Source organism: Achromobacter sp. ES-001 (genome assembly GCF_019448355.1).
GTDB classification, from domain to species: domain Bacteria; phylum Pseudomonadota; class Gammaproteobacteria; order Burkholderiales; family Burkholderiaceae_B; genus Achromobacter; species Achromobacter spanius_B.
Map to the genome: position 1 here is coordinate 5,248,322 of NZ_CP079940.1, position 922,746 is coordinate 6,171,067.

Genomic DNA, 922,746 nt, shown 5'->3' on the forward strand with positions numbered 1-922,746 from the left:
CCCGCATCGAGGCTGGCCACACTGTGCTGGAACGCGCGCCTTTTTCTCCCGTTGAACTCTTGAACAACGTCGTGGCCAGCTTCGCGGCGCGTGCGCATGCCAAGGGCGTGCGCAGCTATGCCGTAGCTGACCCGGACACCCCCGCCGCCGTCATCGGCGATGCCACGCGCATCCGCCAGATTCTCGACAATCTTGCCAATAATGCGATCAAGTTCACGGATTCCGGGCAAATCGTCCTGCGCCTGAAGGTCAACAGCCGCACCCGCGACAGCGTCGACCTGTGCTTTCAGATCGCCGACACCGGCGCGGGCATCGCCCCCGAACACCAGGCGCGGCTGTTCGAACCCTACTACCAGGTGGACGCCGACAACTGCGTCACGTTGCCGGGCACGGGGCTGGGCCTGTCCATCTGCCGCAGCCTGTCGGACATGATGAACGGCCGCCTTAACGCCGTCAGCGAACCCGGCCTGGGCACCAGCATTACCTTTGAAATCCGGCTGCCGCTTGCACCCGAGGCGCTGGACGCGCCCTCGCTCGAGCTCGCGGGCACGCTGGTCTACGTCCAGGGCGCCGTACCCGAAATCGTTCATAACCTGTGCGACTGGCTGCGCCGCTGGGGCGCGGTCGGCCTGCCCTACCCCGCCGGCGGCGTCACGTCGGGCGAGCCAGCAGTGCTGGTGCAAGCGTGGCCGCACGCGCAAAAGATCGGTAACTGGATCGGGCCGCAGGTCATTTTGCACCCGCCCGGCCTGCGCCCCCGCGTGGAAGACAGCCACCGCAACTGGTTCGCCAGCGCCTACAGCCTGGGCAGCTTCAACCATGCGGTGCGTCTGGCGCAAGGCGGCGCGGCGCGCAGCACCGCCTTCGATCCCAAGGCGCCGCTTGAAGTCCTGGGCCTGCGGATACTGGTCACGGAAGACAACCCCATCAGCCAATTGATCCTGCGCGAACAACTTGAACACATGGGTTGCACGGTGGTGCTGGCCGGCAACGGCCAGGAAGCGCTGAACCTGCCCGACCTGATGACGTTTGACGCCGTCCTGACTGACTTGAACATGCCGCTGGTCGACGGCTACGAGCTAACCCGCATTCTGCGCAAGCGCGGCTTTGACAAGCCCGTGCTTGGGGTCACGGCCAACGCGTTTCCCGACGAGCAGCGTCGCGGCATCAATGCCGGCATGACCAGCCTGCTGGTCAAGCCGCTGCCGCTGACGGTCCTGCGCCAAACGCTGCAATCGGTTAAAGAACTCCGGAGTTGACGATGTTATCCGTGTACAAGGTCTTGGTCCTGGACGACCATGCTTTCCAATGCGCGCAAATGCGTGGCCTGTTCCTTGAGGCCGGCTTCGACCATGTGGACATGGCGAATTCGGCGCAAGAGGCCCTGGAGAAATTTCGGACGCATTCTTACCAGTTGGTGTTGATGGACCTGAACATGCCCGGCATGGATGGCGTGCAGTTCATCCATGAGCTGGCTCGCCTGCAATGCAACCCGATGCTGGCCATCACCACCGCCTGCTCGCGCCGCATCATGAACAGCGTCAGCCTGATGGCCAAGGAAAAGGGCCTGTCGGTGATTGCCGCCTATACCAAGCCCGTCACGCGCGAACACGCGCTGGCCTTGGCCAAGCGGCTGCGCAACCCGCAACAGGGCGGCGTAGCGTCGCCTACGCTGTGCGCGCCACCCGCCCCGCTATTCGACCGGCGCACGCTGGAAAAGGCCTTGGCTGCCGGCCAGATCCAGGCGTGGTTCCAGCCCAAGAAAGCGCTGGCCACCGGCAACATCGTCGGCGCCGAGGCGCTGGCCCGATGGCATCACCAGGAATTCGGCTTCATGCTGCCCGCGTCGTTTCTGGGCGCGGTGCGGCATCACGGCCTGGACCACGCCCTGCTTATCCGGATGCTGGACGACGCCTTGACGGCCTATATCGGATGGCGAGACCAGGGCTTCCGAATGCCGGTTTCCGTCAATTTGCCTACCCGGCTGCTGGACGAACCGGACTTGCCCGACCAGCTTTACAATCTGGTCGCGGATCGGGGTGTGCCGTTCGAAGACGTGACGTTCGAACTGCTGGAAGACGAAACCACCTCGATCCCGGGCCACTACTATATGGGCGCCAGCCGGTTGCGCCTGAAAGGTTTCGGTCTGGCGCAGGATGACTTCGGCAAAGGCTACAACTCGATGTACACCTTGATTTCCACGCCGTTCACCGAACTGAAGATCGACCGCGCCTTTGTCAACGGCGCCGCACAAGACCATGTGCGGGCCGCCGCCTTGCTCTCTTCGGTGCAATTGGGCCGCCAATTAGGCCTGCAAGTCACCGCCGAAGGCGTCGAAAGCACGAAAGACCTGGAGTTTTTACGCGAAATCGGCTGTGATTTCGCCCAAGGCTTCCTGATATCCGCCGCCGTCAACGCCCATGACTTCACCGATCTGCTGGCGGACGAGCCCAGGCCGTATGCCACTCACCCGCTTTAGGACTCTTACCCGCGTATGCAGGAAACGCCGTTTAGCAGGATTGCACGCACTTCACGACGGCTGAATATCGCGCTGTTCGGCATCCTGCCCATTGCCCTTATCTTGATCGGCGCCCTGCTGTGGGGCGCCCAGCGCATCATCAAGCAGGAAGAAGACCGCCTCTTGATGGATTTCGCCGTGCTGGTGGGCTACATCCACGAACAAGAGCTGTTCCTGAAGCAGTTCAGCAAAGAAAGCCAACGGCTGGATGGCCGGCCGCCGGTCGACAACACCGAGTTGTCCACACCCCTGGATTCCACCCGACCGGGCATGCGCGTCTATCGCGGCCAGCACGCGCTGGTCGCCATGCCCTTTTCGCTGTTTTGCGCCTATCCCGCCGAATGCCCGGTGGCCGACAGCCCCGTGCCCGCGGCGGCGGGCTACTTCGCGGACTTCTACAGCACGTTCTGGGCCAACTCGTACTTTCCGGCCGCCGCGGCGTTTCTCGTCAACCGCACCGACAGCGTGGGCGTCGCCGTGCCCGCCATCAACGTCAAGCCGGGCTACGGCGAACCTCTGGTCGAAGACACCCTGCTGCTGGTCAACGACGCCGTCCGCACGCAGCTTGCCAAGGGCGGGGACGACCAGGCATCCGCAACCTTGAACGCGCCGGCCTCCGGCGTGGGCACGGCACACGCCGAAATTCGCTGGTTTCCGCCGGCCGGGCTGCCTGATCGCATGGTGGGCATCATGCCGGCGGGGCTGACCGGTTCGGCCTGGGCCAACCGCGCGGGCGGGCAGCCCGACCTGTATGTGGCCACCCTGTTCAGCCGCCGCCGCATCAACATCTACGATCGCGCGCTGCCGTCTATCCAATACGACGGGTTCTGGCTGTCGCATCGGGACATCGGCCTGATGATCGGCGACGGCCCGGTGCCCAACGTCGAGCACAGCGGCCTGCGCGCCACGGCGGGCGGGCTGATCCTGCAAGTGTCGGACCCGACCGGCATCTGGACGGCGCGCTACCGCGTCACCTACCGCAATTTCTTCGAAGACAACCTGTGGCTGCCCGTCAGCGCCGCGCTGATGTTGCTGTTGAGCCTGGCGGGCGGCATCGGTTATCAGCGCTGGTACACGCGGCGCGTGATCGAGCCGGCGCAAAGCGCCCACCGCGACATTGCCGAAAGCGAGGAATTCAACCGCACGCTGATCCAGACGGCGCCCATCGCCCTATGCGTGCTGGCGCGCGCCAATGGCGACGTGCTGTTCGCCAACAGCCTGGCGCTGGAATGGCTGGGCGCGGCCACCGGCCAGGGCCTGCGCGATTCGCCCGCCGCCCGCCCCTTGCTGGACCAGGTGCTCAACGCGTCCCAGCCCGGCAATATCGAGACCTTTCACGCCGACGACGGCCGGCCGCTGTACGTGGCCTATTCGCCCACGCGCTACAAAAAGCAGGACGTGGTGCTGTGCGCCTTTGCGGACATCAGCGCGCGAGCGGAAATCGAACGCGCGCTGGCGCAGGCCAAACGCGACGCCGACAAGGCCAGCGAAGCCAAATCCACCTTTCTTGCCACCATGAGCCACGAGATCCGCACGCCGCTGTATGGCGTGCTGGGTACGTTGGAACTGATGGGCATGACCGAGCTGAACGCCGAGCAGCGCCAGCACCTTGAGCGCATCCAGAATTCGTCGGTGATCCTGTTGCAGCTGATCAGCGACATCCTGGACATCACCAAGATCGAATCCGGCCAGTTGGCGCTGGAATCCACCCTGTTCCGCCCGCGTGAACTGGTGGAAAGCTGCACTCGGTCATTTGCGGCACTGGCCCGCCAGAAAGGGCTGCTGCTGTTTGCCAGCGTGGACGATTCGGTGGCGCCCTGGGTCACCGGCGACCCGGTGCGCATCCGGCAGATCCTCAGCAACCTGCTCAGCAACGCCATCAAATTCACCGAATCAGGCCATGTCATCGTGCGCCTGCGCGGCGCCGAGCGTGCCGACGGCGCACAAGTGCTGACGCTGCAAGTGGTGGACACCGGCATCGGCATCGACAAGGAAGACCAGGCCCAGCTTTTCAGCCCCTTCTACCAGATCGACAGCGCCAGCCACACCGTGCGCGGCGCGGGCATCGGGCTGTCAATCTGTGCGCGCCTGGCCAAGCTGATGGATAGCGATATCCGCCTGACCAGCGAACTGGGCCTGGGCAGCAGCTTCTCGCTGGACCTGGCGCTACAGCCGGCCGACGGCCCACCCATCGACGAACCCGACCTGCACGGCATCCGCGTCGTGGTGCGCAGCCCGCATCGCGAACTAAGCGACAACGTCTGCCAATGGCTGACCCGCTGGGGCGCGGCCGCCCAGCCCGCGTCGACGCCTTTGGGCCCCGGCGAGGCCGACGACGTGCTGCTCGACATCCTGGGCGACTCGGAAGCGCCGCCCGCCAACTGGATCGGCCATTTCCTGTCGGCCGGCGACCCGCGCGAATCCGCGACGGGCATGCCGGTGCAGGTTGACGGGCACGACCTGGACAGCATCGGCTTCGGCATTTCGCGCTTGTTGCGCGGCGACCCGCCGGTGCCGGCCGAATCCCCCGCCAACGCGCCGCTGGAGCCCCTGAACCTGCGCGTGCTGGTCGCCGAGGACAACCCTATCAACCAAGCCACCTTGCGCCATCAGCTCGAGCAGCTGGGTTGCACCGTGACGGTGGCGGGCAACGGCGCCGAAGCGCTGTCCATGTGGAACATGGCGTATTACGACGTGCTGCTGACCGACGTCAACATGCCCAAAATGAACGGCTACGAGCTGACGGGCGAACTGCGCACGCGCGGCTTTGCGCAGCCCATCATCGGCGTCACCGCCAACGCGATGCGCGATGAAGAAGCGCGTTGCATGGCCGCGGGCATGAATTCGTGGCTGGTCAAACCCATTGAACTGAGCGCGCTGCGCCGCCATCTGGGCGGCATCACGCCGGTGCAACCGGACACCGACGCCCCCGCGCCCCCGCCCTCGCCCGTCGACGCCCCCGAAGCCCCTGCCCCCGCCGACGCCTTGCCCCCCGAACCGCTGGTGCCCGCCAAGTACCGCCGCCTGTTCCTGGACACCATGGACAGCGACCTGAATAATCTGGACCAGGCCATTGCCCGCCGCGACGTGCCCGCCGCGTTGCAGACCATGCACCGGATGCGTGGCGCGTTGGTGATGGTCAAAATGACAACACTGTCATCGGATTTTCAAGCCATCGAAGTCAAGCTCAGGCGCGACGGCAGTGACGACGCCGTGTTCCAGGAAACGGTCAAGCTGACACAAGCGCTCAGGATCCTGCTGGCTCAAGTCTGAGTCTTGGTACAGAATGAGCCCGATTACCCCCACGTTCACCCCACGGCGCCCCAGAATGGAACGACTCCGAATTGTCCTGGCCGACGATCACCCGCTGGTGCTCGCAGGCATGCGGGATCTGCTGGAAAAGGATCTTAGCGTTGAAGTCACCGGGCTGCTCGACAACCCGACGGCGCTGGTCGACCACCTGACCCACGACCTTCCCCATGTTGTCATCACCGACTATTCCATGCCGGGCGACGAAACCTATGGCGACGGCATACGCCTGGTCAAGTTCCTGACGCGGCGGTTTCCCAAGACGCAGGTGGTGGTGCTGACCATGGTGTCCAACCCCATGATCATCTCGGCCATGTACGACGCGGGCGTTGCCGCCGTGGTGCTCAAGCGCGACAACCTGGCTGAAATTGTCACCGCGCTACGCACGCTGCAAGCCGGGCGCAAGTACTATCCTCCTGGATTCCAGCGCGATGGCACGGTGGATTCGCGCAGCAAATTCATCGGCGAACGCATCAACAGCCTGTCGCCCAAAGAGTTCGAGGTGCTGCGCCATTTCATCCGTGGGGAATCCATGATGCAGGTGGCCGAAACGCTCAAGCGCAGCGTCAAGACCGTCAGCGGCCAGAAAATATCCGCCATGCGCAAGCTGAACGTGCAGACCGACCAGGAATTGGTCGCGTTCTGCGTGGAAAGCGAAATCTTCCAGTAGGCAAACCCGAGACAACACGCATGACGCAAGACCTGCTTCACACCACGACCGGCCAGGACGTGGACCGCAACACCCTGCTGGCACTGATCGATCACGCGGCGGGCCAGCCGCTGTCATTCGAAGACTGCGATTTTCAACACGCTGATTTTTCCCGCCTGGACTTGCGCGGGGCGCGCTTCACGGGCTGCGCCATCGCCGGTGCGTCGTTCCAGGGCGCCACGCTGGCCGACACCACGTGGCTGCGCTGCCGGGGCGGCCAGGCCAACTTTGCGTCGGCGGACGCCAGCGATGCGGTCTTTCAACATTGCGACCTGAACAACGCCAACTGGCGACGCGCACGCCTGGCCGCCGCCCGCTTCCAGGGCTGCAAACTGACCGGGTCGGACTTCGACGGCATCGCGTGCCTGGGCTGGAGCCTGGAAGAATGCCTGCTGGTTGGCGCGCTGCTGCGCGGCGTGTCGTTTCGCAAATCGAACATCATGCAGCTGGACTTTTCCGACGCGGATCTGGCCGGCAGTGATTTTCGCGACACCGTCTTTCATGGCGGCAGCTTGCGCAACGCCAACCTGAAAAACGTGCGCTTCGAAGGCGCGGACCTGCGTGAAGTGGATCTGAACGGCATCGACCTGACCGCCGCCGCGCGGCTGGCAGGCGCCACTATTTCCAAGACGCAGGCGGCGGCGTTGCTGGCGGAATTGCGCATCAGCGTGATCTGAGGCGTGATCTGGGGTGTGCTCTGAGGCTTGATCTGGGGCGAGATCTAAGGCGTGATCTGGGGCGTGATCTAAGGCGCGATCTACGCCGTGATCCAGCGGGCAACCTCCACCCGCAGCCCCCCCCCGCGATCCCCGCCGCCCCCCCCCGCAACACCCGCATCACGGCCGGCGGCGCGCAAAGCGCTGTTCCACCACCACGCTGCCCCACTGCCGACCTTCCTGTTCGTGCGTCAGCACAAAGCCCGCCGCGTCGTACAGGTGGCGCGCGGCGTCCAGCCCCTTGAAGGTCCACAAATACGTCTCGCGGTAATGCGCGTCGGCAAACGCCAGCGCGCGCGCCAACAGCGCCCGTCCCACGCCCATGCCGCGCAGCGCATCGTCCACGATGAACCAACGCAGATGCGCCTGCCCCGCCGCCATGTCGCCGTCGATGACGATGGACGCCAGCGTGCGCCCGCCCGGCTCGGCTTCCGCGTACCGCCACATACCCTTGCCGCGATCGGGCAAGGTTTCGGCAAACGCCGCCAGCTCCGTCGCCACCTTGCGTTCAAAGTAGACGCCAAAGCCCGAGGCCTGCGCGTAGTAGCGCGCGTGCAGGCTGGCGATGTCGCCGATGCAACCCGGGCCGTAGCCGTCGACGATCTGCTCGTCGATGGCAAAGGCGGCCGGCGCCACGTTCGGGTTTTCGCGCGACAACGCATCCGCATACAGCGACATGAAACGAATCAGGGACTGCTGGTCGTCAGGCGTCATCCGGCGCAGCGCGTGCGACACCTGATCGGTGGCGAATTGGTCAATGCGCGCGCGCAGCGCCAGCCCGGCATCCGTCAGTGTCAGCTTCGATGAACGCGCATCGGCGCTATCGACCTCGCGGGCCACCAGCCCGGCGGATTCCAGCTTGGCCAGTTGCCGGCTGGTGTTGGACTTGTCCAGCCGCAGAATGACCGCAAGATCACGCGCCTGAATACCCGGCTGCAAGCCGATTTCGATGATGGCGTGCACGGCGGAGGGGGCCAGCTCGCTGCCCGCCAGCGACGTGCGCATGAAGCCGAGTTCGCGCACCAGCTTGCGGGAAAACTCGCGCAGGTCGCGGATGGTCTGCTCGCGGGATTGAGGGGGAAAGTCGATCAGATCCATGGCGTGCCCACTTAAAAGTTGCGGTTCGCAACCAATATAATTGCGGATCGCAACCAAATCAATGGGGAATTTCAGGGGTGCTTGCGCGGCGGCGGCGCCGTCACCTCGCCGGCCGGCGCGGGCGGCTTGCGATGAAACGGCACCCTCAACAGGAACAGCCGCAACGCCTGCCAATGGATGCGCCACACCACGCCCAGCGTCATGAACGGCATTGCCGCCACCGCTTGCAGCAACGCCGCCGTGGTCAATGGCATGCTCTGGCCCCGAATGGCGGTGTGCAGCAGCGGCTGCGGCTGGGCGGGGTCGTCGTGGTAGTCAATGATGGCAGCGTGCACGCCATCGCGACGTTCAACCCGAAACCGGTAGATGCCGATGACTTCGCAGAACGGCGACACGTGAAACGCCTTGTCGCTTTGCAGCACCTGGCCGTCCTGGATGACGCCGCCGTCGGGCGCGCGCAGCACGTACTGGTGGCGCTCGCCAAAGGTGTTGTTGACCTCGGCCACCAGCACCCGCAAATCCCCCCGTGTGTCGTGCACGTGCCAGAAGCTGACGGGGTTGAAGACGTGACCGAACAGGCGCGGAAAACACTGCAACCACACCGCGCCTACGTCAATGCCCGCGCCTGCAATGGTCAGCCGCGATTGCAACCATGCCATCGGGTCGCCGCCGTCGCGCGCGCCATGGTCGGCAAAGTGAAATGCCACCGGGCGCCGACGATTCACGCCGAACAACCACGACGCGCGGCCGTCAACACGCGGCGCCTGATCGATGCGCAGGCGCAGGCAGAACACCGGGTAGGTGAAGCGGTGCGCCACCGGCCGCGTGCGTGCGTGCAACACGCGCGCACGCATCAGTTCGATCAGGCCGTCCGCGTTCATGGCGCGGCGCCCCATGGCGGCGTCACGCCAAAGTCCGCCGCCACGCGGATGGCGGACGCCAGCCCGTCTTCGTGAAAGCCGTAGCCCGTCCAGGCGCCGCAGAACCACACGCGCGCACGGCCCTGGATATCGGGCAGGCGCGACTGCGCCAGCACTGCGTCGGCGTCCAGAATGGGATGTTCGTAATCGTAGCGACCCAGCACCGTGTCGGGCGCCGGCTCCTGCTGCGGGTTCAGCGTGACGATGACGGGTTGCTTGAACGGCAGCGGCTGCAAATGGTTGAGCAGATAGCTGACCGACATGGGCGCATCCGGCGACGGGCCGGCCAGATAATTCCAGGCCGACCACACCGCCCGGCGGCGCGGCAGCAGCGCGGTGTCGGTGTGCAGCACGGCCAGATTGGGCTGATAGCGCACGCGCGACAGCACATCGTGCTCGGCCTCGGTGGCATCCAGCATCGCCAAGGACGTGGGCGCGTGGCACGCCAGCACCACGGCATCAAAGTCATCGACGTGGCCCGCCGTACGCACCTGCACGCCGCCTCCCACGCGCTTGACGGTGTGCACCGGGCTGGCCACGCGCACCTGCTCGATGCGTGGCAGCATCGCTTGCACGTAACGCTGCGCGCCACCGTCAACCGTTTTCCATTGCGGCCGCCCCGCCACCTGCAACAAGCGGTGGTTCAGGCAGAACGACAGGAACGTGCGGGCCGGCTGCGCCAGCACCATGCTGGGCGGCGTGGACCAGATGGCCCCCGCCATGGGCAGCAGATACCAGTCGCGCATCGCCTGGCCATAGCCCTCGGCATCCAGCAGGTCGCCCAAGAGCGCATGCGGCCCGCTGCGCGCCAGGTAAGCGGCGGCGTGGCGGTTGAAACGCAGAATGTCTCGCAGCATGCCCAGAAAGGCCGGACGCAGCAGGTTGCGGCGCTGTGCGAAGACGGTGTTGAGATTGGTGCCGGCCCATTCCAGGTCGGGCTGCGACAGCGACACACTGAACGTCATGTCGCTGGCATGCACCGGAATCGACAGATGCTTGAACAAACGGATCAGGTGCGGGTATGTCAGGTCGTTGTGCACCAGGAACCCGGTGTCCACCGGATGGGTGATGTCGCCCACCCGGGCGTTGACGGTATTGGTGTGGCCGCCGACGCGTTCCTGCGCTTCGAACAAGGTCACCGAGAATTTCTCGGACAGCAACCATGCCGCGCTCAGGCCCGCCACGCCGCCGCCGATGACGGCGATGCGGCTGCCCGGGGCAAGCGGAGCAATGGTGCGCGGCGCCGGCTGGGCATCCGCGGCCGTCGACGTAAGGGTCACCATGGCGCCGCCTCGTTGGGATCCGTTGAGGCCCGATTAAACCATCAAGACGACCGATTGGGATGATGTCCGCAAAGGAAAAAACCGCCCCCCTGGCCAGGCCCACGCCAGGCCCAGGCTACGGCCTTTGGAATTGTGCGCGCGCGGCCTGGACGGCGGCGTGGCATACGCACCCGCTCATGTGGTCGTTGACCATGCCCACGGCTTGCATGAAAGCGTACATCGTGGTCGGCCCCACGAACGTCCAGCCGCGCTTTTTCAGCGCCTTCGATAGCGAGACCGATGCGCCCGAGGTCGGGTTGCCGTTCCAGTACGCCAGGTCCACCGTCTTCGGCCGCTCGGTGGCTGCCGGCTCATGCCGCCACAGCCAGGCCGCCAGGGACCCGGTTTCAAGCGCCAGGTCCACGGCGCGACGGGCGTTGTTGATGGTGGATACGATCTTGGCGCGGTTGCGCACGATGCCCGGGTTGGCCATCAGCCGGTCTACGTCCTGGTCGGTGTAGCGCGCCACGCGTTCGAAGTCGAAATCGTCGAACGCCTCGCGAAAGGCCTCGCGCTTGCGCAAGATCGTGATCCAGGCCATGCCCGCTTGAAAGCCTTCCAGGCAGATCTTTTCGTACAGCCGGCGGTCGCTGCCCACGGGGCGGCCCCATTCGTGGTCGTGGTAGTCAGGCATGGACGGCTGCCAGAAACAGCGCGGTGCGCCATGGGCGTCCACAATCAGGCCGGCGGCATCTTGCTCGGCGGCGCTACGCTGGGCGGCATCCCGTTGGGCGGCACTCCGTTGGGCGGCGGTAGCCGTCATTGTGCGCCGGGCACCGGGCAACTGGTGTCGCCTTCCTTGCACTTCAGGTAGGCGCGCAGTTCTTTGGTGCGTGCCTGCGTCAGCTTGTCCAGGCACTGGCTCAAGACCATGGGATAGATGCTGCCGCCGGTGGCGCCACCCGACGAGAACGCGCATTCCGCATCGCGAAAAAACAGCCATGCCTTTTGCGCGGCCTGCAATTGGGTCGTCTTGGTGCTGTCGTCTTTCAGGCGGTCGATGACGCTACGGTAGGCCGCGTTCAGATCTTTGTCGGACTGGCGATAGGCCTGGTCGGCACACAAGTTCATGTCGGTCTGCGTGGAGCCTTTGCCGCATTTGAGCGGCATGGGTTGCGGCTGCGGCTGCGCGTGGGCGCTGGCGGCCAGCAGCAGCGCGGCGGCCGTGGCGATCGCGATACGCATGGGCGTTCTCCTGTTTGTCTGTGGCGAGTCAATGGGAAAGTGTCGCATGGATGGGCCCTTGCGCGCATGTCAGCCCCCGGCCAGGTGGCCTAAGATATTGCTCATGAAAATTCAATTGCTCTCCGACCTGCACCTGGAAACCGACCCGACTTTCGTGGCAAGTCCCATACCCGGGGCCGACCTGCTGGTTCTGGCCGGCGACATCGGTTCGTACCGCCAGGGTTCCAAGCTGGCCAGCAACGATTTCGGCCTGGGCAGCTACGCCCCGCGCAACGGCTGGCCCACGCCCGTGGTATTCGTGCCCGGCAACCATGAATACGACAACCTGGATTTCGACGAGGCCCATGAACGGCTGCGCGAGCTCTGCCACGCGCTGGACATCCAGTGGCTGGAACGCGAAACCTGCGTGATTGACGGCGTGCGCCTGGTGGGCACCACGCTATGGACGGACTTTGACGCGCTGGCCGCCGACACCGACACGCTGGGCGTGGCCCTGGCCAAGCGCGCCAAGGCATTTCGCGCCGCCGACTTCTATCTGGAAAAGGCGCAAATGCGCCGCAACGGCGCCCCCTTCATGGCCGAGCAAATGCGTGAACAGGGCCTGGCCTGCCAGCAATGGCTGACCGACGCGCTGCGCACGCCGTTCGACGGCCCCACCCTGGCCATCACGCACTTCGCCCCCACGCTGGCCAGCGCCGACCCGCGCTATGGCGTCACGCCCGGCACCGCCGGGTTCTGCAACGCGCTGGACGCGCTGCTGCCCCTGGCCGATTGCTGGATGCACGGCCACCTGCACTGCGCGCACGACTACATCAAAGACGGCTGCCGCGTCGTGGCCAACCCGCTGGGCTACGCCAAGAAAGGCGAACAAGCCGACTTCCAGCCCGATCGCCTGTGGCAAGTGCCCGCTGAAACCTGAAGCTGGCGGCAACTACCGGGTCCTGTTCGATGCAGATGTCGTCAGGTGGATGCCTGAGCCGGCTGGCAGCCAGTGAACCCGTAAGTCGGCGCAACGTGGGGGCAGTTCGTCCCCCATCAGCCGTCGCCCCCTATGGCTCCAGCCCTGCCACCGGCAACGCAAACAACACCACGGCCGGGTTCGCCAATACGAAGCCCGTGCCCGCCACGAACGCAACGGGTGACAGCAGCCGCATTGCGTCGGCGCTGGCTTGCGAATCCTGCACGGTCACGCGATAGGTCTGGTCCAGCGCAGTGGAAGTGGCCGCGCCGGCCTGCGCCACGCCAGGAGTGCCCGGCCGCGCCACGTAGCGCTTGCCCTTCAGGTGATGCGTGAAATAGACCAGCCCGTCTTTGGTGGTGCCAAAGTGCATGGCCAGCGCCTGCTCGCGGTCACGCGGGGTGGCGGCGGCCGTCACAATCAAGGCGCCGGGTTCGGGTAGCGCACGTGGATGGCGTCGATCGCCTTCAACAGTTCCGGCGACAGCGTCACATCGACGCTGTCGATGTTTTCCTTGAGCTGTTCAAGCGTGGTCGCGCCGATCAGGTTGCTGGTGACGAACGGGCGCTGGTTCACCCAGGCCAGGGCCAGGTGCGTGGGCGACACGCCGTGCTCGCGCGCCAACGCCACGTATTCGGCGGTGGCCGCTTCGGCCTGCGGATTGCTGTAGCGCGTGAAACGCGTGTAGCGCGTCAGGCGCGCGCCTTCGGGCCGGGCGCCGTTCAGGTACTTGCCGCAAAGCATGCCCATCGCCAAGGGCGAATACGCCAGCAGGCCCACGCCTTCGTGGTGCGTGAATTCCGACAGGCCGATTTCAAACACGCGGTTCAAGAGGCTGTACGCGTTCTGGATCGACACGACACGCGGCAGGTTCTGCGTGTCCGCATGACGCAGGAACTGCGACAGGCCCCAGGGCGTTTCATTGGACACGCCCACGTGGCGCACCTTGCCGGCGCGCACGAAGTCCTGAAGCACGGACAGGGTTTCCTCGATCGGCACGGTGTGCTCGTCCTGAACCCACGGGTAGTTCAGCTGGCCGAAGGTGGCCGTCGTGCGGTCGGGCCAATGCAGCTGGTACAGATCCAGGTAGTCCGTCTGCAAGCGCTTCAGGCTGGCGTCCAGCGCTTCGGTCAGGTTCTTGCGGTCAAGAAAGGTCTTGCCGTCGCGGATGTGACCGGGGCGCTTGGGGTCACGCACCGGGCCCGCCACCTTGCTGGCCAGCACGATGTCCTGCCGGCGCTTGGTGCGCGCCAGCCAGGTGCCGATATAGGTTTCGGTCAGGCCTTGCGTTTCGGGCTTGGGCGGCACCGGGTACATTTCGGCCACGTCCACCAGGTTCACGCCGCGCGACAGCGCGTAGTCCAGTTGTTGATGGGCGTCGGCCTCGGAATTTTGTTCGCCCCAGGTCATGGTGCCCAATCCAATCAGGCTGACATCCAGGTCGGTACGGCCGAGTTTGCGGGTTTTCAAGTTCTGCTCCGTGCGGGTCTTGATAGGGGAAAGTCGACACCTTACCCCAAGATGTTGGCGTTTCGCTGACAGGTACCCGGGCATGTCAGATCTTGCCGCGGCCAGGCAATCCGCATACGCTGGCGACTGTCCGACGGGGAGCGCCATGCTGCGGAATTTCAACGAGTCCTATCTCTTCTTCATCGGCGTCATCGTATTCCTGGGCGTGATCGAACTTTGCTTCCGGCTGGGCCGCAAGCAACGCAAGCCGGCGGACGAGGCGCACAAGACGCACATCAGCGCACTGCAAACCGCCCTGCTCGGCTTGCTGGCCCTGCTGCTGGGCTTTACGTTCGCGATGTCGGTGACGCGCTTCGAGGCGCGCAAGAATCTGGTGCTGGAAGAGGCCAACGCCATCGGCAACGCGTACTGGCGGTCTCAGTTGATCGCGCCCGCCGCGCGCGAAAAGATCCCACCGCTGCTGTTGGAATACATACGCGCCGCGCTGGAACTGCACGATGCCGAGAACGACGCGCAGCGCTTTGACGCCGCCAACGTCACCACCCGCGGCATTGAACGCCAGATTCGCGCCATTACCGCCGCCAGCGCCGACAACCCGCCCGCCATCGCCACCATCATGTTCATCCAGGCCATCAACGAGATGGCCCAGGTGAACGAAAAGCGCCGCGTCGCCCTGGAAAACCACGTGCCCGAACCGGTGTTCTACCTGCTGTTCATCGTCAGCATCGGCGCCGTCGGTTTCATTGCCTACGGCACCGGCCTGCACAACCGCAGGCGGCTGGTATCCACTGGCCTGTTCGCCGCGCTGATCTCACTGGTGCTGACCTTCATCGTCGACATCGACCAACCCGGCACCGGCGTGATCCAGGTCAGCCAGGAAAGCATGGAACGCATGCAGAAGACGCTGGAAAGCGAGTTGTAGCGCAGACGCTCACCCAGGCTCTCCCCAAGTCAACCGCCCGCCAGCACCCGTTTCAGGAACGGCGCCGTGGCGCCCTTGCCTGCCCGGCTGACCTGCGCCGGGGCGCCTTCGGCCACGATGCGGCCGCCTTCGTCGCCCGCGCCGGGGCCCACGTCGATCATCCAGTCGCTGTTGGCGACCACGCGCAGGTCGTGTTCCACCACCACGACCGTGTTGCCGGCATCCACCAGGCCGTGCAGTTGCGCCATCAGCTTGTCCACATCGGCCGCGTGCAGGCCGGTGGTGGGTTCGTCCAGCACGTAGAGCGTGTTGCCGCGCTGGCTGCGTTGCAGTTCGGTGGCCAGCTTGATGCGTTGCGCTTCGCCGCCGGACAGCTCGGTGGCGGGTTGCCCCAGGCGCAGATAGCCCAGGCCGATCTCGTGCAGCAGGGACAGCGGACGTTGGACCGCGGGTTCGTCCTTGAAGAACGCCAGCGCTTCGTCCACCGTCATCGCCAACACCTGGGCGATGTTGCGGCCGTTCCATTCGATTTCCAGCGTCTTGGCGTTGTAGCGGCTGCCGTGGCAGACGGGACATGGCGCGTACACGCTGGGCATGAACAGCAGTTCAACGTGCACGAAGCCTTCGCCTTCGCAGGTGTCGCAGCGGCCTTGCGCCACGTTGAACGAAAATCGGCCTGCCCCATAACGCCGCGACTTGGCGGCGCGGGTGTCCGCGAATAGTTTTCGCACGTGGTCGAACAGCCCGGTGTAGGTCGCCAGGTTGGATCGGGGCGTGCGGCCGATGGGCTTCTGGTCCACGTTGACCAGCCGCTTGATGGAGTCGGCCCCTGCGTCGATGCGGCCGGTCGTGCGCGGCGGGCCATCGGCCCGCGGCAGATCGCCATCGGGTTCTTCAGCGACCGGTTCCTGGCCCAGGTGCTCGCCAATCAATTCGACCAGCGCCTGGCTGACCAGGCTGGACTTGCCCGAGCCCGACACCCCCGTCACCGCCGTGAACGCGCCCAGCGGAAAACGCGCGTCGATGCCGTGCAGGTTGTTGCGATGGACGCCGCGCAAAGACAGCCAGCCGGCGGGCTCGCGCACGGCCGCCCTGGCGGCCGGCGCGGCGTTGAACAGGTAGCGCGCCGTCAACGAATCAGGCACCTTCTTCAAGCCTGCCGGCGGGCCGCTGTACAGCACCTGCCCGCCATGCTGGCCCGCGCCCGGGCCTACGTCCACCAGCCAGTCGGCGCGGCGCAGGGTGTCCAGGTCATGCTCAACCACGAATAGGGTATTGCCCGCGTCTTTGAGTTGGTCCAGCGCGCGATGCAGCGCCTGGCCGTCGGCGGGATGCAGGCCGGCCGACGGTTCGTCCAGCACATACACCACGCCGAACAGATTGGAGCGGATCTGCGTGGCCAGGCGCAGCCGTTGCAGCTCGCCCGGCGACAGCGTGGGCGTGGCGCGGTCCATCGCCAGGTAGCCCAGGCCCAGCGCCTGCAAGGTGCCGATGCGCTCGACCAGGTCATGCGCGATGCGCTGCGCGGCAATGCGCTTTTCCGGAGACAGGTCTGGCGTGCGACGTACATCGGTGCTGCCCGCGTGCGCCAGGCCCCCGGCCGCGACGCGGCGCGCGTTGTCCTTGCGGGTGGTGGCGCGGCTGCGCGCGCCGGCGGTGGCGGGCGCGTCGAACTGGCCGCGTGCGGCGGGCGTAAGCACCTCGGCGATGCGCGCCAGCGGCAGGCGCGACAAGCTGCCGATGTCCATGCCCGCAAACGTCACGGACAGCGCCTCGGGCTTCAGGCGGCGGCCATCGCAGGCCGGGCACGCCGCACCCGTCATGAAGCGGGCCACGCGCTTTTTCATCATCGCGCTTTGCGTGGTGGCGAACGTGTGCATCACGTAGCGGCGCGCGCCGGTGTAGGTGCCCATGTAGCTGGGTTCCTGCTTGGCGCGCAAGGCGGCGCGGGTCTCGGCCGGCGTGAAGCCCGCGTAGACCGGCACCGTGGGTTGCTCATCGGTGTACAGGATCCAGTCGCGGTCTTTCTTTTTCAGCTCGCGCCACGGGATGTCGACGTCGTAACCCAGCGTGACCAGGATGTCGCGCAGGTTCTGGCCGTGCCAGGCCGGGGGCCAGGATGCAATGGCGCGCTCTCGGATGCTCAACGACGGGTCGGGCACCATGGACGCTTCGGTCACGTCGTACACGTAGCCCAGGCCATGGCAATTGGGGCAGGCACCCTGCGGCGTGTTCGGCGAGAAGTCCTCGGCGTACAGCATGGGCTGGTTGGCCGGGTAGGTGCCGGCGCGCGAATACAGCATGCGCAACATGCTGGACAGCGTTGTCACGCTGCCCACCGTGGAACGCACATTGGGCGTGCCGCGCTGCTGTTGCAGCGCCACCGCCGGCGGCAGCCCCTCGATGGCGTCCACGTCCGGCACGCCCACCTGATCGATCAGGCGCCGCGCATAGGGCGACAAGGATTCCAGATAACGCCGCTGCGCTTCGGCGTACAGCGTGCCGAAGGCCAGCGACGATTTGCCCGATCCGGACACCCCGGAAAACACGACCAGCGCGTCTCTCGGGATATCCACATCGACGTTCTTCAGATTGTGTTCACGCGCGCCGCGAACGCGGATGCAGGCGTCGGCGCGGGGTTTGGCGGGTGTCTTTCGTGGGCTCATGCAGCCATAGTAAAGGACACCTTGCGCGCCGATCCAGACGCGGAATCGATCACCCCAGGCGCAAGTCGGCCGCCTGATGCGCCAGGTCCAGGTACTTGCGGCGCAGAATCTCTTCGGCCTGGTCACGCGGCATCATCGGATCGTTCTCGGTTTCGTCCAGCTTCGCGGCCTGCACCAGCGACATCAGGTTGCGCGAGTTCGATTCGGACGACGGCATGAACGATTGGTCCAGCAGCTTGCCCTTGATGTACTTGGACACCTGCGTGCTTTGCGTGCGCGCTTCGTTCAGCGTTGCGGTCGCCAGCACGCCTTCCTGGTAGGCCACGTCCGTCTTGCTGCTGGTCGTGTCATGAATCTGGAAGTACAGGTAGTTCTGCGTCTTCTCATCGTCGGTCAGCGCCAACTGCACGTCCGGCGAGAACGACCGGTGATAACTGGCGGTCAACGTGGACTGCTGCGTTTGCGACACCGCCAGGTCCCAACCGGCCTTGCCCGACACCTGGCTGCTTTGCGAGGCCTGGAACGAAAAGCCGTCGATTTCCTTTGGCTTGGCCGGGTTGATGGCGTTGCGCACCTGCTCGATAGACGCCGAGAAATCCGCCAGGCCCGACAACAGGCTGCGATGCGCGTCGACGGCCGGCAAGCGGCGCGTGGTGGTGTCGGCCGCCGGAACCTGCGCGGCGCCATAGCTGCCGTGCATGGACGAGAACACATCCTTGAACGTGCTCATCAGCGCCTCGTCGCCCGAGCCCCGGCGCTGGGCGCGGTCGAACTGCTGCAAGTACTTGGCGACGGCGGCCGACTGTTGCTGGGCCGAACCCAGGGCAACGGGCTTGGTCAGGTCCACATCCACCTTGACCACGCCCATCACGCTGGACACGGTCAGACTCTTTTGCTTGGCGTCCGCCTGGAAATCCACGGTCTGCTCGGCGCCGTCGACCAGGCGCGTCTCGCGCAGGCTGATCGAGGACAGCAATGGCGAGCTGCCGTTGGCCAGCTTGGTCAGCGACCAGCGCGGCGGCACCTCGGCCAGGCCGTCCAGCGCATCCTGGAACGCACCGGACAGCGCGGCGATGGCGCGGCGTTCGTCTTCGTTCAATTCGCCTTCGGCCACGTCGATCTGCACCGACATGCCTTCCTTGCCGCTTTGCAAGGTGACCTGCACCTTGACGCCGCTGGCGGTGTCGATGCGCAAGGACACCGCGTTGTCGGCCCGCAGATCGGCTTCGGACAAGGGGCCGGCGTCGGCAGCGGCCGAGGCCGACGCCGCGATGCGCGTGGACGGCATCCACTGGGTATGGTTGGCGCCGTCGGTGCGCAAGCGATTCAGCACCGCCGCGCCCACCTCGGCGAACGGGTTGATACGGGTGCGCGCGTCCACGGACTTGGACATGGCAACGGCCAGCGCGTCCGGCACGGTGCCGGTCTCGTCGTAGACCGAGCCGGCGGCGGTGGAGACGCCCTGGCCCAGCATCACGACAGACGATCGGGAGGACGCCGTGGCGTCAGCCGAAGTCGCGACCGGGGCGATGGTCTGCCCCGCGCGGATCACCGTAACGGGAGTACTGAGCGGGGCGACGCCGGTCGCGCCTGCCAACGAGCTGATTAGGGTCATGGGGCGTCCGCAGTGGGCAGTGCCTGCCCGGATTTTTTGTCTGAATTCTTGTTGGAACTGCTAACGCGTTAACGGCAGGCGCCTAGAGAAATTAACCGCGCCGGGGGCTGAAGGGGCTGAAGGGGCTGAAGGGGCTGAAGGGGCTGAATGGGCCGAAGGGGCGGCGCAAGGCCGGCGCAAGGCCGGCAAGACAGGCGAACGGGCCGCGACAAATCCGGCCGAAACGCCTGGCCCTATCCGCGCGGGGATCCGCGCCGCTTCAGCCGGTCAGAGCTTGTGCCGGGCCAGGAAGGACTGCACGGCTTCCAGCACCACCGCTTCGTTTTCACGATGCGGCACGTGGCCGCAGCCGGCCAGCGCCAGCATCCGCGAGGGTCCGCCGGCCAAGGCTACGAATTTTTCAGGATGGCGCATCGACCCGTACTCGTCGTTTTCGCCGTGGATGGCCAAAAACGGCGCCTGCACGCGCGGCAGGGTGTCGTCCAGATTCCAATCGGTGAATTCGGCCGATTGCCACGTATGCACCCAGGCGTCCAGCACCCATTGCGCCTTGTCGCCGTGGTAGCGCTTCAGGCGTTCCAGCTGGGCGGGGTCGCGAAATTGTTCGCCGGCCTCGCGGATGCCGGCCAGCGTGCGGTCTTCGACGAATTGCTGGGCGGATTCGGTGATGACGCCCGCGCAGGCCTGCGGATACGCGGCGGCGATGGCAACCGCCATGCCCCCGCCAACGCTATGGCCGAACGCGATGAAGCGCGACAGTTCAAAGTGCCGGGCCAGCGCGGCAAAGGCGTCATGCGCTTCGTCGAAAACGAAGTCGGCGTTCAACTTGCCGGGGTGCGGGTCCGACTCGCCAAAGCCCAGGCGGTCGTAGGCGATGACGGTGCGGCCGGTGGCGGCGGCAAGGTTCGCGGGGAAGTCGCGCCACAGGCCGACGCTGCCCAGGGAATCATGTAACAGGACGATTGGCGTGGCGCGGTCCGACGCGGCGGCGCCCGACGCAGCGGCGCCCGACGCACCGGCGCCCGACGCATCGGCGCCCGACGCAGCGGCGCCCGACGCATCGGCGCCCGACCAAACCCTGGCGTGGATGCGGCCATGGGCGGTGGGAATCATCACATCCTGCGGCGTTACGGCGGTGGCGGCGGCCATCATTCATCCATCCCTTGTTCGATCACGGTATGACGGATTCTGCTGCCAACCGCGCCGCCGGGCAACTCCCCGCCGCAATTCGAACCGGGCTTACCCGGCGCGAACTTGCCGGGTTGCCTGCCGGGTTGCCTGCCGGGTTGCCCGCCGGGATCCCTGCCGGGGCGCTTGCCGGGACGCCTGCCGGGACGCCTGCCAAGCGCCAGCCGCCGCAGGCTTGCCGGCGCTGCCCAGCCCTGCCCGTCCTACGCCGCGCGCGGCAGCGCCAGCATTGTGCCGGGCTGACCGCCGTGCGCGTCGCCGCGCAGCTTGAACAGTCCCACCGTGTCGGCCAGCGCGCGCGCCTGGTCGCTCAGCATGGCCGAGGCCGCGGCGGATTCTTCCACCAGGGCCGCGTTCTGCTGGGTGGCTTGATCCATGTCGGCCACGCTGCGGTCAATCTGGCTGATGCCGACGGCTTGCTCGGTCATCGCGCCGTGGATCTCGTTGACCAGGCGTTGCACGCGGGCAATGCCATCCACGATCTCGCTCATGGTCGAGCCCGCCGCCTGCACACGCTCGGTGCCGCTCTTGACGTTTTCAACCGACGCCTGGATCAGCGTGCGGATTTCCTGTGCCGACGCCGCGCTGCGTTGCGCCAGCGTGCGCACTTCGCCCGCCACCACCGCAAAGCCGCGCCCCTGCTCGCCCGCGCGCGCCGCTTCCACGGCCGCGTTCAGCGCCAGGATGTTCGTCTGGAACGCAATGCTGTCGATCACGCTGATGATTTCGGTAATGCGTTGCGACGACTGCGAAATCGCGCTCATCGTTGTCACCGCGTCCGTCACCACCTTGCCGCCGCGCTCGGCCGCCACGCTGGCTTCCGTGGCCAGGCGCTTGGCGTGTTCGGCGGCCTCTTCGGTCTGGCGCACGCTGGAGGTCATCTGCGTCAACGCCGACGACGTCTCCTGCAACGAGCCGGCCGACGTTTCCGTGCGCTGCGACAAGTCGCGGTTGCCCATGTCGATCTCGCGCGTGGCGGCCGACATCGAATGCACGCCCGTGCGCACGTCCAGCATCACATGGCTGATTTTGTCGACAAACGCGTTGAACGAGGCCGAGATCTGCGCCACCTCGTCGTGCCCGACCACGTCCAGCCGATGCGTCATGTCGCCGTCGCCCGAGCCGATGGTGTCCATGGCGTCGCGCACGGCCGACAGGCGCTTGAAGGCGCGGGATGTCGCCACACTGGCAATACCCACGGCCACCAGGGTCAGCACCACCAGCGAAATCAGCGTGGCGTTCAGCACCTGGGTCAAGCCCGCCGTGGCTTCGGCGCTGTCCAGCGCAATCACCAGCGACCAGTCGGTGCCGGGAATGCGGCGTGCCTTCAACAGCTTTTTCTGGCCGTCCAGGCTCACCGTGATGGGGTCGGCGCCCTCCTGCGCCATGGCGGTGAGCGCGGCCGGGGTCAGTTCCGGGGCCACGTCGGTGGACGGCTTCAACGCCAGCTTGTCATTCACGTGCGAGATGACCTGGCCGTCGGTTGCCACCACGAATGCCAGGCTGGACGGCGTGGGACGGATCGCGCGGATGATGCTCTGGATGCCATCGAGCGGCACCGCCCCGCTCAGCACGCCCACCGTCTGCCCGCTGCGTACCATCGGCGCAGTGAACGCCACGTACAGCTTGCCGGTGCCGGAATCGCCGTACGGCTTGGTCACGGTCAGCTTGCCCGCCGCGACCGCGCTCTTGTACCAGGGCCGCGCGGTGGGGTCGTAGTCGGCGGCCGTTTGCGTCGTCGAGAAAAACGTCTTGTCGGACCAGCCTATCGTCGAAATGGGAAAGCCGTTGGTCTCACCCATCAGCTTGGTCAGGCCGCGCGGGTCGCCCTTTTCCACCACGGCGGCAGTGGCCGAAACCGCTTGCGCCTTGTCCGCCGACCAGCGCTCGATGGCGCTGGCGTTGCCGGCTGCAATGGCGTCCAGGTTGCCCGAGATGGTTGCCATCATGTTGCTGCGCACGATCTGGTAGGTGGTGATGCCCGACAAAACCAGGGCGCCTACGACGGTAAAGCAGGTGATCAATAAAATACGGTTGCGCAACGAGGTGATTTTCATTCTTGCCTTCTTACTGCCACAGCCCATGCCGGACGGCACGGGTACGCAGCCCCCCCCACGAAACAGGCGGCCACGTTTGGGCTTACGGCAGGCACGGCGGAACCTTTAGCCGGGCGCGATGCAATCGGTCTAAAATCCGCCGGTGCAGCCCACCCCAGGTCACTCCCCTTCCGCCACCGCGTCCACCTCCAGCTACGGCGCCCGTATCCAGCAGGTGCAGATCGACGCCTTGCGCCGAAGCTTTCCCTTCGCGCTGGCGGGGTCCCTGATCACGGCCTGCTTCTCGGCTTACGCCTTGCACAACGTCTTGCCGCTGCACGAAGTGCTGTGGTGGATCGGCGCCACATTAGTGGTCGGCGTGCTGCGCCTGGCCGCCGTCATCGCCTACGACCACCATCGCGCCGACCCCGGCGCCGCCCAACGCTGGCTGCGGCGCATGCTGGTGGGCAACCTGACGTCCGGCCTGCTGTGGGGGCTGCCCTTTGCCTACTGGACGCTGTTCGTTCCGCTGGAATACCAGCTGTTCTTCATCGTCATCCTGTTCGGGCTGGGCACCGGCGCCATCTATTCGAACTACATGCTGCTGCCGGTGATGTACGCGTTCGAGGTGCCGGCATTCGCGCCCATGTTCATCGCCTTGGCCGCGCAGCCCTCGGCCATCCACCTGGCGCTGGTCACGGGCGGCCTGGCCTATCTGGTCGCCACGCTGGCATTCATCCACCGCATGAACCGCACGCATCTGGACGCGCTGCGGCTGGGGTATGAAAACCTGGCGCTGCTGGAACAGGTACGCCAGGAAAAGATTGCCGCCGAACGCAGCGACCTGGAAAAATCGCGCTTCCTGGCAGCCGCCAGCCACGACCTGCGCCAGCCCGTGCACGCGGTCAACCTGTTCCTGGGCTTGCTGACAAACGAACCGCTGTCACGTCACGGTCACTATCTGGTGGACAACATCGGCAGCGCCATGGCGGCAATGGGGCAGTTGTTCGATGCCTTGCTGAACCTGTCGCGGCTGGATGCCGGCGTGATCGAACCGCGTTGGCAGGGCTTTGCGCTGAACCCGCTGCTGGATCGGTTACGCGCCGAATACGCCCCGCAAGCACGCGAAAAAGGCATGTCGCTGCGCGTGCGCGCGTGTTCCGCCTGCATCTGGTCCGACCCGGTGCTGCTGGAACGCATCCTGCGCAACCTGATCAGCAACGCCATCACCCACACCACCGGCGGGCGCGTGCTGATCGGCTGCCGCCGCGTGGCGGGCCAGCTGCGCATTGAAGTGTGGGACAACGGCGTCGGCATTCCGGCGGCCGAGCAAGAACGGGTGTTCTGGGAATTCCACCAGCTGGGCAATCCCGAACGAGACCGCAGCAAGGGCCTGGGGCTGGGGCTGGCCATCGTGCGCCGCACCGCCACGCTGCTGGGGCATCCGCTGGCGCTGCGTTCGCAGGCGGGTCGCGGCACCGCGTTCATGTTGACGACGCCCATCGCGGACCCGGCCCAAGCGGGCCTGTCCAACGTCAGCGCCGCGCCCTCCAATGCGCGCGCGATGGCCGGGGAATCCGTCTTGCCCGGACAGCTGGTGCTGTTGGTGGACGACGATGCGCAAAACCTGGCCGGCTTGACGATGCTGTTTGAAAGCTGGGGCTGCCGCGTCATTGGCGCCACCAGCGGTAACGCCCTATTTGAACGCGTGCTGCCGCTGGCCGAACGCCCATCGCTGATCGTCAGCGACTATCGGCTGCGTGACCACGAGACCGGCATCCACGTCATCGAGCGGCTGCGCGAGGAATACAACGACCCGGACTTGCCCGCCCTGCTGGTCAGCGGCGACACGGACCCCGCCCGCCTGGCCGAAGCCGCCGACCGTGGCATCCCCCTGCTGCACAAGCCCGTTGCGGTGCAGGCACTGCGCGAACGCGTGGCCGCGCTGCTGCAAGCGACGCACGCCACCGCGTCCTCTGGAGATACCGAATGACGGCCGTACTGCTGGTCGACGACCACGCCATGTTCCGCGAAGCCCTCGCCCTGGCCTTGGCCAACGCGGTGCCCACGTTGACGCTGCATCCGGCCGCCAATGGCCGGGACGCGCTGGAGGTGCTGGCCCGCCATGACGACATCACCAATGTAATCATGGACTACTACCTACCGGATATCGCCGGCGCGGAATTGCTGCGGCGCATGCGGCAGCGTCGTTCGCGGTTGCGCGTGCTGGTGCTGTCCGCTTCGGAGGACCCCGAAGACCGGCGCCGCGCCATGGAGGCCGGCGCGCAGGCCTTCATGAACAAGTCGGCCAGTTGCCAGGAACTGGTGGCCGCGCTGGATGCCATCAACGATGCCTCCCCGCCCATGCACCGGTCAGCGGCCGGCGGCGACGCGCCCACCACGCAGGACGAAGCGGCGCTGCTGCGCACGCTGACGCCGCGTCAGCAGGAAGTGTTGCGGCTGATGTGCGATGGCCTGCGCAACAAAGAAATTTCCGAGCGCTTGAGCATGACGGAAAAAACCGTGAAGACGCACGTGTCGGCCATCCTGGCCGCACTCGGCGTGCTTAATCGCACACAGGCGACGTTAGTGGCTCGACGCGGCGGCGTGTTCGGCCGGCCGGCGTAGCGCTGCGCCGCCCGCTGTCGGCGGCGATCTTTCCATCCACCAGCGATATCTCGCGGCCCGCGGCGGCGATGGTGTCCGGGCGATGCGCAACGATGACGCGCGTCATGGCCAGCCGCGCAATCGCCGTGTTGACCACGCGTTCACGGTCGATGTCCAGATGGCTGGTGGCCTCGTCCAGGAACAGCACGGACGGCTGCTTGTACAGCGCCCGCGCCAGCAGCACGCGCTGCTTCTGGCCGCCCGACAGCACCGTGCCCATATCGCCCACCAGCGTGTTGTAGCCCATGGGCATGGCAACGATATCGTCGTGAATGGCGGCGATGCGGGCGCAGCGCTGCGCGCGATCGGCATTGAAACGCGGATCGAAAAAACTGATGTTCTCGCCGATGGAACCCGCAAACAGCACATCGTCCTGCAAGACCGTGCCCGCCATCTTGCGCAGCGAGGCCGCGCCCGGGCCGCGCACCGGTGCGCCGTCCACCAGCACTTCGCCATCGGTGGGCGTAAGAATGCCCAGCAGGATATTGACCAGCGTGGTCTTGCCGCCGCCCGATGGCCCGGTGATGGCCACGGATTCGCCCGACTCGATCCGCAGGCTCACGCCGTCCAGCACATAGGGTTCATGCGGGCTGTAACGAAAGCGCAGGTTGCGCACCTCGATCACGGGCGGGCGTACGCCGGCGCCGGCGCCAGGGTCTGCGGTGTCGCGCGGCGTTTCATCGATGGCCTCCGGCGCTTCGCGCACGATATCGGCCAGGCGCTCGCCTTGCAGCCGCAACATCTTCACGTCCACCAGCTTGTCCAGCAACGCCGCCACGCGCTTGTCGAACAGCGTCTTGTAAACAATGAACGCCAGCAAGGCGCCGACGGTGAACTGGCCGTTCAGCACCAGCCGCGCGCCCGCCCACAGAATGGCAATGGACGACAGCCCGAACAGCAAGCCATTGAACGTGCGAAAAAACAGCGTCCATTTCTGCACACGCAGATCGGCGTTGATTTCATTGACCAGCAAGGCCAGCCACCGTGATCGGCGGTCGTCCTGATGCTGGAACAGCTTGATGGCCTTGACGCCGCGCACCGTTTCCAGAAAGTGCGACTGTTCTTTCGCGGCGTGCACGATGTGCTCTTCGGTGGCGTAGCGCAGCGACGCATAGCCGGCCCACCGCGCAAGCCCATACAGCGCCATTGCCCCCAACGCGATCCACGCCAGCGGCGGGCTGTACAGGAACATCAGCACCAGCGTAATCACCATCACCATGCCGTCCAGCAGGGCTTCCAGGAACGACGTGGTCACGGTGCGCTGGATGGCGTCGATGGCGCCGAAGCGCGACACGATGTCGCCCAGGTGACGCCGTTCGAAATAGCCGACCGGCAAGCGCAGCAGATGCGTGAAGACGTTGGTGCGCCATTGCAGATTCAGCGTCGTGCCCAGGTACAGCAGCATCCAGCTGCGCGCGACCGAGGTCAGTTGCAGCATCACCATCAACAGCCCGAAAGCCAGCGCCAAGGTGGTCAGCAGGTCGCGGTCGCCGGTGTTCAGCACATGGTCCACCACCCATTGCAGAAAGAACGGCTGCACCACGGTCAGCACTTCCAACGCCAGCGCCAACAGCAGCACTTGTGAAAACGCCGCGCCCAGGCCCGAGATGCGCCCGGTCAGTTCGCGCAGCCGCACGGGCCGCGCCTCGTGCGCGGTGACGAAATCCGGCGTGGGCCAAAGTTCCAGGGCCACGCCGGTGTACGACGCCGACAACTCGCTGATGGCGACCTTGCGGGTGCCGCGCGCCGGATCGATCAGCGTGGCCCACCGCCCATTGATGGCGGTCAGCACCACAAAGTGGTTGAACTCCCAGTGCAGGATGCACGGCAGCGCCAGCTTGCCCAACGCGCCCAGCCCCGCCTTGACGGGGCGCGAGGCCAGCCCCAGCTGGCTGGCCACATGGATCAGCGTCGCCAGGGTCGAACCTGACAGCGACACCGGAAAGCGGCCGCGCAGGCTGGCCAGGCTTTGGTGATGCCCATGAAAGCCGGCGATCATGCCCACGCAGGCCAGCCCGCATTCGGCCGCCTCGGTCTGCAACAGGCGCGGCACGCCGCGTTTGACGCCCAGCGTCAGGCGTTCAAGCATCGTCATAGTTTTCCCGCCAGTTGGTGGGCGGGGTCGATGGCCCATTGATAGAGCCGCCGCGTCTGTTGCAGCAGGTCGGCGTCCAGGCGCATGCCGGGGCGCAGGGTCAGCGACTGCCCATCGGGTCCGCGCACCGGTGTTTGCAGCAACACGGTGATGCGGTACATCGGCTCTCCCGGGGCGCCCGCGTTGGCGTTGTTGCCGCCAGGGCCGTCGGGGGGGTTGGCATCGGCGCTTGCCCCGTCGTGCAACTGCCATTCCGGCAAGGCGCTTTGCGTGACGTTCTGCACCACGCCTGCTTGCTGGCCGTAGGTTTGGTAGGGGTAGGCGGCAAAGCGCATCAGCACCGCATCGCCCGGCGCCACGAAGCCCACCGCGCGGCTGGGCGCATACAGTTCGGCCACCAGCTTCGCGCCGTCCGGCACGATGGTGGCCAGCGGCCGCGCCGTGTCCACCGCCTGGCCCACGTCAGCCGTCACGGCCGTCAGCACGCCCGCTTGCGGGGCGGTGACCAGCATCTGGCGCCGCGCTTCGCTTTGCGTCAATTCCACTTCCACGCCCGCCAGGTCGCGGTCCAGTTGCGCCAGCTGATTTTGCTGCCGCAAGCCCAGGTCGGCCAAGCCGGCCTGCCGTGTGGACAGGTCCAGCCCCAGGCCGATGCGATCACGCAGCAACGCCTGCAACTGGTTGCGTTGCTCTAGCAGTTCGGCGCGCTTCGCGTCGGATTCCTCGGGCGACAGATAGCCCTTGTCCATCAGGTTGCGATAGCGCTGCGCGCTGTCTTCGGCCAGCTTGATGCGGGCGCGCTGGCCGTCGATCTGGCTATCGATGGCCGTCAGCTGCGCGCGCAGGCTCGCCACGCCGGCCGTCAACAGATCGCGTTCGCCCTGTTGCAGCAACAACGTTTTCTGGCGCGCGACGCGCAGGCTGTCCTGCCGCTGACGGATCTGCCCGCTGATGACTTGCTGCGTGTCGCCCATGGCGCTTTGCCGGTCGCCGGACACCACGTACAGCACGTCGCCCGCGTTCACATGCTGGCCTTCCCGCACCCGCCTTTCAAGCACCACGCCGGCGTCGCGCACATACAGCTTCAGCAGGCCCGTATCCGGAGCAAGCCGGCCGCTGACCGTGGCACGCTTGGTGTAGGTGCCGAAGGCCAGGAACAGGCAGACCAGCAACACAAAGCCGCCCAGCGCCGCCGTGACCAGCGCAAACGACACCGGTCGGATCAGGACGATATCGCCCAGCGGCGCGGTGCGTTGCGCGGCCAGGGCTTGTTTGCGATAGAGCGACACGGCAGGTCAGGCCAGAAGGAGTGCGCGGCGATGGCATCGCCGCGCCCCCCTGCATCAGCGCGTGAAAAAGGTCTTGCCGGACGTCAGGGTTACCGAACCCTGGCCGGGGACGCTACGCTGCGGCACGACGACGCCGAAAGAGCGGTTCTGGCCGTAGCCGCCGCTGACCTGCTGGATTTCTTGTGCCGTCAGGGCCTGGACCTGGGCGTCTTGCGCCTGGCTGGCCGTGGACGGTTGATGGTTGGTCTTCATGCGATTCTCCTGCTGCTTGCCGACGAAGAAAACCGCGTCGGCATCGGCTGAGCAGCAGCCACCGCACGGCACGTGCCGCGTGACGATGCAATCGGAAAGCGCCGTGGCCGGCAATGCCGATCTGCTCCGGGCGGACAGTAGCAGCGGGGCGCGACCGGCGCATCGGTCTTTAGTCGTAGAGGATGGCGTTCTTGCGCCCTGCCGCGCCTGCGCGGCACCGCGTCAGGGTGCAAGATATTGCCGGCCTCGGCCGCCGCCCCTACGGCACGGTCGGTGCGACCGGCGCGCTTGGCGCGCTGGCCACCACCGGCGCGGCGTCGTCCTGGACAACAGCCACGACCGGCGCGCGTTCGGCCAACTGCTCCAGCAATTGCGCCGACGGCACGAAGAACAGCCCGCCCGTCACCGCCTGGCTGTAATCCAGCAAGCGGTCGTAGTTGCCCGCCGGGCGGCCCACGAACATGTTTTCAAGCATCTGCTCGATGGGCGCGGGCGAACGCGCGTAGCCGATGAAGTACGTACCGAACTCGCCCATGCCCGCGCGGCCGAACGGCATGTTGTCGCGCAGGATCTTGATCTCTTGGCCGTTCTCTTCCAGCGTGGTCAGCGCGCTGTGCGAGGACGCCGGCTTGATGTCGTCGTCCAGTTCAACGTTGGATAGCTTGTGGCGCCCGATGACGCCTTCCTGGCTTTCAACCGTCAGCGCGTTCCAGGCCGCCATGTCGTGCAGGTACTTTTGCACCAGCACGTAGCTGCCGCCGGCAAACTCGGCGTCTTCGTCGCCGATGACGGTGAAGTTCACGGCTTCGCGGCCTTCGGGGTTTTCGGTGCCGTCCACAAAGCCGATGATGGCGCGGCGGTCGAAATAGCGGAAGCCGTGCACCTCGTCCACCACCGTCACGGCGTCGCCCAGGCCTTGCATCAGCAGCGTTGCCACTTCAAAGCACAGGTCCATGGAATCGGCGCGGATGTGCAGCAGGATATCGCCGGGCGTGGCCACCGCCACGCGCGCGCCTTCGCCGAACACCCGGAACGGATGCAGGCTGGCCGGACGCGGCTGGCCGAACAGCGCGTCCCACGCGTCGGAGCCGAACGCGCACACACAGGACAGGTTTTGCTCCGGCGAGCGCGTGTTGACGGTGCGCACGCGCGTGGCCACGTCTTCGCACCACGACCGCACCGTTTGCGCGGCGTCGGCGCCGGGGTTGATCGTGGCCACGATAAAGATCGCGTGCCGCGTCGTCGGGCTGTGCACGGCTTGGGGTTCAGGCGGAAGGTCGGGCGAAGTGGCGGGCATGGCGGGGCTCAAGGGAATGAGGGAATGGGGAAACGAGGAAGCGAGGAAACATCCGGGATTTCGCGCGGAAATTGTATCCGGCACCCGGTGCGTTTTCTTGAACAAAATAACGCTGCGGGTTGCGCCTTGTTTGTTGCGCGCTGCGCGTTGCCCGGCCGCCCGCTGCCGGGAAGCCGGCTGCCCCCAAGCCCGCTGCCCCGCCGTCCCGCCTTAGAAGCGATACATGACGCCCACCGACCCAAACATATTCGTCTTGCGCTCGGTCAGCGGGCTGTCGCGCGCATCGCCCAGCAAGGTGCTTACGCCCAGGGTGGACACGGTGCTCCAGCTGGGGTCGATGCGATAGGTCCAGGTGGTGTACAGCGCCGCCGACTTGAAGCCCGACGACGGCGAATAGGTGGACAAGCCTTCGCGGCTGCGCGCCGCTTGCGAGGACGTCACGCCGAACCAGGTCTGCATGGCATCGTGGTTGGCCCATTCGGTCCTGACGCCGACCTGCACCACGTTCCGCTCGGTCATCAAGGCGGCGTACGAGGCGCGCAGTTCCAGCGTGCCGCCATAGCCGCTGCGCGCCGCCTGCTTGTAGCCGGCGCCCAGCGAATACCGGCCCGGCCGCCATTCCACGTAGGCGCCGTAGGCGCCATGGAACTTGATGTCGTCCAGCCCCTTGGTGCGGTCCGCGTCGTCCGCCTTGCGGCCCAGGCTCAGCCCCACGAAAACGCCCGCGTCCAGGTCGCTGGCCAGCGACGTCTTCAGCCCCATCGCGGGCAAACCCATGCGCGGCGTGATGAAAAAGTTGCCGGAGTGGTAGTTGATCAGCGGCACGGGCAAGGCGCGATATTCGCTGGACCCTTCATAGACCGGTATGGCTCCGACCCCTAAACCTATGCCGTTGGCGCCCTGCGCCTGGGCCACGCCGGCCCCGCCAAGCACCGCGCCCGCCATCAGGCCGCTTGCTACTATACCCATCCGCATCAGGGCTTCCTTTTCATTCGTGTCGTTGGCCGCGGGCGGCCGCCCACGGGATCGGCCCGAATTGTCTTCTGCAACTTTTAAAATTTCTTTAAGACCCGCCGCCCGCGTGGCGCGGGTTCCGGTCTGGAGTGTGCTTGCGTATCCTGCTTGTTGAAGACGACCCCATGCTGGGCGACGCGCTGCACGCGGGCCTGGCCGATGACGGCGCCAGCGTCCACTGGGTGCGCACCCTGCCCGACGCGCAACTGGCGCTGGTGGACCACGGCTACCACGCCGTGCTGCTGGACTTGGGCCTGCCTGAAGGCAGCGGCCTGGCGCTGCTCAAAACGTTGCGCGGCCGTTTCGACACCACCCCCGTTCTGATCATCACGGCGCGCGACCGCCTCAGCGAACGCATCCAGGGCCTGGATGCGGGCGCCGACGATTACCTGGTCAAGCCGTTTCAGCTGGACGAGCTGCTGGCCCGGCTGCGCGCGGTGCTTCGGCGCAGCAGCAACAGCGTGGTGTCGGCGCTGCGCTGCCGCGACGTGGTGCTGGAACCGGCCGGCCGCCGCGTCAGGCAAGGCGGCCGCGACGTCAGCTTGAGCGCGCATGAATACCACACGCTGCTGGCGCTGATGCAGCGCATGGGCCACACGGTCAGCCGGGATCAGCTTGAAGCGGCGGTGTACGGCAGTAGCGGCACGATCGAAAGCAACACGGTGGCGGTGTACATCCACCAGCTGCGGCGCAAGCTGGGCGACGGGCTGATCGAAACCCAGCACGGCATGGGCTATCGCATCGTGGCGGACACCGCGCCATGATGACGCTGCGCCGACGGGTGGCCATCACCCTGCTGCTTGCCATGCTGGCCACGGGGTTGATCGTGTTTGCGCTGATCTACGTGCAGCAGACGCGCGCTGAAACCGGCATGTTCGACCAGGGCCTGCGCTACGGCGCGCAAAAGGCGCTGGTGTCCATTCCCACCAGCCTGCTGGAAGCGGAGCCGTCGCGCGAAGACCGTTTTGAATTGTCCGCGCCCGCCCGGATGGACGGCGAAACCGCCAACTTCCAGGCCTGGTCGCTGGCCGACAAGCGGCTGGTCCTGCAATCGCCCTGGGCGCCCGCCGAGCCCTTGGTGCCGGACTACCAAGACGGTTATCGCAACATCATCCTGCAAGGTGAACCGTGGCGCGCGTACGCGGTGTCGGACGCCGACGGCCGCGTGCAGGTGCAGTTTGCCAAGTCGGTTAAAGAGCTGCGGCAGAAAACCGCCGACCGCATGTGGAGCAGCCTGTGGTTTCTAAGCGTGCTGTTCCCGACGCTGATGGCGCTGACGTGGCTGGTGATCCGGCGCGCGTTTCGCCCCGTGGACCACGCGCGCGACGCCATCCTGCACCGCACCGGCGTGGATCTGACGCCGGTGCCCACGGCGGGCATGCCGGGCGAATTGCGCCCCTTTGTCGGCGCCATCAACGACCTGCTGCAACGCCTGTCGGCCTCTTTGGACCGCGAGCGCCGCTTCGTGGCCGACGCGGCGCACGAGCTGCGCACGCCGCTGGCGGCGTTAAGCACGTATGCCGAACTGGCGCTGCGTAGCGAAAGCGAGGCGGCGCGCGCGCAGGCGGTCGGGCAATTGCGGCAGGTGGCCACGCGCACGGCGCGGCTGGCCGAACAGTTGCTGGAACAGGCGCGCACGCAGGCGCAGGACGAAAGCGCAATCGAACCCGTGCCGCTGGATCGGCTGACGGAAATGATCGCGCGCGACAGCGAAATGCCGGCCGCATCGCGCCAGCAGCGCATTGCCCTGGACACCGAAGCCGTGTCCGTGCCGGGCAATGTAGACGCCCTGGGCGTGCTGGTGCGCAACCTGCTGGACAACGCGTTGCGCTATACGCCGGCCGGCGGCCGCATTCAGATTCGTTGCGGGCCGCTGGTTGCGGGCGGCGCCTACCTTAGCGTGTCGGACGACGGGCCGGGCATCGCACCGGCCGAACGCGAACGCGTGTTCGACCGCTTCTACCGGCCGCCCGGCACAGCGGAACACGGCAGCGGCATCGGTTTGTCGCTGGTGGCGCAGATTGCCAAGGCGCACGGCGCGCGAATCGAATGGGGAACCGGGCTGGGGCCGGCCGGACGCGGCGTGAGCTTGACGATCGCATTCGCCCAGCGGGTGTAGTGCTGCCGGTGTAGCACTACACCCGCTATCGTGGGCGCTATCTGACATACCGTTGCAGCGTTGCCGCCAGCGAGGCGGGCAGCATCGCGCCGTGCCCCAGGCCGGGAAACACCTGCAAGTCTGCGCGCACATGCGTAATCCGCGACAGGGCACGCACGACGCTTTCGGGGCTGCCCGGCGCGTCGTCCTGGCCCTTGGCTTCGGCGCCGGCCATGACCGTTACGTCGATGCCGGCCGGCAGTACCGGCGCAGGCGAGGCCAGCGCTTGCAGGATGGTGTGATCGTTCCACCAGATCGACGGGCTGGCCGCCACATAGCGCTGAAACGCCTGCGGCCGCGTCAGCGCCGCGTGCAGCACGAACAGCCCGCCATACGAATGGCCGTACAGATTGCGGTTGCCCGGGTCCACGGGATAACGCGCCTGCACCAGCGGCAGCACCTGTTGCAGCAGCAGGTCCAGGAAATGATCCGCGCCCCCGCCCCGCTTGGCCCAGCCCACGGCGTCGGGGTTGTTGGGCGCGCCGCGTGGCGCGTCCGCACCGGGCGATGGCGGCGTGTAGTCGTAGGACCGCGCCGCCAGATTGGCCTTGGGATCAAACGGCTTGGCATCGTCATGGTCCACGCCCACCACCACCGCTTGCAGCGACCGCCCGGGCGGCAATGCCGCCTGCGTGCGCGTCAAGCTGTCGAACACCGCCGCGCCATCCAGCATCAGCAGCAGCGGGTAGCCGGTGGGCGGCGCCGGGTCAAGCGGCGGCGTCCAGACCGACAGGCGATACACGCGCTTGCCATCCGGCGCGGTGACAAGGTGATGGTGGATATCGGCGGCCGCCACGCCAATGGCGATCTCGGCGGGTTGCGGCGGCAGGGCGGGGAAATTGTGCTGGCCCATGGCGGTGCGCTCTTCATCGAAACAGGACGGCTTTATTCAGCCATAAACGGCGGCGGGCGGCAACGTGGCCGGCCGCCTCGCAGACGCTGTTTTCAAGTCGCCTTCGGGTATAGTCTGGAACTCTTCGCGCCCCCCAGGAAAGCCCCTTCTTCACCATGACCAGCGCCCGCGATCTTGTCTATGCAGAACTGCGCCGACGCCTGATGTCCGGCGTGTTCCTGCCTGGCGAACGGCTGCGCGAAGAACACATCGCGGCCGAACTCTCCGTCAGCCGCACGCCGGTGCGCAGCGCCATCGAACGGCTGGTTGCCGATGGCCTGGTCAAGCGCGAAGGCCGGCGCGGCGCCGAGGTGCTGGGCTGGGTGGATCGCGACATCAACGAAGCGTTCGAACTGCGCCTGCTGCTGGAACCCTATGCCGCGCGCAGCGCCGCCGAACGGGCCACGCCGCAGCAGATCGACCATCTTGAACAGATCAACCAGCGCATGCTGGACGCCATCCTGTCCGACGATGCCGACAAGGTGGCGCGGGTGCAGCATTGCAATAACCTTTTTCACCATGCGCTGCTGGACTCGGCGCAATCGGCGCGCGTGCGCACCATGGTGGAAAACCTGCTGGACATGCCGATCATCATCGGCTCGTTCTATTTCTATACGCACGACGACATGCTGCGCAGCGTGGAACACCACCGCCAGATCATCGCCGCCTTGCGCGCGCGCGATGCGGCCTGCGCCGACATCGCCATGCGTTTTCACCTGACCAGCACGCACCTGTTGTTTCGCAGCCAGCGCAAGCCGCCGGCCGATGCAACAACCGCATGATGGGCTTTACCGATATTTATGAATTCGCCTCAGATCCTGGTTGCCCTTTTTGTCCTGCTGCTGGCGGTCGCCATCCCGCTTGCCACCCTCGTGGTGCAGTTGTTCCGCCTGATGCAGTGGATGTCGCGCGGCAATGACCCCACGCGCGGCGAGCGCCCGCATTTCACGGGGCCGGCGCTGGCGCTGCTGTTCAGCACGCTGGCCGCCAGCGACTTCACGAACTACGAGCCGCTGCGCACCATCGCGCAGATCAACCCCGTGCCGCTGGCCGCGCGCGCGTACTTCACGGTGACCATGCTGGTGCTGGCGGTGCTGTCCTGGGCGTACGCGGGCGGGCTGAAGGACCGGCTGCTGCGCCGCCTGGGTATCGGCCGGGGCTAAGGCGGCTGCCCGCTACGGCTTCCAGCCCTGCGCCTTCATGCGCGCGTCGATCCACGATGTGTCCAGCGTGCCGGCGGCGATCTGGGCCAGCATCTTTTCTTCCACCGCGTGCTTGGCCGAGGCGGCCTCGTACAGCGCGGGCACCTGGTCGTAGGGCAACGCAAGCAGGCCGTCTTCGTCGCCCAGGATCAAATCGCCCGGCTCGATCGTCATGCCGTCCAGCGAGATCACCACGTTGATTTCACCCGGCCCGTCCTTGTACGGCCCGCGATGCGTGACGCCCGCCGCGTACACCGGAAACGAGCCGCGCCGGATGGTGCCGCAGTCGCGAATGGCGCCGTTGATCACAATGCCGGCCAGCCCGCGCGTCTGCGCGTAGGTCGTCATGATTTCGCCGATGATGGCGTTGGTCAGGTCGCCGCCCGCGTCCACCACTACCACGTCGCCCGGCTGGGCCAGATCCAATGCCTTGTGCACCAGCAGGTTGTCGCCGGGGCGCGTGCGCACCGTCACGGCCGGGCCGGCCAGCAAGGTGCCGTCATGCATCGGGCGCAGGCGTGCGCCGCCCGCCGTCATGCGCCACATGCAATCGCTGATGTTGGCCACCGGGATGTGGCGGAATTTCTCGACGAAATCGCTGCTGACCGCGCGTTGGCGCGGGCGGATATCAAAGCCGATCATGGGGTGCTCCTGTTGCGTTCGATGTTGGGGTTCATTGCTTCGGGATGCCGGCTTCCTGCACGACCTTGCCGAAGACGTCGTGGTCGGCGCGATGGCGCTTGGCCAGGTCGGCGGGCGTGCCCGTCATGACGCTGTAGCCGGAGTCCTCCAACTTCTTCACCAGTTCCGGCTTGGCCTGCGACGCGTTAAGCGCCTGGTTCAGCGTGGCGACGACGTCGTCCGGCGTCTTGCCCGGCGCCATCAAGCCCCACCAAATGGTCTGGTTGATGGTCTTGAAGCCGCTTTCGGCAAAGGTCGGCACGTCGGGCAAGGCGGGCGAACGCGCGTCCGCCACCACCGCCAGCGCGCGCACCTTGCCGCCCCGGATCTGCGGCAGCAACGAAGCCACGGAACCGGTGTAGAGGTCGATGCGGCCGCTGGCCAGATCCGGAAACGCCTGCGACCAGCCGCGATACGGCACGTGCATCAGCTCCATGCCCGCGGCCTTGCGCCACAGGTGGCCGATCAAGTCGCCGCTGCCGCCGATGCCGGGTATGCCCAGCGAGATTTGGCCGGGCCGCGCCTTGGCGGCTTTCACCACATCGTCCAGCGTTTTGTAGGGCGACTCGGGCACCACCACGAACACGCTGGGCGACGAGGCCACCAGGCCGACCGGCTTGAAGTCCTTGAACGTGTCGTAGCTAAGCTTGTTGTACAGCCACGGGTTGAGCACGATGTTGTCCGTCTGCGCCATCACCAACGTATGGCCGTCGGGCTTGGCACGCGCCGTGGCGTCCAGCGCCAGGTTGCCGCCGGCGCCCGGCTTGTTTTCCACAACGATGTTCCAGCCGGTGTCCTGGGCGATGGCCGACCCGATCATGCGGGTCAGTGTGTCGGTGCCGCCACCCGGCGGAAAGGGCGAAATCAGCGTGATCGGGGCCGTGCCCATGTCGGCGGCGCCGGCGGCGGCCGACGAGATAAGCAGCGTGGCCGCCAGCAAAGTCTTCAGGGACGTCATTGTCTTCCTCTCCAGGTTTTGTTCATGCCAGCGGCCCTCTGCGGGGCCGCTTTGTCAGAAATCAGGATTGCCGGGCCAGCGGCGTCAGCCAGGCCAGCCGCGCGTCGACCGAATCGGGCACGTTGAACGAGCCTGCCTCGCGCGCCGCTTCAATCCCCTTGGCCGTGCGCGCGAACAGGCGCTCCACGCCGTCCAGCACCAGCGGTTGCAAGCCGGCTTCGACCAGTTGTTCGCGGGCCTCGCGCACTTCGGCCAGGCGGCGCGGCGCGTGCAACACGTGCGAGCGCACGAACGAATCGACGAACGTGGTGAGCGGCGTGCGGTCCATGTCCGACAGCACGTCGTACAACGAGGCGCGCAGGCCCATGCTTTCGGCGGCGACCAGGCATTCCACGGCCAGGCTTTCCATGCCCTTGGTCAGGATGCTGCGCAGCAGTTTCAAGCGCACGGCATCGCCGGCCTGGCCATCGATGGCTTGTGCGGGCGCGCCGCAATCGGCGGTAAAGGCCGCCACTTTTTCAGCGCCCGTGCCGGCGCACAGCAGCGGCGTGCGCGCGCCCAACAACGCGATGGCGCCCATGATGGCCACGTCGGTGAACGGCACGCCGTGCTGCGCCGCCACCTCGGCCGCGGCGCGCATGTCGCCCGAGCTGGCGGTGGTGAAGTCGGCATACGCCGCGTCCTGGCGCAAGTGCGGCAAAGCCGCCGTGGCGACGGCCAGCGCGGCGTGGCCGAACACGGCCGAGGCGACGATGTCGGCCTCTTGCAGCCACGCGCCGGGGGTGGCATGCAACGGGGCGCCATGCGCCTGGGCGCGCTGCTGCATTTCTGCGTCTTGCCTTAGCTCACAGATCCCCACGATCTGGTGTCCGCCCGCCCGCCACGCCTCGGCGTAGCAATGGCCCACTTCCCCACAACCCAACAATGCGATTTTCATTTGCACCCGAACCGTAAAAAAATACATAAAAAATACATACAGGGTTATAGCGCAAGGAAAAATGGCAGATATACCCCGTACAAACCCCAGGTTTAGTGAATCCTGGATACATTAAAAGTACAAAATACCAGCGGGAACGAACGCCATCAATTGCTGGTAGTCTTGCCGCAGCCGCGCAGGGAATTTCCCGCGCCCGCCTACCCTTATTCAAGCGAGCCCCCATGACCCAACCCCTGTACGACGCCTCCGTTCCCGTCATCAAGCAGATGCTGTCCGCCCTGTCGGACGTGCTGAAGAAAGCCGAAGCGCACGCCACGGCCAAGAACATCGACGCGTCCGCCTACCTGGGCGCCCGCCTGTACCCGGACATGTTCCCGCTGTCGCGCCAGGTGCAGATCGCCTGCGACTTCGCCAAGGGCATCGCCTCGCGCCTGGCCGGCGCCGAGGTGCCGTCCTGGCCCGAAGGCGAAGCCACCTTTGCCGAGCTGCAAGCGTTGATCAACAAGACGCTGGCGCACGTCGGCGCGTTCACGCCGGAACAGTTCGAGAAAGCCGCCACGCTGGAAATCGTGCTGCGTCCGGGCACGCCCAAGGAAAAGAAGCTGTCGGGCAGCGCCTACCTGCTGCACTACGGCCTGCCGCAGTTCTTCTTCCACGTCACCACGGCCTACGCCCTGCTGCGCCACAACGGCATCGAAGTCGGCAAGCGCGACTACATGGGCGCGTACTGATACCGACGCACCGGTAAGCCGGCCCTCGCCCATCAGGCAAGGGCCGCTTTCATTGACGCTTTCCCTCGGCTTGCTCTAATTTCGCCAGACGCCCACGCATGGGCGGCGCGGGCCGACTGGAGAAAGCTTGATGATCGCGACGACCGTTCTGATCGTGGGCGCCGGCCCCGCCGGCCTGCTCACCGCCTCGGAGCTTTTTCGACGCGGCGTCGATTGCCTGCTGATCGACGCGCACGAACGGCCGCTGGACTGGGACCGCGCCACCGTGGTCCACCCTCGCACCATCGAAATCCTGGACGCCCTGGGCATCGCCGCGCCGTTGCTGGATGCCGGCGTCAAGCAGCGCCGCGCGCGCATCCACGCCGCCGGCAACGTGCTGGGCGACATCGATCTGGCGCTGTGCGGCAGCCGCTACCCCTTCAATATCGGTATTTCGGAAGAAGTCACCGAAGCCATCCTGACCGACCATCTGCAAGCCCTGGGCGGCAGCGTCACTCGCGCCACCCAGCTGGTCGGGCTGCAAGAGCGCCCCGACGGCGTGCTGGCAACCCTTGAGCAAGGCGGCGTCCGGTCCAAGGTGTTTACCCAATGGGTCGTCGGCTGCGACGGCCACCACAGCACCGTGCGCACGCTGATGGGTATCGGCCAGGACGGGCACGACATCCACCAGCCCTGGGCGGTATTCGACGCCGCCATCACCGGATGGCCCGATTCGTTCGAGGCCAACTACGCCTACCTGGATCCGACGCCCGTGATCCTGACCGCGCTGCCCGAGCGTCGGTGGCGCGTCTATCTGCGGCCCGGTTCGCCGCAGTCGGACCTGGTGAACGACGCTCTGGAGACCTTGCGCCGTTACCTGCCCGACGCGCGCTTCGAAGGCGTGTCGCACCCGACCCGCTTTGATTGCCACACGAAGGTCGCGCAGCGCTTTCGCCTGGGCCGCACGCTGCTGGCCGGCGACGCGGCGCACACATGCAGCCCCGCGCAGGGCCATGGCATGAACAGCGGCATGCAGGACGCCTACAACCTGGGCTGGAAGCTGGCGCTGGTTTGCCAGGGGCATTGCTCGGACGCCTTGCTGGACAGCTACCACGCCGAGCGCCGGCCGGTGGCGGACCAGGTCATGGCGTCGGGCGACGCCGCCGAAAACGCCCAAATGGTCATGGATCCCGAGGCCCGCCGCGAGCGCGACGCCGCGATCCGCGCCGCGTTCTCCGACCCCGCCACGCGCCATCACGAAGCCGTGGCCGAGGCAGAGCTGGACATCGATTACGCCGGCTCGCCCATCGTCATGGGCGATGCGCAACCCAGCGTGTCGCCCGGGCAACGCCTGCCCGACCACCTGCCCGTCGAGTTCGCGTCAGGCGGCGCGGGCAAGCTGCACGACTACACCAAGCGGCTGGGCCACACCGCGCTGTTGATCGGGGGCAGCGCCACGCCGCAAGACGAGCTGGCGCAGGTCCACCGCGACACGGCGGCGCTGTCGGACGGCCCCATCATTGAAGTGGTTGTTGCACTGACGGCCAACGCGGAGGTGTCCAATGTGGACGCCTACCTGTCGCCCGACACCGCCCGCCAGCTGGGCGTGAACAAGATCGTGCTGCTGGTGGTACGGGCGGACGGCCACGTCGGCCTGCGCGCGGACGAGCGCCACGCGCAAGCCTTGTCGGCGTATGTGGACCGGTTGCGTTCTCAGGGTTTTTCCTAGGAAGATCCCTGTCGATGTTGGCGCGGCCGGTTCGTCGTATCAGTACGACCCACTCTTCTCAAGGCGATCCACCATGACTACCGGCACCGTGAATTTCCATCGCGTCCTGCGCGCCCCCCCCGACCGCATCTACCGCGCCTTCCTGGAGGCCGACGCCCTCGCCAAATGGCTGCCCCCGTACGGCTTTACCTGCCAGGTCCACCAACTGGACGCAAAGGTAGGCGGCACCTACAAGATGTCGTTCCGCAATTTTGGATCGAACCAGATCCATGCGTTCGGCGGCGAATACCTGGAACTGGTTCCCGGCGAAAGGCTGCGCTATTCCGACCGCTTCGACGACCCCGGCATGCCCGGCGAGATGATGACGACCATCCAGCTGCGCAAGGTGTCGTGCGGCACGGAAATCACCATCGAGCAAAGCGGCATCCCGGCCGCCATCCCCACCGAAATGTGCTACCTGGGCTGGCAGGAATCCCTGCTGCAACTGGCCCGGCTGGTCGACCCGGAAGTGGCGGAGTAGGCCGGCTGGGACGTCACGCGCCGGGCTTGCCCTGGAAGTAGACAGGCGCTTGCACGGAATCGCTGCCCTGCTCCCATTCGGCCCGCATCCTGCCCAGGAAATCGGCGTCGACGCGGTGCTTTTCATCTTCCAGCACCTCGTGCATGGCCGTGGCAATCCGGTCGATAACCGTTTCCGGCCTGGCAACGCCACACACCGTGCGGCCAAACTGAAGCAGCGTTTTCCTGCTGGGATACTCGCGGCTTTTGTTCAGCTTGAGCGCCAGCGTCCGGTCAGACAGCTTGCGGCCGGATTGCGGGTCATCGATCTCGTACACGCTGGTCGTCACCACGTCGAACAGCGGCGCCAGGGCGGCTGGCGCCGCGCCCGGATGCCGGTACAGCAGACCGAAATTTTTCAGATGCGCGTCGCCATTGCGCAGCAGCACCGATAGCGCCACGTATTCGAAGTACCGGGCCAGGCTTTCAACGCGATTAGCGCCGCACAGCAGGCCGATCATCTGCGCGATGGTCTCGTAAGCGCTCAGGTACTTTTCCTTGGCGGTCTTGCGCAACAACACGGCCATGTCTTCAAAACCCAGCTGGTCGCCCCCGTCCAGGTCAAAGCGGCGCATCACGAATAGCGAGCCATCATCCGACAGCCAGAACTCGGGCACGCGAATTCCCGCTTGCTTCGCGACGGTCATGCAGAGGAATTCGTTCTGCGCCAGAAAGGGATAGTCCTCGCCTGCGGCCTTGACGATAAGGTTCGGCGTGAAGGTCGTGGACTTGTCGATGATCGGCTTGGCATCCAGCTCGTCCGCGTCCGGCATCAACACCTTGGGTTGAAAGCCTGAAATGCCCGAGGTCAGGTAGGCGCTGACCAGGTGGTCAAAAAGCTCGACACTGGCGCCACTGGACAGCAGCGTCTTCAACCCGACCTCGGCCTGAAGGCGCTGCGCCTGACTACCGGGTTCTCGATAGCGCAACCGCCCGATCTGGTTGCTGCCCGTCAGGGCCAGCCGGCTTTACTCATCGTCCAGGCGCCCCACGTCGTCGTAATTGATGCCGGCGGTATCGATGCGCAGGCCCATATTCAGAACCGCAAGGGCGCGCAGGATGAAGTGCAGGCCGACGTTTTCGCCTTTTTCAATCTGAATGATGAGGTGGCGTGACAGCCCGGCGCGTTCCGCCAAGGTGGCCTGGCTTATTTTTCGCTGCTTGCGTTCACGCTGGAAACTCTCGCCAAACTCTGCGGGAAGGACGGCGGTGGGGAAGTACGGCATACGCAACATTCCTTGGCTTTAACGCCTGGGGTAGTTGCGATACCGTACACCGATCCGGCCCAAAAATGTAAGCCAAAGCCGACTTTTTCTGAAAATTTGGGAAAAATGTCGGCTATGACTTACATATCCACGATAGGACGCGCCAGGATCGGCCCCTACCCTCGACGCCCCGCCTCGACCTGGATCTTCAGTTCGACTTCGGGCTTGAAGCCCATGTCCAGGCCGAAGTCCAGGCCGAAATCCTTGCGGCTGAATTCGGTGGAGGCGTCCGCGCCGCAGACCTCGCGCTTTTCCATGGGGTGCTGGATGCACTTGAAGTCGTCGATGTCCAGCTTGACGCGGCGGGTCACGCCGCGCAGCGTCAGGTCGCCGGTGGCCTCTTCGGGGCGGTCGCCGTCGAACTTGGTGAATTTGCCCTTGAAGGTGGCGGTGGGGTAGCGGGCGGCGTCGAAGATGTCGGGCGCCAGCGCGTGCTTGTTCATCTCGTCGTGGCCGAAGTCCACCGAGTTGATGTCGACGGTGACCTCGACGGTGCCGGTGCGGGCCTGGCGGTCCAGCACCACCACGCCTTGGGACTTGTTGAATTTGCCGCGCCACGTGGACAGGCCGCCGAAGTGGTCGGCCTCAAAGCTGGGATAGGTGTGCGAGGGGTCGATGTCGTAGGTGACCGGCTCGGCGACGGCCTGGGCGGACAAGGCCAGCACGGCGGCGCCCAGCATCAGGGTCGGGATGCGCTTCATCGAAGTCAGCTTCATCAAGGCTCCTTATGGTGAAGGGGCCGTGCGCGGGCGGGCCCGGGCACGGCGGACAAACCAGACAGACCTATTCCGCGTAGCCGGGGTTGCGTCGATCCAGCCGACGCAACAGGCCCGGCCAGGCCAACGAGGCCTTGTAGGCGCGGTCGGCGGGCGATTCCACGGCGGCGCGCGCCAGGACCTCGGGCGGGATGAAGATCAATTCGCCGCCGCCGGCCTGCGCCCGCACCTGCGCCATGCAGGCGGCTTCCAGGCGGTGCATGGCCTGGAACGCCTCGGCCATGGTCTGGCCCACCGTCAACAAGCCGTGGTTGCGCAGGATCAGGTAATTGTTGCTGCCCAGGTCGCGCACCAGGCGCGGTTGTTCTTCGGGGTTCAGCGCCAGCCCCTCGTAGTCGTGATAGCTCAGCGATCGCAGCGCGATGAAGGCAAATTGCGACAAGGGCAGCAGGCCGTCTTTTTGCGCCGACACGGCCACGCCGTTGATGGAGTGCGTGTGCAGCACGCACATCGCGTCCTTGCGGGCCGCATGGATACAGCTGTGGATGGTGAAGCCGGCCGGGTTGATGTCGTATTCCGAATCCATCACCTTGTTGCCGTGCAGGTCGATCTTGACCAGGCTGGACGCCGTGATCTCGTCGAACATCATGCCGTAGGGATTGATCAGGAAGTGCTCGGTGCCAGGCACCTTGGCGGTGATGTGCGTGAAGATCAGGTCGTCCCAGCCAAATAGCGCCACCAGCCGATACAGGGCCGCGAGGTCTGTGCGGACCTGCCATTCCGTTGCGCTGACTTGTTCGCGCACGCCGGCGCCCTGTTTGCTTACCGTGTCCATCCCGTCTCCAGTGTTATTGATTCGTCTTGGGGTCCATTCCGAAGGCGCTTGCGGCCATGACGCCGCCGGCCCGTGGAACACTGTATTGGTTTTAAACCGATCCGGCATGGCCGTGGGCGCTGCCGTCCGTCAGATGAAAAACAATTTTCGTCGCACCGCGCCGGGCGTGGCCCCGGCCCCGGTTCCGCTTGCATAATAAGGGCCGCCCCCTCTAAGGGGCCGCCTCCACGGAGACCCCACCATGCCGCAAGGCCCGCACCGCCGCCTACAGGCTTTTTTCCAGTCGCATCTGGAATCGCTGTCGGGCGTGGGTCTGCTGCTGGGCACGCTGTTCTTCGCCGCGTCGCTGACGCCCACGCTGGTGCCGCGCACCTACCTGACGCAGGGCGTGCTGGGCGGCACCTGCCTGGCCGCCGGCTATGGGCTGGGCGTGTTGTGGCATTGGCTGTGGGCTTACCTGGAACTGCCCGAGCCCCGTGGGCGCGCGGCGCGCATCGTCAACGGCACGATCACGCTGGTGTGCGCGGCGGTGCTGCTGGCCTTTCTGTGGCGCGCGGCCGACTGGCAGAACACGATCCGCGCGCTGATGGAAATGCCGCCCGTGCCTAGCGCGCATCCCTTCAAGGTCAGCCTTACCGCGTTGGCCACCTTCGCCGTGCTGTTGGCGCTGGGCCGCTTGTTCAAGCTGGTGACGCGGTGGGTGGCCGCGCGGGTGCGCCGCGTCGTGCCCCGCCGTGTGGCCAACGTGACGGGCGCCGCAATCGCCATCCTGATCTTCTGGTCGCTGGCCAACAACGTGTTCTTTCGGGCGGCGCTGCATGTGCTGGACGCCTCGTTCCGCGAATACGATGCGCTGCTCGAACCCGAGCGCCCGCGCCCCACCGCCCCCGGCAAAACGGGCAGCCCCGATTCCCTGATCGCCTGGCAACAACTCGGCCGCGCCGGCCGCGAATTCATTGCATCCGGCGCCAGCGCCCAGGACATCCGGGCGCAGACCGGGCATGACGCGCTGGAACCGATCCGCGTCTACGTCGGCCTGCCCGGCGCCGACACGCCGGCCGCCCGCGCCAAGCTGGCGCTGGCCGAGATGAAACGCGTGGGCGCGTTTGAACGGTCGGCGCTGGTGGTGGTGACGCCCACCGGCACGGGGTGGATCGACCCGGCCGCGATGGACGCGCTGGAATACCTGCTGCATGGCGACGTGGCCAGCGTGGCATTGCAGTATTCCTACCTGTCCAGCCCGCTATCCTTGCTGGCCCAGCCCGAGTACGGATCAGAGGCGGCGCGCGCGCTGTTCGCCGAGGTCTACGGCTACTGGACCACGCTGCCTAAAGACAAGCGGCCCAAGCTCTATCTGCACGGTTTAAGCCTGGGCGCGCTGAATTCCGCGCGGTCGGCCGAACTGTTCGAGATGATCGGCGACCCGATCCAGGGCGCGCTCTGGAGCGGCCCACCGTTTGAAAGCCGGGTGTGGCGCGCCATTACAGACGCGCGCAACCCGGGCTCTCCCGCGTGGTTGCCGCAACTGCGCGACGGCGCTTTCGTGCGCTTCATGAACCAGCACGGTTCGCCCGTGCCCGCCGATGCGCCATGGGGCCCGATGCGCATTGTGTTCTTGCAGTACGCCAGCGACGCCATCACGTTTTTCGACTTTCGCGACCTGTACCGCCGCCCCGCATGGATGGAGCCCCCCTACGGCCCCGACGTATCGCCGCAGCTGCGCTGGGTGCCGGTGGTGACGATGTTGCAGCTGGCGCTGGATATGTCGGTCAGCACCGAGACGCCCATCGGTTACGGCCACGTCTACGCACCGCAGCACTACGTGGATGCGTGGCTGGCGGTGACGGGCGCGCCGGGCTGGACGCCGGACGCGCTGGCGCGGCTGAAGCAGCACCTGATGGAACGCGCGCGCGCCGCCACGGTGGATGGCGAGGCCACGCAGGCCGCGTACGAGCATCGCGGGGGCTGAACGATATGACCGATCTGCTGACCGCCTTCTATTTCAGCGGCGACGCCATCCGCAGCCGAAGCGTCAGCCCGACGGTGCTGCGCGCCACCCTGGACATTCCCGCCCCCGCCCGCCACGTCGTCGCCGACTGGCAACGCGAAATCACCACACGCCTGATGCTGGAGCCCGGCGATGTCGAACCCCTGCCGCTGGCCCGCGCGAAACGCCGCTGGCCCGACTACAAGCACTGCGTGCAGGCCATGCACGCCTGGACGCGCGACGCAGGCCTGGACAACGTGCTGGCCGACAGTGACATGGCGCTGATGGCCTGCCGGGGCGCCCGCTACCACCATGACGGCGGGCAATATGCCGGCGCGGCCTTTTGCAACCTTTTCGTAAGCGAAGACAAGGGGCTGGACGTGCATTTCCCGCATTCCGGCCAGCGCATCCCCCTGACACGCGGCACCGCCATCGTGTTCGACACCTGCCAGCCACATGCCGTTGTGCCGCGCGGCGGCCATCGCTTTGACGCCCGGGACTTTCCCGCCGATGCCGACCTGTCGCAGTGGTTCCTTACCTGGGAATTGCCCATCGAAGCGCCCTGCGTAGCAAGCGCGCTGGGCATCGCGTTCGACGTCGCCCCGCAGGCGGCAGCGGGCCTGGACGACGAGCAGGTGTGGGTGCACGGCGCGCCTGCCCGACTGGATCCTGAATGGGGACAGTGGCAGCGTAATTAGGTGACGGTTCTCCACCCGGCCCGGCGGTAAATTGCAGTCTGACACCCTATCCAACACTCTGTACGGCCAGAGGCATGGACGCCTGCACGCGCGCCGGTATACTTTTCCGAGCTGTTTTTGCAGCCCGAGTTTTTGCAGTCTTTCTTCCAACCTAAGCTTCTTGCCGCGCGGCCCCTTGGCCGCGCCCTTCTATGCCCGCCTTGATGGACATGCTGCGCCCGCTACGCCGGGCGCTTTGCTGCACGGCCGCCGCTTTGGCCGCCACCCTCACTTGCCTTCCCGCATTGGCCGCTCCGCCCACGCTGGCAGAGTGTCACGGCATCAAGGACCTGGCGTTCGTCGCGCATCTGGACGACGACCTGCTGTTCATGAACCCGGACATTGCCTCCAACGTTGAAGCGGGCGGCTGCGTGCGCGTGGTCTACCTGACCGCCAGCGACGCGGGCGAAGGCGATACCTACATGCTGGGCCGCGAGCGCGGCGTGCGCGCCGCCTACGCCTACATGGCGCACAAACCGGACGTCTGGAAAGCCGATACCGGCATCGCGGCAAGCCGCCAGATCGCGCGCTTTACCTTGCAGGACAATCCGCGCGTGCAGCTGTGGCACATGCGCCTGAAGGACCCGTGGCTGGGCAAGGGCTGGGGCAGCCTGACCCCGCTTAGCCGCACGGAATCCGAACCGGGCCAAAGCGTCGACACGCTGGGCCCCTACCCCGAGACGTACACGCGCGAACAGCTGATCGACACGTTGGCTGAACTCATCCGCCAATACGGCCCGACCACCGTGCGCCACCTGGACGACACCATCACCGTGCCGTACACGCAGCTGTGCTGGCGCTGCGCCGGCCATGGCCACCCCGACCACATCGCCAGCGCGCGGCTCGCGCGCGAAGCCATGTTGCGCGTGCCCGGCAACTACGCCGAAACCGGCTACATCGACTACCCCAGCCAGGAACGCGCCACCAACCTGACCGAATCCGAAATCGCCAGCAAGTCGGTGATCTTCCAGCACTACGCCTGGAACGACTACCACTACTGCGCCGGCCCCAGCGGCTGCAAGGAACCGGCCGGCCCCGCCGCCGCCTGGGTGCAGCGCGCCTATTACGTATCGCGCCAGGACATCGCGCCGCAGCTGTATCCGGACGGGCGTGGCGGCCTGGTGGTCTTTGCGGCGGGCGAAACCAACGCCGCCGTCAACCGCTGGGATTCGGGCCAGCGCCGCTGGCAAAGCCTGGGCGGCCGCACCACCGGCCCGTTGGTATCGTTTACGCATGCCGACGGCACGGCCGGCCTGATGGCGCGCGATCCGCTGGGCGGCGTGTGGGCCAACAAGCAACGCCACGACGGCACCTGGCAAGGCTGGCAAGCGCTGGGCGGCTTGCGCGTGACGCAGATTCCCGCCGTGGCGCCGCGTGGCGAAGCCGCTGCCGTGGCCCTGGGCTATGACGGCCTGCTGCACTGGATTGCACCGTCGGGCATCGACGGCAGCTGGAGCCCCTGGCAAGACCTGCCCGCCCTGGACGGCGCCACCGGCGCGCCGGCCGCCGCGCGCGGGGCCGATGGCCGCTACGTGATCTTCGCCAATACTTCCGAAGGCAAACTTTTCTACACCCGCCAGCTGCCCGCCGACAAAGGCAAGCGCCCCGAATGGCAGGCATGGCGCCACGTGCCCGCGCCCGTGGCGGCCGGTGGCCTGGCCGCAATCCGCAACCACGAAGACCGCGTCGAGCTGTATTTCCGCCAGCGTGGCAACAACCACCTGACCAAGCTGATCGAAGCCGGCGACACCACCGACATGGATATGGACTGGAGCGCGCCCGCCGACCTGGGTGTGCCCTTCATCGGCCGCCCGGCCATCCACGCCGATGCCAAGGGCAACGTCATCCTGGCGCTGCTGGAACGTTCCGGCGGGCCGCTGTGGCTGGTGGAACACGGCAAGCCCACGCGCCTGGACGCCGACGCCGCCTCGCCGCCCGCGCTCAATGTCATCGACGGCGCCGTGTACATCGTGGCCCGCAGCGCCGGCGGCCCGCAACGCTATCAGGTGCTGTCGCGCCGCGACGGCGTGTGGGCGGACCGGCTGACGCTGGACGGCGTGCCGGGCAATGGCGGTGGCCCCTTTGCCACCATGGCCACCGCGCGCCCCGCCGACCTGCCCAACCTGGGCACGCCCGCCGCGACCAACACGGTGGTGGTGCGCCCGTCGCCCAGCGATCCCGCCGCGCTGACGGTGGAACGCATGCCGACGCAGGCCTCGCGCACCGCCACGCCCACGTCCCCCACGACCACCACGGCGGCCAGCGGCGCGCCCACCGCGCCGCCCGCCAAGACCGTCACGCAGTAGGCCCGTCGGGGCCTCCTGCGTTGTGGCGTCCTGCGTTGTGGCGTCCTGCGTTGTGGCCACCCGCGTCATGGCCTCCCGCGTCATGGCCTCCCGCGTCATGGCCTCCCGCGTCATGGCCTCCCGCGTCATGGCCTCCTGCCTCAGAACGTCCTTCTAGCAGATAGCCGGCCAGGTCCTCCACTTCCCGGGCCACTTCCTGCCAGATCCACCGGATGACGCCGATCGCCTGCTTCTCGTCGGCGTCGCAATCTGGCCAATGCAACGCCTCTTCGATGGCTGCATCCAGGGCCGACAAGGCCGACGCGGGGACGTGGCACGGTTGCGTGTAGGCTTTCTCGCGCAGCGCTTCCGTCAGGCAGCCGATCTGTTCTTTGAGCGCGGCGGCCACGTCGTGCAGCGCCGGCCCCAGGGCGTGGCAAGTTCGTTCGGACAACACGAAGCTTCCCGCCCGCTCCATGATCGGGGCGGTGCGCCACAAGCCTTCAATGCGTTCATTCAATTGATAGACGGACAGGTGTGAACTGAGCTTGTCCAGCGGAAACGCGCCGGCCTGGGTCACCATGTCGCGCGCGCGCCAACGCGCCCGTTCCATGATGGGCCGGTCATGCAGGCGTGGGCGTTGCCGCGCTTCATTGAACGCCGCCGCCCAATCGACCAGCATGTCGCCATAGGCGTCAATGGACGCGGCCAGGTTCCAGCGCGCGCTGTACCGTGCCGACAAGGGCAACACGGCCAGCGCGGCCAGAATGCCCGAGGCCGAGCCCACCGCAATGGCCAGTGTCTTGTCCAGCGCGCCGCCCAGGATGTCGCCGTCGGGCGTGACGGTCAGGATCGTGACGGTGACCAGGCTGTAGCTCAGCATGGGCCAGCGCATCGACAGATACGCCGCGCACGCCACCCCCACCACGATGGCCCACACCGGGCTGGCGCCCGCCGCGTCCGCCGCCAGCACCATCGAAACCCCCAGCACCACGCCGATCAGGGCGCCCAGCACGCGGGCCGACGCTTCGCCGACCGTGCCCTCCACGCTGGCGCGCACGACGAACAGGGCGGAAAATGCGCCCCATGAAATCTCGGGCATCTGGCGCCATCGCATCCAGACAAACGCAAGCAGCACGGCGGCCACCGTTTGCACTGGCAGGCGGAAGGCGTCCTCCGCCATCCGGGCCCGGCAAAAAGCCGTGGTGTTGCGCAGCCGCAAGGCCAGGGTGGGCCGCAGGGGTTGGGATTGGGACTGGGATTGGGCTTTGGATTGGGGTCGGGATTGAGTTGGCACGGATAAATCGCAAAACGGGTGCATCGGAGCCCGATGCACCAGCAAGCGTCATGCCGCCCGGTCAGTCAAACACATTGACCAGAATGTCCGCGACCACGGCGGTGGCAATCGCCACCAGCACCAGGTCCGATCCCGCCACGCGCCATTCATAGCCGGGATATACGGGCAGCCTGGCCAGCATGGGGCCGGGCACCATCTTCTTGGCGATCCCGGGCGGCAGCGGCTTGCCGCGAGCCAGGTTCTTACGAATGCCCGGCGGCAGCGGCGCATAGCCGGTGACGTGATATTCGGTGGCGTAGCCGCGCGCGGTGGTCACCGAAATGCCGGCCTGCCGCAGCGAACCATCGCCGCCGTTGCCCTTGCCGTTGCCCTTGCCGTTGCCATTGCCGGAATTCGACTTGCCATTCTTGTCGCCGGAATCGCCTTGGCCCTGGCCTTTGTTCTTGCCCTGCCCTTGTCCCTGCCCCTGGCCTTGACCCGATTTGTCGGGCTTGCCCTTGCCTTCCGGAGGGGCCGCGAACGCATGCGCCCCCAGGGCAAGGCTACAGGCAATGGTCAACAAGCGAACGGCGGTGCGCATGGAAGGCTCCAGGCTGGTCGGTAACACCGCCGTTTTACTCCCGCCGCTGGAAAAACGGGAATCTTTCATGTATCCGCACCGGTACGGCTGTAACCGTTTTGCGGATTTCCACGCGGCGTTGACCATGCCGCCCGCACTGCCCAAACAGCGAATAATTCCGCTGACACTTTTTCCGTTGACGTCGCCCCACAGGAGGTGAAATATCGTTTCCTCAATAACGCACGCGCAACTGCTGACGTCGTTGAGATGCTTTAGCTTCATGTAGGCCAACCCGGACCGCGAGGTCATGCACGCCCCACGGTCGATTCAACGATCTATAGACGGAGTGTGGAACATGGCGACACAGCAAAGTTACTCAACCGGCCTTGCCGCGCTATTGATAGCGACAGCGGCCATGGGCGCGCCCGCCGTGGCGCAAGAAGCCCGCAAACCCAACATCATTCTTATCGTGTCCGACGACACGGGCTACGGCGACCTGGGGCCCTACGGCGGCGGTGCGGGGCGCGGCATGCCCACGCCCAACATCGACCGGCTCTCCAACGAAGGCATGACGTTTTTTTCGTTCTACGCGCAGCCCAGCTGCACCCCCGGGCGCGCGGCCATGCAGACCGGCCGCATCCCCAACCGCAGCGGCATGACCACCGTTGCGTTCCAGGGCCAGGGCGGCGGCTTGCCCAAGGAAGAATGGACGCTGGCGTCCGTGCTGAAGACGGGCGGATACAAAACGTTCTTCAGCGGCAAATGGCACTTGGGCGAAGCGGATTATTCCCTGCCGAACGCGCAAGGCTATGACGAAATGAAGTACGCCGGCCTGTATCACCTGAACGCCTACACATACGCCGATCCCACCTGGTTCCCCGACATGGACCCCGAACTGCGCGCCATGTTCCAGAAGGTCACGCGCGGTGCGCTCTCGGGCAATGCCGGCGAAACGGCGCGCGAGGAATTCAAGATCAACGGGCAGTACGTCGACACCCCCGAGGTCAATGGCAAAGAAGGCGTGGTCGGCATTCCGTTCTTTGACCGCTATGTTGAAAAAGCCTCGGTGGACTACCTGGAGCGCAATGCAAAAAGCGAGACGCCCTTCTTCATGAACATCAACTTCATGAAGGTGCACCAACCCAACATGCCCGACCCGGACTACGTCGGCAAATCCCTATCGAAAAGCAAGTACGCCGATTCCGTCGTCGAGCTGGACGCGCGCATCGGACGCATCATGGACAAGGTCCGAGAGCTGGGCCTGGACAAGAACACGCTGGTCTTCTACACCACCGACAACGGCGCCTGGCAAGACGTTTACCCCGACGCGGGCTACACCCCGTTCCGGGGCACCAAGGGCACCGTGCGCGAAGGGGGCAACCGCGTACCCGCCATTGCGTGGATGCCGGGCAAGATTGCACCCGCCACCAAAGACCACAGCATCCTGGGCGGGCTGGATTTGATGGCCACCTTTGCCTCGGTCGCCGGCGTCAAGCTGCCCGTCAACGACCGTGCCGACAAGCCGATCATCTTCGACAGCTATGACATGTCGCCGGTACTGTTCGGCACGGGCAAGTCCGAACGCAAGTCGTGGTTCTATTTCACGGAAAACGAACTGTCTCCCGGCGCAATTCGGGTCGGCAACTACAAGGCCGTGTTCAACCTGCGGGGCGACGACGGCGTCAAGACAGGGGGGCTGGCGGTGGACACCAACCTGGGCTGGAAGGGTCCGGAGTCCTATGTCGCCGGGGTGCCCCAGGTGTTCGACCTGTGGGCCGACCCGCAGGAACGCTACGACATTTTCATGAGCAACGTCACGGAAAGAACGTGGACGCTGCCCACCATGAACGCGGCGGCGGCGGACCTGATGAAGACCTACGTGAAGTACCCGCCCAGAAAGGCGCAAGGCGATGCCTATACCGGCCCCGTCACGCTGTCGCAGTACGAGCGCCTGCAATACATTCGTGAAAGCCTGGCCAAGGACGGCTTCAAGCTGCCCATGCCGTCGGGCAACTGACGGCGGCTGGTCAGTGCGCGCCGGAATAGTCGCTTAGCGACGCGGCAGGAGACAGCGCGAACGACGCGCGCATGTCTCTTGCCTCGTCCACCGGCGTGCGGCCGAAAAACCGTTTGAACTCGCGGGAGAACTGCGACGGGCTTTCGTAGCCGACGCGGGCCGATGCCGAGGCGGCCGTCAGCCCGTCGCGGATCATCATCAGCCGCGCCTGATGCAGGCGTGTCGACTTGATGTATTGAATGGGCGACGTCTGCGTCACGCTACGGAAGTTGGCGTGAAAGGCGGGAATGCTCATGCCCGCTTCCTGCGCCAGGCTGCCCACGTCCAGCGGCTGCGCAAAGTCGACGTGGATCTTGCGCAGCGCCCGCGCCACCCGACCAAAGCGCCCTTGGTGCACCAGCGCCGCCTTCATGGCCTCGCCCTGCGTGCCGCTCAGCACCCGAAATAGAATCTCGCGCCGCAGCGCCGGGCCCAGCACGCGCGCTTCCACGGGCGTACACAGCGCGCGCAACAGACGCAACGTGGCGTCGGCCAGGTCAGCATCCAGCGGCGTGGAAACAATGCCCAGCGGCGCGGCTTGCGAGGGCGGCGTGTCGTCCATCGCCAGAATCAGTTCGGTCAGCTCGGTCAGGTCCAGCCGCAGCGAAACCGCCAGCATCGGCTCGGCTTTGCTGGCTTCGGTTTCAGTTGAAAAAGGCAAGGGTACGGACAGCACCAGATAGTGCTGCGCGTCGTACACATAGACCTCGTCCCCCAGAAAACCCACCTTGCGCCCCTGGCACACGATCACGATGCCGGGCTCGTACAGCACGGGCGTGCGGCCCAGCGGCCGGTTCGACCGCATGAAGCGCACGCCTTCCAGCGCCGACTGCGTATAGCCCTCGTTGGGCGCCAGCCGCTCAAGCAGGCCGGCCATTTTTTGCGAAGCCAGTTTCCGATCGATATCCACGGTGCCGTCCTTTGCCGGGGGTTCACGTGCACGGATTCTACAACCGCACCCACCTCCGTTCACCCTTGTTCGATAGGAATAGGCAATACCGGCATCGTTACAGGTATTCGCCGCCCGCCCCCCAAAACCTAAGATTTCATCAACGCGTTTCGTCGGTTCAACGCCTCTTGTTCACCCCCCTTGTTCACCCCCCGGAGATAAGCCCATGGACTCCCCGCAATCGAAAGTCGTCTTGATCACCGGCGCCAGCAGCGGCATTGGCGAAGCCACCGTGCGCATGCTGGCCGCGCAAGGCCACCGCCTGCTTATCGGCGCACGCCGCACCGACCGCCTGGCCGCGCTGGCCGCCGCGCTGGACGCCAGCGGCAACAACGTCATCTACCAGTCGCTTGATGTGACCTCGGCCGACAGCGTCAACGCCTTCGCCCGCTTCGCCCTGGAGCGCTTCGGCAAGATCGACGTCATCGTCAACAACGCGGGGATCATGCCGCTGTCGCCGCTGCGCGCCGTGAAGGTCGATGAATGGGACCGCATGATCGACGTGAACATCCGCGGCGTGCTTCACGGCATTGCGGCCGTGCTGCCCACGATGGAGGCGCAGGGCTATGGCCAGGTCATCAATATCTCGTCTATCGGCGGGCTGTCGGTGTCGCCCACCGCCGCCGTCTATTGCGCCACGAAGTACGCGGTGCGCGCCATTTCCGACGGGCTGCGACAGGAATCCGACCGCATCCGCGTAACGGTGATCTGCCCCGGCGTGGTCGAGTCCGAACTGGCGAACACCATCACCGACGACACCGCGCGCCAGGCCATGAACGAGTTCCGCCGCATTGCGATGACGCCCGACGCCATCGCCCGCGCCGTGGCCTACGCCATTGCCCAGCCCGCCGATGTGGACGTCAGCGAGATCGTGTTGCGTCCCACCGCCAGCCCCTACTGAATTTCTTTCCAGGAGTGAATCCCATGAATAGCACCACAACGGAATCCAGAACCTTTTCCGGCAAGGTCGCCATCGTGACCGGCGCCGCCAGCGGCATCGGGCTGGCCACCACCGAACTGCTGCACGCGCAAGGCGCCAGCGTCATCGCCGTGGACCGTGGCCACAACGTGCAGGCGCTGGCGCGCCCGGGCATCGTCCCGCTGATGGCGGACGTGGCGCGGGAAGCCAGCGCGTCGCAGGCCGTGGCGGCCGCCGTCGAACACTTCGGCAAGCTGGACATCCTGGTGAACAACGCGGGCATCATCATCAACAAGCCCGTCGTCGACATGAGCCTGGACGACTGGAACGGCATCCAGGCAGTGAACGCCACCGGCGCGTTCCTGTTCTCGCGCGAGGCCTTGCGCGCCATGATGCCGAACGGGTCGGGCGCCATTGTCAACGTGGGGTCCTACGCCTGCTACCAGGCCTTTCCGACCATCGCGGCCTATGCCGCGTCCAAGGGCGCGTTGGCGCAACTGACCCGCGCGATGTCGCTGGAAGCTATCGACCACGGCATCCGCGTCAACGCGGTGGGTTCCGGTGACGCGGTCACCAACATCACCAACCACATCCACAAGGACGGGCCGGCGTTTCTGGCGGAACACGGCAAAAGCGCGCCCATCAAGCGCGCGGCGCATCCCAGTGAAATCGCCGAGGTCATCGCGTTCCTGGCGTCGGACAAGGCCAGCTACATCGTCGGCGCGGTGGTCATGGCGGATGGCGGCATGAGCGTGGCGTTGAGGTAGACAGCCCGCCCAAGCCTGTCTATGCCCCGCCCGAGCCGGCCTGAGGCCGCAGCGCGCGCAACGCCGTCGCCACCTCGTCCAGCACCGGCCCCCACGCGCCCGGGCCGGGCTGACGAAACAGCCGCATCGACGGATACCACGGCGTATCGGCGCGTTCCTGCAACCAGCGCCAGTCCGGCACGTACGGCAGCAGGGTCCACACCGGGCAGTCCAATGCGCCAGCCAGGTGCGCGGGCGACGAGTCCACCGAGACCAGCACATCAAGCAGCGTAATCAGGGCGGCGGTGTCGTCGAAGTCATTGATGTCCTGGCTTGGCGACACCATCGCCATGCCGGTGGGCGGCGTGTCCGCCTGCGCCGCCGCCTCGCCTTTTTGCAGACTGATGAAGCTAACACCCGGTTGCGCCAGCGGCGCCAGATCGGCCAGTGTCAACGAGCGCTGCGCATCGTTCGGATGGCTGGGCCGCCCCGCCCACACCAGCCCGGCCCAGGGCCGTGGCAAGCCCGCCAACCGTGCGCGCCATCGCTCCACACGCAACGGGTCGGCGCGCAGGTACGCCGTGCTGGCCGGCAAGTCCGCCAGACGCAGCCCCAACGCCAGCGGCAGGCTCATCAACTCGCAATGCAGGTCGAACGCGGGCGGTATCGTGCCCGCGCGGATGATCTGGTCGAAGCCGCCACTGCGTTCGGCCAGGTTGTGGCAGGCATCGTTGATTTCCAGAATGATGCGCGCGCCGCTACGCTGACGCGCCCACGCCACCAGTTGCAAGAACTGGAACGTGTCGCCGTAGCCTTGCTCGTCGTGAATCAGCAAGGTCTTGCCCGCAATGGGTTGCCCATCCCAGCGCGGCTTTTGCACATGGCGGCTGCGCATCGCGGTGTGCGGCATGCGATAGCGGAAGCGGTATTCGCGCCAGCCCGCGTCATAGTCGCCGTGCAACAGCAGCAGCTCGGCCAGATCAAAGCGCGCGCCCGCATCCGTGGGCGTGGCGCGCACGATGCTTTCAAGTATCGCGCGGGCTTCGTCGGTGTGGCCCAGCGGCCGAATGGCTTGCGCCAGCTGGCGCAGCAGCATGATGTTGTCCGCATCGTTCGCCAGTGCGTGTCGCAGCAACGATTCGGCCTCGGCGTAGCGGCCCGCAAGCTCGGCTCGCGCCGCTTCAATGCGCGCCAGATGCCGATGCCATTCCGGCGTCAACGGGTCGATCTCGATGGCGCGGCGAATGGCGGCCAGCGCTTCGTCGTGGCGGGCCTGGTCATGCAAGGCCAACGCCAGGTTCCCCAGCGCCTGTGCGTAATCGGGGTCCAGTTCCAGCGCGTGCGCGTAGTGCTTCAGGGCCTGCGCGTTACCGCCCAGACGCTTGCACGTGTTGCCCAGATTGTTATGCGCCTGCGGGCTGTCGGGCATCAACGCGGCTACCCGTTGCAGGCATTCCAGGCTGGCGGCAAGCTGCCCCTGCTCTTGCAAGACTATGCCCAGGTTGTTCCACCCTTCGGCGCCGTGCGGCTCCAGCGCCACCGCGCGCCGCGCCGCGTGTTCGGCTTCGTCCAGCAAGCCTTGCTGGCGGCATATTTCAGCCAGGTTGCTGTGGTAGGCGGCCGGCGCCAGCGGGGACCGGCATGCGGCGCGCAGGTGCTCAACCGCCACGTCCGCCCGCCCATACGCATGCGCGATCAGCCCCAGCAGATGGCGCGCGTCGGGCTGGTCCGGCACCGTGCCCAGTACCCGCAGGCAAAGCTGTTCGGCTTGCATGGCCTGGCCCGCCTGCCAATGCGCATAGGCCTGGCTCAGCGCGGCGGAGACGGTCAGGACGGGGACGTCGGCAGGGGTGTTCTGGTCCACGCGTTCAAGCCCACAGGGACAAGGTTGGGAAAGCAACATTATCTACGCCGACGGCCAAACGTTAAGCGTGAATGTCGTAAAGCGTGCCGCAGCGCCGCGCCGGGCTTGGGTGTACGTGTCACACCGCAGAAATGCGCACAAAAATCCTTTGTTTTCCCCCAATTGGCAGGCTGGAACATCGAGTATTTATTGACCCGAAATTTCCCTACCCATCCCTGATCATTCCAAAAAACCCACGCATGGCCCGGCGCCGTGCGACGGGATTGCGCGCGTGAACGCGGCGGTCGCGCTTGAAGGAATGCACGCCCCAAGAGCCCCGGAGGACCGCATTTTGAATCACATCTACCGATTGGTATGGAACCGCAAATTGCGCGTCTGGCAGGCCGCATCGGAACTGGCCTCGCAATCGCGCGGTGGCAGCTCGTCCGCGACCCGCAGCATCGCGACCAGCGCGCCGCCTTATGCGGCGGCCGCCGCCGTTGCGCTGGCGCTTGGATTGTCCAGCGTCAGCACGGCGGTTCAGGCCGAGTGCATTGAAGACCTCATCATCGTGACTTGCGAAGGCCTGGATCTGTCCAGCGACCCGGGTTATGCAAGCGCCTCGAACGTGCTGCATGTGCGGGTGGAGGAGAACGCCACCGTAGGCGTCGACCCGGCCCTGGGCGGCACGGCGATGCGGCTGAGCGGCGACAAAATCACGGTGAGCAATAAAGGCCGGATCGACGCCAATCTGTTCGGCCCTCCCGTGACGGCATCGTCGGGGCTGGTGATCGGCAACAGCAGCGGCAGGGGCAACGCGATCAGCGTCAGTAACCTGGCGACCGGGATACTGGCCGGCGTGAGCGGCATGGCCGACCCGCTTGTCGCCCTTCCCACCGTGCAGGGCATGGCGCTGGCCGTGCAAAACGGAACCGGCGGGCTCAGCCAACTGAGCAACGCCGGGATGATCCGCAGCGTTCCCATGATCGGCCAAATCGTCAACCCTACCGACTTGCCGGTGATCGCCGCGTATGGCGGCGGCCAGGTCCACTTTGTCAACGACACCACGGGGACGATTACCGGGCGTGTCGGTTTCCAGGCGTCCGGCACGCCGGGGCAAGGCCACCAGTTCGACAACGCGGGAACGATCGTGGGCGGCGTCTCGCTGGGCCAGGGCGGCAACAACACATTTACCGCAGTGACGGGATCGCTAGTGCTACGAGGCGTGGCCAGCGCCACTGCCGACACCACCGTCTCTGACACCCCCGGCCTGAGCTTTGCGCCCTCCGGCAAGATCGACGGCGGCACGGGCGCGGGCGACACGCTGGTGCTGCAAAACGTCTTGCCATCGGCCGGCACCGAGAGCGGCAATGGCGGCGTGGGCACCGCATCCGGCGACACCTACATCAACTTCGACGAGCTGCGCATCAATAGCGGCAGCTGGACATTAAGCGGCGCGTTTCTGCCCAATGGCGGCAACGTGGAACTCAATGGGGGCCTGGCCACCCTTCAAGACGGCGGCGTGTTCGGCTCGGCGTCGATCGTGGCAAATGGCGGCGCACTGGCCGTGGGCACCGCCAACCAGACGATGAGCAACAACGTCGAGCTTGGCAATGCCGGGCTGCGCATCACGGCGGGCCAAGCCCTGACGCTGGCGGGCGACGTCTCGGGCGCGGGCGCGCTGAACGTCCAGGGCACCAGCTCCATCACGCTTGGCGGCACCAGCACCTACACCGGCGGCACCGCCATCGGCGCATCCGCCAGCCTGCAAGGCGACACGCGCAACCTGCAAGGCAATATCGCCAACGATGGCGCGCTGACGTTCCAGCAAGCCACCGCCGGCACCTATTCCGGTGTGTTGTCCGGCGCGGGCACATTGACCAAGGCTGGCGCGGGCACGCTGACGCTGACCGGCGCAAACACCTATACCGGCGCCACCACCGTTGCCGCCGGCACCTTGGCGGTGGGCGCGGGCGGCACCCTGGGCAGCAGCGCCATCACCCTGGCCTCCGGAACCACGCTGGACCTGAGCAACGGCGGCAATCAGACGTTGACCACGCTTGCGGGCTCCGGCGCATTCGTGCAGTTGGGATCGGCAACGCTGACGCTGGGCAGCCCCAACGACGCCGACTTTGGCGGCGTGATCTCCGGCGCGGGCGCGCTGGTCAAAGCGGGTTCGGGCAGGCAGACCCTTAGCGGCGCCAGCGCCTTTACCGGCGGCCTGACCGTCAACGGCGGCACGCTGACCTTGGGACCCGCGGGCAGCCTGCTTCCGGACTCCGCCGTCACGGTCAACACCGGCGCAACGCTGGATCTGACATCGGCCGCAAGCCAGCAACTGGCCTCGCTGAACGGCAACGGCGGCAACGTGCTGCTGGGTGTGAGCGCGATGGTGAACTCGGGTTCCTACGCGGGCTCGATCCAGGGCGCCGGCGGGCTCGTCAAGGACGGGCCGGCAAGTCTCAACCTGAATGGCGTCAACACCTACACCGGCGACACGCTGGTCAACGGTGGCACGCTGATGGTCGGCTCCAGCGCGGCCAACAGCAGCGCCGCCGTCACCAGCAACATCACCGTGGGCAACACCGCTACGCTGGGCGGATTCGGTCAGGTCACCGGCAACGTAACGGTGGAATCCGGCGGCCGCCTGGCTCCGGGCGCGCTTGCCGGCGTGTTCACCGTCAACGGCAACCTGTCGATGGCGCAGGGATCTCAGGCGCAATTCAGCCTGGGTGCGCCGGGCGTCAGCCATAGCGTCAGCGTCAACGGCGACCTGCAATTGAACGGCGCGCAGTTGACCGTGCTGGATGCCGGCGGATTAGGCTTGGGCTTGTACCACTTGTTCGACTACACCGGCACATTGACCTTGAGTCATGGCGGCCTGGTCACTTCCACTGGCATGACGCTGCAAGCCCTTTCCGGTGCCAAGCAGATCAACCTGATCAACGCCACCGGCCTGTCGCTGAACCTCTGGAACGCCAACGGCTTGGCCAGCCCCACCCAGATGGGCGGCGGGTCGGGCGTCTGGTCGACCACCAGCGCCGTCTGGACGGACGCCACGGGCAGCCTGACCGCCGCGCGCTATCCGGCCGACGCCTTCGCCATCTTTGGCGGGGCTGCCGGCACGGTGACCGTCGATGACACCGGCGGCGCCATCACCGCCCAAGGCATTCAGTTCGCCAGCGACGGCTATCGGCTGACCGGTTCGTCGTTGGCGGTGACCGGCTCCACGCCCAGCGCGCCGGGCGAGATACGCGTGGGTAATGGCAGCCCGGCGTCGGCGGCGTGGACGGCCACCATCGACAACACCTTGACGGGCGTGGGCATCAACAAGACGGGCTTGGGCACCCTGGTGCTGAACGGCACCAACACCTACACGCAACGCACGCAATTGACGGCCGGCACGCTGGAGGTTTCCACCGATGCCAACCTGGGCGCGCCCGGGGCCGGCCTGGACTTCCAGGGCGGCACGCTGCGCGTGACCGGCACCGCTTTTCAGAACACCGCGCGCAACATCACGCTGGGCACGGCGGGCGGCGGCTTCGATATCGCCGACGCGGGCAACACGTTCGTCCTGAGCCAGGCATTGACCGGCAACGGCAGCCTGGCCAAGCTGGGCGCGGGCACGCTGGTGCTGGGCGGCAGCAATACCTATGTCGGCGGCACCTCGGTGCAAGCGGGCACCTTGCAGGTGGGCGACGGCGCGGTAGCGGGCAGCATCGCCGGCAACGTCGCGGTGGCAAGCGGCGCAACGCTTATGTTCAAGCGCAGCGACCGCGTGGCCTTCAATGGCGACATCACCGGCGCGGGCCAGTTACGCCAAAGCGGCACGGGCACGCTGGTGCTGACCGGCCAACACTCGCTGGCAGGCGGCGCCTACATTGACGCCGGCACGCTGCAAGTGGGCGACGGCGGCACCACCGGCTGGGTCACCGGCAACATCGCCAACCAGGGCAGCCTGGTGTTCAACCGATCGGACGACACGGTCTACAGCGGCACGCTGTCCGGTGCGGGCGAGACCCGCAAACTGGGCGCGGGCACGCTGGCCATGGCGGGCGACAGCAGTGCCTACACCGGCGCCCTGCAACTGTCTGCCGGCGCCTTGCAGGTGGACGGCAAGCTAGGTGGCCGCGTGCAGGCCTTGGCGGGCACCACGCTGTCGGGCACCGGCACCTTGAACAACGTCACGATCGGATCGGGCGCCACGCTGTCGCCCGGCAACGCGGCCACCCCGCTGGGCAGCATGAACGTCGCGGGCGACCTTACCTTCAAGCCGGGCGCGACCTACCGCGTGGCGACGGCCGCCAACGGCCAGAGCAGCAGCGTGCGTGTCGCGGGCACGGCCACGTTGAACGGCTCAGTCGTGCAAGTGGGTGAAAACGGCAACTACGCGCCCTCCACCACCTACACCATTCTTGCCGCCAACAATGGTGTGCAGGGGCGCTTTGACACCGTCTCCAGCAACCTGGCCTTTCTGACGCCGTCCTTGTCCTACGACGCGAATCGCGTGGACCTGGTGGTGAAGCTGAAGGAAGTGCCGTCCGAAGGCGGGGGTGGCGACAACGGCAATGGCAATGGCAATGGCGGGGGTGGCGACAACGGCAGCGGCGGGGGCACGCGCCCCATCGAATTCGCCGATGCCGCCGTCACCGGCAATCAGCGTGGCGTGGCGCGTGCGTTGCAAAGCCTGCCGGCCAACAGCGCGCTGTATCAGCACATTCTCAACCTGCCCAACGGCGCGCCGCCCGCGGCGTTCAACGCGCTGTCCGGCGAAGCGCATGCCAGCACGGTGTCGGTGCTGCAAAACGTGACGGGCGCGTTCACGCAGATGCCGATGGCGCGGCTGCACGCCAACCTCAATGCCGGGCAGATTCCCGGCGCGCCCACTGCCCAGTTGGGCCTGGGCGACGCCGCCTCGCTGCCGCAGTCCGCCGCGCAACCGCTGTGGGCGCAGGTGTTCGGCAAATGGACCACGCTGGACGGTGACGGCAATGCGGCCAAGACCACGCAATCCGATGCCGGCGTGACCATCGGCGGGGACGCGGCGGTAGGCGGCGGTTGGCGCCTGGGCGGCGCGGTCGGCTACGCGAACAGCGACAGCCGCACCCGCGACCGTGCGTCCAGTGCTGACACCGACAGCTACAGCATCGCCGTCTATGGCGGCAAGGCGTTCGAGGCCGGGGCCGGCAAGATCAATCTGAGTCTGGGCGCCGCCTATACCTGGCACGAGGTGGACACGCGCCGCAGCACCGCCGCCGCCGGGCTGAACCAGACGCTAAAGGCCAACTACGGCGCCAGCACCGGCCAGGTCTTCACGGAACTGGGCTACGCCGTGCCCGTGCACGACCGTCTGACGCTGGAGCCTTTCGTGGCCGCCAACTACAGCGACCTGCACACGCGCGGCTTTTCGGAATCGGGCGGGGACGCGGCGCTGCGCGGCCAGAGCAGCCGCAACGACGTCACCACCACCACCGTCGGGCTGCACGCGTTGACGACGTTCGATAGCGCGGGCGCACGCGGCTACGCGCGGGGCACGCTGGGCTGGCGCCATGCGTTCGGCGACTTGAACCCGGCCAGCGTGCTGGCGTTTGCCCAAGGCGGCGACACGTTCACGGCGACCGGCGCGCCCGTGGCCCGCGACGCGGCCGTGGTGGAAGTGGGCGTGGGAATCGACGTCAGCAAGCGCACCACGGTGGGCGTCAGCTACGGCGGTCAATTCGGGGACGGCAACCGGCAGAACACCGGCACGCTGGATGTGCGCTACCGGTTTTAAAGAACGACCGGCGTTACGCGAAGTACGCGGCCGATCCGTGCGAGGCGCCGGCCGTGTTTTGGCGCAGCGGGGCGCCAAGGTCGTCCGCGTCGCTGCGCAGACGCGCCGGGCGCGCGGGCGCGGCGGCTACCGTGGGCGCCGCCGGCGCGGGCGCCAGGCGGCGTACGGCTGCCAGCACCTCGGTCGGCTCGGCCGGCTTGCGCAGGTAGACGGCATAGCCTTCGCAGGCCTGGTCTACCTCGTATTCCGGCCGGCCGCTCAACACGACCACGGGGGTGTCGCACAGGTAGGCGTTTTCGCGCATGGCGGTTAGCAGCGCGCCGCCGTGCATGCCGGGCATGGAAAAGTCGGTGATGACCACGTCGGGACGCACGGCCAGCATCTGTTGCAGCGCCGTCAGTCCGTCGGTGTGGCCCGTTACGTCGTAGCCTTCGTCGCCAAGGAATTCGCTCAACAGCTCGATCAGCGTCGGCTGATCATCGACAACAAGAATCTTCGTCATGGTGTTCAATGCCGCCTGGCGCGGCGTTCGTATGTTTGGCCGCCCAGGCTGGTTCGCCGGCGCCCATTGTTGGGGCGGCATGGCGATAAGGGGCGGGAAATGTGCCTCGCGTCGTTTCTCGACTTTCGGCGCTTTCAAGCGTACGCAAAAGAGGATGGCGGGCTGTATAAGGCGGAATCCTAGGGCATGCCGCTCGTTCATGTATGAAGGAATTGTATCGGGACGAAACGACGCTCGGTCGGCACGCCGGCCGCGCGGCTTTTCCCAAACGCGGCGTAAGCCCGGCGCGCGCCCTTGGTAGCATTCCACCCTTGGCCGGCGCCTTGCACGCACGCGCGGGTTCTTCAGGATGCTTATATGGTTGGTGCCCAGGTTCGAATCACCCTGTCGTTGATTGCCCCTACCCTGGTGGTGGTTTTCGCCATTACATTTGTTGGCATTTGGTGCGCCTTCCGGCATCGCACCTATCTTCTGTATCTGGCGGCCGGCTGCGGGCTGTTCGCCGCCGGCGCAATGTCGCAGATCCTGTACCTGCCGCGCGACTCGGGCGCCAACGCGCTGGTGTCCGGCATGCTCTACATCACCGCCGTGTGCGCGGCCACGCAGGGCATCCTGAACCGCGTCGGCCGGGGGCTGCCCTGGCGTGCGTACCTGGCCTTTTGCGCCGCCATCCTGACGGCGCTCTGGTACTTCTTTTATATCGACCGCAACCTGCTGGTGCGCGTCTATGTCCTGAACATCGGCATCGGCGCCCTGCTGACCGTGGCCGCATTGCGCATGCGCCGCGCGTCCGCCGGACGCCGCATCGACACCGCCTTGTTCGTGGTGCTGCTGGCGTTCGGCCTGCATTTTTTTCCGCGCACGTTGCTCAGCATCGGCACGCACGCGCCCAACGGCCCGCTGGCGTTTGCGGATTCCCCGTTCTGGCAGTGGTTGCAGTTGTCGCTGGCCGTCTTCAGCGTAGGGCTGGCAATTACGCTATTGCTGGCGGTGGCCGCCGACACCATCGACGAAGTGCGGCATGAAGGCGAGAAAGACTGGCTGACGGGTTTGCTCAACCGCCGAGGCTTTGAAACCCGCATGCGTCCCTTCGAACAGGGCCGCCACGAACCGGCCGCATTGGTGGTTGGCGATGTCGATCACTTCAAGCGCATCAACGACCAATACGGCCACAGCGGCGGGGACGCGGTGTTGAAAGACGTGGCGCGGGCGCTGACGTTGTCCGTGCGCAAGCGCGACCTGCTGGGGCGCATCGGCGGCGAAGAGTTCGCCATTTATTTGCCGGCCACCGACTTCCAGGAAGCGGTGCGTTGCGCGGAGCGGCTGCGGGCCTTTGTCGCGGACACCGTACGCGCGCCGGACGGGGCATCGCCTGTGACGATGAGCCTGGGCGTGGCGGCAGCGACCGCGGCCGACAACTGGCAATCGCTATTCCAGCGCGCGGACGAAAAGCTGTATGCCGCCAAAAGAGCAGGCCGCAACCAGGTCGCCGCTTGACGGTACGGCTTGGTTCGGACGCGTGCCTTTACGCACGCTTTTATGTCGTCGCCCGGGCGCCGCGCCGCCGCTTTGGGCACGCTACTTGCTGACAGCCGCGCGCGTCATTGCCACCGCACAAGGAACCGCCATGCCCCGCCTACGTCCCGGCGCTGAAATTCAAAAAATGCTGAACGGCGATCTCTACGATCCCACGGACCCCGACATCCAGGCCGAGCAGGCCGCCACCAAAGCCTGGATGGCGGCTTACAACGCCGCCCTGGCCGCGCCCGCCGCCCAGCGCCACGCGCTACTGTGCGAACGCTTTGGCACCGTAGGACGCGGCGCGGTGGTACGGCCGCCGTTTCATTGCGACTACGGATGCAACATCCACCTGGGCGCCAACGTCTTCATGAATTTCAACTGCGTCATCCTGGATGTGGCCGAGGTCCACATCGGTGATGGCACGCAGATCGGCCCCGCCGTACAGATCATGACGGCGGACCACCCGCGCGAGGCGGACGCGCGCGCGGCCGGCCTGGAATTCGGGCGGCCCATCCGCATCGGCGGCAATGTGTGGATCGGCGCCGGCGCTATCCTGCTGCCCGGCATCACGGTGGGCGACAACGCGATCATCGGCGCGGGCAGCGTCGTCACGCGTGACGTGCCCGCGTCGGCCACGGTGGCGGGCAACCCGGCGCGGCCCATCGGCCGTTAAGCCTGCCCGATTGATGTTGCGACGCGGCCCATCGGCCGTTAAGCCTGCCCGATTGATGTTGCGACGCGGCCCATCGGCCGTTAAGCCTGCCCGCTTAGTCCTGCGGCGCGTCGCGGAACGATCGCTGGTGCGCCGGCCCGCCCGCCGCGCTCAGGTTGTAGGCGGTATTGACCAGCCCGATATGGGAAAACCCCTGCGGGAAATTGCCGACCAGCCGCTTGCGCGCGACGTCGTATTCCTCGGCCAGCAAGCCCAGGTCATTGCGCAACGACAGCAGGTGATCGAACAAACGATGCGCATCATCCAGCCGGCCCTGCATGATGTAGGCGTCGGCCAGCCAGAAACTGCATGCCAGAAACGCGCCTTCATCGCCCGGCAGGCCGTCGTCGCTATGCTCGGTGGAATATCGCAGTACCAAGCCGCCGCGCAGCAGTTCCTGCTCGATGGCCTGCACGGTGCCGGTCACTCGCGGATCGTCCGGCGGCAGGAAACCCACCTGCGGAATCAGCAGCAGGCTCGCATCCAGCGCCGTGCCGCCGTAGTACTGCACAAACGTATTGCGCTGGGCGTCGTAGCCGTTCGTGCAGATGTCTTCGCGGATCTCGGCCGCCAGCGCGCGCCACCGATCCACCGGCCCTTCCAGCCCGAAGCGTTCGCACGACTTCAACGTGCGGTCCAGCGCCACCCAGCACATCAGCCGCGAATGCGTGAACGCGCGCGGCGGCCCGCGCATTTCCCAGATGCCGTGATCGGGCTCGCGCCACAATTGCTCCAGCGGTTTGAGCAGCACCTTTTGCATGCGCCATGCTTCGGCCAGCGGCGCCAGTTCCGCCACCCGCGCGGCGTGCAGCGTTTCAATCAGTTCGCCATAAACGTCCAGCTGCATCTGCCCCGCCGCCGCATTGCCCAGCCGCACCGGCGCGCTGTTCTCGTAGCCCGGCAACCACGGAATATCGTGTTCGGGCAACCAGCGTTCGCCCGCAATGCCATACATGATCTGCAACTGGTTCGGATGCCCGGCCGCCGCGCGCAACAGCCATTGCCGCCATGCCTCGGCCTCTTCGCGATACCCGGCATTGAGCAGCGCATACAACGTCAGCGCGGAATCGCGCAGCCAGCAATGGCGATAGTCCCAATTACGGGTACCGCCCAGTTGCTCGGGCAGCGACGTGGTGGGCGCGGCCACAATGCCGCCCGTGGGTTGGAACGTCAGCAGCTTCAGCGTGATCAGCGATCTGACCACCGCATCGCGCCGCCGCCCCGGCCCGTTTTCCCAGTGGCAGCGCTTGGCCCACTCCTGCCACCAGGCAATCGTGCGGTCCATGCTTTCCATGCGGTCGGGCACAAAATGCGGCGTCTTGTGCGAGCGGTGGTACGACAGGGTGAACGGCACCGTCTCGCCCTGGCGCACCCGGAATTCGGCCACGCTTTTCATGTCGCGCCCTTGCAGCGGCACAGCCGTGTGCAGCTCGACGGCATCCGGCCCCGCGATGGCGCTAAGACCGTAATCGCGCCGCCGCACCCACGGCACCGCCTGCCCGTAGTTAAAGCGCAGCGTCAGCTCCATGTGCATGTCCACCTGCCCGGACTCGCACTGGACAATGCGCACCACGTCCACCCGCTCTTCCTCGTCGCTAAGCGGCATGAAGTCGTACACGCGCACCACCCCGTCCGGGGTTTCGTGACGCGTTTCCAGTACGGCGGTGTCGGGCAGATAGCGGCGCGTGCTGGTGTGGCCCGTGCCCTCTGGCGCCAGCAACCAGCGCCCGTGGCTGTCGTCCCCCAGCAAGGCGGCAAAGCAGGCCGGGGAATCGAAGTGCGGCAAACATAACCAGTCGATGGAGCCGTCGCGCGCCACCAGCGCGGCCGACAGCATATTGCCGATCAGGCCATAGTCCTCGATGCGTTTGGACATGGCCTAGCCCGCCCCGCGAAAGCCGGGGTATAGCGTCATGCCACCATCGACGAACAAGGTCGAACCGGTGACGTAATCGGAGTCGTCGCTGGCCAGCCACGCCACGGCGCGCGCCACGTCCTCGGGTTCGCCGATGCGCCCATACGGAATCAGCTTCAGCAACGATTCCAGGGCTTGCGGCGTGTTCCACGCGGGCGCGTTGATGGGGGTGCGGATGGCGCCCGGCGCCACGGAATTGACGCGTATCTTCATCGGCGCCAACTCTTGCGCCAGCGACTGCATCAGCAACGACACGCCGCCCTTGGACGCCGCGTAGTTCGCCTGAAAGGCCCAGGGAATCACTTCGTGCACCGAACTGATGAAGACGATTTTCCCTGCGGCCTCATCCGGCGCCGGAGCAGGCTGGCGGCTCAGGAACGCGCGCGCCGCCGCGCGGGCGCACAGGAACTGGCCGGTCAGGTTGGTGTCGATCACCTTCTGCCACTGCGCCAGCGTCATGTCCTGGATGGCGGCCGGCTGCTCGATGCCGGCGTTGTTGACCAGGATGTCGACCCGCTGAAAATGTTCGGCCGCGACGCTGAACAAGTGCTCGACATCGTCTTCGCGGCTGATGTCGGCTGCCGCCGCCACCGCCAGGCCGCCCGCGTCGACGATCTGGTGCACGACATCCAGGCCGCGCCGCTCGGAGTCTTCGTTGGGCCGATGGTTGACCACCACCCGCGCCCCCGCCGCCGCCAGTTCCAGCGCAATACCGCGCCCGATCCCTGAATTGGCGCCGGTGACAATTGCCACGCGCCCGGACAGATCTACCGCATGCCGCATGCTGCTCTCCTTGAGGCGGGCAGGTTCAGGCCGATGCCGGATGAACCCGCTTGCGCCGCTGTCGATAGCCAGACGCCAGCTTAGTCCCGGAGCGGCGTGCGCATCAACCGCCCCGAATAACCGCCGCCCGATAGCCGTCCGTCACGTGGCGTCGCGCGCCACGAACTCGCGCAGCCATTGACGGATGATTGTCGTGTGCCGCGCCTCGGCCGCTTCGGCTTCGCGCGATTGGGCCGCCAGGTCGTCGTGGCCCTGCCGCTCGGCCAGCTCTGTCAGCAGTTCCCATGAGGCGTGGTCCGTCAGTTCAGCGGTCAGCAACGCTTCCAGGCCCTGCGAAATGCTGGTGCGCGGGTCGGTCAACACCTGCACCAGGCCCAGCGAGGCCATCGCGCTCGCATCGGCGCCGGGCGTTTGCGCGGTGGGGTCCGCGCCCAATTTTTCGATGATGTCGACCAGCATGTGAAAGTGCGCCTCTTCCTCGTCACGAATCTTGATCAGGTCGGTGCGCAGGCCCGTGTTCCGGTCATCGCGGTCGGCCTCGACCTTGACCAGCATGGCTTCGTACAGACGCACGCCCGACCGCTCGTACGCCGCGCGCTGCCCCAGCTTGTCGATCAGCACCTCCGGATTGCGGCCGGTCAGCTTGCCGGCAACCGTGGTCAGCACGCCCTTGCCCGTGGCGGGCACCGGCACCGACCCCAACTGCCCGGCCGACACGATGGCCGCGGTGCGCTGCGCGACGGCCGCCTGCATGCCGCCGGGCGAGGGCCCCTGATCGAGCGCGAACTTCACTTGCATCGGCCCCTGCACGGGCGCCATCTGCATGCCGGTGCGATTCATCCCGGTCTTGGTGGCTTTGTCCATGGTTGGCTCCTTATTGCCGCGGGCGTTCGGCACGCTGGTTCAGTTCGGTGCCCGGCGTCCACACGTAGCCGGCGGACACCATGCTGCTGGGCGACCCCGACGCATTCAGGATGCCGCGCGCCTGGATCGACGCCTGGCTTTCCTGGTCGCCCGGCACGTAGGCCGTGCCCTTGGCGCGCAAGCCGGTTTCCTTGGCCAGCACGGCGCGCACAAAGTCGCGCTGCGGCGCAAACTTCAACGGCGACGGAATCACCGATCCCAGCACCTCTTCCGGATCGCGCCGCTCGATGTCCTTGAACAGGTTTTTCACCATCGAAAGATGGCCCAGTTCGTAGTCCAGGAAGCGTTCCCAGATCGCCTTGATCCTGGGATTCGTTTCCTGCTCCACACAGCTGTAATAGGTGAAGACTTCCGTGGCTTCGTGGATGAGTAATTTTTCCAACAACGATTCATCCGGGTCCTGCAACGACCCATACTGCGTCACGTGCTGCTCTTCCACTGACGCGATCTCGGCGTACAGCTGGCGCGCCAGCGGGTCGGCAAACAAGGGTCCGATGTTCATGTAGTAGTCGTGCGTCTGGTATTCCGCCGCCGTGATCAACGTGGCGTGCATCTTGGTCAACAGCGCCGCCTGCTGGCGCTGATACGAATGCCTGACGTCGTCCTCGGGCGCGCGATGCTCGTCGATGGTGGGCCGGCCCGGCACGATATCGGTATAGCCCTGAAGAATGTTGTTGGCGTCCTTGCCTTCCAGCCGGTCCAGCATTGCGCTGTAGCGGTACAGGTGGTCAAAGTCTTCCAGCAGGCCGTAGCGATAGCTTTGCGCCTGATACGGGTCCGGCTCGGCTTGCGCCACCGCCGCCGTCACTTCAATGGCCACCTGCTCGTACGCGATGGTGGTCTCAAGCGGCGAATGGTCGGCCGACAGCAGCCAGTTGATCATCGTGGCCTGATGCTGCTCAACCCGCCGCAACTGCGCCAACGGCACGCGCAGCGGCTCGTTGAAGCGGCTGGCAATATGCTTGAGCCGCAACGCATCCAGCTCCAGCCCGTTCAGCAAGATGATCCGCACGCGCGTGAACGCATCATCGTCCAACTTGCTGATCGGCTTGCCGGCCATTTCCGCCCAGGTAAATCGCTGCTTTTCCAGCGGCACCCCGGCGTTGTCCCATAAGTTGTTGATCATGCCCATATCGGCCTCCACGAAAACCACAAGGGGCAGCAAACTGCGTGCCCGCACGGCAAGTTTTTTAAGGCTGCGGCGCGGTCGGCGGGAACGGTGATTGCTGTAGGTGCAGCCCCAGGCAACGCTCCGCCTGACACCTTTTTCGGAGAACGACATGGAAACGACCTCCCGGCCATCCAACGACCACTTAAACGACTGGCTGCGCGACGCGCACGCGATGGAAGAACAGGCAGAGACCATGCTGTCCAGCATGCTGTCGCGCATCAAGAACTACCCGGAACTGAGCCAGCGCATTTCGCAGCACATCGAAGAAACTCGCGGCCAGCAGGCCGTGGTCAAGCGCTGCCTGGAACGGCGTGGACAGGACAACTCCACGATGAAAGACATGGCCGCCAAGGCGATGGCAACGTTTCAGGGTTTCTCGGGCGCGCTGGCCTCGGATGAAATCGTCAAGGGTTCGATGTTCAGCTTCGCCTTCGAGAATCTGGAAATCGCCGCCTACAAGAACATCATCGAAGCCGCGCGTTACGTGGGCGACACGGAAACCGCCGTCGAATGCGAACGCATCTTGCAGGAAGAGATCGCGATGGCGCAGTGGCTGGAAAAAAATACCGGCGCGGTGGTGCGGCATTTCCTGATGCTGGCCGACGAACCCGACGCCACGGCCAAGCGCTAGCGCCGGACCGCCACGGACATGGACGCCCGCTCTGCCCCGCGTATGACGCGTATAACGCGTATGTCGATGTTCAGGCGCTGCATGTGGACGTTCCTGGCGGTGGCGGGTATTGCCGCCTTCTACCAGGGCTGGTTGCTGTTGCATGCGCGCCATCCGCTGGTGGGCGACGCCCTGCTGGGCGGCCTGGCCGCCGCCGCCGCCACCGCGCTGGGCACCTTGCCCATCTTGTTCTGCAAGACGCTTTCCGAGCGGACGCAAGACACCATGCTGGGCTTTGGCGCCGGCATCATGCTGGCCGCCAGCGCCTTTTCGCTGGTGCTGCCCGCGCTGGGCGCGGCGGCTGACCTGGGCCTGGGGCGCTGGGCCGCCGGCCTGACGGTGGGCGCCGCCATTTTGCTGGGCGCGGGCGCGCTGATGCTGGCGGACCAGCGCATCCCGCACGAACATTTCATCAAAGGCAAGGAAGGCAAGGACGCGCGCGCCATGCGCCGCGCCTGGCTGTTCGCCTTCGCCATCACTTTGCACAACCTGCCCGAAGGGCTGGCGATTGGCGTGGGCTATGCAGGCAACGACGCCATGCGCGCCAGCGCCCTGGCGCTTGGCATCGCCATCCAGGACGTGCCCGAAGGCCTGGTCATCGCCATCGCGCTGCGGGCGGCGGGTTATTCGCGCGCGTTCTCGGCGGCGCTGGGCGCGGCATCCGGCCTGGTCGAACCGGTGGGCGCCGTGCTGGGCGCTGCGCTGGTCGGCGGATCAGCGCAGCTGCTGCCCTGGGGCCTGGGCTTCGCGGCAGGCGCGATGCTGTTCGTCATCAGCCACGAGATCATTCCGGAATCCCACCGCAAGGGCCACGAAGCCTGGGCCACGGGCGGGCTGATGCTGGGCTTTGTGCTGATGACGTTGCTGGATACGGCGCTGGGCTAGTGCCACGGCACGTTGCCGGCGCATCGACGTGACCGCCGGACCGATCACTCCGGCATCCGCGGATAGGCATCGAAGGTGTCTTTCACCAATTCGCGCAGCCACACAATTGCCGGGTCCTGGTGAAAGCGCGGGTGCCAATGCTGGCGCAATGCGAAAGACGGCAACGGCATCGGCGGCTCCAATACCCTGACGGACCCATAGCCGGCAAACACATTGCCCAGTTCCTGCGGCACGGTCGCGATCAGATCGGGATGCTGGTCGATCAGCAACGGCACCACGACAAAGTGCGGGGTCGACAAAAAGATGTGCCGGGTGATGCCTTGCTCTTCAATGGCGCTGTCATAAGCTTCGGACGATCGCCCTGCCAGCGTCACGACGATTTGTGGCATGCGTTGAAACTGCTCCAACGTCATGACATCGCCCACCTCGGTGTTCTTGACGCTGACCAACGTCACGAACCGATGCATGAACAGCTGCTGCTGAAACAGGCCAGACGGCGCGGCGCGCAGCGAGCCCAGCACCAGGTCCACTTCGCCCGAAGCAAGCAAGGGTTCTATCTGCGCGACCGGCACCTGTCGCGAGCGCAGCGTGCAGTGCGGCGCCAGCTTTCGCAGCCGCTTGATCAGCGGCGGCAGGAACACCAATTCGCCCATGTCCGTCATGCATAGCGTGAACGCACGCCGCGCCACGGCAGGGTCGAACTGTGCTTGCGACAACACCTGCGAGCGAATGGTGGCCATCAGGTCCAGCATCGTGGGCGCCAGGCTCTCGGCCTTGGGCGTGGGCAGCATCCCCTGCCCTGTCTTGACGAATAGGGGGTCGTCAAAGAAGGCGCGCAGCCGATTCACCGCGTGACTCATTGCGCTTTGCGATAACCCCAGTTGCTCGGCTGCGCGTGTCACGCTGCGCTCGCGTAGCAGGCCGTCGAATACCGCCAGCAGATTCAGATCCAGCTTTTCGTTATGCATGACGTGCATTCTCACTATTCGAGCAATGACATTGACGCATATTCCGCGCCTGCCTATCTTGATGTCAAGCGCCGCGCAGATCGGCGTTCCACACCGAGGAGACAAATCTTGATAACCCGCTTACGCCTCACAACCGGGGCGCTGCTTTCTTGCGCCTTGCTTTCCAGTGGCCCTGCCCTGGCCGACATCAACGTCGGGGTAGTGCTGTCGCTGACCGGCCCCGCCGCATCGCTGGGTGGCCCCGCCAAAAACGCGGTTGACCTGTTGCCCCGCGATCTGGATGGCGAACCCATCCGCTACATCGTCCTGGACGATGCATCCGACACCACACAGGCCGCGCGTGCGTTCCGCCGACTGGTCGACGAGCACAAGGTGGACGTCATTCTGGGCACGTCCGTTACGCCATCGACACTGGCGCTTGTGCCCATCGCGCAGGAAAAAGAAGTGCCGTTGCTGAGCCTGGCGGCCAGCGTGAAGATCGTGGAGCCCATGGACGCGCAGCGGCGCTGGGTGTTCAAAGTGATCCAGAATGAAAACCTGATGGTCGCCGCCACCCTTGCCCACATGAAGGCCAATGGCTTGAAGACGCTGGGCTACATCGGCTTTGCCGACGCCTATGGCGACAGTTGGCTGGCCGAGGCCCGCAAGCAGGCGGCACCGGCCGGCATCGAGGTGGTCGCCAGCGAACGCTATGTAAAAACCGACACCAGTGTCACCGCGCAGACCTTGAAATTGATGGGCGCGCGACCTGACGCGGTGCTGGTGGCGGCATCCGGCACGCCCGGTGCGTTGCCGCAAAAGTCCCTGCGCGAACGCGGCTACCCAGGCGCCATCTACCAAACCTACGGCATTGCCAACCGCGAATTCCTGCGCATCGCGGGCAAGGAGGCTGAAGGCGCCTTGTTCGCCGTCGGCCCGGTAGTGGTGGCAAGCCAGCTGGACCCGGCCAACCCGATACGAGCGGTTGCCATGGATCTGACCCAACGCTATGAAACCGCTTATGGCAAGGATTCCATGTCGGTTTTCGCGGCCAATGCGTGGGACGCCGGCCTGGTGTTGCAACCCGCTTTAAAGGCCGCGCTGCGCAGCGCCAAACCTGGCACGGCTCAGTTCCGCATGGCGCTGCGCGACGCGTTGGAAAGCACGCGGGACGTGGTCACTTCGCAAGGCATAGCCACCATGTCGCCGAGCGATCACGTGGGTTACGACGCACGCGCCGCCGTCATGGTGCAGATCAAGAACGGCGCATGGCGCTACGTGCAATAGGAGATTGCGATGTTCGTGAAAAATACCTGGTATGTGGCGGCGTGGGACAAGGAAGTCACGGCGGACGGCCTGTTCTCGCGCACGTTGATCGGCGTGCCCGTGTTGATGTATCGCGACAGCACCGGCACGTTGGTGGCGCTGGAAGACCGCTGCTGCCACCGCGGCGCGCCGCTATCCATGGGGCGGCGCGAGGGAGACTGCGTGCGCTGCATGTATCACGGGTTGAAGTTCGACGCCTCGGGCGCCTGTGTCGAAGCCCCGGCCCAAGCGCGCATACCGCCACAAGCCCGCGTCAATACCTTTCCCGTCGTCGAGCGCAACCGATGGATATGGATCTGGATGGGCGACCCCGAGCGCGCGGACGCTACGCTTATTCCCGACACCCAATGGCTGGATCACCCCGACTGGCGCAGCCTGGACGGCTACATCCACTACGACGTCAACTATCTGCTGATCGCCGATAACTTGCTGGACTTTTCGCATCTGCCCTTCGTGCATCCGACCACGTTGGGCGGCGGTGAAGACTACGCAGCGGTAGCGCCCAAGGTGGAACGCCTGCCGGACGGGGTGCGCATTACACGTTGGACGATGAACACCGAAGCGCCCGCGTTTGCGGCCAAGGTCAAGAACTGGCCCGGCCGGGTCGACCGGTGGAACATCTATAACTTCACCGTTCCCGGCATCCTCGTCATGGACTCGGGCATGGCGCCCACCGGAACGGGTGCACAGGAAGGCCGGCGGGTAGACGCCGCCGAGTTTCGCGGGTGCCAGGCGCTGACCCCGGAAACGGCAACGTCCACGCACTATTTCTTCGCGCATCCGCATAACTTCGCCATCGACCGCCCGGAGGTCACGGCGTCCATCCACCAAAGCGTGGTCACCGCCTTTGACGAAGACCGCGAGATCATCACCGCGCAGCAGCGCTCATTGTCCCTGGCGCCGGACTTCAAGATGGTGCCGTTGGCCATTGACGCGGCGCTGTCGCAATTTCGCTGGGTGGTATCGCGGCGGGTGCAGGAAGAGCAACAGCTTGCCCCCACCGTGATTCCGATCGCGACCGCGCCGGAGGCCGCTTGACATGCAGCCGCTGATTGTCTGCCGCATCACGCCCGAAGCGCAGGGCGTTGTCAGCCTGTTGCTGCGCGATAAAGACGGCGCCAATCTGCCCGCCTACGAGCCCGGCGCCCATATCGACGTGGATCTGGGCAACGGGATGACGCGTCAATATTCCCTGTGCGGCGATCCGGCGCAATGCGACGAGTACCGCCTGGGGGTCGGGCTGGCCGTTGACTCCCGGGGCGGATCGCGCCGCATCCATGACACGCTACGCGAGGGCGACACCTTGCACGTGGGTGCGCCGCGCCAACTATTCGGTCTACATGCGCAGGCGACGTCGCACGTGTTTATCGCCGGCGGGATCGGCATCACCCCTTTCCTTGGCATGATCCTTGCCTGCGAGCGGCGCAAAGAGCCCTGGACCTTGCTTTACTGCGCCCGCGGCCGGGCGCACGCCGCCTTCTTGCACGAGCTGGCCGAATACGGCGACCGGGTCACCCTGCACATAGACGACGAACGGGCCGCGCGCTGCGATGCGCCCTCCTATGTTGAAAAAGTGGCCCGGCCCGGGTCCCATGTGTATTGCTGTGGGCCATCCTCTTTGATGGATGCCGTGGGCCAGGCCTGCGTGCAGTTGGGAATTGCCCCGTCGAATTTCCACACCGAGCGATTCTCGGCATCGCCCACGCCCACGCCCGAGCCTGGCCCAGCGCAACCCGGCGCCGATGCCTTCACCGTGGTGCTGGCCAAATCCGGTGGCCGCTATGTGGTTCCCGCCGGCAAGTCACTGCTGGAAGTGCTGGAAGAAGCAGGCATCGCGTGGCCAAGCTCGTGCCGCGAAGGGCTGTGCGGCAGTTGCGAAGCCCCGGTGCTGTCCGGGGCTATCGATCATCGCGATTACGTCCTAAGCGATGCGCAACGCGCCGAGCATCGCTGCATGATGGTCTGTGTGTCGCGGGCGGCCGGCACGGTCGAACTGGATATCTGACGGCGGCATCGACACAACCGAACCGTCGCAGGCCGCCCCGGCCGTGCCGCTTGCCCATGCCATAACGCTTATGGCGGCCTCAGCTTTATTCATTGGGCGCTAATGCCGTCCCTGCCCATAATCGTCGACAAGTTCCATGGCGTTGCCTGCCTGGGTCCTGTTCGACGATGCACGGGCCGGCTTGGCGTGGGCAACGCATCAATCTTCTGCACAAGGACCCGCAGCATGCCCAAACTGACCAAGGCTGTCTGGCAATACCGGCTGGACAAGATGACCGCGATGATGGACGACCTGGCGGTTGACGCCATCGTTTTCACGTCGGCGGATTTTTTTCAGTTCGCCACCAACTTCCATACCGACGTCCTGCCCTGGGAACGCCCGATCTTTGCCGTGGTGCCGCGCAACGGCACACCGTTTTTGGTGATGAACGAGTTGTCCACGCATCACATGCGCTTTTCGCAGGACCAGGGCAAGGTCTGGATCACCGATATCACTTACTACGCCGAGCATCCGCGCGTGACCAACCGGCTGGCGCTCATCACGCAATTGCCCGAGGTGCTGGCGGCGCGTCTGAAATCGGCCGGCCTGGCGCGTTCACGCATCGCCGTTGAGGGCGGCAGCCCGGTACTGGCGGCGGTCGGCCGGTTGCTGCCCGAGCTGGTGCTGCGCCCCGCCACGCCCGAATGCCGGTCGCTGCGCTGGCAAAAGCACGAAGAAGAACTGGCCGTCATGGCGGCGGCGGCGTCCATCTCGGATTGGATTCAGGACCGTTACCGCGAGAACATTCGCCCGGGCCGTCTGGTTCAAGAACTGGACTTCGCCATGGCGTCGCTGTTCGTGCAGGAAGCGGCCGAACGCTTTCCCGGCGAGCAATTCGAGGTGATTCGCTGCTGGACGTTGAGCGGTCCGGCGTCCGCGTCCCCGCATGGTGACGGCGCGTCCTGCGGCGCGCGTATCAAGGAAGGCGACGTGCTGGTCAACATCGTCATCCCGCGTCTGAATGGCTTGACCATCGAAAACGAACGCACCTGGTTCTGCGGCACACCCTCTGCCGAACAGACCCGGCTGTGGTCGGCGGCCAAGGCGGCCAACGAGGCAGCCATCGACGCCGCGCGCACCGGCAACCCGGTCTGCATGATCGACGCGGCCGCGCAAGCCGAAATCGAAAAAGCCGGCTACGCCGACTTCATCCGCCATCGCACGGGGCATGCGGTGGGCATCATCCATCATGAATATCCCGAAGACATGGCGTTCTGCCAGCGCCCGCTGCTGGACAACGAGGTGTACTCGGCCGAACCCGGCATCTACGCCTATGGCATCGGCGGCTTCCGGCTGGATGACACGGTGGTCGTGGGCGACACCCCGCGCGTCTTGACGCGTACGCCCAAGACGCTGGAGTACGCCACCGTCAAGTAGCGCTTGCGCCGCCATTCCCCGTTTCAACCAGACTGCCGGCTTCTTCGCGCAAGGTATCGCGCAAGGCCGGCAGCACGATGCTGGGGGAATCCGCTGCCCACAACATGCCGATGGGGCCGAACTCCAATCGCGACGGCACGCGGATGATGCGGATCAGGTTCAGCTGTTCGTACATGTGCGCCACGGAACTTGCCAGGGTAGCGATGTAGTCGCGCCCTTGCAGCATGGACAGCAGCGCCACCAGCGAACTGGTCTCGACGGCCGGCCTGGGCGGCGGCATGCCCGCGTCCGCCACCGCCTGATCCAGCCGCATCCGTGACAAGGTGCCGGGTGGCGGCAAGACCCACGGGTACGCGCCGGTATCTTCCCACCGCGGCGCGTCCAGTTCCGCCAGCGGATGGCCGCGTCGTGCCACCACGCTGAAGGTGTCCGTCATCAGCCATTCCGTGCACAGGCCCGAACGGCTGGCGCGCACGTCCAACGGCCCGATGATCAAGTCGATTTCGCGGCGTTCAACCCGTTCCATCAAGGGTTCCAGCAGGCCTTCCACCAATTCGATCTGCACCTTGGGAGACCGCTGGTGCAGCGCCGCGATGGCGCGCGGCAGGAGCACGGGCGCGGCGGACAGGATCGTGCCGATATGCAGATGCCCCGCCACGCCGCCTTTCACGGCCTCGATCTCTTCGCCCGTGCGCGCGGTATCGCCCAGCACGCGGCACGCATAGCGCCATAGCGCGCGCCCTGCTTCGGTCAATTCCAGCTTGCGGCCCCGCAAGAAGAGGGCCGTGCCGACCAGGTCTTCCATATCGCTGAGCCAATGCGACAACGCAGGCTGGGTCATGTGCATGGCTTTGGCGGCGGCGGTGACGCTGCCCGCGCTTTCCAATGCCGCCAGCACCTGTAGGTGTCGAAGCTTCAGGCGGCGAGTCCAGGCAAGGTCGGTCGAGGCGGTTTCCATGCGGAAATGGTAATGGATATCTCAGCTTTATTCATTAGCTTGGTATGGCCTTTGGCGGCCAAAATGGCTTTCCACCACAGATGGAACCAGGCCGTGACGATTTCTACAAACCTTACGCCGCAAGCGGGTGCGCTAAGCGCGATGGCGCGCGCACTGGCTGACGGGCCGCAGCCGCACACCGGGCTCCAAGGGCTGGCCACGGCCTTGGCGGCACGCATCGGTTATCGCTTGTTCACCGTCCTGGTCCTTGACCGGCAAGCGGGCTTGAGCCGCCGCTACTTCTCAAGCCGGCCGGACGCCTACCCGCCGGGCGGCGCCAAGCCGATACGCGAAGACAGCGATTTTTTTGCCCGCGTCGTGCAAGACGGCAAGGCCAGGATCTGCGCCGACCGCGCCGCCTGCGTAGCAGCGTTTCCGGACCATGAACTGATCCGGTCGCTGGGCTGCGAAAGCGCGGTCAACGTGCCCGTGCGCTGGAACGGCCAGACCATTGCATCGCTCAACCTTTTGCATGAGGCCGGCTGGTACCGAGCCGACATGCTGACCGAGCTGGACTGGTATGGCGCGCTTGCCATTCCGGTCGTTCAGAACATCATTCAAACAGTACGACAACAAGGGGAACAACCATGAAACGCCTGTGCACTTACCTTGCCGCGCTGCTGCTGCCTTGCAGCATGGCGCAAGCCGCCTCCGCCGACGCCTACCCGGCCAAGGCCATCACCATCGTCTATCCCTATGCGCCGGGGTCGGCGTCGGACACGATGACCCGGCTGCTGGCCGAGTCCATGTCCAAGCGCCTGGGCCAGCCCATCATCGTGGACAGCAAGCCGGGCGCGGGCGGATCCATCGCCACCGAACACGTCGTGCGGGCGGCTCCGGACGGTTACACGCTGCTGCTGAGCGCCAGCGGAACCATCTCGGTCAACCCGCACATCTACAAGCTGCGGTACAGCACGCTGGACGACCTGGCGCATATTTCCATCGCCGTCGAAGTGCCGTTCGTCTTCGTGGTCAACAAGACGTTCCCGGCGCAGACCTATGCGGCCTTCAAGGCGCTGGATGGCTCCAAGCCGGGTGGCCTGACGTCGGCCAATGCGGGCCTGGGCACGCAGGCGCATCTGACGCAGGCGGCCTTCGCCAAGCTGGCGGGGCTGAACCTCAGCATCATCGGCTACAAGGGCGCGGCCCCGGCCGTGAACGACATTCTGGGCGGGCACGTGGACTCCATGATGGACAACGCGGCGTCCCAGATTCCGTATGTCACCGCCGGCAAGACGACGGCACTGTTCGTGACCAGCGACTATCGTTTCAGCGGCTACCCCCAGGTGCCGACCGCCAAGGAAGTGGGCGTGACAGGCTTGGTTCCGGCTGGGTGGTTTGGACTGGCGGCGCCCAAGGGCACGCCCCCCGCCATCGTCGACAAGCTTCATGACGCGATGGCGGCCAGCCTGAAAGAGCCCGACATGCAGCGCAAGTTGCAGGAACTGGGATGGGTCGTCGTCGGCAACACCCCGAGCGAGGCCCTGGCGCGCGCACGCAAGGACTACGACCTGCTCGGCCAGGTGGCCCGGGACATCTCGTTAAAGCCCAATTGACGCCCCGGCGGGCCCCCTCGGCCCGCCCGCCCTGCCCTTTTTCCTTACACGAAACACGCCGGTTTGTGGCAGGATGCGCGTGCATCCGCCTTTTGCGAGCCCGCCACGGGCTCGCGATGCCACCAACCACGGAGTGTCATTCGAATGAAGTTCAAAGCCTTGGCCCTGGGTATCCTGCTGGTCGGCGCAAGCGCCGCACAGGCGGCGACGGTAAAGGAAGTGTTCAACGGCGCCATGTTGGGCGCGAACCAGCGTTATCTGGAATCGGTTGCCGGCGTGCCTCGGGAATCCTTCGGCAATGACCACGTCTTCGTGGTGCAACAGTGTCAGGTCAGGGCCACCATCGGCAACGGCAAGGTGACGGCGCTGCGCCTGGAGCTGGCGCCGGGCTGCGAGGCCGACTTGAAAAGCTTCATCGGCGAAGACGCCCCCAAAGCCGGCCAGCCCATCACCCCCGGCATGTTCGGCCGGGGCCTGCGCTACACCGCGGATTGCCTCTCGCAGTGCGGCAACGCGGCGGACCCGTCCGTTTACGCGCTGTGGACGGCGCCGCGTTCGTCGGGCGCCGTGGAAGTGCTGATGGAGACGGTGTTGGTCAGCGGCAAGGCAATGGACGCCGCCGACGCCTGGGAAGCCCAGATCAAGAAGGCTGCCGGTGAGGACTACGTGATGGACACCAAGTTCAATTGCGAAACGCGCTTTGACGACGCGGCCCAGGCCGCCTTCAAGGACGTGCCCGTCACCGCCATTACCGTCGGCTACGGTCTGCCCACGCAGCGTTGCCGATAAGTGGTCTGGTGGTATTCAGGAATGTGGCCTGATTGAACAGGCCGCCACAGCCCTACACTTTTGCTTTCCGCGCCGGCCGGCCATCGTCAAGATGCCGGCCGCGTTTTCTTCAAAGTGTGGAGTGATGTCATGAATCCATTGCCGGCCAGCCTGCGCGCCGCCGACTTCTTTTCCCCGACCGTTGCGGCGCTGATCTCCGTGCTGGTCAATTACGGCGGCACCTTCGTGCTGGTGTTCCAGGCCGCCGAGTTGGCCGGGCTGACACCGGCGCAGACCGCGTCGTGGGTGTGGGCGGTGTCCGTGGGCGTGGGCATCACGGGGGCAATGCTGAGTTTTCGCTACAAAGCGCCGATCATCACCGCGTGGTCCACCCCCGGCGTCGCGTTCCTGGCCACGGTGATGCCGTTCACGCCCTATGGCGAAGTGATCGGCGCGTATGTCATTTCAGCGCTGGGCTTTGTGGTGCTGGGCATGTCGGGCGCCTTTGAAAAGCTGGTGCGGTTGATACCGGGCGGCATCGCGGCAGGCCTGCTGGCGGGCATCCTGCTTCAGTTCGGAGTCAATGCCTTTGGCGGCGCCAGCGTCGAGCCGCTGCTGGTCATCGTCCTGGTGGTGTCGTACGCGCTGCTCAAGCGATTCACGTCGCGCTTTGCCGTGGTCGGCATCCTGGTCATCGGCCTGGCGATGCTGATCGCGCAAGGCCGCATTGATTTTTCCGCCGTGCACTTGAGCCTGGCCACGCCGGTATTCGAAATGCCGCGGTTTTCGCTGAACGCCTTGCTGGGCGTGGCCTTGCCCCTGTTCATCATCACGCTGACCGGCCAGTACATGCCCGGCATGCTGGTGCTGCGCAACGACGGCTTCAAGACCAGCGCCAACCCGATTCTGGTCACGACGGGGTTGGGCTCGTTGCTGATGGCCCCATTTGGCGCGCACGCGTTCAACGTGGCGGCAATCACGGCGGCCATCTGCACCGGCCCGGACGCGCATCCCGACCCGCGCAAGCGCTACCTGGCAGGCTTGGCGTGCGGACTGTTCTACGTTTTGGTCGGCACCTTCGGCGTGACGCTGGCCACGCTGTTCATGGTGCTGCCCAAGGCCTTCATCACCACGCTGGCCGGGCTGGCGCTGCTGGGCGCCATCGGCGGCAGCCTGGCCAATGCCATGGCCGACGCCCGCACGCGCGAAACCGCGCTGATCACCTTCCTGGCCACCGCCGCGAACGTCACGCTGCTGGGCGTGGGCGGCGCGTTCTGGGGCCTGGTGGCCGGCCTGACGGCGCACCTGCTGATCCATGGCGGCCATCGCACGCTGGTTGGCAGCGCGGCCAGACCGTAGGCGCACGGGGCCGCCAGGCAGGTCCCCATACCCAGCGGTCAGGCAGGCCCCACCAATACCCCAGCCGCCAGGCACGCCACCAATCGCCAAGCCGCGATGCACGCCATGAGCGCTACCGGCGTGGCGTGCGCGCCAACGCATTACGCAGCCGCAGCAGCGCGGCTTCGATCTCGTGTTCGGCCAACGACGCGTAGCCCAGCAGCCACCCTTCCAGGCGATCCACCCCCGCGTACAGGCGACTGATCCCGGGCAGCACGATACCGGCCGCGGCCGCTTGCCGGATGGTCTGTTCTTCGGACCATCCCGCTTGCAGCAGGCAAGGCACCTGCAAGCCGCCCGGCGGCCGGATGGCGGTGACGATGCCCGACAGGTGCCGCCCGATGGCATCCAGCATGCAGGCGCGGCGCGACGCATACAGCTTGCGCATGGCCCGCACGTGCGCGTTGTAGTGGCCGTCTTCCATGAAGCGCGCCAGCGTCAGTTGCAGCACCTGCGGCGTGTGCCCGTCAATGATGCTGCGGGCGCGGGCAAAGGCGTCGACCAGCTCAGGCGGCAACGCCATGTAGCCCATTCGCAAGCCGGGGAACAACGTCTTGCTGAAGGTGCCCAGATACAAGGTCCGATCAAACTGGTCCACGCCCTGCACGCACGCGGTAGGCGGGCCGTCGTAATGGAATTCGCTGTCGTAATCGTCTTCGATGATCCAGCGCCGGTTCTCATGTGCCCAGCGCGTCAGCATCAGGCGCCGCTCCAGCGACAGGATGGCGCCGGTGGGGTATTGATGCGACGGCGTCACATAGACGCAGTTGGCGCCGCTGGGGTCCTGCCGCAGCAGGTCCATGCGGATGCCGTCCGCGTCCACATCGATCGGCACGATACGGGCCTGCGCAGCTTCAAACGCCTTGCGCGCGCCGAAGTAACCCGGGTTCTCCATCAGGAGCGGGCCGTCGGCATCCACCAGCAGTTGCGCGCACAGCGTCAGCGCCTGCCGCGTGCTGGACAACACCAGGATCTGGTCCGCCGACACCCGGGCGCCGCGCTCCAGGTTCAGGTAGTCGGCAATTGCACGGCGCAGCGGCCCGGCCCCTTGCGGGTCGCCATGCAGCAGCACGCTGCCGCGATGCGCTTTGAGCACTTGGCGTTGCAGGCGTTCCCAGACATCCACGGGAAAGGTGCGCGTTTCGGGCAGGCCGGTGGCGAACGCCCTGACCGCTTGCTGGTCGCTCACGCCGCCGCTGTCAAAGATCGCGGTACCGCGTCGGCTTAGGCCGGGGCTTGCCTTAAGCGGCGCCGCATTGCCGCCTTGCTCCGCCCTTGCACCCTGCCCCGCCCTTGCGCCCTGCCCAGCCTGCGCGCCACGCCGAGACTTGATGCGCCCGCCCGCCGCGCCGCGCAGGACGGCGCCCACGGTATCGGACACATAGCTACCCGAGCCTTCGCGCCGCACGATGTAGCCATCACGATGCAGCTGCACGTAGGCGTTTTCCACGGTGTCGCGCGCCACGCCCAGGGACAAGGCGAGCCCTCGCGTGGCGGGCAGCTTCACGCCCGCACCCAGCGCACCGTCCAGGATCAACGCGCGTAGCGCGCGCTGGATGCGCTGATGCAGATCCAGGCGCGCAAACTCTGCGTCGCCCAGCCGCATTTTCAGCGTGTCGAGTTCAAACGTTTTCACCATGCGGCGGGAAGCCGATGCAGATGGCGATGGCGATGGCGACGCAAACGCACATGCACATGCACATGCACATGCACATGCACATGCGGGTGCGACTGCCGCGGCTCACGCCGCGCTCGTTCAGGGTGTTGCCGGGTCATGATCAGTCCTTGATGTGGACCGGCCACGGCTCGCGCGAGGCGAACCGTGGCGCGTGGACGCCGTAATTTAACGGATCAAGATCAATACCGGTAATTCACGCCCAGCATCGCGCTGAACGGCGCGCCGTAGTAGTTGCTGTAGACGTTGGTGCTGGCGTAGTACTTCTTGTCAAAGACGTTGTTCAGGTTCAAGGTTGCCGACCATTGGCGGTTGACCTGGTAGCGCGCCATCAGGTCGACCAGCGCATAGCCGCTTTGCGACGATTCAAACTGCTGGCCGCCGGGGCCACGGCTGGAATAGTCGCTGCCGCTTTCCCAACGCACACCGCCGCCCACGGTCAGCGCGCTCAGCTCGCCCGGCAGGCGATACGTGGTGTACAGCTTGGCGATGTGGCGCGGCAGCCCGACCTGCGTGATGAAGCCTTGCGGCAGGCGGCGGTCCACGTAGGCATACGACAGCTGCACCTGCCAGCCTGCGCTCAGCGCGCCGCTGAGCTCGGCTTCCACGCCGCGCATCACCGCGCCATCGGCAGCCACATACGCGCTGTCGCCATTGGGCGCCAGATTGTCGCCGTCGACCATCGCGTAGTTGTCCTGGCGGGTGCGGAACAATGCCACCGAACCATTCAGGCGGCCATCCAGCCACGTCGACTTCAGGCCGACTTCATAGGTGTTGCCCTTGATGGGTTCCAGCACGCCGCCCGACACATTCTGCGCCTGCTGCGGTTGGAAAATGCTGGTGTAGCTGGCGTAAGCGGACAGGGTCGGCGTCAGGTCGTAGACCAGCCCGGCGTAAGGCGTGTAGACGCCCTGCTCGCGCATATTGTCGGGATACGAGGTGCCGTCGTTGTAGTTGTAGGACGCCTGCTGGTCCCACCACGTCACGCGCGATCCCAGCACCACGGACAGGGCATCGGTGGGACGCAGGCGCAGCGCGCCGTAGATCGACGATTGCTTTTCGGTGTAGTCGCGCTTGCCGGTTGTCTGCCAGTCGGGCTCGGGCATGTTGCCGGACCAGCCGCGTATGTCCGGAATCTTTGCGTCGTAGCCCGGCGCGGTCCACAGCGGGTACATGTCGTAGTCGCCATTGGTGTGCGAGGCGCTGGCGCCGATCACCACATCGTGCTGGCGGCCGAACGCGTTGAAGGCGCCGGTCAGGCTGGCGTCCACGGCGTTCTGCGTTTTGGGAATAGGCCATTTCGCCACCCACAGGGACGCGCCGCGACCCGAGTTCGGGTCCGCCCAGCCATTGCTGCTGAACCAGCCATAGGTGCGGTCGTTATCGTCGCCCGTATGCGACAGGGTGACCGACCCCTTCCACAGCGGCGCGAATTCGTGGTCCAGCGTGGCGAACACGTTGTAGCGCGTGCGTGTCTGGCGGCTCCAGTCGGTGGCCGAGTTGAAGCTCTGGCGGAAATCCGTCTTGGTGCCGTCCGCGTAGGCCGCCGGAAAGCCGAAGTACGAGCACGCCGTGCAATGCTTGCGCTGGTACTCGCCGCCCAAGGTCAGCATGGTGCGTTCGCCCAGATCGGCTTCGATCACGCCGTACAGCAACTGCGAATCCTGCTTGACGCGATCGATGAACGAGCCGCCCTCTTGCCATGCGCCCACGACGCGGCCGCGCAGCTTGCCGGCTTCATCCAGCGGGCTGCCCAAGTCGAACTCCGTGCGCTTGTAGTCCCATGACCCCACGGCCGCGCCCACACTGGCCTGGAAGTCCGACGTGGGCCGCTTGCGCACCAGGTTGATGGACGCCGCCGGGTTGCCCGCGCCGTTCAACAAACCCGTGGACCCGCGCACCACTTCAATGCGGTCGTACAGCGCGGTGTCCAGCCCCAGTGCGTTGAAGTCCTTGTGCGTGGGCACGCCGTCCACCTGCATATTGGTGACTTCCATGCCGCGCGCGTACAGGCCTTTTTCGTTGTCATCGGCCGACCCTTTCTTCTTGAAGGTCAGCCCGGGCGTGTTGGCGATGGCGTCTTCCAGCGTATTCAAGCCCTGGTCCGACAGGCGTTGGCGCGTCATCACCGAGACCGACTGCGGCGTCTCGCGCAAGCTCATCGGCAGCTTGGTGGCGGTGGTGCTCAGGCCCACGGTGTACGAGTCGGTGCCTTCGCTGGGGCCCGGTTCACGCGAACCCAGCACCTCGACGGGCGCCAGCGTCTGCGCCGCCGCGCGCCGCACCCCATAGTTGTTGCCGCCCTGGCTGACGGCTTCCAGCCCCGTGCCCGCCAGCATGGTCGCCAGGCCCGAGGCGATGCCGTATTCCCCTTGCAGGCCCGTGCTTTGCTTGCCTTGCGTCAGCGAGGCGTCGAAGGACAGCACCACGCCGGCCTGGGCGGCGAAGCGGCTCAAGGCCAGGCCCAGCGGGCCGGCCGGCACGTCGTAGCGCCGCGCGCTGGCGGCGGTGTCGGCAGCTTGCGCCCACGCGGGCGGGGCCGACGCCAGCGTCAACAACGCGGTGAAGACGGCGCAGGCAGCAGGCGCCAAGGCGCCGGGATGGCGAGGTTTGGTCAAAAGGGAAGGCATGGGATGAAGGTTTCCGTGAATCAAATCCGACGTAATCCCTGCTAAGTCGGATGAGCGCGGAAAAAGGACAATGCCCGGCAAAAATAATGTCAGCCCCGGGCGGTTATCCGGGTGTAGTAGCGGGTGAAACGGGATATGCGCACGGGTAACGCGCGCTCCACGGCGGCCAGCGCGCGGTCGGTGTCGTCAATGGGAAACGCGCCCGACACGCGCAGCTGGGCCACGGCATCGTCGCAGCGCAGGTGGCCGGGGCGGTAGCGGTCCAGCTGGGCCACGAAGTCGCCCAGCCGCATGCCGTCCACGATCAACAGGCCACGCGTCCAGGCGTCCGGCTCGCCGATGATCTGGCCTTCATGGCGGGCGGCGACGGCTTGCAGCGTGCCCTGTTCGCCCGCCTTGAGCAGCAGCGCCGCGCCGCCGTCGGCGGGCAGCAGTTCGACCGCATGACGCAGCACGGCCACCCGCGTCAGGTCGTCCAGGCGCTGGACGGTAAAGCGCGTGCCCAGTGGCCGCACTGTGCCGTGGGGCGTGGTCACGCGTAGCGGGGGCACGCCGGGTGCGGCGTGTTCGGTGTCGATCAGGATCTCGCCCGCATGCACGGTGATGTGGCGGCCGCGCGCGTCCATGGACACGTCGACCGCGCTGGCGCTGTCCAGCCACAGCAAAGTGCCGTCCGCCAGCGTCAGTTCGCGCCGCTGGCCCGTGCCCATGCGGTAGTCGGCCAGATAGCCGGCCACCATCTGGTCGACCGGCAAGACGCGCCAGGCCAGCATGCCGCCCGCGCCCACCAGCGCCACCGCGCCCAAGCCGCTGCGCAACACGGCGCGTCGGCGCGCAAAGTGGTGGTCCGCGCGGTTCAGCGTATCGGCGGCAAGCCGGGCGGGCGCCGCGCCCAGGGTGCCGCGCAGGCGTTCCACCTGGCGCCAGATGCGCGCGTGTTCAGGGTCGGCCGCCAGCCAGCGGCCATGCGCCGCCACATCGGCCGCGCTGACTTCGTCGGCGCAAAGCCGTGCGTACCATTGCGCCGCCGCGGCAATCGTCTTGTCGGCCATCGGCGTCTACTGCCTTTCCAAGGCGTACACCAGGCAATGCTCGGTAGCACGCGCCATGTATTTCTTCACCGAACTGACGGTGACGCCCAATTGCGCGGCGATGTCCGCATAGCTGGCGCCTTCCAGCTGCGACATCAGGAAGGCGCGCCGCACCTTGTGCCCCAGGCCGTGCAGCATGGCGTCGATCTCGCGGATGGTCTCCAGCAGGATGGCTTGCGTCTCGGGGGACACGGCATGCGCTTCGGGCTGCTGCGCCAGCGTTTCCAGCCAAGCGCGTTCCAGCACCTGGCGCCGGATGTGATCCACCAGCGTGCGCTGCGCCACCGTCGCCAGAAAGCTGCGCGGTTGCCGCACGCCTTGCAATTGCGCCATCGACGCCGGCGACGAAAGCAGCCGCATGAACGTGTCCTGCGTCAGGTCGGCCGCCTCGGCGGGCACGTTCAGCCGCCTCAGCAACCAACCCCGCAACCACCCGTGATGGTCGCGGTAGAGCAAGCCCAGCGCTCGGTGCTCCAGAGATTCCAAGGACGACATGGCCGTGGCGACCGCTACCCCAATTTTTAAGAATGGGAATTGTAATCATTATTGATGGCGGTCGCCAAGCGGTCTGCAAGCGGCGGTAGACTGCAAGATTCGGGTGCGCGCCAAGCTGCCTTGTCCGCCCCCGCCACCGCCTCAGCCGCCCCCTCTATCCCCATGCCCAACGCCTTGATCATCATCGACGTGCAGCGCGCCTTGTTCGACACCACGGACACGCAGCCGGCGCCCGCCGACGCCACCGACGTACTGGACCGCATCAACGCGTTGGCCGAACGTGCCCGCCAGGCTGGCGCCCCCGTCATCTACGTGCAGCACGAGGCCCCGGGCAGCGCCTTGGCGCACGCAGAGCCCGGCTGGGAACTGGACCCGCGCCTGCGCCCCGCGCCCAACGACATGCGCGTGCGCAAGACCACGCCCGATTCCTTCCTGCGCACCACGCTGGGTCAGACGCTGTCCGACCTGGGCGTGACGGCGGTGGCGGTCTGTGGCTACGCCACGGAATTCTGCGTGGACACCACCGTACGGCGCGCGGCGGCCTTGGGCTTTGCGGTGACGATAGCCGCCGACGCGCACACCACGCACGACAAAGCGCATGCATCCGGCGCCCAGATCCGCGCGCATCACAACGCCACCCTGCCCGCCATCACCAGCTTTGGCGTGAAGATCGTTGCGCTGCCCGCTGCCGATGTCGATTTCGGGCGGGCCGGGGTTTAACGGATCGAGTCCAACAACGTCTTCGCCTCGGCGCGGCGGCCGTCGTCGGCCGTCTCGCGGCCCGGGCGCGGCGGCGCCTTCAGCGCCTTTTCCAGGTACGGCACCGCTTCAGGCTTGCGATTGCGATAGACCAGGTAGTCGGCGTAGAAGTAATTGGTGTCGATGCCGTCCGGATTGATCGCCAGCGCCTGCTGGAGCAGGGCCTCGGCCTTTTTGTTGTCGCCAAATCCGACCGGCCAGCCCGGCACCTTGTAATAGAGCACGCCCAGGCTGTTCAACGCCGATCCGCCCAGCGCCTTGCTGTCGATCTGGATAGCCGTTTCGTATTCCGCCTTGGCCTGCTTGGCCAGGCTTAACGCACCCAAGCCGCCCTTGGCCCCGGCCCATGAACTGAGGATGATGCCTTCCCAGATGTGCGGCTCGGCGCTGCCTTTGTAGCGCGCGGTCAGTTCGTGCGCCTGTTGCGACAGCGCTTCGAAGCGGGCCGCGCGTTGGTCCGCGGGCGTCTGATACTGGATCGTGGCCCAACCGGATTGCAGCGCGCGGATGCCTTGGTCCAGCTCGGCGGGCGCCGCCAAGGAAATCGTTGACAGGGAAAACGTCAGCGCCACGCCGGCAAGCAGGTTTGCACAGGCGGCGCGCAGATAGGGACGTGAGTTCATGATGAGGATCCTGTAGGAAATTTGTTGGCCGTCAAGGCGCGGCGGTGTTTGGAAAATGCGCCATCCAGCCATTCCGGACACAAGCCATTGAGCCGCGCGGCAATGGCCTCGACGCCGCCCGCGAAACCCTGGCGGCTTTCACGTTGCAGCATCCGCAGGACGCGTGCGGCGATCGCCTGCGGCGTATCGCTGGCCGAACCGGTCGCCTGGTTGAACGCCTGGACTTCCGGCGTGTTGAACGGCGTGTCGATGCCCCGTGGCGCGTAGTACTGCACGCGTATTCCGGTATCGGCCAGCTCGCGGCGCAGCGCCTCGGTGTAAAGCCGAAGTGCCGCCTTGCTTGCGCCATAGACGGCAAACCCCGGCACGCCCAGGCTGCCCAGCGTGGAGCCGATATTGAGCACCTGCGCGCGCGGGTGGGATCGCAGCACCGGCAGCATGCCCGCGATCAACATCATGGGCGCGACGACGTTGGTTTCCATCACGCGATGGGCCTCGTCGGCCTGCAACCGATCGGCCGGGCCGAATGCGGCCACCGCCGCGTTATTGATCAGCACGTTCGCGCCCCGCGCCGCCGCCGCGTCCACAATCGCCGCGCGACCACTGTCGGTGGTCACGTCCACGACCAGCGCGTCCACCCGCAGGCGATCTGTTGCCCCCGCGTTCAACGACTGCGCCAGCGCCAGCAGCGGTCCCGCCGTGCGACCCACCAACAGCAGGCGCGCACCTTCGTCAACCAGCCGGCGCGCGATGGCGCTGCCCAGCCCCCCCGCCGCGCCCGTCAACACCACCGAGGCGTCGCGCGGGCTCATGCGCCCGCCCCTTGCGATGCGGCACGTGGCAACGCCTGGAAGATCGCGCCGTACAGGTGATAGAACATATTGGCGGCATGGACGACCGCGGCCTGGTCGGCGGCGCTGTCGAGCCGATTCATCAGGTCGGCAAAGTGCGCGGTGTGCTCCTGGTCCAGCGTGCCATGGGAACGCAGGTAGCTAAAGGCAGTCGCCGGCAGCGCCAGCTTGCTTTGGATCTGGTCGGCGGCATTCAAGGCCAACGCCACGCTGGTGCCTTCCAGCACGTGCACCATGCCAAAGAAACTTATCGGGTTCTTGCGTGCAATCGTGTCGTACGCGTAGGCCACCATGATCTCGGTGGCCGCGCCCGGCCCGGCGGCGTGGACGGCGTCCGCATTTATTCCCAACGCACGCAGGTCGTTCAGTATCCATTCGTCGTGTCCCGTTTCCTCTTCGATGTACTCGTCGACGGCGCTCTGCATCCAGCTCAGCCGCGCGGGCAGGCGCGCGCGCAACGCATGCATCAAGGGCACGGTGTGGGTGACGTGGTGGTAGGCCTCTTGCAGGAAAGCCTTGTACGCGGGCAGGGAAACATCGCCGCGCAGGCAGTCCTGAATGATGGGAGTGGCCACCAGGGCCTGCCGGCCTTGCCGCGTCTGATCCAGCAATTGTTCGAAGAATGTCATGATCGTTTCAAGCCAAGGGTTGTGCGGAGGTCCGCGAAAAAAGATCGGCGTGCAGGGCCGCCACGGCGGCGCGGCGCGCGCGTCCGTTCGGCGTGCTAAGGCCACTGGCCGCGCTGAATTCGGCACGCGCCCGCACCCAGCGGCCGATGCGCGCATAGTCAGGCAGCGTGGTGTTGACGCGGTCGATGGCGGCCTGCAAGGTGGCGTCGTCGACGTCGCCCAGCGGCCAGATCACGGCGCCCAATTCGGGCTGGCCTTCGCCCAACACGACAGCCTGCGCAATGCACGCCTGCCCGCCCAGTGCAAGCTCGATCCACTCCGGCGACACGTTGCGTCCGAAGCCGGTGATCAGCACGTTTTTCTTGCGCCCCTGTACATGCAGAAAGCCCGCTTCGTCCAGATGCCCCAGATCGCCGGTGGCCAGCCACTCCCGTGGCGCGGTCAGCTCGCCCAGGTAGCCCAGCGCGTGCGTGCCGGCGATTTCAATTTCGCCATCGGGCGCCACGCGTACCTTCGCGTGGGGCAGCGGCCGGCCACAAGAACCGTTGCGCTCGGCCCCGGGCAGATTCAAGGTCTGCACGGAGCACGCCTCGGACAGGCCATAGCCTTCGTATGCCGGCAAGCCCAGGGCGCGTGCGGCGTCCAGCAGCCCTTTGCCCACCGCCGCGCCGCCCACCGCCATCAGCCGCAATGCGGCAGGCGCGCGCGTGGCTGTCGCGTGCAACCAGCCCGCATACGCGCGTAGCATCTGCGGCAACACGATGACGCTTTGGGCGTCCGCATCCATCAGGGCGCGGTGAAACACGGCCGGGTCGAAGCGGGACGAACCCTGCAAGCCGACCTCGTTCAAGGGCCGCACGCACACGGCGGCGCCCTCGATCAGCGGTGAATACACGCCAGCAATATTCTCCAGCAGCACCGGCAACGGCAGCGCGGACAGGTGCCGTACGACTCCCAGCGGCCGGGTGGCCTCGGCCAGGCTGGCCGCCACGGCCAGCATCTCTTGCGCGCCCAGGCACACGCCTTTGGGGCTTCCGGTCGAACCTGACGTGAAGGTGATCTTCGCGGTCCGCGCGGGCAGCGCCACCGCCGCCACGGCACGCCGGAACAACACCGACGTGTCCGGCAGCGATTCCAAGGCCTCGAACCCGAAGGCCTGCAACAAGGGCTGAATGGACGCGGGACCCACGACGACGTTGACGCCCGCCGCGTTCAAGGTGTCGCGCCACTGACCGGGCGTGAAGAACAGCGGCAAAGGCACGTGGACCACGCCCGCCTTCAGGCAGGCCAGGTCATGCACGATCCAGTCGGCGCCGTTATCCATCAACGACGCGACGACTCGCGCGCCATGTGCCGCAAGCACCTGGGCGCGGGCTTCGATGCGGCTGAGCAGCGCGGCATGGTCCACCGCATGCGCGACCGTCCGCAAGGCGGGAAGCCGCGCCCGCGCGGGTTCGTTCAACAAGGAAAAAAAGTCATGCGGGTTCATGCGGCCTGCTCCGGAAAGCGCGCCAGGATGGCGTGCAGGCGTCCGGCAAACACTTGTGGGCCGTGCGCGTAATAGGTGCCCCAGTCGGCACGTTCGTGCTCGCTGAGATGGTCCGCCGTGGCGGTGCACAGCGGTTGATGCGCCAGGCCCATCCGCACGAACAGCTGATGCAGCTCGCGGGTCAGCGTGCTGACGGCCCAATCGAAACCTTGCTGATGCAGATGGCGAGCCAGCAGCGGCACGAGCAAGCGCCCCGCGCCCGGACGGACGGCGGCGAACTGGCCGGCTTCGACGATGCGCCCTCTTGCGACCAAAGCGCCCTCGTCAAGCAGGTATTTTTCTATCGGTGCGGCCAGATAGCGTTCCAGGAACAAGGGATCGGCGGCGCCGCGATAGCCCGCGGCGGCCAGGATTTCCCCGTCGCTCTGCACGCTGACCAGGGTGGGCAACCAATCATTGATCTGCGCCCCGAACCGTTGCTGATAACGTTGCCGGATATACGATTCAACGCGCGCCCGCATCGGATCTTCCGGCGCATGCACGTGCAAGGTGGCGACAGCGGACGCGGGGCGCGAGGCCATCGGCAATCCGGCAGGTAGGGCTAAGAGCTTGGTGTGCGACATACTGGCTTCCAGTCGAGCGGGGTTTCCTCAGACAACGGAGCGCAGCTTAGGCATCGAACCTTAATGACAAATTAACCGGCGGCCGGTGGTAATCTCGTCCCCATACGGTCAGCAGGCAATCCATGCGAATCCTCATCATTGAAGACGACCCGCTTATAGGCGACGGGCTGAAATCCGGGCTACGGCTTCTGGGCTATGCCGTGGATTGGTTCACCAACAGCCGCGACGGCGACCACGCCATGGGCGTCGTGCATTACGACGCCGTGGTGCTGGATCTGGGACTGCCCGGCGAAGACGGGGTGGCGTTGCTGACCCGCTGGCGCCACGCCGGACGCACCCTGCCCGTGGTTATCCTGACCGCGCGCGAGGCCGTCGAAAGCCGCATCGCGGGGCTGGACGCCGGCGCTGACGACTACCTGATCAAACCCATTGCGCTGGACGAACTGGCCGCGCGCCTGCGGGCGGTGACACGGCGCGTGGCGGGCAAGCCGGAACCCGTATGGCGCCATGGCGACCTGGACTACCACCCTGCCCTGCACGAAGTGCACTGGAAGGGCCAAAAGGTTGACCTGACCACGCGCGAAGCCCTGCTGCTGGAGCTTTTCCTGACGCACCCGAATCGTGTGCTGACGCGTGACTTCATCCGCGACAAGCTCTACGACTGGGAGGCCGAACTGGAAAGCAACGCGCTGGAAGTCTTCGTGCATCACCTGCGCAAGAAAATCCATCCGAAGATCGTGCGTACCGTACGCGGGTCGGGCTATGCGCTGGGCAAGGTGGACGCCGAATCATGACGCTGCAACGCAGGCTGATCGTCGCCGTGCTGCTGGCCGCTCCATTTGCGTGGCTGGTCACCATCGCCGGCTCCTACTGGCGTGCCTCGCATGAAATCAACGAGCTCTACGACACCGACATGCTGCGCCTGGCGCAGCAGACCATCGCCGTCGCCGGGTTGATCCCGGAGTCGGTCACCACGGTGCCGTTGCCCGCGCCCGCCCCATCGTCGGCCGACACCGGCGACGCAGGGCTGGGCGACCTGTCCGTGGCGATCTGGCGCGGCCCGCACGACGCCCTGGTGCTTGACCCCGACGCGCAGCAGTTTCCGCGCGAAGAACAGCGCGAGGGTTTCTTCAACAGCGTCGTCAACGGCGTGCCGTGGCGCCTGGTCTACCTGAGCGACGCCGCCAGCAACACGCGCGTGGCCGTAGGCCAGCGCATCGGCGAACGCGATGACCTGGCCATCGCCTACGTGGCCAGCCAGATCCTGCCCTGGCTGCTCGGGCTTCCCGTGCTCATCGCTCTGCTGATATTCGCCGTACGCAGGGCCATCCGGCCGGTGCGCGACCTGTCGGCGCAACTGGAGCGCCGCCGCCCGGACGACGCCAACCCCTTGCCCACCGCCAACGTCCCGGGCGAATTGAAGGTACTGGTCGACGCCATGAACGGATTGTTGGCGCGCGTGGGCAGCCTGATCGAACAAGAGCGCCGCCTGACCGCCGACGCTGCCCACGAGCTGCGCACCCCCTTGGCGGCCGTGCGCGCGCAATGGGATGTCGCGCAGCGCACCGAAGACCCGGCCGAGCGCAAGCAGGCGCAAGCCAGTGTCACGCGCGGCATCGAAAGGCTGGACCGGCTGGTATCGCAACTGCTGACGATGGCCCGGCTGGACAGCGCCAATCATGCGGACTTTGGCGGTTCGGTGGACTGGCGCATCGTGGCTGAACAAGCAGTGGGAGACTGCCTTTGGATCGCGGACCGGCGCGACGTCGAGATCGCCGTCGAATGGCCCGACGGTAACGTCCAGCCGCTACCCACCGCGGGCGACGAAGGCGCATTGACCATCATGCTGAAGAACCTTCTGGACAACGCCATTCGCTACGGCCCGCGCCAGTCGCGCGTGCGCTTGAGCTTCGGATCAGCCGACATCACCGTCGACGACGAAGGCACGGGCATCGCCCCTGACGTCCTGCCCCGGCTGGGCGACCGCTTCCTGCGGGCGGCGGGCCATGAAGAAGCCGGTAGCGGCCTGGGGGTGTCCATCGCCCGACGAATCGCCCACAACCATGGCCTGCGCATTGATTTTGCGATGCGCGAGGCTACCGACGGCTTCGGGCGCGGGCTACGCGTATCATTGCGGCGCGGGCAATAGCGCCCTGGCCGGGACCATCACAAAAAAAACAGAAACGACGCCGACACCAGCGTAGGAATCAGTGCGCCAGCCAGCAAGCCCGGCATGCTGACCGCGCCGTTGGCAAAGCTGCCGCGCAGCAGCGCCACGCCCGCCGGGTTGGGCGCATTGGCGATGACGGTCAGCCCGCCGCCGGCCACCGCGCCGGCCACCAGCATGTACTGCGCCTGGCTGGAGATGCCGTCGATCAGCGACCCCAGGTAGGTCAACGCGGCGTTGTCGGTGATGGCCGTCAGCGCCAGGGCGCCGACGAACAGCACGTTTGGCTCCAGCCCGCTGACGATGGGTTGCAGCCACCACTGCTGCATGCCGCCCAGCACCACCAGGCCCGCAAGGAAGAAGCCGACCAACAGCGCCTCTTTGATGATCAACGGGCTTTGATGCGCTTTGTACGCCTGGGTGTAGCCGATGAAAAACAGGAACAGCGCCAGGAACAGGATGGGGTGATGCGCGCTGAGCACGACGGCGGCCAGGAAGAACAGGTGCACGATGATGACCACGGGCGACATCGGCACGGCCGAGTCCTTCATGGCCATCACGTCGCCCGAACGCAGGTACGGCCGCAGCAACACCGTCACCAGCGTGGCGTTGACCAGCACGGCCAGCGCCGCCTTCCAGCCGAACGTGCTGAACATAAAGGCGCTGTCCCAACCCCAGGTGGACGCCACCATCAACACCGGCGGCGCGGCGTACGACGTCAGCGTGCCGCCGATGGAAATGTTGACGAACAAGACGCCCAGCGCCAGGTACTTCAACCGTTCCGGCATCTCGCGATGAAACACCTGCGGCGCCAGCATCATGGCGGCAATCGTCATGGCGGCCGGCTCGGTCACCAACGAGCCGGCCAGGGGCACCAGCGCCAGGCACAACCAGGCCTTGGCGGTTTGGTCGCGCACCGGCAACAGCCGCGCCACGCGTTCAACCAGACGCATCACCACCGTCAGCACCGGCAAGGATGCCGCAATGACCATCACCACGAAAACAAACGCGGGCTCGGTGTAGTTGCGCGATTCGGCATACGCCAGCGCCGTTTCGCCCGACGCGGCCAACGCCATCAAGACCAGCAATATCGCCGCCCAGAAACCGAACACCACTTCGACTTCACCCAGCAGATGCAGCAGCCCGCCATGGCGCTTGCTGCGATGCGCCAGGCGCAGGAACAGCGGCGCCGAAAAGGTGTGCACCAGGGCAAGGGCGAAAACAAGGGCGGCGATGATTTGCAGTGCGGACTCTGTCACGTGTCGGTTCCTGTACGTAAGCGGCGGTCTAGCCGAATTGAATTGCGCGGCGGCTACACCCGCGCCACCTCGACCCAAAGGCGCGTCATGACGACGTGCCTGACCAGTTCAAAAAGATGCGCCGGGGCGCTGGCGGGCACCAGCACCCGCCGTATCAAGGCCTGCAAGTCCACCCGGACGCAGGGCGTGGACGCGGCGCGGTCGCGTTGCTGAAACAGTGTACGCAGGCGCACGCGGCTTTGGCACGGCATGTCGATTTTCAGCTCGGCATCCTCGGGCGCCAACACCGCGTCATGCAGCGCATCCAGCGTCGTGCAGACATACACCGATTCCGGCTGCGCGCAGTCGCCGTCAATCCGCCGGCGCCATTCCTGCGTGCCCACCAGCGCGGACGCGGCGCCTTGCGCGGGCGGGTCGAAACGCAGATGGCTGAATTCAAGCAGTTCAATGAATTCCACAAAGGGCAGTTCGCGCACCACGGTCAAGTCACCGCACCGCACGTCGCCCCGCGCAGGCCAATCCGATTGCTTCATGACACGCTCCCATCAATGGAAAAGGGGGCCAGCCAACAGCCCCCTTTTCACCTTTCAGTACGACATCGGCACGCGATCAGGCGCCGGCCTGAGCCCTTTGAAGCTCGCGGACCCGCTTGCGGTTGCGCACCGTCGAGAACACCAGCCAGGCGGCAAGCGCCAGAATGGCGTAGACAAAGCCGGCGCTGATCGGGCGATCGATAAACACGTTCATGCTGCCGCGCGACAGCAGCAGCGCACGCCGGAAGTTCTCTTCGACCATCGGCCCCAGCACGAAACCCAGCAACAGCGGCGCGGGCGAAAAACGCAGCTTCAGGAACAGGTAGCCCACCAAGCCCAGCACCAGCACCATGCCCACATCGAACAGGTTGTTGTTGGTGCTGTAGACGCCGACACACACGAAGAACAGCGCGGACGGGAACAGGTACTTGTACGGCACCTTCAGCAGCCGTGCCCACATGCCGATCAGCGGCAGGTTCATGACCACCAGCATGACGTTGCCGATCCAGAAGCTGGCGATCAGCCCCCAGAACAGGTCGGCGTGTTCGGTCACCATCTGCGGACCCGGCTGGATACCGTGGATGATCAGCGCGCCCAGCATCAGGGCCATTACCGAGTCGCCGGGAATACCCAGGCTCATGGTCGGGATGAAGCTGGTTTGCGCCGCCGAGTTATTGGCCGCTTCCGGACCCGCCACGCCTTCGATGGCGCCGTTGCCAAAGCGCTTGGGCGTCTTGGACACGCGCTTTTCCACCGCATAGGACATGAACGACGCAATGGTCGCGCCCGTGCCCGGCAAGATGCCCAGGATTGCGCCTATGGCGCTGCCGCGTGCAATCGGCATGGCCGACTTCTTGATGTCGCCGGGTTCGGGTCGCACCGACATCTTGGGGCCCGCGCCCACCGTCGTGGCCTTGCCGATGCGGTTGACGTTGGCGAAGAAGTCCGCCAAGCCGAACAGGCCCATCGCCAGCGCCACCAGGGGCACGCCGTCGCTCAGTTCGATGACGCCGAAGCCGTAACGGATGGTGCCCGTGTTGACGTCGGTACCCACCACGCCCAGCAGCAAGCCCAGGAACACCATGGCGATGCCCTTGATGGCCGAGCCCTTGGCCAGCGTGGCGCCGGCGAACAAGCCCAGCATCATCATCGAAAAATATTCCGCCGGGCCGAACTGGAAGGCCACTTCCACCAGCATCGGCGAGAACAGAATCATGATGATGATGCCCACGCTGGCGCCCACGAACGACGACATGACCAGCATGAACAGCGCCGACCCCGACTTGCCCTGGCGGGCCAGCGGGTTGCCGTCCAGGCAGGTCACCGCGTGTGACGGCGTGCCCGGCAGGTTCAGCAAAATGCAGGTGATGCCGCCGCCATACTGCGCGCCATAGTAGATGCCGGCCAGCATCATCAGCGCGGCCACCGGCGTCATTGCGTAGGTCAGCGGCAGCAGGATCGAAATGGCGGCCAGCACGCCCATGCCCGGCAGCACGCCGATCATGTTGCCCATGAACACGCCGAACAGCGACCACAGCAGGTTCTCCCACTGCAACGCCACGGAAAAACCATGCAATACGTTGTCGAACAGATCCATTTCCTACCCCCAGCGCAGCATCGGAAACTGCAATTGCAGCGCCCAGGAAAACACCACCGCGCCGAACACCGTCATTGCAATGGCGAGAATGGCGGCGGACTTGACGGAGTTGGACGTATCGCCCAGCGCCGAGACGAACACCAGCGCAAACGTGGCGGGCAGGAATCCCAGGAAGCTGCCCAGGATGATGAAGAGCGCGATGCCGGCGGCGATGCACGCCATGCCGCGCACGCGATCGCGGCGCGTAGGCTGGGGCAGCTGTTCTTCCATCATTTCTTCCTGCACTTCATCGGGGTCCGGGCTGAGCGGCACCAGGATGCCCAGCGCGACCAGGAAGCAGCCGATCATCAGCGGGAAATAGCCCGGGCCCATCCGCGCCAGCTCTCCGATGTTGTAGGACGTTGCTTCAAAAATAGTGAGCGCGCCGCACAGGGCGATGAACGCACCGCCCCACAGATCGCGCTTTCTGGAAAATATGGTGCTGCCCACGGCTTGCTCCCCTGTTTGTTGTCGACATGCTTCGGCGCGCGTGATGTCGCAAGCCGAAGGAGGGGGCACTTTAAGGACGACGCCTTGCAATCCGCTTTCAAGCTTTTGCCGGCTTCATCCGGGAAAACCAGCAGGATGAAAGACGCTTGTTCACATCGCTGAACAACGGTGAACATCGCAGCACCGGGGATGTTCACAAACGTGAACAACACGGCAAAGTTCCCGGGCTGCGAGCGGGCTGGCATGGATTTTTCCCGTGCTCGGCGCGCTTGCCAATTCTTGCAACTGCGGGCGCCGATTCCACGCAGGCATAATCCTCGTTTTCGTGGTTTCGAACGCATCGCCATGCTGCCCCCATGCACCACCTGCACCGCCTGCCCCGCCTGCCCCTGACCGCCCGCATTCCGCTTGCGGTGTCGTTGCTGTTCCTTGCGATTTCCGCCGCGCTGATTTCCCTGGCGCTGCATGGCGTGTCGCGCCAGTTCGACAGGCAGGTCGCCAACTTGGGCCAGGTGTATCTGGACGGTTTGTCCGCCGCGATCCTGCCTGCGGTGCGCGCCGACGACCGCACACAGATGGTCGATGTGCTGAACCGCGCGCTGGATACGCATCTGGGCGTGGTTGATCGCACGCTGGCCGTCGTCGCGGCGGACCACCGCCTGCTGGCGCACGTGGCGCGCTACCCCGAGGTTGAGCCGATTCCGCTGGCATCGTTGGCGGACACCTCCGGCACGCTGATCAGCGCAAGATCGGAAGGCGTGTGGACGTGGCGCTTGCTGGACGACGCCCGGCCCGCGCTGGGGACGCTGGTAGCCAACCTGGACGTCAGCGATTTTCATCGGCAACGCCAGGAACTGGCCTGGGAACTGGGCCTGGTGGGATTGGCGATCAGCCTGATCGGCGCGGTGCTGTGCTTTGGCATGGCGCGCCGGCTTCAGCGCCCGATCATTTCGCTGACCGAAGCCCTGCGCGCCGGCCCGGAAGATCGCTTGCGCCCCATGCGCGTGGACACCACCGACCCTGAACTGAAGGAACTGCTGTCGGCCTACAACTGGATGGTGCAAAGCGCGCGGCAACGCGAAGCGCTGACCGAACGCAATGCGCGCATCGAACGCGAAGCGGTGTTGGGGCGGATGTCGGCCGCGCTGGCCCACGAAGTGCGCAACCCCCTGGGCGGGCTGCGCACCGCCGTGCAGACGCTACGGCAATTCGGCGAACGGGAGGATGTGCGCAGCGAATCCCTGGGCTTTATCGAACGCGGCGTCCAAGCGCTGCAAGCGGTGGTGGACGCGAGCCTGCGTACCTTTCGCCCCGGCGCCGCCCTGCTGCACCAGGAAGATATCGCCGACATCCGGCTGATGGTGGGCGCACAGGCCAACCGGGCGGGCGTGCGCGTGGAACTGCATTGCGAAGGCATGCAGGACCGCCGCCTGGCGTTGCCCGCGGGCGCTGTGCGGCAGGTGTTGCTGAACCTGGTGTTGAACGCCATCCAGGCCTCGCCGCGTGGCGAACTGGTGCAGGTGTTTGCGCGCGCGGGCCGCCAGGCACTGACCTTGCACGTGGCCGACGGGGGCAACGGCCTGCCGCCGGCCGCCAGGCGCGCGCTGCTGGGCGCAGCCACCGACGGCGACGGCATGGGCCTGGGCATCGTTGCCGATCTGACAACAACCATGCACGGCCGTTTGCGCGCAACCCGCATGGCCGGCATGGCAACCGGCACGCGCATTTCCGTGCGCCTGCCCTACGGTCCACAGGAAGATACGGCGTGAGCGACATCCAGGTTTTGCTGATCGAAGACGATGAACTGCTGGGCGGCGCGCTGCTTCAACGCCTGCGGCTGGAGGGCATCACCACGCAATGGGTGCAAAGCTGCGCGCAGGCCGTCGAAGTGTTTCGCAGGACCCGCATGCGTCCGGCGTTCTTGTTGGCCGACATCCGGCTGCCGGACGGCTCCGGCGAAGATCTTTACCGACGCTTGATCCCGCATCTGTCCAACACCACCGTCGTGTTCGCCACCGCCTATGGCGACATTGCGCAGGCCGTGCGGCTGGTGTCGGCGGGCGCGAACGACTACCTGACCAAGCCGTACGACACCGATGCGCTGGTGGCCCGCATCCGATCGGTCATCGCCGCGCAGCCGGCCGGCCAGCAAGACGAGGTCTTGGAGAACCCCTACGCGCTGCACGATGAAACCTATCCTTTGGCGCAAGAGCTTGAACGGCTGGCCACCAGCGCCCTGCCCGTGTTGCTGGAAGGCGAAACGGGCTCGGGCAAAGACCGCGCCGCCCGCTATGTACATGCGCGCTCGGCCTATGCGGCCGGCCCCTTCGTTGCCGTCAATTGCGCCACCTTGGCGTCGGACCTGATTGAAAGCCTGTTGTTCGGCCACGTGAAAGGCGCCTACAGCGGCGCCGGGGCCGCGCGCGACGGGCTGTTTTCCCAGGCGGAGGGCGGCACGCTGTATCTGGACGAAGTGGCCGAGCTGACACCCCGGGCGCAAGCCGCGCTGCTGGGCGTGCTGGAAAACGGTCAGTATCGTCCGCTGGGCGACAGCACCGCGCGCCACACCCATTGCCGCATTCTGGCCAGCACCTGCGCCGACCTGCCCGCCGCGATGGCGCAGGGTACGTTTCGCGCGGATCTTTTTTATCGGCTGGCGGTGGCAAGGGTCGCGGCGCCACCGCTGCGCAAGCGGCCCGGCGCGTTGCCCAGCCTGGCACGGTCGTTGCTGGCCGCGCAATCCGCCACGGGCGCGACGCTATCGCCCGATGCCATCCAGGCGCTGCACGACCACCCCTGGCCGGGCAATGTGCGCGAACTGAAGAACCGTATCGCGCGCGCGGTCGTGATGGCGGACGGCGCACAGGTCCATGCCGAGGACCTCTTCCCGGAAAGCAAGCTGGCCGACAAGCCCGACCTGGCCACCACGCGGCTGGACGCCGAGCAGCGCGCCATCCAGCAAGCCATTGCAGAATCCGGCGGCCATATGGGCTTGGCGGCAAAGCGGCTGGGCATCTCGCGCACCACGCTGTGGAAAAAGCTGCGCGCGGCGCGGGATGGCGGGTAGAGGCGCGCGGGCCGACAGTCCCGTCGGTGACATCCGCGCGCGGGGGTAGCCCGCTGCCCTACGCGCGCCGCGTGCCTGGCTCCGGCGATTCCGCCCGGGCGCCCGCCTCCTCCAGCCCTTCCTCTCGCGCCTCAAGCTCGTTGCCCAGCACCTCCGCCGAATCGTCCTGACTGGTTTCCGGCTTGAAGCGGCGGCGGGTGTGCCCGGCCGCGCGCGCGTCCTCGCCGTCGTCCGGCCGCTCGGCTTGCAACGTGACGTTGGCCGCCGGCGCATAGCCGCGCTTGTCCTGCCCGAAGTACACCACCGTGTGCGGGTACGGCAGCTCGATACCGGCCGCATCGAAGTGCTTCTTCAACAGGCGGTTGTAGCCGCGCTGCACGGCCCACTGCATGCCCGGCGTGGTCTTGATGAGGATGCGGATGGTGACGCCCTTGTCGTTGACGGCGGTAACGCCCGCCACCGTCATTTCCTCCAGGATCTCGGGGCCGAGCACCGAGTCGGTCATCAATTCGGCAAACGCCGCGCGCAAATGCTCGATGGCGTCGTCCACGCTTTCGCGGTGCGCGATGGTGTATTCACCTAAGTGATACGAGAAGTCACGCATGTGATTGGCGACCACATCCACCGACGAGAACGGCACCAGGTGGTAGCCGCCGTCCAGCGTGCGTATGCCGACCGAACGGATCGTCATCTTCTCCACGGTGCCGAAGACGCCGGCAACCTGCACCACGTCGTTTTCGTTCATGCCATTTTCAAGCTGGATGAACACGCCGGTGATGATGTCCTGCACCAGCTTCTGCGCGCCGAAGCCGATGGCCAGGCCCACCACGCCGGCGCCCGCGATCAGCGGCCCGACATCGATGCCGATCTGCGACAACAGCACCATCAGCGTCATGGTCACGATGACGATCAACGCGGCATTGCGGAACAGCGACAGCAACGTGCGTTCGCGCGCGCTGGGCATGCCGCGTCCTTCGCTTTGACTCAGGCGGTGTTCGATGATGCTGGCGATAACGGTCCAGGCCAGCGCCGCGATCAGCAGCACGATGACCACGTTGACCACTATCTTGATGGCCGCCCCACCGGCGTCGGACGACAGCCAGCGCGACAGGTCGAAGGCGTGCCAGGCGTCCAGCACCAGCAACACGATGACGATGCGAATGATCCAGCCCACGCTTTTCAGCATGGCCGGCACGTAGGCGTTCACGCGCGCTTCCAGCATGGGCAGGCGCCGACGCAGGTCGTCGGACAGGCGGATGGGCTTGGCCAGTATCGTGTTCAGAAACAGGATCAGCAGGCTGCCCACGCCGATGACCAGCAGGGTCTGCGCGGTGGCGCGCGCCATGAAGGGCAGCGCGTTGGTCGGGTCGATCTGGCTGACGATGAGCAGCACGGTGAAGTAGCCGATGCCCAGCACGTGCCAGATGCGCGACAGGAAGTGCAGCCGCGACCCCATGAACGTGGCCGCGTTGGCGGCATGGCGGTTCATGCGATCACGCACCGAATGGCGGTTCTGCCAGATGATGCGCACGGCGTACACGTACACCACCAGCATGATGACCATGCTGGCCAGGCGACCCAGGGCGGGCGACAGCGCGGCCGAGATCACCGGGTCCACCAGCAGCGTGCCATAGCCCGCCGCCGCGACCACGCGCACCAGCCACGCGTTCCAGTACCGGGCCAGTTCGTCGGACATGGGCAACAGGCGCAGGTGCGGATGCCGCACCGCGAACACCGTGCGGATCAGCACCTTGACGATTTCCACCGCCACGAAAGCGCGCAGGAACACCGCCGCCAGCGTGTCCAGCGTGCCGCGCTCGGGCGTGCCCCACAGGGCGGCCGCCCCGCCCGCCATCGCGGCCAGCAGCACCACGCCGGCATCGATGGCGACCGCGCCCACGATGGCGCCCAAGCGTTGGTACAAGGCCCGCATCGAGGCAGGCGCGCGGCGCGGAGTGCCGGGGTCGTGAACGGTCGCCGCCTCGGAAGGGCTGGCATGTTCAGCCACCCAGCGGTCGATGCGCGTGTAGATGCGCATGGCGATCATCCGCAGCAGCAGATAGGCAATGACGGTTGCCAAGCCGGCCAGCAGCAACGGCAGCAGCGCATTGCCGGCGGTGGCGCCGTCCATCCGCAGGCTGCGACCCGAGGCCAGCGCGCGCATATCGTCCACGCCCTGCCCCATGTCGGCGGCCACGCCAGTCAGGAACTGCTGCACGCCATCGGCCATGCGTTCCTGTAAACCGGGCTTGGTCGGGGCCTTGGGGGAAGTGGCCGCACCCGGCGCGGGGGACGCGGCGGGCGGCTTGCCCGCCGCTTGCGCTCGTAACGCATCGACCAGCGCCTTGCGTGCCTCGGGATTGTCCAGCAGGTCGGCCAACGCATCGGGCGTCAGCGCGGATGCCGATGCGGCGGGCGGCTGCGACGGGGGTTGCAGCGGCGACGCGGCGCCAGCCTGCCCCGGCCAGGTCAACAACACGCAACTGAGCATCACCACCAGCAGCCACACCGCCTGCCATGGCCTCGCGCGTCGGTGCCGCCAAAGGCGGGCGGACTCTTCGCGGGGCGGATAAAAAAGGGATGCTGTCGTTGCGAATAGAACCACTAATAAAACTCCTCTGCGATCAAGGCCAGGAACGCGGCGCGCGATCAGGGACAACGCCGCCAAGGGCTAAATGATAAAGCCCAGCCGCTTCATCAGATATTTAGGCGATTCTTCATACCCTTGGCGGTAGTAGAAGCGGTGCGCATCCACGCGGCGTTCGTGGCAATGCACTTCGATGCGGTCGCAGCCGCGCGCGCGGGCTTCTGCTTCGGCCGCCGCTTCAAGTTGACGGCCGACGCCCGCGCTGCGGGCCTGGTCGTCGACGCAGAAATACGCGATGCGGCAGAAGTCGCCGGGCAGCGCCAGCTGGATCATGAAATGCAGGTTGATAAAGCCCAGCAATTGTCCGGCATCGTCGTGAGCCACCAGCAACAGGGCATCGGGATGCGCCGATAGCAGGGCGATTTTTTCCGCCATGAAGGCGGTGGTGCCGGGATAGCCCAGTTGCGCCAGCAAGGTGGCGATGGCGGGGCCGTCCTGGGCGGTGGCGGGGCGTAGGTGCATGTCGGTTTCCGGGCTGCGTGTGCAAGACTGCGCGGAAATTTATGACGGCATCGTGTCCGCCTCATGACAAGCGCGCGGCCCCGCGCCCCCGGGCACCTTCAATCAGGGCGTGACCTGATAGCCGCGCTGCTGCATGCAGCTGGTGTATGCGGACGACGCCGCGCTGCTGGTCTTGGCCTGCTCGCGACGGTCCTGCCGCTGGCGCGACCCACCCACCACGGCGCCGGCCACCGCCGCGTCCTTCGCCTGGTTTTGACGGTATTCCTGCTTGACGTCGTCGTCCATGCGGTCATAGGCCTCTTCGTGCTGCTGGCCACGCGCGCCGGCCACTGCCGCGCCCGCGACAGCGCCCGTGGCGGCGCCGCGCGCACGACCGCCGGATTGCGAGGTGTCGGTGGTGCCGGTGCCCCCCGCCTGGGCCTGGCAGGCGGCGACGTCTTGTTGTGTGGTTTCAGGAGACTGCCCTTTCATCGGCGTAATGGTCTGTGCGGTAGCGGTCAGGCCGATGGTCGAGAGCAGCAAGGCAACGCAGGGAATGATGGACTTTTTCATAGAAAACTCCACGTGCGGTTAAGAACCCTGGACCTTGCAATGTAGTCCCGCCTGCCGTGCTTCGGCCCGTGTCCGGAATACCCAATATTGGGTATGGCGTTATGGGGACAAAGAGATGGGGCCAACGAGATGGAGACAACGACAACCCGTATCCGGCGCGTGCTGACGTCCTGCCGCTAACACCAATGGCTGATTGATGGCGAGGGGGCCGACTCCTATTCTGCGCTTGCCTGCCAGACGAGCCAGAAGCCAGGGCCAGGCGCCAGGGCCAGCCCGCCCACGCGCTTGCCGCGCAGGCGTCGCGCGTCGATTCACCCAACAAGAGGGCGCGGTCCCTCGCTTTCTGCCCCGGAGGTTTACATGCGCCCATCCCACGTCCGCGCCGACAACAGCGGCCCGCCGCCGCTTGGCCCCGAGCCGGCAAAACGCAGCTTGCCGGTGTCGCTGGAGCAGCAGGCAAAGACCATGCTGTTAAGCGGCCAGAGCTCGGTGGCCGACGTCGCGCGCGCCTGCCGCTTGTCGCGCACGCATTTCACAGCCGTGTTTCGCGATGCCGCCGGCACGACGCCCCACCGTTGGGCGCTGCTGCAACGCATCGCCCAAGCCCGCGAACAGCTGCGGATACCGGACAAGACGCTGGCCGATATCGCACTGGATTGCGGGTTTGCCGACCAGGCGCACTTCACGCGCGTGTTCCACAACGTGGTCGGCCTGACGCCCGGCGCGTGGCGTCGCGCGGCCGACGCCTGACCAATTTCCTGACCAATTTCCTGACCGTTTTCCTGACCGATTCCTGACCGAGGCGCGGCGATCACAGGCGTGTTCCCCTCTTCGCCTTCGCGCCTATACGAAGGCGTTATTGTGCCGCCGATAGCGCCCCCATAAGCTTCGTTCCGTCCGCTGCCGGACAGGTTTTCATGCCACGGGATGCGCGCGCATCCCTTTCACAATCCGTCTGCTTGCGCCTTGCAATCACGCATCGACAGACCCTTCGAACATTCGCCATGACCCAATCCAAACTTGAAGTGCTGACCCCGCAAAACAGCCAACTGATCTTCATTGACCACCAGCCGCAGATGGCCTTTGGCGTGCAGTCCATTGACCGTCAGGTTCTGAAGAACAACACCGTCGGTCTGGCCAAGGCCGGCAAGATCTTCAACATCCCGACGACGATCACCACCGTGGAATCCGAGAGCTTCTCGGGCTACACCTACCCCGAATTGCTGGATGTGTTTCCGGACCAGAAGGTGCTGGAACGCACCTCGATGAATTCGTGGGACGACCAGAAGGTGCGCGATGCGCTGGCCGCCAACGGCCGCAAGAAGGTCGTTGTGGCCGGCCTGTGGACCGAAGTCTGCAACACCACGTTCTCGCTGTGCGCCATGCTTGAAGGCCAGTACGAAATCTACATGGTGTCGGACGCCTCGGGCGGCACCAGCAAGGAAGCGCACGACCAGGCCATGCAGCGCATGATCCAGGCGGGCGTCGTGCCGGTGACGTGGCAACAGGTGCTGCTGGAATGGCAGCGCGATTGGGCCCGCCGCGAAACCTATGACGCCGTGATGGCGCTGGTGAAAGAGCATTCGGGCGCCTACGGCATGGGCGTGGACTACGCCTACACGATGGTGCACAAGGCCCCGCAGCGCACGCGTACCGCGCACGAAGCGATTGCCCCCATTGCCGCCCGTTGATCTGACGCTTACAGGACCCGCAACATGAATGTGCAATCGCAAAGTGCTTTCCCGGCCGACCCCGCCGGCCAGACCATCGTGACCGCCGACGGCACCCGCATCTACTACAAGGATTGGGGCGCCGGCCAGCCGGTCGTCTTCTCGCACGGATGGCCGTTGCACGCCGACGCCTGGGACGCGCAGATGCTGTTCCTGTCCGAGCGCGGCTTTCGTGTGATCGCCCATGACCGTCGCGGCCACGGCCGTTCGGGCCAGCCGTCGCAAGGCAACGACATGGACACCTATGCCGATGACCTGGCCGCGCTGCTGGACGCGCTGGACATACAGGGCGCAACGCTGGTGGGCCATTCCACCGGAGGCGGGGAAGTTGCCCGCTACATCGGACGCCATGGCAGCAAGCGCGTGGCCCGTGTGGTGCTGATCGGCGCGGTGCCCCCCGTGATGGCCAAGACCGCGGCCTACCCTGACGGTTTGCCGATGGAAGTGTTTGATGGCATTCGCCAGGGCGTCATGCGGAACCGCTCGCAGTTCTACAAAGACCTGACCCAGCCGTTCTTTGGCTTTAACCGGCCGGGCGCCAAGATCGAACAAGGCACCATCGACGCCTTCTGGTTGCAGGGCATGGCAGGCGGCATCCGTGGCCAATACGCGTGCATCAAGCAGTTTTCCGAGGTGGACTTCACCGAAGACCTGAAGAAGATCGACGTGCCCACCCTGATCCTGCATGGTTCGGACGACCAGATGGTGCCGATCGCCAACTCGGCGGAAAAGGCCGTGAAGCTGGTCAAGAACGCCACGCTAAAGGTCTACCCGGGCGCCTCGCACGGCATGTGCGTGCTGGACGCCGAAGAAGTCAACGCCGACCTGCTGGCCTTCATCCGGGGCTGACGGCCCGGCCCCAGGGCCATCTGCATAAAGGCGCCTTCCGGCGCGCCTTTTCCGGGGCGCCGGGCAAGCAAGCCCGGCGCCCTGCCTTTCTTTTTTTACCGGAAGTCTCTAGTGAAATGCTATGCAAAACCGCTAGCCGCGTGCCTGTTGGCCGTGGCGGCGCCGGTCTGCGCTCAATCGTCGGTAACGCTATACGGCAGGTTGAACACCGCGCTGGAAAGCAGCTGGATCAGCGGCGGACCCGAGCCGGGCAGCCCCGCCCGGATGACCAATAACCGCTCGGTGTTCGGGCTACGCGGCACGGAATGGCTGGGCGACGGCACCAGCGCCATCTTCCAGATTGAAAACGGCATCGCGCTGAACACCGGCCAGGGGCAGATCGCCAGCCGCAACACGCGCGTGGGGTTCGACGGCCCCTATGGCACGCTGTTCCTGGGCAACTGGCACACGCCCTATACCGAAGCCACGCTGGCCTACGACCCCTACTACGCGACCACGGCGGCCTACATGGCCTTGCTGGGCAACGGCTCGGCCGCCAGCACCGGCAACGTCGAGAACACCAGTTCGTTCGACCGCAGGCAAAACAATTCCCTGCAATACCGCACGCCGTCCTGGCAGGGCTTAAGCGGTGGATTCGCGTGGGGGTTGCCCCAGGAAAAAATGACAACGCCGCGCAATCCGCAGCTGTTTTCGTGGTCGGGCAGCTATGACCGGGGCGGTTTGAACCTGGCGCTGGCTTACGAACTGCACCGCAATTACCAGGCGGCGAACACGCACGATGACGCCTTCAAGATGGGCCTGTCGTATCAGTTTCCGACGACGCGAGTCGCAGTGGTGTATGAACGGCTGCGCTATCGGACGGCCAGCGGATCGTTGACCCGGGACGGCTATTACGTGTCGATCGTGCAGGCGCTGGGCCGGGGCAGCCTGCGCGCCGCGCTGGGCGTGGCAAGCAACGGCCGCGGGGCGTCGACGCAGACGGTGGGCTTTGTACGCAGCGGATCGGACACCGGCGCGGCGCAGTGGACGGTCGGGTACGACTACCCCTTGTCGCCCCGCACCGCCCTGTACGGCTATTACTCGCGGATCAGCAACCGGGCGCGCGCCGACTACGACTTTGCCATCAACAGCCTGGGCGTAACGCAGGGCACCAGCCCGCAAACGCTGGCCATCGGCCTGCGCCACAACTTCTAGCGGGGATCTGCCGCGCGCCGCAACCGGCTACGACTTTGGTGGTAGTGGATGCGTCCCCGGCGCGGGGCCGTGCCAGAATTCCGGACAGGCAAGTTGCCCCAGCAGCGCAAGCCCCGCGCGCCGACTTGTGCGCACGCCCCCTCAGGAGTTCATCGTGAAGCCATGCGCCAGCCCCGGCATTTCCCACCCCGTGGACCCCTTGGTCTATATCGTCGATGACGAGCCCGCGATCACGCAGTCGTTGGTCGCGCTGTTTGCCTCCGTGGGCCTGGCCGCCAAGGCCTTTCACAGCGTGCGGGAATTTCGCGAGTTCGACAGGGGCGATCGCCCGGCATGCCTGCTGCTGGACGTGCGGCTGCGCGATGGCAACGGCCTGGCGCTACAACAATTGCTGCAAAGCGACGGCGATGCCCTGCCCGTCATCATCATGACGGGTCACGGCGATATCCCCATGACCGTGCGGGCCATGAAGGCCGGCGCACTGGACTTCCTGACCAAGCCCTTCAACGAACAGGACCTGCTGGATTGCGTGCGGCTGGCCTTGCAGCGCGACGGCGAGCGCCGCGCCGGCGAGCAGGCCATGCACGGCCTGGTGCAGCGCTATCAGAGCCTGAGCCCGCGCGAACGGCAGGTCATGGAACACGCCACGGCGGGCTTGATGAACAAGCAGATTGCCGACCGGCTGGGCATCAGCGACATCACCGTGAAGATCCACCGGGGCAACGCCATGCGCAAGATGCAGGCGCGCAGCTTTGCGCAACTGGTGACGATGGCCGGGCAGATAGCCGCGGTCGCTTAGCTCGTGGCTAGTCGCCCACGGCTGGCCGCCCGCCGCTCGCCGCCCGCCGCTAATCCCCCGCTTCGAGAAGCCCCATGGACTGTGCCAGCAACACCAAATCCGCGAACGTGCGGGCCTGCATCTTGCGCATGGCGTTGCCACGATGAATTTTTACCGTGGCTTCGCTGATGTCGGCCTTGGCGGCGATCTGCTTGTTCAGCAGGCCGGCCGCCGCCAGCCGCATCACTTGCTGTTCACGCGGCGACAGCGTGGCGTAGCGTTCGCGCAGCGTCCGCGCGTGGCGGGCGGTTTCATGCCGCGCGCGCGCCTTGTCCAGCGCGGCGTGGACCGCGCCCAGCAGGTCTTCGTCAGTGAATGGCTTGGCAATGAAATCCACCGCACCAGCCTTCATGGCGGTGGCCGTCATGCGCACGTCGGCGTGGCCCGATATAAAGACGATGGAAAACGGCGCATCGCCCGGCGACAGCCGCGCCTGCAAGTCCAGCCCGCTCAGGCCGCGCAACCGCACGTCCAGGATGATGCAGGTGGGCACGGTGGGCAAGCCGCCTGCCAGCATCTCTTCGGCCGACCCGAAGGTGCGCGCATCCAGCCCCTCGGACCGCAGCAGATTGCTCAGCGCCTGGCGTATCGACGCGTCATCGTCCACCACCCAGACCACGGCCCTGGCCGCTGCGGTTGCGGTTGCGGCTGCGCCTGCGGTGGCGCAAGCGCCAGACGGGATGGCGGATTGATCTTGCATGGTGAAATCGGCGCGCGGAAACGGCAAGGAGCGGGGCGGGAAGAAAGGCAAAAAATTATACCTTTGTATGGCTTTTTTCCCGGGGCTTTCTGCGGGTATGCTTGGGAACTCGCGACGCGGCCATCCAGCCGCTCGTCGCCCTTGATACAGGAATGCACAGTGAATGCCGCCCCCCTCATTGCGGTCGTCGACGACGACGCTTCAGTGCGTAAGGCGCTTGGCAGCTTGCTGCGCTCCCTGGACCTGAACGTGGTGTTGTACGACGGCGCGGCGGGTTTGCTGGATGCCGAAGACCTGACGCGGCTGTCCTGCGTGGTCACCGATATCCAGATGCCCGGCATGACCGGCCTGGCCATGTGCGCGGCCCTGCGCGAACGTGGCCTTGGCGTGCCCGTCATCCTGATGACGGCATTCCCCGAAGAACGGTATCGCGAACAGGCACGGCAGCTGGGCGCATTCTGCTTTCTGTGCAAGCCCTTCGAAGACGCCGAAATCCTGCGCTGCATCGACCGCGCCATCCACCCGGAAGCGCCGGCTCCCTGACATGTCCGCCTTCGACCCAAGCGCCGGCCTGGCCGCCTCCCCCTTTGTCGGACGCGGCGCGGAACTGCGCATGCTGGACGACGCCCTGGCCCGCGTGACGGTGCAGGGCAACGCCGAACTCGTGCTGCTGGCCGGCCCCGCCGGTTCGGGCAAGTCAACCTTGGTGGACCGGCTGGCGCAACGGGCGGAACTGGCCGGCGCGAGCTTTGCCGGCGGGAAAAGCGACCAGCAACTGCGCGACATTCCCTACGCCCCCATCACCGATGCCTTGCGCACCCTGACCATGGCCGCGCTGGGCCGCGATGAAGACGCGCTGGCGCCGCTGCGCGCGCGGCTCGTCGAACGCCTGGCGGGCCAGGGCCGGACCGTTGCCGAGATCTTTCCCGAGATAGAACACCTGATCGGTCGCACCGCGCCTTTGTCCAGCGTGCCGGCCAAGCAGGCCCAGCAACGCGTGCACAACGCCTTGCTGCAAACGTTTTCCGCCTTTGCACAGGCCGGCTATCCGCTGGTGCTTTTCATCGACGACCTGCAATGGGCCGACGCCGATACGCTGGCCTGGTTGAAGGCGTACACCGTCAATCCCCCTGCGCACGTGCTGCTGCTGGGCGCGTATCGCGACCAGGACCGCCAAGCAAGCCAGGCGTTTGAATGGCTGATTCACGCCGACCGCTGGAACCCCATCCAGGTCACCCGCATGACGGTGGCGCCGCTGTCCGCACACGATGTCTGCGAACTGACCGCCGCCGTGCTGGGCGGCGACGTCGATGCGGTCAAGCCGCTGGGGCAGGCGTTGCACCAGGTCACGGCGGGCAACCCTTTTTTTGCCCGGCAGCTGTTGTTGACCCTGATGGACGACGGCGTCCTGTCGTTCGACGCAGCATCGAAAACCTGGCTGTGGAACCCGGCCGACGTGATGAATCCGCGCTATGCGGCCAGCGTCGTGGACCTGATGGTGACCCGGCTTGAACGCTTTCCCGAAGACGGAAGGCGCTTGTTGAGCCAGATGGCCTGCGTGGGCCTGCGCGGCGGCGACGCGCTGCTGGCCCGCATTGCCGATCTGCCCGTGGCCGATGTGGCGGCCCGGCTGCAACCACTGGTCGATGCGGGCCTGCTACGCCATGACGACGGCGTCTATGTGTTCGCGCATGATCGTGTGTTGGAATCCGCGTACGCCATGACGCCGCCCGCGCAGCGCCCGCAAGCGCATGCGCGCATCGCCACGCTGATGGCACAGCTATGGGCCGCCCAGCTTGGCGACTACGCCTTCGAAATCGCCAACCAGATCGAGCTTGCCGAGGGCGTTGACCCCACGCTGGCGCAACGCGTGGCGTTCGTGCGCGTGCTGACGCTTGCCGGGCGCCGCGCCAAGGAGGCGGCGGCGGTGCAGCAGGCGGCCCGCTACGTGGGCGCGGCCTGCCGGCTGATGCAGCCGGACTGGTGGACGACGCAGTACGCGTTGGCCTACGACGCCAGCCTGCTGCGATGCGAGTGCCTGTTGGCGCAAGCCGAATTCGCCACGGCGGCGCAAGAGATCAGCGCCCTGCTGGCGCGCGAACTGCCGCCGATGGACAAGGCCGCGGTGCACCGGCTGAAGGCCGTGCTTCAAACGCTGCGGTCCGACTACGAAGGCGCAATCGGCGCGGCGCTGTCCGGTTTGGCGCTGCTGGACGTGCCCCTGACCCGCGCACCGTCCGCCGCCGCGCAGCGCGATGCGTATGACGTTGTCCGGCACAAGCTGGCCGGCCGCCCCATCGCCTCGCTGGGGCGCACGGCGATTACTCGCGACCGCCGCGTCCAGACCGTGATGGGCCTGCTGTCCACGCTGATCTCGTCTTTTTTCGTTGACGACGGCATCCGTTTCACGCATCTGGCCAAAATGGTGGAACTGACGCTGGACCACGGCGCCACGCCGGAATCCGCCTATGGGCTGTCGTGGTACGGCGTTTTCATCGCGGCGCAGTATGAGGACTATGAGGACGGCTTGGCCTACGGACTGGCGGGCATGGCGCTGGCCGAGCATCACGGCTTCGAGGCGGAGCGCATCGCCACGCTGGTGGCGGTGGACCAGGTCAGCCCCTGGACGCAACCGCTGAGCGTCGCGCTGGGGCACGTCCACACCGCCGTGTCGCTGGGCCGCGCGTCGGGCGACCTGGGCATGGCGTGCTACGCCAGCAACCACATCGTGTCCGACCTGCTGTTCATGGGCGAGCAGCTGCGCCTGGTCGAAGAGGAAATCGAACGCGGCCTGGCGCTCACGCGGTTGATCCAGTACATAGACATCGAGCTGCTGCTCAAGGCGCAGCACGGGTTCACGCGGCGGCTGTTGGGTACGCCCTTGTACGTGGGCGACGAGCCCGCCTCCGAGCAGGCGCGCCGCACGCGGTCGGAATCCACCCGGTTCTGGATCTGGCTGTACGACGGCATGGGAGCCTTTTACTTCCATGACTACGCGGCAGCGGTCGACAGCCTGTCGCGCGCGGCCGCGCTGAAGTCGTCCGTGATCAGCCACATCAATACGGCGGATTGTCACCTGTACCTGGCGCTGGCCATGGCGCGTGCACCGGGCGCGGCGGCCGACCCCGCCGCCACCATCGCGGCGTTGCAGCCGCATCGCGCGCGCTTTGTGACCTGGAGCCAGCTGAACCCGGCAACCTTCCTCAGCAAGCTGCAACTGATTGACGCCGAACTGGCCCGCCTGCGCCAGCAGCCGCTGGTGGCGCTGCAAAGCCTGGAGGCATCGTCCGACGGCGCGGGCGCGGCGGGCTTCGTGCACGAGCAAGCCCTGGCCCACGAGATGGCGGCCGGCCTGTGCCAGGCCAACGGCCTGATGTCGGCGGCCCGTCAGCATGTGCGGCTGGCCCACGCCAGTTATCGCCGTTGGGGCGCCAGCAAAAAAGCCGACCAGGTGTTTGCCACGCACGCGGCCTTGTTGGCGTTGCGCGCGGACGCCCCTGAACCGATCGAGCGCGACGGTGCGGCCAATGCGGCGGACTGGACCATCGGCGTGCGCGCATCGCAGCTGATTTCCAGCGAGGTGGTGCTTGACCGCCTGGTTGAAACGCTGATGACCAACATGATGGATTATGCCGACGCGCAATACGGCCTGTTGCTGCTGGTGCGCGGCGGAGCGCCGCTGATCGAGGCGTCGGCGCGCCGCGTGGGCGATACCTGCGCGGTCACGCTGGGCAGCGCCACCCCCACGGCGGACACGCTGCCGCTGACGGTGCTGCACAGCGTGCTGCGCTCGCACCAGACGCTGGTGCTGGCCGACGCGGTGGTGGATGCGCCGTCGATCCACGCGGCAATGGCCGCGACGCGGCCGCTGCGCTCCGTACTGTGCCTGCCGCTGATCCGGGGCGGCATGCTGCTGGGCGTGCTGTACCTGGAAAACAACGACGCGCCAAATGTGTTTGACGCCGGCCGCACGGCGGCGCTGGAACTGCTGGCGCCGCACGCGGCGATCTCGCTGGAAATGGCCGGGCTGTACGCACAATTGGTTGACGAGAACCAGCGGCGCGCGCAAGCGGAAATGAATTTACGCATGGCGCGCGCCGACCTCGCGCGCACGTCGCACCTGACGGTAATGGGGGGGCTGGCCGCCTCGATCGCGCACGAAGTCAATCAACCGCTGACGGCAATCGTGACGTCGGTCGGAGCCAGCCTGCGTTGGCTGAACCGGCCGGTGCCCGACATCGATGAAGCTCGCGAAAGTCTGAACCACATCAAGAGCAACGGCCTGCGCGCGGCCGAAATCATTCGTGCCATGCGCTCGCTGGCCAAGCAAGCGCCCGCCGTGCTGGCGCCGGTGCGCGTGGACGATACCCTGGGCGACGTGCTGACGCTGACGCAGATGGAAATGGACGCGCAACAGGTGCGCCTGCTGACGCGCCTGGAATCCGACGCCGCGCTGGTCGAGGCAGACCGCACGCAACTACAGCAGGTGGTGCTTAACCTGGTCACCAACGCCATCGACGCCATGCACGCCACGCCGCAAGGACAGCGCCAGTTGATCGTGTCGTCGCGGCTGGAAGGTGACATGGTCGAGGTCAGCGTTGAAGACCGCGGCCCCGGCATCGCGGCAGAGGATCTGGGTCGCATCTTCGACCCCTTCTTCACCACCAGGGCGCAAGGCATGGGCATGGGCCTGGCGATCTGCCGATCAATCATCGAAGCGCATGGCGGCACCCTGCACGCGCAGCCGCTGACGCCGTGCGGCACCCGCTTCTCGTTCCAGCTCGCGCGCCTGCGCACGGCAAACTAACGTCCGCGGAAAGGACATGGGCCAGCAAGGCCCATGCCCAAAAGCGCGCACACGGGCAGGTCCGGCACATGCTAGGCTGGCACTATTTCCCGCCCGTCCTACCCAGATGAAATCCTTTCTCCAGTCCGAGAAGTTTCTACTCTTGGCGTGCGTCATCGCCGTTGCCGGATACGCCGTCGATTCACAGCTGCGCGACGTTGGCCGAATGGCCAGCCTGGCGGAAACCACCATCCTGATCGGGGCCATCCTGTGTGCGTCGTTAAGCGTGGCGCGCCATGCCGAGCGCATCGCGCAAAAACTTGGCGACCCTTACGGCAGCATGATCCTGACGCTGTCGGCGGTGCTGGTGGAAGTGATCGTGCTGGCCATCGTGTCGTCCAAGGGCGGCTCGCCCACGCTGGTGCGCGACAGCATCTACTCAGCGGTGATGCTGGACATCAACGGCATCCTGGGCGTGGCCGCGTTGATTGGCGGATTCAAGCATGGCGAACAGGCCTACAACGACGATTCGGCGCGCACCTACAGCGTGATGATCCTGACCGCTGTCACGGTGTCGATGATCGTTCCGGAATTCGTGCCGCAAGCCAGCTGGCGCGCGTACAGCGCCTTCACCATCGTGGCGATGTTGCTGCTGTACGGCGTATTCCTGCGCATGCAGACCGGCCCGCACAGCTACTTTTTCAGCTACAGCTATCCGGAAAAGAAAACGCGCCGCAACCTGCCCGCGGCGGCGCAGACCAGCTGGCGTCCGTCGGCCGCGATCATGGCGGCCGGCATCGTCGCGGTGGGTTTCCTGGCGGAACTGATGTCGCATTCGCTGGACCGCAGCCTGGAAGGCGTTGATGTCCCGATCGGCCTGATTGCCTTGATCGTGGCGGGCATTTCCGCCGCGCCCGAAATGCTGACCGCCCTGCGCGCCGCCCTGGCCAACCGCATGCAATCCGTGGTGAACATCGCCTTGGGCGCGTCGCTGTCCACGGTGATCCTGACCGTGCCCGCCATGGAGGCCATGGCGTTGATCTCGGGCCAGCGCATCGTCATGGCAATGACGCCGCTACAGACGCTGATGATGCTGGTGACGCTGCTGGTGGCCGCCATCAACCTGAATGACGGCCAGACCAATGCCATTGAAGGCATGACGCACTTTGTGCTGTTCGGCGCCTTCCTGATGCTGCTGTGCCTGGGTTTGTAGGACTTTAAAACCGCTGATGCTGCCCAAAGGGCACCTCGGCGTCGGTCGGCTTTTCGAAGGTGGGCGCTTCGCCGTTCAGGTCCGCCGCGTGGATGCGCGCCAGCCGCGTCGCCTCGTCAATTGCCGTCTGCGCCGACGAGTACGTGCTTTCGATGGCGACGCGTTCGCGCGGCTGCGGTTCGCCGGCAAACGTCAGCGTATAGCCGATGCGCCATGCCCCGCCCTCTTCAACGGGCCGCTCGATCTGAAAATCCCACTTTGGCTTTTCCATGATTCCTCCTGTTGAAACGCCCCATGCTACCGCGATTGCATGCGGCAAAAAATGGTCCCGGCAGCGCGGGCGACGGGCATGGCAATTGCTGCACAGCGGCTTTCACGGCCCCCGAGGAGACGCCATGATTTCCGAACGATTGCGCAGGTTGCGGCACATCGCGAAATTCGCTGCGGAACGTTCCGGCGATTACGTAGAGCTGGTGGGCATCGAGTTATCGCTGTACCGGGGCGCGTTGATCTCCACGCTGATCAGCGGGGTGGCATTGGTGTTCTGCGCCCTGGGCACGTTGGGGTTCATCTCGGTTGCCGCCATCGTCACCTTCTGGGACACCGAATACCGCATGCTGGCCGCGTGGCTGGTTGCCGCCGCCTGGCTCGTGGTGACCCTGATTTCGCTTGCCATCGCGCGCTACAACGCGCCCAAGGGTTCGCCCTTTGCCGAACTGAGCCACCAGGTCCGACTGGATACCGCCGCCGCACGGAGCCACTATGCCCAAGACCACCACCCAGGCTGATAAAGACGCGCTCTTGGCCAAGATGGAGCGCGACCGGCAGGTACTGCGCCGCGCCGGCATGGCAAGCGCGCGTTCGCCCTCGTTTGGCCAGGCGGGCGCGGCGTGGGCCAAGACCACCGCCCTGGCCGCCGGCGCGGCGCTGGGCTGGCCACCATTTCTGAAGCAACCGCTGCGCGCCATGACGGTGGTGGCGTTGCGCGCCCGTGTCGCCGAACTGCTGGACCGCCGCAATACCCGACGCGTCAGCGGCATCTTGCCCGCGCCCGAGGTTGAACGATTGACGCGCTTGATCGCGGAGCTGCGCGCGTCGATGGCGCGGCTGGAAGCGTTGGGGCCGGATGTAACGACGGGCGCGGATGCGATAGAAGCCGAGCGCCTGCGCATGCAGCTGGACGAGCACGTGCAGCGGCTGCGCGCGTTGCAAGACGGGATGTCGGCGGATGCCAGCAAGCCCTTGCCACCTTGAACGGCTGCTGTCACCCCTGCCGGTAGAACGCTGCCGGTGACACGCCAAAGTGCTTCTTGAACATGGCCGCGAACGCGCTTTGGCTGGTGTAGCCGTGTTCCAGCGCCACATCCACCACGCGCGCCCCGCCGGCAAGATGCTCCAACGCCAAGAGCAGCCTCGCCTGCCGTCGCCACTGGCCCAGGCGCATGCCCGTCTGTTGCAGAAACTGCCGATGCAAGGTGCGGGTGGACAGGTGCAGCCGGGCCGCCCATTGGTCCAACGTCAACGCCGCGTCCGGCTGGCGCATCAGCGCATCGCAAAACTTGCGTAGCCGCGCGTCCGCCGGCATGGGCAGATACAGCGGCAGCACCGGCAGGCTGCGCAATTCCTGCAATAGCAGGTGCAACAAATGCCAATCGCGCGAGCCGGCGCGTTTGGGCGCGGCGACATCCATGTCGACCGCCGCCACGATCAGCTCACGCAGCAAAGGTGAAATATCCAACACGCAACTACGCGCGGGCAGTTGCGCCGTGGCGCGGCTGTCGACGAACACGGTGCGCACACGCACCGCGCCGCTCATGCGCACCGAATGCGCCACGTCGGCCTCCAGCCAGACGCCGCGCGTGGGCGGCACCACCCACCTGCCGCCCTGCGCTTCGATCGTCATCACACCCTGGATGGCATAGAGCAACTGCGCCCGGTCATGGTGGTGGGGCGCGATGACGTGGCCGTGCCGGTAATCCACCGCCAAGGCCGCAGCGGGCGCACCCGAGGCCACGAATGCGCTGTAGAAAGGGGAATCTTCCATACGTTCAGATTGGCAGTTTTGCGATAACTGGCGACATAGTAGCGCCAGACGGACGCGGCTGCGGCCGGCACCATGAACGGCTCGTTTCGGAGACCTTCATGTCCATCACTTCCCTGCTCTTTCCGTTCATGGCCATCGTGCTGTGGGCGGGCAACGTCATTGTTTCCAAGTTGGCCGCGTCGGCAATTTCGCCCACGGCCATCACCTTCTATCGCCTGATCCTGGCGCTGGCGCTGATGTCGCCCTTCGTGCTGCGGCCGCTGCTGCGCAACTGGGCGTCGGTGCGGCCGCACCTGGGCAAGATGGCGATCAGCGGCCTGCTGGCCATGGCGCTGTTCCAAAGCCTGTCGTACCGCGCCGCCGAAAGCACCACGGCCACCAACATGGCCATCGTGACCGCGCTGGTGCCCTTGCTGACCGCCATCCTCAGCGTGATCGTGCTGGGCGAAGCGCTGACCGTCGGCATGGCCGTGGGCGGCGTGCTGTCTTTCGCGGGCCTGTTGTACCTGGTGGGCCAGGGCGACATCGGCTCCATCGCGCACAACGGCGTCCACGCAGGCGACCTGCTGATGCTGCTGGCCTCGTTGTCGTATGCGCTGTACGGCGTGCTGCTGCGCCGTTGGCGCCTGACGATTCCGGCGTGGCAGGCGGTGTACCTGCAAGCCATCGCGGCACTCGTGTTCATGCTGCCGTTCTTCGTGATGCTGCCGGCCGGCACCGCGTCGCTGGACGCCCGCACCCTGCCGCTGATCGCCTACGCCGGCATCGGGTCGTCCATCCTGTTGTCGTTTTGCTGGATCCAGGGCGTCAAGCACCTGGGCCCCAACCGTTGCAGCATCTTCATCAACCTGCTGCCGGTGCTGACCGCCGTGCTGGCCGTGGCCATGCTGGGCGAACAGATGCACGCGTATCACGTCATCGGCGGCAGCATGAGCCTGGTGGGCGTGCTGATCGCGCAGACGGTGCATCGGCCGCTGCATGCGGGTGCGGCCCCCTCAAGGCTTGCCGCGCAAGGCAGTGCGAAGCTGCCGGCCGCGGCCGCCCAGGCACGTCGCGCACGCTAGCGCTGATCATGGTCTGGCGGGTGCGACGCTTGCGTGGACGGCGCGTATCGCAAGCGCCAAGGAAGCCCATGACGCTACACGCCGAAGCGCGCCGACAAGCTTTCCAGTCGCGCGCTGGCCAGCGGTTCACGACCCGCCAGGAATGACAGCGGACCGTCCGGCTCGAAAAACCATCGCGCGGCGCCGCGACTCATTCGGCCGCGCAACATGCACCGCGTGCGGATGGGGCCGGAGTCGCCGTCCTGTACTGTCCAGATCGGCAAGCGCACCGGCACCTGCAAGCGCGACGGCGGCTGATATTGCAGCGTTGCCACCCGCCGGCCATCCACCGTCATCGACGCCGTGGCGCCGTCAGCAAACCCGGACGACTGGCCGTTAGACGACCCGGCCTGGAACACCCCCATGCGTTTCGGAATTCCCCATAGCGTTCGGCCACCGGCCGCCGCCGCGTCGTCGTCCACCCAGATAGGCCCGACGGTACATGCCGGGGCCACGATGCCGGACGATTGCACCGCCACGGCAAAAAGCAGCTCGTTATAGGCCAGCGTGCCGCCGGGTTCGTAGCGCGCCCACACCGTCGCGCACAGCGCCTGGCGACCCAGCGACACGAGGCGCGCGCCGTTGGCCGCCGCCACGGGCAGCGCATCCAGCGGCACGCGCCAGACGCTGATCAGTGCCGAGCCCTGCAAGGACCACGGCGCGCGGGGAAACGGTGTTGCGGCTGGTGTAGACATGGGCGTTGCTCTCGGGTGTAACGGACGCGGCCTGAGCCGGGCAGCGGCACGTTGCATGGCAGGGATTTGCCGGTGCAAGGCGCTTGCAGCAAGCCGTGTGCCGGGCAATGCGCGGCGCGGGCGTCGGCCGGGAAGGGATTCATCGGCCGGGAAGATCGCAGCGGTGTCGCACCGATACCCGCGCGTGGCCAACGTTGCGCGGGCGCGGTGGGTGATTGAAGGGAAGGTGTGGACGATCAAGGTGCCAGAGGGCGATCACCACGGCATCGCAGTCGCCCCTCCATGGCACGCCGTCACGACGGCGCATCCACCTCATTCTTTTCCTTCTCCTTCTTCTCCTTTTTTTCTCCATCGTAGTGTGACTTGATGGCGAGAAACATGCCCGTGCCCAACACCAGCAGCTTGAACGTACCGAAGACTACAGGGACCCAAAAGTTCATCATTTCCTCAAAACGCTGCTTCAGCAGCCTCATGTACTACTCGTGCCAGGCAAGTCGATCGGCAAAGCGTGCGACATCCGCGACGCGGATCATGATACGTGCGCCGGACGACCCATGCACTTTCAGAATTATCCCGTGATCCTGGTCTACCGATCTGCACCGCATGAAAACGCTGCCAACTGCACCGTTTTTCGCGGCCGGCCCCGCTTGGCGGGCGTGTCGCGCATGATCGCCACGAACGCGTCGATGGATGGGTTGGGGTTGTCGGGGTGCCGGGCGGCGGCTAGGCCACCGCTTGAACGAAATCCCGCGCCGCGCGCAGCAGCCGCGCTTCGCTGCCCGCCGCGCCCAGCAGCTCCAGGCCAACCGGTATGCCGCTCGGCGTGAAGCCGATGGGCAGGCTCAATGCAGGCAAGCCGGTAACCGAAGCCAGCAGGCCGTTGCCGCCGGTCTGTGCTTCGCCCAGTTGCACCGGCCCGCCCCGCACGCTGGGATAGGCCAGCATATCGAAGTCGCCGGACGCCATGGCTGCGAGGGCCTCGGCGCGAATTGCGGCGGCACGGGCCAACGTTGCCAGACGGGCGCTGCCGTCCGGATCCTGCATCGCATTGCGTTCGCGCAAGACCGTCATGACTTCCGGATGCGGGTAGGCGCCGTCCAGGATGTCGCCCAGGCTGCGCACCGGCACGTCGGCGTCACGCAGGCACCGCGCCAAAGCGTCGCGAAATTCGTAGACGGTGACGTTGGCGGCGGAAAGGCGCGTGTCGTCGATAGCCAGCGGCGCCTGCCGCACCGACGCACCGGCCGCCTGCCAGCGCGCCAATGCCGCCTGCACATGCGCGGAGACTTCCCGCTGCGCCGCACCGTCGCCGAACAAGGCATTGACGGTGCCGATGCGCCAGTCGCTACGCTTCGGTTGCGACGCCGCATCGCCGTCCTCACCGCCCGCCATGACCGACCAAAGAATCTCCAGGTCATCCACACAGCGCGCCATGGGGCCTACCGTGTCCAGCGTGGGCGACAGGGGCACCACGCCGGCCGTGCTGCATCGCCCTGCCGTGGGCCGCAACCCCAGCACCTGGTTGAACGCCGCTGGGATGCGGATGGAGCCGCTGGTGTCGCTGCCGATGGCGGCCGCCGCAAAGCTGGATGCCACGGCCACCGCGCTGCCGCCGCTGGACCCGCCCGGTACGCGCGTGGCGTGATACGCGTTGCGCGTGCGGCCGGACATCGACGACACATTGGTGATGCCGCAGGCCAGTTCATGCAAGGTCGTTTTGCCCAGCACGATTGCGCCTGCCTCGCGCAAGCGCCGCACCACGTCGGCGTCCTGCCGGGGCAGCCGCCGCGCCAAGGCGCGCGAGCCAGCCGTGGCCGGCATGCCGATGGCGTCGATGTTGTCTTTGAACAGCAGCGGCACGCCGTGCAGCGGGCCACGTACCACGCCCGCGCGGCGCTCGGCATCGCGCAAGGCGGCCTCAGCGGCCGCCTGGGGATTCAAGCCGATCAGCGCGTTGAGCGCCGGCCCGGCCTGGTCGTACGCCGCAATGCGCGCTTGATACGCGCGCACCAGGTCGACGGCCGTCAAGCGCCCCGCCGCCATCGCCGCCTGCAACGCGGCGATGGCTTGCCCGAACACCGCGTCATCGTCAGGCAGCGGCCCGGCCAGCAATTGCGGCGTGTTCATCGAAAATGGCACGCCACCCACTGTTGGCCGGTGGCGGACGCCACGGGCCGTTCCGTCAGCGCGGGCTGTGTCTCGCGGCAGATGGGCTGCGCCAGCGGGCAGCGCGTGTGAAAGCGGCAGCCGCTGGGCGGGTTCGCGGGGCTGGGCGGATCGCCTTGCAACAGCTTGCGCTGCGCGGGCTTGTGCGGATTGGGCACCGGCACGGCCGACAGCAGGATCTCGGTGTACGGATGCCGGGGCTGCGAGAACAAGGTGTCGCGGTCGGCCACTTCAACGATGCGGCCCAGGTACATCACCGCCACGCGATGGCTGATGTGACGCACCACCGCCAGGTCATGCGCCACGAACAGATAGGCGATGCCCATCTCTTGTTGCAGGTCCATCAGCAGATTGATGACCTGCGCCTGCACCGAGACGTCCAGCGCGGACACGGGCTCGTCGCAGACGATCAGCTTGGGCCGCAGCGCCAACGCGCGCGCAATGCCCAGGCGCTGGCGTTGCCCGCCCGAGAACTCGTGCGGAAATTTCTTCATGGCTTCGGGGCGCAGACCGACCTTGTCGAACAGCCACGCCAGCTCGTCCACGCGCGCGCGGCCGCCCGACATCGGGTAGTTGCGCAGCGGCTCGCCCACGATATCGCCCGCCGTCATGCGCGGGTTCAAGGACGCATAGGGGTCCTGGAAGATGATCTGCATATCGCGACGCCGGTTGCGCATCTGCTCCGGCGTCAGCGCCAGGATCTCTTCGCCTTCCAGTTTGACGGAGCCGGACGTGGGCTGGATCAACCGCAACACCGACTTGCCGGTGGTCGTCTTGCCGCAGCCCGACTCGCCCACCAGCGCCAGCGTTTCCCCACGAGCCACGCTGAACGACACGCCGTCTACCGCCTGCACGACTTTACGGCGCGGCGTGAACCAGCCGCCCGCGCCGGGGTAGTGCATCTTCAGGTCGCGCACGTCTAGCAACGGCGCCGTCGATGCAACCACCGGCGGCTGAGGATGGGCGCTCATGCTTGAACTCCGGTCAGGGTGGCGCCGGGCGCCACGGAAGTCGCGGCCAGCAGGCCGGGTTGCGCCGCCACGCGCGCCACTTCATGGCACGCCACCACATGGTCGACGCCATGCGTGGATAGCTCGGGCGCTTCAACGTGGCAACGCGGCGTGGCGTACGTGCAGCGCGGTGCAAAGCGACAGCCATTGCCCAGTTCGCTGGGCGCGGGCACCATGCCGGGAATTTCGGCCAGGCGTTGCGTGGAGGCGTTCATGGACGGCATCGACCCCATCAGCGCGCGGGTGTACGGATGCAAGGGGCGGTCGAACAGTTCGGTGACCGGCGCTTCCTCGACCTTGCGTCCGGCGTACATCACCGCCACGCGGTCGCAGCATTCCGCCACCACGCCCAGGTCGTGCGTGATCAACACGATGCCCATGCCCAGCGTCTTTTGCAGGTTGCGCAGCAGGTCGACAATCTGCGCCTGGATCGTCACATCCAGCGCGGTGGTGGGCTCGTCGGCAATCAGCACTTCGGGGTTGCAGGCCAGCGCCAGCGCGATCATCACGCGCTGACGCATGCCGCCGGATAGTTGATACGGGTACTCGTGCACGCGGCGTTCGGGCTCGGCAATCTGCACCAGGCGCAACATCTCTTCGGCACGGCGGTACGCGTCGCGGCGGTTCAGCTTCTGATGCACCATGACCGTCTCGGCAATCTGCCGGCCCACGGTCAGCACCGGGTTCAGCGACGTCATCGGCTCTTGAAAAATCATCGAAATCCGGTTGCCGCGGATCTGGCGCATCTGCTTTTCCGTGAGGCTGAGCAGGTCGGTGCCGCGATAGCGGATCTGGCCGCCGGCAAAGCGCCCGGGTGGCGTCGGCACCAGGCGCAGGATAGACAGCGCCGTCACGCTCTTGCCGCAGCCGGATTCACCGACCACGCCCAGCGTGCGCCCGGCGCGCACCTGATACGACACGCCATCGACCGACCGGACGGTGCCCGAGACGGTGTCGAAATAGGTGCGCAGGTTGTCGACTTCAAGCAGCACGTCGCCAGGGGCAACGGCGTTGGCGGGGGATAGGGCCATGGCGTCCTCCTAGCGTTGGTTGGTCAGGCGCGGGTCCAGCGCATCGCGCAGCCCGTCGCCCATCAGGTTGATGGCCAGCACGGTGATGGCCAGCAGAATGCCGGGGTAAAGAATGGTGTAGAAAGCCACGGCCACGTAGTTGCGCGCGTCGGCCATCATGTTGCCCCAGCTGGGCACCTGGGCCGGCACGCCGACGCCCAGGAACGACAGCACGGCTTCCGTCAGCACGGCGGTAGCGGCGATGAAGGTTGCCTGCACCACCAGCGGCGTCACCATGTTGGGCAGCACATGCCGGCGCAGGATGACGGGCAGGCGCGTGCCGATGGCATGCGCCGCCTCGACGTACAGTTGCTCGCGCAAGGTCAGGGCCAGCGAGCGCACCAGCCGCACCACGCGCGGCACCTGCGGAATCGCGATGGCGATGATGACCGTGGTCAGGCTGGCGCGGATGACGGCCATCAGCGCAATGGCCAGCAGGATGTCGGGAATGGCCATCATGCCGTCCATGATGCGCATGATGATGGCGTCGGCCCAGCGCACGAAGCCGGCCAGCAGCCCCAGCACCACGCCGATCACGCTGGCCACCAGCGCCACCACGATGGCCACGACCAGCGACACGCGCCCGCCCCAGACCACGCGGCTGAACACGTCGCGGCCCATCGCGTCGGTGCCGAAGTAATGCTGGGCCGAAGGCGGCTTCAGGCGCTGCAAGGGGTTGATGGTGATGGGGTTGTGCGTGGCGATCCACGGCGCGGCAATCGACAGGCCCGCCACGATCAGCAGCAGCACCAGGCCGATGATCAGCGTGGGATGCTTGCGCACCCAGCGCCAGCGCCGGCCGCTGGCCGTCAGGGCCTCGTGCAGCAGGATGGGCGCAGCGGGCGCGGTGGGCACGTTGGGGGAAATCAAATTTTCTGACATGGTTCTTTCCCGCGACGGCTCAATAACGGATACGCGGATCGAACAGCCGGTAGCTGAGGTCGATCAACAGATTGATCAGCACGTAGGCGCCCGCCGAAATCAGCAGCACGCTCTGGATGACCGGGTAGTCATGGTGCTGGACGGCGTCGATCACCAGCCGGCCGATGCCCGGAATGGCGAACACGGTCTCGGTGACGACCACTCCGCCGATCAGCAAGGCGATGCCCACGCCCACCGTGGTGGCGATGGGAATGGCGGCGTTGCGCAACGCATGTTCCAGCACCGGCAACACCGCCAGGCCCTTGGCGCGCGCCGTGCGGATGTAGTCTTCGTGCAGCACTTCTACAACGGTGGCCCGCGTCATCCGCGTGATCAGCGCGATGTACACCAGCGCCAGGTTGATACACGGCAAGGTCAGGTTGCGCAGCCATGGCCCCACGCCGCTGGACAGGCTGACATAGCCCTGCACCGGCAGCCATTGCAGCTTGACCGCAAACCCGTAGATCAGCAGATAGCCCACCAGGAACACCGGCAACGAAAACGCCAGCACCGAAAACAGCATGACCAGGCGATCGATCCAGGTGCCGGCGCGATATGCCGCCAACACGCCCAGCGGCACCGCCACCAGAATCGACACCAGCATGGTGATGGCGGCGATCGACAAGGTGGGCTCCACCCGCTGCGACAGCAACTGCGTCACGGGCACTTGCGTGAAGATCGACGTGCCCAGGTCGCCTTGCATCAGCTTGGCGGCCCACAGGCCGAACTGCCGCCACAAGGGCTCGTCCAGGCCCAATGCCGTATGCAGCTTGGCGATGTCCTCGGCCGTGGCGAAGTCCCCGGCGATCAACGCCGCCGGGTCGCCGGGCGACAGGTGGATCAGCAGGAACACGATCACTGCCACCACCGCCATGACGGGCACGATGGCAAGCACGCGCCGAATGATGTAACCCATAGTTGTCTCGCGTATCGGTAACGGCGGGCGCCGGATTACTTGTCCAGCACCCAGAGGTTCGGCAGGCTCCAGATCTTGTCCGTGTTCTTCAGGCTGTTATGCGCGGCAAACGCCCGCGAATACTGGCCGATGGAAATGGCGGGAAAGACCTCGTAGGCGCGCTCCTGGAACAGATCGAGCACGCGCTTGCGCTCGTCCGAACTGGTGGCGGCAATCCACTGTTCGCGCAGTTCGTCCAGCTTCTTGTCGCACGGCCAGCCCGGCAGGCTGTTGCCGCACACGGCGCCCAGATACGTATTGCTGATGGGCGAGTCCACGTTGAACTCGGACGCGGCCGACAGGAAGATGTTCCAGCCGCCCTTGTCCAGCGTTTCCTTGCGCGCACGGCGTGCGGTCAGCGTGGCCCAGTCCATCGACTGGATGTCCAGATTGACGCCGATATCCTGCAAGGCCTGGATGGCAACCAGCGTTGCGGAATTCAGATAGGCCAGGTCGGTCGGCAACAGGATGACCAGTTTTTCGCCCTTGTAGCCGGCTTCGGCCAACAGCTTCTTGGCCAGCGCCGGGTCCGGCTTGGCGTAAGGCGCGGCGCCCGCCGTGCTGTCGTTGGGACCGCCGCAGATGAAGACCGTGGCGCAGTACTTCATGCGCAAGTCGTCCGGGTAGCCCATGGCAGCCGTGAACTTGTCCTGATCCACCAGATGCGCCACCGCCTGACGCGCCTTCGGGTTATCAAACGGCGGCATCGACTGGTTCAGGATGATGTAGCCCTGCGCGCGTTCCAGCACGCCGATCTTGACGTTCTTGTTGGCGCGCAGCGCGTCGATGTAGTCGGCGGGCGCTTGCTCGATCATGTCCACTTCGCCGTTGGTCAGCGCGGCGGTGGCGCTGTTGGAGTCCGGCAGCACACGCCATTCCACGCGCGGAATATGCGGCGTCTTGTCGCCCGCCAGGCCGTCGGCCGCCATCTTCGGACCCAGGTAGTGCGGGTTCTTTTCGAACACGATCTTGCTGCCCGGCACCCATTCATCGCGCTTGAACACGTAAGGGCCGGAGCCCACGACTTCGGTCAGCGGCTTGGTTGCCGGCTGCGACGCCAGCCGCTTGGGCAGGATGAAGGCGGGGTAGCTGGACACCTTGGCCAATCCGTCCAGCACCAGGTCAAAGGGCTGGTTCAGCGTCAGCTTGAAGCGGCTGGCGTCCAGCGCTTCCCACTTGCCGCCAGCGCGTGTGATGGCTTGACCGATGTTGTCGCGCGCGGACCAGCGTTGCAGCGATGCAATCACATCGTCCGTCGTCACGGGCTGGCCGTCGCTGAATTTCAGGCCGGGCAAGAGCGTGAACGTCCACGTCTTCTTGTCGTCGCTGGCCTCGTATTTTTCGACCATCTGCGGCTGCGGCTTGCTGTGCGTGTCCATCGCAAACAGCGTGTCGTACACCATGTAGCCGAAGTTGCGCGTGATGTAGGCGGTGGTGAAGGTCGGGTCCAGCACCTTCAGGTCGGCGTGCGGCACAATACGCAGGGTCTTGGCCGGCTGCGCGCTTGCGGGCACGGCGCCCAGTGTGCAGGCCAGGCCCAGCGTGGCGGTCGAGATCAGGCAAAGCAGGCGGTTTTTCATCGCACTAGGTTCCCGTCAAATAAGTGGATTCGCCAGCGGCCATGCGCCGGCGGGATCTTAAAGCGGCCACTTCGGCAGCCGGATGTTGCGATACGTCAGCGTCTTCCAATCCGGCGTCGCCACGCCCTTGCCACCCACATAGATGATGTGGCGCGCGACCTTTGAAAACGAGGCGTGGAAATGCTGCGCGGACTTGACCACCACGATCTTGCAGGCCGATAGGTCACAGCCCAGCTGGGTGAAAAGGTCCATGTTGATGGCCTGGTTACGCACGGAAGTCAGCACGATCTGTACGCCCTGGGCCTGCACCAATACGCAGTCGCCCATCGGCGCCGGTGCGCCGGACAGGCCGGTCATCACCAGGTCCGCCTTCACGGCAAGCACGGTGCAACGCAGGTCGATCGGGTCGCCTGACAAGGGGCCGACCTTGCCGCCGATACGCAGGTCAAGTTCGGCGCCCACGCCCGCATCGAAGGCGATGCGCGCGGCCACCGGGTCCCACAGCGGGCCCAGCGCCACATTGCTTACGCCGCGCTCAAGCACGCGGTGCAGTACGAAGGTCGCGTCACCGGGCGCGCCGCTGCCGGGGTTGTCGGGGCGGTCGGCCAACACCACCGGGCCGCCGTCGAACGCCAAGGCTTCGTCCAGCGCTTCGTCGACGCTGCGGTACGGCACCATCAGTTGTTCGCGCATGCCGATCAGTTCATCGGCAAGCGCGCGTGCAAGCGTCTGCGCGGCGGCGGCGTCGCCATCGGCATAGACCAGCACCTTGGTGCCCATCTCGGGCACGTCGCCCGTGGCGAAGCCCTGCGCGGCCGATATCGACAGAATGCCGTCGCGCCCTTCCAGCGCCTTGATACGGCTGACAAAGCCGCGCGCCGGCTCGCGCGTGGTGTGCATGGGCACGATCATGTGGCAATCGATCAGCGCCGCCACGGGACGCGTGCGGCCCGCGTGCGCGTCCAGGCACAGGGCCAGCAGGTCTTCGGCGCGTTCGCGGATATCGGTGTGCGGGTATTCCTTGAACAGCACCAGTACCGTGGCCTGTTCCACCATCAGCGGCGTCAGGTGCGCGTGCGGGTCCAGCTCGGCGCCCACCGTTACGTCGGGGCCGACCAGTTCACGCACACGGCGCAGGATGTCGCCTTCGCAATCGTCATAGCCATCGGCCACCATTGCGCCGTGCAGGCCCAGCAGCACCATGTCCACCGGCATCGCGGCGCGCAGGTCGGCAAGGATCTGGTCGCGCAAGGTTTCGTAGGCGGCGCGCGTGGTGATGCCGCCGGGCTGCGCGGAAGCCACCAGGCCGTCCACCAGCGTCCAGCCTGCTTCGCGGCCTTGCAGGCGCGCCACGAAGAGCGGCGCACCGGCGAAGGTGACGGAATCGGGATGCGTGCCGGCCGGGTAGTAGTCGCGTTCCTGAAAGGCCGCAAGGCTGGTGGGCATGGGTGCGAAGGTGTTGGTCTCGGTGCCCAGACCGGCGCAGAAGACCTTCATGGCTGCGCTCCGGGACAGGCTGGCGCAAGCGCCACGGCTGCCGTGGCGTTCCGGTAAGACGTCATCATTTCCCCTTGTATAGGCCGGCTATGTCGTCAGCGCCTGCGTGTTCGGCATGGCGTTGCGTTCCGTAAGCGGATCATCGGCGGCACACCGGCGCGGCACAAATAGCTAACGTGGGCCTATGGATAACCCAAGGTTATGGTGTGGGCGCTTTTGCCCTGAAAACGCAGGGAAAACGCAGAAAAAGCGAGGTTGATGCGCACCACCGCTAGGGAAAACGATAGGGCGGCAACGCCGCGCCCGCACACATATCGCAAGGTTATGGATGGGACGCGATTTGGAATTTGCCCGGCCCCGGTGCGCGGATCAGAATCGTGCCCTACCTGAACCTACGAGGCGAGTCATGCGGGTATGCGTAATTGGGGCGGGCGTGGTCGGCGTTACGACGGCGCACCTGTTGGCGCGGGCGGGACACGCGGTGGTTTTGGTGGACGAACGGGCAGAGCCCGCGCTGGGCAGCAGCTTCGCCAACGGCGGGCAGCTCAGCTATAGCTATGTGGCGCCGTTGGCGGGACCGGGCGCGTTGGCCGACATGCCGGGCTGGCTGTTCCGACGCGATTCGCCGCTGCGCCTGCGCTACCGCTTCGACGTTTCGCAATGGTTGTGGCTGGCGGGATTTTTGCGCGCGTGCCGCGCCTCGGTGTCGCGCGCGTCCACCGCCCAATTGCTGTCCCTGTCCTACCTCAGCCGCGACACGCTGCACGCGATGCTGGCGGAGGCGCCCATGGATTTCGGCCTGTCAAAAACCGGAAAGCTGATTGTGTACCGCGATGCCGGGCAACTGGACAAGGCCGCGTCGCTGGTGCGTTACCAGGCGGCTCACGGCACCGACCAGCGCGTGCTGTCGCGCGACGAAACGCTGGCGGCGGAACCGGCGCTGGCCGGCATGGGCGCGCGCATCGCCGGCGCCGTCTACACGCCCAGCGAAGAAACCGCCGACTGCCATCGCTTTACCGACACCCTGTTTCAGCGGCTGCGGCGCCACGCCAACGTCAGCGTCCACATGAACACGCGCGTGCAACGGCTGCGGCGCGAAGGCGGCCGCATCGTCGCGGCGCAGACGGATGCCGGCGACCTGCAAGCGGATGCGTTCGTGGTGGCCTCGGGCATCGGCAGCCGACCGCTGCTGGCGGCATTGGGCCAACGCGTGCCCTTGTATCCCTTGAAGGGCTATAGCCTGAGCGTGCCGATTACGGCGGACACCGCCGATGTTCCCGCCATCAGCGTGACCGATTACGAACGGCGCATCGTCTACGCGCGCCTGGGCAATGTGCTGCGCATTGCGGCCATGGTCGACATCGGCGCCAAGCATGGCGAGGTTGACGCGTCGCGGATGGCGACGTTGCGGCATCAGGTCAAGGAAGCTTTTCCGCGCCTGGACCTGTCGCGCGCGCAGGCCTGGGCGGGCGTGCGGCCGGCCACGCCGACCAGCAAGCCGCTGATCGGAAAAAGCCGCGCGGCCGGCAACCTGTGGCTGAACATCGGCCAGGGGGCTTTAGGGTTCACGCTTGCCTGTGGCAGCGCCGCCTTGCTGACCGCGCAAATGAACGGCGAACCCTTGCCGATCAACGCCGCGCCCTTTCAACCGTAGGCGCCGCGCGCGCCCCCAGGAGCCGTCCCATGCGTATCTTCACCGGCGCTCTCGCCACCGAGACCAACACGTTTTCCCCGTTGCCCACCGGCCTGGCCGCGTTCACGTCGCGCGAGTATCTGCGCGCGGGCACGCACCCCGATCACATGACGTTTTACGGCGGGCCGCTGTGGGTTGCGCGACAGCGCGCGGCGCAACAGGGCTGGACGGTGATTGAAGGCCTGGTGGCCTCGGCGCAACCGGGCGGCACCACCACGCGCGCCGCCTACGAGACATTGCGCGACGAACTGCTGGCTGACCTGCGCGCGGCCTTGCCGGTGGACATGGTGCTGCTGGGCCTGCATGGCGCGATGGTGGCCGACGGCTATGACGATTGCGAAGGCGACATCCTGCGCCGTGTGCGGGAGCTGGTCGGCCCCGACGTAACGGTGGGCGCCGAGCTGGACCCGCACGCGCACCTGACGCCGTTGATGGTGGAGCAGGCGACGGTGCTGGTGCTGTTCAAGGAATATCCACACGTTGACGTCTACGAGCGCGCCTGTGAACTGGTGGACCTGTGCCACGCGGCCCACCAGCGGCGGCAGCGTCCCGTTGCCGCGCTGGTCGATTGCGACATGGTCGTGCCGATGCACACCACGCGCGAACCGGCGCGCGGCTTTGTCAGCCGCATCAAGGCGCTGGAAGGGCGCGACGGCATTCTGTCGGTGTCGGTCGCGCAAGGCTTCGCCACGGGCGACGTGCCTGAGATGGGCACCAAGGTGCTGGTCTATGCCGATGGCGACGCCGCCGCCGCGAAGACGCTGGCGCGCAGGCTTGCCGATGAACTGATCGGCATGCGCGAACAACTGATGGTGCCGTACCGCGGCGTGGACGAAGCGCTGGACGAAGCCTTGGCGTTTGGCGAGGGTCCCGTTGTGCTGGCCGACCGGTCCGACAACCCGGGCAGCGGCGCGGCCGGAGACTCCACCTATCTGCTGGCGCGCATGCGGGAACGCGGCATCCGCAACGCGGCGCTGGGACCGATGTGGGACCCGGTGGCGGCGCGCATCGCCTTCGATGCGGGCGTGGGCGCCGAACTTGACCTGCGCATCGGCGGCAAGGTCGGCCCGCTGTCGGGCGCGCCCGTGGACGCGCGTTGCCGCGTTGTGGCAACCCACGCCGATATGTTCATGACGGGCAATTCCGGCACGCGCATCGCGCTGGGCGACTGCGCGCTGGTCGATGCCGACGGCATCCTGATTGCATTGGTGTCACTGCGCACACAGGCCTATCACACAGACCTGTTCACGCAGTTGGGATGCGACCTGACGGCGCAACGGCTGATCGTGGTGAAGTCGGCCCATCACTTCCATGCGCAGTACGCGCCCTTGGCGCGCGCCGTGGCGTACGTGGCCGCCCCCGGCTCGGCCAGCCCCGACTGGCGCAGCCTGCCGTACCGCAAGATACGGCTGCCCAAGTGGCCGATTGGCTAATCGCTTGCCCCACAGACACTCGCCGCCACAGACATGCCCTAGCCCGTGCCTAACCCGCGCCGCCTTGCCGCGCGCCCATCATCGACCGCGACAGCCGGCTGGCCGTTGAAAGAATGGCTTCTTTATGGCCCAGCAGCACCGCTTCGTTCAGGCGCGAGATCGGGCCAGAGATGCAGATCGCGCCCAGCAGGGTCCAGTTGATGCCGTAGACCGGCGCCGAAATGCTGGAGACTTCGGCGTCGCGCTCGCCCAGCGAAATCATGTAGCCGGCACGTCGTACGGCCTCGTACTCGTCGCCCGCTTCGCCTGAAAACGCCAACAGCACGCGGCCCGGGCTGCCCAGGTTCAAGGGCAGCGCCGCGCCCACCCGCACGTGGTGGCGGATGGACTTCGGGCCTTCGACACGCGCCATGCAAATCCGCTGATTGCCTTCGCGCACATAGAACGTTGCGCTTTCCCCTGTGGCGCCGGACAGCTCGCGCAGCACGGGCTGCACCAATTCCTGCACGTTGAACGTGGCCTGGTAGCACGCGCCCAGCCAACCGGCCGCGCGCGCCAGGCGCCACGTGCCGTCCGGCCGCTGGGCCAGGTAGTCGTCCATGGCCAGGGTGCGCGCCAGGCGCAGCACGGTGGACCGATGGCAGCCCGTGCGGCGGCTGAGTTCAGCCAGCGTCAGGTGGGCGTCGTCCACGCCGAAGGCCTCCAGGATGCGCATCGCGCGCCGGACGGCGACCACGCCGTCTTCAGCGCCGTCGGCGTCGTTTTCTGTTCCCGCGCTGCCGCCGCCTTCGCGGTCTTCGCGGTCATTGCCGTCATTGCCGTCATTGCCGTTGTCGTTCACGATTCGCCCCCAGGTCTTTTAAATCGACCGCACTACGAAACGTGTTTCGTACCGCGAACCTGGATTGTATTAGGCGGAACACGCTCGCACAATGCGCGGATCAAAACAACGACTGGAGACAAACCATGAAAGTCATTGCGCGCGTGTTGTCGGGCTTGGCCCTCGTTTGCGTGGCGGGCATCAGCGCCGCCCAGGGCTACCCCGACAAACCCATCCGCCTGATCGTGCCCTTCCCTCCGGGCGGCGGCACCGACGTGCTGGCCCGCGAAGCGGCGCTGAAGGTGGCAAAGAACACCGGCTGGAACATCGTCACGGAAAACCGCCCGGGGTCCGGCGGCAATATCGGCGTGGACGCGGTGGCGAAGTCGGCGGCGGACGGCTATTCGCTGGTGCTGGGGCAGACCAGCAACCTGGCCATCAACCCCACGCTGTACGCCAAGCTGCCCTACGACCCGGAAACCGACCTGTCCGCCATCGGCCTGATCGCCGACGCGCCGCTCGTGCTGGTAGTGCCGGCCAATTCGCCGTTGAAATCGTTCAAGGACATGATCGCCGCGGCCCGCGCCAAACCCGAGGCGCTGAACTACGCCAGCTCGGGCAACGGCACCGTGGCCCACCTGGCCGCCGTGCAGTTGCAGAACGCCGCCGACATCAAGCTGACGCACGTGCCGTACAAGGGCGCCGCCCAGGCGTCCAACGACCTGATCGGCGGTCAGATCGACATGTACCTGTCGTCGGTGCCCACGCTGATCGGCCACGTGCGCAACGGCAAGATGCGCGCGCTGGCGGTGACCTCGGCGCAACGCGTGCCCGACATGCCCGACGTGCCGACCATTGCCGAAAGCGGCTACCCCGGCTTCGAGGCCGTGACGTGGTTCGGCCTGGCCGCGCCGGCCGGCGTGCCGCAGGACATCGTGCAGCGTCTGAACGCGGAATTCAACAAGGCGCTGCAAGCGCAGGACCTTAGTACGAAGTACCAGGAACAAGGCGCGCGCGTGCTGACCAGCACGCCTGAACAATTCGCCAAGCTGATCCATGACGACCGCATCCGCTGGGGAAAGATCGTGAAGGACTCGGGCGCCCGCGTCGAATGAGACCCAGGCCGCGCAGGCACCGCCCGGCCAAAAAAACCGAACCCAACATCGTCTTCTTCAGACAGGAATTTCCATGGCAAACCCCGACATCATCAAAGACTTTCCCCGCGTCCCGGCCGACATCGTGCGCCGCGCCGCGTCGTTGCAGCCGGCCATCCTGGCCGATGTGGCGGGCCGGCGCGGCGCGCTCAGTGGCCGCATCCGGCCGCTGGACCCCGGCATGAAGCTGGCGGGCACCGCCTTCACCGTTGAGGTGCGGCCCGGCGACAACCTGATGATTCACGCGGCCATCTCGCTGGCCAAACCCGGCGACGTGCTGGTGATCGACGGCAAGGGCGACCTGAGCGCCGCGCTGATGGGCACCATCATGATGACCGCCTGCCGCCAGCTGGGCATCGCCGGCGTGGTCATCGACGGCGCGGCGCGCGACACCACCGAAATCATCGACATGGGGTACCCGGTATTCGCGGCCGGCGCCAACCCCAACGGTCCGACCAAGAACGTGCCCGGCCGCATCGGCCACCCCGTGTCGGTGGGCGGCGTGACGGTACACCCCGGCGACTTCATCATTGGCGATGCCGACGGCGTGGTCGTCGTCGAGCGCGAAAAAATCGAAGGCTTGCTGCCCGCGGCGGAAAAGAAAGTGCGCGACGAAGCCGCCCGCATCGCCGCCATTCAGGCGGGCGACACCGCAGCCACGTGGCTGACGGCCGCGCTGCGCAGCGCCGGCGTGCTGAAGGAAGGAGAGGCGCTGTGACCATGCCTGCTGCGCCTAAACCGGCGTTGGTCGTTACCGCCGCCGACCTGGCCACCGAAGCCCTGGCGCTGCTGGACGGCTTCAACATCGTCTACGCGGGCAAGGCGCCGTCGGAAGACGACATCGTGGCGCTGTGCCGCCAGCACGATCCGGTGGCCATCATCGTGCGCTACAGCAAGGTGGGCGCCGCCGCGATGGACGCCGCGCCGTCCTTGCGCGTGATCTCCAAGCACGGCAGCGGCACCGACACCATCGACAAGGCTGCCGCCGCGCAACGCGGCATCGAGGTCGTGGCGGCGGCGGGCGCGAACGCGGCGGCCGTGGCCGAGCACGCGCTGGCGCTGCTGCTTGCCGCCGCCAAATCGGTGGTGCCGCTGGATGCGCGCATGCGGGCGGGCCATTGGGACAAGGCCACGCACAAAAGCGTGGAGCTGGACGGCAAGACGGTCGGCGTGGTTGGGCTGGGCGCCATCGGCCGGCGCTTTGCGGCGATGGCGCACGGCATGAACATGCGTGTCATTGGCCACGATCCCTATGCGCAAGACCTGCCGCCTTATATCCAGAGCGTGGCGTTGCCGCGCATCTGGCAGGAGTGCGATGCCGTGTCGTTGCACTGCCCGCTGACGGACGCCAACCATCATCTGGTCAACGCCGACACGCTGGCGCAGTGCCGGCCCGGCGTGATCCTGGTGAACACCGCGCGGGGCGGCCTGGTGGACGAAGCGGCGCTGCTGGCCGCCGTGCGTAGTGGCCAGGTGATGGCCGCGGGCCTGGACAGCTTCGCCGTCGAACCCATGACGGCGGGACACCCGTTTCAACAGGAGCCCCGCATCCTGCTCAGCCCGCACATCGGCGGGGTGACCCGCGCGGCCTACGTGAACATGGGCGTGGCGGCGGCGCGCAACGTGCTGGCGGGTTTGGCCCGCAGCGCGGCGGCGGTTTAAGCCACGGCGCCGTCCCAAGGCGGCGTCTTCAGACCCTCCGGACCGCATCGTCCCGGGCGGTCTTGACGGCGCCGCACCGCCGGCCCCCAGCTGCGGTATAAACGAACCCCCTTCGTTTCCAAGCAGGCGCCGCCTTGTCGCAAACATTCGGAGCACGTCGATACTTCTTTGCCACGGCCAGCGTCATCCGCCATCAAGGCCGGGCCATGCTGGCCGCCGCGCCGTGGTCGCTGGCGGCATTTCTGTTGTCGCTGCCATTCGCCATCCTGGCCGCGACGCTGGCCTGGACCGGTAGCGCGCTGTACATGCTGCTGGCGCTGATCAACCTGATCGCGTTCGCGCGCGTGACGTTCGCCTGGCATCGTGTCGTGGTGCTGGGCAGCGGCGCCAACCCCGACGCGGCGCGCGGCGGTTCGGCCGAGGCGCGGCACCTGATGGTATTCGGCGTGCTGGTGCTGATCGTGGCCGTGCTGGCGCGCGCGACGGGCGACCTGCCCTATGTGCTTTACATGCTGATGAACGGGCCGGACACCAACAAGTTCCTGGCGGCACTGGTGCCGGCCGTGCTGGTGGTGTGGCTGCCGGTGCTGGTTTGCGTGGCGGTGTTGGCCTTGAGCCTGCCGCGCACCGCCGTCACGGGCGACGCGAGCTTGCAAGGTATCCGCGCCGCCATGCCTTATCCGCGCTGGCCGCTGGTGTTGGCCCTGGCCGTGCTGGTCAGCCTGGGCGGCTTCGCCCACAGCGGGCTGACGGAATATCTGCACTACGCCACGAACGCAGGGCTGTTGTGGACCGCCGGGTATGTCGTGCTGTTCGCGGTGATGACGTTCGTGGTGGCAGCGATGGTGGCGGTGGCGTATCGGGATGGCGTGCGACGCTGATCCGCGCACTGATCACGGCGCAGCGCTCACGGCGCACTGATCACCGCGCATCAATCGCCGCACATCAATCCACCACCCCGCCCTCCGCTTCCAGCTGCGCTCGCAGGCTGGCGATGAACGCCTTGGCGGCCTCGGGCAGCACGCGTCCGGCCAGCGTCTGCACCTCGAAGTGGCGTTCGTTCATTTCGCGGTCGCGCAGCGGCACGGCCACCACCTGCTTGCCGCGCAACCGATAGCGGATCGCCAGTTCCCCGCAGAACGCCACGCCGCCACCCGCCCCCGCGAACGCCACCAGCGCATCGACGCTGCGGCTGGAAAACACGGGCTCGCACTGCAATTGCTGGCGGCTGCAACTGATGTCGATCAACTGCCGCAGCGTGGAATCGGCGTCGGGCAATGCCAGCGGATACGCCATCAATTGCGCCAGCGACACTTCAGATTGCGCAGCCAAGGGATGGTCCGCCGCCACCACCGCCCGCACCGGCGCGGGCATGCGCAATTCCACGCGCACGTCGCGGTGTGAGGTCAGGCTGAGCGTGATGCCGATATCGGCCGCGCCGTCGCGCACCCGGACAGGCACCTCACGCTGCGAGCACACGTCCAGCGTGAAGCGAATGCCTGCATATTGCTTACGAAATTCCGCGATGGCCGCGGGCACCACGTCGTGCACGAAACCCTCGGTGCACACAACGCGCACCAGCCCCTGGCGCAGGCCGCGCAGGCTCATGATTTCGCCGGTCACGCGGTCCACATCCTGTTGCGCGCGCTTGGCGTGCGCGGCCAACAATTCGCCGGCCGCGTTCAGCGCCATGCCGCGCGAGCGGCGCTCGAACAGCAAGGTGCCCAGCTCGCGTTCCAGCCGGGCGATCTGGCGGCTGACGGCCGACGGCGCCACTTCCAGCCGCTCGGCCGCCACGCTGACGGAGCCGCAGCGCGCCACTTCCAGGAAGTAGCGCAGGGCCATTTCTTGCAGAATCTGGGGGTTCATCGGGTTTGCCCTTGGTTTGCGCAAAACGCAACGGACAATTCTATCAATTCATATTGCGGCAACGTTAAGGGCAAGCCTAGGATGTGACCGTTAGATGACGTCTTCTGGACGCCCCCCTTAGGCAAGCGCAGTCATGATCCCGTCCCCCGCTTCTGTTTCGTCCCTTTCCTTGCAGGCGTTGCGCGCGGCGCGGCCCGTGTTGTGGACGCGTCCGGCTGTGGGGGTTGCCCCCGTTGGCGCGCCCGCCGTTAAGCCCCCCGCTGCCCCCTTCAGCCTGGCCGATGTGCAAGCCGCGCAGGACCGCTTCACGCGCTTCGCACCGTTGCTGGCGCAGCGCTTTCCAGAGCTGCAAGCCACCGCCGGCGTCATCGAATCGCCGTTGCTGGAAACCCCCGCCATGCAGGACGCGTTGGGCTTGCCCAAGGCGTCGGGACGGTTGTGGATCAAGGCGGATCACGCGTTGCCCGTGGCGGGGTCGATCAAGGCGCGCGGCGGCATCCACGAAGTACTGGAATTCACCGAAAAGCTGGCCCTGGAACGCGGCCTGATCGCGCCCGGCGATAACTTCATCAAGCTGGCCTCGCGGGAGGCCCGCGCCTGTTTCGCGGAATACCAGGTAGCCGTGGGCTCAACCGGCAACCTGGGTTTGTCCATCGGCGTGATTGCATCGGCGCTGGGGTTTCGCGCCGCCGTGCACATGTCGGCGGACGCCAAGGAATGGAAAAAAACCCGGCTGCGCGCGCGCGGGGTCGAGGTGGTGGAACATCCCGGCGATTACGAAAAAGCCGTGGCGGCCGGACGCCGCCAGGTCGAGGCCGACCCCAAGGGTTACTTCGTTGACGACGAACGCTCGGCCTCGCTGTTCCTGGGTTATGCGGCAGCCGCGCTGGCGCTGCGCGAGCAGATGGCGCAAGCCGGCATCGTGGTCGACGCCGAGCATCCGCTATTTGTCTACCTGCCTTGCGGCGTGGGCGGCGCGCCCGGCGGCATCGCCTTTGGCTTGTCCTTGCTGTTCGGCGCGCACGTGCACTGCTTCTTTGCCGAGCCGGTCCAGTCGCCGTGCTTTCTGCTGCGCATGATGGCCGGCAATGGCCAACTGCCCGGCTTGCCGGTGCCGCCGTCGGTCTACGACATCGGCCTGACCAACCAGACCGAGGCCGACGGCCTGGCCGTGCCGCGCGCGTCGGACCTGGCGTATGCCGCCGTGGGCGACCTGCTGGCCGGCGTCTACACCGTGGCGGACGACACGCTTTACGGCGACCTGGCGCGCCTGCATGACAGCGAAGGCCTACGCATCGAGCCCTCGGCGGCAGCGGGCTTTTCTGGCCCGCGCCACTTGCTAGGCAGCGTCGCGGGCCAACAGTGGCTGCGCCAGCGCGGCTTGCTGCCGCACCTGCCGCGTGCCACGCATCTGGCCTGGACCACGGGCGGGCTGTTCGTGCCGGCCGACGAATATGAGCAATTCCTGAGCCGCGGGCAACGACTCGCGGCCGACCCTCAGGCGCCGACACAAGCGCCTTTCCTCCACCACTCTCGTTGAGCATGACCATGAAGACTGCCTTGATTGCCCTTGGTGTCACCCTGGCGGGCACCCTTGCCGCCTCTGCCCCGGCCGCCGCCCAGACCGGCTACCCCACGCGCCCCGTCACGCTGGTGGTGCCCTTTCCACCCGGCGGCGCCACCGACGTGCTGGGCCGCGTCATCGCGCAAAAGCTGGGCCAGGAATTGGGCCAGACCGTAGTGGTGGAAAACCGCGCGGGCGCGGGCACCGCAATCGGCGCCGGCTTCGTCGCCAAGGCCGCGCCCGATGGCTACACGTTGCTGGTCAGCTCGGGCACCACCTTCACGGTCAACCCGGCCATCCAGAACAAGCTTCCGTACGATCCGGTCAAGAGCTTTGAACCGCTGGGCATCGTGGGCCGCACCGGCCTGGCGCTGCTGGCCAACCCGCAGGTGCCGGTCAAGGATCTGAAGGAACTGGTGGCCTACGCCAAAGCGCGCGACAAGGAGCCGCCGGCCTACGGTTCGTTCGGTGCGGGCACCACCGCGCATTTTGTCGGCGAAGCCTTCCTGTCGGCCGCCGGCATCAAGATGATTCACGTGCCCTACAAGGGCAGCGCCCCCGCCATGACCGACCTGATCGGCGGCCAGATCCCGTTCTCGGTCGACACCGTGGCGGCCGCGCTGCCGCAAAGCAAGCAGGGCAAGGTGCGCGTGCTGGCGGTGTCGGCCCCCACGCGTTCGGCCTTCCTGCCCGACGTGCCGACCTTTGCCGAACAGGGCTATCCGTCGGTGGCCATGGACACGTGGTTGATGTTCACCGCGCCGCGCGGGCTGCCCGCCGACGTGAAGACCAAGCTTGAGACCGCCTTGCGCGCCACGGTGGCATCGCCGGACGTGCGCAAGAGCCTGGAGGCGCAGGGCTTTGAAGCCGCGTTCTCCAGCGCGGCCGAAGGCGAAGCGCTGATCCAGAAGGAACTGCCGCAGATGCGCGACGTTGCGCAGCGCGCCAATATCAAAATCGACTGAAGGAAGTTTTCATGACCCTGGACGATTCCCTCGTCTCGCTGTCGGCCGTGGAGCTGCGGCGCCTGATCGGCGCGCGCCAGCTCTCGCCGGTGGAATTGCTGGACGCGTGCATCGCGCGTATCGAGGCGGTCAACCCGTACATCAACGCCGTCACCGCCACCGCGTTCGAACGCGCCCGCCTGGAAGCGCGCGCCGCCGAACAAGCGGTGATGGCCGGCGACGCGCTGGGCCTGCTGCACGGCCTGCCGCTGGGCGTGAAAGACCTGGAGCCCACCGCCGGCCTGTTGACCACCTTCGGGTCGCAGATTTATCGCGACCACATCCCCACCGAAGACGTGACGCTGGTGGCGCGCCTGCGCCGCGCCGGCGCCATCGTCACCGCCAAGACGAACGTGCCGGAAATGGGCGCGGGCGCCAATTCGCGCAACACCGTGTGGGGCGCAACCGGCAACCCGTTCAACCCCAACCTGAATGCCGGCGGATCGTCGGGCGGGTCGGCCGCCGCGCTGGCCAGCGACATGTTCCCGGTCTGCACGGGGTCGGACACGGGCGGCTCGCTGCGCATTCCGGCATCCAAGTGCGGCGTGGTGGGCTTTCGCCCTTCGCCGGGCGTGGTGCCCAGCGTGCGCAAGCTGCTGGGCTGGACGCCGATCTCCGTCGTCGGCCCGATGGGCCGCACGGTGGCGGACGCGTGCTTGCAAATGGCGGCCAGCGCCGGCCCCGACGCCGGTGACCCGCTGAGCTATCCGCTGGACCCGCTGCAATTCTTGACGCCGGGCATGGCCGACCTGGGCCGCCTGCGCGTGGCCTACACCGAAGACTTCGGCCAGTGCGAGGTGGACGACGGCATCCGCGCCACCTTCCGCGCCAAGATCGCGGCCATGCGCCATCTGTTCGCGGCCTGCGACCCCATCGAGCTGGACTTCGGCGAGGCCCATCGCTGCTTTGACGTGCTGCGCGCCGAAGCCTTCGTGGCGGGCATGCGCGACGCCTACGAGAAAGACCCCAACAGCCTGGGCCCCAACAGCCGCGCCAACTTCGAGATGGGCGCCGCGATGAGCCTGAAGGATTGCGCCTGGGCGCAAGCCGAACAGACGCGCCTGATCAAGCGCTTCCAGCGTGCCTTTGACGACTACGATTTGATCCTGTCGCCCACCACGCCGGTGTCGCCGTTTCCGTGGACCCAGCTGTACGCTGAATCCATCAACGGCCGCCGCCAGGAAAACTACTATCGCTGGCTGGCCCTGACGTATGTGGTGACGTTGACCACGCACCCCGCCCTGACGCTGCCTTGCGGCCTGGACCACCAAGGCATGCCGTTTGGCATGCAGATCGTCGGGCGCTTTCGCGGCGACCGCGAGGTGCTGGCGGCAGCCCAAGGCATGGAGCAGGCCTTTGCCGGCAACGCCGAACTGCAACGTCCGCGTCCGGACCTGGCGGCATTGAAGCCCGCCAACCCGTCGCTGACGTCGATCGTGACCGTGCCGCCGGACGTGGCGGCCGCCACAACGGCGGGCGGACCCGCGGCGGGCGAACCCGCTGGAAAATCCACGGGCAGCGTGTCGGCGGTATAAGCCGACGCGTCACGCAGGGGCCGGGCAACCGGCCCCTTTGCGTTTCCGACGCGGTCGTTCAGCCCGCGCGCATGGTTTCGCACAGCTTGCGAATCGCCCCGATGTCGCCCTGTTTAGCCAGGCGTTGCAGCGCCGCGCAAAAGTCCTTGAATGCCGCATCGCGCGCCTGCAACGCGCGCGACCAGTCGATCAGGTCAGAGATGGCGCCGCTATCCAGCAGCACTTGCACCTGCGCCAGCTCGGCGCCGGACAAACGCGGCGCAAACGAGGGCAATGACGCAGGCTTGCCCTCGTCGCCGACGGCCTTGATCGTCAGGTTCAACAGCCTGCCCAACACATGCCGCAGCTCGACCAGGCTGATGGGCTTGAGCAGGCTGGCGTCATAGCGCGCGCCGCCCAAGGCCAGGGTGTCGTGCGGGGTGGCCGACACCGCCACCACGGGCAGGTCCGGCCAGCGCGCGCGCGCCGCCGCCAGCACCACCGAGCCATCCACGCCTTCCATCCGGTGGTCGGTCAGAATCAAATCGGGGCGCCGCGCGTCCTGCGCCTGGATGCGCGCCACCATGCCCCGGCCATCGGCTTCGCTGTCCACCTGAAAGCCCATGCTGGCCAGTTCCTCGACCAGGAATTCGCGGATCTCGGGCGTATCCTCGGCCAGCCACAGATGCTTGCCCGACCCGTCCAGCGTTGGCAGCACATGCGGCGCGGCGGCGATGTAGTGATGCGAGATGCGGGACTCGTCCATCTTCCTGACCGGCAACGTCACGCTGATCAAGGTGCCCAGGCCCACGTGGCTTTCCACGCGGATATCGCCGTCCATGCGCTCCACCCACTGCTGGACGATGGCCAGGCCCAGCCCTACCCCCGGCTGGTTATCGGCGGCCGCGAGCCGATGGAAGGGTTCGAAAATGCGCTGACGATCGCACGGCGCGATACCGCAGCCCGTATCGCGCACCGACAACACCAACTGCCCCGCAGCGTCGACAGCAGCAGGGGCAGACGCCGCGTAATCGGCCGTCAACGTCAGCACGCCACCCCGGGTGAACTTGGCCGCGTTGTCGATCAGGTTGGACAACACCTGCCGCACGCGCTTGCCGTCCATTTCCAACACGGCGGGTACCGAGTCCGACACGCGCAATACAAACTGGTTGTTATGGCGGGCAGCAATGGGCGCCGATTCCTTGGCCACGGCATCCAGCAAGGCGTGCACGTATTCCGGCGATACGCGCAGCGCCTGGCCGCCAACGCCCGCCGCGTAATCGATCAGGTCGTTCACCATGCCCAGCATGTGATCGGCGCTGCGTCGAATGATGGCGCCGCGCGGCGCATCGTCGCGCCCGCCCGCCTGGATCAGATCCGCGAAACCGATGATCGAGGTCAGCGGCGTGCGCAGGTCATGGCTGATGCGCGCCAGGAAGTCCTGGCGCACGCGGCCCGCTTCGTCGGCCTGGATCAATGCTTCCTGCAAGGCCTGCGTGCGTTCCCTGACGGCGTAATCCAGGCGCTGGTGCTCGCGTTCACGCGCCTGCGTGAGCTCGGCTTGGACGGCCAGCTTTTCCTGCCGATGCTGGCGCGTTCGGCCGTGCACCAACACGGCCAGCATCAGCGACACCGACAACAGGTCCCACGCCACCTCGGGCCCGCCTTCCCACCGGCCGGGCAGCAGGCCGTTGATGAATGCCAGCCGCAGGAACAGGCAGGCGCAATACACCGCGAACGACAGCAGGAAGATGCGCGCGTTGGCATGCCCGCGCCGCCAGCCATCGGCCATGGAGATCGGCCAGACCAGCCCCCACAGGAAGATCAGCCCGACCAGAGCCTGCGCGCTGGCGCGATACTCACCAAACGCCGCCCAGACCGAGCCCGCTAGGCCCACGGCGATCAGCGCGCCGTACACCCAGCGCCACAACCGCACCCGATGCAGATCGGCGAACAGCATGACCGAGAACCCGAACACCGTGGCCGCCAGCGTGCCCAGCACACTGGGCGCGCGCAACACCACTTCGCCGCCGCCTGTCACCACATAGCGGTACAGCAGGCCTTGGTACGAAATGCTGTAGAGGATTTCGGTAATGATGGCGGCGGACAGCAGCAGGAACACCAGGTCGCGCTGGGCCACGCCCAGCACCCCCGTGTAGATCGTCACCATCAGCAGCGCGCCGATCAGCAGCGCCAGCACCAGCGTGCCGCGCTGCGCCGCGCCCACGAACGCGCCCGGCGTCCACAAGGTGGGTTCCATGCTGATGGCCGAGCGGCTTTGCACCCGCACCAGCACCGTCATGCGTTCACCCGGATTGAGCAGCAGCGCGGCCACCGACACCGACGACGGCACTTGTCGCGATGCGAGCGGCTCGCGGTTGCCTGCCAGGATGACTTGGGAAGGCTCCCGCTGTCCGGCGGGATACAGATAGAACCGCACGTCTTCCAGCCTGGGTACGCCGAACGACAACCAGCGTTCAACAAAGCCCTGCGTGGGGTTGCTGACGTCCAGCTTCAGCCAGTACACCGATTTCGAAAAGCCCCGATTCAGCCAGGCGGGCGCCACGGGCTGCCAGGGCCCGTCCAGGATCTGGCCGACGTCCTTGGACGCGGTCGTGTCTTCCTGCCCCAGCAATTCGTGGTTCAGGGGCAGCTTGCCGGTCACGGCGTTCAGGTCGACGACGGGCGTTGCAGGCGGTATGGGCTGTGCGTGCACGGGCGACATCACGCATGACAGGACCCCTAGCAACAGCAACATCAACGGCAACATCACGTTCAACGGCAGCCTGCCCGGCAAGCCCAGGCGGCGATCATGCATAAGGATCATGCTCCTGGCGCAAGGCCGTGGGGGGCATGCCGAAGCGCTCGCGAAAAGCCGTAGAGAAATTACCCCGATTGCCATAGCCCACCGCCTGCGAAATGGCCTGGATATCCAGGCTGGTTTCGCACAGCAAGCGGCGCGCCTCGCGCATGCGCTCTTCGCGCAGGAATTCGAACACGGTCGTGCCGGCGCAGCGTCGGAACGCCTGGTTCAGCCGGCGCGCGTTCGTGTTCAGCGCCTGCGCCAGCGCCATCAATTCCGGTGTGTGGTCCAGCCGTTCGCGCAGCAGCTTGCGAGCGGCGCGAAACAGCACGCCGTCCAGCGTCGCACCGGCCGCGGCGGCCGAGGTGCCATCGTCCGCATGGGGTTCGGCCACGGTGGGAACAAGGGTCGGCGTTGCGTTGGGCGTGGCCCCTACGCGCAGATGAATCAGCAGGCGCAGGCGCACTTCCTCGAAGTCGAAGGGCTTGGCCACGTAATCCACCGCACCGGCCGACAGGCCCGCCACCCGTTCGCCGGGCAGGCTTGCCGCCGTCAGGAAGATGACGGGGATGCCGCGCGTGGCCTGGTCGGCTTTCAGCAGGCGGCAGGCGGCCAGGCCGTCGCACACCGGCATGGTCACGTCCATCAGGATGATGTCCGGCTGCACCAGCTGCGCCTTGCGGTAGCCGTCATTGCCGTCCTCGGCCACATAGACGCGGCAGTCCTGGCTGGTCAGGAAATCGACCAGCAGCATGCGGTCTTCGGGGCGGTCCTCCACGACCAGTACGCGTAAGCCCGCGAGCTGGCCCGGAGCCATCGAAAAGAAGGCGTCGTTCATGCCGCGCATTCTTTCATGCTGGCCCGCTTTAGCGTTGGTAACACGAGACAAATCCGGGCCCTGGACTCGAATAATTTTCCTTGCGGCAAACCTGCCTGACATTCCAGCAAACCTCGGTAATGGAATATTTGCGTACTTACGATAATGTTTGTTACAGCGCGAAACTGGTCGGCGAAGGGATGTTTTCGTGTCGTTGTGGCGTTGCCGCCACAGACCCACGACACCGGGATTCCCCTGTATTTGCCCGCTCTACCGGTGACGGCGTCACGAGCGTAGGCATATCCCAAGGCTTGGAAGTTGCAAAAATTCTGTGTACCCAAGCGTGACAAATATGTCAAATAGCATCTATTAAATCCGAATGTAACAAGCCGCCGTCCGAGTACTCATGCGCCGTTTATCCCGATTTTGCCGCCCCGTTGTCCTCTGCCTCTCCCCCCTTTCCCTGCATGTCGGCCTGGCCTTAACGGCCCTGGCGTTGGCGACCAGCCCCGCCGCCGCGCAAAGCGTGCGCCCGCAGTTGCCGTCCGCCGCCGAACCCGGCCGCGCACTACCCCAGCCGGCCATGCCGGAAAGCATGACGACCGCTCCCGAAGTGACGGTGCAGCAGGGCAGCGCGTCCGAGGCCCCGGTGGGCGCCGACAAGCTGAGCTTCACGCTGGCCAACATGCGGGTGGAAGGCGTGACCCACTACGCGCCCGAGACCATCAGCGCGTTCTACCAGGGGCTGGTCGGCAAGACGATCACCGTGGCCGACGCCTTCAAGGTGGCCAACGACATCGAACTGCTCTACCGCAATGACGGCTACGTGACCACGCGCGTGATCGTGCCGGCGCAGACGGTCGATGGCGGCGTGTTCCGCATCGTGGTGGTCGAAGGCTATGTGTCGGACGTGAAGTACGACGGCGATATCGGCCCCGCCCAAGCGGCGGTGGAAAAGCTGGTGCAGCGCCTGCGTGGCGTGCGCCCGATCAACGTGGCCGAAGTCGAACGCCAGCTGCTGCTGGCCAATGACTTGAACGGCCTGGTGGTGCGCGCGTCGCTGGAGGCCTCGCCCAAGGAAGTGGGCGGCTCGGTGCTGGTGGTGCATAGCGAACGCAAGCCGGTCGATGCGCGCCTGGGCATTGATAACCGTGGCTCGCCCTACCTGGGCTGGAGCGAAATGACCGGCCAGGTCACGCTGAATTCGTTCGGCGCCCGCGCCGACACCTTCACGCTGAGCGGCCGCCTGGGCTTTCCGGCCTACCGCAGCCAGGCCGTTGCCGCCAACTACGACATGCTGGTCAGCGACAGCGGCATGACCTTCGGGCTGGCCGCCAGCTACGCCAAGAGCGAGCCGGGCCGCGACCTGGCCCCGCTGAACGTGGCCAGCGACGTGCAGGCCTACACGGCTACCGTCACCTATCCGCTGATCCGCTCGCGGCTGGAAAACCTGCGCGCCTTCGGCATGTTCGACGTGCGCAACGTGGCCACCGACATTACCGAGACGCCCTTTACGCGCGACCGGCTGCGCGTGCTGCGCGCGGGCCTGAGCTATGACCGCACCGACAGCTGGAACGGCATCACCGCCATTCGCGGCACGGTGCACCAGGGCCTGGACGCGATGGGCGCCACGCAAGAAGGCGCCGAGCTGGCCTCGCGCGCCAAGGGCCGGTCGGACTTCCTGAAGCTCACCGCCGAACTGACGCGCCTGCAACAGCTGACCGATCGCCTGTCGCTGGTGGCCACCTTTGCCGGCCAGTACAGCGCCAGCCCGCTACTGGCCAGCGAGGAATTCGCGCTGGGCGGCCCCAACTTTGGCCGGGGTTATGACGACGGCGAAATGTCCGCCGATTCCGGCCTGGCCGGCTCGCTGGAACTGCGCTACGCCGTGTCCACCGACAACTTCCTGCCGCACGGCGCGCACGTTTATTCGTTTGTTGACGGCGGCCGCATCTGGTCGCGCAGCGAAAGCGCGCCGCTGACGCGCGCCAACGTGTCGTCCATTGGCGCGGGCATGCGCGCCAACCTCAGCAAGACCCTGTACGCAACGTTCGAAGTGGCCAAGCCCACAAGCGGCGACGTCCTGACCCAGGGCAACAAGAATCCGCGCGTATTTTTCAGCATCTCGGCGCAGTACTAAGCAGCGAACGACAAGAGACCGACCATGAATCGCAAATCCCGCAGCCTCGCCCAATCCGCTCGCCGCATGCGCATAAAGAAAGACACCGCCCTGCCCGCGCTCAGCACGCTGGCCGTGCTGATCGGCTCGCTGGCCTCCGGCGGCGCGCACGCCAACCCCACCGGCGGCAACGTCGTGGGCGGCGCCGCCACCATCAATGACCGCGGCAACGGCACGCTGGACATCAACCAGTCCAGCGGCAAGGCGATCATCAACTGGAAAGACTTCAGCATCGGCGCCAACGAAACGGTCAACTTCCGCCAGCCCGGCGGCAAGAGCGTCACGCTGAACCGAGTGGTCGGCAACGACCCGTCGGCCATCTTCGGCAAGCTGAACGCCAACGGCACCGTGATGCTGGTCAACCCGAACGGCGTCGTGTTCGGCAAGGGCGCGCGCATCGACGTGGGCGGCCTGGTCGCCACCACGGCAAACATCAGCGACAAGGACTTCCTGGCCGGCAACTACAAGTTCAACCAGGCGTCCACCAAGGCCAATGCCCGGATCGTCAACGAAGGCACGATCACCATCAAGGACAGCGGCCTGGCCGCGCTGGTGGCGCCGTCGGTCAGCAACTCGGGCGTGATCCAGGCCAAGCTGGGCCGCGTGGCCCTGGCGGGCGCGAACACCGTCACGGTGGACTTCCAGGGCGACGGCCTGCTGTCGTTTGACGCCACCTCCACCGTGGGCGAACTGCCCAAGGACGCCAGCGGCAAGCCGGTATCGGCACTGGTCACCAACACCGGCGTCATCCGCGCGGACGGCGGCACGGTGCTGATGACGGCGCGCGCCGTCAAGGGCGTGATCGACAACGTCGTCAACACCGACGGCATCATCAGCGCCCAGTCGGTGGGCACGCAGAACGGCAAGATCGTGCTGTCCGGCGGCGACGCCGGCACCGTCAAGATCGCGGGCACGGTCGACGCCACCGGCGCCGGCGCGGGCCAGCAAGGCGGCAAGGTCGTGGTCACCGGTGAACACGTGGACGTGGCGCGCGGCGCCGCCATCGACGTGTCCGGCGCGGCGGGCGGCGGCGAGATCGCCCTGGGCAGCCTGGGCGTTGCCCCGGACGACGGCTCGGCCGCGTTCAGCGGCAAGTCGTCCACCGTCAAGGTGGCGGCGGGCGCCACGCTGAAGGCCGATGCGCGCGTCAACGGCAACGGCGGCAGCGTCACGATGTGGTCCAACGAGGCCACCGCCTTTGCCGGCAGCCTGTCGGCACGCGGCGGCGAGCAAGGCGGCGACGGCGGCTTTGCCGAAGTCTCCAGCAAGAAGAACATCGGCCTGACCGGCTCGGTGGACATGCGCGCGCCCAAGGGCAAGACCGGCCTGTTGCTGATCGACCCGACCGACCTGCGCATCGTCGATTCCGGCAACGGCTCGGGCGCGCTGGACGGCAGCGCGGGCGACGGCACGCTCAACAGCGGCGACGCCAACGCGGCCAACAACACCGTGTCGCGCGGCCTGTTGGAAAGCCTGGCCGGCACCACCAACATCAAACTGGAAGCCACCGGGCAGATCACGATTGCGGACATGGCCGCGATCAACCTGAAGACGACTTCGGGCAACAGCTTCACGCTGCGTTCGACGCAAACGGGCGGCATCCGCTTCGAGAATTCGAACACCGAAATCAGCACCCAGGGCGGCGCCATCACGCTGGAAGCGCTGGGCGTGGGCAGCACGCTGAGCAACATCGGCAAGCTGACCAGCCGGGGCGGCGCGATCACGCTGAACGCCACCGGCGACATCAACCTGGCCAACGTCATTGACGCCGGCAGCGGCGCGGCGCTGGTCCGCACCAGCGCGGGCAGCATCCGCAACGTGGGCGGCGCCAACCAGGTGGTGGCGGGCAACACCGTCACCCTGGACGCCAGCGGCGGCAACATCGGCGAGGCCGGCAACGCGGTCAACACCCAGACATCGCGCCTGGCGCTTGCCACCGGCGGCAACCTGTTCGCGGCCAACCGCTCGGTACTGAGCACGCTGGACATCACCAGCCGCCACGCGCAACCGGGCGTCAACAACACGTACCAGCTCACCTCGGCGGGCGGGCTGGATTTCTCGCTGGCGGACAACGGCGGCTATCAGCTGAACTCGGTCGTGCAAGACGGCCTGGGCTTCTCGTTCACCGGCGACCGCACGATCAGCGTCGGCTCCATCGCACTGGGCAGCGGCGCGTTGGCGCTGACGTCCACGGCCGGCGACATCCTGGCGCGCAACGGCCTGGGCTCGCTCGCGGCCGGCAGCATCGCGCTGAAGGCCAGCGGCAGCAACGGCAACAACGGCGCCATCGGCAGCGCCGGCCAGGCCCTGAACACGCAGACCGCCACGCTGACGGCCGCCAGCGGCGTCGGCGGCGTATACCTGAACAACACCGGCGCGCTGAACCTGCGTTCCGTTGAAACCACCGGCCCGCTGTCCGTGTGGAGCAGCGGCCACCTGACCGTGGGCGCCATCAAGGCGGGCGCATCGACGTCGCTGACCTCGATCATGGGCAACATCGTGGACGACGGCGACGACGCCACCATGATCTCGACCAACACGCTGGCCTTGTCGGCGCAGAACGGCGCCATCGGCGCCGCGTCGCGCAGCCTGAAGACCAACGCCGGCAACGTGTCCGCCACGGCGGGTCCGGGCGGCGTGTATCTGGACAGCAGCAACACCAGCCTGACCATCACGCAAGCCCAGGCGGACAACGCCGCCATCGCGATCACCGGCGCGGGCAGCGTGTTGGCCAACAACGTCAGTTCCGGCGGCGGCGCCGTCAACCTGACGGGCAACAGCATTTCCGCCGGCCAAGTCAGCGCGGGTTCGGGCAACGTCACGCTGACCGCGCGGGCCGGCAACATCACGGGCACGTCGGCATCGCTCATCACCGGCAGCGTCGTCACCCTGCTGGCGCCGGCATCGAACAGCAGCTACACCGTGGGCACGACGGGTACCTACCTGCGCACGGCGGCGGGTGAACTGCACGCCACGGGCGGCAGCATCTACATCAACCAGGCCCAGGGCTCGGTGCTGCTGGATGATCTGAAAGCCTACAACGGCATTTCCGTCATCGGCGTGGCGGACCTGACCGCGAACAAGGTGGACGCCGGCCTGGGCACCCTGTGGCTGAACGCCCAGGGCGGCAACATCCTGCGCGCCAATGCCAACAGCGAACTGCTGGGCAACGCCATCAACCTGCAAGCGCAGCAGCACATCGGCACGGCGGGCGACCACATCAAGACGGCCACGACCAGCCTGACGCTGGGCAGCGGCGGCGACATCTACGTCGACAACCCGGGCAAGACGCTGACCTACCTGGCCGTCAGCAACACCCACGCCGACCCGCTGCGCAAGAACGTCCTGCAAGTCTCCGCGCCCTTCCTCGCGTTCGACGTCAACGACGAGGTGGGCAATGCGTATGAATTGAAGCAGGTCTATAGCTCGTTGCTGAACCAGTTTGTGTTCAGCGGCGACCAGACCCTGAAGCTGGGCAACATCCGCGCCGGCAGCGGCGTCACGCTGACGTCCACCCAGGGCAGCATCCTGGATGACGGCATCGCGGACACGCGCGTCACCGCCAGCTCGGTCAGCCTGACCGCCGCCCAGGACATCGGCACCAACGCCGATTTCGTCTCGGTCAACGCGCCGCTGCTGTCGCTGGACACGCGCGGCAACCTCTACGCGACCAACATCGCCGACCTGAACAGCTTGACGGTGACGGCTCGCCACAAGGGGCCGGACGATCACTACGTGCTGGACGTGCGCGCCCCGTCGCTGCTGTTCAACATCACCGACGACGCCACGGGCCACACCATTCACCAGGTGCGCGACAGCAACTCGGTGACCTTCAACTTCGCCAGCGACCGCGACATCACGGTGGGCAGCATCGACGCCGGCTACAGCGGCGCCATCACGCTGAACACCACCGGCTCCATTGCCGACGACGGCAACAAGAACACCCAACTGCTGGCCAATCTGGTGAGCCTGTCGGCCGGCCGCGCCATCGGCGCCACCGGCACCGGCTATCTGGACATCCTGACCAGCAGCCTGTACGGCTCGGCCGGCAATGGCGGCTTCTACGTCCAGTTGCCCAAACCCACGGGTTCGAGCAACACCACCGGCCTCATCACGCTGAACAACATCACGGCCACCGACGCGGTGCGGATCGACGCGCGCCAGGGCGACCTGCTGGTGTCCGGCACGGTGCGCAGCGCAAACGGCGACGTCACGATCAACGCGGCCAACGGCTCCATCCTGGGCAACGGCTCGGGCAATGTGTACGCGGGCGGTGGCGATATCTCGTTGACCGCAACCGGCTCCATCGGCGGCAACTACGGCGGCGGCGTGCGCTATGTGGGCGTGGGCGGACCCAGCCAGGTCAATGTCCTGGCCAACGCGGGCGGCGACCTCTATCTGAACGGCACCTACGGCAACATCAAGCTGGCCTCGGTAACGGCAGGCGGGCAGCTTGGCTACACGCAAGGGAACGGCACGACTCTGATCGGCAACGTGCAGGCCGCCGGCCCCGCGTCGCTGGCCAACAGCGCGGGTTCCATCCTTGACGATGGCGACGCCGCCACGAAGATCCAGGCCAGCAGCATCGCGCTGTCGGCCGCCGGATCGCTGGGCGCGGCCGGCGCCGCGCTGACCTTGCAGGCGCCGGACGTCAGCCTGACCAGCGGTGGCGACATCACCGTCAACAACGAGACCGGGCTGACGCGCCTGGCGGTCACGCGAAATGGCTACGTCTATGGCTCGTACGCGATCACCGCACCGAACCTGTCGGCCTTCACGCTGACGGACGACGCCAACGGCATCCACCTGAAGGACATCGCCAGTTCCACCGACCTGGATTTCGGGTTCACGGCCAACGGCAAGAACCTGTGGGTTGGCAACGTCGATGCCGGCGCGGGCGGCAAGGTCAGCCTGATCGCGGGCGGCAACATCGCCACCGACGACCTGGCCAACCCCGGCACGATCCGCGCGGCGAATGTCGCGTTGACGGCGGGCGCCAGCAGCTCGATCGGCTCGTCGGCCACGGGCGGCACGCTGGCCCTGGCCGGCACGTCCGCGTTGAGCCTGTCGGCGGGCATCGACTTCTTTGTCGCCAGCGACACCGTGCTGCGCAGCCTGGCGATCAACAGCCAGCGCGCGTCCGGTGCCACCAGCACCATCGCCATCGGCGGCGGCGCGGGCCAGACCATCCGCATCACCGACGACGGCACCACGCAGTACCTGGAACAGATCACGGGCGGGCTGACGGACTTCAGCTTCAGCGGCCGCAAGAACATCCAGGTGGGCGCCATTACCGCCAGCAACCTGGTCAGCCTGACCACGGCCTATGGCGGCGTCAATTCCAGCATCACCAGTGATGCCGGCTCCGGCCGCATCACGGCGGGCACGGTCAAGCTGTCGGCCACCGGCAGCGACAGCTACACCGCGCGCGATGCAAACACCGGGGCCATCGGCGCCGCCGGCCGCGCGCTGCGCACCACGACCGCCAACCTGGCAATCGCCAACAACGGCGACATCTTCCTGAACAACGGTGGCCAGGCGTTAAGCAGCATCGACCTGAACCTGAGCCGCCGCGATGCGGGCAGCACCACCAACTTCGACACCAACGCCTATGCCTTCAGCGGGCTGGGCGGCCAGACGCTGTCGATCGCGGGTGGCACCAGCCTGACGATCGCGGCAGACATGAACGGCGCCGCACTGGCCGTCAACGCCGATTCCGCCATTGCCACCGGCACGATCAATACCGGCGCCGCGGGTTCCGTGACGCTGACCTCGCGCTACGCCAACACGTCGTTCCTGCCGACCATCAGCCGCGGCTCGGGCGTCATTACCGGCAACAACGTCAGCCTGAACGCGCTGGGCACGAACGGCAGCGTCGCCGCTTCGACCAGCACGAACAATCTGTCGATCGCGTCGGCGGGCAACGTGTCCGTCTCCAACGACAAGCAGCTGACGTCGCTGTCGCTGACCGCGAACCACGCCAGCTCAAGCGGCTCGCAGAACAATTCGTACAGCGTCTCGGCCACCGGCCTGACGTTCTCGCTGAGCGATTCGACCGGCACCTCGGGGCTGACGCTTGGCAACGTTTCCACCGCGGGCAACCTGGCGCTGTCGATCTCGTCCGACCGCGCGCTGACCGTCAACAACGTGGCCACCGGCGCCGGCGGCTCGGTCACGCTGGGCAGCAACAGCAACATCTACGGCAACAGCAGCAGCGCCAGCAGCCCCAACCTCACCACGGGCGCGCTGACGCTCAATGCCAGCTCGGTCACGGGTACGTACAACACCAACCAGCCGCTGTACGTCAGCGTGGACAAGCTGTCCTCGAACCTGCGCGGCAGCCTGTGGATCTCGAACAACAAGACCCTGACCCTGGGCAACAACAACGTCGCCAGCTCCGCGCAGGTGAACGTCACCAACGGGTCGATTCTTCAAGGCGCGGGCAGCAGCTTCGTCGCCCCCTCGCTGACGCTGACCGCCACACAGTCCATCGGCGCCGCCGGCAATGCGGTGCAGGCCGACACGCGGCAACTGACCACGCAGACCGGCAAGGATCTGTACCTGAACAACGCGTCGAACCTGTTCAGCCTGAACGTCACGGCCAATCACGCCAACCCGTCGGCGGACAACGTGGTGCAGGTCGCGGCGCAGGGCCTGACGTTCAACGTCACGGACACCGGCGGCTACAACCTGTTTGACGTGCGCGACACCACCGGCCTGAACTTCTCGTTCTCCGGCGACCGCACGGTGTACATCGGCAACATCGACACCGGCCCCGCGCATGCCGTCAGCCTGGCCGCCAACGGCGCGGGCAGCAACTTGCTCAACCTGTCGCCCACCTCGCACGTGACGGGCGATTCGGTGTCGCTCTTCGCCACCGGCCAGATCGGCTCGGGTCCGGCCGACAAGATCAACACCACCACCAGCGAGCTCTACCTGACGAGCGGCAGCCACGTCTACGTGAACAACGACGTCGACCTGGCCAGCCTGTCGTTGTATGCAACGGGTGTCGCGCCTTCGACCTACGACGTCACGTCGAACGAATTGCTGTTCGATGTGGTGCATGACGGCCGCCTGCAAGTCAACAAGGTCCGCGACAACACCGGCCTGAACCTGATGCTGTCCAGCAACGTTGGCCAGGACATCGGCATCATCGACACGCAGTCCACCGGCACCGTACGCCTGTCCAGCAACAACAGCATCCTGGGCAGCGCCGATGACAGCCAGCGCATCACGGCCGCCCAGGTTTCGCTGACCACCCAGGGCTCGGGCGCCATCGGCGGCACGGGCCGCGAGATCAATCTGTCGGCCCCGCTGCTGAACATCCAGAACGCCGGCGACGTCTATATCGATTCCGACAAGCACATCGATGCGTTGTCGCTGTATTCGACGGGCAACGGCGCGCGTTCCTACAGCATCAATTCCCCGACCCGCGACGGCCAGGGCAACATCGGCTTTACCGCCACCGACGGCGGCAGCGGCAGCACGGCCGGCCTGGTGCTGGGCAACATCACGGACGCGGGCGGCCTGAACCTGACCGTCAGCAGCGACCGCAACGTCACCGTGGGCACCATCAACGTCGGCTATGACAACGTCTCGCTGACCTCGCGCAACGCGTCGCTGCTTGGCGATGGCGATGCCAACACCAAGATCGATGCCGCGTCGCTGAACCTGACCGCCAACGCCGCCATCGGCGCAAGCGGCGTCGGCAACGCCATCGACACCCGCGTCAGCACGCTGAGCGGCCGCGCCGTCGGCGGCGGGGCGTTCATTACGGTGGAAGGCAACACCAGCCTGCCCAGCCTGACTTCGACCGGCGCCAGCTCGGTCAGCAACACCGTCGGCGACATCGAGCTGGGCTCGGTCAACACCAACGGCAACAGCTTCACCGTCAACAACTCGGGCGGCTCGATCCTGAGCGGCACGATCAGCAACGCCACCACCGTCACCCTGACGGCCAATGGCTCGATCGGCAACAAGAGCGCCATCCGCACCACCAACCTGAGCTCGGGCGGCACGACGATCGTCAACCTTAGCGCCAACCAGACGGCCACGGCGGACGGCAGCATCGCGCTGATCGAAACCTATGGCTTGCAGGCCGCCTCGGTCACCGGCGACGGCAACATCACGCTGACCGCCGATACCGCCCGCGGCGGCCGCGACCTGGTGGTGGGCACCATCAGCACCAGCAATGGCGCGGTCGCGTTGTCGACCAGCACGGGCAACATCGTCGGCGCAAACAACAGCAACCGCATCACCGGCAACAGCGTCACGCTGACGGCCGACTACGGCTCGTCGCGCAGCATTGGCTCGGGCAACGCCAATCGGATCCATCTGGACACGCCGTCGCTGACGCTGAACACCCCGGGCAGCATCTACGTCGACAACCTGGCCGACCTGAGCGACCTGACCATCAACCGCAACAACGCACAGGGCAACCAGTACGGCAGCTACGGGTTCCTGACCATCGACGCCCAGAACCTGACGTTCAGCGGGGCCGACACCAGCAACAACACCGCGCTGACCATCGTTCGTGACACCACCGGCCTGAACTTCACGTACCAGGCTATCGGCTCGATCACGCTGAACGACATCGACGTCACGGCCAATGGCTCGGTCAACCTGTCGACCAACCCCTACTACTACACCGGCGGCTCCATCCAGGGCATGACCGGCACGTCGAAGATCACGGCGGGCAACCTGACGTTGTCCACCGGGTCGGGCGACACGCCCAACGCGATTGGCTCGTCCACCCGCGCCCTGAACACGCAGGTCAAGAACATCGCGGCCACGGCCTCGGGCGGCATCTGGTTGAACCAGGCGGGCTCGATCAACCTGGGCAACCTCAACGCAGGCGAAGACCTGTCCGTCACGACGACCACGGGCGACATCCTGGTCGGCTCTGTTCGCTACGGCAGCAATAAGACGCTGACGCTGAACGCGCAGAACGGCAGCATCCTGGACGGCGGCGGCGCCATCTCCGGTTCGGGCACCGGCGCCATCACGCTGACCGCCAAGAACGGCATCGGCACCACCGACGCGGCGATCAAGATCGCGGCCTTGAACAACGCCGTGTCCGCCAGCGTCACCGGCGCCGGTTCGCTGTACCTGGACAGCGTCGGCAGCATGCAAGGCGGCCTGAGCACCTCGGTGGCCAACGGCGAAACGCGCATCACGTCGTCGGGCAGCCTGTTCCTGACCAGCATGACGTCGGGCACGGACGCAGCGGGCAACGGCATTTCGGTGAAGGCGACGGCGGGCAGCATCTTCGTCAAGAACGTGCAGGCCGGCGCCACCCAAGGCCAGGTCACGCTGAACGCCGAGAACGGCGCCATCCTAGCCGACGTGGGCGGCGCCAACATCAAGGCGTACGGCGTCGCGTTGAACGCGCGCAGCGGCATCGGCGTCGACACCGCCAACGGCCGCATCAACGCCAGCGGCCAGCGCGTCGAAGCGACCACGCTGGGCGGCATGTATCTGGCGGCGGACAACAACGCCGTGTACTCGTACCTGTCGGGCGGCATCATCGACATCGCGGCGGCCGGCAACCTGCAAATCGCCAACGCCGTCGCCAGCAATGGCAGCGGCACGATCAAGATCGTGGGCAACGGCACCAACAGCCAACTGGTGGCGGGCAACATCGACGCGGGCACGGGCACGGTCAACATCGACTACAGCAAGACCGGCAGCACCATCGTTGACGACCGCGAGGAATCCACGCGCATCATCGGCAACTCGGTCACGCTGAAAGCCGGCGCGGGCATCGGCGGCGCCGAAGGCTCGGCCGACAACGTGCAGACGACCGCCGCCTTCATCAACGCGGAAGTCACCGGCAACGGCTCGATCTTCCTGGACGACAACCGCGCGGCCGGCACCACGCTGAACGCCATCGCTACGCAGAACGGCGCCATCGGCATCACCACCGCCGGCCCCACGCTGGTGAACAGCGCCAGCACCAAGACGAACTCGGCGACCAACGACATCTCGATTGCGACGTCCAACGGCGACCTGTCGATCAACACGATCGACGCCCTGACCTTGGGCGACGTCACGCTGAAGGCCGCGGGTTCCATCCTGGGCGCGATTCCCGGCAACCTGGTCTTCGGCAACAGCCTGACGGCCACGGCGGGCGGCAGCATCGGCACGGTGGGTAACCTGGCAACCGGCCTGGGCGGCATCGCCCTGCGCACCAACGTTGCGTCGCTGGGCGACCTGACCACGGGTGCCGATGGCGCGGTCATCGCGCTGAACAACGTGGGCACGCGCGCCCTGACGCTGACCGGCGACGTGACGCAAACGGGCGACAACAGCTCGGTCTACCTCCGTTCGTCGGGCGACCTGGACGCGCGTTCGGGCCTGTCCAATACCGCCGACAACGTGCTGCTGTCCTCGAACGGCACGCTGACGGTGGCAGGCACGGGCGTGCAGGCCAACGACACCATCACCCTGGTGGGCCAGCAAGACGTGGTGGCAGCGGGCGCCACGCCGCGCAACATCATTGCGCGCGGCGATACGCTGAACGTCACCAGTGGCGCGGCGGGCGGCAACACGGCGCTGACCACTGAGGTGGCCAACGCCAACGTCAACCTGACCGGCGTCACCACGCCGGCCAACCTGACGCTGAACAATACCGGCGCACTGACCGCCTCGTTGTCCACCGCCAACGGCAACATCACCGCCAACGCCACCGGCACGCTGGACGTGTCGGCCACGGCCGCCGGCAACAACCGCGGCATCGACCTGAGCTCGCAGCATGGCGACGTGGTGGTCGGCACCATCAACGCTGGCGCTGCGAACGGCACGGTCGTGCTGGCCGCCGCCGAAGGCTCGTTGGTGGCCCTGGGCAGCGATGTCACGACCAACAGCCTGGACCTGACCAGCAAGAACGGCATCGGTGACGGCAACGCCGCCTTCACCACGTCGGCGCGCTATCTGAAGGCCAACGTGCTGGGCGCCGGCGACATCGTCGTCGAGGCCACCGGCCCGCTGACGCTGGGCAACATTGCGACGGCTGACGGCAGCATCCAGATCGCCGCCGACGGCGACCTGATCAGCAGCGTCGGCCTGACCGCCGGCAATCACGGCGATGTGTTGCTGGGATCGTCCTCGGGCAACGTCGGCATCAACCACGCCATCACCAACAACCAGGTCAACAACCTGACGGTGATCGCCGCGCAGATCGGCACGGCCGCCGTCGACACCGCCGGCGCGCAAACCTACAACGGTAACGTCACGCTTGGCGGCGACCTGACCGGCGCGTCCATCGACATCTCGGGCAACGCCACGCTGACGGGCGGCAAGCGCACGCTGACCGCCAACGGCGACGGCGGCAATGTCAACATCTCGGGCGCGCTGAACGGTGGCAACCAGCAAGCGGTGATCGTCGCCAACGACGGCAACGTCACGCTGGGCGGCAACGCCATCAACCTGGCCGGCCTGAGCATCGACGGCGCCAACATCAGCCTGCAAAACGTCGCGACCAGCGGGGCCCAGCAGTACAACGGCGACACCACGCTGCGCGGCCTGTACACCACCGGCAACGGCGCTTTCGGCGTCGATGGCGACACCGTGTTGGCTGGCGGCGTCAACGTGTACACGGGCAACGGCGCGGTTACGTTCACGGGCGACGTCTCGGGCGCGAACGCGCTGACCGTTCTGACGGCCGGCGCCACCACCTACGGCGGCGCGGTCAACACCGCATCGCTGAACCAGGTCGGCACCGGCGTCACTGCGCTTAACGGCGGCAGCGTCACAACGACCGGCATGCAGTCCTACAGCGCCGCTGTGGTGCTGGGCGCCGACACGACGTTGAGCGGCAGCGGCGTCACGCTGGCCGATGGCGTAGACGGCGCGTACGCGCTGACTGTGGACGGCCCGGCCACGCTGGCCGGCGCCATCGGCGCCAACACCAAGCTGGCCAGCCTGACCGTCAACGGCCCCGCCACGCTGACCACCGGCAGCATCGCCACCACCGGCAGCCAGCACTACCAGAACGACGTCACGCTGGGCAGCGACCAGTCGCTGTCCACCACCACCGGCAACGTCACATTCGACGGCGCGCTGATCGGCGGCCGCAACGTCGTGATCAACTCGACAGCGGCGGGCGACATCAGCTTTAACGCCGTGGGCAGCGCGGGACAACGCCTGGGCAACCTGACGGCCAACACCGCCGGCGCGACCACGTTCAACGGCGCGGTATACGCCGCGTCCGCGCAGACGGACGCCCCCGGCACGGTCGCGATCAACGGCGGCCTGGTCGACACGACGGGCACGCAAACCTTCCGCGAACGGGTCTCACTGGGCGCGGATACGGTGTTGAAGGGCAGCAGCGTCAACCTCTTGGGTGGCGGCAACGGCCCGCACGACCTGACCATCGACGGCGACGCCGTGTTCAAGGGCGCGTTCGGTGCGCAGGACGCGCTGGCGAGTCTGACGGTGAACGGTACGTCAAGCCTGGACGGCAGCATCGGCACGACCGGCAAGCAGTCGTACAACGGCGAGGTCACGCTTGACGGCGACGTTGCGTTGACGACCCAAGGCGGCAGCATCACGTTCAACGACAAGGTGGCCAGCAGCCAGGGCGGCGGGCACGATCTGTCGCTGTCGGCCGGTGCGGGCAATGTGACGTTTACGGACGCCGTGGGCGACGACGCGGGTGGCCGACTGGGTAACATCACCATCGCCAGCCAGGGTGCGACCGCGCTGAACGGCGCGGTGTACGCGGCATCGGTCACGTCGGACGTGGGCGGCACAATCGGCATCAACGGCGGGCTGGTCGATACGACCGGTGCGCAGTCCTACGGCGAACGCGTGGTGCTGGGCGGTGACACCGTCCTGAAGGGCAGCACGGTGGGCCTGTTGGGCGGCGCCGACGGCTCGCATGAGCTGACCATTGACGGCGACGCCGTGCTGAAGGGTCCGATCGGTGCACAGAATGCGCTGGCCGGCCTGACGGTGAACGGCAAGTCCACGCTGGGCCAAGGCAGCATCGCGACCACGGGCGACCAGTCGTACCAAGGCGCGGTCACGCTGGGCGGCGACGTCACCGTGGCCAGCCGCGACGGCGACATTCGCTTCAACGACGCCGTTGACGGCGGGCACGACATGACTGTGTCGGCGGACAAGGGCAACGTCGAATTTGCCGGCCCCGTCGGCCAAGGTTCGCGCCTGGGCAACCTGACGATCAATGCGTCGGGCGACACCGTTCTGGACGGCCCGGTCCGCACCGCGTCGCTGCAAACCAGCGGCAACGGCGACCTGCTGATCAACGGCGGTTCGGTCGACACCACGGGTTCGCAGCAGTATGGCCAGCACGTGATCCTGTCCGGCGTGGACACCACGCTGACCGGCACCAACGTGCAACTGAAGGCCGGCGTGGACGGCACCGAGTCGGGCCAGCAAGGCCTGATCATTGCCGGCAACGCCGACATCCAGGGCGACATCGGCGCGACAACGCCGCTGCGCGGCCTGGCGATCGAAGGCACCACCACGATGGGCCCGGGCAAGGTCGTCACGACCGGCGACCAGGTCTACACCGGCGCGGTGACGTTGACCGGCGACCGCGACCTGACCAGCACCACGGGTTCGGTCGTGCTGGGCAGCAAGCTGGACGGCAACGGCAACAACCTGGCCATCAACGCGGGCAAGAACGTGCTGGTGGCGGGCGACGCCACCAGCCTGGGCTCGCTGACGCTGCGCGCCGTGGACACCATCGTGTTCAACGGTGACGTCAGCGCCTACCGCGTGCAGCAGCTGGAGGCCAAGTCCGCCAGCTACAACGGCAACGTGCGCGCCTCGGGTCCCGACGGCATCGACATCAAGGGCGGCAAGGTCGCGTTCGGCAAGGACGTCACCGCCGACACGGGTTCGATCCGCATCACCAACACCGACCCGACCGGCACGACGACGTTCGCCGCCGGCTCGACGGTGAAAGCCGCCACGGGCTTCACGCAGACCGGCGGCGCCGGGCTGACGCTGCCCGCGCAACTGCTGGTGACCCAAGGCCCCATCAACCTGGGCGCACCCGCCACGCTGCAAGGCGCGAATGCCACCATCAGCACCAACGGCGACATCACCGCCGTTGGCCTGATGGGCCCGCAAACGGCGTTGACGCTGGCCGCCGGCCCGTTGGGCGCGCTGCGCATCGGCCTGAACGACGCCGATCTCAGCCACAAGCTGAACGTGGCCTCGTTGACCGTTCCGACCGCCGGTTCGGCCGACGTGTGGGGCACGCTAGGAGGCAAGACGGGCGCCGTGGCGGCCGCTTCCATCAAGAGCTCGCTGGTGGGCTCGCCGTACTACCTGAACGGCACCACGTGGGGTCCGACGGGCGTCATCGACCGCCTGTCCGCCATCACCGCGCCGCAGCCGGTCATCCCGACCACGCCTACCGCCTCATCTTTGTTCCGTGGTACGGTCCCGTCTGATAGTTTCGGCCCGGACCCGCTGGGCGCCTACGCCGATCCGCAGGTGCTGAAAGTGGCCTCGGCCACCTTCAACTGGCAACTGCCTTCCGGCGACAACGCCATGCTGAACGTGCCGAACGGCAACACGTCGGTACTGCAAGCCCCGGCCGCCAACCCGCAACAACCCGTCGCCGAAGGCAGCCCGTCTTCCGACGACGAGCGTCGCGACAACGACGCGCAATCCCGCACTCTTTGATTCGACACCATGACTACGCAGACTTCGCTTCCCCTGTTCTACGAACAACCCCGTCCCCTGGCTGCCGGCGTGCACGCCAACCTGTCGCTGGCCGGCAACACTGGCTTTGCCTATGCCGCCACCACCAACGCCGTGCCGTTGGTGGCCACCGAGCTGCCGACCGCCTGCCGCCACTTTCCCATTGTCTTCACTGACGGCGATCAGCCCACGCCCGTCGCGGTGCTGGGCGTGCGCGGCCAGGAAAACCTGTTCGTCGACGCCGACGGCCAATGGCGCGCCGGCACCTACATCCCGGCTTACGTGCGCCGCTATCCCTTCATCTTCATGGAGAACGAAGACCGCAGCCAGTTCACGCTGTGCGTCGACGAGAAGGCCGCCTCGGTGGTCGAAGGCCGCGACAATCCGTTCTTCGACGAAGTTGGTGAGCCCACGGACCTGGCCCGCAGCGCGCTGGAATTCTGCCGCGACTACCAGAACCAGCACGCCTACACGATGGAGTTCGCGCAGGCCCTGGCCGCCGCCGATCTGCTCATCGAGAACCGCGCCGACATCACCCTGCCCGATGGCCAGCGCCTGGCCATGTCCGGCTTCAAGGTGATCGACGAAGCCAAGTTCAACAAGCTGCCGGACGACGAGTTCCTGCGCTGGCGCGCCAATGGCTGGCTGCCGCTGGTGTACTGCCACCTGCTGTCGATCAACACCTGGCCCGCGCTGATTAACCAGGTGCAGCCGACGGCTGCGGTTGAGGAAAGCGCCGCCGACGCGTAAGCAGTGTCGTGGTGGATCAGAAAGGCCGGCCCGCTCTTTGCGGCCGGCCTTTTTTGTTTTGGGGCGGCCCTTTGGTTTGGGGCTGTTTCGCTGCGGTCTTGTTGCGGTCTTGTTGCGGTCTTGTTGCCTTTCGCCTAGGGCTTTGCGTATGCCTGCGCAATGCCCTGCCGCTCGATACGACGCGCAAACATGGCGAAGCTGGCTCGCACGATGCTGGGCTTGAGCAGAAAGTCGTGCGACTCGGCCGCCAGCGCATCGTCCACCGGCTTCACCTCGCCGTAGGCGGCAGCGGCCAGCAATTGATTACGCGCGGCGCGCTCGATCAGCACGGACAGATACAACGTTTCTTCCACAGAACCGGTGGCCGCCAGGAACCCGTGGTTGGCCAACAGCACGCAGCGCTTTTTGCCCAAGGCGGCGGAAATGATTTCGCCCTCCTGGTCGGCGATCGGCAAGCCCGGCCATTCCTTCAGATGCGCACAGTCGTTGTGAAACGGCGTCGCGTCCATGTGCGACACCACCAGCGGGCGCCCGGTCATGGCCAGGGTCGACACATAAGGCGGGTGGGTATGCACGATGCAGCGCACATCCGGCCGGTTGCGATAGACCCAGAAATGAAACCGCACGGCGGGATTGGGCGTGCCCTCTCCTTGCAGCACGTCCATGTCGTCGTTGATGCGAATCACCGTGTCCGGGCGGATCTCGTCGAAAGCCTGGGCCAGCGCCGTCGTGTAGTAGGAGCCGTCATCGTTCTTCACGGTGATCTGCCCTGCCAGCGTCTCCGAGTGCCCTTCCCTTGCCAGGATGCGGCAGCTTAGGGCGATTTTTTCCCGCACGTTCCAGTTGCCGAAATCGAGCTTGTCGGCCGAGCGCTTGAAAAACGCGTCGGACTGCATTGCCTTGTCATCCACACTCATCTCCTGATGCCTTGCCGGTTGGCACACCCTTGCCATTACATCCGGCAGGGGTTTTCCGGGCCTTGCCCCCAACTGCACAGGGCTTGTCCGAGAGTGCCAGGGCCTAGGGTAAACGGCAGGTGCGTGCGCGATCAGCGTCGATACAATGATTTCGCGGGCGCTTGGCCCGCCCAGAAAGTCGGGTTCATCCATCGACATGCAAGCCGCCCAACCGCTTCCGCCTGCCGCTTCCCAGCAAGAGCCGGACCTGAATTTCGCCCCCCGTTTTCGTCCCTTTTACGAGGCCGAACTGTCCGGCTATCAGGCGCGGCTGAACAAGCTGGTGCTGCCGGGAGACTTCCTGCCGCTGACCCTGCAACCGCGTCTGCATTTGCAGGCATGCCGCCTGCGCGCGGGCGGCCTGGCCGTGAACCTGGAATCCACCCCCATGACGGTGCAGCACCGGGCCGAACACGCGGCCGATGCGCTGCGGGCGGAATTCCTGGCCAGCTTCATCATCGAAGGACACGGCACCATCAGCCAGAACGGCGCGAGCCTGCCAGTGGAAACGGGCGACATCATTTTTCGTACCACCGCCCTGCCTTCCGAAGTGCGCATGCTGACGGACTCCAGGCTGGTCGTGATCAAGGGGTCCTTGTTGAACCTGCTGGGCATGCACTTGCAGGATATCTCGCAGTTCACGGCGCAACGCGCGGCGTCGACACTGCCGATGGTGCGCACAGCGCACCACTGCCTGGGGCATGTTTTTTTTGAGCAGCCCGACGCCGTCAGCCCCACGTCCAGCATGTTTGCGGAACAGGCGTTGATCTCTTTGCTGGCGGCCATCTACACCAGCCAGGCGCTGGAGCAATTGCCGACCACCGAGCGCGGCCCCATCGAAAGCTGGCAGGCGATTACCAGCTACGTGGATACGCACATCACCGACAATGACTTGTCCGTGGCAGCGGTGGCGCGCGCGCTGCGCGCTTCCAGCCGCTGGGTGCATCGCTTGTTCCAGATGCGCGGCATCCAGTATGGCCAGTACGTGCGCGAGCGCCGGCTGCAACTGGCCCGCAGCGCACTGGAAGATCCGTGCAGGGCGCATGTCCCCGTCAAGGACATTGCGCTGGCCTGTGGGTTTCAGGACGCCAGCCACTTCAGCCGATGCTTTCAGCAACGCTTCGGCAGCCCGCCGAACAAATATCGTGCGGCGGCGCTGGAGCGGGATCAGTAAACGGCCGGCTGAAGATCAGGGCGCGGAGCGTGCCCGGGTGGTGGGCTTCATCAAGAACGCCGACGTGCCCGCAACGACGCCCAGCACCGCCAGGTACGCGCCCACGGGCACGATGCTGTCGAACCGAGCCACCAACATTGCCGACACCATGGGTGCCAGGCCACCCCCGATTGCGGCGGAAAACTGCACGCCGATCGACAGGCCCGAGTACCGCAGCTCTGGCGGAAACTGGGCGGCGTAAAGGCTGGACTGGGGCGCAATCATCATGGCGTAGTTCAAAGCCATGGCGACGAACGCGGCCACGCTGTAAGCAAACAGCGAGCCGCTGCCCACGGCCATGAAAATCGGCACTGCCATCACGGCCAGCAACAGCCCACCCCATCCGCAAACGCGTCTTGCGCCAAAGCGGTCGCCCAACATGCCGAACACGGGAATGGTGAACGTCATCACGGCCGCGCCGTAAAGCAGCGCTTGCAGCGCGTCTGATCGGCTAAAGCCCAGCGTCGATACCGCATACGACACCGAGAAAACAAGAAAGGTGTAGATCAACGTCACTTCGGCCAGCTTGCATCCCACGCACAGCAACAACGCCTTGCCATGCTTGCCCAGCAATTCGGCCACGGGCAGTTTGACCTGCGTTTGCTCGGCCTTGACGCGGGCGAAATCGGGCGACTCGTCGATGCCACGGCGTATCAATATCCCGACCACGATCAACACCGCGCTGGCCAGGAACGGCAGCCGCCAGCCCCACGACAGAAAGTCTTCTTCAGGCAGCCGCGTGACCAGGGCGAAGGCGCCCACCGACAACAGGATGCCCAGCGGCGACCCCACCAAAGGCAGGCTGCCAAACAAGCCCTTCCATCGCGGTGGTGCGTGTTCCACGGCCATCAGCATGGCGCCGCCCAGTTCGCCACCAAACGACAGGCCTTGCCCGATGCGCAGCGCCACCAACAAGATCGGCGCCCACACACCAATTTGCTCGTAGGTGGGCAACAGCCCGATCAGCACCGTACAGATGCCCATCATGAGCAGGCTGAGCGTCAGCATGGACTTGCGCCCGATGCGGTCCCCGAAGTGCCCGAACAGGATCCCGCCGATGGGCCGCGCCAGCATGCCGCTGGCAAAGGCCGCAAACGCCGCCAGCGTGCCGGTCAAGGGGTCGAACTGCGGGAAGAACAGCTTGTTGAATACCAGTGCGGCGGCGGTGCCGTACGCCAGAAAATCAAACGCTTCAACGGCTGTGCCCACGACCGTGGCCACAGAGATTCGAAGCAGGTTCGGCTTTTCTTCAGCCCCTACGTTCACGTCAGGTCGAGAGATCGCTTCCATGTTTTTCCCCAGTGTGTTTTGTGTTGGTGTGTTGTGGCGCGACGTAACCCGGCAGTTCTTCGATGCGCCGGCGCCAAGCCGACAGGGCGGGATAGCCGTCCAGATCGATGCCGGCCTCTTCTGCCAATGCCAGATAGCCATAACAGGCGATGTCCGCGACGCTGCGTACGGTCGCCAGCCAAGGGCTGACGCCAAGGCGCTTTTCCAGCTGGTGCAACAGCCGATCCGTCCGCTGCTTCAGCCCCTGCACATCAAGCAGCGCTTCACTGACGCCCAGGTGATGCGCGGCCTCGGCATGGCTGACCACCTTGGTCAGCCGCAACGGCTGCAAGCTGTTGGCAATTTCGTTGGCCGACACCGACAGCCACGCGTGCATCTGCGCGCTATGAGGAAGCGGCGCCAGCCACTGCGGGGCGTGTTTCTGCGCCAGGTACATCAGGATGGCGTGGCTGTCCCAAACGGCCAGACCGTCGTCATCGATCGCCGGGACTTGTCTCCACGCGCTGATGCGTTCGAACGCCTCGGTCTGGTTCTTGCGCGCCAGCACATCCATGAACTCACGCCGATAGGGCAATGCGATCAACGCCAGGAAGAGGCGCACCTTGTAGCAATTGCCGGATCGGGGATGGTCGTAGAGCGTAATCATGGGGAGCGGGGCCGGATGCCTGTCAGAGTGCCTGCACGGGGAGATGCAGGGAATCTTAGGGGCGCCCGCTCGGGGGGAATTGACAACGCGCGCACGCGGATTGACCGGGAGCGACAGGGGCACGCTTGCGGGCGCCGCTTTCTACGGCCGCCCCCTGGGTCTCGTCGCGCAATTCATCATGCGCGACCAGAATCCTTCTAACCTCTCGCGGCTCAAACTGGAAAAGCGGTCCGCCAATGCGTGCGTTGGTCAGCAACATAACGCCCGTCACGCCACATTGACGGCCTCCTGACCCGCCGGCGTTTCCACGATGTCGTTGACGAACGCGGCGACCCGCGTGATCACGTCGTTGCGTTCGAGGGCAAGCGGGGTCATTGCGTTGCGGTTGTCGTCCAGCAAATGCAGGGACACGTTTGCGTTGCAGGCGCGGTTCACAATGTCGAAGGCGTTCGAGACCGAGGCGATGTCATCGTTGCGCGCGTGCAAAACGAGGCACGGGGCGCGCAATATATGCATCCGTCGCCATACCGACACCGCGAGTTTTCGCGCCTGGGCCAGCGACCCCCAGGGGATGCGGGGCAGCGACGCGTCGCGGTTCGCAATCACGCGATGGCGACCGATGCGCAGCGTATGCAAAAGCGTTTGCAAAAGCGGCAACAGCAAGCCCAGCCTCGCGTAGCGCCGCAAGCCTGGGCCGTCGTGACGGAACGCGGGGGATAACGCCAGTACACCGGCCACGTGCAGCGGGCGTTCCTGCGCCAAGGCCAGCGCCAGCATGGCGCCGACCGCCTGTCCGCCCACCACCAGGTGGTCGACGCGGCTTGCCAGCAGGTCGGCACCGCGCCGCACGCTTGCAAGCCAATCCAGCCAGCTTGTGCGCACCAGTTCATCCAGCGTGCCGCAATGACCGGCCAGCTTGACGGCCAGCACGGTGTAGCCGCGACGGTGCAACCCCAGCGCCAGCGCACGCATGTCTTCCGGTGTGCCCGCCAGGCCATGAACCAGCAGGATGCCCGTGCGACCGCGCGCGCCTGTGCCGGTCAACAAATAGTCGTGCGCCTGTTGCTCCAACGGTTCGATATAGGCCGGGACGGCGCACACGGCTGACGGCGAACGGCAAGCACCCGCGCGCAAGCCCGGTTCCATGGCGCGGCGGTACGCGTCCAGCGTGTGGAACATCTTTTCGCTCAGTCGGAAATTCGTCTCGGCGTACGTCCGGGCGCGGGTCAGGACCGCCTGCGCATCGCCGGCGTTGTGTCGGATTTGCAGGATGCGGTCGACATAGCCCGCGATGTCACCCGGCGCGGCCAGCCAGCCGGTCTGGCCGGGCACGACGATTTCGGGCAGGCCGCCGACGTCGCTGGCGACAACGGGCCGGCCCATGGCGTAAGCCTCGGGCACCACGCGCGACCAGGCTTCCGTTGCCGAGGGCACCAGCACCACGTCCGCCGCCCGGATCATGTCGGGCACATCGGTGCGGTGTCCGGCGAACACCGCGTGGTCCGAGATGCCCAGCTCTATCGCCAAACGGTAAAGCTCGTACGCATAGGCGCGGGTGGCGGCGGTCGGCATGCCCACGACGAGCGCCACGGCAGGCACGCCCAGGGCGCGCAGTCGATGCACCACACGCAGCAGATCGGCCTGGCCTTTTTCGGGACGCAACATGCCCACGGTGGCAATGACGTATGCCTCGTCCGGGGCCGGGATTTCCAGGCCTCGGCGGATGCGCAATGACGCGTCCGCGTCTTCGGCCTGGCGGAAGAACTCGTCGCCCGCCCATTCACCCACGACACTGATGCGGTCGTCGCGGAACAGCCGCGCCGCCAGCAGTTCCTGCTTGCCCACGTTGCTGGTGGCGATGACGTGATCGCAGCCGAAGCGCCATTCCAGCCGCCGGCGTGGCGACGTGCGCATGGGTTTGGCGAAATGCCGGGTTCGAACCACCGCGCACAGGTCGCGGCACAGCGCGGCGGCTTTACCGTCGACGCGACTGTGGCTGTCGATCACCTGGATATTCAATGCCTTCACCGCGCGGCGCAATGCCAGCACGGTCGACGGCGCGTACGCCGGCTTGAAGTCGATATCCACAGTTGTCAGGTTGCGCTCGCGCGCCGCGCCACTGACGGCGCTGCCCGAGGGCGCTGCGATAGCTACGTCGTAGCCATGCCTTTGCAGCCAACTTGCCTGTTCCAACGTGCGAAATTCCAGCCCGCCAAGACTTGGTTCAGCCAGCGTGTGCAGGATGCGCATGATGCTCCAGTACGTTGCGGCAGGCAGCCAGGACCTCGTCGGGCGTGATGGCGTTGATGCCGTCCTGAGGGCGGCGCGGCACCACAGCGGCCGAGCCGGGCCGCTGCCAGAACCATTCAGGATTCGTTTCGTTGAAAATGCCCACGTAGGGCACACAGGCGCCTTGCGCGATATGCGAGGGCCCGCAGTCGTTGGCGACCACCAGGCGCGCGCGCAGCATGATGGCGCTTAGCTCTGGAATCGTGCGGCAATACGCAACCGCAAAGTCCGGCCGCTGCATCGCCTGCAAGGCGTCTCGTTCAGCGGCCTCTTGCTGGCCCAGCACGAAGAGGAAGCGGGCGCCCTCGCCCATCACGCGCTTCAGGCCGTCTGCCAACTGCACATAGTTGGCCAGGCTCCATCGCTTGAACGCGCCCGAGCCGCCGCCGGGAATCATCACCACATCGGCACTTTGCGCGGTGCGCAAATGCGAGCCCGCCAGCGCTTCGAAACAGGCGCGCGGCACGCGTTCAACGTCAAAGGGACGATAGGAAGCCAGCATGTTCAAGTTGGCCTGCCCGATATATTCGGCGATGTTCTTGCGGTGCCAATGCGTCCACACGATGTCGGTCAGCCGTCCGTGGCGAAAGCCCAGGCGGATGGGCGGCAAGCGCAGCAGATTGACCAGGCCGAAACGTTCGCTGCTGTGATGCAGGCTGACGGACACCTGCGTCTCTTTTTTCAGGCAGCGCAGATAGCCGCCAAGTGTCGAGGTGCGCACGAATTCATCCACCCACGGCAGCGCCTGGTAGAACGCGCCCACATCGTCACGCGCAACCACGCTGATTCGTCGAGACGGCCACCATTCTTTCAGCTGATATAGCGTTGGCATGGCAACGATCTGGTCGCCCAGCTTTTGCTGGCTTCTGACATACACCACGATTTCCGACATCGGCGTCCTCCATGCTTGTCAAAGCGGCCGATTGGCCGCAGGCGGCAATGTATCGAGACGAGAGCGGAAAAGTTCTCGGATCTCATTAACCTTTGTAAAGAAAGGTACGAGGGCACTTAAAACGTCTACACAATTTATCAGACGCGCCGCGTGCCCACACGTACGTTTTTCACCCCGGACCGGCGCCCTGCCGGGCCTGGCGCATCATGCGCATCGCCAGGGTGGCCACCGCCGCCACCAGCGCCTCGCTGGAATCCGAATTGCCCATGACCAGCACCGCCAGCTTGTCCTGCGGCGCCAGCACCCAGCGCGAATGAAACGCTTCCGTCGCCCCGCTGTGTTCGCGCAGGGACGTGGCGGTGACCACGTTGTCGTCACAGGGCGCGGCCAGCCACGACAAGGCGAATCGGCAATCCAGGTCCAGCCCGTCGCCCGCCACTGTTTGCAGCCCCAACAGGGTTTGCGCGGATTGCACCGTCAGCACGCGCCGGGCGTCGGCGCTGACGGCGGCGCTGACGTCGACATTGACTTCGGCCCTGCCTCCGGGATTTCCCGCAGCCCGGCTTCCGTAAGCGCCGCCCGCGAACAACATGCTGCTAAAGCGCGCCATCTCGGATGCGCTGACCCATAACCCGTCCGCCGCCTCGTTGGGCTGTGGCGCTTCCGGCCAAGGCCGGCCGCGCCGGTAGCCCACCGCGCGTTGCTCCAGCATGCGCTCGTGCGGTCGAAACCCGGCGCGCGGCATGTTCAAGGGTTGAAGAATTGTGCGGCGCACATAGGCGTCGAACGGCTCTTCGGCCACGTGCGCCACCATGTCGCCCAACAAGGCGTAAGCCATGTCGGCGCGGGCGCGGCCCATCGTGTCCTCCAGCGTGCCGGGGTGCAGGTTCAGCAAGTTTCGTGCCGTGTAAGGCGCGGCGCCCATCCACTGCATGGCGTTGCGGCGCGGCTCGACGTGCCAATCGGGCAAGGCGCCCGCGGCCGGCGCGTCCAGCGACAGCCGGCCATCGTCGGCGGCATGCAGCACACCGGCCGCCGTGACGATTTTGCTGATGGCGCCCACGCGATACAGCGTGTCCCCGGTGGCGCGGCGGTGCCGCAACGCATCCGCCACCCCAAAGCCCGTGCTCCAGACTATGCGCTGGTCCTCAACGATGGCGATCGACACGCCGGGCACCTTGGTCAGGGCCATGTCGTAGGGAATGCGCTGGGTCAGGTAGCTCACGACCGCCGCGTAATCGCCTTTGGCGATCGTGGCGGGCGCGGCGGGCGGCAGCGTCTGGCAACCGCCGCCGGCAAGCAACAGCGATCCGATGGCGACCAGGCGGCTTAGCGAAAACATGGAGGACGCATACCCTGCGAAAGAGGAATGCCGTGATGCTATCCATGCCGCGTCGCGGGATCTTTCCCGCTTTGTATGGAGTTTGTGAAGATCTTTGTCGTGACGCGCGCGACCTCGTCGGCGGCGCGCTCGGTCGCGCCGCGTTCGGTCGGGGCGCGTTCGGTCGGGGCGCGTTCGGTCGGGTAGCGTTCGGTCGGGCCGCGCCAGGTCAGGCGGCGTTCCAGCTGATCACGAAGCGGGCGCCGCCCAGGGGGCTGTCGGCCACCTGGGCCATGCCGTTGTGCCAGTGCGCCACGCGGCTGACGATGGCCAGTCCCAGCCCCGTGCCGCCCGTGTCGCGCGCCCGGCTTTCGTCCAGCCGGATAAACGGTTCGAAGATTCGTTCGCGGTCGGCGGGCGGCACGCCGGGTCCGTCGTCGTCCACCGTCAGCACATAGTGCTGCGGGGCCGGGCTGGTCAGCCCCACCTGTACCCGTTCGCCCGCGTGCCGGATCGCGTTTTGCAGCAGGTTGAGCAAGGCGCGCGTCATGTAGCGCGGGTGCAGGTGGACGTCATCCGAGTCGCACCGCGTCACCTCGCAATGCACGCCCAGCAGCTCGGCCTCGAACGCGGCATGCTGCACCACGGCATCCAGCCAGCCGCGCGCGTCCTGCGCTTGTAACGGTACGTCTGCACTCTTGTGCTGCAAGCGCGCATACATCAGCAGTTCCGAAGCCATGCTGTCCAGCTCGGCCACGTCGCTTTTCATGTCCTCGACCAAGCGCTTGCGCGCCTGGGGGTCCGCCTCGCGGTCGATCATGTCCAGCTCGAACGACAGCCGCGCAATGGGCGTGCGCAGTTCGTGCGACACCGCGTTGGTCAGTTCGCGCTGATTGCTGATCAGCGCGGCAATGCGATCCGACATCTGGTTGAACGTATCGCCCAGCCCACGGATGCTGGAATAGCGCGACAGGCGGGCGCGCGCCTGCAAATCGCCCTGCCCCATACGGTGCGCGGCGGTCTTCAGCGCTTCCAGATCGCGCCAGATCGGCAGCGCCCACACCAGCATGAAGCCGCACAGCAGCAAGCCCAGCGCGGTGTAGATGGCCACGATCACCCAGGTGCCGACAAGCGGCTCGGGCGGCATCTTGACCAGCAACCACTGCGCGCCCGGCCCAGGCAGCGCGGACACGAAGCTCATCTGCTTGTCACGCAGAAAGAAGCCGCCCGCTTCGATGGTGCGCCGCTCGTCGTCAGTCAGCGCGAAGTCGGGCGAGTTGTAGTCGGCCGGGTCCATCACCCGCAAGGCCAGACCGTAATGCGGGGCCAGGGTATCGCGCACATAGTCGCGGCGCGCCTCGGGCGGCACATTGGCCAATTCCAGCTTCAGGCTGTGCAGCTGCCCGCGCACCGCTTCGCGCGTGTAGTTCGCGGTCTCGGGCTCGAAAAGGTAATTGGCCACCCGATCGACCACTTCGTTCGACAGCACAAAACCGATCGCCAGCACCACGAAGATGCGCAGAACGAACTTAAGCATCGCCGAGCTCGTGCGCCTTCGGAGAAAACAGGTAGCCCTTGCCCCAGACGGTCTTGATACGTGCCGGGTCGCGCGGGTCATCGTCCAGCTTGCGGCGCAGTTTGCTGACGCACACGTCCACACTGCGGTCCAGGCCATTGAATTCAATGCCGCGCACCGCGTTCAGCAGATCGTCGCGCGTCAGCACCTGCCCGGCCTGGCTGGCCAATGCCCACAGCATCTCGAATTCCATGGTCGTCAGATCGACTTCCACCCCGGCAAGGGCGACCGAACGCGTCTGGCGGTCAATCGACAGCGGACCGAACGCCAGTTGATCCGGCTGCGCGTCCGTCTGGTTGCGGCGGCGCATCAAGGCGCGAATGCGGGCCAGCAGCACGCGCGGCTCCACGGGCTTGATGACGTAATCGTCCGCGCCGGACTCCAGCCCAAGAATCTGGTCCAGATCGTCTTCACGCGCGGTCAGCATCAGGATGGGCGCGGAAGAAAACGCGCGCAGGTCGCGGCAAACCTGCAAGCCGTCGCGGCCCGGCAGCATCAGGTCCAGGATGGTGATGGCCGGGTCATGGCGCCGAAACGCCTCTACCGCCTGGTCACCGCGATAGGCCTGGGCGACCTTGAAACCGTGTTGCTCCAGAAACTGCGCAATCAGGCGCGAGAGCTTCGGATCGTCTTCAACTAACAAGGCCTTGATCATGGTGTCGGGACAAGAGGAGATCGGAAGATAACGGACCGGATGGCAATGGCTACCGGGCATTTTTGCCCGGCAAGCATACACCGAATAAAACGGCGCCTCGGCGCCCCCTTCTTGAGGGTGGCAACGCCATGAAAGTGGCCCACGCCGCATCGGAAATGGGGTTTTCAGGCGTACTATCGTTGGTGTTCATGCATGCGCGTAAAGCCATCACTACAAGGCGGGCGGCATGACGCCGTCGCACACAGCGGCAACCGCGCCGCCCACAACTTCGGGCGGCCTTATCGACCTATTGTGGAGTCGATCATCATGAACACGTCCAGTGGCGAACGCGCCTTTGCCGGACCCATTCCCCAGCTATACGAGCGGTATCTGGTCCCGATGATTTTCGACGGATATGCGCGGGACATAACGCGGCGAGTCGCGGCCCTGGCCCCGTCATCCGTGCTGGAAATCGCCGCGGGCACCGGGGCGGTCACACGCCATCTGGCGGCCCAACTGCCCGCCGGCACCTCCATCGTATCGACCGATCTTAGCCAGCCGATGCTGGAACATGCCATGAGCCTGGGCACGAGCCGCCCCGTCACGTGGCGCCAGGCCGATGCCATGAAGCTGCCCTTTGCCGATGGCGCTTTCGATGCGGTGGTATGCCAGTTCGGCGCCATGTTCTTTCCGGACAAGGCGGGGGCTTTTTCCGAAGCGTACCGGGTGCTGCGGCCAGGTGGCACATTCCTGTTCAACGTCTGGGATCGCATAGAAGACAACGAATTCGCCGACTGCGTCACGCAGGCAATGGCAACGCTGTTCCCGGCAGACCCGCCCCGGTTCATGGTGAAAGTGCCGCACGGCTATTACGACCAGGCGCAGATCCGCGGCGCGCTGGCGGCGGGCGGGTTTACCGGGGCCATCACCTTCGATACGATGGCCATGCAAAGCCTCGGCGAGTCACCCCGCAGCGTCGCCGTCGCCTATTGCCAGGGCACGCCGATGCGTGCCGAACTGGAAGCGCGCGACGCCGGCATTCTGGAGAAGGCAACGGACGTTGCCGCTTCGGCGGTTGAAGACCGCTTTGGCCCGGCTGGCATCACGGGCAAGATCCAGGCGCACGTCGTTGTGGCGACGCGATAGGCAGTCCCCCGGCGCGTTCGCTCCCCGCGTTCGCCACCCGCGTTCGCACCCCTACTCTGCCCTGGCCCCCGACACCTTGACCGTCTCGGCCCACCGTTTGGTTTCGGCCGCGATGAATGCCGTAAATGCTTCCGGCGTCGAGCTGATCGGGTTCAGCGACATCGCGGCGTTGGCTTGCACAACTTCGGGCGTCTTCAACGCCTGGCCGATGGCCTCGTTCATGCGAGCGATGATGGCCTGCGGCGTGCCCTTGGGCGCCACGATGCCGCCCCAGGCCACCGCTTCAAAGTTGGGAAACCCGGATTCGGCCATCGTCGGCACGTTGGGCATGGTGGGCAGGCGCTTGGGGCTGGTGACGGCAAACGCTTTCAACGTTCCGTTGTTGATGAACTGCTGGACACCGTTCACGTTATCGAACATCACGTCGACCCGGCCGCTGACCACGTCGGACAGCGCCATCGACCCGCTTTTGTACGGTACGTGCGTGATATCCAGGGCGCCGACCGCTTTCATCATTTCACCGGTCAGGTGGCTGCCCGAGCCCACCCCGGTTCCCGAGGCGAAGTTCACCTTGCCGGGGTTCTGCTTCACATAGGCCATGAACTCTTGAATTGAATTCGGCTTGAAGTCCTTGCCGGCGACAAGAATATAGGGGTTGTCGAACAGCAAGCCGACGGGTGCGAAGTCTTTGATCGGGTCATAGGGCAGGCTGCGATAGAAGCTGGCATTGACGGCCAAGGTGATGTTGTTGCCAAAGCCGAACGTGTACCCGTCCGGTGCCGCCTTGGCCACCGTGCGGGTGCCCACGATGCCGCCCGCGCTGGCCAGGTTTTCCACGATCACCGGCTGCTTCAGTATTCGCCCGATCTGTTCGGCGACGGGACGCGTCGCCACGTCGGGGCCGGACCCCGCAGCATACGGAATGATGAGCTTGATGGGCTTGTTCGGCCAGGACTGCGCCTGCACGGCCGTCGACAAGGTAAGGGCCAACAGCGCCAAGCATTGGGAAATTTTCATCGGATTCTCCGGGTCTTCCTAAACAGGGCTCATCCCTGCATGATTTGAATCAGGCGCTTCATCCAGGGCGAGTCCGCCTGCCCTGCCGCGATCGCCGGCGCAAAATGATCTCCCGCTAACACCATGGTTTCAACGGGCCGACCCAGCCGACGCAGCTCGGCTTCCATCGTTTTATTGCCCTTGATGATGCGAGGCAGGTCCTCCCGGGCGTACGCCAGCAACATCGGCGGCGTGTCCTGATTCACCCGACACACGGGGCTTGGCGATTCGGCTTCCGATACGTCGTCCAGCAGGTTCTGATGCGTGCGCTCTTCGCCGCTGCCCGGCGTGCGTTCGGGATACCGGATATCCAGCGGCGCACACAAGGGCAAGCACGCAATGATCGACGACGCGGGAATGCCGTGGCGGTGCAGCCCTTGCGCGCTTAATGCGGCAAGCGTCATCAGATGACCACCGGCGGAATGACCTCCCACCGCGATGCGAGCGGGGTCTGCGCCATACTCGTGAATGTTCCGAACCACCCACGACAGCGCGGCATGGCAGTCGTCCAATAGCGCCTGCCATTTGAAGCCTGGCGCGAGTCGATACGATATCGAGACAAACGTAATGCCCGCGGCGACCAAGGCAGGAGCCATCAACGCCACCCATTCCTTGTAGCCATTCGTCCACGCGCCGCCATGGGCGAAGACCAGGACCGGGCTGGGTTGCCCCGCTTGTTTTCGGCTTGGGTACACGTCAAGTTTGTGCGCAGCAGTGTCGCCGTACTGAATGTCGGCGATGCGTTCGCAGCGCTGTACCGCCGCAGCCGAAAGCGCCAACGCCGCGCGGGCGTAGTCCTCGGCTTCGGCGGGATACAGCGGAGGCTGTGGGGCAAGATTGGTAAAGCTCATGGCGATCCGCGTTGATTAGCGTGTTTCTACTGCGTGGAGGAATATTCGATGACGCGAACCGCTGCGGTTCAGCGTGTCACTACATTTGCTATCCATTCCGTTAACGGATGGTTGGGATCTTCGAAACCGTAGATTGCGTCAAAGTGATTTCTGCCGTCCTGCATCAGGGTCTGTGCCTGGTTTCCCGCCTGCGTCCACACGCGCGCGAAATCCTGCGACTGCCTGGCGAATTCCGATGGTTCGTCACTACCCCACGAGATGAGAACGGGCGTGGCGCAGGCGCGCACACGATGCTGCGGCGAGTTTCTGCGTATGACGCCATCGTCGATCTGAAGCATCGGCTGAATCGACGACCAGCGAAACGGCTCGATCTCGAACACGCCGCTGACCATGACCGCACCCGCCAGCGGGTCCCGAGGCAGCCCGTACTCGTGTTCCCAATCCGTTTGCAGGCACATCGCGGTCAGATGGCCACCGGCGGAATGCCCCCCCAGCACGACGCGTTTGGGGTCCCCGCCAAAACGTCCGATGTTGCGGATCACCCAAGCCACCGCCGCGCGTGATTGCCGCGTTATCTCGTCGATGCTGACCTTGGGGCAAAGCGAGTAGTTGACGACGACGGTAGTGAAACCTCGTGCACTCAGGCCGCTGGCCACCGTCGAAAACTCCTTGCTGCTCAGGATGCGCCATGCGCCGCCGTGGATGAAGACGAACACAGGGGCGCCGGCCTGCGCAGCCGGAAAAATGTCCACGGTCTCGTCAAGCGTCGGCCCGTAAGGGACGTCAAGGTGCGCAGGCAGGCGCTGTCGTACGTGCTCGCTTTCCGCGACGTAGTGCTTGGCATAGATCATGAAATCAGGAACGGATTTCTCGACGTCGTACTGAGCGTCTATCTCGTCCTGCGTCTTGAAATCGCGATACAAGGTCGGCATATTTCCCCCGGCGCCTATGCGTTGGAATCCATCGGCTTGTACGCCACGGCTTTGATTTCGATGCGCAGCAGCGGATGCGGCAGCTGGTGCACGGCGACGGTGGTTCTGGCGGGGCCGTCGTAGTCGAAGTACTCGGCGTAGACCTCGTTGTAGCCCTTGAAGTCGCCCATATCGACCAGGTACGTAGAGACTTCGACCAAGTCTTTCAGGCTGGCGCCCGCGCTTTCAAGAATCGCCTTGATGTTCTCGATGACGGCGCGCGTCTGCGCGCGGATATCGGCGTCCAGCACGCCCATGGCGTCGGCGTCGGCGCCCGCAAAGCTGTTGTCGGGGCGGCGCGAACTGGTGCCCGATACAAAGAGAAAGTCTCCGGCACGCTTGATGTGCGGGAACTTGCCGCGTGGCTGCGCGCGCCCTTGGACGACGGTGGATGACAGCTTGCTTTGGGCCATGGGTTTCTCAGTCATTGACGGCGTCCGGTGCATCCACGTGAATGCAAACGTTGGTGAGTTCGGAGTAGAAGTTCAAGGAATGCAGCCCGCCTTCGCGGCCGATGCCCGACAGGCCGCTGCCGCCAAAGGGCGTGCGCAGGTCCCGCAGGAACCAGGCGTTGACCCAGGCGACGCCCACATTCATGGACTGCGCGACGCGGTGCGCCTTGTTGACGTTGCTGGTCCAGATGGTGGCCGCCAACCCATACGGCGTCGCGTTGGCGCGCCGGATGACTTCCGCTTCCGAATCAAACGGCGTGACGTGGCCGATGGGGCCGAATATTTCTTCCGACACGCATCTGGCGTCATCGGCCAGGCCGGCGATCAAGGTGGGCTCGACCCAGAAGCCGCCGTCCAGCGCATTGCCGAAGCTTGGCGTGCCGCCGCCCACGATGAACTGCGCGCCCTCTTGCCGCGCCAGCGCGTAGTAGCTCAGCACCTTGTCGCGATGGGCGGCCGAAATCACTGGCCCCATGTCGGTTGACGCGTCCGTGGGATCGCCCAGCTTGATGCGCCGGGCGCGTTCCGCAAGCGCGCCCACGAAGCGGTCGTAGATGGGCCGCTCGACGAAGATGCGCTCGGAGCACAGGCACACCTGGCCGCTGTTCAAGAACGCCGCGCGCGCCATGCCTTCCACGGTTTTCTCGAAGTCGCAGTCGGCGAAGATGATGGCCGCGTTCTTGCCGCCCAGCTCGAACGACACCGGCTTCACGCCGGCGGCGGCGGCGTGCATGATGGCCGTGCCGGTTTTTGATTCACCGGTAAATGTGATGGCGCTGATGTCCGGATGCCGGGTGATGAATTCCCCCGCCGAGTTCGGGCCAAAGCCGTGCACCAGGTTGAACACGCCGTCGGGCAAGCCCACCGACTGCATCACTTCGGCAAGCAGCGTCGCGGTGCCCGGTGTTTCTTCGGAGGGCTTGGCCACTACCGCATTGCCGCACGCCAATGCCGGCGCGACTTTCCAGCTGAACAAAAGCAGCGGCAGGTTCCACGGCGAAATGATGCCCACCACGCCCAGCGGCTTTCTGACGGCGTAGTTGATGGCGTGGGCGCCGCCCGCCAGTTCGGTGCGAAACGTCTCCAGCGGGGCGGTCTTCAGGATGTCCGCAAAAATACGGAAATTGGCCGCGCCACGCGGGATATCAAGCTTGGACGCCAGCGACACCGGCTTGCCCGTATCGCTGACTTCGGCGTCCAGGAAGTCGTCCGCGCGGCGATCGATCTCGTCGGCGATGCGGTAGAGCATGTCGGCACGATCGGCAACCGACGTGGCGCCCCAGCTGCGTACCGCCCGGTGGCCCGCCGCGACCGCCTCGTCGACCATCGCTTGCGTGGCCTCGTGCACTTCGGCAAAGCGAACGCCCGTTGCCGGGTTGATGCCGGCAAACCGCTTCTGGCTGTCTTGGAACCGGCCATCAATGAAATTTCTGTACTGCTTGAACACGACTGCTCCTTGGCAAATAAGGGCTGGCCTGGCCGGCCCTTCGGAAACACGCTACTGGAGCTTGAACTCCACGACAGCGCCGCCGCTGCCGTATAGCGGTGCATACCCATGCACGATTGCCTGCTTGAAAGTTCCGCCCATCGCGCCCAGCAGCCAATGGAACTGCTTGAGGCCCATGTCCGGATGCGCTTCTTTGGCATAGTCGGGCAGGCTTGCGCGCAGGGCTTGGACGTCGCCGCTTTCCATCAGGGCAAGCAGGCGCCGGTTCCACGTGTCATCGGCGTCGGAAAGAATGTGGTCTTCCTGAAGGTCGATGGTTTCGCGGAACATGCTGTTGGACAGGCCCCCGATTCCCACCACCGCCACACGCTTGTCCTGCAAGGCGGACGCGGCGATGGCGCCCAGCTGCTCGGTCTGCTCGGGGCTGTGATAAAGATTGTTGGCGGCGATGACGACGGGAAGCGCGGCCGTACCGAAGTTCATCAGCGTGGTCACGGTGATCGTGCCCGTGTCTATCGGAAACTGGTCATAGTCGACGCCGCGTGTCTTGATGCCGGCGTCATTGCAAGCCTGCACGCAGCGGTGCGCCAGGGCGGCATCCGAATAGATGTCGAACGCCTGCTCGCCGAACTCGTGCCAGTTTTCATCGACATGCAGGCCGGTACTGCGTGCCCGGGTGATCCACAACTGGTCCAGCACGGCGAACCATTGCGTCGAATAGACCAGCACGCAATCGGGTTTGGATTCGGCCAGCGATTTGCCTGCTTGCGCCAAGGCGTCTCGAAGGCGGCCCCACGGCGCCACGTCGGGGCGCAACTGCGGCAGCGGACTGCCCGGTACAAGAAACGCGGATACGATGCTCATGTCATTCCCCTTTTTCTTATGCAGACGGTGCAATCAGGCGGCCTGGGCAGCCGGCGCCAGGCGTGAAAGGCCCGCGTCGTGAAGGTTCCATTCGATCACCGCGTTGCCGGTGCCGATGACGGTGCCGTAGCCATGCAACTTGCCGGCCAGCTCGGGATAACCCATTGCGGCATGCATCCAGGTGAAGGCGCCGGACTTCACTTCGGCGAACGCTTCATCGATAAACTGCGGCAACAGCTGGAAGGTCTCTTGCATGCGGCCTTGCCGCATCAGGTTGATCATGCGCACGTCCCACTTGTAGCCGTCATAGCGTTCGGGGTGCTCTTTGGTCATGTCTTCGGGCAGCTCCGGCTCTTCATGAAAATGCCAGTGGGACAAGGTGTTGCTGGCGAGCAGGACGGCGCGGCGTCCGGTTTTGCGGATGGCCTCGCGCGTGGCCCGGCCCAGCAAGTCCATCTCGCCCTGCCCTTCCTTGGTGTTCAGGAAATACGGCGTGTTGTTGGCGGATATCCCCACCACGGGAATGTCCCATTGCGGCCGCACCATGTGCAGCGTGGTGATCGTGCCGTAGTCCGGACGGAATTTCGGGTTGCGCATCATCTTGCTGACCAGCCCAAGGTTGGCGGCTTCTGCACAGCAGGCCTCGGCCAGTTCGACATCCACGTCCATGCCGAAGTCGTAGCGGAAGATGTTGGGGAAGATGGGGTCAACGGATCGTCCCGCCAGTCTGGGCACGCCAAGAAAGTGGTGTCCGACCTGCGTGATCCAGTGCGGGGAATGGACCAGCAGCACGTCGGGCTTCAGGCGTTCGATGCTTTCGCGTGCGTGCTCATACGCCCAGCGCAGCGGCTCCCAGCCGCCTTCCGAGCGCGGCTCGTTCTGGGGCGGGTTTTCGCCATAGACCAGATGAGGCGGATGGGGCGCCAGGAAGCCGGAAAGAATTTGACCTTCGCTCATGGTGAAGCTCCTTACCTTGACAGTTGAAGCCCACCTCGGTCGCGGCATCCGGCGGGGTGGCTTTATAAGACGTATGCGTACTATCGTAGGGCGGAGCGACACGGCAAGAAACGCGTAATTACCCTATATTCATTGCCTGAAAATGATCAGATGAGTGTTTGAGACATGCTTATCTTGTACGTGTACGTGTTATTGTAACTACGCAGGGACCCATCCTAATCGCGACAACGACCGTAGAAAACTCCATCACAATGGCCCGATCACCTACCTCCAAGACAGCCCAACTCACGTCCGCCCGCACGTCAGCGCCGGCGGGCGTTTCGCTATCGGCCGCCGAAGCGCAAGTCGAATCCCTGCTGCGAAATTTCCGCCTTGAAGAGGTGCCGTCGCATCTGCTGCGGCGCGCGCACTTCAAGGCCGAGGAAATCTTCGCGGCGACGTTTGCGGGCGAAGGGGTAACGCCCCGGCAAAAGGCCGCCTTGGTGCTGCTTTACCAAGAGCCCGGCCTTAGCCAGAATTCCTTGGCGGAGCGCTTGGCCATGGACCGCAACACCGTCGCTGAAATGGTCAGGCGCATGCATGGCGGCGGGCTGATAGAACGCCGGCCGTCACCCACGGATGCCCGCGCTTACCAGCTGTATGTCGCGCCGGCCGGCTTGGAGCTGCTGTGCAGGGTGATGCCGCGCGATGTGGTGGTGGAAGACCAATTGCTGGCTCGGCTGCCCGAGGAATACCGTGGCCTGTTCGTCAAATGCCTGCGCATGATTGCCGAGTCCGGTACCGAGACAGAGGCGTCAAAGCCCGATTGATCGGAGCGCCGTTGGGCGTGACCGGCGCGCGTCTGCGTCTGCCGGCCGTCAGCACGATTGTCGGCCGGCTTTTCAGCCCGCTTTTCAGTCCGCTCTTCAGTCCGCTTTTCAGCCCCACTGTCAGCCGCCTGACAGGCAGCCGCGCAGGGCTGCCGCTACACTCTCGGAATCCCGCATCCATGGTCGCCGGGCCAGCCCCGCGCCAGCGCGCAAGGTGGTCGGCAGACGGCCAAGTTCCCACCGTTCCTTCATGTCGCAATCTGATTCGTTCAATCTGAAGCGCATCGCCGTTCCGGCGTTCGGCCCGTCGCTGCTCTACGGCATCAGCAACGGCGCCATCCTTCCCGTTATCGCACTGACCGCGCGCGACCACGGCGCGTCGGTGGCCACTGCCGGCCTGATCGCCGCGTTGATCGGGGTGGGTTCGCTGCTGTCCAACATTCCGTCCGCCCTGATCACCGAACGCTTCGGCGAAAAGCGGGCCATGGCGGGCGCGGCACTGTTGAGCGTGATGGGCCTGGCGCTGGTGATCGGCGTCCCGCACCTGTGGGTGCTGGCGGTGGCCATGCTGATGCAGGGCTGCGCGCAGTCGGTGTTTCAGCTGGCGCGCCAGAGCTACATGATTGAAGTCGTGCCGCTGGCCTATCGCGCGCGGGCGTTGTCCACGCTGGGCGGCACCACGCGGATCGGCACCTTTATCGGCCCCTTCGCGGGCGCGGCGCTTATCCATTTCGTGGGGCTGGACGGCGCCTATTGGATTGCCATCTGCGCCATGCTGGGCGCGGGGCTTATCGCGATCAAGGCGCCCGACATCGAACCCTCGGGCAGCGCGCACAAGGGCGGCCCCCGTGCCCGCATCGGCGAGGTGGCGCGCGACCATCGCGGCGTGTATGCCACGTTGGGCGTGGGCGTGATGCTGATCAGCGCGCTGCGCGCGTCGCGCCAGGTGGTGATCCCGCTATGGGCCGATCATCTGGGCCTGGATGCCGCCACCACGTCGCTGGTGTACGGCTTGGTGGCCGCGGTGGATATGTCGGTGTTCTATCCGGCGGGCAAGGTGATGGACCAGCGCGGCCGCCTGTGGGTGGCGCTGCCCTGCACGTTGCTGATGGGGTTGAGCCTGATGGCAATCCCGCTGACCGGCGGCGTGGCCAGCTTCATCCTGGTGTCGGCGCTGCTGGGCTTTGGCAACGGCATCGGGTCCGGCATTGTGATGACGCTGGGCGCCGACGCCGCGCCGCCCGGCGCGCGCACGCAGTTCCTGGGCATCTGGCGCTTCATGGCGGACCTGGGCGCCAGCGGCGGGCCGGTGGCACTGTCGGTGCTGACCGCCTTGGTATCGCTGGGCGGCGCATCGTTCGGCGTGGGCACGCTGGGGCTGGTGGCGGCCGGGGTGTTCTGGCGCTGGCTGCCTCGGCGCGCGCAGGGTTGAGCTTGTTCGCGCCCTTAAGCAGGGATACAGGCTTGTGATGTCGGGGCGATCAATTCGGCGGATCGTTCCTATTCTGCGTCTCTGATCGCGTCGCTGCCTTCGTTGCCGCCTTCGCTGTTGCCTTCGTTGCCGCCTGTGCCCCTGCCGCCTGTGCCCCTGCCGCCGGTGCGCCGGCCGCCGGTGCGTACTGCCCCATCAGCGCCACCACCCAATCGATGAACACCCGTAGCTTCGTGCTGACGTGCCGGTTGGGCGGAAATGCAATGGTCAACGGCATCGGGTCCAGCCGCCAGTCCGGAAACAGCGGGGTCAATTCGCCCGTCGCCACATGCGGCTCGGCCATGTATTGGGGCAGCCACAATACCCCCATCCCCGCCAGCCCCGCCGCCAGGTACGCGTTGCCGTCATCCACCGCCAACACATAGCGCCCATGCACCCGTACATGCTCGTCGCCGCGATGCATGGCGTAGGGAAACGCCTTGCCCAGCCGCTGCCACAGGTAACCGACCACGCGGTGATGCGTGTTTTCCAAGTCGTGCGGATGCGTGGGGTGGCCGGCGCGCTCCAGGTAGCTGGGCGCGGCGTACACCGCCAACTGCAGATCGCCCACGCGGCGCGCCGTCAGCGACAGGTCGGTCAGCTCGCCGCCCCGAACCACGCAGTCCACGTTGTCGGCGATGACGTCGACGATGCGGTCGCTGACGCCCATGTCCAACTGAATGTCGGGATACTGCGCGTGAAACGACGGCAGCGCGGGGATCAGCACCATGCGGGCAAGCGGGCTGGGCACGTCGACTCGCAAGCGCCCCCGGGGCAAGGCCGAGGCCACCGACAGGCTGGTCTCGGCATCATCCATGTCAGCCAGCAGCTTGATGACGCGCTCGTAATAGGCCGCGCCGTCGGCGGTCACGTTCACCCGTCGCGTGGTGCGGTTGAACAGTCGCACACGCAGGCGCGCCTCAAGCTGCTGCACCAGTTGCGTCACGGTGGTCTTGCTGATGTGCAGCGTTTCGGCCGCCTTGGTGAAGCTGCCGGCCTCCACCACGCGGGCAAACGCCTGCATTGCATCGAAACGGTCCATCGTCGGCCCCCGCCGGTTGAAGAATGTTTGGATTCTACAAACAGTGATGGACAAGCTTGCGCGTTTATCGGCCGTGGGCGCGTCGTTACAGTGAACCCATCGCTAACGACGGGCCATGCCGGCCCGATTCAAGGAGTTCTCTATGACGACGCGAGACCCCGTTTTTCCGCCTGACCGCCACGCGCTGTACGCGCGCCACCGGTATTCGCCTGCCATCCGGTCCGATGGCTTTCTCTTCGTATCCGGGCAGGTGGGCAGCCGTGCGGACGGCACGCCAGAGCCCGAGCTGGATGCGCAGGTGCGGCTGGCGTTTGACAACCTGAACGCCATTCTCAAAGCGGCGGGCTGCACGTTCGACGATGTGGTGGATGTGACCGTCTTCATGGTCGACCCGCAATCGCACTTCGAACGGATCTGGACCGACGTGGTGCCGCAATACTGGGGCCAGGCGCCGTATCCCACCGCGACAGCCGTGGGCGTAACGTGGTTAAGCGGCTTTGACTTCGAGATCAAGGTGATCGCGAAACTGCCCGAAGGGTCGTAGGGCAACCCCGGAGCGGGCAATACCGGGTTTACGGCAACCGCGGCTGGGCACGTTTGGCGATATCATGGCAAAAAAATCGAGCCGCCTCGCGCGCCGCCAAGGAGACTTCCCGCTTGTCCGCAGGCCCGCAAACGCCCAACGCGCAACCCTTCCCCACCTTTGAAACCTCCGATTTCTCGGGCGAGGGTTCGTTCTATTTCGATCTTGTGCGCCTGCAGGACCGCGACGATATCCCGCGCGGCTTCCTGCACCGGCACAACTACTACCACTTGCTCTGGATGAGCCAGGCCAGCGGCACCCACATGCTGGACTTCGAGCAGCACGAGGTGCGCGACCACTCGGTATTTTTCCTGTCGCCCGGCCAGATCCACGCCTGGACCTCGTCCGTCAAGCCGCGCGGCTACGTGTTGAATATCAGCACGGACTTCTTCGCCCACATGTTCCCGCGCGCGGACGACATCGCCAAGTTTCCCTTTTTTCACCTGGCGGGCGGCTCGCCGGCCATCTATCTGTCGCGCGAACAGCACGACGGCATGCTGCCGCTGCTCAATGAAATCGAACGCGAAACGCGCGACCGCCAGACCGGGCGCTTTGACGTGGTGCGTTCGTACCTGCTGATCCTGCTGACGCAGCTGCGCCGCCTGTACCCGGCCGACGAGCGCGAGACCACCGCCGGCCCCAGCTATTCGCTGGCCAAGCGGTTCACCATGCTGATCGAAGAACACTATCTGGACTTCGACGCCATCCGCCAGTACGCCGACGCGCTGTGCGTCAGCGAACGCCAGCTTAACGATGCCGTCAAGCGCAGCGTGGGGCGCACCGCCAGCCAGCTGGTGCAAGAGCGCGTTGCGCTTGAGGCCAAGCGCCTGCTTAGCAATACGGGCCTTGGCATCGCCGAAATTGCGTTTCAGCTGAACTTCGAAGACCCCTCGTACTTCGCCCGCTTCTTCAAGAAACACACCGGCAGCACCGCGGGCGATTTCCGCAAGAAGTACGACCGCCCCATCGGCTGACGGCCGCGCGGGCAGAGGCGCGAAAAAGTGCAATACAAGCTCTGATCTGTCCTAACGCGCCCGCCGCCGGGCTGCGTACAGTTCATCCAGACCCAAACCCGCCGCCTTGCGGCCTGATTGAAACTGCGATGAACGACACCCCAACATTGATGACGGGCGGCCAGCATGTGGTGCGCGCGCTGCTGCAACACGGCGTGGACACGGTATTCGGCGTGCCCGGCGAAAGCTATCTGGACGTGCTGGACGCGTTGTACACGGAACGCGAGCGGATACGCCTGGTGTCCTGCCGCCACGAAGGCGCGGCCTCGTTCATGGCCGAGGCGCACGGCAAGCTGACCGGCCGACCGGGCATCTGCATGGTCACGCGCGGCCCCGGCGCGACCAACGCCAGCATCGGCGTGCAGACGGCGTTTCAGGACTCCACGCCGCTTATCGTGCTGGTGGGCCAGGTGGGCAACGACATGGTCGAGCGCGAGGCGTTCCAGGAAATCGATTACCGCCGCATGTTCGGCCAGTTCACCAAATGGGTGGCGCAGATCGACAGCGCCGCGCGCGTCACCGAATACCTGAACCGCGCGTTCACGGTTGCGATGTCTGGCCGGCCCGGCCCCGTGGTGTTGGCGTTGCCCGAGGACATGCTCACCGAACTGGCCGCGCCGCAGGACTGCGGCACGATCCAGTTTCCGCAGGCGCATCCGGCGCCCGACGCGCTGGCCGACATGCGCGCCCTGCTGGCCCGCGCGCAGCGGCCACTGATGATAGTGGGCGGGTCCGGGTGGACCGACGCCGGCCTGGATGCCCTGGCCCGCTACGCCGGCCGCAATGGCCTGCCGGTGGCGTGCTCGTTTCGCCGGCAGGATCTGTACGACAACCACCACCCGCAATACGTGGGCGAGGTGGGCATAGGCGTCAACCCGGAACTGGCTGACGCCGTGCGCAACGCCGACGTGATCCTGGCGGTGGGCGCGCGCCTGGGTGAAATGGTGACGGGCGGCTATACGCTGCTGCAATCTCCCGTGCCCAGGCAGACGCTGATCCATGTGCTGGCCAGCCCCGAAGAGCTGGGGCGGGTGTATCAGCCCACCCTGAAGATACCGTCAGGCCTGGACGCCTTCGCCCACGCAGCCGCCGCACTGGAGCCGGTGGACGCCGCCCCGTGGCGCGGCTGGCTGGAGGGGCTGCGCCAGAGCTACCAGCGCTATACGGAACCGCCCGCCACCGATCTGCCCATGGACCCGGCGCGTGTCATCGTTGCCCTGCGCGAAGGGCTGGACGCGCGCGCCATCCTGACCAACGGCGCGGGCAACTACAGCGCCTGGGCGCATCGCTATTACCGTTTCAGCCACCCGCGCACCCAGCTTGCGCCCACCAGCGGCGCGATGGGCTACGGCGTGCCCGCCGCCATTGCAGCCAAGCTGCGCCACCCCGAACGGCAGGTTGTCTGCCTGGCGGGCGACGGCTGCTTTCTGATGACCTCGCAGGAGCTTGCGACCGTCAAGCAGCACCGCCTGGCCATCGTCTTCATCGTGTTCAACAACGGCATGTACGGAACGATCCGCATGCATCAGGAAAAGAACTACCCGGGCCGGACCATCGGCACGGACCTTTGCAACCCCGACTTCGTGGCCTACGCGGAATCGTTCGGCGTGCCGGCCGAACGCGTGGACAGCCACGAAGGCTTCGCGCCCGCCTTGACGCGGGCGCTGGACAGCGGGTCGCCCTATCTGATCGAACTTTGTCTGGACCCCGAGGTGATCACGCCCCGGGCCACCCTGACGAGCCTGCGCAAACAAGCGCAGCTTGCCGCTTCCTGACGTTCAGGATCGGATTGCCGCGCAGCAGTCGCAAGAACGGCGCGCGGCGACCCCATAAAAAATATCCACACCTGGAGAGAGACTATGAATACCCCCCTGCCCGCCCTGCGGCGGCTGGCCGTGGCCGCGATGCTGGCCGCGTCGACCCTTGGCGCTGCATCGTTCGCGGCATCCTCCGACACCGCCTCCGCCTACCCCGAGCGGCCCTTGCGCATCATCGTGCCCTTCGCCGCCGGCGGCGCCACCGATGTGATTGCGCGCACCGTGGCGCAGTCCATGTCCACCCGCCTGGGCCAGCCGGTGGTGGTGGAAAACAAAGCGGGCGCCAACGGCAACATTGGCGCCGTCATGGCGGCGCGCGCTGAGCCGGACGGCTATACGCTGCTGATGGCCACGTCCAGCCATGCCATCAATTCCACCCTGTATCACAAGCTGGACTACAGCTTGACGGGCGACTTCGCGGGCCTGTCGAACCTGGCGTCGGTGCCCTTGCTGCTGGTGGTGAACCCGTCGGTGCCGGCCAAGACGCCGGAAGAACTGGCCGCCTACGCCAAGGCGAGCGGCAACCGCGTGAACTACGCCTCGGGCGGCACGGGCACGGCATCGCACCTGGCGGGCGCCCAGTTCAATTCACTGGCCGGCGCGCAGATGACGCATGTGCCCTACAAGGGCGGCTCGCAGGCGCTGAATGACCTGATGGGCGGCCAGGTCCAGATCATGTTCGCGAATCTGCCCGAAGTGCTGTCGCAGGTGCAGGCCGGCCGCTTGCGGCCCATCGCCGTCACCGGCAAGCAGCGCCATGCGGCGTTGCCGGACGTGCCGGCGTTTTCTGAAACGTCCTACCCCGCCATGAACGCCCGGTCCTGGTTTGGCCTGTTCGTGCCGGCAGCCACGCCCGCGCCCGTGGTGGAAAAGTTGTCGCAGGCCATCACCCAGGGCGTGGCCGACCCCGCCGTGCAGGACAAGCTGAAAGGGCTGGGCGCCGACCCGGTCGGCGACGGCCATGCCGCGTTCCAGCAGTACGTGAACCAGGAAGTCGATCGCTGGAGCGTGCTGGTGAAACAGTCCGGCGCCACGGCGGACTGACGACCGATCAGGTCCTGCAATGCGCGTTGCAACGCGCGTTGCAGCCCGCGTTGCCCCCTTCGCAATCCCCTTCGCAATCCCCATCGCAACCCCTCAAAGGAAACACCATGCTTTACGACGTACGGACCTACACCTGCCGCGCCGGCACCATCAAGAAGCACCTGGCGCTTTATGCAGAGCACGGCTATGCGGTGCAAAGCCGCCACCTGGGCAAGCCGCTGGCCTACATGCAGACCGAGACGGGCGACGTCAACAGCTATATGCACATCTGGGTCTATGACAGCGCCGCCGACCGCGAAGCCAAGCGCCTGGCGCTGCAAAAAGACCCCGCCTGGGCCGGCTACCTGACCAAGAGCGCCGAGGCTGGCTATCTGATCCGCCAGGAAAACCGGCTGATGACGCCCACGGCGTTCTTCCAGCCTTGATGGCCCAAGGCCCAGGCCAAGGGCCAAGGGCCGAGGACCGTCCTCGGCGGCGCAACACCCGGTTGAGCCGCAACGGGCGGGAAGAAAAAATTCGGACATAATTATTGCCCTGGCACCCCGGCAGTCGCCTTGCGCCCGCCGCCCGCCCTGGCCTATCCGTGCCCGATTTTTCCATGAACCTTGCCCGCATCGACCTCGTCACCCTTGCCTTGTTTGTTGCCGTTGCGCGCCAGGGCAGCATCTCGGCCGGCGCGCGCCAGTCCCATCTGGCGGTTGGGGCGGCCAGCAAACGCATTTCCGACCTTGAGGCCGCCCTGGGCACCGCGCTGCTGTACCGCAACGCCGCCGGGGTAGAGCTGACCGACGCGGGCCAGGCCTGCCTGGTCCACGCGCTTCGTGTGTTGCAGGAAGTCGAGCAGATGACGGGCGCGCTGTCGGACTTTGCCCAAGGCGTGCGCGGGCAGGTTCGGATTGCCGCCAATACCTCGTCGCTGACGCAGTTTCTGCCCGAAGACCTGGCCGCCTTCATGGACGGGCACCCGGCCGTGCGCATCGACCTGGAAGAGCAGAACAGCAGCGACATCGTCACCGCCGTGCTGGAGAACCGCGCCGATATCGGCGTATTCGCCGACCGGACGGCGGCCGAGGGGCTGTCGACCTTTCCGTATCGGCTGGATGAACTAGTGCTGATCGTGCCGCAGCGCCATCCGCTGGCCGCCGAGGTGCAGGTGGCGTTTGCCGAGACCTTGGCCTACGACTACGTGGGCCTGCCGCCCGCCACGTCGCTGGCCACCCGCTTGTCCGAAGAAAGCGGTCGCCTGGGCCGGGCAATGCGGCTGCGCATCCAGGTGCGCAGCTTTGACGCGATCTGCCGCATGGTCACGGCCACCGGCGGCGTGGGCATCCTGCCGCGCATCGCCGCCGAGCCGCATGCGCGCTCGATGCCGCTCAAGCTGATCCCGCTGACCGACGAATGGGCGCGCCGCTGGCTGCTGCTGGGCGTGCGCGATGCCGACACGCTGACCGTGGGCGCCCGCCTGTTGCTGGCGCATCTGCGCGGCGACCACTAAGGCGGCATCAAGAAGGCGGCGATCAAGAAGGCGGCGATCAAGAAGGCGGCGATCAAGAAGGCGGCGACAAAGAAGGCGGCTGCCGCTGCGGGTTTGCCCGGGGTTTCTCGTTCCAGGAATACCCCTTTCCCCGATTGTCCATTCCGCTTCCCGCCGCTTCGCGGGCACACTGCCGCCTGTCAATCATCAATATCAAGCGTTGCCAAGGAGGCGAAATGGCTGGGCAGATTCTTGCTGGCATCCGCGTGCTGGAGCTGGGCCAACTGATAGCGGGGCCGTTCGCCGCCAAGACCCTGGCGGATTTTGGCGCGCAGGTCATCAAAATCGAACCCCCTGGGCAGGGCGACCCGCTGCGCAAATGGCGCTTGCTGCACGAAGGCACGTCGGTGTGGTGGGAAGCGCAGTCGCGCAACAAGCAGTCGGTGTGTGTGGACCTGCGCCAGCAGGAAGGCCAGGACATCGTGCGTCTGTTGGCGCAACAGGCCGACGTGCTGATCGAGAACTTTCGCCCCGGCACCCTGGAAAAATGGGGCTTGTCCTGGGAAGCCCTGCATGCGCTGAATCCGCGCCTGATCATGCTGCGCATCTCGGGCTACGGCCAGACCGGCCCCAAGGCGCGCGAACCGGGCTTTGCCGCCATCGGCGAAGCCATGGCGGGGTTGCGCTACCTGAACGGCGAGCCGGGTCGCGCGCCGGTGCGCGCGGGCCTGTCGCTGGGCGACACCATCGCGGGCCTGCATGGTGCGCTGGGCGTGATGATGGCGCTGTACCAGCGCGATGCGCGTGGCGGCGTCGGCCAAGTGATCGATGCGGCGCTGTACGAAAGCCTGTTCAACCTTAGCGAAAGCCTGCTCCCCGAATATTCCGTGTTCGGCGCCGTACGAGAGCCCGCCGGGGCCGCGCTGCCGGGCATTGCACCGTCCAACGCCTATCCCTGCCAGGACGGCTACGTGCTGATCGCCGGCAATGGCGACGCCATCTACACCCGGCTGATGGCGCGCATCGGCCGCGACGACCTCGGCCAGGACCCGGCCTTGGCGCACAACGACGGCCGCGCCCGCCGGGTTGCCGAGATCGACGCCGCCATCGGCGCATGGACGCAGGCCCGGCTGATCGACGACGTGTTGGCCGCCATGCGCGAAGCCGACGTGCCGGCCGGTCGCATCTATTCCGTGGCGGACATTGCCGCCGACCCGCACTACCGCGCCCGCAATGCCATCACCACCGTGCAATCGGCCGCCGGCGTGCAAGTGGAAATGCCGGCCGTCTTTCCGTATCTGTCCACCAACCCCGGCGCGGTGCGCGAACGCGCGCCCACGCTGGGCGAGCACACCGATGCCGTGCTGGCGCAGGCGGGCTTGTCGAACGAACAACGCGACGCGCTGCGCGCCAAGGGAGTGATTGCATGAGCGCCGGCCCCGCCAAGATCGAGATCAACGAAGTCGGCCCGCGCGACGGCCTGCAAATTGAAAAAAACCTGGTCGCCACCGATGACAAGGTCGCCTTTGTGGACGCCCTGTCCGACTGCGGCTTTGCGCGCATCGAAGTCACCAGCTTTACCTCGCCCAAGGCCATCCCCGCGCTGGCCGACGCCACGGAGGTGATGCGCCGCATCCGCCGCCGCCCCGGCGTGATCTATACCGCGCTGGTGCCCAACATCCGCGGGCTGGAACGCGCGTTGGAAGCGGGCACGGATGAGATGAACCTGGTCATGTCGTGCAGCGAGACGCACAACCGCGCCAACCTGCGCATGACGCGCGATCAGTCGCTTGCGGAGCTGTCGCAGGTGCTGGCCGCCGCCGCCCGCAGCGGCACGCCGTGCAACGTGTCGCTGTCCACCGCCTTCGGTTGCCCGTTTGACGGTGACGTGGCCGTGGACCAGGTGCTGGACCTGGCCGCACGGCTGGCGGACGCGGGCGCCACCGGCATCACGCTGTGCGACACCACCGGCATGGCGTATCCGACGCAAGTGGCCGCCTTGTGCGAACAGGCGTCCGCGCGCCTGCCGGGTGTGGCTCTGACCGTGCACCTGCACAATACGCGCGGCATGGCACTGGCCAACGCGATGGCCGCCTGGCAAACCGGCATCACCCGCTTTGACGCGGCGGCCGGCGGCCTGGGCGGATGCCCGTACGCACCCGGCGCCAGCGGCAACGTCAACACCGAAGAACTGGTGCACATGTTCGCCTGCATGGGCGTGGACACCGGCGTGTCGCTGGAGCCTTTGCTGGCCATCGTGCGCGGCTTGCCCGCACTGGTGCAGCGCGACCTGAGCAACGCCTTGCTGCAAGCAGGGCCACGTTTGGCAACGCATGCCGCGCCCGCCTGGCTGGCCGAGAGATTTCCGCAGTAGCAGTGATGCAGTGAAGTACGACGCGGCGCGGCCCAAAACGCGCAACCGTTTCATCCGTTTGTTTTGACCACACCTATAAAAAAGCAAGGAGACATCCCATGACATTGCCCAGCCTGCCCACCCTTCTGCGCGCCGGTATCGCCGCCGCGCTAGCCCTCGGCGCCAGCGCAGCCAGCGCGCAAGCGGACTTTCCCAATCGCCCCATCACGCTGATCGTATCGGCCGCGCCCGGCGGCACCACCGACATTGCCGCCCGCCTGATCGCCCAGCCCCTGGGCACGGCGCTGGGCCAAAGCGTCGTCGTCGAGAACAAGCCGGGCGCCTCCGGCGGCATCGCCGCGCAGGCAGTCGCCCGCGCCAAGCCCGACGGCTATACGCTGCTGCTGCAATACTCGGGCTTTCAGGTCATCACGCCCCACGTGACGCCTGCCGCCGGCTGGGACCCCATCAAGGACTTTGCCCCCGTCGCCAACGTGCTGTCGGCGCCGCAAGTCGTGGTGGTGCGCCCGGACCTGCCCATCAACTCGCTCAAGGAACTGGTGGCCTACGCCAAGGCCAACCCGGGCAAGCTGAACTACGCGTCATCCGGCAACGGCTCGCTGCAACAAGTGGCCACCGAACTCTTGAACCAGATGGCCGGCACGCAGATCACGCACATCCCGTACAAGGGCACCGGCCCCGCGCTGAACGACCTGCTGGGCGGCGCCGTGGACATGACCATCACCACGCCCCCGCCGCTGCTGGGCCAGATCGCCGCCGGCAAGCTGCGCGCACTGGCCGTCACCGGCAACACCCGCCTGCCGTCCCTGCCCAACGTGCCCACCGCCGCCGAAGCCGGCTACCCGGACTTGATCGTGTCATCGTGGTTCGCCATGTACGCGCCCAAGGACACGCCCGCGCCGGTCGTCGACAAGATCGCCGGTGAAATCCAGAAGATCATGAAGACCGACGCCTTCCGCCAGAAGGCCGCCGAACAAGGCGCCGAAGCCATTTTCATGGGGCCGAAGGAACTGGGCGCGTATACCCAGTCGGAACTGGACCGCTGGGGCAAGGTCGTCAAGGCCGCGAACATCACGGCGAATTGATTGGGGGGCCTGGCCCCTGGCTCCTAGTTCGCCACGAGACTCTGGCCGCTTTTTTTCTGCTGCTGACCGTAGTGCTGGGACAAGGGCAGCCACAGCTTGAACAGCGTGCCGCCCGGCAGTGGCTGCCAGGCGCACCGCGCCCCAAGTACCGTCACGCGATTGCGTATATTCGCCACGCCCCGCCGCCCCGGCAATGCCACCTCGGGCGGCGGTGGCATGAACGGTCGGCCGTTGTCCTGCACGCACACCCACACGCCGATCTCTTCCGCGCCGCCCACGGCCCCCGTCGCTTCGGCGGTGGTCACGGTGATCTCCGTCGCGTCGCTGTGCTTGACGATATTGGTCAGCACCTCTTGCAGGATACGCAGCACGTGTAGCGCGCTTTGCGCGTCGAGCCACTGCAATGGCGGCAGATCGCTCATCCGCCAACGCAGCGCGATCCCAGCCCCGGTCAACCTCGGCCCCAATCGAAAGCGCAAGGCCCCCAACAAGGCCAACAGGTCGGCATCGGTGCTTTCCAGGGAATCGATGGCGATCTTCAGGTCGTCGAGCGAGCTACCGCAGGGCGCCGTGTTGCGGCCGTTTGCCTACGCAGGCGTGTCGCTGCTGTCGGAAGACGGCTGGAAAACCAAGTCCAAACTCGCGGGCGCCCCCGACAGCGCGGGAAGCTTCACCACCACGATGCCCACCGACAATGTGGTCGGACGCATCGGCGCGGGCTTCCAGGTCACGCACGCCAATGCGCTGGACTTCAGGCTGCAATACGACGGCGAGTTCGCGTCGCGAGGCAACAGCCATTCGGGCTCGCTGAAGCTGGCTTATCGGTTCTAGAGGTATGCTTTGCTCACTGGCCGCCACGCCCCAGCGCGGGCCGTGGCGACGGCCCCACCGCAACCCAGGAGCATCGACATGAAGCTATCGAAGCGCGCGTTATTTGCAGGGCTGGCGCTGTCCGCGCTGTGCGCAGCGGCCCCCACGGCCATGGCGCATCACGGTTGGTCATGGGCGGAATCCGAACAGATGACCTTGCAAGGCACGGTCGAGCAGGTGCAGGTCGCGCCGCCCCATCCCACGTTAAAGGTGCGAGCCGATGATGGCGTCTGGGTGGTCGAGCTGGGCAATCCCACCCAGACGAAGGAAGCGGGGTTCGTCGAGGGTTCCGCCAAGCCGGGCGACGCCATCACCGCCATTGGCAACCGCGACCAGGACGCCGGCAACAGGCGCATGAAGGCCGTCCAGGTCACGGTGGGCGGCAAGACCTACGACATCTATCCCAGCCGCATCAAGAAACCCTGAGCCACGGCTTTCACCCATGCCTGAACCGCTGCGGCTGGCGCTGGACGCGCTGACGGCCCTGCCCCCGGCGCTGTGGCTGCGACGATCCGGAACGCTTTATCTTCTGGTCAACGCCGCCCATATCGGCGCCATCGGCCTATTGATCGGTTCGATCGTTCCGCTGGACCTGCGGCTGCTCGGCGTGCTCAAGCCCACATCCTTGGCGCTTCTGGCGCCTGTGCTGGCGCGCACCGCCTCGGTTGGCCTTGCGCTGGCCATACTGACCGGTGCAACGCTGTTCACCGTGCGGGCGCAGGAATACCTGGAAAATCCGGCATTCGTGGTGAAGATGGGCCTGTTGGGCGCGGGGCTTATCAACGCCTGGCTGGTGCGCCGGAGCGGGGCATGGGGACAGGTGCTACAAGGCGGCCCCGCGTCCACCGCGCTGCGCTGCCAGGCCGCCGTCTCGCTGCTGCTATGGACGGGCTGCCTGGTAGCGGGCAGATGGATAGGGTTCCTGTAGTCGGGAGTCGCTCAGTGCAATGCGCTACATCACCTTGACGATCTGGGGCGGACTCCACGTGCCATTCCCGGGAGGCAGGATGGAAGGCGCCTCGGTCTTCGGCCAGTACAGGCGCATGACCAGGTACATGAGATCGTTTGGTGCCGGCAGCCAGTTGTTCTCTTTGTCCGCGCCGGGTGACGTTTTCTGAAGGTACAGCGTCAGCGAGCCATCCGCGTTTTTCGTCATGGTCGAGAGCATCGGCGAATTAATCAGGTACCGATCGATGGAGTTCTCGATCAGCAACTGCGTCTTGCCGTCGTACATCGTCACCGACCAGAAAGCATTGACCGGCGGCAGCTGCCCCTCGCGAAAGGTAATGGTGTAGTTGTGTTTACCAGCATCCAGCGGCTCGCCATCGGGCAACGTCGTGGTCAGGGGGTAAGTGGCTTCCGCAGCGTCGTTGGCATATATGCCCGCCTGCGCCACCGCGGCCCGCTTCAGCCAGTCGCCGTGGTAGAAGGCGCTGTCGCCGCCGGCCTCCACGATGTTCCAGCCATTGACCTTCGTGCCCAGATTCTTGATAGCATTTTCGACCTTGGCATGCCCGTCTTGCATGCCTTGGACGACGGCGCTCTTTTGCTCGGCGGACAGCTGTTCGAAGCTGAACTTCTTGTCGGCGCCAATGCCCAGACGAGCAAGCTTCGCACGAATTGCCACTTCTTCCGGCGCGGCCGGGCCGAATTGCAAGGCGAAACCCAGGTATGTGAAAAAGTCGGTCTTTGCCAGATCGTTATTGATTCTTGGAAAGTCGATGGCGGGCGCGGCAGGAGGCGCCGGCTGTTTGAGATATGCAGAAAGCGGCTGTGCTTTGTAGCCCGATTGAATCGCTACGACGTTGGGCATGTCGGCCGGGTTGAACAGTTGAGTCCGAAAGACCGCGAAGGGAAGCTGCGTTTCGGATCGAAAAACCTTTCTTATGCCTGGAGGCATTACGCCTTTCCAATCGGGGCCAACGACCATGTAATCGCCAGCCTCGTCCCCGGTGGAACGGCTTCCGATGTAGCCGAAATTGTAGGTACTGCCGTCAATAAGCTGAACCGAGTAGTACCGAGGCTTAGTCACTGCCGGTACCGATAAAACGATCGGCTCGGTGCGTAGGTCCATGAACATCATGGAATACGGCGTGTCGCTGTTCGGCGAGATAATGGCCGTGTCCTTGTAGGTCGCGACATGGTGCAGGCTGCGAATCTGGTTGAACGGAGCCTTGTACTGGCTCGAGCTCTTGTCGACCGCGTACTCGTACATGATCGCGTAGTTCATCACAATAGGAAGACCGTAGATGTACCCTTCCTCCGCGATGGCCCGCGTTTCGGAGAGACTGATTTCCGCGCAGGCATAGGACGATGTGAAGGACGCAATCACCAGCATCGCGCGACAAACTGCTTTTGGTAGTTTGATGTCCATGAGGCTCTAATTCCATCTGTTAAGTCCAGCGGGTGAATCGGCTCGCCACTGACTGACGACAGGGCGAGTCGAAGCGAGTCTGACAAGCAGCCTTTAAAAACGAATGGTCAAGCCGGCCATTGGGCCGTGCAGCACAGCGTCGAACTTAAAGCCGCCGGCGCTGTAATCCACGCCCACAGCGCGGTAGCCGGCAGTCGCTGAGACGCTCTTGCTGAAGTTGTATCCCATGCCGATTCCAACATCCCAATCCGCATTCGCGCCGCCAGCGCCTACCAGGCCCCAGCCCGTCGCGTACAGTTTTGTAGTGAAAACGTAGTTGCCCCGCACCCCTACGACGGCATCCACCCACGTGGCGCCATCGCTGCTTTTCCTGCCATTCAGGCGTGCGCCCTTCAGCGTGATGTCGGTGTCTACCGACCAAACGCGTAAACCGGCCACGACGTCAAGGCTGTGAGGTGACTGATCCAGGACCGAATACCCTGCGCCCAGTAGACCGGTGAAGGTCTTGCTGTGGACGTCCGCAGTGGTTGCCACAACCTCACGGGGCGTGTCGCCCTGAGCGCCGACCTTTGCATAAATCAAATCGCCGAAAAGGCTGTACCGGCCCTTACGTGCTTCGCCGCTAAGCATGGCCGCGAAATCCAGGTTTTCGAGAATCTGATCAAAGCTCGTGTCTACATCGATGACCGGCAACCGTCGATGAGACACCTTTCCAGACAGCGCCGGTGCCCAGACATAGGGCGTGACTGAAAATTCCCATTCGCCTGATCGCCGACCGTCGGACACAGGCGTATCAACCTGGTCCGCGCCAAAACTCGATCCGGCGTAAAGCAGCCCGCCAACCAGACATCCAAGCATGCGCTTTATCATCGTCCCGCCTCGGCCCGCAAGAGCCAGTGAATTAATCACGGCGGCCCCCAAGGGGCCCTATCGAAACGACATCAGTCCGCTACCTGCAAATTCAAGCCCGGCAAATCTGCCCGTCCGTGGCGGGGCGCTGGGCCGAGGCGTTAGAAGCGCCAGCGGCCGAATATGAAAAGGACGTTACCCGTGCCGCTTGCACCTGGGATATAGGTGGCATAGAGCATGGCTCCCTTGTAGCTCGCGCTGACCAGTGGCAGGATGCCGGGGAAAGGGACATAACCCATGATGTCCTGGCGCGCGGTCAGAAATACGGTATAGCCCGCCCCCAGTCGGAAATTCTCGCTGACCTGGCCGATTTTCAGGAAGCCATAGCCTGCCGCGGGTTGGACCTTGCTGTGTGAGTCCAGAAAGGCCATGGCGTACAGGCCCTGCCAATCACCGTCTTCGTCGTAGATGCTGCGACCGTATCCGCCGCCCCAGGCTAATTCGTTAAAGCCGTTGATTTGTTCTTTGCTGTACGTGGCGCGGTTGTGCCACGTATATCCGCTGATGTAGAGATCGTTTCCGCCTTCGGTCCAGATCTGGTCAAGCCGGTTGCAGGCGGACCGCGCCCACGAGGGCATGCTGTCGCAAGACTGTGCAGGGGCCGCGAAAACAGAGAGCAGGACAACCAGTATCGCTACCCGCAGTCTTGCGGTCATTGCGGTCATTGCGGCCGTCGAGGAGAAATGACGGGTCCAGTACTGTAATGGGACAGCCCTTAATTTCCCGGTCATATCGACGTTCCCATTACGGCTGAAAAAAGCCTAGCCATTGAGTCTGTAAAGCGTATAGCGCCGGCTTTTATACATCTCCACCAATCGGGCTCTAACGCTTCCTGCTATTGAAGACTCCTTTTTTTTTGGGATGGCGACGATAGCCGATTCCCCCTTTTGCAGCGCCAGATTTTCCAGCTCGCCCAGGGCGATAAGTTCGGCTTTGCCGTCCGAGTAGAAGCGTGCCGAGAAAGGTCGGCTGTCCACAAAATAGAGCTTCTTGCCATCGCTCATTTGAGACCGAGCGACAGCCACCAATTCCTTCTCGGTCATCAGTGTGGTGGGCGCCATAAGCGAGATCACCCCGAGACTAATTGCCACTATGGGCACCAGACCTGCCGCCCCGATCAAAATCCGACTCAAGGGTGGTGCATTGCCTGCGGGAAGAAACGCTTGCGCGTATATCGAAATAAGTAGTGCAAGAGCAGGCAAGCTTGGCAGCACATACGTCCAAAGTATGTTTTCCGAGAAGGTGAAGAAGACGGGAGCAGCAATGGCCCACAGTGCCAGGTATCCGACGACAGGAGACTTATGAACCTCGAATGCCTTGGACCTGCGTGAGGCGCTGGCACCGATCCAAACAGCCAGCAGGCCCCCCATAATTCCCCACGGCAAGGATGCCAGCAGCCACTGCCACCAGATACTGCCCAAGGCGCTCTTGTGCGCCGTCCCATACAGATCTCCCTGCCAGCCCGCATCCACGAATCGCAGGAAGTGCTCGCCCACTAAAAAATACTGGAGAAATCCGGGGGTCTTTATCTCTGCGCAGAGGTACCAGGGAACCGTCAGCACGAGCATGACCAGCGTACCGGTGAACCACGGAAGAACGGTCAGATGCACCGTGCGCTCGCGGTAGATGGCCAGCCAAGGTATTACGACCAACCCAACGAGGACGAACGTCAGGGGCCCTTTCGACAACAGACCGATCGCCAAGCCTATGAAGAAGCCATAGCGCCAGAACTTGGTAGGCGTCGTTGGCGCAACAATGAACGCCAACATTGAATAGGTGACTCCCAGCGCAAAGAACGGATCCGTCAGTACTGCGCCGGCCGCGACCTGCGGTAGAAGCATGGTGGAGAGCATGAGCGTGGCCCATCGCGCTGTCTCTCGACTGAAAAGGAGGGTGGCCGCTCGGTAAAGCAAGGCTGCCAGCGCGGCCATGGCAAGGAATGACGGCAATCGAACCGCGAACTCCGACTCCCCAAGGATTCGCATCCCCAGGGCTTGACTCCAGAACGACAGCGGCGGCTTGCCCCAGAACGGCACTCCAGGTTCAAACCAAGGCGTTATCCAATCGCCGGTTTGGACCATAAGACGGGCGATCTCAGCGTATCTCGGCTCTGAGGGATCCATCAGCGGCACTGCCGCCATTGAAAACAGCCGAGCGATGACGATGCCTGCCAGCCCCCAGAAAAACCAGTTAGCCTTCAACTGCATTTTTTTCTCGGAATGGGGCGTAATGCGAGTGGGTCTCAGTGGTGTAATCGAGCACGTCGCGTACGACGAAGACGGGACGCTGCTTGCTTTCCAAGTACCCCTTGCCGACGTATTCGCCCAACAGGCCGATAGTCAAAAGCTGAATTCCGCTCAGCAACGTAATCATGGCCATCAGTGACGGATAGCCCGGTACGTCATCACCGAACATCATGGTTTTGAAGATAATCCAAAACCCAAATGCGGCGCCTGCCAATGCCACAACGGCGCCTATCCCCGTCGCCCACCGCAACGGAGCGGTTGAGAAGGAGGTGATTCCTTCAAGGGCGAGCCCGAACAGGGCGAAGTAGTTCCATTTTGTCTTGCCGGCAGCCCTGGGCGCGCGGTCATAGTCGATGACTTTGGTCGGGAATCCGATCCAGGAATACAGACCTTTCATATAGCGGCACCGCTCCGGCATTTGAAGCAGGGCCTCTACCGTTCTTCGACTCATAAGGCGAAAGTCACCGGTGTCTGCGGGTATCCGCGAACGGCTCATACGACTCAGGATCCGGTAGAACGCATACGCAGACAACCGCTTCGCGGCACCTTCCCCCTCGCGCTTGCGTCGTCGCATGGAGACGATGTCGAAGCCGTCGCGCCAAGCCCTTACCATATCTGGAATGAGCTCAGGAGGATCCTGCAGGTCGGCATCCAACATAATCACGGCCTCACCGCGGGCATGCGCCAACCCTGCGCTCATTGCAGCTTCTTTTCCGAAGTTTCTGCTCAGGCGCACGACTCGCACCCTGGGATCCCGTCGAATCAGCGCAGCCACGAGCTCCACGCTGTTGTCCGTGCTTCCATCATCCACGAACACGATTTCGTAGGGTTGGGCCAGCCCTCCAAGAATCCCTTTCAGCTTCGCATAACAGACGGGCAAGACGTCCTGTTCGTTCAAGAACGGGACGACAACCGAGATCTGAATTGTGCTTACCGCTTTCTTGACGGCTTCAGACGGACTTGGCAGCGATGTGATCACAGTATGACCCCGTTCGATATCGAAGGACTGCCGACCTACGGAAGTTCACCACCATACTCGTCGAACATGCGCAATAAATACGCTGCGGCTTCGATTCATATCGAGCCTACCCGTATGCACAGCGTCAGAATAAAGGCGAACAAGACAGTCGGATACCCGGGAATACGAGCGACCGCTACTTAACGCTTTTAAACATGCCACGCAACGAGAAAACCACCAAAAGTAATATGCCCTGAAACCCCGGTCGGATCGGTTGGCAACCGACGCAATGCGCGCAGCGACGCGCTTCACGCTACTTGCCGGCAGAGGAATAATCCATACCTCATGTTGGGTACGGCAACAGGCGACCAAACGGTTCTTGCTTTTTCGGATGAGTCTTTGATTCAAGACGCCCGGCGCGAAAGCGTTGCGCCATGGCTTTGCTGTAACGAGGGCGGGGCGGGAAACCAAATAACGCCATCTCCCGCCGCCCGCATTATGCGTGCTGAGCCTCTTCGATCTTTCCGCCCTGCTCCGCGCGAATTTTGAACCAGATCGAATACATCGCCGGAAGGAAGACGAGCGTCATGATCGTGCCGCCCAGCGTGCCCCCAATCAGGGTATAGGCCAGCGTTCCCCAGAACACCGAATGCGTGAGCGGAATGAAGGCCAAAATGGCTGCCAGGGCGGTGAGCAACACCGGACGCGAGCGCTGCACCGTGGCTTCAACCACCGCATGGAACGGGTCCAGCCCCTCGTTCTCATTGTGGTGTATCTGCCCAATCAGAATCAGCGTGTTCCGCATCAGGATGCCGGACAGAGCGATCAGGCCCACCAGTGCGTTGATCCCAAACGGTTGCTGGAAGATCAGTAGAGTCGGCACCACACCGATCAGACCGAGCGGCGCAGTGAGGAAAACCATGACCATGGCCGACATCGAACGCACTTGCAGAATGATGATCAGCAGCGTCAGGGCGATCATGATCGGGAACAGAGGCAGCATCGCCGTGCTGGCTTTGCCGGACTCTTCAATCGACCCGGCCTGCTCGATCCGATATCCATTGGGAAGCTTGTCGATGATCGGTTGCAGGTCCTTGGTGATTGCCGAGGAAACGTCCGGCGGCTGTAGGCCTTCGGCAATGTCACCCCTTACCGTCATGGTGGGCGTGCGGTCGCGGCGACGCAGAATGGGATCTTCCATGCGAACCTCGACTTCCCCCACCTGAGACAGAGGAATGCGCTGGCCGGCGGAACCCACCAGGGTAAAACCTTCAATCTTGGCCGGATCGAGTCGGATATCGCCCGCTGCGCGCCCCATCACCTGGACCGAACGAATGTCTTCGCGAACGGACGTGATCGGCACACCCGTAAGCAGGAATTGCAACTGCTGGGCGACGGCCGAGGACGTCAGCCCAACGGCCTGCAAACGGTCCTGATCCAGCGAGAAATGCAGTGTCGGCACTAGCGGGCCCCAGTCAGTATTGACCGTGCGCATCATGGGGCTGGCTTGCATTACCTGCTGCACCTGGCCGGCGATATCGCGCAACGTGGACGGGTCAGGTCCCATTACACGGTAGGCCACCGGGAATGGCGAATACGGGCCGAACACAAGCTGCGAGACCCGCACGCGGGCTTGCGGCGCAAGTCCGTCAGCCGTGGCTTCGCGCAGGCGCAGCTTGAGCTTTTCCCGCGCCTCCTGGCTGTCGGTAAGCACAACGATCTTCGCAAACGAGGGATCGGGCAGCTCAGGCGCCATGGCCAGATAGAAACGCGGTGCGCCCTGACCGACATACGCGGTGACGATCTTCGCTTCTTCCTGCTTTTGCAGCCACGCTTCAATCTTCGCCGTGGTGGCGCTCGTCTGCTCAATGGAGGTGCCATAAGGCATCTGCACCTCTACCAGTACTTCCGGACGATCAGAGTTTGGGAAGAACTGCTTCTTGACCACGCCCATGCCGGCGATCGCCACGATAAATGCCGCGATTACCGTTCCTGCCACCAGCCACTTGCGGGCGATGACCCGGGTCAGCACCCTGCGGAAGCGGTTGTAGCGAGGCGTGTCGTAAATCGCCGCGTGCCCCCCTTCGACCTTCTTTATCTCCGGCAGCATCTTCACGCCGAGGTAAGGCGTAAACACCACGGCGACGACCCAAGAGGCGATCAGGGCAATGCCCACGATCCAGAACATATTGCTGGTGTATTCGCCCGCCGTCGACTGGGCAAAGCCGTTGGGCATGAAGCCAACTGCGGTGACCAGTGTGCCAGAGAGCATTGGCGCGGCGGTGTGGCTCCAGGCATATGCCGAGGCTCTGATCCGGTCGTAGCCCTCTTCCATTTTCACGACCATCATTTCGATGGCAATGATGGCGTCATCGACCAGCAAGCCAAGCGCCAGAATCAGAGAACCCAGGGTTATGCGGTCAAAGTTCTTGCCCGTGGCCGCCATGATCACGAAGACCACCGCCAACGTCAGCGGCACAGCCGCCGCCACGACCACGCCTACGCGCCAGCCCATGCTGACAAAGCACACCACCATCACCACCAGCAGGGCGACGAAAAATTTGACCATGAATTCGTCGACCGCCGAGCTGATGTTGACAGACTGATCGGTGACCTTGGTCAGGGTCATGCCCAGTGGCATGTCCTCATTGATTTTGACTACCTCTGCATCGAGCGCCTTGCCGAGATCCAAGCCATTCCAACCCTCGCGCATGATGACGCCCAGCAGCAAGGCTTCTTCGCCGTTATTGCGCACCAGGAACGTCGACGGGTCTTCATACCCGCGCTCGACGGTTGCTACATCCGAGAGCTTCAGCGTGCGTCCGCGAGCTACGATGGGCGTATCGCGGATCTTTTCCAGTTTGTCGAAGGCCCCGTCAAGCCGCAGGAAAATCTGTGGCCCTTCGGTATCAATGGAGCCGGCCGGGGTAAGTACGTTCTGACTGTTCAGGGCAGAAAAAATATCCTGTGGCGAGACCCCGAGCGTCGCAAGACGGTCATGCGCAAACGAGACAAATATACGTTCGGCTTGCTCGCCAATGATGTTGACTTTCTTAACACCAGGCACGTGCAGAAGACGTTGTCGCAGCGATTCGGCATCTCGCACCAACAGCCGCTGCGGCTCGCCCTTTGCCTTAAGCGCGAAGAGCGCGAAGGTCACATCCGAAAACTCGTCGTTGACCATCGGCCCGATAACACCGGCCGGCAACTTGCCCGATTCGTCGCTGAGCTTCTTGCGCGCCTGATAGAACTCCTCCTGGACTTCGGAAGGCGGCGTCTTGTCCGCAAGAGACACCATGGTGAAGGCCAGGCCCGGACGGGTGTAGGTTTCCGTTCGGTCATACCACTTCAGTTCCTGCATGCGCTTTTCGAGCGGCTCGGCCACCTGGTCTTGCATTTCCTGCGCCGTGGCGCCGGGCCACGCGGTAATGACTGTCAGCTGTTTGACGGTGAAGGGCGGATCCTCGGCGCGGCCCAATTGGAAAAACGCCAAGGTCCCGGCAATCGCAATCAGAAAGATCAGAAATACCGTAATCGAGCGCTCACGAACTGCAAGCGCGGATAGATTGAAACGTCCCTCGCTCATGGACGGCTCCCCGCTACGCTGGAAACGTCCTGAGACGCCACCCGAACCTGCTCGCCCTCATGCAGCAGATGGGCACCCAGCGCGATAATCTGCTCGCCGGCTTTCAGGTCGCCGGACACGCGCGCAGCATCATCGCCCAGGCTCAAGACGTCCACGGGTCGCCAAGTCACTATGGCCGGGTTGCCCGCAATAGCCCACACGCCCGTTCCCTTGCCGGCGTTGTAAACGGCGGCGATCGGCACCTGAAGCACCTGCTTGTTGGCGGGCCCGTCGGGAATATCAAGAGTGACCGTCGCGCCCAGTGGCGCATTAGCCAGCGCGCCTTCCAGCACATAGCGCGCCTCGAACGTCCGAGTAAGGCGGTCCGCCGACTCAGACAACAGCCTCAGCTTGGCGGATACCGCACCGGCGTTGCTGCCATATAACGTCGCTTGAGCGGTGGATCCAGGAGGCGGGCGCAGCGTCTCCGGCAGGTTCACGATCGCTTCTCGCTGGCCAGCCCGCGCCAGTCGAACCACGGGTTGCCCAGGGCTGACGACCTGCCCGGGCTCGGCCAATGTCTCCATAACCACACCATCGGCGTCGGCCAGCAGCACGGCGTAGCCCGAGGCATTGCGGGCCACATCGGCCTGTGCGATGGAGGCGCTGAGCTGCGCCTTTGCCGAGTCGGCAGCTGCCTTGATCTGGTCATACGCCGATGCCGACACGGCGCCGGCCGCGACCAGATCACGATAGCGCGCCTCGTCATCGGCGGTTTGCTTGGCGCGTGCCCGCGCGGCCGTCACCGCCTCTTGCTGTGCGCGCGCCTGAAGGCCCAGGTCAATGGGGTCCAGCCGCATCAGGGGCTGACCGCGCTTGACGGTCTGTCCAGTATCGACCAGACGCTCTAGGACCTTGCCCGAAACGCGAAAGCCCAAGTCGCTCTGCACCCGGGCGGCGACAGTGCCGGTGAACGAACGGGATATGTCGGAAGAATGTTGGACCGCTGTCGATCTCACGAGTGGCGCGCGCGTGCGTGGATCGTCGGCCTTGGAGGACTCGCCACACGCCGTCAAGACGAAAGGCAGCAAGCAAACGGCAATAGTGGCAGGTCGAAGCCGAAGCATGGGTTCCCTTACTTAAATGAGTAGAACAGGAACCGCATTCTCAAACTAGTGACCAGTAAAGTCAACAGTCACTACACATTCAGGGCGACAGGCTCCTCAAGATGAGGGCGGAAAGCTGCACTGCCGACTCAGTCGCCATGTCGAGGTTGTACTGAAGCTGTACGGGATTGATATAAGGCCGCATGACCAGATAGATTGCGTTGGACGCTTCATCCAGCGGCGTCTTGCGCTCGAATTCGCCGGATTCGCGCCCCTCTAGAAGGATGCCTTGGATCACCTGACGCAAATGCGCCTCCAGGGCGCGCACGGAAGGCCACTGGTCGCGTGCGGCAACGGCAGCGATGTCGTAGAGCTTGCGATCATGGAAGAAAAGATCGCTGCCGGTTTCGGTCAGAGCGCGGAAAAGCCTGCGCAATCGCTCTGAAGCCGTGGGCGAATCAGCGATCACAGAGTCAACCACCTGCATGATGATCGCAAGCCGGTTCGAGCAAATCACCTCGCCGATCGCCTGCTTCGAGTCGAAGAATTTATAGATATAAGCCTTGGAGAATCCAATCGCCTTGGCCAGATCGGACACCGTGGTCTTCTCATAGCCGTAGTGGCTGAAGTGCTCGGTCGCCGCCTCGACGATCTGGTCGCGTACGTTGTGCTCCGAAGGCCCACGCGAGTGGGTGGTAGTGCCGTTTTCAGTCATTTAATTAGCTTAGCCTGACGAACTGTGATTGACAACGAGTGACCATATAGTAATATCGTCACCTCAGATTGCTCATTCAAGGATCCCGCATGCTTTCCCCTCGCTCTCTCGCCCTCGTCATGAGCGCCTGCCTGATGACGGGTTGTGCGGTGGGTCCGGACTATCACCGACCGGAGACTCCCCTTTCAGAGCACTACATGGGCCAGCGCGCCGTCGAAAATCGGGCAGCAGCGACCCCCGCCAGCCTTGCGATCTGGTGGGAGGGCTTTGGAGACCCAGTACTGAGTCACTTCGTCACAAGGGCGCTTGAGCAGAACCTGGATTTGGCCCAGGCCTTGGCCAGGGTGACTCAGGCGCGCGCCGGCCTCGGCGCTGCGACAGCCGCATTATTGCCCACCGGGAATATCAATGGCCAAGCAGGACGTTCTTATCAGTCTATTGAAACTCCGCTCGGGCAGGTGCTGAACGCCACCCCGGATTTTGACCGGTACGGCAATTCGTACGAGACCAACCTGGGAGCAAGCTGGGAACTGGACGTGTTTGGAGGGTTGCGCCGCGAACGCCAGGCCGCGATGGCCGAATACCAGGCATCCGAGGCGGGTGCTGCCGCTACACGACTGGCCGTCGCCGCGCAGACTGCCGACATTTACATCACCATTCGCGGATTGCAGGCGCGCCTGGACATTGCGAGCCACCAGGTGAAGACGCAACGTGGGTTACTGGAGAAGGTTCGCTTACTACACAGCAAGGGCCTTGCCGCCGAGTACCAGGTTCGGCAGACCGAGGGTTCGCTCGCCCAGGTACTGGCAACGGTTCCCGTAATCCAGACCGGCTTGGACGCCGCGATGAATGCACTGGACGTAATGCTAGGCACCCCGCCCGGCACCAATCGCTCGGAACTGGCGGCCACCGGAGTTATCCCCAAGGCGCCGCGGATCGCGTCCACAGGGACGCCCGCGGATCTGTTACGGCGCAGGCCCGATCTCATCGTGGCAGAACGTCGGCTTGCCGCGTCCAGCGCGCGCATTGGCGTGGCTATCGCCGAGTACTACCCAAAATTCTCCCTGAGTGCCTTGCTGGGTAGCGCCGCATCCATTTCCAGCGGCAACCTTTTCTCCAGCGGCGCCAGCCAGTCGGCGGCGGTTCTAGGTCTACGGTGGCGGCTTTTCGACTTCGGTCGTATCAACGCGCAGATCGATCAGGCCAAGGGACAGGAAGCAGAAGCCCTCGCGGCCTACCGCCAGTCCGTGCTGCGCGCCACCGAAGACGTCGAGAACGCCTTCTCCGCCCTGGTCAACCGCGAGACGCAAGCCACGACGCTTGCCGGTGGCGAAGATTCTCTGACCCGTGCGCGTCAGTCGTCATTCATGGCCTACGAGAAAGGCACAGCCAGCCTGATCGATGTCCTGCACGCAGACGAAACGCTGTTGCAGGCTTCGGATGCCCGAGCGCAAGCGCAGACCGATTCGGCACGGGCGGCCATCTCGGTGTTCAAGGCGCTTGGCGGCGGCTGGCAGCCCCCTCAATTCGAATCCGTGGCGGTTCGATGACGGGCATCCTGTTCCACTACGGCAAGCCCCTTGAGGCAGGTAGGGCTCGGCCCGCAAGGTCACGGTGCGCCCCGCGAAACGCTCATCGGCCCCATCCAGCATGCGCACGCCGGTAATCGGATCCGCGATGCAGAAGCCGACGCTCAATTTCGTGGCAAACTTCGACAATAAATGCCTCCCATAGGAAACATCGACATTGTCGCGCGCCCTTCGATATCTTTCGTCGCCGGCCTTACGTTGGGCTTTGCCGACGCTAGCCCTGCTGGCCACCGCCGGGTGCGGGTCCGGTTACGCCGATAGCACGACGAAGGCACCGCTGCGCAAGCTGAACCCCGCTGCGACGCAGGCTTATGAGATACGGCTCACACTTGCCAATGCGTCCGATCTATCAAGCGCGGGCGACGGCAAATCGCCGTTTACGGTGGCAGAGGGCACTGTGCAGTTCGACGCCAGCAACGGCGCCCGCTGTGGAAAATCCAACGCCCTGTCCGGCCACGTGCCGACATTGTCCAGCCACGAACCGTTCCGCCTTTCCCGTATATCCGCCACCGAGTACGTGGGCACCGTGTATGCCGACATGCTGCTCGACGAGGACTATTACGGGCGCGGGGTATGCCATTGGGCATTGACTGAAGCGCGCGTCGCTTTGCAAGCGCGGACGGATAATGCCGATACGCGATTCGTAGCCGGGCTGCCCGCGGAAAAAATGCTCGCGGGCGGTACCCAGGCGCGCTATTTCTGGAAAGGGTATTACCCTCGATTCGAGGGCGGGCAACATACCGATTACGGAACGCCCCAGCTGGATACCGTTTCGGCCGAAAAGCGAAACGAGTTTTTCACCGTGACGCTGACGGCCAGGAAGATCGCTGGCGACGCGCAAGCCAAGTAAACGTCTATCACCCGCGTCATGCCTCGCATTGACAAAACCCTTTTCGATGTCTTAGGATCCCGCCTCTTCTTCAACCCGCTTTTCCATTTGAGTGCAACCGTGTCTGCCATCCGTCACTACGCCTAAACGCCGACGACTACCGCCCTGGTAATCGCGGTCTGCCTGCGCGCCCCGTGCTGCTCGACGCCTGAGTCTTGAGCGCACGCCATGGGGTCCAGGCGCGGTTCCAGGAAGCACACACCCACTCGCTTTCCTTTCCCGTCCAGACTGCGTCGTCGGCTTTTCCATCACACTGGAGAAGATCCCATGACGCAAGATTTCTGCGCTTACGCGCAATCGCTGGACCTGTTTCGCTATCCCCGCACTCCCCACCTGGAAGGCTCGCGCCTGCAAGACGGCGACGAAGGCCACGACCACGTGCCGTACCGTCAATTGGCCGGCCTGCACCTGGTCGTCGAAGAAAAGCTCGACGGCGCGAACACCGGCATCAGCTTCAGCCCATCTGGCGAACTGCTGCTGCAATCGCGCGGCCACTACCTGGTGGGAGGCGGACGCGAACGGCAATTCAGTTTCGTAAAAGCCTGGGCCGCGGCGCACACCGACTGGCTGCTTGACCGTCTGGAGGATCGCTACGTGATGTATGGCGAAACGCTGTCGAAGAAGCACTCGGTTTTCTACGACGCCTTGCCGCATCATTTTTTTGAGTTCGATGTCCTGGATCGTCACAGCGGCGAATTCCTGTCCACCCAGGCGCGCCGCGTCTTGCTGGCCAATGGCCCCGTGCTGTCGGTGCCCGTCCTGTATGAAGGCGTGGCGCCACCCAGGCTCGACACGCTCAAGGCCCTGCTGCGGCCGTCGCTGGCCAAGACGCCAGACTGGCGCAAGGCTTTTGAAGCCACCGTGCAACGAGAAGGCTTGGACCTGCAGCGCGCCTGGAAACAATGCGACAAATCGGACCTCTCGGAAGGCCTGTACGTCAAAGTGGAAGCCGACGGCAGGACGATCGCCCGCTACAAGTGGGTAAGACGAGATTTCGTTCAAGCCATTCTGGATTCGGACAAACATCATTCCGAGCAGCCCTACGTGCCCAACCAGTTGGCGCCCGGCGTTGATCTCTACGCGCCGCGTCTCGCGGTGGACTGGGACACGCTGCGCGGCGCCGCCGGACAATAAGGAATAGATCATGCAATACGAAGCACTGCGGGCACTTACACCTGCTCCGGGCAAGGCGCCGGATTTCAATGCCTGCCTGGCGGCATTTCCCGCGCTGGAGCTGGCCAAGACCACGCCGCAAGACCCGCGCTATCACGGCGAGGGCGATGTCTGGACCCATACGAAAATGGTGGTGGAAGCGCTGCTGGCATTGCCGCAATACCAAACGGCGGATCGGGCCGACCAGGAAATCGTATTTCTTGCCGCGCTGCTGCACGACATCGCCAAGCACAGCACGACCGTCATCGACCCGGTCACCGGCGCCATCGGCCAGCCCGGCCACTCCCGCAAGGGCGCCATCGACGCGCGTATTGCGCTGTGGGATGCAGGCGTGCCCTTTGCCGTGCGCGAGGCCGTGTGCCGGTTGATCGCGGTCCATCAGGTGCCGTTTTTCGCATTGGAAGGCTCGCGTCGCGGCAAGACGCCCGAGTTCATCGTGCGTGAACTGTCCTGGCACGTCGACATTCCATTGCTGGCCATGCTGGCCGAAGCCGACATGCGCGGACGCATCTGCCCGGACGGTCAGCGCGTGCTGGACAACATCGCGTTGTTCTGCGAGCTGGCGCGCGACGAACGGTGCTTTGGTCAGCCACGCGCATTCGCCGATGCCCATACCGCGGTCAGCTATTTTCGCGGCGCCGACGTGCATCCCGATTACCCGTTGTTCCAGGAACCTGGATCGCGGGTGATTGTGATGTCCGGATTGCCCGCGTCGGGCAAGAACATCTGGGTAAGCCGGCATCATCCCGAGTTGCCGGTGATTTCGTTCGACGATGCGCGAGAAGAACTGGGCCTGCGCCACGGCAAGAACGAAGGCATGGTGGCGCACCTGGCTATCGACCGTGCCCGCGAACTGCTGCGGCGCAAGGCGCCCTTCGTCTGGAACGCCACCCACCTTAGCGAGCTGATGCGCAAGAAGACGTTGGATCTGCTGTATTCGTATCATGCGCAAGTTGAACTGGTCTATCTGGAACAACCGCGCGCCGAGCTGCTGCGCCGGAACACTCGGCGCGACACATCGCTATCGAACAAGACGTTGACCAGCATGCTGCACCGCTGGGACCTGCCGTTGCCGACCGAGGCGCACCGGGTGACGTATGCGGTTTGACACGACGGACCTACCGTGCCCGCCCCGGGAAGAGCACCGGAGAAGCACCGGGAAAGCACAAACAAAAAGCCGCGCGGCGGTTACGAAATCCGGCGTTCATGCGGAGGAGACAGGTGGCGGGTCGCCGGTGCCTACTGCCAAAAGCTTCGCGTACGAAGTTGCCTAAAGCGGAAACTCAAACAGGCATCCGGACAAAGGCGCCTTGGCCAACGTGTCCAGGGCGACTTGCTGGCGCGCTGTCGTGACAATCATGCGCGCACCAGCCGCCGCCAGATCTGTCGGGCAAGGCACCGGCAAGCCCACCACCCGATCCAGCAGCCCATCCCGGCTGAAGCGCACGACGCTCCAGCCGTCGCAGAGCGCGGTCCAGATGCCGCCGTCGGCGTCCAGCGCAAGTCCGCTTAGCAGTCCTGAGCCTTTGGGCATGCTGGCCAGGCGGCGCACGCTGTCATGGCCCGGTTGCAAAATCAGGATGGCGCCGGACGCGGGCGTCACCGCGTAAAGCTCACATTCCTTGGCGCACCACTGCAAGGCCTGCACGGGTTCAGCGATGGCCCAATGGGGCTCAAACCGACCCGTGGGCAATGCGATCATGCCTACCACGCAGCCTGCTCCTTCCTCCTGTTCGAACGCCGCCCAGGCCTCGCCGGCATTACCGCCTTGGCACAACGCCATCAACGTTGCGCCCGGCCATGCGGCCTGCGGATTGATCGTGCCGTCTTGCGCGATGCGTACCGCACTGTTGCCGCCCGCCACCAACATTCCGTCCGCGTCCAGCAACAGGCCCTTGATCGGATTTTCAAGCCGGTAGGCGAGCTCATCGCGCGGCGGCCTGGACGACATGTCCAGGCGCCGTACCGACGGCGCTAACACGTCGGCCCAAACCAGACTCTCGCGGTCCGGGCACCATTGCGGATGCGCGCCATGAAACGCCCAAGGCCCGGCGATGGCCACTGCGGCAGTTCCGTCCGCAGGCGGCTTCACGGTTTCGAGTTGCGCACCAATGCGGCGGGCCGCTTGAGCCACTTCGGGCCCCAGCAATTCCACTCGGGCGCGCGTCAGCCGATAGGCAGGCCCCGCCACGCTGATGGCACCCCGCACCACGCCGGATGCGTCCACGATAGGCGCCCCGACACAGCGCACGCCCAGCACGATTTCTTCGTCATCGATGGCGTAGCCTCGGGCTGCGGTGATCTTCAATTCCGCATTCAGACGCCTCCGGTCGGTGATTGTGTGGGGGGTGAACGATCTCAGCGTCATGTCGCGGACAATTTCTTCACGTGGCGCGGCTTGCATGACGGACAAAATCGCTTTTCCCTGGCTGGTGCAATGCACCGGCTTGCGCTGTCCCAACACCGCCGCGGATCGCACGCTATGCGCACCGTCGCAGCGTTCAAGTGAAATGACTTCAAGGCCGTCCAGCGTCGCCAGATAGCAGGTCTCTCCGGTCAGGTCCCGCAGACCGCGCATTTCCAAGGCGGCGGCGGCGGCCAAGTCCGGCATCGTATAGGCTTGGCGCGCCATTTCAAAACAGCGGAATCCCAGCCGATAGACCTTGCGCAGCGGGTCACGGCGCAACATGCCGCGCGCCACCAGCGTTGCCAGCAAGCGGTACGTGGTGGTTCTGGGCAACGCCAACTGCGCCGCCAGATCGGTCTGGCTCAAGCCATCGGGTGCCGCGCCCACCGCCTCCAACATGTCGATGGCTTTCTCCAAAGAGCCAGTTCCATCACCAGTATTTGCTGTCATCCGGGCAAGTCTCAATATGTGGAAAAAAGCGCCAAGTTTGACGTTCGCGCGCTGTTGGTCTCCATATTAAGTTCGCCGCAACTTCAATACCATTTCGTGAACGGATGCCGCGCCGTGACGGCGCGGGCGTTCATCCCCGGATGTTCCACCATTTGGGACAAACCGCCGATTTCCCTTCACGTAAAGCGACAGCCACGCACCATGAGCGTCTCAAACCCTCCCCCCTTGGCCGTAATTCCCCAGCGCGAACCGGCCCCTTATGTTCCCGACTCCGTCCTGGACCGTCTGGCCCGTGCAACCAGCGGCTCGCTGACCACGCAGCTGTATATCAAGGGCCTGCGTCAGCCGGTGCTACACGGCTTGACGCCGCTGAACAAAAAGGTCAAACCCTTTGCCGGCCGCGCGTACACCATGCGCTTCATTCCCGCGCGCGAAGATGTGGACGTCTATGGCAACCTGACTACGTCGCCCTCGGCGGACAACCTGCAATGGGTGGGCGTCGAGCAGATCGAGCCCGGCCATGTGCTTGTCATTGACAGCAACAAGGACGGCCGTGCCGCATCCATGGGCAATATGCTGATCACGCGGATGATGATGCGCGGCGCGCGCGGCGTCATCACGGACGGTACCTTTCGCGACGGCACCGAACTGAGCCAGATGGATTTTCCAATCTGGAGCACCGGCGTCACCGCGACCACTCGGCTGAGCTACCACCATGTGGCGGATCTGCAAGTGCCGATCGGCTGCGCCGGCGTGGCGATCTATCCGGGCGACGTGATCCATGGCGATGGCGACAACATCACCGTCATCCCCGCGCATCTGGCCGAAGAAATGGCGGACCTGTGTGAAAAGCGTGACGACATCGAAGCGTATCTGGCCTTGCGCGTGCAAGCCGGCGAACCGCTGTGGGGCCTGTATCCGCCCAGCGACGCCACGCGCGCGCAATTCAAGCAATGGGTCGCTGACGGCCGCCCCGCGATCCCCGCCGCCAAGCCCGCAGGCAGCCGTTGATCACGCCGCATTCAGGATGCACTCATGAGCAAAACGTTTACCCCCGAAGACCACGCCGCGCTGATCCGCCGCTATTTCGACGCCTGCAATGCCGCCGACTATGACGCGCTGGTTGATTGCTTCACCCCCGACGCCGTCCACTACTTCCCGGCCGGCTTGCCGGAAGTGCCGTGGCGCACCGCCGACACCATCGCCAGGAAATGGGTGTGGTGTGTCGAAACGCTGGGTTCCCAGTGGACCATCGAACGCATCATCGTCAGCCACGACACGCCCGAGGCGATGATCGAATGGACGCATTGGAAGAACAAAAGCGGCACGGCCCTGCGCGGCGCGGAGTGGTACGACTTTGATCCCGAGACGGGAAAAATCTCAGAGATCCGCGCCTACTACGCCTCGCCCGCTGACCCGTCTGCCCGCATCAATGAACTGGTTGCGTTTGACTATGCCGATCGGGGCTATCACCTGCAAAGCGCCACGAAGGCAGCAACATGATCCGGCACATTGTCTTGTTCCGCAGGCGTCCCGGCGTCGAGCGTGATGCGGCGCTTGAAGCGCGCCTGGCCGAGCGCATGAGCGCCTTGGGCGCCGACATTCCGGCGATACGGTTCTGGCGCGTTGCCGCCAACGAACTGACGCGCCCCATCAGCTGGGATTACATCCTGGAGTCCGAAGTCGACAACGCAGCCGAGCTCGATGCCTACCTGTTCCACCCGCTGCATGTCGCATTGGTGGCTGATTTGAAGCCGTACTTCGAATGGGCCGCCGTTGACTACACGGTGTAGGGCGACGCTGAAACCTATGCGAGACCGCAACATGACACTGTCTGGAAGCATGCTCATCGGAGCATCCGACGTAACGGGCGGCGGAGGCGTCGCCCACGCCATCAATCCGGCAACCAATCAGGCGATTCCGACTCCCCCGTTCGGCCTGGGCGGCGCCGCGCACGTGGATCGCGCCGCCCGTTTGGCGGCCCAGGCCTTCGACGCCTATCGACGGCAACCCATGGAGACCCGAGCCGCCTTGCTGGAGTCCATCGCCGACAACATCGAGGCACTGGGCGACACCCTGATTGAACGGGCGCATGCAGAAACGGGCCTGCCCGTTGCTCGGCTGCAAGGAGAACGCGGCCGCACGACCGGACAACTCCGCCTGTTCGCAAGCGTTGTCCGCCAGGGGCATTTCCTGCGCGCCACGCTGGACACGGCGTTGCCGCAGCGGCAGCCGCTGCCCCGTAGCGACCTGCGCATGTCCAAACTGCCGCTGGGTCCCGTCGCCGTCTTCGGCGCCAGCAATTTTCCGCTGGCATTTTCGGTGGCTGGCGGCGACACCGCCAGCGCGCTGGCGGCAGGCTGCCCCGTGATCGTCAAAGCCCACTCGGCGCACTTGGGCACCTCGGAGCTGGTGGGCCGAGCCATTCAACAAGCGGTTGCCAGGCTGGGACTGCACGAGGGGGTGTTCTCTTTGCTGATCGGATCGGGACGCAAGCTGGGAGAATCGTTGGTCGCCCATCCCGCCATCAAGGCGGTCGGCTTCACGGGGTCCCGCCAGGGCGGGCTGGCGTTGCAGCGTATCGCGCAGCAACGCACCGAGCCGATTCCGGTGTACGCAGAGATGAGCAGCATCAACCCCGTGTTTCTGCTTCCAGGCGCCTTGGCCGCCCGTCCCGAAGCACTGGCCAGCGCGTTCGCAGATTCCTTGACGCTGGGCGCCGGCCAGTTCTGCACGAACCCCGGCCTGGTGCTGGCAGTGGACGGGCCCGGCCTGGATGCGTTCGTCGCCGCCGCTGCCCGGGCAGTGGGCAAGAAGCCCGCTCAGACCATGCTGACCCCAGGCATCCACGACGCGTATTGCTCGGGCAAGGCGGCGTGGCAAGCTGCCGATGGGGTATCCACCGTGGCGACAGGTCTCTCATCCGAAGGGCGCCCCAACGCCGCTCAGGCCGCGTTGTATCTCAGCGATGCCGAGCACCTGTTGGCGAACGAAGCGCTACAGGCCGAAGTCTTCGGGCCCGCTGCGTTGCTCATCCGGGTGCGGGATGAAGACACCCTGCACCGAGTCGCCGAGCATCTTGAGGGCCAACTGACCGCTACCCTGTTGCTGGACGAGTCCGACCATCCGCTGGCGCGCACGCTGCTGCCCATGCTGGAACGCAAAGCCGGCCGCATCCTGGTCAACGGCTTTCCGACGGGCGTGGAAGTCTGCCACGCGATGGTTCACGGTGGCCCCTACCCGGCCACCACCAACGCGATGTATACCTCGGTAGGCGCGCAGGCCATCGACCGATTCTTGCGCCCAGTTTGCTATCAGGACGTGCCAGAAGCCCTGCTGCCCGCTGAGCTGCTGGCGGACAATCCGCTGAATCTCTGGCGGCTTGTGAATGGTGTGTTCAAACAAGCCTAGCCCACCTAAGAAGGCAAGAAAAAAGCGCGTCAGTCCCGAGAGACTGGCGCGCTTTTTACTTGGCCGGCATTGTCGGCCCTTTCGATCGCTACGGACGCTTGCCGAACTCTTCGAAGTCAGCGCGCCAGGCAATCGCCTGTTCGCTCAACGAGAACCCCAGCCCGGGACGATCCGACACGTACATGCGGCCATCCTTCAAGTGCATCTGCTCATTAAACATCGGACCCAGCCACTCGAAGTGCTCCAGCCACGGCTCGATGGGATAGGCGGCCGCCAAGTGCAAGTGAATCTCCATGGCGAAATGCGGGGCCAGCTTGCGGCCCTTGAACGCTCCCAACGCCATGATTTCCAGGAACGGCGTGATGCCGCCCACGCGCGGGGCATCTGGCTGAATGAAATCACTGCCTTCCGCCAGGATCAACTGAGCGTGCTCGCCCGCACTGGTCAGCATTTCGCCCGTAGCAATGGCGGTATCAAAGCGGTTCGCCAGTTGCGCATGGCCCTCGAAGTCATACGCGTCAAGGGGCTCTTCAATCCAGGTCAGATCAAAGTCTTCAAAAGCGCGGCAAGCGCGCGTCGCTTTCTGCCGGTCCCATTGCTGGTTGGCATCGACCATCAGCGGGAAGTCGTTGCCCAGCAGCTTGCGCACCTCGCCCACGCGCTGGACATCGATCGCCAGGTCAGGCTGCCCCACTTTGAGCTTGATGCCGCCGATGCCGCTTTCGCGCGAAATCTGCACGTTCTTCAACACCTGGTCCAGCGGGGTATGCAGATAACCGCCCGACGTGTTGTAGCACTGCACCGAATCGCGATGCGCGCCCAGCAGCTTGGCCAGCGGCAGACCCGCGCGCTTGGCCTTCAGGTCCCACAGCGCAATGTCGAATGGCGCAATCGCCTGTGTCGTCAGGCCGCTACGGCCCATGGACGCGCCCGCCCATAGCAGCTTGGTAAACAGCTTGGAAATATCGCTGGGGTCTTCGCCCAACAGGTTGGGTGCGATTTCCTTGGCGTGCGCATACATGCCTGGACCACCGGCGCGCTTCGAATAGCCGAAGCCGATGCCATCATGGCCGTCGCGCGTGCGGATCTCGGCAAAGATGAACGCGATCTCGGTCAATGGCTTCTGCCGGCCTGTGAGCACCTTGGCGTCACTGACGGGCGTCGCCAGCGGCAGATACACCAGCGATACCTTGATCCATTCGATACGGTCGCCGCTCTCGGCCGCGGTGCGCACGTTGGCGTCTGCCTTGGCATAAGACACGATGTTGGATTGGACAGCTTTCATTTGATCAATTCCGGATAGAGGACAACGAAAATGTGGGCCTGCTCAGTTGAGCTTGATGCCAGCCTTCTGAACGACTTGTTCCCAGCGCGAGATTTCTTTCTGTACAAATCGGCTGTAATCGGCCGACCGGGACGCCACGACGACGAAGCCGCTGGCTTCGAGCTTTACACGCGCGGCGGGGTCAGAGAACCCCTTGACCATCGCCGCCTCCAGCTTGGCGACGACAGCGGCGGGCGTGCCCTTGGGTGCGGACAACCCTGTCCACGACACGGCGCTGAAACCCGGATAGCCGGACTCGGCCACGGTCGGCACATCGGGGTACAGCGGGTTACGTTCGATGCTGGTCACGGCCAATGCCCGCAACTTTCCCGCTTTCACATGCGGCAACACCGCATCTTGATTGGTGAACATGCCGGGAATCTGGCCAGCCAGCACATCGTTCAACGCGGGCGCACCCCCCTTATAAGGGATGCCCACCATGTCCAGGCCCGCCACCTGCTTCAGGTATTCGGTCGTCACGTGACCAGATGACGCATTGACCTGGCCGTAGTCGAATTTGCCAGGATGTGCCTTAACCCAGGCAATAAATTCCTGAAAGGTCTTCGCAGAAAAGGCGGGGTTCACGACCAGCACATTCGGCCCGGCCGCCAATTGCGAAATATGAACGAAGTCGCTGTTCGAGTCATACGACGGCTTTGGCGTGAAGCCGTGAATAATGGCGTTGCTGCCTATCCCCGACAACAGCAGCGTATAGCCATCGGCCTGCGCTCTTGCCACTTGCTCCGTGCCGATCGCGCCTCCGGCGCCCCCCTTGTTCTCAACGACGAAAGCCTGCTTGAGCTCGCGGCCGAGCACATCGGCAATCAAGCGGCCCATCAGATCGCTGGTGCCGCCAGCAGGAAAGGGCACGACAATTTTCACGGGACGCGACGGATAGTCAGCTTGCGCCCAAGCAGCGCCAGGCAGTGTCACCATGCTGGCCACCAGGCATAGCGCGGTGAATAGAGATCTACGGCTCATGCTTTGTCTCCTGTGCGGTCGTAGCCGCTTTTTATGGATAGAATTATGGAAGCGCTTTCATTTTGAACGCCTGTCCGGATTTCGCAATCCACCCCTTTTATCGACATCGCCTCGCGTCCCACACTTTGGAACTTTCGCCTCACATACCCGGCAATGCCCGCATGAGCGACGTCGCCCGAGAGGCGGGCGTCTCACTCGTCACCGTTTCGCGCGCCTTGAATACCCCCGAAAAGGTGTCTCGCGATACGCTGGCGGCCGTGCGCCGCGCAATCGCCCTGCTGGGCTATGTGCCCAACCTGATGGCGGGCAGTCTGGCCTCCAACCGTTCCCGCATCGTCGCCGCCATCGTCCCAACGATATCCAACCTGGTCTTTGCCGAAACGATCGAAGCGTTGACGCATACGCTGGCCGGAGACGGATATCAATTGTTGCTAGGCCAAAGTGGCTACAGCAAACAGGTGGAAGCAGCGCTTGTGGATACGTTCCTGGGCCGCCGCGTCGACGGCTTGGTGCTGACCGGCTTTTCGCAGCCCAAAGCGCTGCGCCTGAAACTGCAACGCGCGAACGTGCCCGTCGTGCAGACCTGGGGCCTACCGGGCCCGGGGCACACCACGCTGATCGATATGGCCGTCGGGTTTTCGAATGCAGGCGCAGGACGCGCCGCCGCGCGCCATCTGATTGATCGAGGTCATCGCACGCTGGCATTCATTGGCGCCGATGAGGCGCGGTCCCGGCAACGCCTGCAAGGCTTTCGCGCGGAAGCGCTGGCCGCCGACCTGCCTGATATCGAAGCGGCGCTCATCCCGCCTCCGGTTCAGATCGACGCGGCCGGACCCTGTCTGGAACAGATGCTGACACGCCGCCCGGACATCACGGCGGTGTTCTGCAACAACGACCTGCTGGCGGCAGGCTTGCTGTTCACCTGCCGGCAAAACGGCCTGCCGGTCCCCGAGCGGCTTGCCATCATGGGCTTTGGCGATCTGTCGATTTCCCGGGCGGCCTCTCCCGCCTTGTCGACCATCCGGATCCGCCGTGCAGAGATGGGCGAACGGGCCGGAAAGATGTTGATGGCCCGTTTGGGCAACTCCGCGCCCGGCGCGAAATTCGCCGATCTTGGCTTCGAGGTCATTGAACGGAGCAGCACATGACGCACGCCGCAACCCGCGTCCAGATGGCTGACGTCGCCCGCGAAGCCGGCGTCGCGCGGGTGACGGTCTCGCGCGTGATCAATGCGCCGGACAGCGTAGCCCCCAAAACGCGCGCCACTGTCCTGGCCGCGATCGCCCGCCTGGGATTCGTGCCCAATCTGAATGCTGGCACGCTGGCGTCACGCCGTTCACGCATTGTCGGCGCCCTGGTGCCCACCCTATCCAATGCGTGGTTCGCCGACACGATGGACGGTCTGTCGGCCCGCTTGTCGGCAGCAGGTTATCAATTGCTGCTTGGGCAGACCCGATACGACCCGCATGAAGAAGAGCGATTGGTTGACGCCTTTATTGGCCGGCGCGTCGACGCCATCGTCGTAACCGGCACGCAGCATTTGCCTGCCGTGCAAGCGAAGCTGCAACGTTCGGGCATACCGGTGATCGAATGCTGGGATTTGATCGATACGCCGATTGACACCGTGGTGGGCTTTTCCAATGCGGACGCCGGCGCCACAATGGCCCGGCATCTGACAGGCCGCGGCTGCCAGCAGCTGGGATTCATCGGCGCGGATGAACCCCGTTCCGCGCAGCGCTTGCGCGGGTTCCGGGAAGCCGCGACAGCAGCTGGCGTCTCCAGCGTTCATAAGCACCTCGTCAAGCCGCCTTCCAGCATCCAGGATGGCGTTCATGGTCTGGAAGCATTGGTGCATGCGCATCCCGGTCTTGACGGTGTGTTTTGCGGCAACGACACCCTGGCGCTAGGCGCGCTGCTGGCGGCCCGAAACCACGGCTGGCGCGTTCCCCAGGACATTGCCGTCGCCGGATTTTCAGACCTGCCAGTCGCCATCGCCAGCGTCCCGGCGCTGACAACCATCAGGATCGATTCCCGCGCGCTGGGTGAGCACGCAGGCGACTTGCTAGCGCGCCGCCTGCGCGGCGCATCCAACGATGGCCAGCGCGTTCACGACCTGGGATTCACGCTTGTCGTGCGCGACAGCGCCTGATCCCCAATACCCCATCACGGGTTTGATGGACGGGCGTGAATCTCGCGCAACGCCGGCGCTCTGCGCTTGGGCTCAAAGCGTTGGATGCGGCCCACCAGCAGCCAGTAACTCGCCACGGCAACTACACCGTGCAAGCCCACAAACACCAAGGCCTGGTGGAACGAACCCGTCGTGCCCAGGATGTAGCCAATCACGACGGGCGTAGTGATGCCCGCCGTGTTTCCGACCGCATTGAACACGCCGCCAGTCAAACCGATCATCGACTTGGGCGCAGTATCGGCCACCACCGTCCAGCCCAATGATCCGAAGCCCTTGCCAAAGAAGGCCAGCGACATCAGCGCCACCACGATCCAGTCGGTATCAACGTAGTTGCAGCCGATCATGACCGAGGTCAGCAGCAGGCCGATGGTGATGGGCACCTTGCGCGCGATCGTCAATGACTGCGTGCGCTTGAGCAGCCAGTCCGACACAAATCCCGTCAGCACGCCACCCACGCAGCCGGCGATGGCCGGCAACGACGCCACAAATCCCGCTGTCAGAATGCTCATGCCGCGCTCTTTCACAAGATAGGTCGGAAACCACGACACGAAGAACCAGGTGATGGCGGTAATGCAATACTGCGCCAGGAAAATGCCCGTCAACATCCTGCTGCGGAATAGATCAAGCAGGTTGGGCGTGCGCTGCACCATGCCGTCCGCATCGGGCTGCACATCGCCGTCCGTGGAGGGGGCCACGCCATGGGCCGGCAGATCAACGAGTGCGCCGCCGTTGCGCATCAATTCCAATTCCTGGGCGGTGAGCTTGGGGTGTTCGGTTGGAACCTGATAGGCGCGCCACCACAGCAGCGCCAGCAACAAGCCCAGCGCGCCCATGACCGAAAACACATGTTCCCAGCCGAACATATGGTCCAACCAGCCCATCAACGGCGTGAACAGGGCCAACGACAGATACTGCGCACTGTTGAAGATGGCGCCGGCCACGCCGCGCTCCTGCGCGGGAAACCAAGCGGCGATCACACGGCCCGAGGCGGGACCCACCGGGGCCTCGAACGTGCCCAGCAGAAAGCGCAGAACCAGCAACGCGGCGAACGCGGAAGCAAACCATCCGGCGGCGCCCATGAACATCGTGCATGCCGACCACAGCACCAGGCCGCCCAGTACGGTGCGCTTGGCGCCGAGCCTGTCGACCAGCCACCCCGCAGGAACATGTGCCAGCACGTAAGCCCATGCGAAAGACGAGAACAACCATCCCATCTGCACAGGAGACAGACCCAGCTCCTTGGACATGCCTGAACCAGCGACAGACAAGGTCGCGCGATCGCCCGTGCTAAAGGCAAGTACGATCGTGATCAAAGCGAGAATGAGAAAGCGCTGGCGCGCACGCAACATGTCTAGGTCTCCAGATTATTTTTGTTGGGGGCAGACCGTGCGCATTGCGGGAAATGCACACCGCGCAGGACCGCGCCCGGTGCTAGGTTCAGAGTGTGTACCGACGCCTCCACGCGCTCAAGGCGGCGTGCAGGCGATCAGGTGCCTTTGTCTCAGACTCTGGAATTGAGCAGGAAGAACTCAAAAAATATCTGGCTCGCCGGCGCATTCGCCGGCCTGCGTCAGCAGCACATCCATGTCGCAGCCTTGATCCGCTTGCGGGATGTGGTCGGTGAACATCTTGCCGTAGCCTCTGCCGAATCGGGCGGGCGGCGCGTGCCATTGCGCACGCCTGCGAGACAATTCGTCGTCGCTGACTTCCAGCCGGATCTGTCGGCCTGGCACATCAATGGCGATGATGTCGCCCGCCTGCGCCAATGCCAGCGGGCCGCCCACATACGCTTCGGGCGCCACATGCAAGACGCATGCGCCATAGCTGGTGCCGCTCATGCGCGCGTCGCTGATGCGCAGCATGTCGCGCACGCCTTGCCTGACCAGCTTCAGCGGCACGGGGATCATGCCCCATTCAGGCATGCCCGGACCGCCCTTCGGGCCTGCATTGCGAAGCACGATCACATGGGGGGTAATAAGTCCGGCACGGCGATCGTCCCAGAACTTGAACGCATCCGATCCCGAGCCTAACGTCTTGCCGCGAGAATGGCCACGCAGCATGGGACCCGCGGGCAGGAACACCGCAGGCACGCCGGCGCTGATGGCGCCAAGCAGCATCGCCGGCGTCGTTTTGTCGCAACCGCCCATCAGCACCACGGCGTCAACCGGATAGCACCGAATCATTTCTTCGATTTCCATCGCCATCAGATTGCGGTAGAGCAGCGCCGAGGGCTTGACCAGCGCATCATTCAGCGACATGGCGGGCATCTCCAGCGGAAAGCCGCCTGCCTGCAAGACCCCGCGTTTGACGTCATCGACGCGCTGCCGAAAGTGCATATGGCAGGGGTTGAACTCCGACCAGCTATTGACGATGGCGACGATCGGTTTGCCTTCCCAATCTTTTCGCTCGAAGCCCATTTGCATGAACCGGCTATGGTGGTTGAAGGTTCGGAAATCATCGTTCGCGAGCCACCGCTGGCTGCTCAACTTTCTGGCTTCGGCCATGGCGATTCAGCGCCCCGGCGGCGACCACACGCCGGCGGCCTGCAACAGGCCGCGCGTGTAGCCCAGCGCGAATGCCATGAAACGTTCCCGCCCTTCATCGATGTCGGAGACGGGCACGTGATCGGGACACAATGGCCCGGCGTACCCTCCGCGTTGGTACGCCTTCACGGCCTCCAGCATGTCGACATCACCCTCGTCAGGAAAGACCTCTTGAAAATCCAGGTAGCCGCCCCGGATATTGCGGAAATGGACCATGAAGATGCGGCCGGTGGAGGCGAACTCTTCGATCACGGGGATCATGTGCCTGGCGGGCTCCTTGAACATCTCGGCAACCGTTCCCTGGCAGAAATTGAGCCCGTGGTTCTTGCTGGGAGACAAGGCCAGGAAGCGGCGCAAGCCGTCGGCCGACCCGACTACATGCTCAACCCCGTTTAGGCCCCCGACCGGGTACGCCGGATCGTGCGGATGGCAGGCCAGCCGCACACCGGCCTTGTCCGCCGCAGGCACCAAGCCTTCAACCAGGAATTCGATGGCGTCCCAGCCAGCCTGCTCGGTCACCGGCGGCACTACACGCGCCATCTTCTGGCCGCACAGCAGCGCCGACTCCGACCCGCCTTCCTCTTGATTGCTGGGATACCCGACGCCCCAGTAGGAGTGCTTGCGATCGTTTTCTGGCGAGTATTCCCGGTAGACAAATCCGGAGTTCCGAGCGCCGCCACGCCCGGGCTTCAACCCCGTGCGCGTGATGCCTACCATTTGGACGTTGTACTTAAGACAAGTGATGCCCGCATCCGCCGCCTTCTGGATGTTGTCGGCCAGGGTTGCGCGCTGCCGCTTGGCGCTATCCATGTCGATCATCGAATCCAGAAGAATGGAACCCACATCCAATGCAAAGACATCCAGCTTCAGGCCAAAACCTTCAACCCATTGTCGATAGGCGGCGAGCTTGGCGGCGTCCCATTTGCTGACACCGCCGCGGGCTGACACGAGCTCGGTGCCACGGTTGTCGAGCACGACGCTTTGAACGCCGAGTTGAGTCGACAAGCGCAGTCGGCGCTCATCAGGATTGAGCAGTTGCTCGCTGATATACATGGTGTCTCCAGAATTCCAACCCCGTCCAACACAAAATGAACACGTGTTCATTCTGTGGCGGCAGCGCCTTGGTGATCAAGCAGGGAAGTGTTCGGCGCCCGGCTCATGGGGGCCGGAATCTCAAATGGTGGATCGCGAGTGACAATTGGCGGCCTGGTCTGGCCATCGTCCAGCCCACCCCCCCGAATATGTAACAGCCTCCCCTCCCCCCCTTGAACCCTGCAACATCATCCCTATAATTAGCACTCGACACCGGTGAGTGCTAACAGCCCTCCCGGGGCTAACCGATCATTCACTTTCAATCAAGTAAACAGGAGTTCCTCATGGCCTTGCGTCCCCTGGGCGATCGCGTGATCGTCAAACGCCTCGAAAACGAGCGCAAGACTGCCTCGGGCATCGTCATCCCCGACAGCGCCGCTGAAAAGCCTGATCAGGGCGAAGTCGTGGCCGTCGGCCCCGGCAAGAAGACCGAAGACGGCAAGATCCTGCCGGTCGACCTGAAGGCTGGCGACAAGGTTCTGTTCGGCAAGTACGCCGGCCAGTCCGTGAAGGTTGATGGCGAAGAACTGCTCGTCATCCGCGAGGACGAAATCCTCGCCGTGGTTCAGTAAACCCCGCCTCAAACGAATTTTCGAAGGAAGCTAAGAAATGGCTGCCAAGCAAGTATTGTTCGGTGACGACGCCCGTGTGCGTATCGTCCGCGGCGTGAATGTTCTCGCCAACGCTGTTAAGACCACCCTGGGCCCCAAGGGTCGCAACGTCGTGCTGGAGCGCTCGTTCGGCGCCCCGACCGTGACCAAGGACGGCGTGTCCGTCGCCAAGGAAATCGAACTGAAGGACAAGTTCGAGAACATCGGCGCACAACTGGTCAAGGACGTTGCCTCCAAGACCTCCGACAACGCCGGTGACGGCACCACGACCGCCACCGTGCTGGCTCAAGCCATCGTCATGGAAGGCCTGAAGTACGTTGCCGCCGGTTTCAACCCGATCGACCTGAAGCGCGGCATCGACAAGGCTGTCGCCGCTGCCGTGGCTGAACTGAAGAAGCAATCCAAGCCGGTCACGACCAGCAAGGAAATCGCTCAAGTCGGTTCGATCTCGGCCAACAGCGATGCCTCCATCGGCCAGATCATCGCTGACGCGATGGACAAGGTTGGCAAGGAAGGCGTCATCACCGTCGAAGACGGCAAGTCGCTGGAAAACGAGCTGGACGTCGTCGAAGGCATGCAATTCGACCGCGGCTATCTGTCGCCCTACTTCATCAACAGCCCGGAAAAGCAAGTTGCCGTGCTGGAAGATCCGTTTGTCCTGATTTTCGACAAGAAGATCAGCAACATCCGTGACCTGCTGCCCGTGCTGGAACAAGTTGCCAAGTCGAGCCGTCCCCTGCTGATCATTGCAGAAGACGTCGAAGGCGAAGCGCTGGCCACCCTGGTTGTGAACAACATCCGTGGCATCCTGAAGACCACCGCAGTCAAGGCTCCGGGCTTCGGCGACCGCCGCAAGGCCATGCTGGAAGACATCGCCATCCTGACGGGCGGCACGGTGATCTCCGAAGAAACCGGCATGTCGCTGGAAAAGGCCGGCCTGGCTGAACTGGGCCAAGCCAAGCGCATCGAAGTGGGCAAGGAAAACACGACGATCATCGACGGCGCTGGCGACAGCAAGTCGATCGAGGCTCGCGTCAAGCAAGTCCGTATCCAGATCGAAGAAGCCACGTCCGACTACGACCGTGAAAAGCTGCAAGAACGCGTGGCCAAGCTGGCCGGCGGCGTTGCCGTGATTCGCGTTGGCGCTGCCACCGAAGTCGAAATGAAGGAAAAGAAGGCTCGCGTCGAAGACGCCCTGCACGCTACCCGCGCCGCAGTGGAAGAAGGCGTTGTGGCTGGTGGCGGTGTTGCACTGCTGCGCGCCAAGCAAGCCATTGCTGAACTGAAGGGCGACACGCCTGACCAGAACGCCGGTATCAAGCTGATCCTGCGTGCTGTGGAAGAACCGCTGCGCACCATCGTCACGAACGCCGGCGAAGAAGCCAGCGTCGTGGTCAGCAACGTGCTGAACGGCAAGGGCAACTACGGCTACAACGCTGCAACCGGCGAGTACACCGACCTGGTCGAGCAAGGCGTTCTGGATCCCACCAAGGTGACCCGCACCGCCCTGCAAAACGCTGCCTCCGTCGCCAGCCTGCTGCTGACGGCTGAAGCCGCCGTGGTCGAACTGGCCGAAGACAAGCCCGCTGCCCCGGCCATGCCGGGTGGCATGGGCGGCATGGGCGGCATGGACTTCTAAGTCCCGCTTTCCTTGCACGGCCTCCCCGGCGTCAAAACCGGGGAATGCAGTATCTGAAAAACCCCCGGACCTTCGCCCCGGGGGTTTTTCTTTTTGTGCGCCCATCCTGTTGTGCGCTCCTGCCCGCTACCGACGACGGATTCGGCGGCCGGCCACCGTACACATTGCCTGTTGTTTCCAGCGCACCCGTTATCTCCCGGCGCGAACACGTTTGCGCACAAACTCGCGGTTTCCCCCAGGCGCATGCGTCCCTACAATGAAGATTCCTTCGCCCACGCCGCCCCAGCCCTATGCGCCTACCCCAGAGCCTGCGAGCCTTGCGTCCGTCCGAGATCGGCGGGCTGCTGATGGACTCCGCCAACCAGTGGTCAAACCACCGCGCCTCCAGCAAGGGCGCCGCGCTGGCGTTGTACATGGTGTTTTCATTGGCGCCGATGCTGATCCTGGTGATCGCCGTGGCCGGCGCGTTCTATGGCGAAGACGCGGTACGGTCAGAGCTTTTCTTGCAGATGCGCGACCTGACCGGCGAACGCGGCGCGGAAGTCATCCAGACGGTGTTGGCCAGCGCGCATGAATCCGGCGGCGGGTGGATCGCCGCGCTGATTTCCATTTTTGTGCTGATCTTCAGCGCCACCACCGCCTTTGCCGAACTGAAGGCCAGCCTGGACGATTTGTGGGAAGTGCCCGCTAACCAGAAGGGCGGCATCCAGGGCATGGTGCGCAGCCGCATGCTGTCGTTTGGCCTGGTGCTGGTGCTGGCGCTGTTCCTGTTGGTGTCGTTGACGGTGAATGCCGCGCTGGGCGCTGCGCAAAAGCTGTATGGCGATCTGTGGATGGCATCCACCGTCGCCAGGGTGGTGGATTGGGCATCGACGCTGTTTTCGTTTTCGGTGGTGGTCGCGCTGTTCGCGGTGATCTTCAAGTTGCTGCCCAGCGCAAAGATATCCTGGCGCGACGTGATCCCCGGCGCCATCGTGACGGCCGCGCTGTTCCTGGTGGGCAAATGGGGCATCGGGCTGTACCTGAGCCGGGGCGCGGCCGTGTCGGCCTATGGCGCGGCGGGTTCGCTGATCGCCCTGCTGCTGTGGATCTACTATTCCGCGCAGATCTTCTTCTTTGGCGCGGTGTTCACGCGGCAATTCGCGCTGCGCTTCGGCGATGCCGCGAAGCCTGCCGTGTCGGACCCGGCCCCGGCGGCACCCCCACAACCCTAGACCGGTAGATACAATCGCGTCTACCGCGAGTTCTTCGACGCTGATGGCCCCGCCCGCACACGCGCTGCGGTGCATCCGTTGCCGCACCCGCACTTGCTGATTTCAATCAAGGCGGGCGCCTCCAAGCATGTCGAACTTCCGCATCACGCCCAATGCGCTCAGCCATAAGCTGAAGCTGCATCAATTGCAGATCTTTGAACGCGTGCTGGCGCGCCGGTCGCTGTCGCGCGCGGCCAGCGAACTGCATCTGACCCAGCCCACCGTCACCAAGGCCATCCACGACCTGGAAGCCTTCTTTGGCGCGACCTTGTTCGAACGGTCGAACCGGGGCGTCACGCCCACGGAGCTTGCCCTGGTGCTGGGGCGTCGCGTGCATGCCATGTTGGCCGAGGTGCGCTACATGGCCGACGACATCGACGCGGTACTGGGCGGCGCCAGCGGCCACGTGGTGGTGGGCACGCTGATCGCCGCGTCCGCCAAGCTGCTGCCCGAAGCCATTGCCCGCATGATGACCGACCACCCGGGCATCCAGGTCACCGTGCGCGAAGGGCCGTCGGCGCAGTTGCTGCCCGCGCTGGCCACGGGCGACGTCGACATCGTCGTGGGCAGGTTGCCCGGCGCCGACATGGCGTCGATATCGGGCGTGGCGGTCGACCATCACAAGCTTTATCGCGAAGCGCTGTGCCTGGTGGTCGGCGCGCAGCATCCCATGGCCGCCGCGCAAGAGGTCACGCTGGCGGACCTGGCCGACCACATCTGGATTCTGCCCGCGCCCACCTCGCCCCTGCGCGCCTCGGTTGAGCGCACGTTTTTCGACGCGGGCCTGCGCCTGCCCGCGCGCCACGTGGAATCCCTATCGCTGCTGACCAACATCGGCATCCTGATGCACAGCGACGCGCTGGCGCTGATTCCCTACGACGCGGCAGCGCAGTTCCTGTCCATGGGCTTGCTGGCGCGCCTGCCTACGACGGTGTTCGGAGACTTTGGCGACGTGGGCTATTCCGTGCGCGCCGATCGTCCGATGACGCCCGCTTGCCAGCGGCTGGTGCAATACCTGCAAGCCATCACGGCGCAGCGCGAACCGGCATCGGCCCGCCGCGCATAACGCGCGCATATCGCGCGAATATCGCGCGGATAACGCGCGGATAACGCGCGCGGGCCAGGCGCGCCCGTTTCCCTACGGGAAACCCCGCGATAGATAAGCCGCATATCCAACCGCGCAATTTCTATTATTCCCTCGGCGCGCTCGCCCCCTAGACTTCATCAAACCAAGCCTCCCCCGGAGATCTTCATGCCCGCCTACGGCCCGCCGTTGAATTTCCAGCGCTGGATCGACGATCACGCGCATCTGCTCAAGCCGCCCGTGGGCAATCAGCAGATCTGGCAAGACGCCGACTTCATCGTCACCGTGGTCGGCGGCCCCAACCACCGCACCGATTATCACGACGACCCGCTGGAAGAATTCTTCTACCAATTTCGCGGCAACGCCTGGTTGTCGCTGTGGGTAGACGGCAAGCCCGAACGTGTGGACTTGAAGGAAGGCGACATCTTCCTGTTGCCGCCGCATGTACGCCATTCGCCGCAACGCCCCGAAGCCGACAGCGCCTGCCTGGTCATTGAACGCCAGCGCCCCGTGGGCCTGCTGGATGGCTTTGAATGGTATTGCCCGCATTGCGGCCACCTGGTGCACCGGGTTCAAGTGCAGTTGAAAAGCATCGTCACCGACCTGCCACCGCTATTCCAGGCGTTCTACGACAGCACCGACAAGCGCACCTGCCCCGGCTGTGGCCAGGTCCATCCCGGCAAAGGCCACGCCCCCACCGGACAAGCCGTGCCCGCCTAGCACCCCAACTCTTGCGAAGCCGTTATCCATGATTCAGAAAATCGACATGCACGCCCATTTCTTTCCGCCGATCACGCGGCAGGAAGCGGCGGCGCTTGATCCCGTGCACGCGCCCTGGCTGCGCCCGGACGCCGACGGCGCCACCGGCCAGATCATGGCGGGCGATCGCGAGTTCCGACCGGTGGACGCCACGCTGTGGGACCCGGCGCTGCGCATCGAGCAGATGGATCGGCATGGCGTGGACGTGCAGATCCTGTGCGCCACGCCGATCATGTTCGGCTACACCTACCCCGGGCAACTTGCCGCCGACTGGGCGGCCCGCATGAACGACCTGGCGCTGGAACACTGCGCCCATGCGCCCGCGCGTTTGAAAGCGCTGGCGCAGGTGCCGCTGCAAGACCTGGACCTGGCTTGCAAAGAAGCGTCCCGCGCACGCGCCGCCGGCCACCTGGGTGTACAGATCGGCAACCACGTCGGCCCGCGCGACCTGGATGACGACACGCTGGTGCAATTCCTTATCCACTGCGCCAACCACGACATCCCGGTGCTGGTGCACCCGTGGGACATGATGACCGATGGCCGCATGAAGAAATGGATGCTGCCCTGGCTGGTGGCCATGCCCGCCGAAACGCAGCTGGGCATTCTGTCGTTGATTTTGTCCGGCGCCTTCGAGCGCATTCCGCGCAGCCTGAAGCTGTGCTTCGCGCACGGCGGCGGCAGCTTCGCGTACCTGCTGGGCCGCGTGGACAACGCCTGGCGGCACCGCGACATCATCCGGCAAGACTGCCCGCGCCTGCCCTCTTCCTATACCGACCGCTTCTACACCGACAGCGCCGTGTTCGACCCGCGTTCGCTGCGCCTGTTGATTGACGTGATGGGCGAAGACCGCGTGCTGCTGGGTTCCGACTACCCCTACCCGCTGGGCGAACAGGAAGTGGGCCGCCTGGTGGCGCACGCGGAACTCGCGCCCGAGGTGCAGCAAAAGATCCTGTTTCGCAACACGATGACGTTTTTTGGATTGCAGCCGTAACCCCTGCGCGGGGCAAGAGACCACGACCGTGACACACGGCAACTCAAGGGAAAAAACATGAAACGCACCACCACACTGGCCGCCGCCGCGGCCCTGGGCCTGGCCCTGTCGGGCGCCGCGATGGCCGACGTGAAGATTGGTTTGTTGACCACATTGACCGGCCCCGGCTCCGTGCTGGGACAGGACCATCTGGACGGTTTCATGCTGGCCGTGGACCAGGGCGGCGGCAAGCTGGGCGGCGTGCCGGTGCAGGTCATCAAGGAAGACGACCAGTTCAAGCCCGAGGTGGGCGTGCAGGCCGCGCGCAAGCTGGTGCAAAGCGACAAGGTGCCGATCATTACCGGCGTGGTGTATTCCAACGTGATGCTGGCCGTGGTACGGCCGGTGACCAGCGCGGGCGTGTTCCTGGTGGGGTCCAACGCGGGGCCAACCAACCTGGCGGGCAAGGACTGTTCGCCCTATTTCTTTTCCACGTCCTGGAACAACACGCAGCGCCATGAAGGCAGCGGCGAAATGGCCAACCAGATGGGGTTCAAGAAGGTCTACCTGCTTGCCCCCAACTACCAGGCGGGCAAGGACGCGATGGCCGGTTTCAAGCGCTTCTACAAAGGCCAGATTGCCAACGAGGTCTTCACCCAGGTCAACCAGCCCGACTACTCGGTAGAGCTGGCGGCGCTGGCGGACGCCAAGCCGGACGCGGCGTATGTGTTCTTTCCTGGCGGCATGGGCGTGAACTTCATCAAGCAGTACCGGCAGGCCGGGCTGTTCGGCAAGATACCGCTGTTGTCGGTGGACACCATCGACGGGGCCACGCTGCCCGCGCTGCAACAGGATGCGCTGGGCGCGGTGACCAACGTGCCGTATTCGCCGGACCTGGACAACGGCGCCAACAAGGCTTTTGCCGCGGCGTTTCGCCAGAAGTACGGGCGCGAACCGTCCAGCTATGCGGCGCAATCGTTCGACGCGGCCCAGCTGATCGGCTCGGCGTTAAAGAAAACGGGCGGCAAGGTCGACGATAAGGACGCGTTGCGCAAGGCGCTGGAAGCGGCCGACTTTGCCTCGGTGCGCGGAGAATTCCGCTATCAGCCCAATCACTTTCCGGTGGCCGGATTTTTCCGCGCCGACGTGCAGGCCGGTGCGGACGGCAAAGTGGCGTTCGTGAACAAGGGCCCCATCTTCGCGGACCTGTCCAAAGTGTCCGACCAGTACGCCGCGCAATGCGTAATGAAGTGATGCGCAGGGCCGCGCCGGCCCCGCGCCAAAGGTGACAACCATGTCCGCGACGCTGCTGCTTGTGCAGGCCTTGAACGGCTTGCAGCTTGGCATCCTGCTGTTTCTGCTGGCCGCCGGCCTGACGCTGGTGTTCGGCATCATGAACTTCATCAACCTGGCGCACGGGTCGCTGTACATGATGGGCGCGTTCATCGCGGCCACCGTGTTCCGCCACACCGGGTCGTTTCTGCTGGCCGGCGCCGCCGTCATCGCAGGCATGGCGGCGCTGGGCCTGCTGCTGGACCGCATCGCGTTGGCGCGGCTGTATCCGCGCGACCACCTTGACCAGGTGCTGGCCACCTTCGGCTTCATCCTGTTCTTCAATGAGCTGACCCGCATCATCTGGGGCCCCGCGCCCATCAGCATGGGGCTGCCGTCGTGGCTGTCGGGCACCATCGACATCCTGGGCGTGACCTATCCGCTGTACCGCTTTTTGATCATCGTGGTGGGCTTGCTGGTGGCCGGCGGCTGCTATGTGCTGATCCACCGCACGCGGCTGGGCATGTTGATCCGCGCGGGTTCCACCGACCGCATGATGGTGGGCGCGCTGGGGGTGAACATTGCGCGGCTGAACACCTTGCTGTTCGTGCTGGGCGCCGTGCTGGCCGGGCTGGCGGGCTTGATGGCAGGCCCGATCCTGTCGGCGCAGACGGGCATGGGCGAACCCATCCTGATCCTGACGCTGGTGGTGATCGTGATCGGCGGCATCGGCTCGGTGCGCGGCGCGTTTCTGGCGGCGTTGATGGTGGGGCTGATCGACACGCTGGGCCGCGCGCTGCTGCCCACCTTGTTGCGCGCCACGCTGCCGCCCGCCGCGGCCAATGCCGCCGGGCCAGCCATTGCGTCCATGCTGATCTACGTGGTGATGGCGCTGGTGCTGGCCATGCGGCCGCAGGGCCTGTTTCCCGTCAAGCATGGATAAGGGGCATCGCATGCACATTCCGTCCGCACGCTTTCTGGTTGCCACCGCCTTGCTGGTGCTGCTGGCCTTGGTGCCGGTGTATGCCCACTGGCAGGGCGAACCTTTCCTGCTGGCCTTGTTTGGCCGCGTGCTGGTGTACGGCGTGGCGGCGCTGGCCCTGAACCTGTTGCTGGGCTTTGGTGGCATGGTCAGCTTTGGCCATGCGTTGTACCTGGGCCTGGGCGCGTATTCGGTGGGGGTGATGTCGCACTACGGTATCGAAAGCGGCTGGCTGCATCTGGCGGGAGCGCTGGGCGCGTGCGCCGTGGTGGGATTGGTCAGCGGGTTCGTCGTGATGCGCACCTCGGGCATCGCCTTCATCATGATTACGCTGGCGTTCGCGCAGATGTTCTACTTTCTGGCCACAGGGCTGGACGGCTTTGGCGGCGACGACGGCATGTCCTTGTTTGCGGGCAGTGACTTCGGCGCGTTCCGGCTGGATACGCCGCTGGCGCTGTACTACGCGGCTTTCGGCATGCTGGTGTTGGTGCTGGCGCTGATGCATCGGCTGATCCACGCGCCGTTCGGCATGGCGTTGCGCGGCTGTCAGGCCAACGAACGGCGCATGCGCGCGCTGGGCTTTCCCACGCTGCGCTACCGGCTGGCCGCTTACGTGTTGTCGGCCATGATCTGCGGCGTGGCGGGCGTGCTGCTGGCCAACCTCACGATGTACGTATCGCCGTCCTATCTGGCATGGACCACGTCGGGCGAATTGATTGTGATGGTGGTGCTGGGCGGCATCGGCACGCTGTTCGGCCCCGTTGTCGGCGCGCTGGCCTTCCTGCTGTTGGAAGAAGGGCTGAAGCTGTTGACCGGGCATTGGATGCTGATCATGGGGCTGTTGATCGTGGGCGTGGTGCTCGTGTCGCGGCGCGGCGTGTATGGCAGCTTGCCCGACACGCCCTGGCGTCGTCACCCCGCCGCGCCGCTGGGCCAGCCTTCCGGAGAACCGCAATGAGCGCGCTGCGTGTTGAAAACCTGGTCAAGCGTTATGGCGGACTGACGGTAACGGACAACTTGTCGCTGGACGTGCAAGCGGGCGAATTGCATGCGGTGATCGGCCCGAACGGCGCGGGCAAGACTACGCTGATCGGCCAACTTAGCGGCGAACTTCGCCCCGACGCCGGGCGCGTGCTGCTGGATAACCGCGACATTACCCGCATGCCCGTGCACACGCGGGTACGCCAGGGGCTGGCACGCTCGTATCAGATCACCTCGGTGTTCAAGCCGTTCACCGCTTTGGAAAACGTGGCGATGGCAGTGCAGGCGCGGCGTGGCCACAGTTTTCGCTTCTTCAAGCCCGTGCGGGGCACGCCCGCGCTGACGGAGCCGGCCCGCGACGCGCTGGCGCTGGCCGGCTTATCGGCCCGCGCCAACACCCCGGCAGCCGAGCTTGCACATGGCGAACTGCGGCAACTGGAGCTGGCGATGGTGCTGGCGTGCCAGCCGTCGCTGCTGTTGCTGGACGAGCCCATGGCGGGCATGAGCCAACACGAATCCGAAGCCATGACGCGCCTGCTGTTGCAGCTGCGCGGCCGCTACACGATCTTGCTGGTGGAACACGATATGCAAGCCGTCTTCGCGCTGTCAGACCGCATTACGGTACTGGTCTACGGCAGCGCGCTGGCTTGCGGCACGGCCGACCAGATCCGCAACGACCCGCACGTGCGCGAATGCTATCTGGGCAGCGAACGCGCCAGCGCCCGCCGCAAGCAGGAGGCCGCCGCATGAGCCCCCTGCTATCGCTGCGCGGCGTGACGGCGCACTATGGCGCCAGCCAGGCACTGTTCGGCATCGACCTGGACATTGGGCCGGGCCAATTCGTGACGCTGCTGGGCCGCAACGGCATGGGCAAGTCCACCACCGTGAAAACCGTGATGGGCCTGGCGCGCGCCACCACGGGCAGCATTGTTTTTGATGGCCAGGACATCAGCCGGCTGCCGTCCTACAAGGTGGCGCAATGCGGCATCGGACTGGTGCCCGAAGGGCGGCATATCTTCCCGAACTTGTCCGTGCGCGAAAACCTGATTGCCACCGCGCACAACCGCCAGGGCCTGGCGCAACCGTGGTCGTTGGACCGGGTGTACGCGCTGTTTCCGCGCTTGGCCGAACGCGCGCGGCATCTGGGCAGCCATTTGTCCGGCGGCGAACAACAGATGCTGGCAATCGGGCGGGCGCTGTTGACCAACCCGCGCTTGCTGATTCTGGATGAAGCCACCGAAGGGCTTGCGCCCGTGGTACGCGAAGAAATCTGGCAGGCGCTGGACAGCCTGAAGCAGACCGGGCTGGCCGTGCTGTGCATCGACAAGAACCTGGAGCCGCTGCTGGCCACCGCCGACCATCACGCCATTGTCGAAAAGGGGCGCGTGGCGTGGACGGGATCATCGCAAGCGTTTCTGGATGACGAGCCCCGGCTGTTGCAGTACCTGGGGGTGTAGGTCCGCTTGCTCAGACACGTTGCGCGGGCAGCGGCACGCCCAGGCGCAGGCTCCAATCCTGCATCTGCGCCCACAAGGCGGGCGGCACGGGAATGCCGTCTTGCCGGCGCGCGGCCTCGGCCGCCGCTTCAGGGTCGCCCGGCATGCGCGGCGCGCCCGGTTGCGCCGAGAGTTCCATCGCCATTGCCGCCACCACGCCCGCCAGCGCCGCGCCACCCGCGAAGCGCTCCGGATCGATCACGATAAAGAACGCGCCCAGCTCGCGCGGGCGCTGCAATTGTTCATACATGGGCGAGATATGCGGGCCGAACGGGTTGCCGTTCAACGGGCCGCACAGCAGCTCGATCATCATCGCCAGGCCGTAGCCCTTGTAGCCGTATTCTTCGCCGCCCAAAGGCCGCAGGGCGCGCACGGCGTCTGCGTCCGTGCAATCCCGCCCGGCGGCATCAAGCGCCACCCCGGGCGGCAACGCCACGCCATCGCGGCGCGCGTTCATGACGCGGTTCCACGGAATGGCGGTGGTTGCCATGTCCAGACACAAGGGCTGCGCGCCTGCGCGCGGAAACGCCAGCGATATCGGGTTGGTGCCAAAGAACGGCTGATGGCCGCCATGCGGCGCGGCAATCGAATCCGAATGGGTGAACGCAATGCCGATCAAACCTTGCCGTGCCGCCGCGCGGCTGTACAAGCCGACGGCGCCGCAATGCGAAGAATCGCTGACGCCCACGGCGGCGATGCCCGCTTCGCGCGCCAGCTCAATGGCCAGCGCGTTGGCCCGGTGCGCCACGATGATGCCCTGCCCTTGCCCGCCGTGCAGCTGCGCCGTGCCGGGCCCGGTCCGGTCGATGCGAATGGCGGGGCGCGGCACGATCGAGCCATGCGCGACGCGGTTCAGGTAGTGCGGCAGCCGGGCGATGCCGTGCGAATCAATGCCCCACAAACTGGTCTGCGCCAAGCTGGCCGCCAGGCAGCGCGCGTCTTCATCGCTGAAGCCTTGTGCGTGCAGGCAGGCGCTGCCCCAGCGTTCCCATTCATCGGCATCCACTCGGCTTTGCCCAGACATGCGGCGCTCTCCTCAGGTAGCGGCTTGCACGGCGTACAGCACGCCATGCTGGCGCAGGTTTTCCAGATGCGTGCTTAGCGCGGCCACGAAGTCGGGCACGCGGCCCAGGTTGCCGAACACCGGCTTATATCCCGCCAGCACCATCGCGCGGCGGTGCGCCGATTGCGCGGGCGCGGACGCGCGGGCGGCGACCTCGGCGCGCGACAGCAGCTTGGCAAGCCGCGCGGCCAGCGGGTCGTCGATGGCGTAGCGCCCGCCTTGCTCGTCCTCGCCACGCAGATAATGCAGCCACGCGGCCACTGCCAGGGATAGGCGCTGGATGTCGTCGCCCGCGCTCAAGCGGTCGCGTATGGTTTCCAGCAGCCGCTGCGGGATTTTTTGCGAGCCGTCCATCGCCACTTGCGGGATCGGATGCGGCAGCGCAGGGTTGGCGACCCGTTCAAGGAAGCGGCGGCGGTATTCCTCCAGCCCGCCGTCCGGAATGCCCTTCAACGTAGGCGCGATTTCCAGCCGCATCATGGCGTCCACGAACGCATGCAGCGCGGGCGTCTGCACGGACTCGCTGACCGTCCGGTGCCCCAGCAGCGCGCCCAGGTAGGCGAAGGCGGAATGCGGGCCGTTCACCATTCGCAGCTTCAAGCGTTCGTAGGGCGCGGCGTTACGCACGAAGGTGGCGCCGCCCTGCGTTTCCCAAGCCGGACGGCCGGCGGCGAACTTGTCTTCGATCACCCAATTCAGATAGGGCTCGCCCACCACAGGCCAGGCGTCTTGCACGCCAAGCTTGTCCGCGATGCGCCGACGGTCATCGTCATCCGTGCCCGGCACGATGCGGTCCACCATGGAATTGGGAAAGGTGCAGTGCTTGTCGATCCAGCCCGTCAGCGCGACGTCCACACGCAGCGCAAAGGCCAGCACCAGGTTGCGCAGCAGGTCGCCGTTGCCGCGCAGGTTGTCGCAGGACATCAACGTGACGGGCGGCAAGCCGCGCTCGCGGCGCAGCGCCAGGCCATGGACCAGAATGCCGATGGTGCTGCGCGGACGATGCGGGTTTTCAAGGTCGTGCAGGATGTCGGGATCGTCCCAGCGCAGGTGTCCCGTGGCCGGCTCGTGGCTGTAGCCCTTTTCGGTCACGGTCAGGCTGACGATGCGGGTCTGCGGATACGCAATCCGCTCAAGCACGGCGTTGGGGTCTTCTTCGGCCACCATCACGCGCAGCACCGAGCCCACCACACGCAGCTGCTCGCGCGCCTGGCCGTCGGGGCCGCCGTCGCGCAGGGCCAACGTGTACAAGCCGTCTTGGGGCGTCAGCGCATCGCGCGTGTCGGGCCGGCGCAACGACACGCCCAGAATGCCCCAGCTAAGATCGCCGCTGGCCTCCATGGCCAGGTCCGTCATCACCGCCTGATGCGCGCGATGAAAGGCGCCCAAGCCCAGATGCACGATGCCGGGCGTGAGCCGGCTGCGGTCATAGATGGGTTTTTCCACGTCTGCGGGCAGACGCGGCAACGACTCCGTATTCAAACGTTCAAGCATGGTTGACCAGGGGCGGGAGGCGCCATGCACCTGTCGGATGACCGGCCAGTCGGCGCGCGGGTGAGGATATCCCCAGACGCAGAATTGTTCGATGCCCGGACAGTGACAAAATGCAACACCACCATCATCATGATCCTCGTCGCCGGTATCCGCGGGCCGTTCGCCTACATCACCGCGCCCAGCTGCCACGGCACGAATTCGTTCTGGCCATAGCCGTGTTCTTCGCTGCGGGTGCGCCGCCCCGAAGCGGTTTGCAGCATCAGCTGGAAGATGCGTTCGCCCATCTGCGCCACGCTTTGCGCGCCGTCCACCACTTCGCCGCAATTGATGTCGATATCGTCGGACTGGCGCTGCCACAACGCGGTGTTGGTCGACAGCTTTAACGACGGCGCGGGCGCGCAGCCATACGCCGAGCCGCGCCCGGTGGTAAAGCAGATCAGGTTGGCGCCGCCCGCGACCTGGCCGGTGGCCGATACGGGGTCATAGCCCGGGGTGTCCATGAACACCAGCCCGCGCGAGCGCACGGGCTCGGCGTATTCGAACACGTCGGTCAGGTTGGTGGTGCCGCTTTTGGCGATGGCACCCAACGACTTTTCCAGAATGGTCGTCAGCCCGCCCGCCTTGTTGCCGGCCGACGGGTTGTTGTCCATCTCGGCATCATTGCGGGCGCAGTAGTCTTCCCACCAGCGCACGCGCGCCAGCAGTTTGTCGGCCACGGCCGGGGTTTGCGCGCGACGCGTCAGCAAGTGTTCGCCCCCGTAGATCTCGGGCGTTTCCGACAGGATGGCGGTGCCGCCGTGGCGCACCAGCAGGTCCACGGCGGCGCCCAGCGCGGGGTTGGCGCTGATGCCCGAATAGCCGTCGGAGCCGCCGCATTGCAGGCCCACCGTCAGATGGCTGGCCGGCACGGGCTGGCGCTGCACCTGGTTGGCCTGCTCCAGCATGCGTTCCACCAGTTCGATGCCGCGCGCCACCGTCTTGCGCGTGCCGCCTGTGTCCTGAATATTGAAGGTGTGCAGCAGGCCGCTTTCACGCAGGCCCTCTTGTTCCATCAAGCCGCCGATCTGGTTGGTTTCACAGCCCAGCCCCACCACCATCAGCCCGCCGAAGTTGGCATGGCGTGCATAGCCGCCCAGGGTCCGTCGCAGCACCTTCAAGGGTTCGCCCTCGCTGCCGGTGGCGCAGCCGGCGCCGTGCGTCAGCGCCACCACGCCGTCCACGTTCGGACAGGCGGCCAGCGCATCGGGATGGATGTCGCGGCGGAAGTGGTCGGCGATGGCGCGCGCCACCGTGGCCGAACAGTTCACGCTGGTCAGGATGCCGATGTAATTGCGCGTGGCGATGCGGCCGTCGGCGCGCACGATGCCATCGAAGGTGGCGGGTTCGGCCACGTAATCCGTGGGGTGCGCGCCCTGCCCCACCGCATAGTCGCGCTGGAACGCCGAGAATTCCAGGTTCTGCGTGTGGACGTGCTGCCCGGCCGCAATGGGCTGGCGCGCCACGCCGATGATCTGGTTGTACCGGCGCACCGGCTCGCCCGCCGCGATGGCGCGTACGGCCACCTTGTGGCCGGGCGGCACCAGCCCTTGCACCGTCACCCCTTCGCTTTCCAGCCGCGTGCCGCTGACCAGCTGGCGCCGGGCGATCACCACGTTATCCGCCGGGTGGATGCGTATGACGGCCGTATCGTTGTGGGACATGAAGACTCCGGAAAGTAAGGGGTGCGGGGCAGACGAGCGTTCAGCCGTCGATCAAGGCCGGGTCCCAGGCATGCACGCGCTGGCGCTGCTCGCCCAGGCCGGCGATGCCCAGCTTGATCTCGTCGCCCGCCTTCAGGTACACGGGCGCGGGCTTTTGCCCCATGCCCACGCCGGGCGGCGTACCGGTGCTGATCAGGTCGCCCGGATACAGCGTCATGAAGCGGCTGACATACGCCACCAGCTGGGCCACGCCAAACACCATGGTGCGCGTGCTGCCGTTCTGATAGCGCTTGCCGTTCACTTCCAGCCACATCTCCAGGTCTTGCGGGTTGGGGATTTCGTCTGCGGTGGCCAACCAGGGGCCGATGGGGCCAAAGGTGTCGCAGCCCTTGCCCTTGTCCCAGGTGCCGCCGCGTTCGATCTGGTATTCGCGTTCGGACACGTCGTTGACCACGCAATAGCCGGCCACGTGCTTCATGGCGTCGGCCTCGCTGACGTAGCGCGCCTTTTCGCCGATGACCACGCCCAGCTCGACTTCCCAATCGGTCTTGACGGAATCCTGCGGCAGCACGACGGGGTCGTTGGGGCCGACGACGGCCGACGTGGGCTTCATGAAGATGACGGGCTCGGCCGGCACGGGCAGGCCCGATTCGGCGGCGTGGTCGGCGTAGTTCAGGCCGATGCAGATGAACTTGCCCATGCCGCTCCAGGGCGGCGCGATGCGGCCCGGGTTGGCCACCAGCGGCAGCGTGGACGCGTCCAGCGCGCGCAGTTCGGCCAGGCGCGCGGACGTCAGCGTTTGCGCGGTGATGTCGGGCAATACGGAGGACAGGTCTCGCACCTTGCCCTGGTTGTCGATCAGACCGGGCTTCTCAGAGCCCTTGGGGCCATGGCGCATAAGTTTCATATCGGTTCCTTGTTGCGGAAATGGAAATAGGAAATAGAAATAGGAAATAGGAAAGAGGAAATAGGGAAAGCTTCAGTTCGTCCAGCCGCCGTCGATCACCTGGGTGGTGCCCGTGGTGAAGGCGGATTCGTCGCTGGCAAGATACACCGCCAACGCGGCGATTTCATCCGTACGGCCGATGCGGCCCATGGGTTGACGGGCGGTGAACGCGGCCTGCACGGCGGCAATCGTCTGCCCGCTAGCCGCGGCCTGCGCTTCAATGCGCTGGTGCAGCGAAGGCGATTCGACGGTGCCCGGGCAGATCGCATTGCAGCGGATGCCTTGCGCCACGAAGTCGGCCGCCACCGCCTTGGTCAGCCCGATGACGGCGGCCTTGGTGGCGCCGTAAGCACAGCGGTTGGGCGCACCCTTGATGCTGCCGGCCACCGACGCCATGTTCACGATGGAGCCGCCCCCGCGCGCCAGCATGCCCGGCAGGCACGCTCGGATCAGCCGATACATGGACCGCACGTTCAGGTTGAAAGAAAAATCCCACGCGTCCTCGTCGCAGTCCAGGATGGTGCCGGCGTGCACGAAGCCCGCGCCGTTGAACAACACGTTGACCGGCCCCGCGTCTTGCGCCAGCGCGGTGATGGCGCGCCCGTCGGTCACGTCCACCACTTGCGTGCGGCAGCCCGACAGCGTCTGTAGCGCGGCCGCGTTGATGTCCACGGCCAGCACGTTGGCGCCTTCTCGCACAAACGCCTCGGCCACGGCGCGGCCGATGCCCTGGCCGGCGGCGGTGACGATGGCGGTCTTGCCTTGCAGTCTTTCCGACATGAGTGCGTCCTTTTTTATTTGCCGGCCATGCCCATTGCGGTGGGCAGCCACAGGGTGATCTGGGGGATGTAGGTAATGGCGATCAGCGCCACGAACAGCGGCACCAGCCACGGCAGGATGGCCATGGTGGTGCGTTCAACGGACAGCCGCGCCACGCGCGCCAGCACGAACAGCACCATGCCCATGGGTGGATGCAGCAAGCCGATCATCAGGTTCAGCGTCATGATCAAACCGAAGTGAATCGGGTCGATGCCCAGCTTGAGCACGATGGGCAGCAGGATGGGCACCAGGATCGTGATGGCGGCGATGGTGTCGATGAAGCAGCCCACGACCAGGATCAACACGTTGGCCATCAGCAGGAACACCCACTTGTTCTGCGTCACGCTGAGGATGGCGTCGGTCAGCGCCTGCGCCGCTTGCGTGGTCGTCAGCAACCATGCAAACACCGACGCGGCCGTCACGATGAACAGCACGGACGCCGTGGTCTCGATGGTGTCGAACGTGGCCTTGGCCAGCGTGCGCAGCGTCATCGAGCGGTAGCGCACCAGGCCCAGGAACAGCGCCCAGATCACCGCCGCCACGGCCGCTTCGGTGGGCGTGAACCAGCCCAGCGTCATGCCGCCGATCAGGATCACGGGCGCCATCAACGCCATCACCGCCGAAAAGTTGAAGCGCCAGTCCAGCACCAGCAATGCCACGAATGAAATTCCCGTGGCCACGTTGGGCGACACGCCGGCCAGCGTCATCAGCCAGATCGAAAAAGGAAACGCCAGCACGATCAGCACTTCCAGCCCGGCGCCGGCCAACCGCTTCCAGTTGAAGGCGACGTCGCCGCCCCAGTTGTTGCGGCGCGCGTAGTACGCCACGGTCAGCATCATCAATATCGTCAACACGGCGCCCGGAATCAGGCCCGCCAGGAACAGCGACCCGATCGACACGTTGGCCATCATGCCGTAGATGACGAACGGCAAGGACGGCGGAATGATGGGGCCCAGCGTGGCCGACGCGGCGGTCACGCCCACGGCGAATTCGGTTTCGTAGCCATGGTCTTTCATGGCCTTGATTTCGATGGTGCCCAGGCCCGCCGCGTCGGCGATGGCGGTGCCCGACATGCCGGCGAAGACCACCGAGCCGATGATGTTGACCTGCCCCAACCCGCCGCGCATCCAGCCCACCAGCGCCACCGCGAAGTTGTAGATGCGGCCGGTGATGCCGGCAATGTTCATCAGGTTGCCGGCCAGGATGAAGAACGGCACGGCCAGCAGCGGAAACGACTCCACGCCGGCGATCATGCGCTGCGCCACCACCACGTCGGGCACGCTGCCCGAGATCAGCACGAACAACAGCGACGCGCCCGCCATGGACACCGCCACCGGCAGGCCCAGAATCATCAACAGCAGAAAGGTTCCAATCAATGTGCCCATGGCATGCTCCTGGAAAGGCACTGCAACGTCATAGGGGCCAAGCCCCGGCGTGTCGGATCAATCCTGCGACTCGTAGGCCGCGGGATTTTCCAGGATGGAATAGCCTTGTCGCCAGTTCTGCACGGACACCTGCATCGACCGCACGAACATCATGGCAAAGCCCGCCAGGGCCAGCCAGTACACATAGGACTTGTTCCAGAACAGCGTGGTCATGGGCTCGTCGCCCACCAGCACGATGTAGCGATACGTGAGCCACACGGCATAGCCGAAGAACACGGTGCGCAGGATGTCGATGACGGTGGCCAGCACGCGCCCCACCGGCTTGGGCAGGTAGCGGTAAAGGAAGTCGACCTGAATGTGGCGGCAGGCGCGCACGCACATGGCGGCACCCAGAAACACCACGCCGATCAGGCAGTACACCGCCAATTCCTCGGTCCACGCGAACGAATCGTTCAACACGTAGCGGGAAAAAAATTGCAGAAAGACCAGGCCGGACATTACCCAGAAAATGCCCAGGCAGATCCAGTCTTCCGGCTGATAGCCCGCCAGGCTGACTTCGTGCTGGTCGGCCTCTTCGAAGCTATGGACGATGTCGTCCACGCTGGTCTGGTGCGGGCCGGAAGATGACGTTGCGTGGCTGTGCGGCGGCGTCGGGCCGTGGCTTACGGCCGCCATCGGCGCCGCTTTCGCGTTGGAGTGCATGACGTTCCCCTGATCGGAATGGGTAAGGTGGGGCGGGCCGGCAAGGCCCGCCCACGCGGGCGCTTACCGGGGGCCTACCCGGACTTACTTCACCGCCTGGATCTTTTCCCAATCCGATTTCTGATAGCCGTACTGCTCGAACGGCACCTTCTCCAGCACGGTCTTGCGGAAGTCGTCGATGTTGACTTCGGCCACGTTCAGACCGCGTTTCTTGAACACTTCAACCATCTTCTTTTCGCTGGCGGCCACTTCGGCCGACGCCTTTTCGGCCGCCTGCTGCGAGACCTCGGCGAAGATCTTCTTGTCTTCGTCGGACAGGCTCTTCCACAGCTTGCCCGAGATCACCGTGTTCAGGTGATCGACGATGTGGCCGGTCAGCACGATGTTCTTCTGCACCTCGTAGAACTTCTTGGCCTCGATGGTGGTCAGCGGGTTCTCCTGTGCTTCCACGGTGCCGTTCTGCAAGGCCAGGTAGACCTCGGCGAATGCAATGGGCGCGGTGTTGGCGCCACAGGCACGCGGCATGGCCAGGTAGGCGGCCACGTCGGGCACGCGGATCTTCATGCCCTTCATTTCAGAGCACTTGGTGAAGGCGCGGTTGGACGTGGTCTGGCGCGTGCCGTAGTAGGTGGTGGCGACGATGTGGTTGCCGCTTTTCTGGTCGTAGCCGCCCGTCAGCTCTTTGTAGATGTCGCTTTTGGTGTAGGCGATCAGGTGCTCGGGGTTGCGGAAGGTGTAGGGGTAGTAGGTGACGCCGATGCGCGGGAAGCTCTTGGCGGCGAAGCTGGAGCCGGAAATGATCATGTCGACCGTGCCCAGGGTGAGGCCCTGGTTGATGTCGTTTTCCTTGCCCAACTGAGAGGCGGGATAGACGTCGATGTGATAGCGGCCGTTGGTGCGTTTTTCGATTTCCTGAGCCGCCCACACCGACGAGGTATGGAAGGGTTCGGACGTCTCGTACACATGCGCCCATTTCAACTTGGTTTGCGCCAGCGCGCTGCCACTGACGGCCAGCGCGACGGCGGCAAACAGCACTTTGATAGCGTTGCCTTTATTCATGTTGTCTCCTCTCTTTGAGGTAGCGGGCGCGGCGCAGGATGGGGTGGCCGACCCGCCTTATGTTTCACATCGGAATTTCACATACGTGGTGCACCTTGGTACTGCGACTGCGACTGTGAGAACCCCGGTGGCGTCAGGACGCCGCCGGTTCTTTGCTATCGATGCGCATCGTCTCGGCCGCGCCCGGCCAACTGGCGGTCAAGCGGTCGAACGAGCAGGAAAGATGGTGATGCATGGCCGCGCGCGCGGCAGGCTCATCGCCCGCCGCGATGGCGGTGATGACGCGGCGGTGCTCGGTGATGGCGACGGCCCAGCTGTCCGGGTTTTCAAAGTAGTCGCCCAGTTTCACGGACAGGGGGTTGTGGCGTTCGTCGAACAGTTCGCCCACCACGCGCACCAGCACGGCGTTGTTGGCCATTTCGGCCACGCGCAAGTGAAACAGCCGGTCGCCGCGGATGGGCACAAAGCCCGCGCGGGCTTCGTCTTCCATGGCGCCCACGGCTTCCAGCAGGCCGTCGACCAGCGCCGGCGTGGGGCTGCGGGCGGCCTGGGCGGCAAGTTCGCCTTCGATGGTCCAGCGGGCGCGGATGGTTTCCAGGGGGCTTTCGGCGGTCAGGCTGGCGCGCGGCGAGCCCGACAGGCTTTGCACGTACACGCCCGACCCCATGCGCACTTCCACCCAGCCTTCGACTTCCAGCGCGATCAAGGCCTCGCGCACGGACGGGCGCGACACGCCCAGCTTCAGCGCCAGGTCGCGCTCCGGCGGCAAGCGCGCGCCCACGGGAAATTCGCCCGCTTCGATCAGCAAACGCAGCTGGTCGGCGATCTGGCGGTACAAGCGGCGCGGCTCGATGGTCTGGATCGGCATGGTGGGTGGGGTGAAACCGGACGGGTAAAGTGGCCTTACCAATTGACCAGAATCCTGCGCCTGCCGGCCATGCGTCACAATTAGGGTTTGCCCATAGGTTCGCGCCGCGTCACGCGGGCAACCCATATCTGTTAAAAAGCCGCCACACCCGGCCTTCCTTCGCGCACATGACCCACGACCCGCAACACTCGCCCTTCAAAAGCTCCGGCGGCTTGCGCCGCATCCTGAATGCGCTGCGCTACTCGTGGCAAGGCTTGCAGGCGGCCGTCAAATACGAGGCGGCGTTCCGCCAGGAACTGGCCTTGGCCGTGCTGATGATCCCGGCCGCGTTCTTCCTGGGCCGCACCACGGTCGAGGTGTTCTTCCTGGTGGGCACGGTGGTGATGGTGCTGGCGGCAGAGCTGCTTAATTCCGCCATCGAGGCGCTGGCCGATGCCTTGTCCGTGGAACGCCACCCGCTGCTGGGCCGCGCCAAGGACCTGGGCAGCGCGGCGGTCATGTTGCTGCTGATTTTTGCAGGCGCCGTCTGGATCGGCGTGGCGATCAGCCGTTTCGTCATGCATTGAAACGGTCAGCATCCCGTGGGGGATGCGGCCGTCTTTATACTGGGAGCCATGATGCCTAATTCGACGTCAACACGCTCTGAACGCATTGTCATCGTCGGCGGCGGTGCGGGTGGCCTTGAACTGGCCGCCAAACTTGGCCGGGTCCACGGCCGCCAGCACATCACGCTGGTCGACAGCCGGCCCTTCCACATCTGGAAGCCGTCGCTGCATGAAGCGGCCGCCGGCACCCTGGATATACACCAGGAAGGCCTGTCCTACCTGATGCTGGCCCACATGAACGGCTTTTCGTTCGCGCAGGGCCGCCTGGTCAGCGTGGACCGCGAGCGCCGCCAGATCGTGGTGGACGCCGTCAACGATACGCAGGGCCTGGAAGTGCTGCCGCGCCGCGAACTCGGGTACGACACCCTGGTGCTGGCCCTGGGCAGCACGTCCAACTTTTTCAACACGCCCGGCGCGGCTGAACACGCCGTCACGCTGGACACCACCGAAAACGCCGAACAGTTCCGCCTGACCATGCTCAAGGCCATGGCGCTGGTGGACCAGGCCAAGGTGCACAACCCGTCCGCCCGGCTGGACCTGGTGATTGTGGGCGGCGGGGCCACCGGCGTGGAATTGGCCGTGGAACTGACGGAAGCCAGCCACGTCGTCAGCGCCTACGGCCTGCCTAACTTCCGTGCCGAACGCGACTTGGCCATTACCTTGGTGGAAGGCGCGCCACGCATTCTGTCGGCGCTGCCGGAAAAGATTTCAGAGGCCGCCACCCACCGCCTGACCGAACTGGGCATCGGCGTTGAAACCGCCTGCCGCGTGTCGGAAGTGACCGGCCACAGCGTCAAGACGGCCGATGGCCGCGAATTCCCCGCGCAGCTGTGCATGTGGGCCGCCGGCATCAAAGGCCCGACCCTGCTGGCCGACCTGGGCTTGCCGCTGAACAAGCTGGGGCAGGTGGAAGTGAACGAACGGCTGGAAACGCCGGACCCGAACATCCTGGCCCTGGGCGATTGCTGCTCGGCGCCTTGGCGCGACGGCCGCAGCGTGCCGGCCCGCGCGCAAGCCGCGCACCAGGAAGCCGACTACCTGGCCAAGAAGCTGACGGCCCGCCTGCGCCACAAAGCCGAACCCACCGAGCCCTACGTCTACCAGGACCACGGCTCGCTGGTGTCACTGGGGCAGGACGCCGGCGTGGGCAGCCTGATGGGCAAGCTTGCCGGACGGGGACTGTTCGTAAGCGGTACACTGGCGCGCTTGATGTACATGAGCCTGCACCTGATGCACCACAAAGCGGTGTTGGGCATTTCGCGCACGGCCTCCCTTGCCCTGGCTCGCCTGCTGATGCGGCGCACGCGCCCCCGGGTCAAACTGCACTGAACTCCCCATGAATTTCCTGCAAAAACTCGAACACGCCTGGACCACCAGCAACTCGCTTCTGCAAGTGGGCCTGGACCCCGACCCCCAACGCTTTCCGCGCGAATTGCAGGACAAGCCGGACGCCATCTTCCAGTTCTGCCGCGACATCGTCGACGCCACCGCGCCGTACGCTTGCAGCTTCAAGCCGCAGATTGCGTACTTTGCCGCGCACCGCGCCGAAGACCAATTGGAAGCGCTGTGCCAGCACATCCGCGACAAGCATCCCGACCTGCCGATCGTGCTGGACGCCAAGCGTGGCGACATCGGTTCCACCGCCGAGAACTATGCGCGTGAGGCGTACGAACGCTACCAGGCGCACGCGCTGACGGTCAGCCCGTACATGGGGCTGGATTCCGTCGAGCCCTACCTGGCGTGGCGCGACCGTGGCGTGATCGTGTTGTGCCGCACGTCCAACCCGGGCGGTTCGGATCTGCAATTCTTGAAGATGGATAACGGCGAACCGCTGTACCTGCACGTGGCCGGTCTGGTTGCCGACAAGTGGAACGCCAACGGGCAATGCGGCCTGGTGGTGGGCGCCACGTTCCCGAACGAATTGGCGGCGGTGCGTCAGCGCATCGGCGACGCCCTGCCCCTGCTGGTGCCGGGCATCGGTGCGCAAGGCGGCGACATTACCGCCACGGTGAACGCCGGCGCCAACGCGGCGCGCAGCGGCATGATGATCAACTCATCGCGCGCCATCATCTACGCCAGCGGCGGCGACGACTGGCGCGAAGCCGCCGGCCAGGCCGCCAAGGGCCTGAGGGACGCCATCAACGCAGTGCGTTGATTTCCTGATCAGCCCCCACGAATTCCAGCAAGCCGCGTAACGCAAACTCCACGGCGGCCTGACGCACTTGCGTACGGTCGCCAGGAAACACGTGGGTGGCGGCGCGGCTGGTGATGCCGTCGCCCACCCGCATCGCAAACCCAAACGACACCATGCCCACCGGCTTGCCCGGCGTGGCGCCCCCCGGCCCCGCAATGCCTGTCGTGGACACGGCCACGTGCGCGGCGGGCGCAACCAGCAACACGCCGTTGGCCATCTCAAGCGCCACGGGTTCGCTGACCGCGCCAAAGTGATGCAGCGCGTCGGGCGAGACGTCCAGCTCGGTCACTTTGGCATCGTTGCTGTAGGTGACGAAGCCGCGTTCGAACCAATCGCTGGAACCCGCCACCGACGTCATCGCGCCTGCCAACAGCCCACCGGTGCACGATTCCGCCGTGCCCAGCATCCAGCCATGGCGCCGCATTGCGTCGCCCAGCCGTTCGGCCAAGCCGGCCAGAGTGGCTTCCGACAACTGCGCCGCCGACAGATTCGAACGGGTATTTCCTTGCAGTTCGCTCATCCCAAGACTCCTGTGCGCGCGACCAGCACCATGACCAACAGGGCATAGCCCGCCGCGACGATATCGTCCCACATGACGCCAAAGCCACCCTTGATATGGGCGTCGAAGAACTTGATGGGCGGCGGCTTGACGATGTCGAACGTGCGAAACAGCGCAAACGCCAGCAACTGCGACAACCAACCCGCCGGCGTCAGCCACAGCACCAGCCAAAACGCCACCATCTCGTCCCAGACCATTCCGACATGATCGGCCTGCCCAAGTTCACGGCCTACGCGATGGCAAGCCCAGCAGCCATACAGAAAGGCCAACGCCAGGAACACGCCAATCGCCAGGTCGGATGCCGCGGGCGCGGCGGCAACCCAGATGCCCCAAGCAAGTAGCGTGCCCCACGTGCCCGAGGCCGGCCGGATCAGGCCGCTGCCCAGGCCAAAGGCGATCAGGCGGCCAGGGTCACGGCACACCCACCCAAGCGTGGGATACGCAGCCCGCGAGCGTTCGCGCATGGACGGGGAGGACTTATCGGAAGAGGACATGGTGCCTGGGCCGCTTGAAAGAGGGAAAGGAAAACGGAAACCGGAATCGGCTATTCACATTCAAGCCGCCGGAAAATGATCGAAGCCGGCGGGCAGGTCGGCCAGCGGCTGACCTTGCGCATCCAACACGCGCAGCCCGGGTTGGGCCAGTGTGTGGCCAACGCGCGTCACCCGCGCTTGCGCCTGATCGGCGGCCTGTTGCACGGCCTCGCGCCGCGCGGCGGGCGCGGTAAAGCACAGCTGATAGACGTCGCCCCCGCCCAATACGGCGCGGCGACGCGGCGCATCGTCCAGCGCCGCCAAGGCGGCAGCCACCGGCATGCGGGCGTATTCCAGGTTGGCGCCCAGGCGGCTGGCGGCCAGGATGTGCCCCAGGTCTTGCAGCAAGCCGTCCGACAGATCGATGGCGGCGCGGGCAATGCCGCGCAGCGCCAGACCCAGCGGCACCTGCGGTTGCGGCCATTCCAGCGCGGGGCGGGTTGCGGCCAGCAAGGCGTCGTTGGCGGGATACTGGCCGTCCAGCAATCGGTAGGCCACATCCGCCGCGCCCAGTTCGCCCGACACCCAGATATCGTCGCCCGCCTGCGCGCCGTCACGCCGCAATGCCTGCCCGGCGGGCACCGCACCGAACACCGTCACGCTGATGGCCAGATCGTGCGCGCTGCGGGTGGTGTCGCCACCGATGAGCGGGCAGCCGTGGGCATCGGCCAGTGCATGGAAGCCATCCGCGAAAGCAGCCAGCCAGGGTTCGTCCAGGCGCGGCAAGGCCAGGCCCAGCACGCACCCAATCGGGCGCGCGCCCATGGCGGCCAGGTCGGACAGGTTCACGGCCAGCGCCTTGTGACCCAGGGCGCGCGGGTCCACGTTGGAAAAGAAATGCCGGCCTTCCAGCAGCAGGTCGGTGCTGGTGGCGACCTGCTCGCCGGGCGGCACGGGAAACAACGCGCAGTCATCGCCCACGCCCAACAAACCCACAGGCGCGGTGCGGGTGAAATAGCGCGCGATCAAGTCAAATTCGGACGCCACGGCAACTCCGATACGCCGGCCGGCGGCCGGCTGGAAAACACATAAGAAAGGGGTCAGGCGCGGACCACGCCTGGCGCACCGTACAACGATGCGCGCAGGGCAGCCCGCGCCTGACCCCTTAAGAGGCCATCAGGCGAGGTCAGCGTCGCTGCTGCGCCGCCGCCTGGACCTCGTTGGCGCGCACGTCGGCAGCCAGTTTGTCGAGCACGCCGTTGACGAACTTGAAGCCGTCGGTACCGCCGAACGACTTGGCCAGTTCAACGGCTTCGTTGATGGCAACCTTGTACGGCACTTCGACATGATGAATCAGTTCGAAGCTGCCGATCAACAGGATGCCATGCTCAACGGGCGACAACTCGGCCAGCGGGCGGTCGACATAGGGCGTGAAACGCTCGCGCAGCGCCGGGGCTTCGCGCAGGACACCATGCAGCAAGGTCTTGAACCATTGCGCGTCGGCCTCGGAAAAATCCTCGGTGTCGCGCAGATGGGCGTCGATCTCGCCGGCGTCCTGCGTGCCTTCGCCGCCGCGCAGCAGCCACGCGTAAACGCCTTGCAGCGCGAATTCGCGTGCACGGCGGCGTGCGCTGCGCGCGTTGGCGCGGGCTTGCGCCGCGCTATCAGCGCTGGTCGTCGTCTTCTTCGTCGTCAAAATCTTCGTCCTCGTCGTCTTCGTCTTCGTCTTCTTCCTCGGGTTCCAGCGCCGCCACCAGGTTGGCCATTTCAACGGCCACCTGGGCGCAATCGCGGCCCTTGCCGGCGGCGCGGGCTTGCGCCTGCTCGTCGGTGTCGACGGTCAAGACGCCGTTTGCGACGGGGATGCCGGTTTCCAGGGAGATACGGGTGATTGCAGTGGCCGTTTCATTGCTGACCACTTCAAAGTGATAGGTCTCGCCACGGATGACGGCGCCAAGCGCGATCAAAGCGTCGAATTCAAACGTTTCGGCCATGTGGGACAGGGCCACGCCCAGTTCCAGGGCGCCCGGGACGGTGGTGACCATCACGTCGCGTTCGTCCACGCCCAGCTCGGCCAATTCCTTCAGGCACGCTTCGAGTTCGGCCTGACCGATTTCTTCGTTGAAGCGAGCGCGAACGATGCCGATGTGCAGCCCTTCGCCGTTCAGGTCGGGGGTAAGGATGTAAGGGTTCATGTGTCGGCCTTAAGTGTTGCGGGAGTATTCTGCGGGTCGCAATCGTAACCCGTAATGGTCAGGGAGAAGCCCGCCATGCTGGGCATCTTGCGGGGCCGGGCCAGGAGCCTCATCTGGCCAACATTCAGGTCACGCAGGATCTGCGCGCCGATGCCATAAGTGCGCAAGCCGAAGCGGTCGGTGCTGGCGGCGGCGTCGGCCTGGGCCTTGGGGTCGCTCCAGCCGGCAATCTGGCCAAACAGGTGTTCGGTGGAAGACTGGCAATTCATCAAGACAAGTACGCCAGCCGGCGCGGCGGCAATGGCTTCCAGGGCCTTCGCCACGCCCCAACTATGCGGGCTGGCGCCGGTGTCCAGCACGTCCAGCACGGAAGCCGGTTCATGCACTCGCACCAGCGTTTCGACGTCGGGAGAAACGTTACCATGCACCAGCGCCAAGTGGGCGGAGCCGGTGGCGGCGTCTTCGTAGGCCACGGCCTCGAAGGTGCCCCAGGCGGTCTGCATGGGCCGCTTGCCCACGCGCTTGACGATGGATTCGTGTTCGCTGCGGTACTGGATCAGGTCGGCGATGGTGCCGATCTTCAGGTTGTGCTGGCGGGCAAATTCCACCAGGTCCGGCAAGCGGGCCATGGTGCCGTCGGGCTTCAAGATTTCACAGATGACGGCGGCGGGCGTCAGGCCGGCCATGGCGGTCAGGTCGCACCCGGCTTCGGTGTGGCCGGCGCGCACCAGCACGCCGCCGGGCACCGCGCGCACCGGGAAGATGTGGCCGGGCTGGACCAGGTCGGACGGCTTGGCATCGCGCGCCACCGCCACCTGGATGGTGCGGGCGCGGTCGGCGGCCGAAATACCGGTTTCAACGCCTTCGGCGGCTTCGATCGACTGTGTGAAGTTGGTGCCGTAGCGCGTGCCGTTGCGGGCCGCCATCATGGGCAGCTCCAGCTGGCGGCAGCGTTCTTCGGTCAGGGTCAGGCAGACCAGGCCGCGGCCGTGGGTCACCATGAAGTTGATGGCTTCGGGCGTGACGAATTCGGCGGCCATGACAAGGTCGCCCTCGTTTTCACGGTCTTCTTCGTCAACCAGGATGACGATGCGGCCGGCGCGAAGCTCGGCGATGATCTCGGCAACCGAAGCGATACCGAAGGATTCCGGCTCGGAGCCGGGCAAAGAGGACAACTGGACGGACATGGCGGGCACGCAAACCAGGCGGGAAAGCCCGGATTTTACCGCCCCTGGGCCCAGAACCCCTATTGGTCTGCAAGAAGCCCGTTCGGCGGGGGTCATACGGTTAAACTTTCGCCCGGAGATCCCCCTTAAAACTCGAAGGAAAAACCTCATGCAAGCCCTTGCGGCCATGCCTTTGACCGTGGCGGCGGCGGTTCGCGTCGTCCTGACCGACATCGACGACACGCTGACCACCGAAGGCCGCCTGCCGGCCGACGCCTACGCCGCGCTGGAACGCCTGGAGGCGGCTGGTATCCAGGTAGTGCCCATCACCGGCCGCCCGGCCGGCTGGTCTGACCATATCGCGCGCATGTGGCCGGTGCGCGCCGTGGTGGGGGAAAACGGCGCGTTCTACTATGCGTATGACCGCCAGGCCCGCCGCATGACGACCCACTACTGGACGGACGCCGCCTCGCGCCAAGCCAGCCGCAAGCGCCTGGATGCCATCCGCGACCGCGTGCTGGCCGAGGTGCCGGGCTGCGCGGTGGCCAGCGACCAGGACTACCGCGTGGCCGACCTGGCCATCGATTTCTGCGAAGACGTGCCCGCCCTGCCCGATTCGGCCGTCAGCAAGATCGTCCAGATCTTCCAGGACGCCGGGGCGCAGGCCAAGGTCAGCTCAATCCACGTGAACGGCTGGTTTGGCGACTACGACAAGCTGACCATGACGCGCACGATGTTCCAGCGGGAATTCGGCCAGGACGTGGCCGACGCGCTGGACAGCACGCTGTTCATCGGCGATTCGCCCAACGACGAGCCCATGTTTGCGTACTTTCCGATTTCGGTGGGCGTGGCGAACATCCAGGCGCAATTGCACCGCTTGAAGGACCGCCCCGCGTTCGTGGCCGCCTATCACGGCGGCGCCGGGTTCGTCGAAATGGCCAACCGACTGCTGGCGGCGCGCCAGCAACCGCAGGCCGCGCAATCATCCCCAGCCCGATCGGCATAAAAGCAGACACACCGTGGCCACCTCCAAGACCCCCGCGGCGCCCGCCAATGATGGCCGCCGCAGCATCCAGTCCATCGAAGTGGGCGTGCCGTTGTTGTCCGCCCTGGTCGACGCCGGCAAGCCGCTGACCCTGCGCGACCTGGCGGCGGGCGCCGGCATGACGTCCGCCAAGGCGCACCCCTATCTGGTCAGCTTCATCCGCGTGGGGCTGGTGCAGCAGGATGCCGTTACCGGCCAGTACGAGCTTGGCCCCTTCGCCTTGCAGATGGGGCTGGTCAGCCTGCAACGGCTGGACCCGGTGCGCATCGCCATGCCGGAGATCGCCAAGCTGCAATCGGACATCGGCCACACGCTGGGCATCGCCGTGCTGGGCTCGCACGGCCCCACGATGATCCACATGACCGAAGCCAGCTACCCGGTGCACGTGAACATGCGCAAGGGCACGGTGATGTCCATGCTGCACACCGCCACGGGGCTGGTGTTCGCGGCGTGGCTGCCGCCCAAGGTCAGCGAACACTACATCGCGCGCGAAGAAGGCGACACCGCCGTCATCGCCAGCGTGCCGCCGCCGCGCAAGGCGTCGCGCGCCAATATCGAAGCCCAGCTGGCCGACATCCGCGTGCACGGCATGGCGCGCGCGCTGGGCAACCCGCTGCCGGGCGTAGATGCGCTGTCGGTGCCGGTGTTCGACAACACCGGCAACATCGTGCTGGCACTGACCAGCCTGGGCCCGACGGGGCTGTTCGATGTGTCGTGGGACGGCACGATTGCCAAACCGCTTTTGGCCTGCGCGCACGAGATCTCGCGCAAGCTGGGCTATCGGGGCTGATCCCCCTGCCCGCGTTCGCAAACAAACGAACATAAAGCGAACAACTCGAACAAATCCCGAAAAGAAAGGCAGGGACTTTCCCAGGTGTGCCTGTCCCCTCTTGTGTGTTTGAATTCAGGAAATATTCAAATTCATCCCAAGAGGAGACAAAACCATGCACGCGATGCGTCTAATGCAAGCGGCCGCCCTGGCCGCGTTCGCCGTTGGCGGTTCCGCCGCCAACGCCGCCGATACCTGCTCGAACCGTGGCGATCTGGACCAGATGTACTGCGACGCCAACAAGGATCTGGTGGCCGACACGCCCGCCGATGCATCCAAGCAGAAGACGCCGTCGACCCTGGTGTTCACCTACACCCCCGTGGAAGACCCGGCGGTGTACGAAGACATTTTCAAGCCCTTCACCAAGCACCTGTCCGAATGCACGGGCAAGCGCGTTGTGTTCTATCAGGTGCAAAGCAACGCCGCTGAAATCGAAGCCATGCGCTCGGGTCGCCTGCACGTGGGCGGCTTTTCGACCGGCCCCACTGCCTTCGCCGTGAACATTGCCGGCGCGGTGCCGTTTGCCGTCAAAGGCTATGCCGACGGCTTCCAGGGCTACAACCTGATCGTCATCGTCAAAAAAGACAGCCCCTACCAGAAGCTGACGGACCTGAAGGGCAAGAAGCTGGCGCACACCGCGCCGTCGTCGAACTCGGGCCACATGGCGCCCGTGGCCCTGTTCCCCAAGGAAGGCCTGACGCCGGACAAGGATTACAAGGTGATCTTCTCGGGCAAGCACGACCAGTCCGTCATGGGCGTCAATTCCGGCGACTACGACGCCGCCGCCGTGGCGTCGGACGTGTTCAAGCGCATGGTTGAACGCGGCCAGGTCAAGGAAGCCGACTTCCGCGTCATCTACCGTAGCGAAAAATTCCCGACTTCGTCGTTCGCCTACGCGCATGACCTGGAGCCCAAGTTCCGCGACCAGATGCTCAAGTGCTTCTACGACTACCGCTTCCCCGCGGAAATGTCCAAGGCCTTCGATGGCGCCGACCGCTTCTATCCGGTGACCTACCAGAAGGACTGGGCCATCGTCCGCCAGGTGGCTGAATCGGGTGGCGAAAGCTTCAACCGCGCCGCCTACGACCGCGAATCCGCCAAGAGCAAGAAGTAATCCAGCATGACGACGTCGCTACGCATTTCCGGCCTGGTCAAGGAATACCGGGCCGGCCGGCCGGTTCTCAATGGCATCAACCTTGAAATCGCCGGCCAGGGCCTGACCGCCATCATCGGCCCTTCCGGCACCGGCAAAAGCACGCTTCTGCGTTGCATCAACCGGCTGATCGAACCCACCCAGGGCGAGATCGTGTTGCAGTCCAAGGAAGGCGCCGTGGACCTGGCCCGCGTGCGTGGCGCGTCGCTGCGCCGCGCCCGCCGGCGCATCGGCATGGTGTTCCAGGAATACAACCTGGTCGAACGCCTGACCGTGATGGAAAACCTGCTGACGGGCCGGCTGGGCTATACCTCGGCGCTGAAGGCCTGGATGCGCCGCTTTGAGCCCGAAGACATCGAGCACGCCTACAAGCTGCTCGATACCGTTGGGCTGGCCGGTTTTGCCGACCAGCGCGCCGATGCCCTGTCGGGCGGCCAGCGCCAGCGCGTGGGCATTGCCCGTGCCCTGATGCAGCGCCCGCAGCTGCTGCTGGCCGACGAGCCGACCTCGTCGCTGGACCCGAAGACCTCCGTTGAAATCATGGAATTGCTGTCCGACCAGGGCAGCGCCACCGGCATCCCCGTCATCGTCAACATCCACGACGTGGAACTGGCGCGCCGCTACGCCACGCGCATCGTCGGCATGTCCGGCGGGCACGTGGTCTACGACGGCGACGGCCAGGGGCTGGACGCCACCATGCTCAAGACCATCTACGGAGGCGAGTCTTGGCTGGAATGACGCACCCCCGGGGCGGCCGCCCCTTTGCCATGTCCGGGCGCGCCAAGGCGGGCCTGGTGTTGCTGGTGATCTACACCCTCTATGCGGGCGCGCAGCTGGATTTCAGCTGGGCGCGCTTTGAAACCGGCATGGGACACGCGTCGACGTTTCTTTCGCGCATGTTTCCGCCCAATTTCGAAAAGCCCGCCACCTTGTGGAAGGGCATTGCCGAAAGCCTGGAAATTGCCGTGCTGGCCTCGGTGCTGGGCATTCTGTTCGCCCTGCCCGTGGGCCTGCTAGGCGCGCGCAACATGATGCCCGCCTGGGTGTCCTGGCCCGCGCGTTCGCTGGTGGCCCTGTGCCGCGCGCTGCACCCGGTCATCGTCGCCATCCTGTTCGTGAAGGCCGTGGGCTTTGGCGCGCTGGCGGGCATCCTGGCGTTGACGGTGGCGTCCATCGGTTTCATCGGCAAGCTGTTCACCGAGGCCATCGAAGAGATCTCGCTCAAGCAGGTGGAAGCGGTGCGCGCCAGCGGCGCGTCGTTCGCCAACGTGATCATCTTTGGCGTGCTGCCGCAGGTGTTCGCGCGCTTTATCGGCTTTGCCACCTACCAGTTCGACTCAAACCTGCGCAACTCCACCATGGTGGGCATCGTGGGCGCGGGCGGCGTGGGCGGCACGCTGTTCTCGGCGTTCCAGCGCTTTGACTACGACTTCGTCAGCGCCATCCTGCTGACCTTGATTGCCATCATCATGCTGGGCGAAATCATCGCGGGCTTCGTGCGCGCTGTATTCCTGGACAACCTGGGGTTCGACCGCATCCTGCAAGGCCGCTTTGCCGGCGCGCGAGGCATCGGTACCGGCAAACCGCCGGTGGCCCGCAAGGCGGAGGTGGAAGAATGAACGCCCACGCCTCAAGCCTGAATCCGCCCGGCTCGCCGCGTGTGTGGCAGCGCTACAGCATGGGCCAGCGGCTGCTGCGCTTTGCGCTGTACCTGCTGGTGGTGGCAGCCATCGCGCAGGCCATACGCGGCGTGGAGGTCATACCGGAATTCCTGTATGACGCGCCCGAGCAGATGGCCGACCTGTTCCGCCGCATGTGGCCGATCGACTGGGCCTACTACCCGGACGGCGTGCACAACGCGCTGATCGAAACGCTGCACATCGCCACTCTGGGCACCATCCTGTCCGTCTTCATGGCGGTGCCGGTGGGCCTGCTGGCGGCCAACAACCTGACGCCCAGCAAAACCATCAACATGCTGGCGCGATTGATCCTGGTGTCCAGCCGCTCGGTCAATTCGCTGGTATGGGCGCTGCTGTTCATCGCCATCTTCGGACCGGGGGCGCTGGCCGGCACGCTGGCGATTGCGTTCCGCTCGATCGGGTTCGTGGGCAAGCTGGTGGGCGAAGCCATCGAAGAAGCGCAGCGCGGGCCGATCGAAGCGGTTACCGCCACGGGGGCCAGCAAGGCGTCCGTGCTTTGGTATGCCTACTGGCCGCAGATCCGCCCGGCGTTCTGGTCCATCGTGCTGCTGCGTTGGGACATCAACGTGCGCGAATCCGCCGTGCTGGGGCTGGTGGGCGCGGGCGGTATCGGCATGGCGCTGGATACGGCGCTGAACCTGTTCCAGTGGGATCGCGTGGCGCTGGTGCTGGCCGCCATCTTCGTGGTGGTCGTGCTGGCCGAAATCATCATCACGCAGGCGCGCAAGCGCATCCTGTAAGCCCTGCTTCCTGATTACGCTTGTCGGTTTCCCCTGACCAGCGCTCCTTGGCGCCGCCCTTGAAAAAAGGCGGCGTTTTTCTTTTGACCGGGCAACAGTGGCTTGTTGTGCACCGCGAATGGCGACTATGCTCGATGTGACCAAAATATGAACCGTCATCAAATCCGCCCCTTTGCTTGATTAAGATCTCGGCTTTTGCCGTCGGACACCCACCGCCATGTCGGAACAGGAATTGAAACTGCACGTGCCCGCCGCGACGCGCCAGGCCGTCCAGAACGAAGTCAAGCAACGCGACGCCACGCGCATCCGTTTGCACGCCATGTACTTCGACACGCCCGAACGCGAACTGGCGCGGGCGCGCATTGCCATCCGGCTGCGTCAGGAAGGCCCGGACTGGGTGCAGACCCTGAAGATGCCCGGCATCAACGCCATTACGCGCATCGAACTGAACCACCCCCGCCCCGGCCCCGTGCTGGACCTGTCCGTCTATGCCGGTACCGAAGTCGAAGAGGCGCTGGCCGCAATCAAGGGCGAACTGGGCCTGCGCTATGAAACCGACGTGCTGCGGCTGCTGCGCAAGGTCCGCACCCGTTACGGCACGGTCGAACTGGCCTTCGACACCGGCATCCTGCGCGCGGGCGCGCTGGAGCTGCCGATTTCCGAACTGGAATTCGAGTTGATGTCGGGCCGCCCCGCCGCCATCTTCGCGGTGGCGCGTGGCTGGCAACAGCGCCACAGCCTGGTGCTGGACCCGCGCAGCAAGTCCGAACGCGGCGACGCGCTGGCGCAGTTGGCCCACAAGCTTGCCGTTGAAGACGCCAACCCGGGCGACGATCTGGAAGCGCGCCGGGCCCAAGCCATTGCGCAATTCTGGGCACCGCGCGGCGCGGCCCCGGTCAAGCTGCGCGAAGACATGACGGCCCCGCAAGCCCTGGGCCGCATCGCCGCCGAATGCCTGGACCAGATCGCGCGCAACGCCGCCGTGTTGGCCGAAGTCGATACCGAAGGCGTCTACCGCGCCGGCAATTCCGAACACGTGCACCAGCTGCGCGTGGGCGTGCGCCGCCTGCGCTCGGCCTGGAAGCTGTTCGACGGCTGGGTCGCGCCGGTGCCGGACACGCTGCTGCAAGGCGTGCGCACGCACTTTGCCGCCTTTGGCGCCAACCGCGACCAGGACGTGCTGAACGAAACGGTGGCGCCCGCGCTGATCCACGCAGGCATGCCGGTGATTCCGATGGAAGCCGCGCCGCCTGAGCAGGACGCGCGGACGATTGCCGCCGGCAAGGCGTTTCAGGCCTGGCTGCTGGAGCTGCTGGAATGGAGCCTGGATGTGCCGCCCGCGTCGCCATCCGGGGGCGCGCAGGCCGTGGCCAACGGCACGCCCAGCGATGCCGCGCCCGAACCGGCCATCCGGCTGGAAGGCGGCCTGGCGGCCACCAGCGTGAAGCCGACCATCATCCCCATGCTGGCGCCCGAACCCGACCCGCACCACCTGCGCAAGCAGCTGGCGCGGCGCCTGCACCGCTGGCACAGCAAGGTGGCGGAACAGGGCACGCAGTTCGCCAAACTGGATATCCCCACGCGCCATGAATTGCGCAAGCGTGGCAAGCGGCTGCGCTACAGCCTGGCGTTTGCCGAATCGCTGCTGCCGGCCGCCAAGCTGCGCGGCTATCGCAAGCTGTTGTCCCGCGTGCAGGACGTGCTGGGCGAAATCAATGACCTGGCCGTCGCCAAGGACTATTACGAGTCGTGCACCGCCACGCATCCGCAAGCCTGGTTCGCGCTGGGCTGGATCAGCGCGCGCCTTGAAGAGCTGGCCGTGGACGCACAAAAGGCCTTCGACGCCCTGGCGAAAAGCAAGCCTTTCTGGCGCTAGGCCAGGCCGCGCGCGGCTGCGCCACGCGCGTCGGCGCTGTGGCCCCTGCGTGCGCGAATCGGTTGCGGGGCAGTGCCCAACGGGTGCGTCGGCGCCTCGGCCCGTGTACCGCATCTTCGCGACAATTGGCCGCGCGCCTTGCACCTGGACACGCATCTAGCAAGGCGTTTCAAAAAAAGGGCCAGAGTCAGCAACGGGTCAGCTTGCTGTCAATTTGTCGACATCCGCGACACCAATACTGGATCGCTGTCGCCCGGCCGCCCTGCGCCGGTCGCATTCGTGGCCCGCAGCATCCCGCCCGACATTCGTCCTGTGTGACGGCACGACGGCCCTTGCGGGCCGTCAGCCCATCCTCAACGACCGAACCATGGAAACCCAATCCCCCTTGCTCGCCCATGCAAGACGAGGCCTTGCGGCCTTATGCGCCTTGTCGCTGGTGTTCGCGCTGTCCGCTTGCGGCGGCGACGACAACGACTCTGACGAACCGGCTCCTGCTCCGCCCACCACGACGCCCACCCCGCCCGCGCCCCCTGCCGCGTGCGCGGTGCACTGCGCGCCTTGAGCCCGTTTCCCATCGATCACCAGGACAGACAAGCCAATGACGTTCGACGCATCCAAACGAAAGTTCTTCAAGACCACCGTGGGCGCCACCGCCGCGGTCAGCGCGCTGTCGATGTTTCCGCCCAGCATCCGCCGGGCGCTCGCCATTGAAGCCAGCAACGCCACCGGCACGATTCAGGACGTGAAGCACGTCGTGATGCTGATGCTGGAAAACCGTTCCTTCGACGGCTACTTCGGCACCTTCCCCGGCGTGCGCGGTTTTGGCGACCGCTTTCCCATTCCGCTGGCCAACGGCAAATCGGTATTCCACCAGACGCGCAGCGACGGCACCGAGGAATTGCCCTATCACCTGGACGCCGCGCAGGGCAACGCGCAACGCGCCGGCAGCACGCCGCACTCGTGGCCCAATTGCCAGGCTGCGTGGGACCACGGCCGCATGAACAAGTGGCCCAGCGCCAAGCAGCCGCTGTCCATGGGCTACTACGAAACCGCCGAAGTGCCGTTCCACCGCGCGCTGGCCGACGCCTTCACGCTGTGCGACAACTACCACTGTTCGATGCACGCCGGCACCATCCCGAACCGCCTGTTTTTCTGGACCGGCACCAACGGCCCGTCGGGCGACAACGTGTCGGTGGTGATGAACGAATGGAACGACGGCGCCGACGTGGGCCCGTCCACCGAAGGCTGGACGTGGACCACCTATGCCGACCGCCTGCAAGCGGCCGGCGTCAGCTGGAAGGTCTACCAGAACATCCCCGATAACTTCGGCTGCAACGAGATGATGAGCTTTCGGCACTGGCGCGCCGAGATCGAAAAAATGCCGGCGGACCGCCGCGTCACCAATCAGGGCGGCCCCGCGTACAACCCGGCCATCGACGACCAGTACAGCCCGCTGGCCAAGGGCTTTGGCAACACGATGGCCGACGGCGGCTTCCTGCAAAGCCTGCGCGACGACGTCGCGAACGGCACGCTGCCCGAAGTGTCGTGGATCATTCCGCCGGCCGCCTACAGCGAGCACCCCGGCCCGTCCAGCCCCGCCAAGGGCGCGTGGTACATCCAGGCCGCGCTGGACGCGTTGACACAGTCGCCCGAGGTCTGGAGCAAGACGGTGTTCCTGGTGACCTACGACGAGAACGACGGCTTCTTCGACCACATGCCGACGCCCTCGGCGCCGTCGCGCAACGACGATGGCACGCTGGCCGGCAAGTCCACGCTGACCGACGCGCAAATGGCGTTCGAGTATTTCGACTACCCGCCCGCCACGCCCAAGCAGCTGACCGCCGACGGCAAGCCGTTCGGGCCGGGGATGCGCGTGCCGATGTGGGTGATTTCACCGTGGAGCCGGGGCGGCTGGGTCAATTCGCAAGTGTTTGACCACACCTCCGCGCTGCGCTTTCTGGAACAGCGCTTTGGCGTCGTGGAACCCAACATCAGCGCGTTCCGCCGTGCCGTGTGCGGCGACCTGACCACCACGCTGGACTTCGTGACGCCCAACAGCGCCCGCCTGCCGACCCTGTCGGGCCGCACGACCAAGACGGACGCCGACGGACTGACGACCTGGCAGGAAGCGCAGCCGGCCATCGCCATCCCCACGCAGCAAACGCTGGCCCCGCAGGCCTCGGGCACACGTCCGTCGCGCGCGCTGCCGTACGAGCTGCACACCAGCGCGCGCGAGCAAGCCCGCGAGAACCGCGTGCAGCTACTGTTCGCCAACGCAAGCGGTGCGCAAACGGCAGCCGTCTTTCATGTGTACGACAAGCTGCACCTGGACCGCATTCCGCGCCGCTACGTGGTCGAAGCGGGCAAATCGCTGGATGACGTCTGGGACGTGTCGGGCGACAGCGGCCAGTACGATCTGTGGGTGCTGGGCCCCAACGGCTACCACCGTTCGTTCTCGGGCGACTTGATGCGCGCGGCCGGCGCACAGCCCGAAATCCAGGTTTGCTACGTGCCGTGCGACGACGCCCAGGTGCAGGTGAAGCTGCACAACAATGGCACGCAGGACTGCGTCTTCACGGTGCAAGCCATGGCCTACCGCAACGATGGCCCGTGGACGGCAACGGTGGCGGCGGGACAGGTCGGCGAACTGAGCTGGCCGGTCACCAGCAGCGGCCAGTGGTACGACTTCACGGTGGGCTGCGACACCTACCCGGCATTCAAGCGGCGCTTTGCGGGCCGCATGGAAACGGGCAAGCACGGCATCAGCGACCCGGCGATGGGGCAGCTGGACAGCTGAAAATAAAACGGGACGGCGCCTTGGGCGTCGTCCCGTTTTGCGGTCCGGCGGGCGAGCGATCGGCTGCCGGATCAGCGCCGGATCAGCGCCGTATCAGCGCCGTATCAGCGCCGGGTCAATCCGCCAGCAAGGCGCCCGCGAATTCGTCCGCGACGAAGGGTTGCAGGTCTTCCAGGCTTTCGCCCACACCGATCCAGTACACCGGAATCGGACGCACGCCCTGGCTGCCCGCCGCCACGGCGGCAAGCGTGCCGCCCTTGGCGGTGCCGTCCAGCTTGGTCACGACCAGGCCGGTCAGGTTGATGGCGGCATCAAAGGCGCGGATCTGGGCCAAGGCGTTCTGGCCGGTGTTGCCGTCCACCACCAGCAGCACTTCGTGCGGCGCCGATGCATCCGCCTTGCCGATGACGCGGCGGATCTTTTTCAGTTCTTCCATCAGGTGCAGCTGCGTGGGCAGGCGACCCGCCGTGTCCACCATGACCACGCCCATGCCGCGCGCGCGGCCGGCGTTGACGGCGTCAAAGGCCACGGCGGCCGGGTCGCCGCCGTCTTGCGAAATGACGCTGACGTTGTTGCGGCTGCCCCATTCCACCAGTTGTTCGCGCGCGGCAGCGCGGAAGGTGTCGCCCGCTGCCAGCAGCACGCTGGCGCCCTGGCGCTGGAACGTGTGCGCCAGCTTGCCGATGGACGTGGTTTTGCCCGCGCCGTTCACGCCGGCGATCATCACCACCAGCGGCTTGGCGCTGGTCAGGTTGAAGCCGCGCTCCAGCGGCCGCAGGTGGTCGGCCAGCAACTGACGCAGTGCGGTCTTGACCTTGGCGGGGTCTTCAATGCGCTCTTTCTTGACCCGCGCACGCAGCGCGGTCAGCAGCTTCTCGGTGGCCTCCAGGCCCGCATCGGCCATAATGAGCGCCGATTCGAGTTCCTCGAACAGGTTTTCATCGACCTTCACGCCGACGAAAATGCCACCAATGCTCTGCCCCGTGCGCGACAAGCCTTGCTTCAGGCGCGACAGCCAGGAGGATTTCTTGGGCGCTTCGGGGGCCGGGGCGGGTGCGGGCGTCGGCGTCGACACGGGCGCCGGTGCAGGCGTTACGATCGGCGCAGGCGGCACAACCGGCGCTGGCGCGGCCGCTGGTGCTGCTGCTGGTGCCGGTGCCGGGGCTGGTGCTGGTGCCGGGGCTGGTGCTGGTGCGGCGGAAGGCGCCGTTGCGGGCGCAGGCGCGAATGCCGAAGGGGTCTGAGGCGCGGCAGCCGGTGCAGGCGCGGACGATACCGTCGGCGCCGACATCGGCAACGGGGCACGCACGGATTCGGCGGCGGGCGCGGGCGGTGTAGCCGGTGTAGACGAGACAGCCGGCGCGCTCGGGACGGCCGGCGTTGCCACCGTAGGCGCTGCGGGCGATACCGGGGGCGTAATCTGCGGCGACGGCGCGGCAGGCGCAGGCGCGGTACCCGGAGCGGGAATCGGCGCGGGCGCCGGGCTGACGGGCGCCGGGCTCACGGGCGCCGGGCTGACTGGCGCGGCAACGGGTTCCGTGGGCGCAACCGGGGCGTCCACGACCTCAGGCGGCGGCGCGGGCTGGGCCGGCGCGGCGGGCGGAGGGGTTTTTTTCTTGAAGAAGCGGCTAAACATGGGTCACAAGTATATTCGTATCGTCGGGGGCCAATACAGGCGCACCCCCATCGCCGTTCCCGACGTGGAGACGCTGCGCCCCACGCCCGACCGGGTTCGCGAAACGCTGTTCAACTGGTTGAATCATCTTTGGGCCGGCGAGTTCGCCGACAAGCAGGTGTTGGACCTGTTCGCCGGCAGCGGCGCCCTGGGCTTCGAGGCGGCCTCTCGCGGCGTGGCGCATGTGCAGATGGTCGAGCGGGACAAGACCGCCGCGTCCGCGCTGCGGACACTGCGCGACAAGCTCAAAGCCGACATGATACGCATCCACGTGGGCGACGCCATGCAGGTCGCCGAACGGATGGATGCGTCCCGCTTTGACCTCATCCTGTTGGATCCGCCCTTCGGACAGGGTTGGCTGCCGCGCCTTTGGCCGATTCTGCCCGGTATCCTGAGCCCGCACGGACTCGTCTACGTCGAGGCGGAAACGGCCATCGAAGCTCCCGAAGGTTTCCAGATCTTGCGGCAGGACAAGGCAGGCGCGGTCCACTACCATCTGCTGGAATTTGCTGCATTGCGGAAATAGATCAATAATCCGAGCTTCGGAGGATGGTGTACACCACTAATAACGGTACGGAGCTCGCATGATCATCGCTGTATATCCCGGCACTTTCGACCCGCTGACCCGGGGCCACGAAGACCTGGTCCGCCGTGCGGCCACGCTTTTCGACAAGGTCGTGGTGGGCATCGCCCACAGCCGCAACAAGAAGCCTTTCTTCAGCATCGACGAACGCGTTGAAATCGCGCGCGAAGTGCTGGGCCACTATCCCAACGTGGAAGTGCAAAGCTTTGGCGGCCTGCTGAAGGACTTTGTGCGCGACCAGAACGGGCGCGTCATCGTGCGCGGCCTGCGCGCCGTGTCCGACTTCGAATACGAATTCCAGATGGCCGGCATGAACCGCCACCTGCTGCCCGACGTCGAAACCCTGTTCATGACGCCGTCGGACCAATATCAATTCATCTCGGGCACCATCGTGCGCGAAATCGCCCAGCTGGGCGGCGACGTCAGCAAGTTTGTGTTCCCGTCCGTGGAACGCTGGTTGCAGGAAAAGGCCAAGGAACGCCGCGAGCAATCCTGGCCGGGCTGATCCACCGGCACGGCACCATCCCGAAGGGCGCGATTCGCGCCCTTCTTGCGCTGGGCGGGCCGGCAGTACAATGGCAGCCGCCCCCGGCTTTACACCGTTGCCCACCATGGCCTTGCTCATCACCGAAGAATGCATCAATTGCGACGTTTGCGAGCCCCAGTGCCCGAACGACGCGATCTCCATGGGTGATGACTATTACGTCATCGACCCCGACAAATGCACCGAGTGCGTCGGCCATCACGACGAACCGCAGTGCAAGGTGGTGTGCCCGGTAGAGTGCATTGAACTGCACCCTCAGTGGAACGAAGGCCAAGAGCAGCTCATGGCCAAGTACCGCCGCCTGACCGGTGCCGCATGAGCGACGCCACGCAACACGGCATTCCCCTTCCCCCTGGTTCCCACCAAGCCCGCCGCGATGTCTCGGCATCGGCGATTGCCGCCGGCGTGGTCGCGGTGCTGGTCAGCTTCGGCGGCACCGCCGTGCTGATGGTGCAAGCGGGCCACGCAGCCGGGCTGGACGCCGCGCGCATCGGGTCGTGGATCGGTTCACTAAGCCTGGCATTCGGATTTGGCGGCGCGTTCTACAGCCTGCGCACCGGCCTGCCCATCGTGATGGCGTGGTCCACGCCCGGCGCGGCGCTGCTGGTGACCGCGCTGGTGGGCGTGCCGTTCAATGAAGCCATCGGCGCCTACATCCTGGCGGCCGGCCTGACGCTGGCCTGTGGCCTGTTCGGCTGGATCGACCCCATCCTGCGCCGCATTCCCGGTGAAATCGCCGCCGCCATGCTGGCCGGCGTGCTGCTTAACTTCGGCATGGGCATCTTCAGCAACGTTGCCAACCAGCCCGGCCTGGTGCTGGCCATGTGCGCCACGTACCTGTTGTGCCGACGCTGGGCGCCGCGCTATGCGGTGCTGCTGGTGATGATCGTTGCCATTGCGCTGGCCTTCGCGCTGGACATGATTCGGCTGGACCTGCTGGACTGGAGCCTGACGCAGTTCGTCTGGACCACGCCGGAGTTCAGCGCCCAGGCCGCCGTCAGCCTGGGCATTCCGCTGTTCGTCGTGGCCATGGCATCGCAGAACCTGCCCGGCTTGGCGATTCTGCAAGCGGCGGGCTATCGGCCACCAGCCTCGCGCATCGTGGCCGCCACGGGCTTTCTGGGCCTGCTGGCCGCGCCGTTTGGCGCGCACAGCGTCACCATGGGCGCGATCAGCGCCGCCATCTGCACCGGCCCCGAAGCGCATCACGACCCTTCCAAGCGCTACATCGCCGCCGCCACCTACGGCTTGGGCTATGTGGGCCTGAGCGTCGTGGCGGGCGCGGTAGCCGTGTTCTTCCAGGCCCTGCCCGCCGCCCTGCTGGCCGCGTTGGCGGGCTTGGCGCTGTTGGGCACGATCATGGGCGGCATGTCGGCCGCCATGGTCAACCCGCAACGACGCGAAGCCGCGCTCATCACCTTGCTGGCAACGGCGTCGGGCTTCAGTTTCTGGGGTATTGGGTCGGCCTTCTGGGGCCTGGTGGCGGGCCTGCTGGCCCATGCCGCGTTCGAGTTCAAGCGGCGTCAGTAAGGGCGCTGCCCTTTAGTCCGGCCAGGAGGCCACGGGCGTGTCGGGGTGCACCTTCATGATCCGGCAGGGCACCTGCACGAAGTTCGAGATCCAGGCCGCGGCCAGTTCCCCTTCGTCGATCACATCGATGGTCTGGTCGCCCACCTTCATGCTGTAGCGCACGCTGTCGTCGTCTTCGATAACGTCCAGCGGGATGTCCATGCGCAGCATGCCCGGCGCTTTCAACACCAGGTAGCCCAGGCGCAATTCCACCGCAACGTCGGCCAGCCGTGGGCACAGCTCACGATTCAGCCATTGGCCGGAATCGTTGGCGATCAGCCATTGGCGGTGATAGGCCGCGGCAGCCGGCTGGGCCGTGACGCCGCATTGCGCGATGGGTTGAAAGCTATCGGAGCTCATTTACCTAGCAGTCCTTTCAGGGCCTTGTCCACGGCCGCGCCGTTGCCGTTCTTGCCCGTGACGGCGTCGCGCAGCTTGTTTTCCAGGCTGCGCTTCAGGATGGCGCCGATGGCGTCTTTCCACAGCAGCGTGTACGTGGGCTTGTCGAACGGGCCCTTTATATGCACGGGAATCGTCACGTCTTTCAGGTCGATCAGTTCCTGGCCTTCGGGGTTGGCCGCCGGGTTGACGACGCGCGCACGCGCCACCAGGTCCAGCTCGCTCTTGACGAAGTCGATGTTGGCCGGATCGCCCTGCGTCACGCGCAGCAGCGGCGACACGATGTTCAGGCGCTTGACGGCCGCCACGCCCTTGGTGAAGGCCAGGTCCGCGTCCATTTCCGAAAACTCGGTTTGCTTACTGGTGTCGGCGGGCACGGTTTCGTCTTGCGATTCCGGCTTGAACGCCGCCTTCAGTTCGCGCAGCGTCTCGGTCAGGTTGATGCCCTTGACCGCGCCATCGCGCAGGCGCACCTGCATCGTGCCGCCCAGCGCACTCTTCATGGCGTAGGCATTGGCGCCGGCCGTCTTCAAGTCCAGCGCCAGGCTGCCCGTGCCGCTGAGCACGTTGCGGTTGGCCAGGTCCATCAACAACGGTTCGATGGCGATACCGGCCAGCGACATCTTGCTGGCCAGCTGGTTGCCTTGCGCCGCATCCACCGACAACGCGCCCGCCAGCTTGCCGCCGTACAGGCCGGCGGTCAGGCTGGAGATTTCCAGCTTGCCTTTGTCCAGCTTGACCACGGCGGCCACTTCATCCGCCTTCAGGCCACGCACCACCAGCTTGCCGACCTTCAAGGTGCCATTGACGCTGGGGCCGATCAGGCCGGACAGGTCGATGGTGTCGTCCACCGGCGCGGCAGGCGCGGGTGGCGCGGCGGGCTTGGAATCATCCTTCTTGCCATCGGCGGGGGGCTTGGGCGGCGCGGCCACCACGGGCGGCACCAGCTTGTCCAGGTCCAGCGTGTCCACCACCAGCGCGAACTTCACCGCAGGCGTTTGCGACAGCTTGGTGATGTCGGCGCTAAGGTCGAACTTGCCGCCTTCCAGCACGGCGTTGATCTTGCTGCTGGCCTGGTCTTTCAGCAGGTCGGCGTTCAGGCTGCCGATCACCGGAATCTGCAAGCTGCCCTTGGGCAAGCCCGGGTCGGTGATGTTGACGTCGCCGCGCAGCGCCGACAAACCGCCGCTACGTTGCAACAGGTTCAAGGTCAGCGGCGATGCAAAATTCAGCTTCACGACGCGGTCGCCATTCTTGGACGTGCTGTCCAGCTTGGCTTCCTTGATGTCGAGTTCGGCGGCGTTGCCGCTGATGCCGTTCAGGCCAAAGCTGGCATCCAGGCCGCTGATGCGCACGCGGCCGGTCAGCGCTTCACCGGTGGCCGACGTGGGCGAAATGTTCAGCGCGGGCGCGTCCACGGCGAATTCAAACGGGCCGTCGGCCGAGCCGCCCTTGGCACGCACGGCGAGTTTTTCGATTTGCAGCTGGCTCTTGTGCGGGTCGATCGCCAGCTTGGGCATGGCCACGCTGGCTTCCACATTGGTGGCGCGCGCGGCCGGGTCGGTGATGTCGCCCTGGAAAACCACTTCCAGGCCCGCCACGTCCAGCGCGGATTTCTGGCCGTTGAAGGCCAGGTTGCCACGCACGGCCAGGCTCTTGGCCTCGGCGCCGGGCAACTTGCCGTCCATGCGCAGGTCCAGCTTTTGTGCCGCGTAGCGCTTGGCGGACGGGTCCAGCGTCAACAGGGCCTGCCCCGTCAGGTTGGCGTCCACGCGCGGGTTGCCGCCTTCCACGCGCGCCGTCAGGCGTACATCAAAGGGTTGGTTGAACGTGACGCGGCCGGTATTGGCGTTGATCTTCGTGACCGCCACCGCCATGCCGGAAATCTCGTCCTGCAACTGCACTTCGCCGTCCTTCAAGTCCAGGCCGGCGATATCGATCTGCATGTTGTTGCGGTTGGCAGGCAAGGTGCCGCTGGTGATGGCCTGGGCCGCCGTCTGCGCCGCGCCCACCAGGGCTTCTGCCGGATTGGATGGCGCGGTGGTGACGGTGGACGCGCCGCCGACCAGATTGCTGAAGTTGAATTGGCCGTCCTTGCCGCGCACCACCCGGGCCTTCAGGCCGCTGATGGCCACGTGGTCGACCACGAAGCTATTGGACAGCAACGGCCAGACGGCAACCGCCAGGCGCGTGCTTTCAATGGAAGCGAAGGTGTCCGTGCTGTTCGGCTCGGACAGCGACACGCCCTGCACCGACAAGCCGATGCGCGGAAAGAGCGATAGCTCGATCTCGCCGTCGATCGTCAATGTGCGGTGATAGCGTTCCTGCACAAGCTCTTCCAGCTTGTACTTGTACGCGTTGGGGTCGAATGTCAGCAAGAAGATGGCCAGGCCAACGACGGCCACGACAACCAACACAACCAGGCCTATCAAAATGCGCTTGAACCACGTTTTCATTGCTGCCCCGTCGGTACCTCGACTGGAAATTCTTGGATGCCGCCCACCGCGCAACGCGCGGGGATGGTGCTGTAGCGGCGGAAAACCCACGCGCCAGTTGGAGCTGTCTGCCTTTCAGGGCGAGCCCTCGCTCCTGCCGGAAGCTTGTGGCCGCGGCGTTTGGAAAGAGGATCTACCAAGGAAGGCGTGCTGAAGACGTTGGAATCACCAACGTGCAGATTTCGCTATCGTAACAAATCGGGCCGCCTTAAAGCGGCCTTGTCAGACCATGACACCAAAAACGCGATAAGTCATGGATGGAATTAATAACGGAGTGGGGTCACGAGACCCGTCCGCCCCGCCTTGAAGCTGACAATTTTCTGTCCGGCGGATTGTAGGACTAGAATGATTGATCCATCAATCATTGATACATCCAACAATGCCCGCCCCCACTCCCAGCACCCCGCATTCGCCCGGCCAGGTGCTTCCCTTCCGGCAGACGCTGCTGGCCATGCTGGGCATGTGCTTCGTCATGATGATGGTCGCTATCGACCAGACCGTGGTGGGCACCGCGCTGCCCACCATCGTGGCCGAGCTCAAGGGCTTTGAACTGTATGCATGGGTTGCCACGTCGTACCTGCTGACCTCGGTGATCACCGTGCCGATCTTCGGCCGCCTGGGCGATTACTACGGCCGCAAGCCGTTCGTGGTGGCGGCCATCATTCTGTTCACGCTGGCCTCGGCGCTATGCGGCGCGGCCGACAGCATGCTGACGCTGGTGCTGGCGCGCGCCTTGCAGGGCATCGGCGGCGGCATGCTGGTGGGCACCGCGTTCGCCTCGATCCCCGACCTGTTCCCCGACCCGCACGTGCGCCTGCGCTGGCAGGTCATGCTCAGTTCCGCCTTCGGCATCGCCAACGCGGTCGGCCCCACGCTGGGCGGCGCGCTGACCGAGCACTATGGCTGGCGATCAGTGTTCTACGTGAACCTGCCTATCGGCATCCTGGGCCTGTGGTTCGTATCGCGCTACCTGCCGCACCTGCGCAATCACACGTCCGGCAAAGTGCGGCTGGACTGGCAAGGCGCGCTGCTGATCGCGCTGGCGCTGGGCAGCCTGCAACTGCTGGTCGAGCTGCTCCCCAAGGAAGGGTTCAGCGGCCCCATCGTGCTGCTGGGCGCGGGCAGCATTGCCGCGTTCGGCCTGCTGATCTGGTGGGAAAAGCGTTGCCCGCATCCGCTCTTGCCGCTGGACATGTTCCGCAATCGCGGCCTGGCCACGCTGTTCACGCTGGCGCTGCTGGTGGGCGTAACGATGTATTCGCTGCTGTTCTACGCGCCCTTGCTGCTGCAAGGCGGCTTTGGCCTGTCGCCGCAGGACGCGGGGCTGTTGATTACGCCGATGGTCGTTTTCATCACGGTGGGCAGCATCATCAACGGCCGCATCATCACGCGTATCCGTAACCCCAACCGCATGCTGTATGCGGGCTTTTTGCTGATGGCGCTGTCCTGTATGGGCATCGTCACCACGCACAACTACACGTCGCATGTGCTGATTGGCGCGTACATGCTGATGGCCGGCCTGGGCATGGGGTTCATCATGCCCAACCTGACCGTGTTCGCGCAGCAGACGGCGGGCCGCACGCACCTGGGCATCGCCACGGCGCTGTTGCAGTCGCTGCGCATGATCGGCGGCATGCTGGGCACGGCGGTCGTGGGCACCATGGTCAGCCACAGCTATTTCAGCGGCGTCGAGTCCACGCTGCGCGGAGCGTCGGCGCAATGGCTGCCTGAATTGAACGACCCGCAGATGCTGGTGAACCCCGCAGCCCAGACACAGTTCCTGGCACAATTGGCGCATCAAGGCCAGGACGGCACGTCGCTGATCGAGATCGCGCGAGTCGCGCTGGTGGGCGCCATCCATGAAGGCCAGCTCATCGCGCTGGCCGTCGCCATCTTCGCGCTCTGGTGCGTGCGACGCGTGCCGCTGGTGCAACTGGCCCGCCCCACCAAGGCGGAGCCCGCCGGTGTCGGAGAATAGCTTTTGCCCAGACAACAACAAGGCCTGCAAGTCATCCAGCACATGGGGCAGACGTACCGCGTCATGCAAAGCGCGTTCAGCAGCAAGGTAGGCCACGCCCTGCCCCGCTGGCGCATCCTGCTTGCCCTACATGAAAACGGACAGTGTTCGCAGAAGCACCTGGCCGAACGCTGCCGGCTGGACCCGGCATCACTGACCCGGCAATTGCAGGCGATGCAGAAGCTGGGCTGGATTTCGCGCGCGGTGGATGCCCAGGACAACCGGCTGACCAATGCCACGCTGACGGCCGCTGGGCAGGCGGTGGTGAACGAAGCGCTGCCTAAACGGGCAGCGTTTTTCGAAGAGGCGTTGAAGGGGTTGTCAGCGGCGGATGTGGACACGCTGAACCGGGTGCTGAGCGTGCTGGAGTCGAATTTCTTGAGGGCGGCGGGGGATAGGGGATAAGGCGGGGGGGTGATGCGGGACTTGAACTTCGCCGCGCTGCTTATTTATCCGCACCGCCCAGTTCGCGCTCCCACCCTTGAGTTCGATAACCACATAGCAACGCAGCTTCAGGTGGTAGAACAGCAGGTCAATGAAGAATTCATCTCCCCCTACATTCAGCAGCACCTGGCGGCCGACAAAGGCGAAGCCCGCGCCCAATTCCAGCGGGTTTCGATCTGCATCACCAACACGTTGCGCGACCAATTGTGCTCGATGGCCTTGGCGGCATACCACTTACGGCCTTCCGGGCTGGGCAGCTTGTCCAGCAGCGCCATTGAGCGGCCCGTTGCTGCGCCGTATGAATACGGATCTTCAGCTCACCCAGCCAGTGGTCGTAACCTTCAGGCGGGCACCAGGGATGCGGGCTTATCGCTCATACCGCCGTCGAGCCTCAGACGTCGATCAGACGTTAAACAAGAAATTCATCACATCGCCGTCCTGCACGATGTATTCCTTGCCTTCGGCGCGCATCTTGCCAGCTTCCTTGGCGCCTTGCTCGCCCTTGTACGTGATGAAGTCTTCGTACGCGATCGTCTGCGCGCGGATGAAGCCGCGTTCGAAGTCGGTGTGGATGACGCCGGCGGCTTGCGGGGCGGTTGCGCCGATGGGCACCGTCCAGGCGCGCACTTCCTTCACGCCTGCCGTGAAGTAGGTTTGCAGGCCCAGCAGCTTGAAGGCGGCGCGGATCAGGCGGTTCAGGCCCGGCTCTTCCATGCCCATGTCGGACAGGAAGGCCTGGCGGTCGGCGTCGTCCAGGTCGACGATTTCGGATTCGATGGCGGCGCAGATGGCGACGACCGGTGCGTTGCGCGCGGCGGCGAATTCGGTCAGGCGGTCAAGCAGCGGGTTGTTGGTGAAGCCGTCGTCGGCCACGTTGCCCACGTACATCGCGCGCTTGGCGGTGATGAAGCACAGTTGGGCGATGTCGGCCTGTTCTTCGGGGCTGAGGTCCAGCGCGCGAATCGGCTTGGCTTCGTTCAACTGCGCCACGCACTTTTCCAGCACGGCCACGATGCGCTGCGATTCCTTGTCGCCGGAGCGGGCGGTCTTCTGGTGACGCAGCAGCGCTTTTTCAGCGGTTTGCATGTCGGCCAGTGCCAGTTCGGTTTCGATGACTTCGATGTCGGCGATGGGGTCGATCTTGCCGGCCACGTGGATCACGTTGGGGTCTTCGAAGCAGCGCACGACGTTGACGATGGCGTCGGTTTCGCGGATGTGCGACAGGAACTGGTTGCCCAGGCCTTCGCCCTTGCTGGCGCCGGCAACCAGGCCGGCGATGTCCACGAATTCGACGGTGGCCGATAGGATGCGCTCGGGCTTGACGATTTCAGCCAGCTTTTGCAGACGCGGATCCGGCACTTCGACCACACCGACGTTGGGCTCGATGGTGCAGAACGGATAGTTCTCGGCGGCGATGCCGGCGCGGGTCAGAGCATTGAAGAGAGTCGATTTGCCAACGTTGGGCAGGCCGACGATGCCGCATTGCAGAGCCATGGGAATCCTGTGTAAGTACGGTATTGATCGTTAACGTTCTAGTTTACCCCGGGTGCGCCCCGTGGCAGTTTCGCCTGCGCGGCGATGCGACCCCGCTATTGGGCGATGGACGGCGCCCAGCGCATCACGGCCCAGATCATCAAAATGGGGCCGGCGTTGAACGTGGCGTGCAGCAGGATGGCCGCGCCGATGCCGCGACGCACGCGCATCCAGCCCAGCACCAGCCCGGTCAGCCACTGCGGCAGCACCAGCAGCGGCATCAGCCAGTACGGCGTCTTGCTATAGACAAAGTTGGTCAGGTGCACCGCCGCGAACGTCAGCGCGACCAGGTGAAACACCAGGCCAAAGTGCTTCAGGTAATAGCGCCGCCACGTCGTGTCCCACCCCGTCAGCAACGTTGCGCGTTGGCGCACGCCCCAGCATGCCAGGATCACGAAGGCGGCCAGCAGCAGCCCCGTCCACAGCTTCGGGCCATACAGCACGACCGGCATCAGCGCGGGCACCAGCCACAGCACTTGCAACGGTCGGCGCAGACCATAGCGGAACAACATTTCTTCGACTAGCGGCGCCCAGATCACTGCCGTCAGCCACGGCAGGTTGGTGGGGTCGATACGGTGGGTGGCACCGCCCAAGCCGGCGGCCATCACGGCAACGGGGCCCAGCGCGAAAAGATTCAGCGCCCACAGCAGCCCGGCCCAGGCCAACAGGCGCCCGGGGCGTATGCCCGGCCACCAGTCGGCCAGCAAACCACTGCCCGCCGCGCGGCCCGGCACGCGCGACAGCGAGCGTGGGTGCCGGATATACCGCCAGAAATCCGCGACTTCTGTTCGAAAGCGGGTCTTGGCGTCGGGCTGGGACGGTGCGGGGTGGCTCATCCCGCGACGTTGCCGCTGTGCAATTGGCGCGTGGCCAGCGGGAAATCACCCGCCAGCATCGCCGGCACGACGGCGCGGCAGCGGTCGATGACGGCTTCGATTTCCTTTTGCTCGTCGCGGCGCGGCGGGTGCAGCACGAAGTCGGCAACCTGTTGCGCCAAGCCCAGCGTGCGCGGGTGACCGATGCCGATGCGCAGCCGCCAGAAGTTCGGGCTGCCCAGCACGGCCTGGATATCCTTCAGGCCGTTGTGGCCCGCATGGCCCCCGCCCTGCTTGAGCTTGACCTGCCCGGGAAGCAGATCCAGTTCGTCATGCAACACCAGCACCTGTTCCGGCGCCAGCTTGTAGAAGCGCGCCAAGGCGCCAACAGCCTGGCCCGACTTGTTCATATAAGTGATGGGCTTGAGCAGCAGCACGTTGTCCGCCCCCAGGCGCGACTTGGCGACCATGCCGAAAAAAGATTTTTCAAGCGCAAAAGAAGTGCGCAGATCGTCCGCCAGATGGTCGGCCAGCCAAAAGCCGGCGTTGTGCCGGGTCGTTTCGTAGTCGGGACCGGGGTTACCCAATCCCACAATGAGGCGTATGGGAATAGACATGATGGAGGGTGTTTAAACCAAAAAACCCTGCGCATGCAAATGCACACGCAGGGTTTCGGGCACAAGCCGCGGAAAGCCCGAAGGCTTTCCAGCAGACTTAGGCAGCCGGAGCAGCTTCTTCGGCTTCGTCGGCAGCGGCAGCGCCGCCCTTGACGATGGCGGCAGCCAGCAGCGGGTTGTCTTCACCGCCGTGGGGCACGTACGTCACGCCCATGGGCAGCTTGATGTCGGCCAGGTGGATCGAAGCGCCGGCCAGGATGTTGGTCAGGTCAACTTCGATGAACTGCGGCAGAGCCTTCGGCAGGCAGGTGATTTCCAGTTCGGTCGTCACGTGGCTGATGATGGCGCCGGCCAGCTTCACAGCGGGCGAGATTTCGGCGTTGACAAAGTGCAGCGGCACCTTGGTACGCAGAGCCTGGTTGGCGTCCACGCGCTGGAAGTCCACGTGCAGGACTTGCGGCTTGTAGGCGTGCCATTGAACCGAACGCAACAACACTTGCTCATCCTTCGAGCCTTCGAGCTGCATTTGCAGGATCGATGCGTGGAATTCTTCCTTACGCAGGGCGTGATAGATCTCGTTGTGGTCGAGTTCGATGTTCAGGGGGGCAGCCGTACCACCATAGACAATGGCGGGAACGCGGCCCGCGCGGCGCAGGCGGCGGCTCGCACTCGAACCCTGGACGCTACGCGCAGTGGCGATGAATTTCATGGAAAACTCCAAAAACAAAATAAGGTGAAGAGGCTTCACCAGTTAACGGCACGGCGCGCAACATGCGCGCCGTGTTGATTGCGCCTTGCCGCGACCAGCAAGGTGCAAAAACTAAAGGTAGGCTGTGGCCTGACCGACGCGAATCGCGTCAGTCGACGAACAGCGAGCTGACCGATTCCGCGTTCGAGATACGCAGGATGGTCTCGCCCAGCAGCGCGGCGCACGACAGCTGGCGGATCTTGCCGCTGGCCTGGCCTTGCTCGGAGAGCGGGATGGTGTCGGTGACGACCAGTTCGTCCAGTTCCGACGCTTCGATGCGGTCAATGGCGCCGCCCGACAGCACGGGGTGCGTGCAATAGGCGTAAACGGCACCGGCGCCGCGGTCTTTCAGGGCCTGGGCCGCCTTGCACAGCGTGCCGGCGGTGTCGACCATGTCGTCCATGATGATGCAGGTGCGGCCGTCGACTTCGCCGATGATGTTCATCACTTCCGACACGTTGGCGCGCGGACGACGCTTGTCGATGATGGCCAGGTCGGCTTCCAGCTGCTTGGCCAGCGCGCGGGCGCGAACCACGCCGCCGATGTCCGGGGACACCACGACCAGGTTCGAGAAATTGCGGCGCCAGATGTCGCCCAGCAAGATCGGACCGGCGTAGATGTTGTCCACGGGGATGTCGAAGAAACCCTGGATCTGGTCGGCGTGCAGGTCCATTGTCAGGACGCGGTCAACGCCAGCCACTTGCAGCATGTTGGCCACAACCTTGGCCGAGATCGCGACGCGCGCCGAACGCGGGCGGCGGTCTTGGCGGGCATAGCCAAAGTACGGAATCGCGGCGGTGATGCGGCCGGCCGACGCGCGGCGCAGGGCATCGACCATCACCATGATTTCCATCAGGTTGTCATTGGTGGGCGCACAGGTGGGTTGCAGGACGAAGACGTCCTTGCCACGCACGTTCTCGTTGATTTCGACCATCACCTCGCCGTCGGAGAAGCGACCGACGGTCATCTTGCCCAGGGACATATCGAGGTGGTTGACTACGTCCACGGCCAGCCGAGTGTTGGCCGTGCCCGTGAAGATCATGAAGCTATCGTTTGCCATGATGGATGATGCGATGGTCGTTGTAAGACACTAACGAGTGATGCGGGGTGAAAACACCAGCGAATCCGGAAAATAAAAAAGCTGCTGAACCCGGGCCAGTGTCTTACAGGCGTGTTCAACAGCTTTTTTATGTATTCGGTTGGCTGGGGAGGAAGGATTCGAACCTTCGCATGCCGGAATCAAAATCCGGTGCCTTAACCAGCTTGGCGACTCCCCAACTATCTTGCAATCCAATTCCGCAACGGATGTTCAGTTAAACCAGTACAAGCCTGCACTAACCGAAACCGTGGATGCGTTGTGCTGTTTGTTTTAACAGCGCCGCGCATTATAGCGGATATTTCTGTTTTCGCCAAAACGGCTTCGGAGAGTTCTGAGAATTCGGCGAATAAACATGCGCCTGATCCCGACATGCGTACAGGATAACCCTGTTCTGCAAGCCACCGCGATGCCCTGAATACTTCAGGATAAAGACGGTGAACCACCGGCTCCAAGTCATTTTTCCCGAAGGAAAAAGTTGGCGAAGCAAGAAAGTCCGCTATTGTGATGTAAGAAGAATCCCTTGTCAAATCGGGCGCCGAAAATATGCCAACAGTGGGCACGCTGGTGTCAGGTTGCGCTACCAGATACGCGCGTTCAGGCAGCGTCACAGCGGTCAGTGCTTCGCCCACGCCTTCGGCAAAAGCGGATTGCCCGAACACGAATACCGGCACGTCGGCGCCCAACGGCAAGGCCAGGTCCATCAGCTGGCGCCGCGTGAGGCCGGTGTTCCATAGCTTGTTCAATGCGATCAACACCGAGGCCGCATCGCTGGAGCCGCCGCCCAGCCCGCCCCCCTGTGGAATGCGTTTTTCAAGGCCGATCTGCACGCCCTGGCGTGTGCCGGTGGCGCGTTGCAAAGCGTGCGCGGCCCGCAGGGTCAGGTCGTCGGCTTCCGACACGCCGGCAAGCTCGGTGGCGCGGCTGATGATGCCGTCGGCGCGCACGTCGAAATGCAGCGTGTCGCAAAGGTCGATGAAGCGGAAGACCGTTTGCAGCAGGTGGTAGCCGTCAGCGCGGCGGCCCACCACATGCAGGAACAAATTCAGCTTGGCGGGAGCGGGAACGTCGTACAGAGTCACATCAGGCAACCGGTGCGGGACAAGCCCACATTCTAGCTACGCGCGGGGCCCTGCGCCGTGTAGTACGGCACGTTGGCGCGCGGCAGCGGCTCGCGGCCACGCAGGTGGTCGGCCAGCTTTTCAGCCATCATGATGACCGGCGCGTTCAGGTTGCCCGTGACGATGTCCGGCATGATGGACGCATCGATCACGCGCAGGTTTTGCAGCCCGTGCACGCGCCCGTAGCCGTCCACAACCGCCATCGGGTCCGACGACGCCCCCATCTTGTTCGAGCAAGACGGGTGATACGCGGTCTCGGCCTGCGCGCGCACAAAGGCATCCAGGTCCGCATCGCTTTGCAGGGCAGCGCCCGGCGAAATCTCGCGGCCCGCATATTGCGCCAACGCGGGTTGCGCGAAGAGTTCACGCGTGATGCGCAGCGCCGCGCGAAATTCGCGCCAGTCCTGCGCGTGCGACATGTAGTTGAACAAGATGCTGGGATGGTCGTGCGGCGAGCGCGACCGAACGTGCACGCGCCCCCGGCTGGGCGAACGCATGGAGCCCACATGCATCTGGAAGCTATGCGCCTTGATCGGGTTGGACCCGTTGTAATTGATGGCCACCGGCAAGAAGTGATATTGCAGGTTCGGCCACGGGAAATCGTCGTGGCTGCGTATGAATCCGCCGGCTTCGAACTGATTGCTGGCGCCGATGCCCGTCCCCATCAACAACCATTCAGCACCGATCGCCGGCTGATTGCGCAACTTGAGCGCGGGGGCCAGCGACACGGGCTGCTTGCATTCAACCTGCACGTAAAGCTCCAGGTGGTCTTGCAGGTTTTCGCCCACACCCGGCAGTTCATGGCGCACGGCGATGCCCAGGCGGCGCAGCAACTGCCCCGCGCCCACGCCAGACCGTTGCAGGATTTGCGGCGACGCGATGGCGCCCGCGCACAGCAGCACCTCGCGGCGGGCAAAGCTGCGGTGCTGCTGGCCGTGCTGCTCCCACGCCACGCCTTCGGCGCGCTGGCCCGAAAATAGAATCACGTCGGTCAACGCCCGCGTCACGATGGTGAGGTTGGCGCGCCCGCGCGCCTGATCCAGATAGCCGCGTGCCGTGCTGGCACGACGCCCGCGCGGGGTCACGGTGCGGTCCATGGGGCCGAAGCCTTCCTGCCGATAACCGTTCATGTCAGGCGTATGCGGATAGCCCGCCTGCGTGCCCGCCGCGACCATGGCATCGAACAACGGGTTGTTGTCCAGCTTGGGCGTGGTGACGCTGACGGGCCCGGCGCCGCCGTGATAATCGCAAGCGCCCACGTCGCGGCTTTCTGCCTTCTTGAAGTACGGCAGGCACGACAGGTAATCCCAATGCGCCAGGCCTTCGACGCGCGCCCAATGGTCGTAGTCCAACGCGTTGCCGCGGATGTAGCACATGCCGTTGATCAATGACGACCCGCCCAGGCCCTTGCCGCGACCGCAGTCCAGCCGGCGCCCGTTCAGGTGCGGCTCGGGGTCGGTTTGATAGCCCCAGTTGTAGCGCCTGCCTTGCAAGGGCATGGCCAGTGCGGCCGGCATCTGCGTGCGGAAATCGAAACGATGATCCTGCCCGCCCGCTTCCAGCAGCAGCACGGTGGTGCCCGGGTCCTCGGTCAGCCGCGTAGCCAGCGTGTTACCCGCTGATCCCGCGCCCACGATGATGTAGTCGTACTCCCGCTTGATCGACATGCCCTTCCCCCCAACACGTACAGAAAGCGGGCGGCCCGGCCTTACGCCCGGCGCCCGGTGCGATGTGCGACGGCGCCGTCAGAACACCGAGGCGAACTCGCCAAGTTCGACCTGGACCGACTTCGTTTGCGTGTATTGGGCCAGCGCCTCCAGGCCGTTTTCGCGGCCCAGGCCCGACTGCTTGTATCCGCCCACCGGCATTTGCGCGGGGGATTCGCCCCACGTGTTGATCCAGCAAATGCCCGCCTGCAAGCGATGCGCGATGCGATGGGCGGCAGCCAGGTCGCTGCTGACCACGCCCGCCGCCAAGCCGTAGCGGCTGTCGTTGGCGCGCTGCACGACTTCGTCCTGGCTATCGAAAGACAGGATGGTCATGACGGGACCGAAAATTTCTTCCTGCACGATTTCCATGCTGTCGTCGCAGTCGGTGAACACGGTGGGGGCCACGTACGCGCCCTTGGCCAGCACGCCGTCCGTCAAGCGCACGCCGCCGGCCAGCAAGGTGGCGCCTTCGCGCTTGCCGATTTCAATCCAGCTCAGCACGCCGTCCATGTGCGCGGCGCTGACCAGCGGACCGAAGTTGGTGCGGGGGTCGAAGGGGTCGCCAACGCGAATGCGGGCCACGCGCTCCAGCACGGCGGCTTCGAATGCCGCCTTTTGCGATCGGTGCACGAAGACGCGCGTGCCGTTCGTGCACACCTGCCCCGAGCTGAAGAAATTGGCCATCATGGCGATGTCCGCGGCGCGTTCAACCGAGGCATCGGGCAACACGATAAGGGCGGACTTGCCGCCCAGTTCCAGTGTCACGCTCTTGAGCGATGCCGCCGCCACGCCCATGACCTGCTTGCCCGTATCCACGCCGCCCGTGAAGGACACTTTTGCGACGCCCGGGTGGCCGGTCAGCCAGTCGCCGATGTCACGGCCACTACCCAGCACCACGTTGAAGACGCCATTGGGCACGCCGGCTTCGGTATAGATTTCGGCCAGCCGCAGCGCCGTCAGGGGCGTGATCTCGGCGGGTTTGAACACCATTGCGTTGCCCGTGGCCAGCGCGGCGGCCGACTTCCACATGGCGATCTGAACCGGATAATTCCACGCGCCGATGCCCGCGATCACGCCCAGCGGTTCACGCCGCGTGTAAAAGAAGCTGGACTCGCGCAGCGGCACCTGGATGCCTTGCACAGCAGCCGCCATCCCCGCGTAGTACTCGATGACGTCCACCCCCGTGGCGATATCCACGGTGCGCGTTTCGGACAGCGGCTTGCCGGTATCCAGCGTTTCCAATTCGGCGAGCTCGTCATTGCGTTCGCGCAGCAACTGCGCAGCCCGCAGCAGTACCTGGCCGCGTTGGGCGGGGGACCGCGCCGCCCATGCCTTCTGCCCTTCTTGCGCGCTGGCCACCGCGCGGTCGATATCCTGGCGGGCGGCCACCTGCACTTCCGCCAACACCGCGCCGTTCGCGGGGTTCACCGTGGTGATGGTCTTGCTGCTGATGGCGTTGGTGCGCCGACCGTGGATGTAGAGTTGCTGGATGGGCAAAGGCATGGGAGTCCGTCCTATTGTCAAAGTGAGGGTGGGCCCAAGGCCGGCTGCCCCACGAATTGGCTGCGAGCTAGCAGCAGGTCTACATAGTCGTAAGCGACGGCGCGCGCTTGTTCGCCCGCGAAATCCGCGCCCATCAAACCACCGCGCAACCACAGCCCGTCGATCATGGCGGCCAGGCCGCGCGCGGCTTCTCGCGCCTGGGCAAGCGGCAGCACGCGCTGGAATTGGCAGCACAGGTTGGAATGCAGACGGCGGTCATTGGCGCGTTGCAGGCGGCCCAGGCGCGGCTGGTGCATGCTGGCTGCCCAGAACGTCAGCCACGCGCGCATCGCGCTGCGCGAGACCTGCGTGGGCACGAAGTTGCCGTCGATGATGGCGTGCAGTTGCGCACGGGCGTCTGACGCGGCGGCGACGCGCGCGCGCGATACGGAATCGCGCAGGTTGCGCAGCAATTCCCGCATGGACGCTTCCAGCAAACCGTCCTTGTCGCCGAAGTAGTGGCTGATGATGCCGGTGGACAGTTTGGCCGCGCGGGCGATGTGCGCGATGGAGCTTTCCGCCAGGCCGACCTGGTCGATGGATTCAAGCGTGGCCTGAATAAGTTGATTGCAACGGATGGGCTGCATTCCGACTTTTGGCATGTTGCGCGGAGTTCCTGGGTGACATGAAGAAAGCGACGAGAACGGCCGACGGCAATGACGGTAACTAGCTGTCGGCGGAGTGCGGTCGAGTCTAATTTATATTGATTGATCGTTCAATATAAAAACGGTAAGGTGCCGCAGACACATCGCCGACGGCCACATCGCTGGCAACACACATCGACGGCAAGCACGCGCACAGCACGAACAGCGCGAACAACGACTCATCGGTAGCACCAGGCAGCATCACCACACGGGGAGACAGCGGTGCGGCATGAACGGATCACTTCGACGCGGTCATCGGCAAGCGCACCGGTCCGGCGCAGCTGGCTGGCGCATACCAATCCCATCGTTTTCCTCAGCGCGGCCGTCTCGGTGCTGGGGTTCGGCGCCCTGCTCATCTGGCAGCCCGATGCCGCGCAGGCATGGCTGCAAGCCGCGCAGTTGCTGGTGGCATCGCACTTTGGCTGGTACTACATGCTGGCCATGACCGTCAGCGTGGGCTTTGCCCTGTGGCTGGCCCTGTCGCGCCACGGCGCGCTGCGCCTGGGCGATGACGACGAGTCCCCGGAATTCAGTTATCTGTCTTGGGTGTCGATGCTGTTTTCATCCGGCATCGGTATCGCGCTGGTCTATTACGGCGTCTACGAGCCCCTGGACCATTTCCTGTTGCCGCCCACCGGCGCGGGTGGCACGCAGGACGCGGCGCGTAACGCGTTGACGCTGACCTTTCTGCACTGGGGCATCCACGGCTGGACGCTTTATGCCCTGACCGCCACCGCGCTTGCCTATTTTGCGTATCGCCACAAGCAGCCGCTGGCGCTGCGTTCGCCCTTGCAGGGGCTGTCGGACAAACCGCTGCCCAAAGCGGTCGGCCATGCGGTGGATGGGTTCGGCGTGCTGGCCACGATCGTCTCCATGGTCACCAATCTGGGCCTGGGCGCCTTGCTGCTGCACGCCGGGCTGACCTACCTGCTGAACGTTCCGAACACCGCTGCCGCCCAGGTGCCCATCGTCATCATCATGATGGTCGTGGCCACCGGTGCGGCCGCGCTGGGCATCAAGCGCGGCATCGCCGTGCTGTCCAACGTCAACACCGCACTGATGTGCCTGCTGTTGCTGTTCGTGTTCCTGGCCGGACCCACCCGCTTGCTGCTGGACGGCATGGTGCAGAACCTGGGCGACTACCTCAACGCGTTCCTGGGCAAGAGCTTCGACCTGTACCTGTACGACATGAAAGCCGTGCGCTGGACCAGTTCCTGGACCATCTTCTATTGGGCCTGGTGGATAGGCTGGGCGCCCTTTGTCGGCATGTTCATCGCGCGTATTTCACGTGGTCGGCGGATACGGGAATTGATCTTTGGGGTGATGCTGGTGCCGCTGGGCTTCACGCTGGCGTGGCTGTCCATCTTCGGCAACACCGCCATCAACCTCGTGATGAACGAGGGCGCGGCGGGGCTGGGCGACATGGCCTTGGCCAACCCGCCCATGGCGTTCTACACGCTGATGGAATACCTGCCGCTGACGCAGTGGGTGGCCGGCGTGGGCGTGGTGATGTCATTCATGCTGTTCTTGACGCCGGTCGATTCCGGCACGCTGATGATCGCCAACCTGTCCGCGCGCAACGCGGACGCCGGGCACGATGCGCCCATCTGGCTGCGGGTATTTTGGGCGTCGCTGACCACGATGCTGGGTGTGGGGCTGCTGCTGGCCGGCAACTTCAACGCAATGCAGACCGCGGTCGTGCTGTGCGGCCTGCCCTTTTCGGTGATCTTGCTGTGCTACATGGCCAGCCTGTACCGGGCGCTGGTCCGAGACAACCCCGAGCCCAGCTCCCAGGCCGTCGCGCGCTGAGTGGCAAGCTCGCAGGCCTGCCGAGCTTCCGGCGTGCCGACTGGCCGACTGGCCGACTGGCCTCGTGCAAACAGACCCGGACTCAGGGCTGGTTGACCACCAGCCGAACCATGATGCGGCGACCCGGTTCCTGGCGTTGCAACACCAGCATCTGCGGGCCCAGGTTGTCGTAGCGCGACAGGTTGGCGCGCCAGCCGCCTTGCTCGAAGGCGGTAGGCCGGCCCCGGTCGTCGCGGGTGATGTCCGATGCTTCCGGGTCGGCGGGCAACTTGCCGCGCAGCCAGTCACGCAAGCCCGACACGGGCATGCTGCTGCCCAGGGCTTCTTCGGCCAGGGCATCGGGGTTATCGGCTTCCAGGCGGGTACCGTCGGCCTTGGTCAGGGTGGCCGCGCCGGGCCGCCCTTGCACGCGCGCTTCGGTTGAACCCAGCGGGTTGGTCAGGTCCAGCACATAGCGCTGGCCGTCATCCGACCACGAAAACCCGCCCTGCACGGCGTTTTGCTTGCCGCCTTCTTCGTTGACGGTGATCGCAAAGCGGCCGATGCGCGAGAACGCGTCGGCGCTGGCGCCTTCAATGGGTTTAGGCGTGGTGGTGCAGGCGGCAAGCGCCGTCGCCAGCAACGCCAAGAACGCCAGGCGCAGCCAGGCAACCATGCCGGGCAGGCGTCGCAATGCCAAAGCCATCACAGATTGACTCCCAGCCGCCGGACAACGTCCTGGACGGTCTTGTTCTTGGGGTCTTTCATCAGCGCCACGCGCAGCAGTTCAATAGCCTGATCGCGCTTGCCTTGGCTCCAGAGCACTTCGGCCAAGTGGGCGGCGATGTCGGCCTCGGGGCGCACGCTGTAAGCCCGGCGCAGATACTGCGCGGCGGATTCGGATTCGCCCATGCGGTACTTGACCCAGCCCATGCTGTCCAGAATGAACGGGTCGTTGGGCGACAGTTCAAGCGCCTGGGTGATCAGGTCCAGCGCTTCGGGCAGGCGCTGGTTGTGGTCGGCCAGCGTGTAGCCCAATGCGTTGTAGGCGTGGGCGTGGTCCGGATCCAGCGCGATGACCTGGCGCAGCATGCGCTCAAGATCGGCCAGGCGGTTCTGGCGTTCGTACAGCATCGCCAGTTCGTATTTGATTTCGACCGTGTCCGGCAGCGCCTGATCGGCGGCTTCCAGGGTGCTGACCGCTTGCGGCACGCGGTCCGCGTCGCGCAGGATCTGCGCCTTGGTCAAGACGCCCAGCGTGCGCTCTTCTTCGTCTTGCGGGCCGGCGGCGTCGATCATGGCCAGCGCATCGTCCACACGGCCGCTCTTGGCGCGCAACGCGGCTTGACGCATCTGCACGGAATAACGCAGCGTCGGGTCGTCGATGCGGCCCAGTTCGCGGATGGCTTCGTCGTAGTTGCCCTGGTCTTCGGCAATGCGCGACAGCAGCACGTGCGCGTCGGCCGCGGCGGCGCCGGCATCGGTTGCGCCCGGCACCGTGGCGCGCTGGCGCTGCTGCTGCACGTCCAGATACTGTTGCAGCAAGGTCTTGGCTTGCGGCAGTTGGCCCGCCTTGTAGGCCAGTTGCGCCTGCATGAACAGCAAGTCGAAGTCTTCCGGCGACCGGCGCGACATGGCTTGCAGTTCGGACAGCGCGCCGTTGTAGTCACCGCTGTCGGCCAACTGGCCCGCCAGCATCAAGCGCACCTTGCGGGCGTTGGGATTGCGGTTGATATAGGCGCGGGCCTCGGCCTGGGCGCGCTGCGGGTCCACCTTGGAACCGTATTCCAGCAGGCGCTGGGCGGCGGGTTCGGATTTCGGGTCGCCGGCCAGGGCCGCGCGGGATTCCTGCGTGGCGCGTTCGTAGTCGCCAGCGGCCGAGGCCACGTCGGCCAGGGCCAGGTGGGCGGCAGGCAGCTTGCGTACGCTGTCGCTCAGGGATTCGTCAAGGATGCGCAGCGCCAGACGGCGGTCGTTCAGGCGGCTGAGCACGGCCAGCGCCTGGCCAATGGCGGCCGGTTTGTCGCGCGAGGCGTCGATGCGGTTGCGCAGCGCCTGGGCCAGGCCCTTGGTCTGGCCGTTGGCAGCCGCCAGGGCAAGCTCGGTGGAGCTGGCTTCGACGTCGTTGGGAGACAGGCGCGCCCACACGCGGGCGGCGTCCAGCGCACCGGCAAGATTGCCGCCGGCCAACTGGAATTCCAGGCCCCGTCGCGCCAGGCGAGGGTCGCCCGTGTCGCGGGCGAGGCCGACCATGGTGGTGGCCGCCGTGCCGTACATGCCGCGCTGGGCGGCGATTTCTGACGCGAGGACGCGGTAGAAGATGTCGGCGGTCAGCGAGACATAGGGCAACTGACCCGGCCGCAGGCGGATCACCTCGGTTTCCGGCTGGCGGTTCTGCGGGGCCATGCGAGGCCCGGTCGCATCACGCGTCCGGCTGTCGGCCGCCTGGGCCGGCAGCGAAAAACCTGTTGCCAGCGCAAGCGCCAACACGGCGATCCCGATATTCATTTGTTTGAAAGACGACTTCACGCGGCCCGTCCGGTTGATGGCACAATCTTCGTACACGCAATTGATGATCTTACACTGGCTCATGCCGGAACTGCCTGAAGTCGAAACCACGCGTCGAGGAATCGACGCCGTCATCACCGGCCGGACGCTCTTGCGACTGGTCATCCACGAAGCCCGCATGCGCTGGCCCATCCCCGCCGACCTGCCGACGCTGATCGCCGGGCGCGACGTGCTGGAATGCGCCCGCCGGGGCAAGTACCTGCTGCTGCGGTTCGAGCACGGCACCCAGATCGTGCATCTAGGCATGTCCGGATCGCTGCGCAGCGTGGCCCCTGGTGAATTTCTGCGCAAGCACGACCATGTCGAATGGATCTTCCAGGACGCGGTGCTGCGCCTGCACGACCCCCGCCGGTTTGGCGCGGTGTTGTGGCACGACCATGCCGACGGCCCCATCGACGCGCATCCGCTGCTGGCCAAGCTGGGCATCGAGCCCTTCGACCCGCGCTTTGACGGCGCCTGGCTGCACCGGCATTTCAAGAACCATGGCGCCGCCGTCAAGCAAGTGCTGCTGGCAGGCATGGCGGTGGTGGGCGTGGGCAATATCTACGCGTCCGAAAGCCTGTTCCGCGCCCGCATCAACCCCAAGACCCCTGCCAACAAACTGTCATTGGCCCGCTGCGAACGGCTGGCCGACATGGTGCGCGCCACGCTGGCCGACGCCCTGACCTCTGGCGGCAGCACGCTGCGGGACTACGTGGGCGCCACCGGTGAACCCGGTGCGTACTTCGAAATACACGCCGCCGTCTATGAACGCGAAGGCCGCCCCTGCCGCGTGTGCGAAACCCCGATACGGCGGTTCGTCCAAGGCCAACGAGCCACGTACTACTGCCCGAAATGCCAAAGGAATTAGCTCTAAGGCCCTGAAATCCCTGGGGAAATCCCTGCATGCCCTCGGCCATTTGTTTATAGCAAACGTATTGCACAAACACTAACGCCACGCTATATTCCTTCCACACACTATTCCTATAACAGTGGAAGGAGCCTCCATGAGCAAGCAATTCGCCTCGCACGCCGACATGGACGACAAGGTCGTCTCGTTCGAAAAACTGTCTGACAACGCCTATGCCTACACGGCCGAAGGCGACCCCAACACGGGCGTGATCATCGGCGACGAGGCCGTCATGGTGATCGACACCCAGGCCACCCCGGTCATGGCGCAAGACGTCATCCGCCGCATTCGCGAAGTCACCGATAAGCCGATCAAATACATCCTGCTGTCGCACTATCACGCCGTGCGCGTGTTCGGCGCGTCCGCCTACAACGCCCAGGAAATCCTGGCCAGCCGCGACACCTATGACCTGATCGTCGAACGCGGCGAACAGGACAAGGCCAGCGAAATCGGCCGCTTCCCCCGCCTGTTCCGCAACGCCGAATCGATTCCGCCGGGCCTGGTCTGGCCGACGATGACGTTCAAGGGCGAAATGACCGTCAACCTGGGCAACCTGGAAGTCAAGCTGCTGCAAGTGGGCCGTGGCCACACCAAGGGCGACACCATCGCCTGGCTGCCCCAGCAGAAGATCCTGTTCGCCGGTGACCTGGTCGAATACCAATCCACCCCGTATTGCGGCGACGCCTATTTCCGCGACTGGCCCACCACGCTGGACGCGCTGTCGGGCTTTGAAGCCGAAAAGATGGTGCCCGGCCGCGGCCCCGCGCTTAAGAACGCCACCGAAGTGCGCCAGGGCCTGGCCGGCACCCGCGCGTTCCTGACCGACCTGTACGGCGCCGTGAACCGCGGCGTGGCCGAAGGCAAGGATCTGAAGACGATCTACCGCGAGGTCTACGACTTCATGAAGCCGCGCTACAGCGACTGGGTCATCTTTGACCACTGCATGCCGTTCGACGTGTCGCGCGCCTATGACGAAGCCTCGGGCCACACGCACCCGCGCATCTGGACCGACAAGCGCGACCTGGAAATGTGGGCGCAGCTGGAAGGCTGACCCCGGCGGGCCGGCAGCCCCGGCCCGATTGATTGCAGCAAGAACCGAAGGCGCGCGTCGCAAGGCGGCGCGTGGCTACGCGCATAAAAACAAAATGACCCACACAGGAGACAACCGTGGGAGACATCGACTTTCAGGCGATGGAGTTCGCCTATGAAAAGCACGCCGACCAAAGCGCCGGCACGCCCCCCCGCCATCAGGTAGTGGTGGTGGGCGCCGGCCCGGTCGGCCTGACCACCGCGCTGGACCTGGCGCGCCAGGGCGTGCGCGTGGTGGTGCTGGACGACGATTACCGATTGTCCACCGGGTCGCGCGCCATCTGCTTTTCCAAGCGCACGCTGGAAATCTGGGACCGTCTGGGCGTTGGCCAGCGCATGATCGACAAGGGCGTGTCGTGGAACGTGGGCAAGGTGTTCTTCCGTGAACAGGAAGTGTGGCGCTTTGACCTCTTGCCCGAACCCGGCCATCGCCGCCCCGCCTTTATCAACCTTCAGCAGTACTACGCCGAAGGTTATCTGTACGAACAAGCCCGCCAGGAACCGAACATCGACCTGCGCTGGAAAAACAAAGTCGCCGGCGTCACGCAGACGGACGACGGCGTCACCCTGACCATCGACACGCCCGAAGGCGCCTACACGCTGCACGCCGACTGGCTGGTCGCCTGCGACGGCGCGCGTTCGCCCGTGCGCAAACTGATCGGCCAGGAAAGCCATGGCCGCATCTTCCGCGACCGCTTCCTGATCGCCGACGTGAAGATGAAAGCCGACTTCCCGACCGAGCGCTGGTTCTGGTTCGATCCGCCCTTTCATCCGAACCAGTCCGTACTGCTGCACCGCCAGCCGGACAACGTCTGGCGCATCGATTTCCAACTGGGCTGGAATGCCGACCCCGTCGAAGCCGTCAAACCGGAAAACGTGCTGCCGCGCATCCGCGCGCTGCTCGGGCCCGATGCGCAATTCGATCTGGAATGGGTCAGCGTCTACACCTTTGCGTGTGAACGCATGGACAAGTTCCGCCACGGGCGCGTGGTGTTTGCGGGCGACTCCGCGCACCGTGTCTCGCCCTTTGGCGCGCGCGGCGCCAACAGCGGCGTGCAGGATGCCGAAAACCTGGCCTGGAAACTGAAGCTGGTGCTGGCGGGCCTGGCCCCCGACACACTGGTCGACAGCTACAGCGTTGAACGCGAATACGCGGCCGACGAGAACATCCTGAATTCGTCGCGCGCCACGGATTTCATCACCCCCAAGAGCGACATCAGCCGCAGCTTCCGCAATGCCGTATTGAACCTGGCCAAGACGCATCCGTTCGCCCGTTCCCTGGTCAATAGCGGCCGCTTGTCCCTACCCGCAACGTATGCCGCGTCGCCGCTGAATACGCCCGACACGGACGCATTCGCGGGCCGCATGGTGCCCGGCGCCGTCGCGCTGGATGCGCCGGTCACGCAGCACGGCGACAAGGACTGGTGGTTGGCGCAGCTGGATGGCGGCTTCGTGCTGGCCGTGTTCTGCGGCAACGCGCTGCCGGACGACGACACGCAGCGCGCGTTGCTGGCGATGCGCATGGGCCCCGTGCCCGTCAAGACGGTGCTGGTGCTGGATGCGCAATGCGATGGCTCGGGCCTGGCTGCCGACCTGCCCGTGGTGACGGACGCGGAAGGTTGCCTGGCCAAGCGTTACGACGCGCAATCGGGCACGGCTTACCTGATCCGCCCCGACCAGCACATCGCCGCGCGCTGGCGCGCCTTCAACGCCGACGCGGTCGCCGCCGCCGTCAAGCGGGCCACGGGCCACGCGTGAAACAAGAGGTCATCCCATCATGCTGATTACCGAAACCAACCTGAGCTCGCCCGACGACTTCTACGAAGCGCTGATCGAAACGCACCGCGACCTGAGCAACGAGCAAAGCCAGGAGCTGAACGCGGCGCTGATCCTGCTGTTGGCCAACCACCTGGGCGACGTGGCGCTGCTGCGCGAGGCCTTGCAGCAGGCCCGCGCGTCGGTAGTGGAACGCGCGTAGCCGCGCGCCGCCCGTGCGGCGGCGCGCGGCTACGTCCCCCCTACCGCCCGCCGCCCACGCCGAACGTATCCACGATCAGCGCACGCAGCCACTGATTGCCGCTGTCGCGGTCAACGCGGCGTTGCCAATAGAGATTCGTCTGTAGCGCGGGCACTTTCACCGGCGGCGTCATGAAGCGCAGCCCGAAAGGCGGCGCGGCGCTGGCGGCCAGTTTTTCGGGAACGGTAGCCAGCAGATCCGTTGCGCTGACGATGTACGGCACCGCCGAAAAATGCGGCACGCTGAAGTGCTCGGCCAGCACGATGCCCGCGCGCTCCATCGACTGGTTCACCTGCCCGTAAGGCGCGGCGCGCGACACGATCAAGTGGCGCTCGGCGCGAAATGCCTTGATGCCCATGCCCGCGTGCGCCGTCGGGTGCGCTTGCCGGAACAAGGTGGCGTAGCCCTGGCGAAACAGCATGCGCTGCAATGTGCCCGCGCCCATTTCATCGAACGCGCCAATCGCCAGATCGACACGGCCGGACTCCATCTCGCGCGGCAGGTCCGGCCCCTGGACCCGCACGGAGTCGATGCGCACCTGCGGCGCCACCTGCACGCAGACTTCCATCAGGCGCGGCATGAAGTGGATTTCGCCCACGTCCGTCATCGCCACGCGAAAGCGACGGCTGCTGGTGGCGGCATCGAACACGTCCTGGTCTTGCAACGCCTGCGTCAGCATGGTCAGCGCCTCGCTGACCGGGCCGGCCAGCCGCTGCGCGCGCGGCGTGGGCAGCATGCCCTGGCCGGTACGCACGAACAACTCATCGCCAAAGGCGTCGCGCAAGCGGCGCAGGGCGTTGCTGACGGCGGGCTGCGTCAGGTCCATGCGGCGCGCCACGGCCGATAGGCTGCGATCTTCCAGCAAGTGCTGAAACAAGATCAGCAGATTCAAATCGACGTTGCGCAGTTCGGCCATGCCGCCCCCCTTTCTACTATTCACAAAATTTATAGTCTGTATTTTTGCATTCCCGTAGCCGTATCGGGGGTTTTTTCCGACAATGACGAATCGCCGCCGGTTTGCACGGCGGCACCCCATACCGAACGCGCGGCCATGCACCGCGCCGCCACAGGAGGATTCCATGGAACTGCAATACCTGACCGGGTTCGGCAACGATTGCGCCACCGAGGCTTTGCCCGGCGCGCTGCCCGTGGGGCGCAATTCGCCCCAGCAATGCCCGTATGGCCTGTATGCCGAACAACTGTCCGGCACCGCCTTCACCGCCCCCCGCAATGAAAACCGCCGTTCGTGGCTGTACCGCATTCGCCCGGGCGCGCAGCACAAACCGTTTGAACCGTTTGCTGGCGCCGCCGGCTGGGAAAGCACGTTCGGCCACGGCCCGGTCACGCCCAACCAGCTGCGCTGGAGCCCGTTGCCGATTCCCGATGCACCGACCGACTTCCTGGAAGGGGTGCAAACCTGGGGCGGCAACGGCGGCCCCGACGAGCAGGGCGGCGTCGCCATCCACCTGTACGCGGCCAACAAGTCCATGCAAGGCCGCTACTTCTACAACGCCGATGGCGAACTGCTGCTGGTGCCGCAACGAGGCCGCCTGCGCCTGGCCACCGAGCTGGGCCTGATCGACCTGGAACCACTGGAAATTGCCGTCATCCCGCGCGGCGTGCGCTTTCGCGTCGAGCTGCTGGACGCCGAGGCGCGCGGCTACATGCTTGAGAACTTCGGCGCGGCGCTGCGCCTGCCCGAGCTTGGCCCGATTGGCTCTAACTGCCTGGCCAACGCCCGAGACTTCAAGACGCCCGTGGCCTGGTACGAAGACATCGAAGGCGACTTCGAACTGATCGCCAAATTCACCGGCGGTTTCTGGCGCGCCCCGATCGACCATTCGCCGCTGGACGTAGTGGCCTGGCACGGCACGCACGCCCCGTACAAGTACGACCTGCGCCACTTCAACGCGGTCGGATCGATCAGCTTCGACCATCCGGACCCGTCGATCTTCACGGTGCTGACCGCGCCGTCGGACACCCCGGGCACGGCCAACATGGACTTCGCGATTTTCCCGCCGCGCATCCTGGCCATGGAAGACACCTTCCGCCCGCCCTGGTTCCACCGCAACGTCGCCAGCGAATTCATGGGCTTGATCCAGGGCGTGTACGACGCCAAGGCCGAAGGCTTTGCTCCCGGCGGCGCCAGCCTGCACAACTGCATGAGCGGTCACGGCCCCGACGCCGAAACGTTTGAAAAAGCCTCGCACGCCGATACGCACAGCGCGCACTACATCCGCGATACGATGGCGTTCATGTTTGAAACGCGCCGGGTGATCCGTCCGACCGCGCAGGCGCTGGCCTCAGGGCAATTGCAGAACGACTACTACCGCTGCTGGCAGGGCATCGTGAAGCACTTCAACCCGAACAAGGCGTGACGGCGACCCCCCGCTGATCCACGCTCACGGCGATGCGCGCAAGCGCATCGCCGTTTGGTATTTGATTTTGGCATTTGCTTTTGGCGTACACCCGCCGGCGTTCCTCCGGTTTACGGCCATCCACACACACATCAACGAGACACGCAGCCATGACCACCACCATCAACGAAACCCACGACCCGTCCTTGAAAAGCTGGGTTGCCAGCGCCAACACCGGCACGTCCGATTTTCCGGTGCAGAACCTGCCCTATGGCACCTTCCGCCGCAAGGGCACGAACGAATCGTTCCGCCCCGGCGTGGCCATTGGCGACCAAATCCTGGACCTGGCCGCGCTGGCCGCACAGAAGCCATTTGAAGGCCTGGCCGCCGACGCCCTGGCCGCCTGCAACAGCGACAGCCTGAATGCGTTGATGGCGTTGGGCCACGCCCACTGGAGCGCCCTGCGCCTGGCGCTGTCGCGTGCCTTGCGCGACGGCGCCGCGCTGCGCGCCACCGTCGAACCGCTGCTGGTGCCGCAAGCCGACGCCGAGCACACCACGCCCGCGCGCATCGGCGACTACACCGACTTCTACATCTCGGTGCACCACGCCACCGCCATCGGCAAGCAATTCCGCCCCGACAACCCGCTGCTGCCCAACTACAAGTGGGTGCCCATCGGCTACCACGGCCGCGCATCCAGCATCGGCGTCGACCAGAAGTTTCCGCGCCCCGTGGGCCAGACCCGCCCGGCCAACGAAGGCGACACGCCGCAGTTCGGCCCGTGCGCCCGCCTGGACTACGAGCTTGAGCTGGGCATCTTCGTGGGCACCGGCAACACCCAGGGCGACCGCATCGACCTGGCCGACGCCGACCAGCACGTCTTCGGCCTGTGCATCCTGAACGACTGGTCCGCGCGCGACATCCAGGCTTGGGAATACCAGCCGCTGGGCCCCTTCCTGTCAAAGAACTTCGCATCAACGATTTCGCCGTGGATCGTCACGATGGAAGCGCTGGAGCCCTTCCGCACGCAGTACAACCGTGGCCCGGCTGAACCGCAGCCGATGCCGTATCTGGCCTCGGACGCGAACCGCGCCAAGGGCGCCTACGACGTGCAGCTGGAAGTGCTGATGACCACCGCGCAGTCGCGTGAGGCCAAGGCGCCGCCGGTCACGCTGTCGCGCAGCAACTTCCGCGACGCCTACTGGAACGTGGCGCAGCTGATCACGCACCACACGGTGAACGGCTGCAACCTGCAACCGGGCGACATGTTGGGCACGGGCACGCTGTCCGGGCCGCAGCCGTCGGAAGCCGGTTCGCTGCTGGAATTGAGCCAAGGCGGCAAGACGCCGATCGACCTGCCCTGGGGCGAAAAGCGCACGTTCCTGCAAGACGGCGACCAGATCATCATGCGCGCCGCATGCCAGAAGGCGGGCTATCCGAAGATCGGTTTCGGCGAAGCCTCCGGCGTGGTGTTGCCGGCCAAGCTGTAAAGCAAACTCCGACGCAAACCCCGCGCGGCGCAAGCGATCACGCGCGCGCTGCGCCGCGCGGGGCACATCGTCAAAAACAAGAAAGGCCGCTTCGTTTACCGGGCGGCCTTTCGTTATTTCATGCCGTCGTTGCCCAGGCATCAGGGCTTCAACGCGCCATCAAGGCAGCCGGTATTTTTCTTCGCGGTAAACCCAGCTTGCCCACAACGCATGCGCCAGCGCTTCTTCGGTCAAGGCCGGGTCCGCGGGCTCGACGGGCGCATAGACTTCGTCCTTGCCCACCGGCGCGGCTTCGTATCGGAATTCGCGCGGCGCTTTCTGTGGCTCCAGCACCAGCAGCTTGTCACCTTGCAAATAGCCGAAGTTGTCGGCGTACTGCATCATTGCGCGGTTCGGATCGCGCTGCGTCAGGTCGGCGCCCAGCATCGGGTTGACGTTGTCCAGCCCGATCAACGACAGCAGCGTGGGCGCCATGTCGATCTGGCTGACCAGGCGTTCGTCCTGGCGCGGCGCGATGCCGGCGCCCAGGAACAGCGCGGGGATCTGGAAGTGGCGTACCGGCACCGGTATCGACCCATACACGCGCGAATCGTGATCGGCAATCACCAGGAACACGGTGTTGTCCCAGTACGGCGCCTGCTTTGCCTTTTCAAAGAACTGCCCCAACGCCCAGTCGGCGTATCGCACCGTGTTATCCACCGTGGCCGGGTCGCCCACCGGCTTGATGCGACCTTCGGGGTATTCCCACGGCGAATGGTTCGACACCGAAAACGCCAGCGTGAAGACCGGCTTATCGCCATCCGCGCGCAGCAGGCGGTCAACCTGATTGAACATGTCTTCGTCGGACGCGCCCCATGACCCTTCGAACACCGGGTTCACGAACTTGGGCCGGTCCACCACTTCATCAAAGCCGTTGCCCAGGAAGAACGCGCGCATATTGTCAAAGTGCGACTCGCCGCCATACACGAAGCGCGAGTGGTAGCCGTGCTTGCCCAGCACCTGCGCCAGCGTGAAGAAGCCGGTTTGCGAACGTGGCAGCTTGACCACCGCGTCAGCCACGCTGGGCAGGAAGCCCGCCGTTACCGCTTCGATGCCGCGCACCGAGCGCGTGCCGGTGGCGTAGGCGCGATGAAACATCCAGCCTTCCTTGGACAGGCGGTCGATATTGGGTGTCAGGTCGCGCCCGCCCAGGCTGCCCACGTACTGCGCGCCCAGGCTTTCCTGCAAGATGATCACCACGTTCAGCGGCTTGTCGCGCCGCACCGTGGCTTTTTGTTCGTGCAGGCTGGGATAGCGCGCATCCAGCGGCGCCCCGGTCAGGCCGGCTTTCGCGCGCACGATGGCGTTCATCTGGTCCACCGGCATCCGTGGATACATCGCGGCCGACGAGCGTTCGTCGCGCATGCGATAGGCCGCGTCGAACACGCTGTACAGCGAATTCAGCGCCAACGCGTTGACCATGGAATCTGAACTGAACGCCACCTTGGCCGGGTTGATGGGCCGGTGTTCGAGCGTGCCGCGCGCGCCCAGCACCACCAGCGCCAGGATCACGAAGGACGCAATCGGCCGCTTCCACCACGCCATGAATCCATCGCGCGAACGCGTCGGAAACAGCTTGAACGCCAGCCATGCCGCCACCACCAGCACCACAAATGCCGCCAGCAGCACGCCCTTGTAGCCCTGCCACAGCATCGACCCCACTTCCTTGGGATTGAGCAGGTAAATGAAGTAAAGCCGGTTCGGCCGCGTGTCGTATTCCGCGATGAACTGCGGCGTGGACACTTCCAGCAGCACATACAGCATCCACCAGACGCGGAACCACCACGCGGTAATCGTCGCGGCCAGCGGGCGATGCCCAAACCACGGCGACAGCACCGCGGGCAACGCAATGACCATGGACAACAGGCAGACGTCGATGCGCAGCCCGCCCAGCAATACCGGCCCCAAGCCGCCGGCCGCTTGCACGCGGTCCCACATCCAGAATGACAGCCCCAGCCGCGACAAAGTCAGCAGCACCAGGACGGCCAGGATGAATCGAAGTGTCAGGCGACGCATACGGCGGCCCTCCGCAAGAGGCGAAGCGCGTTCGCCACCGGTGATGAAAGAATGCCGCTGTTGATGCCGAGCAAAGCCATGCCGTCTCGTAGTCCGAAATGAAAACGGGCAAAGATTAACGCGGTTTTGGGTACACGGCCGGGAGATTCGCAACGGTTCGCGACGGCCGGCAATGGCCGGCAATCGCTTAAACGTTGTACGACATCGTATTTCGCGCTACGTCGCGCGGTCGGCTTCCCGTACGGGCTGGTCGGGTACGTATCTGTCTACTGGGCGCGGCGCAGGCGTTCGCGGCTGTTGCTCAGGTGCGTGCGCATCGCCGCGCGCGCGGCTTCGGCATCCTGGCGCATGATCGCGCTGTAGATGTCTTCGTGTTCCAGGTTGACGCGGGCCAGATAGGCCGCGCGGTCTTCGTGCGCGAACTTGGCCGAATTGATGCGGGTGCGTGGAATGATCGCCGACCCCAGGTGCGACATCAGGTCGGCGAAATAACGGTTGTCGGTGGACTGCGCCACCAGCAGATGGAACTGGAAGTCGGGCGTGATCGTGTCGCCGCCAACGTCCAGCGCGGCTTTGAACAGGTCAAGCGCGCGCCGCATTTCCTGCAACTGCACGTCGCTGCGCCGAATGGCGGCAAGGCCCGCGGCCTCGCTTTCCAGGCAAATACGCAGCTCTAGCAGCACCAGCACATCGCGCACCGTGGCGATGTCGGCCGGGTCCACCCGGAAGTCGACGCTGCCACTGGGCTCCAGCGCATACGTGCCCACGCCATGATGCGTTTCGACCAGGCCCGATGCCTGCAAGCGCGACAGCGCTTCGCGCACAACGGTTCGGCTGACGCCAAACTGACGCATGATCTCTGATTCGGTGGGCAGCTTGTCGCCAGGGCGGATTTCGCCACTGCGTATGCGTTCGGAAATGCTCTCGACCAAGCCTTGAGCCAGATTCCGGGGACGACGCTGCGGCAAGACAGGAGTATCGACAGGAGCGTTCATCAGGGTTAATCCGAAAATGAGTACAAAGGCTTGACGCTGAAATTTGCGGCTAATTATACTTTGCGCAAGTTGTACGACAACGTACCAGATACGTTCCCACTCCGCACCTTCTACCGAGCGTTGCGACATGAGCAGAACCGTCAACCCGCCGCCAGCGACCACCCGCTGCCAGCGTCTATTACTCACCGGCGCCGCCGGGGGCCTGGGACAAGTGCTCCGTCCCCGACTCAAAGCATTCACCGACCTGCTGCGCATATCCGACGTGGCGCCCATGGCCGCCGCGGGCGATGGCGAAGAAGCCGTCCCGTGCGATCTGGCCGACGCCGCCGCCGTGTCGTCGCTGGTGCAGGGCGTGGATGCCATCGTGCACCTGGGCGGTGTATCGGTTGAACGCCCGTTCGAACACATTCTTCCGGCCAACATCCAGGGCGTCTACAACCTGTACGAGGCCGCCCGCGTGCACGGCGTGCGGCGCGTGGTGTTCGCCAGCTCGAACCATGTCATCGGCTTTTACGAACAGGGCCAGCAACTGGACGCCAACGTGCCGCTGCGGCCCGACGGCTATTACGGCCTGTCCAAAGCCTATGGCGAACATCTGTCGCGCTTTTACTTCGACCGCTACGGCATCGAAACCGTGTGCCTGCGCATCGGTTCGTCGTTCCCCGAACCCAAAGACCGCCGCATGCTGGTTACCTGGCTCAGCTACGACGACCTGACCGACCTGGTCACGCGCGCGCTGTTCACGCCCGACGTCGGGCACTTGATCGTCTATGGCGCGTCCGCCAACCGAGACAGCTGGTGGCGCGACGACGCCGCAAAGGTGCTGGGCTTTGTGCCCAAGGATTCCTCCGAGGTCTTCCGTGCGCAGGTCGAAGCGCAGCCGCCACTGGCCGCCGACGATCCGGTTGCGCGCTACCAGGGCGGCGCGTTCGTCAAGGCCGGCCCGTTCCCCTTCCCCCCGGTTTCCACCAAGTAGGCGCCCCCATGCCCGCAATCGCCGAACGCGTTGGAGACATGCTGTGCGGCGTCGGAGAAAGCCCGGTCTGGCGCGCCAGCGACCAGACCTACACCTGGACCGACATTCCCCACAAAACGCTGTGGCGCTGGTCCCCCGCCAGCGGCGAATTCGCGCAATGGGCGCTGCCGCGGATGGCGGGCTGCATCGCCATGCGCGGCGCGGGCTGGCTATTGGGGATGGAAGACGGCGTGTACGAATGCGACGCGCTGCTGCCCGACGCACCTTGCCACCCGCGCCTGCTCGCGCCGGTGGCACACGCCGCGCCCGGCATGCGCTTTAACGATGGCCGCAACGATCGGCAAGGCCGCTTCGTGGCGGGCACGATGGTGATGGACATGGGCCGCGCGCTAGCGGCCGGCCGCCTGTATCGCTATAGCGCCAGCGCGCGCGACCTGACCGTGCTGGTGGATGACCTGATCGTGCCCAACGGCCTGGCATTCAGCCCGGACGGCAAGACGATGTACCTGTCCGATTCGCACCCGTCGCGCGCCATGGTGTGGGCGTTTGATTACGACGTGGACAGCGGCACGCCCCACAATCGCCGCCCGTTCATCGCCGCCTTGCCCGCCGGCCGCCCCGACGGCGCCGCGGTCGACGCCGACGGCTGCTACTGGATTTGCGGCAACGACGCCGGCCGCGTCTACCGCTACACGCCCGACGGCCGGCTGGACCAGACCTACACCGTTCCCGCTCGCAAGGTCGCCATGTGCGCCTTTGGCGGCGCGGGCATGGACACCCTTTTCATCACGTCGATACGCCCTGCCGACGGCGCCCCCGGCGCGCTGGACGGCGCCGTGTTTGCCCTGCGCCCCGGCGCGCGGGGCCTGGAGGAAACCGCAAGCGCCGGCTAGCACCCGACCGGGGCGGCATTAACGCGCCCCACGCAACGTAGGTCTGTACACGAAGAGCTTCGAGGCCGTCCTGGCCCATAACGAAACGCCGTACTCCAACCGGAGGTAGACATGCTGCGCCCCACCCTGACCCGCGCCATCCTGGCGGCGGCTGCCTTGCTGACCCTTGTTCCCCTGGCCAACGCGGCCGAGCTGCGATCAGCCGACATCCATCCCGACGACTATCCCACCGTACAAGCCGTGCGCCAGTTCGGCGAACTGGTCAAGCAACGCACCAACGGCCGCATCACCGTCAAGGTCTATGCGGGTGGCGCGCTGGGCAACGAAGACGATTCGATCGAACAGGTCAAGCTGGGCGCGCTGGCCATGGCGCGCGTGTCCAGCGCCGCCATGCACAACATCTGCCAGACCACGCGCGTGCCGTCGCTGCCGTTCCTGTTCCGTTCAAAAGAACATCTGCACAAGGTGCTGGACAGCGAGATCGGCGATCAGATCCTGCGGTCTTGCGAGGCGGCCGGCTTTGTCGGGCTGGCCTGGTACGACAGCGGCTCGCGTTCGATGTACACGCGCAACAAGCCCGTCAAGACGCTGGCCGACGCCAAGGGCATGAAGATCCGCGTGCAGCAGTCGGACTTGTCCGTCGCCATGGTCGAGGCCATGGGCGCCAACGCTACGCCCATGCCGATGGGCGAGGTCTATACGTCGTTGAAGACGGGTCTGGTGGACGCCGCCGAAAACAACTTCCCCAGCTACGAAAGCGCGCATCACTACGAAGTGGCGAAGTACTACGCGCTGACCGAGCACACCATGACGCCGGAGATCCTGATCTTCTCCAAGCGCCAGTGGGACAAGCTGGCGCCCGAAGACCAGAAGATCCTGCGCGAGGCCGCGCGCGAATCGGTGCCCTTCATGCGCAAGCTGTGGGACGAACGCGAACAAAAGTCGCGCGCCATCGTCGAGAAGGCGGGTTCGCAGATCGTGGACGTGGACAAGGCGTCTTTCCAGGGCGCGATGAAGCCGGTGTACGACCGCTTTGTCACCACGCCAGAAATGAAAGACCTGGTCGCGAAGATCCAGGCTGTCCAGTGAGGGCGACATGTTGGTCACACCCACGAATGAAACCGGTGTAGCAGCGGTGGGCCGGGCGCAAGCCCTGGCCGGCCCGCTGGACGCCTACACGCGCGGCTGCGCCCTGCTGGCGCGAGCCTGCATGTGGACCAGCGTGTTCGGGCTGGTCTGCCTGATCATCGCGGTCAGCTTGCAAATCTTCGGCCGCCACGTGCTCAACAGCACGCCCACCTGGGCCGAAAGCCTGGCGCTGCTGCTGGTGCTGTACGTCACCATGCTGGGCGCGGCGGTTGGCGTGCGCGATGCGGGCCATATCGGCTTCGAGTCGCTGCTGGAAGCGCTGCCTGCCGGCGGGCAGCGGCGCTTGCGCATCTTCATCCACCTGCTGGTGCTGCTGTTCGGCGTGCTGATGGCCTGGAACTGCGGCGTGCTGGCGGAATCGGTACACGCCTACAAGATCCCCAACCTGGGCATCTCGAACGCCTGGAAGTACATCCCCGCAACCCTGTCGGGCACCTTGATCGCGCTCTTTTCGCTGGAGCACATCATCGCGATCCTGCGCAACCATAAGGTGGTACCGGCATGGCGCTGACACTGCTTTCGTTTACGTTCATGGGCTTTTTGGTGATCGGCGTGCCGGTGGCCTTCGCTATCGGCCTGTCGTCCATCACCGCGATCATGGTCGAGGACCTGCCGCTGGCCGTGGCGTTCCAGCAGATGACCTCGGGCATGAACGCGTTCTCGTTCCTGGCCATTCCCTTTTTCATCTTCACGGGCGAGCTGATGCTGTATGGCGGCATCGCCGACCGCATCGTCAACTTCGCCAAGTCGCTGGTGGGGCATGTGCGCGGCGGGCTGGGCATGTCCAACGTGGTGGCTTGCACGCTGTTCGGCGGCGTGTCGGGCTCGCCGGTGGCGGACGTGTCGGCCATGGGGTCGGTGATGATCCCGATGATGAAGCGCGAGGGCTATCACGCCGACTACGCGGTCAACGTCACCACGCACGCGGCGCTGGTGGGCGCGCTGATGCCGACCAGCCACAACATCATCATCTACACCTTGGCGGCGGGCGGCAAAGTATCCATTGCCGCGCTGATTGCCGCCGGTGTCGTGCCCGCGTTGATCCTGACGCTGTGCAACCTGGCCGCCGCGTATTTCGTGGCACGCAGCCGGGGCTATCCGGCGGGCACCTTCCCCGGCTGGCACATCGTGTTGCGCTCGCTGGTGGCCGCCACACCGGGGCTATTCGTGGTGGTGCTGATCATCACCGGCATTCTCAGCGGCGTGTTCACCGCGACGGAATCGGCCGCGGTGGCGGTGTTGTACGCGTTGGCGCTGACGGTGTTCGTGTATCGCTCGTTGACCTGGGACCAGTTCGTGCGCGCGGCCAGCAAGGCGGTGAAGACGACGGGCGTGGTGTTGCTGCTGATCGGCATTTCGGCCACTTTCGGCTATCTGATCAGCTTTTACGGCGTGGCCGAAAAAACCGGCGAGTTGATGGCCTCGATATCGACCAGCCCGTGGGCCATCTTCCTGATGGTCAACATCATCCTGTTCGTGCTGGGCACGTTCCTGGACATGGCCGCCACCATCCTGATCTGCACGCCCATTTTCCTGCCGATCTGCATGCAGTACGGCATGGGGCCGGTTCAGTTCGGCATCGTCATGTTGCTGAACTGCGCGCTGGGCTTGAACACGCCACCGGTGGGCACCACGCAGTTTGTGGGTTGCGCCATCGGCGGGGTATCGGTGGGGACGGTCATGCGAACGATCTGGCCGTTCTATGGCGCGCTGCTGGCCGCGCTGGCGCTGGTGACCTACGTGCCCGCGTTCTCGCTGTGGCTGCCGGGCGTATTGCTTAACTGATCGCGCGACAAGCGGGACGGGCCGGATGGACCGGGCCGTTCCGCATCGGCCCGGCCGCCGGCATGCCGCCTGACGATCAGCGGCATGAAGAACAGCGCGGCCAGAAACCACAGCAGGGTCGCCGACCACAGCGTCTGGCTCAGGAAATGCGCGCCCTGCAAAATGCGCACCACTGAAAACAGCACGCCGGCCGACACGCCCATCGCCAGGCCCCACCAACGCCATGCAGGCCGTTTCAGCGCCCAGCCGAAAAAGTACAGGGTCAACATCGAATACCCCGCGCCCGCATGGCCGCTGGGCAAGGCGCCGCCCGCCCTGGCGCGTACCCACGTCCACCAGTGCAGCGGATACGGCGTGTAGCCGCCCAACGTCTCCAGGTCGTAAGGACGCGGCAGCGTCGTGTGGTGCTTGAGTTGATTGACCAGTACCTGTCCGACCAGGCATGTGGCCGCCAGCGCCAGCGCGGCGCCGCGCCACTGTCGCCACGCCGGCACGCGAAAGCTGGCGGCGACCACACCGACAGCGGCCAGGGCCACGCCGATGGGCAGCACCAGCACCAGGCGATGGCCCAGCATTTCCAGCAATCGGTTGGTGTGTAGGGGGAAATCGTTCAGCACCGGGCTGAACAGCGCATGCGCAATGCGCAGATCCAGTCCCGACACGTTGGTCCACCAGGCGGCGGCCGCCAAGGCCAACGTCACGCCGATCAGTTGGCTGCACAAATACCAGGCAAGCGTGGGCGCACGCGCCGGGAACAGCGGTGGGGACGGCATGGTGGCAAGGACCAGGGGACGGTTCGGGGAATCGCTGAGCTTAGCGCCCCGAAGGTCGAATAATCGTCAAATTCAGGTCTGTGTTTGCGGCGCAACAGCGGTGGAATGCGCGTCGAACCGCAGCAGGAACCGGGTGCCGCGCGATGCCGGCTCGCGCGACGATTCCACGGTAAGCAGCCAGCCCTGCATGTCGCAGACGCGCTTGGCGATGGCCAGCCCCAGGCCGCGCGCCGTCTCGTGCTGGCCGGCGGCGACCGTGTCGCGCATGCGGCCGCTGTAATAGCGGCGGAACAGGAAAGGCAGGTCGTCCGGCGCGATGCCCTTGCCGTCGTCGCTCAGTTCCAGCACGTCAGGCGCGCGAAACGTGGCGGTCAGCGTGGCCGGCGCGGCATGCTCGACGGCGTTGCGCACCAGGTTGCGCAGCACCGTCAACAAGGCGTAGCGATCCAGTGTCAACACATGGCCGGAGGCAATCTGATTGTCGAAACGCAGTTCGGCCAGCGCGCCCTGCGCCTCGTAGCCGCGCCAGGCGTCCTGCATGCATTCGGCGATGTCGACGGGCGCGGGCGGAAGCAGCTGGTCGCGCGCCATGGCGCGGGCGCTTTCCAGGCACACGATCACGTCGTCGACGTTGTCCACCACGCGCGTCAGACGCTCGCGTTGGTCGGCCGTCAACGCCTGGGTCAGCAGCATCAGCTCGCTGTCCGAGCGGATGGCGGCCAGCGGCGTGCGCACTTCGTGGCTGAGGTTGCCGGCGAATTCTCGCTCGCGCGCGATGGACCGGTCGACCTGGTTCTGCACGCGGTTAAAGGCTTCGATCAGGCGGCCGGCCTCGTCATCGCGGGTCACGGCCATGTCTGGCGCACCCGGCGCCCAGGTGGCCAGCCGGTCGGTCAGGTCCAGCAGCGGCCCCACCGCCACCCCCGCCACGCGGCGCGACAAGGCGTAGGCGCCCACGACGCAGATGGCGCCCACGCCCAGCACAATCAAGCCGAAATCATGGACGCGCTCTTCGTTGTCGGTAGCGTCGTACAGCAGGTACACCTTGCCCCGCCCCGTGTCGGCCACCATTACGTGCCAGGTATAGGCTTCCGGTTCGATCAGGTGCAGCCCGTTATCCAGTTCCATCACTTCGTCGGGTATGCCGGCCGGGCGCTGCCCAGCCACGCTCATCCAGGCGCGCATCGACCCGCCCAGCTCGCGCACGCCGTCGCGCGGCAGGAAGTCGTCGCTGCTGCGCGCATGCTGCACCAGGCGGTCCATTTCGGTGTTCAGGATGTCGTTGACCAGGTCGTCTTCCATCTGGTCAAACGTCAGGTAGGCCAGCAGCGCCAGCGCCGTCACGAATAGCGCGACGGTGCCAGTCAGCGCCCACACCACGCGCTGGGTCAATGTGCCGCCCGTGGCGCGCGTCATGGACATATTCCGTTCAGCGTCAGACGCCAGCCAGTGCCGTGCAGCGTTTCGATGCCGTCAAAACCGGCGTCCGCCAACGCGCGGCGCAACAGGTGGACCTGGCTGCGCAACGCGTCCGACGACGGGGGTTCGTTGCCCCACAACAGCGATTCCAGTTCTTCGCGCGCGACCACGCGGCCGGGGTCCCGCATCAGCGCGTCCATGATCAGGCTGGCCTTGCGCGTCAGATGCACGGGCTGGCCGTTGACCAGCACGCCCCGGCTGCGCGTGTCGTACTTGAGCGGACCGAATTCGCGCACCGCGTCCACCGTCGCCCCCTTGGCGCGCTGGATCAGCGCCAGCAGGCGGGCTTCGACTTCAAGCAGCGCGAAGGGCTTGGTCAGGTAATCGTCGGCGCCATGGGAAAACCCCGCCAGCTTGTCTTCCAGGCTGTCGCGCGCGGTCAGCATCAGGACGGGCACGTCGGCGCGCATGTCGGTGCGCAGCGTGTGCAGCACCGCGTTGCCGTCCATGCCCGGCAGGCCGATGTCCAGGATCAGCGCATCGAAGCGCTGCGCCTTCAGGCGTTCCAGGGCGGCGTGGCCGGTGTAGGCCACGTCGGGCAGGAAGCCGCGCGCCTCCAGGAATGAATACAGGTTGCCGGCGATGATGTGATCGTCTTCAACGATCAGCACCCGGTGATTTGCACCCGCCGCGGGGCTGACTGCCATGTTGTGGGCTCCCTGTTCAGTAGATCGCAAGTGGCGGCGCAAGCGCGCGCTAGGCTTGCAGGACCTTACCCGGATTCATCAGCCCTTGCGGGTCCAGCGCGCGCTTGATGCGGCGCATCAGCGCAAGCTCTACCGGGCTTTTGTAGCGCGGCAATTCGTCGCGCTTGAGCTGCCCCACGCCGTGCTCGGCGCTGATGGAGCCCTGATGCGCATGCACGCTGTCATGCACCACGCCATAGATCTCGCTTTGCAAGGCCAGTAGCTCAGCTTCGGTCTGGCCGGGCGCATTGGCGACGTTGTAATGCAGGTTGCCATCGCCCAGATGGCCGAAGATGACGTGCCGCACGCCCGGGAAGCGCGCTTGCAGCAGCGCGTTGGTCTTGTGCACGAAGCCGGCGATGGACGAGATGGGAATGGACACGTCGTGCTTGACGGACTTGCCCAGCTCGGCTTCGGCCAGCGGGATGCTTTCGCGCAGGTGCCACAGCGCCCGGCTTTGCGCGACGTTGGCGGCAATGGCGGCGTCGTGGATCAAGCCGGCGTCGATGGCCTCGCCCAGCACGGCCTCGAAGCGTTCGCGCGCGTGGGCCTCGCTTTCGCTATCGGACAGTTCAAGCAGCGCGAACCACGGCGATTCGGCGGAGTCGCCTTCGAAGGGCAGGCGCTGTTGCGGGAACAGGCGCACCACGCCTTGTAGGCAGGCGTTGCTCATCAGTTCGAAACCCGTCAGCGCGGCGCCAAAGCCAGCCCGCGCGCGGGACAGCACTTCAACCGCCTGGTCGATCGTGTCCAGGGTCAGCAGCGCGGTGCAGCTGGCAACGGGCCGGGGAAACAGTTTCAACGTGGCGGCGGTGATGATGCCCAGCGTGCCTTCGCTGCCGATGTACAAGTCGCGCAAGTCGTAGCCGGTGTTGTCTTTGCGCAGGCCACGCAGGCCATCCCAGATTTCGCCTTCGGCCGTCACCACTTCCAGGCCCAGCGTCAGGTCGCGCGTATTGCCGTAGCGCAGCACCTGCGTGCCGCCGGCATTGGTGGCCAGGTTGCCGCCGATGGTGCAGCTGCCTTCGGCAGCCAGGCTTAGCGGAAACAGCCGGTTCGCGCCCGCGGCAGCCTCTTGTACGGCTTGCAGGATGCAGCCCGCTTCCACGGTGATGGTGTCGTTGTCGATATCCACATTGCGCACTGCTGTCAGGCGGGCCGTGGACAGCACGACGGCGCGGCCGGTGTCGTCCGGCGTGGCGCCGCCGCACAGGCCGGTGTTGCCGCCCTGGGGCACCACCGGCACGCCGTGGCTCAGGCACAGCTTCACGGCGTCGGCCACTTCCTGAGTGGAGCCGGGCCGGATCACCGCCAGGGCCGACCCGCGATAACGGCGGCGCCAGTCCAGCACATAGGACGCGGCGTCCTCGCCGGTCAGCACATTCGTGAAACCCAGCAGGGACTGAAGATCGCTCAACAATGTCATAGGCGCCGCACAAGAAGGGGCCTGGGCGCGCCCAGGCACGGGTCTAGGGATGTGCGGGCTATTGTAGGGGTTCAAGGGCGCGGGCTGAAGCGCCGCGCTAGCCGACGGCCTGATCCAGCCGCGTGCCCGTCAGGCCGGAACAATAGGCGCGCGAGGCGATGCGGTTCATGAGGAAGGCGCGGTCGGTGCCGGCCGGGCCGGGCATTTCAGACAACGCCCGGTAGGCGCGGCGCAATGCCTCGCCCCGCGTGTCGCCGCAGACGAGCAGGCGGGTGCAGGGCAAGCGGCGGTCGACGCAGCCGTCGATACGCATTTCAAGCGCATGCGCGCCAACGGCATCAGGGCTGGCCACGATGGAGCCGGCATGCGGTTGCGCTTCGGCGCCAATCACGCGGAACACGCCGCTGCGGTCGTCCAGGGAAAATGCCACGGCGCCCATGCCTTGCCAGTTGCGGTCTCGGGCGACGTCGGCGGCAATGGTGCGCAACGCGGTTTCAATCGAAGACGGCAGATGCGGCGCCGGGCATTCGGCGATCAACACGCGGGCCTCGCGCCAGACGCAGCGTTCCCACGCGCGGCCGGCGACCATGTCGCCCGTCTCGGAAACAAATACATGGATATCAAGCCGGCGTTCACGGCCCGCGGCCGGCCCGGCGTAGTCCGTGGGAGGACCGCGCCGGCTGCTGGCGCCCCCCGATGACATCACAGTAGAAACTTTGGCACCCATGGCCTCTCCCGGTCTTTCTGCTTGCAGCGCAAGCGTATCACCTTCCCATGACAAGCAATTTGTGGGCCATGCCGCCGCAGCCCGTCGCAGATTCGAACCGCCCCCGCCCGCGCACCGGATCAAAGCGGCACGCTACGTGCTACGCACCATTTCAGGGCGGGCGCCACCCTTAAGACGCCCTACTGCTCCCGTCGGATGAGGCGCATGCGCCGATGGGGGATAATTCACTTTTCTTGCTTAACCCGGTCGGGTTTTGATATACGGGTTTACCACTAGACCCATCAAAACCAGCGCTGCAACCTTCTTCTTCAAGGAATCGTCGTGGGCAACAACAACACGCAATTTCCCGCTTCCGTCTTCAAAGCGTATGACATTCGCGGCACTGTGCCGGACCTGATCGATGCAACGTTCGCCCGCGCGCTAGGCGTGGCGCTGGCCGCCCGCGCACGCGAAGAAGGCGTGCAGACCCTGGTGGTGGGCCGCGACGGCCGCCTCAGCAGCGAAATGCTGTCCGATGCCTTGCAGGAAGGCATGCTGGAAGGCGGGGTCGATACGCTGGATGTCGGCATGGTGCCCACGCCGCTGGTCTACTTCGCGGCGAACATCATGCAGACCGGTTCCGGCGTGGCCATCACCGGCAGCCACAACCCGCCCAAGTACAACGGTTTCAAGATGATGATGGGCGGCCGCGCCCTGTATGGCGACGAGGTACAGGCCTTGGGCGCCGCCATGAACGGCGCGGCCTCGGCCCCGGCTGAACGCGCCGGCGTGCGCCGCCAGCTGGACCTGGTCGCCGCCTACATCGCGCGCGTGGCCTCGGGCGTGAAGCTCGCCCGCCCCATGAAAATCGCCATCGACTGCGGCAACGGCGTGGCCGGCGCCGTGGCGCCGCAGCTGTTCCGCGCGCTGGGCTGCGAAGTGACCGAACTGTTCTGCGAGGTGGACGGCACGTTTCCCAACCACCACCCGGACCCGGCCGAACCCAAGAACCTGCAAGACCTGATCAAGTGCGTGGCCGAAACCGACTGCGAACTGGGCCTGGCCTTTGACGGTGACGGTGACCGCCTGGGCGTGGTCACAAAATCCGGACAGATCATCTGGCCGGACCGCCAGCTGGTGCTGTTCGCGCGCGACGTGCTGGACCGCAACCCCGGCGCCACCATCATTTACGACGTCAAGTGCAGCCGCCACGTGGGGCTGTCCGTGGAAGCCGCTGGCGGCGTTCCGCTGATGTGGAAGACGGGCCATTCCCTGGTCAAGGCCAAGCTGGCCGAGACCGGCGCGCCGCTGGCCGGCGAGATGAGCGGCCACATCTTCTTCAAGGAACGCTGGTACGGCTTTGACGACGGCCTATACACCGGTGCGCGCCTGCTTGAAATCGTGTCGCGCCAGGCCGACGCCTGCGCGCCGCTGGAAGCGTTGCCGCAGGATGTATCCACGCCCGAGCTGAAGCTGGAAATGGAAGAAGGCCAGCCCTTCGCCCTGGTCAAGGGTTTGCAGGACCACGGCCAGTTCCCCGACGCCCGCCGCGTGCTCACCATCGACGGCGTGCGCGCGGAATACGCCGACGGCTTCGGCCTGGCCCGCCCGTCCAACACCACGCCCGTTGTCGTGCTGCGTTTCGAGGCGGAAAACGCCGAGGCGCTGGCCCGCATCCAGGCCGACTTCCGACGCGAACTGGGCAAGCTCGCACCGGAAGCGACATTGCCGTTCTGATTGCGTCCATGTCGCTATCCAACAGCCCGGCCTGGCAACAATTCTCGGCAGCCGCCAAGGCCGCGCCCCTGCGCGGCGAGCAGCTCAGGGTCGTCAACGCCCCGGGCCTGCGGCTGGACCTGAGCACCCAGCCGCATTCGCCGGCCTTGCACGCGGCGTCCGAGGCGCTGCTGGCGCAGCAGAACTTCGACGCCGCCCGCGCCTTGTTGTTCGACGGCGGCCACGCCAACTGGACCGAGGGCCGCGCGGCCTGGCATACCGCCCTGCGCGCGCCCAACCCGCCCGCCCCGGTGGCCAAGATGGTGCAGGCCGAACGCGACCGCTTGCGCGAATTTGTACGCGAAGCGGATCGTGCCGACCGCTACGGCTACGTGCTGCACCTGGGCATCGGCGGCAGCGACTGGGGGCCTCGCCTGGTGACGCGTGCCTTGCGCCATGGCGGCGCCCGGCGCGAAGTGCGATTCGCATCGAATGTGGATTCGCATTCCGTCGCCGACGCCATGAGCCGCCTGGACCCGCACGACACGCTGGTCATCGTCGCGTCCAAATCGTTCACCACGACCGAGCCGCTGGCCAACGCCGAAGTGGCCATGAACTGGCTGCGCGAAGCCGGCGTGGCAGACCCGATCAAGCAAGTGGTGGCGATTACCGCCAACGTGGAAGCCGCGCTGAACTTGGGCATCCTGCCCGACCACATCTTTCAGATCTGGGACTGGGTGGGCGGCCGTTATTCGTTGTGGTCCGCCATCGGCCTGCCCATCGCGCTGGCGCTGGGCAACGACGCGTTTGACCAGTTGCTGGCAGGCGCGGCGGCCATGGACGAACATTTCCGCACGGCGCCCCTGGCCGAGAACGCGCCGGTGCAGATGGCGCTGGCGGGCGTCGTCAACCGCAGCGTGCTGGGCTATGACTCGTTGGTGATCGCGCCGTACGATTCACGGCTGTATCACCTGGTGCCGTGGGCGCAGCAGTTGGAAATGGAGTCGCTGGGCAAGGTCGCAACGGCCGACGGCAGCCCCGTCGACGTGCCCACGGGACCCGCGATCTGGGGCATGTCGGGCACCGATTGCCAGCACACGTTTTTCCAGTGGATGCACCAGGACGCGATGGGTGCACCCGTGGATTTCATTTTGTGCGAACAGCCGGACCACGCCTACGCCCGCCATCACGAACTGCTGATTGCCAACTGCCTGGCGCAGCGCTCGGCGTTGCTGCGCGGCAAATCCCTTGACGAGGCGCTGGCGGAAACGTCCGCCACCGAAAGCGATCCGGCGCGCGCGCGATGGCTCGCGCAACACCGCGTTCATCCTGGCGGGCGCCCGTCTACGCTGATCGTGTTGCCGCGCCTTGAGGCCTACACGCTGGGCGCGTTGCTGGCGATGTACGAACACAAGGTGTTCACGCAAGGCGTGATCTGGGGCATCAACCCGTTCGACCAGTGGGGTGTGGAATTCGGCAAGGCGCTGGCCAAGGGCATCATGCGCGAGCTGGATTCGCCGCAGCCCAGCCAGCAGGACCCGTCGACTCGCTTCTGGATCGACGCGATCGCGCGGCGGCAATAGGCGGACAGCGCGGCAGCGCGGGACGCTGCCGGCGCTCGACATGGCACGGGCTGGGATTGCCTGATACTGCCCGCGCGTCGATGGCGGCCTTGGGCTAGCCGCCAGCCGCGCGCCGCCCCAGCGCGTCGTACAGCTCAACATGCACGCGCGCAACCTGACGGATATCGAACTCGCGTTCGGCCAGCTCGCGCCCCGCCGTGCCCATCGCCTGGCGCAGCACGGCATCATCCGCCAAACGCGCGATGGCGTCCGCCAGCGATGCGGCATCGCGCACCGGCACCAGCAAGCCGGTCTTGCCGGGGTCGATGGCATCTCGGCAACCGGGCACGTCCGTCGTGACCACCGCGCGCCCGCAGGCCGCGGCTTCGATCAGCGATTTGGGCAGCCCTTCGCGATACGAAGGCAGCACGGCGATATGGCTGGCGGCGTACAAATCAGCGATGTCCGAGCGTTCGCCCAGCGCCTGCACCGCGCCTTCGCGCTGCCAGGCCTCCACCTCTTCTTGCGTGGCCGACGTGGGGTTGCCCGCGTCCACCCCACCCACCAGCTGCATCGTGACGGGCACGCCGCGCTTGCGCAGCAGCGATGCCGCATCGACAAATTCACGCACGCCTTTGTCGCGCAACAAGCGCGCCACCATCGTGACCACGACGGGCGGTGACGGCGGTTCGGGCGACGCGCGATAGGCATCCAGGTCCACCCCCGCGCCACGGATCATGACGACCTGCTCGTCGCGCACCGCGCCCAGCGACTTGAGCAGGTCGCGATCATTGGCGTTCTGAAAAATCACGCGGCTGTTCGGATGGCCCAGCGCCACGCGGTACAGACGCGCCACCACGGCGCGCACCAGGCGCATCTTCAATGAGTTCGACAGGAACACGAAGCCCAGCCCCGAGATCGCCGCCACCATGCCCGGCACGCGGGCCAGCCGCGCGGCAATGCCGCCGTACAGAACCGGCTTGATCGTGACCAGGTGCACCACGTCCGGGCGCACGCGGCGAAACAGGCGCACCAGCGCGCGCAACGTGCCCAGTTCCTGCAAGGGATGCTTGCCGCTGCGCGTCATGGGTATGGCGTGATGCGTCATGCCCAGCGCCTGAATGTCGGCCACCGCCGGGCCATCCATCGTGGCCACGTGCACGTCATAGCCCGCCTGCTGCGCCGCCAGCGCCACCGGCACGCGGTGCGACATGAAAAACGCGGGGTTGTTGACCACAAACATCAGGCGGCGACTCATGCCTTGGCTCCAGAAATACGGCGCCATACGGCGATGTAACGTTGCACCATGCGTGCCAGATCAAAGTTTTCCAGCACGCGCGCGCGGCCGGCTTCCCCGGCGCGGCCCGTCCCCCGCGCGGCGACATCGCACAGCGCGGCTTCGATGCCCCGCGCCAGCGCTTCGGCTTGTTCGGGCGGCACGACGACGCCGGTGTCGGCAACGATGTAGGCGGCGTCGCCCACATCGGTCACCACGCAATAAACGCCGCACGCCATGGCCTCGGCCACCACATTGGGAAAGCCTTCGGCGCAGCTGGACAGCACGTGCAGGTCCAGCCCGTTCATCACGGCGGGCACGTCGTCGCTGGGGCCGGCCAGGATGAGGCGGTCGCGCAGGTTCAGCTTGTCGATCAAGGCAGCCAGTTCGGGGTTGTCGGGCGTCATGCCGCGTCCAACCAGCACGCAGCGCAAGCCGCCGTCACGCCCGTCGCGCACCAGCGCGGCCACGGCGCGCAGCAGGTTGGCGTGATCTTTCAACGGGTCCCAGCGGGCCACGCTGCCGATCACGGGCGCGTCTTCGGACAGGCCCCATTGCGCGCGCATGCGCGTGCGGGCCTGGGCGTCCGGCGCATAACGCGAGAGGTCATAGCCATTGGAAATGACGACCATGCGGTCGCGCCGGTAGCCCTTTTCGGCATGGCGTTCGGCGGCGTTCTGCGCCGCGCACACGATGGCGCGCGGCACGCTGCCGGACAACAACGCGCAAGCGCGCAAGACGATGCGCGCCGACCGGCTGCTGCGTTCCAGGTGTTCGCCGGAATTGCGGATGCCCCAGGCAATGGCGCGCACGCCGGCCAGCCGCGCGGCCAGGCCACCGATCAGGTCGGCGTGATACATCCAGGTCTGCACAACGTCGGGACGCGTGTCGGCGATCAAGCGGCGCAGCGCCATGAAACCGCCCAGGCTGACGCGGCCGCGCTTCATGCCCAAGGCATGCACCGCGACGCCGGCATCGCGCAGGCGCTGGCCGTAGATGCCTTCATCGGTCAAGGACACGACGGTGTGCGACACACCCGCTTCCGGGTACGTCGCCAGACGCAGCAGCACCGATTCCGCGCCGCCCTGGCCCAGGCCGGTGATCACGTGCAGCACATGTAATGCCGGGGTGCTCATCGCCCCTCCCGCACCGCGTCGAACAGTTCGTCCCATTCCGACAGCACGCTGGAAAGCGCATAACGCTGGCGTACGGCGGACGCGCCGCGGTCGCCCAATTGCCGACGCAAGAGCGGGTCGCTCATGATGCGTTGCAAGGCGTCGCGCAAGGCATCGCGGTTGCCGGTGGGCACCAGCAGGGCGTCCTGCCCGTCGCGCGTCATTTCGCGCGGGCCGCTGGGGCAATCGAAGGCCACACACGGCAAGCCCAGCGACATGGCTTCCAGCAGCACGTTCGGAAACCCTTCCACCAGCGAGCTAAGCACGAAGGCCTGGCCACGCGCCAGTTCTTCCCACGGAGTTTCGGTACGGCCTGGCAGGCTGACCCGCGCTTGCAGGCCCAGCTTGGCAACCTGCGCTTCCAGCGCCGCGCGTTCCGGGCCTTCGCCCCAGATGCGCAGATTCCAATCGGGATGCGCTGGCGCCAACTGCCCGAACACGTCGATCAACAGATCGAAGCGCTTGTCGGTCACCAGGCGGCCCATGGCCAGCAGTTGGCGTGGGCCGTCACCGTCGTGCTGCACCACGCGCGGCGCTTCTAGCAAGGGCGCGGGCAAGGGGTTGGGGATGACAGCCAGGCGCTTGATGCCCGGCACCTGGCGCGAGAACGGGCCGGCGGTGTCTTCGGCCTGCACCGTCACCATGTCGGCGCGCGGATACAGCAGCCGGCGCAGCCGGCGCCACACGGTGCCCGTCGTGGTCTCGGCCACGGGGTTGGTACGTTCGCAGACGATCAGGGGCACGCCCAGGCCCCGCGTGGCCAAAATGGCGGCCACGTTCACGTTGGTCAGGAATGACACGACCACATCGGGCTTGGTGTCGCGGATGTGTTTGCGCAGGGCCATCAAGCGCTTGAACGCCGCCATCGCGCCCGAGGCGCGGGTGCCGGCGATATCCGCCAGCCAGGCCAGCTGGACCTTGTCGGACAACGGATAAAAGCACGTGCCCTTGGACGAATAAGTGGGCGTCAACGTGACGGTATCCCCGCGTTCGGCCCATGCATTCACCAGCGTGGCGGCCACCCGTTCGGCGCCGCCCGCGTGCATGGAACTGACCAACATCAGAATTCTCATACGTCAACGACTCCCAATCGTTCCCCCTTGATCCGGTGCTGCACGATAACGATCCAGCCAGGCCTGCATCATCAACACGCCCCACAGGTGGCTGTCCCAGTTGCGATGGCCCGAGGTGTGTTCACGCCATTTGCGCAGGATGGGCTCGGGTTCGAACCAGCCTTCCTGGCGCAGCCGCGCGGGGTCCAGCAACGCATCGGCCCATTCGCGCAAGGGGCCGCGCAACCAGGCGGCCAGCGGCACGGCAAAGCCGCGCTTGGGGCGGTCCACCAGCGCCTGCGGCACATGGCGATGCAGCACCTGGCGCAGCAGCCACTTGCCCGTGTTGCCGCGCACCTTGTATTGATGCGGCAGACTCCAGGCAAATTCATACACGCGGTGATCGATCAGCGGCACGCGCGTTTCCAGGCTGACGGCCATGGCCGCGCGGTCAACCTTGACCAGGATGTCGTCCGGCAGATACGTGACCGTGTCCAGCTTCATCATGGCTTCGAAGGTTGACCCTTGCATGTCGCGCGCGAATTCCGACACGGGCTCCACGCCGCCCTTGACCACCTGCGACGGCTCCGGCCAGTACGACACGAAGTGGCGATAGAAATCCCCGCGCGAATCGGTGCGCAGCAGCTCGCCCAGCTTGCCGACCTTGCCGCGCCAGGCGCCGCGCCCGGGAAGTTGGGCCGAGGCGGACAGCAGCGCGCCGGCCGGCTTGCGCAGCATTGCGGGCACACGCTCGCATTGTTGCCACCAGTTGTTCACGCGGAAATAGCGCGAGTAGCCGCCGAAGAGCTCGTCGCCGCCGTCGCCGGACAGCGCCACGGTGACGTGCTGGCGCGCCATCTTGGTGACCAGCGACGTCGGGATCTGCGAGGAATCCGCGAACGGTTCGTCGTACATATCGGCCAGCGACGGCACCACCGCCAACGCATCGTCGGCGGTCACGTAAAGCTCGGTGTGATCGGTGCCCAGGTGCGTGGCGACGGCCTTGGCGTGCTGCGCCTCGTCGTAGCCTTTTTCGTGGAAACCGATGGCGAAGGTGCGCACGGGCTTGGCGCTTTGCGCCTGCATCAATGCCACGATGGTCGACGAATCGATGCCGCCCGACAGGAACGCGCCCAGGCTGACGTCTGACAGCATCTGGCCGCCGACCGCCTTGGACAGCACGCCTTCCAGCGCCTCGGCGGCTTCGGCATCGGTGCCGAAGGACAAGGGCGCGCGCGCCGCCGCGTCGGCGGCTTCACGAGCGGACCAGTACACGCGCGGTTCCGGCATGCGGCGGCTGCGAGTGTCGTCGGCGGTGAATTCGATCCACGTTCCCGGGGGCAGCTTATTGATGCCCTGGTAGATGGATTGCGGCGCGGGAATGTAGTTGTGGCGCATGTACGAAGCCAGCGCATTGCGATTCAGGTCGCGGCCGAATCCGGGGATGGGCATCAAGCCCTTCAACTCGGAGGCAAACACCAGCTCGGCGCCCGAATAGCCGTAGTACAGCGGCTTTTCGCCCATGCGGTCGCGCGCCAGCATCAGCTTGCGCGATGCGCGATCCCACAGCGCGATGGCGAACATGCCAACCGCCGCTTGCAGCGTGGCTTCGATGCCCAGCGCGGTAAAACCGGCCAGCAGCGTTTCGGTATCGGAATGGCCGCGCCAGGTGGGCGCCAGTGCCGATTGCTCCAGCTGCTTGCGGATGTCCATATGGTTATAGACCTCGCCGTTGAACACCATCACGTAGCGGCCGCAAGCGGACGTCATGGGTTGGTGGCCGGCTTCGGTCAGGTCCAGGATGGCCAGGCGCACGTGGCCCAGCGCCACTTCGGCTTCCGGGTCTTCCCAGAAGCCGTTGCTGTCCGGCCCGCGATGGCGGATGCGGCGGCAGCTTTCGGCCAGCAACCGTTCCTTGTTCCCGATGGGGCCCCAAATTCCGACTATTCCACACATGATGAGGTTCTCGTGGTCACCGTAGCAACGGCGTGCCGCAGGGCCTAGCGGCCCGATTCGCGCACGCCGTCAAAAAGTTCTTTCCATTGCTGCAACACGCGCGCGGCCGAGAAACGGTCGCGCACATCGGTTGCCGCTTGCGCCATCCGCTGGCGCCTTGCGTCATTTTCCATGACTTCGGACAGCGCCTTGCACAGCGCCTGCACATCGCCGTTGGGCCGCACCAGCACGCCGTCGATGCCGTCGCGCACAATCTCGCGCGGGCCGGTATCGCAATCGAACGACACCGCCGCCAGGCCGCTGGCCATGGATTCCAGCAAGGTGTTGGACAGGCCTTCAAAGCGCGAAGTCAGCACGTACAGGTCGGCGCTGTCGTACCAGTCGCCCACGTTGCCGGCGCGGCCGGGCATCGAGATGCGCTGGCCCAGGCCCGCCTGGTCGATCTGTGCCTGCAACGCGCCGCGTTCATGGCCTTCGCCCAGGATAACCAGATCCCAGTCCGGATGCGACGGGGCCAGGGTGGCGTAGGCCTGGATCAACAGGTCGAAACCCTTGTCGGCGTGCAGACGGCCCACGGCCAGCAGACGCTTGCGATCAGGCGCCGGGTTGGGCGCCAGCATGGGCTCGGCACGCGGCAACGGCCAATGCACCGGGTTGGGGATGACGGCCAGGCGCGAGCCCGGCACGTGGCGTTCGATCCAGTCGGCCGTGCCACGGGTCAACGCCACCACACGGGCGGCGCGCGGATAGGTCATGCGACGCAGGCGCTGCCACAGGCCAGACAGCGTCTGCGACGGCGGATGGGTGTGTTCGGTGGCGATGACGCGGCAGCCCAGCCCCGAGGCGGCCAGCACCGACAGCACGGACGCCGTGGTCATCATGCCCAGCACGATGTCCGGCCGAAATGCCTTGATGACGCGGCGCAACGCGCGCACGCGCTGCACGTTGCTCCAGATGCCGCGCAGCCCGCCGCCCTCGCCCGCCGTGTTCAGCACTTCGCGGCGCACCTTGGGGTGTAGCGCGTAGACGTCGCCGTCGGCGTTGGCCTGCGTTACGACCATGACCTCGCGGCCCATGCCAGCCCAGTGCGCGCTCAGGTCGGCGGCAACGCGTTCAGCGCCCCCGCCATGCAGCGAATGGATAAACAGCAGCACGCGCAGCGCGCGGCCGGAGTCGGCTTGCGACATTCAATCGGCCTCCTTGGGTTCAGCCTTGCGCATCGCCACCACCAGGTAGCAGGCGAAGGACAGCACATACATGAGGCTGGTTGCCAGCATGATGCCGGCCGCGCCCATCTTGGGCGCCAGCACGGTGTTCAACACGGCCTTCAGCGCGAAGTTGGCCACGGCGATGGCGGCCATGATGCGGTAGCGATTCTGGCTGGCCAGCAATTGCACCAGGATCAACACACCAAAATAGAAAGGCAGTTGCAACAGGCCCCAACGCAAGACGTGCGCCACGGCCTCGGTGTTCTCGGCGGTGAAGGCGCCGCGCTGGAACAGCACGGACACGCCCCAGGGCGCCAGCACCCAGCCGATAGCCACGGCCACCGCGCCCGCGCCCACCATCAGCACGGACCATTTCAATGCCATGCTGCGCGCGCGGTCGGTATCGCCGCGCGCCTGCACATCGGCCAGCACGGGCAACGCGGCGCGCCCGACCGACACCGCGCCGATGCCCAGCAGCAGCGACAGCAGCCGGCTGGCGTAACCCAGCGTGGCGTTGGCGTTGGCGCCCAGGTTGGCGGCGGCGTATTGGTCCAGCGGGCCGACAAAGCTCATGGCCACCTGGCCGATCAGCATCACGCCGGCCGCGCCCATCAGTTCGGGCCAATGCGGCGAACGCAGCGTCAGGCGCGGCGCGCCCCAGAAGCCGCCATCGGCGCGCGCGGCCAGCCAGGCCAGCCAGACGGTCTGGATGGCGTAGCCCACCAAGGTGCCCCACAGCAGCGGGCCCACGCCGTCGGCGCTGACGGCCAGCATGACCCAGGCCAGCGTGGCCACGGCGGGCACGCTGTCCAGCAAGGTGTTGACGTGGCGTTCGTGCGCGCGCAGGCGCGCGGCACTGATGCCCGCGATCAGCAGCAAGGCGGACACCGGGGCGAAGGCCACCAGCAGGTCGCCCGTCATGCCGCGCACGCGCTCGGGCAAGCCCTTGCCCAAGGCGTCCACAACGTACGGCCAGGCAAACCAGGTGGCTATCGCCAGCGCGACACCGGCCGCGGCAACCCAGCCTTGCAGTTCTTTGATGAATTGGTCGCGCTCGGCATCATCCGCGCGGCGCAGGCGCACCAGCACGGGGATCAGCACCACTGACAGCACGCCCACGATGGTGACCGGCAGCCAGGTGGCCATGGTCATCGTGAATTGGTAGGCGTCCACGGCGTCGCTGACGCCGTAGCGGTACGCCACCGCCATCTCTTTGATGGCGCCGGCGGCCTTGCCCAGCAGAAGGAACACCGCCACCCGGAACGCGCCCTTGAAAATGCGCTGATGGTCCGGGTGGATGTTGCCGAGTTTGCGGACGAGTGCTTTCAAATCAACGCAGGAATTGCGTGTACCAGGGCATGGCCACTTCCAGGCCTTGCAGCACGGTGTGCGACGGCACGTAGCCCAGCAGACGGCCGGCCTTGCTGACGTCGGCCTGCGAATGGCGCACGTCGCCAGCGCGGAAGTCGGCGTAGACCGGCTTCTTGGCGTAGTTCACGTTCTGGTTGCCCAGCGCCGTGACCAGGAAGCCGAACAGGTCGTTCAACGTGCTGCGGCCGCTGACGGCCACGTTGTAGACCTGGTTGCGCGCTTCGGGCGAGGCCATCGCGCCAAGCAGATTGGCCTGCACGGCGTTGTCGACGAAGCAGAAGTCGCGGCTGGTTTCGCCGTCGCCGTTGATGGTGACGTCTTCGCCCTTGATCATGGCGGCGGTCCACTTCGGGATCACGGCGGCGTACGCGCCGTCGGGGTCCTGGCGCTTGCCGAACACGTTGAAGTAGCGCAGGCCCACGGTCTCGAAGCCGTACGAACGCGCGAACACGTCGGCATACAGTTCGTTCACGTACTTGGTGACGGCGTAGGGCGACAGCGGCTTGCCGATGTTCTCTTCCACCTTCGGCAGGGCCGGATGGTCGCCGTAGGTGGAGCTGGAGGCCGCATAGACGAACGACTTCACGCCCGCATCGCGCGCGGCGACCAGCATGTTCAGGAAGCCACCGATGTTCACTTCGTTGGTGGTGATCGGGTCTTTCAGCGAACGCGGCACCGAGCCCAAAGCGGCCTGGTGCAGGACGAAATCAACCCCTTCGGTCGCGCGCTGGCAGGCGGCCAGATCGCGGATGTCGCCTTCCACGAAGGAAAAACGCGCCCACTGTTCGGGCGTTACCGAGTCGCGCACTTCATCCAGATTGCGTTGGTGGCCGGTGGCGAAGTTGTCCAGGCCGGTCACGGTCTGGTTCAGCTTGAGCAGCGTTTCCAACAGGTTCGAGCCGATGAAGCCGGCGCAGCCGGTCACCAGCCACTTGCGCGGCTGGGCGGCGAGTTCTTGCTTGATGGTTTCAAATCGCGTGGTCATGGCGGAATCCTTACAGACGCAGGTCGGATTCGGCGGGCGACAGCACGTACTTCAGGTCGTACAGCACGTGTTGCGGCTTGCCCAGCTTGCGGATGCCTTCGGCGCCCATGGCCTTGAACTGGTTGTGCGCCACCGCCAGGATCACGGCGTCGTACTTGCCTTCTTCAAGCTTGGCCACCGGGGTCAAGCCGTATTCGTGCACGGCTTCTTCCGGGTCGACCCACGGGTCGTAGACGTCCACTTCCACGTTGTAGTCGCGCAGTTCGCCAACGATGTCCACGATGCGGGTGTTGCGCAGGTCGGGGCAGTTTTCCTTGAAGGCCAGGCCCATGACCAGCACGCGCGCGCCTTGCACATGGATGCGCTGCTTGGTCATGCACTTGACCAGCTGCGACACCACGTAGCCGCCCATCGAATCGTTCAGGCGACGACCGGCCAGGATGATTTCGGGGTGGTAGCCGATGGACTGCGCCTTGTGGGTCAGGTAGTACGGGTCCACGCCGATGCAGTGGCCACCGACCAGGCCCGGACGGAACGGCAGGAAGTTCCACTTGGTGCCGGCCGCTTGCAGCACGGCTTCGGTGTCGATGCCCATCTTGTTGAAGATCAGGGCCAGTTCGTTGATCAGCGCGATATTGACGTCGCGCTGCGTGTTCTCGATCACCTTGGCGGCTTCGGCCACGCGGATGCTGGACGCCTTGTGCGTGCCAGCGGTGATGATCTGCTTGTACAGCTGGTCGACCAGTTCGGCGACTTCGGGCGTCGAGCCGGACGTGACTTTCTTGATGGTGCTGACGCGGTGATCCTTGTCGCCCGGGTTGATGCGTTCGGGGCTGTAGCCGGCGTAGAAGTCCACGTTGAACTTCAGGCCCGACACGCGTTCCAGCACGGGCACGCAGTCTTCTTCGGTGGCGCCGGGGTACACGGTGGATTCGTAGATGACGATGTCGCCGCGCTTGAGCACGGCGCCAATCGTTTCGCTGGCCTTGACCAGCGGGGTCAGGTCGGGCTGCTTGTATTCGTCGATGGGCGTGGGCACCGTCACGATGAACACGTTCGCCTTGCCCAGTTCGGCGCGGTCGGCGGTGTAGGTCAGCTGAGCGGCTTCGGCCAGCTCTTCGTCGCTAACTTCCAACGTGTGGTCGTGGCCGGCCTTCAAAGCGTCGATACGGCGGGTGTTGATATCGAACCCGATGACCGAGCGCTTCTTGCCGAACTCCACCGCCAGGGGCAGGCCGACATAGCCCAGGCCCACGACGGCAAGTTTCACATCCTGAATTTGCAACATAACTCTCCCTTCACCGTAGAACGTTTACGGCATCTTAAATATGGTCGGGTGATCGATGACTAACGAGCCCCCGGCGGTGATCGCCGGGGCGCTCAACTCTTAATCCGAGGTCTTCAAAACGGACGGCAGCAGCAGCCAGCCGGGGCGGCGCCACGACACCAGGCGCGCATACAGCCAGACATAGACGCTGGCGAACACCAGCAGGCTGGCGCCAAGCGCCCACGCGTTGTCCCACCAGATGGTGGCCGGCACCAGGCCGATCAGCGCCAGCACCCACATGTAGGGCGACGCCATCGCGTTGCACAGCGCCGGCACGGCATGGCGGCGACCACGGCTGAAGGTCACGCGGACCAGGCGGCGGAACACCAGTTGGTGCAAGTGCAGCGCATCCGGCTGGTCGACCGGCACGCCGCGCTTGAAGCGGCGACGCCAGATCGAAAAACCGGTTTCGAAGACGGGGTAGAACAACACGGCCAGCGCGTAGAACGGCGACACCGAGGGGTTGCGCACCACCAGCAGCACGGCCAGCTCGGCCAGCATGAAGCCCAGGAAGTACGCCCCGCCGTCGCCCAGGAAGACGCGGCCGAACGGAAAATTCCAGACCAGGAAACCCAGTGTGGCGGATGCCAATGCGGCGGCGATCATGAAGATGGGCACGTCGCCCACTTGCAAGGCCACCAGGCTGATCGACACCGCCATCAGCGTGGCGACCATGCCGGCCAGGCCGTTCATGCCGTCAACGATGTTCAGCGCATGGGTACAGCCGCCCACGGCAAACATGGTGAACAACAGCGACACGGGCCAGTACGACAGCACGTAGTCCACAGGCGCCATGCCGACACGGCTGACGCCGCCCAGCAGCCACCAGGCAATCGCCGCCGACAGGAAAGCCGCCAGCAAACGCTTGCTGGCGCCGATGTCTTTCGTGATGTCTTCCAGCAGGCCCGCGACGAACACGGGCAGCGCGGCAACGAACAAGGCGGGCCACAGCCACGTCAGGGTCATGTTGGCCGGGCCAAGCACCAGCAGGCCCAGCAGCGTGCCGGCCAGAACGGCCAGGCCGCCAACGCGGGGCGTGGCGCGGGAATGGTTCGCTTGTGGTTTATTGAGGTCGCTGTCGCCGGTGAAGCGGCCATGCCAGCGCTCCGACCACACGATGAGTCCCCCCACCATGAACGCGACCACGCAGATATACAGCCAGGTCACTGGATCACCTTTGGTTGGTCTATCGAGACAGGCCCGCCATTATGGGAGGCAGGTGTAACGCCCATATATGTGAGGGATAAGGAAGTGCAATTCACGGGCACGAAACGTAACGCCCCTGCCGGGGCCGTTCGTGCGCGCAGAAGTACGGATTTCATGCTGGCGATTGTAGAGCTTTCCGCCTTGGCGCATACGAAATATCCAAGGGAAAACACGGACGCGTCCATAGGGAGGATGGCCGGGCTTGCCGCGCGGGCCGGGTCGCAAATGTCAATAAATAGGGACGGATTATTTCCAGGCAAAAAAAAGCCCGAGATCGTGAGATCTCGGGCTAAATCCACCAAAGGAGGAGGGTGGAGGAGACAACCGTGGCATGTTGGGAGCTGGCTTTCTGCTCGCTGTGCTGTCGGGGTTTTGCACCGCGCCGACTGCGTTTCAACATCCGATGAATGAATAGTACCGAGGTTTTTTGTGCGATGCAAGAATTTTTTTGATCTCTTTAAAAGGTCAAATCCGACGTTGCATTTTCGCCGCAAATTTCGCGACCGCCGCCTGGAGAGCCATAGCTGGCAACGACTTGGTCCAAAAAAGGGTTTTTGCCGAACGGGTAAACCCCTTGCGGATTTACCCTTGGCGGTTCCGGGTAATCCCACCCCGCAAAGCGCACCAATTCAGTGCACCGCGCACCACGATGCGGCCAAATTGGCGCAGTGCAACATTTCCTTAAAGACCCTGAAAGATCGATTCGGGCCGGCATTCAGATCCAGTACGCCGTGGTGGTCATCACCTTGGACATCGCCCGCATGGCCGTCTTTACAGGCCCCGGCAGCGGTACGCCCCCTGCCCGCTCGGCGCTGGCGCGGTGCTCGGCCTCGTCGTCTTTCATCTTTCGGACGACCTCGCGCGAGCGTTCGTCTTGCACCGGCAAGGTGCGTAAATGTTCGTCCAGATGGGCCTCGACCTGTTTTTCGGTCTCGGCCATGAAGCCTAGATTGCGGGGCACGCCTGCGTAGCTGGCCAACACGCCCAATGCAAAAGAACCGGCATACCAGACCGGATTCAGCAGGCTGGGCCGGCTGTTCAGCTCGGTCAGCCGTTCGTTGCACCAGACCAGATGGTCGACTTCCTCGGCGGCGGCATTGAGCAGCAGCGCGCGGGGGCCGGGTTCGCGGCAGACCGAGGCCTGGCCGCGGTACAGCGCCTGGGCGCAGATTTCGCCCACGTGGTTCACGCGCATCAGGCCGGCGGCGTGGCGCTTGTCCTGCTCGGACAGCGCGCCCGGCGCGTCGGACGTCGTGGCCGGATATGGCCGGCCTGCCGTGGCGCTGTTGGACAGCACGCGCAATGCGCGGTCGGCCTCGGCCAGCAAGGCATCCAGCGGGCCGATGCGGCGGCGAATGGAAACGGGTCCGGATTGAGACAAAGCAGTGGACATGGGCGGCTCCTGTGCAAACTGGCGCCACACACCCCTGATGCGGGGCGGGGCTCTCATGCCTGGAATTGTACGCAACAGGTATCATCGACCATTGACTGCGCTCAATGCGGAAGGACACTCAAAATGGAATGCACGATTGACTGGGGCGGCCCCAACGGCATGCTCTTTACCGCCAGCACCGGCAGCGGCCACGTGGCCGTAATGGACGGCGCCGTGGACGGCGGCGGACACAACCTGGCGCCGCGCCCGATGGAAATGCTGCTGGCTGGCACCGGCGGCTGCACGGCGTACGACGTGGTGCTGATCCTGAAGCGCGGCCGCCACGCCGTCACCGGATGCAGCGTCAAGCTTCAGGCCGAACGCGCCGAGTCCGACCCGAAGGTCTTTACCCGCATCCATTTCGCCTTCACCGTCACGGGCCGCAACCTGCCGCAGGCCGCCGTGGAGCGCGCCGTGCAGTTGTCGCACGAAAAATACTGCTCGGCTTCGGCCATGCTTGAAAAGACCGCGGCGCTGACCTTCTCGGTCGACATCGTCGACACCCAGGAAGCGCCGGCCGCCGCCTGAGAACCGCCATGAAACAATATCTAGACCTCGTTCAATCCATCCTGGACACCGGCTCGTGGCAGGAGAACCGAACGGGTATCCGCACGATCAGCATGCCGGGCGCCTCGCTGCGCTTTGACCTGCAACAGGGCTTTCCCGCCGTCACCACCAAGAAACTGGCCTTCAAGTCCGCCATCGGCGAAATGGTCGGCTTTTTGCGCGCCTCGCGCAGCGCGGCCGAATTCCGCGAGCTGGGCTGCAAGGTCTGGGACCAGAACGCCAACGAAAACAGCCAATGGCTGGCCAACCCGTACCGCGAGGGTCCGGACGACCTGGGCCCGGTCTATGGCGTGCAATGGCGCCAGTGGCCCGCCTACAAGCTGCTGGATGCCGGCAACAATGGCCAGCTTGAAGACGCGCTGTCCCGCGGCTACACCAAGGTGGCCGACCTGCAGGAAGGCGGCGTGGACAAGGTGCTGCTATATAAAGCAGTCGACCAGCTGCGCCAGTGCCTGGACACCATCCACGAACGCCCGGGCGACCGCCGCATCCTGTTCCACGGCTGGAACTGGGCGCAGATCGAAGAAATGGCGCTGCCGCCCTGCCATCTGCTCTACCAATTCCTGCCCAACGCCACCACCCGCGAGATCTCGCTGTGCCTGTACATTCGGTCCAATGATGTGGGCCTGGGCACGCCGTTCAACCTGACCGAAGGCGCCGCGCTGCTGCACCTGGTGGGTCGTCTGACGGGTTACAAGCCGCGCTGGTTCACGTATTTCATTGGCGACGCCCACATCTACGAGAACCACCTGCCGATGCTGCGCGAGCAGCTCACGCGCGAACCCTTTGAATCGCCCCAGCTGGTGTTGTCGGACCGCATTCCCGACTTTGCCGTCACCGGCCGCTACGAACCCGAGTGGCTGGAAAAGGTCGAGCCCGGCGACTTTTCATTGTCCGGCTACACGCATCACGCTCCCCTGACCGCGCCCATGGCCGTGTAGGAACGCACCCGGGGCCGCCCCTTCGTCGGCCTCGGGCGCCCGCGATCAGCGGCCATAAGTGAAGATTGGTGAGCTTCTGGAAGCGCGATTTCGGTATAACCCATCCCTTAGCCTCGGACGCGCGTCCGGCACTACGCGCGCATCCAGGAGTTCGACCGGCCCATGCCGCGCCGAGCCCGCCGCCTGTCGCCGATCCCGCGACGCGCCCGGCAGCGCCGACCGCAGGCATTGCTTGCCCCTTCCCCCTTCCCGACAAGAGAGTACGAAAATCGCCAGCGTCGACAGCAGCAATCGTCTTACGACGGAATTGCAACTGTTGACTACTAATTGATTTGATTTGAGGCCGGCGCGACGGCAGTAAAGCGCTTAGGACAGGACCGCACAAATGCTCGTTGGAACTTATAACCCTTCGCTCGTCCTCGTATCTCTAGGGGTCGCCATCCTGGCGTCATACACGGCGCTGGGCATGGCCAATCGTGTGCGGGCCTCGCACGGGCTGCCAGCGGCGCGCTACTGGCTGGCGGGCGGGGCGTTTGCGATGGGGGTGGGCATCTGGTCCATGCACTTCGTGGGCATGCTGGCCTTCAACCTGCCCATCCCGATGGGTTATGACTTGTCATTGACGGTGCTGTCCCTGGCCATCGCCGTCGGCTGTTCGGCGTTTGCCCTGTGGATCGTCTGCAAAGACGAATTGCCGTGGCGCCGCCTGCTTATCGGGGCGCTGCTGATGGGCGCCGGCATTGCCGCGATGCACTATCTGGGCATGGCCGCCATGCGCATGGCGCCCGGCATCGTCTACGACGCGAAATGGTTCGTGCTGTCCATCGTGATCGCGGTGGCCGCCTCGGGCGCCGCCCTGTGGATCACCTATCGCCTGCGCCATGACGGCCCGCGCGTGGCGTTTTCGCGCCCGCTGGCCTCGGGCGTCATGGGCATCGCCATCGTCGGCATGCACTATTCGGGCATGGAAGCCGCCGGCTTTCCGGCGGGCAGCATCTGCATGGCGGCCGACGGCGGCATCTCGGCGGGCTGGCTGGCCATCGCCGTCACCGCCGTCACGCTCAGCGTGCTGGCGATTGCGCTGGTGGTGGCCGTGCTGGACAACCGGCTTGAAGCCCGCACGTCCGCGCTGGCCTCGTCGCTGGCCGAAGCCAACGAAGAACTCGTGCAATTGGCCTTGCACGACACCCTGACCAAGCTGCCCAACCGCATCCTGCTTGAAGACCGCATGGAGCAGGCCATTGAAAGCGCCAGCCGCCGCAAGGGCTATTTCGCGGTGCTGTTCTTTGACCTGGACGGGTTCAAGGCCGTCAATGACGCCTATGGGCATCACACCGGCGACGCCTTGCTGATCGATCTGGCCCAGCGCATACGCCAGGCCCTGCGCACCCAGGACACCGTGGCACGCCTGGGCGGCGACGAATTCATCGTGCTCAGCGAAGTCATCGAGCCCACCGACGCCGCCAACGTGGCCGACCGCCTGATCGAAGCCATCGCGCGCCCGGTCATGGTCTATGGCCACGAAGTGCTGGTGACTTCCAGCGTGGGCATCGCCGTCTACCCGAACGATGGCGAAGACACGCACGCCCTGCTGACCAACGCCGACGCCGCGATGTACCACGCCAAACGCCTGGGCGGCACCGGCTACAGCTTCTTCGAGCCGTCCATGAACGCGGACGCGCATGAACAGATCGAGCTGCTGCACGACCTGCGGCTGGCCCAGGAGCGCGACCAGTTCGTGCTGCACTACCAGCCCAAGTACGAAGCACCGGCCGGCCCCATCATGGGCGCCGAGGCGTTGCTGCGCTGGAACCACCCCACGCGCGGGCTGGTCGGCCCGGACCAGTTCATTCCCACGGCGGAAAAGACCGGGCTGATCCTGTCGATCGGCGAATGGGTCATCAACGAAGCCTGCCGCCAAATGCGTGAATGGATCAACGCCGGCCAGGGGCACTGGACCATCGCGGTCAATATTTCCGCCTTGCAGTTCGCCCACGCCAGCCTGGTCGAAACGGTGCGTTCCGCGCTTGCCCGGCACGACGTGCCGCCCGCCTGCCTGACGCTGGAAGTGACGGAATCGACCGCCATGCGCGACGCCGAGGCCAGCCTGACCGTGCTCAAGCGCCTGTCTGGCCTGGGCGTCACCATTTCTATCGACGACTTCGGCACCGGCTATTCCAGCCTGCTGTACCTGAAGCGCCTGCCGGCCACGGAATTGAAGATCGACCGCGGCTTCGTCAACCAGCTGGAAAACGATAACGAAGACGCGGCCATCGTGTCGGCGATAGTCGCCTTGGCCCAGCAGTTGAACCTGCGCATCGTGGCCGAGGGCGTGGAGACCGCCGCGCAGCAGAAATTCCTGACGGGGCTGGGTTGCGATTCGCTGCAAGGCTTCCTGTTGGGCCGGCCGATGCCCGCCACCGAATTCCTGGAACACGCGGCGACCTGAACGGAAACAAGGCGAAGCGCCAAGGGCCGAACGGCGGCAACAAGGCCGAACGGCAAGATCTGAAAGGCGCGGGTCGAACGGAAAAAAGGCTGAACCGCAAAAGGGCTGAACCGCAAACATCGGCGCTGCCCCAAGCGCCCTTCTTCAGACCAGCGCCCAAATTTGCTACGCTTACGCCGTTCCGCGGGCCGACTTCCGGCCGCGCCTCCACCGTAGCCAGCCCGAATGCCCGCCAGCCTTACCCTGATCGTCGCCTACTCCACCAACCGCGTCATCGGCCGCGACAACACGCTGCCCTGGAAGCTGCCGGGGGACCTGGCGCATTTCAAGCGCAGCACGCTGGGCCATCCCATCATCATGGGCCGCAAGACCTGGGATTCGCTGGGCCGCCCGCTGCCCGGCCGCAGCAACATCGTCATCAGCCGCAACCCTGATTTCACCGCAACCGGCGCCACGGTCGTACCCAGCCTGCAAGCCGCTATCGACGCCTGCGGCGAGGTAGACGAAGCGTTCGTGATCGGCGGCGCACAGATCTACGCCCAGGCGCTGCCGCTGGCGCAACGCGTGCTGGCCACGGAAGTGCACGCCGACGTTGACGGCGACGCGTTCTTTCCGTTGCTGCCCTCGTTCCAGTGGAAGGAAACGGCGCGCGAACCGCAGCCCGCTGAAAACGGCTACGACTACGACTTCGTGACGTATCAGCGTCAGGCCTTGCGATAGGGCCTATTCCCGCCCCGCTTCACGCCGCGCCCGCGTTTCTGATGAAGCGCCACAACGCCGGTGCTTCCGAATACGCCACGTTAAAGCGCACCCAGGGCGTGTCGGCTTCGTCCACCTCGAAGTAAGACCCCGGCGCCAGCCAGATACCGTCTTTCAGTGCCAGTTCGGCCAGGCCGTTGGCGCCGCGTTCGCGCCAGGCGCCCGCCACCTTGGCCCACAGGAACAGCCCGCCCTGGGGCCGCCCATGGATTTCAAAACCGTGTTGGCGCATCTGCTCGGCCACCACGACGTGCGCCTGGGCCAGCCGTTCGCGAGTACGGGCGATGTGCGCGCGGTAGCGGCCTTCGCGGATCACCTGGTGCACGATGCGCTCCATGATCTCGGGCGAGGTCAGCCCCACCGCCATCTTGGTGCGCGCAATGTCGCGCACCAGATCGCGGTGCGCCACCACGTAGCCCACCCGCACCGACGGGCTGATGACTTTGGAATAGCCACCCAGGTAGACCACGCGCTGCCCGCCGTCCAGCGCGGCCAGCATGGGCGTCACGCCGGGCGCCAGTTCGCGCGAGATATCGTCTTCAATCACCCAGAGCCCATGGCGCTCGGCCGCCTGCAAGATGCGAAAGGCGTTGGCCATGCCGATGCTGGCGCCCGAGGGGTTCTGCAATACGGTGTTGATGAACAGTGCGCGCGGCCGGTGCTGCGCCGCCACCGCTTCCAGCGCCTCGCAATCCAGGCCATCAACCGTGCGCGGCACCGACACCACGCGCAGGCCCGCCAGGCGCAGCAGCTGCAACAGGTTGGCGTAGGCCGGCTGCTCGACGACCACCGTGTCGCCCGGCCGCAGCAAGGTGCGGATCACCATGTCCAGCCCGTGCGTGACGCCCTGCGTCAGCAGCACCTGCGAGGCCTCGACCTCCATGCCTTGCGCGCTGAGGCTGGCCGCGATGGTTTCGCGCAGCGGCGCGTAGCCGTACGGGTGCCCGTAATTGGCGATGCGCATCGCCGGCACGCGGCCCATGTGGCGCAGCGCAACGTGCAGGCCTTCTTCGTTCAGCCATTCGCCGGGCAGCCAGCCGCAGCCGGATTTGATGGGGATGGAGTGGTCGGCAAAGATGTCCGACAGCAACCAACCGGCGTTCAGGCGCGGGGGCTCCCAGGACAGTGGCTCGCCTCGGCGCGCAGGCGCATCCGGCGAGGCCACCCGGTAGCCCGCGCCCGGCCGCGCCGCCAGCCAGCCCAGCGACACCAGCCGGCTATAAGCGCTGGCAACGGTGAAGGTGCTGACGCCGTACTGGCGCGCGAACTCGCGCACCGACGGTAGGGACATACCCGGACGCAGGGTTTGTTCCTCGATGGCGCGCAGGATGGCCGCCACCAGCTGTTCCACCAGAGTGGGCGCCAGTCCGCGAGCGCGGTTGGGCTGGAAATCGATCACGGGGATAACTGTACAGTTGAACCACTCGTGACTATACAGTTAGCGGGCTTTGCGCAGATCGTATATTTTCATTCCTCGTGGGACAGACCAGAATCATTGAATCCCGGCGGCCGCGCTTTCCCTTCTGTTGCGGCGCCGCCGTTTCGTTCTACTGGAGCCGCCATGAACGCCCCCGCCAATTTGCCCGACCTGTCCCATCTCTGGATGCCGTTTACTGCCAACAAGCAGTTCAAGGCTCATCCGCGCATGCTGGCAGCGGCCAAAGGCATGTACTACACGTCGGCCGATGGCCGCCAGATCCTGGACGGCACCGCCGGCCTGTGGTGCGTGAACGCCGGCCACGGCCGCCAGGAAATCGTCGAGGCCATTTCCCGCCAGGCCGGCGTCATGGACTACGCCCCGGGCTTCCAACTGGGCCACCCGCTGGCGTTCGAGGCCGCCACCGCCGTGGCCAGCCTGATGCCGCAGGGCCTGGACCGCGTCTTCTTCACCAACTCGGGTTCGGAATCGGTCGACACGTCCCTGAAAATCGCGCTGGCTTACCACCGCGCGCGCGGCGAAGGCCAGCGCACCCGCCTGATCGGTCGCGAGCGTGGTTACCACGGTGTGGGCTTCGGCGGCATTTCGGTGGGCGGTATTTCCACCAACCGCAAGACCTTCTCCGGTGCGCTGCTGCCCGCCGTGGACCATCTGCCGCACACCCACAACCTGGAACAGAACGCCTATTCCAAGGGCCAACCCGCTTGGGGCGCCAACCTGGCCGACGAACTGGAACGCATCGTGGCGCTGCATGACGCGTCCACCATCGCCGCCGTGATCGTCGAACCCATGGCCGGCTCGACCGGCGTGCTGATCCCGCCCAAGGGCTACCTGGAAAAGCTGCGTGAAATTACTTCCAAGCACGGCATCCTGCTGATTTTTGACGAAGTCATCACCGCCTACGGTCGCCTGGGCGCCGCCACCGCGTCCGAGTTCTTCGGTGTCACGCCCGACATCATCGCCATGGCCAAGGGCGTCAGCAACGCCGCCGTGCCGGCCGGCGCGGTCGCGGTCAAGCGCGACGTGCACGACGCCATCGTCAACGGCCCGGCGGGCGGCATCGAATTCTTCCACGGCTATACGTATTCGGCCCACCCGCTGGCCGCCGCCGCCATTTTGGCGACGCTGGACATCTACCGCCGCGAAGATCTCTTCGGCCGTGCCCGCAAGTTGTCGGGCGCCTTCGAGCAAGCCGCGCACAGCCTGAAGGGCGCGCCGCACGTCATCGACGTGCGCAACCTGGGCCTGGTGGCCGGCATCGAACTGTCGCCACGCTCGGGCGCTCCCGGCGCACGCGCCGGCGAAGTCTTCCAAAAGTGCTTCGACAGTGGACTGATGGTGCGCTATACCGGCGATATCATCGCCGTGTCGCCCCCGCTGATCATCGACGAAGCCCAGATCGGCCAGATCTTCGACCAGATCGGAAAGATCCTGAAAGAAGTCGCCTGACCCTGATGACGACGCAGCCCTCGCGGCCGCGCCGCGCTTGATGTGACACCTCTTGCGGGCGGCCATGTGCCGCCCGCAAGAAGTTTTGAAGAATCCCGCAGAGAAGCCCCCGCACCATGAAGAAGATCCCCCATTTCATCAACGGCCAGCATTTCGATGGCCGCAGCAGCCGCTACGCCGACGGTTTCAACCCCGCCACCGGCGAAATCTGCTCGTCCATTCCGCTGGCGTCCAACGAAGACGTGGCGCTGGCCGTCGCGGCCGCCAAGGCCGCGTTCCCGGCCTGGTCCGAAACCCCCGCGCTCAAGCGCGCCCGCATCCTGTTCAACTTCAAGGCGCTGCTGGATCAGCACCAGGACGAACTGGCCGAGCTCATCACCCGCGAACACGGCAAGGTGTTCTCGGATGCCAAGGGCGAAGTCATGCGCGGCATCGAAATCGTTGAATTCGCCTGCGGCATTCCGCAGTTGCTCAAGGGCCAGTATTCCGACCAGATCGGCGGCGGCATCGACAACTGGAGCATGCGCCAGGCACTGGGCGTGGTGGCCGGCATCACGCCGTTCAACTTCCCGATGATGGTGCCGTGCTGGATGTTCCCCGTGGCCATCGCCTGCGGCAACACCTTCGTGCTCAAGCCCTCCGAACGTGACCCGTCCGCGTCCCTGCGCCTGGCCGAACTGCTGACCGAAGCCGGCCTGCCCCCCGGCGTGTTCAACGTGGTGCACGGCGACAAGCTGGCCGTGGACGCGCTGATCAATCACCCGGACGTTGAAGCGCTGTCGTTCGTGGGCTCTACCCCCATCGCCGAATACATCTACGCCGAAGGCACCAAGCGCGGCAAGCGCGTGCAGGCGCTGGGCGGCGCCAAGAACCATCTGGTCGTCATGCCCGACGCCGACCTGGACCAGGTCACCGACGCGCTGATGGGCGCCGCGTATGGTTCGGCCGGCGAACGCTGCATGGCAATCTCGGTTGCCGTGGCGGTGGGCGATGTGGCTGACAAGGTGGTCGAACGCCTGACCCCGCGCGTCAAGGCGCTGATCGTCAAGGACGGCATGAACGCCGACGCCGAAATGGGCCCGCTGGTCACGGCGCAGCACCGCAACAAGGTCATGGGCTACATCGAAGACGGCATCGCGGCCGGCGCCGATCTGGTCGTGGACGGCCGTGGCCTGACAGTGCCCGGCAACGAAAAGGGCTACTTCCTGGGCGGCACGCTGTTCGACAACGTCAAGCCCGCCATGAACATCTATCGCGAAGAAATCTTCGGCCCGGTGCTGTGCATCGTGCGCGTGCCCGACTTCGCCAGCGCCGTTGAACTGATCAACGCGCACGAGTTCGGCAACGGCGTGGCGTGCTTCACATCCGACGGCGGCGTGGCCCGCGCGTTCGCACGCCAGATCAAGGTCGGCATGGTCGGCATCAACGTGCCGATTCCGGTACCGATGGCGTGGCATTCGTTCGGCGGCTGGAAGCGTTCGCTGTTTGGCGACCACCACGCCTACGGCGAAGAAGGCATCCGCTTCTACTCGCGCTACAAGAGCGTGATGCAGCGCTGGCCGGACAGCATCGCCAAGGGCGCCGAATTCACCATGCCCGTGGCGAAATAAACCCGCCCGCTTCACGACTTCAACCCTCCGTTTTCCAGAAGGACGCATTACCCGGCTTTGCAAGGGCGCGGCTTCGGCCGCGCCCGGCCAGTACCACGACACAGCAACATCACATGACACAAGGGGATGCCCGATGCGCATCGGTATAGGCGGCTTTCAGCACGAAACCAATACGTTCGCGCCTTCGCGCGCGACGTGGGAAGATTTTGCCGAGAAAGGCGGCGGCTGGCCCAAGCTGGTCAGCGGCCCCGCAATGTTCCAAGCCGTGGCAGGCGCCAACATTCCCGTGGCGGGCTTCATCGAAGCCATGAGCCAGCACACGCTGGTGCCCACCACCTGGGCCGCGGCCAGCCCGTCCGGCCTGGTCACCAAAGACGCGTTCGAACGCATCAGCGCACTGATCTTGCAAGGCCTGTCCGACGCGCTGCCGCTGGACGGCGTGTACCTGGACCTGCATGGCGCCATGGTCACCGAACACCTGGACGATGGCGAAGGCGAACTGCTCAAGCGCGTGCGCGAGCTGGTCGGCCCCGACGTACCCGTGGTGGCCAGCCTGGACCTGCACGCCAACGTCACGCGCGCCATGGTGCGCCATGCCGACGCGCTGGTCTGCTACCGCACGTATCCCCACATCGACATGGCTGAAACCGGGCAACGCGCCGCCGCGCTGCTGTCCCAGCGGCTGGCCGGCGTGCCGCGCCCCTATGCGTCGTTGCGCGCCTTGCCCTATCTGATTTCGCTGTGCTGGCAATCGACCGACATCGAGCCGTCGCGCAGCCTGTATGCGCTGGTGGGCGAGATCGAAGCGCGCGGCGCCACCAGCCTGTCTTTCGCCACCGGATTCCCCGCTGCCGACTTCCCGGAATGCGCGCCCACCGTATGGGCCTACGGCACCACGCAAGCCGAGGCCGACGCGGCCGCCGCCGAAATGGCGCGCGCCGTGCTCAATGCCGAACGCGACTTTGGCGGCAAGCTCTACACGCCCGACGAAGCCGTGCAGGAAGCGATGCGAATCGCGCACGATGCGGACAAGCCGGTCGTGATCGCGGACGCGCAAGACAACCCCGGCGCGGGCGGCAGCTCGGACACCACCGGCGTGCTGCGCGCGCTGATCCGCCATGACGCGCGCGACACCGCCATCGGCTTGATCGTTGACCCCGCCGCCGCGCTTGCCGCGCACCGCGCGGGCGTCGGAAACAAGGTACGGATTGCACTAGGTGGACACTCGGGTATTCCCGACGACGAACCGCTGGACACCGAGTTCATCGTCGAGAAAACTTCAGATGGACGCTTCGATACGCACGGCGCTTTCTACCGCGGATTCCACATGGATTTGGGCCCCAGCGCCTGCTTGCGTATTGGTGGCGTGCGCATCATCGTCGCCTCTAACAAGGTGCAGATGGCGGACCAGGAAATGTTCCGGTTCGCGGGCGTCGAACCCACGCGCGCCGCGATTCTGGTGGTGAAGAGTTCCGCGCATTTCCGCGCGGATTTCACATCCATCGCGCAAACGATCCTGGTGTGCGCCGCCCCCGGCTCCATGCTGATGGATGCGGCAAAACAACCATGGACACGGTTGCGTCCCGGCATCAGAATGGCGCCTTGCGGACCAGTGTTTTCGGGCCGGCCCGCAACCGCCTGACCCTCCCACGCCGCCATCGAGCGGCGCGTTAACGACGTAGCGGCCAACCGTGCCGCTCACACCGCTTCAAGGGGAATCTCCATGCTCAAGTTTGTTCGAGCGGCCGCGTTGGCCGGTGCAACGTTGATGATGGCTCACGGCGCTTACGCCGAAACCGTCATCAAGTCCGTCATGCACTCGCCGTTGCGCTTGACCGACCCGCACGCCACCACCGCATACATCACGACGTGGCACGGCTACATGATCTACGACACCTTGCTGGCCACCGACGCCGACAACAAGATCCAGCCGCAAATGCTTGAGAAGTGGGAAGTCTCGCCGGACGGCAAGACCTACACGATGACCTTGCGCGACGGCCAGAAGTGGCACGACGGCAAGCCCGTCACGTCCGAAGACTGCGTGGCCTCGATCAAGCGCTGGGCCGCCGGCGACGGCATGGGCCGCACGCTGCTCAAGTTCACCGACAAGATCGAAGTCATTGACGACAAGAATTTCCGCATCGTCATGAAAGAGCCCACGGACCTGGCGCTGCGCGCGCTGTCCAAGCCGACGGGCACCGCGCCGTTCATGATGCCCAAGCGCATCGCCGAACAGGCCATCGGCCAGCCCATCACCGACATGACCGGCTCCGGTCCGTTCAAGGTGATCGAATTCAAGCCCGGCGTGAAAACGGTGTATGCCAAGAACGCCGACTACGTGCCGCGCAAGGAACCGGCCAGCGGCCTGGCCGGCGGCAAGGTCGTGAACGTGGACAAGGTCGAATGGGACGTCATGCCCGATGCGCTGACCACCGCCAACGCGCTGCTGGGCGGCGAAATCGACTTCGTCGAACAGTTCCCGTATGACCTGTTGCCGATGATCGAAGGCAACAAGGACTTGAAGGAAGAGTCCCTGAGCCCGGTCGGCTACTTCACGATGTACCGCTTCAACTTCAAGTACCCGCCCTTCAACAACAAGAAGATCCGCCAGGCCGCGATGTACGCCATCGGCCAGGAAGACGTGATGAAGGCGCTGGTGGGCAATCCCAAGTATTGGAAGACGTGCGCGTCGCTGTGGGGCTGCGGCACGCCGATGGAAAGCGACATCGGCAAGGAAGTCGTGGTGCCGTCGAACATCGAAAAGGCCAAGGCCTTGCTGAAGGAAGCGGGCTACGACAACACGCCCATCCTGGTCATGCACGCCACCGACGTGGGCACGCTGTCCGCGCAACCGGTGGTGATGGCGCAGGCGTTGCGCAAGGCCGGCTTCAACGTCAACCTGGCGGCCATGGACTGGCAAAGCGTGGCCACGCGCCGCGCCTCCAAGGCCGCACCGGCTGAAGGCGGCTGGAACATCCACAACACCAACTGGTACGCCACCGACGTGATGGACCCGGTGCGTTCCGCGCCCGCCGCCGCCAACGGCGACAACGCCTGGTTTGGCTGGCCCGACATGCCGCAAGTGGAAGAACTGCGCACCAAGTTCGCGCTGACTTCCGACCCGGCCGAGCAAAAGAAAATCGCCGACGAATTGCAGCGCATCGGCATCGACGAAGGTCTGTACGTGCCGCTGGGCCAGATGTCCGTGCCCACCGTCTATTCGACCAAGCTCTCGGGCCTGGTGCATGCACCGGTCTTTGCGTTCTGGAACGTCAAGAAAGCTCCTTAAAGGGGCAAGCAGTTCAGGGGGAAATACATGCTGGCATTTGTCTCACGCCGGCTCCTCGCGACCATCCCCGTTCTGGTGATGGTCGCGGTGGTGGTCTTCGCGATATTGCGTTTCAGCCCGGGCGACCCGGCCATCATCATGGCGGGCGACGGCGCCACGCCTGAACGTATCGTCCAGATACGGCAGACGATGGGCCTGGACCAACCGGTCATCAAACAGTTCTTCATCTGGGGCGGCAAGCTCCTGCAAGGCGATCTGGGCACCTCGCTCATGTCCGGCGTGCCGGTCACCAAACTGATCGCGCAACGCCTGGAACCGTCCATGAGCCTGGCGGTGCTGACCCTGGTCTTCACGCTGCTGGTTGCCATTCCGCTGGGCATCCTGGCGGCATGGCGGCAAGGCCGCCTGCTGGATCGGGCCGTGATGGGCTTTTCGGTGCTGGGCTTTTCAGTGCCGGTGTTCGTCACGGGGTACCTGCTGATCTGGCTGTTCGCCATCAAGCTGGGCTGGTTCAACGTGCAGGGCTATGCGCCGCTGGACAAGGGCTTCTGGCCCTATCTGCACCGGCTCATCCTGCCGTCACTGGCCTTGTCCACGGTCTATGTGGCGTTGATTGCGCGCATCACGCGCACCAGCGTCATCGAGGTCATGGGCGAAGACTTCATCCGCACGGCGCGCTCCAAGGGCCTGGGTGAAACCGGTGTGCTGCTGGGCCACGCGCTGCGCAACGCCGCCGTGCCCATCGCCACCGTCGTGGGCCTGGGCATCGCGCTGCTGATCAGCGGCGTGGTCGTGACTGAATCGGTGTTCAACATCCCCGGCCTGGGCCGGTTGGTGGTGGAAGCCGTGCTGGCGCGCGACTACCCCGTCATCCAGGGGCTGACGCTGTTCTTCGCGTTCGTCTACGTGTTCATCAATCTGGTTGTCGATTGCGCCTACACGGTGTTCGACCCGCGCATCCGCTACTAGGGAAGAGCCATGCACACGCCAACCGATGCCGCCGTGCAGGCGGCCGCCGACCTCCCCGGAGGCGGCAACCCTCAAGTCACCGCCTGGCGCCAAGTGCGCCAGGGCCTGAAAAGCTGGCCGGTCATGCTGGCGCTGGTGGTGCTGGTGACCATCGTCGCCATTGCCGTGTTCGCGCCGCTGCTGGGCACGGTGGACCCTACCTTCATCAATCCGGGCGCGCGCCTGAAGCAGCCCTTTACCGACTACCTGTTCGGCACCGACGCCTTTGGCCGCGACGTCTGGTCGCGCGTGGCCTACGGCGCGCGCATCTCGCTGATCGCGGGCCTGGGCGCCGCCGTCGTCAGCGTGGCCATCGGGCTGGTCATCGGCGTCATTGCTGGCTGGTTCCGTTCGCTGGACGGGCTGATCATGCGCACGATGGACGCCATCATGGCCATTCCCGGCATCCTGCTGGCAATTGCCCTGGTGTCCGTTACCGGCGCCAGTATCACGACCGTGCTTGTCGCCATCACCATCCCGGAAATTCCCCGGGTGGTGCGGCTGGTGCGCGGGCAGATCCTGACGGTGCGCGGCGAACCCTATGTGGAAGCCGCGCTGGCGTTGGGCACGCCCTTGCCGCTGCTGCTGTGGCGGCACATGGTGCCCAGCACCATCGCGCCGCTGACGGTGCAAGGCACCTACGTGTTCGCCTCCGCCATGCTGACCGAGGCCATCCTCAGCTTCCTGGGCGCGGGCATCCCGCCCGAGATCGCGTCGTGGGGCAACATCATGTCCGAAGGCCGCATGTATTTCCGCATGCTGCCCGGCCTGATTCTCTTTCCTGGCCTGCTTCTGTCGCTGACCGTGCTTAGCGTGAACATCCTGGGTGACGCCCTGCGCGATGCGCTGGACCCGAAAATGGTGCGCAGGATCTGATGCCGATGACCTACTCTCCTACTCCCCCCGCGGGCGACACCTCGTCCGCCATCCTGGCCATTCGCAACCTGTCCGTGGAAGTGGCCGGCGCCGGCAACCGCGTCGTGCGCAATCTGAGCCTGGACGTGCATGCCGGCGAAACCGTGTGCGTGGTTGGTGAATCCGGCTCGGGCAAATCGGTCACATCGCTGGCCGTGATGGGCCTGTTGCCGCAAGGCATCCTGTCCATCAGCGCCGGTTCCATCCGCGTGGAAGGCGAAGACGTCGCCACCGCGTCGCAACGCCGCCTGCGCGAGATGCGCGCGACCCGCATGGCCATGGTGTTCCAGGAACCCATGACCGCGCTGAACCCCGTGCATACGGTGGGCAAGCAGGTTGACGAAGTGCTGCGCCTGCACCGCAAGGGCATGAGCGCCGCCGACCGCCGCGCCAAGGTGCTGGACATGTTCCAGTCAGTACACCTGCCCGATGTGGAACGCATCTTCGAGGCGTATCCGCATCAGCTGTCGGGCGGCCAGCGCCAGCGCATCGTGATTGCGATGGCGCTGATCCTGGAACCCAAGCTGCTGATCGCCGATGAACCCACGACCGCGCTGGACGTCACCACGCAAAAGCAGATCCTGGCGCTGATCAAGGAATTGCAGGTCAAGCACAAGACGGCCGTGCTGTTCATCACGCACGACTTTGGCGTGGTGGCCGAGATTTCGGATCGCATCGTGGTGATGAACCGGGGCGACCTGATCGAAAGCGGCACGCGCAACGAAATCCTGGCCGAACCCAAGCAGTCGTACACGCGCCGCCTGGTGTCGTCCGTGCCCAGCCTGGTGCCCAACCGCCGCGACGCGCCGGATGGCCAGCCCGTGTTGCACGTCAAGGGCCTGGGCCGCACCTACGCGGGCAAAAGCTCGATGTTCTCGCGGCGCGCCGCGCAACATGTGGTGGCCGCTACCGACGTCAACCTGACGCTGCGCAAAGGCGAAATCCTGGGCATCGTGGGCGAATCCGGGTCGGGCAAGTCCACGGTGGCGCGCTGCATCGTGCGCCTGATCGAGCCCACCGCCGGGCACATGATGATGGGCGGTGAAGACTTGAGCACGTTGTCGGGCTCGGCGCTGCGGCCGGTGCGCCGCCGCATCCAGATCGTGTTCCAGGACCCGTACCGGTCGCTGAACCCGCGCCGCACCGTGGGCGAATCCATCATCGAAGGCCTGCTTAACTTTGGCATGCCGCGCGATCAGGCGCTGAAGCGCGCCGGCGAAACGCTGACCGTGGTGGGCCTGAGCCCCGACGCCATGCAACGCTACCCGCACCAATTTTCGGGCGGACAGCGCCAGCGCATCTGCATCGCGCGCGCGCTGGTCATGGACCCGGAGATCCTGGTGGCCGACGAAGCCGTATCGGCGCTGGACGTGTCGGTGCAGGCGCAGGTGCTTGAACTGCTGGAGCAAGTGCGCCAGCGCACCGGCGTGGGCGTGCTGTTCATCACGCACGATTTGCGCGTGGCCGCGCAAATTTGCGACACCATCATGGTCATGCAGCGCGGCAAGGTGGTCGAGACCGGTTCGGCCGAAACCGTGCTGACCGAGCCGCGCCACGAATACACCCGCGCGCTGATCGACGCGGCGCCCGGGCGCGACTGGGACTTCCGCAACTTCCAGCCCGTCGCCACGACCTTGGCGCAAGCGGCCGCCGCCGCATCATGATGGGCTGATGTGCTGAGGCCCTGAACACCCGAATTGCCTTCCTTCGCAACACAGGAACCCAGATGTCACAACCGCACGAATTGTCCGCCCAGGAACTGCTGCAAGCGTATCGCGACAAGACCTTGTCGCCCGTTGAGGTCACGCGCTCGGTGCTTGACCACATCCAGCGCTGGGAACCGCACCTGAAGGCCACCTATGCGCTGGACCCCGAGGGCGCGCTGGCAATGGCGCGGGCCTCCGAAGCCCGCTGGATGAAGGGCCAGCCGCAATCAGCGGGCGGCTACAGCCTGGATGGCGTGCCCGCGACCATCAAGGAAAACATCGCTACACGCGGCACGCCCGTGCCGCTGGGCACCGCCGCCACCGACCTGACCCCGGCCGCCGCCGACGCGCCGCCCGCCGCCCGCATGCGCGAAGCGGGCGCCGTGCTGCTGGGCAAGACCACCATGCCGGACTTCGGCATGCTGTCCTCGGGGCTGTCCAGCTTTCACGAGCTGACGCGCAACCCCTGGGACCTGAGCAAGAACCCCGGCGGCTCCAGCGCGGGCGCGGGCGCGGCGGCGGCGGCGGGTTATGGCCCGCTGCATATCGGCACCGACATCGGCGGTTCAGTTCGCCTGCCGGCCGCCTGGTGCGGCATCGCCACGCTGAAGCCCAGCCTGGGCCGCATTCCCATCGACCCGCCTTTCATGGGCCGCTGCGCCGGCCCCATGACGCGCACCATCACCGACACCGCACTGATGATGGGCGTGCTGTCGCAGCCTGACGCGCGCGACCACATGAGCTTGCCTTTCCAGGACTTCGACTGGCTTAACCTGGCGCAAGACGTCAAGGGCCTGCGCATCGGCCTGCTGATGGACGCGGGCTGCGGCCTGCCGCTGGACCCGGAAGTGCGCGACGCCGTGCAGGCGGCCGCGCAAGCCTTCGAAGCCGCCGGCGCCATCGTCACGCCGATGCTGCCCTGGATGACGCCCGACATGCTGGATGGCGTGGACCGTTTCTGGCGCACACGTTCGGCCATCGACCTGGCCGCGCTGCCCGAGGCACGCCGCGCCAAGATCCTGCCGTTCATTCGCACGTGGGCGGAAAGCGGCGGCGGCCAAAGCGGCGAAGCCGTCTTCAAGAGCTACTACGAAACGCTGAACGTGCGCGCCAAGACCGTGGCCGCCTGCGCGCCATTCGACTACGTGCTGTCGCCCGTGGCGCCCGTGGTGGCCTACAACGCCGAGTGGCCGTCGCCCACCAATGAAGTGGCCACGACCATGCACCACATCGGCTTCACCTTGCCCTTCAACATGAGCGAACAGCCGGCCGCCTCGGTCAATTGCGGCTATACGCGGGCGGGGCTGCCCATTGGGCTGCAAATCGCCGGCGCGCGCTTTGACGACCTGGGCGTGTTGCGCGTGGCGCGCGCGTGGGAGCAGATGCGTCCCGCGCAACACCCGTGGCCGCAGCCGCCCCAGACGAACTGACTTTCCACAGCAACCACAGGAATTCCCATGCGTTGGCTATTGGCAATGATCAAGCACGAGACGAATACCTATTCGCCCGTGCCGACCCCGCTTGAACGCTTTTTCCGAGGCAGCCCCGACATCCTGGCCGGCGATCTTGCCATCAAGGCCTACGAGAACACCGACAGCGGGCTGGGCGGCTATATCGAAGTGGCGCGCCGCGAGGGCGCGGAAATGGTCGTGCCCGTAGCGGCCGAGTCCTGGCCCAGCGGCCCCACCAGCGCCGAGACCCACGAACGCCTGTGCAAGCTGGTGCTGGACCAGGTCAAGCTGGGCGGCTTTGACGCCATCTTGCTGGACCTGCACGGCGCCATGGTGGCTGAAGGCGTGGAAGACGCCGAGGGCGACCTGCTGCGGCGCCTGCGGGAAATCGACCCGACCACGCCGGTGGCCGTCACGCTGGACATGCACGCCAATATCTACGACGACATCGTGCGCAACGCCACCGTCATCAGCGGCTTTCACACGTATCCGCACGTGGATATCCGCGCGGCCGGGGTGCGCGCCGCCAACGTCATCGCGCGCACGCTCAAGGGCGAGATCAAACCCGTCATGACGTGGGCCAACAAGCCCATGCTGCCGCACATCATGTGCCAGGGCACCCATGCCGCGCCCAACGGCCCCTTGCAGGAACGCTGCAAGGAACTGGAAGCGGGCGGCGTGCTGGCGGCGTCCGTCTTCGTGGGGTTTCCGCATGCGGACATCCGCGAAGCGGGCCTGAGCGCCGTCGTCTGTACGGACGGCAACCTGCAAGTGGCCGAGAAGCACCGCGACGAACTGCTGGAACGCGCCTGGGCAGGTCGCGCCGATTGGGTGTTCCACCCCGAGCCGCTGGCGCCCACCATCGCGCGCGCCAAACAGATCGAGCAAGGCCCCGTGGTGCTGCTGGACCACTACGACAACACGGGCTCGGGCGGCACCATGGACACCACGGCCGTGCTGGCCGAAGTGCTGCGCCAGGAATTGGACAACGTGGTGTTCTACGCCATCTGCGACCCCCAGGCAGCAGAACAGGCCGCTGCCGCGGGCGTGGGCAAGACCATCACCCTGACGCTGGGCGGCAAGCTGGCCATGCCGGCTATCAAGGAACCCAGCGAACCGTTGCAGGTGACAGGCCGCGTCAAGCTGGTGTTCGACGGCGTCTACCTGAGCCGGGGCCCGATGTACCGGGGCGTGCGCAACGACACCGGGCTGACGGTGGTGATCGACACCGGCCGGGTCGAAATCGTGGTGGTGTCGCGCCACCAGGAACCCTTCGACATCAACTGCCTGTTGTCCGTTGGCGTTGACCCGTTGCAAAAGCGCTATGTGGTGCTGAAAAGCCGGGTGCACTGGCGCGCGGGCTTTTCCGCCATGGCCACCGAGGTCATCGAATGCACCGGCGTGGGCGTCACCACGTCCGACTACAGCCAGCTTGAGTTCAAGCACGTGCGCCGGCCGATCTACCCGCTGGACCCGCTGTAACGAAATCGGGTCGCAAAGTTGTCGACAAAACGGCCGGCGCCCTGCGCCGGCCTTTCATTTTGAAATCTTCAGTAACTGGGCGCACGGTCGAGCGTCACAGCGCATCGGTATACTCCGGCGCGGGCCCTTACAGGCCGATGAATACGTGTATGCCGGCAGCCGCGCCTGGGAGACCAGCCGCGACGGCGCAATGCCCTGTCTGCCGGATATAACTCGATAATCAACGAAAAAAGCACAACGATGAAAAAGAGCGTAGCGATCACCCTCGGCGTGGTCATAGTGGGAGCGGGAAGCTGGATAGGCGCCACGTGGTATACCGGCAAACGCATTGAGGAAAGCTCGCAACGCCATCTGGCAGAAGCCAACGAAAAGCTGGCCAAGCTGACGCCGCTGTTCGGCCTGCGCATCGACCAGCTCAAGTACGACCGCAGCCTGTTCTCGACCCAGGCCCGTTATGGCCTGTCGCTGGTCAAGAACGACAAGAGCCCGGACGCCATGCCCGCCGGCATGATCGAATTCGATGCCGTCATCGAACACGGCCCCTTCCCCAAGACCGCGTTGTCGCGCGGCGCGATTGCGCCCAAGCTGGCGTTCGTGCACGCGGAAGTCGCCAAGACCGACAACCTGAAGGAAGTGTTCGCGCTGACCAAAGACATCTCGCCGCTGATCAGCGACGCGATGGTCAGCTACAGCGGCACGACCACCTCCACGGCCAAGATCGCGCCCGTGTCGACCGCGCTGCAAGGCAATTCGATCGACTTCAGCGGCATGGTCATCACCGGCAGCTTCGACCGTACGCTGCAAGGCGTCGTCGCGCATGGCGTGATGGACAAGCTGGCCATCGATGGTTCCAAGAGCAACGACCCCGTCATCATGTCGATCGCCGGCCTGACGATGGACGTGAACAGCCGCATGGGCAAGTTCGGCGTGTCGATGGGCGATTCGGACCTGAAGATCAAGCGCATCGACGTGACCCGCAAGGGCGACGACGTCAAGCTGTCGCTGGATAACTTCGGCTACGGCGTGAAGCTGTCCGAGGACGACAAGTCCATCAACATGCAGGCCGCCTATCAAACCGGCGACATCACCGTCAACGACGTGCCTCTGGGCAATGGCCAGGCCGTGATCAAGCTGGCCAAGCTGGACGGCCAGGCCGTCAAGCAACTGTCGGACACGTACAACCAGCTGCTGCGTCAATACATGGCGCAGACCGAAGACGAGGGCCTGAAGGACGAGCAGTTCCAGGCGATGCTGGACAGCGCCGGCAAGCTGCTGGCGGGCAACCCGTCATTCAGCATCGACCCGATCAGCTGGAAAACCGGCAAGGGCGAAAGCAAGTTGAACTTCACGCTGGACTTGGCCAACCCGCCGGACGTCAAGAACCTGACGCCGCAGGAAATTGCCGCCAAGGCCATCAAGCGCATCGACGCCACGCTGATCATTTCCAAGCCGATGGTGCAGGACCTGGTCGCGCAATACGCCGTCAAGAAAGAAGGGCTGACCCCGGAGAAGGCCGCCGAGGACGCCGACCAGACCGTGCGCCAGATGTCGGGCATGGCTGAAATGTTCAACGTGGGCAAGAACGACGGCGACAACATCGTCGGCAAGTTCACGTTCGCGGACGGCATGGGCAACCTGAACGGCAAGGAAATTCCCGCCGACGAATTGTTCAGCGGCCTGCTTGGCGCCGCCGGCATGAATTCCATGGGCGACGACGAAGAAGAGTCCATGCCCGGCATGAGCGAGCAAGAGCCGGCCGAAGGCGCAACGCCCGCCGTCGGCGTGATGCAGGACTTCAGCCTGGACACCGTCAGCGCCCTGCTGGACGACATGGGCATTACCGCCAACAAGCAGGATGGCGACGAAGGCCCCGTGCTGATCCTGGACCCGGGCACCACCGGCGCCAGCGACCTGCGCCTGGAATTCCTGTGCAACGACTTCACTGAAAAGTGCCTGGACCTGGTCATGACGGCCACGTACAAGACCAAGAAGCCGATGTCGCTGAAGACCATCAACAGCTGGAACCAGGAATACCGCTGGACCCGCGCCTACCTGGACAACAAGAACCAGGCCGTGCTGCAAATGGACATGAACGCGGAAGGCGGGATCGGCAAGGACAACCTGCAAATCCTGTTGAACACGTTCATCAGCATCGCCGAAGACTTCAACGAGGCGGCCCAGGCGGCGCCGGCCAAGTAAGGCGTACGGCCGATACCGATACGGGCAAGCGCCCAACAAAAAGCCTCCATCGCAAGATGGAGGCTTTTTTATCGCCGCTACGCGTAATGCCCTACGCGTACGCTTCGATCGGCAAGCACGCGCAGACCAGGTTGCGGTCGCCGTAGGCGTTGTCCACACGGGCCACGGGCGGCCAGTACTTGGCTTCGCGCAGCGACGCCACCGGGTAGGCGGCCTGCTGGCGCGGGTAGTCGTGCAGCCATTCTTCGGCCAACAGCATCTGCGCGGTGTGCGGCGCGTTCTTCAGGACGTTGTCCTCGCGATCGCGTTCGCCGCGCTCGACCTGGGCGATTTCCTCGCGGATGGAGATCATCGCGTCGATGAAGCGGTCAAGCTCGGCCACGCCTTCGGATTCCGTTGGCTCGACCATCAGCGTGCCGGCCACCGGGAAGCTCATGGTGGGCGCGTGGAAACCGTAGTCCATCAGGCGCTTGGCGATGTCCTCGGCGCTGATGCCGCTGGTTTCCTTCAACGGGCGCACGTCCAGAATGCACTCGTGCGCCACGCGGCCATTGCGGCCCGCGTACAGTACCGGATAGTGGTCGCGCAGGCGGGTAGCGATGTAGTTGGCGTTCAGGATGGCCACTTCGGTGGCGCGGCGCAGGCCGTCGGCACCCATCAGCGCGATGTAGACGAACGGAATCGGCAGGATGCCGGCCGAACCGAACGGCGCGGCCGACACCGGGCCGACCTTGGCTTCGCCGGGCAGCTTGCCCTGTTCGTTCACCACGCCCGGCAGGTACGGCGCCAGGTGCGCGCGCACCGCTACGGGACCCACGCCGGGGCCGCCGCCGCCGTGCGGAATGCAGAACGTCTTGTGCAGGTTCAGGTGCGATACGTCGGAGCCGAACTTGCCCGGCTGGGCCACGCCGACCATGGCGTTCATGTTGGCGCCGTCCAGGTACACCTGGCCGCCGGCCTGGTGGACCATGTCGCAAATTTCAGTGACGGCTTCCTCGAACACGCCGTGCGTGGACGGGTAGGTGATCATCAGCGCGGCCAGCTTGTCGCCGACCTGCTCGATTTTGGCGCGCAGGTCGGAAAGATCGACGTTGCCGTTGGAATCGGACGCCACCACCACCACGTCCATGCCGGCCAGCTGCGCCGACGCGGGGTTGGTGCCGTGGGCCGAGGCCGGGATCAGGCAGACGTTGCGCTGATGCTGGCCGTTGGCCTGGTGGTAGCCGCGAATGGCCAGCAGGCCGGCGTATTCGCCCTGCGCGCCCGAGTTCGGTTGCAGGCTGATGTTGTCGTAGCCGGTGATTTCGCACAGCGCGGCGGACAGGCGGTCGATCAGTTCGTTGTAACCCTGGCTTTGCGAGGCGGGGGCAAATGGGTGGATCAGCGCGAATTCGGGCCAGGTGATGGGGATCATCTCGGCCGTGGCGTTCAGCTTCATGGTGCACGAACCCAGCGGGATCATCGTGCGGTCCAGCGCCAGGTCCTTGTCGGCCAGCTTGCGCAGGTAGCGCAGCATGTCGGTTTCGGATTGCACGCTGGAGAAGACGGGGTGCTTGAGGATGGCGCTTTCGCGCGCGACCGATGCGGGAATGCCGCCGGCGGCGGCCGCGTCCAGCGCGTCGATGTCCAGTTCGACATCATCGCGTTCCAGGCCGGCGGCAAACACGTTGACCAGCGCTTGCAGGTCGGCGACGGTGACGGTTTCGTCCAGCGACACGGCCAGGCGCGCGCCGTCGACGCGGCGCAGGTTGATGTGCTCGCACTCGGCGGCCGTCACGATGGCCGGGGTGGCCGCGCCCGTTTCCAGCAGCAGCGTGTCGAAGAACGTGTCGTTCACAACCTTCACGCCCAGCTTGATGAGCTCAGCGCGCAAGATGGCGGTGCTGCGCTGCACGCGCTGGGCAATGCGGCGGATGCCTTCGGGGCCATGCCACACGGCGTACATGCCGGCCATCACGGCCAGCAGCACCTGCGCGGTGCAAATGTTGGACGTGGCCTTCTCGCGGCGGATGTGCTGTTCGCGCGTTTGCAGCGCCAGGCGCATTGCCGGGTTGCCTTGTGCGTCTTTCGACACGCCGACCAGGCGGCCGGCCATGTTGCGCTTGAAGGAATCCTTGCAGGCCATGAAGCCGGCGTGCGGGCCGCCAAAACCGAACGGCACGCCAAAGCGTTGCGCCGAACCGATGGCGATGTCCGCGCCCCACTCGCCCGGGGCGGCCAACAGGGCCAGCGCAAGCAGGTCGGTGGCGCAGGCAACCACGGCGCCTTGCGCGTGGGCGGCTTCTGCCAGCTTGCGGTAGTCGGACACCGAGCCGGTGCTGTGCGGGTATTGCAGCAGCACGCCGAAGCATTCCGGCAAGCCCTGCGCTTCGTCGCCCACGGTGATTTCCAGCCCCAGGCCTTCGGCGCGCGTGCGCACGACTTCGATGGTCTGCGGATGCACGTGGCGCGAAATGAAGAACACCGGGCTTTGCGACTTGGCGCCACGGCGGGCCAGCGTCATGGCTTCGGCGGCGGCCGTGCTTTCGTCCAGCAGCGAGGCGTTGGAGATGTCCAGCCCGGTCAGGTCGGCGACCATGGTCTGGTAGTTCAGCAGGGCTTCAAGACGCCCTTGCGAGATCTCCGGCTGATACGGCGTGTAGGCCGTGTACCAGGCGGGGTTCTCAAGAATGTTGCGCAGCACGACGTTGGGGGTCTGCGTGCCGTAGTAACCCTGGCCGATGTAATTGCGAAAGACCTTGTTGCGGCCCGCGATCTGCTTCAGTTCGGCCAGCACGTCGGTTTCGCTGCGCGAGGGCGGCAGCGCCAGCGGGGCCTGGCTGCGGATCTTGGCGGGAACGACTTCGTCGATCAGGGCGTCCAGGCTGGCGCTGCCAATCACTTGGAGCATGGCGGCCTGGTCGGCGTCGGACGGGCCGATGTGGCGGGGGATGAAGTCGGTATGGGTGTCTAGGGCGCGCGACATGGGAACTCTCGGGTGGTGGTGCATCAGGCCGGCGCGCCAAGAGGTCGGCGCGCCCGGCTCGAACCGGCTTCTTAGCCGTTGGCGACGGCTTCGTAGCCGGCGGCGTCCAGCAGCTTGTCGGCATCGGCCGCGTTGACCGGCTTGATCTTGAAGATCCAGGTGGTGAAGGCCGATTCGTTGATCAGGCTGGGGTTGTTTTCCAGCTCGTCGTTGAAGGCAACGATTTCACCGTTGACGGGTGCGTAGATGTCCGAGGCGGCCTTGACCGACTCGACCACGCCGGCGGTTTCGCCCGCGTTCAGCTTGGCGCCAACCTTGACGTCGCCAACGAAAACCAGGTCGCCCAATTGGTCCTGGGCGGTATCGGTGATGCCGACGACAAACACGTCGCCTTCAGCTTTGACCCATTCGTGGGACTGGGTGTACTTGCGATCGGTGGGCAGGCTCATGGGAAATCCTCTAGGGAATACGGGTAGATGAATGGAGTTGCGCGCCTCGTGCGAGCGGCGTGTGCGTCAACTGGCAGCGGCCGTTCGCGCGAAGCTTCGAGTTTACGAGTGTTCGACGGCTTTGCCGTTACGCACGAAGGGCAGCTTGCAGACCAGGGCGGGCACCCATTTGCCGCGGATGTCGACTTCGACGGTGTCGCCCGGACGCACGCCTTGCGGCAGGCGGGCAAAGCCGATCGACACGCCCAACGTGGGCGACATGGTGCCGCTGGTGAGTTCGCCCGTGCCTTGCGCGCAGCGCACGGCCATGTGGGCGCGCATCACGCCGCGCTCTTGCAGCTTCAGGCCGACAAAGGCGGCGGGGGTGGCGAATTGTTCCAGCGCGTCGCGGCCGATGAAGCGGCGCTCGGCATTCTTGAGCGACACGGTCCAGGTCAGGCCGGCCTGGTCGGGCTGGGTCAGCTCGTCCATGTCCTGGCCATACAGGTTCATGCCGGCTTCCAGGCGCAGCGTGTCGCGCGCGCCCAGGCCCGCCGGGCGCACGCCCTGGGCAGCAAGGTCGCGCCACAGTTGCACGACGTCGGACGCAGGCAGGACGATTTCAAAGCCGTCTTCGCCGGTGTAGCCGGTGCGGGCGACGAGCGTGTCGTCGCCCACGCGGGCGGCAACAAAGGGGGTCAGTGCTTCGGAGGCGGCTTGCCAGGCCGGGCGCGAGGCCCAGACCTTGGCGCGGGCGTTCGGGCCCTGCACGGCCACCATGGCCAGATCGCGGCGCGGGGTGATGGCAACGTCGAAATTGCCGGCCTGCTTCACGCGCTGCATCCAGGCCACGTCTTTGTCGGCGGTGCCGGCGTTGACGACCACGCGCCATTCGTCAGCGGCAAAGAAATAGATGATCAGGTCGTCGATGACGCCGCCCTGCGGGTTCAGCATGCACGAATACAGCGCCTTGCCGGGCACGATCAGCTTGGCGACGTCGTTGGCGACCAGGCGTTGCAGGAAGGCGTAGGCATCGGGGCCGGCCACATCCACGTTCAGCATGTGCGACACGTCGAACATGCCGGCGTCCTGGCGCACCGCGTGGTGCTCCTCAAGCTGCGAGCCGTAGGCCAAGGGCATGTCCCAGCCGCCGAAATCGACCATTCGGGCGCCGGAGGCGATGTGTTCGTCGGCCAGCGGGGTGCGTTTGAGGGTTGCGGACATGCGCGGAAACTCCGGGACGGCAATGGCTTGCCAGGGTTACGGAATGCCGGTCGTGACAAGCGGATTGCGCCCGCACGGCATCGGCTGAATCTTCCGCCCCTCTGTCCTTTTGCCTGAGAGTTGCCCCGCGCTGGGCGGGTTTGCACCTTCGGCGCCTGGGCTGCTCGCTGTGTCCCGAATTCGGGGCGGCGCCAGGTCTCTCCAGAGTACTGTTTTGCCGCATCCACACGTTAAAAACCGGGACGGGGCAAGCATGTGCGGTATCGGTTACCTGAGCGATTCTGGGCGAATTGCGCCTTCGGCGGCGACCCTGGTGAAAGGGGCGCTCTCTCCCGCAAACATGCGTGACAGCGGCGCCAAGCATACAACGAAAACCAGGCCTGGAAAAGCGCGATTTCCGGGCGCGGCCCGGCCACAAACCGCTGCCGTGGACCACGCCAAACCGGACACCACCCCCCGGGCTAGCCCAGCGCCGTGTCCAGCAACATCATCAGCACAAAGCCCAGCATCAGCCCGCACGTGGCGTAGACCTCGTGCCCCTTGCGGTGCGATTCGGGAATGATCTCGTGGCTGATGACAAACAGCATGGCGCCCGCCGCAAAGCCCAGCCCCCAGGGCAGCAGCAAGACGGACCAGCCGACGATGGCGGCGCCCAGCACCGCGCCCAACGGTTCGACCAGCCCCGACAACATGCCTAGCGCCACGGCGAAGGCCCGCTTATAGCCGGCGGCCAACAGCGCCACCGCGACAACCATCCCCTCGGGAATGTCCTGGATCGCGATGCCCGTGGCCAGCGCGGTGCCCGCCACCGGATCGCCCCCCGCGTAGCCGACCCCGATGGCCAGGCCTTCGGGCAGGTTGTGCAGCGTGATGGCGATAACGAACAACCAGGCGCGTCGCATGCGGCGCGCCTCGATGCCTTCGCGGCCCTTGATGAAATGTTCGTGCGGCAGCGTGCGGTCCATGATGAGCAGCACCGCCGCGCCCAGCAGAATGGCCGCCCCCACCGTCAGGCCCGCGCCCCAGCGGCCCATGCCCTGGCTTTCGGCCGCCGCGATGCCCGGCGCCACCAGGGAAAACGCGCTGGCCGCCAGCATGACGCCCGCGCCGAACCCGAACATGCTGTCCTGGACCTTTTGCGGGATGGTGCGGGCGAACAGGATAGGCACGGTGCCCAGCGCGGTGGCGCCGGCCGCTACCAGCCCGCCCAGCAGGGCGTCGGCCACGTGCGGCGCGCGCACGTCCAGGTAGGCCCACAGCTGGTGCATCGCCAGGCAGGACACCAGCACGGCCAGGGTCCAGACGCTGATGCTGGTGGCCGCGGGACGCACGCGGTGACGGCTGAATGTGTTCATGGGGCCGATGCCTCCATCACAAAGCGGGCTTAACCCTTTGCGGCCGCATAACGGCGCGCCACCTCGGGCCAATTCACGACATTGTAGAAGGCGCCAATGTATTCAGGGCGAGGGTTTTGGTACTTGAGGTAATAGGCGTGTTCCCAGACGTCCAGGCCCAGGATCGGCGTATTGCCGTGCATCAGAGGGCTGTCCTGATTAGCGCTGCTTTCCACCACCAGCTTGCCGGCCGGCGTGACCGAGAGCCAGGCCCAGCCGCTGCCAAAGCGGGTTAGGGCCGCTTTGGTGAAGGCCTCGCGGAAGGCGGCCAGGCCACCCAGTTCGGATTCGATAGCGGCCGCCAGCGCGCCATCGGGTTCACCGCCACCCTGGGGCGACATCACCGACCAGAACAAGCTGTGGTTGGCGTGGCCGCCGCCATGGTTGCGCACCGCGCCGCGTATGGCTTGCGGCAATTGGTCCAGCCGCGCGACCAGGGCTTCAACGGGTTCTTCCGTGCTGATGCCGGCGCCATCCAGCGCCGCGTTCAGGCTGGTGACATAGGTTTGATGATGCTTGCTGTAGTGAATCTCCATCGTCATGGCGTCGATGTGAGGCTCGAGGGCGTCATAGGCGTAGGGCAGCGTCGGAAGGGTGTAGGGCATGAGCGTCTCCGTGGGACTCGCCTGTTCCAAGGGAACGGCGACAGTCGATGATCGAAGGTCGGGGCCGAGGGCCAAAGAACGGCCGGCGACAACCAAGACAGGAAACACAAATGATATGTATTTTTATTTGATAAAACAATGATGATGTGGCGTTGCGCAATTACTGCGCGATCACCGGGCGATCACGACCTTGAAAACAGCGCCCTTACAGCGCCTTGCCGCAGGCCACGCCGGAGGCCCAGGCCCATTGGAAGTTGTAGCCGCCCAGCCAGCCGGTCACATCCACCGCTTCGCCGATGAAGTACAGCCCGGGCGTGGTTTTGGCTTGCATGGATTTCTGGTCCAGGCCGCGCGTGTCGACGCCGCCGCGCATCACTTCGGCTTTCTTGTAGCCGGCGGTGCCGCTGGGCACCAGCGTCCATTGGTGGATGTCTTGAGCCAGCGCGCGCAGCGTTTTGTCGGGCGCGTCGGCCAGGCGCATCGCGGCCAGGCCGGGCTTGCCGCCCTGCTCTGCCAGATGCAGCCAGCGATCGGCCAGGCGCTTGGGCCACAGGCCCGCCAGCACGGTATGCAGCTGCTGCCGGTTGCCCGACTTGGACGCCAGCAATTCTTCGGCCAGGTCGCGGCCCGGTGCCAGGTCGATCACGATGGGTTCGCCCGGCTTCCAGTAGCTGGAAATTTGCAGGATGCCCGGGCCTGAGAGGCCGCGATGGGTAAACAGCAGGTCTTCCAGGAATTCACCCCGCGCCTTGCCCTGCCCCGTCTCCAGGCCCACTTCCAGCGCCACGCCCGACAGCTCGGACAGCGGCTGCCATTGTGCGGAGTCAAAGGTCAGCGGTACCAACGCGGGTCGCGGCTCGACGACTTTCAAGCCGAATTGGCGCGCGATCTTCAGGCCGAAGTCGGTGGCGCCCAGCTGCGGGATCGCCATGCCGCCCGTGGCCACGACCAGCTTGGCCGCGCGGATCACGCCCTGGCTGGTGCGCAGTTCGAAGCCCTGCTCGCCGTGGCCGATATCGGCCACCGAACACCCCATGCGCCATTGCACATCGCCCGCGTCGCACTCGGCGCGCAGCATGTCGATGATGGATTCGCTGGAATCGTTGCAGAACAGCTGGCCACGGTGTTTCTCGTGCCAGGCGATATGGTGGCGCTTCATCAGCGCCAGAAAATCCTGCGGCGTGTAAGCCGACAGTGCCGAGCGGCAGAAATGCGGGTTTTCGGACAGAAAATTGGCGGGCCCGGTCCCGATGTTGGTGAAGTTGCAGCGGCCACCGCCGGAGATGCGGATTTTTTCGGCCAGGCGCTCGGCATGGTCGACCAGGACCACGCGCAAGCCGCGCTGCCCGGCCACCGCTGCACACATCATGCCAGCAGCGCCGGCGCCGAGGACGGCTACATCAAACATCAGGACTCCAGACCCGCCGGGTCTTATTCTTCGATCAGGCAATCAACGTAGTAGCGCTTTTCGCCATCCGGACCCAGTTCGTCGGCCAGGCCGTGAATATAGGTTTCGAAGCCGGGGAAGCGCTCGTTGAATTCGCGCGCGAATTGCAGGTACTGCACGATGGTGCGGTTAAAGCGTTCGCCCGGAATCAACAGCGGAATGCCCGGGGGATACGGCGTCAACAGCACGCCCGTGACGCGGCCTTCCAGCTTGTCGATGTCGACACGCTCGACCTCGCGGTGCGCCATGCGCGCAAAGGCGTCCGACGGCTTCAGCGCCGGCACCATGTCGCTCAGGTACATCTCGGTGGTCAGGCGGGCGACGTCGCGCGCGCGGTAGGCTTCGTGGATTTCCTGGCACAGATCGCGCAGGCCCATGCGTTCGTAGCGGCGATGCACACGGCAGAAGTCGGGCAGGATGCGCCACAGCGGCTGGTTGCGATCGTAGTCGTCCTTGAACTGCTGCAACGCGGTCAACAGCGTGTTCCAGCGGCCCTTGGTAATGCCGATGGTGAACAGGATGAAGAACGAATACAGGCCGGTCTTTTCGACCACGACGCCGTGCTCGGTCAGGTACTTGGAGACCAGCGCGGCCGGGATACCCGTTTCGCCGAAGCTGCCCGACATGTCCAGCCCCGGCGTGATGACCGTGGCCTTGATCGGGTCCAGCATGTTGAAGCCTTCGGCCATTTCGCCGAAGCCGTGCCAGTGGTCGTTGGCTTCCAGGATCCATTCGTCGCGGTTGCCGATGCCTTCGGACACCAGGCGGTTGGGGCCCCAGACCTTGAACCACCAGTCGTTCTTGCCGAATTCGGATTCCACCTTGCGCATGGCGCGGCGGAAGTCCAGCGCTTCGCGGATGCTTTCCTCGACCAGCGCGGTGCCTCCGGGCGGTTCCATCATGGCGGCGGCCACGTCGCACGACGCGATGATCGCGTACTGCGGCGAGGTCGACGTGTGCATCAGGTACGCCTCGTTGAAGACGTTGCGGTCCAGCTTGCGGGTCTCGGATTCCTGCACGATGATCTGCGAAGCCTGCGAAATGCCGGCCAGCAACTTGTGCGTGGAGTGCGTGGCGAAGACCATCGCGTCCTGGCTGCGCGGGCGGTCCTGGCCGATGGCGTGCATGTCCTGGTAGAACTCGTGGAACGAGGCGTGCGGCAGCCAGGCTTCGTCAAAGTGCAGCGTATCGACATAGCTGCCCAGCTGCTCCTTGATCATTTCCACGTTGTAGATGACGCCGTCGTACGTGCTTTGCGTCAGCGTCAGGATGCGCGGATTCTTGTTCACCGCTTCGCGCGCGAAGGGGTTGGCCTCGATCTTCTTGCGGATGTTGTCCGGGTGGAATTCTTCCAGCGGAATCGGGCCGATGATGCCCAGGTGGTTGCGCGTGGGGCGCAGGAACACCGGGATCGCGCCCGTCATCGTGATGGCGTGCAGAATCGACTTGTGGCAGTTGCGATCCACCACGACCACGTCGCCGGCGGCCACGTTGGCGTGCCACACGACCTTGTTGGACGTGGACGTGCCGTTGGTCACGAAAAAGCAGTGGTCGGCGTGGAAGATGCGGGCGGCGTTCAGTTCGGACTCGGCCACGGGGCCGGTGTGGTCCAGCAACTGGCCCAGTTCGTCCACGGCGTTGCAGACGTCGGCGCGCAGCATGTTTTCACCGAAGAACTGGTGGAACATGCGGCCCACCGGGCTCTTCAGGAAGGCGACGCCGCCCGAGTGGCCCGGGCAGTGCCAGGAATACGAGCCGTCTTGCGCATACTTGACCAGCTCGCGGAAGAACGGCGGCGGCAGCGAATCCACGTAGCTGCGCGCTTCGCGGATGATGTGGCGCGCCACAAATTCGGGGGTGTCCTCGAACATGTGAATGAAGCCGTGCAGTTCGCGCAGGATGTCGTTCGGAATGTGTTCCGACGTGCGCGTCTCGCCATACAGATAGATGGGAATGTCGGCGTTGCGAAAGCGCAGTTCGCCAATGAACATGCGCAGGTTCTTGATGGCGCTCGCCACGTCTTCGGGCGAGTCCACGTCGAACTCTTCATCGTCAATCGACAGGATGAAGGCGCTGGCCCGGCTTTGCTGTTGCGCGAACGAACTCAGGTCGCCATAGCTGGTCACCCCGATCACCTCGACGCCCTCGGCCTCGATCGCTTCAGATAAGGCACGAATACCCAAACCGGACGCGTTCTCGGAACGGTAGTCCTCGTCGATGATGAAAATGGGGAAGCGAAATTTCATGCAGGCGCTCCTGGGGGCATGGCGGGTTCGGTCGCATAACGCGGCGCGAGTGTACTGCTAGTAAAAATCCGCCTGATGACAGACGGCGCGAGCCCCCGCCCAACAGGCGGGAATGGCGGAATTGTAGGGCTGTTTTTCTTTCAGTCCTACGGGAAATCCCCAGATAGGCCGAACAGCCGTTGTCATCGCGCCAAAAGCCGGGCTTTCAGCACAGCGACAGCAACGGCGGCACGGAGCAAACCTAGCGGATGGTGCGGGCTTCGCCAGCTTCCAATGCCAAGGTGAACTGCTCGAAGTAGGCGGGGATGGACTCGGTGGCCCCGTCCCGGATCCGGCGTTCTACCTTGGCGATGGCGCCAAAGCAGACTTCGGCCCCGGGTTCGCCACAGACAAGCACGACCGGGTCTTCGTCGTCGCAGACCTCGTACAGCCCGCCGTGCGCCCGGCGTCCAACCTCGTAGAGGTAGGCGGCGGCGCCAACGGTTTGCATGGGGGTAAGCGGCAAGGTGCCCAGGTGGGCGGCTTCCAGCGCGGTATCCAGCGCGTGGATGCTGGACAGGGAGTAGTCCAATATGGCGCCGGTGGATTCGGCGGCTTGTACAAAGTCTTGCGCGGCGTCTGCCACCCGTTCGACAAATGCGTCCTGCACTTCATCAAGGGTGGCTTCCTGGTTTGTCTTGAGGAAACCGAACATCGTTGGCTCCTTTGTGAAAACCGCAAGCGGCAATAGGGCCATTATAGGCAAGCGTGTTACCTATAATCGGCGGGAAACCCCTCAACGTTTCCTATTCCCAACACTTGCCGCCCATGACCGCACCGCTAGTCAGACGCCTGACCGCCCTTGACGCCCCGTCACTACGACGTTTGCGCCTGGACGCCCTGGTTGAAACGCCGGAATCGTTCGGATCGAGTTACGAAGAGGAACACACGCTGACACTGGACGACATCAAAGGCTGGGTGACGCCGCAGGACGACAGCGCGATGTTCGGGGTGTTCATGGGTGATGACCTGGTGGGCATCATCGGCGTGGGCCGCCAGCGCAAGTTGAAGATGCGGCACAAGGCGCATATCTGGAGCGTCTACGTGGCGCCCGAACACCGTGGCCGCGGGCTGGGGCGGTTGCTGTTGCAGGCCGCCATCGCGCATGCCCGCACCATGCGCGGCATTCGTCAGGTGCAGCTAAGCGTCACGTCCAACAACACGTCGGCCGCCGCCTTGTATGCCGGCCTGGGCTTCGTGGAATACGGGCGCGAGCGCGAGGCGCTATGCGTCAATGACCAGCTTTACGACGAAACGCTGATGGCGCTGCCGCTAGCGGAAAAGTAAACGACAAAGCGGGCGGAGCGCCCTACGCCGCCGCCCCGCGCCGCCGCGTGCCGTAGGCGCACACCTGATTGCGGCCACCGTCCTTGGCTTTGTACAGCGCCTGGTCGGCCGCCTTGATGACCGCGTCCGGCGCACGCAGCGCGTCGCCCCGCTCCGCCACGCCGATGCTTACCGTTACCCGCAGCGGACGCGGGTTGCGCGCACCGCGCGCACCGCGCCGGCGCTGGCCCAGTTGATCTGCCTTGGGTCGCGCGGGCTTGTCGCGCAGGCGCATCTGGTAGGCCTCGATTGCGCGGCGCACCGCTTCCAGGTGCGGCAGGCTTTCCGCCGCCGTCTTGCCCGGAAACACCAACGTGAATTCTTCGCCGCCGTAGCGATACGCCTGCCCACCGCCCGGCACGCGCCGCAGCTGCGACGCCACCATGCGCAGCACCTGGTCGCCCACGTCGTGCCCGTGCGTATCGTTGAATGCCTTGAAATGGTCCACGTCGGCCATCGCCAGCGTGTAGACGCGGCCCATGCGTTGCAGGCGTTCGTTCAGCGCGCGCCGGCCCGGCAAGCCGGTCAGCTCGTCGCGAAACGCCATGTGAAAGCCTTCGTGGGCCAGTGAAATGCACAGCGCCGTCAGCGCGGCGGCGGACATCAGGGCCAGTTCGATCGGATGCTGCGCGCCGCGCGGCAATGCCCACGCCATGCACACAAACCCCAGCCATTGTCCGGCCTGTTGCGGGCGGCCATAGCGCAGCAGCAACAGGGTCAGCGTCAGGCCGGTGCCCAGCAACGCCACCAGCGCCTCGACCGGCACGCCAAGCCGCGCCAGCTTGCCTTGCAGGGCAAGCGTGCCAAACACTTCCACCAGCCCTTCTTTGCCGACCAGCGCAATGCCGGCCATGCCGACGGCAATCAGGCCGATGCGCAGCGTCAGGTCCAACAGCATGCTGGATCGTTCGGCCCACAGCGCATTGATGGTGTAGGCAATGGCCCACCACGCCAGCGCGGGGCCCAACGCCCATGGCGCCTCGCGCGCCAGCGTCGGCCATACCGCCGTGGCTGCCAGCACGCACAGCATCAGCGCCATCGTTTGCGAACGCTGATACATCAAACAGATGGCCGCGCCGATCAGCGCCATCACCCACGGCACGAACGGCACGATCAAGGTCAGCGCGGGCGGCCACTCGCGCCACAGCATCAGGCCTACCGCGGCGGCCACTGGCAACGCGGGGTAGAACAACAGGGGCAGCCAGGGGATATGGGGGTAACGCACGGTGGGGGCCTTGCTCGCTTGCAGAGATGACGTCGCCAAATCGGCAAACATATATATCCTTTTTACGGTCGCCGGCGGGGGTTCTTTAGCGCGGTTACCGCTGTGTCGCCGGCCCCTGGCGCGCGTGATATGTTTTCATCCCCGCCGAAGGAATGCCGCCATGCAGCTGCTTGTGAATATCGATGTGCCCGATCTTGAACACGCCATCGTCTTCTACGAACGCGCCTTCGGGCTGACGCTGCACCGGCGCCTGGGGCCGAAAGCGGCTGAAATGCTGGGCGCCAACGCCCCCATCTATCTGCTGGAAAAGGCGGCTGGCACCAGTGCGGCGGGTGCGTCGGGTGCCGCGGGCGCGGCGGCGCCATCGCGCGATTACGCCCGCCATTGGACGCCCGTGCACCTGGACGTCGTCGTGCCCGACGTGGACCGGGCCGTCGATCAGGCCGTCGCCGCCGGCGCCATCCTGGAAGGCCCCGCTGCCACTCACGCCTGGGGCCGCATCGCACACCTTAGCGACCCGTATGGCCACGGCGTCTGCATCCTGCAATTCTTGGGACGCGGCTATGACGAAATCACGAGCGATCAGGTGCGCACCCTGCCCGTCTCGGCATCCGACTTCGATGCGCTGGCCGACATCCGCGTGCAGGCCATGCGCGACAGCCTGGAACGAGTGGGCAGATTCGACCCGGCGCGTGCCCGGGAACGGCTGCGCGCCAATTTCCACCCGGATTGCACTTGGTGGATCGAACATGCCGGAAAACGGGTGGGGTTCTATGCCCTGCGGCCGGACGGCCAGGGCCTGCGGCTGGACCACCTGTACCTGGTGGCCACCGCGCAGGGACAGGGCCTGGGCGGCCGCGTCCTGCAAAGGGTTCTGGATGACGCCGACAGCCAGGGGCTGCCGGTCAGTGTGGGCGCGCTGCGGGGCAGCGATTCGAACCGGTTTTATCGCCGGCACGGGTTTGTGCAGACGGCCGAGTCGGAATGGGATATCAACTACCTGCGCCCGGCGCCGGGGCACGCGGGCTAAGCCGCCAGCGCCCCCCGATCAGGTGCGCGGCAGCGTCACGCCGCGTTGGCCCTGGTATTTGCCGCCACGGTCGGCGTACGAGGTCTCGCACACTTCGTCGCTTTCCAGGAACAGCATCTGCGCGCAGCCTTCGCCGGCGTAGATTTTGGCGGGCAGCGGCGTGGTGTTCGAGAATTCCAGCGTGACGTGGCCTTCCCATTCGGGTTCCAGCGGCGTCACGTTGACGATGATGCCGCAGCGCGCGTAGGTGCTTTTGCCCAGGCAGATGGTCAGGACGCTGCGCGGAATACGGAAGTATTCCACCGTGCGGGCCAGGGCGAACGAGTTCGGCGGGATGATGCAAACATCACCCTTGAAGTCCACGAACGAGCCTTCGTCGAAGTTTTTCGGGTCGACGATGGTGGAATTGATGTTCGTGAAAATCTTGAATTCATCGGCGCAGCGCACGTCGTAGCCGTAGCTGCTGGTGCCGTAGCTGACGATGCGCCCGCCATTGGCCGTGCGGACCTGGCCCGGTTCAAAGGGTTCGATCATGCCGGCGTCGGCCTGGCGGCGGATCCAGCGGTCGCTTTTGATGCTCATGGTGGGAATGGTGCTAAAGGGGTGAAGTGGCCGTCATTTTACTCAGTTCCCCCAGAACGTCCGGTACACCAGCGCGATGCCGTTGACCGACCCGCCCTTCAAGTCCACGGAAAGCCCGCGCGCCAGACGGTAACTGGCCCGGCCCACGGTGTCGCTGCCGGCCAGCGCCTGCTCCACGCTTAGCGTGATGCCGTTGGCGAAAGACTTGCTGGCCACCAGGAACTGGGTTGCCAGCTGGCTGTCACTGTCCCGGTTTACGTCGCCGGCCACCGTGCGGTCGGGCAGGATGCTGCCCGAACTGCCGATATTGCCGGTGCGCACGCTGACATCGTCCAGCCCGAACTGCTTGTAGAACGGCTGGCCGCCGCCCAGCAGCGCGGTGCCCACCGACACCAGCAAGGCCGCGTCGCTGCCGCTTTCGTCGGGTCCGCGCCCCAGCAGCAGCCAGGACAGCTTTTCGACATCGCTGACGTCCGGGTAGGACACCAGGTCGATACGCGGGCGCTGCGCGGTGCCGACCACCTTGACGCCGGCCTCGACCTGTTCGCCCGTGCGCAGGGCTTCGATGTCCAGCAGCGGGTTGTCCAGCCGGCCCTGGAACGTCAGCGTGCCCCGGCTGAGACGCAGCTTCTGGCCATAGGCCTCGATGCCGCCGCCCCGCGTGCGCAACGCGCCCACGCCGGTCAGCCGGCCGTCATTGAGCAGAATCTGGATGGAGCCCAGCAGCCCGGCGTCCAGCCCCATGCCCGTAATGTAGAAACGCGGCCCCATGTCGAACTTCAGGTTCATGCTGGTTTGCAGCGGCGTGGACACCGTGGCGCGATCCTGGCCCGGATGAATGACTTTGACGTCGTCATCCAGCGACGGCACGCCCTGCAGGATTTCCAGGCTGAACCACCCGGCGTCAGCCTTGAGGTCACCCACGATGTCGATGCGCGGCATGGCGGCCGTCAGCGTGACCGTGCCGGAAACCATGGCGTAGCGGTCCGAGCGCTGCAAGGCCGGAAAGCGGTACAGCGTCAGCTTGATGTCGCCACCGCCGTCCATGATGTTCCACTGCCCGCGCGCCTCGGCGTAGCCGCCCTTGGCCTCGGGGTTGGTCGTGATCCATTCCTTGGTGCGCCATTCGGCCGGCATCACGCGCAGCGATGCCGGAAAGCGCAGGCTGTCCAGCACCAGCCGCTGGCCGTCCAGCCGCGCCGACAGCGTGCCGTCCACCAGGCGCACGCCGTCGTCAATGCGGACCAGGCGCAGCTTGTCGCCCCGGATGTTGCCCGTGGCCGACCATTTTCCGGCCAAGGTGCCTTGCACCTCGACGTTGGCCTTGACGGCGCCGCCCACTTCCATCGAATCGCCCACAAACAGGCCGACCCAGGCCAGATCGGCAATGTCGGCGTCCAGCTTGGCACGCAGCGGCTGGCGCTCGTCCAGCGCCATGCCGCCCTTGGCGTCCACGCGCAGCACGGCGGTGCCGGTGCCGTTCACGGTGCCCATCTTGGCGGTAGCCAGGTCGATTCTGGCGTCCAGGCGGCTGGCGTTGGGCGACGTGGGCGTGGCCGTCAGGTCCAGCACAAGTGCCTTCAATCCCAGGGGGACGGGCGGGTCGCCCGGGATCAGCAGGTCGCCTTCACGGCGGGCAATGCGCGCCTTGCCCGCCAGGCGGCCGTCAAATTTCAAGTCCCAAAGCAGGTCCAGGGCGATGCGGCGCTGGCCCTCGGGCACCATGGCGTTTACGCGCGAGGGGCCCTTGCCCAGCTTGGCGGCGGCCTCGGGGTCCAGCGCGCCAATCACCTGGCGGGCCATGACGGCCGTGATGACCAGGTTGTCGGCCTGGCCGGCGGTTTCCCAGCGCTTGCCACCGCCGCGCGAGCCTTGGTGCGCCAAGGTCAGGCGTTCCTTGCCCGGCAGCGTCACGCTGAGAACGGTCTGGCCCACCTGCCACTGCCATTGCGGGTGCACGGCCGACGGCAGATAGGCCAAAGAGACCGGCCGGTCTGCCGCCACGATGAACCCGGCGCTATCGGCCGTCAGCTTGGAAAAGGTGCCGCGCCAGCCCACCAGCGCCGCGTCGGGCTGGCCCGCGGGGCCCTTGCCCCAGCCGCCGGCAAAGACGATATTGGCTTTGGCCGGCGCTTCGCCCAGCACGCCCGCGCGGGGCTTGGCGGGGGTGTAACCGGCGTTCAGCTCGCCGCGATGCGCCGCGATATTGCCGGCCAGCTTGCCCTTGAGCTCGGCGCCGCCCGGGATGCCGGGCCAGAAGGCGTCCAGCTGCGGCGCCTGCGCGTCCAAAACCAGCGCGCCGTCGGTGGCGTCCATCTCGCCCGATGCGCGGATGCGGTTGCGACCCAGCTTCAAGTCCACGTCCAGGCCGTGAATGCGCAGTCCGGACAGCGGGTCGGAGGAGGCGGTGGGTGCGGTCGTTGGCGCTGTTGTGGAGCCCGCTGGTGCGGGTGCCGGTGCGGGTGCCGGTGCGGGTGCCGGTGCGGGTGCCGTTGCGGGTGTCGGTGCAGGTGCCGTTGCGGGTGCCGTTGCGGGTGCCGGCGCCGTCGCTGTTGCCGGTGCCGCGGCCGGTGCCGATCCGGGCTCGGTTGCGGCGATGTCCACTTGCGCTTTCACGCCGCCCGTCAGCGGCTGCTTGTTCCAGCGGGTGCCCTCTTCGAAACGCAGGTCAATGGCGGCATGGCGCAACTGGCTCAGGTTTTCAATGTCGGCCTGCACGTCGCCGCGCACCGTCAGGACTGCCGGGGGCACGTCCTTGCCCAACCACGGCGCCAGATCCAAACGCTGCGCGCTGATTGTGCCGGTGATGCGGTCGCGGCCGGCGACTTGGCCGGCGCCCGATTGCAGGTCGAACTGGGCGGCCAGGGTCGACTTATCCGGCAGCTGCGCGTTGGCGCGGGCGCTGCGCAGGATCAGGGCGGTGCGCGGGGCCAGGTCGGCCACCACGTCCAGCAGCATCCCCGACCCGGCTCCGTCCAGCTTGGCCTGGATGCCATCCATCGACCCCGCCGCATCGGCGCGCAGCACGACCTGGCAGGCGGGCGCGGGCGGGCCGGCGATCTCGGAAGTAGCGGCTTTGGAGCCGGCGCTCGCGCCCGGCCCGGCGGCCACATTGGCGTCCCCCTTGGCTTTGGGATTTACCTGTGCGCTTGCTGTGGTCGTCCGCGCATCGGCTTTGGTGCGGCCCTGATTGGCTTTGGAGTTCGCCTGCGCATCGGCTTTGGAGTTCGCCTGCACGTTCGCGTCGGACGCCGGCGCATTGGCTTTGGAGTTCGCCTGCGTGTTGCTCGGTGCGCTGCCGCGCGGTTTCGCCGGGGTTCTGGATTGCGGCGCAGTCCGCGCGCCCGGTTGCGCCGTGCGTTCGGCGCCGGCGGCGGGCCTGGCTTGCGACGTCGTGTCCCCTTGCTTGCCCGTCGCGGCCGGACCCGCCGCGAATACGCCCCCTAATCGGTCCGCCTGACACAAGGGAGATTCGGGGCCGGAACCGCGCGCGGTCACATCCAGGCGCGCGGCGAACGGCCAGGGGTCGGCCATGCCTTGCAGCTGCGCTTCGCCCGACACCTGCGCCTCGCCCACCTCGTGGCCAACCCGCAGCGACGCGATGCGCAGCTGCGCGCCTTGCTTGCCGGCCGCGAACGTCGCGCTAAGGTCGCCCAGCGTGACCGGCAACGGCTGGCCGTCCTGCACCAGTTGAAAGTCACCCAGGGCCAGGCGGTCCACGGCAATATCCACGGGCAGGGACGGCAAGGAAAACGGCTCGCTATCGTCCGGCGTGGCGGGCGCCCCGGCTGACGGGGCCAAGGCCACGCGCACCGATTCCGCCGACACGTCGCGCACATGCAGCCGCCGCTGGCCCAGCGCGCGCCAGTCCACATTCAGATGTAGCCGGCTGATATCAACGCGCGTGCCGCCCGCGTCCAGGTCCAGCTTGCCCACGGTCACGCCGCGCAACAACGATCCGTTCACGTCCAGCGCCTGGCCGTTCAACTGCTGGGCGGCGGTGGTCAGCAACAGCCGCGTGCCGCTTTGCGACCCCACCATCCAGAACAGGAAGCCGGCGGCCAGCAACAGCAGCATCGCCAAACCCGGCAGCCACCACACCAGCACCTGCCGCAGGAATTTGCGCAACAGCTTCAAAACGCGATCCCCAACGAAAAGTGCAGACGCAGGTCGCGCTCGCGCTGGCCATAGGCCACGTCCAGGAACAAGGGGCCGGCGGGGGTGCGCACCCGCGCGCCGACGCCGTAGCCCACCGCCAGGGACATGTCGCCGAAGGACTCGGCGGCATCGCCCGCGTCCACGAACACGCCCATGCCCCAGCGTTCGTTGAAATAGTGGTCGTATTCGACGCTACCTACAACCAGCGTCGGCGCGCCCACCACGGCGTTGTCGCGTTGCACGCCGATGCTTTGATATTTGTAGCCGCGTATGGACCGCGCGCCGCCCGTGCGAAAGCCGAAGTCGTCCGGCACCTGCACCTTGCTGCTGGACCACACGCGGCCGACCTCGCCGCGCACCGTCAGGACGTCCAGCTTGCCGATGGGCCACCATTTCTGCGCACGCAGGCGGGCGCGGGTATAGGGTTCGCCGGTGTCCAGCGTCACGCCCACGCCGCCGCCCACGGCAATCAGGTTGCCTTCGCGCGGGTCATATTTGTTGTCGACGTCGCGGCGCAGCCATTCGGCCGTGGCGGTCAGCGTGGGCAACGTATATTCATCGCCGCCGTCGATTTTTACGTGGTCCTGTGCCAGCAGCAGGCCCCAACGCGTTTCATATTCGACGCGGCTGTCGCCCGCGCCCTTGCGCTCTTGCAGGCGCGTGGCGCCCAGGGCATAGCGGGTTACATCCAGGCCCTGGATGTCGGAATGGTCGGCCAGCACGCCAAACGAATCCTTGTAGCCGCGCTCGGTGGGCGGCAGCAGGAAGTCGGCGTAGGCGCGCTGACGCAGACGGTCCACGCTGAAACCGGTTTCCATGGTGACGGGTTGGCCGAAGACCACGTTCTGGCGGTATAGCGATTCCACGCGCACGCCCGCCTCGTCGTCCACGCCGATCGACGCCGTGAAGCGCTTGGGCGGCGCTTCCACCACGCGCACCTGCACGGGCAAGGTCACTTCGCCATCCGAGTCATAGGCGGGCGGCGGCGGCGGCACCGCGCCCGACACGGTCGGGTCGCCCGCGGGCGTGGCGGCGGCCACATCGGCAGAGCCGGGCGCGCGGGCGCGATCGGATTTCACGTCGGCCGCCTGCGGCGGCGTGCTGCCGGGCGGCTCCAACGACACGAAGGCGCCGCGAAAGAAGGCCGTGGATTGCAGGTCCTGCTGCCAGGTATCCAGCCGGTTTTGATCGTAGGCGGCCCCGACCGAATAGCGCACGTAGCGCTGCACCAGCTTGTCCGGTACGCGCTTGAGGCCTTCAGTGGTCAGCTCGCCCATGCGCACCTGCGGCCCGCTGTCCACGGTCACCTGCAAGGCGGCGGTGGCCGTGTCGGCCATGATTTCCGCCTGCGATGCCGTCATGCGCGCCAGCATGAAGTCGCGCGTCGATATCTCGTCCAGCAGGTTCGACTTGGCGCGGTTCCAGTCACTATTGATAAACGGCTGTCCGGCCTTGAGCTGCCAGTCGTCGCGCAGCTTTTGCACACGCTGGGCGAATTCCGGACGCGTGATGCGGCCGGTGAACTTCAGGTCCACGGACGAGACGGTCGTGCGCTTGCCCGGCACGATGCCGATATCCCAGGTTTCCCCGCCGATATCGGTGCCGGATTCCAGCGTTACCGTGGGTGAAAAGTAACCCTGCGTGGCCAGCGCGGCCAGCGTGGCGTCGCGCGCACGGCGTCGCAGCCGGTTGATTTCGCCCCCGTCCTGGTCTTCAGCCAGCCGAGCGATGGCATCAACGGCCTCGGTAATGGCCGTCAGCGCGGCCGGCGGCACGCCGCCCGGGTCCACGATGACTTCCGGCCGCTTGGCCAACGCCTCGGCTGAAAACACGCATAGTCCTGCCAGAATGGCGCGGGCTGCCCATTGCATGTGTCAGGTCGGCTGCTGGACGACAATAGACGGGAATTTTCCGGCCATATCACGCGGTAGCGCGGCCACCCCGGCGGCCAGCTTGCGGGCAATGGCACGATAAAGCCCGGCGGCTTCGCTACCGGCATCCGACACCACGGTGGGCTTGCCGGCGTCGGTTTGTTCGCGGATGGCAAGCGTCAGCGGCAGGCTGCCCAGCCAGGGCGTTTGATACTGCTCGGCCATGCGCTGGCCGCCGCCTTCACCAAAAATGTGTTCGGCATGACCGCACTGCGAGCAGATGTGAATGGCCATGTTTTCGACCACGCCCAGAATCGGCACTTCAACCTTCTGGAACATGCGCAAGCCCTTGCGGGCGTCCAGCAGCGCGATGTCCTGCGGCGTGGTCACGATGACGGCGCCCACCACCGGCACCTTCTGCGCCAGCGTCAACGCCACATCGCCCGTGCCGGGAGGCATGTCGACGATCAGGTAATCCAGGTCGCGCCAATTGGTCTGGCGCAGCAACTGTTCCAGCGCCTGCGTCACCATCGGGCCGCGCCAGATGGCGGGGGAATCGGCGTCGATCAGGAAGCCGATGGAATTGGCCTGCAAGCCGTGGCCCGTCAGGGGTTCCATGCTTTTGTTGTCCAGGCTTTCCGGGCGGCCCGAAATGCCCAGCATCGTGGGCACGCTGGGTCCATAGATGTCGGCGTCCAGCACGCCGACCTTGGCGCCCTCGGCCGACAAGGCCAGCGCCAGGTTCACGGCGGTGGTGCTCTTGCCCACGCCGCCCTTGCCCGACGCAACGGCAATGATGTTGCGCACGTTGGGCAGCGGCTTCAAGCCCTTCTGCACCGCGTGGGCCGCAACCTTCCAGGTGATGTTGATGCGGGCGTCGGGAACGCCGGCCTGGGCCAGCGCCGCAGCCGCCACGGCGGCCACCTGTTCCCGCACGCCGTCGGCGGGATAACCCAATTCCAGGGTGACGGCCACGCGGCCGCCTGTCAGGTCGATGTCACGATCTTTTACAGAAACGCCCAGGTCCAAACCCGTGTTGGGGTCGCGCGCCGCGCGCAAAGCGGCGCGGATGTTTTCTATCGTTATACTCATGTCACTATGGTTCCGTAGGCAGCGCGGCTTCTGCGGGCCGCCATCCCCTAAAGGATAGCGGATACGCGGGAACCTTTCGCTGCGTTTTGCATCCGACCTTCATGACCAACACACTTATCCGCTTCTTCCGTGCCGTCCTTTTCGCCGCCCTGGCCTTGATCGGTATGGCGATGGCGCTGGTCTTCATGCTGTCCACGGCGCTTGCCGTGGCGATCCTTTACGTGGTCGCCAAGGTGCGCGGCAAACCTTTCGGCGTCCGCGCCTACTGGAGCCAGCGCCAAGGCGCCCGACCGGGACCCTTCCAGACCGCCACCGCCCCCTTCGCCACGCAACCGCGCGGCGATGTGATCGACGTCGAAGCTCGCGAAGTTCGCTAACGTCGGCATGACCTAAACGCTTGCGCCGCGTGCGGCGCAAGCTTGCCGTTGCCTTTGCCGTCGCCCGGTACGACCGCCCGGACTGCCCGCGCCGGGTACCGCCACCGACTGCCGGCCGCCACCCATTCCAACCCGCCTGAATCGCGCCCGCGCGATCGGCGGGTTGCGTCGTTATCGGGCCGCGCCGGGGCAAGTCCACGCCATTGTCCTAAAATGGCCCGCCAAACCCTTTTTCCCTCCCCCTCTGTCGACAACCATGTCTCGCACCCTATTTGTCACCACAGCGCTGCCCTACGCCAACGGATCCTTCCACATCGGCCACATCATGGAATACATCCAGGCTGATATCTGGGTGCGTTCGATGCGAATGGCGGGCCACACGGTGCATTTCGTGGGTGCCGACGACGCGCACGGCGCGCCGATCATGTTGAAGGCCGAAAAAGAGGGCATCACGCCGCAGGCGCTGGTGGCCCGCTATGCCGCTGAACGCCCGCAGTACCTGAACGGCTTCCACATCCGTTTCGACCACTGGCATTCCACCGATTCGGCGGAAAACGTCGCGCTGTCGCATGACATCTACCGCGCGCTGCGCGAACAGAACCTGATCGAAACGCGCTCCATCGAACAGTTCTACGACCCGGTCAAGGGCATGTTCCTGGCCGACCGCTACATCAAGGGCGAATGCCCCAAGTGCCACGCCAAGGACCAATACGGCGATTCCTGCGAAGTGTGCGGCGCCGTGTACGCGCCCACCGAACTCATCAACCCGTATTCGGCGCTGACCGGCGCGACGCCGGTGCTGAAGTCGTCCGACCACTTTTTCTTCAAGTTGTCCGATCCCCGTTGCGTGGAATTCCTGCAGCAATGGACCACCGGGTCCAACGCCAACGGCGGCAAGCACTTGCAGCCGGAAATGCTGGCCAAGACGCGGGAATGGCTAGGCGCCGAAGACGGCGAGGCCAAGCTGGGCGACTGGGACATCTCGCGCGATGCCCCCTACTTCGGCATTGAGATCCCCGACGCGCCGGGCAAGTACTTCTACGTGTGGCTGGACGCACCGGTGGGCTATCTGGCGTCGCTGAAGTCGTACTGCGCGGTCAAGGGCCTGGACTTCGACGCCCTGCTCGACCCCAACGGCACCACCGAACAAGTGCACTTTATTGGCAAGGACATCGTGTATTTCCACGCGCTGTTCTGGCCCGCCATGCTGAAATTCGCCGGGCGCAAGACGCCGGACGCGGTCAATGTGCACGGTTTCATCACCGTCAGCGGTGAAAAAATGTCCAAGAGCCGCGGCACCGGCATTTCGCCGCTGCGCTATCTGGAGCTGGGCATGAACGCGGAATGGATGCGCTATTACATCGCCGCCAAGTTGAACGCCCGCGTCGAGGACGTGGACTTCAACCCCGAAGATTTCATCGCGCGCGTCAATAGCGACCTGGTCGGCAAATACGTCAACATCGCCAGCCGCGCCGCCAGCTTCATCACCAAGCACTTTGACGGCGTGCTGGGCTATTCCGGCGACACCGCCGCGTTGTCGGCCGAATACGCCGAACAGGCCGAGTCGATCCGCGCCGCTTTCGAGGCACGCGAATACAACCGCGCCATTCGCGAGATCATGGCTTACGCCGACCGCATCAACCAGGCGTTCGACACCGCGCAGCCGTGGGTGCTGGCCAAGGGCCTGGCCACCGCCGACGACGCGCAAAAGGCCGCGTTGCAAGACATCTGCTCGCGTTCGCTGGCCGGCTTCAAGGCGTTGTCGGTGATGCTGGCGCCGGTGCTGCCGTCGCTGGCCGAGCGCGTCGCGCTGGAGTTGTTTGGCGCCCAAGCGCCGTTCACCTGGGCCGATGCCGCCGTGCTGCCGCAGCGCGTGGCACCGTTCAAGCACCTGATGCAACGCGTGGAACCCCAGATGCTGGAAGACCTGTTCGAACCGCCCGCCGCCCCCGTCGTTGTGCCCGGTGGCGAGCCCGTTGCCGAAACCATTTCCATCGACGATTTCGCCCGCGTGGATCTGCGCATTGCGCAGATCGTCAACTGCGAACACGTCGAAGGCTCGACCAAGCTGCTGCGCCTGACGCTGGACGTGGGCGAAGGCCGCCACCGCAACGTGTTCTCGGGCATCAAGTCGGCCTACAAGCCCGAAGACCTGATCGGCAAGCTGACCGTCATGGTGGCCAACCTGGCGCCGCGCAAGATGAAGTTCGGCGTGTCCGAAGGCATGGTGCTGGCCGCCAGCCACGCGGACGAAGCCGTGGACGCCGGCATCTATGTGCTGGAGCCCTTCCCCGGCGCCAAGCCCGGCATGCGCGTGCGTTGATCGGCGCATCCGCCTGACGCAAAAAAGGCCCGCCGGTAATGGCGGGCTTTTCTTTGGCAGACGGCCCGGGCCAGGGCTACGGCTGGGTGGGCGCCAGCTCCGGGTCCAGCGAATGGCGTTCGTCGAAGACGAAGCATTTGCCGTCATACCCGACGCCGCCGGTTTCCTCGAAATACTTCAGGATGCCGCCGTCCAGCTGATACACGTTGGGAATGCCCGCCTCGTTCATGTAAATGGCGGCTTTTTCGCAGCGGATGCCGCCCGTGCAGAAGCTGACCACCGTCTTGCCTTCCAGTTCGGCGCGGTGCGCCTGTACGGCGGCCGGAAACTGCGTGAAGCGTTCGATGCGCCAATCGATGGCGTTCTTGAACGTGCCTTCATCGACTTCAAAGGCGTTGCGCGTGTCCAGCATGACGACAGGGCGGCCGGCATCGTCGGCGCCCTGCTTAAGCCAGCGCGCCAGCGTCCTGGCGTCCACCCCCGGCGCACGGCCCGCTTCAGGGCGGATGGTGGGGTGGTCCATGCGAATGATTTCGCGCTTGATCTTGACCAGCAGCTTGCGAAACGGCACGCCTTCGCTATGGCTGAATTTCACTTCCAGGTCTGCAAAGCGCGCATCAGCGCGCAGCGTTTGCAGGAAGCTGTCGATGCCCTGGGCGGAACCCGCCAGGAACAGGTTGATGCCTTCTTCGGCCAGCAGGATGGTGCCCTTGAGCCCGCAGTCGCCAGCCACGGTCAGCAGGTGGGCGCGCAGGTCGGGCAGGAGATCCAGCGAAACGAATTTGTAGGCGGCGATATTGACGACGGCAGTCATGGCAAAGCAATGCAAAGCGGTGGGCGAAGGCCGTAATAGTAAACGCTGGGCGGATCGTTCCGTAGGCGCGAGCGCCGGGCAGGCCACGCCGCCCAGCGCCCGGCTTGATCCGTATCAACGGCTGACGATTTCCTGCTCGATCACCGCGTCCAGCACCCAGCGCGTGGTTGAAGCGCCCGGCGGGGGGTTCGGGTCGGTCACTTCAACCACGCGCAGCCGGTAACGGATGCCCGGCTGAAACTGAAAGCCCGTGATGTCGCCATACCAGTACTGCCACGGCTGCGAGGCGCTGTCGCGCACCTGATAGCACAGCGCGCGACCGGCGCCCCCGTTGCAGGGCACGCGCTCGGCATTCACATAGACCAGCTTGGTCGGCCCGGCTTGCCCGCCCGCCACCGGGTCCACGCGGCGGCCAAAGTCCAGCGTGTCGCCGCTGGCAAGCACCCACGTCATGCGCTGCGGGTTGTTGGTGTTGTCCAGCGACGTCGCGGTGATGCGCGTCAGGCCGGCCAGGAAGTCCTGCTCAAGCTGCATGTTCTGCGGCGCGCACGCCATCATCGTGGCGACCGGATTCGCTTGCACGATCAGTTGGCCGTTAGCCACGGTATAGGGCGCGTTGTATTGGTTGCAACCCGCAAAGCCCGATACCCGCGGCGCACCTTGTACATGGACGAAGCTGACAGTCAGGGGACGCGAATTCGACGAGGGATGCGGAATCGTCCGCAAGCCGCCGCCCGGCAAGGTCCAGCGCGCCAGGTCCCAACTGGTCTGGGCCAGGATGTCGGAGGCGGAAGCGGGTTGGAAGCGGCGGTCTTGCCCATCGGCGGCGCGATGGGACGGGCCGGCGCAGGCGGCCAGGGCAACGGCTAGCGCGCATGGCGCCAGGCAGCGCAGGGTAGCGGTAAAGGGCATGGGCGGTCTCCGCACGTAAACACGTCAGCACGTCAGCACGTCAGCAAGTCGGACCGCGCCACGGCGCGATGCCGGGCGCGGAAAGGCGACATTATCGCGCTGCCAAGGGCTTACGGCGTGGGCGGGTCCTGACGGCGTTCAAATTCCAGCACGTCGCCGCCGCGCAAGTTGAACGTCAGGTGCCGGGGCGCGCCACCGCTGTCCAACGTGAAGGTGTCGATGGCGGTCAGGCCGCGCAGGAAGTCGGCTTCAAGCTTGGCGCGTTCGGGCGGCACGCAAGCCATGCGAGTGGTGGCCGGGGCGTCGATAAACAACTTGCCGCTTTGCAGCTTGTACGACCCCATATAGCGGTTGCAGCCGGAAAAACCGTTGACGCGGTACTGCTTGCCTTGCGCCAGAAAGGTCAGCTGCACGGGCTCGCCATTATCACCGTGGGGGATGTCGCGCTGGGCGCCGCCCGTCTGGGTCCAGCGCACCAGTTCCCAACTTGTCTGGGCCAGGGAATCTGCACTGGTGGCGGCATTGGCCGCGGCGGCGCCTTGCGGGCGCGCGCCTCCGGTGGACCCCGCGCAACCCGCCAATGCCAGGGTCAGCAGGCTCAGGCACAGCAGCCGGCAACGCGAAGACAGAGGGGTAGACATGAATAGGTCTCCTAAAGGTTTCATAGCCCCGACTGTAACCGGCACAGGCCTGTAACGTCCTGCTCTCTAAACCCTACAGCCGTATCCAAAAGCAGCACGATGGCCCGATTCCATCACGCCGAAGATGCAGGGTGCTGCATCGAATGCCGCATGGCGGCGCCTGTGTCCGACGCGCAGAATCATTCCAGACCACGCATCTGGCCACCCTGGCAGCACAGGGCAAACAAGCCGATCGCAACGTAACGAACGACGCATGCGTCGGCCGCTTCTGGCCGGCCATAAAAAGATTACCGGGAGACACGGCGATGGGCTTCTTGAGAACTCTACTGGCGCTATCAGTGGTGCTGGACCACCTGGGCGGCGGCTACGCCGATCACCTTGTCGGCGGGCGGCTGGCGGTGCAACTGTTTTATGTGATTTCGGGCTTTCTGATTTCATATGTGCTGACCGCCACGGACAACTACCAGGGCGCCACGGGCAAGTTCTACGCCAATCGTTTCCTGCGCCTGTTCCCCATCTATCTGACGGTGGCGGGCCTGACCCTGCTGGCGCATGTTTTAAGCGGCGGCGCGTTCTTCCGCTTCTATGCAGCCCTGCCCTTCTCGGCCGATCTTTTCCTGGTGCTGTCCAACCTGTTCATCTTCGGACAGGACTGGTTGATGTTCTTCGGCATTGAACATTCGGCGCTGGCGTTCACGGGCAGCTTCGCCAATAGCGAAGTGCCGCTCTACCAGGGATTGCTGGTGCCGCAGGCCTGGACGCTCGGTGTCGAAATGAGCTTCTACCTGGTCGCGCCTTTTGTTCTGGGATCGCCGCGCAGATTGTTGGCCCTGCTGGCCGCATCGTTGGCGCTGCGCGGCGTCTTGATCGTGACCGGCGTCGGCGTGACGGATCCCTGGACCTATCGGTTCTTTCCCACCGAACTGGCGTTGTTCCTGATCGGTTCGCTATCGCACCAGGTACTGCTGCCGCGCTTCAAGGCCTGGACGCGCCGGTTTCACCGGCTGCCTGAAGCGGGCACCGTGGCGCTGTTCATCTACACGCTGCTGCACTTTTCCATCGGCATCAATCCGACGGTGCGTGATGGGTTGGCGGTGCTGCTGTTTGCCGCGCTGTTGCCGCTGGCTTTTCTGTTCCAGTCGCGCCACCGCCTGGACAAGGCCATCGGAGAACTCAGCTACCCGATCTATATCTGTCATTCGCTGGTGATCCTGTTCTTCAGCTGGTTGCTCAACGACGTTGAAATGCACCAGCCCATGTTGTTCGCGGCATTGGTGATCGCGGGTTGCATCGGGTTTTCGGCGCTATTGAACGGCTTGGTGGCGGACCCCGTGGAACGCTTGCGCAGCCGCCTGCGCCGCAAGCCGCAGCCGGGCGAATTCATGCCCGCGCCGGACCCGCATCGCCGCCCGCAAAGCGCGGTGCCGCCCAGCCCGGCTCAACCCATGGGGCCTATTCGCCGCGTGCCTTGATGTAGGCGGCAAGCACGAGTTCGATCTGCCGCTTTTCCTGCGAGCTCAAGCGTGAATAGGTGGCGTAGGACACCGATTCGAACGGCCACGCCGGTGGGGCCGGCAGGTCGCCGGGATTGGTGCTGGCCACGGTCGGCTCGGCATAGCCGGAGCTAAGCATCGGCCCTTCTCCGGTACTGAGCCACATCGGGCTGACCCGCAGGGCGCGGGTCAATTTGATAAGCGCATCGCTGGAGGGCTGCTGGCGCTGCCCGCTTTCGTAGTTGCCGATAGCGCTTTGCGACAGGTTGCTTGCGACCGCCAAGTCCTTTTGAGTCCATCCCTGAAGCATTCTTGCGTTGCGCAGACGATGGCTAAACGTGTCCAATCGATCAACCTGAGACATTAATATGAAATTATTTATTTGATTAAAACATCTCAACACTGGCGCCAAATAAACGGATTGCGCCCCAATTTCAGGGTTAATCCGTAAATCGCAATATTCGCGTGCTTGCGTGTCGCATGAGCCGCGCCGGCACGGCTTTATCGAGCGGGTCACACCGACGAAAACCCAAGCCGGCCAGCCACTTACCGCAATAATCCAGCGTGCGCGGAAAGGGTAGTCGCACCGGGGTACAACCCGCAAGCCCGACGTTAAAGCCGCACGAGTTTATGAGCAATTCCGTATGCAAAATAGAAAATAATGTATCGGTAATACTTAATAATCCGCTGAGGCAGGGGCGCAAAGCCCGAGGCGGCGCGGTGCTTTCCCTTACTGTTCCGTGACGCCACGGTTACCATCAGAAACTACAGAAACGTATCTTCACAAAAAAACACGCCCGTGTTTAAATGAAACACGGGCGTGACTTCAAGGCGGCATAGTCCTCGCCGCTGGTGGCCAGCATCGGACAGGAAGCCGGCCGAAGCCCGTGCCCACATTCAAAAAAACACCGCCAGACGGTCTCGTCATGGCGCGACGCTCCGTGCCGCGCCGGCTCATTGGAAGCATCAATGAATAACACGCTGGATGTCATTTTCCTTGGCAATGACGATGCCAAGCACGCCAGGCTTGTGGATGCCTTGTCTCATCTGGGTTTCTGCGTACGCCGTTGCCATGACCTGATCGACGTCTACGACCGCTATTCCCGCCGCCCCAGTCCGCTGGTCGTGCTGGACGCGCCGCTTTCCGATATCCACAACGCCGCCGTACGCTTGCGCGCGGTCGATCGGGGCCTGGGCATTGTCGCCATCGCCGCCTTTGCCGACGCCGAAAGCCGGATCCGCACGCTGCTGTGCGGTGCGGACGCCTGCCTGCCTCCGGATGTGACGGGGCTGGAATTGGCCGCGGCATTGCAGGCGCTGGTGCGCCGAGCGGTGGGGCTTGACGGCATGGAAGCCGCGGCGGACACGCACGCCGAAGAACCGGCGCAGGAAACCTGGCGCCTGGCCAACAAGGGGTGGACACTGATCAGCCCCGCCGGCCGCACACTGGGGCTGACCACTGGCGAACGCGATTTTCTGTCGCGGCTGGTGACGGCGCCCGATCGCAAGATCAGCCGTGACGCGTTCTACGCCGACGGGGCCGACGATGCAGACAGCGGCATCACGCGCCGGCGCTTCGTCGACGTCATGATCAGCCGCTTGCGGCGCAAGGCCACCGCCAACCAGATGACATTGCCGATCCGGGCTGTGCACGGCTGGGGCTATATGTTCGCGGCGGATATCGCGCTGGACCCGGACTATCGAGCTTCAGGGGAGGACAGCCGGCAGGACGGGCTGGAAGAATGGGGCCGCGAAACCGAAGACGCCGGCGCGGCAAACTGATCTGGGCGCAAAGCCCATGGCGCGTTCAGATCGAACGGGCGAAAAAAACGCGGCGCTGCCCCCGAGAGGTAAGACGCCGCGCTAAAACAACACGTGAACCCGGAGTCATCAGCCGGCACTGATGCCTTCTACCTGGATCACGCGATTCCAACATTCGTGCCTCATACTGCTCACGCACGGTCCGACCGTGAACTTCTGCGCGGTCTCTAGTCCGCGCACAAGCTGCAACGTGATCAACGCCTGGGTGCTGGCCGGCCCCGACTACTGGCTGACTTCCACCCGTATCAGCGGTTTTCCACTTGGATAGCCGCGTGATGAACGAAGTTTATGACTTGGCACCCGAATCCAGTAATTCTTTGTTGATAGCCTTCTATACCTATTTGATATAGCAGAGCCCTTTGAGTCATCGTCCTAAAATGCGGACTAAAGGACAGGTCCAATGCCGCTAACCTCTGTGTCGCTGATGCGCCTGCACAAGAAAGTGCTGGCGGTGTTTCCCCCCAACTGGTGCCTGGCCATCCTGGTTGCGCTGGACGGCTACGCATTCATGCACCCCGTGCTGCGCGAAGTGCGCGCGCGCGAATATTCGTTCTGGCTGGCGCTGGACAATTGGCATGAAGTGATGCGCGTGGTGGGCCTGTTGGAAATCCCGCGCCTGGTGCTCGGTGTGGGGCTACAGGTGATTGCCATCGGCCTGATCTTGAAGGCGCGCATCGCCTGGGCGTTCTCGCTGGTGCTGCTGATCGGCATCGGCACCTTCGCGATTCTTGGCGACAGCGGCCGCGCGGGGCTGGGCATCTACACGATGGTGCTGGTGATTGCGCTGGTGGTGTATTGGCGCCGCTTTGACCGCGCAAGCGTGACGGCGGGTTCGCTGTTCGCGCTGGTCAGCGTGATGTCCCTGTTGATCTACGCCGTCTTCGGCACCCTCTACCTGGGCGAAGAATTCAACCCGCCGGTCAAGGACGCGGGCACCGCGTTCTACTTTTCCATCGTGTCGATGTCGACCGTGGGCTATGGCGACATCACGCCGCACAGCACCACCGCCAGGCTCTTTACCGCGTCGATTATCATCCTGGGCATTACCGTGTTCGCCACGTCCATCAGCGCCATCGCCGGCCCGGTGATCGGCGGCAACTTGAAACGGCTGGTCAAAGGCAAGTTTTCAACCGCCATGAGAAAAAACCACATCATCATCGCGGGCGCGACGCCGCTGGCGCTTAGCGTCTACGCCGGATTGCGCCGGCGCGGCGACGAGGTCACGGTAATCGTGCCGCCCGGCATGCCGCATGAATACCCCGCCGCCACCGATTTGATCGAAGGCGACCCGTCCAGCGTAGACGTGTTGCACAACGCCGGCGTGACGCGTGCGCGCTATGTGCTGGCGCTTCGCGACGACGACGCCGAAAACGCATTCATCGTGCTGGCCGCCAAAGAGGCCACGGCGCAGGGCGGCGCCAAGACGGTGGCGCTGGTCAACACCAGCAAGCATCTGGAAAAGATCCGGCGCGTGCATCCGGACCTGGTGTTCTCGGTGCAACTGCTGGGCGCCGAGTTGCTGGCGCGTGCCATCAACGGCGAACCGATGGACGGCCAGGCCATCACCGACTTGTTCTTCGCCAAGGCCGAACCGCAGGCCAAAGCGTCCTGATCGCTACGCCGCTGTCGCGCCCGGCGGTGTAGCTTGCGCCAGCGCGCCCGTCGTCGCGCCACCCGACGATGGCGGCACCGCGCCTGGCGGCGAGTGCTTTGCGTACCAGGGGATGAATTCGGCCGACGGCATCGGCCGCGCAAACAAATAGCCCTGGATGAACGCCACGCCGCGCGCCGTCAGGTAGTCAAACTGAACCTGCGTTTCAACGCCCTCGGCCACCACCGCCAGATTCAGCCGGTGCGACAACGTGATGATCACGTCCAGCACCGGCGCCTCTTCACCGGTCGGCAAAATGGACTGCACAAAGCCCTTGTCGATCTTCAGGTAGTCCACCGGAAACTTCTGCAGGTACGACAGCGAACAATGCCCCGTGCCGAAATCGTCGATCGCCACACGCACGCCCGCCGCCCGCAACGCCTCGATGTTGCGGCGCGCCTGGCCGCTGTCCTGGATCAGGCTGCGCTCGGTAATTTCCAGCACCAGCAGCGGCCGTCGCGCGGCCACGTTGGCCAGAAACGCCTGCATGTCGGGCACCAGCAGGTTGCTGGACAGATGCTCGGGTGCGATGTTCACGCCGATGTGAAAGTCGGGCGGCGTGCGCCACGTTTGCAAATCGCGTTCGATCAGCCGCAGCAGGTGCTGGGTCAAGGCAATGATCATGCCCTCGGCTTCGGCGGCCGCAATGAAGATGTCCGGCCGCACGAACCCCACGCCGGGCCGGTTCCATCGCATCAGCGCTTCCACGCCTTCGCACTGCCCGGTCAGCTGTCCATACACCGGTTGGTAATGCACCTGGAATTCATTGGCCAGCATGGCGCGGCGCAACTGCTCTTTGAATGACAGGCGGTTCAGTTGCAGGCGATACGCCGCAAACGCCAGGCCCGCGCCAATCAATAAGGTGGCGGGCAGGTAGCTCAGCAACAGCTGCTTCCAGGCGTGCATCATGCTTGCCGTGGGCGCCCTCACGTTGATCGCCAACGCGACCCGCCCGTTGTTGCGCGTGATTTCGTCGTACACGGGCTGGATGCCGGCGTCGTCGTCGCTCCAGGAATCGCTGTGTATGGGCGCGCCCTTGCCCACGATCAGTTCAATGCGATAGTCGCCCAACGTGCCCACGGCGTTCAGCAGGTCCAGCACGTAGCGGCCGTCCAGCGCGACGGCGCCGCTAAAGCCCGGGGCGCCCGGCTTGCCCAGCAGAATTGCCGGGCGGTCCGGCGCCAGCGGCGTGCCCGCCACTGAAAACAGCCAGCGGTCGGGCGTGCCGCCGATGGGCCATTTGCGGAAATCGCCCAATTCGGAATCCACTTCGCCGACGATCGAAGAACAATAAATGTGGCGATCGTTGGCCAGCACCAAGGCGCGGAAATACGGGTTGAGCGTGCCCCAGCGACGCAGCTGCGGCAGCACCTGGGCACAGGGCTGCGGCGTCAGCTCGGCCACCTGATCCAGCACCGGCCAAGCCTGCGCAAGCATGTTCTCGATTTGCACGCGCACGATCTGCGCGGCGGCTTCGGCTTCGGTCCTTTGCTGCTTTTTGGCGTGGATCCAGGTCCCCGCCAGGCACAGCAGCGCGGGTAGCACCAACGCCAGCGCCACCGGCAGGTACCGCCAGGACGGCACGCGAACCGTTATTCCCGATGTGGCCACAACTGCCTCGCTGAATAGTCCGTGCAGCCCAAGTGCCGCTTCGACGCATGACACACCATGGCCGAGGTAACGTCAAGTTACTTTGCAGGCACAAAAGCGCGGCGCGCACGGGCTGGCATTGCGGGGGGACGCTGGGCTATTGTTGACCCACGCCGTGCGCTAGGCGCAGCCGCCCTGACCCAGACGGCTTCCAGGACTGATTCGTTGCCCCTTACCACTACGACAAGGACGGATGATGAAGAAACCTACTGCCTCCATGCCCCAGGGAATTGCCGGCGCCAACGCCGCCTATTACCAACGACTGACCCAACTTGCCCAGGAAAGCCAGCAGCGCTGGATGGAACTGGGCCGCCGGCTGGCCGACCAACACACAAACAACACGCTGTCCACGCTAAGCCCGCTGCAACACACCGGCGACTGGCAATCCATTGCACCCACGCTGGGCGAGATGACGCGCAAGCAATGGCAGGCGCAACTGGAAGCCAGCCAGGCCATTACCCACGCCGCGCTGCAAGAGCAGGCCGCGCTGACGGCCGGGCTGGGCGAAGCCATGAGCGGCTGGTTCAAGCTGGCCACCGGCGGCGGCATCACGCCCGCGCCCTTCCCCATGACACAGATCTGGACGGCGATGTCGGACCAGATGGCCGCCGCGTGCGCCGCCATGCGCGATGCCAACCAGCCCGGAGATCGCCATGACGGATAAACGCACCGCGCTGGTGACGGGTGGCTCGGGCGGCCTGGGCCGCGCCATCGCGCTGGCGCTGCACGATGCCGGCCACGACGTCATCGCCACCTACCACTCGAACGAAGGCGCCGCGCACGCCTGGGCCGAAGAAGAAGCCTCGCGCGGACGCCGCTTCGCGCTGTACTCCGTGGACGTGGGCGACTACGCGTCATGCCAGACGCTGATGCGCCGGCTGGACCACGACGGGCGCATTATCGACATCCTGGTCAACAACGCCGGCATCACGCGCGATGCGCGCTTGCGAAAAATGAGCCTGGAATTTTGGAACGAGGTCATGCACAGCAACCTGGATTCCATGTTCCACATGACCCAGCCGCTATGTGGCGGCATGGCGGACCGCGGATGGGGCCGCATCGTGAACATTTCGTCCGTCAACGGCAGCAAGGGCGCGTTTGGCCAGACGAACTACGCGGCGTCCAAGGCGGGCATCCACGGCTTCACCAAGGCGCTGGCGCTGGAGCTGGCCGGCAAGGGCGTCACCGTCAACACCGTATCGCCCGGCTACCTGGACACGCGCATGGTGCAGGCGGTGCCCGAAGATGTGCTGAAGGAAAAGATCCTGCCGCAGATCCCGGTCGGCCGCTTGGGCCAACCCGAGGAAGTGGCGGCGCTGGTGGCGTTTCTGTGCGGCCCGCACGCAGGATTCATGACCGGGGCCAACGTCGCCATCAACGGCGGCCAGCATATGTGCTGAAGTACTGACCGTAGTACTGAAGTCCTGACCGTAACGCGGCCACGCTGACCGGCCGGCCCTCGTTTCTCACGCAACAACATCGCGCCCGCCGACGGCTCCGTCGGCGGGCGCGATGCGTTGCGGCATATCGACACGCGGTGCAACCCGTTGGATAAAACGGTGTTTGAAACATCAGGTAACGGGTTAACCCCATATTGTTGAGACGCGAGCCGCCTCGTATATTTGCATCCACTTGAGCACGATTGGATGCAATTTTCACTTTTGGTATCCACATCTGCCCTCGTTTCGCGCCTTGGGTAATGCCCAGGGCCACCACACACCGCCGGCCCCTTCGCGCATCAGACGCGAACCCGGCACGCTTCGAGGGGAAACCACCATGCAATTGTTCGTCCGCCCGTTGCTGGGCGCCACCTGCCTGATGTTGTCGCTGGCCGGCGCCGGCGCCCACGCACAGGAAACCGTAAAGATGGGCGCCGTGCTGTCGTTGACCGGCGCCAACGCCACTGTGGGCGAGGACGTGCGCCGCGCCGTGGACCTGGCCGTGGAAAAGGTCAATGCCGACGGCGGCGTGATGGGCAAGAAATTTGCCGTGGTGGTCGAGGATTCGGGCGGCAACCCCACCACTGCGTTGAATGCCGCGCGCAAGCTGGTCAGCGTCGACAAGGTGCCGGTCGTCATCGGCGAATACTCGTCGGGCATTTCCATTCCGCTGGGCCAGTACCTGGTCAAGGAAGGCGTGACGCACATCAACATCGCCAGCACCAGCGTCAAGATCCGCGACCTGGGCGCCACGTCGTTCAACCTGATCGGCCTGGAAGACAAGGGCAACCGCTTTTCCGCCAAGGACACCTGGGATCAGGGCTACCGCAACGTGGCCATCATTGCGCCCAACAACGCCTACGGCCAAGGCGTGGCGCACGGCTACAAGGAAGAGTTTGAAAAGCTGGGCGGCAAGATCGTGACCGAAGTGCTGTACACCGCCGGCCAGTCCACCTACCGCCGCGAATTGCAGCAGATGTCGCGCAGCAACCCGGACGCCTACATCTACACCGCCTACGGCCAGGAATCGGCCGTGATCAACCGCGAGGCCTTTGAACTGGGCCTGCGCAAGACGCCGTGGTACGGCATCTTGCTGAGCATGTGCCTGAGCGACACGCCGGCCGACATCGCGCAAGGCCAGATCGGCATGGAAGTGGGATCGGTGCTGGGCCCCAAGGGCCGCGAATACGCCGAAGCCTTCAAGGCCCGCTACAAGGACGGCTTCAAGACGTCCTACACCGGCTACGCCTATGACGCGGTGCTGTTGACGGCCGCCGCCATGAACCTGGCCAAGTCCACCGCCCCCGCCGACGTGCAGGCCGCCCTGACCCAACTGGGCCAGAAGGGCTATGAAGGCGTCACCGGCTTCATCAAGTTCGACAGCGACCGCCAGCGCGTGGACCCGCCCTACGCCAAGCTCAAATCCGACCAAGGCAAGATCGTCGCACGTTGATGGGCCCGGGCCGGCGGCTGCCACGCAGCCCCGGCCTTGTCTTCAGGCGTTTTCTTTTTTGCTGTCTTACGAGTCAACAAGATGATCCAGATTCTCGTCGACACGCTGCTACGCTGCTCGGACCTGGCGCTGATCGCGCTGGGCCTGAGCATGGTGTATGGGCTGGTCAAATTTCCAAACATCGCGCACGTGCAATACGCCATGCTGGGCGCGTACGCGACCTATGCGTGCAGCGTGCTCGGCCTGCCCCTGCCCCTGGCGCTACTGGCCGCAAGCCTGCTGACCGGGGCGCTGGCGCTGGTGTTTCACCTGCTGGTGTTTCGTCGGTTGCTGCGCGCGGGTCCGGCCATCACCATGATCGGTTCGCTGGCGCTGTCCATGTTGCTGATCGCTTTTTGCCAGGGCGTCGCGGGTTCGTTCCCGCTGATGTTCAAGCTGCCGCTGGCCACGCCAATACGCCTGGGTGACGCCAGCGTCACCGTCATGCAGATTGCCGCCGTATCCACCACGGCGGTACTGCTTGCGGCCTTTGCGCTGCTGCTTTTCACTACGCGCACGGGTCGCGCCATGCGCGCGCTGTCCTGCAACCCGGCCCTGGCCGACGCCAGCGGGTTGAACGCCTCGCGCATTACCTGCCAGGTGGCGTTCGCCAGCGGCGCGCTGGCAGGTCTGGGTGGCGGGCTGCTGGCCCTGTCCACGGGCGCGCACATCAACCTGGGCTCGGATCTGTTGTTGCCGGTGTTCGCCGCCGCCATCCTGGGCGGCCTGGGCAACCCACTGGGCGCGGTCGCTGGCGCATTCCTGATCGCCTTCACCGAAACGCTGGTGACTAACCTGAACTTCGGCTGGCTCTACAACAAGCCGGTGGCCTTCCTGCCGGTGGCGTACATCAGCGCGGCATCGTTCCTGATCCTGTTGCTGGCGCTGCTGTTCAAGCCCTACGGCCTGTTCGATCGCGAGGTGCGCCGTGTTTGATTTCCTGATTTCATCGCTGACCTTCGGCGCGATCTTTGCCTTGATGGCGCTGGGCCTGAACCTGCAAGCCGGCTTGGCGGGCTTGCTGAATTTTGGCCACATCGCGTTCGCGGGCATCGGCGCATACGGCACCGGCATCGCCGTGCATATCGGCTGGCACCCGGGCCTGGGCGCCGCTGCCGGCGTTGCGGTGGCCATGGCGCTGGGCTGGTGCGTTGCACGCTTGGGCAAGCAACTGGCCGCCGATTATTGGGGCATAGCCACCCTGGCCATCGCCGAGATCATCCGCACCGTCGCCACCAACGAACTGTGGCTGACCAATGGCGCGCAAGGCATCAGCGGCATCCCCGCGTTGTTCGGCGGCCTGGACGGCAAGAGCGGCGCGCTGGCATTCCTGGGCCTGGTGCTGGTGTTGACGGCCGCCGCCGCCGTGCTGTTGCGCCGTCTGGCCTACAGCCGCTTCGGGCGCGCGCTGCGCGTGATGCGCGAAGAACCCAAGCTGGCGGCCTGCATGGGCTATGACCTGATGCGGCTGAAATCGCGGGCGGTAATGGCCGGCGCGGCAGTGACCGCGCTGGCGGGCTCGCTGTACGCGCACTACATGAGCTTTGTCGGCCCCGATTATCTGCTTGCCTCCGAGACATTCCTGTTGTGGACCATGCTGATGATCGGCGGCATCGGCAACGTATCGGGCGTACTGCTGGGCGTGGTGCTGGTGCAGACCGCCTACACGCTGGTGCCCTTCGCCAAGGACGCGTTCGGCTTCGGCTCCGACGTGGCCGGCGCGCTGCGGTTGGGCTTGATCGGCTTCATTTTGTTGGGATGCCTGTTGTGGCGCAGCGAAGGGCTGCTGCCGGAAAAGATGAGGAAGATGCCATGACCACCCCTTATGCATTGCAAGTCGATTCGGTGGCCAAGGCGTTTGGCGGCAATCGCGTGCTGGAGAAGGTCGGCTTTTCGATCCGACCAGGCGAAATCGTCGGCCTGCTCGGCCCGAACGGATCGGGCAAAAGCACCTTGCTGAACACCATCACCGGCTTTGAATCCATCGACGCCGGCACCGTGCGGTTCGAAGGCCGGCGCATCGACTCCTTGAACGCGCACCGCATTGTGCAGGCCGGCATCGCCCGCACCTTCCAGCTGCCGTCGATGCCACGCAAGATGTCCGTGGCCGAGGTCGCCATGGCGGCGTCGACCGAGCATCACGGCGTGTGGGAAAACCTGTTCGGCTCGCGCGCGGCGGGGCTGGCCGAGACACGCGCACGGGCGCGTGCCGGCGCGTTGATGGACCAATTGCTGCTGACGCCGGTGCGCGATTTGTCGGCGGCGGCGATCTCGGGCGGGCAAAAGAAATTGCTGGGCATCGTCTGCGCGCTGATGGCCCAGCCGCGCATGCTGATGCTGGACGAGCCCACGGCCGGCGTGCACCCAAACCTGCGCAGCGACATTGTCCGTGCGTTGCAGCGCCTGAATGATGGAGGTATGACGATTGTGATTGTCGAGCACGACATGCATTTCATCCGCGAAGTCTGCCATCGCTGCATCGTGCTGGACCGTGGCCACATCGTGGCCGATTGCCGGCCGGATGAACTGGCGTCCAATGAACGGGTGTTGCAGGCGTATCTGGGCGGCGCGGCGGCCAAGCCCGCTGGCGGCACCACGGCCACGCCGGTACTGCGCATGGGAGCTGCTTGATGAGCGAAAAAATGATCGACGTGCAAAACGTTGTTGCTGGCTACACCCGCGACGTGGACATTCTGCGCGGCTTGTCGCTGCATGCAGGCCAATCTGAAATCGTGACGCTGCTGGGACCCAACGGTTGCGGCAAATCGACCTTGCTGAAAACCATCGCCGGCTACCTCAAGCCGCGCGAAGGCCAGGTCGTGCTGAAAGGCAAAGACATCTCGCGCTTTCCCGTGCACGAGAAAATCCTGCGTCACGGCCTGGGCTTCGTACCGCAAACCGAGAACGTGTTCACGGCGTTGTCGGTGCGCGAAAACCTGCTGGTGGGCGGCAATGCGCTGGACAAGGCGCAGTGCCTGGCGCGCGTGCGCACCTTGTGCGAACACTACCCCGTGCTGCAACGCAAGCTAGATGCGCCCGCCGCGTCGTTATCCGGCGGCGAACGGCAAATCCTGGCGCTGGCGCGCGCGCTAATGCCTTCGCCGGGCCTGTTGCTGCTGGACGAGCCATCGGCAGGGCTGTCACCCAAGACGCTGGGCGAAGTGTTCGAAGCCATCCAGCGCATCCGCGCCAAGGAAGGCGTGACGATACTGATGGTGGAGCAAAACGCCATGGAAGCGCTGCGCATTTCCGACCGCGCGTACGTGCTATCGATGGGCACGGTGGCCATCACCGGGCAGGCCGAGGCGTTGATGAACGACGCAAAGGTGCGCGAACTGTACCTGGGCGGCCGCGCGGCGTAGGAACGCTCAGCCGTCTTCGCGCATGCGGTGCATGGCGACCAGGTTTTTCTTGGTTTCGATGATGTGCGCTTCCACCAGGCGCGCGGCCAACGCGCCGTCCTGCGCACGACAGGCTTCCAGGATGCGGTAGTGATCCGCCTGCGGCCCTTCCTTGCCGGTCGCCTGCGACATCATCTCGTGCGTGTAGCGGTCCGTGTTCAGGCCGTATTCCTCGATCAGCCGGCGCAGCCGCGTGTTGTTTGCCGGCGCGCAAAGCGCCAGGTGAAAACGGCGGTTCAGCTCGGCCCACTCCGACACCGAATCGGCCTCGTCGTAGGCCTTCAGGATGGCTTCCAAGGTGTCCAGGTCAGCCCGCGCCATGTTGGGCACGGCCGCGCGCACCGCGTAGCCTTCCAGCGCGATGCGGATGTCCAGCAGCTCACAGATCTGGTCCACGTCCATGCGGATGACGACCGCGCCCCGGTTCAGGTGATACGCCACCAGCCCTTCGGTTTCCAGCTGGCGCAACGCTTCGCGCACCGGAATGCGGCTGGCCTGAAAGCGCGTGGCCAGGGCGTCCTGCTTTAGCGGCGTGCCCGCGGGCAAGGCGCCCGTCAGGATCTCATAGCGCAACTGGTCGCGGATGCGGTGCGGCAAGGCCTGGGCTTTACTGGACGTGCCCTTCGTTTTGGTGATGCTCATGACTCTCGGGTATCTATGGGGCGAAGGACGGCGGCCTGCGGCAAACGTCGATGAAAGTGGATCCAACGGCGGGCTCCCATCGTAGCCGAACGAACCGGGATCGGGAACCGCCGCCGTCCACGCAGGGCATGGCGAGTGTCTGCGCCGTTTTTCAGGGACACCATCATGACGCGGGCCTGATCCGGGTACAGCGCCAGACCCGGCATCCCGCCTGGCTTTACGCGTCCGTCCGCCCAAACTGATCCGCTTTTTTATTCCATTTCTGAATCTGTACTGCATCGCGCTGCGGATCTACCGTTCGACAGGTAGGACACCCGTTTATCAGGAAGACCGCTATGCATGGCGACGCGCTATTGCTTGCCCGAATACAGTTTGGGTTCACCATTTCATTTCACATCGTTTTTCCCGCCATCACGATCGGCCTGGCCAGCTACCTGGCGGTGCTGGAAGGCTTCTGGCTGCGCACGGGCAAAACCGTCTATCGCGACCTGTATCACTTCTGGACCAAGATCTTTGCCGTCAACTTCGGCATGGGCGTGGTGTCCGGCCTGGTGATGGCGTACCAGTTCGGCACCAACTGGAGTTTTTTCTCGGACTTCGCAGGCAGCGTGACGGGGCCGCTGCTGGCGTACGAAGTGCTGACCGCCTTTTTCCTGGAAGCCGGCTTCCTGGGCGTAATGCTGTTCGGCTGGACGCGCGTCGGCCCGGGCCTGCACTTTTTCTCGACCATCATGGTGGCGCTGGGCACGCTGGTGTCGGCCACGTGGATCCTGGCGTCAAACAGCTGGATGCAGACGCCGGCCGGCTACGAGATCCTGGACGGGCGCGTCGTGCCCACCGACTGGCTGGCCGTGATCTTCAACCCCTCGTTTCCGTATCGCCTGGCGCACATGGGCATCGCCGCCTTCCTGGCCACCGCGTTGATGGTGGGCGCGTCCGGCGCGTGGCACTTGCTGCGCGGCGACCGCAGCCCCGCCGTGAAGAAGATGTTCGCCATGGCCATGGGCATGCTGCTGCTGGTGGCGCCGCTGCAAGCGGTGGTGGGCGACTTTCATGGCCTCAATACCCTGAAGCACCAACCCGCGAAGATCGCCGCCATTGAAGGCCATTGGGACAACGAACCGGGCGCGGGCGTGCCGCTGACGCTGTTCGGCATTCCCGACATGGCGCGCGAAGAAACGCGCTTTGCGCTGAACGTGCCGCGCTTGGGCAGCCTGATCCTGACGCATAGCTGGGACGGCCAGTTCCCGGGGCTGAAGTCCTATCCGCCCGAAGACCGCCCCAATGCCACCGTGGTGTTCTGGTCGTTTCGCATCATGGCCGGGCTGGGCATGCTGATGATTCTGCTGGCCGGCTGGGCGCTGTGGACGCGCTGGCGCGGGCGGCTGTACGAGTCGCGCGCGCTGCAACGCTTTGCGCTGTGGATGGGGCCGTCCGGCATTGTCGCCATGCTGGCCGGCTGGTACGTCACCGAGATCGGCCGTCAACCCTGGATCGTCTACGGCGTGATGCGTACGGCCGAGGCGGCCACGCCGCATGGCGTTGGCGAACTGACGTTGACACTGGCCTTGTTCGTGGCGGTCTACCTGCTGGTGTTCGGCGCGGGCGTGTCGTACATGCTGCGCCTGATTCGCATGGGCCCCAGCCCCGCGCCCGGCCACGCGCCGCTGTCGGGTGGCCCGGGCGAAGCGCGCCAGCCGTCACGCCCGCTGTCCGCCGCGTCCACGCTGGCGGGGGTGGAACCCGCGCCGCACAACCGTTCTGGAGTCTGACGCCATGGGCATCGACCTTGCATTGATATGGGCCGTCATCATTCTGTTCGGCGTGATGATGTACGTGGTGATGGACGGCTTCGACCTGGGCATCGGCATTCTGTTTCCGCTGATCCGCAACCGCGATGAACGCGACGTCATGGTCAACACCGTGGCCCCCGTCTGGGACGGCAACGAGACCTGGCTGGTGCTTGGAGGCGCGGGGCTGATGGCGGCGTTTCCGTTGGCGTATGCGGTGATCCTCAGCGCGCTGCACCTGCCGCTCGTGTTCATGCTGCTGGGCCTGGTGTTTCGCGGCGTGGCGTTCGAATTCCGCTTCAAGGCCGACGAACACCATCGCCCTTATTGGGACCTGGCCTTTGTCTTTGGCTCGGTCACCGCCACGTTCTTCCAGGGCGTGACGCTGGGCGCCTACATCGAAGGGATTCCGGTGGTGGGGCGCGCCTATCACGGCGGCGCGTGGGACTGGATCAGCCCGTTCTCGCTGTTCACCGGCGTGGGGCTGGTGGTGGGCTATGCCTTGCTGGGCTGCACCTGGCTGATCATGAAAACCGAAGGTCGGCTGCATCGCCACATGTGCGATATCGCCCGGCCGCTGACGTTGACGCTGCTGGCCGTGATCGCGGTGCTTAGCGTGTGGACGCCGCTGGCGCAGCCGCAGATTGCGCAGCGCTGGTTCAGCCTGCCCAATATGTTCTGGTTTTTCCCGGTGCCGGTGCTGGTGGCCGCCGCCGGCTTCGAGCTGATCCGGCGCGTGCGCGCCACGCCCGCCGCCGGGCCGTTCATGCTGTCGCTGGCGCTGGTGTTTCTAGCCTACACGGGCCTGGGCATCAGCATCTGGCCCGCCATCATTCCGCCTGACGTCTCCATCTGGACGGCCTCCGCGCCGCCGCAAAGCCAGGGCTTCGCGCTGGTCGGCGCGTTGCTGATCATTCCGATTATCCTGGCCTACACGGCGTGGTCGTACTACGTGTTTCGCGGCAAGGTTCGCACCGGCGAGGAGTTCCATTGATGCGTGTCTGGACAACATCTGCCTGGCCGCGCCGCCTGCTGTGGCTGGCGCTGCTGTGGGCCGCCAGCGTCGCCACCTTGGGCGTGGCGGCCTACGCGCTGCGGCTTCTGATGCGCGCCATCGGCATGTCGACATGACGGCGCACCGTCACACCCGTGTACCGCAACCGCCCTCTTTTTCCCCTTTTTGAAACGACACCGCCATGAAGCGCTATGAACGGTTGACCGAAGACATCACCGCCTCCATCAGTTCCGGCTTGTTGCAAGTCGGCGACCGCCTGCCCTCGGTGCGGCAGACCAGCACCAGCCGGGGCGTCAGCCCATCAACGGTGTTCAAGGCCTATTACCTGCTGGAAGCGCGCGGCCTGATCCGCGCGCGCGATCGGTCCGGCTACTACGTGCTGCGCGCCCCGCACGCCGCGCTACCGGAACCCGACGCCCTGTCCAGCGCCACCGCCGGGCGTCACCCGGTGGACGTCAGCGACAACGTGCTGCAAGTGCTTAACGCCACGCTGCGCCGCGACATGGTGCCGTTTGGCTCGGCCTTTCCCAGCCCGTCGCTGCTGCCCTACGCGCGGCTGGGCAAGTTCATGGCGTCGGCGGCGCAGCGGCTGGATCCGTGGGGTTCCATTGACGACCTCAGCCCGGGCGACGCGGCGCTGCGCCGCGCCATTGCATTGCGCTATCTGGCCGATGGCCTGTCGGTGCCGGTGGACGACATCATCATCACCAACGGCGCGCTGGACGCGCTGAACCTCAGCCTGGCGGCGGTGACCCAGCCGGGCGATGCGGTCATCGTCGAATCCCCCACCTTCTATGCCGCGCTGCAATCGCTGGAGCGCAACCAGCTGCACGCCATCGAAGTGGCCACGCATCCGCGTGAAGGCATCGACCTGCAAGCACTGGAACGCGCCATCGTGCAGCACCGTCCGCGCGCCTGCTGGCTGATGACCACGTTTCAGAACCCGCTGGGCAGCCTGATGCCCGACAGCAAGAAAGAAGCGCTGGTCAAGCTGCTGACGCGCCACGGCGTGGCGCTGATTGAAGACGACGTTTACGGCGAGCTGTACTTTGGCGAACAACGGCCGCGCCCGGCCAAGGCGTTCGACAAGGAGGGCATCGTGATGCATTGCTCGTCGTTCTCGAAGACGCTGGCGCCGGGTTATCGCGTGGGCTGGGTCGCGGGGGGACGCTACACCCGGCAGATCATGCGCAACAAGCTGACCACCAGCCTGGCCACCGCCGCGCCCACCCAGGCCGCCATCGCGGCCTATCTGGAAAAAGGCGGCTACGACCGCCACCTGCGCCAGTTCCGGCAGGCGCTGGCATTGCAGCAGGGCGAACTATTGCAGGCCGTGGCGCGCTACTTTCCCAAAGGCACGCGCGCCACACGCCCGGCCGGCGGCTACTTCGTTTGGGTAGAGTTGCCCGAGCATATCGACACGCTGAAGGTGCATCGGGCGGCATTGGATCACGGCATCAGCATTGCACCAGGGCCGTTGTTTTCGTCATCGGGCGCGTTCGGAAATTTCATGCGTCTTAACCACGGGCACCCCTGGAGCGTCGACATGGAACAAGGCATGGTGACGTTGGGCAAGCTGATGGCTGGAGGGTAATGCGGCGTGCCGGTTGAGAACGACCGGCAGGCGCTCAGCGCCGCGTGTCGGCGCCCGCGCGCGCGGCTTCCACGTCCTGCATCAGGCTGGCTGCTTCGTGACGCAAAGGCATCACCACCCGGCCTTGGCGGTCGATAGCGCCCCATTGGCCGCCCGCCATGTAGTAGTGCTCGCCCCCGGCGGCAGGCACCTTGCGGCAGCCCTGGCACACCACGGCCAGCCCGCCTTCAAAACGGTCGACCCAATCGTAAGGCGTCGTGATGACGCGATTGAGCTGGGCGTCGTAATACGCCATGCCGCCTGACCACGGCCCGCGTGTCAGCCCGTCTTCAAAGTCGTCGGCGAAATTGTCGTACGTGACCACGGCCACGGACTTGCCGTCGGGCCGTACCCATCGCCATGACCCGTGCGTGTATGCCGGCGACAAGCCGTCCGCGTTGAAATCCATGCGCGCCAGCGCCTGGGCAGCGAAAGTCAGCGTGTCGCCGTCGACACGCGCGCAATGGTCCTGGGATTCCAGCGAGCCGCCCTCGTGCTTGGCGGCGTACAGGCATTGCAGGGGATAGGACGAAACGGGGTCAGCGGCAGGGGCGGCGGGCGCGGCAGCCAGCAGGGCAAGCAACAGGGTCGTCAACATGGCGGCGATCCTAGCATGCTGGCCGGGGTCCGCAAGCCCCGGTGTACGGCGCCCGCCGGGAAGGCAAGGCTGTCATTCGCGGGTACGATCGGCGGCCCGGCGGCCGCTATTCGCCCCCTGTGCGTCAGTTCGCCGTCGCGCCCGAATCCTTCACCGCTTTCGCCCAGGCCGCGATCTCGCTCTGGATGAACGTGCCGAACGCGGCGGTGTTCAGGGTGGACGCGGCAGCGCCTTCTTCCATCAGGCGCTGCTTGACCGCGGGCGCGGCCAGCGCACCGCTTAACGCCGCGTTCAGCTTGTTGACCACCTCGGGCGGCGTGCCGGCCGGCGCAACCACGCCGTGCCACGACACCGCCTGGAAGCCGGGCAGGCCGGACTCGGCCATCGTCGGCACGTCGGGCATGGCCGGCGAACGCTCGGGCGAGGTCACCGCCAGCGCGCGCAGCGTGCCTGCCTTCACGTGCGGCAACACGCCCGGAATGGTGGTGAACATGAAGTCGATCTGACCGCCGATCAAATCCGTGATGGCCGGGCTGCCGCCCTTGTACGGCACGTGCGTGAATTGCAGCTTGGCCGCGCTCTTGAACATCTCGCCTGCCAGATGGCCAGGCGTGCCGGCGCCCGCCGAGCCCATGTTCGTCTTGTCGCCCTGCCCGCGCAGGTAGGCGATCAATTCCTGCACGTTGGCCGCCTTGACGTTGGGCCCGATGACCAGCACGTTGGGCACCGTGGCCAACAGCGTGACGGGCGTGAAGTCCTTCACCGCGTCATACGAAATGCGCGAGTACAACGACGGGTTGATGCCATGCGTGCTGGCGGTAGCCAGCAGCAGCGTGTAGCCGTCCGGCGCGGACGAGGCCACCTGCTTGGCCGCGATGGTGCCGTTGGCGCCGCCCTTGTTGTCGATGACGATGGTCTGGCCCAGCGTCTTGGCCGCTTGCGCCGCAACCGTGCGCGCCAGGATGTCGGACGTGCCCCCGGCGGAATGCGGCACCACCAGCGTGATGGGCTTGGTTGGGAAAGATTGCGCGTGCGCCACCGGCAACGCCGGCAGCAAACAGGCGGCCAGCGCAACGCGCGCCAGCAGTCGGGTTTGGATCATTGAAGTCTCCTCGTTTGTCATCGGATGCGGCGCCCTCGCCGGGGCGCCGTCATGCCCGCGTGGCGCGGGTGGGGTCGGGTCGGGTCAGATCAATCGGAGCCCAGTTGCAGCTTGTTCGGCTGGCGCTTTTCGATAGACCACTTCAGCAGCGCCGCCGAACGGTAGATACCGTGCGCGAACTTGCCGTAGGGCAGCGTCAGGAACAGGGCCATCACCACGCCCAGGTGTATGGCCAACAACAGCGCCATCGCGCCGCCATCGCGCCCGGCAAGCAAGGCCAGCCCCGTGGCGCTGGTCAGGAACAGCAGCACGATGAAGCCGCGATCCATCGGCTTCTGTGCCGCGTCGCCCTGTTGCGGATGGCGCTTGATGTTCAACCACAGCAAACCGGCCGGCCCGATCAGCAAGCCGATGCCCCCGGCCGTACCCAGCAACACCGGCGCGCTCAGCAACGGATACGGCGCCTGCTGATTCAGCAGATAGTGGTACAGCGTGGCCACGCAGGTGGCGGCAAAACACAGCATGAAGCCGTAAAAGGTGAAGTGATGAAAACGCCGGCGCCACAAGGTGAACGCATCGTCGGCGTTGTTGCAGCCCTTGCCGTGGCCGCCGTCCAGATAGCGCAGGCGCAGCGCGTCGTGCGCGGCCTCGGCCACCGCCGCGCCGGATGCCGCCCCCGGGCTGACGTTGCGCCAGAAGCGCGTGACGCCCACGCCCAGGGCCAACATCGAAAAACCAAACACCACGCCGAACATCAGCGCCAGCGTGTTGTGCGGGAACACGGCGTAGAAATTGCCGGCCATGGGTTCATGAAACAAGCCGCCCGCCATCAACACGGCCAGCACCAGGAACAGCGCCAAGCCGGCGGCAGTGGCCAGCGACAAGGCCAGGCCGTTGCGCTTGTACAGCGAGCCCAGCGCGGCCGGCCAGGCGTAGTCGGTGTAGGTCTGCACCCGCACCTTGGCCATCGCCTGCGGCACGTTCACCGCAAATTCATGTGGTGGCGCGTACTGGCACGCGTGCAGACAGGCGCCGCAGTTGTGGCAGAGGTTGGCCAGGTAGTTCAGGTCGGCCTTGCCGAATTCCAGGCGGCGTGTCATGGCGGGAAACACCGCGCAAAAGCCTTCGCAATAGCGGCAGGCGTTGCAGATCTGCATAACGCGCGCCACTTCGGTTTCGTCTTCGGTCAATGCGTCCGCTTGCGGCTTGGCGTTCTTGCCGCGCCACTGGACGGGGTGTTCGACCATGGCGGCGGGCATCGCGGGTTGCTCGGCCACGGCGGGGCTGCCGGGCGTCGAAGCATGCGGGGTGGAAAACGACTGGGCCTCGCGGGCCAGGGCTTCAAGCTGCTTCATGTCGTGCTCTTTGCAAGGGTCTGGGCGCGCGCGGCGGCGGCGGCCCGGGTGCCGGCAATGCGGCCGAACGCCGTGCCGATGGACATGCCCACGCCGGCCGTATAGCCCTTGCCCAGCACGTTTCCGGCCATCATTTCGCCGGCCACGAACAGGTTGTCGCTGGGCACGTCGTTAAAGCGCACGGCGGCGGTGTCGTCCACCTTCAAGCCCAGATAGGTAAAGGTGATGCCGGGGCGCAGCGCGTAGCCGTAGAACGGCGCGGTGTCGATGGGCCGTGCCCAATGCGTCTTGGCGGGCGCGATGCCTTCTGTGTGGCAGTCGTCCAGCGCGGTGTGGTCAAAGGTACCGACACGGCACGCGGCGTTGTAGTCGCGCAAGGTCTGTGCAAAGGTGGCCGGGTCCAGCCCTAGCTTGTCGGCCAGTTCGGGCAGCGTGTCCGCCTTCACGCCCGGAAACACGGGCGGCATGAAGCGGCCGATGGCCTTGGCGTCGATGATGGAATAGGCGATCTGCCCGGGCTGCATGGCGGTCAGCCGGCCCCAGATGGCATAGCGCTTGGGCCAGAAGTCTTCGCCTTCGTCGTAAAAGCGCACAGCGTCGCGGTTGACCACCACGCCCAGCGACACGCAGTCGATGCGCGTACAGATGCCGCCGTCGTACAGCGGCGCGCGCGCGTCGATTGCCACGCAGTGCGATTGCGAGGGGTCGCCGATGCCGTCCGCCCCCGCGTCCAGCATGAATTTCAGCAGCACGCCCATGTTGAAGCGCGTGCCACGGATCAGGAAATTGTCGGCCGGCCATTCGCCGCGTTCGTTCTGGCCCCAGGCCTCGCGCAGCCATTCGCGGTTGGACTCGAAGCCACCCGCCGCCAGCACACAGGCGCGCGCCTCGATGCGTTCGTCGCCGATGCGGGCGGCCTTGAAACGGCCGTCTTCCAGCTCCAGCGCATCGACCGGCGCGTTGTAGCGGATCTGCACGCCCAGCGCTTCGGCACTGCGGTAATACGCGTTCACCAGCGCTTTGCCGCCACCCATGAAAAAGGCGTTGGTGCGTGCCACATGCAGCGCGCCCGACAGCGGCGGCTGAAAGTTCACGCCATGGCGGCGCATCCAGTCGCGGCACGTGGATGATTCGCGGATGACCAGGCGCGCCAGATGTTCGTTGGTCTGTCCGCCAGTGACTTTCAGCAGGTCTTGCCAGTATTCCTCTTCGGGATAGGCGTCGATCAACACGTCTTGCGGCGCATCGTGCATGCAGCGCAAATTGCGCGTGTGCTGCGAATTGCCGCCGCGCCATTCGCGCGGCGCGGCTTCCAGCAGCAACACGCTGGCGCCGGCCTCGCGCGCCATCAGGGCCGCGCACAGCGCCGCGTTGCCCCCTCCCACCACCAAGACGTCCACCATGCCATCGTCCCCAATTCAATGGGCTGACTGTACTGACGGGGCGGCGTCCGCGATATCAGGCGGGCGTCAACGGGTCTTCACGAATCGTGAAGGGCTACGACGGCCCATTTGCCCTGTTGCGCCAGCGTGCGCGAGACGTCGGCCAGCACCAGGCGCGCGGCCAGCGCGGCGGGCGACAGTTCGTCGTCGGACAGACTGACCAGCAGATTGGGACGGAACAAGTGGGCGTCGTCGATGCGGGCCATGTGCAACTGCCCGGGCGCAATACGCGCGGTGGCGGAGCTGGGCTGGATGGTGGCGGCGCTGCCCAGCTGCACCACGTCCATCAACAGCGACAAGCCATCGACCTCGGCCACCACGCGCGGCGTCTGGCCCAGTTGCAGGAAGGCGTTGTTGACCAGCGCGCGCAAGCCATGGCGGCCGCTGGGCAGCACCAAGGGCAGATGCGCGATGTCGGCCAGCCGCGTCGTGTCGCCGCCCGGCACCCCGGGCATGTCGCGACGCGCGCACAGGAACAGCGGCTCGTCCAGCAGCGGCATGATGCTCCAACGGCGCGCGGATTCGGCCTGGAACACGATGGCCAGGTCCAGTAACCGGCCGTTGAGCATGTCGGCCAGGTGGCCCGACAGCGCCTCGACCAGATGCAGCCGGATGTCCGGGTAGCGTTCGTTCATGGCTTGCAGGAACGGCGCGCCCAAAATGGCGGCGGTGGTTGATGACAGGCCCACGCTGACGTGGCCGGCCAGCCGCGCCTGTTGCGCGGCCTGCACGGCGTCATCCGCGTGGCGCAAGGCCAGCTGCGCCTGCCGAAAAAACGCCAGCCCGGCATCGGTCGGCACCACGCCGCTGGCGCTGCGCTGCAACAGCCGCGTCGACAGCTCGCCCTCCAGCCGGCTGATCTGCTGGCTGAGGGCCGACGTGACCATGCCGATGGACATCGCCGCGCGGCCGATGCTGCCGGCCTCGACCACGCGCACGAAGTAACGCAGCTGGCGCAGTTCCATGCCTAGCTCGGAATGGTCAGGCCCCGCACCACGGCCGGGCGCGCGACAAACGTTTCCAGCACGCGGGCCACGTTCGCAAACTGCGGGAAGCCGACCAGCTCGCCCGCTTCGTAGAAGCCGACCAGGTTGCGTACCCACGGGAAGATGGCGATGTCGGCAATGGTGTATTCGTCACCCATGACCCAGTCGCGGCCTTCCAGGCGCTGGTCCAGCACGCCCAGAAGGCGCTTGGCCTCGGCCACGTAGCGGTCGCGCGGGCGCTTGTCTTCGTAGTCCTTGCCGGCGAATTTATGGAAGAACCCCAGCTGGCCGAACATGGGGCCGATGCCGCCCATCTGGAACATCAGCCATTGCAGCGTCTCGTAGCGTTCGGCCGTGTCCGTCGGGATGAACTGGCCGGTCTTGCTGGCCAGGTAGATCAAGATGGCGCCCGACTCGAACAGCGCCAGCGGCTTGCCGCCCGGGCCGTTGGGATCAAGGATGGCCGGGATCTTGTTATTGGGGCTAAGGGACAGGAATTCCGGAGAAAACTGGTCTTGCTTGTCGAAAGCCACCCGATGGGGCTCGTAGGGCAGGCCGATTTCTTCCAGCAGGATCGACACCTTCACGCCGTTGGGCGTGGGCAGCGAATACAGCTGGATGCGGTCGGGATGCTGGGCGGGCCACTTCTTGGTGATGGCGAACGAGTCTAGGGAGGTCATGCGGGGTTTCTCCAGAGGAGGCGGACATCGGGTTGGGGAATTGCGCCGACAATCCTAGCGCATACGGGCAGAAATCCGGCTGAAAATTACCGGCGGGCGGGGTGACGCGCCTGCCTGCCGGGGCCGGGCCTGCGGCTAGCGCGCCCCGAGCCTGGACACGCGCAGCAAGGCCCAACGCACCGCCGTCGTCGCCAGGGCAATGGGCAGCACCAAGGGCCATTGCGCCAGAAACAGTTCACGCGTGGCCTCGCCCCACGCCCAGGTGTTGCCGAACACGATCGGCGCGGGCGGCGCCAGGTAAAGCGCCAGCAGCGCCGCCGCAAACGTCGCCGAAAGCCCCGCGACCGCGCGGCCCGCCACGGTCAGGCGGGCACCGGCCAGGCGCTCGGCAAGGGTCAACAGCAGCAGCCCGGCCAGCCCCGCCAGCACGGCGTCGGCGTAGAAATCGCGAGGTCCGTAGAGGTAAGGCGCGTCGGGCACCGCCCAGCCGTAGGCGCCCGTGGTCAACAGCGACGTCAGGCAAGCGCCAAAGAGCGCGGCGGCGCCGGCCAACAGCAGGAAATCGCAGAGTCGGGGTAGAAGTTTGAGCATGAAGGCTGGGGTCGGATCGGTGGAAAAACGGCGAACGGGCGCAGCATGCCACAGGTGGCGGCGGATGCGGCGGCGCGGGGATGAGGACGTGGCGTGGCGGGTCGGTCGCGTCGGTCGGGTCGGCTTAGCGGTGGGACGGTCGGCGGCGACATCTGCAACTGCGCTACATTGATCGGCGTTCCGCCTTCGCCTCGTCCCGTCCATGCGCGCGCCCCGCTTGCTGTTGACCTTGTTGCTGGCCACCGCCCTGCCCTGGCCGGGCATGGCCGTTTCGTACGCCGCCCCGATAGCCACCGCCTCGACGTTTCCGGCAGCCGTGCTGGCCGATCAGCGCTACGGCCCCGACCCCGCCCAGATCGCCGATGTCTATCTGCCCGATGCATCGACACAGCACGGCCGACCCGCCCCCGTGCTGGTCGTAGTGCACGGCGGCTCATGGAAAGGCGGCGACAAGGCCACGCCCGACGTCGTGCAGGACAAGCTGGCCTACTGGCTGCCCCGGGGTTACGCCGTGGTCTCGGTCAACACGCGGCTGATGCCGCAAGCCCGCCCGGCCGCGCAAGCCGAAGACCTGGGGCGGGCCATCGCGTGGATCGGCCAGCAGGCCGCCCGCTGGCACGCCGACCCGGACAACCTGTTCGTCATGGGCCATTCATCAGGCGGCCACCTGTTGACCTTGCTGGCCGCCGACGCCGCGATGCGCCAGCGCACGGGCGCCCCCTTGTGGCGGGCCAGCATCATCCTGGACGGGGCGGGCTTCGATCTGCTGGACGTCATGCCGCGCCCGCACGCCTCGTTTTACGACGAGGCCTTCGGCGCGGACCCCGCCGAATGGGCGCAGGCGTCGCCCGCCGCGCAACTGACCGGGCCACAGCCGCCCGCGCTGTTCGTCTGTTCCACATTGCGGCCCGACCCGTGCCGACGGGCGCAGCGCTACGCCGACCTGTTGACGGCACAAGGCGGCCAAGCCGCGCTGTTCGGCGTTGCCCGCAACCACGCGCAGGTCAACGCCGACGTCGGTGCCGACAACGAGGCCACCCGCGCAATCAACGCCTTCATCACCGCACGACTACAGCGGTAGAAGCCGTCAGCGCGATAGGACGCAGGCGGAACCGTCCGGCTGCGATCGGTGTCGATCAAAAACGGTCGCCAGCAATCGGGACCGACAAGCAACAGGCCGCGCGTTCGTGACACAATCTGGCCCGCCTCAATGACGGGCGGGCCGCCCTCGTGCCCGCCACCTCCATGCCCCAGTTCACCCTGCACCGCCTGACCTCGCTGATCCTGACCGCCGCCGGCCTGCTGGCCTTGCCGGGCGCTCACGCCGAACCCGCGACGGTGGGCGATATGCCGCCCCCTATGGCGCCCCCTATGGCGCCCGCCGTGACGCCCGCCGTGCTGCCCCCTGTGCTGCCCAGCGATTCTCAAGCTGCCACACCCGCCGCGCCTTCCGCTGCCGCCCTTACCGAGCCCCCGCCCGGCATGGCCCAGTACGGCCGGGGCACCCATGGCCAGACCCTGACCCTGACACTGCTCAGCGACCACACCAGTGCGCTCGCGCCTCACACGCCGTATCGCCTGTTCCTGACGGGCAAGAAAGAGTTCATTGAAGACACGCCCAGCCAGGACGGCATCCTGCACGGCGTCACCGACGACCAGGGCCGTACCGCCTGGGTCTGGACCGACAAGCCACACGACCCCGACGACTTCACGCTGATCCGACGCGTCGGCGACGGCGCATGGGGCCACTTCTTCCAGCTGCATTCCAGCAGCAGCACCAAAGAACCGGTACCGGCGTGGCCCTACATCCTGACCATGCGCCAGCGCTGGGGCGAGCAATGGGTAGACCTGGGCTACACCACGCGCCAAGGCGCCACGGCCTACTTCAGCCACGACACGCCGGCCGTGCCCATATCCTTGTCCATCGAGTCGCCCGTCACCGACAACCACGCCTGCTTCGACGAACTGGACGCCATCAACCGCAAGTTCAGCCAGGGCGACGTCGACGGCGCGCATGCCCTGATCGGCGCGATGCACTGCGCCGCCACCCCGCAACAACAGTTGAACCTGGCGCAATTGCTGTTGATGGTCGGTCGGCAGGACGATGCCCGCCACTGGCTGATGCGGGCACGCGAATGGCGGTTTCCGCAATCCCTGAAACCCGTCGACACCGATTTGCTAAGCGACCGGCTGGACGTAGAGCGGCTGCTGGGCATGCCCGACCTGGCGCTGGCCGATGCCCAAACGCTGCAACAGCGTCAATCCAAGCTCGCCCGCGCAGGGCGCGCCAGCGACACGGACTGGGCCAACAACATCGCCTATTTTCTGGCGGACTTTCCGGACTACCTGCCCCAAGCCGAAGCCCAGGCGCGGCAATCGATCCGCGAGATGGGGCCGAACGCGTTCAACCAAGGCACCCTGGGCTGGATCCTGAGCCTGCAAGGCCACAGCGAAGAAGGGCTGCGCCTGCTGCATGTGGCGTATCGGGAGCTGTCCCGCAATGAAGAGCTGGTGGCCGACTATGGCCTGGCGCTATGGCAACACGACCGCCCTGAGCAGGCGGTGCGCCTGTGGGACGAGGCGCAGGCGCAATGCGTCTGGGGCCGGCGCCTGCACGACGCCATGCGCCAGGCGCAGTACCCGCACCCCTATTTCCAGCCGGCGGATTCCGACGCGGTCAAGGCGTATCGGCAGCGCTGCGACGCGCCTCGGACCAAACGCACCCACCGGCAACCGGTCGCCGCCCTATAATTTCTTCTCGCCTTGCCCCGGGGCAGCCGCAGGAGACCACCATGAAATCGACGTTGATTGCCTTGCTGACCACGCTTGCCATCTCTGCCTTGGTAAGCGCTTGCACCAACAGCCCCGGTGGCCCGCCGCACCCCGGCGCCGTCAATCCCTACAGCAGCGGCGGCTTTAACGACGCTGGCCCGAATTACCCCGACACGGGCCGCTGACAAGCCCCCGGCTTTTCCTTGCCCGCGTTGTTGCCGCGTCATTGCCATTGCACGCGGGTCGGTGCGCCAAACGCATAACAGCTTTGTGCCTCGGGTGCATCCCGCCGCAAGCCGGAAATCCTAGACTACCTGCACATCACAGGAGTCAAGGAGAAGGCTTTGCAGCCGCTGTTATCAAACGTGAAAGTGCTGGACCTGAGCCGCATTCTGGCCGGCCCCTGGGCCAGCCAGATCCTGGCCGATCTGGGCGCGGACGTCATCAAGGTCGAGCGGCCGGGCCTGGGCGACGACACCCGGTCCTGGGGCCCGCCTTTCCTGAAAGACGAGCACGGCCAGGACACCACCGACGGCGCCTACTTCATCGCCACCAACCGGGGCAAGCGGTCCATCACGCTGGACTTGCAGACGCCTGAAGGGCAGGCGCTGGTCAAGGACCTGTGCCGCGACGCGGACGTGGTGCTGGAGAACTACAAGGTTGGCACCCTGGCGCGCATGGGGCTGGACTATGACTCGCTGGCCAAGATCAATCCGCGCCTGGTGTATTGCTCGGTCACCGGCTTCGGGCAGACCGGCCCGCGCGCCGCCGAGCCCGCGTACGACTTCCTGATCCAGGCCATGGGTGGCCTGATGAGCGTCACGGGCGAACGCGACGACAAGCCCGGCGGCGGCCCGCAAAAGGTGGGCGTGCCCATCGTGGACCTGACCACCGGCGTCTACGCCGCGCTGGGCATCGTGGCCGCGCTGCTGCGGCGCTCGCAGACGGGCCAGGGCGAGTACATCGACGTCGCCATGCTGGACGTGCAGGTCGGCCTGTTGGCCAACCAGGCCATGAACTTCCTGCTGGGCAACCGCGTGCCGCGCCGCACCGGCACCGCGCATCCGAACATCCAACCGCAACGCACCTTTGTCTGCGCCGATGGCGACATCGTCATCGTCGTGGGCAACGACGCGCAATTTGCCGCGTTGTGCCGCCTGCTGGGCAAGCCCGAGCTGGCGCAAGACCCCCGCTACATCACCAACAGCCAGCGCGTGACGAATCAGGAAACGCTGGACCCGATCCTGGACGCCATCTTTCTTACGCAGCCGCGCGCGCACTGGCTGGCAGCGCTGAAGGCCGCCGGCGTGCCGGCCGGGTCGATCAACACCGTGCCTGAAGTGTTCGACGACCCGCAGGTGGCGCACCGCGCCATGTTGCGCCGCCTGCCGCACCCCACCGCCAAGAGCGTGCCGCAAGTGATGAACCCCCTGCGCTTCGCCACGGCTGACCTGCGCGCCGACCGCGCACCGCCCCTGCTGGGGCAACACACCGCCGAAGTGCTTGAAGAACTGGGCATGAGCGCGCAGCAGATTGCCGACCTGCGCCAGCGCAAGATCATTTGAACAAGACGGAGACACGGACATGACCATGCCCGACAACTTGACCGGCCCCTACACCGCGCTGGACGTCACACTTGAAGACGGCGTGGCCGTCATCCTGCTGGCCAACCCGCCGGTGAATGCGCTTAGCACCGACATGATGAACGAGCTGTCCTGGGTGCTGGACCGCATCTCGGAAACGCCCGAGGTGCGCGCCGTGGTGTTGTCCGGCCAGGGCAAGACGTTTTGCGCGGGCGCGGACTTGAAGAACCGCGCCGCCACCATCAAGGGTCCCGGCGACCTGCCGCAGCACTCGCGCCGCACCCGCGAGTGCTTTCATGCCATTCGCGAATGCGCCAAGCCCGTCATCGGCGCCATCAACGGCGCTGCGCTGGGCGCGGGGCTGGCCATCGTGGCCTCGTGCGACATCTTGCTGGCGGCATCGACGGCCGTGGTCGGCCTGCCTGAAATCAACGTCGGCCTGCTGGGCGGTGGACGCCATGGCATGCGGCTGTTCGGCCATTCCCGCTTGCGCCGCATGATGCTGACGGGCTTGCGCGTGGACGGCGACGAGCTCTATCGCCTGGGCATCGTCGAAGCCTCCGTGCCCGCCGACGCCTTGATGGATCGCGCCCTGGAATTGGCGCGCGAGCTGGCGTCCAAGAGCCCCTTGGCCACCGTGCTGGCCAAGCAAACGCTGAACGCCATCGAAGACATGAGCCTGCGCGACGGCTACCGCTACGAACAGGACATGACCGCCGCTATCGGCAAGACCGAAGACGCCCAGGAAGCGCGCCGCGCCTTTCTGGAAAAGCGGGCACCGGTGTTCCAGGGCAAATAAGGGGAAGACCGATGAGCCGAGCATTAGAGGGCGTCAAAGTCCTGGATTTAAGCCGCGTGTTCTCCGGGCCGTGGGCCGCGCAGATGCTGGCCGACTTTGGCGCCGAGGTCATCAAGGTCGAACGCCCGGGCCGGGGCGACGACGTCCGGCACCAGGGCTATCCAATGCCGGATCGCCATGGCGAACCCAGTCGGCAAACCTCGTCGTTTGTGGCGATGAACCGGGGCAAGAAATCCCTGACCATCGATATCTCCAAGCCCGACGGCCAGGCGCTGGTTCGCCGGCTTGCCGAGCGCGCCGACATCGTCATCGAGAACTTCAAGGCGGGCGACCTGCGCCGCTACGGGCTGGATCACGACGCGCTGTCCAAGGTCAACCCCCGGCTGGTGATTTGCTCGATCACCGGCTTCGGGCAGTCCGGCCCGTACAGCCATCTGCCCGGCTACGACCCGATCTTTCAATCCATGAGCGGGCTGATGAGCGTGACCGGGGTGCCCGATGGCGAACCCGGCGCGGGGCCGGTCAAGGCGGGGTATTCCGTGTCGGACATCACGGCGGGCTTTTACGCGGTGGCGGCCATACTGGCGGCGCTGCACCATCGGGACCAGATCTCCGGCGTAGGCCAGCATATCGACCTGGCCTTGCTGGACGCGCAGATTGCCGCCATGTCGCACATCGGCATGAACTATCTGGCAAGCGGCCAAGTGCCGGCGCGCATGGGGTCGGCCTCGCAGATCACCGCGCCGTTTCGCGCGTTTGCCTGCCGCGATGGACACCTGATGGTGGCGGTGGGCAACGACACGCAGTTTCGCGCCTTCTGCGCGGTGATCGGGCTGCCCGCGCTGGCCGACGACGCGCGTTTTACCAGCAACCCCAAACGCGCCGCCGCGCAAGCCGAGTTGTCGCGCCTGATCGAGCCGGCCATGCAGGCGCGCACCGCCGGCGAATGGAACGACGCGCTGGCTGCGGCCAACGTGCCCTGCGGTCCGATCTACACGATGGACCAGGTGTTTGAGGACCCGCAGGTACGACACCGCCAAGTGCTGGGCCGCATCGCGCATCCTGAACTGGGCGACATGCCAGTCATCAACAATCCCATCCATTTTTCCAAGACACCGATAGCGCCGGGCTTGCCGCCGCCCCTGCTGGGCGAGCATACGGCCGAGGTGCTGCGCGCCGAACTGGGGCTGTCCGACGACGAGATCGCGCGCCTGCACGCCGAGGGCATCGTATGAGCAGCGTGGACCCTGCCTTGATCGAAGAAATACGCGACAGCGCGCGTGATTTTTTGTCGCGCCGCGACCAGCGCCAGCGCAAGCGCTCGGCAAGCGGCGCCGATCGCGCCTATTGGCGCCAGATCGCCGACGCCGGCTGGCTCGGCATGAGCGTGCCGGAAACCTTCGGCGGGCTGGGCCTGGGCTGGCACGCGATGGCCGCCGTCATCGAAGAAGCCGGACGCGCGCAATTGCCCGAGCCGCTGGTGGGCGCGGGCGTATTGGGCGCAACCTTGCTCACGACAATCACGCCCCTGCCGGACTCCCCCTTGCGCGACACCCTGCTACAAGCGGTGTGCGATGGGACGCGGAGGATGGCGCTGGCCTGGCAAGAAACCGAAGGGCAGCTGGAAGCCGGCGAGGCCGCGGGCGTGTTCGGCGTCAGCGCCACCCCGCGCGAAGGCGCCTATGTCTTGAACGGCGAAAAGCGCCATGTCATTGCCGACGCCGCCGTGGACGGCTGGCTGGTAACGGCCGATAGCGAAGCAGGCACCCTGTTGTTCTACCTGGCCGCCGGCACGCCCGGCGTTACCGTGCGCCCCCATGCGCGCGCGGACGGCACGCCCGCCTGCCACCTGAGCATCGAATCGGCCATCGTGCCGGCCGACGCGCTGCTGTCCCAGGACGCTGTGCTGGACGCCGTGGACCATGCCCTGGATTACGGCCGCCTGATGCAATCGGCCGAATTGATCGGCGTGGCGCGGCAGGTGCTGGCCGATACGGTGGTCTACCTGAACACGCGCCAGCAATTCGGCAAGCCGCTGTCATCGTTCCAGGCACTGCAACACCGGCTGGTGGACGCGGCGCTACAGGTGGAGTTGGCGGCCAGCAGTTTGCAGGACGCGTTAACGACATTGGCCGACGCCACGGACCCGGACGTCGCCACCGCTCGCAAGGTTGCCGCCAGCCGGGTGAAGGCCCGCGCGGCGCGCGCCGGGCTGGACGCCACGCGCCTGGCGATTCAGTTGCACGGCGCCATCGGCTACACCGAGGAATGCGACGTCAGCCTGTATTTTCGCAGCGCCTTGCACCTGGCCGCGTGGCTGGGCAACGCCGCCGCGCATCGTCAACGCTACGGCGCACTGGCTGATGCGCCCGCGCCCCCGGCTGACGACACCGCCACGCCGTCATCGCCGGGGGAATTTCCCCGCGACGCCGACTGGAACGGCATGCCCGAAGCCGACTTCCGTGCGCTGTTGCGCCGCTTTTTTCACGCGCATTATCCCCAGCACCTGCGGCATGTGCCGTGGCGGCTGCATTGGGATGAGATCAAGCCGTGGTACTTCACGCTGTCGCGCCAGGGCTGGATTGCACCATCGTGGCCGCGCGAGCATGGCGGCATGGCCTTGTCGCCTGCGCGGCAGATCGCCTTCATCGAAGAGGCCGAGCGCCATGGCGTGGCGCGCGCACCCGACCAGGGCCTGGTCATGCTGGGCCCCATCCTGATCCGCTACGGCACCGAGGAACAACGCGCACGCTTCCTGCCGGGCATCCTGTCGGGCAAGGCCGTGTGGGCGCAGGGCTATTCCGAACCCAACGCAGGATCGGACCTGGCGGCGCTGCGATGCGAAGCCGTGATCGACGGCGACGACCTGATCGTGACCGGGCAAAAGACATGGTCGACGCTGGCGCAAGACGCCACGCACATGTTCATGCTGGTGCGTACCGACAAGACGGTGAAGAAGCAGGCGGGCATCAGCTTCCTGCTGGTGGACCTGGCCAGCCCCGGCATCAGCCGCCGCCCCATCCGCACGCTGTCCGGCCACGAAGAGTTTTGCGAAGTGTTCTTCGATCAGGTGCGTGTGCCGCGCGCCAACCTGGTGGGTGAACTGAACGCCGGCTGGGGTATCGCCAAGGCACTGCTGGGCTTTGAACGCTTGTTTTCCGGCAGCCCCAAGCACGCGAGCCATGCGCTGCAACAGATCTTCAGCATCGCGCGGCAACGCGGCCTGTTGGCCGACCCCGCCTTTACGGACCGCCTGGCTGAACTGCGGATGGACAGCGCCGACCTGACCGCCATGTACCGCGTGTTTGCCGATATGGCCCGGGCCGGTCGACCGTTGCCGCCGACGTTGTCGCTACTGAAAATCTGGGCCACCGAAACGCATGAACGACTGGGCGCGCTGCTGATCCAGATTGCCGAGGAATACGGCGGCGCCGACATGCGGCTGGGCTACGGCGATGGGGATCGGGATGGGAATGGCGGCGTGCAGGCGCTGGCGCCCTACCTCAACGCACTGGCCGCCACCATCTTCAGCGGCACCAACGAGATTCAACGCAACATCTACGCCAAACAGGTCCTGGGCCTGGACGGCGCATAACAACATCGCGCCGGCACGACTGGGCGCCATCAGGAGAGAGACAATGAAAAAAGCACCCGCATTGACGGTGGCCGCGGTATTGCTGGCCGCAACGATGGCGCCCGTGGCGCAGGCCGCGCAGCCCTGGCCCAGCCAGCCCATCCGCTTGATCGTGCCGTACCCGCCCGGCGGCTCGGTGGACAACCTGGCCCGCCTGCTGGCACCCGCGCTGGGCAAGCGGCTGGGGCAAACCATCGTCATCGAAAACAAGGCGGGCGCCAGCGGCACCATCGGCGTGGACGCAACCGTGCGCGCCGAGCCGGACGGCAACACGTTCGGCTTCGGCGTGCCGGGCGCCATCACCGGCCTGCCGCACGTCATGAAGGTGCCTTACAACGTCAGCACCATTCAGTATGTGTCGCTGGTGGCGCGCATTCCGCAAGTGGTCATGGTGAACCCGTCGCTGCCCGACACCACGCTGGCCGCCTTCGTCGCCAGCGCCAAGCAGCATCCGGGCAAATACAACTACGGCTCGGCCGGCAACGTGACCACGCCCCATCTGGGCGGCGAACTGCTGAAGCAGCAAACGGGCATCGACATCATGCACGTGCCGTACAAGGGCGCCGCGCCCGCCGTGACGGCCTTGCTGTCCAACGAAGTGCAGATGTTCCCGGGTGACGCGTCTGCCGCCTTGGGCTTCATCAAGGCAGGCAAGCTGCGCGCGCTGGCGGTGGCCAGCCCCGAACGCTTTGAGGGCCTGCCCGACGTGCCCACCACCCGCGAGGCGGGCTTTCCCGGCGTGATCGTGGAATCGAACTACGGCATCATCGCGCCCACCGGCACGCCCAAGGACATCGTCGACAAGATGGCGGCGGCCATCGCCCAGTCCCTGGCGGAACCCGAACTGCGCCAGAAGATGATCGACCAGGGCGCCATTCCGGCGGCAAGCACGCCGGACCAGTACCGCACGCTGATGGAAACCGAATCCAAGAAATGGGGCGACGTGATCCGACGCGGCAAGCTTGGGCTGGAATGACCCGTTGCCACGCGCTTTGCCGTACGCTTATGCCGTTCCTTCTGCCTGCGACCCCGCCCCGCCATCATGCCTTTCGCCAAAGCCACCGGGCTAAGCCTGGACCTGACTGCCGACCTGAACAAATGGAGGGCGTTCCTGGCGATTGCGGAGTTGGGCAGCATCACGCGCGCCGCGCTCTACCTGGACCAGGACCAATCCGTTCTCAGCCGCCGCATCAACGCACTGGAACGCGAGTGCAACGCGCGGCTGTTCAACCGCACCGGTCGCGGCGTGAATTTGTCCGAGGTGGGCCAGCGGCTGTTTCCCTTGGTGCAAACGCTGCTGGGCGACGCCGAACGGCTGGAACTTGAGCTTAACGGCCAGGCGCGCGAGCCCGCGGGCGAAGTCACGCTGGGGCTGTTGCCGTCCACCGCGCATCCGCTGATCCGCCGCTTGTTTTCGCGCCTGCGCAAGCACTTCCCGAAGGTGCACCTGAAGATTCTTGAAGGCTCCAGCGGCCAGATCGAAGAGTGGCTGACGGACAGCCGCGTGGACATCGCCATCCTGTACCGCTATGGCGACAAGTGCCCGCCGGGCGAGCAGGCGCTGGCCTACGTGGATTCCTATCTGGTGGGCGCGGCGGGCGATACGCGCACCGCATCGGGCGAAGTCACGTTCGACCAGCTTAACGGCCTGCCCTTTATCCTGCCGGGCGCGCCGAATGGTTTGCGCAATGCGCTGGACGGCCTGGCGCGAGCGCGCAAGATCACCATCGCGCCGTTGATCGAAGCGGATTCATTGCCGCTGATGAAGTCGATTGTGGAGCACGAGAACATGTACACCGTGCTGCCGCTACATGCCGTCTGGCAAGAGGTGCAGGAAGGCCGGTTAAGCATCGCGGCGCTTCGTGACCCAACGATGGGCCGAATCATTTCCATGGCGTTTTCCAGGTCCAAGGGACCGGGCCGCACCGTCATGGAAGTGGCGGCGCAGATTGAAACGCTGGTGCGGGAAATCGGCGGCGAAGGCGTGTGGCACGCGGAACCTTGAGGGGCAAGGAATCGCCTGCCGCAGGAGCGCCTGCCGCAGGTCCGCCTGCCGCGCTCAATCGAACCCGTACAGACGCGCCGGGTTGTCCACCCATACCTTCTTGCGCAAGCCGTCGTTGCCCAGCCATTCATAGGCCACGTCCACCAGCGCATCGGCCGACGGCGCGGCCGCGCCCATGCGCACGAACGGCCAGTCCGATCCCCACAGCACCTGATCGGGGTTGGCGGCCGTGAAGGCGTCGTGGATGTAGCGGGCATTTTCATAGTCGGGCGCGGCACCCACGCGGCACAACGTCAGCTTCATCCAGATTCGCCCATCCGCCAGCAAGCCGCGCAGCAGCTGAAAGGCCGCATCCTGTTCGCCACGCGCGGGCACCAGGCTGCCCAGGTGGTCGATCACAATCGGCACGTCCAGCGCAGCCAACGCCGGCAGATGCTGCACATACGCATCACAAGGCGCCCATAGCTGGGCATGCAGGCCAAACTGCTTCATGCGTGGCGCCATCGCGGCAATCTGCCCAAAGCCCACGCTGCCGGGAAACAAATTGCCCGCCGGGTCGCGCGCTTCCAGAAAGCGCAGACCGCGCACGCCGCCATCCACCAGCGCCTGCAACTGCGCATCGGTCACCGACGGGTCGGCCACCGCGATGCCGCGCAGCCGCTCACCGCCTTGCGCCAAAGCGTCCAACAACGCCGCCGGGTCCACGCCATAGGGCGCGGGCTGCACCAACACCCCGCGCGCCGCGCCCAGCGTATCCAGCATGCGCAGGTAGCGCGGCGCAGGCGCGTCCGGCGCGGCATAGGACGAGGCGTGTTGCAGGGGAAAGCGGTCATACGGGCCGAACACATGGCAATGCGCATCGCAGGCCAAGGCGGGTAGCGCGTGCCTGGGGGTGACGGGCATGCGTGGCATCTCGGACGTCATGGCTGCTCCTTGCGCGGCAGCGCCGCCAATGGGCTCAAGGCCGGCGCGCCGCCTTGCGTCGGAATATCCAGCGGCGCGGGCGCGTCGTCCGGCATCGGGATGTCGTGTGCGTTCAACGTCATGGACACCATGGTGTAATAGCCGATCACCGCCGTCAGCTCCACCACGCCCACCGCCTGCCATCGCGCTACCGCTTCGGCATAGAGGTCGGGATCGACCTGGCCGGTTTCCTGCAACTGGCGCGAGAACTCGTAGACGACTTCATCGTCGCGCGTGTCGAACCGCGGCATCTCCCGCGCCTGGATGGCGTCCAGCACGGCGTCTGCAATGCCGGCCGCGCGCGCTGCCTGCGCGTGGATATGCCATTCGATCTGGCTGTTCCAGCGGCGTGCCGTCACCACAATGGCCAACTCGCTGACACGCGGCGGCAGGCTGGTGCCAAAGCGCAGCAAGGCGCCCAACGCCTGCCAGCGTTCGGCAAGTTCGGGGCTGTGCAGCGCCGCGCGCAGCGGGCCCACAAGGCGCCCGCGCGGGCCCGAGACGATCTTCTCGTACACGCGTTTCTGGTCCTCGGTCATGCTCTCGGGGGAAGGCAGCGGGATACGGCTCATCATCATCCTCGGTTCAGTTTGTGGCGCGGCGCCCAGTCGGACGCGCCGCGTGCAACGACGCAGGCAACGATGCACGCAACGACCCGCGCATCATCGGGCCACGTTCGATACGGCGCGTTCACGGCGTTTCATCCGGCTGGCTGCGCGCCACCGACGGGCGCGCGCAAAAGCCTTGATGCCAGGCGGCAAGCTTGGGGTGGCTACTGCGCCAATCGATATCCGGAAAACGATAATCCATGTACGACAGCGCGCAACCGATGGCAATCACCCCCAGGTCGAAGCCGGTGGCCGACAACGCGGGCGTCTCGGCTTCCAGCGCGGCCAGCACGGCACGCACCTTCAGCGCAAACGCGTCCAGCCAAGCCGCTGTCTGCTTTTCCACAGGCTTGTTGCGCTCTTGGCGGTACAGCAACAACGCGTCCAGAAACCCATCGCCCAGCGCCTGCCGGCGCTCGGCCACGAGCCGCGCCGTGGCATCGCCAGGCATCAGCCGACCGCCCGTCAGCCCATCCAGATACGCGCAGATGACGCGCGAGTCGTACAAGGCCGTGCCATCTTCCAACACCAACGTGGGCAGCTTGATCAGCGGATTGTCCACCACCAGATCCAGATTGGGCTTGTCCATTGCGACGGGCGTGCGCACCAACTGCACGCGGTCTTCAATACCACCTTCGTATAAAACGATCATCACCTTTCGCACAAACGGCGACCTGGGCGACCAATGCAACTTCATCGTGGTTCTCCTTGGGGTTGCGCGACGGGGCGCGCATCAATGCCCTTGCGCGGGCAGCACCGACGGGTCGTTGGCCGCGGTGGGCGCCAGCATCTGGAACAAATCACTTGTGTGCGCGTACCAACCCGCGCCATGCATGCGGCCCAGCAAGCCCAACGCGGGCGTGTCCACATGAAAGCGATCGCGGTTCAGCAACGCGTCGTCGCGCAGATACATGCCCACCACGCGCGCCAACACGATCACGCGATGCGGCGCGGCCTCGATCACCTGCCACACCTCGCATTCCAGCGCTGCCGGGCTTTGCGCGATGCGCGGCGGCGCGACCAGCGTCGATGGCTGCGTGGACAGCCCCACGCGGGCCAGCTCGTCAACGCTGGCGTCGTAATCCAGGCTGGTCTGGTTCATCTGCCGGGCCAATTCCCTGGACACCACGTTGATCACGAATTCACCCGTGTCCATGATGTTGCGCGACGAATCCTTCCACTGCCCCGCGCGCGGGCCGATGCCCAGCGCCACGATGGGCGGGTCACTGCTGACCACGTTGAAAAACGAAAACGGCGCGGCGTTCAGATCGCCGCGCGCGGACTGGGTCACCACCCAGGCAATAGGCCGTGGCACGACCACGCTGGACAGCAGCTTGAACGCATCGGCGGACGCCAGTTGGCTGAAATCAAAATTCATGGCGGCATCGCCCTGCGGCGGCGTTACGAAGGTTTTTCATTTTGCCAGCAGCCCTAACGAGCCCAGCAACCGCTGCATGTCGGCGCGATCACGGCGCACGTAGGCGTCGGCCTCGGCGGGCGATAAGGACATCAGCTCTATCGCCTGCTCTTGCATCACGCGCCGGTATTCCGGGTCGTCGTTCACGGCCTGCACGGCGCTGCTCAGGCGCTGCACGATGTCGGGCGGCGTGCCGGCGGGCGCGGCCAGGCTGTACCACGTAGCGGCCTCAGCGCCCGCCACGCCGGCTTCGGCCAGCGTGGGCACGTTGGGCAACAGCGGCGAACGCTTGTCGGCTGCGTACGCCAACGCCACCAGCCGCCCTTGGCGAATGAACGGCAGGCTGGCCGACAGGTTCAGCATGGCCAGGTCGATCTGGCCGCCCACCACATCGTTGATGGCGGGCGATGCGCCGGCGTAGGGAATGTGATTGAGCTGCACGTGCGCAGCCTGCTGGAACTGTTCCGCGCCCAGATGCGTGGCGCCGCCCACGCCGGCCGACCCGTAGCTGAGCTTGCCCGGTTCGGCCTTGGCGCGTTCCACCAATTGCGCAACCGTGGTGATGCCACGCGCCGGGTTCACCACCAGCATGATGGGCTGCACGGCCACCACCGAACAAAACGCGAAGCCGTCCACCCCGTCGTAGGGCGTCTTTTGCATCAGCGGCGTCACCACGTGGCCGGCCGACGTGCCCAGCAGCAAGGTGTAGCCGTCCGGCTTGGCGCGGGCCACAAAGCCCGTGCCGATGGACGCGCCGCCGCCTGGTTTGTTTTCCACCACCACCGGTTGGCCCAGCCGCTTTTCCAGTGCGCGGCCCAGACTGCGCGCCACCACGTCGGCCGGGCCGCCCGCCGCGTACGGATTCACCAGCGTCAAGGGGCGGTCAGGATAAGACGCGGCTTGGGCGGCCGGCATCAGCAGTGCAGCCAGCGCCGCCACCATGGCCGCTTTGGCCAAGCGAAACGGATTCATCGATGTCATGGAATTTCCCGTTGAAGGGCGGTCAAGCGCGCGCCCATGGCCGTCTCGCAATCAGTCCGACTTGGCGCCGGACTGCTCGATCACCTTGGCCCACTTCGCCGTGTCCGTCTTGATCTGCGCGGCAAACGCTTCGGGCGTGCTGTGCGTGGTCTGAATGCCGTAGGCCGCCATGCGCTCGACCATTTGCGGTGACGTCATCACCGCCGCGATGTCCTGGTTCAGCTTGTCGATCACCGCGCGCGGCGTACCGGCAGGCGCCAGCACACCTGACCACAGGCTGACTTCGTACGACTCAAAGCCCGGCGTTTCTGAAATCGACGGCACATCGGGCAGCACCGGCAAGCGCTGGCGGCTGGTCACGCCCAGCGCGCGCACCTTGCCCAGCTTGACCTGTTCGATGAAGTTGGATGACGTGTCGATCATCATCGATATCCGGCCCGCCAGGAAATCGTTGATGGCGCCCGACGTGCCCTTGTACGGGATATGGCGGATGTCCACACCCGCCGTGGACTTGAACATTTCGCCGGCCAGATGGCTGGTCGTGCCGTTGCCCGATGAGCTGAACGTCAGTTCGCCCGGCCGCGCCTTCGCCAGCGCCGCCAGTTCCGCCACGGAATTCACTTTCAGATCGGAATTGACCACCAGCAGATTCGACGTCAGGTTGGTCATCGAGATCGGGGCGAAGCTCTTTTGCGGGTCGTAGCGCAGCTTGGGGTACAGCGACGGGTTGATGGTCAGCACGCCCATCGTCGAGTACAGCAGCGTGTAGCCGTCAGGCGCCGCGCTGGCCACGGCTTCCGCGCCGATCGTGCCCCCCGCGCCACCCCGGTTTTCCACCACGATGGCTTGGCCCAGCTTGTCGCCCAGCCCCTGCGCCAGCGCGCGCGCCATCAGATCGGTTGCGCCGCCCGCCGGAAACGGCACCACCATCCGGATGGAGTGGTCAGGATAGGCGCCCGCCACGGCCGGCCCCATCATCCCGACGGCGGATACCGCCGCCCCCACCCGCAGCCACAGGCCGACCGAGGTCAGCGCCCTTGCGATCTTCATACCGTCTCCAAACCTTGTGATTTTTGTGTTTGAAGCATGGTATGCGGCGGGCCGGGGCGGCGCTATGCGCGGTATCGCATATCTGCTTTGCGCAGGGCTACGCCACGTAACCCAACGCCGCGCTGGCGGCCGCGGCTTCTTTTTTTACCGCCGCCACCACCTTGCCGTTGGGCGACACATCAAAGCCACCCGTCGCGCCCAGCGCCGTCAACACCGCGCAGGGCCGGCCCGTGTGGTCATACAGGGGCGCCGACACGGCGCTGATGCCGCGCAGGTTCGTATCCTTGACCGTGGCGCAGCCGGCCGCTTGCACCTGACGCCGCAGCCCACCGATGGGATCGTCGCGGTCCAGCAAGGCGCGCAAATCGTCGGGCGCCTCGGCCAGTTCCGCCAGGGCCATCCGCTGGATCGGGGCTTCGTCCAAAGCGCCCAGAAACGCGCGTCCGGTCGCGGACCACAGCATCGACAGTACCGAGCCCACGCGCACGTTCACCGTGACGGGCAGCGCCGGTTCCTCGAAGCGCACGATGGTCGGGCCCTTGTTGCCCATCACGGCGATGAAGCACGTCACCGCCAGGCTTTCGCGCAGCCGGATCAACACGGGTTCGCTGATGCGCAACGGGTCCGCCTGGCGCATGGCGGCCACGCCCACCATCAGCGCTTCCAGGCCAAGGTGGTACTGCTGCGTGGCCACTTCCTGGTCCACCAGGCCCTCGGCGATCAGGCTCATCAGGTAGCGGTGCACCTTGGCGGGGCTTTCGTCCACGTGCGCGGCCAGCGCGGTCAGGCTTGCGCGCCCGCCCATTCGGGCCAGGCCTTTCAACACCACCATGCCGGTCTCGGCGGCCTGCACGCGCTGGCGCCTTTCGAGCGGGCGGGCGCCCATCATTTCTGGATTCACATCCGCATTCGTGGATGCCTTGGTGGACGCCTTGGTGGATGCCTTCGTGGACGCCTTGGTGGATGCCTTCGTGGACACCTTTGTCGACGCCTTTGTCGACGCCTTGGGGGCAACCTCGTCGAACGTCCGGGCGGACTTGGCGGGCATCTTCTTGGACGGCTTGGATGGGGTCATATCAGCGGTGATTCCTGGCGAATGCGGGCGCGCGGGGCGGCTGGGGGCCTGCCGGCGCGGATCCAAGGTTAACCCTTCTTGAAAAATTACGCATTGCGTATATGATTTACGCAAAAGAAGGGATGCCATCAGGTCATCCCAATACGGAGACAGCCTATGCGCGCCCTGAAACACCCCCTGCTTGCCGGCCTTTTGGCCCTGCCCCTGCTGGCCTGTGCCAGCGCGTTTGCCCAAACCGCACCGGCCAACTACCCGTCCAAACCCGTGCGCTGGGTGGTGCCGTACGCGGCGGGCGGCGGGTCCGACTTCCTGGCCCGCAGCATCGGCCAGGGCCTGACCGGCCGCCTGGGCCAACCCGTCGTCATCGAGAACAAACCCGGTGGCAACACCGCGATTGCCGCCTCGGAAACCGCGCGCGCCCCGGCCGACGGCTACACCATGCTGTCCGCCGACAACGGCACGCTGGTGTTCAACCCGGCGCTGTACAAGAAGCTGTCGTATGACCCGGTCAAGGACCTGGCGCCCGTCACGCTGATGGGCCGCTTTCCCATGATCCTGGTGGTGGGCCCGTCCATGAAGGTCAACACCGTGCAGGAATTTTTGGCCGAGGCCAAGTCACGCAAGGAAGGCCTGGACTACGGTTCCGCTGGCGCGGGCAGCCCGCACCACCTGGCCATGGAACTGCTGAAAGTCGAAAGCGGCCTGACCATGACCCACGTGCCGTATCGCGGCGCATCGCCCGCGCTGGCTGACGTGGCGGGCGGCCAGATCCCCGCCATGATGGTCGACCTGGCGGCCGGCGCGGGCTTCATCAACGGCGGCAAAGTGCGCGCGCTGGCCGTTGCGAACCCCACGCGCCTGCCGCAATTGCCCAACGTGCCGACGTTTGCCGAGATCGGCCTGAAGAACGTCGAGGCCGCCGCGCAGGTGGGCGTCGTGGTGCCGGCGGGTACGCCGCCCGCCGTCATCGATGCGCTGAACAAGCAGGTGGTCGCCACCATCAACGACCCGGCCACGCGCCAGCGCCTGGTGGAATTCGGCATCGAGCCGGTCGGCAACACGCCCGCCGAATACGCCGACATGCTGAAAGGCGAACGAGCCCGCTGGCAAAAGCTGATCAGCGATCTGAAGATCACGCTGGACTAAGCGCAGCCATCACCACCCGCGGCCTGCCGCCCACGCGGCAGGCCGATGCATCACGAATACACGGAAAGCATCATGAGCCAATCGCCCTCTTCCTCGCGCCCGTCGGGCTGTCCCATCGATCACGCGGCGCTGGCCGCGATGCAAAGCCCAACCGGGTGCCCCGTCAGCCCGCGCGCGGCCGAGTTCGACCCCTTTGGCGATGGCTATCAGCAAGACCCGCCCGAATACGTGCGCTGGGCGCGCGAGCAGGAACCCGTGTTCTACAGCCCCAAGCTGGGCTACTGGGTGGTGACCCGCTACGAAGACATCAAGGCGATTTTTCGCGACAACATCACCTTCAGCCCGTCCATCGCGCTGGAAAAAATCACCCCCACCGGCCCCGAGGCCAACGCCGTGCTGGCGTCGTACGGCTACGCCATGAACCGCACGCTGGTCAACGAAGACGAGCCCGCCCACATGCCGCGCCGCCGCGTGCTGATGGACCCGTTCACGCCCGAAGAGCTCAAGCACCACGAGCCCATGGTGCGCCGCCTGACCCGCGAATACGTCGACCGCTTCATCAACGACGGCCGCGCCGATCTCGTCGACCAGATGCTGTGGGAAGTGCCGCTGACCGTGGCGCTGCATTTCCTTGGCGTGCCCGAAGAAGACATGGAGCTGCTGCGCCAATATTCCATCGCGCACACGGTCAACACCTGGGGCCGCCCCAAGCCCGAAGAACAAGTGGCCGTGGCGCATGCCGTGGGCAACTTCTGGCAGCTGGCCGGCAAGATCCTGGACAAGATGCGCCAGGACCCGTCCGGCCCCGGTTGGATGCAATACGGCCTGCGCAAGCAGCAGACGCATCCCGATGTCGTCACCGATTCCTATCTGCATTCCATGATGATGGCCGGCATCGTCGCCGCCCACGAAACCACCGCCAACGCATCGGCCAACGCCATCAAGCTGCTGCTGCAACACCCCGACGCCTGGCGCGAAATCTGCGAAGACCCCGACCTGATTCCCAACGCCGTCGAAGAATGCCTGCGCCATAACGGATCCGTCGCCGCGTGGCGCCGCCTGGCCACGCGCGACGTCGAAATCGCCGGTGTGCCGATTCCGGCAGGCTCCAAGCTGCTGATCGTCACGTCGTCCGCCAACCACGACGAAGGCCAGTTCAACGACGCCGACCTCTTCGACATCCGCCGCGAAAACGCCAGCGACCAACTCACCTTCGGCTACGGCTCGCACCAATGCATGGGCAAGAACCTGGCCCGCATGGAAATGCAGATCTTCCTGGAAGAACTCACCCGCCGCCTGCCGCATATGAAGCTGTCGGAACAGGCGTTTACCTATGTGCCCAACACCTCGTTTCGTGGGCCGGAGCACCTGTGGGTGGAGTGGGACCCGAAGCAGAATCCGGAACTGGCGTCGCCGGAATTGCTGAATGATCAGCACCCCGTGCGCATCGGCGAGCCCTCGTCGCACGCCATCACGCGGCCCGTCGTCGTGCAAAGCGCAGTCGAAGCCGCTGACGGCATCCTGCGCCTGCGCCTGGTGTCGCCGGATGGCAAGCCGCTGCCGCGCTGGACGCCAGGCTCGCACATTGATGTGGAATGCGGCGACACGGGCTTGTCGCGTCAATATTCCTTGTGCGGTGATCCTTCGGAAGCCGGTGTATTTGAAATTGCCGTGCTGAAGGAAACGGAAGGCCGAGGCGGCTCCGCATGGATGCACGCCAACGCGGTGGTCGGCGCACGCTTGCGCATCCGTGGGCCGCGCAATCACTTCCGCATGAACGAAGCGGCCGACAAGCTGATCTTGATTGCCGGCGGCATCGGCATCACCCCCATCAGCGCCATGGCGCGGCGCGCCAAGGAACTGGGCCTGGATTACCAACTGCATTACAGCGGGCGGTCACGCAGCTGCATGGCGATGCTGGACGAACTTGTCGCGTTGCACGGCGACCGCCTGCATGTTCATGTTAAAGACGAAGGCACCCGCGCGGATTACGCGGCGCTGTTGTCCCAGCCGGATGCCGGCACGCAGATTTATGCGTGCGGCCCGCAAGGCTTGCTGGATGGCTTGGCGGCGTGCTGCGCCGCGTGGCCGGAAGATGCGCTGCGCGTGGAGCATTTTCATTCCACCCTGGGCACGCTGGACCCGTCCAAGGAACAGCCATTTGAAGTCGTGCTTAAGGACTCGGGCATCGTCATCAACGTGCCCGCCGATCAGACCTTGTTGACCGCGCTGCGCGGCGCCAATATCGACGTGCAGAGCGACTGCGAAGAAGGCCTCTGCGGATCGTGCGAGGTGCGCGTGCTGGAGGGGCAGATTGACCACCGCGACGTCGTGCTCACGCGCGCGGAACGCGACGCGAACAACAAGATGATGGCGTGCTGCTCACGCTCGTGTGGCGGTGGGAAGGTGGTGTTGGAGTTGTGACGATCAACTGATCGCTTCCGCTACCAACCGCTTCTGCGCGGATACCATCCTTTAGGACTCGGATTGCTACACATTATCTAGTTCGACCATCCCGCCTTCGGGATTCGCCTGCGCCGTCACCCCGGCGCAGGCTTTTTTATGCCCAGTCGGTTAGTAAAAAAAGCGGTGTACATGCCGCCAGCAGGGAAACCACGCGGGCGGCAAACGCGTAACCCGCGTGATAGCGTGCCTCACGCGGGCGTCATCCCAGCCAGCAGCAGATGTATCGCAAGACTCGATCTGTGGGGAGCCGAGCATGCAGAAGAATCTGGCCATCTTCTTTGACGGTACGTGGAACGAACCCAACGACCGCACCAACGCCTACGAGCTTTACAAAGCCGCGCCCGAAACCAGCACGCAGGAAACCTTGTACATCGAAGGCGTCGGCACGCAAGGCCAAGGCCTGTGGGCCGCCATCGACAAATTCCTGGGCGGCGCATTCGGCGCCGGCCTGTCCGCCAATATCCGCCAGGGCTACCGATGGCTGTGCCAACGCCAGGAACCAGGGGACCACATTTTCCTGTTCGGCTTCAGCCGTGGCGCGTACTCGGCACGCAGCCTGGCCGGCATGGTGCGCAAATGCGGGCTGCTTAAAAACCCCACAGACGACAACGTCGCCGAAGCGTACGCGCTTTACCGCGATGAGTGCCTGCCCTCGTCCATCGACGCCATTTCGTTTCGCGCTCAGTTCTCGCGCGACACCGACCTGCATTTCGTCGGCGTCTGGGACACGGTGGGCAGCCTGGGCATACCCGTCGGCGGCATTTCGTTTCCCGGGTTTTCAAAGTTCTATAACTTCCACGACACCGAACTGAGCAACCACGTCCGCAACGCCTATCACGCCATCGCAACGAACGAATACCGCGAGCCGTATTTCCCAACGCTATGGACAAGGCTGGCAACATCCGAACCGCGCCCGCCGGACAGGCCGGTTGAACAGCGCTGGTTCATCGGCGCGCACTCGGATATCGGCGGAGGATATCGCGACGGGAGTTTGCAGACACTACCGGCAGCGTGGATCCAGGAAAAGGCGCGGCAGGTGGGGTTGGAAGCCGGCACCGCGCAGCGCATCTCCACCGACTATGACCAGTGCAATCCGCACGACTCGTACAAGGAGTTCACCGAGAAGGTGCTGATTCATGTGAAGAAGCAAGCGCGGGTTTGGGACGGCGAGACCGTGTTGAATCTGACGGTGGATGAAAGAGTGGTGAGGCGGGTGGAAGGGAACGCGGAGTATTTGAAGGAGTTTCCGAATTTCAGGGAGGCGGTGGCGGCCTTGCCGGTGGGGCGGGGGTAGCCCAGACGCTTGCCTCGCACATCCAAATTATTAAACCTATCCTAGACTGGCTAGGTCCCAAAGTGATAGTTCGGGGCGCATTCGCGCAGCGCCGGAGCCACTTCCGGCGGCTCGTTCGGACCCGGAAGATCACGCTTCCAACCGGCGCAGGAAGGATTGAGCATCGATCTGGGCATTACGCTTCCTCCGTCATGCTGATGCGGACGTAGCTGTTAAGGTCATCCCTGTCAGGCGCAATCGTGATTGATCTCATCACCGCCCTTCTCCCCTGCCCTCCAACCCACGCGAATATTCGCTAGATCGCGACTCCCAATCCATCGCCTCCGGCCACTCCACCCGAGGCGCCCACCGCAATGCCAGGTTGTACGCCGGCACATCGTTCGCATCGCGCGGTTCGATGTCGCACGGCGGCAAGGCTTGCGGGCCTTGCTGCATATAGGTGCAGACGTAGGCCCAGAGGTTGTCCAGGTCGTGGTTGTAGGTGCTGAGGTGGAAGCGTTCGATGACGTCGTTGGTACCGGGTTTGACGATGGCGAGGGACACGCCCCACTTGATCATCAAGCCCCCGCCGGAGGTGACGCCCCATTGCTCCCAGAGTTCGGCGCGCACGTCGTCCCAGGGGTAGCTGGCGGTGGTGACGTACCAGCGGGTGAACGGGTTCCACCAGACCATGTGGAAGCCGTAGACGTAGATGCGGCGGCGGGCGCGGTTGAAGCGGATGGGGAGGTCGCGTGGGGGCAGAACATCAGCCTTCACAAAGAGAAAGACCGAATACCATCCGATCAAAAAAGTCGCGCACATCCAAATTATTAAACCTGTCCATGACTGGCTAGGTCCCGAATTGATTGCGTGTCCTATTGCATCAGATATACGGAAAACGAGACCAAACAGCAGGGGGCACAAGAAAACCGGTGTCAGCACGAGCAGGCCTCTCACCGCCGAAGATCGTCGAGAAAGTTCCAGATACGTGTCGTCCAGATAGTTCGGGGCGCATTCGCGCAGCGTCGGAGCCACTTCCGGCGGCTCGTTCGGACCCGGAAGATCACGCTTCCAACCGGCGCATGGCGGATTGAGCTGGGGCTTGATCATGACGCGTCCTCCGTCACGCTAAGACTCGCGTAGCCGGCCACATCGTCCTTGTCCGGCCAGTAGCGGATCTCGATTACTGCAGACTTGATGGAATGCAGCGGCTCAAGCCAGTATCTGCAACTTAAGACTGGGCTCTCTCCGTGCGGCATGCGTTGATCGTTTGGCTTCAAGTCTCGAACTTCGTCCAGGATGGGCGCGCGAAGCGGGCTGTTGTGAGAGCAAGCAGCGAGTACCGCGGATGTGATTGCAGGCGTCCGCCTCCCCTTCGCCAACCCAAACCGATCAATGGATAGCGTGAACTCGTAACGCGATCGAAGGGGGTCGAAGCCGGGAAGAACAATTCGATAGCGCAACTCGGTTCCTGTCTCAATTCCTCCTGTTTCCTTGATCAAAAGGATATCCATCGTTATTAACAGATCAGGTTCGATAGGACGCTTGGCCGAGTCAAAACCGAGTTCTGCCTCCATGCCAATTACTGCCGCATTCAATGCGGAGACGGCAGCATCCATTTGATCGGGACTATCCCAGCGTTGTTTAGAAACACCCTGCCCAAAATAGGATCGCCGCGCCCATAACTCCAGGCTGGAAGACTCCTTGGACTTTGCAACATTCAACGTGCCGAATGCCAGCAGCATCAATCCTATCCCTACACCTAGCGGGCCTAGCAGCGCTCCTGACGTCGCCGCCCCATATGCGGAGAATGCGGCCCCCAACCATGACAAAGCTCCGCTAGTGAAGTAGAAGCCCGCCGCCTGATGGTCGCCCAATCTCTCCGTCCGCCCCATTGCTTCAAAACTCCCCACCCCATCCGCCACCCCGCCCAACGCCGCGATTACCCCTCCCGCCTTGATCAGCGTCTTCCCCATCCCGATCGCCCGCGTCACAGCACCGCCCTCCGCTGCCGCCACCCGTCGCATGAACGGCTGCACACTTTCCGCGCCAATTCTCAGCGTCAACCCACCCGCCTCCACACCCGCCCCCAGCAGCCCCACCCCTGCCCCATACAACGCGGCCATCGCTTCCGGATGCCTTGCACCGACAGTCTCCCGCGCCGCCTCCAGGCTGGTACGCACGCTGTCATGCAGGAAATACAAACTGACCAGCGATAGCGCTCCATAGCCGGACCCGACAGACAATCGCTTCAGACTCGTCAGCCCATTCTTCGCGAACTCCTGCGCGTGGGCCGCGCTTAACTCCAAACCCTTTAGCAGTTGCGCCGCCGGGGCTTCCAGGTTCTTCATGCCGACCGAGATCTTTCGCATCGCGCCATGCGACGCCTTGCGCGCCGCATCTTCCGCTTGACGGACCACACCTTCCACCTGGCGCGCCACATTTTCTACTGGATCACCGGCTACTTTCTCAAAGGCGTTGATTCGCTTCCGGATGTCTTCCGCGCTGCCTTCCATCCACAACGACACGTCAATCAGCGTATTGCGCACCGCCGGGTCCGGGATGCTGATCAAGCCGGCGAACACAAACGCGCGCACGCGCCGGCTGGCGTCTTGTTGCAGGGGCTCGCCGACGCGTTGCAGCTCTTCGGCGCAGATGGACAGCAGTTCCCCCACCGTGAGTTGAATCACCACCTGCGTCATCTGCGCCTTGCGGTACAGCCACGCACCGCCCACGTGAACCGCATCGACGGCGGCTTTGGAACCGGCGCTCAAATGTTGATTCAGGCGCTTGCTGGCGCCGTGCATGGCGGTCAGCAGTTGGTCGGCGGCGTCTGCCGCACGGCCTTCTCGCCATGCACCGATTTCTTTGCTGCTGATGATGCCCTTGACGGCGTCGAAGTATTTTTTTCCGGCGTCGTTGGCAACCGCCCCGGCGCCGAACAGCGGGATAAAGGTGGTTTGCAAAAAGGTTTGATGGCCGTTCAAGGCCAGATAGCCGGCGCTGTCGGGATCGCTTAGCAACGACTGCCACGCGGTGCTGGTAGGCCCCAGCGTTTCAGGCTCCGCCGACGCGGCATCAGGCGCAGGCATCGCATCGGTGATCCCGCCGTCCAAACACGCACCAACCGTAATCAAGCGCAGCAGACGCGACCGTTCATCGGTATCGGAATAGTCCATTGCTACGATGCGCTTCCACGCCGCGCTACCCACTACCTGCGCCCAATCCTTGCCATACGCATCGATATCTTTTTCAAACCGCTTGATGTCGCGGTCATACCGCGACTGAAAGCTCGCCCGGCCATGGCGGCGCGGTTCGGCGGGGGGATTGGTTTCCCAGTAGCGTTCTTTCAATCGTTCAACGCGATCGGTGATCTTGGCCTGCACGCGCTCTTGCCGTTCACGCGCGGGGTCCCAGAACACGGGTGGCGTGCCGGACTCGCTGGGCATGATGTCGAGCAAGGGTGTCGGGCTATCCATTGTCTCGGCGTCGGCCTGCACGGCGTACATCTGTTGAATCGCCAGCAGGCATTGCGAGGTCAGGTAGGCATAGCGGCGAGTCGGCTCTTCGGACCACAAGCGCTTCTGCGTATAGGCGGCCAGGCGGACGTTGTTGAGTTCTTCGGCCATGCCGATCGGGTCGGGCAGAACCAGCCCGGTCACGCCTTGCGGCAAGCGGTGCTGCCGTTCCATCAGCGTCAGGTAGTTACGCATGCCCGTGGCTTGCGTCACGCGCGATGACCAGCCGTGAACACTGCCGAAGTCGTCGACACCGCTGACATACTCCGCCACGTGTTTGTTCAACGGATGCACATGTTCCAGCGCCAGCGCGGTGCCACCCGCCGTGGGATCGTCCCGCAACTTGGGCAGATCCACGATGACAAACCGTAGCGGGTAATTGGCATTCAAACCGTCGCCTGACTTGTACGCATCCAGCACCGCCGTCGGCCAAGGGTCTTGCGAATACGCGATCCAGGCGAGCTTGTACTTATCAATGTCGATACCGATGAACGACGCGGGCAAGTCGTGGGCGGCCTGAACGCAGCGCTCGGCCAGCGGAGCAGGCTCGTCGCGCGCCATCTCGTAGGGATTGAAATGCCGCATATGGCCCGCATCGGTCACTTGATAGGCATGCCATACCCTGCGGTCCAGCAGCACATACACATAGCCCTTGCGCATGATGCGCAGCGATTCTTGCAGACCAGGATGCGACAGCGCACCGCGCGCATGTAAGAACGGGCTCTTGACCACCACCGCCGGGCGCAGCAGCAGAATCGGCACGCCGTTGCGTTCGCAGGCGTTGCAACCGCCGGATGGCAGCGGCAAAGTTTCTTCGACGATGTCGATAAGCGATTGGCTGAGCGTCATGCGAACACTCGAAGGCCAAGGCTCTTGCTGGCAATGCAAAACGTTGCGGGGGTAGGCATGACGGGCTCCGTCGTCGTGTCGGCCATGGCGGCCGGGGGGCTTCCGAAGGAAGCGCTAGCCGGACTCATGCAACATCCATGCCGAGCGTCACGTCCTGTCAATAAGCTCCATGAAATCAATGGCTTGCCATGCGGCTAAGACACTTACGACGGAGCTCTCTGATCGGAATCCCTACGAAACCGCCGTTTTCCCCCAGAAAACGGGCCAGTTCTGACCCGATAAAAAAGTATCGCTATTAAATCAATGGCTTGTAGTGGGTCAAAATTGGCCCGATTGGGTCAAATCTGGCCCACGCTGTGAAGAATGACCGCACGCCCCTCTTCCCTAGGGATGCGAACCATGGCTCTCGATCTGTCATCGCACTATGTTTTGCTGAATAAAAAATGCAGTCTGACACCTTAAAAACCAAAAAAAAACCCCGACGATTGCTCGCCGGGGGAGTCCCTGCACACACAACACAGCTTGCTCAGTTCGAATACACCTTGATCTGGTCGCTTTTCAAGACATCCGGGGTCAGGTTCTTTTCAATCCAGCCCATCGACGTGTCTTCCACTCCCGGCGTCACCAGCTCCGCCGGCACGATCGTAATGTCGGCCAGCACCTTGAACGGGTACTTGTCGCTCTTTTTGGTCACGCCGAACAATTGCGCTTCCAGGCCCTGGCCGTCAGCACGGTGCATTTTGACTTCGCGGCCGTAGCCCTTGAAGGACACGTCGTGCATGGCGGCGGCCACTTGTTCCGGGGTGGGCCAGGCGCCGTTGTTGTCCTTGATGGCTTTCTCGTAGCCTGCTTTCAGGCCCTGGATGGCTTGCACCATGTGGTAGACCGAGTAGATCGGATAGGCGCCGGTCTTGTCGTGGAATTTCTTCACGAAGGCCTGGTGCTGCGGATCGTCCTTGGTTTCCGGGTGCAGGAAGTAGTGATCGCCGCGTGCGCCGACGTAGACGCCTTCGGGCAAGGCGTTGCCCAGGCGTTCCAGCGAGCTTTCTGCCAGCGACAGCACGAAGGTAGAGTTCTTGAACAGGTTGCGCTGCGAGGCCTGGCGCACGAAGTTGTCCAGGTCGCCGCCCCATGACGTGGACACGATGACGTCGGGTCGCAGCGCTTGCAGGCGGCTGATTTCCGTGGAGAAGTCGGCGGCGCCGAACTTGGGGAACATCTCGGCCACGACCTTTACGTCGGGCTTGAACTTCTTCAGCGCGGCCAGGAAAATGTCGCGCGAATCGCGGCCCCAGGCGTAGTCCTGGTTGACGATGGCGATGGTCTTGAAGTCGGGCTTGACCTTCATCAGGTACAGCACCTGCGCGACCATTTCGGTGGTGGCGTTGGCTTGCGTGCGCACCACGTACTTGTACTTCTTGCCTTCCAGCGCCTTTTCCGTGCCGCAGTCCCACAGCACGTTCAGCACCTTCAGGTCTTCGGCAACGGGGGCCACGATGTTGCAGTGGCCGCTTGAAATAGCCGACAGCATCACGCGCGTGCCGCCTTCGGCCAGGCGGCGGTATTCGGACAACAGCTTTTCGCCGCCGCCGCCTTCGTCGATGTAGCTGGGCACAAGCTTGACGCCGTCGATGCCGCCTGCCGCGTTGATGTCCTGGATCAGGATTTCAGCGGCGTCGCGCGCCGGCACGCCGAACACCGATGCCGAGCCCGACAGGAAGGTCGAGATGCCGATGTTCAGTTCTTTTGGCTTGTCGGCGGCGCCGGCCAGCGCCGCGAAGCCGGACAGCAGGGTGGCGCCTAACAGCGCGGCCAGTCTTGAGGTTTTCATGGTTGTCTCTCCAGTGTTGTAGTCGGGTCTATGCCCTTAGAAAACGATGGCGTCGCGCAGGCTGCCGCCGGTGGCGAGGTGATCGAACCCCTCGTTGATCTGGTCCAGCGAAAATGATTTGCCCATCATCCTGTCCACCGGCAGGCGGCCCGCCTTGTACAGGTCGATATAGCGGCCGATGTCGATGGCGGGTACGCCGGAACCCAGGTAGCTGCCGCGTATGTCGCGCTCTTCGCCGACCATCTGCGAGAGCGATAGCGGGAAGCTGAACTTGGGGTTGGGCAGGCCCGAGGTAACGGTCGCGCCGCCGCGCCGGGTCAGCTTGTAGGCGGTTTCAAAGGCGGGCACGGCGCCCGCCATGTCAAAGCCGTAGTCCACGCGGCCGCCGGCCAGATCGAACAAGTCATCGTCCGTCTTGACCTGCTTGGGGTTGACGACGTGGGTGGCGCCCAGCTCTTTGGCCAGCGCCAGTTTTTCGTCGCTAAGGTCAACGGCGACCACGCGGCGCGCACCGGCCGCCACCGCCGCCAGCAAGGCAGACAGGCCCACGCCGCTCAGCCCGACGATGGCGGCGGTGTCGCCTGCCTTGATGCGTGCGCGGTTCAGCACCGCGCCCGCGCCCGTCAACACGGCGCAGCCGAACAGCGCGGCTTCGCGATGGCTGAGTTCAACGTTGACCTTCACGCAGGACCGGCGCGACACCACGGCGTATTGCGCGAAGCAGGACACGCCGGTGTGGTGGTTCAGGTATTCGTCGCCGATGTGCAGGCGGCGGTCGCCACCCAGCAAGGTGCCTTGCGTGTTGGCGGCCGCGCCGGGTTCGCACAGTGCGGGGCGGCCTTCCATGCAGGGATTGCAGCAGCCGCAGCTGGGCACGAACACCATGGCCACGTGGTCGCCGGGTTTCAGGTCGGTGACGCCGGGGCCGGTTTCGACCACTTCGCCGGACGACTCGTGCCCCAACACGATGGGCACGCCGCGCGGGCGGTCGCCGTTGATGACCGACAGGTCGGAATGGCACAGCCCGGCCGCCTTGATGCGCACCAGCACCTCGCCCGTGCCGGGCGGGTCCAGGTCGACCTCGGTGATGGTCAGGGGCCGGGTCTGGGCATAAGGGCCGGGCACCCCTACGTTACGCAACAACGCCGCTTTGATTTTCATGCGCTGACATCCAAGTAGAAGCAATACGGGCTAGAAGCAATACGGGCTAGAAGCGATGCGGACCGAAAGCAATACGGACCAGTAGCAATGCCGACCGGCAACCGGCCGGCAGGCACCGCCCCGATCACAGCTTTACACCGTGCGTCCGCCGTCCACCGGGAACTCCACGCCGGTGATGAATTCCGCCGCGTCGCTGGCCAGGAACAAGGCCGCCGCCGCCACGTCCGATGGCTGGCAGAAGCGGCCAAGCGGAATGGTGGACACGAACTTGGCGCGGTTCTCGGGCGTGTCGGGCAGACCCATGAACAGTTCGAACATCCCGGTGATGCCCATCACCGGGCAGATGGCGTTGACGCGGATGCCGTCGGGGCCCAGTTCCACGGCCATCGATTTGGACAGCACGTTGACGGCGCCCTTGGACGCGTTGTACCAACTGAGGCCGGGGCGCGGGCGGATGCCGGCGGTGGACCCGACGTTCAGGATCACACCGCGCTTTTGCTTGCGCATCACGGGCACCACGGCCTGCGCCATGTGGTAGATGGACTTCACGTTGATCTCGAACATGCGGTCGAACATGGCCTCGTCCACGTCCAGCATGGGCTGGTTCTTGTGGGTGATGGCGGCGTTGTTGACCACGATGTCGACGGAACCGAATTTTTCTTGGCAGACGCGCACGACGTTGTCGATGTCGGCGCGGCTGGACACGTCGGCCTTGACCGCCAGCGCGGCGGCGCCCACTTCGGCGGCCACGCGGTCGGCGGCTTCCTTGTTGATGTCGGCGATGACGACTTTGGCGCCCTCTTTCGCATACAGCTTGACGATGCCTTCGCCGAAACCGCTGCCACCGCCCGTGACGATGGCGACCTTACCCTGCAACTGACTCATGACTTGACTCCGATATGCGTGGCGATCATTCGCCGTAGAACTGGATCAGCGTTTTGGTCGTGCTCATTTCTTCCAGCGCGATGAAGCCCTTCTCGCGCCCGTGGCCGCTTTTCTTGACGCCGCCAAACGGCAGTTCCACGCCGCCGCCCGCGCCAAAGCCGTTGATGTAGACCTGACCGCACTTGATGCCGCGCGCCACGCGCTGCTGGCGTCCGCCGTTCTCGGTCCAGACCGCGCCCAGCAGGCCGTAGTCGGTGGCATTGGCCAGCCGGATGGCGTCGGCTTCGGTGTCGAAGGGCAGCGCCACCAGCACCGGCCCGAAGATTTCTTCGGTCAGCAAGGTGCTGTCGTGCGAGGGCGCGGAAAACAGTGTCGGCTTCACGAAGTAGCCGCCAGAAGGCACGCCGTCGGCAATGGCGCCTTCGGCCGCCACGGTCAGCCCATCGGCCAGGCCCTTGGCGATGTAGCGGTTGACGCGGTCGAACTGCGCCTTGTTGACGACGGGGCCGCAGGTCAGGTCCATGTCGGGCGTGCCGGCGCGCACCTTGGAAAACTCGGCGGCCAGCGCCTTCATGAAATCGGCATACACGCCGCGCTGCACCAGCAGGCGGCTGCCCGCCGTGCAGGTCTGCCCGGTGTTGTGGACGATGCCTTTGACGATGGCGGGAATGGCCAGTTTGTAGTTGGCGTCGTCGAACACAATGTGGGCCGACTTGCCGCCCAGTTCCAGCACGCACTTGACCGCGTTGACGGCGGCGGCCTGCTGGATCAGCACGCCCACTTCGTTCGAGCCGGTGAAGGTGATGAAGTTGATGTCGGCGTGACGCGACAGGCTGGCGCCCGCCTCTTCGCCCAGGCCCGTCACGATGTTCAGCGCGCCCGGCGGAAAGCCCACTTCCAAAGCCAGTTCGGCCACGCGGATGATGGACAGGCAGGCGTCTTCGGCCGGCTTGACGACGCTGGCGTTGCCCATGGCCAGCGCCGGGGCAACGCTGCGGCCGAACATCTGCGCCGGGTAATTCCACGGGATGATGTGGGCGGTCACGCCCAGCGGCTCGCGGATCAGCTGGACGGAATAGTCCTTCTGAAAAGGAATGGTCTGGCCGTGCACCTTGTCGGCCGCGCCACCGTAAAACTCGAAGTAGCGCGCCAGCACCGTGATGTCGCCGCGCGCGGTGGACATGGGCTTGCCGGTGTCGCGCGATTCCAGCCGCGCCAGCTCTTCGTGATGCGCCAGCACGGATTCACCCAGGCGCAGCAGCAGGCGGCCGCGTTCCAGCGCCGTCATGCGGCCCCAATCGCCTTCCAGCGCGGCGCGGGCGGCGCCAACAGCGGCATCCACATCGGCCTGCTGACCGCGCGGAATGGTGGTGAATACGTCGCCGTCCACCGGCGACACCACGTCTATGGTGCGCCCGTCATGGGCATCGACCTGGCGGCCGTTGATAATCATCTGCGTCATGCAATGTCTCCGGAAGTTCAATTCAAGGTGATCGAGCCGCGCTCGATCGTCCAGATCTGGTCAGGGATGTCGCCCAGCAGCTTCACGTTGGATTCCGTGATGACGACGCATAGGTCGGGCTGCAATTCCTTCAGGCGCCCCAACGCTTCGGTGTAGTCGCGCGCAAGCTTGGGGGCCAGGCCCTGAAAGGGTTCGTCCAACATCAACAGCCGCGTGCCGACCATGATGGCGCGCGCCAGCGCCACCATCTTTCCCTGCCCGCCCGACAGCGCCGATCCAGACCGGCCCAGCATGGGTTCCAGCTGCGGCACCACCTTCAGCACGGTCTGGATGCGGGTGGCGATTTCGGTCTTGGACTGGCCTTGCACTTCGCACGGCAGGTTCAGGTTTTCAGCCACGGTCATGGTCGGGAAGATCACGCGGTCTTCGGGTGCGTAGCCCACTTTCAAGGCCGCGCGCTTGTGGCCGGGCATGGCCGTCAGGTCGGCCCCGTCGAACGCGATCTTGCCGGACTTGATCTTGGTCAGGCCCATGATGGTGCGCAGCAAGGTGGTCTTGCCCGCGCCGTTGCGCCCCACAATCCCGATGGTTTTGGATGATTCAAAACTGGCGTTGACGTCGCGCAGGATGCGGTTGCCTGCCAGGTCTACGTTGATGGCCGATAGATTCAGCATGGTTCAGGCCCCCAGCACTTCGCTTTTGATCTGCGGGTTATTCAAGACTTCGTCCGGCGTGCCGTCGGCGGCCACCTTGCCCGCGATCCAGGCGGCCACGCGCGTGGCGTAGCGCGACACGATGTCCACGTCGTGCTCGACAAACCAGCTCGTCACGCGGCGCTCGTCCAGGGCGTGCATCACGGTTTCCATCAAGGCGAATTTGTCTTCGGACGCCACCCCGCTGGTGGGCTCGTCCATGATGAGCAGCTTGGGCCGCAGCGCCAGCGCCATGGCCACATCCAGCAGCTTGCGTTTGCCCTCGGGCAGCTCGATGGAGGCCTCGTCGGCTTCGGGCAACAGGCCCACCAGGTCCAGCGTGGCGTCCACTTCTTTTTCGTCGATGGTGCTTTCCAGCGAACGGAACCAGCTCAGTTCCTTGTTGCGGCGCGCGGCGGCGATCTGCACGCATTGGCGCACCGTGTGTTCGGTGAACAGCTGCGGCAACTGAAACGAACGGCCCAGCCCCAGACGCACGATCTTGCGCGGCGCCATGGCGGTGACGTCGCGCCCATCGAAAATCACGCGGCCCTTGGACGGCGCCAGGTAGCCCGTGCAGATGTTGATGAAGGTGGTCTTGCCCGCGCCGTTCTGGCCGATGACGGCCAGGCGTTCGCCTTCATGCAATTCGAAGTTGATGTTGTCGGCCGCGATCACGCCGCCGAAGGCCAGGTAAAGGTCTGTGGTTTGAATAAGCGGTTTCATCATCAGTTCCTGACCGGCGCGTGCGTGTTGGCGGAAACGCGCGCCTGCAAGGTGGCGTTGGCGCGGGCGCGGGCCTCATCGCGCTTTCGCGTGGCGATGCGCTTCATGACCTGGCCGACAAAGCCGGTGGGGAACATGAAGATCACCAGGATCAGCGTCAGGCCCAGCAAGAACTGCCACAGGCCGGGAAAGTAAGCGGCCGACACCAGCTTCACCGTTTCAAAACCGACGGCGCCCAGGAACGCACCGGCCGCATGGCCCGCGCCGCCCAGAATGGTGATGAAGACGAATTCACCCGAGCGCAGCCACGAGCCGATTTCGGGGGTGACCAGGCCCTGCATCAATGCCAGGATCGCGCCCGAGAAGCCGACGACGACAGCCGACAGCAGGTAGCCCTTCCACATGATGAAGTACGCGGAAAACCCCAGGTACTCAATGCGCGTTTCGTTGGTCTTGATGGCGGACAACGCCTGCCCGCTGCCCGAACGGAAGTAGCGCTGCACCCACCAGGCCAGCACCAGTGACAACACCAGCGTCAGCACCAGCAACGCGCGTTCGAAGGACTCGCGTTCCATCAGCACGCCGGCCATCGTGGGGCGCACGATGCGCATCCCGTCCGAGCCGCCGGTCAGCGTGTACAGCTTGCCCAGCAACGCGAACAGCACCATGCTCAACGCCAGGTTCAGCATCCCGAAGAAGATGCCGCGATAGCGCACCACGAACAGGCCGATCACGATGGCCGCCAGGAAGCTGGCAACGACGCCCGCCATAATCAGCAGCAGCGCGTCGGTGCCCGGCATGGCGCGCGCCAGGAACGCGACCGTGTAGGCCGAGATGCAGGAATACATGGCATGGCCAAACGAGATCTGGCCAGCCCGCGCCATCACCGACACGCCCAGCGCCGCGATGGCGTAGGTCAGACCGATGACGATGGGTGTGATTGTCCAGGAAAGGCTATAGCCAAGAGCTAGCGTGGCCATCGCGGCCACGAGGCTGAGTACGACGACTTTCATCAGATCCTCCGGGCTTGGGCGACGGTGAACAAGCCATGCGGCCGGATGATCAGCACCAACACCATGATGATGTACGGCACCGCCACTTCCAGTTCGGGCGCGGCGTAGACGGCAATGGAACGCATGACGCCAATCAGCAGCGCCGCGATCAGCGCACCGGTGATCTGGCCCAGCCCCGCCGTGGCAACCACCGCAAACGACAGCACCGTCATGTCGGTACCGGCGCCCGGCACCAGCGACGTGGTGGGCGCGGCCAGCGCGCCGCCCAACGCGCCCAGGATGGTGGCGATCACGAAGGTGACGTAGCCGATCTTCTTGGCGTTGATGCCCAACGACGTGGCCACTTCACGGTTGTGCGTCGTGGCCACCGTCTGCTTGCCCAGCTTGGTGTGGCGCAGGAAATACTCCAGGCACACGTAGGCCAGCACGGCGGTCACGGGCACCACCACCAGCTGGTAGGTGGTGTAGGTGATGTCGCCGATTTCGATATTGCCCAGACGGTTCACGACTTCGCTGGCGCTGTAGGGCTGCGCGCCCCACAGCAGGCGCTGGACGTCTTCCAGCATCAGGAAGCCGCCAAAGGTGATCAGCAGTTTCAGGATGGGGTCGTAGTTCTGCGCGCGGCGGATCAGCACGAATTCCATGATGCTGCCCAACGCCAGGCCGATGGCGATGGCGGCCACGAACAACGCGGCGAACAGCAGGAATGGGGAATCGGTTTTGGGCGCCAGAAACATGACGAGACTGGCCGCGGCATAACCGCCGAAGGCGTAGAAGGCGCCATGGGCAACGTTCAAGATGCCCATCACGCCAAACACCAGGGTTAACCCCATCGACACCAGGAACAGCAGACTGGCGTACGCCACGCCATCCACCAAGGCGAGAGGCAGTAGATCCAAGGTCAAGCGTCTTCTCCCAATACGCTAAACACCTGCCCCGTCCGCGATGCGTTGCCGGGGCAACGGGCATCGCCGGCAAGGCGGCGTGGGCACATGGCCCGGGCGTGCGCGTGGCGCGCCCTTGTCTCGTTATCAACCTTGCCGCCTTGGCTTCGAACGCGAATCGAAGCGGAACGGAAGGCACTTTTATGGACCGGCGCGATCACTGGCAAGCGCCACTTTTCGTACTAGTCCGATGTGCAGCGAAGTATAGGGACGCCCCTTTTGAGCGGCTATTTATCTTTGCGCAAGCCGGGTTTCACAAGCGATAGAGAGGCCGTGGTCGCCGTGCCGGGCGCATGCGGGTTTACCTGAATCGTCGCGGCCATCGGCGCGCGCGTCTGGTAATCGGGGATGATGCGCAGGTGCGGTTCATCGGGCAATTGCACATAACGGCCTAGTCCATCCGGCGTGAGCGCGCCCACGTCCATCCGGGCCAGCGTCGCGCCTTTATCGTCATCGATGGCGATGCGTAGCGCGGGCGGATTCAGGCCATACGATTCGCCGGGGTGCGGGGCCAGCACGCGGTCACTGCGAGCTTGCGAAAACAGCGACAGGAAGTCGTCTGCGTCGAAGGCGGGGGGTGTGGTGGAGGTTGCACTGCCCGGCATCGCGGCCCAACCCTGAGCGGCGCGTGTGTACGTCGTCGTGGATGCCGGCGTGGACAGCGTGATACGCGCCGCCTGCGCGGCGTTCCACGCGTACAGCCGCGCCGGCTTGCCGGTATCGTCATGCAGGTGCGTGTGCCCACTGTGGGTGGCGGGCGATTCCATGGCCTCGTGCCATTGCCAGGCGGACAGCGCAACGCCCGCCGCCAGCAACATCAGCCAGCCACGCCCCGCGTTCATCGCCGCCTCCACCACAGCAGCAGGCCCGTCATCAAGGCCAGCAATGGCAAGGCCACGGTACTGGTCCAGAACACGGTGCGCATCTGGCGATTGGTCAGTTCAACGCGGCGGTTCTCGTAATGGCGCGGGCGTATCGTCAACAAGGCGTCTTCACCGGCCAGCAGCGTGACGGCGCTCGTAAAGAGCGCGCCGTTGCCCAGCGTGGCGAAATGGCGGTTGGTAGCGAAATCGCTATCGCCCGCGACCAGCAGCGTGGGCCGCGCCGACCCGTCCGCGCTGGCGGCCTGCGCGTTGCGCGTGGCCAGCGCCATCAAGGTGTAGCGCCCCGCCGGCTGCCCCGGCAACTGCGCCTGTGCCGACGTCTGCGCCAGCGGCGTGACCGTCACGCCTTGCGGCAGCGCCTCTTCGGCGGGTTCCAGGCCTGCCGCGCCGGGAAAGAAACTTAACGGCAGGCCGCGCGTCATCTTGTGCCGCGTGTAGTCGCTGACGGCTGGGCTGCCGGGGTCGTTGCGGTAATGGCTGCCGGGGTCGACCAGCGCGCCGATCGGCCGCGCGATACCGAAGTCGGCCAGCAACGCATCCAGCCCGTGGCGCGTGTCCGGTTCCAGCAGCAACAGGGTCTTGCCGCCGTCGGCCGTCCAGCGGCGCAGCGCCTCTGCGTCGTCGCTACCGAACGGCGCGCGCGGCCCCGCCGCCACCACCACGGCGCAGGCCGGCAAGGCTTGCGCCAGGCTGCCCGCGTTGATACCGCGCGTGGCAAAGCCCAAGGTCTGCAAGGCATTGCGCGCCATCGCCATGCCGTGCTGCTCGTGCACCTCGACGCGCGCCACCAGGTTTTCATCGTCGCCGTGGTCTTCCAGATCGTCCAGCGACGTCAGGCTGTCCAGCATGGCTTCGCGATGCCCCTGCGTAAAGCACACCGTTTGCGCGCCACGCTGGCTGATGCGGATCAGCGCGTTGGTGAAGTCGGTTTCGGTGCCGCCGTTGATCGTCATCTTGCGCGTGTCGGCGGCCAGCACCGCGCTGCCGGCGAACTGGATGCCCGCTTCGCGCGCCTCGGCCGGACGCAGTGCCGGGTCCACGCCGCGCACACGGATCAGCGGGTTGGTATGTTCGTACTGGCGCAGCAGCTCCAGCGCGTCCACCATGCTTTTGTTGCGCAGATCGTAGAACCACGTCACGTCCACGGCCTGCTTGATCTGGCGGGCTACTTCAACGCTCTCGGGCGACAGGCTGTACAGGCGCTGCGCCGTCAGGTCCAGGCGGCCCAGATGGCGCGAGGCCCACAGGTTCAGCGCCAGCAGCAAGGCGGCAACGGCCAGCACCGGCAACCACAGCAACAGGCGCCGGCCCGTGCGCAGCATGCGAGGGTTTGCGTTCATCGCAGCCTCCAGCGCTTGAGGTTGACGGCGGCCACCATCAAGGCCAGCACCGCCACGCTGGCCAGCGTGACCGTGGCCGGACCGGGCAACACGCCCCGAATAAAGTCCACGTGTTGCGCCGACAAAGACAGCGCCTGAAAGAACGGCGACAACGCGGGAAAGGCGTCCAGCGCGGCCGGGTAATCAATGAACCACAGCAGCACCAGGATGCCCCACGTGGCGCTGGCCGCCACGATCTGGTTGGTGCAGGCGCTGGACACGGCAATGCCGATGGCCAGGAACAGCGCGCCGTACAGGAACACACCGACATAGCCGCCCACGATCGGCCCGTAGTCCGGCTGCCCGTACCACGCCAGCGGCAGCACGGCGGCGGTCGTGCCCGCCAGCATCAAGGCCAGGACCGTCAACCCGGCCGCGTACTTGGCCGCCACCAGCGTCGCGTCGGACAGCGGCAAGGTCAGCAGCATCTCCAGCGTGCCCTGGCGCGCTTCTTCGGCAAAGGCGCGCATGCTGACCAGGGGCATCACCAGGATCAGCAGGATGGTCATGTTGTGAAACGCGGTGACCATCTGCCCCGTGCTGACAAAGAACAGGTTGAAGCTGAACAGGTAGCCGGACAAGGCCCAGAACACGGCCACGACCACCAGCGCCACGGGCGAGCCGAAATCGGTGCGCAGCTCTTTTCGGTACAGCGCCAAAAAGCCTTTCATGCCCGCCTCCGCATCACCGGGTCGTTAGGCGCCAGCGCGGCAAGCAGGCGCGCTTCCACGGCGTCATGCAGCGACAGCACCGCGCGCACCTGGGCGTGCGCCAACACGATGCGCAGCACGCGGTCGCACATCGCGCCTGAAGGATCGCCCGCGTCGGCCGTGTCCCAGCTAATGCGCCACTTGCTCAGCGCGGCGTCTTGTACGGTAGCGTCCACGCCGCGTATCCCGTCGCAGGCCGACAGCGCGGCGCGCAAGGCGGCGTGGCCGGCCGTTGGCAAGGCCAGCTGTAATTGCAGCGCGGCCTGCGCCTGCCCCAGCACCGCGTCTTCCACCAGCCGCCCCTGCTGCAAGATGACGATGCGCGTGCACAAGGCTTCCACCTCTTGCATCAGGTGGCTGCTGAACACCACCGCGCGGCCCTGTGCGCAGCGGCGGATCATGGCGCGGGCCTCGACGATCTGGACGGGGTCCAGCCCATTGGTGGCTTCGTCCAGCAACAGCACGGGCGGATCGTTCAGCACCGCTTGCGCCAGGCCGACGCGCTGGCGCTGGCCCTTGGACAAACGGCCGATGGCGCTGCGGGCCACGGCTTGCAGGTCGAAGCCGTCGATGGCGCGTTCGATGGCAAGACGACGCGCGCCCGCCCCGCCCGCCACCTTCACCCCCGCGCCAAATTTCAGGTATTGCATGACCGTCAGCGCGTCATACAGCGGCGCGCGTTCGGGCAGGTAACCGATGTCGGCGTTGCCCCGGCCCGGCGCGGGCTGTCGGCCGCACACGGTGACGCGGCCGCTGTCGGGCGTGTAGAACCCGGCCATCAGGCGCAGGGTGGTGGTCTTGCCACTGCCGTTCGGCCCCAGCAGGCCCACGATTTCCCCGGGCGCCACGGACAGGCTCAGGGAATGCAGGACCTGACGGGGTCCGAACGACTTGCAGACCTGGTGCAAAGCAACGGCCGGCTGCATGGGGCGCCTTCGGTCAGACTTGCGTTAGTCGAGGTCGATCGACGGGGAATGCGGCATCCAGCAACGCGTTAATCGAACACTTTAGTCTTGGCGTTTTGCGCGTGCTGCTCGGCGTCGTGGCTGTACCAAAGCTGGCCCTGGCGCGCATCGCGGATCTGCTTAAGACGGTCAATCGCCAGCATGGACGCCGCGGTATTCCAGGTGATGCCCGGGATGACGCCCGCCTCGTTCTCGGCGGTGTAGATGGCGTCGGCCGCCAGCAGCACGGTGCCGGTGTTCTTGAGCTTGACCTGCAAGGACTGGTGGCCCTGCGTGTGGCCCTTGGTGTCCAGCAGCACGATGGTGCCGTCGCCAAACAGGTCGAAGTCGCCTTCCACCTGGATGAAGTCGTAGTCGCGCGTGGTGTCGAAGTCCTTCATGACATAGGCGGCGCGCTGAAATTTTTCGGGCCACCAGGCGGCGCGCAGTTCGGCCTTTTGCACGACGTGCTTGGCCTTGGGAAACATCTTGATGTTGCCGGCGTGGTCCAGGTGAAAGTGCGAATACACCACGTACTTCACGTCGCTGACGTCAAAGCCGGCGGCCTTGAGCTGGCGGTCGACGACCTCGTCGCGGCCCTGGATGGAATTGAACGCGCCGCACAGGCCCTGGCCCCAATAGTTGGCGCAGTTGCCGTCGGCGGTGGCCTGGTTCATGCCGGTGTCGAACAGGACCAGGCCGCGCGGGTGCTGGATGACATAGGCGGGCACCGGGATCTTGATCTTGGTGCCCACGTCGACCATGGCGGTCATGAAGCCCTTGTCCAGTTCGATCTTGCCGACCGACAGCTGCATCAGCTTGATGTCGGGCGGCGCGTCGGCGGCCTGCGCGCCCGCCCCCGCCAACACCGCCACCATGCCCACCGCCCCTGCAAACCTCTTCCAGCTCTTGCTCATTGTCGTCTCCTCGGACCCACGGGTAACCGCCGCCAGATGGCGACGGTCGATAGCAAGCCACCCGGTGTGTCCCGGGTTTTCATTCGATAGGGTTCTGCTGTGCGGGGGGATGGCGCGGCGGATCGGTTCGCCGGCCCGGACGGCATCTGACGGCCGTTTTCTCTGTTGCGCACTCTGACGCAGCGCCGGGAGGCTGCCAATTAAGGATTTATTAAGCTGGGCTTCACGCCGGCCGAAGTAGTGACAACCCTAGGCCGGAGGCGGGCAAGGCAGCCGGGCCGTTACACCAGCGCTGCGCCCTTGCGGCGCGTGAACTGCGCCAGCGACCGCAAGGCCAGCGCGTGCATGGCCGCCACCGATGGCAACAAGGTTTCTTCCTTGCGGGCCAGCACGCCCACGATGCGCTCGACGGTGGGCTCGCCCAGCGGCACGAAGGCCAAGCCACTGCTGACGGCGGGTCGCGCCAGCACCGGCAGCACTGTCACGCCCAGGCCGCTGACGACGCTGGCCAGCAACGACGCGCGGTTCGACACCACCATGGCCGGGTCGTCGATGGCGCCGCCCAGTTGCCGGTTCTTGAGCGTGTCGAAGGTGGCGTTGCCGATCAGGCGTTCGCCTTCCAGCGCCGCCCACGGCACGGACCCGCGCCGCCGCGCCAGCGGGTGCGATTTGCGGCACACCAGCCCGAAGGCGTCTCGCGCCACGGGGGTGAACGCGACCTCGGCCGTGCGCGGCACCTGGCCGGCAACGCCCACCTGCACTTCGCCCGTCAGCACCAGCCGGTGCACGTCCTGCGACGATTCATCCACGGCGCGGATGCGGATGTCGGGATGGCTGCGCGCGTAGCGTTCCAGCAGGCGAGGCAGCCATTCGTCGGCCAACGACGGCATCACCGCCAGCGACACCGGCCCCGTATTGCCCATGCCCAACTGCCGCGCCGCCTCCAGCACGCGGTCATGCGTGGCCAGCAATTCGCGCAGCAGCGGCGCGACCGCCAGGCCCAGTGGCGTCAGCTGCGCCCGCTTGCCGGCTTCGAACAGCGGCGCGCCCAATTGCTGTTCCAGGTCCTGCATGGCGGCGGACACGGCGGCTTGCGAGCGGTGCGTGCCTTCGGCCGCCAGCCGAAAGCTGCCGTGGTCGGCCGCCAACAGGAATTGGCGCAGGTGCTGGATCTTCAAGGGTGCGGGCATGGCGGGCGTCGATTGACTTCAGGTTTTCCGAAATTAACTTGAGTTAATTTGGATTGTCAAAATTCCGGCATGGCTTGAACAATGGGTCCATCGTCAGCCCTTATGCACTGGAGCAATCGAATGGCCCTGCAAGTCCGAAAGATCATCAGCTATGTGGAAAAGACCTGCATCGAAGGCGGCAAGCCGGCCGAACGGCCGCTGATCATGATCGTTGCCGCCGCCGTGATCCGCAACCCGTGGGCGGGCCTGCCATTCCAGGAAGACCTGCGCCCGCGGATCCTGGAAAACGCGCCGCCCCTGGGCGAACTGCTGGTGGCCGAAATACTGCGGCAGGCGGGGTCGGCAGACCAGATCGAAGCCTATGGCAAGGCCGCCGTGGTGGGCACGTCGGGCGAAGTCGAACACGCGTCCGCACTGATCCACACGCTGCGCTTTGGCAACGCCTATCGCAACGCCGTGGGCGGCACCAGCTACCTGGCCTTTACCAACACGCGCGGCGGCCCGGGTTGCGTGATTTCCGTGCCCTTGATGCACAAGGAAGACGAAGGCTTGCGTTCGCACTACCTGACCGTGCAGACCAATATCAACGACGCCCCCGCGCCCGACGAAATCGTTATTGCGCTGGGCGCGGCAACGTCCGGCCGGCCGCACCACCGCATCGGCAACCGCTATTCCGATTTGCAGGAACTGGCGCAAGAGGCGCAATCGAAATGAGTACGCCACGTCGACGTTCCGGTCGTGGCGCGCCGCTGGTGTTGCTGCACGGCGTGGGGCTGGACCACACGCTTTGGGATGATCTGGCGCCGCTGCTGGAACCCCGCTTCGACGTGCTGCGTTACGACCTGCTGGGCCATGGCGCGGCGCCCGGCATCCAGGGTGCCGCGAACATCGGGCAATTTATCGAGCAGCTGGATGCCGAGCTGGATGCGGCGGGTTGGGGCGAAGCCAACGTGCTGGGCTATTCGATGGGCGGTTTGATCGCGGGCGCCTACGCCGCCGCGCGGCCCTGCCGCGTGACCCGGCTGGTGCTGCTCAGCACGGTGTTCCAGCGCACGCCCGACGAGGTGCAGGCCGTGAAGGCGCGTCTGGTGGCGGCTGCCACGCAGGACGTGGCGACGTCGGCGGCGGTCTCGCTGCAACGCTGGTTCACGCCCGCGTTCGAGGCCGCCCGCCCCGAACGCGTCGCTGCCATCGGCCACCGCTTGATAAAAAACAACCGCGCCAACTTCCTGGCGGCCTATCGTCTGTTCGCGCATGGCGACGCGCTGCTGGCGCAAGCCGCGCCGGATATCGCCTGCCCCACGCTGGTGATGACAGGCGGGGATGACGTCGGGTCCACGCCTCGCATGACGCGCGCGTTGGGGCGGGCACTGCCGGACGCCCGAGTGCGCGTGCTGGATGGGCAACGGCATATGCTGCCGGTGGAAGCGCCCGAGGCGCTGGCCTCGGCGTTGCACGGCTTTTTATTGCCGGGCGGGCAATCGGATGCGCGACCGGACGGTATGCCCGACCGGACGAATGACCCGGCGGTCCATCCATTGCGCGGCCCGTCATCAAGCCCGTTTCCTGGCCCCAGGATGTAGGAAACCCAAGCCCAACGCCGGCCGCCACGCCCACACCACCCACCACGCAGCCCCCCGCTGAATCGCCCGCCCAACAGAGGCGATCGGCCAACGCTCTGAAGACGGAGCGCAGATGGAGACAAATGCATGAATCGCAGAACCGTTTTGAAGCACCTGGCCCTGGGCGCAACGACGCCGCTGGCCGCATCGCTGGGCTTGTCGTTCGGTTTGTCGCTAAGCCGTAATGCCGCCGCGCGCGAGGCGCCGCTGCGCGTCATCGTGCCGTTTCCGCCGGGTGGCGGCACCGACGTGCTGGGCCGCGTCATTGCCGCCACCCTGGAGGGCGCGCTGGACCGCCCCGTGGTCGTGGAAAACAAGCCCGGCGCCAGCGGCATGCTGGGCGCCGACTACACCGCCAACGGCGCCAAGGATGGCAGCGTGCTGCTGTTTGCCGGGCTGGTGCCGTCCGTGCGCTACTACGCGCGTCCGCCCGAAGAGGTGCTCAAGCAACTGGCGCCCGTCTGCCCCATCGCGCGTTCTCCGTACATGGTGGCCGTCAATGCCGACCTGCCCGCCAAGACGCTGGCCGACCTGGTTGCCCAGGCCAAGCGCGATCCCAAAGGCTTGACGTTCGGGTCGCCCGGCAACGCCACGCCACAGCACCTGGCCACCGAACTGCTGCAAGCGGCGTGCGGCATCGACCTGCTGCATGTGCCGTATCGCGGCACGGGCCCGATGATGACGGACCTGCTGGGCGGCCAGATCCAGTTGGTGGTTGCCACGGTGGCCGCCGTTGAACCGTATATGAAGGGCGGACGGCTGCGCGTGCTGGCCGTTACCAGCCGTGAGCGGCTGCCCAAGTATCCCGACATCCCCACGGTTGCGGAAAGCGGCTACGCCGGGTTCGACGCGCAGATCCAGTTCGGCACGTATTGCGCGGCCGGCACGCCGGACGCGGTGATCGCTGCGTTGAACCAGGGCATCAACCGCGCACTGCAAACCGAGGCCGTGCGCGGCAAGCTGGCCGAACAGGGCTTTGCGCCGACGGGCGGCACGCCCGCGCAGTTGCAACAGTCGCTGCTGGCCGAGATCCGCAACGTGGCCGGGCTGGTGCAGGCGGGCAAGGTCCGGGTGGACCTGTAGCGATCGTTGCCGCGCCGGAGCAAGCGGCAACGTGCGGGTCGAGCTGTAGCGATCTGTAGCGGGCGGTAGCGAAGGGGCGCGCAGCCGCCCCAAGGCCTGATTAGAATTCGGACTTCTTCCTTTCCGCCCGCCCGCCATGTTCCGTCCCTATTCGCGTCTGCCCGCCGCCCTGCTTCTATCCGCCGTGGTGACCTGCGGCGCGGCGCAAGCGGCCAGCGGGCCTTGCCCGGAAGCGGCCGGCATCGTGCGCACCGTCTACAACAATACCGACAAGCCCGACGCCCAAGGCCGCATCCGCTTGAAGGAAGGGCACGCCATCGTCACGCTTTCCGACGCGGACGTGGGCGCGCCGTTTGCCGTGGCATGCAAGGCATGGCCCGCCAATCCGGACCTGTTGCTGGTGGCGGTACCGCTGATGCAAGACACCCCCGACCCCGAGAACGGCCACGTCGGCGATCTGGACGTGCTGGTGCTGGACAAGCAAACGTTGCAAGTGCGCCAACGGCGGCGCCTGGTGGGCCTGATGTCGGACGATGCGGTGCGCATCGCCGGGCTGGCGTTCGACACCGCGCGCTACGACGTGGCAACCGACAAGCGCGCCTTCGGCATCCGCATCGAACGCGAAGGCGCATCGCGCGCCAACCCGTTCGATGAAACCAGCTTGCGGTTATTCACCGTGCACGACAACGAGTTGCGCCTGGTGCTGGACGGCATGTCCGTCAACCGTTCGTCGGGCGTATGGGACACCACGTGCGCGGGCGAATTCTCGGAAAGCGCCGTCAGCTTGGCAATAGGTGACACGCAACGCCGCGGCTACCGTGACCTGATCGCCACCGAATCCCACTCGGCCAGCCGCGCTTCGGTGCAGCAAGGCGACTGCAAGGAAAAGACCGTCAAGCAAGGCAAGACCCGCCACACGCTGAAATTCGACGGCAAGCGCTACCGCATCCCGGCCGCACTACGGTCCATGGATCGCGACAGCGCTGGATAAGCCAGATTTGCCGCAGCGCGATTTACCACCCAGCAGGCGGCAACAGCGCCGGTGGCCGGCCAGACCGCTATCAGGCCGGCCCGCTTGATCCCCGCCCCGCTTCGGGATTCGGATATTTCCAAGTTTTCCCCTTCAGTATTCTTAGTCGTCCTATAGCCATACGCTGACCCGCTGTCCAAGATGTGCCGCATGACGCATTCAAAGGGGGCATCGTGAGTCACAAACATGACTTCCGATTTAGCTTTGGCATCGTAGGCGGCATGGATTTTGAAGTGGTCGAGTTCACGCTCGACGAGGGCTTGTCCGAGCCGTTTCGCCTGGAACTGGATCTGGCCAGCCACGAATCGTCGGTGGACTTCGGCCTGGTGCTGGACCAGGCGGCGCTGCTGACCGTCTGGTATCAAGGCGCCCCGGTACGCTACGTGCACGGCGTGGTCTCGCGCTTCGAGCAAGGCGCCACCGGCTTTCGCCGCACCCGCTACCGCGCCACCGTTGAACCGCTATTGGCGCGCGCCGGCCTGTCTTCCGATTGGCGCATCTTCCAGCAGTTGTCCGTACCCGAAATCCTGCAAGCGGTGCTTAAAGAGCACGGCGTCCTGGACTACGAACAGACGGTGACGCACGAACACCTGCCCCGCGAATACTGCGTGCAGGCCGGCGACACCGATCTGTACTTCATGGAACGGCTGGCCCGCGAAGAAGGCTTCTTCCATGCGTTTCATCACCACGCCAAAGGCCACCGTCTGGTCCACAGCGACCGCTTGCACATACACGGCAACATCGATGGTGGCCCGGTGCGCTATCTTCCCGCCCCGGGCGGGGACCAACCCGAGCCCGCGCTACGCCGCTTTGCCTACGCCGAACAGGTGCGCACGGCCCGCCAGACCCAGCGCGACTACACCTACACGCACCCGCAATACACACAGGAACACAGCCGCGACGGTGTCGACCTGCACCACCAGCACCGTCACTACGAACGGTACGACTACCCGGGACGCTACAAGCGCGACGAAGCGGGCATTCCGTTTACGGAGAACCGCCTGCGCGGGCTGCGACGGGATGCCCGGATCGCCACGGTGGAAGGAGACGACCCTCGTTTGGTCCCCGGGCTGTCGTTCGAACTGGCAGGCCATCCACGCGGCGACCTGAATCAAGGCTGGCGCCCCATACGCATGCGTCACCACGGCGTGCAGCACAGCAGCCTACAGGAAGACAGCGCCGACGCGCAGCAAGGCACCCGTTATGGCTATACGGCGGAGCTGGTCTCCAAGCACACGGAATGGCGACCCGAACCGCTGCCCAAGCCTCGCATCGATGGCCCGCAGATTGCCACGGTGACCGGGCCAAAAGGGGAAGAGATCTATTGCGACAGCTACGGGCGCGTCAAGGTGCAGTTCCCTTGGGACCGCCTGGGCAGCCATGACGAACACAGCTCGTGCTGGATCCGCGTGTCGCAAAACTGGGCGGGCGCCATGTGGGGGCATATGGCCATACCGCGCATCGGGCAGGAAGTCATCGTGAATTTCCTGGACGGCGACGTGGACCAGGCTGTCATCACGGGCCGCACCCACATGGCGCTGCAACTGCCGCCTTACGAACTGCCACGCCACAAGACGCGCATGACGATCAAAAGCCAGACGCACAAAGGCGAGGGCTATAACGAGCTGCGCTTTGAAGACGAGCGCGATCAGGAAGAGATTTTCGTGCATGCGCAGCGCGATCAGAACATCCACGTCAATCACGACGAGACCACGTTCGTGGGACACGACCGCAGCGAAAAGATCGAGAACGACGAGACGATTGCCATCGGCCGCAACCGCCGCGAAACCGTGGCTACCGACGAGCAGGTCGATATCGGCCAAGACCGCCGCCACAGCACCGGGCAAGACGATTTTCTGAACGTGGGGCGTAACCACACCATCCATACGGCCAAGGACCGCACGGAAGAGGTCGGCAACAGCCGGCGTGACAAGACAGCCGCCAACCACTGGACCGACATCGGCGGTTATGCCGAAACAAGAATCGATGGCTATGACCTGCTGGAAGTCGGCCAGAAGATACATCGCAAAACCACCGTCTACGAACTACAGACCGGCGAGAAAGTGGTCTTCAAGGGCCCTGGCGGCACCATCACCATCGACGGCTCGGGCATCACGCTGGATGGCGTCGAAATCAAGATCAAGGGGCCATTGAGCCAAAGCAGCGCGGGCGCAGGCAGCGCGCTACAGATTGCGGGCGTACCCGCCGTGTCGCGCGACGTAGACCCTGCGGATATTCCGTTATCCGAGTAGGCAACGCGCGCGGCTATCCATCGGAGTTCCAACCTGGGAGCAAGGCCTCATGTTGATCAGCGCACCCTTCCTATGCGCGGTGCTGCAAGCCGACGATGCGGAAAGCAATGCCTACTGGAGCCTGGGTGAGAAGACAGGCAAAGGCGCCTTTCCCGTCAGCCACCAGTTCGGCTGGCATGGCGGCGCGCATCTGGTGGCACCGGGATCTCCACAGAAGCCCGAACCGGTGCGGGCAATTGCAGATGGTGTCGTCGTGTATGCCAGGGCCAGCGACTCACCCAAGCGCGGGGTCGATGCCACCACGCCCGCCGACGACCCGTTGATGTACTACAAGGGCTGGACCAGTAACGGCGTCCTGGTGCTCAAGCACGACACCGAGATCGGCGAAGACGTCAGCGTCACGTTCTATTCCATCTACCAGCATCTGCACGCCCTGGAAAAGCACACGGGCACAAAACTCGCGTTGAACACGGGCGACAAGGTGTACCGCAAAGAGGCGATTGCCCAGGCGGGCTACCTCTACGGCGAACCCGACCGCATTCATTTCGAAATTGTGGCCGACAGGGCCAACGTCGAGCGATTGCTGGGCCGCAGCGCCGGCGGTCTGAAAGCCACGGAGGGCCGCCGCGATTGCGTGTGGGGCGATATTCACTTTGTATTGCCCGCCAATACGCCGCTGTATGACATGAATCCGCGTGAGGTTCGAAGCACCTACCTGATACGCCACTTTCAAACCGGGCAGCCCGGCAGCGCGGAACGCCCCGCCGCCCTTGCCTCGCAGTTCGGCACCACCCCTGACCGGCTATGGCAGATGAATCGCAAGTCGCCGAGCGGTGCGGATCGGGAAGGCGATGAGAAGACGTGGTTGAACTGGGTGAACGGCGCGCATCAGAGCATGTTCGATCTACCTACCCCTAGCGCAACGGAAAGAACAATCTATGTGCCGGGGGTTTACGGCGCGCTCGTTGACCGCTTTCCTTCCGGTTCGAATCCCGATCACTGGGCAAACTGGCAGGTGCCGGTAGCCGCGCGGACCACGGCGGAGCTGATTATCAGCATCAGCGAACTGCGGGGTGCCTTTACGGTCACCGCGCGAACTCGGCAAGGCGAGATCATTGGCGTCCTGCAAGGCGCTGCCGAGAAAACCGAAAGTTCGTACGAGCTATACAACACGGCGGTCAAGCAGTATCCAGGCTGCCCCAGCGCGGGGTTTGAAATGCTGCGCTTTGGTCGTGTGCTGGGTCCTGATGCGCCGGCACAAAGCGATTTGTATCACGGCCGGCTGCCCCACATCCGCAGAGTCCGGCTGTCTGACGACAGCATCTTCTTCGTTGACCTGAATGCACCCGACGTCCAGGTCTACAGCGATGCAGATTTTCCGCATTGGCAAGGCTGGACGTTTATTGACGACGATCTGGACGGCAATAGCCGATGCGACTCGGGCACGCTGCTCAACCTGATAGAACCGTTGAAGCCGACAGCGCATCCAGCGCCGACGCTGACGGGAGTCTTGGGAGACACGCTTCACAAAATGGCCACTGGCGTACACGCCTTGATGCAATACCAAGACCGCCTGGCACGCGCCACCGCCAAGATCCGCACCGCGCAAGTATCCAAGGCATTGCGCCGCTGTGTGGTGAAGATCCCCACGGAATGGTCACGGGATGATTTTGACAAGCGATGGGGTTGGCTGAAGGTGGACGATCCCGACCAACGCCCGGCGAATGTGCTGAGGACAAGCGAATGCCTTAGTGATGAGGCCTATGGCCGGCTGAAGCGGCATCACGAGGCGTTGGCGTTCTGGGAAGACGCGCAGGCGCAAGGACTGGCACTGGATAAGGTCCATTACCACTTTCATCCGTTGCAGTTTATTGAGGAGTTCAGGAAGTGTGGGTGGCTTAGCGCGAAGGAGATGGTTCAAATGCTGCCGGCAACCGGTTTGGGACTGACATACGACCAGGCGCTTTCGATCATTACGGTGGGCCAACACCGAAAAGACAAGTATGTCGTGCCGACTGGGATGCACCGGGCTCTTAATCTTGTTCGGAGGAAATACTATTTGGAAACTCCGCTACGCACCGCTCACTTCTGGGGGCAGATTGTGCAGGAGACCGATGGATTTCAGACGGTCAGAGAGTATGCGAGCGGCGAGGAATACGACCGAAATCTGAGCATTGGGAACATTCAACGCGGGGATGGGCCGCGATTTCGGGGTAGGGGTGTCATCCAGCTAACCGGACGAGCTAATTACCGAAGGTATGAGAAATACCGTCGAAGAAACGTAACCCTGGATCCCCATCCTCTGTTGCTCGAGCAAGATGCGTATTCTGCATGTGACGCATCCGGTTTTTACTGGGCCGCGGAGAGAACTCGGGACAGGACACTAAACCCCCATGGCAGCCCCAACAAGTACCGTTGGATGCTGGATGGCCTTACGAGCATCAACACCAGAGCGGATCAGCTAAGCTTCGGCGATCTGAATGATGCGGCAGGGTTAACAGCCGATGTTCTGAACGTGACATTACAGATCAACAGAGCGGCGTTGCACTTAAACAATAGGGTCAAGTATTTCTCTCACGCATATCAAGCCGTATCAGACGACATCCTGGTGACCCTACCGGAGGGGAGCATTCGGCCATGATGGTGAAGATGGTGTTGGTCCCGCTTTTCATAGTCGGCAACGTTTTCTTGTCCTGCGCCTACGCGACGGGTTCGAAGATCTTTTACGACTTGTCGTCGGCTTGCGGATACGCCGTCGAATCCGATAGGCCACTGTCCAATCACTTGCACGATTGCTCGATGCTGTATGAAGACCCCGTAAATAGCCCCTTCTTCTACGGAGGCATAGTCTCCTTTAAAGCGCGCGATCTTCCCTTTACCCAATTGGAGTTTCTGAAATTTGCGGACGGTCAATTAACCTCGTCAAGACGCGACTATTACGATGCCACCCGGGACACACGGCAGCGGATCCTTGCCAGGCATCGCTATTCATTCCCGAAAAGCAACAACGAGGACGCCGCCATAATCACGCGGCTCGAAGTTCAATATCTGCGCGAAACACCAGACTCGTTGGAAATAGTGCCAACCAAAGAACGATACGATTGTTGGGACGGGGTCGCGCTCGGCAAAATTTGGGCCGTGCAATATTCGCTCTGCTCATTGGTGAGCCACCACAAAGACCCGCTTTTCTCACGTGCGCGCTGGCAGTACCAAGTCATAAAAAGCCTTAACATCCGCTGACCCCCGTCCCGCAATCCCCCCCCCACCGCTGGATAACCACCATTTACAAGCCGATTCGTCTCTGTGCATGCTGCCGTGTTGATCCGGCACAGATCGGGCGCAACATGGAGACGACATGCCTAGTCAGGAATCCCCGCATACCGCCCACATTCGCGAGATCGAACAGGTGGGCCAAGGCCGGCCTACGCAGCGCGATGCACATGTGGTGCGTAGTTGGCTGCGCTGCCTGGATCAGTACCAGCTCGATCCGGCGCAGGCTTGTGAAGCCTATATCGTGCCGGATGGCCGGTTGCGAGAACATCAGCAGCAATCCGAAGCGCTGATCCGCATTGCACGCAGCGGGCTGGATCATCTGTTCCGGCAAGTGGCGGGGCAAAACTATGTGTTGTTGCTGGCCGACCGGCAAGGCGTCACCGTGGAATTCCTGGGAGACCCCGCGCAGACATCCAAGCTGCGCAAGGCGGGTCTGTACCTGGGATCGGAATGGTCCGAGCCGCGTGCCGGCACCTGCGCGGTGGGCGCCTGTCTGGAGACGGGCGAGGCGCTGACCATTCACCAGACCGACCACTTCGACAATACGCACACGCCGCTGTCCTGCACCGCCGCGCCGATCTATAACGCCGACGGGGAACTGGCCGCCGTGCTGGATATTTCCCTGCTCAGTTCGCCCAGCCTGAAGACCAGCCAGAACCTCGCGCTGCATCTGGTCAACAGCACGACGCGCCGCATTGAACTGGCTAACCTGATGGCGCGCACGCGCAATGAATGGGTGCTGCGCTTTGCGCGGTCGCCCGAGTTCTTGGATGTAGACCCGGAAGCGGCCATCTCGCTGGACGGCGCGGGCCGCATCCTGGGCATGACGCATTCGGGCGCCAAGCTGCTGGCGCGGGCGGCCGGGCTGGACTGGCGCCAACCGGCCGGCCTGATCGGACTACCTGTCACGCGTTTTTTCGACGTGCAGTTGGACGACCTGCCACGGTACACGCGCGGCCATGCGCCGCAAGACCGCCTGATCGTCGCGCGCGACGGCAACGCCCTGTTCGCCCACGCCATCGAACCGAACCGCAGCACGCGCGGCGCCACCGTGGCCGTGCGCGGCACGCCATCCGCACTGCGCGGGCTGGACGGCGGCGATGCCAGGATGGCGGCGTTGCAGAGCCGCGCCGCCAAGCTTGCGCGGCAAGGCCTGCCTATCCTGCTGCAAGGGGAAACGGGGGTGGGCAAGGAATATCTGGCGCGCGCGATTCACGAAGACAGCCGCCGGCAGGGCCGCTTCGTGGCGGTGAACTGCGCGGCCACTCCCGAATCCTTGATTGAAAGCGAGCTGTTTGGATACCTGCCGGGCGCTTACACCGGCGCGGCGCCCAAGGGTCGCAAAGGGCTGATCGAAGAGGCGGATGGCGGCACGCTGTTTCTGGACGAAATCGGCGATATGCCGCTGGCGCTGCAAAGCCGGCTGCTGCGCGTGCTGGCGGAGTCCGAAGTCACGCCCATCGGCGCCAATGCGCCGCGTGCGCTGCGTCTGGCGTTGGTATCGGCCTCGCACCGCGACCTGGGCGCGCTGGTGCGCGAGGGGCGTTTTCGTGAAGATCTTTACTACCGTATCAACGCCGCCACGCTGACGGTGCCGGCGCTGCGCGAACGCCAGGATCTGGACTGGCTGATCGCGCGCATGCTGGCGCGTCACCAGGATGAGTCCGGTGCGCCCGCCCTGTCGCCTGGCGCCTTGCTGGCGTTAAAGGCGCACACGTGGCCCGGCAATATTCGCGAACTGGCCAACGTGATCGCCGTGGCCGCCGCGCTGTGCGAACACGGCGTCATCGAGCCGGGCGACCTGCCCGACGCGCTGGCCCCGGGCGGCGTGGCGGTGTCGGCCGAGGAAGCGGCGCTGCGGTCCACGCTGGACAGTTGCGCGGGCAATGTGTCGGAAGCCGCGCGGCGGCTGGGCCTGGACCGTTCCACCGTGCACCGCCAGATGCGGCGCTACGGATTGGGGCCAAGCCGGCGGCGCTAGGCTTTTCCGCCAGGCAGTTCCCGCCCCTTTCCGCACTCGTCACTTTCCGCCCCAGCCCCTTTCCGCCCCCGCCCCCTTTCCGCACCCGTCACTTTCTGCCCCGCCGCGCCACACTGCCGCGCCACAGGTGTGGCGCCGCGCCACGCCGGATTGGTGCGCGCCCCCCTCCCCGCCACGGGGCCGGCTCGCTCGTCACAAGCTGGCACGACATTTGCATGAAGAAGCTCAGGCAGCCACCGGCCGGTACAGGCCGGGACCGCTCGCGGGCGTACGCGTCCGCCCCCCAACCACGCCCGCCATGGGCAAGGAGACAAGCTATGCAGACCGCCCCCGCCGACGCCGCTTTAGACGCCGTGCTTGCCCGTCTGAACACCGCGCTGGGAAACAAGGACATGGCCGCCATCGCCGACCTGTTCCAGGAAGAATGCTATTGGCGCGACCTGGTGCTGTTCAGCTGGAACCTGCGCACGTTCGAAGGCCATGCGCAGATCCGCGACATGCTCACGCAACAACTGTCGCAAGTCGAACCGGTGCGCTTCACGCGCGACGATCGTGAAGCGACAAGCGACGACGACGGCCTCTTGCAGGGCTGGCTGCACATCGATACGAACCTGGCGCGCGGCTACGGCCACATCCGCGTGAAGGACGGCAAGATCTGGACGCTGCTGACCACCATGTCCGAGCTCAAGGGCCACGAGGAACCCAGCGGCACGCGCCGCCCCATGGGCGCCGAACACGGCAGCCGCCGCGAACGCCAGACCTGGCTGGAAAAGCGCGAGCAGGAAGCCGCGGAACTCGGCTACAAGACGCAGCCCTACGTGCTGATCATCGGCGGCGGGCAAGGCGGCATTGCGCTGGGCGCGCGGCTGCGTCAACTGAACGTGCCCACCATCATCATCGAAAAGAACGAGCGCGCGGGCGACAGCTGGAGAAAGCGGTACAAGTCGCTGTGCCTGCATGACCCGGTCTGGTACGACCACCTGCCCTACATCCCCTTTCCGGAAAACTGGCCCGTCTTCGCGCCGAAAGACAAGGTCGGCGACTGGCTGGAGATGTACACGAAGGTGATGGAGCTTAACTATTGGACGTCCAGCGTCTGCGAATCGGCGCGCTATGACGAGGCGAAGAAAGAATGGGAAGTCACCGTGCTGCGCGACGGCAAGCCCGTCGTGCTGCGGCCCAAGCAGCTGGTGCTGGCCACCGGCATGTCGGGCAAGCCGAACGTGCCGCGCTTTCCCGGGCAGGACGAGTTCCAGGGCGAACAGCAGCATTCTTCGCAACATCCCGGGCCGGACGCCTATCGCGGCAAGAATGTGGTGGTGATCGGCGCCAACAATTCGGCGCACGACATCTGCGCGGCGCTGTGGGAAGGCGGCGCCAACGTGACGATGGTGCAGCGCTCGTCCACGCACATCGTGCGGTCGGACACCTTGATGGACATCGGGCTGGGCGGGCTGTATTCCGAAAAAGCGCTGGCCAGCGGCATGACCACGCGCAAGGCCGACCTGACGTTTGCGTCGCTGCCCTACAAGATCATGGCGCAGTTCCAGATCCCGCTTTACAACCAGATGCGCGAACGCGATGCCGAGTTCTACAGCAAGCTGGAGAAGGCCGGCTTCATGCTGGACTGGGGTGACGACGGCTCGGGCCTTTTCATGAAATACCTGCGGCGCGGCTCGGGTTATTACATCGACGTGGGCGCTTGCGACCTGATCATCGACGGCAGCGTGAAGCTGCAATCCAATACCGACGTCAGCCACCTGGCGCGCGATGCCGTCGTGTTGAACAACGGCGTGACCTTGCCCGCGGACCTGGTCGTGTATGCCACCGGCTACGGCTCCATGAACGGCTGGGCCGCCGACCTGATCAGCCCGGAGGTTGCCGACAAGGTAGGCAAGTGCTGGGGCCTGGGATCGGACACCACCAAGGACCCGGGCCCGTGGGAAGGCGAACAGCGCAACATGTGGAAGCCGACTCAGCAGGAAGGGCTGTGGTTCCATGGCGGCAACCTGCATCAGTCGCGGCACTATTCGCAGTATCTGTCGCTGCAATTGAAGGCGCGCCACGTGGGCTTGCCGGTGCGGGTGTACGGCATGCAGGCGGTGCACCACAAGCGCTAGCCTGGCGTCGATGTGCCTGTCGCAGGCGGCCCCCGGCCGCTTGCCCCCGCTTTACCCCGGCTTGCGCCCCGCCCCACCGCGGGGTAAATTGTTGACAATTCAGCGTCCACACAACGCTTTATCCCGATATTCACCCCGCAATTCGGACATATTGTTGACACTATGAGCAAAGTGCTGACGCTGCCAGGCGCGGCGCCCGGGGACGGCGAGACGCTGTCGGATCACATCTTCAAGAAGATCCAGGCGGCCATCGTCAAGGGCGAGATCGCCCCGGGCAGCAAGATTTCCGAACCCGAACTTGCGCGTATCCATGGCGTCAGCCGTGGGCCGCTGCGTGAAGCGCTGCATCGTCTGGAAGGCCAGAAGCTGCTGGTGCGCGTGCCGCATGCGGGCGCGCGGGTGGTCTCCTTGTCGCAGCAGGAATTGTCCGAGCTGTATGAGATTCGCGAATCGCTGGAAGGCACCGCATGCCGGCTGGCCGCCGAGCGCATGCCGCCGTCTGAAATCGCCGAGCTGCGCGAGGTACTGCACGCCCATGAACGCGATGCCGCTTTTCAAGCCGGCGTGGGTTACTACCAGCAGGAAGGCGATTACGATTTCCACTACCGCATCGTCAAGGGCAGCGGCAACCAGATGCTGTTTCGCATGCTGTGCGACGAGCTCTACCAACTGGCGCGCATGTACCGCATCCAGTATTCGACCACGCCCAACCGCCCCCGGCAGGCCTATGCCGAACACCACCGCATTCTTGACGCCATCGCAGACCGCGACGGCGAGCTGGCTGAAATCCTGATGCGCCGCCATATCCGCGCGTCACGTATCAACATCGAACAACAGATCGCGCAAAGCACGCTGACGCGCACGGAGGCATGATGAACCACTCGTACCGCAAGACCCTGCCCGGCACCCGCCTGGATTATTTCGATGCGCGCGCCGCCGTTGAAGCCATTGCGCCCGGCGCCTACGCTGGCCTGCCGTACACGTCGCGCGTGCTGGCCGAAAACCTGGTGCGCCGCTGTGACCCGGCGATGTTGACGGATGCGCTCAAGCAACTGATCGAGCGTCGCCGCGACTTGGACTTTCCGTGGTTTCCCGCGCGTGTGGTGTGCCATGACATCCTGGGCCAGACCGCGCTGGTGGACCTGGCGGGCCTGCGCGACGCCATCGCTGAAAAAGGCGGCGACCCGGCCAAGGTCAACCCGGTGGTGCCGGTGCAGTTGATCGTGGACCACTCGCTGGCGGTGGAATTTGACGGCACCGACCCCGACGCCTTTGCCCGCAACCGCGCGGTGGAAGACCGCCGCAACGAAGACCGCTTCCATTTCATCGACTGGACCAAGCAGGCCTTTCGCAACATCGAAGTGGTGCCGCCGGGCAACGGCATCATGCACCAGATCAACCTGGAACGGATGTCGCCCGTGATCTACACACAGGACGGCGTGGCGTTCCCGGACACGCTGGTAGGCACCGACAGCCACACGCCGCACGTGGACGCGTTGGGTGTGATCGCCATCGGCGTGGGCGGGCTGGAAGCCGAAAACGTGATGCTGGGCCGCGCCTCGTGGATGCGCCTGCCGGACATCATCGGCGTGGAACTTACCGGCCGCGCGCAGCCGGGCATTACCGCCACCGACGTGGTGCTGACGCTGACCGAGTTCCTGCGCAAAGAAAAAGTGGTGGGCGCATATCTGGAGTTCTTCGGCGAAGGCGCCGCCAGCCTGACCTTGGGCGACCGCGCCACCATCTCGAACATGGCTCCTGAATACGGCGCCACCGCCGCCATGTTCTCGATCGATCAGCAGACCATCGACTACCTGCGCCTGACCGGCCGCGAAGACGAACAGATTGCGCTGGTGGAAACCTACGCCAAGACGGCGGGCCTGTGGTCCGACAGCCTGGCGACCGCCGAATACGAACGCGTGCTGCGCTTTGACCTGTCGACGGTCGTGCGCACGCTGGCCGGCCCGTCCAATCCGCACCGCCGCCTGCCCGTCTCGGACCTGGCCGAACGTGGTATTTCCGGCGTGGTCGAAAACGCACCGGGCTTGATGCCCGACGGCGCGGTCATCATTGCCGCCATCACCAGCTGCACCAACACCAGCAACCCGCGCAACGTGATTGCCGCCGGCCTGTTGGCACGCAATGCGCGCCGCGCCGGCCTTGCCCGCAAGCCGTGGGTGAAGAGCTCGCTGGCGCCCGGCTCCAAGGCGGTACAGCTGTACCTGGAGGAAGCCGGGCTGTTGCCGGATCTGGAAGCGCTGGGCTTCGGCGTCGTCGCCTTCGCCTGTACCACGTGCAACGGCATGTCGGGCGCGTTGGACCCGGTCATCCAGCAAGAAATCATCGACCGCGATCTGTATTCCACAGCCGTGCTGTCCGGCAACCGCAACTTCGACGGCCGCATCCATCCGTACGCCAAGCAAGCGTTCCTGGCGTCGCCTCCGCTGGTGGTGGCCTATGCGATTGCCGGCACCATCCGCTTTGACATCGAACGCGATGTGCTGGGCGTGGACGGCAACGGCAAGGAGATTCGCCTGAAAGACATCTGGCCCAGCGACGAAGAGATCGACGCCATGGTCAAGACGGCGGTCAAGCCCGAGCAGTTCCGCAAGGTGTACGCGCCGATGTTCGGCATTCAGGAAGACCGTAAAGCGGGCGTCAGCCCCTTGTACGATTGGCGTCCGCAAAGTACCTACATTCGCCGTCCGCCGTACTGGGAAGGCGCGCTGGCTGGCGAGCGCACGCTGCGCGGCATGCTGCCGCTGGCGGTGCTGGGCGACAACATCACCACCGACCACCTGTCGCCGTCCAACGCCATCCTGATGGACAGCGCGGCCGGCGAATACCTGCACAAGATGGGCCTGCCCGAAGAGGACTTCAACTCTTACGCCACCCATCGCGGCGACCACCTGACCGCGCAGCGCGCCACCTTCGCCAATCCCAAGCTCTTTAACGAGATGGTGACCAACGAAGACGGCACGGTGAAGCAGGGATCGCTGGCGCGCGTAGAGCCCGAAGGCCGCGAGATGCGCATGTGGGAAGCCATCGAAACGTACATGCATCGCAAGCAGCCGCTGATCATCGTGGCGGGTGCCGATTACGGCCAGGGCTCGTCGCGCGACTGGGCGGCCAAGGGCGTGCGGCTGGCGGGCGTGGAAGCCATCGTGGCCGAAGGCTTTGAACGCATCCACCGCACCAACCTGATCGGCATGGGCGTCTTGCCGCTGGAATTCAAGCCGGGCGTGAACCGCAAGACCTTGGCGCTGGACGGCACCGAAAGCTATGACGTGATCGGCGAACGCCAACCGCGCGCGGACCTGACGCTGGTGATCCATCGCCGCGATGGCCAGACCGTGCAGGTGCCGGTGACGTGCCGTCTGGACACGGCGGAAGAAGTGTCCATCTACGAAGCCGGCGGCGTGCTGCAACGCTTTGCGCAGGACTTCCTGGAAGCCGAATCCGTTGCGGGCGACACCAAGAAGGCCGGCTAAACCGGGCTGCGCACCGCCGCCCTGACCCTCACAGACACCAGGACATCCCCATGGCTCATGCTCCTCAGACCAAAATCACCGCCACCTACATGCGCGGTGGCACCAGCAAAGGCGTGTTCTTCAAGCTTGACGACCTGCCCGAATCCGCGCGCGTGCCCGGCCCGGCGCGCGACGCGTTGCTGCTACGCGTGATCGGCAGCCCCGACCCCTACGGCAAGCAGATCGACGGCATGGGTGCGGCCACCTCCAGCACCAGCAAGACCGTCATCGTCGGCAAAAGCACGCAGCCGGATCACGACGTGGATTACCTGTTCGGCCAGGTCTCCATTGACCAGCCGTTCGTGGACTGGAGCGGCAACTGCGGCAACCTGTCGGCGGCCGTCGGCCCCTTCGCCATCACCAACGGCCTGGTCGACCCGGCGCGCGTGCCGGACAACGGCGTGGCGGTGGTGCGCATCTGGCAGGCCAACATCAAGAAAACCATCATCGCTCACGTGCCCATGACGGACGGCGCGGTGCAGGAAACCGGCGACTTCGAACTGGACGGCGTGACCTTTCCCGCCGCCGAACTGCGCCTGGAATTCATGGACCCGGCCGAAGACGGCGACGGCGGCTCGATGTTCCCCACGGGCAATCTGGTGGACGACCTGGAAGTGCCGGGCGTGGGCACGTTCAAGGCCACGATGATCAATTCCGGCATCCCGACCATCTTCCTGGAAGCGGCTGCGCTGGGCTATACCGGCACGGAATTGCAAGACGACATCAACAGCGACGCCGCTGCCTTGGCGCGCTTTGAAACCATTCGCGCGCACGGCGCGCTGCGCATGGGCCTGATCGAAAAACTGGAAGAAGCCGCCAGCCGCCAGCACACGCCGAAGGTCGCATTCGTTGCGCCGCCCAAGGCCTACGTGTCATCCAGCGGCAAGCAGATCGGCGCGGGCGATATCGACGTGCTGGTGCGCGCGCTGTCCATGGGCAAGCTGCACCACGCGATGATGGGCACGGCATCCGTCGCCATCGCCACCGCCGCGGCGGTCCCCGGCACGCTGGTCAACCTGGCCGCCGGCGGCACCGAACGCGACAACGTCAACTTCGGCCACCCCTCCGGCACGCTGCGCGTAGGCGCACAAGCGCAGTTGGTTGACGGCGAATGGAAGGTCACCAAGGCCATCATGAGCCGCAGCGCGCGCGTGCTGATGGAAGGCCGCGTGCACGTGCCGCGAATCGGGTTCTAAGGCGGGGCGGCGCAATCAGGCAGGCGCGGGCTTCGCGCCTGGGCCTGGGTCCAGCACTTTCAACACCGCCGCCCCCGTCGCCAGCACCTGCCCGGCGACGCTTAACTCTCCCCGCATGAACACCAGGCTGGACGTGGCGCGCAGGACGTCTCCGCGCACTTCCAGGAACTGTCCCGCGCGTGCCGCCGCCAGGAAGTGCGTGTCCAGTTGCACCGTGACGCACGCGCGGCGGTCCAGGGCTTGCCAGGCGATGGCGCTTAAGCCGTGGTCCAGCAGCGCGGTCAACAAGCCGCCGTGTACGACGCCTGCCGGGTTCAGGTGGTTCTCGGTGGCCAAGAGTCCGTAGGCCCACGCCTGCCCTTCCTTGCGCACCCACAAGGGGCCGATCAGTCCGGCGAAGCCGGGTAGTGATTTGCGGTGCCAGCCATCGGCGGCAAGGGATTCGGGATTGGCGGGGTGCGACATGGCGTCAGCTCCGTGTGGACAGCAGTTGCGACAGCCTGTGCGCTTCCGCTTGCAATTCCTTGGCCAGCGCGTGCGCGCGGGCGTCGTCCAGTTGTTCGGCCAGGCCCGCGGCCACCAGTGAATGCGTCATGCGCTTGTGGCTGTCGAGCACGGGCACGGCGATGACGACAACGCCGTTGATGTAGTGGTTGCGATCCAGGCTATAGCCCTCGCGCCGCACCGCGTCGATGTCGGCTTTCCACTCCGCATAGGCGGGCGCCTGATCCCAGCGCAACGCCTTGAATCGGCGTTCCAGTTCTTTGTCCGAGAGGTCTGAAAACGCGGCCACCAAACGGCCCGTTGCGCTGATCAGCGCGGGGAAGCGGCTGCCCACGTCCACGTGCAGACGGAAGGGCGCGGTCGAGCGCGACAGCGCCAGCACCACCATGTGTTCGCTGCCCGCCACTTCGACGCCGATGGCCGTGACGTTCGCGCTGCTGGACAGCTTGTCCAGCACCGGCTGCACCAACGCCGGGAAGGGGCTGCTTTCGATCACGCTGCGCGCCAGGGTCAACATGCCCACGCCCAGGCTGTAGCGCTTGGTGCCGGTGTCGACCTTCACCAACCCTTCTTCCACCAGCACACGAAGTATGTGCAGGCAGGTGCTGGTGACCATGCCCAGCTCCTGCGAGATGGCCTTCAAGGTCATGGCCTCGCCGCCACGGCCCAGCAATCGCAAGATGGCGATTGACCGCGTTACCGCCGGCACGGGGCGCACGCGCGGCCCCGCCACGGCGGTGGATTCCTGGGAACTGGCTTCACTCATCGGGCTCTCCGGTTTTTATTGCGGCAAGCATACCTTGCGCGGGACAAAACGCGTCCCTTAATTGCCGCCCGTAATTGTCTATATACAATCAATAAACGTCATTGACAATTTAAAAGCCGGCGCGCATAGTCGCTTCAACGGCTTGCCAGACCCACACAGGTACGACGACATGACGATGCTGACGCAGACCACCTCATACGCCGACGCGCACGCGCTTTGCACTTCCGAGAAGCTTTGGGAGTTGTTCGATGGCAACCGCGACCGCATGAACATTGCGCACGAATGCATCGACCGGCACGCGCACAAGGACCAGCCCGCGATCATCCTGGTGCGTGCAACCGGCGCTGATGAAACCTTCAGCTTCCAACAGATCGCCCAGGCGTCCTCGCGCTTTGCGCACTACCTGGCCGATCAGGGCATTGGCGCCGGCGACCGCGTGGCCGTCATGCTGGAACCGTCGCTGGCGTTCTATGTGGCCATGTTCGGCGCCATGAAGCGCGGCGCGATCGCGGTGCCGCTGTTCACCCTGTTTGGCCCGGACGGCATCCGGCTGCGCGTGCAGGATTGCCAGCCGCGCATGCTGGTCACCAACGCCGACAAGGCGCCGATGGTGCCGGCCGCCGACGACATGCGCGTGGTGATTGCGGACGACGCATTCCTGGCATCGCTGGACCGCTTCCCCGCGCAATACGACTGCAACACGCACGCCGATGACCTGGCCATTTTCCAGTACACATCGGGCACCACCCGCGAACTGCCCGACGCCGTGCGCCACACGCATCGCGCGCTGGTCACGTTGATGCTGGCCGCGCTGTACGGCACCGGCGTGCGCCCCGGCGACCGCTACATGTGCCCGTCATCGCCGGCGTGGGGGCATGGCCTATGGCACGGCACGCTGGCGCCCCTGGCGATGGGCGTGACCATCGGCGCCTATGCCGGCAAGTTCAACGCCGAACGCCTGCTGCAAGCCTTGCAGGACCACGCGTTCAACAACATCTCGGCGGCCGCCACGCATTACCGGATGATGCGCAACTCTGGCGCGGCGGGCCAATATCGCTACCAGATAGACAAGGTGTCTTTTACCGGCGAACCCATCGACAGCGAGACCTCTGCCTTTGTCCTGGCAACCTTTGGACGCCCGGTGTGCAGCATGTACGGCACGACGGAAATCGGCGTGTGCCTGGTGAACTACCCGGGCGCGCCAGACTTCACCGTCAAGGCGGGATCGCTGGGCAAGCCCGTGCCCGGCCTGCGCGTCCAGGTGCAGGATGCCAACGGCGCGCCCTGCCCGCCCGGTGTGACGGGCGAACTGAAACTGTGGCGACGCGACGCCTGGGTAGCCACCAAGGACTTGGGCCGCGTCGACGAAGACGGCTATTTCTGGCATGGCGGCCGCGCCGACGACGTCATCATTTCCGCCGGGTGGACGATGAGCGCCGTTGAAATCGAAGACGCCATCCTGAAACACCGCGACGTCACCGAAGCCGCCGCCATCGGCGTGCCCGACGCGCTGCGCGGCCAGGTCGTCAAGGCGTTCGTGGTGTCGGCCCGGCCGGGTGACGACGCCTTCGTGGAAGAAATCCAGAACACCGTGCGCAGCCAATTGGCGCAACACGAATATCCGCGCCAGGTGGTGTTTGTGCCTGAGCTGCCCAAGACGCCAGCCGGGAAGATTCATCGCCGCAAACTGCGCGAACAGGAACTTGCAGCGCCCTCCGCGAACATCAACGCCGCCACCTCCCCTGACACCCCTACCGACGGCTCCGCCGACATCCCCACCAACAAAACACCCGCCGCGCCCGCCGCGCACGTATGACCCATCCCCAGGAGACATCATGCTGACCGAAACCAAACCGCAAGTGCAGCCCCAAGCCCAGGCCCCCACGAAGACCGAACGCAGCTTCCCGAAGATCACCGAGCGCGGCCTGGACGAACTGCGCGCGCGGATCGGCGTGAAGATCGGCGCCACCGCCGAACCGTGGTGCTACGAAGCCACGCGCGACAACATCCGCCACTACGCGCACGGCATCGGCGATGACAACCCGCTGTGGTCGGACCCCGACTACGCCGCCAAGACGCAGCATGGCGGCATCATCGCCTTGCCCAGCTTTTTGTTTTCCACCAGCCGCATCGTGTCGGGCTACGTGGGCGGCCTGCCCGGCGTGCACGCCATGTGGTCAGGCGCCGACTGGACCTGGCACAAGACCGTCAAGCGCAACGACGTGATCTCGACCGAAGCACACCTTAAAGACCTGGTTGAACACCAGACGCGCTTTGCCGGCCGCGCCGTGCAACAGATCTATCACGTGGATTTTTTCAACCAGGACGGCGACAAGGTGGCCGAGGCCGACAGCTGGTGCTTTCGCACCGAACGCGACCACGCCCGCGAACAAGGCAGCAAGTACAAGGAGGTGCGCGCCCGCGAACCGCGCCGCTACAGCCCTGAAGAAATCAAGGAAGCCTACAAGCTGTACGCGCAGGAAGAAGTGCGCGGCGCCACGCCCCGTTACTGGGAAGACGTGAAGGAAGGCGAAGAACTGCCCGTGATGTTCAAGGGCCCCATGACGGTGACCGGCTTCATTGCCTACGCGCAAGGCTGGGGTGGCTTGTACATCCGCGCCAACAAGCTGGCCTGGCAACTGATTGACGCGCATCCGGGCGTGGGCATCACCAACCGCTTCGGCATTCCCGACGTGCCGGAACGCGTGCACTGGGAAGAAGAATTCGCGCTGGAAGTGGGCGCGCCGGGCGCCTACGACTACGGTCCGGAACGCAATTCGTGGTTGACGCATCACCTGACGAACTGGATGGGCGATGACGGCTTCCTGCGCAAGTCCACGTGCAAGATTCGCCGCCACAACCCCGAGGGCGACATGCTGTTCTTCAAGGGCCGCGTCAAGCGCAAGTACGTGGAAGACGGCCGGCACCTGGTGGAAATCGAACAGGAAGCGCGCAACCAGGACGACGAGTTGTCCGTGCTGGGCTCGGGCGTGGTTGAATTGCCCACCCGTGCGTAAGCCGTATCGCGCACATGGCCCTCATGACTGCATGATGCATGGGCGGCGCGGGCGCAGCGCGCGCCCCGCTGCCTGATTTCCGACGGCTGACCGGCCGCCGCTGCTTACCATGATCGCGCGCGGGTTTGCCGCCCGCGCGTCCGACATGACCAAACCGAGGTCAATGATGTCTGGTTCATCGGAGCATGCTGCACACGCCCCGCCCGCCCGCGCCGCTGGCGCGCTGGAAGGCATTCGGGTCATCGATCTATCCAGGGTTCTGGCCGGGCCGCTCTGCACGCAGATGTTGTCCGACCAGGGCGCCAGCGTCATCAAGGTCGAGCCGCCAGGCGGCGACGAAACCCGAGCGCTGGGCCCGCCCGTCAACGCGGACGGCGACGCGGCCTACTTCACCGCCGTCAACCGAGGCAAGCGCGCCATTGGCCTGGACTTGTCCTTACCTGGCGGTCGCGACGTGCTGCTGCGCCTACTGCAAGAGGCCGATGTGCTGGTCGAAAATTTCTTGCCGGGCACCATGGCCAAGTGGGGCCTGGATTACGAAACAGATTTGAAGCCGCGCTTTCCCCAGCTGATCTATTGCGCCATTTCAGGCTTTGGCGAAGACGGCCCGCTGGGCGGCATGCCCGGCTACGACGCCATCCTGCAAGCCATGTGCGGCTTGATGAGCGTGAACGGCGACGCGGCCGGCGGCCCGACGCGCATCGGCATCCCCATCGTTGACCACCTGACCGGCTACACCGCGCAGTCGGGCATCCTGCTGGCGCTGTACCACCGCGCACGCACGGGCCAGGGCCAGCGCGTGGACGTGACCTTGTTCGACACCGCGTTAAGCCTGCTGGTGCCGCACGCGGCCAACTGGATGCACACGGGCCAGACGCCCGCGTTGATGGGCAGCGCGCATCCGAATATCGCGCCATACGACCGGTTTGCATGCCGCGACGGCGAGATTTTTCTGGGTGTGGTGAACGACCGCCAGTTCCGCAAATTCTGCGATTACGCCGGGTTGGGCGCCTTGCTGGAGGACGCGCGCTTTGCCACCAACCGCCAGCGGCTGGACCACCGCGACGCCTTGCGCGCCGCCATCGAGCAAGCGCTGGCCCACCGCACGCGTGCCGATCTCTGCCACGACCTGATGCGGCTGGGCGTGCCGGCCGGCCCCATCAACAGCGTGCCCGAAGCGTTTGAACAGGCGCACGCGGTGCATCGCGGCATGCGCGTGTCGCGCGACGGCTATCAAGGCATTGGTCCGGCCACGCGCTTGTCCGAAGCGCCCACGCGCATCGGCCGCCCCCCGCCCGGCTTTGGGCAACACACCGATGAAGTCTTGCGGCAGGCGGGGTATGACGACACGCACATCGCCGGCTTGCGCGCAGACGGCGTCTTGCCGCTCGGGCCCGCGCGCAAGCGATAGCAGGCAGCAGCAACGACGGCAGCAGCAGCAGCAGCAGCAGCAGCAGCAGCAGCAGCAGCACCGCGGCAACGGCAGCAGCCGCGTCCGCGGCATCACGACCCTATAAAAAAATCCAGGAGACCACCATGAAACCCTTACGCATGATCGCCGCGCTGGCGGCATCCGTTCTGTTCACACAGCCGGTGTCGGCCGCGGACAGCTATCCCTCAAAGCCGGTGCGCATCATCGTGCCCTACCAGGCAGGACAGGGCACCGACGTGGCCGCCCGGTATCTAGGCGAGTATCTGGCGCGCAGCATGGGCCAGCCGTTCATTGTCGAAAACCGGCCGGGCGCGGGCGGCAACATCGGCGCGTCCGAAGCGGCTCGCGCCGCCCCCGACGGCTACACCTTGCTGATGGGCACCAACGGCACGCACGTGCTGAATCAGTACATCTATGCGTCCACCAATTTCGACCCCGCGAAAGACTTCGCGCCCATCATGCTGGTCAGCTCGTTTCCGATGGTGTTGCTGACCGCGCCCGGCTCGCCCTACAACAGCCTGTCCGACCTGCAAGACGCCGCGAAGTCCAAGGCCGACAGCGTCAATGTCGGCATGCCCAGCACCACGGCGCGGCTGGTGTTCGAATTGCTCAAGCAACAAGGCGTGGCCAGCATCCGGGGCATTCCGTACAAGGGTTCGGCAACCGCCACCACGGACCTGATGGGCGGCCAGGTGCAGCTGGGTATCGACACCGTCAGCGCCGCTCGCTCGTTCATTACCAGCGGCAAGCTGCGCGCGTTGGCCGTTACGTCGTTGAAGGAATCCGCGTTATTGCCGGGCGTGAAACCGGTGTCGGCGCAGGGCCTGCCCGACTTCCAGGTGATTGCGTGGAACGGCCTGTACGCCCCCAAGGGCACGCCGCCCGCCGTGGTGCAGAAGTTGAACGCGGAACTTGCCAAGGCGTTGGCGCAGCCCGAAGTGCGCCAACGCCTGCTGGAACTTGGCCACGAGCCCGGCGGCGGCACGCCCGCTGAACTGGAAGCCTTTGCGCGTAGCGAACGGCTGAAGTGGCAACCGCTGATCATCCAGGCCGGACTGAAAGCGGAATAGCCGCTCACCGCATTTGCTTTGACCCCCACGCCCGGGCCTCGCGCCCGGGCGTTTTGCATGGGGCTCGCGTCCAGGGGTTAACCCCAGCAGAATAAATACCTATAACCTCAGAGAATATAACTATCGCTAGCCCACCCGTCAGCCAATGTGCTGGCCCACCCGCTAGAAAAACCCAAACCAGAACAACCCTCCGGGAGACAAACCATGGCGCTGCCCACCCTCAAGCATTTCATCAACGGCCAGTACGCCGAATCCACGGGCTCTGAATACTTCGACCTGATCAGCCCGGTCACCGCCCAGCCTATCGCCCGCTCTCCCAACGCCAACGCCGCCGACGTCGATGCCGCCTACGCCGCCGCCAGCGCGGCCTTCAAGACCTGGGGCCGCAGCACGCCGTCCGCGCGCCAGCAGGCGTTATTGAAATTGGCCGACGCGGTCCAGGCCAACAGCGACCGCCTGGTCGAGGCCCAAAGCCGCAACACCGGCCAGCTCAAGCACTTGATCGCCTCTGAAGAAGTCGCTGTCTGCGTCGATCAGATCCGTTTCTTTGCCGGCGCCGCGCGCTTTCTGGAGGGCAAGGCCACGGGCGAATACATGGAAGGTTTGACGTCCAGCATCCGCCGCGAACCGCTGGGCGTGGTGGGCCAGGTCACCCCCTGGAACTATCCCCTGATGATGGCCGTCTGGAAGATCGCGCCGGCACTGGCAGCAGGTAACACGGTAGTGCTCAAGCCCAGCGACACCACGCCCGAAAGCACTTTGCTGCTGGCCGAACTGGCCGCGCCGTTCTTCCCCGCCGGCGCGTTCAACGTGGTGCTGGGCAATGCCGCCACGGGCGCCAAGGTGGTGTCGCACAAGACCCCCGCGCTGGTGTCCATCACCGGTTCGGTGCGAGCCGGCCTGCAAGTGGCCGCGTCCGCCGCCGCCAACCTGACCCGCGCACATCTGGAACTAGGCGGCAAGGCGCCGGTCGTCGTCTTTGAAGACACCGACCTGGACCGCGCCGCGCAACACATTGCGCTGACGGGCTTCTTCAATGCGGGGCAGGATTGCACCGCCGCCACCCGCGTCATCGTGGCTGAATCCGTGCACGACGCGTTCGTCACCAAGCTGGTGGCCGCGGCTATCGACACCCGCTTTGGCGACCCCGACGATCAGGAGGCGCTGTACGGTCCGCTGAACAATGCCGCGCAGCTGGAACGCGTGCAGGGCTTCATCACCCGCCTGCCTTCCCACGCCCGCGTTGAAACCGGCGGCCGCCAGGCCGCGCGCGCCGGATACTACTTCGAACCCACCGTCGTCACCGGCCTACAACAGCAGGACGAAGCCATCCAGACCGAAGTCTTCGGCCCCGTCATTACGGTGCAGAAGTTTGCCGGCGAAGAACAGGCCATCGCCATGGCCAACGACGTGGAATACGGCCTGGCCGCCAGCGTCTGGACACGCGATCACGGCCGTGCGCAGCGCCTGTCGCGCGAGCTGGACTTCGGCACGGTATGGATCAACACGCACATTCCGCTGACCGCCGAAGCCCCGCACGGCGGCTTCAAGCGGTCGGGCTATGGCAAGGACTTGTCCGCCTATGGCTTCGAGGAATACACGCGCGTCAAGCACGTGATGAGCGCGCACGACTGACCGGGGAAACATCATGAGCACCCAACACACGCCCACCACCCAAGCCGATGCGCTGCGCGAACGCGTTGCCCGCGCGCACCATGAATTGTTCACGCTGCGCGACACCGGCGCGCTGGAACGCTATTTCTCGCCGCGCTTCATCGAGCATTCCCCCTTGGTCAAAAACGGGCTGGACGGCCTGTTCATGCTGGTCCAGGAACATCCCAACCTGAAGCACGAGGCCCACCGCGTGCTGGTGGACGGCGACCTGGTCGCCATCCACGGCCGCTACACCGGCCTGGGCGAACAGCCGCTGGTCGGCTTTGACATCTATCGCGTGGCCGACAACCGCATCGTCGAACATTGGGACGGCCTGGTGCCCGAAGCGCCGCCCAACGCCAGTGGCCGCACCCAGCTGGACGGCCCGACGCAACCGCGCAACGACCAGGACGTCGATGAAAACCGAGCGCTGGTGCTGGGCTTTTTCACGCGCGCCCTGATCGAAGGCGACTATCAAGCGTTCATCGACAACTGCAACGGCGAAGCCTTCCACCAGCACAGCCCGGACATTGCCGACGGCACGGCAGCCGTCATCGGCTTTCTGAACCAGCTGCGCGAATCCGGTCAGGGCCTGCAATACAGCCGCATCCATCGCTGCGTGGCCGAAGGCGACTTCGTGCTGACGCATTCCGAGGGCAGCATCGCCGACCAGCGCCACGCCTACTTTGAACTGTGGCGCGTGCAAGACGGCAAGGTCGTCGAACTCTGGGATGCCATCGCACCCGTGCCCGACGACAGCCAGGCGCTGCATCGCCACGGCATCTTCTAGCGCCGTGGCATGATGCACGTTTTCCATTCGCGCCGGAGCCCCCCATGACCGCCCACGCCATCGTCTACGCACCGATCGGCCAAGGCACGCGCTCGGAGCAGGTCGTCGAACGCCTCAGCAATGCGATCGTCGCCGGCCTGCTGCATCCCGACGAGCAGCTGCCCAACGAGAACGAGTTGTCGCGCCTGATGGGCGTGTCGCCCGTAACCGTGCGCGAGGCCCTGAACACCTTGCGCGCGCGCCAGCTGATCGACACCCGGCGCGGGCGCAATGGGGGCAGCTTCGTGTGCCCCGTGCCGGCGCAGATGATGCACGACCGCCATCCGCTGCGCCTGGCCACGCCGGGCGATCTGGCCGACCTGGGCGAGCTGCATTGCGCCGTGATCGGCCACAGCGCCAAGCTGGCCGCGCAGCGTTCAACGGCTGACGATCACCGGCGCCTGGCGCAAGAGATCGACCAGTTCGAAGCGGCTAAGGCGGCGCAGGCGCGCGCGCAGTCGGACATGCGTTGCCTGCTGCTGCTGGCCACGCACGCGCAGTCGGCGCGGCTGGCCAACCAAGAGCTTGAAATCCAGGCGGAATGGGCGCCGCTGGTTGCCGCGCTGTATCCGCACGGGTCGGTGCACGCCGAGATGGTGGCGGCGTATCGCCGGCTGCAAGCGGCGCTGCAAGCGGGCGACGATCTTGCCGGCAGCGCGCTTGCCCTGGACATGATCAGCACGCAGACGGACCACCTGCTTGAACACAAACTGCGGTTGGACGCCACGGCGCCGCCGCCACAACAGACCTAGGGCCGCTGAACGCCGGCGGCAACCTTGGCTACAGGAGACGGCAGATGAACGAAGACGCGCATATCGACCGGGCCCACGGCATTCTGGACTGCGTCGTGAACGACGCCCGGAACACCGCCGCCGCGCTGGCCGAGGCCGCCGCGCAGATTCTGTCGGGCCAGACCCCGACGCCCGGTAGCGGCCTGCGGCTGTCGGCGGACCATCGCCGCGCGCTGCAAACCCACATCCAGGTGGCGCTGCAACTGAACCCCTGGTGCAACGGCGCGGGCTTCGCCAGCTTTGAAGCGCATGCCGACACCGATGACGGCTACTGGACGCTGGAGTGGTGGCAGCAAGAGGGGCGCTCCCTGCAACACGTGCCCCTGGAACGCAATCAGGAAACCCGGCGGCGGCTGGATTTTCGCGCGTTCGCCTGGTTCGACCAGCCCGCGCGCCGCCATCTTCCCGTTATCGAAGGCCCCTACGTGGACTACATCTGCAACGGCGCCTACACCATCACCGCCGCGCACCCCGTGCTGGTCCGCCAGGCGTTCGCCGGCGTGGCCGCCGTGGATGTCCTGGTCTCCACGCTGGACCGCATGCTGCTGCCCGCGTTGCGGCGCATCGGCAAGCCCGCGTTGGTGCTGAACGCGGATTCGCGCGTGGTCATGTCCACCGCCCACCGCATTCGCACCGGCAGCCTGTGGCAGCCGCAACACGGTGACCGCCTTATCGGCGCCCCCGGTGCGCTACGCCTGGCGGTGCTGCCCGCCCCGCCATCACACGCGGCGGGCGGCCACGCCGGCCAGCCCAGCCTGCCCGGACTGGCGCACAGCCCCGGCAGCTGACGGGTCCGACGCGCCGGCACGACGCCCGCCCGCGCCCACGCCCCTTCCCTTAATTCTTTGCAATCCCTTGGCGCCCCCGCGCGCCGATGACGCCGCCCGCGCTCACGCCCGGCGCGGATGGCGCACATCTTTACAAACCAGGAGACCCCCCATGAAGTGGTATCTGCAAGCCCTCAAACACTACGCCGTCTTCCAAGGCCGCGCACGGCGTCGCGAATATTGGTACTTCGTGCTGTTCCAGCTGATGGCCGTGTTGGCGATCTCGGCGGTGGAACGCGCGCTGGCCATCGCCAACCCTGAAATCCTGTTTGGCTGGTACACGGCGGGCTTTCTGCTGCTGACGCTGCTGCCCGCGCTGGCCGTCACCATCCGCCGCCTGCACGACACCGGCCGCAGCGGCTGGTGGGGCTTGCTGCATGCCGTGCCCGTCATCGGCACGCTGCTGTTGCAGCCCTTCATGCTGCCCGCCGGCGCTCCCGGCCGCAACCGCTTCGGCCCGGCCCCCACGGCCTGAGCCCTTTCCCGATTCCAGGAACATCGACATGACATTGAATCGACGCGAATTCATCCTCAAGACAGCGGCGGCCACAACGACGGCCACCGCCGTCGGCGCACTGGGCTTGTGGCCCGCGACCTCGCACGCCTTGACCACCGCCTACGCCAGTGTGCCGCCCCGCGACACCATGCTGCCGCCCGCCCAATTGCTGCACGATGCCCAGCCGATACCCACCCGGCTGGGCATTGATCCGCGCATCTGGAACTGGCGGCGCGACGCCAAACCCACCGACCCCATGCCCGCCAACTACTACGAAGCCTCGCTGTCCGAGTGGCCCGCCTTCGGCCCGCTGCCGGGCGATGTGGACTGCGAAGTGGTCGTCATCGGAGGCGGCCTGCTGGGCGCGTCCACCGCCTTGCACCTGGCCGAAGCCGGCGTCGACGTGGTGCTGATCGAAAAAGACCATATCGGTTCGGGCGCATCGGGCCGTAACGGCGGCCAGATGACACCGGGCCTGGCGCGCTGGGAAGCGGGCACGATGCTGGACAACCTGCCGTTGGACGACGCGCGGCGGCTGTGGCGCTTTGCCTCGGTCGAAGCCATGGAAACGGTGGACGGCCTGCGCGAGCGCTACGGCTTCGACTGCGACCGCAAGCGCGGCCACGTCACGGCGGCGGTGCATGCGGGCCATATGGGCGCGCTGGTTGAAAATGCCGACGCGCGCCGGCGGCTGGGCGACGATGCCGTCAAGATCATCGGCAGGCACGAACTGAAAGAACAGTACGTGAAGTCCGACATCTATTTCGGCGCGGCCATCGACAGCGGCGGCGGCCAGGTGCAGCCCTTGGCGCTGCTGCGAGGTCTGATCCACGCCTTCGTCAAACTGGGCGGCCGCGTCTACGACAACACCGCCGCGCAAGCCATCGACGAATCGCCGGGCAATACGCGCGTGACGACGGCGCAAGGCGCCATCAAGGCACGCCGCGCCGTGGTGCTGGCCGTGCACAGCGCCACCTTCCAGTTCATGCCGGGCAGCTCAACCACCGTGCCGTTCTTCACCTACGTGGCCGTTACCCCGCCGCTGGGCGATACGCTGAACGCGCTGATCCCGTCCGGCCTGCCCATCTACGACACGCAGCTGCAAATCGACTACTACCGGCCGGTGCGCAACAACCGGCTGCTGTTCGGAGGCCAGGGCACCGGTAACTCGTGGTCGCCGCGCGACGTCAACAACTACCTGCTGGATCGCATCAAGACCGTGTTCCCGCAATTGGAAAACCCGGCGCTGGAATATTCCTGGAGCGGCATCAGCGACCTGACGCTGAACGGCGCGACCGACAGCCGCAAGAGCGCGGGCGATGTGCCCGTGTACATGGTGCACGGCTGGAGCGGCCACGGCGTGGCGCAAACGGTGCGCATCGGCCGCGCCATCAGCGATGACGTCACCGGCCGCAACACCGACTACGCCATGCTGACGCGCTTTGACCATGCGGGCATCCCGCTGGGACGCCACTTGTCGCCCGTGGCCATCCCGCTGATCAAGGGTGCGCTGGGAGTGATGGGCATCCTGAACCCGGCCGACATGGTGTCGTTCTAGCCGCGCGTCATGGCGCCTGCCGATCAGGCCCCGGTCCAGGCGGCAGACCGCGCGCGGTCGCGGCCCATGATGGCTACCGTTACCGCCACCCACAGCAGCACCACGGCCAGCGCATAGGTCCACCGCATGCCCGCCGCCAACGCGGCGGGCGACGCGAACCGCAGGTCGACACTGCCGGCGCCCCACGCAAACACGGCGCCCATCAACGACGCGCCCGTAATGAACCCCAGGTTGCGCGACAAGTTCAAGACGCCCGACACCGCCCCGCGCTGATCCGCCTGCGCGCTGCCCATGACGGCGCTGCTGTTGGCGGCCTGAAACAGCGCATAGCCGCTGGTGATCACGGCCAGCGGCGCCACGTACCCTGCAATGCCAAAGGCGGCCGGCACCCACGGCAGCACCGCCGCGCCGGCGGTCATCGCCACCAAACCGGCCAGCATCACGCGTTGCGCGCCAAACCGATCCACCGCCCGCCCGGCCGGCACCCCCACCAGCGCCGCGACGACAGGGCCGCACGACATCACCAGGCCTACCCCCGCGGTGTCCAGGCCCAACGCGCCGCCCAGGTAGAACGGCCCCACGACCAGCGTCGTCATCATCACGGTAGACACCAACCCGTTCGTCGCCACGCCCGCGCTTAACGCGGGTTGGCGAAACAGCGACAGTTGGACAAGCGGGGACGCTGCCCGAGCTTGACGCCACACGAACGCCCCGCCGGCCATGGCCGCCGCAGCAAGCAGCGCGGCATTGGTGGCCCCGAAGCCGCCACCGGCGGTCATCGCCAATGCGTAGGCGGCGATGCCGCACGCCAACAGCGCCGAGCCGGGCACATCGAAGCGTGCTCTTGAAGACGCGGCGTGCGGCGAGTGCATCGGGCCGCCTTGCACGCCGTCTTTGGGCAAATGAACCCACGCCAGCCCGAATGCCAACACGCCCAGCGGCACGTTGATCAGAAAAATCCAAGGCCAGCCAAACGCCCCGATCAACAGCCCGCCCAACGTCGGCCCCAAGGCGGTACCGATGGCCGACATCGTCCCCATCAGCCCCATGACGCTACCCGTCTTCTCTTTGGCCACGGACGCGCTGGCGAACGCCATGGTCAGCGCCATCATGATCGCCGCGCCCAGGCCCTGCACCGCGCGCGCCGCAATCAATCCGCCCAAGCCGAGCGACGCGCCGCAGGCCAGCGACCCCACGGTGAACAGCCCGATTCCCGCCAACATCAACCGCCGCCGTCCCAGCAGATCTCCCAGCCGCCCCACGCTGACAATCAGCGTGGTGATGGCCAGCAGGTAGGCCAGCACAATCCACTGCACGTCCTGAAAGCGCGCATCCAACGCCACTGACAGCGTCGGCAAGGCCACGTTGGCAATGCTGGCGCCCAGCGCGGGCAGCAACATGCATAAGGACAGGCACGCCAACAACCGGGGGGCAGGTCGGGGCGGCACAGGGACTGCGGGAGGAGTGGTGGGCATGATCGGGCCTGCAAGAAAGGCGGGACGCCAACACGGCGCCCTTTCGCACATCCTAGGCGTGCGCCACACCAAGCGGAAGACGCAGCAGTTGCACTGAATACCTGCGCCAGACGCCATGCCAAAACCCCCGCAGCACCCGGCGGCATGCTACGTTTGCCGCATGGACCATCCCGATCTGAATCTGCTTATCACGCTGGACGTGCTGCTGGACGAAGGCAGCGTGGCGCGCGCGGCGCGGCGCCTGCGCCTGAGCCCGTCCGCCATGAGCCGCGCCCTGGCGCGGCTACGCGACACCACCGGCGACCCGCTGCTGGTGCGTGCCGGACGCGGGCTGGTGCCCACGCCGCGCGCCCTGGAACTGCGCGGTCAGGTTCATGGGCTGGTGCAGGAGGTGGAAGCGGTGCTGCGTCCCGCCGCGCAGCCTGACCTGGCGCGGCTGGCGCGCACTTTCACGCTGCGCGCAAGCGACGGTTTCGTCGAGAATTTCGGGGCGCGCCTGCTCGCGCGTACCGCCCATGAAGCCCCCGGCGTGCGGCTGCGCTTTGTACAGAAAACCGACAAGGACAGCGCCCCGCTGCGCGAAGGCAACGTCGACCTGGAAACCGGCGTGGTCGGCGACGCGGCCAGCCCCGAACTGCGCACACGCGCCTTGTTTCAAGATCGATTCGTTGGCGTGGTGCGCAAGGGCCATCCGCTGGCAGCCAGCAAGATCACACTGGCCCGCTATGCCAAGGCGCGCCACATTCAGATATCCCGGCGCAACCGGGACAGCGGGCCGGTGGACGCCGCATTGGCCACCGCAGGGCGGGAACGCAGCATCGCCACCAGCGCGAGCGGCTTTTCGGCCGCGCTGGCGCTGGCGCGCGGGTCAGACCTGATCGCAACCGTACCCGAGCGGCACACGGGCAGCCTGCGCAGCGGCATGCACACTTTCGCGCTGCCCTTCGCGATGCCACCCTTCACCGTGTCCATGCTGTGGCATCCGCGCATGGACGCGGATGCCGCTCACCGCTGGCTGCGGAGCTGCCTGCTGGACGCCGTCCAGCACGACACCGCGAGATAGCGCGCCTACTTGCCCGCGCTGGCCGCCAGCGCGTCAAACGCCTTGTCCAAGCTGGCTAGCGACTGGTTGATGTGATCGCGGCGGTCCTTGATCCATTTTCCTTGCGCCGCCAGCTGTTCGCGCGCGGCCTTCACCATGCGTTCCATTTCCGCCGGCTGCGGGCCGCCGATGGTCGCGCGGTTTTTCACAATGGCCACGGGGTCCAGCGTGGCGCGGAACTCGGCTTCGCTCATGGGCAGCTCGTTGCCGTATTTGGAATCCTTCATCGCGTCGGCGTAAATGCGGCGCGCCTGCTCATACGGAAAGTCCAACGGCTTGATGTTGTTGGCCTTGGCGTAGCTGACCACTTCGGACGCAAAGTGATGGCCGTCGCGGAACGGCAGCTTGTACTTGCGCATCAGCACGTCGGCCAATTCCTGCGACGCCGTCCAGTCGCTGTTCAACTCTTCCAGCGCGCGGTCGGGGCTGATGACCATGGCGCGCAGCACGCGGTCCCAGCGCTTCAGTGCCGAAATGCCGCTATCGACCATCGCTGAATTCTGCTTCACGTCTTTCGGGTCGCTCATGCCGGGCGTGATGTTGTGCGTCTGGATCACGGGGCCCATCGCCAGCGTGATGGCGGTGGACGCATCGCTGCGCGTGTCGTTCAGCAGACCGGGGTTGCGCTTTTGCGGCATGGCGCTGGACACGTAGGTGTTGCCGCCGCCCTCTTCCAGCAGGATCCACGGGCGCGACTGCGCGTACTGCGTCATGACGTCTTCAACAAAATTACCGGTACGCAGCGCGATGCTGGTCACAATCGACGCCACTTCCACCGGCTGGTCCATCGACGAAATCTGCGAGGCGTCGTACGCGTTGTCCACCAGCGCTTCAAAGCCCAGGTATTGCGCCATGCGCTTGCGGTCCAGCGGCCAGCTGGTGCCGTTCAGCACCGTGGTGCCCATCGGCGACCGGTCGATGCGGGCATAGGCCTCGCGTATGCGCTGCGCATCGCGCGCCAGCCCGGCCGCCTGGCCCAGCAGGTAGTGCCCATAGCTGTTGGGCTGCGCGGCCACGCCATTGGTGTAGTTCGGCACGACGGTGCCGGCATGCTTGGCCGCCAGCTCCACCAGCGTGGTCGATGTCTTGTTCAACTGGTCCGCCAGGTCCAGCAGCTTGTCACGCAGGATGGCGCTGCGGTAGGTGGCGTGCATGTCCTGGCTGGAGCGGCCGGCGTGCAGCAAGGTGATGTCTTCGCCGGCCGCCTTGATCAGCAGCGGTTCGAACGTGATGACGGTAGCGGGACGCTTGGCGCCCGGCTGGTTGCCGTCGTTGATGACCTTGGCCACGCCTGCCGCCAGGCGCGGCGCCATGGCCTTGTCCAACAAGCCTTCATCGGTGTTGATGACGGTGGTGGCCTTGTTGATCTCTCCCAACCAGAAGAAGGGGTCGCGCGGCGTCGGGGCGGCGACGGCTGGGGCGGACGCCGTGGCAGGCGCGGCGCCACCGGCGGCCGGGGCTGCTTGCGCCAGCGCGGCCTGCGCGCACACTGAAAGGACCAGGGCGGCGCCCAGGGTGGGAAGACTCTGTCTCATGGCGTTCTCGTTATGGGGTGGGCCGGTCAGTTTATGGAAAACCCCGGCGCTGGAAAACCCGCGATTTCACGGATAGGCGCGGCGGCCCCAAAAAAATGCCCCTGCCATGGATCAGGCAGGGGCATGGCAGGCGCCGGCGCAGGCGGCATCATTGCGCCGCCTGCGCCGCTCCATCAGACGGCAGGGTCCAGACGCACCTGCACGCTGTCGGCGTTATAGATCGCCGTGGCCTTGAAGCCCTTGACGGTCACGCCGTCGAACGTGCCGTGTACCTTGCCCGCGCGCAGCACCGTCAGCGTCGTACCCGCCTGCGGCGTGTAGCCCGGGCGGAAGTCGACGTTCAATTGCCCGGCCAAGGCCGCATCGGCCGTCACCGCGATCTGGCCGGCGTCAGCGTCGCCGATCCAGGTTTGCAGCGTGCCCGCCGACGTTTGCGTGTAGGGGCCTTGCACCTGCACGGCCTCGGTGGCGTTGATGGCCAACGCGCCGCCCCCCACGTACACCGCGCCTTGGCCCAGGGCCTGGGCGGCGTCAGCGCGCAAAACGCCCCCCGCCACCTGCGTGCCGCCCGTGTAGGTGTTGGCGCCTGCCAACCCCAACGTTCCGGTGCCGCTCTTGGTGAGCTTGCCCGCGCCGCCGATATCGTTGCGCCACACGTCCAGCGCATGGAAGCCGCCTCGGCTGGCCGTCAGGTGACGTCCACGTCGCCGTTGAACGCGCCGTAGCCGTCGCCGGCCGCAAACAGGTTCAGGCGGCCGAAGCCTTCGGCGTCGTCAATGACGGGATAGCCCGACGGCAAGGCCGTGGTCTTGAGCACCACGCGGCGTTGCTCGGCGCTCAGGTAAGGCAAGCGCGTCTCCAGCATGACTTCCGCGCCCTTGGGCACGACGGCCGGCTTGCCGGTGTCGCCAATCTGCGTAAAGCTGAATGTCAGGCGACGGCGGTACTCGGCCTTGTTGGCCGCATGATCCGCGAAGCGGTCCTGGCTGACGTCCTGAGAGTGGGCAAACGCCAGGAACTGCTCGGGCGTGCTGGCGCCCACCGCGGCCATCAGCGTCTGGTGCGCCTGCGCATAAGCGACCGACCGCGTGCCTTCGCTGGCGGCATAGATGTTGCCCAGCGCGGACGCCTGGCCCAACACGCGCCCGCTGATCACATCCAGCGGCGAATGCATGCCGGCAATGATGCGGCTTTCGCCCAGTTCCAGGCCGCGCGCCAGCAGTTCGTGGAAGCGTTCCGGCACCAGGTAGGCCATGCCGATTGCATTGCGCACGGACTCGGCGGTATGGCCGCTGGGGTAGCCGCCGTCGGTGGGCGCGGACGTGCTCTTGGCCGGTTCCAGCGCCGGCACGACCTGCACGTTGGCGCTCCAGCGCCACGGGCGCGCGTACTTGTAGAAGCGCTTGCTGGGTTCAGTGGACGCATTGCCGCCCATGCTGTTCACAAAGTCGATGACATCGCCGAAGGCCGGGTTGGCCGCGCCGCCCACCCCCGTGTTGTTGCCGGTGTCGTCGTACTTGACGGTGGTGGCATCGGGCGCCACGTCGTTGATGCTGGTGGTCTGCTGCGCCGCCGTGCGCCATGCCGCCGTCAGCGGCCCCAGGCCATCCGTCACGCTGTAGTTCTTGCCACGACGATCGTCCAGGTAGGCCGCCTTGGCCTGCTCGGGCGTGCGCTTGGCGGTGGTGCGCACCACAAAGTCGATGTTCTCGTCATGCACGGCTTTGTTCTTCACGCGGCCATCGGTGGCGTCGCCTGGAATGCCCGTCCAGTCCGACGCGATGATGCCCGGGAAGCCGTCGGCGCCGGCGGCGGTGACGCCCGCGTCCACCAGGCGCGTGCGCGGTTCCCAGATGTCCAGGAAGCCGCTCAGCACGCGCACCCCGGCATTGGATTCCAACGTGGCGTAACGCGGATCGCCGCGCTGGTTCGTGGCGGCAAAATCCACGAACGCGGGCGCATCCGGAACGGGTGCGGTATCGACGCGACCCAGGCCGGCGGGCGGTGCCGGCACTACATAGGCAACGTCGTCATTCTGTTGCGGGGCGTCGGTGTCGTTATCGTCGTCGCCGCCGCAGGCGGACAGGGCCAGGATAACGGCCAGGGAGGTTGCGCGCAGGGCATAGGCGGGAAGCCCCCTGCGCAAGGGTCGTGCTTGAATCATGAGCGTTCAGCCAACGGTTTGCAGAACGCCGCATGGTAGGTAGCTATTGTTTACGCGCGATGACAGGCGGCGCGGCGCTTGTCATCGCGTGCAGCGGTGCGCCGGTATAGGCTTGCCTGCACGGCGCGCCGTCAGCCCGGGTCTGCCGGGGCCATGCCCGAGATATACGGATCAAAAAAACTGGCCGCGCTCATGCCGGGTATGTATTGATCCGAGATATACGCGCGGCACCGCTGCATGAACGCCTGCGTCAGCCGCGACGGCTTCATGGGCTTGTAGGTGGCCAGTCCAAGCAGCATCGGGCGGTGCTCGCCGGCCAGGCGCAGGCGTACCAGGCGCTTGCCGTCCAGCGATTGCGTCGACCTGGGGCGCACGTTGAACAGCGCATACCCGATGCCGTTGGCCACCATCGACCGCACCACGTCTTCAGACCGCGAGCGCGCCACGATATTGGGTTCCAGCCCCGACTTGGAAAACAGCGACAGGAAATATTCGCGGCTCATGGGCAGGTCCAGCAACACCATCGGCAGTTGCGCCAGCTCGTCCAGCGTGACCGCAATTTGCTGCGCCAAGGGATGCAATTCGCTGACCAGCACGTGCGGGGGCATGTGGGCCAGCGTTTCAAAGCTGATCTCTTCGCCCAGTTGCAGGTCATACGTGAGAGCCACGTCGACATCCAGCGTATGCAGCTTGTTGATGAGCTCTTGCTGGTCGCCCTCTGCCATATGCAGTTCGACTTTCTCGAACGCGCGTGAAAAACCGAAGATGACTTCGGGCGCGATCATGGCCGCCAGCGGCTGAAAACAGCCCACTCGCAGCACGCCCTGCATCATGTCGTTCGAATTGGAGGCAATCTCGTACAGCTTGGTCGCGCGTTCCAGCAGGTCTTCGCATTCCTGCATGACCTGCATGCCCAATGGCGTCAGCGCCAGGCCCTTGGACGGATGCCGCACGAACAGCTGCACGCCCAGTTCGGTCTCGATGTGGGCGATGGCCGCCGAAATGGACGGCGGTGAAATATGGATCTGGGCCGACGCCGCCGCGATACTGCCGTGCTTGGCAGTCGCCACGAGGTATTCCATCTGGCGCAAGGAAATGCGATTGAGCATGGTCCAACTTGAGCAAACAAAGAATGTTGCACAGTATCCGGTCTACCCGTGGCGGCGGGCAACAGTTTCCTCGGTGGGCCATGGCAGCCGGGATGGCCGCCGCGGGTTCACAGGTCCCCGGGCACGCCGAAGCTGGGCGCGTCGCGCGGGTCACGTGCGCGGGTGACGTAAGCGGCAACCTGGGGCTGGTAGATCTTCCAGGCGTCATACAGGGCCTGCACCGGGTCGGATTCCACCCAGTCCAGTCGCAAGTCGACGATGGGCCAGTCCAGATCCTGATAGACCAGCACGCCGGCGGAATGCACGGGCCCCGCTTCGCCGCCGGCGGCCTGGCCGGCCAGCAACGCCTGCATCAATCGCTCGGCCAGCTCGCCCTGCGCTTGCTCGAAGGCGGCGAGCATGGCGTGCGGCACGTCGGTGCTGGCCAGCATATTGCCCGCGCAGGCGGCATGTTCGCCCGCCGCGCTGGCCAGGACGCCCAAGGCGCTGGCGCCGGTGTAGATGGCAGGCGGATGCGAGGCGTCGATGGCCATCAATTGGCGATACGCAATAAAGGGACGCGCCTGCATATCTTCAAGCGCCTGTTGCGGGCTGCGCCCCGCCGCCATCCGGTCCAAGGTCAGCGGGCCCAGGGCGGGGTCGGTGATGTTCTGGCTGACGGCGGCGCCCACGCCCGCGCGAGCCCGGATGCAGCGCGACGCCACGGCCGGCGAAGACGAGGAAACGGCCGCGCCGAACTGGCCGGTAGCTGGGCAACGGGCAATGATGGAAAAGGTCATGTCGATGAGTTCAGGTCGATGAGGTCAGGTCGAGGAAGTCAGGTGGAGGAAGTCATAGCGTAGGGATGGCAGCGATACCGTGGCGTCGATGCCGTCGCGGCTGCCTGTCCGGTATCCATCAATCCGGGATAACGGCGGTGGCGTCGATCTCGACCAGCCATTCCGGCCGGGCCAAGGCCGACACCACAATGCCGGTGGACACCGGGTAAACCCCCTTCAGCCAGCGTCCCACCACGCGGTAGACGGCCTCGCGATAGCGCGGGTCGATCAGGTAAATCGTGATCTTGCAGATGTCTTGAAGCTCGCCGCCCGCTTCCTTGAGCAGCATGGCGATGTTCGCCATGGCCTGCTCGGCCTGGCCGGCGGCGTCGCCAATGCTCACGCTTTCAGAGGTGTCCAGGTTCTGACCGATCTGTCCCCGCAGGAACACCGTGCTGCCCCGGGCCACCACGGCCTGGCACAGGTCGTTATCCAGGTTCTGCTCCGGGTACGTGATCTTGGTATTGAAGGTGCGAATGCGCGTGTGTTTCATGGCGGCAAGAAGGGTGAAGAAGGCTGGTATCGGGAACGTGGCGCCGCAAGCGTGCGGCGCGTTGCATGGCATCCATGGTCAGACTCGGGCCGCCCCGACGCCTATTTGTTTTTTCCTTTGCCCTCTCTCGGAATTTCCGACTTGGCCCCTGCCATGCCCTCTTCCATCATCTGGCTTCCAGTCGGAAGCGCTCGGCGGAACCAACACAGACAAGGGGAACTCAATGATTCGCAAACTTACGGTAGCCGGGCTTCTTGCCAGCGCGCTGGTCGCCAACGTGGCCGTGGCCGAGGACGCGCTGGTGGTCAGCACCTGGGGCGGCAGCTTCCGCGACCTGATCGACGAGAACATCGGCAAGGAATTCACGCGCCAGACGGGCGTGCCGGTCAAATACATTACCGGCGGCACGATCGACCGCTTGAACAAGGCCAAGCTGACCAAGACGCCCGAAAGCGACGTCACGTTCACCACGTCGCACATCGGCTGGCTGTACGTGGACAGCGGCCTGTTCGAAAAGCTGGACACCGCCAAGCTGCCCAACTACGCCAACCTGGTGGACCGCGCCAAGGTCAGCCCCTTTCACGTGGGCAGCTGGGCCTATGTGTACACGATCGGCTATCGGCCTGACCTGACCCCCAAGGACATCAAGTTCGACAGCTGGAACGACCTGTGGAACCCCGCGCTAAAGGGCAAGCTGTCGGCGCCGGATTTCGACCCCAGCCACATCATCGACGTGTCGGCCATGCTGTCCGGCGGTGACGCCAAGACCTGGGAAAAAGGCCAGGACAAGCTGCGCGCGCTGAAGCCCAACTTCAAGGCGTTCTACACCAACGACGCCAACAGCCAGCAGCTGATCGCCACCGGTGAAACGCCCGTGCAGATCCTGCTGTCAATGAATGCTTACTACATGATCGGCCAGGGCGTTCCCATCAAGGTCGTCATGCCCAAGGAAGGCGCCGTGCTGGGCATCGACACCATGGGCATCATGAAGGGCAGCGCCAAGGCGGACCTGGCCTACAAGTTCATGAACATTGCGCTGTCGCCCGAGGTGCAGTCCAAGATCGTGGCCTACAAGAAGGCCAGCCCGGTCGTCACCAACGCCAAGGTATCGGCCGAGGACGCGGCGCTGCCCGGCGTCTTCACCACCAAGGAACAGTGGGACAAGCAGGCCATCGTCATCGACGACAAGCTGCGCGCCGAGAAGACGGCGCAATGGCGCAAGTGGTTCACCGAAAACATCATGAACTGAAACGCGCGCCGTCGCGCCGCCCGTGTCCCGGCCACGCCTGTGGCGGGACACGGGCATTTCCACACCGCATCCCCGCACTTGGAAGTGACCACGACCTATGAATACGCGTTCCAGTTTGCGAGGCTGGTTGATCTCGCCCGCCGGCCTTGTGGCGGTTTGCATCTGTGTGTCGATGGCGGCGGTGCTGCAATTCAGCGTGCGCGCCTTCATCCCCGGCTCGTTGGAAGTGGGCGGGCTGACGCTGGAGAACTTCACCGGCCTGGGCAAGTCGGTCTACCTGTCCGCCTTCGCCAACACGCTGCTGCTTAGTATCGAAACCACGATCTGCTCTTTGCTGGTGGCGTACCCGCTGGCCTACGCAATGGTGCGGGTGCGTCAGCGGGTGCTGAAGTCGTTCATCCTGATCGTGTCGATCACGCCGCTGTTCCTGGGTGAAATCGTGCGCACGTATTCGTGGATCATCGTGCTGGGCAATAACGGGTTCATCAATACGGTGCTGCGCAAGATCGGGCTGATCGACCTGCCGCTGAACCTGATGTTCACGCACCTGGGTGTGCTGATCGCGCTGGTGCACGTGACGATACCGGTCGTGGTGCTGATGCTGGCCACCGCCATTTCGCACATCAATCGCGATTTTGAAAAGGCCGCGCAAAGCCTGGGCGCCGGACCCGTGCGCACGTTCATCACGGTGACGTTGCCGCTGTCCATGCCGGGCATCATCGCCAGCATCACCACGTCGTTCGCGTGGACGTTCAGCGCGTTCGCCACGCCGCAGATGATCGGCGGCGGCCGCGTGCCCACGGTATCGACGCTGGTTTACCAACTGGGTTTTTCGTCGATGAATTTTCCCCTGGCCGCGAGCCTGAGCGTTGCCGGCCTGACCTTGACGGTTGTGTCGCTGATGCTGCTCGGCCGGGCAACCAAGCGGCTCAACGCAATGGGAGCGCACTAGCATGGCCATCAAACATTCCCTGCCCTTGCCGCTGCGCATCGGCGCCCCTTTGCTCGTTACGCTGATCCTGGCGTTTGTGTTGCTGCCCGTGGTGGTGGTCACGGTGGCGTCCTTCAATGACAAGGCGCTGCTGACGTTTCCCCCTGAAACCTGGTCGCTGCGCTGGTTCGAACGCGTGTTCACCTATCCAGACTTCCAGCAGGGTTTCCGTGCCAGCCTGATCGTGATGTTCTGGGCCTCGTTGCTGGCGCTGTTCATCGGCACCGCGCTGGCTATCGCGGTCAAGCGCATGGGGTTTCCGGGCAAGGACATGCTGCAAGCGGTGTTGCTGTCGCCGCTGGTGATTCCGCATTTCACCTTGGGGCTGGGGCTGCTGATCCTGGTGGCGCAATTTGATATGGACCGTGGCTACGGCTTGGTGATTCTGTGCCACGTGATGCTGGTGCTGCCGTTCGTGATGCGCAGCGTCTACGTTTCCATGGAGAACATCGACGAACGTCTGGAACAGGCGGCGGCCAGCCTGGGCGCGTCGCCCTTGAAGGTGATGTTCACGGTGACGGTGCCCTTGCTGGCGCCAGGCCTGTTCGGCGGCTGGCTGTTCGCAGCCATCATGTCGTTTGGAGAGTTCACCGCGTCGCTGTTCGTGACGACGCAGTTGACGCAGACGCTGCCGGTGTCGATGTACAACTACGTGCGCGAATTTGCCGACCCGACCCTGGCGGCGTTATCGGTGGTCTACATCGTGGTGACGGCCACCCTGCTGGCCGTGGCCAATGCCTTCCTGGGCCTGGGCAAGATCCTGAATATCGAAGACACCGACTAGGCGTTCAATACCCGCGCGCCGGGTCGATCTGATTTGCCGGGGCATCGCCATGCGACACACGGGCGATGTTCTCGGCGATCTGCGCCGCCGCCGATGCCGGGATGGCAACCGACGCCAGATGCGGGGTGATCAGCACATTGTCCATGCGCCACAGCGGGTCGTCACCGGGCAAGGGTTCGCGTTCGAAGACGTCCAGCGTTGCCGCGCCGATATGGCCGCTTTGCAGCAGCGCCGTCATGGCTGCCTGGTCCACCAGGGCGCCGCGCGCTACGTTGATCAACGCGGCGCCACGCGGCAGCTTTTCCAGCCGCGCTCGGTTCAGCAGGCCTCGCGTTTGCGGCGTCAGCGGCAGCATGACGACCAGAATGTCCGCCTGCGAAATGACCGCGTCCAGCGTCTCCATGCCCGCATGGCATTGCACGCCGGCTATCTGGCGCGGGCTGCGCGACCAACCCAGCACGGTAAGCCCCTGGCGTTGCAGTTCGTGCGCGGCGCAGGCGCCGAGCTCGCCCAGGCCCAGCACCGCCACGCGCGTGTCCTCCGGCGAACGGGGATGCCGATACGCCCATTCGCCACGGCGCTGAGCTTGTTCAAACCACGGAATGTCGCGCGCGTGGCGCAGCGTGGCGAACAGCACGTAGCCTGCCATCATGCGCGCCATCCGCGGATCGGTGATGCGTGTGATGGGAACGCCGGCGGGCAGATCGGTGCGGCCCACCAGCGAATCCACGCCCGCCCCCAGGTTGACGATCAGGCGCAGGTTGGGCATGCGGTCGAAGAAGCCCGCGGGCGGCTTCCAGGCCAGCGCGTAATGGATGTCGGCGGGGTCGTCGATGTCGTCGGCGTGCAGCACGCGCAAATGCGGCATGCGCGCTTGCAGTGCCTGTTTCCAGGCCGAGAAGTCATCGAACTGGCTGTAGAAAACCATCGCGCCCGAGGGCGTCGTATTGCTGGCGTTCATGGAAATGGCCTTATCAAGCGGTGCGCGCGATCAGGCGCGCCATGGCGTCGATGGCCAGCTCGTAGCCCTCGCCGCCCAGCCCCGCGATGACGCCGTCGGCCGCCTTGGAAATATAGGAATGATGGCGAAACGCTTCGCGCCGCCAGATGTTGCTCATGTGGACTTCAATAATGCGGCCGGGAAACGACAGCAGCGCATCCAGGATAGGGATCGACGAATACGTCAGCCCGGCGGCGTTGATGATGATGCCCTGGGCGTCGCCGCGCGCTTCTTGAATCCAATCGATCAGCTGGCCTTCATGGTTCGATTGCACGAAATTCAGCGTCAGGCCCAGGCTGGCCGCCTTGCGCTCGCAACGCTCGCGCAACGCGGGAAAGCTCTCGGTGCCGTAGGTCTTGTTGGCGTCCAGCCCGTACAGATTGGCGTTGGGCCCGTTCAGAAACCAGACGGTGGCGGCGGTTTGCATAGCGGCGGTGGGTTCGGTCATGGTGGTACGGTTTTAGGCTTCATGGGGAAGGGTTGCCTGCATGGCGGGCAACGTACGAAACGCGGCTTCCCATTGCGCGGCGCCGGGATGGCGGGCGCGCCAATCGATTTCAGGAAAGCGAAAATCCAGGTAACCCAGCGCGCAGCCCAAGGTCACCTCGCCGATGGTGGGCGCCTGTGTTGCCAGCGCGGGCGCCTGTTGCTCGATCTGATCCAGGCAGGCAGCTACCTTCACCAGTTGCGCGTCGCGCCAGGCGGCGTATTGATATTCGGACGGCCGCGCCGTGCGCTCGTAGCGTGCCAGCAAGGCCGCGTCCAAGAGGCCATCGCCCAGCGCCTGTTGCGCCAGGGCAAGCCAGCGGCGCGGCCCGATGTCGGGAAACAGACCGGCCTGGGGCGCCAGGTGGGCCAGGTATTCGCAGATGACGCGGCTGTCGTAAAGCGCATGGCCATCGGCCAGGATCAGCGTCGGCACCTTGGCCAAGGGGTTGTGGGCCGCGATGCGATCGTCGCGTCGGATGGGGTTTGCCGCGCTGTCCAGCCACTGGATCTGGTCCGCCACGCCCGCCAGGTGGGCGCAGACCATCACTTTGCGGACGTAGGGCGACGTGGGCGCGTAAAGCAGCTTGAACATAGAAGACCATGCCTTTGTCGCGCGTGCGACAGGAACCAGGGATCCAGGGAATCAAGGACGCAGCACGACCTTGCCGAACACGTCGCCCGCCTCCAGCATGCGGTGCGCGTGCGCCGCCTGGGACAGCGGCAGGCTTGCATGGACGCGCGGCGTGATGCGCCGGTCCGCCAGCAGCGGCAGCACATGGCGCGCGATGGCCTGCCCCATTCGCGTTTTCTCGGCCGCGCTTTGCGGCCGCAGCGTCGACGAGTGCAGGCTCAGTTGTTTTTGCATCAGGGTCAGCAGGTCCAGCGTCACCACCGACCCTTGCAGGAAGGACAGGCTGACGTGGCGACCGCCAAACGCCAGCGCCTGAAGGTTGCGTTGCACGTAGTCGCCTCCCACCATATCCAGCACTACGTCCACACCGCGCCCCTGCGTGGCGTCCAGACAGGCCTGCACGAAATCCGTATCGCGATAGCAGACCGCCCGTGCCGCGCCCATCTCGCGCAGCGCCGGCAAGCGATCCACGCGGCCCGCCGTGGCGATGACGGTGGCGCCCGCCGTATACGCCATGCGGACGGCCAGCGTGCCGATGCCGCCGGCCGCGCCGTGCACCAGCACCGTTTGGCCCATGCGAAGGCGTCCCAGCTCAAACAGGTTGTGCCACACGGTGTACAGGCCTTCGGGCAAGGCGGCCGCCGCGTCGTCGTCCAGGCAGTCCGGCACGGCCAGCGAATGGTCGACTCGCGCTACGCACCAGGGCGCGTAGCCGCCGCCGGGCAACAGGCTCATCAACCGTTGCCCCAGCAGCGCCGTCGGCACACCCGGCCCTGTCGCGGCCACGTCGCCGCACGCCTCCAGGCCCAGCACATCGGTGACGCCGTCGGCGGGTTTGGCCAGCCCTTGCCGCTGCATGATGTCGGGCCGATTGACGCCCGCCGCGCGCACGCGCAACAGCACTTCGCCCGGGCCGGGGGTCGGCACCGGCCGGGTTGCCAGCGTCAGCACGCCGGCATCGCCGGGCTCGCGGGCGACGATGGCCTGCATGGTGGTGGGGATAGCGGTCATGGCCGGCGTTACGACACGTTGAAGACGCTGATGCCCTGGCCGGGCAGCGCCAGCCCGGTCACCGCACCCACCGGCCATTGCCGCAAGGCGTCCAGCCCCGCGCTGCGCACCATGACGCGCTGATGCCCGGCCACCGGGATGTCGACGTCGATGTAGGAATCGATGTGATCGCCCTGGAACACATGGTTCACGACCGTGCCGCTCAAGACCGATTCACTATGCAGGTTTTCCAGCCGGATCTGTTCGGGCCGCACGTAGATGTCCAGCCGCCGGCCTTCGTGCGAGCCGCCCACCAGCCGGTCTCGCGCCACGCGGATCAAGCCCGCGCCCAGGCGCAGCAAGAGGCCGTCGGGGTCCGAGCCGTGATAGTGCGCGGGCAGAATATTCACATCGCCCAGGAACGAGGCCACGAACGGGTCCTGCGGATTGCGGTAAAGCTCGTCGGGCGTGGCGATCTGGCGGATGACGCCGCTGGACATCACCGCGATGCGATCCGACATGGCCAGCGCCTCGCCCTGGTCATGGGTGACAAACACCGTCGTCACGCCCAGCTTGCGCTGGATCTCCCGGATCTCGACCTGCATGGCGCCGCGCAGCCCCTTGTCCAGCGCCGAGAACGGCTCGTCCAGCAACAACACCTTGGGGCGAATCACCAAGGCGCGCGCCAAGGCCACGCGTTGCTGTTGGCCGCCGGACAATTCGCGCGGGCGGCGTTCGCCCAGGCCGTCCAGCTTGACCAGCGCCATCGCCTCCTGCACACGCTGGGCGATCTCGTCGGCCGGCATCCGGCGCATGCGCAGGCCGTAGCCGATGTTGCGCGCCACCGTCATGTGCGGAAACAGCGCGTAGTTCTGGAACACCATGCCGATCTGCCGCTGATACGGAGGCGTGTCCGTCACCAGCTGGTCTTCGATGAAGATCTCGCCGTTGTCCGCTTGCGCGAACCCCGCGATCAGGTTCAACAGCGTGGTCTTGCCGCAGCCTGAAGGCCCCAGCAAAGTCAGGAATTCACCGCGCCGGATCTTCAGCGACAGCTCATGCAACACCGTTTGCTGGCGGTATTTCTTGACCACTCCTTCCAGGCTTACCGCGCTGGACGATTTTGGGGACATGGGGCTGTTCTGCATGGCGGCTCTGTCTGTTGCGCGATGCTTTGCAGAATACGCCGAAGGGGGTGCGCCGGCCGTTTGTGGATATTGATGCGGTCCATCGGAAAAAACGAAACGAGGCGCCGGACCGGCCCCGGCCGAGTGATTTGCTTTTTCCTAAGCCCAGCGTCCAAAAAACCAAGTTATCAAGCCCTGGTATCTGGCTCACACTGCGCCGCATCGAAGCATGAACGTGGTCTTGAACCTACTTAGGAAACGCAATGTCAGTGGAAAAAACCAATACCTTGGTGATCGGCGCGGGCCAGGCCGGCATCGCGATGAGTGAGCACCTGGGCGCGATGGGCATTGACCACATCGTGCTGGAACGCAAACGCATCGCCGAGCGTTGGCGTTCTGAACGCTGGGACTCGCTGGTCGCCAATGGCCCCGCCTGGCACGACCGCTTTCCCAGCCTGAAGTTCGACGATATCGGCGCGGATGTGTTTCCACCGAAGGAACGCATGGCGCAGTATTTCGAGGACTACGCCAGGATGATCCACGCCCCCGTGCGCACCGGGGTCGAGGTGCTGCGCGTGACGCGCAACCAGAAGCGCCCGGGCTTTACCGTCACCACGTCGGACGGGGTGTTCGAAGCGTTGCACGTCGTCACCGCCACCGGCGCGTTTCAGATTCCCAGCTACCCGGCCATCGTTCCCGACGGTGCCGGCATTCAGCAAGTGCATTCGTCCGCCTACAAAAACCCGGGCCAGTTGGTGGACGGCGCGGTGCTGGTGGTGGGCGCGGGCGCTTCCGGTTCGCAGATTGCCGAAGAACTGCGACGCGCCGGGCGCACGGTGTACCTGTCCGTGGGCGAACACTACCGCCCGCCCCGCTCGTATCGCGAACGCGATTACTGCTGGTGGCTGGGCGCGCTGGGCATGTGGGACGAGGTCAAGAAAAAGCCCAAGCGCGAGCACGTTGCCTTTGCGGTCAGCGGCTACGACAACGGCAAGACCATCGACTTTCGGCGGCTGGCGCACGCGGGCATCCAGCTGGTCGGCATCACCCAACGCTTTGACAATGGCGTGATGACGTTTGAAGAAGGGCTGGCCAGGAACATCGCGCAAGGCGACGCGGACTACTTCGAGGTGCTGCGCGAAGCCGACGCCTACATCGAACAAAATGGCCTGGACCTGCCGCCCGAACCCGACGCCTGGCAGTTGCTGGACGACCCCGAATGCTTGACGCACCCCATTCTTAGCCTGGACCTGGCGCAGGCCGGCATCAAGAGCATCGTCTGGGCAACCGGCTTCAAGGTGGACTACCGCTGGATGGAAGTGGACGTCTTCGACGACAACGGCTATCCCGTGCACAAGCGCGGCATCACCGGTGAAAAAGGCATCTACTTTCTGGGCCTGCCAAACCAGTCAAACCGGTCTTCATCGTTCATCTGGGGCGTGTGGCACGACGCGAAGTACATCGCGGACCATATCGGAATACACCTGGATTATCTGGCGTACGAGAAAAACGGGGGCATGCCCGGGCGGTGAATCCGTTTGGCCCGGGCATGGGTCCTGTGATCTTGCGACCACAGATCCGATCACACCGAAAACTCGGGCCGGATACCGCTTTGCAGGGGCAGCCCCAGGATCTCGCGCGCTTCGGCGGGCGTGGCGGGTTCCATGTCCATTTCGCGGATGATGCGCACGATGCGCTCGGTCAGTTGCACGTTGGTGGCCAGCTCGCCGTGGCGGTAGTACAGGTTGTCTTCCAGGCCCACGCGTGCATGGCCGCCCAGCAGCAAGGCGCTGATGTTGGCTTCCAGTTGCGACGGGCCGATGCCGCTGACGCAAAAGATGCTGTTCTTGGGCAGCAGGTCCACCATCATCTGTAAATGGCGCGGCGAGAACGGCATCGCATTCTGAAAATTGCGGTGCACGTTCATGACCAGGTTGATGAAATGCGGCCCTTCGTCCAGGCCTTCATCGATCAACGTGGTGGCGTCTTGCAGGATGTGCGTGGGGCTGAAGACCTCCCATTCGGGCTTGATGCCGCGCGCCTTCATGCCGGCCGCCAGTTCGCGCGCCTTGGTCAGCGGCGTGTTCATCAGGTATTCGCGATCGCCAAACGCCAGGTTCAGCGTGGTGGCGTCCAGCGTGCACATTTCGGCGCCGGCATCCATGCCTTTCAGCCGTTCTTCCCACAGGATTTCCCAGGTGCCCGGCGACGTTTCCTTGACCATGTCGCCATGCACGCCGCCGCCGGTGGAGTTGTTCAGCACGATGTCGCAGCGTTCGCGGATGCGCTGGTTCATGTCGCGATAGATCGCCGCATCGCACGTCGCCTGGTCGTCGGGCCGGCGCGCATGCAGCGCCACCACGCTGGCGCCCGCGTTGTAGCAGCGGTAAACGTCCTCGGCGATCTCTGCCGGCTGCGTGGGCAGATGCGGGTTCTGGGTCTTGAATGCCATGCCCCCGGTTGGGGCGATGGTTACGATGACTTTGCGTTTGGCCATGGCGGTCTCCGGTTCATTTCCACAGCGTGCAGCGGCTTTCCGACTGCTTGGTGAAGGCCTCGTTGCCGTCGATGGTTTGCAGCACCTTGAAGTAATCCCAAGGCTGCTTGGACTCGTCCGGCGTCTTCACTTGCAGCAGGTACATGTCGTGCACGACACGGCCGTCGGGGCGCACCACGCCGTCCTTGATGTAGATGTCGTTCAGCTTGTTCTGGCGCAGATACGCCAGCACGCGGTCGGCGTCATCGGTGCCGGTGGCCTTGACGGCGCGCAGGTATTGCAGCGCGGCGGAATAGTCGGCGGCTTGCAGCGACGACGGCATGGCGTTGCGGCGTTCGAAAAACTTCTGAGCCCAGGCGCGCGTGGCGTCCGACGCATTCCAGTACCAGCTGTCGGTCAGGTACATGCCTTGCGTGGCGGGCAGGCCCATGGCGTGGATGTCGTTGATGAACATGATCATGCCCGCCAGCCGCATCGTCTTGGTCACGCCGAATTCATTGGCGGCCTTGATCGCATTCGTGGCGTCCGCGCCGGCATTGGCCAAGGCAAGAATGTCCGCCTTGCTGCCCTGCGCCTGCAACAAAAACGACGAAAAATCGCTGGCCGACAAGGGGTGCTTGACCGCGCCCACCACCTTGCCGCCGCCCGCCTCGACCACCTTCGTCGTATCGGCTTGCAGCGCATTCCCAAAGGCGTAATCGGCCGTCAGGAAGTACCAGCTTTTACCGCCCGCCTTGACCACGGCGGCGCCCGTGCCCCGCGCCTGCGCGACGGTGTCGTACGCGTAGTTCAGCGTGTAGGGCGTGCATTGCTCGTTGGTCAGCGCGGGCGCGCCGGCACCCACCACGATGATGGGTTTCTTCTTGTCGGCCGCCACCTGAGACATGGCCAGCGCGGTGCTGGAATTGGTGCCGCCGATCAGCATGTCCAGGCCGCGCTGATCGAACCATTCACGCGCCTTGGCCGAGGCGATGTCCGCCTTGTTCTGGTGGTCCGCCGTCAACAGTTCGATTTTCTTTCCGTTGATCTCGCCACCCATTTCTTCGATGGCCATCTTGATGGCTTCGGCGCCGCCGGGGCCGTCGGGGCCCGAGTACACGCCGGACAGGTCGGTGATGAATCCGATTCGAATGACATCGTCCGAAATCTGGGCGTGGGCGGCGCCCGCGTGCAGCAGCGACACGGCGACGCCGCAGGCGAGCGCGCCGCCGGACATGATGCGTGGCATTGACAACATACCTGTCTCCTCTTATGTTTTTTGGCTCTTGATGCCTCAACTATTCTGGGACCGCCCCCTGGCCCGTACAGTCATCATGGTGACAAAGCGGCCTAGGGTTTACCTGAGCGCCTTCCCCCTTTTGGTTTAACGGAGTAACCATGCGTGCATCCACCGCAAGCGCAGGCAGCCAGACCGGTGCTCCCGGGCGCCAGCCGGCCGCATGTCCGGTGGACAGGATGTTGAGCGTTGTGCCCTGGTACAACGGCTTGCCCGAACTTGAACGCAATCTGGTCCGCTCGGAATTGCGCACGGTGTCGCTGGCCACCGGCGAATATCTTTTTCGCGCGGGGTCGAAGTCGCTGGGGTGGTACGGCGTGGTCGAAGGGCTGGTGAAATGGACGTCGCCGGGTGCGAACGGCAAGTGCCTGTCGCTGGCCGGTTTCAGCATCGGCAGCTGGTTCGGCGAAGCCACGATGCTGCGCCGCGAGCGCTTCGAATATGAGGTCGTGGCGCTGCGCCCCAGCCGCATCGTGATCCTGCCGCGCGACACCTGCGAACGGCTGTGGAATCACAACATCGAATTCACCAAGGCCGTGACGATGCATTTGGCGCAGCGCGTCAATTGGCTGATGGCCTGCTACACCGGCAACGTATTGCTGGATGTCGACACCACCGTAGCCCGCGCCGTGGCGGCGCAATTCGATGCCGAACGCCATGCCGATACGCAGGGGCGTTTGAAGATATCCCAGGAAGAAATCGCCAGCCTGTGCGGCGTGTCCCGCCAACGCTGCAACGCCGCCCTGACCAGGCTGGCACGCGCGGGTGTGCTACGAACGCACTACGGCGGCATGACGATATTGGATAAGGATGCGCTGTATCGGCGGGCGATGATCGAGGATGATGCCGGCAATCGATAGCAGCCTGCCGAGGCTGGGCAATGCCTTCATAGAAATGCCGGCTCAAAATCCGTCAAGCCGGAGCGTTGCATGCCCAGCCCCTTTGCCACCTCGCGCCAGCTATCCACCGCCTGAGCCACCTCTGTCCAGATTGCAGCTGCTTTCTGCGCATCCAGCCTGAAATAGGCGGCACCCTCCATCAGCATGGCGCGGCTGTCGATTGGCCCCGAATCCTCGGTCAGCCATGTCTTGCTCTCGCGACGGTCGCCAGGCATCGGATTCAAGTCAAACGCCGGCGACAATCGCCATCCATGGTTGCGCGCGTCGTACAGCAGACCCGTATTCCGCAAATGATCATCGGTATTGCAGATCAGAAAATTGAAAGCCAGGCGTCGCCACAACTGGTGGATATCGGCAATAGGGTTGGCGCCGCTCTGCAACAGAACATCCACCAATTCGGTATACGCATGCACCGTGTCCCGGCCATCGGATTGCAGCATTGTCGCGGCGGACACGTAGGGGATGCGCCCGCCATTGTCGGTACGGTCAAAACGCCGAATAATGGCCACCGCCGTTCCGTCAACAACCGCCACACGCGCAACTGCCGTATTGACGCCAGCCTTGCTGGCAAGATGCATTGCCATCACTTCGCCACGGATAATGTCGCGCTGATCCGCCTGGCTAGGAAACTTGCCCAAGGCTAAACGTCCATCGTGGTCTAACACCGTCGATTTGGGCCGGGCTCCGCCAAGCGAGGTGCCCTGCCCCAGCAGGTATTGCAGGTCCTGCTCGCTCTCCGTTCCGGCCTCTAGCGCTCGGGCGGCTCGCACAACGTTATCCAGCTTCAGCAATGGCGGCACTTTTCCATGCGTGTCGTCGGCGCGAAGATAGATTTGAGCGGAAGGGTCAAACAAACGCAGCGCCCCGACACGGGCCTCGTCGTCAACCCATAGCAAGAAGTCGACAGGCTCGAGCGCAGGCGTGTCCCGGTCTTTCTGCCGGAACCTCGCATGCGCGCGCCGGATTACACGCTCGCCCCAGGAGTCGGGCGCAGTGTCTTCCAGCGCACGAAAAAACGTCTGTTCAGGATGTTGGATGCCCGAGACGGGCAACAGGTCGGGCGATAGCGTGAAAAAACGCGGGCTTTGCAGCCAACGCTCGTCGTACTGGAACGCGCTGCGCTTGCCGTTACCCAAATACAGCCGTCCTACCACTTGCCCGCTGGAACCCAGATGAACCTCCAGGTCTCCACGCCGGATCACCTTCGGCGCCATCAGAAACCCTCCAGCTCTTCGTTGTCATTCGTCGATTGGGTTTGCCCGGGCTGAGAATCGGACATGCCCAATTTTCGGCCACGCGATGTGCGAACCCGCTGCGGCAAATTTTCACGCATCAGCGCCATGCCAAGCGCGTCCTTTTCCATGGCCAAAACCTCGGCCACGGCGTCCAGGCGCCCAAGCACATGCAACGCGCGCAGGAAGGTGTGCAGGGCGGTGCCGGGATAGCCGTCTTCCATGCGCCTGACGGTACTAAGTGAGGTTCCAATGCGCTCGGCCAAGTCTTCCTGACTTAGCCGGCGCATACGGCGAGCGGACGAGATGTCCTGTCCCAGGCGATGCAGTGCACGCTCGACGGGGCGCGGCATAGCAACACGGTGCTCGGCAGATTTTGGGGTGGAAGGCACGGGGTTCTTGGTCAAATATGAAGGCAAATTGCCCATAGACGGTCATATATGAACATATCGCGGTCCACCAGACAAGCAAGTCCCGTTAACTATTCAAATATGAGGTTTAAATTGATTCATAGATTCATATTTGGCTGACTGCGCTTGCGACGGTTCGGTTTGGCGATATGACAACTACGCCTTCAACGTGCCGCCGGACGCAAGGGGCGGGCACGAGCGTCGACGGGCGTCAAACAGACGGGATCGATCGTCGCGCGAATAGCGTGCAAGCCTGGGAGTTGGAGCGGGTGAAGGGAATCGAACCCTCGTATGAAGCTTGGGAAGCTGCCGTTCTACCATTGAACTACACCCGCTCGGGTGTCGTGCCAGGGCGCGGGTCCCTGGCAGAGTCGGCGATTATAGCGCGGCTTTTTTTGGATTCGGGCAGGAATTTTGGCTTGCCGCCGCGCTTGCGGGTCGGGGCGGATTAATACGTCCCTTATTTAGTGCATCCGACCGACTCCGCCGGCCGGCACCTGCCACTACAATTCGGGGCTATGAATACGAACAACCCCGCGGACAAGCCCGCGACGCCCCCCGTGAACCCCTCCGACACGACCGCCGATTCCTCTGCTTCGGCGCCCACCGCCGCCGCCGTTTCCCCCGAGACGCAGGCTGCGCTGGCCAGCACCGCGCATGCGCCGAACAGCCCCGGCGCGACGCATATCCGCAGCTTTGTGCACCGCCGTGGCCACATCACCCAAGGTCAGTTGGCCGCGCTGGAACGGTTGATGGGCGAATGGTCCATTCCGTACGCGCCCCGCCGCCTGGACCCCGCCGCCGCGTTTGGCCGACAAGCGCCGACGGTGCTGGAGATTGGTTTCGGCATGGGCGAGACCACCGAGAAGATCGCGCTGGCGCGTCCGGACGACAACTTCCTGGGCGTGGAAGTGTTCAACGCCGGCGTCGGCTCGCTGCTGCGCCGCATTGAAGATTCCAAGATTCAGAACCTGCGCATCATCCAGCACGACGCGGTCGAGGTCGTGCGCGACATGATCGCGCCGGATTCGCTGGCCGGCGTGCACGTGTACTTTCCGGACCCGTGGCCCAAGAAGCGCCATCACAAGCGCCGCTTGCTGCAACCGGCCTTCGTGTCGCTGCTGGCCAGCCGCATCGCGCCGGGCGGCTACATCCATTGCGCCACCGACTGGGAAGACTACGCGGTGCAGATGCTGGAAGTGCTTAGCGGCGAACCGCTGTTGGCCAATACGGTCGACGGCTACGCGCCGCGCCCCGATTACCGCCCCCTGACCAAATTCGAGACACGCGGCCTGCGCCTGGGCCACGGCGTCTGGGACCTGATCTTCAAGCGAGTCGCCTGATGCTCTATCCGCCGATCGAACCCTACCGCCACGGCATGCTGGATACCGGAGACGGACACCAGATTTATTGGGAAATGTCGGGCAATCCGAACGGCAAGCCCGCCGTGTTCCTGCATGGCGGGCCTGGCAGCGGTTGTTCGCCCGTGCATCGCCAGCTGTTCGATCCGCAGCGCTACAACGTGCTGCTGTTCGATCAGCGTGGTTGCGGAAGGTCCAAGCCGCATGCCAGCCTGGACAACAACACGACCTGGCATCTGGTGTCCGACATCGAGCGCCTGCGCACCGAAATCATGGGCGCGGAAAAGTGGTTGGTGTTTGGCGGATCGTGGGGTTCGACGTTGGCGCTGGCGTATGCGCAGACGCACCCGTCGCACACCAGCGAGTTGATCGTGCGCGGCATCTTCGGTTTGCGGCGCGCGGAAATCCAGTGGTTCTACCAGGAAGGCGCGTCGTGGCTGTTTCCGGATCGGTGGGAAGAATATCTGGCGCCCATTCCCCAAGCCGAGCGCGGCGACCTGGTCGCGGCGTATCACAAGCGGCTCACGGGCGATGATCCGGCCGAGCAGTTGCGCGCGGCCAAGGCGTGGAGCAAATGGGAAGACAGCACCATCACGCTGCTGCCCAGCCCGCGCCATCAGCAAAGCCACGCCGCCGACCGCGCCGCGCTGGCGTTTGCCCGCATCGAAAACCATTACTTCGTGAACGCGGGCTTCATGGAAGAAGGCCAGCTGATTCGCGACGCGCACAAGCTGCGCGGCATACCTGGCACCATCGTGCAGGGCCGCTACGACGTCTGCACGCCCGCGCGTACGGCCTGGGACCTGCATCGCGCCTGGCCCGAAGCGGACTTTCACCTGGTGCCCGACGCGGGCCACGCCTTTGATGAACCCGGCACGCTGGCGCGCCTGATCGCCGCCACCGACGCTTACGCAAAACAGTGAGGACACCCTGACATGCACATCACCCTGAACGGCGACGCGCGCGAATTCCCGTTGGACACGACCGTGATCGAACTGCTGCAAACGCTGGGCTACGCCGGCAAGCGCGTGGCGGTGGAACGCAATGGCGAAATCGTGCCCAAGAGCCAGCACGAGCAAACCACGCTGACGGACGGCGACCAGATCGAGATCGTGGTCGCGGTGGGCGGAGGCTGAACGTCCGCCACGCATTGACCTGCTTGCAACGACGAAGGGCCGCTGATGATCAGCGGCCCTTTGCGTTGGGACGGAAGTTTGACGCAGGGGGTGGCGTCATCGTAACGCTGACACCTTTCTTCATTGCACGGCTTGTCCGATGGGGTTTGCGCCAAGCGCGCGAGTCACCGTGCAAAGTGACGAGCATTGTTGCGTAGTCTGGCGAGCGACTAGCAACCTGTTACACGATAACCCCTCGTCTGGCGGCAATTGTGCGAGTAATAATCGTTGCTGTTGGCTCGTTACGCGGCAAATTGCGGGTCAAGCGGGGGGCTTTGCGTCACCCGCCCTCTGCGGCATTCCAGGGCATGTTGCCCACCGCGCGCGCTCGCCAGGGACTTGGTTTTCTCACCGCAGCACAGATAAAGGAAACACTATGGGTCTGCTCAATTTCATCAAGGACGTAGGCGAAAAGCTTTTCGGCGCCAGCGAGGCCAAGGCCGCGACGGCTGACGAACTGAAGAAAGAACTGGATAAGCACGGCCTGAACGCCGACGGCCTACAGATCACCGTGGACGGCGACAAAGTCACGGTAGCCGGCGAGGCGCTCAGTACCGAAGACGCCGAGAAGATTTCACTGGCGTTGGGCAACACGGTGGGCGTGGCGGCGGTGGACAACCAGTTGAAGGTCAAGCAGGCCACGCCGGAAGCCAAGATGTACACGGTGCAAAAGGGCGACAACCTGTGGAAGATTGCTGAAGCGCAATACGGCAAGGGCCAGGGCGCCAAGAACACGCTGATCTTCGAAGCCAACAAACCCATGCTGACCAGCCCGGACAAGATCTACCCGGGCCAGGTGCTGCGCATTCCGCCGCTGTCGTAAGCGGCCGCTGAACTCGACAAGCCGGAGAACACCCATGCGTTTTCCGGATTGTGTCGCGGCACGGCGCCCCCTGCCTGCCGCGACTGCTTGGCCAGACGCAATGTCTGGCCATTTTTTTGCCTACTTCATGCCGAAGCGACCCAGCCCTTTCATGCCGCCCATGGCGCGCATCATCTTGGCCATGCCGCCCTTCTTCATCTGCTTCATCATCCCCTGCATCTGCTCGAACTGAGCCAGCAGGCGGTTGACTTCCTGGACCGGCACGCCGGAACCGGTGGCGATGCGGCGCTTGCGGGACGCCTTGATCAGTTCAGGCTTGGCGCGTTCGGCGGCCGTCATGGAATTCAGAATGCCTTCGGTACGGCGCAGCTGCTTTTCCGCCTGGCCGCCTTGCAGCTGACCGGCTGCCTGCTGGAACTGGGCCGGCAGCTTTTCAAGCAGCGACCCCATGTCGCCCAGCTTTTTCACCTGGCCAAGCTGATCGCGGAAATCGTTCAGGTCGAACTTGTTGCCCGACTTGATCTTGGCCGCCAGCTTTTGCGCATCGGCGATGTCGATGTTCTTTTGAGCCTGCTCGACCAGCGAAACGATATCGCCCATGCCCAGCACGCGTTGCGCCATGCGGTCAGGGTAGAAAGGTTCCAGGCCGTCCAGCTTTTCGGACACGCCGACAAACTTCAGCGGCTTGCCGGTGACGTGGCGCACCGACAGGGCCGCGCCGCCACGGGCGTCGCCGTCCAGCTTGGTCAGCACCACGCCGGTCAGGGGCAGCGCGTCCGCAAAGGCGCGCGCGGTGTTGACCGCGTCCTGGCCTTGCATGGCGTCCACGACGAACAGCGTTTCCACCGGCTTGACCAGATCATGCAGCGCGCGGATTTCGCGCATCATGGCTTCGTCGATGCCCAGGCGGCCGGCCGTATCCAGGATCAGGACGTCGTAGTGGTGACGACGCGCATGGTCCACCGCGCCGCGCGCGATGTCTTCAGGCTTCTGGCTGGGGTCGGACGGCAGGAAATCGACACCGACCTGAGCGGCCACGCTTTTCAGCTGGTCGATAGCGGCCGGGCGATACACGTCGGCGGACACCACCAGCACTTTCTTCTTGCCGGTCTTGCGGCCGTGCTGCGTGTGCTGCCCTTCGGACAGCCAGCGGGCCAGCTTACCGGTGGTGGTGGTTTTACCCGCGCCTTGCAGGCCGGCCATCAGGATGACGGCGGGCGGCTGCACGGCCAGCGACAGTTCGTTGGAATCGGCGCCCAGGTCGCCGCCCATCAAGGCGGTCAGTTCCTTGTGGACGACGCCGACCAGGGCTTGGCCCGGGCTGAGGCTGGCGGCCACTTCCTCGCCCAGCGCTTTTTCTTTCACGCGGGTGACAAATTCACGCACGACGGGCAGCGCCACGTCGGCTTCCAGCAGCGCCATGCGCACTTCGCGCAGCATCTCCTGGGTGTTGGCCTCGGTCAGGCGGGCTTCACCGCGCAGCGTCTTGACGACACGCGATAGGCGTTGAGTTAGGTTATCGAGCATGAGAGGCGTTTCCGCTTAAACTAGTTGATTGAACGGTGGCCGCAGGCGCGGATTCTGCGCTTTCGGGTGGCACGCACCCCAAGGCCCCATCCAGACAACGGTTTCTATGTCACTCGGCATTGTATTTCACACAGCGGCTGCCTTGGCGTACGCAGTGCTAGGGGGGTCACTTTGGATCCGCCTGGCCGGCGCCGGGGAAGTTGAGCAGACGGGCAAAATCGGCCGTCTGTGCCTGCTGGGGGCCCTGATTCTTCAAGGGATCGGCCTGCAACAAGCGATGTTGGGCGCCCAGCATCTGTTCATTGGGTGGGCACTGGCCCTGTCCGCCGCCATCTGGCTGGGCATGGTGGTGTTCTGGCTGGAAAGCCTGCTGGTGCGCATCGACGGCCTGCAATTGCTGCTGCTGCCCGCCGCCGCCCTGGCCAGCGCCCTGGCCGCCCTTTTTCCGCAAGGCCAGTTCGTGCCGCACGCCGACGACGCCTGGCTGCGCGTGCACCTTTTGATTGCGCTGGCCGCCTATGGCCTGATCACCATCGCCGCGCTGCACGCCATGATGATGGCGCTGCTTGACCGCCACCTGCACCGCCCGCTGGACGCCCCCGCCGAACGCAGCATCATCGGCCGCGTGCTGGACTCGCAGCCGCCGCTGCTGGTGCAGGAACAACTGCTGTTCCGTATTATCTGGATCGGTTTCATCGTGCTGACCCTGGCCGTGGGCTCGGGGTCGGTGGCGTCCATGAAACTGACGGGCAAGATCCTGCCGTTTGACCACAAGACCGTCTTCACGCTGCTGTCCTGGCTGACATTTGGCGTGTTGCTGGTTGGCCGCCATGTATGGGGCTGGCGTGGCCGCGTGGCGCTGCGCTGGACGCTGACGGGTTTTGGTTTTTTGATTCTGGCGTACACCGGCAGCCGGTTCGTGCTGGAAATGATTCTGCATCGAGGCTGACGTGGGCAAGTTGTTGTTCTGGATCGTTCTGATCATCGCGGTGCTGTTCGTGGCCCGCATCGCCGCCCGCATGGCGGCCGCCCGCCAGGCCGGCGAGCCCACCCAGGGGCGCGGCAAGGCGACACGCTCGGCGCCCGCGCCGGCCGCCCCTGAATCCATGGTGCGTTGCGCGCATTGCGGCATCCACCTGCCCCGCTCCGAGGCCGTGCTGCTGAACGGCATGACCTGGTGCAGCACCGAACATTCCACGCTGGGTCCCGCCAGGAAGTAAGCGGAAAGCGGGGCGGGGGAACCGGGCGCCCGCGACGGCGCATGGGCTGCGTTTTACGCACGCCCCCCGGCAAAAACGCCAATTTGGGAGGCGGCGGCGACCACGGCATAATGCCCGTTGGCTTCAACACGCATGTTCTCTCTTATGGCTCTGCTTCTGGATCGACATGGCTGGCTGGCGCCGGCCCCCGGCGTCACCCTGCTGCCTTCGTCCAACTGCGACGCGCGCCCCGACGGCGCGCAGGTCTCTTTGCTGGTGCTGCACAACATCAGCCTGCCGCCGGGCCAATTCGGCGGCCCGGAAGTTGCCGGGCTGTTCACGAACACGCTGGACTATTCGTCGCACCCCTGGCTGGAACGCCTGCGCGGCCTGCGCGTGTCGGCCCACTTCTTTATTCGCCGCGATGGGCGCATCATGCAGTTCGTGTCCACCGACCAGCGCGCGTGGCACGCCGGCGTGTCGCGCTTTGGCCGGCGCGAACGCTGCAACGACTTTTCCATCGGCATCGAACTTGAAGGCACGGACACCCTGCCGTACGCCGACGAGCAATACCTGGCGCTGCGCAAGCTGACGCCGGTGTTGCGCGCGCGTTATCCGCTGGCTGCGGCCTGGGGCCACGAACACATTGCCCCGGGGCGCAAGACCGACCCCGGGCCCGCTTTCAACTGGACGCGTTTTTCGCGCGACAGCGGCTTTGCGCGGCGGCAGTTGCCGCCCGTCTGACACTACTCAAGGACTGGTTATGTTGAAGATCTGGGGACGTCTTACGTCCGTCAACGTGCAGAAGGTAATGCTGGCCGTGCGCGAACTGGCCCTGCCACACACCTTTACCCAGGCAGGCGGACCGTTCGGCGTGGTGGATACGCCGGAATTCGCCAAGCTGAACCCGAATCGCACCGTGCCGGTGATTGATGACGGCGGCTTTGTGCTGTGGGAATCGAACGCCATCGTGCGTTACCTGGCCGCGCGCTACGGCGCGGGCACCTTGTGGCCGGAAGACGCGTGCATGCGCGCCGACGCCGACCGCTGGATGGACTGGCAGACCACCGAATGGCAAGCCGCGATGGGCCCCGCATTCCTGGGCCTGATTCGCACGCCGGAAGCCAAGCGCGACCAGGCCGCGATTGAAAATTCGGTCAAGCGCTCCAACGTCCGCGCCCAGATCCTGGACCAGGCGTTGCAAGGCCGCGAGTTCATTGCAGGCCGTCACCTGACGATGGGCGACATTGCGTTGGTCAGCTCGGCGCACCGCTGGCTGGCCCTGCCCATCGAACGCCCCGATACCCCGGCGCTGTCCGCCTGGTATCGCCGCGTGATGATGCGCCCCGCCCCGCAAGGCGTGCTGACGCTGCCGCTGGAATAAGGCGCGCCGGACCGCGTCAGCCGCGGTCCACCTTCCAGCCCATTTCCGCCGAAATACCGGCGGCGGCTTCCTGCACCACCGGCACCATGTCGCGCATGCGCTCCAGGGACATATACGGCACGGTGCTGGACACGCTGATTGCCGCCACGATGCCGCTTGAGGCATCGCGCACCGGCGCCGCCACACAGCGGATCGACGGCTCGTTGTCTTCCAGGTCAAACGCATAGCCCTGCGCCGCATAGTCACGCATGCGGTCGCGAAACGCTTCCCAGCTCTGCTGGCCGCCCGGTGCGCGCGAGGACACCGGCGCGCCGATGCGATGTAGCGCCTTCCATTGCGGTTCTTCGGTATCCAGCAGCAGCGCCTTGCCCACGCCCGTTGCCGCCAGCGGCATCCGATGGCCCACGCGCGAGCGCATTTCCAGCCCCTTCTTGCCCGGAATCTTTTCCAGGTACAGCACTTCGTCGTTGTCGCGCACGGCCAGATGAATGGTGTCGCCCGTCTGCGCGGCCAACGCATCCAGGTAGGGCCGCGCCAGCGTCGCCATGGGAAACGCTTCACGAGCCTGGAAACCCAGCTCGATCAGCTTGGGCCCCAGCACATAACCCACCCCCGGCAAAGCGCGCAGATAGCGCTCTTGCACCAGGCAGCTGGCAAGCCGGTGCGTGGTGCTGCGCGCCACGCCGATGCGGGCGCAGATTTCCTTCAGGTCGCGCGCGCCGTCGGCCACCGCCTGCACAACGGCCAGACCGCGCATCAGCGTCTGCGTGCCGGCCGGCGCGGCGGCGTCGGGGTCCAGGGAGGGAATGGGATTTGCGGGCAAGGGGAAGGTCATGAAACGGGGATGAAACGGGGAGGCAATGGCGGAAACGGGGCAAGCATACCCGGGATGACGAGGGCCAGGGCGCGACACAGGGCAACCGGCCATCCGATTCGGGCACCATCCAAAACGTGCCTTCTACCGCGCCACATTCCCTGTATGTGGGATTTAATTCTATATTTTGAGATTTTTCAAGCTCTGATCTAGAATTTTTTCCAGCGCGCGCCGCGCTTTGCACAAGCCCGGTGCGCACCGACACAACAAGGTTTCCCGGCCCCGCCCGTCTGACGCATCCCCGCGCCGGACGGGCGCATCAGGCAGGGCAGCCAACGATGAGACACATCAGATGACACCCGCAACGCCCGCCCGCGCGGCGCTTATCGCGCTGGATTGGGGCACCTCTTCGCTACGCGCGTATCGGCTGGACGGCATGGGCCGCACGCTGGATACGCGGCATCTGCCCTGGGGCATCATGCGCCTGCCGCAACCTTTGCAGGATGGCGCGGCCAGCACCGCCTTGTCTGGTTTCGACCTGGCGTTTGACCAGGCTTGTGGCGACTGGCTGCGCGCGGAACCGAGCTTGCCCGTCATCGCCTGCGGCATGGTTGGCAGCGCGCAAGGCTGGCGTGAAGCGGCCTACCTGGACGTGCCCGTCGACCTGGCGCGCATCGGCACCCTGCTGACGGTGGTGGAACGCACCAGCGCCGGACCCGACGCCACCCCGCTGCATATCGTGCCCGGCCTGATCCAGCGTCACGGCCTGCCCAACGTCATGCGCGGCGAAGAAACGCAGGTCTTCGGCGTGATGTTCGACCAGGCTGAAAAATCCGGCGCCAATGCCGCCGACAGCGTGCTGATCGGCTTGCCCGGCACGCATTCCAAATGGGTCACCGCCCGCCGGGGCCGCGTCACCCACTTCGACACCTTCATGACCGGCGAGGTCTACGCCGCGCTGCGTGGCCACACCATCCTGGGCCGCACGATGAGCGACGCGCCGGCCGCCGACATGGCCGCCTTCGAGCGCGGCGTGAAGGTAGCCGGCGCACCGGCCGGACGCGCCGGCGTGTTGTCCACCATCTTCAGCACGCGCGCACTGGGCCTGATCGGCGAACTGGCGGCCACGTCGCAAGCCGACTATCTGTCCGGCCTGCTGATCGGCCACGAAATCGCCGCACTGGCCCAGATGCTGCACGAGCAAGGCGAGCTGCCCCGCATCGTGCTTTGCGGCGACCCGGCGCTGTGCCAACGCTACATCCTGGCCATGCAGCACTACGGCCTGGGCACGCCCGAACAAGCGCAGAACGCCACCGAACGCGGCTTGTGGCACCTGGCCGTCTGCGCCGGGCTGGTCAAGGCCGAATCGGGCGCGGCCGGGCAGCGCTACGCCACCCCCACCCCTTCGGCATCCGTCCAGGAACCCACATGAACCACACCGGACTGCAAACCGCCATGGCCCACTGCGGCCTGATCGCCATCCTGCGCGGCATCCAGCCGCACGAAGCCGAAGACATCGGCAACGAACTGTACGCGGCGGGCTTTCGCCTGATCGAAGTCCCGCTGAATTCGCCGGACCCCTTGGGCAGCATCCGCGCCATGCGCGCCGCGCTGCCAACTGATTGCCTGATCGGCGCCGGCACCGTGCTTGACCCCGACGACTGCGCGCGCGTGCAGGATGCGGGCGGCGAATTGATCGTCATGCCGCACAGCGACGCCGCCGTCATCCGCGCGGCCAAGACGCTGGGCATGGCGTCCTGCCCCGGCGTTGCCACGCCCACCGAGGCATTCGCCGCGCTGGCAGCCGGCGCCGACGTGCTGAAGATGTTTCCCGCCGAACAGCTGGGCCCCAACGTGCTGCGCGCATGGCGCGCCGTGATGCGCCCGCCAATCGCGCTGGTGCCCGTGGGCGGCATCACGCCCGACAACCTTTCCGACTTTGCCCGGGCCGGCGCCAGCGGCTTCGGCCTGGGCTCCGCCTTGTACAAACCCGGCCTGACGGCCACCGAAGTCGGCCAGAACGCGCGCGCATTCGTCGCCGCCTGGCAACGCGCCTATTCCGCCCAGGAGACCCAAGCATGAAGATCACCAAGCTCACCACCTACATCGTGCCGCCCCGGTGGTGCTTCCTGAAAATCGAGACGGACGAGGGCATCGTCGGCTGGGGCGAGCCCGTCGTGGAGGGCCGCGCGCATTCGGTGGCCGCTGCCGTTGAAGAGCTGTCCGATTACCTGGTCGGCAAAGACCCGCGCAACATCGAAGATCACTGGACGGTGCTGTACCGGGGCGGCTTTTATCGCGGCGGCGCCATCCACATGAGCGCGCTGGCCGGTATCGACCAGGCACTGTGGGACATCAAGGGCAAGCACCTGGGCGTGCCGGTGTCGCAACTGTTGGGCGGCAACGTGCGCGACCGCATCCGCGTGTATTCGTGGATCGGCGGCGACCGCCCTGCCGATACCGCCGCCGCCGCCAAAAGCGCGGTGGACCGCGGCTTTACCGCCGTGAAGATGAACGGCACGGAAGAACTGCAATTCATCGATTCGTTCGACAAGGTTGAAAAGTGCCTGGAGAACGTGGCCGCCGTGCGCGATGCCGTCGGCCCCAACGTGGGCATCGGCGTGGACTTCCACGGCCGCGTGCACAAGCCCATGGCCAAGGTCCTGATGAAAGAGCTGGACCCGTTCAAGCTGATGTTCATCGAAGAACCCGTCTTGAGCGAACACTACGAAGCCTTGAAGGAACTGGCGCCGCTGACGTCCACCCCCATCGCGCTGGGCGAACGCCTGTTCTCGCGCTGGGACTTCAAGCGCGTGCTGTCCGAAGGCTATGTGGACATCATCCAGCCCGACCCGTCCCACGCGGGCGGCATCACCGAAACGCGCAAGATCGCGGCAATGGCCGAGGCCTATGACGTGGCGCTGGCGCTGCATTGCCCGCTGGGTCCCATCGCCCTGGCCACCTGCTTGCAGATCGATGCGGGTTGCTACAACGCCTTCATCCAGGAACAAAGCCTGGGCATCCACTACAACGCCGCCAACGACCTGCTGGACTACGTCAGCAACCGCGAAGTCTTCCAGTACGAAGACGGCATGGTCGCCATTCCGCAAGGCCCGGGCCTGGGCATCGAGGTCAACGAGGAATACGTAAAGGAGCGCGCCGCCGTGGGCCACCGCTGGCGCAACCCGATCTGGCGCCACGCCGACGGCAGCTTCGCCGAATGGTAAGGCAAGCCCGATCACGCTGAGTGACCGCCATGCGGCGCCTCTTGCTTCTGTCACGAGCGCCGCTTTTTTCTTCTTTATATCGATAACCCATTGGCATCCAAGCCGATGGCCCCCGCCCCCAGCAGGGCGCACGAGGAGACAATCCGTGTCAACCGCCACCCACGCCGGCTTGCAACACACCCAGCGCCCCACGCGCAGCCGGTACATCATCATGGTGATGCTGTTTATCACCGTCGTCATCAACTACCTGGACCGCAGCAACCTGTCCATCGCCGCGCCCGCGCTGAAAGACGAGTTTGGCCTGGACACCTGGCATGAAGGCCTGATCCTGTCCGCCTTCGGCTGGACCTACGCCGCCATGCAGATCCCCGGCGGCTGGCTGGTGGACCGCGTATCGCCCCGCGTGCTGTATGCCGTTGCGCTGATCCTGTGGTCGGCGGCAACCTTCTTCATGGGCTTTGCCAGCAGCTTCATCATTCTGTTCGTGTTGCGCCTGGCGGTAGGCGCACTGGAAGCGCCCGCCTACCCCATCAACAACCGTGTCGTCACCACTTGGTTTCCGGAAAAAGAACGCGCCACCGCCATCGGCTTCTACACGTCGGGCCAATTCGTGGGCCTGGCCTTTCTGACGCCCGTGCTGGCCTGGCTGCAACACCATTACGGCTGGCACATGGTGTTTGTCAGCACCGGCTTGCTGGGCATCGTGTGGGGCGTGCTGTGGTACCTGATCTACCGCGAACCACGCCAGTTCAAGGGCGCCAATGCCGCCGAAATTGAACTGATCCATCAAGGCGGCGGCGTGGTCGACCTGGACCGCAACGCGCGCGCCAAGAAGGCGCCGTTCAACTGGAATGACCTGGGGCTGGTCATGTCCAAGCGCAAGCTGTGGGGCGTGTACCTGGGCCAGTTCTGCCTGACGTCCACGCTGTGGTTCTTCCTGACGTGGTTTCCGACTTACCTGGTGAAATACCGAGGCATGGACTTCATCAAGTCGGGCTTCCTGGCATCCGTGCCCTTCCTGGCCGCGTTCGTGGGCGTGTTGTGCTCGGGCGTGCTGTCCGACTTCCTGGTGCGACGCGGCGCCACCGTGGGCCTGGCGCGCAAGCTGCCCATCATCCTGGGCCTGCTGATTTCCACGTCGATGATCGGCGCCAACTTCACCGATTCCACGCCCTGGGTCATCTTCTTCCTGGCGCTGGCCTTCTTCGGCAACGGCCTGGCATCCATCACGTGGTCGCTGGTGTCAACGCTGGCGCCGGTGCGGCTCTTGGGCCTGACGGGCGGCGTGTTCAATTTCGTGGGCAACCTGTCATCCATCTGCACACCCATCGTCATCGGCTTCCTGGTGTCTAAAGACAACTTCGCCCCTGCCATCGTCTACGTTTCGTCGCTAGCCCTGCTGGGCACGCTGTCGTACATCCTGCTGGTCGGCAAGGTGGAACGGATAGAAGCTTGATCCAAGCGAAGCAGGCGCCACGCATCGGGCCGCTGGATAGCGGCCCGATGCGTGGCAATAGCGGGGGCAGGCGATGCCTGTTCAGCAGCCCTGCATCGCCAGCTTGCGGCGGCGCACGTTGCCGGCGCGTTGCACCAGCACCAGGGCCAGGCCGGCGGTGGCGATGACGGCGCCGGCGATGGGTACGGCGGCGTAGCCCAGCCCGGCCGAAATCACCGCGCCGCCCGCTGCCGCGCCTACCGCGTTGCCCAGGTTGAACGCGCCCACGTTGACCGACGATGCCAGCCCCGGGGCCGCCGTCGCCGCGCGCATCACGCCCATCTGCAAAGGCGGCACCACGGCAAAGGTGGCGATGCCGAAGATCAGCAGGGAAATCGCCGCGCCGATCTGGGTGGAAGCGATCCACGGGAACGCCAGCAAGTCGATGATGACGATCACCAGGAAGGTGATCAGCGTGCCGTCCAGCGAACGGTCGGCCATGCGGCCACCCAGGCCGTTGCCCAGCGTGAAGCCCAGGCCAATCAACACCAGCATGCCGGTAATGAAGCCGGGCGACGCGCCGGTGATCTCGGCCAGCGTGGGCGCAATGTAGGTGTACAGCGTGAACATCGCGCCCGCGCCCACCACCGTGGTCAACAGCGCCAACAGCACGACGGGGCTTTTCAGCACGGCCAGTTCATGGCGCACGTCGGGGCGGCGTCCGGCTTCGCCCGCGGGCAAGGCGAACCACAGCGACAACATCGCAATCAAGCCCAGCACGGCGGTGGCGGCGAACGACATGCGCCAACCGATCACCTGCCCCAGCCACGTCGCGGCCGGCACCCCGCCCACGTTGGCGATGGTCAGCCCCATGAACATGGTGGCCACCGCGCTGGCCTGCTTGTGGCGCGGCACCACGCTGGCGGCTACCAGCGAGCCCAGCCCGAAGAACGCGCCGTGGTTCAGGGCGGTGACCAGCCGCGCCAGCAGCAGCGTCGTGTAATTGGGAGACAGGGCCGACAGCACGTTGCCGATGGTGAAGATCAACATCAACAAAATCAGCGCCTTGCGACGCGACCAGCGCGAAAACACCAGCGTCATCAGCGGCGCGCCCACCATCACGCCGATGGCGTAGGCGCTGATCAGCATGCCGGCGCTGGGAATGGACACGCCCACGCCATCGGCGATAACGGGCAAAAGACCCATCGGTGAAAACTCGGTCACGCCAATGCCAAACGCACCGACGGCCAGCGCCAGTAGCGGCAGCCCGGATTTGACCGGTTGATTATCTTGCGGGTTCATGCGAATTCCTTGGAGCACGTCGGAAAGACAGGCGTGCAGTATGACGGCGCGATCCTTGCGGAAAAAGCCGTCTGGCGGGCAAACACTTTTGACTTGGGGTCACAAATCGATCCCCGGGGTCGGGTTCAGGGATGCACAGCCCCGCGCTAGGTCAGCCCCAACAGGCGCTCCGTCTCGCGCGCCAGCGCCACCAGCCGGGGGCCGATATCGGCGGCGCGCTCACGAAAGGGTCCGTCCCCGGAAGGCACGCCACAGTTGAAAACGTACGTCAGTGACTGGTACGGCCGCCACAACGGGGCCGCAAACCCATACGCGTCGGGACGCCACTGCACGTTGTTGCCGCAATACCCCTTGCGCTCCAGGTCGCGTGCCGCCGCCGCCAGGCTGGGAAAATGCTCGGCGTAATGGCGCGCGTCGGCCACACGTAGCTGGTTCAGCACCACCGCCCGCTCGGCATCCGGCACGCGGCACAACCACGCCTTGCCCGCCGCGCTGGACAGCAGCGGCAGCGACGCGCCGATATCGGGGCGGGTCTGCAAGGCGTCGTTCGAGCGAGCGGTTTCCACGTACACCATTTGCAGGCGGTCGCGCACCACCAGCGACACCGCGCCGCGTGCGTGGTCGGCCAGCTGCTTCATCAGCGGCCGCGCCAGCTGGCGGATCTGCATGCTGGCCAGCAAGGGGTAGCTCAACGCCAGCACCGCCGCGCCCAGCCGGTAGCGGGCGGGCGAGCCCACGCGTTGCAAGAAGCCCAGCTCGACCAGCGTATGCGTCAAGCGCGCCACGGCGCTTTTCGACAGGCCCGTCTGCTGCGCGAAGTCCTTGTTGGCCAGCTCGGGCCGGTCCGCCCGAAAGCAGCCCAGGATATCGATGCCGTGCGCCAGCGTGGTGGCGAAGTCGCGGTCGCGGGTAGGGTCGACGCCGTCCCGGTGTTGGCTGCCGTCCCGACGTGCGGAGCCGTCCCGATGTTGGGAGCCGTCCTGATGTTGGCCGCCGTTCCCATGGGGGTCGCGCTTGCGGTCACGGCGGGGCTCGTGGCCACCGTCAAGTTCAACCGGCATCCGAACGCTCCAGCATTTTTTCCACGCGCGCCACCAGCGTCAGCAGACGGGGTGCGATGCGCCGCCGCAGATCGCCCGCGCGCAATCGCCGCGTGGGAACCCCGCAATTGAAAACGAATACCTGGCCATCCACGCGGCGCCGCATCGGCACCGCCACCGCGTGCACGTCCGCGTGCCACTCACCCTCGGCCACGCAATAGCCATGCGCGGCGTAATCCCGCTGCGCCTCTGCCCAGCCGGGTGCATGCCGTTGCCATGCAGCGGGGTCTTGTTCGCGCAGCTGACGCAACAGCGCTTGCGCCTCGGCCGGGTCCGCCTGCGCCAGCCACGCGCGGCCCATTGCGGACGCCAGCAACGGCAGCATGGCGCCGATGTCCGGCCGAAACGCCACCGCGTCATGGCCCCGGCACGTTTCCACATAGACCATGTGCGTGCCGTGATGCATGCCTAATGACGCCGACCCGCCGGCCGCGTTGGCCAGCCGCGTCATCAGCGGACGCGCCATCTGCCGCAGCTTGATGCTGGCCAGCAAGGGATAACTTAGCGACAGCAGCGCCGTGCCCAAACGGTAGCGGCGCAGGCCGGCGTCATAACGCAGCAGCCCACGCTGCACCAGCGTGTACGTCAGCCGCGAAATCGTGGCTTTGGACAGCCCGGTGCGGTCGGCAAGCTCGCGGTTGCTTAGCGCCGGCTCGCCATGGCGAAAGGTTTGCAGCACCGACAGGCCGTGGGCCAGCGTGGTGGCGAAATCAGGGTCGGGGTGGCGGCCGCCCAAGGGCGTGGTCATGGTCGCATTCCGGGTGGGACGGCGCGCGGACAGGCGCCGGGCAGTGAGGTCGATGATAGTGCAGGCGGCCCCTGCACCGCAGCCTGCGCGCTCATAAAGCGTTCAAGATATCAAAACACTTGTCTCGCATTTCGCGCTGCTTTGCTACCTTGAATTCCGCGTCGCCCGGTGTGAAATATCGGCCCGGCCCACAAAAAAACAATTGGAGACAGCCCATGATCAGGGACCCGGAAGGCTTTGCCGCCTTCATCGATTCGCTACGGCGCTTTGTACGGCAGCAATTGGTTCCGCGCGAAGCCGAGGTTGCGCGCCTGGACGCCGTGCCCGACGACCTGGTGCGCGCCATGGCCGCCCAGGGCATGTTCGGCTATTCCATCCCCGAGGCCTACGGCGGCGCGGGCATGAGCACCGAAGAATTGATCCGGGCAGCCATCGAGTTGTCGCAATGCTCGGTCGCGTTTCGCGCCCGGGTCGGCACCAACACCGGCATCGGCTCCGAGGGCCTGGTCGCCGACGGCACCGAACAGCAGAAAGACCGTTACCTGCCCCGCCTGGCGTCCGGTGAATTGACCGGCTGCTTCGCGCTGACCGAGCCGCAAGCGGGCTCGGACGCCACCGCCTTGCGCACCACCGCCGTGCGCGACGGCGACAGCTACGTGCTGAACGGCGAAAAGTGCTTCATCACCAACGCGCCCATTGCCGGCTTGTTCACCGTCATGGCGCGCACGGACCCCGACGCGCCAGGCGCCAAGGGCATCTCGGCCTTCATTGTCGAGCGGGGCACCCCCGGCCTGACCACCGGCCAGCCTTACGACAAGATGGGCCAAGCCGGCTCGCCCGTGTCCGCCGTGTACTTCAACGACTGCCGCGTGCCCGCCGCCAACCTGATCGGCGGCCAGGAAGGCATGGGTTTCAAGACCGCCATGAAGGTGCTGAACAAGCAGCGCATTCACCTGGCTGCCTTGTGCATCGGCCCGGCGATTCGCATGCTGGACGACACCCTGCGCTTCGTGGCCGAACGCCAGCAGTTCGGCAAAGCGTTGATGGACTTCCAGCTGATCCAGGCCATGATCGCCGACTGCCAGACCGACATCCAGGCGGCGCTGGCGCTGGTGCTGCAAACGGCGCGCGAGCGCGACGCCGGCCAGGACGTGACCATGAACGCGTCGATCTGCAAATACTTCGCGTCGGAAATGTGCGGCCGCGTGGCCGACCGCTGCGTGCAGATGCATGGCGGCTACGGCTACATCGCGGACCAGGGCATTGAACGCTTCTACCGCGACGTGCGGCTGTTTCGCCTGTACGAAGGCACCAGCCAGATCCATCAACTGACCATCGCGCGGCACACGCTGGCGCAGGCCGGCTACACGCCCGGCCGTTAGGTCCGAGCGTTTTAGGGACCGCCGCCACAAGAAGCGCGCGGCCCACAACCCCAAGGAGACTGACATGCTGCATAAGCACCTGCCGAAGTGGATCGGCGCCCTGGCCGCCGCGTTCGCCTGCGCGGCCCTGCCGCCCCAGGCGGCCGCCGCCTACCCCGACAAGCCGATTCGGCTGATCATCCCGTTTGCGCCCGGGGGGTCCACCGACATCCTGGGCCGCCTGCTGGCCGAAGCGCTGCACCCCATCCTGGGCCAGCCGGTCATCGTGGAAAACAAGCCGGGCGCCGGCGGCAATATCGGCGGGGACTTCGTGGCGCGCGCCGCGCCGGACGGCTACACGCTGCTGCTGGCGGCGGCCGGCCCCACCGTCATCAACCCCAGCCTGTACGCCAACATGCCGTTCGACCCCGCGCGGGACCTGACGGCCATCACCTGCATCGAACGCGAACACAACCTGATGGTGGTGACCAAGTCGATGCCCGTCACCACCTTGCAGGAATTCCTGACGTACGCCCGCAACCACCCCGGCAAGCTGTCCTTTGGCTCGCCCGGCAACGGGTCGCCCGCGCAACTGGCCGGCGAATTGCTCAAGCAGAAGGCCGGGCTGCAAGCCGAACACGTGCCCTACAAGGGCTCCGGCCCTGCCATCACCGACCTGGTCGCTGGCCACATCGATTTCATGATCGACAACATGCCCGCGCTGCTGCCACAGGTCAAAGCCGGCACGCTGCGCGCGCTGGCCGTACCCAGCGACGCGCGCGCCACCGCCTCGCCGGACGTGCCCACCTTTACCGAAGCGGGCATGCCGGGCTTTGAAGTGATGGCATGGAAGGGCTTGATGTCACCCGCCAACACCCCACCCGCCGTGGTCGACCGCCTGCATGCCGCCGTCGTAAAGGCGCTGCAAGACCCGCAGTTGCGCGCGCGCTTTCAGGAGCTGGGCGCTGAACCGCTGGGCAGCACACCGGCGGAATTCGCCAAGCAGATCGCCGACGAAACCGTGTGGTGGGGCAAGTTGGTGAAGTCCACCAACACGCGTATCCAGTAAGGCGCTACCAAGGTGCCGGCGTGTGGGTGCCTGCGTGAGGCTGCCTGCGTGAGGGTGCCCTCACAGGCTCGCCTTCACATGCATGCCTTCACATGCTCGCCGTTATTCGCAAGCCACTGCCAAGAGACACAGCCCATGCCCGCCCAGCCCTACGACGACGCCGCGATCCAAGACCTGTGCGAGCGGGTCCGCCGCTTCATCGATGACATCGCCATCCCCGAAGAATCGCCCGCCATCGCCCGCAACGTGGCGGCTCTGGACCAATGCGTGGCGCGCTTGCGCCTCAAGGCGCGGGATGCCGGCCTGTACGCGCCGCAACTGCCCGTCGAATTTGGCGGGCTGGGTCTGGGTTGGCGCGCGCTGGCCCAGGTGTTGGAAGCGGCCGGGCGCGGCTTCTTAGGGCCGGCTGCCCTGAACTGCGCCGCCCCCGACCAACCCAACATGGCGACGCTGCTGCGGCTGGCCACGCCCGCGCAGCGCGAGCGCTATCTGCTGCCGCTGGTGCGCGCCGAACAACGCGCCTGCTTCGCCATGACAGAACCCGCGCCCGGTGCGGGGTCCGACCCGTCGATGCTGCGCACCCGCGCCGCGCGGCGGGGTCAAGGCTGGGTATTGAACGGCCACAAGCAATACATCAGCGGCGGCGTCGGCGCGCACTTCGCGTTGCTGCTGGCGCAGACCGATGCCGGCGCCACGCTTTTCATCGTGCCCGCCGATACCAAGGGCTACCGCGTCATCCGCGACATCGGCATGGTCACCGGCTACCAGATCGGCGGCCACGCCGAGATCGAGTTGCAGGACTGCGAGGTCGGCGACGACGCCGTGCTGGGCGAACCCGGACGCGGTCTGGAATACGCGCAGCTGCGGCTGGAGCCGGCGCGCCTGTCGCACTGCATGCGCTACATCGGCCGCGCCCGCCGCGCCCTGGAAACCGCGCAAGCCTACGTCAACACGCGCGAGTCTTTTGGATCGCGCCTGGCCGATCTGCAACAGATCCAGGCCATGGTGGCCGATTCACACATCGACCTGCACGCCAGCCGCTTGATGACGCTGGATTGCGCGGGCCGCATGGACGCGGGCTTGTCCGTCAAGCAGCACAGCGCCATGACCAAGGTATTCGTATCCGAAGCCGTCAACCGCGTGGCCGACCGCGCCGTGCAAATGATGGGCGCATCGGGCCTGTCCGACGACACCCCCGTGGCAATGATCTGGCAAGAAATGCGCCCCTTCCGCATCTACGACGGCGCCAACGAACTGCACCGCGCCAGCCTTGCGCGCCGCCTCTTGGCGCGCGGCTGACCCATCCCAGGAGACCCGCATGCCCATCCCCACCATCCAGGCCTACCGACTGCATGGCGGCGCCGACGGCGCGCCCCCGCAAGGACGCTTCGACACCTTGTCGGAAGATGACTTGTCCCCCGGCGATACGCTGATCAAGGTGGCCTACGCCGGCCTGAACTACAAGGACGCGCTGGCGCAGGCCGGACGCGGCAACGTCGTGCGCCAGTACCCCCGCATCGGCGGCATCGACCTGAGCGGCACCGTGGTCCACTCCACCAACCCCGCGCTTGCTCCCGGTCAGGAAGTCGTCGTGCACGGCTTTGGCATCGGCGTGGACTGCGACGGCGGCTATGCGGAATACGCGCGCGTGCCGCATGACTGGGTGCTGCCCTTGCCCGCCGGCATCACACTGCGCGATGCCGCCGTGCTGGGCGCCGCTGGGTTCACCGCCGCGCTGTCCCTGCACTGGATGGAACACTGCGGCCTGGCGCCTGACCAAGGCGAAGTGCTGGTCACCGGCGCCACCGGCGGCGTGGCGGGTATCGCCATCGACATCCTCAGCCAACGCGGGTATCGCGTCTGCGCCATGTCCGGCAAGGCGGATGCCGCCGACTACCTGCGGTCGCTGGGCGCCGCCGAGGTCATGGCCCCGCCCGACCTGTCCGCCCCCATCAAACCCTTGATGAGCGCGCGCTGGGCCGGCGTCATTGATTCCGTGGGCGGCCCCTTGCTGGCCCACGCGCTGGCCAGCGTGCGCCCCGACGGCGTGGTGGCCGCGTTTGGCAACGCGGGCGGCGCGGAGCTGCCCACGTCCGTCATCCCCTTCATCTTGCGCGGCGTGAAGCTGCTGGGCATCAACGCCAACAGCCCCATGCCGCTGCGCCGCGCGCTATGGCAACGGCTGGCCACCGACTACCGCCCGCAGCGCCTGGACCTTACCGCGCGCGTCATCACCCCCCATGACTTGCCGCAAGCACTAGCCGCCATGCTCGAACGCGGCAGCACCGGCCGCAGCGTCGTGCGCTTTTCCTGAACCTACTCGCCCGCAAATCATGACTACGCATTCCGACCCCACCCTGTCCCGCCTGTTCACCCCTCGCAGCATCGCCATCGTGGGCGCGTCCGCCACCCCCGGCAAGATCGGCGCCATGCCGGTCAGCCTGCTGCGTCAGCATGGTTACGACGGCCGCATCCTGCCCATCAACCCGCGCGCCGATAGCATCCAGGGCTTGCCCGCCGCGCCCGACCTGGCCGCGCTGGATACCGACGTGGACCTGGTCATCCTGGCCGTGCCCGCCGCGCATGCCGCCCAGGCGCTACAAAGCGCGCGCCCCGGTCAGGTTGGCGGCGCGGTCGTATTCACGTCAGGCTTTTCGGAAACGGGCGCGGAAGGCGTCGCCATGCAAGAGGCGCTATGCGCCATCGCGCGCGAGCGCGGCATCCGCCTGCTGGGACCCAACTGCCTGGGCTACATGAACGTGCGCCACAAGGTCTACGCCACGTTCTCGCCCGCGCCCGCCAACGGCGCCGTGGCGTTGGGCGGCATCGGCATGGTGTCGCAAAGCGGCGCGTTCGGCGCCTATGCCTATTGCATGGCGCGCGAACGCGGACTTGGCCTGTCGCACTGGATCAGCACCGGCAACGAAGCCGACATCGACGTGGCCGACTGCATCAACTGGCTGGCGCACGACGCCGACACGCGGGTCATCATGGCCTACATGGAAGGCTGCCGCGACGGCGCCAAGCTGCGCGGTGCACTGGCCGCCGCGCGCGACGCCGGCAAGCCCGTGGTCGTCACCAAGATCGGCCGCACCCAGGCCGGCGCGCAGGCCGCTGCGTCACACACCGCCGCGCTGGCGGGCGATGACGCCGTCTACGACGCGCTGTTTCGCCAATACGGCGCGCTGCGCGCGCGCAGCATCGAAGACTTCTTCAACCTGGGCTATGCGCTGGACACCTGGCAGCAACGCCCCCAAGGCAAGCGCCTGGGCATCTTCACGATATCCGGCGGCGTTGGCGCCTTGATGGCGGACGAGGCCGAGGAAGCCGGCCTGTCGCTACCCGAACCCGACGCGGCCGCGCAAGCCCGGCTGCTGGAACGCGTGCCCTTCGCTGGCCCGCGCAACCCGGTCGACGTCACCGGCCAGGTGGTGTCCGAGCCCGGCCTGCTGCTGGCCACCGCCGACGACATGCTGGCCGACGGCCGCTACGATGCGCTGGCGGTCTTCCTGGCCGCCGCCGGGTCGTCGGAAGCCTTGTGGCCCACCTTCGAGACCTTTGCCCGCGAAATGCGCGCCCGCCACCCCGACGTGCCACTGGCCTTCTGCGCGCTGTTCCCGCCTGAGCGCCGCCGCGAGCTTGAACGGCTGGGCACGCTGGTGTTCGAAGACCCCAGCGCCGCGATACGGACGATAGGCGCGGTGGCGGGCTTGGCCGCGGCGTCGGGGGCCACGTCGGATGCTGCGTCGGATGCCGCGTCGGATGGCAGCACGGATGGCAGCACAAATGGCACCCCCAAGGCCGCCTCGGATGCCTCCACCCACACCTCAATGCCGCCAGTTGCAGCAAGCACCGCGCCGCTGCGCGACACCTACAACGAAGTGCAGGCGATGGACGTCCTGCGCCAAGCCGGCCTGCCCGTGCCCGACTGCACGCTTGCCACCGACGCCGACACCGCCGTGGCCGCCGCTGCCCGCGCGGCCGGCCCCGTGGTCTTGAAAGTGGTGTCGCCCGACATCCTGCACAAAAGCGATGTAGGCGGCGTGAAGCTGAACCTGTCGGGCGAAGACGCCGTGCGCCACGGCCACGCCGCCATCCTGGACAGCGTACGCACGCACTGCCCCACTGCCCGCATCGACGGCGTGCTGGTCGCGCCCATGGCGCCCAAAGGCGTGGAGTGCATCGTGGGCATGCACAGCGACCCGGTCTTCGGCCCCGTCGTCATGTTCGGCCTGGGCGGCGTCTTCGTCGAAGTACTGAAAGACGTCAGCTTCCGCCTGGCGCCCTTCGACCACGCCCAGGCTTTGTCGATGATCCGCGAAATCAAGGGCTACGCGCTCCTGCAAGGCGCACGCGGCGCACCGCCTTGCGACATCCATGCACTAGCGGATGCCTTGGTGGCGCTGTCGCGTTTCGCGGATGCGCACCGGGAACATTTCAGTTCCGTGGAAATCAACCCCTTGTTGGCGCTGCCGGATGGGCAGGGGGTGCTGGCCTTGGATGCGGTGCTTATTCCCAGCGCTGGACGGTCATGACAATCTTGGGCGCTTGGGCACGACCTGCACTTCCAGCCCAAGCAGACATGAAGGCCTCCAAAATTACCGATCGGGAATATTCACTTCCCTCGCAGCCTCGCGCAATAAAAAAGAGGGCGCCTTACGTTCAGGCGCCCTCTCATCCCACCACCCCGCCGCTTACTTCAGAAGCAAGGCATTCAAGCGCTTCACAAACGCGGCCGGGTCGGCAATTTGTGCACCTTCAGCCAGCAGGGCCTGATCCAGCAGCAGACGCGCCCACTGATCAAATTCACCATCTTCAGCCGCACGAATGCGCGCCAGCAGCGGGTGTTCCGGGTTGATTTCCAGCACCGGTTTCACATTGGGCGCTTCCTGGCCGGCGGCCTTCAGCATGCGCAGCAAGTGCGGGCTGAGTTCATTCTGGCCCACCACCACGCACGCCGGCGAATCCACCAGACGCAGCGTGACGCGCACTTCCTTCACCTGATCTTCCAGCGTCTTTTGCAGGCGCTCGACCAAGGGCTTGAAGTCTTCAGCCACTTCGGCTTGATGCTTCTTTTCTTCTTCGTCGGCCAGCTCGGCCAGGTCCAGCCCGCCCTTGGCGACCGACACCAGCGACTTGCCGTCGAATTCGCGCAAGTAAGACAGCATCCATTCGTCAACGCGGTCCGACAGGAGCAGCACTTCGATGCCCTTCTTGCGGAAGATTTCCAGATGCGGGCTGTTGCTGGCGGCGGCGAACGTGTCGGCCGTCACGTAGTAGATCTTGTCCTGGCCTTCCTTCATGCGCGACACGTAGTCGGCAAACGACACCGTCTGCGCCGGCTCGCCCGAATGCGTGGACGCAAAGCGCATCAGCTTGGCGATGCGTTCCAGGTTGGCGGAATCTTCGCCCGCGCCTTCCTTCAGCACCTGGCCAAATTCCGTCCAGAACGTGGCGTAGTCTTCCGGCTTGTTCTCGGCCAGGTCTTCCAGCAGCGACAGAATGCGCTTGGCCGACCCTTCACGAATGGCGCGCACGTCGCGGCTTTCTTGCAGGATTTCGCGCGACACGTTCAGGGGCAAATCGGCGGAATCGATCACGCCGCGCACAAAGCGCAGGTACGACGGCAGCAGCTGGTCAGCGTCATCCATGATGAACACGCGCTTGACGTACAGCTTCACGCCGTGGCGGCCGTCGCGGTCCCACATGTCCATGGGCGCGTGCTTGGGCACATACAGCAACTGCGTGTATTCGCTGCGGCCTTCCACGCGGTTGTGCGTCCAGGCCAACGGGTCGTCGTAGTCGTGCGACACCGTCTTGTAGAACTCGCGGTACTGCTCTTCGGTGACTTCCGACTTGCTGCGGGCCCACAGCGCATTGGCCTGGTTCACCGTTTCCAGTTCTTCGGTCTTGACCTGCTCGCCCTTTTCCTGGTCCCACTCTTCCTTGGCCATGCGGATCGGCAAGGAGATGTGGTCGGAATAGCGGCGCAAGATTTCGCGCAGCTTCCAGCCGTTCAGGAATTCATCTTCGTCGGCGCGCAGGTGCAAGGTCACGTCGGTGCCGCGCGTGGCCTTCTCGGCGGCGGCAATCGTGAACTCGCCCTGGCCGTCGGATTCCCACTGGATTGCGTCCGTGGCGCCGGCGCGGCGGCTGACCACGGTGACCTTGTCGGCCACGATGAACGACGAGTAAAAGCCCACGCCGAATTGGCCGATCAGCTGCGCGTCTTTTTGCTTGTCGCCCGTCAGCTGGGAAAAGAATTCCCGCGTGCCGGAGCGCGCGATGGTGCCCAGGTTGGCGACGGCTTCGTCGCGCGACAGGCCAATCCCGTTATCCGAGATGGTGATGGTGCGGGCAGCCTTGTCGTAGCTGACCGTGATGGCCAGCTCGCCATTGCCTTCCAGCAAATCGGGCTGGTCGATGGCTTCAAAGCGCAGCTTGTCGCAGGCGTCCGAGGCGTTCGACACCAGCTCGCGCAGGAAAATTTCCTTGTTGCTGTATAGCGAATGGATCATCAGGTGCAGCAGTTGCTTCACCTCGGCCTGGAACCCCAGGGTTTCGGACGTGGAAGACGTGGCGGTTTGGCTCATGGTTCTACGTGAAGTAAAAAATTAGGGACAAATAAAAGGAAACGCAAATACCGGGATCCCGGGGCGAGGAGCCCGCGCGGAATCCGGGAAACCCTACTGAGGTGGGGGCTATCGGGAACTTTTCAAGGCCCCGTCGCGGCAGCAGCGCGAACCCCGCTAAAATCCCGCACTTTCTCTCCTACCCCCGGCCGGCCTTCCGCCCATGCAACCCGCCTCCCTTTCGCAACCCGCCCCCCACGCCGTCGACGACGCGCCCAGCCACGACCTGGTCTACGGCCCCGACGACCGCCCCGCGCCGCCCGTCGCCTTCGTCGCCGCGTTGCAGCACCTGCTGGCCATCCTGGTCCCCATCGTCACCCCCGGCCTGTTGATCTGCCAGGCACTGGGCGTCAGCAGCCGCGACACCACGCTGATCGTGTCCATGTCGCTGGTCATCTCCGGCATCGCCACTTACGTGCAGTGCAAGCGCTTCGGCCCGCTGGGCGCCGGCTTGCTCATCGTGCAGGGCACCAGCTTCAACTTCGTCGGCCCGCTGATCGCGGGCGGCTCGGTCATGGTCAAGCAAGGCACGCCGGTCGAAGCCGTGATGGCCGCGATCTTCGGCGTGGTCATCGCCGGATCGTTCGTGGAAATGGGCATCAGCCGCATCCTGCCCTTCGTCAAACGCCTGATCACCCCGCTTGTGACCGGCATCGTCGTGCTGCTGATTGGCCTGACCTTGATCAAGGTCGGCCTGATCAGCATGGGCGGAGGTTTCGGCGCCATGGCCAACGGCACCTTCGCCAGCGCGGAAAACTTGACGCTGTCCGGCCTGGTGCTGGGCACGATCATCCTGCTGAACCGCGTGCCGGTCGTCTGGATCCGCAGCACGGCGCTGGTGCTGGCGCTGGCCGTCGGCTACATCGCCGCCGCCGCCATGGGCCGCCTGGACTTCACCGGCGCACGCGAAGCCGCCCTGTTCCAGATCCCCGTGCCGCTGCACTTCGGCCTGGGCTTCTCGTGGGCGCTGTTCGTGCCGATGCTGATCATCTACCTGGTCACGTCGCTGGAAGCCATCGGCGACGTCACCGCCACCAGCAAGGTGTCCAAGCAGCCGGTCGAAGGCCCGCTGTGGATGCAGCGCATCAAGGGCGGCGTGCTGGTCAACGGCGCGAATTCGCTCCTGGCTGGCGTGTTCAACACCTTCCCAAGCTCGGTCTTTGCGCAGAACAACGGCGTGATCCAGCTGACCGGCATCGCCAGCCGCCACGTCGGCGTATGGATCGCCGGCATGCTGATCCTGCTGGGCCTGTTCCCCAGCGTGGCCGGCGTGCTGCAAGCCGTGCCCGAACCCGTCCTGGGCGGCGCCGCCATGGTGATGTTCGGCGCGGTGGCCGCGTCCGGCATCAACATTCTGGCGGGCATTCAGCTGGACCGTCGTGCGTTGTTGATCATCGCGGTATCGCTGGCCTTGGGGCTGGGCGTGTCGCAAGTGCCTGAAATTCTGTCGCACCTGCCGCACGCGGTAAAAAGCGTGCTGGAATCGGGCGTCGCCACCGGCGGGATCTGCGCCTTGGTCATGAACTGGTTCTTGCCGGAAAAGAAGTAGATAGTGCTTGAGGGCTGGGTCCGTTTTCGGCTGGATGGCCGAGCGGATCCGGCTCTGATCAGGGGCTGGATGTGAGGCCGCCTGACAATTTTTGAAAGTACGCATATAATCGCTGTCTTCGTTCTCCCGCAGCCGTCATCTGGACGTGTTCGCGACCCCCTTGCCCGGGTGGTGAAATTGGTAGACGCAGGGGACTCAAAATCCCCCGCCGCAAGGCGTGCCGGTTCGATTCCGGCCCCGGGCACCACGCATTTAACTCGTTGATTCAGAATGAATTTTCGAGAATTTGCGATGCAAACATTGCATCAGCGAAAGCGCGTCGTAGTGACCTGTTTACAGTCCTGTGCACAGTTTCAATTCGATTGAGCGCTTGGCTTCCACGCGCTGTGCACAGCGCGCTGCTCTACCAAATCATCCTCGGCTCACCTGCCTATACTCCCCAGACGCCATATGACGTCACCGGACGCTGCCGGCTCTACCCATGCGGGCTGCGAAGGACATATCGAGCAAATGAGGACACATTTCCGGGCATATCCCATGGGGACGTTGGAAATGAGAAATGAGCAGTGCAGACACTCTCCTGCGCCTTCCCGAAGTACTAGCCATCATTCCCGTGTCGCGAGCGACCTGGTATGAGGGTATCAAGACCGGCCGCTTCCCGGCGCAAGTGAAAATTGGCCCCCGCATCGCCGCTTGGCGACGCAGCGACATCGACCGCCTCGTCGCGTCGTTTGACGAGGTCGGCCGTTGACAAGAAAACTCCCACCACATGCGAAGATGGCGCATCCTATTGTGCATGCCCACGGTCTGTTCCGAAGCCTAGCCCCGGGAGAACGAAAGCAGAAGAAGCTTGATGTCACGTTCAACGTTGAAGACGCCGCTGTCCGTTTCATGGGTTTCGAGCCACTAGACTCGAGGGACTTACAAGTCCTTCAAGCCGTCGTTGCGCTCTCCACCGAAGGACTCGCAAATGCCAAAAGCATGTTAAGCGACGCGGCCCCGATTAGGTCATTGCTCGCGTTGACGGGCGACGCCAACTCGGCTCCAACTGTGGCAATTGCCCTGACCCTTGCAAAGCTCGCCGACACCGCGGGATTTGAGAAGAACTGCGGCTTCAGCTACCAAAAGATGCGGGCATCTCTTGCGAGACTTTCGAACGTCACTGTCCTAGTAAAAAGACCAGGCTTTGAAGGCTCGTACCACCTTATAGCGGGTCACGGCATCGAATCTCGAACTGGTCGCCTCTCCATCATCCTAAGCCCGCTAGCCACAGCCGCAGTCCTAGGACACAACAGCTTCCTCAGTACCAATATGGACGAGGTCCGCAGCCTTAAGTCTGGCGCTGCTCATATTTTGCACAACCGGCTGCATTGGATAAACCAAGGCAGCACCCGCAAGGTTGGAATACAGACTCTGTGCACCTATGTCTATGGTGACGACGAAGCACCGTCCATCGTCGCTCAGCGAAAACGACAGCAATCAGTTCGGCGCGCCCTAGCGGAGCTACCAAGGATAGGATGGGCTGTCGTCGAAAAGGAGCCAAGCATGTTCACTATCGGTCGCCCAGCAAGGAGGAAACCGACGTTCAGACACGCCAAAAAACCTGAAGAATTGGTTTCCTAAGAACTGAAGAATTGGGTGCACCACCCTGTAGAAATGGTTCACAGGCCCTCTTCTCCTGACAAAGGAAGTGGGCTTGTTAGAAGACCATTTTTTACAAGCGTGGTCCCCGCCTACGCGGCCTATCTAATTATTTATTATCTATGACATTTTTTTTTATCAAAGAGAGCCCACGCTAAGCACGCCACCATGCTGATGCGGCTCTCTGAACCAGACGCTCGCTCTCTGAGCAAGCACTGAGCAACCAGCGCCGCGTTCTGTGATGGCAAGCACCAATAAACGCCTGCGGCGTTCGCAGCCAGGGAGAGGAGTGCGCGAGCGTCGCGAGCGCGAGCGTCGCGAGCGCCAGCGGCGCCAGCCACTGTCCTGGTTCGCCATAGATGATGACGACGCTGATTGGCCTGCTGCTGACCGGGACCGACTCGTGCGGACGGACGGCGCGCTCGGCATCAGCCCGAAGGATGTTCAGGCCAGAATTCGAGCAAAACTCGCGACATTCTAGAGATTGATATGGAAACGACTGACGTATCCATTGCGCTGAAAAAACTGCACCAACTGGCTCTAGAGGATGGCGATTTGGGAGCGATGTACTGGCACTCCATCAGCCGGCTGCTGAGGTCGGTTGCGGAACTCCAGCGCGAGAATAAAGAATTGAGGAAAGCCCTGAGCGCGTGCGAACGCGCCCGGCCGGGCTCTAAGCGATAGAAAGGTCCTAGCAACGCTCGAGACGTTTCGCCATCTTCGGATTGAAGGCCCGCTCACGCAGAAAACGCTGCTTTCCAGCGCGGGGTGTCTGCCTCAGGTTGTTGGAACGTGTTTGCTACGTCGCCGCACATCAAAATCCGCTCTAGCTGTTCGGGAACTGTCTTAAGGTCTGCCAAGTCCAGCGTCGCTATCCGAACTCGACGTGCGTACCCCCCATCATTGTCCGCCCATGGGTTCAGCAGGTAACTGGTACGTACGCCCGCGGGTGAACCCAGTGATTTGTGGTGCGGGTACAAAAGCACCACATCGGAACAATCGTAGCAGCTCGCATATGCATACATCTGGTAAAGGTCTGACTGCGCGACCCCTTCCTTTGCCTCACTCGCCAAAAGCTCCTTCCACTTGGTATCCAAAATCCAGTGAATTCGACCATCCTTTAGACCTGTTACGTCGGGCTTCATCAAGAAGGCCGGGCCCTGTTGGCCCTCCCTCAACGCGAGGTACTTTTGTGGGCTTTGGAGCCTAGTCGCGATTCCGTGCGGTCGCAAGACTCGCGTCGTCATTCTTCCAACGTACTCTTCAAACAGGAGATTCATGTCGAAGAACATTGAGAACGCCCGTGCACACCCACCGCTTAGGTCGGGGGGAGCATTTTTCAGAAATAGTTCTGCAAGCGAGAAAGAGCCTCGATAGCGGTCGCTTAGTCGGTCAAATGCCACTCGATGCCAGGGCAAGGCTCCGATGTCGCAGTCAGATACGCCATCAAAGACCAATAGGAGCTCAGACAGGAGTCGCTGATTCGCCAGTGTCTTCGCGATGCCCGCCAGCAATTTAACCGCGGCCTTCAGTACGACATTAAGGGGATTGTCCTCCTGAAACTCTTCGAAGCGGCAAAATAGTCGCTCTGGAGTCGCGGCATTCAAGCGAACCTGCTCTGCCACCATCAGACGGCCACGGAGAACGGTAAGGGCTTCTTGGCGCACTTCGTAGCGCCGAACAAGTCCTCGATGAATCTGAAAGAACAGTTTGTCGCAGAACAAGCGGATAAGAATTTCCAGAATGCCGTGATTTTGCTGCGCGAGGAGCGTAACATCACCTTCTGCGATGTCCAGCTTCTTGGTCACTGCCAGCATCGCCACCAAGTTGCGTCGCACGTTAAGGTCACTGCCCTCCACTTTGGGAAGAATCTCAATCGTATGCGGCCCGAGTTGAAAGGCGCCAACATACTGTTGCGCCGCTATAGTTCCGCCGTTCAGGTACCTGAAGACATCGAAGCCATAAACGGATTTCAGACCAGTCGCGAACTCAGCTTGGGCCGGTGTTATTGACGGCCGTGCCGGCTCAAATTTACCTATGTGGACTTTGTCGTGCTCGCGTATCGATATTAGGGCCATGTCCGGTTACTGATAAATATTGAGATAGGAGTCCACCTCGAACTTATCCGGACGGACCGTGTAGCGCGGCCTGAGGTCATATTCGTCGACAGTGGCTTGGAGGCCCTTCGGAATTGCTATACGGGATGCGATGAATCCGCCTGATGTATCGTTCAAGACGAGGCAGACCTTCGACCAGTCCTCGTAAAAGTACTCCTGGAGGAGAGGTATAACTTTCCTTCTGAACACGGTCTCTAAGTCGGTGAGGGTTTTTATGGGTACAAAATACGCGTGGCCAATGGCGTGGTCCCGGTCGTAGAGATACTCGATGCGGTCATTCATTGCCCGTAGCAGAGCTCGCAGGTCAACGCCTTCTATAGCCTCTACTGGCAACGCATCATAATCGGGCTGCAACTCCTCGAACTCGAATCGTCGCCTTAACGCAGTGTCCAGTAGAGCGATGGAGCGGTCCGCTGTATTCATCGTACCAATAACAAATAGGTTGGCAGGCACCCTGAAGTCATCGCCAGAGTATGGTAGCTTCACGGTGAGGCCGTTTACGGCACCTTCGCGCTTATCTGGCTCGAGGAGCGTAATGAGTTCGCCGAATACCTTTGCCAGGTTGGCACGGTTGATTTCGTCGATAATCAAAACGAATGGTTGGCCGTTGGCTTCGTGTTGCTCGTTCAAAAGGCCTTCCAGAACATCCAGTTTCAATCCAGCATGGTCAAGCCTATAAAGCGCCGACTGCACAAAGCCGCGGTCATAGATGTCGCTAACTGAGCGATTCGCTTCTAGCACTGCCAACCATCGCACAGGGCGCATTTGATGGTAAGTGCCCGCTACGGGGGCCTCCAAAAACTCATATTCTCCGGTCACTTCTCCAATGGCACGGAACGAGCGATTTCCTTGGGAGACGATTATTAAGTCGCCAACTCGTACGTCATTCTTGAAGACGCCAGAAAAACGTACATTTGAATCGGGCTTCTTGATGTCTGGTCTTTCTTCTGCAATTTTCTGGCGGATTGCGTCTTCCGTATCGCATTCAGAGAAGTCTATGTCTCGGCCCCACCCCAGTAGGACATATCCCTTTTCTAGACATTCCTGCAAGACAGTGTGTCCTTCAGTCGTGCCCGCAGCGCCCAAAGACATTTTGTATATTGTGCGGTCCTTTAATGGCTTGCCTGAAAGTCCCGGTTTGACCAAGTTACTCAGTCGTGCTGCATCACATATTTCGCGAAAAACTCCGGGACGAATGCGATATGACACCTGACCATCCTTTAGCTCCGGTCGCAAGCCTTCAACGAAATCTTCATAGCCATACGATTGATGGAACGTCACGAAGCAGATGCGGTTGTCACGGCGTAGTTCCTCATATCGGGCCATTAGCTCTTCGCGCGACATTTCAGCATCGCCATCGCAGATTTCAACAGCGAGCTTCGCTGTGCTATAGGTCTTTCCTGTGCCTGGTGGACCATAAAGAATCTTGTTAAGGCTCACTTGGTCAGCGCCGTTGGCCATGCTTGGTCCACTCATAGTAATTTCTTCCGCTGCTTTAGAGTTAGTCAGTTTCTTGCTTGGCTGATTTGAATTTGATTCAATTAGCTCGATTTCGGAATCGATAATTGAAAGTGTTTCGCTGAGGGACCAGGTGGCACGTATCAGGGAAGGCTTGCGTTCGACTCTGGACGTTTCTGCGCGCTTGGTTTCTAAAATATCTGGCGACGAGGTGCTATTGATACGGATAACTCGCATCCTGCGGCCATTATTTTTAGAGTCCATCCAAAGCGAGAAACCATTTTTTATTTTTTCTGTTAATAGGCTTGGTCGCTCTGCTAGTATTTCTCGGATGGCATCTTCTGGTTTCATTCTACGTTCTCTATTCGTTTTATTTTAAGAATAAAAATTTATTATCTTGATGAATGGGCGCTGACTCAGAACCGTGTATCGATGTCAGTGTCGGGGTGTAGATGAAAAGGAATGAAGCATTTCTCGCGAGAAAATTGTCAACGAAATTCATCATCGAAATGCGAAGCACCGCGGCCTCCGGGAGACTGCCGAAATCATAGGGAAACAGTCAAATGGCCATATGTGGGTCAAACATCACTATGACCCAGCCCATCGAGTGGGCCACCCCGATAGTAATAAGCCGTAACGGTCCTCTCTGAGAAAATCACGGGGGAGGTCGGCCAGGACGGCGACGATTCTAATTTGCTGGGTTGTATCCGCCTTGTAGAAATCAAGGTCATCGAAAGCGATGTTGTGCCGTTCAGCAAATAAGAAATCGATGGCGTCGAGTATCGTCGTTTTGCAGCTATCGCCTGGCCCAACCAGGCAGTTAACCCCCTTTCCAGGGGGCCATTTCAGGCTTTCGATACCACGAAATCGCTTGCTTACTAGGTGCTTGATATACACGCTTCACCCGATAGAGCACGAAGGTCGTGCCGAGTATACGGGAACCAATTTTTGGTACGAAGACCTGTGCCGCCGACTTCGTTGACACAATAAATCGCTTCACCTAGAATGCGGCCTGCTCTATTCGCGCTCAAGCGAATCACCAGAGCGGTCGATAGTCGGCAGCTAGCCGACCTTCATAGGACCTTTTGACATCACCATGCCGGCCATTCAGGCCCATGGCGTCGGTGTCCCTATGGAGAAACGATAATGCCGACCGTAAATCCCGCCGCTACCCGCAAAGCCTTCAAACCACGTCAGTCCGACCTGGCAACGCCTCTCCTACGTCTTGTCGCGTGTGGGCAGCCCGTGGCCGATGCATGCGAAGCTTCCATGCCGAAGCGCAAACGCGCGCGAACTGATACCTCGACAGCCGATAATCCCCTGCGCGCGATTCTCGATTGGCGCCGCGCTGGAAGCAAACAAAAGCCGGTAGAACAACTCTGCCATGCCGCCACCTCGCACCGGGCGCTTTCTGTGACCCAGAGGGTCGAAAGGGGCTGTCTGGAATATCTAGGGCTTGGGGTGGAGCATGCGATTGGTTCACTACCCGACGCCATCGTCCTGACCAACAAGAGAAGATTCCGACAGCAGTGCCCGGAACTCGCTCATCTCGTCAAACTCTTCGAATCAGGCGGCGGCGTTGTCCCCTATGGCCCCGGGTACGCCCGCCATGATTGTCGCGCCAGAGTCGGAAAAGTCACGCAACTGCACACCGGGTCACCACTGTTGAGCGTACTACGCGCAGAACTGAAACCGGGCTGGACGGTGGAACAAGTATGGTACGCGTGCCTCACAGGTGACATACCGACGACGGGTGACGAGGACAGCGAACTGATGGAAATATGCGAATTCTGCCACCTGCTTCCACGTGCCGGGCTCGTACCGTTCAACAGTCACCCAGAAGACGGGCCTGAAGCGGATGGGTTGGCTGGAGTCGAGCTATTGAACGAGACAAAGTTCTGCCAAGTTTTTCCAGAACTGGCTCACCTAGCCCCCACGCTGCGTGAATGCGACGGCGTCGTCGGGCACAGCGGCGGACGACCCCGAACCAATTCAAAATCTGGTCCATTGCCGACCCGAAGTAAAGGCGAGCTATTCTTGGCTTGGTCTAACCCGGCTGAAGAGTGAACCTGACTCCTCTATCTTCGGCCAGCGAGAGCCTCCAAACAGGAAATTGCACTACATCACCGGAATGTGCTCTCCGTGGCCTATTTTCTGCATGTAGAACAAGAATGGCAGCTCCCCGGGATACCCGCGGGCCCTCGCCTCCTGACAAAGACGCCACGACTGACCACGGACCCCGTAAAACCCTGGCTGCGAGGCCACTCTTGCGAGAGTGGCCTCAACCTCTCTCCACCGACGCCGCCGAAGCTGCTCATCTAGCAATGTGTACAAGTTCCGCATCTGCTCTGGCTCTCGACGCCACGTCCATCTAACTCCACCCTTATGGTTGTGCCGAGTAAGTTCATAGCCTAGCCAGACCAATCGCGGCTTTTCAAAGACGCTTCGTAGCGACTCGTTGGCATCTAACTCACCATTCGTGAAGAGCATCAACCAGCAAACTCGCTCAGCCCCTTGGGGCTGGAACAAAGTCAAAATTGCATTCGCCTTCCCACGTCGCTTTCTGGTAATCCGCTGAGATGCCGATGCAGCCACTCCATAAAGGCGATGGAACTTACTGACCAGAGCACCCACTTTGGATGCCAGGATGGTGCCTGAGGTGTAGCGGGTGTAGCCACGGGGAACGCTGTCTAGGACTCGCGCGAGCGCAGCAGCAGTGGTTCGGGCCAGCGGGGTTGTAGGTGTACGCATTGGCATCTCAAGAAAAGACTGATACCAGCGTATAGAGCAGACGCAGTGCGTGTGATTCGCTTTGCTAAGGGCCGAGGAGGATGAGACAAATAGATGTTCCGAGCGCAGCTCGGCTGACTCGTGCAAGACGAAGTGCGAAACGTAACGTTGGGACGCTCGCGCACCCAAACGTAGACTGAAGCTTGCGCGTCTGCTACGACCGATTCGGTCGGCGATTTCCCCTTGAGTGGCACGACTCCAGCTCTTGCCTAAGCTCATCAATTCGAGCTTGCATCTCCGCGGCTCCGCGGAGGAGTTGGCTTACCTGATACCAGTATGCATAGCCCAAATCCCCATCGGACATGCCCAACTCATGGAACTTACGCAAGGCAATTTCCAAGTCAATTTGGGGTGACATTCTTGAGGTCATAGACATCTCCTCAGCAAGGGGACAACATCGATAACATCCTCGCTCCTGAAGTCTCGCGACCGAGTTCGCCTTCAAGCAGCGACCGCCAAGCGTCATGTTGGAACATGGCATCGCAAATCTCAAACTCAACCTGGTCATCGACGATGGCTATCGAGTCATAAGGCGGCCAGCTTCCCCAGACATCTTCCGAGAGCGAATCGGGCTCCAGGCTCAGCACTTCCAAGGTCCCCAGCACTTTCATCGACTCGCCCAGCAGTTTTCCTAACTCAAGCACGCCCGTACCCCGCGGCAGACCAGCCTTCTCACAAAAATTCTGACGTGAGATTACTTGCAATCGAATTCCCCGATTCTCGGCTGCAATTGCAACAGCTGCTCGTAGTACACGCAGCGCCCTCTCCGAAACTCCATCCGTGTTGAACTTGATGGACACAATCGCATTCATAAAAGATTCCCCCAGGTAAGCGCTTATTCGAACAACGGCGAGCACCGTGTGGACATCATCAACAGGGCAACGGAGGGATTTGCCCTCCCCAGTCGTGTCAGGTCCGTGCGATAGCCATACACACGATGTACCGCCAACGCGATTGCGCAAGACCTCGAAAATCCGCCCTCGCAATGCACCACCAATGACTTAACTTCGGCAGGCAATGAGCGGATAAAGCAATGAACAGCGGACGCTTGTTCGACGGTAAATTCTCGTTGCGGTCGGCTACGCGCCCGCAACGAAATTGAGGGGTTAAGGAAGTCGACATCCGAGAAGCAGAGCCGAAGGAGATGGGCAAATCCGTCCAGCGCTGCCGGCTCATCATCCGGCGACCTAATTGAGATGATTGCCAGGCTTGGCAGTCTGGGCAAGCGCTCAGCATCCTGACGAGAAAGTGCGAGAACCTGCCGCACCGAGTCGGGATATGACCTGTAAATCGCATCAACGATGCCGCTCATGCGTTTGAATCCGCCCATCCTTTCGCCTCACCAAAACGCTCTAGAGGCAACAGCGTCGAACCTCTGTCCCGACGTCACCTTGACTCCTTTTTTGCCCCTGCGATTGGAAGTTACGGACAGGACATAGAGTGGTCAATGAAAAAGAACCAGCGCTTGGCAATAGCCGATTTTGACGCTATACGCTCTGTGGTTTTTGCGCGTCAAAACCTGTGATGCGACGAGTAAGAGCCGCACTATACGTACACAGGAACACAACGCGCAGAGTCGATGCTCATGCGCATTGCATCAGGCAGCCCTGCGTTGTGCACCTTACCAAAGGGTGCACAACGCAGGACCGCCAACTTGCAAACACACACATGGGGAAGACCCCACGCAAAGGCTCGCCAAGCCTTTGCAAACCGCCGTAGCTCTATGCCTTGTAATTGGGGCTGGTAGGGCTGCAACGGGCGCTGCAATGGGACACCATTGCTTCGACCCACTCCGACGCATAGCGGGCCAGATAGCCTGCTTGCCGGCGACGTTGGGCGACACGGAAACGGGAGCTGTGGCAACACAGTCGAACCCTGTTCAGCGTGAAGCAGTGTGAATCTGCATTGGGGGGTGTGCGGAAATGAACGGCACAACCCAGTCTCGGCAGGTGGGCTGATGAGGTCGCAGAAATGCGACAGGGGCACGAGGGGAAACCTGGACTGCTCGGCACCACGCGGAAATGCGTGGGTCTCTGGATAGCTTAAGCCTGTAATTGCCAGTGAGAGTCTGGCATCCGAGTAAAGGCCCTTGGATATGCGCCCTCGCGGCGTGATGAGTTGATGAAGGTTCGGGACGGTAACCCGATGCTATGGAACATCGTAGGGCGAAAGCGGCAACAGCCGTGAAGCGTATGCGACTCCTGGAACCTGAGGCTCCATATCTCAAATCGTGGGTCTGACACGATGAGCTAACGTGGGAATCTCTGACGGCTAATCGACCAAGGTGGCACTTGGAACGGCACAAGAGAGGGAGAGGCGGATAGTAGAGTCCGAGTGACGGACAAGACCTAATCAGTCGAGTCCGAAGCGAGCGTGTAAGCGCACTCGAAAACTGCCAGCGGTTGAAAATGTGTGTCCCCGCAAGGGGTTTTTGAGCTTGGCGGCTCATTGCAAGTTAGATAGCTCGAAACGCTTGGCGGCGTTAACAGCGAAACCCTCGTTGCCTGGCGGCAATCGAGAGCAATAAAGGCATTCCCTACGGAGGTCACACTCGAAACTCGCCCCCCTTCCACTCGGAGGGGGGGTATCCAGGCACACCACATCTATGGCCGCGTCTTCCCCGTAATGTCGAAGGGTCTCTCTGCTAGCCATAAAAGACGTTCGGGCTCTGACCGAAACCAGACGAATGACCCCCAAGCCAACGTCGGCAAGGCCTTCTTGAAAGCACTGTCAGCCCGGTCCTCGAAAGCCGTACCAAAATAGCACTGTTTTTCGGGAAACCCCGCCACCCGCACGTATGACAGCAATGCATCTTTGCGCGCTTGCGTCATCGGCCCGTCTGAGGCTACGACTTCCACAAAGACGAGCGCAGTGTCCTCGCCTGAATCACCAACGTTGACCAGAATGATGTCCGGCAACACTTTGGATGCATCTATATTGAGCCCAAGGGATTGCGCCACCATATCATCGTGGTAACGGACCTTGGCCCCGCTTTCCGACATCCACAAGAGCGCGGCGGCACCCAAAAAGGACTCGGAAAAATTCTCAACAACGCCTTTCGAAATCAACGACGATGGACCTGGAGCTAGCTTAATGACGCTCCCATCAGGACACCGAACCGACACCTCGTCATCACGCCTTACTTTGCCGGCAGCGATTACTTTCATACGCGCCCGCGCAGCGGAAGACAAATGTCTCCCCTGCCATGACTCTACTGCGGCTTCAAACCGTTCCTCCGTCAGAGCTGGGTCGAAAAGCTCAGCAAAATCAGTCTTCAAGAAATAAATCGGCTTACTAGAAGTTGTCGGAATGCCAGGAATTTTGCCCACAGCACCGATATCGACCAAGCCCAGACGGATAGTTTCATCGCGAATTGGTTCGCGAGTCGTGTCTGCATACCATCGCTCACCCTCGGGTCGGAAACCGGGCCGGTTTGAGTTAGCAACCCAAGCCAAGCGGTCCATGTCATCGGTCAAGGCTGCTTGGTCTGCCGTGTAAAAGTACACATGACTTGGACGCAGAAGCCGGCCTTCCCCTTCAACCATGCCCCCATACAGAAAAACCCAAACGGTCTTCGCCGCCATTTCCCTGGTCAGCGGGCCACGCATTTCCAGCCCTGCCGGGAAAATCTTGAGTAATCGGGCCTGAATTTCGGCGATAGACAATAGTGGCGGCAGGCTCATTCCCCCCCCGCACACATCGCTTGTTGCTCAGCAGGAATGGCAAGCTCCTCATCGACCACACGGTCAATTGCCGACAGTGTTGGGGTAGCACCAACACGTTCACCTATTCTCACCAGCAGAGCCAAAGGCGGCAGCGGCAGTTTTCTCAATTCGGTCGCATTGATTTGCGTACTGCCAGCAAGCGCGCGGAAATGCTCATCCACAACACTGCTCGCCAGAAACGCCGAAATACCGCGCGCTTCAGCTTGCGTCATCGTCCCCCCTTTGCGATAGATATAGTTCAGGTGATTCTCAAGGCCAATTGCGGCACCAGGCAATTGGCCGAGATACGCCGCGCATGTCACTCGACGCTCGTCTTCCTTTGGCGAAAATCTTCGCATCACCACCATTGGAGCATTGGGCACCAACATCCACGCACTTTCAGCAGATGCCACAATATGCTCGCGCTTCTTCTGCACAGGCCATTGAATATGTTGCTGCCTGACGTGTTGGAGCCAAAGTAGAGGAACCGTGTTCTCACCACCGAATTCCCGAATCTGCTGCTTTGCTCGGAACGCGACCACAGGGCCTGTTGAGACCGTCAAACCATAGGTCTTCAGCGTCGCGGTCCATCCTTCAAACGGGTCGGCGCTTGCCGTTGGCAATGAGAACATGGCGTGCTCATCGGAGCCCACAACCCGTTCAATCGGTATCGCTTGCATACCCGATGCGGCAAGGTCATTTGCGCCCTGACTACGCGTAACCTGAATGTTTGCCCCAACCTCGACCTGCGTTCGCCCGACGCCCCAAGCAATGACTGTCTCTTGAAGCACAGCGTCTTCTTCGAAACCCTCCGTGCGACTCTCGAAGGCGTGCAAACGATTGATGGTCAGGTGCCGCAACATTGTGCGGCGTGCCGCCTTAAAATAGGCTCCGGCCATCCAGCTGCGCGGAGTGATGAAACACCAGCCTCCGTCGGGTGGCGTAAGCCTGGCTGTGGCGGCCATAAACAGCGCGTAAATGTTCGGCTGACCATAGACGGCGTAAGCATGCAGCGCTGCTCGCGGGTCCGTAGTCTTATTTAGCTTCAAGAACGGCGGATTCGCGATAGTCATCAAACCTGGCAAGGGGTCCGCACGCAGCGCGAAGTCCGAAAGCAGGAAGTCTTCATTACGAATCACGTAGTCAAACGCGACGCCGTTTTGCTCGCACACCGCTAGTATTTGCTCGCAAAGGGACTGGAGTCCCGGTATCAACCTGGACTCCAGTTCGTACAGAAGTAGCTCAATTCGGCTTGGCCGCTCCATCTGCGGCTTCGACAGCAGCGCCTGCACAGCTGCTGCTGCCAAGATGCCGGCGCCAGCTGCTGGCTCAAGAACCTTGGCCGTCGACTGAGTCGCGTTCGCCACGAGGCTTTGCGCCATGAAATTCGCAACGGTGGGCGGAGTCATGAACTGACCCATCGCACGCTGTTCCGCACGGCTCAACGTCGCGGTGAAGGCGCGCCCAGCGGAGTGTGCTATGTCGACTAAGGAGTTCATTTCAACCTACCAGATGCCCAAAAAAACCCACTGTTAGGTGGGCTATGCTGCGCACGCGATGCTAACACGTTGCCCCCGAGACTCGGCAGCTGACGAATGCTGTCGCCAGGGTCAGGTTGTGCTCGAAGGCAGTAACAAATTCGTAGCCCCAGACCGGAGGCGACTCATCTCGGTGAGTCGGACCCGTCAGCAGCTATCGGCCAAACTCCAGGTACTCCAACATACGTTCAAGTGCATCCCTCTTTTCATCCTGAAAGTCGTAGTTGTTGTAGTGCCTGGTTTCTACCCCGGTTAGATTGTGGGACTGTAGGTGATTACGAACCTCCGCACTTACCTTGAGCTTTGCCAAAAGCGTCGCCACGCCTGAACGCACGCGCTTCAGTTCGAAGCCTTCGAGTTTGCCTCCAACAACTCGCTTGGCCCACGAGCGAGCAGTCGTAGCACTGAGATGCCTCCCAGGCATTACCGTTATTGCGAAATCTCCGCTCGCCGTAAGTTGACTTAAGGCCTCATCAATCACGGGAATCCGCGGCAAGTGAATCGGCCTGCGGGTACCCGAGCGCCCCTTCGTGTCAATCAACGTAATAAAGTCTTCCTGAATATCGTCCGCGCGTAGCCGGACGAACTGCTCAATCCGTTGGCCGCCGAGCATCAAATGCAGTCTCAACAACGCGGCCTCCTGCCCGGGAACATTGATTAGTCTCCAGTAGACACGCATCTCGTCCGGCGTTAAGGGGTTCTTGTCCGACCCGCGAGACTGCCTCACGCCAGCCACATCCGCGACCGGATTGTGGCGAATCTTGAACTTTGCCAACGCCTCCGAGACCGCAGCATTCTGTTCAGGGTTCTTTGCTCGCTCGAAGGCGGAGCTCAAATACGCCTTGAGTTTACGAGCCGTGTTGCGCTTGCCAGCAGTGGATAGCGGCCTTAGCACCTCAGCAATCTGCTCACTCGTTACCTTGTTCGCTCGTGAGGCTGCGACAGCGGGGAATGGCTTTTGCACGTTTTTCGCAAAGAGGTTCCTCGCCTGCTTGCCGGTCTCAGCATTTCGCTCCGCCAACTGCTCCACATAAAAGGCATAGAGCTTGCCTAACGTGTAGCCCTCCGCGGCACTTTCCTCCCGCTTTGCCTGGGCTTTGGCCTTCTCCTCGTTCACGACAGCTCTATAGCCACCCTCAGCTTGAGCCTCATAGTGCTTCGCGGCCATCGCGGCCGCCGCTGTACGAGCCGCCTGCAACGAATAGCCTTTGCTGGTGGGTGAGAGACTCTTTGGCGCAGCAGATGAGTCATAGAGACCGATAGGGTAACGGTCGCTCTTTCCAGCCAACGTGACACGCCAGTAGAACGAGAGAACCCCCTGCCCTGATTTCCGTAGCTCTAATGAGCCACATGGAGGCACTGACTCCAACCTCAAGAATTGCCGCGGCTTGATTGCCTGGACCGCGTCACGCAATGACAGGACTTTCTTCAATGGCTCGACCTATCTGTTTACAGTTATGTGCACAGTTTAGCGCCAAATGAAGCTGGATGCAGCCGGACAACACTGGACTTCATATTGTTATAAATCAATAGGTTAAAGACAGAACGTTATCCAGCCGCATCCAATGAAGTCCTAAACCAGGGGACTCAAAATCCCCCGCCGCAAGGCGTGCCGGTTCGATTCCGGCCCCGGGCACCATCTGGCCTTCCCATTGAGGCCCATAGCCAACAAATTCGCTTTTACATCAGCGAGTTAGCGCTAGACAAAATTCCCAGCGAGTCCCATAGATTCCCGCTGGGGTACACCAAAGCCCGCGTTTCTAGGTTCCCTGGCGTGTACCCAAAATGCTCTCTGAATTCCCCGTGGGTACACCCATTTCTGGAGAGCATATGAAGCTTACGGCCAAGCAATGCACGGCGGCCTTGATCCCGTCTGGCAAACAAGAAGCCCTTTTGAGCGACGGCGGCGGTCTTTACCTACGGCTGCGACTACGATCCGATGGCACAGTCAGCCGAGATTGGCTATTTCGCTTTACGGCTCCAGGAGGCCGCAAGGGCAAGCTCAGCCTCGGACGGCTAACGGACGTGTCACTTGCGCTAGCACGGGAGCGTGCCGGCGAGCAGCGACAACTGCTGTCCGCCAAGATCGACCCGAAGATCCACCGCATCGAGCAAGTCACGGTTGCCAAACGCCGCGCTTTTGACACTCTGGAGACCGTGGCACGAGCCTGGCATAAAGAAGCCGCAGTGCTGGGAAAGTGGTCGGCGCCTTACGAGCGCAAGGTCCTGCGAATGATCGAACTCCACCTACTCCCGAAGTTAGGCGCACGGCCTTTGCACCTGGTATCCCCTCCAGAGGTTCACGGCCTGCTAATGTCCGTGGCCGTGGAAACGCGCGAGACGGCAGGAGAGCTGCGCACTCACCTCAAGCGGATGTATGCCTTCGCCGTACGCAACGAAATGATCGTGCCGGCGGCAAACTTTATGGCAGTGACCCAGATGGACCTGCCGGTTTATCGCACAACGAACTTCGCTACGATTTTGAAGCCCGAAGCCGTTGGGCAGTTGCTACGCGACCTCAAAGCGTATCGGGGGAACTTCATCACGAAATCTCTGTTGGAGATCATGCCGCTCGTGTTCCAGCGCCCCGGCCAAGTGCGTAGGATGAGCTGGGATCAGATCGATTTCGAGACGGGCGTTTGGACGTGTCCAGCTGAGATCATGAAGCTGCGCCGCGTGGACAAGGAACACGAACAGACACCAACTCATGTGGTCCCGCTTTCGAAGCAGGCGCTCGAGATCCTGCGTAACCTGCATCAGGTCACAGGGCCGTCCGGCTTCGTGTTCAAGCCAGCAGCCAGACGCAGCGATGCAACTCGGACCATCTCGGAAAACACGGTTAACTCGGCTCTCAGAGCGCTGGGTTATGACACGCGGACAGAGATTACGGGGCACGGTTTCAGAGCTATGGCGCGCACACTGCTGGTCGAGCGACTGGAATGGAACAGGGATGTAGTGGAACGGCACCTTGCCCACAAGACGCGAGAAGAACTGGGCACAAGTTATGACCGCACTCAGTTCCTGACGCAGAGATTGGCGATGGTGCAGGCTTGGGCAGACTACCTTGATGGTCTGCGCGACGGGAAGACGACACCCGCACTTCGTCTGGCGGCCTGATGACCGTATCGCCGGGGCCACTCCTAGGCCCTGGCTACATCTGAACGGGATCTTTTCAACATTAAGGCCTCTGTACTCTGGGCCTGAAGTCCCGCCTCGGACTCGTTAGTCAGGGGTCTTGGTGACCAGCTTTCACCGACTTGTGCACTTAGGACAGACTGTTGTTAGAAGCCCGGCATCCTGTATCGAGCTTGGCTGCCCGCAGTTCTCGCACGTTTCAGCGCTGACGTGTCCGGCGTGGCGGATCGCCCGCGAAATAGCCTCGGCCGCTGCGTCTCGTCTAGCATCGTCCTTGCCATCAACTTGGCAATAGAACCGCAAGGCACCGAACTTTTCCTTGATCTGCACGACGTTCGCCGTGCAAGCGGGATACTCGGTCAGAATAGTGTCGATACGGAAGAGCAGGTCCGCGAGCAACCCATCCCAGCCGGGACCACATTCCAGCCCCCACGGCAGATTGGCGTTCTGAAGTACACGCGGGAATTGCTTTTTCAACGCATCTAGACGGTCTGAGTGTTCGCTCATGGTCGGGGCTTTTTCGGCAGGAAATCGGTTCAATCGACGCAAAGAAAGGGAGTGGTCAAAGGCACTATTACCTCAGAAAGCAGTAGGTCGCTGCGGAGTTCTCCCGAAAGCCCAGCAACGCGGCTCGATTGAGCGAGGGATCAATCTCATAACGGCCTCTATAGACGCGCTAAAAAGGCTGTGGTTGTGATGATCTGTCGTACAGCCTATACAAACACGAGGCTCTGATCGACTCTCTTCAGAGGAAGAAATCAGAGCTATTTCCAACTCCGCAGCAAACCTACGACCTTGCATATAGAGTGGCACGCCCAATGTGTGTAACAGTGAATTAGTGGCAAATCTGCGACGCCGTCTTCTCTTTCGTGAGGATTTTTCGCGGTTTGACTACCCGCAAAGTGGTGCGTTTACTGCGGCATTTGCGAGAAAGCCTCTGCCCGGCACCGTTTAGACGTGGCTGGCAGCACCTCTAGAGTGCGGCCGCTGGCATAGCAGTTCATAGGTTCGCTGCGGAATTGGTGATGTCGCCTCAGGAGATCATCGAGTGGCATGCGACTGACTACGCCTCCGTACTAAGGAACCCACGACACCCAAAGTGGTGGGTCTGCTGCGGTGTTGGCGAGAGAACCTCTGGCTTGCACCGTTTGGAAGTGGCTAACAGCGCCTCTAGACTGCGACCGCAGGCACAGCAGGTCATAGGCTCACTGCGGAATTGGCGATGTTACCTCTGGAAATCATCGATTGGCACGCGACTGACTATGCATCCGCGCCAAGGAACAACGACACCAAATGGGGTAGGTCCACTGAAGAATAAATGGCGTACCATCGATCAGAAGAGTTCCAGATGGGTTGAGCAAACCTGCGACCGCAGCCGGCCAAATAAGCACCTCCCCGATAAGGGAAGCTCGCGATCAAAAAGCAGACGTTTTCCGGACTTACGTTACCTGCAGTCTGATCTGAAGCCGACGGCGATATGCCCGCCCTTAGTGAACTGTTGCCAATCTCTCATCGAGTTTCGCCATCTCGGATAGCGACTCATCGACTGCCCGCTCGAGCGTCAGGTCTTTTCGCACACGCAGCCTTACGAAAGACTGTTCGTGGTCCAAGCTTCCACTCCGACCGTCGGAAAACTTAGCTTTCGCTGCAACTTTTCTTAACGCGTCCTTCTTCTCGGCTCGCACGTTGCTTAGGTTAATGAAGGTGACGACTCTGAACGATTCGCCTGTCTGCGTCACGGTCACGCCAGCGGGAGGGAACCACTTATCGAGTTCCTGCCGGTCAATCAGGGACTCCCACCTCTCGAGCGAAAAGCCGCTGCGGACAATCTTCGGAAGCACAAGAAGGTCACCGAATCTGCCTTGTAGCTTGGAGACAAAGGGCCCGAACTGTACTTGACGAATGCAATCGTCCCAAACGCGAGTTCGGCTCCAATACAGCTGAAAAAGTCGGAGCATCGCCCTGCCCTCTAAGGTCGACCTCCCTTGCATCAAATGAGCGAGGTCACGCGCACGCATGCCTTTCGAGCTACTGACCGACCAGTCCTGCATCAACCCGAGAATATCCGGGTGCTTGCACGCCACGTCCGTGACCAGGCGGCCGTAGGCACTCTTGATCATCGCGTCCTTCGGCTCATCCTCGATCACGCTTCGGAATTGCGCTAGCGCTTCGCGCACGTGAGGAGCGATAGACTCGCGCTCCTCCGCTTCCATCAGAAATTCGCTAAGCCAGTCATAGCCGATTGAAATCCATGCTGGGTCGTCAGGAGATGCAATGCGCGAATCCAAAAAGATATGCACTCCAGTGAAGTCAGGAAAGAGCTTCTCGAGATGCTTTCGATAGTGGGAAAGTTGAGCACTGGACTGTTGAGCGCCGAACTTGTTCTCGATTGCTATGTAGTTGCGCCCCGCATCATCAATCACCAGCACATCCAATGAGCGGCCGTCGAGCGCCACCTCCGTCGTCACAAGGGAGGCTGAGAACCCCTGGGTCAGAACACTGGAGGGCGCCAAGAACCGCCGGGTAGGCAAAGGAACCTTTGCATCCTTGCTCTCGTACCAAGCCCGCACCAACAATGACCTGATAGCTTGATCACCGAGCCCGTGGCCCTCCGATGGGTCAAGTAGCCAAGCAATGAAGCGCGAGACATTGACTTCTTTCGGATAGCAAATGCGCAATGGGTTGCACGATGCCGAGGACGTCACCAAACGCTGAACGCTGGGGTCACCAAAAAAGTGTTCGACGAGATCTTCCAGTTTGTCGCGCATGACAGATTATTGCTACATATGCCTAATAGAAACCAATGAGTTTAACCGAGGCTTTCTCATGCATGAGATGACCACGTACGCGTGTGGAGTTCATCCCGCCGTCCGTAAGCGCAGCGGGAAAATTGATTAAGAGCCACAATTCACTAGCATGCGCCGTCTAGATACAGCTGCAAGCAAGATCACCCTTCGCTTGCGGAGAACAATCACGCCTTTGGCATTTGCACCCGGCTTCGCCCCTGAGCTGCGCTCGAAAACTCCTGAGCCAGGCAATCACTGCGCTCCTGCTCAGTCAGACGGAAAATCTCAAGGTGTTCGCGCTGCACCCCTTCGGTTTTGGCGACAGCGGCACACTCCCTCTGTCTCGCTTGGCCGCCCGCAGCCTTGACTCGAGTGCCTAAGTCAATCAAGCCACTGCCTTGTAGAGCCTTAATTTCGGCCTCTCGCATCTGGCTCAAGCGGCTCCGCGCTGACCAAATGAGCGGGATGGTTGATAAACTATCCAACTCGGAGCGACTGACCGGATGAGATTGAGCGCTTCCCAGCAGCGATTTCCGTTCTCGCTGTATCCGCGCAAGGCGGGTTGTAAATGGTGTCCGGATCTGCGCCTGCTAGGCTCAGCTCTACTTCAGCGTTCGTAGCGCCAAGGCGGCATCGCGCGCGACTGCATTCGCCATTGGTGAGACGCTTACGCAACCGCGTGACCACAAATCCAGCATTCTCGCGAGTCGGCTCGTTGCCGGCTCGTAGTCCCCACTGCGACAGAACTCAAGTACTTTCATGCTCGCGGATCTGATCGCCTCCTGCAGTCGAGGGTACCATCCGTGTTTCTCTTCAGACGAAACGCTGCATAGCGTGGCCAATGGGTTTAAATCGGCTCGGCGCGGCCATCGCCGTGTTCCCCCGCGATTTGCGTGCCATTCCGTCGAGCGCATCACCGTTATTGGCGCGTGGAGCGTACGCTCCCATGGTCAGCATGTCGTACGCGGTGGAGAGCTGCGGACGCAACCTGTGCTCGCAGAGTACGCCGAAGTTCTTCAGATGCGCGTCTCCACTCCGGATCGCTGACTCCAAAACGTACTGGGAAAAGAGGTTTGAGCAAACCTGGTTGGCCTCTTCGGCAGAAACGATACTTCGGATGGCGTTGAGTATGGTTTGCTTAGATGGCGTACTGGCTTCCAGCGCTAAGGTCACTGCGGCGAGGGCCGGTTGCTCGTCATGCAGCAAGATCAATGACAGGATCTCCACCATCTCTCTATCCCCGCCGGCGTGAGGGAGAAGCAGTGCCTGGAGTCGGCGAAATGCAAGGTCAGAGCCGCCGCTCTCCAGGTTGGAACTGTTCACCTTCGAGAGGCCGGTCACTCAGCATCCACGCGATTATTGCGCAGATCAGTCGACGGAGCATGATCCTAACATATTGATTCATCATATGAAAAAGTGTAAAAGGGTAATCTCTGACCTCGGCAACTATATTTAAGTCTGACTCTTTAATTTCATCTTCGCTGTGGACCATAAACGATTTGCGCAAAAAGTCCGAATAATTTATGCCGTTGGCACGCATTTATCCTGCGACCGATGATCTGAATATTTGAGAGCGCACTAAATACTTAACTTCAACAAAAGGAAGAAATAATGCAGAATCTGGATGACCTTCTTAAGGAGGCCATACAAAAAGCCACCACTGAACGTGGCCATATCAATATCTTGATCGCTGGACGATCCGGTGTTGGCAAGAGCACCTTAATCAATGCCGTGTTTCAAAAAAATCTTGCGGAAACAGGTCAAGGCCGCCCGGTAACACAGAATACCAGGGAAATATCCAGGGATGGAGTGCCAATAACGATATTTGATACCAGAGGGCTGGAAATGTCTCAATTCAGGGAGACATTATCGGAGCTTGAAAAGGTTATCAAAGATAGAAGCAACGAAAAAGACTCAAATAGGCACATTCATGCCGCATGGCTCTGCATTCAAGAGGATGGGCGGCGCGTCGAAAGCGCTGAGGTCGATCTTCATAATATGCTGGCTCAGCACGTTCCACTTATAACCGTCATAACCAAGGCTAGAAGTGATAATGGATTTAAGAATGAGGTGATTCGCCTGCTACCGGAATCGAGAAACGTAATCCGAGTTCGTGCAATCCGCGAAGAGTTGGATGATGGTTATATGATAGATCCGATGGGCTTAGACAGGCTGATTGAGCTGACATCGGAGGTGATTCCAGAGGGAAAGCGAAAGGCCTTGGCGGCAGCACAAAAGGCCAATCTCAACTACAAGAAATTGCAAGCGCATAAAATTGTCGCCGGCGCAGCAACAGCAGCAGCGGCGGCTGGTGCAAGTCCTATTCCATTCTCGGACGCGGCAATTCTGGCGCCCATCCAGATCGGAATGGTAGCTGGCATTACTTCCGTTTTCGGACTTGAACTGTCCAAAGGAACATTGAGCACTTTGGTCACGTCGGCCATTGGCGTGGGCGGGGCGACCTTTGTCGGAAGGACAATTGTCGTTAATGTACTCAAATTCTTCCCTGGTGTTGGAACTATTGCGGGTGGTGCCATTTCGGCGGCTACGGCAAGTGCCATAACGATTGGCCTGGGAGAAGCATATATAGCTGTTCTTGCGGAAATCTTCTCAGAAGATCCGGATGCGATACCTACCGCAGCGAACCTCGCAGACAGATTGAAAGACAAGATGAACGGTTAATATAGGTTTCCGACTGAAATTTCGATAGAGAAATTTCAGTCGGAGACCCATACTCGATCTTTATGACCTTTGACGTGATCCTCCTCGGCGAATTTCCGAGGATCGTCTCCCGCGCATTTGTGGGACTGTGTGCAAGACCATCCAATTCCGATCCGCCTTCAAAACTGACTAATACAGTAAGACTACGAGCGGCTGGACATCCCCATGAACTGTCGACACAGCAACTGCTAAAACATGGGCCAAATAACAGAAATTCCGTTGCGTTGCTGCTCCCTCTCGGCAACTCCACTAGCAACTGATTAGCAGGACCTCCCGTTAACGGCGCCCGCGTCTGGCTGTCGGGCGATCGCTCCGGACGAAATCCAGTTCTGCGGCGTTTTCGCACCCGCCGACGCCGAAAGAGCAGGCTTCACACAACTAGGTAGGTACTGCACGTCTTTATGATGGTTCAAATCTTTTCCAAGAAAGTATATCTTTGTGTTGCGCACTCCAGCACCGATGCGGGAATACTTTTGTATAACGCCCTTTTGGTCGTTCATGTCGCCTTCGGAGTAGAGATCGCGACAGACAAATTTCCCGTTGTCGATGCCGAAAGCTTGATCGGCCGGCTGACTGCTATCGCCTTCGATGCCGATCACATTCGGATCATATCGAAGACCACGATGCCCCATTGAGACCCGCGTCGCGAAAATCTATTTCTGCGCACTATCCCGCGCGCCTCAATGGGCCTGACAAGTAAATACCACCCAATGCGGTCTTCGGGACAGCAAATGTCCTGACCGCGATCCAAACTGCGTACTCCCAACTCAAGTGGAGACACAGTGTCGGATTCGATAGCAACCCCTGGAACTCATACCGCATTCAATCGCCCCGTGGTCGCCCTGCACGGCTGGGGGATGTCCGCGGATGATGTCGCCTTGCTTGTGCGGCAGCTTGCGGAGGAAGTGCCGGCCTTTGATTGGCACGCGGATACGGACGCGCCGCACGGCGCGCTGTCGCTGCATCTCGTGGACTTCGCGGCATTGACGGGAAAAGGGCGCGCCGAATGGAACGCCTATGGACCGCTCGAGGCCATGCGTCAGGCCCGTGAGCAGGGCGTGGCGGCCTTGGCGTTGTGCCGTGGCCGGGTCAGCCAGTTGCCCGCTGTTCGCAAGGGTGTCTGGGTCATGGCGGCGGACAAGCCGTGGGCGTGCGCCGTGCAAACGTCAGTGCGGGCGCTGGCGGCGCTGGAATGGACCCGTGCGGAGGGCTACAAGACAGTGCTTGCGTGGCGCGCGACGCGCAAGTTCGCCGCTGCCAATCTTCTTGCCGTTCTTGGTTCTGAGCAGACCGCCGCCGGCTTTTCCGAGGTGCTGCGCGAGGCGCTGACTGCATTGTTGATGCAACCTGCAGCGCTCGCCGTTGCCGGCGTTCCCGAGCATGAGTTGCAGCGCACGATAATCGAAGCGGGCTTGCACGAATTGCAGCCCTTGGTTGGCGTGCCCATGACTCTGGATGGTGCGATGCGCGTGGATGCCTTGCTGGGTTTTTCCTGGCCCGCGCTCGATTAGATTCTGCCGACTATTTTCACCGCGACTTCTGCATTCCGGAGGTCCGGTGCCGGCCTGCGTGGCGATGATATTTCTGGTAAATCTCAGTTTGTTATCGTAGCAGCTTCGTATCGAAGCAAAGTGAGTTCCTGCATGCCCCCGCTGGTCGTCAATATTTTCCACGTCTTGAAGGACGCCGAGCAGGGCGGGCACTTCATGAGTACGCCGGAAATACACCGGGAGTTGTGCCGGTCATATCCCGAGCCTCCCGTCGTCAAGACCGTTCTGCGCACATTGCAGAAGTTGCTCGACCAACAGTTGGTGGAGTCCGAAAAGCGTGGCACGGCGTTGGTCTGGCGCAGGCGGGCCGGCGCTGGAGGTGTGGCCGCCAGGTCGGCCGGCTTGATGACGCATGAACAAGCGCTGGCGCTGCAAACTTTGAAGCGCTTTTCATCCCGCCAGATTCCGTCGCTGGTTTCCGAATCGCTGTATTCCTTGTTCGACACTGCCGAGAAACGGCTGGGCGTTTCGCAGAGCGACAGCGAACGCCGCTATCGGAAATGGGTGGACAAGGTCGAAGTAGAAAGCGGGGCCTTTGCCTTGCAGCATCCGGCCATAGACTCAAACATCTTTTCTACCGTTTCCCGTGCGCTATTTTTCGAGCAGAAACTCGAAGTGGTGTATCGCGTTCGCTCCAAAGGGGACCAGGAAACGACGAAGACTATCGACCCGCTCGGATTGGTCGAGGTGGGTGGGGTGATTTATCTTGTCGCAGCCATAGTCGGCTATCCCAAGCCCGCCATGTACCGGCTTGACAGGGTGGTCAGCGCAACCATGTTGCCAGAGATATTCACCTATCCTCGTGAGTTCAGATTGGCCGAGTATGTGAAACATCAGCGGCAGTTCGATTTCATGGTGGAGGGCGCCATCAAGCTGGAACTGCGTTTTCTCAGCGGCGCTGGCAATCACCTGATCGAATCGCCCTTATCCGATGATCAAGTGGCGGAGTATGTCGGATCGGAACTGCGGGTCACAGGAACGGTCTTGCTCAGCAAGCGCCTGCGTTGGTGGCTGAGAGCGTTTGGCCCGAATGTGGAAGTCTTGGGGCCGACAAAGCTACGCGAGGAAATGGCCACCGAAGCGGAAACGCTTGCGGCGCTTTATGCAGCGCGTGCGTGAACGGGTGGGTGATCGAGACACGTAATGTCCCGATCGCCTCATATTCTGGTTGCGGTGCGGCAGTCATCGGGCTGCCGATTTTGCCTATCCTGGATTTCACATGATCAACAACAACGCCACGCCCCTGGAACACTTGGCTGCATTCGCTATCGTTTTCGTGACAGGCGTATTAAGCACGGCCATCCTAGGCAGATATATTGAGGCGGTCAGGCGGGATGCGGCAGAAGACGCCTGCGCGAGAAATGATTGAGCCAGGTGCAAGCTCGCATTTTCCTGAGTATTTCGCCCTATTTTTCCTGGAATCGCAGCATGCCTGTCCGCCCCCGGCCGTTCACTCAGATCTGCACCGAATGCAATTGGAGACAGGCATTTGCGCCCATCAGTGACGCGCTTGTCGTTGGGCGGGATATTGCGGCCCATTGTCCAAAATGCCAATCAACGCAACTGCGATGCATCGCGCCTTCGACGCCAGCGCTGATGGCGAGCTGGCTGAAACGCCTTCTTAGCTCAGGATAGAGCGCACGGGTATCGCCACGTTTCTCGACTCGGGCTCAGGGCCGTGGCCCACTATCCGTCAACGCGACAATCAGATCGCAATAAAAAAAGAAATGCTGAATAGGGTATGCTGACGCATATGTATTTAAATACGTACAATTAAATCTAAATGTTGACTTTGGCTGAACAGACCCTTCTGCCAATGAGGCGGTCCGTTCTTCAGGCTGACGCCCTGTACTTTCCCCCGGCACCGCCCGCCAATTTCGCCTGCTAAGGAGCTTCGCAACATGGCGCGTATCGTGCCGGATGGTTGGCAAACCATGGATGCCATCGGCGCGATGCGTCGGGAATTCGAGACGCTGGAATTGTTGGCGCAGGGGTTGCCGGATGGATACACGGTGTATCACGCCGTGCATTGGACCAATATCGAACGATCCCACGCCATCCACGGCGAAGTCGATTTCGTCATCGTCAACCAGGCCGGACACATGATGCTCATCGAGCAGAAATGCGGACCATTGGAAGAGACGCCTGATGGGCTGGCCAAGAACTACGGCGGCGGCAAACTGAAATCGGTACCTGCACAAATGGGCCGCACGGTGAACAGCCTGCGAGGCAAGCTGGCACGGGTCTTGAATGGTGCTTACATCGAGATTGAGCATCTGCTCTATTGCCCCGACTATTTGTGCAAGACGCCGCAAACGGTGGGCGTGATGTCCGAGCGTATCGTCGATGCAAGCCGACGCGACGCATTGTGTACGGTGATTCAGCAGATTCTCCCAGCAGGCATCGCGGGTCCGTTGTACGAGCAGGTGCATCGGTTTCTCTGCGACGTCATTCAACTGGAGGCGGATGCCAGCGCCTTGGTGGGGCAGGCCAAGGCGCTGGTCACCCGCGTGTCCAGCGGCCTGGCGTATTGGGCCCGGCAAATCGACATGACGCCCTTTCGACTGCACGTGAACGGCACGGCTGGCTCTGGAAAGACGCAGTTGGCCCTGGCCGAGTACCGCGCGGCAATCGAGGCCGGACGCAGGCCGCTGTATCTTTGCTTCAACCGGCCCCTGGCAGATCACATTGCCGCGATCGTGCCGGCTGGCGGCGTGGTGTGCACGTTCCACATGCTGTGCGTACGCATGGTCAGACAGTCGGGATCGGTGCCTGACTTCAATGCGGCCATGGCCTTCGAGCAACTGGTCAACGCCTGCCAGGAATTGGCGGTCCCGCTGGATCTGATGTTCGACACGGTCATCATCGATGAGGGGCAGGACATCAAGGCCGAATGGTTTGAGCTGATACTGCGCCATGCCCGCGATGATGCCCGCATTCTCTGGCTCGAAGATCCAATGCAGAAGCTGTATCGCCATGCCGCCGTGGAACTGCCGGGTTGGATACGACTGCGAGCAGACATGAACTTCCGCAGTCCGCGGCCTGTCGTCCAATTGCTGCAAGCATTGGTCCCGGACGGAGTAGCGGTCGTGCCGGCATCGCCCGTCGCGGGCCACGACGTGGAATTCCTTACCTACGAGACTGGCGCGCAATTGCTCGACCAAGTCAAAGAAGGTGTGCGCCTATGCCAATTGGCCGGGTTCGCGACGACGGACATCGCGCTTCTCAGTTATCGGGGAAGGGATAGCTCTCGCATCCTGTCCTACGATCAATTGGGTTCATATGCGCTGCGAAAATTTCTTGGCACCTACGACGGTGAAGGCAGGCCGCAGTATTCCGAAGGCACGCTGGTGACGGATACCGTGCACCGCTTCAAGGGGCAGTCCGCGCCGGCAGTCGTGATGGCGGAGATCGACTTTGAAATGCTGGGCGACGACGAGGTTCGCCGCTTGTTCGTAGGCGCGACGCGCGCCTCCATGAAGCTGGTCTTGGTCATGTCCGAGCGGGCGGCGGCGCGACTGCTCGAACGTCTCGACGTCTGTCCGACACCGGCGTGATCAATCCCGTGGCGGCTCCCGTGGAGGTGGCCGGTCACCCCCAATCCGCACCTATGACCAAAGAGCGAGCGAAATGCAAGAGCAACAAGGCACCACGGCAGCGCTGAGAATTACCCTGGGCCTGCATATCGAGCAGTGGCAAGGCCCTCACCCCGGGACGTCGCTCGAACGCGCGACCGTGGGGCGCCAGGCCTTTCTTGCGATGTTGGAAACCTGGCTCGGCCTGTCGTCGTTGCCAGTCAGTGTGGCTGAACGGACCGCGGCCTTCCTGCTGGCGTTGCGTCAATCCGATGGGCCAGACAGGTTTTTTCACGACAGTTTGGCGGCCGATGAAATCGGCACCGCGGCCCGCCTCCTGCAATGGCGCGACGAATGGATTCTTGGAGGATGGACGGGCGCGGCGGCAGTGGGATGGCCGGCTCGCTTGTCTGACATGGCCGTTGTCGAAGCCGCGGCGGCCGGCTTGTTGCCCCCCGGCGAAGGCGATCGCCTGCTCGCTGTCCTGCGCCGTCTCGATGAGCGCAGCGTACCGGTCGGCGAGATCGTACTGCTGGAGGACTGCAAGCTCTTTCCGTCCTTGTGGCGTAGGCTCTTGGCCCGATTTCCGGTTGTCGATGGAAGCGTCCTGGTTCCCGCGGCCGAGCCGCATACGCAACTGGGGCGTCTGCAACGCGCCGTGTCGGATGCGGTGTCGCTTGACCAATTCAGTGCTCGGCTGGATATCGACGGTAGCGATGGTTCGATTGTTGTGCTGCGTCCCCACACATGCGAAACCGCGGAGCAATGGCTGGCTCATCACTATCATGCCGGGCAGGCCCAGATGCTCCTGGTCAGCGAGCAGCACGGCGCTTCGGTTGACGATACCTTGCGTGTCAACGGCGCACCGGCCTGCGGTTTTGACGAGTCCAGTGCCTTGCGTCCGGCATTGCTGGCGTTGCCGCTGAGCTTCGAGACCTTCTGGGATCCTCTGGAACCTGCGCGCCTGCTGGATTTCCTCATGCATCCGATCGGCCCCTTCCGGGCCTCGGCGCGTCGCGCGTTCGGCGCGGTCTTTTCAGAGCATCCGGGTATCGGCGGGGCCGAGTGGATCAAGGCGCGCGAACGCCTGCTGGCCGAGACTCCGCCCGAACTTCGCGCGGAACTGGAGCAGCACATCCGGGTCTGGCTTGAATCGCCCCGCCATCCGCGAGCCGTCGGCGCGCCCATTGACTACGCAATCGATCGGGTCAAACTGCTGGCGCAGGCGCTGCGCGGCCGTTTGCTGCACATCATGCCTACCGACGCGGTGGCGCGCGATCTTGGCGCAGCCCTAAGCCAATGCGCGGGGACGCTTAGCGGCCTCCAGTCGCTGCAGCGGGACGGGGTCAAGCACGTCAAGCCCCGGTTGCTCGAACAGCTGTGCGCTCAGGCGACCACGGCCTGCGGCAATAGCCTGGCCGTGGCCGAGGCGGCTTGCATGCTCGGCGCCACGACGCCCGAAGCCTGCGCCCTGGGGCCGGTCGCCGAAGTCATCTGGTGGATGCCTTCCGCTCCGAAGCTGCCAGCGGGGCATCCGTGGAGCCGTCCTGAAATCGAGGCGCTGGCAGCGGGCGGGGTCGAGCTTGTGGACCAGGCGTTCGCCATGGGCAGCCTGGCCGCGTTGTGGATGCGGCCGCTGCTGACTGCTGCGGATCGCCTGATTATGGTCTTGCCGCCGGCACCGGCGGAAGACCATCCGGCATGGCAGCTTATCGCCTTGCTCGCGCCTGCGTTGGTCGCATCGCAGCTCGAAGAGCATCCAATGGTGCGCGACCAGTTGAGGCAGGTCGCGCCTCTGCCATTGCAACGCGCGCAAGGCGTCTGGGAGTTGGACACGGATGCGCCATGGCGGGCCACCTATCCGCTTCCGACACGCCTGCCCTCGCAGTCTTACACGTCATTGGATCTTCATTTCAACAACCCGGCGATCGCCGTGTTGAAGTATGCGGCCGGTCTGCGTACTGGGCGGGCTACGGTGGTCGCGAAGGATGGCCGCTTGCTCGGCAACCTCTCGCACCGCTTGGTGGAGACCCTCTTCGTCAACGATGATGCGCCATCCTGGAGCCAGGCCCAATTGGAAGCGTGGCTGGAGCCGGAGTTGGCAAGATTGCTTGAACAGGAAGGCATGCCGTTGCTTGCGCCGGGCAACAGCGCCGCGCTCTTTCAGTTCAAGAACACCATGCGTCACGGCCTATGGGTGTTGCTACAGCATATGGCGCATGCCGGCGTCGTCCGTGTCGAGGCCGAGCGGCCGCTGGCTGGCATGCTCGGTGCGTTGCGTCTCAACGGCGCCACCGACCTGTTGTTGCATCTTGCCGATGGCAGGACCGCCGCGCTCGATCTCAAATGGACGGGCGCGAAGCGCTATCGGCAAGCGCTGTCCGACGGCACCTACCTGCAACTGGCGTTGTATGGCGAAATGATCCGGCAGGAACTCGGCGCGCTGCCTGCCGCGGTGGGCTATTTCACGTTCCGTGAGGCTCTGCTGTTGACCGCTACCCCGGACGTCTTCGGCCCACAAGCCCGCGTCATCAGTGCAAAGAACGGCATCAATGCGTCGGAGCTCGTCATGCAGGCCAGAGCCACCTGGGCCTGGCGGGTGCGGCAGTGGCAGGAAGGCCGTGTTGACGTGATCGAAAAGGGACTTGATCCGGAACCGGAACCATCTCCGGAAGACTGCCTGCCGCTGGGCGAAACCGCGCCGTGGCACGGCGATTACACGGCGCTGTTCGGCAGCAGGGAATAACCATGGATCAGAAGAATATGAATGTGGAATTCGTCCGCGCTGGGGCGGGCAGCGGAAAGACCTATTACCTGACTCACTTGCTGGCGGACCGTCTGCAAAGCGGCGCTGCGCGGCCAGCAGCGATCCTGGCCACCACTTTCACGGTCAAGGCTGCCTCGGAGTTGCGCGAGCGCGCGAGGTCGACGTTGTTAAACCGGCGGCGGCTCGATCTGGCCGCCGCGCTGGGGCAGGCGAGCATCGGCACGGTCAACAGCGTCTGCGGACGCTTGATTCAGCGATTCTGCTTTGAACTCGGCATCTCGCCGGATCAGACGGTGCTGACCGAAGACGAAGGCCGCCGCCTTGTGCGCGTGGCTGTGGAAGGCGTTCAGGATGCGAGCGCTGTAGAGAATCTGGCGCGACTGACCGCGCGGTTGGACCTGGACGACGATGAGGTGACCGCCACGCTGCAGGCGGTCATGAACGCCGCGCGTTCCAACAACATCAGCCCAGAAGAACTTGCCGTGATGGGGCCGCGAAATGCGGACGCCATGCTGGCGTGCTGGCCGCGCCCGCAGGGCGATCACGATGCCGTCTTGAGTGTGGCGCTTGAACGCGCGGAGCGCGAGCTCAAGCAGGCGCAGGCCGCTGGCGTGAATACCAAGGTTCTGAACGACGCGATCGAGAGAGTCGCAGCAGCCCGTAGCGGTCTCGCTCGCGGGCAGCTTGCGTGGAATGCCTGGCAGCAACTGTCGAAACTGAATGCTGGCGCCAAGCAGGCCAGTATTGTGGAGGACCTTAAAGATATCGCAGCACGCCATCCTACCCATGACCGGTTTCACGATGATGTGCGGAACTATCTTTGTACGGTATTCGACCTGGCGGGACGTGCCTTGCAAGCCTTTGCCGACGCCAAACGAGACCTTGGTGTAGTCGACTTCACCGATCAAGAGGTCTTGTTGCTGCGAGCCCTGCAAAGCAGCACCTTGGTGCGTGAAGCGCTCGCAGGTGAGCTCGATCTCGTTCTGGTCGACGAGTTCCAAGACACGAATCCGCTTCAGTTGGCCATCTTCGTAGAGTTGGCGAAGCTGGCCAAAAGCTCGATATGGGTAGGCGACCCCAAGCAAGCCATCTATGGCTTTCGCGGCACGGATTCGACACTCATTCAGCAGATCCTCGATTCCGTGGAAGGCTGGGGCGGCACGATGGGTACACCGTTGTCGGATTCGTACCGGTCCACCCCGGGGTTGGTGGGCTTGGCCAACGAGGTGTTCGTGCCGGCCTTTCACCCCGCATCGGCCTCCGACACCGCGCTCAGGCCGGTGCGCAAGCCGCTTGTCGGACAGCCTCAACTCTTGAACTGGTCATTCGTGACGGAAGCCGGGAAACGTTCAATTTCGCTGAAGGCCTTGGGACCCGCGGTGTCGGAGCTGCTGGAACGCGGCATCCTAATTGCCGACAAGGCCACGGGCCAGGAGCGTCCGTTGCAAGCCAGCGACATCGCCGTGCTGTGCCGTAAGAATGACCATATCAAGTCGGCGGTCGATGCACTGAGCCGCTGGGGCATTGCCGCGGCGGCGGCCCGGCCTGGCTTGATGTCGACGCCCGAGGTTCAGTTGGTGCTGGCCTGCCTGCGCCGTTTGCAGGACGCCTCGGATACGGTGGCCACGGCCATGATTGTCGGGCTGACGGGTTCGGTCAGGCCGGAAGACTGGCTGCAAGACCGCTTGCAGTTCCTTGCCGGGATAGCTGCGGACGGAGACGGCGAGACTTCCCCCTCGGTGTCGGCATGGAAGGCGGAGGGAGCGGACGCTCATCCGCTGATCGCCAGGCTGGCCAGCTTGCGGCCGTCCCTGTTGTCGCTCACGCCGCGTGAAGCGCTGCGGCTGGCAAAAGCCGAGTCCGGCGTTGCGCGCTTGGCACACCAGTGGTCGGCGGCGGAGCGCGAGGCGCAGGTTCGTATCGCCAACATTGAAGCGCTGTTGGCGTTGGCACAACAGTACGAGGAGGCTTGTCTGGGCTCGCGGCAATCGGCGACGATCAACGGGATGTTGCTTTGGTTCCAGGAACTGGTGGCCGATGGAGCGGACGGACGTGCGGCGGCCGCCCATGGCGCGGTCGAAGTCATGACCTTCCATGCGGCCAAGGGCCTGGAATGGCCGATGGTGATTGTGATCGGCCTGGATCACGGCTATCGCACGGATCTGTGGAGCGTGCGTTCCCGGACGATCGGTGCTTTTGACGCGACAGCCCCTCTGGCCAACCGCTACATCCATCATTGGGTCAATCCCTTTAGGTCTGCCGTGCAGGTCATCGCCGACGCGGAGGCGTCAGAAACTGGCAAGCTCATGGCCGAGCAGGCGCGCACGGAGAACACACGCTTGCTGTATGTCGCCCTCACCCGTGCGCGCGATGCGCTCACTTTGGTGGGCGGTACAAAGACGATGGATTCAGTTCCGCCCTGCGATTGGCTCGACGAGATAGGCGCGGCCGCCAAGCTCTGGGGCCCGGCGGGCACATCCGTGATGGACGGCCAGACCGTCGTCCGCGAAACGAAAGCCTGGGACTTCGATGAATCACTCGACGCACCGCCGGTGCCGGCTGCACGGGCCATGCGTTACTTCGACGCGCGCCAGCCCAAATCTTTTGAACGGCTCTGGTTTGCGCCCAGCGCCGCCCAGGCCGGGCAGCATCGGGCGGTGAAGGTGGAGGACGTAGGCAAGCGGATCGTTGTCCAGTCCGACACCGACATGGCTGCGCTGGGTTCGGCGCTGCATGGTTGCATCGCTTGCTCGGTGGCGGATCCGTCGCGTCCCATCAGCGATGAACAGATCAGGGAGGTCCTGATACGCTGGGGCGTCCATGGCGCCGTGACCCCGGAGGCAGTCCGCTTCCAGGTGGGGGCTTTTCAGGAATGGTGGCAGTCCAAGTGGCCTGACGGCACTGCCCAGGCGGAACTGCCGATTCAGGTGCCACGCCTTGACGGCACCGTCATCCGCGGCCAGATTGATCTGCTGATCCGAGTCGCGGCTGGCCACATCCTCATCGATCACAAGGCGGACCCGCGCGGCGTCGCGGACGGCGAGCGCCTGGCCGCGACGCACGGCGGACAACTGGAGGCTTACGCCCGTGCTGTCGAGGCCGTGTCGGGAGAGGCCGTGCGTGAGCGCTGGCTATTTCTGCCCGTTGCCGCACGCGCTGTGCAGATTGCTGCAGCTCATGAATAAGTTCGTAAAAGGCAGTGCCTCGGGCCAGCAAGAACTCGGTATGTCGTTCGGCGAGAAGCCGATTCGACCGCAGCCGTCCGAACGGTGGGCGATGTATCGGTTGATCTGTCCCGTGACGGATGCCGCATTGAAAATCAGCGGCCTGGAAGCCTTCTATGAATACTCCCAGCCGAACGGTCCGAACAAACGGTTGTCGGCGGACATCGCCATCGTGCAGGGCACCCGGCCTGTCTGGTTGATTGAGGCAAAGAAGTTCGCCAGGAAATTGCATCCGGACCTTATCGATTGTTATCTCAAGCCCGGGATGATGGGTGTCGTCACCAACGGCAACCACTGGATCTTTCTCGTGCGCGGAAAGCACGTCGTGTACGGCCCCATGGTGCAGCCAGACGGTCAAGTTGATGCTGCGGTCCGCGCCATCGTCATACGGATGCTGGCTTGCATCAGCGAAGACGAGGCCTTCGGTCTGGAGGATGGTTGGCGCGAGGACTGGAAGGGAATCGCTGCGGTGGAGAGCCCTGAGATCTGGTACATGAACAAGGCAACGGGCTCCCGAGAATTCGCAGAGAAGCTGCAGTTCGACAACCTAGGCGAAGCGGTTCGCGCCGCCTTGAAGCATGTGAAGCACGGTACGAGCACCGCGTTGCTGTTGGAGGAGCTACTCGCTGCAGAGATGGAGATACGCGGTGGGAGCGTTGAAGTCAGCAAAAACCGTCTGATCTGGGTACTCCCCGGATTGGGTCGCGGCGCTCGTGTGGATTTGGCGTCGCGGCAGCTCGACATGCTCGTACACAACACGCTCATAGACGCGGTCGGTCGAGACACGATAAGCGCGAGTATCAAGCTGCATGACAAGAATCACCACATGTCCGTATGCAAGGCAAGCGCGCCCCATGAGGTGAGCAGCCTGGTGCCGGTGTTCAGCGTCATGCCGGGTTAGGCCGGCACCCGCTTAGTCGGGTTGCAAGCGTAAGCAAAGGACGATCGCCGACGTGTTTCGGGAACGAGATAGTGATGAACGGATGAAAAGGAAAATGAAGCCTACAACCTCGCAAGCAGTCGCATTTGGCCATGAAATGGCTACGTACTTATCGGCTTACCGTCATCGCCTGGACGACTATAACTGGGGTATGACGGAGAGCTGCATAGCTGCGGCGCGGGCCCGCGGCTTGCGCTCCGACCGTGATTTTGGCGGAGACTTCGCTGAAACCTTGGAGTTGCGACAGGCGGTTGCCCAGCGATCGCGCGAGATCCAGGCCGGGAAGAAAGGGGCAACCCGTGTTCAGGAACTGGCCGATCTTGCCAAATTCGTGATTTCCGACTGGGGTGGGTTGAATGGAAATGATGAGGAAACGATTGAAGAGTACGCCTCTCGGTTCACCGATATCGAAACCGGATTCGATGCGGTTGTTGATCACGAAAGCCTTCGTTTGGCGGTTCGGCCGCGAATCAGGCGCGGGTTGTACAGATTCGGTGGAATCGCTAGCTGGTCAAAATGGCTTTCATTCGTGTGGAACGATTGGGCATTGATTTACGACGCGCGCATCGCTTTTGCTTTGGACGCGATCCACTTTATCCGATCCGTGAATGCTCCGGTGTTGCCCGTGCCGCCGGGTAGAAACGGGTTGCTTGCGAGTCTCGACGATGAGAGCGCGGCCGCCTTTGCCTGGTTGGGAAGTTACGGGAGCGCGTGTCCTGCACGGGATGAGCTGGTGGCCGCGAGCGTAGGTAAGACAAGCAAGGATGATCCCCTCAGGGTCTGGTTGAACACGGCGGTGGTACCCGGCCAGAATGCCTATGCCTATTACCTCGAAGTTATGGCCGCAGCCCACCGGCAGCTCTGGCAAGATGATCGTCCCCTGGTGCATACGGAGATGCTGCTGTTCAAAATCTCGATCGCTGAAATTGCACAAGACTTCATCGCAGAGATGCTGGCTCGATTTGGGCAGCTACCAGAGGGCGCTGCATTGGCTGAGGCGGCTTGAAAGAAAGAGCGATGTCGCGAATCGCTGCAAAAATCGAGGCGATATATCCGCGCCATCTTTGATGGATGCATTGAGAATAAGGGCGTCCTGAGTTTCAGGCTTGCAAGTCAACCGCGGTTTACGTTCCGGCGCCGATGCGTATGACGGCGGTGGAAGCCCTGCCGGGCCAGGGTTTGCCCGCAAACCAACTTCCACTCCCGCCTCAAGCGAGCCGTGCGGAGGCACGGCTGCGTGCTGATTGCAAACGCGGGCGCGATTTTCGCTCTACCCACGGTTCCCCTCCTGCTATTTATCTGCTGAATGACGTTCAGCTCGAAATTTGACCATAAAGCAGCGGCTTTCTGAACAGCTGAAACCACCGCATTTTGCCATCATGAAAATTCATCAACGAATGTTAATATCCCCGTCAATTTTTCAACGTCCTGATTGCGCCCACGAATCAACATATAGGGTACGTTCGCGTGTCTACGATGATTAGCATCTGGACTGCAGTGACGCGCTTAAGCAGGCTGGATACCGTTCGTTGTCGAGGTCGGGTCGGCAGACGCAAGCCAACGCTGGGGAAGAATTAAGTGAGAGAGATCAAAGCCCTTTTACGCGATCCTGACATGCAGGTCTCGGAAGTGGCGCGTCGGCACGAATTTTCTCGCACCACGAACTACGAGTATGCAGGGGTGTTTAAGCCTCGTGCAAGAATAGTCAGAAGTGAGCGAAGGCGTTCATGAAGCTAATCCAAAACACCGGAACACAGCGCGTAATCGACTTGATGAGGCCCCACCTCAAGCACGGCAACCGACTCGACTGCCTAACGCCTTCTGTTTCTCTCTACGCCTTTGCAGAAATCCGGGAGGCGTTGTCCGCTCTGGATCGAATCCAATTGATCGTGCCCCCTGATAACGAGGCGCTTGAACTCTTGGGTACGGAGGGTGACCGCGCTGCGCGCAATCGTCTGCAGGCACGTTGGTTAGCCAATCAGTGCGCGAAATGGATCAATGAGAAAGTGGAGCTTCGGCGGGCATCGAAATCGGTGCCGCAGGGGGCTGCCGTTATGCGCGGGCCGGACGGCGCACCTGCGCAAGTGATTCTGGGTTCTTTTGCCTTCAACACGTCTGGCCTTGGCCTGACGCCGGGCAACCCGCTGAACCTGATCCAGGCATCAGAAACGGCCGACGAAGCCGCGCAACTCGCCCAATGGTTTGATCATCAGTGGTCGGGCTTGCAAAGTGCTGCTGCCACCGACTCCAAAGGCCAACGCAACGAGAGCGCGTCCGTTCTTCAAGCACTGCAGGCCCTGGGTGAGCATCGCGATCCCTTCACCATCTACACCTTGATGTTGCACCACCTGTTTCAGGGCAGCGGTGACGAGATGGACGAAGAGCGCATCGTCAAGTCCGCCACCGGCATTCGCAATACCGTGGTGTGGAAGAGGCTCTTCAAGTTTCAGCGCGATGGTGTGGTGGGTGCCATCGACAAGCTGAGTCGCTTCGGTGGTTGCATCATCGCCGACAGCGTGGGGCTGGGCAAAACCTTCGAAGCCCTGGCCATCATCAAATATCACGAGCTGCGCAACGACCGCGTGCTGGTGCTGGCTCCCAAACGCCTGCGCGACAACTGGACGCTCTACAAGGCCAACGACAAACGCAACATCCTTGCGGCTGATCGGTTCAACTACGACGTGCTCAACCACACCGATCTGTCTCGTGATGGTGGCCTGTCGGGTGACATCGACCTGTCTCATGTGAACTGGGGCAACTACGACCTGGTAGTGATCGACGAGTCGCACAACTTCCGCAACAAGGCTACGCACAAGGGCAAGGAATCACGCTACGACCGCTTGATGCGACGCATCATCCGTGAAGGCGTCAAGACCCGCGTGCTAATGCTCTCCGCCACACCGGTGAACAACCGCCTGGCCGACCTGCGCAATCAGATTTCCTTTGCCACCGAAGGCGACGACGCCGCCCTGATGGAACATGGCATCCCCAGCATCGAAGCCACGACCGGCAAGGCGCAGGCGCAATTCAATCGCTGGCTGGCGCTGGACGAAGCTGATAATACCCCCAGTCAGTTGGTAGAAATGCTGGGGTTCGACTACTTCACCCTATTGGACCATCTCACCATTGCCCGCTCCAGGCGGCATGTGGAGAAGTATTACGGCACCAGCGAGACCGGCCGCTTCCCCGACCGACTGCCGCCCATCAACATCAAGGCTGACGTGGACCTTGCGGGCGAGTTCCGTGCTATCCGCGACATCAACCAGGAAATCCGTCGGCTCACCCTCGCCAGCTACGCGCCGCTGCGCTATGTGGTGCCCCACAAGCAGGCCGCCTACGACGCCAAGTACAGCACTCAGGTGCGTGGCGGCGAAAGTTTCTTCCGCCAGGCGGATCGTGAAGAAAGCCTGATCCACCTTCTGCGCGTGAACGTGCTCAAACGCATGGAAAGTTGTGTGTCGGCCTTCACCCTCACCGTGCAGCGCCAACTCAAGGATGTAGAGAACACACTGGCACGCATCGAATCCCATGCCGAAGCGCTGGAGGAAATCGACATTGCCGACGTCGATATCGACGACCCGGCGTTCGAGGCCTTGCTGGTCGGGCGCAAGGTCAAAGTGCTGCTGGGCGATGTAGATCTGATTCGCTGGAAGCAGGATCTACTGGAAGACCGTAACCGCCTGGCGACCCTGCTGGCAGCAGCGCGCCAAGTGGATGCCGGGCGTGATGCCAAGCTGGCAGCGCTGCGCGACATGATTGCCCGCAAATGCGCCCAACCCATCAACACACACGATGGCAAAGCAAACCGCAAGATCATCGTGTTCACCGCCTTCTCGGACACGGCGCACTATCTCTACGCCCAACTTGCCCCCTGGGCCAGGGACACGCTGGGTGTGCATTCGGCGGTCGTCACAGGCAGCGCCGGCATTCAAACCACCATGCCGGGCTTAAGTAAGCGCATGGGCGACGTGCTGTCGGCCTTCGCGCCGCGCTCCAAGGAGCGCCCGCAAGACCTGGCGGATGAAGGCGAAATCGACCTGCTGATCGCCACCGACTGCATCTCCGAGGGGCAGAACCTCCAAGATTGCGACTGGCTGATCAACTACGACATCCATTGGAACCCGGTGCGCATCATCCAGCGCTTTGGGCGTATCGACCGCATCGGCTCGCCCAACCAGCGCATCCAGCTCGTGAACTTCTGGCCCAACATGGAGCTGGAGGAATACATCAACCTGGAGCAGCGCGTCAGCGGCCGCATGGTGCTGCTCGATGTCTCGGCCACAGGCGAAGAAAACCTGATCGAGCAGCAGTCCGGCAACGCCATGAACGACCTGGAGTACCGGCGCAAGCAACTGCTCAAGCTGCAGGACACGGTGATCGACATGGAAGACCTGTCGACTGGCGTGGCTATCACCGACCTTACCCTGACTGACTTCCGCATCGACCTGGCGCAGTACCTGAAAGCGCACCCCGGCAAGCTGGACACCCAGCCGTTGGGTGCTTATGCGGTCACCACCACGCTGGATGCCGACATTCCGCCCGGCGTGATCTTCTGCCTGCAAGCCTGCGGCCCGGCAGCAAAGCCCGCCACGACGTCCGACTACCCGCTCGCACCGCACTACCTGGTGCATGTCAGCGATGACGGCACCGTGTTGCTGCCGTACCCGCAGGCCAAGCGCATCCTGGATCGCCTCAAGCGCTTGGCACTGGGGCGCGAACGGCCAGATGACAGTGCCTGCGCACGTTTCGACAAAGCAACCAAAGGCGGCGAGGACATGCGCCATGCCCAGAAGCTGCTCGCGGCGGCGGTGGCCTCCGTCGCCGGGAAGCAAGAGGAACGGGCCGTGGCCAGCCTGTTCACGCCCGGTGGCACCCACGCCATGAAAGGCGAGTTCGCCGGCAGCGGCGATTTTGAGGTGGTGGCATTCCTCGTTGTGCTGCCCGATCAGCAAAGTATTTGATTACAAGGACCAGCATGAGCTTTCGCACCGCCGAACCTGCATTGAAAGATGTCCTCGATGGAATTGCATCGGGGCAAATCCAGCTTCCTGACTTCCAACGCGGCTGGGTGTGGGACGACAACCATATTCGGTCGTTGATCGCGAGCCTCTCGCTCTCCTACCCGATTGGCGCGGTCATGTTTCTGGAAGCAGGCGGCGTGCCATTCAAGCCCCGACTGTTTGCCGGTGTGAATCTGCAGCCTGCACCTGCTCCAAAGACCCTCGTGCTTGATGGACAGCAACGCCTGACCTCGATGTACCTGGCGCTGCGCAGTGGCCAGCCTGTGCCGACACGCACTGAGAAAGGCGCGGATATTCGTCGTCTTTATTTCCTCGACATGAGCAAGTGCCTGGATGAATCGGCGGACCGTGAAGATGCCGTACTTTCAGTGCCGGAGACGCTGCAAGTCACGTCGGATTTCGGCCGAAAGGTCGATCTGGACGTCAGTACGCCAGATCTGCAGTACAGCCAGCGGCTCTTCCCCGTGACCTTGTTATTCGACATCCAAGGGTTCATGGCCTGGGAAAGCGGCTTCAGTGCGCACCATCAGTTTGCAGCGGAAGCCATGCAGTTCATGCAGCGGTTTCGCAACGAAATATGGCTACGCTTCCAACAGTTCAAGGTACCCGCCATCGAACTGACCCAGGACACGCCACGCGAAGCCGTGTGTCAAGTCTTCGAGAAGGTCAATACCGGTGGTGTCACGCTGACCGTGTTCGAGTTGATGACCGCCACCTTCGCAGCGGATGAATTCAACCTGCGCGATGACTGGGAGGCGCGGCAGGAGCGACTAACCGCCAAGCACGATGTGCTCACGGCGGTGGATGGCACCAGCTTTCTCACCGCAGTAACGCTGCTTGCCAGCTATCGGCGGCACAAAGCGCATGGCACATCCGTCAGTTGCAAGCGCGCTGACGTGCTGAAGTTGCCGCTGGCGGACTTCAAGGCGCTGGAATCCGATTTGGAGAAAGGCTTCAAGCGGGCTGCCGAGCTGCTGGCAGAGGAAAAAATCTACGATGACCGAAGCCTGCCGTATGCCACACAGCTTGTCCCGTTGTCGGCCATCTGCGCGCACCTGGCAGACCGCACGACGCAACATGGCGTCAAGCAAAAGCTGCTGCGCTGGTATTGGAGCGGTGTTCTGGGCGAACTGTACGGTGGCGCTAACGAAACCCGCTTTGGCATGGACATCCAGGATGTGGTCGCCTGGATCGAAGGCGGTAGCGAGCCGCGCACGGTGCGCGACGCCAACTTTGCGCCGACGCGTCTGCTTTCCCTGCAAAGCCGCCTTGCAGCGGCCTACAAGGGGCTGGCCGCCTTGCTCATGAAGCACGGTGGTCGGGATTTTGTCAGCGGTACGCCGATCGACCTAAACACCTACTTCAACAACGCCATCGACATCCACCATGTGTTCCCCCGTGCCTGGTGCGAAAAGCAGAAATTGCCCAAGGAGAAATGGAACAGTGTGGTCAACAAGGCCCCACTGGCCTCTGGCACCAATCGTTTCATCAGTGGGGATGCGCCCAGTGTGTACCTTGCACGCATCCAGAAAGCCAAGCAGGTGGCCCCCGATAGCCTGGACGAGTTTCTGCTCTCCCACGTGATTCCGGTGCCTGCGCTGCGCTCGGATGACTTCGATGCGTTTGTCCGCCAACGCGCCACCGCACTGTTGAAGCTGATCGAGCAGGCCATGGGCAAAGCCATTGCCGGGCGCGACAGCGAAGAAACGGTCAAGGCATTTGGAGCGGCACTCTCGTGATGAACGGGTCGGATGTCGTCAGCGCCCTGAGTCTCCCGGATAGCGCGCGGGTGGATCAGCGCGTGCCCAAGAAGCTATTGCTGGAGAACGGTGCGCCCACGGCGTCTGACAAGCGCTTGATCTCCGATGCGATTGAAGACATCCAGTGGCTGGCCGCCCTCAAGCCCAACACCATCGGCGTGCCCGAGTACCGCGATACGCAGCGCGAATATCTAGAGGTCGCGGTTCTGGCTGTCAGCTTGCGCGGAGCCAACAAGCCAGCCAGCCTTTCACGCCTTGCGGAACGGGTGCACCGGGCCGTGCCTTATCCGGTGCTGTTGCTGCTGGAAGAAAAACGGGCTGAAGGGCCAACAATGACCCTCTCGCTGGCGCATAAGCGCTGGGCGCAGAACGAGGCGGGCAAGATCGTGCTCGATGGCGATCTGGTGTCGGCCTCGCTGTTTCAAGCAGCCGATGGCACACCTGGAGCTGTTGCGAAGGCGGCTTCCGACATTGAGCGGGACTTCATGCAATCGCTTGCAGTTTCGCATCAGCCCCAAGCGTCGCTACATGCCCTCTATGAAGGCTGGATCGTATGCGTGCAGTCCCTGCACGCAGCGCGACGGACAGGAATCTATCAAACCGCTGCAACACCCGAACAGACCGCGGCGCGACGACAAGCATTGATCGATTGCCAGCGGCTGGAAGGTGAAATCAGTCGCCTGCGGGCCGAGGCGGCCAAAGGAAAACAACTGGCGCGTCAGGTGGAACTGAACCTGGCACTCAAGCGCCTCCAGGCCGAACTGGCCGCTGCACAACAACAGCTTTGAAGATTGAACGAATGACGGAGAAGACCATGGAAAACTCACGGCAGCCAGCCCCGAAGCCCAATCCGCCGACCTGGTGGCGGGCAATATCGAACAGCTCAAGGCGCTGTTCCCGGAATTGATCACCGAGGACGCGAACGGCGCAGCGGTGAATGTGGACGTGCTCAAGGCGCTGGTGGGCGATGCTACCGTCGCCGATGCCGACGAAAAGTACGGCCTCAATTGGCATCGCAAGCGTCGCGCTCGCCAACTGGCGCTCACGCCCAGCACCGGCACCCTGCGCCCCTGCCCAGAAGACAGCGTGGATTGGGAGTCTACCCAGAACTTGATGATCGAGGGCGACAACCTCGAAGTTCTCAAGCTGCTGCAAAAGAGCTATGCCAGCAAGGTCAAGCTGATCTACATCGACCCGCCGTACAACACCGGCAAGGATTTTGTGTACCCGGACAATTTTCAGGACAACATCAAAAACTATCTGGAATTGACCGGGCAGATCGAAGGCGGACAGAAATTTAGCAGCAATACCGAAGCCAGTGGGCGGTTTCACACTGATTGGCTGAATATGATCTATCCACGCTTGAAGGTGGCGAAGAGTTTGCTTAAGAAGGATGGCGTCGTTTTTATCTCGATCGACGACAATGAGCTTCATAACCTTCGCATGCTTTCGGACGAAATATTTGGCGAAGAAAATTTCGTTGCCACCGTTTCTGTTGTCAACAATATGAAAGGGCGCAACGATAAAAAGCACATCGCCGCTTGTCACGAATACGTTGTTGTCTACGCAAATCCTGGTTTTGTTTCTAACGGCCTACCGCTGACTGAGGCGCAACGCGCCGCATTCAAGTACGAGGACGAAAATGGTCAAAAATATGCACTTCGAGACCTGAGGAAGCGCGGCGGCCCGGATCGTCGCGAGGATCGCCCCAAGATGTATTTCCCTATTTATTGGGATGAGGTGACTGGCATATGTTCGTTGAGTCGAAAAAGCGACGCCGATGTCGAAATTTTCCCTCTGCGTGGAGACGGTTCTGAAGGGTGCTGGCGCTGGGGATATGAAAAGGTGGAGCAGCATCTGGATTGGATGCACGCCAAGCGATCTGGCGTAGTGGCCGGTTGGATGTTGATCATCGGCTGTATCTTGATCCGTCGATTGCAGTAGATGATGCCGATGATGAGCCTGATGATGACGAAGACGAGGCCATTGAGCGCACTTCGAAGCCGAAGTCGGTGTGGTTTGGCGGCGAATTTTCAACCGATAGTGCAAAGCGAGCATTGAAAGAGTTGATTCCGGGAGAATCATTCGATTTCCCTAAATCAATCGATTTTCTTCGTACCTGCGTACTGCTTGGTTCGAGTGGGAATGACCTTGTTGCCGACCTTTTTGCGGGTTCTGCAGCAGCGGGACAAGCAGTGATGCAGCAAAACGCAATCGACGGTTCTGCGCGACGCATCCTGACAATTCAACTTCCTGAACCGTTGAGTCCAGCTGAAAAGAACCAGAAGGCAGCCGCCACGGTATGCGACAAGCCTGGACTTAAGCGAAACATCGCTGAGTTGACGAAAGAACGTCTACGTCGTGCTGGAGCCAAGATTAAAGCGGACAATCCACTGTTTGTGGGCGACACGGGTTTCCGCGTCTTCAAACTCGATACTTCCAACATTCGCGCTTGGAATCCGAAGCCTGATGACCTGGAAGCCACGCTGCTCGATCATCAGGATCACCTACTTGAAGGCCGCAGCGAGGCTGATGTGCTCTATGAGCTGTTGCTCAAACTAGGCCTCGACCTATGCGTACCCATCGAAAAGCGCCGCATCGAAGGGCTTGATGTGCATGCCGTGGGCGGCGGCGTGCTGCTGGCTTGCCTGGCCGAAAAGATCACCCGTGAGCAGGTGGAGCCACTGGCCCAGGGCATCATTGCTTGGCACAAGGAACTCGCACCCGCTGGCCCGGCTGGAAAAGAAAGCACCTGCGTGTTCCGCGACAGCGCCTTTGCCGACGACGTGGCCAAAACCAATCTCGCCGCCATTCTGGAGCAGCACGGCATCCAGAACGTTCGCAGCTTGTAAGGGGCTCGCCATGACAAATTATCAGGACATAGAATTTGCACGCACGCCAGTGCGCCCGAAGGGTAGCGCACACGGAGGTGCGCTATGAAACTGCACTTCGAGCCCAACCTCGACTACCAGATGCAGGCCATCGAGGCTGTATGCGATCTTTTCCGTGGTCAGGAGGTCTGCCGCACCGAATTCACGGTGACCATGAAATGCCCGATGACGCGCAGATGTCACTGGGCGTGGCGCAGTCCGACCTTGGCGTCGGCAACCGCTTGACGTTGCTCGACGACGAGTTGCTCAAGAATCTGGCTGACATCCAGTTGCGCGGTGGCCTGCCGCCTTCTGACGCACTGACGTCCGGCGACTTCACGGTGGAAATGGAGACCGGCACCGGCAAGACCTATGTCTATCTACGCTCGATTTTCGAGCTGAACAAACGCTACGGCTTCACCAAGTTCGTGATCGTGGTGCCGTCGATAGCTATCAAAGAAGGCGTCTACAAAACCCTGCAAATCACCGAGGAGCACTTCAAGGGCCTCTACGCGGGCGTGCCCTTCGATTACTTCCTGTACGACTCGGCCAAGCCCGGGCCGGTGCGCAACTTCGCCACCAGCGCCAACATCCAGATCATGGTGGTGACGGTGGGCGCCATCAACAAGAAGGATGTGAACAACCTCTACAAAGAGAGCGAGAAAACCGGCGGCGAGAAGCCCATCGACCTGATCAAGGCAACCCGGCCGATCATCATCGTGGATGAACCGCAAAGCGTGGACGGCGGCCTGGAAGGCCGTGGCAAGGAAGCACTGGACGCCATGAACCCGCTCTGCACGCTGCGCTACTCCGCCACCCATGTGGACAAGCACCACATGGTGTTCCGCCTGGATGCCGTGGATGCGTACGAGCGCAAGCTGGTCAAGCAGATCGAGGTGGCATCGGCCACGGTTGAGGATGCGCACAACAAACCTTTCGTGCGCCTGGTGAAGGTGGAAAACAAGCGTGGCCGCATCAGCGCCAAGGTCGAGCTGGATAAACAGGCCGCCACTTGCGTGCAGCGGGTTGAGGTGACGGTCAGCGATGGCGACGACCTTCAGCAGAGCGCCGATGGCCGCGCGACCTACGCCGATTTTCGGGTGGGCGAGATCAATACGGCGAAGGGCGAAGAGTTCATGGAGCTGCGCTATCCCGGTGGCGAAGTGTTCTTGCAGCCTGGCCAGGCCCACGGTGATGTGGATGCGCTGGCCGTGCAACGCGAGATGATTCGCCGCACGATCAAGGAACACCTGGACAAGGAAAAGCACCTGCACCCATTGGGGATCAAGGTGTTGAGCCTGTTCTTCATCGACGCGGTGGACAAGTACCGTCAATACGATGCGGACGGCCAGCCGGTCAAGGGCGTGTATGCACAGATGTTCGAGGAAGAATATCGCCGTGCCGCCAAGTTGCCGGCCTACCAGAGCCTGTTTGCCGAGATCGACCTGGAGTCCGCCGCCGAGGAAGTGCACAACGGCTATTTCTCCATCGACAAGAAGGGCGGCTGGACCGACACCGCCGAGAACAATGCGAGTAACCGGGAGAATGCCGAGCGGGCCTACAACCTGATCATGAAGGAGAAGGAGAAGCTACTGTCCTTCGCGACACCGCTGAAGTTCATCTTCTCCCATTCCGCGCTCAAGGAAGGCTGGGATAACCCCAACGTGTTCCAGATTTGCACGTTGCGCGATATTCAGACCGAGCGCGAGCGCCGCCAGACCATTGGCCGCGGCCTGCGCCTGTGCGTCAACCAGGATGGCGAGCGCGTACGCGGCTTCGAGGTCAACACCCTGACCGTGGTGGCCACGGAAAATTACGAACAGTTCGCCGAGAACCTGCAGAAGGAAATCGAGAAAGACACGGGCATCCGCTTTGGCATCGTGGAGCAGCACCAATTTGCCGCCATTGCCGTGACCGGCGCTGATGGGCATGCCGCACCGCTGGGCATGGAGCAATCGAAGGCACTGTGGGAGCACTTGAAAGCTGCCGGCCATATCGATGCAAAAGGCAAGGTGCAGGATTCACTAAAAACGGCGCTGAAGAACGGCAGCTTGGAACTGCCACCTGAGTTCGATGCGCAAAAGAGCCAGATTTCCGAACTGCTGCGCAAGGTGTCCGGCCGGCTGGATATCAAGAATGCCGATGAGCGCAGGCAAGTGCCGCTGCGCAAGGGCAAGGATGGGAAGGCCGTTTATCTTAGCGACGAGTTCAAGGCGCTGTGGGACCGCATCAAGCACCAGACGACGTACCGGGTGCAGTTCGATAACGCCAAGTTGGTGACGGATTGCATCGCAGCCTTGCAGAAGGCCCCGGTTATTGCCAAGGCACGGCTGCAATGGCGCAAGGCCGACATCTCTATCGGCAAGGCGGGTGTCGCCGCGACGGAGAAAGTGGGCGCGGCGACTGTGGTGCTGGACGAGGCTGATATCGAGCTGCCGGATTTGCTGACCGACCTGCAAAATCGCACCCAACTCACCAGGCGCACCATCGTCAGCATCCTGACGAGAAGCGGACGCTTGGACGACTTCAAGCGCAATCCGCAGCAGTTCATCGAATTGACCGCCGAAATCATCAACCGCTGCAAGCGTTTGGCCCTGGTCGATGGCATCAAGTACCAAAAGCTCGGCGACCAACACGTCTATGCGCAAGAGCTGTTCGAGAAGGAAGAGCTCACCGGCTATCTCAAAAACATGCTGCTGGATACGCAGAAGTCGATCTACGAGCACGTGGTGTACGACTCGACCACCGAGCGGGACTTCGCCGATGGGCTGGAGAAGAACGACGCCATCAAGCTCTACGCCAAGCTGCCAGGCTGGTTCAAAGTGCCTACGCCGCTGGGCACCTACAACCCCGACTGGGCCGTATTGGTGGAAGAAGACGGCACTCAGCACCTGTACTTTTTGGTGGAAACCAAGAGCAGCCTGTTCACCGATGACCTGCGCGACAAGGAAAGCGCCAAGATCGAATGCGGCAAGGCGCATTTCACTGCACTGGGGGTCGGTGAGAACCCTGCCCGGTATGTGGTTGCGCGCTCGGTTGACGATCTTTTGACCGTGGCGGCAAAGGGGTAGGTCCCGCCCCGGCGAACGACGCTGGCCGCTCTCCAGGCTCCCAAATCAGCGCAGGTGCAAGCCGCAACAGGGTGAGCGAGTGGGGCCAGCCGGTCAAACTGGTCACGGTCGCGCGCCAGATCGCTTTCCCATCGGGCGTCGGCTACAACATGCCGTGGTCCTGGAGCACGTTGCACGACGATGTTGTTCGCTGGGATGCCATCGACGCCTTGGGACAGCTGGTGCGCTCGCAGCTTGCCCGAGATTGTCTTGCCCACCAGCCATATTGCATCCTCGGTGAGCCAGCCGTCGGAGGCTGGTTCAGTTTCAGCTCGTCTTTGAGCAGGTAGCGCAGCCCGTTGACCAGCTTGTGTTGGAGCGAGTGCTTGGGCGCGGCCATCGCGCGCGTGGGATCGCCGCCCAGCTCCTGGGCGACAGAGGCGCGGTCTGCCCGTACGACCAGCTCGCCCAGCGCCCCGGCGTACTCGCACTGCCCGGCCAGTAGGTAGAGCAGCGGTGGCCACAGGGACGGATAGCCACTGAGCCAGTCCAGCAGATCGCGGTCGAGCAGTTACCGATACAGCAGTCCTGACGCGGCGCTGTGGAACTGATATTCGCGATCTTGGCGGTAGCGGAAGCGGTAAGGCTGGTGCAACTGGCCGTTGCAGCGATCAGCACCCCGTGCGCTACGCCTATTGAGAGTAGCCAACGAGATCAATGGGCTGCACATCCATCAAATGAGCATAGGGCAACACCGGGAGGAATTTCTTGCGCAGAGTATTAACGTAAGAGCGGTACAAATCTCGCGTCTTGTCCTTGATCTGGCGGGGTGCTGGGACGGCGTTGCAAGGGTCGGCGACGTGGTATGGCTTTCATCCTTATCCCCTTCCGAATCGCGTTCGATAGCGTCTGAATTTTCAGGTTGGTTGTGCGTTTGATTAAGCTGATTTACTACGCTTACGGTTCGCCATTCTGCTTGGGACCGCAACCCCACTTGTGGTACCACCAGTGTAATGTAGCCACAATTAATCTAGACAACAAATGTAAACCAACCGCCTCGTCTGAATTTTGAACAGACAGCGAAATTGATTTTCGGATCTATGATGTTCTGACGTCTCTTACAGCTGTGAGGCTAGTGCGCCGATTCCAGATGATTTTACGGGCTGGCACTTCGTCTAAATCGGAGAGGTCGACTTCGTAGCCCACATGGCTCCGGTCGGGCGACCCAAACAAGGGTCGAGCTCGCGCTCGTCAAAACCAGTGCACCCCGAGGAGCAAAGCTGGCGACCCCAACGGCCTGAACACACAAGCGATATTGCCGATGGATCAACTATATTCAATGTGAGAGCGCGATTACAGCTGTTTCCTTACTGCCCCAAAGAGATTCGCTTGAATGGCCATCAAATCCCGCCGGAGCCTTGTGTTCGTCCTCGTTAGCAGTTGCGCGTTTAATTCTGGAAGAAAACGTAATGCCGCGGGTGAAATACTGGATTACAGTTCCCGAATGAGAGCACTCAATTTTCCAAGTTTGCCCTGTTAATTACATTGTTCGAACTAGCCGAATTGGCTTTTTATCAGTTTTCCAATGGGATCGCAGGCCGCACGCAAAAGCAAGGGTAAGCAATAGTAGGCACTTTTAATGTTTTCTCACCCGCGGGCTCGGTGCCACCGCAGATTGCTCGCGATGCAATTTGCCGCACTATTCTTCAAGCAGGTGACCATGCCAAGGGTCAAGGGCACGCTGCACCCGATTGAGGCCATATTGATTGGCCTTGTATCTATCGCTTGGAATGCAACATCATTTAAAGCATGCCATGAGCACTGCCTTCTCCCCGATAATCTCTGAATTCGAGAGTGAAGAGTCGGCGCGCAGCTACGGCCGCTGGTTCCGCGCCAAGTTCTAAGCGAGTGTTGATGACCCTTGGCCTTCCATTCCACACGATCAAGCGATCGCTGAAGTGTCCCGGAAGGTGGACGAGAGGCGAGGCCAAGCCCCACCGCACAGCCGCTGCACCGCCCTCCCGTCCGTCTAGGGAAACTAAACAGGTCTTCCGTTCTGCAATGCAGATGCGCTCGATGACTCGCATCGCACCGTCGACTAGATTGCCCGGATCGTCGTCATGCCGCCGTCACCCTATCTGAGCAAATTGGCGCCGATGCTCGGGCCATCTCAGATCACCCGTACATTTCCCGCACGGCCGACTGATCGATACTCAGAGTCGACCTTGCCATATTGCGTTTGCTCGCCAATCACTCTGCCCCCCGGAACAACTCCGCGGACTCCGGATAAAAGGATTTGGCGGCGCAATCCACTTAGACCAGTCGCGTGTTGAGACAGCATTACGGTAGCCGCAGCCGGGAAGGAATGCACCCAGCGAGGCTTGCTTTACCTAGACTGCCTGACGCCCCGTGCAGCCTTAGAGGACATTTGCGCACATTCCGCCATTCGGCCGCCGGACGACGATGATTTGTTCGTTCCGGACAGCGAAGGAGAGGGTATCGAGCGCATGTACGTGCCGTGACCACAGGCCAATTTCACGCGTGAAACCAGATAAGTGGATCGGACTTCCTTGGTGCTCTGAAGTTTCACGCGTGAAACTCATCCGCTACAGGAAAGAGCAAGCTACCAGTCGAATCGATATAGCCTGTCAGGCGGTTTGATGCGTGAAACCTATCAGCCCCAGGTAAAACCTAACTACTGGCCGGTTCAATATGGCGATATCGCACGACTCCGCGAAAACACCGACTCTTGGGGCTGAGGTCGGAGTTTCACGCGTGAAACCGCTCCGAGCGGATCGGATGCGAGGGCCCTCCTGGGGCGACTCAGGTGGCGCGTAAGCAGGCCCGCCTGTCGAAATACTTCACCCAGAGAATTCAGATTGACGCGAAATCAATTCGGAGCAGCTCTTTTCCGCCTTAAGTGGTGGTATCGGAGTAAAGACCCACCGCCGCCGCGAAGAAAAGTTGCTAACGTCCCCTTGGTTGGTTTTCAACGCAACGTGCGCGCGTAAAGCGGGCGCGTTGCGTTCTGCGGCGGGAGGCCAACCGACTGAAAAACTCACCGCTCTGCTTCGAGCTTCACGGCAAACCGTGCGAGCCACGGATCTATCTAGATCCTGCAGCTCGTGAAGCAAGTAGCTCGTGGCCCCAGCAGCGTCGTAAACCTGCTTCATATGGACACCACGGGGCCCTGGAAAGCACTCCCGAACATGCCGACGAAACGCTCTGTACGTACCTGGTCGCAAGGTGACAATCAAGTGCAAGTGCGGGCAGAGAGTGGCCCTGTGGGTGCCGACAGTCTTCACATACTCCCAATGAATACCTGCACGGCGCAGCCGATCGGCCAGCGCCTTGCAGGCCCGCTTGAGTTCTTTGAACTGGTCAGCTAGCGGTCGACCGTGCCACTTCCGGTCAAGCGTCAGCGTCATTGTGTAGACCTTCAGTCCGGCACATTGGCCCGCAACGATCCCGGCTAGAGCTCGGGAGTAGTAGGCTGCCACTCTGCTTTGTAGCTGCCGGCGAAAGGCGGCGTTGAGGTCTACTTTGATGTCGCGACTTTTGGCAAAGGCATCGCGCGCCAGGGCGTCGTTCCGTTGAACCGCTCTCACGCAACGTAGGCGATGGTGCGTGCTGCAATAGCGACGGGTACGGCCGAACATAGGATTGCCCTCGGTATCGAAGGACTTAAGCACTGCTGTCCTGAATCCGCTGGCGCGAATGCTGTCGTGAAAGGCCATAACGGCTCGCGCCGTGTCGACCATCTTCCTACTGCGTCCGAGCGCCGTCAGACGCCGATGCACCGCGAAGACCGAATCTGACTGCTCGGATTTCTCTCTGCGTCTTGTTTTCTTGCTAGTACGTTGAGCATGGACTACTGCCTGGCTTTCGGCGGCCGCCCTTCTCTCTGCTGCAGCTTGTGCATGATCGGCGTGGGCCTTGCGCCAAATTTCGGTAACCATCTCGATGGCGGCTGCTCCCCAGGATTTAGCCCAGGCTGGCGCCGGGTTGGCAGCCAAACTCTTGGCTGCGGCAGGCCTACAGCTTCGACCAGAACTGCTTGCGAGCGGCCAATCGCCACCAGTAGAATTGCCATACGACATAGAAGCTCCCATCTTCTGTGTCCACACCAGCATGACGTAGCTGCCATGCCAAGAAGGGCCCACTCCTGCCAGAGCGGGCCTTTCGCTTTAGGGTGACTGTTACTCGACAGTGAAGGTCATAGCAGGGCATTTGGCGTCGATCCAGGACATGATCGTCTCCCGGCGCCAATACGGCGTAGTCCCGAGCTTGTGCGGCGCGGGCAAGTATCCGTCGTCCACCCAACGGTGCAGCGTAGACTTAGTGATATCCAAGCCGCACATCAGGTCGGCCCGGTTCAGTAGCTCGGCATCAGGGAACGTCCGGGGTTTGCGAGGGGCGGGGCGCTTGGTGGATGACATGGTCTGACTGAGTAAGTTGCGATGAGTCAATGAAACCATGCACCCCATGAGTGCTCAAGGCAAAACCGATCACATTTGGAAGAAATCTGCCTCGTCGAGATAGAGCGTCAGGAATTTGGATGAAGGATGTCCCCAGCACGTCCCCGCGGACTGGCGCCTTTCCTGAGACCCGCTTAGAATAAGGCCCTGAGAGCATTTTGGTGTGCAGGCCCCGGGCACCAGAATTCCTCATGTGACGCGCGTTAAACACGCTTCGTCCAGCATCGCATCATCCCCTCCAAGCATTGCCCTCCTCGGGCTTAGACGGCCATACCCCCCGGCTAATGCCCCGCGCGAGGGGCATTGGTACGCACTGCAATGCAGTGCAGTGCTCACGCACCCAGCTAAAAAAGAGCGCCATGAAATAGCGCACCTACTTTTTATCTCCGGTCAGAGCCATGTAGCAGCCCGCGTAGCCCAAGTTCTCGAACTCATCTACAGCTTTCGATTTCCGTTCGGCCGACTCGTAGGACGGAACCCGGAACGCCTGCTCAATGAAGAGCATTTTGATGCCCTTCATGTACTCGTCCTCTGTTCTGGATGCGTCTTCCATAAGCTGCCTCATGGATGCGCCATGCTGACGCTTTTCCATAATTCCTCGCGCAATAGATGATGAGATTGCGCACTCCTTCATGATCTCGTCAGACGAGGGAGCCGCGACAGCGTTCGAAGATAAAGCAACCGCACACGCGAGCTGGGCGAAGAACCAATTATTTATTTTGACCATTGATGGCCTCTCCTTGTGAGGCGTCGAGTTTACTAGTCGCAACCTGCTAAACGAAAACCCCTTACGGAGACCCCACTCAAAGCTTCGCTCTGCTTTTTAGCCGCTAAAACCGCTGTTGCGATAAGCTTGCCTCCACTCGCCCACCGCACCGTGGACATTCATTTTGACAAGCACCGGGGGCTCTCCGATGGCAATCAAAGCCGTAGCGTTTGACGTGTTTGGGACATTGGTCCATATCCAGCGGCCTACTCGCCCGTTTCGAAAGTTGGTCCGTCTGCTGCATGAAGCCGGTCGTCGGCGGCAGCGTGACGACGGGGTTCGGGCGATGAGCAATGTGTTGGACCTCAGGCAAGCGGCAAGCTTGTTTGGCGGGATGGTTAGTGAAGAAGATTTGTGTGGGTTGGAGGCCGAGTTGCATGAGGAGATCCAGTCGATCTCACTCTTTGACGATGCCATTCCCACCCTGACTGCTCTGAAAGACCGAGGCATCAAAGTAGCGCTCTGCTCAAACCTTGCCGCGCCGTATGGGCCGCCGGTGCTGAAACTGTTGCCCGTCCAGCCGGACTTTTGCGCCTGGTCGTACGAAGCTAACGCAGTGAAGCCGCAGCCGCAGATCTATCAATACCTTTGTGAGGGTATTGGCTGCCGGCCGGATGAGGTCTTGATGATCGGTGACACCGTCGATGCCGATATGATCGGCCCGCGAAAATTCGGTATGCAGGGATACCACTTGAATCGCCAGGCAGCCACGCCAGCTAGCGGCGATTCTCTGCGTTCGCTAAGTGATGTGCTGAATTTTGTTTAACTAATTCTTTTCAACTGATCGGCCGCGTCCCCTCCCAATGACCACCACCCCCTACCGGGATTACCTCTTCGGCCTGATCATCTCGATTGCCCTGGCCGGGTGGCTGGCATTCCTTGGCCTTACCGCCGCGTTAACTCCCGATCTGGGCTGGAGCATCGTCGCCCTTCTTACTGCCGCAATCTGGGTGGGCGGGCCACTGGCCATCCTGCTGATCATCGTCTGGCTCTACTACCTTTCTCGCGATCGGGGCCGTGTGCCCGGCCGGGTCCATGCCTGGTTGTTCTTGCCTACGCTGATCGCCATGCTGATTTACCCGGCCAGCGAATCGTTCGAAAAATCCAAACGCGAGCGCTTTAGCGATGCGCATCCCTATATTGCCGAAACGCACGTCAACCTTAGCGGCAAAGATCTGTGGATTGACACCACGCCTTACGCCACCACGTCGTCGGGTGCAGGGCCAAGAATGCCGTTTGCGGCCGCTGAATCGCAGCAGTTCATGGTGTTCAATCGATATCCCAGCCCGGCCGCGACGCAGCCTTTTCCGTATGACGGCACGCGCTTGCGCGAGGATATCGCGCAGTACAGATATCTTTCTGCGTCGGGCGATGCTGTCGCCGCATCGTTGCCGTTGACGCGTCTTGCTTACCCGGACGTGGCGCGCTTTTCATCGGCGCTGAATACGCCGGATAGATCGATGTTGCGGTATCTGTATTTTCATTATCCCGACCGTGTCGAGGTTGCCCCTGTGCTGAACCGTTTGGCGGGGATGACGGAGCAGCGTCTTGATCGAAAGGGGCAGCACGGGCTGGTGTTGCTCAGTGCGGTCAATTACACCAGCAGCGCTATCGCTCGGCTTGAAGTGAATGGTCAGACGCTGGATATCGGCGACCGCGCGCTTGTTTCCGTCGCGCCGTTGCCGGCCGCCTGCCATGATTTTGCGCGGCCTATCGGTGCGGCGTTTATTATGCTTAGCCGGCCACTGGCGCTGCGGTGGCAAACGACTGGCGCGCCGGGAACGCCGGAAACGCCGGAAGCGCCTGAACCCAGCAGCACTGCCAACGCCGCCCACCCGTGGCACACCGCAACGCTGCACGCGCCCGCATTTCGACATCCTGAACCCGTTGACGGAGAATCCACGCTGATGCGTCTACAGCTGTATTTCCTGCCTGACGGCACGGTCGAAGTGGAACGCTTTGTGCAGGTACATTTGCCGAAAGACAAACTAGGCATACGCGCCACCGGCGTACCCGCACGCGCGGCCCCTTATGCAAGCTGCGGCGGCGCATACAGTACCTACAACCCGCAAACCGTGCCGCTGCTGGCAAACTAGACATACCGTCAAACTGCACACCGTTGATAAAGATCATCATGACCCATGCATTGCTTCGGATAGGCTTATGCGCAATATGAAAGGCAAGTCCTCGTCCACCACGGAAGGCTATTTGTTTTCTGATCAGATAGGTCACCTGCTGCGGCGTGTCTATCAGCGTCACACCGCTTTGTTTCAGCACTACATCCCCGACTCTCAGCTCACCGCCGCGCAGTTTGTCGTGCTGTGTTCGGTGCGGGATAACGGTGCAAGTTCACTGGCGGACCTGGTCAAGGCGACGGTCATTGACCAAGCTACGGTGCGCGGCGTGGTGGACAGGTTGAAGCAGCGCGAATTGGTGCAGGTGGATCACGACCCGGTTGACCGGCGCAAAGTGGTTATCAACCTGACGCCCGTCGGGCAAGCGCTGGTGCAAGAGATGGAACCGTTTGCCAAGCAGATCACGGAAAGCACCTACGGCAATCTGAACCCGGCCGAGCGCGTGGCGCTGCATTTTCTGCTGACCAAAATGTTGAACGGCGACGAACAGGCCTGAGCTGTTCGCCGCCGTTCCCGGCACCACGCCGGCGCTATTCACGCCGGCGGTACCCCCGATTTACACCACCATCAATCCAGCGCGCGGTTGCGCGACTCCACGTCTACCGACCAGATCGACACGGCGCCCGCCAGCAACATGCTGGACAGCACGACTAGCGACAGCGTGAAGTGGCTGGTCATGATGGGCGCGATGATGGCCGGGGCGAACAGCCCGCCAAAACGCGCCACCGCGCCCGCCATGCCCATGCCGCTGGCGCGCAAGTCCGTTGGGTAGACCTCGGGCGTGAACGCATACAGCGCGCCCCACGTGCCCAGCAGCGAAAAGCTCATCAGCAAGGTGGAACCGATCACCACGGCGGGGTCGGTGCCCAGGCTGTACAGCATGCAGCCTACCGCGCTCAAAATCAGGAAGCCGACCAGCGTGGGCTTGCGGCCCCAGCGTTCGACGCCATAGGCAGACAGCGCAAAACCAGGCAATTGCACCAACGCCAGCAGCACCAGGAATTCCTGGCCGCGCATGAAGGCAAAGCCGGCGGTGCTGAGCTTGATGGGCAGGTACACGAAGACGCCGTAGTACGCGATGGAGATCAGCGCCCATGCCAGAAGCAACCCGATGCTGCGGCGGCGGTAGCTGGGCGAGAACAAGGCGAACATGGATTTGTTGACGGGCGTTTCCGGTTGCAGCGCGGGCACTTCGATGTTGCGCTGGTTGACGCGCGCGACGCGTTCCAGCACTTTGCGCGCCTGGTCGGATTTGCCGTTGCGGTTCAGGTACATCGGCGATTCCGGGATGTAGAACCGCAGCACCACGCCGATCAGTGCGGGCAGGCCGGTGACGAAAAAGATCACGCGCCAGGCGTCATCGCCCCACGACACCGCCGCCAGCGCCAGCAGCGCCAGGAAGATGGTGCCCACGGCCCAGAACGATTCCAGCAGCACCAGCCAGCGGCCACGGCGATCGCTGGGCAGGAACTCGGCCATCATCGTGTAGTCCACCGGCAACGTGCCGCCCACGCCGATGCCCGTCAGGAAACGCAAGAGCAGCAGCCACGTGAACTCAGGCGCGAAGGCCGAAGCCACGCCCGCGCAGGCGTCGATGACCACCGCGATCATCAGGACGGGTCGCCGGCCGATGCGGTCGGCCATCCGGCCGAAGACGAACGCGCCGATCAACATGCCGATGAAGAAGAACGTGCCGCTTTGCAGCGCTTGGGGCACGGTGATGCCAAAGGTCTTGGCGATGGACGGCGCGGAAAAGCCGATGGACAGCACCTGCATGGCGTCGGCCATCCAGACCAGGCCAAATATCACAAAGAGCCGATACTGGAACTTGCCGACGCCGGCCACCTGAATGGCCTTGTCCACGGATACCAATGAAGCTGACATAGATGAAACCCCTTGATGTGATCATCACTAAAGCCGCACGCGTTATGGCCGCGTTTTCCTTAATTCAGCTCCGCATGGTTGCGTAGCTGTTTAATCGTCGTGCCGGGATCGGCCCAGGCCTCTTTGTCCGGCGCAAAACGTTCCCGCAAATAGCCCAGCAGGTCGGCGACCTGCCTGTCGTCAAGACTGTCCTTGAAGCCCGGCATGTACCCCAGCGCGTCGTCGGCGGGTTCCTGAATGCCGTGCAAGATCACCTGGATCAGGTTGTCGGGCGTGTCGGCGTGCAGGTTGGTGTTGGCGCTTAGCAAGGGCCTGGCGCCGAACAGCGTGGGCCCGCTTCCGGCCTCGTGGCAGACCGCGCAGGCGTTCTGATAGATGCGTTCACCGTTGGCGCGCCGGCCTTGCAGGGATTGGATCGTTACAGCGGCGGGCGTGGTGGCGGAGGCAGACGCAGAGGAGGTCTTGGGCGCAGCCGCGGTGTCGGTTGTGGTCTCGACCGTGGTCTTGGTCTCGGTCTTGGACGATGGCGAGGGCAACGAGGGCGAGGGCGACGGTGTCGCAGAAGCCGATGCCGAAGCCGAAGCCGATGCCGAAGCCGATGCCGAAGCCGACGCCGAAGCCGATGCCGAAGCCGATGCCGCCGACGCAGCATATTCGCCGTTGCCGTCGCCCTGCCGCTTCGGCAAGTCCAGTAAATACGTCGTGATGGCCTTGAGGTCGTTGTCCGGCAATTCTGCCAAGCCGTGGATCACGGGCGCCATCGGCCCGGCCGCCACGCCGTGGCTGGGGGAATAGCCCGTGCGCAGATACTGGAATAGTTCATCACCCGACCAGGCGCGTGGTCCGCTGGCCAGTTGGTTCAAGGCGGGCGCGGTCCAGCCTTCTGCCTCGCCCCCTGCCAGGTAATGCACGCCCTTCTTCTCCGCGCCCAGGCGGTTGCGCGGTGAATGACAAGCGGCGCAGTGGCCAACGCCCTCGACCAGATACGCACCACGCAGCCACTGCGCGCTGCGCGACGGGTCCGGCGTGAAGGGCGTGGCGTCGTGAAACAGCGCATTCCAGCCGGCCAAGAGCGGGCGCATATTGAAGGGGAAGGCCAACTGCGTCTTCGGCGGCTCGGACTTAACGGCGGGTTGCGACATCAGGTAGCCATACAACGCCTGCATGTCCGCTTCGCTCAATTTGGCATAGGCCGTGTAGGGAAATGCGGGATACAGCTGGCGGCCGTCCTGGTGCACGCCTTGGCGCATGGCGCGTTCGAACGCGGGGTAGGACCAGCGGCCGATGCCGGTGTCGTTGTCGGGCGTGATGTTGGTGGAATAGATCGTGCCGAAGGGGGTGTCCAGCGCCAGACCGCCCGCGTTGGCTTGGCCACCGGGCGCGGTGTGGCAGGCGATGCAATCCCCGGCAGCGGCGACCAGGCGGCCCCGTTCGATGGCCCGCATGGAATACAGGGAAACGTCGGGGCCAGCCGTCAAAGGCAACGCAGGCTTGATGGGCCACAGCGCGGCGACCATGCCGGCCAGACCGGCGACGCCGGCCGCGAGCCACACGCCGGCTCGCGCCAGACGCCCCCGCGCCGACGTGCCCCAGCTTGGTCGCCCATGGTCTTGCAACGCCAAGCGCAACGCCTCGGTGTCGAACGGCGCTTGCCGCAGGCGCACGCCGGTTGCGTTATGGATGGCGTTGGCGATGGCGGCGGCGGCGGGCAAGGTGACCACGCCGTCCACGGCCAGACGACCTTGTGTGACGTCGCCGTCCGCGACGTCTCCCGCCGCGAGGGGCAGCATCGCGCCGTCGCTCCCTTCGTAGGGGCGTACGGCCCGGCCTGGCGCGTCATCCTTGAATGACGGGCTGACCCAATCGTCAAACGCCGGCGGCCCCGCCAGCAGACGGCGCGCGTTATCCAGCAGCCATGGCGTTTGCTGTTCGATATGGGCGTGTACGGGCGCGCCTTGCGCCGGTTGCAGGCGCTGGCTGTCGTGGCCGGCGACCACGCGGGTGACTTCGACCTGACCGGTCTGGGCGCGCACGGATACCTCGGCCACCCAGGCGCTCCACACCATGCGAGCGGCGCCGTCGTCATCCACGCATTGCACTTGTGCGGTGGCGAAGCCCGTGCCATGCAGCAGGCCCGCGCTGGGCGCTGGGGCGGCGTCGGTGTTTGTGTTTGCGTTTGCGTTTGCGCTTGCGCCTGCGTCTGCGCCTGCTCCGGCGCCGGCGCCGGTGTTTAATCTTGCGCGACTCACGACTTGGCGCGCCAGCTCGCGGCCCTTGCCTTCGGGCAGGTGTTCCACGCGCCACGAGATGGGATCTTTGCCGTGGGCCAGCGCGGCTTCATGCCATTGGCTTTCTTGCGCAAAGACTTGCGCGGCGTTCAATTCATCCACACTGGCGCGCAACGGGGGCAGCGCCCGCCGGGGCGACGTTACGAGTGCGCCGCATACCGTCGCCTGTGCCGACGCGCCTGCCAGCGCGGGCTGGCTCAACAGCCGCGCCAGGCTCGGGCGCACCGCCCAGGGTGCATCGGACCGCAACGACGCGGCGCCGGCAACGGCGCGCGAGTCGGGTTGTGGCGCGAAGGCAGTGGCGTTGGTGGCCGATGCGTTGGCGGCCGAGGCGTTGGTGACCGAGGCGTTGGTGGCCGAGGCGTTCGAGGTGTCGGCGTTTGAAGCCCATGCATTCAAAGCAGCAGCATTCGAAGCACCTGCATTCGAAGCACCTGCATTCGAAGCACCTGCGTTCAAAGCAGCAGCGTCCCAACCCGCCGAGTCGAACGTCGCATCATCGACCGGCAGACGCAGCACCAACTCTTCAGCAACACCCGACCGGCAGGCCACGCACACCGGCCGGCCCACTGCTTGCGACAGCAGCGCGGCGTCGGCAGCGGCGTCCATCAAGTCCAGCGGATGCACCGCATCGTGGCCTTCGGAGACCGCCCCGTCGATCGTCGCATGCACCGTGACGCGGATCGTCTCTTGCGCTTGTTGCAGCAGCGCCGCCAGCTCGCGGCGTATCTGAGCTTGCGTGCCCGGCCTGCATGGCGGCAGCCACACGCCGGCATGTCCGTTCAGCGCCCATACCGTCGCCCGAGCACCGGCTGGCGCTTCAAAGGACGGCAGGCACAGGCCATAGCGAATTTCGTCCGAATCCGCGACATCATCACGTGGCGTCTGGACTGAATCCGGCGCTTGCCATACGGGCGCCAAGGCCATGGCCGCCTGCCTGGCATGAACCGGCGACACGGCGACGACGCCCGCGAAGTGTGTGTGCCGAACCACCGTCACAACGCCAGACAGCGCGCGCGCCTGATCCCACTGCGCCTGCTGCAAGACGCTGCCGCGATACCGCGCGCCATCCCACAGCACGGCAGGCGGACGCAAGGCCACGCCGTGCAGCAGGTCCGCGGGCAGGCCCAGGTGGTGCAGCGGTGACCCCAGCGCGTCCTGGCTCATCGCGCGGGTCCGCCATCCGCAAGATCAACACCGCCCGCAACATCCGCGACAGCCGCGACACCCACAACACCCACAACACCAACACTTTTCGTCCGCAACTGAACCGCCCGCAGCGCCGCCTGCATGATTTCCACATGCGTGCCGCAGCGGCACAGGTTGTGATGCAGTTCGCTGCGCAGCGCGTCTTGCGTGGGGGCAGGATTGCGGCGCAGCAGTGCTTCCACCGTCATGATCATGCCGTTCAGGCAGTACCCGCACTGGGCTGCCTGGCAATCGATAAATGCTTGCTGCGTCGTGCCCGGTTGCTGACGCGTGCCCAAGCCTTCCAGCGTGACCACCGCCCTGCCCTGCGCGGCCCGCACCGGGATCACGCACGACCGCGCGGCCACGCCGTCGATCAATACCGTGCACGCGCCGCACTCGCCCAGGCCACAGCCATACTTCGGCCCGTTCAGCGCCAGGTCGTTGCGCAGCACATGCAGCAGCGCCGTGTCGGGCGCGGCCGGCACGGTGCACTCGACGCCGTTGACGTTCAAGCGGATCGGCTGAGTAGCGCGGCAGGAATTGACGGTGGGTCCCATAAGGCGTGGCGCGTGGTCGCAGTTCGAAAAGTACGAAGGTTGCCGCGACACGGGACTAGGGGCAAGCCCCCTGGCACGCGCGGCGGACAGATCCTCAGGCCGCGGCTCTCGTTTTGGGGTCTACCAGCGGCTCGTTGAACACGTCATACCCAAAGCACCACGACGGATCTTCATTCGTGCGCAACCAGGTGTTGTCGTGCGAAATGCGTTGCACCTTGCTCGCGCGTTCGGCGCGGTTGGCTTCGTACAGCGCAAAGGCCAGCTCATGGTTCTGCACGCCCACTTCCTGGAAGCAGCGCGCCAGCATGGCGCCATCTTCAATGGCCATGGCCGCGCCTTGCGCCATGTGCGGCTTCATGGGGTGGCAGGCATCGCCCAGCAACACCAGGCGGCCACGGCTCCAGAGCGGCAGCGGGTCACGTTCCAGCAGCGACCACTTGGTGACGTCCACCGTGGCGTCGATCAGCGCCTGCACGGTAGGGTGCCAGCCGCTGAACGCTTCGCGCATTTCATCCTTGCTGCTGGGCAGCCAACGGTCGTTCAAGTCCCAGTGTTCCACCGGCACACCCGTCACGTAGTAGAGCTCGTCGGCCTTGCTGGTAACGAAGTACACCATCATGTGGCGATCATCGCTCCACCATTTGACGCAGGAATCGAAGGGCAGCATGCCGGGCTTGGTCCGCGGCGTGGGGAACACGGCGCGGTGCGCCAGATAGCCCGCGTACTTGGGCAGCTCTGGCCCCAGCAGTTCTTCGCGAATGCGGGAATTGACCCCGTCGGCGCCGATCACGATGTCCGCCTCTTCCGAGGTGCCGTCGGCAAAGTGCATCAGCACCACGTCGCCGCGATCTTCCACGCGAGTCAGGCTCTTGTCGTACGCCACCACGTGCTTGGGCAAGGCGTCGACCAGCAAGGCATGGAAGTCGCCCCGGTGCACGGTCAGGTACGACGCGCCGTATTCCTTAACGGCGTAATCGCCCAGCGGAATCTGCGCCAGGATGTCGCCGGTTTCCCAATGGCGGCTGTACCAGAAGTCCGGGTGCGAGCCCTGCGCGTTCAGCGCATCTTCGATACCGATGCGGCGCAGGATCTTCATGACGTTCGGCCCCACGTGGATACCGGCCCCCAATCGCGAAAAGCCGGGCGCCTGCTCGTAGACGCGAACGTTAAGCCCTTGCTTGAGCAGCAGCGCGGCGGTGGCGGCGCCGCCCAGGCCCGCGCCGACGATGGCGATACGAGGGGATGTAGACACGGAACTTCTCCTTGCTGGATGGTGAAAGACTGCTGAAGCCAATTCAGGAAATTATGGAGTACACGCTTAATTTATGGATACATAAAAAGATGACCCGCGCGTAAACCCGAAGGGGAATCACCAAAATAGTGCATTGCCCGCGCACACTTAGGTGAAAACCACTACAACAAGCGGGCTGGTCATCTGCGCTGCTCTTTGCAAGAATAGAGCGTATACGCTTCTTTTGAATTTATCGAAAACCCTAGGCCCGCCCTTTTTTCCAAGGCTTCTCCATGACGAAGACATTCCGTATCGGCCAGATCGTTCCCAGTTCCAACACCACGATGGAAACCGAGGTGCCCGCCATGTTGCAGGCGCATTCGTCGCTGCGCCCCAACGATCGCTTCACGTTTCATTCCAGCCGCATGCGCATGAAGAAAGTGCAGAAGGAAGAGCTGGCCGCCATGGACGCCGAAAGCGACCGCTGCGCGCTTGAACTTAGCGATGCGCGCGTCGACGTGCTGGGCTACGCCTGCCTGGTGGCCATCATGGCCATGGGGCGCGGTTACCACCGCGTGTCTCAGAAACGGCTGACCGAGCGCACCGCCGAAAACGGCGCCTCCGCGCCCGTCATCACCAGCGCGGGCGCGCTGGTCGAGGCGCTGCATGCGATGGGCGCCAAGAAAATCGCGCTGGTCGCGCCCTACATGATTCCGCTGACCGAACTGGTCATGGACTACATCGCCGCCGAAGGATTTGAAATCGTGGATTGGCGCGCGCTGGAAATTCCCGACAACCTGGACGTGGGCCGCCATGACCCGGCCAAGCTGCCGGGCATCGTCGCCGGCATGAATGTGGCCGAGGCCGATGTGATCGTGCTGTCCGCCTGCGTGCAAATGCCGTCGCTGCCCGCCGTCTCGCAAGTGGAAGCGGAAACCGGCAAGCCCGTTCTCACGGCGTCCATCGCCACCACCTACGCCATCCTGAAAGAACTGGGGCTGGACCCAGTGGTACCCGGCGCCGGCGCCCTGCTATCGGGCGCTTTCCCCTACTCCCGGAGCGCACAATGACCCAAGCCCAAGCCAATAGCACTTTTCTGTACGGCGCCAACGTCCACGCCAACGGCATCCGCCAGCACTACCTGCGTTACGGCGGCACGACAGGCGAACGCGCCGGCCGCCCCGCCGTCATCCTGATTCCCGGCATCACCAGTCCGGCCGTCACCTGGGGCTTTGTGGCTGAACACCTGGGTCGCCAGTTCGACACCTATGTGCTGGACGTGCGTGGCCGGGGCCTGTCGGCGTCCGGCCCCGAGCTGGACTACGGCCTGGACGCGCAAGCGGCTGACGTCAATGCGTTTGCCCAGGCGCTGCAACTGGCCCACTACGCGCTGGTCGGCCATTCCATGGGCGGCCGCATCGCCGTGCGCGCCGCGCGCAGCCAACCCCAGGGGCTGACTCGCCTGGTCCTCGTGGACCCCCCGGTATCCGGCCCGGGCCGCCGCCCGTACCCGGCCAATCTGCCGTGGTACGTGGACTCCATTCGCCAGGCCACGCACGGCATGAGCGCCGAGGACATGCTGGCCTTCTGCCCCACCTGGACCGAAGCCCAGCGCCAACTGCGCGCGCAATGGCTGCACACCTGCTTTGAACCGGCGATTGTGCAGAGCTTTGAAGACTTTGGCCGTGACGACATCCACGCGGACCTGCCCGCCATCAAGATCCCGATGCTGCTCGTTACCGCCGAAAAAGGCGGCGTCGTCGGCGATGACGATGTGGCCGAATGGCAGGGGCTGGCGCCGCAGACGCAGCACGTGCGCGTACCCGGCGCGGGCCACATGATTCCGTGGGACAACGAAGCCGGCTTCTACGCCGCCTTCGGCGATTTTCTTGGCAGCAAGATCGACTGATCCGCCCTTTTCCCAATCCGCTGATTCAAGGAGCCCGCCATGTCCGTCAGCGATATCGATTTGATCCACGCCTGGAAGCAGGTGCTGACGTTGTCGCGGCTTGAAGCCGGACAGATCGTCACCGTGCTGACCGGCGCCGACACGCACCCGCAAACCTTGCGCTGCGCGATCGCCGCCGCCACCGACCTGGGCGCCCGCGTCAACCGCCTGGACCTGCCGCCCGTCAACGCGGAAAAGTCCATCAGCCGCGACGCGCTGGCGTATCTGGGCGCCACGCCGCTGACGGGCAACCCGGCCGCCATCGCCGCGCTGAACGCCAGCGACCTGGTGCTGGACCTGATGACGCTGCTGTTCTCGCCCGAGCAGCACGAGATTTTGCAGACGGGCACCAAGATCCTGCTGGCCATCGAACCGCCCGAAGTGCTGTGCCGCCTGGTCCCCACCGAGGCCGACCGCACGCGCGTGCAGGCCGCCGCGCGTCGCATCGAAGCCGCCAAGCAAATGCACATCACGTCCGACGCCGGCACCGACCTGCGCTGCGAACTGGGCGAGTTTCCCGCGATATCGGAATACGGTTTCGTGGACGAACCCGGCCGCTGGGACCACTGGCCCAGCGGCTTCGTCCTGACGTGGCCCAACGAAGGGCAAAGCCAAGGCCGCGTGGTATTGGACCGTGGCGACATCCTCTTGCCCATGAAGGACTACGTGACCGATCCGATTGAACTGGTCATCGAGAACGGCTACGTCACCCGCATCAACGGCGGGCTTCAGGCAGACATCCTGAAGGAATACATGGCGGCGTATGAAGACCCGGAAGCGTATGCCGTGTCGCACATCGGCTGGGGCCTGCAACCGCGCGCGCAGTGGTCCATGCTGGCGCACTACAACAAGGAAGCGCACATCGGCATGGACGCGCGCGCCTTCGAGGGCAATTTCCTGTGGTCCATGGGCCCCAACAATGAAGCGGGCGGCAGCCGCACCACCGCCTGCCATATCGACATCCCCATGCGCCATTGCAGCGTGGCGCTGGACGGCCAGCCGATGGTGACGCGCGGCGTGGTGCAAGACGAACCCGGCCTGGCGCACGCCGCCCGCCGCAAGGACAAGAAATGAAACCTTCCAAGCAAACCATTCCCGCCGACGCCGTCGCGGGTGACATCTCGGCCTACTCGCGGCAAGGCTTCGGCACGCCGTTGCCGCTGAAGGCGCCCTTTGGCCTGCTGATCGTGGACTTCGTCAACGGCTTTGCCGACCCGGCCGTGCTGGGCGGCGGCAACATTGCGCCGGCCATTGCGCAGACGCGGCACTTGCTGGCCCACGCGCGTGAACGCGGCTGGCCGGTCGCGCACAGCCGCATCGTGTTCTCGGACGACGATGCCGACAGCAACATTTTTTGCTTGAAGGTGCCCGCGATGTTGGCCCTGAAAGAACATAGCCACAACAGCGCCATCGTGCCCGAGCTTGCCCCGGCGCCCGGCGAATACGTGGTGCGCAAAAGCACGCCGTCTGCATTCTTTGGCACCATGCTGGCGCCGTGGTTGGCGCAGCGCGGCGTGCAGACTTTGCTGGTGGCCGGCTGCGTGACCAGCGGCTGCGTGCGCGCCAGCGTGGTGGATGCCATGCAGGCGGGCTTTCGGCCGCTGGTGGTGTCCGACTGCTGCGGCGACCGCGCGCTGGGGCCGCACGAAGCCAACCTGTTCGACATGGCGCAGAAGTACGCGGCTGTCATGCCCTTGGACCACGCGCTGGCCGAGACGCGCGCGTTGGTGGATGCCCCACTGCCGGCCGCGCGCTAAGCGCGACATAATCGTCAACCGGCCCGGCCCCTCCCCTTCGCTGCCCTCATGACCCTGCCCCAGCCCCACCTACTGCCTGGCGCGCTGCTTGCCCACCCCGACGCCTTGCTGGTGGTGCGCGAGCCGTCCGCGCCGCCCAAACCCGCGCCGGGTCAGCCGGGCTCCGCCACCGAATACGTCCAGCCCACGCCCGAAATATTCGTGGCCATCGTGCGCGATGCCGGCCTGGTCGCGGGCGACACGCCGTCGCCCGGTTGGCGCGTGCTGGCATTCAACGGGCATGTGGACCTGGGCACCGGTATCCGCACGTCGCTGGCGCAGATCGTTGCCGAAGAACTGGACGTGCCCCTGTCACGGCTGGACATGGTGCTGGGCCACACCAGCGCCGCGCCCAACCAGGGGCCGACCATCGCCAGCGCCAGCATCCAGATTTCAGCCGTGCCATTGCGCCGCGCCGCCGCGCAAGCGCGCGAACATCTGCTGATGCTGGCGGCGCAGCGGCTGGGCGTGCCGCGTGACGCGCTGTGCGTGCGTGATGGCGTGGTGCAGGTGCGGGACCAGCAAGATCGCCGGCCACGCCAAGGTCGGCACGACGACGGCGATACGACGCATCACAACAATGCCGCGCCACACTTGCCGCAAGCGCTCAGCTATGGCGATCTGCTTGCCGGCCAGCACATCCGCTTGACGCTGGCCGCGCCCGACGCCCCCGTCCGCCTCAAACCCGCCAGCGAATATCGCATCGTCGGCCAGGGCGTCGCCCGCGTGGACATCCCCGCCAAGGCCACGGGCGAACTGAGCTTCGTGCACGACGTGCGCGTGCCGGGCATGCGGCATGGCCGCGTCGTGCGCCCGCCGCACCCCGGGCGCGATGCCGGCGACTTCATCGGCCAATGCCTGATCGATGTGGACCGCGCCTCCGTGGCCCATTTGCCGGGCAATGTGCAGGTGGTGGTGCAAGGCGATTTCATCGGCGTCGTGGCCGACCGCGAAGAACAGGCCATTGCCGCCATGCGCGCCCTGAAGGTCCGGTGGAAGCCCATTGCCCCCGCGCCCGACCTGAGCGACGTGGCTGCCGCCATCCACGCCAACCCGGCCCGCGCGCGGCCGCTGATCGAAGACGGCGACGTGGACGCCGCCTGCGCCCAGGCCGCCACGCACCTGCGCCGCCGCTACGTCTGGCCGTATCAGATGCACGCGTCCATCGGCCCATCCTGCGCCGTGGCGGATTTTCGTGACGGGCGATTGACGGTGTGGACGGGCACGCAAAACCCCCACATGCTGCGCACCGATCTGGACCGGCTGCTGAACCTGGGCGAAGGCCAGATCGACCTGATCCGCCTGGAAGCCGCCGGGTGCTACGGGCGCAATTGCGCGGACGACGTCTGCGCCGACGCAGCGCTGCTGTCGATGGCGGTGGGCGCGCCGGTGCGCGTGCAGCTGACGCGTGAACAAGAACACCAATGGGAGCCCAAGGGCACCGGCCAGTTGATGGACGTGGGCGCCGCCATCGACGCGCAAGGCAATCTGCTGGCGGTCGACTTCGCCGTGCGCTACCCCTCCAACGATGCGCCACTGCTGGCCTTGCTGTTGACCGGCGCCGTCTCGGGCGACCCGCGCACACTGGAAATGGGCGACCGCACCGCCGCGCCGCCCTATCGCTACGCGGCGCGGCGCGTCGTCTGCCACGACATGCCGCCGATCGTGCGTTCGTCTTGGTTGCGCGGCGTATCGGCCCTGCCCAATTCCTTAGCGCATGACTGCATGATCGACGAGCTGGCCGAGGCCGCTGGCGCCGACCCGGTCGAATACCGCTTGCGCAACCTGGACGACGCGCGCGCCGTCGCGCTGATCGATGCCACGGCCAGGCAGGCCGGATGGCAAGCGCGCACCGCCGGCAGCCGGGGCCAGCCGGACGCCGACGGCTTACTGCGCGGGCGGGGCATTGCCTATGCGCGCTATGTGCACAGCAAGTTCCCCGGCTTCGGCGCCGCGTGGGCGGCCTGGGTCATCGACCTGTGCGTGGACCCGGGCACAGGGCGCGTGCGCGTCGAGCGCATTGTCGTCGGCCAGGACACGGGCATGATCGTCAACCCGGCCGGCGTGCGCCATCAAGTCCATGGCAACGTGATCCAGACGCTTAGCCGCTGTCTGATTGAAAAGGTGTCGTTTGACGACGCCGGAGTAGCCAGCCGCGAATGGGGTGGCTACCCCATCATCGGCTTCAAGGACGTACCCGCCATTGACGTCTTGCTGATGCCGCGCCAGGACGAACCGCCGATGGGCGCGGGCGAATCCGCATCCGTACCCGGCCCCGCCGCCATTGCCAACGCCTTGTTCGACGCCACCGGAACGCGCTTTTACGAAGCGCCATTCACGCCCGACGCCGTGCTGGCGGTGTTGGCGGCCTGACCCACGCGACAACGCCACACAACAACACATCAACGCCACGCAAGCATCAGCCCCATGACGGACATCAACATCCTGGTATTACGCCAAGCCTTGGCCTGGCAACAAGCCGGCATCCCGGCCTGGCTGTTCACCGTGGTCCGTACGTGGGGGTCGTCGCCCCGGCCCGCCGGGTCGATCATGGCGATGAACGCGCAAGGCGCGGTGGTGGGGTCGGTGTCTGGTGGCTGCATTGAAGACGACTTGGCCGATCGCGTTCGCGCCCTGGGCGATGACGCGCACTTGCCGGTGCTGATGCGCTACGGCGTGCTGGCGGACGATGCACGCCGCTTCGGCATCCCTTGCGGCGGCACGGTGCAATTGTTGATGGAACGCATCGGCGCGCACAGCCTGCTGCCAGAACTGCTGCAAGCCTGCGTGGAGCGGCGCTGCGTCACGCGTACCGTCGATCTGTCATCCGGGCACACGCGATTGCAGGGCGCACAGCCCGACATCGCGCCGCAATTGACTGACGCGACGTTGACGGTGGGCTTTGGTCCCGCCGCGCGCCTCATCGTGATTGGCGCGGGTGACACCAGCCGATATCTCTGCCAGATCGCGCTGACCTTGGGCTTTGAAATCATCGTCTGCGACCCGCGTGAATCGCATCAGGGCGATTGGGCGCAGGACGGCATAACTTTCACGCGCGAGATGCCGGACGACGTCATTCTGCGCGTGCAGCCCGACGCACGAACCGCCGTGGTCGCCTTGACGCATGACCCCAAGCTGGATGACCTGGCGCTGATCGATGCGCTGCAATCCAACGCTTTCTATGTCGGCGCCATCGGCTCGCGCAAGAACAGCGAGCAGCGCCGCGCGCGGCTGCGCGAGTACTTTGATCTGACCGACGCCGACCTGCACAAGCTGCGCGGCCCGGCCGGCGTATTCATCGGCAGCAAGACTCCCGCCGAGATCGCGTTGTCGATCATGGCGGAAGTGGTGGCGGCAAAGAACGGAGTGAGCTTCCTTGCCGCCGCCGCGCTCACACGCTGTCCAGCCCCGATCGATCAACCGCCGCCGCCGCCGCTTGCGCAGCCTGCATTTCCTCAATGAAGACCGGCGCGCACATGCCCGCGATCACCGCCGCCAGATCCCGGTCGGCAAGATCGTAGGCCTTGCGACCGGCCAGCAGGTTCAGCGACCCAATCACCCGGCCCTGGTAGCGCACCGGAATATTGAACGCGGATTGCAGGCCGCGCTCGATCAGCATCGGCGCTTCGGAAAACACCGACCGCACGTCGTCTTCATCGCTGGCCACATACAGCAGGCCTTGCTCCAGCACATGACGCGACCACGGCCCGTTGCCCGTGGCCTTGAAACCGCCCAGCGGGCTGATGCTTTCATCCGACGTGTACAAGCGCTTCATCAGGCGGTGCTCTGGCAGATACAGCAGCGCGGTGAACAGCTGATGCCCGAAGGCCTCTGCCAGCAAGGCCGACACCACTTGCCACTGCGCCGCGCGGTTTTCTGCCTGAGCCAGTGCCCGCGCATGCGCCGCCCACGGCGCCAAGGTTGATGTCTGCGTCATCAGTGAATCGCCTCCAGCACCACGCCACGCGTGTTCTTGCCAAAGAACAGGATGCCCAGCCCGCCCACCAGCAAGATCGCCGTCATCATGGCGAACACGCCGGCAAAGCCCAGTACGGGATACGCCACGCCGACGATGGTGGGCGATGCAATCGAGCCGATGCGCGCAAAGGCCGATGCCGCGCCCATGCCGGTTGCCCGGATCGACGTCGGATAGATCTCGGCGGTGTAGGTGTACTGACCGGCAATCACGCCATTCATGCCGAACGACAGCAACATGCTCAACATGATGATCTGCTGTTCACCACTGGCCAAAGCCAGGCCCAGCGCCGACAGGCACGACAGCAGCATGTACGCCAGAATCGTGTACTTGCGGCCGATCTTGTCGTTGAAATACGCGGCGGAAAAATAGCCGGGAATCTGCGACAGATAGATCAGGATGGTGTACGAAAAGCTCTTGGTGATGGTGAAACCGCGCTCGACCAGCAAGCTGGGAATCCACACCAGGAAGGCGTAGTAGCAGAACAGCACCGTGATCCAGAACACCCACACCAGCACCGTCGTGCCCAGGTAGGTTTTCGAGAACAGGGACGTCAGTTTGTCCATCGCGCTTTGCGGATTTTCGGCGGCGGTGGCGGCGCGGCGCGTCGCAACGGGCGTGGGCAGCGGACGGCCCAGCTTTTGCTGCACTTCGGCTTCGATGGCCGAGCAGATGCGGTCGGCTTCGGCGGTCTGGCCGGTGTGTTCAAGCCAGCGCGGCGATTCGAACAGCGACTTGCGCCACCACAGCAAAAACACTACCGGCACGGAAGCAATCACCATGATCCAGCGCCAACCGTCGTCGCTCATCGGCACGATGAAATAGCCCAGCAATGCCGACAGCACGAAGCCGAACGAGAAGAAACCCGCCAGCGCGCCCGTGAAGCGTCCACGGTATTTGCTGCTGACAAATTCCGCCAGATACGGCGCGATGATGGCGCCTTCCGCGCCCATGCCGATGCCGGCAATCATGCGCAGGATGTAGAACTCGTGATAGTTGCGCGCAAACGCGTTGATGAACGTGGCCACGCAGAACAGCAGCAAGGCCCACATCATGATCTTCTTGCGGCCGTAGCGGTCGCCCAGGATGCCGGAGAACAGCGCGCCCACCAGAAAGCCGACGTACGTGCTGCTGGCGATCCAGCCGATCTGGCCGGTGGATAAGCCCCACTGCGTGCGCAGCGAGGGGATGATGAAGGCAATGATGCCGGCGTCCAGTGCTTCAAACGCAAGCCCCAGGCCGCCGATCATCAGCAACCTGAAATGGAAGCTGGAAAACGGTAGCCGTTCCAGGCGGTCCGATACGGAATACATGGTGAAGATTTCCGGAAGTAAGGGTGAAAGAACGTCAGCAGGCGTTCTTGTGCAGCAAGCCGCGGTTCATGATGAGCTTGATGGAATCGGGCTGCGTCAGCAGGGCGATGTCGTCCAGCGGGTTGCCGTCGACCAGCAACAGGTCGGCATGCGCGCCTTCGCGGACTTCACCCAGCAAGCCTTCCTGGTTCAAGATCTCGGCGCCGATCAACGTCGCTTGCTGGATCACCTTGGCGTTGCCCAGCACGCGCGCGCGCAAGGGCAGTTCGTCGGCTTGCATGTAGTGGGTTTCGCCCAGCAGGTCGCTGCCGTAGCCCATCTTCACGCCGACTTCGTCCAGGATTTCCAGCGCCTTCAGGCCCTGGGTGCGCACGGTGGCGATTTTCTTGACCGAGTCCGCCGGCAGGCCATAGCGCTCGCCGTCGTTGGCCAGGCCTTCGTAGGTGATCAGCGTGGGCACCATATAGGCGCCATGTTCTTTCATCACCTCGGCCGCCTCGCGGTCCACCAGGTTGCCGTGTTCGATGGTGCGCACGCCGCAGCGCACGGCACGCGTGATGGCGCGCGGCGTGTAAGCGTGGGCCATCACATAGGTGTTGGCGTTGCTGGCTTCTTCAACGATGGCGATCAGTTCTGATTCAGAAAACCCCAGGTTCTGGATCGGGTCGTTCGGCGACGCCACACCGCCCGAGGCCATGACCTTGATTTGCGTGGCGCCTTTCAGGATTTCCTCACGCACCGCCAGGCGGCAGTTGTCCACCCCGTCGACCACGCGGCCGATGTTGCCGATCTTGACCGAGCACGGGCACGGGTCCAGTTCGTCGTTGCGCGGCCGGAAGTCGCCATGGCCGCCCGTCTGCGACAGGGCTTTGCCCGAGCAGAACAGGCGCGGGCCATCGACCACGCCGTCCAGCACGGCTTGCGCCAAGGCCCAATCCGCGCCGCCGGCATCGCGCACCGAGGTAAAGCCCCGGTCCAGCATGCCTTGCATGATGGGCAAGGCGCGCAGCAGTGCCAGCGCGTTGGGCAAGGCGGCCACGCGGCCCAGGTTGAACGACGAGGCCACCACGTGCACGTGGCAGTCGATCATGCCCGGCATCAAGGTCATGCCCTTGGCGTCAACCACCTCGGCGTCGGGCGCCGTCAGCGCGTCGGCGCTGATGCGGGAGATCATTCCGTCTTCGATCAATACGTTGGCCGCGTCTTCGAGGACCATCGATCGGGTATTCAAGATCTTGCAATTCTTAACGACAACCGGCTTCATAAATAAATCACGCTATCTGTTCAACATGCAGGAAATTCAGCATGGCGAACTCTACCGGTACAATCCAAACGTCCGATACCGGGTCTCCCCTTAGGCGTTCGACACAAAATAGAACAGCCTTATGAGCTTTACTCATACCCCTCTTTGGGAAGCACTCCCGCGCCAGTTTTGAGCCACATTTCTTATCCGCGATTCATAGCCGGATTGCGCACACCATCATGAGACGTCGCTGCCCCACCCTCTCAGAGTTGAACGCGTTCACCGCGGCGGCGCGTCACTTGTCGTTCTCCAAGGCGGGCAAGGAACTGTTCGTGACGCAAAGCGCGATTAGCCGGCATATCGCCACGCTGGAAAGCTATCTGGGCCACACACTGTTCATTCGCGCCACCAATGGCTTGCAGCTGACCCGCATGGGCGCGACCTACCTGAGCCTGATCCGGCCGGCCCTGCACACGCTGGAAAGCGCCACATCGCAGGTCATGGCCACGCAACAGTCGGCCAAGTCGTTGAACGTATCGGCCGCGCCCACCTTCGCCGCGCAATGGTTGTTTCCCCGCTTGAAGACGTTTCGCGCCTTCAACCCGGATATCTCGGTCAACTTCGTGCGCTACAGCGTGGCGGATTACAAAAGCACCGAACTGGATTTCGATGCATCCATCCAGTATGGCTATGGGGATTGGCACGATGGCGACGCCAAGTACCTGACCGGGCGCGAAACCCGCCTGGTGTGCTCGCCCGATTATCTGGAACAGCACCCCATCAACAGCCTGGAAGACATCAAGCAGTGCACGCTGCTACAGCACATCGAGATTCCGCTGTCGTGGGAATACTGGTTTTCCACGTATATCGGCGATTATGATCGCGCGCGTTTCGGCCCGGGGTTCAATCTGTTTTCAATGATTATCCAGGCGGCCTCATCCGGCTTCGGCGTGGCCTTGATGCCGCATTGCCTGATCGAAAAGGAACTGGCGACGGGGCAGCTGGTGGACGTGTTCGACCGCGCGTTTGAAAGCCCGCTTGGTTATTACCTGTGCGCGCCGAACTGGCGCAGCAATATGGAAAGCTATGACCGCCTGAGCCAGTGGCTGTCGCATGAATGTTTGCATGGCGCGGCCGTAGCGGGCGCGCCGGCGCAAACCCCCCGGCCGGATGCCGATTGCCCCTATTGCGCGGCGGGTCTGGCGCCCACGGGCGGATAACGACAAAAAAAGGGAATATGGGCAAGAGCCGGCATCCGCCCCCCCCTGCCCACGTAATCAACTCACCCGATTCGGCAGCACCGCGCGCATCCACCGGCTTAATTGCGGCCGTATGCGTTGGTTATGCAGCAGCACCGCGCCCAGCACCCCGATGAACGCGCCGATGACCGTATCCACAAACCGCGCTTCAATGACGTCGGCCGGATAGCCCTGGCCTAGATGGGGCGCTTCGGCCAGGAATATGGTCAGCGGCGTAATCAGCGCCACCGCGCTGGCATAGTGGCGGACCACCAGCGTTTCAATACCGAACGACAGCGCCATCATCACCAGGCTAAGCGTCCAGACATTCAACGGCAGGCTTAGCAACGCCCACGCCACGCACAAACCCAGCGCCGTTCCCAATATCCGATGCAGCTGGCGGTTCCAGGCCGCCCACAGGCTTGCGCCCTGGATAATCGCCAGGCAACTGACCGGCACCCAATACGGGCGCGGCAGTTGCAGTAATTCGGCCACCAACAAGGAAATGCCCACGAACAGGCCGATGATGACCGAGTCGTACACCACAAAATCAAAGGTCGGTTTGGGCGGCGCGGCTTCGGGCGGCGGCGGCGCCACGCGCGTCATGTGCAGGGAATACGCAAACGCCACCAGGCAGGCCACCAGGCAACCCAGCGCCACCATGCCAACGCGCATCGGCACATCTTCAATATGGCCAGGCGTATACGCGGCAATCGCGGTGGCCATAATGAAGAACAGGCTGCCCGGCGGCCCCAGCCGATAGCAGCGGCACACCATGTTCACCAGGATGGCAATAACGGTCAGTGCGGCAATCATCGCCGTGGGCCAGAACTGCGTCAGCGCGCCGATGGCGTAGCAGGCGACCATGCCGAACGCGGCCGCCAGCAGCATCATCATGCGTTGGGCAAGTGAAGTATTGGTCAGGCTTAGAAACACCATGCCGCCCAAACTGGACATCAGGCCATAGTCCATGCGGCCAAAATACGCGCCCACCATTAATGGCAAGCCGGAAGACAGCGCGGCGGCCAGCGGCATTTCCCAACGCCGGTCGCTGGTATTGACGCGGATCAGTTCACGCCACGTGCCCTGCACCTGCTGCTTGACGAAACCACGCCCCGGGCGGCGCCGCGCGTGGCCGCTGTCGTCGGCATGTTCGGGTGGATCTTTCTGATTCATTTATCGCCCCTGTGTCGGCCCGGCAAGAATTATCCCCGTAAATTCCGCCCAGTGGATTTAACGGGAATTCCCTGATATTCCCGCCCAGGCGGCGTGGCTACCATTCCGCGCACCTCGGCCCACGGCCGACAGAATACCAATGCGCCCAGCGCGCGGAGACACCATGAAAGCACTCAAACACGTTGCGGCAGGCACCGCCTTATTTCTTTCGTCCTGGGCCGCCACGGCGGGCGTGACTTTCGACAGCGTCAAGAACAAGGGCTTTGTCCAATGCGGCGTCTCGACCGGCGTGGCCGGCTTTTCGGTCAATGACAGCAAGGGCGGCTGGGTCGGCCTGGACGTGGACCTGTGCCGCGCGCTGGCCATCACCATGTTTGGCGACCCCGCCAAATCCAAGATCATGGCCGTCAGCGCCGTGCAGCGTTTTACCGCGCTGCAATCCGGCGAAGTCGACGTCCTGCCGCGCAACACCACGCTATCACTCACGCGTGACACCACGTTGGGGTTGATCGGCGTGGGCGTGAACTACTACGACAGCCAGGGCATCATGGTGAACAAGTCCCTGAACGTGAAAAGCGCCAAGGAACTGGACGGCGCCACCGTGTGCGTGCAACCGGGCACGACCACCGAACTAAACCTGGCGGACTGGTTCCGTTCGCACAACATCGCGTTTAAACCGGTGGTGGTGGAACGCCTGGACGAGATCATCCGCGCCTTCGCGGTGGGCCGCTGCGACGCGTTCACCGGCGACAAGTCGCAACTGGCCGCGGCGCGCAGCAACCTGGAAAACCCCGGCCAATACGACATCCTGCCCGAGAACTTCTCGAAGGAACCGCTGGGCCCCATGGTGCGCCAGGGCGACGAGCAGTGGTTCAACGTCGTGCGCTGGACCATGTTCGCCATGCTGGAAGCCGAGGAATACGGCGTCACGTCCAAGAACGTGGACGAGATGCTGAAAAGCACCAACCCCAACGTGCAACGCCTGCTGGGCGTGACGCCAGGCATGGGCAAGAACCTGGGCGTGGACGACAAGTGGGCTTACAACATCATCAAGCACATCGGCAACTACGGCGAAAGCTTCGAAAAGAACCTGGGCCCCAGCAGCCCGCTGAAACTGTCGCGCGGCCTGAACGCGTCTTACCGTGACGGCGGCCTGATGTACGGGTGGCCGGTGCGCTGAGCGGGTTTCAGGCGGGGGTGGAGCCTCGGCTTGATATGGGCTTGATCGAGGCTCATTCTGGGCTGTAGTCTGGGCTCAACCCGGGCCTGATCCAGGCCGGACTTGGACCGGTTTCCGGGTTCGACCCCACGCTTGACGCCGGGCTTGCTCCCCTTTTTCGGCCTGAACGGCCGGCGGGCGCTTCATGCGCCGGCCGGCCGTTTTCATTGGACAGGGCCGGCTGATGGAATCGTTACACTGGCGTCTGCCCCTGCGACATTCCTGCTCGCGCCTTTTCCGCCTAGATGACCACAAACTCCCCTGCCCCCCAGTTCTTCCCCGCCGGCTTCGTTCCCACTGAAGAACAGAGCCGGATCCAGACCTCGCGGAGCCGGACCAGCCTAGTCATCGCCAACGCGGGCGCCGCCAAGACCACCACGCTGGCCCTGCGCATCGGCGAAGCGCTGACGCGCGGCCTGCCGCCCGAAGACATCCTGGCGCTGACCTTCACCGACGAAGCCCGCCAGGTGCTGCAAACGCGCTTGGTGGACGTGGGCATCGCCTACAACACCGCGCGGCGCGTCAACGTGCTGACCGTTGAAGAGTATGCGCAGCGGGTATTGGCCAAGGTTGAAGACGGCAAGCCCGAGCCCCTGCCGTCCACGCGCGAACAACAAAGCTACGCGCTGTTTGCGCTGGAAAACGTAGCGGCGAATAACCCGCAATACGCCGACCTGCTGGACATCCGCACCCACAACACCGCCGTCAGCCAGTTCCTGGACAACCTGCTGAAGCTCAAAGCCACGATGCGGATCGCGCCGGATGACGGGGCCGATGCGCTGTTCATTGCGGAAAGCGCGGGCGTGACCATCACCGACTATCTTTGGGCCGTTGAATACGAAAAGCAGCGCGTCGACGTGTTCGGCTACGTGGACGCCCGGGGCTTTTTCGACGCCACCTATGACTTGGCGCGCCTGTTGCGATCCGCGTCTGACCCGCGCGACGTGCTGGCCCCCTACAAGCTGGTTCTCGTCGACGAATTGCACGACATCAACGAAGCATCCTTCTGCATCATCGAAGCGCTGTTGAACGTGGACGTCACCTACTTCGTGGGCGTGGGCGACAAAGACCAAGTGATCTATTCCCACCTGGGCGCCGACGAATCTTTCCTGCAAACCCGCATCCGCGCCAGCTTCCCCGATTGCGCGAACTTCCCGCTGACGATGACCTACCGCCACGGTCCGCATCTGGCCTACGCGATGGAAGCTTTCAAGCAAAAGCCGGTGGATTCCAACCTGCCGCTGCGCACCGAGATCCACGAAGCCACCTACGCCGACACGCCGGGCGACTGCGGCGCGCAGGTCGTCAAGGCGATCCTGCAATGGAAGCAGGACCGCAAACCGCTGGACCAATGCTGCGTCCTGCTGCGCGACGCGCATCAATCCATCGAAATCGAGAACGCCTTGATGAACGCCGGCGTGCCCTACCGCACGCTGACGATGAAGAGCTACCTGCTGCGCGAAGAGATCCTGTTCCTGCGCGGCATGCTGGCCATCGCGCTTGATGACTTCCATCACGCAGCCGCACCCTCCACGCGCGAAGCCATCGTGAGCGCGCTGACCACCTTTGCAGAAGTACCGCTGACGCCCAAAGAACTGCAAGAGGCCCAGACGACGCTTGCAAAAGAACCGTCCGCGCTAAAGCACTTCTTTACCGGCCAAATTCAGCGCGTCGGCAGCCCCGCCGCCCGCGCCCGCATCTCGGACGCCGTCGAGCACCTGCGCGAACTATCCACCGACAGCCCCGCTTATCAAGCCCTGGAATCCGTGCGCGACCTGATGGACATGGACAAGGTCGCCAAGCGGCTGTACGTGCATCCCTATGAAGCGTCCGTCGTCACCCGCTCGGTCAACGGCTTCATCGCCTCGGCAAAAATGTCGGGCAAGACCCTACGTGAGTTTTCAGAATGGATCGGCGCGGCCGAAGCGTTTGTTGGCGCACGGCCCGGTAAGAACACGGTGCAGATGGACTGCATCGTGAACGTCAAGGGCAAGGAATTCGAACACGTCATCCTGCCGTTCATGGACGCCGACGCGTTTCCCGACCCGCTGCGCAAAGCGGGGGAGGAAGAGAACTTGTTCTATGTGGCGGCAACACGGACAAAGTCGCGCCTGACCCTGCTGTCGACGGAAGACACTGCGCGGCGCAGTGCGTTCATCGCGCGCATGCAGTTGGCGGGGACGCAGAAGCGCGCGGATACGGCGCTACGCCGAAACATGGCGGCGCCCGTCAAGGCGGTGGGGCATCGCGACTTGAAGGTGGCGTATGCAAACCGGGACGTGGTGAAGGCGCTTGGGGCGCAATGGGACAAGACGCGCAAGGTTTGGTATGTGCCTAGCGGGATGGATCTGGAGGCGTTTCGGGAGTGGTTGGCGTAGCTTGCGCATCGGCAAACGGGCCAATCTACGGTTGCAGAATCGGAAGTCTCCCAGTTGAGGCTTGTGCACTTTACACAAAATACAAAAGGCAAGGCTAGGTAAATAAATTTTTCATGGATAATCCTGGGACCGTATTGCGACCGACGTCGCGACTCCTAACTACAAACCAGAGATTCAACATGGGCGAAAAAATCGAGGCGCTTTTACGTATGTTCACGCCTGGCGTGACCACTGATGTTTTCGTATACGCAACGATCAGCATCTTTCTCGCCGCATGCTTTTTTGCGTGGAGGCGCTCTCACGCGCGATTTCTCGAGCATGCTCCCGGCATCATGACGTCGCTTGGAATTCTGGGAACATTCGTAGGAATAGTGATTGGCCTGCTTAACTTCGACGTTAATGCAATCGACCACAGCATTCGCGAACTGCTAGACGGAATGAAGACTGCCTTCATCACTAGTCTCGTCGGAATGCTCTGTTCGATTTTATTCAAGGCATTCGACACTTGGAAATTTGCCCAAGCTAGAGAAAGTGGAGCCCTTCAGAACGAAGTCACACCCGCCCACATTCTCGCTTCGCTCGACCGCCAAAACGAAGCTCTTAAGGCGGTGAGCCACAGCCTATCAGCGACCGAGGAGGGGTCAGTAGTCGGCCAGTTGAAGCTGGTCCGCACGGATATCAACGATGCCGCAACCCGTCAACTCCAGCGGCGCGAAAATTTTGAAACACAACTCTTTAGCGAGATAAAGAATTTCGCCGAGCTTCTATCAAAATCTGCCACGGAGACGGTAGTCGATGCATTGCGCCAAGTAATACACGATTTCAATAAAAACCTTACAGAGCAATTTGGCGAGAATTTTAAGGCGCTCGATGAATCGGTAAAGAAGCTTGTGGAATGGCAAACCCGATACGCAGTACAGATCGACGAAATGGGCCAACAATTCGAACGAAGCGTGGACACAATTGACTTGACGAAGGCCGCCATCGAACAAATCGGCGAAAACTGTGAGCGCATTCCTGCCGCGATGGGCGAGCTCCGTGAAGTGCTGCAAGTCAACCAGCATCAGATTCAGGAACTGCAACGTCATTTGGATGCCTTTGTGCATATGCGTGACAAAGCAATTGAAGCCGTTCCCGAAATTCAGCGCCAAGTTGAAGGCGTCGCTGAGCAGCTATCCACTGCAGCAGTTGGCATGGGAGTAATTCTGGCAGATCGTTCCGAAGAGTTCTCCAATCACGTTACCCGCTCTAATCAAGTAGTGATCGATATGGCGCACACTGTATCCAGCTCTACCGAGGAGATGACTGAGAACTTAAAAATCTCGCATAAGGAAATGGAGGCCGCTGCTCGTGAGATGGTGCGAAGCCTGGAGGAGGCAAGCAACAATGTTCACCAGCAGGTCAAGATCTGCACCGAGGAAATGGTTGTCGCAATTCAGCGAGACACTGGACGCGCACTTAATGGTGTGGAGAAGCAGATCCAAACTGCAGTCGAAAAAACCGGGGAAGCCGTTAACGCGCAGATGGATCTGATGGACAAGGCCGTCGCCCAGGAGCTGGAACGAATTTTCCAACGCTTCGGCGGTTCGTTAGTGAAAATATCGGACGCCTTCACACGCGACTACGCAGACTTGACAAAAAAACTTGCGGAAATCTCCCGCGCGCTGGTCTGATAGGAGAGAGCAGTGGAGAAGTTTTTCGGCTCCAGGCGTGTCGTCCCAGACGACAGCGAACACTGGATGAGCATCTCTGATCTTATGTCGGGGCTAATGATAGTGTTCCTCTTCGTGTCGATAGCGATGATGCACTTTGTACGCGTTGAGCGTGATCGCATCAAGGAAATCGCTATGGCTTATCGTGAGACGCAAGTAAGCATCTACAACGACCTGCAGGTGGAATTTGCGGCGGACCTTCAAGACTGGGGAGCTGAAATCGACAGGGAAACGTTGGAGGTCAGATTTCTCAACCCCGACGTTTTATTCATCTCCGGGAGGGCCGACCTCCGACGCCCGTTCAAAGACGTACTCAATACATTTTTCCCACGCTATCTGTCTGTAATTTCTAGATATCAAGGAAAAATCGACGAAATACGTATTGAAGGCCACACAAGCAGCGACTGGGCGCCGGGCACACCTGTAGAGACGGCGTATTTTCTCAACATGGCACTCTCGCAATCGCGCACGCGTGAGGTCTTGCAATATGTCCACTCGCTTGCGAGGTCAGACGTGGAACGCGAGTGGATAAGGGGAAAAATTGGGGCAGTCGGCTTCTCATCCGCGCGTCCGGTGCAAGACGCTGACGGAGTGGAAGACCCTCAAAGATCCAGACGGGTTTCTTTCAGAGTCATCTCAGACTCGGCCACCCAAATAAAACGCATCATTAACGATAGGCCGTAATGAAAAAATTGATGCAATTAGACGTTGATTTTTCCGCTCTTGAGCGAATTACGGCAGCTTTCTCTTCTAGCAAGATATTTTCGTTAGAATCACCATCCGACGGATGGCGTCAAATAGCCACTAGACTTAAGCAGGGCATAGAAATCGATCTTGATGACCTTGACGTCGAAGACGGACTTCTCGTCTATAAAGGCCACCAAGTAATTCTCTACATTCGAGACCACGGGTTTCGCATTGGTAGCGCTCTCCAAGACGCTTCAAAGGGAAATCGATTCCACGTCGCCGAATGCGAAACATTGGAGAAAATGCGAACACAAAACCGCTTCGATCGCTATGTAGTCAGCCAGGGGACGTCGGGTTTGTTTCGAATAGCTGGTATCGATCCAGTCACCCGATCTGAGATTTCTGGAGACGCGAAACTTCAAGTTTGCCTACATTGCATGAAGCGACTGAACTATCGCTCATCACTCATCAGCACATCGGAACAACGCCGAGAAATTAGAGATCAATTTTCATTGCTTGAGTTTTTTGAAACCTATAGCACCCGTTTCGCCACTCTGCCATCCGACTTTTCCGGAAAAGAGAACAGCGCTACCTATACGCCAGATTGGCGAGACCTGTCGCAGCGAGTCAGATCTGAGGCTGATTTTCGATGCGATGAATGTTCTGTATCGTTAGTACGCCATCAAGGGCTATTGCATGTGCACCATGTAAATGGCGTTAAAAATGACAATCGGGCCGAAAACCTCCGTCCGCTTTGCAAAGATTGTCATAGAAAGCAGCCGGCACATGGCCACATCTTCATAAATGCCGTAGAGATGGGCACGATCCAGAAGTTGAGACGCGAGCAAGCCTTGATGAAGTCCACGTGGGAGAGCGCTTTAAAGCATGCAGACACCGCCATACGTCCGGTACTTGAAATCGCCCGCCATTGCGGATGGCTTCCCCCGGTGGTAGGTCATGCAGAACGCACAGACGCGGACGACCACATTCAGTTTGACGCCGCGTGGCCGGACAAAATGTTGGGAATTTCGTCGACTATCGCCTCCAAAGATTTACCTACATGGCAAATCGCACGCCCGGGAAAGCTACTCCGCCAACTCGCCGAAGAAATATGAAATTTTCGCTCGTTAAATCGCCTCTCGTTGAGTACAAACCACGCGAGCATGCAGCTGCTGTGCCCCAGGTGAAAACTCGAACCTAGGCTTCAAGCAGGGCACGCCAATTGGTTCCATCGCAAGAACACCTACGCTCCAATTTATAACAATCCGAAATTATCGGGACGACTTGGAAGGGGCTTAGTTTGCAACAGCGGTGTGTTACTTTTCCGTGAGCAGCACTGCCTCGCCGAATGCGTTACTCTCCCCTCCCCAATCTATTCCGCAAGGAGCCTCCACATGGCACAAGCCTCCGCCCGTCACATCCTCGTTTCCACCGAAGCCAAGTGCAACGAACTCAAGACCGCCATTGAAAACGGCGCTGACTTTGCTCAAGTCGCCAAGGAAAACTCCAGCTGCCCGTCGAGCCGTGACGGTGGCAACCTGGGCACGTTTGGCCCAGGCCAGATGGTCAAGGAATTCGATACCGTCGTGTTCAGCGCCCCGGTCGGCGTGGTGCAAGGTCCGGTGAAGACGCAGTTCGGTTATCACCTGGTTGAAGTGACCAGCCGCCAGGACTAAGTCCCGCCGCTGCACGATAAAAAGCCGCCGCCAGGGGAAAACCCGGCGGCGGCTTTTTTTATGCGTCAGGCGCAAATGCGGGCACGCCCGCCAGAATCAATCTTTACCCGTCATCACCCGATGCGCCAGGGCGTCGGCGTCCAGGCCGGCGATGTCGCGTTCGATCACCTTGATGCCGCCTTTCAGGATGGCGACGCGGTCTGCCAGGGCGACGACGTCGGCCATGTTGTGGCTGATCAGGATCACCGTGCGCCCTTCTTCGCGCAGCTTGCGCACCAGGTTCAGGACCAAGGCGGTTTCCTTGACGCCCAGGGCGGCGGTGGGCTCGTCCATGATGACGACGCGCGCGTCCCAGCGCAGGGCGCGGGCGATGGCGACGGCCTGGCGTTGGCCGCCCGACATGCGTTCAACGGGGCGGTCCATGTCGTCGATGGGCACCGACAGGCGCTGGAGATAGCCGCGCGCCTGCTCGGCCATGCGGCGCTTGTCCAGCACGCGCAGCGGGCCGACGCGGCGGACCAGCTCGGCCCCCATGAAGACGTTTTCCCAGATGGACAGGCGCGGCGCCAGGGCCAGGTCCTGGTAGATGGTGGCGATGCCCTGGACCAACGCATCGTGCGGCGAGCGGAAGGCGACGGCGCGGCCGTTCAGGCTGAGTTCGCCGCCCGTGGGTTCCTGCGCACCCGAGATGATGCGGATCAGCGTGGATTTGCCCGCGCCGTTGTCGCCGCAAATGGCCATGACCTTGCCTTCGGGCACATCCAGGTCCACGCCTTTCAGGGCCTCGACCGCGCCGTACGATTTGCGGATCTGGCGTAGCGACAAGGCGGCGGTGATGGGAGTCACTGGCGTCATGCTCCTACCCCATTCACTTCGCCCCCGGCTGCAAGAACTTCTGCACGTTGGACGCATCGACCAACACCGAATCCATGAACAGGTATGGCCCGGAGGCCACCGTTTCCTTGGGCTCTTTCTTGACCACGATGCGGTCGATGGATTCGATGGCGCTGGTGCCCAGCTGTTCGAACGGAATCATCATCGTGGCGGTGATCAGGCTGTTGGGGTCGGCGATGCGGCGATAGGTTTCGGGCCCGCCGTCCACCGACACCAGCGTGATGTCGCCCTTCTTCATGCCTTGCGATTGCAGCAGGTCGTCGATGACGTAGGCTTGCCCGTCAAACGATGCCCACACGCCCTTGAACTGACCTTGATGGCGCAGGAACAGCGCCTGCATGCCGTTGCGCACATCGTCGCGCCAGCTTTGCGTGCGGGCCATGCTGAACTTGGCCAGATCCTTGACGGCGGTGTTCTCCGTCAGCACCGCGTCCAGCATCTTGCCGCGAATGCGCGTGCCCGAGTTGCCATCAAAGCGCGCCGACAAAATGTTGCCCTGATAGCCCATCTTGCCCAGCAGGTACAAGACCGACTGCGCGCCCGTGGCGTATTCGTTGACTTCCACGTCGAACAGCATGTGCGGGCTGGCGCCGGACATCACGCCCACCACCGGAATGCCTTTCTCTTTGGCGGCCTGCAACTGCGCGTCGGTTTCCACCGGCTTGCCCATCGCCACGACGATGGCATCGACCTTCTTGTTGACCAGCGTGTCCAGCTGTTCGGCCAGCTTGGGCAACGAGCCCTCGGCGTTCAGTTGCGTGACCGTCCAGCCCTTGGCGCGCGCGGCCTGGGCGGCGGCATTGGCCACGCGGGCGTGCGTCTCGGACGACATCTGAAACGCGACGATGCCGACGTCAAAGGCGTGGGCGGCGCTGGCGGCCAACGCTTGCGCGGCGAAGGCGCCCGCCAGCAACGTGCGCTTGATCAATGTCTTCATGATGGTTTCCCCTTCGGATCAGAATTTGAAAGCCGCTTTCTTCAGCACGGCCGATGACACCGCGACGGATGCAATCATGATGAATCCCAGCACGATGTCCTGCACGTAGTACGGCGCGCCCATCAGCACCAGGCCGTTGCCCAGCACCTTCAGGATCAACGCGGCCACCAGCGTGCCGCCGATGTTGGCGTGGCCGGGGTTGAACATCGTCATGCCCAGCAGCACGGCGGCGATGGCATACAGGAAGTAGTCGCCGGCCATGTTGGGCGCGGCGGACGACAGGCTGGATGTCAGCAGCACGGCGGCGACGCCGGCGCACAGGCCGGACAACGCCAGCCCGATGCTTTTCATGGCGCGGATGTTGATGCCGGCCAGGCGCGCGGATTCGCCGGCCTCGCCCGTGGCCGTCATGCGTGCGCCGGTGCGCGTCCACTTGATGAGGAAATACGCGACCAGCACGATGCCCAACATCCACAGCACCAGCGCCGGGATGCCGAAGGGCTTGGCGCGAGCCAGGTCGGTAAAGGCAGTGGGCCAGCGGCCTACGTACGACACGCCGTCGGTCAGCATGAAGGCGAAGCCGCGCGCCATGGCGGCCATGCCCAGCGTGGCGATCAGCGATGGCACGCGCAACCGCGTCACCGCGATGCCGTTGGCCAGGCCGCACAGCAGGCCGACGCCCAGGCCCGCCGCAATCGCGACGATCACCGGTTGCCCGGTATGGACCAGCGCACCGGTGACGACGGCGGCCAGGCTGGCGACGTCGGCCACCGACAAGTCCAGTTCTGCCGTCACCAGCGCCAGCGTGAAGCCGATGGCGATGATGGCCAGGAAGCTGGTTTCCTTGGCAATGTTCAACAGGTTGTTAGGCGCCGCGAAATTAGGGGCGGCGATTGCGAAGAAGCCCACCAGGACCAATCCCGCGATTGCCGTGCCGTACTTTTCCAGGATGCCGCGCATCGACTCAACCCTTGCTGCGTTGGTATTTGTTGTAGTGCAAGGGTTATCCACCGCCTGCCGGGCGTACGCGCCCTGATCGCGTAGCAGTTTATACCCGGGCCGCCCTGCGCAGGGCGGCTTTGCGGCGTCGTCGCACTTAGGGTTTTTACGGCAGGCGCAGTGAGGCCAAGGCGTGCGAGACCGGCGTCAAGGCGGCTTCGGCAGCGCGAAATTGCGCATACAACCGGTGATAGGCGTTGCGTCGGGTGGCGTCGGGATCGTAGCGGTGCGCGGGGCGTGCCAGGGTGGCCTGGGCTTGCGCGAAGCTGCCGTAGCGGCCAAGCGCGGCCCAGGCGGCAGCCGCCGCGCCGATGACGCCCGGCTGGTCCGCCTGCCCCACCACGACGGGGCGTTCGCAGATATCGGCCTTGACCTGGCACCAGTGCGGGTTGGACGCCGCGCCGCCACCGAAGCGGATTTCTGCAACCGGCTTACCCAGTGCGGCTTCGGCGCGTTGCAACACCGTGCGGTTCAAGAAGGCCACGCCTTCCAGCACCGCCCATGCCAGGTCGCCGGGGCCGTGCCGGCGGTTCAGGCCGATGAAGGCGCCGCGCAATTGGGGGTCCCAGTAAGGCACGCGCTCGCCTTGAAGGTAGGGCAGGAACAGTGCGGGCTGCGGGTCGCGCGGCGCGTTAAGCAAGGCGTTCGTGGCGTGGCTGACGGCGGACATGTCGCCGGCCCGCGAGTCGCCAAACCGGGCCACCCCGCCCAGCAAGGGCAACAGCCAGGCGATGGTGTCGGCGCCGTTCTGGCCCGGTCCGCCGATCTGGTGGTTGCCGTTGCCCCAGTTCACCGTCATCAGCCCCTCGGCCAGCACCGGCTCGGCGCCGACCGCGCCAAAGACTTCGGTAGTGCCCGAGATGTTGTAAGCGTAGCCGGGCCGCAACGCCCCCAACCCGGCCACGGCGGCCCAGGTGTCGTTCGAGCAGGCGACCACGCCGCGGCCGGCCAGACGGGCCAGCGAACCCGGCAGGCCGGGTTGTACCGGGCCGACGATGGCAAGGGGGTCGAGCAAAGGCGGCACCCAGCCGGGATCGGCGCCGACGGCAGTCAGCAGGTCGGGGGCCGGGCCTTGCGGCCGCGCCGCCGCCGCCAGTCTGGCCATGGACACGGTGTCGCTGGCGGCATGGCCGGTCAGGCGGAAGTTCAGGTAGTCCTTCGGTTCCAGCACGACACGCACGCGTGCGGCATGTTGCGGTTCGACGCGCAGCAGCCAGGCCACGCGCGCCCACGGGTGAAACGCGTTGATCTGCGGGGCCTCGGGGTGGTCGGCGGGCATCGCGGCCAGCCATTGCGCCACGTCCCCCGCCGTGCGCGTGTCGCGCCATGTGATGGCGGGACGCACGGGCGCGCCCAGGGCATCCACGAATACCTGCGTGCGGGTGACGCCGCAGATCGCGAGGGCGGCGATGGCGTCAAAGTCGGCGCCCGCCTGCCGCGCCAGGGTGTCGGACAGCACTTGCAGCCCGCGCCACCACTCGTCGGCATCGATCTCGTCCCAGCTGGCTTGGATGCCGGTGGCCGCCGGGCTGTCGATGGCGCAGGCGTGGGCGATGCCTCCCGCCTCATCCACCAGCGCGGCCCGGAAGCGGGTGCCGCCCAGGTCCACGGCAAGAACGTAGCGCGGGCCGGCAGGGCCGGAAGATTGGGGGTCGGTCGGTGGGCGGCGGGACATAGCGGCAGATTGTATTTCAGGGGGGTCGCGCCTGACCGCGTGGATGACATCAAGATCACGCTGCGCCGCAGCACCGGAAACCGTATCAGTTGATAATTTCTGTTCACGTGACAAGGCCGGATCCGTGCGACAGAATGGGCCGCACCCGGAGGAGACAGCCGGGGCCACGATAAAACATTACACGTCCAAGTCCCATGAAAAAATTCAGGAACAACGTCGCGTTCTGACGACGGCATGGCATCCAAACCAAAACCCCAAGGCGGGAGACAAATCATGAAAAAAACCTTGAACGCGGCGGTAGCGTCGGCACTGCTGGCCTTTGGCGGCGCGGCCGTGGCCGATGACGGCGTGATCCGCATCGGCTTCATCACCGATATGTCGGGCCTGTCGGCCGATGCCGACGGCCCGGGCGGGGCCGAAGCCATCAAGATGGCGGTGGCGGACATGGGCGGCGAAGTGGCCGGCAAGAAGATCGAAGTGCTGGTTGCCGACCATCAAAACCGGGCCGACATTGCGTCGTCTCGCGCGCGCGAATGGCTGGATCAGAAAGGCGTGGACATGCTGATCGCGGGCGCCAATTCCGCCGCCGCGCTGGCCATGGCAAAGGTGGCCGAAGAAAAGAAGACGCCGTTTTTCGTGGTCAGCGCGGGCGCCTCGGAACTGACCAATGCGCAATGCACGCCGTACACGGTGCACTACGTTTACGACACGGTGTCGCTGTCGCGCGGCACGGCGCGCGCGATGCTTAAAGAAGGCAACAAGGACTGGTACTTCCTGACGGTGGACCACGCCTTTGGCCACGCGCTGGAGCGCGATGCGTCGGCCGTGGTGCAGGCAAACGGCGGCCAGGTAAAGGGCCGTGTGCGCCATCCGCTGAACACATCGGATTTCTCTTCCTACATCTTGCAGGCGCAGGCGTCGGGCGCCACGGTGCTGGGCCTGGCCAACTCGGCCGCCGACACCAGCAACGCCGTGAAGGCCGCCGCCGAATTCGGCCTGACGCCGAAGATGAAAATTGCCGGCCTGCTGGTGCTGATCACTGACATCCACGCGCTGGGCCTGGCCGCCGGGCAAGACATGTACCTGACCACCGCCTGGTACTGGGACCAGGACGACGCATCCCGCAAATGGGCCGCGCGCTTTGAAGAGCGCATGAAGAAGAAGCCGTCGATGCTGCAAGCGGGCGATTACTCGGTCACCACCACCTACTTGAACGCGGTGAAAGCCACCGGCACGACGGACGGCGAAGCCATCATGAAGTGGGTCAAGAGCAACCCGGTAAACGATTTCTTTGTGAAGAACGCGACGGTGCGCGCTGACGGCCTGCTGGTGCACGACATGTATTTGATGCAGGTGAAAAAGCCGGCCGAATCGAAGGGGCCTTGGGACTATTACAAGCTGGTCGCGAAGATTCCGGGTGATGAGATCTATACCTCGCCGAAGGAATCCAAGTGCCGCTTGATGACGCAATGATCCGATGACGCAATGACGCAGTGACGCAACGACGCATACGGGCAAACCCATAACGCCTTCCAGGGAACCCGCATGACCCCGCAAGACTTGACCGCCCTGCCCGTGGATCTGAGCGGTGCCTTTGCGCACGCCCTATGCCGCGTCCAAATGGGGCGTGGTCGGGTTGACGCGATCGCTGGCGGTGGAGTTGGGCAGTTACGGCATCTGCGCCGGCGTGGCCGATCGCCGGCTGCGTCAGGCTCATGACCTGCGCGGCCTGGCGCGTCGAGCCGTCATGACAACCGTGTAGAAGATGCGCAGATCGTGGATGTTGAAGTTGCGCTTCATGCCGCTAGCGCGCCACGCGTTCGATTTCCGGTGTGACCCACTTGCCGTCCAACAGCGCCGGCTTGGGCCAGTAATAGCGCATCGTCACCATGAACGGGCCGTCCGGCGCCGGCAGCCAATTTGATTCGCGGCCCTTGCCTGGGGACTGCGCCTGGATGTGAATGGTGACCCCGCCATCCGCGTCTTTTTTCAGCGACGGCAGCATGGAGGAATTGATCAGGTAGCGGCCCAGCGGATTGGGCGCCAGCAATTGCTCGGGCAGGCGATACAGGGTCATGGACCAGAATGCGTTGACGGGCGGCAGGCTGCGCGGCGCGAAGCGCATGGTGTAGGCGTACCTGCCGTCCAGCTCTTGCCCACGGCTGTCTTTTTCAAGCACGGGGTACAGCGCTTCTTCGCGGCTATTGGCGCCGATGCCGATCTGCGTGCCGGTAGCGCGCGACAGGTAATCGTTCTTGAGCTTGGCGCGATCGCCAAACAGCGTATCGGTCTTGCCGGCCAGCGCCGCGCGGTTCTTGTCGATGTCGTTCTGCGCGGTGTGCATGCCCTCTTGCAGGGCGCGGCGCAGGCGCGGGTCCAGCTTGTCGACCGGGTACGGCTGACCCGGCTTGATGCCGATGCTTGCCAGGCGTTCGCGCAACCATTTTTCGGTGGGGTGCGTGGGGGCAAACTGAAGCAGGAAGGCCAGCTGGTGATAGAACTCAAGCGAGGTGCGCATCTCGTGCGGCGGCACGGGAGCAATCCAGTCGATCGGGGCCGGCGCGGGCGGCGGCGCGGTGCGCGTGTACGCGGACAGCGGCTGCACCTTGTAGCGCGCCTGGATGCGCTTGACGTTGTCCAGGTCGGCCGGATTGAACAGCTGCGTGCGCCCCACCAGGTTGACCAGTTCGGTTTCCGACTTGATGACCCGCGTGATGCCCTTGGGCGTCTTGCCCTGCCAGCGCGGCCCCGCCACCAGGAAGTGACCGCCGCCGTTGCCGGTTTCGCGGCTGCCGATATAGGCGAAGTTATACGTGTACAGGTCCATCAATTGCAGGACGAAGTACCGCCGCTTTTCCATGGGCGGCACGCTGATGACCACGGGTTCGGCGCGCAGGTCCAGCATCGCGAAGGAATACGGCGTATCGGAATTCGGCGTGACGAACGCGGTGTCGTCGGGCGTGAAGACGCGCGCGATGTTGATGATGGTGTTGGGCGGCCCCTTGTACTGGGGGTTGGTCTTGTCCAGGTTGAAGGCGTACAGGGTCTGGTAGCTGGCGACCATGGGTGTGCCGTACAGATACGCTTCGCTGGCGATGCTGCGCGCCTGCTGCGCGGTGACGCCGTGAATGCCGACGGACTGCGAACCCGTTGCCTCGTCCGGAGACGTGAAGCTGCACCCGGCTACGCCAGCGGCCAGCATCAAGATGGCAAGTCCGCCCAAAACGGGGTGCCGGGCCGGAGACGTCAGGCCGGTGCTACTCTGGCGATCACGCATACATTTGCTCCAACACATTCTGATGTTGGCAACGCCCTGTTGGCGGCAGCGTCGCGGGCAAGGACTGCAATTCCCGGGGGATTCTGGCATATTTCCCGTCAATCAAGAAGGCTCGGCCAACCGCGGCCACAGCGCGGTCAGCCCCCTCCCACACCGCAACAACCATCCCTTGCATGCCCACCACCCCGACACACCCCGACGCCCCCTTGACCATTGACGCCAACGTGCGCGCATCGTCGTACTTCGTTCTGCGGGCAACGCACGCCTGCCGCCACTGCCGGCACGCCACCCCGGTTTACGCGCTGGCGTTGCCGGCGGGGCACGAAAGCACAGAGGCCGAGACCGAGTTGGACGACGATGGCGAGAGCCGGGGCCTGGACCCGGGCGTGTTTCACGATTGGCTGTTCAGCCCGCCAACCTGGCAACGCGTACCCGGCCCGGCGCTGATCTCGCAAGTGGGAATATTGGCGGCGGACGTGGCGGCGCACTTGCGCCAGGCGGCCCCGGCGCTACGCCCGGACCCGGACGGCCAGGGTCAATGGACCAATTTTTGCGAGCATTGCGGCCACGCGATATGGGAGGGCGATTTGTACCCAACCGTGGGCCAGGCCTTTTGCCCGAAGGAAGATGCCGCTGCCACACAGGTCTTGGTACAGACCGTGCACGCGCCCTTCGTGGCTTACGCGTCGATGATCTGGTCGGACGGCTATCGCAACAAATGGCCGCTGTTCAAGCGGCTGGGCGTAGCGTGCGGCGAGGCGGATTGAATCAGCGTCGGGCCACGCAGGTCGGGCCGCGTCAGGTCGGGCCACGTCAGCCGGGCCGCGTCAGGCCGGGCCGCGCAGGCCGGGCGGGCCGGCCGACCGTCAGCGCTCAGGCATCCACGGCCTGCTCGCGTTCCGCCACGTCTTCAAGCTGATGCGTGGCAATTGCCACGATGGCGCTTTCGGTCGCGCGGGCATCGGTGCTCAGGTGCTGGATCAGGTCCAGCGTAGTGGACCGGCGCGTCAGCATCAGGCAGGTCACCTCGGCATCGACCACGCGGGTTGCATGCCAGCAGCCCGGCCGCATGCAAATGCCCTGCCCTTGCGGCACAAGAAAGGCGGCCAGCGTCGTCAGGTCGGGGCTGCCGTCGGCATTGCTGCTGGCCACCACCTGGATGATCGTGCCGGTCAGCGGCACGATGGCCTGTTGCGTCAGCAGGTGCTTTTCCAGGCTGGCGATGTCGGTCGCGCGGCTTCGGTAATTTACCCACAGCACTTCGGCGTCGCCGCCCGCGCCCGTGTTGAAGACATGTTCCTGCCAGAAGTCCGTGGCGGCGTTCGAGAACAGCGGCACCCCGTTGCCGTCCGGAATCGGCTTGCCCAGCATCCAGCCATAAGGCGTGAACGCTTGCGGCGTCAGGTCATTGACTTCCAACTGCGTGTTGCTTGTCATGCGGAACCCTGTGTTGGCTTGGGCGGCGTGCCGCGTTTGGGAAATTCAGCGGCGTAATCGAAATTGCCGCGCGCGATGGCTTCGATGATCGCGGCGCGCCGGTCGGCGGCGCGTTTCAGGTTGGCGGCCGTGGGCTTGACGCGGATGCGTTCCACGCAATGCCGGCCGTCGTAGTAGAAGCCGATCTCGATGGACGATTCCGACGCGGGCCGGACGCCCTCGAACCCCTGGCTCATCGCCTTTCCCGTGATGGTTGCTGTTGGGCCACATGATAAACGCTACGCGATGACCAAAAAAAGGCGCAGCGCGCCTTCAGTGAAACCAAGCCGCGATGACGCACCGGTGCGCCGATGCGCCGGTGCGCCGACGCGCCATCGCGGCGACCTGCTTAGCTTTCCAGCGGTTTGCGCCAGTCGTCCGACGCTTCGGTGCCGGCAATTTCGTGCGTCCACGTGATCTTGCGGTACGCCATGGCTACCTTGATCAACTGCGTGAAGTCCGATTTGCTGGGGTCTTGCGCGTGCGGCAGCACACTCGTGATGTCCACGATGGTGGCGTCTTCCAGCGCCGTCGTGAAGAAGTGTTCCTGCTTGCCGTCGATGGACGTGCGATACCACTTCACTTCAACTTCGGGCAGCATTTCGCCCGAGGCCAGCGCGTGATACAGCAAGGGCGTGGCCTTGTTCAGCGCGCTGGTGAAGATGAACGGCTTGTGCACGCGCTGGCCCGAAGGCTGGCCGCTTTGCGGGTCGGTCGGGGTGTTGACGCGGTGTTCGATTTCCTGGACCAGGATCTGGTCTTCGTGGCCTTCGACGTACACGTTGCCGACCGAATCCGCGGTGAAGGCGCCTTCGGTGATGTTGCCCTGGGTTTTGCCGGAAATGCTGATATAGGCGGGAGTAGGCATGTCGATTCCTAAGTCGTCGTAGTGGGTGGCCATGGTGGCCGGATGCCTCCCGAAGGAGGCGCTACGTAGGGCTAATGCAACATCCATGCCAAGGCGTGAATTAAAAAACTATTCGCAATGGAATCAAAGACTTGGGATGAATTTGCGATAAGTACGACGCGCCGCTTCCCCCTTGTTGCCCGTGGTTTCTCGGCTTTTCCGGGGCGATACGGGCCAGAACTGGCTCGCCAGAAAATAAAGGCTTATAGATCAACGCGTTGCAGCGGGTCAGATTTGGCCTGATCGAGCCAGATCTGGCCCAGCTGGGTACCATGGCCGATCAACGCTGTTTTGCACTACCTTGTCTTCCTGCCCCGCCCCGCTACCAAGGACGCCCCACATGACTACCAATTTGTCATCGCATTACGTCTTGCTGGATGCCGCCGGCACCGCGACAACCGTGAACGGCGGCGACGCGTTCTGGTCGCAGTCGCCTGACGAGCTGGACCGTTTCGGCCGTGGCTGGCTGGTGTCGGAATACACCTTCACCAAGGACTGGCCGCAATGGGAGATGCACCCCGAAGCCGACGAGATCGTCCGCCTGATGGCGGGCGCGGCCGAGCTGCATCTGGAATGGCCCACCGGCGTGCAAGTGGTAAAGATGCTGGCCGACGATGCCTATGTCATACCGAAGGGCGCCTGGCATACCGTCAAGGTGATGGAACCCTGTCGCATGTTGCACATCACCATGGGCGCGGGCACACAGCACCGGCCGGTCTAGCGCACAACCCTACAACCGGGAAATCAAGGCCAAGGCGAACCGCCGCCGACACGGCACCGACTTGCCACCGAATGGCCATGGGATTGCCACCCGTTAACGCTTCGTTTTCTATCGTTACATTTACCCCTTCATTGCCTGCTACTGCTGGTTACAGTGCTGCCTTCGCATATTTTGGCAAGGCACCCCGACCATGTGGCACGTCCGGCTTGGCTTCCCCTTTTTCGCGGCGCTTGTCCGCGCCTTCGCATGATGCGCGCCGCGATCAAGCCGCTGGCCCTGGCCCTGGCCTTGGCCCTGCCGACACTGCCCGTGACCGCGCGCGCGGAGTCCTGGCTGGACCAGTGCACCACCTCTTACTACGGACAGGGCTCGGACCCGGTCTGCCATCAGCCTTTCAGCGAAGGGCTGGCGGCCGTGCTGACGGGATCGCGCAGCGACGAGGCCGGCGCCTGGGGCTATATCGACAAGCAAGGACGCATGGCCATCGCGCCTGCCTATCGGTACGTCATGCCGTTCCAGAACGGCGTGGCTGCCGCCAGCCAAGGCGAACTGTGGGGCTATATCGACACGAAGGGCCAGTGGGTTATCAAGCCGCGCTATACCAACGCCACGGGGTTCAATGCCGAAGGCACCGCGCTGGTTGAAGAAGACGAGCGGGACGTCCTGATCGACCGTCAGGGCAAGGTCGTCAAGACCTTTCCACTGGGCACGCGCACATGGGGTTTCATGCCCGGCCAGAAGCTGGCATCGATAGAAATGCCCACGCCGCCGCGCCTGATCAACACCACGACGGGCGCGGCCGCCGAGCTGCCCGAAGGCGTGATGATGCTGGCCGCGCCGTCGGCCGGTTACCTGCCCGCGCAGGTACGAGGGTCGCGCTATTCCGGGTGGTGGGGCCTGCTGGACGCGCAGGGCCGCTGGGCCGTGACGCCGCAGGTACTGCGTTCGCGCGAAGCACCCATGCGCGACGGCGACGTCGTAGCCGTACGCCGCGATGAAAAGTGGACGTTCGTGAACCCGCGCGGTGAAGCCATTTCGTCCGCCGCCTACGAACGCGTGCAATGGCTCGCGCCCGGCGTGTGGCTGGTGGCCACGGAAGACGGCAAGTCGACGTTGCTGGACGGCCGCCTCAAGCCGACGCATGCGTTCACCACGTCGTACATGGGTGTGCAGCAGCGCGATGGCTGGCGCTATCTGTCCGACGCATCGACCACGCTGTTGATCAGCCCCGCCGGAACGATGCAGAAGCTGGCGATACGCGACGGCCGCGTCGACATCGTGCAAGGCCGCGCGTGGGTCTATGGCATGCCGGCCGCTGGCGTGCCGCGCGCGGATGGCGCCGGCGGCGCCGCAGCGGGCGACGCAGCAGCAAGCGACGCCGCAAAGGAAGCCGCGCCGGTTGCCGTGGAAGCCTCGGACGGTAACGTCGATATCGCGGCCGACGCAGTAGCGGTGGATGCGGCGGACAATGCGGCCGCCGCTGCGGCAGGAGCCTCCGACGCGTCCAAGCCCGGCGCGGACGCGGTGGCGGCGGTCGGTACCGCGGCGGTCGACACCGCGGCGGTCGGCACCGCGGCGGTCGATACCACCGCAGCCGACACCGCCACCGTCGTCACCGACGTCGCGGAAACCGTTGGCGCGGATCAAGCCGCGGCCGGGGCCGAAGTGGCCGACACCATCAGCTCGGACGACGCCGCCTCGTACTCGGCTACGGTCGCCAGCGCCGATGGGTCGCTGGTGCAGGTCTACGCGGCCGACGGTAAACCTTTGCTGGATTCAGACACTGCCCAGCGCCTGCGCGGCTATGACGTCAGCGAGTTTTCACCTCGCAAGACCGCCCCGCGCACGCCGGGCAACGCGACCATGCCGCTGGCGCTGCTGCGCGCCCTCAACGGCGACCGGCCGCTGGCCATCCTGACCGCCACCGGCAAGATCGTGTCGAACCCGCAATGGGAAAACATCGACACCTATAACGTGACGATGCCGCTGGTGGTGCGCGCCAAGGGCGACAAGGTGGGCGCCATCGACGGCCAGGGCAAATGGGCGGTGCCCCCGGAATACAGCGAATTGCGGCCGTTCAACGGCCCCTACACCTGGGCACGCACGCCCGACATGCTGCGCCGCGACGCCATCCTGATCGATGCGCAGGGCAAACCCACGCGCGTGCCGGACGAGGTGGGTGCGGCAGCCTCCGACCTGGACGGCGATCTGCTGGTCTACCGCGCGGCCGACGATAACCGCGAGCGCCGTTGGGGCCTGTGGAACGTGCGCTTGAACGCGCCCGCCCTGAAGCCCGACTACGAACGCATCGAGGAATTCGACGACGACTGGGTCCGCGTCCAGGACAAGGACCGATGGGGCGTCGTCAACCGCCAGGGCCAGTGGGTCGTGCCGGCCAAGCACGACAGTGCCTACGGCATGGAATATCTGGGCAACGGCGTCATGCTGGTGAGCGAACCCGAAGGCAAGGGCCTGGCCGGCCGCTACGGCGACAGCCCGTACCGCATGGTCAACCTGCGCACCGGCAAGCACAGCGACATCATCTACGGCAAGCCCGACAAGCTGGCCGAAGGCCGCTACATCGGTCAACTGGCCGACGGCAGCGCCGTGCTGTTTGACGCGCAAGGCCGTGCCACCAAGATTTCCGACGGCCGTCCCGAAAGCAAAGAGCAGCACGGTGAATGGCTGATCGTGCGCCAGGACGAACGCGAAGGCGCCATCGACGCGCGCGGCAACCTGCAAGTGCCCGCGCTGTATGGCGAATTCAACCCCTTCTTCGTGCAGCCCGAGGGCCTGGCGCGCGTCAACCAGGGGTCCGGCTATCGCGTCATCGACCAGCAGGGCAAGACCGTGCTGGAAAAGCGCGGCGACGGCTTCCCGCTGGCGTCCATGCGGCGCGTGCTGTTCACCGACGACAGCTCGTCCACCACGGTGTTGACGGACCTGCAAGGCCGCGAAGTGGCGCGCCTGTCCGGCCGCTATCCGGTGGAATACCGCCACGCCAGCGAAGGCGTGGTGCCGTACAGCGAGAACTACGGCAAGTACGGCTTCCTGGACGCGGCGGGCAAGCGCGTCGTGGGCGCGCACTTCAGCGTGCTGGGCCCGTTGAAACACGGCCTGGCACGGGCGCAACGCCTGGACCGCACCGGCAAGCTGTATGGGTTCATCGACCTGAGCGGCCGCTACGCCATCCCGCCCGCCTACAACTGGGCGCAAGACTTCCAGGACGAACGCGCGATGGTGTTTCACGACCACCTGGTCGAATTCATCGACCCACGCGGCAAGACCACCACCACCTTTGGGGTGTTGTGCGACCAGATCGTGATTTTTGACGCGGAAGAAAACCAGAGCTGGCCGCGCGAAGCCCTGACCTGCTCCGATGCCAAGCGCATCGATCCCCCCGCCCTAGACTCCGCCAAAGCAGAATGACCATGACGTCACGCGTGATCCGCACCACCCGTATCGCCTGCGCGCTGGCCGCGCTGGGCGCATCCCTGTCCGCGCAGGCGCAGACGGGCCATGTGTTCTGCGTCGACGAAGCCCGCGCGCGCAACGACGCCGCCGTCGACGACATTTCCAATCACACGCCCTACACCAACGGCTGCATCCGCAATATGGCGGACGGACGCGCTGCCGTGCTGCTGCCGTCGGCGCTGGAACCCATGCGCCGCGTGCCGTCGGACGAGTCCTTGCGCCGCCATGCCTGGGGCTTTCTGGACCAGAACGGCCGTCTGGCGATCCGCCCGATTTTTGAATCCGTGCGCGACTTCCGCCACGGCCTGGCCGCCGTAAAGTGGCAAGGCAAATGGGGCTTCATCAACCCGCAAGGCCGCATGGCCGTGGCGCCGCGCTACGACAGCGTGGGCGACTTTGCCCAAATCGGCCTGGCCGTGGCCACGCTGGACGGCCGGCACCTGTTCATCAACCGCCAGGGCGAACCGGTCGGCGATCCGCTGGACGCCGGCATCGACAGCCTGGAGCTGGCTGACGGCCTGCCCGCGCGCGCGGCCGTGGCCTTCAAGCCGGAATACCGCTCGCCCACCGGCGAACGCCGCTTCGCCGCGCCCGGCGTGGCGGTCAAGCAAGCCTATGGCCCGGACCTGTACATCGCCACTGACGGCGAGTATCGCCAGGGCCTGGTGGACCGCGATTGGAACTGGGTGGTCGAGCCCGTGTACCACGACATTTCCACCGACCGCGACGGCAGGCTGGCGGTGGCCGATGGCCCCGACGGCGTGGTGCTGCTGGGTACGGACGGCAAGGTGATCGGCGCGGACCAGCACTACGAATCGATGGGCCCCGTGGGGCGCAAATTCTGGAGCGCGCAGCTGGCCGGTCGCAAGGGCTATGCGCTGCTGGACGCCGCCGGCCAGCTGGTCGCCACCCTGACCTCGGAGCAAGCGCATGCCTCGCAGCGCTTTCACGACACGATCGTGTACCCCTCGGGCGAGACGCTCATGGCGCTGGTGCCCGGCCAGGACAAGCCGCTGACGCTGGGCGCGGGCCTGACGCCCAGCATCAATGAAGAAGGCTTCGTGCTGTTCAGAGGCGAGACGGGCGTGGGCCTGCTGACGCCCAAGGGCGCGTGGCTGCACGGCGAATCGGCGCCCGCATGGCTGGCGGATGCCGGCGACATGGAAGTCCGCCAGGGCCGCCTGTGGATCAAGAGCCAGGAACGCGCGCTGCTCAATATCGTGGACGCCGACGGACACGCGTTACTCAAGCCCGAAGCCGTCGAAGCCACGCGGAACATGGAATTGAAGGCACTGTCCGTCAACGTGCCGGGCGCGCCGTTGGGCATGCTGGGCCAGTCGCATTGCCAGTGCGGCCCGGCAGGCGCCGGCTTGCTGCTGGCCGACGGCAGCCTCGTCACCGATGCCGCGTGGACGAGCCTGACACCGCTGGACGCAGACGACGAGCGGGGCGGCGATGCGCCGCTCTTGGACGAGGCCCTCAAGGCAGATCAACTGCGCTACGCCGCGACCACCGCGGACGGCATCCGTCTGCTGGACGCGCAGGGGCGCGTGATGGACCTGCCGCCCCAGCAACACATCGGCGCCTTCAACAACGGCTACGCGCTGGTGTACGCCAAGGGCGTGAACAAGATGATCGATCGCGCGGGCAAGCAGTACGACCTGCCCGCCGGCGTGTTCGATTCACAGGTGGTGGCGCCGGGCGTCATGCGCTATGTGAAGACCGCCAGCGCCGATGCTCCGTGGGGCCTGTACGACTTTGTGGCGGGCAAGGAATTGGCCGCGCCGGCGTTCCAGGAGATCGGCGTGTTCCAGCACGGACAGGCCGGCGCGTCGCTGGGCGCGGGCCGCGTGGGCGTGATCGACCTGCAAGGCAAGTGGATCGTGCCCGCGCGTCATCATGGCGTCGAGCGCGTCAACGACAAGCTGTGGAAGGTGATGCAGGCCGGCGGCCAGGACGAGGACTACGCCCGTCCCGTTGCGCTGTTCAACGACCAGGGCCGCGCGCTGACGCCCTTTATCAGCCGGCTGCAAATCGGCCGTGCGCAAGACGGCAGCGTGACGGCCGACAGCGATCAGCGCCGCTGGGTTTTTTCAGCAGATGGCACCCATGCGCTGGACCTGGAAGACGCGCTGTACACCCGGCTTGGCGACTGGCTGGAAATTCGCCGCGCGCCCCGCTATGGCTATCTGAACGATCAAGGCCAATGGCAGATCGCGCCTCGCGCCGGCGTCACGTCGATCTTCCAGGGCGCGCCCGCGCGCGCGCTGGCCGCCGATGACAGCGGCACCCGGCTGATCGATACAGCGGGCAAGACGGTGGCGACACTGCCCGCCGGCGAATGGGATTGGCCGCAAGGCTCGCCGCTTTTGCTGCGGCACTACGAGGTCAATGGCCGGTTGCGCACCGACTATGTCGAACCCGGCGGCAAGACGCGGTTGACGGCCGAAGGCGCAACGTCCGCGTTTTCGGAAGGCCAGGCGGTGTCGCTGCTGTCCACGCGGGCGATGCGTGCGCTGGACGCCAAGGGCGCGCTTACCGGCCCGGCATTCAACGCGTTGGGCACGCTGCGGGACGGCCTGGCCCCGGCCCTGGCCGATATGAACTTCGGCTTTGTCGACCGCCACGGCGAATTCGTGATCGCGCCCGACTACAGCGCGGTGACGCCGTTCCTGAACCAGCGCGCGGTGGTGTCCACGACCGAGGCGTCGGAAATCATCGACCCGGCCGGCCGCGCGCTGGCCCGCGTGCAGATGGTGTGCGGCGTGCGCACGCTGTACGGCAGCGCGGGGCAACGCTTGTGGCCGAACACGATGCCGGCGCGCTGCGACCGGTAGACCGGACCGTTAGACCGTTAGACCGTTAGACCGTTAGACCGTTAGACCGTTAGACCGTTAGACCGTTAGACCGTTAGACCGTTAGACCGTTAGACCGTTAGGGCTAGAGCACCACGCCTTGGCCCGCAGGCGGTTGGCGGCGCGGGCGTTGGACGCTTACTGTGCGTCCAACGCCAGATAACGCGCGGTCTGCACGATGGCCTCGCGTTCCTTGAAGCTGGTCAGGCGATCGGCCAGCGCGCTGCTGTCGCCCGTTTGCTTGATGGCCGCCAGCGTGGCCTGCATGGCGTGGATGGCCGCGCGTTGCAAGTCCGACGGAATGATGGCCAGGCGATAGCCCATCGCCGCCAGATCGGGCAACGGCACCAGCGGCGTCTTGCCACCGTAGAACATGTTGATGAGCTTCAAGCCGGGCAGGCGGTCGGCAATGGCGCGGATCTGCTCCAGCGTTTCGGGCGCTTCCACGAAGATCATGTCAGCCCCGGCTTTCAGGTAGCGCTCGGCGCGCGCGATCGCGGCATCAAACCCTTCCACCGCGATGGCGTCCGTGCGCGCAATCACCAGCGTGTCGGCGTCGCTCAAGGTCTGCCGGGCAATGTGCACCTTGCGGCACATCTCGTCGGCGTCCACCAGGCTTTTGTCGTCCAGGTGCCCGCAACGCTTGGGAAACGACTGGTCTTCGATATGAAACGCGGCCACGCCCGCGCGCTCCATGATGCGCACGGTGCGCTCCACATTCGCGGACCCGCCAAAGCCGGTGTCCGCGTCCGCCACCACCGGCAGCCCACTGGCGTCGACGATCTTTTCCACGCGGTCCATCACTTCTGTAAAGCTCAGCAGGCCGATGTCCGGATATCCCGCCGCGCGGGCGATGGCGCCCCCGCTGGCATACACGGCGCCAAAGCCCGCCGCGGCGACGAGGCGCGCCGAGAGTCCGTCGTAGGCGCCGGGCGCAACCACGATGTCGTGGGCCAGTTGCTGGCGCAGCAGGGCGCCGGGTGTCAGGCAGGGGGTCGCGGAGCGCGTCATGGAAGTCCTTGATCGGTGGGGCAATGTCCGCATGATCGGCCTGCGCGAATAGAATGTCCAATATATGGAATGTTGATAATCAGTACATAAAAGGTATCGATATGGAATTGCGTCATCTGCGTTATTTCGTGGTGACGGCCGAGGCGCAGCACTTCACCCGCGCCGCTGAAATACTGGGCATGGCGCAGCCGCCGTTAAGCCAGCAGATCCGCCAGCTGGAACACGAGGTCGGCACGCCGCTGTTTGACCGCACGGGGCGCGGCGTGGTGTTGAACGACGCGGGTCGCGCCTTTCTTACCTGTGCGCAAGACATTCTGCGGCGCACCGACGCGGCGGTGCAGACGGCCCAACGCGCCGCGCGGGGCGAGGTCGGGGAATTGGCCTTGGGGTTTACCGAGTCGGCGTCGTTCAACGGTGTGGTGACGGAAGTAATACGCCAGTATCGCCAGCGCTATCCCGACGTGGACATGACGCTGTCGCAAGGCGATAGCGAAACGCTGGTGGCGCAGCTGCGCGAAGGCGCGATCGATGCCGCGTTCGTGAGGCCGCCGTTTGCGCTTGATGGTGGGCTTGCGTTCACGCAGCTGACCGAAGAACCGCTGGTGGTGGCCTTGCCATTGGGGCATGCGCTGGCGCGCCGCAAGCGGCTGGCGCCGAAGGATCTGGCGCAGGAACGCTTCATCCTGTATTCGCGCAAATCGGGCTATGGGCTTAGCGCGGACATCATGGCGGCGTGCCGCCAGCATGGCTTGAATCCGTTGATTGGCCAACGCGCGCCGCAGCTGTCATCGGCGGTGAATTTGGTGGCGGCGGGCATGGGCGTGGCGGTGGTGCCGGCATCGTTGCGCCACCTGCGCCCGGACGGCGTGGTGTATCGCCCCTTTGCCCTGGACTGGCCGCGCGCGGTGCTGGGGCTGGCGGTGCGTGAAGACCGGCCAGGAGGACGCGTGGAGAACCTGCTGCGTCTGGCGCGCGAGGCGTAAGGGACGATGCCGGGCGTCGGATGCGTAACACCCGATGCGTGATGCCCGATACCTTAAGGGAAGGCGTCGTGGCGGCGACGCTAGCGCGCCCGCCCCCGCGCCACGCAGCAATCAGTCTTCGTGCGACTCGTGCACCGCGACCGCGCCACGCTTCCAATAACTCGCGGCACGGATGCGGGATTTGTCGATGGCGTGTTGCGACACCATGATCTCGCGCACGGCCTTGGCCACGGCGGACTCGGCGGCCACCCATACATAGCCCTCGCCCGCCGGCAACGTCAGTTCGCGCGCCGCTTGCAATAGCAGCGTGCTGTATCCCGCCGGCGTGCCGTTGCGGTGCAGCCACCGCACAGACGTTTTCGCGGCCGAGGCCAACGGCATTTCGTTATCGGGCGACGGCACTTCGATCAACACGATCGCTTCGGCGCCGGCCGGCAGTTCTTCCAGGCGGCGGGCGATGGCGGGCAGCGCGGTTTCGTCGCCAATCAGCACATGCCAGTCGAACCCCTTGGGCACCACGAACGACCCACGCGGGCCGCCGATACCCAGCTGCTGTCCGGGCTGCGCCTGTGCCGCCCAGGTGCACGCCGGCCCATCGCCGTGCAACACGAATTCAATCTCCAGCTCGCGGCGCGCGGCGTCGAAACGGCGCGGCGTGTAATCCCGCGCGGCGGGCTTGGGCGCGCCTTCGGGAAACTTCACGCCATCGGGCCCCACGCTGGGCAAGGCAGGCGCTTGCGTCGGATCGGCCGGAAAGAACAGTTTGACGTGGTCGTCGAATGACGCCGAGACAAAGTCTTGCAGGTCATCGCCGGTGAACGTGACGCGGGCCAACAGACCGGCCACGGGTTCGACGCGCACGACGGTCAGGACGCGCATTTTCAAGGTGTGGCGCACGCGCTCCACGGTCAGGTCGCTACGGTTCATCAACACTCCAGATTCGGGAAAAGGACAAGATCAAGCACAGGGCTTGCCGTTGATCTCGTCGGTGGCGCGCGCCAGGATGGCGGCGATGCGGCGTTGCTCGGCGGGCGAGGCATCGGTGCGCTCCATCAGCGCGCGGCGCATCGCGTGGCGCGCCTCTACAAATTCCGGCACCCAACCGGTGCGCGCGTCCTCGCCTTCCGGGCCCACGCTGCGCGGCTCGCCGCTCCAGGCCTGGCGCATCCAATCCATTTTTTTGGCGATGTGCTTGAAGCGGTTGAACATCAGCGCGACGCGCTCACGGTTGGCATCCAGATGCGCCTTGCCGGCGTCCGCCAGGTGGTAGCGCTTCTTCGCCCCGTCTTGCTCGACGGTGGCGTAGCCCAGCTCTTCCAGATAGGTCAGCGCCGGGTAGACCATGCCGGGGCTGGGCGTGTAGAAGCCGTTGCTCAGCGCGCCGAACGCCTTGATCAGTTCGTAGCCGTGGCTGGGATTTTCTTCAAGCAGGCCCAGCAGCATCAGTTGCAGATCGTCGGCCGAAACGCGGCGGCCGCGTGTGAAACCACGGCCATCGCCGCCGAACCCATCGGCGTCGCCCCGCCCGTCATCTGGCGGGCCGGAAAACCAATCGCCGCGCGAGGCGGCGTGGTGCGAGGGGTGGTGGTGGGGATGGTGGTGGTGCTTGGGATGGTGATGATGGCGGCGGTGATGGCCACCGTTGTCGGGTGTCTGAAAGTCGGGATGGCGCATGGAATGCCTCTTACTATGTATCTTAAGATATAGATCTTACGATACATCCGAGAAATCCCCGCCGTCAACTTCTACGTTGCGTGGCGTGTCTTCAACCATAGTGCGAACGGCTCCGCCTTAGGCTCTTCAGGCGCCGCCGCATAGACCACCAAGCGCAGGTGGCGGCTTTCATCCACGGTCAGCGTGGTGTGCTCGAAGGCGATGTCGCCCAGCGATTCGATATGCAGCCGGCGCTGGCCCATGCAGGCGCCGTGCACATCGTGCTCGCGCCACCACGCGTTGAAGTCCGGCGATACGGCTTGCAGTTCGTCGACCAGTTCGGCGATGTCCGGCACCCCCGTTGCACTGGCAAAGTCGCGACGAAACGTGGACAGCATTGCGGGCGCCTGCGCCGGCCAGTCGGAGAACAAGCGCCGCATCGCGGGCACGACGAACAACATCCACAACAAGTTGCGCCGCCCCGTGGGCTGCGCCGAGAAATCGAACACGCGGTCCGCGGCGGCGTTCCACATCACCACGTCCCAGCGCAGGTTCAGGATGTACGCGGGGCGGGTCGGCAGGTCGTCCATCAGCCGTCGCACCTGCGGCGGCACCGTGCACCAGGTGCGGCCCGCTTCGGCGGGCGGGCGCTGATGGGCAAGCAGGTACAGGTGGCGGCGTTCGGCGGCGTCCAGCTTCAGCACGCGCGCCAGGTTTTCCAGAAACGTCGCGGACACGCTGATGTTGCGGCCTTGTTCAAACCACGTGTACCAAGCCAGCCCCACGCCGGCCAGCGCGGCCACTTCTTCGCGCCGCAACCCGGGCGTGCGGCGCCGGCTGCCGGCGGGCAGGCCAAGGTCGGTGGGGCTTAATCGTTCGCGCCGCGACCGAAGGAATTCGGCCAGGTCGGCGCGGGTGCGGTCCAGGCGTTGCGGGGCGGGAGCTAGGGTCATGGGAAGTGGCTATTGCCTGTAGTAACAGCATAAACAGCTAAATTGTATAAGGCTGAAAGCGTGGCCAGAATAGCGCCGATCCCCATTGATCGGTACTCCCATGACCTCGAACGCCCTGCCTTCCCCCAGCGCCACACCGCCCTGCCCCGACACCCGCGCGTTGGGTCCATTGGGACTGGGCGTGCTGCTGTCAGGCGGCTTTATCACCATCTTCGATCTGTTCGTGGTGAACGTCGCCATTCCCAGCATGCAGACCACGCTGTCCGCCTCGTTCGCGCAGATTAACTTCATCATCGCCGCCTACGAAATGGCATTCGGCGTGCTGCTGATCGCGGGCAGCCGCCTGGGCGACCGCCATGGTCGCCGTCGCTTGTTCAGGCTTGGCATGGCGGGCTTTGCGCTGGCCTCGGGCCTATGCGGGCTGGCCCCCGATGCCAACACGCTTATCGGCGCGCGCGTGTTGCAAGGGGCCGCCGCCGCGCTGCTGTTTCCGCAGGTCTATGCGCTGATACGCGTCAGCTACGACGGGCATGCGCGCCGGCGCGCGTTCGGCCTGATGGGTATGACGCTGGGGCTGGCCGCGATTGCCGGCCAGGTGCTGGGCGGCTGGATCGTGCATGCCGATTTCCTGGGCCTTGCATGGCGCACCGTCTTCCTGGTCAACGTGCCGCTGGGCCTGGCGGCGTGGGCGCTGGCACGCCACATACCTGAATCCCGCGAGGCCCAGGCCGCGTCCATGGACTGGCCCGGGGCCGCGTGCCTGGCGGCAGGGCTGGCCTTGCTGCTGCTGGCCTTGATCGAGGGGCCCGCGCGGCATTGGCCTGCGTGGACCTTCGCATGCGGGGCCGCGTCCGTTGCGGTGCTGCTGGCGTTCGCGCGCATGCAGCGCAGCGTCAAGGCGCGCGGCGGCGCGCCGCTGCTGGACATGGGCTTGATCGCGCAGCCGGGCTTTGCGGCCGGATGCCTGCTGGTGATGCTGGTGTTCTCCACCGCCAGCGCCATGTTTCTTTGCTACGCGTTGTTGGTCCAAACCGGCTTCGGGCTGGACGCGTTGACGGCGGGCCTGATCTTCGCGCCGGCCAGCGTGGGCTTCGTTGCGGGGTCGATGGCCGCGCCGCGCCTGGTGAACCGCTTTGGCACGCCGGCCATTGCTGTTGCGGCCTTGCTGTACGGCGGGGCCACCGCGGCCTTGATGGTGAAGGTGGGCATGGCCGGCGCGGCGCTGTCGCCGTGGTCGCTGGTGCCTGCGCTGGTGTGGCTGGGCGCCGCGCAGGGCGCAGTCAACACGCCGCTGGTCAACGTGGTGTTGGGCCTGGTCCAAGACCATCATGCCGGCATGGCGGCGGGGGTCGTGTCCACCTTGCAACAAGTCGGCGCTGCGCTGGGCGTCTCGGCAGCGGGCATGCTGTTCGGCGGCGCCTTGCAGGCGCATGCCCACGCCGACGCGCCCGAACGCTACGCCCACGCATTCGCGACCGCCATGCAGTTCAACGTCGCGGCCATCGCCGTGTCCGTCGCATTGCTATGGTGGCTGGGGCGACACCGCGACACGGCCTCACTGGGCTGAGATCAGCCCGCCGACAGTTCCCGTGCGCGCTTTTCCGCCTTGTGCACCGCCGCGCCGATGGCGTCGGCCACGCCGGCTTCGCGCAAGTGCGTCAGGGCCGCATAGGTGGTGCCGCCCTTGGATGTGACGCGATCCTGCAATTCCGTCAGGGGCACGTCTTCGCTTGCCGCCAGGCCTGCCGCGCCGCGAAAGGCGGCGACCGCCAGGCGGCGCGCGTCTGCCTCGGAAAAGCCCAGCTCGACTGCGCCCTTTTGCAGCGCCGCCATGAAGTAAAAGACATAGCCCGGGCCGCTGCCCGTCACGGCGGTGACAGCGTCGATCATGCCTTCGGTGTCGGTCCAGATGCGCTCGCCCACGGCGGCAAACAGGGCGTCGACGAGGTCGCGCTCGGCGGCGCCGCATGCCGCCGTGGCGTACAACCCCGTCATGCCCAGCCCCACCTTGGCCGGCGTGTTCGGCATGGCGCGCACAATGCGCGCGTGGCCGCCCAGCCAGTCCGACAGCGAGGCCAGGTCCACGCCCGCCGCGATGCTGACGACCGTGGCGCTGGCGGGCAGATATTCCCGCACCTGGGCGCAGGCGTCCTGCAAGCCTTGCGGCTTGGTCGCCAGCACGCACAGCGCGACGTCAGCGACGGCCGGTCCCACGCTTTCCTGGCAGGCCAGTCCCCGCGCCCGCAAGGCCTCTCGCGTGGGCGCGTAGGGCTCGATTACCAAGAAGTCGGCCTGCTCACGGCCTTGTCCTAGCAGGCCGTCGATGATGGCGGAGGCCATGTTGCCGCCTCCGATAAAAACGATCTTTTCGCGCATGGGAATCCAGTTCCAAAGAGGCAGGGAAGGCGATGCAGACAGACCGCATATCGCACAATACGATTGTATTTCGCTCATTTAGCGGGCGACAAGCCGTATGTTCCCCACCCGCTCCGACTAGGACATACCCTAAATTCGATTGATATACGATTAATCAAATCGAAAAGCGATTTAAGTGATCGTATGCTGTGCCTCAATGCGCTCGGGTTCGTGTGATCCCCGAGCTTCATTCGGGACCACAGACATGACCAACGGCATCACCCTGCTAGACGCGTTGACCCAGGCCTTGGGCGCGGACGCCATCCTTCATTCCGACACCGACATGGCCGGCTATACCGAAGACTGGCGCGGCCGGTACAAGGGCCCCGCACTGTGCGTTGCCCTGCCCGGCAACACGCAGCAGGTGGCCGACATTGTGCGGCTATGCAACGCCCATGCCACGCCCGTGCTGCCGCAGGGCGGCAACACCAGCCTGTGCGGCGGCGCGGTGCCGGATGCCAGCGGTACGCCCCCCGTCATCGTGAACCTGGCGCGCATGCGCCGGGTACGCCGGGTGGATGCCGCCAACAATTCCATGGAAGTAGAAGCCGGGTGCGTGCTGGCCACGGTGCAGGATGCAGCGGCCGCCGAGGGCCGCTTGTACCCCATCAGCCTGGGCGCGGAAGGCTCGTGCCAGATCGGCGGCACCATCGCCACCAACGCGGGCGGCACGGGCGTACTGCGCTACGGCAACACGCGGGACAACATCCTGGGCCTGGAAGTGGTGCTGCCCGACGGCGCCATCTGGAACGGCCTGACCGCGCTACGCAAGAACAATACCGGCTTTGATCTAAAGCACCTGTTCATCGGCGCCGAAGGCACTTTGGGCATCGTCACCGCCGCCGTGCTCAAGCTGCATCCGCTACCCACCCGCCACGCCGTGGCCTGGCTGGCGCCAGACAGCCCGCAAGCCGCGCTGGAAATCCTGGGCATGTTCCAGCGCGCCTGCGGTTCGCGCCTGTCGGCCTTTGAAATGATCGACAGCAATCAGCTGGACATCGTGATGGCGCATGTGCCGGGCCGCAAGACCCCGCTGGGCGACGCGCACCCGTGGCATGTGCTGGTGGAACTGTCCGACACGGCCAGCGGCGACGAACTGCAAGCGCTGTTGCAGCAGACGCTGGAACACGCGTCCGAACAGGGCCTGCTGCACGACGCCGTGCTGGCCAGCAACGACAGCCAGCGCGCCGCGCTTTGGGAAGTGCGCCACAGCGTGTCCGAAGGCAATAAGAAGGCCGGCGTGGGCCTGACCACGGACAGCGCCGTACCCGTGTCCAGCGTGCCGCGCTTCATCGACGAAGCCACCGCCGCCGTGCGCCACCTGGTGCCCGGCCTGCCGGTGCTGATCGTGGCCCACCTGGGCGACGGCAACGTGCACTTCATACCCTTCTTCACCTTCGACGCCTGGAACGCCCTGCCCGACCGCGACGCGATGGCCGCCGATATCCGCCGCGCGGTCAACGATGTTGCCGATGCGCTGGGTGGCACCTTCAGCGCCGAACACGGCGTGGGCCGCACGTCGCTGGCCGAAATGGCGCACTACAAGTCCCCCGTTGAACTGGCGATGATGCACGCGCTGAAGGCCACCTTCGACCCCGCCAACCTGTTCAACCCCGGCCGCTTGCTGCCCCGCATGGATTGAACCGCCCGCCTTCGACCCCCCCGTCTTTTGAATCCCCACCCTTGATCCGCAGTCCCTGACCCGACCCGCAGGAGTCTTCCATGAAATCGATCCCCCACAACGCCTCGCGCCGCGCCGCGTTGAAAACCGTGGCCGCCGGCGCCGCCGCGCTGGCCATGCCCATGATCTGGACGCCGTCGCGCGCCGCCTCCAAGCGCATCGTCGTGCGCGATGACGGCGGCATCTACAGCAAGGCCTATGGCGCCGTGTTCTACAAGCCGTTCTCGGAAGCCACCGGCATCCAGGTGGTGGGCGTGCAGGCCAACGCCGAACCCACCGCGCAGATCCGCAGCATGGTCGACACCGGCAACTACACCTGGGACATGGCCAAGATCAGCCAGCCCGCCATCCTGATGCTGACCGAAGGCGGCAAGGTCTATCTGGAAAAGCACGGTCTGGAATCCGACCCGGTCGTGGCCACCATCCCGCCGCAATACATGTCGCCCTACGGCGTGGGCAACAACGTCTACACCACCGTGCTGGCGTACCGTACCGACGCCTTCAAGGGCCGCCGCGCGCCCGCGTCGTGGGCCGACTTCTGGAACGTCAAAGACATCCCCGGCCGCCGTGGCCTGCGCAAGCATCCCTTCGACACCATCGAAGAAGCGCTGATGGCCGACGGCGTGCCAACCGACAAGGTTTACCCCTGCGACATCGACCGCGCGCTGGCCAGCCTGGACAAGGTCAAGCCCTCGGTGGACGTGTGGTGGAACACGGGCGCGCAGGTCGAACAGATGCTGGGCTCGGGCGAAGTCGACATGATCGCCACGTGGGTGTCGCGCGCGCAATCGGCCATCGCCAACGGCGCGCCGGTGCAGATCGTGTGGGACCAGAACATCTGGGGTTGCGACAACTGGTCCATCCTGAAAGGCACGCCCAACGCCGACGCCTGCCGCGAGTTCATCAAGTTTGCGTCCGACCCCAAGCGCCAGGCAGCGCTGGTCGAGTACTTTGCCGCCGGCGTCACGCAGCCCGCCGCCTTTGACCACATCAAGGCCGACGTGGCGCGCAACTGCCCGACCCACCCCGACAACATCAAGACCGGCCTGCACATCAACGCCGCGTACTGGCTGGACAAGCAGCGCGACGTGCTTGAACGCTTCAACGGCTGGGTCCTGAAATAAGCCATCGGCCGCGCGCCACCACCGTGGCTCGCGCCGCGCGAAATCTAATGTGCTGAACACCATGTCTTCTTCCAATCTGCAAATCTCTGGCCTGGGCAAACGCTATGGCGATTTCGTCGCGTTGGCGCCCACGCACCTGGACGTCGCTCGCGGCGAATTCCTGACCCTGCTGGGCCCCTCCGGGTCCGGCAAGACCACCTTATTGAGCCTGATCGCCGGCCTGGCGCAGCCCGACGAGGGCCGCGTGCTGATCGACGGCGCCGACGTCACGTACGGCGCGCCCTACGAGCGCGACATCGGCATGGTGTTCCAGAACTACGCACTGTTTCCGCACATGAGCATCGAAGAGAACATTGCGTTTCCCTTGAAGATGCGCAAGGTGCCGGCAGCCGAAGCGCGCCGCCGCGCGCACGAGGCGCTGGACATGGTGCGCCTGCCGCACGTAGCCACGCGCCTGCCGCGCGAACTGTCCGGCGGCCAGCAGCAGCGCATCGCGCTGGCGCGCTGCATGGTCTATCGACCCGCCATCATCCTGATGGACGAACCGCTGGGCGCGCTGGACAAGAAGCTGCGCGACCAGATGCAGCTGGAGATCAAGAGCATCCACCGCGAATTGGGCACCACCATCGTGTACGTCACACACGACCAGGAAGAAGCCATGACGATGTCCGACCGCATCTGCCTGATGAACGGCGGCGCGATCGAGCAGCTGGGCACGCCGGCCGATCTGTACTTCCGCCCCCGCACGCTCTTCGTGGCCGACTTCCTGGGCGAATCGAACCTGCTGCAAGGTGAAGTCACGGCGGTGGACGGCGACGTATTGAGCGTGACGCTGGCGCATCAGGGCGTTACCGGCCTGGCGCTGTCCAACGGCGCCCCGATCAAGCCCGGCCAGAAAGTCACCGTGATGTTGCGCCCGCAAAACCTGCGCGTGGCCACGTCGGGCAACGGCCTGACCGGCAAGCTGCTGGACGTGATGGTGACGGGCAGCCTGACCAAGCTGTACCTGGACCTGGGTGTGGCCGACGCCGCCCCCATCGTCGTGGCCTACCCCACGCAGCGCCAGGCCGAGCAATACGTCATCGGCCAGCCGCTGACCGTCAGCTGGCAAGCCGCCGACGCGGTGGCCATTGCGGAGTAAACGCATGACATCCCTTGCTACTCCCCGCAAGCGCATGAGCCCCGGCCGCCGCCATTTCCTGATGGCCGCCCCGCTGGTCGTGCTGCTGCTGGTGCTGCTGATCTATCCGGTGGGCCAGCTGCTGTTGTTAAGCGTTGTCGACGACAAGGGCTTCACGCTGGCGCAATATCACCGGCTGTTCGAGTCGTCGGTGTATGTGAACGTGCTGCTGATCACGTTGAAGATTTCGTTGTGGACCACGTTCTTCTCCGTCGTCGCGGGCTACCCGGTCGCCTATCTGATTTCCAGCCTGTCCGCCAAGCGCAAGACGTCGCTGCTGTTCTGGGTGCTGCTGTCGTTCTGGACCAGCTTCCTGGTGCGCACCTTTGCGTGGGTGGTGCTGCTGGGCCGCAACGGCGTGGTCAACCAGTTGCTGCAAGCGCTGGGCATCCTGGATGCGCCGGCCAACCTGCTCTACAACTTCGGCAGCGTGCTGGTGGGCATGGTGCATGCGCTGATGCCGCTGGCGGTGCTGACGATGCTGTCGGTAATGGAGAACATCGACCGCAACCTGCCGCGCGCCGCCTCCACCCTGGGCGCGCGCCCCGGCACGGCATTCTGGAAGATCTATTTCCCGCTGTCGATGCCCGGCGTGGCGGCCGCGGCCATCATGGTGTTCGTCACCGCCATCGGCTTTTTCATCACGCCCGCGCTGCTGGGCGGACGCAAGGAAACGATGATCACGCAGATCATCATCGACCAGGTGCAGCAGACCATGAACTGGGAGTTCGCCGGCGCGGTGTCGGTGTTGCTGCTGGTGGTGGTGCTGGTGGTGTTCGCCATCTATGACAAGGTGCTGGGCCTGTCGACCATGACGGGCGGCGCATCCACGCGCGTGCGGGCATCGGGCAAGGAAAGCCTGTCGCGCCGCGCGGGCGATGCGGTGTTGACGGTGCTGGCGAACGTGTCGGATGCCCTGTTCGCGCTGTTGCCCAAGCGGGTGCGGCGGTCGGTGTCGGGCACGGGTCAGTCACGCACGCTGTGGTGGATCGTGCTGGGCGTGCTGGCGTTTCTTAGTGCGCCGGCCTTCCTGATGATTCCGCTGTCGTTCGATTCCGGTTCGGGCCTGACGTGGCCGCCCAAGGGATTTTCGCTGCAATGGTACGAGCAGATGTTCACGTCGCCCGTGTGGATGCAGGCCATCACCCGGTCGTTGATCGTGGGCGTGGGCACGGGTTTGCTGGCGATGCTGATCGGCACGCCCGCCGCCTTCCTGCTGGTGCGCGCGAACATGCGAGGCAAGTCGGCGATGCTGGCCTTCGTGCTGTCGCCCATCGTGGTGCCGCGCATGATCATCGCGGTGGGCATGTTCTATTTCTTTGCGCGCGTGGGGCTGGTGGGATCCACCATCGGCCTCATCCTGGCGCATACCGTGGTGGCCGTGCCCTACGTGGTGATCACCATGATGGCCGTGCTGCGCAACTACGACACGCGGCTGGACCTGGCGGCGCAAAGCCTGGGCGCCGGGCCGTGGGCCACGCTGCGCTTCGTGACGTTTCCGATTCTGGGCGCGGGGCTGATGTCGTCATTCCTGTTTGCCTTCGCCACATCGTTCGACGAACTCACGATTGCGCTGTTCGCCTCCGGTGGCCTGAACGCCACGCTGCCCAAGCAGTTCTGGGACGAGGTCACGCTACAGATTTCCCCGGTGATTGCCGCCGTCTCTACCTGCCTGTTCATTTTCATTGCCGCGCTGATCTGGCTGGCCGACCGGCTGCGCCGCCGCAGCCTGGCCAATTGAATCCGACGCCTCTGATTTAGATTTATTTTCCTGGATACACAACATGCTGAACGCAACCCAACTGCGCGGAGTTTTTCCCGCCATCCCCACGCCGGTCAACGCCGACGACACCATCAACGTCCCCGCTGCCAAGGCGCTGGTCGCCTACCTGATGCAGCAGGGCATCGACGGCATCGTCCCGTTGGGCGGCACGGGCGAATACGGCGCGCTGCCCCGCGCCGAGCGCATCCGCATGTGCCAGTTGACGGTCGAGGCCGTAGCCGGCCGCGTGCCGGTGATTCCCGGCGTGCTGGACCCCGGCTATCACGACGCGCTGCAAGCGGGCCGCGAATTCGCCGAGGCCGGCGCCGATGCGCTGATGGTGCTGACGCCCTACTACACGACGCCCACGCAGGCCGGCATCCGCGACTACTTCTTGCGCTATGCCGATGCATCGCCGCTGCCCGTGATGATCTACGAAATTCCGTATCGCACCCGCATCGCGATTGCGCCCGAGGTGCTGCATGAACTGTCGCGCCACCAGAACATCATCGGCATGAAGGCCTGCAACACGGACATGTACCACTTCCTGCGCACGGTGGCGGGCGTGGACGAATCGTTTGCGGTGTTCAGCGGCGAAGACACGCTGCTGCCGGTGCATCTGGCCGCCGGCGCGCGCGGCGGCATCGTGGTCACGGCTAGCTTGCTGCCGTCGGCCTGGCGCCAGGTCTACCAGCTGGCGTCGGAAGGCCGTACGCGGGAATCGATGGAACTGCATCGCCGCCTGATCCCGTTGATGGACCTGGCGTTTGCCGAGACCAACCCGGGCCCGATGAAGTCCGTCATGGACCTGATCGGCGTGAACGCGCCCGATGTGCTGGACCCGCTGGTGGCCCCGGCCGATGCGTTGCAGTCGGCCCTGCGTGAAACGCTCAAGCCGTTGCTGGCGGAATTCGAAGGGGTGAAGTAAGCCGGGCCTATCTGGAATAGCCCGCGAATTTGGACTTTGAAATCGACGTGGCCGCCACCTGCACATGGGGCGCCAGTTCGGCTTCAACGCGAGCGACCGTCCAGCGCGTCGTGGGCACCGAAATATTGATGGCAGCCACGGCCAGGCCGCGATGGTCGGTGACCGGCGCGGCCACCGAGATGTCGCCCAGCACCGTCTCGTTGACGATGATCGCGTAGCCTTTTTCGGCCACGCGCTGCACGCGTTCCATCAGCTTGTCAGGGTCCACTTCGGTGTAGGGCGTGATGGGGTCCAGCCGCGTCCGCGCCAGGATTTCACGGCGATGCTCGTCCGTCAGACGCGACAGGATCGCGGTGCCGGACGCCGTGAAGAACGCCGGCAGACGGCTGCCAACGGCGATGTCCACGTTGACCAGGTGATGGCCCGGAAAGCGCGCGACGAACACAATTTCGTGGCCGTCCAGTTCTTGCAGGTTAGTGGTTTCGCCCAGCGTGCGGCTAATGTCCAGCAGATAGGGCGAGGCCTTGTCGATCAGCTCGTTGGCGCGCACATAGTTGTACGAAAATTGCAGCACCTTGGGCGTCAGCCCGTAGTTGCGCGTGTCGGGAATGCGGCGCAGGTAGCCCAGCGTTTCCAGCGTGTAGACCAGGCGCTGCGTGGCGCTGCGGTCCAGGCCGGACGCGCGGGCGATGTCGGCCAGCGTCATGTGGCGGCGCGACCCGTCGAACGCGTGCAGCACCTGGAAGGCCTTTTCGGTGGACCCCACAAACAGTGATGACCGGGTTGCGCCGGGCGCCTGCGATTCTTGCGTGTCGTTGTCGATCTTTGTTTTGGGCACGGGAAACAGCCTGTTCAGTTCCGGGGATGGTCACGCAAGAAGAACGCGATGCGGGTGTTGCCGGCCCGGCATCGCGTATTCATCCAGACGTTCTGCGTTTGCGTTATGCGCACTGCGTACTGCGGTTGAAATAATTGTAGTTCAATTATTTATTGCAGATATCGATTGATTATTACCGCCCCAACGTCCACCGACTTACCGCTTACCCTGCCAGCGGCACGTCCGGCTGCGACGCGGAACGCGTACCCGCGATGGGGTGGCAGGACGCCGGGTGATAGGTGTGCACCAAAGACAGCTTCACGCGGTCGCTGCGATTGCCCGGCGCGGCGTGCAGCGTGCGGCAATGGAAGAACACCACGTCGCCCGCCTCTAGCGTGGGGCTGACCGCCCGCGCGATCCAGTCGGCGTTTTGGGGTACGTTTTCGCGGAAGAACTTCTTCTCATCGAATTGTTCAGGCGCGAAAGACGCCGTGTGCGAACCCGGGATGAATGACAGACCACCATTGCCCGAACTTTCGGGCACCAGCGCCAGCCAACAGGACACCAAATCAGTATCGGAAAAAGACCAGTAGCGAATGTCCTGATGCCAACCGGTCAGGCTGCCGTAGGCCGGGTGCTTGGTCATCACGCAGTTGTGATGCACGGTGGACAGCACGGCCGGTTCGCCGAAATAGCGCGCCAGCCATTGGCCGATGGCCGGGTCGGTGGCCCACTGCGCAAACAGCGGGTCGCGCGCATAGGCGTTCAACAGGCGGCGCACCGTCAAGCCGCCTTGCGCCTCGCGGGATGCCGGCGCGCCGGGATAGCGCAGGTCGGCTTCGTATTCGATGGGCGCTACGTGGTCTTGCAAATGGCGCTCGGCCAGGGCGCGCAAAGCGGCTACCCGGTGCGGGTCCGCAAACTGGCGGGCCACCACAAAACCCTGCTGGCGCAGGACGGCAATTTGATCATCGTGCAGGAACCCGGACATCTCAATCCTCACACCCCGCGGCGGTTGCGAAGCGTCTGCGTGCGGGGCAGGCGCGTACCGGTCAGGCGCCGGTAAACGCGGGGATGGCTAGATTACCAAAGCGGGCGGGCCGCGCGTCAGGCAGTAGGTGTTTTTTCAACGCGCGGCGTCGCCGGCGGCAGCGGCGGGCGAGCCCGTTCAGCGTCGCGTTCCTGGACTTCGTGGTGCACCCATTCGCGCCACACGGCCACCAGCAAGGCCATTAGCACCGGCCCGACGAACAGGCCCACGATGCCCATCGTCTTGACGCCGCCCACCAGGCCGAAGAACGTCGGCAGGAACGGCAGCTTGACCGGGCCGCCCACCAGGCGCGGGCGCAAGGTCTTGTCCACGATGAACAATTCAACGCTGCCCCAAACCATCAGCGCAATGCCCGCCACCACGTGGCCGGAACCGACCAGGTACAAGGACACCAGCGTGAACGACAGCGGCGCGCCGCCGGGGATCAAGGCCATGAAACCGGTCACCACGCCCAGCAGCACGGGCGACGGCACGCCCGCCACCCAGTAGGCGATGCCCAGCACCAGGCCTTCGCCCAGCGCGATCAGGCCCATGCCGGTAACGGTGGAATTGATAGTGGCAGGCACCACGCGGGAAAACCGCTGCCAGCGCGCAGGCAGAATGCGTTCGCCCAGCACGTCCAACTGCGCCACCATCCGGATGCCGTCCTTGTAGACGAAGAACAGCGTGATCAGCATGAACAGCACGGTCAAAAGCAGCTGGAACACGTTGCCCGTCGCGGCCAGCACCATGCGGTAGATGTTGCCCAGGTGTTCGCCGCTGACGGCTTCAACCAGCGCGCCCAGCGCGTGGGGCTGGCCAATATACGATTCCCAATACTGGCCCAGGCGCTCGCCCAGCACGGGCATCGACGTAATCCAGTTCGGCACGGCCACGCCGTGGCGGTTGGCGGCTATGGCCCAGGCGAAAAAGGTGCTGGCTTCCTTGATGGCGTAGGACAAGGCCAACGACATCGGCACGATCAGCACCACGATGACCATGAGCAGCGCCAGCGACGCGGCCACGGCCGTGCGGCCGCCGCAGCGCACGACCAGGCGCTGGTACAAGGGCCAGCTGGCCAGGCCAATAATCAGGGCCGCAAGAGCAGGAACGAGAAAGCCGCTAAGGAAGTACACCCCGGCCAACAGCACGAGCAAAAGCAGCCAACGGGCCATCAAATAAGCGGGTAGAACAGGCTGCATAGCGCGGATCGACAGTAAGGGCGTTGTAGGCTTTGACTGTCGGACTATACAGACGTTTCAAGATATACGAGGGACGCAAGCCCTGTATTTACTACGGGGATTCCCGTGGTCTTTCGGCGTGGCACGCACCGGGCGTGCCACGCCACACGCTTACAGCGCGTACTCGGCGGCCTCTTCGCGCGGGCTGCGGCGCCGCGGCGGCGTCTGGGCCAACACCGGTTCAGCCAGCGGCTGGGCGGCGGGCGCCCCCATCGTCATGGCGCTGGGCATGCCCAGCTGACGCTGATACACGCCGCAGCTGGCGGCTGCCGGATCGGTTTCGTCGCGGCCGCTCAATAGTGGGCATCCGGCGAACAATTCAGCCACCCAATCCGTAAACGCGCGTACCTTCGGCGACAACTGGCGGCTTTGCGGATACAGCACGGAAATCGGCGTAGAGCTGGGCTTCCACTGCGGCAGAATTTCGATCAGCTCGCCCGATTGCAGGTGCGGCAGCGCCATGTAGCGGGCCACCTGGATCAGGCCGAAACCCTTCAGCCCGCAATCCAGATAGGCGCCGGCTTCATTCACCGCTACCGTGCCCTTCATGTCCACTTCCTGGTGCTTGCCGTCCACCTTGAAGTCCCAGGCGCAGTTACGGCCCGTGCGGCTCATGAAGTAATGCACCGCGTGGTGATCGCGCAGCGACTCGATGGTTTGCGGCATGCCGTGACGCGCCACGTAGGTAGGCGAGGCGCAGGTGACGGTCTGCAAGGTGCCGATGCGGCGCGCGACCAGGCTGGAATCTTCCAGTTCGCCTGCGCGAATCACGCAGTCGACGGCCTCTTGCACCATATCCACAGGCCGGTCGCCCAGGCCAAGCACCAGCTCGACGTCGGGGTATTTGTCGTGGAAATCACACAATGACGGGATCAGGATCAGGCGGCCGATGCAGGTCGGCACGTCAATGCGCAGCCGGCCCTTCAGGCGCAGCGCTGCTTCCTGGAAACAGGCCTCGGTTTCTTCGACGTCCGCCAGAATGCGCACGCAGTGCTGGTAATAGCCCGCGCCGTCCGGCGTCAGGCCGATACGGCGCGTAGTGCGGTTCAGCAGTCGTACGCCCAAGAGGCGTTCGAGGTTCTGGATGATGGTGGTGACGGTGGTGCGCGGTAGCGAGAGGCTGTCGGCCGCCCGCGTGAAGCTGTTGGCGTCCACGACGCGCACAAACACCTGCATAGCCTGAAAACGGTCCATGGCGACGGTGTCCTTTTGGGCAAATAAGTCGGGGTGAACGGAGCATAACCCGATTTCGACGCCGATTAGTCATCCGTGTCGAACAGTGTTGCCGGATTAACTGTGTTTATCCGGCCCCACAAAACACTCAGAATGCGAACCATCTTGAAGTGCCCTTGCCTCCCGGCGACCCCACAGGGCATGTCAATCCTCAGCTTCCGTCCTTGCAGAGCCCGCCCTCCCGGCACTCTGACTTGGATCCGCAACCCTGATGGATGTTGCGTTGCAGCATAAGCATATACGCCTAGCCGCAACGGACGCTACGGACTGACATGGCCAGACCCGCCGCAGCCGCCCCCGCCCCGGGCTCCAAGCAAGCGCGCTTTCGCACCTAAATCTTTCAAGGAAACATCATGGTTTCGCGTAAACGTATTGCTGTGCTCGTTGTATTTGCCGCCGTGCTGGCGGCCGGTGGCGGTTATGCCCTGACCCGTGGCCCCGGTGGCGGCAACGTCGCCGTGGCCCAGGGCGCGCCCGCCGCGACACCGGTCGAAGTGGCGGAAGTCGTCAACAAGACCATCGTGGACTGGCAGCGTTATTCCGGCCGCCTGGAAGCCATCGACCGCGTCGACATCCGCCCGCTGGTGTCCGGCACGCTGACGCAAGTGCACTTCCAGGACGGCAGCATCGTCAAGAAGGGCGACGTGCTGTTCACCATTGACCCGCGCCCCTACGCGGCCGAGGTTGACCGCGCCGCCGCCGCCCTGACCGCCGCCAAGGCCCGTGCGTCGTACACCGCCACCGAACTGGCGCGAGGCCAGCGCCTGTTGGCCGACAACGCCATCGCACGCCGCGACTTCGAGGAAAAGCAGAACGCCGCGCGCGAAGCCGCCGCCAACCTGCAAGGCGCGCAGGCCGCGCTGGACTACGCCAAGCTGAACCTGGGCTACACCCGCATCGAAGCCCCCGTGGCCGGCCGCGTGTCGCGCGCCGAAGTCACCGTGGGCAACGTGGTGGCCGCCGGCGCCGCGTCCGTGCCGCTGACCACGCTGGTGTCGGTGTCGAAAATGTACGCATCGTTCGACGTGGACGAACAAACGTTCCTGAAGTACGTGAACCCGGCGCGCAACGGCAAGGCCGGCTCGGTGCCGGTTGAACTGGGCCTGGCGAACGAAGAAGGCTATTCGCGTACCGGCGTCGTGCAGTCGGTGGACAACCGCCTGGACGCCACCTCGGGCACGATCCGCGTGCGCGCCGAATTCGACAACGCCGACGGCTCGCTGTTGCCCGGCCTGTACGCCCGCGTCCGCCTGGGCGGCAGCGACCCGCGTTCGGCCGTGCTGATCGACGAAAAAGCCATCGGCACCGACCAGGACAAGCGCTACGTGCTGGTGCTGGACGACAAGAACCACGCCGTCTACCGCCAGATCAAGCTGGGCGCCAACCAGGAAGGCCTGCGCGTCGTTGATTCCGGCCTGAAGCCCGGTGAACGCATCGTCGTCAACGGCCTGCAACGCATCCGTCCCGGCGACGCCGTGACCCCCACCGTCGTGCCCATGGTTGCCGCCAAGCGCGCACCGGTGCAGACCGCCGCGGCCCAGGTCCAGTAAGGCCCGCGCGTCTACAGAGAACGCTCATGAATATCTCAAAGTTCTTCATCGACCGGCCGATCTTTGCCGGTGTGCTGTCCATCCTGGTGTTGCTGGCCGGCCTGTTGGCCATGTTCCAGCTGCCCATTTCCGAATACCCGGAAGTCGTGCCGCCGTCGGTGGTGGTGCGCGCGCAGTATCCGGGCGCCAACCCCAAGGTCATCGCCGAGACCGTCGCGTCGCCGCTGGAAGAATCCATCAACGGCGTCGAGGACATGCTGTACATGCAGTCGCAGGCCAACAGCGACGGCAACCTGACGCTGACGGTCAACTTCAAGCTGGGCGTGGACCCGGACAAGGCGCAGCAGCTGGTGCAGAACCGTGTGTCGCAAGCGCTGCCGCGCCTGCCGCCGGACGTGCAGCGCCTGGGCGTGACCACCGCGAAAAGCTCGCCGACGCTGACGCTGGTGGTGCACCTGATTTCGCCTAACGACCGCTACGACATCACCTACCTGCGCAACTACGCCATCCTGAACGTCAAGGACCGCCTGGCCCGCATCACGGGCGTGGGCGAAGTCACGGTGTGGGGCTCGGGCAACTACTCGATGCGCGTGTGGCTGGACCCCCAGAAAGTCGCGCAGCGGGGCATGACGGCGTCGGAAGTCGTTGCCGCCATTCGCGAACAAAACGTGCAGGTTGCCGCCGGCGTGATCGGCGCATCGCCCACGCAGGGCGACGTGCCCTTGCAGCTGAACGTGAACGCGCGTGGCCGTCTGCAAAGCGAAGAAGAGTTCCGCGACATCATCCTGAAGACCTCGTCCGACGGCGCCGTGACGCACTTGTCCGACGTCGCCCGCGTGGAGCTGGACGCGCAGGAATACGGCCTGCGTTCGCTGCTGGACAACAAGCAGGCGGTGGGCATGGGCATCATGCAATCGCCGGGCGCGAACGCGCTGGACGTGTCGTCCAAGGTGCGCGCCGCCATGGCCGAGCTGTCGCAAGACTTCCCGCCGGGCGTGGAATACCGCATCGAATACGACCCCACGCAGTTCGTGCGTTCCAGTATCGAAGCCGTGGTGCACACGCTGCTGGAAGCCATTGCGCTGGTCGTGCTGGTGGTGATCCTGTTCCTGCAAACGTGGCGCGCATCGATCATCCCGCTGCTGGCCGTGCCGGTCTCCATCGTGGGTACGTTCGCGCTGCTGCTGGTGTTCGGCTATTCCATCAACGCCTTGTCGCTGTTCGGGATGGTGCTTGCCATCGGGATTGTGGTGGACGATGCGATCGTGGTGGTGGAAAACGTGGAACGCAACATCGCGGCGGGCTTGAGTCCACGCGACGCCACCTACCGCGCCATGCGCGAAGTCAGCGGCCCCATCATCGCTATCGCGTTGACGCTGTGTGCCGTGTTCGTGCCCCTGGCGTTCATGACGGGCCTGACCGGCCAGTTCTACAAGCAGTTCGCCATGACGATTGCCATCTCGACGGTGATCTCGGCCTTTAACTCGCTGACCCTGTCGCCCGCGCTGTCGGCCCTGCTGCTCAAAAGCCATCACGACAAGCAGGACTGGCTGACCCGTGGCATGAACCGCGTCTTCGGCCGCTTCTTCAACTGGTTCAACAACATGTTCGGCCGCGCGTCCGAGTCCTACGGCACGGGCGTGTCCAGCGTCATCCGCCGCAAGGCCGGCGCGATGGGCGTGTACGCCGTGCTGGTGGCGGCCACGATCGGCGTGTCGTACCTGGTGCCCGGCGGCTTCGTGCCCGCGCAGGACAAGCAGTACCTGATCGGCTTCACGCAGTTGCCCAACGGCGCATCGCTGGACCGCACGGAAGCGGTGATCCGCCGCATGAGCGACATCGCCTTGAAGGAACCCGGCGTGCAATCGGCCATCGCGTTCCCGGGCTTGTCGATCAACGGCTTTACCAACAGCTCCAGCGCCGGCATCGTGTTCGTCACGCTCAAGCCGTTTGACGAGCGCAAGGGCGCAGAACTGTCGGGCAACGCCATTGCCGCCTCGCTGAACCAGAAGTTTGCCGCCATCCAGGATTCGTTCATCGCCGTGTTCCCGCCCCCGCCCGTGATGGGTTTGGGCACGCTGGGCGGATTCAAGCTGCAACTGGAAGACCGCGCGGCGCTCGGCTATGCCGAGCTGGACAAGGCCAAGCAGGCCTTCCTGGAAAAGGCGCGTCAAACGCCTGAACTGGGCCCTGCGTTCTCCAGCTACGAAATCAACGTGCCGCAGCTGGACGTGGACCTGGACCGTGTGAAGGCCAAGCAGCTGGGTGTGCCGGTGACGGAAGTGTTCGACACCATGCAGATCTACCTGGGTTCGATGTATGTCAACGACTTCAACCGTTTCGGCCGCGTGTTCCAGGTGCGGGCGCAAGCCGACGCCCAGTTCCGCGCGCATGCCGACGACATCCTGCAACTGAAGACCCGCAACGCTGCGGGCGACATGGTGCCGCTGTCTTCGCTGGTGACGGTGAACCAGACGTTCGGCCCCGAAATGGTGGTGCGATACAACGGCTACACCGCCGCCGACATCAACGGCGGCCCGGCGCCCGGTTTTTCGTCGGACCAGGCGCAAGCCGCCGCCGAACGCGTGGCCGCCGAAACGCTGCCGCGTGGCGTGAAGTTCGAATGGACCGACCTGACGTATCAGCAGATCCTGGCGGGCAATGCCGGCTTGTGGGTATTCCCGATCAGCGTGCTGCTGGTGTTCCTGGTGCTGGCCGCGCTGTATGAAAGCCTGACCCTGCCGCTGGCCGTGATCCTGATCGTGCCGATGAGCATCCTGGCTGCGCTGACCGGCGTGTACCTGACGGGCAACGACAACAACATCTTCACGCAGATCGGCTTGATGGTGCTGGTGGGGCTGTCCGCGAAGAACGCGATCCTGATCGTGGAATTCGCCCGCGAGCTTGAAATGAGCGGCCGCACGCCGCTGGAAGCCGCCATCGAAGCCAGCCGCCTGCGTCTGCGTCCGATCCTGATGACGTCCATCGCGTTCATCATGGGTGTGGTGCCGCTGGTGCTGTCGTCGGGCGCCGGTTCCGAAATGCGTCATGCGATGGGCGTGGCGGTGTTCTTCGGGATGTTGGGCGTGACCTTGTTCGGCCTGTTCCTGACGCCGGTGTTCTACGTGCTGCTGCGTTCGCTGGGTGGCAAGCCGCTGCACTCGGCGTCCCAGCATGAAGCGCCGGAGTGCGCGCCGCACATCGACCCGCATGCGCCGCCCGCCCCGCAGACTCACGCATAAAGCAGGCAGACCCACAGAGAAGCCAGCGCGCCCTGCCCCAGCGGGCGGGGCGCGCGACAAAGAGAATTCATCATGATCCAAAGACTGACCCGAGGTTCCGCCCTGCTTGCCGTCCTGCTTGTGCTGGCCGGCTGCGCGGTGGGCCCCACCTACGAAAAGCCGTCCGCCGCCGCGCCGGCGGCGTTCAAGGAAGCCGCCCTGCCCGCGTCCGAGGCCGGCACCTGGAAGCCCGCCGAACCGTCCGAAGACGCGTTGCGCGGCGCCTGGTGGAAGGTATTCGGCGACGACGGCCTGAATCAATTGCAGGAAGAAGCGCAGCAGGCCAACCAGAACCTGCAAGCGGCCGCTGCGCGCCTGGCGCAGTCGCGCGCGCTGCAACGCGAAGCCCGCGCCGGCTTCTTCCCGACGCTGGACGCAGCCTTTGGCCCCAACCGCCAGCGCCCGTCCGCCGTGTCGCAAGGCTTGCCCGATGGCACGTCGACCAGCCCCGTGACGACGTGGCGTGCGCAAGGCGCGGTGTCGTACGAGGCCGACCTGTTCGGTCGCGTGGCATCCACCGCCGACGCCGCCACGGCCGACGCGCAGCAAAGCGAGGCGCTGTACCGCTCGGTGCTGCTGGCCTTGCAGGCTGACGTGGCCACCACGTATTTCCTGGTGCGCGAACAGGACGCCGAATCGCAGCTGTATCGCCAGACCGTCAAGCTGCGTACCGACACGCTGCAACTGATCCAGCGCCGCTACGACGCGGGCGATATCAGCGAACTGGACCTGGCACGCGCCAAGGCCGAGCTGGCATCCGCGCAATCGGAAGCGCTGGGCATCGACCGCCGCCGCGCCGCCGCCGAACATGCGCTGGCCGTGTTGCTGGGCCGCGCACCGTCCGACTTCACGATGCCGCCGCAGCCCATCCAGAAGGTGGCGCTGTCGATTCCCGCCGGCCTGCCGTCCACGCTGCTGGAACGCCGCCCGGACATCGCCGCCGCCGAACGCGCCATGGCCGCCGCCAATGCCCGCGTAGGCGCGGCCAAGTCCGCGTTCTTCCCGCGCCTGGACATCACCGGCGCCTTTGGCTATGAATCGTCCGACCTGGGCAACCTGTTCCAGTGGTCCAGCCGCACGTTCCTGTTGGGTCCGCTGGTGGGCGCCGCGTTGTCGATGCCGATCTTTGACGGCGGCCGCCGCCAAGCCGGCCTGGACCGCGCCCGCGCCGTCTACGAAGAAGACGTGGCCGTGTATCGCCAAACGGTGCTGAACGCCTTCCGCGAGGTTGAAGACAACCTGGCCAACCTGCGCATCCTGGCCGACCAGACCAAGGCGCAGGACGCCGCCGTCGACGCCTCGGCGCGCGCCGCCAAGCTGTCGCACACGCAGTACCGCGAAGGCTCGATCAGCTATCTGGACGTGATCGAAGCCGACCGCAGCGTGCTGCTGCAACAACGCGTTGCCGTGCAACTTAGCGGGGAACAGGCACGGTCGGCGGTGGAACTGATCCGTGCCATCGGCGGCGGCTGGGACAACCCGGTGCCGGCGGACACGGTCGCATCGCGCTAAGGCGCTAGGTCGCTAAGCCGGCAAGCCGACAAGGCGGGGATGCCCGCCGCGCCAGGCCGGGCGCGGGGCGCAGGGCGCCTAGTGCCAGGCGCCTGGCGCAGAGCGCCTGGTGTCAAGCGCCTGGTCTCCGTTGCCTGGATGCCTATGCATAAGCCATCACGGTGCCCGTCACCGATGATGGCTTATTTGTTTTGGCCGTGGCCGCCCGCCACCACGCGCAGCGCCACGCGATATCCCGCGAACACGTAGAACGCGGCGCTGTTCACCACCAGCCACGCGCCCAAGCCGCCCAGCAGCGCCACCACCGGCCCCACGGCGCGCACGCCGCCCAGCGCCCAGGCGGCAAGGCCCATCGCGCCAATCGCGATCAGCGCCAGCACCAGCCACCTGATCAGCACCAGGCCCGCGCACTTGCCGGCCATCACCATCACCACGCCAATCGCTAACGCCAGCGCCGTACCCGCGCAAACCGCCACCAGCGCAAACGCGGCCAGCGCCGCGCCCGCGGATCGCAGCAGCAGGCTCAACACTTCGATCCCGACGCCCAGCCCGCCCGTCATCACCAGCACCGACAACACCAGCGGCGACCACATGCCGGGCGGCACGCGGCGCGCGTCCATGTCGGCCACAAAGCGATGCATGGCCGTCGATGCGGCCGGGTCGCCGGAGCCCGCCAGTGCGGCCTCCACCTTGCGGCACTGCGCGATCAACGCTGTCAGCCCCGCGCCCGGCGCTGTCATCAAAGCCTCGTCACACCGGGTGCGTGTTCGGCCACCGTGTTGCGCAGCGCCGCCATTGCCTCTTGCACGGCCATCGGGCGGAACGCGTCTTCACGCCAGTACATCGCCACCGAACCAAAGCCCGACAAGCGCACGGGGATGATGCGCATCGCGCGCATCTGCGAAAAGCGCAGCGCCGCGCGATGCGAGGCCACGCTGATCATGTCGCTGTTGTTGATCAGCGTGAGGTTGATGGTGACGGAATTCGATTCCACGTGATCGGCGGGCGGGGCCTGGCCGGCGGCCGCCAGCGCCGCGTCCACCGCATTGCGGATCGGCGTGCCCTTGGGCCAGAGAATCCAGCGGTACGACAGCAGGTCCGGCCAGCTGGGTTGTTCAATGGCAAACAGCGGATGGCGCGGGCGCGCCACCAGGTGGATGGGCTCCAGGTACAAGGCTTCAAAGCGAATGGCCGGGTCGTGGTGTTCAGGCGCCGAGCGGCCCACCACGATATCCAGATCCCCTTGCGCCAGCTGCGCCAGCAGGCGGTCGGTAGTGCCTTCGACCAGTTTCACGCGCGCTTGCGGCATGCGTTCCAACAGCTTCATCACGGCCAGCGGCACGGTGTCGGAAGCCGACGCGCCGGATGCCCCGATCACCACCCGGCCCCCGCCGCCTTCGCGCAGCGCGGCCATGTCGGCGCCGGCGCGGTCCAGCTGCGCTTCCAGCCGCTGCGCATGCGCAATCAGCACGTCGCCATGCGGCGTGGGCCGCAGCCCGCGCGCGTGGCGCTCGAACAGCGGCAGGCCGATGTCGTCTTCCAGGTCTTTCAGCCACTTCGACAGCCCGGGCTGCGTCGTGTTCAGCATGGCCGCCGAATGGCTGATGTTGCGGGTCTGCGCCAGACTTAACAGCATCTTCAGGTTGCGCAGCCGCAGGCGATGGGTCCAGTCCATGCAGGCCCTCGTGCGTGGGAGGTTGTCTCGTATGTATATATTTATTCGTATGGATAATAAGATAATTTCATTTCAAAACACATAGCTGCGTACGCATAATCGTCTTCGAATCTGGACCAGCCGCGAACCACGTGGCGGCCACCTGTAGAAGCCGGCTTCAGCCGGACATACCGGAGACAAACATGCCCGACGGCCACACCCCCGGCGCACACCCCAGCGCAAACCCGGACGCACACCCCGACGCACACCCCAGCGCCGACCGTGCGCAGTACTACGCGCGCATCGCCAAGAAACACATGGCTCCGCTGTGGGAGTCCCTGCATAACCTGGTGCCCCGCCAGCCCTCGCCGCGCTGCGTACCCGCCCTGTGGAAATACGACGATGTGCGCGACGACGTCATGGCGTCCGGCGCGTTGATTAGCGCCGAAGAAGCCGTGCGGCGCGTGCTGATCCTGGAAAACCCCGGGCTGCCCGGGCAAGCCAGCATCACGCAAAGCCTGTACGCCGGGCTGCAACTGATCTTGCCGGGTGAAGTGGCGCCCAGCCACCGCCACACGCAGTCGGCACTGCGTTTCATCGTGGAAGGGCGCGGCGCCTACACCGCCGTCAACGGCGAACGCACCACCATGCACCCGGGCGACTTCATCATCACGCCGTCCTGGACCTGGCACGACCACGGCAATGCCGACACCGTTGAAGGCGGCGAACCGGTCGTCTGGCTGGACGGCCTGGACATTCCGCTGCTGCGCTTTCTGGATGCGGGCTTTGCCGAAAACTATCCGCAGGCCGCGCAGCCCGTGACGCGTCCCGAAGGCGACAGCATGGCGCGCTTCGGGCACAACATGGCGCCGGTGCGCCACCAAGCCACCAGCGGCACATCGCCCATCTTCAACTACCCCTACGAACGCAGCCGCGAGGCGCTGGACGCGCTGTATCGCCATGGCGAGCTTGACCCTTGGGACGGCGTGAAGCTGCGCTACCTGAACCCGGCCACGGGCGGCTACCCCATGCCGACGATGGCCACGTTCATGCAGCTGCTGCCGGCGGGATTCCAGGGCAAGGCGTATCGCAGCACCGATTCCACCGTGTACAGCGTGGTGGAAGGCCGGGGCATCGCGCGTATCGGCGACGAAGAATTCCACTTCGGTCCGCGAGACGTCTTCGTCGCGCCGTCGTGGATGCCGGTGCAGTTGGCCGCGCTGGATGACGCCACGCTGTTCAGCTATTCCGACCGCCCGGTGCAGGACGCGCTGGGCGTGTGGCGCGAAGAACGCATCGGCTGATCCCGGGCGCGCGGTGCCAGCGCAGTGCAAGCGCGGTGATTGCGCAGTGGGGTTTGAACCCTGCGCCTTGCGCTTTGCATTTCCGTTGCATCCCCTTTGCGTTTCCCTTTTCCCTTTTCCCTTTTCGCTTTTCCCTTCCGTCTTTCCAGGGTGATTCATGCCTTTCGTGTTTGCTCCCCCCGCGCCCGTTGCCGTGCCCATCGCCGGCAGCCAGGACACGTTTCCCGTACGCCGCGTCTACTGCGTCGGCCGCAACTACGCCGCCCATGCGCGCGAGATGGGCTTTGACCCCGACCGCGAACCGCCCTTCTTCTTCTGCAAGCCCGCCGACGCCGTCGTGCCGGTTGCAGAGGGCCAGACGCTGAGCCTGCCCTACCCACCCGAAACCGCCAACCTGCATTACGAAATCGAACTCGTCGCGGCCATTGGCCAAGGCGGCGCCGACATTGCCGTGGACGACGCGCACAAACATGTCTGGGGCTACGCCGTGGGCCTGGACATGACGCGCCGCGACCTGCAAATGAAAATGCGCGAAGCCGGCCGCCCCTGGGAATTGGGCAAGGCATTCGACCGCAGCGCGCCCATCGGCCCGCTGCATCCGGCGGCATCGAGCAGCGGCATCGAACAGGCCGGCATCTGGCTACAGGTCAACGGCACCGACAAGCAACGCAGCGACATCGGCAAGCTGATCTGGTCCGTGGCCGAGACCGTGGCCTACCTGTCCCGCTACTTCCGGCTGGAGCCGGGCGACCTGATCTACACCGGCACACCCGAAGGCGTCGGCCCCGTCGTGCGCGGCGACCAGATGCTGGGCGGCGTGGATGGGCTGGGCACACTCAGCGTAAAGATGGTCTGACCAGGAGGCCACATGCAACTGCACAGCTTTTTCAATAGCTCTACGTCGTACCGCGTGCGCATCGCGCTGGCGCTCAAGGGCCTGCCCTACCACTACGTGCCCGTGAACCTGCGCAAGCAGGAACAGCGCGCGCCCGACTACGTGGCGCAGAACCCGTCGGCCGGCGTGCCGCTGCTGACCGATGGCGACGTCCAGCTGTCGCAGTCGCTTGCCATCATCGACTACCTGGACGCCACGCATCCCACGCCACGCCTGATCCCCACCGATACCCTGGCGCGCGCCCGCGTGCTGGAACTGGCGGCTGCCATCTCGTGCGATATCCATCCCGTCAACAACATGCGCATCCTGCGCTACCTGCAAGACGTGCTGGGCGCAACCGACGCGCAAAAGAACGACTGGTATCACCACTGGATCAAGGAAGGGCTGGGCGCGGTCGAGCAATTGCTGGCACGCCATGGCCAGGGTGCGTATTGCTTTGGTGACGCGCCCACGCTGGCCGATTGCTGCCTGGTGCCGCAAGTGGCCAATGCGCAGCGGATGGGCTGCGACCTGTCGCCGTATGCCCGCATCCTGCGCGTTTACGACCACTGCAACGCGCAACCCGCCTTCCAGCAAGCCGCGCCCGCGCGCCAACCCGACTACACGCAATGACCACGCCCATGCAAGAGCCCGACACCCAAGGCGCGCCCCTGCGCGAATACACCGACCCCGCCTACCAGCCGCTGTGCGCCACGCTGGCCGATGTGCGCGCCAACATCGATCGCCTGGACGACGAGATCGTCCGCTTGATCGCCGAGCGCGCGATGTACGTGAAAGATGCCGCGCGCTTCAAGCGCGACGCCTTCCAGGTCAGCGCACCCGCGCGTCAGGCGCAGGTCTTTGACAAGGCGCGCGCGCTGGCCACGCGCCACAACCGCGGCTTTGCCAACCTGGAACAGGTGGTGGACGCAACGTATCGCGCAATGGTCGCCGCCTTCATCGCCAACGAACAAACCTATTTCGACACCATGAAAAACGTGGGAGACACGCATGACTAAGTTGTTGCCCCAACGCCTGACGCGCGCATTGGGCCGGGGCCTGATGGGTCTGTTGGCCCTGTCCGCCGCCGCGCCGCTGACGTCCGCCCAGGCCGCCGATGCCTGGCCCGCCCAACCGCTCAAGGCCATCGTGCCCTTTGGGCCCGGGTCCAGCCCGGACCAGGTGGCGCGCATTGTCGGCGAGAAGGCCGGCGCCATCCTGGGGCAAACCATCGTCATTGAAAACAAGCCCGGCGCCAGCGGCAACATCGGCACCTTCGCCATCGCCAACGCCAAGCCCGACGGCTACACCTTCGGCGTGTCCATCACCGGCCCGCTGGTGAACAACACCTTGTTGTTCGACAAGCTGCCCTATGCGCCCGCCACCGATTTGTCGCCGCTGACGCTGGCCGTGCATCAGCCCAACGTGCTGGTGGTGCCCGCGTCCGCCGGCATCGCCAACGTGGGGCAACTGCTGGAGGCGTTGAAGAAGAATCCGGACAAGTACAACTTCCCGTCGCCGGGCGCCGGCACGGTGTCGCACCTGGCCGTTGAACTGCTGCTGCAACAGATCGGTGCGCGCGCCACGCACGTGCCCTATCCGTCGTCGCCCGCCGCGTTGACGTCGCTGTTGTCGGGCGACACGCAGTTTGCCGCGCTGCCGCCCATTGCCGTCATGCCGATGGTGAAAGACGGCCGCTTGAAGGCGCTGGCGGTGACGTCGTCCAAGCGTTCCGCCTTGCTGCCCGACATTCCGACCTTGGCGGAAGTGGGCGTGCCGGGCATTGAGGGGTCGGCATGGATCGGCTTCGTGGTGTCGTCCAAGGTGCCGGCCGACATTCAGAAAAAGCTGTCGGATGCGTTGATCCAGGCCATACGCGACCCGGAAGTCGCCAAGCGGCTCCAAGCGCAATTCATGGACCCGGTGGGCAGCACGCCCGCTGAGTTTCGTGCCTACATGGACGACGAGCTCAGGCGCTGGGAACCGCTGATCAAGAAGCTGGGCATCAAAGGCCAGTAAGCGGTAATTCGTGGCGCAACGCAGGGTGGCGCACCGCTTGGTGGCGCACCGCAGGGTGGCGCAACGCGCCGCGCAGCAATACAAGCAAGGAGAATTTCGATGGTCATTACCGAACCCGCCCGCCAGGTCCCGCTGTATGGCGAATTTGATGTTGTGGTGCTGGGCGGCGGCCCCGCCGGCGTGCTGGCCGCCGCCAGCGCTGCCCGCAACGGCGCGCGCGTGCTGCTGGTGGAACGCTACGGCTTCCTGGGCGGCATGGGCACCGCCGCCGGCGTATCCAACTTCTGCGGCCTGCACGCCAACATCCACGGCGACATCCGCCAGGTAGTGCACGGCATGACCGACGAATTGTTGGACCGCATGCGCGCGATGGACGGATTGAATGATCCGCACCTGATCCTGGGCAAGATCCACGCGCAGGCCTACGACATATCCGCCTTCAAGTGCGCGGCGGACGGCATGGTGCAAGACAGCGGCGCGCAGATCTTGTTCCACGCCCTGGCCACGGGGCTGACACGCGACGAACGCGGCCGCGTCGACGCCCTGTTCCTGGAAACCAAGTCCGGCCGCTGCGCGGTACGCGCCAAGGTCTTCATCGACTGTTCCGGGGATGCCGACATCGCGCAATGGGGCGGCCTGCCCTTTGAAAAAGGCGACGCTCACGGCCACATGCTTTACCCCACGCTGATGTTCAAGGTGGGCAACGTGGACGGCGCGCGGGCGCAGGAAGCGTGGAAGACGATACCCCTGCTGATGGACGAAGCCGCCGCCAGCGGCGAGTTCACCTTCCCCCGGCGCGGCGCCATCGTCCGCCCGCAAAAGCACGACTACGAATGGCGCGTCAACGTCACGCAGCTGGCCAATGCCGATGGCAGCGCGGCCGACGGCACCGACGCGGGCTCGCTGTCGGCAGGCGAGCTGGAAGGCCGCCGCCAGATCATGCAGTACCTGGCCTTTCTACGCGCCAAGGTCCCGGGCTTTGAACAGGCTTACGTGCTGGACATCGCGCCGCAGCTGGGCATCCGAGAGACGCGTCGCATCGTCGGCGAAGCCGTGCTGACGCAGGAACACGTACTGGGCTGCGCCGACTTCGAAGACAGCATCGGCGTGAACGGCTGGCCCCTGGAAATGCACACGGCGGGCGACGTCAAATGGGTGTGGCCGCCCATCCCCGAATCGCGCGGCTACAACCAGCTGCCGTTTCGCATGATGGTGCCCAAGCGCGGGCCCGGCCTGGCCGACAACGTGCTGGTGGCGGGCCGCTGCGCGTCAATGACGCACGAGGGCCAGTCGGCCGCGCGCGTCAGCGGCAGTTGCTTCGTCATGGGCGAAGCCGCGGGCACAGCGGCGGCAATGGCGCTGCGCGACGGCATCGCACCGGGCAACGTTTCCATCGCGGCGCTGCAAGCGCAACTGAAACACCAAGGCGCCTTCCTGGGCGGCCAGGATTGAACCCGCGGGAGCCAACATGAACGCATCTTCACTTTCAGCCAAGCCGACGCGATCCGTGATCGTGGTGGGCGGCGGCATCGGCGGCCTGGCCGCCGCGCTGGCGCTGACGCGGCAAGGCATCGCCGTACAACTGCTGGAACAGGCCGCGCACATTGGCGAAATCGGCGCGGGCATACAGCTGGGGCCCAACGCGTTCGCGGCGCTGGACGCGCTGGGCGTGGGCGAGACCGCACGGGCACGCGCCGTCTTCACCGACCACATCATCATGATGGACGCCGTCGACGCCAAAGAAGTCGTGCGCATCGACACGGGCGACGCTTTTCGTGCGCGCTTCGGCGGGCCATATGCCGTGATCCATCGCGCCGACATTCACCTGTCCATTCTTGAAGCCGTGCAGCAAAACCCGCTGATCCGTTTTCGTACGTCGACGCAAATCGCCGCAATGTCGCAAGACGCGCAAGGCGTGGAAGTGGTGGACGCAAACGGCAACCGCTATCGCGCCGACGCGCTGGTGGGCGCGGACGGCGTCAAGTCCGTCATCCGCGCGCAGACGGTGGGCGACCCGGTGCGCGTCACGGGCCACGTCGTCTACCGCGCCGTCGTCGAACGCGAAAATATGCCAGACGAACTACGCATCAACGCGCCCGTGCTGTGGGCCGGGCCGCACTGCCACCTGGTCCACTACCCCTTGCGCGGCGGGCAGCAATACAACCTGGTCGTCACGTTTCACAGCCGCGAACAAGAGGAATGGGGCGTGCGCGAAGGCAGCAAGCAAGAGGTACTGTCGTACTTCGAAGGCATTCACCCGCGTCCACACCAGATGCTGGATCGGCCCACGTCCTGGAAGCGCTGGGCCACCGCCGACCGCGAACCGGTCGCGCATTGGGGCCAGGGCCGCGTCACCTTGTTGGGCGACGCGGCGCATCCCATGACGCAATACATGGCGCAAGGCGCCTGCATGGCGCTGGAAGACGCGGTCACGCTGGGGGTCGCGGTGCAACAGTGCGGCGACGATCTGGACGCCGCGTTCCGCCTGTACGAATCGGTGCGCATTCCGCGCAGCGCGCGTGTCGTGTGGTCCACGCGCGAGATGGGCAGGCTGTATCACGCGCGCGGTGTGGAACGCACCGTGCGCAACACGCTGTGGACGGGCCGCAGCCAGTCGCAGTTCTATGACGCGTTGCAGTGGCTGTATGGCTGGAAGGTGGAAGGCTGCCTGGCGTCCACTTAGGGCATATCAATACAAAGCAAAAACACCGCAGCACCACTGGGAGACAACCATGACAAGCCACAACCTACGGGGCGCCGCCGCCCTGGCGTTAACGCTGACGGCATGCGCCGCCGGCGCGCAAGGCAAGCCGCTGGACATCGGTTTCATCGGCACCTTGTCCACCCCCGCCGGCTACATCGGCGAAGACGAGCGCGACGCCTTCATGCTGGCCGTGAAGGAAGGCGGCGGCAAACTGGGCGGCGTGCCCGTCAACGTGCGCGTGGAAGACGACGCGCTAAAGCCGGCCAACGCCAAGCAGACCGCCGACAAGATGGTGCAGGACGGCGTGCGCCTGTTCACGGGCGTCAACTTCTCGAACGTGATGGCGGCCGTTGGCCCCACGGTGCTGAACGCGGGCGGCTTCTATGTCAGCTTGAACGCGGGGCCGTCAAACTACGCGGGCAAGGCCTGCAACCAGAACTATTTCGCGGTCGCATTCCAGAACGATTCCTACGCCGACACGGCCGGCATCGCCGCCAACGAACTGGGCGTGAAGCGCGTCGTTGTCATGGCGCCCAACTATCAAGCCGGGCGTGATGCGGTCGCCGGTTTCAAGCGCGCGTACAAGGGCGAGATTGCGGAAGAGATCTACACCAAGCTGGACCAGTCGGACTTTTCGGTAGAGCTGGCGCGCATCCGCTCGTTGAATCCCGACGCGATTTTCCAGTTTCACCCGGGCGGTGCGGGCATCAACCTGACCAAGCAATTCGCCAACTCGGGGCTGTCGGACAAGATCAAAATGATTACGCCGATCTACTCGATGGACGACCGCATGCTGGCCGCGACGGGCACGGCCAGCAAGGGCTTTTATCTGAGTTCGCTATGGAGCGCCGACTTGGACAACGCTCAGAACAAGCACTTTGTGCAGGCGTTCACCAAGGCCTACAACCGCCCGCCCACTGCGTATGCCGCACAGGCGTATGACACCGCCAACCTGATCGCCTCGGCCCTGAAAACCGTGAATGGCGACATCACCGGTCGCCCGGACGATTTTCGCAATGCGCTACGCAAGGCGGACTTCCCCAGCGTGCGCGGCAAGTTCAAGTTCGGACCGAATCAACATCCGGTTCAGGACTGGTATCTGCTGCACATCGAGCCTGGCAGCGACGGCAAGCTGGTCTACAAAAACCTGAAGGTGCTGGCGCGCGACCACACCGATGTGCACGCGGCGGATTGCAAGATGTAGGCGGGGGAAGTTGGGGGTGCGGAAACGGATCGGCCGGCAACGGGTAGACCGGCGATAGGTGCGGCGTAGATAACGCATGTCGTAGATCCGCACGCCATAAACGAAAGGGGGCAGCTCACGCTGCCCCCAAAACTGCTGTCGCGTTGAATCAACGATCCATCAATTCAAGCTCGCGCCAGAAATCTTCACGATTTCCTGGTACTTCGACTTCTCGCTCTTCACGAAGTCAGCAAAGGCTTCCGGCGTCATCGGCGCGGCTTCCGAACCCATCGTCAACAGGCGTTGCTTTACATCCGGCTGCTGCATCGCATCGGCATACGCCTTGTTCAGCTTGGCCACCACCGGCGCGGGCGTGCCACCCGTCGTGAACACGCCAAACCACGTGCCCAGATCAAAGCCCTTCACGCCCGACTCTTCAACCGTCGGCACATCCGCCAGCAAAGACGAACGCTTGGCCGTCGTCACCGCCAGCGCCTTCACCTTGCCGTCCTTGATCAACGGCGCCGACGCCGCCAGATTGTCGAACATGAAATCCGACTGACCCGACAACAGCGCCAACTGCGCGGGCGCCGCGCCCTGGTAAGGAATGTGTTCGACGTTGATGCCGGCACGCGCCTTCAGCAGCTCGCCCGACAGATGGCCCGCGCTGCCGTTGCCGCCCGAACCGTAGTTCAGCTTGCCCGGATTCTTCTTGGCGTAGTCGATCAGGTCGGCCAGGGTCTTGATCTTGTTCTTGTCGGCGAACTCAACGTTCATCACCAACACGTTCGGCACCGACGCCACGATCGTCACCGGCGCAAAATCCTTGACCGGGTCGTAGGGCAGGTTCGCGAACAGCCACGGGTTGATCGCATGCGTGGCCACCGCGCCCATCACCAGCGTGTAACCATCGGCGGGCGCCTTGGCCACCAGGTCTGCGCCAATGTTGCCACCCGCACCCGAGCGGTTTTCCACGATCACGGGCTGACCCAGTGAACCGCGCACCTTCTCGGCCAACATGCGGGCCATGGTGTCCAGCGGACCGCCAGGCGGGTAAGGCACAACAAAGCGAATCGGCTTCGTCGGGAAATCGGTCGCCTGCGCCAGCGCGGGCGCACCAAACGGCAAGGTAGCGGCCAGCGCCACGGCGCCCTGCAACAAGGCACGGCGGACCGCGCTACGGGGGGTATTCGTCATGATGTTTTTCTCCTCACTCCAGATCTATGGCGGTCAGTAGCATACCGCAGGGAGGAGATTGGCGTAACAAAGAGATACCGGGCGGGGATGCCCTAGTTTGGTCGACCTTGGGCGGGGAGTTCGTGTTTTCTTCTGACCACGCGCGTCACAAACAAAGCGTTTAAACAAAGCGTCAGACTGCAATATCATCGATACCCCTCCGAGGAAACCGACATGACATCGCAGCCACAACGCTTCCTGGATTATCTCGCCGCTCGTGGCTGGACGGTGCTGCGGACCACGCCCACCTCGACGCCAGCGGCCGCGCCGCGCGACGCGCACGGCTATGGCGCTTTCCTGGCGACATTCACCGAATTGCACAACGCGGACCAGACACGCTGGTTCCTGAGCGCAGCCGACCATGACGGCACGGCGGACAGCGCCTTTCCCTGGCACACCCTGCGCGATATCAGTCTGGACGCAGCGCTGGACGACGCCGGCCGGCAGGCGGTCCTGGACTTCTGGCAACAGCACACGCCGATCTACATGAGCGTTGCCGGCGCGTACGAATTCCTGGCGATAGAACGCGACTCGGGCCGCATCGTGCACGGCATCGAGCCGGAATTCGAGGACACGCGCGACGTTGCCCCGAATCTCGCGGCTTTGTTCGAAGACATGATTGCGGGCCGCGCCATGGCGGCGGCTACTTTGGCCGGCAGTTCAGTTGCCGCGCCAGATCAGCTTTCACTCTAACCACTGCGGATTCCAGACAATTTCCCAGAGATGTCCGTCGGGGTCCTGAAAGTACCCCGAGTACCCCCCCCAGAACGTTTCATGCGGTGGCTTGACGATCGTTGCCCCTGCCGCACCGGCCTGAGCCATGACAGTGTCCACTTCGACCTTTGATGAGACATTGTGACCCAGCGTCATCTGGGTCGGATTGAACGGCACTGTCGTCAATCCTGTGTCATGAGAAATGCTGCTCTGCGGCCAAAGCGCCAAGCGCACGCCGGACTGCAAATCCAAAAACGCAACGGTGCCGTGCTCGAATTCCCTGCCTACAATGCCGTCGCTGGAAAGGCCTAACCCATCCCGGTAGAAGCTCAACGACACGTCAAGATCTTCAACGCCCAGGGTGATAACGGTAACTCGTGGCTTCATGTTCGTGCCTCCGTTTGAATAGCGAGTTTATCGCGGCGGTTTCTGGGTGATGAGGGACGCCTTTCCACGCGGAGCGGTCCTACGTGCGGTCAGGGTGTACAGATTGAAAGCCGAGGCCAACGGTGTCCGAATCGCTTGGAATGCACGCGATGCATAAACGTTGAGACGCTCGCCCGCCGAGGGTTGTGCCGAACTCGCAGTTCAAACAGGTCATTCAGTCCGTACGGCGCTATGACCTTCAATGATTCATCATCGTCCAGGTAAATGCCAACGCAGGTGGCAAACTCTGGCCAAGTGGCCAGCCCATCGTCCAAAGAGTTCAGGGGTGAAACCACTTGACCGAGCGCTTCTGCGAACCACTCATGCACTGTTGCCTGGTTTGTCACTTCCCAAGTTAACGAGGGAAGGAGCAACTGCAGCCGCTCTTGAAGTTCGGCATCCAGAGCTAGAGGCGCTTCGGCATCAAAGTATGCAACGTCCACGTCATCTAAGTTCGAGGGCTCCTGAAAGCCATGCAAACTATCCCAAACCAAAGATCTGATGGCCCCTGCACCAATGCACCAGGAGGGCAAACCAAGGCAGCGAACCGCCCGCAGCGCAGCCATCAGTTGCTCAGAGGATTCGACGAGGTCGCATAGTTGCTGCTCATAGCCCGCTCGAACGTTCGTCATCATTTCGCCAGGAACCAGAATTTCGGGTTGCTTGTATGTGGAAACAGCATATCCAGAATCGTCGGCCGACCGCTTCTGGCCGTACGTCGTCTTTTGGAAAACTACGCTCCCGCACACGATACGGTCGCTTAGTTCTCAGTTCTCAGTTCTCATCAGTGGAGAGCTTTGAATACAGCACGAAGTCCCCAGGCGTTCCTCGTACCATTCGGTAAGAGCGCAATAGTCCTTCGCGTCGAAAGCCGCATCGCTTGAGCACGTTCTCCGATTGCGAGTTTGTGTGCAGGACCGTCGCCTGAACACGGACAAAACCGTATGAAGAGAAGCCCCAACGGGTTACGGCGTCGCATACAGCACTCGCGATACCCAATCCCCAATGTGACGGGGCGATGTCGTAAGCAATCTCGGCCGTTTTGTTGGCGTTTGACACGGTGTGAAATCCAATTGTCCCGATGAGCCGATCCTGTAGTTTGTCGATGATTGCCAGGCGGCGTTCCGAGTCCTCGGATGCAGAATCGAACAAGTCAAACAAGCGAGACAGGTCTTTAGCCGAGCCCAGATTCCAGCTTGTGTGCTGGAACACTCGTGGCAAGGCAAGATAAGAGTACCAATCGTCCGCGTCAGCACGTTCCAGCTGTCGCAGCACGACCGCCGGGTGCCCAGAGTCGGGGGCCACCATGATGCGCATCCATCACTCCCTTGTTGAGCCGTCCCGCGTCTATTGTGTACACGGCGATTCTAATGAAATTCCGGCATGCACCACGCTGTCGGGTAGAAGCGGTCGGAGCAGTACGGCTGCTTCCGACCCAAATCTGTCTCTCGTAAGAGTTCAAAGTTGGTCGTAACAAGTCTCCAAATCAGAATTTCCAGTGTTCCTCGACCTGATAAAGCGGCTTGCCAGCCATTAGTAACTTGATAGCATCTATGTGGGCTACGTAGTCAGCCTCAGAAAAATTAGTCCACCGCGGATTACTCTTTTGCGCGGCGAGAAATGCTGAACGAGCCTCAAACATACATTTGCGGTTTGTCGACAGAAAGGTGCGTAGCCCTTTGAACAGTTCGTAGTCTAGCGGTGGATGGAGCAAGGCAACGTTCGGATGATGATGATGACCTCCGCAGACTAATATCGTTTTTAAGTAGATATTGACCAGCTTTTGAGCGCGGCCAAAGGAAAAATCGCGGATCCCCAGATGCACAGCTTCCGACTCGATTTTCTTCATAAAGCTCATCTGCCATTCATCGACGTCTTGGCCAATGTCCTCTGGGCCGGCTACCTGATCTAGGCCACTTACCTCAATCAGTCTAAAAGCCAGAGAGCTACCACCGCCTGCTAGACCACGGCCATACGCGGCCGCAGCGCACCACCTGGCGTACATGTCTTTGTGTTTCTCGATGGAATACTGAGTTGATGATATAGACATGCTGCTTTTACTCACGAACAGTTGAGGTATGCATTTTTTCGATAAGCTTCTATAGCTCATGTGCCTTGAAATGTCGGCTCCTGGCCGGAGGTGACCCATGCTGATGCCCGCTCCGACCCGGTGCGGGCGTCCGCCGAAAAATTAACCGCGCGTCATCGTTGAGGTTATGCATCTTCAACGCATGCGTTCGACGCCAACCGCTTTTTCTACACCCTCCACCTTCATTTTGTATCCTCCACCGCTACGGTAGATAAGTACCTTTGGCATGAACGCGTAATGGTAGTGATAGTGGTATTCGGTTTGCTGCCAAATCTGGCCGTTCATAAGTTTGACAATCGTCTCTCCTTCCCAGCCATCAAATTGGCCATCGATTTGTGATTCGATGACGGATGAGGTTGGAGCACCTGCGGCACCACTTGGTTTCGAGATTTGCGCCGCCTTCTTACCTGCTTGCTCTCCAATTTGATAGACCTCTAGAAGTAGCTTCGCTACTTCGGCCCGCTGTTGAGCCGACAGCTTGTCAAAACCGAGCTGCTTCTGTCTATTAGCAGACACCAACTGGTCAAGAGCTGTCTGAGCGCTGGCGGTGCTAAATGTCGTGAAGAAGACAGCAATAAGAAATAGACGAATTTTCCAGAACATCAGGCTTCCCCAAAACGTAGAATTCTGAATGAGCAGGCGGCAGAAAATAGGTGCGTCGATCGCCCGCGGCGCGCAGCACCGACCTCGGCCAGTGGCTGCAGGTGATCAAGCACCAGGTGCGCGAGCCGGCGCACGTCGTCGTGCACGTATTGCTGCGCCAAGTGCGCCAAGAAGCGGTGGTACTCCGAGACGATGCTTGCCATGCGGCCCTCTCTACACAGAAAGACGCTTTGGATGGCGTCCTTGGCGATACTCATCGGCCGCCCACGCCCTGGCGGCGGGTGGATCGTGCTTCCCTTCGCAGTTATGGCGTGTGGAAGTTCTTTGCAAAATAGTCGATGACCCTGGCCGCCTGCGTCCCCTGGCGGAAGCGCTTCTGCTCGTCGAAATCGATCGAGGGCAGCATGTGGATCAGCTGGTGGTCGGCATACATCGCCATCACCTCCCGTGCGTCCAGCGCCCCGGCACGGTGTCCCGTGAGCGTGTTCGCCGCCTCGATGGCCGCGCCGATCATCACGTCCGCCAGCTGCACAGCGGGACTGTTCCGGGAGTCGACCTGCGTTACCGACTGGAGCTTGAGCGGGAAGGTGATACTGGCGATCTCCGACTGGCGGAACGTGACCTTTTCCTCGTGGCGGATGTAGCGCTGCAGCAAGTCATGGTAGGTGACCAGGTTCTTCGACTGGTCGTGCTCGACCCGATACGGACCGTCGGCCATGACCTCCATCCGGCTGACCAGGGACTGCAGCACCACCAGGGCGGCATCCGTGCTGACGCCTGGCGTGGCGATCGCTCGCAGGCACTCTGGGGCGGCGAACTGCGCCAAGGGCCCCAGCGCTTCCGGCAGTTCCTGCCAGCGCGAGGCACGCGCAGCCTGGACCAAGTCGACGAGCGCCGCCGGGTTCTTCTCCTTTACCGCGCGCTGGAAGCCCGCCAGCAGGCGGTCGAGAGCGCCTCGCCCAAGCAGCGTTGGCCCCACCGTGTACAGCAGGGATGCCAGCGAGTAGTTCTGCCCGTCCTCGTAGAAGTCCATCCCGCGCTCGTAGTAGAACGGCTCGACGGCGTAATCCAGGAACATCAGCAGCAACAGGTAGCGCTTGTCGCAGACGTAGGTCACGCACTTGTGGTGGCCCAACAGGTCGCGTTGCAGCGCCATCAGGCGGGGGCGGTTGGCCGGCCGTCGCGCCAGGGCCCGGTACTTGAGCTCGTCCGCCTGCAGCTTCGGAAAGTGCTCGCGGATCAGGCGCTTGGCCTCGGCGTCGTCAATGGCGATCGCCGTCGCGCCTTGAAACCTCTGCTCCGAGTTCAGCAGGTCAAAGCCTGTGTAGCCGCTTTCATCGATTCGGAAGCACTCCAAGTTCCAGCCCCCTAAAGCAAGACGGATGCAAATGATGAGACGGTCAGTAGAGACTTCGGACATGGTGCAAAGACCGCTATGGCCGACCATGATCGTCGCATACCGACCAGTAGCCGATATTCTTCAAGCCGGAAAAATCAACGCTGATGTTCAACGGTTGTCGTAAGCAGCAATGACGCATTAGCCAGGAAACAGCCCCATTTGGCCGTCTATTTCGAGGGGAGTGACTTTCTCCACCATGAGCGTAGGCCTACGATCTGCGACAAAACGATTTTTGGCGTGGCGAGTGATTTTCCCCTCAACTTTGCAGTGCAAAAATAGCGCGGCTTTGTACTGGCGAATATTCCCGTGCGCTGGCACGCAATTGATGACGTGACCCATATACTCCAGGCCAACCGAGTTAGATGCTTCGCTGCCACGAATGAGGCGACCTTCCAATTTCGCCTCTGCCCCATGATGTAGCTCCGGAAATAGAAGCGCCTCTTCGTATTCGTCTTCCTGCGATTGATTGAAAAGAGATTTTTCTTCTTCGACGATGGTCACTTCCTCAACACCGGCCGCCCTAACGACTCCAATGGTTAGAACTCGATCAGCTCGAATCACAGAAGTCATTTTTACAAGTAGACGAGGCGGGAGTTGTTGATACCAACGAAAGTACTCGATGGGGATCGACAGCTCGTCGCCGTTGTCATTGGCTACCAGAACGGTGTCAGTTCCGAGTGACGGCTCGATGCGCACGCGATCCCAGTTACGAGAGCGTCGAGTGTGCTTTATGAGCTTAGCAAGAGTCTGAAGAGCTGACATCGATCTCTTGAGGATGTCTTTTAGGCCGAGGTCTTTGAAATCGTTTTCGGCAAGTTTTTCACCAGCTTTCTTTGCATAACCGAGCGCGAATGCTCCACCGATGGCAGCGCTAGCAACAACTACTGCTTCCCATGAGCCAGTGCGAGTTTGCACTGGAACATCGTATTGAAATGTGGAGAAGTCTGGAGACTGCTGCGAGTTGAAGAAGCGGACGGCCTCATCAAGCCCAACGAGGGCGGATCCGGCGCTACCTGCATCAATTACGCCATCTATAAGAGTCTTACCGGAGTACTTGACGAACCCAAGCTCTTCGTATTGTTCTGTTTCGACTGGCACCGAAGCTCCCTTTGCTGGCTAACTACAGATTGAATCTAGTCATGCTCATCGGACAACAATTGTTTGCGTGTTGGTTGTAGGCCAACCCAAAAATTTCCAGATCGGTCAGCTGCCCGCTCCTGGCTGGACAGCGACAATCCACATAGATGTGCTGTCCGATTGTAAGCAAACCTTACGTTTCTGTCTGCTCTGCGATTTCCAGCGCGTCGTCGACTTCTATGCCGAGGTATCGCACCGTGCTTTCTAACTTAGTATGTCCAAGAAAAAGTTGGACTGCGCGAAGGTTCTTCGTTCGCCGGTAGATCAGCGTGGCCTTTGTTCGGCGCATAGTGTGCGTGCCATACCGCAGGGTCTAAACCGATCGACGCGATCCAACCCGCAACGATGCGTGCGTACTGGCGCGTAGAAAGATGCGGCGACTTGGCTACCCTGCTTGGAAATAGATAGTTGTCTGAAGCGAGGCGCGCCGCATCTATACAAGCAGCCACCGACTGTCGTGTCAGTTCGGCAACTTCGAACTGTACTGGCCGATGCGTCTTGCGCTGCATAACGATAGCGCGCGAGTAAGCGCTCTTCCCTTGTGAAATGTCGCAAACGCGCAAGTTGACCAAATCGCAACCACGTAATTTGCTGTCGATGGCTAGATTGAATAGAGCCAGATCCCGCACCTTTTCAGCTAGCTGCAGCCGTATACGGATTGCCCAGGTTTCTCTTAGCTTCAACGGAGCCTTTTGGCCAACAAGACTCCCCTTGTTCCAAGGGAAGTGCGGTTTTTCTTCATCGAGGTCCGGTTTTATGGAATTCTCCTTCGATGAAAGGAATCCCATTTTCACTAACAAAAAGGACGCTTACGGCCCTAGCAGTCGTTCACGAGCCCGGTTCTTCTTCCGACTATAGGCTTGGTTGTCAGCCGGCCCCCACAACGATATGCTTCATTCAGAACAAGTGGTTGCGCCAGAAATTCTAGGCGTGATCGCGTACGTGGACCCACGGGTCCGCCTATTCAGTGTTTAGGGGACAAGAACCGCATCATGGCGAATCGACCACCACTTACAGACGCTATCGTTGTGGCAGTTTCTCAGCTGGTAGACGATTCTCAAGGCGACCGGCGCGACCCAGCGCACTCGGATATCGAATTCCAAATCGACAAAGCCGGCTTGGCGTCTGCTGATCCGGGGCGCGCAAACGGAAAACCAGTCGGAAAATCCAAGCGTGTGCGTGGAGTCTTAAGTTGGGCGCTTTCGAATAACCTTGCTGCCGGAGAAACACTTGTAGCTGGTCTTGTTGCCACGGTTCAAGGCCACGGAGGGTTCCGCGAAACCTCCACCAACTACTGCGGCGCTGAGGCTGTTGCAAATCTTGCCTCGGCTTTCACCACACAAGGGTGGGACCTATTGCCAGACGGATCACTTCAGGCAAAGGTCCTTGATTCCCTGAGCGGTAAGGAACGTACTGCTGCATTGCGCACGTACGCAGATCGTGCACGCCGAGGAGCCTTGGACAGTCCGCTTCTTGCTGGAACGGCCAAAGACCTACTTGAAGCAACAGCTGCCCACGTGCTCGTTCAAAGGTGGGGTAGTTATCCGAGTACGTCGAACTTTCCGACACTGTTAGGGCAAGCGTTCTCCGCCCTCGGTTTGGCAACCCCAGGTGATGCCGTTGTTTCAGGTGAGCCTGCGCATAAGCGTATGGAACGCGCCGCATATGAGCTCGCCTGTGCCTTAAATGCGCTCCGCAATAAGGAAGGCACGGGGCACGGTCGGCCATGGATAAGCGGGATTACACTGATGCAGGCCACATTTTCTGTGGAGTCCATGGGCAACATTGCATCGCTGATGCTGGATGCTTTGAGTCCATGAAATTGTCCTCTGATATTTCGCTGTAACTGACTGTCATCCCGCTGCGCAGGCTGTCGCCGGCGGAGCTCAGGCGTTGACCGTCCGCTCATGGCCGGAAGCGGCCAAGTGAATCAAGTATCACAGGCAGCATTTCGACGGAACTTGTGGCCGCGTTAAAGCCCCGTTAGCATCGGCTCACCTGCATTCCCGTTCTGCGCCCACATCCATGGCGGAAACCACCGTGAGCGAACCCGCCGCCATTAACAACGGTGTCAGACTCCGATTTCGATATGCCCCGCACACAAAATCACGGATAAGCCCGGGCGCTTACCGTCAACCGCCATAGCATTGCGCGTAAATAAAGTCGACCAGGCGCTTGTCTGAGGCATCCTGTGGCGTGGACGGCTCGACTTGGAAATGCCCGAACATATCGTCGTTGCAGATCCGCACGTTCTTGCGCTGCGTACCTTCCTGCAATACGCAGGAGCCGCCAAAACTGTGATTACTCCCGGCGGCGCCAACCGGTAGATCAATCAGCCGGCTACAACCGATGATTCGGCCGTTTTGCTTCTGATGCGCCAACGATTGGTTGAACGATTCAACACGGGAGTTGGGATCACGAATCGACACAACATTCACGCATTCGCCACTAACGGTTTGGTTGCCCGGCAGCTTGCAGTCTGAGTACACTTCGCCATTGGAAATATGTTCCTCATTACGCGCCAGCACGGCGATGCGGGTTGTGTATGCTTGCTGCAGGCAGGCGCTGTCTTGACAAATGTCACGAGCGTATTTGATCCAGTTGCGCTGTTCTTTCCCCAGCTCTTTCTTGCCATAGGCATCGGTTGCGGCTAGTGCTGTTTCATAGGCGCCTTGCAATTTTCCATCCAGCGCGGATGTCTCGGCATCGCTACAGATCAACCTTTCGGTAGTGCCCGCGGCCTTGTTGCAATCAAAACTAGCGGCTTGGGCGCTAGTCCATAGCGTTGCAAGGCCCAACGTAAAGAGAAGCTTCATCGCAGGTGTATACCGTGTCTTCGGTGCGTAAGCGGGCGGGCGTGTTGAATGCGGCTGGGTCATGATCCTATCTTCTCAAGTTGTATGTCGATGATGTCTTGCGTACAGCACAACACATCTTCCTCGTGACACGTCAAATCAGCTTAACTGGGCTAATGCACATCTCTGGGCTTGTGATCTAGTCGCAGGACCATCAGAGGAATTCTTATTCCCAATACCCGGCTCAGTTTTTACCAGATCTAAGCTGACGCCTGTGCCTTTAGCAACTAAAGCGGCGGCTCCATCACAATCATCTCGGATGATCCTTCATTAACGTCGCTTATGAAGCTCATTCAACTTGAGATTTCGTTCGCTGAAGTTGGCATGGTCTGGTACAGCCTGCAATACAAGAGCTTGGTCCGATGCTCGTCCGCTCCTGGGCGAAAGCCGCCAAGTGAATCAAGGCTCACAGGCAGCACTTCGACGGAACTTGTGGCTGCGTTAAAGCCCCGTTAGCATCGGCGCACCTGCATTCCCGTTCTGCGCCCACATCCATGATGGAACCCACCGTGACCGAACCCACCGCCATTGAAGTGTCAGGCGAAGCCGCATCGCATAAGGGAAAATTTTTCCTGATCGATGCCAGCTTCTTGGGAAACGGCAGGGTTCCCGGCATAGAAATTGCCAACGAACAGACGCTGATCGATTCGGGGATGAATGTCGTCTCGCGTCCTAATGGAATGCCAGATCAGTATCCGGAGCGTCCGCACCTGGTTCATGTACCGGAGAAAGGCGGAATGCCACGCGATCTGGAAGAGCTCGCTGGCATATGGATTGTGTCCGAGCCGTTGAAGCAACTGTTTGAGCAATTGGACGCCGAGGCGTTTGCCTTTGTGGCATGCGACTTCAGCCTTGCTGACGGGAGCCCCGGTCCTCAGTACTACCTTGGGAATGTGCTGCGCACACTCGACGCCCTGGATGAAGCCGCTTCGCGCGTGAGGATCAAGCTCGACCGCAATTATCAGACAGGCCAGGACGAGAAGCTCTATAGCCTCGTTGGCGGAGCCAGCTTGGTGTTCAAACAGGATGTTGTGGGAGACGCCCATATCTTCCGCCAGGATCGCATGGGAGCACCTCCTATCTGCGACCGCGCGATGTTTGATGCATTGAGTGCGGACAACTTCTCCGGCGTACGGCTGCGCGATGTAGCCGATATTTAGAGCTGACACGGGAGCGCAGGGTTATGGCCGCTGCGCGGCCACAAGCGGCCCTAAGCGGCCAGGTAAGCGGCCAGGTAAGCGGCCAGGTAAGCGGCCACGCGCGGATGTCGGTGCGGTGACGCGCATGCTCGCTTTGGCCGAAACCGCCCGCATATCGAAATGCCGCAGCGCTACACACTACGCCCCGAACGCATCGAAGTCCCACCGACCCAACCCGCGCTTCATCAGCCCCCGCATACCACCCCAATAAAAAACACCCCAACAGTCGGACCAAAATCCGACTCCTGGGGCGCTTACCGCAAACGACTTTTCTAATCTTCAGCCGATCAATGCAAGATCTGGCTCAAGAACAGTTTCGTCCGTTCGTTCTGCGGATTATCGAAAAATTCATCCGGGTTGTTCTGTTCGATGATCTCGCCGCGGTCCATGAAAATGACGCGGTTGGCGACCTTGCGGGCGAAGCCCATTTCGTGGGTTACGCAGATCATCGTCATGCCGCTTTCCTGGGCCAGCGACACCATTACGTCCAGCACTTCCTTGACCATTTCGGGGTCAAGCGCCGAAGTGGGCTCATCGAACAGCATGATCTTGGGGTTCATGCACAGCGACCGGGCTATGGCCACGCGCTGTTGCTGGCCGCCTGACAGCTGGCCGGGGAATTTCTTGGCTTGTTCCGGAATGCGTACGCGTTCCAGGTACTTCATGGCCGTGGCTTCGGCTTCCGCGCGCGGCTTCTTCAGCACCCACATGGGGCCCAGCGTCAGGTTTTCCAGCACGGTCAGGTGCGGGAACAAGTTGAAGTGCTGGAACACCATGCCGACGTCCTTGCGGATCGTCTCGATGTGCTTCAGGTCATTTGTCAGCTCCGTGCCGTCCACAATGATGTGGCCTTTCTGGTGCTCTTCCAGACGGTTGATGCAGCGGATCATCGTGGACTTGCCCGACCCCGAAGGGCCGCACACCACGATGCGCTCGCCTTGCGCCACGTCCAGATTGATATTGCGCAACACGTGGAACTGCCCGTACCACTTGTTCACGTCCTGCATACGAATAATGGCATCCGACATGCCTGTACTCCCGTAAATATCGCTGTGCGCGCCCACCGGCAGGCGGGCGCGCGCCAGTGGCTAGCGTTTGTGATCAGTCGCAAGACGTTTTTCAAGCGCCTGACTGTACTTGGACATGGAAAAGCAGAACACGAAGTAGATCGCCGAGATGAACAGGTAGGCCTCTACGCCGAATCCGCGCCATGCCGCATCTGACAAAGCCGCCTTGGCTGCCAGCGTCAAATCGAAGATACCGATGATGACGACCAGCGACGTGTCTTTGAACAGCGCAATGAAAATGCTGACCAGCGGCGGAATCACGATCTTCAGCGCTTGCGGCAAGATGATCTTGCGCATCTGCTGCCAGTAGTTCAGGCCCAGCGAATCGGCGCCTTCGTACTGCCCTTTCGGGATCGCCTGCAAGCCGCCACGCACCGTTTCCGCGATGTAGGCCGCGGCGAACATGATGATGGCGATCTGCGCGCGCAGTAGCTTGTCGATCGAAAAGCCTTCCGGCAGGAACAAGGGCAGCATCACCGACGACATGAACAGCAGGCTGATCAGCGGCACGCCACGGATCAGCTCGATGTACACAACGCACAGCGCCTTGATGGCGGGCATCTTCGAGCGCCGGCCCAGGGCCAGCAGCACGCCGATGGGGAACGCAAAGGCGATGCCGAAAGTGGACAGGATCAGCGTCAGCGGCAGGCCGCCCCAGCGGGCGTTTTCGACGTAGGTCAGGCCGAACACGCCGCCCCACATCAACAGCGCCACGGCGGTCAGGCCGACGGTCCAGATCACTGCCAGCTTCCAGTTCCAGAAACGACGGATGCCGCTGCAAACAATGACCGCCACCAGGATGATGGTGGCGATCAGCGGACGCCATTGCTCGTCGAACGGGTACGTGCCGAACAGGATCAGCCGGTGCTTCTCGATGATGAACGCCCAGCAGGCGCCACCGGAAGCGCGGCATTCCTGGGCGTTGGCGGCGTTGAAGTCGGCCTTGAAGAACGCCCATTCCAGCAGCGCCGGCACCGACATCAACAGGAACCACGCCAGCAGTACCGTGATCAGGATGTTCAGCGGCGACGAGAACAGACGGGATCTTAGCCAGGGCCACGCGCCCACGTGGGTGCTGGGCGGCGGCATGGCTTCGGTGGGGGTATGCGTAGTGCTGCTCATCTCAACGCTCCACCAGCGCGATGCGCTTGTTGTACCAGTTCATGAATATCGAGATCGACAGGCTGACCGTCAGGTACGCGCCCATGATGATGAGGATGCCCTCGATGGCCTGGCCCGTCTGGTTCAGCGTGGTGTTCACGACCGACACGATGTCGGGGTAGCCGATGGCGACCGCCAGCGAGCTGTTCTTGGTCAGGTTCAGGTACTGGCTGGTCATCGGCGGGATGATCACGCGCAGCGCCTGCGGCAGAATCACCAGGCGCAGCACCTTGGCGCGCGGCAAACCCAGCGAACCGGCGGCTTCCCATTGGCCGTTGTTGACGGCCTGGATGCCCGAGCGCACCACTTCGGCAATGAACGCCGACGTGTAGATCACCAGGCCCGCCAGCAACGCGGCGAATTCCGGCGACAGCGTCAAGCCACCCGAGAAGTTAAAGCCCTTCAATGCCGGCATGTCCAGCGTCAACGACGCGCCGCTGACCAGCCAGCCGATGAACGGCAGGCCGATGAGCAGACCGATGGCCCAGCGGCCCAGCGGGAACATGTGGCCGGTGGCTTCGTGGCGCTTCTTGCCGTAGTGGCCCAGGAAGATGATCGCGACGATGGCAAGGCCCAGGCCCGCCAGCATCCAGTCCAGCGAGTTGCCTTCCAGGCCGGGCACTTTCAGGCCCCGGTTGGAGATGAACACGCCGGGAAGCGGGTTGTGCGCCTGGCGCGGACCCGGCATGTTTTCCGTGATCAGCGCGTACCAGAAGAACAGTTGCAGCAAGAGCGGCACGTTGCGCATCACTTCGACGTAAACCGAGGTGATCTTGGCGACGAGCCAGTTCTTGGACAAGCGGCCGATACCGATCAGGGTACCGAGGATGGTGGCCAGCACGATGCCGATGACGGCAACGCGTAGCGTGTTGAGCAGGCCGACCAGGATGGCGCGGCCGTAATCATTGGCGGGGGTGTAGGCGATGGCGGTTTCACCGATCGCAAACCCGGCTTCACGGCTTAGAAAACCGAAGCCCGTGGCGATGTTGCGCACGGACAGGTTATGCAGCGTGTTGGAAACCAGGAACCACACGGCCCAGGCTACCGCGGCCAGCGCAAGCACCTGGTAGACCACGGAGCGCACTCCGGGATCATTCCAGTTCAGCCGCCGGCGAGGAGCCGAAATTGGGGCGTTTCTATTGGAAGTCGTCATGATGAATCTACAGAAGTCGTACACCGGGTGGCAACGCCGGCAAGGCCACGCCCCCCACTCCTGCCGCCCGCTCGGTGGCGGGCTAGGCAAAACGGAGCGCTAAGGCTCCGTTTTGCCGGGCAGCCGTGTGTTAGCGCACCGGCCAGCCGTACATCAAACCGCCTTGCTTGTACGACGCGTTCAAACCACGCTCCAGCTTCATCGCGCTGTTCTTGCCCAGCGTGTTTTCGAAGCTTTCACCGTAGTTGCCCACGTTCTTGATGATGTTGTAGGCCCACTTGTCGTCCACGCCCAGGTTCTTGCCCATGCCCGGGGTCACGCCCAGGATGCGCTGGATGTTGGGGTTGGGGCTCTTGGTCATTTCATCGACGTTGGCCTTGGTGATGCCGTATTCCTCGGCTTCCAGCATCGCGTTCAGCGACCAGCGCACGACGTTGAACCATTGCTCGTCGCCCTGGCGGACCATGGGGCCCAGCGGCTCCTTGGAGAAGTCTTCCGGCAGGATGACGTACTTGTCCGGGTTCTCGAGCGTGGTGCGCGTCGAAGCCAGTTGCGACTTGTCGGTCGTGAAGGCGTCGCAGCGGCCGGCCGAGAAGGCGCGGATGATTTCGTCGTACTTGTCGATCACGACCGGCTTGAATTCGATTTTCTGGCCGCGGAACCAGTCAGCCAGGTTCAGTTCGGTGGTCGTGCCCGGCTGCACGCAGATGGTGGCGCCGTTCAGTTCCTTGGCGCTCTTGACGTTCAGGTCCTTGGAGACCATGACGCCTTGCGAGTCGTAGTAGTTCACGCCCACGCCGATCAGGCCCAGCGTCGTGTCGCGGGTCAGCGTCACGGTGGTGTTGCGGGTCAGCACGTCGACTTCGCCCGATTGCAGCGCGGTGAAGCGTTGCTGCGTGTTCAGGGGCGTGAACTTGACCTTGGTGGCGTCGCCGAACATGGTCGAGGCGATGGCGCGGCACATGTCCACGTCGATGCCCTTGTATTCGCCCTTGCTGTCAGCAATCGAGAAACCCGGAATGCCCGTTGAAACCCCGCATTGGACAAACCCTTTCTTTTTAACGTTATCGAAGGTCGCGCCCGCATTGGCAGCCGAGGATGCGGCAAACAGTGCAGCGCCAATTGCAGCGAGTTTCAGTACTTTCATCGTGATCTCCGTGTGGGACAAATCGAGCCTTGCATCGACCGGGTTGGGCCGACGCATGGGGCGGATGGTAGCGTCCACGCAGCGGCCGGCACATCCGGGAATTCCCTTGAAATTTAGGGACACTGGCGAAATCAATCGGCGTTTTCGTTCGAAAACGGGGACGCCTTTTTTCGATTGCACAGGGTCCGAAGATGCGTTTGTTTCGTTCTGCTCAAAACGTGTCCATCCGGTCACACCGAAACGCTTTTTCACAGCCCGGGCACGAATCGGCTTACGCCCCGATCCTGTCCCCGAGTTACTATTGCGGCTTCATCCGACAGCCGCCATGATCGAATTCCAGCACGTATTCAAATCATATGGTCGCGGCCGAAATATCCTGGCCGACATCAACTTCCGCGTGAGCGCGGGAGAATTCGTTTTCGTATCCGGGCCGTCAGGCGCCGGTAAATCCACGCTGCTCAAGTTGATCGGCGGGTTGGAGCCCGCCAGCCGCGGGTCCATCCAGGTCAACGGGCAACGGCTGGACAAGCTGCCTGCCCGTGCGCGCCCTTACCTGCGCCGCGCCGTGGGCGTCATCTTGCAGGACACGCACCTGCTGTTCGATCGCAGCGCGTTCGAAAACGTGATGCTGCCGCTGGCGGTGCAGGGTCACCCCTGGGATTCGGCCGCCGCGCGCGCCCGCGCCGCGCTGGACAAGGTGGGCTTGTCGGGTAAAGAAGACCTGAACCCCATTGAATTGTCCGGCGGTGAACAGCAGCGGCTGGCGATTGCGCGGGCCATCGTGAACCGGCCCGCCATCCTGATCGCCGACGAACCCACCGCCAACCTTGACCATGACAACGCGCAGCGCATCATGAACGTGTTCCGCGATTTCAACCGCGTGGGCGTCACGACGCTGATCGCTTCGCACGACCAGGAACTGATGGCGCGCTACGCCACGCGCACGCTGCGCATTGACCCGGGCAAGTTCGCCGATTCGCACGGCCCGTCGCAACCGCCCGACGCCGGGCAACCCGCCGCCGCCACGCCGCGCACCGGCAGCCGCGCCGAACCGGGCATGGGCTTTCCGGGAGAACCGGCATGAACGCCTGGCTGCGGCAACACCGCTATGCGTTGATGGTCACCGTGCGACGTCTGGCCAAACAACCTTTTTCGTCCTTGGCCAACCTGCTGGTGATGGCACTGGCGCTGGCTCTGCCCTTGCTGGGCAGCGCCATCCTGGTGTCCGTGCAACCGGTGGCGCGCGAAATGTCCGTCACGCCCGAAGTCACCGTGTTCATGCGCGTGGACGCCCCCGCCGGCGCGGCCGCCGATGTGGCCAAGCGCATCAAGGACGACTACCAGGCCGACGTGCGCGCGGTGCGCGTGGTGGGGCGCGACGCCGCCCTTGCCGACCTGCGCGCCAACCCGGCGTGGCAGCAGGCGCTGGCCGTCCTGCCCGGCAACCCGCTGCCGGACGCCGTGGTCGTCACGCTGGCCGACGGCGACAACCTGGCCGGACGCGCCGACAAACTGGCCGCCGACTGGAAACAATGGAACCACGTTGACCTGGTGCAGCTTGATAGCGCCTGGGTGCAGCGGCTGGAGGCCATTCTGCGCTTTGCCCGAATCGGCCTGGGCTTTTTGGCGGCCTGCGTGGCCGTGGTGGTGCTGGCCACGGTGTTCAACACCGTGCGCATGCAAGCGCTGTCGCAACGCGAGGAAATCGCCGTCGCCCGGCTGGTTGGGGCCACGGAATCCTTCGTGCGGCGCCCGTTCCTGTACCTGGGCGCACTGTCCGGCGCCGTGGCGTCGCTGCTGGCGATCGGCGTATCGGCCATCGCCCTGTCTCCCTTGAACGAGGCGCTGCTGGGGCTGGCCCGCAGCTACGGCGCCGAGTTCGCGCTGCACCTGCCCGGCACGCCGGTGCTGGTGGCTGCCGTGGTGGCTTCGGCCGCACTGGGCGCCTTGTCGGCGCGCTGGTCGGTCACGCGCAGCACCCGGTTCTAAAAGCGCCCTGCCCAATCTCTAAAGCTACGTATAAAGCCGGAACGTCCCCGTGATCCGGGGAAAGACCGCGCGCGCGCCTGTGTACGATGATTTCCAGGCGTCGTTGCTGACGCCCGCCCGCGCCGCGGCGTCATTCGCGTCGTGGCGGGTCGCCGCCATGGAGGCAAAGCGCGTTATGAATCAGGGACGTATCGTTCGCCGCCGTTACAAGCATTTCCCCCGTTGTCTCGCGGGATATGTAAGAATAAAGCGAAATTTTTCTATACTTTTTGAAACATTCAACGTTTTGCCGAGCACCGTCCTTCGTGTCCCAATCGCCGTTCTTGCCTGATAAGTCCCATGGTCTCCCGTCTTGAAGCCCGTGCAACGCGCCACTATTTCGATAGCGCGTTCCAGTGTCAGGCGGTGAAGGTACTCCCCAACGAGTACTACGTCACCGACGAAGACCTGATGATTTCGACCGTACTCGGGTCGTGTGTTGCCGCCTGTATTCACGATCCGGTTACCGGCGTGGGCGGCATGAACCACTTCATGTTGCCGGAAGGCGACATGCAGTCGCCCGCCTCGGCGACGATGCGCTACGGCGCGTTCGCCATGGAAGTGCTGATCAACGAATTGCTCAAGGCCGGCGCCGTGCGCGACCGCCTGGAAGCCAAGGTGTTCGGCGGCGGCGCGGTGCTTAGCGCCATGCAGCAAATGAACATCGGCGAACGCAACGCCATCTTCGTCTTGAACTATTTGAAGATGGAAGGCATTCCGGTCAAGGGCAAGGATCTGGGCGACGTGCACGCGCGCCGCATCAATTACTTTCCCCGCGATGGCCGCGTGATGGTGCGCAAGATGGCGCCGCACCACCAGCGCGCCGAAGAAATCATCGCCAAGCGCGAACAGGCCGCCGCCCAAAGCGTGCAAGCCAAGACGCAAACCCCGCAACGCGTGGAACGCTTCACCCGCCCAGGCGTCGAGCGCTTCGATGCGCCCGCCCGAACGGGGGTGGAACGATTCGACAAGCCGGCGCGACCCGGCGTGGAACGTTTTGATCGCCCGGCGCGCCCGGGCGTCGAACGCTTCGACACCGCGCTGTCGCGCCTGCGCAAGTCGGAAAACACCGGCAGCTGATCCATCGCCCGACGCCCGTCCGAAAGCGCGGGGCGAGGGGCGCTCGGCGCAGGTTGGACGGCGCAGGTCGGACGGCGAACGGCAGACAGCAGACCGCAGACGGCGCGCCTACAATCGGCGCATGTCCACCGTCCGCCTTTTCTACGCCCTGTGGCCGTCACCGCAACTGGCAGCATCGCTGGCCCAGTGGGCGCAAGCCGCCCGCCCCGCTTGCGGCGGCCGCGTCATGCGCACCGAGACGCTGCATCTGACCCTGGCGTTTCTGGGGCCGGTCGAGGCGCAATTGGCCGATACGCTGGCCGCCGCCACGCCCGGCTATGGCATCGCGCCGGGCGAGGTGCCGCTGGACCACCTGGGCGTCTTCCAGCGCCCGCGCATTCTGTGGGCCGGGCCGCGTGACACGCCGCCCTCGCTGCAAGCGGTGCACGACGATCTGTGGCAACGGTTGGCGGGCTACGGTCTTGCCAAGCCACCCCAACCCTTTCGCCCCCACGTCACGCTGCTGCGCAACATCGAACACGCGGAGCCCCCTCCGCGCCCGTCCGCCGACGCCGCTGATGGCGCCCGAACACCGCTGATCTGGCGCTATGACCGCCTGGTGCTGGTGGCTTCGGAGTCTCTGTCGGGCGGCAGCCGCTACCGGATCGTTGCCCAATCCCGGCCGCTGGACGCATAGCCGCGCTCTGGCACAATCGCTGGGTTGCAACCCCTGGGATCGCCATGATCATCCTGCTGGACCAAGACGGCGTGCTGGCCGATTTCGAACACGCGTTCATCGACGCCTGGCGCGTGCGCCATCCCGATATCGCCCCCATTGAATTCGAAGACCGCAAGTCCTTCCACATCCGCGAGGACTATCCGCCCGAACTTCGCGGCATGGCCGAAGCCATCTATACGGCGCCCGGCTTCATCCGCAACTTGCCGCCCGTGCCCGGCGCCCTGGAGGCCGTGCAGGAACTGCTGGCCTTGGGCATGGACGTGCGCATCTGCACGTCGCCGCTGTCGCAGTTTGAAAACTGCGTGGCCGAAAAGTACTTGTGGGTCGAAAAGAACCTGGGGCGCGACGCCACCGCCCGACTGATCCTGACCAAGGACAAGACGCTGGTGCACGGCGACCTGCTGATCGACGACAAGCCGCATATCGAAGGCGCCGTGAAGCCGCGCTGGAAGCACATTCTGTTTGACGCGCCCTATAACCGCCAGGTCGCCGACCGCCCTCGCGTTACCTGGAAAAACTGGCGCAACGTGCTGGCGGGCGAGCTCTATACGGCGGACGAATGAGTCCGGGCGGCTGCTGTTCAGCCGTCATGATTTAGGACTATTCTGTGTTGGCTGTACCCCCACCCCGGAGGAGCCCGCACCATGAATCTGTACCGTCTGCTCAAGCAGCGAGAAGCCGATCACAAGCCGTTGCGTGTTGCATTGCTGGGCGCCGGAAAGTTCGGCGCCATGTTCATGAGCCAGGCCCCTCGCACGCCGGGCATGCGACTGGTGGCGGTGGCGGATCTGGCGCCCGATCGCGCCCGCGCGGCACTGACACGGGTAGGTTGGCCGGCCACCGCGCTCAATGCCGCCAGCACCAATGACGCCCTGAAAAACGGCAAGGTCTTCTTCAGCGACGACCCCCTGGCCGTCATTGCCAGCCCCGAGGTCGACATCGTCATCGACGCCACCGGGCAGGCCGCCGCCGGCATCACCCACGTGCTGGCCTGCTGCGAATACGGCAAGCACATCATCATGGTCAACGTCGAAGCCGACGCCCTGGCCGGCCCGCTGCTGGCGCGCCGCGCGCGCGAGGCGGGCATCGTCTATTCGCTGGCCTATGGCGACCAGCCCGCGCTGATCTGCGAGATGGTGGACTGGGCGCGCGCCGCCGGCTTTGAAGTCATGGCGGCGGGCAAAGGCACCAAGTACCTGCCGGAATTCCACACCTCGACACCCGACACCGTCTGGCCGTACTACGGCTTCACCGCCGAAATGGTGGCCGCCGGCGACTTCAACGCGCAGATGTTCAACAGCTTTCTGGACGGCACCAAAAGCGCCATCGAGATGGCGGCGGTGTCCAACGCCACGGGGCTCTTGCCGTCACCGTCCGGCCTGCACTTTCCGCCTTGCGGCGTGGACGATCTGGCGCGTGTGCTGCGCCCGCGCGAGGACGGCGGCATCCTGCATCACCGGGGCCAGGTGGAAGTCATTTCATCGCTGGAACGCGACGGCCGCCCGGTGTTTCGCGACCTGCGCTGGGGCGTGTACGTGACGCTGGCAGCCGACAGCGACTACGTGCGCCGCTGCTTCCAGGAATACGGGCTGGTCACCGACCCCAGCGGCAACTACACCGCCATGTACAAGCCGTATCACCTGATCGGCCTTGAGCTTGGCATCAGCGTGGCCAGCGTGGGCTTGCGGCGCGAACCCACCGGCGCGCCCGCCGGCTGGCACGGCGACGTCGTGGCCACTGCCAAGCGCGACTTGCAGGCCGGCCAGATCCTGGATGGCGAGGGTGGCTACACGGTGTACGGCCGGCTGATGCCGGCGCGCGATTCAGTCGAAGAAGGCTATCTGCCGCTGGGCTTGTCGCATCAGGTCAAGCTCAAGCATCCGGTGCGGCAGTCGCAGGCGATTCGCTGGCGCGACGTGGAATATGACGAGCGCTCGACGGCGGTGCAGTTCCGGCGCGAAATGGAGCAGACCTTCGCGTAGCGGCGGCCGAAAAGGGTGGCCCGACACGGGCGAAGCCAGCGCCGTTGCGCGTCACCGCCGCGCCGCTTACACCGGCGCCGGGCGCTCGGCCTGGAACAAGCGAAGCCGGTCCGCTGCGTTGCGCAGATGCTGTTCGGCGGCGCGGCCGGCGGCGTCGGGGTCCGAGCCTTCGATGGCCACGAAAATGGCCTGGTGCTCGCTTTGCACGGCGGCCATCCGTTCGGCATAACGGCGCGCCGTGTTGTTGCGCGCGCTGCGGATCACGCGCCGCACATTCGCTTCCAGATAATCATTCAGCGACACCAGATGCGGGTTGTGCGTGGCCTGCACGATGGCCTGGTGAAACTGGTAGTCCTCTTCGTCGCCCAGCTTGTCGTTGATCAGCGCGTATTCCATGCCGACCAGCGCCTGGCGCATCTTCTTCAGGTCTTGATCGGTGCGCCGCTGCGCCGCGTAGCGCGCGGCGGTGACCTCGATGGACAACATCAATTCCAGGATGTGTTCCAGGTCTTCGGTGTCGCCGGGCGTGGGCGCGGCAATGCGAAACGCGTTGCGCTGGAAGTTGGGGTCCACGAACACGCCGCTGCCCTGCTGCGACGTGATCAAGCCCTCGGACTTCAAGCGCGCCAAGGCCTCGCGCACCACGGCGCGGCTGACCGAATAGGTTTCGGTCAGCTGCTTTTCGGTGGGCAGGCGGTCGCCGGGGGCTAGCACGCCCTGGCGTATCTGTTCGGCCAACGCATCGCCCAAAGCTGCGGAAAGCGAGCTCTTGGGCGGGTTGCGCGGCGTGTCCTGATCGTGATTCGTCGACATGGGAAATCGGGAAAAGGTGATGGCGGCGTCCTTCACTTTAAGCGATGTAGATGCCGCCGTTGACCTGCATGACTTCGCCCGTCACGAAACCGGCCAGCGGGGAACACAGGAATGCGATGGATCCGGCGATTTCCTCGGCGGTGCCGAAGCGGCGCAGCGGCGTGCTTTCCAGCAGATGCGTGCCTTTCTGGCCGATCAGGTCGTGCGTCATGGACGTGGCGATGATGCCCGGAGCCACCGCGTTCACGCGGATCTGCGGCGCTAGTTCCAGCGCCAGGCTGCGCGTGAAGCTTTGCACCGCGCCCTTGGACGCGGAATAGGCCGCGTGCGCGTAGCTGCCGCGCTGCGCCGCCAACGAGGTCAGCAGCACGATGGACCCGTTGTGGCGCAGGTGGCGCTGGGCGGCGCGGCACACGTAGAACGTGCCGTCCAGGTTCACGCGCATCAGCGTGCGCCACGCCTCGTCGCTGGTGTCCTTGACCAGTTGTTCGGGATAGATGCCGGCGCAATGCACCAGATGGTCCAGCCCGCCAAAATGCTTGGCCGCCGCCTCGAACACGCGCTCGCATTCATGCGACACCGACACGTCCAGCGCATGTGTGTAGACGCGCTGGCCCGTCGGGTCCAGTTCGGCCGCGATCTCTTCCAACCGCGCGCCGTCGATATCCGTCAGCACCAACCGGGCGCCGTGGGCGGCCATCAGGCGCGCCGTTGCCAAGCCGATGCCATTGCCCGCGCCCGTGATCGCGGCCACCTGCCCTTCAAATGAAATCATCCTGTCTCCAGCGTGTGTAAGTGGGCGCGCCTTGTGTCTCGGCCGCCCGGCACTGTGATTGAACTCCTCAATCCGCCGCTTGACACGAGAAAAACGCTTGCCCTATTATTTATCAGACAACTTAATAAAGTTACCTGACAACTTATCCGGAAAGCGTAAATCAAGTCGCGTTTTCAGGCAAGCCAGTCAGAAAAAACAAAGGCCGAAGCGCCGCAAAAACAGGACGGAGACAACAGGGCGGACACCCCCGGCAGCACGACGGTGTTCGTCCCCATCTTGCGATATCCCCTTCCCCGATTTGCTCGTTCACGGCCATGGAATAGGCGCCACCAAGCGCGCTTGCTAGGGCGGTCGCACGCATCTTTACGTACGCACACACCACTCCCGTTCCACGGAGGAGACACGCATGAAATTGGCTTTCACTACCGGCCTGCTGTGCCTGGCCGGCATCGCCGCATCGGCGCACGCCGCACCCGTCAAGGTCGGCCTGATCGAGACGCTGTCCGGCCCGCAGGCCTCGACCGGCCTGATGTTCCGCGCCGCGGTCAAATATGAGCTGGACCGCATCAACGCCGCCGGCGGCTGGAACGGCCAGCCGCTGGAATTGGTCGAGTTCGATAACCAGGGCGGCCCGGTGGGCGCGTCCGACCGTTTCCGCGCCGCCGCCGCCGAAGGCGTGCAGGTGTTGGTGCAGGGCTCGTCGTCCGCCATTTCGGGCCAACTGACCGAAGACGTGCGCAAGCACAACCTGCGCAACCCGGGCAAGGAAGTCGTCTTTCTGAACGTGGGCGGCGAAGCGCTGGAATTGACCGGCCAGAAGTGCCACTTCTATCACTTCCGCTTCACCACCAACGCCGATTTGCGCGTGAAGTCGCTGGCGTCGGTGATGTCGGCCGACGGCACGCTGGGCAAGCGCGTGTACGCCATCAACCAGAACTATTCCTGGGGCCAGGACATGGAAGGCGCCACCGAGCGCTTTGCCAAGCAGTACGGCTATGAAGTGGTGGGCAAGACGCTGCACGAAGTCAACAAGATCCAGGACTTCGCGCCCTACGTGGCGCGCATCCGTTCCGCCACGCCCGACACCGTCATCACCGGCAACTGGTCCAACGATCTGCTGTTGCTGATGAAGGCCACGCAATCCGCCGGCCTGAAAGTGCGCTTTGCCACCGTGTTCCTGGACCAGGTGGGTAACCTGGCCAACGCTGGCGACGTGGCCCTGGGCCACTACATCGCGCACCCGTACAACATCGAAGCCGCCGGCGACGAAGGCGCCAAGTTCGCCGAGGACTACAAGTCCAAGACAGGCCACTACCCCAGCTACACCGAACCGCAGACCGTCATCGGTGTGCGCTTCCTGGGTGAAGCGCTAAAGCAGGTCAAGCCCAAGGACGGCAAGCTGTCCGTGCCGGACCTGGCGCTGGCGCTGGAAAAGGTCACCTACACGTCTGCGCTGGGCACCTACACGATGCGCGCCGAAGACCACCAGGTGCAGCTGCCGATGGTGGTGTCCAAGGTCAGCAAGAACGCCAAGTACAAGGCCGACGGCACCGACATGGGCTTTGAGCCCGTGAAGGTGCTGGCGGCGGCGGACGTGTCCGCCCCGGTGCAGGCCACCTGCAAGATGCAGCGTCCGCAATAAGACGCCAGGCAAGGCGGCGCGCAGCCTGCGCGCTCGCCTTGTTCGTCGCCTGACAAAAAAGCGCACCGCCGGCGCGGGCCGGAAAAACAAGGTGCGTAATGGATCGCGCAAGCCACGGGCTTGAGCGCGAAAGAATTATGGAGCGGACATGGAATACTTTACCGTCTCGCTGTTGAACGGCGTGATTTACGGCCTGCTGCTATTCATGGTGTCGGCGGGCCTGACACTGATTTTTGGAATGATGGGCGTGTTGAATTTTGCACACGCCTCGTTCTACATGATTGGCGCATACGCCGCCTACACGCTGACGCCCGTCACGGGTTTCTGGACGGCGCTGGTGCTGGCCACGATCATCTCGGGCGTGCTGGGCATGGGCGTCGAACGCTTTTTCCTGCGCCGCGTGCACAAGTTCGGCCACGCGCAGGAACTGCTGGTGACTTTTGGCCTGGCGTTCATCGTGGCCGAGCTCATCAAGCTGTTCTACGGCGACTTTCCGGTTGATTACCGCGTGCCGTCCTTCCTTAATTTCGCGGCCTTTCGCGTGTTCGATGCGGACTACCCCTTCTATCGCCTGCTGATGGGCGGCGTGTCGCTGGCGATGTTTGCCGTCATCTACCTGCTGCTGTCGCGCACTCGCGTGGGCATTGTGGTGCGCTCGGCCATCTATCGGCCGCGCATGGCCGAAGCGCTGGGCCACAACGTGCCGCTGGTTTTCATGAGCGTGTTCGGCGTGGGCGCGGCGATGGCCGGGCTGGCGGGCGCGGTGGCCGGCGCGTTCTACACCACCAACCCGAACATGGCGCTTGAGCTGGGCGTGCTGGTGTTCGTGGTGGTCGTCGTAGGCGGCCTGGGGTCGCTGGAAGGCGCCATGATCGCCTCGCTGCTGATCGGCCTGATCAGTTCGTTCTCGGTGGGTATCGACGCCAGCCTGGCGTCCCTGTTCGGCCTGTTCGGCGCGGGCGAATGGGCCGAAAGCGTAGGCGGTTTGATGACCGTGAAGATTTCCAGCCTGGCCGCCACCCTGCCCTTCCTGCTGATGCTGGTGGTGCTGCTGGTCAAGCCGTCGGGCCTGAAAGGAGAACAGGCATGAGCCAGACCCGTATTGCATCCGGCGCGCTGCTGCTGATCGTTTGCGTGGCGGCGTTGTGCGCCTTGCCGTGGCTGCTGCCGCCCGGCCAGTTGGTGGCGGCGGTGCAGATGTTGATCGCGGCGCTGTTCGCCTGCGCCTTCAACCTGCTGGCGGGCCAGGGCGGCATGCTGTCCTTCGGCCACGCCGCGTACTTCGGCGTGGGCACCTTTGCCACCATTCACGCCATGAACGCGCTGGGCGGCGCGGGCTTGTTGCCCACGCCATTGATGCCGCTGGTGGGCGGCGTGGCCGGGCTGCTGTTCGGCCTGGTCGCGGGCTGGTTCGCCACCATGCGTTCCGGCGTCTACTTTTCCATGATCACGTTGGCGCTGGCCGAACTGCTGCACGCGCTGGCGCCGCATTTGAAAGGCGTGTTCGGTGGCGAAGCGGGCGTGTCCGCCATGCGCATGCCGGCCTGGGGTTTTACCTTCGGGTCCGACATCGAGGTCTATTTCCTGGTGCTGGCCTGGGTGCTGATATCGCTGGCCGCGCTGTATGGCCTGACCCGCACGCCCTTGGGCCGGCTGACGCTGGGCCTGCGCGAAAACGCCAACCGGCTGCGCTATCTGGGCTATCGCCCGCATGCGCTCAAGACGATGGTGTTTGCGTTGTCGGCCATGTTCGCCGGCATCGCGGGCGGCTTGCAGGCGTTGAACATCGAAGCGGGTAACTACGTGCTGTTCGAGGTCAAGCTGTCGACCGACGCGGTGCTGTTCGCCTACATCGGCGGCGTCAACGCGTTCCTGGGTCCGGTGCTGGGCGCGGCGACACTGACATTCCTGTCGCAGACGCTGGCCGACATTACCCGTTCCTGGTTGCTGTACCAGGGCATTCTGTTCGTGCTGGTCATGCTGTTCGTGCCGGACGGCCTGGTGGGCCTGGTGCAGCGCGCCGCCAAGTCGCTGCGCGAACGGGGCCTGGCCAACTGGCTGCCGCGCGCCGTCGTGTCCGTGGCTGCCGGCCTGCTGCTGACCGCCGCCACCGTCTTCCTGGTAGAGCTGCTGCAACGCATGTTCGCGCGCGACTACCGCGCGCTTCTGGCCATGAACCCGGATGCGGGCTGGCCCCCCATTGCGCTGTTCGGTCACGACTGGGCACCGCTGGCGTTGTCTACCTGGCTGGTGCCCTTGGCCTTGTTCGCCACGGGCCTCTTGGCGTGTCGCTGGGCGCTGGCCCTGTGGCGCGACGACGGCGATGCCGCCCCCGTGCTGGAGCCCGCAAAATGAGCCATTCCATCCTGACCCTGACCGACGTGCGCAAGTCCTTTGGCCAAGCGCAGATCATTCGCGGCGTGAACCTGGCCATTGAAGCCGGCGAGCGCCATGCGGTCATCGGCCCCAACGGCGCGGGCAAGTCGACCCTGTTCCACCTGATGTCGGGTTCGTTCGCGCCCACTTCCGGTGACATCAACCTGCGTTCGCGCGCCATCGGCGGCTTGTCCCCCGAAGCCATCAACCGCCTGGGCCTGGCCCGCTCGTTCCAGATCACCAACGTGTTTCCGCGCCTGTCCGTGCGCGAAAACCTGCGCCTGGCGGTGTTGCGCATGCATGGGCTGGTCTACAACTTCTGGCGTCCCATTGCGCGCCACCGCGCCGTCAATGAAGACGTGGACCGCCTGCTGGAAAAAGTACGGCTGACGGCCAAGCAGCAAACGGCCGCGGGCGACCTGAACTATTCCGAGCAGCGCTCGCTGGAAATCGGCATGACGCTGGCCTCGCGCCCGAAGGTCATTCTGCTGGACGAGCCCATGGCCGGCATGTCGCAACACGAAGTCGATTACACGGTGGAGCTGATCAAGGACGTCACACGCGACTGCACCTTGTTGATCGTCGAGCACGACATGCAGGTGGTGTTCTCGCTGGCCGACCGCATCAGCGTGCTGGTGTACGGCGAAATTCTTGCCACCGGTACGCCCGCCGACATCCGTGGCGACGCCCGCGTGCGCGAGGCGTATCTGGGAGAGGAAACGGTATGACGACGCAAGCCTCACTACAAACGCCCCTGCTCAGCCTGCACGGCGTGCATGCCCATTACGGCAAGAGCCACATCCTGCACGGCATCGATCTATCCATCGGGCACGGCGAAGTCGTCAGCCTGCTGGGGCGCAACGGCGCCGGCCGCTCCACCACCATGAAAAGCATCATGGGCCTGGTGGACGTAACCGGCGGGCACATCGCCATTGAAGGGCGCGACATCACCAACAAGCGTCCCTTTGAAATCGCGCGCGCCGGCGTGGGCTTCGTGCCCGAGGAACGCGAGGTCTTCGCCAACCTGACCGTGGACGAAAACCTGCGCATGGGCGAACAGCCCAAGCGCGACGACGCGCCCCATTGGACAGTGGCGCAGATGTTCGACTACTTCCCGCGCCTGAAGGAACGCAGCAACACAAAGGCCGGCAACCTGTCGGGCGGTGAACAGCAGATGCTGACGATGTGCCGTTCGCTGCTGGGCAACCCCAAGGTCATGCTGATCGACGAACCCACCGAGGGGCTGGCGCCGAAGATCGTGGAAGTGATCGCCGACGTCATCCGCGATATCCACAAGCGCGGCGTGTCGGTGGTGCTGGTGGAGCAGAAGCTGACGATCGCGCTGAAGGTATCGACGCGCGTCAGCGTCATGGGCCACGGCCGCATCGTGTTCGAAGGACCGCCCGCGCAGCTGCATGAGCGCCAGGACGTGGTCCAGGAATGGCTGGCGGTCTGACCCCGCCGCAACGCACAACCTTTACAGGCATCTACCTTGGACACCACAGAAGTCATCCATAGCGACCTGCGCGGCCAACGCGTCGTCATCACCGGCGGCGCCAAGGGCATTGGCCTGGCCACCGCCCACGCGTTCGTGCGCCAGGGCGCGCGCGTGGCCTTGCTGGACATGGACGCCGCCGCGCTGGCGGCCGCCGTGGCCGAACTGACCTCGGCCGGCGGCCAGGCCATGGCCGTGCAGGCGTCCGTCACCGACGCCGACGCCGTCGAGCGCGCGTTTGCCCAGGTCGAACAGGCCTGGGGCGGCGTTGACGTGCTGGTCAACAACGCCGGCATCTCGGCCAACAAGCCCACGCTGGAAGTCACCGTGGACGAATGGCGCCGCGCCGTGGACATCAACCTGACCGGCGTGTTCCTGTGCGCGCAGGCCGCCGGACGCCGCATGGTGCCGGCCGGCGCGGGCAGCATCATCAACCTGGCATCGATGTACGGCGTGGTGGCGGCGCCCGACCGCGCGGCGTACTGCGCCACGAAGGGCGCGGTGGTGCTGCTGACCGAAACGCTGGCCGTGGAATGGGGCCCGATGGGCGTACGCGTAAACGCGCTGGCCCCCGGCTACGTCGAGACCGATCTGGTGCGCGACCTGGCCGCGCGCGGCCGCCTGGACCCCGAACGCCTGAAGCAGCGCACCCCGCTGCGCCGCATGGCGCAGCCGGCCGAAATGGCCGACCTGGCGGTCTTTCTGGCTTCACGCCAGGCCGCCTACATCACCGGACACACCCTGGTGGCCGACGGCGGCTGGAGCCGCTACAGCTACCTCTAACCGCACCGACGCTTAAAAACATTCTGGAGATTCACTCATGGCCACCTACCAATCGCTTGAGCCCCAAGCGCCCTGGCGGCAACTGACGGTCGAGGCGCGTGACTGGCAGCAGGCGGACCCCGCCCTGCTGGGCACGATGCTGACCCAGCTGCACTGGATCCGCGCCTTTGAAGAGGCCGTGCTGGACCTGGCCGCCGAAGGCCTGGTGCACGGCCCCGCGCATTCGTCCGTGGGCCAGGAAGGCGGCGCCGTCGGGTCGGTGCTGGCGCTGGGCGCGGGCGACCAGATCAACGGCTCGCATCGCGGCCACCATCAATTTCTGGCCAAGGCGCTGCAACATGTGGCGCCGCTGGGCCTGGACCCGCGCAACCCGCTGACGCCCGCCATCGACGACGTGCTGCAAAAGACGCTGGCTGAAATCATGGGCCTGGCGCAAGGCTTCTGCCGGGGCCGTGGCGGCAGCATGCACCTGCGCTGGCTGGAAGCGGGCGCGCTGGGCACCAACGCCATCGTGGGCGGCGGCGTGCCGCTGGCGGCGGGCGCGGGCTGGGCACACAAGCACGCCGGCACCGACCGCGTGGCCGTGACCTACTTTGGTGACGGCGCGGTGAACATCGGCTCGGTCCTGGAAACGATGAACCTGACGGCCGCATGGAAAACGCCGCTGTGCTTTTTCATCGAGAACAACCGCTACGCGGTGTCGACCACGGTGGAAGAATCCACCGCCGAACCGCGCCTGTCCGCACGCGGCCTGGCGTTCAATATTCCGTCGTGGAAAGTCGACGGCATGGACCCGCTGGCCGTGCACCTGGCCATGTCCGAAGCCGTGGCGCACATGCGCGCGGGCAACGGCCCGACGATTGTCGAAGTAAACGTGTACCGCTTCTTCCACCAGAACGGCCCCTTCCCCGGCAGCGCCTTCGGCTACCGCACCAAAGACGAAGAATCCCAGTGGCGCCAACGTGATCCGCTGGACAAGATCGCTACCGAAATGATCGGCCGCAAACTGATCACGCAAGCCGAGGTGGATGCGCTGCGCCAGCGCTGCAAGGACGTCATGAAAGACGTGTGCGGCCGCCTGACCGAAGCCGCTGACGGCGGCAAGCGCCGCGTGCGCGCCGACCTGTGGCCGCGCCCCGACTTCCGCGACGTAGGCCTGCGCAGCGACGGCGCCGAATTGGCCGGCCTGCGCTACCAGGACGCCGACGACCACACGGGCGCGAAAGTCGAACGCAAGTTTGTCGACGCGGTGGCAGACGTGCTGGACCGCCGCATGGAAACGGACGCCGGCGTGGTCGTGCTGGGCGAAGACGTGCACCGCTTGAAGGGCGGCACCAACGGCGCCACGCGCGGGCTGAAGGACAAGTACCCCGACCGCGTGCTGGGCACGCCCATCTCCGAGAACGCGTTCGCGGGCCTGGGCGGCGGCCTGGCGATGGACGGGCGCTACAAACCCATCGTTGAATTCATGTACCCCGACTTCATGTGGGTGGCGGCTGACCAAATCTTCAACCAGATCGGCAAGGCCCGTCACATGTTTGGCGGCGACATCGACGTGCCGTTCGTGCTGCGCACCAAGGTCGCGATGGGCACGGGCTATGGCTCGCAACACTCGATGGACCCAGCCGGCATCTTCGCCACGGCGCCGGGCTGGCGCATCGTGGCGCCGTCCACGCCGTATGACTACGTGGGCCTGATGAATACCGCGCTGGCCTCGAAGGACCCCGTGCTGGTGATCGAACACGTGGACCTGTACGCCTCGACGGGCGAGGTGCCCGACGGCGACCTGGATTACGCCATTCCGTTCGGCAAGGCGCGCGTGCGCCGCACGGGCGGCAAGGTCACCATCCTGACGTACCTGTCGATGGTCAGCCGCGCGTTGAAGGCGGCCGAAGAGGCGGGCGTGGATGCCGAGGTCATCGACCTGCGCACGCTGGACCGCGCCAGCCTGGACTGGGACACCATCGGCGCCAGCATCCAGAAGACCAACAACGTGCTGATCGTGGAGCAAGGCGCGCGCGGTACGTCGTACGGCGCGATGCTGTCCGATGAAATCCAGCGCCGCTATTTCGACTGGCTGGATCAGCCGATCAAGCGCGTGACGGGTGGCGAGGCGTCGCCCAGCATCTCGAAGGTGCTGGAACGCGCGGCGTTCGCGGACACCGAAGAAGTGCTGGCCGGGCTGGCCGACGTGCTGGCCGATCTGGGGGAACAGGCATGACGGCGATGCACATGACCGTGCCGATGGAAGTCGGCATCTGCTGCCGGGATCTGGACGCGCTGCTGGCGTTCTACACCGACGTCGTCGGCCTGAAGCTGGTGAACCGCGTCAGCGTGCCCGCCGACAAGGCACGGGCAACGGGCCTTACCGCGCATGGCTACGACGTGGCGCGCTTGCAGACGCCGTACGGCGAACGCATCAAGCTGCTGCAACCGAGCGTGGCGCCGGAGACGGCCGTGCGCGGCGCGGCAATCCTGGATCGCCAGGGCGCCACCTACCTGACCTTCATCGTGCGCGACCTGGCAGGCGTGGTGCGCAACCTGCAAGCCCGGGGCGTGGTCTTCGACAGCACGCCCGCGCCCATGGAAGTGCGCCCAGGCACGTGGCTGGCGTTCTTCCGCGACCCCGAAGGCAACGTGCTGGAACTGGTCGAATACGACGACCCCGCCGACTACCGGCCCGATCTGGCCGGCGCCGCCAACTAGGACGAACATCGTGGCTCACCTAATCAAGCTCCCCTCTGTTGCCGCCGATACCTCGGGCGGCAACCTGCACCAGTGGCTCAAGCAGGAAGGCGACACGGTCGCCGTCGGCGATGCGCTGGCGGAAATCGAAACCGAAAAGGCCATCGTCGAAATCAACGCCGAGCATGCGGGCGTGCTGGCCCGCATCGTGGTCCCGGCCGGCGCGGCGTCGGTGCCGATCAACACGGTAATCGGCGTGCTGCTGGCCGAAGGCGAAGATGCCTCGGCGGCTGATCGCGCGTTGGCGGAACATGGCGGGGCGGCTGCGGCGGCGGCGGCTGGGGAAACGTCCGCAGCGAAATCTGCCGGCTCATCCGCTGCTGGTTCATCGGCTGCTGGCTCATCGGCTGCCGCCGCCGGGCCTGCGGGAGCACCCGCGGCCCAGCCCCCCTTCCCCTCTGATGCTGCTCCCGCCTCCACCGCCCCCGTTCCCGGTGGCCGCTTGTTCGCCAGCCCCCTGGCGCGCCGCCTGGCCGCGCAGTGGCATGTGGACCTGTTGGGCGTGACCGGCACCGGCCCGCATGGCCGCATCGTGCGCCGCGACGTGGAAGCCGCGCGCAACCGTGCGCCGTCGCCCACCGCTACCGCTACGCCACCGTCCGGCCGTCCCGCCGCGCGCCGCGTGCCGCACACCGGCATGCGCCGCGCCATCGCGCGCCGCCTGACGGAAAGCAAGCAGAACGTGCCGCACTTCTACCTGTCGGTGGACTGCAAGATGGACGCGCTGCTGGCCCTGCGCGCGCAAGCGAATCACGGCGGCGCGGTCAAGCTGTCGGTCAACGATTTCATCGTGCGCGCCGCCGCCTTGGCACTGCGCGAAGTGCCCGAAGTGAATGTCAGCTGGCACGAAGACGCCATCGAATATCACGCGGGCGCCGACATCTCGGTGGCCGTCGCCACCGACGGCGGCCTGGTCACGCCCATCGTGCGCGACGCGGACATCAAGTCCCTGTCGGCCATTGCCGGTGAAATCGTCGAGCTGGCCGGGCGCGCCAAGATCAACCGCTTGAAGCCCGAGGAATTCACGGGCGGCTCGCTGACGGTCAGCAACCTGGGCATGTACGGCATCAGCCAATTTGCCGCCATCATCAACCCGCCGCAGGCCGCCATCCTGGCCGTCGGCGCGGCCGAACGGCGGCCCGTCGTCGGCGACAACGGCGAACTGGTCGCCGCCACCGTCATGACCGTGACCTTGTCCGCCGACCACCGCGCGGTGGACGGCGCGGTGGGCGCACGCTGGCTGGCTGCCTTGCGCACGCTGATCGAAAACCCCGTGCGCATTTTGCTGTGAGCCCCACGATGACGAAGAACGTGTTTGATGTGGTCGTCGTCGGCGGCGGCCCCGGCGGCTACGTGGCCGCCATCCGCGCCGCGCAGCTGGGCATGTCGGTGGCCTTGGTGGAACGCGCCGAGCTGGGCGGCATCTGCCTGAACTGGGGTTGCATACCCACCAAGGCCCTGCTGCACAGCGCAACGGTGCTGCGCGCCTGCCAGGAAGCGTCACACTACGGCGTCACCGGCACCGGTGAGGCGCGCGCCGACCTGGCCGCCATGGTGGCGCGGTCGCGCAAGGTGGCGGGCCGGCTAGGCCAGGGTGTGGCGCATCTGATGAAGAAAAACGGCGTGACGGTGTACGCCGCGCGCGCGCAATTGGCCGGCGCGGGCACGCTGGCGCTGGACAACGGCGCGACCCTGTCCGCCAAGCACATCATCCTGGCGACCGGTGCGCGCGCCCGCGAACTGCCCGCGTTGCCGCTGGGCGACCGCATCTGGGCCTACCGCCAGGCCCTGGCACCCACCCAGATCCCGAAGACGTTGCTTGTTGTGGGCGCGGGCGCCATCGGCGCGGAGTTCGCCAGCTTCTACCGCGCCATTGGTTCGGACGTGACACTGATCGACATGACGCCCGAAATTCTGCCGCAAGAAGACGCAGAAATTTCGCAGCTGGCGCGCAAGGCGTTCGAGAAACAAGGCATCCGCGTGCTGACGCAATGCGCCGTCACCGCCTCGTCGCCAAGCGCCATGGGCGTCAACGTGACGCTTGAACAGCAAGGTAAAAAGACGCAGCTGGAGGTGGACCGCGTCATCGTCGCGGCCGGCATCGTCGGCAACGTTGAAGACCTGGGCTTGGAGAAGACGCGGGTGCAGGTGGAAAAGACCCACATCGTCACCGATGCACACTGCCGCACCGGCGAACCCGGCGTCTACGCCATCGGCGACGTGGCCGGCGCGCCCTGGCTGGCCCACAAGGCCAGCCATGAAGGCGTGCTGTGCGTGGAGGCCATTGCGGGCAAGACGGTGCACGCCATCGACCCGCTGCGCATCCCCGCCTGCACGTATTCATACCCGCAAGTGGCCAGCATCGGCATGACGGAAGCCCGCGCGCGCGAACACGCCAAGGCCCACGGCGGCGAGATCCGCGTTGGCAAATTCACCTTTGCCGGCAACGGCAAGGCCATCGCCATGGGCGAAGACCAAGGGCTGGTCAAGACCGTGTTCGATGCGACATCAGGCGAATTGCTGGGCGCGCACATCATCCATCCCGAAGCGTCCGAGCTGATCACCGGCTATGGCGTGGCGGCGTCATTGGAAGCCACCGAGGAAGACTTGATGCACACCGTGTTCGCGCATCCGACGCTGTCGGAAACACTGCACGAATCGGTGCTGGCTGCGTTCGGACGGGCGCTGCACGCGTAAGGAGCAGAAGGCGGCATGCGGGCGGGGCCGCCTTCACTTCGACCTTCGCGTGGCTTGCATGGCTGTGCAAGCCACGCGCCAGAAACGCTTCAGAAACGCTTCAGAAACGCTTCAGAAACGCTTCAAGAACGCGTCAAGAATGCCTCAAACCCGCTGCGCAAAGAAATCCAGAAAGCAGGCAATGCGCCGCGACAGCTGCGTATTGCGGTGGTACACGGCGTGCATCGGTTGCAGGTGATCGCTGTACACGCCTTCCATCACCTTCACCAACCTGCCCGCCGCGATATCTTCGCGCACCACGAAATCCGACAGGCAGGCGATGCCCACGCCGCGTAGCGCCAACTGGCGCTGCGTTTCTCCGCTTGATGTGGCCAGCGTCGGCGTCGCCTGAAAGCTGGAGCCGCCCGCGTGCTTGAGCGGCCACAGGTTCAGGCTTTCGGGCTGCGTAAAGCCCAGCACTTCATGCCGCGCCAGATCCTCAACCGTTTCCGGCGCGCCGCGCCGCGCGATGTAGTCGGGGCTGGCCATCATCCAGCGCGGCGACGGCCGCAACACGCGCGCATGCAAGGTGGAATCCGTTAGCGGCCCCATGCGAATCGCGATGTCGGTGCGGTGCTCCATCAGGTCCACGATGCGATCGTTGCTGGTCAGCTCCAACGTAATCTCGGGATATTCGCGCCGGAATTCCCCCACGTGCGGCACCACGCAATGCAGCATCACCGGCACCGACGCATCCACCCGCAACCGGCCCGCCGGCCGCTGATGCACCATCCGCATGCACTCTTCGGCCTCGTCCAGCGACGCAACAATCTGCCGCGCCTTGGGCAAGAAGTGTGCGCCCTCTTCGGTCAGCTCCATGCGCCGCGTGGTGCGGTTCAGCAGCATCACGCCCAGGTCCTCTTCCAGCCGTGCCAAGGCCCGGCTGACCCCCGACGCCGTCTGCCCCAGCAGCTCGGCCGCGGCGCTAAGCGACCCGGCGTCCACCACGCCGAGAAACACGCGCAATGCATCGGAATTCAAAGCCATGTGGTGCGTCCTTGGGGCCCAAAAAACAGCCTGTCTGTTGTATATCGAATTTACCGCTTTAACCTGGTACTTCGCAGTATCCCGCTGCATTGCGCGGTGTCTTGCGACCCCAGTGACGCCACACCGCGCAAATAAAACGGCGCCCCACGGGCGCCGTTCTTCCCAGCCCTGCGCCGCGATCAGCGCTTGGCTTTTTGCTTCAGCTGCGACAGGTCGCGCACCGCGCCGCGGTCGGCCGACGTGGCCAATGCTGCGTAGGCTTGCAGGGCTTGCGACACCACGCGTTCGCGGCCGACCGGCTCCCACCCGTCAGCGCGCGCGTCCATCGCGGCGCGGCGGCGGGCCAGTTCTTCGTCGGAAACCGCCAGGTGCATCTTGCGGTTGGGGATGTCGATTTCGATGATGTCGCCTTCTTCCACCAGGCCGATCGTGCCGCCCTCGGCCGCTTCCGGCGAGGCGTGGCCGATCACCAGGCCGGACGAGCCGCCCGAGAAACGGCCGTCGGTGAACAGGGCGCAGGTTTTGCCCAGGCCCTTGGACTTGAGGTACGACGTGGGGTACAGCATTTCTTGCATGCCGGGGCCGCCCTTGGGGCCTTCGTAGCGGATCACGACGACGTCGCCCGCCACGATCTTGTCGCCCAGGATGCCTTCAACGGCGTCGTCCTGGCTTTCGAACACGCGGGCGCGGCCCGTGAAAACCCATTGCGATTCGTCCACGCCGGCGGTTTTGACGATGCAGCCCTTCTCGGCCAGGTTGCCGTACAGCACGGCCAGGCCGCCGTCCTTGGAATAGGCGCTTTCCTTGCTGCGGATGCAGCCCGTCTTGCGGTCGGTGTCCAGCGTCAGGAACGTGGCGTCCTGGCTGAAGGCGACCGTGGTGGGGATGCCACCCGGCGCGGCGCGGTAGAACTTCTGCGCTTCTTCGCTTGCGTCACCGGCCACGTCCCACTTCTGGATGGCGTTGCCCAGCGTGCCGCTGTGCACGTTGCCGCAAGACAGGTCCAGCAGGTCGGCGCGCGCCAGTTCGCCCAGGATGCCCAGGATGCCGCCGGCGCGGTGCACGTCTTCAATGTGGTACTTGTCGGTGGCGGGCGCCGCCTTGCACAGGCACGGCACCTTGCGCGAGATGCGGTCGATGTCGGCCATCGTGAAATCCACGCCCGCTTCCTGCGCAGCGGCCAGCAAGTGCAGCACGGTGTTGGTCGAGCCGCCCATGGCCACGTCCAGCGCCATCGCGTTCTGGAACGCGCTCTTGGTGGCGATGTTGCGCGGCAGGACCGATTCGTCTTCTTCGACGTAGTAGCGGCGGCACAGGTCGACGACCAGGCGGCCGGCTTGTTCGAACAAGCCCTTGCGCCACGCGTGCGTGGCGACGATGGTGCCGTTGCCCGGCAGGGCCAGCCCGATGGCTTCGGTCAGGCAGTTCATCGAGTTGGCGGTGAACATGCCGGAACAGGAGCCGCACGTGGGGCAGGCGCTGCGTTCCACTTCGGCCACTTCGGCGTCCGACACGTTGGGGTCGGCGGCCTTGATCATGGCGTCGATCAGGTCGATCTTGGCGATGACCTTGCCGTCGGTGGGCGACTTGACCTTGCCCGCTTCCATCGGGCCACCGGACACGAACACGACCGGGATGTTCAGGCGCATGGCGGCCATCAACATCCCCGGGGTGATCTTGTCGCAGTTGGAAATGCAGACCATGGCGTCGGCGCAATGCGCGTTGACCATGTATTCGACCGAGTCGGCGATCAGTTCGCGCGACGGCAGCGAATACAGCATGCCGCCGTGGCCCATGGCGATGCCGTCATCGACGGCGATCGTGTTGAATTCCTTGGCGACGCCACCGGCGGCTTCGATCTCTTTGGCGACCAGCGCGCCCAGGTCGCGCAGGTGCACGTGGCCGGGCACGAACTGCGTGAACGAGTTCACTACCGCGATAATCGGCTTGCCGAAATCACCGTCCTTCATGCCAGTGGCGCGCCACAGGGCGCGGGCGCCGGCCATGTTGCGGCCGTGGGTCGATGTGCGGGAACGGTAGTGCGGCATGATTTGTCTCGAGTGCTGTTAGCGTGGCGGCAAAACGGTAAATAATACGCTGGATCGGGCGCAGGCGTGCCAGCAAGCCTACGCCCTGAGCGCCAGCAACGCTTCCTGCAAATGGCGCAAGCCCCGGCTCAGCGGCTTGTCGCGGCGCATCACAATGGCCAGATCGCGCGCCAAGTGCGGCGTCAGCGAGCGCATCACCAGCGCGTCCCGGTGTCCCGCGCCGGAGACGGCCAGCTTGGGCAGCACCGCGCAGCCCAGGCCCGCTGCCACGATTTCCTTCATGGCCTCGGTGCTGCCCAGCTCCATGAAGGGCTTGCAGGCCACGCCCGCCACCTCGAACCAGTCGTCCACCAGGCGGCGCGTACGTGCGCCAGGCTCAAACAGCACCAAGGGCCACGGAGACAAGGCCTGTGGCGTCACCTGCTCCGGAATCGAGGCAGAGTCGCGAACGGGGAAGATCGCCACGAACTCGTCTTCCATGACCGGCGTCACCTGGAACATGCGGCCGGGCGCGGGCAGGGTCACCAGCCCCATGTCCAGCGTGTTGTTCTCGAGGGCGCGCAGCATATCGGCGGTGTTGCCGGTGCTGGCCACGATATCCAGCGCGGGAAAACGTCGGCGCAGCTGCGCCAGGATGGGCGGCAACAGATACGTGCAGGCGGTGGCGCCCGTGCCCAGCCGGATGCGGCCGGACACCTGGGACGCATGCGCGGTCATGGCCTGTTCGGCCTGCGCCAGCGCCGCGTCGATCACGCGGATATGGGTCAGCAGTTCAAGCCCGGCGGCAGTCGGGCCGGCACGGCGGCCGACCCGTTCGACAAGTTTCAGGCCAAAACGTCTTTCCAACTGGCGGATTTGCAGGCTGACGGCTGGCTGGGTGACGCCCCCGCGCTCGGCGGCCGCCGAGAAACTGCCAAGCTCAATTACCTGCGCAAAGATGCGTAGATGGACCAGGTTCAAGCCTCGCATGACGCCAACCAAAAGTTTTTCTTATGCAAATCATAATCTTCCAAAGCTTCATTTATGATTTATTTCGGACCAAACTGGCGGCTGGCCCATTTCCCCTACTCTTCGCTACGCCCCCTTTATGTCGCCCAACACGCCAACCCTGCTCATCCGCGACAGCGCGGATGCTGACCTGCCCGCCATCAAGACCATCTACGCGTACCACGTTGAACACGGCACCGCGTCCTTCGAACTGGAGCCGCCTTCCATCAACGACATGCGGCTGCGCCGCGCGGCCGTGCTGGAAAAAGACATGCCGTACCTGGTGGCGGAGATCAACGGCGAAGTGGTCGGCTACGCCTATGTCACGCCGTACCGCCCCCGCCCGGCCTACCGGCACACGGTTGAGGACTCTGTCTATGTGAAAGCCGGCCGCGCCGGCCTTGGCATCGGCGGCAAGCTGCTGGCCGCGCTGATCGACCGCTGCACCGCTGCCGGCTGGCGCCAGATGCTGGCGGTGGTGGGCGACAGCCGCAACGCCGCGTCGCTGGCGCTGCATGCCCGCCAGGGTTTTCATCCGGTGGGCACGCTGCGATCCGTGGGCCACAAGCATGGCGAATGGCGTGACACGGTGCTGATGCAGCGCAGCCTGGGCGAAGGCGACACGACGCCACCGCAACGCCCGTGATCGCGCCGCGCGCCGTCGTCTGCCTGGGGCTGACCCAGCTGGTCAACTGGGGCGTCACGTTCTACCTGATCGGCGCGTTCGGCCCGGCCATGACGGCCGACCTGGGGTGGAACGCGTCCCTCGTCTATGGCGGGTTTTCAGCCGCCATCGTCACGATGGCGCTGGTGTCGCCGTTGGCGGGCCGGGCCGTGGACCGCTGGGGCGGGCATCGCGTGATGCCGGTGGGCGTGTTGATCGGGGCAACGGGCTGCGCGCTGCTGGCCGCCGCGCACGGGCTGGCCGCTTACTACCTGGCGTGGCTGGTGCTGGGCGTGGGCATGCGGCTGTGCCTGTACGACGCCGCGTTTGCGTCGCTGGCGCGCGCCGCCGGGCCGACCGCGCGCCGGGCCATGTCGCAGATCACGCTGTTTGGCGGGCTGGCGTCCACGGTGATGTGGCCGGCCGGACACGCGCTATCCGGCTGGCTGGGGTGGCGCGGCGCGGTGTTGGTCTATGGCGCGCTGGCGTTGGCGACCTTGCCGCTGTATCTGGCGCTGCCTCGCCAACGGTATGCCGCGCCCGCCGCTGTCGCCGACCGCCCGGGCGCCGGCTTGACGCGCAACGCCTCCGAACGCCGCCTGGCCGGCACGCTTTACGCGGTAATCGCCATGCTGACCAACTTCCTGGCCGCCGGCAACGCCGCGCATTTGATCGCGCTGATGACGGGCTTGGGCGTGGCCGGCGCGTCGGCGGCCAGCGTGGCGGCCTTGTGGGGCGTCGGCCAGTTCGCCGCCCGCATGGCCGACGTGACGTTGGGCGCAAGGCTGCATCCGCTGACGTTGACGTGGGTCGTCACCACCTTGATGCCGCTGTGCTTTGTGCTGGCGTGGTTGTCCAACGGCAGCGTGTACGCCATTGCCGCCTATGCCTTGCTTTACGGCGCGTGCAACGGGCTGCTGACCATCACGCGCGGCACGCTGCCGCTGGCCTTGTTTGACTTCCGCAGCTACGGCACGCTGGTCGGTGCGCTGCTGGTGCCCAGCTTTTTGCTGACGGCCACGGCGCCCGTGGCGTATGCGTTCTTGATCGAGACACACGGTGCGCGCGCCGCCATGGCGATGTCGGCGGCCTTGGCGGGCGTGATCGCGGCGGCGGCGTATTTATTAAGACGGCGGTTTATCGGCAGGGTGGTGGCTGTGCCCGCGTCCAGGCGGGCTTAGGCCTGGAGGGCCGGACGCGCCGGCGTGCACCGGCTACGCCTGCGCAACCCCAAGCCCGCATCCCCCCCGCCACTGGCCATCAGCCTTCCGCGGCCGAGGCCACCACCCACTTTTCCCAGCCGATCTTGCGCAGCTTGCACGCCGGGCATTCGCCGCAGCCGTAGCCCCAGTCGTGCCGCGCGCCGCGCTCGCCCAGATAGCAGGTATGGCTTTCTTCGACGATGGTTTCCACCAGGGCGTCGCCGCCCAACTGATAGGCCAGCGCCCAGGTTTCGGACTTGTCGATCCACATCAGCGGCGTCTCGATCGTCATCCGCGTGCCCAGCCCCAAGCCCAGCGCCACCTGCTGCGCCTTGATGGTGTCGTCGCGGCAATCGGGGTAGCCGGAAAAGTCCGTTTCGCACATGCCGCCCACCAGCACGTCCAGCTGGCGCCGATAGCCCAGCGCCGCCGCCAGCGTCAGGAACAGCAGGTTGCGCCCCGGCACGAAAGTGTTGGGCAGGCCGTTAGCCTGCATCTCGATGGCGCGGTCGCTGGTCATGGCGGTGTCGCCCACCTGGCCCAGCACCTTCAAGTCCAGCAAGTGGTCTTCGCCCAGGCGCGGCGCCCAATCCGGAAAGTGGGCGCGGATGTCGCGCAGCACATTCAAGCGCGCCGACAGTTCGATGTGATGGCGCTGACCGTAATCGAACGCCAACGTTTCCACATGGGCATAGCGGTCCAGCGCCCACGCCAGGCAAGTGGTGGAATCCTGGCCGCCCGAGAACAGCACGAGCGCGCGACGTTGATGATTTTGCATAAGGGGGCTTCTACAAAGACGAAGGGACATCCCGGACTTTAACCGAGGCAAAGCGCCGTTCCCGTAAGGAACGCTGCGTAAAATCAATCGGTCCGATTTTCCTGGTAGTGCCGCAACGCCCACGTCTTTCTTTTCTTCATTCAGCCTGACGGAACCCCCGCCCGATGAAAGCCAGCCGCCCGCAGTCCGAGTCCGCAGAACCCTTGCGCCACGATATCCGCCTGCTAGGCCGCTTTTTGGGCGCCGTGATCGCGGAATGCGAAGGCAAACGGGTGTTCGACACCATTGAAACGTTGCGCCGCACCGCCGTGAAATTCCGGCGCGAAGGCAACGAGGCGGACAGCAAGCTGCTGGAACAGCGCGTCAAGCGCTTGCAAGGCAATGACCCGAATTCCGTGGCGCGCGCCTTCAGCTATTTTCTGCATCTGGCCAACATTGCCGAAGACCGCGACCAGAACCGCCGCCAGCGCACCCGCGCCTTGGCCGGCGACACCGCGCCGCGTGGCAGCCTGCGTGATGCCGTGCAGACATTGGGCAGGCAAGGCGTGGGCGTGGCGCGCATCCGCCGGCTGCTGGCCGACGCCAGCGTGGTGCCGGTGCTGACCGCGCATCCGACCGAAGTGCAGCGCAAGAGTACGCTGGATGTGCACCGCGAAATTGCCCTGGCGCTGACCCAGCGCGACGGCGTGCTGACGCCCGACGAGCTGGCCGAGCTGGATGCCGCGCTGCTTGGCCGCGTGGCCACCTTGTGGCAGACGCGCATGCTGCGCTACACGCGCCTGACGGTGGCCGACGAGATCGAAAACGCCCTGTCGTACTACCGCAGCACCTTCCTGCAAGTCATCCCGCGCCTGTACGCAGACCTGTCCAAGCTGTTGAACCGCGAACCGACCAAGCCGTTTGCCGCGCCGCCCGTGCCGCTGGAACCGTTTCTGCGCATGGGCAGCTGGATCGGCGGCGATCGCGATGGCAACCCCAATGTGGACGCCGCCACGCTGGAACGCGCGCTGCTGCGCCAGGCCACGGTGCTGTTTGAACACTATCTGCAAGAGGTCCACGCGCTGGGCGCGGAACTGTCGATCACCACCCTGCTGATCTCCGCGGACCCGGAACTGCTGGCGCTGGCCGACAACAGCGGCGACGATTCCCCCCACCGCAGCGACGAGCCCTATCGCCGCGCGCTGGTTGGCGTCTATGCCCGACTGGCCGCCACGGCGCAAGCGTTGACGGGGCAGGACCTGGCGCGCCGCAGCACCGTGGCGGCGCCCGCGTATCAAGCACCGCGGGAACTGTCCGCCGACCTGGCCGTGATTGCCGCGTCGCTGGCCGCGCACCACGCCTCGCCCATCGCCAAGCTGCGCCTGTCGGGCCTGCAACAAGCGGTGGAGGTGTTCGGCTTTCACCTGGCCACGGTCGACCTGCGCCAAAGCTCCGACGTGCACGAACGCGCGCTGGCCGAACTGTTCGAGCGCGCCGGCACGCTGCATGAAGGCAAGCCGCTGGACTACCTGGCGCTGGACGAAGACGCCCGCGTGGCGCTGCTGCGCGCCGAACTGGCGCAGGCGCGCCCGCTGGCTTCGCCGTGGATCGCCTACAGCGAAGACACCACCCGCGAACTGGCCGTGCTGCGCGCCGCCGCCGCCGGCCGCGCGCGTTACGGCAAGCAGGCCGTGCGCCAGACCATCGTGTCGCACACCGAGACGCTGAGCGACCTGCTGGAAGTCATGGTGCTGCAAAAGGAAGCGGGCTTGATCGCCCCGGTCGGGCAGGACCTGGACCCCGACGACGGCCTGATGGTCGTGCCCTTGTTCGAAACGATTCCCGACTTGCAGCGCGGCGCCGACATCATGGCTGCCTGGCTGGACCTGCCCGAAGTGCGCCAGCGCGTAAAGCAGGCGCAGAACGGCGCGCAGGAAGTCATGCTGGGCTATTCCGACAGCAACAAGGACGGCGGCTTCCTGACGTCGAACTGGTCGCTGTACCAGGCTGAACGCGCGCTGGTGGACGTGTTTTCGTCGCGCCACGTGCGCCTGCGCCTGTTCCACGGCCGCGGCGGCTCGGTGGGACGCGGCGGCGGCTCCAGCTTTGACGCCATCCTGGCGCAGCCGCCCGGCACGGTCGCCGGGCAGATCCGCCTGACCGAGCAAGGCGAAGTCATCCAAAGCAAGTACAAGGACGCCGAGGTTGGCCGCTGGCACCTGGAACTGCTGGTGGCCGCCACGCTGGAATCCAGCCTGGCCCCGCGCGCCGAAGCCACCAGCGCGGAAGATGCGCACATGGCGCAGCACGGCCCGGCCATGTCGTTCATGTCTGACACCGCGCAGCGCACCTATCGCGGCCTGGTGTACGACACGCCGCGCTTTGCCGAGTATTTCTTTGCCGCCACGCCCATCAGTGAAATCGCCGGCCTGAACATCGGATCGCGTCCTGCCTCGCGCAAGAAGGGCCAGCGCATCGAAGACCTGCGCGCCATTCCGTGGGGCTTTTCGTGGGCGCAATGCCGCCTGATGCTGACCGGCTGGTACGGCATGGGCTCGGCCATCGAGGCCTATCTGGAAGTGGGCGCCGAAGGCGGCCCGCGTTCACGACGCGCGCGGCTGGCGCAACTGCGCGAGATGGCGCGCGACTGGCCCGCGTTCCGCACGCTGCTGTCCAACATGGAAATGGTGCTGGCCAAGTCCGACCTGGCCATCGCGGCGCGCTATGCGCAGCTGGTGCCGCAGCGCGGCCTGCGCGAGCGCGTCTTCGGGCTGATCAGCGCCGAACATGGCCGCACGCTGGCCATGCTGAAACTGCTGACCCAACGCGAGTTGCTGGCCGACAACCCCACGCTGCAAGATTCCCTGCGCGAACGTTTTGCGTATATCGACCCGCTGAACTACTTGCAGATCGACCTGATCCGGCGCCACCGCGCGGCGCAGAACAATCCCAAGGCGGAAATAGACGAACGCGTGCAGCGCGCCATCCACCTGACCATCAACGGCATCGCGGCGGGCCTGCGCAATTCCGGCTAGGCGGCAGCGTCCACCTGCCGAACACCGTTGAGGGGCCATTTGTCCACCCCGGGAGACTTTTAGTACTATCCCTGACAGAAATTCTATACACGCACAAATGTTCGTATATAGAACATAACGATTTTTCTGGCCGCGCCGCACAGAAAGGCACCCTGAGGACGAGACAGAAACCGCCTGGTTCCCCGCGTGCCCGCCTGCAACGCCCGGCTGCAAGCAGCCCCAAGCGAACTGTCATGGATACTCCCCTCAAGAATCTCGCCGTCATCGGCGCAGGCGCCATGGGCAGCGGCATTGCCGCCCTGTTCGCCTCGAAGGGACTGAACATCGTCCTGATCGACCCGATGCCCGGCGCGCTGGACCGTGCCCGCGCCGTCATCGACCGTCAGTTGAACGTCTACGCGCCCGACCAGGTGCAGGAATCCCTGGCGCGCATCCGCATGGATGCCGGCCTGGAGGCCGCGGCTGACGTCGAACTGGTGATCGAGGCCGTGCCGGAAAACCTGGGGCTCAAGCGTGGCATCTTCGCCAAGCTTGACGCGCTGTGCCCCCCGCACACGCTCTTTGCCACCAACACGTCGGGCCTGTCCATCAACGCCATCGCCAGCGCCGTCGCGCGCCGCGACCGCTTCGTGGGCGCGCACTTCTTCACGCCCGCCGACGTCATCCCGCTGGTGGAAGTCGTGCGCAACGACGACACGTCGGACGCCACCGTCGCGCAGGTCATGGCGACGCTGCGCTTTGCCGGCAAGCGGCCCGTGCTGGTGCGCCAGGACATCCCCGGCTTCATCGCCAACCGCATCCAGCATGCGCTGGCGCGCGAAGCCATCTCGCTCTTGGAAAAGGGCGTGGCCAGCGCCGAGGATATCGACGAAGTGGTCAAGTGGAGCCTGGGCATCCGGCTGGCCCTGTCCGGCCCGCTGGAACAGCGCGACATGAACGGCATCGACGTGCATTACGCGATTGCCAGCTACCTGTACAAAGATCTCGAAAACCGCACCGAGCCTTCCGACCTGCTGAAAAGCAAGGTCGACAGCGGCCAGATCGGCGCCAAGAGCGGCCAGGGTTTCTACACCTGGAGCCCCGAGCGCCGCGAACGCGTGCTGCGCGAGAAAAGCGCGGCGCTGGGCGAACTGGCGGCATGGTTGAACAGCAAGGCCGACGACTCCTGACGGCGTTTCTTTTTCGAATTCACAACAGATAAGGCGCGGGGCATTGCCCACCGCGCCATCGGGCCACGAGCCCCACCACACAAAGAAAACCAATCGTCGATCCCCGTTGCGCATCGCCACCCGATGGCGCGCGGGGCACGGCACTAAAGAACCCGCCTACGGAGTTGTTGGAGGCACCATGAATAAACTCGCTTCATTCTTTACCGAGCTGATGCGCAAGTATCTGCCGGATCCTTTTGTTTTCGCGATTGCACTGACCTTGCTGACCGTGCTGCTGGCCATGGGCATCGAAGGCCAGAGTATCGGCGACGTGACCCGCGCCTGGGGCAAGGGCTTCTGGAGCCTGCTGGCGTTCACGACGCAGATGGCCGTGATCCTGGCGATGGGCTACGTGCTGGCCACCGCGCCGCTGACCGACCGCCTGCTGAACCGCATCGTCAGCCACGTGCACAAGCCGCACACCGCCATCATCGTCGCCACGCTGGTTGGCGGCGTGGGCAGCTACCTGAACTGGGGCTTTGGCCTGGTCATCGGCGGCATCGTCGCCAAGAAGCTGGCGCTGAAGGTCAAGGGCGTGCACTACCCGCTGATCATCGCGGCCGCCTATAGCGGCTTCACGATGTACGGCCTGGGCCTGTCCGCCAGCATCCCGGTGCTGGTTGCCACCCCCGGCCACCCCACCGCCAAGCAGATGGGCACCATCCCGCTGTCGGAAACCATTTTCTCGGTGCCCATGCTGATCACCAGCCTGGTCATCATCATCACGCTGCCGCTGCTGAACGCGTGGCTGCACCCCAAGAAGGGCGAGAAGATCGTTGAAGTGGACCCGGGCATCGACCGCGACGCCAATGCCTCCAACGCCAGCGAAGACATGCTGGAAAAGGGCACCATCGCCTCGAAGCTGAACAACAGCCGCATCCTGAGCCTCTTGATCGGCGCGCTGGGCATTGCCTACGTCACGTTCCACTTCATGGACGGCGGCTCGCTGGACCTGAACCTGATCAACTTCATCATCCTGTTCCTGGGCATCATCCTGCTGGGCACGCCGGCCGCCTACGTGGCCAAGCTGACCGAAGGCATCAAGACGATCTCCGGGATCATCCTGCAATACCCGTTCTACGCCGGCATCATGGCCATCATGGCCGCGTCGGGCCTGGTGACGTCGATCTCGCAAGTGTTCGTGGATCTTGCCACGCCGGCCACGCTGCCGTTCTGGGGCCTGATCAGCTCGTTCTTCATCAACTTCTTTGCGCCGTCGGCCGGCGGCCACTGGGTCATCCAGGGTCCGTTCATGATCGACGCGGCCAAGGAAATCGGCAGCGCAATGAACCAGACGACCATGGCCGTCATGCTGGGCAACGCCTGGAACGACCTGGTGCAACCCTTCTGGATCCTGCCGGCGCTGGCCCTGTCCAAGCTGAAGCTGCGCGACGTGATGGGCTACACCGTCATCATGATGCTGTGGGTGGGCGTGATCCACATCACCGCCGTGCTGGCCTGGGGCTACGCCACGCACTGATCCCCACGCGCTTTCTTTGAACAAGACTGGAAACCGATATGAGCAAACCGACTGCGTATCTCGTCACCGGCGGCAGCGCCGGCATAGGCGCCGCCATCATCCGCATGCTGCTGGATGCGGGCCACAAGGTGGTCAACATCGACTACCGACTGCCCGAGAATCCGCCGGCCGGGCTGGTCTCGTATCAGGCCGATCTGACCGATGAAGCGCGCACCAAGGAAGTGGCCGCCGAAGTCACCGCCGCCTACAGCATCGTGGGCCTGGTGAACAACGCCGGCGCAACGCGCCCGGGCACGGCCGACACGGCCACCCTGGCTGATCTGGACTATGTGGTGAACCTGCATCTGCGCACCGCGCTGATCCTGGTGCAGGCCGCGTTGCCCGCCATGCGCGAAGCCGGCTTTGGCCGCATCGTGAACATGTCGTCGCGCGCGGCGCTGGGCAAGCCGGATCGCGTGGTCTATTCGGCCACCAAGGCCGGGCTGGTGGGCCTGACGCGCACGCTGGCCATGGAGCTGGGCGGCGACGGCATCACGGTCAACGCCATCGGCCCCGGCCCGATCGCCACCGACCTGTTCACCAAGAGCAACCCGGCGGGCGCTCCGCAAACCGAGCGCATCATCAACAGCATCGTCGTCAAGCGCCTGGGCACGCCGGAAGATGTGGCGCGCGCCGCCATGTTCTTCCTGTCGCCCGACAACGGCTTCGTGACGGGCCAGATGCTGTATGTGTGCGGCGGCACGACGCTGGGCGTCGCGCCCATCTGAGCCCGCTCGCCATGCCGAACCGCCCCGACCTTCGTGCCTGCCCGCCGCGCCTAGCGGCGCAGCAGCGCGTGGTTGATCTGGTCGGCGGCGTGGCGCAAGGGCGGCAAAAACGCGTCCAGCATGGCCTCGCGCGTGAAGCGGTTGGACTGCCCGCTGACGTTCATCGCGGCGATCACGCGGCCGCTGCGGTCAACGATGGGCACGGCCACCGATTGCAGGCCGGGTTCAAGTTCCTGCGCCACGCACGCGTAGCCATCGGCGCGCACGCCGGCCAGCAGGCGCTTGAGTTCGGCAACGTCGGTAACGGTTTGCGGGGTGTAGGCCTGGATCTGGCTCATGGCCAGCACCCGGTCCAGTTCCGCGTCCGACAGGCCGGCGAGCAGCACGCGGCCCATCGACGTCACCCATGCGGGCAGGCGGCTGCCCACGGCCAGGTTGATGGTCATCACCTTGTGCGTGGACAGGCGCAGGATGTACACGATGTCGGCGCCTTCCAGCACCGACACCGAGCACGATTCGCGCGTCTGCTCGGCCACTTCTTCCATGTACGGCAAGGCCAGGTTCCACAGCGGCGTGCCGGACAGGTAGGCGTAGCCCAGCTCCAGGATGCGCGGGGTCAGTTCGAACTTGCGGTCGGTGACGGTGACGTAGCCCAGGTGTTCCAGCGTCAGCAGGATGCGGCGCGCGCCGGCGCGGGTCAGCCCCGTCACGGCGGCCACTTCGGACAGCGTCATCTGCGAACGGCCCGGGCCGAACGCCCGGATCACCGACAGGCCGCGCGCGAAGGATTGCACGTAGCTGTCGCTGGGCTGCTGGGGGTCTTGCTCGGCCATCCGGTAGGTCCCAAGAGTAAAAAGCTCGCCGCTGGCGAGCCGTTCGTTGCCATTGCGGGCAACGCCAAACGATGGAGGATCGTCATGCGTCGGGTTGCCTTGACGCTGTGCGGTCCCCATGAAACGATGTTCTTCAGAAGAACGAAAGTTCTAGTGAAGAACAAATTATGACACGCCACCTATGAGCGAACATCATGATCTCTAAGCTTGTTGCAAGCGCGGCGGCCGCCCTGGCGGACGTACCCGACGGCGCCACCGTCATGATCGGCGGCTTCGGCACTGCCGGCCAGCCCATGGAATTGATCGACGCCCTGCTCGAACAGGGCGCCAAAGACCTGGTCATCATCAACAACAACGCCGGTAACGGCACCACCGGCCTTGCCGCCCTCTTGGGCGCGAACCGCGTGCGCAAGATCATCTGCTCGTTCCCGCGCCAGGTCGATTCGCAGATTTTCGACGGCCTGTACCGCAGCGGCAAGATCGAACTGGAACTGGTGCCCCAGGGCAACCTGGCCGAGCGCATCCGCGCCGCCGGCGCCGGCATCGGCGCGTTCTTCTCGCCCACCGGCTACGGCACCCCGCTGGCCGACGGCAAGGAAGTGCGCGAGATCAACGGCCGCCACTACGTGCTGGAATATCCGCTGCACGCCGACTACGCCCTGATCAAGGCCGAACGCGGTGACCGCTGGGGCAACCTGGTCTACCGCAAGACCGCCCGCAACTTCGGCCCCATCATGGCAAGCGCCGCGCGCGTGGCCGTGGCGCAGGTGCGCGAAGTGGTTGAACTGGGCACGCTGGACCCCGAAACCGTCGTCACCCCCGGCATCTTCGTGCAGCGCGTCGTGCAGATCGACGCCGCCCCGGCCGCCAAGGAGCAGCAATGAGCACCAAACTGACCCGCGACCAGATCGCCGCCCGCGTCGCGCAGGACATCCCCGAAGGCGCCTACGTCAACCTGGGCATCGGCTTGCCCACGCTGGTGGCCAACCACCTGCCGGCTGACCGCGAAGTCATCCTGCATACCGAAAACGGCATGCTGGGCATGGGCCCCGCGCCCGCCAAGGGCCAGGAAGACTACGACCTGATCAACGCCGGCAAGCAGCCCGTGACCGAACTGCCCGGCTGCTCGTTCTTCCATCACGCCGACTCGTTCGCGATGATGCGCGGCGGCCACCTGGACATCTGCGTGCTGGGCGCCTTCCAGGTGTCGCAGCACGGCGACCTGGCCAACTGGCACACCGGCGCGCCCGACGCCATCCCCGCCGTGGGCGGCGCGATGGACCTGGCCATCGGCGCCAAAGACGTCTTCGTGATGATGGAACTGCAAACGCGCGAAGGCCAAAGCAAGCTGGTCGAGGCGTGCACGTATCCGCTGACGGGCGTGCGCTGCGTGTCGCGCGTGTACACGGACGTGGCGGTGTTCGACATCCGCGCCGACGGCGTCACCGTGACCGACATGTTCGGCGATGTCACCGCTGACGAGCTGCTGGCATTGACCGGCCTGCCGTTGAAGTTTTCCCGCTAATCAGGAGCCCCCATCATGCTGTTCATGGTTCAAATGCAAGTCAATCTTCCCGTCGACATGCCGGCCGAACGCGCCGACAAGCTCAAGGCGGACGAAAAGGCCCTGGCCCAACAACTGCAACGCGACGGCAAGTGGAAAGAGCTGTGGCGCGTGGTGGGCCGCTACGCCAACGTGAGCATTTTCGACGTCGAAAGCAATGACGAGCTGCACACGCTGCTGGCGTCGCTGCCGCTGTTTCCGTACATGGACATCAACGTCACGGCGCTGGCGCGCCATCCCTCGGCGATCTGACAGGAGCACTTCATGCCCTACATCATCGAAACGTTCGACAAGCCCAACCACCAGGAAGTGCGCCAGCAACATCGCGCGGCGCACCTGGAATACCTGGACGCCAACAAGCAGCTGCTGCTGGCGTGCGGCGCCAAGCTGCAAGACGACGGCAAGGACGCCGGCGGCGGCCTGTACATCGTTGACCTGGACACGCGCGAAGCCGCGCAACAGTTCATCGACGCCGACCCGTTTTCGCAAGCCAATCTATTCGACCGCGTGACCATCACGCGCTGGCGCAAAGCCTACGTCGACGGCACCTGCCACCTGTAATCCTGTCGCGGCCGCCTTTTGCGCGGCCGCGTTTTCATCCGAGGACTTCCCACATGGCTTACGCCGATCTCAGCCAGGCCCGGCTGTTCTACGTCATCGATGGCCCCGCCGACGCGCCGGTGCTTGTGCTTTCCAATTCGTTGGGCACCTGCTCCGACATGTGGGCGCGCCAGATTCCCGAACTGACCCAGCATTTCCGCGTGCTGCGCTACGACACGCGCGGCCATGGCAAGTCGTCGGTACCCGATGGCGAATACACCTTTGCAGAGCTTGCCGGCGACGTTGCCGAACTGCTGGCGCACCTGAACATCAAGCGCGCGCACTTCTGCGGCCTGTCGATGGGCGGCCCCACCGGCATCGCGCTGGCGCTGGCCCACCCGGAACGGATCGGCAAGCTGATCCTGTGCAACACCGCCGCCCGCATCGGATCGGCGGAAGGCTGGAGCACGCGCATCGCCGCCGTGGCCGAGCAGACGCTGGAAAAAATGGCGCCTACGCTGGTCGAACGCTGGTTGACCGATGGCTACCGCGCCGCCGAACCGGGCCTGACGCAAGTGCTGATCGACATGCTGCGCCGCACGCCGGACGCCGGCTATTCGGCCAACTGCGCCGCGCTGCGCGACGCCGACTACCGCGATCAAGTCTCGGCCATTACCGCGCCCACGCTGGTTATCAGCAGCTCGCACGATATGGCCGCCACACCCGTGCAAGGCCGGGAACTGGCCGCCGCCATCGCCGGCGCGCGCTATGTCGAATTGAACACCTCCCATATTTCGAACTGGGAGCAACCGGAAGCCTTCACCCGCGCGGTCGTCGACTTCCTGACGGAGTAACCGCATGCAGCGCTGGAAACATCGGCCCGAAGGCTCCAACTGGGGCGACTTCGGACCCGACGACCAACTGGGCCGTTTGAATCTCATTACCGAAGAACAAGTGCTGAAGGGCGCGCGCGAGATCCGCGCGGGCAAGACGTTCTGCCTGTCGTTGCCGCTGGACCTGCCCGGCGGCAACGTGCTGAACCCGCGCCGCCACCCGCCGCAACTGAGCCCGACGCGGCTGGCCGACACGCCGTACCTGAACTTTCCGCTGCGTAACGTCAACCCGGATGCGGTGGACGTGCTTAGCGACGACCAGGTGCTGCTGTCGATGCAATATTCCACGCAGTGGGACGCGCTGGCGCACGTGGGCGCGCTGTTTGACGCCGATGGCGACGGCACGCCGGAACTGCGCTATTACAACGGCTTTCAGGCGGGCGTGGACGTGGTCGGCCCGGCCGATAGCGAACATACCGGCTGCGCTTGCTCAACCGGCGGCCCGTCCGCCGCGTTGAAGCTGGGCGTGGAAAACCTGGCGCAAAAAGGCATGCAGGGGCGCGGCGTGCTGGTGGACCTGTTCCGACACTACGGCTCGGGCCGCACGCTGATCGGCCATGCCGAACTGACGCATGTGCTGAACACGGATGGCATCACGGTTGAACGCGGCGACATGCTGGTGCTGCGCACCGGTTACGCCGAGGCGGTCGTGGCCATGAACGGCACGCCGGACCCGCAAGTGCTGCACACCTACGGCGCCGCCCTGGACGGCACCGACACGGCCTTGCTGCAATGGATCACGGACAGCGGCATCGCCGCGATCTGCGCCGACAACTACGCGGTTGAGGCCTATCCCGCGCGGGAAAAGACCGGCCCGCGCGCCATGCTGCCGCTGCACCACCACTGCCTGTTCAAGCTAGGCCTGCCCTTGGCGGAGCTTTGGTATTTGAAAGACCTGGCGGACTTTCTCCATGCCAACGGCCGCCATCACTTCATGCTGACCGCCCCGCCGCTGCGCCTGCCGCATGCGATCGGGTCGCCGGTCACGCCGATTGCGACGGTGTAAGTCCACGGCAATCGGCGCGGCCAACGGCCACGCAAAAAAAAGCGCCAGACGAGAGCCTGGCGCTTTTTTTATTCGTGCAAGCGTTTTCAACCCTTCAGGCAGGTGCTCATGAAGGTTTTACGCGCATCGCCCGTCAGCTTCTGATTGCCGGCCTTGGCGTTGCAGTCCTTCATTTTTTGTTGCTGCGGCGTCAGCTTCTTTTCGGCCCCGGGGGCTTCGCCCTTCAGGCAACTGCTCATGTAGGCCTTGCGGTCATCGCCCGTTTTACCGGTGGCGGACTTGTTGCAGTCGGCCATGCGTTGCTGTTGCGGCGTGGGCGTCTTGGCGGGCGCGGGCGCGGCGGGGGTCTGGGCGTAGGCCCCGAAAAAACATGCGGACAACACGATGGCCGAGGCCAACTGGCTAGTACGGGAAAGCATGAGTTTCTCCCTTGCGTTAGGCGCCCGTTTGCGTGGATGCGCGCACCCGGACGAGCGGCCGGCCACGTGCCGGCCCCGCCATCATCGAACAAACGGCCACACACGGCAAGCATCGAAAAGTTAGGAAAAGACAAGGCCGGAAGATCTCAATTTTGAGACATTCCGACGCATCCTTGTCAGTAAGCGACGAATATCGGAACAACCCACGCAACCTGTTACCGATTCATCCTTTTGACCCGTTGTGCCTGGCCTGGGAATGGAGTGAGATAGCCCTGTCCGCTAGAAGCGCGGACGGCGCAAACGGCAGCGCGGACAGTCAAGCGCCCCCTACGCCGGCACACCAGGAGACCGCCATGAAACTTGCCCATGCCTTTGTTCTTTTGCTTGCCGGCCTGTCCGGCGCCGCGGGCGCGCAAAGCCTGACGTACGGCGTCACGCTGGGCAACGTGCAGGCGGTGCGCGACACCAATATGAACATGTCCACCATCACGGGTTCGCTGGCCAACCTGTCGGGCCGGCCGGTGTCCAGCGCGGTGCTGACGTATGTGCTGTACGACGCGCAAGGCCGCGAGGTGGGCCGGGTGAATGACGACGTGATCGGCCCGATTCCCCCGGGGCAGATCCGCCTGGTCAAAGCGATGACGCCGCTGAAATTCACCAAGGTCACGGTGCTGGACGTGCGGGCGCAATAGCCGATGACGGAGACGGCGCCAAAAAACCCTGATTGAATCAGGGTTTAGACAGGGGGTTGTAGGGACAAATATGGGAAAATTCCGCTTGTCGACTCGATAACAGGGGCTTCCAAACGAAGCCCCTTATTGCGTCTGTCGGCGTGCCAGCAAGCCTGGCCCTGTTTCTAGGAAGCGACCATCATGTTCCCCAAAAGACTCACCGAAGGCTATCAATCGTTCCTGGACGGCCGTTTCCACTCGGAAAGCAGCCGTTATCAGAAGCTGGCTGAACTCGGGCAAAGCCCGGAAATTCTTCTTATTGGCTGCTGCGATTCCCGCGTGTCGCCCGAAGTGATCTTTGACGCCGGCCCCGGCGAGATGTTCGTCGTGCGCAACGTGGCCAACCTGGTTCCGCCCTGTGAGCCGGATTCGGAATCGTCCTATCACGGCACCAGCGCCGCGATCGAATTCGCGGTCAACGGCCTGAACGTCAAGCACATCGTCGTGCTGGGCCACGCGTCCTGCGGCGGCATCCGTTCATTCTTCGACGACGCCAAGCCGTTGTCCAAGGGTGACTTCATCGGCAAGTGGATGTCGCAGATCGAACCCGTGGCCGAACGCCTGGGCCCGGGCAGCGGCGACCGCCAGACCAAGCTCAAGCGCCTGGAACTGGCCGTGGTCGAACACAGCCTGAACAACCTGATGACGTTCCCGTCGATTCGCCGCCGTGTTGAAAAGGGCGAGCTGGAGCTGCACGGCACGTACTTCGGCGTGGCCACTGGCGTGCTGTTCCTGCGCGATCCGGAAACCGGCGAATTCAATCCCTGCCTGGAAACCGGCATCACCGAATAAGCCTCATATCCGGTACGCTTGCGGCTGCTTTTCGCTTTCTTCAAAGACGTTACGCAACCCCAAGGACCGATATGAAATTGTTCTTCTCGCCGGCTTCGCCTTTCGTGCGCAAATGCATGGTCATTGCGCACGAACTGGCCCTGACCGACCGCATCGAGAAACTGCCCAGCGCCGCCGGCCCCGTCGCCCGCGACAAAAGCATCATCCCCAGCAACCCGCTGGGCAAGGTGCCCACCTTGATTACGGACGACGGCCAGGTGCTGTACGACAGCCGCGTCATCTGTGAATTCCTGAACGACCTGGGCGGCGGCACGCTGTTCCCCGCGAACGGCCCCGCGCGCTGGCAGGCGCTGGCCGACCAGGCCTTGGGCGATGGCGTCATGGACGCCGCGTTGCTGGCGCGCTATGAAGTGGCGCTGCGCCCCGAAGCCCTGCGCTGGACCGACTGGGTCGACGGCCAACTGAGCAAGGCGCACGACGCCCTGGCTCAGCTGGAAAAAGACGTGGTCCGCCTGGACGGCCGCATGGACATCGGCACGATTGCCATCGGCTGCGCCCTGGGCTATCTGGACTTCCGCTTCGGCGATTACGACTGGCGCGCCACGCACCCCGGCGTTGCCGCCTGGTTCAAGACCTTTAACGCACGCCCCTCCATGCAGGCGACCCTGCCGCCCGTCTGACGCGGTTACGCCTTGACTCCTAGTGCGACGGGCTGACACGACGCCGCGCCCGCAACGCGGTAAATTTTCCCCATGTCAGCCCCCGGCAGACCCGACGATTCGGGTCTTGTCGACTTGCACAGGGAGCAACCATGAACGTCTCTGCGATCTCGCCCATTACCCGTGTTGCCGCGCCCTATCCGGCGCGCGTGCCGCTGGTGGACGACACCCGACCCACGTTTGAAGCCGAGCGCCTGGCGCGGGAAGCCGCCGTGCGGGAGGCTGCCCTGCGCGAAGCCCAGCGCAGCAAGCAGGCCCAGGCCGCCTGGGAAGCGCAACGCCTTGCTCGCGCGCGCAAGGCCTCCGAGGCTGCGCGAACCCGACCGGCCGCCAATACCCGTACCGACACCACTGCCGACACCACTGCCCACACCGGCCTGCGCGCCGAGGCGCTGGCGCCGTTGGCCGCCGACGTACTCAACCCCGATATCCTGCGCGATCAATTCGCCGATGCGCGCTTGCGCCGCGCGCTGGACGCCTATGCGGCGCAATCGGATCCGGTCGCCCAGCGCGCGGGCAACGCGAACGATCTGGGCACCATCGAAGGGCTGACGCCGTTGCAGCCGTATCGCGTTGCGATGGCCAACCCGCAAGTGGAATTGCAGGCAGCCGTGGCCGTGAAGGCCGCCGCCGTCGCCGTGCCGGCGGTCGTCAACATCGGGCCGACGGAAAACGTCACGGACAACGCGCGCTATCGCTCGGGCGCTGCCGCACGCCTGGCCTGAAACGAAAAAGCCGCCTGACAACGCCAGGCGGCTTTTTCATTCGCGTTCAGCGCGGCGCCATCGGCGCCGCCCCGCGCGGATCGATCAGTGGAAGAATTCCGCGATCATCGTGGCGCCCATGAAGGTGCCGGCGTTGGCGGCCAGGGACACCACCACGATCTTCCAGCCCAGCTTGCGAAACGCCGGCAGGTCTTTCAGGATCGACAGGCCGGCCATGGCCAGGATCACGGTGGTGAACGGCAGGAAATTCACCTTGCCGACCAGCGCGATGATCTGGTCCGAGTACGGCAGCACGCCCGGGCACCCGGCCGTCATGGCGATCAGCGACAGCACGAACACGGCCGGCAGCTTGGGCACGACGCGCAGGATCAAGTCGGTCAGCACCACCAGCAGGATGATGATGCCCATGCCCGGCAAGGCGTCCATGAACGGCACGTTGTAGCCCAGGCGGTTGCCCACCAGCGCGAACAGGCCGCAGATGACATAGGCGGTCAGGCGGTCGCCAAAACCCATCTTGGCGTTATGTGCCGGCACGTCTTCCGACACGCTGTCGTCCACAACCGATTCAGAGGCCTTGCCGCGCGACCAGCGGCCCAGCACCGGCTCCAGCTTGCCGTACAGGAAGATCGTGGTCGGCAGCGAGATGAACAGCGTGAAGTACACGCCAACCACGGTCGTCAGCAAGTTGGCGGCGGCGGCCAGCGCGGCCACCTGATGCGCCATTTCAGGCGTCTGCTGCGAGGCGATGGCGCCCACGCCCGCGGCCATCATGCTGCCGGAGCCCACGCCGGCGCCCATGGCGAGCGAGCGCGGATCAAAAATGTTCAGGCTGGTGATGAAGCCGGCCATCAGGGCGACGAACAGCGCGCCGATCACCGTGCCGGTGATGTACTCGGCCATCACGCCACGGCCTTCGGGCGAATTCATGCCGTAGCGTTCACCGATGATGGCCAGGCTGGGCTCGCGGCCCACCGAGAACGTGGCGCCGATGGCTTCGCGCTTGATGCCCAGCAGCAACGCCAGCGGCAGGCCGATGGCCATGGTGCCGAAGAAGTGGCCGAATTCCTGGAACACCAGCGCCCAGCCGGCTTCGCGCACCTGCGGCAACGCGCCGCCCACCATCAGGCCCAGCTTGGCCAGGAAGGGCAGCAAGGCGTATTGCAGATAGCCGCTGATGCGGGTCTGCATGGCCTTGTCGATGCCGGCGCCCACGGGCAGCCGCTGGCCGAAAGCCGCCACGATGGCGCCGATGAAGATGGCCCAAAGCATCGGTTGCAGAACGATCTTGCCCGGACCCACCGAAAACGTGACGCTGCCGATCGCTTCGGAAATACCCACCACCAACAAAATGGCGGCAAGCATTCGAACGCGGGCGGATAGCGACATGGAAGGCGCGGCCAGACTGGCGCTGGCGAGAGACATCGATTTCCCCTGATGAACGTGAGTAGATTTTGTGCGCGTGCCGGGCAAACGCAGCGCTGCGGCAGCAGGCAGAATTTTCGCCGGGGGTCTTTCAGGCAACCATGACACCGCCCGCGCATAAACGTTGCGTAAAATGCAACGCACGGCCTTTTCCTGGGAAAATTTTGCACGGCATCGCTTTCGATACGGGTAAACCCTTAACCGGGACTGTGTATCTGCCGCCGCATCCGCCCGCCTGGAACCCGCCATGGACGAAAAACTCGACGCCCGCCGCACTCACTATTTCATGCAGGTCATGAGCCGGGGCTCGGTGCGTGGCGCCGCCGAAGTGCTGGACATGGACCCGTCCGCCGTCAGCCGCGCCATCGCCGCGCTGGAACGCGACTGCGGCATGGCGCTGTTTGAACGGCGCGGACGCGGCGTGGTGCCCACCGACGCCGGCCACATCCTGGCCCGCTATGTGAAGCGGCAGCAGAACATCCAGGAAAGCTTCTTCTCTGAAATCGACAGCCTGCGCAAAGCCGAGCGCGGCCATATCGACCTGGTGCTGGGCGAAGGCTTCGTCGAACTGATGTTCGACCGCGTGCTGCCCGGGTACTGGCGCAGCCACCCGGAAGTCACGCTGGACATCGATGTCGCGCGCACGTCCGAGATCGTGCAGCGCATTGTGGACGACCGCGCCTATATAGGATTGGTGTTCCAGCCGCCCAACGACGCGCGGCTGCGCACGCATTATTCGCGGCCCGAACCCATCCGCGCCATCGTCCGGCAGGACCATCCGCTGACCCGGCTGGGCCGCCCCCTGCTGCTGACCGATCTGGCGGATCACCCCGGCGCGTCGATGCAGGAAGGGTTTGGGGTGCGGCAACACATTCAGGCGGCCGAGATCAGTGAACAGGTGCGCTTGCGCAACGTGCTGACGACGTCGTCGTTCAAGGCGCTGTGGCAGTTCGCGGCGGCGGGCATCGGCTACGCGCTGACGCCGCCCATCGCCGTCACGGCCGACATGCGCGCCCAACGCCTGGCCAGCCTGCCACTGGCCAACCCCATCCTGAACCAGGGCAGCCTGCACGTGCTGAGCCGCGCCGGCCGCCACATTTCGCCCGCTGCGCGCGAATTGCTGGAACACATCGTGCGCGGCATCGGCACCCCGGCGCCGCCGCCAACTGATACGGTCGCCTGACGCGAATCTGCCTCTGTTTGGCGCGCCCGCCAGCGCCTACAGTGCCAGTTCCCCTCATCCGCCACGAGGCGCATATGCTTAGTTTCCTGCGCACGGTCCGCTCCGTGCTCTGGGGTTTCTTCGGCGTGCGGCGCGGCCGCGGCTACCACGCCGACATCGCCCACAACAAACCCGGCCCGCTGATTGCAACCGGGCTGCTGCTGGCGGCGGTGCTGGTGATCCTGCTGGTCCTGGTCGCGCGCTGGGCAGTGACTGCCGCCTTGTAATAGCGCTGCGCGAAGGGGCCCTTTCCTCCCGCAGGGCCGCCCCAAGGGGGAAACGCCCCCTTGGGGGGCAGAGAGCGCCGAAGGCGCGAAGCGTGGGGGCCGTCATTCCTCCCGCCGGGCCGCCCCAAGGGAGGCAACGCCCCCTTGGGGGGCAGAGAGCGCACGAAGGGCGCGAAGCGTGGGGGCCTTCATTCCTCCCGCAGGGCCGCCCCAAGGGAGGAAACGCCCCCTTGGGGGGCAGAGAGCGCCGAAGGCGCGAAGCGTGGGGGCCGTCATTCCTCCCGCCGGGCCGCCCCAAGGGAGGCAACGCCCCCTTGGGGGGCAGAGAGCGCACGAAGGGCGCGAAGCGTGGGGGCCTTCATTCCTCCCGCAGGGCCGCCCCAAGGGAGGAAACGCCCCCTTGGGGGGCAGAGAGCGCCGAAGGCGCGAAGCGTGGGGGCCTTATTTCCATATTACGAGAATGACTTAGACGCTGCCGTCTGCTGGCTGTTACGGTTATGAATCCCCTTTTCCGACGCTGCGCGCCGGACGCTACAGGGCATAGACCGAGAAGACCACAAGGGCAGTAGACATGTACGTGTATGACCCCGTCGACCAGCAGCTTGTCGAGCAGCGTGTGGCGCAGTTTGCCGATCAGACGCGCCGCTTCCTCGACGGCCAGCTCACCGAAGATGAATTCCGCGTTCTGCGCCTGCAGAACGGCCTGTACATCCAACGCCACGCCCCCATGCTGCGCGTGGCCATTCCCTACGGCATGCTGGCGTCGCGCCAACTGCGCACGCTGGCGCACATCGCCCGTAAATGGGATCGCGGCTACGGCCACTTCAGCACCCGCCAGAACATCCAGTTCAACTGGCCGAAGCTGGAAGACGTGCCGGACATCCTGGCCGAACTGGCCACCGTGCAGATGCACGCCATCCAGACCAGCGGCAACTGCATCCGCAACACCACCACCGACCACTTCGCCGGCGTCGCGCCCGATGAACTTGTCGACCCGTTGGTGTGGTGCGAGATCATCCGCCAGTGGTCCACCCTGCACCCCGAATTCGCCTTCCTGCCGCGCAAGTTCAAGATCGCCGTCAGCGGCGCCGTGCAAGACCGCGCGGCCGTCGGCGTGCACGACATCGGCCTGCAAGCCGTTGAACGCGACGGCACGCTGGGCTTTCGCGTGTGGGTCGGCGGCGGCATGGGCCGCACGCCCATCGTCGGCAAGCTGATCAACCCGTTTGTGGAATGGCAGCATCTGCTGACCTACCTGCAAGCCGCGCTGCGCGTCTATAACCTGCACGGCCGCCGCGACAACAAGTACAAGGCGCGCATCAAGATCCTGGTCAAGGACCTGACGCCCGAGGTCTATGCACAGCAGGTCGATGAGCAGTGGCAGCTGATCAAAGACGGCCCCGACACCATCACCCAGGACTTCGTGGACAGCATCAAGGCCCGCTTCGTGTGGCCGCAATACGATGCCGCCGCCGCGCAAGATGCCGACAACACCGACGCGCTGGCCGCCGGCGACAAGCGCTTTGCGCGCTGGCTGCGCACCAACGTGCACGCGCACAAGGTCGCGGGCTACGCCGCCGTCACCGTCTCGCTCAAACCCACCGGCGTGCCGCCCGGCGACATCACCGCCGACCAGATGGACGCCGTGGCCGACCTGGCCGATGCCTATGGCTACGGCGAATTGCGCGTCTCGCACGAACAGAACCTGATTCTGGCCGACGTGCGCCGCGCCCGCCTGCACGAGCTCTGGCAGAAGCTGGAAGCGCTGAACCTGGCCACGCCCAACGTCGGCCTGTTGACCAACATCATCGCCTGTCCGGGCGGCGACTTCTGCGCGCTGGCCAACGCCGTGTCCATCCCCGTGGCCGAAGCCATCCAACGCCAATTCGACGACCTGGACTACCTGTTCGAAATCGGCGAACTGGACCTGAACATCTCCGGCTGCATCAATTCCTGTGGCCACCACCACGTGGGGCACATCGGCATCCTGGGTGTCGATAAGGCCGGCGAAGAGTGGTATCAGGTCACGCTGGGTGGCCGCCAGAACGGCGCCGCCAAGCCCCTGCCCGACCTGGAATCCACGCGCGGCGGCGGCGCTGCCGTGGGCCGCATCATCGGCCCGTCATTCGCACGCGACCAGGTGCCCGGCGTTGTCGACCGCCTGATCCGCACCTACCTGGGCTTGCGCGACAGCGAAACCGAACGCTTCATCGACGTGGTGGACCGCGTCGGCATCGACCCCTTCAAGCAGGACGTCTACGCCGATCCCGCCTTCGCCAAACCCGTACAAAGCGCCGAACCCGCCCATGCCTGACCTCTACGCCCACGACGCCCCCGGCCCGCACCTGATCCGCGACGGCCGCCTGCAAGCCGACACGGCGCGCCCGTTCGTGCCCGAACCCGAAGTGGCCGCCGAGGGCCAGGTGCCCACGGACGAGCCCGGCTGGATCGTGCCGCTTTCCATCTGGAAAACCTCGCGCGCCACCTTGCGCCGCCACAAGCATCCCGTGGCCGTGCTGCTGGAACCCGACGCCGACCTGCGTGACCTGGCTGAGCCCGACGGCACGCTGGACCCCACCGGCATCGCCTTCATCGCCGTGGACTTTCCCAACTACACCGACGGCCGTGGCTATTCGCTGGCGCAGCTTTTGCGCACGCAATACCACTGGACGGGCGAACTGCGCGCGGTGGGCGACGTGATGATCGACACCATCCACTATCAGGCGCGCGTCGGCTTCAGCAGCTTTCTGGTCAAGCCGGGCCACGACCCCAAAAAGGCGCTGGACGCCTTCAATACGTTCACGGTGCACTACCAGAAAACGTATCGCGCACCGACCCCGGCCGCGGCTTGACGTCGTCTTGCGCCAGCTGGCCGCGGATCAGTTCCGCGATGCTGCGCTGGCGCGGCGCCTGCATCCGGTCGATCAGGCTGGATACGCTGACCGCCAGACGCGGATAACCGTTGGCGTCGCACACGGCGACGCCAACGCCCAGCACGCCGGGCACCGCCGCGTTGCCCACCACCGACCAGCCCCGGTCGCGCGTGTTCTCAACCAGCCGCCGCATCTGCACACCGGTCATGCCGCCATAGGCGCGCAAGGCCTTTTCGTTTTGCGTCACCACTTCATCGGCCTCGGCCGGCGGCAATGCCGCCAACAGCGCCAGGCCGGCCGCGCCCACGCCCAAGGGCTGGCGGTGCCCCACCGTTACCGCCAATACCTGCACCGGGTAATTGCCCACTTCGCGATGCAGGCATAGCGAATCATTTGCCGCGCGACAAATCAGAAAGGCGGAATCCCCCGTCACGTCGCTGATCTGGCGCAGCACCGGCCGCAGGCCGCGCACGGCCTGCGCGTGTGGGTCGCCCGCCATCATCACGCCCAGTTCCGCGATGCGCCAGCGCGGCGCCTCGGACTCGCGCAGGGCATAGCCTTCCTGCACCAGCACTTCCAGGTAGCGATACGCGGTAGAGCGCTGCATACCCGCCGCGCGAGCAATGTCGGTGACGTGCATGCCGCCCGCCCCCGCTTGCCGCAACACCCCCAGCACCCGCAGGCCCCGGCGCAAGACCACGGGCCCCGAGGACTGCGATTCCGACTCCGATTCCGCTTTGTTCATATTTTGGACACCCTGCGTTGCTGACGCTTCCATCAAAGCCCAATATCAAAACGGGCAGACGAAGATCTGTCCAAATATTAGACAAAACAGGACGGAGACATTCATGAAGACTGCATACACAAGGCGGCTGGCCGCCTTTGCGCTGACCCTGGGCAGCGCGCTGGTCGCCGGCGCCCCTGCCCTGGCGGCCAAGCCCTACCCCGATCGCCCCGTCACGCTGGTGGTGGGCTACGCGGCGGGCGGCGCCACCGATATCGTCGCGCGCTTGATGGCCAAGTCGCTGTCCGAGGCGCTGGGCCAGACTTTCGTCGTGGAAAACAAGACGGGCGCCAACAGCAACATCGGCGCCGAGATCGTGTCGCGCGCCACCCCGGACGGCTACACGCTGTACGTGGGTTCCATCGCCAACACGATCAACCGCAGCCTGTACAGCCAGCTGAACTACGACTTCATCAAGGACTTCAAGCCCGTCGGCCTGGTCGCGACCATTCCGAACATTCTGGTGGTCAATCCCAAGGTGCCGGTCAAGACGGTGCAGGAATACATCGCCTATGCCCGCGCGCATCCGGGCAAACTGACCTGCGCGTCGTCGGGCAGCGGCTCGTCCATCCACCTGTCTTGCGAGCTGTTCAAGATGGAAACGGGCACCGACATCCTGCACGTGCCGTATCGCGGCAGCGGCCCGGCCGTGGCCGACCTGTTGGGCGGACAGGTCGATTCCATGTTCGACAACCTGCCCTCGTCGTTGCCGCACGTGCAGGCCGGCAAGCTGCGCGCCATTGGCGTGACATCGCCGCAGCGCCTGCCCGCCACGCCGGACGTGCCCACGCTGGCTGAATCCGGGTTGCCGGGCTTTGACGTGGAATCGTGGTTTGGCCTGGTCGCTCCCGCCGGCACGCCGCAGCCCGTCATCGCGCGCCTGAACGAAGCGCTGAACCAGGCACTGGCCAGCCCCGCCTTGCAGGCGTCCTACAAGCAGGCCGGCTTCTACGCGCCGACCACGCCCAACACGCCGGAGACCTTCGCCAAGAAGATCGACAGCGAAATCGACAAATGGGCCGCCGTCGTCAAACGCGCCGACATCAAGGCCAACTAGTTTTCAGGAGCACAGGGTGTACCCGATCGATTTCTTTTTCCGCGCGGCCGAGCAGTATCCCGAACGCATTGCGCTGGACGGCCCCGAAGGCGCGGTGACCTACGCCGAACTGGCTGCCCGTACCCGCGCCCTGGCGGCCGCGTTGCAAGACCTGGACCCCGAACCGCAAACGCGCGTGGCCCTGTGCGCGGGAAATTCCGCGCGGCACATCCTGGCGCTGCTGGCCGTGCTGGCCAGCGGAAAGATCTGGGTCCCGCTTAACTATCGCAGCACCGCGCGCGAGATCGGGCGCATCCTGGATGCCACCACGCCGTCCATCGTCATCGTGGACGCCACCGGCGACCCGCTGGCGCCGTGGGCGGACGGCGCACGCATCCATCTTGACGATGCCGACCGGGACGGAGACGGGAACGCTGACACGGGCACAGCCACAGCCGCTGATACCTCCACGGGCAGCGGCAAGGACACGAGCACCCGCACCGGTGCAAGCCTGCGCCTGAACGCGCTGCTGCGTCAGTACGCCGGACACGAGCCCACGCGCCACGCGCTGTCCCGTGACGCCACGCAGGCCATCAAGTTCACCGGTGGCACGACAGGGCTGCCCAAGGGCGTCATGCAACCGTACCGGGCGTGGAACGCCGGCATCATCAACCAGATCGCCAGCTGGCAGCTGACGTGCGAGGACCGCTACGTGGTGTCCGCGCCCATCACGCACGGCACCGGCACCTACATGCTGCCCATACTGGCCTGCGGCGGCGCGCACCTGCTGCTGGACAGCGTGACCCCGGCCACCATCACCGCCGCGTTTCGCGAGCGCGGCGGCACGCTGAGCTTCATGCCCCCCACGCTGATCTACATGATCATGGCGCAGGACGGCGTGTCGCGCGCCGACTTTCCCAAGCTGCGCAACCTGATCTACGGCGGCGCGCCGATGCCGCCGGAAAAAATAGTCCGCGCGCGCGACTTCTTCGGCCCCGTGCTGGGCACCACCTATGGCCAGACCGAAGCGCCGCAAATCGCCACCGTGCTGCGCCCGTCGGACTTGAACGACCCGCGCAACCGGGCCTCGGTCGGGCGGGCGACATGGCTGTCCGACGTCGCCATCATGGCGCCCGACGGCACGCTGTTGCCGCGCGGTGACATCGGCGAAGTCGTGGTGCAGGGCGACCTGACGATGACGGGCTACTGGCGCCTGCCCGAGAAAACCGCCGAAACGCTGGTGGACGGCTGGCTGCATACCGGCGACACGGGCCTGATCGACGCACGCGGCTATCTGTTCCTGAAAGACCGGCTGCGCGACGTCATCATCACCGGCGGGTTCAACGTGTACCCGGTCGATGTCGAGAACGCGCTGTCGTCGCACCCGGCCGTGTACGAATGCTCGGTGTTCGGCCTGCCCGACGACAAATGGGGCGAAGCCGTGCACGCCGCCGTGCAGTTCCACCCAGGCGCGCAGGCCGATGCCGACGCGCTGAAGGCGCATGTGCGCGCACTGTTGGGGCCGGTCGCCACGCCCAAGCAATTCCATATCCACGACAGCCTGCCGCGCTCCAGCGTGGGCAAGGTCCTGAAGAATGCCGTGCGCGACGCCGCACAAAAGGAGACGCCATGAACCCACCTGAAACCCGCCTTTGCGCCCATCACCTGACCGGCATGTCGTACCGCGACGTCGATCTGGTTGACGGCCTGATCGGCAAGAAGACCTTTACCGAAGTCATGATCATGCAGATCCTGGGCCGCGACGCGCGCCCGGTGGACATGCGCATCGTGGACGCGGTGCTGGTCACGTTGATGGAACACGGCATGACGCCCAGCGCCATCGCCACGCGCCTGATCTACATGAGCGCCCCCGAAAACCTGCAAGGCGCGGTGGCGTCCGGCTTGATGGCGGTGGGCAGCCAATTCGTGGGCACCATGGAAAATTGCTCGCGCCTGCTGGACCGTATCAAGCAGGCGGCGGACGGCCGTGCCGAAGCGCTGGCCATCGCGCGCGAATTCCGCGAACAGCGCCAGGCGCTGCCCGGCTTTGGCCACCATCTGCACAAGCCCGACGACCCGCGTTCCATCAAGCTGCTGGCGCTGGCCGAGGCCGAGCCGGACCTGGAGGGCGCGTCGCTGAACGCGTTGCGCCTGCTGGCCGCCGCCGTGGACGAGACCTATGGCAAGCACATCACCATCAACGCCACGGGCGCGGTGGCCGCGTTGCTTAGCGAAATCGGCGTACCCACGAACCTGATGCGCGGCTTTGCCGTGATCTCGCGCGCGGCTGGCCTGGTGTCGCACGTGGCGGAAGAACAGCAAAGCCCATCGGGCCGCTACATCTGGGAAACCATTGACCACGCCATTCCTTACGTCGGCAAGGGCAAGACGCATCAGCAAGAGGACGGAGGACCGGCATGACGGCGGCGCAGGGCACCGATACCCGGCTGGCGGGCAAGGTCGCGCTGGTAGCCGGCGCCGGCGCGTCCGCCAGCGGCTGGAGCATCGGCCGCGCCAGCTGCGTGACGATGGCGCGGCAAGGCGCCGCCATCGTGGCGCTGGACGTGAACCTGGCGGCCGCGCAAGACGCCGCCCATGAAGTCGAAAAAATTGGCGGCAGCGCCTTGGCCGTGCAAGCCGACGTGGCAGACCCCGACGCCATGCAGGCGGCGGTGGATGCCGCGCTGCGCCGCTACGGCCGCATCGATATCCTGCAAGCCAACGCGGGCATCGGCAAGGTGGGCGGTCCGGAAGATATTTCGCTGCAAGACTGGGACCGCATCCAGCAGGTGAACGTGACCAGCCTGCTGATTGCCACGCGCCTGCTGGCGCCCGTGATGCGGCAACAGGGCGGCGGCGCCATCGTCACGGTGTCGTCCATTGCTGGCATCCGGTACACGGGTTACCCACACCTGGCCTACAGCGTCAGCAAGGCTGCCGTCATCCACTTTGCGCGCATGGCGGCGCAGCAATATGCCGCTGACGGCATCCGGGTGAATACCGTGATCCCCGGGCTGATCGACACCCCGCGCGTGGCGCAGAACGTGGCGCGCATGTTCGACCCCGACAACCTGCAAGCCGCGCTGGCCGCGCGCGACAAGCAGGTGCCCATGGGCCGCATGGGCACGCCCTGGGAGGTGGCGAAAGCGGTGGCGTTCCTGGCGTCGGACGATGCGTCGTACATCACCGGCACCGAGCTGGTCGTGGACGGCGGGCTGACGGGCAAGTACGCCTGATCGTGGGCGCCGGACTCAGGCGCTACGCCTGATCGTCAGGCGCCAGACGCAGGCGCGACGCTTACCAGGACGTGGAGTACGCCCCCGGGAACTGCTTGGCCACAAACGCCTTCACCTCGTCCGACTGGTACGCCTTGATGAAGCGGGCAATGCGCGGGTCGTTCTTGTTGTCTTCACGCGCGGCGATCACCACGGCGGCAAAGGGCGCGTCCTTGCTTTCCAGCGCCAGCGCATCCTTGGCGGGCGACAGGCCCGCCGGGATGGCGTAGGCCGAGTTGACCGCCGCCGCGTCCACGTCCGACAGCGAATGCGGCAACTGCGCCGCTTCGATCTCTATGAACTTCAGCTGCTTGGGGTTTTCAACGATGTCGAACAACGACGCCGTCACCGTCACGCCGTCCTTGAGCTTGATGAGCTTGGCCGCCTGCAACACCAGCAGCGCGCGGGCGCCATTGGTGGGGTCATTGGGTATCGCCACCTTGCCGCCTTGCGGCAGGTCGTCCAGCGACTTCAGGCGCTTGGAGTAGATGCCCATCTGCTGCACCACGGCAGTGGCCACCGGCACCAGCTTGTAGCCACGCGCCTTGTTCTGCGAGTCCAGAAAAGGCTTGTGCTGATAGATGTTCAGGTCCAGTTCCTTGGCGTCCAGCGCGGCGTTGGGCTGGATGAAATCGCTGAATTCGATCAGCTTCACTTTCAGGCCCTGCTTGGCCGCCACCTGCTGCACCACTTCGCCGATCTGCGCGTGCGGACCCACGGTGACGCCGACCTTCAGTTCGGCGTCCTGCGCCATGGCTTGGGTGCCGGCAAAACCGAGCACAACGGCGAATACGGCGAGGGAATGGCGAAGGCGCATAGGGCGCATAGGGATCTCTGAAAGTAGAAAGAATGAGCCGCGATTCTATGCAGCGTCCTACAAAACCGGAAGCGATGAATATTCATATTGATATGCGCGAAATCGTATAAAGCGCCGCGCCATGACAAGCCCGCGTCATGCGGACACAATAGCGGCTGCCATCAATCATCCGCATTCACGCCATGCCCACATCCGCCGAACTACACCCGCACGCGCGCTCCTTGCTTGCCGACCACTACCAAGCCATCGATGCGGACCTGCCCGCGTTGCTGGACCTGCTGTTCGCCCGCAGCGCCGGTGAAGACTGGCACAAGGCCGGCACCTTCAAGCACCATCTGCTGGGCGTGTACCGCACGCTGGCGCTGTGGAACCAGCCGCGCGAAGTGCGCATGCTGGGCTTGTTCCACAGCGTGTACGGCAACGAATACGTGGACCTGACCTTGTTCGACCGCGAGCGCGAACGCGAGACGTTGCGCAACGTGCTGGGCGACGAAGCCGAAGAATGGGTCAGCCTGTTCTGCGCCATGCCCCGCACGAAGTTCGTGCAGGCCGTGCTGGCGGGCCAAGGCACGGGCGGCACAGGCATGACGCTTGAAGGCACCGATGGCCAGGTGTTTACGTTGACGCCGCGCCAGGTCGCCGCGTTCATCGTCGTGTCCGCCGCCGACATCGGCGAACAATGGCACAGCTGGCAAGACGAAATCTTCGCCGGTTATCCGCAGCAGCAGCGGCGTGATCTGAAAGCCAACTGGGCATCGTCGCTGTGGCCCGGCCCGCTGAAGCCGCCGTCAAATATCCTGTCGATGCTGTCGCACTTGCTGGCGCCCTTGTCCGGCATGCCGGCCGATACCGGCATCCCCGTCCCGCCGGCGTTCGACGCGTGCCGCGCCACGCTCAGCCCGCGCGACGAAGCCGCCGCCAGCGCGCTGTATTGGCAGGTCATCACGCGCATGCACCCGCTGACGGAAATGGACAGCGCGCGCCATCTTCTGGAAGCCGCCGTGGCGCATAACCCGTGGGTGGGCGAACCGCGTTTGCTGCTGGCGCAACTGGCGCTGACCACGGGCGATTTCGACGCGGCCCAAACGCATGCGGCAGCTGGCTTGGCGGCTTTGCAGGCCTGGGGCACGGCGTGGGACAAGCGCATTGAATGGGCGGGCTGGATGGCCTGGGCGCGCATCGAATTGCAAAACGCCCGCGCGCGTCAATGGCCGGAAAATCTGGCAGCGCTTAATGGCTTGGGGCTGGTGGAGTAAGCCCGGGCCGCCGCCAGCAGGCAAACAGCCCCGCATGCGGGGCTGTTTCATTTCACGCGGCACACCGGCAGCGGCCTGGCTACTTCATGCCTTCCCAATGCGGGCCGGGCACGATGATGTCGAACAATTCCAGCACGCGCGCTACGGTGTGATCCACCATTTCTTCAATGGACGAGGGGCGGTGATAGAAGGCCGGCAGCGGCGGAAACACGATGCCGCCCATTTCGGTCACGGCGGTCATATTGCGAAGGTGCGCCAGGTTGAACGGCGTTTCGCGCACCAGCATCACCAGGCGCCGGCGTTCCTTCAAGGTGACGTCGGCCGCGCGTGTGATGAGGTTGTCCGACAGGCCATGGGCCACCGCCGCCAACGTGCGCATCGAACACGGCACGATCACCATGCCGGCGGTCTGGAACGCGCCGCTGGCAAGCGTGGCGCCCACATCGCGCACCGAATGCACGTGATCGGCCAGCGCGTAGACGTCGTGGCGGCTGACATCAAGCTCGTGCTTGATGTTCAGCACACCCGAGGCGGACACCACCAGATGCGTCTCGACATCATCCACGCCGCGCAAGGCTTGCAGCATGCGCACCGCGTACAACGCGCCCGTGGCGCCGGTGATGCCGATAACAAGCCGCCGCATCGCGGCGTTAAGCCGTGGCGCCGGATTGCTCCAGCAGCGTCTTCAGTTCGCCGGATTCATTCATCTCGTTCATGATGTCCGAGCCGCCGATGAATTCGCCGGCCACGTACAGCTGGGGAATGGTGGGCCAGCTGGAGAATTCCTTGATGCCCTGGCGGACTTCGTCGTCTTCCAGCACGTTGACGGTGACCAGCTTCTTCACGCCACAGCCCTTCAGGATTTGAATGGCCTTGCCGGAAAAGCCGCACTGCGGGAATTGGGCGGTGCCCTTCATGAACAGCACAACGGGGTGCTGGGTCACGGTTTCGCGGATGAATTCTTGAACGTCGCTCATGGTGGTCTCTTGGACAGGCATAACGGAATACGCCAATTATAGGTACAGCGGAAAAATCCGCCCGAAATCCCCGGAAGCGGGTCAGGCCAAACGCGTTTTCCGCGCCAAACTCTTGTAACAGACGGCCCGGGTCAACCGCGCGCGGCAGGCCGGCGTCCGCCGGAAATTCGTTCGATGCCGGCCAGGTCGTGGCGGCTGTGCACATTCTCGAACCCGGCATCGGCCAGCAAGCCGCGTACCGCCTGCGCCTGGTCCCAGCCGTGTTCCAGCCACAGCGCGCCCCCCGGCCTCAGGTGCTGGGCGGCGCCCGTCACGATGCGGCTCAAGTCTTGCAGCCCGCTCGCGCCGTCGGTCAGCGCACCGCGAGGTTCAAAGCGCAGATCGCCCTGGTCCAGATGCGGGTCGTTGCTGGCCACATAGGGCGGGTTGGACACGATCAGATCGAAACCCTCGCCGGCCGGCACCGCATCGAACCAGCTGCCTTCCACGAAACGCACCGATGCGGTCAGATCCCACGCGTTGGCCGCCGCCACCTTCAGCGCGGCGGCGCTGACGTCGGACGCCATCACGCGCGCATCGCGTCGGGCCAGGGCGATGGAGATCGCAATGGCGCCGCTGCCCGTGCCCAGGTCCAACACGGCAGGCCCGGCGATACCCGCCACGCACTCCAGCGCGGTTTCCACCAGCACTTCGGTGTCGGGACGGGGAATCAGCACGTCGGGCGTCACGGTGAATCGGTGACCCATGAATTCGCGGTGGCCCAGCAGGTACGCCATCGGCTCGCCCGCCAGCCGGCGCGCCAGCAGCGCGTTGAAGGCGGCGGCAACGTCGGGGTCCAGCGGGTCGGTGTCGTGCGCCAGCAGCCATGCGCGCGGCTTTTGCAGCACGTGCTCAAGCAGCATCCGCACTTCCAGGCGCGGCAGGCGGGTGTCGAGCAGCAGGCTTTTGAGCTGAGGCGTCGTCATGGCGCGCGCGTCAGAGGTCGTCGCCCAGCGCCGCCAACTGCTCGGCCTGATGCTCGGCGATCAGCGCGCCGGTCAGCTCTTCCAGGTCGCCTTCCATGATCTGCTGCAACTTGTACAGCGTCAGGTTGATGCGGTGGTCCGTCACGCGGCCCTGCGGAAAGTTATAGGTGCGGATGCGCTCGGAGCGGTCGCCCGTGCCGATCAGGCTCTTGCGCTCGGCGGCTTCCTTGCTTTGGCGCTCGCGCGTTTCCTTGTCTTTCAGGCGCGCGGCCAGCACCTGCATGGCCTTGTCCTTGTTGCGGTGCTGCGAGCGGTCATCCTGGCATTCCACCACCAGGCCGGTCGGCAAGTGGGTGATGCGCACCGCTGAATCGGTCTTGTTGATGTGCTGGCCGCCCGCGCCGCTGGCGCGGAACGTGTCGATGCGCAGGTCGTTGGCGTTGATGACGATTTCCGACATCTCGTCGGCTTCCGCCATCACGGCCACGGTGCAGGCCGACGTGTGGATGCGGCCTTGCGCTTCGGTGGCCGGCACGCGCTGCACGCGGTGTGCGCCGGATTCGAACTTCAGGCGGCCGTAGGCGCCGTCGCCGTCAATGCGCGCGATCACTTCCTTGTAGCCGCCCAGCTCCGAGGCGCTTTCCGACATCAGCTCGACGCGCCAGCCGCGCGCTTCCGCATAGCGGGTGTACATGCGCAGCAGGTCGCCCGAGAACAACGCGCTTTCGTCGCCGCCCGTGCCGGCGCGGATTTCCAGGAACACGCTGCGCCCGTCATTGGGGTCGCGCGGCAGCAGCAAGAGCTGCAATGCGCTTTCCAGGCTTTCCAGCTTGCCTCGGCCCGACTTGATCTCGTCTTCGGCCATGGCCTTCATGTCGGGGTCGGACAGCATTTCCTGCGCCGTCGCCAGGTCTTCTTCAGTGCGGGCAAATGCGGTGAACGCGTCGACCACGGGTTCCAGCTCGGCGCGTTCGCGCGAGAGCTTGCGAAAACGGTCCATATCGGACGCGGTTTCCGGTTGGGCCAGCAACGCGTCCACCTCGGTCAGGCGGTTACACAGATGCTCCAGCCGGCTGCGCATGGAAGATTTCATGGGGGAATGACCAAAGAAAAAACGGGAATAGCGGGCGCCCACAAGACGAACGCCCGCCAGGAGGCGGGGCGTGGGGCAGATTCGCTAACGGCGGGAATCGCGGCCGGGAAACAGGCGCGGCATCCAGGCAAGCAGCTGCTTGCGGTCGTCGCCTTCACTGCGGTTCAAGGCCGCCAGCGGGCCGTGCAGGTATTTTTGCGTCAGCCCGTGCGCCAGCTGTTCCAGCACGGCTTCGGGCGATTCGCCACGCGCCAGGAGGCGGCGCGCGCGTTCCAGTTCAGCGGCGCGGACGTCTTCGGCGGCCTGGTGCAGGTCGCGGATAACGGGCACCACTTCGCGGGACTGCATCCAGTGCATGAAGCCCTGGACGCGGGTTTCGATAATGGCTTCGGCCTGCACCACGGCAGCGCGGCGCGCGTCGGTGCCGGTCTGCACCAGCCGGCCCAGGTCATCCACCGAATACAGATAGACGTCGTCCAGGCGGCCGACTTCGGGTTCGATGTCGCGCGGCACGGCCAGGTCGATCATGACCATGGGGCGGTGGCGGCGCAGGCGCGTAGCCCGTTCCACCATCCCCAGGCCGAGGATGGGCAGGGAGCTTGCCGTACAGGAAACGATGACGTCGAACTCGGACAGGCGATCCGTCAGGTCGGACAGCTTCATGGTGCTGGCCGAAAAACGGTTGGCCAGGATTTCGGCGCGCTCGGCCGTGCGGTTGGCCACCACCATGCTGCGCGGGCGTTGCGCGGCGAAGTGGGTGGCGCACAGTTCAATCATTTCGCCCGCGCCGATGAACAGCGTGCGGGCCTGGTCCAGGTTGCCGAACACGCGCTCGGCCAGGCGGACGGCGGCGGCGGCCATGGACACCGACTGTGCGCCAATGGCCGTCTGCGACCGCACTTCCTTGGCCACCGAGAACGTGCGCTGGAACATCTGGTGCAGCAAGGTGCCCAGCGACCCGGCTTCACCGGCGGCGCGCACGGCGTCTTTCATCTGCCCCACGATCTGGGTTTCACCCAGCACCATGGAGTCCAGCCCGCTGGCCACGCGGAAAGCGTGACGGACGGCGTCGTCTTGATGATGGCGGTACAGGTGCGGGCGCAGCGTGCCGGCGTCCAGGCGGTTATGTTCAGCCAGCCAGGCGGGCAATTGATCGGCGACGTGACCGTCGGCCGCGCAATAGATTTCGGTGCGATTACAGGTGGACAGGATGGCGGCTTCACGGACGGAACCGCCGAATGCCGAACGCAGACCTTCCAGCGCAGGCTTGACCAGATCGACGGGCATGGACACGCGTTCGCGAACCGAAACCGGCGCGGACGTGTGGTTCAGACCGAAGGCAAGGACAGCGACCGACATGTGGATGCGTAAAGAACTGCCACGAAAATGACTGAAAGATTATACCCCTGCGGGTTATCCCCAGCCCATTTGCGCCCACTTCCGCGACCCTGCGTCGCACCTTCCGTTCCATTCACCCAACAGTCCGCAGGCGCGACGGGGCGAAAAATAGTTGGCGGATCCGCCCCTACGGCTGGCGTGGGCAAAAAAAATTGTGTATAGTTGCGGACTTCGTTGGCCTGGTAGCTCAGTCGGTAGAGCAGAGGATTGAAAATCCTTGTGTCGGTGGTTCGATTCCGCCCCAGGCCACCAAAAGAATTATTGGGATTGCGATAGCAATATCAAGTCCCAAAAAAAGCCCAGCCGCCGCGCTGGGCTTTTTGCACCGTGTACGTGTTGGCCTGGTAGCTCAGTCGGTAGAGCAGAGGATTGAAAATCCTTGTGTCGGTGGTTCGATTCCGCCCCAGGCCACCAGCCCTCCTGATCTCCACCGCTGTGGGGATTTTTTTACGTCCAAATTCTGGCGTTCACCCCCGCCTCGGCGCCCGCTTGCAAAATATTACATGCCGGCAAAAAAGCCGGGCACGAGGTCTACAGTCGTCGGTATGAAACCGGCCGCCAATCTTCGCTTCGCTGTGCGCGACCGCATCAACGGCGTTGATGTGGGCCCAAAGGCTGTTCCCTTGAGCCTGCTTGGCGAGTTTCAAAAAGACGTCAGCGACTTTCTGCAAGGGTCCACCCGAGAGGTCAACCCGGCCGCAGTGCTGGTGTCGATAGAAGAAGGGTCGCTGGTTTTAGTCGCCGAAGGGTTGTTGGCGGCATCGACGCTCTGGGCCGATGTGGAACGCTTAGCCGTCCCGAATTCTCTCGAAGCCATTGATCCCCGGCGCGCGGCGGTCATCGAGCGCTGGCAAGCCCAGGCACGCAACAATCCCGATCGTGTTTACGCCCTTGAAGACAACACGCGGCGCGCGCTGACGATCGTCAATGCCCAGTCAGACTTCAAACAATCCGTCGATATTTGGGTAACCGTGGAAAAGTACTTACACGGCAAAATCGTGGACTGGGGCGGCAAGACCAAAGCGAACGTTCACCTTGTGCTTGAAAATGGCAAATCGCTTACGGTAGCCGCCACTCAGCAATTACTGGCACAGGAGAGCGAAAATCGCCTCTATCGCCCAGCCTTGCTGCACGTGACCGCTGAAGAGAATTTACGAACCGGTGAATTGCGCAATTTGAATCTGCGCTCGTTTGAGGTGCACCACCCCGCGTACGACGACGATGAATTCCAGCGAATGGTACGCAAAGGCACCGCGGCCTGGGCGGACGTACCCGACGCAACACGATGGGTTGAATCACTGCGTGGCGACGACTCATGACGGCAGCAGTGTTGCTGGATACCAGCTATCTGATCTCGCTCGTCGACGCGACTCGCCCCAACCACCAAATTGCCACCCGGTACTTCCGGCAGATGATCGACGAGTCTCTGCCGATTTATTTTTCGGCAGTCGTTGCAGCGGAATTCGGCATCAAGCAAGCACTGACCGACTTACCACTGCAAAAGTTTCGCCACCTGCCGTTCAACATCCCGCACGGGCAGCGAGCCGCCCAATTGTGGAATGTGCTGGGCCCAAGGGGCGATGGCACCGGGCGCGCAGTTGCGCGTGATGACATCAAACTCATTGCCCAGGCTTGTCACGAGCGCATTCCCTTTGTCCCCAATGAGGACGCTTCCTCGCTGCACAAATACTGCGAACGGCTACGTGAGGCTGGCGTATGCCAGGTGCGTTCCATCGTCCTGGCCAGCGGTTATGACCCCGCAGCCTTCCGAATGGATGGTCAGCAAGGATTCGACCTAAGCGGCGAACCCTAGAGCGGGTTAACATTGCCTTCGCTCCGGGGTGCACGCCAGTGCTGAGATTCAGACCCGCGAACTTGACCCGGTTCATGCCGGCGTAAGAAGAGCAATCGTCCGACCCTGCCGCGCCCTTGCGCCGCTTGCGCGGGCGGGCTTCGGAGCTTCCTTGTACCGGAATCGACGAACGCCCATGAACAACGCTGCCCCGCCCGTCGCGGAACTTCTTGAATTCATTGCCCAGGACGGCTGCACCGATGCGCAGTTCGACCGGATGGCGCTACGGCTTTTTGCGTATCAATATGGCGCCAACGCGCCGTATCGCGCGTTTTGCCAGCGGCGCGGCGCGACCGTGCGCAATGTGAAGACCTGGAGCGACATTCCCGCCGTGCCCATCGACGCCTTCAAGGCGATGGAGCTGCGCTGCGAGGCGCCTCGGGCCGACGAGCGTGTCTTCATGACCAGCGGCACGACGCGCGCCGATATGCGCGGGCGGCACTTTCACCCGCATCTTGAGGTTTACGACCTGTCCATGACCCGCAATTTCGCCGCGCGCGTCATGCGGGGCACGCCGCGCCTGCCGATGGGCATTCTGTTTCCGGACGAAGTCGCCATGCCCAATTCGTCGCTGGCCCACTATCTGGCCCTGGCCAAGACCGCGTTCGGCACCGAAGACAGCCGCTATTTCATGTCGCCGCAGGGCATCGACCTGGATGGGTTGTGGCGCCGCCTTGAAGAGGCTGAACGCGACGGCCAGCCCTATGCGCTGCTGGGCGCCAGTTTCAGCTTCGTGCATGTGATCGATGCGCTGCGCACCGCGGGCCGCGCGTTCCGTTTGCCGCCGGGCAGCCGCATCCTGGACACCGGCGGCTACAAGGGCCAGTCGCGCGAGCTGCCGCTGGACACCTTTTATTCCGAGCTGTCCGAGCTGCTGGGCGTGCCGCGATCGCTGTGCATCAACATGTATGGCATGACCGAACTCAGCACCCAGTTTTATGACGACGGCAATGCCACCGTCCCTTCCGTGAAATCGGGGCCGCACTGGATTCGCTCGCGCCTGGTCGACCCCGCCAGCGGCCGCACCGTGCCCGCGGGCGAACGCGGCATCCTGGCGCACTGCGACCTGGGCAACTTCAATTCGGTCAGCACCATCCTCACTGAAGACGTCGGGCAACCCGCCGATGGCGGCTTTTTGCTGCTGGGCCGTGCTGAAGGCGCGCAGGCCAAGGGCTGCTCGCTGGCGGTCGAAGCATTCATTCAGTCGGCGCGGCCATGAGCGTGCAACGCGTCCAAGCGGGCTATCTGCCGGGGCTGACCCCGGCCGATGTCCAATGGCAGACCCTGCCCTTCGAGCAGGACGGCCGGCGCGTGGACGTGGCCGTGCCGGTGCTGACCGCCTCACAGATGCAAGCGCTGGCCGAACGCGTCAAGCAGGCCAGCGCGCGGCATCTGAAGACGATGACGGTGTCGGAGATCATCAACGTCATCGACCGCGCCATCGCCCGGTTGCTGGATCCCAACGACCCGGTTCGGCAACAAGCCGATGTTCTGTTGCCGATCGTCAGCGGCTATGACGGGCAGATGGTGCGGCTGGGCCTGACCGGCTTTTTCAAGACCTTCCGCGCGCCGCAGCTGCATCGCTTTGTGGCCGAAGACTTCGCCAACCCCAAGGTGCTGGACGGCTTTCAGCCCGCGGCCAAGGGCGGCGCGGTGCGCGCGCATGGCCCGCAATTGCTGGTGCACAGCTGGGCCGGCAACGTGCCCGCGCTGGCATTGTGGAGCCTGATCTGCGGCCTGCTGGTCAAGGCCGGCAATATTGGCAAGCTGCCCAGCGCCGAGCCGCTGTTTGCCGGCTGGTTCGCGCACCTGTTGGCCGAGGTGCACCCACCGCTGGCCGACTGCCTGGCCGTGGTCTGGTGGCGTGGCGCGGGCGAGGACGACGCCGCCGCGTTGTACGCGCAGGCCGATACCGTCGTGGCGTACGGCGGTAACGACGCCCTGCATGCCATCCAGCGCCGCCTGCCCGTCACGACGCGCTTTCTGCCGCATGGCCACAAGCTGGGCTTTGGCGTGGTCAGCGCGGCGGCGCTGGACGCACAAAAGGCCCCCGCCCTGGCACGCCGTGCGGCATGGGACGTGATGCGCTACGACCAGCAGGGCTGTTATTCGCCGCAGATTTTTTACGTGCAGCGCGGCGGCCTGGTATCGCCGCGCGACTTTGCGGCTTACCTGGCAGGCGAGCTGGCCAATCTTCATCGCCGCTTTCCGCGCCGCGCGTTGGATCTGGCCGAATCGGCGGCGGTGGCCAAATGGCGGCAGTCCATCGAATGGCAGTTGCCGTCCAACGCCGCCGACGTGTTGATCGGCGACCCCGATGCCGCGTGGACGGTCTCTTATGTGGACACCGCGCCCGCGCTGTCGCCCACGGCCCTGCAACGCAGCATCGTGGTGGCCGGTATCGACATGCTGGATGAGGTGGCGGCGCGCGTGGCGCCCCACCACCACTACCTGCAAACAGCGGGCGTGGCCGCCACGCCCGAAGAGCTGTATCGCCTGGCCGATCAGCTGGGCGCGGCAGGCGTTACCCGCGTCAGCGCGATTGGCGCGATGAGCATGCCCGAAGCGGGCTGGCATCACGACGGCCGTTTCAACCTGCTGGACCTGGTGCGCATGACGGAAATCGAACAGTCCGCCGAAACCGCCGCCGACCCCTACGCGCCGTACGAACCATGATTGCGGACTCGTCCCGCCCCTTCCTGCACATCGACGGGGCGGTCTACACCTACCCCGGCCGCACACCCATCGTGAACGGCATCGACTGGCGCCTGCAAGCCGGCGGCTTTCATTGCCTGGTGGGCCGCAGCGGCTGCGGCAAGACCACGCTGCTGAAACTTGCCGCCGGGCTATTGACGCCGCAGTCCGGCCGCGTGGTGCTGCAAGACGGCACGCCCGCCGCGCCCGGCCCGCAGCTGGGCTATGTATTTCAAGCGCCAACGCTGCTGGACTGGCAACACGTAATCGACAACGTGCTGCTGCCCGTGTCCTTGCAACGCCGACCGCTGCCGGAAGACGCACGGCGCGCGCACGATCTGCTGTCCATGCTGGGCCTGTCCGACCACGCACAACACTACCCACGCCAACTGTCCGGCGGCCAGCAAAGCCGCGTGGCGCTGGCCCGCGCGCTGATTCTTGAACCCGCCTTGCTGTTGCTGGACGAGCCCTTTGCCGCGCTGGACGCCATCACGCGCGGCGAGCTGCAAGACGACCTGCTGCGCATGTGCCGCTTGCGCAATACCACCGTGCTGTTCGTCACGCACGACATCAGCGAAGCCGTCTACCTGGGCGACCGCGTGGCCGTCATGCACCAGGGCCGCATGCTGGCCGACCTGCCGGTGGACCTGCCCGCGCCCCGCACGCAAGCCATGCGGCACGGCGCCGCGTTCAACGCCACCTGCGCGCAGGTGTACGAACTCATGACCGGGGCGCGCCCATGACGCCCGCCATTCGATTCCGCGTGCTTGCGCTGGCGCTGCTTGTCGCGCTGCTTGGCGCCTGGGAAATCACCGTGCGCCAAGCCGGTATCTCGGCATTGGTGCTGCCCGCCCCGTCCGCCGTCGCAAAAACCTTGTGGACCAGCCTGGCCACCGGCTACCTGTGGCCGCACATCGGCGCAACGCTTGCCGAGATGCTGCTGGGCCTGGCGATCGGCGGCGCGGCGGGCCTGGGCATCGGCATTGCGTTGGCCGAATCGGCCTTGCTGGACCGCGTGCTCAAGCCCTACGTGATCGTCAGCCAAGTTGTCCCCAAGCTGGCGCTGGCGCCGCTGTTCGTGGTGTGGTTCGGCTTCGGCATGGCGCCCACGGTGGTCATGACCGCGCTGATCTGTTTTTTCCCCTTGATGGAAAACACGCTGACCGGGCTGCGCCAGGTCGACCCGAACCGGCTGCAACTGTTTCGCATGCTGGGCGCCACGCGCGCGCAAACCTTGCTGCGGCTGAAGCTGCCTGCCGGCCTGCCGGGCATCCTGGCGGGACTGCGCGTGGCGCTCGTGCTGGCACTGGTGGGCGCCGTAGTGGGCGAATTCATCGGCGCCAGCCGAGGCTTGGGCGCCGTCATCATCGCCGCGCAAGGCATGATGGACACGCCCCTGATGTTCGCCGCGCTGACCGCCATTGCGGCCATCGGATTGCTGGGCTATCAGGCCACGCTGATGCTGGAACGACGCCTGCTGCGTCCCTACGCCGATCAATCATGACTTTCATCCGGACCGCATCCATGCATTTTTCTCCCACCCGCCGCGCCTTGCTGACGGCCGCCGCAGGCCTTGCCGCCACGTCCGTGGCGCCGCTGGCGGCACGCGCCCAGGGCGCCTCGGCCACAGCCGTTAGCGGCACCGTCACGCTGGCGGGCTGGAGCAAGCCCATCAGCGAAATCACCAACCTGCTGGCCGAGCCAGACAAGGGCTTCTTCAAGGCGCAGGGCGTCAACCTTGTCTACCTGCCCGGCGCGGGCGGTGGCGACGCCATCCGCAACCTGCTCAGCGGCCAGGCCGACGTGGCCTTCACCGACCCCGGCTCGTTTTTCATGGCGTTGGACAAGGGCGAAAAGCTGCGCGCCATCTACGACATCTATCCGCAAAACGTCTTCAACGTGGTGTCGTTGAAGTCGGCCAACATCACGCGGCCGGCCGACTTGAAGGGCAAGCGCATCGGCGTCTACAGCCTGTCCAGCGGCACGCGCCAGAACCTGCTGGTGATGCTGCATCAGGCCGGGCTTACCGAAGCCGATGTTGAAATCGTCGTCACCGGCGTGCTGAACTTTGCGCCGCTGCTGCAAGGGCAAGTGGACGCCACCGCCGCCACCGACACCGGCTTGCTGGTGGGGCGCAAGCGCGGCCTGGGCGAGGTCAATGTGATGCAGGTCAGCGACACCCTGAACGTATCCAGCGACCTGTTCGTCGTGCGCGAGTCGGCACTGCCGCAAAAGCAGGCCCTGCTGCGTGCCTTCCTGAAGGCTTATCGCGACAGCGCCGCGTGGATGATCGCGCATCCCGAAGAAGCGGCCCAACTGGCCGGCAAGCGCGCCCTTGACGGCACCGATCTGGCCGTCAACCTGGAAGTGATCCGGCTGCGCAACGCCGCATCCATCGCATCCGGCGGCAGGCCCTTGGGCTCCATCGATATCGGCTTGCTGCAACAGGCGGCGGACGCTTACCACGCGTTGGGCCTCATCAAGCAGCCCATCGACATCGCCGCCGTTGTCGACACGCACTTGTTGCCGGAGGCATGACATGAATGCGGCGTTGAAATTCGCAGGCAAGGTGGTGCTGGTGACGGGCGCCAGCCGAGGCATCGGCGCCGAAATCGCGCGCAGCTTCGCGCGTGAAGGCGCCACCGTGGTGGTCAACTATTTACGCAACACGGCCGCGGCCGACAGCGTGGTCGCGCAATGCCAGGCCGCCGGCGGCGATGCCTGGGCCGTGCAGGCGGACGTCGGCGTGCCCGACGCCGTGCGCGCCATGGTCGACGGCATCGTGCAAGACGCCGGCCGCCTGGACATCGTCGTCAACAATGCCTTGCGGCCCTACGCGTTCGACCCCCGCCAGCGCACCGCTTTCGATGCGCTGCAATGGCAGGACTATCAATCGCAGTTCGATGGCGCGGTCGGCGCCGCATTCAACGTGTGCCGCGCCGCACTGCCGCATTTCAAGCAGCGCGCGCAAGGCTGCATCGTCAACATCGCCAGCAACCTGGTCGAACATCCGGTGGTGCCGTACCACGACTACACCACTGCCAAGGCCGCGCTGGTGGCATTCAGCCGCAATCTGGCGGTTGAGCTGGGGCCGTATGGCGTGCGCGTCAACTGCGTCGCCCCCGGCCTGGTCTACCCGACCGACGCCAGCGGCGCCACGCAGGAATCATTTCGCGAGCAGCTGATTGCGGCCACGCCGCTGCGGCGCATCGCCCGCCCCCAGGACGTCGCCGGGCCGGTGCTGTTCCTGGCGTCTGACTGGAGCGGTTTCATGACGGGGCAAGTGCTGTTCGTGGACGGCGGACTGGTGATGCGCTAGAGTGGATTGCCCCCCGCCTCGCAGCATCCCCACGGAGTCGCGACATGCGCGTCCGAGCCAGAGTCCTCGAGTACCTGTTCGGATGTTCCCTAGGCTTGCTGGCCTTGGCCGCCGCCCGCGTGGCCATCGCCGACCCACCTTCCGCATCGCCGCCTGCCCCGCCCGCCGCCATCCAGATGGCGGACATTCCATTGCGAGCGGACAGCGACACCCGCTACGCAGAGGGCGTGTTGCAGCGCGTGGCCGTGGCCGACCCCGACGCCACCCTGGGCCCGGCGCTTGAAGCCATCGGCAAATCCGCCGACGAAAAACTCTACGAATTCCAGCCTGCCCAACTGCGCACGCTGCCCATCATGCGGGTGGAAAGCCTGGAGCGGCACTGGGTCTTTGACGCCAACCGGCTGGCGCGCTGGCAGGCCGATCTGCGCCAGGCGACCGCCTGGTACGCCAGCGACGCCGCCGAACTGCTGCGCCGCCGCGCCGCATGGCAGGCCATCAAGGATTCTTCCTCCGCCGCCGGCCTGCCGCCCGCGCTGGCCGACCGCGTGGATGCCGTCCAGGCGCAGTTGACGGCGGCGGCGCAGGCCCTGTCCATTCCGCTTTCGCGCCAGGCCGCGCTTGAACAGCGCGCCAACGCCGTCGAAGAACGCATCAAGGCGGGTCAGCGCGCGGTCAGTGATGCCATCAACGATATCGACGCGCGGCTGATGCGCATCGATTCGCCACCGCTCTGGGATGCAGGCAAATCGCAGGACACGGGCGAAGACACCCTGGCCCTGCTGCGCACCGGCCTGGACATCGAAGTGCGCTTCGCGCGCGACTACGGCGCGGCGGGCAGTGGCAATCAGCGCGCGCTGCATGTGCTGCAACTGTTGCTGCTGCCGCTGCTGCTGTGGCTGGCAAGAAAAAGTCGCGACGCGATTCGCGCGGGCGTCATGAGCGAAACCGCCGCCGGTGTGCTGGGCCGGCCCTTGTCCACCTGGTTGCTGCTATCGATGCTGGGCGTGCTGGCCCTGGAGCCCGACGCACCGTTGATGGTGCAGCAGGTAGCGCTGGTGCTGGCCGCCGTGCCGGTGCTGCGCCTGCTGCCGCCGTCCGCACGACGCCAGCTGGACCAATGGCCGCACGTAATCACCGCACTGTTCCTGGCCGAGCGCCTGGGCTTTCTGTTCCTGGCCAACACGCTGTTCTACCGCCTGTCCACCGTGGCGCTGACCGCGCTGGCGCTGGCCGCCATCCTGTGGCTCCTGCACCGCACCCGCCGTCAGGTCCACCCTGCCGCCTCGGCACGGCTGGCGTCCATCTTGCGCGCCATCGCCTGGGGCGCCGCCGCCTTGCTGGGCGTGTCGCTGGTCGCAAACCTGTTCGGCAATGTGTCGCTGGCCGAAATGCTGACCAGCGCGGTGATCGGCTGCGGCTACTTCGGGCTGGTGCTTTATGCCGGCGTGACGGTCATCACCACCCTGCTGCAATTGCTGCTGACCCGGCAAGGCATCTCGCGCTTCCGGCTGGCGCGCGAACACGCGCCGCCGTTGGTGCAGTTGCTGATCCGCCTCTTGACCGCAACGGCCGCGGTGGGTTGGGCCGTCTACGCCATGGACCGCTTTCGCATCCTGCGCGCCACCTATGCATTCGTTACCGAAGTGCTGTCCTACACGCTGACCATCGGCGAAGTTTCCATCAGCCTGGGCAACGTGCTGCTGTTTTTTATTTCGGTGATCATCGCCTTCTGGGCGGCGCGCACCATCCGCCTGATCCTGCGCGACGAAGTGCTGACCCGCATGGCCTTGCCGCGTGGCGTGAGCAACAGCGTTGCGTCGCTGTCGTACTACCTGGTGCTGCTGCTGGGCCTGGGCATTGCGCTGTCGGCGGCGGGCTTCCAGACCAGCCAGCTGACCATCGTCTTCGGCGCGCTGGGCGTGGGCATCGGCTTTGGCTTGCAAGGCGTGGTGAACAACTTCGTATCGGGCCTGATTCTGATGTTCGAGCGGCCGATCCAACCGGGCGATGTGGTAGAGATCAGCGGCACGTCCGGCCAGGTGCGCGACATTGGCATGCGCGCCACGCGCATCAAGACATTCGAAGGCGCCGACGTGATCGTGCCCAACGGCACGCTGCTGTCGGACAAGCTGACTAACTGGACCATGCTGGACCGCAGCCGCCGCATTGAAGCCAGCATCGGCCTGGCCTACGGCACCGACCCTCGCCAGGCGATCGCGCTGCTTGATGCCGTCGCCCGCGAAACGCCCGGCATCGTTGCCGACCCCGCGCCCACGGTACTGTTCATGGGCATCGGCGCCAGCACGCTGGACTTCAGTGTGCGCGCGTGGACGTACGATTTCGACCGCTGGATCGACATCCGCAGCGACCTGTTGACGCGCCTGTACGACGCGCTGCGCCAGGCCGGCATCGAAATCGCCTTCCCGCAGCGCGATCTGCATCTGAGGACGGTCTCGGAGGAAGCGGGCGCGGCGTTGGCGCGTGCAGGCGCACCCGTCGCATCGGCGGCAGCCGAATCGGCGTCCGCTGCCTCTACTGCCTCTGCTGCCTCTACTGCCACTACTCGCACTACTCGCGCCCCTTCCGCCCCTTCCGCCACCCACGAGCCTTCAGAACCCCGCCCCCCGCCGCGCTAAATCGGCATCGCCGTCTTCACCAGTTCCACCCAGTAATGCGCGCCCAGCGGCAGAATGTCGTCGTTGAAATCGTAGTACGGGTTATGCACAGGCGGGTTTTCAACGCCTGGCCGCCCGGCGCCGACAAACACGTACGCGCCCGGGCGCTGTTGCAGCATATACGCGAAATCTTCCGAGCCCATGCGCGGCGTGCAAGCCGCATCAACCTTGTCCGCGCCCACCACGCGCGCCGCCGCACGGACCGCCAGCTGCACCTCGGCTTCCGTGTTCACGCACGCCGGATAGCCGCGAAACACCTGCACATCGATACGGGCGCCGGAACTCACCGCCACGCCCGCGCACACTTCACGCAGGCGGCGTTCGGCCAAGTCGCGCGTGGCGGCGGTCAACGTGCGGCAACTGCCGCGCAACATGACGCTGTTGGGCACCACGTTCCAGGTATCGCCGGCATGAATCTCCGTGATGCTTAGCGCCAACGCGTCGGTGGGCTTCACATTGCGGCTGACGATGGCCTGCATGGCGGTAACCAGCTGCGCGGCCGCCACAATGGGATCAATGCCATGCTCGGGTTGCGCCGCATGGCAGCCCTTGCCGGTGACGTTGATTTCATACGTGTCGCAATTCGCCATCACCGTGCCCACCCGCGTGGACACGGTGCCGAACGGCAGATTGGGCGAGTTGTGCAGCGCGTACACCGCGTCGCAGGGAAAAAGGTCGAACAAGCCGTCCTGCACCATGGCCAGCCCGCCGCCCGCGTGTTCCTCGGCCGGCTGGAAGATCAGGTGCAGCGTGCCACGCCATTCCGGGTCCACGGCCAGGTGGTGCGCAGCGCCAAGCAGCATGGCCGTATGCCCGTCGTGGCCGCAGCCGTGCATCTTGCCGGCAATGGTCGACCGGTGCGAGACGTCGCCCAGTTCCTGCATGTCCAGCGCGTCCATGTCGGCGCGCAGCCCGATCACCGGCCCCGCGCCCCGCGCCAGCGTACCGACCACGCCGGTCTTGCCCAAGCCCCGATGCACCACGGCACCCGCGCGCTCCAATTCGCGCGCCACCACGTCGGCCGTGCGGAATTCACAGAAGGCGGTTTCGGGATGGGCGTGCAGGTCGCGACGCCATTCGCGCATGTTGCGCAGCAGTTCCGGACTGATGGGCGATGGGACGTTAGCCATGTTGCGGTCTCTCCGTAGGCAGGCTTGGGGGAAATACGGCTATCGACTATAGACAGGCGCGGGTACAAAGCCGATAGCAATGATTGCGTCTTATCGATGCGGTTTTTGCAACGATGCAACCCGGCCGAATACGCGGGGTGCGTCTTTCTTGGAAGCCCGTCATGGAAACCAATCATGGATGATGTCCTGGAGTTCAAACGGACGCTCTGCTTGCTGCAAGTGATAGAAACCGGCACGTTGCGCGCCGCCGCCGATCAGCTCAATACCGATCCGTCCGCCATCAGTCGCGCCATCGCCCGGTTGGAGGCAGACACCGGGCTGGCGCTGCTGGAACGCCGTGGGCGCGGCGTGGTGCCTACCGACGCCGGCCGCCTGGTGGCGCTGTTCGCCCGCCGTCAGCAGGACCTGAACGAATCCTTCCAGGCCGAAGTCAACAACCTGAAAAGCGCAACGCGTGGCCACGTGGAACTGGCGCTGGGCGAAGGCTTTGTCGACATGGTGCTGGAGCCCGTGCTGCTGTCCTTCGTGCGCAAGCACCCCGACATCACCTACAGCATCCACGTGGCCGGCACTAACGAGACCGTGCGTTGCCTGGTGCAAGAGCGCGTACAGATTGCGCTGGCCTTTCAGCCGCCCAACGATGTGCGCTTGCGGTCGCACTATTCGCGCGCCGCGCCGATGCGCGTGCACGTGCACAAAGACCACCCGCTGGCGCGGTCGCGCCGTGCGTTGCGCTTAGCCGACCTGGCGCCCTACGGGTGGGCCGCCATGGACGAATCGTTTGGCGTGCGCCAACACATCCAGGCGGCCGAGCTGGACGAAAACGTCAAGCTCAAGCCCGCGCTGCTGACCAACTCTTTCAAGATCCTGTGGGAATTCGCCAGCCAGGGGCTGGGCTATGTGGTGAACCCGCTGTCCGTGCCGCTCAAGGGCGCGCAGTTTCGCCAGATGGTGTCGCTGCCGCTGGCCAACCCCATCCTGAACAACAGCCGCACGCACGTCATCAGCCTGGCCGGCCGGCATCTGCCGCCCGCCACGGCCAGCATGCTGCGCCACATCCTGAAGACCTTTCCCGCCCTGGAGTCCCGCCGCACCTAGGCCGGCCGCACCTAGGCCGGCCGCACCTGAGCCGGCCGCGCCTCAGCCGGCCACTTCCATCGATGCAAAAATCACAATGATCGGACCTCCCGCCAGTCATTGATGCGAACAATCGCCGCTGCCTAGACTGCATACGGCAGACCGGACAACCGGCTGCGCGCCAACTGAAATGACAAGGGAGAAGCAGCATGCGTTGGAATCTACCGGCCCGGATGGCCGCCGTTTGCCTTGCCGCTTGTGCCATGACGCCGCTGGCCCATGCGGACTATCCGGCCAAGAAGCCGCTGAGCCTGGTGGTGCCGTATCCGGCGGGCGGCGCCAGCGATGCGTCCGCGCGCCAGTTTGGCGTACACATCGCGCACGCGCTCGGGCAACAGGTGGTGGTGGAAAACGTGGGCGGCGGCGCGGGCATGCTGGGCGCGCGCCGCGTGTTGACCAGCGCGCCGGACGGCTACACGTTCTTGCACGGGTCGCCTAACGAGGTCATCCTCAGCCCGTTCCTGAACGCCGCCGCGCACTACAAGCCCGAAGACTTCCGGCTGACGCAGCCCATCAGCGAAGCCACCATCGTGTTGCTCGCGCGCGCGGACCTGCCGGTCAATACCGTGGATGAATTCATTGCCTACGCCAAGCGACCGGGCGCCAGCCCCCTGACCTTCGGCAGTGTGGGCGTCGGTTCGCTCTATCACATCATGACGGAATACCTGGGCCGGCGCGTGGGCGCGGAATTCCTGCACGTGCCCTATCGCGGCGCGGCGCCCGCGCTGCAAGACCTGATCGGACGCCAGGTCGATTTTGCGGTACTGCCCTACCAGCAAGCGATGGAGGGCATGGCCGCGCAACAGCAGTTGAAGATCCTGACCAGCTTTTCTGACACGCTGCCCGCTGCGCTGGCCAAGCTGCCGCTGATATCGCAAAGCAAGACCATCCCCGATTTCGTCTACACGATCGCGGGCGGTTACTACGTGCGCCAGGACACGCCCGCCGCCGAAGTGGACACCTTGCGTCGTGCCGTGGGCTATGCGCTGGAACAGCCCGACCTGCGCGCCCGCATGGAAGCCGAGGGGCGCCGCTTATTGGCGCCGATGAGCCAGCCCGACGCAGACGCCTACGCCACCGCTCAGGTCGCCAAGTACCGCCAGATGATCCAGACGCTGGGCCTCAAGCCGATGTAGCCACCGGCACCGTCAACGTGTTCTTCACCTGGCTCATCACCACCAGCGTCGAGAAGCGCTTGACGTTCGGGTTGCCCCAGAAGTGGCGCTGGGCGAAGTCGTCGTATTCGGCCATGTCGGCCATGGTCAGCGTCAGCACGAAGTCGACTTCGCCCGTTACCGCCAGGCACTGCATGACCTCGGGCGCGCCGTGCATGGCGCGCTTGAAGAGGTCGAGCTTGTCGGCGCGTTCGCTCTCCAGCGACACCAGCACCACCATCATGATGGCGCGCCCCACGGCGGCCGGGTCCACCACGGACACATCGGCCGTCACTACCTTGGATTCGCGCAGCCGCTTCATGCGGCGCAGGCAGGATACCGGCGACAGGTTCACGCGTTCGGCGACGTCCTGGCTGGTGCGCTGGTTGTCTTCCTGCAAGCTTTGCAGGATTTGAAGATCAAAATCGTCTAGTTCCATTGGGGTCTCGGAACGGGGGGAGGTCGGAAACGCGGTGGCGGCTTCGGCTGGCGGGCCGGACTACAGGCCGGATAACGGCCCGGGCTGTGGGCGGGCTGCGGGCCAAGGTCCGGGTTGATTCCGGGCTTGCGCAGATTCTAATCCTGGGCGCGAACAGGTCCGGCCCCAATTCGACCGGAAACTTCATTTGGCCGCCGCCGGACGCAGGAAAAAATCAGCGGGCGTGCGTACACTGAGAGCCCTCCGTCCCCGGTGCCCTGCCGTGGGACACGCCAATCAGCCGCCGTTGCAATGCCGTCGCTCCAGCTTTTTCTGCTTTTTCTTGCCGCCGACGCGGCGCTTAAACTCACGCCCGGCCCGGACATGGCGTTGACGCTGTCGCGCGGCATGACGCAAGGCTTTCGCCCGGCCTTGCACAGCGTGCTGGGCAACGTGGCGGCCGGTTTCATCCAGGTGCCCGCCGTGGTGCTGGGCCTGGCGTCGGTGCTGCAAGCCTTTCCGACGCTGTTCGTGGCGATCAAGGCAGCGGGCGGTTTGTATCTGGGTTACTTGGGTATCAAGGCGATGATCCGCTGCGCGCAGGCGGCCGACGTGTCCTTGTCGGCGCGGCCGGGCGATGCGCGCGATGCGTTCTGGCAGGGCTTCATGACGAACCTGCTGAACCCGAAGGTGCTGCTGTTCATGATCGCCTTCCTGCCGCAGTTCACCTCGCCGGAAAACGGCCCCGTGTGGGTGCAGATGATGGTGCTGGGCATCACCATGAAAGTACTCAGCCTGCCTTACGGCAGCTGCTTTGCCTACGGCGCGTCGCGCATTCGTGGTTGGGTCGGGCGTAACCCCTGGTTCTTGCGCATGCAGCAAGGCTTGCTGGGCGCCGTGATGCTGGGCCTGGCGCTGTATGTGCTTTACTCCACGGCCGCCACGCTGGCGCCTTGAACCTTCGTTTTTCGTTGCGCGTCCGCGCGTTCCTGCATTGAGCGTTACCTAGCACCCATGACCGCCGCCACCTTGAACACCGGGCACAACGCCACGGGCTCGACCCTGCTTCCCACCCTGTCGCTGATCGGCGCGATGGCGTCGCTGTGCATCGGCACGTCGTTCGCCAAGTCCTTGTTTCCCCAGGTGGGCGCGCAGGGCACGACCGCCTATCGCATCGTTATCGGCGCCATCATCCTGATTGCGTTCTGGCGACCGTGGCGCTTCGCGTTGACCCGGCAAAACGCAGCGAAGATCGCGCTGTACGGCGTGACGCTGGCCTGCATGAACCTGCTGTTCTACATGGCGCTGCGCACGTTGCCGCTGGGCATCGCCATCGCCATTGAATTCACCGGCCCGCTGACATTGGCCGTGCTGATGTCGCGGCGGGCGATTGATTTTGTGTGGATCGGCTGCGCGCTGGCAGGGCTGGTGCTGTTGATTCCCACCGGCCAGTCGCTGCACGACCTGGACCCGACCGGCATTGCCTACGCGCTGGCCGCCGCCGTGTGCTGGGCGCTATACATCGTCTTCGGAAAAATGGCCGGCAACGTGCATGGCGGCCAGGCGACGTCACTGGGTTTGCTGGCGGCCACGATGGTGGCCTTGCCGGTGGGCGTCGCGCATGCGGGCATGGCCTTGCTGGACCCCAAGCTGATTCTGGCGGGCATCGGCGTGGGCATTTTGTCCAGCGCGCTGCCCTACTCGCTGGAAATGATCGCGCTGCGGCGCCTGCCGCAAAAGACGTTTGGCGTGCTGCTCAGCATGGAGCCGGCCATGGGCGCGCTGGCCGGCGTGATCGTGCTGAACGAACACTTGTCGCAAACCCAATGGCTGGCAATTGCCGGCATCGTCATTGCGTCGGCGGGTTGCGCGGCCACGGCGCAGCGCGGCAAGAAGCGCCGCGCCAGGGTGCGCGACTAAGCGCCCCAGGCGCGGCTGATGCCGCGCTATTCCGCCGAAATGCCCTTGTGCCGGATCACCGCGCCCCAGCGTTCGTTTTCCGCGCGCGCATAGTCGGCAAAGGCTTGCGGCGTGCTGCCCGTGGGTTCCATGCCCTGCAAAGTCAGTTGTTTGACCACGTCGGGCGACTTCAACGCGGCCACGATGGCCTGGCTGAGCTTATCGACGATGGGTGCGGGCGTGCCGGCCGGCGCCACCACGCCTTGCCAGGCCGCCGCCTCGAACGTGTGCCCGCCCACTTCCGCAAAAGTCGGCACATCGGGTAACTGGGCTGAGCGCTGCGCGGCCGGCACCGCGATGGCGCGCAGCTTGCCGGCCTGGATCAACGGCCGCGCGGCGGCCAGGTCGGCCATCATCATCGGCACCACGCCCGACGCCACGTCCTGCAAGGCGGGCGGCGTGCCCTTGTACGGAATTGCCGTGGCGCGTCCGCCGATGGATTCCAGGAACAGCTCCATGGCCAGGTGATGCGGGCTGCCCACGCCCAGCGAGGCATAGCTGCCCGGCTTGTCGCTGCGCAGGTAGCGCATGACGGCGGGCATGTCTGACAGGTCGGAAGTGGGCGAGGTCACCAGCACGATCGGCAGGGACACCAGCGTGGACACCGGGGTCAGGTTGCGGGCGGGGTCATAGGGCAGGTTCTTGTATAGCCAGGGGTTCAAGGCCAGCGTGCTCATGCCTGCGGTCATCAAGGTGTAGCCGTCGGGCGCGGCGCGCGCGGTCTCTTGCGCGGCGACGATGGTGGCGGCACCCGGCCGGTTCTCGACCACGACCGTCTGCCCCAGCGATTCGCCCACGTGCCTGGCGACGATACGCGTGGCGATATCGCTGCCGCCGCCCGCGCTGAACGGCACCAGCCAGCGGATGGGATGGTCGGGGAATTCGCCCGCCGAAGCGCCGCTGCATGCAAGGCTGAACCATGCAGCGGCGCTGGTCAGCGCCACGGCCCGCCACGTGCGCGGCAAGATGCTTGTCATCATGTCCCGGCCTCCTCGACCTTGGTTTGCGTTTATTTTGCTTAACATATTAACTATTTTCGGCACGACCGCAAGCCCGGCGTTTCGGGCGGCAATGCGGGGGGGGGAATGAGGGCAGAAGAAGGCGACAGGGGGACAGGGGGACAGGGACAGCGCGGTGTTCAGCCGCGCGTTGCGATTAGCCGCGCGCCGCGTTCAGCCAGCGCAAGCCCGCCGACGTGTGGCCCGCCGGGCGGTACTCGCAGCCGATCCAGCCGCTGTAGTCCAGTTCGCGCAGCACGTTGAATACCCAGCCGTAATCAAGCTCGCCGCGATCCGGTTCGTGGCGGTGCGGCACACCCGCGATCTGCACGTGGCCCACGCGGCCCGTGGGCAGGTACTCATGCAGTTTGGTGGTGACGTCGCCTTCGACGATCTGGCAGTGGTACAGGTCCATCTGCACTTTCAGGTTCGACGCGTTCACGGCCTGCACGATGGCGTGGGCCTCGCTCTGGCGGTTCAGGATGTAGCCCGGGATGTCGCGCGTGTTGATGGGTTCGATCAGCAACGTGACACCCGCCGATCGCGCCTGGCGCGCCGCCCAATCCAGATTTTCGCGGTAGCAATCCAGCAGCGATTCGCGCGGCACGCCGTCGGGCGCCAGCCCCGCCATGACGTGCACATTAGAGCAAGACAGCGTCGTCGCATACGACAAGGCATGTTCAATCCCTGCCTGGAATTCCGCCTGCCGCCCGGGCAATGCCGCCAGCCCGCGTTCACCGCGCGAGGTCACGCCCGGCGGTGCATTGAACAGCACTTGCGACACGCCCACCGCGTCCATCCGTTCCCGCACAAAGGCGGCGGGTTCGGCGTACGGAAACATGCATTCGACCCCCGTGAAGCCATCCGACGCGGCGGCGGCATAACGGTCCAGGAACGGATATTCCTGATACATCATGGATAGGTTGGCGGCGAATTTCAGCATGGCGGTGGCCTGGGGTTCCAGCGGGAATTCCGGACGGGAATTCCGGCAACTTAGCACACCGCCGGCCGGTTTCGTGCAATCAATTGGCACGCGGGAACCACGCGAAGTGATGCGCGCGATCCCCGCGTGGTGTGCCGCACTGCATCAATACGTCATGCGCACGCCCAGCATCACACTGCGACCCGGCAGCGGCGCCACCGAGGAAATGAACGACGCGTGGTTGTAGGCCAGCTTGTTCAAGAGGTTGGTGCCGCGCACATAGACTTCGTAGCCCGTGTCGCCATAGCGGCCGCGATAGGCCACTACGGCGTTGACCATGTTGTAGCCCGGCGTGCTGTCTTCGTACGACGCGATGTCCTTCTGCGAGAACACGCGCGCGTATTCCACGCCGCCCGACCACTGTTGCCACTTCACATTCCCGCGCACGCCGGCGCGTGCCGCCGGAATGCGCGGCAGGTTGCCGTCGCCGCCCGTCAGCTTGCCGCGCACGTAGTCGCCGAACACGGCGGCCGAGAACACAGGCGTGAACTGGTGCCGCAGCTCGCCTTCCACGCCGGTAAACTCCGCGTCGCGTTGCGTGTACTCGATCAGGCGAAAGTCTTCGTAGCGGTCCAGCGTGTTGGCATAGATATAGTTCTTCACGCGGTTGTGGAACACGCTGGCGGAAAACGTGGTGTCGCCGGCATGCTTGCGCAACGTCAGGTCGATGTTGTGGGACGTTTCGCGCCCCAGGTCCGCGTTGCCCAGTTCATACGTATTAGTGGCAAGGTGCACGCCATCGGCGTACAGCTCTTGCGCGTTGGGCAAGCGTTGCGAACGGGACAACGACAGCGCCACGGAATACTGCGGCGCAAAGTCCCAGATTGCCGCTGCCGACAGGGACGTGCCGGACAGGCTGCTGCGCGGCGCGCCGCCTTCGGGCGAAATGCGTTGCCAGTCCTGCCGCGCGCCCACTTCGAAGCGCCAGTCGTTCAGCTGGTATTCCTCAAGCACGAACAAACCGTTTGATCGCGTGCGGCTGCGGGGCAGGAAGGCTTCTTCGCCCTCTGCGCTGAAGTCGCTATACGCGTTCTGCATGCCAATCACTCCACGCCAGCCGGCGATGGGCTTGTGCTGCAATTCCACGCGCAGGTCATAGCCCTTGTTCTTGAAACGCGTGCCGACTTCGCCGCCTTCGATCTCGTCGTGCTGATAGTCCGTCAAGCCACCGCGCACACGGATTTTCTCGAAGCCGGCGAAGGGGTCCTGGTATTCGGCGCGCAGGTCCAGGCGGTTGCTGCGCAGCTTCACGTACGGCACGCCGCCATGTTCGTGATCGTGGTCGTGGTCGTGGCCTTCTTCTTCGTGGTCGTGATCGTCGTGTCCGCCACAATGCAAATGCGTGCCGTGGGGGTGGCAGCCTTCGTATTCATGGTTGTGGCCGGGCAAGCCGTACTTGCTTTCCAGATGCGTGAACGCCAGGCCGACGTAGCCGCGCGGCGTAATCCACGACATGCCGACGGAGCCTTGCGCGGATTCGCTGTACGAGCCTTCCAGCTTGCCGCCCGGCCAGTCGGGCACGTCGTAGTCGCTGGTGCGGCGCTTCATCCCTTCGACGCGCACGGCAAACTGGCCCTCGCCCGCGGTGATGCCGACGGCGCCCGCACGTTCCTTCGTGCCGGTTGCGCCGCGCAGTTCCGCTTCGGCTTCGACGCCCTTTTCCGGCACGGCGGTCGGCACTTTTTTGTCGACCACGTTGACCACGCCGCCAATCGCGCCACCGCCGTACAGCAAGGTGGCCGGCCCGCGCAGCACTTCAATGCGCTCGGCCAGCAGCGGTTCCACGGTGACGGCGTGATCCGGCGAGATGCTGGATGCGTCCATCACTTCGGACCCATCGGACAGCACCTTCACGCGCGGCGCGGTCTGGCCGCGAATCACCGGGCGGCTGGCGCCGCCGCCAAATGTGTCGCTGTTCACGCCGGGCAGGTTCTTCAGCGTTTCGCCCAGCGTACCGGTGCGCTGCTCAATCAATGCGTCGCCTTCCAGCACGGACGCCGGCAGCGTGGTGCTGTTCAGGTCCAGACCCAGTGGATTGGCCGACACGGTAATGGGCGCCAACGTCTTGGCGCGGTTGACGTCCGCATCGCTCTCGGCCTGCGCCACCGGCGCGATCAGCATCAACGAACACACCAACGGTTTCAGGCTTCCCCGGCGCGGCCCGCGCGCCTTTGCTGCCACCCGGCCTGCCTTCTTGAACCCCAGCTTCTTGCCTTTCATCTACGTTCTCTCGGATGTTATATCATTACAAACGGCGGACGAATGATATAACATTTCAGAATCAATGCGATGAAGTTTTGGGGGGCTTGACCACCATCTCCCTGGTTCCCGCGACCCGCCCCACGCGATAAAGCCGTGGACGCCGGCGCAACTTGGCCACCTTCTGCTCAATCTCATCAAGCAAGCGAAGCGCAGCCGCCGGGCTGTCGTCCGATAGGTATTCAACAATCGCCAGCAGGTCTTCGCGAGCCGTCTGGCGCCATTCAAGAACCGGCACGATGCTTCTTTTTGCTGACCAAGGCACGCGCCTGGGCCATCACCTCCTGGTGGGAAACCGCTGGACGCGTATCGACGAGCGCCTCCTGGACCTTTTCGCGAAAACACAGAGTATTCTCGACATCACGAGACCCTGCACGCGATGCGCGCCGGTTGTTCGGACGCCAGGCGTCAACGGGTTCTCATCCCACCAGGAGACTCCCGATGATTCCCAAGAACACCATTTGCCTTTGGTTCGACGGCACCGCGCTGGAGGCGGCGCGGTTCTATGCGCAGACGTTTCCCGATAGCTCGGTGGACGCGGTGCATCATGCGCCGTCCGACTACCCGTCGGGCAAGGAAGGCGAAGTGCTGACCGTGCAATTCACCGTGATGGGCATCCCGTGCCTGGGCCTGAATGGCGGGCCGGCGTTTCAGCACAACGAGTCTTTTTCGTTTCAGGTGGCGACCGACGACCAGGAAGAAACCGACCGCTATTGGAATGCCATCGTCGGCAATGGCGGGCGGGAAAGCGAGTGCGGCTGGTGCAAGGACAAGTGGGGCTTGTCCTGGCAGATCACGCCGCGTGTGTTGACCGAGGCCTACACGGGCGCGGACCGCGCCGCCGCCAAGCGCGTGTTCGAAGCGATGATGACGATGGGCAAGATCGACGTCGCCCGGATCGAGGCGGCGCGGCGGGGATGATTGCGGCAAGCGCGGCGACGGGCGGGCCGGGCGCCCGGCCCCGCCGCCACATCATCCGCCCCATCAACCCGCCTTGAATTCCTTGTTCCAGAATTCCAGGATGTCGGCCTTGCGTTCGGTCAGGCCCTTCAAATCGTACGCGTGCAGCAGCTTGACTTCGGCATCGGTGAAGCCGACGCGCTTCAGGTTCTCGGGCAGTGTCGCGTTGGTCACCGTGGGCGCGTAGCCCATTTTTTCGGCGAAACCGATCTGGCCTTGCGGGTCCAGCATGGCGTTCAGGTATTCCCATGCCGCGTCCTTGTTGCGGCTGTTCTTGGCCACGCCAGCTTCGAACGACACCGGCACCGAGCCTTCCTTCGGGATCACGAAACCCAGCGGCAGGCCGCTGTCCTTCCACTGCAATGCGCGCGCCTTCCACATGCAGGCGATGGCGATTTCGCCGGACTTGAATGCGGACGCCACCGCCTCGTTGGACGGATAGATGCGCGGCGCATTGGGCTTGAGCTTGGCCAGGAAGCGCTTGCCGCCGTCAAACGTCTTCGTGTCCCCACCCGCGCCCAGGCCGACGAAGACCGAGTTGTACAGGTACAGAATGTCCGAGAAACCCACCTGCCCTTTCCACTTCGGGTCCAGCAGCACTTGCAGCGAGTCCGGCGGCGTCGGGAATTTCTCGGTGTTGTACACCAGCGTCATCGCGCTGAAGATGTGCGGAATCGAATACGGCGTTTTCAGCGCGGCAATCGCGTGCGCCAGGTTTGGCAGCTTCTTGACGTCGATGGGCTCCAGCGTGCCGGAACGTTCGGCGTCATACATATCGACTTCGCCTAGCAGGGCCACGTCCATGCTGCCGCGCCGCGAATTCTTTTCCGCGCGCAACTTGGTCACGCGGCCCACGGCGTTGCCCGTGTCGTACACCACCTTCACGCCTTGCTTGTCGACGATGGGGTTGATGATCTGCTGAAGCAGGTTTTGGTAATCGCCGCCCCACGTGCCCACGACCAGGTCTTTTTCGGCGGCGTGCGCCATGCTGGGCACCCAGCCCAACGCGGGGGCCAGGGCCAGGCCCGAGGCGGTCTTGATAAAGCCACGGCGAGTCAGGTTTTTCTCTTGCATAACAACCTCGTATCGAAGGGGAACAGACGACTTGCTACGGTGGCGCGCAAGCGGCTGTGCCCGCCCGCGCGCCTTGGGTTTTCAAACCGGTCAGACCAGCATCTGGACCGGCGCATCGGGTGCCAGCGCCTGGATTTCGGCCGCGTCGATGTCGCGCGCGATGACGATGATGGCATCGCGTGCATCGGGCTGACGCGTCAGCCGTTGCGGCGCACTGAAGGTCGTGCCTACCGACTGGATCAGGATGGGCTCGGCGCATTCCGTCACGCGCACTACGGCCTTGAGCCGCAAGAGCCGTTCGCCGCACAAGCCGGCCAGGTTATCCAGCCATTCGGAAAAATCGGTCCAGCTCATGCCGTCCCGCGCAAGCGCTGCCATCACGCGGATGCGCGGGTGCGCGGCATTGGCGCCGGCGCCGCCCGCGATCAGCATGCGCGCGGCCAGCCCGGCCAAGTCGGCGACGCCTTGCGACAGCGCAAAGGCGGCTTGCACGGCGCTCCGGCGGTCGGGGTCGGCAATGACATCGGCCAGCGGGTTCAGCGCGGCGGCGCGCGCGGCGCGGCCGGCAAGCTCGGATGCCGGCAGCAGATCGGTCTTGGTCAGCACGATGCGGTGCGCAGCGCCAAACTGCGCCATGGCCTCATCCATCTGGGCCACCGTATCAGGGTCGCGCGCGCAATCGTCGGTGCACACCACCGTCAGCCGCAAGCCCCGGCTGGCCAGTTCCGGGTCGGCCAGCGACGCAATGATCGGGCCGGGCCGCGACAGCCCGCTGCATTCCAGGATCACGCGTTGCAACGGGCCTTCGCCCTCGGGGCGCGGCGCGTCCAGCAACGCCGACAAGGTATAGACCAGGTCGCTGCGCAACGAGCAACACACGCAGCCATTGGCCATCAGCGTCATCGGCACGTTGTCGCTGTCGTTGGCAACGATGGCGCCGTCCACGCCGATTTCACCTGCCTCGTTGACGATGACGCCGGTGTCGCGGGACGCCGGATCGCGCAGGTAATCCACCAGCAGCGTGGTCTTGCCGCTGCCCAGGAAACCGCACAACAGGAACAGGTCGACGGCCATGTCAGCCTGCCTCGTCCGCGCTGTCGCAAGGCGAACCCGACGGCGCGCCGCCAAACGGCGGGCGTTCGCCATCCACGTCTTCCGCCCAGCTGTCCTTGACCATCTTGCGCACGTCGGCCAGCAGTTCGGCGGTGTCGTACACCACGCCGGATTTGATGGTGGTGCGCAGGCAGCGCTGCCATTCGACCTTGGCCGTCTCGTCGTTCAGGCGCATGGCGCCGGTGCCGAACAGCAGCTTGAAATCGGTCAGCGGATTCTGATCATGGATCAGCAGATCGGCGCGCTTTTGCACATCGATCGACCCGGTGTCGTCATCGATGCCCAGCAACGCGGCGCTTTGCGAGGTGGCGGCGCGCAGCACTTCAATGGGATGAAAGCCGGCTTCCTGAAGCAGTTCCAGTTCGCGCACGAAGCCAAAGCCGTAGATCTGGAAGATGAAACCGGAATCGCTGCCCGCGCACACACGCCCGCCCAGGTTCTTGTATTCGTTGATGAACTGCATCCACAGCCGGTAGTTCTGCTTCCACTCGATTTCGTTGGTGGTGCTCCAGCGATACCAGTAGGCGCCATGCCCGCCGCGCTGCGGCTGGAAGTACTTCCACACTGCCTTCCAGGTGTAGTCGTCGTGCCAGTCCGCGCGGCGCGCGCGCATCAGGTCGCGGTTGGCGTCGTAGATATTGAAGGTCGGCACGAAGGTGTGGCCAAGCTCCAGGAACTGGTCCATCACCTGCCGCCACTTGGCCGAGCCTGGCTGCGCGGCCTGCATGAAGGTCTGGCCGGCGACGGCAAAGCGGTAGTACTCGTCGCTGTAGTTGTAGTCCGTGGGAAACGACTGCACGACGCGGTCTTCGAACAGCGCTTCGGGCAGGCCGTAATAGTGTTCGGAGCTGGTCAGCCCCCAGCGCGCGGACTTCAATGCGTTCACACGGGTCACGGCCATCTGCGCGTGGTGGCAGCCCGAGCGCAGGCCCAGTTGCGCGGCTTCGTCCAGCGCGGCTTCCATGATGGCGGGCGGCGCGCCAAAGAACTTGATGCCGTCCGCACCGCGCGCGGCCAGCTTGCGCACCCATTCGCGGCCCTGCTCAGGCGTGTGGATGGTTTTGACGCGGTCGTTTACGGCGGGAAACACGCTGTGCACCACCATGCGCGGCGCGGCGATCTTGTTGGCGGCGGACAGTTCGCGCTGCTCCATCGTCCAGCCCAGCCCGCCCATCGCGCCCATTTCGCGCACCGTGGTCACGCCATGCGCCAGCCACAGCTTGTAGATGTAGTCGGCGGGCGGAACGATGCCGCTCATGGCGTGATACGGCGTGCCGATGTGCGCGTGTGCGTCCACAAAGCCAGGCGTGACGAACTTGCCGTGGCAATCGATTTCGTGGTCGCCCGGCCCAGGGCGGCGCTTGGGGTCGATGGCCTTGTGCGGCGTGCCCACGTTGACCAGCGCGGTGATGCGGTCGTTTTCGATCACGATGTCGACCGGCCCCCAGGGCGGCGCGCCGGTGCCGTCGATGATGGTTGCGCCCCGCAGGATCAGCCGGGGAAACGGCCCCAGGCCACGGTCGCGCGACACCGGCGCGGAAGGCGGATGCCAGCCCTTGGCCGCGTTGACGTCGCGGGATTCTTCGCCGACTTCCGATTGCGAAAACGTGGGATCGCTCATGGCGCTTACACCCCCAGTCCGTTGTGTTCGATTTCGCCGCCCTTCATGATGAGCGCGATGTGCTCGCCCTGCCCCAACAGGCAGGACAAGTCCCGATATGGGTTGCCGTCCACCAGCAGCACATCGGCCAGCGCGCCCGGCTGGATGCGGCCAAGCTGGCCCACCTGGTTCAACACTTCGGCTGCCGTGGTGGTGGCGCACTGAATCACTTCCTGGGTAGAAAGCACTTCGTTGCGGATACGGAATTCGTCGCTTTGCAGGCGTTGCGAGGGGCCCAGCAGATCCGAGCCATAGCCGATTTTCACGCCCGCCTTCTTGTAGATTTCCAGCGAGTGCAGGCCGGCGGTGCGCACGGTGGCAATCTTGGCAACCGAGTCCGCCGGCAGGCCATAGTCGGCGCCTTCGTTGGCCAGCGCTTCGTAGGTCACCAGCGTGGGCACCACGAAGGCACCCTTCTCGGCCATGAAGCGTGCCACGCGCTCATCCACCAGGTTGCCGTGCTCGATGGTGCGCACGCCGTTGCGCACGGCGCGTTCGATGGCATCAGCGGTGTAGGAATGCGCCATCACATACGTCTGGCGGCTGGCGGCTTCGTCGACGATGACGCGGATTTCTTCTTCCGAATAACCGAAGGACGCAATGGGATCGGTGGGCGATGCGACGCCGCCCGAGGCCATCATCTTGATCTGGTCCGCGCCCATCTGAAGTTCCTGGCGCACGGCCTTGCGCACGTCGTCGATGCCGTCGGCCACACGGCCGATGTCCCCCGCCCGAAAGCAGCAGCCGCAAAAGCTCATGGGGCGCAGGTGGTCCGAACGCGGGCGCGGGTCGCCGTGGCCGCCCGTCTGGCTGATGGCGCGGCCCGAGATGAACAGGCGCGGCCCCTTGACCGTGCCTTCGTTGACGGCGCACTTCAGGCCCCAGCCCGCGCCGCCCGCATCGCGCACCGTGGTGAAGCCGCGGCGCAGCATCGCCGCCATGATGGGCACCGCGCGCATCATCACCAGCGCATCGGGCAGCACGCCCTGCGTGCTCAGGTTCAACTGCGTGGCCAGCACGTGCACGTGCAGGTCGATCAGGCCGGGCATCAGCGTGCGGCCAGCCGCGTCGATCACCTGCGCCGAGGCGCTGGTGATGGGCTTGTCCGACACTTCCTTGATGACGCCGTCCTCGACCAGCACATGGTGGCCTTCCAGCAATTCGGCCTGCAAGGGATCAAGCAGGTTCGCGTTCTTGAACAATACGGATGCCATGAAATTTCCTTGTTGTGATTCGGGCTCAAGACGCCATGGTCTTGATGTAGCGCCGATGGATCAGCCAGTTCGATATCAGTGCGATGACCAGCGTGCCGCAGACCAGGATGACGGCCAGCGCGGCGCCGAACGGCCAGTTCGAGGCGCGGGTGATCTGGTCGTACAGCGCGGGCGCCATCATCGTTAGGCCCGAGCCGCCCAGCAGCACCGGCGTGGCGTAGGCGTTCATGCAAAGAATAAAGACCAGCATCGTGCCCGCCGCCACGCCCGGCGCGGCAATCGGCAACACGATGCGGCGAAACGTCGTGAAGAAGTTGGCGCCGACATTGCGCGCCGCCTCTTCCACGGACAGGTCCATGCCTTCAAGCACGCTTTGCAATGTCAGGATCAGGTACGGCATGACCACGGCCGTGGTGCCGATGACCACCGCCGTGGGCGTGTACATCAGCGTGATGGGCTTGTCGATCACGCCCAGGCCCTGCAACACCGCGTTGACCACGCCGGCGTTGCCCAGCGCCACCATCCAGCCGGCCGCGCGCACCACGTTGCCCACCATCAGCGGGAACACCAGCAGAATCACAAACAGGCTTTTGTACCGGCTTTGCGTGCGCGCCAGAAAATACGCCACGGGAAAGCCCAGCACCAGGGCCAGCACCGTGCACAGTGCCGCCACCCACAAGGTGGTGAAGAAGATGTCGCGGTAGTAAGGGTCGCCAAAGAACTTGGCGTAGTTTTCGAAGGTGAAGGCGGTTTGCATCAGCTCCGCCGGATCGAAATGGTTGAAGCTGTAGCGGGCCAGTTGCAGGATGGGCACCAGGATGATCACCAGCACCACCAGCGATGCGGGAAAGGCCAGCCCGGGCCCCAGCCAGCGGCTGGGCCGGCCGTCTACGGTTGCGGTCGTCATGGCGGCTCCTATTGCGTGAAGGCCACGCAGTCTTCCGGCTCGAAGCACGCGTACACGCGCGAGCCGGTTGCCGGTTGCGCGCGGCCCGCGCCGCCATTGACGATCTGGCTGATCATGCGGTTGCCGCCTTCCAGCTGCACGCGCACTTCCAGAACCGACCCCAGGTACAGCGAAGATTCCACCACGCCCGCCAGCGCGTTGCCGCCCAGGGGCTGCTCGGCCAGGCGCACCCGCTCGGGCCGCACGCCCACATGCGTGGCGCCGGCGCCGTCCGGCGTGGCGATGCGCTGGCCTGCATCGGTATGGAACTGGTTGTCGGCCTGGCCGCGCCCCGTGAACACGTTCATCTTGCCCAGGAAGTCGGCCACGAAAAGATTCGCCGGACGCTCGTACAGCGTGGCGGGCGCGCCCACCTGCTGCACGATGCCGTCATGCATGATGGCCATGCGGTCGGCAATGGCCAGCGCCTCTTCCTGATCGTGCGTGACGAATACCGTGGTCAGGCCCAAGCGCTGCTGCAACGATCGAATTTCCTCGCGCACTTCCAGCCGCAGCTTGGCATCCAGGTTGGACAGCGGCTCGTCCAGCAGAAACACCTTGGGTTCGATAGCCAGCGCGCGGGCAATCGCCACGCGCTGCTGCTGTCCGCCCGACAATTGGCGCGGATAGCGGTCGCGCAATTCCGTCATGCGCACCATGTCCAGCACGCGGCGGATCTTGGCGTCGCGGTCGGCCTTGGGCACCTTGTGCATCTCCAGCCCGAAGGCCACATTTTCGGCCACCGTCATGTGGGGAAACAGCGCGTAGCGCTGGAACACCATGCCGGTATCGCGCTTGTGCACGGGCAAACGGGTGACGTCGGTATCGCCGATGCGGATGCGTCCGGCCGTCGGCGTAATGAAGCCGGCAATCATGCGCAGCGTGGTGGTCTTGCCGCAGCCGCTGGGCCCCAGGAACGTGACGAGTTCGCCTTCGGCGATCTCCAGGGAAAAGTCGGACACCGCCACCGCCGCGCCGAACTGCTTGCGGATATTCTCGATTGAGACCTTCGCCATTTCTTACACCACCTGACTGAGTTTCACATAGCGGTCGGTCACAAGCATGATGATGCCCAACAGCAGGATTTGCACCGAAGCCACCGAAGCGATGGTCGGGTCCAGATTGAATTCCAGGTACTGCATGATGGCGATCGGCAACGTGGTGCGCCCCGGGCCCACCAGCGATAGCGACAGCTCCAGGTTTTCAAACGACACCACGAAGCTGAATAGCGCCGCCGCCACGATGGACGGGCGCAGCATGGGCAGGGTCACGCGCATGAAGGCCTTGGGCGCGCTGGCGCCCAGGTTGCGCGCCGCTTCCTCGATTGAGCCATCCAGCCCCGCCATGCCGGCGGTGACCAGGCGCACCGTCCACGGAATCGTCAGGCAGACGTGCGCGATGACCAGGCCGCCGAAGGTGCCGATGATGTCCTGGTCCAGCATTTCCTCGGCGCGCAGATAGAACAGGTAGATGCCCACGCCCGCCACGATGCCGGGGATCAGCAGCGGCGACAGCAGCAAGGTGTTGATGCCCTTGCTGCCCTGGAAGCGGTAGCGCGCAATGCCGACCGCGGCCAGCACGCCCATCACCACGCCGATGGCGGCGGCCACCAGGGACACTTGCAGGCTGAACAGGAAGCCGTTGGCGAACGCGGGATTTTCCCAGGCCTTGACGTACCAGGACAGCGTGTAGCCGGACGGGGGGAAGTAGAGAATGGCGTCCTTGAAAAAGCTCAGCCAGACCACCAGCACGATGGGGCAGAGCATGAACGCATACATCAGTACGACGAAAACTCGATGCAGCCACGTTGCCCAGGGGATCACGCGTATGGGCTTGACCCGGGCGGCCGTGACGGCCGAGTTCAAAGGAGGCGCGCTATGCAAATCCTGTTTCCTTGTCAGCGAGGTGCCGGCTCGGTTTAAAACTCCTCCGCATGGAACTCTTCGGTTCTCTCGGTTAACCGAAGCATATCGATGGGTTGCTGCGCCGTTCAACTAGGGATTACCCAACATTGCGCGCCCGACGCCGCATCGACGCGGGTAATTCCCGACGCGCGCGGCGCGAGCAGGTGCAACCCGTCTCGGTGTGAAAACAGGGGCAGGTGCAACCCGGGGTTTCCATGAGAATGACGGTGCCGAGGCCTCGGCACCGTCCGTCATGCGCTGGCGCAGCGGCGCACCGGCGTGTCAGCGCCTCAGCGCGCCGCCTCCAGCCCGCACAGCGCTTGCAGCACCGCCACGCGGCTTTGCCCCAGCACCATGCCGTGCCAGTCATAGGCGTGGCAATAGAACGCGTCCTGCGTGGCTTGCAGGATGTCGCGGCGCAGCGCGGCCGGGGCATCCGGGTTGGCGCGCAGCCAGTTGCGCCCGCGCAGCGCCAGCACGATGTCGTCAAAGGGCACCGTCCCGTATTCCAGCGCCATCAGCGTGGGCGACGACTGCGGGCAGGCCTGATAGATCAAGCTGGCCAGATGACCGGTGATGTCCACGGAAGCCGATGTCCCCTGAAACGGCACGGCAATGTCCAGGCCCCACCACTGCCGCGCCCGCGCCACTTCGGCGTCATCGCGGCGGCCGGCGTAGATTTTTTCGCCATGGCCGCGCGGCCCCAGGCCGGTGTGCACATCGATCCAACCAATATGTGCATAGGGGCTGGCATGCGTTTGCAGGATGCGGCGCAGGTTGGATAGCGAGGCCGCCGGCGCCGCGCCGCCGTAGAACAAGCCGTCGGGGTGCGTGTACTGGCCACGCGACACGGCTTGCGCAAAGGCGGCCTGCCCATGTTCGGCGACGTAACGCGCCAGATCGCGCTGGTTGTCGTCGGACGGCGGCCATTGCGTGGGCAGCAGCAGCGGATGCAGCGCGCCGTAGCCGGCGTTGACCGGCAGCGGCGCGCCGTCAAAGGGTTGCGCATTGCGATTCAAATCGACGTTGCCTTCGTCGGTACGCGCCATCCACGAATACCCGTACGGGTTTACCGCGTGCACCAGCAGCAAGGCCACGCCCGCCTGGCGCGCCCGCTTGAGCATCGGCGCGTCGTCCATCAGCGAGAACTGGCAGCCCGCCCCGCAAAAGCCTTCGACGCCATGCGTGGCGGACGTCATGATCAACAGGCGCTTGGCGTCGGGCGCGCCGATCAGCGCAACGTCGGTGGCCAAGGCTTCGCCCTCGCTGCCCACCGCCTCGATCGGGTAGGACGCGACGGACGCGCCCAGGCGCTCGGCATCCGCCAGAAAGCGCTCGCGCGATTCGGCGTAGCTGCGGGGAAAGTAGCTTGTACTGCTGGGCATCATGCCTCCTGAGTGTCGATTGCATGGCCGGTGCGGTCCTGAATCCAGAACAGCACCACGGTGGAAAGCGTGACGGTCACCATCAAATACCAGGCGGGCGCCATGGGGTTGCCGGTGACATGCAGCAGCCAGGTCACGAAGAACTGCGCAAAGCCGCCAAAGACCGAGATGCCCAGACCATACACGACGGACATGCCGGTGGTGCGCACGGCCTTGGGAAACAGCTCGGGCAGCATCGTGATGACGGGCGCGGTCTGCAAGGCCAGCAACACGGCCAGCAGCGCAATCACCGTCATCAGCCGCGCCGTGCTGGGCGCGGACACCAGCCATTCAAAGCACGGAAGCAAGGCGCACACCGTGGCGGCGCGCGACCAGAAGATGACCTTCTTGCGCCCCACGCGATCCGCCAGCATGCCGACAAACGGGGCGATCAAAAAGCCGATGGCGCCCAGCACCACGCTGGCAAACAGCGTGGACGTGGCGGGCAGGCCCAGCTGCTTGTTGGCGTAGGCGGGCATGTAAAAGCCGATGATCTGCGCGCACACCATGCCGCCGATGACAAGCAGGATGCCCTTGACGACCAGCGCCTTGTGCTCGGTGAACACGCGGCGCAGCGGTTGATGGGACGGCGCGGTGGAGGCCGCCGGGGTGACGCGCGAGTCGGCCGCCGTGGCCGGGGAATGCGCGGCGGGGGTGGTATGCCCCCCCTGCACCGCCTGGCGGGCGTGATTCCCCGGAGACGATTCCGGCGCCTCCAGCGTTTCTTCCAGGTTGCGGCGGATGTAGGCGCCCACCGGTACGGTCAGGATGCCGATGACGAACGGCACGCGCCAGCCCCACGCCTGCATCTGTTCGGGGCTAAGCGCGGCGGTCAAGAGCGCCACCGTCAGCGCGCCCAGCATCACGCCCAGCGACTGGCTGCCGAACTGCCAGCTGGAATAAAAGCCGCGCTGGTTGGCCGGCGCGTGTTCCACCAGCAAGGTGGTGGACGCGCCCACCTCGCCACCGGCGGCAAAACCCTGGATCAGCCGCGCCAGCACCATCAGCACCGGCCCGGCCACGCCCATCTGCGCATAGGTGGGCGCGGCGGCGATCAGCGCGCAACCCAGCCCCATCAGCCACAGCGTCAGCGTCATGGCGGCGCGGCGGCCGTGGCGGTCGGCGTACGACCCGATCAGCATGCCGCCCACGGGCCGCATCAGGAAGCCCACGCCGAAGGTGGCGGTGGTCAACAGCAACTGGCCGTAGCCAGAGGCAGCCGGAAAGAACAGCGGCCCGATGACCAGCATCAGGAACGTGAAAACGGTGAAGTCGAAGAACTCCAGCGCGTTGCCGATGGTGGTGCCGGCAATGACGCGCCGACGCATCGTCGATGAATGCAGATGCTGCCGGCCGGAATCGGCGGCGATGGCGATAGACATGATTTCCCCTTGATGTCCGTTGCCGGGGCGATGGTCCGCGTCACGCGGCGCGCGTCACGCATTGACCGCGCCGTGTTGGGCTGATGGCCGCCGGGCGTCATGTCCCGGTCGCTTTGCCTGCCCCGTCCGCGTGAATATACGGATGGCGGACGATAAGGAAAAGACAGTATTTTTGTTCCAGTGAAAGCTTTTTGTTATAGCCCCGCCCATCCCGGCCCCGTCACCACTCCTTCCCCCCGCCATCCCCACGCCATGAATCTTCGCCAATTGCGCGCCTTTGTCCTGATCGCCGAGCACGGCAGCATCCGCGCGGCGGCGCGCGCCTTGTTCGTGACGCAGCCCGCCGCCACCCGCAGCCTGCGCGAGCTTGAACAAAGCGTGGGCGCCGAACTGGTGCGCCGCAGCGCGCGCGGCGTTGAACTGACCCCGTACGGCGACGCGCTGTACAAGCGCGCCGTCGTGATCCTGCAAGAAGCGCGGCGCGCGCAGGAAGAGATCGGGCAGATGCGCGACGGCGAAGGCGGCAGCTTGAACCTGGCCATCAGTTCGGCCGCGCTGACGGTGCTGCCCGCCGCGCTGTCGGCGTTCCGGGCGCGCATGCCGCGCGTATCGGTGGCGTTCAATGAAGTGGCGCCGCCCTTCAGCCACGAACAACTGGAATCGGGCCGCTACGATTTCCTGGTGCAAACGGAATACGACGGCGACATCGACGACGGCTTTGCCCGCACGACACTGTTCACGCTGCCGCTGGCGGTGGGCGCGCGAGCCGGGCATCCGCTGCGCCACGCCCGCACCTTGGCCGATCTGCACGAGGCCCTGTGGCTGCTGCCCGGCAACATCCAGGCGCCGGCCAACCTGCTGCGGCTGGCTTTCGCAACGCAACAACTGCCTGCGCCGCGCGATGTGATTCCGTGCCAGTCCATCGCGGTGGCCCTGGCCATCATCGCGGACAGCGACGCGCTGGGTATCTTCGTGCGCAATCTGTTCGACCACCGGTTGCTGCCTCGCGACGTGCGCATGGTGCCGCTGTTGCACGAACTGCCGGCCGCGCGGGTGTCGATCCTGACGCGCGCCGACTCGCCGCCCACGCCCGCCGCGCGCTGCTTCATCGACTGCCTGCACGAGGCCCACGCCCAGCACCGCCCACCCCGCCGATAGCGTCGGTAGCGCCGGTCTACCGGTTATCATTGCCGCCGGGCCTCGCCACGCGCTGCTGTCAACGTCAAAGTCAACATCAACGTCAGCGTCAACACGCGACAGACGTCCGACATCGCCATCCGCGACCGGCGTCGTTGCCCCGCACCCGCCTTACTCCTGCCCTTGATACCCATGGTGTTCCCCCGCCTTCCTTCCCAGCCCACGCTGACCGACACGGTCACCAAGCGCCTGCTCGCCGAAATCGACGAAGGCCGCGTGCCGCCGGGCGAAAAACTGCCTACCGAAGCGGCGCTGGCCGAGCAGTTCGGCGTCAGCCGCACCGTCATCCGCGAAGCGGTGTCGCGCCTGCGGCAGGACGGTATTGTTGAAGCGCGGCAAGGCAGCGGCGTCTTCGTTACCGGCCTGACGGGTAACCGGGCGCTGCGGATCGATGCGACGGAACTCACCTCACTGGACGCGGTGCTGCACATCGTGGACCTGCGGCGCGCGCTGGAAACCGAAATCGCGGCGCAGGCCGCCGCCATGCGCAAGAAGCGCGACATGGCGGATATCGACAACGCGCTGGCCGCCATTTCGCAGGCGGTGGCGGACGGCGGCGACGGCGTCAAGCAAGACGTGGCCTTTCATCGCAGCATCGCGCGCGCCACGGGCAACCCGTATTTTCTGACCACGCTGGCCTTTGTCAGCCAGTTTCTGGAAGCCGCCACGCGCGTCACGCGCGGCAACGAAGCGCGCCACGCCGACCTGATGCGAGACGTGCTGCAAGAGCACGTCGCCATCGTCGAGGCCATCCGCCGGCAAGACGTGGAAGGCGCGCGCGAAGCCGCGCGCATCCACATGGTCAACGCGGCCAAGCGACTTAGCCGGGCGCACCGCTGACCTGCAAGCGGCGCCCGCCGGTGCCGATGCCAAAGCGCTGCGCCACCAGCCCCATCGCAACAATCGCGCCCGCCAGCAACGACGTATAGGCCACTTCGTTGCGGTATGTGCCTTCGACCACCATGGTGATCAACGCGGCGATGATGCACACGATGACGGCATAGGTCAGCCACGGAAACAACCACATCTTGAACGTCAGTTCCACGCCTTGCGCCTGCAAGCGATAGCGCATGCGCAGCTGCGACAGCGCAATCGCCAGGTACACGAACAGCGCGATGGTGCCGGTGGCCTGCATCAGCACGTCGTACAGATCCATCTTGGACGTCGCCATCATCCAGATCGCCACGAAGGCGAACACGCTGGACACCAGTACGCCGACATAAGGCGTGCCGGTGCGCCGGCCAGTCACCTGCATGATGCGGTGCGCATCACCGCGACGCGACAGCGAATACAGCATGCGCGACGCGGTATACAAGGCCGAATTGAAGCAGCTGCACACCGAGGTCAACACGATGAAGTTGACGATGGCCTGCGCATGCGGCACGCCCAGCCGGCTCAGCGCCACGTTGTAGCTGCCGTGCGTGGGCTGCGACAGCAGCGGGTCGTTGTACGGCACCAGGCACACGATGATGAAGATGGAGCCGACATAGAACAGGCAGATCCGCCACACCACCGAGCGCGTGGTCTTGATGATCTCGCGCGCGGGGTCGGCGGATTCGGCGGCGGCCACCGTCACGATTTCCGCGCCGATGAACGCGAACATCACACCCAGCATGGCCACCACCACCGACTTGATGCCATTGGGCATGAAACCTTGCGCCGTCAGTTGCGACACGCCGCGCGCCTCGCCCCAGGGCCACAGGTGCACCACCGCCAGGCTGCCGATCACCAGGAACGCCACGATGGCAATCACCTTGATCAGCGCGAACCAGAACTCGAATTCACCGTAGTTCCGCACGTTCATGAAGTTCACGATGATGAGCGACACCGTGATGAAAAGCGCGTAGCCCCAATCCGGCACCTGCGGAAACCAGCCATGCAGGATCTGCCCGGCGACGTAAGCTTCCCAGCCCATCAGGAACGCCCAGAAATACCAATACAACCAGCCGATGGTGAAGCCTGCCCAGCGCCCGATGGCGCGGTCGGCGTAGGTGGAAAACGAACCCGTGTCCGGCTGCGCCACGGCCATTTCCCCCAGCATGCGCATCGCCAGGATGACCAGGATGCCGCCGCCCAGGTACGCCAGGATGACGGCGGGGCCGGCCAGCGCGATCTGCTTGCCCGAACCGACGAACAGCGCCGCCCCGATGACCCCGGCGATGGACATCATCGTCAGGTGCCGTGATTTCAAGCCGCCTTTCAGCGCGTTGTTCTGTTTGCTGGCCACTGCCTGCCCTCCTGCTTGTGTGTATGGCTGAATCGGCGTCAGCGAAACGCCTTGATGAAGAAGTCGCGCGATCCAAAGTTGCCTGACTTCAGCGCGATGCTGACGTCTTCATTCGCCACGGGCGAATGACCGGCGCACCACGGCACGCCCGGGTCGATCTGCGTGCCGATGGTGATCTGCGCAAGCTCCAGCGCCTGGACCACGGCGCCCGAGGTTTCACCGCCCGCGACGATCAGTTGGCGCACGCCGCGCTCCACCAGGCCAACCGCGATGCGCGCAATGGCCGCCTCGATCATCTCGCCCGCGCGCGCCACGCCCAGCGCGCCTTGCGCGGCTTTCACCGCATCCGGTTGCGCGGTGGAATACACCAGCACCGGGCCGTCCTGCATGCGCGGGGCGGCCCATGCCAGCACCTGCTCCACCACGTCTTCGCCCGATGCCAGCTTCATTGGGTCCAACGCCATCGCGGGCCGCCCGCTTTCAATGAACGCGGCTACCTGCGCATTGGTGGCGGTAGAGCAGCTGCCCGCCACCACGGCTTGCAAGCCGGGCGCGCGCACGTCCACGGCCACGGTACTGGGCGCCAGGCCCCAGTTGCCGGGCAGGCCGATGGCCACGCCAGAGCCTGCCGTCACCAGCGGCATGTCGCGCAGCGCGGGCCCCAGGGTCAGCAGGTCGTCGTTGGACACGGCATCCACGATGGCGATCTCAACGCCCTCTTGCTGCAAGGCCTGGATGCGCGCGCGGATGGCATCCGCGCCCGCCGCCACCACGCTGTAATCGATCAGCCCGACCTTGCGCGAGGTTTGCGCCTGCAACACGCGCGCGAGGTTGGGGTCGGTCATCGGCGTCAGCGGATGATGCTGCATGCCCGATTCGTTCAGCAGCACGTCGCCCGCGAACAGATAGCCCTTGAAGACGGTGCGCTTGTTGTCGGGAAACGCGGGCGTGGCGATGGTGAACGGCGTGCCCAGCTGCGTCATCAGCGCGTCCGTGACCGGGCCGATGTTGCCCTGCGGCGTGCTGTCGAACGTAGAGCAGTACTTGAAATAGATCTGCTGGGCGCCCTGCTGCTGCAACCAGTGCAGCGCGGCCAGCGATTGCGCCACGGCCTCATCGGCCGGCAGCGTGCGGGTTTTCAACGCCACGACCACGGCGTCCGCATCGGCGCGTAAAGGCTCACCCGGCACGCCGATGGTCTGCACGGTGCGCATGCCGGCGCGCACCAGGTTGTTGGCCAGGTCGGTGGCGCCCGTGAAGTCGTCGGCGATGCAGCCAAGCTTGATCTTGATACTCATGTTGCCTCCGGCAAGGTGATGCCCGGAAAAATTTTGATGACGGCGCTGTCGTCCTCGCGGCCATGCCCGGCGGTGGACGCCTGCATGAACATCTGATGCGCGGTGGAAGCCAGCGGCAGCGGAAACTTGCTGTGCCGCGCGGTGTCCAGCACCAGGCCCAGGTCCTTCACGAAGATGTCCACGGCCGACAAAGGCGTGTAGTCGCCGGCCAGTACATGCGGCATGCGGTTCTCGAACATCCAGCTGTTGCCCGCGCTATGCGTGATGACCTCGTACAGCGCATCGGCGTCCACGCCTTCGCGCAGACCCAGCGCCATCGCTTCGGCCGCCGCCGCGATGTGCACGCCGGCCAGCAACTGGTTGATGATCTTGACCTTGCTGCCCGCGCCCGCGCGGTCGCCCAGCCGATAGACTTTGCCGGCCATGGATTCCAGCACCGCGCCGCAGGCGTCGTAGGCGGCGTTGGCGCCTGCCGTCATCATCGTCATCTGGCCGGCGGCGGCCTTGGCGGCGCCACCGGAAATCGGCGCGTCCAGGTACAGGACGCCCTGCTCGGCCAGGCGTGCTTCCAGCGCGATGGACCAGTTGGGGTCCACGGTGGAACACATCACGAAGACGGCGCCGGGCCGCAAGGCGGTGGCGATGCCACCGTCGCCATACAGCACCGATTCGGTTTGCGCGGCGTTGACCACCACGCTGATGATGATGTCGCAGGCGGCTGCCATGTCGGCCAACGTGGCGCAGGCCACGCCGCCATCAGCGGCAAAGGCTGCGGCCGCTTCGGAACGGATGTCGTACACGTGCACATCGTGGCCGGCGCGGCGCAGGCTTTGGGCGATGCCCGCGCCCATGGCGCCCAGGCCGATGACGCCGACGCGGCGGGGAGTGGATTGCGGAAGGCTCATGGCAGGTTCGTCCGGAATGTCGTAAGAATGGCGCCGCGTATCAACGCGGCAAGTCGTCGGCCACGTAGGCGCGGACGATGTCGGCAAAGCTGTTGTCGCCCTTCAAGCCCAGGCGGCTGGCGCGCGTGGTGTCCCAGCGGCCGGGCCAGCTGCCCACGATGCGTTCAACGCGTTCTTCCGGGCGCCACGTGATGCGGTCGGCGACGTCATCGCCCGCGACCTCGCGCAGCGCTTGTTCCATGTCGGCCACCGTGACGGACACGCCCGGCAGGTTGATGGGCGCGCGGTCGGCCACGGCGTCAGCCGAAAGCTCGCATCCGGCGATCAAGGCCTGGATGGCGGCACGCGGCGACAACAGCCACAGACGTGTGTCGGCGCCCACGGGGCAGACGGCGGTTTCGCCGTTAAGTGGCTCGCGGATGATGCCGCTGGCAAAGGACGATGCCGCGGCGTTGGGGCGGCCCGGGCGCACGCTGATGGTGGGCAGACGCAGCACGCGCCCGTCAACAAAACCACGCCGCGTGTAGTCGGCCAGCAGCAGTTCGGCAATGGCCTTTTGCGTGCCGTAGGACGACTGCGGGTTCAACGCGGTGTCGTCGCGCACGGTGTCGGGCAAGTCGCCGCCGTACACGGCTACCGAACTGGTGAAGATGACGCGCGGCTGGTGACCCAGCGCGCGGCACACTTCCAGCAAGGCGCGCGAGGCGTCCAGGTTGATGCGCATTCCCAAGTCGAAATCGGCCTCGGCCTGCCCGCTGACGATGGCCGCCAGATGGAAGACGGCGCGCGTGTCGGTGTCGATGGCCTGGCGCAGCACGGCCGGGTCGGCAATGTCGCCGACTTGCGAGTGCACGCGCGGGTCAGTGAACGCATCGGTCTTGACGACGTCCAGCAGGTCGATGCGGGTGATGGCTTGCGGGCCGTTGGCGTCCAGCGTCAGCGTGCCCTGCTCCAGCAGTTTGCGAGCCAGCCGCTGGCCCAGGAATCCGGCGCCGCCGGTGATCAGGATTTTCATGATGCGATCTCGGTGATGTGCAATTCGGTGGTAAGCAACGTGATGTTGATCAACGCAGCCTTGTACGACTCAGCGCCGGGCAAGATAGGGTTGCGCCCAGCCCAGGCCCGCGCGCGTGCCCGCTTTGGGCCGGTATTCGCAGCCGATCCAGCCCGTATAGCCCAGCGCGTCGATGCGATCGAACAGGTAGGGATAGTTCAGTTCGCCCACGTCGGGCTCGTGGCGGTCAGGCACGCCGGCAATCTGGATGTGGCCGATGCCGGCCATGTCGCGCTCCAGCTTCTTGGCGATGTCGCCTTCGACGATCTGGCAGTGATAGCAATCGAATTGCACTTTCAAGTTGTCGGCGCCGACTTCCTTGCAGATGGCTTGGGCGTCGTCTTGCCGGTTCAGGAAGAAGCCAGGGATGTCGCGCGTGTTGATGGGTTCGATCACCACCGTGATGCCGGCCGTTGCCGCAATGCGCGCGGCGTGGGCCAGGTTCTTCACGTACACCTCGCGATGCGCCGCGCGGTCCTGCTCCGGTCGAATCAGCCCGGCCATGACGTGCAGGCTGCGGTTGCCCAGTTGCGCCGCATATTCCAGCGCCTGGTCCAGACCGCGCAGGAATTCATCTTCGCGCCCCGGCAAGGATGCAATGCCGCGCTCGCCCGCAGCCCAGTCGCCCGGCGGCGCGTTGAACAAGGCCTGCGTCAAGCCGTAATCGCGCAACCGCGCCTGGATATCGGCGGCGGCGCAGTCGTAGGGAAACAGAAACTCCACCCCTTGAAAACCATCGCTTGCGGCGGCCGCAAAGCGATCCAGGAACGGATGCTCGGTGTACATCATGGTCAGGTTGGCGGCCAGGCGCGGCATGGCGAGTCCTTTGTTCAATAACGTTTATCTACGCGGCAATAACGCGTTAGCGGTTGACCAGCTTGGCGGGCGTGAACCACACCGCGATGGCGCCGATGACCAGCACGGCAGCCAGCACGTACATGCCGGACGCCGTGGAGTTCGTCAGGTCTTTCAGGTAGCCGATCATGTAGGGGCTGGCGAACCCGGCCAGGTTGCCCACGGAGTTGACGATGGCAATGCCCGCCGCCGCCGCGGTGCCCGACAGGAAGGCAGTGGGCAACGACCAGAACAACGGCGCGCAGGTCAGCACGCCCGCGGCGGCCAGCGACAGGCAGATCAGCGACACCACGGTGTTGTCGGCAAAGGATGCGGCGGCGGTAAAGCCGATGGCGCCCGCCAGCGCCGGCACGATCAAGTGCCAGCGGCGTTCGCGACGCTTGTCCGCCGAATGGCCCAGCAGGTTCATCACGATGATGGCGCAGATAAACGGAATGGCCGACAGCAGGCCGATGTTCAGTGCCCCGGTGACGCCGGTGGACTTGATCAGCGTGGGCATCCAGAACGTCAGGCCGTATTGCCCCGCGACGAAGGCGAAATAGATCAGGCACATCCACCACACGCGCTTGTCGCCGAACACCGCGCGCAACGAGTGCTTTTGCGTGCCGGTCTGCTTCTGATCCTGTTCGATCTCGCGCGTCAGCAGCTGCTTTTCGTCTGGCGTCAGCCACTTGGCGCTGGCGATGCCGTTGTCCAGGTACATGATGGTGACCACGCCGATCAGCAGCGCGGGAATGGCTTCAATCAGGAACATCCACTGCCAGCCCTGCAAGCCGTGCGTGCCGTGAAAGGCTTCCATGATCCAGCCCGACAGCGGGTTGCCGAAGATGCCGGCCACGGGGATGGCGGACATGAACAGCGCGATGATCTTGGCGCGGCGATGCGCCGGGTACCAGTAGGTCAGGTACAGGATCACGCCGGGATAGAAGCCCGCTTCGGCCAGGCCCAGCAGGAAGCGCAGGATGTAGAAGCCCGTGGGCGTTTCCACAAACATGAACATGCCGGACAGGATGCCCCACGTGATCATGATGCGCGCGATCCAGATGCGCGCGCCCAGGCGATGCATCAGCAGGTTGCTGGGCACTTCAAACAGGAAGTAGCCAATGAAGAACACGCCCGCGCCCAGCCCGAACACGGTTTCGCTAAAGCCCAGGTCTTGCGACATCTGCAACTTTGCAAAGCCGACGTTGACGCGGTCCAGGTAGGCAATGACATAGCACAGCATCAGAAACGGCACGAGCCGCCAGAACACCTTGGCGTAGGCGCGCGCGGTTTCGCGGGATTCAGGTTGGGATGCCGAAGCGGCAGCGGGGTTGGCGCCGGACGCCAGTTCCATCGGGGGCATGAAAAGTCTCCAGGAGAATGCGCCGCACCGGTCCGCGCCAAGGCGGCCAGGCGACTTTATTTGCGGTTGATGGGCTTAGATGCGCGCGCCGAACGCTGTGCGCAATTCTTCGATGGCGTCGGCAGACAAGGGCGTGGGACGCGGCTGGCTCATCAGCCACAGGCGCGCGGTTTCTTCCAGCTCTTCCAGCGCATACGAGGCATGCGCCACCGAGCGTTCCCACACCACCGGCCCCAGCCGTTCGAACAGCGCGCCGCGCACCTGGCCGGCCACGGCTTCGACCTCGGCCGCGGCTTGCGGGTCGCCGGGGCGGCGATACGCGATCAGCGGAATGCGGCCCACCTTCATCACTTGGTAGGGCGTGATAGGCGGCAGCACTTCGTCGGTTTTCCAAACCCCGGCCAGCGTCAGCGCGACCAGATGCGTGGAATGCGTGTGGATGATGCCGCGCGATTCGGGGCTGGCGCGATAGATGCCCTGGTGCAGCACCAGCGTCTTGGACGGCTTGGCGCCCGACACCCAGTTGCCGTCCAGGTCGACCTTGGCCAGTTCGGCGGGGTCCAACCGGCCCAGGCAGGCGTCGGTGGGCGTGATCAGCCAGCCGTCGTCCAGCCGCGCGCTGATGTTGCCGGCGGCGCCGACCGTGTAGCCGCGCTGGTAAAGGCTGGCCCCGACGACGCAGATTTCTTCGCGGATGCGGGCTTCGTCAGTCATGAAAAACCCCTGGAAAGCAGGGGCGAACAGGCGCTGGAACGCAATGGGAAGGTGATGGCCAGGACGGCATGATGACTTGTCTCATGAATATAAGTTATCGGGTCATCATACAAATTTAGGATCGCAAACCCTACCGGGTAAACCCTAGGCGAAAGAAAAAAGGCCCGGACGATGCCCGGGCCTTGTCGGCGTTTTGAGTGTTGCCGGGTAGCGCTTATTCCAGCACGCGCCCCTTGGTTTCCGGCAGCAGCAGCGCCGTCACGATCACCACCGCATAAGCGCCGGTGGCGAAGGCGCCAATGGCCCAACCCAGCCCGTGCGTCTGGCTGAGAAAACCAACCAGGCTGGGAAACAAGGCGCCGATGCCGCGCCCGAAGTTGTACGCAAACCCCTGTCCCGATGCGCGCACGCCGGACGGGAACAGTTCGGTCAGGTAGGCGCCGATACCGCTGAAAATGCCCGATGCGGCAAAGCCCAGCGGAAAGCCCAGGAACAGCATCTGGTGATCGGTCAACGGCAACTGCGTGTAGGCGTAGACGCTGATGGTGGACAGCACCGAGAAGATCAGCAGATTGGCGCGTCGGCCCAGCCGGTCGGCCAGATAGGCGCCGGCGATGTAGCCGCAGAACGACCCCAGGATGATGACCATGAGGTAGCCGCCCGTGTTCAGCACCGACAATTGCCGCTCGACTTTCAGGTAGGTGGGCAACCACGTCGTAATGGCGTAATAGCCGCCCTGCACGCCCGTGCACAGGATGGCGGTGATGACGGTGGTCTTGATCAGCGCCGGCGAAAAGATCGTCCAGAACGAGGCGCGCTCCTGGCCGGCTTGCACCTTGGCCTGCGCGCGCTGGAACACCTCGGGTTCGGGCACGTTCTTGCGGATGTACAGCACCAGCAGCGCAGGCAGGACGCCGATCCAGAACAGGCTGCGCCACGCCCATTCCGAGGGCAGCACCGAGAACGCGACCGTGTACAGGATTGCTGCCGCACCCCAGCCCACCGCCCAGCCGCTTTGCACCGTGCCCACGGCCTTGCCGCGATGTTCGGCGCGCACGATTTCGCCCATCAGCACCGAGCCCACGGCCCATTCACCGCCAAAGCCCAGGCCCTGCAACGCGCGCAGCACGAACAACTGCTCGAAGTTCTGCGCGAAGCCGATGGCCACCGTGCAGGCCGAAAACCACAGGATCGTGTATTGCAGCACGCGCACGCGGCCGTAGCGGTCGGCCAGGATGCCGGCCAGCCAGCCGCCGATGGCGGAGAACAGCAGCGTCACGGTGCCCAACATGCCCGCCTGGCCCTTGTCGATGCCCCACAAGGTCATCAAGGTGGCGATCACAAACGTGAACACCATGAAGTCCAGCGCGTCGATGGCCCACCCGCCGAATGCGGCGATGAAGGTGCGGCGTTCGGTCTTGTTCAGCTCTCTATACCATTGCATGGCTTGTCTCTCGTGTTGTTGTTCTGGCGATGCGCGGCTATCGCGTCGGGGCGAACCCGTACAGGCGTTCGGGGTTGCTGACCAGGATGCGATGGCGCACGTCGGCGTCCGGCGCCCACAGCGCCAGCTGGTTGCGCAGGCGTCCCGTATTGACCATGCGGGTCTGGTGCACGTGCGGCCAGTCGCTGCCCCACAGCATGCGGTCGGGCGCGGCCTGGATCAGCGCCTGCGCCCACGGCGTCACGTCGCTGAAATCGTCAAAGCGTTCGCTGATGCGATACGCACCCGACAGCTTCACCCACCAGCCGTGGTCGCGCACCAGGTGATCCAGCGCCTGGAAGCCGGGGCTGCCCAGGCCATCGGCCACCGGCATGTGCCCCATGTGGTCCACCACGCCGGGCACCGGCAGCTTGCGCATGCGCGGCAGCAGCTCGGGCAATTGGCGCGCGTCCATCAGGAACTGCATGTGCCAGCCCAGATCGGCAATGCGATGCGCCAGTGTTTCCATGGCGTCAAAGCCGATGCCGCCGCCAAACAGCACATTGATGCGCAGGCCGCGCACGCCGGCCGCGTGCATGGCTTCCAGTTCGTGGTCGGTGACATCGGGCGACACGACGCCAATGCCGCGCAACGTGTCGGGGTGGCGGGACAGCACCTCAAGCATGTAGCGGTTGTCGGTGCCGTAGACGCTGATCTGCACCAGCACGCCGCGCGACATGCCGGTTTTTTGCAGCATGGCCAGGTAGGCCGATTCCGGCGCGGGCGGCGGCGTGTAGGTGCGCTCGGGCACCAAGGGGTAGGCCGCGGTGTCCGGGGCGACGACGTGCGCGTGCGTGTCGCAGGCGCCGGGCGGGATGTCGAAGGTGGCGGCGTCCATGTCGGGCAGCGGGGCCAGGCACAACGGCGGTTCGCCCGCCGCGATCGGGGTGGTGTTCAAAGTTGTCTCCTCAAATGGCCTGTGGCCTATTGAACGGACCATCGGAAGGTCCATCCGGTGGCCTTACAGCGAATACCGATATTCGCAGTTCAGCGTCGCCGTCAGCGCCGCCGGGGTCTGCGCCCCCGTGGCCGAGCGCGGCCGGGGCGCCTTCAACTTGGCCTGGAACTTGCCCGCCATGTCACCGCTGTCGCTGGTCTTTTCCACCGCCATGGTGGACGGCAGCGCGTAAAGCGTCAGCGCCGTGCCTGGCGAAGGCACCAGCAACAGGAACACGGACTGCGGAAAGTCCGACACCACATAGCTGCCCTGGGTCGTCGTGTCGTTAAGGGCGAGGGTGGCGTCGAAGTAGCTCAGCGTGATGTCCAGGTCTTCGGAGGACGGCGACGGAATCGTGCCCTTTACCGCGACCTTGCCGCTATCGGATACGCAAGACAGTTCGGCCGGCGCCGAGCCGGCGTGGGCGGCGCCGGCCAGCAGCAGGCAGGAGAAGAACGAAATCGCGCGGGCGTGCATGGGGCTTCCTTGCGGACGGTGAACGGAAAAATTTGCCGTTCAGTGTATGCCCAATCCCCCGCGTTTCAACCCCCGACGGCGCGGCAGAACGCCTGCGCGTCGCCGTCGATGATCACGCCCGACGGCAGGTAGCCTTCGCGCTGCCGCGTCGCGCGCAGTTGCTGCGCCAAGGCCGCATCGCCGCCCACCGCGTAGACAAAGACGCGCACCGATTGCGCCGCCGCGTCACGCAGCAATTGCGGGTTGGCGGCCAGCGTCATCGCGTCCACATGCACACCGACAGGCGCGCCCACCGTTTTGGCAAGATTGGCCAGCCACTGGCGGTTAAGCGAGGGCGCGGTGGCGCGTTGCGATACGTACTTGCCCAGCGGGTTCGCGCTGACGGCGTCCGCGTGGCGCGGGTCGAACACGATCAGGCCCAGATAGCCATCGGGGTCCGTGCCGCGCACGCAGCGCAGTGCCTCGGGAAACGCCGACGTGATCATCCAGTTGCCGTGCGGCAGCGCGGTCTTCATGCCGGCGACCAGCTTGCCCACCGGCGCGCAATCGCGGTAGACGACCTTGAGTTCGGCGTTGAAGGTCTTGGCCGGCTGCGTGGCCGCCACTTGCAGCGCATCGTCCAGGAACGGCGGCGGCTGTCCGCCGCCCTGCCCGGCCAGCTTGGCGCCGCGCCAATCCGCGCTGCTCAGTTGCAGCACGGCGCGGCGCCCGACGCCGGTGACCGACCTGCCGGTCAGCACATCGTGGTGCAACACCCAGCGGCCATCCTTCAGGCGCTGCATGTCGATTTCAACGCCGTCCCACTGGCCCGCATACGCCGCGCGGATGGACGCCAGCGAATTCTCCGGCAACGTCGGCGCGCCGCGATGCGCGTGCACCTGCATGCCCAGGCACGCGGCGCTGGCGCCCGACCAGGGCATGGCGGCGGCAAGCAGCGCCGCCATCCAACGTTTAGCCTGCATCGCCGTGATATCCATACTTGATGCCGCCCAGCAAGCCGGTGCGCACCGCTTCGTTGAAGGGATAGGTGTACGCCTGGCCCACCACCACCACGTGCGCCACGTTGGCCAGCACGCGGCGGCGCAGCGCCTGCCCCAGCGATTCATCATCGCGGCCGACCTCGGCGCGCGACATCTGCTGGAACAGTTCGCTTTGGGTTACGCTGTTCTGCATGAACGAAAACGCCGTCCATACACACACCAGCGTCAGCACCAGGGCCAGGCCGGCGGCGCGCGTCGCCGTGCGCCCGGGCTGCTGGCCGGCGGGTGTGCGCAGCCACACAAGCAGCTTGGCGATCAGATAAAGCAGCTTGGCAAAGTGGCCCACCGCGCCCAGCAGCGAACACAGCAACGCGACCGGCGGCACGATCGCCGCGCGCGCGGCGTCCTCGCCCAGCTTTTGATGCTGGCCGCCGCGCTGGAAGTCAGACGCGCTGGCGGAAAAGCGTGGCATCGCCTCGTCGACGGCGCGGTCCAGCATGCCGTCGTACAAGCGTTTGAAGCTGGCGGGATCGGTGTAGTTGGCGGCCACGTTCATGCTGGCCGGCACCATCAGCGTTTGGCGCAGCAGCTTTTGCACGCCGGGTCGCGCCACGAAATCCTCGTAGGACAGGCCGGGCGGAATGGCGTCGCCTTCCACATGCACGGTGCGGCTGCGCATGGTCTTCCAATACTGCTGGGCGACCGCCTCGTTGAACGTGGCGCGGTCGTGCGGCTGCCAATCGGCAGGCACCGGGATGCGCTTGCGCACATCTTGCGTGACGCGGCCCTGGTAGCGGGCGGGCACGCGTTCCGGCGTCCAGCCGCGCCGCGACAGGCTATTGCGGTAATCGGACCACGCGCGGTCCTGCTCGCGCGCCAGCCCGATGTCGGACGCAACCGGCACGCCGGCATATTTCTTCCAGCGGTCCGCCACCGACTGCATCACGCTGGTGTAGACCTGGTGATAGCCGCGGATGCCCGGCGCCGTCATGCGCACGTCGCGGCCGTCGAACGAAAACGTCTTCATCTGGCGTTGCAGGTCGCTGCGGATGACCTGGCGTTTCTTGGGCTCGACCTTTTCGTCCAGGTTGTCGATGTTGGACAGCAGCACCTGGAACACGGCCAGGAACGCCTTGCCCTCGGGCCGCGCATAGACGCCATCGTCCACCAGGCCATCCAGATGCAGGTCGCCCTGCACCAACGACCGCTGGAGCAGACCGGCGTTGGTGGCGACGCGGCGAAAGTCGGCATCGCGCGTGTCCACCAGCACGTTCACCAGCATCTTGATGGCGCCGAACACCACCAGCGCGGTCACCGCGCAGGCCACGACGATCTTCAGGAACGACGGCTGGCCACCCGTTCGCAGGCGGCGCGTCCACAGCAGTTGCAGCACCACCAGCGCGGCGGCGATGCCCGACAGCGTGCGGCCGAAGAACTCCAGCTCTTCGATGTCATGCGGCGTGGCGCGGCTGCCTACCACGTCCAGCAGGCGGGCGTTGAAACCCAGTTCAAAGCTCAGGTAGACAACGGTCAGGGCGATCAGGATAAGGATTTGGCGAATCTGGGCTTGCCGCACGTCAATCTCTCAGGTCGATTCGGGTCGAGGTGATTTCCTCGTCGGGCAGGTCCAGCTTGGCGGGCACGCGCGACGCCCCGCCACGCGGTGGTGCGCTGGCGTCGGCGGGCGTGTCGCTGCCGGGCATGCGCTGCACGGGCGGCGGCACCATGCGGCCGTTGCCGGGCGCGGCAACCGCCGTGGTCGGGGCCGAATCCGGCGGGGCGGCTGGCGCGGACTTGCCCGGCCTGGGCGCCTTGGGTACCCTGCCAGGCTTGGGCTTGGCGGGCGCGGCGGGCGGCGGATAGACGCCGTACTGGCGCAGCGATTCCTGGTAGCCCGCCGGGTACAGCGATTCGTCGGCAAAGGGTTTGGCGCGCGGGTTCATGCCGGCAACAGACTTCACGTCGCCACGGCGCATGCGGCCGTCCTGCGTATAAACGAAGCGTTCGATGCCGGACCCCTTCGGGAAGTCCAGCGTCAGGGCGGCGCGGTCGTCTTGCACCAGCACGGCGGGCCGGTCGCGGCAGTTGCCCAGGTCCCAGGACAGCACGTCCGATCCCTGGATGGCCAGCACGGTATAGCGATAGTCGCAGTTGCGCCGTTGGGTCTCGATGACCACGACGGTGCGCGGGCCGACGTTCTCGGTGCGCGCGATGCGAGCCGAGTCCACGTTTTTCAGGGGCACCACGCGCTGGTTGCCGGACAGCTTGACCGAGAAGTTCTTGCCTTCGCGCCGCAGCGTGCCCTCGCCGCCGTCCTGCAATGGGAACTGGCCGATCTCGGTGCCGAACAACGCCGCCGTGTCCACACCGTAGACCAGCTTGCCGCGCGAGTTGGTCTGGACCGCGCACGCGCTCAACCCTCCCAGCAACAACAGCATGGTTATCAGGCGCAGGGGCAACGAACGGAATAAGAACGGGTGCATCGAAATCATCAAGGTGTCGGGAAACCGGCCCCGCAATGTATCTCAAAGTTACAAGGCAGGGCCAGGCTTGTTTCAATTCCGGCGCGTAGTCAGGCTCGGCGCGGCTTAGCTGGCGGCGCTTTGCTTCTGTTCCAGCGCGTCCTTGACCAGTTCACCCGCCGCATGACGGATGACACTGACGCAGCGCGCCACGATGCCGCGCAGCAGCGCTTCGGCCGGCAGCGAGTCCGGCCCCGCCACAAAGCCTTCCACCGAGGCAGAGATGCGCCCGGCCTTGTCGGCGCGGTCCTGCCCCAGGCTGAGCTTGACCGCCTTGCAGCGATGCGTGACCGCGTTCATGACTTCCAGCAGTTGCTCGCGGGTCAGGCCCAGTTCATTGGCGTCGACAAAGCTGGGATACACCAGGCGCAGGAATTCCGGATCGGCGTCGCTCACGCTGAAGAACATCGTGCCCAGGTCGGGATAGCGGAACATCACGTCGCCGTCTTCATCGATGCGGGCGACCAGGCCCAGTTCATCTTGGACCACGGTTTGATACAGGGTGGCCAGGGCGGTGGGGTTGGACATGATGGGGTTCTCCGTGTGGAAGGTTGGCAGCGGGAAAATCCGTGCCCTTGCCTCTTGCTACGCACGGCATCGAAAAAGGTTCGAAAAAAGATCGAAAAAAGATCGAAGAAAGATCGAAACAAAATTCCATCAAAAATAAATCGAACCTTTTTGCCCCCCGCGCATAGCCATTGGTACAGGCATCCATTTGCCGCAACCGAAAAGGAATGACCATGCAAGGTAAAGAGCTGCGCGACGTATTGACCCAGGCCAAGACCCACGGCGGGCGCTGGGCCGCCACCGCCGCCGCCCGAGTCAACCGTGGCGATGCCGTGGGCGCGCTGCTGTTCCTGTTGGCCACCACCGTGTTCTCGGTGCTGACCGTGCGCATGATGGGATCGAACGCCAGCCTCAGCTTCTATGACCTGCTGCGCTTGCAGAATGGCGGCGGCATGCAAGGGTCGATGGGCGGCCAGGCACCCGGCGCGGGCATCTATGCGCTGTTGTGGCTGTTGGCCGTGGTGGGCCCCCTGCTGCCGTCGCTGATGCCGCAACGCGCGGCGCGCCTGGGGTATTTCATGCCGCTGGCGCTGTGGCTGATCGCGCTGATGGGCGTGGTGTCGCAGGTGCGTGAATTGATGGCGGCCACGCGCCAGTTCGCCGGTTTCATGGGCGGCTCGCGCGCCAGCCGTGGCATGGCGGGCGATATGGCGTCCGGCCTGTGGAACAACATGAGCTTTGGATTTGGCTTCTACCTGTCGCTGGCCATCGTGATCGGCTTCACCCTCCGTGGCGTTGCCATCCTGCGCCGCCGCGCTTGATTTTCCGCCCTTGCACGGCTAAGGTGCCGCTGCCCTCGGCTTGCAGGGCGGCGGCGTTCCCTGCCGATGGGCTGACGTTTACTGCGTCCAGTTCGACAACAAGAAACTGAACCATGAACACGCTCGACCCCAAGCGCTACGTCATCAACAACGTCGACGCGCTGCTGCGCATCATGCATGCCGACCCGCGCTACGCGCTGGATTTCCGCAACAAGGCCGAGCAGCACATCACGCTGAAGCTGCGCAAGAAATTCTTCAACGCGTCGCCGGAGGGCGTGGTCGACGCCTTCAACAACGCGCTGATGAAATTCCTGCAAACGCGCACGTTCAAGGATGAAGGCTTTCTGCATGGCCAGCCGGCCGGCGGCTGGGCGGCGCACGAGCTGGCCGTCAGCAAGCTGGGCGGCTACCTGTACCGGGGGTCCTTGCACGAGCTGATCCAGATGCATCGGCGCACGCGACATGAAGTGCCATGGACCGGGCCGGACGCCGACGCCCAGCACGAGGACAACGTGTTTGACGACGCCGAAGACGTGGGCGACCCATCGCCCTTCTCGGACCCCGCCAAAGCGTACGAGCACCTGTCCGTCGTGCAGCGCATGCGCGACTGCCTGAACCAACTGAGCGACACCTTGCGCGCCACGATGTTCCTGTATCTGGACGAAGTGCCGATGGAACAGATCGCCAAGCAGCAAGACCTGCACGTGCCCACCGTCAAGAGCCGGCTGCATGCCGCGCGCAAGCTGGTGACCGACTGCACGCGCAAAGGAATGGACTGATCATGTCTGAAGACCGTGTACTGTCCTACCTGTCCGGGGAACTGGACGCCGACGAGCGCCGCGCGTTTGAAGCCGAGCTGGCGCGCAACCCCGAATTGCAGGCCGAGGTAGACGAATGGCGCCTGCTGGCGCAAGCACGCCAGATGGCGCATAACGACATCGGCCAGGCCGAGCGCGACACGCAATTTCTGCACGCGCTGGCCGAACACGTTCGCCCCGCGCCCGCACCGCTTTCGCCACGCTCGCGCCTGTGGCAATGGCTGTGGCCCACGCCCGCCAGCCCGTTGATGCCGCTGGGCTGGGCGTTGGCCATCGCCTTGTCGGTGGTCGTGCTGCTGCAAGCCCCGCGCGAGGGTTTCCAGTCCGACGGCGCGCCGGTGCAGGACGGCACACTGACGCGCGGCGGCGGCGCTTGCCCGCGCTTGGTGGTGGACCTGCCCGACGCCGTCAGCGCCAAGCAATTGCGCAACACCCTGGCGCAGTACGCGGTATCCATCGTGGCCGGACCCGACGAAGACGGCCGCTTTGTGTTGAGCGCCGCGCGCGAATCCTCGCTGCACGATGCCGCCACGGCGCTGGGCGCGGCAGGCGTTGCGGCGGCACTGCCTGGAGCCTGCCCCACGCCATGAAGTCATGCCGATCCGCCATGTCCGCCATGTCCGCCATGCCCATCACGTCCGCCCCCAGCCTTAGCCGGACCCGCCGCCGCCTGGTCACCGCCCTGCTAGGCGCCGGCCTGCTAGGCGCCGCCCCGCCAAGCCTGTCCGCGCCGGGCGCCGCCACCGCCGCGCCCACGCCCACTCCCGTTTTGGCCACCCGCCGCTATGCGCTGGTCATCGGCAACGCCCGCTACGCCGTGCCCACCAATGCACTGGCGAACCCGGTCAATGACGCGCGTCTGGTTGCCGACACGCTGCGCCGCCGCAACGTCGACGTCACCTTGCTGACCGACCTGACCACCGCGCAGATGGAAGCGGCCGTCGACGAATTCGCCACGCGAGCAAACGGCGCCGACCTGGCGCTGGTGTACTTCGCCGGCCACGCGGTGGCGGTGGATGACGTGAACTACCTGTTCGGCGTAGAGCTGCCCGTGGCCTTGGCCGACGTGCGCATCCGCACGGCGCAGCAGGGCTCGTTAAGCCTGAAGCGCGTGTCGCAGGCGCTGCGCCGCGCGCAGGTGCGTGCGCGTCTGCTGGTGCTGGACGCCTGCCGTACCAACCTGACGCGTGGCGCACCGTCGGTTGGGCTGGTTCGCGCTGTGCCGGCGGGCGGCGAGCTGATCGCGTTTTCGACGCAGCCCGGCGCCACGGCGGAAGACGGCTTTGGCAATGACGGCCCGCGCCACAGCCCCTATGCGTTTTATTTCGCGCAAGGGTTGGCCGAGCTGCCCGCGTCCGCGCCGGTGGAAACCTTCTTCAAGCAATTGACGGGCGATGTGCAGGTGGCCACCGCTTACCGCCAGGTTCCGCACTACGCCAGCAGCCTGGTCGGCACGGTGACCTTCACCAGTCTGGCCGACGGCCAGACGCCCGCCACGCCCCCGACCCAAGCCGGCCAGCCCGGCCAGGCGGGGCGCGGCCCGTCGCCCACGCTGGGCCGCGATTTGATCAAGGCGCGCATCAGCGCGTGGGAATACGAAGTCGAACGTGGCGCGCAATACCTGGACGAACCCCGCCTGGCCTCGCTGCAAGCGCGGGCGCAAGCGGGCGACGTGGTGGCCATGACGACCTTGGGCCTGATCCTGGAGAACGGCGAACACGTGCAGCAAGACTACAAGGCTGCCGCCCGCTGGTATCAGCGCGCCGCCGACCAGGGCTTTGCGCCCGCGCAAACCTATCTGGGCGAACTGGCCGGGATGGGGCGCGGCGTACCCAAGAACTACAACGTGGCCGAACGGCTGTTTCGCGACGCCGCCGAAGCCGGCCATCGCCGCGCCGCGCTGGATCTGCTGGACCTGCGCGTACGCATGGGCGAACCGCTGGACCCGCGCGAGTGGGCCGCCGTGCTGCAAGACGTGACGCGCAATCCCATGGGGATGGCGTTGCCCGGCATGCCGCCCATCCAGGGGCTGCCGGACACGCCCTGGATGCGCGCGCTGGGCGTGCGCCCGGCCGGCCAGCCCTGACGTTAACGGGGCGCGCGACTTCGGCTAGGATATTGGCGTTGTCCAACAGAAGGAGTCCGCGATGCCCCTAATGAGACACCTGGTCCTGGCGGTGGCCGCCGCCGTGGCGATGCCGCTGGCCGCGCACGCCGAGAGCGTCACCTTGCAAGCCCAGCGCGCCACCGCGTCATCCGACCCGCACACCGGCGCACGCGTGGTGGATATTGAACTCAAACCCGACAGCCGCAAGGCCCTGGCCGACTTCACCCGTGACCGCGTCGGCAAGCGCATCCAGATCCGGTCAAACGGCATCCTGCTGTCGTCGGCCACGCTGATGAGCCCGCTGGAAGGCGACAGCTTTCGCATCACCGCGGGCGAACATGGCTTTGGCGGCAAGTCGGCCGAGGACATCGCGCAGGGCATCATGAAAGACGGCGGCTTGTCGGTGGACGACGAGAACGTCGCCAAGTAGCCGCCGACGCGCGCTCATCCCGCGATTTCAAACAGGCCGGCCGCGCCCATGCCGCCGCCCACGCACATGGTGACGACGGCATAACGCACCCCGCGCCGCCGGCCTTCAATCAACGCGTGCCCGGCCATGCGCGCCCCCGACATGCCATAGGGATGCCCGATGGCGATGGCGCCGCCGTTGACGTTCAGGCGGTCATCGGGGATGCCCAGCTGGTCGCGGCAGTACAGCACCTGACACGCGAACGCTTCGTTCAGCTCCCACAAACCGATGTCATCAACGGTCAGCCCATGCCGCGCCAGCAGGCGGGGCACGGCATGCACCGGCCCGACGCCCATTTCCTCGGGGCCACAACCGGCCACCGCCATGCCGCGATAAATGCCCAGCGGCGTCAGGCCGCGCCGTTGCGCCACGCCCGCTTCCATCACCACGCAGGCCGAGGCGCCGTCCGACAATTGCGATGAATTGCCCGCGGTGATGTGCAGGCCCGTATCCAGCCGCTGACCGTTTTTGAACACCGGCTGCAAGGCCGCAAGGCTTGCCAGCGTGCTGTCGGGCCGGTTGCCCTCGTCGCGCGCAAGCGTGACCGGCTGCGCGGTGGTCTGGCCCGTGGCCCGGTCGGTGACCTGCATGACGGCGGAAAGCGGCACGATCTCGTCATCGAAGCGCCCGGCCGCCTGCGCGGCGGCGGTGCGCTGTTGCGAACGCAACGCGTACGCGTCCTGCGCGGCGCGGGGGATGCCGTAGCGGCTGGCCAGGATCTCGGCGGTTTCCAGCATGCTCATGAATATTTCCGGCTGCTCGCGCATCAGCGCGTCGTCCAGCCAGCGGTTGCGATTCATGCTGGCGTTCTGCACCAACGAGATCGACTCCAGTCCGCCCGCCACCACGATGTCCATGCCTTCCTGCGTGACCTGTCGCGCGGCCGTCGCAATGGCCATCAGCCCGGACGCGCACTGGCGGTCCAGCGTCATCGCGGCTACATGTACCGGCAACCCGGCGCGCAATGCCGCCTGCCGCGCCACGTTCATGTGCGTGGTGCCCTGCTGCAACGCCGCGCCCAGGATCACGTCTTCGACCTCGCCAGGCGCCACGCCCGCGCGCGCCACGGCGTGCGATATCGCATGGCCGCCCAGGGTCGGGGCGGTGGTGTCGTTGAATGCCCCGCGATACGCCCGTCCGATGGGCGTGCGGGCGGTGGAGACGATGACGGCTTCTCTCATGATGGGTTCCTGATATGGCGTAGGCGGGTGACGGCGCGGTGTTGCGGACCGGGGGTGCTGTGGGCAGGGAGTGTTGCGGACTGTAGGCGCTGCGGACTGTGGCTACTGCGGGATCAGGCGCCCCAGACGGTGTGGCTTTGTTCTCGTGCGAATTGGGCAACGTAGTACGGACCCAGCCCGCCCTTGCCCGTCATGCCCGAGCCCTTCCAGCCGCAAAACGTCTGGATGCCCGGCCACGCGCCCGTTGTCGCGCCGCTGGCGCGGTTGACGTACAGCGCGCCGGCCTGGGCGCGGTTCAGGAACGTGTCGATCTCGGCTTGCTCGCGTGCATAGCAGCCGGCGGCCAGCCCGTAGTCCACCGCGTTGCCATCGTCGATGGCGGCGTGCAAATCGTCGAACGGCAATACCGACACCAAGGGCAGGAATAATTCCTGGCGGTTCAAGCGGTGATCGGCCGGCAAGCCGGCGACGACGGTAGGCCGCACATAGTGCCCGTACGCCAATTCGCCTGCATTCAAGCGGCGGCCGCCGGCCAGGACTCGACCGCAGGCGTCGGCGTCTTCGCACGCGGTGCGGTAGCGCCGCCACGCAGCTTCGTCGATCAGCGGCCCCATGAAGACGGCGCGGTCGCGCGGGTCGCCCACCACGATGTCGTCGGCCGCCGCGCACAGGCGTTCCAGGAATCGGTCGTACACGGCCGAATGCGCGTAGACCTTGGACCCGGCCGAACACTTCTGCCCTTGCAGGCCGAACGCGGATCGCAGCACGCCTTGCACCGCCACGTCGATATCGGCGCTGGCGGTAACGTAGGTGGGATTCTTGCCGCCCATCTCGGCAATGACGGGCCGCGCGTAGGCCCCGGCGGCCACGGTTTGCAGCAGGTCCATGCCGACATCAAGGCTGCCGGTGAATGCGTAGCCATCGATGGCAGTGTGCTGCGCCAGCAGCGCGCCCGTCTTCGCGCCGCCATGCACGCCGTTGACGCAGCCGGGCGGCAGGCCCGCGGCATCGCAGGCGCCCAGCAGCAAAGCCCCGGTCAGCGCCGCGCGTGGCGACGGCTTGTAGACCACGGCGTTGCCGGCCAGCAGCGCGGCGCACACCATGTTGACCGACAGGGCCAGCGGAAAATTGAACGGCGCGATGACCGCGAACACGCCATACGGGCGCAACACGTCCTGCGTGCTTTCGTTGTCGAACGCGCGCGCCAGGGGTTGCCGGTAACCGTCGCTGCGTTCAGCCTGATCGCAGTAGTAGCGGATCAGGTCCACCGCTTCCTCGGCTTCGCCCAACGCTTCCAGGCGCGACTTGCCGATTTCAATCATCGTGGCCATGGCGAAGTCGAGCTTGCGTTCGGACAGCACCATTGCCAGCCGCCGCAACACCGCGATGCGGGCGGTCCAACCTTGCGCATCCCAGGCTAGCTGCGCGCGCTTGGCGCACGCGATGGCGCGGTCAACCGTGTCGGCATCGGCGCACGGAAAGCGGCCGACCATTAACCAATGATCGATCGGCGAATACGCCTCCTGCAACGCTTCGCCCGCCACGAATTCGCCGTTCAGACGGTGACGATGGTCGCGGCCCAGCATGCGCGTTTCAAAGTCGGGAAGGCGCTGGTCCAGCAGGTCGTGTAGCGAAGAAAAATCCGCGTGGATATTCGAGTACGTGACGCGAGGCAGGGTGTGGGCGTTCACAGGGGCTCCCGGGGCGGCGTTCTGGTCAGCGTGGCCACGCAAGGCAGCGCATCACGCAGACTTGAGAAGCAAGGGCTCCAGCGCGCGGCGCAACGCCGATGGCAACGGAACCGGTTGGCTGGTGGCGCGGTCCACATAGGCGTGGGTGTAGCTGCCCTGCGCGGCGGCGGTCTCGTCGTCGCCACGGAACAGCGCGAATTCATAGGTGACGCTGCTGCGGCCCAGGCGGCCCACGCGCAGACCCAGCACGACGGAATCCGGAAACGACACCGGGCGGAAGTAGGACGTCTGGCTGTGCACCACCAACCCGATCACCGCGCTTTGGCGCAGGTCCAGCACGCCAAGTTCGATCAACGTCTGGTTGACGGCGGTGTCGAAATATTCGTTGTAGACCACGTTATTCATGTGGCCGTAGACATCGGTGTCGCGCAGCCGTGTAGTCATCGGCATCAAGCGCGAGTAGTCGCCGCGCGCGTGGGGCGTGGCGCGTTGCGGGGCGGGGCCGGAGGCACCGTCGGACGCGGCGGCGGTGGGGGCAGTCGCGTTACCGCGGCCGTTCGCGTCTGCGCTCATGCCGCCTCCTGCGCGCGCTTCAGGATGCGGGCAACGTGCGCCAGGCCTTCGGGCGGTTCGATCAGCGTGCCCAGGCTGGCGATTTCGTCAAAGTGCGCGGCGATGCTTTCCGGCGTGCGTTCGTGTTCGGGAAAATACATGCCCGCGCTTTCCACGATGGCCAGGCGCGCGTAGGTGCCGGCGCCCGCCAGCAACGCCGTGCGGCTGGGCGCCGCCTGCGCCACCAGGAACAGCGCCGCCGGGGTGACGAACGCGGGGTCCAGCGCGCGCAGCGTGTCGGCATCGAACATCTCGGCCGTCATGCGGGTGGCGGCGGTGGGCACCAGCGCATTCACATGGATGCCGTGCTTCTGGCCTTCCAGGTGCAGCACGTTCATCAGGCCCACCACGCCGGCCTTCGCCGCGCCGTAGTTCGATTGGCCGAAATTTCCGTACATCCCCGACGTGGACGTCGTCATCAGGATGCGGCCATAGCGCTGTTCGCGCATGATCGGCCAGACGGCGCGCGCGCAGTTGGCCGAGCCCAGCAAGTGCACGTCGATAACGGCGTTGAAATCGTCGGCGCTCATCTTGGCGAAGGTCTTGTCGCGCAAGATGCCGGCGTTGTTGATCAGGATGTCCACGCGGCCCCACGCCTGCATCGCGCGCGCCACCATGGCGTCGACGGCAGCGCTGTCGCACACGTTGCCGCCGTCGGCAATCGCCTGGCCGCCGGCGCCGATGATCTCGTCGACAACGGCTTGCGCGGCGCTGGTTGGCGCCGCGCCGGCCTGCACCGCGCTGGTCTGCACCGCGCTGGTTTGCACCGCGCTGGTTTGCACCACGCCGGTCTGCACCACGCCGGTCTGCACCGCGCCACCATAGTCGTTCACCACTACTCGGCAGCCGCGTGCGGCCAGTTGCAGCGCGTGGCTGCGGCCCAGCCCCTGGCCGGCGCCCGTCACGATGGCAACGCGATCATCAAAGCGTATGGTCATGGCATTCATCCTTCAAGCACGGTCATGGTGATCCAGTCCGCCACCAGCGCGGGCCGCGCGGCGCCCTCGATCTCCACGGTGACGGCATAGCGGGTGGTGAATTCACGGTCGTTACGCGGCGTGAATTCGCTGAGTACGAAGCGGCCGCGTATCCGCGCACCGACGCGCACGGGGGTCAGGAAGCGGACTTTGTCGAAGCCGTAGTTGATGCCGACGGCGCCTTCGAATACCGGCAGCACCTGCAAGCTGAATGCGGTCAGCATGGACAAGGACAGGAAGCCATGCGCGATGGGGCCACCAAACGGGCCTTCGCGCGCGGCGCGTTCCGGCTCTACGTGGATGAACTGGTGGTCGCCGGTGGCATCGGCAAACAGGTCGACCCGTTCTTGCGTGACGGTCAACCAGTCCGACACCCCGATTTCCTGCGACACCCGCGCCGCCAGGGCCTGCGGGTCGATAAGGGATTCTTGAACAAGGTCTTGGGTCATGGACGGCCGTTGTTGAAAGGGGAAGACGATGACGGGGGCAAACAGGGCGAGCGGAATTTACATGCCGGAGTCAAAAACATACCGAGTAGTATAAACTTCGGTTTTTGGATTTGTATAGGCCGTGCGAACGAGGCGGCGCCCCTGCACCCAGCGCTGCGGCACCCCGCCCCAGACCCGGGCGATTGGCTAAACTGGGCGCTTTGCCGCGACGCATGGATGGAGAAACGCGCATGAATGGGGAACCTACGGTGACGGCTGCACGCGATGACGGCATGGGCAACATTGAACTGCTGACCGCGGCGGCCGAGTGCTTCATGGAGCAAGGGTTCCACGCGTCCAGCATTGACGATGTTGCGCGCCGGCTGGGCGCCACCAAGGGCCGCGTCTACCACTACTACCGCTCCAAGACGGACCTGTTCTTTGACGTGCACCGCGAAGGCATGCGGCGTAATTTCGAGGCGGTGCGCCCGGTCATGAAAGAACCCGGCACGGCGGCCCACCGGCTGGCGCTGATGCTCAAGCATCACGCGCTGTCGATGATGGAAAACCTGGCGTTCGAGACCGTTGTGGTGCAGGGCGTGCACATGCACCGGCTGGGCGCGACCACACCCGCGCAGCGGCAGACGCTGGCCGAACTGATGACCATCCGCGACGATTTCGAAGCCTTGTTCAAGCGCGTGGCCTACGAGGGCGTGGAGGATGGATCACTGGCCATCGACGACGTATCGGTGGCCATCAAGGCGGCGCTGGGCGCCATCAACTGGCTGGCCGTCTGGTATCGCCCACGCCTGGGCGAAACGCGCGACGACCGCGAGATCCTGGCCAACAAAGTCGTGCACACCATCATCGCGGGCCTGGGCACGCGCGCCTGAGCGCAGGGCGGCACGGGATGGCGTGCGGGGTATCGCGCGCCATGTATCGCGATACATGTATCTCGCTCCATGTATCTCGCTCCATGTATCGCGCGCCACGCGTCGCGCGCCATTCATGCCGTCCCGCGTAGCCCGCGGCCCGATCAAGCCAACCGTTCGCGGCGCAGCTTGATGCCCGCCGCTTCGCGGTCCCACGTGCCGTCGGCCAGGCCTTCGCTGCGCAGCACATGCTTTTGCAGCTTGCCGCTGGCGGTCTTGGGCAGGTCGTCCACCACGCGCACATAGCGCGGCACCATGTAGTGCGGCACGCGTTCGGCCAGCCATGCGATCAGCGCCGCCTCGTCCACCCTCGCCCCGTCCACGGCGGTGACCACCGCCAGCACCTCGTCTTCGCTGTGTACGCTGGGCACGGCCACGGCCACCGCTTCGCGCACATCCGGGTGGGCGCAGATTTCCCCTTCCAGTTCGAACGACGAGATGTTTTCCCCGCGCCGACGAATCACGTCCTTCAAGCGGTCGACAAAGAAAAACGTGCCGTCGGCGTCGCGGCGGAACGCGTCGCCCGTGTGGAACCAGCCGTTGCGCATGGACGCGGCGGTGGCCTCGGGGTTGCGGTAATAGCCCGAGAACAAGGCCCAGGGCCGATGCGAACGAATCAGCAGTTCGCCCACCGTGCCGTCCGGCACCGCGCGGTCTTGCGCATCGCCCACGCGTAGTTCGAACCAGGGCCGGGGCTTGCCGCAGCGCCCGGCCTCGGTCAACCCCGGACCGGCGCTCAAGGGGCTGGCGATTTCGGTCATGTTGTACACGGTGTAAAGGTCCACCCCGAAACGCGCCTGAAACGCGGGCGCGTCCTCGCCGAATGGCACGATGAAGACGCCGCGCAGGCGGTGTTCGCGGTCACGCGGAGACGGCGCCTGCTTGAGCAGGAAGTTCGCCATGACGCCCAGCAGTAGCACCACGGTGCTTTCGGTGTCGCGGACGGCGTCCCAGAATTGGTCGGTACGAAATTCCGGCACCATCGCAATCGACCCGCCGTAGGCGAGCATGGCGTACACGTACAGCGTGCTGCCGCAGTGAAAGATCGGGCCGGCGATCATGCAGCGGTCGTCCGGCGTGATCCAGTCGAATGCGTCCGGCCCCATGGTGTAGATCTGCACGTAGGACGTGACCACGCCCTTGGACAAGCCGGTGGTGCCGGACGTGTACATGATGGACTGCATATCCCAGGGTTCGATCGGCGCGTCCAGCGCCAGCAGCGCCGGCGGGGGTGCGTCGGCCGCGTCCGACAAGGGCGCAATGGACACCCCGGCGGGAGGCTGCAACGGGGCATCGCGCGGGCCTTCTCCGGTCAGCAGCACACGCGTCAGCGCCCCCGGCGCCACCTCATGCAAGCGGCCCGCCAGCGCGCGATGCGCCACCATCAACGACGCCTGCGCGTTGTCCAACACGTGCGCCAGCGGCCGCCCCCGCAAGCCCGTGTTCAGCGGCACATACACCGCACCCAGGTAATTGATGGCGAACCAGCTGGTCAACAGTTCAGGCCCATTGCCCATCCAGCACAGCACGCGGTCGCCCTGCTTGACGCCTTCCCGACGCAAGGTGGCCGCCCGTTGCTGAACCCGCGTCAGCGTCTGGGCGTACGTCCACGTGGGGCCGCCGTGGAAACGGACGAAGATTCTATCCGGTATCTTTTCCGCTTGCGCCTCTAGCAAATAGCGCAGCACGCAAGCCTGGCGGTCAGGAATCGCCGCCCGAACGTCGTCGTTCATCAATGTCTCCTTCCTTGTTATTTGCCTTATTTTTCATGACTTTCTTCCGGCCATCCAGCACCGCCGGATACGGACTTACCCGCAGGTGGCCCCCGAGGCGTTCCTGAAGTCTTGCGGGTTTCAACATACTTGGTAGTATATCGAGCAGATTTTCCCAAACAAGCACGGAAGAACCCCATGAGCATGGTTTCAATCGAGCGGGATGGCGGCGTGGCGATCGTGCGCTATGACCGAGGCGGCAAGGCCAATGCCCTGAACCTGGCCGCCATGGACGCGCTGATCGAGGCGGCGACCGAGTTGGCCCGCGACGACCACATCCGCGCCGTGGTGCTGACCGGCACATCGGCCCTCTTTAGCGCCGGCATTGATTTGAAAGACCCCGCGCTATGGGGCCATGACGACCCGCTGATCACACAACGCGCCCTGGCGCGTGGCGAAATGCTGTGCCGCGCCTGGACCGAACTGCCGCAAGTTACCGTCGCCGCGATCGAAGGCGCGGCGGTGGGCGGCGGCGCCGTGCTGGCGCTGGCCTGCGATTGGCGCGTGCTGGCGGACAACGCGTTGCTGCGCTTTCCCGAAGTGCGATTGGGCCTGCCGCTAGCCTGGGGCGGCCTGCCCCGCCTGGCCGCGCTGGTCGGGCCCGCACGCGCCAAGCGGGCGCTGTTTACCGACCTGACCTTGCACGCCGACACCGCGCAAGCCTGGGGTTTGGCGGACGCCCTGGCCCCGCAGGGCGATGCACTGGCCGCCGCACTAAGCTTGGCGCGCGAGGCCGCCGCCTGCCCGCCCCTGGCGCTGCGCCTGTCCAAGCGCGCCATCGACGCGCAGTTCGACGCCAGCCACCTGGCGCATGCGCAAACCGATCAATTCCTGTTGTGCCATCTGCTGTCCCCCGCCACCGCCGTATCGACCCCGCCGCAAAGATCCGCCTGAAAGAGCGGACGCCCACCTGGAGGAAAGACATGAACCCATTACTTGGCGCCTTGCTTGTTGCCGGCGCATTCGCCTTGCCCAGCGCGCACGCGCAGTCCGACGCGCCCATCCGCATCGGCGTCCTGACCGATCTATCCGGCATGAATGCCGACCTGTCCGGGCAAGGCTCGGTCGAGGCGGCGCGCATGGCGGTGGAAGACTTCGGGCCGACCGTGCTGAGTCGCAAGATCGAAGTCATTGCCGGAGACCATCAGAACAAGGCGGACATTGGCTCTGCCACCGCGCGCCGCTGGATCGATCAGGAAAACGTGAAAGCCATTGTCGATGTGCCGACGTCGTCCGTAGCGCTGGCGGTGCAGGAAATCACGCGCACCGCCAACATCGCCTTCCTGGCGTCCACCGCCGGCACGTCGGACTTGACCGGCAAGGCGTGCTCGGCCTCCACCGCGCAATGGACCTACGACACCTATGCGCTGGCCAACGGCACCGGCCGCGCGCTGACCGAATCCGGCATGAAGAAGTGGTATTTCCTGACGGCGGACTATGCGTTCGGCCATGCCTTGCAGGCGGATACCGAGAACGCCGTCAAGCAGGCCGGCGGCCAGACGCTGGGCTCGGTCAAGCACCCGCGCGCTTCCAACGATTTTTCTTCATTCCTGTTGCAGGCGCAGGCCTCGAAAGCCGAGATCGTGGCGTTGGCGAATTCATCCGGCGACACCACCATGGCGATCAAGCAGGCCAACGAATTCGGCCTGATCAAGGGCGGCCAGAAGCTGGCCGGCCTGCTGATGTTCATTACCGATGTGGACGGCGTGGGCCTGGAACAGGCGCAGGGCCTGGTATTGACCAGCGGCTTTTACTGGGACATGGATGACCGGACGCGCGCCTGGTCCAAACGCTACGCCGAGCGCACGAAAGGCCGCGTCCCGACCATGGCGCAAGCCGGCGTCTATTCCGCCGTGCTGACGTTCTTGAAAGGCGTGAAGGAAAGCGGCAAGCTCGAAGGCGATGCGGTGATGACGCAGATTCGCGGCATGAAGATCGACGACATGTTCGCCCGCAACGCGTATTTGCGTGAAGACGGCCGGCTGGTGCACGACATGTACCTGGTGGAAGTGAAGAAGCCGTCGGAGTCCAAGGCGCGTTGGGACTACTTCAAGATCCTGCGCACGATTCCGGGTGACAACGCCTTCCGCCCGCTGGACCAGGGCGGCTGCCCGCTGGTCAAGTCCAAGGCGGTCGCCACCCAATAAGCGTGTCGGTGCCCATCCGGCCGGCCCCGTGCAAACGGGGCCGGCCTTTTCGTTTGCGCGCCGTATGCCCGATATCGCATTCAGCCATCTGTCATTAACCTTTCATTTGCGACTTCTAGTATTGCTCGTCCCATTCAGGCACAGCCCCCAAGCCAGGAATCCACATGAGCAAATCCATCTCCGACAAAATCGTCCGCAACCCCAGCCAGAACAGCCCTTTCAGCGAAATTCTGGAAAAGAACCTGTCGCGCCGCATGGTGATGCGCGGCGGTTTGGCCGCTGCCTTCGCCACGATGACCAGCCTTGGGCTGGCCGGCTGTAACAGCAGCGATGACGATGACGAACCCGTCGGCGGCGGTGACCCCAACCCCACGCCCGAAGTGCCCGGCGGCGGCACCGAGACCCCCGCCCCGACCCCGCTGAAACTGGGCTTTGACTCGCTGCCCACGTCCATGACGGACGCTTGCGTCGTGCCGCAAGGCTACGTGGCCCACGTGTTTGCGCCGTGGGGCACGCCGTTGAACGACAACGCGCAGCCCTGGGACCAGAACGGCAACAACACGTCCAACGACCTGCTCAACTCCACCGGCATGCATCACGACGGCATGCATTTCTTCCCCATCGAAGGCAGCTCTACGGAAGGCCTGCTAGCCGTTAACCACGAGTACATCGACCAGGCCGCGCTGCACCCGAACGGCCCGACGCTGGTGGCGGGCAAGCGCCCGGCCGAGGAAGTGCGCAAGGAAATCAACGCGCATGGCGTGGCCATCCTGCACGTGCGCCGCGAAAACGGCCGCTGGAACATCGTCAACAACTCGCGCTACAACCGCCGCTTCACGTCGGCCACCGCCATGAAGCTAGCCGGCCCGGTGGGCGGCACGGACTGGGTCAAGACGCCCTTCTCGCCCAACGGCACGCAAGTGCGCGGCACCAACAACAACTGCGGCAACGGCTACACGCCGTGGGGCACGTACATCACCGCCGAAGAAAACTGGGCGGCCTGCTTTGTGAACACCGGCACCCGCCCCGCGCACCAGCTGCGCGTTGGCGTGTCGGGCGGCCCGGCCGGCCGCTACCAGTGGGAGACCGCTGCGGGCGACGCGTCGGAAGTGCTGGGCGAATTCGCGCGCTTCAACGTCACGCAAACCGGTATCGACGCCACGCAAGACTGGCGCAACGAAGTGAACGGCTTCGGCTATCTGGTGGAGATCGACCCGTACGACCCGTCCAGCATCGCCACCAAGCGCACGGCGCTGGGCCGTTTCGCCCACGAAGGCTGCGCCTACAGCAAGCCCGAAGCCGGCAAGCCCCTGGCGTTCTACAGCGGCGACGACTCGCGCTTTGAGTACATCTACCGCTTCGTGTCCGAGGCCGTGTGGGACCCGAAGGACGCCGAGCGCAGCGACCGCCTGGCTGTCGGCGCCAAGTACCTGGACAAGGGCACGCTGTACGTGGCGCGCTTCAACGCGGACGGCTCGGGCGAATGGCTGCCCCTGGTCGGCACCACGCCGGGCGTGGGCGGCCGCACGCTGGCCGACGAGTTCGGCAGCCTGGACGCCATCCTCATCAACACGCGCGGCGCGGCCGACTTCGTGGGCGCCACCCCGATGGACCGCCCGGAGTGGACCGCCACCCACCCGACCAACGGCGACATCTACCTGACGCTGACCAACAACAGCAGCCGCAACGCCGGCACCGGCACCAACCCGCCCAACCCGCGTCTGAACAACGTCAACGGCCACATCATCCGCTGGCACGACGAAGCGGGTTCGACCAAGTTCGAGTGGGATATCTTTGTGTTCGGTTCCGACGCAGGCGCCGACGCCGACACCAACCGTTCGGGCCTGACCGCGCTGAACCAGTTGGCCAGCCCCGACGGCATCGGCTTCGACACGCGCGGCATCCTGTGGATTCAAACGGACAACGGCATCGACGGCGGCCGCAACAACAACGTGGCCCGCGCCACCAACGACCAGATGCTGGCCGTGATCCCGGGCGCGCTGGCCGACAGCACCGGCACGGGTCCCGCCATCAACCCGTCCAACCAGGCTGACCTGCGCCGCTTTTTCGTTGGCCCGAACGAAGCCGAAGTAACCGGCTTTGCGTTCACGCCCGACTACACCAGCATCTTCCTGAACATCCAGCACCCGGCAAACTGGCCGGCGTATGGGACGGATGATGCAACGGTCGCGACCACGGGCACGGTGCGCCCGCGCTCATCGACGGTGGTGATCCAGCGCGCCGACGGCGGCCCGATCGGGGTGTGATGAGCTGGCCGGCGCCTAGCCGGCCAGCGGCCACATGCCTTCCGTGTGCAGCAGGCGGGCCATGGCGTTTTCCAGGATGCCGCGGGCCTGGCCCGCGGCCTGCTGCAACGCCAGGTGCAATTGCGCGTCGGCTTCGTCACGCGATGCGCATTGCGAGCTGAAACGTTCGAAGCTGCCCACCATCATCAGCAATTCGGCAAGATGTCTTGGACATTCGCAGGTAATCGGGTTGCGCATCGCCATGATCTTGGCCAGGGCTTCTTCATCGAACTCAATGGCCGATGCCGGAGCCAGCGCGCCAAGATTGGCCCCGACGACCGCCGATCGGCACAACGGCGCCAGCTCGTTCAACTGCGCCGGGATGCGGGCAACCAGGCAGCCTTGCGCGCGCAGGGTCCGAATCGTGGTGCTGGCACAAAAGCGGTAGAGCACCACCACGGCGCCCGTCTCGGTCGCGCCGCGCGCGCGCTGGATAGGCGCCAGCGCGTCCACGTCCAGCTCTGAAATTTCAACGATCAGCACGTCGGCATGGCGCGGCAGCGAGCCTGCGTCTTCCAGGCGCGCGCAGGCGCCAACCACGTGAACGTCCGGCCCGGCCATGAAGCCCGTCGAGCCATCTTGGGCGACCCCGCCGGCCAAGAGGCGCGGGGCCAGCGTGGCGCCAACCGCCACGGCGCGCAGCGGCGGGCCGGCCCGGCTGGGCTGCGCGCCCAGCATTGCTTGCAACTGCTCCAGCGGTAGCGACGCAAGCGTGCCAATGGCGTGACCCTGATCCGCCAGCTGCTTCAAGAGGCTTAGCCGGCGCACTTGCTCGGCCGAGTACAGCCGCTGGCCGCGTGCCGAGCGCGCGGGGGAAGACAGCTGATAGCGCCGTTCCCAGACCCGCAAGGTTTCGACGGGCAGGCCGGCCAACTTGGCGGCGACTCCCGTGCGGTAAGCGGCCGTTGAACCGGCCTCGTCTAGGTCAGTGCTGGAGGTGTTTGGCATTTTTGACCCGCCTTTGAACCGTTAAATACCCGCATTAATAGGTTCAAAATATGGACGAAGTGAAAGATGCCGCCTACTCTACCCTCACGCATCGCGTTTTCCAAGTTGCGACGCGCTCTTGAGCGCCCGCCTTGATGCGGGCGCCGATAACCCTGACATTCTGGAGCACACCATGAAGCGATTTCTGATTGGAACGACGATTGCCCTGGCCTGCGGCTGGGCCAATGCCGCCGACATCGTGGATACGGCCAAATCGGCGGGCGATTTCAAAACGTTGACGACCGCCGTGCAGGCCGCCGGCCTGACCGAAACGCTGAAGGGCCCGGGTCCCTACACCGTTTTCGCCCCCACCGACGCGGCGTTCGCCAAGGTGCCCAAGGACAAGCTGGACGCGCTGCTGAAAGACAAGGCCGCGCTGACCAAGGTGCTGACGTATCACGTGGTGCCGGGCAAGGTCATGGCCAAGGACGTCAAGGCGGGCCAGGTCAAGACGGTTGAGGGCAGCACCATCGCCGTCACCGTCGCCGACGGCAAGGTCAAGGTGAACGATGCCAATGTGGCCAAGACGGACATTGCGGCCGACAACGGCGTCATCCACGTCATCGACACGGTGCTGATGCCCAAGTAATCCGGGACATTCACGGGTCACGCCCCGAGCCTCTGCGCGTAGCAAACGGTACAAGACCGCCATCGGGCGGTCTTGTGCCTGGGTCGACGTGACCGGTGATTGATCAACCGGGCAAGTAGCAGGAGGCTTTTTATGGATACCCAGGAACTGGTAGCGCAGATGATCGTCAGGACATCGCCCATGCGGCGCTTCGAGGACTGGCCAGAAGTTCTGGCCGCCTACGCCGCGTGTCTTGAAACCGTGCAGCACAAGCTGACCGCGCAAGAGATGAACGACCTGATCAATTTGGGCGCGGACTTTTACCGCACCTTGGCCCGGGCAGAAGACTACCGGCGCGGCGCCGACCTGGAGGCCCGAAGCCGAGCCACAGGCGGCTTGGGGTAATCAGCCCACATTGGCTATCGGCGGCATCGCCTTGAATGCGGGCTTGGCGAACAGATAGCCCTGCATGAGCGTGATGCCCTGCGCCGCCAGAAAGTCGCGTTCACCCACCGTTTCCACGCCTTCGGCGATGACGCGAATGCCAAGATCGGTACAGATCTTCTGCACGCCTGAAATGATGCGTTGACGCGCGGTATCGACATCGATACCGCGCACAAGCGCCATGTCCAGCTTGATGAGGTCAGGCTGGAAGTCCGCCAGCAGCGTCAAGCCCGAATAGCCCGCGCCAAAGTCGTCGATGGCCGTCTGAAAGCCGTAGGATTTGTAGGCCTGAAAGATCTTCAGCAGATGGGCGCGGTCAGTGATGCTTTCGCCTTCGATGGTTTCGAAGATGATCCGGTTCACCGGAAAGCCGTGCCGCTCCGCGGCCTCGAAGGTGGTGCGAATACATGCGGCGGGTTGATAGACCGCATTCGGCATGAAGTTGATGGACAGGAACCGGTCCATCCCCATCCCGGCCGCGAGTTCGATGGCGGTGGTGCGGCAACGCTGATCGAAATGGTAGCGGTTGGCGTCGTCCACTTGCGACAACACCGAGGCTGCGGGCTGGCCTTCAGGCCCGCGCACCAGCGCCTCGTAGGCATAGGCCTGGCCAGACGCCAGATCGACGATGGGCTGAAACGCAAACGCCATGTCGATGGGCGCGGCCTCGTCAGATTTGCAACCTTGGCACTGGCCGCCTGACGCGGTCGACTCTGCTTGGCCGTGGATAGGAATCATGTTGGCGAGTGGCGGATTTCGGAGGGGCAGACAGACGCGCTGGACCCGTGTGTGTGTCAGGCGGCAGGAAAGCGCAAGGGCGTTGGGCTTGGCCTGACCTTGGCTTTGGCCTTTAGCTGGCGACTTTAACAGACGCGCGGAGGCAAAAAAACGCCTCGCAGACGCAAAAAAGCCGGCGTCGCTGTCGCGATTCCGGCTTTTGCTGTTGGTGTCGAGAACACCATCAAAAACTCGACCACAAATGAGTGGTCGGGGCGAGAGGATTCGAACCTCCGACTCCTGCGTCCCGAACGCAGTGGTCTTCGAGGCCCGAGCAAAATCGCCGAGCTTTTGAATCGATACGTCTTTGGTTCCGCCCTGGCCCGATTCCAGGACGAAATCCCGCAAGCACTCTGAGCGCTTACGGGCAAAGGATGTCGCGGTTATGCGAAAATATCGATTCATGTCAATATGTTATCATCATTTGCCAGATATTTGCGAATGTCGGTCGTTCGTGACCTCCTCCCCGAGCGCTTTCCGCGCGTAACGGCCGGCCACTGACATGGACCCTACTCTCGCATCAGCCCACCACGTTCCCGGCCAACTGGCCCCAGCGCGTCCGCCGATCGATGGCGTGAAGGACTCCGCGCAGAACATCCACGACGAAGGCGTGGTCGACGAGAATCCGACCTACGATGCTGTGATGCAGGTGTACCAGGCGTCCGGCAAAGATACGGAGCGATTTCGGTACAGCCAATTGCAGCTCGACCGCTTCTTCAAGGGGCGTACGGTACGCAGTTTGAGACGTGCCACCGTCAATCGGTACATCACCCTTCGGAAAACTGCTGGCGTCAGCCCTGCTACGATCAACCGCGAGTTGGACGACATGAGCGCGGCGATCAATTGGTACAACTTCCTGCACGAGCTCAACTTGCCAAATGCCCTTGTCGGCATGGCATTGCCGGTGCCCGAAGGCAGAACACGATGGATCACACGGGCCGAAGCGCAGCGCCTGATCTCTGTAGCTCAAGCGATGGCGGTGCGGCCGCACCTTCCCTCGTTTATCCAATTGGCTTTGCACACCGGCTGCCGCCGGAATGAACTGCTCAGGCTGCGTCTGCAGCGCGTGCGCACCGAAGAGGGTCTTATAACGCTCGAGAGCGAAGACACAAAAACAAAAAAGCACCGCATCATCCCGCTTAACGCACCGGCGCTTGAGGCGCTCGACACCATGGCCGCATGGCGCGCGGAACACTGCCCCACATCGCCCTGGGTCTTTCCCTCTCCCCGAGACCACACCAAGCCTTTGGGCACCGTTCAGAAGGGCTTTCGCACCGTCTGCACCAAGGCAAACATCGAAGACTTCCGGATCCACGATCTTCGCCACACATGCGCGTCGTGGCTGGTCATGGCCGGCGTACCATTGCTGGTCGTGCGCGACCTTCTCGGTCACTCGTCTATCGAAATGACGGAGCGATACGCGCATCTGGCTCCGAACCAGGTCCATGACGCCATGCGACGACTGGAAGACGCGTGGCTTCAACAGCCGATGCGTACTGTCAATGCGTGACACCGTTGCGCGCTCCATCTAACTCCGCGGACGGCTCCAGACCGACGTGGATCGAAAACGGCAACGGACGCCCCGTTGCCGCGAGCGCAAGCAGCAGGTCAATCTGATGCGCATCCTGGTCGCTCAGCACCTCCATTAGTTGCACGCACCGCTGAACGACGTGCATTCGGCGTTGCAGCTTGCGATACATCGCATTGACAATCTGGATGCTGCGTTGAGGCTCCGTCGGGTCCCCAGCCAGAATTCGATTCAAGGCTTGCCGTTCTTGCTCACGCAGGGGAATCTGATTCATCTTTCTTCGTGCAGCTCCCATAGTTTTGCTTTGATCGAACGTCTGCTCAGGAATCAGCGTACTCGCGACGGCGTGCAGCCCCATCCCGATCGCGAACAGCTCTGAGCGCCGCTGTGTCTCCGCACCCAATGTACGACCAGGGCGGCCATTGCCCTTCCTTTCGCGAACGCGCAGCACTACGTACTCCGCACTGGGTTGTTCCTCAACACACAGAAAGACGTCCCCAACTGCAAAGCGCATGATCTCTTTCATTCGTTCATCCTGACCGTCCTAGGACGGCGTTCAGTTCGTTGTTATAAGTATTTCTTGAAGTACTTGGCCATGACCCACACGAGGACCGCGCCACCCACTGCAACGGGTAAGAAGAACAGCGCCAGAGACATCCGGGCTGGCACGATGAGCCATACCACGGCTACCATTGGCACGATGCCCCGATTCAACAGACGTTTGGCGCGCGTGTGTCGGGTTGCGGATTCATGCCCCCCGCACTCTCGCCGGACGTACCGCGCGACCAGGCCGTCCGTTAGCGCAATCGTCAATAACAACCCGAGCGTCGGCAACGCGCTAAACAGCAATAGCAGTCGGACACCCAGCAGTTCAACGGCGTGCATGGTCACCAGTATCAGCTCGCGGCCCTGCCCCTGTGTGGACCTTTGCATCGCCCCGCCAAGGAGGCTCGGACCCGGCTTCGCCTCGTCGGACAGGGCAGCGGCCACACCAGGCCAACCGAATACCAATGCCCGAGAAATTCCGGCAGCGTCATTGGCGGCCTTCTTATTTGGAGCTTGCTCCAGGTAGTAGTCGACCAGGTCGCTCATGTACCTGGATGGGGCTTTGTCGGTCTGCAAGGCCACCGCGACCGTGAGAGACACCACGATGGACAGGAACATCACCACGATTAGCCAAACTGATAGATGCAGAACGGCGTGAATAGGCCAAAAGAAGGCACGCACCGCATCCTCGCCGGAAGCTCTGTCCTTAGAAGCCACGGCCGCTACCCTCCACGGTCACATTGGACGAGACCTCGCCCGCACGCTCAGAGGCTGAAACCGTGCTGTCGAAGTCGTGCATGTCGACGGATAGGCCGGCATCAACTGCGTCCGAATACGCCTTATAGGTCGAACGCATGCTCTTAACGACGTCGGCTAAGCCGGCAGGCATGAGGTGATCAGAATCCTTACTTGCCAAAGGAAGCCGCAGCTTTACGAGCTGACCGCCCTCTATAAGGGCGAAGGCCTGCCCCTTTGGCAACTGCACCAGGTCTGACGGGTCTACTAACGGCACCTCCCGCGGCGAATACTTGTCCTGCGTTCGGGATGTGAAATCGGTTACTCCATCATCTGTTCCATCCCCAGTCGCAGAGTCCAACTGGCGCGTGTAGATCTGTACCTTCGGGAGTTGGTCTGTGAGAATTTCAGCTGTTGGCAGGTTCTTCACTCGGAGCATCACGAGCGTGTTGAAATTGCCGAAGATCTGATCCGCCTTCGCTTTCGACCCGATCCTGGATTCCACATCCGAGCCTGTCTGGGTGTACGCCGTGACCTGATAGCCCGCGCCGCCGGCCTTGTTTACCATCGGAATGAACTCGTCCCCGACAAGCTCATTGAACTCGTCCGCATGGATACACACGTTTCGCTTTTTACCGGGAATTGCCTGTCCATAACCGGAGCCGAATTTGTATAGACGCCCGGCAGTAGAGGTAAGGTCGGCAAACATTGAATTTCCGACTGCGCCGGCGACTTCGAAATCGCTGAGCGCGTCCAGTCCCACATAGACGATTCCGCCTGTGTCGATGATCTTCTGCCAGTCGAATACAGTGCGCGGATCTGAGGGATCCGAATAATCTGGAGACAGGAGCTTGGATACTGGTCCAGTGGTTAGCTTTTCCAGCAGTGGATAGAGAGACGAGACCAGCTTCTCAAAATACGATCGGTCGTTTGTGAGAACGCTCGCGAGACCGTCCGCGATCTGGTCATGCCAGCCCTTGTCCCGGATTAGCTTGAGGATCTGGAGCGGATACATCGCTCGACCTGTCTTTTGCGCTTGTGCCTGGAGTTGCTTGTCCGGCTCCGACATCTCGTCACGCCAGCCCATGTGATCGCGGTCGAGCCAGTATTCGAAATACTTCAAGCACAGGTCGTCGATGTTTACCGCGTTTTGATAGATGACCTCATAACTGGGCTTCATCCCCAGCGCCACCATCGCGCGCGCCATCACGTTGATGTAGCGCCAAACGAACTCTCTGAACGCAGCGGCTTGCCCCTCGGACGGTAGCTGACCGGCGAGCCGCGTTGCGACTTCCGTAATACGCGAGAAAGTCGCAATTGGTGAATATCTGGACGAGGCATCCGGATATCCGAGGTGGAAAAAGTGGAAGTCCTTCTCGCGGCCCGCGCGGCATGCTTCCGCATACATTCGGAGCAGCAGCTCAACGTCTCCCTTGGGATCAAAAACAATTACAACGTCGCCGCGGCGAATGTCCTGCGTCACCAGCAATTCGCAAAGGCGAGTCTTGCCGACGCGCGTAGTTCCCAGTACAAGCGTATGCCCGACACGCTCCCCCAGGCTGGACCATATATCGCGCTCGTCGGGCTCGACGCCATGAATAACGGGGTCTCCGCCCACTGGCGGCAGCGGCTTGACCGAGTTCCACCACGCGTCCCTCTTGAGCTGATTTGCGATCCAACCAGGGTGCTGTCGCTCCATCCGACGGGCCCACTGATACAGCTCATTGCGGGCCGTCAAGTGCTTGTATTGTGGAAGGCGGGCGGTGTACAGACGCTGCGTGTGTTCTTGCGTCCAATAGAAGCCTTTACCAAGGAACAACTCTGTTGACGAGCACGGGATCTCGTCAGCGGCAAGCGAATAGGTGGGTAGACTCCGGAGGTTGCGTTGGAATCGGATGAGGCGTCTCGCTTGCCGAGCTCGAATGGCGGCCAGCGAGAGCAGTCCTACACTTAAAACTCCCCCTGTCGCAGGGGTAACCAAAAACAACCCTTGATAGGTCCAAAGCGCACCGACCGATGCAAGTGCGGCCATCGACGAAACTACTTCATATGGGCGCCGAAAGAGGTTCTCGTAAGGGTGGGACATAGATCAGGCGCTCGCACCGGCGGACGCCGGCTTCAATAACTGGTTGGCCGCAGGGACGGGCTGAAAGAAGCGTTCCGGTCCGGGGATCAAGATCCCCGTCAACTGTTTGCCGCCTGGACCACTGACGTTGTATCGGTGGAGAAAAGAGCCGCTTCCGCTCTTCTGCGGGTACTCCGACTTTTGAAACTGCTGTTGCAGAACCCGCCACGGCTCCTTGGATGGCGCGCCATCTGTAGACGTGGGCATGTCGATCCGCGCCTCGAAGTTGTCCGCGTAGTCCTTGAAGATCTTTGGCGACACCAGAAGCACGCCTTCTTCACAGAAATGCACTGCGGCGTTGGCCTCGTTGTATGCAATTGATCCAGAACTGACACCGGATTGAATCCAGGCCATGAAGCGCTCTACGTTCGCCTTGCGAGCCGGCATGGCAGGCAGCGCCGCCGGAGCTGGCGCAGCCCTCACACGTGGGGCAACTGGCGCACTCATCAATTCGGGCGCTTCAACCTCTGGGGATTGGACCAGCTCCGGAATCGCGCTATCGATATCGTCGAGATACTGATCATCCGCTTCTAATTCGATCGAGGCAGATAACGAATTGCTGTCCTGCACCACGCCAACAACATCTGGATCGAGATCATCCATCTCGGGAAGGTCTTCAACGCCGGGGCTCGTGCCAGCAACAGGCTTGTCATCGCCTGCACCAACATCGGTAGCTTCTATGATCGGCTCTTCGTGCGCAGGCGGCATCTGCTCTGCCGGCGCCGATGGCGCCACAGGCGAGGCGGGCGGACAGTGGTCGTCGGCGTGTCCGCCTGCCGCGCCGCGCGGGGCTTTTACATCAACTACAGAGACTGCACCAGGCGGCAGGGCCGCCGGATATTGGGCTGGATCCTGGAACAGTATCGACAAGGGAAATCGAAGGACGGTAAGGCGTTGGGACCACGTCCCAATCGCGATTTTTACGGTCCAGATGGCTGCACCAGCTTCATTTGATATCGCTGCGCCATATTCCTGCCAGGTGTCGAATAGCCGCGAGTTATCGTCGGGAATGCCCGCTGCGCCAGGCCTACGCTGCTCAGTCTGCGCCAGATGGTCTCTGACAAGCTTGGCAATTGACCCGGAAACGCACCATAGCGACTCACCATCACAAAATCCGACTGCCCCAGCCCGATTGATCGAAACAGACCCTTCTGCCAGAACGCGGCGCAGCCCGCCCATCAACCGTTCGATGAGAGGAACGGCGCGCGCCGATGCAAAGCGCGTTCTCGGACCAGTGGCTAAGTTGCTCGCTACCGATTCCCTGTCGGCCCGACCCACGAGCTCGGCGATCACTCCCTTTCTCTGTTCTCCGCCCAAGTAGTCGAAGAGCTCGTCCATAAGGGGACTATGTTCGCCAATCCAAGCAAGCGCTTTACCTGGAACAAGGGTGCGCAACAAGGGCAACCCCAACCGTTCGTGCTTCCGGTACTCTCTTTGAGCCGGGAAATCGACGGTGTACCAGTCAGCCCCTTGCTCTTGCATTGTTCCGCCCAAAGGCACCCAAGGTTTTGATTCTCCAGATGCGCCTTGGAGCTGCACCACCACGTCGGTAACAGGCTTCCCAATGTCGTGCAGCAGGCCCGCGACGAGCACGGCATACGTGTACCGCGCAGCCAGCCGCGTTTGCTCTTCCGGCGCCACACCCAGTGGGAGTTTGTAGGCATCCCGGAAGTGCAGCGCGTGCGCAGCGACCTCAAGCAGATGCACCAGGAGCCCACCTGGTTGCGCGTGATGATGCGACTCAGACGCTGGAAGTAGCTGAACGAATTCCGCAAATGCCGCTAGCAGCGGACGCACGTCACGCTCGAAATTCTCGGGAGTGAATCCCATGCGCTGGCGAATCAACTCTACGAGAGGCGAGGTCCCTGTGATGTCAAAGAGGCGTTGTGCCGGCAACACTTCCAGGTGCCGCGCGCTCGGAGCCGATTGTTGGACTGGGCCAGGCCCCACCTGCGATTGACTTGACGTGCCCGGCATCGGCCTCCGCAACCAATACAGCGCGCCGGCGGCTGCGCCCGCACAGGCGAGCAATACAACGTCAGACTCGATTGCCAGCATGATTCGTACTCTCAAGCTGCACCAACGCCGCTGCCAGGTAGCCTCTAACATAACTGCGCCATGCGTCTGCGCCCACGTCCGAGGCGTAAACCACCACAAGCTTGCCCGAAGCGGCTTGAAAGTCTGTAAAGCGCTCGGCGAGGGGGTCCCATTGGCTGGTGGAGTCGATTGTGGCTGCTCGCCAACGAGTACACGGCAGGTCGACCAGCCATTCCACGAAGCTAATAGGACTGCTGAACGGGCCACGCAGGCGCCTCAGCTGTTGGCACGCAACGTCGTAGAGTTCCGCACCACCTTCGCCGCTAGTGGCCGTCTGCCAGCCATCAAATCGACCAAGCCAAATAAGGGCAACTGCGAGCTGAGCCCCGTTGCAGACACGCCCTAGCTCGCGGTGCATCTCCGCTTTGGCCTTGTCCGGCAACGGCATTGCCCCGGGCGGCCGAATCGGGCGAAAGGTGGAATGCCGAAGGTATGTCATGGGGCGTGGGCAGCGAGGAAAATGCGACAAGCCTCGCCGCCAGCGTGCTTACGGGTCAATGCGAAAACCAGGCCTCTCCAACAGGTAACCTCTTGCGACATGTTGACAAAAGGGGGAGCCTCGGTGATCTTCACCGCCCCAAGATCGAGGCGCCCAAAAACCTTTGTCGACCTTTTTGGCCCTTGCGGTTGCCCTTCCCCCTTGGGTTTCGCCCTTAGCCCTTAAGCGTTTGCGCCTTTTGAGGGCACAGATTTAAGTGCCCGGCCTTTGGTTAGGCCCCTTCCCCTTCGAAGCATTTAGTTTCCTTTGTCGCGCACCAAGAAACAACTACTTCGAGGCACTTTGCATCCAAACGTTTCCGTCCAGTGGTGCGGCGTTGGAAACATACGCCTCCCGCCGCTCTATAGACACCAGCCGATATCACACCGTTTAGTGGCTGACAAGCGCAGTCGCAAAGTAACGTTTCGACGCTCTTTAATTCACTAGGTGCCAAATATCCGACGCGCGGCGAAAGTGCTCACGTCGGCTTCCCTCGTTGCCGATCCGCTGGCTTACCCGCCGGGCTCGGTGCCTGGCGGGGCTTTTTCCTTCAAGGTGCGCCGTGCAGTTCCCAACCAGGTATCGATTCGCCGCAACCATAGCGATGTGGGCCTTCCTTCCCTCGCCGGCGCACGCTGATTGCATCGCAGCAGCAGCCGCCTATCACCGAATAGACGTCCAGCTCTTGCAAGCCATTGTTATGCAGGAATCTTCGGGCAAAGCAGACGCTGTCAATTGCGCCAATGCAAACGCTTCATGCGACTACGGCCTGACTCAGATAAACAGCATGCACCTCGAACGGTTGCAGCGGTTTGGCGTGTCCAAACAGGACCTCTTCAACCCCTGCGTATCCGCGTACGTAGGCGCGTGGATCCTTGCCGAGAATTTTGAACGTCTAGGCGTCACCTGGGATGCCGTAGGCGCCTACAACGCCGCAAGCCCCAACAAGCGTGTGGCGTATGCGAACAAGATCCAGGCAAAGCTCAGTGCGATTCGCGCGGGAACCTTGATCCCTGTCCACGTTCCTTTTGTGCCCCGAGGCGAACGGGGCCTGCAAGTAGGCCGGATGCCAGCAACACAGCAGGCTGCCGCGGCTGGCCCGACGCTCGCCGCCACGTCGGCCCAACATCAGCCGCAGTCCCAGGCACAAGATTCCGAGGGGCGCCGTTGATGGATATTTCCACCTCCTATGCCGAAGACATCCTCCGCCAGCATTTGAGCGCGATTGAACCCTACCTCGCTTCCGAAGATATCAATGAAGTGATGGTCAACGCTGCTGACGACATATGGGTGGAGGAGCGGGGCGTCATGCGCCGGGTCGACGCCACGTTGAGCGAAGAACAGGTCGATCGAGCGATCACGTTGATTGCCAGCAAGAACGGAAAACCCAACGCCCCGCTGCTCGATGCGCGCCTGCCAGGTCTCCGAATCGCGGCGGCGCGTAAACCCACAGCACTTCGCGGATCCATGCTCTGCGTCCGCCGCTTTGCTGCCCGGCGGATTTCGCTGGACAGCTACGTCGAAAACGGCGCTTTCGACGTCGTCGCGGTGGATCCTTCGGAAGCCGCCAGCGAGCAGCGTGAGCTCGATTCGCTAAAAGCCGCAATGCGACGTGGTGGCTCAACAATCCGGGACTTCTTTCAGTGGGTTGTGGAGCGGCGTCACAACATTGTTCTAAGCGGGTCCACGTCAGCAGGCAAGACGACACTACTCAACGCATTGCTGGACCTCGTTCCTAGCTCGGATCGGGTCATTACGGTCGAGGATACGGCCGAACTACGCTTGAACGTTCCCAACCATGTCGCGCTTGAGGCAAACCAAGCGCTGGGAATCAGCGTCCGCGACCTCGTGAGGCTCAGCCTTCGTTGTCGGCCTGACCGCATTGTTCTCGGCGAAGTACGCGGTGCCGAAGCCTTCGACCTATTGGATGCATTGAATACCGGGCATCCGGGAAGCCAGGTATCTCTACATGCTGACTCCAGCGCGATGGCACTGCCGCGGCTGGAATCAATGTTGCGGATGGCCCCAGAGACCCAGAACTGGCCCTTGCACGACCTCCGCCGCCAGATCGCATCCACATTCAGATTCGTCGTCCACGCCCAGCGCGTCGGGCCATCCAGGGGCCCGCGCGAGATCAGAGAGATCTTGGGAGTGGACGCGAACGGCTCGTACCAAACCCGACTGTTGTTTTCGAAAATCCAACTCCAGGACCAACACTATGAATAGTCCCCGCCTGAACCAGCTCCAAGTATGGGCCCGTGGTCGCTCCCTCGCCAAGCCTGCAGATCGACTACTGCTAATGAGCTATGCAGTAGTTTCCTTGCTCATGCCAGCACCTGCGTCTGCGCAGAGCATTTTTGGCGGGCGACTGTGCAGCGGCTTCCAAGCCGTGGTCAACAACGAGCTGATTTCTGTTGTGGTCCTAGTCGCCTGCGTAGGCGCAATTCTGCTGTGGTTGCTCGACGATGGTCAGTCGAAAGTTAAGGTCTTCGCTCTTCGCCTTGCCGGAGGCATAGCTTCGATATTCGGTATTGCGACCGTCGTGGCACTGATATCCGGGCGAAACCTGATGTGCACCATCGGGGCCTAAGGCGATGGACGAACGCGACCTGGTCGACGAGCTCGAAGTCGAGATCGACAAAGCCCTCATCGAGAAGCGCCGCATCATCGGCCTCGACCGTCGAGCTGCTGGCGCGTTCCTATTGCTCGTGCCGCTCTTTGCAGTCATAAGCCGTAGCTTCTGGCTGGCACTCATAGGCATACCTATTTATTTCGGTCTGCGGTACGTGATGAGCAAGGATCCCGACAAGATCGATGTGTACCAGGCGTACAAGACTCAGCACGACCACTACGCACCTCGCGCTATTGGGACCCAAAAGCGGAACAAGCGCCCCTTCGGCTTCGGCAGAGATTTCCCATGCTATTGACAGAGAAAGAGGGCTACCGCCTCGACGCCGGCACGTTGGGCGAACTGGAAGCAGCCCGGGCAAGCGGCCTTGCGCCCACGGCTGAACTGTTGCCGTGGATGTTCCGATACAACGACCAAATCGTCGTCAACAAGGATTCCTCGTTGATGGCCTGCTTCGAGTACACGGGTCCAGACACCGATAGTCAATCATCTGCGCAACTGCTTGGTCTCATGCAGCAAGCTGAACACGCATTTCAGGTCGCCAGCCGCTACCCGTTGACATTCTGGTTCATCACGCATCGTCGAAAGTGTGATCCGTACACCGCCGCGGTCATGCCGGATCCGTACTCTCAGATCGTCGAAGACGAGCGCAGCAACGCGTTCAAGACTAAATCCAACTTCATAAACCGGCACTATGTCGCCATCGCGTTAAGCGCTTCCGCCGGCTTGGATCGCATCGCGGGCAGGTTCTTCCACGCGATGGCCCATGAAAAGGCTGGCCCTGTCCAAGCGATCGTTCACGCGCTTCGTGGCATATGGTCCGACCAAGCCGACTTCGCCTATACATCGGTGGAGCTCAGTGCTGCAGTCAAGGAGTTTGAAAATCACCTATCCCGGATGCGAGCCAGCCTGCCGGGGCTGACGCTGACAAGGCTCATCGGCGACACGTTGGGCGCCTTCTTGGCGTCGTGCGCAGCTCCAGCGGCGCCACGTCGTGCGGAGGTGGCCATGGTCGATTTCCTCGATGAATCGATGGCTAATGGGGAAGTTATACCCGCTGAGGACTACGCCCTGTTCAAAGCCGAGAGCTACAAGCGCATTGGTGTGGTCACGGGCGTGCCAGCCGCACACCAGTTTTATCCTTCGCGTCTCCGTCCTCATGCGCTGGACGACCTTCTTAAGGTGCCCGGCGAAGTGACGATCAGCCACGTCTATCGAATCCAAGATGCCAGCGCCAGCACCCGAATGATCGAGAAGATGGGGTCATACCACCGCACCAGCGCTTTGAACTTGCGGGCTTTGGCTTCTGTAGCAGCGAACTCCGGCGATCCAAATTACTCGCCGCGCGAGGACAGAGGTCGCGTTGAAGCAGCCGACGAAACGGAAGACCTGAAGAAAGACGTGAACCGGGGAAAGATCGCTTACGGCCAGTACACCCTCAGCGTGACCTCGTTTTCCGCGCCGTTCCAGGGCGAGCGCGTCGAGGATTGGGACGAGGCCATGAAACAGGCCAGAGCTACAGCGGGAAAAGTCGGAGACGCATTGATAAGTGCGAAGTTCTTGCCCCTCGTCGAGACGCTTGGCACCCTATCCACATGGTCTGCGTCCATCCCCGGCGCCTGGCGAGACATCGCGCGCTGGGCACCGCTTCGATCTGAAGTTGTGGCGCGTGCAGTACCGCTGCGCACCGTGTCGCAAGGGTCGAAAGAGAATCGGCACTTGAGCACCACGATGAAGCGCCCATCCCCGGCTCTTGCAGGGCTTCCCACAGATTACGGCACCCCGTATTTCTGGACTGGCTTCTACCATGACATCGGGCACACGCTCGTCTGCGGCGAGACCGGCCTAGGCAAGACAACGATTGTGAACTTAGGCTGGACTTTGTTCCGCAAGTACACCGGATCGGACGTATTCATCTTCGACCGCACATTTTCGAGCCGCATTCCAATCATGATGCAGGGCGGCGTCTACTGCGATCCTGAGGACACCAGCGCAGACCGGCTGACGGTCAATCCACTGTCGTTGATCGGCGAAGTACGACACCTTAAGTTCGTTAAAGACTGGATCTGCACGCTGTCCGAACGACGCGGCTACTCGGCAACCAGCGCCGATCGCGAAGAGCTGGAAAAGGCCCTCCTTGGAACCATAAAGCTGCGGCGCAAAGACTGGAAGCTCCACGCGGTCTACGTCCAACTCCCCGTCGGTTCATTCCGCAATGCACTTTCGGAATGGGTTGGAGATAGCTTAAACGCACGCTGGTTCGATAACGAACTCGATATCTTTGACGAGATCGCCACTGGCCGGGCAGCCGCTGTGTTGGGCATTGAAATGGGAAAGCTCCTGGCTCAGCCAGACGTCCTCGTTCCCTATCTTCTGTATTGCTTCTATCGCATTCAGGACAGGATCGAGAGTCGCAGAAACTCAGGCCTTGTTGCGCCCACCTTCATCGGGTTGCCCGAGGTGTGGGGGTACCTGGAGGAGCCGATATTTGCACGAAAACTGGCGGAATGGATCGACACGTTACGCAAGCTCCTCGGCTGCGTATGGATGGACGCTCAATCGCCTGAGCGCTACATCAACTCCCCAATCTACGCCTCGATCCGCGACAACGTCCCGAACCGAATCGTTCTGCCGTACCCGGCAGCCAAGACGTCACCTTCGCTGCGCAAGGCCTTCACCGAACTCGGCCTGAATCCGCAGCAAATAGACCAATTGGCGGAAGGTACGCCGAAACAAGACTACTTCCTCACGCAGAAGGATGGGTTCATGCGCAAGGTAGCTCTCCGCCTGGACCCGCGATCTTTGGCTGTGCTCAGAAGCGAGCTTGATGCGCAGGCCCTGTTTGACCATCACCGAGCATCCGGCCGTCAGGACTGGCGTGAGGCATATTTCCAGGAGGTGTCACGTGTCCCAAATCCGTAAGTTCGTTGTCGGAGTCGCAGCTACGTTGCTGCTGGCCTCATTGGCCACGCACGCGGCAGGGGCCCTGCCCCAGCTTCCAGACACATCGGAGTACGAGCCTGGCGGATCTGAATGGGGATGCGGTGTGTTGCTGTGCCTTGCAGGGATGAAGCCTCCCAGCCAATGCAATGGCTATCTCAATCGCCTATGGCGCGTCTTGAACGCGGTTCCCCCGGGCCCGTTTCCGACATGCGCGATCGCGGGAAACAACAATTACGCCAAAAAATCGCGGGAGCCCTATGACCTTTGCCCAACAGGCTATACGCCGGCTCGCCGCGGCCAATTCGTCGCTCAAGGTGCGGCGACTGGCGAGACAAGGCCCTTGCGGCCTAAGTACCTCCTTCAGGGAAGCTATGCCCCTTCGGAGTCGAGCAGCGACGACGGTGGCTCGGCCGGTGCACGTGCGTGCGTGAGCGGGTATGTGGGTCAGTTGGACGTCTGCGATAACTGCGGTCTCGGTGGCGACGCAGGCGGCGGCGTACCGACGACCGTAAACGTGTACAGCAGCGTCGTGTGGTTGCCATACAAGGGGCCACGCGCGATCGACGTAATCATCGACGGTGCAATCTACAACCGTGTTCATTATTGAGGAGCCGAGCATGCAATCACCAACCCGAAGGACGTTCATCCGCGCTGCCACGGCGGTCGCCCTAAGTTGCATCACCGCGGCGCCGAGGGCATCGGGGATTCCGACCTTTGACGGCGCCAACTTCGCGCAACAACTGCTGAGCGTTATGAACCAAACCCAGCAGCTGACTCAACAGACGATGATGGTGCAACAGAACATCACGAACCTACAGCGCCTGGGCGGCAACGTGCTGAACCTGGCGGATCAGGCTTATGGGGGCCAAGGCCTGTCCATGCGCGATCTCGTTTCGAGTGTCTCCGACCTGTACCAGGCGGGGTCGCAGCTTCAGCGCATGTACGACAGCGCCAGCGCTGAGATGAAGTCGCTAGACATGACGCCTGAGCGCTGGGGGACGGCCTATGTTCACCTCGCACAAACTAAAGGCGGGGTCTACCGCAAGCAGCTTGACCAGGACTTTGCAACGATGGAGGCCTTCGCGTCTCGCGCCGCGAATCTCCGGCAGTTGTCCCGACAGATACCGGGCATTGAGGGAAACGTCCAAGGCCTGCAGCTGCTGAACCAGCAGTCGAGTGTCTTGGCCGGGGAGCTTCTTGAAATGCGCAGCCTTATGCAGCGTCAGGTCGTCCTCGATCTACAAGACCGAGCGACGAAAGAAGACCTCAACAAGCTATCCGTGGAAGGTGCCCAACTGCGTTACGACGCGGTCGCGAAGGAAGCTGCCAGCAAGCGCTCCGCCATCGGAAAGATGCCGGCACTCGAATTCGGTCTATAGACATGACTGGAAAGCCTCTCCGGCGGGTGCTCTTGGTCCTTTGCCGTAGTCGTCACGAGCTCAGAATCGTGTGCAGGGAGCGGCGTAGGTATCGCGTTGAAATAGCCGCGCGCGGGCGACTTGAGCACAAACCGCTACGTGCCGCAGCGAAATCCCTGCGCCTTTCGGTGGCCCTCGCCATCGTGCAGATCGACTGCACATCACCCAATGCGCTCGCCGGCTTTATTGCCGTCGCGATTGCGTTGACGGCGCTTTACGCGCTCGACGCCGGCGTGCGAGCGCTCGGCTGGCAATTCGGAGGCTGATGTGGACGTCGCAAGCCTATTCAATCAAGCGTTCTCGGCGGTCAACACGGCAGGCTTTGCCATGGCCGATATCTTCAAAGAAGAAGGCCTGATCATCCTGTCCGTTGGAGCGTCCGGCACAGCCGTGTGGTTCCTGTTACGCGACTACTTTTTAGCCAGCGACACCGTCAAGTTTCTGGTGAGCCTGTTCAACCTGATCTTGAGGATGGGGGTTGTCATGGTAATCGTCCAGAGCATGAACGGGGTGCCGCGCGATATGTTCGTTACGGCCACTCAAGAGGCCGCGACCAAGATTACAAAGGGCTCGGCGAATCCCGTCGAAATACTGAAGCTGACGATGGATACCATTTCGCTAATTGCCGACGGCAAGCGGAAGGAATCTGAAAAGTCGCTCTATTGCAAGATCCACGGTGGATGGTCGCTGAACCCTCTGGACTGGATCGTCGACTCCCGTCCTTCAGAATGTGTCAGCAAGGATCAGATTGGCTTCTTCGAGATCCTGAAGAACCTGCCGATTATCTTGGTGATCTTCCTGTGCCAAGTACTTGCCATCATCGCGATGGTGCTGATGTCGATCGCATTCATCGTCGTCTTGCAAATGTCGTATGTCATGTTGCAGCTCGGCCTGGCCCTTGGTCCATTGCTCGTGGGCCTCTCCATCATTCCGGCCGTCTCATTTTTGTTCGATGGCTGGCTGCGTTTCATGATCGCCGCGTCGCTGCAGCAGTTAGTCGCGTGGTTCGTCGCTGTTCTGGTAACGAAAGGGATCGTCCCGACTTTGGTCGGTTTCTACGACAAGATCGACAGTCGAAAAGAAGCTGATCTCTATTTCGCTTCGAATGAGATCGCGATGATCGCTATCGCGCTTCTTGGCTTTATCGCAGCCTTCATGATGTGGCAAGTTCCAGGTCTTGCTCAAGGGCTCGTGTCGGGCGGCAGCTCGAACGCACAGAGCTTCGGGCGCGGAATGGTAGGCCGAGGTGTGGCCGCGAAAATCCTGCGTAGCGGAGGCAAGCGGTAATGCGATCAGCCTTCCCGCGCTTCGCGGTCCCAGTCTTCTTCCCATTCTTTGTCGAAGCGGGTCGCGTAAGTCTCGCCGCCGCCTTCCTCGCGGCCGGCCGAGGCGAACCCCTTCAGGAAGGCGCGCGCCAAGAGCCCGAGAACAACGAAGCCAACAAGTCCGCTCATTTTTTCTCTCCAGCAGCTGCGTTTGCAGGGCAGTCCATGCCCGCCAGGCAAAGCGGTGTCATCTGCTTGAAGGACTCGCGCTTCGCCACGCTGGATTGCTCAATCGACATAGTTGCAGCGCGCTCTTGCGGCTTCTGTAGCGCAAATACCGTCGCGCCGCCGGCGATCGCGACGACTGTGAGCAGCAACACGAGTTTTGCTCTGGACATGGAAAGTACCCCATACGTTTCTTGTTCGACGGATCCGAGTCTACCAAACGGCAATTCGGATCATTCTGGTATGGAGGGCCTCCGCATGGGCGCCCTGCCCGCTGGTTTGGCCAAGATAAATCGAGGCCACGGATCGAACTTTCAGGCCCAGTTTACCCCTTCCTACGGACTTTCTTCAAGAGATAAGTGCATTGGCCTTGCTCACCGCACGGCGCCATCACTCATCCAACATCGCAGAGCCTAATCATGCCCCTCAAATTCATGAGCCGCTTCATGAGCCGCCGCCGTCCCGATCTTCGCCCTGCGGACACTACAGGCCCCGCTGGTCAAGCACCCGCCACACCAGAATTCGATGCACATGTGCTGCCCTTGACCGAGCGCGCCCATCGACTGTACTACGCCGTTTTTCAGCGTCCCCTACAACAAGCCGATCGATCAGCAATCGTCGCGTTTGGATTTTTCCTCGTTGCGACCATTGAGGGAATTGCGTTATTCCAACTGGTTCCGCTTAAGCAGCAGACGCCCTACTTTGTCGAGTGGGATGCGCGGTCAGGTGCCGTCTGGATCTCTGATCGCGTGGCAGAGCGCTTTACCCCGGAAACGGCTAACAAGACGTTCTTTTTGCGCCAATGGGCGACCTGGCTGCTGACGATTAAGCCCAATCCGTCCGACTCAATCGACGTAGACATTCCCAAGGCGACCAGCTGGACCATCGGCGCAGCCACAGACCAGGTCACGAACTACTTCGCCAAGGTAGATCCCATTGGGGCTCGCATCGCAGACCAGCAGGGCCTTACACGCGAGGTCACCGAGAATTCCACTACGTACAGCGTAGACGGCAAACAAGCCTACATGCTCTTGACGCTTCAGGAGCGCGTCAACGGGAAGGAGTTTGGCGACCCCAAGACCAAGCTCTTGACCGTCCGGTTTTTGCTATCCACAGACAAACAGGGCATCGAAGAGCAACGATCCAATCCACTGGGCGTCAAGGTCGAGTGGTGGACGCTCACCGATTACTTCGGCCCCAGCAGCGTCCGACCTCTGGGAGCACAGTAATGCGCAGAGTCACTTGCATTCTTACCGCTGTCGTCTGCCTGCTGTGCTCGGGCACCATCGCAGCACAAGAGAGCGACGTCAGAGCAGAGGTGGCACTTGCTCAAAAGCGGGCCAACGCTGGTCCCAACGCGGCCGTCCCTATGCCCCTAGACGCGAGACTGGTCACGTTCAATTTTGACCGCGACTACGACTATCCCGTGCTGATGCGCCCATTCACGATGGTCCACCTGGAGTTCGCGCCAGGGGAGACCCTCAAGGGCTATTACGCGTCGGACACTAGCGCGAGCCGCTGGACGTTCAAGCCGGCGCGCACGAAGCGCGACTTGTTTGTGATGTCGAAAGGCGACAACCTGCTCAATACCGCCACGATTATCACGAACCTGCGCACCTACCAGGTCACGTTCGTCTCTGCCTCGAAAGGTTCGTATTACAAGCGCGTGAATTGGACCGGAGACGCCGACCAAGATCTGGCCTCGGCCGGCCTGGACACGTTCGGCGGCAACGGCGCCATGCCGAGCAAGCAGAATGGGCCGATGGCCGGCTCAGAGTGGGATGCTCCCGGGCCTGCCGCCCGCCGCCCCGCTCCTAGTGGCCGGTCAGACCACGACGCACGGCCGGCCGATATTGTCGACATCTCCAAGGCGAACTTTGACTATCGCATTGACGGGGATGCACCTTTCAAGCCGGCCATGGTGTTCGATGACGGCAAGTTCACCTGGATCCAGCTTCCTTCCGATGTACAGGAGATTCCCGCCATCTTCGCGCTGGGTGCCGATGGAACTGCTGAGCTCGTCAACTTTACGGTACGCCGCAACTACTTTGTCGTTCAGCGCCTGTTTCCCGACGGCGCGCTCCTCAAGCTGCGTAAGGACGAAGTCCGTGTATTCAACCGCCGAGGTAAGGCCTGCGGCCTGTTCGGTTGCGGCGTGTCGGGTGTCAAAAACCTCAACAATGCGTCGTACCAATGAGCGCCGTCACAAATCCTCCTGCCGGGGCGTCTCCGCAGCGTCGCACAGCTGTGTCCCGTGGACTGGTCAAGATCGTGCTGATCACGTTCATTGCGGTCGTTCTCGGCTTTGTCGTGATTCGACGAATCGCCGGCGTGGCACCCGAGTCTGCCGCGGAAGCTCGCGCCAAAAAAGAAGAGCAAGATCGCGCAGCGAAGGAAGCTGGTAACCCGTTTGCGGTCCAACGACTGATTGCAGACCAGCTTCGGGACCGCCTGGCTCGCAACGAGGAAGAGACAGTCCATGCGCCCGCGAAGGATCCGAGTCAGCCGGCAGAGCATGCGGCGCCATCTCAGCCCACACGTACAGAAGCCGATGCCAAACGGATCGAAGAGCACCGCGGCAATACGAGACTGGCACAGCAAGAGGATCTCTCTGGTATCGAAATTGGCTTCTGGGAATCCCAAGAGCAGGATGAACCTGTGGCGGGCGCTTCCGGCCCATCACCGCGCGCAATGGCTACACCCGAATCCGCCCTTCGCGATGTCACGGCGATCGCCGCCGCGGCCGGCATTGATACCAGCGGATTCGCGCGACCGAATGTGCCTCCGGTCCCGCCAGGAGGCCAGTCGGCCAACACGGTCGGGCAAGGTGTCGGGCCGCAGGCCGCCCCTGGAGGACAGGTCGGTAACTCTGCCGGTATCAAATCCCCCCTTTTCGCGTCCGCTGCCCCATCCCCGTACTACATCCGAGAAGGCTGGATCATTCCAGCAGTGATTCAACAGTCGTTAAACACTGACGCCCCAGGCACTTTCCGAGCATTGGTGACATCGGATATCTACGACAGCGTTCATGGCACGCACCTTCTGATTGAAAAGGGTACAGCCCTTACCGGGGAGGTAAGCACGGATATAGCCGAAGGCCAAAGCCGCATGCTTATGTCGGTCAACAGAATGGACTTTCCGAGCGGCGCCAGAGTGGCCCTGGGCGGTTGGGACATATCTGATCGCACAGGAGCTGCCGGCATTGCCGCGAAAGTCGACGACCACTTCTGGGAGCGGTTTGGCAGTGCATTTGGCGTGGCTGCTGTGGCGGCATTGGCGGGCCGCTATGACAACAGCCAGAACGTGACAATCAACGTCGGCAGCAGTGGGTCAAACAACGGCAGCTCCACGTCGACGCTGACGGGCACTGCTGGCCAGGCCCTCAGCGATACGGTCAGGCAAATCCTGCAGCGGAATCAATCGATCAAGCGAACGCTCACGCTCGAACCGGCCGACAAGATCAACATCGTCGTCGCGCGAGACCTCGTGCTCGACCCGAACATCGTCAGGAGCTACTAAATGGAGCATCGCCTTTCCTCCCTATTCGCGGGCGTCTGCCTCGCGCTGCTCGCGCCGATCTCCGTCGCCGCGCAGCCTGAGTTTGCCGTTGCGCGGCCCGCATTCTATGAATTCAACTGGAAGCAATCGGGAGACAGTGGCATTTCTCCTGTTCAGGTCTTCGACAACGGCCAAAGGGTTTATCTGCAATTCGCGCCAGGCACCGAAATTCCCGCCATATTTGCCGATGCGCCAGGCGGTCGTATCTTGCTGGCATGGGAAGCCCAGTCCCCCTATATCGTCATTCCTCATATGGAAGCCCGCCTCGCCTTCAGGCTGGGGCGACGGGAGGCACTTGCTTGGCGGGCTGGCCTACCACCGGAGGGTAGCTATACCGGCATGGCGACGCCTTCTAGGCAGACCGGTAGCGCGTCGACGCCCGCCACCAGGGAACAGTTGGCATTTCGCCGCACGGCCGCTGATGCAGCGGCAGGCCCGGATCCGTCCTACAAGCCGATCGTCGTGACGGCCCCGCCCGTCCAGGCAGCCGTACAGCCTCTGACCCCGTCTGTGCCTGACGGGGCGAGTCTCGCGGCATTCATGGGAGTCGCAATCGGAGGATCTGCGCCTGAGGTTGCACCCCGTCGTTCCTCCAACCCTGCCGAGACGGAGCCCGTAGACACCAAGGGCGGCGGCCCGGTCGTAGCTACCGTCGACGTATCCAGCACCGACGTTCCCATCACCGGCAATGCGGTCGGGCCAGCACCCGTCCAGGAGTGGCATGCCGATGTCGGAAAGACCGTTCAGCAAACGCTCGACGAATGGGCGCAGACGGCTGGCTGGCAGTCCGTGAAATGGCAACCTGACTTCGACTACGCAATTGAAGCTCCGGCCACGTTTCGTGGCGAGTTCTGGGATGCGGCAAACGATCTCTTGTCCGCGTACGACGTCGCGAAAAGGAAGTTTCGAGGTCTCGCATATCGAGACAACAAGGTATTGGAAGTCTGGGAGAAGAAGTAATGAAAAGGGCAATCGTACTGGCTGTGGCTGTAGCGACGACACTCTCAGGCTGCGCCCTGCAGCGGATAAAAGACACAGAGGCGCGCGTTGATGATTCCTATGGCGAACACGCCGCCTCCGCGGCCAGTATGCGCAAAGTTCGCGATCGCGCTGTCGAGGTAATCGATCGTCCCTGGGTGTCCAAAACCCCGATCCTACGGCCATCGACCGCGGCGTATCCAGCACCGCTTCAATGTCCAATCACCTTTGTTCCAGCCGCGCCGATCAGCGTCTTTGAATTCGGGCAGACGGTAACGGCTCTATGCGGCGTTCCCGTCCGAATCACGGCAGACGCTATCGCGGCGCTGAGCGGCGGGAGCCGCGTGGGATCGCGGACGCCCGATATGACACCACCAAGCGGCTCAAGCGGACCCATGCCGCCAGGGGGTGTAGGCGCGCTGGGCGCTGGCGGATCCGCCTCCGCGCCCCTCTCCATGTCTGCTCGTGACACGACGATTTCAGGGATTCGTTGGGACGGCAAGCCTCTGCCTGGCCTTCTTGACGCGGTCACCGCGCGCCTCGGGCTGAGCTGGAGCTTTCGCGACGGCGCCGTGCAGATCCACTACTTAGACACCAAAGTCTTCCGCATATACGCGATCCAGTCGAAAACCAATATGCAGTCGGTCGTCCAGTCCGGCACCCAGCTCTCGTCATCGGGCGCTGGCGGCCAAGGCGCGTCCGGCGCCACTTCGTCCTCCGGGTCGGGCGGAAGCACGGTCTCAGGGGGCTCGACGCAGACCACTATGGTCTCGATTGAGTCGAACTTGGCCGAAGACGTCGATCGCATGATAAAGAGCATGCTGACGCCCGGATTAGGGCAGTCCAGTCTGTCTGTCAGCACGGGGACCGTCGCCGTCACAGACACACCGGACGTGCTCAGCCGGATCGCTGCATATCTCAAGACGGAGAATCGCAATATCACGCGTCAGGCGCTATTCAACATCACCGTCGCGGTCGTACAGCGGACGGAGACCGACGACCAGGGGTTGGACCTGACAGCGGTCTATAAATCGTTGAATGGTAATTATGGGATCACAGTCGCGAATGCATTTACTGCTGCATCGAGTGCTGGGTCTGCATCGATAGGGATCTTGGACACCGCAACCGGCACCGCTGGCCAGTTCGCCGGTTCAAAGGCCATTCTCCGCGCGCTGTCGAGCCAAGGCCGCGTGTCAATCGTGACACAGCCCTCTGTCACCACACTCAACTATCAACCCGTGCCCGTCCAGGTTGCCAAGCAGACGAGCTACCTAGCCGCCGTGTCTAACACCGCAACCGCGCAGGTCGGATCAACTTCGGCCCTAACGCCCGGCACCGTCACGACGGGATTCTCGATGGACCTGCTGCCGTTCATGATCGACAGCGATCAAATGCTCCTGCAGTTCACGATGAACCTCTCCACAGACCCGCGCTTGCGAACCGTCACCAGTGGCGATAACTCAATCGAGGTTCCGGAGGTTGATAGCCGAATCTTTTCGCAGCGCGTGCGACTGAGATCTGGCCAGACGCTGATTCTCTCCGGCTTCGAGCAGAACGTCGATCGGGGCAATCGCAGCGGCATGTTCAGCGCGTCGAATTGGCTTACCGGTGGCGGCGGCTCCACCAACAACAGGCGTGAAGTGGTCGTCATTCTGATCACCCCGATTGTGCTAGAGGACGATTCCGAGATTCAAGAAATGACGGATACCTCTGGCCAGTACGGCGCGAGGTCTAGCTGAGGTGGCTACTATGGCTCAAACCCAAGCACACGCTGGCAGCGTGACGGTCATCTCTGCTGGCTCGAAGTCGCTCGTGTCCGGGCTTTACTGGCAGACGCTATCGCAGCCTCAAAAGGTGATGAAGGAGGCTCGGGAGATCGGAAAGCGGGACGGGATGGACATCGTCGCTATCCGGCGACTCCCCACGATCATTCAGGCCGGCTTCGTCCGCAAACAAGCGGGCGTTCAGAAAGGCATGTTCAGCCTGGCTTCGATCGTGGCCGACCTGCTCCTACGCAAAGAAGGGCAGTCCACTCTGGACCCCCTTATTGCAGCCTTCGCCGTAGGAGATGGCCGGTTCGCGATTGTCGCGTTTAAGGACGGCGGCGTAGTACCGGATTCCGACGTTGTTTTTCAAACCCTGGAGCAAGCTCAAGAGGCGGTGCGAGCCCTCTACGCCCTTCTCTCATCCAAGGGCAAGGAAGTTACGGTCTACGCACCCCCAGAGCTCGAATTTGGGGGGGATGCGTCCGTCACATTGGCGGCTCTTGAGAAAGCTGCAGCAAGGGAACATAAGCTGAAGCCCCTTCGCTTTGGCCTAAGCCGGCGGGAATGGGTGCTTGTTGCAGCTACGGTGCTGGCGCTAATTTCATCCGCCATCGCCTTTTACGTGTGGAGTGAGCACGAGCGTGAACGGCAAGAACGCCTAGAACAGCTGCGCCAGGCAGAGCTGGCGCGCGTCAAACTGGATAGCGGCCAAAATGTCCTGCCGGCAGCTCTGGTGCATCCATGGACGACCACGCCGTCCGTGCCGGCCATGATTGCACATTGCGAGCACGCCGCACGATCAGCTCCACTTTATGTCAGCGCGTGGGAACTCAAAGGTCTCAACTGCAGGCCCAGTGGCTTCGAGGCAGCGTACGTGCGACTACCACGCGCGACTGTCCTGGATTTCCGAGCGGCCGCAGCCTCCGCTTTCTCGCCAGGCGCCACCGTTTCTATCCAAGCAGACGCCAACCAGGCGACCGTGCGAGTCATATCCAAAGCACCGGCCGGCGGAGACGACGAGATGGCGGACATCGGCTTCAGAGTCGACAGCCTGGTGTCGCATCTCCAAAAGCAGATTATTCCGATCACGGTCTCGCCAAAGGCTCCGCCCAGTCCGGGAGAACTAGGTAGCCAAGGGACCACACAACCACCGGACTGGGCGACCGCAACCTTCGAAATAACTTCCGACTGGCCCGCAGACTCCATTTTCAAGGGGTTCGACACACGAGGCGTGCGCCTGCTGGAACAGTCTACGACCATCAAGGAGAGAAAGCTCTCCTACTCGATGAAAGGTGAGATCTATGGAAAGTAGGACCGCAGCCGCGCTTTGCGCGGCCCTGACTTTGCTTTTTGCTTCGACCCCACACGCCGGCGCGCAAGTCGCGCGAACGACTGATCACAGCCCGCCGCCGGCGGGCACGCTTGCGGAACTTGCCGACATTCAACTCCGCCGGCTTACGTACGAAGCGCTCACCGGCATGAACGAAGCAAAGATGGCCTACGAAAAGACCTCGCGGGTCGAAGACCGCAGCGCGACTGGTGTTCCCGCTGTCCGCTCTGTCCAAGGCGTTGGCAGCCAGCTTTACGCCGTTCTCGTGTATGCCGGCGGCGCCCAGGCGACTGCGCGGCCCGGCGAAGACGTGCCCGGGGGATACCGCGTGAAGGCCGTTTCTGTCGACCGCGTCGTTTTGACCCGCAACGGTCAAGATCTCCGCTTGGGCTTTTCCGCAGAAGCTCCTCAAGCGGTATCCGACGGCCCGGTTCGGCTTAACTCTCCGTTCCCTGGCACTGCCATGCCATTCCAACCCGGAAGGTAAGCGACCATGGACACCACGATCCACGCCCCAAATGCCCCTGGCACCGAGGACCTGGAGCTCCCCTCAGCGGCCGAGCCGCTCCGTCGCGTTCAGAACTTGAGCGCGGTGGGCGGCGCGTGGCAGGCTCCCGAGTACGTCATCGACCGCGTCGTATTGGCCGATGACGGTGTGCTCTACGTCGACGAGGAGCACAGCGATGACATGCGCGTAATGTCCTATATGTCGCGCCTGCGCCTTAACCGTGTGACGTTTTCCCCGCGGCTGGTTAGCCACTCCGAAATCAAACGACTGCAGCAGACCGCCAAGGATGGCGCTTCGCTATCGATCACCGAAGGCCCTGGAAGTACAAAGACAGCGCAGCAAGAACAAATAAATCGAATGATCTCCGAGGCGGCGCGCCTCGGTGCAAGCGACATCCACTTCTTGCCGGACGTGGATAAAACCTATGTGAAATACCGAATCAACGGCATTCCGGAAGCTCGGTTCACGCTCGATCGAGCCGTCGCCGAAGACCTGGTATCGACGCTCTACACGTCGATGTGTGAAAAGCCCGACAACTACGAGCCATCACGAAAGCAGAATGCCCGCCTGATGGAACGCTACGCTCGCCAGTCCGGCTTATTCGTATGCCGAGTCGCGACCGGCCCAGCAGCCCGCGGGAGGAAGCTCGTCATCCGTCTCTATCCCGACACGGGTGACACCCCGAAGTCGATGGAGGAACTTGGGTATCTGCCGGAACAATGCACGCAAATACGCCTGTTTTCGCGCAAGACGTCCGGGATTGTGCTGGTGACCGGCACGACCGGCTCCGGAAAATCCACCACACTCAACCACTATCTCAAGCAGGCTCTTCTACATGCCGAGGGCGAGCTTATCATCGCCACGGCCGAGGATCCCGTCGAACAGCCCATTCGCGTGGTTACCAAGCGCGATGGCAACGATGTCGTTTATGTCGCTGTCCAAGAGCCAATAATCCCGGCCGGCACCAGTGAAGAAGAGATTGAAGCCGCCTGGGTCGACGCGATCGATCACATGCTTCGATCAGACCCCGACTCGATCCTGATTGGTGAAATTCGTGGCAAGGCGTCCGTACGCTCGGCAATTCGCGCAGCGCTCACAGGCCACCCAACACTGGCCACGCTCCACGTGAAAGACGCAATGAGCTCTTTCGACCGCCTGGAAGACTCGGGCGTCCCGAGAAACCTGCTAACCGACCCCACCCTGTTCATCGGCATCATCAATCAAGCGCTGGTGCCTATCCTGTGCCAGCACTGCAGCGCCCCATTTTGCGACGTAGAGGATCGGCTTGAGGTGGGGCTCCGAGACCGTGTACGGCACTTCTGCGACGTCTCAGGCGTTCGTGTACGAGGGCCTGGTTGCCCTAGTTGCCGCCGCGGCCTAGTCGGACGCACAGTCTGCGCCGAGGTCGTCTCGCCTAACCCAGCCTTGATGTCGGTCTATCGCAAACAGGGAACCTTCGCCGCGCAAAAGTACTGGGTCCAAAAGATGGGCGGGATCACCCAGTGCGCCCACTTAATTCGCCTGATTGAGGCGGGCCGAGTGGACCCCGACCTCGGTGAGCTGATGGTGCGGCCACTGGATAGTGACGACTGGCTCAACGAAGCTGCGCGACCGCAACGACCAGGTCGCTTGCATGGACGTAAGAGCGGATCGCTGTTTAGCCAATGGAGGTCTCGCCATGGCAAAGCTTAGCTCCCGCCGGCGAATGCTCATTTACCGCACCCTGTATTCCATGGCGCGGTCCAAGGTGCCGGTCTACGACGCGTTGGTCGACATTCAAAAGGCGCACAGCCGAAACGGGCGACGCCCCAAGGCGGTAATCGCCGTTTTTGCGCACGAGGTTCTGGTAAGACTGTCCAGCGGCATGAGCGGGGACCGATTTGCAGAGGCGTTCGAAGGATGGCTCCCGCCGACCGAGATCTCTATGCTGGCTTCTGCCCAGAAGGCCGGCGACATTGCCACGGGTTGCGACGACGCGATCAAGCACATCAAGCGTCAAGCGCGAGTTCGATCAGCCATCGTCAGCGCTGTTTCCTATCCGTCTGTGATCGTCGTGATGGCGATAGTCCTACTCACATTTGTGTCCTTTAAGGTTGTTCCGATATACGCCAGAGGCTCCGATCCAGCAACATGGACCGGACAGACTGCCGTCGTTTATTGGATGAGCGAGATTGTCCGGCACTACGGCATCTTCATTCTGCTAGGCCTTGTCAGCGTGGGCTACGCAATCCGGTGGTCGTTGCCAAACTGGACGGGGCGACTACGTCCAGCGTTTGAGTGCCTGCCGCCGTGGTCGACATACAAGACGATGCAGGGTGCGGTCTTCTTCTCCAATCTCGCAATTCTGCTCAATGCCGGCGCTGATCTTCTGCAGACCATGGTGCATATTCACAAGCACGCCAATCCGTGGCTGCAACAGCGCTTGCAGGACACCATGTATGGATTGAGCATGGGCAAGAACCTGGGTGTCGCCTTGGAGCTTGCTGGCCACAAGTTCCCCGACGAAGAATCCATCGCATACATCACCACGATCGCGTCTCGCGAGGGCTTCGCTTTTGCCCTGTCTGAATTTGCGACCAACTCCGCAGAGACTGCTGCAGAGCGCCTTGAAGCCTCTGGGAAGGTCTTTTTCTACGTGGGCCTGATCAGCGTGACCGCCCTTGCAGCTCTCATCTTTTTTGGCCTATTCGGACTGCAAACCGCCGCAATGGGCGATCGAGCTTTCTAACCGCGCGCGAATAGCGCAGAGCATCAACTGTTTCATCCTTGGAGCATTACATGACGACCTACGTTAACCCTTCCTCCATCAACCACCACTTGGCTGAATGCGAGCCCGCGCCGGAGCACGATGTGAAGGTGGCCGACCAACACGCCCTGCCTCATGCGGGTACACCGCTCGCCCGCCAAGCAGGAGCTTCCGTTGATAATTTCTTGGCCTGGATGCTCTTGGCGGTTGTGGTGGCTGCGGCGATCTTCGGGGCCTACTACGTCCTCAACAAGGATACCGAGAACAACCAAGAAGCTCAGAACATCGCGCAGCTGGTAAAGGGCGCGAAGCTTCTCCGGGACATGAACGGCTATGGAAATGTGACCACCGCCGCATTGCAGGCCGCCGGCGCAATTCCTAGCAATATGATTGGCGCGACCACCGGCACCCTCTATCACAGCTGGAACGGAGAAGTCACCGTTGTGGGTACAGCGACGCAATTCGTCATCACTTATCGGGCGGTCCCGAGCAGCAACTGCATCCCGCTGCGTGCCAATCTGTCCCGTACGGCTCAGTTCGTCAGCATGACGAATTGCCCGACCACCGGCAACGTCGACCTCGTACTGACTGCGCGCTGATGGAGACGATGCCCGTTACCTTGGAGCAGGCTACAAGCCTGCTTGACCTGCGATTCGTCGACATGATCATCGGCCCTGATTACGCGGAGCTTCGTGAGCTGGAGGGTAGCCAGTCCCTCACCGATAAGGTGCCGGGCCATCTGCAGGCCGACGTCAACTTGCTGCGACAGCAATGCAGGCAGGCGCTTCGCACGCTGACAAAATCCGAATTTACCGCCACCTTGGGTGAAGAGAAATTCCGAGTGACGCAGCTCTTTGACGTCGATTCTCAAGACATCTTCATCCTCGCCAGGGCAGACGTAAAGACAAGGCCCTTGAAGTCGCTCGGCATGGCAGAGCGGCTATTCAATCACCTAACTCGGCCAAAACTGAGCGGCCTAGTTGTGGTGTCGGGGGGCATGCGGCACGGCAAAACTTCCACGGCCGACGCCATCTTTATTGATCGCCTGGAACGGCACGGTGGCCTTGGCATTGCTCTAGCCGACCCGCCAGAGACGGCGCTGAACGGAATTCACGGAAAGGGACGTGCCATCCAGATCGAGGTAGCGCGCGAGCACGGTGGCTATCAGGAACAGCTAATGCGGGGCCTTCGATCTCGCGCCAACATCTTCTACTTGGGCGAGACACGCGACCCGCCATCAGCCATTGAGGTCGTCCGCGTGAGCGGCAATGGATGGCCTGTGCTGACAACGCTCCACGCCGACAGCCCCGAGCTAACGTTCACCAAGCTGCAGTCGCTATGCGCCGGATCCGGCGCTTCTGTCGAATCCTTCAATGCAATGCTGGCCGACAACATCGCTGCAGTGATCCATCAACAACTTGAAACCGTAAAGACAGCTACGGGTATTGCGAAGCGCCTACAGATCAACTGGCTGGTGTTGGATGGCAAAGAAGACACCGCAATACGCGCGAAGATCCGGAAAGGCGATTTCGCCGGGCTGAACACGGAAATTGCGGCCCAGAAGGCGGCAGCGATATTTGGGAATCGAACATGAAACGACACTATCGAGTATGCGCGACCAGACGCAAGCAAGCTGGCTTCACGGTGCTTGAGGCCTTGCTCGTGACCCTTCTGTTCGCAGCGGTCATGGGACTGTGGAACTGGTATCAAGCCGATTACGTCGCAACGATTACAAGCCGGCAGGCTGCTTTCCATCAAAAGCAAGTCGGTAATGCCGCCGCCGCGTATGTCAAGAACAACTACGCTGCGCTTCTGGCCTCTACCGCGGGCGGCCCCGTGACTGTCTCGCTGGACACAATACGGAACGCCGGAAACTTGCCCGCAGCCGTGCCTCTTCTCAACCCCTATGGCCAGGCTTACACGCTCGCCGTTCGTCGGGCCACTCAAGGCGGACAGGCCATCCTTGAAGCGCTGCTCGTTAGCGGAGGCGGGGCGGATGTGCCAGAGACGGACCTGCGCCGAACTGCCGCCATGCTGGAAGGCGGCGGCTTCGTACTCACAAGGCAGCCCGCGATCGCTCAGGGGTCGATGGGCAGTTGGCAGGTGCCGGTCGCCAGCTTTGGGCTTTCATTGCCGGGCGGAAACTTGGCCACCGCGTTGTTCTTCAACAGTGCCGGACAGGTAACCGACTATCTCTACCGGAATGCCGTCGCCGGCCGGCCGGAGGTCAACCGGATGAACACAAGCATCGACGTAAACGGCAACGATCTCAACAACGTCCGCACTGTTCGAACACAGACGGTCGAGGCCTCCGGCAATGTCAGCACCAAGGGAGCCCTTATCGTCCAGAGCAGCGACGGTGCAAGCAGCACGGGCTGGTACACCGCCGGCAATGACGGTTGGCTTCGCGTCTTGCACGACAACCATGTGGTCACCAATGGCGAGATTCGAGGCGGCGCCGTGCGTTCAATGGGACAAACCTTTTCGCATGGCCGGCTCAACGCCTACGAGTATCTATACGTCGGCGGTGTTGCCAGCGAGGGTTGGGCTTGCGAAGCAAATGGTCTAGTGGCCCGCACAGGAATCGGAGAGCCCTTGGCGTGCCAGTCAGGCGTTTGGCGCAAGTCCGGCGGTGGGCAGCTGCGTTGCGAGTATTACTTCGCCGGCCGTGCAAGCGACAACCTCCCTGCAGATAATTCATGGTGCCCGGCCGGCATGATCGTCACGAGCGTGACGAGCTCCGGCAGCAATCAAAATTTCTATACGGTCATGGGCAAGAGCCTGTATGCCGGCAACGTCGGGCAGGGATACACATGCTGCGGTATTTCATGATCGCCTCTGTCGCGCTAGCTTTCTAACAGGACGCCGACTCTATGGGCCTGCTTATGCTTCCCCTATTCGCCCTGCTGACGCTCTTAGCGGCTTGGGCGTCAAGTTCCGACCAAACCATGGTCGATGTGCTGCTTCACCAGGAGGCGAGCTCCGCGGGCGGAAGCTTGCGGATCTATGCGAATGCAGTCGCGCAGTTTTCCCGTGTAAACCCCGCCTTTTCCGGGCCTGCGCCCAACAGCTCGCTTGATCTACCGACCTGGTTCAAGCCGCAGGCCGGGACTGCCAATCACATCGACGCCGGCAGGGCATATGTCTTCTTCGTTCCCGGCGATGCCCAGCCCGACCTGTATCTGATGTTCCCAGAAGAGGAGACGGGGCTGCCCTACCTGGTGGGCATAGCCCGAAGCGGCCACCTCTACTCGCCATCGGCAGGGGCGGCAGTAGCTGTGCTGCCTGGTGCTATCCCGGAAGGTGCGGTGGTGTACGTCCTCTGACCGCACGTCTCCAACAAAAAACCCCCGCCAGGCAGTGCCGTGCGGGGGTTGATGCGCTCTTGCGCTAAGGTTGCAGACGTTATGGGCCGCTGCAGGCCTGGGATGTAGGGTGGGGGTTGGCGCCCGAGTAAGCTCAATTGTAGGCTTGCCAGAAGCGACGTGATCGCCTCTGGCAAGCCTACTCGGGCTATAAGTGCCCTGCCTTAGCAGAGCGGAGAATCGTAGAGAAAGCCGCGGCCGGTTCAGGGCCGCGACGGGTAGCTCAGTCTCGATCGAGGAACGCCAATTCGCCGAATCGAATGAGGGTGAAGGACACTGCTTTTTTCATCTGGCCTGTTCAGCAGCCTAACCAGATACTCGGGATGCGCCATTTTGAGTGCGGCGCGCACTGAACAACCTGCGAAGTTCTCTTCAATAGGCGCTGGCGGCGTCCATTGAAGAAAACTCCACGTAAGTGGAGTTTTGGGGTTTGGCTTGGACTTAGTTGCCGTCCGTGCCAGTTCGAACACCTTCAGCCGAAGCTTCGGGTTCAACGTACTGATAGACCAACACGCCATCGACTTTCGCCATGTGGATCTTCAGCAAGCGGCCCTTAAGGACTACTCCTGTTTGACCTGCACGAGTGCCGGTCGTGATCTTATAGGTATCGATGTACGGATCGCCGATGGTCACGGACGCCAAGACCTTTCGGCTGGAGTCGTTCGCAGCTTCTTGAAGCTTTTCGGTCATGACCTTGATGGCCTCTTTGCCGACAATCTTGACGTCGCAATTCAGCCAGGTGAGTGAATCCGCATTGCCTTCCTGCGCTTCACCGTGAAAGATGCTGATACTGCACGACAGGAATGGCGCGCCTTTCTTGGGCTTAACTTCGCGGACGCGACGGACATAGCCGAGGCCACGAAGGTGGGCGTCGAAGTACTTGGGGGTGTTTGCTTGAGCCATGACGGATCTCCTAAAGAAAAGGGGAACCGCCGCCCCAGTCGGGGAGGAAAGTTCCCCGATGGGCTGAAAAAGACACTCCTGGTCGCTAGACCTGCGGTCACCGAATGGTGGAGCCAAACCGCTTTGCTACAAAAGATTCCGACATAAGCAGTCGGAGCGCTTTCTAGCCGATATCTTACGTTTGCGAGGCCGAGAAATCAACGAGATTTGCGCACCGCAGTGGGGAAATTCCAGACCCCCACGAGTCCTTTACTGTGGACTTGCGGCCTTGAATGGCAATATCGTCGCGGTCGCAGTGCGACGGGGCGCCAGGTCCCGGCAAGGGTCTATCTCGCTCAGCTCTGCTGCGGATACAACTTCGATAACCATTAGCGTGTTGCCGTCCGCGTCCAGGAACACTGACTCAACCTCTCGATCTTCCCGCTCCTCACCGCACACGGCAAGCACTGTCACGTCACCAAGGCGCGCGTGCATTGCTTTCGAACCCACTGCCAGTTTATTGATCCAGGGAGAGAGAATGTTCATCGCAAATTCCTTTTCAAGTTATTCAATGCTTGTGGGTAGGGGGCCTTGCCGTCCATCGCTAGGGCCGGCTGGCCTCGCGGGCACCTGCCCCCCGTGATATGTAGCGGCACCGGCACGCTGGCCATCGACCGCGCCCCAGTCGAGGTTGGATTCGATTTCCTCCCCATCGTCCGGATGCGTTGCTGCCTCCGCTTGAGGGCTATCCTCTAACTCGCCACCGGATTCCCGCGGCGGCTGTGCAGGCGCAGTAGATCGGACGATGTCGACCTTCCCTGCTGGCAGCAGCACGGTAAACCGATCGGGCTTTCCCGCCAGAATAATGTAGTTCCCCTGCACATCTGCCGACCCCTGTACGCCTCCTTGCAGATAGATGGGTACCGACCGGATATCGGCTGGCAACGGCCTATCAAGCACCACAACTGTCTTGCCCTGATCCCCGAACGCACGTACAACCCCAAGCGCCGCGCCAGTGTCTACCGTGTAGTCAAAGTCTAAGCCATCGGGCGCTACTTGGAGACCTTGGACTTTCCCAGCGCAACCAGATATACCGATAGCTGCGACAAGGAAGACTGCCGCTGAAGCCTTTTGCTTCATGCGTTTCGGGGATGACAGTTCGAGGTTCAATTTCTATCCTATGTTGCGCCCAGATTGCGGGCCACCGCGCAGCACAACGGGCACATGATAGAACGCTCCGCGGGAGCTAAAAAGCTCTGTAGCGCTCTTGCCAAACCGTGCATGTTGTGTGTAGGATTCCGCCCAGTACGCCCGTCAGAGCTCATCTGACATCCTTTGCAGTGCGCGGTTTGGCTCCACCATTCGGTGACCGCAGGTCTAGCGACCAGGAGTGTCTTTTTCAGCCCGTCGGGGAACTTTCCTCCCCGACTGGGGCGGCGGTTCCCCATTTTCATTTTGGAGAACCGACATGAGTTCAACCCTCAGCGTTGCAGCCCTTTCCATCGCTTTTGGCATTTGCGTTGGCTCGCTTATCTGGGGCGCATTTGCGCTCGGCTCAAGGCTCACTGTTGCTGCCCGCGCTCGCGTGGACAGCATAGTGATCAGCTCGAAAAAAACACGCCGCACGGCCGTCGTTACTACGGTAGTGGTGGCCGGCCTACTCGCCGGATGTGCGAACCAAAGCGCATCAGGTGGCGTGTACAGCTACCAGCAAGCCCAGCAGGTGCAGCAGGTCCAATCGGGGACGGTCCTTTCGGCACGACCTATCACCATACAGGCCAGCTACAACTCTGGTGCAGGCATGGCTGCGGGCTCCACACTCGGTAGCTTGGCAGGCAGCTTCATTGGAAACCATAAGGGGTCCTATGTCGCAGCGGCCCTGGGCGCTTTGATTGGCGGAATTGCAGGTAATTCCGTCGAGCGCAAGGCATCTCAAGCCGCAGGTATCGAAGTCGTAGTGAGGCTCGATAGCGGCCAGATGCAGGCGGTCGCGCAAGAGGCGGACGTTCCGTTAAAGCCCGGTCAACGGGTAAATGTTCTGAGCGGTGCCGGCGCGACACGCGTCGTCCCGATTTAAACCCAGGCAGCGGCGTCCACTCGGCGCCCTGCCTCTTCCCAATCCGGGCCCACGCCCGTGGGGCGATAGGGTTCTCTTTCGAGGTCTGCAATGAGCAACCATTACTTTGACACCGTTCACAAAGATCACCCCATTACCGTGAATCTCGGTTGGGACCGCCAATTGAGCTACTTTTTCATGGTCATTCTCAGGCCGGTCGAGCTTCTTGATGCCACCCAGGCAGATGAGGCGGATTTCTATCTCTACTCTAATCTTCTCGAATCGAATGCCTTCGGCAAAAATCTCGATTATTACCGCACCGTCCTCAATAACTTTGGGATAGTCGTGCCGGAAAGCATGTTCATCGAGACGTTGCACGACAGTCTCAACAACGTCGGAAACCGTGTCGGCACGCACCAGGCGGACGGCTCCTTCACTGAAAGCTCTAAGTAGGGCTTGTCGTTCTCTCACCCATCGGGGCTTCCCGATCGGGGGCCTCATATTCTTGAAGGCCTTGTTATGACCCACCCTTCCCCCAGCGAACGAATGACGAATGTCGAATGCGTCGCGGACCTGATGGAGTATTCCTCTTTCGGACCGCTTGCCCAGATGTTCGTCGTCGACGCCTTGCTCAAGCACGCAACAACCGTGTCACAGCTCAGCGACGAAGCGCTCGAAGAGTGGCCCGAGAATCCGCTGTTTCACGCGCATTCATGGCGGGGCGTAGCAAAGGAAATTAGGGCGAAGCTTGAACGACATCTTGATCATCCAGCTTCTTCGTAAAGTGAACAGCAATTCACCCAGCCGCACCAGGACCTTCGAACCTCTTAGATCCTGACGCATAGTTTTCAATCCCCCGTGCGGGCTTTTAGCCCGCAGCCCCTCACTTTCATCTTGGCCCCTCCGGGGGCCGCTTTTATTTCTGGAGCAACACCATGATTAAGATTTCCGGCACGCTGGAGGTCAAGACGATTCGAGGCGGCAATGGCGACTTCAACGTCGGCGAGCTGCAAACAGCGATCGGTGAGTTCAAGATCAAAGACAAGATCCTGGAGCAGTTCCAATCCGGCACCTATCCAGGTGAATTCTTGATCTCAAAAATCTATCCGCACTCCTACACGTGGTACGGAAAGATCACGATTGAGATACGGGCTGCGCTGGCCGAAGTCATGCTTGAAAGCGATGAACCAGACAACGCCGAAATGCCGACTCAAGCTAGCGAGCCTGATCCAGCCGACGAGGAACGTACGTCCCCGCCTGTCACGGCTCAATCAGAAGCAGACACCATGCCTGCGCCGGTGTCTGTATCTCTGCCAGCGCCGGCCACTATTGAAGCGATCGCACCCGACGAGCCCGTGGCCTCGATTGGCGATATTGAAGACAGCGAGCTGCAGGAAATCTTCGGCGCAGAGCTCAGCGAGCTAATCAGAGCCCGTCAGCCAGTGAAGCTTGATCCTTCTGTCGACCGCGCGCTATTTCGGTCTCAGCGGGACTGGCTCGGTAAGCGGCTCGACTACAGCTTCCGTGCGGCCTCTCAAATGTGGCATTCCAAGTAGGAACTTTTGCCCTACATCCTGGGCCGGCATCTGCCGGCCTGCCCTATCAACTCTTCCTAGTAGCTCACTATGGCACTTATCTTCCCCAGGCTAGCTCAGAACTTCGTTCGAAACGGCTATTTCCCAACGGACGAAGAAACACTTACGCGGGTTTCATCAGCACTTGAACTTTTGGAGCCCGATGCCGGCGCCAGACTATATGACCCCTGCTGCGGTGAAGGCGCAGCACTTCACTGGATTGCGTCGACTGTAGACACGCTTCATGGGTCGCCAACTACGGAGACGTATGGCGTCGAATTCGACAAGGGTCGTGCCTGGCACGCGAAGAATCTTTTGCGCACCGCACTGCACGCGGATATACACGACGCATTCGTATCTGCTCGATCGATGGGACTTCTGTTTCTGAATCCTCCCTACGGCGCCGTGGTGGCCGACAAGGGCCACACCGGTGATAGGCATTATGACCGCCTAGAGAAAGTCTTCTATCAGGCCTCCGTTCCGGCGCTAGCGTTTGGCGGTGTGCTGGTCTTGATAGTCCCGCACTACGTCATGGACAAGCAGTTCGCGACGATGATCTCCCGTAACTTCGAGGGCATACAAGCCTTCCTTGCGCCAGAGCAGGAATTTCGCCAGCTTGTCGTGCTAGGAGTCAAAAGGCGTTCTGAGGCACCAGATCCGGAAGTGGTTAAGCGGCTCAGCACGATTGGTCAGGGCGAGCTGCCGCCAGAGCTTCCCAAGGAATGGAGAACTGCGCCCTACCTGATCCCAAACGTTGCTGGCGAGCTTGCTTTTTTCTCCACGAAGATCGACCCAGAGCAGCTGCACGACGAGCTTCAACGTGTTGAAACTGCGACCTTGTGGCCGCAGTTTGGCCGTATCTTCAATACTGGCCAAGTCGCACACAGGCGACCTCTATGCAACCTCTCTGACTGGCATTTGGCGCTCGCGCTGGCGGCCGGCCAGATAAGCGGTGTTGTTGAAGGAGACGACGGCACAAAGCTATTGATCCGCGGCGACACCATCAAGGTCAAGGACCAAGAGGTGCAGCTTGAGGAGGCCAGTAACGGCGATGTGCGAACCACGATAGTGATGCGCGACAAGTTCGTTCCCACGATCGTTGGAATCAACTTCACACCGGGTCCGGATTTGGGCCAGCTCGTCAATATCCGTTGAATGACTTGATGACTGTGGCAAGCGCCACGTCTGTCCAGCCCCTCGCCTTGGCGAGGGTGCTGCCATAAACGCATATTCGGTGCGCTTATGACAGCGTTTTACGTAGCCCGACGTTCTCGGGCCGCCGCCGGCGTAACCGGCATCCTTTCGGTTTGGCTCCATGGGTTTACGCCCTGACCGTGGTCTCTCTGACCTGGAGTGTCCTTCTAACCCCTGCGGGTAACCCCGCAGGGGGCTCCCGCTGTCGCTTGGATTCGCCCAATGACAACGCTTTCCAAATTCATCGTCACTTTCGAAATTCCTCATATACATAGCATCAAGATCGGCGTGGAAGCATCGAACGTTGGTACTGCCCTCCAATTGGCGGAATCGGCGTTCAACTCCGGTTCTCTATGGGAGACACGCAGTTCCCACAAGCTCCTCCACGACGACTTCCACGACGATGGCGAAGCTATGGAACGGTACGTTGAGCAGTTGGACGGCGCGCCGTTTCCGCTTCCTGACGCCACCGTCCACGAGCTGGAACTACAAACTCGTGCGCGAAGCCTCTTGGACTTCTGCCGCATTGTGTGCGACGCAGCCCCGTCGCTGGAGGAGCAAATCGTAGACCTTGATCGGTTGTTCGAGGTACGCCTTTCCGCTCGATCCATTCAACACATCCGCGACCTGCTGCCGCACCTTACAGCGGTCTAGTTCTTCTGGCCGGCGCGACCGGCTTATGTTTACAGGAGCGCTTCTATGATTTTCCGCATTCGCGAACTGCAAGACTTGTTCGTGGACGCTTGCGTCCGGTTTCCCAATGGCGATCTCGCCTTCCTTTCCTTCTACGGCCGAGATGGTTCCGTACAACAACTTTTCGCATCGCTGCAGCTCGGTACACAGGAGGGCGGGCTACGGCAATTGACACTGGTTACGGCTTCATCTTCAGTGGAAACCGTCATTTCGATCGGCGACGTCAAAAGGTTGGATAAGCACACTGGCAGACTGCCGAAACAGACCCTTTTTGGCGGACTTCTACACTGCTGGATCTATGACCCATCCCTATTGAAGCCATCACGGGCAACGCGCAGTGGTTGGGTTCTACAAGACTGCGTCCACACATCGGAGGCCGACGCGGCGGATGATCGCGTATGGAACCTGGTTAAACAGGTCTCCGAAGTGCCTCTAATGGACCACTGGCGTGAATTTATCTTGGGCGAGCTGAGCACAGAGCTGCTCGTCGATCTTACTGACGAGATGTGCCGGCCGGCCGGGAGAATTCACCCGAACTTTGTGCGCATACCTATCGACTTCTCAGCGCGCATTTCGTCATACGTCCGCAACGGCCAATTGAAGCTCGCCGTCGAGGCGTAAATACCGCTTTCCCTACCCTTCCGGGACACCATCCCGGCCGGGCTTGGTGTCTCTCTTTTTTGGAGCACCACAATGAATGCAACCTTCCATGAAGAAGCCGCCGCCTTGAACGAGGCTGAACCGGATCAAACTCGTCGGATTCCGCTATCGGACTTTATTAGCAAATTCGGGTCTGGCCTGCTGCAAGCTGTACGCAAACAAAATCCTCCCATCTTTGATGACCTTGAGCGTGCCGACTGGGATGTCATCATCGACTCCTTGTTGAGGACACCTTTTCCTGCACAGCGTCGTGTCGTTCACGCGATCACCACCTTGTTGACCCAGCATTCGCCTGCTGGAATTATCAATGCGGAGATGGGGACGGGAAAGACCCTTATGGGCATTCTCGTAGCCACACTTCTCCATCACGCTGGTCTCCCTAGAACGCTCGTGCTCGCACCGCCTCATTTGGTTTACAAATGGCGACGGGAAATCCGGGCAACTGTGCCCGGTGCGCAAGTTTGGATCCTCAACGGTCCGGACACCCTTCGAAAGCTCCTTCAATTGCGGACAATGCGCGACCGGCCGACTTCGCCTCAGTTCTTCATCTTGGGGCGTGTCCGGATGCGTATGGGGTTCGATTGGCGTCCTGCGTTTGCAACACGGCCGGTACTGTTCGATTCCGAATTGGGACGGGTTTGCAGAAGCGCCGCTTGCTGCCCGCGCTGCGGTCAGTTTGTGTGCAATGAAGATGGCGTGCCGCTTACCCCTGCGCTCGCGACTTCGGCCTTAAACGAACGTCGTGGAGCGTGCAATTGTGGCGAGCGGCTTTGGACCTTGATCCCAAAGCGCGCAACCCCGACGACCTATCGCGATATGGTCAAGAAGGCGCTCGTTCAAATGCCAACGGTGGGTCCCCGCACTGCGGACAATCTCCTGACTCGCTTTGGCGAGGACATGCTTGGTGACATGCTGCAGGACAACGTCTACGAGTTCATCAATCTGATGGATGAAGAAGGTGACTTGGTGTTCTCGGACCGCCAGGCTAAACGCATGGAACGGGCACTTGCCTATACGGAGGTATCTTTTGGACAAGGGGGGTTTCAGCCCACTGAGTTCATCAAACGCTATCTGCCCCAGGGGTACTTCGGGTTGCTTATCGCAGACGAAGGCCATGAGTACAAGAACGAAGGCTCAGCTCAAGGCCAGGCAATGGGGGTGTTGGCACGCAAGTGCTCAAAGGCACTCGCACTGACTGGTACGTTGATGGGTGGCTATGCCGACGATCTCTACCACCTTCTTTATCGCCTGCATCCGCGGATGATGATTGAGGACGGGTTCAACTTCAATTCCAAGGGCTCAATGGCCTCGGCCACAATGGCCTTCATGCGCGAGCACGGCGTCCTGATCGACATCCATAAGGAATCCAATTCCGGATCCCATCGGACGGCGAAGGGGGACAAGAAGACAGTTTCGACCGTGAAAGGACCGGGTTTTGGTCCGAAGGGAATCATGCGATATGTGGTCCCCTACACGGCGTTCTTGAAACTGTCGCAACTGGGGCAAGATGTCCTTCCACCTTATCGCGAGAGCATGGTGGAGGTCGCTATGTCACCGGACATGGAGTCTGCCTATCAGTACCTTGAGCGTACTTTGGTTGAGGAACTTCGTCGCGCGCTTCGCGCCGGCGACAAGTCTCTCATGGGGGTTGTTCTAAACGCCCTTCTGGCATGGCCGGAATGTTGTTTTCGGCCGGAGACTGTGCGGCACCCGCATACCAAGTCGGTGCTGGTGAACTTGCCGGCTCTATACGGAAACCAGGAGATGACGCCCAAAGAAGGCGCGCTAGTGGAACGTGTAAAGCGGGAGGCCGCGCATGGTCGGCGCACGCTGGTCTACACCACGTATACCGGCACGCGCGACACTTCGGCCAGGCTAAAGGCTTTGCTTGACCAGGCTGGCTTGCGCAGTGCCGTGCTTCGTTCCAGCGTGTCCGCCGAAAAGCGGGAGGACTGGGTGATGGAGCAGGTGGATCGCGGCATTGATGCGCTTGTTTGCAATCCCGAGCTGGTGAAGACTGGTCTGGATATGCTGGAGTTCCCGACCATCTTGTTTATGCAGACTGGCTACAACGTCTACACGCTGCAGCAAGCTGCAAGGCGTAGTTGGCGGATCGGGCAAACGCGCGACGTTGACGTTGATTTTCTTGGCTATCAGGGGTCGGCACAAATGCGCTGCCTTCAACTCATGGCACTGAAGATTGCAGTATCGCAGTCCACGTCTGGCGACATGCCTGATTCCGGTCTCGACATTCTCAACCAGGGAGGCGACAGCATTGAAGTCGCTCTTGCGAAGCAGTTGGTAAGCTGACTTCAATTCTCTTTGCAGGACAGGCCACCCAACCGGGTGGCCTTTTTTTTTGTGCACCCAATTGCGGATCGCGTAGGTTTTTTATACCGGGGCTTTCGCACACACATGGCCCGAAGCTACATGCGGCCAACCGATCTAAGGAGCGATTATTTCGTCTGCTTCTCATTTTTTCGTTGTGCGCCACAGGCTTGAGAGTAAGCTTTGGACTCCGACCACAGGGGAGGTGTTATATGAGCTCAGTAAAGGTTGATTTGGGCCATGGTGGCATAGCCGAGAGGTTGCTCCTGCATCGCCAGGTTCCGGGGTGGGCCTAACGCAGAAATTCACGGCTGCGGACGGCACACTTTCCACAACTTACACCTGCACCTGCTACGATGGCGGCAGGACCTATTCAACATCTAAGTCCTGTCCAAATGGAAACAACCGTTGCGATTGCAGCACACCATCGAAGCCGTCGATCACTTGCGGGTAGTGTGGCGGTCCGAGCATCGATGCATAGCACGGGCTAAAGCCGCCGTTTTTGTTTTGCTTCGCGAGGACGAAACGGCGGTTAGCTCGGGTTGGAATTGCCGATTCGGCAGGTAGGTCGTGTGAATTTCGCGGGGCTACTACTTCTTTCTCCAGAGCCGAGCGGCCTGCTCCGGAAGTCGGCGATAAACCCTTTTTCAGAAATCCGCGTTTGCTGCCATGACAGCGCTCTCTTGAAGAACGCGAACCGTTCTAGTTTTGTATCAGCAGAGAGATGTCATGAGTTCCATCACGACTTGTCGCAATCTTGACTACGGGACGTCCCACAATGCCTTGCGTTCCTGCCGCCAAGATTGAAGGCAATCCAGAATGGTTTGCCGCATGGGTTGAGTGCCAGCGTCATTGTTCTGCGTAGTCAAATACGACCGCCAGCCTGTTCACATGTCCCCCGTTTGGAATTCAAGCGTCAAGGCTGTAGTGAAGGCCATAAAAATTCAGCTCGATTCGCCCAGCTGCACGGCGGCGGCCAGCAGCGCCGCGCGCGTTGCCGCCGGCAGCATCGGCGCTGGCGTTTCTCCGATCACTTTCTGATTCCGCCGCTGCACCGAGCAATCGCGTTCGCCAAGCATCAACACGCGGCCCGCGCCGTCGCCGAAGATCTGCTTTTCCACGTGCCGCGCGTTGTCTACATAGCGCTCGATGAACGCGCTGCCGAAGCGGAAAAAATGTTCGCCTATGCGCTGCACGCTGTCGAACGCCACCCATATTCGCCGGGAATGCAAACCCCACCGCCAAGCTCTGTGGCTTTCAACGGTCCATCCTCGAGATCCTTGCCCGGGGGCCGACGTTCCCTAGTACGCGCATCTCAACAAACCACCGCCGGCGCAGGGAAAGCAAATACCCGTCCACGGCGGGGCAGGCTTCGCTACGTCGATGACGGCGAATATAGCGCTCAGCTCTGAAGGGTCCTGAAGTCGCGCTGCGCGTGGATACTTGTCTATCAGTTCGTCGTCCAGGACAGCTTACGCAGCGCATACAGCGAACCACAATGCCAGTTCGGTCGGCCGACAGGGTCCAGATCTTCGATCTGCTAATGGTCGCGCTTTTACGGAGGAATTACCGATGCAAGAATTCAAACGCGATACCAGCGGCATGCGCCGACCTCTTTCTCCTGCGTGTGCAACCATTCCAGATACGCGCCTTCCAACTCTTCAGCCATTCTGGCTGGGGCAAATCTCCCCAAGCTCTGAAAGTTTTGGCGAGCAGCGTTTGCAAGACACTTGCGTAGAGCGCTGTCCGCAATCAATTTTCCAAGTACTGAACGGAGAATTAGCCTGTCCGCAGGTTTTACAACATATCCCGAAACGCCATTCTCGATGACCTCCGGTATGCACCCGACTGCAGTTGCGACCACCGGAATCCCGGATGCGGAAGCCTCAACAAATGTAGAGCCCGGCACCCTGCCCTCTGGTGTAGTCGCGTATATGTCAAACGCAAAGAGCCGCTGAGCAACATGCGGGGGACGATCCGAGAAATGAAATCTGTTTTCCAAGCCAGCGTTCAGAGCGCGCACGTTCAACTGGGTTCGCAAATGTTCGTCAAATCCGACCAGAACCAGATGTACCAATTTATTTGCCTCCATCAGCGGAACAAGGGCGTCGACGAGATGGTAGAGACTCTGGACATCCGGATGATCGGCCACACTACCCACGACGATGGCACTTTCACAAACGCCAAGCCTACGGCCAGCACAAGCGTTCTCACTTGCACTGCGGACATCTAAGCCGGTAGGCACTGTCCGTACGCGACGCGCCGAAATGCCTCTGTCAAGATACTGCCGCCTCAGGTATTCGCTAACCGTGATGACATATTCGCTTGCGCCCTCGTAGACTTGTGGCAGCCGCTGCCGGCACTCTCGGTGATGAGTTCTTACGACTAGACGCGTTCTTGCAAACGGAGCAAAAAGTCGAGTTCGCAGCTGGTCCCTGACAGAATGAGTGTTCACAACGTCAAATGCGCCAGAGCGAAGCAACGCTCCGATTTTCAACGGTGCTGAAACTGAATTAAGCACCCCGCCCGTCTCAATATCATGCGTAGTGAAGCCCCTAATTTTCGCTTGATGCCCTAACTCGGATCTTGTGGGGCAAACGATTTGCAGTTGGTGTCCACGCTCACGCATAGCCAGCATTTCATTCAAAATTCGCAGCTCCCTGCCACCAAAGCCGGGATTCAAACTTACGTGCAGGATCTTCAGGCGCGGAATCATTGGTCGAGGTGCTTACGTGAAATAATATTGACGCCGGTTAACAGAGTTGACAGCAGTTGGGATCCCCTACGCACAGCACGGACTCAGTGCTCTACCTTGTAGAGCGAGTACCGACGACTTTTATAGATTGCCGCGAGCCTGGACCGCAAGCCCCCGTTGATGGACGCTTCCATCCCCTTTGGAATTGCCACAAATGCAGACTCGCATTGCTCGAAAACAAGCTTATTCAACCCGACCAAATCAATGAGTTCTGCCTTTCCGCCTGAATAGAAGCGCGCCGAGAATGGACGACTATGCACAAAGTAGAGTTTCTGGCCGGCAGTCATCTGCGCAGTTGCTGCAGCTACAAGTTGCTTCTCAGTCTTAAACCTGGTCGGAGCGGTCAAGGAAACAAGACCGAGAATGATCGCTGCGGCCGGCACTAGAGCCCCGACACCTATCAATGCACGCTTCAGAGTCGGTGTTTGGCCCACAAGAAAAATTTCTTTCGCATAAATTGAGAACAGCAAAGCGAACGCGGGCAAGCCTGGCAGCACATACGTCCATAGTATGTTTCCGGAGAAAGTGAAGAAGACAGGGGAGGCCAGAGTCCACATAGCCAGATAGCCGACGAGCGGCAATCTCCAAACCTGAAGAGCTCTTTCTCGGCGTGATGGCCGAGCAATCAGCCAGCCCGCGAGGAGAACTCCAACCCATCCCCACGGGAAAGACGCCAATAACCACTCGGCCCAGATGCTGCCAAGCGGTCTTTCATGAGCGGTGCCATACAAATCGCCCTTCCAGCCGGCGTCTAAAAACCTTAGAAAGTGCTCACCCACCAAAAAGTACTGCAGGAAGCCAGGGGTCTTCGCCTCTGCGTAGACGTACCATGGCACGGTCAGAGCAAGAGTTACCAGCATTCCCTTGAACCAAGGGAGGGCCGTCACATAGAGCAAACGCTGTCGATGGACCGCGATCCATGGAACAATAGCGATACCAATAAGGACGAATGTGAGAGGCCCTTTGGAAAGCAGCCCAATAGCCAAGCCTACAAAGAAGCCGTAGCGCCAGAACAGCGTCGACCTTGTCGGCGCAACCAGGAACGCCAACATTGAATAGGAGACCCCTAGCGCAAAGAACGAATCCGTCAAAACCGCGCCAGCTGCGGCAAGCGGAAGAAGCATAGAAGCCAGAACTAGCGTCGCCAAGCGCGCGGAAGCACGACCGGCCAGGATGTCAGCCGCGCGATACAGCAATGCCGCCAGTGCAGCCATAGCGACAAAGGAGGGGAATCGAACTGCAAATTCCGATCCCCCGAGCATTAGTATTCCGAGCGCTTGACTCCAGAACGACAGGGGAGGCTTCCCCCAGAATGGAACCCCGGGTTCAAACCAGGGAGTTATCCAGTCGCCAGACTCGGCCATTAGACGTGCTATCTCTGCATATCTCGGTTCCGACGTGTCAACCAACGGCATAACCGCCATTGAATAGAGGCGCGCAAGCACAATCCCCGCCAGGCCCCCGAAGAACCACTTATCCTTCAACTGCATTTTTCGGTCTTAACCTTCGCTGGGCTAAAAGGAGTTCCGGCATTCTGATCCAGCACGTCCCGTACTATGTATATCGGGCGTTGTTTCGTCTCCATATAACCCTTGCCTACATACTCGCCCAGCAGACCGATTGTTAAAAGCTGAATTCCGCTTAGGAGCGTAATCATCGCTGTTAGAGACGGGTAGCCCGGCACGTCATGACCGAAAACAATAGTCTTGAAAATTATCCAAAGGCCGAACGAGCCGCCCGCTAACGCTACGATTGCGCCAACACCGGTTGCCCATCGCAATGGGGCCGTGGAGAAGGAGGTGATGCCCTCAAGCGCGAGCCCAAACAAAGCGAAGTAGTTCCACTTGGTTTTTCCCGCAGCCCGATTAGCGCGGTCATAATCTATAACCTTGGTCGGGAAACCAATCCAGGCGTACATGCCCTTCATATAGCGGCATCGCTCTGGCAATTGAAGTAGCGCATTCACCGTTCGACGGCTCATTAGCCGAAAGTCCCCAGTGTCTGCGGGGATGCGGGACCGACTTAGGCGGCTGAGAATCCGATAGAAGGCGAATGCGGAAAGCCGCTTTGCTATCCCTTCTCCCTCACGCTTTCGCCTGCGCATCGAAACCACATCGACCCCTTCTTGCCACGCCTGGACCATCTCTGGGATCAACTCTGGGGGGTCCTGCAAGTCAGCGTCCAACATGATCACCGCCGCGCCCCGAGTGTGCGCGAGACCGGCGCTCATGGCCGCCTCTTTCCCGAAGTTCCGGCTTAGCCGCACCACGCGAACCCTGGGGTTTCGACGCATTAACGCCGTAAGTAGGGGTACGCTTTCATCGGTGCTTCCGTCGTCAACAAATACAATCTCATAAGGCAGCGCAAGCTTTCTCAGGATTGGCTCGAGCCTTGCATGACAGATCGGCAAGACTTCCTGCTCGTTCAAGAACGGGACGACAACGGAGATCTGGACGTCGTCCTCCGTTCCAACAACTGCCGTAGCAGGATTCGACGGGATCGTGGCCATGGAATAGGACCAAAAATGTAGACGGCTGCCAATTTACGTAAAACCGCACGACAATCTTCATACGGAAGAATTACATTTCAGCAAGCTTGGAGAGGCCGAAATCCCTCCAAGCTTGCGACGGCTCAAGCCTTCGCTTCAGAAAGCTCAATTTCCTCAGGATCTCGCCTATGAACTAGGCGATACAGCGCGGGGAGCACCAGAAGGGTCAGAAATGTCGAGGAGACAATGCCGCCAATAACCACTGTGGCCAGCGGTCGCTGCACCTCCGCACCCGTGCCTGTAGCGATAGCCATTGGGACGAATCCGAGGGAAGCGACCAATGCGGTCATCAAGACTGGCCGCAAACGCGTTAGAGCTCCTTCTCTAACCGCAACGTCCAGTGGCCTGCCCTCTTCCCGGAGAGATCGGATAAACGACAACAGCACCAAGCCATTGAGCACGGCGACGCCACAAAGGGCAATGAATCCAACGGCCGCCGTAATGGACAAAGGAATCCCTCGCAACCACAAAGCAAGAATGCCGCCCGTCAACGCGAAGGGGATGCCGGTAAAAACAAGTAGCCCGTCTTTGACATTTCCGAACATCGCAAACAGCAGCACAAAGACCAGAAGCAGCGCGACGGGCACTACGATTTGTAGACGCTTAGTGGCCGACGCAAGTTGTTCGAAAGTCCCCCCCCAGGCCGTCCAGTATCCAGTCGGAACCTTGATCCGCTCGTCGATAGCCGTCTGTGCTTCACCGACAAAAGACCCCAAATCTCTGCCGCGAACGTTGGCGCTGACGACGATCCTACGTTTTCCATCTTCGCGAGAGACCTGATTAGGGCCGGGCGCCAAATCAAACGTCGCAATCTCGGACAGGGGTATATAAGCCGTCTGAAGTTGGCCGTCTGCCCTCGGGAGCGCGATTGGTAGATTCTTCAGTGAAGTGATGTTCTCCCGCACCTTTTCTGGCAGTCGCACGACGATCTCGAATCTGCGGTCGCCTTGGAAAAACGTGCCCGCCTCGCGACCGCCCGCAGCGATCGTCAGGGTATCCTGGACGTCCGACAGGCTTAGACCGTAGCGTGCAGCTTTCGCACGATCAATCGACACGGTCAACATGGGAAGGCCGGTGGTTTGTTCCACTTTGACTTCGGAGGCTCCCGGGATCTTTTGAAGAACTTCCGCCACCTCGGTCGCCGTACTGTTCAACACATCGTTATCATCGCCAAAAATCTTCACCGCGACATCACTCCGAACTCCGGATATCAGCTCGTTAAAGCGAAGCTGAATCGGCTGCGAGAATTCATAGTTGTTCCCCGGGATGTTCTGCGCCTCGCGTTGAATAGCTTCTCGCAACTCCGCATGGGATTTTTTCGGACTAGGCCAATCCTCCTCCGGCTTGAGCATGATGTATCCGTCCGAGATATTGGGAGGCATCGCATCTGAAGCGATTTCCGCTGTCCCAGTCCGAGCGAATACCCGTTCGATTTCCGGGAATTTCTCTTTAAGCCTCTTCTCAAGCTGAATCTGCATGGCGACCGATTGCGTCAAACTAGTTCCTGGAATGCGCAGCGCCTGAATTGCCATATCTCCTTCGTTGAGGTTCGGTATAAATTCACTGCCCAGCCGCGAAGCGATGAAGCCGCACACAAGCACGAATCCCAGTGCGCCTGCGAGCATCATAGGAGTGCGGCGAAGAGCCAGATCGAGTAGTGGCTCGTAGCGCTTACGAGCCCACGACATCACCCGAATCTCCTTTTCCGACACTTTGTTTCCGATGAACATCGCTACTGCCGCCGGCACAAATGTCACCGACAGGATCATCGCACCGAGCAGAGCCATGACGACGGTAAGCGCCATCGGGTGGAACATGCGGCCTTCGACGCCACTGAGTGCAAATATCGGAAGGTAGACCACCATGATGATGAGTTGCCCGTATAGGAGCGGGCGTCGAGCTTCGCGCGCTGCGGCAAACACCTCGTGGAATCGTTCAGAGCGTGTCAGTGGGCGTCCGTGATGTTGCTGCGCATGGCTCAATCGCCTTACGCAGTTTTCCACAATCACCACTGCCCCATCGACGATAATCCCGAAGTCCAATGCGCCGAGGCTCATAAGGTTGGCGCTCACTTTGTAAGTCACCATGCCCGTGAACGTGAACAACATCGACAGAGGAATCACCATAGCCGTAATGATGGCCGCGCGGATATTTCCAAGGAAAACGAAAAGGATCACGATCACCAAGATCGCACCTTCCAGCAGGTTCTTCTTTACCGTCGCGATCGCTTTGTCCACAAGGTTGGTGCGGTCATAGACTGTGATCGCCTCCACGCCCTTTGGCAGAGTCTTGTTAATTTCGACAAGCTTTTGTGAGACCGCTTGAGACACAGCACGGCTGTTTTCCCCGATCAGCATGAAAACTGTGCCGAGCACTACCTCCTTACCGTTGTCCGTAGCTGCGCCTGTACGCAGCTCTTTGCCTATCGCCACTTCGGCGACGTCTCGAATCTTGATGGCTTGCCCATTCACCGCCGTTAAAACGATATCTTTGATATCGTTCATGGATTTAACCTGACCGGGCGCTCGAATCAGGTATTGCTCCCCTTTTCTTTCAATGTATCCTGCTCCAACATTGGCGTTGTTTCGTTCTAGAGCAGTGATGATGTCAGTCAGCGAAAGTCCATAGGACGCCAAGCGCTCCGTGTCAGGAGCGACTTGGTATTCCTTCGCGTAGCCACCGATTGAGTTGACCTCTGTCACCCCCCGCACATTTCGCAATTGGGGTTTGATTACCCAATCTTGAATCTCTCGAAGGTCCGTTGAGGTGTAAGGTGAGCCGTCTTCTTTCCGCGCTTCGGGCGTGGCCTCAACAGTCCAAAGAAAAATCTCTCCGAGACCCGTTGATATAGGGCCCATGACAGGAGTGATGCCCTCCGGCAGGCTCTCTTTTGCCTCTTGCAGGCGCTGATTTACGAGTTGGCGGGCAAAATAGATGTCCGTTCCATCGTCGAAGATCACCGTTGTTTGCGAAAGCCCGTAGCGAGACAGCGAACGCGTCTGCTGCAAGCCGGGCAGGCCCGCCATGACAGTCTCGATCGGATAGGTGACGCGCTGCTCGGTCTCCAAGGGCGAATATCCTGGAGCGCTGGCGTTGATTTGGACTTGGACGTTCGTGATATCCGGAACAGCGTCAATAGCCAAGCGCGAGTAGTTGTAGACCCCAACGGCGGCCACCCCGAGAGAAATTAATAGAACTAGCCAACGTTGCTCGATGGCAAAGCGAATTAAGCGTTCAAACATATGCGGCTCCGACTCAATGCGCGTGGTCAGCCGTTGCCTTGCCCAGTTCGGACTTCAGCACGAAAGCATTGGAACTGACATACCGCGTCCCTGCCCTTAGACCGGAGATAACCTCGGAGCTCTTTTCCGTCGTTGCTCCTATCTTGACAGGCTGCGGCAGGAATCCACCAGGCACTTCGACGAAGACCGTTGGCTGTCCGTTCACATCCTGAATCGCATCGCTCTCCACGGCGACCCCAACCTCATTGCGCTCGACCACCACGTTTACGGAAACAAAGAGTCCCGGTCGCCAGGCCATGTCCGGATTCTTCAGCGTCACCCGCGCGGTGGCGGTGCGCGTTTGCTGGCCGAGTAAAGCACCGATGTAAGACACAGTCCCAGAAGCTTCTTCGGCAAAGGAAGTGGATGTGACCTTTGCGTCCTCACCCACTCGTACAGTCTGCAGGTCTTTAGGTGCTATGACGAATTCTGCCCAGACGGTACTCAGGTCGGATATCGTGAAGATGCTAGATGCATCAGTTAAAGCCTCACCTAATGCGATGTGCTTTTCCACAATGACGCCGTCAAAAGGCGCTCGTATTTCAAGCAGACTCAAATCTTTCGCCGATGGCTCCGCGCCAACTGCTCGGAGCTTTTGAACGGCATTTTGGACTGCAATGTCTGCCTCTTGAAGTACTGTCTGCGCCTGCTGATAGTCTTGTTGCGCAGATACTTGCTCACGCCACAGCTTCAGCTCTCTAGCATGAGTCGCCGCCGCCAAGTTTCGGCGTTTCGTGGCGGCCAGCCACTCGCTCCTGAGTTCGGAAAGCGAGGCGCTGGATATTACGGCCAACAGTTGGCCCTTCTTCACTTCTTGACCAAGATCCGCAGAAACTTGCTGGACGGTCCCTGCGGCTTTCGGCACGACGTGGGCGGTGCGGTCGGCGTTAAATCGAATCTCGCCGGGAAATCGTGTGCTCGACTCAAGGCGCTCGGACTTAGCTTCGCTTGTGATGATCCCAGCCGCAGAAACTTGTTCGGGGGTGAGCGCCAACAGGCCCTCCGCTTTGTGAAACTCTGCATGCACTGGGCCGTCTCGCCCCGGTAATGACACGTTGATGGTTACTTCGAAGAAATGCGGCTCGGGAATAACCTGATCGCTGATCAGCGCGGCCGACGAGGGCTTCAGCGTGAGCGTTACCTCCTCGCCGTTCGGCCTTTTCAGAGTTGCCGTCGCCTTCAAGTCAGCAGGCCTTACAGGCTTGCCTCCTGTGGCCGCCCAGACCTTTAGCCGAGCGGACTCTCCCTCTTCGACCAGACTCACCTCAATCGCATCGCTTCCGTCCTCTGTAATTTCGCCTCCGTTTGGCCCCGTGCTGGCCTCGGTATGACTGTCATTGCCATGATCTGAAGGACCCGCGAAAACCGGGGCGGGGATCAGAAATTGTAGCGACAACGCGATGGCGATCACAGCGCGACGTCCAAGTAGCGTGAAGTACTGACTCATTTTCATCTCTATTTATTGGCCAAGAATTCGATCAATTTCGGCTCGGGCCGACGCAGCTCGCAACAACGTCGTCAAGTAGGAAATATTCCCTTGCGACAAGGTGCGCTGGGCGTCAAGCACTTCCAAATAGCCTACCTTCCCGGCCTCAAAACCCTTTCGGGCCCCCTCATAAGCCTTCTGCGACGTCGGGATGACAGACTCGCGATAATCCTTCGCAGATGCGAGTGCGAGGTCATAAGTTGAGGCAGCTATCAGCAAGTCAGCGCTCAAACGCGCCTCCATCTCCCGATAAATATCCTGCGCCTTGTACGTCTGCATGGTAGCGGCGTAAACGTTGCCCTGATTTCGATCAAAAATTGGCAACGGCAAGGACACACCGAACTGAGCTTTGTTGCGCCCAACCTCATTGTCGCGAGCGACACCTCCGCTCAATGTGATGTCGGGATATCGTTTGCTCTTTTCGACATTCAATTCAGCCTTGCTCACTTCCATGGCAAGGCGCCCCGCGGCCAACCTAGGGGAATTCAACAATGCAGCGCGTAAATCGTCGAGTGTCCGACGTGCTGGCAGATCATCAATTTTCGCTTGCACGAGTTCGAATTTCGGGACTGGGTCTCCCCATAGCAGAGATAGCTCCCTGCGCGCAACCCGGAGGTCGTTCTCGGCCTGCCTCACGTCGATCTGTGCCTTTGTCAACTCGATTTCAGCCCTATTTCGCTCTAACGGCGGGGCCTTTCCAGCGTCGACTCGCTTCTGCGCCACACGAAGTGCCCCCTCCGCGATGTCGGCCATATCACGGTTTACGCGTAGCGTCTCTTGGGCAATTGCAACTGAAAAAAAACGAGACACCACGAGCGTCTTAATCTCTGCCGTCACGACCTCATACTCCCTACCGGCCAGTTCACTACTCAACTGGGCGGCCTGCGTGCGCGCACTTCTTTTTCCGCCCAACTCGATGGGCATGCTGAGCATTGTGGTCGTGGTCCGTGTCGCACGCTGATGATCGTCGACGCTGACGTCCAAGGATGGGTTCGGCAGGCGGCCCGCCTGGTCTACCAGGCCTTTCGACGCCGCAAAATTATTCTTCGCTGCCGAGACCTGTGGGTTCAATTTGAACGCAGCGTCCATTGCCTCAGACAACGTGAGAATTGCCCCCGACGAATAGGGTGCTGCTTCCGTGATGGCCTCTTCTGGCGTAGTCTGTGCCCATACTGGTTGGCCGCACAGCGTAGCGGCCATCACTAACAATGGAATTGGCTTGAAGCGCATCATTCAACCTTGGTGAATTCTTGGAAAGATGTCGGCCCTTGGCTCGATCCATACCACTTAGGCTCTCTGCAAGATCGACCCGGACGCATGACCGTCCGTACTGTATCCAAGCGCCTTCGTCAGAATCCGAACCCGAAGATGACAAATTTGTAATGTTTCGGTGGATTACGGTTTTGTAATCCTTGGGAGGGTAGATTGACGGCGAGGCCTCCCTAAAATGCCCTGTGGCACAGACAGGTCTAACGCTGGGAGCCCTATCCCCGCAACAGAAGTGCCTTTACGGGCATGGCGTGCCGAATTCGCTCCTTTATCTAGTGGCACCCGATTCCGCGTAGGTCGTGCCGATTACACTTCGAACGGTTGAAAACATGAAGATCCTGGTCGTTGAAGATGAGCGCAAACTGGCTGAATATTTAAAGCGCGCGCTCTCGGAACACAATTACGTAGTGGACGTCGCATCGGATGGCGTAAGCGGACTGCATCTGGCCCGCGAGACACAATACGACCTGATACTTCTGGACGTTATGCTCCCCGGCATGGACGGCTTTTCAGTCCTGCACGAGCTTCGCAAGAGGGACCGTGTGCCGGTGCTTATGCTCACAGCGCGGGACAAAATTGAGGACCGAGTCCGCGGGTTGCAGGACGGCGCCGACGATTACCTGGTCAAGCCGTTTGCGCTGTCCGAACTACTGGCTCGTGTCCTCGCCCTGGGCCGTCGACGCGGCCATGTGGTCACAGAGGCCAGCAGGCAGAACGTGATGAGAGTGGGCGATCTCGAATTAGACCTTCTTCGACGCAAGGCCCACCGCGGCGGAACACGTCTCGACTTGACAGCAAAAGAATTTACGCTTCTGGCGCTGCTGATGCGCAAGCACGGCGAAGTCCTATCTCGCCTGGCTCTCGCGGAACAAGTCTGGGACATCAATTTCAATAGCAACACAAATGTGGTGGAGGTCGCGGTACGTCGCCTACGTGGAAAGGTGGACGATCCCTTTGAGGTTAAGCTGCTCCACACTGTCCGTGGAATGGGATACGTGCTTGAAGTGAGGAACGAGTAATGCGCTTTCGCGCGATCAACTCACTGCGCCAATGGCTATCGCGCTGGCTCGCAATACAAACATTTGTGGCCCTCGGGCTTGTTTGTGTTGTTGTTTATGTGGCGACAAACCTCAACCTTTCTCACCGCCAACAGGCGCTTCTAGAGCAAAAGCGAGAGGTGATCGAACATTTGGCTGAAGAGTTTGCAATCAAAGGTGACCTGCCTGCTCTTGAACATAAACTAAACGATTTCTTCTATGGGAGATCGGAGTTTTCGCTGAGGCTCGTCATCAACGGAAAAATAAGCGTATACGGCGAACCCAAGGTCACGGGGACCGACGCATCTCGAATACATGTCATTTTTTCTCTACCTGCGCCTAGTGAGCCGGACAGAAGAATGACCGCAGAGCTATTTCTTGATACAACCCCCGATGTGCGCCTACGGGTAATGCTGGCATGGACGCTCTTTGCGTGCGCAGTAGTTGGCGCGATTGTTGTTTCCGTTATCGCCAACGTGCTGGTGCGACGAGCCCTTCATCCTCTGCACGAAGTTGCGAGACAAGCCGCATTGATTTCGCCTGACCGCATCGGAGAACGGCTGGGTGAAGAAGGACTAGCACGGGAAATCAAGCCATTGGTGCTGCAATTCAACGCCGTCCTTCAGCGCTTGGAGCGGGCATATGTACAAATGGAAGGTTTCAACGCAGACGTTGCGCATGAACTGCGTACCCCTCTCGCCACACTGATAGGGGAGACTGAATTTGCGTTGGCGGGGAAACGATCGACGTTCGAACTGCGAGACATACTTGGATCAAACCTTGAGGAATTACAGCGTATGTCGGCAATTGTTAACGATATGCTATTTCTCTCACAAGCAGACCGCGGTGCCAAGGCAAGGGCAGCCCACGTATTGAGCCTCCGCGCGATTACTGCAGAGGTTCTTGAGTATCATGAGGCCGAGGCACTTGATGCGGGGGTCAGTCTGACCCTAATTGGGGACCAAGCAGGTAAGGTCGACAAATCACTGTATCAACGGGCGGTTTCCAACCTAGTTACTAACGCGATCCGATACACTCACCCTAGTTCGGCCGTCACCGTAATGCTCGATAAAGATATGAGCGGTCTAGTCCGTGTCAGTGTTCACAATTTTGGCGAGCAAATTGAGGAACAGCATATCCCGCGCCTTTTCTACCGCTTTTACCGGTCAGACTCTGCTCGTGTAAGCGACGCAAATCACCATGGTCTAGGTTTAGCCATTGTTGCGGCGATTGCACGAATGCACGGTGGGATGCCCTTTGTAAAATCAGATAGATCGGGCACAACTATTGGATTCACAATGTACGCAGACTCTTAAGTTGAAACCAACTCCTTAGTAAATGGCGCGCGCTGTAAAAGCGGGCGCTTTTTATTGACCAGAGAGTGCAGAACGCGTCCCCAACCCTCGCGCTACGAGCGCCTTGCTCTATTAATATCGCCCATCGGGAGCGCGACCAAAATTCGACGACAGTCCTTCATTTTGATTGCAGATTCGTAATCGACAAGTTCGGATTCTGACGAAGCTCTACCGCTAAAGTATCCCATCACATAAAGCGACGCGAAGAGCCGAAACACAGCGTAACAAGTTATGTTTCCCTGCACTATCCAATAACGATTCATGCCCTTCGCTTTTTTCACAACGTCATTTTTCTCCATGACGTGCCCGAACGACAAATGAAAATATTGGTTATCGAAGACGAGCGGAAACTTGCTGAAACGCTACGCCGTAGTCTCACAGAGAATAGCTATATCGTTGATATCGCATTGGACGGTGTTAGCGGACTTCAACTCGCCTATGTGACTCAATATGACCTAGTTATCTTGGACATCGGCTTACCGGGGTTAGATGGGTTTGAAGTACTGCAGCGCATTCGCCAGCACGACAACGTACCGGTCATGATGCTCAGTTCGCGAACTAGCCTTGAGGACAGAGTTCGCGGCTTGGAGCGGGGAGCCGATGATTATTTGGTGAAACCATTTGCAATGCCCGAGCTCCTGGCGAGAGTCTTTGCGCTCAAGAGGCGAGGACTCGGATCGGGCGATGGCACGGCGGGGCGAAATGTCCTCCGCGTAGCGGACCTGGAGCTTGACCTCCTCCGGCGACGCGTGGTTCGCGGCGCGTCCCGTATTGACCTCACGGCCAAAGAGTTCGGCTTACTGACATACCTAATGCGGAGACCGGGAGAGGTGCTGTCTCGTCTCGTGCTCGCCGAGCAAGTGTGGGATATGAACTTTAACAGCAACACAAATGTCGTGGAAGTCGCAATTCGACGGCTTCGCGCAAAGGTTGACGATCCGTTCGATACCAAGCTACTCCACACCGTTAGAGGGATGGGCTACACCATCGAGCATCGCGAAGGCGACCAGTCCGACAAGGGACAGGACTCTGCTTAGTGCATCACGCGCTCATGGCTTCAGAAACAGCGGAAGCGCGACATAGATAAGCTCGTTTTTTCCTCTATGTCGCTACCCTGTTAAGTATTAGAAGGAATGGCGCAACCCAACCATAGCTTCCGTCGCTTTGGCATCATTCTGGAACGCAAAGTTTTGGGTGTACGACGCAAGCGTATACATCGTCGTACGCTTCGACAGCGTGTAGGAATAGCCTAACGCAAACGTGTTGCTAGTCGAATCGCCGCCAGTCAGATCTTTGTTGTTCGGATCTACGCGCTGCCACGAGCCGAACATGCTGCTGGCTCCGCCCAAAGGCACGGACGCAGCCAGCAGATAGGAGTTCGTGCTGAAGCCGTCAACGAATGCGTTGGAAGGAGTGCCGCGCAATGATCCGATAGTGGCGCTCGACGGCAGACTTTTACCCGCAAACCAACCGTCCGTCGCGCGCTCATAGGCCAATGCCAGCTTGAACACCTCGAAGTCATAGGACCCGCCGACAGTAAAAGAGCGCGGCGTCGCAGCAGTCTGCCCCGACGAGAGCTTGTTTGACGCGTTCAATTGCTCATACGCAAAAAAGGCCATCACCGGCCCGTTGACATAGCTGATGCCGCTGGTGATCGCTCGAGTGTTATCGGCCGTCTTAAAGCCCGTTTGGGCAGCACTGCGATCATCTGCGTTAAACGCATAGCCGGCAGACAAACGGAAACCGCCGATCGAAGGGGTTTCATACAGCGCTAGGTTGTCGTATCGCACGAAATTCGAACCACTGAACCCAAGGCCGCCACCGGTGTTCAACTGGGTAAAACCGCCGCCGAAGCCGGTGCCGTACATTGACGCCATCAGGCGCGATGCAATGTTGTACTGCCGCCCAATGCGGAATTCGCCCCACTGATCGCTGCCGAGCCCAACCGTGGCTTCACGCCCAAACAGGCGTCCGTTTTGGCTCGACGTCCCGCCTGTGGAGTCATATCCCGATTCAAGCCGGAACGTCGCGTACAGTCCGTCACCGAGGTCCTCCTTCCCGCGCAAGCCCCACCGCGACCCGGCCGTCTGGCCAGAAGTCATCCCAATACGGCTTGCCTTGAAGTCTGATCGCGCGCCCGTCTGAGGATCAACGTAAGAACCATCGACCTTGGCGTAGCCAATCCCGGTATCGATGATGCCATAAAGCGTGACCGACGTTTCAGCATAAGCGGCGGTAGACAGAGTCGCTGCACAAACCGTCAGCAGTAAAGTTTTCTTCACAAATTTCTCCTATTCACAAAGGCGGACTAAACGGCCTCGCAGATAGGAAAAGACGATGTTTATTTCGCATCGCGCATTGCTATGCGCTAGCTCCTATCTGCGAGCACGAAGACAAGTCTGGATAGGACCCACCGACAGAAAGCGAACCGCATGATTACAAATGTGAGAGCTACGAGTAATCAGCTAAATATCGTCACCCAATGCTGACGCAACCTCATGTTTTACATAGACTAATGTAAAAATGCCGGACGCCGAATTTCAAACAGGAATAATACAAGTCGGCTTGCAGCGCGACCAGATGTTGTGCAGTGCCAACAGATTCATTAAACGCGTTATTCCGCACCGAAAAACAGATTGCAGAATAGCGACGAAAAAGTAATTTTATCGTCGGAGTTTGGATCGACTGAGCTCGCTATAATTTCTACACGTCGTTAAATGACGATTCTTTATTAATACCGGCCTCAATGCGCGAGACCGGTAAACAAATGGAGTTGGCGATGAAAATATCTCTCAAAATGCTGTCTGCCGCTGTCTTGGTTGCAGCGCCCCTCTCTTACTTGAGTGCCCAGCCAACCACGCCGGTGGGTGCTATAGGAACGGCAGACTCGACTAGCGCCGAGCGCGGACTTACACGCGCCGAAGTCCGCGCAGATCTGGCAATGTGGAAGCGGGCGGGAATGGACGAGTTCTGGAACAAGAGCGAGACTCCTGACTTTTACAGCCGCGAATACAAGAGGGCATACGCAGAGTATGTCCGCCTGCGAAAAGGCGGCGAATACCAACAAGAGTTGGACCGTTTGAAGCGCTAGAAGGCTCCTCAGCCGGCCTGATGAGCGGCCTCCCCCACCGCGAAGGGAAGAGGTCGTTGTGGGTGCGCACCGCTGTCACGGTGCGCACCTTTTTTTCGGAGCGGGTCTGCAATGCCGGCGCACCGAGGTAAGCGCTTTGGTTCAGCGCTGGGCGTTCTTTGGATTGAAGTCAAAGTTCGCAAACCTCGCCGTCGGTTGCTAGAAATATTGGCATCTCCGCGCTTAGCCAAGGCTTCCGCCCGTTGCGCACTGCCTCACCCAACCGAACGAAGCTCAATAGCATCACGGCAGGCCCACTACGATATACCCCAGAGAATGCCGACGTGATTAACTAGCCCAAGTTGCTAGTCTCGGGTCCGAACCCCTTGCCAGCCTGCTTTTTCGCATAGTTCCTTGCCCGCGTCCCCCAATAAGGTTGGCTATACCGGTAAACCACCTATGGAGAAGTGAAGAGCGTAGCTGGGTACGCCGACGCATGTGGAATCCGGAACCCGTTGGTCAACTGTAGGTCGGCACGACCGCCTCGCCCAGGTCGCAGGAAGCACCGCGAACGCGGCTCATGCCACCTTTTGCCGGTTCATAACGGAGCATCCGGTCGCTGGGGACGACGCAAGTGATGACCGTCCCGGCCGAACAACTTATCGAGAGCTGCCGAAATGAGGAAAAAATCCGTATCCCATTGGGAAGTCCCGACAGCGTGTAGGACTATTTTTCGCCGGTATTAAGCCGAGTCACTTCGCTTTTATATTCTGGCCCATTGCGGAGTTTTACATAAGTCGCGTACCGCTCTCGGTAATCTGCGCTATAGATATCTGGCGACTTCCTACCTCGATAAAACTTGTCCAATCCGGCACGTTTCCACATTGCCAGATCTGCACGCACCTCTGCGCGTGATAATGCGCCGTTTGACGTTGGTGCTGGGTCACCGGCTATCGCGCAGCCGGAAAGCAAAGCCACCGAGACGATTACGGCAGGTAGAATTTTCATGTGTAGCACCTCTTTGCGGTCAATCGACCACGTATGCTTAGAAGAGCACCCGACGCCGGCCTTATTACGCGTTTAGGCGTCAGCGTGCTCACACTAATTGCCGCATTTATGCACCTGTGTTGTAGATCTCATCGATGCGTGCTTGCTCTTCAGGCGTGACGGAATCTCGCTCTTGCGCCACTTGTTCACGCGTTTTTTCAGTTTTCACCATCCACCCCGGCTTGGCAGCATTGAGGTTGGTGAAAACCCATTCTTTCTTATTAGCCTTTGCCGCGAGTAACTCCTCCCGCACTTGCTCCGAGGTTTTGCCAACAGGGTTGTCGCCAACATGGACTTCGTAACCGATTTCCGTGTTGGTGCCATGGAATGTGTCAGCCTGGGCGGAGGTACCAGTGGTGGCCAGTGCGAGTGCGACGGCAGCGCCAGAGATAATTGCTTTCATATCGATGATCCTTAATCAGATAAAACGTCGCATGAGAGTGCGACTGACTTAATAATGTAAAGATCTCGACTCGACAATTTGCAGTCACTACAATTACAAATCGGTAATCAGACGAGGCCGATATTTGTCATTGTAATTTTAATTGTGACAACTCTTTTCGCACGTCGTGTCATTTGCAGGGGAAAATCTGAGGCCGCCTAGTGGATCCAGGCCTAGGCTGGTGGCAACTAAAAATTTTTTCGACCTGCCTCGCGTCGATCACGATTAATATCCCTTACAGGAATTTGGTGCAGCGGCTCATTAAAAGTGCTGCGCGTCACCACGACAACGGTCCCGACATGAATATCCGAACTACTCTGCGAATTCCATCTCCTTCGACAGAGCTGTACTTTGCATTAACATGCGGTGCGTTACTGGGAATCGGTGTTGTGGTCGAACGCTGGTGGACTTCCGCTCCGGGTGGCGTTCCTCTTGCCATGTACGTCTTAGCGTATGCCTTTGGCGGGACGTTTACCATGGGAGACGCCATCAAGAATTTGCGCGAAAGGCGTCTCGAGATTGATAGTTTAATGCTCGTAGCTGCCGCGGGAGCGGCCGCATTGGGCGCATGGGCCGAAGGCGCTCTCCTGCTCTTTCTGTTCAGTATCGGTCATGCGCTCGAACATTTCGCAATGGGCCGCGCAAAGCGCGCAATTGAGGCTTTAGCTGACCTGGCGCCTAAGACAGCGTGGGTTCGACGCAAGGGTGAAGTGATTGAAATTGCGGTGTTAGAACTCGCCGTAGGCGACGAGGTACTCGTTAAGCCAAACGCGCGGCTTCCTGCCGACGGTTTTGTCATCAAGGGAACCTCAACCGTCGACCAAGCGCCCGTGACGGGTGAGAGCATTCCGGTAGACAAATCTCCGGTGGCAGACGCAAACCTCGCGCGCAGCCGTCCCACGCTCATCGAATCCAGGTCCCTGGTATTCGCGGGCACGATAAATGGGTCGGGTTTGCTCGAGATAGAGGTCACGCGCAAGTCTAGCGACTCCACGCTCGCGCGAGTCGTCGCTATGGTTGCGCAGGCTGAAGTGAGCAAATCGCCCACACAGAGATTTACTGTCAGGTTCGAACACATTTTTGTACCGACGGTGCTGGGCATCGCGATCCTCTTGCTATTCGCGTGGGTCGTCATTGACGAACCGTTTCGCGACAGTTTCTATCGAGCAATGGCCGTACTCGTCGCTGCCAGCCCGTGCGCCCTCGCTATTGCAACGCCTAGTGCGGTTTTGTCCGGAATAGCTCGTGCAGCGCGCGGCGGTGTCCTGATCAAAGGGGGGGCGCCCCTGGAAGAACTTGGACGTCTAAATGCACTTGCTTTTGACAAGACTGGTACGCTAACCGAAGGGCGGCCGCGCGTCACCGACGTCTTGGCCGCCCCTAACGCCTCCGACCAAGAATTGATGTCGATTGCTGTTGCGGTTGAGTCGCTGAGCGATCATCCTCTCGCTATAGCAATTGCACGCGACGGCCAAAAGATGCTCGGAGCGTATCCAATTCCAGAGGTTAACGAGGTAGAGACTCTGGTCGGTCAGGGAATCACGGCAAAGTTAGGGGACCAGCGAGTTTGGATCGGCAAGGTCGAGATGTTTGGCACGCCAGGCATCCCCGAGCTTAGTCAATACTCGTTGGCTTCGGCGACCGGTCTACGTGAAGACGGCCGAACCACAATGGTCGTGAGACTCGGAGATCGCGATCTAGGTGCCATAGGACTGATGGACACTCCACGGCAGGGGGCTCGTGAAACTGTGCAGGAGCTAAGGCGGCTCGGCATTTCAAACATGGTGATGATATCCGGCGATCATGTGAAAGTGGCCAAAACCATCGCTTCCGACGTCGGCATCGAGGACGCTCGCGGAGATTTGATGCCGGACGACAAAGTAAAGGTCATTCTCGAACTCAGGGAAAAATCTCGAATCGCGATGGTCGGTGATGGAGTGAACGATGCCCCTGCTATGGCGAACGCGACTGTGGGTATCGCCATGGGCGCCGCGGGCTCCGATGTCGCGCTCGAGACCGCGGATGTCGCTCTTATGGCTGACGATCTACGCCACTTGCCTTTTGTGGTCGGCCTAAGTCGGCAAACACGACGAGTCATTCGCCAGAATCTTTACGTGAGTCTCGGGATCGTCGCGGTTCTGGTACCAGCCACGATTATGGGGCTAAGCATGGGGGCAGCGGTGGCCCTCCATGAAGGATCGACCTTACTTGTGGTGATCAACGCCTTGCGCTTGCTGACGTACCGAATCGACCGGGTGTCTTAAATCGTCTGTAGCGCCAATACAAAAGCGGAGCTAAGCCGCTGATCGAGCCGGCTGTGTAAACGTACCTAAGTCCGGCGATGCAACCGGCGCGCAAAGGGCACATGCTGGCATTTCCGCTGAGAACTTTGATTTACTGCAGGACAAGCTTTGATTGCTGACGGCCACAGTCGGCGACAGGTGAAATCTGTTTGGACGGAACATCGACACTACCCAATAAGTCCAAGCGACCTGGCGGCATCAAGAAGGACAAATCTATGAGAGAAAATTGCGCCAAAGACAGGATACAAAGTTCCGACTCCAACGATTCAGAGGACCGCCGTACCCTGACGTTGGTACTACTAATTAATCTCGGACAGAGTGTGGCCGGCTTAGGCGTGGGCCTATGGGCGTCCTCGACTGCGCTGATAGGCGCCGCACTGGACAACTTGGCAGACGCATCGGTTTACGGAGTTAGCCTCTATGCAGTAGGACGGGCGCGGGAAATCAAGGTCCGGGCGGCCCGTCTTTCAGGTTGGTTGTTGATCGGCCTCGCGGTGATGTTGCTTGTGGAGGTGCTACGCCGTTTTTTTGGCGGGGAACCGCCGGTGGGCCCCGCCATGATGGTAATGGCGGCAGTCAACGCCGCTTTAAACGTCATATGTCTACGCCTGTTGAAACGTCATCGGGGGGGCGACGTGAATTTCAAGGCTTCGGCCATCTTCACCAACAACGACTCAATCGTGAATTTGGCAATCGTCTTGTCCGGAGCGCTCGTGATGTGGTCGGAATCAAATGTGCCTGACTTGATCCTCGGGTTGGTGGTGTCGGCAGTTGCTGCTCAAGGCGGGCGGGAAATTCTCCGCGACGCAGCAGAAGCGACAGAAAAAGCCCGCTCGAATACGCCTTGATCCGAGAACTGCCTGTGCTTTGCGAGCGCTTGTTCAACGGAGACCACTTGCGAATCTAGGACTTTGAATCTGCTATCGGATCCATTGCCTGTTTGCGGTTTGCGGTTTGCGGTTTGCGGTTTGCGGTTTGCGGTTTGCGGTTTGCGGTTTGCAAGAAGCATACCGCTCATAGGCCATTTTCCTGGTGACGACGGCGGTTGGTATCTCGCCTTTGGATTACCATTAATGCGAGTATGAGCCCTCATGTCACAAGTACGACGGCTGACGCACGTTGAAGAACCCGGGCAACGGCCCTCTCTGTGTATAGATAGGAGCTTTCGGTGAAAAGCGTTTCAACACGAACCGAGCGTCATGTTGAGGTCGCCACCATCTGGCTGGCCACAGGGTGGATAACAGCCCTGGTTGCGACGCTGTCGGCAATATTCATCGGCGAGGTAATGGGCAGGACGCCGTGCGTGTTGTGCTGGTACCAGCGGATATTCATGTTCCCCCTAGCACTAGTGCTAGGGGTCGCTAGCTATAGAGGTGACCATGACGGTTGGCGCTACGCCATGCCGCTGGCCGTAGTCGGCGCGGGATTCGCCGGCTATCACACCTTGTTGTACTGGAGAGTGATTGAACCCGAGATCGTCTCCTGCTCGGCAGAGACTTCTTGCTCGGGGGCAGAGATGGCAATCCTCGGTTCCATACCCCTACCCTTTGTGTCGCTGCTCGCTTTCGCTTTGATTGTCATTTCCCTCTTCCTTGTCCGTCATCACACCAACAAATGAATCGACGCCTTCTTGTCATATCCATCAGTGTTGTCTCGATCGCTATCTTTGCCTTCGCCGCTTTTTACACGCGGCCGGCGGACGTGCCCGCGCGCGAGGCCGCCCAGTCCGGAACGGATTCGCCGAGAGCTGAGACGCTGGTGCGATTTCATTCCCCGGTAATTGGAAAATTCGATGCTCCGGTCACTGTCGTGGAGTTCTTCGATCCCTCTTGCGAGGGATGCCGTGCTTTCTACCCTTACGTCAAACAGATCTTGAGCAAGTATCCGAACGAGGTCCGGGTCGTCATGCGTTATGTGCTGTTTCACAAGGGATCTGAGGAAACCGTCCGGATGCTCGAAGCTGCACGTCGGCAGGGCCTATTCGAACCCGTATTGGAAGCGATACTTGAAGCTCAGCCCGAGTGGCACGATGATCCCGAGGTCGCCGCCGCTTGGCGCGCCGCGGCGCAGGCGGGCCTCGATCAGAAAAAGGCGCGGGGAGACATGCATGATCCTGCCATCAGCGCGCTCATCAGGGCAGACGAGGCAGACGCCAATGCGGCGGGCATCAAAGGTACGCCGACGTTCTTTGTGAATGGAACTCGCTTGGGCAAGCTAACGCCGCAAGACCTTTCAGCCGCGATTGAGCATGCGCGACAAGGAAGCAAGAAATAGTCATTGTGAAGCTGGGTGCCCATCCGGGGCATTCATAACGACTTCAATATCTCAGGCTATATCGAGATAAACGGACACTGCGTGCAGTGTCGTGAAGTCTTTCACACGGCCGCAAATTTCACTCTCACTGCATTCTGCCATGCTTAAGCTTCGAGATCGCCCAGTCATCGTCCTGGGGCTGGACCCGCAGCAGCCAGGCTTGGCCGCCTTCCTCGTTTGTTTCGGCGGCCAGATCGGCCAATTGGGAGACCTGCTCGGCCTGCGCCGGCAGCAGATAGGCGCCATCGCGCAACGCGGCGCAGCCCAGGGCCTTGAGCTTGCGCCAGATGCGCATGCGCGGCGCGCCGTGGCACCGCCGGTGGGCAGGCTGACGATAAGCAGAAACCAGGAGGAGGCGAGCGGGGTGTCCATAGGGAGCAGAATAAGAAGGTGTTTCGATCTCTGCAATCATGTAGAGATCGCTACATCAGCTTTTTTTCGTTCCCCGAATGGCGACGTGGTTTCTCGCGTGGCATCCCCCCGGGGAGGATATGATTTCGGCATGAACACACCCGATCCTCATCATCATCACGACGCCGTGGCCAAACGTCTCAAGCGGGCGGAAGGGCATTTGCGCAGCATTCTGTCGATGATAGAAGAACACCGTCCCTGCCTTGAGCTGGCCCAACAGTTGCATGCCGTCGAGCGTGCCATTTCCCAGGCCAAGAAGATCCTCATTCAAGACCATATCGACCACTGCCTGCAGGATGCGGTGGGCGAGCTGGACGAGGACAAGCAGCGCGCGATCGACGAGTTCAAAGAAATCACCAAGTACCTCTAAGAACGCTATCCATGTTGCCATTCTCCGATCTGATCGCCCAGGGTGCGTCGCACGCCTGGCTGTTTATTCCCAGCGCCATTCTGTTGGGTGCTCTGCACGGACTGGAGCCCGGCCATTCCAAGACGATGATGGCGGCGTTCATCGTCGCGATCCGCGGATCGGTGTGGCAGGCTGTGCTGCTGGGCATCACCGCGACCATTTCGCACACCCTGATAGTGTGGGGGATCGGCCTGGGCGGCATGTATCTGTGGCGCGGAGTCGCGGCGGAGGAGCTGGAGCCGTATTTCCAGCTGGCGTCCGGGATGATCATCGTGCTGATCGCGGCATGGATGTTCTGGCGCACCTGGCGAGACCAGCATGGCGCGAGTCATGTCCACCATCACCACGACCATGAGCACGGACACAGCCATGGGCATGAGGGCCATTCCCATGGATTGGAGCGGCACGAAATCGATACCGGGCACGGTCTGGTCGCGCTGGAGGTATTCGAGGACGGCGTTCCGCCGCGCTGGAGGCTGACCAGCCTTCGGGGCGGAAACTGGCAGCCGCAAGATGTTTCCGTGACGACCGAGAGGGTCGACGGGGCGCGCCATGAATTCCGTTTCGCCCAGAAGGACGGCTATCTGGAATCGCTCGAGGAAATTCCCGAACCGCACGAGTTCATGGCGCGCCTGGCCATGGGCCACGGCGGGCACGTCCACAGCTATGACATCGCGTTCATGGAGCCGGATGTGCACCAGCATGACCACCTCCATGAGGAGCTGCGAGGGCTGGATGTGGCGGGCGAGGGATACCAGGATGCGCACCAGTTGGCGCATGCCAATGACATCCGCCGGCGTTTCACGAACCGGAACGTGACCAACTGGCAGATCGCTTTGTTCGGCCTGACCGGCGGGCTTATTCCTTGCCCGGCGGCGATTACCGTGCTCTTGTTGTGCCTTCAGTTGAAGGAGTTCACGCTGGGCGCCGTGCTGGTGCTGTGCTTCTCGATCGGGCTGGCCATTACGTTGGTGACGGTTGGAACGGTTGCGGCGCTCAGCGTGCGCCAGGTCAACAAGCGCGCGCCATGGTTCAGCGCGGTGGCCCAGCGGGCACCTTACCTCTCCAGCCTGCTGATCATCGCCGTGGGCATTTACGTGGGGATGAACGGATGGCTTGGCATCCGCGGCTAGTGTCAGAGCCAGGCCTCTAGGCTCAATGACTGCTACCGGCCGATTCTGTTGAAAAACTCGATGATCATCAACCTGGGGCCGTTTGGGAGGTGCTTCAACCATTGCCGAGGTCGCGATCGTCGATCCTGAGCCGATCTGAGAGGCCGAATTTTTCGGTTGTGCGAGCGTGGCCGGAATAATCGAGTTTTTCAACAGAATCGGCCAGGAACGGACGAGCATCGGACCGCGCTCTTGTATTGGAGGCTGTACCGGGCCACGCCAACTTCCGTGAACCAAATCTCAAGTTGGATGAATTTCAACACCAACAGCCCGCCCTATCGTCAAAGACTTTCGAGCTCTCTCACGACGTCCAGAAAGTCCAGCTCCGTGTAGGCCATGGACGTTCGAACGTCGCCATGCCGCATGGCCTTAGCGATAACTCGGACGTCCACTCCGCGCAATGTGAGCTGGCGGCCGAACGTGTGTCGAAGCCAATGCGTCGACGCACGTTCCAGCAACGCGGCCTCGGATTCGCGCCCCGCTTCACGCAGCGATTTTGCACAGCGAAAAAACGCGCCACACACAATGTCCCAGAGTGTCGCGCGCCGGCGCACCTCAGCCCACAGCCGTTGACTTCGTCGCCCCACCACAGATTGCGGCGCTCGGTCCGTCCGGTGCAACTTTCGAGTCCGCGTGGATAAGACCAGCGCGGTGGAGTCGCCGCACACGGGCTCTGGCGGAAAGCCAAACGCATATCTGTACGCGCGGAGATCGTCCATTACCCGAGCTGGGACCGCAACACGTCCGACTTTTCCGCCCTTGCCATGTTTCACTAACAAAGACCAATGCGCACGACCGGTCTTCGGGTCCGCGTACAACTCCACGTCGCCCATGTTGGCTAACACGACTTCACTTGCGCGCATCCCGGTAAATTGCAGCAAGCGAATGACGAATCGATCCCGCAGAAACATCAGCTTCTTCTCTACTGACGTGCATGGAATCTGTTCCATAAAATCCACCACTTCGTCGATCAAATCGGGAGGCACCGCATGCCGCCGCGGCGCTTCACGCCCTACTCCTCCGCCACTTCCGATCGATGCCATTGGGTTAGCCCGCCGGTACCCCGCCTCAAACCAAAATTTTAGGAGTGCATGCAAGACCTTCTGCGCGTTCGCCAGCGCGGAGGCCCCAAGCCTGGCTCGAAACGGTGTCCAGTCGATATCCCCGGCGCGCGCGGCGCGTCTGCCGCAGAGATAGTCACCCGACCTGTCTCGCAGAAAATCGAGATAACCCGTCACGTCGGGAATGGACCAGCGCCCAGGACCATCCGAACCCACCAACTCGCAGTACCACCGGATGCGGGCAATTTCGCGTCGATAGTTCGCCAAAGTATGGTGACTTACGGGCGGCCTTCGCGCCGCAAGCACCTGGATCCAACGCTCGGCTGCGTCCCAGTCGTCGCGAACGACCCCCAGAACTCCTAGAGAGCCCCCAGGATCGCGCGCAATGGGAAGGGAAGGGCTCTCCACTAGCACAGTCATCGCGCGGCCCCTGCGGCCCCTAAAGCGGCCCGGCGATACGAGTCGAGCAGCGCTTGCTCTTCCCTCCTGAGCGCCTGCAGACCTTCATAGCGCTCTCGCCATAGGCGGCTTTCTGCTCGTGCGGCCTCGATCGCGCGCAGGGCGAACGCACGCCCACCCTTCTCCGCTTCTGTGACGTGCGTCACTGTGTTCACCAGCTCCGCCAACTTATCAGCCATAGCGTTTAGCGCACGCTCGGCACTACCCACTTCGCCCTGGGCGCGCGACAGCTCACAACTCTGTTCCAGTATCGCAGCTTCGAGCCGAGCGATATCAGCTTCCAACCGCCGACGCTGGCGGTGATGCTCCTCCAGCTCCACTGCAAGCAGCCGAACCGCGGTCGGCTCCTCCTGCCGGGGAGTTGCCGCCGCAGCGCGAGGCACAGTAGCAGTGCTGGGCATCGGTTCACCGCCGGGCGCCGGCAAGCTGGCGAAAGATCCTTGCACCCCGACCAGTACGGACAAAATGGTCGTGGTGGATGGTCTTCGCGACGGAGCGTAGGCGCGCAAGATCCGCTGGTATGTCGGCACGCCATACAAGCGACCCGTGACGTCCAAAATGACTCGTATCAGCCTATCAAGAAATGCCCGGTTATCCGAAGCGGCCGGAAAGGAAACCTGCAAATCGCCTATCGCCTTCATGATTCGCCTGGCATGGTCATCCGTTAGCTGAAATGACGGCCTACCCATTTTCCTCTGTCCCAAGAATATCAATCATGAAAATCGTCATATTTATTACGGACCGATTTCGCTACCGTACACACCGCGCAGTGTGTACGGTAGTGCGAGCAATATCGCTTGCCCCAAAACTGACCGTAAAGGGAGCAAGGCCGATAGCCATGAAGGTCACGGAAATCCCCCGGTCAAAGCGCCCAGCTCATAAGCGCTCGGTGCCTGGAGATCTGGCATTTGGCCTTCGAGTCGCTCTGTCCGTTCAATCGCATACATAGCCTCCATCATTCCGTCGACGAGCTGCCGCATTGACGCGACATCAAGCTTCGCTGTGACAGGTCCTTCCGCTTTCGCTAGACCCATATCGATCGCAAGTCTGCCAAACGCCCGATTGCGCCCATCGCCCTCGTCAAACGTCAGGGAAACCTGACCCATCAATCCAATTGCCGATCTGAATCGGATATGCACATCAAGGTTTGCCATTGCCCTTCTCCCATTCGAAGTGGCGGCACTGCGGGAACTTACTGCAGCCTAGGAACCGCTTATCGGAAGTCGCAGATGCGCGGCTAACAAGCCGGCCGGAGCCGCAGGTCGGACACCCGGAGCCCACCGCGCCGGCCGGCACCGTCCTCCTGGCTGATGCCTGAGCCACCTCCCCGGGAGGCATTGACGCTGCGACGGCCGAGGTGCGGACTCCAGGCTTGCCGTCGTCGTCCGGCTGTGTGTGTTTGCACTCTGGATAAGCCGCACACCCCCAGAAGGCCCCCTTCGCACCCTGCCGAAGCCTTAGTGGCTTGCGGCACAGCGGGCACGGATAGATCTTCTGGGTGCCGCCTGCAGTGACGCCCGCACCAGTGACAGGCTCCGCACGGGGCTCAAACTCGAACTCCAGCCGTCGTTCTGCAGTCAGCTTAAGCTTGGCGTTGAACAGACGCTTGGCCTTGCTAACGAAGCCTTCAAGGAGGCCTGTTTTGCCATCGATGTAAAGCGCAGTCAGTTCAGCATCGGATAGCTCGCGTCCAGCAATCGACCTGGGCTGTCGGTATCCGCAGTCCTTGCTGCACTGCACCTGGCGCGCGCTGGCCTCTAGACCAGCCCCGCATTGCGGGCAGGGAGCGGCAAGGGCCTTCTTTGGCGCCGGCGGAACCGCAGCGGCGCGCGCCTTTAGCGTATCCACGAGACGCCGTGCGAACAACGCAGATTCGGCCATAAAGTTGGAGCGGTCATACTCTGCGCGCTCCATAAGTCGAAGCTTGCACTCCCAATCGCCGGTCATCCTGGGCGACGTCAATTCTTCGAGGCCGTTTGCCTCCAAGAACTGAACGAGCTGGATGCCCTTCTCAGTAGGCACGAGATGCTGCTCCTTGCCTTCCCGTCTTAGATACGGCTCGATCGGGCGCTTGGCGCGGTCTTGATCTGCAAGAAGCGCCTCTAGAATGGAAGCCCTCGTTGCGGGGGTGCCGAGACCACGATCGCGCATCGCGTCCCGCATCTCTTCGTCCTCCAGCAGTTTTCCCGCTGTCTCCATTGCTCCAAGCAATGTCGCCTCGTTGAAACGAGTGGGCGGCTTCGTCTTTTGCGCTACCAGCTTCATGCCCGCGTTTGAAGCCTTCTCGCCGACCACAAGGGGACAAAGAGATGTGCCATCATCTTCCGAATCGTGTTCCTTGCCGTACACAGCCATCCAACCCGCCTCCTGAAGCACGCGGCCTGATGCAATGAATGCCTCGCCGGCCACGACAGTTGTTCGCTCAGTGTTGGCGAAGACTGCTGAGGGATGGAAAGCCGCAAGAAACCTGCGCACGACCAGGTCGAAAACTTTCGCTTCGCCATCGCTCAGCCCTTCCGGAATTTTCCCTGTGGGGATGATCGCGAAGTGATCCGAGATCTTCGCGTTATTGAAGATTCTCTTATCCGGCCGCACCCAACTGTTGTCGACGATGCGCTTCGCGTGCTCAGCGTACGCGCTCGCGCCCAGCGCTTGCACTACAGCTTGTGCTTTGCCAAGGTAGTCTTCCGGCAGCGCGTTGGAATCCGTGCGCGGATAGGTAAGGACCTTATGCTTCTCGTACAGGGCCTGAGTCAGGTCCAACGTCTTTTTGGCGGAGAACTTGAAGCGCTTATTCGCCTCCCGTTGGAGCGTCGTCAAGTCGAACAGCTTGGGCGGTGCGCTCGACACCTCCTTGAACTCGTCGCGCACCGATGTGGGCACCACGCCCCGGCATCGGGTAGGGAGGGCATCAGCCTTAGATTTATCCCATATGCGGTGCGATATATCCGCTCCGTCCGCCCCTTCTACGGAGGCTCCCCGCCAGCGCGCAACATACTCGCCGCCTTGCACGGCGAACGTGCCATGCACTTCCCAGTATGGCCGCGCCACGAAGGCCCGGATGGCGAGCTCTTGGTGAACAACAATCGCGAGTGTAGGCGTCTGGACCCGTCCGACAGAACTACGTTCCCGCCGCTCTGTGAGCGCCTCGGACAATGCAGAAACAGCCCTCGTCCCATTGATGCCAACAAGCCAGTCAGCCTCCGACCGGCTACGTGCTGCATCGCTCAGCCTGGCGTAGGCGGAGGCCGGCCGCAGGCCTTTGTAGGCCTCGCGAATCGCGGTCGCAGTCATGGATTGGATCCACATCCGAAAGACTGGCTTTTGCCCGTTGTGAAACTCGTAAATCAAGTTGAATATCAGCTCGCCTTCCCGGCCAGCGTCGCAAGCGTTGACCACCCGCGCTACGTCCGGGCGAGCGATCAACTTCCCCAGGAGCTTGAGTTGGTCGATAGTTCCAGGGATTGGGCTGAGGGCAAACCGTTCCGGGATCCGTGGGAGCCCAGCGAATCCCGCCACCATTGGGCCAGCTTCTGGATCGCCGAGCTGCACCAAGTGACCGATCCCAGAGCTCACGACGAACTGCTCCCCCTCCAACCAACTCCCCGCCTGCCGGCATCCACCAATCGCCGCAGCAATGTCGCGCGCGACTGAGGGCTTCTCAGCAATTATCAGCGTCTTCATTTTTACCCTCCTGAAGAATTTGACGCGGCCAGCCGGGGCGCGTTCCGACGTTGCCCTGAAAGTGGGCTCTGGTCATCTCCTCGCGGCCGAGCCGCCGGACCGACGCAAGCGCGCGCCCGGCGAGCAACAAGGCCGCACATCCGATGAGGTATTTGGCCAGTCGTTCATACACGGTCCCTCCTGCCGTCGAGGGATGGGCGGCCAAGGCACCCAGGACACCGCAAGACCATACGAGGGCACAAACCATCCACATGATGTGCGGAGGTCTCATCGTCGCATTGCGCGCCCTCCTTAACACGACCGCAATCCCCACGACGAGCTCAACAGCGGGCCTCCGCACCCAGCCCAAGCCTCCGAAAACGCGTTTAGTCATGATGCCCCCTATGCTGCGCGAGCCACAGGGCCTGCCCCCACGCCCTTGAGTACGACCACACCACCGCTGAGCCTAAGAAAATCCTCGACCCGTCGCTTCGCGTCCTGGAGCGTGTAGGCCACATCCGTTTTATCGGCCGTCTGCCACCAGTACCCGACAGACCCGACAAGGTCCACTCTGCCCAGAACCCGTTGCTCTTTGCCAACGCGCAGGACGTGCGATTCCCGGAACTGCTCCCACTTCGGCCTTCTCGTGCTGATACGCATCTCTTCTTTCTCCACGCCAGAGGTGGCCTCGCCACCCCTGGGAATATGAAATATGGTTAGACCGCGGCCGGCGCTGTATCGGGGGCCTTTTGTGCATCAACCTGTGCCTTGGAGCGATACAACACAGACTCCACCCGTTGAAGCCCCAACGTCACGCGTTCGGCGTCCATGCACATACCGGCTTCAGCTTGATTAGTTTGCTCATTGACCCAGGGCCGCACGTAAGTAGCCCCGACAACCGTGACTGCGGCGCCGACCCGCACGACTTCATAAACGCGCTTGGCCGTTCCCTCGTGCCAAATCGTCGCCTGAACAGGAAACGTCCGCGCATCATCCTGCACGTACCCGCCTTGTCCGTCGGATTTGTATTCGGAGCACATCACGCGAAGTTCGCAAACCTGACGGTCTTCGCCCTTCACTTTGACGGTCTTCAAAACGGGGTTCATCAGAACGTTGCCGCTCATTTCGCTTCTCATTGCCATATCACTGCTCCAAAAAAAGTTGGTCCTCGTTGGGTTTGTGAGACGCTGGGACAGGGTCAGTCGCCCCGTTTAAGCGGCATCAAGGTTGCTGGTTTCGTTCATAGGGTTTCGCGTTTTGCCGCAAAACAGTCGCGTGCGCGATCCGATCATCGAAAGCGGTGTGGGCCCATGCCGCGAGAACAAGGCAGAGGCACAATCCGACAAAAGGTATGCCCCATATTTCCGCGTCCACCAGGAAAAGGAAGATTCCCCATACGAGCGAGCCGATCGCAGCTAGACCGTTCGCGAACATTGCCGCTGCGAGCAGAGGCCGGACCAGCCGATCCATTGCCGCCCCGCCACCGAGCGTCCGATTAAGCATCGCCTTCACCATTGCCCGAGCTGTTTTGCAGCAAAACGGCAGAGGGCTCTCCAAAGCCGGTTCTTTGGCGCAGCGCTCCATTTCGTAAGTACGACTCCACCTGGTCGACCGCATGGCGCAATATGTTTTCCAACACATTTAGCTCCGCCGCCCGGACTTCGCAGTTCCGAAAGTGCTCTACGACCGACGGGGGTAGGCCGGTCAGAACGTCGCGCAGTGCTTCGAAGCGCACGTACCGAGCTTGCCCTCGGATGCACCAGCGCAGTCGGGTGCGACCCAGCGCTCCACGTCCGCGCTCCTCGACCAAACGTAGGTAACACCCTGCCTCGAAACGGGTCGTGTCCAGCGCGAGAGCGTCCATGGCATCCCTTGTCTGCGCCACCGAGTTCGCAAACTGCCGCGACAGGGAGCGGAACGCTCCCTTACCCTTAAAGGCTTTTATGTCCACAGATACGGATGAGCACGAATAAGACGGCAGGCCGGCACCCGTTCTCGACACCAGCAACTCGTGACGTGCCGAATAGCCGGCTTTGGGGTCCCGCGCAGCATTTACAGAGGGTGATGACATGATCGCCTCCACCTAGGCCAGCAAGTTCTTATCCACGCCTGCCGTGACCTCGTCCGTCAACGGCACAGCATCCAATAGGCGCAGCTCTGCCGGCGAGAGGTTCAGCCGACGCTTCGTGTGTCGAGGCGCGTCTTCGCCCATGAACACCGCCTTGGGCACGTCTCCGAAGATTTTCTTGACTGCCTGCACTCGCTGCTGAGCCACGACATCGGCCCCGGCTACAAAATCGACGCGGCTAAGCGCTACGAGCTCATCCTTCATCAGGTACTTCTGCCAGTACAGAACACGCTCGAATACGCTCCGGCACTTGTGCTTTACGGATTGCAGCAACGCATGTCCTTGGCGGCCTGATACTAGATCGCGGCGCTGGGCGCTCTTGAGTACGCGGGTGAAATAGTCGACCTCCACGATGAGCAGCGCCACCATGTAGCCGTAAGGAGACGCAAACCCAAGCTGCATCTGCGCTGGCTCGCGCGACTGGAGGACCGAATAGGTCAGGCCCTTGCTCTTCATCTCTTCCAGCCTCTGAAGAAGCTGCGCTTGCTCCGCCTTGATGTAAGCACGCACGTCTTCGATGCGAGCCTTCGTTTCAACCAATGCCCAATCAGCATAGGGATTATCGTTAGACGACAGAGACCAAAGAGAGCGCAACGCAGCCGCGACCCGCTTTCCGCCCGCGATGGGAGCCCCTTGCTTGCCCGGCTCAACTGCTTTGCCCATAAACAGCCGGAGCGCCTCCAACGTATGAAGGGACATCACGTCTTGGCTTTCCGCGACAAGGGATGGCAGCGTTCGGATCTGTCGCGCCTCGGAGTTCCCTACCAGGGGATCGGCTCCTGCGCGAGCTTCATGAGATTGCCTCATCCGCTTGAACTCCGCTTCTCGCTCGTAGAAGAGCTGCAAGCGCCCGAAGAACGGGTTAGAAGGGTCGGGGTCATCCTCGTCCAGCAAGGGGCCCAGGATGCGACGTTCGCCATCCAGGTCATAGCGGTCAGGAAAAGGGGAGGTGTCGGCCGTCGCGAACGCAGACAGGGACGAATCAACCGCCATTTTTTTGGGTGCCATCAGGCGCTTCTCCGTTGTTGAATATGTTTATTTGGGTGATGCTGGCCCACTCCAAAAGAACTCTGCTCCACCTGACCGCGGTCAACTGGGGAGCGGATTCCTTGGATCGGCTTGTTTTGTTGCAAAACACTCATGCTCGTGCCCTCCGCTCTGCCATCGCCGCTCGCAGCTCTGCCAGGCGGGCGCGGCCTTCTTCTTTCGACGATGGCTGCAAAGCCGGCGCGACGTCACCCGTCACAGCGGCCTCCGCTTCCCTTACCGAGGCGGAGACGGCTGCAAGGTTGCGCCGGCGTTGAGCTTCAAGGTGCGCAAGTTCGGGTACGAAACGCCCTTGTTGGGCCAGGAGCACAAGTCGCCGTAGGTACCCGAGAGGGTTAGCGACAGCCTGTCTCCGCGCCCTGGCACCGTACTCGTCCAACAACGTCTGCCGGACAGCGGCCGGGGCATAGCCAAGGATCGACGTCGCACCCTCTCGGCTTCCAGCGGGGAGAACGTCGGGCCACAGTAGGATGTCCACATCAACCACCACGGACGCGTTTTGCAGCAAAACAGCTTCTGGCGCGCGTGCGTGGGTTGTGGTCGTATCTGTTTTCGAAGATGTATTCGTACCCCTTATAGAAGTGGACGAATCCCGCAAACTGCTACGTACTTTTCCGTCTATCTGCAATGGATCTTTCGCGCAGTCTGGCTTTCCCGAATGGGAATTTCCAGCTTGCTCGATTCGTACATTGGCCTGCGGAGATCTTTGATTTTGTTGGAGTTGCGCCCCAACACCCGTGGACATTTGAAATGCTTGGTGGCGACGGGTTGTCGCGATACCTGCCACCTCAGCCCTTTTAGCGGCCGTCGCTTGGGAAGCGAACTGCTCCTGCAGCAGCTCACATAACAACGCCGGATCCACCTGCGTGTAGACGCGTTTAGCGCCTCTATTAAGGTGGAATTCCTGGACCAGCCCAAGCTCTTTCAACCGAGCTTTCGCGTTTTCCAGGGAACGTCGATTCAAGGCCAAGTCTTCCTGCCAGTTGAGCGCGGTCAGACTGAACCAGGGATATCCCGATTCGATCGATCGACGTTGCAGCTGCAGCAATCGAGACAGCAACAGGCCCGCGTTCACTCCACCAGTCAAATCGGCAAGGATCCGATGGTATGCAGTGGTGGGGCCAAGCAAATCGCGTACGGCACGTTCCGGTGCGCGCATGAATTCGAATGTCAGCTCGACTGGTAGAGCCTCCTTTCTGCAGACTTCTAGAGCCCGTGCGATGTTCGGCAGGTTCATTCGGTACCAGAGTGTCGCCGGCCGGCCGGCAAGCGTTTCCTCAACAAAACCTAAGGTGCGAAGACGGCGCCGCGCCGTGTCCAGCTCAGCGCGGGATAGCCCCGTCTCCATCCACCACTGCTGCTGAGTTTTGAAGATCCAGCCGTTGGTCTGGGCAACGTCGCGCCCCGTTCGCGTCCAGTGCGCGAGTTGGGACAGTACGATCGCCGCCTTTGGATTCCCGGTCATGCGTGCTAGAAACAGACCAAAGGCGATCGGCCGGCTTTGCTTCAATGCCAGCCACAGGCGGTCGTAGGCAATATTTGTCGACATACGACTGTCAGCTGCTCAAGACGGGCAAGGGCTGAGCCGAGGCGGCATTATTCGCCTGGATGCGCAATTCCTTGTCTACGGCGAGCCAATTGACGCGCACGGCGGTACGTGGAGGCATTCCTGTCCGAAGGGTCTCAAGGAGTCCCTTTCGCTCCAGCAACTTTCTGGCAGTGAGCTGCTCTTTGTAGGACAGCCCAAGGCGTGTATGCCAGTCGAGCGGGTCGAGATAGACCCAGTCTCCCGCTAATTCCGAGAGGTCACCGCGCGCGGCAAGGTCGCTGAGGATCGCTGCGGCGTTTAGACTGCCGGCGAGCTCCACAAACGCCCGATGAATGGTAATTGGTGCGTCCAAGACCTTGAGAAGGTAGTGCTCATTGGCCTGGTCCCGATGAGGCGAGGGGGCAGCCTCCGCTCTAGCGACGAACTGTCTGCCGAATGGGTCAAGCGCGAAGTCCCAGCTAGTCATTGCGGGCTCCCTGTGGGCGATTCACTCCACTCGCCTGCACCGTACTGCGGGTCGTTCGCCGAACTAGTGCGCAGTCCATAGTGACCGAGAGGAAACCAATCGAGCGTCGTGCCGACATACTGGTCGGCAGCGCCTTTCGCCGGCATCACATAGCAGGCAGGTAGCAAGAAGTGCTTATCCACGACCGCTCCTACCCAAGCCCACTCGGCCCGCCATGGCTTTCATGGGCGGTTGATCCGCTGCCCGCTCCACGACCCGCCGCATTGCGAGCGTGTACGTAAGAGGACGCAGCGCCGGCGTGCCTTTGAGCACAGTGACAGGCGCGGCGCCTTCATAGCCAGAGGCTTGAGAGACCGTGGAAACCGCAGTTTTTTCCGAACTCATCGACCACCTCCGGTTAGCGTTGGTTAAGTGCGGCAAACAGCGTCAGCAGCGTGTGCTGAGGGAACGCATCGTGAAGCGCGAGATATCGTTCACGGACGTCTACAGTGGTGCTGTGCAGTTCTTTCCAGATGCTATGGACGCGCAGATACTCGCCAGGATCTAGCTCCACGGCTGGTCCGGGCTGACTCAAACGCATTTGCGTGCGGATCTGCTCCACCTCCGCAGCTGGTATCGAGGGAAATAGCGCTCGGATCAGCGACCCGCTTGCTTGGGCGCGGACGAACTTCCGAAGCTGCTCCATATGCTGCTGGCGTTGCTGGTGTTCGCTTTGCTGCGCCACCAGCGCCTCCTGGTCGACGTAGATCCGCACAGTCACTGCCGGCAGCATGGCGTCGAGCCCGCGGTCGCGAAGGCCGGCCATGAGAAGCTCGGCCGTTTGCTCGGGTATTGCGCCGTCGGCATACGCACGCCGACGAATTTGCTGATTCAGCTCGCGCAACGCTTTGCGCTTTAGCGTCGGATGGGTCAGCTCCAAGAAATTCAAGACACACCTCCAATCAGCTCCAGAGGCACGCCAACCGAATGCCAAAATGCATCGCTGGATCGCTCGGGAAAGGCTTCGTTGAACATGCGCACGGCCTGGATCACCCGGAGGTACAACGGGCCCGTGGCGTCGCTTGGATCGGTCATACGCCTCACGACGTGATAGGACCCATCCGCGTAGACGGGATCGCCGAGCAGCGCCTCGCAGGCTTCCTGCCAGGCGTCGGTACTATCGGCATGCCGTTTGAAGTCCGTTTCCGGAATGACCAGCAGTCCTGCTGGCGTGTTCTGTTGCGACAAGAGCACAAGCCACCACCACGCGTAGTAGCGTTCTGCCTTCTCCCCCCCCTGCAGAGCCTGCTCTTGCAGGGAGCCACGGCCATGCCCTACGTCTGCGGGGACTTCCACCATGAAACGCAAGGGAAGTTCCTCGATGGCCATGAGGCACCCTTGAAGATGGCTGGCTGCGACAAGGTCCTCCAGGGAGTGCCAGAGCTCGCGCTCGGCCGCTTCGCGGCTATCTGCGCGTCGTTCTGTCGGCTGCGTGGGGGATTCGGAGGACGCACTACGACGGTCGCGTGGTCGGTCGGCGGACGGTGTCTTTACCTCAACGCGCGGTATCGGCGGGGCGGTATCCACATCGGTGCTGAGCGACGCCCCTAGCGATGAAACGCTTTCGCCTTGCGTAGTGCCATCCCCGATGGCTGAGCCAGGAATGGTCGAACTTGGCCGCTTCGCTTCGCGCATGAGGGTGATCGCGTCGATGTCCGAGTCAGCCTGGATGAGTAAAACCGCGCGTTGGATCTCGTCCGTCGCGAGTTGGGTACGCTGCCCGAAGTTCTCTTCGAGGCGTGCATTGAATGCCGCAAAGTCCAGAGCTCTTGTGGCGACGTAGCGATCGCGCATGTGGTCGACTGCTAGCGTCCATGCCTGTTCCAGATTAGCGTCGGCGCCGAGCTTGGCCGCAACGGTCGCCAGACGGCTGCGCGCCGGGATGAAGCGGTCCTGTACATCACGCCTAGAGAGATGCGTTGCGGCGCACGCCAGCTCCGAAAGGTGCTTCATGGTGAAGCCGTAGTGGCTAAGAAGCGCCGGCGACGCCTGTATACCCTCCTCGGCTTTAAGCAGCTCAGAGAAATCCCGCAGGGAAAGTGGCGATCCTCGCTCGCGTTCCCATTCCTGCTTGAGGTCAAAAGTCGAGCGAGCAGCGTCCCAAAACAGAAGGCCAGAACGTTGGTCGTTTTCAACCATGTGCGCGGCGAGCAAGGCGGCTTCGCTACGGTAAGGAACCATAACGAAGTCCATGTGCAGGAATTGGCTTTCGCCCTCGGCGACCAGTTCCTGCAAGATCTCCAGGCGGGTATTTCCGCCCTTCGCCGGGATGTAGTGCTTCTCTCCTGGCCTCTGCGTCACGGAGATCAGCTGATCGAGGCCACGCTTGCGCACGGACTCCTTAATTTCGTCGTATTTCTCATTGCGGACCGTACGCGGGTTGCGCTCGTACAGCCGACAATCGTCCCGAACGTTCAGGGTTATGACGTTCGTCAGGGCCGAGTCGATGGCTGCGGGTTCGGGCGACCTCTCGCTCAACCGCGAAGCGATCATCTGGGTGAGGTCGATTCTCTTTGAGGCCGGCTTCATCAGTGGCCCCTCAGGATCGGAAGCTTGTCGTCTTCGCCGGCAAGCGCAGTGGCCATGAAGACCAGATCATCTTCGCCAAGCACGCCCAGGTTCCTATACGCACTTACCGCGCCCAGAACGATCCCAAGGTGCAGGGCGCGCTCGGATGATTCGGGCGTTGCACGGTGCAGCAGACCTAGTTCGGTATCCAAGTGCTGGAGCGCTAATTCCTTGTTTGTAGTCACGGCTCGATCCTCCCGGAGCTGATGGCCGACCACGCGTTCAGATACGGCACAGGGTCGGGCACGATGAATATGGGATGGGGGACGCAGCGGTGGAGGACGGGGTCCTCGAATATGCGAGCTGCTTCACTCTTCGACACGCCCATGCGGCGCATTTCGCTGAAGCTGACGACTTCGGCCGGGGCCGTTGCTGCGGGTTCTAGGCCGATGGGTCGCATAGCGAGGAGGGCAGTTTGAACCACCGCAGCGGCGCGCGCGCGGCGCATTTCCAGCGGTGCGTGATCTGGTGACACCGCTACGTAAAAAGTGAGCGGCGGCTGCTCCCCTGCGGCGGGAGCGGTTGCCCGAAACAGCTCACCGATATCGGGCAGGTCGAGCATTCGAGTGGCGGTTTTCATAGCTCAGGCCTCCACTTCTTCAGCCTGGCCTTGACCGTCCACATAAATGCCGCTCAATGCCGGGAATAGTTCCCAGGCAAGGCGGTGCATCACGTCCCACGGCGCCTTATCGACTTTTCGGCGGTCGTACTGGTGAACAGGGACCCGTGCGGTCGCCGCTGCGGTATAGGCAGCGGCATGCGGCACCACAGTGTTCAGAATTCCTTTGACCTGCTTATGGCCTGCGAAGCTACGACGGATCTGATCCGCGACCTGACGTGCATTGTTATTGCGCTCCAAGGCGCTAATCACCACGTACAAGTCTCCGCTGCGGAAGTCGGTACCGAAGTCGGACAGGCTGTTTAACGAGTCCATCATCCTTAGCGTGCCGTCGGCGAATTCAGCCGCCGACAGCACGTCGGGTTTGATGGGCGACAGGATCACGTCCGCCGCCATAGCAGCAGTCTTCTGCAGCTCACCCGCCGCGCCCTGCGTGTCGATGATGATCACGTGGTACTTGTCGACGGCTGCGGAGCGCCGGACCGCTCGGCGCAAAATTAAAAGCCGGTCTTCGCGGTCCTTCAACCATGTCTGCAGATTGCCTGATACCGCGTCCGAGCAAACGATGTCGATACCTTGGATTGACGTTTTGCTGATGCAATCTTCAGTGACGAGGCCGCCACGCGTGACGACGCGCGTCAGGCCATGCTCGGCCCTGTGCTCGATGGGGTAGTACTTGGTCAAGCTGTTCTGTTCATCAGCATCGAACAGCAAGACCTGCATTCCAAAATCGGCGAATATTCCCGCGAGATTGGCGCAGGTTGTCGTTTTCGTGACTCCACCTTTGGTGGACGCGACAGCGATCACGTGTGGCATGGCGTTCCTCTATTTCGGCGTGGGGCCCTTCGGCCCAGTTGCATACCCGTTCAAGGGCGGTTATCGTTAGCTAAAACACAGTTCTGTGTTACACGATTTTGTGTAATTCAGAGCGACGTTACCCGAATCCGTGTAATTCGGCAAGATAGGACTGCGATGGAATATCAGGAATTTGTGGAAGCCGCGCTCAAGGGGCGCAGCGTGAACAGCATGGCGAAGGCGTGGGGTCTGAAACAACAGACCCTGGATCGCTATGTGAAAGGCACGCACTTGCCGGATTACCGGACTGCTATGCTGATGGCTCAGGAAGCCGGTGTCGCGATCGACACGACGTTCATCCTGCTGGCGCAGGAAGAGAGCAAACGCAAAAAAGCCGGCGTCGCTTTCGCGATTCCGGCTATTGCTGCTGGTGTCGAGAACACCACCAAAAATTCGACCACAAATGAGTGGTCGGGGCGAGAGGATTCGAACCTCCGACTCCTGCGTCCCGAACGCAGTACTCTACCAGGCTGAGCTACGCCCCGATTCAGTGAATTTGCCACGCTGAAAAACCGCGCTGACAAACTCGTACTACCAACTTAGCGGCGCTCAGTGCTACCAAGTTTTTTCTTTCCGCTGCATGTCTCGCGACTGCTGCGGCGACTATGCTCTGGTGACTTTGCTTTCGCTTCCCACCTTCGCTTTCCATCACCGCCGTTTCAACAGCGACCGCTATTAGAACCTATATTCCGCTTTTTTGAAAATCAGGTTTTGCTTTGGTTGCTTTGGCTTCTGCGTTTAGCTTTTGCTTTTGGCTTCAACAACCCACCCGCTTTCAAACCAGCTAGCTACGCCCAACTTCAGCGCCGCTGTGGATTTCGGCTTCAGCGATCTCTATTCACCGCGAAAGCGCAGAATTCTAGCAGAGAATTCAGAAAAGGCGAAACGGGGTAAATCGACAGCGCTTCGCGAGCCCGATCCGCTTCGGCCACAGCGGCCAGGCGGGCGTGTTCAAGCGCGTCGGTGGCCTGAATGGCTGCGGCCACGGCGGCGAAATCGGCGTCGCCCGTCTTGATGGCGTCGCGAATCAGTTGTTGTTGTTCGGGCGAGCCCACTTCCATCACGCGGATCAGCGGCAGCGTGGGCTTGCCTTCGCGCAGGTCGTCGCCCACGTTCTTGCCCAACGCGGCGGCGTCGCCGCTGTAGTCCAGCACGTCGTCAACCAGCTGGAACGCGGTGCCGACGTGGCGGCCATAGGCGGCGGCGGCGGCTTCCTGTTCGGGCGTGGCGCCTGCCAGCACCGCGCCCACCTGGGCGGCAGCTTCGAACAGCTTGGCGGTCTTGTAGCGCACCACTTGCAGGTAGCGGTCTTGCGAGACGTCGGGGTCGTGCACGTTCAGCAGCTGCAAGACCTCGCCTTCGGCGATCACCGTGGTGGCTTCGGACAGGATGCTCATGATGCGCATCGAGTCGGCTTCGACCATCATTTCGAACGAACGCGAATACAGGTAATCGCCAACGAGCACGCTGGCGGCGTTGCCGAACACGGCGTTGGCCGTTTCGCGGCCGCGGCGCAGGTCGGATTCGTCGACCACGTCGTCATGCAGCAATGTTGCGGTGTGGATGAATTCCACGACGGCGGCCAGCAGTTGGTGATGCGTGCCTTCGTAGCCCAGCGCGCGCGCCACCATCAAGACCATGGCCGGGCGCATGCGCTTGCCGCCCGCGCCAATGATGTAGTCGCCGATTGTGCGGATCAGGACCACGTCCGAATTCAGCCGCTCGCGGATGACCGCGTCGACAGCCTTCATATCGTCAGCAATGGGGGCAATAAGCGCGGGGAGATTCAAGACGTATCCGACAAGTGAAACGAGCCGCGAGGGGGCTCTTACCGCTGGGCCGCCAGGAATGGCGGGGGATTCGACCAGCGATTATACGGGGTGCGGCGGGTGCGGGGCGGCCCGCTGCCGCCCCCCAGTCAGCGCAAGCGCGCCGGTCGCCGCCCTATCGAACCAGGCCGCGCTTGGCCAGGTTGGCGTACAGGGCCCGCACGCCGAACGTCCACGGTGTGATCTCGGTGGCCAACTGCACATCGTTGACCAGCGCGCCGATACGCTCGGACGCGATCTGGACGCGATCGCCCAGCTTGTGCGTGAAGCCGGTGCCAGGACCCTTGCGGTCCTGGCTGGGCGAGAACATCGTGCCCAGGAACAGCATGAAGCCGTCGGGGTACTGGTGGTGCGCGCCAAAAGCCTGGCGTACCAGGTCCTGGGGGTCGCGGCTGATTTCGCGCATGTGGCTGACGCCGTCCAGCGCGAAGCCGTCCGCGCCGTCGATGCGCAGCGACACATCGGCGTGGCGCACGCTGTCCAGGTCGAAATCCCCATCGAACAAGCGGATGAAGGGGCCGATGGCGCATGACCCGTTGTTGTCCTTGGCCTTGGTCAGCAGCAAGGCGCTGCGACCTTCGATGTCACGCAGGTTGACGTCGTTGCCTAACGTGGCGCCCACGATCTCGCCACGGCTGTCCACGGCCAGCACGATCTCGGGCTCGGGGTTGTTCCACTGCGATTCGGGCAGCACGCCGATCTGCGCGCCGTATCCCACCGATGCCATCGCGGGCGTCTTCGAGAAAATCTCGGCGTCGGGGCCGATGCCCACTTCCAGGTATTGCGACCACTGCCCGCGTTCCACCAATTCGGCTTTCAGCTTGATGGCTTCGGCGGACCCGGGGCGCAAGCGAGACAGATCCGAGCCGATCAAGGCCTGCATCCGCACACGGATTTCATCGGCGCGGCTGGCGTCGCCGCCCGCTTCTTCCTCGATCATCCGCTCCAGCAGGCTGATGGCGAACGTGACGCCGGCGGCCTTGATGGGTTGCAGATCGCACGGCGCCAACAGGCGCGGCCCGTCTTGCCCTTGCAAGGTGGCGGCCATCAGCGCGCGCACGTCGCCCAGCGATTCGCCTGCCGCGCCTTTGGCCAGCGTGACGCGATCGGGGCGATCCAGCAGATCGGACACGGTGGGGGCCACGGCGGTGATGTCAAACACCTCGCCGTTGCGCACCACCACGACGCTGGGCCCGTCCACCGGGGCCGGCCGCCAAACACGGCCCACCAGCAAGGCGCCCGCCAGGTCGACGGGCAATGCGTTGTCTATGTTCATGAGTCTCCACGCTTTATGCCGACTGGGCGGCATTTCAATAAAGGTGCAACGAGTCTAGAAGAAGGCCGTTATCATGTCCAACATTCTGAATTGCAGTCCAATAGGTTGGACAAACAGACATGACCGCCGACTACGATGTGCCCGCCATACGCCGTACCCACGACATCCTGCGGGTGCTGGCCAGCCGCCGCACCCCCGTCAAGGCCGCCGAACTGGCGCAGGCCTGCAAGCTGCCCAAAAGCACGCTGTACCTGTTGCTGGACTGCCTGGAACAGCGCCGCTGGATCGAACGCAAGGACGGCGGCTACCTGATCGGCATCGAGCTGATGTCGCTGGGCTTCGCCTACCTGCGCCACGACGGCCTGCAAGCCGCGTTCCACGAGGCGGCCGGCGAGTTCGTGACCCGCTGCAATGAAGTCGTGCAGCTGGCGGCGCTGGATGGCTTTGACGTGGTCTACATCGCCCGCGAGGACGCCCGCCGCCCCGTGCGGCTGGTCTCCGACTTGGGCATGCGCCTGCCCGCCCATGCTTGCGCGCTGGGCAAAGTGCTGCTGGCCAGCCTGGATCCCGACGCCCTGGCCGCCAGCGTGCCCGACCCGCTGCCCCGCGTGACGGACCGCACGCTGGCCACGCGCGACGCGCTGTATCAGGAATTGGACAAGGTGCGCCAGACAGGGCTGGGCCACGATCAGGAAGAACTGGCCACCGGCCTGGTCTGCTACGCCGCGTATGTGGGCGTCACGCCCACGGGCAAGCGCGTGGCGGTCAGCACGTCGATACCCACCGACCGGCTGGACGACGCCCACCGGCGCGACATCATGGAGGGCATCCGCCGGGTGGCGCGTCACGTCTCCCAGCGCGTGGTGGCGCCCGCCTGAAGCCCCTGCGCCACACCTAAGCCCTTAGCCCACAACAGGTTTTTGACTTTTGAAAAGTCACGCGCTAATATTGCGGATTCGGTCAGCAATGCCCGAATTACGTCGGTTGTTCGCGTAAACCCTTTGGGTGCCTTGTTCGGGATATTTCCGCCCGGTACCTGGCAGTCAGGCCCCTTTCCTTCTGGCCCGCCGCATGTCAAATGCCGGCACACGGACTGGAAAGCGAACCTTCCAAAGTGGCAATCCCACCCAGCAGGGCGGGCCGCGCGAATGAACCCATTTACCTATTTAAGGAACACCCCATGTACGCGGTCGTAAAAACCGGTGGCAAGCAGTATCGCGTTGCCGCTGGCGAAAAACTCAAGATAGAACAGATACCGGCAGACATTGGGCAAGAAATCACCCTGGACCAAGTGCTGTCCGTGGGCGAAGGCGACCAACTGAAAGTTGGCACGCCCCTCGTCTCCGGCGCTGTGGTCAAGGCAACGGTTCTTGCGCAAGGCCGCCACGACAAGGTCAAGATCTTCAAGATGCGCCGTCGCAAGCACTATCAGAAGCGTCAGGGCCACCGTCAGAACTACACCGAAATCCGCATCGAAGCCATCACGGCTTAAGTAGCGACTCGGTACCACTTAGCAGGAGCTAAACATGGCACAGAAAAAGGGCGGCGGCTCTACGCGAAACGGACGCGACTCAGAATCAAAGCGTCTGGGCGTCAAGACTTTCGGCGGTGAACTGATTCCCGCTGGTTCGATCATCGTGCGTCAGCGCGGTACTCGTTTCCACGCTGGCGTGAACGTCGGCATGGGCAAGGACCACACCCTGTACGCGCTGATCGACGGCAAGGTTCAATTCGGCTTCAAGGGCGCGTTGAACAAGCAAACCGTTTCGATCATCGCTGCCGAGTAATCGGACTAGCCACGGTCAGCGCAACGCGGTTTACCGCGTTGCCGAACGGCAAAAGCCCTGTCGCATGCGGCAGGGCTTTTTTGTTTTAAGCTTTTTTGTTTATGGCAATTGGCGAGTAAAGTTTCCAATGCCACCTGGCAGCGCCCCATGGCGGGCAACTGTCCTATTTACCCACTACACGCGCAGACACCATGAAATTCGTAGACGAAGCCACCATTGAAGTGGTCGCCGGCAAAGGCGGCAATGGCGTGGCGAGCTTTCGCCGCGAAAAGTTCATCCCCAAAGGGGGCCCGGACGGCGGCGACGGCGGCCGCGGCGGCACCATCTATGCCGTTGCAGACCGCAATATCAACACGCTGATCGATTTCCGCTACGCACGCCTGCATCGCGCCAAGGGCGGCGAGAACGGCCGCGGCTCGGACCAATACGGCGCAGCGGCTCCGGACATCACCCTGCGCGTGCCCGTGGGCACCGTTATCCATGACGCCGAAACCGGCGAAGTCCTGTTCGACATGGACACCCATGACCAAAAGGTCGTGCTGGCTGCCGGTGGCCAGGGCGGCATGGGCAACATCCACTTCAAGTCCAGCTTGAACCGCGCCCCGCGCCAGTGGACGCCCGGCAAGGAAGGCGAACATCGCTACCTGCGCATGGAACTGAAGGTGCTGGCGGACGTGGGCCTGCTGGGCATGCCCAACGCCGGCAAGTCGACGCTGATCACGCGCATCTCGAACGCGAAGCCGAAGATCGCCGACTACCCGTTCACCACGTTGCACCCTAACCTGGGCGTCGTGCGTACGTCGCCGTCGCGCAGCTTCGTCGTGGCCGACATTCCCGGCCTGATCGAAGGCGCGTCCGAAGGCGCCGGCCTGGGCCACCTGTTTCTGCGCCACCTGGCGCGCACCCGCGTGCTGCTGCACTTGGTTGACGTGTCAACCCCCGACCCCGATGCGGATCCGGTCGAGCAAGCCGTGGTCGATGCGCGCGCCATCGTCGAAGAGCTGCGCCGCTACGACCCCGAACTGGCCGCCAAGCCGCGCTGGTTGGTGCTGAACAAGCTGGACATGGTGCCGGACCCCGAAGACACCAAGCGCCGCTTCCTGGAACTGTACGACTGGAAGGGCCCCGTGTTCGCCATTTCCGGCCTGACGGGCGAAGGCACGCAAGACCTGCTGTACGCGCTGCAAGACTACCTGGACGCCGAGCGCGAAAAGGAACACCTGTCGAGCGACCAGGCGGACGGCACCTATGTGGCGCCGGACCCCCGCTTTGACGACACGCGGTCCGACGCCGACAAGCCGGCCGCGCCGCGCGGCGGTGACGAATAAGCCATAATCGCAGTCCTTTCGATTACGTCTTTTTTCGCCGCAGCCGGCGCCTACCATGTCTGCTGAAACACCTGCCGTTTCCGTCGTCACCCACGCCCAGCGCCTGGTCGCCAAAGTTGGCTCGTCGCTGGTCACCAACGAAGGCCGCGGCCTGGACCGCGCCGCCGTCGCGCACTGGGCCTCGCAGATCGCTGCCTTGCACAAGCAGGGCAAGCAGATCGTGCTGGTCTCCAGTGGCGCCATCGCCGAAGGCATGGCGCGGCTGGGCTGGCGCAAGCGCCCTTCCGTCATGCACGAATTGCAAGCCGCCGCCGCCGTCGGCCAGATGGGCCTGTGCCAGGCTTACGAAGCGGCGTTCGCCGAGTACGGCCTGCGCACCGCGCAGATTTTGCTGACGCACGAAGACCTGGCCGATCGCCACCGCTACCTGAACGCCCGCAGCACGCTGTTCGCGCTGCTGCGCCTGGGCGTGGTGCCGATCGTGAACGAAAACGACACGGTCGTCACCGACGAAATCCGCCTCGGCGACAACGACACGCTGGGCGCGCTGGTCACCAATCTGATCGAAGCCGACACGCTGATCATCCTGACGGATCAGCGCGGTTTGTACGATTCCGATCCTCGCAAGAATCCCGACGCTACATTCATGTCGCACGCGCAAGCGGGCGACCCGGCGCTGGAAGCGATGGCCGGCGGCGCAGGCAGCGGCATCGGCACGGGCGGCATGCTGACCAAGGTGCTGGCCGCCAAGCGCGCGGCGCACAGCGGCGCGCACACCATCATTGCCTCGGGCCGCGAGCGCAACGTGCTGACGCGATTGGCACAGGGCGAATGCATCGGCAGCGAACTGCGCGCCGTGCTGCCCGTGTGGTCCGCCCGCAAGCAGTGGCTGGCCGACCACCTGCGCCTGCGTGGCCGCGTGGTGCTGGACGACGGCGCCGTGCAGGCCCTGATGCGCGAAGGCAAGAGCCTCTTGCCCATCGGCGTGACTGACGTGCAAGGCGAGTTCGGCCGTGGCGACGTGGTGGCCTGCGTGGACAGCCAGGGCATCGAATGCGCGCGCGGTCTCATCAACTATTCGTCTGTCGATACGCGACGCATCCTGCGCCAGCCTTCGTCGCAGATCGCTCGCATCCTGGGCAGCATGACCGAACCCGAGCTCATGCATCGGGATAACCTGGTCGTTCTCTAATCCTGCGGCTCCTGCGGCGGGCTGTGCTGCAGCAGGATATAGCCCCAACCGCGCACGGCCAACACCGGCAGTTCAATATCGAAGCGGCGCGCCTTGGTGCGCAGCCGCGACACCAGCACGTCAACGCTGCGTGCGCCCTCGCGAGGATTGCACGGAAAGAAGCGATCGCGCCGCAGGCACTGGCCGGGCGCCCTTAGCAAGCGGACAAAAAAGTCGCGTTCGGTCAGCGTCAATGGCAAGCGTTCGCCGGCCGGGCCTGACAGCACGCGTTGGTCCAAGCGCCATGCAGGGCCGTCGGTGGAAGGCGGCAAGAGCCGGCGCCGCACATTGCGCAGCAACGCGTCCCATTCCTCGGGCTCCATACGGGCCGAACTATAAAAGTCCACGCCCGCCTCCAGCGCCTCGACCCGTTCGCGCGCCGAGGCCACCGGCGACTGCCACACCACCGCCGCGTCCGGCGCCGCGCGGCGCAAGGCCGCGATCAGCTTGGGGACCTCGGCGCCCTGCCCACGCAACACCATCGCGTCGACATCGTCCGTGCGCAGCCGTTCGAAAAGCTCGTCCGGTGACGCGCACGCGCTGACCTGCCATTGAAAATCACGCAAAGCAGCGACAAAATGATTGCTCGTCATTTCATCAAGTTGCACGACGAACACGTTGCCCCGTTCATGCATGTGTCCTCGCCTCCAAAACTATCACCCAGGTAATGCTTATAACCACCAAAGTAAATCATGAGCAAGCTTCAATCGACTCGTGAAGACATTTTCAGACCGATTGAAGCAAGCCCGTCTTCTGCGTGGTCACACGCAGAAGACGCTCGCTCGTCTTGCGCGAATCTCGCAAAGTGCAATCGCCAGTTACGAAAACGGGCTCCGGCATTCCAGCCGGTCCGTCCGTAAGCTTGCGCAGATTCTGAAGATTGAGCCTGAGTGGTTGGAGACCGGTAAGGGTCCCATGGAACTGCCCATGGAAGGCTATGACCTGTCAGATACGCTGCCCGCAGCGGGCGTCGCCGAGACCATGCCACGCATGGCCCGACGGCCCCGTCCGCAAGCGCCCTGGCCGTTTCCCAACATTGCGCCGTCGCAATTCGACGGCCTGACACCCGATGATCGCGCCATGCTTGAAGCACTGACGCAAACCTTCATCGAGACCGCGCAAGCGCGTCGCACGGTCAAGCCGCGCGGCCGCAAAATCGGCTGATTCATCCCGCCCATCCGATGCGCGCGATGGCCGCGCCGTCGGTTGCGGGCAAAAAAATATCCGCACCTTTCGGTGCGGATATTTTGATTCAAGCGCCTGCAAATAACCAACTTCTGCCGCTTTTGCGACCTCGGCTTATCCGCAGGAAGATCGGTGATCAGTGATCAGGGCTTGGGCGTAGGTGCGGGCGCGGCGCCGCCGGCAGCCGGAGCGGGCGGTGCATCACCACGGATCTTGGCGGCGATTTCGGACGCGGCTTGCGCCGAGGCGACACCAAAGGCCAACACGCCACGGTTCAGGGGTTCGGCGATGCTCGGGGCGGCGACCAGTTCCTGATCGATCACCAGCGCCAAGCGGTTGCCGACGTTCTTGGTGCTGACGTCGGTCAGCTTGCGCGCGCCGGCTTCAGAGAAGCGCAGGCCCACGAAGTTCTGGCCTTGGCGGTCGACCAGCGCGGCGGCGTCGGTGAGATCCGCGCGCGTCAGCACGGGCACTTCCTGCATGTAGAGCTTGCCGTCGGGCAGTGCGATTTCGCGCAGGCCGGGGCCGGGCTGTTGTTGCGCCAGGTAGAAGTCCACCGACGATGCGGTAGCCGGCACGCTCGACTGCTGGCCGGCTTCGGGCGTGGCCGCGGCGCCGGACGGTTTCGTCGGGGCGGTCTTGCAACCCGCCAGCGCCAACGTCACGACAACCAGGGCGGGCGCCAATTTGCGTAGGGTCAGTTGCATGCTCGATTCCTTCTTTTAAGTTAGCTATGCCCGGCGAGTCGATGGCAGGCCGGGCGTTTGGTTGGAAAAAAGTGTACCGAACCTAAATGACGGTGTCGCCCCAGACTGAATCCAAATGTAAAGCAGTAATACCAGCTCTCGGAAGCAAGCGTTCTTTGAATGATTTCATGCGCACAAATCATCATATGCGCCGGGCCGCGTTGGCGCGATCTATACTTCGCTTTCGCGCAGGGGTACTCGTCCCGCCTTTTCAGGCGGCGCCGGGTTGAGAGAGTCCCTTCGTACCAGTACGGATAATGCCGATGCTGGGAGCCGTATTTCCGCCAGGCGTCGCTGCACGCCTGGCGGAAGTCCATTCCCGATCGGCTCCAACCACTTGCTTGGAGCTTTCCATGAACGCCAATCCCAAATTCCTGGCCGCTACCGCCGAAGTCGACGCGGCGGCCGTCGCACCGCTGCCCAGATCGCGCCGTGTGTATGAGACGGGCTCGCGCCCCGACATCCGCGTGCCGTTTCGCGAGATCGAGCAGGACGACACGCCGACCATGTTCGGCGGGGAAAAAAACCCGCCGCTGACCGTCTACGATTGCAGCGGCCCCTACACCGACCCCGATGCCAAGATCGATATCCGCCGCGGCCTGCCCGAGCTGCGCCGCGCCTGGATCGAAGAGCGCGCCGACACCGACGTGCTGTCCGGCCCGACCAGCGACTACGGTAAGGCGCGCCTGACCGACCCGAAGCTGACGGCGATGCGGTTCGACCTGCAACGCCCGCCGCGACGCGCCAAGGCGGGCGCCAACGTATCGCAGATGCACTATGCGCGGCGCGGCATCATCACGCCGGAAATGGAATTCGTGGCGATCCGCGAAAGCCTGCGCCGCGAGCACTACCTGCAAACGTTGCGCGACAGCGGTCCCGATGGCGAAAAGATGGTCAAGCGCCTGCTGCGCCAGCACCCCGGCCAATCGTTCGGCGCCGCCATCCCCGCCGCCATCACGCCGGAATTCGTGCGTGACGAAATCGCGCGCGGGCGCGCCATCATCCCGGCCAACATCAACCACCCCGAAGTCGAGCCGATGGCTATCGGCCGCAACTTCCTGGTGAAGATCAACGCCAACATCGGCAATTCGGCCGTCAGCTCGGGCATCGGCGAAGAAGTCGAGAAGATGACGTGGGCGATACGCTGGGGCGGCGACACGGTGATGGATCTGTCCACCGGCAAGCACATCCACGAAACGCGCGAATGGATCATCCGCAATTCGCCGGTGCCCATCGGCACTGTGCCGATCTACCAGGCGCTGGAAAAGGTGGATGGCAAGGCCGAGGACCTGACGTGGGAGATCTTTCGCGACACGCTTATCGAACAGGCCGAGCAAGGCGTGGACTACTTCACCATTCACGCGGGCGTGCGGCTGCCGTTCATTCCGATGACGGCGGATCGCATGACGGGCATCGTGTCGCGCGGTGGCTCGATCATGGCCAAGTGGTGTCTGGCGCATCACAAGGAAAGCTTCCTGTACGAGCGCTTTGAAGACATCTGCGAGATCATGAAGGCGTATGACGTGAGCTTCTCGCTGGGCGACGGGCTGCGTCCGGGCTCGGGCTACGACGCCAATGACGAAGCGCAATTCGCGGAATTGAAGACCTTGGGCGAATTGACGCAGGTGGCGTGGAAGCACGACGTGCAGGTGATGATCGAGGGGCCGGGCCACGTGCCGATGCACCTGATCAAGGAAAACATGGGCCTGCAACTTGAGCACTGCCATGAAGCCCCCTTCTACACGCTGGGGCCGCTGACCACCGATATTGCGCCGGGCTACGATCACATCACGTCGGGCATCGGGGCCGCGCTGATCGGTTGGTACGGCACGGCGATGCTCTGCTATGTGACGCCGAAAGAGCACTTGGGCCTGCCCAACAAGAAAGACGTGAAGGACGGCATCATCACGTACAAGATCGCGGCGCATGCGGCGGACCTGGCCAAGGGCCATCCGGGCGCGGCGATCCGCGACAACGCGCTGTCAAAGGCGCGCTTTGAATTCCGCTGGGACGATCAGTTCAACCTGGGGCTGGACCCGGACACCGCCAAGGAATTCCACGACGAAACGCTGCCGAAGGACTCCATGAAGGTGGCGCACTTTTGCTCGATGTGCGGCCCGCATTTTTGCAGCATGAAGATCACGCAGGACGTGCGCGACTATGCCGCGGCGCAAGGCGTCAGCGAGAAGGACGCCTTGCAGAAAGGCATGCAGGAAAAGTCGGTGGAGTTCGTGAAGAAGGGTGCCGAGGTCTATCACCGGCAATAAGCGCGGACTGTGGTGCTGACTGCGGCGCGGCCTGCTACCTGATGTGGGAGCAGGCCGCGCGCGCGAAAGCCGGCGGGATCAATGCAATGGCGGTTTGCCTTACAGCAATTTGCCCGGGTTCATGATCCCGGCCGGATCCATGACTTTTTTGATCTCGCGCATCAGGCGCAGCTCGACCGGGTCTTTGCTGTGCAGGAAGTGGTCGCGCTTGAGTTGGCCGATGCCGTGTTCGGCCGAGATGCTGCCGCCGTAGCGGTTGACCTCGTCCAGCACCGCGTCGGTAATCGCGGCGCCATTCACGGCCACCCAGTCACGCGCCGCGCCGGCGGGGCGGGACAGGTTGTAGTGCAGGTTGCCGTCGCCGAAGTGGCCGAAGATGAACGGGCGAATATCCGGGAATAGCGCGCGCACGCGGGCCTCGGCGGACACCATGAATTCGGGAATGCGTTCGATGGGCAGCGACACGTCGTGCTTCAAGTGCGGACCATCGGCACGCTGCGCTTCGGAGATTTCTTCGCGCAGCTTCCACAGGGTCTGCAATTGCGCCATCGATGCCGACACGGCGGCATCCAGGCACAAGCCGCGTTCCAGCGCCGTGCCGATCACGTTTTCCAGCAAGGCCGTCAGCCCGGCTTCGTCGGCGGTGTCGGCAAGCTCGATCAGCACGTAGGCCGGGTAGCGCTGATCAAACGGCTCTTGCACGCCTTCGGCATGCGTCAGCACCAGGTCCAGGCAGTCGCCAGAGAAATATTCGAACGCCTGCAAGCGCGCGCCGCACTGCTCGAACAGAATCTCGAACAGTTGCAGCGCCTGCGCGGGCGACTCGACCGCCGTCAGCACCACGGAACGCACGTCGGTACGCGGGAACAGCCGCAAGGCCACCGCCGTGATCACGCCCAGCGTGCCTTCGGACCCGATCAGCAGCTGCTTCAGGTCGTAGCCCGTGTTGTCCTTGCGCAGTGTGCGCAGGCCATTGAAGATTTCGCCGGTGGGCAGCACGGCTTCCAGGCCCAGCACCAGCTCGCGCGCCATGCCGTAGCGCACCACGTTCACGCCACCGGCATTGGTGGCGACGTTGCCGCCGATCTGGCTGGAATCTTCCGCCGCCAGGCTTAGCGGCAACAGGCGGCCGGCGTCTTGCGCGGCGCGGCGCAGGTTGCCCAGGATGGCGCCCGCCTCGGCCACCAGGGTGTTTGCGACGGTGTCGATGGAACGCAAGGCGTTCATGCGGTCCAGGCTTAACACGACGTTCCTGGCGCTGCCGTCAGGCGTGGCGCCCCCGCACAGGCCGGTATTGCCGCCACGCGGCACAACCGGCACGCCTTCCTGCTGGCACAGGGCCAGGCAGGCGGCCACTTCAGCCGTGTTGCGCGGGCGCACGACGGCTTGGGCGTGGCCGTTGTACAGGCCGCGCCAATCGGACAACCAGGGCGCGATGTCCGCTTCGGCAGTGAACACGGTGTCGGGGCCCAGGGCTTGGACCAGGCGTTGCGGAAAGTCGGATGCGGTCATGATGTCGGCGTGGCTGCGGGAAAAAGTTGATCGAGTTGCAGGCGGGTGGCCGCCTGCTGCAAATGACGGACGGCGGCTTGCCGGGCACGGTCGGGGTTGCGCGCGCGGATGGCTTCGAATACGGCGACGTGTTCCTGGTGCACGGCAGCGGTCAAACCGTCGTGCAAGCGGCTGTTGGACCGCGCGGTGCTGACGGCCAGGCGCAGCTGTCGGTTCAGGTACTGCAACAGGTCCTGATAGCTGCGGTTGTGCGTGGCGGCGGCAATGGCAACGTGAAAAGAGATGTCGTGTTCAACGCCCTGCTCGGGGTGCTCAAGATGCGCTTCAAGCGAGGCCAGCGCCTGCGCCATGGCGGTCAGGTCGGCGGCGTTGCGCCGCATGGCTGCCAGCGCTGCCGCGCCCCCTTCCAGTTCCATGCGCAATTCATAGACGTTGGCCAACTGCTCGCGGTTGACCGCGATGCCGCTGGATACCTGAAACCCCTGCCCGCCGGTGCGCGACACCACGGTGCTGCCCGACCCTTGGCGGCTTTGAATCAGGCCCTGAGCGCGCAGCCGTTCGGTAACTTCGCGGATGACGGCGGCACTGACGCCGTATTGGTCCGCCAGCACACGGCCAGGCGGCAGCTTGGCGCCAACCGGATGCACGCCGTCGGCGATGTCCGTGGCGATCTGCTGGGCGACTTGTTCAGTCAGGGTGAGGCTTTTGGTGAGCATCGGCGGATTATAGACAACTTTTCAGGTTATCTGATAACTTTCAGTCCAGGAATGGATAGGGGCGCGCGATGTCGGTACTGCCGGTACTGCCGGTACTGCCGGCGCTGCTGAGGCTCTTACCTGCTCTCAGGCCGCCGCCGTCGCGCTGTCGCCGCCGGCCACAGTGGCTTCGTCCGCCCGGGCCGCCCCGCCGTCGACTTCGCAGCAGCGGCCGCCCCTGGCCTTGGCGCGGTACAGCGCGGCATCGGCCGAATCCAGCGCCGCCTGCGGGTTGCGGTTGCCGGCCGAGATGATCGAGATGCCGATCGACATCCCCACAATCACCCGCGTACCGTCCGCCAACGCGATGGGCTGCAAGGCGTCCAGCAGCAGATGCTCGCCCAGCCGCAGCGCCGCCGTGGCGTCGATACCCGTGACCAGCACGATGAATTCATCCCCGCCGATACGGGCCGCCACGTCGTCCACCCGCAGCATGGCTCGCATGCGCCGGGCGATCGTGGTCAACACCAGGTCACCCGCCGCATGCCCGTAGGTGTCGTTGATGCGCTTGAAATCGTCCATGTCCATATAGAGCAGCGCCGCGTCGCTGTCGTGCCCGCGCGCACTGGCGCAAACGCGCTCCAGGGCCACTTGCAGGCCGGTGCGGTTGGCCAGCCCGGTCAGCGCGTCTTCATTGGCGCGGCGTTCGCTGGCGCGTTCGGCCAGCATGGTGGAGACCAGGATACGGTTCAGCCGATGTGACGCGATGGTCATGCTGACCAGGTAGAACGGAATCTGGATAAAGACGATGGCCGTAACGATTTCGCCCGTAAACAAGGCGCCCAGGCACATGGGGCCCAGGCTCAGGAAGATCATGGCGGCCACCAGCCGAGGCGCGCCATAGTTGCGAAAGCAGATGCCGCCCGCCATCGCGCCGCAGGATATGCCCGCCAGCGTTGCGGCCAGCCAGTCGCCATTGATGAAGGTGATGAAGACGCCGTACCCCACGCTGAACGCCCACAGCAGCGCCAACAGAATGTAGAGGTCGGTATGGGTGTTGCCGCCCTTGGGCGCGGCGCGCAAGGCCGCGCGCAGGATCGTGACGCGCACGATGGCCAGCACCACTTCCAGCAGCAGCCAGGATATGTATAGCGGTTCGGGCCGCCGCCAGGTCACCACGCCCGAAATCATCAAGGTGTTGATGACGCCGCCAGCAAAGATGGGCAGCGTGCCAAACAGGCTGGCGATCAGCGCGGCACGGATGTCCGCGGGCGTATCCGGCCCGGAATGGGTAAGCCAGCGCGTCAGGCGCCACTTGGGCAAGCTGAACTTCAGTCCTGTTTCCACGCCGTCACGTCCACATTGCCGCCTTTGATTTCGGTAGGCTGGCTGGCGTTATAGCAGGTATTTCAGGCCTTTAATATTGTCCGCAAGGGCAATAAGGGCCCGCCGGACCCTGGGATTCGCGTTGCGAAAAAGCCCGTTTCAGCGCCCCCGATGGCCGCAAACGGCGCATTCCGGGTCCCGCTGTACGTTGACGCTGCGCCATTGCATGGTGCGCACATCCAGCCAAAGCAGCCGGCCCGACAGGCTTTCGCCTACGCCGGACAGCAGCTTCAGGGCTTCGGCCGCCTGCATGCTGCCGATAATGCCCACCACCGGGGCAAACACGCCCATGGTGGCGCAGTTGGCTTCCTCGACGTCGTCGGCTTCCGGGAACAGGCAGTGGTAGCACGGCGCGTTGTCGTCGCGCAGGTCGTACACGCTGACCTGCCCGTCAAAGCGGATGGCGGCGCCCGACACCAGCGGCTTGCGATGCTGCACGCAGGCGCGGTTGATGGCGTGGCGGGTGGTGAAGTTGTCGGTGCAGTCCAGCACCAGGTCCGCCGCGGCAACGGCATCGGACAGCGCATCGCCTTGCAAGCGTTCCACGCGGGCATGGACTCGCGCCTGCGGGTTGAAGGCGGCCAGCATGTCGCGCCCCGACTCGGCCTTGTGACGGCCGACGCTGGAGGTGGTGTGGAGAATCTGGCGTTGCAGATTGCTGAGCTCGACAGTGTCGTCGTCAGCAAGGGTGATGTCGCCTACACCGGCAGTTGCCAGGTAGAGCGCGGCGGGTGAACCGAGTCCACCCGCCCCTACGATGAGCACACGCGCCGCTAGCAGTTTTTCCTGCCCTTCGATACCCAGCTCGTCGAGCAGGATGTGGCGGGCGTAGCGCAGCAGTTGCTCGTCGTTCATTTGTCCTTGCTGGGCTCGACTCCGGTCGGCGTGATCTTCATGCGCGTGGGAGTGCCGCCACCGGCCTTGGCATCCGCCTTGGCCTGGGCGCGCGCCGAACCCTTCTGTACCGGCTTGCCGGCCAGCACATTCAGCGCTTGTTGCAGTTGGAAGTCGTCCTTGCCGCCAAATTCGAACACCTTGGTCGGCACGTCCACGTTGTCTTGCGCCGAGTTGGACTTCACCTCGTTGGCGGTCTCGGGGTTGGACAGGTGGCGTTGCAGGTCGGCTTCGCGCGGCAGGCGGAACAGGTCGCCGTCGGCCGTGTCGGCAACAACGAAGTCCGGTTCGATACCCGTGGCCTGGATCGAACGACCGCTGGGCGTGAAGTAGCGCGAGGTCGTCAACTTGACGGCGGTGGATTCGGACAGCGGCAGGATCACCTGCACCGAGCCCTTGCCGAACGTGCGGTTGCCCAGCACCTTGGCGCGCTTGTGATCTTGCAGCGCACCGGCCACGATTTCGGAAGCCGAAGCCGAACCGACGTTGACCAGCACCACCATCGGAACCGTCTTGGTCCAGGCCGGCAAGCCGGACAGGTAGTTGCTTTCACCACGAGCGTATTCCGACGGCGTGGCCAGATACTTGTGGCGGGCGTCAGGCGTACGGCCATCGGTGGACACCACCAGGGCATCCGGCGGCAGGAACGCGCCCGACACGCCGATGGCGCTGGTCAACAAGCCGCCCGGATCGTTGCGCAGGTCCAGCACCAGGCCCTTGGGTGCTTCTTTCGCGCCCAGGTCCTTCAGTTGCTTGGCCAGGTCGGAGCCGGTCTTTTCCTGGAATTGGGCAACGCGGACGTAGCCGATGCCGTTATCCAGCATCTTGCTGCGCACGCTGCGAACCTTGATGACGTCGCGAACGATCTTCAGCACGATGGGCTGAGGACGGTCGGCGCGCATGATGGTCAGCGTGATGGGCGACTTGGGCGCGCCACGCATGAGCTTGACCGCATCGTTCAGGGTCATGCCCTTGGTGGGCGTGTCATCGATCTTGATGATGAGGTCACCGGCCATGACGCCGGCGCGCGCGGCGGGCGTATCTTCGATGGGCGAGATGACCTTGACGAAGCCGTCTTCCGCGCCGACTTCGATACCCAGGCCGCCGAACTCGCCCTGGGTCGCCGTCTGCATTTCACGGAACGCGTCGGCATCCAGATAGGCCGAATGCGGGTCAAGGTTCGAGACCATGCCCGAGATCGCGTTGTCGATCAGGGTTTTGTCGTCGACCGCTTCGACATAGTTGTTCTTGATGGCCGCGAAAACATTGCTCAGTTGCCTGAGCTCGTCCAAGGGCAAAGGGCTGCCGCGCTGGGCGACTGCCGTCACCCCTACGCTAAGCAATACGCCAGCCACCGCACCGATGGCAATCAGACCGAAACCGCGAAACTTGCGAGTGCCCATGCACACTTCCCGAATTTTGTTTTCGCCGATGGGGGTTTGGTAATTTACCAACGACTTGTACCTACCAACCTATTGGGCCAGCCACTGGGCCGGGTCCACAGGAGCGCCACGATGGCGAATTTCAAAGTATAGGCCGGATTCCACTTGGCCGCCGGTTGCCCCTACCGTAGCAATAGTATCGCCACCTGTCACCGAATCCCCCACCCGTTTGAGCAGACTTTGGTTGTAAGCATAGACCGTCAGGTATTGCTGCCCATGATCCACGATGATGAGGTTGCCAAAACCACGCAGCCATTCGGCGTAGACCACCGTGCCGGGGGCCACGACTTTGACGGGCGTGCCCTCGGGCGCGCGCAGCACCACGCCGCGCCAGACGCCGCCGTCGGGGCGGTCGACCCCGAAGCGGCCCTGCACCTGGCCACGCACCGGCATGGCCAGGCCATGCTTCAGGCCGTTGCCGCCGCCCACGGGCGGGGCAGCACGGGTCTGCTGCGCCGATGCGCTGCGGGTTGGAGTGGTCTCGGCCTCGGCGGGTTCCGCCTTTTTTGGAGGATCTTCCGATTTGGCGGGCGCCTGGGCCGGCGCTTGGGTCGGCGCCTGGGCCGGATCGGTCAGGCGCGTGTGTTTTTGTTCAGCAGGACGTAATCCGGCGGCATCCGGATCGGCGACGGCGACCGGGCCACGGCTTTGGCGCGACGCCGCTTCGACCTGCTCGCGCGCCTGGGCGGCGTCGCGGGCGTCGCGGCTATCGCGATCGCGGCGGGCGGCGATTTCGGCAGCCCGCTTGCTATCGGCCTCGGCTTTCTTGCGGGCCTCGTCGGCGCGGCGCTCGGCTTCGGCGCGTTTGCGGGATTCTTCAGCGGCGCGGCGCGCCTCTTCAATGCGGCGGGCCTCTTCGGCTTTCTTGCGCGCCTCTTCGGCCTTGCGGGCTTCTTCGATCTGCTTGGCAATCGCCGCGTCCAGATCGGTGATCAGGCGCGACAGGCGCTGGTCATCACGCCCCAGCTTGTTGGCTTCGGCGCGCTGGGCGGCGATCTGCCCTTCCAGTTGCGCCAACAGCGTGGCGCGTTCTTTCTGCTGCCCGACCAATGCAGCCTTCTGCTCGGAGGTTTCGGCCACGACTTTTTCAATCTCGGCACGGCGGGCGTCGGCGCGCGTTTGCAGCGCGGCCAGACGGTCGATGTCGGCCCGCAGTGCCTTGACGGCATTGGCTCGCGCCTGCGACACGTAGTCCAGGTAGCCCAGATTGCGGCCCAGCACCTGGGGATCGTCGCCGGACAGCAGCGCTGTCCAGGGCGATAGCCCGCTGGTGTATTGGGTGCGAAGCTGATCGGCCAGTTCGGTACGACGCTTGGCCAGCACCGTTTCCTGCACGCCGATCTGCTTTTCGAGGCTGGTCAGGTCCGTCTGCGCCTGGCGCCCGGCATCGGCCAGTTCGCGCAGGCGCAGATTGATCTTCGAGATGGCCGATTCCGACTGCTTGAGCGCGTCGGCGGCTTCCTTGCGGGCGGCTTCGCGCCCGTCGATCTCTTTTTGCAGATTCTCGATACGGTCGCGCAGCGCCGCCTGCTGACGCTCGGCGTCAGACTGGCGGCCGGCAAGGTCGTTGGGCGCGGCACGAGCCGATAGCGCCCCACCGGTCAACATGACCGCCAACAACAACCCTGCCGTGCGACGCATAGAGATATCAGTCCTTCTTAGCCTTGCCTTGAGCGGCAACCGCAGCCATGGCCGCCTCGATCTCGGCGGCATCGCCCAGATAATAGTGGCGGATCGGGCGCAGGTCATCATCCAATTCGTAGACCAGCGGCTGGCCAGTGGGGATGTTCAGGTTGACGATGTCGTCATCGGACACGTTGTCCAGATGCTTGATCAGCGCGCGCAGGCTGTTGCCGTGGGCGGCGATCAGCACGTTGCGACCGGCGCGGATGGCCGGGGCGATGGAATCGTTCCAGAACGGCAGCACCCGGTTCACGGTGTCTTTCAGGCACTCGGTGGCGGGCAGCTGATCGGCCGGGATCTTGGCGTAGCGGCTGTCAAAACGCGGGTGGCGTTCGTCGTCCAGCGACAACGGTTCCGGGGCGATGGCGTACGCGCGGCGCCAGATCAGGACCTGTTCGTCGCCGTACTTGGCGGCGGTTTCAGCCTTGTTCAGGCCTTGCAGCGCGCCGTAGTGGCGTTCGTTCAGGCGCCAGTTCACGCCCACCGGGGTGTACATCGCGTCCATGGCGTCCAGCGCGATCCACAAGGTGCGGATGGCGCGCTTGAGCACCGACGAGTACGCCAGGTCGAACGTGTAGCCTTCTTTCTTGAGCAGTTCGCCGGCTCGGCGAGCCTGTTCGCGGCCGGTTTCGGTCAGGTCGACGTCGGTCCAGCCGGTGAAGCGGTTTTCCAGATTCCACTGGCTTTCGCCGTGGCGCATCAGAACAAGTTTATGCATGGTTTGGCACGCTTTCCGCGCGGGTTAAAGTTAAAGGATGGTTAAAGAATGCGCTCATTTTATAATTGAGTGATTTTGCCCTTGATTTTGCCCCGGCGCACTCGTCCAATTCCCTGGCGCGGCGTCCGCGGGTTGGCCGAGGGTTCGCCCATATCCGGCTAGCTGCCGCACTTCAGGATGACCCGTGGATCTTTTGCAATTCTTGCTCGATAAAAACAACGTCTTCATCGTCGGCGTCGCCGTGATCTCCGGCGTGATGCTGGCGATTCCCGCCCTGCGCAAGGGCCGCAGCGGCTCGGCCGTCAGCACTGGCGAGGCCATCCAGATGGTGAACCAGCGCAACGCCGTCTGGGTGGACGTGCGTCCCGTCGAACAATTCCAGGCCGGCCACATCGCCCAGGCACGAAATGTGCCGGCAGCCGACATCGAACAGAAAGCCGCCTCGCTGCCCAAGAACAAGCCGCTGGTCGTGGTTTGTGACAATGGCCGCGATTCGGCCCGCGTGGCCGCCAAGCTGCGCGCACAAGGCTTTGCCGACGCGGTGCCGCTCGATGGCGGCATGCGCGCCTGGTCGGCCGCCAGCCTGCCGGTCACCCAAAAGGGCTGAACCGGGGCTGTCCCATCATCAATCTTGAATCTATCGAGGAGCGCCTATGAATAAAGTCGTCATGTACAGCAAGGACTACTGTCCCTATTGCTCACGCGCGAAGGCCCTGCTCGAGCAGCGTGGCGTGACCGATCTGGAAATCGTCCAGATCGACCGCGATCCGTCACAGCGCGATGTCATGATCGAACGTACCGGCCGACGCACCGTGCCGCAAATCTTCATCGGCGATACTCATGTCGGCGGTTGCGACGACCTGATGGCCCTGGACCGCTCGGGTGGCCTTGCCCCCCTGCTGAACGGCTAATCGCCTCTACTTTTGCCCCCTCCACCAACGGAATCACTCATGGCTGATCAAGACCAAAACACCCAGCAAGAAGGCGGCAACGACGCGCCCTCGTTCAACCTGCAACGCGTCTACCTGAAAGACCTTTCGCTGGAAATGCCGAACGCGCCTCACGTCTTCCTGGAGCAAGAAGCGCCCCAGGTTGAAGTCAGCATCACCGTGGGCGGCCAGCGTCTGGCCGACACCGTGTTCGAAACCACGGTCACCGTCACCGTCACCACCCGCATCAACGACAAGGTCGTGTACCTGGTCGAAGGCACGCAAGCCGGCATCTTCGAAGCGGCCAACATCCCCGAAGAACAGCTGGATCCGCTGCTGGGCATTGTTTGCCCGACGATGCTGTACCCGTACCTGCGCGCCAACATCGCCGACGCGATCACGCGCACCTCGATGCCGCCGCTGCACCTGACCGAAGTGAACTTCCAAGCGCTGTACGAACAGCGCCTGGCCGAGTTGCAACAGCAGCAGCAAGGCGCCGCCAACGGCAACGGCAATGGCAATGGCAGCGATTCGGGCATCATCCTGCCCGCCAGCGCCACCCGCCAGTAAGCGCGTCCGCCCCGATGAACCATCCCGCTCTGCCGCGCTTGCGCGTTGCCGTCCTGGGTGCGGGAAGTTGGGGCACCGCGCTGGCGGCGGCCGCCAGCCGCCGCCACCCCACCGTCCTTTGGGCGCGCGACGCCGCGCAGGCCGCCGACATGGCCGCCTCGCACGAAAATGCGCGCTACCTGCCGGGCATCACCCTGCCCCCATCCCTGAATTTTTCGTCCGATCTGGACGCCACGCTGCGCAGCCTGCAAGCGGACGACGCGCGTGCGCTGATCGTGCTGGGCGTGCCCGTGGCCGGCCTGGCCGCGACCTGTCGTGAACTGGCCCGCCGCCTGCCGGTGCTGGGCCTGCAAGACACCCCTATCGTCTGGACGTGCAAGGGCTTTGAAGCCGACACGGCCAGGCTGCCCCACGAGATCGTGCGCGAGGCCCTGCCCGGCGCAATCGGCGGCGCCTTGTCCGGCCCCTCGTTTGCGCGCGAAGTGGCCCAGGGCCTGCCCGTGGCGCTGACCGTGGCCAGCACCCATACCGCCTTGCGCGATGCCACCACCGCCGCCTTGCACGGCGCGGCGCTGCGCGTCTACGCCAGCTCGGACCTGGTCGGCGTGGAAGTCGGCGGCGCCCTGAAGAACGTGATCGCGGTGGCCTGCGGCATCGGCGACGGCCTGGCGCTGGGCACCAACGCACGCGCCGCGCTGATCACACGCGGCCTGGCGGAAATGACGCGCTTTGGCGTCGCGCTGGGTGCGCGCGGCGAAACGTTTGCCGGGCTGACCGGCCTAGGCGACCTGGTCCTGACCGCCACCGGCGAACTATCCCGCAACCGCCGCGTGGGCCTGGAAATCGGCGCCGGACGCAAGCTGGCCGACATCCTGGCCAGCGGCATCACGGCAGAAGGCGTGCGTTGCGCCCGCGCCGCGCGTGACCGCGCCCGCGCCATCAATGTCGAACTGCCCATCACCGAAGCCGTCTGCGCCGTGTTGTTTGACGGCGTCGCCCCCATGACCGCCGTGTCGGCCTTGCTGGCGCGCGACCCGCGCGATGAAAGCGCTGACGAAATTGCGAACGTCAGCGCGCACGCCAGCGGCCCGCTGGACGAGTCCCTGGGCGGCCATCTTTGATTTCTTCCTGACAACAAAAAACCTGCCCATCCCGAGGAGACATCCTTCATGACGCAAACCCGACAATTCCGGGTCGGCCCGCTTCTGCGCGGCCTGTGCCTCAGCCTGGCCGCCGTGTTGCCGGCCGCCGCCCACGCCGACTGGCCGGATCACCCCATCCACATGGTGGTGCCGTTTCCGCCGGGCTCGTCCCCGGACATCCTGGCGCGGACGATTTCCGAGCCGCTGTCGCAGGCGCTGGGCCAGCCCATCGTGATCGACAACAAGCCGGGCGCCGGCGGCAACATCGGCACGCGCGTGGTTTCGCAGGCCAAGCCTGACGGCTACACGCTGCTCTACACGATCAACGGCCCGCTGGTCACCGCCCCCACGCTGTACAAGAAAACGCTGGGCTACGACCCGGTCAAGGACCTGGCGCCAGTCAGCCTGGTGGGCACCAGCCCCAACGTGCTGGTCGTGCCGGGCAGCCTGAAGGTCGATAACGTCCAGGACTTCGTCAAGCTGGTCAAGGGACGCGGCAATTCGCTGAACTACGGGTCGGTGGGGCCGGGAAGTTCGGCGCATCTGGCCATGGAGATGTTCAAGGAAAGCGCGGGCGTGGACCTGGCGCACATCCCCTATTCCGGGTTCCCGCAGGTCATTACCGCCATCATCGGGGGCGACGTGCAGGCCGGCTTCATGGTGCCCGCCATCGCGGTGCCGCAGGCGCGCGACGGCAAGGTCAAGCTGTTGGCGGTGACCAGCCTGCAACCCAGCGAAGCGCTGCCGGGCGTGCCGACGATGGCCTCGCAAGGCTATCCCGACTTCGAAGCCATTTCGTGGAACGCGGTGCTGGTTCCGGCGGGCACGCCCACGCCCATCATCGAACGGCTGAACAGCGAACTGGCGCGCGTCATCAACAGCGACGCCGTGCGCAAACAGTTGGCGCTGCAGTACTTCACCCCGGCCCCGTCCACGCCCGAGGCGCTGACCCTGCGCATCAAGAACGAAAAAGCGCGTTGGGACCAGGTGATTGAAAAGCTGAAGCTGTCGCTGGATTGAAGCCTGGACCGGCAGGCCCGGCCCCGACCTTACGGGGCCTGCCGCCGCCGGCTTATGAACCGCCTTCGAAGCCCTGCTGACGCCAGGCTTCGAACACCGTCACCGCGACGGCGTTGGACAGGTTCAAGCTGCGCTGGCCGGCACGCATGGGCAGCCGCAGGCGCTGCTGCGGCGGGAACATCGCCTGATGTTCGTCCGACAGCCCGGCCGTCTCGCGGCCGAAGACAAACACATCGCCCGGCTTGAACGCCACGTCGGCCACGCTGCGCTGGGCGTGCGTGGTCAGCGCGTAGATGCAAGACGTGTCCGCGCCGGTGTCATCCAGCGCATCCTGCAAGGTGTCGTGCACCCGCACGGGCTGCCACTCGTGATAGTCCAGCCCGGCGCGCCGCATGCGGGCGTCATCCAGTTCGAATCCCAGCGGGCGCACCAGGTGCAATTGGGCGCCCGTATTGGCGCACAGCCGGATGGCGTTGCCGGTGTTGGGGGGAATCTCGGGGCAGACGAGGATGACGTGGAACATGGCGGTAGGAAGCTGAGGCTAAGACGGCTGGCGGCGCCAGAGTGGCCGCGTGGCGGAATTGTCGCCGATTTGGGCGGGGCAAGCTGCCGTCGGTGATCAGGGCGTGCGGGCGGCCACCAGCACCGTCACACCGGCCGCGCCCGCCGCGATCAAGGCGGTGGCGGCGGCTTGCACGGTGCTGCCTGTGGTCATCACGTCATCTACCAAGGCCACATGGCGGCCGCGCACCACCGGGGTAGCGCCGAACAGGCCTGCCACCACGCGACGCCTGGCGCGGCGCCCCAAGCCCGTCTGCCGGGGTGTCTCGCGCAGCCGCCGTAGCGCCTGGCGCGCCAGCGGCACATCCAGCTGCGTGGCCAGGCTGCGCGCAATCTCGGCTGCGGGATTCATGCCGCGCAGGCGTAACGATGCGCGGCTGGCCGGCACCGGCGCCAGCAACACGCCTTGCGGCAAACCGCCGTCGCGCCGGATAGCGTCGGCCAGCAAACACGCAAGCACCGGCGCCATGCTCAGCCGCAGCTGGGTCTTCAGCATGCGGATCAGCGCATCGGCGGGCGGCGTGTAGTCAAAGGCCGCAACGGTCCGCCCGTAGGCGCGCGGCGCGCCCAGGCAAGCGGGACATGCCGACGCCGCAACAGGCAGCCGCAATGCACAGCGCGGACAACGCGGCCGGGCGCCCGGCGGCGGGGCGGTGATATCGGCCGCACAGCCGCTGCACAGGCGCGCGCCCGCCACACGGGTGCCGCACAGCGGGCAGTCGCAGCCCACGCGGGACCAGAGACGCCGCCCCAAGGCCAGTAGGGGCAATCGAAGGCGGCGGCCGGGATGCGCAATAATGGATGCCATCCCTTATGTAATCATGTTCCGCCCCGTGGCCAAGACGCGGGCGCGACCGAAATGTCTCTTCCAGAATCCGCACCGCTACCCTCTCTTCCTATCGTCAGCACCGACGTGCCCAAGCAATTCGCCCGTCGTGGCGACTTGTCCGACGCGCAATTTCTTTACGGTGAAGTGGCGCGCCGCATGTTGGGGCGCTTGCAGTACATCCGGGTACAGCCTCAGGCGATGCTGGATGCAGGCTGCGGCGCGGGCGACAACCTGCCGCTGCTGCGCGAACGCTACCCCGACACGGCTTATACCGGCCTGGACAACTGCGCACCGCTGCTGGAATTGGCCAGAAAGCGCCATGCACCGGCCGGCCTGGGCGCCTGGATCGGCAAGCTGGCGCGGCGCGGGCCGGCCGCCCCCGCGTTCGTCAACGCCGATCTTGCCGAAACGGGCTTGCCTCCGGAATCGCTGGAGCTGGTGTGGTCGAACCTGGCCATGCACTGGCACCGCGCGCCACACGCCGTCCTGGCCGAGTGGCGCCGCATCTTGAAGGTGGGCGGGCTGGCGATGTTTTCCTGCCTGGGGCCGGCCACCTTGCGCGAGTTGCGGCAAGCACTGACCGACGCGGGCTTATCCACCGCCACGCCTTCCTTTGTGGACATGCATGACTTTGGCGACCTGCTGGTGGAAAACGGCTTTGCCGACCCGGTCATGGACCAGGAAATCCTGACGCTGACCTACCGCAGCCCCGAAAAACTCCTGGCCGATGTGCGCGCGCTGGGCGGCAACCCGGCAGAGGGACGTCGCGGCGGACTGGTCGGCCGCGACTGGCGCGACCGCCTGTGCGCCGCGCTGGAACGGCAGCGCAACGCGGACGGCTTGATCACGCTGAGTATCGAAGTGGCCTACGGCCACGCCTGGCGCGCCGCCGCGCACCGCACGGTAGCCGGAGAAACCCGGCTCTCGGTCAGCGCCATTGGCGGCCGGCAACGCGGCAACCCCTGAAGCGACGGGGCCGGCAGGGGCGGCACGCACCCGCGCGCGTCGCCCTCCTGCCATTGCGCTATCAGTGCAAGCGTTCCGGCAACGGCACGCTGACGCCCGGTTCCGATGCGGACAAGGGCTGCATCGGCTCGGAATTTGCCCGGATGCGACGGCGCAGCACCGCCGTGGGTTCAGCCGGCGCCGCAGCGGGCGCATCACCGCGCCAGGCGTGCGTCATGGCGTCCACCATCAGAGGCAGGTCGCGCAGGCGATGGAACTGGCTACGCAGCCAGCGCGCATCGTTGCCGCTGCGCATGGCATCGTCGCGCAGCGCGGCGATCATGTCGCCCGTGCCCAGCTCTTCCGCCACCGGCATCAGGCGTTGGAACAGCGCACGCAGGTGATCCATCAGGCGCAGACGCTGGCCGTCCGGCGTCACGTAGCTGCCTTGCAGGCCAAAGCGGCAAGCCTGGAAATGGTTGCTGCGGTAGGACAGCCAGGCGTTGTCGCTAGGGTCGTCCTCGCGCATCAGCAGCACGGCCAGGGCCTGCGCGAACGCGGCGATCTGGCAAGCGCGCTCAACGGTCAACGGCGTATCGCAGACGCGGATTTCAACCGTGCCGAATTCCGGCTTGGGGCGGATGTCCCAATACAGGTCCTTGATGCTCTCGGCCAAGCCATAGGCGCGCAACTGCGCCAGATGGGCCTCGAACTGATACCAGTCCTTGACCTCGGGCGGCATATGGCCGGCAAGCGGAAAGCTGTTGACGGCGTTCAAGCGCGAGCAGGAGAACAGCGTGTCCACCCCCTCGCAGTAAGGCGATGAGGCCGACAATGCGATGAAGTGCGGCACGTAGGGCGACAGCCGGCGCAGCAACTTGATGGAGTCGTCGCCGCTTTGAACGCCCAGATGGATGTGCTGGCCGAACACCGTAAATTGACGCGCCAGGTAACCGTACATTTCGGCCAAATACTGGAAACGCGGGGTGTCGGAAATGGAACGCTCTTGCCAGCGCATGAAGGGGTGGGCGCCGCCGCCGGCGACGGACACACCGACCGCATCGGCCGCCTCGACCAGCGCATCGCGCATTTCGCGCATTTCGGCCAACAGGCCCATGGGGTGCTCGTGCACCGAAGAATTCAGTTCGATCATGGACCGCGTGATCTCGGGTTTGACGCGGTCGGCAATGGGGTGATTGGCCATTTGGGCCAGCAGCTCATCAGAGGCTGCGGTCAGGTCAAAACTGCGGGGGTCGATCAGTTGCAACTCTAGTTCGATGCCCAGGGTGTTGGGGGCCGACGAAATGAACGGGATCGGTTCCATTCCGGACTCCTTTGAATGTTTGTATGAGGGGGTGCGCCGTTCGACCTTGAAGCCCGGAGACGTCCCGGGGGGCACTAGACGGCAGCTTGTGAAATGGATGATAGCCGCAGGTTTGTGGCAAAACGATTGAAAATCGTGACATTTGTGTGCAACATCGCGACGCACCTCGTTTTTCCCTCTGAAGATAAGTGAGCAAGCGCTTACAACTCAGGAACGGCGCGGGTCCCCGGCCGATCGGGCGCGCATCGGCAGGAAATATGCGGTTTTCGAGATGGGGTGGGATAACCCTGAAGCGGGTTATCCCTGATCAAAAACGGAGTCCGGCGACCCTTATTTGCGCCAGAAGATGGGCGTGAACAGCACCAGCACCGTCAGCAATTCCAGGCGCCCGATCAGCATGGCGAAGGTGCATACCCAGATCTGGAAATCAGACAGCACCGCAAAACTGCCCATGGGGCCAACCGGGCCCAGGCCGGGCCCCGTATTGTTGATGCTGGCAAAAATGGCCGAGAACGCGGTGATGGGGTCCAGCCCCGACAGCAACAGCAGGCTGGTGAACACGGCGATGGACAGCCCGTAAAACAGCATGAAAGCCAGCACGGACGACATAGTGCGGGTTTCGACGGCCCGGTCGTTGATGCGCACCGGGCTGACGGCATGCGGGTGCAGCATCGTCACCAGCTCGTTGCGCGCCTGCTTGACCAGCAGGATCGCGCGAATCATCTTGATGCCGCCCCCGGTGGACCCGGCCGACGTGGCAAACCCCGACAGCAGCAACATGGTCAGCGGCGCGAACAGGGGCCACTGGGCAAAATCCGTGTTGGCATAGCCGGTGGTGGTGGCCATGGAAATGGTGTTGAACATGCCGTAGCGCAACGCTTCCAGCGGCTCGGCGTAGACGCCCTTGATGTACAGGAACACCGAAATCACCAGGCCAGCGCCCAGCACGACGGCCAGGTACGGAATGGCTTGCGGGCATTGCAGGTACGCGTTTGCGCTGCGCTGCCGGAAGGCATTGAAGTGCGTGGCGAAGTTGATGCCGGCGATCAACATGAAGACCATGGCCACCATCTCGACCGCCACGGAGTCAAAGTGCGCAAAGCCGTCGTCCCAGGTGGAGAACCCGCCCAGGCCCATCGTAGTGGCCATGTGGCACCAGGCTTCGAACCAGGACAGCCCCACCGCGCGGTACGCCAGGAAACACAGGATCGAAAACACGAAATACACCGCGTACAGCGCCTTGGCGGTGCTGGCGATGCGCGGTGTCAGCCGTTCGTCTTTCATGGGCCCCGGGGTTTCGGCCCGCACGACCTGATGGCCGCCCACCCCCAACAGCGGCAAAATCGCCACGGCCAACACCAGGATGCCCATGCCGCCGATCCAGATCAGCGTGGCCCGCCACAGGTTGATGGATGGCGGCAAGGTGTCCAGGTGGGTCAGCACCGTGGCGCCGGTGGTCGTCAGGCCGGACATGGCCTCGAAATAGGCGCCGGTAAACGACAGCGGCAAGCCGGCGCGGTGAAAGTAGAGCATCAACGGGATCGAGGCCAGTAACGGCAGGCCGGCCCACACGGCCGACACCAGCACGAAGCCGTCGCGGGCGCGCAGTTCGCAGCGGCTGCGCCGGGTCAACGCGGCAAGCGTCCCCCCGATGCCCATCGAAATCAGGAAGCCATGCAGGAACGCATCGCGCGCGGCATCGCCGCCCACATAGGCGATCAGCAATGGAATCAGCATGGTGAGCGCGAACATCACCATGGTCAGACCCAATATGTACAGGGTGCCCAGGACGCGTTTCATGACAGCCTACCCGGCGGCGCCCGGCCCACGGCGGAGCTTGAAAAGTGCGTGCATCAGAAAAAGGACGCCGAAACTTGAAACAGCTTTTCCACGCGCGGCATCTGCCGGCGCGACGGGACGAAGACGATCACGTGGTCGTCCGTTTCAATGACGGTATCGGCGTCGGGCAGGATGATTTCGTCGTCGCGAACCAGCGCGCCGATGCTGGCGCCCTTGGGCAGGCTGATCTGACCCACCGGCCGCCCCACTACCTTGGACGTGGACCGGTCGCCGTGCGCGATGGCCTCAAGGGCCTCGGCCACCCCCTGGCGCAGCCGGTGTACGGCGGCCACGTCTCCGCGCCGCACGTGGCGCAGCAGTTCGCTCATCGTGGCTTGCGACGGGGATACGGCGATGTCGATATGGCTGCCCTGCATCAGTTCGCCATAGGCCTGGCGGTTGATCAGCGCGATCACCTTGCGCGCGCCCAGGCGCTTGGCCAGCAGCGACGACATGATGTTGTCCTCGTCGTCGCTGGTCAGCGCCAGCCAGGTGTCCATGTCTTCGATGTTTTCGCGTTCCAGCAGGGCCTCGTCGGTGCCGCTGCCGTGCAGGACCAGCACACTGTCGGGCAACTGGGTCGCCAGGTATTCGCAACGCTTCAGGTCGCGTTCAATGATGCGAACGCTGTATTTTTCTTCGGCCAGCTGGCGCGCCAGCCGCAAACCGATGTTGCCGCCGCCCGCGATCATGACGCGTCGCACGGCGCGTTCGGCATCACGCAACTGGCGCACGGCGCGGCGCGCATCGCGCGAATCCACCACCAGCACGACTTCGTCGCCCGGGGCGATCACCGTGCCGCTGCCCGCTCGCAGCGGCCGCCCGCCCCGCAGCACGTCAATGACACGCGCTTTCACGTCGGGCCAGACGTCGCGCAACTTGTCCACGGGGGAATGCGCCATCGGGCTGCCATGCCCCACGCGCACGGTCACGACGCTGACCCGCCCTTCGGCAAATTCCACGACTTGCAGGGCTTCGGGGAATTCAATCAGGCTATGCAGGTAGGTGGTGACGCTGCGCTCGGGGCTGATCAGCGCGTCAATGCAAAAGCCCTCTTCGCTCATGAGTTCCGGGTGTTCCGGGAACTCAGCGGAGCGAATACGGGCGATGCGGCGGGGGATATTGAACAGCTGGCGGGCGATCTTGCACGCCACCATGTTGGCGGCGTCGGAGGCCGCACAGGCGATGAACAGGTCGGTATCGGCCGCGCCGGCGGCTTCCAGCACCGACACCTGCGAGCCGTCGCCATGGACGACGCGCAAGTCGAAATGTTCCTGCAAATACCGAAGCTGCGTGGGATCGGTATCCACCACGGTGATGTCGTTTTGCTCGGACACCAGGTTTTCGGCCACGCTGGTGCCTACGCGACCAGCGCCCATGATCAGGATTTTCATGTGCTGCGCTTGCGCGCCGACTCGATGCCCAATTGCTTGAGCTTGCGATAAAGGTGGGTGCGTTCCAGGCCGGTGCGCTCGGACACACGCGTCATGCTGTGGCTTTCGCGTACCAGGTGATATTCGAAATAGATGCGTTCGAATTCGTCCCGCGCTTCGCGCAGGGGCTGGTCCAGCGAAATGCTGCCAAGCTGGCCGTTGGACGTGACGGGCACTTCGTTGGCCGGCGCCGTCGTCAACACGGGAGGGTCAAGCTCGTCTTCCAGCGCCACGGCCGGGCTGACCGCGGCCGGATGCACGGCGACGGGCGCCGGGTGCGGGGCGCGCCCACGAGCCAGACCCGCCGCCACGGTCTTGAGCAGCCGTTGCAGCGTGATGGGTTTTTCCAGGAAATCCATGGCGCCGATGCGCGTCGCTTCCACTGCCGTGTCGATGGTGGCGTGGCCGCTCATCATGATCACCGGCATATCGAGCAGCCCTTGCGAGCCCCACTCTTTCAGCAAACTTACGCCGTCGGTGTCCGGCATCCAGATGTCCAGCAACACCAGATCAGGACGCATGCGAAGGCGAGCGGCGCGCGCTTGCGCTGCGTTTTCGGCCAGTTCGACCGTGTGTCCTTCGTCGTAAAGGATCTCCGACAAAAGCTCGCGTATACCAACTTCGTCGTCAACCACCAGAATTCTGGCCATAAAGCATCCCACCTATTGCGTAGCCGCATTATCCTTTTCTTGCGCGGTCGCGTCCATAGTGTCTGCCCCGGTGGTCATCGCCAACCGGGTCAACAAGATGGAAATCCGCGCCCCCCCTTCCTTGCGGTTAGCAAGGTCGATACGCCCGCCGTGCTCTTCAACGATCTTGCGCACGATTGCCAATCCTAACCCAGTCCCGTGGGACTTTGTGGTTACGTAGGGCTCGAACGCGCGCTGCATCACCTGCGCCGGAAAGCCCGGCCCCGTGTCCGCAACGGTAAATCTCAGGGCCTGTTGGTCGGCCCGATCCGGCTGCTCGCTGCGCATCAACTGCGTCGTCACGCTGACCCGCCCCTGGCCGCCCGACTCGGCGATGGCGTCGCGGGCGTTGGACAGCAGGTTGTGAATGACCTGGCGCAGCTGGGTCGGGTCGCCCTCGATCTCGGGCAGGCCCGGTGCCAGCGACACATCCAGATTCAAGGCCTTGCCCGTCGCGCGGGAAACGCCGCCGTCCGGCTCCCAGCCGTATAGCGACAGCACGTCGGCCACCAGCGCATTGAAGTCGATGCGCTGCATGACGGCCGGCGGCGTGCGCGCGTATTCGCGAAAGTCGTCCACCATCTGCTTGAGCGAAGCCACCTGGTTGACGATGGTATTGGTGGACCGCTGCACGATCTGCGCCTCGGCCGGTTGCAGCTTGCCTTCCAGCTTCATGGCCAGCCGTTCGGCGGACAGCTGGATGGGCGTCAGCGGGTTCTTGATTTCGTGGGCCAGGCGACGCGCGACTTCGCCCCAGGCCACGGTACGGTTGGCGGAAATCACTTCGGTAATGTCGTCGAACACCACCAGATAGCCGTTGCCGCGCCCGTCCACGCGCAGATGGGTGCCGCGCGCCAGCAGCGTCAGGGGCTGGGGCGCGGTGGGCGCATCGGCCTGGGCCGGGCCGATCTCGAACTGCTGCTGCCAGTGCTGGCGCTCGGATCCAACCGCCGCGTGCGTCGAGAACGCCTGGCGCACGATGTTCGCAAATTCCAGCATGCCGTCCACGGTTTCCAACGGCCGGCCGATGACCGAACGCAGGTCGACGCCCAAAATCGTCTGCGCGCCCTGGTTGACCGTCGTCACGCGGAACGACTCATCAAACACCAGCACCCCGGACGACAGGTTCGACAGCACGCTTTCCAGATAGACGTTGGACCGTTCCAACTGCTGACGATTGCTTTCCACCATGCGGCGCGCCTCGTCCAGCTGGCGCGTCATGGCATTGAACGAGCGTGTCAGCTGGCCGACTTCGTCGCGTTCCGGGGGTTCAGGTAGCGGCCGGTAATCCCCCACGCCCACCGCCTGCGTGCCGCCGGCCAGACTCAGCAGCGGCCGCACCAGGCGCTTGGATAGGGACAGCGCCACCGCAATAGCGCCAAACGCGGCTAGCAGCAGCGCCAGCGTCAGGGTGATGCCATACAGCTTGCGCAACCCCAGCCGCGACAGGGCCAGTTCCTGATAATCCCGAAAGCCCTGCTGCACCAGATTGGCGTTATGCGCGATCTGTTCCGGCACGGGTTGCAAGAGTTGCAGCCAGCGCGGCTCGGACGTGGCACCCAGCAGATTGTCGTAGCGGTCGGGCCCGGTCAGCGGGATCACGACCCGCAAATGCAGCCCGCCCTCGGCGCCCGGGGTGACGGGGTCGTCGGCTTCGGCCGCGGAATAGCCGCGCGACAGGCGCAACTGATTCATCACGGTGGACGGCGGCATCGCCGGCAGCAACTGGCCGTACTGGCTGGTGGAAAACGCCACCATGCGGCCACTGCCCGTGAAGACCATGGCCTCTTGCACGCCGTTGGCCTCGCGCAGACGGGTCAACGCCAGCGTCACGCCGCTATCGGTATTGCGATTCAGTTCGACGGCCATGGAGCGCGCGCGCGCGTCCAGGTCGGCCAGCAGCGAGTCCAGGGCAGCGCGGCCCAGGTTCAGGCCGGCTTCCAGGGCGGTATCGACCCGCACGTTGAACCAGGATTCGATCGAGCGGGACATGAACTGCACCGACACGGTGTAGATCAGCGCCCCCGGCACGACGCCAATCAAGGCGAAGGCCAACGAAAAGCGCGCGGTCAACCGCGCGCCAAATTGCCGACGCCGGATCTGACGCGCCAAGCGCACCGTCAGCGCCACCACCCAGATAAACAGCGCCAGCGCGAAAATGCCGTTCAGCACCAGCAACGTATCGTAGTAACGCGCAAAGCGCGACGCATTGCCCGTGGACCACGCCAGCAGGCCCAGCAACGCCAGGCCACTTACGGCCCCCACCATCAGGGCCAGCCGAAGCAATAGCCTCATGAGGGATCTTTCTCCTGGTCGCTCAGCATGAACGAGAACTCCGTCCAGGGCGTGCCTTGCGCCCACGAACTGCTATTTAGTGCATTCACCTGGAACGGCCGGGGCAAGAGCGAGGTGTCCAGGCGCAGCCGCAGCTGCCCGCCGTACAGCACGCCGGCGTCAAAATCGGCGGCATCCGCCACCGACCAGTTGCGGATATGGCGGATGACGCTCATGGCGTCGTCCAGCGAGGCCACCGGAAACGAGAGTTCGCCGACGCCCGCGCGCCACTGCCGCGTCAGCGCGTTATAGACGACCCGCCACGTGCGTGAGGTGTCCACCAGCGACTTGTCGAACCAATACCAGCGCTGTTGCGTCATGGTCAGGTCGGCCGTGAAATACAAGGGGACGCCGCGCTGGGCGGCGTCCCGCAACTGCTGGTTCAATTCGAATTCAATGTCGGCATCGATCTCGAGCTTGCCATTGCGTACCGCGGGCTCTACCCGCGTCACCCGGGGCTCGGCGGCATGAACGTCGCCGCCCGGCACGGAACAAAGCAAGGTAGATACCAGCAACAACCCTAGAAATAAACGCGAAATAGTGGACATACGACACCGCAACACCGTCATGCCCCTATTCTTGGTGATTCAGGACTGCTTGGCAAACAAGGCGTAGAAAAAGCCGTCATGTTGCTCGACCGGTGTTGCATCGAGCGCAACTGGCAGCAACTGGCCGGGCGCATCCAGCCGTTGGGCCTCGGGGTGGCGTTGCAGGAATTCAAGCGCCTGGCGCGCCCCTTCGATCGGGAAAACCGAGCACGTCACATAGAGCAGTCGGCCGCCGGGCGCCACGGTCTTCCACAGGGAATCCAGGATCCTGGCCTGCAAGGTGGCGGTGCGCCGCACGTCGTTTTCGCGACGCAGCCAGCGGATGTCGGGGTGGCGGCGCACGATGCCCGATGCCGTGCAGGGCACGTCGGCCAGCACGGCGTCGAAAGGCTTGCCGTCCCACCAGGCGTCCAGGTCGGCCGCATCGGCCGCCTCCAGGCGCACGCGCTTGCTGGCCAGCCCCAGGCGGTCCAGGTTTTGTTCCACGCGTTCCAGCCGTTCGCCGTCGGCGTCCAGCGCGACCAGATCGATATCGGCCAGTTCCAGCAGGTGCGCGGTCTTGCCGCCCGGCGCCGAGCAGGCGTCCAGCACGCGCATGCCGTCAGTGGGCGCCAGCAGTTCGGCCGCCAACTGCGCACCCGCGTCCTGTACCGACCACCACCCCTCGGCAAAGCCGGGCAACTGTGTCACGGGTTTGGGGCTGCCAAGCACCAGGCCGGCCTGACCGACGGGTTGCGCCTCCAGGCCCGCGTCCTGAAACGCCGCCAGGACCTGTTCGCGGCTGGCGCGGCGGCGGTTCACGCGCAGCGTCAGCGGCGCCGGCACATTGGCCGATTCCAGAATCCGCTGCCAATCCTGCGGATACGCGATGCCCAATTGCTTGACCCACCAACCCGGGTGGTTCCACTGCGCCTCGGGGCTGTCGGCCACCGCAGCGTCAAGCGCCACCCGCTCGCGCAGGAAGCGGCGCAGGCAGGCGTTGAGCATGCCCTTGAACGACGCAAGGCTGCGCGTATTGGACGCCGCCGTCACCGCCTGGTCCACGACCGTGTGGGCCGCATAAACCGGCATGCCCGGCAACTGCGCGGCGGCCTCGCCCTCTTCTTTCAGCAGCGTCAGCGACACCAGCAGCAGCGATTCGAACAACACGCTGGGGTAACGCTGAACCAACTCACGGCCCACGGCATCGGCCCAGCCCAGGTATCGCATCGCATGAAAAGATACCGCCTGGGTCGCCGGGCGCAAGGCAACGCTGACATCGGTCAACGCGTCCGTCAGGGAACGGCCGTCCAGCACACTCTCGACCACCCCCGCGCTGGAAAGAAGTACGGAGGAAAGCGGAGGGGCAAGATGGGGGGAGTCGGAACGCGTGGACATGGTGGGAATTCTGAGAATAAGACCGATATGGTAGCCGGACCTGGACGAATGGCGCTGGCCAGATCAAACTGGCCGCTGCCTAGGAGCCCGCTGTATGTCCACCGCCACCTTGCTGTTGTTCATCCTGGCCTCGGCCGTCGCCATCATCACCCCCGGTCCCACCACGCTGCTTGCCATGAGCAACGGCTCGCGCCACGGCGTGCGCGCCGCCAGCTGGGGCATGGCCGGCGCGGTACTGGCCGACTTGATTCTAGTCGGCTCGGTGGCTTCGGGTTTGGGAGTGGTGCTGGCCGCGTCTGAAGTCGCATTCCAGATTATTAAATGGGTGGGCGCGGGGTATTTGGCCTATCTGGGCTGGAAGATGCTGCGGTCGGATGCTGCGTTGGTATTGCCGTCTGCGGCTACGGATATAGAGCGACCGGCCGGCTTGGCGCTGGGGATGCGCAGTTTTCTGGTGGCGCTGACCAATCCCAAGGCGCTGTTATTCATGTCTGCGTTCTTGCCGCAGTTTATTGATCCTCAGGCACCGCTATTGGCGCAATACGCGATTGTGGCGGGGGTGCTCGCCACGATTAATGTGCTGACGATGCTGGTATATGCGGCGTTGGGTGCGCAGATGGTGCGGGTGTTCAGAGGCTCGGGGTTACGGTGGCTGAACCGAGTTTGTGGCGGCGTGATGATTGGGCTGGCGGGGATGCTGGCGGTTTATCGGCGGGGGGCGGGGTAGGTGGGGGATTACGTTGCTTGGCCAGCCCCTAACTCGCAAACTGCTGCCCGCGTTTCGAATTCACATCAGATCTAGAACGCCCAACGGATGGTGCAATGGCGAAGCCACGTCTTCGCGGCCAGCTCATCAAGCGCCAGCCTCTACGTGCTGCGTCATTTGCCGTACGAATCTCGTGGCTCAGCAAAGCGCAGTTCTCCAAACTTCTCGCACTGATATGAGTACCTCTCAGTGCATCGCTTCAACATCGTACGCGCGAGCTTATTCGCCAGGCTAGCCGCAATTTTCTGCCCTTCTGCTGTAGGGCCGCGATTCGAGAAATCGCGCAGAGATATCCGATACGTTTCTTCGGCCATGGCTCGATATTCTCCAGATACGGCGTCGTACAGACGAATGATGACGCCCACGCTGGGAGGATATTGTTGACAGCCTGCGAATCCATTGGCCCGACCGACGACCACCACGTACCTCGCCCCGATAGACGCTGCGTCCTCTTTCATCGTTGGAGGCCTGACTGTGGGGGCCTCCACAGGGCGGGCTTTAACAGTTGCTTTGACGCCCGCAGCGTCCATAGCATTTGGGAGCTCGCTATTCAACGCCTTGCATACCGCTTCGGCGGCGTACGAGGCAGATTCGAGATCACCTAAAAATGATCATTAACGTAGCGATCAAATCCAACCGTTCGGGCTGGGGAAACCGTTTTCTGGAATTTATTACCTTACAGTAGAAAGCCTGCATTAAAATTCATGCAAAGCATCAAGGTACGTTTGCGTCTGTTCAAAAAAAAAGCAGGTGGATATTTTTTCTACCAACCCACTGCATTCCCCTGCATAGACACTTAGATACTGACGAATGATAGAGGTGCTAGAGCGATAACCTTCCAATTCATCTTGAAGGCTTTCCGATATTTCCATGGCGCTCACTTCATCCTTACTGATTGGATATGCCCAACCTGCCTGCCGTAGCGCTATAAATCACTGCTAAACCGCCATTCTTAGACCACGAAGTCCGACTACCTTAAATTTTACTTTTACCAACCTTCTGGGCTAGGTTATCCAGAGTTTTGCCCCCTACACTCGACATAAGAAAATAGATTTATTAAGTTCACCTTCCACCCGGAATATCTCCCCGCCGAAAATCCCTTGCTCCTGTGTGCGGCCGGCACTAGATCGACGCCCTTGAAAATCAGCCGGATAGATGATCCATGCCATTAAGCACTGAACCAAGCGCGTGAAGCAAATTCGTTGCAAATTCTAGATTTACGCCAATTCGGGTGTCAAATTCAAACACATCTATCCCATTACATATTTCATTTAAAGCAGCATGCAAGACGACGATCTCGTCTCGGCTAAGGCCAACATTCGCCAAATTACGCGAAGAACTAATCATTTCCATAACAATCACCTCAAACCATCAGAGTAAGCTTTCCCATTCACAGGACGGAATGCCGTACCACCATCAACCGCCTTACGGTTTCTAATAACGACTGTGCCACTGACATTATCCCAGTATGCAGTGCGTCCACCACTTAACCCACGAAATGCGGTTGGTTTATTAACGACACTTTCGATATGCAAGGCAAACTGTTCGCGAGTAGTTATGCCAAGATCTTTATATTCGCCCTTCTGAATAACATGCTTTTCAAACGCATGACCGCCAGATATCTCTCGCCCAGTAAGTTGCCCACGGAGCTTCGCGGCATTCGCTAGGCGTGCTGCATCACCTGCGCCCTTTGCAGCAACAGCAATTTCGGCCACCCCAGGTCTAAATAGCCCACGGATGGCAGAACCGATCCCACTCAGTGCCCTGCCACCACTATCAATCGCCAACCCTTCAGCAACACTAGCAGCGATGGTGTCGTGCCAAGTCCCGTCCCGCAGGTCGGGCGTCGCTTGGATCGTAGGAGAACCCGCCGGAACAGCAAGCGGCTTACCCTGCTTATCAAAGAACACGACGTTACCGCTAGCTGTCGCCAGCTGGATTGCTGCGCGGCACAGGGAAGATGCTCGATCTACGCAAGCGCTTGCCAGCTCTTTGTCGCGTTCCGCCGACATGCCGCTCAGCTCCCGAGCCCGATCGCAGCCATCAGGGTTCCTAGGGCCGCAAGAAGCAATCGCCGCATCAAATTGCCGTTGTTCAGACGCCCTGAAACCCTCGGATTTTTGCCCGAAGTAGTTGTTCTCGGTCCCGATCTGGGCGGCGAGGGTCGCAACAGCACTATCTCCACCCAGTGCTACGGTAAGGCCCGCGACGAGACTGGCGACCAGATTGGCTCGTGACTCCTTCTCCCCCGCCGTTACGTCCTTGGCACCTTGCCCCGAAAGACCCTGAATGAGGTTGTTAAGTACGACACTCGCCGCAGCCCCCGCTGCGCCGGCGCCACAATGGCTTCCTTGACCGAAGGCTCCAGCGCAACCAACCAATCCCTGTAATGCCGTCCGCGCAGTCTCACTGTCCAAAGTGTCCGCAATCTGCTTCACCTTGCCGGCGCCTAACGCCTGCAGGTAGTTCGCCGCGGCAGATTGCAAGAATTGCCCCGCACTTCCCGTGACATCTCCCCCCGCGCCTGCTGAAATGGCGGTCACTCCAAGCCGATACGCGCCGTTCGGCCCCCGCTTTGCTGCTTCGTCATACCGGGCCTTGAGATCGTCTTTGAGCGCGGGATCCGTCTCGGCATCCATCGCCTTCTTCGGTGCATCAGCCTCCTTCGCCCGATTCGCCGACATGCCAATAATGTGATCGGCAGGCTAGGCTACGTCCACAGCAAATATCAACGGCAAAAATATTGCGGTGCGAATCACTAATTTTCCACCTATGCTATCGGCGCCCAATAGAGCTCAGATGGGCCATCAGGGCACGAACATATTAATATCGTCTATAGCATCCTCAACTTGCCCTGAAATAGCTACGTCATGCTGATGTCTTCTCAGAGCGGCTAGCACTTTTTCCTTATCAAGCTGGCGATGTACCCGAGCGATATGCCCAAGACCGATCGCCGCAACCCCTTTGATGTCAGAGTTTTCGCTGCGGAGAAATTCTAGGCATTTATTTTGTGCCCATTTGCCATCCTCCCCGTATAGAGAAACGGAAACCAACGCCTCACAAATACTTCTTACATCGCCGGACGCAAACGCTATCTCAGCGTCATTCCTATTAATTTTTGGATAGTCTTTATAATCCACAATCAATTTTTCCCATTAATAAAATTTCCCTTACGATCGACAACACCAGCTTGCTGTAACGCCCTTTTCATATCCTGGTGCAGTCCTTCCCAAGGGCGGACATGACCGTGATAGGTCGAATCCAAAGTTCTATCAAATACCACAAACTCTTTCGACTCGTAGTCAACCCCGACTCGTCGAAGAGATGTTGGCTTGATTTGAATCGACGTATTTAGAGCTTCTTGCCCATTCTTCGGAGCCCGACTCTTAAGGGCATTGTCAACTTTCCCGTGATATGGGGCTGCTTCATAGACCAAACGGCCCATAGGGCCAGAAGTTTGGTTTGCACTTCCTGCTCCTTTCGCCCCAATATCGCTGCCCTTTGCCGGCCGTCCTCCACCGCCACCGTCGCTATCTAGCGCAGATATCCCCTTGACCGCCGCAAATACCGCCGGCGACGACATCATCGCCTCGACTACGAAGCGATCTACCTCGCTCGTGTAGTCTGGCGTCCCCGACTGAAAACGAACCAAAGAGTCTTTCAGCGTCAACCGATCATAAAAACTCTTATTGCGCGCATCCAGCAAATCCATGCCGGCTATCAACGGGTCTTTCATCCGGCCGGTGGCCGTAGCCAGTCCGGCCGTATAGGCGTCCCGTTCGTCCAACCTGTTTTGAATGCAGGTCGCCTCTCCTCCGCAGGCGGGAAGATCTCGTTCATCGATGATCCGGATCCAGCCGTCGAAGTGACCCGCAGCAGTTTGGCACGGTCGATCGCCAACACAATCCGCCAAGGCCTTAACCTTCTCGTCGAACCTCGCCGAGCGAACCTGTGTGTGATCCCGAAGCGTATTGTTTTCCGCTTCGAGACGAGCAGCAGTTGCAATCATTGCCGCTTGTTCTGGCGAAAGCGCCCCTGCGATGCCCGCGATGATCGAAACGAGCAGGTTGGCGCGTTGGTCTTTCTCCTCGGCGCCCAGCTCCTCAGGGTCCTTGGCCGAGATCTTTTGCAGGAGGCTGTTGACCAAGATGCTGGCCGAGGCACCTACCGCGCCGGCTCCACAGTTCGCCCCCTGAGCGGCTGCGCCCGAGCAGGCAAGCACTGCATGCAGCGCGATATGCCCGGGGGAACCTTCCCCGCCCACACTGCCCGAAAGATCCTTGATCTTGGACGCGCCCAGACCTTGCAGATAGTTCACGGCTGCCGATTGAACAAACTGAGTCGCTCCCCCGGTGACGTTGCCACCCGCAGCCGCGCCTATTGCCGTAGCGATCAAACGATACTGGCCATTGGGCGCCCATTTAGCGGCTTCGGCATGTTGCGCAGCAAGCTGCCTTTTGCGCGGACCCTCAGGTTCAGCATCCATCTCCTTCTTCAGCGCATCAGCCTCCTGCGCCCGATTCGTCAAAAACTGACCAACCTGCCGCTGAGCTTCCGACGCAATCTCAAACCCCGCCTCGATCTTCTCCTTATCAAAAATTGGCTTCAGCGCATTCAACGTACCCGCCGTATCCCGGTTCAGCGCGGCGATCGTTTCTGTTGCCGTCATCCCGGTAAGGTCTTGCTGCGCGGCTTCATTTCGGATCACGATCGTGCCGCCGCTGATCGCGCTCTTCGTAGTCGAGCTGCTGTTGCCGCTGGCCGCCACAACCACCGGCGTGCCCATGCCAAAGCCGTTACTGCCAGTGGAGACCGAAGTGCCGTGGTCCTTCGTTGCGCCGCCAGCCACCTGGCCGCCCTTGGTCGTGCCCAGGCCCGAATCGCTCGCCTTGGCGTCGCCACCAAATCCGAAACCTCCCCCAATCGACACCTGGCTGCCGCTGTACTTGGCGGTGTTCTTGATGTCTTCCGTAACCAGCGTGCCCGTGGTCAGCTTGTTCAAGCCATCGGCCACCGCCTGGTCGCTGCTGGCGATGACGCTGCCTACCAACTTGGTGTTGTTCTTGACATCAATCTGGTAGCCGCCGTCACCCGCCCACAAACCCGTCTGTTCCGTGACGGACTTGAAGTCGCTGTTCATCTTGCCGGTGCTGGCGTTGGCTGAGACGCTGCTTGAGCCCACGCAATACGGCGGAATGCAAAGGCTCAGCCCAAAGCCCGCGCTCTTGTTCTTGGAGTCGTACTTGCTGCTGTCCTGCAAGCTCTCCAGAAGTAGATCGCCGCCCACTGACGCGATGATCCCATCAGCGCGGCCCACCGCGCCCTTTAGCGTGGTATCGCCGCCAGACTGCATCGCCAGCACATTGCCTGCCGTGATATTGCTGTTGGTCCAGCTTTCATCGCGGCCGTTGGCCTTTCCGCGTCCGACCGAGGCGCCCAGTTCAAGGGTGAAGCCGTTTTGCTGGCCGCCCGTGGAATAGCCGATGCCGATGCTGGCACTACTGCTCTTGCTATCGGTTTTCTGCTCGAACGCGTTGCGGGCAGCCTGCAAGAGGATGTCGCCTTCGGCCTTGAGCACCGCGTTGTTGCCCGCCGACAGGTTCGATCCCGTGACGGTGATGTCCGAGTCCTTGTCAGCACCTTGGGCGACGATGGTCAGGTCTTTGCCGGCCGCCACCGTCGAACCCAAGGCGCTGGACGAATTACGGTTCGTCGTGCTGGTGCTCTTGCTGGTACCCAGGCTGAGCTTGATACTCACGCCACCCGCTTTGTCGAGCGCGTTGGATGAGCCGGGCTTGACGGCTTCCGCCGCCGCGGCAGCCTTCGCGGACGCCTGCACGGCGTCGTAGGCGTTGGCGGCCGCCAGGGCTGTCGTGGCACCTGCCAAGCCCTTCATGACGGCGTTGTCCGTCCTGCCCGCAGCATCAGCCATCCGCGCGCCTGTCTGCACGGCGCTGACAATGGGATTGCTCGCGGTCAGCGTCAACCCCGTCTGCTTGATCTCATGGAATTCCTTCTCTTGCGTGGTATCCAGCGCCGCGCCGATGTTGACTTCCTTGCCGATCAGCGTGATGTCGCCCTGGCGTGCGATGACGTTGCTGCCCTTGATATTGAGAGCGCTGCCAGCGTTGATCAGCACATCGCCTTCGACGCTTCCGACTGTGCTGGCGTTGTGGAAAACCTTCTTGCTATCAAGCGAATCCGTCTGCTTGCTGGTGCCATAGCTCAAACCGCCCATGGCGCCAAAGCCTGACTTCTTGACCATCTTGTAGTCGTAGCCGTCCTCGGCGTTCTGGCCGGCCAGAATGTTGACGTCGCGGTCGGCCGACATCACCAGATCCTTCTGCGCGCCAACGTTCGAACCCGCCACGCTCAAGTCGCGCCCGGCCATCAGTAGGGCGGTGTCGCCGGTGAAGGTAGTGGCCAGGGCCTGTTCCCAGTCAAGGGCCGTCTTGGTATGCGTGGTCTTCGAGGACAGGAAGCCACGGGTCTTGTAATGCGTTTCGTCGTAGGCCGAGCCGCTTTGCACGCCGGCGATCAAGTTGATGTCGCGGCCGGCGCCAACGGCCAACTGCTCACCGGCCGTGACGTCAGCGGCACGTGCGTTGACGTCCTGCCCCGCGATCAACGTGACGTTGCCATCAGCGGCAATGCTGGAACCGATCTCCTTGCTGGTGGCGAGGTCATGCCGATTCTTCTTGTTAAGCACCAGCGATTCGCCGTGGCTTTCCTCAAGCGTGGCCAGATTGATATCCCGGCCTGCCTGCACGCGCACGTCGTCCTTGGCGGCCACCTGTGCCGCCGTCAACGTCACGTCGCGACCCGCCTGCATGCTGAGATTGCCGGCGTCCACGCGCGAGACGCCCGAGAGGTACGAGCCCCAGGCTGCGCCGTTGTTTTCCGATGCCGCCGTCGAGGTCAGCGCGATGTCGCGCCCCGCCTTCAGCGTGACGGAATCGCCCTGAATCAGCGAGGCTAGGTTGGTCAGGTCTTCGCGTGCGGCCAGATCCACGACCGCCCCCTGCACCAAACCACCCGCCCGGTTGACGATATTCGACGCGCTCATCACCGTGGCATGGCGTGCGCCGATCGTGCCGCTGTTGACGATGTCGCCGTCCGCCGCAAGCTTGACGTCGCGGCCGGCCATCAATGTGCCGTCGCCCTTCAGGTCGCCTTTGCGCACAACCAGGTAGACCTTGGGCACCAGCACGGTGTCGGTGCTGCCGTCCGGCAGGGTGACGGTTTGTTCGACCAGCCACACAAGATCGCTGGTCAGCCGGCGTTGTTGCTCATCGGTCAGCGCCACGCCGACCTGGACGTTGTTGGCCCGCGCGAACTTGGCGCCTTCCGCCATCAGGGCCTTGTATTGGCTGTCGTTGTCGCCGAAGCGGTCCAGGAACCGTAGTCCAGTTGTGGACAGGATTTGGTCAGATACGAGCTTTTGCTCGTAGAAGCCATCGCCCAGACGCTTGGGTTGGCCCGAGGGCGTCAGAAACTTGGCGCCGGGGGGCAACAGGGCGTCCCAGCCGGGCAGCCGCGCGCCGGACAGCGTCTTGCCGCCTGGCACGGCGTTGCCGGCAATGGTGCCGCCGCCGTCCAGCGCGGCGTTACCCACGTTGGTGGCAGCCGGGGCGTGCAGACGCTGCGCGTCCACGCCGGAACCTGCGCCCACGGCAGGGCCTGCCGCTGCTTGCTGCGCGACGGCGCCATTGCCGATGGCGACGTGCACACGATCGGCGTCAGCAGGCTTGTCGGGGCGCGGGCCGGCAAGCCCGGCGCCCGCGCCCGCCCCGCCCGCGACCGTGGTGCCCGGCAATGCGTCGGGCTGGCGCAGCAGATCGAACAGGTAGTCGCTGGATACCGTGGGCCGTTGGCCGATAAAGCGCGGGTCGGTCGCGACGAGGTACGGCGCATCGGGGCGCTTGTCTACGGTGAACAGCTGGTTGTCGGGAATGCTGGCGGGGTTGGAAACGGTGCGCACCTCCGTGCCGCCGGGCAGCTCCAGGCTGGCGACCAGCACTGGGCCCGGCTTGCCGATACCCGTGTTGCCCGGAGCCGATCCGGCCAACGCGACGTTGGTGTGTCCGCCCGAGGTTCCCACGGGAAGCTCGATGGCTTGACCGGCCAGGGTGGCCGTGTAGCCGGAGGAGTATTCCTTGCGGTCCTTGGACCGCGCCTGCGAGACCGTGGCCGTGCCCTCGCGCACGACGGTGCGCTGGCCGCCCGCGCCTATGTTGTGGATGGCGGGGCCAGCCACGCGGAGCGCGCCGCCCGCGGCGATCTGACTTTTGTCGTTGGTAACGGCACCGGCCAGCGTCATCGCGCCGCCGGACAGGATCTTGCCCGGGTCCGACGACAGCGTGCGCGTTTCGGTGACGGTTTCGTTGACTTGGTAGTACGTCAGCGTACCGACCAGGCGGTTGCGGAAATCGGCGTTGAATTCGCGGATGCGGGCGTCCAGGATCTTGTAGGGCTCCGTGTACGCGGCATGCGCGGCTTCATACGCCTTGCGGCGAGCGCCTTCGGCAAGGCACGCCGGGCTGTTGCTAAAGCATGGCGCTTCCGGAGGGATCCAAATCGGTACGGAACCCGACGGCGGGGTGATGCCGAATATCGACCATATGCGCGCATCGGAACCATAGCCGAACCATTCGGGCACGTCCCAGCATCCGCCGCCCGCGTCGCCGCCGCTGCAAGCGACGTCGGCCGGGGTATAAGCCAACGCGATCGGCGAACTGACACCCGCCTTGCGTTTTCCACCCGGGGTGTAGTCGAACGGCGGGCCGTAGCGCGCCGCCGGATATTTGTCGGACGGCAGCAGGAACATGCGCTCGGGATCGTCGTCCAGCCAAGCCGGGTCCTTGCTGCACTGAGGGGTGACCTCGTCACACAGCCAGTTGGTCTCGGCGTCGTACATGTCGGTGCTGCCCGCCGGGGTGAAGTACACCTTGGGTTGAGACGACACCACTACCGTCTGGCTGCTATAGCCGGCGTTCTGGTTCAACAACGACGCCGCGGAAATGCGGGCGTTGCCCGCCGCTTCGATGGTGGCGCCCGAGTTCAACAACGACCCCGCGTACCCCGCCGCGTTGCCGCCGGCATCCAGCGCGCCGCCAATGGAAAGGTCCGCACCGGCGTAGATCAGCGCGTGATCGCGATTCACCAGTGAAGCCACGCCCAGGTCCATGGCGCCACGGGACGCGATGACCGCGCCCCCGCCTACCCCGGCGCTGTTGACCAGCGTGTGGGTCTGAATCGCGACCTTGTCGCCGTAGATGCGGGCCAGGTTGTCCACGCGGCCGGCGTTGATGCGCGTGATGGCGCCGTCGATCAGGCCCGCGTTCGTCAGGCCGTGCGTGACGTTAAGGGTGTTGCCGCCGCCCGCCAAAAGTTGGCCGGTGGCATGGTTGACCAGCGAATCCGCCTGGATGCTCAGGTCGCGCCCAGCGCTGATGGTGGCGCTGTTATCCAGCGCCCCGCCCAGCGACAGGTTCAAATCGCGACCGCTGGACAGGTCGCCCGTCTGGTTCAACGCGCCCGCATAGTGAAAGCTGAGATCGCCCGCCGATCGCAGCGTGCCCAGGCCATGCAAGACCTGCGCGATGACGGTCAGGCTGTTGCCCGCCAGCAGCTTGCCCTGACCATTCTTCAAGGTGTCGGCCACGATGCGGGCGTTGCCTTGCGCGGCCACCTCACCGCCCTGGTTATCCAGTTCCCGCGTGGTCAGGGTCAGATCCTGCCCCGCCTGGATGGATCCGCCTTGGTTGTCGACGCGGTCCGCCACGATGGCAACCACCTTGCCCAGCACGCCCTTCGGTGCTCCACCCGCCACCGCAAGCGTGGCGCTGTTATCCAGCGACCCTGACGTCAGCGTCAGTGCGTTATCGGCCTGGATCAAACCGGCGCGGTTGTCGACGCTGGCACTGGCTTTCAGTACAAGATTGCCGCCCGCCAGCGTGCCCTCGCGGTTGACGACCGTGGTGGCGGCGATGTTCAAGTCCCCCGCCGCGGCGATGAGCCCGTCGGTGTTGTCCAGCGTGCCCGCCAGCGTCAGGCTGGCCGCGCCGGTCGAGGTCAGTTTGCCTGCCTGGTTGTTCAGGTTGGCGGCCGAGATTTCCACGCCGCCGCCCTGTACGACGGCCCGACGGGCGTCGATGTCTCCCGGCGTGACCAGCGTGACGTTGCCCACTGCGGACAGCGCGCCATGCGCAAGGTCCAGGTTGCCTGCGGCAAGCGTCAGGTCCTTGCCGGCCAGGCTGGTGCCGCGATGAACGATGTGGCCGGCCTTCAGCGTGAGGCTGCCCGGCTGGTTAAGGGCGCCTTCGCGGTCCATGCCGGCGACCAATCGCCCCGCGTTGTCGAGCACGCCCGGTGTGGTGACGAGCAGGTCGCCGCCTGCCAGGACGGAACCCTGGTTCAGCAACGCGGCGCCGGCGCTGACACTGGCGCCGTCATTGGCCGACACCACGCCCGCGTTGGCCAGTGTGCCGCCCGCTTTCAGGGTCAGCGCGCCGGCGGATTGAAGGCGGCCGTCTGCCGCAACGGTCATGTTGAGCGCGGCGAAGGCGTTCAAGTCGCCCGCCTGCGTGGCGGTGACGCCACCCAGCGCGGCATCCGTGCCTGCGCGCAAGGTCATGCCTTGGCCTGCGGCCAGCGAACCCTGGGCGCGCAGCGCAGCGCCGGCATCGGCCGTCAACATGCCGCTGGACTGCACGGTCGATGCCGCGTCCAACGCCACGTCGCCTTGGCGCGAGGTCATCGTCAGGTCGCCGTTCAACGCGGCAACCGTGCCTTGCACCGTCAGGGCGTTACCCGCGATCAACGATTGCGAATGCCCCGCCAACATGCGCCCAGCCACCAGCACGGCCTCTTGGGCGGTGGCGGCAAGCGTGTCGCCTGCTTGGGCAAGACCGGTTGCGGCAACGGTCAGGTTGCGTGCGTTCAGCGTCAGGTTGGCATCGGAAGCCACGGTGCCGTCCACGCGCACATCGCGCGCGGCAGTCAGTGCCATGTCGGCAACCGAGCTCAACGCCCCCAACGCGCTGAGGTCTTGGCCTGCGTGCGCGCTTAGCGCACCGGCGGCCTGGACTTGTCCGCCTTGCTTGATGGTCAGGTCGTGTTGCGCGGAGATCTGCGCATCCCCGGCCGCGCGCTCGCCCAAAGCAGCCACAGCGCCGCCCAATCGGGCGCTACCGCCCGCTGCCAGCGTGAGGCCGCCGCCCGCCGCAACGACGCCGTCGGAATCCAGATCAGTGCCTGCGCTTGCGGCAAGGGTGTCGGACGCTTGCATCCGACCTAAGGCGCCCACTTGGAGCTTGGCGCCTGCGTCGGCTTGCAACGTGCCCGCAAGGGCTGTTGCGATGCCGTCGATGTTGATGTCACGACCGGCTTTCAGTGCAATGGGGGAGCCCGCGGTGACCGTGCCGGTGTCCGTGATGGACAGATCGCGACCGGCCTGTGCGCTAAGCGTGCCGCCGGTGGTAGCTGCTTTCTTGGCGTCCGCGCTTCTGGTGCGGATGCCGCGAGAGCCCGTGCCTTCGAGGTCTGTGCCTTCGGTATCCGTGCCTTCGGTGTCTGCACGCTTGGCGTCTGCACGCTGGGCGGCATCGCCCCCAGCCGCCGCGCCCTTGGTGTCCATGCCCAAGTTGCCAGCGTCCTCTGCCGTGCCCGCCGTACCGGCGATGCGCAGGTCTTGGCCAGCGGTCAGCAGCAAGTTGCGGCTGCCCTGTGCCAAGGCTTTGTCCGCAACCGTCAGATCCCTGCCAGCATTGATTTCAAGCGTACCGTTGGCGACCGTCTTGCCGCTCAGTTCGGCATCCGACTCCGCTTGCATGACGATGTCGGTTTCACCGGATAGGGTGCCCGCCGCTCGTAACTTTCCGCCCGCCTGCGCCAGCAGTTTTCCGCCGGCTTGCAGTTCGCTTGCGCTGCCCAGCGTCATATCGCCACCACTGCTGGCGGTAAGCGTGCCCGCGTCGGCCAGCACAGTGCCATCCACCGTCAGGTCCCGCTGTACGCGCAGCTGCGCCGATTGTCCGGCCACCAGCGTGCCCGACAACGCCGCGCTGTCTGCGTGGACGTCGACAGATCTATCCGCCTGCAACCGAGAGCCCGCCAAGGCGGCCAAGACGCCGCCGGCGTTTGCGGTGATAGCGCCCGTCGCCAGACTCTGGGCCGCCAGCGTTATGTTGGAGCCGGCATCCAGGACCGCATCGGCCAGCGATGACAACGTGCCGGCCGCTATCAGCGACGCGCCCGCGCGTGCCAGCAAAGCGCCACCCGCCAGCGTCTGGCTGTCGGATGACAGGCCCAGGTCTTGTCCGGCAATCAACTGCAACGGCCCCTTGGCCGATGCCGTGGTGCCCGTGACGGCCATCGCGCCGCCGCTCTGTATCACCGCGCCGTGATCGCCGCGCACCGCGCCCGCGATCGTTGCGGCACCCGCTGCCTGGATACGCGCGTTGGCGGACGCTTCAAGCTGCCCGGTCGTACCGACGCGCACGTCGTTCTTGGCGACCAGATCCAGCGAACCGTCCACGCCCACCTTGCCGTCGACCGCGATATCCCGGCCGGCCTGCCATTGCGCATCGCCCTTGGAAACGAGCACACCACCGGCAGCAAGGTCGCGCCCGGACTGCGCCTGAACGCCCTGCCCTTGAAGCTGGCTCGCCGAGCCCAGCAGCACATCGTTGCCGCCCTTCAAGGCGAGCGTGCCGCCGTAGGCCAGCGCATCGCCATCCACACGCAGGTCGCGCGCGGCCGTCAGCGCCATGCTGCCTTCGGACATCGCCGTGCCGACGATATTCAGATCCTGGCCCGCCTTCAGCGCCATTGCGCTGTCGGACTGAAGCTGTGCGCCGCCCGCCACGGTCAGCATGTGACCGGCCCGCACATCCAGCGCGCCACCCGCGTACAGCTGCTTGCCGATGCGGGCATTGCGCGCGGCCTGCAAGGTCAGCGCGTTCAATGAACTGACGGTGCCGGCCACCAGCAGGTCGCCGTCTGTTGCTACACGTGCGGGCCCCGCCGCCGCGATGCGCGCCAACGCGCCCACCGACAGGTTTCGTCCCGCGCTCAAGTCCAGGCCGCCCACGCTGGCGGCCAGTTCGCCATCAAGCGTCAACGCGCCGACGGCGGCCAGCGTTATGTCGCCATTGCCACGCCACGCGCCGGACAACGTCATATCGTTGCCCGCCGTCGCGCGCGACGCGCCTTCGACATACCACTGCGCCGTCTGGCCCATGCTCAAGTCGTGCCGCGCAGCCAAGGAAATATT

782 protein-coding genes, 6 tRNA genes, 11 pseudogenes and 3 riboswitches (2 of these 802 only partly in view) are annotated in these 922,746 nt (G+C 64.1%); of the genes and pseudogenes, 410 read left to right on the forward strand and 389 right to left on the reverse strand.

The features are described from left to right. The 5 genes in view from KYT87_RS23910 to KYT87_RS23930 are tightly spaced (at most 55 nt apart) and all read left to right on the forward strand, a layout consistent with a single transcriptional unit that may run on beyond the window. Positions 1-1,259, forward strand: partial view of an ATP-binding protein gene (locus tag KYT87_RS23910; protein ID WP_370638731.1) — the 3' portion only. It extends 1,576 nt beyond the left edge of the window; 1,259 of the gene's 2,835 nt are visible here — the last part of the coding sequence; its start codon lies off the left edge, out of view; its stop codon occupies positions 1,257-1,259. A gap of 2 nt (positions 1,260-1,261) precedes the next feature. Beyond that, positions 1,262-2,479, forward strand: coding sequence for an EAL domain-containing protein (locus KYT87_RS23915; RefSeq protein WP_104142221.1), 1,218 nt, complete (start codon positions 1,262-1,264; stop codon positions 2,477-2,479). Positions 2,480-2,494: 15 nt separating this feature from the next. Next, a complete protein-coding gene (locus tag KYT87_RS23920) occupies positions 2,495-5,791 on the forward strand; it encodes a hybrid sensor histidine kinase/response regulator (RefSeq protein ID WP_219991000.1) in 3,297 nt (1,098 codons plus the stop codon). 55 nt (positions 5,792-5,846) lie between these two features. Beyond that, entirely contained in the window at positions 5,847-6,497 is a 651-nt protein-coding gene (locus tag KYT87_RS23925) for a response regulator (RefSeq protein ID WP_046807966.1), read from the forward strand. Positions 6,498-6,517: 20 nt separating this feature from the next. Continuing rightward, positions 6,518-7,213, forward strand: a complete 696-nt coding sequence (locus KYT87_RS23930) for a pentapeptide repeat-containing protein (protein ID WP_046807965.1) — start codon at positions 6,518-6,520, stop codon at positions 7,211-7,213. 159 nt (positions 7,214-7,372) lie between these two features. On the opposite strand, the gene KYT87_RS23935 is transcribed toward KYT87_RS23930, so the two are convergent. The 5 genes from KYT87_RS23935 to KYT87_RS23955 all read right to left on the reverse strand — a co-directional run bounded on the left by KYT87_RS23935 (position 7,373) and on the right by KYT87_RS23955 (position 11,777). Next, the gene (locus KYT87_RS23935) at positions 7,373-8,350 is read right to left on the reverse strand and encodes a MarR family winged helix-turn-helix transcriptional regulator (RefSeq protein WP_104142216.1); all 978 of its coding nucleotides are present in this window, start codon (positions 8,348-8,350) and stop codon (positions 7,373-7,375) included. 71 nt (positions 8,351-8,421) lie between these two features. Beyond that, complete coding sequence (locus KYT87_RS23940; protein ID WP_255593485.1) at positions 8,422-9,231, reverse strand: DUF1365 domain-containing protein; 810 nt, start codon at positions 9,229-9,231, stop codon at positions 8,422-8,424. After that, positions 9,228-10,553: an NAD(P)/FAD-dependent oxidoreductase gene (locus tag KYT87_RS23945; protein ID WP_219991002.1), complete on the reverse strand. Its 1,326-nt coding sequence runs from the start codon at positions 10,551-10,553 to the stop codon at positions 9,228-9,230. Before KYT87_RS23945 ends, KYT87_RS23940 begins: the two co-directional genes overlap by 4 nt. Before the next feature lie 115 nt (positions 10,554-10,668). Then, complete coding sequence (locus KYT87_RS23950; RefSeq protein ID WP_219991003.1) at positions 10,669-11,355, reverse strand: DNA-3-methyladenine glycosylase I; 687 nt, start codon at positions 11,353-11,355, stop codon at positions 10,669-10,671. Next, on the reverse strand, positions 11,352-11,777 hold the full coding sequence (locus tag KYT87_RS23955; RefSeq protein WP_046807107.1) for a lysozyme inhibitor LprI family protein: 426 nt from the start codon (positions 11,775-11,777) through the stop codon (positions 11,352-11,354). Before KYT87_RS23955 ends, KYT87_RS23950 begins: the two co-directional genes overlap by 4 nt. Positions 11,778-11,880: 103 nt before the next feature. On the opposite strand from KYT87_RS23955, the gene KYT87_RS23960 reads away from it, so the two are divergent. Further along, positions 11,881-12,696 carry a metallophosphoesterase gene (locus KYT87_RS23960; protein ID WP_219991004.1) on the forward strand — a complete coding sequence of 272 codons (816 nt, stop codon included), beginning with the start codon at positions 11,881-11,883 and terminating at the stop codon, positions 12,694-12,696. A gap of 130 nt (positions 12,697-12,826) precedes the next feature. Here KYT87_RS23960 and KYT87_RS23965 read toward each other — a convergent pair whose 3' ends face one another. Then, a complete protein-coding gene (locus KYT87_RS23965; protein ID WP_255593486.1) occupies positions 12,827-13,159 on the reverse strand; it encodes a hypothetical protein in 333 nt (110 codons plus the stop codon). Further along, a complete protein-coding gene (locus KYT87_RS23970; RefSeq protein WP_046807105.1) occupies positions 13,156-14,205 on the reverse strand; it encodes an NADP(H)-dependent aldo-keto reductase in 1,050 nt (349 codons plus the stop codon). The genes KYT87_RS23965 and KYT87_RS23970 overlap by 4 nt, the downstream gene beginning before the upstream one ends. 145 nt (positions 14,206-14,350) lie before the next feature. Here KYT87_RS23970 and KYT87_RS23975 point away from each other — a divergent pair, with 145 nt between their 5' ends. Continuing rightward, positions 14,351-15,127 carry a hypothetical protein gene (locus tag KYT87_RS23975; protein WP_046807104.1) on the forward strand — a complete coding sequence of 259 codons (777 nt, stop codon included), beginning with the start codon at positions 14,351-14,353 and terminating at the stop codon, positions 15,125-15,127. A 29-nt stretch (positions 15,128-15,156) separates the two neighbouring features. On the opposite strand, the gene uvrA is transcribed toward KYT87_RS23975, so the two are convergent. From uvrA to KYT87_RS23995, 4 genes are all read right to left on the reverse strand, one after another. Further along, complete coding sequence (gene uvrA, locus KYT87_RS23980) at positions 15,157-17,793, reverse strand: excinuclease ABC subunit UvrA (protein ID WP_219991005.1); 2,637 nt, start codon at positions 17,791-17,793, stop codon at positions 15,157-15,159. Between the two features lie 49 nt (positions 17,794-17,842). After that, complete coding sequence (locus KYT87_RS23985) at positions 17,843-19,408, reverse strand: hypothetical protein (RefSeq protein ID WP_219991006.1); 1,566 nt, start codon at positions 19,406-19,408, stop codon at positions 17,843-17,845. 267 nt (positions 19,409-19,675) lie between these two features. After that, complete coding sequence (locus tag KYT87_RS23990; protein WP_219991007.1) at positions 19,676-20,560, reverse strand: alpha/beta fold hydrolase; 885 nt, start codon at positions 20,558-20,560, stop codon at positions 19,676-19,678. A gap of 239 nt (positions 20,561-20,799) precedes the next feature. Then, complete coding sequence (locus tag KYT87_RS23995) at positions 20,800-22,653, reverse strand: methyl-accepting chemotaxis protein (protein WP_219991008.1); 1,854 nt, start codon at positions 22,651-22,653, stop codon at positions 20,800-20,802. A gap of 142 nt (positions 22,654-22,795) precedes the next feature. Here KYT87_RS23995 and KYT87_RS24000 point away from each other — a divergent pair, with 142 nt between their 5' ends. Together KYT87_RS24000 and KYT87_RS24005 are read left to right on the forward strand one after the other, a co-directional pair. Beyond that, on the forward strand, positions 22,796-24,625 hold the full coding sequence (locus KYT87_RS24000; protein WP_219991009.1) for a hybrid sensor histidine kinase/response regulator: 1,830 nt from the start codon (positions 22,796-22,798) through the stop codon (positions 24,623-24,625). After that, on the forward strand, positions 24,622-25,260 hold the full coding sequence (locus tag KYT87_RS24005; RefSeq protein WP_219991010.1) for a response regulator transcription factor: 639 nt from the start codon (positions 24,622-24,624) through the stop codon (positions 25,258-25,260). Before KYT87_RS24000 ends, KYT87_RS24005 begins: the two co-directional genes overlap by 4 nt. Here KYT87_RS24005 and KYT87_RS24010 read toward each other — a convergent pair. The 5 genes from KYT87_RS24010 to KYT87_RS24030 form a co-directional block, all read right to left on the reverse strand. Then, positions 25,199-27,394 carry a peptidase domain-containing ABC transporter gene (locus KYT87_RS24010; protein WP_219991011.1) on the reverse strand — a complete coding sequence of 732 codons (2,196 nt, stop codon included), beginning with the start codon at positions 27,392-27,394 and terminating at the stop codon, positions 25,199-25,201. The two genes, KYT87_RS24005 and KYT87_RS24010, sit on opposite strands and share 62 nt — an antisense overlap. Continuing rightward, complete coding sequence (locus KYT87_RS24015) at positions 27,391-28,683, reverse strand: HlyD family secretion protein (protein ID WP_219991012.1); 1,293 nt, start codon at positions 28,681-28,683, stop codon at positions 27,391-27,393. The genes KYT87_RS24010 and KYT87_RS24015 overlap by 4 nt, the downstream gene beginning before the upstream one ends. A 54-nt stretch (positions 28,684-28,737) precedes the next feature. Next, positions 28,738-28,935 (reverse strand): hypothetical protein, encoded by a 198-nt coding sequence (locus KYT87_RS24020; protein ID WP_143215544.1) that lies wholly within the window; start codon positions 28,933-28,935, stop codon positions 28,738-28,740. Positions 28,936-29,194: 259 nt separating this feature from the next. Then, positions 29,195-30,232, reverse strand: coding sequence for a Dyp-type peroxidase (locus KYT87_RS24025; RefSeq protein ID WP_219991013.1), 1,038 nt, complete (start codon positions 30,230-30,232; stop codon positions 29,195-29,197). Between the two features lie 210 nt (positions 30,233-30,442). Then, positions 30,443-31,201: a MipA/OmpV family protein gene (locus tag KYT87_RS24030; RefSeq protein ID WP_370638732.1), complete on the reverse strand. Its 759-nt coding sequence runs from the start codon at positions 31,199-31,201 to the stop codon at positions 30,443-30,445. Between the two features lie 140 nt (positions 31,202-31,341). Between KYT87_RS24030 and KYT87_RS24035 the strand changes: the two genes are divergently transcribed. Then, positions 31,342-32,010: a response regulator transcription factor gene (locus KYT87_RS24035; protein WP_120156844.1), complete on the forward strand. Its 669-nt coding sequence runs from the start codon at positions 31,342-31,344 to the stop codon at positions 32,008-32,010. After that, positions 32,007-33,365, forward strand: a complete 1,359-nt coding sequence (locus KYT87_RS24040) for an ATP-binding protein (protein ID WP_219991015.1) — start codon at positions 32,007-32,009, stop codon at positions 33,363-33,365. Before KYT87_RS24035 ends, KYT87_RS24040 begins: the two co-directional genes overlap by 4 nt. Before the next feature lie 37 nt (positions 33,366-33,402). Here the strand turns inward: KYT87_RS24040 and KYT87_RS24045 are convergent, their stop codons facing one another. Continuing rightward, positions 33,403-34,257 carry an alpha/beta hydrolase gene (locus KYT87_RS24045; RefSeq protein WP_120156846.1) on the reverse strand — a complete coding sequence of 285 codons (855 nt, stop codon included), beginning with the start codon at positions 34,255-34,257 and terminating at the stop codon, positions 33,403-33,405. A gap of 155 nt (positions 34,258-34,412) precedes the next feature. Here KYT87_RS24045 and KYT87_RS24050 point away from each other — a divergent pair, with 155 nt between their 5' ends. Together KYT87_RS24050 and KYT87_RS24055 are read left to right on the forward strand one after the other, a co-directional pair. After that, positions 34,413-35,078: a GntR family transcriptional regulator gene (locus KYT87_RS24050; RefSeq protein WP_219991016.1), complete on the forward strand. Its 666-nt coding sequence runs from the start codon at positions 34,413-34,415 to the stop codon at positions 35,076-35,078. Between the two features lie 18 nt (positions 35,079-35,096). Next, positions 35,097-35,459, forward strand: coding sequence for a hypothetical protein (locus KYT87_RS24055; RefSeq protein WP_219991017.1), 363 nt, complete (start codon positions 35,097-35,099; stop codon positions 35,457-35,459). Positions 35,460-35,471: 12 nt separating this feature from the next. Here KYT87_RS24055 and KYT87_RS24060 read toward each other — a convergent pair whose 3' ends face one another. From KYT87_RS24060 to KYT87_RS24070, 3 genes are all read right to left on the reverse strand, one after another. Further along, positions 35,472-36,140 carry an RraA family protein gene (locus tag KYT87_RS24060; protein ID WP_046807090.1) on the reverse strand — a complete coding sequence of 223 codons (669 nt, stop codon included), beginning with the start codon at positions 36,138-36,140 and terminating at the stop codon, positions 35,472-35,474. A gap of 31 nt (positions 36,141-36,171) precedes the next feature. After that, on the reverse strand, positions 36,172-37,137 hold the full coding sequence (locus KYT87_RS24065) for a tripartite tricarboxylate transporter substrate binding protein (RefSeq protein WP_046807089.1): 966 nt from the start codon (positions 37,135-37,137) through the stop codon (positions 36,172-36,174). Between the two features lie 61 nt (positions 37,138-37,198). Then, complete coding sequence (locus KYT87_RS24070) at positions 37,199-38,074, reverse strand: NAD(P)-dependent oxidoreductase (RefSeq protein WP_219991018.1); 876 nt, start codon at positions 38,072-38,074, stop codon at positions 37,199-37,201. 221 nt (positions 38,075-38,295) lie between these two features. On the opposite strand from KYT87_RS24070, the gene KYT87_RS24075 reads away from it, so the two are divergent. The 3 genes from KYT87_RS24075 to KYT87_RS24085 all read left to right on the forward strand — a co-directional run bounded on the left by KYT87_RS24075 (position 38,296) and on the right by KYT87_RS24085 (position 41,033). Continuing rightward, complete coding sequence (locus KYT87_RS24075) at positions 38,296-38,805, forward strand: DUF1993 family protein (protein WP_104142189.1); 510 nt, start codon at positions 38,296-38,298, stop codon at positions 38,803-38,805. Positions 38,806-38,935: 130 nt separating this feature from the next. Further along, positions 38,936-40,513 carry an FAD-dependent monooxygenase gene (locus KYT87_RS24080; protein WP_255444750.1) on the forward strand — a complete coding sequence of 526 codons (1,578 nt, stop codon included), beginning with the start codon at positions 38,936-38,938 and terminating at the stop codon, positions 40,511-40,513. Between the two features lie 73 nt (positions 40,514-40,586). After that, on the forward strand, positions 40,587-41,033 hold the full coding sequence (locus tag KYT87_RS24085; protein ID WP_219991019.1) for an SRPBCC family protein: 447 nt from the start codon (positions 40,587-40,589) through the stop codon (positions 41,031-41,033). Positions 41,034-41,046: 13 nt separating this feature from the next. On the opposite strand, the gene KYT87_RS24090 is transcribed toward KYT87_RS24085, so the two are convergent. The 4 genes from KYT87_RS24090 to KYT87_RS24105 all read right to left on the reverse strand — a co-directional run bounded on the left by KYT87_RS24090 (position 41,047) and on the right by KYT87_RS24105 (position 43,887). Further along, entirely contained in the window at positions 41,047-42,000 is a 954-nt protein-coding gene (locus tag KYT87_RS24090) for a type II toxin-antitoxin system HipA family toxin (protein WP_219991020.1), read from the reverse strand. 39 nt (positions 42,001-42,039) lie between these two features. Then, positions 42,040-42,297: a helix-turn-helix transcriptional regulator gene (locus KYT87_RS24095; protein WP_219991021.1), complete on the reverse strand. Its 258-nt coding sequence runs from the start codon at positions 42,295-42,297 to the stop codon at positions 42,040-42,042. Positions 42,298-42,452: 155 nt separating this feature from the next. Then, on the reverse strand, positions 42,453-43,037 hold the full coding sequence (locus tag KYT87_RS24100) for a YceI family protein (RefSeq protein ID WP_104142334.1): 585 nt from the start codon (positions 43,035-43,037) through the stop codon (positions 42,453-42,455). Between the two features lie 82 nt (positions 43,038-43,119). Continuing rightward, positions 43,120-43,887: a class II aldolase/adducin family protein gene (locus KYT87_RS24105; RefSeq protein WP_046807085.1), complete on the reverse strand. Its 768-nt coding sequence runs from the start codon at positions 43,885-43,887 to the stop codon at positions 43,120-43,122. A gap of 241 nt (positions 43,888-44,128) precedes the next feature. On the opposite strand from KYT87_RS24105, the gene KYT87_RS24110 reads away from it, so the two are divergent. The 3 genes from KYT87_RS24110 to KYT87_RS24120 all read left to right on the forward strand — a co-directional run bounded on the left by KYT87_RS24110 (position 44,129) and on the right by KYT87_RS24120 (position 48,917). Next, positions 44,129-45,856 (forward strand): alpha/beta-hydrolase family protein, encoded by a 1,728-nt coding sequence (locus tag KYT87_RS24110; RefSeq protein ID WP_219991022.1) that lies wholly within the window; start codon positions 44,129-44,131, stop codon positions 45,854-45,856. Between the two features lie 5 nt (positions 45,857-45,861). Continuing rightward, a complete protein-coding gene (locus KYT87_RS24115; RefSeq protein WP_219991023.1) occupies positions 45,862-46,572 on the forward strand; it encodes a hypothetical protein in 711 nt (236 codons plus the stop codon). A 191-nt stretch (positions 46,573-46,763) separates the two neighbouring features. Further along, the gene (locus tag KYT87_RS24120) at positions 46,764-48,917 is read left to right on the forward strand and encodes a PIG-L family deacetylase (protein WP_219991024.1); all 2,154 of its coding nucleotides are present in this window, start codon (positions 46,764-46,766) and stop codon (positions 48,915-48,917) included. Here KYT87_RS24120 and KYT87_RS24125 read toward each other — a convergent pair. Both KYT87_RS24125 and KYT87_RS24130 read right to left on the reverse strand, forming a co-directional pair. Beyond that, a complete protein-coding gene (locus KYT87_RS24125; protein WP_219991025.1) occupies positions 48,907-50,079 on the reverse strand; it encodes an FUSC family protein in 1,173 nt (390 codons plus the stop codon). The genes KYT87_RS24120 and KYT87_RS24125 overlap by 11 nt on opposite strands. Positions 50,080-50,254: 175 nt before the next feature. After that, positions 50,255-50,773, reverse strand: a complete 519-nt coding sequence (locus KYT87_RS24130; RefSeq protein ID WP_219992766.1) for an anti-virulence regulator CigR family protein — start codon at positions 50,771-50,773, stop codon at positions 50,255-50,257. Positions 50,774-51,107: 334 nt separating this feature from the next. On the opposite strand from KYT87_RS24130, the gene KYT87_RS24135 reads away from it, so the two are divergent. Beyond that, the gene (locus KYT87_RS24135) at positions 51,108-52,769 is read left to right on the forward strand and encodes an arylsulfatase (protein WP_219991026.1); all 1,662 of its coding nucleotides are present in this window, start codon (positions 51,108-51,110) and stop codon (positions 52,767-52,769) included. Positions 52,770-52,779: 10 nt separating this feature from the next. Here KYT87_RS24135 and KYT87_RS24140 read toward each other — a convergent pair whose 3' ends face one another. Next, entirely contained in the window at positions 52,780-53,685 is a 906-nt protein-coding gene (locus tag KYT87_RS24140) for an AraC family transcriptional regulator (RefSeq protein WP_219992767.1), read from the reverse strand. A 238-nt stretch (positions 53,686-53,923) separates the two neighbouring features. Here KYT87_RS24140 and KYT87_RS24145 point away from each other — a divergent pair, with 238 nt between their 5' ends. Together KYT87_RS24145 and KYT87_RS24150 are read left to right on the forward strand one after the other, a co-directional pair. Next, positions 53,924-54,658: an SDR family oxidoreductase gene (locus KYT87_RS24145; protein WP_219991027.1), complete on the forward strand. Its 735-nt coding sequence runs from the start codon at positions 53,924-53,926 to the stop codon at positions 54,656-54,658. A gap of 23 nt (positions 54,659-54,681) precedes the next feature. Beyond that, entirely contained in the window at positions 54,682-55,443 is a 762-nt protein-coding gene (locus KYT87_RS24150; protein ID WP_219991028.1) for an SDR family NAD(P)-dependent oxidoreductase, read from the forward strand. Positions 55,444-55,462: 19 nt separating this feature from the next. Here KYT87_RS24150 and KYT87_RS24155 read toward each other — a convergent pair whose 3' ends face one another. After that, on the reverse strand, positions 55,463-57,286 hold the full coding sequence (locus KYT87_RS24155; RefSeq protein WP_255593489.1) for a tetratricopeptide repeat protein: 1,824 nt from the start codon (positions 57,284-57,286) through the stop codon (positions 55,463-55,465). Between the two features lie 331 nt (positions 57,287-57,617). Between KYT87_RS24155 and KYT87_RS24160 the strand changes: the two genes are divergently transcribed. Then, the gene (locus tag KYT87_RS24160) at positions 57,618-63,038 is read left to right on the forward strand and encodes an autotransporter domain-containing protein (protein WP_219991030.1); all 5,421 of its coding nucleotides are present in this window, start codon (positions 57,618-57,620) and stop codon (positions 63,036-63,038) included. A 13-nt stretch (positions 63,039-63,051) separates the two neighbouring features. Here the strand turns inward: KYT87_RS24160 and KYT87_RS24165 are convergent, their stop codons facing one another. Continuing rightward, a complete protein-coding gene (locus KYT87_RS24165) occupies positions 63,052-63,540 on the reverse strand; it encodes a PleD family two-component system response regulator (RefSeq protein ID WP_104142168.1) in 489 nt (162 codons plus the stop codon). 357 nt (positions 63,541-63,897) lie between these two features. Here KYT87_RS24165 and KYT87_RS24170 point away from each other — a divergent pair, with 357 nt between their 5' ends. Both KYT87_RS24170 and KYT87_RS24175 read left to right on the forward strand, forming a co-directional pair. Continuing rightward, entirely contained in the window at positions 63,898-65,037 is a 1,140-nt protein-coding gene (locus KYT87_RS24170; protein WP_219991031.1) for a diguanylate cyclase, read from the forward strand. Positions 65,038-65,167: 130 nt separating this feature from the next. Beyond that, entirely contained in the window at positions 65,168-65,734 is a 567-nt protein-coding gene (locus tag KYT87_RS24175) for a sugar O-acetyltransferase (RefSeq protein WP_120156863.1), read from the forward strand. A 94-nt stretch (positions 65,735-65,828) separates the two neighbouring features. Here the strand turns inward: KYT87_RS24175 and KYT87_RS24180 are convergent, their stop codons facing one another. From KYT87_RS24180 to KYT87_RS24195, 4 genes are all read right to left on the reverse strand, one after another. After that, positions 65,829-67,649: a glycoside hydrolase family 15 protein gene (locus KYT87_RS24180; protein ID WP_219991032.1), complete on the reverse strand. Its 1,821-nt coding sequence runs from the start codon at positions 67,647-67,649 to the stop codon at positions 65,829-65,831. Positions 67,650-67,652: 3 nt separating this feature from the next. Continuing rightward, positions 67,653-68,471 (reverse strand): glucose 1-dehydrogenase, encoded by an 819-nt coding sequence (locus KYT87_RS24185; protein ID WP_104142162.1) that lies wholly within the window; start codon positions 68,469-68,471, stop codon positions 67,653-67,655. Between the two features lie 141 nt (positions 68,472-68,612). Beyond that, positions 68,613-69,335 carry a ferritin-like domain-containing protein gene (locus KYT87_RS24190; RefSeq protein ID WP_219991033.1) on the reverse strand — a complete coding sequence of 241 codons (723 nt, stop codon included), beginning with the start codon at positions 69,333-69,335 and terminating at the stop codon, positions 68,613-68,615. 10 nt (positions 69,336-69,345) lie between these two features. Further along, entirely contained in the window at positions 69,346-70,521 is a 1,176-nt protein-coding gene (locus tag KYT87_RS24195; protein WP_219991034.1) for a hypothetical protein, read from the reverse strand. 154 nt (positions 70,522-70,675) lie between these two features. On the opposite strand from KYT87_RS24195, the gene KYT87_RS24200 reads away from it, so the two are divergent. Together KYT87_RS24200 and KYT87_RS24205 are read left to right on the forward strand one after the other, a co-directional pair. Continuing rightward, positions 70,676-71,197, forward strand: a complete 522-nt coding sequence (locus KYT87_RS24200) for a ferritin-like domain-containing protein (RefSeq protein WP_219991035.1) — start codon at positions 70,676-70,678, stop codon at positions 71,195-71,197. 81 nt (positions 71,198-71,278) lie between these two features. After that, on the forward strand, positions 71,279-72,121 hold the full coding sequence (locus KYT87_RS24205; RefSeq protein WP_255593491.1) for a ZIP family metal transporter: 843 nt from the start codon (positions 71,279-71,281) through the stop codon (positions 72,119-72,121). Between the two features lie 44 nt (positions 72,122-72,165). On the opposite strand, the gene KYT87_RS24210 is transcribed toward KYT87_RS24205, so the two are convergent. Continuing rightward, the gene (locus KYT87_RS24210; RefSeq protein ID WP_120156869.1) at positions 72,166-73,089 is read right to left on the reverse strand and encodes a LysR family transcriptional regulator; all 924 of its coding nucleotides are present in this window, start codon (positions 73,087-73,089) and stop codon (positions 72,166-72,168) included. Between the two features lie 108 nt (positions 73,090-73,197). Here KYT87_RS24210 and KYT87_RS24215 point away from each other — a divergent pair, with 108 nt between their 5' ends. The 4 genes from KYT87_RS24215 (at position 73,198) to KYT87_RS24230 (ending at position 77,815) form a co-directional block, all read left to right on the forward strand. Then, on the forward strand, positions 73,198-74,355 hold the full coding sequence (locus KYT87_RS24215) for an ABC transporter substrate-binding protein (protein ID WP_255593492.1): 1,158 nt from the start codon (positions 73,198-73,200) through the stop codon (positions 74,353-74,355). 9 nt (positions 74,356-74,364) lie between these two features. Continuing rightward, on the forward strand, positions 74,365-75,432 hold the full coding sequence (locus KYT87_RS24220; protein WP_219991038.1) for an aromatic ring-hydroxylating dioxygenase subunit alpha: 1,068 nt from the start codon (positions 74,365-74,367) through the stop codon (positions 75,430-75,432). A gap of 1 nt (position 75,433) precedes the next feature. Further along, on the forward strand, positions 75,434-76,399 hold the full coding sequence (locus KYT87_RS24225) for a PDR/VanB family oxidoreductase (RefSeq protein ID WP_219991039.1): 966 nt from the start codon (positions 75,434-75,436) through the stop codon (positions 76,397-76,399). 225 nt (positions 76,400-76,624) lie between these two features. Then, positions 76,625-77,815 (forward strand): Xaa-Pro peptidase family protein, encoded by a 1,191-nt coding sequence (locus tag KYT87_RS24230; protein WP_219991040.1) that lies wholly within the window; start codon positions 76,625-76,627, stop codon positions 77,813-77,815. Here the strand turns inward: KYT87_RS24230 and KYT87_RS24235 are convergent. Next, entirely contained in the window at positions 77,808-78,773 is a 966-nt protein-coding gene (locus tag KYT87_RS24235; RefSeq protein ID WP_046807539.1) for a LysR substrate-binding domain-containing protein, read from the reverse strand. The two genes, KYT87_RS24230 and KYT87_RS24235, sit on opposite strands and share 8 nt — an antisense overlap. A gap of 93 nt (positions 78,774-78,866) precedes the next feature. On the opposite strand from KYT87_RS24235, the gene KYT87_RS24240 reads away from it, so the two are divergent. From KYT87_RS24240 to KYT87_RS24255, 4 genes are all read left to right on the forward strand, one after another. Continuing rightward, positions 78,867-79,403 carry a GAF domain-containing protein gene (locus KYT87_RS24240; protein WP_255593494.1) on the forward strand — a complete coding sequence of 179 codons (537 nt, stop codon included), beginning with the start codon at positions 78,867-78,869 and terminating at the stop codon, positions 79,401-79,403. Then, positions 79,400-80,368: a tripartite tricarboxylate transporter substrate binding protein gene (locus KYT87_RS24245; RefSeq protein ID WP_120156874.1), complete on the forward strand. Its 969-nt coding sequence runs from the start codon at positions 79,400-79,402 to the stop codon at positions 80,366-80,368. Before KYT87_RS24240 ends, KYT87_RS24245 begins: the two co-directional genes overlap by 4 nt. 144 nt (positions 80,369-80,512) lie before the next feature. Next, complete coding sequence (locus KYT87_RS24250; protein ID WP_104142151.1) at positions 80,513-81,157, forward strand: hypothetical protein; 645 nt, start codon at positions 80,513-80,515, stop codon at positions 81,155-81,157. A gap of 129 nt (positions 81,158-81,286) precedes the next feature. After that, entirely contained in the window at positions 81,287-82,495 is a 1,209-nt protein-coding gene (locus KYT87_RS24255) for a benzoate/H(+) symporter BenE family transporter (RefSeq protein WP_104142150.1), read from the forward strand. A 112-nt stretch (positions 82,496-82,607) separates the two neighbouring features. On the opposite strand, the gene KYT87_RS24260 is transcribed toward KYT87_RS24255, so the two are convergent. The 4 genes and pseudogenes from KYT87_RS24260 to KYT87_RS24275 form a co-directional block, all read right to left on the reverse strand. Further along, positions 82,608-84,173: a PLP-dependent aminotransferase family protein gene (locus KYT87_RS24260; RefSeq protein WP_219991041.1), complete on the reverse strand. Its 1,566-nt coding sequence runs from the start codon at positions 84,171-84,173 to the stop codon at positions 82,608-82,610. Positions 84,174-84,391: 218 nt separating this feature from the next. Further along, the gene (locus KYT87_RS24265; protein ID WP_219991042.1) at positions 84,392-86,839 is read right to left on the reverse strand and encodes a TonB-dependent receptor; all 2,448 of its coding nucleotides are present in this window, start codon (positions 86,837-86,839) and stop codon (positions 84,392-84,394) included. Between the two features lie 497 nt (positions 86,840-87,336). After that, positions 87,337-87,891, reverse strand: a pseudogene (locus KYT87_RS30090) (FecR domain-containing protein); the annotation flags it as partial. A gap of 6 nt (positions 87,892-87,897) precedes the next feature. Beyond that, positions 87,898-88,425 (reverse strand): sigma-70 family RNA polymerase sigma factor, encoded by a 528-nt coding sequence (locus KYT87_RS24275; RefSeq protein WP_046803872.1) that lies wholly within the window; start codon positions 88,423-88,425, stop codon positions 87,898-87,900. Positions 88,426-88,587: 162 nt separating this feature from the next. Here KYT87_RS24275 and KYT87_RS24280 point away from each other — a divergent pair, with 162 nt between their 5' ends. After that, entirely contained in the window at positions 88,588-89,145 is a 558-nt protein-coding gene (locus tag KYT87_RS24280) for a cysteine hydrolase family protein (RefSeq protein WP_219991044.1), read from the forward strand. Here KYT87_RS24280 and KYT87_RS24285 read toward each other — a convergent pair. Genes KYT87_RS24285 through KYT87_RS24305 form a run of 5 tightly spaced genes read right to left on the reverse strand, consistent with a single transcriptional unit; the run spans position 89,142 to position 93,357 of the window. After that, positions 89,142-89,807 carry a hypothetical protein gene (locus KYT87_RS24285; protein WP_104142141.1) on the reverse strand — a complete coding sequence of 222 codons (666 nt, stop codon included), beginning with the start codon at positions 89,805-89,807 and terminating at the stop codon, positions 89,142-89,144. The two genes, KYT87_RS24280 and KYT87_RS24285, sit on opposite strands and share 4 nt — an antisense overlap. Next, positions 89,804-90,619: an SDR family oxidoreductase gene (locus KYT87_RS24290; protein ID WP_219991045.1), complete on the reverse strand. Its 816-nt coding sequence runs from the start codon at positions 90,617-90,619 to the stop codon at positions 89,804-89,806. The genes KYT87_RS24285 and KYT87_RS24290 overlap by 4 nt, the downstream gene beginning before the upstream one ends. Next, positions 90,616-91,287: a TenA family transcriptional regulator gene (locus KYT87_RS24295; protein ID WP_219991046.1), complete on the reverse strand. Its 672-nt coding sequence runs from the start codon at positions 91,285-91,287 to the stop codon at positions 90,616-90,618. The genes KYT87_RS24290 and KYT87_RS24295 overlap by 4 nt, the downstream gene beginning before the upstream one ends. Positions 91,288-91,294: 7 nt before the next feature. Then, a complete protein-coding gene (locus KYT87_RS24300; RefSeq protein WP_219991047.1) occupies positions 91,295-92,776 on the reverse strand; it encodes an AMP-binding protein in 1,482 nt (493 codons plus the stop codon). After that, positions 92,773-93,357, reverse strand: coding sequence for a thermostable hemolysin (locus tag KYT87_RS24305; RefSeq protein ID WP_223264705.1), 585 nt, complete (start codon positions 93,355-93,357; stop codon positions 92,773-92,775). The genes KYT87_RS24300 and KYT87_RS24305 overlap by 4 nt, the downstream gene beginning before the upstream one ends. A gap of 164 nt (positions 93,358-93,521) precedes the next feature. Between KYT87_RS24305 and KYT87_RS24310 the strand changes: the two genes are divergently transcribed. Next, on the forward strand, positions 93,522-94,193 hold the full coding sequence (locus tag KYT87_RS24310) for a response regulator (RefSeq protein WP_104142133.1): 672 nt from the start codon (positions 93,522-93,524) through the stop codon (positions 94,191-94,193). Next, positions 94,190-95,548, forward strand: coding sequence for an ATP-binding protein (locus KYT87_RS24315; protein ID WP_219991048.1), 1,359 nt, complete (start codon positions 94,190-94,192; stop codon positions 95,546-95,548). Before KYT87_RS24310 ends, KYT87_RS24315 begins: the two co-directional genes overlap by 4 nt. A gap of 17 nt (positions 95,549-95,565) precedes the next feature. On the opposite strand, the gene KYT87_RS24320 is transcribed toward KYT87_RS24315, so the two are convergent. The 4 genes from KYT87_RS24320 to KYT87_RS24335 form a co-directional block, all read right to left on the reverse strand. Beyond that, the gene (locus KYT87_RS24320) at positions 95,566-96,825 is read right to left on the reverse strand and encodes a putative Na+/H+ antiporter (protein WP_046803870.1); all 1,260 of its coding nucleotides are present in this window, start codon (positions 96,823-96,825) and stop codon (positions 95,566-95,568) included. 53 nt (positions 96,826-96,878) lie between these two features. Then, entirely contained in the window at positions 96,879-97,358 is a 480-nt protein-coding gene (locus tag KYT87_RS24325; RefSeq protein WP_219991049.1) for a hypothetical protein, read from the reverse strand. A gap of 76 nt (positions 97,359-97,434) precedes the next feature. Then, complete coding sequence (locus tag KYT87_RS24330; RefSeq protein WP_219991050.1) at positions 97,435-98,955, reverse strand: tripartite tricarboxylate transporter permease; 1,521 nt, start codon at positions 98,953-98,955, stop codon at positions 97,435-97,437. A 3-nt stretch (positions 98,956-98,958) separates the two neighbouring features. After that, entirely contained in the window at positions 98,959-99,444 is a 486-nt protein-coding gene (locus KYT87_RS24335) for a tripartite tricarboxylate transporter TctB family protein (protein WP_046803867.1), read from the reverse strand. A gap of 356 nt (positions 99,445-99,800) precedes the next feature. On the opposite strand from KYT87_RS24335, the gene KYT87_RS24340 reads away from it, so the two are divergent. Together KYT87_RS24340 and KYT87_RS24345 are read left to right on the forward strand one after the other, a co-directional pair. Next, positions 99,801-101,213, forward strand: a complete 1,413-nt coding sequence (locus tag KYT87_RS24340; protein ID WP_219991051.1) for a sensor histidine kinase — start codon at positions 99,801-99,803, stop codon at positions 101,211-101,213. Beyond that, positions 101,210-102,511 carry a sigma-54 dependent transcriptional regulator gene (locus tag KYT87_RS24345; RefSeq protein ID WP_219991052.1) on the forward strand — a complete coding sequence of 434 codons (1,302 nt, stop codon included), beginning with the start codon at positions 101,210-101,212 and terminating at the stop codon, positions 102,509-102,511. The genes KYT87_RS24340 and KYT87_RS24345 overlap by 4 nt, the downstream gene beginning before the upstream one ends. 58 nt (positions 102,512-102,569) lie before the next feature. Here the strand turns inward: KYT87_RS24345 and KYT87_RS24350 are convergent, their stop codons facing one another. The 3 genes from KYT87_RS24350 to KYT87_RS24360 form a co-directional block, all read right to left on the reverse strand. Then, entirely contained in the window at positions 102,570-105,002 is a 2,433-nt protein-coding gene (locus KYT87_RS24350) for a mechanosensitive ion channel domain-containing protein (protein ID WP_219992769.1), read from the reverse strand. Positions 105,003-105,182: 180 nt separating this feature from the next. Next, the gene (locus KYT87_RS24355; protein WP_219991053.1) at positions 105,183-105,620 is read right to left on the reverse strand and encodes a GNAT family N-acetyltransferase; all 438 of its coding nucleotides are present in this window, start codon (positions 105,618-105,620) and stop codon (positions 105,183-105,185) included. 102 nt (positions 105,621-105,722) lie between these two features. After that, a complete protein-coding gene (locus KYT87_RS24360) occupies positions 105,723-106,172 on the reverse strand; it encodes a YMGG-like glycine zipper-containing protein (protein ID WP_104142123.1) in 450 nt (149 codons plus the stop codon). A gap of 360 nt (positions 106,173-106,532) precedes the next feature. Here KYT87_RS24360 and KYT87_RS24365 point away from each other — a divergent pair, with 360 nt between their 5' ends. From KYT87_RS24365 to KYT87_RS24385, 5 genes are all read left to right on the forward strand, one after another. Continuing rightward, positions 106,533-106,922: a helix-turn-helix transcriptional regulator gene (locus KYT87_RS24365; RefSeq protein ID WP_104142122.1), complete on the forward strand. Its 390-nt coding sequence runs from the start codon at positions 106,533-106,535 to the stop codon at positions 106,920-106,922. 254 nt (positions 106,923-107,176) lie between these two features. Then, positions 107,177-107,863: a hydrolase gene (locus tag KYT87_RS24370; RefSeq protein ID WP_104142120.1), complete on the forward strand. Its 687-nt coding sequence runs from the start codon at positions 107,177-107,179 to the stop codon at positions 107,861-107,863. A 24-nt stretch (positions 107,864-107,887) separates the two neighbouring features. After that, positions 107,888-108,751, forward strand: a complete 864-nt coding sequence (locus tag KYT87_RS24375) for an alpha/beta fold hydrolase (protein WP_104142119.1) — start codon at positions 107,888-107,890, stop codon at positions 108,749-108,751. Positions 108,752-108,862: 111 nt separating this feature from the next. Then, positions 108,863-109,945, forward strand: a complete 1,083-nt coding sequence (locus KYT87_RS24380) for a porin (RefSeq protein WP_219991054.1) — start codon at positions 108,863-108,865, stop codon at positions 109,943-109,945. A 154-nt stretch (positions 109,946-110,099) separates the two neighbouring features. After that, complete coding sequence (locus KYT87_RS24385) at positions 110,100-110,744, forward strand: response regulator transcription factor (RefSeq protein WP_255593506.1); 645 nt, start codon at positions 110,100-110,102, stop codon at positions 110,742-110,744. A gap of 49 nt (positions 110,745-110,793) precedes the next feature. On the opposite strand, the gene KYT87_RS24390 is transcribed toward KYT87_RS24385, so the two are convergent. Then, complete coding sequence (locus KYT87_RS24390) at positions 110,794-111,483, reverse strand: response regulator transcription factor (RefSeq protein ID WP_219991055.1); 690 nt, start codon at positions 111,481-111,483, stop codon at positions 110,794-110,796. Positions 111,484-111,642: 159 nt separating this feature from the next. Between KYT87_RS24390 and KYT87_RS24395 the strand changes: the two genes are divergently transcribed. The 3 genes from KYT87_RS24395 to KYT87_RS24405 all read left to right on the forward strand — a co-directional run bounded on the left by KYT87_RS24395 (position 111,643) and on the right by KYT87_RS24405 (position 117,482). Then, complete coding sequence (locus tag KYT87_RS24395) at positions 111,643-112,026, forward strand: response regulator transcription factor (RefSeq protein WP_104142114.1); 384 nt, start codon at positions 111,643-111,645, stop codon at positions 112,024-112,026. Between the two features lies 1 nt (position 112,027). Beyond that, the gene (locus KYT87_RS24400; RefSeq protein WP_219991056.1) at positions 112,028-116,290 is read left to right on the forward strand and encodes an AAA family ATPase; all 4,263 of its coding nucleotides are present in this window, start codon (positions 112,028-112,030) and stop codon (positions 116,288-116,290) included. Between the two features lie 106 nt (positions 116,291-116,396). After that, positions 116,397-117,482, forward strand: a complete 1,086-nt coding sequence (locus KYT87_RS24405; protein ID WP_219991057.1) for a calcium:proton antiporter — start codon at positions 116,397-116,399, stop codon at positions 117,480-117,482. 4 nt (positions 117,483-117,486) lie between these two features. Here KYT87_RS24405 and KYT87_RS24410 read toward each other — a convergent pair whose 3' ends face one another. Beyond that, the gene (locus tag KYT87_RS24410; protein WP_046803859.1) at positions 117,487-117,753 is read right to left on the reverse strand and encodes a hypothetical protein; all 267 of its coding nucleotides are present in this window, start codon (positions 117,751-117,753) and stop codon (positions 117,487-117,489) included. A gap of 124 nt (positions 117,754-117,877) precedes the next feature. On the opposite strand from KYT87_RS24410, the gene KYT87_RS24415 reads away from it, so the two are divergent. Then, on the forward strand, positions 117,878-118,270 hold the full coding sequence (locus tag KYT87_RS24415) for a phage holin family protein (protein WP_046803858.1): 393 nt from the start codon (positions 117,878-117,880) through the stop codon (positions 118,268-118,270). Continuing rightward, positions 118,245-118,736, forward strand: a complete 492-nt coding sequence (locus KYT87_RS24420) for a hypothetical protein (RefSeq protein WP_104142108.1) — start codon at positions 118,245-118,247, stop codon at positions 118,734-118,736. The genes KYT87_RS24415 and KYT87_RS24420 overlap by 26 nt, the downstream gene beginning before the upstream one ends. Positions 118,737-118,746: 10 nt before the next feature. Here KYT87_RS24420 and KYT87_RS24425 read toward each other — a convergent pair whose 3' ends face one another. After that, on the reverse strand, positions 118,747-119,526 hold the full coding sequence (locus KYT87_RS24425; RefSeq protein ID WP_219991058.1) for a helix-turn-helix transcriptional regulator: 780 nt from the start codon (positions 119,524-119,526) through the stop codon (positions 118,747-118,749). A 98-nt stretch (positions 119,527-119,624) separates the two neighbouring features. Here KYT87_RS24425 and KYT87_RS24430 point away from each other — a divergent pair, with 98 nt between their 5' ends. Then, the gene (locus KYT87_RS24430; protein WP_255593507.1) at positions 119,625-120,590 is read left to right on the forward strand and encodes a DMT family transporter; all 966 of its coding nucleotides are present in this window, start codon (positions 119,625-119,627) and stop codon (positions 120,588-120,590) included. Positions 120,591-120,664: 74 nt separating this feature from the next. Here the strand turns inward: KYT87_RS24430 and KYT87_RS24435 are convergent, their stop codons facing one another. The 9 genes from KYT87_RS24435 to KYT87_RS24475 all read right to left on the reverse strand — a co-directional run bounded on the left by KYT87_RS24435 (position 120,665) and on the right by KYT87_RS24475 (position 130,523). Beyond that, on the reverse strand, positions 120,665-121,324 hold the full coding sequence (locus KYT87_RS24435; RefSeq protein WP_219991059.1) for an acetoacetate decarboxylase family protein: 660 nt from the start codon (positions 121,322-121,324) through the stop codon (positions 120,665-120,667). 293 nt (positions 121,325-121,617) lie between these two features. Continuing rightward, complete coding sequence (locus KYT87_RS24440; protein WP_046803852.1) at positions 121,618-121,797, reverse strand: hypothetical protein; 180 nt, start codon at positions 121,795-121,797, stop codon at positions 121,618-121,620. Between the two features lie 250 nt (positions 121,798-122,047). Next, a complete protein-coding gene (locus KYT87_RS24445) occupies positions 122,048-123,451 on the reverse strand; it encodes an amidase (RefSeq protein ID WP_219991060.1) in 1,404 nt (467 codons plus the stop codon). After that, entirely contained in the window at positions 123,448-124,461 is a 1,014-nt protein-coding gene (locus tag KYT87_RS24450; protein WP_046803851.1) for an ABC transporter ATP-binding protein, read from the reverse strand. Before KYT87_RS24450 ends, KYT87_RS24445 begins: the two co-directional genes overlap by 4 nt. Further along, entirely contained in the window at positions 124,458-125,531 is a 1,074-nt protein-coding gene (locus tag KYT87_RS24455; RefSeq protein ID WP_120156901.1) for an ABC transporter ATP-binding protein, read from the reverse strand. Before KYT87_RS24455 ends, KYT87_RS24450 begins: the two co-directional genes overlap by 4 nt. Before the next feature lie 9 nt (positions 125,532-125,540). Then, the gene (locus tag KYT87_RS24460; protein WP_120156902.1) at positions 125,541-126,452 is read right to left on the reverse strand and encodes an ABC transporter permease; all 912 of its coding nucleotides are present in this window, start codon (positions 126,450-126,452) and stop codon (positions 125,541-125,543) included. Between the two features lie 19 nt (positions 126,453-126,471). Then, positions 126,472-127,407, reverse strand: a complete 936-nt coding sequence (locus tag KYT87_RS24465; protein WP_046803848.1) for an ABC transporter permease — start codon at positions 127,405-127,407, stop codon at positions 126,472-126,474. Positions 127,408-127,442: 35 nt separating this feature from the next. Next, a complete protein-coding gene (locus KYT87_RS24470) occupies positions 127,443-129,026 on the reverse strand; it encodes an ABC transporter substrate-binding protein (protein ID WP_046803847.1) in 1,584 nt (527 codons plus the stop codon). 57 nt (positions 129,027-129,083) lie between these two features. Then, positions 129,084-130,523, reverse strand: coding sequence for a M81 family metallopeptidase (locus KYT87_RS24475; protein ID WP_219991061.1), 1,440 nt, complete (start codon positions 130,521-130,523; stop codon positions 129,084-129,086). A gap of 406 nt (positions 130,524-130,929) precedes the next feature. On the opposite strand from KYT87_RS24475, the gene KYT87_RS24480 reads away from it, so the two are divergent. Next, positions 130,930-132,177: a D-amino acid dehydrogenase gene (locus tag KYT87_RS24480; protein ID WP_219991062.1), complete on the forward strand. Its 1,248-nt coding sequence runs from the start codon at positions 130,930-130,932 to the stop codon at positions 132,175-132,177. 29 nt (positions 132,178-132,206) lie between these two features. Continuing rightward, positions 132,207-133,649: a M81 family metallopeptidase gene (locus KYT87_RS24485; protein WP_219991063.1), complete on the forward strand. Its 1,443-nt coding sequence runs from the start codon at positions 132,207-132,209 to the stop codon at positions 133,647-133,649. Positions 133,650-133,698: 49 nt separating this feature from the next. Here the strand turns inward: KYT87_RS24485 and KYT87_RS24490 are convergent, their stop codons facing one another. Then, on the reverse strand, positions 133,699-134,364 hold the full coding sequence (locus tag KYT87_RS24490) for an IclR family transcriptional regulator (protein ID WP_082134407.1): 666 nt from the start codon (positions 134,362-134,364) through the stop codon (positions 133,699-133,701). Between the two features lie 251 nt (positions 134,365-134,615). On the opposite strand from KYT87_RS24490, the gene KYT87_RS24495 reads away from it, so the two are divergent. The 4 genes from KYT87_RS24495 (at position 134,616) to KYT87_RS24510 (ending at position 138,166) form a co-directional block, all read left to right on the forward strand. Further along, complete coding sequence (locus tag KYT87_RS24495) at positions 134,616-135,584, forward strand: tripartite tricarboxylate transporter substrate binding protein (protein WP_046803843.1); 969 nt, start codon at positions 134,616-134,618, stop codon at positions 135,582-135,584. Positions 135,585-135,657: 73 nt separating this feature from the next. Next, positions 135,658-136,341: an RraA family protein gene (locus tag KYT87_RS24500; RefSeq protein ID WP_219991064.1), complete on the forward strand. Its 684-nt coding sequence runs from the start codon at positions 135,658-135,660 to the stop codon at positions 136,339-136,341. 2 nt (positions 136,342-136,343) lie between these two features. Beyond that, the gene (locus KYT87_RS24505) at positions 136,344-137,285 is read left to right on the forward strand and encodes an NAD(P)-dependent oxidoreductase (protein WP_046803841.1); all 942 of its coding nucleotides are present in this window, start codon (positions 136,344-136,346) and stop codon (positions 137,283-137,285) included. A 134-nt stretch (positions 137,286-137,419) separates the two neighbouring features. Beyond that, on the forward strand, positions 137,420-138,166 hold the full coding sequence (locus KYT87_RS24510; protein WP_240433979.1) for a hypothetical protein: 747 nt from the start codon (positions 137,420-137,422) through the stop codon (positions 138,164-138,166). A 64-nt stretch (positions 138,167-138,230) separates the two neighbouring features. Here the strand turns inward: KYT87_RS24510 and KYT87_RS24515 are convergent, their stop codons facing one another. Continuing rightward, a complete protein-coding gene (locus tag KYT87_RS24515; protein WP_046803840.1) occupies positions 138,231-139,154 on the reverse strand; it encodes a LysR family transcriptional regulator in 924 nt (307 codons plus the stop codon). Between the two features lie 133 nt (positions 139,155-139,287). Here KYT87_RS24515 and KYT87_RS24520 point away from each other — a divergent pair, with 133 nt between their 5' ends. Genes KYT87_RS24520 through KYT87_RS24530 form a run of 3 tightly spaced genes read left to right on the forward strand, consistent with a single transcriptional unit; the run spans position 139,288 to position 143,257 of the window. Next, positions 139,288-140,694: a D-serine ammonia-lyase gene (locus KYT87_RS24520; protein ID WP_219991065.1), complete on the forward strand. Its 1,407-nt coding sequence runs from the start codon at positions 139,288-139,290 to the stop codon at positions 140,692-140,694. A 2-nt stretch (positions 140,695-140,696) separates the two neighbouring features. Further along, positions 140,697-141,683 (forward strand): tripartite tricarboxylate transporter substrate binding protein, encoded by a 987-nt coding sequence (locus KYT87_RS24525; protein ID WP_104142085.1) that lies wholly within the window; start codon positions 140,697-140,699, stop codon positions 141,681-141,683. 11 nt (positions 141,684-141,694) lie between these two features. Further along, positions 141,695-143,257, forward strand: coding sequence for an amidase (locus KYT87_RS24530; protein WP_219991066.1), 1,563 nt, complete (start codon positions 141,695-141,697; stop codon positions 143,255-143,257). Positions 143,258-143,315: 58 nt separating this feature from the next. Here KYT87_RS24530 and KYT87_RS24535 read toward each other — a convergent pair whose 3' ends face one another. Together KYT87_RS24535 and KYT87_RS24540 are read right to left on the reverse strand one after the other, a co-directional pair. After that, on the reverse strand, positions 143,316-146,054 hold the full coding sequence (locus tag KYT87_RS24535; protein ID WP_255593508.1) for a hybrid sensor histidine kinase/response regulator: 2,739 nt from the start codon (positions 146,052-146,054) through the stop codon (positions 143,316-143,318). Then, the gene (locus KYT87_RS24540) at positions 146,047-146,886 is read right to left on the reverse strand and encodes a DNA-binding response regulator (protein WP_219991067.1); all 840 of its coding nucleotides are present in this window, start codon (positions 146,884-146,886) and stop codon (positions 146,047-146,049) included. The genes KYT87_RS24535 and KYT87_RS24540 overlap by 8 nt, the downstream gene beginning before the upstream one ends. A 466-nt stretch (positions 146,887-147,352) precedes the next feature. Between KYT87_RS24540 and KYT87_RS24545 the strand changes: the two genes are divergently transcribed. The 3 genes from KYT87_RS24545 to KYT87_RS24555 are packed head-to-tail and all read left to right on the forward strand — an operon-like array spanning position 147,353 to position 164,464. Continuing rightward, positions 147,353-148,996, forward strand: coding sequence for a ShlB/FhaC/HecB family hemolysin secretion/activation protein (locus tag KYT87_RS24545; protein WP_223264698.1), 1,644 nt, complete (start codon positions 147,353-147,355; stop codon positions 148,994-148,996). 24 nt (positions 148,997-149,020) lie between these two features. Then, the gene (locus KYT87_RS24550; protein WP_219991068.1) at positions 149,021-163,696 is read left to right on the forward strand and encodes a filamentous hemagglutinin N-terminal domain-containing protein; all 14,676 of its coding nucleotides are present in this window, start codon (positions 149,021-149,023) and stop codon (positions 163,694-163,696) included. Between the two features lie 9 nt (positions 163,697-163,705). Continuing rightward, positions 163,706-164,464 (forward strand): SapC family protein, encoded by a 759-nt coding sequence (locus KYT87_RS24555; protein ID WP_219991069.1) that lies wholly within the window; start codon positions 163,706-163,708, stop codon positions 164,462-164,464. Positions 164,465-164,598: 134 nt separating this feature from the next. On the opposite strand, the gene KYT87_RS24560 is transcribed toward KYT87_RS24555, so the two are convergent. Next, positions 164,599-165,381, reverse strand: coding sequence for an aldolase (locus tag KYT87_RS24560; protein ID WP_219991070.1), 783 nt, complete (start codon positions 165,379-165,381; stop codon positions 164,599-164,601). 196 nt (positions 165,382-165,577) lie between these two features. On the opposite strand from KYT87_RS24560, the gene KYT87_RS24565 reads away from it, so the two are divergent. Next, positions 165,578-166,594 carry a helix-turn-helix domain-containing protein gene (locus KYT87_RS24565; protein ID WP_219991071.1) on the forward strand — a complete coding sequence of 339 codons (1,017 nt, stop codon included), beginning with the start codon at positions 165,578-165,580 and terminating at the stop codon, positions 166,592-166,594. A 15-nt stretch (positions 166,595-166,609) separates the two neighbouring features. On the opposite strand, the gene KYT87_RS24570 is transcribed toward KYT87_RS24565, so the two are convergent. The 7 genes from KYT87_RS24570 to KYT87_RS24600 all read right to left on the reverse strand — a co-directional run bounded on the left by KYT87_RS24570 (position 166,610) and on the right by KYT87_RS24600 (position 175,302). Next, on the reverse strand, positions 166,610-167,923 hold the full coding sequence (locus KYT87_RS24570; RefSeq protein WP_219991072.1) for an MFS transporter: 1,314 nt from the start codon (positions 167,921-167,923) through the stop codon (positions 166,610-166,612). Next, the gene (locus tag KYT87_RS24575; protein WP_219991073.1) at positions 167,901-168,569 is read right to left on the reverse strand and encodes a glutathione S-transferase family protein; all 669 of its coding nucleotides are present in this window, start codon (positions 168,567-168,569) and stop codon (positions 167,901-167,903) included. The genes KYT87_RS24570 and KYT87_RS24575 overlap by 23 nt, the downstream gene beginning before the upstream one ends. Positions 168,570-168,836: 267 nt before the next feature. Further along, positions 168,837-170,819 (reverse strand): glycosyltransferase, encoded by a 1,983-nt coding sequence (locus KYT87_RS24580; RefSeq protein WP_219991074.1) that lies wholly within the window; start codon positions 170,817-170,819, stop codon positions 168,837-168,839. After that, positions 170,794-171,750 carry a glycosyltransferase family 9 protein gene (locus KYT87_RS24585; protein ID WP_219991075.1) on the reverse strand — a complete coding sequence of 319 codons (957 nt, stop codon included), beginning with the start codon at positions 171,748-171,750 and terminating at the stop codon, positions 170,794-170,796. Before KYT87_RS24585 ends, KYT87_RS24580 begins: the two co-directional genes overlap by 26 nt. 169 nt (positions 171,751-171,919) lie before the next feature. Next, positions 171,920-173,092: a serine hydrolase gene (locus KYT87_RS24590; RefSeq protein WP_219991076.1), complete on the reverse strand. Its 1,173-nt coding sequence runs from the start codon at positions 173,090-173,092 to the stop codon at positions 171,920-171,922. A gap of 208 nt (positions 173,093-173,300) precedes the next feature. Continuing rightward, complete coding sequence (locus tag KYT87_RS24595; RefSeq protein WP_219991077.1) at positions 173,301-174,608, reverse strand: ATP-binding protein; 1,308 nt, start codon at positions 174,606-174,608, stop codon at positions 173,301-173,303. Beyond that, positions 174,601-175,302 carry a response regulator gene (locus KYT87_RS24600; protein WP_046803828.1) on the reverse strand — a complete coding sequence of 234 codons (702 nt, stop codon included), beginning with the start codon at positions 175,300-175,302 and terminating at the stop codon, positions 174,601-174,603. The genes KYT87_RS24595 and KYT87_RS24600 overlap by 8 nt, the downstream gene beginning before the upstream one ends. 306 nt (positions 175,303-175,608) lie before the next feature. Between KYT87_RS24600 and KYT87_RS24605 the strand changes: the two genes are divergently transcribed. After that, positions 175,609-176,427, forward strand: a complete 819-nt coding sequence (locus tag KYT87_RS24605; protein WP_219991078.1) for a class I SAM-dependent methyltransferase — start codon at positions 175,609-175,611, stop codon at positions 176,425-176,427. Between the two features lie 51 nt (positions 176,428-176,478). Here the strand turns inward: KYT87_RS24605 and KYT87_RS24610 are convergent, their stop codons facing one another. The 7 genes from KYT87_RS24610 to KYT87_RS24640 all read right to left on the reverse strand — a co-directional run bounded on the left by KYT87_RS24610 (position 176,479) and on the right by KYT87_RS24640 (position 183,025). Beyond that, positions 176,479-177,444, reverse strand: a complete 966-nt coding sequence (locus KYT87_RS24610; protein ID WP_219991079.1) for a tripartite tricarboxylate transporter substrate binding protein — start codon at positions 177,442-177,444, stop codon at positions 176,479-176,481. A gap of 29 nt (positions 177,445-177,473) precedes the next feature. Then, the gene (locus tag KYT87_RS24615; RefSeq protein WP_219991080.1) at positions 177,474-178,334 is read right to left on the reverse strand and encodes an alpha/beta hydrolase; all 861 of its coding nucleotides are present in this window, start codon (positions 178,332-178,334) and stop codon (positions 177,474-177,476) included. A 68-nt stretch (positions 178,335-178,402) separates the two neighbouring features. Then, complete coding sequence (locus KYT87_RS24620) at positions 178,403-179,266, reverse strand: alpha/beta hydrolase (RefSeq protein WP_046803825.1); 864 nt, start codon at positions 179,264-179,266, stop codon at positions 178,403-178,405. A gap of 14 nt (positions 179,267-179,280) precedes the next feature. Further along, entirely contained in the window at positions 179,281-179,718 is a 438-nt protein-coding gene (locus KYT87_RS24625) for a RidA family protein (protein WP_120156926.1), read from the reverse strand. 7 nt (positions 179,719-179,725) lie between these two features. Further along, entirely contained in the window at positions 179,726-181,204 is a 1,479-nt protein-coding gene (locus KYT87_RS24630; protein ID WP_255593511.1) for a 2-hydroxymuconic semialdehyde dehydrogenase, read from the reverse strand. A 51-nt stretch (positions 181,205-181,255) separates the two neighbouring features. Next, positions 181,256-182,068 carry a tRNA U-34 5-methylaminomethyl-2-thiouridine biosynthesis protein gene (locus tag KYT87_RS24635; protein ID WP_219991081.1) on the reverse strand — a complete coding sequence of 271 codons (813 nt, stop codon included), beginning with the start codon at positions 182,066-182,068 and terminating at the stop codon, positions 181,256-181,258. Between the two features lie 33 nt (positions 182,069-182,101). Continuing rightward, a complete protein-coding gene (locus KYT87_RS24640) occupies positions 182,102-183,025 on the reverse strand; it encodes a tRNA U-34 5-methylaminomethyl-2-thiouridine biosynthesis protein (RefSeq protein ID WP_104142062.1) in 924 nt (307 codons plus the stop codon). 251 nt (positions 183,026-183,276) lie between these two features. Here KYT87_RS24640 and KYT87_RS24645 point away from each other — a divergent pair, with 251 nt between their 5' ends. Both KYT87_RS24645 and KYT87_RS24650 read left to right on the forward strand, forming a co-directional pair. Then, on the forward strand, positions 183,277-183,834 hold the full coding sequence (locus KYT87_RS24645) for a MarR family winged helix-turn-helix transcriptional regulator (RefSeq protein ID WP_120156930.1): 558 nt from the start codon (positions 183,277-183,279) through the stop codon (positions 183,832-183,834). A 250-nt stretch (positions 183,835-184,084) separates the two neighbouring features. After that, positions 184,085-185,266, forward strand: a complete 1,182-nt coding sequence (locus tag KYT87_RS24650) for an MFS transporter (protein ID WP_219991082.1) — start codon at positions 184,085-184,087, stop codon at positions 185,264-185,266. A 49-nt stretch (positions 185,267-185,315) separates the two neighbouring features. On the opposite strand, the gene KYT87_RS24655 is transcribed toward KYT87_RS24650, so the two are convergent. Beyond that, on the reverse strand, positions 185,316-186,347 hold the full coding sequence (locus KYT87_RS24655; RefSeq protein WP_219991083.1) for a LysR family transcriptional regulator: 1,032 nt from the start codon (positions 186,345-186,347) through the stop codon (positions 185,316-185,318). A gap of 142 nt (positions 186,348-186,489) precedes the next feature. Between KYT87_RS24655 and KYT87_RS24660 the strand changes: the two genes are divergently transcribed. From KYT87_RS24660 to KYT87_RS24700, 9 genes are all read left to right on the forward strand, one after another. Next, a complete protein-coding gene (locus tag KYT87_RS24660) occupies positions 186,490-186,891 on the forward strand; it encodes a RidA family protein (protein ID WP_046803819.1) in 402 nt (133 codons plus the stop codon). A 113-nt stretch (positions 186,892-187,004) separates the two neighbouring features. Next, the gene (locus KYT87_RS24665) at positions 187,005-187,904 is read left to right on the forward strand and encodes a helix-turn-helix domain-containing protein (RefSeq protein ID WP_219991084.1); all 900 of its coding nucleotides are present in this window, start codon (positions 187,005-187,007) and stop codon (positions 187,902-187,904) included. 128 nt (positions 187,905-188,032) lie between these two features. Beyond that, positions 188,033-189,718 carry a thiamine pyrophosphate-binding protein gene (locus KYT87_RS24670; RefSeq protein WP_219991085.1) on the forward strand — a complete coding sequence of 562 codons (1,686 nt, stop codon included), beginning with the start codon at positions 188,033-188,035 and terminating at the stop codon, positions 189,716-189,718. An 84-nt stretch (positions 189,719-189,802) separates the two neighbouring features. Then, positions 189,803-190,804, forward strand: a complete 1,002-nt coding sequence (locus tag KYT87_RS24675) for a tripartite tricarboxylate transporter substrate binding protein (RefSeq protein ID WP_046803816.1) — start codon at positions 189,803-189,805, stop codon at positions 190,802-190,804. A 107-nt stretch (positions 190,805-190,911) separates the two neighbouring features. Beyond that, on the forward strand, positions 190,912-191,229 hold the full coding sequence (locus tag KYT87_RS24680; protein WP_046803815.1) for an NIPSNAP family protein: 318 nt from the start codon (positions 190,912-190,914) through the stop codon (positions 191,227-191,229). Positions 191,230-191,402: 173 nt separating this feature from the next. Beyond that, entirely contained in the window at positions 191,403-192,299 is an 897-nt protein-coding gene (locus tag KYT87_RS24685; protein ID WP_104142319.1) for a LysR substrate-binding domain-containing protein, read from the forward strand. A 215-nt stretch (positions 192,300-192,514) separates the two neighbouring features. Further along, positions 192,515-193,708: a CaiB/BaiF CoA-transferase family protein gene (locus tag KYT87_RS24690; RefSeq protein ID WP_162941276.1), complete on the forward strand. Its 1,194-nt coding sequence runs from the start codon at positions 192,515-192,517 to the stop codon at positions 193,706-193,708. Continuing rightward, the gene (locus KYT87_RS24695) at positions 193,705-194,652 is read left to right on the forward strand and encodes a hydroxymethylglutaryl-CoA lyase (RefSeq protein WP_219991086.1); all 948 of its coding nucleotides are present in this window, start codon (positions 193,705-193,707) and stop codon (positions 194,650-194,652) included. The genes KYT87_RS24690 and KYT87_RS24695 overlap by 4 nt, the downstream gene beginning before the upstream one ends. 98 nt (positions 194,653-194,750) lie before the next feature. After that, positions 194,751-195,737: a tripartite tricarboxylate transporter substrate binding protein gene (locus KYT87_RS24700; RefSeq protein WP_046803813.1), complete on the forward strand. Its 987-nt coding sequence runs from the start codon at positions 194,751-194,753 to the stop codon at positions 195,735-195,737. Between the two features lie 23 nt (positions 195,738-195,760). Here the strand turns inward: KYT87_RS24700 and KYT87_RS24705 are convergent, their stop codons facing one another. Then, positions 195,761-196,159: a sensor histidine kinase gene (locus KYT87_RS24705; protein ID WP_219991087.1), complete on the reverse strand. Its 399-nt coding sequence runs from the start codon at positions 196,157-196,159 to the stop codon at positions 195,761-195,763. Positions 196,160-196,265: 106 nt separating this feature from the next. Between KYT87_RS24705 and KYT87_RS24710 the strand changes: the two genes are divergently transcribed. The 3 genes from KYT87_RS24710 (at position 196,266) to KYT87_RS24720 (ending at position 197,535) form a co-directional block, all read left to right on the forward strand. Then, a complete protein-coding gene (locus tag KYT87_RS24710) occupies positions 196,266-196,568 on the forward strand; it encodes an autotransporter outer membrane beta-barrel domain-containing protein (RefSeq protein ID WP_219991088.1) in 303 nt (100 codons plus the stop codon). Between the two features lie 78 nt (positions 196,569-196,646). Beyond that, on the forward strand, positions 196,647-197,033 hold the full coding sequence (locus KYT87_RS24715; protein WP_046803811.1) for a DUF6152 family protein: 387 nt from the start codon (positions 196,647-196,649) through the stop codon (positions 197,031-197,033). Between the two features lie 16 nt (positions 197,034-197,049). Beyond that, complete coding sequence (locus tag KYT87_RS24720) at positions 197,050-197,535, forward strand: DUF6644 family protein (protein ID WP_219991089.1); 486 nt, start codon at positions 197,050-197,052, stop codon at positions 197,533-197,535. 24 nt (positions 197,536-197,559) lie between these two features. Here the strand turns inward: KYT87_RS24720 and KYT87_RS24725 are convergent, their stop codons facing one another. The 8 genes from KYT87_RS24725 to KYT87_RS24760 form a co-directional block, all read right to left on the reverse strand. Further along, positions 197,560-198,981, reverse strand: a complete 1,422-nt coding sequence (locus tag KYT87_RS24725) for a DUF1254 domain-containing protein (protein ID WP_219991090.1) — start codon at positions 198,979-198,981, stop codon at positions 197,560-197,562. Positions 198,982-199,074: 93 nt separating this feature from the next. Next, the gene (locus KYT87_RS24730) at positions 199,075-199,890 is read right to left on the reverse strand and encodes a hypothetical protein (RefSeq protein ID WP_223264696.1); all 816 of its coding nucleotides are present in this window, start codon (positions 199,888-199,890) and stop codon (positions 199,075-199,077) included. 101 nt (positions 199,891-199,991) lie between these two features. Beyond that, positions 199,992-200,546, reverse strand: coding sequence for a lipid IV(A) palmitoyltransferase PagP (gene pagP / locus KYT87_RS24735; protein WP_046803807.1), 555 nt, complete (start codon positions 200,544-200,546; stop codon positions 199,992-199,994). A gap of 105 nt (positions 200,547-200,651) precedes the next feature. Then, positions 200,652-202,097, reverse strand: coding sequence for a glycosyltransferase family 39 protein (locus tag KYT87_RS24740; RefSeq protein ID WP_219991091.1), 1,446 nt, complete (start codon positions 202,095-202,097; stop codon positions 200,652-200,654). Further along, entirely contained in the window at positions 202,081-203,115 is a 1,035-nt protein-coding gene (locus KYT87_RS24745) for a glycosyltransferase family 2 protein (protein WP_370638733.1), read from the reverse strand. Before KYT87_RS24745 ends, KYT87_RS24740 begins: the two co-directional genes overlap by 17 nt. 475 nt (positions 203,116-203,590) lie before the next feature. After that, positions 203,591-206,680, reverse strand: coding sequence for an efflux RND transporter permease subunit (locus KYT87_RS24750; protein ID WP_219991092.1), 3,090 nt, complete (start codon positions 206,678-206,680; stop codon positions 203,591-203,593). Then, the gene (locus tag KYT87_RS24755) at positions 206,677-207,786 is read right to left on the reverse strand and encodes an efflux RND transporter periplasmic adaptor subunit (RefSeq protein ID WP_219991093.1); all 1,110 of its coding nucleotides are present in this window, start codon (positions 207,784-207,786) and stop codon (positions 206,677-206,679) included. The genes KYT87_RS24750 and KYT87_RS24755 overlap by 4 nt, the downstream gene beginning before the upstream one ends. A gap of 79 nt (positions 207,787-207,865) precedes the next feature. Further along, positions 207,866-208,480 (reverse strand): TetR/AcrR family transcriptional regulator, encoded by a 615-nt coding sequence (locus KYT87_RS24760; RefSeq protein WP_120156942.1) that lies wholly within the window; start codon positions 208,478-208,480, stop codon positions 207,866-207,868. Positions 208,481-208,569: 89 nt separating this feature from the next. Here KYT87_RS24760 and KYT87_RS24765 point away from each other — a divergent pair, with 89 nt between their 5' ends. The 4 genes from KYT87_RS24765 to KYT87_RS24780 all read left to right on the forward strand — a co-directional run bounded on the left by KYT87_RS24765 (position 208,570) and on the right by KYT87_RS24780 (position 213,239). After that, complete coding sequence (locus KYT87_RS24765; RefSeq protein ID WP_219991094.1) at positions 208,570-210,030, forward strand: efflux transporter outer membrane subunit; 1,461 nt, start codon at positions 208,570-208,572, stop codon at positions 210,028-210,030. Positions 210,031-210,226: 196 nt separating this feature from the next. Further along, the gene (locus KYT87_RS24770; protein ID WP_219991095.1) at positions 210,227-210,919 is read left to right on the forward strand and encodes a hypothetical protein; all 693 of its coding nucleotides are present in this window, start codon (positions 210,227-210,229) and stop codon (positions 210,917-210,919) included. A 306-nt stretch (positions 210,920-211,225) separates the two neighbouring features. Next, positions 211,226-212,092 carry an RNA ligase family protein gene (locus KYT87_RS24775; RefSeq protein ID WP_120156946.1) on the forward strand — a complete coding sequence of 289 codons (867 nt, stop codon included), beginning with the start codon at positions 211,226-211,228 and terminating at the stop codon, positions 212,090-212,092. A gap of 10 nt (positions 212,093-212,102) precedes the next feature. Further along, on the forward strand, positions 212,103-213,239 hold the full coding sequence (locus KYT87_RS24780; protein ID WP_219991096.1) for an AAA family ATPase: 1,137 nt from the start codon (positions 212,103-212,105) through the stop codon (positions 213,237-213,239). Positions 213,240-213,401: 162 nt separating this feature from the next. On the opposite strand, the gene KYT87_RS24785 is transcribed toward KYT87_RS24780, so the two are convergent. Next, positions 213,402-214,955 (reverse strand): IclR family transcriptional regulator C-terminal domain-containing protein, encoded by a 1,554-nt coding sequence (locus KYT87_RS24785; RefSeq protein ID WP_255593514.1) that lies wholly within the window; start codon positions 214,953-214,955, stop codon positions 213,402-213,404. Positions 214,956-215,189: 234 nt separating this feature from the next. Here KYT87_RS24785 and KYT87_RS24790 point away from each other — a divergent pair, with 234 nt between their 5' ends. Genes KYT87_RS24790 through KYT87_RS24805 form a run of 4 tightly spaced genes read left to right on the forward strand, consistent with a single transcriptional unit; the run spans position 215,190 to position 218,399 of the window. Continuing rightward, the gene (locus tag KYT87_RS24790; protein ID WP_104142025.1) at positions 215,190-215,999 is read left to right on the forward strand and encodes a ribonuclease activity regulator RraA; all 810 of its coding nucleotides are present in this window, start codon (positions 215,190-215,192) and stop codon (positions 215,997-215,999) included. Between the two features lie 24 nt (positions 216,000-216,023). Then, a complete protein-coding gene (locus KYT87_RS24795) occupies positions 216,024-216,491 on the forward strand; it encodes a nuclear transport factor 2 family protein (protein WP_219991098.1) in 468 nt (155 codons plus the stop codon). Then, complete coding sequence (locus tag KYT87_RS24800) at positions 216,488-216,781, forward strand: Dabb family protein (RefSeq protein ID WP_104142022.1); 294 nt, start codon at positions 216,488-216,490, stop codon at positions 216,779-216,781. The genes KYT87_RS24795 and KYT87_RS24800 overlap by 4 nt, the downstream gene beginning before the upstream one ends. 31 nt (positions 216,782-216,812) lie before the next feature. Next, positions 216,813-218,399 carry an aldehyde dehydrogenase (NADP(+)) gene (locus tag KYT87_RS24805; RefSeq protein WP_219991099.1) on the forward strand — a complete coding sequence of 529 codons (1,587 nt, stop codon included), beginning with the start codon at positions 216,813-216,815 and terminating at the stop codon, positions 218,397-218,399. An 88-nt stretch (positions 218,400-218,487) separates the two neighbouring features. On the opposite strand, the gene KYT87_RS24810 is transcribed toward KYT87_RS24805, so the two are convergent. Next, complete coding sequence (locus KYT87_RS24810) at positions 218,488-219,684, reverse strand: mandelate racemase/muconate lactonizing enzyme family protein (RefSeq protein ID WP_104142021.1); 1,197 nt, start codon at positions 219,682-219,684, stop codon at positions 218,488-218,490. Between the two features lie 42 nt (positions 219,685-219,726). After that, complete coding sequence (locus KYT87_RS24815; protein ID WP_255593515.1) at positions 219,727-220,659, reverse strand: tripartite tricarboxylate transporter substrate binding protein; 933 nt, start codon at positions 220,657-220,659, stop codon at positions 219,727-219,729. Between the two features lie 206 nt (positions 220,660-220,865). Here KYT87_RS24815 and KYT87_RS24820 point away from each other — a divergent pair, with 206 nt between their 5' ends. Then, positions 220,866-221,852, forward strand: coding sequence for a LacI family DNA-binding transcriptional regulator (locus KYT87_RS24820; protein WP_219991101.1), 987 nt, complete (start codon positions 220,866-220,868; stop codon positions 221,850-221,852). After that, complete coding sequence (locus tag KYT87_RS24825) at positions 221,849-222,853, forward strand: LacI family DNA-binding transcriptional regulator (RefSeq protein WP_104142016.1); 1,005 nt, start codon at positions 221,849-221,851, stop codon at positions 222,851-222,853. The genes KYT87_RS24820 and KYT87_RS24825 overlap by 4 nt, the downstream gene beginning before the upstream one ends. A 14-nt stretch (positions 222,854-222,867) precedes the next feature. On the opposite strand, the gene KYT87_RS24830 is transcribed toward KYT87_RS24825, so the two are convergent. From KYT87_RS24830 to KYT87_RS24840, 3 genes are all read right to left on the reverse strand, one after another. Further along, positions 222,868-224,241, reverse strand: coding sequence for an MFS transporter (locus KYT87_RS24830; protein ID WP_219991102.1), 1,374 nt, complete (start codon positions 224,239-224,241; stop codon positions 222,868-222,870). A 180-nt stretch (positions 224,242-224,421) separates the two neighbouring features. Next, entirely contained in the window at positions 224,422-225,396 is a 975-nt protein-coding gene (locus KYT87_RS24835; RefSeq protein ID WP_255593516.1) for a dihydroxy-acid dehydratase, read from the reverse strand. 6 nt (positions 225,397-225,402) lie between these two features. Then, entirely contained in the window at positions 225,403-226,488 is a 1,086-nt protein-coding gene (locus KYT87_RS24840) for a mannonate dehydratase (RefSeq protein ID WP_104142012.1), read from the reverse strand. A gap of 323 nt (positions 226,489-226,811) precedes the next feature. On the opposite strand from KYT87_RS24840, the gene groES reads away from it, so the two are divergent. From groES to KYT87_RS24895, 11 genes are all read left to right on the forward strand, one after another. Next, positions 226,812-227,099 carry a co-chaperone GroES gene (groES, locus tag KYT87_RS24845; protein WP_006221616.1) on the forward strand — a complete coding sequence of 96 codons (288 nt, stop codon included), beginning with the start codon at positions 226,812-226,814 and terminating at the stop codon, positions 227,097-227,099. A 37-nt stretch (positions 227,100-227,136) separates the two neighbouring features. Next, positions 227,137-228,777 carry a chaperonin GroEL gene (gene groL, locus KYT87_RS24850; RefSeq protein WP_046803791.1) on the forward strand — a complete coding sequence of 547 codons (1,641 nt, stop codon included), beginning with the start codon at positions 227,137-227,139 and terminating at the stop codon, positions 228,775-228,777. A gap of 290 nt (positions 228,778-229,067) precedes the next feature. Further along, positions 229,068-229,991 carry a YihY/virulence factor BrkB family protein gene (locus tag KYT87_RS24855; protein ID WP_219991103.1) on the forward strand — a complete coding sequence of 308 codons (924 nt, stop codon included), beginning with the start codon at positions 229,068-229,070 and terminating at the stop codon, positions 229,989-229,991. 127 nt (positions 229,992-230,118) lie between these two features. After that, positions 230,119-231,096 carry a LysR substrate-binding domain-containing protein gene (locus KYT87_RS24860; RefSeq protein WP_120156956.1) on the forward strand — a complete coding sequence of 326 codons (978 nt, stop codon included), beginning with the start codon at positions 230,119-230,121 and terminating at the stop codon, positions 231,094-231,096. 186 nt (positions 231,097-231,282) lie between these two features. Continuing rightward, positions 231,283-231,834 carry a 3-hydroxyanthranilate 3,4-dioxygenase gene (locus tag KYT87_RS24865; protein WP_219991104.1) on the forward strand — a complete coding sequence of 184 codons (552 nt, stop codon included), beginning with the start codon at positions 231,283-231,285 and terminating at the stop codon, positions 231,832-231,834. A gap of 28 nt (positions 231,835-231,862) precedes the next feature. Then, positions 231,863-232,864 (forward strand): amidohydrolase family protein, encoded by a 1,002-nt coding sequence (locus tag KYT87_RS24870; RefSeq protein WP_120156958.1) that lies wholly within the window; start codon positions 231,863-231,865, stop codon positions 232,862-232,864. 57 nt (positions 232,865-232,921) lie between these two features. After that, entirely contained in the window at positions 232,922-234,097 is a 1,176-nt protein-coding gene (locus tag KYT87_RS24875; protein ID WP_219991105.1) for an ABC transporter substrate-binding protein, read from the forward strand. Between the two features lie 40 nt (positions 234,098-234,137). Then, positions 234,138-235,058 carry a branched-chain amino acid ABC transporter permease gene (locus KYT87_RS24880; protein WP_046803785.1) on the forward strand — a complete coding sequence of 307 codons (921 nt, stop codon included), beginning with the start codon at positions 234,138-234,140 and terminating at the stop codon, positions 235,056-235,058. 10 nt (positions 235,059-235,068) lie between these two features. Beyond that, positions 235,069-236,055, forward strand: coding sequence for a branched-chain amino acid ABC transporter permease (locus KYT87_RS24885; RefSeq protein ID WP_255593522.1), 987 nt, complete (start codon positions 235,069-235,071; stop codon positions 236,053-236,055). Beyond that, on the forward strand, positions 236,052-236,828 hold the full coding sequence (locus tag KYT87_RS24890) for an ABC transporter ATP-binding protein (RefSeq protein ID WP_104141999.1): 777 nt from the start codon (positions 236,052-236,054) through the stop codon (positions 236,826-236,828). The genes KYT87_RS24885 and KYT87_RS24890 overlap by 4 nt, the downstream gene beginning before the upstream one ends. Beyond that, positions 236,825-237,535, forward strand: coding sequence for an ABC transporter ATP-binding protein (locus KYT87_RS24895; RefSeq protein ID WP_120156962.1), 711 nt, complete (start codon positions 236,825-236,827; stop codon positions 237,533-237,535). The genes KYT87_RS24890 and KYT87_RS24895 overlap by 4 nt, the downstream gene beginning before the upstream one ends. A 10-nt stretch (positions 237,536-237,545) precedes the next feature. Here the strand turns inward: KYT87_RS24895 and KYT87_RS24900 are convergent, their stop codons facing one another. The 9 genes from KYT87_RS24900 to KYT87_RS24940 form a co-directional block, all read right to left on the reverse strand. After that, the gene (locus KYT87_RS24900) at positions 237,546-238,598 is read right to left on the reverse strand and encodes an Ldh family oxidoreductase (RefSeq protein WP_219991107.1); all 1,053 of its coding nucleotides are present in this window, start codon (positions 238,596-238,598) and stop codon (positions 237,546-237,548) included. Between the two features lie 12 nt (positions 238,599-238,610). Then, entirely contained in the window at positions 238,611-240,131 is a 1,521-nt protein-coding gene (locus KYT87_RS24905; protein WP_219991108.1) for a mannitol dehydrogenase family protein, read from the reverse strand. 164 nt (positions 240,132-240,295) lie between these two features. After that, complete coding sequence (locus KYT87_RS24910) at positions 240,296-241,831, reverse strand: UxaA family hydrolase (protein ID WP_219991109.1); 1,536 nt, start codon at positions 241,829-241,831, stop codon at positions 240,296-240,298. 40 nt (positions 241,832-241,871) lie between these two features. After that, positions 241,872-242,738, reverse strand: coding sequence for a fumarylacetoacetate hydrolase family protein (locus KYT87_RS24915; RefSeq protein ID WP_219991110.1), 867 nt, complete (start codon positions 242,736-242,738; stop codon positions 241,872-241,874). Positions 242,739-242,810: 72 nt separating this feature from the next. Then, complete coding sequence (locus KYT87_RS24920; protein ID WP_046803777.1) at positions 242,811-243,557, reverse strand: SDR family oxidoreductase; 747 nt, start codon at positions 243,555-243,557, stop codon at positions 242,811-242,813. A gap of 14 nt (positions 243,558-243,571) precedes the next feature. Beyond that, positions 243,572-244,981 carry a TRAP transporter large permease gene (locus KYT87_RS24925; protein ID WP_104141993.1) on the reverse strand — a complete coding sequence of 470 codons (1,410 nt, stop codon included), beginning with the start codon at positions 244,979-244,981 and terminating at the stop codon, positions 243,572-243,574. A gap of 57 nt (positions 244,982-245,038) precedes the next feature. Further along, the gene (locus KYT87_RS24930; protein WP_205571586.1) at positions 245,039-245,683 is read right to left on the reverse strand and encodes a TRAP transporter small permease; all 645 of its coding nucleotides are present in this window, start codon (positions 245,681-245,683) and stop codon (positions 245,039-245,041) included. Positions 245,684-245,767: 84 nt separating this feature from the next. Further along, entirely contained in the window at positions 245,768-246,742 is a 975-nt protein-coding gene (locus tag KYT87_RS24935) for a sialic acid TRAP transporter substrate-binding protein SiaP (RefSeq protein ID WP_046803775.1), read from the reverse strand. Between the two features lie 133 nt (positions 246,743-246,875). Beyond that, positions 246,876-247,610, reverse strand: coding sequence for a FadR/GntR family transcriptional regulator (locus tag KYT87_RS24940; RefSeq protein WP_046803774.1), 735 nt, complete (start codon positions 247,608-247,610; stop codon positions 246,876-246,878). A gap of 167 nt (positions 247,611-247,777) precedes the next feature. On the opposite strand from KYT87_RS24940, the gene KYT87_RS24945 reads away from it, so the two are divergent. Genes KYT87_RS24945 through pyrF form a run of 3 tightly spaced genes read left to right on the forward strand, consistent with a single transcriptional unit; the run spans position 247,778 to position 250,370 of the window. Beyond that, positions 247,778-248,176, forward strand: a complete 399-nt coding sequence (locus KYT87_RS24945; protein WP_006221640.1) for a diacylglycerol kinase — start codon at positions 247,778-247,780, stop codon at positions 248,174-248,176. 48 nt (positions 248,177-248,224) lie between these two features. After that, positions 248,225-249,544, forward strand: a complete 1,320-nt coding sequence (locus KYT87_RS24950; RefSeq protein ID WP_104141992.1) for an NAD(P)/FAD-dependent oxidoreductase — start codon at positions 248,225-248,227, stop codon at positions 249,542-249,544. 7 nt (positions 249,545-249,551) lie between these two features. Beyond that, entirely contained in the window at positions 249,552-250,370 is an 819-nt protein-coding gene (gene pyrF, locus KYT87_RS24955; protein ID WP_006221642.1) for an orotidine-5'-phosphate decarboxylase, read from the forward strand. Here the strand turns inward: pyrF and KYT87_RS24960 are convergent. The 6 genes from KYT87_RS24960 to ribBA form a co-directional block, all read right to left on the reverse strand. Further along, on the reverse strand, positions 250,354-250,833 hold the full coding sequence (locus tag KYT87_RS24960) for a CinA family protein (RefSeq protein ID WP_370638788.1): 480 nt from the start codon (positions 250,831-250,833) through the stop codon (positions 250,354-250,356). The genes pyrF and KYT87_RS24960 overlap by 17 nt on opposite strands. A 92-nt stretch (positions 250,834-250,925) precedes the next feature. Then, positions 250,926-251,432 (reverse strand): phosphatidylglycerophosphatase A, encoded by a 507-nt coding sequence (locus KYT87_RS24965; protein WP_046803772.1) that lies wholly within the window; start codon positions 251,430-251,432, stop codon positions 250,926-250,928. A 90-nt stretch (positions 251,433-251,522) separates the two neighbouring features. Then, positions 251,523-252,488, reverse strand: coding sequence for a thiamine-phosphate kinase (gene thiL, locus KYT87_RS24970; protein ID WP_219991111.1), 966 nt, complete (start codon positions 252,486-252,488; stop codon positions 251,523-251,525). Positions 252,489-252,627: 139 nt separating this feature from the next. Beyond that, complete coding sequence (gene nusB, locus KYT87_RS24975; protein ID WP_006227614.1) at positions 252,628-253,137, reverse strand: transcription antitermination factor NusB; 510 nt, start codon at positions 253,135-253,137, stop codon at positions 252,628-252,630. Then, entirely contained in the window at positions 253,106-253,636 is a 531-nt protein-coding gene (gene ribH, locus KYT87_RS24980; protein ID WP_046803770.1) for a 6,7-dimethyl-8-ribityllumazine synthase, read from the reverse strand. The genes nusB and ribH overlap by 32 nt, the downstream gene beginning before the upstream one ends. After that, positions 253,633-254,823: a bifunctional 3,4-dihydroxy-2-butanone-4-phosphate synthase/GTP cyclohydrolase II gene (gene ribBA / locus KYT87_RS24985; RefSeq protein ID WP_046803769.1), complete on the reverse strand. Its 1,191-nt coding sequence runs from the start codon at positions 254,821-254,823 to the stop codon at positions 253,633-253,635. The genes ribH and ribBA overlap by 4 nt, the downstream gene beginning before the upstream one ends. Positions 254,824-254,971: 148 nt before the next feature. Between ribBA and KYT87_RS24990 the strand changes: the two genes are divergently transcribed. From KYT87_RS24990 to KYT87_RS25030, 9 genes are all read left to right on the forward strand, one after another. After that, positions 254,972-255,808, forward strand: coding sequence for an HAD-IIB family hydrolase (locus KYT87_RS24990; RefSeq protein ID WP_219991112.1), 837 nt, complete (start codon positions 254,972-254,974; stop codon positions 255,806-255,808). Between the two features lie 13 nt (positions 255,809-255,821). Next, positions 255,822-256,637, forward strand: a complete 816-nt coding sequence (locus tag KYT87_RS24995; RefSeq protein WP_046803767.1) for an IclR family transcriptional regulator — start codon at positions 255,822-255,824, stop codon at positions 256,635-256,637. A 154-nt stretch (positions 256,638-256,791) separates the two neighbouring features. Then, positions 256,792-257,790: a phosphate/phosphite/phosphonate ABC transporter substrate-binding protein gene (gene phnD / locus KYT87_RS25000; protein ID WP_104141987.1), complete on the forward strand. Its 999-nt coding sequence runs from the start codon at positions 256,792-256,794 to the stop codon at positions 257,788-257,790. A 6-nt stretch (positions 257,791-257,796) separates the two neighbouring features. Next, positions 257,797-258,567 (forward strand): phosphonate ABC transporter ATP-binding protein, encoded by a 771-nt coding sequence (phnC, locus tag KYT87_RS25005; protein WP_046803765.1) that lies wholly within the window; start codon positions 257,797-257,799, stop codon positions 258,565-258,567. Continuing rightward, complete coding sequence (phnE, locus tag KYT87_RS25010) at positions 258,564-259,448, forward strand: phosphonate ABC transporter, permease protein PhnE (protein WP_143215319.1); 885 nt, start codon at positions 258,564-258,566, stop codon at positions 259,446-259,448. The genes phnC and phnE (KYT87_RS25010) overlap by 4 nt, the downstream gene beginning before the upstream one ends. Beyond that, complete coding sequence (phnE, locus tag KYT87_RS25015) at positions 259,445-260,269, forward strand: phosphonate ABC transporter, permease protein PhnE (protein ID WP_046803763.1); 825 nt, start codon at positions 259,445-259,447, stop codon at positions 260,267-260,269. The genes phnE (KYT87_RS25010) and phnE (KYT87_RS25015) overlap by 4 nt, the downstream gene beginning before the upstream one ends. Positions 260,270-260,486: 217 nt before the next feature. Next, the gene (locus KYT87_RS25020) at positions 260,487-262,145 is read left to right on the forward strand and encodes a CYTH and CHAD domain-containing protein (protein WP_219991113.1); all 1,659 of its coding nucleotides are present in this window, start codon (positions 260,487-260,489) and stop codon (positions 262,143-262,145) included. A 367-nt stretch (positions 262,146-262,512) separates the two neighbouring features. Continuing rightward, positions 262,513-262,707, forward strand: coding sequence for a hypothetical protein (locus tag KYT87_RS25025; protein ID WP_104141982.1), 195 nt, complete (start codon positions 262,513-262,515; stop codon positions 262,705-262,707). 36 nt (positions 262,708-262,743) lie between these two features. Next, on the forward strand, positions 262,744-264,942 hold the full coding sequence (locus tag KYT87_RS25030) for a phosphocholine-specific phospholipase C (protein ID WP_046803761.1): 2,199 nt from the start codon (positions 262,744-262,746) through the stop codon (positions 264,940-264,942). Between the two features lie 115 nt (positions 264,943-265,057). Here KYT87_RS25030 and ftsY read toward each other — a convergent pair whose 3' ends face one another. Then, positions 265,058-266,233 (reverse strand): signal recognition particle-docking protein FtsY, encoded by a 1,176-nt coding sequence (gene ftsY, locus KYT87_RS25035; RefSeq protein ID WP_370638789.1) that lies wholly within the window; start codon positions 266,231-266,233, stop codon positions 265,058-265,060. 343 nt (positions 266,234-266,576) lie between these two features. Between ftsY and rsmD the strand changes: the two genes are divergently transcribed. The 4 genes from rsmD to KYT87_RS25055 all read left to right on the forward strand — a co-directional run bounded on the left by rsmD (position 266,577) and on the right by KYT87_RS25055 (position 269,274). Next, complete coding sequence (gene rsmD / locus KYT87_RS25040; protein ID WP_046807919.1) at positions 266,577-267,143, forward strand: 16S rRNA (guanine(966)-N(2))-methyltransferase RsmD; 567 nt, start codon at positions 266,577-266,579, stop codon at positions 267,141-267,143. Positions 267,144-267,201: 58 nt separating this feature from the next. Then, positions 267,202-267,705, forward strand: coding sequence for a pantetheine-phosphate adenylyltransferase (gene coaD / locus KYT87_RS25045; protein WP_046807920.1), 504 nt, complete (start codon positions 267,202-267,204; stop codon positions 267,703-267,705). Positions 267,706-267,811: 106 nt separating this feature from the next. After that, positions 267,812-268,063: a YfhL family 4Fe-4S dicluster ferredoxin gene (locus tag KYT87_RS25050; protein ID WP_006221659.1), complete on the forward strand. Its 252-nt coding sequence runs from the start codon at positions 267,812-267,814 to the stop codon at positions 268,061-268,063. Continuing rightward, positions 268,060-269,274: a benzoate/H(+) symporter BenE family transporter gene (locus KYT87_RS25055; RefSeq protein ID WP_046807921.1), complete on the forward strand. Its 1,215-nt coding sequence runs from the start codon at positions 268,060-268,062 to the stop codon at positions 269,272-269,274. The genes KYT87_RS25050 and KYT87_RS25055 overlap by 4 nt, the downstream gene beginning before the upstream one ends. Before the next feature lie 12 nt (positions 269,275-269,286). Here the strand turns inward: KYT87_RS25055 and KYT87_RS25060 are convergent, their stop codons facing one another. Further along, the gene (locus KYT87_RS25060) at positions 269,287-269,673 is read right to left on the reverse strand and encodes an MOSC N-terminal beta barrel domain-containing protein (RefSeq protein ID WP_219991115.1); all 387 of its coding nucleotides are present in this window, start codon (positions 269,671-269,673) and stop codon (positions 269,287-269,289) included. Further along, on the reverse strand, positions 269,670-272,168 hold the full coding sequence (locus KYT87_RS25065) for an AsmA family protein (RefSeq protein WP_104141979.1): 2,499 nt from the start codon (positions 272,166-272,168) through the stop codon (positions 269,670-269,672). The genes KYT87_RS25060 and KYT87_RS25065 overlap by 4 nt, the downstream gene beginning before the upstream one ends. Before the next feature lie 418 nt (positions 272,169-272,586). On the opposite strand from KYT87_RS25065, the gene KYT87_RS25070 reads away from it, so the two are divergent. Further along, positions 272,587-274,185, forward strand: coding sequence for an MDR family MFS transporter (locus tag KYT87_RS25070; protein WP_046807924.1), 1,599 nt, complete (start codon positions 272,587-272,589; stop codon positions 274,183-274,185). 3 nt (positions 274,186-274,188) lie between these two features. Continuing rightward, on the forward strand, positions 274,189-274,629 hold the full coding sequence (locus KYT87_RS25075) for a MarR family winged helix-turn-helix transcriptional regulator (RefSeq protein ID WP_104141978.1): 441 nt from the start codon (positions 274,189-274,191) through the stop codon (positions 274,627-274,629). Positions 274,630-274,704: 75 nt separating this feature from the next. On the opposite strand, the pseudogene KYT87_RS29920 reads toward KYT87_RS25075, so the two are convergent. The 11 genes and pseudogenes from KYT87_RS29920 to betI form a co-directional block, all read right to left on the reverse strand. Further along, a pseudogene (locus tag KYT87_RS29920) lies at positions 274,705-274,943 on the reverse strand (PDDEXK nuclease domain-containing protein); the annotation flags it as partial. 127 nt (positions 274,944-275,070) lie between these two features. Beyond that, positions 275,071-276,162, reverse strand: a complete 1,092-nt coding sequence (gene ychF / locus KYT87_RS25085) for a redox-regulated ATPase YchF (protein ID WP_046805048.1) — start codon at positions 276,160-276,162, stop codon at positions 275,071-275,073. A 95-nt stretch (positions 276,163-276,257) separates the two neighbouring features. After that, positions 276,258-277,037 (reverse strand): type II CAAX prenyl endopeptidase Rce1 family protein, encoded by a 780-nt coding sequence (locus KYT87_RS25090; protein ID WP_219991116.1) that lies wholly within the window; start codon positions 277,035-277,037, stop codon positions 276,258-276,260. Continuing rightward, entirely contained in the window at positions 277,034-277,633 is a 600-nt protein-coding gene (gene pth, locus KYT87_RS25095; RefSeq protein ID WP_104141975.1) for an aminoacyl-tRNA hydrolase, read from the reverse strand. Before pth ends, KYT87_RS25090 begins: the two co-directional genes overlap by 4 nt. A 97-nt stretch (positions 277,634-277,730) precedes the next feature. Beyond that, positions 277,731-278,342: a 50S ribosomal protein L25/general stress protein Ctc gene (locus KYT87_RS25100; protein ID WP_046805051.1), complete on the reverse strand. Its 612-nt coding sequence runs from the start codon at positions 278,340-278,342 to the stop codon at positions 277,731-277,733. A 148-nt stretch (positions 278,343-278,490) separates the two neighbouring features. Further along, on the reverse strand, positions 278,491-279,441 hold the full coding sequence (locus KYT87_RS25105) for a ribose-phosphate pyrophosphokinase (protein WP_006227587.1): 951 nt from the start codon (positions 279,439-279,441) through the stop codon (positions 278,491-278,493). 140 nt (positions 279,442-279,581) lie between these two features. Then, positions 279,582-279,658: transfer RNA gene (locus KYT87_RS25110), tRNA-Gln, on the reverse strand. A gap of 1 nt (position 279,659) precedes the next feature. Next, positions 279,660-280,559 carry a 4-(cytidine 5'-diphospho)-2-C-methyl-D-erythritol kinase gene (ispE, locus tag KYT87_RS25115; RefSeq protein WP_046805135.1) on the reverse strand — a complete coding sequence of 300 codons (900 nt, stop codon included), beginning with the start codon at positions 280,557-280,559 and terminating at the stop codon, positions 279,660-279,662. Between the two features lie 32 nt (positions 280,560-280,591). After that, on the reverse strand, positions 280,592-282,265 hold the full coding sequence (gene betA, locus KYT87_RS25120) for a choline dehydrogenase (protein WP_219991117.1): 1,674 nt from the start codon (positions 282,263-282,265) through the stop codon (positions 280,592-280,594). 78 nt (positions 282,266-282,343) lie between these two features. Then, entirely contained in the window at positions 282,344-283,810 is a 1,467-nt protein-coding gene (betB, locus tag KYT87_RS25125) for a betaine-aldehyde dehydrogenase (RefSeq protein WP_219991118.1), read from the reverse strand. 17 nt (positions 283,811-283,827) lie between these two features. After that, positions 283,828-284,451, reverse strand: coding sequence for a transcriptional regulator BetI (gene betI, locus KYT87_RS25130; RefSeq protein WP_219991119.1), 624 nt, complete (start codon positions 284,449-284,451; stop codon positions 283,828-283,830). 264 nt (positions 284,452-284,715) lie between these two features. On the opposite strand from betI, the gene KYT87_RS25135 reads away from it, so the two are divergent. Further along, positions 284,716-286,302, forward strand: coding sequence for a BCCT family transporter (locus KYT87_RS25135; RefSeq protein ID WP_219991120.1), 1,587 nt, complete (start codon positions 284,716-284,718; stop codon positions 286,300-286,302). 82 nt (positions 286,303-286,384) lie between these two features. Here KYT87_RS25135 and lolB read toward each other — a convergent pair whose 3' ends face one another. Then, a complete protein-coding gene (gene lolB / locus KYT87_RS25140; RefSeq protein WP_219991121.1) occupies positions 286,385-286,987 on the reverse strand; it encodes a lipoprotein insertase outer membrane protein LolB in 603 nt (200 codons plus the stop codon). After that, positions 286,987-288,873, reverse strand: coding sequence for a tetratricopeptide repeat protein (locus KYT87_RS25145; protein WP_104141967.1), 1,887 nt, complete (start codon positions 288,871-288,873; stop codon positions 286,987-286,989). Before KYT87_RS25145 ends, lolB begins: the two co-directional genes overlap by 1 nt. Here KYT87_RS25145 and mutM point away from each other — a divergent pair. From mutM to KYT87_RS25165, 4 genes are all read left to right on the forward strand, one after another. Next, entirely contained in the window at positions 288,872-289,699 is an 828-nt protein-coding gene (gene mutM / locus KYT87_RS25150) for a bifunctional DNA-formamidopyrimidine glycosylase/DNA-(apurinic or apyrimidinic site) lyase (protein ID WP_219991122.1), read from the forward strand. The genes KYT87_RS25145 and mutM overlap by 2 nt on opposite strands. Positions 289,700-289,835: 136 nt before the next feature. After that, positions 289,836-290,789, forward strand: coding sequence for an MBL fold metallo-hydrolase (locus tag KYT87_RS25155; RefSeq protein ID WP_219991123.1), 954 nt, complete (start codon positions 289,836-289,838; stop codon positions 290,787-290,789). A 116-nt stretch (positions 290,790-290,905) separates the two neighbouring features. Then, positions 290,906-292,585, forward strand: a complete 1,680-nt coding sequence (locus KYT87_RS25160; RefSeq protein WP_219991124.1) for an FAD-dependent oxidoreductase — start codon at positions 290,906-290,908, stop codon at positions 292,583-292,585. A 19-nt stretch (positions 292,586-292,604) separates the two neighbouring features. Further along, positions 292,605-292,805, forward strand: a complete 201-nt coding sequence (locus KYT87_RS25165) for a DUF2783 domain-containing protein (protein ID WP_046805060.1) — start codon at positions 292,605-292,607, stop codon at positions 292,803-292,805. Positions 292,806-292,845: 40 nt separating this feature from the next. On the opposite strand, the gene KYT87_RS25170 is transcribed toward KYT87_RS25165, so the two are convergent. Further along, positions 292,846-293,760, reverse strand: coding sequence for a LysR family transcriptional regulator (locus KYT87_RS25170; protein ID WP_046805061.1), 915 nt, complete (start codon positions 293,758-293,760; stop codon positions 292,846-292,848). 163 nt (positions 293,761-293,923) lie between these two features. Between KYT87_RS25170 and hmgA the strand changes: the two genes are divergently transcribed. Next, positions 293,924-295,222 (forward strand): homogentisate 1,2-dioxygenase, encoded by a 1,299-nt coding sequence (gene hmgA / locus KYT87_RS25175; protein WP_219991125.1) that lies wholly within the window; start codon positions 293,924-293,926, stop codon positions 295,220-295,222. Positions 295,223-295,371: 149 nt separating this feature from the next. Continuing rightward, positions 295,372-296,691 (forward strand): fumarylacetoacetase, encoded by a 1,320-nt coding sequence (gene fahA / locus KYT87_RS25180; RefSeq protein WP_219991126.1) that lies wholly within the window; start codon positions 295,372-295,374, stop codon positions 296,689-296,691. Between the two features lie 159 nt (positions 296,692-296,850). On the opposite strand, the gene KYT87_RS25185 is transcribed toward fahA, so the two are convergent. Both KYT87_RS25185 and KYT87_RS25190 read right to left on the reverse strand, forming a co-directional pair. Beyond that, complete coding sequence (locus KYT87_RS25185) at positions 296,851-298,746, reverse strand: LTA synthase family protein (protein WP_219991127.1); 1,896 nt, start codon at positions 298,744-298,746, stop codon at positions 296,851-296,853. 266 nt (positions 298,747-299,012) lie between these two features. Then, positions 299,013-299,741: a FadR/GntR family transcriptional regulator gene (locus tag KYT87_RS25190; RefSeq protein WP_046805065.1), complete on the reverse strand. Its 729-nt coding sequence runs from the start codon at positions 299,739-299,741 to the stop codon at positions 299,013-299,015. A gap of 127 nt (positions 299,742-299,868) precedes the next feature. Here KYT87_RS25190 and KYT87_RS25195 point away from each other — a divergent pair, with 127 nt between their 5' ends. The 5 genes from KYT87_RS25195 to KYT87_RS25215 all read left to right on the forward strand — a co-directional run bounded on the left by KYT87_RS25195 (position 299,869) and on the right by KYT87_RS25215 (position 304,544). Then, positions 299,869-300,717, forward strand: coding sequence for an NAD(P)-dependent oxidoreductase (locus KYT87_RS25195; RefSeq protein ID WP_219991128.1), 849 nt, complete (start codon positions 299,869-299,871; stop codon positions 300,715-300,717). A gap of 8 nt (positions 300,718-300,725) precedes the next feature. Continuing rightward, positions 300,726-301,610 carry an SMP-30/gluconolactonase/LRE family protein gene (locus KYT87_RS25200; protein ID WP_219991129.1) on the forward strand — a complete coding sequence of 295 codons (885 nt, stop codon included), beginning with the start codon at positions 300,726-300,728 and terminating at the stop codon, positions 301,608-301,610. Between the two features lie 111 nt (positions 301,611-301,721). Next, positions 301,722-302,699 (forward strand): TRAP transporter substrate-binding protein, encoded by a 978-nt coding sequence (locus KYT87_RS25205; RefSeq protein WP_046805068.1) that lies wholly within the window; start codon positions 301,722-301,724, stop codon positions 302,697-302,699. A gap of 7 nt (positions 302,700-302,706) precedes the next feature. Beyond that, complete coding sequence (locus tag KYT87_RS25210) at positions 302,707-303,270, forward strand: TRAP transporter small permease (protein ID WP_219991130.1); 564 nt, start codon at positions 302,707-302,709, stop codon at positions 303,268-303,270. Then, a complete protein-coding gene (locus KYT87_RS25215; RefSeq protein ID WP_046805069.1) occupies positions 303,261-304,544 on the forward strand; it encodes a TRAP transporter large permease in 1,284 nt (427 codons plus the stop codon). The genes KYT87_RS25210 and KYT87_RS25215 overlap by 10 nt, the downstream gene beginning before the upstream one ends. Here the strand turns inward: KYT87_RS25215 and KYT87_RS25220 are convergent. The 5 genes from KYT87_RS25220 to KYT87_RS25240 all read right to left on the reverse strand — a co-directional run bounded on the left by KYT87_RS25220 (position 304,496) and on the right by KYT87_RS25240 (position 309,635). Beyond that, on the reverse strand, positions 304,496-305,317 hold the full coding sequence (locus KYT87_RS25220; RefSeq protein ID WP_046805070.1) for a phosphatase PAP2 family protein: 822 nt from the start codon (positions 305,315-305,317) through the stop codon (positions 304,496-304,498). The genes KYT87_RS25215 and KYT87_RS25220 overlap by 49 nt on opposite strands. Positions 305,318-305,389: 72 nt before the next feature. Beyond that, positions 305,390-306,733 (reverse strand): HAMP domain-containing sensor histidine kinase, encoded by a 1,344-nt coding sequence (locus tag KYT87_RS25225; protein WP_219991131.1) that lies wholly within the window; start codon positions 306,731-306,733, stop codon positions 305,390-305,392. Beyond that, entirely contained in the window at positions 306,730-307,443 is a 714-nt protein-coding gene (locus KYT87_RS25230) for a response regulator transcription factor (protein WP_046805072.1), read from the reverse strand. Before KYT87_RS25230 ends, KYT87_RS25225 begins: the two co-directional genes overlap by 4 nt. 49 nt (positions 307,444-307,492) lie before the next feature. Next, positions 307,493-308,908, reverse strand: a complete 1,416-nt coding sequence (locus tag KYT87_RS25235) for an FAD-binding oxidoreductase (protein ID WP_219991132.1) — start codon at positions 308,906-308,908, stop codon at positions 307,493-307,495. A gap of 97 nt (positions 308,909-309,005) precedes the next feature. Continuing rightward, positions 309,006-309,635 carry a BPTD_3102 family carboxylase-like protein gene (locus tag KYT87_RS25240; RefSeq protein WP_219991133.1) on the reverse strand — a complete coding sequence of 210 codons (630 nt, stop codon included), beginning with the start codon at positions 309,633-309,635 and terminating at the stop codon, positions 309,006-309,008. A 321-nt stretch (positions 309,636-309,956) separates the two neighbouring features. Here KYT87_RS25240 and KYT87_RS25245 point away from each other — a divergent pair, with 321 nt between their 5' ends. Continuing rightward, positions 309,957-311,351, forward strand: a complete 1,395-nt coding sequence (locus KYT87_RS25245; RefSeq protein WP_046805075.1) for a phosphomannomutase/phosphoglucomutase — start codon at positions 309,957-309,959, stop codon at positions 311,349-311,351. An 8-nt stretch (positions 311,352-311,359) separates the two neighbouring features. After that, on the forward strand, positions 311,360-312,913 hold the full coding sequence (pgi, locus tag KYT87_RS25250; protein WP_219991134.1) for a glucose-6-phosphate isomerase: 1,554 nt from the start codon (positions 311,360-311,362) through the stop codon (positions 312,911-312,913). A gap of 94 nt (positions 312,914-313,007) precedes the next feature. Here pgi and KYT87_RS25255 read toward each other — a convergent pair whose 3' ends face one another. From KYT87_RS25255 to coq7, 10 genes are all read right to left on the reverse strand, one after another. Then, positions 313,008-314,150: a glycosyltransferase family 4 protein gene (locus KYT87_RS25255; protein WP_046805077.1), complete on the reverse strand. Its 1,143-nt coding sequence runs from the start codon at positions 314,148-314,150 to the stop codon at positions 313,008-313,010. Continuing rightward, positions 314,147-315,304, reverse strand: a complete 1,158-nt coding sequence (locus tag KYT87_RS25260) for a glycosyltransferase (protein WP_219991135.1) — start codon at positions 315,302-315,304, stop codon at positions 314,147-314,149. The genes KYT87_RS25255 and KYT87_RS25260 overlap by 4 nt, the downstream gene beginning before the upstream one ends. Further along, complete coding sequence (locus KYT87_RS25265) at positions 315,301-316,416, reverse strand: glycosyltransferase family 4 protein (RefSeq protein ID WP_219991136.1); 1,116 nt, start codon at positions 316,414-316,416, stop codon at positions 315,301-315,303. Before KYT87_RS25265 ends, KYT87_RS25260 begins: the two co-directional genes overlap by 4 nt. 3 nt (positions 316,417-316,419) lie before the next feature. Next, complete coding sequence (asnB, locus tag KYT87_RS25270; RefSeq protein WP_046805080.1) at positions 316,420-318,351, reverse strand: asparagine synthase (glutamine-hydrolyzing); 1,932 nt, start codon at positions 318,349-318,351, stop codon at positions 316,420-316,422. A 44-nt stretch (positions 318,352-318,395) separates the two neighbouring features. Next, on the reverse strand, positions 318,396-319,538 hold the full coding sequence (locus KYT87_RS25275; protein WP_219991137.1) for a glycosyltransferase family 4 protein: 1,143 nt from the start codon (positions 319,536-319,538) through the stop codon (positions 318,396-318,398). Then, on the reverse strand, positions 319,539-320,888 hold the full coding sequence (gene murJ / locus KYT87_RS25280) for a murein biosynthesis integral membrane protein MurJ (RefSeq protein ID WP_046805082.1): 1,350 nt from the start codon (positions 320,886-320,888) through the stop codon (positions 319,539-319,541). Between the two features lies 1 nt (position 320,889). Further along, positions 320,890-321,915 carry an SDR family oxidoreductase gene (locus KYT87_RS25285; protein ID WP_219991138.1) on the reverse strand — a complete coding sequence of 342 codons (1,026 nt, stop codon included), beginning with the start codon at positions 321,913-321,915 and terminating at the stop codon, positions 320,890-320,892. 10 nt (positions 321,916-321,925) lie between these two features. After that, positions 321,926-323,203 (reverse strand): Vi polysaccharide biosynthesis UDP-N-acetylglucosamine C-6 dehydrogenase TviB, encoded by a 1,278-nt coding sequence (gene tviB, locus KYT87_RS25290; RefSeq protein ID WP_120156990.1) that lies wholly within the window; start codon positions 323,201-323,203, stop codon positions 321,926-321,928. A 99-nt stretch (positions 323,204-323,302) separates the two neighbouring features. Next, positions 323,303-324,409, reverse strand: coding sequence for a glycosyltransferase (locus tag KYT87_RS25295; RefSeq protein WP_046805084.1), 1,107 nt, complete (start codon positions 324,407-324,409; stop codon positions 323,303-323,305). A gap of 754 nt (positions 324,410-325,163) precedes the next feature. Continuing rightward, positions 325,164-325,841, reverse strand: coding sequence for a 2-polyprenyl-3-methyl-6-methoxy-1,4-benzoquinone monooxygenase (gene coq7, locus KYT87_RS25300; RefSeq protein WP_219991139.1), 678 nt, complete (start codon positions 325,839-325,841; stop codon positions 325,164-325,166). Between the two features lie 123 nt (positions 325,842-325,964). Here coq7 and KYT87_RS25305 point away from each other — a divergent pair, with 123 nt between their 5' ends. The 4 genes from KYT87_RS25305 to KYT87_RS25320 all read left to right on the forward strand — a co-directional run bounded on the left by KYT87_RS25305 (position 325,965) and on the right by KYT87_RS25320 (position 330,557). Further along, positions 325,965-326,408, forward strand: a complete 444-nt coding sequence (locus tag KYT87_RS25305) for an OsmC family protein (RefSeq protein WP_046805086.1) — start codon at positions 325,965-325,967, stop codon at positions 326,406-326,408. An 8-nt stretch (positions 326,409-326,416) separates the two neighbouring features. Then, on the forward strand, positions 326,417-327,388 hold the full coding sequence (locus tag KYT87_RS25310) for a thymidylate synthase (RefSeq protein ID WP_046805087.1): 972 nt from the start codon (positions 326,417-326,419) through the stop codon (positions 327,386-327,388). A 385-nt stretch (positions 327,389-327,773) separates the two neighbouring features. Beyond that, on the forward strand, positions 327,774-329,837 hold the full coding sequence (locus KYT87_RS25315) for a bifunctional diguanylate cyclase/phosphodiesterase (RefSeq protein WP_120156991.1): 2,064 nt from the start codon (positions 327,774-327,776) through the stop codon (positions 329,835-329,837). 225 nt (positions 329,838-330,062) lie between these two features. Next, the gene (locus KYT87_RS25320; RefSeq protein ID WP_104141932.1) at positions 330,063-330,557 is read left to right on the forward strand and encodes a dihydrofolate reductase; all 495 of its coding nucleotides are present in this window, start codon (positions 330,063-330,065) and stop codon (positions 330,555-330,557) included. A gap of 19 nt (positions 330,558-330,576) precedes the next feature. On the opposite strand, the gene KYT87_RS25325 is transcribed toward KYT87_RS25320, so the two are convergent. Next, positions 330,577-331,995 carry a PLP-dependent aminotransferase family protein gene (locus KYT87_RS25325; RefSeq protein WP_046805090.1) on the reverse strand — a complete coding sequence of 473 codons (1,419 nt, stop codon included), beginning with the start codon at positions 331,993-331,995 and terminating at the stop codon, positions 330,577-330,579. A gap of 162 nt (positions 331,996-332,157) precedes the next feature. On the opposite strand from KYT87_RS25325, the gene KYT87_RS25330 reads away from it, so the two are divergent. The 10 genes from KYT87_RS25330 (at position 332,158) to KYT87_RS25375 (ending at position 347,143) form a co-directional block, all read left to right on the forward strand. Continuing rightward, a complete protein-coding gene (locus KYT87_RS25330; protein ID WP_046805091.1) occupies positions 332,158-333,483 on the forward strand; it encodes an aspartate aminotransferase family protein in 1,326 nt (441 codons plus the stop codon). Between the two features lie 116 nt (positions 333,484-333,599). Then, positions 333,600-335,093, forward strand: a complete 1,494-nt coding sequence (locus KYT87_RS25335; protein WP_046805092.1) for a CoA-acylating methylmalonate-semialdehyde dehydrogenase — start codon at positions 333,600-333,602, stop codon at positions 335,091-335,093. A 133-nt stretch (positions 335,094-335,226) separates the two neighbouring features. Beyond that, entirely contained in the window at positions 335,227-336,735 is a 1,509-nt protein-coding gene (locus tag KYT87_RS25340) for a M81 family metallopeptidase (RefSeq protein WP_046805093.1), read from the forward strand. Between the two features lie 81 nt (positions 336,736-336,816). After that, on the forward strand, positions 336,817-338,382 hold the full coding sequence (locus tag KYT87_RS25345) for an ABC transporter substrate-binding protein (RefSeq protein WP_120156992.1): 1,566 nt from the start codon (positions 336,817-336,819) through the stop codon (positions 338,380-338,382). Positions 338,383-338,409: 27 nt separating this feature from the next. Next, positions 338,410-339,351, forward strand: a complete 942-nt coding sequence (locus KYT87_RS25350) for an ABC transporter permease (protein ID WP_046805095.1) — start codon at positions 338,410-338,412, stop codon at positions 339,349-339,351. Between the two features lie 9 nt (positions 339,352-339,360). Further along, complete coding sequence (locus tag KYT87_RS25355; protein WP_046805096.1) at positions 339,361-340,266, forward strand: ABC transporter permease; 906 nt, start codon at positions 339,361-339,363, stop codon at positions 340,264-340,266. 5 nt (positions 340,267-340,271) lie between these two features. Further along, positions 340,272-341,969: an ABC transporter ATP-binding protein gene (locus KYT87_RS25360; RefSeq protein ID WP_046805097.1), complete on the forward strand. Its 1,698-nt coding sequence runs from the start codon at positions 340,272-340,274 to the stop codon at positions 341,967-341,969. Between the two features lie 62 nt (positions 341,970-342,031). Next, entirely contained in the window at positions 342,032-343,441 is a 1,410-nt protein-coding gene (locus KYT87_RS25365; protein ID WP_046805098.1) for an amidase, read from the forward strand. Positions 343,442-343,468: 27 nt separating this feature from the next. Continuing rightward, a complete protein-coding gene (locus tag KYT87_RS25370; protein WP_219991140.1) occupies positions 343,469-344,944 on the forward strand; it encodes a M81 family metallopeptidase in 1,476 nt (491 codons plus the stop codon). Between the two features lie 240 nt (positions 344,945-345,184). Then, on the forward strand, positions 345,185-347,143 hold the full coding sequence (locus KYT87_RS25375) for a DUF945 family protein (protein ID WP_046805100.1): 1,959 nt from the start codon (positions 345,185-345,187) through the stop codon (positions 347,141-347,143). A 91-nt stretch (positions 347,144-347,234) separates the two neighbouring features. On the opposite strand, the gene gcvP is transcribed toward KYT87_RS25375, so the two are convergent. From gcvP to KYT87_RS25415, 8 genes are all read right to left on the reverse strand, one after another. Continuing rightward, positions 347,235-350,108 (reverse strand): aminomethyl-transferring glycine dehydrogenase, encoded by a 2,874-nt coding sequence (gcvP, locus tag KYT87_RS25380; protein WP_219991141.1) that lies wholly within the window; start codon positions 350,106-350,108, stop codon positions 347,235-347,237. A gap of 71 nt (positions 350,109-350,179) precedes the next feature. Further along, on the reverse strand, positions 350,180-350,557 hold the full coding sequence (gcvH, locus tag KYT87_RS25385) for a glycine cleavage system protein GcvH (protein ID WP_046805102.1): 378 nt from the start codon (positions 350,555-350,557) through the stop codon (positions 350,180-350,182). Positions 350,558-350,659: 102 nt separating this feature from the next. Then, positions 350,660-351,760: a glycine cleavage system aminomethyltransferase GcvT gene (gene gcvT, locus KYT87_RS25390; protein WP_219991142.1), complete on the reverse strand. Its 1,101-nt coding sequence runs from the start codon at positions 351,758-351,760 to the stop codon at positions 350,660-350,662. Positions 351,761-351,851: 91 nt separating this feature from the next. Beyond that, positions 351,852-351,975, reverse strand: a riboswitch (glycine riboswitch). 33 nt (positions 351,976-352,008) lie between these two features. Continuing rightward, positions 352,009-352,105, reverse strand: a riboswitch (glycine riboswitch). Between the two features lie 116 nt (positions 352,106-352,221). Then, complete coding sequence (locus tag KYT87_RS25395) at positions 352,222-353,115, reverse strand: ZIP family metal transporter (protein WP_219991143.1); 894 nt, start codon at positions 353,113-353,115, stop codon at positions 352,222-352,224. A gap of 29 nt (positions 353,116-353,144) precedes the next feature. After that, the gene (locus tag KYT87_RS25400) at positions 353,145-353,759 is read right to left on the reverse strand and encodes a superoxide dismutase (protein WP_219991144.1); all 615 of its coding nucleotides are present in this window, start codon (positions 353,757-353,759) and stop codon (positions 353,145-353,147) included. A 205-nt stretch (positions 353,760-353,964) separates the two neighbouring features. After that, entirely contained in the window at positions 353,965-355,167 is a 1,203-nt protein-coding gene (locus KYT87_RS25405; protein ID WP_219991145.1) for an NAD(P)/FAD-dependent oxidoreductase, read from the reverse strand. A gap of 23 nt (positions 355,168-355,190) precedes the next feature. After that, positions 355,191-357,452 carry an arginine/lysine/ornithine decarboxylase gene (locus KYT87_RS25410; protein WP_046805107.1) on the reverse strand — a complete coding sequence of 754 codons (2,262 nt, stop codon included), beginning with the start codon at positions 357,450-357,452 and terminating at the stop codon, positions 355,191-355,193. Between the two features lie 241 nt (positions 357,453-357,693). After that, positions 357,694-358,146, reverse strand: a complete 453-nt coding sequence (locus KYT87_RS25415) for a hypothetical protein (protein WP_046805108.1) — start codon at positions 358,144-358,146, stop codon at positions 357,694-357,696. A 113-nt stretch (positions 358,147-358,259) separates the two neighbouring features. Here KYT87_RS25415 and KYT87_RS25420 point away from each other — a divergent pair, with 113 nt between their 5' ends. Beyond that, positions 358,260-358,778 (forward strand): GNAT family N-acetyltransferase, encoded by a 519-nt coding sequence (locus KYT87_RS25420; protein WP_219991146.1) that lies wholly within the window; start codon positions 358,260-358,262, stop codon positions 358,776-358,778. 22 nt (positions 358,779-358,800) lie between these two features. Here KYT87_RS25420 and KYT87_RS25425 read toward each other — a convergent pair whose 3' ends face one another. Then, complete coding sequence (locus tag KYT87_RS25425; protein ID WP_255593543.1) at positions 358,801-360,093, reverse strand: diguanylate cyclase; 1,293 nt, start codon at positions 360,091-360,093, stop codon at positions 358,801-358,803. 109 nt (positions 360,094-360,202) lie between these two features. On the opposite strand from KYT87_RS25425, the gene KYT87_RS25430 reads away from it, so the two are divergent. Continuing rightward, positions 360,203-361,072: a GNAT family N-acetyltransferase gene (locus KYT87_RS25430; protein WP_219991147.1), complete on the forward strand. Its 870-nt coding sequence runs from the start codon at positions 360,203-360,205 to the stop codon at positions 361,070-361,072. A gap of 18 nt (positions 361,073-361,090) precedes the next feature. Here KYT87_RS25430 and dcd read toward each other — a convergent pair whose 3' ends face one another. Genes dcd through apbC form a run of 4 tightly spaced genes read right to left on the reverse strand, consistent with a single transcriptional unit; the run spans position 361,091 to position 368,775 of the window. Beyond that, positions 361,091-361,654: a dCTP deaminase gene (dcd, locus tag KYT87_RS25435; protein WP_006221748.1), complete on the reverse strand. Its 564-nt coding sequence runs from the start codon at positions 361,652-361,654 to the stop codon at positions 361,091-361,093. Between the two features lie 42 nt (positions 361,655-361,696). Then, positions 361,697-365,791 (reverse strand): translocation/assembly module TamB domain-containing protein, encoded by a 4,095-nt coding sequence (locus KYT87_RS25440; protein ID WP_255593544.1) that lies wholly within the window; start codon positions 365,789-365,791, stop codon positions 361,697-361,699. Continuing rightward, positions 365,788-367,683 (reverse strand): autotransporter assembly complex family protein, encoded by a 1,896-nt coding sequence (locus KYT87_RS25445; RefSeq protein ID WP_104141915.1) that lies wholly within the window; start codon positions 367,681-367,683, stop codon positions 365,788-365,790. The genes KYT87_RS25440 and KYT87_RS25445 overlap by 4 nt, the downstream gene beginning before the upstream one ends. 3 nt (positions 367,684-367,686) lie before the next feature. Further along, positions 367,687-368,775, reverse strand: a complete 1,089-nt coding sequence (gene apbC, locus KYT87_RS25450; protein ID WP_120157003.1) for an iron-sulfur cluster carrier protein ApbC — start codon at positions 368,773-368,775, stop codon at positions 367,687-367,689. A 101-nt stretch (positions 368,776-368,876) separates the two neighbouring features. Here apbC and KYT87_RS25455 point away from each other — a divergent pair, with 101 nt between their 5' ends. Together KYT87_RS25455 and metG are read left to right on the forward strand one after the other, a co-directional pair. Then, positions 368,877-369,152 (forward strand): hypothetical protein, encoded by a 276-nt coding sequence (locus tag KYT87_RS25455; protein ID WP_006221752.1) that lies wholly within the window; start codon positions 368,877-368,879, stop codon positions 369,150-369,152. A gap of 256 nt (positions 369,153-369,408) precedes the next feature. After that, positions 369,409-371,475 carry a methionine--tRNA ligase gene (metG, locus tag KYT87_RS25460; protein ID WP_104141912.1) on the forward strand — a complete coding sequence of 689 codons (2,067 nt, stop codon included), beginning with the start codon at positions 369,409-369,411 and terminating at the stop codon, positions 371,473-371,475. Between the two features lie 76 nt (positions 371,476-371,551). Here the strand turns inward: metG and KYT87_RS25465 are convergent, their stop codons facing one another. The 3 genes from KYT87_RS25465 to KYT87_RS25475 all read right to left on the reverse strand — a co-directional run bounded on the left by KYT87_RS25465 (position 371,552) and on the right by KYT87_RS25475 (position 373,842). Beyond that, positions 371,552-372,289: a sulfurtransferase gene (locus KYT87_RS25465; RefSeq protein ID WP_219991148.1), complete on the reverse strand. Its 738-nt coding sequence runs from the start codon at positions 372,287-372,289 to the stop codon at positions 371,552-371,554. Positions 372,290-372,403: 114 nt separating this feature from the next. Further along, positions 372,404-373,201 (reverse strand): META and DUF4377 domain-containing protein, encoded by a 798-nt coding sequence (locus KYT87_RS25470; protein ID WP_046805113.1) that lies wholly within the window; start codon positions 373,199-373,201, stop codon positions 372,404-372,406. Between the two features lie 110 nt (positions 373,202-373,311). Next, on the reverse strand, positions 373,312-373,842 hold the full coding sequence (locus KYT87_RS25475; protein WP_219991149.1) for an META domain-containing protein: 531 nt from the start codon (positions 373,840-373,842) through the stop codon (positions 373,312-373,314). A 305-nt stretch (positions 373,843-374,147) separates the two neighbouring features. On the opposite strand from KYT87_RS25475, the gene KYT87_RS25480 reads away from it, so the two are divergent. Continuing rightward, positions 374,148-375,314, forward strand: a complete 1,167-nt coding sequence (locus tag KYT87_RS25480) for an acyltransferase (RefSeq protein WP_046805115.1) — start codon at positions 374,148-374,150, stop codon at positions 375,312-375,314. Here KYT87_RS25480 and KYT87_RS25485 read toward each other — a convergent pair. Continuing rightward, positions 375,295-375,645, reverse strand: coding sequence for a helix-turn-helix domain-containing protein (locus KYT87_RS25485; protein WP_255593548.1), 351 nt, complete (start codon positions 375,643-375,645; stop codon positions 375,295-375,297). The two genes, KYT87_RS25480 and KYT87_RS25485, sit on opposite strands and share 20 nt — an antisense overlap. Before the next feature lie 659 nt (positions 375,646-376,304). Between KYT87_RS25485 and KYT87_RS25490 the strand changes: the two genes are divergently transcribed. Both KYT87_RS25490 and kch read left to right on the forward strand, forming a co-directional pair. Beyond that, entirely contained in the window at positions 376,305-377,117 is an 813-nt protein-coding gene (locus KYT87_RS25490) for a winged helix-turn-helix domain-containing protein (RefSeq protein WP_046805116.1), read from the forward strand. 439 nt (positions 377,118-377,556) lie between these two features. Further along, a complete protein-coding gene (gene kch / locus KYT87_RS25495; protein ID WP_046805117.1) occupies positions 377,557-378,768 on the forward strand; it encodes a voltage-gated potassium channel protein in 1,212 nt (403 codons plus the stop codon). Positions 378,769-378,771: 3 nt separating this feature from the next. On the opposite strand, the gene KYT87_RS25500 is transcribed toward kch, so the two are convergent. Continuing rightward, the gene (locus KYT87_RS25500) at positions 378,772-380,391 is read right to left on the reverse strand and encodes an EAL domain-containing protein (protein ID WP_370638734.1); all 1,620 of its coding nucleotides are present in this window, start codon (positions 380,389-380,391) and stop codon (positions 378,772-378,774) included. Positions 380,392-380,653: 262 nt separating this feature from the next. On the opposite strand from KYT87_RS25500, the gene KYT87_RS25505 reads away from it, so the two are divergent. The 7 genes from KYT87_RS25505 (at position 380,654) to KYT87_RS25535 (ending at position 386,750) form a co-directional block, all read left to right on the forward strand. Then, positions 380,654-381,121: a hypothetical protein gene (locus tag KYT87_RS25505; protein WP_370638735.1), complete on the forward strand. Its 468-nt coding sequence runs from the start codon at positions 380,654-380,656 to the stop codon at positions 381,119-381,121. Further along, positions 381,111-381,857 carry an acetoacetyl-CoA reductase gene (gene phbB / locus KYT87_RS25510; RefSeq protein WP_120157008.1) on the forward strand — a complete coding sequence of 249 codons (747 nt, stop codon included), beginning with the start codon at positions 381,111-381,113 and terminating at the stop codon, positions 381,855-381,857. Before KYT87_RS25505 ends, phbB begins: the two co-directional genes overlap by 11 nt. A gap of 376 nt (positions 381,858-382,233) precedes the next feature. After that, the gene (locus tag KYT87_RS25515) at positions 382,234-383,349 is read left to right on the forward strand and encodes an ABC transporter substrate-binding protein (protein WP_046805119.1); all 1,116 of its coding nucleotides are present in this window, start codon (positions 382,234-382,236) and stop codon (positions 383,347-383,349) included. Between the two features lie 81 nt (positions 383,350-383,430). Further along, positions 383,431-384,324 (forward strand): branched-chain amino acid ABC transporter permease, encoded by an 894-nt coding sequence (locus KYT87_RS25520; protein ID WP_046805120.1) that lies wholly within the window; start codon positions 383,431-383,433, stop codon positions 384,322-384,324. Further along, the gene (locus tag KYT87_RS25525; protein WP_046805121.1) at positions 384,317-385,204 is read left to right on the forward strand and encodes a branched-chain amino acid ABC transporter permease; all 888 of its coding nucleotides are present in this window, start codon (positions 384,317-384,319) and stop codon (positions 385,202-385,204) included. Before KYT87_RS25520 ends, KYT87_RS25525 begins: the two co-directional genes overlap by 8 nt. After that, on the forward strand, positions 385,201-386,019 hold the full coding sequence (locus tag KYT87_RS25530) for an ABC transporter ATP-binding protein (protein ID WP_219991151.1): 819 nt from the start codon (positions 385,201-385,203) through the stop codon (positions 386,017-386,019). The genes KYT87_RS25525 and KYT87_RS25530 overlap by 4 nt, the downstream gene beginning before the upstream one ends. Positions 386,020-386,030: 11 nt before the next feature. Then, positions 386,031-386,750, forward strand: a complete 720-nt coding sequence (locus KYT87_RS25535; RefSeq protein ID WP_120157631.1) for an ABC transporter ATP-binding protein — start codon at positions 386,031-386,033, stop codon at positions 386,748-386,750. 6 nt (positions 386,751-386,756) lie between these two features. Here the strand turns inward: KYT87_RS25535 and KYT87_RS25540 are convergent, their stop codons facing one another. Then, positions 386,757-387,431, reverse strand: a complete 675-nt coding sequence (locus KYT87_RS25540) for a GntR family transcriptional regulator (RefSeq protein WP_046805123.1) — start codon at positions 387,429-387,431, stop codon at positions 386,757-386,759. A 335-nt stretch (positions 387,432-387,766) separates the two neighbouring features. Here KYT87_RS25540 and KYT87_RS25545 point away from each other — a divergent pair, with 335 nt between their 5' ends. From KYT87_RS25545 to KYT87_RS25560, 4 genes are all read left to right on the forward strand, one after another. Continuing rightward, positions 387,767-389,203: a cytochrome ubiquinol oxidase subunit I gene (locus KYT87_RS25545; RefSeq protein ID WP_219991152.1), complete on the forward strand. Its 1,437-nt coding sequence runs from the start codon at positions 387,767-387,769 to the stop codon at positions 389,201-389,203. Positions 389,204-389,207: 4 nt separating this feature from the next. Further along, positions 389,208-390,215 (forward strand): cytochrome d ubiquinol oxidase subunit II, encoded by a 1,008-nt coding sequence (cydB, locus tag KYT87_RS25550; protein WP_219991153.1) that lies wholly within the window; start codon positions 389,208-389,210, stop codon positions 390,213-390,215. Then, on the forward strand, positions 390,215-390,352 hold the full coding sequence (locus KYT87_RS25555) for a DUF2474 family protein (protein WP_082134497.1): 138 nt from the start codon (positions 390,215-390,217) through the stop codon (positions 390,350-390,352). The genes cydB and KYT87_RS25555 overlap by 1 nt, the downstream gene beginning before the upstream one ends. A gap of 65 nt (positions 390,353-390,417) precedes the next feature. Beyond that, positions 390,418-391,830 (forward strand): PLP-dependent aminotransferase family protein, encoded by a 1,413-nt coding sequence (locus tag KYT87_RS25560; RefSeq protein ID WP_046805126.1) that lies wholly within the window; start codon positions 390,418-390,420, stop codon positions 391,828-391,830. Positions 391,831-391,864: 34 nt separating this feature from the next. Here the strand turns inward: KYT87_RS25560 and KYT87_RS25565 are convergent, their stop codons facing one another. The 7 genes from KYT87_RS25565 to KYT87_RS25595 all read right to left on the reverse strand — a co-directional run bounded on the left by KYT87_RS25565 (position 391,865) and on the right by KYT87_RS25595 (position 398,623). Then, positions 391,865-392,467, reverse strand: a complete 603-nt coding sequence (locus KYT87_RS25565; protein WP_219991154.1) for a WG repeat-containing protein — start codon at positions 392,465-392,467, stop codon at positions 391,865-391,867. A gap of 124 nt (positions 392,468-392,591) precedes the next feature. Continuing rightward, positions 392,592-393,569, reverse strand: coding sequence for a tripartite tricarboxylate transporter substrate binding protein (locus KYT87_RS25570; RefSeq protein WP_219991155.1), 978 nt, complete (start codon positions 393,567-393,569; stop codon positions 392,592-392,594). An 89-nt stretch (positions 393,570-393,658) separates the two neighbouring features. Beyond that, positions 393,659-394,924, reverse strand: coding sequence for a tricarballylate utilization 4Fe-4S protein TcuB (tcuB, locus tag KYT87_RS25575; RefSeq protein ID WP_046805128.1), 1,266 nt, complete (start codon positions 394,922-394,924; stop codon positions 393,659-393,661). After that, positions 394,921-396,327, reverse strand: coding sequence for an FAD-dependent tricarballylate dehydrogenase TcuA (gene tcuA, locus KYT87_RS25580; RefSeq protein WP_219991156.1), 1,407 nt, complete (start codon positions 396,325-396,327; stop codon positions 394,921-394,923). The genes tcuB and tcuA overlap by 4 nt, the downstream gene beginning before the upstream one ends. Before the next feature lie 77 nt (positions 396,328-396,404). After that, positions 396,405-397,331: a LysR family transcriptional regulator gene (locus KYT87_RS25585; RefSeq protein ID WP_046805130.1), complete on the reverse strand. Its 927-nt coding sequence runs from the start codon at positions 397,329-397,331 to the stop codon at positions 396,405-396,407. Between the two features lie 2 nt (positions 397,332-397,333). Continuing rightward, positions 397,334-398,032 carry a glutathione binding-like protein gene (locus tag KYT87_RS25590; protein WP_104141892.1) on the reverse strand — a complete coding sequence of 233 codons (699 nt, stop codon included), beginning with the start codon at positions 398,030-398,032 and terminating at the stop codon, positions 397,334-397,336. Positions 398,033-398,167: 135 nt separating this feature from the next. Next, complete coding sequence (locus KYT87_RS25595; RefSeq protein WP_219991157.1) at positions 398,168-398,623, reverse strand: hypothetical protein; 456 nt, start codon at positions 398,621-398,623, stop codon at positions 398,168-398,170. 202 nt (positions 398,624-398,825) lie between these two features. On the opposite strand from KYT87_RS25595, the gene KYT87_RS25600 reads away from it, so the two are divergent. From KYT87_RS25600 to KYT87_RS25640, 9 genes are all read left to right on the forward strand, one after another. Beyond that, entirely contained in the window at positions 398,826-399,704 is an 879-nt protein-coding gene (locus tag KYT87_RS25600) for an alpha/beta hydrolase (RefSeq protein WP_219991158.1), read from the forward strand. A 164-nt stretch (positions 399,705-399,868) separates the two neighbouring features. Then, positions 399,869-401,374, forward strand: a complete 1,506-nt coding sequence (locus KYT87_RS25605; RefSeq protein WP_255593560.1) for a tetratricopeptide repeat protein — start codon at positions 399,869-399,871, stop codon at positions 401,372-401,374. Between the two features lie 41 nt (positions 401,375-401,415). Continuing rightward, a complete protein-coding gene (locus tag KYT87_RS25610; protein ID WP_185975430.1) occupies positions 401,416-401,580 on the forward strand; it encodes a hypothetical protein in 165 nt (54 codons plus the stop codon). A 159-nt stretch (positions 401,581-401,739) separates the two neighbouring features. Beyond that, the gene (locus tag KYT87_RS25615) at positions 401,740-402,960 is read left to right on the forward strand and encodes a CaiB/BaiF CoA-transferase family protein (RefSeq protein WP_104141887.1); all 1,221 of its coding nucleotides are present in this window, start codon (positions 401,740-401,742) and stop codon (positions 402,958-402,960) included. A 19-nt stretch (positions 402,961-402,979) separates the two neighbouring features. Next, positions 402,980-403,777: an enoyl-CoA hydratase/isomerase family protein gene (locus tag KYT87_RS25620; RefSeq protein ID WP_370512786.1), complete on the forward strand. Its 798-nt coding sequence runs from the start codon at positions 402,980-402,982 to the stop codon at positions 403,775-403,777. Positions 403,778-403,788: 11 nt separating this feature from the next. Then, entirely contained in the window at positions 403,789-405,012 is a 1,224-nt protein-coding gene (locus KYT87_RS25625) for a CaiB/BaiF CoA-transferase family protein (RefSeq protein ID WP_219991159.1), read from the forward strand. Then, entirely contained in the window at positions 405,009-407,372 is a 2,364-nt protein-coding gene (locus tag KYT87_RS25630; RefSeq protein WP_219991160.1) for an acyl-CoA dehydrogenase, read from the forward strand. Before KYT87_RS25625 ends, KYT87_RS25630 begins: the two co-directional genes overlap by 4 nt. Before the next feature lie 43 nt (positions 407,373-407,415). Then, entirely contained in the window at positions 407,416-408,387 is a 972-nt protein-coding gene (locus tag KYT87_RS25635; protein ID WP_046807676.1) for a tripartite tricarboxylate transporter substrate binding protein, read from the forward strand. Between the two features lie 66 nt (positions 408,388-408,453). Further along, positions 408,454-409,416 (forward strand): LysR family transcriptional regulator, encoded by a 963-nt coding sequence (locus KYT87_RS25640; RefSeq protein ID WP_046807675.1) that lies wholly within the window; start codon positions 408,454-408,456, stop codon positions 409,414-409,416. 54 nt (positions 409,417-409,470) lie between these two features. Here KYT87_RS25640 and KYT87_RS25645 read toward each other — a convergent pair whose 3' ends face one another. From KYT87_RS25645 to KYT87_RS25675, 7 genes are all read right to left on the reverse strand, one after another. Then, positions 409,471-410,340 carry an amidohydrolase gene (locus KYT87_RS25645; RefSeq protein WP_219991161.1) on the reverse strand — a complete coding sequence of 290 codons (870 nt, stop codon included), beginning with the start codon at positions 410,338-410,340 and terminating at the stop codon, positions 409,471-409,473. Then, positions 410,337-410,951: a carboxymuconolactone decarboxylase family protein gene (locus KYT87_RS25650; RefSeq protein ID WP_219991162.1), complete on the reverse strand. Its 615-nt coding sequence runs from the start codon at positions 410,949-410,951 to the stop codon at positions 410,337-410,339. The genes KYT87_RS25645 and KYT87_RS25650 overlap by 4 nt, the downstream gene beginning before the upstream one ends. A gap of 118 nt (positions 410,952-411,069) precedes the next feature. Beyond that, positions 411,070-411,684: a glutathione S-transferase family protein gene (locus KYT87_RS25655; RefSeq protein WP_219991163.1), complete on the reverse strand. Its 615-nt coding sequence runs from the start codon at positions 411,682-411,684 to the stop codon at positions 411,070-411,072. Between the two features lie 36 nt (positions 411,685-411,720). Beyond that, positions 411,721-412,365, reverse strand: coding sequence for a flavin reductase family protein (locus KYT87_RS25660; protein WP_219991164.1), 645 nt, complete (start codon positions 412,363-412,365; stop codon positions 411,721-411,723). Between the two features lie 36 nt (positions 412,366-412,401). After that, on the reverse strand, positions 412,402-413,385 hold the full coding sequence (locus KYT87_RS25665; RefSeq protein ID WP_219991165.1) for a tripartite tricarboxylate transporter substrate binding protein: 984 nt from the start codon (positions 413,383-413,385) through the stop codon (positions 412,402-412,404). Between the two features lie 51 nt (positions 413,386-413,436). Further along, positions 413,437-414,435 (reverse strand): tripartite tricarboxylate transporter substrate binding protein, encoded by a 999-nt coding sequence (locus KYT87_RS25670; protein WP_046807670.1) that lies wholly within the window; start codon positions 414,433-414,435, stop codon positions 413,437-413,439. 97 nt (positions 414,436-414,532) lie between these two features. Continuing rightward, entirely contained in the window at positions 414,533-415,324 is a 792-nt protein-coding gene (locus KYT87_RS25675; RefSeq protein ID WP_219992779.1) for an IclR family transcriptional regulator, read from the reverse strand. Between the two features lie 342 nt (positions 415,325-415,666). Here KYT87_RS25675 and KYT87_RS25680 point away from each other — a divergent pair, with 342 nt between their 5' ends. From KYT87_RS25680 to KYT87_RS25690, 3 genes are all read left to right on the forward strand, one after another. After that, positions 415,667-416,656: a tripartite tricarboxylate transporter substrate binding protein gene (locus tag KYT87_RS25680; protein ID WP_143215587.1), complete on the forward strand. Its 990-nt coding sequence runs from the start codon at positions 415,667-415,669 to the stop codon at positions 416,654-416,656. Between the two features lie 72 nt (positions 416,657-416,728). Then, complete coding sequence (locus KYT87_RS25685; protein ID WP_255593561.1) at positions 416,729-419,080, forward strand: cytochrome P450/oxidoreductase; 2,352 nt, start codon at positions 416,729-416,731, stop codon at positions 419,078-419,080. 295 nt (positions 419,081-419,375) lie between these two features. Continuing rightward, complete coding sequence (locus KYT87_RS25690; protein ID WP_219991167.1) at positions 419,376-420,416, forward strand: DUF2235 domain-containing protein; 1,041 nt, start codon at positions 419,376-419,378, stop codon at positions 420,414-420,416. A gap of 252 nt (positions 420,417-420,668) precedes the next feature. On the opposite strand, the gene KYT87_RS25695 is transcribed toward KYT87_RS25690, so the two are convergent. The 16 genes from KYT87_RS25695 to KYT87_RS25770 all read right to left on the reverse strand — a co-directional run bounded on the left by KYT87_RS25695 (position 420,669) and on the right by KYT87_RS25770 (position 439,500). Further along, on the reverse strand, positions 420,669-421,172 hold the full coding sequence (locus KYT87_RS25695) for a DUF6708 domain-containing protein (protein WP_255593562.1): 504 nt from the start codon (positions 421,170-421,172) through the stop codon (positions 420,669-420,671). Positions 421,173-421,501: 329 nt separating this feature from the next. Next, a complete protein-coding gene (locus tag KYT87_RS25700) occupies positions 421,502-424,762 on the reverse strand; it encodes a T6SS effector BTH_I2691 family protein (protein WP_219991168.1) in 3,261 nt (1,086 codons plus the stop codon). A gap of 526 nt (positions 424,763-425,288) precedes the next feature. Further along, positions 425,289-426,593 (reverse strand): ABC transporter substrate-binding protein, encoded by a 1,305-nt coding sequence (locus tag KYT87_RS25705; RefSeq protein WP_046807565.1) that lies wholly within the window; start codon positions 426,591-426,593, stop codon positions 425,289-425,291. A 36-nt stretch (positions 426,594-426,629) separates the two neighbouring features. Continuing rightward, positions 426,630-427,754, reverse strand: a complete 1,125-nt coding sequence (locus tag KYT87_RS25710) for a zinc-dependent alcohol dehydrogenase family protein (RefSeq protein WP_219991169.1) — start codon at positions 427,752-427,754, stop codon at positions 426,630-426,632. A gap of 132 nt (positions 427,755-427,886) precedes the next feature. After that, positions 427,887-428,639 (reverse strand): glucose 1-dehydrogenase, encoded by a 753-nt coding sequence (locus KYT87_RS25715; protein WP_046807567.1) that lies wholly within the window; start codon positions 428,637-428,639, stop codon positions 427,887-427,889. Positions 428,640-428,664: 25 nt separating this feature from the next. Continuing rightward, positions 428,665-430,101, reverse strand: a complete 1,437-nt coding sequence (locus KYT87_RS25720) for an aldehyde dehydrogenase family protein (RefSeq protein ID WP_120157023.1) — start codon at positions 430,099-430,101, stop codon at positions 428,665-428,667. Positions 430,102-430,118: 17 nt separating this feature from the next. Next, on the reverse strand, positions 430,119-430,775 hold the full coding sequence (locus KYT87_RS25725; protein ID WP_219991170.1) for an ABC transporter ATP-binding protein: 657 nt from the start codon (positions 430,773-430,775) through the stop codon (positions 430,119-430,121). A gap of 3 nt (positions 430,776-430,778) precedes the next feature. Then, positions 430,779-431,519: an ABC transporter ATP-binding protein gene (locus KYT87_RS25730; protein WP_046807570.1), complete on the reverse strand. Its 741-nt coding sequence runs from the start codon at positions 431,517-431,519 to the stop codon at positions 430,779-430,781. A 2-nt stretch (positions 431,520-431,521) separates the two neighbouring features. Next, a complete protein-coding gene (locus tag KYT87_RS25735; protein ID WP_219991171.1) occupies positions 431,522-432,532 on the reverse strand; it encodes a branched-chain amino acid ABC transporter permease in 1,011 nt (336 codons plus the stop codon). Then, on the reverse strand, positions 432,532-433,437 hold the full coding sequence (locus KYT87_RS25740) for a branched-chain amino acid ABC transporter permease (protein WP_219991172.1): 906 nt from the start codon (positions 433,435-433,437) through the stop codon (positions 432,532-432,534). Before KYT87_RS25740 ends, KYT87_RS25735 begins: the two co-directional genes overlap by 1 nt. Positions 433,438-433,703: 266 nt before the next feature. Beyond that, positions 433,704-434,318: an electron transporter SenC gene (locus tag KYT87_RS25745; RefSeq protein WP_104141861.1), complete on the reverse strand. Its 615-nt coding sequence runs from the start codon at positions 434,316-434,318 to the stop codon at positions 433,704-433,706. Beyond that, a complete protein-coding gene (locus KYT87_RS25750; RefSeq protein ID WP_255593563.1) occupies positions 434,315-435,700 on the reverse strand; it encodes a Gldg family protein in 1,386 nt (461 codons plus the stop codon). The genes KYT87_RS25745 and KYT87_RS25750 overlap by 4 nt, the downstream gene beginning before the upstream one ends. Next, positions 435,697-436,410, reverse strand: a complete 714-nt coding sequence (locus KYT87_RS25755) for an ABC transporter permease (protein ID WP_046807575.1) — start codon at positions 436,408-436,410, stop codon at positions 435,697-435,699. The genes KYT87_RS25750 and KYT87_RS25755 overlap by 4 nt, the downstream gene beginning before the upstream one ends. Continuing rightward, complete coding sequence (locus KYT87_RS25760) at positions 436,407-437,375, reverse strand: ABC transporter ATP-binding protein (RefSeq protein ID WP_219991173.1); 969 nt, start codon at positions 437,373-437,375, stop codon at positions 436,407-436,409. Before KYT87_RS25760 ends, KYT87_RS25755 begins: the two co-directional genes overlap by 4 nt. A 68-nt stretch (positions 437,376-437,443) precedes the next feature. Continuing rightward, positions 437,444-438,310: an N-acyl homoserine lactonase family protein gene (locus tag KYT87_RS25765; RefSeq protein ID WP_219991174.1), complete on the reverse strand. Its 867-nt coding sequence runs from the start codon at positions 438,308-438,310 to the stop codon at positions 437,444-437,446. 281 nt (positions 438,311-438,591) lie between these two features. Continuing rightward, positions 438,592-439,500 (reverse strand): LysR family transcriptional regulator, encoded by a 909-nt coding sequence (locus KYT87_RS25770; protein WP_219991175.1) that lies wholly within the window; start codon positions 439,498-439,500, stop codon positions 438,592-438,594. A gap of 120 nt (positions 439,501-439,620) precedes the next feature. Between KYT87_RS25770 and KYT87_RS25775 the strand changes: the two genes are divergently transcribed. The 12 genes from KYT87_RS25775 to prpF all read left to right on the forward strand — a co-directional run bounded on the left by KYT87_RS25775 (position 439,621) and on the right by prpF (position 457,587). After that, positions 439,621-440,214 carry an amino acid synthesis family protein gene (locus tag KYT87_RS25775; RefSeq protein ID WP_104141856.1) on the forward strand — a complete coding sequence of 198 codons (594 nt, stop codon included), beginning with the start codon at positions 439,621-439,623 and terminating at the stop codon, positions 440,212-440,214. Next, on the forward strand, positions 440,211-441,083 hold the full coding sequence (locus tag KYT87_RS25780; protein ID WP_219991176.1) for an alpha/beta fold hydrolase: 873 nt from the start codon (positions 440,211-440,213) through the stop codon (positions 441,081-441,083). Before KYT87_RS25775 ends, KYT87_RS25780 begins: the two co-directional genes overlap by 4 nt. A 126-nt stretch (positions 441,084-441,209) precedes the next feature. Beyond that, positions 441,210-442,205: a tripartite tricarboxylate transporter substrate binding protein gene (locus KYT87_RS25785; protein ID WP_120157029.1), complete on the forward strand. Its 996-nt coding sequence runs from the start codon at positions 441,210-441,212 to the stop codon at positions 442,203-442,205. A gap of 136 nt (positions 442,206-442,341) precedes the next feature. Beyond that, the gene (locus KYT87_RS25790) at positions 442,342-443,196 is read left to right on the forward strand and encodes a hypothetical protein (RefSeq protein ID WP_219991177.1); all 855 of its coding nucleotides are present in this window, start codon (positions 442,342-442,344) and stop codon (positions 443,194-443,196) included. 212 nt (positions 443,197-443,408) lie between these two features. After that, positions 443,409-445,487, forward strand: coding sequence for a type VI secretion system Vgr family protein (locus KYT87_RS25795; RefSeq protein WP_104142296.1), 2,079 nt, complete (start codon positions 443,409-443,411; stop codon positions 445,485-445,487). A 49-nt stretch (positions 445,488-445,536) separates the two neighbouring features. Then, the gene (locus tag KYT87_RS25800; RefSeq protein ID WP_219991178.1) at positions 445,537-448,128 is read left to right on the forward strand and encodes a M23 family metallopeptidase; all 2,592 of its coding nucleotides are present in this window, start codon (positions 445,537-445,539) and stop codon (positions 448,126-448,128) included. Then, a complete protein-coding gene (locus KYT87_RS25805) occupies positions 448,125-448,727 on the forward strand; it encodes a hypothetical protein (protein WP_219991179.1) in 603 nt (200 codons plus the stop codon). Before KYT87_RS25800 ends, KYT87_RS25805 begins: the two co-directional genes overlap by 4 nt. Before the next feature lie 115 nt (positions 448,728-448,842). Next, a complete protein-coding gene (locus tag KYT87_RS25810) occupies positions 448,843-450,741 on the forward strand; it encodes a sigma-54-dependent Fis family transcriptional regulator (RefSeq protein ID WP_219991180.1) in 1,899 nt (632 codons plus the stop codon). Positions 450,742-451,058: 317 nt separating this feature from the next. Next, complete coding sequence (locus KYT87_RS25815; protein WP_219991181.1) at positions 451,059-452,861, forward strand: NAD(P)/FAD-dependent oxidoreductase; 1,803 nt, start codon at positions 451,059-451,061, stop codon at positions 452,859-452,861. Positions 452,862-453,023: 162 nt separating this feature from the next. Continuing rightward, the gene (locus KYT87_RS25820) at positions 453,024-453,734 is read left to right on the forward strand and encodes a GntR family transcriptional regulator (RefSeq protein ID WP_104141845.1); all 711 of its coding nucleotides are present in this window, start codon (positions 453,024-453,026) and stop codon (positions 453,732-453,734) included. Beyond that, positions 453,734-456,352, forward strand: a complete 2,619-nt coding sequence (gene acnD, locus KYT87_RS25825) for a Fe/S-dependent 2-methylisocitrate dehydratase AcnD (protein WP_046806644.1) — start codon at positions 453,734-453,736, stop codon at positions 456,350-456,352. The genes KYT87_RS25820 and acnD overlap by 1 nt, the downstream gene beginning before the upstream one ends. Before the next feature lie 50 nt (positions 456,353-456,402). After that, the gene (gene prpF, locus KYT87_RS25830) at positions 456,403-457,587 is read left to right on the forward strand and encodes a 2-methylaconitate cis-trans isomerase PrpF (protein WP_120157035.1); all 1,185 of its coding nucleotides are present in this window, start codon (positions 456,403-456,405) and stop codon (positions 457,585-457,587) included. Positions 457,588-457,602: 15 nt separating this feature from the next. Here the strand turns inward: prpF and KYT87_RS25835 are convergent, their stop codons facing one another. Further along, on the reverse strand, positions 457,603-458,052 hold the full coding sequence (locus KYT87_RS25835; protein WP_219991182.1) for a PaaI family thioesterase: 450 nt from the start codon (positions 458,050-458,052) through the stop codon (positions 457,603-457,605). Positions 458,053-458,056: 4 nt separating this feature from the next. Further along, on the reverse strand, positions 458,057-458,857 hold the full coding sequence (locus tag KYT87_RS25840) for an IclR family transcriptional regulator (RefSeq protein ID WP_219991183.1): 801 nt from the start codon (positions 458,855-458,857) through the stop codon (positions 458,057-458,059). A 169-nt stretch (positions 458,858-459,026) separates the two neighbouring features. Here KYT87_RS25840 and KYT87_RS25845 point away from each other — a divergent pair, with 169 nt between their 5' ends. The 10 genes from KYT87_RS25845 (at position 459,027) to KYT87_RS25890 (ending at position 470,530) form a co-directional block, all read left to right on the forward strand. Beyond that, entirely contained in the window at positions 459,027-460,673 is a 1,647-nt protein-coding gene (locus KYT87_RS25845; RefSeq protein ID WP_219991184.1) for an acyl-CoA synthetase, read from the forward strand. 19 nt (positions 460,674-460,692) lie between these two features. Beyond that, entirely contained in the window at positions 460,693-461,874 is a 1,182-nt protein-coding gene (locus tag KYT87_RS25850) for a MaoC family dehydratase N-terminal domain-containing protein (protein ID WP_046806649.1), read from the forward strand. A gap of 163 nt (positions 461,875-462,037) precedes the next feature. Further along, on the forward strand, positions 462,038-463,285 hold the full coding sequence (locus KYT87_RS25855; RefSeq protein ID WP_219991185.1) for a CaiB/BaiF CoA-transferase family protein: 1,248 nt from the start codon (positions 462,038-462,040) through the stop codon (positions 463,283-463,285). Between the two features lie 125 nt (positions 463,286-463,410). Next, positions 463,411-464,376 carry a tripartite tricarboxylate transporter substrate binding protein gene (locus tag KYT87_RS25860; protein ID WP_046806650.1) on the forward strand — a complete coding sequence of 322 codons (966 nt, stop codon included), beginning with the start codon at positions 463,411-463,413 and terminating at the stop codon, positions 464,374-464,376. Positions 464,377-464,580: 204 nt separating this feature from the next. Further along, positions 464,581-466,011 (forward strand): gamma-aminobutyraldehyde dehydrogenase, encoded by a 1,431-nt coding sequence (locus KYT87_RS25865; protein ID WP_219991186.1) that lies wholly within the window; start codon positions 464,581-464,583, stop codon positions 466,009-466,011. 13 nt (positions 466,012-466,024) lie between these two features. Continuing rightward, positions 466,025-466,819: a nuclear transport factor 2 family protein gene (locus KYT87_RS25870; RefSeq protein ID WP_219991187.1), complete on the forward strand. Its 795-nt coding sequence runs from the start codon at positions 466,025-466,027 to the stop codon at positions 466,817-466,819. Between the two features lie 44 nt (positions 466,820-466,863). After that, positions 466,864-467,610, forward strand: a complete 747-nt coding sequence (locus KYT87_RS25875; protein ID WP_046806653.1) for a FadR/GntR family transcriptional regulator — start codon at positions 466,864-466,866, stop codon at positions 467,608-467,610. 44 nt (positions 467,611-467,654) lie between these two features. Continuing rightward, a complete protein-coding gene (locus tag KYT87_RS25880) occupies positions 467,655-468,437 on the forward strand; it encodes a cache domain-containing protein (RefSeq protein WP_046806654.1) in 783 nt (260 codons plus the stop codon). 151 nt (positions 468,438-468,588) lie between these two features. Beyond that, positions 468,589-468,951 carry a DUF805 domain-containing protein gene (locus KYT87_RS25885; RefSeq protein ID WP_046806655.1) on the forward strand — a complete coding sequence of 121 codons (363 nt, stop codon included), beginning with the start codon at positions 468,589-468,591 and terminating at the stop codon, positions 468,949-468,951. 169 nt (positions 468,952-469,120) lie between these two features. After that, the gene (locus KYT87_RS25890) at positions 469,121-470,530 is read left to right on the forward strand and encodes an FAD-binding oxidoreductase (RefSeq protein ID WP_219992783.1); all 1,410 of its coding nucleotides are present in this window, start codon (positions 469,121-469,123) and stop codon (positions 470,528-470,530) included. Positions 470,531-470,553: 23 nt separating this feature from the next. Here the strand turns inward: KYT87_RS25890 and KYT87_RS25895 are convergent, their stop codons facing one another. Continuing rightward, positions 470,554-472,005: an MFS transporter gene (locus KYT87_RS25895; protein WP_219991188.1), complete on the reverse strand. Its 1,452-nt coding sequence runs from the start codon at positions 472,003-472,005 to the stop codon at positions 470,554-470,556. 160 nt (positions 472,006-472,165) lie between these two features. Here KYT87_RS25895 and KYT87_RS25900 point away from each other — a divergent pair, with 160 nt between their 5' ends. Then, complete coding sequence (locus tag KYT87_RS25900; RefSeq protein ID WP_219991189.1) at positions 472,166-473,068, forward strand: LysR family transcriptional regulator; 903 nt, start codon at positions 472,166-472,168, stop codon at positions 473,066-473,068. Positions 473,069-473,073: 5 nt separating this feature from the next. Here KYT87_RS25900 and KYT87_RS25905 read toward each other — a convergent pair whose 3' ends face one another. From KYT87_RS25905 to KYT87_RS25925, 5 genes and pseudogenes are all read right to left on the reverse strand, one after another. Continuing rightward, positions 473,074-474,642 (reverse strand): argininosuccinate lyase, encoded by a 1,569-nt coding sequence (locus tag KYT87_RS25905; RefSeq protein WP_120157043.1) that lies wholly within the window; start codon positions 474,640-474,642, stop codon positions 473,074-473,076. A gap of 173 nt (positions 474,643-474,815) precedes the next feature. Continuing rightward, positions 474,816-476,806 (reverse strand): annotated as a pseudogene (locus tag KYT87_RS25910) (phosphatase PAP2 family protein). 131 nt (positions 476,807-476,937) lie between these two features. Then, positions 476,938-477,915, reverse strand: a complete 978-nt coding sequence (locus KYT87_RS25915; protein ID WP_046806661.1) for a LysR substrate-binding domain-containing protein — start codon at positions 477,913-477,915, stop codon at positions 476,938-476,940. A 107-nt stretch (positions 477,916-478,022) separates the two neighbouring features. Next, on the reverse strand, positions 478,023-478,694 hold the full coding sequence (locus KYT87_RS25920; RefSeq protein WP_046806662.1) for a DUF1028 domain-containing protein: 672 nt from the start codon (positions 478,692-478,694) through the stop codon (positions 478,023-478,025). A gap of 118 nt (positions 478,695-478,812) precedes the next feature. Then, complete coding sequence (locus KYT87_RS25925; protein WP_104141818.1) at positions 478,813-479,226, reverse strand: RidA family protein; 414 nt, start codon at positions 479,224-479,226, stop codon at positions 478,813-478,815. A gap of 223 nt (positions 479,227-479,449) precedes the next feature. Between KYT87_RS25925 and KYT87_RS25930 the strand changes: the two genes are divergently transcribed. The 3 genes from KYT87_RS25930 (at position 479,450) to KYT87_RS25940 (ending at position 482,250) form a co-directional block, all read left to right on the forward strand. Then, positions 479,450-480,475, forward strand: coding sequence for a PotD/PotF family extracellular solute-binding protein (locus KYT87_RS25930; RefSeq protein WP_046806663.1), 1,026 nt, complete (start codon positions 479,450-479,452; stop codon positions 480,473-480,475). 97 nt (positions 480,476-480,572) lie between these two features. Continuing rightward, complete coding sequence (locus tag KYT87_RS25935; protein WP_219991190.1) at positions 480,573-481,427, forward strand: ABC transporter permease; 855 nt, start codon at positions 480,573-480,575, stop codon at positions 481,425-481,427. Between the two features lies 1 nt (position 481,428). Beyond that, on the forward strand, positions 481,429-482,250 hold the full coding sequence (locus tag KYT87_RS25940; RefSeq protein ID WP_046806665.1) for an ABC transporter permease: 822 nt from the start codon (positions 481,429-481,431) through the stop codon (positions 482,248-482,250). Positions 482,251-482,254: 4 nt separating this feature from the next. On the opposite strand, the gene KYT87_RS25945 is transcribed toward KYT87_RS25940, so the two are convergent. The 5 genes from KYT87_RS25945 to KYT87_RS25965 are packed head-to-tail and all read right to left on the reverse strand — an operon-like array spanning position 482,255 to position 486,493. Next, on the reverse strand, positions 482,255-483,211 hold the full coding sequence (locus KYT87_RS25945) for a glyoxylate/hydroxypyruvate reductase A (RefSeq protein ID WP_120157046.1): 957 nt from the start codon (positions 483,209-483,211) through the stop codon (positions 482,255-482,257). A gap of 13 nt (positions 483,212-483,224) precedes the next feature. Next, the gene (locus KYT87_RS25950) at positions 483,225-483,698 is read right to left on the reverse strand and encodes a type II 3-dehydroquinate dehydratase (protein WP_143215501.1); all 474 of its coding nucleotides are present in this window, start codon (positions 483,696-483,698) and stop codon (positions 483,225-483,227) included. 12 nt (positions 483,699-483,710) lie between these two features. Next, on the reverse strand, positions 483,711-484,331 hold the full coding sequence (locus KYT87_RS25955) for a glutathione S-transferase (RefSeq protein ID WP_120157048.1): 621 nt from the start codon (positions 484,329-484,331) through the stop codon (positions 483,711-483,713). Between the two features lie 51 nt (positions 484,332-484,382). Then, positions 484,383-485,381, reverse strand: a complete 999-nt coding sequence (locus tag KYT87_RS25960) for an NAD(P)H-quinone oxidoreductase (RefSeq protein WP_255593565.1) — start codon at positions 485,379-485,381, stop codon at positions 484,383-484,385. 8 nt (positions 485,382-485,389) lie between these two features. Continuing rightward, positions 485,390-486,493: an ABC transporter ATP-binding protein gene (locus KYT87_RS25965; protein ID WP_255593566.1), complete on the reverse strand. Its 1,104-nt coding sequence runs from the start codon at positions 486,491-486,493 to the stop codon at positions 485,390-485,392. A gap of 257 nt (positions 486,494-486,750) precedes the next feature. Here KYT87_RS25965 and KYT87_RS25970 point away from each other — a divergent pair, with 257 nt between their 5' ends. Beyond that, complete coding sequence (locus KYT87_RS25970) at positions 486,751-488,019, forward strand: NAD(P)/FAD-dependent oxidoreductase (RefSeq protein ID WP_219991192.1); 1,269 nt, start codon at positions 486,751-486,753, stop codon at positions 488,017-488,019. Positions 488,020-488,069: 50 nt separating this feature from the next. Here the strand turns inward: KYT87_RS25970 and KYT87_RS25975 are convergent, their stop codons facing one another. Then, positions 488,070-488,984, reverse strand: a complete 915-nt coding sequence (locus KYT87_RS25975) for a 3-keto-5-aminohexanoate cleavage protein (RefSeq protein WP_104141810.1) — start codon at positions 488,982-488,984, stop codon at positions 488,070-488,072. Between the two features lie 13 nt (positions 488,985-488,997). Next, a complete protein-coding gene (locus tag KYT87_RS25980; RefSeq protein ID WP_219992785.1) occupies positions 488,998-490,212 on the reverse strand; it encodes an ABC transporter substrate-binding protein in 1,215 nt (404 codons plus the stop codon). A gap of 149 nt (positions 490,213-490,361) precedes the next feature. Here KYT87_RS25980 and KYT87_RS25985 point away from each other — a divergent pair, with 149 nt between their 5' ends. Continuing rightward, a complete protein-coding gene (locus KYT87_RS25985; protein ID WP_223264681.1) occupies positions 490,362-491,120 on the forward strand; it encodes a Crp/Fnr family transcriptional regulator in 759 nt (252 codons plus the stop codon). Positions 491,121-491,146: 26 nt separating this feature from the next. Here KYT87_RS25985 and KYT87_RS25990 read toward each other — a convergent pair whose 3' ends face one another. From KYT87_RS25990 to KYT87_RS26000, 3 genes are all read right to left on the reverse strand, one after another. Next, entirely contained in the window at positions 491,147-492,373 is a 1,227-nt protein-coding gene (locus KYT87_RS25990) for a type II toxin-antitoxin system HipA family toxin (RefSeq protein WP_219991193.1), read from the reverse strand. Then, complete coding sequence (locus tag KYT87_RS25995; protein ID WP_370638736.1) at positions 492,373-492,798, reverse strand: helix-turn-helix domain-containing protein; 426 nt, start codon at positions 492,796-492,798, stop codon at positions 492,373-492,375. Before KYT87_RS25995 ends, KYT87_RS25990 begins: the two co-directional genes overlap by 1 nt. Positions 492,799-493,062: 264 nt before the next feature. Further along, positions 493,063-493,136, reverse strand: a tRNA-Gly gene (locus KYT87_RS26000). Between the two features lie 183 nt (positions 493,137-493,319). On the opposite strand from KYT87_RS26000, the gene trmB reads away from it, so the two are divergent. From trmB to lysM, 4 genes are all read left to right on the forward strand, one after another. Continuing rightward, positions 493,320-494,144: a tRNA (guanosine(46)-N7)-methyltransferase TrmB gene (gene trmB, locus KYT87_RS26005; protein ID WP_219991194.1), complete on the forward strand. Its 825-nt coding sequence runs from the start codon at positions 493,320-493,322 to the stop codon at positions 494,142-494,144. Next, on the forward strand, positions 494,144-495,085 hold the full coding sequence (gene pip, locus KYT87_RS26010; protein ID WP_120157051.1) for a prolyl aminopeptidase: 942 nt from the start codon (positions 494,144-494,146) through the stop codon (positions 495,083-495,085). Before trmB ends, pip begins: the two co-directional genes overlap by 1 nt. A 12-nt stretch (positions 495,086-495,097) precedes the next feature. Beyond that, positions 495,098-495,298 carry a sulfur carrier protein ThiS gene (gene thiS, locus KYT87_RS26015; protein ID WP_006222389.1) on the forward strand — a complete coding sequence of 67 codons (201 nt, stop codon included), beginning with the start codon at positions 495,098-495,100 and terminating at the stop codon, positions 495,296-495,298. Positions 495,299-495,713: 415 nt separating this feature from the next. Then, positions 495,714-496,160 (forward strand): peptidoglycan-binding protein LysM, encoded by a 447-nt coding sequence (gene lysM / locus KYT87_RS26020; protein WP_046806676.1) that lies wholly within the window; start codon positions 495,714-495,716, stop codon positions 496,158-496,160. Positions 496,161-496,280: 120 nt separating this feature from the next. Here the strand turns inward: lysM and ffh are convergent, their stop codons facing one another. After that, on the reverse strand, positions 496,281-497,687 hold the full coding sequence (ffh, locus tag KYT87_RS26025; RefSeq protein WP_219991195.1) for a signal recognition particle protein: 1,407 nt from the start codon (positions 497,685-497,687) through the stop codon (positions 496,281-496,283). Positions 497,688-497,793: 106 nt separating this feature from the next. Here ffh and KYT87_RS26030 point away from each other — a divergent pair, with 106 nt between their 5' ends. The 4 genes from KYT87_RS26030 to KYT87_RS26045 all read left to right on the forward strand — a co-directional run bounded on the left by KYT87_RS26030 (position 497,794) and on the right by KYT87_RS26045 (position 500,270). Further along, the gene (locus KYT87_RS26030; RefSeq protein ID WP_104141802.1) at positions 497,794-498,636 is read left to right on the forward strand and encodes an inner membrane protein YpjD; all 843 of its coding nucleotides are present in this window, start codon (positions 497,794-497,796) and stop codon (positions 498,634-498,636) included. A 1-nt stretch (position 498,637) separates the two neighbouring features. Continuing rightward, positions 498,638-498,907: a PP0621 family protein gene (locus KYT87_RS26035; RefSeq protein WP_046806679.1), complete on the forward strand. Its 270-nt coding sequence runs from the start codon at positions 498,638-498,640 to the stop codon at positions 498,905-498,907. A gap of 144 nt (positions 498,908-499,051) precedes the next feature. Then, positions 499,052-499,630 carry a 1,6-anhydro-N-acetylmuramyl-L-alanine amidase AmpD gene (ampD, locus tag KYT87_RS26040; protein WP_219991196.1) on the forward strand — a complete coding sequence of 193 codons (579 nt, stop codon included), beginning with the start codon at positions 499,052-499,054 and terminating at the stop codon, positions 499,628-499,630. Positions 499,631-499,649: 19 nt separating this feature from the next. Beyond that, on the forward strand, positions 499,650-500,270 hold the full coding sequence (locus KYT87_RS26045; protein ID WP_046806681.1) for a glutathione S-transferase family protein: 621 nt from the start codon (positions 499,650-499,652) through the stop codon (positions 500,268-500,270). Positions 500,271-500,286: 16 nt separating this feature from the next. On the opposite strand, the gene KYT87_RS26050 is transcribed toward KYT87_RS26045, so the two are convergent. Continuing rightward, positions 500,287-501,105, reverse strand: coding sequence for an IclR family transcriptional regulator (locus tag KYT87_RS26050; RefSeq protein WP_219991197.1), 819 nt, complete (start codon positions 501,103-501,105; stop codon positions 500,287-500,289). Positions 501,106-501,436: 331 nt separating this feature from the next. On the opposite strand from KYT87_RS26050, the gene KYT87_RS26055 reads away from it, so the two are divergent. The 4 genes from KYT87_RS26055 to KYT87_RS26070 all read left to right on the forward strand — a co-directional run bounded on the left by KYT87_RS26055 (position 501,437) and on the right by KYT87_RS26070 (position 505,767). Then, entirely contained in the window at positions 501,437-502,516 is a 1,080-nt protein-coding gene (locus KYT87_RS26055) for a 2-dehydro-3-deoxygalactonokinase (RefSeq protein ID WP_219991198.1), read from the forward strand. Continuing rightward, positions 502,513-503,166, forward strand: coding sequence for a 2-dehydro-3-deoxy-6-phosphogalactonate aldolase (locus KYT87_RS26060; RefSeq protein WP_219991199.1), 654 nt, complete (start codon positions 502,513-502,515; stop codon positions 503,164-503,166). The genes KYT87_RS26055 and KYT87_RS26060 overlap by 4 nt, the downstream gene beginning before the upstream one ends. After that, complete coding sequence (gene dgoD, locus KYT87_RS26065) at positions 503,163-504,311, forward strand: galactonate dehydratase (protein WP_046806685.1); 1,149 nt, start codon at positions 503,163-503,165, stop codon at positions 504,309-504,311. The genes KYT87_RS26060 and dgoD overlap by 4 nt, the downstream gene beginning before the upstream one ends. 145 nt (positions 504,312-504,456) lie before the next feature. Further along, entirely contained in the window at positions 504,457-505,767 is a 1,311-nt protein-coding gene (locus tag KYT87_RS26070; RefSeq protein ID WP_219991200.1) for an MFS transporter, read from the forward strand. An 81-nt stretch (positions 505,768-505,848) separates the two neighbouring features. Here the strand turns inward: KYT87_RS26070 and KYT87_RS26075 are convergent, their stop codons facing one another. The 3 genes from KYT87_RS26075 to KYT87_RS26085 all read right to left on the reverse strand — a co-directional run bounded on the left by KYT87_RS26075 (position 505,849) and on the right by KYT87_RS26085 (position 508,896). Further along, a complete protein-coding gene (locus tag KYT87_RS26075) occupies positions 505,849-507,048 on the reverse strand; it encodes an MFS transporter (protein WP_219991201.1) in 1,200 nt (399 codons plus the stop codon). A 146-nt stretch (positions 507,049-507,194) separates the two neighbouring features. Then, positions 507,195-508,109, reverse strand: a complete 915-nt coding sequence (locus KYT87_RS26080) for an IclR family transcriptional regulator (protein WP_255593573.1) — start codon at positions 508,107-508,109, stop codon at positions 507,195-507,197. Continuing rightward, a complete protein-coding gene (locus tag KYT87_RS26085) occupies positions 508,099-508,896 on the reverse strand; it encodes an IclR family transcriptional regulator (RefSeq protein WP_046806689.1) in 798 nt (265 codons plus the stop codon). Before KYT87_RS26085 ends, KYT87_RS26080 begins: the two co-directional genes overlap by 11 nt. Before the next feature lie 215 nt (positions 508,897-509,111). On the opposite strand from KYT87_RS26085, the gene KYT87_RS26090 reads away from it, so the two are divergent. The 5 genes from KYT87_RS26090 to KYT87_RS26110 all read left to right on the forward strand — a co-directional run bounded on the left by KYT87_RS26090 (position 509,112) and on the right by KYT87_RS26110 (position 515,861). Beyond that, on the forward strand, positions 509,112-510,278 hold the full coding sequence (locus tag KYT87_RS26090; RefSeq protein WP_219991202.1) for an acyl-CoA dehydrogenase family protein: 1,167 nt from the start codon (positions 509,112-509,114) through the stop codon (positions 510,276-510,278). Positions 510,279-510,342: 64 nt separating this feature from the next. Next, on the forward strand, positions 510,343-511,326 hold the full coding sequence (locus tag KYT87_RS26095; RefSeq protein ID WP_219991203.1) for a tripartite tricarboxylate transporter substrate binding protein: 984 nt from the start codon (positions 510,343-510,345) through the stop codon (positions 511,324-511,326). Positions 511,327-511,461: 135 nt separating this feature from the next. Continuing rightward, entirely contained in the window at positions 511,462-512,625 is a 1,164-nt protein-coding gene (locus KYT87_RS26100; RefSeq protein WP_219991204.1) for an acyl-CoA dehydrogenase family protein, read from the forward strand. Positions 512,626-512,644: 19 nt separating this feature from the next. After that, the gene (locus KYT87_RS26105; protein ID WP_219991205.1) at positions 512,645-513,640 is read left to right on the forward strand and encodes an acryloyl-CoA reductase; all 996 of its coding nucleotides are present in this window, start codon (positions 512,645-512,647) and stop codon (positions 513,638-513,640) included. A 19-nt stretch (positions 513,641-513,659) separates the two neighbouring features. Next, positions 513,660-515,861 (forward strand): acetate--CoA ligase family protein, encoded by a 2,202-nt coding sequence (locus KYT87_RS26110; protein ID WP_219991206.1) that lies wholly within the window; start codon positions 513,660-513,662, stop codon positions 515,859-515,861. Between the two features lie 159 nt (positions 515,862-516,020). Here the strand turns inward: KYT87_RS26110 and htpG are convergent, their stop codons facing one another. Then, complete coding sequence (gene htpG, locus KYT87_RS26115) at positions 516,021-517,919, reverse strand: molecular chaperone HtpG (RefSeq protein WP_219991207.1); 1,899 nt, start codon at positions 517,917-517,919, stop codon at positions 516,021-516,023. A 202-nt stretch (positions 517,920-518,121) separates the two neighbouring features. Here htpG and KYT87_RS26120 point away from each other — a divergent pair, with 202 nt between their 5' ends. The 6 genes from KYT87_RS26120 to KYT87_RS26140 all read left to right on the forward strand — a co-directional run bounded on the left by KYT87_RS26120 (position 518,122) and on the right by KYT87_RS26140 (position 521,832). Next, on the forward strand, positions 518,122-519,507 hold the full coding sequence (locus KYT87_RS26120; protein ID WP_219991208.1) for a uracil-xanthine permease family protein: 1,386 nt from the start codon (positions 518,122-518,124) through the stop codon (positions 519,505-519,507). Positions 519,508-519,669: 162 nt separating this feature from the next. Continuing rightward, positions 519,670-519,754: transfer RNA gene (locus tag KYT87_RS26125), tRNA-Leu, on the forward strand. Between the two features lie 312 nt (positions 519,755-520,066). Beyond that, the gene (locus tag KYT87_RS26130; RefSeq protein ID WP_042795350.1) at positions 520,067-520,258 is read left to right on the forward strand and encodes an AlpA family transcriptional regulator; all 192 of its coding nucleotides are present in this window, start codon (positions 520,067-520,069) and stop codon (positions 520,256-520,258) included. Next, entirely contained in the window at positions 520,255-521,130 is an 876-nt protein-coding gene (gene repC / locus KYT87_RS26135; protein ID WP_219991209.1) for a replication protein C, IncQ-type, read from the forward strand. The genes KYT87_RS26130 and repC overlap by 4 nt, the downstream gene beginning before the upstream one ends. A 259-nt stretch (positions 521,131-521,389) precedes the next feature. Beyond that, the gene (locus KYT87_RS30095; RefSeq protein ID WP_370638737.1) at positions 521,390-521,629 is read left to right on the forward strand and encodes an HAD domain-containing protein; all 240 of its coding nucleotides are present in this window, start codon (positions 521,390-521,392) and stop codon (positions 521,627-521,629) included. A gap of 8 nt (positions 521,630-521,637) precedes the next feature. Further along, positions 521,638-521,832 carry a hypothetical protein gene (locus tag KYT87_RS26140; RefSeq protein ID WP_219991210.1) on the forward strand — a complete coding sequence of 65 codons (195 nt, stop codon included), beginning with the start codon at positions 521,638-521,640 and terminating at the stop codon, positions 521,830-521,832. Positions 521,833-521,885: 53 nt separating this feature from the next. On the opposite strand, the gene KYT87_RS26145 is transcribed toward KYT87_RS26140, so the two are convergent. Both KYT87_RS26145 and KYT87_RS29930 read right to left on the reverse strand, forming a co-directional pair. Next, positions 521,886-523,226 (reverse strand): McrC family protein, encoded by a 1,341-nt coding sequence (locus KYT87_RS26145; RefSeq protein WP_219991211.1) that lies wholly within the window; start codon positions 523,224-523,226, stop codon positions 521,886-521,888. A 6-nt stretch (positions 523,227-523,232) separates the two neighbouring features. Further along, positions 523,233-525,074 (reverse strand): AAA family ATPase, encoded by a 1,842-nt coding sequence (locus tag KYT87_RS29930; RefSeq protein ID WP_255593579.1) that lies wholly within the window; start codon positions 525,072-525,074, stop codon positions 523,233-523,235. Between the two features lie 918 nt (positions 525,075-525,992). Here KYT87_RS29930 and KYT87_RS26155 point away from each other — a divergent pair. Then, positions 525,993-526,790 (forward strand): hypothetical protein, encoded by a 798-nt coding sequence (locus tag KYT87_RS26155; protein ID WP_219991212.1) that lies wholly within the window; start codon positions 525,993-525,995, stop codon positions 526,788-526,790. Positions 526,791-527,893: 1,103 nt separating this feature from the next. On the opposite strand, the gene KYT87_RS26160 is transcribed toward KYT87_RS26155, so the two are convergent. The 4 genes from KYT87_RS26160 to KYT87_RS26175 all read right to left on the reverse strand — a co-directional run bounded on the left by KYT87_RS26160 (position 527,894) and on the right by KYT87_RS26175 (position 534,043). After that, complete coding sequence (locus KYT87_RS26160; RefSeq protein ID WP_219991213.1) at positions 527,894-528,325, reverse strand: hypothetical protein; 432 nt, start codon at positions 528,323-528,325, stop codon at positions 527,894-527,896. Between the two features lie 1,791 nt (positions 528,326-530,116). Then, positions 530,117-531,196, reverse strand: a complete 1,080-nt coding sequence (locus KYT87_RS26165) for a BsuBI/PstI family type II restriction endonuclease (RefSeq protein ID WP_219991214.1) — start codon at positions 531,194-531,196, stop codon at positions 530,117-530,119. Continuing rightward, positions 531,193-532,626 carry an Eco57I restriction-modification methylase domain-containing protein gene (locus KYT87_RS26170; protein ID WP_255593582.1) on the reverse strand — a complete coding sequence of 478 codons (1,434 nt, stop codon included), beginning with the start codon at positions 532,624-532,626 and terminating at the stop codon, positions 531,193-531,195. The genes KYT87_RS26165 and KYT87_RS26170 overlap by 4 nt, the downstream gene beginning before the upstream one ends. 283 nt (positions 532,627-532,909) lie before the next feature. Beyond that, entirely contained in the window at positions 532,910-534,043 is a 1,134-nt protein-coding gene (locus KYT87_RS26175) for an integrase (protein WP_219991216.1), read from the reverse strand. Positions 534,044-534,585: 542 nt separating this feature from the next. Between KYT87_RS26175 and KYT87_RS26180 the strand changes: the two genes are divergently transcribed. After that, entirely contained in the window at positions 534,586-535,872 is a 1,287-nt protein-coding gene (locus tag KYT87_RS26180; RefSeq protein ID WP_219991217.1) for a site-specific integrase, read from the forward strand. 132 nt (positions 535,873-536,004) lie between these two features. On the opposite strand, the gene KYT87_RS26185 is transcribed toward KYT87_RS26180, so the two are convergent. From KYT87_RS26185 to KYT87_RS26195, 3 genes and pseudogenes are all read right to left on the reverse strand, one after another. Continuing rightward, the gene (locus KYT87_RS26185) at positions 536,005-536,397 is read right to left on the reverse strand and encodes a hypothetical protein (protein WP_219991218.1); all 393 of its coding nucleotides are present in this window, start codon (positions 536,395-536,397) and stop codon (positions 536,005-536,007) included. A gap of 980 nt (positions 536,398-537,377) precedes the next feature. Then, entirely contained in the window at positions 537,378-538,658 is a 1,281-nt protein-coding gene (locus tag KYT87_RS26190) for a PD-(D/E)XK nuclease family protein (protein WP_219991219.1), read from the reverse strand. Between the two features lie 831 nt (positions 538,659-539,489). Further along, positions 539,490-539,960: pseudogene (locus KYT87_RS26195) on the reverse strand (HipA domain-containing protein); the annotation flags it as partial. A gap of 327 nt (positions 539,961-540,287) precedes the next feature. On the opposite strand from KYT87_RS26195, the gene KYT87_RS26200 reads away from it, so the two are divergent. Beyond that, entirely contained in the window at positions 540,288-541,358 is a 1,071-nt protein-coding gene (locus KYT87_RS26200; protein ID WP_219991221.1) for a YcjF family protein, read from the forward strand. A 299-nt stretch (positions 541,359-541,657) separates the two neighbouring features. Here the strand turns inward: KYT87_RS26200 and KYT87_RS26205 are convergent, their stop codons facing one another. After that, on the reverse strand, positions 541,658-541,996 hold the full coding sequence (locus tag KYT87_RS26205; protein ID WP_219991222.1) for a hypothetical protein: 339 nt from the start codon (positions 541,994-541,996) through the stop codon (positions 541,658-541,660). A 234-nt stretch (positions 541,997-542,230) separates the two neighbouring features. Between KYT87_RS26205 and KYT87_RS26210 the strand changes: the two genes are divergently transcribed. The 13 genes and pseudogenes from KYT87_RS26210 to KYT87_RS26275 all read left to right on the forward strand — a co-directional run bounded on the left by KYT87_RS26210 (position 542,231) and on the right by KYT87_RS26275 (position 566,175). Beyond that, positions 542,231-542,908, forward strand: coding sequence for a hypothetical protein (locus KYT87_RS26210; protein WP_219991223.1), 678 nt, complete (start codon positions 542,231-542,233; stop codon positions 542,906-542,908). Positions 542,909-543,040: 132 nt separating this feature from the next. Then, positions 543,041-544,066 (forward strand): YafY family protein, encoded by a 1,026-nt coding sequence (locus KYT87_RS26215; protein ID WP_219991224.1) that lies wholly within the window; start codon positions 543,041-543,043, stop codon positions 544,064-544,066. 100 nt (positions 544,067-544,166) lie between these two features. After that, positions 544,167-544,316: a hypothetical protein gene (locus KYT87_RS26220; protein ID WP_219991225.1), complete on the forward strand. Its 150-nt coding sequence runs from the start codon at positions 544,167-544,169 to the stop codon at positions 544,314-544,316. Between the two features lie 532 nt (positions 544,317-544,848). Further along, positions 544,849-546,504 carry an ATP-dependent helicase gene (locus tag KYT87_RS26225; protein WP_219991226.1) on the forward strand — a complete coding sequence of 552 codons (1,656 nt, stop codon included), beginning with the start codon at positions 544,849-544,851 and terminating at the stop codon, positions 546,502-546,504. Positions 546,505-546,577: 73 nt separating this feature from the next. After that, positions 546,578-549,268, forward strand: a complete 2,691-nt coding sequence (locus KYT87_RS26230; RefSeq protein WP_219991227.1) for a PD-(D/E)XK nuclease family protein — start codon at positions 546,578-546,580, stop codon at positions 549,266-549,268. Between the two features lie 2 nt (positions 549,269-549,270). Continuing rightward, complete coding sequence (locus KYT87_RS26235) at positions 549,271-552,474, forward strand: exodeoxyribonuclease V subunit beta (RefSeq protein WP_219991228.1); 3,204 nt, start codon at positions 549,271-549,273, stop codon at positions 552,472-552,474. Beyond that, complete coding sequence (locus KYT87_RS26240; RefSeq protein WP_219991229.1) at positions 552,467-553,414, forward strand: hypothetical protein; 948 nt, start codon at positions 552,467-552,469, stop codon at positions 553,412-553,414. Before KYT87_RS26235 ends, KYT87_RS26240 begins: the two co-directional genes overlap by 8 nt. Positions 553,415-553,508: 94 nt before the next feature. Beyond that, complete coding sequence (locus tag KYT87_RS26245; protein WP_219991230.1) at positions 553,509-554,459, forward strand: hypothetical protein; 951 nt, start codon at positions 553,509-553,511, stop codon at positions 554,457-554,459. A gap of 721 nt (positions 554,460-555,180) precedes the next feature. Continuing rightward, on the forward strand, positions 555,181-558,414 hold the full coding sequence (locus tag KYT87_RS26250) for a helicase-related protein (protein WP_219991231.1): 3,234 nt from the start codon (positions 555,181-555,183) through the stop codon (positions 558,412-558,414). 14 nt (positions 558,415-558,428) lie between these two features. Next, positions 558,429-560,213 (forward strand): DUF262 domain-containing protein, encoded by a 1,785-nt coding sequence (locus KYT87_RS26255; RefSeq protein ID WP_219991232.1) that lies wholly within the window; start codon positions 558,429-558,431, stop codon positions 560,211-560,213. Then, positions 560,213-561,022 (forward strand): DUF4391 domain-containing protein, encoded by an 810-nt coding sequence (locus KYT87_RS26260; protein ID WP_219992787.1) that lies wholly within the window; start codon positions 560,213-560,215, stop codon positions 561,020-561,022. Before KYT87_RS26255 ends, KYT87_RS26260 begins: the two co-directional genes overlap by 1 nt. Before the next feature lie 70 nt (positions 561,023-561,092). Then, a pseudogene (locus KYT87_RS30100) lies at positions 561,093-563,086 on the forward strand (site-specific DNA-methyltransferase). An 84-nt stretch (positions 563,087-563,170) separates the two neighbouring features. Continuing rightward, positions 563,171-566,175, forward strand: a pseudogene (locus tag KYT87_RS26275) (type III restriction-modification system endonuclease). Positions 566,176-566,178: 3 nt separating this feature from the next. Here KYT87_RS26275 and KYT87_RS26280 read toward each other — a convergent pair. From KYT87_RS26280 to KYT87_RS26290, 3 genes and pseudogenes are all read right to left on the reverse strand, one after another. Beyond that, positions 566,179-566,818 (reverse strand): annotated as a pseudogene (locus KYT87_RS26280) (TraI domain-containing protein); the annotation flags it as partial. 2,197 nt (positions 566,819-569,015) lie between these two features. Continuing rightward, positions 569,016-570,287, reverse strand: coding sequence for a hypothetical protein (locus KYT87_RS26285; RefSeq protein WP_219991234.1), 1,272 nt, complete (start codon positions 570,285-570,287; stop codon positions 569,016-569,018). Positions 570,288-571,005: 718 nt separating this feature from the next. Continuing rightward, positions 571,006-571,359, reverse strand: a complete 354-nt coding sequence (locus KYT87_RS26290; protein ID WP_104141782.1) for a hypothetical protein — start codon at positions 571,357-571,359, stop codon at positions 571,006-571,008. Between the two features lie 187 nt (positions 571,360-571,546). Here KYT87_RS26290 and KYT87_RS26295 point away from each other — a divergent pair, with 187 nt between their 5' ends. From KYT87_RS26295 to KYT87_RS26305, 3 genes are all read left to right on the forward strand, one after another. After that, on the forward strand, positions 571,547-572,164 hold the full coding sequence (locus tag KYT87_RS26295) for an HAD family hydrolase (protein ID WP_219991235.1): 618 nt from the start codon (positions 571,547-571,549) through the stop codon (positions 572,162-572,164). 37 nt (positions 572,165-572,201) lie between these two features. Beyond that, the gene (locus tag KYT87_RS26300) at positions 572,202-573,494 is read left to right on the forward strand and encodes a hypothetical protein (protein WP_219991236.1); all 1,293 of its coding nucleotides are present in this window, start codon (positions 572,202-572,204) and stop codon (positions 573,492-573,494) included. Between the two features lie 67 nt (positions 573,495-573,561). Further along, complete coding sequence (locus KYT87_RS26305) at positions 573,562-574,029, forward strand: MarR family winged helix-turn-helix transcriptional regulator (protein ID WP_189371350.1); 468 nt, start codon at positions 573,562-573,564, stop codon at positions 574,027-574,029. A 71-nt stretch (positions 574,030-574,100) separates the two neighbouring features. Here KYT87_RS26305 and KYT87_RS26310 read toward each other — a convergent pair whose 3' ends face one another. The 4 genes from KYT87_RS26310 to KYT87_RS26330 form a co-directional block, all read right to left on the reverse strand. Further along, positions 574,101-575,417 (reverse strand): MFS transporter, encoded by a 1,317-nt coding sequence (locus tag KYT87_RS26310; protein ID WP_046807253.1) that lies wholly within the window; start codon positions 575,415-575,417, stop codon positions 574,101-574,103. A 59-nt stretch (positions 575,418-575,476) separates the two neighbouring features. After that, positions 575,477-578,872, reverse strand: coding sequence for a cytochrome c (locus KYT87_RS29940; RefSeq protein ID WP_255593585.1), 3,396 nt, complete (start codon positions 578,870-578,872; stop codon positions 575,477-575,479). Then, positions 578,869-579,453: a (2Fe-2S)-binding protein gene (locus KYT87_RS26325; RefSeq protein WP_255593586.1), complete on the reverse strand. Its 585-nt coding sequence runs from the start codon at positions 579,451-579,453 to the stop codon at positions 578,869-578,871. The genes KYT87_RS29940 and KYT87_RS26325 overlap by 4 nt, the downstream gene beginning before the upstream one ends. Before the next feature lie 94 nt (positions 579,454-579,547). Next, positions 579,548-580,705, reverse strand: a complete 1,158-nt coding sequence (locus KYT87_RS26330; protein WP_046807251.1) for an FAD-dependent monooxygenase — start codon at positions 580,703-580,705, stop codon at positions 579,548-579,550. Positions 580,706-580,977: 272 nt separating this feature from the next. Between KYT87_RS26330 and KYT87_RS26335 the strand changes: the two genes are divergently transcribed. The 6 genes from KYT87_RS26335 to KYT87_RS26360 are packed head-to-tail and all read left to right on the forward strand — an operon-like array spanning position 580,978 to position 587,890. Continuing rightward, entirely contained in the window at positions 580,978-581,754 is a 777-nt protein-coding gene (locus tag KYT87_RS26335) for an Asp/Glu racemase (RefSeq protein WP_304505144.1), read from the forward strand. Next, the gene (locus KYT87_RS26340) at positions 581,751-582,593 is read left to right on the forward strand and encodes an alpha/beta fold hydrolase (protein WP_219991237.1); all 843 of its coding nucleotides are present in this window, start codon (positions 581,751-581,753) and stop codon (positions 582,591-582,593) included. Before KYT87_RS26335 ends, KYT87_RS26340 begins: the two co-directional genes overlap by 4 nt. Before the next feature lie 39 nt (positions 582,594-582,632). Further along, positions 582,633-583,706 carry a 2,5-dihydroxypyridine 5,6-dioxygenase gene (locus KYT87_RS26345; protein ID WP_219991238.1) on the forward strand — a complete coding sequence of 358 codons (1,074 nt, stop codon included), beginning with the start codon at positions 582,633-582,635 and terminating at the stop codon, positions 583,704-583,706. Beyond that, a complete protein-coding gene (locus tag KYT87_RS26350) occupies positions 583,703-584,389 on the forward strand; it encodes an isochorismatase family protein (RefSeq protein WP_219991239.1) in 687 nt (228 codons plus the stop codon). The genes KYT87_RS26345 and KYT87_RS26350 overlap by 4 nt, the downstream gene beginning before the upstream one ends. 48 nt (positions 584,390-584,437) lie before the next feature. Beyond that, the gene (locus KYT87_RS26355) at positions 584,438-586,801 is read left to right on the forward strand and encodes a molybdopterin cofactor-binding domain-containing protein (RefSeq protein WP_219991240.1); all 2,364 of its coding nucleotides are present in this window, start codon (positions 584,438-584,440) and stop codon (positions 586,799-586,801) included. 54 nt (positions 586,802-586,855) lie between these two features. After that, on the forward strand, positions 586,856-587,890 hold the full coding sequence (locus KYT87_RS26360) for an XdhC family protein (protein ID WP_219991241.1): 1,035 nt from the start codon (positions 586,856-586,858) through the stop codon (positions 587,888-587,890). Here KYT87_RS26360 and KYT87_RS26365 read toward each other — a convergent pair. The 3 genes from KYT87_RS26365 to KYT87_RS26375 are packed head-to-tail and all read right to left on the reverse strand — an operon-like array spanning position 587,820 to position 590,981. Next, positions 587,820-588,365, reverse strand: a complete 546-nt coding sequence (locus KYT87_RS26365) for a GAF domain-containing protein (RefSeq protein ID WP_219991242.1) — start codon at positions 588,363-588,365, stop codon at positions 587,820-587,822. The two genes, KYT87_RS26360 and KYT87_RS26365, sit on opposite strands and share 71 nt — an antisense overlap. Next, positions 588,365-589,717, reverse strand: a complete 1,353-nt coding sequence (locus KYT87_RS26370) for an MFS transporter (RefSeq protein ID WP_046807244.1) — start codon at positions 589,715-589,717, stop codon at positions 588,365-588,367. Before KYT87_RS26370 ends, KYT87_RS26365 begins: the two co-directional genes overlap by 1 nt. Positions 589,718-589,751: 34 nt before the next feature. Then, positions 589,752-590,981, reverse strand: a complete 1,230-nt coding sequence (locus KYT87_RS26375) for an amidohydrolase family protein (RefSeq protein ID WP_046807243.1) — start codon at positions 590,979-590,981, stop codon at positions 589,752-589,754. A 248-nt stretch (positions 590,982-591,229) separates the two neighbouring features. Here KYT87_RS26375 and KYT87_RS26380 point away from each other — a divergent pair, with 248 nt between their 5' ends. Continuing rightward, entirely contained in the window at positions 591,230-592,180 is a 951-nt protein-coding gene (locus KYT87_RS26380) for a LysR substrate-binding domain-containing protein (RefSeq protein WP_219992789.1), read from the forward strand. A 57-nt stretch (positions 592,181-592,237) separates the two neighbouring features. Here the strand turns inward: KYT87_RS26380 and KYT87_RS26385 are convergent, their stop codons facing one another. Next, positions 592,238-593,374: an FUSC family protein gene (locus tag KYT87_RS26385; protein WP_046807241.1), complete on the reverse strand. Its 1,137-nt coding sequence runs from the start codon at positions 593,372-593,374 to the stop codon at positions 592,238-592,240. A gap of 163 nt (positions 593,375-593,537) precedes the next feature. Between KYT87_RS26385 and KYT87_RS26390 the strand changes: the two genes are divergently transcribed. From KYT87_RS26390 to KYT87_RS26415, 6 genes are all read left to right on the forward strand, one after another. After that, positions 593,538-594,554: an amino acid ABC transporter substrate-binding protein gene (locus KYT87_RS26390; RefSeq protein ID WP_219991243.1), complete on the forward strand. Its 1,017-nt coding sequence runs from the start codon at positions 593,538-593,540 to the stop codon at positions 594,552-594,554. Positions 594,555-594,838: 284 nt separating this feature from the next. Beyond that, positions 594,839-596,971, forward strand: a complete 2,133-nt coding sequence (locus KYT87_RS26395; RefSeq protein WP_219991244.1) for an ATP-dependent helicase — start codon at positions 594,839-594,841, stop codon at positions 596,969-596,971. Positions 596,972-597,150: 179 nt separating this feature from the next. Further along, on the forward strand, positions 597,151-598,644 hold the full coding sequence (locus KYT87_RS26400; RefSeq protein WP_219991245.1) for a MotA/TolQ/ExbB proton channel family protein: 1,494 nt from the start codon (positions 597,151-597,153) through the stop codon (positions 598,642-598,644). 12 nt (positions 598,645-598,656) lie between these two features. After that, the gene (locus tag KYT87_RS26405) at positions 598,657-599,367 is read left to right on the forward strand and encodes an OmpA family protein (protein ID WP_219991246.1); all 711 of its coding nucleotides are present in this window, start codon (positions 598,657-598,659) and stop codon (positions 599,365-599,367) included. Continuing rightward, complete coding sequence (locus KYT87_RS26410) at positions 599,367-600,485, forward strand: HNH endonuclease (protein WP_219991247.1); 1,119 nt, start codon at positions 599,367-599,369, stop codon at positions 600,483-600,485. The genes KYT87_RS26405 and KYT87_RS26410 overlap by 1 nt, the downstream gene beginning before the upstream one ends. Positions 600,486-600,764: 279 nt before the next feature. Next, entirely contained in the window at positions 600,765-601,046 is a 282-nt protein-coding gene (locus KYT87_RS26415) for a peptidylprolyl isomerase (protein WP_006215953.1), read from the forward strand. A gap of 96 nt (positions 601,047-601,142) precedes the next feature. On the opposite strand, the gene KYT87_RS26420 is transcribed toward KYT87_RS26415, so the two are convergent. The 4 genes from KYT87_RS26420 to KYT87_RS26435 form a co-directional block, all read right to left on the reverse strand. Next, positions 601,143-601,901 (reverse strand): ATP-binding cassette domain-containing protein, encoded by a 759-nt coding sequence (locus KYT87_RS26420; protein WP_223264675.1) that lies wholly within the window; start codon positions 601,899-601,901, stop codon positions 601,143-601,145. Between the two features lie 13 nt (positions 601,902-601,914). Further along, on the reverse strand, positions 601,915-602,877 hold the full coding sequence (locus KYT87_RS26425) for a substrate-binding domain-containing protein (protein WP_104141760.1): 963 nt from the start codon (positions 602,875-602,877) through the stop codon (positions 601,915-601,917). Between the two features lie 18 nt (positions 602,878-602,895). Next, complete coding sequence (locus tag KYT87_RS26430) at positions 602,896-603,837, reverse strand: ABC transporter permease (protein WP_104141759.1); 942 nt, start codon at positions 603,835-603,837, stop codon at positions 602,896-602,898. A 145-nt stretch (positions 603,838-603,982) separates the two neighbouring features. After that, the gene (locus tag KYT87_RS26435) at positions 603,983-605,551 is read right to left on the reverse strand and encodes an FGGY-family carbohydrate kinase (protein ID WP_219991248.1); all 1,569 of its coding nucleotides are present in this window, start codon (positions 605,549-605,551) and stop codon (positions 603,983-603,985) included. Positions 605,552-605,824: 273 nt separating this feature from the next. Between KYT87_RS26435 and KYT87_RS26440 the strand changes: the two genes are divergently transcribed. Both KYT87_RS26440 and KYT87_RS26445 read left to right on the forward strand, forming a co-directional pair. After that, entirely contained in the window at positions 605,825-607,024 is a 1,200-nt protein-coding gene (locus KYT87_RS26440) for an ABC transporter substrate-binding protein (RefSeq protein ID WP_046807234.1), read from the forward strand. 118 nt (positions 607,025-607,142) lie between these two features. Next, positions 607,143-607,229, forward strand: a pseudogene (locus tag KYT87_RS26445) (SDR family NAD(P)-dependent oxidoreductase); the annotation flags it as partial. Positions 607,230-607,355: 126 nt separating this feature from the next. Here KYT87_RS26445 and KYT87_RS26450 read toward each other — a convergent pair. Further along, positions 607,356-608,828 carry a DUF1254 domain-containing protein gene (locus tag KYT87_RS26450; RefSeq protein WP_219991249.1) on the reverse strand — a complete coding sequence of 491 codons (1,473 nt, stop codon included), beginning with the start codon at positions 608,826-608,828 and terminating at the stop codon, positions 607,356-607,358. Positions 608,829-609,001: 173 nt separating this feature from the next. Here KYT87_RS26450 and KYT87_RS26455 point away from each other — a divergent pair, with 173 nt between their 5' ends. Then, on the forward strand, positions 609,002-609,595 hold the full coding sequence (locus KYT87_RS26455; RefSeq protein ID WP_219991250.1) for a hypothetical protein: 594 nt from the start codon (positions 609,002-609,004) through the stop codon (positions 609,593-609,595). A 106-nt stretch (positions 609,596-609,701) separates the two neighbouring features. On the opposite strand, the gene KYT87_RS26460 is transcribed toward KYT87_RS26455, so the two are convergent. From KYT87_RS26460 to KYT87_RS26470, 3 genes are all read right to left on the reverse strand, one after another. After that, positions 609,702-610,265 (reverse strand): ureidoglycolate lyase, encoded by a 564-nt coding sequence (locus KYT87_RS26460; protein WP_046803331.1) that lies wholly within the window; start codon positions 610,263-610,265, stop codon positions 609,702-609,704. Then, entirely contained in the window at positions 610,262-610,501 is a 240-nt protein-coding gene (locus tag KYT87_RS26465) for an Arm DNA-binding domain-containing protein (RefSeq protein ID WP_046803330.1), read from the reverse strand. Before KYT87_RS26465 ends, KYT87_RS26460 begins: the two co-directional genes overlap by 4 nt. 152 nt (positions 610,502-610,653) lie before the next feature. Then, entirely contained in the window at positions 610,654-611,172 is a 519-nt protein-coding gene (locus KYT87_RS26470) for an Hcp family type VI secretion system effector (RefSeq protein ID WP_046803329.1), read from the reverse strand. Positions 611,173-611,551: 379 nt separating this feature from the next. Between KYT87_RS26470 and KYT87_RS26475 the strand changes: the two genes are divergently transcribed. The 3 genes from KYT87_RS26475 (at position 611,552) to KYT87_RS26485 (ending at position 618,243) form a co-directional block, all read left to right on the forward strand. Beyond that, on the forward strand, positions 611,552-611,932 hold the full coding sequence (locus KYT87_RS26475; protein WP_120157092.1) for a cupin domain-containing protein: 381 nt from the start codon (positions 611,552-611,554) through the stop codon (positions 611,930-611,932). Positions 611,933-612,178: 246 nt separating this feature from the next. Beyond that, on the forward strand, positions 612,179-615,361 hold the full coding sequence (locus KYT87_RS26480) for a WG repeat-containing protein (RefSeq protein ID WP_219991251.1): 3,183 nt from the start codon (positions 612,179-612,181) through the stop codon (positions 615,359-615,361). Between the two features lie 2 nt (positions 615,362-615,363). Beyond that, positions 615,364-618,243, forward strand: coding sequence for a WG repeat-containing protein (locus KYT87_RS26485; RefSeq protein WP_219991252.1), 2,880 nt, complete (start codon positions 615,364-615,366; stop codon positions 618,241-618,243). 156 nt (positions 618,244-618,399) lie between these two features. On the opposite strand, the gene KYT87_RS26490 is transcribed toward KYT87_RS26485, so the two are convergent. Then, positions 618,400-619,272 carry an oxaloacetate decarboxylase gene (locus tag KYT87_RS26490; RefSeq protein WP_219991253.1) on the reverse strand — a complete coding sequence of 291 codons (873 nt, stop codon included), beginning with the start codon at positions 619,270-619,272 and terminating at the stop codon, positions 618,400-618,402. Positions 619,273-619,373: 101 nt separating this feature from the next. Between KYT87_RS26490 and KYT87_RS26495 the strand changes: the two genes are divergently transcribed. Next, on the forward strand, positions 619,374-620,255 hold the full coding sequence (locus KYT87_RS26495) for a LysR family transcriptional regulator (RefSeq protein WP_046803325.1): 882 nt from the start codon (positions 619,374-619,376) through the stop codon (positions 620,253-620,255). A gap of 111 nt (positions 620,256-620,366) precedes the next feature. Here KYT87_RS26495 and KYT87_RS26500 read toward each other — a convergent pair whose 3' ends face one another. From KYT87_RS26500 to KYT87_RS26510, 3 genes are all read right to left on the reverse strand, one after another. Beyond that, the gene (locus KYT87_RS26500) at positions 620,367-621,182 is read right to left on the reverse strand and encodes a siderophore-interacting protein (protein ID WP_219991254.1); all 816 of its coding nucleotides are present in this window, start codon (positions 621,180-621,182) and stop codon (positions 620,367-620,369) included. A 30-nt stretch (positions 621,183-621,212) separates the two neighbouring features. Further along, positions 621,213-621,929, reverse strand: a complete 717-nt coding sequence (locus KYT87_RS26505; protein WP_185975413.1) for a PadR family transcriptional regulator — start codon at positions 621,927-621,929, stop codon at positions 621,213-621,215. Between the two features lie 71 nt (positions 621,930-622,000). Further along, positions 622,001-622,861 carry a helix-turn-helix transcriptional regulator gene (locus tag KYT87_RS26510; RefSeq protein WP_104141745.1) on the reverse strand — a complete coding sequence of 287 codons (861 nt, stop codon included), beginning with the start codon at positions 622,859-622,861 and terminating at the stop codon, positions 622,001-622,003. 100 nt (positions 622,862-622,961) lie between these two features. On the opposite strand from KYT87_RS26510, the gene KYT87_RS26515 reads away from it, so the two are divergent. Next, a complete protein-coding gene (locus KYT87_RS26515) occupies positions 622,962-624,428 on the forward strand; it encodes an MFS transporter (protein WP_219991255.1) in 1,467 nt (488 codons plus the stop codon). A 2-nt stretch (positions 624,429-624,430) separates the two neighbouring features. Here KYT87_RS26515 and proC read toward each other — a convergent pair whose 3' ends face one another. After that, positions 624,431-625,201: a pyrroline-5-carboxylate reductase gene (gene proC, locus KYT87_RS26520; protein WP_255593594.1), complete on the reverse strand. Its 771-nt coding sequence runs from the start codon at positions 625,199-625,201 to the stop codon at positions 624,431-624,433. 280 nt (positions 625,202-625,481) lie between these two features. On the opposite strand from proC, the gene KYT87_RS26525 reads away from it, so the two are divergent. The 5 genes from KYT87_RS26525 to dapA all read left to right on the forward strand — a co-directional run bounded on the left by KYT87_RS26525 (position 625,482) and on the right by dapA (position 631,951). Continuing rightward, positions 625,482-626,918: an FAD-binding oxidoreductase gene (locus KYT87_RS26525; RefSeq protein WP_219991257.1), complete on the forward strand. Its 1,437-nt coding sequence runs from the start codon at positions 625,482-625,484 to the stop codon at positions 626,916-626,918. 80 nt (positions 626,919-626,998) lie between these two features. Beyond that, complete coding sequence (locus KYT87_RS26530; protein ID WP_120157100.1) at positions 626,999-628,081, forward strand: ABC transporter substrate-binding protein; 1,083 nt, start codon at positions 626,999-627,001, stop codon at positions 628,079-628,081. A 61-nt stretch (positions 628,082-628,142) separates the two neighbouring features. Beyond that, entirely contained in the window at positions 628,143-629,222 is a 1,080-nt protein-coding gene (locus KYT87_RS26535) for an ABC transporter ATP-binding protein (RefSeq protein WP_219991258.1), read from the forward strand. Between the two features lie 4 nt (positions 629,223-629,226). Next, complete coding sequence (locus tag KYT87_RS26540) at positions 629,227-631,002, forward strand: ABC transporter permease subunit (RefSeq protein ID WP_046803318.1); 1,776 nt, start codon at positions 629,227-629,229, stop codon at positions 631,000-631,002. 43 nt (positions 631,003-631,045) lie between these two features. Beyond that, entirely contained in the window at positions 631,046-631,951 is a 906-nt protein-coding gene (gene dapA, locus KYT87_RS26545) for a 4-hydroxy-tetrahydrodipicolinate synthase (RefSeq protein ID WP_082134360.1), read from the forward strand. 7 nt (positions 631,952-631,958) lie between these two features. Here dapA and KYT87_RS26550 read toward each other — a convergent pair whose 3' ends face one another. The 4 genes from KYT87_RS26550 to KYT87_RS26565 form a co-directional block, all read right to left on the reverse strand. Continuing rightward, positions 631,959-632,789, reverse strand: coding sequence for an IclR family transcriptional regulator (locus tag KYT87_RS26550; RefSeq protein WP_120157102.1), 831 nt, complete (start codon positions 632,787-632,789; stop codon positions 631,959-631,961). A gap of 202 nt (positions 632,790-632,991) precedes the next feature. Further along, positions 632,992-633,759 (reverse strand): phytanoyl-CoA dioxygenase family protein, encoded by a 768-nt coding sequence (locus KYT87_RS26555; RefSeq protein ID WP_219991259.1) that lies wholly within the window; start codon positions 633,757-633,759, stop codon positions 632,992-632,994. Between the two features lie 116 nt (positions 633,760-633,875). Beyond that, entirely contained in the window at positions 633,876-635,000 is a 1,125-nt protein-coding gene (locus tag KYT87_RS26560; protein WP_046803314.1) for an AI-2E family transporter, read from the reverse strand. 150 nt (positions 635,001-635,150) lie between these two features. Then, positions 635,151-636,233: a LysR family transcriptional regulator gene (locus KYT87_RS26565; protein WP_120157104.1), complete on the reverse strand. Its 1,083-nt coding sequence runs from the start codon at positions 636,231-636,233 to the stop codon at positions 635,151-635,153. Between the two features lie 392 nt (positions 636,234-636,625). On the opposite strand from KYT87_RS26565, the gene KYT87_RS26570 reads away from it, so the two are divergent. From KYT87_RS26570 to KYT87_RS26580, 3 genes are all read left to right on the forward strand, one after another. After that, a complete protein-coding gene (locus KYT87_RS26570) occupies positions 636,626-637,822 on the forward strand; it encodes an efflux RND transporter periplasmic adaptor subunit (protein WP_046803312.1) in 1,197 nt (398 codons plus the stop codon). A 26-nt stretch (positions 637,823-637,848) separates the two neighbouring features. Next, a complete protein-coding gene (locus KYT87_RS26575; protein ID WP_104141732.1) occupies positions 637,849-641,064 on the forward strand; it encodes an efflux RND transporter permease subunit in 3,216 nt (1,071 codons plus the stop codon). Between the two features lie 72 nt (positions 641,065-641,136). Further along, positions 641,137-642,615 carry an efflux transporter outer membrane subunit gene (locus tag KYT87_RS26580; protein WP_046803310.1) on the forward strand — a complete coding sequence of 493 codons (1,479 nt, stop codon included), beginning with the start codon at positions 641,137-641,139 and terminating at the stop codon, positions 642,613-642,615. Between the two features lie 182 nt (positions 642,616-642,797). Here KYT87_RS26580 and KYT87_RS26585 read toward each other — a convergent pair whose 3' ends face one another. Continuing rightward, complete coding sequence (locus KYT87_RS26585) at positions 642,798-643,355, reverse strand: hypothetical protein (RefSeq protein WP_219991260.1); 558 nt, start codon at positions 643,353-643,355, stop codon at positions 642,798-642,800. Continuing rightward, on the reverse strand, positions 643,355-644,290 hold the full coding sequence (locus KYT87_RS26590; RefSeq protein WP_104141731.1) for a LysR family transcriptional regulator: 936 nt from the start codon (positions 644,288-644,290) through the stop codon (positions 643,355-643,357). Before KYT87_RS26590 ends, KYT87_RS26585 begins: the two co-directional genes overlap by 1 nt. Positions 644,291-644,472: 182 nt before the next feature. Here KYT87_RS26590 and gtdA point away from each other — a divergent pair, with 182 nt between their 5' ends. The 8 genes from gtdA to KYT87_RS26630 all read left to right on the forward strand — a co-directional run bounded on the left by gtdA (position 644,473) and on the right by KYT87_RS26630 (position 652,374). Next, positions 644,473-645,573 carry a gentisate 1,2-dioxygenase gene (gene gtdA / locus KYT87_RS26595; protein ID WP_219991261.1) on the forward strand — a complete coding sequence of 367 codons (1,101 nt, stop codon included), beginning with the start codon at positions 644,473-644,475 and terminating at the stop codon, positions 645,571-645,573. A gap of 157 nt (positions 645,574-645,730) precedes the next feature. After that, on the forward strand, positions 645,731-646,429 hold the full coding sequence (locus KYT87_RS26600; protein ID WP_219991262.1) for a fumarylacetoacetate hydrolase family protein: 699 nt from the start codon (positions 645,731-645,733) through the stop codon (positions 646,427-646,429). 12 nt (positions 646,430-646,441) lie between these two features. Next, positions 646,442-647,080: a maleylacetoacetate isomerase gene (gene maiA, locus KYT87_RS26605; RefSeq protein ID WP_219991263.1), complete on the forward strand. Its 639-nt coding sequence runs from the start codon at positions 646,442-646,444 to the stop codon at positions 647,078-647,080. Further along, a complete protein-coding gene (locus KYT87_RS26610; protein ID WP_219991264.1) occupies positions 647,077-647,466 on the forward strand; it encodes a chorismate mutase in 390 nt (129 codons plus the stop codon). The genes maiA and KYT87_RS26610 overlap by 4 nt, the downstream gene beginning before the upstream one ends. Continuing rightward, positions 647,459-648,466, forward strand: a complete 1,008-nt coding sequence (locus KYT87_RS26615; RefSeq protein WP_219991265.1) for a tripartite tricarboxylate transporter substrate binding protein — start codon at positions 647,459-647,461, stop codon at positions 648,464-648,466. Before KYT87_RS26610 ends, KYT87_RS26615 begins: the two co-directional genes overlap by 8 nt. Before the next feature lie 99 nt (positions 648,467-648,565). Next, positions 648,566-649,918: an FAD-dependent oxidoreductase gene (locus tag KYT87_RS26620; RefSeq protein ID WP_219991266.1), complete on the forward strand. Its 1,353-nt coding sequence runs from the start codon at positions 648,566-648,568 to the stop codon at positions 649,916-649,918. A gap of 16 nt (positions 649,919-649,934) precedes the next feature. Beyond that, on the forward strand, positions 649,935-651,149 hold the full coding sequence (locus KYT87_RS26625) for a 3-hydroxybenzoate 6-monooxygenase (protein WP_219991267.1): 1,215 nt from the start codon (positions 649,935-649,937) through the stop codon (positions 651,147-651,149). A 49-nt stretch (positions 651,150-651,198) separates the two neighbouring features. Further along, on the forward strand, positions 651,199-652,374 hold the full coding sequence (locus KYT87_RS26630; RefSeq protein ID WP_219991268.1) for an ABC transporter substrate-binding protein: 1,176 nt from the start codon (positions 651,199-651,201) through the stop codon (positions 652,372-652,374). Positions 652,375-652,533: 159 nt separating this feature from the next. On the opposite strand, the gene KYT87_RS26635 is transcribed toward KYT87_RS26630, so the two are convergent. Beyond that, positions 652,534-653,550 carry a tripartite tricarboxylate transporter substrate binding protein gene (locus tag KYT87_RS26635; RefSeq protein WP_104141720.1) on the reverse strand — a complete coding sequence of 339 codons (1,017 nt, stop codon included), beginning with the start codon at positions 653,548-653,550 and terminating at the stop codon, positions 652,534-652,536. Positions 653,551-653,763: 213 nt separating this feature from the next. On the opposite strand from KYT87_RS26635, the gene KYT87_RS26640 reads away from it, so the two are divergent. Continuing rightward, a complete protein-coding gene (locus KYT87_RS26640) occupies positions 653,764-654,282 on the forward strand; it encodes a hypothetical protein (RefSeq protein ID WP_219991269.1) in 519 nt (172 codons plus the stop codon). On the opposite strand, the gene KYT87_RS26645 is transcribed toward KYT87_RS26640, so the two are convergent. The 9 genes and pseudogenes from KYT87_RS26645 to KYT87_RS26685 form a co-directional block, all read right to left on the reverse strand. Further along, on the reverse strand, positions 654,274-654,690 hold the full coding sequence (locus KYT87_RS26645; protein ID WP_219991270.1) for a VOC family protein: 417 nt from the start codon (positions 654,688-654,690) through the stop codon (positions 654,274-654,276). The genes KYT87_RS26640 and KYT87_RS26645 overlap by 9 nt on opposite strands. A gap of 89 nt (positions 654,691-654,779) precedes the next feature. Then, a complete protein-coding gene (locus KYT87_RS26650) occupies positions 654,780-655,361 on the reverse strand; it encodes a nucleotidyltransferase family protein (protein ID WP_046803361.1) in 582 nt (193 codons plus the stop codon). Between the two features lie 142 nt (positions 655,362-655,503). Then, positions 655,504-656,046 carry a GNAT family N-acetyltransferase gene (locus KYT87_RS26655; RefSeq protein ID WP_219991271.1) on the reverse strand — a complete coding sequence of 181 codons (543 nt, stop codon included), beginning with the start codon at positions 656,044-656,046 and terminating at the stop codon, positions 655,504-655,506. A gap of 169 nt (positions 656,047-656,215) precedes the next feature. Continuing rightward, positions 656,216-656,779 carry a hypothetical protein gene (locus KYT87_RS26660; RefSeq protein WP_219991272.1) on the reverse strand — a complete coding sequence of 188 codons (564 nt, stop codon included), beginning with the start codon at positions 656,777-656,779 and terminating at the stop codon, positions 656,216-656,218. Between the two features lie 174 nt (positions 656,780-656,953). Beyond that, entirely contained in the window at positions 656,954-657,421 is a 468-nt protein-coding gene (locus tag KYT87_RS26665) for a hypothetical protein (RefSeq protein ID WP_219991273.1), read from the reverse strand. Then, on the reverse strand, positions 657,421-657,624 hold the full coding sequence (locus tag KYT87_RS26670) for a hypothetical protein (RefSeq protein ID WP_219991274.1): 204 nt from the start codon (positions 657,622-657,624) through the stop codon (positions 657,421-657,423). The genes KYT87_RS26665 and KYT87_RS26670 overlap by 1 nt, the downstream gene beginning before the upstream one ends. A 101-nt stretch (positions 657,625-657,725) precedes the next feature. Beyond that, positions 657,726-658,841 (reverse strand): DUF3800 domain-containing protein, encoded by a 1,116-nt coding sequence (locus KYT87_RS26675; protein WP_255444652.1) that lies wholly within the window; start codon positions 658,839-658,841, stop codon positions 657,726-657,728. A gap of 117 nt (positions 658,842-658,958) precedes the next feature. Then, positions 658,959-659,918 (reverse strand): hypothetical protein, encoded by a 960-nt coding sequence (locus tag KYT87_RS26680; protein ID WP_219991275.1) that lies wholly within the window; start codon positions 659,916-659,918, stop codon positions 658,959-658,961. A gap of 172 nt (positions 659,919-660,090) precedes the next feature. Next, positions 660,091-660,745: pseudogene (locus KYT87_RS26685) on the reverse strand (tyrosine-type recombinase/integrase). A 204-nt stretch (positions 660,746-660,949) separates the two neighbouring features. On the opposite strand from KYT87_RS26685, the gene KYT87_RS26690 reads away from it, so the two are divergent. Next, positions 660,950-661,777 (forward strand): abortive infection family protein, encoded by an 828-nt coding sequence (locus tag KYT87_RS26690; protein ID WP_082134359.1) that lies wholly within the window; start codon positions 660,950-660,952, stop codon positions 661,775-661,777. A gap of 312 nt (positions 661,778-662,089) precedes the next feature. Here KYT87_RS26690 and KYT87_RS26695 read toward each other — a convergent pair whose 3' ends face one another. Further along, on the reverse strand, positions 662,090-662,836 hold the full coding sequence (locus KYT87_RS26695) for a lysozyme inhibitor LprI family protein (protein WP_255593598.1): 747 nt from the start codon (positions 662,834-662,836) through the stop codon (positions 662,090-662,092). A gap of 470 nt (positions 662,837-663,306) precedes the next feature. On the opposite strand from KYT87_RS26695, the gene KYT87_RS26700 reads away from it, so the two are divergent. Further along, entirely contained in the window at positions 663,307-663,972 is a 666-nt protein-coding gene (locus tag KYT87_RS26700; protein ID WP_219991276.1) for an imm11 family protein, read from the forward strand. A 326-nt stretch (positions 663,973-664,298) separates the two neighbouring features. Here the strand turns inward: KYT87_RS26700 and KYT87_RS26705 are convergent, their stop codons facing one another. The 4 genes from KYT87_RS26705 to KYT87_RS26720 all read right to left on the reverse strand — a co-directional run bounded on the left by KYT87_RS26705 (position 664,299) and on the right by KYT87_RS26720 (position 668,539). Further along, positions 664,299-665,039, reverse strand: a complete 741-nt coding sequence (locus KYT87_RS26705) for an amino acid ABC transporter ATP-binding protein (RefSeq protein ID WP_046803291.1) — start codon at positions 665,037-665,039, stop codon at positions 664,299-664,301. Positions 665,040-665,099: 60 nt separating this feature from the next. Continuing rightward, complete coding sequence (locus KYT87_RS26710; RefSeq protein WP_219991277.1) at positions 665,100-666,200, reverse strand: amino acid ABC transporter permease; 1,101 nt, start codon at positions 666,198-666,200, stop codon at positions 665,100-665,102. Position 666,201: 1 nt separating this feature from the next. Further along, positions 666,202-667,392 carry an amino acid ABC transporter permease gene (locus tag KYT87_RS26715; protein WP_046803356.1) on the reverse strand — a complete coding sequence of 397 codons (1,191 nt, stop codon included), beginning with the start codon at positions 667,390-667,392 and terminating at the stop codon, positions 666,202-666,204. A gap of 130 nt (positions 667,393-667,522) precedes the next feature. After that, positions 667,523-668,539, reverse strand: coding sequence for an amino acid ABC transporter substrate-binding protein (locus KYT87_RS26720; RefSeq protein WP_046803289.1), 1,017 nt, complete (start codon positions 668,537-668,539; stop codon positions 667,523-667,525). Positions 668,540-668,864: 325 nt separating this feature from the next. On the opposite strand from KYT87_RS26720, the gene KYT87_RS26725 reads away from it, so the two are divergent. From KYT87_RS26725 to KYT87_RS26750, 6 genes are all read left to right on the forward strand, one after another. Continuing rightward, the gene (locus tag KYT87_RS26725) at positions 668,865-669,623 is read left to right on the forward strand and encodes a cell division ATP-binding protein FtsE (protein ID WP_104141708.1); all 759 of its coding nucleotides are present in this window, start codon (positions 668,865-668,867) and stop codon (positions 669,621-669,623) included. Beyond that, positions 669,620-670,528 (forward strand): ABC transporter permease, encoded by a 909-nt coding sequence (locus KYT87_RS26730; protein ID WP_046803287.1) that lies wholly within the window; start codon positions 669,620-669,622, stop codon positions 670,526-670,528. The genes KYT87_RS26725 and KYT87_RS26730 overlap by 4 nt, the downstream gene beginning before the upstream one ends. Before the next feature lie 339 nt (positions 670,529-670,867). Next, entirely contained in the window at positions 670,868-671,647 is a 780-nt protein-coding gene (gene cheD / locus KYT87_RS26735) for a chemoreceptor glutamine deamidase CheD (protein ID WP_219991278.1), read from the forward strand. Between the two features lie 121 nt (positions 671,648-671,768). Next, complete coding sequence (thpR, locus tag KYT87_RS26740) at positions 671,769-672,323, forward strand: RNA 2',3'-cyclic phosphodiesterase (RefSeq protein ID WP_219991279.1); 555 nt, start codon at positions 671,769-671,771, stop codon at positions 672,321-672,323. 44 nt (positions 672,324-672,367) lie between these two features. Continuing rightward, the gene (locus KYT87_RS26745; protein ID WP_219991280.1) at positions 672,368-672,928 is read left to right on the forward strand and encodes a 5'-3'-deoxyribonucleotidase; all 561 of its coding nucleotides are present in this window, start codon (positions 672,368-672,370) and stop codon (positions 672,926-672,928) included. A gap of 81 nt (positions 672,929-673,009) precedes the next feature. Then, a complete protein-coding gene (locus KYT87_RS26750) occupies positions 673,010-674,347 on the forward strand; it encodes an NAD(P)H-dependent oxidoreductase (protein WP_104141705.1) in 1,338 nt (445 codons plus the stop codon). Positions 674,348-674,413: 66 nt separating this feature from the next. Here the strand turns inward: KYT87_RS26750 and KYT87_RS26755 are convergent, their stop codons facing one another. After that, a complete protein-coding gene (locus KYT87_RS26755) occupies positions 674,414-675,160 on the reverse strand; it encodes a FadR/GntR family transcriptional regulator (RefSeq protein ID WP_046803355.1) in 747 nt (248 codons plus the stop codon). A 37-nt stretch (positions 675,161-675,197) separates the two neighbouring features. Then, complete coding sequence (locus KYT87_RS26760) at positions 675,198-675,935, reverse strand: SDR family NAD(P)-dependent oxidoreductase (RefSeq protein WP_046803282.1); 738 nt, start codon at positions 675,933-675,935, stop codon at positions 675,198-675,200. 406 nt (positions 675,936-676,341) lie between these two features. Here KYT87_RS26760 and KYT87_RS26765 point away from each other — a divergent pair, with 406 nt between their 5' ends. From KYT87_RS26765 to lpdA, 10 genes are all read left to right on the forward strand, one after another. Next, entirely contained in the window at positions 676,342-677,577 is a 1,236-nt protein-coding gene (locus KYT87_RS26765) for a branched-chain amino acid ABC transporter substrate-binding protein (protein ID WP_219991281.1), read from the forward strand. A 148-nt stretch (positions 677,578-677,725) separates the two neighbouring features. After that, entirely contained in the window at positions 677,726-678,667 is a 942-nt protein-coding gene (locus KYT87_RS26770) for a branched-chain amino acid ABC transporter permease (RefSeq protein WP_046803280.1), read from the forward strand. Continuing rightward, a complete protein-coding gene (locus KYT87_RS26775) occupies positions 678,664-679,932 on the forward strand; it encodes a branched-chain amino acid ABC transporter permease (protein WP_104141700.1) in 1,269 nt (422 codons plus the stop codon). Before KYT87_RS26770 ends, KYT87_RS26775 begins: the two co-directional genes overlap by 4 nt. Continuing rightward, positions 679,929-680,681, forward strand: coding sequence for an ABC transporter ATP-binding protein (locus KYT87_RS26780; protein WP_046803278.1), 753 nt, complete (start codon positions 679,929-679,931; stop codon positions 680,679-680,681). The genes KYT87_RS26775 and KYT87_RS26780 overlap by 4 nt, the downstream gene beginning before the upstream one ends. Next, positions 680,678-681,409: an ABC transporter ATP-binding protein gene (locus KYT87_RS26785; RefSeq protein ID WP_104141699.1), complete on the forward strand. Its 732-nt coding sequence runs from the start codon at positions 680,678-680,680 to the stop codon at positions 681,407-681,409. Before KYT87_RS26780 ends, KYT87_RS26785 begins: the two co-directional genes overlap by 4 nt. 36 nt (positions 681,410-681,445) lie before the next feature. Then, positions 681,446-682,231: an SDR family NAD(P)-dependent oxidoreductase gene (locus KYT87_RS26790; protein WP_219991282.1), complete on the forward strand. Its 786-nt coding sequence runs from the start codon at positions 681,446-681,448 to the stop codon at positions 682,229-682,231. Positions 682,232-682,268: 37 nt separating this feature from the next. Beyond that, on the forward strand, positions 682,269-684,452 hold the full coding sequence (locus KYT87_RS26795) for a thiamine pyrophosphate-dependent enzyme (RefSeq protein ID WP_219991283.1): 2,184 nt from the start codon (positions 682,269-682,271) through the stop codon (positions 684,450-684,452). Beyond that, complete coding sequence (locus KYT87_RS26800) at positions 684,449-684,937, forward strand: VOC family protein (protein ID WP_104141695.1); 489 nt, start codon at positions 684,449-684,451, stop codon at positions 684,935-684,937. The genes KYT87_RS26795 and KYT87_RS26800 overlap by 4 nt, the downstream gene beginning before the upstream one ends. A gap of 10 nt (positions 684,938-684,947) precedes the next feature. Beyond that, positions 684,948-686,267, forward strand: a complete 1,320-nt coding sequence (locus KYT87_RS26805) for a pyruvate dehydrogenase complex dihydrolipoamide acetyltransferase (RefSeq protein ID WP_219991284.1) — start codon at positions 684,948-684,950, stop codon at positions 686,265-686,267. A gap of 8 nt (positions 686,268-686,275) precedes the next feature. Beyond that, complete coding sequence (gene lpdA, locus KYT87_RS26810; RefSeq protein WP_219991285.1) at positions 686,276-687,673, forward strand: dihydrolipoyl dehydrogenase; 1,398 nt, start codon at positions 686,276-686,278, stop codon at positions 687,671-687,673. Between the two features lie 144 nt (positions 687,674-687,817). Here lpdA and KYT87_RS26815 read toward each other — a convergent pair whose 3' ends face one another. The 3 genes from KYT87_RS26815 to KYT87_RS26825 all read right to left on the reverse strand — a co-directional run bounded on the left by KYT87_RS26815 (position 687,818) and on the right by KYT87_RS26825 (position 691,716). Continuing rightward, complete coding sequence (locus tag KYT87_RS26815) at positions 687,818-688,699, reverse strand: LysR family transcriptional regulator (protein ID WP_104141691.1); 882 nt, start codon at positions 688,697-688,699, stop codon at positions 687,818-687,820. 179 nt (positions 688,700-688,878) lie between these two features. Then, positions 688,879-690,747, reverse strand: a complete 1,869-nt coding sequence (gene ilvD, locus KYT87_RS26820) for a dihydroxy-acid dehydratase (protein ID WP_046803270.1) — start codon at positions 690,745-690,747, stop codon at positions 688,879-688,881. A 78-nt stretch (positions 690,748-690,825) separates the two neighbouring features. Continuing rightward, entirely contained in the window at positions 690,826-691,716 is an 891-nt protein-coding gene (locus KYT87_RS26825; protein ID WP_219991286.1) for a LysR family transcriptional regulator, read from the reverse strand. A gap of 118 nt (positions 691,717-691,834) precedes the next feature. On the opposite strand from KYT87_RS26825, the gene KYT87_RS26830 reads away from it, so the two are divergent. Then, positions 691,835-692,380, forward strand: a complete 546-nt coding sequence (locus KYT87_RS26830) for a GNAT family N-acetyltransferase (protein ID WP_104141689.1) — start codon at positions 691,835-691,837, stop codon at positions 692,378-692,380. After that, positions 692,377-693,579 carry an MFS transporter gene (locus KYT87_RS26835; RefSeq protein WP_219991287.1) on the forward strand — a complete coding sequence of 401 codons (1,203 nt, stop codon included), beginning with the start codon at positions 692,377-692,379 and terminating at the stop codon, positions 693,577-693,579. Before KYT87_RS26830 ends, KYT87_RS26835 begins: the two co-directional genes overlap by 4 nt. A 79-nt stretch (positions 693,580-693,658) precedes the next feature. Here KYT87_RS26835 and queC read toward each other — a convergent pair whose 3' ends face one another. Next, entirely contained in the window at positions 693,659-694,378 is a 720-nt protein-coding gene (gene queC / locus KYT87_RS26840; protein ID WP_219991288.1) for a 7-cyano-7-deazaguanine synthase QueC, read from the reverse strand. A 164-nt stretch (positions 694,379-694,542) separates the two neighbouring features. Here queC and ppc point away from each other — a divergent pair, with 164 nt between their 5' ends. The 4 genes from ppc (at position 694,543) to KYT87_RS26860 (ending at position 700,847) form a co-directional block, all read left to right on the forward strand. After that, complete coding sequence (gene ppc, locus KYT87_RS26845) at positions 694,543-697,392, forward strand: phosphoenolpyruvate carboxylase (RefSeq protein WP_219991289.1); 2,850 nt, start codon at positions 694,543-694,545, stop codon at positions 697,390-697,392. A gap of 233 nt (positions 697,393-697,625) precedes the next feature. After that, positions 697,626-698,561: a 3-hydroxyacyl-CoA dehydrogenase family protein gene (locus tag KYT87_RS26850; RefSeq protein WP_219991290.1), complete on the forward strand. Its 936-nt coding sequence runs from the start codon at positions 697,626-697,628 to the stop codon at positions 698,559-698,561. 178 nt (positions 698,562-698,739) lie between these two features. Then, on the forward strand, positions 698,740-700,080 hold the full coding sequence (locus KYT87_RS26855) for a short-chain fatty acid transporter (RefSeq protein WP_104141685.1): 1,341 nt from the start codon (positions 698,740-698,742) through the stop codon (positions 700,078-700,080). Between the two features lie 38 nt (positions 700,081-700,118). Further along, positions 700,119-700,847, forward strand: a complete 729-nt coding sequence (locus KYT87_RS26860) for an SDR family NAD(P)-dependent oxidoreductase (RefSeq protein ID WP_219991291.1) — start codon at positions 700,119-700,121, stop codon at positions 700,845-700,847. Between the two features lie 50 nt (positions 700,848-700,897). Here KYT87_RS26860 and KYT87_RS26865 read toward each other — a convergent pair whose 3' ends face one another. After that, positions 700,898-701,680, reverse strand: coding sequence for an IclR family transcriptional regulator (locus KYT87_RS26865; RefSeq protein ID WP_046803262.1), 783 nt, complete (start codon positions 701,678-701,680; stop codon positions 700,898-700,900). Between the two features lie 194 nt (positions 701,681-701,874). Here KYT87_RS26865 and KYT87_RS26870 point away from each other — a divergent pair, with 194 nt between their 5' ends. Genes KYT87_RS26870 through KYT87_RS26895 form a run of 6 tightly spaced genes read left to right on the forward strand, consistent with a single transcriptional unit; the run spans position 701,875 to position 705,683 of the window. Next, entirely contained in the window at positions 701,875-702,564 is a 690-nt protein-coding gene (locus KYT87_RS26870) for a 3-oxoacid CoA-transferase subunit A (RefSeq protein WP_046803261.1), read from the forward strand. Further along, positions 702,561-703,205 carry a 3-oxoacid CoA-transferase subunit B gene (locus KYT87_RS26875; RefSeq protein ID WP_046803260.1) on the forward strand — a complete coding sequence of 215 codons (645 nt, stop codon included), beginning with the start codon at positions 702,561-702,563 and terminating at the stop codon, positions 703,203-703,205. The genes KYT87_RS26870 and KYT87_RS26875 overlap by 4 nt, the downstream gene beginning before the upstream one ends. A 15-nt stretch (positions 703,206-703,220) precedes the next feature. Then, on the forward strand, positions 703,221-703,496 hold the full coding sequence (catC, locus tag KYT87_RS26880; RefSeq protein ID WP_006227165.1) for a muconolactone Delta-isomerase: 276 nt from the start codon (positions 703,221-703,223) through the stop codon (positions 703,494-703,496). A 12-nt stretch (positions 703,497-703,508) separates the two neighbouring features. Next, a complete protein-coding gene (locus tag KYT87_RS26885; protein ID WP_006216052.1) occupies positions 703,509-703,805 on the forward strand; it encodes a YciI family protein in 297 nt (98 codons plus the stop codon). Between the two features lie 53 nt (positions 703,806-703,858). Further along, complete coding sequence (gene pcaD / locus KYT87_RS26890) at positions 703,859-704,638, forward strand: 3-oxoadipate enol-lactonase (protein ID WP_046803259.1); 780 nt, start codon at positions 703,859-703,861, stop codon at positions 704,636-704,638. Positions 704,639-704,642: 4 nt separating this feature from the next. Then, complete coding sequence (locus KYT87_RS26895; RefSeq protein WP_219991292.1) at positions 704,643-705,683, forward strand: cyclase family protein; 1,041 nt, start codon at positions 704,643-704,645, stop codon at positions 705,681-705,683. 86 nt (positions 705,684-705,769) lie between these two features. Here KYT87_RS26895 and KYT87_RS26900 read toward each other — a convergent pair whose 3' ends face one another. Then, on the reverse strand, positions 705,770-706,102 hold the full coding sequence (locus KYT87_RS26900; protein WP_219991293.1) for a PsiF family protein: 333 nt from the start codon (positions 706,100-706,102) through the stop codon (positions 705,770-705,772). A gap of 353 nt (positions 706,103-706,455) precedes the next feature. Between KYT87_RS26900 and KYT87_RS26905 the strand changes: the two genes are divergently transcribed. The 4 genes from KYT87_RS26905 to KYT87_RS26920 all read left to right on the forward strand — a co-directional run bounded on the left by KYT87_RS26905 (position 706,456) and on the right by KYT87_RS26920 (position 709,069). Continuing rightward, positions 706,456-706,794 (forward strand): FxLYD domain-containing protein, encoded by a 339-nt coding sequence (locus KYT87_RS26905; protein ID WP_046803256.1) that lies wholly within the window; start codon positions 706,456-706,458, stop codon positions 706,792-706,794. Positions 706,795-706,974: 180 nt separating this feature from the next. Next, positions 706,975-707,625, forward strand: coding sequence for a carbonic anhydrase (locus KYT87_RS26910; RefSeq protein ID WP_046803255.1), 651 nt, complete (start codon positions 706,975-706,977; stop codon positions 707,623-707,625). A 71-nt stretch (positions 707,626-707,696) separates the two neighbouring features. Then, entirely contained in the window at positions 707,697-708,305 is a 609-nt protein-coding gene (locus KYT87_RS26915) for a glutathione S-transferase (protein WP_046803254.1), read from the forward strand. A 131-nt stretch (positions 708,306-708,436) separates the two neighbouring features. Further along, complete coding sequence (locus tag KYT87_RS26920) at positions 708,437-709,069, forward strand: hypothetical protein (RefSeq protein WP_219991294.1); 633 nt, start codon at positions 708,437-708,439, stop codon at positions 709,067-709,069. Positions 709,070-709,153: 84 nt separating this feature from the next. Here KYT87_RS26920 and KYT87_RS26925 read toward each other — a convergent pair whose 3' ends face one another. Further along, positions 709,154-710,491, reverse strand: coding sequence for a DUF3100 domain-containing protein (locus KYT87_RS26925; RefSeq protein ID WP_046803252.1), 1,338 nt, complete (start codon positions 710,489-710,491; stop codon positions 709,154-709,156). A 247-nt stretch (positions 710,492-710,738) separates the two neighbouring features. On the opposite strand from KYT87_RS26925, the gene KYT87_RS26930 reads away from it, so the two are divergent. The 4 genes from KYT87_RS26930 to KYT87_RS26945 all read left to right on the forward strand — a co-directional run bounded on the left by KYT87_RS26930 (position 710,739) and on the right by KYT87_RS26945 (position 714,792). Then, complete coding sequence (locus tag KYT87_RS26930; protein WP_104141679.1) at positions 710,739-711,674, forward strand: LysR family transcriptional regulator; 936 nt, start codon at positions 710,739-710,741, stop codon at positions 711,672-711,674. A 74-nt stretch (positions 711,675-711,748) separates the two neighbouring features. After that, a complete protein-coding gene (locus KYT87_RS26935) occupies positions 711,749-711,940 on the forward strand; it encodes a DUF2970 domain-containing protein (protein WP_046803250.1) in 192 nt (63 codons plus the stop codon). A 571-nt stretch (positions 711,941-712,511) separates the two neighbouring features. Continuing rightward, positions 712,512-714,254 (forward strand): nitrite/sulfite reductase, encoded by a 1,743-nt coding sequence (locus tag KYT87_RS26940; RefSeq protein WP_046803249.1) that lies wholly within the window; start codon positions 712,512-712,514, stop codon positions 714,252-714,254. After that, positions 714,247-714,792, forward strand: a complete 546-nt coding sequence (locus KYT87_RS26945; RefSeq protein ID WP_219991295.1) for a DUF934 domain-containing protein — start codon at positions 714,247-714,249, stop codon at positions 714,790-714,792. The genes KYT87_RS26940 and KYT87_RS26945 overlap by 8 nt, the downstream gene beginning before the upstream one ends. On the opposite strand, the gene KYT87_RS26950 is transcribed toward KYT87_RS26945, so the two are convergent. After that, positions 714,740-715,558, reverse strand: coding sequence for an IclR family transcriptional regulator (locus tag KYT87_RS26950; RefSeq protein ID WP_219991296.1), 819 nt, complete (start codon positions 715,556-715,558; stop codon positions 714,740-714,742). The genes KYT87_RS26945 and KYT87_RS26950 overlap by 53 nt on opposite strands. Before the next feature lie 103 nt (positions 715,559-715,661). Between KYT87_RS26950 and KYT87_RS26955 the strand changes: the two genes are divergently transcribed. Genes KYT87_RS26955 through KYT87_RS26970 form a run of 4 tightly spaced genes read left to right on the forward strand, consistent with a single transcriptional unit; the run spans position 715,662 to position 719,869 of the window. Further along, positions 715,662-716,654: a tripartite tricarboxylate transporter substrate binding protein gene (locus KYT87_RS26955; RefSeq protein ID WP_046803246.1), complete on the forward strand. Its 993-nt coding sequence runs from the start codon at positions 715,662-715,664 to the stop codon at positions 716,652-716,654. 16 nt (positions 716,655-716,670) lie between these two features. Then, positions 716,671-718,266: a class I adenylate-forming enzyme family protein gene (locus tag KYT87_RS26960; protein WP_219991297.1), complete on the forward strand. Its 1,596-nt coding sequence runs from the start codon at positions 716,671-716,673 to the stop codon at positions 718,264-718,266. Further along, positions 718,263-719,054, forward strand: a complete 792-nt coding sequence (locus KYT87_RS26965; protein WP_046803244.1) for a citryl-CoA lyase — start codon at positions 718,263-718,265, stop codon at positions 719,052-719,054. The genes KYT87_RS26960 and KYT87_RS26965 overlap by 4 nt, the downstream gene beginning before the upstream one ends. Further along, positions 719,051-719,869, forward strand: coding sequence for an SDR family NAD(P)-dependent oxidoreductase (locus KYT87_RS26970; RefSeq protein WP_104141672.1), 819 nt, complete (start codon positions 719,051-719,053; stop codon positions 719,867-719,869). The genes KYT87_RS26965 and KYT87_RS26970 overlap by 4 nt, the downstream gene beginning before the upstream one ends. Positions 719,870-719,930: 61 nt before the next feature. Here KYT87_RS26970 and KYT87_RS26975 read toward each other — a convergent pair whose 3' ends face one another. Next, positions 719,931-720,725: a MetQ/NlpA family ABC transporter substrate-binding protein gene (locus KYT87_RS26975; RefSeq protein WP_082134363.1), complete on the reverse strand. Its 795-nt coding sequence runs from the start codon at positions 720,723-720,725 to the stop codon at positions 719,931-719,933. Between the two features lie 182 nt (positions 720,726-720,907). Between KYT87_RS26975 and KYT87_RS26980 the strand changes: the two genes are divergently transcribed. Further along, entirely contained in the window at positions 720,908-721,981 is a 1,074-nt protein-coding gene (locus KYT87_RS26980; RefSeq protein WP_219991298.1) for a DUF6817 domain-containing protein, read from the forward strand. Between the two features lie 79 nt (positions 721,982-722,060). On the opposite strand, the gene KYT87_RS26985 is transcribed toward KYT87_RS26980, so the two are convergent. The 5 genes from KYT87_RS26985 to hemA all read right to left on the reverse strand — a co-directional run bounded on the left by KYT87_RS26985 (position 722,061) and on the right by hemA (position 726,375). Beyond that, the gene (locus KYT87_RS26985) at positions 722,061-722,624 is read right to left on the reverse strand and encodes a UbiX family flavin prenyltransferase (RefSeq protein ID WP_046803240.1); all 564 of its coding nucleotides are present in this window, start codon (positions 722,622-722,624) and stop codon (positions 722,061-722,063) included. Between the two features lie 7 nt (positions 722,625-722,631). After that, positions 722,632-722,958 (reverse strand): Grx4 family monothiol glutaredoxin, encoded by a 327-nt coding sequence (grxD, locus tag KYT87_RS26990; RefSeq protein ID WP_006227137.1) that lies wholly within the window; start codon positions 722,956-722,958, stop codon positions 722,632-722,634. 131 nt (positions 722,959-723,089) lie between these two features. After that, positions 723,090-723,923: a peptide chain release factor N(5)-glutamine methyltransferase gene (gene prmC, locus KYT87_RS26995; RefSeq protein WP_046803239.1), complete on the reverse strand. Its 834-nt coding sequence runs from the start codon at positions 723,921-723,923 to the stop codon at positions 723,090-723,092. Positions 723,924-723,933: 10 nt separating this feature from the next. Beyond that, the gene (gene prfA, locus KYT87_RS27000; protein ID WP_046803353.1) at positions 723,934-725,016 is read right to left on the reverse strand and encodes a peptide chain release factor 1; all 1,083 of its coding nucleotides are present in this window, start codon (positions 725,014-725,016) and stop codon (positions 723,934-723,936) included. Positions 725,017-725,100: 84 nt separating this feature from the next. Beyond that, positions 725,101-726,375, reverse strand: a complete 1,275-nt coding sequence (gene hemA / locus KYT87_RS27005) for a glutamyl-tRNA reductase (RefSeq protein WP_046803238.1) — start codon at positions 726,373-726,375, stop codon at positions 725,101-725,103. Between the two features lie 215 nt (positions 726,376-726,590). Here hemA and KYT87_RS27010 point away from each other — a divergent pair. From KYT87_RS27010 to KYT87_RS27060, 11 genes are all read left to right on the forward strand, one after another. Then, positions 726,591-726,666: transfer RNA gene (locus KYT87_RS27010), tRNA-Phe, on the forward strand. An 86-nt stretch (positions 726,667-726,752) separates the two neighbouring features. Next, positions 726,753-726,828, forward strand: a tRNA-Phe gene (locus KYT87_RS27015). A gap of 131 nt (positions 726,829-726,959) precedes the next feature. Further along, on the forward strand, positions 726,960-727,733 hold the full coding sequence (locus KYT87_RS27020) for a hypothetical protein (RefSeq protein ID WP_219991299.1): 774 nt from the start codon (positions 726,960-726,962) through the stop codon (positions 727,731-727,733). Continuing rightward, positions 727,730-728,227 (forward strand): hypothetical protein, encoded by a 498-nt coding sequence (locus KYT87_RS27025; RefSeq protein WP_219991300.1) that lies wholly within the window; start codon positions 727,730-727,732, stop codon positions 728,225-728,227. The genes KYT87_RS27020 and KYT87_RS27025 overlap by 4 nt, the downstream gene beginning before the upstream one ends. A 14-nt stretch (positions 728,228-728,241) precedes the next feature. Continuing rightward, positions 728,242-728,333, forward strand: a riboswitch (TPP riboswitch). Positions 728,334-728,402: 69 nt separating this feature from the next. After that, a complete protein-coding gene (locus KYT87_RS27030; RefSeq protein WP_219991301.1) occupies positions 728,403-729,485 on the forward strand; it encodes a long-chain fatty acid--CoA ligase in 1,083 nt (360 codons plus the stop codon). Further along, positions 729,482-730,942: an acyl-CoA reductase gene (locus KYT87_RS27035; RefSeq protein ID WP_219991302.1), complete on the forward strand. Its 1,461-nt coding sequence runs from the start codon at positions 729,482-729,484 to the stop codon at positions 730,940-730,942. The genes KYT87_RS27030 and KYT87_RS27035 overlap by 4 nt, the downstream gene beginning before the upstream one ends. Beyond that, a complete protein-coding gene (locus KYT87_RS27040; RefSeq protein ID WP_219991303.1) occupies positions 730,939-731,703 on the forward strand; it encodes an ABC transporter ATP-binding protein in 765 nt (254 codons plus the stop codon). The genes KYT87_RS27035 and KYT87_RS27040 overlap by 4 nt, the downstream gene beginning before the upstream one ends. After that, positions 731,700-732,464, forward strand: coding sequence for an ABC transporter permease (locus tag KYT87_RS27045; RefSeq protein WP_046803232.1), 765 nt, complete (start codon positions 731,700-731,702; stop codon positions 732,462-732,464). The genes KYT87_RS27040 and KYT87_RS27045 overlap by 4 nt, the downstream gene beginning before the upstream one ends. Positions 732,465-732,484: 20 nt before the next feature. Beyond that, a complete protein-coding gene (locus tag KYT87_RS27050) occupies positions 732,485-733,498 on the forward strand; it encodes an ABC transporter substrate-binding protein (RefSeq protein ID WP_104142836.1) in 1,014 nt (337 codons plus the stop codon). A 1-nt stretch (position 733,499) separates the two neighbouring features. Then, a complete protein-coding gene (locus KYT87_RS27055; protein WP_219991304.1) occupies positions 733,500-734,279 on the forward strand; it encodes a 3-oxoacyl-ACP reductase in 780 nt (259 codons plus the stop codon). A 44-nt stretch (positions 734,280-734,323) separates the two neighbouring features. Continuing rightward, positions 734,324-736,915, forward strand: coding sequence for a mechanosensitive ion channel family protein (locus KYT87_RS27060; RefSeq protein WP_219991305.1), 2,592 nt, complete (start codon positions 734,324-734,326; stop codon positions 736,913-736,915). Here KYT87_RS27060 and KYT87_RS27065 read toward each other — a convergent pair. Further along, positions 736,912-738,084: a M20 aminoacylase family protein gene (locus tag KYT87_RS27065; RefSeq protein WP_219991306.1), complete on the reverse strand. Its 1,173-nt coding sequence runs from the start codon at positions 738,082-738,084 to the stop codon at positions 736,912-736,914. The two genes, KYT87_RS27060 and KYT87_RS27065, sit on opposite strands and share 4 nt — an antisense overlap. A 174-nt stretch (positions 738,085-738,258) precedes the next feature. On the opposite strand from KYT87_RS27065, the gene KYT87_RS27070 reads away from it, so the two are divergent. Further along, positions 738,259-739,182: a LysR family transcriptional regulator gene (locus KYT87_RS27070; RefSeq protein WP_219991307.1), complete on the forward strand. Its 924-nt coding sequence runs from the start codon at positions 738,259-738,261 to the stop codon at positions 739,180-739,182. A 188-nt stretch (positions 739,183-739,370) separates the two neighbouring features. After that, positions 739,371-740,357 (forward strand): tripartite tricarboxylate transporter substrate binding protein, encoded by a 987-nt coding sequence (locus KYT87_RS27075; RefSeq protein WP_104142759.1) that lies wholly within the window; start codon positions 739,371-739,373, stop codon positions 740,355-740,357. On the opposite strand, the gene KYT87_RS27080 is transcribed toward KYT87_RS27075, so the two are convergent. Next, positions 740,344-740,814 carry an Lrp/AsnC family transcriptional regulator gene (locus KYT87_RS27080; RefSeq protein WP_046803228.1) on the reverse strand — a complete coding sequence of 157 codons (471 nt, stop codon included), beginning with the start codon at positions 740,812-740,814 and terminating at the stop codon, positions 740,344-740,346. The genes KYT87_RS27075 and KYT87_RS27080 overlap by 14 nt on opposite strands. 291 nt (positions 740,815-741,105) lie before the next feature. Here KYT87_RS27080 and KYT87_RS27085 point away from each other — a divergent pair, with 291 nt between their 5' ends. Together KYT87_RS27085 and KYT87_RS27090 are read left to right on the forward strand one after the other, a co-directional pair. Further along, the gene (locus KYT87_RS27085) at positions 741,106-741,750 is read left to right on the forward strand and encodes a LysE family translocator (protein WP_104142756.1); all 645 of its coding nucleotides are present in this window, start codon (positions 741,106-741,108) and stop codon (positions 741,748-741,750) included. Between the two features lie 57 nt (positions 741,751-741,807). Continuing rightward, a complete protein-coding gene (locus KYT87_RS27090; RefSeq protein WP_104142755.1) occupies positions 741,808-742,713 on the forward strand; it encodes a DMT family transporter in 906 nt (301 codons plus the stop codon). 26 nt (positions 742,714-742,739) lie between these two features. Here the strand turns inward: KYT87_RS27090 and KYT87_RS27095 are convergent, their stop codons facing one another. From KYT87_RS27095 to KYT87_RS30105, 5 genes are all read right to left on the reverse strand, one after another. Beyond that, entirely contained in the window at positions 742,740-743,732 is a 993-nt protein-coding gene (locus KYT87_RS27095; protein WP_219991308.1) for a tripartite tricarboxylate transporter substrate binding protein, read from the reverse strand. 175 nt (positions 743,733-743,907) lie between these two features. Continuing rightward, the gene (gene otnI, locus KYT87_RS27100) at positions 743,908-744,693 is read right to left on the reverse strand and encodes a 2-oxo-tetronate isomerase (protein WP_104142752.1); all 786 of its coding nucleotides are present in this window, start codon (positions 744,691-744,693) and stop codon (positions 743,908-743,910) included. A gap of 144 nt (positions 744,694-744,837) precedes the next feature. Next, positions 744,838-746,853: a TonB-dependent receptor domain-containing protein gene (locus KYT87_RS27105; protein ID WP_240434183.1), complete on the reverse strand. Its 2,016-nt coding sequence runs from the start codon at positions 746,851-746,853 to the stop codon at positions 744,838-744,840. A 160-nt stretch (positions 746,854-747,013) separates the two neighbouring features. Then, positions 747,014-747,229: a type II toxin-antitoxin system RelE/ParE family toxin gene (locus tag KYT87_RS27110; protein ID WP_219991309.1), complete on the reverse strand. Its 216-nt coding sequence runs from the start codon at positions 747,227-747,229 to the stop codon at positions 747,014-747,016. Continuing rightward, positions 747,216-747,338, reverse strand: coding sequence for a hypothetical protein (locus KYT87_RS30105; RefSeq protein ID WP_370638790.1), 123 nt, complete (start codon positions 747,336-747,338; stop codon positions 747,216-747,218). The genes KYT87_RS27110 and KYT87_RS30105 overlap by 14 nt, the downstream gene beginning before the upstream one ends. Positions 747,339-747,432: 94 nt before the next feature. Here KYT87_RS30105 and KYT87_RS27115 point away from each other — a divergent pair, with 94 nt between their 5' ends. Then, entirely contained in the window at positions 747,433-747,912 is a 480-nt protein-coding gene (locus tag KYT87_RS27115; protein WP_046803222.1) for a VOC family protein, read from the forward strand. Between the two features lie 63 nt (positions 747,913-747,975). On the opposite strand, the gene KYT87_RS27120 is transcribed toward KYT87_RS27115, so the two are convergent. The 9 genes from KYT87_RS27120 to KYT87_RS27160 all read right to left on the reverse strand — a co-directional run bounded on the left by KYT87_RS27120 (position 747,976) and on the right by KYT87_RS27160 (position 758,668). After that, a complete protein-coding gene (locus tag KYT87_RS27120) occupies positions 747,976-749,025 on the reverse strand; it encodes an ABC transporter substrate-binding protein (RefSeq protein WP_219991310.1) in 1,050 nt (349 codons plus the stop codon). Positions 749,026-749,115: 90 nt separating this feature from the next. Continuing rightward, positions 749,116-750,099: a GTP-binding protein gene (locus tag KYT87_RS27125; protein WP_219991311.1), complete on the reverse strand. Its 984-nt coding sequence runs from the start codon at positions 750,097-750,099 to the stop codon at positions 749,116-749,118. A 1-nt stretch (position 750,100) separates the two neighbouring features. Further along, the gene (locus tag KYT87_RS27130; protein ID WP_219991312.1) at positions 750,101-751,759 is read right to left on the reverse strand and encodes an amidohydrolase family protein; all 1,659 of its coding nucleotides are present in this window, start codon (positions 751,757-751,759) and stop codon (positions 750,101-750,103) included. Positions 751,760-751,764: 5 nt separating this feature from the next. Beyond that, positions 751,765-753,012: an amidohydrolase family protein gene (locus KYT87_RS27135; protein ID WP_046803218.1), complete on the reverse strand. Its 1,248-nt coding sequence runs from the start codon at positions 753,010-753,012 to the stop codon at positions 751,765-751,767. 25 nt (positions 753,013-753,037) lie between these two features. Further along, complete coding sequence (locus KYT87_RS27140) at positions 753,038-753,919, reverse strand: ABC transporter permease (protein ID WP_104142744.1); 882 nt, start codon at positions 753,917-753,919, stop codon at positions 753,038-753,040. A gap of 8 nt (positions 753,920-753,927) precedes the next feature. Continuing rightward, positions 753,928-754,974, reverse strand: coding sequence for an ABC transporter ATP-binding protein (locus tag KYT87_RS27145; protein ID WP_046803216.1), 1,047 nt, complete (start codon positions 754,972-754,974; stop codon positions 753,928-753,930). A gap of 3 nt (positions 754,975-754,977) precedes the next feature. Then, positions 754,978-755,841: an ABC transporter permease gene (locus KYT87_RS27150; protein ID WP_046803215.1), complete on the reverse strand. Its 864-nt coding sequence runs from the start codon at positions 755,839-755,841 to the stop codon at positions 754,978-754,980. 311 nt (positions 755,842-756,152) lie between these two features. Next, a complete protein-coding gene (locus KYT87_RS27155; protein WP_120157155.1) occupies positions 756,153-757,250 on the reverse strand; it encodes a M14 family metallopeptidase in 1,098 nt (365 codons plus the stop codon). Continuing rightward, the gene (locus KYT87_RS27160; protein ID WP_219991313.1) at positions 757,247-758,668 is read right to left on the reverse strand and encodes an MFS transporter; all 1,422 of its coding nucleotides are present in this window, start codon (positions 758,666-758,668) and stop codon (positions 757,247-757,249) included. The genes KYT87_RS27155 and KYT87_RS27160 overlap by 4 nt, the downstream gene beginning before the upstream one ends. 252 nt (positions 758,669-758,920) lie before the next feature. Between KYT87_RS27160 and KYT87_RS27165 the strand changes: the two genes are divergently transcribed. Continuing rightward, a complete protein-coding gene (locus KYT87_RS27165) occupies positions 758,921-759,826 on the forward strand; it encodes a LysR substrate-binding domain-containing protein (protein WP_046803212.1) in 906 nt (301 codons plus the stop codon). Between the two features lie 171 nt (positions 759,827-759,997). Further along, positions 759,998-760,705: a FadR/GntR family transcriptional regulator gene (locus KYT87_RS27170; RefSeq protein WP_219991314.1), complete on the forward strand. Its 708-nt coding sequence runs from the start codon at positions 759,998-760,000 to the stop codon at positions 760,703-760,705. Here the strand turns inward: KYT87_RS27170 and KYT87_RS27175 are convergent. The 14 genes from KYT87_RS27175 to KYT87_RS27240 form a co-directional block, all read right to left on the reverse strand. Beyond that, a complete protein-coding gene (locus KYT87_RS27175; RefSeq protein ID WP_370638791.1) occupies positions 760,686-762,035 on the reverse strand; it encodes an amino acid permease in 1,350 nt (449 codons plus the stop codon). The genes KYT87_RS27170 and KYT87_RS27175 overlap by 20 nt on opposite strands. 95 nt (positions 762,036-762,130) lie before the next feature. Then, a complete protein-coding gene (gene otnK, locus KYT87_RS27180; protein ID WP_219991316.1) occupies positions 762,131-763,390 on the reverse strand; it encodes a 3-oxo-tetronate kinase in 1,260 nt (419 codons plus the stop codon). Further along, entirely contained in the window at positions 763,387-764,295 is a 909-nt protein-coding gene (gene ltnD / locus KYT87_RS27185; protein WP_046803208.1) for an L-threonate dehydrogenase, read from the reverse strand. The genes otnK and ltnD overlap by 4 nt, the downstream gene beginning before the upstream one ends. 40 nt (positions 764,296-764,335) lie before the next feature. Continuing rightward, a complete protein-coding gene (gene denD, locus KYT87_RS27190) occupies positions 764,336-765,310 on the reverse strand; it encodes a D-erythronate dehydrogenase (protein WP_219991317.1) in 975 nt (324 codons plus the stop codon). Between the two features lie 69 nt (positions 765,311-765,379). Next, a complete protein-coding gene (gene otnI, locus KYT87_RS27195; protein WP_219991318.1) occupies positions 765,380-766,165 on the reverse strand; it encodes a 2-oxo-tetronate isomerase in 786 nt (261 codons plus the stop codon). A 46-nt stretch (positions 766,166-766,211) separates the two neighbouring features. Beyond that, a complete protein-coding gene (locus KYT87_RS27200) occupies positions 766,212-767,549 on the reverse strand; it encodes an MFS transporter (RefSeq protein ID WP_046803205.1) in 1,338 nt (445 codons plus the stop codon). 75 nt (positions 767,550-767,624) lie between these two features. After that, positions 767,625-768,263 carry an aldolase gene (locus KYT87_RS27205; protein ID WP_219991319.1) on the reverse strand — a complete coding sequence of 213 codons (639 nt, stop codon included), beginning with the start codon at positions 768,261-768,263 and terminating at the stop codon, positions 767,625-767,627. A 214-nt stretch (positions 768,264-768,477) separates the two neighbouring features. Beyond that, positions 768,478-769,707, reverse strand: a complete 1,230-nt coding sequence (locus KYT87_RS27210) for an MFS transporter (protein WP_046803203.1) — start codon at positions 769,705-769,707, stop codon at positions 768,478-768,480. A gap of 37 nt (positions 769,708-769,744) precedes the next feature. Next, positions 769,745-770,584, reverse strand: coding sequence for an amidohydrolase (locus tag KYT87_RS27215; RefSeq protein WP_219992791.1), 840 nt, complete (start codon positions 770,582-770,584; stop codon positions 769,745-769,747). Between the two features lie 123 nt (positions 770,585-770,707). Continuing rightward, entirely contained in the window at positions 770,708-771,160 is a 453-nt protein-coding gene (locus KYT87_RS27220; protein WP_219991320.1) for a hypothetical protein, read from the reverse strand. A gap of 65 nt (positions 771,161-771,225) precedes the next feature. Then, positions 771,226-772,122: a glycerophosphodiester phosphodiesterase gene (locus KYT87_RS27225; protein WP_223264759.1), complete on the reverse strand. Its 897-nt coding sequence runs from the start codon at positions 772,120-772,122 to the stop codon at positions 771,226-771,228. Further along, a complete protein-coding gene (locus KYT87_RS27230; RefSeq protein ID WP_046803200.1) occupies positions 772,112-773,716 on the reverse strand; it encodes a hypothetical protein in 1,605 nt (534 codons plus the stop codon). The genes KYT87_RS27225 and KYT87_RS27230 overlap by 11 nt, the downstream gene beginning before the upstream one ends. Position 773,717: 1 nt before the next feature. Further along, positions 773,718-774,623 (reverse strand): hypothetical protein, encoded by a 906-nt coding sequence (locus KYT87_RS27235; protein WP_219991321.1) that lies wholly within the window; start codon positions 774,621-774,623, stop codon positions 773,718-773,720. A gap of 105 nt (positions 774,624-774,728) precedes the next feature. Then, entirely contained in the window at positions 774,729-775,190 is a 462-nt protein-coding gene (locus KYT87_RS27240) for a hypothetical protein (protein WP_046803199.1), read from the reverse strand. A 212-nt stretch (positions 775,191-775,402) separates the two neighbouring features. On the opposite strand from KYT87_RS27240, the gene KYT87_RS27245 reads away from it, so the two are divergent. From KYT87_RS27245 to KYT87_RS27265, 5 genes are all read left to right on the forward strand, one after another. After that, complete coding sequence (locus tag KYT87_RS27245) at positions 775,403-775,990, forward strand: hypothetical protein (RefSeq protein ID WP_046803198.1); 588 nt, start codon at positions 775,403-775,405, stop codon at positions 775,988-775,990. Positions 775,991-776,103: 113 nt separating this feature from the next. Next, on the forward strand, positions 776,104-776,769 hold the full coding sequence (locus KYT87_RS27250; protein ID WP_046803197.1) for an RNA polymerase sigma factor: 666 nt from the start codon (positions 776,104-776,106) through the stop codon (positions 776,767-776,769). A gap of 2 nt (positions 776,770-776,771) precedes the next feature. After that, a complete protein-coding gene (locus KYT87_RS27255) occupies positions 776,772-777,398 on the forward strand; it encodes a hypothetical protein (RefSeq protein ID WP_219991322.1) in 627 nt (208 codons plus the stop codon). A 17-nt stretch (positions 777,399-777,415) separates the two neighbouring features. After that, a complete protein-coding gene (locus tag KYT87_RS27260; protein ID WP_255593623.1) occupies positions 777,416-778,894 on the forward strand; it encodes a caspase family protein in 1,479 nt (492 codons plus the stop codon). A 61-nt stretch (positions 778,895-778,955) separates the two neighbouring features. Continuing rightward, a complete protein-coding gene (locus tag KYT87_RS27265) occupies positions 778,956-779,345 on the forward strand; it encodes a hypothetical protein (protein ID WP_046803195.1) in 390 nt (129 codons plus the stop codon). 14 nt (positions 779,346-779,359) lie between these two features. Here KYT87_RS27265 and KYT87_RS27270 read toward each other — a convergent pair whose 3' ends face one another. The 5 genes from KYT87_RS27270 to KYT87_RS27290 all read right to left on the reverse strand — a co-directional run bounded on the left by KYT87_RS27270 (position 779,360) and on the right by KYT87_RS27290 (position 784,294). Next, positions 779,360-780,565 (reverse strand): acetyl-CoA C-acyltransferase, encoded by a 1,206-nt coding sequence (locus KYT87_RS27270; protein WP_219991323.1) that lies wholly within the window; start codon positions 780,563-780,565, stop codon positions 779,360-779,362. A gap of 113 nt (positions 780,566-780,678) precedes the next feature. After that, positions 780,679-782,256: an aldehyde dehydrogenase family protein gene (locus tag KYT87_RS27275; RefSeq protein ID WP_219991324.1), complete on the reverse strand. Its 1,578-nt coding sequence runs from the start codon at positions 782,254-782,256 to the stop codon at positions 780,679-780,681. Positions 782,257-782,307: 51 nt separating this feature from the next. Continuing rightward, on the reverse strand, positions 782,308-782,706 hold the full coding sequence (locus KYT87_RS27280) for a thioesterase family protein (RefSeq protein ID WP_120157657.1): 399 nt from the start codon (positions 782,704-782,706) through the stop codon (positions 782,308-782,310). A gap of 119 nt (positions 782,707-782,825) precedes the next feature. Next, positions 782,826-783,806: an SDR family NAD(P)-dependent oxidoreductase gene (locus KYT87_RS27285; protein WP_219991325.1), complete on the reverse strand. Its 981-nt coding sequence runs from the start codon at positions 783,804-783,806 to the stop codon at positions 782,826-782,828. 5 nt (positions 783,807-783,811) lie between these two features. Beyond that, entirely contained in the window at positions 783,812-784,294 is a 483-nt protein-coding gene (locus tag KYT87_RS27290; RefSeq protein ID WP_219991326.1) for a MaoC family dehydratase, read from the reverse strand. Positions 784,295-784,524: 230 nt separating this feature from the next. Between KYT87_RS27290 and KYT87_RS27295 the strand changes: the two genes are divergently transcribed. After that, entirely contained in the window at positions 784,525-785,166 is a 642-nt protein-coding gene (locus KYT87_RS27295; RefSeq protein WP_046803192.1) for a TetR/AcrR family transcriptional regulator, read from the forward strand. Positions 785,167-785,309: 143 nt separating this feature from the next. Here the strand turns inward: KYT87_RS27295 and KYT87_RS27300 are convergent, their stop codons facing one another. After that, positions 785,310-786,938, reverse strand: coding sequence for an AMP-binding protein (locus KYT87_RS27300; protein WP_219991327.1), 1,629 nt, complete (start codon positions 786,936-786,938; stop codon positions 785,310-785,312). Positions 786,939-787,115: 177 nt separating this feature from the next. Between KYT87_RS27300 and KYT87_RS27305 the strand changes: the two genes are divergently transcribed. The 3 genes from KYT87_RS27305 (at position 787,116) to KYT87_RS27315 (ending at position 791,391) form a co-directional block, all read left to right on the forward strand. Continuing rightward, the gene (locus KYT87_RS27305; protein ID WP_104142709.1) at positions 787,116-787,871 is read left to right on the forward strand and encodes an enoyl-CoA hydratase/isomerase family protein; all 756 of its coding nucleotides are present in this window, start codon (positions 787,116-787,118) and stop codon (positions 787,869-787,871) included. 29 nt (positions 787,872-787,900) lie between these two features. Then, the gene (locus tag KYT87_RS27310) at positions 787,901-789,124 is read left to right on the forward strand and encodes an ABC transporter substrate-binding protein (protein ID WP_219991328.1); all 1,224 of its coding nucleotides are present in this window, start codon (positions 787,901-787,903) and stop codon (positions 789,122-789,124) included. A 164-nt stretch (positions 789,125-789,288) separates the two neighbouring features. Further along, the gene (locus tag KYT87_RS27315; RefSeq protein ID WP_219991329.1) at positions 789,289-791,391 is read left to right on the forward strand and encodes a PhoX family phosphatase; all 2,103 of its coding nucleotides are present in this window, start codon (positions 789,289-789,291) and stop codon (positions 791,389-791,391) included. 15 nt (positions 791,392-791,406) lie between these two features. Here the strand turns inward: KYT87_RS27315 and KYT87_RS27320 are convergent, their stop codons facing one another. Further along, positions 791,407-792,378: a MerR family transcriptional regulator gene (locus KYT87_RS27320; RefSeq protein ID WP_219991330.1), complete on the reverse strand. Its 972-nt coding sequence runs from the start codon at positions 792,376-792,378 to the stop codon at positions 791,407-791,409. A gap of 172 nt (positions 792,379-792,550) precedes the next feature. On the opposite strand from KYT87_RS27320, the gene KYT87_RS27325 reads away from it, so the two are divergent. Beyond that, positions 792,551-793,006 carry a fasciclin domain-containing protein gene (locus tag KYT87_RS27325; protein WP_219991331.1) on the forward strand — a complete coding sequence of 152 codons (456 nt, stop codon included), beginning with the start codon at positions 792,551-792,553 and terminating at the stop codon, positions 793,004-793,006. Between the two features lie 132 nt (positions 793,007-793,138). Next, positions 793,139-793,390 (forward strand): DNA-3-methyladenine glycosylase, encoded by a 252-nt coding sequence (locus tag KYT87_RS27330; RefSeq protein WP_219991332.1) that lies wholly within the window; start codon positions 793,139-793,141, stop codon positions 793,388-793,390. Here the strand turns inward: KYT87_RS27330 and KYT87_RS27335 are convergent, their stop codons facing one another. Beyond that, a complete protein-coding gene (locus KYT87_RS27335; protein ID WP_219992793.1) occupies positions 793,391-794,167 on the reverse strand; it encodes an EAL domain-containing protein in 777 nt (258 codons plus the stop codon). 541 nt (positions 794,168-794,708) lie between these two features. On the opposite strand from KYT87_RS27335, the gene KYT87_RS27340 reads away from it, so the two are divergent. Continuing rightward, positions 794,709-795,716, forward strand: a complete 1,008-nt coding sequence (locus tag KYT87_RS27340) for a site-specific integrase (protein ID WP_223264757.1) — start codon at positions 794,709-794,711, stop codon at positions 795,714-795,716. Here the strand turns inward: KYT87_RS27340 and KYT87_RS27345 are convergent. Genes KYT87_RS27345 through mobH form a run of 4 tightly spaced genes read right to left on the reverse strand, consistent with a single transcriptional unit; the run spans position 795,706 to position 801,198 of the window. Then, the gene (locus KYT87_RS27345; protein WP_100854050.1) at positions 795,706-796,260 is read right to left on the reverse strand and encodes a hypothetical protein; all 555 of its coding nucleotides are present in this window, start codon (positions 796,258-796,260) and stop codon (positions 795,706-795,708) included. The genes KYT87_RS27340 and KYT87_RS27345 overlap by 11 nt on opposite strands. A 41-nt stretch (positions 796,261-796,301) precedes the next feature. Next, complete coding sequence (locus tag KYT87_RS27350; RefSeq protein WP_126376216.1) at positions 796,302-796,997, reverse strand: DUF4400 domain-containing protein; 696 nt, start codon at positions 796,995-796,997, stop codon at positions 796,302-796,304. Continuing rightward, on the reverse strand, positions 796,987-799,101 hold the full coding sequence (traD, locus tag KYT87_RS27355) for a type IV conjugative transfer system coupling protein TraD (protein WP_100854048.1): 2,115 nt from the start codon (positions 799,099-799,101) through the stop codon (positions 796,987-796,989). The genes KYT87_RS27350 and traD overlap by 11 nt, the downstream gene beginning before the upstream one ends. A gap of 3 nt (positions 799,102-799,104) precedes the next feature. Then, entirely contained in the window at positions 799,105-801,198 is a 2,094-nt protein-coding gene (mobH, locus tag KYT87_RS27360) for a MobH family relaxase (protein WP_100854047.1), read from the reverse strand. 1,121 nt (positions 801,199-802,319) lie between these two features. On the opposite strand from mobH, the gene KYT87_RS27365 reads away from it, so the two are divergent. From KYT87_RS27365 to KYT87_RS27400, 8 genes are all read left to right on the forward strand, one after another. Next, positions 802,320-802,886 carry a lytic transglycosylase domain-containing protein gene (locus KYT87_RS27365; protein ID WP_167390064.1) on the forward strand — a complete coding sequence of 189 codons (567 nt, stop codon included), beginning with the start codon at positions 802,320-802,322 and terminating at the stop codon, positions 802,884-802,886. Next, positions 802,886-803,941 carry a CpaF family protein gene (locus tag KYT87_RS27370; RefSeq protein WP_088588787.1) on the forward strand — a complete coding sequence of 352 codons (1,056 nt, stop codon included), beginning with the start codon at positions 802,886-802,888 and terminating at the stop codon, positions 803,939-803,941. Before KYT87_RS27365 ends, KYT87_RS27370 begins: the two co-directional genes overlap by 1 nt. Before the next feature lie 73 nt (positions 803,942-804,014). Continuing rightward, the gene (locus KYT87_RS27375) at positions 804,015-804,305 is read left to right on the forward strand and encodes a hypothetical protein (protein WP_223264756.1); all 291 of its coding nucleotides are present in this window, start codon (positions 804,015-804,017) and stop codon (positions 804,303-804,305) included. Positions 804,306-804,309: 4 nt separating this feature from the next. After that, positions 804,310-804,642, forward strand: coding sequence for a VirB3 family type IV secretion system protein (locus tag KYT87_RS27380; protein ID WP_088588785.1), 333 nt, complete (start codon positions 804,310-804,312; stop codon positions 804,640-804,642). Beyond that, the gene (locus KYT87_RS27385; RefSeq protein WP_100854044.1) at positions 804,633-807,266 is read left to right on the forward strand and encodes a VirB4 family type IV secretion system protein; all 2,634 of its coding nucleotides are present in this window, start codon (positions 804,633-804,635) and stop codon (positions 807,264-807,266) included. The genes KYT87_RS27380 and KYT87_RS27385 overlap by 10 nt, the downstream gene beginning before the upstream one ends. Positions 807,267-807,904: 638 nt before the next feature. Further along, the gene (locus KYT87_RS27390) at positions 807,905-808,666 is read left to right on the forward strand and encodes a hypothetical protein (protein ID WP_088588783.1); all 762 of its coding nucleotides are present in this window, start codon (positions 807,905-807,907) and stop codon (positions 808,664-808,666) included. Positions 808,667-808,833: 167 nt separating this feature from the next. After that, positions 808,834-808,971 (forward strand): hypothetical protein, encoded by a 138-nt coding sequence (locus KYT87_RS27395; protein WP_157814458.1) that lies wholly within the window; start codon positions 808,834-808,836, stop codon positions 808,969-808,971. Between the two features lies 1 nt (position 808,972). After that, positions 808,973-809,992: a type IV secretion system protein gene (locus KYT87_RS27400; protein ID WP_100854042.1), complete on the forward strand. Its 1,020-nt coding sequence runs from the start codon at positions 808,973-808,975 to the stop codon at positions 809,990-809,992. Between the two features lie 5 nt (positions 809,993-809,997). Here KYT87_RS27400 and KYT87_RS27405 read toward each other — a convergent pair whose 3' ends face one another. Both KYT87_RS27405 and KYT87_RS27410 read right to left on the reverse strand, forming a co-directional pair. Next, on the reverse strand, positions 809,998-810,159 hold the full coding sequence (locus KYT87_RS27405; RefSeq protein WP_157814457.1) for a hypothetical protein: 162 nt from the start codon (positions 810,157-810,159) through the stop codon (positions 809,998-810,000). Next, on the reverse strand, positions 810,156-810,368 hold the full coding sequence (locus KYT87_RS27410; RefSeq protein ID WP_100854041.1) for a hypothetical protein: 213 nt from the start codon (positions 810,366-810,368) through the stop codon (positions 810,156-810,158). The genes KYT87_RS27405 and KYT87_RS27410 overlap by 4 nt, the downstream gene beginning before the upstream one ends. A 246-nt stretch (positions 810,369-810,614) precedes the next feature. Between KYT87_RS27410 and KYT87_RS27415 the strand changes: the two genes are divergently transcribed. From KYT87_RS27415 to pilM, 13 genes are all read left to right on the forward strand, one after another. After that, the gene (locus KYT87_RS27415; protein ID WP_088588779.1) at positions 810,615-811,424 is read left to right on the forward strand and encodes a VirB8/TrbF family protein; all 810 of its coding nucleotides are present in this window, start codon (positions 810,615-810,617) and stop codon (positions 811,422-811,424) included. Continuing rightward, positions 811,424-812,392 (forward strand): TrbG/VirB9 family P-type conjugative transfer protein, encoded by a 969-nt coding sequence (locus tag KYT87_RS27420; protein ID WP_100854040.1) that lies wholly within the window; start codon positions 811,424-811,426, stop codon positions 812,390-812,392. Before KYT87_RS27415 ends, KYT87_RS27420 begins: the two co-directional genes overlap by 1 nt. Beyond that, a complete protein-coding gene (locus tag KYT87_RS27425; RefSeq protein ID WP_100854039.1) occupies positions 812,389-813,714 on the forward strand; it encodes a TrbI/VirB10 family protein in 1,326 nt (441 codons plus the stop codon). The genes KYT87_RS27420 and KYT87_RS27425 overlap by 4 nt, the downstream gene beginning before the upstream one ends. After that, on the forward strand, positions 813,715-814,713 hold the full coding sequence (locus KYT87_RS27430) for a TcpQ domain-containing protein (protein ID WP_219991333.1): 999 nt from the start codon (positions 813,715-813,717) through the stop codon (positions 814,711-814,713). A 128-nt stretch (positions 814,714-814,841) separates the two neighbouring features. Beyond that, a complete protein-coding gene (locus KYT87_RS27435) occupies positions 814,842-816,470 on the forward strand; it encodes a PilN family type IVB pilus formation outer membrane protein (protein ID WP_223264765.1) in 1,629 nt (542 codons plus the stop codon). Between the two features lie 10 nt (positions 816,471-816,480). Continuing rightward, positions 816,481-817,809 (forward strand): type 4b pilus protein PilO2, encoded by a 1,329-nt coding sequence (gene pilO2 / locus KYT87_RS27440; protein ID WP_100857565.1) that lies wholly within the window; start codon positions 816,481-816,483, stop codon positions 817,807-817,809. After that, the gene (gene pilP / locus KYT87_RS27445) at positions 817,799-818,314 is read left to right on the forward strand and encodes a type IV pilus biogenesis protein PilP (RefSeq protein ID WP_100854036.1); all 516 of its coding nucleotides are present in this window, start codon (positions 817,799-817,801) and stop codon (positions 818,312-818,314) included. The genes pilO2 and pilP overlap by 11 nt, the downstream gene beginning before the upstream one ends. Before the next feature lie 6 nt (positions 818,315-818,320). Beyond that, positions 818,321-820,027: a GspE/PulE family protein gene (locus tag KYT87_RS27450; protein ID WP_100854035.1), complete on the forward strand. Its 1,707-nt coding sequence runs from the start codon at positions 818,321-818,323 to the stop codon at positions 820,025-820,027. After that, on the forward strand, positions 820,014-821,063 hold the full coding sequence (locus tag KYT87_RS27455) for a type II secretion system F family protein (protein WP_158218662.1): 1,050 nt from the start codon (positions 820,014-820,016) through the stop codon (positions 821,061-821,063). The genes KYT87_RS27450 and KYT87_RS27455 overlap by 14 nt, the downstream gene beginning before the upstream one ends. Positions 821,064-821,113: 50 nt before the next feature. Continuing rightward, complete coding sequence (locus KYT87_RS27460) at positions 821,114-821,680, forward strand: type 4 pilus major pilin (RefSeq protein WP_223264755.1); 567 nt, start codon at positions 821,114-821,116, stop codon at positions 821,678-821,680. An 8-nt stretch (positions 821,681-821,688) separates the two neighbouring features. Continuing rightward, positions 821,689-822,675 carry an ATPase, T2SS/T4P/T4SS family gene (locus KYT87_RS27465; protein WP_223264754.1) on the forward strand — a complete coding sequence of 329 codons (987 nt, stop codon included), beginning with the start codon at positions 821,689-821,691 and terminating at the stop codon, positions 822,673-822,675. Further along, a complete protein-coding gene (gene pilV / locus KYT87_RS27470) occupies positions 822,672-823,913 on the forward strand; it encodes a shufflon system plasmid conjugative transfer pilus tip adhesin PilV (protein ID WP_100854034.1) in 1,242 nt (413 codons plus the stop codon). Before KYT87_RS27465 ends, pilV begins: the two co-directional genes overlap by 4 nt. A 116-nt stretch (positions 823,914-824,029) precedes the next feature. Continuing rightward, on the forward strand, positions 824,030-824,407 hold the full coding sequence (gene pilM / locus KYT87_RS27475; RefSeq protein ID WP_223264753.1) for a type IV pilus biogenesis protein PilM: 378 nt from the start codon (positions 824,030-824,032) through the stop codon (positions 824,405-824,407). 480 nt (positions 824,408-824,887) lie between these two features. Here the strand turns inward: pilM and KYT87_RS27480 are convergent, their stop codons facing one another. Continuing rightward, complete coding sequence (locus KYT87_RS27480) at positions 824,888-825,349, reverse strand: DUF3577 domain-containing protein (RefSeq protein WP_100854033.1); 462 nt, start codon at positions 825,347-825,349, stop codon at positions 824,888-824,890. Positions 825,350-825,598: 249 nt separating this feature from the next. Beyond that, entirely contained in the window at positions 825,599-825,874 is a 276-nt protein-coding gene (locus tag KYT87_RS27485) for a hypothetical protein (protein WP_100854032.1), read from the reverse strand. 922 nt (positions 825,875-826,796) lie between these two features. Here KYT87_RS27485 and KYT87_RS27490 point away from each other — a divergent pair. The 8 genes from KYT87_RS27490 (at position 826,797) to KYT87_RS27525 (ending at position 833,815) form a co-directional block, all read left to right on the forward strand. After that, a complete protein-coding gene (locus KYT87_RS27490) occupies positions 826,797-827,405 on the forward strand; it encodes a glycine zipper domain-containing protein (protein WP_100854030.1) in 609 nt (202 codons plus the stop codon). Positions 827,406-827,495: 90 nt separating this feature from the next. After that, positions 827,496-827,837 carry a hypothetical protein gene (locus KYT87_RS27495; protein WP_100854029.1) on the forward strand — a complete coding sequence of 114 codons (342 nt, stop codon included), beginning with the start codon at positions 827,496-827,498 and terminating at the stop codon, positions 827,835-827,837. A 66-nt stretch (positions 827,838-827,903) separates the two neighbouring features. Continuing rightward, positions 827,904-828,167 (forward strand): hypothetical protein, encoded by a 264-nt coding sequence (locus KYT87_RS27500; RefSeq protein ID WP_223264752.1) that lies wholly within the window; start codon positions 827,904-827,906, stop codon positions 828,165-828,167. A 152-nt stretch (positions 828,168-828,319) separates the two neighbouring features. Further along, the gene (locus KYT87_RS27505) at positions 828,320-828,940 is read left to right on the forward strand and encodes a DUF3275 family protein (protein ID WP_100854028.1); all 621 of its coding nucleotides are present in this window, start codon (positions 828,320-828,322) and stop codon (positions 828,938-828,940) included. A 69-nt stretch (positions 828,941-829,009) separates the two neighbouring features. Then, entirely contained in the window at positions 829,010-830,113 is a 1,104-nt protein-coding gene (locus KYT87_RS27510) for a DUF6094 domain-containing protein (protein ID WP_100854027.1), read from the forward strand. Positions 830,114-830,374: 261 nt separating this feature from the next. Then, the gene (locus KYT87_RS27515) at positions 830,375-830,806 is read left to right on the forward strand and encodes a patatin (RefSeq protein ID WP_100854026.1); all 432 of its coding nucleotides are present in this window, start codon (positions 830,375-830,377) and stop codon (positions 830,804-830,806) included. Positions 830,807-830,851: 45 nt separating this feature from the next. Further along, positions 830,852-831,466, forward strand: coding sequence for a hypothetical protein (locus KYT87_RS27520; protein WP_100854025.1), 615 nt, complete (start codon positions 830,852-830,854; stop codon positions 831,464-831,466). Between the two features lie 72 nt (positions 831,467-831,538). Next, positions 831,539-833,815, forward strand: coding sequence for an SNF2-related protein (locus tag KYT87_RS27525; RefSeq protein ID WP_100854024.1), 2,277 nt, complete (start codon positions 831,539-831,541; stop codon positions 833,813-833,815). A 968-nt stretch (positions 833,816-834,783) separates the two neighbouring features. Here KYT87_RS27525 and KYT87_RS27530 read toward each other — a convergent pair. The 7 genes and pseudogenes from KYT87_RS27530 to KYT87_RS27560 form a co-directional block, all read right to left on the reverse strand. After that, positions 834,784-835,044 (reverse strand): annotated as a pseudogene (locus KYT87_RS27530) (carbamoyl phosphate synthase); the annotation flags it as partial. Positions 835,045-835,415: 371 nt separating this feature from the next. After that, positions 835,416-836,549 carry a glycosyltransferase family 4 protein gene (locus KYT87_RS27535; RefSeq protein ID WP_100854022.1) on the reverse strand — a complete coding sequence of 378 codons (1,134 nt, stop codon included), beginning with the start codon at positions 836,547-836,549 and terminating at the stop codon, positions 835,416-835,418. An 83-nt stretch (positions 836,550-836,632) separates the two neighbouring features. Then, a complete protein-coding gene (locus KYT87_RS27540; RefSeq protein WP_100854021.1) occupies positions 836,633-838,078 on the reverse strand; it encodes a glycosyltransferase family 39 protein in 1,446 nt (481 codons plus the stop codon). After that, complete coding sequence (locus tag KYT87_RS27545) at positions 838,069-839,097, reverse strand: glycosyltransferase family 2 protein (protein WP_100854020.1); 1,029 nt, start codon at positions 839,095-839,097, stop codon at positions 838,069-838,071. The genes KYT87_RS27540 and KYT87_RS27545 overlap by 10 nt, the downstream gene beginning before the upstream one ends. Before the next feature lie 122 nt (positions 839,098-839,219). Beyond that, a complete protein-coding gene (locus tag KYT87_RS27550; RefSeq protein ID WP_100854019.1) occupies positions 839,220-842,378 on the reverse strand; it encodes a CusA/CzcA family heavy metal efflux RND transporter in 3,159 nt (1,052 codons plus the stop codon). 13 nt (positions 842,379-842,391) lie between these two features. Further along, positions 842,392-843,864, reverse strand: a complete 1,473-nt coding sequence (locus tag KYT87_RS27555) for an efflux RND transporter periplasmic adaptor subunit (protein ID WP_223264751.1) — start codon at positions 843,862-843,864, stop codon at positions 842,392-842,394. A gap of 12 nt (positions 843,865-843,876) precedes the next feature. Further along, the gene (locus KYT87_RS27560) at positions 843,877-845,136 is read right to left on the reverse strand and encodes a TolC family protein (RefSeq protein WP_100854017.1); all 1,260 of its coding nucleotides are present in this window, start codon (positions 845,134-845,136) and stop codon (positions 843,877-843,879) included. 365 nt (positions 845,137-845,501) lie between these two features. On the opposite strand from KYT87_RS27560, the gene KYT87_RS27565 reads away from it, so the two are divergent. The 3 genes from KYT87_RS27565 (at position 845,502) to KYT87_RS27575 (ending at position 848,601) form a co-directional block, all read left to right on the forward strand. Next, positions 845,502-846,191, forward strand: coding sequence for a heavy metal response regulator transcription factor (locus tag KYT87_RS27565; RefSeq protein WP_100854016.1), 690 nt, complete (start codon positions 845,502-845,504; stop codon positions 846,189-846,191). Beyond that, positions 846,191-847,525 carry a heavy metal sensor histidine kinase gene (locus tag KYT87_RS27570; RefSeq protein ID WP_100854015.1) on the forward strand — a complete coding sequence of 445 codons (1,335 nt, stop codon included), beginning with the start codon at positions 846,191-846,193 and terminating at the stop codon, positions 847,523-847,525. The genes KYT87_RS27565 and KYT87_RS27570 overlap by 1 nt, the downstream gene beginning before the upstream one ends. Positions 847,526-847,881: 356 nt before the next feature. Further along, on the forward strand, positions 847,882-848,601 hold the full coding sequence (locus tag KYT87_RS27575; RefSeq protein ID WP_100854014.1) for a heavy metal response regulator transcription factor: 720 nt from the start codon (positions 847,882-847,884) through the stop codon (positions 848,599-848,601). An 87-nt stretch (positions 848,602-848,688) separates the two neighbouring features. Here the strand turns inward: KYT87_RS27575 and KYT87_RS27580 are convergent, their stop codons facing one another. Next, entirely contained in the window at positions 848,689-849,846 is a 1,158-nt protein-coding gene (locus tag KYT87_RS27580; RefSeq protein WP_100854013.1) for a porin, read from the reverse strand. Between the two features lie 497 nt (positions 849,847-850,343). On the opposite strand from KYT87_RS27580, the gene KYT87_RS27585 reads away from it, so the two are divergent. Next, entirely contained in the window at positions 850,344-850,655 is a 312-nt protein-coding gene (locus tag KYT87_RS27585) for a DUF4148 domain-containing protein (RefSeq protein ID WP_223264750.1), read from the forward strand. A 705-nt stretch (positions 850,656-851,360) separates the two neighbouring features. On the opposite strand, the gene KYT87_RS27590 is transcribed toward KYT87_RS27585, so the two are convergent. Together KYT87_RS27590 and KYT87_RS27595 are read right to left on the reverse strand one after the other, a co-directional pair. Beyond that, on the reverse strand, positions 851,361-851,642 hold the full coding sequence (locus KYT87_RS27590) for a DUF4148 domain-containing protein (RefSeq protein WP_172616204.1): 282 nt from the start codon (positions 851,640-851,642) through the stop codon (positions 851,361-851,363). 106 nt (positions 851,643-851,748) lie between these two features. After that, a complete protein-coding gene (locus tag KYT87_RS27595; RefSeq protein ID WP_100854011.1) occupies positions 851,749-852,084 on the reverse strand; it encodes a DUF4148 domain-containing protein in 336 nt (111 codons plus the stop codon). Positions 852,085-852,422: 338 nt separating this feature from the next. Between KYT87_RS27595 and KYT87_RS27600 the strand changes: the two genes are divergently transcribed. From KYT87_RS27600 to KYT87_RS27615, 4 genes are all read left to right on the forward strand, one after another. Then, entirely contained in the window at positions 852,423-854,387 is a 1,965-nt protein-coding gene (locus tag KYT87_RS27600) for a heavy metal translocating P-type ATPase (protein ID WP_100857562.1), read from the forward strand. 254 nt (positions 854,388-854,641) lie between these two features. Next, positions 854,642-855,274: a cation transporter gene (locus tag KYT87_RS27605; RefSeq protein WP_100854010.1), complete on the forward strand. Its 633-nt coding sequence runs from the start codon at positions 854,642-854,644 to the stop codon at positions 855,272-855,274. Between the two features lie 320 nt (positions 855,275-855,594). Beyond that, positions 855,595-856,044, forward strand: coding sequence for a disulfide bond formation protein B (locus KYT87_RS27610; protein ID WP_223264749.1), 450 nt, complete (start codon positions 855,595-855,597; stop codon positions 856,042-856,044). After that, complete coding sequence (locus KYT87_RS27615) at positions 856,041-856,700, forward strand: thioredoxin domain-containing protein (RefSeq protein ID WP_100854009.1); 660 nt, start codon at positions 856,041-856,043, stop codon at positions 856,698-856,700. The genes KYT87_RS27610 and KYT87_RS27615 overlap by 4 nt, the downstream gene beginning before the upstream one ends. A gap of 169 nt (positions 856,701-856,869) precedes the next feature. On the opposite strand, the pseudogene KYT87_RS27620 reads toward KYT87_RS27615, so the two are convergent. Further along, a pseudogene (locus tag KYT87_RS27620) lies at positions 856,870-857,111 on the reverse strand (Chromate resistance protein ChrB); the annotation flags it as partial. Between the two features lie 130 nt (positions 857,112-857,241). On the opposite strand from KYT87_RS27620, the gene KYT87_RS27625 reads away from it, so the two are divergent. Further along, positions 857,242-857,520 carry a metal-sensing transcriptional repressor gene (locus KYT87_RS27625; protein WP_100854008.1) on the forward strand — a complete coding sequence of 93 codons (279 nt, stop codon included), beginning with the start codon at positions 857,242-857,244 and terminating at the stop codon, positions 857,518-857,520. Positions 857,521-857,531: 11 nt separating this feature from the next. Continuing rightward, positions 857,532-858,692 (forward strand): nickel/cobalt efflux transporter, encoded by a 1,161-nt coding sequence (locus KYT87_RS27630; protein ID WP_100854007.1) that lies wholly within the window; start codon positions 857,532-857,534, stop codon positions 858,690-858,692. Between the two features lie 320 nt (positions 858,693-859,012). Here KYT87_RS27630 and KYT87_RS27635 read toward each other — a convergent pair whose 3' ends face one another. The 18 genes from KYT87_RS27635 to KYT87_RS27720 form a co-directional block, all read right to left on the reverse strand. Continuing rightward, positions 859,013-860,059, reverse strand: a complete 1,047-nt coding sequence (locus tag KYT87_RS27635; RefSeq protein WP_223264748.1) for a site-specific integrase — start codon at positions 860,057-860,059, stop codon at positions 859,013-859,015. Between the two features lie 149 nt (positions 860,060-860,208). After that, positions 860,209-860,892: a hypothetical protein gene (locus tag KYT87_RS27640; protein ID WP_223264747.1), complete on the reverse strand. Its 684-nt coding sequence runs from the start codon at positions 860,890-860,892 to the stop codon at positions 860,209-860,211. A gap of 204 nt (positions 860,893-861,096) precedes the next feature. After that, positions 861,097-861,405 (reverse strand): hypothetical protein, encoded by a 309-nt coding sequence (locus KYT87_RS27645; protein ID WP_126376219.1) that lies wholly within the window; start codon positions 861,403-861,405, stop codon positions 861,097-861,099. After that, positions 861,392-863,935, reverse strand: coding sequence for a DNA topoisomerase (locus KYT87_RS27650; RefSeq protein ID WP_100854004.1), 2,544 nt, complete (start codon positions 863,933-863,935; stop codon positions 861,392-861,394). The genes KYT87_RS27645 and KYT87_RS27650 overlap by 14 nt, the downstream gene beginning before the upstream one ends. Next, the gene (locus tag KYT87_RS27655) at positions 863,913-864,107 is read right to left on the reverse strand and encodes a hypothetical protein (RefSeq protein WP_126376222.1); all 195 of its coding nucleotides are present in this window, start codon (positions 864,105-864,107) and stop codon (positions 863,913-863,915) included. The genes KYT87_RS27650 and KYT87_RS27655 overlap by 23 nt, the downstream gene beginning before the upstream one ends. A 523-nt stretch (positions 864,108-864,630) precedes the next feature. Continuing rightward, a complete protein-coding gene (locus KYT87_RS27660; protein WP_223264746.1) occupies positions 864,631-865,038 on the reverse strand; it encodes a single-stranded DNA-binding protein in 408 nt (135 codons plus the stop codon). Between the two features lie 371 nt (positions 865,039-865,409). After that, positions 865,410-865,985, reverse strand: a complete 576-nt coding sequence (locus tag KYT87_RS27665; protein WP_126376224.1) for a hypothetical protein — start codon at positions 865,983-865,985, stop codon at positions 865,410-865,412. Between the two features lie 12 nt (positions 865,986-865,997). Continuing rightward, positions 865,998-867,050 (reverse strand): PFL_4669 family integrating conjugative element protein, encoded by a 1,053-nt coding sequence (locus KYT87_RS27670; protein WP_100854000.1) that lies wholly within the window; start codon positions 867,048-867,050, stop codon positions 865,998-866,000. A 130-nt stretch (positions 867,051-867,180) separates the two neighbouring features. Continuing rightward, positions 867,181-868,638, reverse strand: a complete 1,458-nt coding sequence (locus tag KYT87_RS27675; protein ID WP_100853999.1) for a hypothetical protein — start codon at positions 868,636-868,638, stop codon at positions 867,181-867,183. A 7-nt stretch (positions 868,639-868,645) separates the two neighbouring features. Further along, positions 868,646-869,104, reverse strand: coding sequence for a hypothetical protein (locus KYT87_RS27680; protein WP_100853998.1), 459 nt, complete (start codon positions 869,102-869,104; stop codon positions 868,646-868,648). Between the two features lie 397 nt (positions 869,105-869,501). Then, positions 869,502-870,032, reverse strand: a complete 531-nt coding sequence (locus KYT87_RS27685; RefSeq protein ID WP_088588749.1) for a hypothetical protein — start codon at positions 870,030-870,032, stop codon at positions 869,502-869,504. Continuing rightward, complete coding sequence (locus KYT87_RS27690) at positions 870,029-871,672, reverse strand: hypothetical protein (protein ID WP_100853997.1); 1,644 nt, start codon at positions 871,670-871,672, stop codon at positions 870,029-870,031. The genes KYT87_RS27685 and KYT87_RS27690 overlap by 4 nt, the downstream gene beginning before the upstream one ends. After that, positions 871,672-871,896 carry a toxin-antitoxin system protein gene (locus tag KYT87_RS27695; RefSeq protein WP_100853996.1) on the reverse strand — a complete coding sequence of 75 codons (225 nt, stop codon included), beginning with the start codon at positions 871,894-871,896 and terminating at the stop codon, positions 871,672-871,674. Before KYT87_RS27695 ends, KYT87_RS27690 begins: the two co-directional genes overlap by 1 nt. Next, complete coding sequence (locus tag KYT87_RS27700) at positions 871,893-872,291, reverse strand: hypothetical protein (RefSeq protein WP_100853995.1); 399 nt, start codon at positions 872,289-872,291, stop codon at positions 871,893-871,895. Before KYT87_RS27700 ends, KYT87_RS27695 begins: the two co-directional genes overlap by 4 nt. Positions 872,292-872,294: 3 nt before the next feature. Beyond that, positions 872,295-873,146: a ParA family protein gene (locus KYT87_RS27705; RefSeq protein WP_100853994.1), complete on the reverse strand. Its 852-nt coding sequence runs from the start codon at positions 873,144-873,146 to the stop codon at positions 872,295-872,297. Positions 873,147-873,593: 447 nt separating this feature from the next. Next, positions 873,594-873,670, reverse strand: a tRNA-Pro gene (locus tag KYT87_RS27710). A 339-nt stretch (positions 873,671-874,009) separates the two neighbouring features. Continuing rightward, on the reverse strand, positions 874,010-874,975 hold the full coding sequence (gene ispB / locus KYT87_RS27715; protein ID WP_046803176.1) for an octaprenyl diphosphate synthase: 966 nt from the start codon (positions 874,973-874,975) through the stop codon (positions 874,010-874,012). Between the two features lie 154 nt (positions 874,976-875,129). Then, the gene (locus KYT87_RS27720) at positions 875,130-876,290 is read right to left on the reverse strand and encodes a fumarylacetoacetate hydrolase family protein (protein WP_104142698.1); all 1,161 of its coding nucleotides are present in this window, start codon (positions 876,288-876,290) and stop codon (positions 875,130-875,132) included. Positions 876,291-876,409: 119 nt separating this feature from the next. Between KYT87_RS27720 and KYT87_RS27725 the strand changes: the two genes are divergently transcribed. The 5 genes from KYT87_RS27725 (at position 876,410) to proB (ending at position 880,597) form a co-directional block, all read left to right on the forward strand. Further along, positions 876,410-877,168 carry an IclR family transcriptional regulator gene (locus KYT87_RS27725; RefSeq protein WP_219991334.1) on the forward strand — a complete coding sequence of 253 codons (759 nt, stop codon included), beginning with the start codon at positions 876,410-876,412 and terminating at the stop codon, positions 877,166-877,168. A gap of 302 nt (positions 877,169-877,470) precedes the next feature. Beyond that, on the forward strand, positions 877,471-877,782 hold the full coding sequence (gene rplU / locus KYT87_RS27730; RefSeq protein ID WP_006216228.1) for a 50S ribosomal protein L21: 312 nt from the start codon (positions 877,471-877,473) through the stop codon (positions 877,780-877,782). A 34-nt stretch (positions 877,783-877,816) separates the two neighbouring features. Then, on the forward strand, positions 877,817-878,077 hold the full coding sequence (gene rpmA, locus KYT87_RS27735) for a 50S ribosomal protein L27 (protein WP_046803173.1): 261 nt from the start codon (positions 877,817-877,819) through the stop codon (positions 878,075-878,077). Between the two features lie 191 nt (positions 878,078-878,268). Next, positions 878,269-879,405: a GTPase ObgE gene (gene obgE / locus KYT87_RS27740; protein WP_046803172.1), complete on the forward strand. Its 1,137-nt coding sequence runs from the start codon at positions 878,269-878,271 to the stop codon at positions 879,403-879,405. Positions 879,406-879,460: 55 nt separating this feature from the next. Further along, the gene (gene proB, locus KYT87_RS27745) at positions 879,461-880,597 is read left to right on the forward strand and encodes a glutamate 5-kinase (protein ID WP_046803171.1); all 1,137 of its coding nucleotides are present in this window, start codon (positions 879,461-879,463) and stop codon (positions 880,595-880,597) included. On the opposite strand, the gene KYT87_RS27750 is transcribed toward proB, so the two are convergent. Continuing rightward, positions 880,594-881,271: a transcriptional regulator gene (locus tag KYT87_RS27750; RefSeq protein ID WP_046803170.1), complete on the reverse strand. Its 678-nt coding sequence runs from the start codon at positions 881,269-881,271 to the stop codon at positions 880,594-880,596. The two genes, proB and KYT87_RS27750, sit on opposite strands and share 4 nt — an antisense overlap. Before the next feature lie 79 nt (positions 881,272-881,350). Between KYT87_RS27750 and KYT87_RS27755 the strand changes: the two genes are divergently transcribed. Further along, positions 881,351-881,800, forward strand: coding sequence for a helix-turn-helix domain-containing protein (locus tag KYT87_RS27755; protein ID WP_162941286.1), 450 nt, complete (start codon positions 881,351-881,353; stop codon positions 881,798-881,800). Between the two features lie 164 nt (positions 881,801-881,964). On the opposite strand, the gene KYT87_RS27760 is transcribed toward KYT87_RS27755, so the two are convergent. Beyond that, the gene (locus KYT87_RS27760) at positions 881,965-882,528 is read right to left on the reverse strand and encodes a hypothetical protein (protein WP_046803168.1); all 564 of its coding nucleotides are present in this window, start codon (positions 882,526-882,528) and stop codon (positions 881,965-881,967) included. 392 nt (positions 882,529-882,920) lie between these two features. On the opposite strand from KYT87_RS27760, the gene thiC reads away from it, so the two are divergent. Beyond that, positions 882,921-884,834 (forward strand): phosphomethylpyrimidine synthase ThiC, encoded by a 1,914-nt coding sequence (thiC, locus tag KYT87_RS27765; protein ID WP_219991335.1) that lies wholly within the window; start codon positions 882,921-882,923, stop codon positions 884,832-884,834. 99 nt (positions 884,835-884,933) lie between these two features. Here the strand turns inward: thiC and KYT87_RS27770 are convergent, their stop codons facing one another. From KYT87_RS27770 to gpmA, 7 genes are all read right to left on the reverse strand, one after another. Then, the gene (locus KYT87_RS27770) at positions 884,934-886,346 is read right to left on the reverse strand and encodes an FAD-binding oxidoreductase (RefSeq protein WP_219991336.1); all 1,413 of its coding nucleotides are present in this window, start codon (positions 886,344-886,346) and stop codon (positions 884,934-884,936) included. Next, a complete protein-coding gene (locus KYT87_RS27775) occupies positions 886,343-887,062 on the reverse strand; it encodes a FadR/GntR family transcriptional regulator (protein WP_120157178.1) in 720 nt (239 codons plus the stop codon). Before KYT87_RS27775 ends, KYT87_RS27770 begins: the two co-directional genes overlap by 4 nt. Positions 887,063-887,188: 126 nt before the next feature. Then, on the reverse strand, positions 887,189-888,388 hold the full coding sequence (locus KYT87_RS27780; protein WP_219991337.1) for a diguanylate cyclase: 1,200 nt from the start codon (positions 888,386-888,388) through the stop codon (positions 887,189-887,191). A 138-nt stretch (positions 888,389-888,526) separates the two neighbouring features. Further along, complete coding sequence (locus KYT87_RS27785; RefSeq protein ID WP_046803163.1) at positions 888,527-889,282, reverse strand: molybdopterin-synthase adenylyltransferase MoeB; 756 nt, start codon at positions 889,280-889,282, stop codon at positions 888,527-888,529. Next, positions 889,279-890,724 (reverse strand): S41 family peptidase, encoded by a 1,446-nt coding sequence (locus tag KYT87_RS27790; protein ID WP_046803162.1) that lies wholly within the window; start codon positions 890,722-890,724, stop codon positions 889,279-889,281. Before KYT87_RS27790 ends, KYT87_RS27785 begins: the two co-directional genes overlap by 4 nt. A gap of 69 nt (positions 890,725-890,793) precedes the next feature. Continuing rightward, positions 890,794-892,404 carry a murein hydrolase activator EnvC gene (locus KYT87_RS27795; RefSeq protein WP_104142687.1) on the reverse strand — a complete coding sequence of 537 codons (1,611 nt, stop codon included), beginning with the start codon at positions 892,402-892,404 and terminating at the stop codon, positions 890,794-890,796. Positions 892,405-892,411: 7 nt separating this feature from the next. Then, positions 892,412-893,164, reverse strand: a complete 753-nt coding sequence (gene gpmA, locus KYT87_RS27800) for a 2,3-diphosphoglycerate-dependent phosphoglycerate mutase (protein WP_046803160.1) — start codon at positions 893,162-893,164, stop codon at positions 892,412-892,414. 184 nt (positions 893,165-893,348) lie between these two features. Between gpmA and KYT87_RS27805 the strand changes: the two genes are divergently transcribed. The 5 genes from KYT87_RS27805 to KYT87_RS27825 are packed head-to-tail and all read left to right on the forward strand — an operon-like array spanning position 893,349 to position 896,825. Then, positions 893,349-893,771 carry a rhodanese-like domain-containing protein gene (locus KYT87_RS27805; RefSeq protein ID WP_046803159.1) on the forward strand — a complete coding sequence of 141 codons (423 nt, stop codon included), beginning with the start codon at positions 893,349-893,351 and terminating at the stop codon, positions 893,769-893,771. Between the two features lie 46 nt (positions 893,772-893,817). Next, positions 893,818-894,075 (forward strand): glutaredoxin 3, encoded by a 258-nt coding sequence (grxC, locus tag KYT87_RS27810; RefSeq protein ID WP_219991338.1) that lies wholly within the window; start codon positions 893,818-893,820, stop codon positions 894,073-894,075. 39 nt (positions 894,076-894,114) lie between these two features. Further along, the gene (gene secB / locus KYT87_RS27815) at positions 894,115-894,663 is read left to right on the forward strand and encodes a protein-export chaperone SecB (RefSeq protein WP_219991339.1); all 549 of its coding nucleotides are present in this window, start codon (positions 894,115-894,117) and stop codon (positions 894,661-894,663) included. Positions 894,664-894,677: 14 nt separating this feature from the next. Beyond that, positions 894,678-895,784 (forward strand): NAD(P)H-dependent glycerol-3-phosphate dehydrogenase, encoded by a 1,107-nt coding sequence (locus tag KYT87_RS27820; protein WP_219991340.1) that lies wholly within the window; start codon positions 894,678-894,680, stop codon positions 895,782-895,784. A gap of 48 nt (positions 895,785-895,832) precedes the next feature. Then, positions 895,833-896,825 (forward strand): tripartite tricarboxylate transporter substrate binding protein, encoded by a 993-nt coding sequence (locus KYT87_RS27825; RefSeq protein WP_046803157.1) that lies wholly within the window; start codon positions 895,833-895,835, stop codon positions 896,823-896,825. A 52-nt stretch (positions 896,826-896,877) separates the two neighbouring features. On the opposite strand, the gene KYT87_RS27830 is transcribed toward KYT87_RS27825, so the two are convergent. Then, a complete protein-coding gene (locus KYT87_RS27830) occupies positions 896,878-897,348 on the reverse strand; it encodes a tRNA (cytidine(34)-2'-O)-methyltransferase (RefSeq protein WP_046803156.1) in 471 nt (156 codons plus the stop codon). A gap of 96 nt (positions 897,349-897,444) precedes the next feature. Beyond that, positions 897,445-897,996, reverse strand: coding sequence for a ComF family protein (locus KYT87_RS27835; RefSeq protein ID WP_370512724.1), 552 nt, complete (start codon positions 897,994-897,996; stop codon positions 897,445-897,447). A 249-nt stretch (positions 897,997-898,245) separates the two neighbouring features. On the opposite strand from KYT87_RS27835, the gene KYT87_RS27840 reads away from it, so the two are divergent. Beyond that, on the forward strand, positions 898,246-899,181 hold the full coding sequence (locus KYT87_RS27840) for a methyltransferase domain-containing protein (protein ID WP_219991342.1): 936 nt from the start codon (positions 898,246-898,248) through the stop codon (positions 899,179-899,181). Positions 899,182-899,242: 61 nt separating this feature from the next. On the opposite strand, the gene KYT87_RS27845 is transcribed toward KYT87_RS27840, so the two are convergent. The 7 genes from KYT87_RS27845 to rsmB all read right to left on the reverse strand — a co-directional run bounded on the left by KYT87_RS27845 (position 899,243) and on the right by rsmB (position 908,704). Next, complete coding sequence (locus KYT87_RS27845) at positions 899,243-900,484, reverse strand: YbdK family carboxylate-amine ligase (protein WP_046803154.1); 1,242 nt, start codon at positions 900,482-900,484, stop codon at positions 899,243-899,245. Between the two features lie 330 nt (positions 900,485-900,814). Beyond that, positions 900,815-902,284, reverse strand: a complete 1,470-nt coding sequence (locus KYT87_RS27850) for a TrkH family potassium uptake protein (protein WP_046803153.1) — start codon at positions 902,282-902,284, stop codon at positions 900,815-900,817. 53 nt (positions 902,285-902,337) lie between these two features. Then, positions 902,338-903,717: a Trk system potassium transporter TrkA gene (gene trkA / locus KYT87_RS27855; protein ID WP_046803152.1), complete on the reverse strand. Its 1,380-nt coding sequence runs from the start codon at positions 903,715-903,717 to the stop codon at positions 902,338-902,340. Further along, on the reverse strand, positions 903,714-904,406 hold the full coding sequence (locus KYT87_RS27860) for a response regulator (RefSeq protein WP_046803151.1): 693 nt from the start codon (positions 904,404-904,406) through the stop codon (positions 903,714-903,716). The genes trkA and KYT87_RS27860 overlap by 4 nt, the downstream gene beginning before the upstream one ends. 12 nt (positions 904,407-904,418) lie before the next feature. After that, complete coding sequence (locus KYT87_RS27865) at positions 904,419-906,740, reverse strand: ATP-binding protein (RefSeq protein WP_219991343.1); 2,322 nt, start codon at positions 906,738-906,740, stop codon at positions 904,419-904,421. Then, on the reverse strand, positions 906,737-907,348 hold the full coding sequence (locus tag KYT87_RS27870; protein ID WP_046803149.1) for a DUF4390 domain-containing protein: 612 nt from the start codon (positions 907,346-907,348) through the stop codon (positions 906,737-906,739). The genes KYT87_RS27865 and KYT87_RS27870 overlap by 4 nt, the downstream gene beginning before the upstream one ends. An 18-nt stretch (positions 907,349-907,366) precedes the next feature. Continuing rightward, positions 907,367-908,704, reverse strand: a complete 1,338-nt coding sequence (gene rsmB / locus KYT87_RS27875; RefSeq protein ID WP_219991344.1) for a 16S rRNA (cytosine(967)-C(5))-methyltransferase RsmB — start codon at positions 908,702-908,704, stop codon at positions 907,367-907,369. Positions 908,705-908,798: 94 nt separating this feature from the next. Between rsmB and KYT87_RS27880 the strand changes: the two genes are divergently transcribed. Beyond that, positions 908,799-909,431 (forward strand): LysE family translocator, encoded by a 633-nt coding sequence (locus KYT87_RS27880; RefSeq protein WP_104142672.1) that lies wholly within the window; start codon positions 908,799-908,801, stop codon positions 909,429-909,431. Between the two features lie 1,182 nt (positions 909,432-910,613). On the opposite strand, the gene KYT87_RS27885 is transcribed toward KYT87_RS27880, so the two are convergent. The 4 genes from KYT87_RS27885 to KYT87_RS27900 form a co-directional block, all read right to left on the reverse strand. Further along, positions 910,614-910,823, reverse strand: a complete 210-nt coding sequence (locus KYT87_RS27885; RefSeq protein ID WP_219991345.1) for a hypothetical protein — start codon at positions 910,821-910,823, stop codon at positions 910,614-910,616. 5 nt (positions 910,824-910,828) lie between these two features. Further along, positions 910,829-912,109: a DUF6862 domain-containing protein gene (locus KYT87_RS27890; RefSeq protein ID WP_219991346.1), complete on the reverse strand. Its 1,281-nt coding sequence runs from the start codon at positions 912,107-912,109 to the stop codon at positions 910,829-910,831. Between the two features lie 168 nt (positions 912,110-912,277). Further along, entirely contained in the window at positions 912,278-912,610 is a 333-nt protein-coding gene (locus KYT87_RS27895; protein ID WP_219991347.1) for a hypothetical protein, read from the reverse strand. Positions 912,611-912,612: 2 nt separating this feature from the next. Then, positions 912,613-922,746: the 3' portion of a hemagglutinin repeat-containing protein gene (locus KYT87_RS27900; protein WP_219991348.1), read on the reverse strand. The gene runs 3,930 nt beyond the window's last position; 10,134 of the gene's 14,064 nt are visible here — the last part of the coding sequence; its start codon lies off the right edge, out of view — the gene reads right to left on this strand; its stop codon occupies positions 912,613-912,615.

Bases quoted from the DNA above. Each gene is read 5' to 3' on its own strand.
- hmgA (WP_219991125.1), top strand. From the start codon at position 293,924: ATGGAACTGCAATACCTGACCGGGTTCGGCAACGATTGCGCCACCGAG.
- prmC (WP_046803239.1), bottom strand. From the start codon at position 723,923: ATGACGACGCCTCAGCTCAAAAGCCTGCTGCTCGACACCCGCCTGCCG.
- KYT87_RS24020 (WP_143215544.1), bottom strand. From the start codon at position 28,935: ATGAAGACCAACCATCAACCGTCCACGGCCAGCCAGGCGCAAGACGCC.
- KYT87_RS27155 (WP_120157155.1), bottom strand. From the start codon at position 757,250: ATGATGCCCAGCAGTACAAGCTACTTTCCCCGCAGCTACGCCGAATCG.
- KYT87_RS24550 (WP_219991068.1), top strand. From the start codon at position 149,021: ATGAATCGCAAATCCCGCAGCCTCGCCCAATCCGCTCGCCGCATGCGC.
- KYT87_RS25105 (WP_006227587.1), bottom strand. From the start codon at position 279,441: ATGGCAAACGATAGCTTCATGATCTTCACGGGCACGGCCAACACTCGG.
- KYT87_RS27120 (WP_219991310.1), bottom strand. From the start codon at position 749,025: ATGCAAGAGAAAAACCTGACTCGCCGTGGCTTTATCAAGACCGCCTCG.
- KYT87_RS25765 (WP_219991174.1), bottom strand. From the start codon at position 438,310: ATGAGCAAGAGCTGGAAGAGGTTTGCAGGGGCGGTGGGCATGGTGGCG.
- KYT87_RS25355 (WP_046805096.1), top strand. From the start codon at position 339,361: ATGCACACGCCAACCGATGCCGCCGTGCAGGCGGCCGCCGACCTCCCC.
- KYT87_RS27030 (WP_219991301.1), top strand. From the start codon at position 728,403: ATGAACAACGCTGCCCCGCCCGTCGCGGAACTTCTTGAATTCATTGCC.
- KYT87_RS25410 (WP_046805107.1), bottom strand. From the start codon at position 357,452: ATGAAATTTCGCTTCCCCATTTTCATCATCGACGAGGACTACCGTTCC.
- mobH (WP_100854047.1), bottom strand. From the start codon at position 801,198: ATGCTGGCAATCGAGTCTGACGTTGTATTGCTCGCCTGTGCGGGCGCA.
- KYT87_RS25215 (WP_046805069.1), top strand. From the start codon at position 303,261: ATGGCGCTGACACTGCTTTCGTTTACGTTCATGGGCTTTTTGGTGATC.
- KYT87_RS24760 (WP_120156942.1), bottom strand. From the start codon at position 208,480: ATGACTGAAAACGGCACTACCACCCACTCGCGTGGGCCTTCGGAGCAC.
- KYT87_RS26390 (WP_219991243.1), top strand. From the start codon at position 593,538: ATGAAAGCACTCAAACACGTTGCGGCAGGCACCGCCTTATTTCTTTCG.
- KYT87_RS24080 (WP_255444750.1), top strand. From the start codon at position 38,936: ATGATCGCGACGACCGTTCTGATCGTGGGCGCCGGCCCCGCCGGCCTG.
- KYT87_RS25285 (WP_219991138.1), bottom strand. From the start codon at position 321,915: ATGACCACGCGATTTGAAACCATCAAGCAAGAACTCGCCGCCCAGCCG.
- KYT87_RS24280 (WP_219991044.1), top strand. From the start codon at position 88,588: ATGCCCAACGCCTTGATCATCATCGACGTGCAGCGCGCCTTGTTCGAC.
- KYT87_RS24145 (WP_219991027.1), top strand. From the start codon at position 53,924: ATGGACTCCCCGCAATCGAAAGTCGTCTTGATCACCGGCGCCAGCAGC.
- KYT87_RS27495 (WP_100854029.1), top strand. From the start codon at position 827,496: ATGAGCAACCATTACTTTGACACCGTTCACAAAGATCACCCCATTACC.
- KYT87_RS24375 (WP_104142119.1), top strand. From the start codon at position 107,888: ATGAATGTGCAATCGCAAAGTGCTTTCCCGGCCGACCCCGCCGGCCAG.
- KYT87_RS27225 (WP_223264759.1), bottom strand. From the start codon at position 772,122: ATGCAGGCTAAACGTTGGATGGCGGCGCTGCTTGCCGCCGCCATGCCC.
- KYT87_RS25350 (WP_046805095.1), top strand. From the start codon at position 338,410: ATGCTGGCATTTGTCTCACGCCGGCTCCTCGCGACCATCCCCGTTCTG.
- proB (WP_046803171.1), top strand. From the start codon at position 879,461: ATGTCTGCTGAAACACCTGCCGTTTCCGTCGTCACCCACGCCCAGCGC.
- KYT87_RS26490 (WP_219991253.1), bottom strand. From the start codon at position 619,272: ATGACGCGCTCCGCGACCCCCTGCCTGACACCCGGCGCCCTGCTGCGC.
- KYT87_RS26635 (WP_104141720.1), bottom strand. From the start codon at position 653,550: ATGACGAATACCCCCCGTAGCGCGGTCCGCCGTGCCTTGTTGCAGGGC.
- KYT87_RS27390 (WP_088588783.1), top strand. From the start codon at position 807,905: ATGCAATCACCAACCCGAAGGACGTTCATCCGCGCTGCCACGGCGGTC.
- phnC (WP_046803765.1), top strand. From the start codon at position 257,797: ATGACGACGTCGCTACGCATTTCCGGCCTGGTCAAGGAATACCGGGCC.
- KYT87_RS25895 (WP_219991188.1), bottom strand. From the start codon at position 472,005: ATGCCCACCACTCCTCCCGCAGTCCCTGTGCCGCCCCGACCTGCCCCC.
- KYT87_RS24040 (WP_219991015.1), top strand. From the start codon at position 32,007: ATGATGACGCTGCGCCGACGGGTGGCCATCACCCTGCTGCTTGCCATG.
- KYT87_RS26925 (WP_046803252.1), bottom strand. From the start codon at position 710,491: ATGTCTCTCGCCAGCGCCAGTCTGGCCGCGCCTTCCATGTCGCTATCC.
- KYT87_RS25780 (WP_219991176.1), top strand. From the start codon at position 440,211: ATGAGTACGCCACGTCGACGTTCCGGTCGTGGCGCGCCGCTGGTGTTG.
- KYT87_RS25100 (WP_046805051.1), bottom strand. From the start codon at position 278,342: ATGAAATTCATCGCCACTGCGCGTAGCGTCCAGGGTTCGAGTGCGAGC.
- KYT87_RS25070 (WP_046807924.1), top strand. From the start codon at position 272,587: ATGCCCGCCCCCACTCCCAGCACCCCGCATTCGCCCGGCCAGGTGCTT.
- KYT87_RS27435 (WP_223264765.1), top strand. From the start codon at position 814,842: ATGCGCAAAGTTCGCGATCGCGCTGTCGAGGTAATCGATCGTCCCTGG.
- KYT87_RS27365 (WP_167390064.1), top strand. From the start codon at position 802,320: ATGTGGGCCTTCCTTCCCTCGCCGGCGCACGCTGATTGCATCGCAGCA.
- KYT87_RS27885 (WP_219991345.1), bottom strand. From the start codon at position 910,823: ATGGAAATGATTAGTTCTTCGCGTAATTTGGCGAATGTTGGCCTTAGC.
- catC (WP_006227165.1), top strand. From the start codon at position 703,221: ATGCTGTTCATGGTTCAAATGCAAGTCAATCTTCCCGTCGACATGCCG.
- KYT87_RS25655 (WP_219991163.1), bottom strand. From the start codon at position 411,684: ATGAAGTTGCATTGGTCGCCCAGGTCGCCGTTTGTGCGAAAGGTGATG.
- KYT87_RS26650 (WP_046803361.1), bottom strand. From the start codon at position 655,361: ATGACGAACGTTCGAGCGGGCTATGAGCAGCAACTATGCGACCTCGTC.
- KYT87_RS24605 (WP_219991078.1), top strand. From the start codon at position 175,609: ATGAACACGTCCAGTGGCGAACGCGCCTTTGCCGGACCCATTCCCCAG.
- KYT87_RS27770 (WP_219991336.1), bottom strand. From the start codon at position 886,346: ATGACCGCATCCGACTTTCCGCAACGCCTGGTCCAAGCCCTGGGCCCC.
- KYT87_RS24300 (WP_219991047.1), bottom strand. From the start codon at position 92,776: ATGAACCCGCATGACTTTTTTTCCTTGTTGAACGAACCCGCGCGGGCG.
- KYT87_RS25505 (WP_370638735.1), top strand. From the start codon at position 380,654: ATGAAGAAACCTACTGCCTCCATGCCCCAGGGAATTGCCGGCGCCAAC.
- KYT87_RS26715 (WP_046803356.1), bottom strand. From the start codon at position 667,392: ATGACGACTTCCAATAGAAACGCCCCAATTTCGGCTCCTCGCCGGCGG.
- KYT87_RS26370 (WP_046807244.1), bottom strand. From the start codon at position 589,717: ATGTATTCCGTATCGGACCGCCTGGAACGGCTACCGTTTTCCAGCTTC.
- KYT87_RS24275 (WP_046803872.1), bottom strand. From the start codon at position 88,425: ATGTCGTCCTTGGAATCTCTGGAGCACCGAGCGCTGGGCTTGCTCTAC.
- tviB (WP_120156990.1), bottom strand. From the start codon at position 323,203: ATGTTGCAAATTCAGGATGTGAAACTTGCCGTCGTGGGCCTGGGCTAT.
- KYT87_RS23975 (WP_046807104.1), top strand. From the start codon at position 14,351: ATGCTGCGGAATTTCAACGAGTCCTATCTCTTCTTCATCGGCGTCATC.
- KYT87_RS25205 (WP_046805068.1), top strand. From the start codon at position 301,722: ATGCTGCGCCCCACCCTGACCCGCGCCATCCTGGCGGCGGCTGCCTTG.
- acnD (WP_046806644.1), top strand. From the start codon at position 453,734: ATGAACCACTCGTACCGCAAGACCCTGCCCGGCACCCGCCTGGATTAT.
- KYT87_RS24500 (WP_219991064.1), top strand. From the start codon at position 135,658: ATGGCAAACCCCGACATCATCAAAGACTTTCCCCGCGTCCCGGCCGAC.
- KYT87_RS24225 (WP_219991039.1), top strand. From the start codon at position 75,434: ATGCAGCCGCTGATTGTCTGCCGCATCACGCCCGAAGCGCAGGGCGTT.
- tcuA (WP_219991156.1), bottom strand. From the start codon at position 396,327: ATGGTGGACGTCTTGGTGGTGGGAGGGGGCAACGCGGCGCTGTGCGCG.
- KYT87_RS24720 (WP_219991089.1), top strand. From the start codon at position 197,050: ATGCCTGAACCGCTGCGGCTGGCGCTGGACGCGCTGACGGCCCTGCCC.
- KYT87_RS25330 (WP_046805091.1), top strand. From the start codon at position 332,158: ATGAACGCCCCCGCCAATTTGCCCGACCTGTCCCATCTCTGGATGCCG.
- KYT87_RS24840 (WP_104142012.1), bottom strand. From the start codon at position 226,488: ATGTATATCAGCGAGCAACTGCTCAATCCTGATGAGCGCCGACTGCGC.
- thpR (WP_219991279.1), top strand. From the start codon at position 671,769: ATGTCCACCGTCCGCCTTTTCTACGCCCTGTGGCCGTCACCGCAACTG.
- KYT87_RS24150 (WP_219991028.1), top strand. From the start codon at position 54,682: ATGAATAGCACCACAACGGAATCCAGAACCTTTTCCGGCAAGGTCGCC.
- KYT87_RS24695 (WP_219991086.1), top strand. From the start codon at position 193,705: ATGAGCGCCGGCCCCGCCAAGATCGAGATCAACGAAGTCGGCCCGCGC.
- KYT87_RS26985 (WP_046803240.1), bottom strand. From the start codon at position 722,624: ATGCGGCGGCTTGTTATCGGCATCACCGGCGCCACGGGCGCGTTGTAC.
- KYT87_RS27665 (WP_126376224.1), bottom strand. From the start codon at position 865,985: ATGTCATCACCCTCTGTAAATGCTGCGCGGGACCCCAAAGCCGGCTAT.
- pagP (WP_046803807.1), bottom strand. From the start codon at position 200,546: ATGACCGCAAGACTGCGGGTAGCGATACTGGTTGTCCTGCTCTCTGTT.
- KYT87_RS27795 (WP_104142687.1), bottom strand. From the start codon at position 892,404: ATGCGTCGCACGGCAGGGTTGTTGTTGGCGGTCATGTTGACCGGTGGG.
- KYT87_RS27450 (WP_100854035.1), top strand. From the start codon at position 818,321: ATGGACACCACGATCCACGCCCCAAATGCCCCTGGCACCGAGGACCTG.
- KYT87_RS27760 (WP_046803168.1), bottom strand. From the start codon at position 882,528: ATGCAACTGACCCTACGCAAATTGGCGCCCGCCCTGGTTGTCGTGACG.
- KYT87_RS25595 (WP_219991157.1), bottom strand. From the start codon at position 398,623: ATGCTCAAACTTCTACCCCGACTCTGCGATTTCCTGCTGTTGGCCGGC.
- KYT87_RS24920 (WP_046803777.1), bottom strand. From the start codon at position 243,557: ATGTCGGAAAGACTGCAAGGCAAGACCGCCATCGTCACCGCCGCCGGC.
- KYT87_RS27785 (WP_046803163.1), bottom strand. From the start codon at position 889,282: ATGAACGACGAGCAACTGCTGCGCTACGCCCGCCACATCCTGCTCGAC.
- KYT87_RS25170 (WP_046805061.1), bottom strand. From the start codon at position 293,760: ATGGCCGAACTGCGCAACGTCGATTTGAATCTGCTGATCTTGTTTCAG.
- KYT87_RS24030 (WP_370638732.1), bottom strand. From the start codon at position 31,201: ATGGGTATAGTAGCAAGCGGCCTGATGGCGGGCGCGGTGCTTGGCGGG.
- KYT87_RS26110 (WP_219991206.1), top strand. From the start codon at position 513,660: ATGACTACGCATTCCGACCCCACCCTGTCCCGCCTGTTCACCCCTCGC.
- KYT87_RS24620 (WP_046803825.1), bottom strand. From the start codon at position 179,266: ATGCCGACCTTGTATCGCGATTTCAAGACGCAGGACGAGATAGACGCT.
- KYT87_RS25950 (WP_143215501.1), bottom strand. From the start codon at position 483,698: ATGACCGAACCCACCGCCGCTATGCAAACCGCCGCCACCGTCTGGTTT.
- mutM (WP_219991122.1), top strand. From the start codon at position 288,872: ATGCCGGAACTGCCTGAAGTCGAAACCACGCGTCGAGGAATCGACGCC.
- KYT87_RS24315 (WP_219991048.1), top strand. From the start codon at position 94,190: ATGACGCTGCAACGCAGGCTGATCGTCGCCGTGCTGCTGGCCGCTCCA.
- KYT87_RS26410 (WP_219991247.1), top strand. From the start codon at position 599,367: ATGAAAAAATTGATGCAATTAGACGTTGATTTTTCCGCTCTTGAGCGA.
- pilP (WP_100854036.1), top strand. From the start codon at position 817,799: ATGGAAAGTAGGACCGCAGCCGCGCTTTGCGCGGCCCTGACTTTGCTT.
- KYT87_RS27585 (WP_223264750.1), top strand. From the start codon at position 850,344: ATGAAAATATCTCTCAAAATGCTGTCTGCCGCTGTCTTGGTTGCAGCG.
- KYT87_RS24195 (WP_219991034.1), bottom strand. From the start codon at position 70,521: ATGATCAACAACTTATGGGACAACGCCGGGGTGCCGCTGGAAAAGCAG.
- KYT87_RS24825 (WP_104142016.1), top strand. From the start codon at position 221,849: ATGACGCACGCCGCAACCCGCGTCCAGATGGCTGACGTCGCCCGCGAA.
- KYT87_RS24055 (WP_219991017.1), top strand. From the start codon at position 35,097: ATGAATTCGCCTCAGATCCTGGTTGCCCTTTTTGTCCTGCTGCTGGCG.
- KYT87_RS26515 (WP_219991255.1), top strand. From the start codon at position 622,962: ATGACCTCGAACGCCCTGCCTTCCCCCAGCGCCACACCGCCCTGCCCC.
- KYT87_RS26705 (WP_046803291.1), bottom strand. From the start codon at position 665,039: ATGTCGGATGCCATTATTCGTATGCAGGACGTGAACAAGTGGTACGGG.
- KYT87_RS25025 (WP_104141982.1), top strand. From the start codon at position 262,513: ATGGAAACCCAATCCCCCTTGCTCGCCCATGCAAGACGAGGCCTTGCG.
- KYT87_RS26865 (WP_046803262.1), bottom strand. From the start codon at position 701,680: ATGGCCGAGCAAGACCCCCAGCAGCCCAGCGACAGCTACGTGCAATCC.
- KYT87_RS26075 (WP_219991201.1), bottom strand. From the start codon at position 507,048: ATGAACCCGCAAGATAATCAACCGGTCAAATCCGGGCTGCCGCTACTG.
- KYT87_RS24415 (WP_046803858.1), top strand. From the start codon at position 117,878: ATGATTTCCGAACGATTGCGCAGGTTGCGGCACATCGCGAAATTCGCT.
- KYT87_RS26575 (WP_104141732.1), top strand. From the start codon at position 637,849: ATGAATATCTCAAAGTTCTTCATCGACCGGCCGATCTTTGCCGGTGTG.
- proC (WP_255593594.1), bottom strand. From the start codon at position 625,201: ATGGCCTCCGCCATCATCGACGGCCTGCTAGGACAAGGCCGTGAGCAG.
- KYT87_RS26180 (WP_219991217.1), top strand. From the start codon at position 534,586: ATGAAGCTTACGGCCAAGCAATGCACGGCGGCCTTGATCCCGTCTGGC.
- KYT87_RS24865 (WP_219991104.1), top strand. From the start codon at position 231,283: ATGCCCGCCTACGGCCCGCCGTTGAATTTCCAGCGCTGGATCGACGAT.
- KYT87_RS27245 (WP_046803198.1), top strand. From the start codon at position 775,403: ATGCAAGGTAAAGAGCTGCGCGACGTATTGACCCAGGCCAAGACCCAC.
- KYT87_RS26335 (WP_304505144.1), top strand. From the start codon at position 580,978: ATGACGAAGACATTCCGTATCGGCCAGATCGTTCCCAGTTCCAACACC.
- KYT87_RS27540 (WP_100854021.1), bottom strand. From the start codon at position 838,078: ATGCAGTTGAAGGATAAGTGGTTCTTCGGGGGCCTGGCGGGGATTGTG.
- KYT87_RS24210 (WP_120156869.1), bottom strand. From the start codon at position 73,089: ATGCATAACGAAAAGCTGGATCTGAATCTGCTGGCGGTATTCGACGGC.
- htpG (WP_219991207.1), bottom strand. From the start codon at position 517,919: ATGAGCCAAACCGCCACGTCTTCCACGTCCGAAACCCTGGGGTTCCAG.
- KYT87_RS24655 (WP_219991083.1), bottom strand. From the start codon at position 186,347: ATGGACCGTTTCGATGCAATGCAGGCGTTTGCCCGCGTGGTGGAGGCC.
- KYT87_RS27590 (WP_172616204.1), bottom strand. From the start codon at position 851,642: ATGAAAATTCTACCTGCCGTAATCGTCTCGGTGGCTTTGCTTTCCGGC.
- KYT87_RS25335 (WP_046805092.1), top strand. From the start codon at position 333,600: ATGAAGAAGATCCCCCATTTCATCAACGGCCAGCATTTCGATGGCCGC.
- KYT87_RS24180 (WP_219991032.1), bottom strand. From the start codon at position 67,649: ATGTCCAAACGCATCGAGGACTATGGCCTGATCGGCAATATGCTGTCG.
- KYT87_RS24960 (WP_370638788.1), bottom strand. From the start codon at position 250,833: ATGCGGCGCCATGGCTGGATGCTGGGCACGGCGGAATCGTGCACCGGT.
- KYT87_RS24390 (WP_219991055.1), bottom strand. From the start codon at position 111,483: ATGCAAGATCAATCCGCCATCCCGTCTGGCGCTTGCGCCACCGCAGGC.
- KYT87_RS27060 (WP_219991305.1), top strand. From the start codon at position 734,324: ATGCGCGTCCGAGCCAGAGTCCTCGAGTACCTGTTCGGATGTTCCCTA.
- KYT87_RS25645 (WP_219991161.1), bottom strand. From the start codon at position 410,340: ATGACGTCCGAGATGCCACGCATGCCCGTCACCCCCAGGCACGCGCTA.
- KYT87_RS25480 (WP_046805115.1), top strand. From the start codon at position 374,148: ATGGGCTTCTTGAGAACTCTACTGGCGCTATCAGTGGTGCTGGACCAC.
- KYT87_RS26750 (WP_104141705.1), top strand. From the start codon at position 673,010: ATGAATCTGTACCGTCTGCTCAAGCAGCGAGAAGCCGATCACAAGCCG.
- KYT87_RS25190 (WP_046805065.1), bottom strand. From the start codon at position 299,741: ATGAACGCTCCTGTCGATACTCCTGTCTTGCCGCAGCGTCGTCCCCGG.
- KYT87_RS24580 (WP_219991074.1), bottom strand. From the start codon at position 170,819: ATGCGCATCCTGCACACGCTGGCTGAACCAAGTCTTGGCGGGCTGGAA.
- KYT87_RS26975 (WP_082134363.1), bottom strand. From the start codon at position 720,725: ATGCGCCTTCGCCATTCCCTCGCCGTATTCGCCGTTGTGCTCGGTTTT.
- asnB (WP_046805080.1), bottom strand. From the start codon at position 318,351: ATGTGTGGAATAGTCGGAATTTGGGGCCCCATCGGGAACAAGGAACGG.
- KYT87_RS26760 (WP_046803282.1), bottom strand. From the start codon at position 675,935: ATGATTTCATTTGAAGGGCAGGTGGCCGCGATCACGGGCGCGGGCAAT.
- KYT87_RS25400 (WP_219991144.1), bottom strand. From the start codon at position 353,759: ATGCCCTACACCCTTCCGACGCTGCCCTACGCCTATGACGCCCTCGAG.
- KYT87_RS27420 (WP_100854040.1), top strand. From the start codon at position 811,424: ATGCGCAGAGTCACTTGCATTCTTACCGCTGTCGTCTGCCTGCTGTGC.
- KYT87_RS26435 (WP_219991248.1), bottom strand. From the start codon at position 605,551: ATGTCCCGCCGCCCACCGACCGACCCCCAATCTTCCGGCCCTGCCGGC.
- KYT87_RS25710 (WP_219991169.1), bottom strand. From the start codon at position 427,754: ATGAAAATCAAAGCGGCGTTGTTGCGTAACGTAGGGGTGCCCGGCCCT.
- KYT87_RS24950 (WP_104141992.1), top strand. From the start codon at position 248,225: ATGATGCCTAATTCGACGTCAACACGCTCTGAACGCATTGTCATCGTC.
- KYT87_RS26080 (WP_255593573.1), bottom strand. From the start codon at position 508,109: ATGCCGGTTGAACTTGACGGTGGCCACGAGCCCCGCCGTGACCGCAAG.
- KYT87_RS26450 (WP_219991249.1), bottom strand. From the start codon at position 608,828: ATGCGTGATCGCCAGAGTAGCACCGGCCTGACGTCTCCGGCCCGGCAC.
- KYT87_RS27345 (WP_100854050.1), bottom strand. From the start codon at position 796,260: ATGAAAGAGATCATGCGCTTTGCAGTTGGGGACGTCTTTCTGTGTGTT.
- KYT87_RS27405 (WP_157814457.1), bottom strand. From the start codon at position 810,159: ATGAGCGGACTTGTTGGCTTCGTTGTTCTCGGGCTCTTGGCGCGCGCC.
- KYT87_RS27085 (WP_104142756.1), top strand. From the start codon at position 741,106: ATGCCGTCGCTCCAGCTTTTTCTGCTTTTTCTTGCCGCCGACGCGGCG.
- KYT87_RS24815 (WP_255593515.1), bottom strand. From the start codon at position 220,659: ATGGTGACACTGCCTGGCGCTGCTTGGGCGCAAGCTGACTATCCGTCG.
- KYT87_RS24470 (WP_046803847.1), bottom strand. From the start codon at position 129,026: ATGAAAAACCGCCTGCTTTGCCTGATCTCGACCGCCACGCTGGGCCTG.
- KYT87_RS24075 (WP_104142189.1), top strand. From the start codon at position 38,296: ATGACCCAACCCCTGTACGACGCCTCCGTTCCCGTCATCAAGCAGATG.
- betI (WP_219991119.1), bottom strand. From the start codon at position 284,451: ATGCCAAAAGTCGGAATGCAGCCCATCCGTTGCAATCAACTTATTCAG.
- KYT87_RS25605 (WP_255593560.1), top strand. From the start codon at position 399,869: ATGCCCCAGTTCACCCTGCACCGCCTGACCTCGCTGATCCTGACCGCC.
- KYT87_RS24570 (WP_219991072.1), bottom strand. From the start codon at position 167,923: ATGGAAGCGATCTCTCGACCTGACGTGAACGTAGGGGCTGAAGAAAAG.
- KYT87_RS26825 (WP_219991286.1), bottom strand. From the start codon at position 691,716: ATGCGAGGCTTGAACCTGGTCCATCTACGCATCTTTGCGCAGGTAATT.
- lysM (WP_046806676.1), top strand. From the start codon at position 495,714: ATGGGTCTGCTCAATTTCATCAAGGACGTAGGCGAAAAGCTTTTCGGC.
- KYT87_RS27070 (WP_219991307.1), top strand. From the start codon at position 738,259: ATGGATGATGTCCTGGAGTTCAAACGGACGCTCTGCTTGCTGCAAGTG.
- KYT87_RS26660 (WP_219991272.1), bottom strand. From the start codon at position 656,779: ATGTCTATATCATCAACTCAGTATTCCATCGAGAAACACAAAGACATG.
- KYT87_RS24445 (WP_219991060.1), bottom strand. From the start codon at position 123,451: ATGAACACGCCGCAATTGCTGGCCGGGCCGCTGCCTGACGATGACGCG.
- KYT87_RS25660 (WP_219991164.1), bottom strand. From the start codon at position 412,365: ATGAATTTTGATTTCAGCCAACTGGCGTCCGCCGATGCGTTCAAGCTG.
- KYT87_RS25985 (WP_223264681.1), top strand. From the start codon at position 490,362: ATGCGTGCATCCACCGCAAGCGCAGGCAGCCAGACCGGTGCTCCCGGG.
- KYT87_RS27820 (WP_219991340.1), top strand. From the start codon at position 894,678: ATGAACCATCCCGCTCTGCCGCGCTTGCGCGTTGCCGTCCTGGGTGCG.
- KYT87_RS25485 (WP_255593548.1), bottom strand. From the start codon at position 375,645: ATGCTTCAGGGATGGACTCAAAAGGACTTGGCGGTCGCAAGCAACCTG.
- KYT87_RS25720 (WP_120157023.1), bottom strand. From the start codon at position 430,101: ATGACGCAGATGATTATCAACGGCCGCCAGGTCGATGCCCATGACGGG.
- KYT87_RS27865 (WP_219991343.1), bottom strand. From the start codon at position 906,740: ATGAGGCTATTGCTTCGGCTGGCCCTGATGGTGGGGGCCGTAAGTGGC.
- KYT87_RS25725 (WP_219991170.1), bottom strand. From the start codon at position 430,775: ATGCTGAATCTATCGGCCATCAACGTAGACCTGGCAGGCAACCGCATC.
- KYT87_RS25310 (WP_046805087.1), top strand. From the start codon at position 326,417: ATGAAACAATATCTAGACCTCGTTCAATCCATCCTGGACACCGGCTCG.
- KYT87_RS23945 (WP_219991002.1), bottom strand. From the start codon at position 10,553: ATGGTGACCCTTACGTCGACGGCCGCGGATGCCCAGCCGGCGCCGCGC.
- KYT87_RS25570 (WP_219991155.1), bottom strand. From the start codon at position 393,569: ATGATCCAAACCCGACTGCTGGCGCGCGTTGCGCTGGCCGCCTGTTTG.
- KYT87_RS24585 (WP_219991075.1), bottom strand. From the start codon at position 171,750: ATGTCGGAAATCGTGGTGTATGTCAGAAGCCAGCAAAAGCTGGGCGAC.
- KYT87_RS25445 (WP_104141915.1), bottom strand. From the start codon at position 367,683: ATGCAATGGGCAGCCCGCGCCATTCTGGCAGGACTATGCGTGTTTTCA.
- KYT87_RS24125 (WP_219991025.1), bottom strand. From the start codon at position 50,079: ATGGCGGAGGACGCCTTCCGCCTGCCAGTGCAAACGGTGGCCGCCGTG.
- KYT87_RS24460 (WP_120156902.1), bottom strand. From the start codon at position 126,452: ATGTCAGAAAATTTGATTTCCCCCAACGTGCCCACCGCGCCCGCTGCG.
- thiC (WP_219991335.1), top strand. From the start codon at position 882,921: ATGAACGCCAATCCCAAATTCCTGGCCGCTACCGCCGAAGTCGACGCG.
- KYT87_RS25810 (WP_219991180.1), top strand. From the start codon at position 448,843: ATGCCTAGTCAGGAATCCCCGCATACCGCCCACATTCGCGAGATCGAA.
- obgE (WP_046803172.1), top strand. From the start codon at position 878,269: ATGAAATTCGTAGACGAAGCCACCATTGAAGTGGTCGCCGGCAAAGGC.
- KYT87_RS26240 (WP_219991229.1), top strand. From the start codon at position 552,467: ATGAATAAGTTCGTAAAAGGCAGTGCCTCGGGCCAGCAAGAACTCGGT.
- KYT87_RS24285 (WP_104142141.1), bottom strand. From the start codon at position 89,807: ATGAACTCACGTCCCTATCTGCGCGCCGCCTGTGCAAACCTGCTTGCC.
- KYT87_RS25555 (WP_082134497.1), top strand. From the start codon at position 390,215: ATGCGTGTCTGGACAACATCTGCCTGGCCGCGCCGCCTGCTGTGGCTG.
- KYT87_RS26375 (WP_046807243.1), bottom strand. From the start codon at position 590,981: ATGAAGCCGGTTGTCGTTAAGAATTGCAAGATCTTGAATACCCGATCG.
- KYT87_RS24325 (WP_219991049.1), bottom strand. From the start codon at position 97,358: ATGAAGCAATCGGATTGGCCTGCGCGGGGCGACGTGCGGTGCGGTGAC.
- KYT87_RS26930 (WP_104141679.1), top strand. From the start codon at position 710,739: ATGGACGAAAAACTCGACGCCCGCCGCACTCACTATTTCATGCAGGTC.
- pgi (WP_219991134.1), top strand. From the start codon at position 311,360: ATGTCGCTATCCAACAGCCCGGCCTGGCAACAATTCTCGGCAGCCGCC.
- KYT87_RS24250 (WP_104142151.1), top strand. From the start codon at position 80,513: ATGAAGTTCAAAGCCTTGGCCCTGGGTATCCTGCTGGTCGGCGCAAGC.
- KYT87_RS23940 (WP_255593485.1), bottom strand. From the start codon at position 9,231: ATGAACGCGGACGGCCTGATCGAACTGATGCGTGCGCGCGTGTTGCAC.
- KYT87_RS26365 (WP_219991242.1), bottom strand. From the start codon at position 588,365: ATGACGCAGACATCAACCTTGGCGCCGTGGGCGGCGCATGCGCGGGCA.
- KYT87_RS24465 (WP_046803848.1), bottom strand. From the start codon at position 127,407: ATGGGTTACATCATTCGGCGCGTGCTTGCCATCGTGCCCGTCATGGCG.
- KYT87_RS25345 (WP_120156992.1), top strand. From the start codon at position 336,817: ATGCTCAAGTTTGTTCGAGCGGCCGCGTTGGCCGGTGCAACGTTGATG.
- KYT87_RS24640 (WP_104142062.1), bottom strand. From the start codon at position 183,025: ATGAGCGAAGGTCAAATTCTTTCCGGCTTCCTGGCGCCCCATCCGCCT.
- ftsY (WP_370638789.1), bottom strand. From the start codon at position 266,233: ATGTCGGCGCCGACGGTATCGTCCGCGCCTGCACCGGCTGCCGCGCCT.
- KYT87_RS27165 (WP_046803212.1), top strand. From the start codon at position 758,921: ATGAATCTTCGCCAATTGCGCGCCTTTGTCCTGATCGCCGAGCACGGC.
- KYT87_RS27675 (WP_100853999.1), bottom strand. From the start codon at position 868,638: ATGTCGACAAATATTGCCTACGACCGCCTGTGGCTGGCATTGAAGCAA.
- KYT87_RS26475 (WP_120157092.1), top strand. From the start codon at position 611,552: ATGACTACCAATTTGTCATCGCATTACGTCTTGCTGGATGCCGCCGGC.
- KYT87_RS25315 (WP_120156991.1), top strand. From the start codon at position 327,774: ATGCTCGTTGGAACTTATAACCCTTCGCTCGTCCTCGTATCTCTAGGG.
- KYT87_RS27375 (WP_223264756.1), top strand. From the start codon at position 804,015: ATGAGCTATGCAGTAGTTTCCTTGCTCATGCCAGCACCTGCGTCTGCG.
- KYT87_RS26915 (WP_046803254.1), top strand. From the start codon at position 707,697: ATGAAATTGTTCTTCTCGCCGGCTTCGCCTTTCGTGCGCAAATGCATG.
- KYT87_RS24495 (WP_046803843.1), top strand. From the start codon at position 134,616: ATGAAAGTCATTGCGCGCGTGTTGTCGGGCTTGGCCCTCGTTTGCGTG.
- KYT87_RS26700 (WP_219991276.1), top strand. From the start codon at position 663,307: ATGATGGAACCCACCGTGACCGAACCCACCGCCATTGAAGTGTCAGGC.
- prfA (WP_046803353.1), bottom strand. From the start codon at position 725,016: ATGAAATCTTCCATGCGCAGCCGGCTGGAGCATCTGTGTAACCGCCTG.
- KYT87_RS27265 (WP_046803195.1), top strand. From the start codon at position 778,956: ATGCCCCTAATGAGACACCTGGTCCTGGCGGTGGCCGCCGCCGTGGCG.
- KYT87_RS26505 (WP_185975413.1), bottom strand. From the start codon at position 621,929: ATGCGCCATCCCGACTTTCAGACACCCGACAACGGTGGCCATCACCGC.
- traD (WP_100854048.1), bottom strand. From the start codon at position 799,101: ATGTCCCACCCTTACGAGAACCTCTTTCGGCGCCCATATGAAGTAGTT.
- KYT87_RS25475 (WP_219991149.1), bottom strand. From the start codon at position 373,842: ATGTCTACCCCTCTGTCTTCGCGTTGCCGGCTGCTGTGCCTGAGCCTG.
- KYT87_RS26615 (WP_219991265.1), top strand. From the start codon at position 647,459: ATGACTAAGTTGTTGCCCCAACGCCTGACGCGCGCATTGGGCCGGGGC.
- KYT87_RS24360 (WP_104142123.1), bottom strand. From the start codon at position 106,172: ATGAAAAAGTCCATCATTCCCTGCGTTGCCTTGCTGCTCTCGACCATC.
- kch (WP_046805117.1), top strand. From the start codon at position 377,557: ATGCCGCTAACCTCTGTGTCGCTGATGCGCCTGCACAAGAAAGTGCTG.
- KYT87_RS24425 (WP_219991058.1), bottom strand. From the start codon at position 119,526: ATGGAAGATTCCCCTTTCTACAGCGCATTCGTGGCCTCGGGTGCGCCC.
- KYT87_RS24900 (WP_219991107.1), bottom strand. From the start codon at position 238,598: ATGTCTGGGCAAAGCCGAGTGGATGCCGATGAATGGGAACGCTGGGGC.
- KYT87_RS26190 (WP_219991219.1), bottom strand. From the start codon at position 538,658: ATGCGCGACAAACTGGAAGATCTCGTCGAACACTTTTTTGGTGACCCC.
- KYT87_RS24140 (WP_219992767.1), bottom strand. From the start codon at position 53,685: ATGGCCGGCCTGCTTGAGCGGCTGGCGCCCAACGAGGGCTATACGCAG.
- apbC (WP_120157003.1), bottom strand. From the start codon at position 368,775: ATGAGTATAACGATAGAAAACATCCGCGCCGCTTTGCGCGCGGCGCGC.
- KYT87_RS25770 (WP_219991175.1), bottom strand. From the start codon at position 439,500: ATGCCCGCACCCTTGAAGATCCAGCACCTGCGCCAATTCCTGTTGGCG.
- KYT87_RS25455 (WP_006221752.1), top strand. From the start codon at position 368,877: ATGACCAACACACTTATCCGCTTCTTCCGTGCCGTCCTTTTCGCCGCC.
- KYT87_RS27485 (WP_100854032.1), bottom strand. From the start codon at position 825,874: ATGAACATTCTCTCTCCCTGGATCAATAAACTGGCAGTGGGTTCGAAA.
- KYT87_RS27525 (WP_100854024.1), top strand. From the start codon at position 831,539: ATGAATGCAACCTTCCATGAAGAAGCCGCCGCCTTGAACGAGGCTGAA.
- pilM (WP_223264753.1), top strand. From the start codon at position 824,030: ATGGTCGATGTGCTGCTTCACCAGGAGGCGAGCTCCGCGGGCGGAAGC.
- KYT87_RS24885 (WP_255593522.1), top strand. From the start codon at position 235,069: ATGCACATTCCGTCCGCACGCTTTCTGGTTGCCACCGCCTTGCTGGTG.
- KYT87_RS26325 (WP_255593586.1), bottom strand. From the start codon at position 579,453: ATGGGACCCACCGTCAATTCCTGCCGCGCTACTCAGCCGATCCGCTTG.
- KYT87_RS27115 (WP_046803222.1), top strand. From the start codon at position 747,433: ATGATTCCCAAGAACACCATTTGCCTTTGGTTCGACGGCACCGCGCTG.
- KYT87_RS24810 (WP_104142021.1), bottom strand. From the start codon at position 219,684: ATGAAAGCTGTCCAATCCAACATCGTGTCTTATGCCAAGGCAGACGCC.
- KYT87_RS27595 (WP_100854011.1), bottom strand. From the start codon at position 852,084: ATGAAAGCAATTATCTCTGGCGCTGCCGTCGCACTCGCACTGGCCACC.
- prpF (WP_120157035.1), top strand. From the start codon at position 456,403: ATGGCTCATGCTCCTCAGACCAAAATCACCGCCACCTACATGCGCGGT.
- KYT87_RS27545 (WP_100854020.1), bottom strand. From the start codon at position 839,097: ATGGCCACGATCCCGTCGAATCCTGCTACGGCAGTTGTTGGAACGGAG.
- KYT87_RS26540 (WP_046803318.1), top strand. From the start codon at position 629,227: ATGACATCCCTTGCTACTCCCCGCAAGCGCATGAGCCCCGGCCGCCGC.
- KYT87_RS25970 (WP_219991192.1), top strand. From the start codon at position 486,751: ATGTCAGTGGAAAAAACCAATACCTTGGTGATCGGCGCGGGCCAGGCC.
- pilO2 (WP_100857565.1), top strand. From the start codon at position 816,481: ATGGCTCAAACCCAAGCACACGCTGGCAGCGTGACGGTCATCTCTGCT.
- ilvD (WP_046803270.1), bottom strand. From the start codon at position 690,747: ATGCCGCACTACCGTTCCCGCACATCGACCCACGGCCGCAACATGGCC.
- KYT87_RS26640 (WP_219991269.1), top strand. From the start codon at position 653,764: ATGACATCGCAGCCACAACGCTTCCTGGATTATCTCGCCGCTCGTGGC.
- KYT87_RS25425 (WP_255593543.1), bottom strand. From the start codon at position 360,093: ATGTTTGCCGATTTGGCGACGTCATCTCTGCAAGCGAGCAAGGCCCCC.
- KYT87_RS26100 (WP_219991204.1), top strand. From the start codon at position 511,462: ATGCCCGCCCAGCCCTACGACGACGCCGCGATCCAAGACCTGTGCGAG.
- otnI (WP_104142752.1), bottom strand. From the start codon at position 744,693: ATGCTGAAATTCGCCGCCAACCTATCCATGATGTATCAGGAATATCCG.
- KYT87_RS26300 (WP_219991236.1), top strand. From the start codon at position 572,202: ATGACCACCACCCCCTACCGGGATTACCTCTTCGGCCTGATCATCTCG.
- KYT87_RS25600 (WP_219991158.1), top strand. From the start codon at position 398,826: ATGCGCGCGCCCCGCTTGCTGTTGACCTTGTTGCTGGCCACCGCCCTG.
- KYT87_RS25620 (WP_370512786.1), top strand. From the start codon at position 402,980: ATGACCATGCCCGACAACTTGACCGGCCCCTACACCGCGCTGGACGTC.
- KYT87_RS25680 (WP_143215587.1), top strand. From the start codon at position 415,667: ATGCGCGCCCTGAAACACCCCCTGCTTGCCGGCCTTTTGGCCCTGCCC.
- KYT87_RS25850 (WP_046806649.1), top strand. From the start codon at position 460,693: ATGCTGACCGAAACCAAACCGCAAGTGCAGCCCCAAGCCCAGGCCCCC.
- KYT87_RS24085 (WP_219991019.1), top strand. From the start codon at position 40,587: ATGACTACCGGCACCGTGAATTTCCATCGCGTCCTGCGCGCCCCCCCC.
- KYT87_RS27880 (WP_104142672.1), top strand. From the start codon at position 908,799: ATGTCCACCGCCACCTTGCTGTTGTTCATCCTGGCCTCGGCCGTCGCC.
- KYT87_RS26235 (WP_219991228.1), top strand. From the start codon at position 549,271: ATGGATCAGAAGAATATGAATGTGGAATTCGTCCGCGCTGGGGCGGGC.
- cheD (WP_219991278.1), top strand. From the start codon at position 670,868: ATGGTCTCCCGTCTTGAAGCCCGTGCAACGCGCCACTATTTCGATAGC.
- KYT87_RS27890 (WP_219991346.1), bottom strand. From the start codon at position 912,109: ATGGATGCCGAGACGGATCCCGCGCTCAAAGACGATCTCAAGGCCCGG.
- KYT87_RS27385 (WP_100854044.1), top strand. From the start codon at position 804,633: ATGCTATTGACAGAGAAAGAGGGCTACCGCCTCGACGCCGGCACGTTG.
- KYT87_RS25195 (WP_219991128.1), top strand. From the start codon at position 299,869: ATGAGCAGAACCGTCAACCCGCCGCCAGCGACCACCCGCTGCCAGCGT.
- KYT87_RS24005 (WP_219991010.1), top strand. From the start codon at position 24,622: ATGACGGCCGTACTGCTGGTCGACGACCACGCCATGTTCCGCGAAGCC.
- KYT87_RS25955 (WP_120157048.1), bottom strand. From the start codon at position 484,331: ATGTTCAAGCTGCTTTACGCGCCCACGTCGCCCTACGTCCGCAAAGTG.
- metG (WP_104141912.1), top strand. From the start codon at position 369,409: ATGTCTCGCACCCTATTTGTCACCACAGCGCTGCCCTACGCCAACGGA.
- KYT87_RS25755 (WP_046807575.1), bottom strand. From the start codon at position 436,410: ATGAAAGGCTTTTTGGCGCTGTACCGAAAAGAGCTGCGCACCGATTTC.
- KYT87_RS26860 (WP_219991291.1), top strand. From the start codon at position 700,119: ATGAGCAAACCGACTGCGTATCTCGTCACCGGCGGCAGCGCCGGCATA.
- KYT87_RS27255 (WP_219991322.1), top strand. From the start codon at position 776,772: ATGTCTGAAGACCGTGTACTGTCCTACCTGTCCGGGGAACTGGACGCC.
- KYT87_RS26470 (WP_046803329.1), bottom strand. From the start codon at position 611,172: ATGCCTACTCCCGCCTATATCAGCATTTCCGGCAAAACCCAGGGCAAC.
- KYT87_RS27550 (WP_100854019.1), bottom strand. From the start codon at position 842,378: ATGTTTGAACGCTTAATTCGCTTTGCCATCGAGCAACGTTGGCTAGTT.
- KYT87_RS26875 (WP_046803260.1), top strand. From the start codon at position 702,561: ATGAGCACCAAACTGACCCGCGACCAGATCGCCGCCCGCGTCGCGCAG.
- cydB (WP_219991153.1), top strand. From the start codon at position 389,208: ATGGGCATCGACCTTGCATTGATATGGGCCGTCATCATTCTGTTCGGC.
- KYT87_RS24800 (WP_104142022.1), top strand. From the start codon at position 216,488: ATGATCCGGCACATTGTCTTGTTCCGCAGGCGTCCCGGCGTCGAGCGT.
- KYT87_RS24310 (WP_104142133.1), top strand. From the start codon at position 93,522: ATGCGAATCCTCATCATTGAAGACGACCCGCTTATAGGCGACGGGCTG.
- KYT87_RS26950 (WP_219991296.1), bottom strand. From the start codon at position 715,558: ATGAACAAAGCGGAATCGGAGTCGGAATCGCAGTCCTCGGGGCCCGTG.
- KYT87_RS27840 (WP_219991342.1), top strand. From the start codon at position 898,246: ATGTCTCTTCCAGAATCCGCACCGCTACCCTCTCTTCCTATCGTCAGC.
- KYT87_RS26430 (WP_104141759.1), bottom strand. From the start codon at position 603,837: ATGCGCGGCATCCTGGAAAAGTACGGCACGGCAATCGCGGGATTGGTC.
- phnE (WP_046803763.1), top strand. From the start codon at position 259,445: ATGAACGCCCACGCCTCAAGCCTGAATCCGCCCGGCTCGCCGCGTGTG.
- KYT87_RS23985 (WP_219991006.1), bottom strand. From the start codon at position 19,408: ATGACCCTAATCAGCTCGTTGGCAGGCGCGACCGGCGTCGCCCCGCTC.
- KYT87_RS23920 (WP_219991000.1), top strand. From the start codon at position 2,495: ATGCAGGAAACGCCGTTTAGCAGGATTGCACGCACTTCACGACGGCTG.
- KYT87_RS27640 (WP_223264747.1), bottom strand. From the start codon at position 860,892: ATGAAGGCGATAGGCGATTTGCAGGTTTCCTTTCCGGCCGCTTCGGAT.
- rplU (WP_006216228.1), top strand. From the start codon at position 877,471: ATGTACGCGGTCGTAAAAACCGGTGGCAAGCAGTATCGCGTTGCCGCT.
- KYT87_RS26245 (WP_219991230.1), top strand. From the start codon at position 553,509: ATGAAGCCTACAACCTCGCAAGCAGTCGCATTTGGCCATGAAATGGCT.
- KYT87_RS27670 (WP_100854000.1), bottom strand. From the start codon at position 867,050: ATGGCACCCAAAAAAATGGCGGTTGATTCGTCCCTGTCTGCGTTCGCG.
- KYT87_RS27325 (WP_219991331.1), top strand. From the start codon at position 792,551: ATGAAGCGATTTCTGATTGGAACGACGATTGCCCTGGCCTGCGGCTGG.
- phbB (WP_120157008.1), top strand. From the start codon at position 381,111: ATGACGGATAAACGCACCGCGCTGGTGACGGGTGGCTCGGGCGGCCTG.
- ltnD (WP_046803208.1), bottom strand. From the start codon at position 764,295: ATGAGCCTTCCGCAATCCACTCCCCGCCGCGTCGGCGTCATCGGCCTG.
- KYT87_RS25430 (WP_219991147.1), top strand. From the start codon at position 360,203: ATGCAGCTGCTTGTGAATATCGATGTGCCCGATCTTGAACACGCCATC.
- KYT87_RS24565 (WP_219991071.1), top strand. From the start codon at position 165,578: ATGCAAGCCGCCCAACCGCTTCCGCCTGCCGCTTCCCAGCAAGAGCCG.
- KYT87_RS27660 (WP_223264746.1), bottom strand. From the start codon at position 865,038: ATGAGCGGCAACGTTCTGATGAACCCCGTTTTGAAGACCGTCAAAGTG.
- KYT87_RS26850 (WP_219991290.1), top strand. From the start codon at position 697,626: ATGGATACTCCCCTCAAGAATCTCGCCGTCATCGGCGCAGGCGCCATG.
- KYT87_RS27465 (WP_223264754.1), top strand. From the start codon at position 821,689: ATGCCCGTTACCTTGGAGCAGGCTACAAGCCTGCTTGACCTGCGATTC.
- KYT87_RS27075 (WP_104142759.1), top strand. From the start codon at position 739,371: ATGCGTTGGAATCTACCGGCCCGGATGGCCGCCGTTTGCCTTGCCGCT.
- KYT87_RS27200 (WP_046803205.1), bottom strand. From the start codon at position 767,549: ATGCCCCCGATGGAACTGGCGTCCGGCGCCAACCCCGCTGCCGCTTCG.
- KYT87_RS25560 (WP_046805126.1), top strand. From the start codon at position 390,418: ATGAAGCGCTATGAACGGTTGACCGAAGACATCACCGCCTCCATCAGT.
- dcd (WP_006221748.1), bottom strand. From the start codon at position 361,654: ATGAGCATCAAAAGCGACCGCTGGATCCGCCGCCAGGCCGACGCCGGC.
- KYT87_RS25235 (WP_219991132.1), bottom strand. From the start codon at position 308,908: ATGACATTGTTGAGCGATCTTCAGTCCCTGCTGGGTTTCACGAATGTG.
- KYT87_RS27500 (WP_223264752.1), top strand. From the start codon at position 827,904: ATGACCCACCCTTCCCCCAGCGAACGAATGACGAATGTCGAATGCGTC.
- pilV (WP_100854034.1), top strand. From the start codon at position 822,672: ATGAAACGACACTATCGAGTATGCGCGACCAGACGCAAGCAAGCTGGC.
- KYT87_RS26310 (WP_046807253.1), bottom strand. From the start codon at position 575,417: ATGTCAGCTTCATTGGTATCCGTGGACAAGGCCATTCAGGTGGCCGGC.
- KYT87_RS26045 (WP_046806681.1), top strand. From the start codon at position 499,650: ATGTTGAAGATCTGGGGACGTCTTACGTCCGTCAACGTGCAGAAGGTA.
- KYT87_RS24660 (WP_046803819.1), top strand. From the start codon at position 186,490: ATGACGACGCGAGACCCCGTTTTTCCGCCTGACCGCCACGCGCTGTAC.
- ribH (WP_046803770.1), bottom strand. From the start codon at position 253,636: ATGAACCCTTACATCCTTACCCCCGACCTGAACGGCGAAGGGCTGCAC.
- denD (WP_219991317.1), bottom strand. From the start codon at position 765,310: ATGAAAATCCTGATCACCGGCGGCGCCGGATTCCTGGGCCAGCGGCTG.
- KYT87_RS25470 (WP_046805113.1), bottom strand. From the start codon at position 373,201: ATGCCCTTTACCGCTACCCTGCGCTGCCTGGCGCCATGCGCGCTAGCC.
- KYT87_RS26290 (WP_104141782.1), bottom strand. From the start codon at position 571,359: ATGGTCAAAATAAATAATTGGTTCTTCGCCCAGCTCGCGTGTGCGGTT.
- KYT87_RS26230 (WP_219991227.1), top strand. From the start codon at position 546,578: ATGCAAGAGCAACAAGGCACCACGGCAGCGCTGAGAATTACCCTGGGC.
- KYT87_RS30095 (WP_370638737.1), top strand. From the start codon at position 521,390: ATGGCAAGCACCAATAAACGCCTGCGGCGTTCGCAGCCAGGGAGAGGA.
- KYT87_RS24860 (WP_120156956.1), top strand. From the start codon at position 230,119: ATGTCGAACTTCCGCATCACGCCCAATGCGCTCAGCCATAAGCTGAAG.
- KYT87_RS24805 (WP_219991099.1), top strand. From the start codon at position 216,813: ATGACACTGTCTGGAAGCATGCTCATCGGAGCATCCGACGTAACGGGC.
- KYT87_RS24915 (WP_219991110.1), bottom strand. From the start codon at position 242,738: ATGAAACTTATGCGCCATGGCCCCAAGGGCTCTGAGAAGCCCGGTCTG.
- KYT87_RS26140 (WP_219991210.1), top strand. From the start codon at position 521,638: ATGGAAACGACTGACGTATCCATTGCGCTGAAAAAACTGCACCAACTG.
- KYT87_RS26155 (WP_219991212.1), top strand. From the start codon at position 525,993: ATGCCGAAGCGCAAACGCGCGCGAACTGATACCTCGACAGCCGATAAT.
- KYT87_RS25805 (WP_219991179.1), top strand. From the start codon at position 448,125: ATGATGGTGAAGATGGTGTTGGTCCCGCTTTTCATAGTCGGCAACGTT.
- KYT87_RS27775 (WP_120157178.1), bottom strand. From the start codon at position 887,062: ATGCTCACCAAAAGCCTCACCCTGACTGAACAAGTCGCCCAGCAGATC.
- KYT87_RS26215 (WP_219991224.1), top strand. From the start codon at position 543,041: ATGCCCCCGCTGGTCGTCAATATTTTCCACGTCTTGAAGGACGCCGAG.
- KYT87_RS25515 (WP_046805119.1), top strand. From the start codon at position 382,234: ATGCAATTGTTCGTCCGCCCGTTGCTGGGCGCCACCTGCCTGATGTTG.
- betA (WP_219991117.1), bottom strand. From the start codon at position 282,265: ATGTCGATCAAGCGGGAGTACGACTACATCATCGTGGGCGCGGGATCA.
- phnE (WP_143215319.1), top strand. From the start codon at position 258,564: ATGACGCACCCCCGGGGCGGCCGCCCCTTTGCCATGTCCGGGCGCGCC.
- KYT87_RS26085 (WP_046806689.1), bottom strand. From the start codon at position 508,896: ATGACCACGCCCTTGGGCGGCCGCCACCCCGACCCTGATTTCGCCACC.
- KYT87_RS24135 (WP_219991026.1), top strand. From the start codon at position 51,108: ATGGCGACACAGCAAAGTTACTCAACCGGCCTTGCCGCGCTATTGATA.
- KYT87_RS23950 (WP_219991003.1), bottom strand. From the start codon at position 11,355: ATGACGGCTACCGCCGCCCAACGGAGTGCCGCCCAACGGGATGCCGCC.
- KYT87_RS27235 (WP_219991321.1), bottom strand. From the start codon at position 774,623: ATGCACCCGTTCTTATTCCGTTCGTTGCCCCTGCGCCTGATAACCATG.
- KYT87_RS24420 (WP_104142108.1), top strand. From the start codon at position 118,245: ATGCCCAAGACCACCACCCAGGCTGATAAAGACGCGCTCTTGGCCAAG.
- KYT87_RS27700 (WP_100853995.1), bottom strand. From the start codon at position 872,291: ATGAAAACCGCCACTCGAATGCTCGACCTGCCCGATATCGGTGAGCTG.
- KYT87_RS24635 (WP_219991081.1), bottom strand. From the start codon at position 182,068: ATGAGCATCGTATCCGCGTTTCTTGTACCGGGCAGTCCGCTGCCGCAG.
- KYT87_RS27080 (WP_046803228.1), bottom strand. From the start codon at position 740,814: ATGGAACTAGACGATTTTGATCTTCAAATCCTGCAAAGCTTGCAGGAA.
- KYT87_RS24095 (WP_219991021.1), bottom strand. From the start codon at position 42,297: ATGCCGTACTTCCCCACCGCCGTCCTTCCCGCAGAGTTTGGCGAGAGT.
- KYT87_RS27250 (WP_046803197.1), top strand. From the start codon at position 776,104: ATGAACACGCTCGACCCCAAGCGCTACGTCATCAACAACGTCGACGCG.
- KYT87_RS26775 (WP_104141700.1), top strand. From the start codon at position 678,664: ATGAGCCAGACCCGTATTGCATCCGGCGCGCTGCTGCTGATCGTTTGC.
- KYT87_RS25815 (WP_219991181.1), top strand. From the start codon at position 451,059: ATGCAGACCGCCCCCGCCGACGCCGCTTTAGACGCCGTGCTTGCCCGT.
- KYT87_RS24505 (WP_046803841.1), top strand. From the start codon at position 136,344: ATGCCTGCTGCGCCTAAACCGGCGTTGGTCGTTACCGCCGCCGACCTG.
- KYT87_RS24870 (WP_120156958.1), top strand. From the start codon at position 231,863: ATGATTCAGAAAATCGACATGCACGCCCATTTCTTTCCGCCGATCACG.
- KYT87_RS27510 (WP_100854027.1), top strand. From the start codon at position 829,010: ATGGCACTTATCTTCCCCAGGCTAGCTCAGAACTTCGTTCGAAACGGC.
- thiS (WP_006222389.1), top strand. From the start codon at position 495,098: ATGCACATCACCCTGAACGGCGACGCGCGCGAATTCCCGTTGGACACG.
- KYT87_RS24490 (WP_082134407.1), bottom strand. From the start codon at position 134,364: ATGCGCATCCTGGAGGCCTTCGGCGTGGACGACGCCCACCTGACGCTG.
- KYT87_RS25050 (WP_006221659.1), top strand. From the start codon at position 267,812: ATGGCCTTGCTCATCACCGAAGAATGCATCAATTGCGACGTTTGCGAG.
- KYT87_RS24710 (WP_219991088.1), top strand. From the start codon at position 196,266: ATGGCGATCTTCAGGTCGTCGAGCGAGCTACCGCAGGGCGCCGTGTTG.
- KYT87_RS25900 (WP_219991189.1), top strand. From the start codon at position 472,166: ATGGACCATCCCGATCTGAATCTGCTTATCACGCTGGACGTGCTGCTG.
- KYT87_RS27240 (WP_046803199.1), bottom strand. From the start codon at position 775,190: ATGTCCAACCCCACCGCCCTGGCCACCCTGTATCAAACCGTGGTCCAA.
- KYT87_RS24190 (WP_219991033.1), bottom strand. From the start codon at position 69,335: ATGGACAAAGCCACCAAGACCGGGATGAATCGCACCGGCATGCAGATG.
- KYT87_RS26570 (WP_046803312.1), top strand. From the start codon at position 636,626: ATGGTTTCGCGTAAACGTATTGCTGTGCTCGTTGTATTTGCCGCCGTG.
- KYT87_RS25565 (WP_219991154.1), bottom strand. From the start codon at position 392,467: ATGTTGACGACCCTGTTGCTTGCCCTGCTGGCTGCCGCGCCCGCCGCC.
- KYT87_RS24475 (WP_219991061.1), bottom strand. From the start codon at position 130,523: ATGAAGGTCTTCTGCGCCGGTCTGGGCACCGAGACCAACACCTTCGCA.
- KYT87_RS26360 (WP_219991241.1), top strand. From the start codon at position 586,856: ATGACGGACATCAACATCCTGGTATTACGCCAAGCCTTGGCCTGGCAA.
- KYT87_RS25700 (WP_219991168.1), bottom strand. From the start codon at position 424,762: ATGACGCTCAGCCAATCGCTTATCGACATCGTCGAAGAAACTTTGCCG.
- KYT87_RS26620 (WP_219991266.1), top strand. From the start codon at position 648,566: ATGGTCATTACCGAACCCGCCCGCCAGGTCCCGCTGTATGGCGAATTT.
- lolB (WP_219991121.1), bottom strand. From the start codon at position 286,987: ATGGCTTTGGCATTGCGACGCCTGCCCGGCATGGTTGCCTGGCTGCGC.
- KYT87_RS24130 (WP_219992766.1), bottom strand. From the start codon at position 50,773: ATGCGCACCGCCGTTCGCTTGTTGACCATTGCCTGTAGCCTTGCCCTG.
- KYT87_RS27460 (WP_223264755.1), top strand. From the start codon at position 821,114: ATGACGACCTACGTTAACCCTTCCTCCATCAACCACCACTTGGCTGAA.
- KYT87_RS27515 (WP_100854026.1), top strand. From the start codon at position 830,375: ATGACAACGCTTTCCAAATTCATCGTCACTTTCGAAATTCCTCATATA.
- KYT87_RS26645 (WP_219991270.1), bottom strand. From the start codon at position 654,690: ATGAAGCCACGAGTTACCGTTATCACCCTGGGCGTTGAAGATCTTGAC.
- KYT87_RS26480 (WP_219991251.1), top strand. From the start codon at position 612,179: ATGATGCGCGCCGCGATCAAGCCGCTGGCCCTGGCCCTGGCCTTGGCC.
- KYT87_RS24435 (WP_219991059.1), bottom strand. From the start codon at position 121,324: ATGTCTACACCAGCCGCAACACCGTTTCCCCGCGCGCCGTGGTCCTTG.
- KYT87_RS24365 (WP_104142122.1), top strand. From the start codon at position 106,533: ATGCGCCCATCCCACGTCCGCGCCGACAACAGCGGCCCGCCGCCGCTT.
- KYT87_RS27825 (WP_046803157.1), top strand. From the start codon at position 895,833: ATGACGCAAACCCGACAATTCCGGGTCGGCCCGCTTCTGCGCGGCCTG.
- KYT87_RS24455 (WP_120156901.1), bottom strand. From the start codon at position 125,531: ATGGCCCTATCCCCCGCCAACGCCGTTGCCCCTGGCGACGTGCTGCTT.
- KYT87_RS25490 (WP_046805116.1), top strand. From the start codon at position 376,305: ATGAATAACACGCTGGATGTCATTTTCCTTGGCAATGACGATGCCAAG.
- KYT87_RS24535 (WP_255593508.1), bottom strand. From the start codon at position 146,054: ATGCATGATCGCCGCCTGGGCTTGCCGGGCAGGCTGCCGTTGAACGTG.
- grxD (WP_006227137.1), bottom strand. From the start codon at position 722,958: ATGAGCGACGTTCAAGAATTCATCCGCGAAACCGTGACCCAGCACCCC.
- KYT87_RS24230 (WP_219991040.1), top strand. From the start codon at position 76,625: ATGCCCAAACTGACCAAGGCTGTCTGGCAATACCGGCTGGACAAGATG.
- pip (WP_120157051.1), top strand. From the start codon at position 494,144: ATGCTCTATCCGCCGATCGAACCCTACCGCCACGGCATGCTGGATACC.
- KYT87_RS26785 (WP_104141699.1), top strand. From the start codon at position 680,678: ATGACGACGCAAGCCTCACTACAAACGCCCCTGCTCAGCCTGCACGGC.
- KYT87_RS24875 (WP_219991105.1), top strand. From the start codon at position 232,922: ATGAAACGCACCACCACACTGGCCGCCGCCGCGGCCCTGGGCCTGGCC.
- KYT87_RS24410 (WP_046803859.1), bottom strand. From the start codon at position 117,753: ATGGAAAAGCCAAAGTGGGATTTTCAGATCGAGCGGCCCGTTGAAGAG.
- KYT87_RS24120 (WP_219991024.1), top strand. From the start codon at position 46,764: ATGCCCGCCTTGATGGACATGCTGCGCCCGCTACGCCGGGCGCTTTGC.
- KYT87_RS25415 (WP_046805108.1), bottom strand. From the start codon at position 358,146: ATGTTCGGTTTCCTCAAGACAAACCAGGAAGCCACCCTTGATGAAGTG.
- KYT87_RS25200 (WP_219991129.1), top strand. From the start codon at position 300,726: ATGCCCGCAATCGCCGAACGCGTTGGAGACATGCTGTGCGGCGTCGGA.
- KYT87_RS27860 (WP_046803151.1), bottom strand. From the start codon at position 904,406: ATGGCCAGAATTCTGGTGGTTGACGACGAAGTTGGTATACGCGAGCTT.
- KYT87_RS24405 (WP_219991057.1), top strand. From the start codon at position 116,397: ATGAAATCCTTTCTCCAGTCCGAGAAGTTTCTACTCTTGGCGTGCGTC.
- KYT87_RS24555 (WP_219991069.1), top strand. From the start codon at position 163,706: ATGACTACGCAGACTTCGCTTCCCCTGTTCTACGAACAACCCCGTCCC.
- KYT87_RS25055 (WP_046807921.1), top strand. From the start codon at position 268,060: ATGAGCGACGCCACGCAACACGGCATTCCCCTTCCCCCTGGTTCCCAC.
- KYT87_RS23990 (WP_219991007.1), bottom strand. From the start codon at position 20,560: ATGATGGCCGCCGCCACCGCCGTAACGCCGCAGGATGTGATGATTCCC.
- KYT87_RS24990 (WP_219991112.1), top strand. From the start codon at position 254,972: ATGCAAGCCCTTGCGGCCATGCCTTTGACCGTGGCGGCGGCGGTTCGC.
- KYT87_RS27270 (WP_219991323.1), bottom strand. From the start codon at position 780,565: ATGAGAGAAGCCGTCATCGTCTCCACCGCCCGCACGCCCATCGGACGG.
- KYT87_RS26525 (WP_219991257.1), top strand. From the start codon at position 625,482: ATGACCAACGGCATCACCCTGCTAGACGCGTTGACCCAGGCCTTGGGC.
- KYT87_RS24595 (WP_219991077.1), bottom strand. From the start codon at position 174,608: ATGCTTAAGTTCGTTCTGCGCATCTTCGTGGTGCTGGCGATCGGTTTT.
- KYT87_RS24530 (WP_219991066.1), top strand. From the start codon at position 141,695: ATGACCCTGGACGATTCCCTCGTCTCGCTGTCGGCCGTGGAGCTGCGG.
- KYT87_RS25855 (WP_219991185.1), top strand. From the start codon at position 462,038: ATGATGTCTGGTTCATCGGAGCATGCTGCACACGCCCCGCCCGCCCGC.
- KYT87_RS24560 (WP_219991070.1), bottom strand. From the start codon at position 165,381: ATGAGTGTGGATGACAAGGCAATGCAGTCCGACGCGTTTTTCAAGCGC.
- gcvP (WP_219991141.1), bottom strand. From the start codon at position 350,108: ATGTCGCGCGCCCTAGACACCCATACCGACTTCATCCCCCGCCACATC.
- KYT87_RS24700 (WP_046803813.1), top strand. From the start codon at position 194,751: ATGACATTGCCCAGCCTGCCCACCCTTCTGCGCGCCGGTATCGCCGCC.
- KYT87_RS25665 (WP_219991165.1), bottom strand. From the start codon at position 413,385: ATGACATCGATGAATCCGTTTCGCTTGGCCAAAGCGGCCATGGTGGCG.
- KYT87_RS26720 (WP_046803289.1), bottom strand. From the start codon at position 668,539: ATGAAAGTACTGAAACTCGCTGCAATTGGCGCTGCACTGTTTGCCGCA.
- KYT87_RS26225 (WP_219991226.1), top strand. From the start codon at position 544,849: ATGGCGCGTATCGTGCCGGATGGTTGGCAAACCATGGATGCCATCGGC.
- KYT87_RS24775 (WP_120156946.1), top strand. From the start codon at position 211,226: ATGACGCAAGATTTCTGCGCTTACGCGCAATCGCTGGACCTGTTTCGC.
- KYT87_RS25230 (WP_046805072.1), bottom strand. From the start codon at position 307,443: ATGGCAGTCAGCCCCGCGGCGGGTGCAAATCACCGGGTGCTGATCGTT.
- KYT87_RS26800 (WP_104141695.1), top strand. From the start codon at position 684,449: ATGACGGCGATGCACATGACCGTGCCGATGGAAGTCGGCATCTGCTGC.
- KYT87_RS27570 (WP_100854015.1), top strand. From the start codon at position 846,191: ATGCGCTTTCGCGCGATCAACTCACTGCGCCAATGGCTATCGCGCTGG.
- pth (WP_104141975.1), bottom strand. From the start codon at position 277,633: ATGTCTATTCCCATACGCCTCATTGTGGGATTGGGTAACCCCGGTCCC.
- KYT87_RS24940 (WP_046803774.1), bottom strand. From the start codon at position 247,610: ATGCCGATCCAGACCATCGAGCCGCGCCGCTTGTACCGCCAGATCGCC.
- KYT87_RS25840 (WP_219991183.1), bottom strand. From the start codon at position 458,857: ATGAGTGAAGCCAGTTCCCAGGAATCCACCGCCGTGGCGGGGCCGCGC.
- KYT87_RS24790 (WP_104142025.1), top strand. From the start codon at position 215,190: ATGAGCGTCTCAAACCCTCCCCCCTTGGCCGTAATTCCCCAGCGCGAA.
- KYT87_RS24070 (WP_219991018.1), bottom strand. From the start codon at position 38,074: ATGAAAATCGCATTGTTGGGTTGTGGGGAAGTGGGCCATTGCTACGCC.
- KYT87_RS25610 (WP_185975430.1), top strand. From the start codon at position 401,416: ATGAAATCGACGTTGATTGCCTTGCTGACCACGCTTGCCATCTCTGCC.
- KYT87_RS24645 (WP_120156930.1), top strand. From the start codon at position 183,277: ATGGCCCGATCACCTACCTCCAAGACAGCCCAACTCACGTCCGCCCGC.
- KYT87_RS26500 (WP_219991254.1), bottom strand. From the start codon at position 621,182: ATGAACCGTAGCGACCTGACCGTGGAGCGCGTGCGCCACACCTTGAAA.
- KYT87_RS24930 (WP_205571586.1), bottom strand. From the start codon at position 245,683: ATGCACTCCAACGCGAAAGCGGCGCCGATGGCGGCCGTAAGCCACGGC.
- KYT87_RS27175 (WP_370638791.1), bottom strand. From the start codon at position 762,035: ATGATGTCCATCGCCGGGGTCATCGGGGCGGCGCTGTTCGTCGGTTCG.
- KYT87_RS24175 (WP_120156863.1), top strand. From the start codon at position 65,168: ATGCCCCGCCTACGTCCCGGCGCTGAAATTCAAAAAATGCTGAACGGC.
- KYT87_RS26710 (WP_219991277.1), bottom strand. From the start codon at position 666,200: ATGAGCAGCACTACGCATACCCCCACCGAAGCCATGCCGCCGCCCAGC.
- KYT87_RS26965 (WP_046803244.1), top strand. From the start codon at position 718,263: ATGAACCCACCTGAAACCCGCCTTTGCGCCCATCACCTGACCGGCATG.
- KYT87_RS25675 (WP_219992779.1), bottom strand. From the start codon at position 415,324: ATGATGGGCGCCCGCCCGCTCGAAAGGCGCCAGCGCGTGCAGGCCGCC.
- KYT87_RS26755 (WP_046803355.1), bottom strand. From the start codon at position 675,160: ATGTCGACGAATCACGATCAGGACACGCCGCGCAACCCGCCCAAGAGC.
- KYT87_RS24205 (WP_255593491.1), top strand. From the start codon at position 71,279: ATGTGGACGTTCCTGGCGGTGGCGGGTATTGCCGCCTTCTACCAGGGC.
- KYT87_RS24355 (WP_219991053.1), bottom strand. From the start codon at position 105,620: ATGCACCTACGCCCCGCCACCGCCCAGGACGGCCCCGCCATCGCCACC.
- KYT87_RS26630 (WP_219991268.1), top strand. From the start codon at position 651,199: ATGACAAGCCACAACCTACGGGGCGCCGCCGCCCTGGCGTTAACGCTG.
- KYT87_RS25090 (WP_219991116.1), bottom strand. From the start codon at position 277,037: ATGAGCCACCCCGCACCGTCCCAGCCCGACGCCAAGACCCGCTTTCGA.
- KYT87_RS24725 (WP_219991090.1), bottom strand. From the start codon at position 198,981: ATGGACATCAAACTACCAAAAGCAGTTTGTCGCGCGATGCTGGTGATT.
- KYT87_RS27335 (WP_219992793.1), bottom strand. From the start codon at position 794,167: ATGATTCCTATCCACGGCCAAGCAGAGTCGACCGCGTCAGGCGGCCAG.
- KYT87_RS26185 (WP_219991218.1), bottom strand. From the start codon at position 536,397: ATGAGCGAACACTCAGACCGTCTAGATGCGTTGAAAAAGCAATTCCCG.
- KYT87_RS24935 (WP_046803775.1), bottom strand. From the start codon at position 246,742: ATGAATAAAGGCAACGCTATCAAAGTGCTGTTTGCCGCCGTCGCGCTG.
- KYT87_RS27320 (WP_219991330.1), bottom strand. From the start codon at position 792,378: ATGCCAAACACCTCCAGCACTGACCTAGACGAGGCCGGTTCAACGGCC.
- KYT87_RS25715 (WP_046807567.1), bottom strand. From the start codon at position 428,639: ATGAGTCAGTTGCAGGGTAAGGTCGCCATCGTCACGGGCGGTGGCAGC.
- KYT87_RS26250 (WP_219991231.1), top strand. From the start codon at position 555,181: ATGAAGCTAATCCAAAACACCGGAACACAGCGCGTAATCGACTTGATG.
- KYT87_RS24910 (WP_219991109.1), bottom strand. From the start codon at position 241,831: ATGTCCCACAACGATACGGCCGTCATACGCATCCACCCGGCGGATAAC.
- KYT87_RS25145 (WP_104141967.1), bottom strand. From the start codon at position 288,873: ATGAGCCAGTGTAAGATCATCAATTGCGTGTACGAAGATTGTGCCATC.
- KYT87_RS24065 (WP_046807089.1), bottom strand. From the start codon at position 37,137: ATGACGTCCCTGAAGACTTTGCTGGCGGCCACGCTGCTTATCTCGTCG.
- ppc (WP_219991289.1), top strand. From the start codon at position 694,543: ATGAAAGCCAGCCGCCCGCAGTCCGAGTCCGCAGAACCCTTGCGCCAC.
- KYT87_RS26295 (WP_219991235.1), top strand. From the start codon at position 571,547: ATGGCAATCAAAGCCGTAGCGTTTGACGTGTTTGGGACATTGGTCCAT.
- KYT87_RS27560 (WP_100854017.1), bottom strand. From the start codon at position 845,136: ATGATGCGCTTCAAGCCAATTCCATTGTTAGTGATGGCCGCTACGCTG.
- KYT87_RS26725 (WP_104141708.1), top strand. From the start codon at position 668,865: ATGATCGAATTCCAGCACGTATTCAAATCATATGGTCGCGGCCGAAAT.
- KYT87_RS24880 (WP_046803785.1), top strand. From the start codon at position 234,138: ATGTCCGCGACGCTGCTGCTTGTGCAGGCCTTGAACGGCTTGCAGCTT.
- gtdA (WP_219991261.1), top strand. From the start codon at position 644,473: ATGCCCGACGGCCACACCCCCGGCGCACACCCCAGCGCAAACCCGGAC.
- KYT87_RS26055 (WP_219991198.1), top strand. From the start codon at position 501,437: ATGACACCCGCAACGCCCGCCCGCGCGGCGCTTATCGCGCTGGATTGG.
- KYT87_RS26830 (WP_104141689.1), top strand. From the start codon at position 691,835: ATGTCGCCCAACACGCCAACCCTGCTCATCCGCGACAGCGCGGATGCT.
- KYT87_RS25210 (WP_219991130.1), top strand. From the start codon at position 302,707: ATGTTGGTCACACCCACGAATGAAACCGGTGTAGCAGCGGTGGGCCGG.
- KYT87_RS27145 (WP_046803216.1), bottom strand. From the start codon at position 754,974: ATGGCGAAGGTCTCAATCGAGAATATCCGCAAGCAGTTCGGCGCGGCG.
- KYT87_RS25275 (WP_219991137.1), bottom strand. From the start codon at position 319,538: ATGTCGCAAGCCGACTCCGGCCGCGCGCTGCGCGTGCTGCTGTTTATC.
- ffh (WP_219991195.1), bottom strand. From the start codon at position 497,687: ATGCTCGATAACCTAACTCAACGCCTATCGCGTGTCGTCAAGACGCTG.
- KYT87_RS25540 (WP_046805123.1), bottom strand. From the start codon at position 387,431: ATGAGCATCACCAAAACGAAGGGCACGTCCAGTAAAGCCCAGGCCTTG.
- KYT87_RS27850 (WP_046803153.1), bottom strand. From the start codon at position 902,284: ATGAAACGCGTCCTGGGCACCCTGTACATATTGGGTCTGACCATGGTG.
- KYT87_RS24165 (WP_104142168.1), bottom strand. From the start codon at position 63,540: ATGACGAAGATTCTTGTTGTCGATGATCAGCCGACGCTGATCGAGCTG.
- KYT87_RS23955 (WP_046807107.1), bottom strand. From the start codon at position 11,777: ATGCGTATCGCGATCGCCACGGCCGCCGCGCTGCTGCTGGCCGCCAGC.
- KYT87_RS27410 (WP_100854041.1), bottom strand. From the start codon at position 810,368: ATGTCCAGAGCAAAACTCGTGTTGCTGCTCACAGTCGTCGCGATCGCC.
- KYT87_RS24480 (WP_219991062.1), top strand. From the start codon at position 130,930: ATGCGGGTATGCGTAATTGGGGCGGGCGTGGTCGGCGTTACGACGGCG.
- KYT87_RS26460 (WP_046803331.1), bottom strand. From the start codon at position 610,265: ATGACAAGCAACACGCAGTTGGAAGTCAATGACCTGACGCCGCAAGCG.
- KYT87_RS27790 (WP_046803162.1), bottom strand. From the start codon at position 890,724: ATGGGCACTCGCAAGTTTCGCGGTTTCGGTCTGATTGCCATCGGTGCG.
- KYT87_RS27160 (WP_219991313.1), bottom strand. From the start codon at position 758,668: ATGTCTATCGCCATCGCCGCCGATTCCGGCCGGCAGCATCTGCATTCA.
- KYT87_RS24220 (WP_219991038.1), top strand. From the start codon at position 74,365: ATGTTCGTGAAAAATACCTGGTATGTGGCGGCGTGGGACAAGGAAGTC.
- ribBA (WP_046803769.1), bottom strand. From the start codon at position 254,823: ATGTCCGTCCAGTTGTCCTCTTTGCCCGGCTCCGAGCCGGAATCCTTC.
- queC (WP_219991288.1), bottom strand. From the start codon at position 694,378: ATGCAAAATCATCAACGTCGCGCGCTCGTGCTGTTCTCGGGCGGCCAG.
- KYT87_RS26565 (WP_120157104.1), bottom strand. From the start codon at position 636,233: ATGGACCGTTTTCAGGCTATGCAGGTGTTTGTGCGCGTCGTGGACGCC.
- hemA (WP_046803238.1), bottom strand. From the start codon at position 726,375: ATGTCGGTCGCTGTCCTTGCCTTCGGTCTGAACCACACGTCCGCGCCG.
- KYT87_RS25800 (WP_219991178.1), top strand. From the start codon at position 445,537: ATGTTGATCAGCGCACCCTTCCTATGCGCGGTGCTGCAAGCCGACGAT.
- KYT87_RS26255 (WP_219991232.1), top strand. From the start codon at position 558,429: ATGAGCTTTCGCACCGCCGAACCTGCATTGAAAGATGTCCTCGATGGA.
- KYT87_RS27505 (WP_100854028.1), top strand. From the start codon at position 828,320: ATGATTAAGATTTCCGGCACGCTGGAGGTCAAGACGATTCGAGGCGGC.
- dgoD (WP_046806685.1), top strand. From the start codon at position 503,163: ATGAAGATCACCAAGCTCACCACCTACATCGTGCCGCCCCGGTGGTGC.
- coaD (WP_046807920.1), top strand. From the start codon at position 267,202: ATGATCATCGCTGTATATCCCGGCACTTTCGACCCGCTGACCCGGGGC.
- KYT87_RS24045 (WP_120156846.1), bottom strand. From the start codon at position 34,257: ATGGGCCAGCACAATTTCCCCGCCCTGCCGCCGCAACCCGCCGAGATC.
- KYT87_RS26355 (WP_219991240.1), top strand. From the start codon at position 584,438: ATGACCCTGCCCCAGCCCCACCTACTGCCTGGCGCGCTGCTTGCCCAC.
- KYT87_RS25635 (WP_046807676.1), top strand. From the start codon at position 407,416: ATGAAAAAAGCACCCGCATTGACGGTGGCCGCGGTATTGCTGGCCGCA.
- KYT87_RS25305 (WP_046805086.1), top strand. From the start codon at position 325,965: ATGGAATGCACGATTGACTGGGGCGGCCCCAACGGCATGCTCTTTACC.
- KYT87_RS26425 (WP_104141760.1), bottom strand. From the start codon at position 602,877: ATGAAGACATTGATCAAGCGCACGTTGCTGGCGGGCGCCTTCGCCGCG.
- KYT87_RS23930 (WP_046807965.1), top strand. From the start codon at position 6,518: ATGACGCAAGACCTGCTTCACACCACGACCGGCCAGGACGTGGACCGC.
- KYT87_RS23935 (WP_104142216.1), bottom strand. From the start codon at position 8,350: ATGGATCTGATCGACTTTCCCCCTCAATCCCGCGAGCAGACCATCCGC.
- KYT87_RS24025 (WP_219991013.1), bottom strand. From the start codon at position 30,232: ATGCCCGCCACTTCGCCCGACCTTCCGCCTGAACCCCAAGCCGTGCAC.
- KYT87_RS27055 (WP_219991304.1), top strand. From the start codon at position 733,500: ATGAATGCGGCGTTGAAATTCGCAGGCAAGGTGGTGCTGGTGACGGGC.
- KYT87_RS23925 (WP_046807966.1), top strand. From the start codon at position 5,847: ATGGAACGACTCCGAATTGTCCTGGCCGACGATCACCCGCTGGTGCTC.
- KYT87_RS25420 (WP_219991146.1), top strand. From the start codon at position 358,260: ATGACCGCACCGCTAGTCAGACGCCTGACCGCCCTTGACGCCCCGTCA.
- dapA (WP_082134360.1), top strand. From the start codon at position 631,046: ATGCTGAACGCAACCCAACTGCGCGGAGTTTTTCCCGCCATCCCCACG.
- KYT87_RS25940 (WP_046806665.1), top strand. From the start codon at position 481,429: ATGGCCATCAAACATTCCCTGCCCTTGCCGCTGCGCATCGGCGCCCCT.
- KYT87_RS29940 (WP_255593585.1), bottom strand. From the start codon at position 578,872: ATGAGCCAGGACGCGCTGGGGTCACCGCTGCACCACCTGGGCCTGCCC.
- KYT87_RS27170 (WP_219991314.1), top strand. From the start codon at position 759,998: ATGGTGTTCCCCCGCCTTCCTTCCCAGCCCACGCTGACCGACACGGTC.
- KYT87_RS25875 (WP_046806653.1), top strand. From the start codon at position 466,864: ATGACCGCCCACGCCATCGTCTACGCACCGATCGGCCAAGGCACGCGC.
- KYT87_RS26385 (WP_046807241.1), bottom strand. From the start codon at position 593,374: ATGAATCAGAAAGATCCACCCGAACATGCCGACGACAGCGGCCACGCG.
- KYT87_RS26870 (WP_046803261.1), top strand. From the start codon at position 701,875: ATGATCTCTAAGCTTGTTGCAAGCGCGGCGGCCGCCCTGGCGGACGTA.
- KYT87_RS24115 (WP_219991023.1), top strand. From the start codon at position 45,862: ATGACCGATCTGCTGACCGCCTTCTATTTCAGCGGCGACGCCATCCGC.
- KYT87_RS24525 (WP_104142085.1), top strand. From the start codon at position 140,697: ATGACCATGAAGACTGCCTTGATTGCCCTTGGTGTCACCCTGGCGGGC.
- KYT87_RS27455 (WP_158218662.1), top strand. From the start codon at position 820,014: ATGGCAAAGCTTAGCTCCCGCCGGCGAATGCTCATTTACCGCACCCTG.
- KYT87_RS27065 (WP_219991306.1), bottom strand. From the start codon at position 738,084: ATGGCTAACGTCCCATCGCCCATCAGTCCGGAACTGCTGCGCAACATG.
- KYT87_RS25535 (WP_120157631.1), top strand. From the start codon at position 386,031: ATGATCGACGTGCAAAACGTTGTTGCTGGCTACACCCGCGACGTGGAC.
- KYT87_RS26120 (WP_219991208.1), top strand. From the start codon at position 518,122: ATGCAACCCGCCTCCCTTTCGCAACCCGCCCCCCACGCCGTCGACGAC.
- lpdA (WP_219991285.1), top strand. From the start codon at position 686,276: ATGACGAAGAACGTGTTTGATGTGGTCGTCGTCGGCGGCGGCCCCGGC.
- KYT87_RS24945 (WP_006221640.1), top strand. From the start codon at position 247,778: ATGACCCACGACCCGCAACACTCGCCCTTCAAAAGCTCCGGCGGCTTG.
- KYT87_RS25705 (WP_046807565.1), bottom strand. From the start codon at position 426,593: ATGAAAACCTCAAGACTGGCCGCGCTGTTAGGCGCCACCCTGCTGTCC.
- KYT87_RS25975 (WP_104141810.1), bottom strand. From the start codon at position 488,984: ATGGCCAAACGCAAAGTCATCGTAACCATCGCCCCAACCGGGGGCATG.
- KYT87_RS26585 (WP_219991260.1), bottom strand. From the start codon at position 643,355: ATGACAGCGCCGGGCGCGGGGCTGACAGCGTTGATCGCGCAGTGCCGC.
- KYT87_RS24290 (WP_219991045.1), bottom strand. From the start codon at position 90,619: ATGAGCCCGCGCGACGCCTCGGTGGTGTTGACGGGCGCGGCGGGGGGG.
- KYT87_RS27600 (WP_100857562.1), top strand. From the start codon at position 852,423: ATGAATATCCGAACTACTCTGCGAATTCCATCTCCTTCGACAGAGCTG.
- KYT87_RS24755 (WP_219991093.1), bottom strand. From the start codon at position 207,786: ATGCTTCGGCTTCGACCTGCCACTATTGCCGTTTGCTTGCTGCCTTTC.
- KYT87_RS27490 (WP_100854030.1), top strand. From the start codon at position 826,797: ATGAGTTCAACCCTCAGCGTTGCAGCCCTTTCCATCGCTTTTGGCATT.
- KYT87_RS25625 (WP_219991159.1), top strand. From the start codon at position 403,789: ATGAGCCGAGCATTAGAGGGCGTCAAAGTCCTGGATTTAAGCCGCGTG.
- KYT87_RS27045 (WP_046803232.1), top strand. From the start codon at position 731,700: ATGACGCCCGCCATTCGATTCCGCGTGCTTGCGCTGGCGCTGCTTGTC.
- KYT87_RS26305 (WP_189371350.1), top strand. From the start codon at position 573,562: ATGCGCAATATGAAAGGCAAGTCCTCGTCCACCACGGAAGGCTATTTG.
- KYT87_RS26625 (WP_219991267.1), top strand. From the start codon at position 649,935: ATGAACGCATCTTCACTTTCAGCCAAGCCGACGCGATCCGTGATCGTG.
- KYT87_RS26340 (WP_219991237.1), top strand. From the start codon at position 581,751: ATGACCCAAGCCCAAGCCAATAGCACTTTTCTGTACGGCGCCAACGTC.
- KYT87_RS24105 (WP_046807085.1), bottom strand. From the start codon at position 43,887: ATGGACACGGTAAGCAAACAGGGCGCCGGCGTGCGCGAACAAGTCAGC.
- KYT87_RS26145 (WP_219991211.1), bottom strand. From the start codon at position 523,226: ATGGCCCTAATATCGATACGCGAGCACGACAAAGTCCACATAGGTAAA.
- KYT87_RS25960 (WP_255593565.1), bottom strand. From the start codon at position 485,381: ATGACCGCTATCCCCACCACCATGCAGGCCATCGTCGCCCGCGAGCCC.
- KYT87_RS25745 (WP_104141861.1), bottom strand. From the start codon at position 434,318: ATGAACGCGGGGCGTGGCTGGCTGATGTTGCTGGCGGCGGGCGTTGCG.
- KYT87_RS25905 (WP_120157043.1), bottom strand. From the start codon at position 474,642: ATGAGACAGAGTCTTCCCACCCTGGGCGCCGCCCTGGTCCTTTCAGTG.
- KYT87_RS26535 (WP_219991258.1), top strand. From the start codon at position 628,143: ATGTCTTCTTCCAATCTGCAAATCTCTGGCCTGGGCAAACGCTATGGC.
- KYT87_RS24765 (WP_219991094.1), top strand. From the start codon at position 208,570: ATGCTTTCCCCTCGCTCTCTCGCCCTCGTCATGAGCGCCTGCCTGATG.
- KYT87_RS25750 (WP_255593563.1), bottom strand. From the start codon at position 435,700: ATGAACGCAAACCCTCGCATGCTGCGCACGGGCCGGCGCCTGTTGCTG.
- KYT87_RS26555 (WP_219991259.1), bottom strand. From the start codon at position 633,759: ATGTCCGGGTTCCTGCACGATGATCAAATTGCCGTCCTGCGCCAGCAG.
- KYT87_RS27630 (WP_100854007.1), top strand. From the start codon at position 857,532: ATGTTGCCATTCTCCGATCTGATCGCCCAGGGTGCGTCGCACGCCTGG.
- KYT87_RS27025 (WP_219991300.1), top strand. From the start codon at position 727,730: ATGACGGCAGCAGTGTTGCTGGATACCAGCTATCTGATCTCGCTCGTC.
- KYT87_RS25990 (WP_219991193.1), bottom strand. From the start codon at position 492,373: ATGGCGCCGAAGGTGATCCGGCGTGGAGACCTGGAGGTTCATCTGGGT.
- fahA (WP_219991126.1), top strand. From the start codon at position 295,372: ATGACCACCACCATCAACGAAACCCACGACCCGTCCTTGAAAAGCTGG.
- KYT87_RS26420 (WP_223264675.1), bottom strand. From the start codon at position 601,901: ATGACGCCAGTGACTCCCATCACCGCCGCCTTGTCGCTACGCCAGATC.
- KYT87_RS27830 (WP_046803156.1), bottom strand. From the start codon at position 897,348: ATGTTCCACGTCATCCTCGTCTGCCCCGAGATTCCCCCCAACACCGGC.
- KYT87_RS25260 (WP_219991135.1), bottom strand. From the start codon at position 315,304: ATGAGCACCCCGGCATTACATGTGCTGCACGTGATCACCGGCCTGGGC.
- KYT87_RS26670 (WP_219991274.1), bottom strand. From the start codon at position 657,624: ATGGCAAGCATCGTCTCGGAGTACCACCGCTTCTTGGCGCACTTGGCG.
- KYT87_RS26400 (WP_219991245.1), top strand. From the start codon at position 597,151: ATGGGCGAAAAAATCGAGGCGCTTTTACGTATGTTCACGCCTGGCGTG.
- KYT87_RS24675 (WP_046803816.1), top strand. From the start codon at position 189,803: ATGAATACCCCCCTGCCCGCCCTGCGGCGGCTGGCCGTGGCCGCGATG.
- KYT87_RS25240 (WP_219991133.1), bottom strand. From the start codon at position 309,635: ATGGGTGCCAAAGTTTCTACTGTGATGTCATCGGGGGGCGCCAGCAGC.
- KYT87_RS23995 (WP_219991008.1), bottom strand. From the start codon at position 22,653: ATGAAAATCACCTCGTTGCGCAACCGTATTTTATTGATCACCTGCTTT.
- secB (WP_219991339.1), top strand. From the start codon at position 894,115: ATGGCTGATCAAGACCAAAACACCCAGCAAGAAGGCGGCAACGACGCG.
- ampD (WP_219991196.1), top strand. From the start codon at position 499,052: ATGGCTCTGCTTCTGGATCGACATGGCTGGCTGGCGCCGGCCCCCGGC.
- KYT87_RS24600 (WP_046803828.1), bottom strand. From the start codon at position 175,302: ATGATCAAGGCCTTGTTAGTTGAAGACGATCCGAAGCTCTCGCGCCTG.
- KYT87_RS26105 (WP_219991205.1), top strand. From the start codon at position 512,645: ATGCCCATCCCCACCATCCAGGCCTACCGACTGCATGGCGGCGCCGAC.
- KYT87_RS24485 (WP_219991063.1), top strand. From the start codon at position 132,207: ATGCGTATCTTCACCGGCGCTCTCGCCACCGAGACCAACACGTTTTCC.
- KYT87_RS25860 (WP_046806650.1), top strand. From the start codon at position 463,411: ATGAAACCCTTACGCATGATCGCCGCGCTGGCGGCATCCGTTCTGTTC.
- KYT87_RS26765 (WP_219991281.1), top strand. From the start codon at position 676,342: ATGAAATTGGCTTTCACTACCGGCCTGCTGTGCCTGGCCGGCATCGCC.
- gcvH (WP_046805102.1), bottom strand. From the start codon at position 350,557: ATGAGCCTGCCCACCGATCGCAAGTACACCCAGTCCCACGAATGGGTC.
- KYT87_RS27035 (WP_219991302.1), top strand. From the start codon at position 729,482: ATGAGCGTGCAACGCGTCCAAGCGGGCTATCTGCCGGGGCTGACCCCG.
- KYT87_RS27290 (WP_219991326.1), bottom strand. From the start codon at position 784,294: ATGACCCAAGACCTTGTTCAAGAATCCCTTATCGACCCGCAGGCCCTG.
- KYT87_RS26455 (WP_219991250.1), top strand. From the start codon at position 609,002: ATGCCCACCACCCCGACACACCCCGACGCCCCCTTGACCATTGACGCC.
- KYT87_RS26885 (WP_006216052.1), top strand. From the start codon at position 703,509: ATGCCCTACATCATCGAAACGTTCGACAAGCCCAACCACCAGGAAGTG.
- KYT87_RS24965 (WP_046803772.1), bottom strand. From the start codon at position 251,432: ATGCGCGAACGCTCGCGGGCTGCGTATCCCACGCTTGGGTGGGTGTGC.
- KYT87_RS27095 (WP_219991308.1), bottom strand. From the start codon at position 743,732: ATGATGACAAGCATCTTGCCGCGCACGTGGCGGGCCGTGGCGCTGACC.
- KYT87_RS24060 (WP_046807090.1), bottom strand. From the start codon at position 36,140: ATGATCGGCTTTGATATCCGCCCGCGCCAACGCGCGGTCAGCAGCGAT.
- KYT87_RS25935 (WP_219991190.1), top strand. From the start codon at position 480,573: ATGAATACGCGTTCCAGTTTGCGAGGCTGGTTGATCTCGCCCGCCGGC.
- KYT87_RS24520 (WP_219991065.1), top strand. From the start codon at position 139,288: ATGATCCCGTCCCCCGCTTCTGTTTCGTCCCTTTCCTTGCAGGCGTTG.
- KYT87_RS24350 (WP_219992769.1), bottom strand. From the start codon at position 105,002: ATGCTCAGTTGCGTGTTGTTGACCTGGCCGGGGCAGGCTGGCGCCGCG.
- KYT87_RS24400 (WP_219991056.1), top strand. From the start codon at position 112,028: ATGTCCGCCTTCGACCCAAGCGCCGGCCTGGCCGCCTCCCCCTTTGTC.
- KYT87_RS27750 (WP_046803170.1), bottom strand. From the start codon at position 881,271: ATGCATGAACGGGGCAACGTGTTCGTCGTGCAACTTGATGAAATGACG.
- KYT87_RS26730 (WP_046803287.1), top strand. From the start codon at position 669,620: ATGAACGCCTGGCTGCGGCAACACCGCTATGCGTTGATGGTCACCGTG.
- KYT87_RS26165 (WP_219991214.1), bottom strand. From the start codon at position 531,196: ATGAGCCTGCCGCCACTATTGTCTATCGCCGAAATTCAGGCCCGATTA.
- KYT87_RS24835 (WP_255593516.1), bottom strand. From the start codon at position 225,396: ATGGCCGAAGCCAGAAAGTTGAGCAGCCAGCGGTGGCTCGCGAACGAT.
- KYT87_RS27210 (WP_046803203.1), bottom strand. From the start codon at position 769,707: ATGCAATGGTATAGAGAGCTGAACAAGACCGAACGCCGCACCTTCATC.
- KYT87_RS26030 (WP_104141802.1), top strand. From the start codon at position 497,794: ATGTCACTCGGCATTGTATTTCACACAGCGGCTGCCTTGGCGTACGCA.
- KYT87_RS27135 (WP_046803218.1), bottom strand. From the start codon at position 753,012: ATGGCATCCGTATTGTTCAAGAACGCGAACCTGCTTGATCCCTTGCAG.
- KYT87_RS26910 (WP_046803255.1), top strand. From the start codon at position 706,975: ATGTTCCCCAAAAGACTCACCGAAGGCTATCAATCGTTCCTGGACGGC.
- KYT87_RS27430 (WP_219991333.1), top strand. From the start codon at position 813,715: ATGGAGCATCGCCTTTCCTCCCTATTCGCGGGCGTCTGCCTCGCGCTG.
- KYT87_RS26855 (WP_104141685.1), top strand. From the start codon at position 698,740: ATGAATAAACTCGCTTCATTCTTTACCGAGCTGATGCGCAAGTATCTG.
- KYT87_RS26130 (WP_042795350.1), top strand. From the start codon at position 520,067: ATGAGCAGTGCAGACACTCTCCTGCGCCTTCCCGAAGTACTAGCCATC.
- otnI (WP_219991318.1), bottom strand. From the start codon at position 766,165: ATGCCGCGCCTGGCCGCCAACCTGACCATGATGTACACCGAGCATCCG.
- KYT87_RS26090 (WP_219991202.1), top strand. From the start codon at position 509,112: ATGATCAGGGACCCGGAAGGCTTTGCCGCCTTCATCGATTCGCTACGG.
- KYT87_RS26350 (WP_219991239.1), top strand. From the start codon at position 583,703: ATGAAACCTTCCAAGCAAACCATTCCCGCCGACGCCGTCGCGGGTGAC.
- KYT87_RS26440 (WP_046807234.1), top strand. From the start codon at position 605,825: ATGAAAAAAACCTTGAACGCGGCGGTAGCGTCGGCACTGCTGGCCTTT.
- KYT87_RS24295 (WP_219991046.1), bottom strand. From the start codon at position 91,287: ATGACATTCTTCGAACAATTGCTGGATCAGACGCGGCAAGGCCGGCAG.
- KYT87_RS26395 (WP_219991244.1), top strand. From the start codon at position 594,839: ATGACCACAAACTCCCCTGCCCCCCAGTTCTTCCCCGCCGGCTTCGTT.
- KYT87_RS25870 (WP_219991187.1), top strand. From the start codon at position 466,025: ATGAGCACCCAACACACGCCCACCACCCAAGCCGATGCGCTGCGCGAA.
- KYT87_RS24895 (WP_120156962.1), top strand. From the start codon at position 236,825: ATGAGCCCCCTGCTATCGCTGCGCGGCGTGACGGCGCACTATGGCGCC.
- KYT87_RS24265 (WP_219991042.1), bottom strand. From the start codon at position 86,839: ATGCCTTCCCTTTTGACCAAACCTCGCCATCCCGGCGCCTTGGCGCCT.
- KYT87_RS25920 (WP_046806662.1), bottom strand. From the start codon at position 478,694: ATGACCTTTTCCATCATTGCCCGTTGCCCAGCTACCGGCCAGTTCGGC.
- KYT87_RS25585 (WP_046805130.1), bottom strand. From the start codon at position 397,331: ATGGAACTGCGCCAGCTGCGTTACTTCGTGCGCGTGGTCGAGGCCGGC.
- KYT87_RS24820 (WP_219991101.1), top strand. From the start codon at position 220,866: ATGAGCGACGTCGCCCGAGAGGCGGGCGTCTCACTCGTCACCGTTTCG.
- KYT87_RS24830 (WP_219991102.1), bottom strand. From the start codon at position 224,241: ATGTTGCGTGCGCGCCAGCGCTTTCTCATTCTCGCTTTGATCACGATC.
- KYT87_RS25060 (WP_219991115.1), bottom strand. From the start codon at position 269,673: ATGAGCTCCGATAGCTTTCAACCCATCGCGCAATGCGGCGTCACGGCC.
- KYT87_RS26465 (WP_046803330.1), bottom strand. From the start codon at position 610,501: ATGAGCCAGGGGTTCGAGGGCGTCCGGCCCGCGTCGGAATCGTCCATC.
- KYT87_RS24650 (WP_219991082.1), top strand. From the start codon at position 184,085: ATGTCGCAATCTGATTCGTTCAATCTGAAGCGCATCGCCGTTCCGGCG.
- KYT87_RS27535 (WP_100854022.1), bottom strand. From the start codon at position 836,549: ATGATTCCGCGCCTGAAGATCCTGCACGTAAGTTTGAATCCCGGCTTT.
- KYT87_RS27140 (WP_104142744.1), bottom strand. From the start codon at position 753,919: ATGACGACCGCAACCGTAGACGGCCGGCCCAGCCGCTGGCTGGGGCCC.
- KYT87_RS26970 (WP_104141672.1), top strand. From the start codon at position 719,051: ATGACGGCGGCGCAGGGCACCGATACCCGGCTGGCGGGCAAGGTCGCG.
- KYT87_RS25155 (WP_219991123.1), top strand. From the start codon at position 289,836: ATGAGCAAGCAATTCGCCTCGCACGCCGACATGGACGACAAGGTCGTC.
- KYT87_RS25185 (WP_219991127.1), bottom strand. From the start codon at position 298,746: ATGCGTCGCCTGACACTTCGATTCATCCTGGCCGTCCTGGTGCTGCTG.
- KYT87_RS24170 (WP_219991031.1), top strand. From the start codon at position 63,898: ATGGTTGGTGCCCAGGTTCGAATCACCCTGTCGTTGATTGCCCCTACC.
- betB (WP_219991118.1), bottom strand. From the start codon at position 283,810: ATGCCTTTGCCCATCCAGCAACTCTACATCCACGGTCGGCGCACCAAC.
- KYT87_RS27260 (WP_255593623.1), top strand. From the start codon at position 777,416: ATGTCCGCCATGTCCGCCATGCCCATCACGTCCGCCCCCAGCCTTAGC.
- KYT87_RS27295 (WP_046803192.1), top strand. From the start codon at position 784,525: ATGAATGGGGAACCTACGGTGACGGCTGCACGCGATGACGGCATGGGC.
- KYT87_RS24200 (WP_219991035.1), top strand. From the start codon at position 70,676: ATGGAAACGACCTCCCGGCCATCCAACGACCACTTAAACGACTGGCTG.
- coq7 (WP_219991139.1), bottom strand. From the start codon at position 325,841: ATGTCCACTGCTTTGTCTCAATCCGGACCCGTTTCCATTCGCCGCCGC.
- KYT87_RS27050 (WP_104142836.1), top strand. From the start codon at position 732,485: ATGCATTTTTCTCCCACCCGCCGCGCCTTGCTGACGGCCGCCGCAGGC.
- KYT87_RS26170 (WP_255593582.1), bottom strand. From the start codon at position 532,626: ATGACTCCGCCCACCGTTGCGAATTTCATGGCGCAAAGCCTCGTGGCG.
- KYT87_RS27870 (WP_046803149.1), bottom strand. From the start codon at position 907,348: ATGACGGTGTTGCGGTGTCGTATGTCCACTATTTCGCGTTTATTTCTA.
- KYT87_RS25340 (WP_046805093.1), top strand. From the start codon at position 335,227: ATGCGCATCGGTATAGGCGGCTTTCAGCACGAAACCAATACGTTCGCG.
- tcuB (WP_046805128.1), bottom strand. From the start codon at position 394,924: ATGAAGCAGCTTGAAGCCCTGGCCCGCGAGGCCCAGTCGTTTTCCACC.
- KYT87_RS24780 (WP_219991096.1), top strand. From the start codon at position 212,103: ATGCAATACGAAGCACTGCGGGCACTTACACCTGCTCCGGGCAAGGCG.
- KYT87_RS27625 (WP_100854008.1), top strand. From the start codon at position 857,242: ATGAACACACCCGATCCTCATCATCATCACGACGCCGTGGCCAAACGT.
- KYT87_RS25530 (WP_219991151.1), top strand. From the start codon at position 385,201: ATGACCACCCCTTATGCATTGCAAGTCGATTCGGTGGCCAAGGCGTTT.
- KYT87_RS25925 (WP_104141818.1), bottom strand. From the start codon at position 479,226: ATGAAACACACGCGCATTCGCACCTTCAATACCAAGATCACGTACCCG.
- grxC (WP_219991338.1), top strand. From the start codon at position 893,818: ATGAATAAAGTCGTCATGTACAGCAAGGACTACTGTCCCTATTGCTCA.
- KYT87_RS24670 (WP_219991085.1), top strand. From the start codon at position 188,033: ATGAACGACACCCCAACATTGATGACGGGCGGCCAGCATGTGGTGCGC.
- KYT87_RS26895 (WP_219991292.1), top strand. From the start codon at position 704,643: ATGCAGCGCTGGAAACATCGGCCCGAAGGCTCCAACTGGGGCGACTTC.
- KYT87_RS26485 (WP_219991252.1), top strand. From the start codon at position 615,364: ATGACGTCACGCGTGATCCGCACCACCCGTATCGCCTGCGCGCTGGCC.
- KYT87_RS24305 (WP_223264705.1), bottom strand. From the start codon at position 93,357: ATGGCCTCGCGCCCCGCGTCCGCTGTCGCCACCTTGCACGTGCATGCG.
- KYT87_RS26260 (WP_219992787.1), top strand. From the start codon at position 560,213: ATGAACGGGTCGGATGTCGTCAGCGCCCTGAGTCTCCCGGATAGCGCG.
- KYT87_RS24185 (WP_104142162.1), bottom strand. From the start codon at position 68,471: ATGCGGCATGCGGTAGATCTGTCCGGGCGCGTGGCAATTGTCACCGGC.
- KYT87_RS25785 (WP_120157029.1), top strand. From the start codon at position 441,210: ATGAATCGCAGAACCGTTTTGAAGCACCTGGCCCTGGGCGCAACGACG.
- KYT87_RS26665 (WP_219991273.1), bottom strand. From the start codon at position 657,421: ATGTTCTGGAAAATTCGTCTATTTCTTATTGCTGTCTTCTTCACGACA.
- rsmB (WP_219991344.1), bottom strand. From the start codon at position 908,704: ATGTCCACGCGTTCCGACTCCCCCCATCTTGCCCCTCCGCTTTCCTCC.
- KYT87_RS24750 (WP_219991092.1), bottom strand. From the start codon at position 206,680: ATGAGCGAGGGACGTTTCAATCTATCCGCGCTTGCAGTTCGTGAGCGC.
- KYT87_RS27680 (WP_100853998.1), bottom strand. From the start codon at position 869,104: ATGACTAGCTGGGACTTCGCGCTTGACCCATTCGGCAGACAGTTCGTC.
- KYT87_RS25065 (WP_104141979.1), bottom strand. From the start codon at position 272,168: ATGAAAACGTGGTTCAAGCGCATTTTGATAGGCCTGGTTGTGTTGGTT.
- KYT87_RS26955 (WP_046803246.1), top strand. From the start codon at position 715,662: ATGAAGACTGCATACACAAGGCGGCTGGCCGCCTTTGCGCTGACCCTG.
- KYT87_RS27205 (WP_219991319.1), bottom strand. From the start codon at position 768,263: ATGACTGACGAAGCCCGCATCCGCGAAGAAATCTGCGTCGTCGGGGCC.
- KYT87_RS27020 (WP_219991299.1), top strand. From the start codon at position 726,960: ATGAAACCGGCCGCCAATCTTCGCTTCGCTGTGCGCGACCGCATCAAC.
- rsmD (WP_046807919.1), top strand. From the start codon at position 266,577: ATGGGTCACAAGTATATTCGTATCGTCGGGGGCCAATACAGGCGCACC.
- KYT87_RS26795 (WP_219991283.1), top strand. From the start codon at position 682,269: ATGGCCACCTACCAATCGCTTGAGCCCCAAGCGCCCTGGCGGCAACTG.
- KYT87_RS25845 (WP_219991184.1), top strand. From the start codon at position 459,027: ATGACGATGCTGACGCAGACCACCTCATACGCCGACGCGCACGCGCTT.
- KYT87_RS27340 (WP_223264757.1), top strand. From the start codon at position 794,709: ATGGACCCTACTCTCGCATCAGCCCACCACGTTCCCGGCCAACTGGCC.
- uvrA (WP_219991005.1), bottom strand. From the start codon at position 17,793: ATGAGCCCACGAAAGACACCCGCCAAACCCCGCGCCGACGCCTGCATC.
- KYT87_RS24010 (WP_219991011.1), bottom strand. From the start codon at position 27,394: ATGACGATGCTTGAACGCCTGACGCTGGGCGTCAAACGCGGCGTGCCG.
- gpmA (WP_046803160.1), bottom strand. From the start codon at position 893,164: ATGCATAAACTTGTTCTGATGCGCCACGGCGAAAGCCAGTGGAATCTG.
- KYT87_RS27575 (WP_100854014.1), top strand. From the start codon at position 847,882: ATGAAAATATTGGTTATCGAAGACGAGCGGAAACTTGCTGAAACGCTA.
- KYT87_RS27520 (WP_100854025.1), top strand. From the start codon at position 830,852: ATGATTTTCCGCATTCGCGAACTGCAAGACTTGTTCGTGGACGCTTGC.
- KYT87_RS24615 (WP_219991080.1), bottom strand. From the start codon at position 178,334: ATGAGCTTTACCAATCTTGCCCCACAGCCTCCGCTGTATCCCGCCGAA.
- KYT87_RS25890 (WP_219992783.1), top strand. From the start codon at position 469,121: ATGCTGCCGCCCGCCCAATTGCTGCACGATGCCCAGCCGATACCCACC.
- KYT87_RS24680 (WP_046803815.1), top strand. From the start codon at position 190,912: ATGCTTTACGACGTACGGACCTACACCTGCCGCGCCGGCACCATCAAG.
- KYT87_RS25945 (WP_120157046.1), bottom strand. From the start codon at position 483,211: ATGAACGCCAGCAATACGACGCCCTCGGGCGCGATGGTTTTCTACAGC.
- KYT87_RS25255 (WP_046805077.1), bottom strand. From the start codon at position 314,150: ATGAGTCGCCGCCTGATGTTTGTGGTCAACAACCCCGCGTTTTTCATG.
- KYT87_RS27040 (WP_219991303.1), top strand. From the start codon at position 730,939: ATGATTGCGGACTCGTCCCGCCCCTTCCTGCACATCGACGGGGCGGTC.
- KYT87_RS27565 (WP_100854016.1), top strand. From the start codon at position 845,502: ATGAAGATCCTGGTCGTTGAAGATGAGCGCAAACTGGCTGAATATTTA.
- KYT87_RS27280 (WP_120157657.1), bottom strand. From the start codon at position 782,706: ATGCCGATGACTACACGGCTGCGCGACACCGATGTCTACGGCCACATG.
- KYT87_RS24260 (WP_219991041.1), bottom strand. From the start codon at position 84,173: ATGGTGAAAACGTTTGAACTCGACACGCTGAAAATGCGGCTGGGCGAC.
- KYT87_RS27380 (WP_088588785.1), top strand. From the start codon at position 804,310: ATGGACGAACGCGACCTGGTCGACGAGCTCGAAGTCGAGATCGACAAA.
- KYT87_RS26220 (WP_219991225.1), top strand. From the start codon at position 544,167: ATGATCAACAACAACGCCACGCCCCTGGAACACTTGGCTGCATTCGCT.
- KYT87_RS24795 (WP_219991098.1), top strand. From the start codon at position 216,024: ATGAGCAAAACGTTTACCCCCGAAGACCACGCCGCGCTGATCCGCCGC.
- KYT87_RS27090 (WP_104142755.1), top strand. From the start codon at position 741,808: ATGACCGCCGCCACCTTGAACACCGGGCACAACGCCACGGGCTCGACC.
- KYT87_RS27555 (WP_223264751.1), bottom strand. From the start codon at position 843,864: ATGAGTCAGTACTTCACGCTACTTGGACGTCGCGCTGTGATCGCCATC.
- KYT87_RS26940 (WP_046803249.1), top strand. From the start codon at position 712,512: ATGTACGTGTATGACCCCGTCGACCAGCAGCTTGTCGAGCAGCGTGTG.
- KYT87_RS24610 (WP_219991079.1), bottom strand. From the start codon at position 177,444: ATGAAAATTTCCCAATGCTTGGCGCTGTTGGCCCTTACCTTGTCGACG.
- KYT87_RS27645 (WP_126376219.1), bottom strand. From the start codon at position 861,405: ATGGCAAACCTTGATGTGCATATCCGATTCAGATCGGCAATTGGATTG.
- KYT87_RS24890 (WP_104141999.1), top strand. From the start codon at position 236,052: ATGAGCGCGCTGCGTGTTGAAAACCTGGTCAAGCGTTATGGCGGACTG.
- KYT87_RS27305 (WP_104142709.1), top strand. From the start codon at position 787,116: ATGAGCATGGTTTCAATCGAGCGGGATGGCGGCGTGGCGATCGTGCGC.
- KYT87_RS24575 (WP_219991073.1), bottom strand. From the start codon at position 168,569: ATGATTACGCTCTACGACCATCCCCGATCCGGCAATTGCTACAAGGTG.
- KYT87_RS24330 (WP_219991050.1), bottom strand. From the start codon at position 98,955: ATGGATCTGTTCGACAACGTATTGCATGGTTTTTCCGTGGCGTTGCAG.
- KYT87_RS24590 (WP_219991076.1), bottom strand. From the start codon at position 173,092: ATGTTTTCGCTAAGCCGCCTGGTCGCCATCGGATCGCTGTTGCTTGCC.
- KYT87_RS27130 (WP_219991312.1), bottom strand. From the start codon at position 751,759: ATGAGCGATCCCACGTTTTCGCAATCGGAAGTCGGCGAAGAATCCCGC.
- KYT87_RS24715 (WP_046803811.1), top strand. From the start codon at position 196,647: ATGAAGCTATCGAAGCGCGCGTTATTTGCAGGGCTGGCGCTGTCCGCG.
- KYT87_RS25670 (WP_046807670.1), bottom strand. From the start codon at position 414,435: ATGAAGATCGCAAGGGCGCTGACCTCGGTCGGCCTGTGGCTGCGGGTG.
- KYT87_RS24255 (WP_104142150.1), top strand. From the start codon at position 81,287: ATGAATCCATTGCCGGCCAGCCTGCGCGCCGCCGACTTCTTTTCCCCG.
- KYT87_RS24705 (WP_219991087.1), bottom strand. From the start codon at position 196,159: ATGAGCGATCTGCCGCCATTGCAGTGGCTCGACGCGCAAAGCGCGCTA.
- KYT87_RS27125 (WP_219991311.1), bottom strand. From the start codon at position 750,099: ATGGCCGTCGACCTGTTCCTGTTGTGCGGTTTCCTGGGCAGCGGCAAG.
- KYT87_RS24100 (WP_104142334.1), bottom strand. From the start codon at position 43,037: ATGAAGCGCATCCCGACCCTGATGCTGGGCGCCGCCGTGCTGGCCTTG.
- KYT87_RS25030 (WP_046803761.1), top strand. From the start codon at position 262,744: ATGACGTTCGACGCATCCAAACGAAAGTTCTTCAAGACCACCGTGGGC.
- KYT87_RS24515 (WP_046803840.1), bottom strand. From the start codon at position 139,154: ATGAACCCCCAGATTCTGCAAGAAATGGCCCTGCGCTACTTCCTGGAA.
- KYT87_RS26600 (WP_219991262.1), top strand. From the start codon at position 645,731: ATGCCTTTCGTGTTTGCTCCCCCCGCGCCCGTTGCCGTGCCCATCGCC.
- KYT87_RS26945 (WP_219991295.1), top strand. From the start codon at position 714,247: ATGCCTGACCTCTACGCCCACGACGCCCCCGGCCCGCACCTGATCCGC.
- KYT87_RS26770 (WP_046803280.1), top strand. From the start codon at position 677,726: ATGGAATACTTTACCGTCTCGCTGTTGAACGGCGTGATTTACGGCCTG.
- KYT87_RS26655 (WP_219991271.1), bottom strand. From the start codon at position 656,046: ATGCGCATCATGGTGGCCCCCGACTCTGGGCACCCGGCGGTCGTGCTG.
- KYT87_RS26920 (WP_219991294.1), top strand. From the start codon at position 708,437: ATGAACGTCTCTGCGATCTCGCCCATTACCCGTGTTGCCGCGCCCTAT.
- KYT87_RS26530 (WP_120157100.1), top strand. From the start codon at position 626,999: ATGAAATCGATCCCCCACAACGCCTCGCGCCGCGCCGCGTTGAAAACC.
- KYT87_RS26695 (WP_255593598.1), bottom strand. From the start codon at position 662,836: ATGACCCAGCCGCATTCAACACGCCCGCCCGCTTACGCACCGAAGACA.
- KYT87_RS24430 (WP_255593507.1), top strand. From the start codon at position 119,625: ATGTCCATCACTTCCCTGCTCTTTCCGTTCATGGCCATCGTGCTGTGG.
- KYT87_RS25640 (WP_046807675.1), top strand. From the start codon at position 408,454: ATGCCTTTCGCCAAAGCCACCGGGCTAAGCCTGGACCTGACTGCCGAC.
- KYT87_RS24050 (WP_219991016.1), top strand. From the start codon at position 34,413: ATGACCAGCGCCCGCGATCTTGTCTATGCAGAACTGCGCCGACGCCTG.
- KYT87_RS27330 (WP_219991332.1), top strand. From the start codon at position 793,139: ATGGATACCCAGGAACTGGTAGCGCAGATGATCGTCAGGACATCGCCC.
- KYT87_RS25835 (WP_219991182.1), bottom strand. From the start codon at position 458,052: ATGTCGCACCCCGCCAATCCCGAATCCCTTGCCGCCGATGGCTGGCAC.
- KYT87_RS27285 (WP_219991325.1), bottom strand. From the start codon at position 783,806: ATGACCATACGCTTTGATGATCGCGTTGCCATCGTGACGGGCGCCGGC.
- KYT87_RS26510 (WP_104141745.1), bottom strand. From the start codon at position 622,861: ATGACCCTAGCTCCCGCCCCGCAACGCCTGGACCGCACCCGCGCCGAC.
- groL (WP_046803791.1), top strand. From the start codon at position 227,137: ATGGCTGCCAAGCAAGTATTGTTCGGTGACGACGCCCGTGTGCGTATC.
- KYT87_RS24245 (WP_120156874.1), top strand. From the start codon at position 79,400: ATGAAACGCCTGTGCACTTACCTTGCCGCGCTGCTGCTGCCTTGCAGC.
- KYT87_RS26610 (WP_219991264.1), top strand. From the start codon at position 647,077: ATGACCACGCCCATGCAAGAGCCCGACACCCAAGGCGCGCCCCTGCGC.
- KYT87_RS27720 (WP_104142698.1), bottom strand. From the start codon at position 876,290: ATGAACATAGACAACGCATTGCCCGTCGACCTGGCGGGCGCCTTGCTG.
- KYT87_RS26560 (WP_046803314.1), bottom strand. From the start codon at position 635,000: ATGCAGCCTGTTCTACCCGCTTATTTGATGGCCCGTTGGCTGCTTTTG.
- KYT87_RS25320 (WP_104141932.1), top strand. From the start codon at position 330,063: ATGCCCGCCAGCCTTACCCTGATCGTCGCCTACTCCACCAACCGCGTC.
- KYT87_RS27690 (WP_100853997.1), bottom strand. From the start codon at position 871,672: ATGAAGCCGGCCTCAAAGAGAATCGACCTCACCCAGATGATCGCTTCG.
- KYT87_RS25690 (WP_219991167.1), top strand. From the start codon at position 419,376: ATGCAGAAGAATCTGGCCATCTTCTTTGACGGTACGTGGAACGAACCC.
- KYT87_RS26285 (WP_219991234.1), bottom strand. From the start codon at position 570,287: ATGCTGGTGTGGACACAGAAGATGGGAGCTTCTATGTCGTATGGCAAT.
- KYT87_RS25220 (WP_046805070.1), bottom strand. From the start codon at position 305,317: ATGCCGTCCCCACCGCTGTTCCCGGCGCGTGCGCCCACGCTTGCCTGG.
- KYT87_RS25545 (WP_219991152.1), top strand. From the start codon at position 387,767: ATGCATGGCGACGCGCTATTGCTTGCCCGAATACAGTTTGGGTTCACC.
- KYT87_RS26415 (WP_006215953.1), top strand. From the start codon at position 600,765: ATGGCACAAGCCTCCGCCCGTCACATCCTCGTTTCCACCGAAGCCAAG.
- KYT87_RS27220 (WP_219991320.1), bottom strand. From the start codon at position 771,160: ATGCACGCCCGCGCGATTTCGTTCTTCTCCTGCCTGCTGCTGGCCGGC.
- KYT87_RS26675 (WP_255444652.1), bottom strand. From the start codon at position 658,841: ATGTCCGAAGTCTCTACTGACCGTCTCATCATTTGCATCCGTCTTGCT.
- KYT87_RS25520 (WP_046805120.1), top strand. From the start codon at position 383,431: ATGATCCAGATTCTCGTCGACACGCTGCTACGCTGCTCGGACCTGGCG.
- KYT87_RS24340 (WP_219991051.1), top strand. From the start codon at position 99,801: ATGCACCACCTGCACCGCCTGCCCCGCCTGCCCCTGACCGCCCGCATT.
- KYT87_RS26980 (WP_219991298.1), top strand. From the start codon at position 720,908: ATGCCCACATCCGCCGAACTACACCCGCACGCGCGCTCCTTGCTTGCC.
- KYT87_RS24690 (WP_162941276.1), top strand. From the start codon at position 192,515: ATGGCTGGGCAGATTCTTGCTGGCATCCGCGTGCTGGAGCTGGGCCAA.
- KYT87_RS25915 (WP_046806661.1), bottom strand. From the start codon at position 477,915: ATGCTCAATCGCATTTCCTTGCGCCAGATGGAATACCTCGTGGCGACT.
- KYT87_RS25730 (WP_046807570.1), bottom strand. From the start codon at position 431,519: ATGAAACCGCTTATTCAAACCACAGACCTTTACCTGGCCTTCGGCGGC.
- KYT87_RS26580 (WP_046803310.1), top strand. From the start codon at position 641,137: ATGATCCAAAGACTGACCCGAGGTTCCGCCCTGCTTGCCGTCCTGCTT.
- KYT87_RS25405 (WP_219991145.1), bottom strand. From the start codon at position 355,167: ATGTTTGATGTAGCCGTCCTCGGCGCCGGCGCTGCTGGCATGATGTGT.
- KYT87_RS26345 (WP_219991238.1), top strand. From the start codon at position 582,633: ATGTCCGTCAGCGATATCGATTTGATCCACGCCTGGAAGCAGGTGCTG.
- KYT87_RS24370 (WP_104142120.1), top strand. From the start codon at position 107,177: ATGACCCAATCCAAACTTGAAGTGCTGACCCCGCAAAACAGCCAACTG.
- KYT87_RS29930 (WP_255593579.1), bottom strand. From the start codon at position 525,074: ATGAAACCAGAAGATGCCATCCGAGAAATACTAGCAGAGCGACCAAGC.
- KYT87_RS24740 (WP_219991091.1), bottom strand. From the start codon at position 202,097: ATGCAGTTGAAGGCTAACTGGTTTTTCTGGGGGCTGGCAGGCATCGTC.
- KYT87_RS25865 (WP_219991186.1), top strand. From the start codon at position 464,581: ATGGCGCTGCCCACCCTCAAGCATTTCATCAACGGCCAGTACGCCGAA.
- KYT87_RS25225 (WP_219991131.1), bottom strand. From the start codon at position 306,733: ATGACGCGCGCCACGGGCGGCACATTGACCCAGCGCGTGGTGTGGGCG.
- KYT87_RS25685 (WP_255593561.1), top strand. From the start codon at position 416,729: ATGAGCCAATCGCCCTCTTCCTCGCGCCCGTCGGGCTGTCCCATCGAT.
- KYT87_RS27845 (WP_046803154.1), bottom strand. From the start codon at position 900,484: ATGGAACCGATCCCGTTCATTTCGTCGGCCCCCAACACCCTGGGCATC.
- KYT87_RS25760 (WP_219991173.1), bottom strand. From the start codon at position 437,375: ATGCAGCCGGCCGTTGCTTTGCACCAGGTCTGCAAGTCGTTCGGACCC.
- KYT87_RS25465 (WP_219991148.1), bottom strand. From the start codon at position 372,289: ATGACTGCCGTCGTCAATATCGCCGCCTACAAATTCGTTTCGCTGGAT.
- KYT87_RS27300 (WP_219991327.1), bottom strand. From the start codon at position 786,938: ATGAACGACGACGTTCGGGCGGCGATTCCTGACCGCCAGGCTTGCGTG.
- trkA (WP_046803152.1), bottom strand. From the start codon at position 903,717: ATGAAAATCCTGATCATGGGCGCTGGTCGCGTAGGCACCAGCGTGGCC.
- KYT87_RS27605 (WP_100854010.1), top strand. From the start codon at position 854,642: ATGAGAGAAAATTGCGCCAAAGACAGGATACAAAGTTCCGACTCCAAC.
- KYT87_RS26690 (WP_082134359.1), top strand. From the start codon at position 660,950: ATGGCGAATCGACCACCACTTACAGACGCTATCGTTGTGGCAGTTTCT.
- KYT87_RS25165 (WP_046805060.1), top strand. From the start codon at position 292,605: ATGCTGATTACCGAAACCAACCTGAGCTCGCCCGACGACTTCTACGAA.
- pyrF (WP_006221642.1), top strand. From the start codon at position 249,552: ATGAATTTCCTGCAAAAACTCGAACACGCCTGGACCACCAGCAACTCG.
- KYT87_RS25265 (WP_219991136.1), bottom strand. From the start codon at position 316,416: ATGAGAATTCTGATGTTGGTCAGTTCCATGCACGCGGGCGGCGCCGAA.
- KYT87_RS26780 (WP_046803278.1), top strand. From the start codon at position 679,929: ATGAGCCATTCCATCCTGACCCTGACCGACGTGCGCAAGTCCTTTGGC.
- KYT87_RS26905 (WP_046803256.1), top strand. From the start codon at position 706,456: ATGAAACTTGCCCATGCCTTTGTTCTTTTGCTTGCCGGCCTGTCCGGC.
- KYT87_RS25365 (WP_046805098.1), top strand. From the start codon at position 342,032: ATGTCACAACCGCACGAATTGTCCGCCCAGGAACTGCTGCAAGCGTAT.
- maiA (WP_219991263.1), top strand. From the start codon at position 646,442: ATGCAACTGCACAGCTTTTTCAATAGCTCTACGTCGTACCGCGTGCGC.
- KYT87_RS24540 (WP_219991067.1), bottom strand. From the start codon at position 146,886: ATGCGCGGCATGAACGACGCCTTCTTTTCGATGGCTCCGGGCCAGCTC.
- KYT87_RS26590 (WP_104141731.1), bottom strand. From the start codon at position 644,290: ATGGACTGGACCCATCGCCTGCGGCTGCGCAACCTGAAGATGCTGTTA.
- otnK (WP_219991316.1), bottom strand. From the start codon at position 763,390: ATGAGTATCAAGATCAAGCTTGGCTGCATCGCCGACGACTTCACGGGC.
- KYT87_RS24110 (WP_219991022.1), top strand. From the start codon at position 44,129: ATGCCGCAAGGCCCGCACCGCCGCCTACAGGCTTTTTTCCAGTCGCAT.
- groES (WP_006221616.1), top strand. From the start codon at position 226,812: ATGGCCTTGCGTCCCCTGGGCGATCGCGTGATCGTCAAACGCCTCGAA.
- KYT87_RS26900 (WP_219991293.1), bottom strand. From the start codon at position 706,102: ATGCTTTCCCGTACTAGCCAGTTGGCCTCGGCCATCGTGTTGTCCGCA.
- KYT87_RS24685 (WP_104142319.1), top strand. From the start codon at position 191,403: ATGAACCTTGCCCGCATCGACCTCGTCACCCTTGCCTTGTTTGTTGCC.
- KYT87_RS27480 (WP_100854033.1), bottom strand. From the start codon at position 825,349: ATGGCTCAAGCAAACACCCCCAAGTACTTCGACGCCCACCTTCGTGGC.
- KYT87_RS23915 (WP_104142221.1), top strand. From the start codon at position 1,262: ATGTTATCCGTGTACAAGGTCTTGGTCCTGGACGACCATGCTTTCCAA.
- KYT87_RS27650 (WP_100854004.1), bottom strand. From the start codon at position 863,935: ATGAAGACGCTGATAATTGCTGAGAAGCCCTCAGTCGCGCGCGACATT.
- KYT87_RS25630 (WP_219991160.1), top strand. From the start codon at position 405,009: ATGAGCAGCGTGGACCCTGCCTTGATCGAAGAAATACGCGACAGCGCG.
- KYT87_RS26095 (WP_219991203.1), top strand. From the start codon at position 510,343: ATGCTGCATAAGCACCTGCCGAAGTGGATCGGCGCCCTGGCCGCCGCG.
- KYT87_RS27370 (WP_088588787.1), top strand. From the start codon at position 802,886: ATGGATATTTCCACCTCCTATGCCGAAGACATCCTCCGCCAGCATTTG.
- KYT87_RS25375 (WP_046805100.1), top strand. From the start codon at position 345,185: ATGAAAAAGAGCGTAGCGATCACCCTCGGCGTGGTCATAGTGGGAGCG.
- KYT87_RS26935 (WP_046803250.1), top strand. From the start codon at position 711,749: ATGCTTAGTTTCCTGCGCACGGTCCGCTCCGTGCTCTGGGGTTTCTTC.
- KYT87_RS27725 (WP_219991334.1), top strand. From the start codon at position 876,410: ATGACCGCCGACTACGATGTGCCCGCCATACGCCGTACCCACGACATC.
- KYT87_RS25020 (WP_219991113.1), top strand. From the start codon at position 260,487: ATGTCGGAACAGGAATTGAAACTGCACGTGCCCGCCGCGACGCGCCAG.
- KYT87_RS23960 (WP_219991004.1), top strand. From the start codon at position 11,881: ATGAAAATTCAATTGCTCTCCGACCTGCACCTGGAAACCGACCCGACT.
- KYT87_RS25735 (WP_219991171.1), bottom strand. From the start codon at position 432,532: ATGAAAGTCGTCGTACTCAGCCTCGTGGCCGCGATGGCCACGCTAGCT.
- trmB (WP_219991194.1), top strand. From the start codon at position 493,320: ATGAATACGAACAACCCCGCGGACAAGCCCGCGACGCCCCCCGTGAAC.
- KYT87_RS25930 (WP_046806663.1), top strand. From the start codon at position 479,450: ATGATTCGCAAACTTACGGTAGCCGGGCTTCTTGCCAGCGCGCTGGTC.
- KYT87_RS27705 (WP_100853994.1), bottom strand. From the start codon at position 873,146: ATGCCACACGTGATCGCTGTCGCGTCCACCAAAGGTGGAGTCACGAAA.
- KYT87_RS26060 (WP_219991199.1), top strand. From the start codon at position 502,513: ATGAACCACACCGGACTGCAAACCGCCATGGCCCACTGCGGCCTGATC.
- KYT87_RS25395 (WP_219991143.1), bottom strand. From the start codon at position 353,115: ATGAACACATTCAGCCGTCACCGCGTGCGTCCCGCGGCCACCAGCATC.
- KYT87_RS26160 (WP_219991213.1), bottom strand. From the start codon at position 528,325: ATGAATGCGATTGTGTCCATCAAGTTCAACACGGATGGAGTTTCGGAG.
- KYT87_RS26815 (WP_104141691.1), bottom strand. From the start codon at position 688,699: ATGGCTTTGAATTCCGATGCATTGCGCGTGTTTCTCGGCGTGGTGGAC.
- KYT87_RS26745 (WP_219991280.1), top strand. From the start codon at position 672,368: ATGATCATCCTGCTGGACCAAGACGGCGTGCTGGCCGATTTCGAACAC.
- KYT87_RS24450 (WP_046803851.1), bottom strand. From the start codon at position 124,461: ATGAGCGCCCATCCTCAGCCGCCGGTGGTTGCATCGACGGCGCCGTTG.
- KYT87_RS24625 (WP_120156926.1), bottom strand. From the start codon at position 179,718: ATGGCCCAAAGCAAGCTGTCATCCACCGTCGTCCAAGGGCGCGCGCAG.
- KYT87_RS25885 (WP_046806655.1), top strand. From the start codon at position 468,589: ATGAAGTGGTATCTGCAAGCCCTCAAACACTACGCCGTCTTCCAAGGC.
- KYT87_RS25790 (WP_219991177.1), top strand. From the start codon at position 442,342: ATGTTCCGTCCCTATTCGCGTCTGCCCGCCGCCCTGCTTCTATCCGCC.
- ychF (WP_046805048.1), bottom strand. From the start codon at position 276,162: ATGGCTCTGCAATGCGGCATCGTCGGCCTGCCCAACGTTGGCAAATCG.
- KYT87_RS25820 (WP_104141845.1), top strand. From the start codon at position 453,024: ATGAGCAAAGTGCTGACGCTGCCAGGCGCGGCGCCCGGGGACGGCGAG.
- KYT87_RS27425 (WP_100854039.1), top strand. From the start codon at position 812,389: ATGAGCGCCGTCACAAATCCTCCTGCCGGGGCGTCTCCGCAGCGTCGC.
- KYT87_RS27310 (WP_219991328.1), top strand. From the start codon at position 787,901: ATGAACCCATTACTTGGCGCCTTGCTTGTTGCCGGCGCATTCGCCTTG.
- KYT87_RS25775 (WP_104141856.1), top strand. From the start codon at position 439,621: ATGGCCCTGCAAGTCCGAAAGATCATCAGCTATGTGGAAAAGACCTGC.
- KYT87_RS27105 (WP_240434183.1), bottom strand. From the start codon at position 746,853: ATGCTGATCGCGCCGGTGGCGCAGGCCGAGAGCGATGCGGACGTCAAC.
- KYT87_RS25590 (WP_104141892.1), bottom strand. From the start codon at position 398,032: ATGACCTCCCTAGACTCGTTCGCCATCACCAAGAAGTGGCCCGCCCAG.
- gcvT (WP_219991142.1), bottom strand. From the start codon at position 351,760: ATGTCCGCAACCCTCAAACGCACCCCGCTGGCCGACGAACACATCGCC.
- KYT87_RS25965 (WP_255593566.1), bottom strand. From the start codon at position 486,493: ATGTCCCCAAAATCGTCCAGCGCGGTAAGCCTGGAAGGAGTGGTCAAG.
- KYT87_RS27215 (WP_219992791.1), bottom strand. From the start codon at position 770,584: ATGGACGCCGCCACCTTCGACATCCCGCCCGGCGCCTGCGACACGCAC.
- KYT87_RS25650 (WP_219991162.1), bottom strand. From the start codon at position 410,951: ATGAGCCGTATCCCGCTGCCTTCCCCCGAGAGCATGACCGAGGACCAG.
- KYT87_RS26050 (WP_219991197.1), bottom strand. From the start codon at position 501,105: ATGACCTTCCCCTTGCCCGCAAATCCCATTCCCTCCCTGGACCCCGAC.
- phnD (WP_104141987.1), top strand. From the start codon at position 256,792: ATGCACGCGATGCGTCTAATGCAAGCGGCCGCCCTGGCCGCGTTCGCC.
- KYT87_RS27315 (WP_219991329.1), top strand. From the start codon at position 789,289: ATGAGCAAATCCATCTCCGACAAAATCGTCCGCAACCCCAGCCAGAAC.
- KYT87_RS24855 (WP_219991103.1), top strand. From the start codon at position 229,068: ATGCGCCTACCCCAGAGCCTGCGAGCCTTGCGTCCGTCCGAGATCGGC.
- KYT87_RS25370 (WP_219991140.1), top strand. From the start codon at position 343,469: ATGCGTTGGCTATTGGCAATGATCAAGCACGAGACGAATACCTATTCG.
- KYT87_RS24905 (WP_219991108.1), bottom strand. From the start codon at position 240,131: ATGCTTGAACGTTTGAATACGGAGTCGTTGCCGCGTCTGCCCGCAGAC.
- KYT87_RS24925 (WP_104141993.1), bottom strand. From the start codon at position 244,981: ATGGGCACATTGATTGGAACCTTTCTGCTGTTGATGATTCTGGGCCTG.
- pcaD (WP_046803259.1), top strand. From the start codon at position 703,859: ATGGCTTACGCCGATCTCAGCCAGGCCCGGCTGTTCTACGTCATCGAT.
- KYT87_RS27615 (WP_100854009.1), top strand. From the start codon at position 856,041: ATGAATCGACGCCTTCTTGTCATATCCATCAGTGTTGTCTCGATCGCT.
- KYT87_RS25880 (WP_046806654.1), top strand. From the start codon at position 467,655: ATGAACGAAGACGCGCATATCGACCGGGCCCACGGCATTCTGGACTGC.
- KYT87_RS24235 (WP_046807539.1), bottom strand. From the start codon at position 78,773: ATGGAAACCGCCTCGACCGACCTTGCCTGGACTCGCCGCCTGAAGCTT.
- KYT87_RS26200 (WP_219991221.1), top strand. From the start codon at position 540,288: ATGCAGAATCTGGATGACCTTCTTAAGGAGGCCATACAAAAAGCCACC.
- KYT87_RS25980 (WP_219992785.1), bottom strand. From the start codon at position 490,212: ATGCCACGCATCATGTCCGGCGGCGCGCTCGCCTGCGGCGTCGCCGTG.
- KYT87_RS25360 (WP_046805097.1), top strand. From the start codon at position 340,272: ATGACCTACTCTCCTACTCCCCCCGCGGGCGACACCTCGTCCGCCATC.
- rpmA (WP_046803173.1), top strand. From the start codon at position 877,817: ATGGCACAGAAAAAGGGCGGCGGCTCTACGCGAAACGGACGCGACTCA.
- KYT87_RS27415 (WP_088588779.1), top strand. From the start codon at position 810,615: ATGCCCCTCAAATTCATGAGCCGCTTCATGAGCCGCCGCCGTCCCGAT.
- KYT87_RS26495 (WP_046803325.1), top strand. From the start codon at position 619,374: ATGGAATTGCGTCATCTGCGTTATTTCGTGGTGACGGCCGAGGCGCAG.
- KYT87_RS24440 (WP_046803852.1), bottom strand. From the start codon at position 121,797: ATGAGGCTGCTGAAGCAGCGTTTTGAGGAAATGATGAACTTTTGGGTC.